The sequence below is a fragment of the Fictibacillus arsenicus genome, from assembly GCF_001642935.1.
Lineage (GTDB): Bacteria > Bacillota > Bacilli > Bacillales > Fictibacillaceae > Fictibacillus > Fictibacillus arsenicus_B.
Window position 1 is genome coordinate 1,841,761 of the sequence record NZ_CP016761.1, and the last position, 922,746, is coordinate 2,764,506.

Here is a 922,746-nt window from a genome sequence, read left to right on the forward strand (position 1 = left end):
CAGGTAGCTGATATCCTTCAGCTTGCAGCAAACATACCATTTAAAGAGAAGATAGAAGTCATTCATCGAATGCATGAACTTCAGCTCCCAGCTAAGCCTGCATCGGTTAATGCAGTCATAGCAAGTATTCAAAAAAAGCCTGATCAAGCTGAGATGCGTCAATTGTTCGAGTCTCTTACACCTTATGTACATAAAGATAAAAGCATAGCAAAAACTGTAGATCTGCTTCAAAGCTTATATGGTTTTAAAAACAATCATTCAACACCTAAAGAAAATTCACAAGTGTCTGCAAGCTCTGCAAACACAATACATGTATCAAAAGAACCTTCAGTTCATCCTGGAAGTTCTGGTATAGAAATAAAAAGGTTTAGTAGTGAAACAAAGGATGAAGCAAAAACAAGCCAAACAAACCAGCCTGCCGGACAAAGAGCGGAAGCTTCAGTTAATGATATAAAACGCCAGTCTTCAAATGATTTTTTACAAGCTGTCCAAAAATGGTTTCAAAAGTCAGGTCTGCTGCACGAAAAGAATTTATTAACAGATCCAGTTCAATTGAAGCAAACAGAAACATTGAAATCACATATTATTTCATTAAAAAAAAATGCGGAATTTCTCGGATTACCAGAAAGTATCTCATTAAAGGCTGAACAAGCGCTTAACAGGCTTACGAGTCAGCAGCTGCAAAACATCCCAGTTAACGAACATCTGCAGCAGTTTGTTTTGCAGATTCCACTTGGACAAAATGAAAACCCAAGAGAGATTTCGATCCGATGGGAAGGGAAAAAACAAAACAGTCAATCGTTAGACCCCGACCATTGCAGAATGCTGTTTTGGCTGGAGATGAAAAATTTAAAAGACATTGCAGTGGATGTTCAGATTCAAAACAGAATTTTATCCTTGAAAGTTTTTAGCGGTCACCCTTTGATCGAGAATCTTTCAAAAGCTTTTCTTCCATCTTTAAAGAAAAGCTTAAGTGAAATGAACTATACGCTATCTTCGATTACTTTTGCGCAAAAGCCAAAAAATGAAATAAAAAGCCCAGTGTCGAAAACAGGATATAAAGGGATGGATATGCGTATATGAAGAAAAACATTAAAGAAGCTGTAGCCCTTAAATATAATCCCGAAGAATCAAGTTCTCCCATAGTTACGGCCAAAGGAAAAGGTGAAACGGCTGACCGTATCGTTCAGACTGCATCAGAGCACAATATCCCTATTCAGGAAGACCCTTCACTTGTACACTTATTATCAAAATTAGAAATCGATGAAAGCATACCAGAGGAACTTTATGAAGTAGTTGCTGAACTTTTTGCTTTTATATATCAAATCGACCAAGAAGCAAAATGATAAACATAATTCTTGTTTAAACGGGCATTGCTAACATAAAGGAGTGTGCACAATGCCAAAAAACAAACTTGTAGTACAACAATCTGAGCAATTGGTTAATCAGTTTAGAGAAGAGATGGCTGAAGAATTTGGTCTGTACCGTTCTGCTGCGGAAAAAGAAGCGATTACACCTAAGCTAATTAAAAAACAGGAAAACGAGAAAAACAAATGAAATAAGCTTTGGAAGCTCCTATTTTTCAAAGGCAAAAAGCAGTGAAACCAAAACCGTATCATGAAGGTTTTGGTTTTTTATTTGGTCATAAATCCTGTATGCGCTTGCAATTTTCTGAAGAATAGTAGACATAAGACGCTTGGTCTTATACAATGATAACGGTACTTTAAGTTTTCACCATGATAGGAGGATGGAGAGTAAATGAATATCCACGAATACCAAGGTAAAGAGATACTTAGAAAATATGGTGTGGCTGTTCCAAACGGAAAAGTAGCATTTTCAGTTGAAGAAGCTGTAGAAGCTGCTAAAGAACTAGGGAGCGCTGTATCTGTTGTAAAAGCGCAGATTCATGCAGGCGGCCGCGGTAAAGCGGGTGGCGTAAAAGTTGCCAAGAATATCGATGAAGTGCGTACATACGCAAATGAAATTTTAGGTAAAGTTCTAGTAACTCACCAAACTGGCCCAGAAGGTAAGGAAGTTAAGCGCTTACTTATCGAAGAAGGCTGTGACATTAAAAAGGAATATTACATTGGTCTTGTGCTTGATCGTGCAACTTCAAGTGTAGTAATGATGGGATCTGAAGAAGGCGGTACTGAAATTGAAGAAGTGGCAGAAGAAACGCCTGAAAAAATCTTCAAAGAAGTAATCGACCCTGCAATCGGTCTTCAAGCATTCCAGGCAAGACGTTTAGCTTATAACATTAACATTCCAACTGAACTAGTAGGTAAAGCTGTAAAGTTCATGATGGGATTATATACTGCATTCGTAGAAAAAGATTGCTCTATCGCTGAAATCAACCCATTAGTTGTTACTGGAGACGGAAACGTAATGGCACTTGATGCGAAAATGAACTTTGATTCAAATGCTTTATACCGTCATAAAGACATCCTAGAATACAGAGATTTAGAAGAAGAAGATCCAAAAGAGATCGAAGCATCAAAATATGATCTAAGCTATATCTCACTTGATGGAAATATCGGCTGTATGGTTAATGGTGCTGGACTAGCGATGGCTACAATGGACATCATTAAGCATTATGGCGGAGATCCTGCTAACTTCCTTGACGTTGGGGGCGGCGCTACAACTGAGAAAGTAACTGAAGCTTTCAAAATTATTCTTTCTGACAAAAATGTTAAAGGAATTTTCGTTAACATCTTTGGCGGTATCATGAAATGTGACATCATTGCTAATGGTGTTGTAGAAGCAACTAAACAAGTTGGTCTTGAGTTGCCTCTAGTAGTTCGTCTGGAAGGCACTAACGTTGATCTTGGCAAAAAGATCTTAAAAGAATCCGGACTTAATATTACAGCTGCTGATTCAATGGCTGACGGTGCAGAGAAAATCGTCGCATTAGTTAAGTAATAAAGAAAACATTGCAGGAAGGATGGGAATTTAAAGCATGAGCATTTTTATTAATAAAGACACAAAAGTCATCGTTCAGGGTATTACAGGTTCCGTAGGTCTTTTCCATACGAAACAAATGCTTGAATATGGTACGAAAATTGTAGGCGGAGTTACTCCTGGTAAAGGCGGAACTGAAGTTGAAGGACTTCCAGTATTCAACACAGTTGCTGATGCAGTTAAAGAGACTGGAGCTAACGCTTCTGTTATTTATGTTCCTCCAGCATTTGCTGCGGAAGCGATCATCGAAGCTGTTGATGCAGAGCTTGATCTTGCTATTTGTATTACAGAAGGTATTCCTGTAATGGATATGGTGAAAGTTAAGCGCTATATGGAAGGCAAGAAGACTCGCTTAGTAGGACCAAACTGCCCAGGTGTAATCACTCCTGAAGAATGTAAGATTGGTATCATGCCTGGCTATATCCACACTAAAGGACACGTAGGTGTTGTTTCCCGTTCTGGAACTTTAACTTATGAAGCAGTACATCAGCTCTCAGAGCGCGGAATTGGACAATCTACAGCTGTTGGTATCGGTGGCGACCCAGTTAACGGGACAGACTTTATTGACGTTCTAAAGGCGTTTAATGAAGATGAAGATACGTATGCGGTAATCATGATTGGTGAAATTGGCGGAACTGCTGAAGAAGAAGCTGCAGAATGGGTAAAAGCTAATATGACTAAACCTGTTGTTGGATTCATCGGCGGACAAACTGCACCTCCAGGAAAACGTATGGGCCATGCTGGTGCGATTATCTCTGGCGGTAAAGGTACTGCTGACGAGAAGATCAAAACAATGAAGGCATGCGGAATTAAAGTTGCAGCAACACCTTCAGTAATGGGTGAAACTTTAGTTGAAGCGCTTAAAGAAAACGATCTTTACGACGTTTGTGTTACAAACAAAGAAAAAGCATCAAAAGCATAAATATTACAAGAGGTGTGTTCTGCATCTCTAACATCGTGAGAAGCTCCCAGAAATAGGGGGCTTTTTCACTTTAATTAATCAATGATTCATGAGGGGGAAAAGGATTTGGATTATGAACGCTTAATCTTTCTTCATCATTGCGAAGGACTAACATGGAATCATTTCAAAAATATTTTAACAGCCGATCCGGAATTAGCTGATATATTTAAAATGGATGTTAAGAGCCTGATGATGTCATTTGCATTAAGCGAGAAAATGGCAGTACGTTTATATACCTTTATGAATCAAAAGAATAGTACATACATAATGAATGTTTTAAAGAAAAATTCGATATCTGCAATACCTTATTTTCATAAAGATTATCCGCCTAGCTTGAAAACAATATTTGATCCGCCTTGGGTACTTTATGGAAGAGGAGATTGGAGTACGCTGAAACAGGATAAAATAATAAGTGTGGTAGGAACGAGAAACCCGAGTTCTGATGGATTGGGTGCATTAAGCAAGGTTCTCTCGCCACTGCTGAAGAATAGATGGGTGGTTGTCAGCGGGCTTGCAAGGGGAATAGATACATATGCACACAGGTTAAGTCTAGTAAATGGCACGCGAACTGCTGCAGTATTAGGTTCTGGAATAAAATGCGTATATCCCACCGAAAATAACAAATTAGCAGAAGAAATTAGCAGTCAAGGCATTCTTATTTCAGAGTTTCCGCCTTTTGTTCAGCCAAAACGCTGGCATTTCCCATTGCGTAACCGTATAATTAGCGGTCTCGGCAAAGCAACTCTAGTTGCTGAGGCAAGAACTAAAAGCGGATCGCTCATAACAGCCGATCAAGCGCTGGAACAAGGAAGAGACGTATTTGCAATTCCAGGATCTATTCTTGAAGATTGTGCAGCAGGTACAAATTTCTTGATACAAAATGGCGCAAAACTAGTAATGTGTGCAGAAGATATAGCGGATGAATGGACTTAACCGTTTTCATTTAAATTAGGAAACAGTTTGACAAAAGCAGATACATTATTTAATAATAGGGAAGATTTCACTAAACCCTTAAAGGGGGATAAACTGTAAATGGAAAAATACTTAGTCATTGTTGAGTCTCCCGCAAAAGCAAAGACGATAAAAAAATATTTAGGGAGCAAATATGACGTAAAAGCATCTATGGGACATGTTCGTGATCTGCCCAGAAGCCAGACCGGCGTAGATGTAGAATCAAATTATGAACCCAAATACATTACAATCCGAGGAAAAGGTCCAATATTGAAGGACTTGAAAACAGCAGCCAAAAAAGCGAAACAAATCTTTCTCGCAGCTGACCCGGATCGTGAAGGTGAAGCAATCGCATGGCATCTTGCTCACAGTTTAGAGATGGATTTAGATTCTGATTGCCGAGTTGTATTTAATGAGATTACTAAAACCGCGATAAAAGATTCATTTAAAAGACCGAGAAAAATCAATATGGACTTAGTAGATGCCCAGCAAGCCAGAAGAGTTCTTGACAGACTTGTAGGGTACAAAGTCAGCCCGTTATTATGGAAGAAAATTAAAAAGGGTTTAAGTGCAGGACGTGTACAGACTGTAGCAGTCCGGTTGATTGTTGAACGCGAAAAAGAAATTGAAGCTTTTCAGCCAGAAGAATATTGGAAGATCAAAGGAATATTCAGTGCTTCGGGCGAAGATTTTGAAGCTCAGTACTATGGACTTAATGGCAAGAAACAAGAGCTTTCTAATGAAAATGAAGTAAAAGATAACCTGAGTAAAATTAAAGGAAAATCCTTTACTATTGAATCTGTACAGAAGAAAGAACGAAAAAGAAATCCTTCACCGCCATTCATCACTTCTTCCCTGCAGCAGGAAGCTGCAAGAAAGCTTAATTTCAGAGCGAAGAAAACGATGATGCTCGCACAGCAATTATATGAAGGGATTGACCTTGGAAAAGAAGGTACAGTCGGTTTGATCACATATATGCGTACTGACTCTACCCGCATCTCTGATACTGCAAAAAATGAAGCTTCGGAGTTTATTGCTAATGAATTCGGAAAACAATACGTGAACAGCTCGAGAGCTGAAAAGAAGGCAGGAAAGAATGCTCAGGATGCACATGAAGCCATTCGTCCTACTTCTGTTATGTATCATCCAAAAGATTTGAAAACCTATTTATCCAGAGACCAGCTCCGTCTTTACAAGCTTATTTGGGAACGTTTTCTGGCAAGTCAGATGTCTTCAGCAGTACTGGACACTATGACTGTAGATCTTCAAAACAATGGTGTAACATTCCGTGCAACAGGGTCAAAAGTGAAGTTCCCTGGATTCATGAAGGTATATGTAGAGGGCAATGATGATGGCAAAAAAGAAGAAGACCGCATCCTTCCTGATGTACAAGAAGGAATGAAGGTTGATAAGAAAGACTTGGAGCCAACACAGCACTTTACACAGCCGCCGCCGCGCTATACTGAGGCAAGACTGGTACGGACGATGGAAGAGTTGGGGATAGGGAGACCTTCTACGTATGCTCCGACTCTCGATACGATCCAGAAAAGAGGGTATGTTGCTTTAGACGACAAGAAATTCGTTCCAACAGAACTTGGAGAACTTGTCTTAGAGATGACCCTTGAGTTTTTCCCTGAAGTATTCAATGTTGAATTTACTGCCAAGATGGAAAGTGATCTCGATGAAGTTGAAGAGGGGAATATAGACTGGATCAAGATCATTGATGAATTCTATAAAAACTTTGAAAAGAAACTTAAAATTGCAGAAGCAGAAATGCAAAAAGTAGAAATTAAAGATGAGCCAGCAGGGGAAAACTGTGAGAAATGCGGACATGAGATGGTCTATAAGATGGGCCGTTTCGGCAAATTCATGGCATGCTCAAATTTCCCGGATTGCAGAAACACCAAGCCGATCGTTAAAGATATAGGCGTTGAATGTCCTTCTTGTCATAAAGGATCAATTGTCGAAAGAAAAAGCAAAAAGAAACGAGTTTTCTATGGCTGCAACAGATATCCTGACTGTGAGTTCGTTTCATGGGACAAACCAATTGCAAGAACATGTCCAAAATGTAATAGCATGCTAGTAGAAAAGAAAACGAAAAAAGGAAAAGTCGTTCAATGTGTGTCTTGCGACTATTCCGAAGAGGAAGCAAAGTAAGGAGTTTTTCCATGAGCCACCAACATGTTAACGTAATCGGAGCGGGTCTTGCAGGCAGTGAAGCTGCTTGGCAGATCGCAAGCCGAGGAATAAAAGTTAAATTATATGAGATGAGACCGGTTAGACAGACACCGGCTCATCACACTGAAAAATTTGCAGAGCTTGTATGTTCAAACTCATTGCGGGCAAACACATTAACAAATGCTGTTGGTGTTTTAAAAGAAGAAATGAGAAAATTGAATTCCGTTATCATTTCATCTGCAGATGATTGTGCAGTTCCTGCAGGCGGAGCATTAGCTGTTGACCGTCACGAGTTTGCGGGCCTTGTAACAGAACGCGTTAAGAACCACCCTAATGTAGAAGTAATAACAGAAGAAGTAACAGAAATTCCTGATGGCCCTACGATTATCGCTACCGGTCCTTTAACTTCTGATAATTTATCAAAAGCTTTAAACTCTTTAACTGGCGAAGAATATTTATATTTTTACGATGCTGCAGCTCCTATCATTGAAGTAGATAGCATCAATATGGATAAGGTCTATTTGAAATCTCGCTATGATAAAGGTGAAGCAGCTTATTTAAACTGTCCGATGACAGAGGAGGAATTCGACCGTTTTTACGAAGCTTTAATCACTTCAGAAACTGTTCCTTTGAAAGAGTTTGAAAAAGAAATCTTTTTTGAGGGCTGTATGCCTGTTGAAGTAATGGCTAAGCGAGGAAAGAAGACTCTTCTTTTCGGACCGATGAAACCAGTTGGCCTTGAAGATCCGAAAACAGGAAAGATCCCATATGCTGTCGTTCAGTTAAGACAAGACAATAGTGCAGGAACGCTGTATAATATAGTAGGGTTTCAAACACACTTGAAATGGGGACCACAAAAAGAGCTTATTCAGCTTATTCCCGGTTTAGAAAATGCAGAGGTTGTACGATACGGTGTTATGCACCGCAACACATTCTTAAATTCACCTAAACTCTTAAAAGACACATATCAGCTAAAAGAAAGAGATAATCTTTTCTTTGCAGGGCAGATGACAGGTGTTGAAGGATATGTGGAAAGTGCTGCATCTGGACTGATCGCTGGTATAAATGCAGCAAAACTCGTAAAAGGCGAGGAGTTAGCAGTTTTTCCTAGAGAAACTGCAATCGGAAGTATGGCTTATTATATTACGACTGCAAATCCTGATAATTTCCAGCCGATGAATGCAAACTTCGGGTTGATGCCTCCGCTTGAAAAAAGGATTAAAAACAAGCAGGAAAGAAACACGGCAATAGCAGAACGGGCATTGGAAACTATTCAGAATTTTATAACAAATTTGTGAACATCTATTGCTTTAGCCCCTAAGTTGTGATACGATTTAGGGGCTTTGTGAGGTGTATGGAATGGAATCAGAACGCCAGCTCGTGGTGGATTTTCTTAATTACTTGATGATTGAGAAGAACAGTTCACCATTTACGATCGAACACTATGAAAAAGATATTAATGATTTTACTTCTTTTTTGAAACAGCAAGCAATCGAAGGATTCGCTGCTGTTTCTTATGTTTTAGTTAGACATTATCTCGTGACGCTTCATGAAAAGAAGTATGCGAGAAATACTGTTGCTAGAAAGATATCTTCCATGAGAAGTTTTTACCGTTTCTTGAATCGGGAAAAAATCGTGGAAGAAAACCCTTTTGCAATGGCCTCTCTGCCTAAAAAAGCAAAAATGCTTCCTCAATTTCTTTATGAAAAAGAGTTGGAGAAGCTTTTTAACGTGTCTGACATCAGCACGCCAATCGGACAAAGAAATCAGGCCATTCTCGAATTGCTTTATGGCACGGGTATTCGTGTAAGCGAATGCTGCAAACTGCAGCTGAAAGATCTTGACCTATTCGTAGAAGCTGCATTAGTTAAGGGAAAAGGGAAAAAGGAAAGATATGTTCCTATCGGTTCTTTTGCCAAGGAAGCATTAGAAAGATATATCAGCGATGGCCGTAAACTTTTACTTGAAAAAACAGAAAATAGGTCAGATTCCCTGTTTTTAAATTATAAAGGGGAACCTTTAAGTGCGAGAAGCGTAAGAAACATATTGAATAAAATCATTGAAGAATCGTCGCTCAATATACATATCAGTCCACACGTATTAAGGCATACTTTCGCGACACACATGCTCAATGAAGGTGCAGACTTAAGAGCAGTTCAGGAACTGCTGGGACACTCACAGCTATCATCTACACAAGTCTACACACACGTAACGAAAGACCATTTGAAAAAAATCTATAATAATGCGCATCCTCGAGCATAAAAAACAAAAAGGAGGGATTTTTCGATGTCAACTTTTCATGCAACCACAATCTTTGCTATTCAGCACAATGGGGAAGCTGCAATGACTGGAGATGGCCAGGTAACTTTCGGCAATGCAGTCGTAATGAAACATACTGCCAAAAAGGTGAGAAAGCTGTATGGCGGGAAAGTACTTGCTGGTTTTGCCGGTTCTGTAGCAGATGCTTTTACACTTTATGAAAAATTTGAAAGTAAACTTGAAGAATACAGCGGCAACTTACAGCGTGCATCTGTTGAAATGGCAAAAGAATGGCGTACTGATCAAGTTTTAAGAAAACTCGAAGCCTTGCTGATCGTTATGAACACTGAGCATATGCTGCTTATTTCAGGAACAGGTGAAGTAATTGAACCTGATGACGGCATTCTAGCTATTGGCTCAGGCGGAAATTATGCTCTTGCAGCAGGAAGAGCATTGAAAAATAATGCTCCTCAGCTTTCTGCTAAAGAAATAGCGCTCGCTTCATTGCAAACAGCCGGTGAGATTTGTGTCTACACAAATACGGAGATCGTATTAGAAGAACTGTAAAATCCTATATAAGGAGTGATTTTGTTTGAACAGTCAACTAACTCCAAGGCAGATCGTTGAAAAACTCGATCAATACATTATTGGACAAAAAGATGCTAAAAAAGCAGTGGCGGTGGCTCTCAGAAACCGTTACAGAAGAAGCCTGCTGGATGATAAACTTCGCGATGAGGTTTCTCCAAAAAATATTTTGATGATCGGTCCGACTGGTGTCGGTAAAACTGAAATTGCAAGAAGGCTTGCCAAACTTGCTCAAGCCCCTTTTATTAAAATAGAAGCTACGAAATTTACTGAGGTCGGCTATGTAGGACGTGATGTCGATTCCATGGTTCGTGACTTGGTCGAAACATCTGTGAGGCTTGTGAAAGAGCTGAAAATGAATGAAGTCAAAGACAAGGCAGAGCAGAATGCTAATAAGCGTTTAGTCGAACTTCTCGTACCTGGTAAAAAAACAGAAACAAACTATAAGAATCCTCTTGAAATGTTTTTTGGCGGAGGGAATCAGAACCAGGAACAGTCAGCACAGCAGGATGACGAAGGGAACCTAAAGCAAAAACGAAATCAGATGGCTCAAAAATTAGCTCTAGGAGAAATGGAAGATCATCTTGTAACAGTGGAAGTAGATGAGCAAACCCCCTCAATGCTTGATATGTTTCAGGGCTCTGGCCTTGAACAGGTTGGAATGAATATGCAAGACATGCTGGGCGGAATTATGCCTAAGAAAAAGAAAAAAAGAAAACTTACAGTTCGTGAAGCGAGAAAAGTTCTGACACAGGACGAAGCAGCAAAATTAATCGATATGGATGACGTAACGAGTGAAGCTGTTTATAAGACAGAACAAACAGGTATTATATTTATAGATGAGATTGATAAGATTGCCGGAAAGAATCAAAATTCTGCAGATGTCAGCAGAGAAGGTGTTCAAAGGGATATACTTCCGATCGTAGAAGGATCCACTGTAATGACGAAATATGGTTCAATTAAGACTGATCATATTCTTTTTATTGCAGCAGGAGCTTTTCACATGGCAAAACCTTCAGATCTCATTCCTGAGCTTCAAGGAAGATTCCCAATCCGGGTAGAATTAAATAGCTTGTCTGTTGAAGATTTTACACGTATATTAATAGAGCCTGATAATGCGATTGTAAAACAGTACAAAGCTCTATTAAGTACAGAAGGTATAAATGTTGAATTTTCTGACGATGCTATTGCTAAGATTGCAAGTATCGCATTTGAAGTCAATCAAGACACCGAAAATATAGGTGCAAGAAGGCTTCATACCATATTGGAGCGCTTACTCGAAGACTTGTCTTTTGAAGCGCCTGATATCAGTTTAGATCAAATTACCATTACACCCGAGTATGTAGAAGAAAAACTGGCTAATATCGCAAAGAATAAGGATTTAAGCCAATATATTTTATAGGATGCAGTAGGAGGAAGAAATAAAATGAATTTATTAAACAAAGCAAGAAGTATTAACTCAATGTTACAGCAAACAGGTGGAAAACAAGTAAACTTTAAAGAAATGGCTGAAACACTTAGCTCAGTAATCGGTGCTAATATTTTCGTAGTCAGCCGCAGAGGAAAATTATTAGGAACTGCTCTTAAACAAGATATTGAAAATGAGCGTATGAAAAAGATGATCCAAGATCGTCAATTTCCTACTGATTACACGAAGAACCTTTTCAACATTACAGAATCAATGGCAAATATCGATGTTGAGAGTGATTACACTGCTTTCCCTGTTGAGAACAAAGATTTATTCTCGACAGGTTTAACAACGGTCGTACCTATCGTCGGCGGCGGGGAAAGACTTGGAACTCTAATCCTCTCCAGACTGTCAACGTCGTTTGAAGAAGATGATCTAGTATTAGCAGAGTATGGTGCTACAGTAGTTGGAATGGAGATCCTTCGCGAGAAAGCGGAAGAGATTGAAGAAGAAGCTAGAAATAAAGCTGTAGTTCAAATGGCGATCAGTTCATTATCATATAGTGAGCTTGAAGCGATTGAACATATCTTTGAAGAATTAGAAGGTAATGAAGGCCTGCTTGTAGCGAGTAAAATTGCTGACCGTGTAGGTATTACAAGATCAGTAATCGTAAATGCTCTTCGCAAGCTGGAGAGTGCTGGAGTTATCGAATCTCGTTCACTTGGAATGAAGGGAACGTACATCAAAGTATTAAATGATAAGTTCTTGCTTGAACTTGAGAAATTAAAAACTTCTTAATCATAAAAGTTCAAAAACCAATCCGGAGAGGGTTGGTTTTTTTTTTTGGTCTCAAACATTGATGCTTTTGAAAGTGGTTGCTTTCCGTTCCAGGTACTCGCTTTCCGCGGGGCGTGCGGTGAGCCTCCTCGCGCTTTGCGCGTTCAGGAGTCTCACCTGTCCCGCTCGTCCCGCAGGACAAGGAAGGCTTCGACAGCGGTACATCGCACGAAGAAAATGTTGATTTTCATTTTCGAGGAGTCTCGCACCTTGCTCTCCAATCAACTTGTCAATGAAGAGAATGAAAAAAGACCGAAAGCAACTATTTTTTAGAGAGGAGCCCTTCGTAATCTTTGTTGCTCTTGAAAGTGGTAATTAATAAAAAATATGTCGATTGAAAAGATTAGTAAAGTTGTACAGTTCTGCAAATTACGACAGGGATTTTATTACTATATGTAGAATTAGGTATAAAGTCACGGTCGAAACGTAGTGCTTTCTATCGAAAAAAGTCATTTTGGGAAAAAATACATAGACACTTTTTGGATATATCACTTAAAATATGATATAGCGGTAAGATTTAACATTAATTGAAACATCTATAGTAAAAAAGAGGGAAGTGATCAACTTGTTCTCTAGCCCTGTCATGAAAAACTTGGAAATGGCATTAGATGGATCAGCGTTAAAACAGAAAACCATTTCAAATAATTTGGCTAATGTGGACACTCCTGGATATAAAGCGAAAGAAACCGTTTTTAAACAGGAATTTGAAAGAAGCTTAAATGCATACCGTACAAATCAGCAGCATTTTGCTTTCAGTACGGATAGACCATCTTCTTTTTATGTAAAAGAACAAGGCGGTACAACTATGAACCACAATGGAAATAATGTGGATGTTGACAAAGAGATGGCTGAACTGGCAAAGAATCAATTGTATTATCAGACACTTGTACAGCGAATAAACGGAAAATTCAATTCAATTAAGATGGTTGTTAAAGGCGGGAGATAAATATGGGAATGTTTGATGCACTAAATTTTTCTGCATCTGGTTTAACAGCGCAGCGATTGAGAATGGATGTTGCGTCTTCCAACATGGCAAATGTTGATTCGACACGAGGCAGGTTGTTAGAAAATGGCGAGTGGGAACCATATAGACGAAAAATGGTAGTGCTGGGTTCAGGAGAGTCCAGTTTTAAAAGCATGTTTAATAAAGCAGTAAATCAGAATGGGAATCTTAATGGTGTTAAAGTAAGTGAAATTAAAAATGATGAGACACCTTTTAAATCTGTCTATCAGCCAGATCATCCGGATGCAGGGGAAGATGGTTTTGTACAGCTTCCAAATGTGGATCCTTTAAAAGAGATGGTTGATTTAATGAGTGCGACACGTTCATACGAAGCAAATGTAACAGCATTGAATGCAGCAAAGGGAATGTATTTAAAAGCCCTTGAAATCGGCCGTTAGGAGAGGTAGCACATGGATAAAATTTCTTTAGGAACGATTCAAAGCATGAACAGCATATCTCCATCTGCAAAAACGACACCTTTTGAAGCTCAAGAAAGCTTTAAAAATTATCTGCAAGGTGCACTGGAGAATGTGAATGAGACACAAGCACAGTCTAACGCAGCTACACAAGCGTTGATGAATGGCAACATGGATAATCTTCATCAAGTCATGATTACGGCAGAAAAAGCGAGTGTAACATTGCAGACCACTCTTGAAATTCGCAATAAAGTGGTTGAAGCATACCAAGAAATCATGAGGATGCAAGTTTAATACCTAATACATAATTCGAAGTGTGCATTCTATTTTGGGGGTAGCTTCAAAAAAATTTTTATTGTGTTTATCGGGGGAAAAATGAAAGAAAAATGGAAACAAGTCACCAAGCAAATCACTGAACGTTTCAAATCGCGTTCTAATACACAAAAAGGACTAATTCTTGGCGGGATATTCATTTTTATAGCAGGCTTTATTTTTCTGACCGTGATGATGTCCAGTCCGAATCTTGTACCTTTATATACGAATCTTTCTCCGCAAGAAGCTGGGCAGATCCAAGAAAACTTAAACAGTAAAGGGATTGCCAATGAAGTTCAGGATGGCGGGAAAACAATACTGGTTCCACAAGAGCAGGTTAATAATCTTCAGGTACAGCTTGCTGCTGAAGGGCTCCCTAAAAGCGGAAATATAGATTTTTCATACTTTGGAGAAAAATCGGGTTTTGGAATTACAGATAAAGAATTCGGAGTGCTTGAAAGAGAAGCAACACAAACGGAAATTGCCAACTTAATTAAGAGTATTAATGGAGTAGATGACGCAAGTGTAATGATTACACTTCCAGAGAGCAGTGTCTGGGTCAATCAGGAAGAAGAGAAAGCATCTGCATCTGTAGTTCTTTCGTTAGGTGCTGGCGCACGGCTGGATGAAGAACAAGTGAAAGCGCTGTATCACCTTGTATCTAAAAGTGTCGCTGATCTTCCTATGGAAAATATCGTCATCACAGACCAATACTTTAATTATTATGATTTAAACTCAGTGAACTCTACTTCTTCAGCTTCAAAATATGAAGAGCAAAGAAAAATTAAACAGGATGTAGAAAGAGACCTTCAGCGCAGAGTGCAGCAAATGCTGGCTACGATCATGGGCCAGGGGAAAGTGGTAGCGACTGTTACGACTGATATTGATTTTACTGAAGAGAAACGAGAAGAAACCTTAATAGAGCCTTTTGATAAAGAAAACATGAAAGGCATTGAAATAAGTGTTGAACGCATTCGTGAAACATTCACCGGCGAGGGTGCGGCTGCCGGGGGTGTATCCGGAACAGGTGATCAGGAAGTGCCAACATACCCTGGGTCAGCTGGTGGATCTAACGGAGATTACGAAAAAGTAGAAGAACGTATCAATAATGAAGTAAATAAGATTCGTAAAGAAATTGTGGAGAGTCCATATCAGATTCGCGATTTAGGAATTCAAGTAATGGTCGAACCTCCTAATCCGGAACAACCCGATTCATTGCCGCAAGAAAGATTAGATGATATTGAACAGATTTTGAGTGCGATCGTTAGAACAAGTATTTCAAAAGATATTAACAGCGAGCTTACAGAAGAGCAGATTCAACAGAAAATCTTTGTTTCTGCACAGCCATTTAATGGCAAGCAAGACATGGAGACTGCAAAAGCTGGCATTCCACTATGGATCTATATTACAGGCGGTATCCTTCTGATTGTTATTATTCTATTAATCTTCTTACTGACGCGAAAAAGAAGAGCGGAACAAGATAAAGGAACGATAGAAGAGTACGAGATGGAAGAACAGCAGACATATTATGTGCCTGATGTGAATAAGGAGCAGGGCTCAGAAGGCACAGTGCGCAAAGAACAGCTGGAAAGAATGGCTAAAGAAAAACCAGAAGAGTTTGCAAAACTAGTACGAACGTGGTTGTCAGAGGAATAGGAGGTAACGAACGATGGCAAAAGGTGTAAAAGAGCTGTCAGGAAAAGAGAAAGCAGCGATCCTCGTTATCTCTTTAGGTCCTGATGTAGCAGCTCAAGTGTACAAGCATTTGAGCGAAGAAGAAATTGAAAGATTGACTCTCCAAATCTCTCAAGTTAGAAAAGTAGATTCAACCTTAAAAGAAGAGATTATCACTCAGTTTCACCAATTGGCGCTTGCTCAAGACTATATTACTCAAGGCGGTATTGGGTACGCCAAAACGGTTCTGGAAAAAGCAGTCGGCAAGGATGAAGCGATGCAGATTATCAACAGGCTTACCTCCACACTGCAAGTTAGACCGTTCGACTTTGCGCGTAAGGCTGACCCTGGGCAGATTCTTAATTTTATACAAAATGAGCATCCGCAGACGATTGCACTTATATTAGCTTACTTAGATTCATCCCAGGCAGGGCAGATCTTGTCTGAATTGCCGCAGGAAATGCAGGCTGATGTTGCAAAAAGAATTGCATTGATGGACAGGACTTCACCTGAAGTGATCAATGAAGTTGAACAGATTTTGGAGAGAAAGCTGTCAGCTACAGTAACTCAAGACTTTACTCAGGCAGGCGGTGTAGAAGCTGTCGTTGAAGTGCTCAATGGTGTTGACCGCAGTACAGAAAGAACGATACTTGATGCATTAGAGATTCAAGATCCTGAACTTGCAGAAGAAATTAAGAAGAGAATGTTTGTGTTTGAAGACATTGTCACCCTTGATAATCGTGCGATTCAGCGCGTAATACGAGAAGTACAGAATGAAGACTTGCTTCTCGCTCTGCGTGCATCTAGTGAAGAAGTGAAAGAAGTTATGTTTAAAAACATGTCACAGCGTATGGCTGAGAACTTTAAAGAAGAGATGGAATTCATGGGTCCTGTACGTCTGCGTGACGTCGAGGAAGCTCAATCGAGAATTGTTGGAACGATCCGCAGACTTGAAGAAGCAGGAGAACTGGTCATCGCTAGAGGCGGAGGAGATGATGTGATTGTCTAAGGTAATAAAATCTTTTAACAATCGCACGGCTGACAATAAAGAGAACGAAACTGATGTCGTAATCGGAATTCAGCCTGTTTCCATATTTACTGCTCCATCGAGCGGTCTTTTTGAAGAAGATGATGAAGCCAAGATTCAGCGATTAAAAAAAGAGGCAGCTGAGCTCCTTGAAGAAGCAGAGAGCGAAGCAGCCAGAATAAAAGCAGATGCTGAAATGTTTCTTCAGGAGACACAACAAAGACTTGCTGCAGAAGAACAAGAGTGGCGCTTAAAGATGGAACAGGAACTTGAGATGACGAAACAAGAAGGCTATGAAACTGGTTTTCAGAATGGTTTAAATCAAGGGCTTGAAAATTGGAGAAATCAACTGGACGAAGTAAAGCGTTTTATTGAAAAGACGAAGCAAGACTATTATCAAGTTTTAAGTGAAGCAGAACCGCAGATGATTTTATTAGCCATTAAAGCAGCAGAGAAAATTATCGGACAGAAGCTCGAGGAATCACCTGAAACGTGGGTATCGATCGTGAAGCAGCTTGTTAAAGAAGCGCGTGAGTTTGAAGAGGTAAAATTATATGTTCCAATCGATTGGTTCGATTTGACCGTCCAGCATCGTGAAGAATTGAAAAATATGCTTCAATCTACTGCATCTCTTTTCATCTATCCTGATGAATCTTTAAAAGAAAATGGAGCTGTTATAGAATTTCCGTTTGGAAAAATTGATGCCACTCTCGATGTTCAGCTAAAAGAAATAAGAGATAAGCTGCTGGAACAAATTGAGGTGACAGAAAATGAACGTTGATCACCTGCTGGATTCATTGCAATCGATAGATTCTTTTAAAAGATACGGAAAAGTGATTCGTGTCATCGGTCTGATGATTGAATCTAAAGGACCGAAAACTTCCATTGGTGATGTTTGTTATATTCATACGGCCAATGGCAGAAAACAAAAAATAAAAGCAGAAGTAGTCGGATTTCAAGAAGAGAATGTGCTCTTAATGCCTTTTACATACGTGAAGGATATAAGCGTCGGCTCTCTTGTTGAGGCAACAGACAGGCCGCTTGAAATTAAAGTGGGACAATCATTAATTGGCAAAGTTTTAGACGGGATGGGTGTTCCGCTCGATGGAGCAGCTCTGCCAAAAGGGTTATTCCGGTATCCTACAGAAAATGAGCCGCCTAATCCGATGGAACGTCCTAGAATTCATGAGAGCATTCAGTTAGGTATACGTTCCATTGACAGTCTTTTAACAGTAGGTAAAGGACAGCGTGTAGGAATCTTTGCTGGAAGCGGTGTAGGAAAAAGTACATTGCTTGGTATGGTGGCGAGAAATTCGACAGCTGATCTAAACGTTATAGCGCTTATAGGAGAACGTGGCCGTGAAGTCCTGGATTTTATTGAAAGAGATCTTGGCGAGGAAGGGTTGAAACGATCCGTCGTAATCGTAGCTACTTCTGATCAGCCAGCGTTAATGCGTATAAAAGGTGCTCAGACAGCTACTGCAATTGCTGAATACTTCAGAGACCAAGGGAAGAATGTCATGCTCATGATGGATTCGGTAACACGTGTAGCCATGGCGCAGCGGGAAATCGGGCTGGCAGTAGGTGAGCCTCCGACAACAAAAGGCTACACACCAAGCGTATTCGCTGTCCTTCCTAAGCTGTTAGAGCGTTCCGGCACAAATAGAAAAGGAACGATTACAGCTTTTTATACGGTGCTTGTAGATGGAGATGACTTTAACGAACCGATTTCTGATACGGTCCGCGGGATATTGGATGGACACTTTATCTTAGACCGGAACCTTGCAAATAAAGGCCAATTTCCGGCTGTGAATATTTTAAAAAGCATCAGCCGTGTTATGAATGACATCGTCTCAAATGAACATCGGCAGGCTGCAGACCGGTTTAGAGAATTGCTCTCATCTTATGTTGATGCAGAAGATCTAATCAGCATTGGAGCATACAAGAGAGGTTCTTCTAAATCGGTAGATGAAGCCATTCAGATCTACCCAAACATTTTAGCTTTTTTAAAACAGCAGGTCGATGAAGATATAAGTTTTGACGAAGCCGTTGGACGGCTGCTTATGGAATTTGGAAAGGATGATCTGTAATGTCGTTTCAATTTTCAATGGAGAAAGTTCTTACAGTTAAACAAAAAGAAAAAGAATCCATTGAACTTGAGCTTGGTGAAGCTGTTCAGGCATTCGAGAGTATTGCAGAAGAAATTTACAGTCTATTAAAACGGAAAGAAGATATTGAAAATCTTTCAAATCAGCAATTTCAGCAAAGAATCGTCGTCAATGATCTTCAAAATACACAGCGATTTCTTCTATCCATGTCCAATAAGATTAAAGAATTGCAGCCAGTTCTGCAAAGGGCCAGAGAAAGAATGCAGGTTATCCAGCAAAAACTGCTTCAGCAGACAATCGAAGTGAAAAAGTATGAAAAGTTAAAAGAAAAACAAATTCATGCCTATGAAATGGAACTGACTTTGTATGAAAACAAACAGAATGATGAATTCTCCGTATTGCGTTATGCGAAGTCGTGAAAACAGGTGAGCTTATGAAACAAAATGAAAAATCAAGCAAGATTGTATGGTTTCTTTTAGTAATTGCTGTTCCGGCAGTATTTGCTGTAACAGTATTTGGGATCGTTCTTTCCTTTTTGGGAGTAAACGTGATTGAAGAGGCAAATAACACAGGGAAGAAGATTCCGATTGTGAAAAATGTTCTTAATGATGAAGCACCAGCAGTTGCTGTAAGTCAAAGTACAGAAAAACAATGGAAAGCTAAATTCGATGAGCAAGAAGATTACATAAAAATTCTTTCGGCTGACCTTCAAAAGAAAGAAAAAGAAGTTACTGCCTTAAAGAGCGATATCGCATTGCTGGAAAAACAAGTGGAAGATGCTGAAACGTCTGTTAAAGCAGATGAGAATGAACAATTAAAAAAATTGTATGAAGCTATGTCAGCAAAAGATGCAGCGGCAGTAATGACTGAGATGAACAATAATGAAGTACTAGGGATTCTCACACTATTACAAGCTGAAACACAAGCTGCCATTCTTTCAAAGCTTGATGCGAAAAGAGCTGCAGAGTTAACGGTATTAATGGCAAGCAATACTCTTTAAAGGAGGTGAAAAGAATGCAAGTTATGATGGCACAAGTTTCAGCGCCGGTTCAAATGACACCGGGCAGTAAACAAACCAGCAAAACACAATCTCTTTTTTCACAGCTTCTGTTACCTGCAGAACAATTGCCATCTGAAAGCAGTGAAGGAGCGGGCGGAAACTTAGCTGAAATCATTGCGAACTTGTTATCAAGTACGGGAGAAATAGAGCAATTCTGGAATCCGGAAGCAACTGAGGATCAAGATGTGCAAGCATTGCTGAACGAATTGCCTGGTGAAATAAAAGAAATGATCGAGACATTGATTAATGAACAGATTAGCGGTACAGAGAATATTCATACCCCTGCACCTGAAATGAAGTTAGCTTTTCTTTTACAAGCAATGTTCAATGATCGGCAGCACATGTTATCACAGCCGCAGAAAAAAGAACTTACTCAGTTGATTGAAAAATGGTTCCCGGGATTAAAACTGGAAAGCAAAGATTCCCTTCCGAAGCAAATTGAGCAAATTTTTAGCCAAATAAAAAAGCTGATGAATGAGAGTGGTTCAACAGATAAAAATAATAGCTTCTACAATATCATGGAACAGCTTTCCGCTGTGAAAAAAGTGCAGACTTTTGCTGAACAGGCATTTCAGCGATACGTACCGGTAAAACAGACAGAACAAGCATCAAAAGAATTTCAAACCGTTCAAAGTCCTTTATCTCCATTGGAACAGTGGACGTTAAAAGTACCTGCTTCTCAGGAAGAAGGAAATAAACAGCAATTCGTTCGTGAAATACAGCAGATCATCACAAGAGGAAAGTTGATGGTCAATGAAGCCGGTTTTACGAAAATGCAGATAAAGCTTACACCAGAAAATCTTGGCACGTTAGAAATTCAGCTGATTCAAAAACATGGTGAGATTGCAGCAAAGATCATAGCGTCTTCTCAGGCAGCGAAGGATGCGCTGGATGGCCAGCTTACTCAGCTGAAGCAGGCTTTTGCGGGGCAAAATATTGAGTTTGAGAAGCTTGAAGTTATTTTTCAAAAAGAAGAACAATCATTTCAATTTCATGATCAGGAAAGACAAAACCATGAAGAACAGCATCAGTCAAATGATAAAGAAACGGATGACTCCGATAATAACAATCTTTCATTTGAAGAACAGCTCTCACAAATGGTTTTAAATGAAAAGGTGTGATGAATAGTGTCGAAAGTATCAGAAAATCTCATGTTATCCAACTACCAGGCTACGACAAAAAAAACCGGTTCAAATATTTTAGGGAAAGATGACTTTCTTAAGATTCTTATCACCCAGCTGCAAAACCAAGATCCGACAAGTCCCATGCAGGACCGTGAATTTATTGCACAGATGGCGAGCTTCTCATCGCTTGAGCAGATGACGAACATGAACCAGACAATGCAGCAGTTTCTGACATTCCAGACAGAAGCATCACTTCTCCAGCAAAGCCAGATGATTGGAAAGCAAGTTACGTATGAATCGGAAACCGTAGATGAAGAAGGCGAAAAAGTGCTAGAAGAAAAAGAAGGTACTGTTAAAGCCGTATTGTTTGAAAAAGGCTCTGTCATGCTCGAAATGAGCGATGGATCAAAGATAACCAGTTTCCAAGTTATTAAGATTACAGACCCAGCAAAATAAGAGGAGTTGATGCTATGAGCGAACGTATAACCGCTCATCAATTGTACCAGCCAACCCTTTACCCAGCACGAGCTCAACAAGTTTATCAGAATTCGTTCAAGTCACTATTTGATAAAGAGTTGGAATCATCACTCACGATCAGCAAACACGCAAAGAAGCGGCTTGAAGATAGAAATATTGAAATAACTGACGCTAGCTGGAACAAAATTAGCGAAAAGGTAAAAGAAGCTGGCAGAAAAGGAGTAAAAGACTCTCTTGTAATATTGAGAGATGTAACCCTTGTAGTAAATGCGCCAAACCAGACCGTGATCACAGCTTTAGGAAGAAACGAATCCGCATCCCAGATCTTCACAAATATTAATGGTGCTATCGTAATAGACGATTAAACGAGCTGGACCTTTACAGGAGGCTCACAAAAACTGCCGATTGATTGAAGCAGTTTATTAAACCAAGTAAGGGAGATAAAACAAATGTTACGTTCTATGTACTCAGGAATCAGCGGTATGAAAAATTTTCAGGTAAAGCTTGATGTAATCGGAAACAACATTGCAAACGTAAATACATACGGCTTCAAAAAAGGCCGTACAACTTTTAAAGATCTAGTGAGTCAGCAGATTGCTGGGGCGAGTGCACCTGACCAAACAAAAGGTGGGGTGAATGCAAAGCAGGTCGGCCTAGGATCACAATTGTCTACTATAGATACTATCCATACACAAGGTAGCTTACAGACCACAGGAAGACCACTTGATTTAGGGATTTCAGGTGATGGGTATTTTATTGTCGGTTCCGGTACATTTGCTAATGCAACAACACCAGTTATGACAAATCCAGTTATGAACTTCACTAGAGCTGGTAATTTTTATTTAGATCAAAAAGGAAATTTGGTTAACTCTGATGGAATGTTTGTAATTGGTCACCCATCTGATGCACCTACAACAACACCACCAATTACTAACAATATTACAACTACTAGTTTTGGTAAAATTGTCATTCCAGCTGATGCAAAGAGTTTTAGTGTTGGTTCTGATGGAGTTGTAAACTATGTTGATGGTACATCGGGCGCATTACTTAAAGCTGGTCAAATTATGATGGCAAAATTCCCGAATAATGAGGGACTTGAAAAAATAGGTGCGAATTTGTATAAGAATACTGCTAACTCAGGAGCTTTAGATGGTAACAAGAATGGAACTGGATTTGAAGTAGCAGATATGTTTAAGCCGGGATCTGGTGGAGCTGGTGAAGTAGTTGCAGGAACTCTCGAAATGTCCAACGTCGACTTATCGGAAGAATTTACTGAAATGATCGTGGCTCAGCGTGGTTTCCAAGCGAATACAAGAATTATTACAACATCTGATGAGATCCTTCAAGAACTGGTGAATTTAAAACGCTAATGAAGGGAGGAAGGGTTAAGCATTCAGCTGCTTAGCCCTGAATTCATATGATTTCCTTAACTCAGTTAAATGGTAATACGTTTACTTTAAATGCAATCTATATTGAACAGGTTCAATCGTTTCCTGATACGACGATTACCTTAACAACAGGGAAAAAATTTGTTGTGAAGGAGAGCGAAGAAATAGTTGCTCAAAAGGTTGCTTCATTTTACAGGGGTATCACGTTGCTGCCCCTGAATAGCAATAAAGGGGAGGGTCAGTAGATGGGTAAAAACAAAGCTGTAACGATCATGCTTTCCATGGTTGTAGCTATTGGCCTTGTAGGTGCAGCTGGGTACTTTGGTTTTCAATATTTCTCACCTAAAACCGAAGCTTCTGAACCAACAGCAGAAGAGCTTGATAAATTAATGGTAGAAACGGAAGAAATTATAACAAATCCGGCTGATAAATCTGTTTTTGTCAAAATTAAGTTTAAGATTCAAACAGATAATAAAGATGCAAAAAAGGAACTTGAAAAAAGATTGTTCCAGGTAAACAACCTGATCATCTATGAAATCTCAAACATGAAAACAGAACAACTTTCAGGACAAAAAGGATTGATCTCTTTAGAAAACACCTTAAAGACAGAGATTAATAAAGTTATGCAGGATGGAAAAGTAGTCAGAGTCTACACTACTCAAAAGATCATTCAATAATTCATTAAATACGAGCATGAAAAGAGGTGAGACTCTTGGTAGATGTTTTGTCACAAAACGAAATTGATGCTCTCCTATCCGCCCTTTCTACAGGTGAAATGGATGCGGAAGAGCTGAAAAAGGAAGAGTCAGAGAAAAAAGTAAAAGTTTACGATTTTAAAAGAGCCCTTCGATTTTCTAAAGAGCAGATCCGCAGCTTAACCCGATTGCATGAAAATTTCGCAAGATTGTTAACAACGTATTTTTCGGCACAGTTAAGAACATATGTACAAATCGGAGTGGCTTCAGTTGATCAGCTGCCATATGAAGAATTTATCCGCTCGGTTCCGAGGATGACTCTTTTAAATGTATTTGAAGCACACCCGTTTGAAGGCAGAATTTTGATGGAAGTGAATCCGAATATTGCATATGCAATGATGGACAGAGTAATGGGCGGCAGCGGTACTGGTATGAATAAGATCGAGAATCTGACGGAGATCGAAACGAGAATTATGAGCCAGCTCTTTGAAAATACGCTTGATAGTTTTAAAGAAGCGTGGACAAGCGTAATTGAATTAGATCCTTTCATGCTTGATCTGGAGGTTAACCCGCAATTTTTACAGATGGTTTCACCGAACGAAACAGTCGTAGTTATTTCGCTAAACACTACGATCGGTGAAACAAGCGGGATGATCAATATCTGTTTGCCGCATGTTGTGATTGAACCGATCATTCCAAAGCTCTCTGTAAGCCACTGGATGCAGACCAAGAAGAAATTGCGGACGCCGGGTGAATCGGAATTTATTGAACAAAAATTAAAAAATGCATTTCTTCCTTTTAAAGTTGAATTAGGTTCTTCTGAGATGTCAATTGAGGAATTTCTTCATCTTTCTCCAGGAGACTGCATTGAACTGGACCAGAGAATTGGACAGCCGCTTGTTATTAAAGTGGAAAACAATCCTAAGTTCTATGGTCAGCCTGGAAAGGTAAAGAAAAAGCTAGCTGTACAAATTTTAGAAACCATTAAGGAGGATGAGGATCAATGGTAAGTGGAGATATGCTTTCACAAGATGAAATTGATGCTTTGCTGAATGGTGGAAGTCCTTCCTCGTCCGGAACGACTCAAACCGAAGATTACTTATCTAATATAGAACAAGATGCATTAGGTGAAATTGGAAACATCTCATTTGGCAGTGCAGCTACCGCGCTATCAACACTTTTAAATCAAAAAGTAGAGATCACGACACCTACTGTCAGCGTTGTGAAAAGAACAGAGCTAAAAGATGAATTCCCGATTCCGCATGTTGCTGTACAGGTTACATATACAGAAGGTATTGAAGGCGCTAATTTATTAGTTATCCGTAAGTCGGATGCGCAGATCATCGCAGACCTTATGCTTGGCGGTGAAGGGACTAACCCTTCTCCAGATTTTGGGGAACTGCAGTTAAGTGCTGTTGGTGAAGCAATGAACCAGATGATGGGTTCTGCATCTACTTCTATGTCAACGATTTTTAATAAAAAGGTAGATATCTCTCCGCCTAAGATTGATTTTTTGGATGTGGAATCGAACATGAGCTTGATACCAGATGAAGAAATTCTAGTAAAAGTATCGTTCCGCTTAAAGGTAGGAGAATTAATAGATTCAAATATTATGCAATTGATTGATGCTGAGTTTTCTAAGGATCTTGTACAAAAATTAATGAATCCTGAACCCGCAGCTGAACAGACGCCTGTTGCAGATTATCAGCCTCAAGAAGAGAAGCAGCCTGTTGTGCAGCCTTCTTTACAGGATCATGAAGAGACTTATGTATCAAGAGAGAATAGACCAGAACCTTCACCATCTTATCAGCCGAGGATGAGAGATGTTTCTGTAAAGCCTGCAAGTTTTTCAGATTTCAGTGATTTTGGATCGAGCCAGACTGAATCGAAGAACTTAGATATGCTATTAGATATTCCGCTTCAAGTTACGGTGGAATTAGGACGTACAAAGAAAACGATTAAGGATATTTTGGAGATGTCAGCCGGATCGATTGTAGAGCTTGATAAGTTAGCAGGAGAACCAGTAGATATCTTTGTTAATCAAAAGATGATAGCAAAAGGTGAAGTAGTTGTAATAGATGAAAATTTTGGTGTTCGTGTAACTGAGATTTTAAGTCAGCGTGACCGATTAGAAAAACTGAAATAAACAACGGAGGTAATTGAAATGGGAGAGCGTATTTTAGTTGTTGATGATGCAGCATTTATGAGAATGATGATTAAAGATATCTTAGTAAAAAATGGTTTTGATGTAGTAGGGGAAGCTGCTGATGGAGCTCAGGCTATTGAAAAATTTGAAGATCTGAAACCTGATCTAGTAACGATGGATATTACAATGCCTGAAATGGACGGGATTACAGCACTAAAAGAAATAAAAAAATCACATCCTGATGCAAAAATCATTATGTGTTCTGCAATGGGACAGCAAGCAATGGTAATTGATGCGATCCAGGCTGGAGCGAAAGATTTTATCGTTAAGCCTTTTGCAGCGGACCGCGTAATCGAAGCTATAAAGAAAACCTTGGGATAAGCAGGAACCATTCCGATGTCGAAATGGATTATATGTTTGTTTGCAGCAGTTTGCCTTTCGTTTGTACCTCATAGCGTACAAGCGGAAGGCAGCAGTCAAGGGAAAAGCGTATGGGATACAGTAAATGATTCTGAGAAAAATGATAACAAAGGCCAAAGCAAAAGTTCCGAAAGTAAAGAGCCAGCTGAGAATGAAAGTACATTTTTCATGCTCGTTAAACTTATCTTCATGCTTGGGATCGTCCTTGCAATCTTGTTTTTCGTCTTGCGATTCATTCAAAAGAAATCAGTCAGCTTTCAAGATGGTAAGAATCTTCAATCACTCGGGGGTATAGGGGTCGGCCAAAACCGGTCAGTACAGCTGATAAAGACAGGAAATTCAGTGCTGGTAGTAGGTGTTGGAGATACCGTTACCTTATTAAAAGAAATAACGAATGAAGATGAAGTGAAGATGATGCTGGAACAGCGTCCTGCCCAACAAGTAAGTTCAGTGGCAAATCAGCTGAAATCAAGATGGTTATATCGCGAGGAATCATCACAAAAGGCAGATGAGGTTTCTAAAGATCAAACGGTGAATTTTAAGAATTTACTGGCTTCGCTAACGAACGAAAGAAAAGAACAGCGTAAAGAAATCCAGAAGGCGTTAGAGGAAGGTAAACATCATGAATGAATTTATTCCAGGTCTAGATTTGGATTTTATCAACAATAGCGATCCGGCAAACATGGAAACAACGATTCAGTTGCTGTTGCTTTTAACGGTTCTTTCACTCGCGCCAAGTATTCTTATCCTTATGACTTCTTTTACAAGAATCATTATTGTTCTTTCATTTGTAAGAACTTCACTCGCAACACAGCAGATGCCGCCGAATCAGGTGTTGATCGGCATCGCACTTTTTCTTACGTTTTTTATCATGGCACCCGTTATGCATGATGTGAATAAGGAAGCTATACAGCCGCTTGTAAAAGGTGAAATTACACAAAAAGAAGCTTTTAATAAAGGAAGTCTTCCAGTTAAAGAATTTATGGCAAAACATACAAGGCAGAAGGATTTGATGCTTTTTCTGGAATATTCAGGAGCGAAGAAGCCAGAGAGTATTCAGGATATCCCTTTAACAACACTCGTACCTGCGTTTGCGATCAGTGAATTGAAAACGGCTTTTCAGATGGGCTTTATGATCTTTGTACCGTTTCTGATCATTGATATGGTTGTAGCTTCTGTATTAATGGCGATGGGGATGATGATGCTGCCGCCAGTTATGATTTCACTGCCATTCAAAATATTATTGTTTGTTCTGGTGGATGGCTGGCATTTAATCGTTAAATCATTGTTATTAAGCTATTAAAACGGGCAGGTGGAAACATGGATTCTCAATTTGTTATATCTTTAGCGGAAAAAGGAGTATACATAACACTTCTCTTATGTGGACCTTTGCTTGCTTTAGCATTAGTCGTAGGTTTAATCGTCAGTATCTTTCAAGCAACTACACAAATACAAGAACAGACTCTTGCATTTATTCCAAAGATTGTCGCAGTTTTGGTAGGTCTCGTATTTTTTGGACCATGGATGTTATCACAGATTCTAGCGTTTACAGCGAATATTTTTCAAAACCTGCACACTTACATAGGTTTATAACATGATAGATTTACTTTCTTTTCCGGCATTTTTATTAATACTAACTAGAGTATCGGCATTTTTTTTAACGATTCCTGTGTTTTCGAATAAAAATTTACCGGTGATGCACAAAATCGGATTTTCTCTATTCTTATCATGGATCATGCTGTACGCCATCAGTCCAGATCCTGTACCAATAAACGGATTTTTTCTTCTTCTTGTCATTAAAGAAGCCATGGTAGGGCTAGCGATCGGATTTATTGCAGCTATCGTATTTTACGCACTTCAAGTAGCAGGAGGATTCATAGATCTGCAGATGGGATTTGCGATGGCAAACGTTTTTGATCCGCAGACAGGAATTCAAACGCCTTTGATGGGGAGATACCTTTATACATTTGCCATGCTCTTTCTGCTGGCGGTAGACGGGCATCATATGCTTTTAGACGGAATCTTTTACAGCTATAACTTTCTTCCGCTGGAATCACCGATCGCCAATTTCGGGAACGGAAGTATGACTAAATTTGTGGTCAGTGTCCTTTCCGGAATGTTTCTAGTAGCACTGCAGATGGCTATACCGATTGTCGGAACGCTGTTTTTAGCGGATTTGGCTCTGGGAATCGTGGCAAGGACGGTTCCGCAGATGAACATCTTTGTTATCGGTCTTCCGGTAAAAATTTTGATAGCTCTTGTTTTATTTTTAGTTGTTATGCCTGCCTTTTTTGTGTCGATCCAGATGCTGATCGAACAGATGCGAGATACCATGGTTAATTTAATGGAATTGTTAGGGGCTGCTTAGTCAGATGAAATACCAAATGAATTTACAGTATTTTTCACAAGAAAAAACAGAAAAAGCGACCCCGAAAAAGCGTCAGGAAAGCCGGAAAAAAGGACAAGTAGCAAAAAGTGCTGATATTAACGCTGCATTCGTATTGTTTGTGTCTGTGATGTTTCTTTCATTTATGGGAGGCTGGATGGGTGAGAGGCTAAAGCACCTCTTCATGTATAGTCTGGACAAAAAGCTTTTATATGATGTAACAGAAACAAGTATCCCAAAGCTGTTTTGGGAATTGTCGATCGAGGTTGCAATCATTCTTGCTCCGGTAATGATAGCGGCAATGGCGGCAGGTGTCATTGGAAACTATCTGCAGGTCGGATTCTTGCTTTCAACCGAAGCGATTCAAATGAAACTTGAACGTATCAATCCCTTGTCAGGTTTTAAACGTATTTATTCGGTGCGAGCGCTTGCTGAACTGTCCAAATCAATGTTGAAGATTTTGATGATCGGCGGTGTGACCTTTTTCATCTTATGGATGGAGCGGGATGTGTACTTAAGAATGTCACTTGTAAGTATTGAAGCCTCACTACCTGTATTTGGCGGACTGGCCATTAAGATGGGATTTGCCGCTTCGCTCGTTTTACTGTTTCTTGCGTTTCTCGATTATATGTATCAAAAATACGACTTTGAGAAAAACATCCGAATGTCTAAACAGGATATAAAGGATGAATACAAAAAGTCTGAAGGTGACCCGAAAATCAAAGGAAAGATAAAAGAAAAACAAAGGCAGATGGCCATGAGGCGGATGATGCAGGAAGTGCCTAAAGCAGATGTGATCATCACGAACCCTACTCATTACGCAATTTGCTTAAAATATGATGATTCTGGAATGGATGCACCTGTCGTAGTAGCAAAAGGTGTGGACTTGATCGCCCAAAGAATTAAAGAAATCGGCAAAGAACATAATGTCGTGACAGTTGAAAATAAGCCGTTAGCTAGAACGCTTTATGCCAGGGTCGACATTGGGCAAGTAATACCAGAGGATCTGTTTAAAGCCGTTGCAGAGATTTTAGCCTTTGTTTATCGCATCAAGAAAAAAGTGTAAGGAATGAATAGGAGAGTATACAGATGAAAGCTAGAGACATAAGTGTATTAGCGGGTGTAATTTTGATTATCGCCATGCTGGTCATACCAATGCCGACTTTTATGTTGGACTTCTTTATCATAGTAAATATTTCTCTGGCACTTTTAATTATATTGATTGCCATGAATACAACACAGCCTCTCCAGTTCTCTATATTCCCGTCATTACTTTTATTGGTGACACTTTTCAGGCTAGGGCTGAATGTTTCAACAACAAGAAGCATCTTATCTAAAGGAGATGCCGGAAATGTTGTTCATACCTTTGGAGAATTTGTAGTCGGAGGAAATATCCTCGTAGGTATAGTCGTGTTTTTCATACTTATAATCATTCAATTTATCGTTATTACTAAAGGATCAGAACGTGTATCCGAAGTGGCAGCAAGATTCACACTCGATGCCATGCCTGGTAAACAAATGAGTATTGATGCTGATTTAAATGCCGGTATGATATCCGATCGGGAAGCGAAAGAAAGACGCGAAACGATAGAGCGCGAAGCGGATTTTTATGGTGCAATGGACGGTGCCAGCAAGTTTGTAAAAGGAGATGCGATCGCTGGTATCATCATCGTTCTGATTAATATGCTCTTTGGAATTATTATTGGAATGGTTCAAATGGGTCTAGGCTTTGGTGAGAGTGCGGAGATGTTTACCCGTATGACTGTTGGTGACGGATTAGTATCACAAATACCTGCACTTATCATATCAACTGCTACAGGTATTATCGTTACACGGGCAGCATCAGAAGGAAATCTTGGTTTCGATATCAGTAAACAGCTTCTGGCTTATCCAATAATGCTTTTTGTAGCTGGAGGAACGATCATAATGCTTGGACTTTTCACACCAATCAATGATTTTTTCACCATTACTATCGGAGGATTGCTATCAGTTGGAGGATATTTACTATTAAAAGCAGAGCGGGAACAAAAAGAAAAAGAAGAAGTTGTAGAAGAAGATATTCAGACAGAACAGCTTAAGAGTCCAGAGTCAGTGGTTAATCTTCTGCAGATCGATCCGATTGAGTTTGAATTTGGGTACAGCTTAATACCGCTTGCTGATACTTCTCAAGGCGGTGACTTGTTAGACAGGATCGTGATGATCAGAAGACAGTTGGCACTGGAACTCGGAATGATCGTACCGGTTGTCAGAATTAGAGACAACATCCAGCTTCAGCCGAATGAATACAGAATTAAAATTAAAGGCAGCCAAGTCGCAAAAGGTGAGCTGCTGCTGGACCATTATCTTGCGATGAGCCCAGGTATTGATGATGAAGAAATCACAGGAATAGAAACTGTAGAACCTGCATTTGGCCTCCCTGCTATCTGGATTGGTGAGGAAATGAAAGAAAGGGCGGAATTCTCAGGCTATACAGTAGTTGATCCGCCATCTGTTGTGTCGACTCATTTAACAGAAATTATTAAGAAGCATGCACATGAACTAATTGGGCGACAGGAAACGAAACAGCTGGTAGAACATCTGAAAGAATCCTATCCGGCGATCGTGGAAGAAGTTACTCCAGATGCACTGACGATCGGAGAAATTCAAAAAGTTTTGTCCAAATTGCTTAAAGAGCGCATCTCAATTCGCAACCTAGCCATAATTTTTGAGACATTAGCGGATTTTGCCAAGATGACAAAGGATACAGATCTTCTAACCGAATATGTCAGACAAGGATTATCCAGACAAATTTCTAAAAGCTATGTAGCAGAAAACGAACCATTGCATGTTATTACGCTTGGGGGATCAGTTGAGAAAAAGATTGCAGATTCTGTTCAGCAAACCGAACACGGCAATTATCTGTCACTGGATCCGCATGATTCACAATCTATTTTTGACAGCATTACAAGGGAATTAGAATCAGGAAGAAGCTTTGATCAGTCGATCGTCTTATTGTGTTCTCCAGCTGTAAGGATGTATGTACGCCAGCTGATCGAACGCTACCTCCCGGATGTAGCAGTATTGTCATATAACGAGTTAGAGCCTGAACTTGAGGTTAAAAGTGTTGGGGTGGTGAATATTTAATGAAGGTTAAAAAGTATACAGCAAGCAGCTTGCCAGAAGCTATGAAGCTAGTAAGAGCAGATCTCGGCAGCGGTGCTGTAATTTTAAATACGAGGGAAGTCCAGGCTGGAGGATTCCTTGGATTTTTCACAAAGAAGAATATCGAGATTTTTGCAGGCTTAGATCAAGACATTGATTACCTTGCTCCAAAGAAGCAAGCTGTGCAAATAACTAATAAACCTGTTCAGAAGCCGGTCCAAGGTGAAGAGCTTACACAGGAAATACGCCAGCTGAAAAAGATGGTGCACAACCTGAGTGTACAGAATAAAGAGCGTGAACCTATGCCGGAATTCGCAGAAGAATGGCGAACATTTTTGCAGCTTCAAGAACTTGAACCGAGTATTTCAGAGGAGCTTATTGCTCAATTAAACAGCAAATATCTTTCGTTTGATAAAGATGAAGCACAAGGTTATGACTGGAATAAATGGATGACAGACTGGCTGAGTGCACGAATGAAAAAGAGTGATTTTGGCGGGTTTCATTATGAAACAAAATTCTTAAATTTAATTGGCCCTACAGGGGTTGGAAAAACAACTACAATCGCTAAAATTGGGGCAAAAGCAGTTTTGAAGGACGGGAAAAAAGTTGCCTTTATAACAACTGATACATTTAGAATTGCCGCGATTGAACAGCTGAAAACGTATGCTGAAATCTTAAACATTCCTTGTGAAGTGGCGTATACGGCTGAGGACTTCAAAAAAGCGAAAGAAAAATTTAAAGATTATGATTTAGTACTCGTTGATTCAGCAGGAAGAAATTTTTTAAACCGTTTTTATATAGAAGAGCTTCAGCGAATCGTTCATTTTGATAAAGATATGAAAAATTATCTTGTATTGTCGCTTACTTCAAAATATAAAGACATGGAAACGATATATAGTCAGTTTAAGAGTCTTCCTGTTCATAAAGTGATTTTTACAAAGAAAGATGAAACAACAACATTTGGTGCGATATTAAATCTTTCCATTAATCATGGAGTTCCTATCGGCTACATAACAAACGGACAAAATGTGCCAGATGATATGTTTGAAGCAGACGCGGAAGAGCTGATTCAGATGCTATTAAAGGAAAAGCTGAAACATGATTGATCAAGCAGAGAGTCTAAGAAAGCAATTAATGTTATCATCCGCCAAAAGCGCGAGGGTTATATCTGTTGTAAGCGGAAAAGGCGGAGTAGGAAAAACGAACATCACGGTGAACCTGGCTCTTTCCCTTATCAAAATGGGAAAAAGAGTACTCGTTATGGATCTGGACGTTGGAATGGGCAATGTGGATTTAATCTTAGGGAGAAGAGCTCCAAAGCATATTATGGATCTGCTTCAAAACCAATTGTCAGTTTGGGAGATCATTGAAGAAGGCAGAGAAGGTTTGCATACGATTGCCGGAGGCAGAAATTTTGGTTCTATTGCCCTCATAACAGATGATATGCTGGATTATTTTCTTAAGCAGCTAGAAGAACTTGAAACATTCTACGACTTTATCTTTCTCGATATGGGAGCCGGGGCTACTGAAACGGCATTGAAGTTTATTCTGTCAAGTCATGAAATTTTAGTGATTGCGACGCCTGAAATTACATCTATTACAGATGCTTACTCGATGATGAAGTTCATTCATGCGAAAGATAGCACACTTCCGTTCTATCTAGCAGTTAACCGCTGTGAAAATAAGCGTGAAGGGCGTGAAACTTCTCATAAACTAACGAATGTATGCAAGCAGTTCTTAAATAAAGATCTAATTCATCTAGGAATGATTCCGTTAGACCAAACCGTGTTGGAATCGGTAAAAAAGCAAGTTCCATTTACCTTAAATAAACCGGCTTCTGAAGCTTCACGTGCAGTTGCTGATCTAGCTAGAACTTATACAGGAGCTGCTCAGCAGCAAAAAGCATCCTATAAATCATTTGTCAGCAGGTTAAAGTCATTATTTAGTGAGAGGTAGATGCTAAAGTGAAACAAATTTCGGTTCTCGTTGTTGACGATTCTGCTTTTATGAGAAAGCTGATCAAAGAATTTTTATCCGAAGATCCTAGGATAAACGTTTTGGATACAGCGAGAAATGGTCAAGAGGCCATAGATAAGATTAAAAAATTAGAACCTGATGTTGTGACGATGGATGTGGAGATGCCTGTCTTAAATGGAATAGAAGCTGTGAAAATAATTATGAAACAGCATCCTGTACCGATAATCATGCTTTCAAGCACGACTAAAGCGGGGGCTGAAAATACGATTCTAGCAATGGAAGCTGGTGCGATCGATTTTATTGCAAAACCTTCTGGAGCAATCTCACTAGATCTGCACAAGGTAAAGACTGCATTAATTGAAAAGGTCATTACATCGTTTAAAGCAAAGCTGAAGCCGGTTATTACAGCTCGAATACCATATATAAATAGTACGGAACAGCGTATAGAAAAGAATGAGAAAACTAATCTTACTAAACTTGTTCTAATAGGGACTTCTACTGGCGGACCACGGGCTTTGCAGGAAGTAATTTCGAATCTTCCCGCAAATATTGATGCTCCAATAATTGTTGTACAGCACATGCCGCCTGGCTTTACACAGTCGTTAGCTAACAGGCTTGATTCACTTTCTGAAGTTAAGGTAAAAGAAGCTGAACAAAATGAATCTATTAAAAAAGGAACCGTTTATATCGCGCCTGGAGGGTTCCATGTACGCCTGCAGGAAAAGCTGGGACAAGCATTCCTCACCATTGATAAGGAACCCCCAGTGGGAGGCCACAGACCAGCTGTTAACGCACTGTTTGAAAGCGCTGCAAAACTAAAAAACTATCATAAAGTGGCAGTCATTATGACAGGCATGGGATCTGACGGCACGCTTGGTATCATAGAGTTAAAGAAAGCGGGCCAGACCACGGTCATAGCTGAAGCGGAGGAATCGTGCATCGTATACGGAATGCCTAAAGCGGCTGTGCTGACGAAAAAAGTAGATGAAGTCGTACACCTAGGTTCAATTGCTCGTGCTATTCAGAACAATTTGTAAAATGGGAGGGTTTTAACAATGGAAATGACTCAATATCTTGACATATTTATAGAGGAAAGCAAAGAACACCTTCAAGCTATTAACCAGCAGGTGCTTCTGCTTGAAAAATCACCTGAAGAATTAACAATCGTTAATGAAATTTTCCGTTCTGCTCATACGCTCAAAGGAATGTCTGCAACGATGGGTTATGAAGACTTGGCAAACTTAACACATTGCATGGAAAATGTACTTGATGCCATTCGAAATAAAAAGATTACTGTGACTACACAAGTACTCGATGTACTGTTCACATCACTTGATCACTTAGAAGCAATGGTAGTTGAGATTTCAGAAGGCGGCAGCGGAAAGCGTGATGTCTCGGAAACTGTACGGGATCTGGAAGCACTTGAAAAAGGTGAAATGACAAAGTCTGTATCTCACAAAGCCGATAAGCCTGCTGAATTGTCTCAGTCATTTGATCAATACGAAAAACAGATCATCTTGCAATCAAAAGAACAAGGTTTTCACGCTTACGAACTTTCTATCAGTCTTCGCAAAGACTGTATCTTGAAAGCAGCCAGAGTTTATATGGTATTTGAAGTGATAGAGCAGATCGGTGAGATTATAAAATCCATCCCATCTGTAGACATGCTTGAAGCAGAACAGTTTGAATCAGATTTCAAACTCTCGATTCTTACTAAAGAAACTGGTGAAGAAATAAAGCAGCGGATTTTGAAAGTTTCCGAGGTTGACGAAGTGGTTGTTTCAGAGATCAATACGGAAAGGCTTAACGACTCCGTACATAAGGAAAGTGAACATTCCGCAGAAAAAATAAATGCAGCAAATGAAACAAAAAAGGACGAGTCTTCATCTACCAGTGCTGGTGGTTCAGCAGCTGGGAAAACAATAAGGGTTAATATTGAAAGACTTGATCAATTGATGAATCTTTTCGAGGAATTGGTTATCGACCGCGGACGCCTTGAAGAGATTTCAAAGATGCTTAAAAGTGCAGAACTTAATGAAACCGTAGAACGGATGTCCCGTGTTTCAGGTGACTTGCAAAATATTATTCTTACAATGCGCATGGTTCCAGTTGAGCAAGTATTTAATCGTTTTCCTCGCATGGTTCGTGGTCTTGCAAAAGACTTGGGCAAAAACGTGAACCTTGAGATTGTTGGGGCAGAAACCGAATTAGACCGTACAGTTATTGATGAGATTGGTGATCCTCTCGTACATTTACTGCGAAATTCTATAGACCACGGTATTGAGAAACCATCGGTCCGAAGCACTTCAGGAAAAGATGAAACAGGAACGATCTACTTAAGAGCTTATCATAGCGGCAACCACGTCTTTATTGAGATTGAAGATGACGGAGCAGGTATTAACCGTCAAAAAGTATTAGAAAAGGCGTTAGAAAATGGGATCATCACGAAAGAAATGTCTGAAAATTTGACCGATAAACAGTGTTTTGAATTATTGTTCGCTTCTGGCTTCTCAACAGCAGAAGTTATCTCTGACATCTCAGGACGCGGAGTAGGACTGGATGTTGTAAAGAACAAGATCGAGTCATTAGGCGGTTCGATCTCAGTAGATTCTACAGCAGGATATGGAACAATCTTTTCCATTCAGCTTCCTTTAACACTATCAATCATGTCAGTCATGCTTGTTGAAGTTCAAAAAGAAAAATATGCGATTCCGCTTTCTTCTATCATTGAGACAGCAATTATTAAAAAGGAAGAGATATTGTCTGCACATAATCAAAAGGTGATGGATTTCCGTGGAAGAGTTGTACCTTTAGTATTCATGAAAGAAATATTCGAAGTACCATCTGCCATGGAAGCAAGTGAATATGTTCCGGTAGTTGTTGTGAGAAAAGGAGACAAAATGGCAGCCCTTGTTGTTGATTCGTTCATAGGACAGCAAGAGATCGTTCTTAAATCACTGGGTCAATACCTGTCATCTGTTTTCGCTATCTCTGGTGCAACCATATTAGGAGATGGACAAGTAGCATTAATTCTAGATTGCAATGCACTAATCAAATAAAAAGGTGGTTGTCCAAATGTTAAACGAACAAAAAGTAATCATATTTCAATTAAAAGATGAAGAATATGCTGTACCTGTTCAAGAGGTAAAGTCCATTGAAAGAATGCAGCATATTACAAGGATTCCAAGGACAGTTCCTTTTGTCAAAGGAGTCATTAATTTACGCGGTGTAGTAACTCCTATCATTGATCTTCGTTCACGCTTTGATATAGAAGAAACGGATTATACAGATAGCACACGTATCATCATCGTATCAGTAGGAACTATTGAAGCTGGACTTATCGTAGACTCTGCAAACGATGTTATTGATTTGGAAGCAGATTCAATTGAACCTCCTCCAGAAGTTGTAGGAGGGGTTGATGCTGAATATATACAAGGAGTTGCAAAGATAGAGAAACGTCTCCTCATCTTATTAAACCTTACAAAAGTGTTAAATCCCGAAAAGCTTGCTGTGCTTCAACCTTTAGAAAGCGGAAAGTAATATGGATTTTACAAAAATCAATCATATTCATCTAGATATTCTGAGGGAGATCGGCAACATCGGAGCAGGCCATGCAGCAACAGCTTTGTCCACCATGCTGAACAAAGCTGTTGATATGAAAGTGCCATCTGTAAAAGTTATTTCATTCGAGGAAATCACCGAGATGGTTGGCGGCTCGGAAAATATTGTAGCATCGGTTTTTTTAAGGATTGTTGGAGATGCACCAGGATGTATGTTCTTTATGCTGCCTATCGAACAAGCGGAAAAGCTTCTAGGGGACTTATTAGGGGGAGAAGTTGTACAGCTTACTGAAGGCCTACACTCAGAGATGACAATTTCTGCTCTGCAGGAAGTAGGGAATATCCTTTCAGGGTCGTACCTTACATCATTTTCGGATTTCACAGGACTCAGCCTGCAGCCATCTGTTCCGGCAACGAGTATAGATATGGCAGGAGCGATCCTTAGTTTTGGGCTTTTAGAGATATCTGCAGTCAGCGACTTTGCAATTGTAATAGATACTGCTTTTACAGATATAAAAAGATTGGATGAAGTAAAAGGACACTTTTTCTTATTGCCTGATCCTGAATCATTCGCAAAAATTTTTAATGCACTGGGAGTTCCGATGGATGAGTGAAATTATAAAAGTTGGGATAGCGGATATCAACCTCGTATCCCCTCCTGACACAATAAGAACAACAGGGCTTGGTTCTTGCGTAGGAGTTATTTTATATGATGATGGCAAAAGAATAGCCGGAATGGCACATGTGATGCTGCCTGAATCTGCTTTGATCAAGTCATCTTCCATTAATATAGGAAAATTCGCGGATACCGCTGTAAACGCTCTTTATGACATGCTTATAAAAAAAGGTGCTGCTGCAAAAGGCATTAAAGCGAAAATAGCGGGAGGAGCCCAAATGTTTCAATTTTCTTCTGGAAGCGAAATGATGAGAATCGGTCCAAGAAATGTCGAAAGTGTAAAGCTTCATCTTAACCATCTTGGTATTCCGCTTATTGCAAGTGATGTCGGGGGGAACAGCGGGAGAACAATTGAATTCAATCCGTTAAATTCTCAATTGATAATAAAAACAGTAAATAAAGGTACAAAAATTATCTAAGCCGAGAAATCGGTAATAAAACGAGGAGGATTACCATGACGGAGCCATCTTTAGTAGAAGAACAATCTTGCTGGGAAAAGTGGAATACTAGCCGTGATCGAGAAGCAGGTGATGAATTGCTTCGTGCCTATCTGCCTCTTGTTAACTATCATGTTCAAAGAATATCGGTTGGACTGCCAAAAAGCGTCAATAAAGATGAACTCCGGTCCCTCGGGATGCTCGGCTTGTATGATGCTTTAAAGAAATTCGAGCCAGAGCGTGATTTGAAATTTGATACTTACGCTTCTTTTCGAATCCGAGGAGCAATATTAGATGGTCTTCGAAGAGAAGATTGGCTGCCCCGCAGTCTTCGGGAAAAAACAAAAAAAGTAGAAGCTGCTATAGAAAAGCTTGAACAAGAGAATCTTCGTTCTGTAAGTGCGAAAGAAGTTGCTGAAGAACTGGGTCTTTCAGAGAATGATGTTACTACGGTAATGTCTGAAAGCTTCATGGCTAATGTGTTATCTATTGATGAAGAAAACAAAGAAACTGAAAGCCGGGAAAAAGTAAGCTATACGATAGAAGATAAAAAAGCAATAACTCCTGAAAACAGTTTGCTTCAGGAAGAACTTCACGTAGAACTTGCACTCGTTATAAAAGAACTATCCGAAAAAGAGCAGCTTGTTGTAAGTTTGTTTTACTTTGAGGAATTAACTCTGACTGAAATCGGACAAGTACTCGGTTTATCTACATCAAGAATTTCTCAAATTCATTCTAAAGCACTTTTTAGAATCAGGCAGGTTCTTCAACGATACATGTAAGGGGTTAGAGGGATGGATCATTGGTTCAGTATAAAATTATTAGAAAAAGAAACGATAGCTATTCTAGTAAAAAAGAGCGGCGTTGAAATTAATCCTGAAGAAGTAACCTATGATCTTCTATCTGCCTGGATTAATTCAAAAGGAATCAAGCAAGGAATACTGAGTGAAGTAATTCATGAGATTGCAGAAAATATCGTGACCTTTCACTCTCCGGTGGAAATCGCTAAAGGGGTACTGCCTGTTCATGGTGAACCTGCACGATTAATACCTGCTGCAGAGGCGCGTTCATTAATAAATAATCCGGAAAATGAGAAGATTGATTTTAAACGTCTTTTCACCATTCCGACTGTTACATTCGGACAGCTTATTGCACGGAAACGGGAAGCTTCTGATGGAACACCTGGTATTACTGTTTTTGGCGAACCTATTCCAGCCAAAAGAGGAAAAGACGTAAAAGTTAAAAATGGAGAGAATTCAGTTTTCAATGAAGAGAATTTAGGTGTTTATGCAGCGGCGAGCGGTGAAGTAAGTTACAGATCAAACTGTGTGAATGTTTATCCGGTTTATAAGGTAGACGGCGATCTATCTTTAAAAACGGGTCACATTGATTTTGTTGGAAATGTTCATGTTACAGGTGATGTCCCGTCCGGTTTTAAAATTAATGCACAAGGTGATGTGAGAATAGAAGGAGTAGTTGAAGCAGCAGAAATTGTAGCTGCCGGCAATATTGTAGTGGGCGGCGGGGTTCTCGGTCAAGGCAAAGGATCAATACGCTGCGGAGGAAACTTCACTAGTCTGTATATTAATCAAGGTAACATTATGGCTGGCGAAAATATTGAAGCAGCTCAATCTATTTTGCACAGTTACTGTGAAGCGGGCAAAAACATCATTTGTATAAGTGGAAAAGGAAATATAGCAGGAGGTACATGTATTGCTGAAAACATGATAACTGCTAATGAAATTGGAAATGAGACGTATTCAAAAACGTTGATATATATGAAACTGCAGGAACCGCAACCCAATAATACATTTAGTGGTGATGGAAAAATAAAAGAATTGCAGTTAAATCTTGAAAAATTGCAGCAGCTAAAAGATGCTTTAATCAGGCAAGCTGGAAATAGCAACCGATTAGATCAGGCAACGGTCAGCAAAATAGACAATACGATCGATCAAACTTCTGCTAAATTATCAGAACTGTATATAGAGAAAACTAATTTTGCTATAAAAGATCAAATTAACTCGTCTCATGTCATTATTAAAGGGACATTGCATCCAAATGTAGAAATCAGTATAGGAAAATATAAACGAAGAGTTCAGTCTCCATTCCAGTCAGCAAAAGTTTATATGGAAGAGAAAGAAATAATAATAAATTCCTTATAAAGAACGGGTGTAGAATATGAGCTTGAAATTAATAGAACTTCAAGTAGCAATCCCGCGAACAATGGATGCTGGAAAAAGCGCGATTGATTTAGCACAAAGAGGCATGATTCACCAAGCGCAACTTTCAGAACAAGATCGTAAAAAACAATTAACTGAATCCAACAAAGTCTCCGCAAAAGAACGAACGGAAAATAGTGTTTTGCATACGGCAGAAAAGCAAACAAGTAAATCACCCCATATGCATGCAAAGCATCCGTTTAAAGGGCAGGAAATTGATTATTCAGGATAGGTGAAAAGCTGTGAACGGTATTATCTTTATTAGTCTGTTATTAAATGTTGTCTGTATTTATTTTATATATTTACTTTGGAAAAAGATTGTTGAGAATCATAAAAGTACTGAATCAACAGATCATATTGAAGAGCTGCTGGAGCTTTTTTCACAGGAGATGAGATACGAGAATGAGCGGCTGCACAAACTTATCTCTGATTTCAGCAAAAATGAGCAGGATAGATATAAAATTCATGAAAAACCAGTTGAAACAGGAATTGAAGCGATAAACAGTTTTGAATTAAATGAAGAAAATAATGAAGAAGATGATGAAGTACATATTGAATCAGAAACAAAACCTGATACACATAAGGTGATTATTTTATCAAAGCAAGGTTATAATGCTGAACAAATAGCTAAAATGCTGAATAGAGGAAAAGGTGAAATTGAGCTGCTTTTAAAATTTTATGCTTAACATGCCAAAATGACTTGCAGAAATTACACGAAATATGTTATATTATTTCTCGGTGTTAATCACACACGTTTGCGGATTTGAACAATGTGGTGCTGCTAGAAATGCAGTTATTGTTCAAAGGTGAAACAAACGGAGGAAAAAACCTAGGAGGTGCCATTATGGCAGTAATTTCAATGAAACAATTGTTAGAAGCTGGTGTACACTTTGGTCATCAGACTCGCCGTTGGAATCCGAAAATGTCTCGTTACATTTTCACAGAAAGAAACGGTATCTACATTATCGATCTTCAAAAGACGGTAAAGAAAGTAGAAGAATGCTACAATGTTATGCGTAACATCGCAGCAGACGGCGGAAAGATTCTTTTCGTTGGTACTAAAAAGCAAGCTCAAGATTCAGTAAAAGAAGAAGCTGAACGTTCTGACATGTACTACATCAACCAGCGCTGGTTGGGTGGAACATTAACAAACTTCGGTACGATCCGCAAGCGTATCAACCGTTTAAAGGATCTTGAAAAAATGCAGGAAGACGGTACTTTCGATGTTCTTCCTAAGAAAGAAGTAATCCTTCTTAAAAAAGAAATGGAACGTCTTGAAAAGTTCCTAGGCGGAATTAAAGAAATGAACAAGCTTCCTGATGCATTATTCGTAGTTGACCCTCGTAAAGAGCGTATTGCGATTGCTGAAGCTCGTAAATTAAACATTCCGATCATCGCTATTGTTGATACTAACTGTGACCCGGATGAAGTAGATCACGTTATCCCTGGTAACGACGATGCTATCCGTGCAGTTAAACTTCTAACTGGAAAAATGGCTGATGCTATCATCGAAGCTAACCAAGGCGGAGAAGAAACAGCAGAAGCAGCTGAAGAAGAAACAACTGCTTAATTAACTAAATGGAATGCTCAAGGGTGGTAGAGGGGATGACCCTTTATCACCTTTTTTATGTAAAGTTATTACATATTACACAAGGAGGCAAAACACATGGCTATTACAGCTCAAATGGTTAAAGAATTGCGTGAAAAAACTGGCGCAGGTATGATGGATTGTAAAAAAGCACTAACTGAAACAGACGGAAACATGGAGGCAGCAATCGACTACCTTCGTGAAAAAGGGATCGCGAAAGCTGCTAAAAAAGCTGACCGTATCGCTGCTGAAGGTTTAACTTCAGTAATCGTTGACGGTAACAAAGCAGTTATCCTTGAAGTGAACTCTGAAACAGATTTCGTTGCGAAAAACGAAAACTTCAAAAACTTAATCGCTGAACTAGGTAACCACTTGTTGGCTACTGAGCCTGCTTCTGTTGAAGATGCATTGGCTTCTGAGTTTAACGGAACTACAGTTAATGATTATATCAACGCTGCAATTGCGAAAATTGGAGAAAAACTTACACTCCGTCGCTTCGAAATCTTGAAAAAAGACGAGAATGCTGCATTCGGTGCATACCTTCACATGGGTGGACGCATTGGAGTACTTTCAGTTGTTGAAGGCACTACGGAAGAGGAAGTTGCTAAAGATGTGTCTATGCACGTAGCAGCAGTAAACCCTAAGTATATCTCTCGTGACGAAGTTAGTGAAGAAGAAGTAGCACGCGAGCGTAAAGTGTTAACTGAACAAGCACTTAACGAAGGCAAGCCTGAAAACATCGTTGCTAAAATGGTTGAAGGACGTCTTGGAAAATACTTCGAAGATATTTGCTTAAACGACCAGTCTTTCATTAAAGATCCAGACCAAAAAGTAGGTAAATATGTAGCTTCCAAAGGTGCTACTGTTAAAGCCTTCGTACGTTTTGAAGTTGGAGAAGGTCTTGAAAAGCGTGAAGACAACTTCGCTGAAGAAGTAATGTCTCAAGTGAAAAAGTAAGCACAATGATTAAAAAGAGGGGAGCACGTTGTGTTCCTCTTTTTTTACAGAAATAACCTTGGATAATTAAGGTTTTATCTATTCTAAAGAGATTTGTTGCTTTTAATCATTACTTTAAAAGACTTCATTTATTGGTTGATTGAAGTGTAAGGTGCGAGACTCCTGCGGGACGAGCGGTCAGGTGAGACACTTTAAGGCGCAAAGCGGCAAGTGGCTCACCGTACGCCCCGCGGAAAGCGAGCGCCTGAAACGGAAATCAACCACTTTCAAAAGCAACAAAGAGTACGAAAATTACAGCCTTAATTAAATACATTTTTTTAGGTGATGGAGGGACAAATGACTACTTCAAAATATAAACGAGTTGTCTTGAAACTTAGCGGAGAAGCGCTAGCTGGTGAACAAACATCTGGAATCGATCCAAAAATTGTTCAATCCATAGCTGAGCAAGTGAAAGAAATTGTAGAATTAGATGTAGAAGTTGCTGTTGTTGTAGGCGGTGGAAACCTATGGCGCGGTAAAACAGGCAGCGAGATGGGTATGGATCGTGCGTCTGCAGATTACATGGGCATGCTTGCTACTGTGATGAATTCATTGGCTCTTCAAGACAGTCTTGAAAATATCGGGGTTCAAACAAGAGTACAAACATCTATTGAAATGCGACAGGTTGCAGAACCTTATATCAGAAGAAAAGCCATTCGTCACCTTGAAAAAAAGCGAGTAGTTATTTTTGCTGCAGGAACGGGTAATCCTTATTTCTCTACAGATACTACAGCAGCACTTAGAGCGGCTGAGATCGAAGCGGAAGTTATTTTGATGGCTAAGAATAATGTTGATGGTGTTTATTCAGCTGATCCAAAACTGGATGAAAATGCGGTTAAATATACAACGTTATCATATCTTGACCTGTTAAAAGACGGATTAGCCGTGATGGATACAACAGCTTCTTCTTTATGTATGGACAATGATATTCCTTTAGTTGTCTTCTCGATCATGGAAGAAGGAAATATTAAGCGTGCTGTCGCAGGTGAAAAAATTGGAACGGTTATAAGGGGGAAAAACTAAATGGCTAAAGAAGTTTTAACTCAAGCTGAAGAAAAGATGCAAAAAGCAATCGGAGCACTAAGACGTGAATACTCTACTCTTCGTGCAGGAAGAGCAAATCCTTCATTATTAGACAGAGTGCAGGTTGATTATTATGGAACACCAACTCCAATCAATCAATTAGCGGGTGTAACTACTCCAGAAGCAAGACTTTTAGTTATCCAGCCTTATGATAAAACGGCAATGGGTGATATCGAAAAGGCGATTTTGAAGTCTGATCTAGGTCTTACTCCTTCAAACGATGGTCAAGTGATTCGTATCGCTATTCCGGCGCTTACTGAAGAAAGAAGAAAAGAATTAGTTAAATTAGTTAAGAAATTTGCAGAAGAAGCAAAAGTGGCACTCCGCAATATTCGCCGTGATGCGAACGATGATTTGAAGAAGCTTGAAAAAGAAGCTGAAATCACTGAAGATGAACTTCGCCGCTACAACGATGACGTTCAAAAGCTTACTGACAAGTTTACGGCTGAGGTTGACTCTGTAAGTTCAAATAAAGAAAAAGAAATCATGGAAGTATAAAGCTTTTCCATGTACAATTAAATAAAAAAAGCCCTCTATAAAGGGGGCTTTTTTATTAGACAATATCAACGCTGCCGCAGGAACTACGGATTCCTGGCTAATTGTTGATTTCAGCAATAAAAGAGATCCTGACCGGCTGAATGCATTATTATAATAGCCGCTGGTTTCTTTATGAAGTCTGGAAAGATGGAGGCTTATACATGCTTGACAAGCTTTTCTTTAGAAAAAAAAGTCATGAACAGAAATGGGATCTTGACGATAATATTCCATCACATGTAGCAATAATTATGGATGGAAATGGCCGCTGGGCTAGAAAAAGAGCATTGCCGCGGATCGCAGGCCATCATGAAGGCATGAAAACCGTCAGGAAAATAGTAAAAGAAGCGAATAGAATCGGAATAAAAGTTCTTACTCTATATGCTTTTTCAACCGAGAACTGGAAAAGACCTCGTGAGGAAGTTGACTTCCTTATGAAGCTTCCCGGTGAATTTCTGAACACGTTTTTGCCAGATTTGATTAAAGAGAATGTCCAAGTGAGAATAATGGGTAAAAAAGAACTGCTGCCAATACATACTGTAAAGGCAGTCGATCAAGCAATCAGCCAAACCGAAAATAATACAGGGCTGATTTTGAACTTTGCTTTAAATTATGGAAGCAGAGATGAAATCACCGCTGCCGTCAAAGCGATAGGGACGGATATTAAAAATGGAACGCTTGATCCCTCTCAAATTAATGAATCTACTATTGAAAATCATCTAATGACACAAGGGCTTAGTGATCCGGATCTTCTAATCCGTACGAGCGGTGAAGTACGCTTAAGCAATTTTATGCTTTGGCAGCTGGCTTATTCAGAATTCTGGTTTACTGAGGTTTATTGGCCTGATTTTTCAGAAGATCATTTACGAGAAGCTGTGTCACAGTTTGCCCAGCGGGGCAGAAGATTTGGCGGGGTTTGATTAAGGAGGACTTATGAAACAACGGATTATTACAGGTGTAATCGCAGCCGTTTTATTTATTGGGATTACCCTTTACGGCAGCTGGCCATTTTCATTATTAATCCTTTTACTTGCAGGAATCGGTATGTACGAACTGCTTCGGATGAAGAGAATGGAACAGACATTTATCGGGTTGGTCGGCTATTTATTGACTATCTTAATTGCTTTGCCCGAACAATGGATGAAAGTGATTGACCCCTTTACTAAAACAGATGCAATTATACTTGCAGTACTATTACTATTAGTTGTAACGGTCGTCCATAAGAATAAAACGGAATATAATGATATTTCATTCGTTTTGTTCAGTTCACTTTATGTAGGATTTGGATTCTTCTATTTAGTTGAAACTAGAATATTAGAAAATGGTGTTCAGCTTTTATTCTTTGTTTTATTTATGATTTGGGCAACCGATTCTGGTGCTTATTTCGTTGGAAAATCTATGGGGAAAAGAAAGCTGTGGCCTATTATCTCACCAAACAAAACGATAGAAGGGGCAGTTGGCGGTATATTCTTCAGTATTTTAGTTGCAGTAATCTACTATGCTGCAAGTTTTGTTGATCTGTCACTTTTACCGATACTTATTATTTCTGTGTTAGTTGGAGTCTTTGGTCAGATTGGAGACTTGGCTGAATCTGCGTTTAAAAGAATTTATGATGTGAAAGATTCAGGCAGCCTTCTGCCAGGACATGGGGGAATCTTGGACAGACTGGACAGTGCGTTGTTTGTATTCCCTTTGCTGCACGTACTCCACTTGTTCGGATAAAACGAAGGGGGATCATATGAAGTTTGTAAGTTTATTAGGTGCAACAGGATCAATCGGTAAACAGACTCTTGATGTTATTGCATCCCATCCAGAACAATTTCGATTAAGTTCGATGTCAGTCGGTAAAAATATTGATGCAGCAGAAGAGATCATCCGGGAATTCAAACCTGAAATATGTGCCGTACAGAACGAATCTGATGCCCAGGTACTCAGGTCGCAAGTTGAAACGTCTACAAAGATTGTTTCTGGGATGGAAGGACTTATAGAAGCGGCGGTTTCTACTGAATCATCTGTAGTCGTTAACTCTGTTATAGGCAGTGTCGGATTACTTCCCACATTAAAAGCCATCGAGGCAAATAAGACGATAGCTTTAGCGAATAAGGAGACGCTCGTTACTGCTGGACATCTTGTAATGGAAAAAGCTAAAAAGCACAATGTTGACATTTTGCCTGTAGACTCAGAACATTCAGCTATTTACCAGTGTCTAAACGGTGAAGATAGAAATCGCGTGGAAAAACTGATCTTAACGGCATCTGGCGGGAGTTTTAGAGATAGGACGCGTGATGAGTTGAAAAACGTTACCGTCAAAGACGCTTTGAATCATCCTAACTGGTCGATGGGAGCAAAGATTACCATTGATTCAGCGACAATGATGAACAAAGGGCTGGAAGTAATTGAAGCTCATTGGCTATTTTCATTTGATTATTCGAAAATAGACGTCATTTTACATAAGGAAAGTATCATACACTCTATGGTAGAGTTTGTTGATACAAGCGTAATTGCACATCTTGGACAACCTGATATGCGTGTGCCGATCCAGTATGCTCTTACACACCCTGAAAGACTTGAATTAGTAAATGGGAAAAGGTTAAACTTATGGGAAGCCGGCAAGCTCCATTTTCAGAAGATGGATTATGACCGTTTCAGATGCTTGAAATTAGCATTTGAAGCAGGAAACATTGGCGGCTTAATGCCAACTGTATTAAATGCTGCAAATGAAAAAGCAGTGGAATTATTTTTAGATGGAAAAATATCATTCCTCGACATTGAGGAAATGATTGAACGTGCTATGCTGCAGGCTGAAAATATGAACCAGCCTGAATTGGATGCTATACAAGAAACGGATAAAAGGACTCGGTATTTTGTTGAGTCACTACTAAACAAAGGCAGGTAATGGAAATGAACACTGTGATAGCCATTATCATCATTTTAGGGGCTTTAATATTCTTTCATGAACTAGGACATCTTTTGCTGGCAAAAAGAGCTGGTATTTTGTGCCGGGAATTTGCAATAGGATTTGGCCCGAAAGTGTTTGCCTTTAAAAAAGGGGAAACAGTTTATACGATTCGTCTATTGCCTCTTGGAGGATTTGTACGAATGGCTGGTGAAGACCCTGAAGGCATCGAATTGAAGGCAGGTCACAGAGTTGGTTTAATTTTTAACAATGCAAATGTAGTAGAAAAGATCATTGTTAATCACCGTGAAAAATATCCGGTGCAAAAAACGATTACGATTGAAAAAGCAGATCTAGAGCGTGAATTATACTTAACAGGATTTGAGAACGAAGAGTCCGGAACGGCTACTTATAAGGTTAAAGAAGATGCCCTGTTTGTAGCAGATCATCAAGAAATGCAGATTGCTCCTTATAATCGTCAATTTGGTTCTAAAACAATTATGCAAAGAACGCTTGCGATCTTTGCAGGTCCTGCGATGAACTTCTTGCTTGCGTTCATTATTCTTGTTGCATTTTCCCTCATACAGGGTATTCCTACGAATGAATCAAGACTTGGAACACTTCAGGAGGGCGCTGCTGCAGATAAATCAGGGTTAGTTGAGGGAGACAAAATTGTAGCCATCCAAGGTGAAAAAATGGATGACTGGAAAGAACTTGTTTCTGTTATTCAGCAAAATCCTGGAGAAAAATTGATGTTCACGATTAATCGTGGAGGAGAAGAAAAAGTTGTTCCGGTAACTTTAGGTTCTAGAAAGGGACCTGATAACAAGAATGAAGGATTTATTGGAGCACACCCATTTACTGAATCTTCATTTGTGGGATCACTTGAATATGGTGCTAAACAAACATGGTTTATGACTACGGCGATCTTTACCGGGATCGGACAGCTTGTTACCGGTCAGCATGGTATTGATCAACTTTCTGGACCGCTTGGTATTTATGAGTATACGGATCAAGCAGCAAAAGCCGGTGTGTATATGCTGCTGCAATGGGCTGCCATATTAAGTATCAACTTGGGTATTTTTAACCTTCTGCCTTTGCCGGCATTGGACGGAGGAAGACTTCTGTTCTTAGGTGTTGAAGCACTTAGAGGGAAGCCGATCGATCCTCAAAAAGAAGGATTGGTCCACTTTATCGGATTTGCTTTCTTAATGCTGTTGATGCTTGTAGTAACATGGAATGATATACAAAAAATATTTCTTAGTTAATTTGGGATTTTTTGAGGAGTAGAGAATATGAGACAAAGCCAGTTGTTTATGCCGACACTAAGAGAAGTGCCAGCAGATGCAGATGTAAAGAGTCATCAGCTGCTTTTGAGAGCAGGGTTTATCAGACAAAATGCAGCAGGAATCTATTCATTCTTGCCTCTGGGGAAAAAAGTACTTCATAAAATAGAAAACATTGTACGTGAGGAAATGAACCGTGCCGGTTCTCAGGAAATGATGATGCCTGCGCTTCAGCTAGCAGAGCTATGGCACGAAAGCGGCAGATGGTACAGCTACGGACCAGAACTGATGAGATTGAAAGATCGCCACGATCGGGATTTTGCGCTTGGAGCTACTCATGAAGAAGTAATTACAAGCATTATTCGTGACGAGGTTAAATCATATAAAAAGCTTCCATTGAATCTATATCAGATTCAAACTAAATTCAGAGACGAAAAACGTCCTCGTTTTGGACTGCTGCGCGGCCGTGAGTTTATCATGAAAGATGCTTATTCTTTCCATGATAAACAAGAAAGCTTGGATGAAACTTATGAAACGATGAAAGACGCTTATTCTGCTATTTTCAGCCGCTGCGGCTTAAACTTCCGTGCCGTTTTGGCAGACTCAGGTGCCATCGGCGGCAAAGATAATCATGAATTCATGGTTTTATCTGAAATTGGTGAAGATTTAATTGCCTATTCTACTGAGTCAGATTTTGCTGCTAACATTGAAATGGCTCCTGTAGTATTAAAGGAAGAAGCTTCTTCGGAAAGTCCGTTAGAACTTGAAAAAGTAGAAACACAGACTGCCAAGAATATAGATGATGTTTCAGTATTCTTAAATGTCCCTGCTTCAAAGATCATTAAATCCCTGCTGTATATGGCAGATGGGGAACCTGTACTTGTCTTGGTACGCGGTGATCATGAAGTAAATGAGATTAAATTGAAAAATGAATTATCAGCTTCTGAAATAGTGATGGCAAGTGAAGAAGACGCGGTCAAGTGGCTTAATACTAAACCAGGTTCAATCGGCCCAGTTTCAGTTTCAGACGTGAAAGTAATTGCCGATCAAGCTGTTCCTCTGATGGCTAATGCTGTATGCGGTGCTAATGAAGAAGGCTATCATTTCGTGAATGTCAATGCAGACAGAGACTTTAAGATCGATCAAACAGCAGACCTTCGCTTTGTAGTTGAAGGAGACCTTTCTCCAGATGGAAAAGGTACGATTATTTTTGCAAAAGGTATTGAAGTAGGTCATGTATTCAAACTCGGAAAAGTTTATAGTGAACCTATGAAAGCACAATACTTAGACGAAAACGGAAAGAATCAGATTATGTCAATGGGCTGCTATGGTATCGGAGTATCCAGAACATTAGCTGCTGTGGCAGAAGAAAATAACGATGAAAATGGCTTAATTTGGCCGTTATCGTTAACACCATTCGAAGTTCACTTAATTGCAGTCAACAGCAAAAATGCTGAACAGTCTGCTCTTTCTGATGAATTGTATGAACAGCTGAAAAGTGAAGGGTACGATTGTTTATATGATGATCGTCCTGAACGTGCCGGTGTTAAATTTACCGACAGTGATTTAATTGGTTTACCTATTCGTGTTATGGTAGGCAAGAAGGCCGGCGAAGGTATCGTTGAAGTGAAAATCCGCAAGAGCGGTGAATCCTATGAAGTCCCTGTATCAGAACTTAAGAGTGTCTTAAAACGTGAATGGGATAAACTTGTTTGATAAAATCTAGGTGCCTCTTTTTATGAGGTGCCTTTACTATTTAAAAATGAAGGCTGTTTTTGCAAACTTTGTTGGTATTAGAAAGTGTTGATTTCCGCTCCAGGATGCTCGCTTTCCGCGGGGCGTGCGGTGAGCCTCCTCGGCGCTTTGCGCCATTAGGAGTCTCACCTGTCCCGCTGATCCCGCAGGAGTCTCGCACCTTGCGCTCCAATCAACTTGTCAATGAAGCACTTAAAAAACATCTTTTAAAAAGCAGCCTATTGAAATAAACCCCTTAAAAAGGAGGTTCTTATGAGCGGTAATGATCAGCAAATCAGGCAAGAACGTCTGTCGCTTCTTTTAGAACAACTTGGAATTCCTGATGAGATGAAAACTGGCTTTTCAGGTGGAACGATTGAAAAACTAACCATTGATAAAGTAAATAGAAGCTGGCATTTTTTAATAGGAATAAAACGTCCTTTATCGTCTGAAAGTTATGCATGGTTCAGTTCGAGTTTACGGCAAACATTTGAACATATTGCAAAAGTTTCTTTTTCCATAAAATGTGCAGAAAGCTTCCAGTCTGAAGAATTGCTTGCTTATTGGCCTTTGTGCAAAGAACAGCTCTTAAATACAGCAGGTCCGAGTCTTGGAAGTATGCTTTCAACACAAGAGCCTTCAGCGGAAGGTAATTTTTTATGTCTAACTGTAAGAAATGATGCAGAAGCGGCACTTGTACAACGAAAATTATCTCCAATCATAAAAGATATGTACCAGCAGTTTGGATTTCATTCTGTACTTTTAAAAACCGAAATTAATCACTCTGAAGAAGATTATCAGAGGTTTATTGAACAAAAGAAACAAGAAGACGAACATAAAATTATGGAAGCTCTTGTAGAAAAAGAAAAAGCGGCTAAAAGAGCCGATGCGCCAGCTGCCAGAACTGACATTATGATCGGCTATTCGATCAAGGATGAACCAGTTCCGATTCAGACAATACAAGATGAAGAACGAAGGATCACGATTCAGGGATACGTTTTTCATTCTGAAACAAGAGAACTTCGCAGCGGAAGAACATTATTAACTTTTAAAATCACAGATTACACAGATTCTCTGCTTATTAAGATTTTCTCACGTGATAAAGAAGATATTCCGATTCTGCAGGGCATTCAAAAGGGAATGTGGCTGAAGGTTCGCGGAGGCATTCAAAATGATACGTTTGTCCGAGATCTGGTAATGATCGCAAACGATATTAATGAGATAAAACCTGAAACAAGAAAAGATCTAGCTGAAGAAGATAAAAAGCGTGTAGAACTACATTTGCATACACCGATGAGTCAAATGGATGCAGTCTCCTCAGTGTCAGCGCTGGTTGGGCAAGCTAAGAAGTGGGGGCATCCGGCGATTGCCATTACTGACCATGCAGGTGTACAGTCTTTCCCTGAAGCATATAGTGCAGGGAAGAAAAACGGAATTAAAATATTGTACGGGCTCGAAGCGAATCTAGTAGATGATGGAGTACCGATTGCTTATAATGAAGCTCCTAGAAAGCTGTCTGAAGAAACATATGTCGTTTTTGACGTGGAAACAACGGGTCTTTCAGCCGTTTATAATAAAATCATAGAACTTGCAGCAGTTAAGATTAGAGGCGGAGAGATCGTTGACAGATTTGAGGCTTTCGCCAATCCGCATGAATCTCTGTCACAAACTACTATTGAATTAACAGGTATTACCGATGACATGGTGGAGAATGCTCCTGAGATCGAAGAAGTTCTTCGTGATTTTCATGCATTTATGGGTGACGACATTCTTGTTGCGCATAATGCGAGCTTCGATATGGGGTTCTTGAATGAAGGTTTGCGAAAGATCGGTTTAGGAGAAGCAAAGAACCCTGTTATTGATACACTGGAACTTGCGAGATTCTTGCTGCCTCAGTTAAAGAATCATAGATTGAACACACTCTGTAAAAGGTTCGATATTGAACTGACACAGCATCACCGTGCCATCTATGATGCGGAAGCAACTGGCTATCTATTATGGAAGCTTCTTAAAGAAACCTTTGAAAAAGAGATCTTTTATCATGACAGGCTGAACGATAATATGGGACAAGGTGGTTTTCAGCGTTCACGTCCTTTTCATTGCACGCTTCTTGCTGCTACTCAAGAGGGTTTGAAGAACTTATATAAACTAGTTTCAGAGTCTCATCTATCGTATTTCTACAGAACACCGCGTATACCCCGTTCCCGTTTAAGCAAGCTTCGGGAAGGGATCTTAGTAGGTTCCGCATGTGATAAAGGGGAAGTTTTTGAGGGCATGATGCAAAAACCGATAGAGGAAGTAGAAAAGATTGCTTCTTTTTATGATTACTTAGAAATTCAGCCGCCAAGCAATTATTATCATCTGATCGAAAGAGAGCTTGTATCTGATGAGATGAACCTGAGAGAGATCCTCTCAAATATCGTACAGCTCGGTGAGAAATTAGATAAGCCGGTGGTTGCTACAGGCAATGTGCATTATTTAAATCCAGAAGATGCGATATACAGGAAAATCTTAATATCATCTCAAGGCGGAGCCAACCCGCTGAACAGACAGACACTTCCTGAAGTTCACTTTAGAACGACAGATGAAATGCTGAATTTGTTTTCCTTTTTGGGTGTGGAGACTGCAGAAAAAGTAGTGTGTCACAACACAAGACAGATAGCAGATTCAGTAGATGAAATCAAACCGATTCCAGATGACCTATATACTCCGAAGATTGAAGGAGCAGATGAAGAAGTCCGGTCAATGAGTTATAACCGTGCGAGAAGCATCTACGGAGAAAACCTCCCTGAACTAGTAGAGAAGAGGCTCGAAAAAGAACTTACAAGCATCATCGGTCATGGCTTTGCGGTTATCTACTTAATCTCGCATAAACTTGTTAAAAAGTCTTTGATTGACGGATATCTTGTAGGATCACGTGGATCAGTAGGATCTTCATTTGTTGCCACTATGACTGAAATTACAGAAGTTAATCCTCTGCCGCCGCACTATGTTTGCCCAAGCTGCAAAGAGTCGCATTTCTTTAACGATGGATCAGTCGGTTCAGGGTTCGACCTGCCAGATAAAGAATGTCCGAAATGTAATGTTCTATATATTAAAGACGGACAAGACATTCCCTTTGAAACATTCCTTGGTTTTAAGGGGGATAAAGTACCTGATATCGACTTGAACTTCTCAGGAGAATATCAGCCGAGAGCACATAATTATACGAAAGAGCTTTTCGGTGTAGATTATGTATATCGTGCAGGTACGATTGGAACTGTTGCGGAAAAAACAGCATATGGCTATGTAAAAGGCTATGCAAGTGACAATAACCTCACAATCCGATCGGCAGAAGTAGATCGTTTAGTGTCAGGATGCACTGGTGTAAAAAGAACCACTGGACAGCATCCGGGCGGAATAATTGTAGTGCCTGACTATATGGATATATATGATTTTTGTCCAGTCCAGTTCCCGGCGGATGATAGTTCATCTGAATGGAAAACAACACATTTTGATTTTCATTCTATCCATGATAACTTGCTTAAGCTTGATATATTAGGACACGATGATCCGACGGTAATCCGCATGCTTCAAGATTTGAGCGGAATTGATCCTAAAACAATTCCTGCTTCCGACCCGGAAGTTATGAAGATCTTCTCTGGCCCAGAAGTGCTGGGGGTAACCGACGAACAGATCATGTGCAAAACAGGAACGCTGGGAATACCTGAATTTGGTACTAAGTTTGTAAGACAGATGTTAGAGGAAACAAAACCAAGCACTTTCTCAGAACTCGTACAGATCTCCGGATTGTCACATGGTACAGACGTTTGGCTGAATAATGCAAACGAACTTATCGCAAATGGCACATGTGTCTTAAAAGATGTGATCGGCTGCCGTGATGATATCATGGTCTACCTTATCTATAAAGGACTTGAGCCTTCACTTGCTTTTAAAATTATGGAGAGTGTCCGTAAAGGTAAAGGTCTTCCTGATGATTGGATTGAAGAAATGAAAAACAACGATGTACCTGACTGGTATATCGGTTCATGTCTGAAGATCAAATACATGTTCCCGAAAGCCCATGCTGCAGCATACGTATTAATGGCTGTCCGGATCGCATATTTTAAAGTGCATTATCCAATCTGGTTCTATGCAGCATACTTTACGGTAAGAGCTGACGACTTTGACGTTGAATCCATGATTCGCGGTTCAAAAGCTCTTCGTGCCAAAATTGAAGAGATCTCGGCTAAAGGTCTGGATGCTTCAACGAAAGAAAAGAACCTGCAAACTGTCCTTGAACTCGCACTTGAGATGTGCGAAAGAGGTCTTTCATTCCAAAAGATAGACTTATATCGTTCAAGTGCTACTGATTTTCTAGTAGAAGGGGATACACTAATTCCGCCTTTCAATTCCATCGCTGGACTTGGAACAAACGCTGCTCTAAATATTGTAAAGGCAAGAGAAGATGGGGAGTTTCTTTCAAAAGAGGATCTTCAGCAGCGTGCAAAATTATCGAAGACCATTATTGAGTATTTAGATGACCAGGGATGTCTGGAAGGACTGCCCGATGCAAACCAGCTTTCTCTCTTCTAACACAAGGGTTTAAGCAGGAAGAAAGTTGCAGTATTTTATTGGTTATGGTATAGTATTTTTGGAAATACTGTTGAATGAATAACTGTCGGCGAAAGAGTGGGGCTCCCCACTCTTTCGTTACGTTTTAAGGTCATTCAGCCAGAAGGAGGGCAGCAATGAGTCAGAAGATTACAGAGCTCACGACTGAGCTTGTAACCCCAATCGTTGAAAAACTAGGACTTGAACTTGTTGACGTTGAATTTGTTAAAGAGGGTAAAAACTGGTTCCTCCGTGTTTATATCGACTCAACCGGCGGTGTTGATATCGAAGAATGCGGAACTGTCAGTGAACAGTTAAGTGAAAAGTTAGATGAACTTGATCCGATTGAACAGCCCTACTTTTTAGAAGTATCTTCTCCAGGAGTGGAAAGACCGCTTAAAAAGCCAGAAGATGTTAAAAATGCAATTGGCAAAAATGTAAACATAAAACTTTATGAGCCTATTAATGGTGAAAAAGTATATGAAGGACTTTTAAAAGACTTTGACGGTGAAACGCTGTTTATGGAGATTAAAGTAAAAACCCAAGTCAAGAAGGTAGAGCTGCCATATAAAAAAGTGGCAAACGCCCGTCTTGCGGTTGTTTTTTAATGAAGAGGGGAGTAAAAAAATGAGTACCGAGCTTTTGGATGCACTTACATTATTGGAAAAAGAAAAAGGGATCAGCAAAGAAGTAATAATTGAAGCGATTGAAGCAGCCCTTATTTCAGCGTATAAACGCAATTTTCATCAAGCGCAAAATGTTCGTGTGGATTTTAACAGAGATACAGGCAGTATCCGTGTATTTTCTAGAAAAAACGTGGTTGCTGAGGTTGAAGACGATCGTCAAGAGATTTCAGTTGCTGAAGCACAAGCAATCAACCCTGGTTATGAGATAGATGATATTGTAGAAGAGGAAGTAACACCAAAGGATTTTGGACGTATTGCCGCTCAAACTGCTAAACAAGTTGTTACACAGCGTGTACGTGAAGCAGAACGCGGAATCATTTTCTCTGAGTTTATCGATCGTGAAGAAGATATTATTACAGGTATCGTACAGCGTCAGGACCATCGGTATATGTATGTAAGTCTTGGCCGTGTTGAAGCATTATTGCCTGCAGCTGAGCAGATGCCAGGTGAATCACACACTACGAATGACCGCATTAAAGTATATATCACTAAAGTTGAGAAAACGACAAAAGGACCTCAAATTTTAGTTTCACGTACTCACCCTGGACTTTTAAAACGATTGTTCGAACTTGAAGTGCCTGAGATTTATGATGGTACAGTTGAGATTAAATCAATTGCACGTGAAGCGGGAGACCGTTCTAAAATTGCTGTTCATGCAGCCGATCCTGAAGTTGACCCTGTAGGTTCTTGTGTAGGGCAAAAAGGTGCACGTGTGCAAACGATCGTTAAAGAACTTAACGGCGAGAAGATTGATATTGTTCGCTGGAGTGAAGATCCTGTCGTTTACGTTGCAAACTCTTTAAGTCCTGCAAAAGTTCTAGAAGTACAAGTGAACGAAGAAGATAAGATGACTACGGTTATCGTACCTGATTATCAGTTGTCACTGGCGATTGGCAAACGTGGTCAGAATGCACGTCTTGCTGCAAAATTAACAGGTTGGAAGATTGATATTAAAAGTGAATCAGAAGCTGTAGAATCAGGTGTCTATGACTCTAAGAATTCAACTAATGATTCTTCCTATAACGATTCTGTCGAGGATGAAGAGTAAGAGAAGACGAGGTGGAGACAATGAAAACCCGCAAAATTCCAATGAGAAAATGCGTAGCCTGCCAAGAAATGAAGGCGAAAAAAGAATTAACACGTATTGTCCGCTCACCTGAAGGGGAAGTCTCTGTCGACTCAACCGGAAAAAAATCCGGAAGAGGAGCTTATCTTTGCCATGAACTTGTTTGTGTTGAACAAGCAAAAAAGAAAAAGATCCTAGAGACACACTTGAAGTCGAAAATTCCGGCTGATTTATACGAACAGCTTGAAAAAGGAAGTCATACATCTTGAAAACAAGCCGGTGGGAAAACTTTCTTGGAATAGCGGCTCGGGCCGGAAAAGTAATATCTGGTGAAGAGCTTGTAGTAAAAAGCATACAAAAACAGAACGCAAAAATTGTTTTATTATCAAAAGATGCTTCTGAGAACACGAAGAAAAAGGTAACAGATAAGTGTCTTTTCTATAAAGTCGATTATTTTTGGATAGAAGATCGAAATGTTTTAGGCAAAGCAATTGGAAAAGAACAGCGAGTTGTAGTTGCTGTAAATGATCAAGGATTTTCAAAGCGTTTAAAGGAACTTCTTGATCACTAACACGGGGGTGAACATATGAGTAAAATACGCGTATACGAATATGCGAAACAGAAAAATGTTCAAAGTAAAGACATAATCGAAAAGCTTAAAACAATGGATGTCCATGTGGCGAATCATATGTCTATGATCGATCAGGCTGCTTTAACAAAGCTAGATGAAGCTTATAATTCAAAAGCACAAAAAGATCAGCCTGCAAAACCAAAAAATCAGAATCAACTCCCTAAAACAGATAAGAATAGAAACAACTCTGGTAACGACACCAAATCTAATAAAAAGGAAGTTCAAAAAGAGAGTAATATGAAAATTAAAAAAGAGACCGATAATCGTAACTCATCACAATCAAAAAGCCCGCAAACTCAAGGGGCGAAGCCAGGTAATTCAAATAGCCAGAATGCTGCAAAGAATAACAATTCTAAAAACAGCAACAACAGAAACCAGAATAACAACAATAGAAATAACAATAACCGAAACAATAACAACAAGAACCAGAACAGAAATAAACAAAACAGAGGCGGAGGCAGCCAGCAGCAAGCTCCTCAAAAGAAGGTTCTTGAGACTCCAAGCAAAATCACTTTTACTGATACTCTTCAAGTAGGTGAACTTGCGAAAAAATTAAATAAAGATACTTCTGAAATCATCAAAAAGCTAATGGGTCTTGGTATTATGGCAACGATCAATCAAGAGCTTGATAAAGAAGCGATTGAACTAATCGCCGCTGATTATGATGTTGAAGTGGAAGAAGAAATTATCGTTGATGAAACGGAATTCGAAAATTATGAAGTCGTTGACGATGAAAAAGATATGCAAGTACGTCCGCCGGTTGTAACAATCATGGGGCACGTTGACCATGGTAAAACAACGCTTCTTGATGCTATCCGAAACACGAAAGTAACTGCAGGAGAAGCTGGTGGTATTACTCAGCACATCGGTGCATACCAAATCACAAACAACGGAAAACAAATTACATTCCTTGATACACCAGGACATGCTGCGTTTACAACTATGCGTGCACGCGGTGCTCAAGTAACGGATATTACAATTCTTGTTGTAGCTGCTGATGATGGTGTAATGCCGCAGACTGTTGAAGCGATCAACCATGCAAAAGCCGCTGAAGTACCGATTATCGTTGCTGTAAACAAAATGGATAAAGAAGCTGCTAACCCAGACCGAGTTATGCAGGAACTTACTGAACATGGACTAGTTTCTGAAGCATGGGGCGGAGATACAATCTTCGTTAACGTTTCAGCTATTAAAGGTGACGGAATTGATGACCTTCTTGAAATGATCAACCTTGTTTCAGAAGTAGAAGAATTAAAAGCAAATCCTAACCGAACTGCTGCCGGAACTGTAATTGAAGCACAGCTTGATAAAGGCCGTGGTTCTGTTGCAACGCTTCTAGTGCAGTCAGGTACATTAAATGTTGGAGATCCAATCGTAGTTGGACATACGTACGGACGTGTTCGTGCGATGGTAAATGATCTTGGCCGCCGTGTTAAGTCTGTTGGACCTTCAACTCCTGTTGAAATTACAGGATTGAATGATGTTCCACAAGCTGGAGACCCATTCATGGTATTTGCTGATGAGAAAAAAGCTCGCCAAGTTGGAGAATCCCGTTTCAAGAAACAACAGGATGCTCAGCGTAAAGAATCTTCTAAACTTAACCTTGATGACCTCTTTAATCAGATTAAAGAAGGTGAGATTAAAGATATCAATGTCATCATTAAAGGTGATGTTCAAGGTTCTGTAGAAGCACTTGCTGGTTCTCTTCAAAAGATCGATGTTGAAGGTGTTAAGGTTAAAATCATTCACTCAGGTGTTGGAGCGATCAACGAGTATGATATCATGCTTGCATCTGCTTCAAATGCAATCGTAATCGGTTTTAACGTTCGTCCGGATGCAGGTGCTAAACGTACTGCTGACGCTGAGAAGGTTGATGTTCGTCTTCACCGTATCATCTACAACGTTATTGAAGAAATCGAATCGGCGATGAAAGGTATGCTCGACCCTGAATTCGAAGAAAAAGTTATCGGTCAGGTTGAAGTCAGAACAACTTTTAAAGTATCAAAAGTTGGTACGATCGCTGGCTGTTATGTTACAGAAGGTAAAATTACAAGAGATTCCACAGTACGTTTAATCCGTGATGGTGTTGTTTCTTACGAGGGCAAGATTGATGCACTTAAACGATTCAAAGATGATGCCAAAGAAGTTTCTGCTGGATACGAATGTGGTATTACTCTTGAAAAGTTCAATGATATTAAAGAAGGCGACATCATTGAAGCTTATATTATGGAAGAAATTAAAGTAAAATGATCGGATTATTAACGGTTGAGTTTTTCATATATGAAGCACAGTCGTTAAAAGATAAGCGTTCGGTTGTTCAAAAAGCGGTTAACAGACTTCGGCAGCGCTTAAACCTTGCTGTATCTGAAACTGGATTCCAGGATTTATGGCAGCGTGCAGAGATAAGTATGGTAACCGTTTCTTCGGACAAAATAATAGCAGAAAAAGAATTGCAAAGAGCACTTGCAATGATTACATCTATTACCGAATTGGAAGTAACCAATTCTAAAGTGGAGTGGCTATAAAGCAAGTGGCAAGAAACGGGGTGTATAAATTATGGGCACAATCCGTTCCAACCGTGTTGGGGAACAGATGAAAAAAGAGCTTACTGATATTATTGGCCGGAAACTGAAAGACCCCCGCGTTGGTTTTGTAACTGTTACGGCGGTTGATGTAACTGGTGACCTGCAGCAAGCGACTGTATACGTTTCTGTTTTTGGCGACAGTGAACAAAAAGAACAGACTTTGCGCAGTCTTGCTAAAGCTACTGGTTTTATCAGGACTGAAATTGGAAAACGTATACGCATGCGTAAAACACCGGACATCTTCTTTAAATTTGATGAATCCTTAAATTATGGAAGCAAGATCGAAAGTCTTTTATCTGAGATTAAACGAGATGACGAAGACAGCGAAGAAGAAAACGAAGATTATCCGAAACCATAATAGCAAATGGATAGGCAATTAAATAAATTGTCTATCCATTTTTTGCTTAAAATACATCCATGGCTCTTTTCTAAGATTTTTTTTGAAAAACTCTTCGTCGACAAAAGTTGATTGTAGTGGAAGGTGAGAGACTCCTGCGAGAGCAGCGTGCCAGCTACCTGAGTTTACTTCTCGCAAGGCATGCGACGAGGAAGCTTGCTGCGGCAGGATTTTCTAATTACGCAGGAGCAACACTAAATATCTTTCACCGTGGGCACCGCACGCCCCGCGGAAAGCGAGCATCCTGGAACGGAAATCAACCACTTCACATATCAACAGAGTTTGCGAACAGCCCAAATTATTTAACTTATGCAGGTATGTAAAAGGAGAAATTGATATGACTGTTAGGCAAGGAATTTTAGCACTGAAAAAACCTGCCGGAATGACATCACATGACTGTGTAGGAAAAATACGCAGAATCTTTTCAACTAAAAAAGTGGGACACACCGGAACTCTGGATCCGGAAGTTACAGGTGTGCTGCCTATCTGTATTGGAAGAGCAACAAAAATTGCTGAGTATATGTCTGATTACGGCAAAGAATATATCGGTGAAGTTACGCTCGGCTATTCGACAGAGACAGAAGATGCACATGGCGACAAAGTAATGGAAAGACAAGTAGAGGAAGATATAGACTTTGGAAAAATAAAAGAGATTTTACGGTCTCTTACAGGCGAGATTGAACAAGTTCCTCCCATGTACTCGGCTGTTAAGGTTAACGGTAAAAAACTTTATGAATACGCAAGGCAGGGAATTCAAATTGAAAGACCAAAACGGAAAGTGACCATATATGAGCTTGAACTGCTGAACAAAGAGGATACTTTAAGAAAAGAAAGTCCTGTATTTTCATATAGAGTAAAATGTTCTAAAGGGACTTATGTCCGTACCCTCGCTGTTGCTATCGGTGAAAAGCTAGGTTATCCCGCTCATATGTCATCTCTGATAAGAACAGCCTCAGGTCCATTTACTTTAAGCGATTGTGTCACATTTGAAGAGCTGGAAAACACAGAGTCACCTTTGGATAATTTCTTATTTCCACTAGAGAGAGGGATCTCGCATTTTCCAAAATGGACTGTTGATGAGGAGACTGAGGCACAAGTAAGAAATGGATCAGTGCTGCCTAAACCAAAAGAGTTGGAACAAAGTCCGTTTGGTGTTTATAATGAAGAAGGAAAATGTCTAGCCATATATCAGCTGCATCCTTCTAAACCTGGTTTGATTAAACCAGCGAAAGTGTTAGCCATTGAATAACGAAACAGGTTAGTAGGTGAGTTTTTGGAAACGATCGTCATTAATCATCCTCATCATTATGAAAAAGAAAGTCTCCCGCCATTAATCTTGGCATTAGGCTACTTCGACGGAATTCACATCGGACATCAGCGTGTGATAAATACTGCTATTGAACTTGCAGAAAGAAATGGAGCAATTCCAGCTGTTATGAGTTTTCATCCGCATCCTTCTGTTGTCTTGGGAAAAGCGGATGAAACTTGGACATATATCACACCGCTTGAAGAAAAGAAAAAGATGTTAGAAAGTATGGGAGTTAAACGTTTTTATCTTGTGAAATTCGATCTTGATTTTGCTTCACTCTCTACAAAAGATTTTGTTGACCAGTATATTGTCGGTTTAAATGTAAAACATGTTGTAACAGGTTTTGATTTTACATACGGCAAGTATGGAAAAGGAAATGTGGAAACACTGGTTCATGAAGCTGACGGCAAATTTGGTCAAACTGTAATTGAGAAGATTGAAGAAAAGGGCCAGAAAATAAGTTCTACCCTTATTCGCCAATGCCTCAGAGAAGGACTGGTCGAGAGCATTGTTCATTATCTCGGCAGAAGATATAAACTCAATGGTACTGTCATACATGGAGACAAACGCGGACGTACAATAGGTTTTCCTACAGCAAATCTTGACACAGATGTCTATACCCTTCCAAAAACAGGGGTTTACGCCGTAGAAGTTAGTGTTGACGGAGAAAAGTTCAATGCAATGGCAAATGTGGGCTATAAGCCAACTTTTAAAGATAATCAAAAAATGCCTTCTTTAGAAGTTCATATCTTTAATTTTCAAAAAGAGATCTATGGTAGAACGATTAGTGTTACTTGGCTGAAAAGAATCAGGGATGAAAAGAAATTCAATTCTATCGATGAATTGATCGAACAGCTAAAAACAGATAAGAACGAGACATTATCAATCATACAGTCAATGTGTTAAAAAAACTTGCATTTATTTCTTAAACAGGCTATGCTAATACATGTACATTTTTAATGTACAAAATAACCGTTGCTTGGCAAGTCGAGTCACCGACGCTTGCTCGGTAATAGGTGTTTCTAATATTAAGGAGGTGAAAAGGATGGCTATTACTCAAGAGCGTAAAAACGAACTAATCAGCGAGTATAAGGTACATGATACGGACACTGGATCTCCAGAAGTTCAAATCGCTATCCTTACTGAACAAATTAATGAGTTGAATGATCACTTGCGTACACACAAGAAAGATCACCACTCACGTCGTGGTCTATTAAAAATGGTTGGTAAGCGCCGTAACTTGTTAACGTACCTACGTAACAAGGACATCACGCGTTACCGCGAATTGATCGGAAGACTAGGATTACGTCGTTAATCCAACAAAAGCGGGATTTAATCCCGCTTTTTTTATTGCAAGCAATACGATATCGGACATATCAGAAATATTTTATTCAGGGTGCTAAATTCTTTACAGTTTTTCTTTTTAGGAAGGACTACGTTAGGATATAATAGAACCATAAAATACTAGGATTTTTTAAGTGTTGAGAGGAGTACCAAGTAAAATGGATCAACAAAAACGAACTTTTACCATGGACTGGGCGGGCAGAACGCTTACGTTCGAAATTGGAGAATTAGCAAAACAAGCAAACGGTGCTGTTATGGTCAGATATGGTGATACGGCAGTACTCTCTACTGCTGTAGCTTCAAAACAGCCCAAAAATTTAAGTTTTTTCCCACTGACAGTAAACTACGAAGAACGTTTATACGCAGTTGGTAAAATCCCTGGAGGATTTATTAAACGTGAGGGCCGTCCAAGTGAAAAAGCTGTATTGGCAAGCCGCTTGATTGACCGTCCGATCCGTCCTTTATTTGCTGATGGTTTCCGTAACGAAGTACAAGTTGTCAGCACTGTAATGAGTGTTGATCAAAACTGTTCTTCTGAAATGGCAGCAATGATCGGATCATCCCTTGCATTGTCTATTTCGGATATTCCTTTTGAAGGACCAATCGCAGGTGTTACTGTCGGGCGTATTGACGGCGAGTTTGTTATCAACCCGACTGTTGAACAAAACGAGAAAAGTGATATTCAATTAATCGTTGCAGGAACAAAACATGCGATTAACATGGTTGAAGCTGGCGCAGAAGAAGTTTCTGAGGAAACGATGCTTGAAGCAATCATGTTCGGTCATGAAGAGATTAAGAAGCTAATTGCATTCCAAGAAGAAATCGTTTCGGAAATCGGAAAAGAAAAGATGGAAGTAGTTCTTCATGAGCTTGATAAGGATCTTGAGCAAGAAGTTCGTGAAATTGTCGGAAGCGATGTAAAAGAAGCTGTAAAAGTAATTGAGAAACATGCACGTCAAGAAGCCCTTGATGCAGTTGGTGCAAATCTCGCTTCACGTTATGAAGAAGATGAAGAAAAAGCTAATGAAGCTAAAGAGATTCTACATAAACTTATCAAAGAAGAAGTTAGACGCTTAATCTTAAAAGAAAAAATTCGTCCAGATGGAAGAAAAACGGATGAGATCCGCAAACTCTCTTCTACTGTAGGGATTTTAGCTAGAACACATGGTTCTGGTCTGTTTACACGAGGGCAGACACAAGCATTAAGTATCTGTACTTTAGGTGCGTTAGGTGATGTTCAGGTTCTTGACGGACTTGGTGTTGAAGAGTCTAAGCGGTTTATGCATCAATATAATTTCCCTCCATTCAGTGTAGGTGAAACGGGCTTTATGCGCGGACCAGGCAGACGCGAAATCGGTCATGGTGCATTGGGAGAGCGCGCTTTAGAACAAGTAATTCCGAATGAAGAGGAATTCCCGTACACAATTCGCTTAGTTTCTGAAGTGCTTGAATCAAACGGATCTACATCTCAAGCAAGTATTTGTGCAAGTACATTGGCACTAATGGATGCTGGTGTGCCGATCAAGGCGCCAGTTGCAGGAATTGCGATGGGTCTGATCTCAGATGGTGAAGATGTTACAGTTCTTACAGATATTCAAGGTATGGAAGACCACCTTGGAGATATGGACTTTAAAGTAGCAGGTACACCAAATGGCATCACTGCTCTGCAAATGGATATTAAAATTTCAGGTATCAACCGTGAAATCCTTCAAGAGGCACTAACACAAGCAAAAGAAGGCCGTATGATTATCTTGAAGTCTATGCTTTCTACACTTTCTGAGTCTCGTACGGAATTATCTCAGTATGCTCCTAAGATTTTAACAATGAAGATTAACCCTGACAAAATCCGTGATGTTATTGGGCCAAGCGGGAAAATCATCAATAAAATCATTGAAGAAACTGGAGTTAAAATCGACATCGAACAAGACGGAACGATCTTTATCGCTTCAACTGATGAGCCGATGAACAATAAGGCGAAGAAGATTATTGAAGATATCGTAAGAGAAGTTCAAGTTGGCGAATATTACATGGGCAAAGTAAAGCGTATTGAAAAATTCGGTGCTTTCTTAGAACTATTCAGCGGCAAAGATGGATTAGTCCATATTTCAGAACTAGCTGAAGAGCGTGTAGGTAAAGTAGAAGATGTCGTTAAGCTTGGTGATGAAATCCTTGTGAAAGTTATGGAGATCGATAACCAGGGACGTGTAAACTTATCACGCAAAGTAGTCCTAAAAGAAGAAAAAGCGAAAAATGAACAGCAGCAGAATGTTTAATTCTATACAAATAAAGGCCAGCCTTGCATAAGGGCTGGCTTTTTCATTGCTGTCTTAATGTTCCATTAACGTTCTAACTTGTACAGGTTGTACATAACTTGATTACAGGGAGGGGAGTTATGTGAAAAAATCAATTCTTCACTGGTCCATCATCGTGTTAATCATAACTGCAACAGCTATTTCGGTGCATAACCCATTTACGAGCACTTATATCGAAAGCATTAAAGCGCAGAGTACGGCTGTTTCACAAATGAAATCAAATTCGATCTATGCACAGATTAAAGAAAAAGCTAAGGAATTAAATAAGCCGCCTCAGAATGCTGAAATCGATCCTGTTTGGAAGGCCACTCCCGGCTACAATGGATTAGTTGTAGATATGGAAGAATCATTTAAGGCTATGAAAAAAATAAATAAATTCGATGAAAAAAAATTAGTAGTAAAGCAAATAGAACCAACCATACATTTAGAGAACTTGCCTGCTTCTCCTATCTATCGAGGAAATCCGGAGAAACCTATGGTAACTCTTCTTGTAAATGTAGCTTGGGGCAATGAACATTTGCCGGGTATGCTGCAAACAATGAAGAAGAATAATGTACATTCAACTTTCTTCCTGGATGGTTCATGGGTTAAGAAAAATCCTTCCCTGGCAAAAATGATTGCTGAAGAAAACCATGAAATTGGCAACCATGCATATTCACATCCGGATTTGAAAAAAATGACTAATACTAGAATTACCGAAGAACTCAAACAAACGAATGAAGTTATAAATGCCACTTTGGATAAGTCACCTAATTGGTTTGCACCGCCAAGCGGAAGCTACCGGAACGATGTAGTTCAAATAGCTGCTGAACTTAATATGAAAACGATTCTTTGGTCTGTTGACACAGTAGACTGGAGGAATCCAAATCCTGATGAAATGGTTGAAAGAGTCTTGAATAAGGTTCACCCTGGAGCTATGATTTTAATGCATCCAACAGCCTCTTCAGCAGCAGGTCTAGAGAAGCTTATTAAAGGTATTAAAGATAAAGGACTCAGTATCGGAACTGTCTCAGATCTTATGGATGAAAAAAGACTGCTCCCAAAATCAATTAAGTAAAGTTGTATAGGAGTTATGATAATGGTATATTGTTCCTATGATTAATAGTGGCAGATTTGACAGCTAGGGGGAAACAAGTTTGATAAAAAGACATACATGTTCAAACGGCGTCCGCGTCGTTTTGGAGAATATTCCAACCGTACGATCGGTAGCGATAGGGGTATGGATTGGAACAGGATCCAGGTTTGAAAATACGAAGAACAATGGTATTTCACACTTTTTGGAGCACATGTTTTTCAAAGGGACTAAAACAAGAACAGCCAGAGAAATTGCGGAGTCGTTTGACAGCATCGGCGGTCAAGTGAATGCTTTTACTTCAAAGGAATATACATGTTATTATGCAAAAGTTCTTGATACACATGCTCCATATGCACTTGAAGTGTTAGCTGATATGTTCTTTAATTCAACATTTGACGAAGGTGAATTATTAAAAGAAAAGAATGTTGTTTTAGAAGAGATAAAAATGTATGAAGATACACCTGATGATATCGTTCATGACATGCTTAGCCGGGCAAGCTTTCAAAATCATGAACTAGGTTTTCCGATCTTAGGTACTGAAGAAACGCTGCATACATTTACAGGGAATACGTTGCGTGATTACATGAATACACATTATGTTCCCGAAGAAGTGGTTATTTCAATAGCTGGGAATATAGATGAATCTTTTATCAAAAAAGTTGAGGGATGGTTCGGCAGCTACAAGACGAGCTCTTTAGCTAAAGCTGAAATGGATTCTCCGATATTCCATCCTGAAAAATTGGCTCGCAAGAAAGAAACGGAACAGGCTCATTTATGTTTAGGTTTTCCTGGCCTTTCTTTAAAAGATAAACGAAGCTACAGCTTGATCATACTCAACAATATTTTTGGCTCAAGTATGTCTAGCCGCCTGTTTCAGGAAGTGCGAGAGCAGAAAGGTCTTGCATACTCTGTCTTTTCGTATCATTCTGCGTTTCAGGATAATGGAATTTTCACTATTTATGGCGGTACCGCACCTCATCAGCTCGATGAGTTGTATGAAACAATCACAAATATCGTTGATGACTTAAACGAAAATGGAATTACTGATAAAGAATTGAAAAATTCCAAAGAACAAATTAAAGGAAACTTGATGCTCAGCCTAGAGAGCACAAACAGCCGTATGAGCCGAAATGGCAAGCACGAACTTATCTTAGGCTATCATCGTACGTTGGATGATATGGTAGAATCTATCGATAAAGTTTCAAAGGAAGATGTTGACCAGCTGATTCAATCCATTTTCAATGAAGGATGCTCAACATCACTCGTCAGTCCTACAGGGGAGCTGCCGAAGGGATTACAATAAAAAACGATTACATTTTAGAATCCGGGAACCTTTCCCGGATTTTTTATTTGTCTCTATACGCCCCGCTGAAAGCGAGCATCCTGGAGCGGAGATCAACCACTTTCACAGGCAAGTTTTTTTACAGAACAAAAATGGGCGCTGCGTTTAACTAATGCCCCAAACAAGGCAGGTGCTCATGAATATAATGATGTTGATTGATACCAATAGTTCGTAAAAATAATAATATGTGACCGTAATGATAAAAAGTAATGCCGTTGTAAAATGGGGTTTTGAGTAACCAGATAGGCGAAGCGTTCATATTATGATGAACGTGGATAGCAATTCCCCTGCAGTAAAGGAACAACGGAGAAAGGGGAGAAAGAATGTTAACGGATTTGCATATCGCTGTTTTTGGCGGCGATGCGAGGCAGCTAGAAGTAATCAGAAAATTAACAGAATTAAACGCGATACTTACACTTATTGGCTATGACCAGCTCGATCATGGTTTTACTGGCGCATCAAAAATGGATATAGATGAAGTTGATTTTTCAAAGTTAGACAGCATTATTTTGCCTGTAAGTGGAACGGGGCTGCAGGGAGAGATTGATACTATTTTCTCAAACCGGAAAAACGTTTTAACAGAAGAAATGTTGAAAAATACAAGAAGTCACTGTCAGGTTTTTTCAGGCATCAGCAATTCTTATCTTGATACGATCACAGCAAACAGCAATCGGAAGCTTACAAAACTGTTCGAAAGAGACGATGTAGCTATATATAATAGCATACCTACTGTTGAAGGTACGATTATGATGGTAATCCAGCATACAGATATAACCATTCATCAATCAAACACAGTTGTCCTTGGATTCGGCCGTGTTGGTATGAGTGTAGCAAGAACTTTTCAGGCACTAGGAGCACATGTAAAAGTAGGAGCCCGAAAATCGGAACATATGGCAAGAATTTCAGAAATGGGAATGATTCCTTTTCATTTAGATGATTTGAAAAATGAAGTTTATGAGACGGATGTATGCATCAATACGATTCCTACACAGATTGTAAATGCTGATGTCATATCAAAATTTCCGTCACATACGTTAATTGTTGACTTGGCCTCAAAACCAGGGGGTACAGATTTCCGGTATGCAGAAAAGCGGGGGATTAAAGCTTTGCTAGCTCCGGGATTACCAGGAATAGTAGCTCCTAAAACAGCAGGGAAAATTGTCGCTAATGTACTTTCGCAGCTGTTAATCAATGAATTTTATAAGCGGAAGGGGTAGTTTTTATGGATTTTAATGGGAAGCATATCGGCTTTGGATTAACCGGTTCACATTGCACCTATGATGCGGTTTTTCCTCAAATCCAAAAGCTCGTGGACCTTGGTGCAAAGGTGACGCCTTTTTTCACGCATACTGTAATGCAAACGACAACACGATTTGGTGCTGAAGGTGAATGGGTTGAAAAAATTAAGGAAATTACGGGCAATGAACCTGTGGATTCTATTGTAAAAGCTGAACCGTTTGGACCAAAGACTCCTTTGGATTGTATGGTTATCGCTCCTCTGACTGGAAATTCAATCAGTAAATTTGCCAACGCAATGACAGATTCTCCGGTACTTATGGGAGCAAAGGCAACACTTAGAAATCAGAATCCAGTAGTTCTCGGCATCTCAACCAATGATGGATTAGGTTTAAACGGTGTTAACATAATGAGACTTATGGCAACAAAGAATATATATTTCATTCCATTCAGCCAGGATGATCCCGTTAAAAAGCAGAATTCGCTCGTTGCACATATGGATACATTAATAGAAACCATCGAACTCGCTTTACAAGGTAAGCAGCTTCAGCCTGTACTCAGGGTGATAGATTAATACAGCAGAAGAAAATCCGTTCATAACCGACCAGTTTATGATAAAATATGATAAATTATATGGATTAACAAGGAGAAACCATAAAATTGCGTTTCTCCTTCTGTTGTAGCTTGCTTACCTTAAACAATAAAGGAGTTAATAAAAGATGAGCCAAAAATCATTTCATGTTGCCGTAGTAGGTGCAACTGGCGCAGTCGGCCAGCAGATGTTGAATACTTTAAGTGAAAAGAATTTTCCGATCGGCAAGTTATCCCTTCTTGCTAGTAAAAGGTCTGCAGGACAGGTCATTACATTTAACGGGGAATCCCATACGATACAGGAAGCAACGCCAGAAGCATTCGAAGGGGTTGATCTTGCTTTATTTTCTGCCGGTGGCTCTGTTTCTAAGCAGCTTGCACATGAGGCAGTGAAGAGAGGTGCAATCGTTGTAGATAATACGAGCGCATTCCGTATGGATCCGAACGTGCCGCTGGTTGTACCTGAAGTTAACGAACAAGATCTATTGAAGCATAATGGAATCATCGCAAATCCAAACTGTTCTACTATTCAAATGGTAGTGGCGCTTCAGCCGCTTCATGAAAAATACAGCCTTAAAAAGGTGATCGTTTCCACTTATCAGGCTGTTTCAGGAGCGGGAGCAAAAGCAGTTGAGGAACTAAAAGAGCAATCTAAAGCGGTTTTAAACGATGAGCCTTTTGAAGCATCGATCATGCCATGTGCTTCGGATAAAAAACATTATCAAATAGCGTTTAATGCAGTTCCTCAAATTGATAAATTTGAAGAGAACGGCTATACATTTGAAGAATTAAAAATGATGAATGAAACAAAGAAAATCATGCACTTGCAGAATCTGGAGATCGCTGCCACTTGTGTAAGACTGCCAGTTGAAACTGGACACTCTGAATCTTTATATGCAGAGTTTGAAAATGGCAACCCATCCGTCCATGAAATAAGAGAAGTATTAAAGTCAGCGCCAGGTGTAACATTGCAAGACCAGCCAGAAGAACAGATCTATCCGATGCCGGCTTTAGCAGCAGGATTGCCAGATGTATTCGTTGGCAGAATCCGTAAAGATTTAGATCGTGATAACGCGTACCACATGTGGGTAGTGTCAGACAATCTTTTAAAAGGCGCTGCATATAACTCAGTACAGATCGCAGAAAGTTTGATCAAGTTAAACTTGCTTTAATTTCATAAAGAAGGTGCATTCATGAAGATTATCGTTCAAAAATTTGGAGGAACTTCTTTAAAAGAAGATACGGGCCGCTCAGAAGCAGTCCGTCATATTAAAAAAGCAGTTGATGAAGGCTATAAAGTAGTATGTGTGGTTTCTGCAATGGGAAGACTCGGTGATCCTTATGCAACAGATACTTTGTTAAGCCTGTTAGGTGAGAACAACAAAATATCCAACCGTGAACAGGATTTGCTTTTATCTTGCGGAGAAATTATTTCTTCGGTGGTATTTTCAGGTCTGCTGAATGCTTCAGGCTTATCTGCTGCTGCATTAACAGGACCACAGGCAGGTTTCCGTACGAACGACGATTTTTCTAACGCAAGAATCATTGATATGAAATGCGAACGGATTAGAGCAGAACTTGAAAATCATTCTGTAGTGGTTGTAGCTGGCTTTCAGGGTCAATCGAAGAGCGGAGATATCGCTACACTTGGAAGAGGGGGCAGCGATACGAGTGCTTCTGCACTTGGAGCGGCTCTTCAAGCAGAGTTCATTGATATCTTTACTGATGTAGAAGGAGTTATGACAGCCGATCCAAGACTTGTTAAAGATGCAAGACCTCTTTCTGTTGTGACATATGCTGAAATCTGCAACATGGCATATCAGGGAGCCAAGGTTATTCATCCAAGAGCAGTGGAAATTGCTATGCAGGCAAAAATTCCGCTTCGGATTCGTTCTACCTATTCTGACCTTCCTGGAACTCTTGTAACTTCTTCATTAAAAGGTCCAGCAGGAAAAGACGTGCAGGAATCAATCATTACTGGGATCGCCCATGTTTCTAATATTACACAGATAAAAGTCTATGCTAATGACGGCCAGTATGATCTCCAGACCAAGGTATTTAAAGCAATGGCGCAAGAACAGATATCAGTTGATTTTATTAACATCTCTCCAAAAGGTGTTGTCTACACGATCATGGAAGATAAAACTGAGCAGGCGCTGTGTAAACTAAAAGAGATCGGCTATGAACCTGATGTGACAAGAAACTGTGCAAAAGTATCAGCGGTAGGTGCTGGCATTGCAGGTACGCCAGGTGTAACAGCTGCAATCGTGGAATCTCTTTCGAGCAGAAATATCCAGATCCTCCAATCTGCTGACTCCCATACTACGATCTGGGTACTGGTTAAAAAAGAAGATTTAATTGAATCCGTAAATGCTCTTCATACAACTTTCCGCTTAAATGAAGAAGGGATTACCACAAACTTGCAAGAAATTGTACAGCAGCAGTTTAATGAGTATTGAGGAGTGAAAGTAATGAATTTTGGAAGTATTAGCACCGCAATGGTTACACCTTTTGACAGTAAAGGAAATGTAGACTTTGCAAGAACAACAAAGCTAGTTAATTACTTGATTGATAACGGAAGTGACAGTTTGGTAGTTGCAGGCACAACAGGAGAATCGCCAACACTTACAGCTGAAGAAAAAATTGCACTTTTTAAGCATGTTGTAAAAGCAGTAAACGGCAGAGTACCTGTAATTGCAGGAACAGGAAGCAACAATACAAAAGCTTCTATCGACCTTTCTAATAAGGCAGAAGATGTTGGTGTTGATGCCATCATGATCGTTGCTCCATATTACAACAAACCTAGCCAAGACGGTATTGTAGCACATTACCAGGCTATCGCAAGCTCTGTAAACCTGCCGATCATGGCATATAACATTCCGGGAAGATCCGTCATTTCGTTTACGGCAGAAACCGTTCTTAGATTGGCTGAGATCCCAAATATTACTGCATTAAAGGATGCAGGCGGCAACTTGGATTTCATGGCTGAAATCATTGAAAAAACGTCAGAAGACTTTTTATTGTACAGCGGAGATGATGGCTTGACACTTCCATCATTAGCAATCGGCAGTGCAGGTATCGTATCTGTCGCATCACATGTAATCGGTAATGAAATGCAGACAATGATTAGCAGCTTCAAAAATGGTGAAAACCTTGAAGCAGCACGCATTCATCGTAAACTGCTTCCGGTAATGAATGAGTTGTTTAAAGCTCCAAGCCCTGCTCCTGTAAAAACTGCATTGCAGTTAAAAGGACTGGATGTAGGAGGAGTAAGACTTCCATTATTGCCTTTAAATCAAGCTGAGAGAGCTTCACTCGCTGCACGTCTAAATGAACTGTAAAAAACAAACCGGTAACCCGGTTTGTTTTTTTATTTGGCTTTTTTCTAAAGGTTGTTTAAGTAATCTTTGTTGCTCTTGGAAGTGGTTGATTTCCGTTCCAGGATGCTCGCTTTCCGCGGGGAGTGCGGTGAGCCTCCTTGGTGCTTTGCACCATTAGGAGTCTCACCTTCAAGGAAGTATATGTGCTCCTGCGTCTGCAAGCCAAACGGCATCGAAGCTTGTTCCTCGTCGCATGCCTTGCAAGAAGCATATTCAGGTGGCTGGCACGCAGGAGTCTCGCACCTTGCACTCCAATCAACTTGCTTATGATGAGAAAGAAAAATGAACCAAAAGCATTAATCTTTAGAAAATACCGAAAGATTATTGCTTTGGCACTTTTAAAAAAAAGATCGATCGTTGATCAGTTATTATCGGACCGGATATCAACCCTTCCAATACCAACAATCCTTATGAACTCATCCTTTTATTTCATTTGATGTTGGCTCAGTCTTGTTTTGTAATCCTCTGATAAGTTATAATGTTTTTAAGTGACGTGATCGGGATTAATTTTTTACATACAACCTAGGAGGAATATACACATTGTCAAAACAAAATAGAGAGAAAATTAAAGTTTTTGCCCTGGGCGGAGTAGGTGAGATCGGCAAAAACATGTATGTAGTGGATACGGGTGAAGAAATTTTTGTTATGGACTCCGGTCTAATGTTTCCGAAGGAGGAAATGCTCGGAATTGATATTGTAATACCGGATGTGACCTACTTAAAGGAAAACATTGAACGTGTAACAGGAATCTTCTTGACTCATGCCCATGAAGACCATATTGGAGGACTTCCTTATGTTCTAAGACAAGTTCCTGTGCCTGTTTATGGAACTCGCCTTACATTAGGTCTTGTTGAAGCTAAATTAAAAGAAGCAGGATTGTTGCGTTCTACAGAACTGAACTTAATCGAAACAAATCAGAAATTATCGTTTAACAGTGCAAAAGTGAGCTTTTTCCATGTGAATCATAGTATTCCAGACGCAGTCGGTATTGCAATTCACACGTCACAGGGAGTTATTGCAAATACTGGTGATTTTAAGATTGATCACACACCTATTGATGGACAGCATACGGAATTCGGAAAAATATCAGCTCTTGCAGAAGAAGGTGTTCTTTGTCTTCTTTCAGACAGTACGAATGCGGAACGTCCTGGTTCTACTGGACCGGAAGCTCAAGTTGGGCATGAAATTCTAGATGTTTTTCAAGTTGCAAAAGGCCGTATCATTATTGCTTCCTTTGCATCGAATGTACACCGTGTTCAGCAAGTGATGAATGCAGCTGCCAAAACGAATCGCAAAGTGGCTGTTAATGGCCGAAGCATGGTGAAAGTAGTAGACATCGCTTCACAGCTTGGTTATTTAAATATCGAAAAAGACCTCCTTATCACAATTGATCAAGCAAACGATTACAGTGATGAGAAGGTTGTCATTCTAACAACCGGAAGCCAGGGAGAGTCTATGGCTGCATTGTCAAGAATGGCTCAGAAATCTCATAAGCAAATTGCACTGCGTCCTTCAGACACAGTTGTTATTGCCGCTACCCCGATACCTGGTAATGAAACATCTGTTGCTAAAATGGTAGATAAATTAATGCGGACTGGTGCAGATGTAATTTTCGGCCAGAAAAAGGTTCACGTTTCAGGACATGGAAGTGCAGAAGAGCTGAAATTTATGCTCAGTATGATGAAGCCAAAATATTTTATTCCCGTTCATGGTGAATATAAAATGCAAAAGGCCCATCAAAAACTTGCGATTGAAGTTGGAGTAGAAAAAGATAATATCTTTATCATTGATAAAGGTGAAGTTGTAGAATTTGCAAACGGACAGGCTCAAAAGACTGGAAAAGTTCCTTCAGGAAATGTTCTTGTTGATGGATTAGGTGTTGGTGATATTGGCAATATCGTACTGCGTGACCGTAAACTTTTATCACAGGACGGCATCCTTGTTGTTGTAGTAACGATCAGCAAAGATTCTCATCAGCTTATATCCGGACCAGAAATCATTTCCCGCGGCTTCGTATATGTGCGTGAAAGTGAAGCGCTGCTTCAAGAGGCAAATACAAAAGTCCGTGAAGTTCTTGAAAAGTGCATGAGCGAGAATATGAAGGAATGGTCGAGTCTAAAATCAAATGTAAGAGATACATTAAGTCAGTATTTGTTTGAAAAAACAAAAAGAAGACCAATGATCATGCCGATCATCATGGAAATTTAACCTGCTGTTTTTTAGCAGGTTTTTTTATTTTCTTATCATACGTTTGGAAATAACGCCCATACTAATAAGAACTAAATGAGAAGGGGTGGAGATTTATGGACCAAACACCTGAAACAGAAACACCGCAGCCGGACGTGCCTCATAAAAAAGACGAAAGCTCAGGACTGATCCAAAAAATTCAATCACTAGGACAAACAAATGTACCTCAGCTTGAAGGTTCGAGTATTCATTGTTTAACGATAGTAGGACAGATCGAAGGCCATATGCAGCTGCCGCCAAATAATAAAGCTACAAAATATGAACATTTGATTCCGCAGCTCGTTGCAATCGAGCAAAATCATAAGATTGAAGGGTTGCTTGTAATCTTAAATACTGTTGGCGGAGACGTTGAAGCAGGTCTTGCTATTTCAGAAATGATCGCTTCATTATCAAAGCCCAGTGTTTCACTAGTGCTGGGCGGGGGACATTCTATTGGAGTACCTATCGCTGTTAGCGCGAAGTATTCATTCATAGTTCCCACAGCTACAATGACGATCCATCCTGTAAGATTGACAGGATTAGTAATAGGTGTGCCGCAAACATTTGAATATCTGGATAAGATGCAAGAAAGAGTGATTTCATTTGTAACAAGTCATTCAAAGATCAGTGAAGAGCGTTTTAAAGAGCTGATGTTTTCGAAAGGAAATCTAACAAGAGATATCGGGACAAATGTGATCGGCACTGATGCTGTTAAAGATGGGCTTATTAATGAGGTTGGAGGGCTCGGTCAAGCGATAAAAAAATTGAACGAGCTGATTGATGAACATAAAAATACTGAGAACGACGAAGGTATAAAACAATGACTTGGTATACCATGCAGCCATATGAATTGATGTTTCCGGAAGAAGGAAACAATGCAGCTATGCAGAATGTAATACTTTATAATGATGTTCCTGTTCTTGTTGAACGGGTCGGTGATGAGACAAGAATCGTTCAGATCATGAGCACAGATCCTTCTCACTATTTATTAGAAGACTGTCAGCCCGGAATGACGCTGCGAAACTTTTAATTAGACACCTAAGAAATATGCTATACTAATGTGGGCAGCCTTTCTATATGCAGGGCTGCTTTTCTTTCCTTTTCTGGTATACATACATAAAGAAAACAGCATGGTTGTGAGGTGAAATTGGTGGCAAAAAATAAGAAAAAGAAAGCTAAAAATAAAGCAAGATGGAAAGAGCAGCTGACATATGAGATTGCAGGATTATCATTATTGGCTCTTGCATCATTAGGTTTAGCGAAAATGGGAAATGTCGGTATGGCATTCGTGCATCTTTTACGTTTTTTTAGCGGTGAATGGTACGGCATTTTGCTGTTAGCCTGTATTTTATTATCTCTTTATCTCATTTGGAAACGAAGCTGGCCAGCTATGATTTCAAAAAGATTAACAGGTATTTATATTCTGTTTTTCTCCTTTCTCGTTCTTAGTCATTTAACATTGTTTGAACATTTAACGAATGGCGGAGATTGGAAAGACGCTTCCGTAATACGAAACACATGGGAACTGTACTGGCTACAGCTTCAAGGAACGACAGCAACAGATGACCTTGGGGGAGGGATTATCGGATCTATAGGCTTTGCGTTATTTTATTTTTTATTTGGAGCGGGCGGTACAAAGCTAGTTATCTTCTTCTTAATTATTGGAAGTCTCCTCTTGATAACAGGCAAATCACTTTCTGTTATTATGCAGAAGATTGTCACGAGTTTTAATGAATCGAGTGCAAAACTAACAGAATTTATTTTAGAAAAGAAAAATTCAATTGCTAAAGAACGGTCTAAGAAGGTAAATGAAAAGAAGAAATTAAAGCCTGCTTCACCTGATGAAGATGATCAAGCTGAGACAGAGGAAATCATCATTTCAGAAGAACCTGTAATAGAGGATTTTACGAAAAGAGTCCATCATACTGAAAGCGGTGTTCAACTGAAATTCGGTTCTCAAAACTTCAATGACTCTGATGAAGCAATCAAGAAAAGCGAAACAGAAAAAGCTGGGAGTGAACCTTCAGCTTCACCGCTTCCAGCAAACTTTGGCGATGAAGTTATTCAGAACGAACATTATCAGCTTCCTTCGATGAAGCATCTACGTACCCCTCAAAACAGTGGACAGCATAAGGATAAGCAGTATGCAGCCAGTAAAAGCAATGCAAAAAAATTAGAAAAAACATTTGAAAGTTTTGGGGTAAAAGCAAAGGTACTCAAAGTTCATTTAGGTCCGGCTGTAACAAAATATGAAGTGTATCCAGATGTAGGTGTTAAAGTAAGCAAAATCGTTAACCTTACTGATGATCTTGCTTTGGCGCTTGCGGCAAAAGATATAAGAATTGAAGCACCGATTCCTGGAAAATCTGCTGTAGGAATCGAAGTGCCGAATGGCGAGATCTCAATGGTTACGTTGAGAGAAGTGTTAGAAGCTCCTCAGTTCTCTGGCCAAAAATCACCGCTTGCAATAGGTCTTGGCAGAGATATTTCAGGAGAACCGATAATCGCAGATCTTTCCAAGATGCCCCATCTGCTCGTAGCAGGCGCAACCGGAAGCGGAAAAAGTGTTTGCGTAAACGGAATAATAACAAGTATTCTCATGCGAGCTAAGCCGCATGAAGTTAAAATGATGATGATCGATCCAAAAATGGTCGAGCTTAATATGTATAATGGCATCCCGCATCTCTTAGCACCAGTTGTTACGGAGCCAAAAAAAGCAGCTCAAGCACTTAAAAGAGTCGTGTCAGAGATGGAAAGAAGATATGAATTGTTTTCTCACAGCGGTACGAGAAACATTGAAGGGTATAATGAATCCATTAGAAAACAGAATGGTAGAAGTGACGCGAAACAGCCGTTCTTACCATACATTGTTGTAATTGTCGATGAACTTGCTGATCTGATGATGGTTGCTTCTGGTGATGTGGAAGACGCAATCACTCGCCTTGCTCAAATGGCGCGTGCTGCCGGAATCCATTTGATAATTGCAACACAAAGACCATCGGTTGACGTAATCACAGGAGTAATTAAAGCAAATATACCTTCAAGGATTGCATTTAGTGTTTCTTCTCAAACAGATTCAAGAACAATCTTAGATATGGGAGGAGCCGAAAAACTCCTTGGAAGAGGAGATATGCTATTCTTCCCATCTGGTGCTTCAAAGCCTGTACGGGTTCAGGGAGCTTTTCTGTCGGATGAAGAAGTTGAAACAATTGTAGACCATTGTGTCAGCCAGCAGAAAGCACAATATCAAAAAGAAATGATTCCTACAGAGGAAGCAGAGCCTGCGATAATGGAATCAGAAGATGATCTCTTTTCAGATGCGGTAAAGCTTGTTGTGGATATGCAGACTGCCTCAGTTTCAATGCTTCAGAGAAGATTCCGAATCGGTTATTCCAGAGCGGCAAGATTAATCGATACGATGGAATCTAAAGGAATAGTTGGGCCATACGAAGGATCGAAACCTCGTGAAGTTCTGATATCAGCAATGCCTGAAGAAAAAGAAGCTTCTAGTTCATAAAAACGGGCTTAATCTGCCCGTTTTTTTCTTTTTAATGGCTCATTTTTCTAAAAGATTGCTGCTGTTGAAGAGGTGTTTTGTAAGTACGCTTCCTCGAATAGTTGATTGGAGTGTAAGGTGCGTGCCAACTACCTGAAAACTCTTCTTGCAAGGCATGCGACGAGGAAGCCGGCTTCGATAGAATTTCTAGTAGACGCAGGAGCACACATGCTTCCTTGAATATGATATATCATAGGCTTACATACGTAGGAGGCTCACCGCACACCCCCCGGAAAGCGAGCATCCCGGAGCGGAAATCAACCACTTCCAAAGGCATCAAAGTGTAAGAAAACAGCCTTTCCATTTACCTTTTTATTGAAAAAGTGGTAAATGAAAATAATACCTATTAAAAATTTGTAAAAATAGTATTTATTTATAGAATTAAAAATGGTATATTAATGTCGATTATTCAATTAATTTGTCATACGTCGAACAACTAGTTAAGGTGGTTTTGTAATGTCGATAAAAGCGGACCATCGCTTGTTATATATTAAAGTGATAGAAAAGTTAAAAAAAGATATTGAAGAAGGTATTTATAAAGAAGGAGAAAAGCTTCCTTCAGAATTTGAACTTTCCAAACAGCTAGGCATAAGCCGTGCGACATTGCGAGAAGCACTTCGTATTTTAGAAGATGAAAACGTCCTCATACGTAAACATGGAGTTGGAACTTTCGTTAGAACAAGAGCACTTTTTTCTTCAGGTATTGAAGAACTATACAGTGTTACCGATATGATTGAAAGAGGCGGAAAGAAAGCAGGTACGATTTTTCTTTCTTCGCAAACGACAGATGTTACTGATGAACTTCTTGCAAAGTTTAATAACTCACTTCCCGACGGTCTCATGATGATGGAGCGTGTCCGGACAGCAGACGGCGAACCAGTAGTATTTTGTAAAGACCATATGCCGTCACACTTGTTTCCAGCCAAGGGGCTTCATGATTATGAATCATTTTTAGAAATGCTTGAAAAAGAAACCGGAAGACGTGTAATGTATGCGGTAACAAACATTGAACCTATCGGCTATCACGACAGAATATCTGAAATTCTGGAAAGTGATGAAGGTGTCCCTTTATTAGTTTTAAAACAAATGCACTATGATCAGTATGATGAACCAGTGCTTTATTCTTGTAATTACTTTAGATCTGATAAATTTCTATTTTCTGTTTTAAGAAAGCGCTTTTAATAAAAGTCTTTTTTAGGGGGTGATGGGGGTACTTAATTGCACCTAGGGTTAGTCACAAAAAAATGAAAACATTTTTAGGGGGAAATTAACTTGAAAAAGAAATTAGGTTTAATGGTAACTGCAATGCTAACTGCTGGTACTATTCTTGCAGGTTGTGGAAATTCTGAAGAAGGAAAGTCAGGCGGAGACGCTAAAAAAGATTTTAAAGTAGCAATGGTAACGGATACTGGCGGTGTTGATGATAAGTCATTCAACCAATCTGCTTGGGAAGGTTTAACGAAGTTTGGAAAAGATAACAGCCTGGAAGAAAACAAAGGCTATAAGTATTTACAGTCAACAGCTCAAAGTGATTACAAGCCAAACTTAAACTCTTTAATCCGTCAAAAATATGATCTTGTTTTCGGAATCGGTTTCTTGATGGGTACTGATGTAGAAACAGTTGCTAAACAGCAGCCAGATGCAAAGCTTGCAATCGTTGATATGGTAGTTAAAGGTGACAACGTAGCTAACATCACTTTCTCTGAGCACGAAGGTTCTTTCTTAGTTGGTTTAATTGCTGGTATGCAAACTACATCTAACAAAGTAGGTTTTGTTGGAGGAGTTAACTCTGAGCTTATCAAAAAGTTCGAAAACGGATTTAAAGCTGGAGTGAAAACTGCAAATCCAGATGCTGAAATTTTAGTTCAATATGCAGAAGACTTTAACAAAGCAGAAAAAGGACAGCAGATTGCTAACACGTTCTATGAGCAAGGCGCAGACATCATCTATCATGCTGCTGGCGGAACTGGAATGGGTGTATTCACAGAAGCGAAGAACCGTAAAAAGAACGGTGAAAATGTTTGGGTAATCGGTGTTGACCGTGACCAGCACGAAGAAGGTATGCCTGAGGACGTAACACTTACTTCAATGGTAAAACGTGTTGACCAAGCAGTATATGAAGTTTCTGAGAAAACAGCTGCAGGCAAATTCCCAGGTGGGGAAATTGTTGAATTCGGTCTTAAAGAAGATGGAGTAGGTATTGCTCCAACTCAAGACAACGTTGAAAAAGACGCACTTAAGTCAGTTGAAGATTACAAGAAAAAAATCATCGATGGTGAAGTGAAAGTTCCTAAGACAGATGCTGAGTTCGAAGAGTTCGTAAAAAACTTAAAGTAAACTCTATGCAACTATTTGAATAACAGGCCAGGACTTGGCATATGCCAAGTCCTTCCTTATGTACTTAAAAGGGGGGACATCATTAGAATGGAATACGTAATTGACATGCGGAATATCCGTAAAGAATTTCCGGGAATCGTAGCAAATGACAATATTACCCTTCAGGTTAAAAAAGGTGAGATTCATGCACTTCTTGGAGAGAATGGTGCCGGGAAATCAACGTTGATGAATGTCTTGTTCGGACTTTATGAACCTGAACAAGGTGAAATATACGTTAAAGGCAATAAAGTGGTGAACAATGATCCGAATATTGCAAACTCACTTGGTATTGGGATGGTTCATCAGCACTTTATGCTCGTTGATAAATTTACCGTTACGGAAAATATCATTCTAGGAAAAGAGCCTACAAAAGGCGGAAAAGTAGATTTACAAACAGCCGCTAAGGAAGTTCAGGCACTTTCTGATCAATATGGACTCAGAGTGGATCCATACGCAAAGGTCGAGGACATCTCAGTCGGAATGCAGCAGAGAGTAGAGATCTTAAAGACTCTTTATCGAGGTGCAGATATTCTTATATTTGATGAACCTACTGCAGTTTTAACTCCTCAGGAGATTGTAGAACTGATTCAGATTATGAGAAAACTAGTAAGTGAAGGTAAATCCATCATTCTAATCACTCATAAGCTGAAAGAAATTATGGAAGTGTGTGACCGCTGTACAGTCATTAGAAGAGGAAGAGGCGTTGGTACAGTTGACGTTAAGGATTCCAATCCGGACTCACTTGCAGCGATGATGGTAGGGCGTGAAGTGAATTTTACAGTTATCAAAGGAATCTCAGAACCAAAAGAATCTGTTTTGACGATAAAAGATCTTGTTGTTTTAGACAGCCGTAAAGTTCCCGCTGTAAATGGATTGAACCTGACTGTTAAAGCTGGTGAGATTGTCGGGATTGCAGGTGTTGACGGAAATGGTCAATCAGAGCTCTTAGAGGCAATAACAGGACTTCGAAAAGCAAATGAAGGTTCCATTCATTTAAGAGATAAAGATATTACAAACAAATCACCTCGAAGTGTTACAGTAAGCGGACTTGCACATATTCCTCAAGACCGACATAAGCATGGACTTGTTTTAGATTTTTCAGTTGGTGAGAATATGGTGCTTCAAACTTATTATCAGAAGCCATTTTCTACAAACGGAATTCTGAAATTTTCGCCAATATTTGATAAGGCTAAAAAACTAATCTCAGAATATGACGTTCGAACACCTGATGCATATACACCTGCCCGCGCATTATCTGGAGGGAATCAGCAGAAAGCGATCATAGCAAGAGAAGTAGACCGTGATCCAGACTTTTTGATTGCTGCTCAGCCTACACGAGGACTGGATGTTGGTGCGATTGAATTTATTCACTCTAAACTTATTGAACAGCGTGATAAAGGCAAGGCTGTCCTGCTTGTATCTTTTGAACTCGATGAGATTATTAACGTGAGTGATCGTATAGCCGTTATGTATGAAGGTAAAATCGTAGCGATTGTTGATCCGAAAGAAACGACTGAGCAAGAACTAGGATTATTGATGGCTGGCGGAAAGAGAGGTACTGTAAATGCAGAATAAAAATAATAAGGTGAAGCTGCTTGTGCCTCTTTTCTCTGTTTTCCTTGGCTTATTAATTGGCGGAATTATAATGCTTTTAAGTGGATATAAACCAATTGAAGCATATGTAGCATTGTTCCAGGGAATGGTTGGGGATCCTTATTTCATCGGTGAAACTATCAGACAGATGTCACCTCTGATCCTATCAGGACTTGCAGTTGCGTTTGCATTCCGCACAGGATTATTCAATATCGGAGTTGAGGGTCAGCTATTAGTTGGCTGGCTTGCGGCAGTTTATGTTGGTGTGACAGTAGATGCACCCACGATTGTCCACGTTCCTCTTGCTATTCTTGCTGCAGCAGTAGCGGGCGCATTATGGGGAGCAGTACCTGGTATATTAAAAGCTAGATTTAAAGTTCATGAAGTAATTACAACAATCATGATGAACTATATTGCGCTTTACAGTACAAATGAAATCATCCGAAACTTTTTGCTTGCTCCTGGTGAACGAACAGAGAATGTGAAAGAATCGGCATCTCTCGCTTCACCATTCTTACAGAGCATCACGGAATATTCAACTTTGCATTACGGAATCATTGTTGCCCTGATCGCGGCTGTGATCATGTGGTTCTTGCTTTGGAGAACTACTATGGGATATGAACTCCGTGCAGTAGGTTTCAACCAGCACGCGTCTCAGTATGCGGGTATAAATGTATCAAAAAACATCGTGCTTTCAATGGCTATTTCCGGTGCTTTTGCAGGTATTGCGGGAAGTATGGAAGGTCTTGGAACGTATCAGTACATGACGATTAATGCAGCATTCACAGGTGTTGGTTTTGATGGTATCGCAGTAGCTCTTTTAGGAGCAAACAGCGCTATCGGTGTAGTACTTGGTGCAGCACTATTTGGCGGATTGAAGATCGGTGCACTTAACATGCAGTCTATTGCAGGTGTTCCAACTGAACTTGTTGGAGTCGTGATTGCACTCATCATATTCTTTGTTGCATGCAGCTATATCGTTCACTGGCTGATGAACCGTGTAAGCAAAGGGGGTAAAATCTAATGAGTTTCATGGATATTCTTGCGCTGATTGTCCCTGCTGCAATCGTTTCAGCAGCTCCATTGATTTTCACTGCTTTAGGCGGTGTTTTCAGTGAACGTTCCGGTGTTGTAAATATCGGTTTAGAAGGTTTGATGCTATTTGGTGCCTTTACTGGGGCTGTTACGATCTATTACGGTGAACAGTTAGGATTGAATGGAGCGGCACCTTGGGTAAGTTTTATCGTAGCAATGATCGTAGGAGCCATGCTTGCATCTATACATGCACTTGCGAGTATCACCTTAAAAGCGGATCAAGTCGTATCCGGTGTTGCATTGAACTTCCTGGCTGCAGGACTTGCGATCTTCTTAACGAAAAAAATCTTTAATGCAGGACAAACACCAGTAATTTCTGAAAGAATTTCAAAGAGCGATATACCGTTCTTATCGGATATTCCTTTAATCGGAAAACTTTTCTTCTCTAACGCGTATTTAACATCCTATGTGGCTGTTGGTGTGGCACTGATCGTTTGGTATGTACTTTATAAAACACCATTCGGGCTGCGTTTGCGTTCTGTAGGTGAGCATCCAATGGCTGCTGATACTATGGGTATTAACGTAACAAAAGTACGCTATATTGGAGTTTTATTAAGTGGAGCTCTTGCAGGTCTTGGCGGCGCGGTATATGTAGCTTCTATCTCTGGAAACTTCACTCACTCAACGATAACAGGGCAAGGCTTTATGGCACTTGCTGCAATGATTTTTGGTAAGTGGCATCCGCTAGGCGCATTGGGAGCAGCTTTATTCTTTGGGTTAGCTCAAGCGATCAGTATTTCTGGTTCCCATATTCCGTTTTTGCAGGATATTCCGAAAGTATTCTTATTAATCGCACCTTACGTTCTTACAATCTTAGCTTTAGCTGGGCTAGTAGGACGAGCAGATGCACCAAAAGCTCTTGGAACTCCATACGAAAAAGGAAAAAGATAGATCATAAGTATGTTTTCGTAATTCTAAATGATTGTTCCATTTGGACTTTTTTGTAGAATACGCATCATTGATTAGTTGATTGGAGCGCAAGGTGCGAGACTCCTGCGGGATCAGCGGGACAGGTGAGACCACGACAGGCTTGATAAGCCTAGGGGGCTCACCGCACGCCCCGCGGAAAGCGAGCATCCTGGAGCGGAAATCAACATCTTCTAAAAGCAACAATGAATTGAACCAACCACAAAAAGTTCGCCTTATGGCGGACTTTTTTTCTTTTGAAAGAAGGATTGTCATGCTGAGTATAGAAAATGGGTAAACTAGGATGTAGGCTATAATGAAAGGGGCATTTATCCGATGGGAATTGTAAACCATGAAAAAACAGATCTCCATGGTATAACTGTACATACGATAGAAACAAAAAAGTACAAGACCACATCATTTATTCTGCAGATTAAAGAAACTATTAATGAAAAGAACGTTACAAAGAGGGCATTGCTTTCCTATGTTCTCCAAAGTGGAACGAAAGATTTTCCATCCAGCAAAGAGTTAAGAAGTGCTTTAGATGATCTATATGGTGCTACATTAAATGCTGATCTTTCAAAAAAAGGTGAAAATCAAGTGATCAGCATTCGTATGGAAGTTGCGAATGAAAAGTTCTTGTCTAACTCAGAACCTGTTCTGGACAAAGCGTTTCACTTGTTGTCTCAAGTTCTGCTCGCACCAGCTCTTGAAAATGGTGTTTTCAAAGAAAATATCGTTAAAAAAGAGAAGCGCAGTTTAAAACAGCAGATTGAATCCATATTCGACGATAAGATGCGTTATGCAAATAAGAGACTGCTTGAAGAAATGTATGAATCAGAACCTTACCATTTAAACGTGTACGGCAATGAGAATGAAGTGGATACAATTACTTCAAAAGAGTTATTCGATTATTATCAGGAAGTCATAACGAACGACAGGCTGGATCTATATGTAATCGGAGATATCTCTACAAATGAAATGATCGAAAAAGTGAAAAAGCACTTCTGCTTTCCGGAAAATCGAAGTGAGGCTACTGTAACCGATGAACAAAATAGGGAAGAAAAGAAAATCACAGAGGTTAAAGAAATCTTTGAAGAGCAGGATGTGCAGCAGGGGAAATTACATATGGGGTATCGCACATATACCACATACAGTGACGATGATTATTTTGCACTTCAAGTATTCAATGGTGTATTTGGAGGTTTTTCTCATTCAAAGCTTTTTATCAATGTGAGAGAAAAAGAGAGCCTCGCTTATTATGCAGCTTCCAGGTTTGAGAGCCATAAAGGAGCAGTGTTTGTAATGAGCGGAATCGAAACGGCAAATTACGAAAAAGCGGTAAAAATTATTAAAGAGCAACATGAAGAAATGAAGAACGGAAACATCACAGATGCGGAATTTGAACAAACAAAAGCAATGATCAACAACCAGGTGCTTGAAACGATTGACCATCCGATCGGATTGTCAGAAGTGCTCTATCACAATGTAGTAGCTGGAACGAACAGAACGATTGAAGAGTGGATGGATGGCATTGAAAGTGTAACTAAAGAAGATGTTGTAAAAGTAGCTAAAAAGGTTACATTGGATACCATTTTCTTTTTGAAAGGAGCAGGCACAAATGGGAATGAAAACATTTGAACAACTTGATGAAACGCTGCATTTTGAGGAGCTTGAAAATGGCTTGAAAGTTTATGTGCTTGAAAAGAAAGGCTTTAACAAAACATATGCTACTTTCACCACTCACTATGGATCTGTTGACAACCATTTTAAGCCGCTCGGAAAAAACGAAGATGTAAAGGTTCCAGATGGGATCGCTCATTTTTTAGAGCATAAATTGTTTGAAAAAGAACATGGTGATGTCTTTCAGGATTTCAGCAAACAGGGAGCATCGGCGAATGCTTTTACTACATTCAACCGGACAGCATATCTTTTTTCAACAACGAGCGATGTAAAAAAGAATCTGACTACACTGATCGATTTTGTTCAAGAGCCTTATTTTACAGAGAAAACGGTGGAAAAAGAAAAAGGTATCATCGGACAGGAAATTAGAATGTATGATGATAACCCGGACTGGAGAGTCTACTTCGGGCTGATCGAAAACATGTATCATCATCATCCAGTAAAAATTGATATTGCTGGTACGGAAAAATCAATCGCTAAAATTACGAAAGATACTCTCTATGAATGCTACGAAACATTTTATCATCCAAGCAACATGATCCTGTTTATCGTAGGTCCAGTAAACGCTCAAGACATTCTTGAATTTGTAAAAGAGAATCAATCACAAAAATCTTTTAAAGAAAAAGCACCGATCGAACGGTTTTTTGAAGATGAGCCTTCTTCAGTAGCGAAAACTGAAAAAATAATTGAGATGACGGTGCAGACACCAAAATGCTATATAGGATTTAAAGAGGCAGCCCCGACCCGAAAAGGAAAAGAATTGATGCGTCATGAGCTTTGTGTAAACTTGGCACTTGAAATGATGTTTGGGAAGAGTTCTCCAAATTACGAAGCCCTTTACGAAGAAGGGTTGATTGATCAAACTTTTTCTTTCGATTATACAGAAGAGAACGGATTCGGCTTTAGCATGCTTGGCGGAGATACTCAGTCACCTGACGAATTAGTTAAGCGTGTATCAAATATGGTTGAGGACTTTAAACAAGAAAGTGTTTCAGCTGATTCATTTGAAAGAGCTCGAAAAAAGAAAATTGGTGCCTTTCTGAGATCATTGAATTCTCCTGAGTTCATTGCAAATCAATTCACGAGATATGCTTTTAATGAAATGGATCTTTTTGATGTAATCCCTGTGTTTGAATCATTGCAAGCAAATGATGTCGAAGAAGTTCTTCAAAATCACTTTAAGAAAGATGCAATGACTGTTTGCCAAGTCCGTAAAAAAAAGTCATAATATAATCAAAAAAACATCCTGAATTAAGGATGTTTTTTAGTTGCAAAGAGGGTTAAAAAATTGAAAACTGCGCTCATCACTGGGGCTACAGGAGCTATTGGCTCTAAAATATGCCAGATGCTTGCAAGCCGCGGCTACTTTTTGTATTTGCATTACAATACTAACGCTAATGCGGCGATAAAGCTTCAAGAAGAACTTGAAACACGATATAAAGTTAAAAGTGTAATTATTTCTGCAGATCTTTCACTTTCAGAAGGTCCTGAAATTTTAATGAAACAAATTCCTGACACCATAGACGCTCTAATTTATAACTGTGGAGCACAGCATTATGGACTTTTAACAGATTTTACGGATAAATCTATAAATGAAACCATGCAGCTTCATCTTCTTAGTGCTATTTCTGTTGCAAGATCAGTTATTCCGGCAATGGTTCAAAATAAAGCAGGAAAAATTATTATGGTTTCCTCGGTATGGGGAGAGGTAGGAGCAGCATGTGAAACAGTCTATTCTGCTGCTAAGGGAGGATTAAATGCTTTTGTAAAAGCATTATCAAAAGAACTTGCCCCGAGCTGCATTCAAGTAAACAGCGTATCGCCAGGAGTTATTGCAACACCTATGCTTGATCAATTTTCAGAATCCGAAAAGCTTGAACTTGTATCAGATATTCCTGCAGGAAGATTTGGAGAGCCTGATGAAGTAGCTCATGCGGTAGAATTTTTAATAAGCAATAAAGCAGATTATATTTCAGGGCACATCTTATCTATAAATGGCTCTTGGTTTACTTAAAATTGATGTATAAAAATGATTGAACTAAGGGATATTAATGCTGTATCAACCTTGAAGGAGGAGACAGCATGTCTGTATTAGACAACTTCGGCCAATGGAAAGATTTCCTGGCAGAGCGCTTGAATCATGCTGAGCATGAAGGCATGAACAACGAGACGATCTCAAATTTAGCTACAGAAATCGGCGGATATTTAGCTAACCACGTTGAACCTAAGAACGAGGAAGAAAAAGTTCTTGCCGATCTATGGAAAGTGGCAGATGAAAATGAAAAACACGCCATTGCTAACATGATGGTCAAGCTTGTACAAAACGACGGAAGCCGCTAAAGTTAGAAAGGATGTTAAGATTTTTTTCTTAACATCCTTTTATTTTTCTTTCATAATAAATTGAAATCATTTATTATTAATTACAAAGAATAAATGTAGAAATTTGTTTCATTTTGAAGAATAAGGAGCTGAAGCATGGGAGAGCAGGAATGGTATTTAGAGTATGAAATACATAAAAACCGGCCGGGCCTCCTAGGGGATATATCATCCTTGTTAGGTATGCTGGGCATTAACATCATAACGATCAATGGTGTTGATAACGAGCGGCGTGGTATGCTGCTGATTATTGATAATGATGAGAAAACAAACCGGTTAAAATCAATACTGGAATCTATGGATAACATTACAGTAACCAAATTTCGCAAACCAAAGCTGCGTGACAGACTGGCAGTCAGACACGGACGATATATTGAACGTGATGCGGATGACAAAAAAACGTTTCGGTTTATTCGGGATGAGCTTGGTATATTGGTTGACTTTTTAGCTGAATTATATAAGGTTGAAGGACATAAATTAATCGGCGTCAGGGGAATGCCCCGTGTTGGGAAAACGGAAAGCATCGTAGCTTCGAGTGTATGTGCGAATAAAAGATGGGTCTTTATTTCATCAACTTTGCTTCGTCAAACCGTCAGAAATATGCTTGCGGATGATGAATATGATTCTGATAATGTTTTTATTATCGATGGAGCCGTTTCCGCAAGAAATATGAACGATAAGCATTGGCAGCTGATTCGTGAAATAATGAGGCTTCCGGCTGCTAAAGTTGTAGAACACCCTGATCTTTTTGTACAGCAAACGGAATATACGTTAGACGATTTTGATTACATTATCGAGCTGAAAAGTCATCGCGATGAGGAAATTACATATGAAGCTCTTAAAGAAGATCCAACAGGATTTGGAAATCTAGAATGACGTAAGTGGGTGGGAAGGTTGACAGAACTCGGAAAACTATTGAAAGAAAAGCGCGAAGAAAAAGGCATGACACTTGAAGAACTTCAAACAGCGACGAAGATACAAAAGCGTTATTTAGCTGCGATTGAAGAAGGGAACTATGATGTGCTGCCAGGTACATTTTATGCAAGAGCCTTTATTAAAAATTATTGTGAAGCAGTGGGGTTAAACTACGAAACGATTTTTGATGAATATGCTCATGAAATCCCGCAGGCAGTTAAAGAAACATCAACGGAATTTGAACCCCGGTCCAAAAGAGAACGCTCATCTGTTAACGAAGAGAATTCTTTTTTAAAACGGTTAATCCCGATTTTGCTTATCGGAGTTTTAATTATTGCGATTCTTTTCTTTGTGTGGAAATTTTTGCTGCCGGATGGAAATGATCAGGCCAAAAGCGGTGAAGATGTAAAATCCGTGGAATTAGATGCGGATGCAAACAAACCGGAAAAGAAAGATGAACTAAAAAAAGAAGCTGAAAAAGAAGAACCAAAAAAGGAAGAACCGGTTGAAAAAGAAGAAACTGCAGCACCAAAATTGACAAAGCTTCAGACAACCGGCAAAGTAACAACATATGAGATGTCTGAAGGAAACGATCTCGTCGTTGATCTGACAGCTACTGGCCCTAGTTATGTAGGTATTAAAGATGAAACCGGCAAAAGTCATTTTGATAGTCAGATTAAAAAAGGCGAAACAAAAACTTTTGATTTAACTTCTGCAAAAGAGGTTACTTTAAATATTGGTGCATCCCATGTAACATCTATTAAAATAAATGGTGAACCATTCACTTATCCTGTACCGCCTTCTGATTTAGTTCACCAGAAGATTGTTATTAAAAAGGCACAATAATTAAATAAGACGTTGACCGTATTTTGGAGGAATTTGCTTTGAATTTACCTAACAAGATTACAATATCTCGAATCTTTTTAATCCCGCTATTTATGATCGTACTTTTAGGAGGATTCGATTGGGGCACATGGACAATTGCAGGAGAAAAGTTACCAGTGACCCATTTTGTCGCAGCCCTGATTTTTATATTCGCATCCAGTACTGACTGGATAGATGGTTATTATGCACGTAAATATAACTTAGTAACAAACTTAGGAAAGTTTTTAGATCCTCTTGCAGATAAACTTCTAGTGTCTGCTGCTCTGATTGGTTTAGTTGAACTAGGTGCAGCTCCTGCTTGGATGGTAATCGTAATCCTTAGCCGTGAATTCGCAGTAACGGGTATACGAGCTGTCGCTTCTGCTGAGGGAGAGGTAATTGCAGCAGGTCAGATGGGGAAATTAAAAATGTGGATACAAATCATTGCAATATCCGCTTTGTTGCTTCATAACCTTCCTTTTGCATGGATCGGTTTTCCGTTTGCAGCAATAAGCTTATGGCTTGCTACTTTAATTACTCTTTATTCCGGATGGGAATATTTTGTGAACAGCAAACACATTTTACTAAAATCAAAGTAAATCATGAAAAACAGGAGAGGAACACTCCTGTTTTTTTATTCTTCCTAAGAGAAAAAACTGAAAACCAAGCTATAATTATTATGTTATCTTTCTTTTACAAAGTTGAACTAAAATTAATTGAAGATATAATCAGGGAGAGTGGTTGAGATGAACGCAGAAATTATTGCAGTAGGCAGTGAACTGCTTTTAGGTCAAATCGTAAATTCCAATGCTCAATTTATTTCCAAAAATCTAGCTGACATAGGGGTGAATATTTTTTATCACACGGTTGCCGGAGATAATGAAAGAAGGCTGTCTTCTGCTGTACAAACGGCTATGTCACGTTCAAACCTTCTTATTTTCACTGGAGGTCTGGGACCCACAAAGGATGATCTTACAAAAGAGACGATTGCGAAACTCTTTCACAAAGAATTGGTTCATGATGAGGCTTCTTTGCGTTACATAACAAATTACTTTGCACAAACAAATAGGGAAATGACCGATAATAACAAGAAACAAGCACTTATTATTAAGGATGCCACGGTTTTACCTAATGAAAATGGAATGGCTCCTGGTATGGCATTTACACAAGATGAGATTACCTGTATATTGCTTCCTGGTCCTCCCAGTGAGATGAAGCCAATGTTCCTAAAATATGCTATTCCTTTTCTGCTTTCAAAGATGGATGTGCAAACTAGATTGTATTCGCGTGTTTTGAAGTTTTTTGGCATTGGTGAATCGATCCTAGAAACAAAGATTCAAGATTTGATTGAAGAACAAACGAATCCTACAATCGCACCTTTAGCCTCTGAACATGAAGTGACAATCCGTCTGACTGCTGCACATATCGATCAAGAAGAAGCAAAAAAGCTGCTGGATGAAACAGAATCAGAGATTGTGAGAAGAACATCTGCTTTTTTTTATGGGTATGAGAATGATACGCTGGAAAAACAGGCAATGGATTCATTGCTCAAAAGGAATGCTACTGTTGCCTCAGCTGAAAGTTTAACAGGCGGTCTGTTCGGACGGATTATGACAGATCAGCCAGGTTCGTCGGCAGTGTTTAAAGGCGGTATAGTCGCTTATTCAAATGAGTTAAAGAAAAACTTGCTGAGTGTACCCGATTCTTTAATTAAAGAACACGGTGCAGTTAGTGAAGATTGTGCTGAATGGATGGCTGAACATATAAAAAATATCGCGAAAACAGATTATGGGATCAGCTTTACAGGTGTAGCAGGACCAGAACAACAAGAAGAAAAGACTGTTGGAACAGTATTTGTCGGGATTGCAGGACCGCAGGAGACGAAGGTTTTTCATTTGAAACTTGCAGGCACAAGGAATAGTATTCGTGAAAAGACAGTAAAACATGGTTTATACTTATTAAATCAATTGGTCAAAAAAGATCAATAAAAAAATCGAATAAATGTTCGTAAAATGATTGGCAAAATGAGAAAAAAGATATATGATAGAAAAGTAGTTAACAAAGGAATTAATGAATTAAAAATAAATGAAGATACAAATTAGAGGAGTGAATTTTGATGAGCGATAGAAAAGCGGCTTTAGATATGGCTCTGCGTCAAATTGAAAAGCAATTTGGTAAAGGTTCAATTATGAAACTGGGTGAACAGACAGATCAGAGAGTTTCAACTGTTTCCAGTGGTTCCATTGCTTTGGATATTGCACTTGGAATCGGCGGTTATCCTCGCGGCAGAATAATCGAAGTTTATGGTCCGGAATCTTCAGGTAAAACAACTGTTGCACTTCACGCCATTGCTGAAGTACAAAGAAACGGCGGACAAGCTGCATTTATTGATGCTGAGCATGCGCTGGATCCTGTATATGCACAAAAACTTGGTGTCAACATCGATGAATTGTTATTGTCCCAGCCTGATACTGGGGAACAAGCGCTTGAAATCGCTGAAGCACTTGTTCGAAGCGGAGCGGTTGATATTTTAATCATTGACTCTGTTGCTGCTCTTGTACCAAAAGCTGAAATTGAAGGGGAAATGGGAGACTCTCACGTAGGTCTTCAAGCTCGATTGATGTCTCAAGCTTTGCGTAAACTATCAGGAGCAATTAACAAGTCCAAAACGATCGCAGTATTTATTAACCAGATCCGTGAAAAAGTCGGAGTTATGTTCGGGAATCCTGAAACAACTCCAGGCGGAAGAGCATTAAAGTTCTATTCTTCAGTACGCCTAGAGGTGAGAAGAGCAGAACAGCTTAAGCAGGGTCAAGATGTTGTCGGAAACAAGACAAAGATTAAAGTTGTGAAAAACAAGGTTGCCCCTCCGTTTAGAACGGCTGAAGTTGATATCATGTACGGAGAAGGAATCTCTTATCAAGGCGAGATTTTAGATATCGGTTCAGAGATTGATATCGTCCAAAAGAGCGGAGCATGGTATTCATATGAAGGTGAGCGTTTGGGCCAAGGCCGTGAAAATTCTAAGCAATTCTTAAAAGAAAATCCTGAAATTGCGGCAGCAATTGTTGCAGAAATCCGTAACTACTATCAGTTAGAAGGAAAAGCAGCTGAAGCAGAAGCTCCTGCTTTAAAAGAAGAATTCGAGCTGACAGAATAGTAATAAAAAAGGCCAGTCAAACCGACTGGCCTATTTTTATTTGGTTCTTTTCTAATAAATAGTTGCTTAAAAAACATCACTGAAAGTTGATTGGAGTGTAAGACGCGAGACTCCTGGGGGGATCAGTGTAACAGGTGAGACACCTAAGGGCCCAAAGTGCCAAGGATGCTCACCGCACGCCACGCGGAAAGGGAGCATCCTGTAACAGAAATCTACTACTTTCAAAAGCAACAAAGTTTACGAAAACAGCCTTATTTTTGGAGAGAAATTTCGTCAATTACAGGCAAATAATGCTCCTTGCTATTTTTAAGTCAACCTATTATTATAGAAGATTGACTCTCTTGACAAGCTATAGGCACACCTATAAAATGGAGATATATTTTGATTTCTTATGAAATTAAAAGATATGTATAGTATTTGTACGACATGAATGGTGCACAGCACATGTAACACGAATGACGCCAAGAAATGCAGTATGAAAAGAAGAAAGCAAGAGGAGGTGGAAATATGCCGAGTTTTTTAGTATTCATCTCCAGTTTGCTTGTCTCATTAGGTGTCGGTGCAATTGTCGGATATCTTGTTAGGAAATCAATTGCTGAAGCGAAGATTTCAAGCGCAGAGCGTGCAGCTGCGCAAATTGTTGAAGATGCAAAGCGCGATGCTGACGCCAGCAAGAAAGAAGCGCTGTTAGAAGCAAAAGATGAAATCCATAAGCTACGTACCGAAGCAGAACGCGAAATTCGCGAACGTCGAAACGAGCTTCAAAAACAAGAACATCGATTGGTTCAGAAAGAAGAGATCCTGGACAGAAAAGGTGAAACTCTTGACAAGAAAGAGGAATCTTTAGAAAGACGTGAGGAATCTCTCACCAAAAAACAGCGACAAATTGAAGAGATTGAAAGCAAAGTGGAGGAATTGCTGGAGGAACAGCAACGAGAGCTTGAGCGCATTTCCAGTATTACCAGGGATGAAGCCCGCCAAATCATTATGACTGAAACAGAGAACGAAATGACACATGAACTGGCGATGATGGTAAAAGAAATGGAAAACCGTGCAAAAGAAGAAGCGGACAAGAAAGCGAAAGAAATTCTTTCACTGGCTATCCAACGCTGCGCAGCCGATCATGTAGCAGAAACAACGGTTTCTGTCGTAAATCTTCCTAACGATGAAATGAAGGGAAGAATTATTGGACGTGAAGGGCGAAACATCAGAACACTTGAAACATTAACCGGCATCGATCTTATCATTGATGATACTCCGGAAGCTGTTATCTTGTCTGGTTTTGATCCAATTCGCCGCGAGATTGCGCGTATGGCATTGGATAAGCTTGTTCAGGATGGAAGAATCCACCCTGCGCGAATTGAAGAGATGGTTGAAAAATCACGCAGAGAAGTGGACGAGTACATTCGAGAAGTCGGGGAACAAACTACTTTTGAAGTCGGTGTTCACGGACTTCACCCAGATTTAATTAAAATCCTAGGCCGTTTGAAGTATCGTACAAGCTACGGTCAAAACGTTCTGAAACATTCAACAGAAGTGGCTTACTTAGCTGGTTTAATGGCAGCTGAAGTAGGTGAAGATGTACATCTTGCTCGACGCGCTGGATTACTTCACGATATCGGTAAAGCGATTGATCATGAAGTTGAAGGCAGCCACGTTGATATCGGGGTTGAACTTGCTACCAAGTATAAGGAACACCCTGTAGTTATCAATAGTATTGCGTCACATCATGGTGATACAGAACCAACATCAATTATTGCTACTCTAGTGGCAGCAGCAGATGCATTATCAGCTGCAAGACCAGGAGCACGCCGAGAAACTTTAGAAACGTATATTCGCAGACTTGAAAAGCTGGAAGAGATTTCAGAGTCATTTGATGGAGTTGAAAAATCTTTTGCTATTCAAGCAGGACGCGAAATACGCATCATGGTAAAACCGGACATGATTGATGACGTAGCATCTTATAGACTTGCCCGTGATATAACGAAAAAGATCGAGAGTGAGCTGGATTATCCAGGGCACATCAAAGTAACGGTTATCCGTGAGACACGAGCAGTAGAATACGCGAAATAATGAACAGGCTTAAAAGGATATTTAAAACCTTTTGAGCCTGTTTTTTGTATTCCGGTTTTATTTTTATATGAAATCTTCGGGAAATTTCAAAATGACAATAAGGTTTGAACTGCCAATGTTAAGGGAAACAGATAACCGGGGTTTATTCAGAAGGTCAACTCTGCAGAACAAATATAATATTATGATGACAGGAAATTCGTTACTGCAGGAATACAAGCCTTGATCAATGAATATAGTAGAACAGGTATCTATCCTGAAGGAGGTTCAAAACAATGGAAATATTAAAAGTTTCAGCAAAATCCAACCCCAATTCTGTAGCTGGTGCACTTGCAGGTGTTCTCCGTGAAAGAGGAGGCGCTGAAATACAGGCGATCGGTGCAGGTGCATTAAATCAAGCTGTAAAAGCCGTAGCGATTGCAAGAGGATTTGTAGCACCGAGCGGAGTTGACCTCATTTGTATACCAGCATTTACAGATATCTTAATTGATGGGGAAGAAAGAACGGCAATTAAATTAATAGTGGAACCGCGATAATGAAGAAATGAAAAAACCTGTTTACTTAAAATGAGTAAGCAGGTTTTTTTGTGATTTTTAATACTCTTACAGGGTCTGTTTATGGAGAAATATAGAGAAATATAATAGAATTGATTAGTACAAGAACTGTAATGGCCACAATAATACTGCATATCTTACATGTTTTACCTGTTTTTGAAATAGTTTGAATAATTTCAGCCGAATACTTGCATTTTTATTGAGTTAAGTCTAGAATTGTAGACGTTTAGTACATAATTTATTTAACGTATAAAAACGTTGAAATCACCATGAATGCAATAAACAAAACTAAGTAATTTCTCAAAATTAACGTTTGGGTTACTGAAAGGGTGGAGTACATGATTGATCAACTTTCTTGGAAAGTTGGCGGACAGCAGGGTGAAGGTATCGATAGTACAGGTGAGATTTTTGCGATGGCTCTTAATCGCCTTGGCTATTATCTCTATAGCTATCGACACTTTTCTTCAAGAATTAAAGGCGGTCATACCAACAATAAAATTCGTGTAAGCACAAGTGAAACCCGTTCTATTTCTGATGATCTTGATATTTTAATAGCATTTGATCAAGAGACGATTGATGTGAATGTACATGAGCTTCGTGATGGTGGAGTTGTAATAGGAGATTCTAAATTTAATCCTACAGTACCAGAAGATCTGAATGTCAGATTGTATGCGGTTCCATTTACTGAGATTGCAAGTGAACTTGGTACTTCTCTCATGAAGAATATGGTGGCGATTGGCGCAACAAGTGCTGTATTAGGTTTGCCTGTTGAGAGCTACTTGGAAGTAGTTGAGGAGATTTTCTCCCGTAAAGGTGCAAAAGTAGTAGAAAAGAACATGGAAGCTATTCAAAAAGGTGCAGATCATTTTAATGAATTATCTGGCGGCCAGATTGATGGTTTCCAATTAAATAAAGCAGATGGCAAAAAGAGAATGTTCATGATCGGAAACGATGCAATCGCACTAGGTTTTGTTGCGGGCGGCGTTCGTTTTATGGCAGCGTATCCTATCACGCCTGCTTCAGAGATCATGGAGTACTTAATCAAGAAACTGCCTGAATTTGGCGGAACAGTTATTCAGACGGAAGATGAGATCGCTGCATGTACGATGGCAATTGGTGCGAACTATGCTGGAGTCAGAACGATCACTTCATCTGCAGGTCCTGGTCTTTCATTAATGATGGAATCGCTTGGTCTGTCTGGAATGACTGAAGTACCGCTGGTAGTAGTTGATACACAGCGCGGAGGACCATCTACAGGACTTCCGACAAAACAAGAACAATCAGATTTAATGGCAATGATTTATGGTACACATGGCGAAATTCCAAAGGTAGTTATCGCGCCAAGTACTGTTGAAGAAGCATTTTATGATGCTGTAGAAGCGTTAAATATTGCAGAAGAATACCAATGCCCAGTTATTTTACTGACAGATCTTCAGCTTTCACTCGGAAAACAATCTGTTGAACCATTAGATTTCAGCCGTGTGGAAATTCGCCGCGGTAAACTTGACCTAAATCAGGAACTGCCTGAAACGGATGATAAAGACGGATACTTTAAACGATATGAAGTTACTGAAGACGGTATCTCGCCTCGAGTAATTCCTGGCATGAAAAACGGTATTCACCATGTAACAGGTGTAGAACATGATGAAACTGGAAAACCGTCAGAAGTAGCAGCTAACCGTCAAAAACAGATGGATAAGCGTCTGCGCAAACTAAAGAACCTTAATTTCAATGTTCCTGTTGTAAAGCAGGGACAGCATGAGGATGCAGATATTCTTCTTGTAGGATTTAATTCTACTAGAGGTGTTATTGAAGAAGCGATGCCGCGTCTGGAAGCTGAAGGGTTTAAAGTAAATCATGCGCACATTCGCTTGATTCATCCATTCCCGACCGATGAGATGAGACCGTTAATTGACGCTGCGAAAACAGTAATCGTTGTTGAAAATAACGCAACGGGACAGTTGGCTAACATTTTGAAAATGAATGTTGGGCAGCATGAAAAAATTAAGAGTTTATTAAAATATGATGGAAATCCTTTCTTGCCATCTGAAGTTGTCATGAAATGCAAGGAGCTGGTTTAATATGGCTACATTCAAAGATTTTCGTAACAGTATCAAACCTAACTGGTGTCCGGGTTGTGGAGATTTTTCAGTACAGGCAGCTATTCAAAGAGCAGCAGCAAATGTCGGTTTAGAACCAGATAATCTAGCGGTTGTATCTGGAATCGGTTGTTCTGGGCGAATCTCTGGATATATTAAGTCCTATGGCTTCCATGGAATACATGGACGTTCACTGCCGATTGCACAAGGTGTAAAGATGGCAAACCGCGATTTAACCGTAATTGCTTCTGGCGGTGACGGTGACGGATTTGCGATTGGTATGGGTCATACAGTACATGCGATCAGAAGAAATATCGATATCACATACATCGTAATGGATAACCAAATTTATGGGCTGACAAAAGGACAGACATCTCCCCGTTCAGATGTTGGTTTTAAGACAAAAAGTACGCCAGAAGGTTCTGTTGAATCAGCTATAGGCATTATGGAGCTTGCTTTAACTGCAGGTGCGACATTTGTTGCTCAAAGTTTCTCAACAGATCTGAAAGAACTTACTTCTATTATTGAAGCAGGTATTAATCACAAAGGGTTCTCTTTAATCAACGTATTTTCGCCTTGTGTTACATACAATAAGGTAAACACATATGACTGGTTCAAAGAGCACTTGGTTCCGTTGAGCTCAATTGAAAACTATGATTCATCAAATCGAATGATGGCTATGCAAACATTGATGGAGAATAAAGGCCTTGTTAAAGGGATTATCTATCAGGATAAGGTAAAGCCTTCTTATCAGGATCTTGCCCATGGTTACAGCAAAGAAGCTCTTGCTAAAATGGACTTGAACCTGTCTGAGGAAAAATTCAATCAGCTTATGACAGAATTTATGTAATTCATAGCCTCCTCCTATTTTTAGGCGGAGGTTTTTTGATTAAGTTAAAATTTTTTTAAGAATTTTTTTCGGTATCTGCGTATGTCCATCTGACATGAACACTGCTCTTTACCTCACTATTTTTAAAATGTACAATGATGTTGGATATGATATTTGATGTTTAGTGAGGAGTGTTCAGTGTGGAAGGAAAAATGAAAGCAATTGTTAAGCATCATGCGGGATACGGTGCTAGATTAGAAACAGTAGATATACCACAAATAAAAGAAGATGAAGTATTAATTAAGGTAAAAGCAACTTCGATCTGCGGAACGGATGTCCATATATACACTTGGGATGAATGGTCTCAAAGCCGTGTGAAAACTCCTTATGTTTTCGGACACGAGTTTTCAGGTATCGTTGAAAAAGTAGGAAGTTCAGTAAAAAATATTAACGCTGGTGATCATGTATCAGCAGAAACTCATATTGTTTGCCATTCTTGTCCACAATGTTTAAAAGGACAGTTCCATATCTGTAAAAACACAAAAATTATCGGAGTAGACACTCACGGCTGTTTTGCTGAATATGTTGCGATGCCTGCAGAAAATATCTGGAAGAACGATCCTGATATGCCATTTGAACATGGTTCTATTCAAGAGCCGATGGGAAATGCCGTTCATACTGTTCTAGCTGGGGATGTAGCAGGGAAATCCGTTGCAGTGATCGGCTGCGGTCCGATAGGCATCATGGCCGTAAACGTAGCTAAAGCTGCAGGGGCAAGCCAGGTAATTGCCCTAGACCTAAATGAATACCGTCTTGATTTAGCCAAAAAAATTGGAGCAACAGCTGTTATTAATCCAAAGACTGAAGATCCAGTGGCAAAAGTGATGGAGCTTACAGACGGGAATGGTGTAGATGTTGTCTGTGAGATGAGCGGGCATCCTGTAGCGATCGACCAAGGGTTTAAAATGATTACGAACGGCGGCAGGGTATCAATTTTAAGTTTGCCTGTAAAGCCTGTTGAAATTGACCTTACAAATGATGTTGTCTTCAAAGGCGTAACAGTGCAAGGAATTACTGGCAGAAAGATGTATGAAACGTGGCAGCAGGTTTCTGGACTTTTACAATCTGGAAACATGCATCCTGAAACAATCATCACCCACACTCTTCCAATGGAGCAGTTTGAGGAAGGTTTCGATTTAATGATAAAAGGCAATTGCGGAAAAGTAGTTTTAATTCCTTAGAAAGGGGCTTGATCGTGATGAAAGGTTTTGAATATTTGCAAGAAGAATTAGACCATATGAAAGAAGAGGGGACGTTTAGAAAGCTCGTACCTCTTGAATCAGAACAAGGTTCTAAAGTTGTTATCAACGGCAAAGAAGTGATTCAGCTTTCTTCAAACAACTATTTAGGATTAACAAGTCATCCAAAAATGAAGCAAGCAGCATTAGAATCGGTAGAAAAGTTTGGTGTAGGAACAGGTTCCGTTCGTACTATTGCAGGTACACTTTCTATGCACGAAGAATTTGAAAAAAAGCTTGCTGAATTTAAACATACAGAAGCATGCCTTGTATTCCAATCGGGTTTTTCTACAAACCAAGGAATCCTTTCAGCAATCCTGACCGATCAGGATGTCGTTATTTCAGATGAACTGAACCATGCATCAATAATAGATGGAATCCGTTTAACAAAAGCAAAAAGAAGAATCTATAAGCACGTAGATTTAGAAGATTTGGAAGCTGCGTTAAAAGAAACACAGGATTATAGAAAAAGAATCGTGGTAACAGATGGCGTATTCTCAATGGACGGCAATATCGCACCACTCCCTGGAATCGTAGAACTTGCCGAGAAGTACGATGCACTAGTGATGGTTGACGATGCACATGCAAGCGGAGTTTTAGGAACTAACGGACGCGGGACGATTGATCACTTTAATTTAAACGGCCGCGTACATATCCAAGTCGGTACATTAAGTAAAGCTATTGGTGTTCTTGGGGGTTATATTGCAAGTACCCAAACTTTAAGAGACTACCTGATCCATAAGGGACGTCCTTTCCTTTTCAGTACCTCTCATCCGCCTGCAGTTATTGCTGCAAGTTCTGCTGCTATTGATGTTTTAGAAGAAGAACCAGAACACATGGAACGTTTGTGGGAAAATACGAAATTCTTTAAAGCGGGTCTTAAAGAACTTGGATTCAATACTGGTGTAAGTGAAACTCCTATCACTCCTGTTCTTGTAGGTGATGATGCTTTAGCTCATAAGCTTTCAGATACATTGTTAAAGTATGGTGTATTCGCCCAAGGTATCGCATTCCCGACAGTTGCAAAAGGGAAAGCACGTGTAAGAACAATCGTAACTGCGCAGCATACTAAAGAAGAATTGCAAACGGCCCTAGATGCATTTGAAAAGGCTGGGAAAGAACTAGAGATTATTTAATGTAAAAGCTGTTTTCTTATACTTTGTTGCTCTTGAAAGTAGTTGATTTCCGTTCCAGGATGCTCGCTTTCCGCGGGGCGTGCGGTGAGCCTCCTTGGCGCCATGCACCATTAGGAGTCTCACCTGTCCCGCTGACCCCGCTGGAGTCTCACACCTTGCACTCCAATCAACTTTTCAATGAAGGCATGTGAAAAGGACTTTTAGCAACAATTTTTTAGAAAAGAGCCAATGCAAAAAGAAGGAGAAATCCTTCTTTTTTGTTTGCACCAACGATGATAGTTACCATAATAACATTATTTAAACAAGTGGGATTTCACGTTTAAATAAAACCATTTATTTGATATAATGTTACAGTTAGATGTATGTTTTATTGAAAGATAGTAGCAGCAATATGCAGCAAAGGCAGTTAGGAGTGAAAATGTCTTGGATACAAAAGACAATAAAACTATAAATAAAGATAAAAATAGAGACTACTCACAATATTTTCAAACTACTTATGCTCCGCCTTCTTTAAAAGATGCAAAAAAGCGCGGTAAAGAGCAGACTCAAATTTTAAAAGATTTCACGATTCCCGAGAATTTAAAAAATATAGGTGCTGGGAAGAAGTTCTATATTCGTACTTACGGATGCCAGATGAACGAACATGATACTGAGGTTATGGCTGGCATACTCAATGAGATGGGTTATGAAGTCACAGACTCTACAGAAGATGCAGATGTAATTTTATTAAATACATGTGCGATTCGTGAAAATGCTGAAAATAAAGTTTTCGGTGAGCTAGGACATTTAAAACATACAAAAGCGAACAATCCAAACTTGCTATTAGGTGTCTGCGGATGTATGTCTCAGGAAGAATCTGTTGTAAACCGAATACTATCAACTTATCCTCAAGTAGACATGATCTTTGGTACTCACAATATTCATCGTCTGCCTCAAATCATTGAAAATGCGCTTTTTTCAAAAGAAATGGTCGTTGAGGTTTGGTCAAAAGAGGGTGACATTGTTGAAAACCTTCCAAGAAAACGCAAAGGTAATGTAAAAGGCTGGGTTAACATTATGTACGGATGTGACAAGTTCTGTACGTATTGTATCGTTCCATATACACGCGGCAAGGAACGCAGCAGACATCCGCAGGATATTATCGAGGAAGTCAGACAGCTGGCGAGAGAAGGCTATAAGGAAGTTACATTGTTAGGTCAAAATGTAAATGCTTACGGCAAAGATTTCGAAGACTTAAATTACGGTCTTGGAGATCTAATGGATGAGATCCGTAAGATTGATATACCAAGACTGCGATTTACGACTAGTCATCCACGTGATTTTGATGACCGTTTGATCAAAGTACTTGCTAAAGGCGGAAATATCGTCGATCACATCCATCTTCCTGTTCAGCACGGAAATAGTGATATCTTAAAATTAATGGCTCGTAAATATACACGTGAGCACTATCTGGAGCTTGTCAACAAGATAAAGGCTGCCGTTCCAAATGCAGCTTTAACAACAGATATTATTGTCGGATTCCCAAATGAAACAGACGAACAGTTTGAAGAAACAATTACCCTTGTAAAAGAAGTAGAGTACGATGCTGCGTTTACGTTTATTTATTCACCTCGAGAAGGTACTCCGGCTGCAAAGATGAAAGACAATGTGCCAATGGAGGTTAAACGTGAGCGTCTCCAGCGTTTGAACAGCGTTTTAAATGATATTTCACTTCGCAAGAACCAAGCTTACATTGGAAAAGTTGTAGAAGTGCTCGTTGAAGGAGAAAGCAAAAAGAATCCTGATGTGCTGACCGGTCACACTGGCTCAAATAAAGTAGTAAACTTTAAAGCTCCTAAACACTTGATCGGTGAAATTGTAAAAGTTAAGATTACTGATGCTAAAACATGGAACCTTGGCGGAGAATTGGTCGTAGAAAAATCAGAGGTGGTAAGCTAATGACAACTTATACTAAAGAAGAAATTTTAGGTAAAGCGAAAGAACTTGCGAAAATGATCGCGACAACTGAAGAAGTAGAATTTTTTAAGAAAGCTGAGGCTCAAATCAACACGAATGCCAACGTTGCTAAATTAATGGGTCAAATAAAGAATATGCAAAAGCAAGCTGTTAATCTTCAGCATTATCAAAAACATGAAGCTTCTAGAGAAGTAGAAGAAAAGATTGACGCACTTATGGCGGAACTTGACAGCATCCCTGTCGTTCAGGAATTTAAGCAGTCACAAAATGATGTGAATGATATTCTGCAAATGGTTTCACATACAATCTCAAACAAAGTAACAGATGAGATCATTGAATCGACTGGCGGAGATCTTCTTAAAGGAACAACAGGTTCTCAAGAAGGGTGTTCACCTGGCGGCTGCGGCTGCCACTAATATATTTTTAAGACACGATGTTCTGTAGAGCATCGTGTTTTTTGTTGTTCTTCACATTCTTAAGCAAATAAATGTGGTCAAGAAATAGGTGAAAGCTGAAAATCAGGTTTTATGATCCTTCAAAATATTTTATGAGCCTTTAACAACATTTATGGTCCTTCAAATTTATTTATGATCCTTCAAAAAGTTTTATAGGCTTTTCGACAATCGCTTACTTCAGAGCATTTTCCATTCAAATATAATTTCACGTACCGTACATCAAAAAATTTTTTGAACATTGTTCTAAGAAAGCCCATATACATAGACTAATTGATGATTTTCATATTAATAAGCACAATAGGCATTTGCCCTGCATAAAATGTATGGAGAGCGGAAATAGGAGGGATTCATGTATGGCTAGACACGTTGAACAAGAGCTGACTTACAGAGAGATCATTACAAAAGCGGTGTGTGGTAAAGGCAGAAAGTTTTCTCAGGCGACCCATACGATTGCACCAGCTCATCGTCCCAGCAGTATTTTAGGATGCTGGATCATTAATCATGCTTATAAGCCGAAGAGAAACGGTGAATGTGTGGAAGTTGAAGGAAGCTATGATATTAACGTTTGGTACTCATACAATGATAATACTAGAACGGAAGTAGTAACTGAAACCATTCATTTTAAAGATAAAGTGGATTTGAGTGTAAGAGACAAAAACGCGCTCGGGAACCAGTATGAAGTAACTTGCCGTGCACTGCAGGAACCGAATACGCTTGAAGCAACTATTTCTCCAAACGGCAATAAAGTCATTGTTCAAGTAGAAAGAGAGTTTGTATGTGAGATCATTGGAGAGACAAAGGTTTGCGTTTACGTGAATCCGGATGGATTTGACGATGAGAATACAAGAGATTGGGAATATGATGTTGATGATGAAAACTTCGAAGATCTTGATCCTAATTTTCTGATTGGCGATTTAGAAGAATAACAAGAAGCGGGGAGAATTCTTCCCGTTTTTTTCATGCAGAGAAAACGAAATGAAGTGAGGAGTTATGATATAATAGCAACATCGAAATGTTATGAAAAAAGGTGAAATCATGTCGCAGTATACTCCAATGATACAACAATACTTATCTATTAAGGCAGCTCATCAAGATGCCTTTTTATTTTTTCGTTTAGGCGATTTTTATGAAATGTTTTTTGATGATGCTGTTCAGGCAGCTCAAATTTTAGAGATTACATTAACGAGCAGAGATGGGGGCAGCCAGGATCGCATACCAATGTGCGGTGTGCCTTATCATTCTTCTGCAGGTTATATAAAAACACTGGTAGAAAACGGCTATAAAGTAGCCATCTGTGAACAAGTAGAAGACCCTAAACAAGCAGTAGGGGTTGTGAAGCGGGAAGTTATTCAGATCATAACACCAGGAACGGTAATTGATGATCATTTATTGCAAGACAGGGAAAATAATTATCTCGTTTCAATTGAAAGAGAAAATGATTTATTTGCTTATGTCCTTTGTGACTTATCTACTGGAGAATTAAAAGGATATACATATATCGGCAATCAGCTATCATTCATCCAATTGCTCTTAAGCCAAGGTGTTAAAGAAATCGTTGGAGATGAGGAGTTACATACTGATTGGAATGAAAAGATGTCTCTCAATGGACAAGCTTCAATTTCAGTTCAACAAGAGACTACCGTCGAAGAAAAATTTCAGCATCTCACAATAGATATCACGCCTCTTCCTTTATTGAAAGCAGCTGGCAGACTGTTTCATTACTTAAACTATACGCAGAAGCGTTCCTTTCAGCATCTAAAGCCGGTTGAATACCAGCAGAATGACTTAAGAATGAAGCTGGACGCTTTTTCAAAAAGAAATCTAGAGCTCACTGAGTCAATTCGTGCAAAAGGCAAAAAAGGTTCGCTCCTTTGGCTGTTAGATTCTACTATGACTGCAATGGGAGCCAGAAAACTTAAACAATGGGTAGAAGAACCGCTTTTTGTGAAGAAGACTATCGAAAAACGTTTACAGCTTGTAGAAGAGCTCATTAATGAGTTTTTTATCCGTGAAGAAATGAAAGAACAGCTGAAGTCAGTTTATGACATGGAACGGCTGATCGCTAAAATCTCTTATGGAAATGCAAGTCCAAGAGATTTGGTCCAGTTAAAAAGATCACTGTTAAGCGTTCCTGTACTTAAAGAAAAAATAAGTCAAATTCCGGGTGAGTATGCATCAGAAATTTATGAAAAGATGAAGGATCATAAAGAGTTGGCTCAATTTTTGGATTCAGCTGTACATGATGAAGCTCCAGTTCAAATTAAAGAAGGCGGAATCATAAAAAAAGGCTATAATGCTAAGCTGGATGAATATAAAGATGCGAGCATGAACGGAAAAGCTTGGATCGCTGCACTAGAACAGAAAGAAAAAACAGAAACCGGAATTAAATCCTTAAAAATAGGATTTAATAAAATATTCGGCTATTATATCGAAGTTACGAAATCTAACTTATCGATGGTACCAGCTGAACGATATGAACGAAAACAGACTCTTGCAAACGCAGAAAGGTATGTAACACCCGAACTTAAAGAAAAAGAGCGTATTATTTTAGAAGCTGAAGAAAAAATATCAGGCCTTGAGCACACATTATTCTTAGAAGTTAGAGAATATGTGAAGCAATATATACCTGGACTTCAGCAGCTGGCTTCTGCGATTTCAGAACTGGACGTCATTCAATCATTTGCCGCAATCAGTGAACAGTACCGTTATGTAAGACCTACCGTTTCAGAGGATGGAAAAGTAAACATTGTCGGTGGCCGTCATCCAGTTGTAGAAAAAGTAATGGATGCACAAGAATATGTTCCAAATGATATTTTCTTAAATAATGAAAGAAATATGCTTTTGATCACCGGACCTAACATGGCAGGTAAGAGTACGTATATGCGCCAGCTTGCCTTAACTGCCATTATGATGCAGATTGGCTGTTTTGTACCTGCAGAACAAGCTGAATTGCCGATGTTTGATCAAATCTTTACAAGGATTGGTGCAGCTGATGATTTAGTAGGCGGACAAAGTACGTTTATGGTAGAAATGCTTGAAACAAACTTTGCTCTTACAAGTGCGACAGAAAATAGTTTGATTCTTCTCGATGAAATCGGGCGTGGAACTTCAACTTATGATGGGATGGCACTTGCACAGTCTATAATCGAATTTATCCATGAAAGAATTCAAGCGAAGACGCTCTTTTCTACCCATTATCATGAGCTGACTGTTCTTGAGAATTCACTTCCATCTTTAAAGAATGTTTTTGTAAGTGCTGTCGAGGAAAATGGAAGTCTCGTATTTTTGCATAAAGTAATTGATGGACAAGCTGATAAAAGTTTCGGGATTCAAGTAGCAGAACTGGCAGATCTTCCTCAGGATGTTATACAAAGAGCAAAGACAATCCTGCAGACTTATGAAAAACAAGAAAAGAATGAAGCGCTGCCTATCCAGGAAGTCTCTGCCGCAAAAGAAGAAGTGCAGGAAAGCCAGCTAAGTTTGTTTGCTGAAAAAAGCACAGTTTCCCGAAAAAGAGATTTAAAAGAAAATGACGTTTTAAAAGATTTAAAAGCATTGAATGTCCTTGAAATGACACCGCTTGAGGCGATGAATGCTTTATATAAACTGCATACCAAACTGAAATAAAAAGGAGGCTATAAAAGATGGGCAAGATCGTACAGCTTGATGAGCATTTATCGAACAAGATTGCAGCTGGAGAAGTAGTAGAACGCCCAGCCTCTGTTGTTAAAGAACTTGTAGAAAATTCAATTGATGCTAATGCTTCTAGAATCGAGATTGAAGTAGAAGAAGGGGGCTTGTCTCTCATTCGTGTGCTGGACAACGGCGACGGTATTGAGGCTGACGATTGTGTCCTTGCCTTTAATCGTCATGCTACAAGCAAGATTAAGAGTGAACAAGATCTTATTCAGATTCGTACGATGGGTTTTCGTGGAGAAGCGCTGCCCAGTATCTCTTCCGTCTCTCAAGTAGAGTTGAAATCTTCTACAGGTGATGGCCCTGGTACTTATTTGTTTATCGAAAACGGTAAAATTAAAAAACAGCAGCAAACAAATAGCAGAAAAGGTACCGACCTGACAGTGCGTAATCTGTTTTATAACACACCTGCTCGTCTTAAACATGTAAAAACGATTCAGACAGAACTAGGGACGATAACCGATTTAGTCAACAGGCTTGCATTGGCAAACCCAGATGTTTCATTTCGTTTAAAGCATAACGGAAAAGAATTGCTGCATACATCCGGCAATGGAAACTTGCTGCAGATTATTGCAGCCGTTTATGGTATTCAGACAGCAAAGAATATGATGCCGGTCTCCTGTACATCTCTTGATTATGAAGTAACAGGTTATATAGCCAAACCGGAGATGAACAGAGCATCCAGACAATATATCTCCCTGTTTATGAACGGCAGATATATTAAGAACTATGCTCTTTCAAAAGCTATTCAAAATGCATATCATACTTTCTTGCCGATTGGACGATTTCCGATAGCAGTTCTTTCCGTTAAGATGGACCCAACAATTATAGATGTAAACGTCCATCCTTCAAAACATGAAGCAAGACTTAGTAAAGAAACAGAACTAGTCCAATTAGTTGAAAATGAATTAAGAAAAGTAATAAAAGCTCAGCAGCTCATTCCCGAAGTTAATTTTCAGAAGAAAGAACAGAGGCAGAAAGAAACAGATATACAATCTTCTTTTTCGTTTGAATACTCTCAAAAGAAACAAGAGAAAGAGCCTTATCGAGTACCTGAACCTCCTGCTGAACTTGAAACTTCCAATCCTTCAAATTCACCTGTAAGCATTAAAGAAACAGTTCAAGTAAATGAAATGATGGATTTATTTTTAGATAGAAAGAAAAATTACACTGAAACAGTTTTCGAAAAGAAAGAAGATAGCACCGAAAAAACAGAGTCAAACCAAGAGAAGATACCTGTTCTTTATCCGATCGGCCAGATGCACGGGACATATATACTTGCACAAAATGAAAATGGATTATATTTAATTGATCAGCATGCTGCGCAAGAAAGAATTAAGTATGAATACTTCAGGAAAAAAGTAGGTATGGTTGAACGTGAATTACAGCTGTTAACGGTTCCTTACACATTTGAATACACAACACATGAAGCTGCATTTATTAGCGATCATTTAGATTTTCTAAGACTAGTTGGTCTGTTTCTTGAGTCCTTTGGACAAAATACTTTTATTGTTAGAGAACATCCGCAATGGTTTCCAAAAGGATATGAAAAAGAAACCATCATGGATATTATTCAGCAGGTACTAGATCATAAAAAGATTGATATAGAAAAATTAAGAGAAGAAGCTGCCATCATGATGTCATGTAAAGGATCTATTAAAGCAAACCATCATTTAAGTAACGATGAAATATTTGCTTTGCTGGAGACTTTGCGAAAATCTGAAGATCCATATACATGCCCTCATGGGAGACCGATAACCATTCATCTATCAACTTATGAACTCGAGAAAATGTTCAAACGGGTCATGTAGGAGCTAACCATGAAAGAAAAATTAGTAGTTATAGTAGGTCCAACTGCTGTTGGAAAAACGAAAACAAGCATCGAACTCGCTAAGGCAATTAATGGTGAAATTATTAGCGGTGATTCTATGCAGGTTTACCGTGGATTAGATATTGGAACGGCGAAAATTACAGATGATGAAAGAGAAGGCATCCCTCATTACATGATTGATATCAAAGATCCTTCTGAGCCATTTTCTGTTGCTGAATTTCAAGAAAAAGCAAAAGAATTAATCAGTGATATTAATAATAGGGACAAGATTCCCATCATTGTTGGAGGTACGGGCCTCTATATCCGTTCGGTTACACATCATTATGAGTTTTCAGAAGCGAACAAAAACAACGAGATCAGGGATAAACTTCAAAAAAAAGCAGATGTTGAAGGTCCAGAGGCACTTCATTTAGAACTAAAATCAATAGATCCTGTAAGGGCAGCTGAAATCCACCCTAATAATGTTCACCGTGTTATTAGGGCTCTAGAAATATATTATGAAACCGGCAGTATACCCTCAAAAGAACAAAAAAATATGCAAGGCAAAGATGAATCATCTTATAACCTAGCATTAGTAGGTTTAACAATGGAACGGGGAAAGTTATATCAGCGCATAAATGAACGTGTAGATTTGATGGTTAAGTCAGGTGTAATTGAAGAGGCGAAGTGGTTATTACAGCAGGATATTTCCAAAAGCCTTGCAGCAAAAGCGATCGGTTACAAAGAGCTTTTTCCTTATTTATTAGGTGAAAACACATTAGATGATGCTATAGCTCTTTTAAAACGAAATTCAAGGAGATATGCTAAAAGACAGTTCACATGGTTCAATAATCAGATGGACGTAAAGTGGTTTTCCATGGATGAATCCTCATTTGAGAAAAAATTTAAAGAAATTCGTCACTTTGTGGAAGGGAAATTAGATATTTCCGAGAATGTATAAAGGTAATGCCCAAAGAGGAGGATCTGTTCACATGAAGCAATCTATCAATTTACAGGATCATTACTTAAACCAATTACGGCGCGAAAACATTTATGTGACCGTATATTTGCTGAATGGCTTTCAGCTCAAAGGTTTAGTAAAGGGGTTTGACAACTTTACGGTTGTACTTGAGGCAGAAGGGAAACAGCACCTCATATATAAGCATGCCATTTCAACGTTCACCCCGCATCGAAATGTCGATTTATCTTCTGCAAATATGAATGAATAAAAAATACTCCCTAAGAACCTGCTGAGTTCTAGGGAGTTTTTATTTGTTTAATGAAGTTATCATATCTTTGTAAAGTGAGATGCGATTTTAAACCGAACCAAGACTGTACTTCTTCGACTGTTTTACCTGAAGCTATAAAATTTAATATTGCTGTCCTTCGTAAGTGTTGAGAGCTTATACCTTGTCTAATACCAGATCGTCTGATTTCCTGTCTTAACATTTTCTGAATAGCGATTACTGTTAAGGGTTTTGGTTCATAAACTGAATAATCAAATCGAAAAGTACCCCTTTGATAATCAAATGCGATAAAAAAACGGTCAGAAGAATAATTATTTGGTCTGATAGCGGCAGGTATGTCTTCTTTGTATGTATATAAAAGTTGTTGGGTGAAATCAGTAAGAGGCAAGTGTCTAATTTCCGAAGTATTTATAACCGTTAACTGCTGTCTTGTAAAATTAACATGTTTCATTTCAATATTCGTCAATTCTTGTAAAGTTAATCCGTAATGGTACAACAGCGATAGAATTGCTTCATTTCTTTTGATAAGCAAGTGTCTGTATTTTTGCTGCTTTTCGGTGAGACCATCAAAAGAAGAGAGAGTTTCAAACAGCTGCTGAAATTCTTCCTCTGTTATAAAATCTTTTTCTTGAAATTGATTATCTTCCTTTAAATCTTTTTCAATGACTGAAAACGGGTTTTCCTGGATAAGTCTTTGTGATTGAAGAAATTGAAAGAGACTCTTAATTACAGTAAAAACTCGTTTGCTGGTTGCCGTACTGTACTCTCTTTCTTCATTTAAAAATTGAAAATATTCTTTTAACAGATCAGCAGTCATATTTTGAATCACAGTTAGATTGTCATTATTTTTAATAACTCTAACCCAGGCAAGAAAGTCCATAAGATCATAGTAATACCTTTTAATCGTGCTTTTTTTCCTGCCTTTTTTTTGCAGATGTGAGATAAATGAATGGGCATATTCGGGTAAGTGTGGATACTCTTCCATAATTGCCTCCTATAACCTCTTTTTCCCATTATATCAAAGGCAATATTTTTTGCATATTTAACATGCGTCCTAACAAAACTATCTAAAAAAAGGATGTTGAATATGCGAAAATTATCAGTGGTATTTATGTGTCTATTTTTTGTTCTTGGTGCGTGTTCTGGAAAGAGCGGATCAGGGGATGAAACACTGGATACGAAGCAGGTAAAATACGACACTTCAGAGCGTAAGCCGAATTCTCAAATTGATTCACCGCGAGTGGCAGAACATAGTGAAGAAGTACATCAATCAAAAGATTTAGTACAGCTTGCTGAAAAGGTAAACGGCGTTGAAAAAGCATATGTAATCGTCAGTGGCAGTTATACACTGGTGGGAATTGTTTCTTCAGAACCAGTAGCGGCAGGTGAAGAAAATGATGATTTGCGCAGAGAAGTATATAGTGTACTAAAAGGAAACGCACATGGCAGGAATGCAGCGATTACGACTGATCCAGACAAAATTGAAAAAATAAAAGAGTTAGGTAAAAAAGCAGATCAAAGTAAAAAAGTAAGTCATAGTGGTGTATATAACGAGCTTGGCATAATAATCGGAAAGATAAAACCGCTTAAAGGACATATGAAATCGACTAGAAGACAGGAGATGCATGAAGAAATAGACCATAACCGGGATGATTTATATGAGTAAGAAATTCATTATTTCCTAAGGAAGCGCATAAACAGACATTTTTAGACAGAATTAATTAACATAAGTTTTATTATGTTAACTTAAAGGCGATAAAAAGCATTCTCCTCGTAAGGAGAATGCTTTAATTATTTCTTACAGGTTCAGTTTTCCCAGAGACATAAACAGAAGTTGATGTTTTTGTTGTACTCTTTAATTTTCCCGTTAGAAAAGAAGCGATTGTAATAGCAATGATTGAGATAAAAGCATTCTTAAAGCCAAACATGACCACAGCAGATGAAACAATAATAAAATCAGTTACAAAAAGTGATACGCCCCGGTTGATATCCGATTTTTGTTCAAGATATAAAGCTAGTATGTGGATTCCACCAAGAGAAGCACCTGAATTTAGTACAAAACTTACCCCGATACCAATCAGAATTCCAGCTATCATAGCAGCAATTATTGGAGAGATCGTTGGAAAATGAACAAAATCCATTAGATCTGATATAACAGATATGAGTAAAATACATAAAAAAGTTGATAGTGAAAAAGTCCATCCCAGCTTTTTGATAGAAAGAACAAAGAAAGGGAGATTTACAATTAAAAAAAGAATACCCCACGACCATTCCGTCATGAAAGTGCCAAGTGTTGCAACACCAGCTGTTCCTCCAAATGTCAGTGAATGTACAGTTAACAGCTTAATTCCTGCAGCAGTTAAAAATAACCCTAAAATAATCATTATACTTTTATAAAATTTAGTTTCCAACATGATTTCCTACTTCCGATTTAACAATTCACTTGATATTTCATTATTTAACATATCACGGAAATCTTGCATACTTGAGTATTTTTATTCGTCTGAAAATAGAAAACGTTTACAATTTATTAATATTTATTCATCAATAAAAAACAAGCTTGTCATTGTGGTAGATAATAATGCTTTGTCATAAATTGATAACAGTGGGTAAATAAACGATATAGGCATTTGTCACAGGTATTATCTAAAAAACATATATTGATTTGACTGGTAAAGAGAGGTGGTACCGCTTGAACGAACCTATCGCGATAAAAAAACAGCGGCAGATCAACATTGTATTGAACCAGGGAAATGAGAAGATCAAAGCAGATGATGCCTTAACTTTGGCAGGAAAAGATAAAGCGAAAGAGCAGCATATTCCATTAATAAAAATTGAACAAGATCTTAACAGGCTTGTTGGTATGGAAGATTTAAAACATCATGTCAAGGAAATTTATGCATGGCTTCATATTAATAAATGCCGGCAAGAAATGGGACTGAAGGCAGAAAAACAGGCCCTTCATATGTTATTTAAAGGGAATCCAGGTACTGGGAAAACTACAGTGGCAAGGAAACTGGGTACACTTTTTCATGAAATGAAAGTATTATCAAAAGGTCATCTGATTGAAGCAGAAAGAGCGGATCTCGTAGGTGAATACATCGGTCACACCGCTCAAAAAACAAGAGAGTTACTGAAAAAAGCAAATGGAGGAATTCTCTTTATTGATGAGGCCTATTCTTTGGGCAGAGGTGGAGAAAAGGACTTTGGAAAAGAAGCGATTGATACACTGGTAAAAGCGATGGAAGATCAGCAGCATGAATTTATATTAATTTTAGCTGGCTACCCAAAAGAAATGGATCGTTTTTTAAAGCTAAACCCAGGTCTTCCTTCAAGGTTTCCGGTTGTTATTTCTTTTCCTGATTATTCGGTGGATGAACTAATGGAAATATCCAAAAGAATGCTTACCGAAAGAGAATACGTATTAACAAGAGACTGTGAGTGGAAATTAAAAACACATATTGAACGAGTCAAAAACTCCGGAAATGGCTCTTTTTCAAACGGAAGATACATTAGAAATATGATTGAAAAAGCTGTAAGAAGACAATCAGTAAGGCTTTTAAATGATGCACGGCAAGATAAAAAAGCATTGATGACAATTCAAAGTGATGACCTTGTGCTAGAAGAACGTGATTTGATTTGATATGATGGAAGGAGACTATGGAAAGCAGGGATCGCGAATTTGAACAGACAAAATGATTCAGTTCAGGAAAAAGCGATTCTCGTCGGCTGTCAGCTTCCGCGGCAGAACGACGAGCGTTTTTTTTATTCAATGGAAGAATTAAAGTCGCTGACGAAAACAGCGAATGGAACAGTTTGCGCAGTGGTTTCTCAAAAAAGAGACAGGTATGATTCGGCTACTTTTATAGGTAAGGGAAAGGTAGAAGAATTGATAACCCTTGAAGAAGAACTTGAAGTGGAACTTATTATATTTAACAGTGAACTGTCACCGTCACAAGTACGTAACCTTTCAAAACATTTTCAAGCAAGAATTATAGACAGGACACAGCTGATTCTTGATATATTTGCTCAGCGTGCGAAAACAAGAGAAGGAAAGCTTCAAGTTGAACTTGCGCAGCTGGAATACCTCTTGCCGAGGCTTTCTGGCATAGGTACAAGCCTTTCAAGACTTGGCGGTGGAATTGGGACAAGAGGTCCTGGTGAAACAAAACTTGAAAAAGACCGGCGTCATATAAGACTTCGTATTCATGAATTAAAACAGCAGCTAAACCAAGTGGTAAGCCATAGAGAAAGATATAGAGAACGGCGCAAACACCAAGGAGCCTTTCAAGCAGCACTAGTCGGCTACACAAATGCGGGAAAATCAACGATATTCAATAAGCTGACTGAGGCTGACAGTTATGAAGAAGATCAGCTTTTTGCGACGTTAGATCCGTTAACAAGAAAAGTTAAACTGACAAGCGGTTTTCAAATGCTGCTAACAGATACAGTAGGCTTTATTCAGGATCTTCCTACTTCATTAATAGCCGCCTTTCGATCTACGTTAGAAGAAGCTGCTGAGGCAGATCTGCTTATTCACGTTATCGACGGATCAAGTGAAGACCGCAATCAGCATGAAAAAACAGTTAAACGGATATTGAGTGATTTGAAAGCTAGCCACATCCCAATGTTAACGATATACAATAAAAAAGATCAGTTTGCAGCAGACTTTTTACCAGAAAGTCCGTCTATTTCTATTTCAGCTTTAGCCGAACAAGATATTACAAAGTTAAAAGAAACAATTGAAAAAGAAGTAACTAAACAGCTTACCTATTATCAAATCAGCGTGCCTGCACACGATGGCAAACAGCTTGCGAGACTTCGGTCCGAAACGATCTTAATCAAACAGGAGTTTGATAAAGAAAAGCTGGTTTATAATTGCAGGGGATATGCCCTCTCATCAACTTCTATCGAATCAATCAGCAATAAAGGAGAATAGCATGTATTCGCAGTTCCAAAATGGAGATATCTTAGAGAAAACAGGAAAAATAGTATCCGAAAGAATAAAGGATATACATGAATCCATTGATTCTGTTGCACAGTTTAATCAGCTTAAAGTTTTAAAAGCATTTCAGAAAAATCATGTAGGAGATCATCATTTCAATCCAACTACAGGTTATGGATATGATGATTCTGGACGCGATACCCTCGAAAAAGTCTATGCTGATGTCTTTCAAGCAGAGGCAGCTATTGTCAGGCCGCAAATTATTTCCGGAACGCATGCTATCACATTATCTCTTTTTGGTGTGCTTCGTCCAGGTGATGAACTTGTATATATAACTGGAAAACCGTATGATACTTTAGAAGAAATTGTCGGTATCAGAGGAACAGGTGAAGGGTCATTAAAGGATTATAACATCTCATACAAGCATATTGACTTAACTGAACAAGGAGAAATTGATTACGAAGCAGTAAAAGAATCTATTACAGAAAAGACAAAGATGATCGGTATTCAGCGTTCCAAAGGGTATGCTGATCGGCCTTCATTTACAGTGAATGATATTAAAGAAATGATTGAATTTGTAAAAAGTATAAAAGAAGACGTAATCGTATTTGTAGATAACTGTTATGGTGAATTCGTTGAGCAAACGGAGCCGATTGAAGCAGGTGCAGATATCATTGCAGGATCCTTAATTAAAAATCCTGGCGGAGGTCTTGCGAAAACAGGAGGATACATCGCGGGAACAGAATCACTGATTAACAGGATTTCTTATCGTCTTACCTCTCCTGGAATAGGAAGGGAAGCAGGTGCATCACTTTACAGTTTGCAAGAAATGTATCAAGGCTTTTTCTTAGCTCCACACGTTACTGCACAGGCTTTAAAAGGAGCAGTTTTTACAGCTGCATTTTTGGAAGAGCTGGGCATGGAAACCCGGCCAGCATGGCATGAGAAAAGAACAGATCTCATCCAGTCTGTTATCTTTGGAGACAAAGAGAGAATGATTACATTTTGTCAGGCTATCCAAAAATCATCCCCAATTAATTCATTTGCAGTTCCATATCCTGATTACATGCCAGGTTATGAAGATGATGTAATTATGGCAGCAGGAACATTTATCCAAGGAGCGAGTATTGAGCTTACCGCTGATGGACCGATCCGCCCTCCGTATATTGCATTTGTACAGGGCGGACTTACATTCGAACATGTTAAGATTGCTGTTATAGCTGCTGTGGATGAACTTTTAACACATGGTTTAATTAAAAAATAAGCATCTTAAAAAGGCCGATAATGGCCTTTTTTTAATTTGATGTTACTTTTTCTAACATTATGTTTGACATGTTAGCTTTTCTGACATAAGATATAAAAAGAAGTTGAAAGGAGGTATTTAAAATGAACGATATGAACCGCAGGAACTTACCTTTGTTCCCAATTAGCATTGTTATGCAGTTGACAGAGTTATCTGCAAGACAGATTCGCTATTATGAAGAACATGAATTGATTCATCCTGCAAGGACAGAAGGTAATCGTCGTTTGTTTTCTTTCAATGATGTAGATAAGCTTCTTGAGATTAAAGCACTGCTCGAACAAGGCGTGAATTTAGCAGGTATCAAAAGGGTATTTGAACTTAACGAACAAGCTGCCGAATTAATTAAAAATCAGCAAAATGTTCAAGGAGTTAAAGAAATTTCGGAATCTGCGCTTCATCGCCGCCTAAAACGGGAATTGATTCATGCAGGAAGACACGGGAAGACATCTCTAATCCAAGGAGAACTTTCCAGGTTTTTTCATTAAACAAAAACTGAATAATACTTAATAGGTGAACAATCGCCTTAAATAGGCGTTTTTATATTTAAAGGAGGAGAAAGATTTGGCTAAGTATACTAAAGATGATATTTTGAGAATGGTAAAAGAAGAAAATGTAAGGTTTATTCGTTTACAATTCACAGATTTATTGGGTGTAATTAAGAATGTTGAGATTCCAATCGGTCAGCTTGAAAAAGCTTTAGAAAATAAAATGATGTTTGACGGATCTTCTATTGAAGGTTTTGTACGAATTGAAGAATCTGATATGAATCTATTCCCGGATCTAGATACATTTATGATCTTCCCTTGGACATCTGAAAAAGGTAAAGTTGCACGTTTGATTTGTGATATCTACATGCCCGATGGAAATCCATTCGATGGAGACCCGCGCGGTATTTTAAAGCGAGTATTAAAAGAGATGGAAGACCTAGGATTCTCAGACTTCAACATTGGACCTGAGCCAGAATTCTTCTTGTTCAAAAATGATGAAAAAGGTGAACCTACTCTTGAATTAAATGATAAAGGCGGATACTTTGACCTTGCTCCAACAGATCTTGGTGAAAACTGCCGAAGAGATATCGTACTAGAGCTTGAAGATATGGGCTTTGAGATCGAAGCATCTCACCATGAAGTAGCACCTGGTCAGCATGAAATTGACTTTAAATATGCGGATGCAGTGAGCACTTGTGATAACATTCAAACGTTTAAGCTTGCTGTTAAAACAATTGCACGTAAGCACGGGCTTCACGCTACATTCATGGCAAAACCATTATTCGGTGTAAACGGTTCTGGTATGCATGCTAACATGTCATTATTTAAAGACGGCGAAAATGTATTCTATGATGAAAAGTCTGAAACAGGCTTAAGTGAAACAGCAATGCATTTCTTAGCTGGTATCCTAAAGCACGCTCAAGGTTTTACAGCAATCACAAACCCTACTGTAAACTCATATAAGCGTCTAGTACCTGGCTATGAAGCTCCATGTTATGTAGCTTGGTCTATGCAAAACAGAAGTCCATTAATCCGTATTCCAGCTTCACGCGGTATCAGCACACGTATCGAAGTACGAAGTGTTGACCCAACTGCTAACCCGTATCTTGCAATGGCAGTATTGCTTGCATCAGGTCTTGATGGAATCAAGAACAAATTAGCTGCTCCGAAGCCTGTAGACCGCAACATCTATGTAATGGATAAAGATGAGCGCGAAGCAGAAGGAATTCAAGATCTTCCAGCAACATTAAAAGAAGCTCTAGTTCTTTTCAGTAAAAATGAAGTTCTGACAAAAGCTCTTGGTGAGCACGCTACAGAACACTTCATTGAAGCAAAAGAGATCGAATGGGATATGTTCCGCACACAAGTTCACCCTTGGGAACGCGAACAATATATGAGCATGTACTAAGAGTTAAATCCCTTGATACCATTGTATCGAGGGATTTTATTTTTGTGGGTGAAATTTAGTTTACACTGTGATAAAGATTGTCACCCACAAAACACCCACAAAAAAGTTGAAAAAATTATTCGAGAACACGTTTCATGTGATCCTCGAATTTAACCATAGTATCTTGTTCGATTTTTTTAGAAATATGTGCATATACATCTGAAGTAACCTGAATATTTAGACCAAGTGACGAACCGCTTTACCTATTTTTAATTAGTTTTCGTTCAAGAATTTCTACGAGTTGGTACATAATAGTCGCAAAGGCGGCAATAATAAGTAGGCCGAGCAGGACAAGAGTGAAATTAAATACTTGGAAACCATATATAATCATGTAGCCCAGACCTTGTTTGGAAACTAGGAACTCCCCCATGATCACACTAACCCATGCCAGACCCACATTTACTTTTAGCACCGAAATTATGGTTGGGAAACAAGCGGGCAAAATAACTTCTTTAAAACAATGAAACTTCGAACCTCCCAATGTTTGGATTACTTTTATATAGTTGGGTTCGACGTTTATGAACGAAGCGTATACGACCATGATTGTGATGATAACGGTAATCAAGATACCAATTGCGAGGATGGAAGTGAAATTTGGTCCCAGTGCAACAATTAATATAGGGGCAAGTGCAACCTTTGGCAACGCATTTAAAACGACCAGATACGGATCAAGCACTTTGGAGAGGAATGGCAGCCACCATAAAAGGGTGGCAAATAGGGTACCAAGTATGGTTCCCAACAAGAAACTCAAAATGGTTTCGGATAGTGTAATGCCCACATGAGAAAATAGGCTAGCGTTACTGAACTTGTCCATCAAAAGATACCCTATCCTTTTAGGAGAACTGAATAATAAAGGATTAATCCATCCCTTATTTGAGGAAACTTCCCATAATAAAATAAACACGATGAAGATGAAAGTCTGGACAAACACCACATTTCGTTTTTCTTTCTTTAAACGTTGAAGGTATTCTACATGCGTTTTATTTGTTGTCGTTTTGTTCAATTTGCTCCAACTCCTCCCATATTTGCTGAAACATCATTGTATAGTCTGGATGTTGCCGGGCTTCAAATGGGGTAAGCTTCTTTAGTGTTTCTGGCATTTTAAAGATTCGAAAAATGCGTCCGGGATTCTTAGAGAACAAAATGATCGTTTGACTCATCGCTATTGCCTCACCGATGTCATGATAGCTGTTTTACCATGCTCCATTAATGTAATGGAAACGAGGTCTTCAAGTTTAAGCCCGTTGCCGCATGCCACCTGAGAGGTGCATTGGATACATATCTAAGGTGCCCTCTAAACCGACTTCTTTCAATAACGAAAAAGTGTTGGATACATGTCTATCGTTCAGCTGACCTCTTAATTTTAAACCGAGAAGCACATTTTCTTTGACGGTTTTCCAGGGAAAAAGATAGTCTTGTTGTAGCATATATCCGATTTTTGGGTGCGGTCCTTTAATGAGTTGACCGCTTAATTTAACAGATCCCACTGTAGGAGTAAACAATCCTGCAATAATAGATAATAACGTTGTTTTCCCACAACCACTTGGACCAAGAAAGGAGATAAATTCTCCTTCTCGAACTGATAAAGATATATCTTCTAAGGCCGTTGTGGCCGATCGTTTTGTAAAATATGTTTGACTAATGGACTTTAACTGTAAAAAGGACAATTCGACCCCTCCCAAATTTGTATTTTACTATCAAAAATAGTTGGCTTTTTTAACAAAAAGAATTTGTATTATCATTTGATAGTTTTCCAGAAAAGGAGTAGGTGTTTAATACGGTAATATTAGTATGAAAAGCCCTTATTTAACTCTAAAAATAAAAAAGTTTTAGGTAGTTCCTAAAACTTTTTTGCTAATGACCTAGGAAACTCAAAATTCGTTTCAAAACTCCACTAGATATGCAATTTTTTTCATTAGGTTATTAAAACATTTTATTTGGGACTTATATGTATGCCTTCATTCTCTCGCCAATCAGCGTGAAATATGCCCTTTTCATTATCATATCCATTTGCAGTTAATTTGTTATCTAACCACTGTTGATCAAAGCCTAGTTCATGTAAGTTATCCCATAAAATCTCCCCATCTATAATTAACGTCGTTGGAAGGTCTACTGGCATCTGAGGAAGATTGAGATCCTGTTTCTCCGGTTTTTGATATTTCGATTTGAGTAATGTACTGATTTGACCATTTGCTTCCAATACACCGTATTGGACTTCACGTACTGAAAAAACATTGCTTTGTCGCAGCAAACTCAATATTTGATTCACATCTAATTTGTTCTTTTTGGCAATCTCTCGGTCAATGACCCCATTCCGAATGATAATCGAAGGATTGCCTACTAAAAGGGAACGTGTCGACTTCTTTTTAAGGGTTATAAACTCTACACCCAACATGAGAATCGTCCACAATCCGACAGTATAAAAAAATGGCAAAATCCCTATTCGATTTTCATAAATGGTATTACTTAAAAGATCCCCAAGCAGTAACACAAAAACGAAGTGAAAAGGCGTCAACTGATAAATAGATGTTTTCCCTGTTACGATTACGATAAAAAATAAGGTGACAAAACCTACCATGACTTTGATCGTCAGTAAACCAATATTTACTTCTTCCAAGAAGCTTCCCCTCCCGTTTAAAATTAAAAAGGTTGGATCTGTAGATCCAATGTCGCGCTTACCTAGTTATAAGATTTTGAGGTTTAGATAAAGTGGCTAGTTTTAGTACTAAACTCGCAAAAAGGTTTACCAATAAGGCGTATATCTATTGATATCACCACTATTTTTAAATTAAAAGTATTATTACAATCTTAGCTCCGCTTTAGTATTAACATTTTTTAGTAATGGTATTTTCTTGTAAATAAAAAAATCCGTGCTAAAAGTTCTTCTAACACGAGTTTATACTTTTTTTTTAAAAAAATTTTTAATATCTAGATTTTAGATATATTAACTTATAATAATGGAGAAAGCAGGCGAGCACCTTGCTCAATAATGCGCTCTGTCAGAGATCGTTGGAGCAAGTCTTCGATTCTTAAGGGTACAGAATCAGTAAGATCCTGCTCGAATTGTTGTGTGAGTTCTCTCGTCACGTCAGCACTATACAAAATTTCACATACCTCATAATTCAGACGAAAACTTCTCATATCATAGTTTGCTGCGCCTACTTCTGCAATCTCCTCATCTATGATCATTACCTTTGCATGCAGCATTCCTTTATCGTACTGGTAGATATGGACTCCAGCTTCTAAAAGTTCTCCGTAATAGGTACGACTTGCAAGGCCAACGATTTTTTGATCAATGTGGTGGGGAACCAGTAATCTTACGCGCACACCACGAGCCACAGCTGTCTTTAATGCCATGATTATATCTGTTTCTGGTACAAAGTAGGGTGTTGTTATATCAATCGTCTTGACAGCCTGTGTTATACATATAAAGTAAGCTTGCCGAATGACTGGAGTAGGTACTCCAGGATTTCCTTCCAACGTATGGATGTACGCTTTTTGCAATTTCCCTTTCTCTGGGAATTTGTCTTTGGCGGTCAACTCAGATCCCCATTCGGTTAACCATCCGGAATGACTTACGCTGCCGGTTCGATCGACTTCCTGTGATTTATATTTTGGGAATTTAGTGGTTTTTTTGCTTATCTTTGATTTGGTTTTCGACTTTATCTTTTCAGGCAAGGCGATATTCCAATGAACTTCGAAGATAGTCTGCAAATCGCCTGCTGCTTCCCCTATGATTTGCAAATGAGTGTCCCGCCAAAATCCTACGTCAGGCTTTAATCCTGTATATTCATATCCCACGTTCATACCGCCAGTAAAGGATTCCTTTCCGTCGATCGTGACAATCTTACAATGATCCCGGTAATTCCAGTTGGACATAATCCAGGGAAAACGTAAAGGAAATATTGTCCGGCATTCTATTCCTGCCTCCATCATCTGAAGGATTATGTGATGTGGAAATTTTTTGCTCCCCCATCCATCTCTTATAAAACGAATCCTTACTCCGTTTGCTGCTTTTTCGAACAGTAGTTCTGTGATGCGATTACCAATTTGGTCATTTCGATAGATGTAATATTCCAGGTCAATGGTTTTTTGGGCTTTTTGTAGGGATTCGATGAGTTGTTCATACTTTGCTATTCCATTGTTAAATACTTGGACTTCACCGACTCGAAGACCATGCACGGTGAAATTCCGTAAAGCATCAGCGATTACCAAGGCAGAATGACTATATGTATCAGGTAATTTGTCAGACTCATTATGAGAAGAGGTCAATCTTTTTCGATGAATACGCTTGGGATTTGATGTGCTAAGATATAGCCAGAAACCAATGGTTGGCAAAATAAGGGTGATTGTTATCCAATTTAAAGCCTTGGCAGGGCGGCGAACTTCCCAAATTGCTATGAACAGCATAAAAAACGTATTTAATAGAAATAGATAAAAAATCCACTCCAACAGAAATTCCTCCCTTGTTTTTCTTAACATGTACTGAGTATACAATTGGAAACTCCTATCCTCTTCTAAAGAGTCCTTCCGGCATTAGTGTCTCTACTTGTTCAATAAAGTATGTAACTTTGATTTCTTAAACATTTGTAACTTATTTAAACAAGTGCTTGTCTTATTAGTGGAAGAAGGACAAGTTCAACTCGACTCCTACTTTTTAGATGGTACAAAAATCGAAGCAAATTCCAACCGATATACGTTTGTTTAGAAGAAGAGTACAGAGAAATATAAAGAGAAACTCGAAGGCAAAGTAGAGGAGCTCATCACTCACATTGATGGCGTTTGGAAGGAAGAAGAAGCATCTTGTGAAGAGAATGAACATACGACGGTTATTACCCCCGAGAAAATCCAGAGTAAAGTAGAAGAATGGGAAGAAAAACTTGAAAAAGAACCGAAGAACAAAGAGTTTAAGAAAGCTGTTAAGCGATGAAGCAAGACTTCCTGCCAAGAAGCCTCAAGTATAAAAAAAAATTATCAGTTTGTGGCGATCGAAAAAGTTTTTCTAAAACAGATCACGATGCGACATTCATGCGGATGAAAGAAGACCACATGAAGAATGGACAATTAAAGCCTGGGTACAACGTTCAAATGGCCTCTAACAATCAGTTTATTTTATCGTATACTCTGCACCAACGCCCAGGAGACACACGGTGTCTTATTCCGCATCTTCAAGAAGTCGAGGAGAAGTTTGGGATAAAAGCAAAACGTATTATCGCCGATGCAGGGTATGGATCCGAAGAAAACTATGCGTACTTAGAAGAAAAAAAACAGGAAGCGTACATCAAATATGGACTGTTTGAGAAAGAACAAAAACGTTCCTTTAAGAATAACCCTCATCATCAATCAAACTGGAAATATGACGAAGATAATGATACCTTCACTTGTGCTGCAGGAAAATATCTATATTTATCAAGTGAGAAGAAACAGGTAACTGAATCAGGATATGAATCCACAATACGACTTTATCGGTGTAAAGATTGCGATGGATGTCCATTTCGGGTTAGCCCACAACCTATTAAAATCGGCGGCCAAGAAGGCCGCCTAAAACACAAAAAGTCTATTTTTTTTTATGAAAACAAAATAATACAGAAAAAAAGAGGCATGACCTCAAAAGTTTTTATACTTTTGGGTCATCCCCGTGAAATTGGACTTTTATGATTTAATATATATATTCCTAAAAAGGAAATTTGTGAATTCATTTTCATACGACGTTGGAACTTTTTCTTTAGAAGGGTTGTTTTTTTACGCCCATACCACAAAATACTTCATTCCGGATTTCGTATCCCTTCATGTATAAAATATGATTTTTTTCAAACACTAACAATTGTTCTAAAAAGATGATTCGGGACAAGAAACTGGGTTCGCTACTAAATGATCTGTCATCTCACGAACTAAAGAAAGAACAGAAGTATCCTAAAGAGACCCACATTAAAGGAGGAAATAAAATGACAGTTGCAAGCAATCTAAAAACAACCCTTGCAGGATTAAAAAGTGCTCAGGCAAGTCTTGAGACATTTGCTCTTGACACTGAAAACCAGCAAGCCAAACAATTATATCAAAATGCAGCCCAACAAGCACAAACCTTAGTGGATTCTTTAAGTCCGCGTTTGCAAGAAATCGAACAAGAAGAGCCACAATATAAACAACAGTAACATATGAGAGAAAAGGATGATGATGTCATCCTTTTCTAATATTACATATTTAGGCAATGAGGTGGTCGCATGATAAAAATTCAATCAAAGGTTCCTCTGATTTCGATTTTATTATTTTTGATCCTTTTAACCAGTTGTAATCAATCAAAGAATGAAAGTGAAAAAAACAAGAATGATTCTACCATTCAAATTGCATATAAACAAAACAACCAGACTCCTTCTCAAGAAGCAAAAAAAGCCATTCTTTCTATGCCTGAAATTACAGACGTTAAAGCGGTGAATACCGATAAAGAAATGTTTTTGGCAGTTAAACCAAAACATTTAGAACGTTTTCAGTTAAATAGTCTCAAAAAGAAAATAAAAAAGCGAGTGAACGAACAAAACCCAAGCATGAAAGTTTATGTAAGTACAGATCAGAAGATTTTTTTGAAGCTGGATGAATTGGAAAGCAAATTAGATGATCCAAAAATGGATAATAAAAAAATAAAAAAAGAACTTAAAAAGATTAAAGCTAAGGCGACGGACGAGGCATAAAAATACAAAATGCTATTTGTCTTATCACTTTTGGAAGGGGTGCTTAACATGGCAAATAACAATAAAGAAGTAACGCCAGTTCAACAGGAATATCAAAAATTTCAGGATGAACACGAAACAAAAAGACCGGTCATTTCCAATTGTATAAAAGCATTTTTAGTTGGTGGTTTTATTTGTTTTGTAGGACAGTTAATTTCCATCATGTATGTCACCTACTTTGATTTTACAGAACAAAACGTGGGGAATCCGACTGTTGCGACATTAATTTTTATTTCGATGTTATTAACAGGCTTTGGTGTTTATGACCGTATGGCGCAGTTTGGCGGAGCAGGTACTGCGGTTCCGGTAACTGGCTTTGGTAATTCTGTGATTGCAGCTGCAATCGAACATCGTACTGAAGGGTTTGTCCTAGGCGTCGGCAGTAATATGTTTAAGTTAGCAGGATCAGTTATATTATTTGGGGTATTCTCAGCCTTTGTGATCGCACTCATTAAAACCATTCTAATTCAATATGGAGGTCTGTAAATGTTAAACGGACATCGGACATGGGTGTTTGAAAATAAGCCTGTAATCATCTCAACGGGAACGATCGGAGGGCCCTTTGAAGCTAAAGGGCAAATTGCTGATGATTTTGATCTCCTTCATGAGGATTTATGGCTGGGCCAGGATTCATATGAGCAAGCTCAAACCGTGTTATTTGAAGAATCTTGTCAAAAAGCAATTGAAAAAGCCGGCCTTCAAAAAGAGGATATTCAATTTATTCTAGCGGGAGATCTTATTAATCAGATAACGAGTACAAGCTTCGCCTGCAGAACTATGGAAGCCCCTTATCTAGGATTATTCGGCGCTTGTTCCACTTCAATGGAGGGACTAGCTTTGGGTGCTTTTATCGTTAATGGAAAAGGAGCAAAATACTTATTGACTGGAACAGCAAGCCATAATGCAGCTGTGGAAAAGCAATTCCGCTACCCGACAGAATATGGCGGACAGAAACCGCCAACATCACAATGGACGGTAACAGGAGCTGGAAGTGCCCTTTTAAGTGACAAGGGTGAAGGTCCATATGTGACTTCTGCCACGATTGGAAAAGTAATCGATATGGGGTTGTCCGATCCCTTTAATATGGGAGGAGCAATGGCTCCGGCTGCTGTAGATACCATTGAGGCCCATTTTAGAGATCGAGAAATAGATTCTTCCTATTATGACCTTATTGTAACTGGTGATTTAGGTGAAATTGGCCACAAAATAGCGTTAGATTTACTTAATAAACACGGTATATCTTTAACCACGGAAAAATTCCAAGATTGCGGCATGATGATTTACCGGGAAGGACAGCCGGTTTTAGCCGGAGCGAGTGGATGCGGCTGTTCTGCAACGGTTGTTTATGGCCATTTATTAAATCGAATGAAAAAAGGGGAATTTAAAAAAATTCTTGTCGTTGCTACAGGAGCGCTTCTTTCCCCCTTGACCTACCAGCAAAATGAAACCATTCCTTGCATCGCTCATGCGGTGTCCATTGAATTAGGAGGTGCAAAATAATGGCAATCCTTTTTTGGGCCTTTGTGATTGGTGGAGCCATTTGTGTAATTGGCCAGATTATGTTTGATGTTTTTAAATTAACACCGGCGCATACGATGGCAACTTTAGTGGTTGCTGGTGCCATTCTTGATGGGTTCGGTTTATATGAGCCACTAATAGATTTTGCGGGAGCAGGAGCGACTGTTCCCATCACAAGCTTCGGAAATTCACTCGTGGATGGAGCCATGGCAGAAGGGGAAAAGCACGGGATTATAGGTGTCATAACAGGCATGTTTAAAGTCACAAGTGCAGGTATATCAGCAGCCATCATATTCGGATTTATAGGGGCTTTGCTGTTTAAACCAAAAGGATAGAGGTTGGGTGAAAAATGACAGTAGCATCAAATGTTAAACAATGTATGGTGAGCTTGAAAAGTGCTCACGCGACCTTAAGTAATTTAGCGCAAAAATCTTCTGACGAACAGGCAAAAAAAGTATTTCACGAGAGTATGTTAGAGGTGGAAAAGACGATTTCAGATTTAAAAGAAAGAATCGGTCAACTTGAATTCGAAGAACCACAATATAAAGGCAAATAGTTCGTTAACTAAAGGAGATTGTTATGGTTATGCTGGATTGGGTAGACATTGTTGTTCGATCGTTTACGTTTTTAATTGCACTCTTCTTATTAACAAAATGGCTAGGTAAAAAACAGTTAGCCCAATTATCCTTTTTTGAATATGTGACTGGGATTACTATCGGCAGTATTGCCGCAGAAGTAACGATGGGCTTAGAACGCCATATCATGCATGGACTTATAAGTATGACAATTTGGACGTTATTTCCTATTATTGTCGGATTCTTCTCCTTAAAAAGCAAAAATGTAAGGGATTTTGTAGAAGGAAAAGCGACTATCGTCATTAAAGATGGAAAGGTTATGGAAGATAATTTAAAAAAGGAAAAATACACCATTGATGAATTACTCGAGCAACTAAGAAATAAAAATATTTTTCAAGTTTCAGATGTAGAATTTGCAGTAATAGAGCCAAATGGTGATATAAGTGCTTTATTAAAAAAGGAAAATCAGCCTCTTACTGCAAAGGATCTTCAATTAACAGTAGCTTCTCTTAAGGAACCTCAAACAGTCATAATGGATGGAAATATTTTAGATGAGCCACTTTCAACTCGCGGATTTAACCGAGGTTGGTTAAATGAGGAATTAGAGAAAATGGGGGTTTCTATTGAAAATGTTTTTCTAGGACAAATCGATTCATATGGCCAGTTAACAATAGATCTTTATGATGATAAGATCAATGTCCCTTCTCCACAAGAAAAACCATTACTTCTTGCATCATTAAAAAAATGTCAAGCCGATTTGGAATTGTTTGCTCTTCAGACTGAATCTAAAAAGTCGCAGCAAATGTATTATAAAAATACTCAAAGATTAAACGACATTCTCAATAAGTTAAAACCAATGCTTAGCGACAACTAATTGAAAACGTAAAAATAAAAAGATTTAGTAGGAGAGAAACAGATGAAAAATAAAAACAAAATGCAAAAAATCGATGAAATAAACAGGAATCAACTTGAAAATTTAATGGGACTCTGGAAAAGAACCTACCAAAGGAAAAGTGGTGCTATTCGACAAAAGTAATCCTCAAAAAATTATATTGGCTTTCCCTATTGTAACCGGTTTATTGAAGGAGAAATCATAAATTTGTCACACCGGATTAAGTTAAAAATAGCATTTAGTAATTAAGAGTGTAGACAAAGTCCCGTGTCTATACTCTTAGGTATAGTAAAACCGGAAACTTTGGGAGTTAATATAGTAAATTAACACTATCATACGTAAAGGTAGGATCCTGCTCTTATATATGTTTTTAGTATAAAAATCTCTATAATTTGTAATTGGTATATTTATAATATTTAGACGACAATTGTTTGGCATTAAATAATAGTTTCTTATTCAACAAAAAGCCGATTATCGTATTTTTAATGAAAGAGAAGTTTTACTCCAACAGTGGTCAGATATTAATAAGTGGGATTCCCTGGAGGAGTTGTGGAGTTTGGAGAAAGCTTAGAAGAAAAAGCAGTAAGAGAGTTATATGAAGGATTAAAAGCTAACGATTGATATTTTATCTGAGAAAAAGGAATGTCATAAAATATACTAATGGTGAAGAAATCTGTTAGCAAAAAGATATTGATCTGTAAATTGGACAGCAAAAAAACTGCTTTACGGGAGTTAGAATTAAATCAGAAACTTTTTAAGAAGGAATCAATGTCTTAGAAAGTTCCTAACGTAAATACGGAAAGAGACCCAGTTGAATGGGTCTCTTTAGAACCAACGTTACTGACCTTGTTGGTTACTTAGCTGCTGTTCTGCCATTGCGACTAGACGCTTAGTCATTTGCCCTCCAACAGCACCGTTTGCACGTGCGGTAGTATCTGCACCAGGTTGAACTCCAATCTCATTGGCAACTTCTTGCTTCATCTGTTCTAATGCGTTCTCTGCACCAGGTACCAAAAGTTTGTTTCTTGCCATGATACATCACTCCACACAGTTATTTGAGCAATCGAGATTGCTCATCCTTAAGGTAACCGATTGAAGCTAAGTCGATACGTTTTATGAATAGGCATCATTTGGAAATATGTTCCATTTCTTTCTTTTCTTTTAGGTGTTTGTGTGTTTACAAATCAAGATTATTGATTGCCAGTGTCAACGAATAATGAATGATCTTTATCATTAACTGCCGCATAAAAGATGTTATTGAGTTGGTGAAACCCTTTGTTCCTTAACTCTTCCTGAAGCCATTTTTCATCCTTTTAGCACACTTCACTCAGCCATACTTGAATGATGGTAAGGCTCCATTAATTAGAAAAGAAGATCAGGAACGATTTAAAAGCTTAGAAGGTATCGATCGACCAGATGTAATAATTGGTGTGAACCCAGGAGGAACCAATCAAAACTTTGTTAATGCTAACATTAAAAAAGCGAAAGTAGTTGTAATTAATAATAATCTAGACATTCCACCGATGGTTGCCAACGGTGAGATAGATGTTATGATTACTGACAGTGTAGAAGCGATTTTTTATGCAGGGCAGGACTCTAGACTTTATGCAGCCCTAACAGATAATACTTTTACTAAAAGTCAAAAAGGCTACCTTATGCACCAAAACGATACTGTTTTTCAAAACTGGGTGGATCTATGGATGGAAGAAATGGAGCTCCAGGGTGAGTTTAACCGTTTAAAAGCAGATTGGATATATGGTAAACAAGAATAAATCAGATTAAAAACTCAAACCGGTTATAGTCTGAACCCCTAAAATGGGAATCAGAAAAAACACCTATGCCGCAACCTGTTCTAGGTATTTGACCGGGGGCAGGTTGTTCAGTTTTATTTAGATTCTTTCATTGTTATTATAATAAATATTTGGTACTGATTTTTGCGCTGAAGTCTGATGGGGAATCAGAGCTCCAAATCAAGGTGAAAGCGGTTCAAGATGAACATGTTTTAGCAAATGCTGAAGCAGCAACAATTGAGTTTACTGAAGAAGATCTCAGTAGAATTGATCAAGTATTTCCTAAACCTACTAGGAAAATGCCATTGGATATTATTTGAAAAATCGTTGATGCTAAGGTATAAATTAAACATTTGAAAAGCCCTCATATTCTATAAATTAAGGAGTAAAGATTTATTTACCATATTATGTGGGAAAACTATCCTATACTGACTTTGAGGAGTGAGAGGATGTTCGTAAAAGGGGACATTATTGCAGGTGAATTTGATCCGACTATCAATGAATTTTCCTTACAGAAAGTTAAGAATTTCGAAACAGAGTCGGTCCTTAATGAAGACCAGTTAAATAATATTTATCATTATTTAATAAAACATCAGCATGAAGAGGATGGGCAAATTATTACTTTATACGATCAAATGCTTGTACGCTTAGCACAGAATGAAGTTAACCAGTTAATTGTTGATTTAGAGAAAGTAATGTCCTTGTATCACTGATACATATAAGAGTATTTTGTACGAACTAAAGAAGCAGACCCCACTGGATCTGCTTCGTTTTATGATGGATTTGTTGACCATAATCCAGCTGTTTTAACGAATACTCTTGGATTAAATTTTAAACTAGCCACGACTAATTCTGCAAGGTCTTCTGGGTGCATCACGTTTTCTTCATTGCCTTTAACAAGATTTGTATCAATGGCTAAATCTGTAACGACCGTACTTGGTGTTAAAGCAGTAACACGGACATTATGTTTTCTTACTTCTAGCATAAGTGATTCTGTTAGCCCTAAAACAGCGAATTTAGAAGCACTGTATGCACTTGTAACAGGAGCACCTTTTTGACCAGCAGATGAAGAGATATTGATGATATCTCCTGATTTTCTTTCGATCATTCCTGGTAATACTGCTCTTGTTACATTATACACACCCATTAAATTGACTTGGATGATTTTTTCCCATTCTTCTGGTGTTAGATCAAGGAACCCACCAAATTTAGCAACACCAGCATTGTTGATTAGGATATCAATTGGGCCTAAGTCTGATTTGATATGTTCAACAGCATGGGTAACGGATTCAAGGTCGGTCACATCTGCTGTTACTGCAGAAACCTTTACATCAAATTGTGCTAGTTCAGCAGTTACCTTTTCTAGATTAGACATATTTAAGCCGATTAGGCCTAAATGAACGCCTTCTTTTGCTAAGGCGATAGCAGTAGCACGTCCAATGCCTCTTCCTGCGCCAGTAACTATTGCAGTTTTTCCATTTAAAGAAATCATTTTATCACTCCTAAAATTATTACAAATTGAAGTAGTTCATTCTAACAGAAAGACCACAATCTTGCATGGAAACAGCTTGCGGTCTTTCCTATTTAGAACTCGAGGAATAATATATTTATTCTAAGTTGGCGTGTCTACCGTACATTTTATTGGTATCCAAACCTTTTTTCTCCATGAACAGAAGAATCACAGCGTCGTAAAGTAGTAAAAGTGTTTGCTCAAATAATGAGCCCATTGGTTGAATCGTATTAAAATCACTCTCCGACTGATCTTTAGGTGAGCCAGGCAACTTAATTGTGATATCCGCTAATTGTCCAATAGTGGACTCAGGGAAAATGGTTACAGCTGCAATCGTCCCACCGATGCTTTTTGCCTTCTCAGCCATGGAAACTAAACCTTTCGTTTCTCCTGAACCTGATCCAATGATTAAGATGTCATCTTTTTCAAAGTTAGGGGTTACTGTTTCGCCAATCACATAGGCATCTATCCCCATATGCATCATTCGCATGGCGAATGATTTGGCCATAAATCCAGATCTACCTGCGCCTGCAACAAAGATTTTTTTTGATTCAAGAATCCCATTAACTAATTTTTCAGCTTCATCATTCGAAATTAAATCTACGGAGCGATTTAACTCTTTTATGATTTCAGCTAGGTATTGAGTTGTATTCATGATCTGAATTACCCTTGATTAATCATTTGTTGCATTTTGGCAGCAACAGCTTTTTTATCAGCTTGTCCAGTAATCCCGCCACCTACAATGACAAGGTCTGGTTGTACTTTGATGACTTCTGCAAGTGTGTCTAACTTAATACCACCTGCGATTGCAGTTTTAGCATTTTTTACAACACCATTGATGGTTTGTAAATCTTCAAAAGAGTTCTTTCCAACTGCTTGAAGATCGTAGCCAGTATGAACACAAATATAATCAACGCCAAGTTCATCTAGTTCTTTTGCACGGGCTGCAATATCCTTAACAGCGATCATATCAGCAAGGATTTGTTTCCCTTGTTTTTTAGCTTCTTCTACTGCACCTTTAATTGACTCGTCTTCTGCAGTTCCAAGAATCGTAATGATGTCAGCACCTGCCGCAGATGCTTGACTTACTTCATATCCAGCTGCATCCATAATTTTCAAGTCAGCTAATACGGTTAATTTAGGAAATGCAGCTTTTACTTCTTTCACTGCTTTAAGACCTTCATTGATCACCACAGGTGTACCAATTTCTACAACATCAATATGCTCTTCTACCTCTTTCACTAATTCAATTGCTCCCGGAATATCGACAAGATCTAATGCTAATTGTAATTTCATTTATATTCGCTCCTTATAAAATGTTTTATATTGTGCTAAGAGGCTGTCATTCGACATTTGTAAATGTTTCCTTTTGAAAAACTATTTACTCACTAGCACGTTACTAAGTATATTGAGTATATTCCAAAATTAAAAGTACGCACTTTTATCCCATATAGTGCTAAAAAGTATACTAATGGATAAAATAAGGGGGAGGTGAAGTGAATGCCAAATTTAGGAGATAAAACTTTCAACTGTGAAAAAGAATTAACACTTTCAGTAATTGGTGGTAAATGGAAATTGTTGATTTTATGGCATCTAGGCAAAGAAGGAACGAAACGATTTGGTGAATTAAAATCCCTTATGCCGGGTATTACCCAAAGAATGCTTGTTAATCAATTACGCGAACTTGAAGATCATTTAATAGTACATCGTGAAGTTTACCCTGTAGTTCCACCGAAAGTTGAATATTCATTGACTGAGCATGGAAAAAGACTTTTACCGATTATTGATGCTATGTATGAATGGGGAAAAGATTATATTGAGAATGTATTGGAAAAGGAAACTGAGGATCGATCAGCTGTTAAGTAGAAAAAAGTTTCTTTTCATCCTGTAAGACAATCTTAACTTACCACGGTTAGCCATTTTTAACCGTGTTTTTTATATTACTGTGTATTTAAAGAGTAGAAACAACACCATATCTAATAAAAATAGATTAAAAAGCCTTGAACAGCGATTTTTACATGATTGCTGCTCAAGGCTTTTTTACTTTTATATTTATAGTATTATCTTTTACACTATATAATCTAAATGTAACTATATACAAATAAAGTGCTTACTTTCAAGGATGGAATATACATAATATACTGTTTTGGTAAAGCAAAGACTCTATACAGCAGAAAAAGTTAAATGAAGTGATTCTATCTTTATTTATAATGTCTTTCAGGTTCATGTTTGTACGAAGGAGAGATTCTATAGAAAGTCTCCAAGGTAAACATCGTAAGATTTGTGAAAGGTGTTTAACAATCACCAAAAATAATAAACAATGTCCAAAAGATGGATATCCGGGTTTAAGAGCTATCAGTATTTGTATATATTCTGGAAGAAATAAACAAAACGTACATGTAAAAATAGGGTAATGATTACAGCAGATAAGCCTAATCAAAAATGGGTAACGGATATAACTTACCTGCAATATGGTTCATCTACTTTGTTACTTATCAACCGTCCTCCGATCAACTCCCATATCCCGAGCTAATTTACTCTTATTGATATTGAAACCGGTACTGTCATAGGGTCACAGGCTCCAGCTGCGTTGCTGGGGAATGGTGGAGTTAGAAAAACAACTATCTCAAACAAAATATAACCTTGGTAGGGAATATGCGAAAAATGGCAAAAAGGAAGAAGCCTTAAAAGAATTGAATAAGGCTCTTCTTCTTGATACAGATAATTTTCTAATTCGTAAGCAACGCTGTTATATCCGTTATCCTGAGAAGTTTTCCCAAATGATTGATATCGAATGGCAACAGAAGCAATTAGAAAAAGAAAAGGCTAAGGAAGCTCAATTAAAAGGTGATTTAGTTTGTGGTCCTGAAGGGTGTGTTATTCCTGGAACAAGAACATTGAACGATAAAAGTGAATAGATGAATAACAGAAAGCAGACGAAAAAATCCGTCTGCTTTTACAGCTCTATTGTAATGCAAACTCCCTTACAGCTTCCTCAGGAATCGCTCCTGTTACTCGGTCTACTTCGTTGCCATCTTTAAATAAAATCATCGTAGGAATGCTCATTACTCCAAATTGTTTCGGAAGATTAGGTGATTCATCAACATCCACGCTATAAAAATCAATTTGATTTAATTCCTCTGAAACACTGCTTACAACTGGACCCAGTTGTTTACAACCTGGTCACCAATCTGCTGTGAATTTTAAGACAAAAGGTTTTTCTGAATTTTTAACTGTTGTTTCAAAATCTTTTTCATTTAAGTTCTTTAATATATATAAAACCTCCTTGCTTCAAACTATTTTTTTATTATATCCTAAAGCTAAAAAGTTAATCATGAATTAGTCTTAGTCGTATTTTATTAAAAAATATTTCAAAGGAACCTAGAAGTAGAACCGACATTGATGATGAAATGAAAGATTATCTTATCATTGTAGGTTTGGCCAAAACCAGTGGTTGAAATGTCGGCCGGTATTTATCAAGCAGTTTCTGAAGGGGAGACCTCCAGAACTTCTGGAGATTTGCAAAAACTGATTGGTACACCAACTTCATTAGAAGAGGTGGTAAAACAAGCTCTACAAGCTTGATTTTTACAAAAAACAGATCACAGTTGGATTCAGGTCCATTCAATGTGATCTGTTTTTACTTATATTTTGCTTTAATATGGTTATGTATAATAAGATATGATAATTGTAATAATGACTGGTCTAGAAAGAGAGATCCCATATGAGATTAAGTATTTTAGATCAATCCCCTGTTTCTTATGACAAAACCGCTCATAATTATAGGGTGAGCCTTTTCGCAAATGAACACTCAATCTCCAGGAATGCGGAAATAGTCCCTATAGCCGGCAAAATTTTATTTAAGAGAATTGTCATGAAAGAAGGTCATTTTAATGAAACTGAGTGTACTCGATCAATCTGTCATAAGTAATGCACAAAATGCAGATATTGCCCTACAAAATACAGTACGATTGGCAAAAATTACAGAGGAATTGGGATACACTCGATTTTGGGTAGCTGAGCATCATAATTCAAATGGAATAGCGGGTACATCACCAGAGGTGCTGATCTCAAGTATTGCATCACATACAAATAAGATACGTGTAGGTTCAGGTGGGGTTTTGCTTCCACAATATAGTCCTTTTAAAGTAGCAGAAAATTTCAAGGTTCTAGACGCATTGTATCCAAATAGAATTGACTTGGGAATCGGGCGTTCACCCGGAGGTTCTTCATCGACTCGGTTAGCCCTCACTGACGGATTGCGAAAAAGTATGAATGAATTCCCAAGACAAGTCACTGACCTACAAGGCTTTATTTATGATCAATTACCCGATTCACACCCTTATTATGATGTGATTGCTTATCCTTCTGTTGAAACAAAACCGCAATTATGGCTTTTAGGTGTCACACATCGAGGGGCAAGATTAGCAGCTGAGAAGGGAACAGCCTTTACCTATGGTCATTTTATCAATCCAATTAATGGGAAAAGAACGATGGAAACCTATAGGAATAACTTCCAACCTTCTAAATCTTTAGCTAAACCAAAAACAATCGTGTGTATATTTGTGGTATGTGCTCCAACACAAGAACAAGCAGTAGAAATGGCACTGAGCCAGGACCTGTGGCTGTTAGCAGTTGAGAAGGGGAGGAATACCCATATTCCCTCTAAGCGTGAGTCAAAGAGTATATCATTATCAAAAGAAGACCAGGCAAAAGTAATCGAAAATCGGAATCGAATGGTAATCGGAACTCCTGAGAAGGTAAGAGAGGAACTCCTTCGATTAAGTGAATTTTATCAAACAGACGAATTCATGATCCTGACTAATGTCTATGATTTTCAAGACAAGATTCAATCTTACTCCTTACTGGCGGAAGCATTTCTTTAAGACTTAAAAAGATTATCTTCTTTCCTTGCAAAACGTTGAATCCATATTAAAAGACTTTATGCTATGCTTTATGAGGGTATCAAAAAATAAACGCCTAATTGTTTGGAGTGAGGACAGTGTTTATACAACAACCATTTGATGAATTCTTAGGTCTTCAATATGAAAGAATTGACGAAAAAAGCGTTAGAGTGGTTTTACCTATTAAACGACTATATTTAAATAGTTTAGGGGTGGTACATGGGGGTATCATATCATCACTCGCTGATGTAGCGATGTGCAATACAATTGAGGCTGATGAAAACAATATACAAAAAGTAGTAACAGTAGACCTTAATGTGACCTTTTTAAAAGGCGCAAAAGGGGATTGTTTACTCGCGCATGCACATCTAGTCAAGGAAGGGAGAAACCTTACGCATGCCGATTGTTTAATTTATGATGAGGAGGACCAATTGATTGCAAAAGCTAAGGGAGTGTTTTTCAATAATTCTTAAAACATCTTAATTACGAACGTACACAGAACGCTATGAAAAAATAAACCCCTTCAGGACTGACCAAGGTAGCATGCGGATACATCCGACCTAAAGATAAGGGTTTTGGTTAAAAAAGAATATGGGACGATAAACCGCTAAAATCACTTGGCGGTTTTTTTGGTTCTTATGTCATTTTCTGATGGTGTAAATTGTCTGAATCTGTACATAATAACAAAGGTGTATATACATTATCTTATTAGGAGATTGATGTTTATGTTTAGGAAGAGGAAGAGTATAGGGGTAGGAAATCGAATGGAAAATAGCACAGGGAAAGCCCCAAATACTCCTATCACACTAGAGGTTCTCCGTGAACGCGTAGACAATATGGAAGACGCTGAAATAATCGAACATCAAACCCATAATGATTCGACAATTATACTGGTATACATAAGAACATTGATTGATAAAGCAAGGTTGAATGAATCTGTAATTCAACCATTACGGAGCTGCGGCAATGAAAATCTTTCGGAATGTATTTCTGCCTCCAAAATTACAGAAATTTTAATGGTGGAAGAGGCCGAAAAGCAATTGATGCTGGGAGCCATCCTTATTTTTGACACCGATGAAAATCAATGGTGTTCAGTCAATCTTAAAGATCCATTAGGACGTGGGATAGAAACCTCTGAAACAGAAACAATTCTTTATGGAGCCAAAGACAGTTTCACTGAAAACCTAGAACAGAATATCGCATTGATCCGCAGAAGGCTGCCAATAACCACCTTGAAAACAGAAAAATTCACGGTAGGATCACTAACTGAAACAAATGTTGTCTTAATGTATATTGAAGGTTTGACGAATCCCCATTTTTATACTATTGCCAGGGAGAAAATCAAGAATATCAATTATGATCAGATCCTTGACTCCTCCCAATTAGCAGCTTTCATTGAAGATCATAAACATAGTGTATTTCCACAATTTCAACAGACTGACCGTCCTGATGTGTGTGCCTACTCACTAGGCGTCGGCAAAGTTACCATTCTAGTGGATAATACACCGTTTGCCCTGAATGCTCCAATCAACTTTTTCCATTTATTCCAATCACCTGAGGATTATATTAATCGCTGGATCGTTGCAAGCTTCTTGCGGATCATAAGATATTTAAGTTTCATGCTCTCCTTGCTGATGATTCCACTATATGTTGCTTTAACGACACATCATTATCAGATGATTCCCTTGCAAATTCTATTCGTCCTTGTGGAAACGAGAGGTCAATTGCCACTAACTCCGTTTTGGGAATCGCTCATTATGTTGGTGACACTTGAAGTCATTAAAGAAGCAAGTCTAAGAATGCCTACGAAATCTGGTCAAACGTTAGGCGTCATCGGTGGTATTGTCGTTGGACAAGCTGCGGTAGAAGCAGGATTCGCTAGTCAAGTTCTGATCGTTTTGGTTGGTATTTCTGCTATCGCTTCTTTTCTTGTGCCGAATTACTTGATGACCAAAGCGACCACATTGATACAGTTTATGCTATTGATCCTTGCTTCTTTTCTTGGAGTAATGGGCATTTTTATGGGCATCATTATACTTTTTGTCCATTTGAATGCACTTACTTCCTTGAAACAACCATATTTTACCCCTGTTACGCCTTTTTATGGGAAAGATTGGCTTGATCTATTTATCCGTGGACCATTGCATTGGATGAAAACAAGGCCAGAGGCTCTTCATCCTTTACAGAAATGGCGTTATAGCCGAAGGAGATGATCCCATGACTGAATTTTCATTGTTCGAGAAAACCTCTTCGTATGAGGGTATTTATATGACTTTAATGGTCAATAGGATACAAATGTTATATTTTGTGATCATCATGCCCGTTTTTCTTATATATCCCTATATGATTTGGTTGATTATCATTGTAGGATTATTATCACAAATCAGTATATTCATGTTATCGAAATGGTTTAATTCCATGTATGCATCTAAAGGCTACGAAGGTTTTGTAGAACTTTTCGGTGAACGTATGGTACGGTTACTAGCTTTCATCGGAATCGGTTTCATTTTATTAAAAGTAACAGTAATTATACTCGGATATATAGAACTAGCACAACAATTCATCTTCCCTTCAGTGAATACGAATTGGATGCTTCTGTTCATTTTGCTTATTTGCTGGTATGTTGCTTCACTAGGGATGGCCAATACGATCCGTTACATCGTCATCGCTTTTTTGTGTACAGCTTGGATGCTTTTGTTATTATTGAACTTCCCTTTTCAGCCTTTTGCTACTATACATGATCTATTTCCGTTAATACCATATGAATGGACGATGAAATCATGGAAAGGTGTGCTATTCATCTGGTCAGCCTTATCTGGGCCAGAATATTTGGTTTTACTTGCGCCTTGGTTCAATACGAGAGAAAAAATCCTCAAATACATGACAATCGGAAATGCATTTACCATTTTTGAATATCTGTTTATATTTATTGCATCATTGTTTTTTTTCGGGTCACATTATCTAGGAGAAAACAAATTGCCGGTGATGGAAATGATACGTTACCTGGAGTCTCCAGTGTTTGAGCGAATAGATATAATTTTAATCTCTGTATATTTATTTCACTTTGTATTCGCCATATCAATCTTCCTGTTACTTTTTTATGGTGCAACTCGTATCACTCTGAAGAAATCAAAAGATCAAACGACTCGATCAGGGTTTGCATTATGTTGTGCTATATTTTTCATTTGTTTAATGATGAGTAATGAATTGTTGTGGAAAAAGGCAACTAATCAAAACATTTTGTTAGAGCTAGAGATATGGGCAGGAGCACTCACTTACTTATTCGTACCATTACTTCTTTTCATCTCTTTAAAGCGAAAGGGCCGTATCTAGTATGAAACATAAACATACCAAAATACTTTTCGTCATTTTTGTTAATATGATCGTATTATCTGGATGTTCGCCTATTGCAGAAGAAAATCTGATTGAAGAAATTGCACCTGTAACTTTTTGGTCGATTCAGAAAGGGGAGGGGGAGAACTTCAGAATGAGCACTTTAGTACCTCCCCTTGTAAAAGAAAAGAAACGCCTTTTGACTGTTCAAGTCGACTTATTAAAAGAAGGTATGCAGGGTTTCAATTTAAAGTATTATAGAGAATTGAAAGTTGGACAACTCCGGATGCTGTTGATCAGTGAAGAAATTGCAAAAGAAGGGATCAGTCCATTGATTGATACGATTTTGACAGATCCTGATATTTCTAAACGTTTGTATCTAGCCATTGTCAGAGGGGATTTTGATGAGTACATCAACAGTCAACTGGAAGTGCAAGAAGACCTAGATTATTATCTCTATCGGATGTTCAAGCATTACGATAATCAGGGGAAGTTGACTGTTGTAAATTTGCATCAATTCATGAAAACGCTTCATTCACCAGCGCATTCTCCCGTAGTGCCTGTATTTGAAGCGAGTGATGAAAATTTCCAATACCAAGGTACTGGCATTTTTAAAAATGACAAATTGATCGAAACCACGAACAACATAGAAGAGCAAATATACCAGCTTATCGACAACGATCACTTTTTAAAGTATTTTCCGATCCGTGACTTATCTTTTGTTCTAGGCCATGTGAAAGCCAATGTCCAATTGTATATGGACAAGACATATTCTGAACTGAAGCTCAACGTTCAATTGAACGGACGGCTTGACGAGATTGCCCGGGCACATAAATTGCTTACCCGGGATGAACTTTCAAGATTCGAGTCGGAAATTGAATTGTATTTAGAAAAACAGACTACCAAGTTTTTAAAAAAGCTTCAGGAGAATAAGGTTGACCCTTTACAATTAAGAAAGTATACCTTGAGACCTTTCTCAAAACCTCTTAATGGGAAAGAATGGTCAAACAGATGGGAGCGGATGGAGGTCAAAGTCGATTATGACCTTAAAATCCAACCACTAACAGGTACCAAAAACTGATCATTCATCTCTAAGGAAATTTTTACTATTTCAGAGGTGGAAGGACGGCGAATATACATCATCCGTTCTCCAGAAAACGCTGCAAAGGTTTCTGCAGGTTTTATGGGAGGTTCAATCAATGCCAGCATTGTCCATCCTAGCGATGTATTCAAAAGTGCAATCCTAAATAACAGCGCAGCCATCATCCTTTTGGTCACCATCATCCTTCTCAAGACACAACTCCATCTAGAGAAGATATCGAAGTGACGATACGTCTTGCTGGAGTTGGTCGTATAATGGGGATAGAAGTTCTTGACCACCTGATTGTCAATACCGATGCTGGATAGGATATGTACCGCTTAAAAGAAAATGGATGTGTAAAAAAATTAACGCTTGGTTATCCCAAGCGCTTTTTGCAATGATCATGTAAGTTTATTACCTTATACAGTTTCTGTTTTAACGTTAGACTTGTATACTTTTTTATCAGGCATTAATAAACTAAAAATAACTCCGGCTAAAAGCGCAATAAAAAAAGTGCTGGCTCTTGAAGTGATTATTTCTTCCAATGGAGTGCTTGCCCAAACAATGGCGCTTATAAAACCAGTTACAATGGCAGCTACTATACCAGCCCCTGAAGTTCTTTTCCAAAAGAAGGTCAATAGAATAGCTACCGAGAACGTATTACCAATACCCGCCCAGGCAAAGCTTACAACGGTATAGATAAGAGATTTCGAAACCAATGCGAGAATGAGTCCCAGCACTCCTCCTACAATGACAGTAATCCGGCTGATTTTCACAAGAGATTTACTCGTTAATTTTATCCCTAATGATTTATGAATAACATCTTCACTAACAGACGTTGTAATGACCATTAATTGCGAAGAAGCTGTAGACATAATAGCAGCAAGGATGCTCGCTATAAAAATGCCCGTGGCCCAAGGCGGCAGCAAATCAGATAGCATATGAGGAAGTATCATTTCGGAATCAGCTACGGTGCCTTGTTTATATAAAGCACTACCAAATATTCCAACCAAAAAAGCACCCAGGTAAACAACCAGCGTCCACGCCAATGCTACAACTTTGGCAGTTTTTACTTCTTTTTCATCAGTTAAAGCCATAAACCTGGAACTTAATTGAGGCTGTCCCCCGAGCCATCCAAAAAACCAGGAAAAATTAGCAAATAACATCACACCTAAACCAACACCTGATAATCCCCCGATCCAGCTATTTCCCCCATTGTCCATATCTATAAGAGACTGAGAGATAGAAAGGTTTTGAGATTGTATTTCTATATAAGCAACAATAGGCACAACGATAAAAGTAGCGACCATTAGGAAGCTTTGAACTACATCTGTCCAAACAACAGACATAAATCCTCCCATACAGGAGTAGGCAATAATAATGACCGAAATAATGATCGTACCCCACGTAACGTCAACACCGGAAATCGAGTATAAGGTTTTCCCAGTACCCGCAAATTGTCCGGATATGTAAAAAATAAAGAAGACCCCAATAATGAGGCTGGAGATCCATCTAATGATATGGCTATGTTTAGGATATTTAACAGCTAAATAATCCGAAAGCGTGTATACATTGTATTTTTTTCTCTCGCTCATGAATCTTTCAGCCAGGAACAGCCACGAAACAACGACCCCAAAAAACATGCCAAACAGAATCCATATGCCGGATAAACCCGTAACATAAATAAAACCGACTGCCCCTAAAAACATATAGGCAGATTCTCCCGTCGCTCTTTCTGAAAAAGCTAATGCCCATCCGGGTAATTTGTTTCCGCCTAAGAAGTAGTCACTATGATCCAGATCTTTTTTGCCAAAATAAAATCCAATTCCCAGCATGGCTGAAAGGTAGATGGCTACCTCAAAAAATACAATATAATTTCCTGCATCAATCATGATTTTTTGCCCCTTTTCCCTTTTTATAAACCTTCAATCCCGATAAAACTTATGGGAATTGAATATATTAAATTTAAGGTATATAATGAAAAAAATCAACCAAGATGAGGAGTGTTCGTAATGGACACAAATAAGACCCCGCTACCGCCATTATCAATGTATACCATTACAGCAAAGTTATTTACACATATAGAAAAATCAGTGACTTCAGCCTTTGGAACTGAAGGTAAAAAGCTACTGCAAAACGGTGTTGAAAACTTCGGATATAAAGATGCCTATGACATTGCCCAGCAAGCTACACAAGAAGGTGAGGATCATGTTTTAAATAACTACATTCCTGGTAATTTTGATAGTGTGAACAAATATGGTGATACGACTATTTATGGCTTAATGGCAAAGCTTTTTGCTCAAGTCACCAAAGCCGTTGTTGATGTATATGGGGAAGAGGGCCGGAATTCCATAAAAGAAGGTGTAAGAACATTTGGAGAAGAGCGCGGAAAAGGCATTGCCCAAAGAGCCAAACATCTTGGCAAACCTAATACCATCGACAATTACCTATCAAACTATGATATGGGCCGCAGTGATCTATTTGAATATGAAAACATATTTAAACCTGAAGTAATTGAGCAAACCTTTACACAATGTCCTTTTGGCCAGCAATGGGCTGATGATAATTTGCACGAATACGGAATTTTATATTGTCAGATGATCGATCCTGCAGTAGCGAAAGGCTATAATCCGAGATTTGAAGTTGAACATGACCAATACGTCTTAAAAGAAGGCGTGTGCCACTTTAATTTCAAATTAAAGGAGATAGAAAATGATTAATATCGATCGTCTATGGGATCGAATTGAAGAACTGTCCAACATCGGGCGAACCCCGGATAATGGTGTTACACGTTTTTCTTACACACCTGCTGAACACGACGCAAACGAGCTTGTAAAAAGCTATATGCAGCTCGCTGGCTTAGACGTTTCCTACGATACTGTTGGCAATTTAATAGGAACTAAGTATGGAACAGAAGGATTATCTGCTATTTTACTAGGTTCCCATATCGATACAGTGCCTAACGGAGGAAAGTTTGATGGAAGTTTAGGTGTATTAACAGCGATTGAAGTGATGCATTCCCTTCAAGACCAAAACATCACATTGAAGCATCCTGTTAAGGTCATTGCGTTTAAAGACGAAGAAGGTTCCCGATTTGGATTTGGTATGATTGGAAGCCGAGCAGTAGCCGGGACTTTAACGGATCAAGACTTAGATATGAAAGATGTTGAAGGTATTTCAATACGTGAAGCATTGATAGAACAAGGATTTGAACCCAAAAACATTCATTCCTCTAAGATAGATAATGTGAAAGTGTACTTAGAGCTTCATATCGAACAGGGAAAAGTATTAGAAAACCATCATACACCTGTAGGCATTGTAACTGGAATTGCAGGTCCCTTATGGTTAAAATTCAAATTAGCTGGTGAAGCAGAGCATGCCGGAGCAACTCCGATGGGCCAACGAAAAGACCCTTTAGTAGCTGCAAGCCTGATCATTTCTGAAATAGAGAAAATAGCATCAAAATATTCCGATGCCGTAGCAACTGTAGGTTCTTTATCTGTGACCCCTGGAGGTGTTAATGTGATTCCGGGTGCTGTTGAATTTACAGTGGATATCCGGGACATCAATGAACAATTGAGAGATTGCCTGGAGAAGGAAATCAAAGACTATGCTGCAAAAATAGTAAATGAACGAAATATTAAAATGACGATTGAAGAGCTTCAAAGAGTTTCACCCGTTTTATGTTCGCAGGATATTCAAAATGCGATTAAACAAAGCGTTTATGAACTGGACTATCCCGTTATATGGTTGCCAAGCGGTGCAGGCCATGATGCGATGCAATTTAAGGATATCTTTCCATTAGGTATGATTTTTGTTCGTTCCAAAGACGGATTGAGCCACAATCCAAAAGAATTTACTGCAAAAGAAGATGTAAAAGCAGGGGCAGAAATTATGCTTAATACACTGGTCAAGCTGGATAAAGCTTAATTACCAGAACTAATGAAAAGGGTCAGTTCCAGATTGGATAAAATAAGGTGATAAAAGTATATTCATCTCTAGCAATCCTCTGCAATTTCTCGACATCTTCCTAGAAGTGGCTGCATATCCCATAAAGGCACCTGCGATAGCACTTGCAATCATCATCACATGGGAGGGTGGAAAAAAGTAAGGTCGGAGAACATCAATAAGAACTCCCCAAAAGGAATGGGTTTGAAAGAGAGGTGGGTTTTGTTTTATCAAAATTAATTAATGACGAAAAGATGATAAAAAGAGATGAAATAGTACCACGGAAATCATTGTTTAATATTCAACAAAAGGGGGCATATCCAGAGTAGGGTAAGCCTCTTTTTTATGAAATAATTCATTGAGTTACAATTATTGATTTGAAAAAATTGGTATTAAGTGAAGGGTTTTCTTTTATCTTTCACATTCTTCAATCCTTTAAATTTTGGATAAATAAGTTCAAAAATTAATTCGAAAACTTCTTCTATCTTCACTTTGCAGGTGATTAATCCAATTCATCGAATTAGTACATAACATTGATGTTAAAAACGATTGGAGGAATCAGCATGACAGAGAAGTATCCAGTTATGGAAGAAGCTCAACCTATTTACTTAGAAGGGAACAAGGTGGGAATATTGATTTCTCACGGTTTTACTGGTTCAACCCAAAGTATGCGCCCGCTCGGTAAGGCATTTGCAAAAGCAGGATACACCGTTTGCGGCCCAAGGCTTAAGGGGCATGGAACTCACTATGAGGACATGGAAATGACAACACATGAAGATTGGATCGCTTCCATTGAAGAAGGCTATCAGTGGCTGAAAGAGCGTTGCGACACTATTTTTGTCACCGGTCTTTCCATGGGTGGAACACTTACGTTATTTTTAGCAGAAAAATATCCCGAAATCATGGCAGTTATTCCGATAAACGCAGCGATCGAAATTCCCGACATGGAAGCAATGCAACTATCTAATGACCGATTTTTGGATGCAATCGGATCTGATATAAAAGATCCGGAAGTAACTGAACTGGCGTACGAAAAGACCCCAGTTCGATCCGTGATAGAAATTGTGGAGTTGATGAAAAACGTAAAAGACAATCTTCATTCTATCACATGCCCAGCATTGATTTTGGTATCAACCGAAGATCATGTTGTTCCGCCTGATAACTCTCAAGTCATTTATGATCAAATTTCATCCTCCGAAAAACAGATTGTACAATTGAAAAATAGCTATCATGTTGCAACACTTGATTACGATCAGCAGCTCATCATCGATGAAACACTAAGATTTATCGAAAAGGTTCTTAACAAGGCAAAAGTGTAATGCTATTTGACTAAATGAATCTATAAAGTTCCTTTTCTTCTTCAAGGGGAAAAGCTAACATCCAGCTGCCAACTAGGCAGCTTTATTATTAATTTAGGGCATCATTTTCAAAGATATTTTATTCCATAAAACCAGCTAATAGTTTGTCAACATTTTTCATTAAAAGCCTATGTTTATTCATGATATACTAATTTTGTCCATGACAAATAACCTTCCGATATTTCTATCTTGGAAGGTTTTTCTTTTAGTGGATAGATGTAGAGATCAAACTATATCTTGGTAAGTCGTTCTGCTTTTTAAAAGGGCATAGATCCAGTGTAAGAGCTTATTTACACATGCAATAACGGCTACTCTAAAGGGTTTGCCTTCGTCGCGTTTCTTATCATAGAATTCACGCAGTTTCTTGTTTCTAGGGATGATTTCATCGGTTGTTTTTTGCTTTCGTGCATCTCGGATGCCACATCTGACAGCCAAATACAAGGCTAGTCTTAATCTACTGGATCCACGCTTGGTGATGCGGTTAACGGATGCAGTAAATCTATCTGAAGAATAGACAATAGGGTCTACTCCTGCGAACGCAACCAACTTCTTAGGGTGATTAAACCTTTCTATCTCGCCAATCTCTGAAATGATTGTTGCTGCAATCTTTTCTCCAATACCAGGGATAGATTGGATAATTTTATATTCTTCAATTTCTTTCGCGAGAGCATCTATTTCTGCTGCTAACATGGATAGATGCTCTTCGTATTGAAGAACGATGTTAATGAGCATCTTGAGATTAAAAATAAGACTCTCATATAAGTTGTTCTGAAAAGGATTACGTAATGCGGCTTCTCTTAATTTCTGAGCTTTGTCTACTGCCCATTTCTCTGAACGGCTCCTACATAACGAAGCGATTGTATCTTTCAATTCGGCTTCACTTGCTTGTAAGACGGTTTCGGATGTTGGAAAAGCTTCTAACATTCGTAAAGAGAAATTATCAGTTCTCTACTCTACAAATTATTGAATAAGCAAGGGGTAGGTTTTATTAAGGTAGATATTTTTAAAGCGTAAAGTTCTGGCAGGTCAAACAGGCTTTCTTGTCGAAACTTAGACTTATGAAATTCATTAAATTGGAGGAAAAAACGATGGCAGAAGTTTTGTTGTTACACCATGTTTTAGGCCGAACGAAGGGGATTGAAGCAATCGCCGATCAACTGAGAGATGCGGGACATACTGTACACGTGCCAGATTTATTTGACGGCCGCATGTTTTCCACGCTGGAGGAAGGCTTGGTGTTTGTTAAGGAAATAGGATTTGAAGAAGTGACGGCGCGCGGCGTTCGGGCAGCCAGCGAGCTTTCACGCGATGTCGTCTATGCTGGTTTTTCACTCGGTGTCCCGGCAGCACAGCAGCTCGCTCAAACTCGTGAAGGCGCAAGAGGCGCACTGTTTTTTCATGCCTGCCTCCCGACCTCGGCGTTCGAATCTCAGTGGCCGGCCGACTTGCCTGTGCAAATTCACGCCATGAGTGCAGATCCTTTTTTCGTTGAAGACGGCGACATCAACGCGGCCCGTGAGCTTGTGGCGTCGGACAATCACGCTGAACTTTTTCTGTACGAAGGCAAGGAACATCTCTTCACCGACAGCAGTTTACCATCTTACGATGCTGACGCGACGAAACTTGTGATCAAGCGGGTTCTCGACTTTCTCGAGTAGTTGTTAAACTTTTAAGGTCTGTTTTTTTTTTAATACCCACAAAGTACCCACAATTATTTTATTTAATTTGAAATATTATAAAACAATATCAAGTATCCCATTATACCAATGATTTGAAAAGATACAAAAACACTTGAAAACCTAAAACTAATCAAGTTCGAGATAGAAGGTTCAATCGGTAAAATAACGAAAAGCCTTGGTGTAGGAATATGCCAAGGCTTTTTTATATAGAGATTTATATAGTACAAACATTGATTATTACTGTTAATCTTATTCCATAAAAAGGTCAACCAGAAATTCTGGCTAACCTTATATTACGATCGGGTGCATTCAAGAAGGAGAAGTGCACTTTTTTTAAATTAAAGGCGTAGTCAAATCGCTTATATTAGGAGGAATAATAACCTTAGATAAATTTAAGATATTCTCCTCTAAATAGAATGATTAATTAATTTTACTAAGTTTCTAATGTTTTTACTGATATTTGCAAAGTTAGCAGTACACTAATAAAGTAATAAGGTTTACTTCAGTAAAATAAGGTATATTATATTTGTTGAATAGATTCTCTTTAAAGATAAGAAAAGTAGGTGAACAAAGTGGGGAAATATCAATTGGATTACAAAGGTCAGGTAGCTGTGACAAAGTTTCATGAAAAACAGACGCCTGCCAAATTTGATAAAAAGAAGCAACTTGAAAAAATACGTGCGGAGTATTTGAAAAAGAAGCAAAAACAAACAGATAAATAATATGAATGAAAACATAGGAAGATTAAATTCTCTCTATGTTTTTCTTATTCGAAGTTTTTTTTTCAATATCTTCTACGATCGGGTGCGATTCTTGAATAAGAAGGATCACCTTTTCTTATTGAGCTAAAGGGCAGTTTACTTAAATAAGAGATATGAAGACAGGTGGAATTATGAACTTTTTAATGCAATAAAGCATTGATTTCATCAGGAGTGAGTTTTAACTTTTGTCCTGCTGCAATAATAGAAGATGTTATTATTGAAACATCGTTATCGACTGTTTTGTTATAACGTTGAAATTCAAATTGTAAAGACATATCCTTTGGGTTTTCTATGCTTTTTATCGTTGATTCCATTGCTAATCCTCTCACGAGATAAACATCTCTAGCACTAGCTAACGCATTTTCTAAATCCTTTTTCACATCTTTTGGTAAATTGGAAGGTATTTGTAGATCCCATATCAATGAATTTGCTTCACTTGCAGCAGCTCTAGCATAACTCTCTTGATCATATAGATCTTTATTGTTCCCAGTCCCATCTTTAACTAACTGAACTTGACGTTCAAATTCTTTTACTTCGTTCGTTACATCTTTCTCAAGCGAAGTAATACTTTTCACAAATGATTTAAATGATTCTTGACTCGCTAATTGTTCATCTTTAACCTTTTCTCAAAATAGCTGCTGTTATCATGTAGCTTTTAACTTTTTCATTTTTCATCAACATTTTCTATCACCTCGTTTTCAATATATTTTTTTAACTTTAATAATGTAGCAGATATATATACAATTATATTCGAAGTAAACCAATTAACATTTTATTCAATTAAAGGGTGAATTTCTTTAGGAAGGAGAAGTGCTCTTTTTATTGAATTATTGACTACTAAGCGCAACATTGTGTCGTCGATCCGAAATTCAGTATAAATCTTAGCAAAAAGTTTCACAATGAGGCCATCATGATCTTTATAAGCTATTCTGTCAAATAAAAGCTAATCTATTATGTATCAAATACTACTCTCTTGTCCTATTTTTATATAGATAATTTTGATAATTTTGAAAGGTTTTTTAAGATTTTTTATTTATTGTGTCGATTTTGATGTTTCCCGTTCGTTGTATTTATAAAGAGGTCAATTAGGGGATTTGCCTCTAAATAGAAGGAGGAATTTTTTATGCTATTTATGCTGATTGTCAAAGCCTCGAAGAATTCGGAAGGCGGAAATCGCCCGAGCTCAGAGCTCAATGAAGCCATGAGGAAGTACAATGAGGAATTAGTTAAGGCAGGCGTGCGGGTTGCGGCTAAAGGACTTCATCCAAGTTCAAATGGAATTCGCATTTCGTATCCTAAACCAGGGGAAAAGCCGGTGGTTACGGATGGCCCATTTACGGAAACGAAAGAATTGATTGCCGGGTTCATTCTGATTGATGTGAAATCGAGGGAAGAAGCCATCGAGTGGGCCATGCGGATGCCGGACCCGATGGGACATGGGGAAGGTCAGATTGAATTGCGTCAAGTATATGAGGCGCCGGAGCTGACCGAAATGTTGGCAAAAGAAGCTGAATTACACGAGAAATCAGAGTAAAGAAGACCATAGTGACAACCTATAGAACCCATCGTACCATTGAAGGAATCTGGACCGTCGAATCAGCCAGAATTATAGCCGGTGTTGCCCGAATTATTCAAGATGTCAGTATTGCAGAGGATTTAGCGCAAGATACGTTGGCCATTGCACTTGAAAAATGGCCGGAGTTAGGCATACCGGAAAAACCGGGAGCCTGGCTCATGACTGTTGCTAAACGTCGGGCGATTAATCTTCTGCGTCGAAACAAATTACGTGATCAAAAATATGAGGAAATCGGCCGCAACATGGAATTCAAAATAAAAACGGATTATGATTCAATTGATGAGGAGATCAATGACGATCTCCTGCGTCTTATCTTCACCACTTGTCATCCGGTACTTTCCAGGGAAGCTCGAGTCGCTCTAACGCTTAAATTGTTATGCGGCTTAAAGACAGATGAAATTGCGCAAGCTTTTCTTGTGTCTGAATCAACCATTGCACAACGAATCGTCAGAGCTAAGCGTACACTTTCTGCTTCAAAGGTACCTTTTGAAGTTCCCTGTGGACTTGAGCTTTCCCACCGGATGTCATCAGTTCTGGATGTGATCTATCTCATGTTTAATGAAGGATATGCCGCAACTGGTGGTGAGAACTGGATTCGTCCAACGCTGTGCAGTGAAGCCATTCGTCTTGGCCGGATTCTGGCGGAAATTCTCCCTGAGGAATCGGAAGTACACGGCCTGATTGCTCTCATGGAAATCCAGGCGTCACGTTTCAAAGCGCGCATTGGCCAATCGGGAGAGCCGATATTGCTTCAGGATCAGAATCGGGCTCTTTGGGATGATCTTTTGATTCACCGCGGCTGTTCGGCGCTTAAGCGGATTGAGCAAATCGGCGGTGCCTATGGTCCGTACTCACTGCAAGCATGTATAGCTGCTTGTCACGCCAAGGCACGAACGGCATCGGAAACGGATTGGCAAGAAATTTCCGCACTATACGATGCCCTTGCTCAGGTGGCACCATCTCCCATAGTGGAATTGAACCGCGCTGTTGCTATTTCCATGGCTTATGGACCGGTCGCTGGGCTGGAGATCGTGAATGCATTGGAAGACGAACCATCCTTGAAAAAGTATCACTTATTGCCAGCGGTTCGTGGCGACTTGCTTGCAAAGCTGGAGAGAAATGAGGAAGCATGCGCTGAGTTCAAGCTTGCAGCATCGCTTACACAGAATGAACAAGAGCGTGCCTTGCTTCTAAAGCGGGCAGCCGATTACGTTTAATTCTAAACGTTTCTTCGCTGAAAGATTTCTCGCAGAAATCTAACATCAATTTTTCGATTTACGAGTCGGGTCAATGTATCCATGCCAAGTTGGGTAAGAAAACGCAGCTGCCACGCATCTTAGGAAAGATTTTCAACTCACTTCAGATGCTTTTTTGTTTTGCAGGGAGGAAAATGACTGTGCAGATCTTTCTGAATCGGAAGAATTGTTCACGTGCAACCTCGAGTTTAAGTCATCAGTTATCGGACGCAATAGTTGAGTAATCCATCGAAAAATTTGCGTAAAAAGCGATACGGTGATGTATACCACAAATGAGTTACTGATAATTTTTATCAAGGATCTACGATATTCAACAATAGGGCGCAATTTTAAAGTTTTATTGTGCTCGTTATTCCATTATAGGGGGCGTTGATCTAAGAAGGATTAACGCTTTTTTTATGGAACTTATTGAACGTAGCAGGATTGCGGTGCGAAATGTTCCTAGTTTTAAATTGAGGATGGTAACATCACTCTGGTAATGGCTAGGCAGTTCCAATATATAGGTAAAGAAAAAAGGAGAACTATTCTTGTGCCTTCCAGATTTTGCTCATAGAATCAGAGGATGATTATTGGGTTTGCAAACGAAATGGTACAATAAGAAGTAAACTCACTGATATCAGATTGAAAACTTCTGCAGGAGTTCCTTACGTAAGACCAGAAATTCAGCTTCTATATAAGGGTGGAAGTTCGTTAATTAGGGAGAAAGATGTTGTTGATTTAAATAACGTACTACCAAAGTTAAGTGCTACAAACCGAGATTGGTTAAGAGAATCTTTAACCATACAGTACCCTAATGGACATTAATGGATCGAACGAATTAATGCTTATTCCAAATGAAGGTATATAACTAATCAAAAAGAAATGTGTAATAAGGGTAGTGCATAGCTTCCCTTATTTTTCTTTTTAGTAAAAAATTCAAGTACAAAGGTGAAGTCCTATGAGCAAAGTCGTCATTCTAGCAGAAAAACCATCACAAGCTAAGGCTTATTCAGACGCCTTTTCTATAAAAAAGAAAGATAAATCGTTTATTGAGTTAAATCCATGCAGCATATTTCCAAATGGCGCAGTGATAACATGGGGAATTGGTCATTTGGTAGAGCTGAAGCAACCTAAAGAATATAAGCCAGAGTGGGGAACTTGGCGATTATCTTCATTACCGATCTTGCCTGAACGTTATGAATTTAAAGTAGCTTCAGGAAAATATGAACAGTTTAACGCGGTAAAACGGTTATTTAAAGAAGCTGACATTATCATTAACGGTTGTGATGTTGATCGTGAGGGTTCGAACATCTTTTATTCGATTTACCATATGACAGGTGTGAGAGGCAAAATCATTAAACGGCTTTGGATTAACTCTCTAGAAGTGGAAGAGGTTCAAAAAGGGTTTTCTAACCTTCATGATAACGAGAAGGATTTATTGCTTTATTCTGAAGCAAAAACACGTCAAATCTCAGATTGGCTCGTTGGTATGAACGGAAGTCGTTTATATACTTTACTTTTACAGCAAAAGGGGCTTATGGATAGCTTGAGCATTGGCAGGGTGCAGTCGCCAACAACGTACTTGATCTACCAAAGACACCTCGAGATCGAGAATTTTGTTCCAAAACCTTTTTATGAAATTGAAGGGAACTTTACAGCAGCAAACGGAAAGTATAAAGGCAAAGCAAAAATTAAAAGTGAAAAACAAGAAGAAGTTCAACAGCTGTTAAATCAGCACAATATTACTGGAAAAGATACGGGCATCATTAAAGCCGTGTCAAAAAAGGAAATGCGAATCAAATCACCTAAGCTGCACGCTCTCTCCACTTTGCAAGCAACAGCAAATAAACGGTGGAAATACAGTCCGAAGAAGGTTCTTGATACGGTTCAGAAATTGTACGATAAGAAAATTCTATCCTACCCAAGAACAGACACGCAGTACATAACGGAAAATGAGTTTGCCTATCTATCTGCTAATCTTGAAAGCTATCAAGATCTCATTGAGAACCGTTTTACCACAGCTTCTAAATGGCCTAGTAAAAGGTATGTGGATGGATCAAAGGTACAAGAACACTATGCGATTGTTCCGACAAAAAAGGTTCCAACGCGTGCAAAAATTCAAGTGTTATCAACAGAAGAGAGAAACATTTACTTTGAAGTATTAAACACAACCTTAGCTATGTTTCATCATGATTATGTGTATGAAGAAACAAAAGTAACAACGGATGTGAACGGTTTAGACTTTGAGACGGTAGGAAAAACAGAAATCAGCAAAGGTTGGAAGGAACTGTTTAATCATGGTTCAAAAGACAGCTCAGCTAAGAAAGATGAAGCTTCTACACAAGCTCTGCCTAAACTTGAAAAAGGGGAAAAAGTGAAGAGTGTCGTCAAAATGAAAGAAGGAATGACAACCCCTCCGAAACCCTACACGGAAGGTCAACTGATTTTCATGATGAAAACGTGTGGAAAATCGGTTGAAAATGAAGAAGAAATGGAAATATTAAATGAAGTAGAAGGCTTAGGTACTGAAGCTACAAGAAGTGGAATCATCGAAACCATAAAAAAACACCAATACATCGAAGTTAGAAAGAACATAGTTCATATTACCGAAAAAGGGAAGATTTTATGTCAGTCGATAGAAGGTAACCTGCTTTCCAGCCCTTCTATGACGGCCAAATGGGAAACATATCTAAAGAAAATCGGAAACGGAAACGGTACACCTCAAGCCTTTTTAGGAAGTATAACAAAATTCCTATATAAGTTAATTGAAGAAGTACCTGGACAACTGAATGCAGAATCAATCCAGCAAAATATTGATGTGGTTAAGAAAGTGAATCAGAATCCGATCGCTCTATGTCCTCGTTGTAAAAAAGGAAGCATCAGCGTGAATCGTTCATACTATAGCTGCTCAGAATATGCGAATGGTTGCAAACAAACCTTTCCAGGAAAATTACTTAGTAAAAATATTACTGAGAAACAGGTGAAGGATTTGTGCACGAAAGGCAAAACAAATGTCATTAAAGGATTCAAGCCAAAAGCGAAAGAGAAGAGAAAGTTCGATGCTATGCTCATATTAAAGAATGATTTAACGATAGGTTTTGAGTTTCCTAAAAAGCAATTTGCTAAGAAATGAATAAAGATAATAATTTGGTCCTTTCGGCTAAGCATACAAATGCACTTAAGCCTTTGTTATTTCATTAAAGGATGCGTTAATCTCAAAAGGATTAACGCTTTTTTTATGGAACTTATTTAAACAAACGAGCAGATTTGTTGAATAAGGATATTTTTTATGTTTTAAGCAAATTTGAATTAACATAGGAGTATGAGATATGAAGATCAATAGAATAGATCATGTGAGTATTAACGTAAACGATCTTTCAAAGGCTAAAGAGTTTTTTCTTGATTTAGGACTTGAAGTGAAAGCCGAATGGGAAATAGAAGGAGAACAGTTGGACAGAATAGTTGGGCTTAAAAATGTTAAAACGACATGTGTAGGGTTGGGGATGCCAGATGGTTCAGCATGGATAGAACTAGTCAAATTTTATACGCCGTCTGATGAAATAGATATTCAGCAAACTTTTGCAAATACGCTGGGTATCCGACATATTTGCTTTGCTGTTGAAGATATTGAAGCTATTATTGCAAAGTTGAAAAAGAAGGGGACGGAAATCTTTAGTGAGATTTTGCAATATGAAGAAAGTTATAAGTTATGCTACGTTCGTGGTCCAGAGGGAATTATTTTAGAGTTGGCGGAGAAAATCAGATAAATATTGAATGGGACTTTAAACGATTTAGAACTCCAACTTTAAAGATTTCTCATAAACTATCGGGTGCATATCTTTAAGAAGGAGAAATACTCTTACTGCTTTTCATTATTAATCTAAAATAATCAAGGAGAGGGATAATCAGATGAACCCTTTGTTATTAGATATTCCTTTACAATTAGAAACTGAAAGGCTAATTCTTCGAGCACCACATCAAACTGGAGACGGAGAAATTGTGTATGAAGCAATTAGAGATTCCTTTTATGAATTAAAAGCGTGGTTGTCACTTTTCCAAGAAACTCCTACTGTTGAAGAAGCAGAGATCATGTTAAGGAATGCTCATATAAATTTTTTAAAAAGGGAAAGTTTTCGTTTTCTTATCTTTGATAAAGGTGGCGGCAAGGACTTAATTGGAACGGCGAGCCTTCATAGGATTGACTGGGACATTCCAAAATGTGAAATGGGATACTGGATTAATACAAAATATAGCGGTAATGGATATATGACGGAAGCAGTAAAGGAGTTAGCTAACTTCGGATTAAATCACCTCGCATTTAAGAGAATTGAAATAAGATGCGAATCAAGAAACTTTAAGAGTCGCTTTATACCGGAAAAACTTGGTTTTATATTGGAAGGTACTTTAAGGAATGAGGATCTATCCGCAGATGGCAGCAAGCTGACTGACACTTGTATTTATTCTAAAATAAATTAACATCGCTTAAATTAAAGGCAGCTAAAAAGAATTATTTCCATGCAAGTCTTCAAGAAAAGGGTGCATTTCTTCAAGAAGGAGAAATGCACTTTATATTGATATTTAGAACGGAGCGTAAAATAAAGGTAATCTAGTGAGGATGATAAATGGTTAAATTGAATGAGATAGACTTTGCTTATTTTATTGGACAAGTCGTAAAAGATTTTAATACCAAAGAAAACTCAACTTTCATTATCTTTTTTGAAAACGGAAGGTTAATGATTGAATGTCCCTGAAGAATTCGGCAAAAATAAAGAAATAGTGTTAGGTGAAACAGATACATTTACTATACCAAAAAGGGGGTTGAAATAGATATATTGGTAATTTGATTTGGTTATATTTTTGGTTATACATTTTAGTAGTTTTTGATTATTTTTAGAGGATCTCTTTTCATGCCGATTTTTTTATTTACCTTAATACTTGCTCATTCCATTATTTTATTTTTTGAAATTTCATGTAGTTTACTTTTAGTAAAATGAAAAAGTCGAATTAATAATATTGCAGATAATGGATAGGTGGGAATAGAATAATATAACTTCCATCCAGTATAAGTTAATGCATGATTTTTTACACAGATCCATTCAAAAAATATTGAAAAACCAGTCCAAAAAAGAATATACAATACCGTTTTTTTTCCATAAAATCTCCACTTGTCATAGCCAAATAAAAAAAGTAATGATGCACATGGATACATGAGCAAATGGAAGAGTGCACCAGAAAGTTCATAAGTTCGATTATCTGAAAAATAATAAAGTTTGAAGGGAGTTGCCAGTAGGAAGTAGTCTATTGTTGATACATAAACGATATTATATACCCAAATGATGATAACAATAACAGCCGGGAAATAATTTCGAACGAGTAAAAATAACGAAAAGATTACGGAAGTAGTGATAATGAAAAACCATTCATTCCAATCAAAGTTAACATTCATAATTTTATTCTTCCTTTATATAGTACCTTGCGAAAGGCATATTTTAATCCTAATAAAACACACAGTGATAGCACCCAAAAAGAAAATGACCACCATATCTGCCAATTAACATGGTTTAGTACACCAAAAAAATCTTCTAGCCATTCCAACCCTGTTAAAAGTAGAATATAGCTTAATAGCAATAAAATTTTTTTAATTTTTGTGCTCGAATTTAGATGGAAATGAAGAAAACTTACCATAAGCAAAGGATAAAGAATAATACGATTAATAAAATGAGATAATTCGTACGATAGTTTATCGGGAATTATTAAAGTTTTAAAATTCATATAGCAAAGAGCTGAATAGTTTTGAAAAAAATATGATGCAGCGAGCCAGTAAAGTAAAATTTCAAGGATATGCAAATTTTTCTTTTTCTTAATAAAAAAAACTAAAAAAAATATATTCAATACAATATAAAAGAGTAAAGTCATAAAAGAAGCCCCTCTACCAAGATACTAAATCCACTACATAACAATTATCTTGTACAAAAAAAGGGCAATTATTAAAAAGTAACATTTCTATGTATGATCCCTATGTAAATACTTGAAAAAGACGAGATATTAATTAATTGTCTCGTCTTTTTTGCATTAACAAATTTTTTGTTTAAAAACTAATGAATAATTTAGTTTGGTAAAGGTAACCTGTTTATCAAGGGAGATTTTTTATGTGGCTGCTAATCTCTACTATTACCATTCTTTTAATAATTATATATTTCATGCCAAAACACATTACGAAATCAGAAGCTTTTTTTTCTGTATTTTTTTCAATGGCTTTTCAGCAACTGGTAGATTGTTATTTGGATTTTAAATATGACCTTTATGGATATTTCAGTGTTGATGTTGATACAGAGTGTTAAAGCCGATGTTAAAATCACCAATATAGCCGGAATAAAAATCCCCATCTAAAATAGAACCATAGGTTTGAGAGGAGCTATGGTTCATGATTACCAGAGGGGATTTTTTTATGATTAAAGATATGTTTAAAAGAGGAATGTCTATTTCATCAATTGCTAGAGAACTAGAACTTGATCGTGGAACAGTGAGGAAGTATGTAAACGCCTCTGCAGCTCCTTCGAAGCAAAACCGCAAAAAGTTAAAAAGCAAACTGGATCCTTATAAAGAATATCTTCATCAAAGAATGTTGGAGGATGGTGTATATAATGGTGAACGTTTATTAGACGAAATCAGACAGTTGGGATATACCGGTGGAAAGACCATTTTGAAGGACTACATAAAACCCTTTCGAGATAAGGAGAGAAAAAAGTATTCGGTACGTTATGAAACGTTACCAGGTGAACAAATGCAAGTGGACTGGAAAGAGATCGGGGAAATCATTCTCGGTGGTGAAAGAATTAAGCTGTCTATGTTTGTCGCAACACTAGGCTATTCCAGAATGAAATATGCGGAGTTTACGATATCACAAGATCAAGAACATGTTCTACAGTGCTTGATTAATAGCTTTAAATATTTCGGCGGTGTTCCTCAGAAGGTGCTGTTTGATAATATGCGCACAGTAACTGATGGACGAGACCAAGGACTTGTGAAATGGAATGCTAGGTTTGCCGAGTTCGCAGCTTACTACGATTTTATTCCAAAAGCTTGTAGGCCCTACCGGGCTAAAACGAAAGGAAAAGTGGAACGAGCCATTCAGTATATAACGAACAATTTTTATGTCGGAACCACTTTTGATTCCATTGAAGATTTAAATTGTCAGGTAGAACGTTGGCTAGACCGGATTGGCAATCGTAAAAAGAATGATACCACAGGGATTTCACCACAGGAGCGATGGTCTGAAGAAAAGCTGGGTTCTCTACAAAAGCTTGATTATGATACAAGTTATCGTGTTTATCGGAAAACACATTTTGATAGTACTTTGTCTTATAAAGGTCATAAATGGCTGCTTCCAAAAGAATTTGCAATAAAAGAAATTCTAGTGAAAGAATCGCTATCTGGAGTGATGTGTTTCTATTATCAAGGTGAAGAAATTACGGCCATACAAACATCTGCATCTGTTATTTCTTTAGCAGACCAAATAAAAAAGAAACAGAGTGCCGTGGTTGCCGCCCCGCATTCTGTTCCCACAATACCGGTAAACACTCGTTCTCTCACCGTTTATGACGACCTCGTGAGAGGTGAATCATGAACGAAAACATGAATGAGTATTGCCGAAAGCTAAACTTGTCTGTTATCGCTGAACAATGGTCAGCGATTGCCGATCAAGCAGCTAAAAATAATGTACCATATTCTTCGTTTCTCTTCAGCCTTTTAGAAGCAGAAGTCATTGAAAGACATCAAAGAACGACCAAAACACTTATTAAGCTTTCGAAACTTCCGTTCCGAAAGACACTAGATGAATTTGATTTTACGGTTCAGCCCTCTATTGATGAACGGCGAGTAAAGGAATTAATGACCTTGTCCTTCTTAAAGAACCATGAGAATCCTATCTTCTTAGGCCCACCCGGAATTGGAAAAACACATCTAGCTGTTTCCATCGGACTGCAAGCCATCTCTCATGGATATAAAACATATTTTATTTCAGCTCATGATCTTGTATCGCAATTAAGGAAAGCAGACCTTGATCAAAAGCTAGAAAAGAAACTTCGATCTTTTGTAAAACCAAGCCTACTCATCATAGACGAGATGGGCTATATGAAACTTGATAACCACAGTGCTCATTACTTGTTCCAAGTGATTGCACGGCGTTACGAAAGAGGGTCAATTATTCTTACATCCAACAAATCATTTGGTGAATGGGGGGATATCATCGGGGATCCAGTTATTGCGACTGCCATGTTAGATCGACTTTTACATCACTCACGCATATACAACTTAAATGGAGAAAGTTATCGGATGAAAGAAAAGAAGTTACAGAACGAAAAACAGAAGGGTTCGTAAGAACTCCTTCTGGGGATTTTTAAACCGGACATTTTGGGGAAGTTATAGCCGGCCTTGACATACAGAGTACATCTTGGTTTTATTACTTTTATTTCCTGCTTTTAAACTTGTATTTATAAACTTTTTTCCTTTCGGTTTAAGCTTTCGCAGAAAAGTAAAATATATATTATTTTGGACAGTTTTTTCTACTCTCTATGATATGGATCCCTTTACACAAGTTTGTTCTATTACCATGGGTGGCGAATAGAATGGTCTATTGCTATGTATCCCGTAATATTTTCAATCAATGGTTATGTATTTTATCTTTTTCGTAAATGGAAAGCTGAAGAAAAAAATTAGTAATTACCTCGGTTAATATTAGTGTTGTTAATATCCGATGAATTTGAGGGTACAAAAAAACAAGCCATTTATAAAAAATAGCTTGCTTAAATACTTAGATGAATTAATGAATGCTTCTGTAAACACCTATTACTTTACCTAAGATTGTACAGCTCTGCAGAATAATAGGCTCCATAGAAGAGTTCTCTGGCTGAAGCCTGATATGATTCTTTTCTTTAAAGAATCGTTTTACAGTTGCTTCATCTTCGTCAGTCATTGCAACGATAATATCTCCATTATTTGCTGTTGGCTGCTGTTTTACAACAACTAAGTCTTTATTAAAAATTCCCGCTTCGATCATACTGTCTCCAACAACGGAAAGCATAAAGACATTTTCGTCTCCAACAACATGTTCGGGAAGAGGGAAATATTCTTCAACATTTTCAACAGCGCTTATAGGAAGCCCTGCAGTTACTTTACCGATTACCGGAATCGATACAGATCTGACAGAAGGAATATTATCTTCTAAACCTAATACCTCGATTGCTCTTGGCTTAGTTGGATCCCTGCGTATTAGCCCCTTTTTCTCAAGTCTTGCTAAATGTCCATGAACAGTAGAACTCGAAGCAAGTCCAACGGCTTCACCAATTTCTCTAACGGAAGGCGGATAGCCTTTTTGCGATACTTCTTCTTTTATAAAAGCCAGAATATCCAATTGCCGTCTGGATAACTTAGTCATTTTTAAGCACCTCACCAGATTTTTTATCTATAAAAAGTATAGCATGGCATTCTTGCAGATACAAACATAAGTTCGAAAAATGTGTTGACACCGAACAAACGTTCCAGTTATTATAAAGATAATAAATACGAACAAACGTTTGTTGAAAGGGGAATAAAAATGAAACAAGGGACGTTGCATGTTATTGTATTTTTAGGTTTAGTAGGGGGAATCTTTTTTACATTATCAAATCTTGCATCACAGGATAAACAATATATAGAAGTTACAATTGAAGAAGGGGAGTCATTATGGAGTCTTTCTGAAGAATATAATGCTAAACATCATTATTCCAACTGGGAATTCATCAAATGGGTAGAACAAAAGAACAGTGTAAACGCGGCGGCTGTATTTCCAGGCCAGAAAGTAATAATCCCGGTTAATAAATAAAAAGCAGGTCTTAATCTATGAAAGCTATCATTTATTGCAGAGTCAGTACAGAAAAAGATGAACAAACCACATCAATCGAAAGACAAAAAGCAGAGCTGTCGAAACTGGCAGATCAATTTAATCTAGAAGTAATTAATTGTATATCAGAAAAGGCTAGCGGCTACTCACTGGAACGTAACGAGCTATTGAGTGTATTGGATATGGCAAGGGATGGTGAGTTTCAGTATCTCCTTGTTCAGGATGATACTCGTTTAGGAAGAGGCAAGGCTAAGATGGCAATTCTCCATCAATTAATTAAATACAATATAAAAGTATTTACATTATCACATAACGGAGAATACACTTTAACTGAAGCAGATGAAATGGTTCTGGATATTGTCTCAACAGTTGAGGAATATCAGCGAAAGCTCCATAATATGAAAATCAAAAGAGGTATGAAAAAAGCGGTAAAAGATGGCTATAAACCTCAGAAAAATCTGAAGAACAAAACTTATGGAGGCCGTGAAAAGAAAGAAGTACCTATACACGAAATAGTCCGGCTAAAAGAAATGAAGCTTACTTTTCATGATATTGCTGCCACACTCAGGGGGCTAGGTTATAACATTTCAAAAGCCACTGTTCATCGAAGATACAGAGAATATATGCAAAATACGGATAACTAGAAATTCCTTTTCTACTCATGTAAGATTGAGAGAAAGAGATTGTAAAAGGAGTTTTATAGATGTTATCTAAAGATAAAATGCAAAGAATAAATGAACTATCCAGAAAATCCAAGCAAACAGAATTATCAAAAGAAGAAAAGGTTGAACAAAAGAAACTGAGAGAAGAATATCTCAAAGTGTTTAGAAAATCCTTTGTTCAAGACTTGCATGGCGTTACATTTGTAGATCCAAACGGAAATGATGTAACACCTGAAAAACTAAAAAGAAGCAAAGACAATAAAAATAACCTTAAACACTAATACTTAATGCCTATTTGCAAGAATGCAAATAGGCATTTTTTTCTGTTGCATTAAATATTTATTAGTATATACTGTTATATAACAACTTTGAAAGGGGAGAATATTTTGACTTTTTCAATCACGAGTGCAGCTGCTAATCTTTATAAAGATATCGAATTAGGAGCAAAAGAGGGTTTGCGTTTTTTTGTGAAGTATGCGGGAAGCGGGGATTCGGGCGGCTTTTCACTTGGTGTAACTCCTGCAGTCCCAGATGAAAATGACTACATTCAGGAAGTTGAAGGATTAAGATTTTTTGTTAAATCAGAAGAAAGCTGGTTTGCTGAAGATATGAAGCTTGATTATGACGAAAAAACGGATTATTTCTCTTGTCAGATTCCCGGTTTAGCTTAATATAAATTAAACCGCCTGTACTATAACAACGTATTCGTTGCAATAGTTTCAGGCGGTTTTTGTATGAACTGGAGAGGGTAATGGTAAAATAACAGTAGTTTATAAAGTGTTTACCTTGTCTAATTGGACATGAAGGTTTATTATGTAATTCAAAACTGTTTAGTACATATGAAGGGATGATTTTTTTGTCACATAATATTGATGAATTAGCAATTAATACGATCAGAACACTATCAATTGACAGCATAGAAAAGGCGAATTCCGGCCATCCGGGGATGCCGATGGGTGCAGCGCCAATGGCATATAGCCTTTGGGCGAAATATATGAACCATAATCCATCTAATCCAGAATGGTTTAACCGTGACCGCTTTGTTTTATCCGCGGGTCATGGATCAATGCTATTGTATAGCTTGCTGCATTTAAGCGGTTATGGATTAACGATCGAAGATTTACAGCAATTCAGACAGTGGGGTAGCAAAACTCCTGGACATCCTGAATACGGTCATACAGTCGGTGTAGAAGCAACTACTGGCCCGCTTGGACAAGGAATTGCTATGGCAGTTGGAATGGCTATGGCAGAACGTCACCTGGCTGCAAAATATAACCGTGATGGACACGAAGTGATAGATCATTATACGTATTCCATCTGTGGTGATGGGGACTTAATGGAAGGTGTATCTGGAGAAGCTGCTTCATTAGCTGGTCACCTTAAATTAGGAAGAATGATTGTGCTTTATGATTCCAATGACATTTCTTTAGATGGTGATCTGCATCATTCATTCTCAGAGAATGTACAGCAAAGATTTGAAGCATACGGCTGGCAAGTTCTTTTTGTAGAAGATGGAACTAACTTGGAAGAAATCGAAAAGGCTATAGCAGAAGCTCGTGAAGAGTTAAACAAGCCGACACTTATTGAAGTTAAAACAGTAATCGGACACGGTTCACCGAATAAGTCTGGTAAATCTGCTTCACATGGTGCACCACTAGGGAAAGACGAAATCCTGTTAACAAAAGAAGCGTACAAGTGGACATTTGAAAATGATTTCCACGTTCCTGAAGAAGTTAAATCACATTTTGAAAAGTTAAAGTCTGTAGGTCAGTCAAAAGAAGATGAATGGAATAAGCAATTCAAGTCATATGAAGAAGCTTATCCTGAATTAGCTCAAGAACTTCAAGAAGCTATTAAAGGAAAACTCCCAGAGAACTGGGATCAAAATATGCCTGAATTTGATAAGGCGATTGCTACTCGTTCTTCTGCAGGAAAAGCGTTAAATGTACTTGCTAAAAACGTTCCATCAATCTTTGGAGGCTCCGCGGATTTAGCTGGTTCAAACAAAACACTTCTAGAAGGCGAAGTAAACTTTAGCCGAAACGATTACAGCGGCCGCAACATCTGGTTTGGTGTTCGTGAGTTCGCAATGGGAGCGGCATTAAACGGAATGGCACTCCATGGCGGTCTTAAAGTATACGGTGGAACATTTTTTGTTTTCTCTGATTACGTTCGTCCAGCAATCCGCCTGTCTGCATTAATGGGGCTTCCTGTGACTTATGTATTAACACATGACAGTGTAATGGTTGGAGAGGACGGACCTACTCATGAACCTGTTGAACAGCTTGCTTCATTGCGTGCACTTCCTAACCTTAACTTAATTCGTCCTGCTGACGGTTACGAGTCAAATGCAGCATGGAAGATTGCAATTGAAAGTAAAGATCAGCCGACAGCACTTGTTTTAAGCCGTCAGGATTTACCTATATTGAAAAATACAAAAGAAAAGGCTTATGAAGGTGTAAAACGCGGCGCTTATGTAGTATCGGCATCTGAATCAGAGGCGGAAGTACTTCTTCTCTCTGCTGGTTCAGAGGTAAGTTTGGCGGTAGAAGCACAAGAACTTTTGAAAAATGAAGGTATCTCAGCTTCTGTTGTTTCCATGCCTTCATGGGAAAGTTTTGATAAGCAGGATTCAGATTATAAAGAATCAGTGCTTCCAAAGCATATTACGAAACGCTTAGCAATTGAAATGGGTGCTTCATTAGGATGGCATAAATATGTTGGACTTGAAGGAGAAACATTAGCTATTGATACTTTTGGAGCTTCTGCACCTGGAGAAGTTATTCAAAAGGAATATGGCTTTACACCAGAAAATGTAGTAAAACGTGTTAAAGAAATGCTAAATAAATAATAGTCATTTTAAGAAAGAAGGTTTTCTATCGAAAACCTTCTTTTCTTTGTTTTCCGACAAAAGAAGTTGTTATTCGCTCTGTTTTTTAGACAAGCTTTTCTCCATTTTTTGTATATACTTTCAGCAAAGACGTTGGAGAGGGGCTTTTTCATGAGAGAATTTTTTATATATTTAATAACAAAAGAAGTTGCTCATTCCTACTATGGAAAAGAAAATAAGCTTTTTCAATTATTTTATGAAGAACAGCGATCATCAGGAATTCCTAAGCAAATATTAAATAAACAGATCGGTTACATAACGTCATCCATTTCCGTTTCGCAGCTTGAGGAACATTTTTGGCTGCAATTAAGTGATAAATATGATTGGCGGTGTGAAGGTCAATCATATACACTTCCATGTAAGAGCAGCAAAGTTAGAATAGAATTGAACGATCGTTATCTTCATTTATACAGCATTGGAAATTTTGAAGCGGAAACGATTGTCTTTGAAGCATTAAGGCAATTTGAGTCATACTTCTTAGCGATGGATTATGGTGAAAGAAAATATGGATGGCTGTCACCATTTAAATTGAATATGGTGTATGCCACTTAATTAACTTTCAAATGTTGTATGTAACCTATAACTTGTAGTAAACTAGTTCTAGACAACATGAAGGAGGAAGTTTTAACAATGGGTACTGGTATGATAATCCTTGTGTGTGCACTTTCGCTGATTGCAGGAGTTGCGATCGGATTTTTTATTGCCCGCAAGTATATGATGAGTTATTTACAAAAAAATCCACCGATTAATGAAAATATGTTGCGTGTGATGATGATGCAGATGGGTCAAAAGCCTTCTCAAAAGAAAATCAATCAAATGATGCAGGCTATGAACAAGCAGATGAAGTAAGTGTACAAGCACCCTGAGTAATATCGGGTGCTTGTTTTCGTTCTAATTGCTTAAAGCGTCAAAAAAGGATGATGATTATGAACGATATACAAACGATCCAGATAAATGAAATAGATTCTGATTCACATCTGCTTTTTGATGTCAGATCTCCAAAAGAATATGAAGAATATCATATCCCTGGTGCAAAATGCTTAAGTATTTTTTCAAATGATGAAAGAGCAGAGATTGGAACGATTTATAAGCAAATTAGCAAAGAACAAGCGATTGAACGCGGACTGGAGATTGCAGCTCCGAAACTTCCGGAATTGTTAAAAAAGATTAAGAACGAAATGGTCAATAATCCAGATAAGCAGGTTGTGATCTATTGTGCGAGAGGCGGAATGCGTTCTAAAAGTATTGCTCAAACAATGTCTATCTTGGGTATAGATTGTTTACAGCTGGATGGCGGGATACGTTCTTATAGGAAGCAAATTGAAAAAATGCTTGAGGAGTATGCTCAAAATCCGAAAAAAATCATAGTTATTGAAGGCTATACTGGGACTATGAAAACTAAATTTTTGGAGAAGCTGCAGGATGAAGGCTATCCGGTTATAAATTTAGAGGGAATGGCTAGTCATAAAGGGTCAATTTTTGGAAGAATTGGAGAAGATCCAGCTTCACAGAAAAAATTTGAATCAAGATTGTTTGAGCGTTTAAAGGCACTAAAAGACTCTCCTGTTTTAATTATTGAATCTGAAAGTAAAAGAATTGGAAGGGTTGTAGTTCCCGAATTCTTGCTAGAAGGAAAGTATTCAGGCACCCGAATCCATATTGATATGCCTTTTGGAATGCGAGTAAAATATATTTGTGATGTATATGATCCGCTGTTTCATAGGGAAGAAATCGAAGAAGCAGTCCTGAAACTCTCTAAAAGAATTCCGTTTCCTATTATGACGGAGATCGAAGAAGCACTCACACAACAAGATTATGAAAAAGTCGTTTCTTTCTTACTTGAAAATTATTATGATCCAAAGTATGAGTTTGCCGAACAAAAATATGAAAGTCAATGTATCAAAGTGTGTGGGGATTCCTTTGATTACCTTTACAACGAAATTAAGAACGAAATTAACAAAATTCTTTAACTCATTTTAAAGACCGCTTTAAAGGTGGTCTTATTTTTATGAAATTTTTTCTTTTCGGAATTTTCATATATTGGTAAACTATACTTGTTTTAGTTGCATATATGGGGGGACAGATATGAAAGTTTTTATGCAATTAATGTGGTATTTCAAACAAGAGAAGCTTCGATATCTTGGTGGTATCATTATGCTTGCGTTTGTTTCACTTGGGCTGCTAGTGCCGCCTAAAATTGTCGGTCTAACCGTCGATCACATTAAGGAAGGTACTTTAACGGATGTATTGTTATGGCAATATGGAGGATTGCTTATTGCAATTGCTGTGGGGATATATGTTCTAAGGTATATTTGGAGAATATTAATTTTTGGGGCTGCTGTTAAACTTGCTATGCTGCTAAGAAACAGACTTTATGAGCACTTCACAAAAAAGTCTCAGGAATTTTATCAAAAGCGCCGTGTGGGAGATCTTATGGCTCACTCGACAAATGACCTTCAAGCGATTCAGCAAACGGCAGGAGATGGTGTTCTGACCTTAGTAGATTCATTGATGATGGGTGGATTTACACTGATTGCGATGGCCTCGACGATTAGCTGGAAGCTTACGCTTGTAAGTTTGCTTCCTTTGCCTGTAATGGCATGGGCGACGAATAAATATGGAACCATGCTTCACAAACGATTTCACAGCGCACAGGAAGCATTTTCATCACTTAACGATAAAGTGCAGGAAAGCATATCGGGAACACGTGTAATAAAAGCATTCGGACAGGAAAAAGATGATATTAACAGCTTTACAGAACTATCGAAGGATGCTGTTAGAAAGAATATGGCAGTTGCTCGAATAGATTCATTGTTTGATCCTACAATTTCACTTATTATCGGTTTTTCATTCTTTCTAGCAGTGAGCTATGGGTCATCCTTGGTCATTCAGGGTGAACTGTCAATAGGGGAACTTGTGTCGTTCACCAGTTACCTGGGACTATTAATCTGGCCAATGCTTGCATTTGGCTGGCTGTTTAATATCGTGGAAAGAGGAAGAGCATCATATGATCGGATAGAAACGTTACTGGCAGTTAATGAGGAGATTAATGATGAGGGGACAATATCTATTCTGCCGAAAGGTAATATTGAATATCACCTTAAGGAATTTAGTTATCTGAATAAAACTCCTGTCTTAAAAGACGTCAGTTTTACTTTAGAAAGCGGGCAGTCAATGGGCATCGTCGGCAAAACAGGTAGCGGGAAAACAACACTTTGCAGGTTGCTGCTCCGTGAATATCACATCATGAGAGGTGATATTTCACTTGATGGAGAGGATATCTGTGATTACCGGCTGCATACTTTACGATCTGCGATTGGTTATGTACCTCAAGACCATTTTCTATTCTCTGCTACCATCGCAGAAAACATTGCTTTTGGAAATATAGATGCTCCTTTTGCGGACATAAAAGATGCTGCAAATACATCTTCCATTCATAAAGATATTGCACAATTTACATATGGATATGAAACAGTAGTTGGTGAAAGGGGTGTAACGTTATCAGGAGGGCAAAAGCAACGGATATCTATAGCAAGGTCTCTAGTAACTGACCCTGAAATTTTAATTTTGGATGATTCTTTATCTGCTGTTGATGCAAAAACTGAGGAAGAAATCCTCCAGAACTTAAAAGGAAAAAGAAAAAACAAAACAACTATTATTACCGCTCACAGATTGTCTTCAATTGCTCATTGTGACTTGATTATCGTTATGGATAACGGCACCATTATTCAAAGGGGTACACATCAGTACTTATTATGTGAAGAGGGCTGGTATAAGGAAACTTACGAAAGGCAAGCTCTTGAAACGCTGATCGCACAAGGAGGTGGGAACAGATGAGTGGAGACGGCAATGTACACTCTAATGAAGAATTGAATCGTATGAATCAATGGACAGTTTTTAAACGTCTCATGTCTTATACAAAAATGCATAAAAAACGTCTATCGATTGCCTTTCTTCTCCTATTGGCTGCAACTGCATCTGAACTTACAGCACCGATATTAGTCAAAACGTTTATTGATGATTATTTAACACCTCGAATTTTCGATCAAAAAGCACTTATTATTCTTGGGTGCAGCTATATTGGTCTAATTGTGCTGTCTGCAATCGTAAATTACATTCAATTTGTCTTGTTCCAGTCAGTAGCTTTAGACATCATTCAAACTTTAAGGATTCAAGTATTCTCAAAAGTACATTCATTAGGTTTGAAATTCTTTGACCGCACACCGGTTGGAAGTCTTGTTTCCCGAATTACGAATGACACTGAGGCAGTTAAGGATCTATATGTAAGTGTTCTGTCCACATTTGTTCAGAATATCGTTTTTCTATTCGGTATTTTTGGGTTTATGTTTTATCTAAATGTGAAACTTGCGGTTTTTTGTTTAGGAATATTGCCGTTTATTATTTATATCATGTGGCTGTACAGAAAGTATAGTTCGAAATCTTTTTATGAAATGAGAGAAAAGCTCAGCCAGTTAAATGCTAAATTGAATGAGTCACTGCAAGGGATGTCTATCGTTCAAGTCTTTAATCAGCAAAAAAGGCTGAGAGAAGAGTTTGCCAAAGTTAACAATGAACATAATGATGCTCAGATGAAAAATATAAAATATAATGGCTTGCTTTTAAGACCTGCTGTAGACCTAATCTATATGCTGGCTCTACTAATGATCTTATCTTTTTTTGGAATTAAGTCGTTTAATTCAGCAGTTGAAATCGGTGTAATCTATGCTTTTATTAATTATTTGGATCGTTTTTTTGAACCTGTAAACATGATGATGATGCGTCTTTCGATCTTTCAGCAAGCAGTCGTTTCAGCGGGAAGAGTGTTTACAGTAATGGACGAAACTGAACTCGCACCAGTAAAAAGAGACAAAGTACAATTAGATCCTGTTATAGGCAATGGGAAAATTGAATTTAAAGATGTTACGTTTTCATATGATGGTGAACAAGAAGTGCTTAAAAATATATCTTTCACTGCTAACCCAGGAGAAACAGTTGCATTAGTAGGCCATACCGGCAGCGGCAAAAGCTCCATTATTAATTTGCTTATGCGTTTTTACGATGTGGAGAAAGGTGAAATATTGATCGATGATATTCCTTTATCACATTTCGAAAATGATGAACTCCGAAAAAAAGTAGGTCTTGTACTTCAGGATCCATTTTTGTTCGTGGGAGATATCGCTCAAAATATTCGATTATATAACAAAGAAATCACTGATGAAGATGTTAAAGAAGCGGCACAATTTGTTCAAGCTTCAAGCTTTATTGAAAAGTTGCCCCAAGAATATAACACGATCCTGGGTGAAAGAGGAGCTGCATTTTCGAGCGGGCAAAGACAGCTTATTTCATTTGCGAGAACCATGGCTTTTTCTCCTAGAATCCTGATTTTAGATGAAGCAACAGCTAACATAGATACTGAGACTGAAGAAGAGATACAGCTAGCCCTTCATAAAATGAGAAGCGGAAGAACGACGATCGCAATTGCGCACAGGTTATCAACGATTCAGGATGCTGAGTTAATCTTAGTTCTTCATAAAGGAGAAATTGTTGAAAGAGGAACACATCAAGAGCTTTTAATGCAGCGAGGATTATATCATAAGATGTTTTTGCTGCAGCATGGTACAGATTCAATAGAGGAAGTCAGTTAAGGGGCTGTACCAAAAGTAAAATATACTTTACTTTTGGCAGCCCAAATTTTTTATTTTACAAATAAAAAATAAATAGCGGATTTCCTGGAGCGGAAATCAACATCTTCTAATAGCAACAATGTTACTAAAACAGCCAAATAAAAAAGAGGGTGACTTAAAATTTTTATTTTTGAGTCAACCTCTTTTTTTGTCTGAAATTTTTCGAATATATGAATATATTTATTATGTCATTGACTTATTTGCAAATTATCCTATGATAAGATAGCATACATACAAACTGAACTAAAGGATGAGAGTGCTTTGAAGAAATATGTAATAACATCAGTGCTTATCGGAAGCGTGTTAGTCCTCTCTGCTTGTAAACCTGTAGATTGGGCAGAACAACAATGGAACTCGGCATTTAATGATTCAAAAGATGAAAAAGCTGAAAAACAAAACGATAATAAACAACAGCATGACGAGCCGAAAGATGAAACGCCATCTGAAACAGATGAAACTGGAGAACAGGATCAGCAAGCAGATCTTCCTTGGCTAAATGAAACGGTTACTGTTTCAGGTGATGGGAAAGCGATTGTTCAAAACTTAAATGATATGCTTATAGTTGCGAATAAAGAGAGAAATCTTCCAGAAGACTATGAACCAGCTGATCTGGTTATACCTGATGTTCCTTTTCCTTTTAAAGAGGATCTGCCTAAAAAGAAATTAAGAAAAGAAGCTGCATCGTCAGTTGAAGATTTATTTAAAGCCGCTGAGGAACAAGGGTTAGAACTCCTTGCTCAGTCAGGATACCGCTCTTACGATACACAGGTTTCGATCTTTGCTTACAATGCAGATCAGTTTGGCGAGGAGAAAGCCAATCAAACAAGTGCCCAGCCGGGACAAAGCGAACACCAGACTGGCCTTTCGCTGGATGTGACTTCACCACAAGTAAACTACCAACTCGTTGAAGAATTTGGTGAAACAAAAGAAGGAAAGTGGATTGCGGAAAATGCTTACAAATATGGATTCATCATTAGATACCTTAAAGGCAAAGAAGATATAACGGGATATCAGTATGAGCCTTGGCACCTAAGATATGTAGGAAAAGAACATGCTAAAGAAATTCATGAAAGCGGAATAACGTTAGAAGAATATTTGGAAAAGCCATAAGTATATTATAAGACAGCCTGTTTGAGGGCTGTCTTTCTTAATGATTGAACAAAACGGCTATTTTCTTTAAGATAGAGAGAGAATGTATAAAGGAGCTTCTGCTTATGACCGATCTAAATATTTGGCTCGCTTTCGCAGCCGGGCTGCTGTCTTTTATTTCACCATGCTGCTTGCCGTTATATCCAGCATTTTTATCTTATATCACTGGAATATCGGTTCAGGAACTGAAAGAAGAACAAGCCATGCTCAGAAAAAGAGCGCTATTACATACAGCATTTTTCTTATTGGGGTTTTCCATTATATTTATCGTGCTTGGTTTGTCTACAACGATAATCGGAGAAATATTTGTTGAGTATCAATCATTATTAAGACAGATCGGGGCCATCATAATTGTCTTTTTTGGTTTGGTAGTTATGGGGTTCATCTCACCTGAATTTTTGATGAAGGATAAAAAGATGAAGTTCCAGTCAAGACCAACGGGTTATTTAGGTTCGGTTTTAATAGGAATCGGTTTTGCTGCAGGCTGGACACCTTGTATGGGGCCGATCCTTGCAGGTGTTATAGCACTCGGAGTATCAAATCCTGCTGCTTCATTAACTTATATGATTGCTTATGTTTTAGGATTTGCTGTTCCATTTTTTGTTTTAAGTTTCTTTTTGGACAAACTAAAATCAATAAAAAAATTTAATCGTCAATTTATGAAAATAGGCGGAAGCCTGATGGTAATAATGGGGGTCCTGCTTTATTTTAACTGGATGACCCAATTGACTTCGTTTTTAATCAACCGTGTTTTTGGAGGATTTCAAGGTTTTTAAGAGTAACATAGGAAGGGGAATTGCAACATGTCATCACGCTCAAATGATCTTATCTTAAAAACAACAACAAATATTATTGTGTTTGTTATTTTAGCCTTCTCTGTAAATATGTTATTTTCAGGTCATAATGCGCCTGGAGGAGGTTTTATCGGAGGTCTGATGGGAGCGGGAGCGTTTTTGCTTCTTTACATCTCATATGGACTTCAGCCGGTACATAGAATCTTACCGATCAATTTTACCTATATGATTGCTGCAGGATTGCTGACGGCAATTTTAACAGGTGCGGGATCTTTTGTTTTAGGAGTACCGTTTTTGAGTCATTCCTTTGGTTATTTTTATTTGCCGCTGTTAGGGAAAACAGAACTTGCTACTGCAATGCTGTTTGATCTTGGTGTTTATCTAACAGTTATCGGAGTAACGATGACGATCATCCTTTCCATTGCAGAAGACAAAATTGAAAAAGTGGAAGAGGAAGGTAACTGACCGTGTTTTTTATAGCAAGTACTTGTTTTGCCATCATAATGGCAGTTATTATTTTTAATTTCAGAATGAGGGAAACGAGAGAACCTGTAACATCTAGAAAAATAATAATTCCTCCGTTAGCTATGAGCACAGGCTTTCTTCAATTTGTATTCCCTGCTTTTCGAATCACTTGGATCGAAGCAGGGGAGGCCTTTTTAGTAGGAATTATGTTTTCCATCTTCCTGATCATGACAAGCAAGTTTGAAATAAAAGGAGATCACGTATATCTCGTCAGGTCTAAAGCTTTTATTTTTATTATTATCGGACTGTTTGCCATAAGATTAGGACTAAAATGGTATATTGGTTCTTCCATATCAATCTTTGAAACCAGCTCATTATTTTTCATTGTAGCCTTTGGTATGATATTGCCTTGGCGGTTAGCCATGCTATTTTTATTCATGAAAAAGAAGAACGAGATCGCTTTATAGAAAAACCCCTGAATCTTATTTGGATTCAGGGGTTTTTATGCGAGCAGGGATTGATAAGGTTTAATATCAATATTTTTCTTCTTTAGTGTTTTAATCAGCCATTTATGATCCCGTTTTGGCGTAGCAATAATATAGCCTCGTATGATTAAATCCTCTGTCATCGAACTAGCTTTTTCAGCAATTGCGAGTTCACCGATCTTGCCTGCGATCTTTTCTTTTGCGACATCGCGAAAGAGTTCAGGGACTGGAGCTACTAATTCATTTAACAGTTTCTTTTGATCCTCGTTCCATAAGTGGATCGTTTCGTTAATATAATGTTCCTGCCAATCCAATATGGATTTACCATCTTCTTTCGGAAGGCGCTTTAAAAACTTCCGGAACATGAAATAACCGCCAATGGCAAACATCGAAAATAAAAAAACGGACCATAGAACGATAAAGGTGATGAACCATCCAGACAATGCGTCCACCTCATATGTATTTTATTTGGCGGGACCATGTGGGAATCGAACCCACCGGAGACGGCACGCGCCTCCCAAAAGGTTTTGAAGACCCAGGCAAGCACCAGCTACACATCTGGCCCCAAGATATGCGTTGATATAAACGAGAGATTTCATTTATTCACAAAGACTAGTATAGACTATTGAAATTTAAAATCCAAGTACATTGTTTTTACATTCAAAAAAATCGAAGGTGGGGGAGGCGAGTTTCGATTTTTTAAGAGGAGAAATTAGATAGAAGGTAAAGATGATCTTCTATTAATTTTTCTTAGTATTAGAATCTTTTCTAAAAGATTGTTGCTACAGAGAGTTTTTAAGAACTTCTTCATATGAATAGTTAATTGAAGCGGAAGGGCGAGACTCCAGCAGGATGAGTGGGACTTTTGAAAAGCGGAAGCGGCTCGTACAGCCCCGACAAGCAAAAGGTGAATGGGCTAAGAAGGCGCTCTTTGCCTTCATGACCATTTAACTTTTGACCTCGAGGGGCTAGCCGCTGCAGCTAGACTGGTGAGACCATTCAATGACGCAAAGCGGCGAATGGGCTCACCGCACACCCTGCGGAAAGGGAGTCCTGAAGCGGAAATTAACCTCTATCAAAAGCATCAATGTATACGAAAACAGCCTGCTATTATAACCACACTCACCACTGATACAGTTTGGTGATCTCGACTATAACAGTTCACCTTATATAACAGCCTGAAATTCACACTATAACAGTTCCTCCTGTGGACAACTGTGAATAACTTTAATTGTGGATAACCTGTGTGTATCCAGCGGTGAATATTTATACATCTATGCATAAAGAGCGCGGGAAATAATTTTGTTTGACCAATGCGAAATGATAATATGAATATAAACTAAGTTATAAATCTTGTGTTTTTACATCTGTTTTCATAAAGTGTAAAAGAGTATGTAAATATAGGTGGTTTAAACGATGACAATAAACTATTATACAATCGGCATGGCTGGACATATCGACCATGGAAAAACAACCCTTACTAAAGCATTGAGCGGTGTTGATACAGATACTTTGAAAGAAGAGAAAGCACGGAAAATCACTATAGAACCAGGTTTTGCACCCTTTCCTTTAACGGACAGCATTCATACATCAATTGTAGATGTGCCTGGTCATGAAAAATTAATTCGCCAGATGATTGCGGGAGTTGCTGGAATCGACTTGGTATTGTTGGTCATAGCTGCTGATGAGGGTGTCATGCCCCAAACGAGAGAACATTTTGAGATTCTTTCATTTCTTGATATACAAAAGGGAATGATTGTTGTTACAAAGTCCGATTTAATTGATGATGAAATGAAACTCCTAATAGAAGATGAGATCTCTGAGCTTACTAATGATTCTGTCTTTCAATCGTTTCCCGTTCATTTCGTTGATAGTCTTTCTATGAATGGTATTGATGATTTAAAAAAATCAATTGCTAGTTATTTGGAGGATACAGAAACGAGATCTGCGTCCGGACCTTTCCGCTTACCGATCGACCATATTTTTACGGTGAAAGGACAAGGGACTGTTGTAAGAGGTACAGTGTACGAAGGTGAGGTTCATGAAGGTGATGAGCTGGAGATTCAGCCAGGAGACGAAAAAGTTAAAGTAAGAAAACTGCAGGTTCACAAAGAGAATGTACAGAATGCAAGAGCAGGTCAAAGAGCCGCGATAAATCTTTCTGGAGGCTCGAAGCTGGATTGGAAAAGAGGTCATGTCTTACTGACACCAGGTGTTTTTTCAGTGACAGATACAGTTGATCTTGTTTTAACAACGGGTAAAGAATGGGCTGGGAAATTAAAGCAACGAACACAAATTAAGTTTTATACAGGAACAGCTGAAGTAATGGGGAAACTCATATTCTTTGATAGAAAGGAACTTGAAAACTCTGCAGATTATGTTTTTTGCCAAGTGCGTTTAGACGAACCAATCGTAACGAAGCGAGGCGACCGTTTTATTATTCGCCGGCCTTCTCCTGAAGAAACAATTGGAGGCGGAGAAGTAATTGATTCAAACGGAGCTGCTTATAAATTTGGGATTGGTACGATTCGAATGCTTCAGGATAAATTCGAGGGAACACCTAGTGAAAGAGTTATACAAACACTTCAGAAAAAAGGATCTTTGACAACAGGAGAATTAGTGAAACTTACTGGTATTGAAGAACCTGTATTAGATAAGGTTTTACAAGAACTTATAGAGTTAAAGGCAGTTTTTTATATGAGTGGCTATTATAATGATGAAGCAACAATGAAACTAGCAGAAACTGATCTTATTCAAAAATTAACTGTGTTTCACGAAGAATATCCTTTAAGGCAAGGTATTCCAAAGGCAGAGGTTGTACAATCGTTAAAAGGCAAGCTTCACCAGAAAGTAAGCAGTGGTTATATTGAGAAATTAATACAGTTATCTACTATTAGAATAACTGACCAATTTGTTCATTTGCCGGCATTTAAACCGCACTTCCCGAATAAATGGGAAAAACGCATGTCCCAAGTTGCAAATATCCTAGAAGAAAAGCAGTTTGAACCTGATGATTTGCTGTCAATCTATCAAGCACATCAATTGCCAGAAAATCTTTATTCGGATTTTAAGTATTTTTTAATTAATCATGGTAAAGCACTTGTTTTGTTTGACGATGTATTAATTGGGAAGGATACATTCGATTCTGCAGTCGATCTGTTAAAAAGCCAGACAGAGCAAAGTTTTACTGTTCAAGAGGCAAAAAATGTTCTCAATACTTCTAGAAAGTTTTTGATTCCGATTTTGGAATGTATGGATTCAAAAGGGTATACTGTGAGAGATGCTAACTTAAGGAAATGGGTGTAAGGATTGAAAGATAGTGCATTAAAAGTAATGTTTTTCACCCCGTATTTTCATCAAAATCGCGGGAATTCAACGACAGCGAGAAGAATTCAGCACGGTTTAAAAAAAGAGAATGTTTCTGTTTTCGTGTATGCGTATGAAGAAGAAGATCTCACACAAGAGGTTCGTGATCAAATGGAAAATGCAGATGTTTTTCATATATTGCAATTTGCCCGTTTTTTAAAATGGTCACAAAAACATCAAATTGAATTGAATAAACCTTACATGATCACTTCCGGCGGAACAGATATTAACCATTCGTTAAAAGAGGATGAAAAAATCTATGCGCCTCTTTTACATAAAGCAAAGGCAGTTACAGTATTTACTGAAAAGGCAAAAGAATCACTCGTAAATAATCATGGATTTTCAAATGAGGTCATACATGTGATACCGCAAAGTGTCTATTTACCTGAAAAAGCGGATGAGGAAAAGCTAATTCTGCCTGAAGGCAATCCAAGAATTTTACTGCCTGCCGGTTTGCGGAGTATCAAAGATGTGCTCTATGCAATTCCTGCTTTAGTAAAATTAAAAGCTGAATATCCGCAAATTGTGTTTTTGATATTAGGAGCAAACCTGGATGAAGCGGTATATGAAGAAGTTAGAAATGCCTGCGTAAAATATGAATGGCTTCATTATCTGCCTGAAATAGATTTGGCTAAGATGAAAGAAGTTTACCAGTGGGCTGACATTGTTATAAATACATCTATTTCAGAAGGACAGCCAACTTCTTTGCTGGAGGCAATGATCGAACATAAACCTGTTATAGCTAGAGATAACACAGGAAATACAAGTATTATTCAGCACAAAAAAAACGGCATGATATTTCGTGACGTAAAAGGACTGTATGATTCTTTGAAACAACTAGTATCAGATAAAGCTTTTGCACAAAAAGTGATCCAAAACGGGTATCAGACAGTAACAGAGAACCACACTATGGATAAGGAAATCAAATCATACGTCACTTTGTATGAAACAATAAAGGAGAGAAATAAATGAAAAAATTAGGTTTGTTGTTTGTAATTCTAGCACTGTTAGTATCTGCATGCGGTACAAAGGAAGAAAATAAAGATAAAGATGCAGGCAATAAAGATGGAGTGTTCACAATAGGAGTTATTCCTGCTCAAACAGAAGGTGAAATGAAGGGAGCGCTTGATAAGCTTCAGAATATTTTGAGCGAAAAAATGGATCGTGAAGTAAAGATCACTTCTTACCCTGACTACAATGGAGTAGTAGAAGCAATGAATTATGAGAAGATTGATATGGCATATTTCGGGCCTCTTACATATGTTGTTGCGCAGGAGGAAAGCGGAGCAAAAGCGATCGTAACACAGCTGATAAAAGGAGAACCATTTTATTATTCTTACTTAATTACTCATAAAGACAGTAAATATGAAAATATTGACGATATGATTAAAGATGTCAAAAATGTAAGATTTGCTTTTGGTGACCCTTCTTCAACATCTGGTTCATTAATTCCGGGTATCAAGCTTAAAGATGAAGGTGTTTATAAGAGTGAAGCTGAGAATGATTTTAAAAATGTAAGATTCACTGGATCACATGATGCTACTGCACTTGCCGTCCAAAACAAACAAGTTGATGTCGGGGCGATCGATAGTGCCATCTATGACAAGCTTGTGGAAGAAGGAACAGTTGATGGCAAACAGTTTAAGGTGATTTGGAAGTCTGAAAAACTGTTTCAATATCCTTGGGCCGTTGCAAAAAATACAGACAAGGAAACAATGAAACAGCTGCAAGATATTTTCTTAAGTATTAAAGACAAAGAGATCCTTGATGCATTCGGAGCCACCGGTTTTACGAAAGCGGAGAACAAAGATTATGAAAGTATCCGCAAGGCGGCTATAAAAGAAGGTATGATCCAAGAATAGAGGGGAACAATGGTTTGGTTTAAAAAGAGACAATTCTTTGTCTTTCTCATCATTGCAGTTCTCGCAGCTTATAGTATGAGATTGACAGAGTTCGACCTTTCTAAGTTTCGGGACTTTGAAAATATGGGAGACTTTCTTTCAAAATGGTTTCCAATGAACACAGAAAGTCTTCCTTACTTATTTACAGAAAGTGTTTTGACGATATCAATCGCATTTTTGGGGAGTTTATTCGGATTGATCATTGCACTTCCATTAAGCTTTTTTGCAGCACGAAATACGAGCGGGCATCGTATTATTTTTGCGGCAACCCGCTTTTATCTAAGTTTTTTACGTTCTGTTCCAGAGTTTGTATTTGGCTTGATATTATTAACCACATTAGGACTCGGTCCCTTTCCGGCCGTAATCGCGATTGTACTGCATAACATCGGAGTGCTAGGAAAGCTCATCTCAGAGCTGATTGAAGCGGCTGATAAAGGTCCGATGGAAGCGATGTCTGCTGTAGGGGCTAAACGCTGGATCGGTAATTTATTTGCCATCCTGCCTCAAATCTGGCCAAATGTTCTGTCTCAGTTTTTTTACCGATTCGAAGTTGCTATCCGGACATCCCTTATATTAGGTCTGATAGGCGGAGGCGGAATCGGGCAGCAGCTTTTTATTCATTTTAAAACATTTCAATATCAGCTAGTGTCTGTAGATGTTCTGTTAATAATGATCATGGTTATTTTAGTAGATTACATTGGCGGAAAAATACGGGAAAAGGTTATTTAGGTGGTAAGATGATTAAATTCGAAAATGTTTCAGTTTTATATCCTGGTGCAGCAGAACCAGCCTTGAAAAATTTGAGCATCCATTTTAACCAAGGGGAGTTCGTTTGTGTATTAGGCAAGAGCGGTGCAGGGAAATCTACGTTTATTCGCTGCATTAATGGACTTCAGCCGGTATCAGAAGGAACGGTAAAATGGAATGATAAATCGCTGTCAGAAATGACTCCTAAAGAGAATTTAGAGATTCGACGCAAGACGGGAATGATTTTTCAGCATTTTAACTTGATTCCAAGAATGAGTGTTGTTCAAAATATCTTAACAGGGTTGTTTGGCTATAAAAAATCCTATGAAAATCTACTGGGGTTATTTAATTCTAATGAAAGAATGTCTGCTTTAGAAGCAATTGATCAAGTTGAATTAACAGTGGAGCCAACCAGAAGAGTAGAGAATCTGAGCGGGGGACAAAAGCAAAGGGTAGCAATAGCGAGGGCTCTTATTCAAAATCCTAATGTATTCCTAGGAGACGAACCTGTTGCAAGTTTAGATCCCGGTACTGCTGAGAGAATTTTTCATCTTTTAAAAGAAACACATATAAAGCGAAACTTAGTATCCATTATCAATGTTCATGATGTTGGCCTTGCAAAAAAATTCGCGACAAGAATTATTGCATTGAAAAAAGGAAGGCTCATTTTCGATGGCGCCCCAGAAAAATTTGACGAAAAACTCTATGCTGAGACATATAACCAGTAAAAAAACTCCGGAAATCCGGAGTTTTTTTATTTAGCAATAATCGGCTTTTCAGTTAGTTCTGTAACTTTTCCAACAATACTTGCATTCTTTCTGCCTTTTGCATGAAGACGTTTGATATACTCATCTGCTTCATCTTTAGGCATGCTCACTAATAGTCCCCCGGAAGTTACGGCATCGCATAGTATATGCTGCTGCCATACCTCGAGATGATCATCATACTTCACGTCTTCTTGAATCCAGCGATGGTTTGCTTTTGATCCGCCAGGGACGACCCCTTCTTGAGCGAGTTCTATTGTGCCAGGAAGTAAAGGTACGTCTTCAAAATTGATGTGTATTGAAATGCCTCCGGTGCCTTTAGCCATTTCGGTGGCATGACCGAGCAGGCCGAATCCAGTAACATCTGTTACAGCATGAGGTGAAAGGCCTTCTAAACATTCGGCAGCTGTTTTATTTAATTCTGCCATCGTTTCAGTCACAAGCTGAAGCTGTTCAGATGTAAGTTTGTCTTTTTTAATAGCGGTTGTCTGGATTCCTACACCAATCGGCTTCGTTAAAACAAGTGCATCACCTGGCCTTGCACCAACATTTTTGAAAACCTTAGAAGGGTGTACGAGTCCGGTTACAGATAGACCAAATTTAGGCTCAGCATCGTCTATGGAATGTCCGCCTACAAGGACTGCACCAGACTCTTTTACTTTGTCTGCAGCACCTTTAAGAATTTCTGCTAATACATCGTGACCTAATACCGCTATCGGGAAACCTACGATATTCATCACGGTAGTGGGACGTCCGCCCATCGCGTAGACATCGCTTAAAGAATTTGCAGCAGCAATCTGACCAAACATATACGGGTCGTCAACGATCGGGGTGAAGAAATCAACAGTTTGTATCATAGCAAGTTCATCTGTTAATTTATAAACTCCGGCATCGTCGGATGTATCAAGACCTACTAAAAGGTTAGGGTCATATTCTCTTTCTGGTAAATGACGCAAAACTTGCGCCAGGTCTTCAGGACCAATCTTGCATCCTCAGCCACCTTTTGATGACAGATGGGTAAGCTTTACTTTGTCTTTGCTCGTCATTTGTATAACGCACCTCCTATAGGTAGTATAAACAATTTTTTTGTTTATTGGCTAAGGATATACTAAAATAGTCTTAAAAAAGGAGGATGAATGATGAAAGTAAGTATCGAATTCTGCATGATGTGAAACTTTGCACCAAAAGCCGCGAGTCTCGCGGAGGACCTTTTTAGCCATTTCCGTTCACAAATTCCATCACTTGAGCTTTTACCTAGTTCAGGCGGGGTATTTGAAGTATCTGTTAATGGCAGTAAAATCTATTCGAAAAAAGAAACAGGAGAATTTCCTGATCACGATTGGATCATTCAAGAACTTGAAAAATTGAATGCTTAAATGGAAAGATCCTCCTTTAAGGATATCTGTTTAAGCCTTTTAGGAGGAGTTTCATTTTGATAAAATCAAACCTTTTAAGGCAGTTGCCTGCGGTTCATGAAGTCACTAAAGAAATCAGTCTTGAAATGAATGGTAAAAATGAAAAGGAAATAACACGTGCTGTTCAGGACGCAATAGCATTCTGGCGCAATCGTATACAAACTGATTGGAATTCCATTGACTTGAACGCTGATATTCAGGGACTCATCAAAGAAACTATTAGAAAAAAATTAGCCAGTCCTAAAAATCAGATTCGAACGGTTATAAACGCAAGCGGTGTAGTGATCCACACTAATATGGGAAGATCAAGGCTAAGTGAAAGCGCCGTTAAAAGGATGACAGAAACAGCCTATATGTATTCGAATCTGGAGTATAACTTAGAACAAGGAAAAAGAGGTTCAAGACACGATCTGACAGAGGATTTAATAAAGAAATCGACTGGTGCAGAAGCAGTACTTGTAGTAAATAATAATGCTGCTGCGGTTTATCTTATTTTAAAAGCTCTTGCGAAAAATAAGGAAGTTATTGTTTCCAGAGGCGAGCTTGTTGAGATAGGCGGGTCCTTCCGTGTGTCATCAATCATGGAAGAAAGCGGTGCGCTTTTAAAAGAAGTGGGCACCACGAATAAAACTCATTACGCCGACTATGAAAAAGCCATAAATGAAAATACAGGCATGGTGATGAAAGTACATACGAGCAATTTTAAAGTTATTGGATTCACAAAAAATGTTTCTTCAGCTGAGTTGATGAAACTAAAAGCAGATTCACCGGAAGTTATCATCTATGAAGATTTGGGGAGCGGGGCACTTTATCCATTTCAAGCGCATGGAATCGGTGAGGAACCTTTAGTTTCTTCTATAATTAATCAGGGAATTGATTTAGTTTCTTTTAGTGGTGATAAGCTGTTAGGAGGTCCGCAGGCAGGGATCATTGCAGGTAAAAAGAAATATATAGATATTTTAAAGAAACATCAGCTCGCACGTGTGCTTCGTGTAGATAAATTTACAATCGCAGCATTGAATGAAACTTTAAATTCCTATCTTAATGAAGATTTTTTATCGATTCCGACCGTACGGGATATTTTAAAAACGCCAGATGAGATTAAAATAAGAACACTTGAATTAATGGGGCAGATTCATAATCGGGATAATTTAAAGACGGATATCATTGAAGAATTTTCAAAAGTTGGCGGAGGCACAATGCCTGAAGTGAAATTGCCAACATATTGCCTCGTTTTAAAACATGATAACGGTGCATCTTATTTGGCAAACCTGTTACGCGAAACCCGAGTGCCGGTAATTGTTAGAATTAAAGATGACGAAGTTCTGCTGGATCTAAGAACAGTTACAGAGGAAGAAGAATCAATTCTAATAGAAGCGATAAATTCAGTTACTGCTTAAGAAACTCATTTTTTATTTGAAAAAAAAGTAAAATTATATGATGAAGAGCAGTTTTTATGTGATTGTGGCTTCTGGCTTCTAAAAAAAACAAAACGGGCTATCCCAAAAGGGCTAGCCCGTCTTTTTATATATTCTTAACTGCCTTGACCATGATTTTGTCTTGTATGGTTTCGTTGTTTTACCTTTTTTGACCCGCTCATTGGTGCAGGCTGGCCAGGATTTTCGCCTTTAGGTGCATTTTTTCTAATATCTTTAAATGTATTATGTTCTCCCATAAAATTGCCCTCCTTTTGAATAATAATTATTTAAAATGGAAGCTTAAAGGTATATCAAACCAAAAAAGGAAGGTTATTATGCCATATCACAAAGATAAGCAGCAAGCATACCAGGCAGCAGAACAAGGTTATCATCATGCAATCGAAGTATCAAAACAGTTAAATGCTTCCAACAGTGAATACGGCGTTTATTATTCTCACTTTATGACAGAGAATGAGAAGGCACGCCAGCAGATTGAAAATGCCCTGGAAACAGCATCAGAACATCAGCATTCACAGCTGAAAAATTATTTGAATGAATTAGAACAGCTTCAAAATCAATTTCCGAAACCTTAATGACGTTTCTTCGTTTTTTTATTGTTTTGACGTTCAGCTTCACTTAGTTTTTCGTTAGGCAATGTTAGAGCTTCGTTTCCGAATTCTGTTTCGTACCCTGCACCTTTGCCTTGAGCTTTAGCAGCGTTCATGCTAGGACGTACATGATTTGCTTTATTTCTTCCCATGATTATTTCACCTCCGTTTTCTTAGTGTGTACAAAATAAAAAAAGAAGAAGCACTCCAAAAAAAGGAGTGCTTCAACTGCTTCATGATTTGTATTTTGATAAAAGCATCCATAATCCTGAGAGCCCGATTAGACTATAGATAACTTTTGTAACTGTGGCAGCGCTTCCAAAAATTTCTGTAACTGCATTAAAATCAAAAAGACCGACTAATCCCCAGTTTAATGCTCCGATTAAAACAAGCAATGCTGCTAATTTTTTTAACCATTCCATCCTATTCCCTCCGATCTTATTGCGGCATTTTGATGAAGGAATAAATAAAACAAATTGTATTGCATATTTCAATATATGTTCATTAAAATTAATCGGTGCTCAACCGCTCATAAGAAAAACTTATGTCGATTGATAACGATTAACTATTTTACTTATGAAAGGGTTTTACATATGATTATAAAGGGAAAAAAAGTTTTTATGTGATTTACTAGGGAATTGAGCACATTTTTTCGACAATTTTTCTCATAATCGTGTATGATTGTTACTGAAGGGAGAGAGTGGAGCATGAAAAAGAATGATGTATTTAATGCCCGTTCTACTTTTGATGTCAACGGTAAGCAATATAGCTACTACCGTTTAGGAGCGTTAGAAGAAGCGGGAATTGGTAACGTATCAAAGTTGCCTTACTCTGTAAAAGTTTTATTGGAATCTGTACTTAGACAGTATGATGGAAAAGTAATTAACAAAGAGCATGTTGAAAACCTTGCGAAATGGGGTACAAGTGAACTCAAAGATATCGATGTTCCTTTTAAGCCATCTCGTGTTATCCTTCAAGACTTTACAGGAGTGCCGGCTGTAGTTGATTTAGCTTCACTTCGTAAAGCAATGAAAGATATGGGTGGAGATCCTTCACAAATCAATCCTGATATTCCAGTTGACCTTGTTGTTGACCACTCTGTTCAGGTTGATAAAGCAGGAACTGAAGATTCGTTGGCATATAACATGAACCTAGAATTTGCTCGTAACGAAGAGCGTTATAAGCTATTAAGCTGGGCTCAATCAGCATTTGACAACTACCGTGCAGTTCCGCCGGCAACTGGTATCGTTCACCAAGTAAACTTAGAGTACTTGGCACCAGTTGTACTTACAAGTGAATCAGAAGGGGATACAATTGCGTTTCCTGATTCATTAGTTGGTACTGATTCACATACTACAATGATCAATGGTTTAGGTGTACTCGGTTGGGGTGTAGGCGGAATTGAAGCAGAAGCTGGAATGTTAGGACAGCCTTCGTATTTCCCTGTGCCTGAAGTTATCGGTGTTAAACTTACTGGCTCACTTCCAAACGGAACAACTGCAACTGACCTTGCATTAAAAGTAACGCAAGTTCTGCGTGAAAAGAAGGTTGTAGGGAAGTTTGTAGAATTCTTCGGACCTGGTCTTGCGGAAATGCCGCTTGCTGACCGTGCAACAGTATCGAACATGGCGCCTGAATATGGGGCTACTTGCGGATTCTTCCCAGTTGATGAAGAAGCGCTGAACTACATGAGACTGACTGGCAGAACGGAAGAACAAATTCAGCTAGTTGAAGCATACTGCAAAGAAAACGGATTATTCTACACTGCAGGCGATGCTGATCCTGAATTTACAGATATTGTTGAAATCGACCTTTCAGAGATCGAACCAAACCTTTCTGGACCAAAACGTCCTCAAGATCTAATTCCTTTATCTCAAATGAAAGACAGCTTTAATAAAGCTCTAGTAGCTCCGCAAGGAAATGCTGGCTTCGGTTTAACTGCTGATGAGATCAATAGGGAAGTTACAGTTAAGCATCCAGGAAATGAAACTTCTACAATGAAAACTGGTGCTGTAGCTATTGCTGCTATTACAAGCTGTACAAACACATCTAACCCGTATGTAATGCTTGGAGCAGGTCTAGTTGCTAAAAAAGCAGTTGAAAAAGGGTTGAAAGTACCTGGCTATGTAAAAACATCTTTAGCTCCAGGTTCTAAAGTTGTAACGCGGTATCTTGAAGAAGCTGGCTTGATGAACTACATGAATCAATTAGGTTTTAACCTTGTAGGCTACGGCTGTACGACATGTATCGGTAACTCCGGTCCATTAGCACTTGAAGTCGAAAATGCGATTTCTAAAAATGACTTAACAGTTGCATCAGTTCTTTCAGGAAACAGAAACTTTGAAGGACGTATCCACCCGCTTGTAAAAGCTAACTATTTGGCTTCACCACCATTAGTTGTTGCTTATGCACTTGCAGGTACAGTGAACTTCAACCTGCAATCTGATTCTTTCGGAACAGATAAGGACGGCAACGAAGTTTACTTCAAAGATATCTGGCCAACTTCTGAAGAAATTAATGAAGCAATGAAAATGGCTGTTACACCCGAATTGTTTAAGAAAGAATATGAGCGTGTATTTGACGAGAACGAACGCTGGAATGAGTTGAAAACTTCAGCAGATCAGTTATACGCATTTGATACTTCTTCAACATATATTCAAAACCCGCCGTTCTTTGAAGAACTTTCAGCAGAGTTAAAAGAGATTCAGCCTCTTAAAGATCTAAAACTGATTGCTAAGTTTGGTGATTCAGTAACAACTGATCACATTTCTCCAGCAGGGGCAATTGGTAAAGATACACCAGCAGGAAGATATTTAATTAAAAATGGGGTAGAGCCTCGCGACTTTAACTCATATGGTTCTCGACGCGGAAACCATGAAGTAATGATGCGCGGAACGTTTGCAAACATTCGTATCCGCAATGCTGTTGCTCCTGGAACTGAAGGAGGCTGGACAACTTACTGGCCTACAAATGAAGTTATGAGCATTTATGATGCAGCAATGAAATATAAAGAAAACGGTACTGGCCTTATGGTTATCGCAGGTAAAGATTATGGTATGGGATCATCCCGTGACTGGGCTGCAAAAGGTACAACGCTTCTAGGTATTCAAACTGTTCTGGCTGAAAGCTTTGAACGTATTCACCGCAGTAACTTAGTGCTTATGGGTGTTCTTCCTCTTCAATTTAAAGATGGAGAAAGCGCTGAAACATTCGGCTTAACAGGCAAAGAGACATTTACTGTACAAGTTGATGAGACAGTTAAGCCTCGTGACCTTGTAAAAGTTACAGCTGTTTTTGAAGACGGAACTGAAAAATCGTTTGAAGTTGTTGCACGTTTCGATAGTGAAGTTGAGATCGAATACTACCGTCATGGCGGTATCCTTCCGATGGTACTTCGTAATAAGCTTGCACATTCTTCACAAAAACAAAATTAATCATAAAAAAATCCTTTGCCATGATTGGCAAGGGATTTTTTTTCAGCCATTTCTTGTATGCTTTTCATCCAGCTTTTTTTCAAGCTGTTCAAGATAAGATTCATCTTTTAACAGCTGGCGTTTATTTTCATTAACAAGTTCACGAAAACTCATCTTTCTGTTCTTTCTCATAATGACACCTCTAAATATTCAGATATTACCAATATTGCCTAATTAATTTCAAAATAATCAAATTGTACAAAAATAATACTTATGATTTTTGTGATTTTTCTTTTAAAAATTAAGAAATGTGATAAATAAGAGAAAACTGTTTTTTACATATGTACAAATTCTTGTTTTGTCCATTTGAAATAACAGAGAGGTGACAGAAAAAATTAATCTCTCGGCTAAACGAAATAATCCCACGTTTATTCAATTAATCCCACCATATAGCTTACTAATCCCACGTTAATTTGAAATTAACCACGAGTCGACACCTGGCGACAAAATCTCAATCACTTTTTATCATCATCCACAAATTATGAATTGTTCCACCATGCATAGAGCCATTTGTTTAAAGGAAAAGTAATAAGAAGGCGAAAGGGGGTAAGACCTTTGAGTAATCCAAAACGCTTTCCAGAAGATTTTGTTCCAAACCATATTGGCACACAGCCAAGAGAAAGCAATAGTAACAATGGAAAAAAGATGGCGAATAAGTCACATGATCATGCTGACTATGTTCCTCCAAAAGGCAAATAAAATAAAAATGTAAATATTCCCTCCTCCTAATTTTCACATGGACTCCCATATATTAAAGATTTTGTCGAAAAAATGTATGTAGTGAAAGAATTAGGAGGGGTACGTTTGATTACGGCATCTGTCAAACCATTACCTGTATCACATAATAAAGATGATCAGGATTATTTATACCGTCAGCTTGAAATTGAAATGCAAAGGTTAGGACATCTTGTTCCATTTCGTGAAGAATTGAACTGGGATAAAGAAGTTACTACGATGGAACTTGGAAATGTTGAAACGTTAGAGAAGCTAAAAAAAGCTGCTGCGAAAAATGATGGGGTATTTTTATTTTACGCAAAGCTTACAAAAGGAACGGTCTATCAGCACATCATCCTACATCCAAATACGGAAGGATTTTATTTGCCTTTCCGATTTGAAGAACCTTTTCAAATTACTGTAAAAAACAAAAAATATTGGATTGGTTCTTCTATAAGACTTGCCGAAGAGCTTGCCTGGCTTGAAATTACGATGAAAAATTCCGAAGATGAAAGCGTTGTTGAGTATTGGAAGTATCTTACGGATCTTTGTAAAAGCAGTATTGAGAACATGAGTCCAATATTGCTGCAAAAAAATTAGAGAATAAGTTATTTGGTTTATTGCAAACACTATGGTGAATTCACTTCAAATACAAAGGAGAATACATCATGCAAAAACCAAACAAAGATGACCGCAGCAATAACGTTGAGCGCTTAGAGCAAATGGTCGAAAATACACAGCAAAACATTCAAGAAGCTAATGAAACAGCTGATAACACGAATTTAACTGCTAGCCAAAAAGAGCAGATTAAAGAAAAGAATCAGCATAGACAAGAGTCGATCGAACAGTTTCAGATTGAAATCCAGGAAGAAAAAGCCTACAGAGAAGGCAATGATCTTCAATAAATGGAAGACCGGCATAATGCTGGTCTTTTTTTGCTTTTTCTACTAAAGTGGAAAGAAAAAGAGCAAAAAGGGTGGATATAATACAAATGAAGTTTATTGAAACAATTGTTGATGTAAGATATGCAGAAACAGATCAGATGGGTGTCGTATACCATGCAAATTATTTAGTATGGTTTGAAATCGGAAGAACAAAACTCATCGAGTCTCTCGGATTTAAATATGCTGATATGGAAGCACAAGGTATCCTTTCTCCTGTAACTGACATTCAAGCATCATATAAAAAACCGTTAACGTATGGTCAGCAGGCGATTATCAAAACTGCGATAAAAGAATATTCAGGTATTAAAGTAGTATATGCTTATGAGATTTATAACGAAAATCATGAGTTGTGTGTAACGGGAATTTCTACGCATGTTTGTGTAAAAAAGGAAAACTTCCGTCCGATCTCTATAAAGAAATACTTTCCTGAATGGCATAACGCATATGTAAATGCGAGCAGTGGATCATAATGGCATTTGGAATAAACAGATCTCAGCTTAAGAAATGGAAATCGGAAGTGGAAGCAGGTCAAATTGCTTTTATTACACACTTTTGGCTTGATCCGCGTTTTCCGCATGAAAAGAGTGTAACAAAGGTTGGCTGCAAGGATTTGCAGAAATTAATAAAGTGGGGAAGTAAATATGGATTAGAAACAGAGTGGATTCATGAAAGAGATGCTTATCCCCATTTTGATCTGATCGGGGATAAGCAAAGAACTATAATGGAACAGGAAGGCCGTATGAATGAGCTTCAAAAGTTTTTATAACTGCCTATTTATTTTCGTTATGAAAATCAAATTTAATTTCATCGTTTTTAACTGAAACAGTTAAATCCTTTTGGTCAAAGAACCATTCATCTTCTTCTTCAATAAAAAATTCATGATTTTGTATGTCTAATACAGCTGCTGGATGCTTTGGTGTATCTTTATTAATTCCAAGAGAAAATCCATCTTGAACCGTGCTGCAGCCTCCCAAGCGGACAAAAAAACGAATTTTTTTACCTTCTACTGCTTGAAAGTCTTTAATGATATATCCTGCTGTTTCTTCGCTCATGTGAATTTTCAAATGAGAACACTCCTTATGTCTGCGCAAAATTTAATTGGTGCTATTGTGACATATGCACATTTAATAAACAATAAAAATGCCTTTTCATCTATGTTAAAATGGTTATAATAAGTTATAGCTTTTAATTGACAGGATCTAACATATAAAGGGGAAATTAAATGAAACAACGAGTTGCAAGGTTAGTTTTAACCTTATTGCCGCAAAATAAAATTTCATCAATCGTCGGTAAAGCCGGACGTTCGAAACTTAGCAAACGATATGTGAAACGTTATGCTAAACATTATAAAATTAACCTATCTGAAATAGAGAAGCCAATTCATGAATATGCCCATCTTACTGAGTTCTTCTCAAGAAAACTTAAACAGGACGCACGGCCGATTTGTGGTGAAGAATCAGAGGCGATTTCACCTGTAGATGGACTTATCACACAAATGGGACGTATTGAAAAGGGGACGATTATCCAAGCCAAAGGAATATCATACCCTGTACAAAAACTCCTTGCGGATGAAGACAATGCAGACTTCGAAAGCGGTCACTTTATAACCATATATTTAAGTCCGAAAGATTATCATCGAATCCACATGCCAGTTAAAGGAGAAGTTTATAGTTCTACGTACATTCCGGGACGTCTTTTCCCAGTTAATGATATTGGTGTTAATCATGTTAAGGGACTATTTACTAAAAATGAACGTGTCGTAACATTTGCTGATACAGACTATGGCAAGCTCGCAATCGTAAAAGTGGGAGCATTTATTGTTGGAAGTGTAAAGGTTAAATATGATGAAAAAGTTCGTAAATGGAAGAAAATCATGAAAACGAACGTTGCTCCTGTAACGTATGAAAAAGGAGATGAAGTAGGTCACTTTGAGTTTGGGTCTACAGTCATCTTATTGTTTGAAGATAAGGATTTTTCATTTGATAAATCCCTTGCAGTCGGAAAGTCTGTGCGCATGGGAGAAATTATTGGAAAGCATCCAGCATCATCAAAACAGAAAGAGTATACGGCATCTAATTGACGAGAAGCAATTGATTGCTGGTACAGTATGGTCATTTTATGTGAGACGTGCGAACTCTCGCATCCACCGCTCTAATCAACTAGCCAAAAATATATCCGGCAGACATTTGTTTGCCGGATTTTTACTTTGAGTAAGAAAGGAGTATTCCATGCTCAGAATAAAAGAATTTTTTGAAAAAGCAAAAGCCAGTTACAGTGTGCCTGATATTGCACGTGATTCCAAAATGATCTTTATCTTGGAATCTCCTCATAAAGAAGAACTTAAGGCAGGAGTACCTCTTGCCGGGCTTTCGGGAAGATCAATGGCAAGGGAACTTTTTTTGCAAGAAGATATACTTCCTATGGGAAAATACTTAAAACAGATTACTGAAAATAATAAACAGACTTTTTACGGAATTGTCAACGTTTGTCCTTTTCCTCTGCAGCAATCGGCTTATCCTGAAAAACAATTTATTCAAAAATTCAAAGGCGAATTGGAAATTGCAGAAGCTATCCGTAAAAGCACAGCAAATCAATTTAAAGATGAAAATAAGGCACTGTTCAATAAACTGCTAATACATGATTTTCAAGATCGATTGAAAAGAACAATGGAAGATGATTCGATTATCGTGCCATGCGGAAAATTCGCGGAAAAGTATGTAAATCAATTAGCAATGAGGGACAAGCTGAATATAATAAAAGGAGTGCCGCATCCTTCTTATAATTCATGGTCAAGAGAACGGTATAGAGATGTTATCCAAATTGTCAGAGATCAAGATAAAAAACGAACCTCCTAAATCAGGAGGTTCAAAAGAAAAAGACCGTAACTCCATATAGTACTGCTGTAATACCAGCAGCAATAAGTGCGGGTTTCAGTTTGTAACGTGCATATTTAATTACTGATAAATTTAAAATCCGCGCGATCGTGTTCGTATCGTCGCTTAGCGGGGAAGCAAAAGCTCCAAAAGTACCACTCGCAAAAACAGCTCCAATCACTAGTGGCAGTGATACGCCCGCAACTCCTGCCATTGAAACCCCAAGAGGCATTAAAATCCCCCAAGTACCCCAAGCAGAACCGATAAAATAGGATACTGCACAGCCGAATAAGAACAATAAAGGTACAATTACTGAAGCTGGTATCCATCCTGCGTATTTTGAAACGAAAGCAGAAAAACCGAGCTCTTCAGTTACAGAGGAAAGTCCCCAGACTACAGCCAGCAAAACAATGACGCTCATAAGCTCATTGCCTCCGAATATAAAACCATTCAATAGATCGCCTGTCTTCATGCGCTGGATTCTTAAAAAGAGGAACGTAAAGATCGAGGTGAACAGAAGAGCAATCAGCATAGCATCCATAACATCTGCTGAAATGAATGCTTTTAAGAATCCTCCAGATTTTTTATAGCCATCCCACCATGTCAGGAGAAGAGTGAGAGAAACGACTAAGATCAAAGGGATTATTAAATTCCAAGGTTTGTTAGGCAGCTCTTTTCCTACGGCAGGATCACAATTATGCCAATCATCATCTTCTTTTTCTCCTACATTATCCGGATCGCTTTCTTCCGTTGATTTTGAATGGTGAAAGAAACTTAAATAAACACCAACGATGATCATTACGAAAGAAAAGAAGTTATATGGAATGCTTTGGAGAAATAACGAATATGGATCTCCGCTTAGATTCTCATTTTTAAGTGAGATATCTACGATAGATGTCATATAGCCTACGAAAGCTGTAGCGATGGGTATTAAAACGATGATCGGCGTGGCTGTTGTTTCAATAACAAAGCCGAGTTCTTGAGTTGACATTTTCACCTTCTTTAACAACGCTCTCATTATCGGAGCGATCGTTACAAAACGGAAACTAGGTGCAGCAAAAGTCCCTATTGTTGAAGCATAAGTTAAAAAAAGAGCACCTTTTTTAGTTTGAATTCTGCTGGATGCTTCTTCAACAAAACCCCTGATGCCGCCGGAAAGCTTTATCATCGAGATCAATCCTGAAAAAGCATACAAAAAAACTAAAATTTTAATATTCTTAGGGTCAATCAGTCCTTTTACAAGAAACTGCACCATTTTCTCAAGTCCTCCTACAAAGGTAGGTTTAAGGAGATAAGAACCTGTTAAAAGTCCCGCAATTAAACCTGGCAGCACTTGTTTTGTTTTTATTGCGATCGGTATTACAACTAAAAACGGTATGACTGAAACCCAGCTACTGCTCATAAAAACCCTTCTTTCACACGAAGTCATAAGATTAGCGTGTGATGGTTTCAAAAAATTATTCTGCTTATACAATAAACAATTATTTTGAGGGGCTTTTTTCATGTTTCAACAAGTGCGTCATTGGTTAAAATAGTATCGTTATTACTTAAACACAAGCAATTTAAATACTTTTCACTAAAATAATTAAATGCTTCTTATGATGGAAAGAGTTGCATTTATTATAGTTACGTGATAAGTTTAACAACGGAATATATATGGACGGAACAAGTTTGAATTACGGATAGCCTTGTAACTATTAACTTTTAATTTCTACGCATATTCACATGGCTAAGCATTTCCAGTCAATTAAACCAGCGGAAATGCTATTTTATGTGCAAATCATGATGTATTTTGAAAACAATTTGGCTGACACCTTAAAAAGATTAATCACATGTCAGGTCCACGAGGTTATCGTATAAACCTTTTTCGTCAAGAAAAGGAGATAGAACATTGACAACATTTCAAGAACTGGGATTAAGTCCCGAGTTGCTTCAATCAATCAACAATATGGGGTTTGAGGAAGCAACACCAATTCAGCGTGATACTATTCCTACAGCATTTAAAGGTACTGACTTAATTGGTCAGGCTCAAACAGGTACTGGGAAAACAGCTGCCTTTGGAATTCCGCTAATTGAAAAAATGGATACAAAATCACGACTCGTGCAAGGTATCGTTTTAGCACCGACGAGAGAATTAGCTGTTCAAGTTGCTGAAGAACTTAATAAAATCGGACAATTTAAAGGTATTAAAACTCTTCCGATCTATGGTGGACAATCGATTGTTCGACAAATAAAAGCATTGAAAAACGGACCGCATATTATTGTAGGAACACCAGGTCGAGTTCAGGATCATATCAACAGAAAGACATTAAAGCTTGATAGAGTTCATACAGTGGTATTGGACGAAGCTGATGAAATGCTAAACATGGGGTTTGTTGAAGATATCGAAAAGATCTTGGAAAACGTTCCAACAGAACGCCACACGATGCTTTTCTCTGCAACAATGCCAAAACAAATACAAAACCTTGCAGCAAAATTCATGAAAGATGTCTTACTTATTAAAGTAAAAGCTTCTGAAATGACAGTTAAGAACATTGAACAAGAATATGTTGAAGTGAAAGAACGTCAAAAATTTGATGCGCTTTGCCGCTTCATGGACATTCACTCTCCAGAGCTTGCCATCGTTTTCGGACGTACGAAGCGCCGTGTAGATGAATTATCTGAAGCGTTGAGTAAACGTGGATATTCAGCTGAAGGTATACATGGTGATCTTCCGCAAGCAAAACGTGATAAAGTATTGCGTGCATTTAAAAACAATACAATCGAAGTGCTTGTTGCTACTGACGTAGCAGCACGCGGTCTTGATATCTCTGGTGTATCTCATGTATATAATTTTGATATCCCTCAAGATCCTGAAAGCTACGTTCACCGTATTGGACGTACTGGACGTGCAGGGAAAACAGGTTATGCATTAACGTTTATTACTCCACGTGAGATCGATCACTTATATACGATTGAAAAAATCACTAAGCGTAAAATGGTTAAACGAGTGATTCCTTCAGTTTCTGAAGCAATGGAAGGACAACAGCAGATCACGCTTGAAAAGTTGATGGAAGTTGTTGAAGAAGATAACTTTAGCGGTTATAAGCAAACAGCAGTTGAATTATTGGAAGAGAATGATTCTGTTACGCTTTTAGCAGCTGCTTTAAAACTTCTTACAAAAGAGCCTGATACAACTCCGATCAGCTTAACAGACGAGCCGCCTTTATCAGTTAAAAAGCGCCGTCCAAACAATCGTTTCTCTGACCGCAGACGTTCTGGTTCTGGAGGCAAAAGAGAAGGTGGAGGCGGAAGAGACCGTCGTTCTGGCTTCTCAAAAGGTGAAAGAAGCGGATCTCGTGAAGGCGGAAGCCGAAGCGGAGGACGTGACCAGTCATACCGTTCACAAAAACGCGTGCGTGAAGATTTTAAAAACAGAGGATAAATGAATCCACAAAAGCAAGGGGAGCTCTCAAGAGTCCCTTTGCTTTTTTTATATTTAGGAGGATATCTGCAATGAAAAAAATATTGATTTTAGCTGATACTCATATGCCTAAGAAAGGTAAAGAACTTCCTGAGCATTTCCTTAGTGTGCTTAAAGAAGGTGTTGATTTTATCATTCATGCAGGAGACTGGTCGGAAAAATCTGTGTATGAGGAGTTAAGTCTCTATGCACCCGTTTATGGTGTAAGAGGGAACGTAGAAAAAGATGAATGGGCTAAACAGCTTCCTGAGAAAAAGGTGCTACAGGCAGAACATATGAAGATTGCAATCGTGCATGGCCATCTGGGCAAAGGAAGAACTACACCAGATAGAGCTTTTCAATCATGTATTGATGATAAAACAGACCTAATCGTTTTTGGTCATTCACATATCCCTTTTATGGAGAAACGGGATAAGATCATCTTATTTAATCCGGGTTCACCCACCGATAAACGAAGGCAGAAAAAGTTCTCCTATGGCTTATTAACGATAAATTCTAATGATTATGAATTACAGCACCACTATTTCACATGATGAATGACAAGATATGAAAAAGACATAATAAGAAAATATTGACAAGGGAGGATATGGTGTATGAAGAGCGGGGAAACTTTTTCCTTTGAAGCTAAAAACGGAGAAACGATTATATTGCGCCCTGTTGATGAAAAGGATGCCCAAGATATCATTAAGCATGTTGAGACGATTGTTAAAGCAGGAAGATACCTTCATAAAGAAGAACCGCGCTCTTTAGAAGAAGAAATTAAATTTATACTTGAAACAAGGTTAAAAGGTAACATGTACACAGCAGTTGAACGCAAGGGAAAAGTCGTGGGGATAGCTAGAGTTTTAAAAGGCGAACTCGAGATGAAAAAACATACCGGTATATTCAGGACGTGGATTCACCAAGAATCCCAAGGCCTCGGGATTGGCAAACAAGTCATGAACTATACTTTAAGATGGGCACGTACAAACAACTTACATAAGTTATGGCTTACTGTTTTTTCAGGAAATGAGAAAGCAGTAATGGTATATGAAAAAGCTGAATTTATTATAGAAGGCAGACAAAAGAATCAGGCGATCATTGATGGTAAATTTGAAGATGAGATTTTTATGGCCTATTTTTTTGAATCGAAGAAAGAGAATTAATGGAAGAAATCTGTTTTCGCGTTTTGATAATGATAAACAATGGTGAAATCGTTATCATATATATGGTAAAGTGAATAGTGATACATGACCCGAAGACAGGTGGATACGATGAAATCAACTGAAAAAGAATTATTATATACAGAAAAACAGCGTTTGATTGCCTTATTTGAAAAGTTTGATGAAATAAAGGAATTTGAAAAAGCAGGACAGATTAGTGAACTGTTTCTTAAAGTGGCGGAAGAAGAGTATGCTATCGCATTCTGCGGTCACTTCTCGGCAGGAAAATCCAGTTTGATCAATGCTTTATCTAATACTGGAATTTTACCGGCAAGTCCTATTCCAACAAGCGCGAATATCGTAAAAATGAAACAAGGTGAACCTAAGGCTGTGGTTCATCTAAAAAATAAAGAAGTGGTAACGTTCAAACATCCTTATAACGTAGAAGAAATCAAGACTTTATGTAAAGACGCAGAACTTGTAGATGCTATCGAACTTTTTTACGAGACAAAAGAAAGTACTGGGGCAAACATTGCATTTTATGATACCCCTGGGATTGATTCTACAGATCCAGCTCATAAGAAAGCGACTGAGAACGTCATACATTTAGCGGATGTTATCTTTTATGTCATGGATTATAACCACATCCTTTCAGAAACAAATATTGAATTTATCAATTCGTTGAATAAAAAGGGCAAATCAATTCGATTAATCATAAATCAAATTGACAAACATCAGGAAAAAGAGCTTTCTTTTAATTCCTTTAAAGAAAACGTGTTTGAGGCGTTCAAAACTTTTGGAATCAGTAAGGAGCAAATCTTTTTTACAAGTGTAAGGTCCCCGGAAATTCCTTTTAACGATCTCTCGGCTTTAGTAGCTTATATTAAAAAAATCGAATTAAATAAAGACCAATTGCTTCTTCAGGAAACAAACCGCCAGCTTCGTTATTTTGTGACAGAGTTCGTTGAGCAAAATGAAAAAAACAAACTTAACTTACAGGCTATAGAAGAAAAATTGTCACTATTGAATAACGAAAAGAAAAACCAGCAATCTTTAATAAGCGATATTGAACAATATAATAAGGAAAAAGAAGAAACCATTCGTGATCAGTTCGTGAAAATAATTGAGTCTGCTCAATTAATGCCATATGAAACCAGAGAAAAAGCAGGGCTGTTCATTGAAGCTGCAAAAAAAGACTTTAAGGTAGGTTTGTTCTTCTCAAAACAAAAAACAGAACAAGAACGAACCCATAGAAAAAATGAATTTCAAGAAAAACTACAAGAATCTGTTGACGCTCATATAAACTGGCATGCACAAAATTATATAAACAGTTTGCAGAAAGAGTTTCAGATTGAATTTCCTCAATGGGAAACGATAAGCCTAAAGGATGAGACGTTATTTTCCTATGTCCAATCAGGTTTATCTTCACAGGGACAAGGTCTGATAAATTATTGTGATAGCATAGCTGGGGAAGTAAAAAAGAAAGCAAGGCAGCAGATGAGTGATTGTATCTCTTTTGCTATTTCACTAGTAAAAGGTGAGAATGATAAAGTTTCTGCGACGCATCAAGATAAAGAAGAAAAGATCAATAAAGAAATAGCAGCTCTTAAAAAGGAAAAAGAAGAAGCTGTTATTTGGGCTGAAAAAAAGAAGGAATTGTTAAGCGCTGCAACAGCTGAAGAACCCCTGTTTTTTGCTGTGAAAGAGTATGAACAAAAATTCAAATCACAATACAATGAGATATCTGTTGAAGAGTTTAAAAGCAAATTTGGTGGGATAACAGAAAATAAAACGTTATATGCTGAACAGATTGTTTCTGATGTGCAAAAGAAAGAATCTAAAAGGTATGGTACTCTGCAAGATGAGACTGAAAAGCTGTACAAAACAGCAGCCCTTTTAAAGCCATTATCCGGATTTTCAAATATAGCATATGAGATGAATCAGCTTGCTGACAGGCTAAAGAAGCGCTCTTTTTCAACTGTATTATTTGGAGCATTTTCGGCTGGGAAATCTTCCTTTGCCAATGCCTTGTTCGGAGAAGCGATCCTTCCTTCATCACCAAATCCGACAACAGCTGCCATTAATGAAATCCGAAAACCAGATGAAGAACATGAGCATGGTACTGTAATGATTGAAATGAAATCGGAGCAGGAAGTTCTTAATGAACTCAATATGATTCTTCAATCTAATCACAATGATTTAAGTATTTTACAAGATATTTCAAAAGAAGAATATGAGGGTAATAAGCATATAGGAGCATTTATCGAAGGGTATCAAGGTTCTAAGGGACAGCTGGGCACACACATTAAAGCTGATATGTCCGAAATCAGAAACTTTGCGGCTGTTGAATCTAAAGCTTGTTTTGTTAAAAAAATAACGATATATTACAGCTGTCCATTAACTGAAAAAGGTCTTGTTCTCGTTGATACACCTGGAGCGAACTCCATTCATTCACGTCATACAGAAGTTGCATTTGAATATATGAAACAAGCAGATATTATTATCTATCTGACTTACTTTAATCATGCCTTCTCTTATGCAGACAGGGAATTCTTAATACAGTTAGGAAGGATTAAAGACACATTTGCTTCCGATAAAATGTTCTTTGCCATAAATGCCTCTGATCTTGCTAACAGCGAAGAAGATAAATTGGATGTCGTAAACCATGTTAAAGGTAACCTCCAGACGTTTGGGATACGAAATCCAAGATTATTTTCGGTTTCCAGTAAAAATGAACTATCCCAACCAAGGCATCCTGAGAGCGGTTTTGAATTATTTACTAAAAGCTTGTTTCATTATGTAGAGAATGATCTTGAACAGGCGATGATTAAAAGTGCAGAAGCTTCTCAGAATCATGCCAAAAATGTCGTACACAATATGGTCTCTGAGACAGAGCAAAGACTGCAACAAGAAGATGAATATTTAAATACTGTTCAACAAAGAGAAAATTCGTTGCTGGAATATTGCACGAAGAATATTTTCTTAGCAAAGAAGCAATTTGAACAGGAGCAGAAAGAACTTTTATTCTACGTTAAACAAAGGGTTCTAATTCGCTATCATGATTTCTATAAAGAGACCATTCATCCTGCTGCTGTCAAATCTTCTAAAGCCGAGCTTAATGCATGTATCTCAGAATTATATGCTAAGTTAGCACATGATCTTCACCAGGAATTCAGAGCCTGTTCACTGCGCTTAGATAAATGGATACAAAGGAATCTCAATGATAAAGAAAAGAATACGATAGAAAAAGGCGAGGAATTCCAGGTTAGCTTAAAGCTTCCTGCAGAAGATTCGAGTTTGTATTATACACCTTCACTTTCTTCTAAATTCAATGATAGCGCGGGAAGAAATAATAAAGAATGGATATCTTATTTCAAAAATGCAAAACAATTCTTCGAACAAGGCGGTTCTAACGACCTTAAGAATGATTTGGCAAAACGTGTAGAGACAGAAGTGGAACAATGGATTGCATCAGCAGAGAAAGCACTTGAACAACATTACATGTCTGTTATCGCGAAAGCAGAATTTCATTCAAGAGAAGATTTCATTAATCAGATCACCGGTTATTTTAACGAATTAAAAAAACCTGGAGATCTAGAAGCTCGGATAAATGAGCTGAAAAATTGTCTAAATAAAATTCAACTTTAATAAAAAGGCTCAATGTTGTTGCTTTTGAACATTTTTATAGAGTACGCTTCTTTGACTAGTTGATTGGAGCGCAAGGTGCGAGACTCCTGCAGGATCAGCGTGCCAACCACCTGAGTATACTTCTCGCAAGGCATGCGACGAGGAAGCACGCTTCGACAGATTTAGCTTGCAGACGCAGGAGCACAGATACTTCTTTATGAGCCCCGCGGAAAGCGAGCATCCTGGAGCGGAAACAACATCTTCTAATCAACAAACAGCCATAAAAAACAGCACTGCTGCTTAAGCATGTGCTGTTTTTTTGTGTTATAAAGCTGCTTTATTCAAAGATTGAAAAAGTTTAACTGTAGATAAATCGGAATCCGAAGGGTATTGATACTTTTCTTTGTAGTTCTCAGGTCCTTTTCCAGTTATAATGACGACACTTTTTGGAGGGGCTTTCCTGAGAGCATAAAAGATTGCTTCTGTTCTATCAGAAATAACTGTGGGGGAGTGCGTGCCAACTGGTATCGCTTCTGTTGTTTCTTGAATAAGCTGCTCTGTTGTCACTCCATCTAAATCATCTACCGTTAACACGGTTTCATCGCTATATTCTAAAGAAATGCTGATCATTTCCGATCTTTTCGTCACGTCCCGATTTCCTCTAAATCCAAAAACATGATAGAACGGACGGCTGCCCGCTTTATTTCTGGCTGCTTCTAATACTTGTGATACCCCGTCAGGAGTATGTGCGTAATCAATGATAACTTCAGTCCCATTATAAAGAGTAAGTTCCTCGAACCTACCAGGTATGCCCTGGAAGGTATTAAGGTAGTTGATGGAATCCTTAATGGGAACTCCGTAATCAAGTGCAGCAGCAATAGCAGCAGTGGTATTTAAGGCATTATAATCACCAGGCAAAGGGAGGGGGACTGTTACATGCATTGTTTCATGAACAAGATTAAAATAATTTTTCCCTACATCTTCAATATAAAAATGATCAGTTTTTCTTTTCCCATAAGTCCAAACCTGCAATGTATTCTTTGAAGACAATTCCTGAATTAATCGTTTTCCATAGCTTCCTTCACTGCAAATAATAGCTGTACCTTTTGGTTTTATATATGAAAAAAGTTTTGCCTTGCACTGATAGTAGGACTCCATCGTACCGTGATAGTCCAGATGATCATGAGTTAAATTTAAGAAGATGGCCTGATTATATGTTATCCCTTCAATCCTATTTTGTTCAAGGCCATGGGAACTTACTTCCATCACAACTGCTTCATCATTACTTTCCCTCAACATTTTTTGTAATGTAACAGGGTCTGGAGTTGTATGCGAGCTTTTTACAACTTTAGTATTAATAAAGTGATGAACTGTGCCGAACAATGCAGTTGAAATTCCATGAGATACTAGGATGTGCTGCAATAGAAATGAAGTCGTGGTTTTTCCATTAGTACCAGTAATACCTGTCATCTTATGCTTTTTGTAAGGTTCATCATAAAAGTAAGAAGCAGCAAGACTTAATAGTCGCTTCGTATCTTTTGCATAAAAGTAAAGACCAGAGGCTGATGTTTCACGATATTCACCAACTACAGCTGCAGCACCATTCTCAAATGCTTCTTGTATGTATTGATGTCCGTCCGCCTGCACACCTGAAATAGCAAAGAACAAATAACCCGGCTCTACTTTTTTTGAATGAGAAGTAATACCGGTGATTATAGGATCTTTATCTGTATTGGCCGCAATGTGCAAGTGGCTTAATAATGCTTTTAAATTCACGGAAACGTCATCCTTTTAATAAAGTATTTGTAGTGTTTTTCTAATTTGAGTTCTTATACACAAACCTAAATTTAACCGTAATCTGGTTATGTAAACTATTCGAAAAAACTGCCCGATTTAGGGCAGTTTATGAAATAGTTTTTATAAAATTTTCTAGACCGTCCATACCTTTTTCCAGCTGCTCTATAGATGCAGCGTAAGATATCCTTATATAACCTTCTCCAAGGGAAGAAAAGGCATCACCCGGTACGACTGCTATACGTTCCTTTTGAAGGAGATTTAAAGCAAATTGATAAGAGCTTAAACCAAATTGCTTAATAGGAATGAAAAGGTAAAAGGCGCCATTAGGTTTTTCAAATGCTAATCCTATCTGCTCCAAACGGCTAGAACAGTAATCCAATCTTTTTTTATATTCATTCCTCATAGGAGCAGCGTCATCTTTGCCCTTAGTCAGCGCTTCTATAGCAGCAGCCTGTGAAATCGTTGATGCACAAGTAACATTGTACTGATGGACTTTTAAAACATGCTGAAGGATCTCAGCAGGTGCAAATAAAAGGCCGATTCTCCAGCCAGTCATGCTATGTGATTTTGAAAGACCATTAATAACCAAGGTCTTATCGCGCATCCCGTTATAAGATGCTATAGACCGGTGTTTTCCGTTATATCTAAGTTCACTGTAGATCTCATCTGAAATGACAAAGATATTTTGCTTACATAAGTAATCAGCCAGTTCTTCAAGTTCGTTATCTTCAAGAGTTACCCCAGTAGGATTGGATGGAAACGGAAGAATGATGGCTTTGGTTTTAGGTGTAATAACTTCCTTAATAAGATCTGGTGTTACTTTAAATCCTGTTCGTGTGGTATTGATATATATAGCTTTCGCTCCGCATAGTGTAATTACGGGTTCATATCCTGGATAAACTGGTGCAGGCAATAAAACTTCATCACCTTCAGACAAAATGGCTCTCAAAGAGATATCAATTGCTTCACTTGCTCCCGTTGTAACAATAACTTCATTTTGATGGTTATAGTTAAGATCATACTTTTCATAAAGAAATGAAGCAGCAGCTTTCCTTAATTCTTCGTATCCAGCGTTATGTGAATATACGGTTTGGTTATTATGTATAGCTTTTATAGCTGCTTCCTTTACATGCAGTGGAGTAGGAAAATCAGGCTGGCCAAGAGTGAGGGATATCGCGTCTGGATATTTCGCTACCTCATTAAAGAACTTGCGTATACCTGATATTTGAATGGATCTAGCGCGGCTGTTTAACAAATGTTCCATTGATAATAACTTCCTTTCGTCTTCCACTTGCGGTTTTGAGTATTTTGTTTAAAATTCATTTTGCAATAAGTGTAGCTTTAATTCGTTTCTGTAGTCAATGGGTGGATTTTCTTGTATGGTTTCAGCACTTTTTACAATACTAAAGAGGTAATAGTACGGTTGTGGAGGATATTATGGAAGCAAAGAAAAAATGGGATCTGCTTGCACTCGCATCAATTCCTCTAGTAATGACGCTGGGAAATTCGATGCTTATACCTGTTTTGCCTGAGATCGAAAAGGAATTAAAGATTTCATCATTTCAGGTCTCAATGATCATCACAGTTTATTCAATTGTTGCCATTCTTTTAATACCTATCGCGGGTTACCTTTCAGATCGATATGGACGTAAAAAAGTAATTATCCCGAGTCTTTTTATCGCAGGGATTGGGGGACTAATCTCAGGGTGGGCGGCCTGGCAAGCGGATAATGCATTCATGCTTATTCTTGTAGGAAGGTTACTGCAGGGAGTGGGTTCTTCCGGTGCTGCACCTGTTGTAATGCCTCTTGTTGGAGATATGTTCAAAGAGGAGGAAGAAGTAAGCTCAGGTTTAGGGCTGATTGAAACATCTAATACGATTGGGAAAGTTTTAAGCCCGATCCTTGGTGCTTTTTTAGCTACTATTATTTGGTTTTTGCCTTTCTGGCTCATACCCGTATTCTGTGTTCTTTCTATTTTATTGGTGCTGTTTTTAGTTAAAGTTCCAAAGAAAGACCAAGAAAAGCAGCCGTTTAAAGAATTTTTAAAGAATGTTAAAGAAATTTTTCATAATGAAGGTAAATGGCTTATGGCTATTTTTTTTATCGGCGGAGTTATTATGTTTGTCCTTTTTGGAATTTTATTTTACCTATCGACCATCTTAGAGGAAAAATACGGAATTAAAGGTGTTATGAAAGGTTTAGTACTGGCGGTTCCTTTATTGGCTTTATCAATTTGCTCATATATAGCAGGGAAAAAAATTAAACAAAATAAAATAGTTATGAAATGGTGCACATTTATATCCATGGTTCTTCTCGGAGGATCTGCCTTCCTGATTACATTTTTTGAGAATGTTTATTTTTTATTAGGGGCATTATTCATTGCCGGAATTGGTATTGGGGCAGCATTGCCTTGTTTGGACGCATTAATTACAGAGGGAATAGATAAGGAAGCAAGAGGAACGATAACCTCTATTTATAGTTCAATGCGATTCGTGGGAGTAGCTTTAGGTCCGCCAATCTATGCAGTACTGATGCAATCCTCACACGAAATGGTTTTCTATACATCTGCAGGTGTAAGTATTCTTGCTGCAATAGCCGCCTTCTTTGCAATAAAACCTGAAAAGGAAAAGGGCGGGGGAGATGAAGGCAGCAAAGAAGCAAAGCCTGCAAAGAATTTGGAGCCGGCATAGAGTAAGAAAGGAATAAAAGGCTTTTGTCCATTGTCTTTTCAAAAATTGTTGCTTTGTGATTCTTTTTTGTTTGGCTCTTTTCTAAAAGATTGTTGCTATTGGCTCTTTTCTTCATCTGCAAGTTGATTGACTCCTAATGGCGCAAAGCGGCAGGAGGCTCACCGCACGCCCCGTGAAAAGAGAGCAACCTGGAGCGGAAATCAATTACATTCAAGAGCAACAATGTATGCGAAAACAGCCTTTTGCTTCTTTCATAAGTTGTTTGGAGCAGCTACATGAGTATTCTTCTCGTAAGGCTTGCGACGAGGAAGCTAGCCTCGGCAGGATTTTCATTAAACGCAGAAAGCAGAAATCAACCATGTCCAATACGCGAAAAAGGCAAATAAAAAAACAGCGGACTCAACCGCTGTTTTTCTTATTTATTCTTCAATTAATACAATACGTGCCGGAGAGGCATCCAGACCCCTGATTTTTAACGGAGCAGCTACCATCAAGTATTCGCCTTCGGGCACATCCTTTAACTGCAGACCTTCTATAATTATTACATCATTTTGAAATAATTGTTTGTGGGTAGGATGATTTTCTTGAGCACGCTCGACTCCGAGAGCGTCGATGCCTACACCTGATACTCCGATTTCAGCGAGTGTTTTGGCAGCTTCATGATTTACATAAATGAACTCAAAGTTAAATTCCTTATCCCACGAGTTTTTCGTTTTGAAAAGTACAAAATCACCTTTTTGAATATCTTTGCCGGCAAGGTCATCCGCTTTAATTGAATCTTCAGCATTTGTAAGATCGATTACTTTTGCTTTCCGTACTAATTTTTCTAACGGCAGAGTTTCAATCGTATCACCGCCAGGGACCATGTGAAGAGGAGCATCAACATGTGTTCCTGTATGAACATCCATTGCGATTCTAGTTTCGGTAACATGGCCGTTTTGTGAAGTGTCAAAAGAAGGCTGTTTTTCAGGCTTGTTTTTATATACAGGCATACCTTCATAAATTGGTAATGAAACGTCGTAAATTTTCATTTGATTAACATTCCTCTCTTACTTTAGTCGGTTCCCACCAGGAATGGCCATCTGCGTACAATAATTGTTCTGCTTCCTGAGGACCCATGCTTCCTGAGTTGTAATACGTAATTGGAGCACCGGTGCCATTCCAAGTTTTAGTTATACGGTCAATAAACTCCCAGCTTAATGCAACTTCATCCCAGCGTGTAAAGTATGTGGAATTACCCAATAAACAATCATGCAAAAGTTTTTCATATGCCTCAGGAGAGTTCATGTCAGTTGCTGACTTATTGTTATATGTCATATCGATCGGCAATAGATCTGATGTGTCTCCTTTTGGTTTAGCATTTAATGTGAGACTGACACCTTCATCAGGCTGAATATGAATCCTTAACAGGTTTGGCTGATATTTTTCTGTATTAGCGTGATAGAGAGCCATTGGACCTTGTTTAAACTGAATAACAATCTCGGTTGATTTAACAGCCATGCGTTTTCCTGTACGGATATAAAATGGAACGCCTGTCCATCTGAAATTATCAATGAACAGTTTAGCAGCAACAAAAGTTTCAGTTTTTGATTCCGGATCTACATTTTCTTCTTTTAAGTAGGCGGGAACTGATTCACCTTTAATTTTCCCATCTGTATATTGGCCGCGGATAACGTTCTTTCTTACTTCTTCTTCGTTAAAGAAACGCAATGAACGTAGAACTTTTACTTTTTCATCACGGATATGTTCAGGTTTTAGTTCACCAGGCGGTTCCATAGCTACCATCATGACCATCTGAAGCATATGGTTCTGGACCATATCTAATAGAGCTCCTGATTTTTCATAATAGGCAGCTCTGTCCTCAACGCCCAAAGTCTCACTTGATGTAATCTGTACAGAATCAATATATTTATTGTTCCAAATCGATTCAAAAATCGCATTTCCAAATCGTATAACTTGTATGTTTTGTACCATTTCTTTTCCGAGGTAGTGGTCAATACGATAGATATCATCTTCATTAAAACTTTGCTGAATTTCTTCATTTAGTTTAGTAGCAGAAGGAAGATCGTGACCGAACGGTTTTTCAATTACGATTCTCTGCCAGCCCTCAGTGTTTGTGATGCCTTCTGACTTTAAGAATGTAGGTATGGTTCCAAAGAAACGAGGTGCCATCGCTAAATAATATAAACGGTTGCCATTTGTCTGATAATCTCTGTCCAGAACATTCAGCAGTTCTTCAAGCTCATGATAGCTAGGTTCACTCGTAACATCCATCTTTAAGTAATAAAAATGAGAAGCGAATTTCTTCACTTTATCACTTTCGGTGCCTGGTGTGTGTTCGTTAACTGCTTCATACACTTCTTGCTGGAATTGTTCATGTGAATATTCTTTTCTGGATACACCAACTACAGAAAAGTTCTCTTTCATATGTCCCTTTTGATACAATTGATAAAGAGCAGGAAAGAGTTTTCGGTGAGCGAGGTCACCTGTTGCTCCAAAGATTACAATAGAAGCATTTGGTATACTATGTATCATTTTGCAAGTCACTTCTTTCTATCTGTTCTAATAGTTACAGGTTTCCCTAGATGAAGATAAATTAACGTATTACTTCACAAAAAGGAGGTCGTCTTATGTCCAATTTAGTAAGTCCCGAATGGGTGGACAGTAAAATAAGGGATAAAAACACTGTTATTTTTGATTGCCGTTTTTCTTTGGCTGACCCGGAAATGGGTTTTGAGGTGTACAAAAAAGATCATATTGAAGGAGCTTTTTTTGCTGACTTAGATCAACATTTATCTGGGACTATTACAACTCATGGCGGACGTCATCCGTTACCTTCCGTAAACATACTATCACAATTTTTAAGCAGTTGTGGAGTAGACTCGGAAAAAATTGTGATAGCATATGATGACCAATCCGGTATAATGGCAGCCAGATTCTGGTGGCTGATGAAATATGCCGGTTTGAATCAAGTTTATGTTATGCAAGGCGGTTACAAACACTATAAAGAAAAAGGGTACGCTGTCTCAAGTAAACTGCCTACTCAAAAGACATCAGAAATTAAACTTGATTTTAATAAGAATATGATAATTACACGTGATGAACTGGTTAAAGCTGTTCAGCAAAAAGATAAGCTGCTCATAGATGCAAGAGAACCTAACCGCTTTAAAGGGATTGCCGAACCGATTGATCCTGTCGCAGGACATATACCAACAGCGATTAATGTGCCATGGGAGAGCCATTTTAATAAACCAGGATGGTGGAAAGATAAGGAGGATCTAACGAACTTATACAAAGATCAATTAGTGGATAACAAGACGCGGGTTGTTTATTGCGGATCTGGTGTAACTGCTTGTGTAAATGCATTTGCAATGAGTGAAGCAGGATTAGAACTACCCATTTTATATGCTGGAAGCTGGAGTGACTGGATCAGTTACAATGATCATGAAATAGAAACAGACTGAAAATAAAATTTCACGTACCGTAATTAAAATAGAAATGGAAGTGAAACTCATGAGACAAGGTGATTTGCATACCCATACAACTGCTTCTGATGGAACATTTTCTCCATCTCAGAACATCCAGCGGGCAGTTGAAAAAGGATTAAAAGCAATCGCTATCACTGATCACGATACAATAAACGGTGTCGAAGCTGCATTAGAGGAGGCAAGCAAACACAATGATTTTGAATGTATCCCTGGCATTGAGATCAGCACACTGTATAAAGGACAAGATATTCATGTTTTAGGCTATTACATTGATTATAAAGACAAAAATTTTCTGCTGACACTAGAAAAGCTGACCTCAGTAAGAGACCAGCGGAACAAGATGATTTTGCAAAAACTAAATGAGCTGGGTATACAAATAGACGAATCAGAATTAGAAGCAAAAAGGTGCGGCGAAGGGAACGTTGGCAGAGGACATATAGCTGAGATTTTAATGGAAAAGGGTATCGTTAACTCACTTCCTGAAGCATTTGAAAAATACCTAGGCAAAGGTAAAGCAGCATACGCTATACCGGATCGTATTTCACCAATTGAAGCCGTTAAAATTATTCAGGATGCAAATGGCGTCCCTGTGTTAGCTCATCCTGGAATCTATGATGCTGATGAACTGATTGCATTATTAATAGAAAATGGTCTGGCAGGTATCGAATGCTGTCATCCTGACCATACGATAGAACAGGTTCATCATTATGAGAAACTAGCAGAAAAATATTCCTTGATTAAGACTGCGGGCAGTGATTTTCATGGCTTTAGGAACGGTGAAGTTTTTCACGGAGATATTGGAAGCTGTACGGTTCCTTTAAGTACCCTGCGATCACTAAAGAATTTTTGTAAATAATCCTTGCCAGCAGGCTCGTAACCTTATAAGATTCAATACGGAGAGTTATTGAATACAGAGAGGAAGTACGAGTGTGACTTGGGATTTATTAAATATCATTGGAACGATCGCATTTGCAATTTCGGGTGCGCTCGTTGCAATGGAAGAAGATTATGACATACTGGGCGTATTTATTTTAGGATTGGTTACTGCGTTCGGTGGAGGAATCATACGTAATGTGTTAATAGGACTCCCTGTGGATACGATTTGGGAACAGGGTCTTTTACTTAAATCAGCCCTAGTTGCTATGGGTATTGTCTTTTTCATGCCGGAAAGTTTAATTCAGTTCTCAAAAAGGAGTTTACATTTCTTTGATGCAATCGGCCTTTCAGCTTTCGCTATTCAAGGAGCAATCGCTGCTTCAAGCATGGGGCATCCTATGAGCGCGATTATTGTTGCCGCGATTTTAACAGGAATAGGCGGGGGGATCATTCGTGATATTCTAGGTGGCAGAAAGCCAGTAGTGCTGAGAGAAGAAATTTATGCTGTTTGGGCTCTGCTAGGCGGACTGATTGTAGGTTTAAATATAGTGAACGGTACAATTGAATATATGATTCTATTTATCTGCCTCGTTGTCTTTAGGATGCTGTCCCTTAAATTTAATTGGAAGCTGCCTCATAGAGCATTATGATTGCATTCAGAACATTATCCACCCTATACGGGTGGTTTTTTTGTGCAGGAATTTATTCGATATTTATGGAATTTATGTAAAAGAGACAGGAGGGCTGACAAGTGTATACTACTTTTTATCAAAACGAAAAAATTCAGCAGCCGAATTTCACAGCCGAAGTTTGTTTTGATTATTATAACGAACGGATCCGAATTGATGACTATCGCGGAAGTGTAAGTTTACTATCCAAGTGGCTCGACGAGATGGCAGCTCAAAATAATTTCCATAAAATAATAATCAAATCCCGTCACGATGATCTTTCGAAATGGCTTGAGTCAGGTTTTATATATGAAGGGGAATTTACAGGTTACTTTAACGGTGCGTCTGCAGTTTCTATGTGCAAGTATTTTAGTAATGAAAGAAGAAACAGCAGTTATTGGATAGAGGAAGACAAAATTATAAAAGACGTATTAATGCTGTCCCCAACTTCAATATCAAATCCTATGCCGAAAGAATATACATTGCGGATGGCAGATGAACAAGACGCAAAAGAACTTGCAGATTTATATAGTCAAGTATTTGAGGTATATCCAACTCCAATGGATGACCCGGAATATGTCCTTAAAATAATCAAATCGGGAACTTTGTTCTGTGTGGTAACTTATCAAAAAAGAATTGTAAGTGCTGCGTCAGCTGATGTTAATGCTGTTTATCATAATGCTGAAATCACTGATTGTGCAACTCTCACGGAACATAGAAAATTCGGTCTTATGAAACATTTGATTGATCACTTGGAACAAGAACTTTTTAAAAGAAAAATCTATTGTTCCTATTCAATAGCGAGGGCTCTTTCATTTGGTATGAATGCCGTATTTCATCAAAAAGGGTATGTTTATAAAGGGAGACTGGCTAACAACTGTAAAATATTCGATAAATATGAAGATATGAATATCTGGGTTAAAGATTTATCCGAAAGCATATGAGTGCCTGAAATTCGGCACATGCTGACAAATAATCGGCATCAAAGGGCGGTGTTGTTTCATGATTTCTGGATCAATGGAAACAGCTGAAACATTAAATGCAATTTTAAAGACAATTGATGAAGGTATTCATGTTGTAGATGCAAATGGAATGACTATTTTCTACAATTCGGTAGCTGCCTCTTTGGACGGTTTAACTTTAGAAGAAGTGCATAACTATCATGTTTTGGATGCCTTTCCCTCACTTACAAAAGAAACGAGTACGTTATTAAAAGTTATACAAACAGGTACTCCTATATATAATCAGCATCAAGCTTATACGAATCGAAAAGGAAAACAAATTGATACAGTTAATTCAACTCTGCCGCTTTGGCTGGATGGTGAGTTAATTGGAGCAGTAGAGGTTGCAAAAGATATATCAAAAGTTAAACAGCTTTCAGATCAGTTGCTCGACTTGCAGGCAAAAATGAAAACATCAAAAAATAAAACCGATAAACAAACCTTTTCCACCTATCATTTTCATAATATTTTAAGCTTAGATCCTTTACTTAACGATATTAAAGAACAATGCCGAAAAGCATCTAAAACAAGTTCTCCCATAATGATTTATGGTGAAACTGGGACAGGTAAAGAAATGTTTGTACAAGCTATTCATAATGAGTCACCGAGGGGCAATAAACCATTTGTTGTTCAGAACTGTGCAGCCATTCCTGGACCTTTACTTGAAGGGATATTGTTTGGCACGAAAAAAGGAAGTTTTACAGGTGCAGTTGACAGGCCAGGAGTTTTTGAACTGGCTGACGGAGGCACATTATTTTTAGATGAAATAAACTCAATGCCTATTGAGCTGCAGGCTAAACTTCTTCGTGTTATCCAGGAAGGTGTAGTACAGCGTATTGGAAGTACAGATTTTCGAAAAGTAAATGTAAGAATAATATCAGCCCTTAATGAAGCTCCTGAAATATGTTTATCAAAAGGTGTATTAAGACAGGATTTGTTTTTCAGGTTAAATGTCGTTTATATTGAGCTTCCGCCATTGCGGGAACGGCACAAAGATATTTCCTATTTATCAATTCATTTCTTAAATGAATTAAATACTGCTTTTAAAAAGAATGTATTGGGATTAACACAGGAAGCAGAGCAATTATTTAATGAATATAGCTGGCCGGGGAACATTCGAGAGCTGAAACACGCCATCGAGCATTGTATGAATTTTGCTGATAACAACACATCAATTGGTATAGCTTTACTGCCTAAGCATATAAAAGGAACAAAAAGTTTCAGAACAGAAAATCACATACCTCACCCCTCATCAATACCGCCATTGAGGGAAGCCCTTGGAGAATATGAAAAGCAGATCATCCAAATGGCTTTGAAACAAACCTCTGGCAATATTCAGCAAGCCGCAAAAATATTGCAAGTTCCTAGACAAACACTTCAATATAAAATCAGACAAAAATAAACCGCCGATTTTTCGGCGGTTTTTCTATATCAGTAATTTTGGATTTAGACCCGAAAACAGCCTAACGTGCATAAACTATACCGTGATTTCATTATTTAGAAATTTCAGATTAATTGGCACGAATCTTGCATGATTTATTTGATGTAGAAATAAAGGAGGTCACTTATATGCCGGTAGTTGATGGATTGTTCAAACCTAAGAAACATTGGAAAGAGTATGAGCTTTGGAAGGATGTAACTGAGGATCAATGGAATGATTGGTTATGGCAGCTTACTAATACAATCAGAAATTTAAACGATTTAAGGAAAGTAGTTAACTTGACACCTGAAGAAGAAGAAGGCGTAAAGATTTCTACTATGACAATACCTTTGAACATCACACCTTATTATGCATGGCTGATGGATCAAGATGATGCTAGATGTCCTATTCGAATGCAGTCTGTACCTATTGGAAAAGAAATTTTAAAGACGAAATATGATTTAGAAGATCCGCTGCATGAGGATGAAGATTCTCCTGTACCTGGACTTACTCATCGTTATCCGGACAGAGTTCTTTTCTTGGTAACAAATCAATGTTCTATGTATTGCCGTTATTGTACGAGAAGAAGATTCTCAGGACAGATTGGCATGGGTGTTCCTAAAAAGCAGCTCGATGCGGCCATTAATTATATAAGAAATAATCCACAAGTGAGAGACTGCTTAATCTCCGGCGGTGACGGATTATTAATCAACGACAATATTCTTGAATATATTTTAAAGAACCTTAGAGAAATACCACATCTGGAAATTATCCGTATCGGGACGAGAGCGCCTGTAGTATTTCCGCAAAGAATTACAGAAAACCTGTGTAATATCCTGAAGAAATATCACCCAGTGTGGCTTAACACTCACTTCAATACTTCTTTAGAGATAACAGAGGAATCAAAGAGAGCTTGTGAAATGCTTGCGAATGCAGGTGTTCCTGTTGGGAATCAATCAGTCATTCTAGCTGGAATTAATGACAGTGTACCGATCATGAAGAAATTAATGCATGATCTTGTAAAAATACGAGTTAGACCATATTACATCTATCAGTGTGATCTATCAGAAGGAATCGGTCATTTCAGGGCTCCAGTATCAAAAGGTCTTGAAATTATTGAAGGATTAAGAGGCCATACTTCAGGCTATGCTGTTCCAACATTCGTTGTTGACGCTCCTGGAGGCGGAGGTAAAATCGCTGTTCAGCCAAATTATTTAATCTCGCAATCTCCTGAAAAAGTTGTACTCCGAAACTTTGAAGGTGTGATTACTTCCTATCCTGAACCGCAAAACTATCAAGCTGGGAGAGCGGATGCATATTTTAATGAAATCATGGGGACGAATCACATCAAACCGGCTATCGGTGTATCTGCATTAATGCGTGATGAAGCTTTCAACTTGGTTCCACAAGGCTTAAAACGTTTAGAGCGAAGAGAGGATTATGGCACAAACCCTGAACATAGTTCATTAAAAGATAAACGGGATAAACGTGATGAATTAAAAGAGAAAAAATTTAAATCTGAGCAAGAGAAAAACGCAGGAGTTTCTGGTACGCCTGAAGAACAAAAGAATGCATAAGAATGGAGGATAACATGAAGTGTTTATGGTGTGAAAATGAAAATGCAGAACAGACTGCCCGCACAGGTTATTGGGAACTTCCAGATGGCACAAGAGCAGTCGAAATAACTATAATACCTTCAGTTTCCTGCCCGTCTTGCGGCATGGAGTATCAAGAAGACCATATTGTAGATGAAATTGAAGATCAGCTAATGCTCATTGATACAAAAAAGATAGATTCTTCTATTTCCTTTACTGACCTGATGAGCATTCCAAGGTTTTTAAAGAAAAATTATTTTAAGCTATAACAACACATAGAGGAAGGAAATGTCTTCAATTTGGCATTTCCTTTTCAACCTCACGAGGAAGGAGCCTTTTTTATGAGAAAATCACATCTCATTAAACCGGTTCTAGGAAATGATTATCCTGTAATCAGTCATGGTAAAGGAATCTACCTATATGACAAAGAAGGAAAACAGTACATTGACGGATCATCAGGAGCTATTACTGCCAATATAGGGCATGGTGTACAAGAAATTGCTGAAGCGTTGTGGAATCAGGCTAAACACGTATCCTTTGTATATCGATCACAGTTTACAAGTGATGCTGCTGAAATGCTGGCTGAAAAACTAGCTGAATATGCACCTGATGAATTAAAATCCGTTTTCTTTGTTAATAGTGGTTCTGAGGCAACTGAAACTGCATTAAAGATCGCTATTCAATATTTTCAAGAGCAAGGGGTTTTTACGAAAACAAAAGTTCTATCGAGATGGACCAGCTACCATGGCATTACATTAGGAGCTTTATCTATGTCCGGACATCAGCTAAGAAGACAGCGTTTCAATTCGCTTTTAGAAGATTTCCCGGTAGCTCCAGCACCATATTGCTATCAATGTCCATTAAAGGATTCATATCCAGGATGCGGTGTCAGATGTGCTGATGAACTGGAAAACATCGTTCAAGCGATAGGTGCAGAACAGATAGCTGCTTTTATAGTTGAACCAGTAATCGGCGCTTCAGGTGGAGCTATTGTTCCCCCAGATGAATATTATTCAAAAATTAGAGCGATTTGCGATAAGTATGACATTTTAATGATTGCTGATGAAGTAATGACTGGAATGGGCAGGACTGGAAAAATGTTTGCGATGGAACACTGGGGAGTCATACCTGATATTATTGCACTCGGAAAAGGCATGAGTGCAGGTTATACACCTATGGCGGCAACAATTGTTTCAGACAAAATCATGAATACAATTGAGTCAGGAAGCAAAGTCGTGATGAGCGGCCATACCTTTAGTGCCAATCCTCAGTCAGCAGCAGCTTGTCTTGCCGTACTTCATTATATTGAAAGAAATAATCTCCAAGAAAATGCAGCTTTAATGGGTGATTATCTTCAAAACCATCTACAGCGTTTGCAATGGAAATATTCATTGATTGGTGATGTTCGAGGAAAAGGACTACTATGCGGACTTGAACTAATTAAAGATCCTATGACTAGAGAACCTTTTGAACTATCAAACAAGATTACAGACCGGCTATTATCGATTTGTTTTGAAAAAGGGCTGCTTGTTTATCCGGCTGTTGGCGGTGTAACAGGATTTTCAGGTGATTCTATCCTTATATCTCCGCCACTGACGGTAACAAAAGAACAAATTAATGACATTATAGATATTCTTGACCAATCAATAGGCGAACTTACCAATCAATTAATCTCTGAAGGTTTATATATTACGGAAGCCACGAGTTGAAAGAGGTGTGGGAGATGGCACAAGTAAATAAACAAATATCATTAGAAAGTGCATCTCAATATTTTTTTAACGGAATGTCACTGATGGTAGGTGGATTTGGAGGGGTAGGTGCTCCTCCTTCTTTAGTGAATCTCATTCTGGAAAAGAATATTCAAGATATTTTTCTTATAAGCAATGATACTGGGTTTCCATGGATCGGACCCGGCAAGCTTATTACTGAAAAACGAGTTAAAAAGCTGATCGTATCTCATATCGGTTCAAATCCAGAAGCCGGAAAACAGATGCAGGACGGGTCTTTGGAAGTGGAGTTTGTCCCTCAAGGAACGCTCGCAGAAAAAATCAGAGCAGGGGGTATGGGACTAGGCGGAATTTTAGTAGATGTAGGTTTAGGTACTGTTGTTGAAGCAAATAAACAAAAAGTTCATGTGAACAGCAAAGAGTATATGATAGAGACCGCTTTAACTGCAGACGTATCCATTATCTATGCGAAAAAAGCTGATTTGTATGGAAATCTTGTATATGACAAAAGTGCGCGAAATACAAATCCTCTAGTAGCGACAGCAGGACAAATCACGATCGCTGAGGTTGAAGAAATTGTGCCGACCGGTTCAATAAATCCCGAAGAAATCATTACTCCTGGAGTATTTGTTGATTACATTATTCAAAGTAAAGGGGTGGACTGGAAATGGGTTTGGGAATTGAAACAAGGCACAGGATCGCAAGAAGGGCAGCACTCGAAATAAAAGATGGCATGACAGTTAATCTGGGCATTGGCATTCCAACACTTGTTGCAGATTATATACCAAAAGAATTACATATTATGCTCCACACTGAGAATGGCATTTTAGGGATGGGTGGTTCCCCTGCAGAAGGTAAGGAAGATGGAAATTTATCAAATGCAGGAGGATATCCAGTTACGATTCAGCCAGGTGCTTCTTATTTTGACAGTGCAACTGCTTTCGGAATTATCCGCAAAGGTTTGCTTGATGTAACGATATTAGGTGCACTTGAAGTCAGCGAGAAAGGTGATATCGCAAATTGGATCGTTCCCGGGAAGCGTGTACCGGGCATGGGCGGTGCGATTGATCTTGCTCAAAAAGCGAAAAAAGTAATCATTCTTATGAACCATACAGACAAATTCGGAAATCCTAAAATTGTTAAGAATTGTTCTCTCCCGCTTACCGTAAGGGAAGGAGCGCATATGATTATTACTGAAAAAGCTGTTTTTCATTGTGAATACGGCCAATTATTCCTCAGAGAAGTTATGAATCCATATACCGTTGAAGATGTTATCAATACGACGGGTGCTGCCGTTATCGTTGATGAAAAAGTTTCTGTATTTCAATAAAAGTGCTGAGGGAGGACAGTTATGCTTCTAAAAGATAAACTTTCGAATTGGCTTTTAAAAGAACAAGATAATGCGATACGTTTTTTGCAGGAAACAGTTCAAGAGGCAAGTACAACAGGCAATGAAGCAAGCGTTCAAAATATGATTGCGAAAAAACTGAATGAAATGGGACTCGAGGTAGATATGTGGCACCCTGATGGGGAAGAGCTGGCAAAACATCCATACTTCTGTGCGAGCCGAACTAACTTTAGCAGCAGTCCTAATGTAGTAGGTATTTGGCGAGGAAAAGGAAATGGACACTCGCTTGTACTAAACGGCCATATTGATGTTGTTCCCGAAGGCGATTTGAATCAATGGGATGATCATCCATACAGCGGAAAGATTATAGATGGAAAACTATATGGACGTGGTTCCACTGACATGAAGGGGGGGAACTTGTCACTTCTTCTTGCGATTCAGGCGTTAAAAGAAACAGGAACAACTTTAGATGGAGACTTGTTTTTTCATAGTGTTATAGAAGAAGAGAGCGGCGGTGCAGGTACACTGGCAGCTGTTCTTAGAGGATATACAGCAGACGCTGCTATCATCCCAGAACCAACAAACATGAAAATATTCCCTGCTCAGCAAGGATCCATGTGGTTTAAGCTAACCATTAATGGAAAGGCAGCACACGGAGGAACCCGCTATGAAGGGGTCAGTGCAATTGAAAAAACTGCTGTAGTCTTAGAAGCAGTCAAGGCTCTTGAAACGAAACGCAACCAAAGGATAACGGATCCATTATATAGGGATATACCTATCCCAGTTCCTATCAATATAGGAAAAATCTCAGGAGGAAATTGGCCTTCTTCCGTTCCTGATACAGTTCATTTAGAAGGCAGGATTGGTGTAGCACCTCATGAAACATTAGAAGAAGTAAAACGTGAGTTAGGAGACTATCTTTCTAGCATTCAGGATGAATGGCTATTGGAGCATCCTGTTTCTGTAGAATGGTTTGGAGCACAATGGCTGCCTGGTTCTATTGATACAGATCATCCTCTCATGAATACTCTTATCAAAAACTATGAACATGTTAAAAAAGAAAGACCGATCATTGAAGCTTCTCCATGGGGAACAGACGGCGGTCTGCTTTCACAAGCAGGAAATACACCCTCAATTGTCTTCGGGCCAGGTGTTACTGCCGTTGCTCATTACCCAAATGAATACATTGAAATCTCAAAGATTATTGAAGCAGCAGAAATTATTGCTTTAACGATTTATGACTGGTGCGGGGGGAGTAACTAATGAAGAAATCAGAAGGATTATTAAAGCGAAAAGAGCTGAATGTACCAAGAGGACCCTTTAATACGGTATTGAGCTTTCTGGATCATGCAAAAGGCAGTACGATGACCGATGTCGACGGGAAGGAATACATTGATTTTGCCGGTGCTATCGGCACGCTTAATGTCGGCCATTGTCCGCCAAGAGTCGTTGAAGCATTAAAAAATCAAATTGATAAATACATTCATCCTTGTTTTCATGTCATGATGTATGAACCATATATTCAGCTGGCTGAAAAATTAAATGAGATCACCCCAGGAATTCATCATAAAAAAACATTCTTCCTGAACAGCGGAGCAGAGGCAGTAGAGAACGCAGTTAAAATAGCAAGGAAATATACGGGAAGAAAAGCGATCATTTCCTTTGAGCGCGGTTTTCATGGGAGGACACTTCTTGCCATGTCATTAACTAGCAAAGTAAAACCATATAAGTTTGAATTTGGACCTTTTGCTCCTGAGACTTACAAGATGCCATATCCTTATTATTATAGAGATGATCGCAATACGGAGGAAACGGATGCAGCCATTTTAAGCAAATTTGAGGATTTCTTTTTAGGCGAAGTTCCTCCAGAAGAAATCGCAGCTATCATTTTTGAACCGGTTCAAGGCGAAGGCGGTTTTGTTGTTCCATCCAAAACTTTCGTGAAAGGTCTGCGCCAGATCTGTGACAAGTATAATATTTTGTTAATCGCAGATGAAATACAAACCGGTTTCGGACGTACAGGTAAAATGTTTGCAATGGAGCACTTTGATGTGGTTCCAGACTTGATGACAATGTCTAAATCAATTGCTGCCGGCCTTCCTATCTCTGCAGTAACCGGAAGAGCGGAAATCATGGATGCGCCTGCCCCAGGAGAAATCGGCGGAACATATGGCGGCAGTCCCCTGGGCTGCGTCGCAGCATTAGAAGTAATTGCAATGATTGAAGAAGAACAGCTATTAACTAAAGCCAATAAAATAGGGGAAATCATATTAGATACTTTTAACAAATGGAAAGATCAATACGAGTTTATCGGAGACGTTCGAGGTATCGGAGCGATGTGCGCACTCGAGATCGTCAAAGATAAAAAAACGAAAGCACCTGATCCAGATAAAGCAAAGAAAATCATAGCTTTGTGCAACTTAAACGGTGTTGCGATCATGGGTGCAGGATTATATAGCAATGTGATTCGGATTCTCTCGCCGCTTGTTATTTCAGAAGAACAGCTTCTAAATGGACTTAATATTATTGAAGAGCAATTAAATCATATAAGTGAGACAGTATCTATGTAATTAGTAAAACCTTGCTGAATCATTGAATCAGCAAGGTTTTTTCAATTCCAAAAAATAGGATTATTTCATAAATATTCTAAATGTTGTGTTATTATTTTAAAAAGGGGAGATAGAGATGAGGGATTGCGGTTTTGAATAAATGGAAAAAAGTAATCATCGGAACTTTTCTTTTTGCAGGGTTTGTTATTTTTACGCAGTATGAGAAAAATGCAGAGCCTGCCTGGAAAGTTAATGGAAAAGAGTTTACAGTCGTAAAGACTTTTAATGAAGGGATAGAAAGAGAATACCTTAAGTTTGAAGAATTAGAAGTTGTAAATAAGTATGGATTTCTGCAAGAAGCTAACAAATCCATTCAATTGCGTGATGAGCTACGAACATTGAAATTCGAAAAGATCTGGAATATCGAAGGACGATTATACATGTTGTACAGTGTTGATCTGAAGGAACGCGATAAGGATGAAAGAGATATTCCGCGCCTTACAGTAAAGAAAATAAAGCTTTCTACAAAGGATGGAAAAGATGCCGTATTTTCTGCAAGTGAAAATACAGGTTTTCCTGGAAAAAGAGACGAAGGTTTTGTTTATAAACACAGGCTATACAGATCGATGATGGTGATACCCATGATTGTCAATCATGACCAAATAGATTGGAATTTATTAATTCAGGCTAACAGATTTGAATTACAAGATGTAGAAATTTCTACTTTAAAAGGCTCTAAATCAATAAAAAATATTCCATTTAAAGTTTCTTCAGAAAATTTATATACAAAAGTTCTTGAATCTTCCCCAATAAATAAAACTTTTACATACGGGAATAACAAAATCGCTGAAATTAAATCGTATGACGTTCTGCTTTATGACCGACGCTTATCATTAGATATATCGAATGAAGATGAAGATCTTGTTGCTTTTTCAGGGTATACCAATAATCAAAAAGACCGGTTTACATGGGACATTATTGGGACTGAAGAAAAAGGCTATTACCTTCCTTCCGTAGAAGATTATTTAGAAAATGACGATGGTGAGAAGACGATTACTTTTCATTCCTCCATGCATAAAAATGCTAAATCTTACTCTTGGACAATTCATAAAGAAGATATTAACCGTGTAAACAAAAATATGGAGCAAACGTTTATAAAGAATGAGGAGATCTTAAATCAAAACAAAATGAAAGTCATTTACGAAGGATTTTCAAAATTTAATGGTGAGCCAGCCATTCAGTTTAGTGTTCTTTCTAAAAGTATTAGTAACCGATTAAGATTAAATCCTGAGAGTATTTATGGCAGAAATGAGATTCCTGAAGAATATAAGCGCCTTTTCCACCAAAATCTCTTAACGATAACAAATGAATCGAATGAACAGTTCAGTAACTATGAAATGCACATGGATGAAACTGAAACAAAAACAACATATTATATCAATTTTTTCAAAGAAGATAGAAACGGAAGTACTAGAGATTACGTACCTATTCCAGAAGAGCGTTTAACAATTACTTTGTCAGATTTAGTGTACTCAAAACCTTTGCCCACAGAGGTTACGATAAAGTATAAAGTACCTAAATTGAAGAAATAAGCATATTTCATAACATATAAAGGGGAATCAGCTTTGAACAGCAAATTGGGAAAAATTATTATAGGAGCTGTTTTATTAATCGGCTTTGTGATCTATACACAATATGAAAAAAACGCTGAGCCAGCTTGGAAAGTAAACACGGAAAATTTTACTGTTCTAGATAGCTGGGAAGAGTTAATGAATTTTGAAAAAATGAAATATAATGATTTAAAATTTGTTGATCATTTTAACCTTTTTAAAGACAGTAGGGTTTCAGTTCCGATTACCAGTGAACATCGAACGTTAAGAATCGAGAAAACGTGGAATTATGGCTTTCAGCTATATGTACTTTACAGTGTGGATATTAAAGAAAGAGACAAAGATGAAGGGGACATTCCTAGGCTGAATGTTGAAAGGATAAAGCTAACTTCAGAACAAAATAAAGAATTCATAGGCACTGCAGAATTATATCCAGGAGAAACCTCATCGGAAGGATATGTTTTTAAACATCGCTTATACCGTTCAATGATGATTCATCCCGAATTTAATAATGCCGTAAATTCACAGGAAGATTGGGAAGAAGTGATGAAAAGTAACCGATTCGAGCTATATGACATCACTATGAGTTCGAAGAAAGGAGTAACAAATTTAAAGCCGATTGCTTTCCAGGTTGAACCAGCTCAGATAAGGGGTATTCCAAAAGCTATAGCATCAATCCCTGTTAACCAAACATTGCACGTTAACAATGGAGATGAAATAACATTGAAAAGTATAGAATTTTTTCAGATTGGCTCGAGAATTATGTTAGATAAGAAAGTTGACAAAGATCTAGTTTCCTTAATTGGCGAAATTAATGTTAATGACCGAAAATTACCTATCGAATATGAGATTTCAAGTGTTCATGAAGCAGAGAATTATATTCAGACCTACTCTTTAATGAGTGAATTGTTAAATTCAGCTCCATCTGAAGAAGGATTTTTTTCTATAACACATTCCGTTCATCGTACCAATAAAGAATATTCATTTTCTGTTGTTAAGGCTGATATTGAAAAGTATAACGCCAATCAATCGAATGGTTTAATAAAAAATAAAGTAATTGTAAATGAAAAAGATGTAAATATCGTATATGAAGGCTTAGAATGGGATGCAGCAAACAATCAAGGAGGAATAAAGTTCTCCATCAATTATCCTGACAACTCAGATAATGTAGAAGAAGCATTTATGTTTCCACGTCCCAGCTATCACTTTGGTGATGGAAATGATGAGGATCGTTATGTAAGAAATCTGATTTCGGTCAAAGATTCTTCAGGGAAGCAATTGGAGAATTATGATATAACGCAAATATACCAAGATGATAAACCTTCATTTATCATTTATTTTTATAACGGTTTACCCGTTGAAGATTTGACTATTACGCTTTCACGATTAACACATTATGAACCGCTAATAAATGCAGTTTCAATTCCATTAATACTTCCTGAACCAAATAAGAAATAAAACAAAGGAAGACTGCTCTATTTTAACGCAGTCTCCTTACTTGTATTTATCTTGGATTGCTTTGAGCACGTTTAATGTACATTTCTTCTTCGCCTACAATACCGCAAGCTCCGCATTGAATTAATCTTTCAGAACCCTTGTAAGGCAGGTGAAACATATCGAGCTGACCTTCTTCATACTGCTGCACAACATCACCTGTAGAAGGATCAAGTTTTACAGAAACAGGATTTTGTTCGATAACATTAAAACGTGTTCGATTTGTTTTGCAATTAGGGCACAAATAAGGATTTGCCAAAATAAAGACCTCCTTTTAGTATTAGGCTAATCATTTAAGGAAAAATTATGTAAGTTTTAATTTAATAATATTTAGCCATAGTAAGATTAAGGAGGGATAACTGATGGGCAGACAGAAAAAAGGCAATGCGAATGCGCAAAGAAACAACAATGTAAAAGAAAATGGAGCAGAAAACCAAACTGAATTTGCTTCTTATGCTGAGATGGAAGTTCAAAAGATGCATCACGGTAAGAAAACAAAATAATTTTACTTCTGATCCAAGACAGAGTATAATAAAAATCTGCGATGTTAGTGGCTTTCCAATGTCTTTAACCTATGTGCTAAAGACGGGAATCCAACATGATCTGTCAGACAGTCATGCCTTGCATTCGACTTGGAAGGCTGTAACGGCAGCTGCGGATACCCACCTGAGAGATCAGGTTCCAAAGGCATATAAAGTCACGGCAGAGCGGATTTTACTTAACAATTAACAAGCGTATTTTACTTCACTGTAAAATGCGCTTTTTTCATAACATAACCGGGGGATATTTGAATGGAGAAGAAAGAAGTATTACTATTGATCGATGGATTCAACCTGCTAAGCAGATGTTATTTTGCTACAGCTTATGGCAAAGAGATGCATGACCTTCCTCGAAATTCGAAAGGACAGTTCACGAATGCAATCCGTGTGACCATACAGAAATTACTCATGCTTGTAAGGGAACACGAGCCTACTCATATTGCAGTTGCTTGGGATGTGAAACGGGAAGAAACACTTAGACGAGAGAAATTTGCAGATTATAAAGGAACTAGAAACGAACTGCCAGAGCCACTCATCCAACAATATGAAACTCTTGTTGAATTGTTTGATACAATCGGAATTACACAGCTTACAATTCCTAGATATGAAGCAGACGATATCATAGGAACCATGGTTAACCGCTGGCGCAATGAAAGAGACGGGGAGTGCATCATCTACAGCAATGATCGTGATCTATTACAGCTGCTATGCGATAGAACATCTCAGCTTATTGCAATAAAACGTGAAGAGTTGAAGTATACACTAAACCATTTTCAGGAGGAGTATGGGATCACTCCTGCACAATGGATTGATGTAAAAGCATTATTGGGCGATAAAAGTGATAACATTCCTGGAGTAGCTGGTGTAGGAGATAAAGCTGCATTACCTCTCATTCAGCAATATGGAGCAGTTGAACTCATTTATGAAAATTTTGAAAATCTAGATCCTAAATTCAAGCGTTATCTGAAAAAGCTTGAAGCAGGAAGGGATATGGCTGTTTTAAGTAAAGATTTATGTACCATCTTCACTGATGTTCCAGATATAATTAACAGAGATCTTGAAGAATGCAGATATCTATTAAATAAAGAAGCGGTTCGAGAAGCTTTGCAGGCTTTGGAAATACAAATAAGAGTGGGTTAATATCCCACTCTTTTTGTTTTCTTTTTAAACATTAAATCACTCCATTTCAGCTCTGAAAGAATCATTCCGAACAAAATGAGAATACATCCAATCAATGCTTTTGAACCTAAACGTTCATTAAGTACAATAAAAGCTGTGATAGCTGCAAAAACAGGTTCCATCGCGAATATCAATGCCACTCTTGCAGGAGTAGTAAAGGATTGAAAATACGTTTGGGCTAAAAAGGCGAGAGCAGTCGCAAACAATGAAGTGATTAGAAGAGCGGTAATGACTTCAGATTTAAAAAGCATATTCGCAGCAAATATCTCCTGCCATTGTTCAGTAAATAATGCTGTGATAAAGCTTAATATGGACACAATAAAAAGCTGAACAACAGTCAGGCATAAAGCATCAAAGGATTTGGCAAACTTACCTGTAAAAACAATGTGCAGCGCAAACGATACTGCACATAGAAGAACATAACCATCACCTATGTTTAAGGAAAAACTATTATGGATTGTAAGTAAATACAGTCCAGCTACTGCAAGCAATGAACTAAAGCCAATCTGCCAGTTCAGTTTATGTTTTAGTAACATATAGCTTAAAAGAGGGACAAGTACTACACTTAATCCTGTTATAAATCCAGCTTTTGAGGAAGTCGTATACAGCAGTCCGACAGTTTGAAATCCGTACCCTAAGAAAAGCCAAAAACCCAATAACGTACCACTTTTTAATAGATTTTTATTTTTAAAATCCTTAAATGATGTACGCTTAAAAAAGTATATAATGAATAATAATAGTATGGCAGCTATAAAAAAACGGACCGTATTAAATGAATATGGTTCTAGAAAAGCAATCGCTTTCTGGACAATAACAAACGTCGTTCCCCAGACAAACGCAACTAACAGCAAGTTAAAATCAGCAAACCATGGTTTCTTTATCATTCGGAACTCCTGTTTAACTGGATAGCTTTCCTAGCCAGTTCATCTGCTGCTTTATTTTGTTTTGATGGTATCCATTTGATAAAGAATAAATCGAGCTGGTCCGCTAAAGATAATGCTTTTTCAAGAAGTACAGTGTATCTTTTGTCTTTGGCATATCTCTTATCTATTGCATTTTCTACAGCTTGAGAATCTGTACGGAAGGAAACAATTCGCCACTTGTTTTCAACACATAACTCCAAGCCTCGTATTAGAGCTTGAAACTCTGCTTCATGGTTAGACATATTGCCTAATGGGAAACGATAAGATTGGGTTGTGCCGTCTCCGATTTTCACATAAACTCCTGCACCTGACAATCCAGGATCACCAGCACTTGCACCATCTATATATACTTCGATCAATTGATGACTCTCCTCTATATAAATTTATATACGTATTATAATGCACTTTAAAAAAAACAAAAAGGAGATTGCTATGAACTTCTCCATAGAATATATGTACAAACATCCAAAATCACAATTGAAAATTCGTTTTGTTTCTGATCCAGTTTCTTTGCAAGAAGCAATTTTTACGGCGAATGACCTGGAAAAAACGGGCCGAATTTCTGAAATGTTGTTCATTGACACTAAAGGTGTTACATGGACAAAAAAAGAACTGTTAAAACTTACTGAAGTTAAAAAAGAAGAGCCTAAAGAAATCCATGTATTTTTTGATGGAGGTTTTTTGGCGGAATCCAGGATGAGCGGCCAAGGAATCATAATTTACTTCTCGCAGAACGGGATAAAATACCGACTAAAGAAAAACACCAGTTTTACAAATATTGAATCTAACAACGAAGCTGAATATGCAGCGTTATGGGCTGCTGCCAGGGAACTCGAAGAACTTGGTGTTCAATATGAGCAGGTGTTAATTCAGGGAGACTCCAAGGTTGTAATCGAACAGTTGAAAGGTGAATGGCCATGTTATGAAGTGAACCTCCAAAACTGGGCAGATAAAATCGAAACACTGTTTAAGAAGCTTCAGATTGAACCTGTTTACGAATGGATTCCAAGAAATGAAAATAAAGATGCTGACCAATTAGTAAATCAGGCTTTAAATGGCAAGATAATCAAAGCCAAAAAAGAAGTCATTGATAATTTCTGATTATAACTGGTACAATTTACTAGAGTCTTTTGATTTTGGGGTTGATTAAAACATGGAAGCAAACATTTTAGAAGATTATGTAGCATTGCTAGCTTCAAAAGGATTTCGTCTTTCAGATGGGGATCTTCACTTTATTGACTTTGGCAGGCATTATACAGAAGCAACTGAATCGCAAGTGAAAATAGCTTTAGAAGTTACACTCATCAAACAATTATCTTTTGATGGGAGTTACTTTATTGCACTGCTTGAATCATTTGTTAAAGAAGGTGTCCGTTCTAAGAAACGTGCATATAAATTACTTGACCAATTACAATCGAACAAAGAAATTAACCGTTATTGTACTGTGGGGTAAAGATGAGCCAATTAATGATAGAAAAAACTGAGGTATTTGTTAAAGAAAAATTAAAAGATGAAAGCAGCGGGCATGACTGGTACCATATTTACCGTGTGAAAAAGCTGGCAGAAAACATTGCCGAGCAAGAAGGTGCTGATCATTTTATATGTGTAATGGCAGCATTGCTTCATGATATAGCTGATGAAAAAATAGCAGGCACTGAAGAAAAAGGACTGCAAGAAGTTAGGTTATGGCTAGAGTCTATCGCTGTAGAAAATCAATACTTAGAACAAATCATATCTATTATAAGCACGATGTCGTTTAAAGGCGGAAATCAGTCTGCTATGCAAACTCTTGAAGGACAGGTCGTCCAAGATGCTGACAGGCTGGATGCTATTGGAGCAATAGGTATCGGAAGGACTTTTGCTTATTCTGGAGCAAAAGGACAATTGATGTATGACCCCGAGATTCCAGTCCGGGAAAAGATGACGAAAGATCAATACAGGAATGAAAAGAGTACTGCAGTTAACCACTTTTATGAAAAATTATTAAAATTAAAAAATACAATGAATACAACTTACGCAAAAAAGCTTGCGAATGAACGGCATGCATTCTTGGAGAGCTTTTTAGAGCAGTTTTTTGGAGAATGGGAAGGGAAGAAGTAGGTAAGCGTAAGTTTTGCGCTCCAAAACTTACCTTTTCAGATACGCTATGGGGTATAAAGAGGAAGGATACCTCAAAATAAATGTTTCAATCCACGAAAATTGCATCTGAATCCACGAGAATGACCCCTCAATCCACGAGTTTTAACCCTGAATCCAAAAATTTTCTGTGTTTATCCACGAGTTGTCATATGTTGACAAATTTCGAATGCCTCGAATTACGGAATATCGATTAAATAGAAAAAAAGGGCCCGCATGGCCCTTTTTTTATTCGCATTCTTCAGCTGGACGGGGCCCAGCATCTAAACCTTCAGAACTTACAGTAAGTACTGGTTTGATTGACGCATCTGAACTCACGCAGATTTGACATGAAAGTCTAACGTTGCCTGATAAGCCTTTTGTTTCAATAATGTTCGCTTCTTTTTCTCCAATAGGGCCTAAATCTCCGGATAATACTTCTACACGGCAAGAAGTACATTTTGCTTTTCCTCCACAGCGGTGAAGAATATCAATACCATTGTCTTCTAAAGCCAAAACAAGTTTTTTTCCATCTTCAATGTTATAAATTCCATAGCCTTGCACGTCAATTTTTGCCATTAAGCTGCCTCCTCAAGAATATCTTTCCATTTCTATTATACGATAACCTAGAATCAAGTAAAGTAAACTAAACCAATCAAAGTTATCATATAAAAACTAATCGCATCACATACTTATTTCATATACAATAGAGAGTGGAGACAATTTTTACATATGGAGGGTTAAATCAACATGCTAGAAAAGGTTACGTATAAAAGTGATATCGAGATTGCCCAATCTGCTAAAATGCTGCGCATTGAAGAAATTGTAGGACAACTGGGAATTGATGAGGATGATTGGGAACCTTACGGAAGATACAAAGGAAAACTTTCACTAGATCTATTTCAGAAGCTTCAAAATGTTGAAGATGGAAAAGTAGTCTTAGTTACAGCAATAAGTCCTACACCTGCAGGAGAAGGTAAATCTACTGTCACTGTCGGACTTGGACAAGCACTTAATCGCGTTGGAAAGAAAACGATTATCGCTTTACGCGAACCTTCACTAGGTCCTAGCATGGGTATTAAAGGTGGTGCAGCAGGAGGCGGTTACTCTCAAGTAATGCCTATGGAAGATATCAACCTTCATTTCACTGGAGACCTTCATGCCATAACTACTGCTAATAATGCACTTGCGGCACTTATTGATAATCATATCCATCAAGGTAATGAATTAAATATAGACCCTCGCCGTATTGTATGGAAACGCGCTTTGGATATGAACGATCGCGCTTTAAGAAAGATTGTTATCGGTTTAGGCGGACCTGTTCAAGGTGTTCCCCGTGAAGACGGCTTTGACATTACAGTAGCTTCAGAAATCATGGCCATTTTTTGTTTGGCTAATAACCTTGAAGATTTAAAGCTCAGACTATCAAGAATGGTAGTAGCTTTCGATTATGGAAATGAGCCTGTAACAGCTGGGGACTTGAATGCACATGGTGCGCTTACGCTTCTGTTAAAAGATGCGATCCGTCCTAATATTGTCCAAACACTCGAAAATACACCTGCACTTGTTCATGGCGGTCCTTTTGCAAATATCGCGCATGGATGCAACAGTGTAATTGCAACTAAACTGGCATCCAAACTAGGTGATATGGTTGTTACCGAAGCAGGATTCGGAGCAGATTTAGGTGCTGAAAAGTTTTTAGATATAAAAGCAAGATATGCTGGCATTAATCCTAGTGCTGTAGTTATCGTTGCAACGGTTAGAGCACTAAAGATGCATGGCGGACTAGCAAAGGAATATTTGAAAACTCCAGATGTTGCTGCGCTAGAAAAGGGAATGCCGAATCTTGAAAAACATCTTGAAACATTAAAACAATTTGGGGTTCCGGTTGTTGTAGCCATCAATAAGTTTGTTACAGATACAGAAGAAGAGATTGCTTTTATTAAAGATTGGTGCAGCAAAAAAGGTGTCGCTTCAGAAGAAGCTGATGTATGGGCTAAAGGCGGAGAAGGCGGAGAAGAATTAGCAAAAAGAGTTCTAGAGACAATCGAAAATGAAAAAAATGAATACAGACCATTATATGACCTGGATTTATCTATTTCGGAAAAAATCGAAACGATATGTAAAAATGTTTATGGTGCAGGTGAGGTTCAATTTTCACCTAAGGCTTTTAAACAAATGAAACAATATAGTGATTTCGGCTGGGACAAACTTCCTATCTGCATGGCAAAAACACAATATTCCTTCTCTGATGACCCTAAAAAACTTGGCCGCCCCGAAAACTTTACAATAACGATCAGAGAACTAAAACCATCTATTGGGGCTGGATTCATTGTGGCGTTAACAGGTGATGTAATGACAATGCCTGGACTGCCAAAAGTTCCTGCTGCTAATAATATGGATGTTACAGAAGACGGTAAAGCTGTAGGTCTATTCTAAAAAATATTGTGTATACGGATTATTTTAAACTGCTATACTTTTTGCTGGAGGGAAACATATGAAACCATTACAATTATCTGCTGAAACTGCGGTTAAATTAGCAAAAGAGTTAAATGTACCGTTAGAGCAATTAATGCATATGCCTCAGCACATACTAGTAAAAAAACTTATGGAGCTTGAGGCAGCAAAAGATAATAAAGATGAATAAATAAGATCAAGAAGGCGAAAACCTACTATGTAGGTTTTTCTTTTTTTCTTTAGCGCTCTTTTCTAAAAAATTGTTGCAACTGACAGATTTTCGAAATTCTTCATTGAATAGTTAATTGGAGCGAAAGGACGAGACTCCAGCAGGATGAGTGGGACAGGTGAGACCACTCAATGTCGCTGGGCGACGAGGGACTCACCGCACACCCTGCGGAAAGCGAGTCCTGTAGTGGAAATTAACCTCTTACAAAAGCAACAAAGTTTACGAAAACAGCCTTCTTAATTGATCAACAGAAAAGGAATGAAACGATGGAAACAAAAAAACCTGGATTAGTATATACACTGAAAGTACTCAGAGATTCAGATTTGGGATATGTTTTAGATCTAGAAGACGGAAAAGAAGTGCTTTTACATAAAGCAGAAGCAAAAGGAAAATATGAAGAAGGTGGAAGTGTAGAAGTTTTTCTCTATCAGGACCATGAAGGAAGACTAGCAGCTACTGAAACCATTCCTAAAGTAAGACTTGATTCTTTGGCTTGGCTGGAAGTAGCTGGGGTAAATCATAAGCTTGGTGTATTTTTGCATATTGGCATCAAAAAAGATCTTCTTCTGTCAAAAGATGATCTTCCAGAATCGTGGGATGAGTGGCCGCATATTGGAGATAAAGTGTATTCTGGTATGAAGCTTGATAAAAAGGGACGTTTGTTTGCTGACTTAGCTACAGAAGAAGAGATGGTTGAACAAGCAGAATCAGCAACTGAAGCAGCTTTTAATCAGCAAACATCAGGACATGTTTATAAAATCAACGAATCTGGTGTATTGGTGTTTACTGAAGAACAGCATATTGGTTTTATTCATAATGATGAATTAAAAGTAAAACCGCGTCTAGGGCAAAAATTGGGTGCAAGGGTTGCATTTGTCCGAGAAGATGGAAGAATTAATTTGTCCATGAAAGCTAGAAAAGAAGTAGCTTACAGTGAAGATGCAGAGCGTATTTATCAATACTTGCGGGAGAATAAAGGGCAGATGCCTCTAACTGATAAATCATCACCAGATGAAATAAAAGCAACGTTCCAGATGAGCAAAGCAGCTTTCAAACGTGCACTTGGCAAGCTTATGAAAGAAGAGAAAATCATTCAGGAAAACGGAAAAACATATCTTCAAATTTAGTAATAAAGGAACCTGCTCATAGGTTCCTTTTTTTGTTGCTACTAGACACTTAATGGAAGGGCTATATAAAAGTGTGGATTTGAACACAGGCTCAATGGGTAAAATAAATGATGATTGAAAGGTGGTATATCATTGAAAAGAAATCTAGGTTTTTGGGTATTAACAGCCCTTGTAGTCGGAAATATGGTAGGGTCAGGAATCTTCATGCTGCCAAGATCGCTAGCAGAAGTGGCTAGTCCTGCTGGTGTGATTTCAGCATGGGTAATTACAGGTTTTGGTGTATTAATGACGGCTCTGGTTTTTGGGAATTTATCTCTTAGAAAACCTGAATTAAATGGCGGTCCGCAAAACTATGCAAAGGCATTGTTCGAAGAAAACAAAAGATCTTCCTTATTGAGCGGATACCTTGTCAGTTGGGGTTACTGGGTTGCTAACTGGTCAGGGAACGTTGCTATCATAACAACATTTGCTAGTTATTTATCTACATTCTTTCCTGTAATGACAAGTTCAAATGCCTTATTTAAGATTATGGGAACAACGATAACCACAGGGGGAGTTATAACATTTATCGTATGTACAATTCTTCTGTGGGGCGTGCACTTCTTAATTTTAAATGGGATAGAAGGCGCTGGCAAAGTTAACTTTATAGCTACTGCTGCAAAAGTATTAGGATTCTTATTATTCATTTTTGCTTGTATGTATGCATTTCAGAGCAGTAACATTGTTCCTTTCTACGAACCAGTTGAAGGAGAGGGCGGAGTAGCTAATGGATTTCTAAGCCAGATTAATAATGCAGCAATTGCAACTCTATGGGCTTTTGTTGGTGTAGAATCAGCTGTTGTATTCTCGACACGTGCTAAGAAAAAGAGTGATGTTAAAAAAGCAACTATTTTGGGGCTTTTAATAGCTCTAGCACTTTATTTAAGCATCACTCTCTTAGTTATGGGGACTCTTCCTCAAAATGAGTTGGTCTCTTCCCAAAAGCCGCTAGTCGATGCTCTAATGGTTGCAATTGGTCCATCAGGAAGTATGATTATGGCATTGCTCGGAGTCATTTCATTATTAGGTGCTACGATTGGCTGGGTTCTGCTTTCAGCTGAAGTCCCTTTTCAGGCAGCACAGCAAAGGATGTTTATACCTGTATTTCTAAAGGAAAATAAAAAAGGGGCTCCCGTTTTTTCTTTATGGGTCACTAACTTATGTACACAGCTCTTTTTATTTTCAGTCGTTTCACAATCCATGGCGCAGGCATTTGACTTTATGATATTTATAGCTACACTTGCGTTTTTAGTTCCTTATATAGTCGCATCCCTTTATCAACTAAAACTTGTAATAAAAGGGGAGACTTATGTAGATGCCGGAAATAAAAGAACGACGGATGGTATTATCGCAGCATTAGCAGCGATTTATTCAATTTGGGTTATTTACGCAGGAACAGCAGATATCAAAACATTCCTCTTTGGTATTGCATTGCTTGCATCTGGAATATTATTTTATCCGCTCGTTCCCAAAAATGCGGATACAAGTGAAAAACCGGCTGATTGACAGCCGGTTTTTTCCTTATGCACCTTTACGCAGACCTGAACCTGTGTTTGCTTTTACAAGAATTTCATTAAACTTGTCAGCATCAGATGGCTTAGATAACATTGTTCCTATGAAAGCACCTAAGAAGCCTAGAGGAATAGAAACAATACCAGGGTTAGCAAGAGGGAAAATAGCTTCTCCCGTTAGAATGGCTGCTCCCTCTACTGGAGACCAGACACTTGGTGACAGGGCTACAAGGATAAGAGAACTTAATAATCCCACGAGCATACCAGTAACAGCACCACCTGTGTTAAAGCGTTTCCAAAAAATCGTTAATAAAATAATCGGAAGGTTTGCACTAGCTGCAACTGCAAATGCAAGTGCTACTAAAAATGCTACATTCAATTTTTGTGCGAATAAAGCCAAAATAATGGATAAAATCGCAACACCGACAGATGCCCATTTTGCTGCTTTCATCTGTTCCTTTTCAGTAGCTTTTCCTTTTCGAACAATGTGTGTATAAAAGTCATGAGCAAATGCTGAAGCTGCTGATAAAACTAGACCGGCAACTACAGCTAAAATAGTAGCGAAAGCAACAGCTGAAACAAATGCAAATAAGAATTCTCCGCCTAATACTTGTGCTAAAAGGGGGGCAGCCATGTTTCCTGCCGCATTTGCTGCTACTATGTTGTCCTGACCAACAAATGCTGCAGCACCGAATCCTAAGAAGATCGTCATGATATAAAAAGCACCTATAAGCCAAGTTGCATAAACTACAGATTTTCTTGCAGTCGGTGCATCTTTAACAGTGAAGAACCTAATTAATATGTGCGGAAGTCCAGCTGTTCCTAACACAAGAGCTAAATTCAACGAAATCGTATCAAGCGGGTCTTTAAACTTATTGCCGGGATTTAAGAAAGATTCTCCTAATGGAGTAGATTCCTTAACTTGTGCAAACATTTCTGTAAAACTAAATCCAAACTTCGCAAAAACCATAACTGAAATAATAAATGTCCCAATCATTAAAAGAACTGCTTTTACAATCTGTACCCAAGATGTGGCTGTCATACCTCCAAATACAACATAGACTGTCATCAAGACCCCTACGATCAGTACAGAATATACATAATCAATTCCGAGGAGAAGTTTTATAAGGGCGCCCGCCCCAACAAGCTGAGCGACCATATAGAACGTTGAGATTGCCATAGTATTTAATGCTGCGACACCGCGCACTTTTTTGTCATTGAATCGTGCAGCAATCATATCTGCCATCGTATATTTCCCTAAATTTCGAAGAGGTTCCGCGACTAGATATAAAACAACTAGATAAGCAACTAAAAACCCGATGCTATAGAAGAAACCATCAAATCCTGCTAGGGCGATTGAACCCGCTATTCCTAAAAACGATGCAGCGGACATGTAATCTCCAGCAATGGCAAGTCCATTCTGCATTCCAGTAAGCCCGCCATCAGCTGTATAGAAATCACTCGTTGTTTTCGTCCTTTTGGAAGCAAAATATGTAATGACTAAAGTTAGGGCTACAATCGCTAGGAATAAAGTGAATGCTGTACCATTCATGAAGAGACCTCCTTGTCCATTTCAGATACAACTTTTTCTGCAAGTTCATCAAATCGTTTTGCTTTTTTTGTATAGATCATGCAAAGTGCCCATGTCATAATAAATTGTGCAAAAGCAAATATCCATGCCCAAGAAATATCGCCGATTACCTTGTTATTTAATACATCTGAATAAGCTGTTAAGACCGGAAGACTAAAATAAAACAGTAAAAAAAATAAAGTCATCGGTAAAATAAAACGCTTTTTTTCTTCCATCAGCTGCTTAAAGTAAGTGGAACGAACAATTTCGCTATACCTTGGTTCTTCATAGTTTTTCTGTTTTTTAGGTAACACTGAACTTCCTCCTTTAATTGTGTTGTATAATTCTTTCAGTAAACCTCCTTTACGGAATTATTTTTATTTTCAGATAATAAAGCTTTTCTTATTATAAACGGAAAACCTGTACCAATTCAAATTAATCAGCTTAATGTTTAGAAGGAATATATGCGGTAGTTTGCGTATTATTAAGTAAGGGCAAAAACAGAGAAGAGGTGCAAACATCATGAGTGTTGTCTTAGTTAAACTAGGGATATCCGCTTTTTTTGGATTAATAATTGGTATTGAACGCGAATTAAAAAACAAACCAGTGGGGCTTAAAACAAGTCTTGTCATCTCGATCAGCAGTTGTTTGCTCACAATTGTAAGCATTGAATCAGCTGAACAATACTCTACCGTATCAGGACAAACCGTTATGGACCCCATGCGTCTAGCCGCTCAAATCGTAAGTGGGATAGGTTTTCTTGGAGCAGGAGTAATATTAAGAAGAAGCAATGATGTCATTTCAGGGCTTACAACAGCTGCAATGATTTGGGGAGCTTCTGGTTTAGGAATTGCAGCTGGGGCAGGTTTTTACAAAGAAGCTGCAGCTGGAGCTTTGTTAATTTTAATCAGCGTAGAATTGATACCTTTGATTATGAAATGGATAGGACCAAAGGCATTAAGGCAGATTGATGTAAAGTTAAAATTAATCGTAGAACCCGAAACAAACATGAGTGATGTAATGAAACAAATTAATGAGCTTAACGTTCGTATTGTAAACGTTAGAATTAAAGATCTCGAGAATGATAATCGGAAAATGGAGATGGCTGCTTCCATTTATGAAAAAAGGTATACCACTGATCTGTATGATGATGTAAAAAAAATTAAAGGAATACGAAGCGTTGAAATTGAGACACTTGATTAAATAGGAGGAAAAGATGAAAGCTTTAGTAGTTATTGATTACACAAATGATTTTGTCGCTGATGAAGGGAAGCTGACTTGCGGGAAACCAGGTCAGGCAATAGAAGAGAGAATTGCAGCTATTACTGACGAATTTATTAAAAATGAGGATTATGTTGTTTTTGCTGTGGATGTTCATGACGAAAATGATCCCTATCATCCAGAGAGCAAACTGTTTCCTCCACACAATATCAGGAATACAGAAGGCAGAGAATTGTTCGGGAAACTTAAAGAAGTATACGTTGAGAACATGGCTAGGCCAGAAAAGAATATTTTATGGATCGATAAAACACGTTATAGTGCTTTTGCGGGTACAGACCTGGAGATTAAATTAAAGGAGAGAAATATTCAAGAAGTACATCTGACAGGAGTATGTACTGACATTTGTGTATTACATACTGCTGTAGATGCTTACAATAAAGGCTTTAATATTGTCATACACGAGGATGCTGTGCAAAGTTTTAGCCAGCCAGGTCACGAATGGGCGCTTTCCCATTTTAAAAATACACTTGGTGCAGAAGTTGTCACCAAGAACAGCAGTCTCGTTTAAAAATAGGGGGGATGACTCAAAAAGTATAAAATTTTTTGAGGTCATGCCTCTTTTTATTAGGCTAAATAAAATCCTCTTTCGCAATCATTGTTGCTCTTGGAAGTAGTTGATTTCCGTTCCAGGATGCTCGCTTCCCGCGGGGCGTGCGGTGAGCCACCTTGGCGCTTTGCACCTACAGTGTCTCACCTGTCCCGCTGGTCCCGCAGGACAAGGAAGGCTTCGGCAGAGTTACATCGCACGAAGAAAATGCGATTTTCATTTTCGAGGAGTCTCGCACCTTGCACTCCAATCAACTTGTCAATGAAGAAATGAGTCAAAAGCAACAATCTTTTAGAATCGGGGCTGCCAAAAGTAAGTTTACTTTACTTTTGGGACAGCCCCCTTACTTTTTACTAATAACGCTTTAATGAAGCATCAGCAGCATTTTCTTTGTAATACCGGACAAGTACCGGCACATATTCTTCAAAAGGCGGACATGCTATTCCAGTACCTTCTAGATCCTGGACTAGTTGAGAAGTATCATACTCTGCTTCATGTGAAAAGTAAGAAAGTGTTTCTCGGGGTACACCAAGCCATTTTGAAATAAAAGAAATGGATAACATTCGATCCGCAATTGATCGAGGCAAATGCCAGCTTGGTTTCTTATCAATAAGCTCTCTGCATATTAAAGTATAAGCATCATGGATATTGGGCGATGATGGACTTAATAAATGATAAGTTTTTGATTCACCCCGTTTATCGTGCATCAGGAATATAGAAGCATTAACAATAAAGTCAACCGGTACAAGGTGAATTTTAGAAGTAGTACGGCCGATATAAGGGATTGGCAGAGCAGATAGTCTTCTTAAAAATCGCATCATAAAATAAGGACCATCAAATTTTATTGTTACGCCAGTTTTGGAATCACCTACTATGATTCCAGGTCTTATTATGGTAATTGGCAGTTCATCAATATACATCCTTACCATTCGTTCTGCCTCATATTTGGTTTGTTCATAATAGTTCCGAAAGCCAGCAGGTTCTGACAAACAGGACTCTACAATTTTTCCTTTTTCATTTCCTGATACATATGCAGTGCTGAAATAACAAAAACGTTTAATATTCTTACAGCCTTTTACAAATTTTATTACATGTTCAGTACCAAGGACATTACAAGAATAAGAAGGAGAAAAAGCTGCTGTTAAATCGTAAAGAGCAGCAAGATGTATACAATGTGTTATTTTTTCAGCTATTTCTCTTCTCAAATAATCAGGCAGACCAAGTCCTTCTTTTGTTATATCACCCTCTAAAAGAACGGTGTTTTTATCGCAGTCTTTAAGTTTTTGTTCAGCAATTTTTCTTTCTTGTTTTAAAGTAAGTAAATAAAATTGTGACGAAGGATATTTGTGACGAAGTGCTTCTAATAGTTTTGTAGCTATAAAACCTGGAAATCCAGTGATAAAATAAGTATGTTCCAAAATTAGCACCAGCCTGTCTTAATAGTTTTCGGAAAACTTGTTGAAAAGAGAAAGGATCATTAGTATGAATGGAAAAAAAGTTATAGTAGCAGGATCAAGCGGTCTTGTTGGCAAAGAAGTTGTAAAACAGCTAATCTCTGATCCGTCTTGTAGTGAAATTATCCTGCTTGTTAGAAATAACTCAGAGATTAAACATCCAAAAATTAAAGAGATTTTTTTTGACTTTACAAGTTATGAATATGAGATTGAAAACTTAGAAGCAGATAGTTTGATTATTTGTATTGGTACCACCATGAAAAATGCACAAACAAAAGAAGGATTTAAAGAGGTTGACCTCATCATCCCTGTCAAACTTGCAAAGCTAGCGATTAAGTTAAACGTTCAAAATGTCGCAATCATTTCTGCAATGGGTGCAGATTCCAAATCTTCGTTCTTTTACAATCGAGTAAAAGGGGAGATGGAAACACAATTGATCTCCTTAAATATTAAAAACCTTACTATAGTCCGACCTTCCTTATTAATAGGTGAACGTAACGAATTCCGTTTCGGAGAAAGAATGGCAGAAAAGGTTTATACAGCACTTCCTTTTATTTTTCCGAAAAAATATAAACCAATCGATGCTGGCAGTGTTGCCAGAGCAATGATTAAAGCTAGCTTTGCTTTTTCAGATAAACAAGTGAACATAATAGAAAACTCGGCCATCCATCAGTTAAGCCGAAACAGTTAAAAAAATAGCTTATTTAAGCTATAATAACATTGTATGTAAATGATTCATTTTCAGGAGGAATACTTATGAATGCCTATGAAGAATATATGAAACAAATGGCTCAGCCCATGAGAGATGAATTGACTCGTGCTGGTTTTGAAGAATTAAAGACACCAGAAGAAGTAAATTATTTTATGCAAGAAACTGAAGGTACTGCACTTGTAGTAATAAACTCCGTATGTGGATGCGCAGCTGGCCTTGCTCGTCCAGTAGCAGTAGCATCATTGAACCACTCAGTAAAACCTGAACAGTTTGTTACGGTATTTGCAGGTCAGGATAAAGAAGCAACTGCACAGATCAGAGAATTCTTTGGTGATATCCCGCCTTCTTCTCCTTCTATGGCTCTTTTAAAAGATGGAAAAGTGGTACATTTTATCCACAGACATAACATTGAAAATCATTCACCAGAAGAAATCCTTGAAAATTTACTGGGGGCTTATGACAGTCACTGTTAAACATTGGTAATTTTTATTTTTATAATAACACAGGGCCTTTACAAGATAAATGTAAAAAAGAGAGAAGCGAATTCGCTTCTCTCTTTTCTGTAGTAAAAATAATTACATATTAATGGGATGATGAAGATTCATCACAATGATCGTCTTTACAGTCTTTACCATGGAATGCTGTAGCACCGATAATGATTAATAGAATGAACAGAACAACAATAATTAAGAACCCGCATCCATAACCATGACCATAGCCACCGCCGTATCCACCGTGAATAGGCATGTTAGCTACTGGCTTCATGCCAATATTCATATTGTCACCATAAGGCATATTCATTTTCTTATTTTCCATTTCAGTCCCTCCAAAATTTAAGTCTAGGTCAACGTCACATTACACAATATGACCGGACTACCTAAGCCGACACGGACAAATGCGGAGTTTTTAGTGAAATCGCCTGTACTTTTTTAGGAGAAGAGCCTATTTTTTAAAAAGAATAAGAAAAAACCGTTCTTATTTTTAAGAACGGTCGTTAAATCCATTTTACTTTTGGTTCAGTTTTCTTTACTATCCGTACAATGTTCTGCCTATGTCTGTACAATAAAAAGAGGGTAAACCCGATCAGGATATAAGTAGTAATGTTATCAGCAAGTAAAAGACTTAAGATTACTGAACCCACACCAGCCATGATCGATGAGAGAGATACATATTTACTTATGTATAAAGATAAAAAGAAAGTAAGCAAGACCAATAGAAATAATAATGGCTCTGCAAACAATAGAACTCCGCCAGATGTTGCTACAGCTTTTCCACCCTTGAATTTTGCGAATACTGGATAACAATGTCCAATGACGGCGGGAATTCCTGCAACCAATGGATGAAGGTCTGCATTTAGTATTACGGGCAAGCTGGCAGCGAGTGTTCCTTTTAATACATCTGCTGCAGAAACGATGAATCCTGCTTTTTTGCCTAAAATTCGAAATGTATTAGTACCGCCTAAATTACCGCTCCCATGCTGGCGAATATCAATTCCATAACCAAATTTTCCTACTAAAAGCGCAAAGGGGATAGAGCCTAGCAAATAGGAAAGAAGTATAATAATAACTGTCTCGATCATATAAACACCCCTAATATAAAACTAGCTAATTCTTATTATAGGACATAATGTTTTAATTTCCCACTATTGTTTAATGAAAAAAGCACCCTTATTAAAGAGTGCTTCGCTGTTTATTTCGTTTTGAGAAAGGCATCCACCAGTTCCAGTGTCCAAGAAGTTTCATAAGGGAAGGAACAAAAATCATTCTTACAATGGTTGCATCGATAAAGATAGCTAATGCAATGGCAATTCCTATCTGTTTAACTGGCATTACATCTGTAAATGCGAAGGATCCAGTAATAACGATCATTATCGCTGCTGCAGATGTAATAATCTTTGAAGTTGAAGTTAGACCAAGCAGCGTTGCTTGATCATTGTCACCCGTTTCTTCATACATCTCTTGAATTCTAGAGATCAAGAACACTTCGTAGTCCATACTTAATCCAAAAACGATGCCAAAAGTAAAGACCGGAATCATCAATCCAATTTCCACCGGCTCCATAATTGTTCCGCTTTGAAAAATCCAAACGAGTATACCGAAAGTAGCAGCTAAACTCAGCATGTTCATGAGGATTGCTTTAAGCGGAATAAAGATTGACCTAAAGGCAACCATCAGGATAAAAAGAGTTGCTGCAAGTACAACAGCTAGTCCATATGGTGCTTTTTCAATAATCTCGTCGAAGATTTCTTGATTAAACTTAGTTGCCCCGCCAATCGTTAAGGAAAGACCTTCATGTTTCTTTTCCCATTCTTTCACAAACTGTTTCGCATCGCTTCCATTAACATCTACAGATAGATATGCGCGAATAACCGCTGTATGGTCATTTACGAAAGGTTCCAGAGCAGGGGATTGCTGTTGTTTACCTTGTTCTGTCTGAAGTAATTGGAATAGTTCAGTGCTGCTTAACTGATTTGTATAATCGAAAATTGATTCTGTTTTTGCGATTTCTTTTTCTTCTTGCAGGTCTTTTACTAACTGTTCTAAAGACTGCAAGGCAGTTATATCCTGTAAGTATGATTTTTCTGACTCTGCAACAATGAGAACAGGGTACAACTCATCTTCTCCAAAAGTTTTTTCAAACTTTTCAAATGCGATTCTTGATTCATAATCAGGAGGTAAAGCTTCTGCTTCTGGGATTGAAAGCTTCATATCCTTAACAGGTGTTACTGAGAAGATGAGCAAAACAGCTGCAAACAATGCCATTATTACTGGCCGTTTCATCACAAATGATGCAAATGAATGCCAGATAGATCGTTCTTTTTCTTTTGTTTTGAGTATTTTTAGCGCATTAACTCGTTTACCAAGTACCGCAAGCATCGCTGGCAGGAATGTTATAGCATTCAATACAGATAACACGACAACGACCATTCCGCCAATAGCTACTGTTTTAAAAATATCGATATCAATAAGGAGCATTCCTGATAGTCCTAAAAAGACACATAAACCAGAAAAAGCAATTGATCTCCCCGCAGTTTGCACAGATATGATTGTAGCTTTTTCAATACCTTGATGAAGTTCTTCCCGAAACCGGTTAACGAGAAGAAGCGCAAAATCAATTCCTAATGCCAGTCCGATCATAGGAACAACATTTAATAGAAATATACTTACGTTCGCTTCTAGTCCGTAAAAGTATAATAATCCAAGGGAACTCGCTACACTAATCAATCCAACAATTATAGGCAGACCTGCAGCTACAAGACCTCCAAACGCAAGCAACAGAATAATTAGAGCTGCGGGAATACCAATTGCTTCTGCTCGCGCTAAATCCTGCTGGCTGGCTGTATTCATATCCTCAGCAATAACTGGGCCGCCAGTTAAAGAGACAGAAATATCACCGTCTTTCGGTAATCTGTCTCTAATTTGATCGATAGATTTCTTTAAATCATTAAAGCTTTTATCAAATCGAATAGAGGCAAATGAAACATTTTCTTTTATCATTTTGTCAGGAGCATCATAAGGACTTTGAACACCCACCGCATCTTCAACATCCTTTACTGATGCAAGTGTCTTATTTACAAATTGTTTATAAGCATCATCTTGTGTTTCGTATTTTTTTGAATCAAAGACTAGCATTACAGAAGACTTAGGCTGGTTAAACTTATCTTGGAGAATATTTTCAACCTTTGAAAATGAGCCAACCATCTCAAACCCGCTGCCGCTCAATATGGAAGGCAATTTTATCGCAAAGAAGCCTAATAGAATGGTAGTCAAGATCCAAAATGCTATAATAGCAATACGGAATCGGTATGTAATTCTTCCTAATCTCAGGAAGGGGGAGCTTTTTTTCATTATGGGGCCTCCTTGCATATATCTTCCCATATTTTAGGTTTGTTCCAAGAGATATGCAAATAAATTGAAATATGTTAATACAATTATTTTTTTAGACAGGATGATTTTTATGATTGTAACAACAGCAGGGAAAAATGCAGAAAGAATTTATGAAAAAGCTAAAGAAACTGCACGTTTATTAAATAGCTCTTTTGTAGATAGAGGCCGCCATTCTATTTCTTCAATTATTGAAAAATATAATGATAATGTTCTAATGATCGGAATAGATAAAATTTCTTATCATCCAAAAGATGGAAGCTCTCCTTTCTTCTTTCATCCTAACTCCTCTATGTTTAGAGTAAAGCAATTATTTAGAGGAGATAAAGATCCTTTTATTGCAGCAGCAAAACTAAAAGCTGGTATGTCATTACTGGACTGTACCCTTGGACTCGGTTCTGATTCTATTGTTGCAAGTTTAGTAGCCGGTGAAAATGGAAAAGTGACTGGGATTGAGAGCAGCAAGGCTATTTCATTTGTTGTACAGAGCGGCTTGAAAATATGGGATAGCAGTATAAAAGATATGAATGATGCCATGCGCCGTATTGAAGTCATTCATAGTGATCATTATGAATTCTTAAAAAAAGCAGCAGATAACTGTTTTGATGTAGTATATTTTGATCCCATGTTTGAATCGAGTATCCAATCACCAGGAATTCAAGGTTTAAAAGGAAGTGCTGATTATCGTGTGATCACACCTGAAGTTATAGAAGAAGCTTTACGAGTGGCGTCACAGCGAGTAGTGATGAAAGACAGCAGAAACAGCAGTAAATTTGAAGAGCTTGGATTCAATGTAATTCAGCGCAACGCCAGCTTTTTATATGGAGTAATTGAGAAGAAAAAATAAATCAGAGGTGATAGAATGATTGATTTAAGAAGCGATACACTGACACAGCCAACAAAAAGAATGAGACAAGCTATTTTTGAAGCAACGGTAGGGGATGATGTTTACGGTGAGGACCCTACAATAAACAGGTTAGAAGAACTGGCAGCTGAAATGCTTGGTAAGGAAGACGCACTATTTGTTACAAGCGGAACGCAAGGAAATCAATTAGCTGTTCTTGGCTTTTGTTCACCAGGCGATGAAATTATCGTAGAATCCGAGTCTCATATTTTCTTTTATGAAGGAGGGGCTATTTCAGCTTTAGCTGGAGTGCAACCCCGTGTAATACAGGGGATAAAAGGGGCAATGGATCCAAACGAAGTTAAGAGCGCAATCCGGTCAGAAGATATTCATTTTCCTGATACTTCATTAATCTGTCTTGAAAACACACATAACCGGTCGGGAGGCTCAATTGTTTCTACAGAGAATATGAAAGATATCTTTCAGGTTGCCCAAAAGGCATCTATACCTGTACATATAGATGGTGCAAGGTTATTTAATGCTGCAGTGGCATCTAATAAAAAGGTGACCGACTATACACAATATTGTGATTCAGTTCAGATTTGTTTATCAAAAGGTTTAGGTTCTCCGGTTGGATCCCTCTTGGCAGGAAAAAAAGAGGTGATTCAAAAAGCTAGAAAATGGAGAAAACGATTAGGCGGCGGTTTGAGACAGGCAGGCTTTTTAGCAGCCAGCGGTATAATTTCTTTAACCGAAATGGTAGACCGATTAGCTGAAGATCATGAAAAAGCAATGAGACTAGCTGATGCTATTGAAGATATTAGCGGACTTTCATTAAAAAATAGACCAGACACCAACATCGTTATTGTAAATATTGAAGAGACTCAGAAATCTAATGAAGAATTTTTAGATGATCTAAAAAGAGAAGGCGTTCTTGCTGTATCTTTTGGAGAAGGTCAAATACGATTAACAACTCATTACGATGTGAGTTTAGAAGATATTGACCAAGCAATCTCTGCATTAAAGAAAATCGTTTAAACATAAAGTTTCTTTTCTAAAAGCTCTTCTCTAAAAGATTGTTGCCCATTGGGTCATTTTTCCATTCTCTTCATTGGCAAATTGATTGGAGAGGAAGGTGCGAGACTCCTCGAAAATGAAAATCAACATTTTCTTCGTGCGAAGTAACGCTGTCGAAGCCTTCCTTGTCCTGCGGGAGCAGCGGGACAGGTGAGACTCCTAAGGGCGCAAAGCGCCGAGGAGGCTCACCGCACGCCCCGCGGAAAGCGAGCATTCTGGAGCGTAAATCAACTCCTTTCAAGAGCAATTAAGGTTTGCGAAAACAGTCTTTCTAAAAGGTCGTTTCACTATTTTGTTCGGTTAGCTTTGATTTTTGTACGGTTATCCTGCATATTTGTTTAGTTCCAAATTCATTTGTTCTATTCACGAAGATTTAGCAGCTAAAATCCAACGTGCGAGCTTCAAATAGGAGCATCCAAAATAAAAACCGGGGATTTTCCCCGGGTTTTTTTATTTGAATTCAATTGGTTTACGCTTTTGGGTGACTTTTTCATATGCATATGCAATCTCTATCAGTTTTTTCTCTGAGAATGCTTCGGCAGTCAAAATGATGCTTAGCGGCAATCCATCAACATCGAATCCAGAAGGTACTGAGATCGAAGGGTAGCCAGCTTTTGCAGGAATTCCATACCAAACATCGTTAGGACTGATAAGTGCATCAAGCTGATTTTCACTTATTACTAAATCAATTCCCATATTTTGTGAATTCTCTAAATCATTCAATCTAGATTTTAAGTAATCAGGGCTTGTTAATGTTCCTACTGTCTGGTCACTCTCAATCAATAATTCTTGATTATGTTTCAGACAATCTTCTTTATGTTTTTCGTTATAGGTAATGATATCTGATAACGTCTTTAAGCCAAGGGCAGGAGACACAGTCTTCAAGTAATTATTGATGCCTGATTTAAATTCGTGCAATAAAACATTATAATCAAACCTGCTTTTTTCTAATGGAGAAATTAGATCCAAATAAATAATCTCTGCTCCTTCTTTTTTTAGGTCAAAAAGAGCTTGGTCAAAAGCCGATTTTTGATTTTCATTTAAGTTTTTAATGCAAAAATCATACGTTACACCGAATCGTTTCCCTTTAAGTGATACCTTTGCAAGTCCATCTGTATAGGAGATGGCCGAGGGTGCACAATGTGTGGCAGAATCATCAGAGTCATAACCTGCTAAAATTTCCAGCAAAACAGCAGCATCTTTAACGTTTCTTGCCATTGGACCAGCTGTATCCTGACTAATAGAAATAGGGATAATTCCTGATCTTGAAACTAGACCTACTGTAGGTTTTATCCCAACAATATTGTTATTTCCTGCAGGGCAAAGAATGGAGCCTGAAGTTTCAGTTCCAACTGCAAGCATTGTAAAATTGCAAGCTACTGCTGCTCCTGATCCCGAACTCGAACCACTTACATCAAGGACACCGGGACCATAAGGGTTTAACACTTGTCCGCCTCTTGAACTGAAGCCATTCGGCATATTATAAGCCATGAAGTTTGCCCATTCTGTCATATTTGCTTTACCTAGAATTATTGCACCAGCATTTCTAAGTTTTTGAACAATAAATGCATCCTTCTTTGCGTAGTGATTTTGAAGGGCTAATGACCCAGCACTTGTATGCATTTGATCGGCAGTATCGATATTATCTTTAATAATCACAGGGACACCATGTAAAGGACCGCGAACTTTACCGTTTTTTCGCTCTGCATCCATATTGCGGGCAATGAAAAGAGCCTCTGGATTTACCTCAAGAACAGAATTAATAGAAGGACCAGCTTTGTCGTACATGGCTATTCGTTTCAAATAGTGTTTAATCAGTTCGAATGATGTCAATTCCTCATTTTCATAATAAGTATGTAACTGGTCAAGCGTCATTTCTTCAATTTGCAACAGGTTTATTTGGGACATTTTGCCGCTTCCTCTCTTATTTACTCATTACTTATTATATAAAACTGTCGCAAAAAAAGGAAATTTCATATTATTGCTAGAATACATAAAAGAAGGCCCGCATCATGCAGACCTTTAAGAGAATAAGCCGAATTGGTGTATCAGTCTTCTATTGAGATTTTCATTGGTGTCCATTCCCCAATGATACCTTGTCCATGAAGGGAAGTGCTTCCTTCAGGAGATAAGTCTTTTTCTGTCATTAAACCAAGTGCAACTGTAAATTCATTAAACTTAATCGGAACATTTTTCTCAATTCGCACTTCATCACCATTTACCGAAAAAATAATTTCATCGGCTGCACGGTTATAAGCAATCTCATACTCATTCCATTCTCTTTGTTTAAATGCAGATTCTTCTTTAAAGATACAAAAATATCTTGTTTTATTCGTATCAGGAACTTGTACACCCGGAAAAGGGAGGACAGCATAAACACTGGCATACTGGTCATTGCCAGCAAAGAAATCAAGCGCTGCACCCGTTGTGAAATCTAATAAGTTTACAGAAACAAATCCATCATATAAATCACCAGGATTCGCACCGATAGGGCGAGAACGCATTTTCCACTTAAATGTGATGCTTCCTTCTTCAGGAACTTTCACTGGTTCTTTAGAGTAATACATGTGCTTTGCATTATCTAAAAATTGGACAGAAGGGTGGGTTTTAGTAAATGGATTAACTCTGACATATAGTTCATCATTTCTTACAATTACAACTGCTTCCGGCTCTCTAAACTCATGGAAAGATCCATCAGGAAGAGGGAAACCTCCCATTTTCCATGTATCAGATTCCGATAGTATGGAATGAAAATTACCCAGTACAATTTCACTTTGAAGTTTTTTCATTAAACACAGCTCCTAGTTATTTGCTTTATAAAGTTATTTAATCAAATAAAAAGTTTTGAGGCAAATGCTGGCTGTTCTATTAATACCCGTCCATAAAAAAGCTAGATTTATTACATGGACAAGTATATTTCAGAAAAAACTGAATAATAATGGTATTAAGAGCTCGCAAATTAAAGGAGGGTGTTTCTCTATGAAAACTGTATCTCATATTAATTTACGAAAAGAAAAGGAAAAAACGTTCACTTGTGATGATAGAATCATGTTGTTTATTACGAAATTTCATTTAAAAGCCAAAAGGGACAAATGGTTAACATTGAGGCTGCTTCTTAGAAAAGGTTCAGCAGATCTCGTAGAACAAATTTTAATCAGTTCAGAATACAGAAGAGATTTCCCTGAACTGCTTGAAGATGAAACTGTCAGAGATTTTTACTTGGACTTAAAGAATCCAAAAAAAGAAATGTGTCTTACCATTTAGCCTTTTGGGAAACCAAAAGGTTTTCTTCTTGCCATTTTTAGTGTGCATGGATACCTTCATTTGTTATAATACTGACAAGAATATGAAGGAGCATGATTTATGAAACGTTATACATTAGAAGAAGCGAATCAACTGCTGCCAATACTGTCAAAGGAATTTGATTCTCTGCATAACCTGCAAAGAGAATTCGATCTTTGGTATGAATCCTTTCAGCAGGTCGAGCCGCATTTAAATGCTGATGAAAAAGCAGAATGGGAAAAAAGAATTCAATATATGGAATTGGAAGCTGAAATTTTCATCTCAAATATTCTTTCTCATGGTGTATGGTTTGAAGATGCATTTTCATCTACACTTCATTTTCCCGCAATCTTAAATGGAGAAAAAGGTATTTTCAAATGGCATCCAGAGGAACCGTTAATAACCGTATATCAAAGTGCTGAAGAAAAAATTACTCCATTGAACTTAGTAAATTAAGGTAACCCTATTTAATAGTTGTAAAAAAAGCTTGTTTTATTTCTGTTTATTGTTTATGATATTAATCGTGACGGTAATTAGCGCCTATAGTGAAATGGATATCACACGAGATTTCGGCTCTCGTATTCTGGGTTCGAATCCTGGTGGGCGCGCCACTTTCCAATTGAATATCTGATTATCGGTAAATCCGGTACTCACCACGGGGAATGGTAATTTGGACCGGTGGTTTTTTATTTGGCGTCATAAATAAACTAACGTTGCAGGTTGGTGATTATTAATGTCAGAAAAAATGAGAGTACTTTTGTATTATAAGTATGTACCGATTGATGATCCGGAAAGCTTTAAAGACGAACATTTAAAGTTTTGCAAGGATTTAGGACTTCTCGGACGAATTATTGTTGCGCCAGAAGGGATCAACGGAACAGTTTCAGGTACATTTGAACAAACACAAATCTATATGGATTATCTAAAAGCAGATCCTCGCTTTGAAGATATTGTCTTTAAGATAGATGAAGTTGAAGGACATACATTTAAAAAAATGTTTGTGCGTCATAAAAAGGAACTTGTAACTTGGCGTTTCGAAGAAGATGTGAATCCGAATCAGCTTTCGGGTAAACGATTGTCGCCAAAAGAGTTTTATGAAGCTCTTCAAGATGAAGATGTTATCGTAATTGATGGTCGTAATGACTATGAATATGAAATCGGCCATTTCAAAGGTGCGATTAAACCTGATGTAAAAGCTTCACGCGATTTCCCAAAATGGGTCCGTGAAAACTTAAGTGAATTTAAAGATAAGAAAGTATTAACATATTGCACAGGAGGAATCCGGTGCGAAAAGTTCTCAGGATTCTTATTGCAAGAAGGCTTTAAGGATGTTTCACAGCTTGAAGGCGGTATCGTAACTTATGGAAAAGATCCTGAAGTACAAGGACGATACTGGAACGGTAAATGTTATGTTTTTGACGAGCGGATCTCAGTGCCAATTAATCGTACTGAAGAAGATGTAGTGATCTCTAGTTGTTATTATTGCGGCAAAACAGAAGATCGATACGTAAACTGCGCAAATCCAGAGTGCAATAAACAGCATGTGTGCTGTACGGATTGTGAAGTTAAACATAAACGTTCATGTACAAAGGAATGTTTGGAGCATCCTCGAAATCGATACGAAACAGAAAGTAAAGAACAACAGAGCGTTTAAACAAGAGCCAGTAAATATACTGGCTTTTTCTTTTTGCCTGTTTTAAAGTTAACTTTAACAACTAGTACTAGGGGGAACAAATGTGAACCGTGCAAATGAAATTTCTGAAAAAGTAATCAGTAATTATCAAAAAGATGAGGGAATGATGATAATTATTTATGCCCAGTGGTGCGTAAATAACGGACTTGATCCAAAAGCTGTGTATTTAAAAGCCTATCCTGAACAGGGGAATAATGAATATGTAATGCATATGCTTGAGCAGACTGTAACTAAAGAAGAGGCAGAGGATATTGCTAATGAAACGCTTCTGCAGGTTTTATCTTTATTTGGGAACGAGGACCTAGCTTTCACTGTATCAAAAGAGATAGATGCATTGGAGGCGAAAAAGAATGACAGGACATAAAAAGCTAGTGCTTGCCAGTTATAAAACAGGACAATATATAGGTGAGGCAGAAGATGAAAGAAACCAAATGGTACTCTTAAAAGTTCTGGCAGTTGTATCTCATCCTTGGCAAGGCGACCTTCATAATCCAAAGAAAGCTGACGTTCCATTTTTTCAGGAAAGAAGAGCTTTAAGCTTTGGAGAAAGAGCATGGGTGCCAATTCATACTATTAAAGAATTTGATGGGAATCCTCCTGAATACAAAGAATCTTTAAGAACAGCTTTAAGCAATTACATAAATAAACTTAAAGAAGATAATAGTGACTGGGCTAAACGTTCACTGGAATGTCTTTATCAATTAGAAAAAGATTATAAAATTTGATTAAGAAACTTTAAATTGTGGAAATGAAATGATAATACACACATAATAAGGTGGCGATATAATTGGATTTGCAGCAGAAAATAATCGAAGAATTACTAGTAAAACCTGAAATAGATATTGAAGATGAAATAAATCAAAGAATACAGTTTTTGAAAGATTATTTAAAAAGAACAGGTGCAAAGGGTTATGTCCTGGGAATTAGCGGAGGACAGGATTCGACATTAGCAGGTAAACTAGCTCAGATCGCAATGGAACAACTGAGAGAGGAAACAGGTGAAGAATATTCATTTATTGCTGTAAGACTTCCATATGGTGTACAAAAAGATGAAAATGATGCACAATTGGCTTTAAAATTTATTAATCCTGATATTTCTCTTACGGTCAATATTAAATCAGCAGTAGATGCCTCGGTGAAAAATTTCAAAGCTGCAACTGATAAAGAATTGAATAACTTTCTTAAAGGAAATACGAAAGCCCGAGAAAGAATGAAAGTGCAATACGATATAGCTGGTGCCTATCAATGTCTTGTGATTGGAACAGACCACGCAGCAGAAGCGATTACTGGTTTCTTCACAAAACACGGTGACGGTGCATGTGACCTCGTTCCTTTATTTGGACTTAACAAGAGACAAGGCAGAGCTTTGCTGAAACAATTAGGAGCTGACGAACGCCTTTATTTAAAAGTGCCGACAGCTGATTTAGAAGATGACAAACCGCTTATTCCAGATGAAACAGCATTAGGGGTAACATATGAAGAGATCGATGATTATTTAGAAGGAAAAGAAATCTCAGCATCTTCAAAACAAAAAATTGAAAAACGATTTGTACAAACCATGCATAAACGTAATCCTCCTGCCTCAGTTCATGATACATGGTGGAAATAACATTGGACACCTGGTCTTATACCAGGTGTTTTTGTTTTAAGGATTTTAGGTTATACTTGTTTTTGGAGAAAAGGGGAAGGGGATTCTTGATTTGAGTAAAACAGCAAAAATCATTATTGTTGCAGGTGTTATATTTCTTGCTTATTTTGTATTTGATTCGATTAATCGTGAAAATACCAGAAAAGAACGTCTTAATGTGATCGATGATCATTTTAAAAAACCTTTTAAAATTGAAGAAGAACTTAAAGAGCAATATGATGAAGATTTTTTAATCGAAATGGACAATGAATTTTATATGGTAACTGTAAAAGACAATAAAGTTGTTAAGACAATTAAACAGTAATTAAAAGACCGCTGAAAAGAGCGGTTTTTTTATTTTAAAGGCTCATTTTTAAAAACGATTGTTGCTTCTGAACATTTTTTGTTGAGTATGCTTCTTTGACTAGTTGATTGGAGCGTAAGGTGCGAGACTCCTGCGAGAGCAGCGTGCCAGCTACCTGACTATTCTTCTCGCAAGGCATGCGACGAGGAAGCTCGCTTCGGCGTGATTTTCTTGTAGACGCAGGAGCAGCGCTTCAAATATCTTTCCGCGGGGCTCACCGCACGCCCCGCGGAAAGCGAGCATCCTGGAGCGGAAATCAATTTCTTCTAATAGCAACAATGTTTCCGAAATCAGCCATTTGAAAATATGTTCCATTACTAAGTTAGTAGGACATTATACTTAAATCCTTTACAAAACTTTTATATAAAAAGTTCTTTAGGAGCAATTTTCTTTACAATTGAAAATGCATGCTAACTCCTTGGCTTTCCTATGCTATGATTTTTTTGGTTTTACAAAATCATTGCAAAAAAGGGGTTTGTTTTATGAAATGGAAAAAATGTTTATCTGCTTTTGTCATAATAACATCCGTAATTTCTGTACAGTCACCGTATAATTCAACGGTTGGTGCTGCAGGAACAAGTGAAGGGCCAGTCATATCTGAAGTAGCATGGATGGGGACAACCATAGATGCAAACGATGAATGGGTTGAACTCTTTAATCCGACAAACGAGATCATACAGCTAGATGGCTGGACACTTAAAGCTTCCGACGGAACTCCATCTGTGCAGCTCACAGGCTCAATCAGCCCCGGAGAAACTTATTTGCTCGAAAGAACAGACGATTCAACAGTTCCTGGAATAACAGCCGATCAGATCTATACAGGAGCTCTCTCAAATACCGGAGAAGTTCTAGAACTAGCTGATGGAGCTAATCAAACAATTGATACTATTTCGAGCTGGTATGCGGGCGATTCTGCGTCAAGAGCGACGATGGAAAGAAAAAGCCCGTCTGTATCCGGTGATGACCCTCAGAATTGGCAAACAGCAACTGTAAACTATGACGCAGGATTTGGTACACCAGGAACAGTAAGGGGTACGTCGAACGGTCAGCCAGAACAGTTAAATAACATAAGCAATGAAGTTGGAGCCATAAATGTTTATTTTAATAAAAGTGCATTAACTCAGTTTGCGACACCTGGTAATTCCGCAAACTATAATGTGAACCTAGAAAACCGTTTAATTAACCGTATTAACGAAGCAACAGAATCTATTGATATCGCTACATATGAGATTAATCTCCCAAACGTAGTTAATGCATTAATTGAAAAAGCTGCAGCAGGTGTTACAGTTCGTATGATCGCTGATGCAAAGCCATTAAGTGATGCTGAGCATGATGCAAGATACGAACTTATGAAACTTTATTTAGAGAAATTAACTAGAGGAAAAGACGGAGCAGTTAACACTGCTGATGATATTCATATTTTTTCAGATTCAATAATCTTTGCCGTAGAGGATTCCGCGAAACGATCTCAGTATAACCTGTCTCAAACCGGTTATCAGGATTTCACACAGCGTACAGTAAATGTGGGAAGCGGCAGTCAAACAGGACACATGCTTGTCGATGGGGAGTCCAAAGATTCAAATGCTTATTATTCACCCGATGATCAAATGCATAATAAATATCTGATTATTGATGGGAAATGGGTATTTACAGGAAGCTGGAACTTTACCACTACAGGTCTTTACGGTACAGATGAGAACAGAGAGTCAGGCATCTTAGATGGAAACTCCAATCATTCAATTGAATTGCATTCAACTGAACTCTCAGCCATATATAAGACTGAATTTGATGAAATGTGGGGAAGTGCAGATGTAAACCCAAATCCTGCAGTTTCTAACTTTGGATCTCGCAAAACTGATAATACCCCGCACCAAGTTACAGTAGGGGGCAAAGTGATAGAAGTATATTTCTCTCCTGGTGATAATGCAGTTCCTAAAATGAATGAGACTATAGAATCATCAGCTGATCAAAATACGTATTTTAGTATATTTGCATGGTCCGATCAATCACTTGTTGATACGCTGAAAGTGAAATGGGAAGGATCTCCTCATGATATGGAAGGTACACTGACTGGCTTTGATATCAAAGGGGTTTTTGATGATTCATTCTGGAATATGTGGTGGTCAGCATCTGTGGATATGACAGGAAGAACTGCTTCACAAACGAGTACAAACAATCCAAATACACGCTGGAAAAATCCTGCTCCGGTTTATATGGATAAGGAATCAAGAAAACTTCATCATAAATACTTTATCATTGATGCTGATACTTCCAGTGACCCGTTAGTTATTACAGGTTCTACAAACTGGAGTACAAACGGAAACGATGTAAATGACGAAAATGCATTATGGATTCATGACTTATCTATTACGAATCAATTCAAACAAGAATTTATGGCTAGATATGAACAAGCCGGCGGTGCTATTCAATAAAATATAAATTTGTAATAAAGTGACTCTTGAAGGGAGTCACTTTTTCATTTACAGTAGATGAAAGCTCAATTGCATACATACTATATAGATGAGGTGGTTAATATATGGAAAATTCATACGTTTTATATCACGATCAGATAATTAAAAGTGGTTCAATACCTGTAGATCCTGAAGATAGAGGCTACTTATTCGGTGATGGTATTTATGAGGTTGTTTTTGTATATGACAGAAAACCCTTTGCATTTAATGAGCATTTTGACCGGTTTGAGCAAAGCGCAAAAAAATTAGAACTTGCAATGCCATATGATATTGCAACTTTCAAACATCTAACAGAAGAATTAATTACTAAAAATAATATTGTGAACGGAATGGTTTATATTCAAATGACAAGAGGGGTTGCACCTCGCAATCACTTGTATGAACGTAATATGCAGAGTGTAGTTACAGGATTTGCTAAGTCCGTTTCTTTAGATTCCATTGAAAAGTCTCAGTCCAATGGAATTCAAACATATCTGACAGAAGATATTCGATGGCTGCGCTGTGATATTAAAAGTTTAAATTTACTTGGTAATGTAATGGCAAAAAGAAAAGCTGCAGATTTTGACTGTCAGGAAGCTATACAGCACAGGGATGGGACAGTTACTGAAGGTTCATCATCCAATGTTTTTATAGTGAAAAATGGTACGCTTAAAACTCATCCTGCTACAAATCTTATTTTGAATGGCATCACTCGGCAAATCGTTATTAACCTTGCTGAAAAGCTTCAAATTCCAGTATTGGAAGAATCCTTTACAGTTGATGAGCTTACTGGTGCAGATGAAGTATTTATTACAAGTACAACAATGGAAGTAACGCCTGTTGTCCAACTAAGAGGAAACAAAGAACAAGCTTATAAAATTGGACCTGTTACTGCAGAATTACAAAAGCAATTTAAAACTCAAATCCAACAAAATACTTCTGCAATGAAATCTTAAAAAACGTTAGAGGAAAACATGAAGACTTTACTCAAATATTTTATTAATGGTTTATTAACAATCCTTCCGATCGTGTTAGCCGTATATATAATCTATAAGATTTTCGGTTTCTTAGACAGCATTCTTGGCAATTTACTAAAGGATGTATTAAAAGAAGACTATATTCCGGGAATTGGTCTTGTTACAACCATTGTCTTAATTACAGTTTTAGGATGGATGTCTACACAGTATATTTCAGGTAAGATATTTAGACTTATTGATCGAGTACTTGAAAAAACACCATTTGTAAAAACGGTATATACAGTTATTAAGGATACTGTTCATTCACTCTTTGGTGAAAAGCGGTCTTTCTCAACAGTTGTGCTTATCGAGTATCCAGAGCTTAATATGAAAAGTGTAGGTTTTGTCACTACAGAGGACGTAAGCAGTCTAGGGGACGAACTGGCGGATCACGTAGCAGTATATATTCCACAAACCTTTCAGATTGCAGGGTTTACATTTTTAGTACCAAAGGAAAGAATAATAATTCTGGATATAAAACCTGAAGAAGCTATGAAATTTTTGCTATCTGGCGGAGTTGCAACAAAATAAACGAAGAAGCACCCTTAACATTTTAAGGGTGCATTTTTGTGTTATAAACCTTTTCATTTCATACATTGTGAATAAAGGAAGGTGTTAACATTGCGACGCTCAAAGAGAATCTATACAAAATTAACACTTATTCCGCTGCATATAATTATTCGTCCTTTTTTTACGGTAAAAAAGAAAAAGGTAATTTGGGAGCTCAATGCAAATCAAAAACAGCAATTACAACGGAAATGGAATAAAATATTTGAGTTTTCTGAAGGGCTTTCAATAACTTTTCAAAAAGACAAGGAATTAATAGAACGAATTAAAAGGGAAACTTCACTTAATAACAAAAATAATATAACAAGAACAGCTGCCTACCTTTCTTTTTATAAAAGTCACCCTGAGGTTCACTGGTCATTTTTAGCACATATGGTCTCCAGGAATGCAGGTTATTTTATGACAGATCTTAAAGGTGAATTTTTGCCTGATTTAATAGATCGTTCTGTAATTGAAGAATTATATTTCATGCTCGAAAAAGGGAACAGTATGATTTTTCAAGATGCCTATCCTCAATTACTCCTATATGAAGAAAGTAAAAGGAGAAATATCTCACTTTTTAACTTATGTAAATTCTTTAATGTTTCGTCATTTATGGAAGGTATATGGGAAATGTTTTTTGATGGCGACCGCACTCCTTTATTGCCAACGGCTCAAATAATTAATGAACAAAGCCATATCGAGAAGCATTTGATTAGAACAGAACAATTTCACAAGTTGCAAAATCAAATATCTTTTAAGCTGCAGGAGTGGCTTCACCTTTCACAAATTCTCTTTCCGGTAATGCCCATAAATAATACAATAGGGGATACCATGCAAGGGTTTGAAACAATAGAAAAACGAATAATGTTAGGACAAAACTTATACGTAATGCTCTTTCAGCATAACAACTTTGATCCTGTTTATAATTTCGCAGAAAATAATCAACATACTGGCTCTCGTTCTGATTATGATTCTGTTGTTTTTGCAGCATCTAAAAAGCAGAACACTGGATCGCCAAAAGAAAAGTTATCTCTTTTTAAAACAAAAAAAAATCAAAGACTATACAGTCCTAAACTTGAGGCAGTGTGGAACAAAAACTTTCATGGACCTTTTCATTCTTCTGATTGGTTCTCTAATCCACAAAAAATAATTTCTCAGATCAGATTAGTCTCAAAACCTTCTTCTCAAATCTGGATGGCTTATTGGGCAGGGCTTCATCAAATAGAAACTGTATATCTTTTGATACAATATTACCGATTAATCAAAAAAAAATAGAGGCCTTTAAAAAGGGCTCTATTTAAATAAAGAAAGTATGTTTCCCATTTGCTGAGCTAAACCCATAACTTGGTTCGCTCCACCCATCATTTTGCCAAAATTAAATCCTGAGCCTTGTGTGTTTGGATACATAGATGCATTCTGCTGACTGCCCTGTTGAGGATTAAATGGCATACCCTGCATCATTGGATGGGGGGCTAATCCAGGCGGCATCATTGGCGGCATATATTGCATGTGCGGCTGTACGAATCCTTGTGTATATTGCTGCGGCATTGTTGGAGCAGGAGCTGCTGGAGCATAAGGAGGTCTGTCAGGGATGTTATGGCTTTGGGAGAATACTTTTGAAGAAGGAGTGGAAAAAGGATCATATCCGCCATATGGGAACATTCTCACAGAATTCTCTTTCAAAAAAAATCACCTCAAAATAGTTTCTATATATATATATTCAACTATACAAAAAGCGACATAACCCTTAGGAGGAACTGATTAAAACGCCCTGTCCAAATTTCACCATTGATAGCCTTTCTAAATGATTTGTAAAATTCAAGCATCCTAAAGCGTAATCGAGACTCAAAAAAGGCTGTTTAAGCAATCTTTGATGCCTTTGAAAGTAGTCGATTTCCGCTCCAGGATGCTCGCTTTCCACGGGGCGGGCGGTGAGCCTCCTCGCACTTTGCGCCTTTAGGAGTCTCACCTGTCCCACTCGTCCCGTAGGAGTCTCGCACCTTGCACTCCAATCAACTTGCACAAGGATGCTCATTAAAAAAATGATCCAAAAGCAACAATCTTTAAGAAAAGAGCGAAAAAAACACAAAGCCATAAGTGACTTTGTGTTTTACCCGCCGAAAGCGAGCATCGAAATCAACATCTACAAAAGCGACATTGTTTAGGCTTATAGCACAGGCACTTTTTCAAATTCTTTACGCAATGTTTTCGAGCGCTCAGCAGCATTTTCTACAGCTGCTTCAATTGCTTTCCCGCCGCCGTTTTCGTCCAGAGCATCAAGGCCGGCTGCAGTAGTTCCGTTCGGTGAAGTAACCTTTTTGCGCAGCTCAGCAGGTGAATCATCTGATTCCATAACCATTTTACTTGCTCCGTATAAAGTCTGTGCTGCAATATCTCGAGCCATCTCGCGATCAAGTCCGTTCTCAACTGCTACATCTTCCATATGTTCTAGCAAATAGTAGAAATATGCCGGACCGCTTCCTGCGATTCCTGTGAAAACATCCATTTGTTTCTCAGAGATAATTTTTACTTTGCCAATTGCTTTCGATAATTCTTGAGCTAAATCCAAATCTTCATTTTTTACAAACTTACCAGCACTGATTCCCGTTATGGATTCTCCAATCATACTGGATGTATTAGGCATAACACGGATTACTGGGAGGTGTTTGCCGATTATCTCTTCAATGAATGGTGTTGATATTCCAGCAAGAACTGATAAAATCACATGGTGGTGGTCTTGCAGATTCGGCTTTAGTTGCTGCAGAACCTCTTCTGCTTGTTTTGGTTTTACCGCAAGAATAATCACATCTGTATTCTTTAATGAAAGCTCATTAAAAGAAACAGCTTGGATGTCGTACTTGTTAATTAGTTCAGATCTTCTTTCAACATTAGAATGATTTGCTGCTGTAATCCTTTCAGGTGAGATACCAGCTTTGTTAATAAGACCTGATATCATTGCTTCTGCCATAGATCCTGCACCAATAAAAGAAATGTTTCTGTATTTTAACATGCAACCCCTCTTTCAAAATTTTAACTGTTATTTATAAAGTACTATGTTAACATGTTCACAATTAGATGCAAGTTTATCTGTTCATTATTACAGGATTGTAATATGATTTTTACATTAAAACGTTTTCAGGTAGGGGAGAGACAATGAAATTTTATATCGCATCCAGCTTTAAAAATAAAGGGCTTGTTCAAAAGATGGCAAAAGATATTCAGACACAACTAGGATGGCAACATACATATGATTGGACTTTGAATGAAAGAGCGGAAACGATTGAAACACTGACAGACATAGGAGTAAAAGAATTTGAAGGAGTATTAGAATCAGATGTGGTTATCGTGATTCTGCCCGGTGGAAAAGGATGTCATACAGAAATGGGAATTGCGCTTGGCAGTAAAAAGCTCCTATTTCTATATGATCCGGACAGGATTCTAAATAACCTAAGTGATGCAGCTGCCTTCTATTTTTTACCGGAGATTAAACATTGGAACGGAGATATTAAAGTATTGAATGATACTTGTCTATGAATGAATTATTGAGCTTTTTTATAAGAATGATTTTGAAATGTTGTAATGGTTTTTTCGGCAATTCTATCATATCCTTCATCATTAGGATGGATGGAGTCATAAAGCCATTTATCAATATCTTCAGTTTGAAGTGCGTCACTTACAGGAACCACTACAGACGGCTGATGGGAAAGTGCTGTTTCATATGCAATTAAATTCCAGTCATTCAATAATTTTTCTGTTGCCGGATAATAGTTTTTCTCAGACTTCACAACATTATATAATTCATTAAGCACCAATACAGCATCCGGGTTATGTTTACGGATAAGCTCAAATATATCTTCTAAATTCTGTTCGTAGCCGGTTTTAACTTCATCATAGCTTTGAATTGCTTTAAGAGGACCTTCTTCTTTTGCGATTTGAACCAGATCATTGCCGCCAATATTAATCGAAATAATATCTGCTTTTTTTACCGATTCCTGCACGGCAGCTATTTGCAGCTGATTCAACAAACCTTGGCTGGTTGCACCAGAAATTCCTTGGTTTTCAAGAACAAAGGTTTTGTCAGTTAAGTTTTGGAGATTTGTATTTACCTTTTGAGCAAATCCGCCTTCTTCAGAACCTCTCCCTTGTGCAACGGAATCACCAAGTACTAAGTGGCTGAATGTTGATTTTGGACTGTTTATAAAGTAATCAAGATAAGTAATTTGGTGCTTATCCTTATTTTCACTTTTAATAATAACCGACGCTTCTTTAATTTGGTTTATTTTATACTGTGGATAGTAATACCACCCAGCTGTACCGATTAAGATGAATAAAAGAAGCAAGGATACGATATATCTTTTTTTCACTTTTATCCCTCCTCCTTAAATATTTTATATTAAAAGATATTAACATAAATATGCCTAGAAAGTGCAAGGTGACAATTTGACAAACGATACGCTTAAAATACCCGTTTTCATTCCTTTGATTATCGGAATAATCGCTATATCATTTTCATCTATTTTTGTGAAATGGTCAGACGCTCCTGTATCTGTCCAAGGGATGTACCGGCTTGTATTTACATTATTTTTAATGCTTCCATTTACATTGAAGCATATAAAAGCTCTTAAAAGCATTTCTTTAAGGAAATGGCTGCTGCTGCTTTTATCAGGAACATTTTTAGCTCTTCACTTCTTGTTTTGGATGGGCTCTTTAAAGTTAACAACTGTAGCAAGCTCCACTATATTGCTTTCACTGCAGCCTGTTTTTGTTATGGCAGGTGCATATTTTGCTTTTCGTGAAAAAACATCAAAACCAGCCATTATCGGAATGCTTGTTGCCATTACCGGTGCTGTCATGATTGGCTGGGGAGACATTGGTATCTCAAAACAGCACATACAAGGAGATATTTTATCCATATTAGGAACAATCGTAGTTGCTGTTCATATGCTGATTGGCCAAAAGCTCCTTAAAACGATACCCGCTGCAATTTATAGTTTTTCGGTATTTTTATCTGCAGTTATCGTTTTTGCTGGTTACAATACACTTTTACATATCCCAATGACAGGATATTCTGATAAAGATTGGGGTATATTTTTATTGCTAGCCATTGTCCCAACAGTTTTTGGACATGTTCTTTTTAATTGGCTTCTAAAATACGTAACTGCTGCAACTATCTCTATGGCAATATTAGGCGAGCCTGTAGGAGCTACATTGCTTGCGTATTTATTATTAAATGAAACATTAACTTTCTCACAATGGGCAGGTGGAGCAATCGTGCTATTAGGACTTTATTACTTTTTAAAAAATACCCGAATACTGAAGAAAGATAAACCGCCAGCTCCTATAAAAAGTCCTGTAACTGCAGGACCCATCGTAAAAAAAGGGTAATGACACTTAATCGATAAAGCCTTTTTCTATGTTTTTGTGCGACATTCTTATATGATGGAACAAATATATAAAAAGGAGTTTGATTTCATGAAGGAGTATGAGATTGCTGCTTTTGCAGGAGGCTGCTTTTGGTGCATGGTAACACCTTTTGAAGAGTGGCCAGGAATTATTAAAGTTGAATCAGGCTACACAGGAGGACATACAGAGAACCCTACGTATAAAGAAGTGTGCAGTGAAACGACAGGGCATTTTGAAGCTGTCCAAATCACTTTTGATCCATCAATCATTTCTTATGAAAAAATAGTATCTGTTTTCTGGAAGCAAATTGACCCTACAGATGCCGGAGGACAATTCTATGATCGGGGGGACTCTTATCGCACAGCTATTTTCTATCACAATGAAGATCAAAAAAATATAGCTGAACAATCCAAAGCTGAATTACAGGAGAGCGGACGATTCGATAAGCCAATTGCAACCTTAATACTGCCTGCTCAGACTTTTTATAAAGCTGAAGAATATCATCAGGATTATCATAAGAAAAATCCGTTTCATTATAAAAGATACAGACAGGGTTCTGGTCGTGACCTCTTTATAAAATCACATTGGGAGGATAAAGAGAAAAAAGAAGAAATACTGAAAACACTAAATCCGATGCAATATAACGTTACACAGAACGATGGAACAGAACCACCATTCCAAAATGAATTTTGGAATCACACTGAAGAAGGTCTATATGTCGATATTGTTTCTGGAGAACCGCTTTTCAGTTCTTTTGATAAATTTGACAGCAGCTGCGGATGGCCAAGCTTTACTAAACCAGTTCGTTCTTCGACGGTTGATGAAAAAGAGGATCTTTCTCATGGAATGATCCGCACAGAAGTCAGAAGCAAAGAAGCTGATTCACATCTCGGCCATGTTTTCACAGATGGTCCTAGAAATAAAGGCGGCCTTCGTTATTGCATAAATTCTGCTGCTCTCCGCTTTATTCCGAAAGACCAATTAAGGGAAAAGGGTTATGGAGAATACTTGACACTTTTTGAAAACAAATAAAACCAGCCGTTGGCTGGTTTTATTTGTTTTTAAGAGTTGAATAGGAGTTAGATTGTATAGATTTAAGACGGATAAATAACATGATAGCCCCAGCAGATAAACCTGAAATCAACCCGATCCAGTAGCCATACGCTTCAAATGAAGTGAAATTGGCTAAATAATACCCAACTGGCAATCCAAGTACCCAATAGGAGATGAATGACAATATAAATGTAACATTTACATCTTTATATCCTCTTAACGCACCCTGTATGGGAGCTCCTATCGCATCAGCAAGCTGGAAAAACACAGCGTACCATAAAAAAGAGGTAGTAAGCTGTATTACATCTGGTTCATTCGAATAAATGCGTGCAACTTGTTCATCAAAGGCAATAAGAAAACCTGATAAAATCAGTGCAAAACCAAGAGCTGTAAAAATTCCAATATAACCGTACTGTGCAGCATCTTTATATCGTGATGCTCCGACTTCAAATCCGACTGCTATCGTTAGAGCAAAGGAAATACTCAATGGGAGCATATAAAGAAAAGAAGCAAAATTTAAAGCAGCCTGATGAGCAGCAATTGTTACCGTATTAAAGTCACTCATCAATAAAGTAACTGCAGCAAAAATACTAACTTCAAAAAAGATTGCCAGCCCAATTGGTATTCCGATTTTCAATTGTTCCTTCCATGCAGAAAGGGAAGGCTTATAGAAATTCTTGAATAGATGATAACTTCTAAATTCGTTCAATCTCATCACAATGACAATAGTTATAATAGCTGTAATCCAATATGTTATAGAAGAAGCAACTCCGGCGCCGATTCCTCCTAGTTCAGGAAATCCAGCTTTACCAAAGACAAACAAATAATTGAAAAAGGCATTTACAGGCAATGCCAGCAGTGTAACAAACATTGAAATTCTAGTTTGGCCCAATGCATCTATAAAGGACCTTAATGCACCGTATAAAAATAAAGGCAGTATTCCAAAAGACAATGCGATTAAATATCCTCTAGCTACACGTTCGACCTCAACTTCTAATGACATTGCATTCAAAATCGGATCCAATATAAAGGACCCAAGAACAATAACAATCATTGAAATCACAACGGAAAGGTAAACTGCCTGCATGACAGCTTTAGGAACATTCTTAGTGTCTTTTGCACCTGTCAGCTGAGATACAATGGGAGTCAAAGCCATTAAGATCCCGTTTAAACCTGTAAAAACCGGTACCCAAAGACTTGTACCTATGGCAACACCTGCAAGCTGTTTCGCTCCCGCATGTCCGCTCATAACTGTGTCAAAAAAGTTCATCGCATATAGCCCAAGCTGCGTAATCAGTACAGGGACTACCAAGATGAAAAATTGCTTATATTTTTCTTTTAATGTGTGTGTTTGGAACATTTGCATACTTCCTTTGTTGTTTTAACTGACAAACAGAGCTAATGCATTATATCATATAATTATAAACACATACGTAAAGGAGCAGCTATGAGCGTTCAATTTTTATTTGAAGTTGAATCGGTTCAGCCAGGTGAGCAATCGGATGAAAAACTAGTTTTAGTATCTACAGATCTTTTATATAAAAGCAGCGGAGAAACGATCTTTAACGGAATCATACCTGTTAGAGTTAATGAACATGGGGTTTTCGTTTCTATACAAGCCATTTCTTCTGCATTTACATCCAAGTACTTACGAACTGAAACATTGTTCAGGCTGAAACGATACATTAAGAGGATGAGAGATTACTTAGATTTAGATTAAATGGAATATGTTGACTTTTTAGATTTACCCTCATATAATATGAAAAACTAAAGAACAGAACATTTATGAAAAAGAGAGTACTCTGTTTAGTTTGTTATAGAGAGCCGGGAGCGGTGGAAGCCTGGCACAACTGTCAGAAGAAGCGCACTTTGGAAATGTTTGCTTGAAAATTCCGTAGGGCAAACCGGGACATCCCGTTAACAGATCAAGCGGCCTTTTAAAGGCAACAAGAGTGGTACCGCGGTATAATCCGTCTCTTCTATTATTAGAAGAGGCGGTTTTTTATTTTGGGAGGGAAAAATATGAATGAAAAAAGAGAGTTTGCAGCTTATCTTCAACGCCATATTGGTGAAGGTCTCACTTTTGAACAAATCGTATCTTTAATCGAAAAACCGAAACAGCTGCATCAAGGCGATTTAGCATTTCCTTGTTTTCAGTTAGCAAAAATCTATAAATCTTCACCTGCTGAGATCGCTAGTAGATTATCTGCAGGCAGCCTCCCCAGTCTCTTTAGTAAGATTGAAACTGTTGGTGGTTATGTGAATGTGTTCTTGGATAAAAAATCGGCGGCAGCTAACCTGATAACTAACATATTAAAAGAACAAGAGAATTATGGCCGTCATTTGATCGGAAAAGACAAAACAATTGTGTTTGACTTGTCATCTCCAAATATTGCGAAACCTTTTTCAATGGGACACCTACGTTCAACAGTAATCGGATCCTCTTTAGCCTCTATCAGTGAAAAATGCGGTTATAAAACGGTGAAAATCAATTATATCGGAGACTGGGGTACTCAGTTTGGAAAATTAATCTCAGCTTATTTACGATGGGGAACAGAAGAAAAAGTGAAAGCCAATCCAATTCAAGAACTGACAAAACTTTATGTTCGCTTTCATGAAGAAGCAGATAATGATCCTGCATTAAACGATGAGGGAAGAAAATGGTTCAAACAGCTCGAAGATGGAGATCCACAGGCAACACAATTGTGGGTGTGGTTTAAAGATGTATCATTAAATGCATTTCAGAAGATTTATGAACTCCTTGGTGTCGAATTCGATTCGTATAACGGAGAGGCATTTTTCAACGATAAAATGGATGCTACCGTAAAAGAGCTGATGGAGAAAAAACTTCTCGAACTTTCCGACGGCGCTCAAATCGTAAATGTTGGTGAAGACATACCCCCGTGTCTGATAAAAAAAACAGATGGAGCGACACTTTATGCTACACGTGACCTGACTGCAGCAATCTATAGAAAGAACACTTACGATTTTGATCAAGCTTTTTATGTTGTAGGGCATGAACAATCTCTGCATTTTGAACAAATTAAACGAGTACTTAGTAAAATGGGATATGAATGGGCAAAAAATATGCATCATGTTCCATTCGGGCTTATTTTGCAGGACGGGAAGAAGATGAGTACACGAAAAGGAAGAACTGTTTTGCTTGAGAACGTTCTTTTAGATGCCATTCAGCTTGCTGAAAATAATATCCGAGAAAAAAATCCAGCATTACTTGAGGTGGATGAAGTCGCTCGTCAAGTTGGAGTAGGAGCAGTGATCTTTCACGACTTAAAAAATGAAAAAGGCAATGATGTTGAATTTTCTCTTGAACAGATGCTTAAGTTTGAAGGAGATACAGGACCTTACGTACAATATACAGCAGCCAGAATTCAAACGTTATTAAATAAAGGAAATTTTAATCGTCAGATGCCAGATGAATTTTCAATTGCCGAAGAGAGCTGGGAGCTTATTTCTGTTTTAAATGAGTTTCCGTTAATCGTACAAAATGCATTTTTCCGAAAAGAACCTTCTATAATATCAAAATATGTTTTAAAGTTATCGCACAAGTTCAACCATTATTATGGAAGTGTCAAAATTCTTAATAGCGATGAAACGGCAGAAAGACTTGCATTATGCGCCAGCATACAAATCGTTTTAAAAGAGGGCTTAAGATTATTAGGAATTCAGACACCTAAACAAATGTAACGGTTGAGTAACATTGAATTTTTTTTACAATATTATATAGAAGAAATAAATCTTTAAAGTCTTGAGTTTACTTGCTGGCAAATTCTTTCGATTCCGTTATATAATCTTATAACCTTAAATCTTCCGGAATCGAGGAAAAGATCTATGAAAACATACAACGAACAAACTAAAGGAGTCTGGTACGCGGCTTTAGCTTACTTAATCTGGGGGTTCCTTCCTTTATACTGGAAACCCCTAGACCAATCCGGTTCAGGAGAAATATTAGCGCATCGCATCTTTTGGTCATTTGTACTAATGCTGGCAGTAATGTTTCTTTTAAAGAGAAAAAAGGACCTTAACAGAGATGTTAAGATTCTTTTCTCGAGCAAAAAACAATTCTTTTCTGTTTTTATAGCTTCTATATTAATCAGCGGGAACTGGCTAATGTATATATGGGCTGTTAATAACGATCATGTAGTTGAAGCAAGCCTAGGATATTACATCAATCCGCTTGTAAATGTCATTTTAGGTATGGCAGTCTTAAAAGAAAGATTAAATAGCTGGCAGATTGTATCCTTTGTAATTGCAGCATGCGGTGTGTTTCTTCTAACGTGGCAGTACGGGAAATTTCCCTGGGTAGCAATATTCCTGGCTCTCTCTTTTGGGCTTTATGGACTTGCAAAAAAACTTGGGAGCTTTGATTCATTAACTGGATTAACATTAGAAACGATGTTTGTGGTTCCTGCTGCTTTTGCTTATTTAGCATATCTTCAATGGAACGGATCAGGTTCTTTTATTATTGGCGGCATTTCAATAACTGTCCTTCTATGGGGAGCAGGAATCGTAACAGCATTGCCGCTCGTATTGTTTGCTCAAGGAGTAAAGCGGATTACAATGACGATGACAGGGTTTCTGCAATATATCGCGCCAACCATTATGCTTTTGCTGGGAGTATTCTTATATCACGAAACGTTTACTGAAATTCACCTCGTATCTTTTACCTTAATCTGGCTTGCACTCCTGATTTTTACTATAAGCAAAACGAAATGGGCAAATTATCTTATAAATCGTAAAAACAAAAATTCACTTTCTGCGAAAATATAGTATAATGGCAATGACCATTGTTACAGTTGAAACCTTATCAATGATAAGGTTCTTTTCATTCATTGTTTGAGAGCGCTTTATATAGGGAAAAATTAATGGCGAGAAATGATGAATCACCTGTTAACAGCAACAGCACAATACTTACAAAGGGAAGCAGGAGGGAACAAAAGATGAGTCATCAACGTTCCAAATCAGAAAATCCTTGGCAGGGACTAAGCGGTCCAAATATGGCTTATGTCCTTGAACTATATGATCAATATAGTGTGGATCCGGAATCTGTTGACAGTTCTTTCAAAGAAAAATTTGAAACTTGGGGGCCTCCAAGCGAGGATTCTGCACCAAGTGAACGTACTGGACAGAGTTTTGATGGAATGAATTTAGAGAAATTAGCAGCTGCACTTAAACTCGCGGAAAACATTCGCACATACGGTCACTTAGCAGCTAATTTATATCCAGTTGGCGAATTTCCTAAAGACAACCACCATATTGATCCAAAAGAATTTAATTTATCAATTGAAGATTTGAAAGCGATACCACCTTCCTTTATTTGGAAAGAAGCTCCGGCATCTGTTAAAGACGGCTGGCAAGCAATCCAAATGCTGCAGGAAGTGTATACGAAGAACATCGCCTATGAATTCAGTCATGTTCATGAAACAGAAGAACGTCAATGGCTGAACACTATGGTAGAAACAAGCCAGCATTACCCTGATTTTTCAGCCGAAGATAAGAAAAATCTTTTACACCGTCTATCAGAGGTAGAAGGTTTTGAAAAATTCCTTCACAAAACTTTTGTAGGTCAGAAGCGTTTTTCTATCGAAGGTGTAGATATGCTTGTACCAATGCTGGATGAAGCTGCAAAAGAAGGCTGCCGTGATGGAGCAGAGCACGCATTAATCGGAATGGCGCATAGAGGACGTCTAAATGTTCTTGCACACGTTCTTGGCAAACCGTACGAATTAATTTTCTCTGAATTTCATCATTCGCCAAACAAAGAGCTAATTCCTTCTGAAGGTTCTAGAGGCATTAACTTCGGCTGGACAGGTGACGTAAAGTACCATTTAGGCGCTAGCCGGACAGTTGAAACGGATCAAGCACACAAGATCAAGATTTCTTTGGCTAATAACCCAAGTCACTTGGAATATGTTGATCCAGTTGTTGAAGGTTACACAAGAGCTGCACAGGAAACACGTGACAGCAAAGGGTATCCTGTTCAAGATACATCAAAAGCATTTGCTATTTTAATCCATGGTGACGCTGCATTCCCAGGTGAGGGAATCGTTGCAGAAACATTGAACTTAAGCCGTTTAAGAGGTTATCAAACAGGCGGAACACTCCATATTATTGCGAATAACCTTGTTGGATTTACAACAGATAGCGGAGATTCCCGTTCAACTAAATATGCAAGTGACCTTGCTAAAGGTTTTGAGATTCCGATCATTCATGTGAACGCAGATGATCCAGAAGCTTGTATCGCAGCTGTTCACTTAGCTTATGAATATCGTAAAAAGTTCCAGAAAGATGTTCTGATCGATTTGATCGGATACCGCCGTTTCGGACACAACGAGATGGATGATCCTTCTGCAACACAGCCTAAATTGTACAAAAAAGTCAACAGCCATCCAACTGTTCGTGATGTTTATGCGAAGCAGCTAGTGAAAGAAGGCGTTCTTTCAGAGGAGGATGTTAAAGCGATTGAAGATGAAGTTTTAACAAAACATCAAACAGAGTACGAAAAAGTACAAGGCCGTAAAGAAAAATTCAAACTGGAAGACACTAGACTTCCGGATCCGTTATCGAAAGCACTTCCTGATATCGATACCACAATTTCAGTAACAGAACTGCAAGAGCTAACGGAGAACATGCTGAAGTGGCCAGGAGATTTTAATGTATATCCTAAAATCAAGCGTATCTTAGAGCGCAGACGCAAAGCGTTCCAAGGAGAGAAGATTGACTGGGGTATGGCTGAATCTCTTGCATTTGCTTCTATCTTAAAAGACGGAACACCAATCCGTATTACAGGGCAGGACTCTGAGCGCGGAACATTCGCTCAAAGACATCTTGTTCTTAATGACAGCGAAAGCGGAAAGAAATTTTCACCGCTGCACGGAATGGATGATATTGATGTTTCATTCGCCATTCATAACAGTCCGCTGTCTGAATCTTCAGTAGTAGGATTTGAATATGGTTATAACGTATTTGCTCCGGAAACACTTGTTATCTGGGAAGCTCAATACGGAGATTTCGCAAACGTAGCACAAGTTCTGTTTGATCAGTTCCTTTCTGCAGGCCGTGCGAAGTGGGGACAAAAATCAGGAATGGTTATGCTTCTTCCTCATGGCTATGAAGGTCAAGGACCAGAGCACTCCAGTGCACGTTTAGAGCGTTTCTTGCAGCTAGGTGCCGAAAACAACTGGACAGTAGCGAACGTGACTACTGCTTCTCAATACTTCCATTTGTTAAGACGCCAAGCGAAGCTTCTTTCTATGGATGAAGTTCGTCCATTAGTTGTAATGACACCTAAGAGCTTGCTTCGTGATACAAAAGTTGCTTCTTTACCGGAAGCTTTCGAAAGTGATCACTTTATGCCATTGCTTGAACAGCCAGGTCTTGGCAAAGAAAAAGACAAAGTTAAGAAAATCTTGCTTTGCTCTGGTAAAATTGCGATTGACCTTGAAAAAGCTCTTGAGCAAGATCAAGTGGCTAGAACGGAAATGCATATCGTTCGTGTAGAACAGATCTATCCGTTCCCAGAAGAAGAGATGACCGCTCTCTTAAATGAGTATCCGAATGTAGAAGACTTGATCTGGGTTCAAGAAGAACCTAAGAACATGGGTTCATGGCTATACATCGAACCAAAACTCCGTGGTGTAGCACCTAAGGGAGCACATGTTTCTTACATTGGAAGACAAGAGCGCTCAAGTACAGCTGGCGGGGAACCAGACATCTATAAAAAAGAACAAGAACAAATTATCCAAACATCATTAGCACTAGACATTCAATCGCGAGAGGGAGGCCGTGAACATGTTTGACGTTAAAGTTCCGGAATTAGCCGAATCAATTTCAGAAGGTACAGTTGCACAATGGCTTAAAAAAGAAGGCGACAAAGTTGTAAAAGGTGAAGACATCGTTGAGTTAGAAACTGATAAAGTTAACATTGAAATCAGTGCTGAGCGTGACGGTATTTTAAAAAATATTAAAGTTGAACCTGGTGATACAGTTGCTGTAGGAGATGTAATTGCTTCAATCGTTGAAGGTGATGCATCAGCAGCAGAAACTGAGTCTAAACCTGAAGAGAAGCCAGCTGCAGAAGAGAAAGCAGAGCCCGCTCAAAAACAGGAACAGTCTTCTGGAAAAGCTGTAGCCGAAGAAGAAGATTCAAAGGCTGCTGAACGCCCGATCGCATCACCAGCTGCACGCAAACTGGCACGCGAAAAAGGAATCGACCTTTCTGAAGTAAGTTCACGCGATCCACTTGGTCGTGTACGTACAGAAGACGTTAAGCGTCATGCTGAAGGTGGCAGTGATGAAAAGGCAGCGAGCTCGTCTAAGCCAGCTGCAAGCACATCGAAAGAGCCAAAAGCAGCTGAAACTGTAAATCCTGAAAAGCCAGTAGAACGTGTTAAGATGTCACGCCGACGTCAAACTATCGCAAAACGTCTAGTTGAAGCACAGCAAACAGCTGCAATGCTTACTACTTTTAACGAAGTAGACATGACTGCGATCAACGAAGTACGCGCTCGCCGCAAGGACAAGTTCTATGAGCAAAACGGCGTGAAATTAGGCTACATGTCATTCTTTACTAAAGCTGTAGTTGGGGCGTTGAAAAAGTTCCCTGCGATCAACGCAGAAATCCAAGGCGACGAAATGGTGCTTAAGAAGTTCTACGATATCGGTATCGCAGTAGGCGCTGAAGAAGGACTAGTTGTACCGGTTGTACGTAACGCTGATCGTTTAAGCTTTGCAGGCATCGAGAAAGAAATCGGTAACTTGGCAGAGAAGGCACGCAACAAGAAGTTGTCATTAGAAGATCTCCAAGGCGGTTCATTCACAATTACGAACGGCGGTATCTTCGGATCGATGCTTTCAACACCGATTTTAAATGCTCCTCAAGTAGGTATCCTTGGAATGCACACGATCCAGTGGAGACCAGTTGCAATCGATAAAGAGCGTATGGAAAACCGTCCGATGATGTACATCGCGCTTTCTTACGACCACCGTATCGTAGATGGAAAAGAAGCAGTAAGCTTCTTAACAACAATCAAATCACTTCTAGAAGATCCAGAATCATTGCTTTTAGAAGGTTAATATGATGATTGGAGCCACCTCCGGCTGTTGCTGGGGGTGGTTTTTTGTATGGAAGCTTGGCTGACACCAAGGTAATGTTAAATTAGAGTAGAGACTACGAAAGGGTGAAGTTTTTGATAATTAATAGAGCATGCCTTTGTCGAAATAATAGGCATTGTGTCGATAGACCTAATAATTTCAATTTAGACTCAATATACTTGCAAGAAGACTTAATTAATTTAATTTAGACCTAATTAAGGGACATTTAGACCTAATTATAAAAATTTTATTAGAAATACGCTATTTAATTTTCTCCATGTCATAAAAAATAAAGGATACATGACAACTAAATCGAACTATTTTAGGAGCAAAAAAGAAGAGGTGAAAATTTGATTAAAAAACAACGAACAAAACCTTTAAAACTCCTTAAAATCGAGTTGATTTTATCACGCTTGCTCCCAAATCATAAAAAAAGAAATGATCTTGATAACGAATATGCCAAATTAAATGCAGGCTTTAAAGGAGAAGAATCCTTAGATTATTATTTAGCAGATTTGAAAGGCGAATCCTTTTCTATCTTCCACGATTTACGTCTGCCAAGAGATAAGGATAGATATTATTTCTTTCAAATTGATTGTTTAGTTATCCACCATCGATTTTGCGTTTTGATTGAAGTGAAAAATTTAATTGGAGACCTATATTTTGATCATCAATATGATCAAATAAAGCGGTCACGAAATGGGATAGAAGAAACGTTCTCAGATCCTGTAAACCAGGTAGAGATACAAAAAAATTACTTAGCAAAATGGTTAGAAGCTAATAACTTTCCTGCACTTCCACTCAAAACCCTCGTAGTTATTACCAATCCCAAGTCTTATATAACGATTTCACCTAAATACGGGATAAATGCACAAAAAATTATCCGCGGAAAATACTTGGTATCAAAAATAATGGAATATCTGCAAAAGAATAATGGAATAGAGGTATCCAATAAGGAAATTAAAAAGTTATCATCTATCTTAATAAAACAACATACCGAACATAACAGTGATATTTTAAAAAGGTACAAGATTCAGCCAGAAGATATACAGACTGGTGTAACCTGCCCAAAGTGCGGAGAAATACCGATGATTCGTAGATATGGATACTGGTTCTGTTCTAACTGCTCACTTAAAAGCAAAGATGCACATATACAAGCTATTAAAGAATACGCTCTGTTATTTAAACAGGTAGTAAAGAATAACGAGATTAGAGAATTTTTACATGTTAAATCGAGTACTAGTATGAAAAAACTTCTTATTTCGATGAAAATCCTTCCAAAAGGGAATACCAAATCCGCCACTTACAAACTTCCGCTACCAAAGTAATAATACTCCTAAGAATGAAATTAAATTAAATCGTCTAATTTTTTTATCTAGAAATCCACTTAATCTCTTATAAAACATTATTTGCATATTACAAATATAACAAGTTGCAACATGCAACTACCCATAATATAACCATTTGCAATATGCAACTACACCACAAAAAAAGACGGCCTAGCCAGCCGTCATCAATGTATTTATCAAAATTAAGGAGTCAACAAAATCTTCCCGGTACTTTTTCTGCTTTCAATAAACTCATGTGCTTTTCCACCTTCTTTTAAAGGAAAGACGGTTTTTGAGATTGTCACTTTACCTTCAGCAATCCATTTAAACAATTCACGAGAACGGGTAACTCGTTCTTCGCGGGAAGTAAGCACGTTCCACAAGTCTCCGCCAGTTAATGTTTTGGATGTATCCATCAGCATACGAGGATCAACTTTCACAGGATCGCCGCCTGCCATTCCAAAAAACACTACCGTTCCGCCAACACGTGTCACGTCAAAACTCTCCATTAATGTGGAACCTACAGATTCATAGACTACATCTACACCTTTACCTGATGTCATTTGCATAATTGAATCTTTCCAGTTGTCACTATATAAAAATACCGACCCCGCACCAGCAGATAAAACAACTTGCCGCTTTTCTTCAGAAGAGGTTAAGCCTATTGCCGTTCCGCCGAGCAGATTAATAATTTGGATCAGCAACTGTCCAACACCGCCTGCAGCAGCATGTACCAGTACGACATCACCTTTTTTTATAGAATAGCTGTCTTTCGTTAAATAATGAGCTGTAAGACCTTGCAATAGAAGGGATGCAGCTGCTTCAAACGAAACACCCTCTGGAATGGGTATCGCCTTATCTTTAGGAACAGCGACTAATTCTGCGTTTGCAGCAGGGACGTCAGCAAATGCAATCCGGTCGCCAACCCTAACATCACGCACATTTTCCCCGATACTTTTTACAGTTCCTGCGCCTTCATAACCTAGTATGTATGGAGGCTGACCTTCTAGATGATAATTTCCTTTTCTTCTATATACATCTGCAAAATTCAAGCCGATTGCTTTCATTTCGAGTAAGATTTCATCTTGACCGATAACGGGTTCATTTATTTCACGATAATCTAAGACGTCTGGACCGCCAAACTTTTCGAATACTAGTGCTTTCATGATTTTCTCCACCATTCATATATGTTAATGTTCATAATTATTTTAACGAAAAAAATAACGAAAGACTAGGGAAGGACCTTGAGAAATGATGAATTTGACATTATTCATACTGCACCATTATCATTTAAAGAAGAAAAGATATATTTGCTGCATTCATAATTAAAGGAGAGAAACTCTATGATTCACTTAGACTGGGCTACAAGGCCGACAATTCGAGAAATTAAATGTGTTCACACTAACGCCGAAAAATATATGGTAGACAGAGCTTTAACAGGCGGAAAGATGTATGAACTGAAAAATGAAACAGAAGAATTTTATTTTGTTATTGATAACACAGGTAAAATCGGAGGGTACTATAAAGAGTACTTTGAAGGTTAAGTCGTATAAAACAGCATAAAGAAAGCCTGACTCATTGAGCCAGGCTTTTACTATTATATTATGAATGAATTTTAACTTTTTCCTTATTTAAAAGGGCATCCATAAATTCATGGAATTCAGGAATGTTCATTTGCTGGGCTGAGTCGGATAATGCGACTGCTGGATCTGGATGTACTTCAGCCATAACGGCATCTGCACCGATTGCCATAGCTGCTTTAGCAGCAGGCAAGAGGAGATCCTTGCGCCCTGTAGAATGTGTCACATCCACAACAACCGGTAAATGTGTTTCTTTTTTCAAGATCGGTACAGCAGAGATATCCAGCGTGTTGCGTGTTGCACGTTCGTACGTTCGAATGCCTCGTTCACATAGGATAACCTGGCTGTTCCCTTGAGCTAGAATGTATTCCGCAGCGTACATGAATTCTTCAATCGTTGCTGCTAATCCGCGTTTTAGAAGTACAGGTTTATTGACGGAACCTGCAGTTTTTAATAAATCGAAGTTTTGCATGTTACGTGCACCGATTTGGATAACATCAACGTAATCCAGGGCCATCTCAATGTCATTTGGATTTAAGATTTCACTTACGACTGCAAGCTGGTGTTCATCAGCAGCTTTACGCAGAATCTTTAGACCTTCAAGACCTAGCCCTTGGAAATCGTAAGGGGAAGTACGCGGCTTAAATGCACCGCCTCGAATTAATGTTAATCCTTTTTCAGCGATTACCTCGGCAACTTGTTTCACTTGTTCATAGCTTTCAACCGCACAAGGACCCATAATGAAATGAGGATTTCCATCACCAATTTTTTCACCTTTTACATTTACAATTGTATCTTCCGGCTTCTTTTTACGGGATACTAGCAATGCTTTTCTATTATCATCTTTTTGCAGCTCTAAACTTGCCTTGAAAATTTGTTTAAAGATATGCTGCACAGTAGAGGTTTCGAACGGTCCATCGTTATGAGAAGCAATCAAATCTAAAAGGTTTCTCTCTCTGACTGGATCAAAACGCTTCACACCTTGCGTTTCTTTTAACTTGCCAATCTTTTGCGCGACATTGCCGCGTTCATTTAACAGTTCTAAAATTTTTAATGAAATCTCATCAACTTGTTTGCGTAAAACTTCTAATTCGTTTGACATCGGCGGTTCCTCCCCATTTGTTTTACTTCTCCACATTTCCTATATCGCGGCCGCTAATAGGCTATTTGTCATTTATCATTACACCGGACACTTTCGCGCTTTAAAGCGTGTGTCTCATAAAGTATTGTTTGTAACTTTAAAGGGATTTGACAAGAAAGTCAAGTGCTTTTCCAAAAAAAAGTTTTATTAAATTTCTGAATGTTCATTTTACCCAAGTTGACTATTAGATGAAGGTAATGTAAATTTTAAGAAAAATGAAAGAATTCCCTTTACAACAGCGCTTCAACGTGTTAAAACTGTCTATAACTTTATAAAACAAATCGCTATGAAAGAACACGAGTAGTGAAAAGGTTCCCTGTTAAAGAGAGCTGATGGTGGTGTGAATCAGTACAAAGCCTTTCGCGAATTACAATTCTTGAGCATGCTTTTTTAATAAAAGCCGGACTTTCCGTTATGACAATGAAGGTGGCAGAGATTGATCTTTGCTGTCAGGGTGGTATCGCGATTAATTCGTCCCTGCTTTTTAGCAGGGATTTTTTTGTACAAAAAATTGGCAAACAGCACATTGGAGGAATGAAAATGAGATATTTAACAGCCGGTGAATCACACGGACCGCAGCTTACAACGATAATAGAGGGTGTACCAGCTGGTCTTCCTCTTTTAGCTGAAGACATAAACGAAGAGCTTGCAAGAAGACAAAAAGGACATGGCAGAGGACGCCGCATGCAGATCGAAAAAGATCAGGTACAGATTCTTAGCGGTGTAAGACACGGTATAACACTTGGTTCACCAATTACTTTAGTTGTTGAGAACAAGGATTTTACCCATTGGACAAAAATAATGGGGGCTGATCCGCTTGAAGAAGAAAATGCTGAAGTTAAGCGTGTCATTTCAAGACCACGCCCTGGACACGCTGATCTAAACGGAGCAATTAAGTACAACCATCGAGATATGAGAAACGTGCTTGAACGATCTTCAGCCCGGGAAACAACTGTACGTGTAGCAGCAGGAGCTGTGGCGAAAAAACTTTTAAAAGAGCTAGGCGTAGAAGTCGGCGGCCATGTGCTTGAAATCGGCGGGGTTAAGGCAGAACAAACAACGTATGAAACTCTTAACGAACTTCGTGAAAAAACAGAGGCATCTCCAGTTAGATGTTTAGACGAAACGGCAGAAAAAATGATGATGAAAGCCATTGATCACGCAAAAGAAAATGGTGATTCAATCGGCGGCATTGTAGAAGTTATTGCTGAAGGTATGCCTGTTGCTGTAGGGAGCTACACGCACTACGACAACAAACTCGATGCTAAACTTGCTGCAGCAATCATGAGTATTAATGCATTTAAAGGTGCTGAGATCGGCATCGGTTTTGAAGCAGCAAGAAAACCAGGCAGTGAAGTACATGACGAAATTCAATGGGACATCGAAAATGGATACACACGCAAAACGAATAATGCCGGTGGTTTTGAAGGAGGAATGACAACAGGAATGCCAGTTGTTGTCCGCGGAGTAATGAAGCCGATTCCGACGTTATACAAGCCGCTTCAAAGTGTTGATATTGAAACAAAAGAAGCATTTGCAGCTAGTATTGAACGCTCAGACAGCTGCGCGGTCCCAGCAGCAAGTGTTGTTGCAGAATCTGTAGTAGCATGGGAACTTGCAAGCGCACTTGTTCAACAATTCGGTCAGGATAACATGGAAGTAATCAAGAAGAATATCGTTCATCATCAAGAACGTGCAAGGGTGTTTTAAATGAAACAAATTAATATCACAACGCCTTCAAAAAACTATCCAGTTTATGTAGGTGAACAAGCGATTACTAAACTAGGTGAGGTTTTGCAATCATTAACGCCTGCTCCAAAAAATGTGCTGATCATTACAGATCATAATGTAGGAGAGTTATATCTTAAAGATGTTCAAGCAGAACTTGATCAAAAATTTTCGTATGAGTCCTTTCAAATCAAACCAGGAGATAGTCAGAAATCCTTTGAAAACTATTACGCCTGCCAAAGTTTTGCATTAGAGAAGGGACTTGACAGAACATCCGTAATACTTGCACTTGGCGGCGGAATGATTGGTGATATCGCTGGATTTGTTGCCGGGACTTATATGAGAGGAATTCGTTTCATTCAAATTCCAACTACTATTCTTGCTCACGATAGTGCAGTAGGAGGGAAAACAGGAATCAACCATCCTGAAGGCAAAAACATGATAGGTGTTTTTCACCAGCCAGAAGCCGTTATCTATTCCACGGATTTTCTATCAACATTACCTGAAAATGAAATAAGGTCTGGATTTGCGGAAGTGATCAAGCATGCGTTAATTGCAGATCCTAGCTTCTATGAATATCTACGCAAAAATATAACAACATTGAATGATCTAAAAGACGAACACCTTTTAAACTGCCTAACAAGAGGAATCGAGATTAAGAACGAAGTAGTATCACAGGATGAAAGAGAAAAGGGTATTAGAGCTTTTTTAAATTTTGGGCACACACTCGGACACGCCATTGAAGGGGAGCTTCGATACAAAGATATTACACATGGTGAGGCAGTAGCACATGGTATGCTGTTTGCTTTATCACTTAAAGAAGAAACCATACAGCTGGGGAAAAATCTCAAAAGATGGCTTCATGACCTTGGTTATCCAACTACACCAAAGAATCTTTCCGTATCTTCTCTTATCAATCGAATGAAAAAAGATAAGAAAGCTGCAGGAAGGACTATTAACATGGTGCTTTTAGAACAAACAGGACATCCATATATAGCTCCTTACCAAGCAATCGATTTAGAAGAAAAATTAACTGAATTCTTAAAAGAGAATTAACCCCAAAGGAGCCTGCACATGAAGAACGTCTTGCTGATAGGAGTCGGATTGATTGGCGGATCAATCGCTTTAACAATAAAAAATGAACATGAAGCGGTTATCGCAGGATATGACGTCCAGGCTGCTAATTGCGAGACTGCAGTAAAATTAGGAGTCATTGATAGAGTCTCATATGATTTGCAACGCGATGCAGCCAACGCTGACCTTATCATAATCGCTACGCCTGTTGAAGCAACATTAAATATTATGGACCAGTTGTCTTCCATAAAGCCAGCTATTAAAGCACTTGTCATGGATGTCGGAAGCACGAAGAACACTATAATGAAAAAAGCTGAAACCCTGGCTGAAAACGGTATTGTTTTTATCGGCGGTCATCCTATGGCAGGGTCGCATAAAACTGGAGTAGAAAGTGCCAGACCACATTTATTAGAAAATGCTTTTTATATATTAACGCCAAGTTCTATTACATCTGCAGCGAAAATTGAAGAAGCGAAGGACTGGCTGAAAGGAACTCATGCAAAATTTATAGTGGCTGAGCCGGATGAACATGATTTTCTAACAGGTATCGTAAGCCATTTTCCTCATCTCATTGCATCGAGCCTAGTAAGACTTGCTCAAAAACATGCCAGTGATAATCCGCTTGTTCAGCAGCTGGCAGCGGGTGGCTTTCGTGATATCACACGGATTGCATCAAGCTCTCCAAAAATGTGGAGTGATATTGTAAGCCAAAACAAAGAACACCTATTATCACTTTTAAATGAGTGGAAAGAAGAGATGGATCAAGTTATAAGCTTTGTAGAAAATGGCGATCAAAATCAATTATTTGATTACTTTAATGGAGCAAAATTGTTTCGAGATGGACTCCCTATTCGTTCCAAAGGAGCTATACAGCCGTTTTCTGATTTATATGTGGACATTTTAGATACTGCAGGTGCTTTGTCTAAAGTTACTACACTTTTAGCAGAATCCCAAATTAGCATCATCAATATTACCATTCTTGAGGTAAGAGAAGGTCTCAATGGGGTACTGAGATTAAGTTTTCAAAATGATACTGATCGTGATAATGCTCAACAGTTATTACATCAAGAAAACTATTTAACACATATCACGGAATAAAGGAGGCACTTTTTATGGAAAAACAATTAATGCCTATTCAAAGCTTATATGGAACAATTAAAGTGCCAGGTGACAAATCCATTTCTCATAGAGCAGTTATGTTTGGTTCCATTGCAGAAGGAAAGACAACTATAAATGGTTTTTTAACTGGTGAAGATTGTCTAAGTACTATCTCTTGTTTTAAAAAGCTAGGTGTAAACATTGTCCAGGAAAATGAACATGTAACTGTTAAAGGCAATGGTATATCAGGATTGCGGCCGCCATCTGAAGATCTGTATGTCGGAAACTCTGGGACTACCATCCGTTTAATGCTCGGAATCCTTGCCAATACTCCTTTTACTTCTGTACTTACAGGTGATGATTCTATTGCAAAAAGACCGATGAATCGTGTTACTAAGCCATTGAAACAGATGGGTGCAGAAATCAATGGCAATGATTCAGGAAATAAGATTCCTCTTCAAATAAAAGGAGGGAACGTTAAAGGAATCCACTACGATTCTCCAATAGCTAGTGCTCAAGTGAAATCAGCTATTATCCTTGCGGGACTTGAAGGTGAAGGAACAACTTCTGTTACTGAGCCTCTAAAATCCAGAGATCATACAGAACGGATGCTGGAAGCCTTTGGAGCAGAGGTAAAGTCAGATGCATTAACTGTTTCCATAGAAGGAGGACAGCAGCTAAAAGGTACACATATTGAAGTTCCTGGCGACATTTCTTCTGCAGCCTTTTTCTTAGTTGCTGGAGCTATTGTTCCAGACAGCACGATTACCCTGCAAAAAGTAGGACTGAATCCAACCCGAACTGGCATTTTAGATGTTCTAAATGATATGGGCGCAGAGATTTCGTATCAAAATGTAAATGAGGAAGCTTCTGAACCGTATGGGGATCTGATCATTAAAACTTCGTCACTAAAGGGGACCGTTATTAAAGGAGATGTTATTCCGCGATTAATCGATGAGATCCCGATTATTGCACTGGCAGCAACACAGGCTGAAGGGCAAACAGTCATTCAAGATGCACATGAATTGCGAGTCAAAGAAACTGACCGTATAGAAACTGTCGTAAATGAGCTTAAAAAAATGGGAGCGGAAATCGAAGCTACAGAAGACGGAATGATTATTAATGGGAAAACACATTTAAAAGGAGCATCTGTTCAAAGTCATGGGGATCACCGAATCGGAATGATGTTAAGCATAGCCTCTTGTATTGCAGAAGGTGATACAACTCTGGATCAAAGCGAAGCGGTAGCTGTTTCATATCCATCATTTTTTGATCAGCTGAAACGTCTATCAAATCAATAAATTAAAAACACTCTTTCTAAAAGATTATTGCTTTTAAGCTTATTTTTCCATAGACATCACTGAAAAGTTGATTGGAGTGAAAGGTGCGAGACTCCTGGGGGAACAGCGTGACAGGTGAGACACTGCAGGTGCAAGCACGAGGTGGCTCACCGCACGCCCCCCCGGAAAGCGAGCATCCTGAAACGGAAATCAACCACTTTCAAGAGCAACAAAGTATGCGAAAACAGCAATATAAAAAATAACATTTAAACCAGCATCTTTCGAGAATGCTGGTTTTTTGTTTGCGTTGTTCTATCATTCGACAGATTATAACATTTTTCATATTAGAATTATTATAAAAAAGTATTGATTATCCATTGAGAAGTGATATCATTAGATATGTACAATAAATCTATTAAAATGATGAGGTGATTTAGTTTGAGTAATGGAAACAAACATCTTACTACCAGCTGGGGTGCACCTGTAGGGGACAACCAGAGTTCAATGACAGCAGGATCAAGAGGTCCGACATTAATTCAGGACGTCCATCTATTAGAAAAGTTAGCGCATTTTAACCGGGAGCGTGTACCAGAGCGTGTTGTACATGCTAAAGGTGCGGGAGCTCACGGATATTTTGAAGTAACGAATGACGTGAGAAAATATACAAAAGCAAACTTCTTATCTGAAGCAGGGAAAAGAACACCTTTATTTGTACGGTTTTCTACTGTTGCGGGCGAGAATGGTTCTGCTGATACAGTTAGAGATCCCCGCGGATTTGCTGTTAAGTTTTATACAGAAGAAGGAAACTATGATCTTGTTGGAAACAATACACCGGTCTTCTTTATCCGTGATGCTATTAAGTTTCCAGATTTTATTCATACTCAAAAGCGTCATCCTCAAACACACTTGAAAAATCCGAATGCAATCTGGGATTTTTGGTCATTATCGCCTGAATCTCTTCATCAGGTAACGATACTTATGTCTGATCGGGGTATACCTGCAACGTTCCGCCATATGCACGGATTTGGAAGCCACACCTTTAAATGGGTAAATGCAGAAGGAGATGGAGTATGGGTAAAATACCACTTTAAGACAGAGCAGGGTGTAAAGAATTTATCAAATGAAGTAGCTGCGAAGATTGCTGGAGAAAATGCTGATTATCATACAGAAGATCTTTTTAATGCGATAGAAAATGGTGATTTTCCTGCCTGGAAACTCTATGTGCAAATTATGCCTCTTGAGGATGCGAATACTTACCGGTTTGATCCGTTTGATGTTACAAAAGTCTGGTCACAAAAAGACTATCCTTTAATTGAAGTAGGCCGAATGGTTTTGAATAAGAATCCAGAAAATTATTTTGCAGAAGTTGAACAAGCTACATTTTCACCCGGAACATTAGTACCAGGAATTGATGTATCACCTGATAAGATGCTTCAGGGACGTCTTTTTGCATACCATGACGCACATCGTTACCGTGTTGGAGCAAACCATCAAGCACTTCCGATTAATCGTCCGCGCTATGAAGTAAATAATTATCAGCGTGATGGCCAAATGCGTTTTGATAATAATGGCGGAGGGTCTGTTTATTACGAGCCTAATAGTTTCGGAGGACCTAAAGAATCTACCGAAAATAAACAGGCTGCATTTCCTGTCACGGGGATAGCGGACAGTGTTGGCTATGATCACGATGATCACTATACACAGCCTGGAGATTTATACCGCCTGTTAAGCGAGGAAGAACGTTCACGTTTAGTAGAAACCATTATTGGCGCAATGAAACCTGTCGAACATGATGAAATAAAACTGCGTCAAATTCATCATTTTTATAAAGCAGATCCAGATTACGGTATGCGTATAGCCAAAGGACTTGGGTTATCTGTGCCGCAAGAAGTTAAATAATTTAGCATAAAAAATACGTTCCCCAATATTGCGGGAACGTATTTTAATTTTACGAATTAAACTTTCGCAAAAGTTCTTAGATCTTCTATATCGGCTACTTTAAATCCATTAGCCTCCACACGGTGAATCAATTCATCAATTTCTTTGCGCGTAACACTTTTATTAAATGTGATTACAATTCTGCGCAAAAATTGTTTTCCAGCATCTTGTGTAAAGACACCTTCGATATTGTATTCTTCATGGATGGCTGTGAATAGTTTTCTAAGCGACCCTTTACCTTCAGTAGTAGAGACAGTTAATGAATAGCCGCCATTTTTAATTCCATATGAGTCCTGCAGAATGTCCATTACTTTAGAGTGAGTAATTATCCCTAAAAAATTATAGTCATCATCTACTACTGCCATGAAAGGAAGACGGCGGATCGAAAACAGCACTTTAAAGTAAGCTGTATTTTCATGAATAAAGGCATCTTTTTCTTCTACAACCCTGCTGACATTTTCTTTTACAGAACCAACATTATCAATTATATAATCGGATGTTGTCTCCTTAAAAAGCAAGCCCACAAACTTTTCTTCTTTTTCATCTAATACTGGAATACAGCGATACCCAGATTGAATGATGGTGTAACGGGCTTCACTAATTGACATATTTTCTGTTACATACGTTACTTTGGATTTGGAAAGATAATTAGATTTTACTTTCATAAGACACACCCTTTTCAGAATTATATAAATATTTAAAACTAATTCTCTATAAATTGCAATATACCTGCTTTTTCATAGATATACTGCAACTTTTTTCCTGTTTGCACATTTGAAAATTCTGTCATATAATAAAATGGAAATTATTTATTAATTGGAATCGTAAGGAGGTGTAAGGAATGCTTAGAGATGTACAACTGTTTAGCTGGCTGGTCGTTTTTCGTTCAATTACTTATGTGTTTTTTCGTAATTGGTGGAGTCTGTCCAAATTCAGCTATTCAAATATTGTACACCGATAAGTAACCTTACCCTTTCCTTTTTCTATGTAAAAGATAAAACCATGGGCAGGTACTATTTGCTCATGGTTTTTTTATTGAAGGCTGTTTTCGCAAACTTTGTTGTTTTGAAAGTAGTTGATTTCCGTTCCAGGTCGCTCGCTTTCCGCGGGGCGGGCGGTCACCCTCCTCGCGCTTTGCGCGTTTAGGAGTCTCACCTGTCCCACTCGTCCCGCAGGAGTCTCGCACCTTGCACTCCAATCAACTTATCAATGAAATGAAAGAAAAAATGATAATAAGCAACAATCTTTTAGAAGAGTGCCTTTTTGAAAAAGGACAGTGGCATAACATTATAAAAGGAGAAAAATAAAATGATTATATGCACTGTTCAAAATCTAAAAAAAATGTACGGCGGAAATGAGATTCTTAAAAATATTTCATTTGAGATACACGAACAAGATCGAATTGGCATTGTCGGTCAAAATGGTTCAGGAAAAACGACTTTATTTAAGCTGTTGAGCAATTTGGAGCATAGTGACTCAGGTTCAATTTTTATAAAAAAAGATGCAGCTATCGGATACCTTGCCCAGCTGCCTGATCATGATGTTCATTCCACCGTTTACGAGGTCATCTCGGCAACATTTCAAGAGATTAAGGAAATTGAAAAGAAGATAGAAGAGGTAAATCTACAATTAAGTGATCCTTCACAAGGAGATCGGCTTGATAAAAATTTAAACAAACTATATAAACTTCAAGAACAATACGAGAATTTAGGCGGTTATGCAATAGAATCAAAAATTAACGGTGTTTTAACGGGCCTTGGTATTTCTCATCTTACAAATCATCTATTTAGGCAAATTAGCGGAGGAGAACAAACGAAAGTAGGTTTAGCTTGTCTGCTTCTTCAAGAACCCGAACTTCTTTTGCTGGATGAACCTACTAACCATTTAGACATTGATACTATTAACTGGCTGGAAAATTATTTACTAAAATATAAAGGGGCAATAGTAATTATCAGTCATGACAGATATTTTTTGGATAAAGTTACTATGAAGACGATTGATTTCGAAGAAGGGGAATGTACTGTATATCACCATTCATACTCTGGGTTTGTTAAGGAAAAAGAAAATAATCTCTTGCTAGAATTTGAAAAATACCAAGAACAGCAAAAGAAAGTAAGAAAAATAAAAGAATCTATTAAACAACTGCGGGATTGGGGAGCACGTTCTGGTAATGAAAAGTTCTTCAAACGAGCCAGAAGTATGGAAAAAGCACTTGCTCGTATTCAAAATATGAAAAGACCGCAGCTCGAACGCAAAAAGGCAGCTTTTGAATTTAATGTGAATAAGAGAAGCGGACAGGATGTTGTTGTTTTGGAACAAGTAACCAAGTTAATTGAAGACCGTTTGATTCTTGAAAATATTGACCTGCAGGTAAGATACGGAGAAAAGATTGCTCTCATCGGCAAAAACGGTTCGGGAAAAACCACTTTAATAAACTGTCTGCAAAATAACGATTTTGATTATGGTGCTGTTAAGCTTGGTTCCTCCGTATCAATTGGATATCTTTCACAAAAAGGACTGGAAGCAGAAGCTAATCTGACCGTTCTCGACATTTTTAGGGATAATGTACCCATGGAAGAGGGAGAAGCGAGACATCACTTGGTAAAGTTCTTATTCTATGGTCCTTCAGTATATAAAAAAGCAAGTGATCTAAGTGGAGGAGAGAGAACGCGGTTAAGGCTCGCACAGCTTGTTTATGAAGGGTTCAATTTTCTAATACTTGATGAACCTACCAACCATTTAGATATAGATTCACGTGAAGCTTTAGAAATAGCTTTAGAAGAATTTGAAGGTACAATAATGGCTGTAACACATGACCGTTATTTTATGAATAAGCTATTCGAAAGAACGATATGGCTGGAAAATGGCAAGGTTGATAGCTATACAGGGAATTACGATTATGCTCTTGAAAAACGAATTAGCAAGTAAATCTTGAACAGGCTAAATTTTAGCCTGTTTTTTGTTTTTTGGATTGTGACCCTCACATATGGGGAATAATGGGTAAAAATATTTTTTTAATATAGGAGGTACTCCGTGAATAGTTTCGAACAAAATTTGCCGCAATACCCTGAACCATTATGGAGGCAAAATGTCGATTTGCCCAAATATCCTTCATTAAAAGGAGATGAACATACAGATGTTGTTATCGTAGGTGGGGGGATTACAGGTATAACGACAGCTTATTTACTTGCTAAAGAAGGACTTCAAGTAACCTTGCTTGAAGCTGGAAAAGTCCTGAATGGAACAACTGGCCATACAACGGCAAAAATCACTTCCCAGCATGGTGTCATTTATGATCGTCTGATCTCCCACCTTGGATTAGAACGGGCAAAAATGTATTATCAATCGAACGAAGCTGCTGGTCAATTCATTCATAATTTTATTAAAGAAAATGGTATCCATTGTAACTACGAAACTCACGATGCTTTTCTTTATGCAAATACAGAACAAGGAATTAAAAAACTCGAAAAAGAAGCTCATGCATATGAACAGCTCGAGATCGATGGCGATTTAACTGAAAAGATGCCTTTTGATATACCTCATAAAAAAGCGCTTGTTATGAAAAACCAAGCACATTTTCATCCTGTTAAATACTTGATTGCTCTATTAAAAGAAATGGAGTCACTTAGTGTTAAGATATACGAAAATACAACAGCTTCTGATATTCAGGAAGATAAGGAAGATAAAAAGGCAATAGTAAAAACAGAAAATGGACATGAAGTAAAAGGAAATTTTGTAGCTTGCTGCACACATTTTCCATTTTTCGATGGAATGGGTTTTTATTTTACAAGGATGATGGCAGAACGTTCTTATGTCTTAGCGGTTAAAACCAAAGATAAATTCCCTCATGGTATGTATTTGAGTGTAGATGAAACTGTAAGATCATACAGATCCATTCTGCAAGATGGAGAGCATGTAGTTCTCGTTGGCGGTGAAAGCCATCAGACTGGGCAGGGAATTCCTACACATCAGCATTATGAAGCGTTATTAAAAGAAGCAAAAAAATCGCTTAACCTTGAAAGAGTATTGTATCGCTGGTCAGCTCAAGATCTTATCACACTTGATAAAGTTCCTTTCATTGGTAAGTTAACACATAAGCATGACAATATTTTTGTAGCAACTGGATTCAGAAAATGGGGGATGACAACTGGTACACTAGCTGCCCATATTATTCGTGATCATATAATGGATAGAGAAAACGAGTTTGCCGATCTGTATAAACCTCAGCGTTTTCAAGCTGACCCTTCAGATTTAAAGCAGTTTGTTAAAGAAAATTCCGATGTAGCAAAGCATTTTGTGTCTGGAAAGTTAGACAAGCCTTCTAAAAATCCTCGGAGCCTTAATAAAGATGAAGGCGGAGCAGTAACTGTAGATGGAAAGCGATGCGGAGCTTATCGAGATTCTAATGGAGAATTGCATGTAGTTGATACCACTTGTACACATTTAGGCTGTGAAGTGGAATGGAACAGCGGTGATAGAACATGGGACTGTCCTTGTCATGGATCCCGTTTTACTTACGAAGGAGCAGTTGTAGAAGGACCAGCCACTAAACCTCTAAAACGTGTAAATCCTTAATCCATAAATTACTCAAAGAGACTGATACCAAATAGTTGCGTAACCCGACTTTTGGTGTTGGTCCTTTTTTTGTTTGTTTTTGTTCGTTACCAGCTTATTAAGGACATGTTCTTTTATTTGTTAGCTCATTTCTAAAGGCTCTTCTCTAAAGATTGTTGCTTGGAGGTACTTTGTTTGATTCTCTTCTTAGATAGTTGAATGGAGCGCAAGGTGCGAGACTCCTGTGGGATGAGTGGGACAGGTGAGACTCCGAACAGCGCAGAGCGCTAGGAGGCTCACCGCACACCCCACGGAAAGCGAGCAACCTGGAGAGGAAATCAACCACTTTCAAAGAGCAACAAAGTTTACACCTTCAATTTTTCTTATAATTGATTAATTATAGACTTCATATATTTTTCTTATATTGAAAAAAATAACAAGTAAAAATAATGAAAATTTTTAGAAATTGGTTTAAAATAAAGTGCTTAGGAGCGAGAGGGGGAACTAAATATGAAGCTTTTAAGAGAGACACTTAAGCATTTTAAGCCTTATTGGAGGGGGCTTCTGCTTGCTTTTGCATGTTCATTAATCGGAGGTGCCTTTACAGTAATACCTCCTATTTTAGCTGGAAAGCTAGTGGATGAAGTGCTTCCAAATCAAATGACAGATATGATCGGCTGGCTCGTTGCAGGAGTACTGTTTGCATTTTTATTTAAAGTGATTTTCGAATCGCTTCAGGAATATATTCAGGTTCAGATCGGACTGGATGTAATTACTGATATGCAGATGAGAGCTTTTGGACGTTTGCACCGGACACCTATGTCATTCTTTACGAATACGCCTCGCGGGGATATGCTTTATCGCCTTACGCATGATGTAGAAGCTGTACAAAACTTGAATAATACTGTTGTACCACGATTTGTCCAGCAGGTGGTTAGTGCTGTAGCTGCATTTATCGCAGTATTTGCTCTATATTGGCCCGTGGCCATCATTATGTTCTGTGTATTTGCTATCTATTTATATCCATCATTCAAACTTGGAAATACAATGCGAAAAATGAGTGCAGTGCAGCGTGATATGCGTGCTGACATCTATCATCATCTTCAAGAGAGCATCGAATCAACAAGACTTGTTCGTACATTCCAAACACAAGAACGAGAAATACATACACAAGACAAAAAACTTACGGACTGGAAAAATTATTCGATTCGTGCTGCTTTGATCGGTAAAGTAAACTGGCGGCTAGGAAACTTATTCAATATCGCAACACCTGGAGTTGTAATGTTAGTAGGAGGTATGGCTGTCTGGAACAATACCATATCCCTGGGGACGCTTGTAGCATGTCTCGGATTTATTCCTACGATGTTTTTTCCTATTCGGTCACTTGCAGAGAATGCATTAATCATCCAGCAGGCAATACCTGCTCTTCAACGAATCTATGAATATTTTGACCTTCCAGTTGAACATGAAGAGAACTTGCCAAAAATGAACGCAATACGCGGGGATATAGACGTTAATAATCTATGGTTCCGCTATCCTGGAAATGATGAATATGTTCTTAAAGGTGTATCTCTTAGCATGAAGTCAGGGCAGCACATTGGAATAGTAGGAACGAGCGGCGGAGGAAAATCTACTCTTATACAATTACTGCTCGGTCTATACGAACCTGAAGCAGGAACCATTGAAGTAGATCAGCAGAATTTATTTGATTACAACCGTAATTCTTTCCGTCAGCAAGTCGGAGTTGTATCGCAAGAAACTTTCCTATTAAACAATACACTTCGTATGAATCTATTATATGGAAGAAAAAATGCATCTCAGGAAGATCTAGATGCAGCATGTGCAGCATCAGGACTTACAGAATTTATAGCAGCACTGCCCGACGGATATGAAACCATTGTAGGAGAACGCGGCCTTAAATTGTCAGGCGGTCAAAGACAGCGAGTCGCTTTAGCGAGGGCAATTTTAAGACATCCAGCTCTTTTAATCTTTGATGAAGCAACTTCTTCCCTTGATGGTGAAACGGAAGAGCGCGTGCAAGCAGCATTAGAAAACCTTATTCCTGGACGAACAACCATCACAATCGCTCACCGTCTCATCACAGTTAGAGATGCGGATAAAATTCTGCTCTTGGATAAGGGGATCGTTGCAGAAGAGGGAACTCATGAAGAACTTCTTGCACAAAGAGGTCAATACTATGAACTTTATATGGCCCAATACAGTGAATTAGAAAAGGAGAGAGCGATATGAGCCAATTAGCTGCCAAGCCAAAAAACCGTGACGGCAGACGCGTTCTTGCCTTTTTAAAACCACATAAAAACTGGGTATTCGCAGATGCTTTTGTTATTGCGATCAGCCAGGTTTTTTCTGCGCTTATCCCGACACTTGCTCTCGGATGGCTTGTCGATACTATACTTCCAGGAGAGTCTAATAAGCTTTTATGGGGATTAATGTGGCTTCTAATATTTGCAGCTGTTGCTGACTTAATCCTGATGGTAATTGATGAATACTTTTGTCACCAGGTCGCTAAAACAGTAACGAACTGGCAAAAACTTCGTTTGTTTAAACATCTGCAGGTTCTGCCGTTCTCTTTTTACCAGAACAATCAATCGGGTGAGATGATGGCGAGGGTTTCTGATGACCCCGATACTCTGCACAATTTCCTTGCATGGGAAGGCTCTACTTTCATGGCTTCCGTTCAGGGAGTAATTTTGTATAGCATCGTTTTGCTTTGGATCCATCCATACCTTATGATTACAAGCGTTGTGTTAGGGGTTATCTTCTATTTAACATCAAATGCAGTTGGGCAAAGAACACGCCAAGCATCGGCAAACGCCAGAAAAGAAGCTTCGCGTTATCTTGAAAGACTTCGTGAATCTGTTACAGGCATCCACCTTTCCAGGGTTCTCGGGGTATCTGAAGGAGAAGTGCAAAGTGTTGCTGAAATTCGCAAATCGTTCATTAAAGAATCCCGTTATGAATTAAAAGCCCGTATGCAATCCATTGTCGTTATTGGGAGTTATAACGGTCTTGGTTTAGCAGTTGTTTATGGGCTTAGTGCCTATTTAATCTGGAACAATAGTTTAACTACCGGTGAAATGCTGACAGCCGCAGGGCTTGTTGCAATCGCTGCTAATGAAATGCAGAAGATGCTCAGAAACTGGCTTTCTGTAAGAAGAACTGGTCCAGCTCTAGACCGTTCTGAAATTTTATTAAGCGAAAAGACTTCAAGTGCTGAAACCGAAAAAGGTATTAAATTGCCAGAAGTACAGGGATCCATTGAATTAAGGGACGTAGCATTTGGCTACCCCGAAAAAGATGAATTGGTTCTTAAAGGATTATCATTTACTGTTCAGCCAGGTGAAGCTATAGCTCTTGTCGGTCCAAGCGGTTCCGGGAAATCTACAATCGTCGATTTATTACTCCGTCTATATGAACCAGACAGCGGTTCTATTCTTTTAGACGGCAAAGATATTTCATCTATTGATGCTGGATGGCTCCGTTCACAGATAGCTATTGTTTCACAGGATGTTCAGCTGCGGAACGGTTCACTTGCTGATAATCTGCGCATAGCAAATCCTGATGCTACAGATGAAGAATTGTTAAGTGCGATAAATGACAGCGGTTTGGAAGAATTCATCCAAACACTGCCTGAAGGCTTGAACACAATGGTAGGAGAGCGGGGAAGTTTATTATCTGGCGGTCAAAAACAAAGATTGTCTCTTGCCAGAGCTCTTGTTAAAGATGCAGCTATTCTTATTTTAGACGAAGCAAGTTCTGCACTTGATCCGATTACAGAGGTTCAAGTTAATGAGGCGATCAACAAAAGAAAATCTAAGCAAACCGTTTTTATCATCTCTCATCGATTATCAACTGTGCTTGCTGCAAATCGTATTATCGTTATAGAAAACGGCAGAATGATTGAAACAGGGAAACACGAATCACTCCTGAAATCAGAACACGGTGTATACAGCCGCTTATTCAAACGTGAAGCAGAAATTGGCACTCAGGCATTTAGCAATTAACCATTTACAAAGGCAGTCCAAAAAAGGATTGCCTTTTCTCATAAATCATCTCTGAATGGGGTATATATGAAACAAGATATCCTAATAGGAGGTACAACATATGTCCGAAAAGTTTAGAGCGTATTTTAATATAATGGCCGTCGCAGCAGTTATTTTAGTTAATTATCTGGCAAACGCTTTACCTTTAAACAGGAATACAACAGGGGCACTATCAGCTAAGTATAATGTCCTTATTACTCCTGCAGGATATGTATTCTCGATTTGGGGACTGATCTATACATTGCTGACTATATGGGTAATTTATCAAGTCATGCCTAAACACATTAATCTTACAGTTTTCAAAAAAATAGGTTATTGGTTTGTAATTAGCTGTATATTCAACTGTCTTTGGATTTTTGTCTGGCATTATGAAAAACTGATCCTCTCACTTATTGTAATGATAGGATTACTGCTGTCTTTAATCATCATTTATTCAAAGATTCAAAGCGATGAGAACCGTCCAAGATATGTTCTGTCTCCTTTTTCAATCTATTTAGGATGGGTGAGTGTAGCTACAATTGTTAATACCTCAGTTGTACTAAAATATTCGGGATGGAATGGTTTCGGGTTTTCTTCTGAAACTTGGACTATTACAATGCTTATCGTTGGAACGATATTAGCCTTTGTTTTTACTTTTAAAAATGAAGATTTTATTTATCCGCTCGTTTTCGTTTGGGCATTTATCGGAATTGGTATAAGACACATGGGTGAGATAGACGTTATCGCTAACACAAGTTTCTCCCTAGCTGTATTGCTTTTGTTATTCATTATTTGGAGAGCATCAAAACGAACAAATATTTTAAGACCAATGCGTACTTAATTTTTCTAATAATTGGGGGATTATAATGGTGAAATTATCAATGCCAGCTGGCTTATTAATTGAAGCCGCAATCGCTGGAGGGGTTGGCGGAGATCATTTGATTGATGTTATTAGGAATAAAAATATGAGTGCTTTACAACATATAGGAAAAGAAGAGAATAGCTGGTTAAACTTCTTCCGTTACGCAGAAGAGAATTGGGAGGATATCGTTCTCGCAGTTAATAACGGATATATGTTTAAGTTTATTACGATTAGAGGATTACAAAATTTGCTGCAGACAAGATTTTCTTTCAAAGAAGAGGAACATTTTAAAATCGGAGACACATGGCTTGAGATTAGCCTAAATGAATCACAACTTAAATTTTTGCAATCCCGTATTCCTAATCACTGGACGTTTGTAAAACAAGAAAATAGCAGGTATAACTTTCGTGCTGTCGTCGCGCATACTCAGAAAATCTTCTGATAAAAAGGCATCCCTTAAGGAATTATCCTTATAGAGATGCCCTTTTTTATTCTTGATAATTGTTACTTGCACTCAGCCAAAAGGTAATGCCGATAGCTTTGCAGACTGAAAAATAATGAAGAAGCATAAGAAGAACGGATCCTGTATTCATACCAATGATGACACCGTGCATTCCAAATGATGGCTGTGAGCCGAGGATATACATAAGAAAAAAAGAAATGATTGTTGACCATACACTCTGGATAAAAGCAGTAGTTATCAATCCTAAACCAATTAAATACGCCTGAAGCGGAATTAAGAAGAATGTAAATAAAAAGCTCGGCCATAAAAGCTCTAGATAAATTGCAGCCGAAGTAGAGTGAAAGAACAACACTGTTAATTTCTCAGAAAACAAAAGAAAAATCATTACTGCCGGAAAACCGTATGCTGCTGTTATTTTCATAACCCTAATAAGTAGACTTTTTAATGTATCCACATCTTTTTTTGCAGTCGCTTCAGAAACTGTCGGTATTAGTACAACTAGCAAAGAATGCGCAATAAATGCAGGGAAGAATCCAATAGTTATAGCAACACCTGCAAGCAGACCAAACTGTTCAGTTGCCGCCACATCAGATAATCCAGTCAAAGTAAGTGAGTATTTAATCAAAAATGGCTGAACTGCATTTGTAAATGCATGAAAAAGCCGCAGCCCTGTTGTTGGTATGGTCACGGCCATTAAGCTTTTTGTAACTTCTCCAGCACTTAAATCTTGATTCGATTGGGATTTCATTTTCCTGAATTGCAGCAAATAAGCTGTAAACAAATAAACGAAGACAACAAGTTCACTGCCAACGAAAGTAGCTAATGCAATTAAGATAGCAGTTTCTCTATCAAAGGAGAATAATTGATAAATACCTGCCAGCAATATGAGCTGTGCAAATTTACGGAATAGATTAGAAAAAGCGAGTTTACCCATCTGCTGCTTCCCCATGAAAAAACCTCTGGCGATCGAGGTCAGCGAGATAAGAGGAATTAATAGCACCATTAACCATCTAACAAGAGGATGATAGCTGTTAAAGACCGGGATAAAAGGAAGTACAAATACAGCAATAATAATCATAGCTGCCGTTAGAATCAATGTTAGTTTAGTCGCATGTTTCAGCATGCTGTAGTGCTGTTTTTCTTCTTTTTCTGCTACAAATTTTGATATTGAAATTGGCAGCTCTAGACTTGCAATGATAATAATTAAAATAACAGTTGGGAAAATAGACATATAATGGCCTAATCCCAATTCTCCCAATTGACGTGCAAGTATCATATTCACAATAAATTCTAAGCTTTCTCCCACTAATGCTGCAGCTGCAAGCAACAGAACTCCCCTAAAAAATATATTCATATCATGGTGCATCTCCTTGTACACTTTGTCCTCCTATTCATATGCATCAAATTATGAAACAAGACCACGAAGGACTTTGCATATACAAAGGAGAAAAGTTTAATTAGATATTGATAGAGAGGGCTGAGAAATCGTGGCAATTCAAATAGATCAACAACCGTATAAAAAAAAATCACTTATTGAAAGAGACAAAATAACAGATGAATGGCTGCTCACGAGACTAGAGGTTTTACTGCCTATTCTGATGAATAAACATAATTTCGATATGTGGATTACACTTGGAAGGGAATATCATGAAGATCCTGTAGCCATTACTCTTTTTCCTTCCTCAATAGACAGCTCGCGGCGTTTAACGATATTTGTTTTTGTTAGAGAAAAGGATACAGGAAAAGTAAAAAGGCTAGTCATTTCTTCGAATAAACAATTTGAACCCTATTATACATGCTGCATAGGGAAGAAAGGTGAAGGACCATTTGATTTACTTAGAAAACTAATGGATACATATCAGCCAGATCAAATCGCGGTTAACCATTCTGCCCATTTTTCTTTTTGTGATGGGTTAAGCCTTTCTTATTATCAGACGATGACAGATACGATCGGAAAAGATTACTCATCTAAATTAGTATCTTCAGCACCTTTGGCTGTTGATTGGCTTCAATTTCGAATAGATTCGGAACTTGCAGCATATAAAGAACTGGCCACTATTACCCGTTTGATAGCTAAACAGGCTTTATCTGATCAAGTGATTTCTCCAAATCAAACTACCTCCCGTGAAGTAGTTGAATGGATCAGGCAAAAAACCTTTGATCTTGGATTAAAAACTTCTTTCTATCCTACAGTTGACATTCAAAGAAAAGGATCATCAGCTGACAGAATTGAAGACACTATTCAGCCTGGTGACATTGTACATCTTGATTTTGGCATTGAATATTTAGGACTTTGTTCAGATACACAGCAATTAGCTTATGTCCTCCATCCAGATGAAAATGAAATTCCAGAAGGACTCCGGAATGCTTTAATTACAGCTAACAAATTTGAAGATATCGTATTTGATTCGTTCAAATCAGGAATGACAGGTAATGAAGTCTTTGAAGAAGTAATGGAGAAAGCGTTTGCATGCGGCATTTCACCCATGCTATATTCCCACCCTATTGGATACCATTGTCACGCAGCAGGTCCTTTAATAGGACTATTTGATAAGCAGGAACCCATCCCTGTCCGGGGGGAATTGCAGATTCTGAATAATACGTGCTATGCATTAGAGTTTAACATTAGACAATTTATCCCAGAATGGAATAAGGATATTCCTATCTACCTTGAAGAATCAGTCTGCTTCAAAGACAATAAATTGTATTACTTAACAAATAGGCAAACTGAATTCTATGTAATTTCTTCTAAACGTTAATAGCAGGCAACAATTTACATTTGATATATCTCCTTGCCTTTAGTAAAATGAGAAACTGTGTGTTTCTGTTAAAAATCTAAAAGGAGGGATTTATATGTTGCTGCTTGGGCTTGAAAAAGAAACAGAAAACAAACTTGACCGGGATGATCTGGAATTTCAACTTCTCCGATTACAGAACGATATGAAACAAATTGCGAAAGACTATGATGTAATTGGTGTTGACCAAACAAAAGACGATAATCTTGTTATCGTATATAAAACAGAAGAAATGGATCAGTGCAAAATCATGCTTAACGATTGTGAATCTAGATATGATGGCTGGGATTTTGCTATTGATGCGGTATATGAAGATGAAAACACCCTTCATATAGGTGATATAAAGGGACCTGCAAATAAAGGATATGGATCAATCTGTATGGAATATTTAAAAGAAACTGCATTAGACAATAATATTCCATTAATCAAAGGTGACATTGCTAAAAGAGACTGGGATCACGTTGATCGTTTAATTCATTTTTATGAAAAGCATGATTTTAAAGTTGAACTAGACGTAGAAAATAAATGCGGAAAAATTAAATGGAAAGATTTTTAGACTAAAGATGTGTATCAAATGATGCGCTTCTTTTTTTTGTTTATTAAATGTCTGTTTGAGGGTAGAAAGAGGGTAGTGGAAATATATAAGGAGAGATAGAACATGACCGTGACTCATTTAAAAACAAATAAAGAAAATGCATTATCAGAACGTTTTGAGATAGCATTTAATCAAATTCATAAGTGTCTAATGGACAAAGTTAAGGATACAACAGACGATCGATTTAAGAACTTAGTTGAAGTTGGAATGAAAAAGCATTCTCTAATCAGATCATTTTATAATGAGCTTTGCCAGTTCGCAAAGCTTCGAAATGCGATCGTTCACGAAAAAGTTGACCATGATTATTATATTGCAGAGCCGCATCTTGATATTGTGGAGCGCATAGAAAAAATAGCAGGTTATTTTCAAAAGCCTGAAACCGCATTAAGTATAGCTACAAAAGAAGTTCATCATTTTAAAGAAAGTGATCGTCTTGCCGATGTTCTAAGCTGTATCAGAGAAACATCATATTCACGCTTTCCGGTTTATAATGAAAAAGGGGAGTATCTTTGGCTTCTGACAGCAACATATATATTAAATTGGCTTACTGACCGCCTAGCAGATCAAGTTATTGATTTAAACAATGCAAAAATATCAGATATAACGAATAATAAGGAAAATCAGCTTGTAGCTTTCATTTCAAAAACCTCAAGTATATTTAAGGCGGAAGAGATTTTCGAGACCTTCCATAAAAACGGGAAGAAACTCGAAGCAATCATAATTACACTTAATGGAAGTGAAAACGAAAGGCCACTAGGCATTGTAACTTCATATGACTTAATTGAGATTGATTTAGATGGTTGATCGATTATTGACACTCATAATTGGGTGTCTTTTTTAGAGCTTATCTTTAAGTACAATTGGAATATTTATATTTGTTTAAGGAGATAAAGAATAGGGAAACGGCATTTTTAGATGACTGAATTTTTTGTAAGTTAATTTTTAAAAGAAAGGGTGAAATTGTTTTGTCAGATTTTTTTTCTATTAATATTAATGGATCAGAATTAAAAGCGAATAAGGACCAAACCATCTTAAACCTGCTTTCAGAGAGCCCGGACCAGGTACCTCATGTTTGCTACCACCCCAGTCTAGGACCACTTGAAACGTGTGATACGTGTATCGTAAAGGTTAATGGAGAGTTTGTAAGGGCCTGTTCTACAAAAGTAAATGAAGGAGACGAAGTTGATACCAAATCAGATGAGGTAAGAGAAGCCCAGGTTATAGGAATGGACAGGATTCTTTTTAACCACGAACTCTATTGTACGGTTTGTGATTATAACAATGGCGGATGTGAAGTACATAACACTGTTAAAGAGGTGAAAATAAACCATCAAAGCATCCCTTTTGACCATAAACCCTATAAGGAGGATAACTCAAACCCTTTTTACAGATATGATCCCGATCAATGCATTTTGTGCGGACGCTGTGTTGAAGCGTGTCAGGATGTTCAAGTAACCGAAACTCTTTCAATCGACTGGGATCGTGAACGGCCTCGTGTAATTTGGGATAAAGATGTTCCGATTAACGAATCTTCTTGTGTTTCTTGCGGACATTGCTCAACCGTCTGTCCATGCAATGCGTTGATGGAGAAAGGGATGTTAGGCGAAGCTGGCTACATGACCGGAATTAACCGGGAAACTTTACGTCCGATGATCGAAATCACGAAGAGCGTAGAAACAGGGTACGGCTCTATTTTAGCCATTTCAGATATGGAGGCCGCAATGCGTGAACAACGGATTAAAAAGACGAAAACGGTTTGTACGTATTGCGGAGTGGGCTGCAGTTTTGATGTGTGGACAAAAGGCCGAGAGATTTTAAAAGTGGATCCACAAATCCAAGCTCCTGCAAACGGGATTTCCACTTGTATTAAAGGAAAATTCGGCTGGGATTTTGTGAACAGCGAAGAACGGTTAACAAAACCATTGATTCGTGAAGGAGATGCATTCAGAGAAGCCACTTGGGATGAAGCGTTAAACCTGATAGCCTCTAAGTTTACAGATATTAAAGAAAAACATGGTTCACAAGCTTTAAGCTTTATCAGTTCGTCTAAATGTACGAACGAAGAGTCATATTTAATGCAAAAACTGGCACGAGGAGTTATCGGAACCAATAACATCGATAATTGCTCACGGTACTGTCAGACTCCTGCAACGATGGGATTATTTCGAACAGTTGGCCACGGTGGAGACTCCGGAACTATAAAAGATATAGAAAAGTCCGAGCTTGTTATCGTGATTGGTTCCAACACGTCTGAATCTCATCCCGTTTTAGCAACACGTGTTAAACGGTCTCAAAAATTAAATGGACAGAAACTGATTGTTGCAGACCTTCGAAAACATGAAATGGCAGATCGTGCAGATCTGTTTGTTCACCCGCGTGCTGGTACTGATTTAGTCTGGCTTTCTGCAGTAACGAAATATATTCTGGACCAGGGCTGGGAGGACAAGGAATTTTTAGACAAGCAAGTGAATGGATTAGATGAATTTAAACAGAATCTTGAAAAGTTCACATTGGAATATGCTGAGAAGGCAACAGGACTTTCACAAGAGGAGCTAATCAAAATTGCAGAAACGATCCACCTATCAAAGAGTGTTTGTATTCTTTGGGCAATGGGAGTTACACAGCATACGGGTGGCAGCGATACAAGTACTGCTATTTCAAATTTGCTGCTTGTCACAGGGAATTACGGAAGACCAGGTGTAGGATCTTATCCTCTTAGAGGCCATAACAATGTACAAGGTGCAAGTGATTTTGGAAGTATGCCGGATCGCCTGCCTTCTTATGAAAAAGTTTCAGATGAAAAGGTAAGAGCAAAATATGAAAAAGTTTGGGGAGTGAAAATACCGGAAGAACCAGGACTCAACAATCACGAGATGGTGGCTGGCATACATGAGGGTTATGTTAAGGCTATGTACCTAAAAGGGGAAGACATGGGTATCGTGGATTCTAACATTAACCATGTCCATGCAGCTTATGAAAAACTGGATTTCTTTGTTGTTCAGGATATTTTCTTCACCAGAACTGCTGAGTTTGCAGATGTTGTATTGCCAGCAAGCCCAAGTCTTGAAAAAGAAGGAACCTTCACAAATACAGAGCGAAGAATACAACGGTTATATCAAGTTCTCGAACCATTAGGAGAATCAAAACCTGATTGGCAGATTATACAGGAAATCGCAAACCGTCTTGGAGCTGGATGGAATTACACGCATCCCAGTGACATTATGGATGAAGCTGCACAATTAGCACCGCTGTTCGCTGGTGTTTCTTATGAAAGATTAGAAGGATACAAAAGTCTTCAATGGCCTGTTGCACCTGATGGAACAGATACACCCATTCTATTTTTAGATGGTTTTCCTTTTGATGATCGGAAAGCAAGATTATTTTCTGTTGACTGGACAGAACCGAAAGAATTCGGCGAAGAATACGATATACACGTAAACAACGGCAGAATCTTAGAACACTTCCATGAAGGAAACATGACGTATAAGTCGGAAGGAATAACCTCTAAAACGCCAAACGTATTTCTGGAAATCTCACATGAACTTGCAAAAGAAAGAGGTATTAAAGATGGAACTCTTGTACGCTTATCCTCTCCATATGGAAGTGTTAAAGTAAAGTGTTTGATCACAGATCGAGTGAAGGGCAAAGAAGTTTATTTACCGATGAACGATAATGGCGAAGCCGCGATTAATTTACTAACAAGCAGCTACTCAGACAAAGATACGGATACGCCAGCTTATAAAGAAACAAGTGCAAAGCTAGAGATCTTACAAGCAGAAGGTGTAAACCCGCTTCCAAGAACGAATTTCAGATACGGTAACCCGCAGCCGCAAATAGGAGTAGCTGTCGAAAAGAAATGGGCCAGAAAAGACTATATTTTCCCTGGAGATGTCGTGAAAAAGGAGCGAAAACAACATGGCTAAGGCGATTAAGAAGGTTTATAGATTGACCGTGCCGGAGGAAGAACAGCGTAAGAATGATTTGAGTGAAGTTGAGGATGCTTTGATTAAAAATAAGAAAGCGATCTTGCAAACGCTCGAGATTATGAATCATATGCAGGAAAAAGGGATTCTCTCGCTGTTAAACGGGTTATTTGGCCAAGGTGACAAAGTATTAGATGTTGCCGTTAGAGCAATGGACAAACCTGAGAACACGAACACCCTGAAGAATCTACTGTTGCTGCTGGGAACGCTCGGAATGATCAACGTGAGACAGCTTGAACCTTTCTTATTAAAGATTGACGCAGGAATAGCCAGAGTTGCCGAATATAAAGACACTGATGAAAAAACAGGATATTTAGATCTTGTAAAATCTATAAAGGACCCAGAGATTAACAGAGCCATCACCATCCTGATGCAATTTTTAAAAGGAATGGGACAAGAAACCGAACCTTATGAAAAGACAACTCAAGATACTCCAGAAAAACGTGCTAACCAAACTAAAGATAAAACAATGGAGTAAAAATTGGTAAAGGAGAAAAGCAATGGCTAAAAAAGTAAAGAACCGCTGGTTAATTGCAGCTGCTGCTGTTGGTATACACATATCAATTGGTTCAGTCTATTCCTGGAGTGTGTTTACAAATCCACTCCGGGAAAAACATGATTGGGGACTAAGTGAAATCTCATTAACTTTTAGTATTGCAATCTTGTTTTTAGGGTTATCAGCTGCGTTCATGGGACATTTTGTAGAACGGTATGGTCCGCGTATATCAGGATTAATAGCTTCAGCGTGTTTCGGAGCGGGACTCATAGGTGCAGGATTCGCGGACAGTATCGGTTCATTGTATATGCTTTACTTCTTTTACGGAGCTCTCGGCGGGATCGGACTTGGAATCGGCTATATTACACCCGTATCATCTCTCGTAAAATGGTTTCCAGACAGGAGGGGACTTGCGACAGGTCTGGCAATTATGGGGTTTGGATTTGCATCGCTAATCGCGAGTCCGGTTATCGCTAAACTTATCAACGGGATTGGAATCTCAAACACTTTTTATCTGTTAGGTGCTATTTATTTTGGAATAATGTTTCTATCTTCTCTTTATCTTGCTCCTCCTCCAAAAGATTGGCGGCCAGAGGGGATGGATGAAAGGGATAAAAAAGAAGAAAAACAAACGAAAGATCTTGCCCAGCTGACAGCAAATGAAGCCGTAAAAACGATTCGCTTTTGGGCGCTTTGGGCAATGCTCTTCATCAATGTAACCTGCGGAATCGCGGTTATATCCGTAGCTTCTCCAATGGCACAGGATATCGCAGGACTAAGCGCTGGTGCAGCGGCAACAATGGTTGGTATCATGGGATTATTCAATGGATTTGGACGAATAGGATGGGCTTCAGTTTCAGACTATATCGGACGGCCTAATGTATATACCACTTTCTTTGCATTGCAAACCGTTGCGTTTTTACTGCTGCCAAACGTAACTAATGCGTTTTTATTTCAGCTCTTAGTATATGTGATCCTTACGTGCTATGGAGGCGGGTTCGCTTCCATACCTGCGTACATTGGAGATCTATTTGGAACAAAGCAGCTTGGCGCAATACACGGTTATATATTAACAGCTTGGGCGGCGGCTGGTCTTGTGGGTCCACTAGTAGTCTCCTGGATCCGTGAGACAACCAACAGCTACTCTCTGACACTCTACATCTTTACAGGTGCTTTTGTAGCAGCACTGGCTATATCGTTATTAATCCGTATTAATATCCGCAACATTAGAAAAGCGAACAATAACACACAAGCTGCAGGTTGAATAATAAGAAAGAGTGACCCAAAACATTCATTTTTGGGTCACTCTTTTTTTAAATAGAGCATAATTAGGTTGATCGGGCTTGCGCCATTCCGATTTCTTTTGTTTAGTGGTGCCTTGAAGAGAGGACAAACTATGGTAAGAAGATTAGTTAACCGTAATTCCACAAAAAACAGCCATTAATCCACGAGTTTTGGTTCTGAATCCAAAAATTTTAGCCGTGAATCCAAAAGTTTCGGCTCTTTATCGACGAGTCTGCAATCCTCGACAAATTTCGATTCCTACCTGCTCGCTGTTACCCTCATCCCAATCTAAATTAAACAACAATAGGGCTTTCCTTAAACTTTGGCTCATTTCTAAAGATTGTAGCTTTTGAACATTTTTTAGTACGCTTCATCGACTAGTTGATTGGAGCGCAAGGTGCGAGACTCCGGCGGGATCAGCGGGACAGGTGAGACCCCGGCAGGCTTGATTAGCTTAGGGGACTCACCGCACGCCCCGCGGAAAGCGAGCATCCTGGAGCGGATATCAACCACTTCCAATAGCAATGTTATTGATACTGCTCCAGGACAGAGAAGAACTTTATAACAAATTCATAAAACACCTGTTCAGCCGGTGCAAGTTCACGGCCACGTGGAGTGATGATTCCAACCGTTCGTTTCACATCTGGAATTTCTATTGGGATTTTCACTGTAAAACGCGGTTTAGTTTCATAGAAAGAACTATCGGGTAAAAGTGTTACACCCATACCAGCTGTGACTAAGCCTTTTATCGCATCGAGATCTTCACCTTCACAAGCAATTTTGGGTATGAAGCCCGATTCTTTACAAGCATTCACAACGACTTCTCGTAAAATGTACCCATCAGGAAATAGAACAAAATTATCATTTCTTAAATCACTTAATAAAAGAGTTCTTTTTTCAGCTAAAGGATGCTGTTCGGGCAATAATGCAGAGATTTTTTCAGTGAACAATATAAAGCCTTCCAAATCAGGATCATTCGTTGGTACAGGCCCAAGAAAAGCTAAATCAATGTCACCGTTCTTTACACTCTCAGTTAAAAAACGATAAGATCCTTGGCGTAAATGAAAGGCAATATTCGGATGTTCTCTTTTGAATGCAGAAACCACTGTAGGGAGCAGGTGACCGGCAAGACTAGTCGGAAACCCAATCTTAATCGTACCTCTCTCAGGGTCTAAGTATTCATCTATCTGCTTTTTTGCATGTTCAATTGCTTTCATCGCAGTTTTTGCATGAGTTAAAAACAACCGGCCAACAGGTGACAGTTTGATATTTCTGCCTTCTCGCTCGAACAGCTCTACACCTAATTCCGATTCTAAATTTGCTATTTGGCGGCTTACAGCAGACTGAGCTACATGCAAAGCAAGTGCAGCTTCTGATACGTGTTCTCGTTCTGCAACTTCAATAAAATACGCTAATTGACGGATCTCCATAACTTTCCCACAACCAATCATTCTCAATTTGAGATTGTTTTAATCTAAATTATATATTGTTTCGATTAATTATAAACCTTAAACTAATTGAAAGAAAGTTTTGAACATTAAGTTGAAATCGTGAAGGGGGAGTAACCGATGACCTACAGTCAATTTCCAGAACCACAAGGGTTATATAGTCCGAACTTTGAACATGATGCTTGTGGAATTGGTCTATACGCTCATCTAAAAGGGCATGCTACCCATCAAATAGTGAAACAAGGACTTCATATGTTATGCCAGCTTGATCATCGCGGAGGGCAAGGAAGTGACCCGTTAACAGGTGATGGAGCAGGCTTGATGACTAAACTGCCTCATCGTTTCTTTAAAAAGGTAACAAATTTTGAGTTGCCGGAACCGGGCAGATACGGTGCAGGGATGATTTTTTTCCCGAACGATAAAGAAGCTCAAATGAAACTTGAAAATCAAATTAATTGTTTTATTGAACAAGAAGGGCAGACACTTTTAGGCTGGAGAACTGTACCGATTGATAGTTCTTCTATCGGAAAGAAAGCCCAAGAAACATGTCCGGTTGTCAAGCAGGTGTTTATTGCTTGTGATGACTCCATTATTGACGAGCTTGTTTTTGAACGGAAACTTTTTGTAATCCGAAAGCAAGCAGAACACTGGGCAAGACAAAACGGTCTGCAAACATATTTTGCGAGTCTGTCTACACAAACCATCGTCTATAAAGGACTTTTAACACCAGAACAAGTTGATACTTTTTATATTGACTTGCAGGATGAGGATTTTGTGTCCCCATTCGCTTTAGTGCATTCCCGTTTTAGCACAAATACATTTCCAACTTGGGAACGCGCTCATCCAAACCGTTATTTAATTCATAACGGAGAGATCAATACTCTTCAGGGCAACATGAATTGGATGAAAGCACGAGAAAAACAGTTTGTATCTGAAGCGTTTGGTGACGATATTCACAAGCTCCTTCCAATTTTAGATGCTGATGGAAGTGATTCTTCAATCTTAGACCAGGCGTTTGAATTTTTTGTACTTGCAGGAAGAAAGCCTTCGCATACAGCTATGATGCTGATTCCAGAACCATGGAGTGAGAATCCGCATCTGGAACAAGAAAGACGTGCATTTTATGAATACCACAGCTGTTTAATGGAACCGTGGGATGGACCTACAGCAATTTCATTTACAAACGGTAAACAAATAGGAGCGATCCTCGACAGAAACGGATTGCGTCCAGCAAGGTATTACGTTACAAAAGATGATTATATTATCTTCTCTTCAGAAGTAGGTGTTATTGACGTTGAAGAAGAGAACATTCTTTACAAAGAGCGTTTAAGTCCTGGAAGAATGCTTCTTATCGACATTGAAGAGGGGCGCATTATTACTGATAATGAAATAAAAGCAGAAATGGCAAATGAACAGCCATATGAAGAATGGCTGACAAATGGATTGCTTCAATTAGATGATAATGGGGAAGAGCCTGTTGTTAAATTAGAAGATATAAGAAGAAAACAAAAAGCTTTTGGGTATACGTATGAAGATATTCATAAATATCTAATCCCTGTAATTACCGAAGGAAAAGACCCAATAGGATCAATGGGAAATGATACACCCCTTGCTGTGTTATCAGACAGACCGCAATCATTATTTAACTATTTCAAACAATTATTTGCCCAAGTTACAAATCCGCCAATCGACGCAATTCGAGAAAAAGTCGTGACTTCTACGATGACATTGCTGGGCGGTGAGGGTAATCTGCTGCATCCAGGTCCGCAGAACGCTCGCAGAATTCAATTAGATTCTCCTGTTCTTACAACAAATGAATTTAATCAAATAAAAGAAAATAACATCAATGACTTTAAACCTGCGATTTTGCACACTCTTTTTTCAGAAGATTTGGAAAGTGAATTGATTTCTTTCCATAATAAAGCAGAAAAAGCTATTTCCGATGGTGCAAGCATCCTTATATTATCGGACCGTGAAATGAATTTATCTCAAACACCAATGCCTGTTCTGCTAGCGGTGAGTTCTTTGCACCACTATCTGGTTCAGAAGGGCTTACGCACAAGAGTAAGTTTGATTGTTGAAGCTGGTGAAGTTAGAGAGGTGCATCACTTTGCTGCTTTAATCGGATATGGTGCAGATGCAGTCTATCCGTATCTAACTTACAAAACGTTTGAAGAAGCAATAGACGAAGGTCATATCAAGCTCTCACTTCAAGAGACAGTAAAGAAGTATAAAAAAGGTGTAACAGATGGAATTGTTAAAGTGATGTCGAAAATGGGCATTTCCACGGTTCAAAGTTATCGAGGTGCTCAAATTTTTGAAGCAGTAGGTATTGGAAAAGAAGTTATTGATCGTTACTTTCCTGCAACCGCCTCACAAATTGATGGGATCACACTGGCTGAGATTCAAAAAGAGGCGCAGTTACGACATCAAGAAGGGTTTATGGAGACAATTGAGGACACTTTAGATTCAGGAAGTGATTTCCAATGGAGAAACTCAGGTGAACATCATGCCTTTAATCCAAAAACGATTCATACCTTACAATGGGCTTGCCGTAAGAATGACTATTCGTTATTTAAAACATTCTCAAAACTAGCGGACGATGAGCGCACAACGTTCTTAAGAAACTTATTTTCGTTCAAACCTGAAGCAAAAAGCATACCTCTTGAAGAAGTTGAACCAGTTGAATCTATCGTTAAACGGTTTAAGACCGGAGCGATGTCATTCGGATCATTGAGTGCAGAAGCACATGAATCACTTGCGATTGCAATGAACCGTCTAGGCGGGAAAAGCAACAGCGGTGAAGGCGGAGAAAATCCTGCTCGATTCATTCCCGATGCGAATGGAAACAACAGAAGAAGCAGCATCAAACAAGTTGCGTCAGGAAGATTCGGTGTTAAAAGTCATTATTTAGTTAATGCTGATGAGCTGCAAATCAAGATGGCTCAAGGAGCAAAACCTGGTGAAGGAGGTCAGCTACCTGGAAATAAAGTTTATCCTTGGGTTGCTGATGTTCGCGGATCAACTCCTGGTGTCGGTCTGATCTCACCACCGCCGCATCATGATATCTATTCGATTGAAGATATGGCTCAGCTAATACATGATTTAAAAAATGCAAACCGTGCTGCAAGAATCAGTGTAAAACTTGTAGCAAAATCAGGTGTAGGTACGATTGCTGCAGGTGTAGCGAAAGGGGCTGCTGATGTTATCGTAATCAGCGGTTATGACGGAGGAACAGGGGCATCTCCAAAAACGAGTATCAAGCATACTGGACTTCCATGGGAACTCGGTCTTGCTGAGACTCATCAAACACTGATGCTGAATGGACTTCGTGACCGTGTGACGCTAGAAACAGACGGTAAACTAATGACTGGTAAAGATGTAGTACTTGCAGCTCTATTAGGTGCTGAGGAATATGGATTCGCAACTGCTCCTTTAGTAGTTTTAGGATGCGTGATGATGCGTGCATGTCATCTGGATACTTGTCCTGTAGGAGTCGCAACACAAAATCCGGAGCTTAGAAAGAAATTCATGGGCGATCCTGAACATGTTGTGAACTACATGATGTTTGTTGCAGAAGAGATCCGAGAAATCATGGCACAGCTTGGGTTTAGAACAATGGATGAAATGGTTGGCCGTACTGACGTATTAACTATTGGTGAACGTGCAACGACTCACTGGAAGGCAAAACACTTGGATCTTACAAGACTTTTATATCAGCCTGAAGGTGTACGAACTTGCAAGACTGCTCAAAATCACAAAATTGATCAATCATTAGATATACAAGAAATACTTCCTAAGCTAAGCCCTGCACTTGAACAGCAAAAAGCGGTATCTATAAACCTTCCAATAAAAAATACAAACCGTGTTACTGGTACGATTGCAGGCAGTGAAATTACTAAACGTTTTGGAGAAGAAGGATTACCTGAAGATACAGTCACCCTTAACTTTACTGGTTCAGCGGGACAAAGCTTTGGTGCATTTATTCCGCGCGGCATGACTCTATACCTGAATGGGGATAGCAATGACTATTTCGGAAAAGGTCTTTCAGGCGGAAAGATGATTGTTGCTCCTCCAAAAACAGCAGAATACCTGGCAGATGATAATGTGATTGTAGGTAACGTTGCGTTCTATGGCGCAACGAGCGGCGAAGCTTATATTAATGGTCTGGCTGGTGAAAGATTTGCTGTCAGAAACAGCGGCGCGAACATTGTTGTTGAAGGTATTGGCGACCATGGGTGTGAGTATATGACAGGCGGAAATGTTGTTGTTTTAGGAGATGTCGGCAAAAACTTTGCAGCTGGAATGAGCGGAGGTATCGCTTATATCTACACACATCAGCCACTTCTGTTTAAGAGACTTTGCAATAAAGAAGGTATTGAGTTTGAAAGACTGGTTGACCATGATGAGACTGAATCAGTTAAAAAATTAATATTAAATCACTTTGCATATACACAAAGTGGTAAGGCTGCAGCAATTCTAGAGAACTGGAAATCAGCTCAATCACACTTTGTAAAAGTTATACCGAAAGATTATAAAGAAATGATTAAGAGAATTGATGATGAAAAACAAGCTGGTCTATCAGATCAAGAAGCTGTCATGAACGCATTTGAAGCAAGATCTGCTGCTAAAAAACCAGCAGGAAGTCTTGGACCAACTAAATTGATTCTTAAGTAGTCATAAGATGAAAGGAGAGATGATCATGGGTAAACCAACTGGATTTTTGGAGTTCCCGCGAGAAGATACAATAGAGAGAAAACCTCTCCACCGTCTGAAGGATTGGAAAGAATATACGGAAAAACAGCCGGAAGATATGCTTAAAAGGCAAAGTGCGAGATGTATGGATTGCGGTACACCATTTTGCCATATCGGTATAGAGATCAATGGGGCAGCATCAGGCTGTCCCATCAATAATCTGATTCCTGAATGGAACGATCTTGTATACCGCGGAAAATGGAAAGAAGCGCTTGACCGTCTATTAAAAACAAATAACTTCCCTGAATTTACTGGTCGAGTTTGTCCTGCTCCTTGTGAAGGATCTTGTACGGTCGAATTGGCGGGGCCAGCTGTTACCATCAAGAATATTGAACGAGCAATTATCGATAAAGGCTTTGAAAATGGATGGATTAAACCTAGAATTCCGAAAAAGCGTACAGGAAAAAGAATTGCTATTGTCGGTTCTGGACCAGCTGGTCTTGCAGCTGCGGATCAATTGAATCAGGCAGGACACTCTGTAACTGTTTTTGAAAGAGATAACCGTGCTGGAGGACTTCTCACATACGGTATTCCAAACATGAAGCTGGATAAAGATATTGTAAAGCGAAGAATAACGCTTTTAAGACAAGAAGGAATTGATTTTGTTCTTAATACTGAAATCGGAAAAGATGTTATGCCTGAAGATCTTAAAGCTGATTTTGATTCAGTTATCCTTTGCACAGGTGCCCAAAAACAAAGAGATTTGATTCTTGAGGGAAGAGAAGCAAAAGGCGTACACTTTGCAATGAAATATTTAACTCAATCCACTAAGCGGTTATTAAATGATAAAATCAGCGAACCGCTAATAGACGCTAAAGATAAAAATGTTATTGTAATAGGCGGCGGTGATACTGGTGCAGACTGTGTCGCAACTGCTTTACGCCAAAAATGTAAAAGTGTTGTTCAATTCGGGAAGCATCCTAAATTACCAGATGTTAGAAGCAAAGCAAACATGTGGCCTGAACAGCCTTATATCTTCACGATGGATTACGCATATGAAGAAGCAACTGCACAATTCGGGTCAGATCCAAGAGAATATTCAGTTCAAACAAAGAAATTGGTTGCTGATGAAAACGGAAATTTAAAAGAACTTCATACGATTCAAATGAAGAGAACCTCAGATGAAAAAGGTAATCTTTCATTTGAAGAAATTCCAGGTACTGAAAAAGTGTGGCCTGCAGATCTTGTTTTTATTGCAATCGGTTTTGAAGGAACAGAACAGCCAGTTTTGAAACAATTCGGTGTAGAAACAAAGAACAATAAAGTAGATGCGGAACATGGGGATTATAAAACAAACGTAGATGGTGTTTTTGCCGCTGGCGATTCCAGACGCGGGCAAAGTTTAATCGTTTGGGCAATCCAAGAAGGACGAGACTGTGCTAAAGAAGTTGATAAACAACTAATGGGCAGTACAGTTTTGCCTTAAGTGTTTTTTCCATGCTACAATAAACTCTAAAAGCCAAAAGCGTTTATTCTATGATAAAATAAGGGCTGGCTATGAAAATTCTATTTATAAATAAGGAGTAGAAGCATGGAAAAAGTACTTATTTTTGGTCATAAAAATCCCGATACTGACACAATAACATCTGCAATTGTGTATGCAGATTTAAAAACAAAACTTGGACAAAATGTTGAGCCTGTTCGCTTAGGCGAAATTAATGGTGAAACAAAATATGCGCTTGATTATTTTAAAGCAGATCTTCCTCGCTTAGTGGAAACTGTTTCCGATGAAACAAACGCTGTCATTTTAGTAGACCATAACGAACGTCAGCAAAGTGCCAATGACATTGATAAAGTACGTGTTTTAGAAGTTATCGATCATCACCGCATCGCAAACTTTGAAACAAGTGATCCATTGTATTACCGAGCTGAGCCTGTTGGGTGTACAGCTACGATCTTAAATAAGATTTATAAAGAAAAAGGAATAAAAGTTGAAAAGAACATTGCTGGATTAATGCTATCTGCGATCATTTCTGATTCTCTTTTATTTAAATCACCAACATGTACAGAAGAAGATGTTGAAGCAGGTCGAGAGCTGGCTGAAATCGCTGGTGTGGATGCAGAAGCTTATGGTCTTGAAATGCTGAAAGCTGGAGCAGACTTAAGCGATAAGTCAGTAGAAGAGCTTATCTCACTAGATGCAAAAGAATTTAACATTGGCGCAAGCAAAGTAGAAGTTGCTCAAGTGAATACAGTAGATGCAAGTGATGTATTAAAACATCAAGACGAACTTGAAACCGCAATCTCGAAAGTAATTGATGAAAAAGAATTAGACTTATTCATGTTCGTAGTAACAGACATTCTAACAAATGATTCAACAGCACTTGCCCTTGGAAAAAGAGCTCAATCTGTTGAAGACGCATATAATGTGAAGCTTGAGAACAATACAGCTGTATTAAAAGGTGTAGTATCACGTAAAAAACAGATTGTACCTGTACTAACAGAAGCAATGAGCAAATAATATCGATTCTATAAGATAGAGAAATCCATCTTTTTTTGATTGTTATTTTAGTTGACAATTATAACAAGCCTGTTATAATTTAAAACATAACACCAACTTAATAATTTCACGAAACCACTAGGGGTGCCTTTTAAAGGCTGAGATCGAAGTTTGACTTCGAGACTCTTAGAACCTGATCTGGATTATACCAGCGTAGGGAAGTGGCTGTTACGGAAACTTCATTATTTATTATGTTTTCTATACAACCACTTTCTATTGCTGAAAGTGGTTTTTTTGTTGGTTTAAAACTATCTTGAGGAGGACTTATATGCCTGCATTTACTGAAGAACTGCGTAAACAAGCTGACCAAATCTGGGAAGCCAATCTTAATCACCCATTCGTAAGAGGAATTGCCGAGGGGAATCTGCCTTTAGAAAAATTTAAATATTATGTGTTGCAAGATTCTTATTACTTATCACATTTTGCAAGAATTCAAGCATTAGGAGCTGCAAGAGCTGATGATTTATACACAACCTCCAGAATGGCTGCACATGCTCAAGGGACGAATGAAGCAGAGTTAGCATTACACGAAAAGTTTATTAAACAACTTCATATCACAGAAGAAGAACTAGCAGAATTTGAACCTGCACCAACCGCATATAATTACACTTCACACTTGTATCGAGTTGCTGATTCTGGAAGTTTAGGTGAAATAATTGCCGCCATTCTTCCATGTTATTGGATTTATCATGAAATCGGAGAAAGGTTTGAAGGTGCCGAGCCAAAAGAACCTATATACCAGGAATGGATCGCTGCATATGGAGGAGTGTGGTTTGGTCAGCTTGTCCAAGAACAAATAAGCCGATTAGATAACTTAGCAGAGAATGCAAGTCACGCTGAAAGAAAAAAAATGACACAGCACTTTTTACTCAGCTGCCAGTATGAATATTTGTTTTGGGAGATGGCTTTTATATTAGAAAAATGGCCGGTTCCAAATACGCGCATCTTAAGCAGTGAGAGGAGAACTGAAAATGTCTAAGAGATTAAAGTTGACTGATATATTAGTCACGATTGTAATTTCGACCGGTTTTGGAATTCTTTATAAAATATGGGGACCTCTCTATTATGCCGTTAAACCATTAGGTCTTCACATTGATCAATTAATCTATGGGATGTGGTTTATGGCTGCAACAGCGGCATTTTTGATCATTCGCAAACCAGGAGTGGCTCTCCTTGCAGAAGTTGCTGCTTCTTCAGGAGAATTTTTAATGGGATCAGAATTCGGGCTAGAGGTATTGTTATATGGTATAGTTCAAGGTTTATTTGCCGAACTCTTACTCATGGCATTTAGGTATAAACGTTATGATTTATTGGCTGTTTCATTGGCAGGGATAAGTTCTTGCCTAGGCTCTTTAATTTTGGACTTTTATAAAGGATATATTGGTGATTTATCAACTTGGAATCTTATCCTCTATATTGGATTTAGACTTATCGGAACCATCCTTTTTACAGGAGTATTTGCTATTGCCATCGTGAAGGCACTTGAAGCTACTGGTGTTACCAATCTCGTCAGATCTTCATCACGAAAAGATTTCGAATCATTGGATCAATAAAAGAGGTGTTTGTTTATGGAATGTATTACATCCGTTAACAAGTTGAGATTAATGTTTCCTGAAGAGGAAGAACTATTATTTAAAGATTTGTCTGTTTCCTTTCAAAAAGGTGAAAAAGTATTATTACTTGGGCCGTCGGGATGCGGAAAATCTACACTTCTGCAAGTCTTATCGGGGCTCATTCCACGATCGATTGATATTCCAATCAAAAGTGAGAGCATACAAATCCCCGATTCATGGGGATTTGTATTTCAGGATCCTGATTCACAGTTCTGTATGCCATTTGTTGATGAAGAAATTGCGTTTGTTTTAGAAAATCTTCGAGTACCGAGAAAAGAAATGCCTAGCAGAATTAAAGAGCTTCTATATACTGTCGGTCTCCACCTTGATGACATTCATACGGAGATTCGAACACTTTCTGGGGGAATGAAACAGCGTTTAGCACTAGCATCAGTTTTAGCTTTAGATCCTGAGGTGATATTTTTAGATGAACCAACTGCATTAATTGATGAAGAGGGTACTGCACAAGTATGGGATACTGTTAAAGTTATTTCAAAAGATAAGACGGTAATCATTGTTGAACATAAAATTGATCAGATCATAGATTTTATCGATCGAGTTATTGTTTTTACACATGACGGAAAAATCATTGCGGATGGAAATTCAACATATGTTTTTTCCAATTTCAAAGATGAGCTTAAAAAATTTGGAATTTGGTATCCCGGTGCATGGGAGGAATATAAAGAAGAGAATGTCCAAAACACTTTCACGAAACACAGTGATAATATGCTGCGTTTAGAAAACTTTCAAGGATACAGAAAAAAAGAAATTGCGATTACTTTAGAAAAAGCTGCCGTTCACTCTGGTGAATGGATTACTATTACAGGAGATAATGGGGCTGGGAAAAGCACGCTGTTATTATCGATGATGCAATTACTAAAAACATCCGGTGATTACACAATCGATGGACGACCAATAAAGAATTTTGCTGACTTGCAGAACAAAGCTTATTTTGTTTTTCAAAATCCTGAATATCAATTTTTAACGAATAGTGTAATAGATGAGATTACTTATGAATTAAGGCAAAGAAACGAAGAAAATAATGTAGATGTTATTAAAAAGGCAAATGAACTCTTAACAATATTCGGGTTGAATGATCAACAGAAACAACATCCTTATAATCTGTCACTTGGTCAAAAGCGGCGATTGAGTGTGGCCACTGCTTTTATACAAAATCCTCAGTTATTATTATTGGATGAGCCTACTTTTGGACAGGATTCTAAAAATACATTTAAGCTGCTTGAATTGTTGCAAGAAGAGAGCCAAAAAGGAACAATCATCATTATGGTCACACATGATTTAAATATAATACATCATTTTGCCACTAGAATATGGGAAGTAAAGAATGGAAAAGTAATCAACGACTGGAAGAAGGATAAGAAAAAAAGAGGATCAGGGGATAACGTGTATGCATACAGCATTTAAAAAAAGATGGCTGCATAAGATTAACCCTGCTCTTAAACTATTTACACTCACTTTTTTATTTATATTTGCTGTAACGATCCATCATTTGAATTTTATGATTACTTTTACATTGACAGTTTCTATTTTGTTCTTCTTTTGTACTGGCCAACCCTATAAACATATTTTGCTTTTTCTGCTGCCTTTTTTATTTGTATTTTTCTCAACGGCAGTTTCTATGATTTTATTTGGAAAAGGCGAAACAACTTTATTTAAATGGGGGCTTGTACACGTTACAGAGGAGAGTTTATATCGGGGTTTGCACTTAGGTTGTAGAGCACTTGTATTTGCGATGATGGGTATAACATTCGTTTTGACAACAAAGCCGGTCCAGCTCTTTTATTCACTGATGCAGCAGCTTAAACTTCAGCCAAAATATGCTTATAGTTTTATGGCGGCAATTCGGCTGATTCCAATTATGTTTGAAGAATTACAGACCATTCGGGATGCACAAAAAGTAAGAGGAGTTCAGACTCGAAAAGGAATAAGCAGTTTAATAAAGAGTATAAAATCACTGCCAATTCCTTTACTTTCACAAAGCATACGAAGAGCTTTTCGAATTGCAGTTGCAATGGAAGCAAAGAGATTTAACTCATCAAAAGAACGAACTTTTTATTACAAAATTCGTTTTTCACGATATGACCTGTTATTTATAGGGTATTTTGTTTTATCGATAAGTGGAGCTTATATAATTGCAATGGAATTTCCGCTCTTTCCTATAAAAGATGTTAGAAATTAAAAAGGATAAGCACACTCAAGAAATATGAGTGTGCTTTCATTTTGGAATAATAATACGATCTTTTTGTTCTAACAAAATGGTATAGTCGCCAATATTTAATTTTTGATATATGGGATATGGGACTGTTAGTACCTTACCAGTTGAAAAAGCAATCTTGTAAAGTGGCTTTGTCATCAGTGCTGTTCCCATATCTAAAACTTGTTCATATCGAACTTTATGAACAACTTGACCTCGATATTCTGTAATCTTAAATTCATCCTCAACAAACCCTGCCCAGCCAGAATACAGCAAAAAGCTTGCTAAGAATGTACTTATAAATATAATATAACGTTTCATAATCCCACCTCATTTTATTATTGAACAAAAGCCTAAAAATTATAGAAAGAGGGAAGGGTTTTTTAAAGGGATTTGCACTCTTTTACCAAATATAAAAAGAATGAGTATTATTTAAGACCAGTCTTTCACTTTTAAGGATTTTATATATCGGTTATGCAATCCAGTTAATAGAACAAGAGCAATAATTGTACCTAATAAAGTAAGAGCCATATCCCATTGTGCATCCCAAATGTCACCTTGAGCGCCAACAAAGTCCTTTGTTTTCTTTTTTGAAATTATACTTGCAATCCATTCAATAATTTCGTAAAACGCTGACAGTGATAAAGTCATATTTATAGCAAGGAATTGAACCCATTTACCAATTGGCAAAGCCGATTTTAGGATTAAAATCTCACGAAATACAATTACTATTAAACCTTTTATAAAATGACCAAATCGATCGTAATGATTCCTTTTGAAGTCATAAGTTTCTTGTATCCAGTCAAAAAGAGGCACATCATTATAAGTAAAATGCCCCCCAATAAAAGTCAATATGGTCAATAGAGCTATAATGCAGTAAGAAAGCGTAGTAAGTCTTACTTTATTGTAATAATAAAGCACAACTAAAATGGCAATTACAGAAGGTCCAACCTCTACAATCCAAATCGGATAACGAGCAGGTTTAATGAATGACCAAATAAAAAATGCTATTACAATTATTAAAAGAATAAGGTGAATGTTTTTTCGTTTCATTATGGATATCCCTCACAATCTAACTATAGTATTGATGTTCTTACGCATACGTATACTTTCTGCAGCATATTTACTACAAATCAAAAAAGGGATGTGGAGCATCATGACAAAAAAGATCGCTGTAGCTGTCCTGCATGGTATCGGGGACCAAAAAGAAGATTTTTCAGATATATTTTCAGAAGAACTGACTAAAAGATTTTCACAAAATCTAAAACCTTATTTACCAGCTCCAGAAGCAGAGTTAGTTATTCAGCCTGTCTATTGGGGCAGTGTGTTCAATGGACGAGAAAATGAGATGTGGGAAAAGCTCTCAAAAGCTGCAGAATTAGATTTTGCAAAGCTGAGACATTTTGTTATTCACTTTTTTGGTGATGCCATCGCTTATCAGCCCTCTGCAAATCACAATCCGAACTACATAAAGGTTCATGAAGTCTACGCGAAGGGACTTCAAAAGCTGAGCAAAAAAGCAGGTCTAGACGCACCTTTATTTGTTATAGGTCACAGTTTAGGAACGGTAATTACAAGCAATTATTTTTATGATTTACAATACATACCTGATAGAGTTCCTGAAAAAGTTCAAGAAAATATGGGTGATACACCTCTTGAACGAGGAAACACACTTACAGGTTTCTTTTCTTTAGGAAGCCCGCTGGCTTTATGGAGTTTAAGATATGCTGACTTTGATGTTCCAATAAATGTACCCTCACCTAATCTGAAAAAATATTATCCCAGCCTGAGCGGAAGATGGATAAATATGTACGACAAAGATGATGTCTTTGGGTACCCGCTTAAACCGCTAAATGATGCATATGATAAAGCTGTTGCAAGTGATGTTGAAATAAATAGCGGGAATCTAATCAGCAGCTGGTCACCGTTATCTCATATGCACTATTTCACAACGAATGATTTAATCAATCAAATAGGTGATGACCTCGCTAATACATGGAAACAAATTAATTTAAAAAGTAGCTAATACAATAACAACCATTCAAGTCCTTTATTAAATAAAGCAATCAATGTGATTTCAAATTTATTGCAGGCAGCTGGAAACGCCCTACAGGCTCTTGGAGGGAAATTTGAGCTGGATGATCCTAATGGTGACCACGAATACAGTCAGTCTTTAATAGTAGCAAGATGCTGGATTCAAGCAGTTGGAGCCAGTATTATCAGCATTATGATAACTGATGAAAAAAGAAAGGAAATTAAAATTGGAAAAGTATGAAAATATAATGAAAAAATACATAGAAGAACACAATCTATCAGCAGAGCATTATACTTTATCAGAGTCTTGTCATTCAGTAGAAGACGCCGCACAAGCAATGGATGCTTCTTCAGATGAGTTTGTAAAAAACATTTGTTTAATTGACGAAAATAAAAATTTAATTGTCGCAATTGTAAAAGGTGAAGATCGAGCCAGCACAACCCGTGTTGGTAAAGAATTAAATATCCCTAAACCAAAGTTAGCTAATGAAATAGAGATTTTAGAGCAAACTGGATTTCCTGTTGGAGGGGTGCCATCATTCGGATATAAAGCTTTCTTTTTAGTAGATCCTAAAGTAACAGAACAGTCTTATGTATATACGGGAGGAGGGTCTCCACATTCTCTTATAAAAATAAGTGTGGAAGAGATGCTAAAAGTTAACGAGGGAAGAGTAGTAAGAATTAGAAAGTAATTTATGAAGACCCCAATGTTTTTAAGACATTGGGGTTTATCAAATGATTAATAAGGTGAAATATTACTAACCATCGTATTCCTTTTTCTTTAAGCTGAACCCTAAGATTAATTTTAAAAGGGGAGGTACTGCAAAGAATATGAACAGAATTCTAAATAATTGATACCCGGTAATCATTGATACATCAGCATTTAATTCATGTCCTATAATTCCCATTTGATCCGCGCCGCCAGGGGCAAGGCTTAAGAAACTTGTAATGGCTGAAAATTGATACTGCCATACAAGCAAAAAGCTCATTCCTAATGAAATACACACTAAAATTAAACTGCTGAATAGGGCTACAGGAATAATTTTTGCTCTATGTTTTAATTTATCAGGTTTTAGTAATAAACCTATATAACCCCCAATCATAAATTGAGAGATATCCAGAACTGCAGAGGGAAGAGGCGGTCCTTGAACACCTGATACATTCAAGAAAGCGATTCCTAGAATTGGTCCTAATAAAAAAGCTGTGGGCAGATTAATCCTTTTTCCTAAAAGAGCAATTATTACAGAAAATATCGCAAATAAAATGATTTGAGGAAAAAACTCCTGTTGCACACTAGTGCTGATAACTTGGGGAGCAGTTTCCAATTCTTCTTTTGAAAGCAGGGGGCTGAAAATAAGAAAGGGAACTAAAAAAATAATCATAATAACTCTGATCACTTGAAAGAAAGTAACAGTGGTAATATCAATTCCTTTTGTTTCTTCCGCAAATGTTATGATTTGCGATAAACCTCCAGGAATACTGCTAGTCAGAGCAGTAGGGAAATTAATATCGGTAATACGTGATATAAAAAACGCCATTCCGGTACATATCAAAATAAGGAGGATCGTCATAAATGCCATCGATGGAAGCTTTGATATCATCGTAAAGAGTGTATCCCGTGTAAATGTAAGACCGATTGAATAACCGACTATAATTAACCCTGTATTTCGGATATATATTGGCCAGTGCAGCTTGATTATTCCTAGATTAGAAACTAATAATACTACTGTCATCGGTCCCAAAAGCCAAGGGATAGGCAATTTAAAAATGCAAAAAATGAATCCGCCGATTAATGCGGAAAATAGAGTTACAGATATTTGGAGAAGTTGATTAGTTTTATAATTTTGCATACTCTTCATCACAAAACCTTCTTTTGTTACTTTTGTTTTTATACTTGCTTACTATAGTGTAGCACAGTAACTCCATGAACTGTAAGGGATATACTCAACTGGCTGCTTTCTTTTTATCCTCAAAATTTCCTATCAAATTATCAATCCATCTCGAACAAAAATGAAAGGAACGCTGAAAGATAGGGCTCTGAATAAAGGTATAGATGAAAGTGAAAATGAAGACAGGTCCACCGATTAATAATCCAATTAATAAAACGAGACATTCCATCATAATTCTGACTCTGCTGATAGAAATGCCCGTTTTCTCAGATATTGAAAGCATGAAACCATCCCTGGGTCCTGCTCCTATTCCAGCCGCAGAATACATCCCTCCGCCTATTCCCATCAAAACAATACCCATAAATAAAATTAGTACATCAAACGGAAGGCTGGATGAGCTAGGAAGCAGTTCAAAATATAAAAAAGTATCTACCAATACACCAACTAAAACAGCATTTAAAAAAGTACCCACGTTTATGTATTTTCTATTCACCTTTAAGGTTATTGAGATCAGAACAAGTCCCACAATTATGTTCCATGTACCAATCGTTAAACCGAACTTATCAAATAAAGCGATATTTAAAACATCCCATGGGCTAACCCCTAAATATTTCACTTGAATGGCTAATGCGATTCCATAGCTGAAGATGCATAACCCAATTACAAAAAAGAAAATCTTAATTCCATATCTCATCTGCTTTCCCTCTTTTCCATAATTAAGCCTATAAATTAATTAGACTATAAAGGAAAGAAAAATAAAAAGAAACTTAAAAGATTTATAAATTATGAAGAAGGATTCAACCGAATTTGTCGAATGGTAAAAGATAATAAAAAATAAGAGGGGTACACATGGAATCTATCGTTGAAGCAAGTGAACAATATCTAGATCGTGTAACAGAAATGGGAGTAGATCTTTGGCCTAATAATAATTTTGCCGAGTTAAAAAAGGAGTTTTCAGATCTTATCAATTCATCGAAAGATAAGTTGTTCCTGTACATAATAAATGAAAAACCTTCAGCATTTATTCATGTCTCAATCAGAAGTGATTATGTAGAAGGAGCAGTTTCAAGTCCAACAGGTTTTGTTGAAGGTATTTACGTATCGCCTAATTTAAGAAGAAGGGGAATATCAAAAAAACTATTAGATGAAGGGGAAACATGGCTTAAAAGCAGAGGGTGTACTCAAATCGGTTCAGATATTGAACTTAATAATGAAACAAGCTATTTGTTTCATACACAAGTTGGATTTAAGGAAACTAACCGGCTGATTGCATTTATTAAGGATATTAATTAAAGGCGGTTTTTTCGCAAACTTTGTTGCTCTTGAAAGTGGTTAATTTCCGTTCTAGGTTGCTCGTTTTCCGCGGGGCGTGCGGTGAGCCCTCGTGAAAGATAAAGTGCTGCTCCTGCGTCTACAAGAAAATCCTGCCGAAGTGAGCTTCCTCGTCGCATGCCTTACGAGTAGAATAGCCAGGTAGTCGGCACGCTGATCCCGCAGGACAAGGAAGGCTTTGACAGCGTTAAACATCGCACGAAGAAAATGTGATTTTCATTTTCGAGGAGTCTCGCACCTTGCTCTCCAATCAACTAGTCGAAGAAGCGTACTCCACAAAAAATGTTCAAAAAGCAACAAGCTTTTAGAAATGAGCCTAATTAAAAATAAATAAAATAGAGGGCAGCCACATGGAAAGAAACACAATAAAGAGCCCCGCAAGAATTAAAAGTAAACCGTTAAGCCAAAACTTATTTGTTTTATGTGAATAAAGCAGTTTCCAGGTTCCCAAAAAGATAAGCACGATTCCGGTTATAAAGATAAATAAAGAAATAATCCCGCTTGCTTTTAATATTTTGTTACCGACTACTATCGCAGCCGCAGAAAAAAACAGAATGATTATCTTGGGATTAACTTTACTTTTTACCTTCATATTAGTTCCTCCAAAAAGACATGAGAAAATAGCTCTCATGCTTTTTTTTATCTAAATAATTTTTTCACTACCATTCTACTTCCGTAATATTCGGAAAAGAAGTGTACATGTACCTATTGAATCTGGATAGAGGCTAAACTCTTCAAATATTTAAATCATTCATGTTCTTTCAGCACCTTTAATAAAATCAATTAAAGACTAATATTAAAAAACCCATTACTTTGATAATGGATATCATTCGTGTATTACATCATAAGTATTACTTCTGGGGGTGAGTTGAATGGCTGAACTTCGTTACAATCCGCTTTTGGACAGCTGGGTTATGGTGTCCGCAAAAAGACAATTCAGACCTTATTTACCAAAAGATCATTGCCCTTTTTGCCCGGGGTCAGGTAAAGTACCTGCCGTTTATGATGTTCATGTATTTCACAATGATTTCCCTGTACTTACTGCTGAACCTCCAGAACCCGAAGATGTAGGAGGAGGCTTGTATCAAACTAGAGAAGCTGCGGGCAGATGCGAGGTTATTCTTTATTCTTCTGATCATCATGCTACGCTACCCGATCTTACAAAATCACAAATGAAGCGGGTAATCGATCTTTGGACAAAAACTTTTGACGAATTAGATAAAGATGAAAAGCACCAATATGTAATGATTTTTGAGAACAGAGGAGAAGAAGTAGGAGTAACGATTACTCATCCTCACGGTCAAGTTTATGCCTATCCGTTTATTCCTCAAAAAGTAAAGGTTGAATTAGATAATTGTAAAAAGCACTTACAAAAAACTGGACGAAATATGTTTGATGACATGATTAAAGAGGAGAAACGGTTTGGTCAAAGAGTAGTTTTAGAGAATGATTATTTTATTGCATTTATTCCTTTTTTTACTGACACTCCTTTTGGCCTTTTTATTGTAAGTAAAGAAAATAAAACGGCACTGACGGATTTTTCTGAAGAGGAAAAGAACGCTTTGGGCGATATTCTTCAAGAAGTGATTGGCGGCATGGACCACTTATTTAACCGTACGTTTCCATTTATGATGGGTATCCATGGAAGACCCAGCAACTCAGAAAATGTTGAAAGCTATTATCGTTTTCACATAGAGTTTTATTCACCAATGCAAACAAAGGAAAAATTAAAACTAAATGCAGCATCTGAGACTGCGGGCTGGGCAGTAGCTATCCCAACTAGAGCAGAAGATAATGCTGTTTTACTAAGGAAAGCCATTCAGGAATTTTGGGAGAATGGCGGAATAAAAAATAAATAAATGTACTGCAATCATTCAATTCCAGGCACTTATTTAAGTGTCTTTTTTTAATGGCCACATATAGGGTATACAATATTTTTTTTATGTTAAACCTGAATACGACTCTATTTTAGTGATGGGGTGTTCTTATGTCATTTAAAAAGATTGCTTCCAATGAACAAAAATTGCTTTACATTGCACTTTCAATTATTCTTCTCTATTTATCACCTTTATTCATTTTAGGTGAAAATGCACATATTCGTGTTCATGATAACCTTGATTCAAATCTCGCCTGGTATAAAGTTTTAAAAGAAAGCGGACAGATATTTGGCGGGGTACATTCAACGATTCCTCAGATTATTAACGGACTTCCCCGGAACGCACTTGGAACAGAATTTAGCGGTATTGTCTGGCTTCACGCGATTTTCCCGACAATGATTGCTTATGCAATAAGTCAAAGCATAACAAGGTTTTTTGCTTTTGTAGGCATGTATTTATTATTAAAAAAACATTTCTTACACGAGAAAAAGTATGCAGTGATCACGATTGGTACTGCCCTGGCTTTTGCTCTCACTCCATTTTGGCCATCCGGGATGCTAAGCACACTTGGTATGCCATTAGCATTATGGGCATTCTTAAATATTCGTAATGGTGAAAAAGGGTGGAAGAACTATTTGGTTCTTGCTCTTTTGCCCTTTTATTCGAGTTTTGTTTTAGGCTTTTTCTTCTTTTTATTTGCAATGGGTATTTTTTGGCTTACAGATGTACTGCGTAAAAAGGGCTGGAATTGGTCTTTCTTTTTTTCAATCTTGTTTATGACTTCCGTATTTATGTTAGTTGAATATCGATTAGTTTACTCGTTTATTTATGACGATGAACCGAATACAAGGGACGAGTATTTTCATGCAAGATTGCCATTTTGGTGGGTGACCAGGCTTACGTTTAAGAACTTTGTACTTGGTCATACTCATGTCATGACTGTTCATGGTTTGTTTATTTTGCTGGTTACCATACTCGCTTTGATAGTAGTCATTTGGAAAAGGCTGTGGCAGCAGGAAAAAGTTTTTGTATTCCTGTTAGCACTAAATTTTATTCTATCAGCATGGTATGCGTTTTGGTTTTATAAAGGGTGGCTTCCATTAACCGAAAGATTTCATTTTATGGATACTTTTAATTTTGCGAGGTTTCACTTTTTACGTCCTTTAGTGATTTATATGGGGTTTGCTTTGGGTCTTAAAATTATTTGGGACTATAATACACTTAAAAATACTATTCCTTATTTTATCTTAGGACAGATTGTATTGTTATGTTTGTTTAACGACGAGTTTATTTATCGTAAAAAACCTACAGTAAAAGAATTTTATGCTGAAGAACTCTTCCAAGACATAGAAAAATATATTGACCGTCCTTTGGATAGCTACAGGGTCGCAAGTATAGGAATACATCCAGCCATCGCACAATACAACGGATTTTACACACTGGATACCTATAACAATTTCTATCCATTAACATACAAATACGCCTTTCGGGAAATAATGGATAAAGAATTAGCAAAAAATAAGCGGCTGCGCACCTACTATGATGAGTGGGGAGGACGCTGTTACATATTTACAGACCAGTTAGGCAAGCATTATATGTTCAAAAAGAACTCCAGTGAAACGTTAAAGAACCTGCAGCTTAATATAGAACCTTTCAAACAGCTTGGGGGAGAATATATTTTTTCAGCGCTTCCTATAGAAAATGCTGCTGAAATAAAGCTGGAGTTAGAAAACGTTTTTGAATCCGATACGGCCGCATGGAAAATCTATTTATATAAAGCAATGTAAACAGCCAGGAGGTACTTTCATGAAACAGCCAGCTTTAACAATTGTTGTTCCTTGCTACAACGAGGAAGAAGTATTGCCAATTACGATAGATGCCCTTGATGTTCTGCTTAAAAGAATGATATCGGAGGAACTGATTTCCGATGATAGCAAGCTGTTATTTGTAGATGATGGCAGCAAGGATCAAACATGGGCCATTATTCATAAAGAAGGTTTAAGAAATGATAATGTCAGGGGTTTAAAGCTAGCAGGAAATGTAGGACATCAAAACGCCTTGCTTGCTGGACTTTTTACAGCAAAGGAAACTTCAGACTGTGTTTTATCAATTGATGCTGATCTACAAGACGATATTTCAGTAATACCTCAATTTATTGAGCACTTCAATAAAGGCTGTGATATTGTCTATGGCGTTAGAAAAAAGCGAGACTGCGATACATTTTTTAAACGTAATACAGCTGAATTCTTTTATAAGTTCATGAACAAAATGGGTGTAAATCTCGTTTATAATCATGCGGATTTTCGATTGATGAGTAAAAGAGCTTTAATTGAATTGGAAAAGTTCGAGGAAGTAAATATGTTCTTAAGAGGTATTGTACCACTTATCGGATATGAGTCTTCTTCCGTTTATTATGACCGTAAGGAAAGACTGGCTGGAGAAACAAAGTACCCGCTTAAAAAGATGCTTTATTTTGCCTTTGACGGCATTACTTCATTTTCTGTAACTCCTATTCGTTTTGTCCTCCTGACAGGATTGATTTCTTTTTTTGTAAGCTTGTTGTTTGGTGTTTATTTCTTAGCCTTAAAGTTTATCGGAAATACAGAAACCGGATGGACATCCCTTATTACATCCATCTGGCTGATCGGAGGGCTTCAGCTTATTGGCATCGGATTAATTGGCGAATATATCGGTAAAATCTACAAAGAATCAAAGAAGCGCCCTAAGTATATCGTTGAAACTGACTCAAATCATCTTCCAAAGCCGCTTCAACTAAAAAATACACAGAGAGCTAAAGATGAATCATATAATCTCAACCTTCGAAAACTTCCTGAAACCAACTAATTCATTTTTAAAGTTCGTCATAGTTGGAGTAATAAATACGTGTATTGGGCTTTCCGTTATCTTTATATTAATAAATATATTTCATATTGGGTATTGGCCAGCAACTTTTATAGGCAATGCGGCAGGTGCTGCTATTAGTTATATTTTGAATCGGAAATTCACATTTCAAAGTAAAACATCGATAGGACGCAGCAGTATCAGGTTTTTGACAGTCATTCTGATTTCTTATTTTGGGGCATATAGCCTGAGTGATCAAATTATAAACACTGCATTTCAGCATGCAGATCTTCAAATTATTACTAATAAAGAAGCATCTGTTTTATTGGGTTCTTGTTTATATACTTTTGCTAATTATTTGGGGCAAAAATATTTTGTTTTTACCCGTTGAGGTGACCATACTATGAAACGAAAATTCCTACTAATTTTAAGTGTTGCATATACCGTTTTTATGGCTTACCTTTGTTTTTACTATTTCACAAAAGGTGAAACCCATAGCTATCAGGTAGCTTTTGGCGGTATCTTCTGTGGACTGGTGCCATTAAGTTTAATTCTTTTTACAAAGATAAAATTTAATATGCCTATCATGCTTTCTTATTTTGCTTTTCTGTTCGCCTCACAATATCTAGGATCCATCTTAGGCTTTTATCATCTTGGTTGGTGGGATACCTTTTTACATCTTTTAAGCGGAGCACTATTGGCATTTGTCGGAATAGCACTTTATGAACGTATGACACACCAGCATGCAAGAAGTAATATTTCATACTGGCTAGTATTTCTTTTTGTACTGTCCTTTTCAGTATTTGGCGGAGTAGTATGGGAAATCTATGAGTTCAGTATGGATCAGTTCTTTTCTATGACATTACAAGGCGGAGGAAATTTTGATACGATGATTGATCTTCTTGCCGATACCGCAGGAGGATTGCTAATCGCAATAATTGCATCTGTAAGAACAAAAAGAAGGTTTAAAATGTCTTAAAAACCAAATCAATTATCCAAACCACTGTTTCCCAACAGTGGTTTTTTTATGTTTAAATTTAAATGCTGGCAATGTCATTGTTTTTTAACAAACAAAAAACGCTCCATTTACTTAATCTTAATAACGATTTAGTAATGTGAAGAAGACACTTTACTAAGGAGGATTAGATGAAGAAGTTAATAAAAGCTTCAAATATAACACTCGCGGCACTAATGCTGCTTACTTTCCCATCTTTTGCAGAAAATGCCTCAATAGTAAAAACTGCAGAAGCTGATACACAATCACCTTTTGAAGACATTGAATATCAAAACTCTCAAAAATTACAAAAAGGGATCAAATATTCGCGAATTGTTTATGGAAAAGCAAGTCAGGAAGCGGACTACATGGTAAACATAGATTTTTTTACTGAAAAAGAAGAAGCCGACAAATTGAGAGAGGAACTAGCCTCTCTAGGCTATTCCTCCTTCATTAAAACCATTAACGAAAGAGCCCAAGATGATCCAGAACAAACGCCACTCGGATATTTAGTAAGAATTGGTCCTTACCAAGAAGAGTCAGAAGCTAAGTTCACAAAGGAAGAACTCGTATCTAAAGGCTATAACGATTCTAAGGTTATTTTTACTGATGAAGACGGAGAAGCTACCACTGGACCTTGGACTGTTAATGTGCTCGAAATTAACCCTAATACTTTTAAAGGAAAAATCACTCCTGTTATTGCAAATGGTAAAATCCCTGACAAAGAAACACTAACTAGTATGTCTAAGAGAATAAATGCAATTGGCGGTATTAATGGCGGATATTTTGTAATGGGGTCTAAAGATGGAACAGAAGGTGATCTTGCAGGCGTTTCAATGGTAGAAGGCAAGCTTACTAGTGAAGCTGTGAATGGACGTTCAAGTTTTATTATTAATGAGAAAAACAACGCATCTATATCCACTGTTAATACTAAGATTCATTTAGCATCATCTGATGGCGCCAAAAAAGAAATTGACGGACTAAACCGCACTCCTGGATTGATAAGAGGATGCGGTGGAATCGGAGATAATGAAACAATTCAGCCAAAACATGATTTCACTTGTTCAGATCCAAGTGAACTGATTGAGTATTCCTCAGCTTTCGGTATAAAAACTCCTTCAGGCGACGGTGCTGAAGCCGTAATTAATAACAAAGGGATAGTCACTGATATAAGAGAGTCCAGAGGAGGAACAATTCCTTTTGGCAGTACAGTTGTAGCTGGTACGGGGGAAGGCGCTGACTGGATAAAAGAACATATAAAAACTGATGAAAAAGTCGAAGTTAAGAAAAAAACAATTGCAAAGGATTCCAATATTTCTATTGGTGAAGGATCAGGAATTATTAATGGCGGACCACGGCTATTACAAAACGGTCAAATTGATATTCCTTCGACTGCAGAAGGATTTCACCAGCCTGATAATCCAGAATTCTTTTATCAGTTCGGTCAAAGACGTCATCCTCGTACTGTTGCAGGAATAAAAAGTGATGGCACAATTCTATTTGTTACGATTGATGGCAGAAAACCAGGTTTTAGTGTAGGGGCAAATTTTAAAGAAAGTGCCCAGCTTCTTAAATCTTTAGGTGCAGTTGATGCAGTCAATCTTGACGGGGGCGGTTCTACAACAATGACAGTGCATCAAAAAATGGTAAGCTCTCCGTCTGATCCAACCGGTGAACGTCCTATAGGCGACGGTATTTTGTTATTACCACAATAAAAGTTTTATGAATGAAGGAGAGGAAAGAAAATGAAAAAAATAATGCTTACACTAGCAGTTGCTGCCACGATTGGCTCAGTTACCACGGCATATGCAAATCCTGATGTTCTTCAATTAAGTTCGGACGGAAACCAATTTGAAGAAAGATTTAAGCAGCTTTCCCGTGATACGGCTTGGGAACAGAAAAATAAGGTTGATTTGCAGTTTAACACTTATCATCCGCAAGGAATGACCAAGATTGGGAACTTATTCTATATGTCTTCCGTTGAAATCATTGAAAAACCTGTGAAATACGAGCAGCCTCTTAATGGTTATGACCGTTCTGCAGGGAAAGGAATCGGCCACCTTTTCGTTTTCAATAATGAAGGGAAGCTTTTAAAAGATATTGAGCTTGGTGAAGGGAATATGTACCATCCTGGAGGCATTGCTTTCGATGGAGAGTCTATTTGGGTATCTGTTGCCGAATATCGACCTGACAGTGAATCCATCATTTATAAAGTGGATCCTAAAACGATGAAATCAAAGGAAATGTTTAGAACGAATGATCACATCGGTGGAATATTACGCGACGGCAAGAAAGGAAACCTCAAGGCTGTAAGCTGGGGTTCAAGAACTTTTTACGAGTTTAATCAAAAAGGGAAAATAGTAAGCAAATCCAAAAATCCAAGTCACTTTATTGACTACCAGGATTGTGAGGGTGCAGGGGAAAATATGATTTGCAGCGGAATCACAGAACTTCCGCAGAATGAAACTATTTCTGCAAAATATGAATTAGGCGGATTAGCTTTATTAAATAAGAAAACAATGAAAATTGAACATGAACTTCCAATTTCGCTATTTTCAGCTCAAGGGCACACTGCTACACGTAATCCTGTTTATGTAGAAAATAGAGATCAAGAATTTAAATTATATGCTGTACCGGATGATGACAAGTCTTCAATGCTTGTTTATGAAGCAAAATAAATACACGTTAAAGTATTATAAAAAAACACTTTGAGACCTTCAAAGTGTTTTTTATAATAAATAAACCAAAACCCATTGACCTTTACGCAGCGTAAAGGTTTAAAGTAAAATTGTCAGGAAGTGAGCACATGGAATATACCGTACAAAAGCTGGGCTTGCTGGCTGGAGTCAGTACCCGTACATTGCGTTATTATGATGAGATTGGAATTCTTAAGCCGGCAAGAATCAACTCATCTGGATATCGCATCTATGGGCAGTCAGAGGTCGATAAGCTTCAGCAAATTCTATTTTACAAGGAACTAGGACTCCATTTAGACAAAATAAAAGATATAGTAAACTCTCCTTCTTTTAATGCTGCCAAAGCTCTAAGCGAACACCGGGAACAGCTCCTCGACAAAAGAGTACAGTTAGACAGATTAATCGCCAATGTAGAAAAAACGATTAATTTTAACGAAGGGAGAATTATGATGACAGATAAAGAAAAATTTGAAGGTTTCAAACAAAAAATGGTGGAAGATAATGAAAACAAATACGGTAAAGAAATCCGTGAGAAATATGGAGACGATGCGGTAAACAAATCTAACAAAAAAGTTTTGAATATGACTCAAAGTGAGCATGATGAAGTAACTAAACTTAGTGAAGATCTGCATACTACATTAGCGGAAGCATTTAAAACCGGAGACCCTGCTGGTGAGCTGGCTCAAAAAGCAGCTGATCTGCATAAGCAATGGCTGATCTATTATTGGAGTGAATACAGCAAGGAGGCACATGCAGGGCTTGCACAAATGTACGTGGATGACGAAAGATTTACTGCCTATTATGATAAAGAACAGCCAGGAACAGCAGAATTTTTAAGAGATGCTATCTACATTTACACGGGCATGAAGCAGTAATTATAATTGGGATGTTATTAGTCAAAAGGGATAACCAAGGTTATCTCTTTTTTATTTTATTATCGAGATAGTTTACACTGATAAAAGAGACTTAAAAGGGGATGGCCAATCATGACGAAAAAAATATACTACTCTTCACCATATACAAAAGAATGGGAAACAATCATAAGGAAATCATTCACAAAAGAGAATCAATGTTTTGTGGTCTTAGAAGAAACAGCTTTTTATCCAACGGGTGGCGGGCAGCCTCACGACACGGGAACGATAAACGGTGTTGAGGTATTAGATGTTTTCACTGATGAAACAGGTGAAGTCGTTCATATGACAGAGAGGATGCCAGAGACCACACATGCTTTCTGTTCATTAAACTGGAGAAGAAGGTTCGAACACATGCAGCATCATAGCGGACAACATCTATTGTCAGCAGTATGCTACACACTTTATAACGCAAAAACTGTGAGTTTTCACCTTGGCCTAGATTATGCAACGATTGATCTTAATCTAACTGAACTTAACCCTTCACAAATGGAGAAAATAGAACAAACCGCGAATGAGGAAATATATCGTAATAGAAAAATACATACTTATTATGTAACGAGTGAGGAATTAGCTGAACTGCCTCTCCTAAAAATGCCAAAAGTGACAGAGAATATTCAAATCGTAGAGATTGAAGGCATAGAGTACAATGCATGTGGCGGAACTCACGTTTTAAGAACCGGCGAGATTGGAATTATCAAGTTAATTAAAGCAGAAAAACAAAAAGGAATGATAAAACTCTATTTCAAATGTGGGTTACGGGCACTTCAAGATTTCAATGAAAGCCACCAAATTTTAGGGAAGATAGCGGCAAAATTTAATACAGGACGTTATGAAGTAATAGGCAGGATTGAAAAGTGGGAAGAAGAAAGGAAGAGGTTGGAATCAGAACTTGCAAAAGTCAAAGAAGAAAATAATGCTTACGTTGCAAAAGAACTCCTTTTAAAGAAAGAAGAAGATTTTCTTTTTCATGTTTTTGATAACAAGTCGTTTAATGAAATAAAAGAACTTGCCATTAAAATTGCACAAGAACATAATTTGTTTATTTTATTTGCTGCAACAGAGGAAAACAAAGTGATTCTTGTCCATAATGGAACTGAAAATTTTTCCTGCGGGAAGTTCTTGAAAGAACATTTAGGATCTTTTAATGGAAAAGGCGGAGGTAATGATAAAACCGCACAAGCAGGGTTTCCATCAAAGGAAGATACAGTGAATTTTTTTGAATTTGCTAAACAAGAAATATTCCAATAAATGAATAAAATAAAGAGGAGTGCAATCGATCTTATTGCACTCCTTTTCTAATCAGATTAAAAAGATAGCTACAATGGTTGTAACAACTAACCCGATTGTAACAGGCTTCAGATTTCTTCTTGCAAGCTCAAATGGATCTACACCGCAAATTGCAGCCGCCGGAATTAATGCCCATGGCACCAAAGTTCCTCCGCCTACCCATATTGCTGCAATCTGCCCTAAGGCAGTTAAAGTTGCAGCACCAGCTCCGATTGCTGTGCCAAAGATATTGGCAACAGAACCAGCTAAGGAAATACCCGAAAAGCCTGAACCATCAAGTCCAGTAATTGCACCGACTGCTGTTAACGTAACAGCACCAATCTCTTTACTTAATGGAACGACAGAGGCTAATGCCAATCCGAGATCGTTAACAATACCTTGTGAAGTTTTCGGTAAGAATTCACCTATAATTTTTATGAAACCAGAGTCACCTAAATAAAAGAAAGCAGCGATGGGTATTACAGGGCCGAAGACTTTGAAACCAAATTGAAAACCGTCAATCATGTAGGAAGTCGTTTTCTCAAGTCCCTTATTTTTATGGCTGACCATTGTAATCAATAAAAGAATAAAAACAGATGTACCGCCAATTAACGCTGTTGCATCACCGCCCTGAAGCTTTAGGATGGACATTGCTGCAACATCAAGTGCGAACATAATGGGGATAAATAGAGCAAAGAATTTTTTTTGACCTTCAGATAAAAGATTCTTTTTTTGTTCAGACGGCAGTTCTTTTACTGATTCATCTGTCACGCCAGTTGAAGCGGTTAGTTTTCCTGTTTTCATATCCCGTCTTAAAAAATAAAAGGCAGCTACAGTTGTTACTAACCCCATAACAAAAACAAGCGGAACGCTGGCACTGATTACCTCGCTTACTGGAAGCCCCGCTGCATCAGCTGTTAGTTTAGGAGCAGCTTGAATGATGAAATCACCCGATAAAGCTATTCCGTGCCCAAAAAGGTTCATAGCCATTGCTACTCCAAGTGCAGGCAAACCTACACGGATTGCTACTGGAAGAAGAACTGCACCCATGAGCGCAACCGCAGGCGAAGGCCAGAAAAACCACGAGATTATCATCATTAAAATTCCAATGGTCCAATAGGCAAGTGCAGGTGTGCGGATCAGCTTGGAAAATGGTGAGATCATCACATCGTTAATACCGGTCGTAGTTAAGGTTCTGCTCATTGCAACAATAATAGATATAACAAGTATTGTTGGAAGAAGCTCTGTAATAGCATAAATGAAACTATTAAATATACTGCTGATCGAACCGCTTAATGAACCAGTTGCTGCGATCGCAATTAAGAAAATACCGACGATACAAATTAGAGTCGTATCACGTCTTTTTACCATAAAACCAATGATTAAGCCTATAAACACAACATAAATCCAATGCAGCGCTGTTAGTTCAACGCCCATTTAAATACCTCCCCTGTGAACGGGTAATTAGCCCTTTCGTAATGTAATACAGAATATGTAAGGAAGGGGAAGTGGTGAGAGCGTTAGAAAGCTTATTAACGATCGAGAGTGTAGAACGCTGTCAGCAGATTGTCGACTCGTGGATAAATGGTAAAAATTTTTGGATTCAGGGCTGGAATTTTTGGATTCAGACCCAAAATTTTTGGATTGGAGCATAAAACTTTTGGATTCAGGCTCTCAACTTCTTGTTTCATTATTCTTTTAATTCCGATTTAACGATCTGAAGAGATTGATAGGCGTAATACGAGATAATAAAAATAAAAAGGGTATAAAATACGTTCCAGATTAAATTCTCTGATAGCAACTGTTTAATGTCTAAATATTTTAATACGTTATTAATCAGGTCCAAGAAAAACACATGGATAATATAGATACCAAGCGCGTTACCGCCAACTTTTGTAATCCACATTCTTTTGCCAACCTTTCCATTGTTCAGAGCAAAGAAGAATAGAAAAGCAGTAACAAGAATCGTTGAGAAAAAGTATTCACCATGGCTGCCATCCAATACTTTGTCTAACAAATATCCTTCCATTACTTGAATAAAGGTACAGATTATTGCTAAACCGAGATAGGTTATTCCGCTTATTTTCCTTAGTTTTTTTAAGTGTATGTTAACTGCAAAAACCACCCCTAATGTCGTATAAAACAAACCAAAGAAGAGAGCATCTCGTGTTGTACTTACAGGAAGGTCTAAGAACATTGTATATGCCTGTCCTAAAAGACCGATCAGGTTTAAAATCAAACTTAGAACAAACAAAACATTTATTTTTTTATATCTAATGAAAATATAAACAATGATAGTGCTCCAAATTAACGCCGTTAGGAACCACAGCTGATAACCGCTTGTTCCTTTACCATAATAAAATAAGTTTAATAGCGTAAATTTATCAAAGTATTTATTAAGATTTTCCTTTATATCATTGCCCTTAAGAAGTATCAGCAGAACATCATATATGGCATAAAAGATAAACCAGACAAAATAAATCTTCATCAGCTTATCTATATAGCTTTTCAAATGGAAAAATGATGTATCCTTTTGAATCATTTTCTGTGCAAAGAAATAACCTGAAGCAGCAAAGAAAAAAGGTACAGCGAACCTGGCGATATTATCAATAATAAAATATCCTGTAAAACCATCTAATGGGAAAATATGTATTATAACTACTGCAAATATGGCAAAAAACTTAATAAAGTCTATTGAATAAATCCGCTCCATTTTGTACCTCCTTTACTCTGGACTTTAACATTATTCACCAAACCTCATATATTCAAAATCCTTACAGTAAAATAAAATAGTAAGTAGTGACACAATTTAGCAGTTACTGTAAAATTATGACTATCATAAATTTATAATTCAGAAGAGATAACCACTGTTATCTCTTTTCTTTTTCATTCATACATTCAACAAAGGAGTTATCAAGGGGGATATATAATGGATAAGCCCAGATTTATCAGGGATTTAAACGAGCTGAAAAAAGGAGGGTATATTAAAGAAAAAGACTACCTGACAGTAGTGGACGGGTATCACAGATATTCAGATGATCTTAAAATAAAGGAAACTTTGATAAAGGCTGAACCAATAAAGCAAGAACCGGTTCAGTCAAAACCAGTAAAACCAATCGTTCAGCCAAAGCCTAAAATTGAATTAACACCTGAACAGAAAAGGGAAAAAAATATCACTTCATTGATGGCAGCTGGTGTTATTCTCCTTTTATTAGGTGGATTAACACTTGCAACAAGCAATTGGGAAGTATTCAGTTCACTTACAAAAACGATGCTTGTCGGCGGAATCGCTGTTTTGTTTGGAGGTTTGGGAGCACTGTCTGAAAAAGTGCTGAAGATCAGAAAAACAGCTTTTACATTTTTTGTTTTGTTTGCTTTATTTATTCCGATTACAATTTTGTCTGGTGGATATTTCGAGTTGTTCGGCAACTGGCTTAGTTTCTACGGAGAAGGAAGATATGTTCTAGGTGTACTCACAACCGTTCTATGTGTTCCGGTCTATTTTGGGTTTGGCCGCTATTTTCAGTCAAAACTGTTTAGCTGGATTACTTTTATTGCTAGTTCGATAGGGTATGCTTATTTGTTATTAACTCTAGGATTCACAAAGCATGTCTTTTATTTTGCTTACGCACTAGGGAATATCGGATATATAGCTTTATATCATGTGAATCGATCAAAAAGACAAGATGTATTCATTAAAACTTTACCAGTCTTTATACAGGCAAACTTGATTCTATCAACTGTTTTGATTCTTATTTTATTCGATAATCAGCTTTATCAAAGCTTTAATATTATCTTGACTGCCGTTTTATATTTATCAATGAGAATGGTTAATCAGAGAAAAGAGTACGAACTTTTATTTATTGGATTCATTACGTATGGACTGTTCCAGCTCATACAAAATTCATTTTTAATTGATTACAGTTTATTGCTGGTCGTTCTGATCCCTTTAGTTTTACTAATGATTGGCAAGGTTTCAGATAAACAGCTAGCAACTTATTATCAACTAGCAAATGGTGCAATTTCGGTACTGGCATTCTTATTTATTACAGTTAACAGTGTCTTGTTATCAGCAGGAGAGGGAAGCATCTGGCTTTTGTTAGGGTATTTAGTTCTTTCTGGGAATTTTATTTATTTAAGCTATCAAACTTCATTTTTATTCTTTAAATACTTGGCACCGTTTTATGTAATATGTACTTTTATGGAATTGTATCATTTGATGGGAAGCCCTTATAGAGAATACTGGGCACTAGCGATCGGTATCTCTGCTGCTTTAGCATATGGAGTCGGGCAATTCCTCAAACCGCTGCACAGATCCAGTCTGATCGTTGGAGGCGGATGTTTACTTTTAAGTTTTTTATTAACTTCTTTAACAGAACTTTATTTACAGGCAGCTATTATATCCTTGCTTTTGACAAGTTTGGCACTGCGCCATTATTTAATGGAAAATGAGAAGAAAAGATACTTAGCTTGGCTAACTTCCGTGTTTCTTTTTAGTTCAGTATTCTATACAGGGATGAAATTCTTGCAGGAGCCTAAGCTTTCTTTATCGATAGGATTAGGGAGCATTGTATTACTTGGTTTATATATTTGGAATAAAAACCATGTAATGTTTTCTGCGGTTTTTATTTCAATGGCAGCTGTTTCAGCAATTGTTAATTTCATTGTGGCAACGTTTGATGGAAGCTTTACTTGGATTAAATTTTCCTCTTCGCTGCTATTAATAGCAGCATTATGGTTTGCTACACAGCATTTTAAAGTAAAAGCTGGTTATGCAGGTATTCAGTTTGGTTTATTCTTAGCATTGTTTTATATAGCAGAGTTAGCCGGATTCTCGTTAACAGATAGCAACTCTGCTTATTTGTATATAGGAATAGCTTATCTGCTATTTGTAAGCGGAGAGTACTTTAAACGCTTTGATGCAAGCAGTGAATATCCCATTAAAACTGTTTCTCACATTTTCTTAGTGTTAACGATTGGGTTTGCCATTTTGGTATCACAAGATGCATTGCCGTTTACTCTTTTAGCCATTCTATATGGGATGTATATGATCCGCACGTTAAAAGAATATGAACTTAGATTTTACTTTTACTCAGGATTAACAATGCTTGCTGTAGCTTTTCATTATTTTATATCCGAATGGCTTCCGCAGGAAGGACCAGTTATCTTTAGTGTCCTGCTTGCAGGATTATATTTCATTTTGAAACCGCATTGGAAAGACAGAATTGTTATTTATATTGTTCCGTTTTCACTGCTTTTTCTTGGTGAATATATTATAAGCCGGGGATTAAACCCAACATACTTATTTATACATGCAGGATTGCTTATCGGGTTTATTCATTTCTATCAATCTTTGAAAGGCTATTGGAAGTATGCCGCTTCTATCATTCTCGTTTATTTAATAATCGATATAGAAGAACTGTTGATGGTGTACGCGGTTCAACCAGAAAGCAAAGCATTAATTTGGTTTTCAGCGGGATTACTTACTTCCTTGGCTGGAATGTTCTACAATAAGAAGGTTTTTTCAAAAACGCCTAAGTTTTCTATTGATGTGTTCGCAGTATTTGGAGTCATTTATGTATCTGCTGGATTTAATTATTCACAAGGATTCCTGTCAACGGCAGGACTTGCATTGCTCGCGATTCTATTTTATCTTCACGCAAGACGATTAGGAGAATTCGAAACAGGTAAGAAAATACTGCAAACCATTTCAAGTTTGTTCGTAATATTTTCTTACTATTCTTTCATCAACCAATTCAAAGTACCTGCAATTGTAAACACTGAACTAAATGTATTGCCTTGGATTCTCTTAAGTTATGTGATAACGAGAAAGACTTGGAAACTATCTGATAAGATGGCAACTTCAGTTCAATACTCTTTGCTTGGCATCATTGCTGCATTACTAATGATTGATGCCATGCAAAGCTATAAAGTAATGGATGCAATCATTCTTGGTACACTGTCATTTGTGAGTATTATTTATGGTTTTATATCCAGACAAAAAAGCTATTTCTTTACAGGGATGATTGTTCTGCTATTGAATGTCTTAATTCAGACGCGTCCTTATTGGGGCAGTATGCCATGGTGGGTGTATTTGCTGTTAACCGGAATATTACTTATTGGTTTTGCTAGTTTCAATGAGTTCAAGAAGCAGAAAGGGATCGAATCACCTCCGTTAAAAGAAGTTCTCTTAAAGAAATGGAATCAATGGTTTGGAGAATGGAAATAATGGATAGTTCAGCTGATATTAGGGGGAATTATTTTGAGCGGGGATCAGTCAATGCCCAAAATTACAATGGGTATGCTTTTTAGGAACAAAGTTATACGTACAATATTATTTTCAGTGTTTTTTCTTCAAATCGGCATTTGGGTTCGTAACTACTCCATTCTTTTGTATGTCATTGAAAAAACAAATGAGAATCCAATCGCGGTGTCATTAATATCTGTTGCAGAATTCGCACCAATCTTTTTATTCTCTTTTATAGGCGGAACATTTGCAGATCGATGGAAACCGAAAAAGACAATGATATGGTGTGACCTGCTAAGTGCAGTTTCCATTTTCGCCGTGTTGCTTACTCTGTTATTTGGAAGCTGGAAGATCATCTTTTTTGCGACTCTTGTTTCATCTATATTGTCACAGTTCTCACAGCCATCGGGAATGAAATTGTTTAAGATACATGTACCAGAAGCGATGGTTCAAATAGGTATGTCCATGTATCAGACTCTATTTGCGGTATTTATGATTCTTGGACCAATTCTTGGAACGTACATTTATCAGCAGTTTGGTATTAATGCAGCAATAGGTATTATGGGAATAGCTTTTGTTTTATCTGCTGTCATCCTAACTTTATTGCCTCCTGATCAAGAGGTAGAAGAGCAAGAGGAGAAATCGTCCATCTGGCATGAAATGAAGGAGGGCTTCAGTTATGTATTAAGCAAACGTACCTTAACCCTCCTTGGAGCCTGTTTTGCTTTAGCAGGTCTGGCATTAGGATTAACACAGCCGTTAACCGTATTTTTAGTTACCGAGCAGTTAGGACTCCCTAAAGAACAGCTTCAATGGCTGATGGCAGCATTCGGAACCGGAATGATTCTCGGCGGAGGCTTAACGATTGGAATAGCAAGTAAAATAAAGCCACAAGTTTTGTTGTCATTTGGATTAGGGGCAAGTGCTTTAGGATTCTTCATTATGGGAATTTCTACAGAATTCTGGCTGACTCTAACTGCCGAGTTTTTAAGCGGTCTGTTTATGCCTTGTATCCACATAGGAATAAATACACTTATTTTACAGGGTACTGAACAAAAGTTTATTGGAAGAGTAAATGGCATCTTAAATCCATTATTCATGGGTGCAATGGTACTGACAATGTCAATCACGGGATGGCTGAAAGAAACCTTCTCATTAATTGTGATGTTTGAAGGAGCAGCTATTTTGTTTGCATTCGGAATCTTGACAATGGTTCCTCTTATGAAAAGAAGTCCAATTGTTCAAAATGAGGTGCAAAATTCGTAAAAAAAGAAAGCTGGAATTCGTTCCAGCTTTCTTTTTTTGAAGGAAATTCCTTTCAAATCAAGAAATACACTTAGATCAGCAGAATAAAGGAGTTGTTTTTTATGTGTGGGATTTACTGCTAAATTTGATGAAAGAGACTTAAAGCTTCCATTGGTATTAGAGAAAATTAATCAAGCAATCTCAACTGACCTGACGGAAGATCCAAATGTACTAGCCTTCTTTTATGGAGGGTCTGTTGCAAAAGGGAATGTGGATCTATATTCCGATTTAGATCTCCGAATTGTGGTGAAAAATGAACACTTCGAAGAATATAGACGAAACAAAAAGGAAAGAGCAAAAAGGTGGGGAGAGATTCTTTTTTACGAAGATTTCCCTTGGGCTGCCCATTCAGTTGCTCATTACACTGATTTTGTTAAAGTAGATTCCTTTTATTATAAGAAAGATGACTTGAAACCGTCTCTATATTTAAAAGAGGAAACCAAAATTATTTATGATCCTCATAAAATTGTGGAGAAAGTCTTACATGAGTCCAAAACTTTATCATATCAATTAACAGAAGAGGAGTTTGAGATATGGCGGGGTAAGTTCTTTGCCCATATGCATGAAGTGTATAGAAGGGTAAAGAGAGGAGAATTATATTACGCCTTGAGCTCTCTTGATATGCTGCGGTGGTCGATTGCTGCAGGATGGGATATGGAAGCGGACAGAAATCCTAACCAAATGGGAGTCTGGTCTAAATATGAAGGGAAAAGAAGCGATTTCGATCGCCAACAATTATCCCTTTTGGAAAGCTGGCATAGCGACCGGAATCCCGCTCGGATATTGGCTGTAATGGCATTAATCATTCCAGAATTTAAGAGGCTGCATTCAAGTCTTTGTAACAAATTATCGATAGAAGAAAATGCCGCATGGATTGATGAAATTATCAAAAAGGTCATCTGACATACGTATTAAACGGGGATAACGAACAGCGTTATCCTCTTTTTTTATTTTGCTCTTTTCTAAAAGATTGTTGTTTTTATTATTTTGCTCATCTCCTTCACTGACAAGTTGATTGGAGTGGAAGGTTCGAGACTCCTCGAAAATGAAAATCACATTTTCTTCGTGCGATGTAACGCTGTCGAAGCCTTCCTTGTCCTGCGGGACGAGCGGTCAGGTGAGACCACTCAAAGGCGCAAAGCGGCGAGGGGGCTCACCGCACGCCCCGCGGAAAGCGAAGCAACCTGGAACGGAAATCACCTACTTACAAGAGGAACAAAGTTTGCGAAAACTGCCTTTTTATTTTGAGTATTACCATCAACCGTTTTTCAAGTACAGGTTATGGGTATTATAAAAATATTTACTTCTCAAATTCTTAATACATAAGGGGAATCGATCATATGACAATTTCACCAGATCAACGTATCACTTTACACGGATTTAATAACCTGACAAAGTCATTAAGTTTCAATATGTACGATGTTTGTTTTACAAAAACTCGGGAAGAGCGGGAAGCTTATATAGAATATATTGATGAACAATATAACGCGGAAAGACTAACAAATATACTTCAGACTGTTTCTGACACCATAGGTGCTCACGTACTGAACGTGGCAAAGCAAGATTATGTTCCTCAAGGGGCCAGTGTTACTCTCCTTGTCTCTGAAGGCCCAGTCGTTGAGGTACCTACAGATTCATTTGATGATTCTGCAACTGCGATGCCCGAATCAGTAGTTATGCAGCTGGACAAAAGCCACCTTACAGTCCATACGTATCCAGAGTTCCATCCAGAAGAAGGGATTAGTACATTCAGAGCAGATATTGATGTATCAACTTGTGGTGAAATATCACCTTTGAAAGCATTAAATCATCTTATCAATTCTTTTGATACCGATATTGTTACGATGGATTACCGGGTACGGGGGTTTACGAGAGACATAAAGGGTCATAAATTATTTATTGACCATGACATTAACTCTATACAAAATTATCTTTCTGATGATATTAAAAACATGTACGACATGATAGACACTAATATCTATCAAGAGAACATCTTTCATACAAAATGCCGGTTAAAGGAATTTGATTTAAACAATTATCTGTTTGGCTACACCAAAGATACATTGGATTCAAGAAGTGTCGAAGAAATAACAGATCGCATTAAATCAGAAATGGATGAAATTTTTTACGGAAGAAATATAAAAAAATAATTTGTATGTATAGTTAAGGCTCCTGATTTTTTAACAGGGGTTCTTTTTTTGTCTATGAACTTTATGAACAAAAAGCTCATTATGCAGTTAAACTTCTTTTTTAAATATAGCGTGTTAAGATTATAAAAGATTGAATGAAAGCGCTACCAAAAAGGAGGATACATATGAAAAAAGTAAATTGGAAAAATTGGCTCTTAGCAGGATTCCTTATTCCTTCACTAGCAGCATGCAGTACGTCTGGATCCAGCGGCAATAGTGCAGGAGATTCAGATTATCCTAAAAAATCTATTACAGTTGTTGCTCCATCTGGTGCTGGAGGCGGCTGGGATTTAACTGCACGCTCTCTTACAAAGGTACTTGGGGAAACTAAATTGGTTGACCAAACCATGACAGTTGAAAACAAGCCAGGCGGTGGTGGAGCGGTTTATTTAGCTGAATACGCCACTCAGCACAAAAAAGATGATTATAAACTTTACGTAAATTCTCCTCCTATCTTGATTAATAATCTTAAGAAAGAAGGAAACAGCCCATATGGCTATAAAAACACTACGCCACTAGCTCAACTAACAAAAGATTTTGGAGCGATTGTAGTAAAAGAAGACTCAAAATATAACAGTATAAAAGATCTTATGGATGCAGTAAAAAAAGATCCAAAATCAGTTACTGCAGCAGGCGGATCTGCACCTGGGTCAATGGACCACTTAGTAGCTGTGCTGCCGGCTTATAAATCTGGAGTTGATCCTAAAACAGTAAAGTACGTTTCCTATGATGGAGGCGGAGAAGCTATTGCGGCTTTATTAGGCGGAAATGCAGACTACATCGCTACAGATGCTTCAGCAGTAGGTGAATTTTTAAAAGCAGGAAAAGTTAAAGTTCTTGGTATATCTTCTACCGAGAGATTAAAAGGAGAATTGGCAGAAGTTCCAACTTTTAAAGAAGAAGGCATTGACGCAGATTTTACGATATGGAGAGGTATCTTCGGTCCGAAAGAAATGTCAGACAGCGCAAAAGATTACTGGGCTAAAACTCTTAAAGACTTGAATGATAGCAAAGAGTGGCAAGCAGAGCTTGAACGCAACGGCTGGCAAGCTGAATTTAAAGATGCTGAAGAGTTTGCTTCATTTTTAGAAGAACAGGAAAAACAAGTTGAAGATCTATTAAAGTCATTAGGGATGAACAAATAGACTACAAATGGAGGAGTAAAAATACTTCTCCATTTGTATTAATACTAGTGTGCTAAAGGAGTCGGGTACATGATGTCAGGAAGTTTCGACCGATATGCAAGTGTGATTTTTGCTATAATTGGCGCTGCTTTTCTATTTGAAAGCAGGAATATAGCAAAGAGTGCCTATGGAAGTGAAGTAGGACCAAATGTCTTTCCATTTTTGCTTGGACTCATCCTTATTTTATTAAGTGTAAAGCTATTTCTAGAGTCATTTAAATCCGTTCAAAATAAAAACAATGATCGTGAAAAATTAATGATAAAAAGATTTTTAATCATACTGATAGCAAGTATTCTATATGCATCTTTACTTGAAACAATCGGTTATTTAATCAGTACATTCGTATTTCTTTTTGTTTCTTTTCAGACGATGGAAAAAGTGGAAAAAGGCGGATGGATTAAAAATGTGCTAATTGCAGGTGCTTTTTCATTTTGTGTCTATTATTTGTTTGTAGTTGTTTTAAAAGGCTCTTTGCCTGGACTGCCGATATGGTTTAGTTAGGAGGAAAAAGTATGGGCGTGATTGATTTTCTAATGCAAGGGTTTCATACAGCAATACAACCCGGAAACTTATTCTTTGCCTTTATAGGTGTATTGATCGGAACAGCAGTAGGAGTACTTCCGGGTATCGGTCCAATGAGCGGAGTTGCTCTGCTCATACCTGTAACTGCAACTCTAACTGGCGGGATGGAACCATCAGCTGCCGCTACAAGTTCTATTATTCTATTGGCAGGTGTTTATTATGGAGCGATGTATGGAGGTTCTACTACATCCATCTTACTTAATACCCCTGGTGAGTCATCTTCTGTTGTAACTACGCTCGACGGGTATCAAATGGCAAAACAAGGACGTGCAGGATCAGCGTTGTCGATTGCAGCCATCGGTTCCTTCGCAGCAGGTATTGTCTCAATTATTGGGCTAGCATTACTTGCAAATCCACTTTCTGAAATGGCATTAAAATTCGGACCTGCAGAGTATTTTTCACTTATGTTGTTAGGACTGGCTGCTGTAAGCGGTCTAGCAGGCGGTTCAATCACAAAAGCCTGGATGATGACTGTAACTGGACTGCTTCTCGCTACAATTGGTATTGATGCTGTATCTGGTGTTGCGCGTTTCACCTATGAAATTCCGGTACTTTTTGGCGGACTTGAATTTTTAACAGTAGCTGTGGGATTGTTTGCTTTAGGCGAAGTCTTCAAAACCATTCTTCATAAAGAAGATGACCAAGAAAAAGTTGCGAAAGTCGGGAGAGTAATTCCCTCCAAAACAGATCTTAAAGAGAGTGCAGGACCTATTGCACGCGGATCTATTCTCGGTTTTTTCATTGGTGTCCTTCCTGGTGCAGGTGCAACATTAGCATCCTTCTTTTCTTACATTGCTGAAAAAAAATTAAGCAAAACTCCCGAAAAGTTTGGGAAAGGTGCAATTGCTGGAGTTGCAGCGCCAGAGTCTGCGAACAACGCAGCTTCTGGAGGAGCTATGATACCGCTGTTGACACTTGGTATTCCAGGTTCCGGAACCACCGCTATCTTAATGGGTGCCCTAATCATGTACAATGTGCAGCCAGGTCCGTTATTATTCAGTGACCATCCTGATGTAGCCTGGGGACTCATCGCAAGTATGTTTATAGGAAATTTGATGCTTTTAATTTTAAACATGCCCCTCGTAAAGGTATTTGCAAAGATTATTGAAACACCTCCAAAATATCTGCTGCCCATAATTATTGCTATATCTGTTTTCGGAGTTTATGCGGTCCAAGTAACAACCTTTGATCTTTATTTACTGATTGGATTTGGATTAGCGGGTTATTTATTAGCGAAGAACGATTATCCGCTCGCACCTCTTGTACTTGGTCTTGTTTTAGGACCGATGATTGAGAATAATATGAGACGTGCATTAACTACATCAAATGGAGATTTTATAGTTTTTATCGAGAATCCTATCTCAGCTATTTTTCTTGTCTGTGCTGTATTATGGATTTTAGTACCTTTCTTGCTAAAGTTAAAAGGGAAAAATGTAGTTGTTAATGTAGAAGGATAAAACAAGAGTGAAAGAGAAGACTTTCTAAATCAGGAAAGTTTTTTCTATTTTCAGGGGGAAACAAATGAAACTGCAAACAAAGTTAATGATCATCAGCGGCTCCCTCATCTTTATAGTGGTCGTTATCTTAGCTCTTCTTTTTCAGGTGATGTTTGTAAATACGATAAAAGATCAGATCGGTCAAAGAGCGCTAAGTGTTGCAAATACGGTAAGCAGCAATCCATTAGTTATAGAAGCATTTGAAGAAGTTGATCCTTCTCAAAGAATACAGCCTTATGCTGAAGAAATAAGGAAGAAAACAGGCGCACAGTATGTTGTTGTTGGAAATAAGGAAGGAATCCGGTATTCTCATCCTCTTCCTGAACGCATCGGAAAAAAGATGGTAGGAGGCGATAATGAATTCGCCTTGTCAGGAGAACCAAGTATTACAGAAGCAACTGGCTCTCTTGGGCCAGCAGTAAGAGGTAAATCTCCCATTATAAACGATGAGGATAAAATCATTGGACTCGTTTCAGTTGGTTTTTTGACTACTAGTATCAATGAAATTATCTGGCCCTATAAATTAAAAATTTTACTTATTGGGATATTCACTCTTTCTTTAGGAATTATAGGATCCATATTGATAGCAAAAGGAGTTAAAAAAGCGACACACGGTTTGGAACCAAAAGAAATAGGTTTATTGTATAAAGAAAAAAGTGCTATTCTCGAAGCCATCAGAGAAGGAGTAATCGCAATCAACCGTGATGGTGATATAACGATGGTTAATCATACAGCATTACAGATGCTTGAAAGAGATACAGACGATTTAATAGGGAGCAATATATTAAAAGTTATACCAAACTCTAGACTCTTGGATGTTATATCAAATGGGAGCAGTGAGTTTGATGAACAAATGAAGCTTGGAAACAGCAATGTTGTAGCAAATCGTGTTCCTATTACGGATGATAGAGGTGATGTAATAGGTGCAGTAGCTACTTTTCGAAACAAAAACGAACTTTATAGACTTAATGAAGAACTGGCACAAGTTAAAGGATATAGCGAAGGCTTGCGGGCACAAACTCACGAATTTTCAAATAAATTGTATTTAATCTCAGGATTAATACAATTGGAGTCCTACCAGGAAGCTCTCGATGTTATATCAAAGGAATCAGATGTACATCAGAGCTTTGCTAAGTTCATCATGAAACGAATTTCTGATCCTTACATAGGAGGTTTGCTGATTGGGAAGTTTAATCGCTCAATCGAACTCAAAGTACCTTTTTCAATTGATCCATCAAGTACGTTTAAAGATATTCCTGAAACAATAGATAGACAATTACTTGTTACGATTATTGGGAATTTGGTGGATAATGCAATGGATGCTGCTGTTAAAAGCAAAGAAAATGAAAGTGGCGTTAAGATATGCCTTTCGGATATGGGAAATCAATTATTAATCGAGATTGAGGATGACGGAGAAGGAATTCCGCCTTCAATCGCTAATAAGTTATACCAAAAGGGATTTTCCACAAAAGGGTCTGACCGAGGTTATGGTTTATATTTGGTTCATCAATCTGTGGATCAATTAATTGGGGAGATTTTTTATGAAAGAACAAAAGGGAACTCGACCCTTTTTACAGTTATTATCCCGAAAGAATAGAGGTTAACAAATATCATGCGTTCATGGGAAATATTTATTGTAGAAGACGACATCCGTATCGCTGAGATTAACCGTAGATTTGTAGAAAAGATGGATGGTTTTTCCGTATGCGGCATTGCACTTAATGAAGAAGAAGCGAAAGAACAAATATCAATCCTTAAACCTGATCTAGTAATTTTAGACATCTATTTTCCAGATATGAATGGATTAGACTTATTACACTGGATTCGGAGCGAATTTCGTGGAATAGAAGTAATAATGGTAACAGCAGCTACAGAAGCTGAAACATTAAAAAATGCAATAGAAGATGGTATCTTTGACTATATTATAAAGCCTGTTATTTTTCAAAGATTTAAAGAAACCTTATTAAAATTTCATGAATATAAATTGTCCATTCAGCAAATAGCGGCTTCAAATGAACTAAACCAAAGTATAATAGATTCTATCTTAAAAAGGGAAAAGACAGAGAGTGAAACTTCTTACTTACCCAAAGGAATCGATCGAATTACATTAGATAAGGTCATATCAATTCTAACGTGTAATAAAATCGGCTACACAGCAGAAGACCTCGGTCAGCTGATTGGAGCAAGCCGTACAACCGCTAGAAGGTATTTAGAATACTTAGTCTCAGAACAAAAAGTATCTGCAGACATTTCATATGGTGGCGTAGGCAGGCCAGAAAGAATCTATAAATATACTAAATAAATCAAGTGATTACTTACATAAGCAATTTCTCATTAGAGGGGTTGCTTTCATTATGTTATAAAACTCGTAACAACTCTTGTGTTTAATGTATAATAACTGTTATAGATTCAAAGTTGAAAGAGAGTGAATAGAATGGGTCGTAAGTGGAATAACATTAAAGAGAAAAAAGCATCAAAAGACGCGAATACGAGTAGAATTTATGCTAAATTCGGCCGTGAAATTTACGTTGCAGCAAAACAAGGTGAGCCTGATCCTGAATCAAATCAGTCATTAAAAGTCGTTCTTGAACGAGCAAAAACATACAGTGTTCCTAAAACAATTATTGACCGTGCTATTGAAAAAGCAAAAGGCGGCTCAGATGAAAACTATGATGAGCTCCGTTATGAAGGCTTCGGTCCAAATGGTTCAATGGTGATTGTGGATACACTCACTAATAATGTTAATCGCACGGTAGCAGAAGTTCGGTCAGCATTTAATAAAAACGGCGGAAACATGGGAGTTTCCGGTGCTGTGGCTTATATGTTTGATGCAACAGCTGTAATTGGACTTGAAGGTAAGACATCTGATGAAGTATTGGAATTATTGTTAGAAGCTGATTTAGATGTACGTGATGTCATTGAAGAAGATGAAGCTGTGATCGTTTATGCAGAACCTGATCAATTTCATGCTGTCCAAGAGGTTTTTAAGAATGCCGGCATAACAGAATTTTCAGTTGCAGAGCTTACAATGCTTGCACAGAACGATTTGACCCTTCCTGAAGACGCACAAGTCCAGTTTGAGAAGCTGATCGACGCTTTAGAAGATCTTGAAGATGTTCAGCAAGTCTATCATAACGTTGATTTAGGAGAATAATAAGATGGAAACTGACTTGAAAGGAAAGAAATATGTCCTTGCAGAGTCAGTTTTTCTTTTTTGTGGTTAATTAAAAAGGGTGATCCTGTAAAAGTACTCTGTTTTGAGCGAAGAAATTGATTATTGAGCGTATCACATGAATGTTGAGCGGTAAGGGATGTATTCTGAGCGTAGAGGTGTGTGTTCTGAGCGTAGATAAATTTTTTTGAGCGAACGTGTAACAAATAAAAGAACACATACCGTAAATAGCTGATTCATCTACTACTTTTATTAAAAAGGCTGTTTCCCAATCTATGAGAAAAAAGCCATAAAAAACAGCAACCCTTATTTTGGTTGCTGTCTTATAATTAACATACAAATTGTAATGATAACAAAACCCATTAATGCTAGCAGCGGGATTGTAATAAAGCCAAGCCAGTTAATATATTGTCCCGAACACGGCACCCCTGAAGAACACGTTTCAAAAGCTTTAAGTGCGGGTATTTTTTGCAGTGCATAATGATAACCAGAAACAAACACCCCAAGGATTGATAACGGCAAAATATAGCGGGTTATTCTAAAATCTTGATGATAAAAAGCAATTCCTAACAAAATAACCATTGGGTACATAAGAATCCGCTGATACCAGCAAAACGTGCACGGTACAAATTGGAGTACTTCACTAAAATATAAACTTCCCAGAGATGCAATTACAGATGCCATCCAGGCGATCAACAAGGGTTTACTCGTCACCTTTATTTACTCTCCTTCGCCGCATCTTCAACCATTTTCTGAAGATCCCCAAATGAATTTCCTTCGAATTTTTTACCATTTACGAAAAGGGTAGGTGTTCCTGTTACTCCAAGGTCATTTACAAGCGCCTCATCGGTTTCCACTGCCTTTTCACTCGCATCATTTTCGAAATTTCCACTGACCTTTTTTACATTCTCATCTGTCGTAACTTCACTCAAAGTTTCATTTAAGAACTTCTCTGTGAAAACGTCTTTCCGCTCAAGACTTTGATCATCAGGCTGCTTTTCATAAAGCAGTTTATGAAATTTCCAAAAAGTCTCGTTTCCTAACTCTTTATAAACCGTTTCACCAAAAAGTGCTGATCTTTCTGAATCAACATTAATAAAGGGATAGTTTAAGAAAAAGAATTTAACTTTCCCTGTCTGTATAAGTTCTTTATCAATTAAAGGGAAGAAGGATTCATTGAAGTTTTTGCAGACAGGACATTTGTAATCTCCAAACTCTATGATATTAACTGGTGCATTTTCATCTCCTAGGTAAGGCTGGTTTTCATAGGTGATGGCGGATTCCTCAGTATTTTTATTAAAGCTGCCCGTCAACATAAAAACAGCTAGTCCGACTGTAACAATTCCTATAATTATAAAAAGCCAGACATGAGAATTACTCTTCTTTGATACTTTAACATTTGTATTTTTCTTTTTTTGTTTACCCATTGTTCACCTCAAAGTTTGTAGTTTCACTAAATTAAAAGAAGTTACTTTTATCGTAAACAATATAGCACATTTATACAATTGAAACGAAAATATATATAGTTTTTACCCCAGAAATATCGGAAAGGAACTTTATTCTATCACATAATAATATTGGTAAATAAAACCTGTATCCAAAGAGAAAATTCGGCAGTATAATTTTCTAGAAATTATACTATTATACCTTTGGGGGAACAGGGATGAAACACTTAGTAACACTGCTTTTAGCACTTAGTTTGAGCTTTGGAATTTTACCGATATCAGCTTTTGCTATTGAGCAAAATGATCAAGAGTTTGAAGCGTACTTAAAAGAGATCGGATGGGAAAAACAAGACTTTATCGATTTCATTGAAAACAAAGAATGGTACTTAGAAGATTTTGAATCCGTTGATGAGCTAGGAATGCCTCTAACTGAAGACGGAGTACAATCCGTTTTAAAGGATTTTGATTTAAGCCGGGAAGAGCTAAATGATTTACTCGTTGAATGGGGTGACATTGAAGAAGGACAAGATGTTCTAGACAGTCCTTACTTTTTATTCAATGAAGATCTTGAAACATCTGTAGATTTTTATTTAAACGGATGGGAAGGAACACCAATTGATGATGAAAATCTTCAGCAGCTTCTTGAAGAGTACAATCTTGAATCAGTAGAAGCACTTGAAGAACTATTAAAAGAAAATGATGACTCACTTGAAAGCTATGAATACATTGAAGATCTTCAGTGGGCTGTTGATTTTTACATCAATGGCGATGAATATATGGAAGATGAATTTGCAGATTTGTTTACCGAAATTGGTCTGACTGATGAAGAGATGGAAAAGCTTTTTGTACATCTTGAAACATTAAACTGGGAAGACCCAGCTTTCCTTGACAGCATGATGCTTCTTGGGGAAAGAATGATGGCTTTTGAAGAGTTTGAAACAGCGGATGAACTCACAGCTGAACAAATTGCGGAGATGCTCGCCATTTTTACAGAAATGAAGCAGCTTTTGCAGATTGAGACAAAATATTATCTTGTTGTAGAAGGTGAAAAGCAGCCGATATCTTTAGATACTTTAATGACAATGGATTCAACAAACGGTAATGACCTAGTTATGGATATATATAACACGAACGGCGAACTACTTCTTGATCTAGTATTAACAGCTGATATGTTTGGCTCTGAACTTATTCAGGAGACAGGAAAAGACATCCAGGAAGCTGAGAAAATAGTTACTGAAGCTCCACTGGCGGCTAAACCACCAGTTAAAACGATAAAGGGCGGAGAACTGCCGAAAACTGCTACCAATCATGTTGGGAACACCCTTGCTGGATTAGCAATTGCTGCCACTGGTATTCTTTTCTTCAGACGTTTTCGTGTTAAAGGAATCTAATCAATGAAAGATACAGAACTGAAAAGAAGCAAACTTCGGTTCATTCTTCTTACATTCTCTGTTTCATTTATCTTGTTTGGACTATGGTTCAGCACCACGAATGCTTTTAAGTTCGTGAAAGGCTATATGATTTTTAAAACAGATCAGGAAACAGCAGATGATTATCAATCTAATCCTGCTAATAATGTAAAGAAACAGAAAACAAATGATGCGTTGTATTCTGTACGTCCAAAAAAGGGTGAAAATATAGGAGAACTGATCATACCTAAGTTAGGAGCGTCACTTCCTATTGTTCACGGAACCGACGAAGAACAACTAGAAAAAGGGGTAGGACACTTTTCAAAAAGCGTTTTGCCAGGTGAAAACGACAATTCTGTATTATCCGGACACCGGGATACAGTATTTCGAAAACTTGGTGAAGTTGGAAAAGGTGACATGTTAGTAGTCGAAACGGAAGCGGGAAGATTTACGTACAAAGTGAAGAACGTAAGAATCGTCGACAAAGATGACCGTACCGTAATCGTTCCTAAACCACGAGCAACATTAACAGTCTCAACATGTTACCCGTTTGACTATATTGGAGATTCACCTGAGCGGTATATATTGGTCGCTAATTTAATCTCAGAGCAATTGAATAAGTAATAATTTTAAGCAGCTGAAGATTACATTCAGCTGTTTTTTTGTGCAATTCTTTAAACTGCTGTTTAACATCCCAATAAAAAAGGTATGTTTACAAAATAATGTATGAATGGTCTAAAAATATGCCCGTCTGTTACATACTTAGAATATCAACATGAAAGCCGGTGGTTGTGCAATGAAAAAAAGTTCCGTAATTATTGTAATATGTTTAGTAGTTTTATTAGCAGGTGCATTGTTAGTCAAATCTTTTAGTAAAGAAGAAATGGAAGTGACTGCCCTCGGTGACTCGTTAGCATATGGGTTAGGTGATACTGAGGATAACGGCTATATTGGGGATGTACAAGAGAGGTATGAGGAAGAAACTGATAAGAGGCTAGTTATGAATGATTACGGCGTGCCAAACGATACAAGCACCGACTTGCTCAAAAGGTTAAAGAATAAAGAAATTGCTGAGACCGCAAAGAACTCAGACTTTATTTTTATTAACATAGGGACAAATGATTTTATAAAAAGTACTGATCGATTAACTAAGTTTGATAAGAAAGAACTTCAAACGAATCAAGAAATTTATAAAGATAATTTAAACCAAATTATTAAGAAGGTTAAAGAAAAGGACTCAGCCAAAACCATTTATATTTTAGGCATATATAATCCAAAAGTAAAATATGCAGATATGTCAACAGTAAATGAAGCTATATTAAATTGGAACCGTTCAACCATCCAAGTTACGAAAGATCATCAAAATGTTGCTTTTATCAGGACTGATGATCTCTTTATTAATAAAAATAAGAAAGATTATTTCTCAGATAATCTGCATCCAAATGAAAAAGGTTATGCGCTGATTGGAAAGAGAGTATTCGACACAATCAAAAAGAATTCAAACTATAAATAGACAAATTTAGGGTTTCTTTTTATAAATGTTTGCCGTATAATTTTTGTTAACTTCATAAGCTCGTATAATCGCAGGGATATGGCCTGCAAGTTTCTACCAAACCCCCGTAAATGGGTTTGACTACGAGTGACGCAAACATTTCCTACCATCCTTATCTTGAGGGTGTATTGGGTTATTTCAGTTCCGTTTATTATACCGGAGGATTGCTTCACTCATTTAGAGAGAAGCGGTTCTCCGGTTTTTTGTATTTCAAAAATATTCATGACTGTTTCTCTAACTTTGATGTTCTTGAAAGTAGTTGATTTCCGCTTCAGGATGCTTGCTTTCCGCGGGGCGTGAGGTGAGCCTCCTCAGTGCTTTGCGCCCTTAGGAGTCTCATTTAGAGAAAAACTATAATTAAAGAGGTGGAAACATGAATTTTTTAGAAAAGAAAATCTGTGAAGAAGGAATAGTTTTAGCTCCTACTGTTTTGAAGGTAGATTCTTTCATAAACCATCAGATAGATCCATTGTTCATGCAACAAATCGGCTGTGAAATTGCTAAAAGATATAAAGCAGAAAGAATAACAAAAATTTTAACGATTGAATCCTCAGGTATAGCTCCAGCTGTTTTTGCCGGGTTAGAATTGGATGTTCCAGTAGTATTCGCACGCAAAAAGAAATCATTAACATTAACAGATGGCCTGATTACTTCAAAAGTCTATTCTTTTACGAAGCAAGAAGAAAATGAAATCTCAATAGCTAACAAGTTCCTTAGTGCAGGTGAGCGTGTATTAATCATTGATGATTTCCTAGCTCATGGAGAAGCGGCTCTTGGACTAGCTGAACTTGTTAACAAAGCGGGAGCACTTATCAGCGGTTTCGGAATTGTGATTGAAAAGTCATTCCAGGATGGACGGCAAAAACTTGTTGATAAAGGCTACCGGGTTGAATCAATTGCAAGAATCAGTGAGATGAATGCAAATGGTATCACATTCTTAAAAAGCGAGGTAACGTCATTATGAAAAAAGGAAAAGTGTTTTCACTTGGAATACAGCATGTTCTCGCTATGTATGCTGGGGCAATTATCGTTCCCCTCATTGTAGGCGGAGCTCTTAAACTATCAGCAGAACAACTCGCTTATTTAGTAGCCATTGATCTATTAACTTGTGGTTTAGCAACACTTCTGCAAGTTTGGAATAACCGCTTCTTTGGTGTAGGACTCCCTGTAGTATTAGGGTGTACATTTACCGCAGTTGGACCGATGATCGCTATAGGCGGGCAATATGGAATGAGTGCGATTTATGGGGCGATTATTACAGCAGGACTATTCGTTGTGATATTTGCTAGTGCATTCGGCAAGATTCTTAAGTTGTTTCCGCCAATCGTAACAGGCTCAGTCGTTACCATTATCGGAATCACATTAATTCCAGTCGCAATTAAAGATATGGCAGGCGGTGCAGGCAGCCAAAACTTCGGTTCTCCTCAAAACCTGTTTCTTTCTTTTGGTGTGCTTGGGTTCATTCTGCTGCTTTATCGTTTCTCAAAAGGATTTGTTCGTTCTGTATCCATTCTAGTCGGCTTGGTTGCGGGAACGATTGCAGCGGCTGCTATGGGTTTGGTGAATTTTGGTCCAGTAATGGAAGCTTCATGGGTTCATATGCCAAAACCTTTCTTTTTCGGAGTGCCAACCTTTGAAATCAGTGCAATTATTACGATGATCCTTGTCGCCATTGTAAGTCTAATAGAATCTACAGGTGTATTTATGGCACTCGGTAAAATTTGCGATCGAAATCTGACTCCAAAGGATTTAACAAAAGGATATCGCGGTGAGGGACTTGCTATTATCCTTGGCGGAATATTCAACGCTTTTCCTTATACAACATATTCTCAAAATGTAGGTCTTGTTCAGTTGTCTGGCGTTAAAACAAAGCAAGTGATTTATGTAGCCGGCGGCATGTTAGTGTTCTTAGGATTCATACCAAAAGTTGCTGCCTTAACAACCCTTATTCCAACTCCTGTAATGGGCGGGGCAATGGTAGCTATGTTTGGAATGGTTTTTGCTTCAGGAATCAAAATGCTAAGTGAAGTGAACCTGGCAAAACAAGAAAATCTTCTAATTATCGCATGTTCAGTAGGAATGGGGTTAGGAGTAACAGTTGAACCAGAACTATTCAGCAAGCTTCCAGAAAGCATTCAAATCTTAACAGCGAACGGCATTGTATCAGGGAGCTTAATGGCGATTGTATTAAATTTGTTGTTTAACTCAAGAACGAAAAAAATTTCAGTGCCAAAGTTTCAAAAAAGCAAAAGAGACACAGTGAATTCACAACAAACTATATAATGAATAATTTTGCAGACTATTAAACGTTCCTATTACCGGAAACGTTTTTTATTGTATTTTAGAAGAAAAACGAAAGGCAGTCATTTAGACAAATAAAAAAGAGCGGTTATTATCATAGCTGTATCCAGCTGCCGATATCCGCTCTTTATGTTTAATTTGATTTAATTTATCTTTCTTTGTTTTAGTTTTCTTTGTTGCCATCATTTTGTACATTTCCGAATCAGCGAAAGAGCTTCGATCCGCATTTGGATTACGTTTACCTTCACGGATCATTTTTTCTCTCATTTTTTTAGCTTTTGTCTTTGCCATCGAAATCCTCCTAATAATAAAATAATTCGACTAAAAAAATCATGACGCTTTAAAGAATAATATACCACATTATAATACGTGATTATCGAAGGGATGCAACATATTAATCTAAAAGAATTTAAATGGGTGATAGAGGAGATTATGACAATGATAAAGGTTATGAACCTCCAAATACTGATGTTTTTTAGGATACAAAGGCGTACTTCACTGATATCAGAATACGCCTTTTATGTTTTTTGTTATTGTTTCTTGTTTCGCAGAACGGTAATAAATCCATCTAAAATATCATGACTGACAGAAAATCCTTTGCGTTTATAAAATTCCAGTGCATCATTGTTTCCATTGGATACATAGATAAAGTAATCTTCAATATCGTCAAATCGCTTGATCCATTCCATAGACTTATTAAAGAGTTTAGAACCAATTCCATATTGTCTGTAATCTTCTTTAATATAAAATTGTGAGAGACAGGCTACATTGTCTTTGCTGACAGTAGACATATCAAAGAAAGTGGCGAACTCATTGTCATACGTTTCTTTGGGAGAGATATTGGAATACACATAGGCTACTATCTGATCATCATCTTTAACTACTACAGTATAGTTATGAATAGCTTTATTTACTGAAGGAACAAGCCGTGTTTCATAGTTCATGTTATCGAATAATTCCGGTTTTAAGTATGCTTTCGATTTTTGAAAAACCATGAGTTCATTGCAAAGATCTTTGCAGATTTTGATCTTGTCATCAGGTAGTACTTCATATTTCAGATTCAAAGCTTTCACTCCTTTATTTTTTATAATTCTCTTACTCATCAACTGGTTACGATATAATTTTATTACAATATAAAATGAAAACAAGTATGCAGTAATTTGTGAGTAAGTCATTAAAAACTGAGTAAAGGGGGAAAATCCATGAGCAGTGAAGCATCAAAATACGGAAGAAAAGAAGATTGCCCATTAACCTTTGCTCTGACCTTAATAGGCAGCAAGTGGCGGCTTCCGATTATTTGGGCATTATATCAAGGCAAAACTCTTCGTTACAACGAACTAAAGCGAAGAGTAGATGGAATCACGAATATGGTACTATCTCAGTCTTTAAAAGAAATGGAAAATCAGGGGCTTGTTGTTCGCAAGCAATACATGGAGATTCCGCCACGAGTAGAGTATTCATTAACAAAAGCGGGAGAGGACTTGATTCCATCCTTAGAATCCCTGGCAAAATGGGGTAAGGCTATGCAAAATAAAAGAATAGAAGGTTAGATTTTAATAAAGTCCCTGAAACGGGGACTTTTTTGTTTTTATTATGCTTAAAATTCGTGTTACGAACATATGTTTGGTATAATGTAATTATAAGAACAGAGGAGTTGATTGGGATGCGAAAAAAGAAATGCACCATGAGTATTCCTGAAATCATTAAAATGTACGAAATTGGAAGCAGAACAGAAGAAATAGCCCAGCTAGCAAATGTGTCAGCAAGATATATTAATTCTGTTTTACAAAGTAACAATGTTAAAAGAAGACCTAGAGGAAGTTGGTTAAGACAATACACGATAAATGAAAATTACTTCAAAACCTGGTCTAATAATATGGCATATTTATTAGGCTTTTTTGTTGCAGATGGGAACATGCCACAAGACCTACAACTAATTAGTTTTTCACAGAAGGATCCATTTATTCTGGATGTCATTAAGAAGGAGCTTAACTCCAATCATCCTATCGTAAAAAATAATACAGGAGTAAGCATCTTAAATATTAATAGCAAAATAATGAAAGAGGATCTTATGAATATACATGGACTAACACCCAATAAATCTAAGGATGTTAAAATGCCAGATGTACCTAATGAGTACATGAATCATTTTATAAGGGGATATTTTGATGGCGACGGGCATATTAATTATGAAAAAAGATTAGTATCTTTTGTGGGCGGATCCCTACCATTCATGGAAACACTCCAACTGATATTAGAGAAACAAATGTTTAAACCCCTTAATGAAATACATACATATAATAGATGGCTATTACAAGATAGGATTTTTAAACAAAGAGTAATACTTATACAAAATAAATAATCTTGAATTGTACGTGAACAATTTAGTTCACGTACTTTTTTTGTGTAACTTAAGACAAGGAGGAGAGGAATGAATATTACTATTAGTTAGTTAATTATTTAAAAGAAGTAGACATAATATTTATTATAGGTAGCTATGTAAAATGTATAAAAGTAGGTCTCAAAACTTAAGATTACTTAAGATAGTGAGACGAAATTTGAAAATTGTATTTATATTTAATGTTGTTTCAGTAATCATAAATTCATTTAAATTAAGTTCATTTTATCATCCAGCTAACATACTCTTGAATTATTTTTTATCAGTTATTAATTATATGTTATTTGTTTTGATAATCTTAATTTGTATTTAAATGATCTTCTCTAATTCCTCTCAATTATCGCGTAACTTCGCAGATAAATTAAAACAAATTTCTCTCCATTGATTTATCCCTTTTCAACACGTTCATTAGACCTAATATCATAAAAACATGCACCAAAGACCTTTATTCTGAATAGGATTCGTTGTATAATACTTTAATTCCGATAAATTTTATAGGATTAGGAGGGTTATTTTGGCACATTCATCAGTTAACACACAGATATCTCAATCAAGTAAACGGCATTATACTACGGTTGTAACAGAATTAAGTCCTTTGCAAAAACCATGGGCTGCACTAGGAATTCTCTCAGCGCTAATATTGTTATACTTTATTGTTAATACAGCTAATTGGACTCAGGGAATTCTGTTCATTATAGGTATTTTGCTAGGAAATGCATTGCTATATGCTCGTTTTGGCTTTACTTCTGCATTTAGACGGCTAGTATCCGTTGGTAATGTTCAAGGACTGCAAGCACATATGGTGATGCTGGCAGTTGCATCTATACTTTTTGCTGTAATTTTAAGTACAGGATTTAGCTTTACGGGATCAGCACCTGAAGGAAATGTATCACCAGTGGGAATTAGCATACTATTTGGTGCTTTCCTGTTTGGAATCGGCATGCAGCTAGGAAATGGCTGTGCTTCTGGAACATTGTATTCTTTAGGTGGCGGATCTTCTTCAATGATTCTAACCCTGATTTCTTTTATTGCAGGTTCTGTTATAGGCGCATATCATTTCACATTCTGGATGGGATTGCCTTCCCTTCCTCCAATCGCATTTAACCAGATACCTGGATTTGGCTATTTGGGTGCATTGGTATTCCAGTTAGCATTGTTTGGTTTAATCTATTGGATCACGGTTCAAATTGCTAAAAGGAAAAATCCGCCGATGATGAAACCACTGCCGACAACTGTGGGCTGGAAAAAGGTATTGCGCGGATCATGGCCGCTGTTTACGGCAGCAATTGTTTTAGCAGTATTGAATGCAGTAACTTTAGCGGTTAAAGGAAGTCCTTGGGGTATCACTTCAGCATTTGCACTATGGGGTTCAAAAGCGTTGATGGCAACTGGAGTTGATGTATCAAGCTGGGGTTATTTCGCTGGAAGCAAAGGTGATGCTTTAACAAAAAGTGTTCTTACAGATGCAACGAGTGTAATGAACTTTGGAATTATATTAGGAGCTTTTATATCTGCTGCTTTTCAAGGAACATTTAAGCCTGGCAAAATTAAACCAGGAATTGCGGGAGCTTCTATTATTGGTGGTTTATTGATGGGCTACGGTGCGCGTTTAGCATTTGGCTGCAACATCGGTGCTTACTTCAGCGGAATTGCGTCCTTTAGCCTTCACGGCTGGGTTTGGGGAATAATGGCGATGGCAGGAACATTCTTAGCCCTATTTATTCGTCCGTTATTTGGATTAAAAAACCCAAAATCAAATGATTCTGTTTGTTAAAAGAAAAAGCTAGTGGCTGGATATTTACATCTCCTCACCACTAGCTTTTATTTATATACCTTACTTAATACAATTGATCTTTCATACAGCAATAATCCTAATTCACCCATTATTCGTTTTGGTTCATCTCGATTCGGTACGTTTTTACCAAGTGCGGTAATAGCAAAGGTTTGCCCTGGCAAATAAAACAATCCTGCATTATGTTCAACACCTGGTACATAACCTGTTTTATGCGCCATTTCCCAAATCGGAATCGTTCCGATAACACCGTCATTTTCAGGAAGAAGACTTGGCAGTAAACCATTCATCTTTTGCTGCTTCATAATATCTACCATTTTGCTGCAAACACTCATGGATACGATATTGCCCATAGCTATATTTCTTAGAAAATTATTGATTTCCTTTGCTGTTATTAAATTTGATTCATTATGTTTCCTCGATGGTTTAATTTGAAGTTTATGACGAAATTGGGTTGTCTTAAAGCCCCAAATTGTCATGTACAGCTGAATGTTCTCAACTCCTATCAAATCGATTAAAAGGTTTGTAGCTGTATTATCACTTTCAATGATCATCAGTACCACAAGATCATGAATCGTCCATTCCATACCTGGTGATAAATTCTTCAAAATACCGTCACCTGAAACAATATCTTCTGATCGTATTTGAATTTTATCAGATAATGAACGTTTCCCTTCAGCCACTTGAGCAAACACCGCTGACATGATGGGTAATTTAATGATGCTAGCCGCATAGAATTCCTCATTCTGATTATGTGAAAACTCTTCTTCTGTTTCGAAGTGATAAATCGAAACCCCATATACTCCTTTTCCAGAAGAAATCAAATGCAAAAGATCATTCTCTATCAATTTCAGCATATCCGCTTACCTTCTTTCTTTAATAATGAAATGTGTTTATTTACCTATGATTAAATTACTTAATTCGTCGCATTTACAATGAAAGTTTTTAAAAATAGACTGATAGCGTTAAGTAACTTAAGTGGTAAAGGAGCGAAAAAAATGAAAAAGCAAATATGTATAGTCGGAAGCGGTACATCGGGTTTGCAGCTTGCTTACGCACTTAAAGAAGATTTCGTTGTTACAGTCATTCACGCTAGCTCTGCGGAAAAAATCCGTTCAGGACGTGTCATGTCTACTCAAGTACATTTTGGTACAACACGAGCACGGGAAAGCAGATTTCATATGCCAAAATGGGATGATAGTAATCCACTGAAGAGTATTCATATCACAATCGGAACTCAAAAATTATTTACAGGGATGTTAAAAGAAGATGCATTGTCTGTAGATCAGCGACTTTATTATTCCGCGTGTATGAACGACCTTGAATCAAATGGGGTTACATTTCGTCAGTTTAAATTAACTACTGAGTACTTAGAGCAGTTAGTAGATGATTATGACCTAGTGATTGACTGTACAGGAAAATCAGGCCCTCTCTTCCCTTTCCCTATTATTAGTGAACTTTCCCCATTTGATATGCCCCAGCGAAAATGCATCACTGGCTACTTTTTAGGGATTAAACCTAATGTACCTTTAGGTGTAAATGTAACTGTACTTCCTGAAACCGGTGAAATGTTTGAAATTCCCGCCGTTACAGAACAAGGCCCTGTCACGATACTATTCATTATGGCTGTGCCAGACAAAGAACTAGATACTTTTAAAGGTGTCAAGGACCATATTGAATTCACTATGCAAATGAAACAATCTGTTCAAAAATTCTTCCCTGAGATATACAGACGAATGAATATAGAGGAATTCGCTTTAACGGATGAGAATGCCTTCCTTCAAGTTGCAATTAATCCGGAAATTCGAAAGCCTTATCTAACCTTTAATGATAAACTCATTGTTGGATGCGGTGACAGTGTTTTTCTTAATGATCCTATCACTGGTCAGGGCTGTAATCTCTCATCTTATTGTGCAGAGCAGTTATATGAAACCCTGATTGATTATAAACATGACAAATGGGATGAAAACCTAGGTGAAACATATTGGGATCGAACAAAAGAATATGTAAAAGAAGTCACTGAATGGACAAACGCAATGACACAGCCCCTTCCACAGCATGTCGTTCAATTATTAATGAATGGTGCAAAGAATCAGGAACAAGCTGATCGTATAGCGGAGTGGTTTGCTGATCCAAAATCAGCTCATGAAGCCTTTTTCCAAAAACAAGGATCTAATTAAACACAAAAAAGCACCCTGTGAAGGTGCTTTCAGAACGTAGACAAACCCCATCTCAAATTGATTTGAGATGGGGTTTGTTCATTTTTTCTAGGTTTTCCAAAGGAATTCTAGCTTAACTTACACTGGACATGGACCTCGCCATGTCCAGTTTGCCAGTTTTTTAAGATTCATGGCAGCGAAAGTAAGCATCGCGTGCGCGGAAACTTTTTTAAGCCCTCTCAGCTTCGTCCAACGCATACCATGCTTTTCTTTTGCATCAGCGAAGACACGTTCAATCGTTTCTTTTCGCTGTGCATATATTTTTTTATTCTCCTCCGTATGACGAAGGTGATCGGCTTCCTCCAAGTACTCCTCCCAGATGTGCCGGTGGATCATCTTGATGTGCTGTTTACTCTGCGTACATTGAGAAAGCAAAGGACACTGTTTGCACTTCAAAGGATTGGAAGCGTATTGACGATAGCCCTCGCGGGTCGTCGTTCTATAGGGTAACGTTTCGCCTTGCGGACATATGTATTGATCGTAATGTTCATCGTAAACATATTCGTACTTCTTCATGTATCCATCTTTGGTTTTCGGTCGTGTGTAAGGCATTACTGGGCGAATTTCCTGGTCCATCAAAAACTTGGCAATCGGCGGTGTTTTATATCCTGCATCTACAGCTAAGGCGTTCGGTTTTCCTACGTTTTCTAACAACTGATTTACAAGTGGCTCGAGCATTCTACTGTCATGAACATTGGCTCCGGTGACGAGACTTCCAAGAATAAAACCTCTTGAATCACTGGCGGTGTGAAAAGAGTACGCAAACAGCTTTTCCCGTTCGTCCTTTACATAGTAGCCACTCTCCGGATCCGTAGTGCTCACTTTAACTTCTTTCGTATCTTCTTTTGTTTGAGGGGTTAGTGCTTTTTTCCGTGTGCCTCACGGTCGATATTGATTTCTTCTTCAAGTTTGTTTTGATAGCTGCGCGTTTCCACACGTACTATCTTCTTATCAAACTTCTTCTTATTGGCATTGGCTTTCACATGCGTGGAATCGATAAAAGCAATAGTGGGATCAACCAGACCATAATTCGTAGCTTCACGTAGAATCCGATAGAAGATCTGTTCGAAAAGATCACTATCATGGAAACGACGTGCGTAATTCTTCCCGAACGTTGAAAAATGAGGTATCTTCTCGCTGAAGTCATAGCCTAAAAACCAACGATAAGCGACATTCGTTTCAATCTCTTTTATCGTTTGGCGCATTGATCGAATACCAAATAAATATTGAAGGAGCACCATTTTGACTAAAACAACAGGGTCCACGCTCGGTCTGCCATTATCCAAAGAATATGTATGTTTTACGGCATCATAAATAAAGTCAAAATCCATGACTTGATCAATTTTTCGTACCAAATGATCCTGAGGTACAAGCTCGTCAAGAGCTGCTAGAGTAACTTGGTGACGTCCTTCAGTAGAATGCTTAGATAACATGTAAATTTCTCCCCTCAAACATTATCTAATTTAATTCTACAATAAAAAAAGCTTGTAGACATCTGACTTTGTCTACAAGCTGAGAGGTCTCTTCTTATAAGAGACCTCTCAGAACGTAGACAAACCCCATCTCAAATTGATTTGAGATGGGGTTTGTTCATTTTTTCTAGGTTTTCCAAAGGAATTCTAGCTTAACTTACACTGGACATGGACCTCGCCATGTCCAGTTTGCCAGTTTTTTAAGATTCATGGCAGCGAAAGTAAGCATCGCGTGCGCGGAAACTTTTTTAAGCCCTCTCAGCTTCGTCCAACGCATACCATGCTTTTCTTTTGCATCAGCGAAGACACGTTCAATCGTTTCTTTTCGCTGTGCATATATTTTTTTATTCTCCTCCGTATGACGAAGGTGATCGGCTTCCTCCAAGTACTCCTCCCAGATGTGCCGGTGGATCATCTTGATGTGCTGTTTACTCTGCGTACATTGAGAAAGCAAAGGACACTGTTTGCACTTCAAAGGATTGGAAGCGTATTGACGATAGCCCTCGCGGGTCGTCGTTCTATAGGGTAACGTTTCGCCTTGCGGACATATGTATTGATCGTAATGTTCATCGTAAACATATTCGTACTTCTTCATGTATCCATCTTTGGTTTTCGGTCGTGTGTAAGGCATTACTGGGCGAATTTCCTGGTCCATCAAAAACTTGGCAATCGGCGGTGTTTTATATCCTGCATCTACAGCTAAGGCGTTCGGTTTTCCTACGTTTTCTAACAACTGATTTACAAGTGGCTCGAGCATTCTACTGTCATGAACATTGGCTCCGGTGACGAGACTTCCAAGAATAAAACCTCTTGAATCACTGGCGGTGTGAAAAGAGTACGCAAACAGCTTTTCCCGTTCGTCCTTTACATAGTAGCCACTCTCCGGATCCGTAGTGCTCACTTTAACTTCTTTCGTATCTTCTTTTGTTTGAGGGGTTAGTGCTTTTTTCCGTGTGCCTCACGGTCGATATTGATTTCTTCTTCAAGTTTGTTTTGATAGCTGCGCGTTTCCACACGTACTATCTTCTTATCAAACTTCTTCTTATTGGCATTGGCTTTCACATGCGTGGAATCGATAAAAGCAATAGTGGGATCAACCAGACCATAATTCGTAGCTTCACGTAGAATCCGATAGAAGATCTGTTCGAAAAGATCACTATCATGGAAACGACGTGCGTAATTCTTCCCGAACGTTGAAAAATGAGGTATCTTCTCGCTGAAGTCATAGCCTAAAAACCAACGATAAGCGACATTCGTTTCAATCTCTTTTATCGTTTGGCGCATTGATCGAATACCAAATAAATATTGAAGGAGCACCATTTTGACTAAAACAACAGGGTCCACGCTCGGTCTGCCATTATCCAAAGAATATGTATGTTTTACGGCATCATAAATAAAGTCAAAATCCATGACTTGATCAATTTTTCGTACCAAATGATCCTGAGGTACAAGCTCGTCAAGAGCTGCTAGAGTAACTTGGTGACGTCCTTCAGTAGAATGCTTAGATAACATGTAAATTTCTCCCCTCAAACATTATCTAATTTAATTCTACAATAAAAAAAGCTTGTAGACATCTGACTTTGTCTACAAGCTGAAAGCACCCTGTGAAGGTGCTTTTTCTTTTTATACCTTTTAACTTAACACGTTGAAATATCTGGCTTCTGGGTGCGCAAATACTATAGCAGATACGGAGGCTTCGGGTTCCATCATACAGCCATCTGTTAACTGTATGCCGATATCTTCCGGTTGAATCAGTTTGAATAACTTTTCCTGATCTTCAAGTTCTGGGCATGCAGGATAGCCAAATGAAAACCGCTGCCCCTGATAGCGTGCTGAAAACCGCTCTCTCATTGTAAAATCAACGGAATCAGGAAATCCCCAGCGGTCACGCATTTGCTGATGAACGAGCTCTGCGAAACCTTCAGCAGTTTCAAGTGCCAATGCTTGAAGAGCGTGACTCTCTAAAAAACGTCCCTGCTCTTTCATGTCAGCAGCAAGCTCTCTTATGCCTGTACCCGCAGTTACAGAAAACAAGCCAACATAATCCATTTCCCCGCTATCTATTGACTTAAGGTAATCTGCTATACAGAGATGTGGCTCTTTGGACTGTCTTGGAAAATCAAATTTCTCAATAATTGTTTGATGATCTACAGGATCGTAAATCAAAACACTGTCTCCATCAGATTGTGCTGGAAAGAACTGATACATCGCAGAAGGATTTATTAAGTCTTTTTCTTTTGCCTCAGTTAACAACGTATCAACGATTGACTTGATATGAAGTGTCTTCTCGTCTTTTTCCTCAAGCAATCGTGATATCTTTCCTTTAACGCCAAGGTGATGACCTAAAAGCATCTGTAAATTAATATATGGCTGAATGTGAGACAAGGAATAGTTTCTTAAAATATGCCTTTTTGTGTCACTTGGTATAAAAACCGGTGCTTTTTGTGATACGCTTGATCTTAATTTAACAGCCGTTGCAGTTGCAGTACCTCCATCGGATCGTCCAGAATCTAATACTATCGTTCTCTTTCTTTCACTAAAATCAGCCGCGAGCTTTTCATGATCCTCAGGAGTTTGAAGTTGATTTGCAAGTGATAAGCCTTCCATTGCATCTTTTGCGTACAGAACCATCCCATCATATTCCTTAGAGATTTTCGTATCGGTAAATTTTCTGGATAAAGCGGCGCCTCCAACTAAAATCGGTGTGGAAATACTCGCTTCACGCATGTCATTAGCAGTTAAAACCATTTGTTGAGCTGATTTTACCAACAAACCTGACAACCCGATAATATCAGGTTTGTTCTTCTTTACAGCCTCAATCAATTCAAGCGGGGCGATTTTAATGCCTAAATCTATAACTTGGAATCCGTTGTTGCTTAATATAATGTCTACCAGGTTTTTCCCAATATCATGAACATCACCTTTGACGGTTGCGAGCAATACCTTTCCTTTAGATGATGAATTATCGTTACTCTCCATGTATGGTTCTAAAAATGCTACGGACGCTTTCATTACTTCTGCACTTTGAAGAACTTCAGCAACGATAAGCTGATTTTCGTTAAATAATCTTCCTACTTCTTTCATGCCATCCATGAGCGGTCCGTTTATAATTTTTAGAGGTGCAGAGTATTGCTTTAATGCCAATTCTAAATCGGGAATTAACCCTTCCTTAGTTCCTTCTAAAATGTAGTATTGCAGCCGCTCTTCTAACGTCATGTCAGGTAGCTTCGATTTCGTTTCTTTCTTTTTCCCTCGATAAAATTCAGTAAAGATTGCCAATGCCTCATCAGTTGTTTTAAATAACAGGTTTTCCGCCATATCGATCTCGTCTTTAGAAATAAAAGCAAATCGTTCTAGTTTCTCTGTGTTTACAATCGCATAATCTAGTCCCGCTTGTGTGCAGTGGTAGAGATATACGGCATTTAATACTTCCCGACCCACAGGTGGAAGTCCAAATGACACGTTGCTCACACCGAGAATCGTGAGACATTGAGGAAAACTCTCTTTAATCAGCCGGATTCCATCAACCGTTGCATTTGCTGAACCGATATACTGTTCGTCACCAGTTCCTACAGGAAAAACGAGGGGGTCAAATATGATATCCGAAGGTGAGACTTTATATTTTTCCACCAAAAGCTGATACGACTTTGTTGCAATTTCAAGCTTTCGTTCTGCTGAAACACCCATTCCTTTTTCATCGATGGTTCCTACTACAACTGCGGCTCCATACTTATGCAGAAGCGGAATCACTTTTTCAAATCGTTCTTCTCCGTCTTCAAGGTTAATAGAATTAATGATAGCTTTACCTTGTGAATATTTTAAAGCTAGCTCAATAACATCTTCATCAGTTGAGTCGATTACGAAAGGAATCTTTACCTTCTTAACTGCTTCTTTCATGAACTCTTCCATGTCATTTCGTTCATCTCTGTCTGGATCTGCTAAGCATACATCCAGTACATGTGCACCGCCTTTTACTTGAGCCCTTGCGATTTCAGCGGCTTCCTCAAACTTCTTCTCTGCAATAAGCCTCTTAAACTTTCTTGAGCCAATGACATTCGTACGCTCACCGACCATGATCGGCCTTAAAGTTGGGTCATCATAAATGAAAGGTTCAATTCCTGAGACCATATGCGTTTCATTCGTTTGAATCGATCGTGGTGAATAATTCTTCATTACTTTTGCTAATGCTTCTATATGTTTAGGCGTTGTTCCGCAGCAGCCTCCAACAATATTAAGCCAACCTTTTTCTGCAAATCCCGACAATTTAGCTGCTAAACTTTCGGGAGTCTCATGATAATTTCCTTCTTCATCCGGCAGCCCTGCATTCGGGTAACAGCTGACTGCAGATGTTGATAGATCTGAAAGTGAGCGGATATGGTCTTGCATAAATTCAGGTCCAGTTGCACAGTTTAAGCCAACTGCTAACGGATTCATGTGTTTTAATGAAATATAAAACGCTTCAATCGATTGACCAGCTAATGTTGTTCCCATCGGTTCGATGGTTCCTGATACCATGAGGGGAATTCTTTTTCCAGTTTGCTCAATCGCTTGTTTGATTCCTAAAAAACCTGCTTTTACATTAAGCATATCTTGACTTGTTTCTAATAGGAGCAGATCTGCACCGCCGTCGATCAGTCCTCTTGCTTGTTCTGCATAAGCTTCCTTTAACGCATCAAATGTCGTACCGCCAGTAACGCTTAATGTTTTCGTTGTTGGCCCCATAGATCCCGCAACAAAACGCGGCCATTTTTCGGAAGAAACTGCATCAGCTGCTTTTCTCGCAATTTCCGCTCCTAACTTATTAATCTCATAAGCTCGTACGCCAAGATCATACTCGTCTAAAACAAGATTAGTTCCCCCAAAGGTATTCGTTTCAATGATATCTGCGCCAGCTTGCAGATACGTTAAGTGAATGGATTCAATAACATCTGGTGCTGTTACATTTAAATATTCATTACACCCGTCATATTCCTCGCCGCCAAAATCTTCTGCTGTGAGCTTTGCTTCTTGAAGCATCGTCCCCATTGCGCCATCCATAATTAATATTCTCTTTTTCAGCTGACCTTCTATTGATGTCTTAGGCATTTTGCGACCTCCTTGCTAACAGGGATGGATGATTCATTCGTGCATATTTGGCTAACTCAACAGTTAGTTCATAACGCATAAATGGAGTGATGAGATAAATACCATTAAAAAGATCCATAGCTGTATCCAAAAGTGACTTTGCTATATTTAAGCCTTCAACGCTTGCTTGTTTAGGACTTTCTTTAAATTTCCCCATTTGTTCACGTACAGAGTCAGATAATTTTATCCCTGGCACTTCATGATGAAGAAATTCAGCATTTTGCGAACTCGTTAATGGCATTATTCCTATATAGATCGGTTTATCAATGTGTTTGGTGGCTTCATAGGTTTCAATTAGCTTTTCCTCTGAAAAAATAGGCTGACTTATAAAATAGTCTGCACCGTATTCAATCTTCTTTTCTAAACGTTCAACAGCTTTATCAATTAACCTGATATTTGGATTAAAAGCTGCTCCTACACTAAAAGAAGTTTTTTCTCCTAGTTCTTTTCCTGATAATGATAATCCTTGATTAAACTGCTTAATGAGTTTGATCAGTTCGAATGAAGTGACATCATAAACAGATGATGCACCAGGAAAATCACCGACACTTGCTGGATCTCCAGTTACAGCTAATATTTCACGTATTCCTTGTGTATGAAGACCCATTAAGTGTGATTGAAGTCCGATTAAATTCCGGTCGCGGCACGTAATATGAACGAGCGGCCGAAGATTTAATTCTGACTGAACAATCGATCCTAATGCTGAGTTGCATATTCGTGGAGATGCAAGAGAATTATCAGCCAGTGTCAGAGCATCGATTCCCGCTTCTTTTAAAGCCTTCGCACCCTCCATAAATCCAGACGTATCAAGCTTGCGAGGCGGGTCCAATTCAACAATGATGGATTGTTTCTTCTTTACTTCTTCACAAAGCGGAACATACATAGACTTTGAAGCAGACTGAATTACAATATCTCTTTGTCTTTGTTTTACTTCTTTTTCTTTTACAGGCTGCAGGTTCTTAAGTTCATTCGAAAAAGCACGTATGTGTTCAGGTGTTGTACCGCAGCAGCCTCCTAGAACACTGACACCTTGCTCTCTGAACAGATGAGCACATTCTTTAAAATACTCAGCATCACTCTCATATTGGAACTTTCCATCTGAATATGAAGGCAGTGAGGCATTCGGAAACGCAGATATAAATGCTTTTTTAGGAATCGGTACTTCCTCAAGTGTCTTCAGCATGTGATAAGGACCTAACCGGCAATTTAATCCCACTACATCCGCACCGATTTCCTCAAGACGCAACAGAGCTTCTGAAATTGGGGTTCGGTCTTGCAGAAAACCTATTTCCTGAAGGGAAACTTGAGCAATCATTGGAAGAGACGTTTCTTTTCTAGCAATTTCTAATACGGTTTCGAGTTCTTGCAGATCGTAATACGTTTCCAGCTGTATACCGTCTACGTTTTCCATGAGTAAACAATAGAGCTGTTCACGAAAACTGCGTTTAATTTCATCAAGCGAAATACTGTTTGGTTTAATGCCGCGGATTCCGCCAATGGTTCCTACAACATATTCGTTTTTGGCAGCTCTTCTCGCAATTTGAACAGCTGCTTTGTTGATTTCTTTTACCTGATCTTGGAGGCCATAACGTTCTAGCTTTGAATAGTTGGCTGCATACGTATTTGTTTGAATGATGTCAGCGCCAGCATTTAGATAAGCCCGGTGAATATTATAGATTTGTTCCGGTTGCGAAAGATTTAATTCTTCGTAACAAAAATCCGAGCCGTATGAATACAGAAGCGTACCCATAGCACCGTCGCCGATTAAAATTTTGTTATGTTTTAAATCAGTTACTAAGCTCATGTCAGCCTCCTTATATAAAATAAAAAGCCTTCTAGAAAGAAGACTTTTTTCAGCGTTTGGTCTTCTTATCTTTACAAGTCATTATGTGGACTCGCAGGAATTAGCACCTTTTCAGCTTTACGCTGCTGGTTGCTGAGGTTTCATAGGGCCGCTCCCTCAACCTCTCTTGATAAGGGTTTTATTCAATTATGGTTACTTAACTAGGTTACGAACTTTTTGTTCAACAATGTCTTTTTATATCCGTAACGTTTGTTCACATCGTGTAAAAAGACAGGATCTGTGAGTTCCGTCAATAAAGCTTTCCTTTTTATTTTCGGAATTTCATTCTTAATGATTGTTCTGCATTCAAACAAAAACTCCAAATAAGATTCATAGTCTTTACTGTACATTTGCTGAAGTTCTTTTTTTATTAAGATAGACAAGCTGGGACTAGCCCCAGAGGTTGAAACTGAGAGTACTAGTTTACCTCTTCTGACAACGCTTGGAATGATAAAATTGCCTAATTGTGTCTGGTCTGCTACATTAATAAGCTGGTTCTCATTCACTTTATTAGCAATCTCAGCATTCACTTCGTTTAAATTAGTCGCTGCGACAATAAGAAAGGCTTTCTCGAAATCGTTACTCTTAACCTCTCTAGAAATCCAAGTGAGTTTACTTTGTTCATGTAATTCCTGAATCTCTTTAACTGCATCAATACTAATGACAGTTATTATTGCTTTTTCTTTCAGCAGATCTCTTATTTTTCGGTAAGCAACAGGACCGCCTCCTGCTACAACAACTTCTTTACCGGATAGGTCTACGTGTATAGGGTACATAATATACCTCACTTTTTAAAATATTGCAAATTCTTTTGTTTGAAGTGTCTCATTTATCCGAGTCAGTAATACCTCTTTTAATATAGGATGAAAGCCAAGCGTCTCGCATAGGATTATTTCTTGTTGTGAATGTTCCACATATCGTTTTATTGTAAGCTTCATTCCATTTATTAATAGACCTGAAAACAAGAGATAAGGAACAACAATTACTTGATCGTATGTTTGTTTACTGTTCCATAATACTTCTTCAAAACTTGGAGATGAACCGGTTAGAAAACAGGCTTGAATACTAGGTATGCCATAATGTTGCTGAAGATTAAATGCAATTTTCTCTAAATCCCGCTTTACATCTCGATCTCTGCTTCCTCTTCCAACCAATAAAAGGTGTGAGTTCTTACTTACACTAGAAACTCGTTTTGTGATTTTTTCCCACAATAAATGAGAAGTGGCTTCGTGTACGCCGAATGCGCGGCCATACTTAACTTCAATTTGAGGATATTGGATTTGCAATTGTCGCAGTTCTTTTGGAATGTCTATCTTTACATGATTAGCCGTCAATAAAAACACAGGAACAACATAGATGCTCGTAGCACCTTTTTGTATGCATGTTATAAAACCTTGCGGGATGGACGGTGCAGCAAGTTCTAAAAAACAGACCTCTTTGATTGGAACATCAACTGAAGCCATGCATTGCTTTACGAATTCTTCTGCTTCGATCCGGCCTTTTTGCAGCCGAGTACCATGACAGACAAAAAGCAAAGCATTCATCTAAAACGCCTCACTGATGGCTGCAAGTTTTATAGGTTCTTCATGCAGCTGTTCAAACCACTTAAGTTCGTCACGGAGTCGCACCACTTCTCCAACAACGATCATGCTCGGATTTTCAATTCTTTCACGCAATACAATATCTTCAATGGTTTCTAATGTTCCTGTTACGGTTCTCTGATTTTCTAACGATCCCCATTGGACTAGTGCCACCGGAGTGTCTTTGTTTTTCCCGTGTTTTGTCAGCTGTTCACAGATATAGGGAAGGTTACCTACACCCATGTAGATCGCTAATGTATCAATTCCTTTTGCTAAACTGTCCCATTTCAACTCTTCTTCTTCACCCTTTTTCCTGTGACCAGTAACAATCGCGTAACTTGAAGAGATGTTTCGATGTGTGACTGGAATACCAGCATATGCAGGTGCTGCAATTCCTGATGTGATGCCAGGTACTACTTCAAATTCTATACGGCTTTTTGAAAGTGTTTCTGCTTCCTCTCCGCCTCTTCCGAAGACGAATGGATCGCCGCCTTTAAGACGGGTTACTGTTTTGCCTTTTTGAGCGTGCTTTACTAAAAAGCTGTTGATTGTTTCTTGTTTCATGGAATGGTAGTTTGGCAGTTTGCCGCAATAGATAAGATCACACTCTGGTTTTGCATGAGCTAAAAGTTCCTTATTCACTAATCGGTCATATAAAATCACGTCTGCTTCCTGTATGCAGCGCAAGCCTTTTACAGTAATTAACCCTGGATCACCTGGGCCGGCTCCGACAAGATAAACTTTTCCCATCATCATCACTCCTTAAGGATTTAGTATGGTTTCCCTTTCATATAGTACAAATCCATTGCCACTGCGGATTTTTTTCTTTTCGTAGAGTGAAATCTCCTCAACATCTGGCTGTTTTAAAAAATACTTTTCAAGTTCAACATCTACTAGCTGAAATGCCTGTTCATCTGTTGAAGCGGCTATTACAACAGGAATAACTTCTGATTTTAAGCTCACTTCAAACCGATATAAATACATAGGAAGACCTCCTTTTACGAAACTTTTTCTTCTAATTGCTCTGAGATTTGATCTAGCTCTATTTGAAGAGGTTCAAGACCCACCCTGTTGATATAATCGAAAAAAGTTTCTAGCGGAAGCTTCGTTTCTTTAAAGTGGTCCAGAAAACGAACTAGTACTTCATCAAGAAGATCAGCATGAAACTTTCCCTTCAGCTTTTCATTAAACTTTCCTCCATCATCAAGTGTTCCGCCAACGTAAATCTCAAAGGCTTGCACCATCTTTTTCTCTTTCGTTTTTAACAGTACGCCTTGCAGACCGATATCTGCGATTTGACGCTGTCCGCAAGAGTTAGGACAGCCGACCATATGAATCCTTATCGGTACGTCAAGTGTAATTCTCTGATCCAGGCTTTCAGCGATTCGGCTCATTCTTTCTTTCGTTTCAACCAGTGCTAAATTGCAATATTCAATACCCGTGCAGGAAACAGAATGCCCTATAAAAGAAAGAGGCTGTGTCGTGATTCGTTTAAAGATATCTTCTTGCAGCAGCGATTCAACGTTTTGATGTTTCACGTTAGGAATAATTAAGTTTTGAGAATTTACCGTTCGGATCTCACCGTTTCCGTATAACTTTGCTATTTCTGCAAGCTTCAGTACTTCATCCGCATCTAATCGTCCGACTGGCACATTAAAGCCAATATAGCTTAATCCTTCTTGCTTTTGAGGATGAACACCATAGAAATATCCGCCGTTCCAGCCTTGAAGTGCATCTCTGCCTTTAGAAGGAAGCTGTCCTGTATATTCTAAGAGTTTCTCTTTGAATTTTTCTGGTCCCCAGTCTGCCATTAAAAATTTAAGTCGCGCGAGGTGGCGTTTATCCCTATAGCCGTAATCACGGAAAATGGTAGTAATCGCAATAGCCACTTCTTTTACCTGATGCGGTTCTATAAAGACATCAAGCGGCTGCGCTAAGAACGGCCTCGATGATAAACCACCGCCAATCTTAATATGAAAACCAGGAATCTCTTTATCATCAACTTCTTTATAAGCCGGAGTAAAAGCTACACAATTTATCTCCGCATGCGCACTGTTGTTCACATTAGAACTGATGGACATTTTATATTTTCTCGGCAGATTAGAAAAATCTTCATTGTGCTGAAAGAATTCATACACTTCTTTTACAATCTCTGATGTATCAAATAGTTCATGAGGATCTATCCCGGCAATCGGATTCCCCATAATATTTCTCGTAATATCACCGCATGCCCCTGCACTTGACAGCCCAACCTCTTCTAAACGTTTAAATATATCCGGGATTTGTTCAATGGTCAGCCAATGAAACTGAATAGCTTGTCGTGTCGTGATATCAAACACGCCTCTTCCATAATCTTTGCATATGTGAGCAAGAGCTTTTACTTGTTCGTAGCTTAAAATGCCAGATGGTACATTGACCCTCATCATGAAGTATCCATCTTCTTTCGGTCGCTGTAAGTACAGACCTGCCCACTTAAAATTGTCCCACTCTTCTTTCGGTATAGAGGCGAATCCTTTTTTTGAGTAATGAGGGATATCCTCAAATATTTTTAATCCGTCTTTTACGAGCTTCTTTTGTTCTGTTTTATTGAGCTTAGGATTATCAGCCCACGCTTTTTCATATGCCATATTATCAGTCCCTTTTATATGAGTTTTTTCTCTTGCAAATAAGTCAAAATTGCATCTACACTCTCAGATACATTCTTTTCATTTGTTTTAACAGTAAGAGCAGAAGACACCGGTTCCTCGTAGGGAGAATCGATTCCAGTGAAATCAGGAATCTCTCCTTTGCGAGCTTTGCTGTACAGTCCTTTCGGGTCCCGTTTTTCACATTCTTCGATCGGGCATGAAACAAAGATCTCGATAAATTCTTCTTCCGAAACGATCTCTTTTGCTTTTTCACGGTCTTGTAAAAATGGTGAGATGAATGCTGTCAGCACCACTGTGCCGTTATCAACAAAAAGCTTTGATACTTCAGAAATTCTGCGGATGTTCTCCGTTCTGTCTTCGTCAGAAAAAGATAAGTCCTTGTTCAATCCATTTCGGATGTTGTCACCATCCAGCACATAGTTACGGATGTTTCGCTTATATAACTCTTTAGCGAGTGCATTTGCAATGGTGGACTTTCCTGATCCGGACAATCCTGTAAACCAAAGGACAAAGCTTGAATGGTGGTTTTGCTTTCGCCGGTCTTCTTTTGTAATGGAACTATCGTGCCAGACGGTATTGTGCTGTGTGCTCATTTGTATCTCCTTTAAGTTGGTTTTCTTCATGTCGTCTTAATCCATTGATCAACACTTCAACGACTTCCTTCCGGCTGAATGTACTTGGAGGCAATTCCCCATTTCTTAGAAGTTCTCTTACTTTCGTTCCAGATAAAATCACATGATGTTCACTGGAATGCGGACACGTTTTAGAAGAAGCCATGGTCTCACATTTTGTGCAATAGAAGCTGTGTTCAAAGAAGAGTGTGGTGATACCGATCTCATCGGCGGTAAACTGTGAAAAGATCTCCTGAGCTTCATACGTCCCGTAATAACTGCCTACACCAGCATGATCACGGCCAACAATAAAATGTGTGCAGCCATAGTTCTTTCTCACAAGTGCGTGAAAAATGGCTTCGCGCGGTCCGGCATAGCGCATCGCTGCAGGAAATACAGCAAGGAATACACGGTCACTCGGATAATAGTTTTTAAGAAGTACGTGATAGCTTTCCATACGTACATCTGCAGGTATATCATCAGACTTCGTTTCGCCGACTAGCGGGTTTAGAAAGAGCCCATCAACCGTCTCGAGCGCTGTTTTTTGAATATATTCGTGCGCACGGTGCACTGGATTTCTCGTTTGAAAACCAACTACTGTTTTCCACCCTAAACTGCTAAACTTTTTTCTAGTTTCATTTGGATCTAGGTGGTAGTTCTTAAAAGATTTTTTTTCAGGCCGTTTAACGAGCGTGATGTCCCCGCCCACATAAACTGTCGGCCGCTCAAGCAGCTTATTTACGCCTGGATGTTCTATGTCAGAAGTTTTATAGACTTTCTCTGCTTCAATATGCTTATCTGGGAAATAGATATCACCAACCTGCAAGATCCCGTATGTCTCGCCATCACACACGAGCCGAACATCTTCTCCTGTACTAAGAGATTGTGCGGTTTCATGAGTCACTGGCAATGTAATCGGGAGACTCCAAACAGTTCCATCACTCAGCCTGATACGATCTACGACAGATTGATAGTCTGCTTGATTTAAAAACCCGGTTAATGGGCTGTATGCTCCGATGGCTATTAATTCAAGGTCACTAAGTGCTGTTGCATCAAGCTCAATTTCTTTTTGTATGTGCTTATACGGTGTATCCGGTCTAAAACGATTAATTAATGTTCCTCCGTGTGCATGTAAAGTTGCCATATTGTTTCTCTCCTCCTATTTTTCTTAGCCTTCATGAAGACCACATTCTAATTTCCCAGTTCCTGACCAACGGCCGGAACGGAGATCCTCTGGGTCAATAGCGGCTTTAGTGCAAGGTTTACAGCCGATACTTGGATACCCATTATCGTGAAGTGTGTTATAAGGCAGATTATGTTTATGGACGTATCGCCATATGTCTATCAACGTCCAGTGAATGAGCGGACAAATCTTAATACTGCGGAAACGCTCATCTTTGTTAATAAACTGCGTTTTTTTCCTCGTAGGTGACTGTTCACGGCGCAATCCTGAAAGCCAGGCTTTTACACCGTTGAGCTCTTCTTCTAAAGGAATTATTTTTCTAATGCTGCAGCACTGATTTGAATTTACCTTCCAAAGCTCTTTACCATGTTTAATTGCTTGTTCCTCAAGTGTTACAGCTGGTTTTTTAAGCTTAATTCTCAGCCACGGATACCTTTTCTTTGCAGCATTAATCACCTCATATGTTTCCTGAAAATGCAGCTGTGTATCTAAAAAAACTACTTGAGCATCTGGTTTGACTTGAGAAACAAGATCCACTAAAACACTTCCTTCGATTCCAAAGCTGCACGCATATACGAGATCGTCGTCATACATTTCATACGCCCATTTCAGGACATCTAATGCACCTTTCTCAAGGTTGTCACTATTAAACTCTTGAATGTTGTTATCCCATGTTTCATAGGTGAGCAATTTTTTACCTCCTTCATGAAAAACAAATAGACCAACAAAAAGCGGCTTTAACGTTTTAAGGGACATGCCCTTTACGTTAAAACCGCCTCTAGTTTTCTAGTCAGCGCTATTTAATTCGTACCTTCTCGTTTTTTTCGAGTTGAATCACTTTTCCATCTTGCACGATTAAAGTTACGGATCCAAATTTGATGTTGCTCAGCATTTTCTGAAGCTGAGGAAGAAAATCGTTTTCACTCTTTTCGTTCGCCACTCCACTGGCCTCCCTTTTTTACAAAATATCTCTAATAAAACAAAAAACCTTCCCATTTCGGAAAGATAGTGGAGGTAAACGTATTACCTTATCTTCCAAAATGTAAAAACATTCTGCTGGAGTTAGCACCTTACGAATCGCAGGTTGCCGGGTTTCATCGGGCCAGTTCCCTTCACCACTCTGGATAAGAGTTTAATTTTTAAAAATCATATCACATCTGAAACGGATATCAAGCCCTAATTTTTTTATTTCTTGTTTTTTCTGAAAAAATTAAACCTGCAGTTGACAATTTGTCTTCCTGGAACATATAGTAATAACTAAAATTTCATCCGAATTTGCTGATCGGAAAAACCGAAGGCTCTTAACATGACTTGTTAAGGGCCTTTTTATTTTGAGGAGGAATTTGATGAAAAAGTTAATAGTTCTAGCGCTTATTGGACTTATGGCACAGCTGATCGACGGCTCACTCGGAATGGCATATGGGGTTACTTCGACTTCCCTGCTCTTGGTAGCGGGGATTGCGCCCGCAGCAGCATCTGCCTCTGTCCACCTTGCTGAAGTTGTGACAACAGCAGCATCCGGAGTTTCCCATATTAAGTTTGGAAACGTTGATAAGCAGGTGGTTCTCCGCTTAATTCTGCCGGGTTCGATCGGTGCATTTTTAGGCGCTTGTTTTTTAAGCAGCCTTCCAGGAGATATTGTGAAACCATATGTTTCTCTATTTCTTATTATTCTTGGAATCTATATTTTGTTTCGTTTTCTCTATAAACTTGGAGAAAGAAAGACGGCACCCTCTGAAAACTCTTTTTCAAAAAAACAGCTAATGCCCCTTGGCTTACTTGCTGGATTTCTAGATGCGACAGGTGGTGGTGGATGGGGTCCTGTAACAACTCCTGTCCTTATGGCAAAAGATATGAAAACTAGAAAAGTTATAGGTTCCGTTGATACGAGTGAATTTGCTGTAGCCGTTTCAGCTTCTGCTGGATTCTTTATTGCTCTTGGATGGGAGCAAGTTGAATGGCTCTGGGTTGGTGCCCTCATGGCAGGCGGTATCGTTGCAGCTCCGATTGCTGCATGGCTCGTCCGAATAATTCCCTCACACATTTTAGGGGTCTTAGTTGGTGGGCTGATTATCGTAACTAATGTTAGGACTCTGTTTTTGACCATTGGTTTGTCATCTCATGTTATGTTTGCCATTTATTTTGTTCTTGCGGCATTTTGGGCTGTAGGTATCATCTATACAGTAAAAAGCTTTCCGAAAAAAAGTAATGACGAAAATAAAAATCCGAAATTTTTGAAAAATTCAGTTGACTATTGATTATTAGCTATGTATTATAGTCTTTAATTCAATATTCAATCTTCTTATCCAGAGAGGCGGAGGGACTGACCCTATGAAGCCCGGCAACCAGCAGAAATGCATGGTGCTAATTTCAGCAGAACAGCTAACGTTCTGAAAGATGAGACTTCGATCGTGTGATATCATCGGGACCTCTTCTTTTGGAAGAGGTCTTTTTTGCACTATCAGAAAGTATAACTTGTTTGCACGATGATTTTCGACTTCGCAACAAGTTAAGGTCGATCGTATAAGTGCAACTAAAGCTGACTCGAAAGGATTGGCGTCAGCCAAGTTTTCTTTACTGGATAAGTTGAATCTGAAATTCATATTGGATAACAAAAAAATTTAAACATTGAGGAGAGATTTGAAAATGAGCGAACAAAAAAGAGAGTACGGTTTTGAAACAATTTCATTGCATGAAGGACAGAAAGTAGATCCTGCTACAGGTGCGCGAGCGGTACCGATTTATCAGACAACATCGTATCAGTTTAACAGCACTGAACATGCAGCAAATCTATTTGCTTTAAAAGAATTCGGAAATATCTATAGTCGTTTAATGAATCCCACACAAGATGCGTTTGAACAGACGATTGCTAAATTAGAAGGCGGTGTGGGGGCACTTGCTGTTGCTTCCGGCCAGGCTGCCATTACAAATGCTATTTTCAATATCGCTGGATCAGGCGATGAAATCGTTGCCTCTACTTCTCTTTACGGTGGAACGTACAATCTCTTCTCTGTGACTTTGCCAAAACTAGGTATCGAGACACGTTTTGCTGACATCGATAACCTTCAATCGTTTAAAGATGCGATCACAGAAAAAACAAAAGCAGTATATGTTGAAACAATCGGGAATCCAAAAATTGATGTAGCGGATATTGAAGGTCTTGCTAATATTGCTCATGAAGCGGGTGTTCCACTTATTGTTGATAACACGCTTGCTACACCTTATCTTTGTCGTCCGATCGAGCATGGTGCTGATATCGTCGTACACTCCGCAACAAAATTCATTGGCGGCCACGGTACATCTGTTGGTGGTGTAATAGTTGATTCCGGTAAATTTGATTGGAACAACGGAAAGTTCCCTGGCTTAACGGAGCCAGATCCAAGCTACAAAGGTATCGTTTATACCGAAGCATTCGGTCCGCTTGCTTATATATTAAAAGCTCGTGTCCAGTTACTTCGTGATTTAGGATCATCCATTTCTCCGTTCAATTCATTTTTGTTTATTCAAGGATTAGAAACATTGTCACTGCGTTTAGAAAGACACGTTGAAAACACTCTTAAGGTAGCACAGTTCTTGGAAAGCCACCCTTCTGTAGACTGGGTAAATTATGCAGGTCTTCCTAGCAGCCCATATTATGACCTTGCACAAAAATATCTCCCAAAAGGAGCTGGAGCCATTCTTACTTTCGGTGTTAAAGGCGGCGTAGAAGAAGGAAAAAAATTAATTGAGAATGTAAGCATCTTCTCTCACTTGGCTAACGTAGGAGATTCAAAGTCCTTGATCATCCACCCTGCGAGCACAACCCATCAGCAGTTATCTGAGGAAGAACAAAGAAAATCAGGAGTTTCACCTGAATTAATCCGTCTATCCATCGGAATTGAGACGGTAGATGATCTTATTTATGATCTTGATCATGCATTAAAAGCAATCGTACTTTCTCCAAGCGGGTTGTAAAAACAACGAAACTCAGAGCATAATTGCTCTGAGTTTTATTTATGTAAAAAATTGTTAAATAATGTGATGAAGTCCATTTTTTTATGTAATGAGATGGGATTTTTATATGATTAGTCAAAAAAATTATGTGATGAAATGGAGAAATTATGTGATAATTCGTTTTTGGCTAAATAATCGCATGATTCTTAGTTAAAGAATCATGTAATATTTTCGTTTAACCATAAGGTGGATGCTGCTATAAACTTTTCGGCAGCTGGCGAAAGATTTTTAAAGGATATCGAACCTATACCAATGGAAGAAATAGCTCGTTCACCTGAAAGAGGGATTTTTTTCACACAGTCAGGCAGATTATGTAAAGCGATTTCTGGCAGGATGGCTACGCCCAGCGAGTTTTTAACCATTGAGATAATTGCCTGCTCATCATCTAAACGAAAAGCAATTTCAGGAGAATGTTTATTTGGTTTAAAAATGTTATGTATGATTTTAAGGGTAGATTTTTGAAGTATCAGCTTCTCATTCTTCAGTGCATTTGGCTTTATAGATTTTTCTGCACCAAGATGGTGGTTTTCCGGCACAACACAGCAAAATGTTTCGCGCTTTAAATGGAGAACCTCTAAATCTGCAGCAGGCAGCATTAAAAACCCGAAATCTATAATCCCCTGAGCTATCCATAGAGAGATCTCTTCCTGTTTCCCTTCCACAACTTCTACTTTTATATGCGGATATTGATCCATGAATTTTTTCAATATTCCTGGAAGCCATTTAACTGAAATAGATGAAAAGGTCCCTATTCTGACAGTCCCAATTTCTAGTCCTCTTATTTCCCCAGCCTCCTGAAGCATTTTTTTGCTTAGTGTCAGGATATCCCTAATATACAACAACATTCTTTCACCATTCACTGTTAGCCTGATGCCTGCTTTATTACGTGTTAATAACGAAAAACCCAGCTCTTTTTCCAAGCTGGCAATGGCATGACTTACCCCAGATTGGGATATATTTAATGCTTCACTTGCTTTTGTTAAGCTGCCAAGTTCTACTACTGTATGAAATATTTCATATTTGCCAATCGACAAATTCATCCCTCTTTATATTAGTTTTACTCATAATATAACATATATAATGAATGGTTTTCATCATTTTACGACATTAAAAGATGAATTTCGCCTTTTTGTACATTCGCATCTAAGTTATTGCACCCTTTTTCTCCACAAAAAAACACCTCTTATGCTAGTTTAACTATACGGCATAAAAGGTGTTTTTTCTTAAGGTGAGTCTATTGTATGAAGCGGTTTTTTCTTTTTCGAATAACCTCTATTCTTCCCCATCCGTTTGCTGAAGTACTTTTAAACCTGTACCCATATCTGATGCGTATACATAGTCACCAGCTACATCCACACCCCAGATATTTGATCTTTCAGGAATATACTTCCCGATTTCTACAGGATTGCTAGGGTCTGAGATATCTACAGAGCGGACGCCTCCACCATAGTGGGAAAGGTAAAGTGTATTCCCCTGCACCTTAGGATCATGAACCGTATTAGCAAAAGTCAAACCATACTGAACATCATCCACGAGTTCTGTTCTGAATTCACTTAAAAGGTTAGGTTTTGTTTTGTCTTTAATATCGAAAATACGTGTATATCCATAGGCTTGCTCATAGCCTTCTTTCGTTGGATTATAAACTTCACGTGTTTCAATCAGTACGTTGCCCCCTTTAGCAAGAGCTGCTGAGTGAGCAGAACCTTGCTGGTTTGATGAAAACTCTGTTCTGCCTAGGAAAGTTGGATTTTCCGGATCGTTGATATCTAGAATAATCGTTCCTAAATCCCAGAATGATAGATAGGCAGTTGTTCCGTTTACGTCAGCCATCGTGCTGTGGTTAAAAACGGCTCTGTTCTTGCCATGCTTATCCGTCCAATTATATCCGTCAAAGTCCTCTGGCACTTCAGGCAATGAACGAGGGTCAAACTGATAGAGAGTTTGAGGTTCTGCTGGGTTGCTTACATCAACGAGCTGGAAGTCTTTTTCTTCACCATGCGTGTAATAATCTGCGTATGGATTAGCTGTCAGTACAAGCGGCCTTCCATTTTGAACCGTTAAATATAGCTCATGTGTCCCTCTTACTTTTTTATCGAGCGCCCAAAACCCTAACTTTTTGGGCTGATAAGGATTAGTTACATCATATAGAAGGAACCCCCCTATAGAATCAGGATTATGGGTATCCAGCTGCTGAACGCTGACTACTGCTAGGTCGCCTTTAAATTGTTTAGTATTAACACGTTTTACGATTACTTTTTCCTGCCATGTACCTGGGATATCATCTGCAAAAGCTGCGACTTCTTTTGGGTTAGCTGGGTCTTTTAAATCCCATACACGTACCCCGCCTTCACCGCCGCCTTTTGTATGGGTTCCTGTATAAGCAAAGCTTTTATGTACATATACATCAGCAGTGCTATTCAGTTTTCCGTCTTTTTCCTGAATTTGAACAGCCGCTACTTCTTTCCAATTAAAACTCTCAGATCCTTCAATGGTAGATTCAATAGCTTCATATCCTGGGCCGGTTCCCTTTTCGATGATGTCTGACCCTAATTCATCATGTGCTAGAACAAGAGATCCTAGACTTCCTAAAGTTAGAGCTGTTGCTAGACCAACGCTTAATACAAATTTTCTGTTCATATGTACCTCCAATTGTTTAGTGCGTTTCTATGTAAATTATTTCAAAATTACAAAAATAAACATAGAGTCAAAGGAAGCAATTACCAATTCACATTTTCTATTGAAAATAAGCAGAAAGATTTAGTTCTATCTTTTTTGTGGATGCTATTCGGACTAAAAATTTCCATCAAGCATAATTAAAAGAAGATACACAGCTATTAACCAAATAATGATGGCCGATCCTTTATTGATAAGGTTTTGAACGTAACCAGATGAGTCTGTTTTCCCTACTATTCTCCCAGTCAATGCAAGACCTATAAACCAAATCCAAGACACCGAAATACAAGACAAGGTGAAAACTAGTTTATCCCATCCAGAATAAGCTATAGAACTTGTTCCGATCACACCAATCGTATCTAAAATAGCATGAGGGTTTAACAATGAAACAGTAGCAGCAAACATGATCTGCTTTTTGGGTGTCATACATGGTGTCGAAGCTTGTGTATGGGTTTTGCTAGACCAAATGGACCACCCCATATACAATAAAAATAGAATACCAGCTGCCATAACTCCTAGTTTAAGAGCATGTATTGTGGATACTAGCGCAGAAATACCTGAAACAGCTAGAATGATCAATAAAGTATCACACATTCCTGCGGTTACAACCGCTGGTAAACTTCGCAATATGTTTGGCTGCTGTGCCCCCTGATTAAAAATAAAAACATTCTGTACGCCTAACGGCAATATCAGCCCAAATGCTAAAATAATTCCGTGCAGCAAGGCATTATCCAAATCAAATCAACTCCTTACACTCAAATGGAGGTTAAAAAATGTATTCAAGTCAAATACGATCAAAAAATCATGACCGGAAAAATGTGAACACTACACTTAGTCAGTCCCTTTATAAAGAGATTAAGCTACTAGCCAAAAAGCTGGATCGCCCAGCAAATGAACTGATCGAAGAAGGTATGGTCCATGTACTGAATCAGTATACAAAAAACAAATAAACCCTCGTCAGCGCTCAGATTATATTCTGAGCGTTTTATTTTCACTTTTCAATAAGTCTTAATTTTAAACAAATTGGACAAAAAGATTAATAGAGATTTACCCAGTCTGTAATGGATGTGATATTTTTTGAACCCGTATGTTGAAGTAATTATGAGATCAATCATCGCCTTCACTTCTCTTTTTGTGGCTGCAAGAATTCTTGGAAAGCAAACAGTTTCCAGGATGACTATTTTTGATTTCATTGCGGTTGTTACGCTTGGTTCGGTTACGGCAAACCTTGCATTCGCCATGGAAATTGAAACCCGTTTTATTTTTATCGTCTTTACGATTTTTGTGTTCCTTATCTATCTGTCTGCTTTTATTTCATTAAAAAGCGAAAAAGCCCGAAAACTAGTCGCGGGGGACCCTACTGTTGTAATCGAAAACGGAAAAATACTTGAACACAATATGAAAAAAATGCGTTATACGCTGGATTATTTAAATCAACAGCTCCGCCAAAAAGACATATTCTCGATTGATGAAGTGCAGTATGCTCTTGTTGAGAATAATGGCTTACTCTCTGTTAAGAAAAAAGAACAGCACTTAAACGTTACTCGAAAAGACTTGAATATCTATAAATCTGAAATAAAACTGCCCGTGGAACTCATTATGGATGGTGAAATTTTAAAGGATAATCTGACAGAAAATAATATCTCTTTGGTCTGGCTTCATGAGGAATTAAAATTACGTAAACTCACTGTTGGAGAAGTTGTATATGCTCTGCTCACCAGCAGCAATAAGCTTTACATAGATACTCATGACGACGATTTACAGTTCCCTTTAGATGTAGAGTAAGTAGAGAAACAAAAAGGAAAATACACAAAAAGAGACTTTATTACAAGTCTCTTTATAAAAGTTAACATAATATAATTATAGTAAATAAGTTTACTTCCTTTCCCAATTTTCATTAATAAACGTATCTCTTCCAGAAGTCTCACGTTCTTCCTTATATGCGTATGGATTCTTTTTATAGAAATCCTGATGATACTCTTCTGCCCTATAAAAATCACTTGCAGCCAAGATCTCTGTTACGATTGGTTTTTTAAACCTTCCACTCTCTTCAAGGTTCTTACGTGATTCCTCAGCTAGCTCTTTTTGTTCCTCGGTGTGATAGAAGATTGCGGTACGATACTGGCTGCCGCGGTCAATAAACTGCCCCTCATCATCTGTCGGATCAATTTGCGGCCAATATAAATCTAATAATTTTTGATAAGGGAAAACCGCTGGATCAAACGTGATCTGTACAGCTTCACGGTGCCCTGTTTCACCTGTTTTTATTTGTTCATAAGTCGGATTCTCCACTTGTCCACCTGTATAACCAGATACGATGCCATGGATGCCAGGCAGTTCATCAAATGGTTTAACCATACACCAAAAACAACCGCCAGCAAATGTTGCGAGTTCTTTATTGCTCAAAGTACATTCCTCCTAGAAAAACTTTAACTGTTAAAGAGATTTTAACGTTATTTTATTAAAAATAACAGTGTTTCACCTTTAATGGTTCATAGGATAACCATTTCCACTCATACACTGTAACCACTACAGATAAAGCGCGGTGGTCGATATGGACATGCGGAGATTAGAAAAAGAAATTTTCAGACGATGCAATGAATTGCTTTCCTTGCAGAAACCTGACGGAACATGGCGTTTTTGTTTTGAAAATTCATTAATTACAGATGCTTACATGCTAATTTTATTCAGAAGCATTGAACATAGAAATGAGAAATTAATCAAGCAGATTACCGACCGTATTCTTTCACAGCAATCAGAAGATGGATTATGGCGAGTCTACCCTGATGAGGAACCAGCTAACCTTTCCGCTACGATACAAGCCTATACCGCACTTCTCTATTCCCAGTATTTTAAATCAAATGATAACAAGCTTCAAACCGCAAAACAATTTATTATTCAAAATGGCGGATTAAAGGAAGCGGATCTCCTGACCAAAGTTTTTCTTGCGATGAATGGATTATACGAGTGGCCAGACGTTCCCATCGATCCCGCTATCCTTTTTTCCCTGCCAATGACTGCTCCTATAAATCAGTATGACATCAGCAGCTATGGAAGAGCTCATTTTGCGCCAGTTTTATTGATGGTTGATGAAAAAAAGAAACTTACATCTAAATACACACCAGATCTCTCAGATCTTTATATTGGCGAAAATGAAGGTTCTCACTTAGAGGAATGGGTAAACTTGTTTTCTCTCTTAAACATTAGAGAATCCTATCTCCATTTTAAAAAAGAGAAAATTCTTTCTTATATTCAAAATCACATTGAACCCGATGGGACTCTGTTAAGTTATAGCATGACGACGATCTTTATGATTTATGGTCTCTTGACTTCCGGATATCAACGTAATTCAACTGTCATCCAAAATGCGTTGAGCGGCTTAATGAAAATGTTTTGTGAAGCAGATGGAACTTTGCATCTCCAAAACTCGCCTTCAACTACTTGGGACACATCTCTAATTTTATATACTTTATTGGAAGCGGGAGTTCCAATTAATAATCCTTCCATTATTAAAGGAGCACAGTTTCTTCTGACACAGCAACACACGAAATACGGGGATTGGTCTGTTCATAATCCTAATGCTGTTCCAGGAGGCTGGGGATTCTCAATTGGAAACACCATTCATCCAGACATTGATGATACGCAAGCAGCACTGCGAACGATAGCCCATTTTTATCAAACCAATTCATTTTACCAAACTAGTTATGATCGAGGTCTAAACTGGTTATTATCTATGCAAAATGAGGATGGCGGCTGGGCAGCTTTTGAGAAAAACACGAACCGCTATTTGATTGGAAATCTTCCTATTAAACATGCGAAAGATGCTCTTATAGATCCTTCAACACCTGATTTAACAGGAAGAACACTAGAGTTTTTAGGGAAGTTCCATGGATTAAAGCATAATCAGCCTTCTGTTAAAAAAGGGGTGAATTGGTTATGGGAAAACCAGGAACAAGACGGCTCCTGGTATGGCCGCTGGGGAGTTTGTTACCTATATGGAACATGGGCTGCAATTACAGGTTTGATAGCATGCGGCATTAGTCCGCAAAATAAGAGAATTCAAAAGGCAAAACAATGGCTGTTAAGTATTCAAAATGCAAATGGCGGCTGGGGAGAATCGTGTGAAAGTGACAAAAAGAGAAGTTTTGTGGACTTAAAGGAAAGTAATCCTTCTCAAACAGCATGGGCTTTAAATGCGCTGACTGTAATATCTGATCATCCAACAACTGAAATGGAACGAGCAGCTGAATGGCTGATGAATCATAAAAAGACCGACTACCCAACGGGAGCCGGTCTTCCTGAAGCTTTTTATATTCGGTATCATAGTTATGATAAAATATGGCCATTATTAGGGTTGGTCAATTATTATAAAAAATTTGTAAGATAAGCCATTGTTTCCAATGCATTAACTATAAACTAGTTTGTCTTTTTCACTAAGACCTAGCGTCTCAGCAATTGAGGTGTGAATCTTTTGGAAAAGCTCTGGGTTTTCCACCAAAGACACGCCATAAGAAGGTATCATCTCTTTTATTTTCGGTTCCCACTCGTTTATATGCTGCGGGAAGCATTTTTCTAATACCTCAAGCATAACGTGAACGGCGGTAGAAGCACCTGGCGACGCACCGAGCAATGCAGCTATAGAGCCATCAGCGGCACTTACAACTTCTGTTCCAAATTGAAGTGTTCCTTTACCAGCCTCAGTATCTTTAATAACTTGCACACGCTGTCCTGCTACTACGATATCCCAATCCTCGCTTTTGGCATTGGGAATAAACTCGCGCAGCTCTTCCATTCGTTTTTCATTCGACAATAGTACTTGTTGAATCAAGTATTTTGTCAATGCCATCTCTTTCGCACCTGCTGCGAGCATTGTAAGAAGATTATTTGGTTTTACGGAACCAATCAGATCAAAATTCGAACCTGTTTTTAAGAACTTTGGTGAAAAGCCGGCAAACGGTCCGAAAAGCAAAGATTTTTTGTTATCAATATATCTTGTATCAAGATGCGGAACAGACATAGGAGGTGCACCAACCTTAGCCTTGCCGTATACCTTTGCATGATGCTGATCTACAACTTCTGGATTGTTACATACTAAAAACAGACCGCTTACTGGGAATCCTCCAATATGTTTTGATTCAGGAATACCCGTTTTTTGAAGTATTGGCAGGCTTGCACCGCCAGCCCCGATAAAGACGAATTTTGCACTGTGGTATTCGATTTCACCACTATCCATATTGTGTACTTTTACTTCCCACGAGCCGTCGCTGGTACGATTAATATTTTTAACACTATGCTTGTAGTTGACTTCAACGCTCTCACTCTTTAAGTGGTCAAACAACATGCGAGTTAATGCACCAAAGTTGACATCTGTACCAGAGTCAATTTTTGTTGCAGCTATCGGTTCATTTAAATTACGGCCTTCCATGATAAGCGGGAACCATTCGATTAATTTTTCAGTGTCCTCGGAAAATTGCATTCCTTGAAACAAGGGATTATTTGAAAGCGCTTTAAAACGCTTTTTCAAAAATTCTATATTTTGTTCCCCTTGTACCAAACTTATATGCGGTAATGGCATAATAAAGTCTTGTGGATTCCGAATAAGGTTGCTGTTTACAAGGTAAGACCAAAACTGCATTGAAAGCTGAAACTGTTCGTTAATTTTTATAGCCTTGCTAACATCTATAGTTCCGTCCGGTTTTTCGCTTGTATAGTTAAGCTCGCAAAGTGCAGCATGGCCAGTACCTGCATTGTTCCATTCGTTCGAGCTTTCTTCTCCTGCTTTTGCAAGTTTTTCAAATACTTTGATTTCCCATTCAGGTGCTAATTCTTTCAATAAGGATCCTAAAGTCGCGCTCATGACTCCGGCACCAATTAAGATAACGTCTGTTTTTTTCTGTACGCTGCTCATGATAACCTTCCTTATAACCTATATTTGCTAAAACGATTTAACGCTCTGCTTATTGTTACAAAATTCGAGGCGCCACTTTGGAAGGACACCTTTGCTAAATTCATTTATCTAATACTCTTATAATAATTATTGAATAAAATTTCTACCCTTTCTGATAATTATAAACTATTTGAAACTAGTATAAAAGAGTGAAATCGTTCACAATGCTCTTGAGATAGACACAAACCAATCCCTAAACTTAGAATTATCAATGATTAAAGGCTTTAACTGACGGTTAACTTCAATCTCATTACCAAGAAAATCACACGGTTCCCTAAATTATTCTTATAGTTTCATTCATTTTTTAACAGAGATGATTCATTTATTTAGAGATAATAACAACACAAAAAAGCACCTGCCCAATATCATTGAAATAAAAAAATCGTCTAGGAATCCCTAGACGATTTTCTATATTGTTTAATGTTAACACTTTATTTTTCTAATACTTTCAATGACTCTCTAATAAATGCTGGAATGTCATCCGGTTGACGGCTTGTAACTAAATTCCCCCCACAAACCACAACCTCTTCATCCTTCACAGTTGCTCCTGCATTCTTCAAGTCAACGTGGATTGATTTGTAGCCAGTAATGTTTCTGCCTTGTAATACTTCTGCAGAGATCAGCAATTGTGGACCATGACAGATTGCTAAGACAGGTTTGCCTTCATCTGCAAAGTGCTTCGTGAACGTTACGAACTTGTCATCGCCTCTTAAAATGTCAGGTGAGAATCCTCCAGGGATGAAAAGTGCGTCAAAGTCTTCAGGGGAAACTTCACCGATAGAAGCGTTAGTCGTTACCTGTGCTTCTTTTTGCTTCCCTTCTAAGGTTGCTCCCGTTTCTGAACCGATTACAATTACCTCGTGTCCAGCTTCTCTAAACGCCTTCGCTGGCTCGGTATATTCCACATCTTCAAACATATTTGCTAATACCGTTGCAATTCTAGCCATTTCTCAACCACTCCTCTTTTTGTGTATACAATTGTTGTATTACCATCGAGGAAGGAAATTAAACCCTTTTTTATGTTAGGGCTTTAAAATATTGCAACAATATAGATATGTATCATCAAAACTGCAGCTATTAAACTTATAATCGTTGCGATGTTATTCTCCGTCTTCGTTCCTGTTTTTGTATACAGAGGAAAACGGAATCGAAAAGGCAGCGGGTAAAATAGCTGAACCCCTCTGGAAGTTGCTGCGTCCAAAATGATATGGCTGATCACCCCTGCAGCTAATCCCATACTTAAACTCCCTTCATACGTCCAGTCGATCCAGTTTGGGAGCATCATCACTAATAGAATCATAACCCAGCTATGTGTGATTGTTCGATGCCCGAATGTTTTAGAAATGGTTTTTGATAGAAAACTTGTCTTTTTTCCAAGATAAGATCCTGGATGGCATAAGTCAGGGAGCAGGCTTCCCAAAACGGCAGCACCAAAAAAGGTAAGTTCATGATGTAGTGTATCTGGCGGGAGGTCTGTAGCAGTCTTATAAAGTGCAGCTGCCGCAACTCCGCCTAGCAAATGTGTATTGCTTTTCATTATGTATCTCTCTTTTCTCTAAGTTGCTATAAGATATCTGATAGAAAGAAGAAAAAGAGCAGCAAGAATGCTACTCTTTTGAACTATCTGTTGAAACCAAAGACTTTAGTCTTGTAATTTCACCTGTTTCACCTGTATCAACTACAAAGGAGCCGTTATTGTATCTGTCGGCAGATTTAAAGTTTTCAGATGAAATTGTTTCTTGCTTACCGCTCGCTGTTTCAAGAACAAATTGTTTCTCTTCATCAGTAACAAGTTTCATGCCTACAATTCGATGAGGATTAGATTTTAATTCTCTTACCATCACAAGTCCTCGTTTTGCACGGGACGTTTTATCAAACTCTGTGATCTTCATTTTTTTCATTGCCCCGCGCTGAGTTGCAACGAGAACCTGAGCGGTTTCAGGATTTTCCGGGAGTGCAAACCCGCTTACTAAGTGGTCTCCAGCTTTTAAGTTGATACCTTTAACCCCTGCAGCACGCTGGCCTACAAGACTGATTTCTTCTTCATGGAACCATAACCCATATCCGAAATGTGTTGCGATAAACACATCTTGATTTCCGTTAGTTAAAGACACATCAACAACTTCATCTTCGCCTTTTAGTTTAACTGCCATCAATGTACGGTTATATCGTGTTGCTTTGTATTGGCTAAGCTCTGTTTTCTTAGCCATTCCTTGTTTCGTAAAGAAGATGAGGAATTGGTCTTCCTTAAATTCTTTTACAGGGAATGCTTTGATCAGCTTCTCATCCTTATCTAAACCAACGATACTTGCAAGATGCTGCCCCATGTCTTTCCAGCGGATTTCTGGCATCTCATAGACTGGAAGGTAAATATAGTTTCCTTTATTCGTAAACATGAGCATCGTATCTGTCGTGTTCAGCTGAGATACAAGCAAGAGTGAATCCGTATCCTTCATTCCTGGCGGCTCACCGTTAGAAGCACTGTAAGAACGAACGCTTGAACGTTTGATATAGCCGTCTTCTGTTACCATTACCATAACATCTTCAGAAGGGATCATTACTTCCATATCGATCTTGATTTCCTGAATCTCAGCCTCAATCTGTGTACGGCGAGGATCAGCGAATTTCTTTTTCACATCGGAAAGTTCTTTTTTAATAACACTGTATAACTTCTTGTCGCTATCTAAAATTGAACGAAGATATGCAATCTTCTTTTCGAGTTCTTCTGCTTCATTCTTAAGTGTTGTAATATCTGTATTCGTTAAACGGTATAACTGCAACGTAACGATTGCCTCAGCTTGTGCTTCGGTAAACTGAAACTTCTCGATAATGTTGTCTTTTGCATTTCGCTTATCTTTTGATGCACGGATTGTCTCGATTACTTCATCTAAAATCGAAATTGCTTTAATTAAACCTTCCACGATATGTGAACGTTCTTCAGCTTTTCGAAGATCATACTTCGTTCGTCGTGTTACCACTTCGATCTGATGCTGAATGTATGCGTTCAATATAGCTTTTAGGCCCATTAATTTTGGTGTCTTGTTATGAATTGCTACCATGTTGTAGTTATACGAAACTTGCAGATCAGTATTTTTAAAGAAGTAATTCAATACCCCTTCTGCATTACCATCTTTGCGAAGTTCAATAACGATTCTTAAGCCAGTACGGTCTGTCTCATCACGGATTTCAGCGATACCGTCTACCTTTTTATCTAACCGAAGTTCGTCCATACGCTTTACAAGGTTCGCTTTGTTCACTTCAAAAGGAACTTCAGTGATGACAATCTGCTGACGTCCGCCCTTTAAGCTCTCAATTTCGGTTTTGGCACGAATAATGAAGCGGCCCTTACCTGTTTCAAAAGCCTTCTTGATGCCATCTATACCTTGAACGATTCCGCCAGTCGGGAAATCAGGTCCTTTAATAACGGTCATAAGTTCATCGAGTGAAACATCGGGCTTATCGATTTGCATTGTAACTGCGTCTATAACTTCCTCAAGGTGGTGCGGCGGGATTTCAGTCGCATAACCCGCTGAAATACCCGTTGACCCGTTTACAAGCAAATTTGGATACATAGAAGGCAGCACGATCGGCTCTTCTGTCGTATCATCAAAGTTAGGCGCGAATTCAACGGTTTCTTTATCGATATCTCTTAATAGTTCAGAGGCAATTGCAGAAAGCCTTGCTTCTGTATAACGCATTGCAGCTGCCGGGTCTCCATCGATACTACCGTTGTTTCCGTGCATCTGGATCAGAACGTTTCTAACTTTCCAGTCCTGACTCATACGTACCATCGCTTCATAAACGGAAGAATCACCATGCGGGTGATAGTTACCGATTACGTTTCCGACTGTCTTAGCCGATTTTCTGTATGGTTTTTCGTTTGTGTTTCCTTCCGCGTACATCGCATATAAAATACGGCGCTGTACGGGCTTTAATCCATCTCTTGCATCAGGTAATGCACGCTCCTGAATAATGTATTTACTATACCTTCCGAAGCGGTCGCCGATTACGTCTTCTAACGGCAGCTCTCTAAATTTCTCAAGCAGTGACAATCTTTAAACCTCCTCAGAATGCAGACAAGTTCTCGTTATCTAGTATGTTCGTTTCTTCGTTTAAGCCAAACGCCACATGTTCTTCAATCCATTTACGGCGTGGTTCAACTTTGTCTCCCATAAGGACGGAGACGCGTTTTTCGGCTCTTGCTGCGTCATCAATACGAACTCGGATCAGCGTTCGTGTGTCAGGATCCATCGTTGTTTCCCATAGCTGATCAGCATTCATCTCTCCAAGTCCCTTATAACGCTGGATGATGTAGCCTTTACCAACTTTTTTTTGTGCTTCTTTCAATTCATCTTCATCCCATGCATATTCGATAACTTCTTTTTTACCCGTTCCCTTGCTCACTTTATAAAGAGGAGGTAATGCAATGAATACTTTCCCTTCTTCGAGAAGCGGCTTCATGTAACGGTAGAAAAACGTTAGAAGCAATACTTGAATATGTGCACCATCTGTATCGGCATCGGTCATGATAATGATTTTGTCGTAGTTTACATCTTTCAACGTAAAATCAGAACCAACTCCAGCTCCGATCGCATGTATGATTGTGTTGATTTCTTCGTTCTTAAATATATCTGCAAGCTTTGCTTTTTCCGTGTTGATTACTTTACCACGAAGCGGCAAAATGGCTTGGAATTTTCGGTCTCGTCCTTGTTTTGCAGAACCGCCTGCAGAGTCACCCTCTACTAAGTACAGTTCGTTGCGTTCAGGATTTTTAGAAGTTGCAGGAGTTAACTTCCCGCTCAGCATAGAATCCTTACGTTTGTTCTTTTTCCCGTTACGAGCATCCTCACGTGCTTTGCGTGCTGCTTCACGAGCTTGAGCCGCTTTAATACTTTTACGGATAAGCATTTCACTAATTGCAGGATTCTCCTCAAGGAAATAAGCGAGCTTTCCGGCAACCACTGCATCTACTGCAGATCGTGCTTCACTCGTACCTAATTTGCTCTTTGTTTGGCCTTCGAACTGAAGAAATTCTTCTGGGATACGGACAGAAACAACAGCTGTTAACCCTTCTCGGATATCAGAGCCGTCTAAGTTCTTATCTTTTTCTTTTAACAGGTTCGTTTTACGTGCGTACTCGTTGATGCTTCGAGTTATCGCTGTCTTTGCGCCTGACTCATGTGTTCCGCCGTCTTTTGTGCGAACGTTGTTAACGAATGACAGAACGTTTTCTGCATAACCGTCATTGTATTGAAATGCAAAATCTACCTCGATCTCATTTTGCATTCCTTCAAAGCTAACGACATTATGAAGTGTATCTTTATCTTCGTTCAAATATTGCACGAATGCTTCCAGTCCTGTTTCGAACTGAAATTCTTCTTTTTCTCCATTTCGCGCATCTTCAAGAACGATTTTGATTCCTTTTAAAAGAAAAGCCGCTTCTCTAAGACGTTCGCTTAGTGTTTCGTAATTATAGTTAATCGTCGAAAACATCGTACGGTCTGGTTTGAAATGAACGGTCGTCCCTGTTTTGCGGGTATTACCTACTACTTCAAGTGTCGTAACAGGCTTTCCGCCATCTTCAAAACGCTGACGATATGTTTTACCGTCACGGTAGATCGTTACTTCAAGCCATTCTGAAAGTGCGTTTACTACAGATGCACCTACACCATGAAGTCCTCCAGATGTTTTGTACCCGCCTTGTCCGAACTTACCGCCGGCATGCAAAACAGTAAAGATGATCTCAGGCGTCGGTTTTCCAAGCTTATGCATTCCTGTAGGCATTCCACGGCCATCATCTGACACAGAAATACTGTTATCTTTATGAATCTTCACATGTATGTAATCACCGAATCCGCCTAATGCTTCGTCAACGGCGTTATCTACAATTTCATATACGAGGTGATGCAAACCTCTGGCATCCGTGCTGCCGATATACATACCAGGGCGCTTTCGAACGGCTTCTAACCCTTCGAGCACCTGTATGGCATCATCGTTGTAGTCAAATAATGATTTACTTGCCAAAATGTGTTGCTCCTTTCACGAACTGCAGTACTTCTATCATAGCAGAACGTTTGTTTCTATACTACCTCTGTCCTTATATTCTCCTCTTATTTCTCGGTTAAAGAACAAAAACCTTTAGTTCAAAAGAGTTTCTTTTTTAGTTCTTTAAATAGAGGATAAAAACAAGCATGGGAAAACCACCCGTATATGGCGGGTGGTTCATTACTACCGTATCATAGCATGTTCCACTTTAATGCACTTATCCATAATATAAGGAATCGTCGCACTTTGCAAAATCTCTTCTGCTTCGGCACTGTATAAACCGAGCTGAGCCCAGAAGAAACCAGCATTAATATTTGCTGCCGATCGAGCAACTTCAGGCAGGTGCTCACTTCTTCTGAACACATTGACGATATCTACATGTCCTTCAATATCTTCAAGCTTCGCATAAGCTTTCTGTCCCAAAACTTCTGTGACATTAGGATTTACGGGAATAATTTCATAGCCTGCATCCTGCATATATTCTGAGACCATATAAGATGTACGAAACGGCTGATCGGACAATCCGACTACCGCAATACGTTTTCTTAATTTTAGAAGGTTTTTAATATCCTCTTTCGTTGCAGCTCCCATTTTACTTCCTCCCAATTTCATTTTATATAGATTTTAGACAAAATCAGTAAAAATGAAACATTTTTAAAGAAAACTCAGCTGACGCCGAGCCTATCTGTCAGCTCAAGTTGCGCTTATGTTGAACGTCGGAAACCATCGTGCAAACAAGTTATACTTTCTAATAGTGCAGCAAAAAGCCGGCATTCTCGAATTGTTCACGAGAGCCGGCTCCCCAAGTCATTTATCCGTTTAATCGGTAGATGTCACTATACTTCTTCTCAAAGTATGCGATGAGATGATCTGGGTTCAACCCTTCACCTGTAACGTCTTTCAGGATTTCGATCGGCTTTTTCATCTTACCGTATTGGTGCACATTTTTTGTTAACCATTCTTTGATCGGAATAAGATTTCCTGATTCAACAAGAGAATCAAAGTCGGGAATATCTTTTACCATTGCATCTTTAAGCTGTGCCGCATAAATGTATCCTAATGCATAGGACGGGAAGTATCCAAAGCTTCCGCCTGACCAGTGAACGTCTTGAAGAACACCTTCAGCATCATTTTTCGGAGTTACTCCGATATATTCCTGCATTTTCTCGTTCCAGATACGAGGAAGGTCCTTTACTTCAATCTCGTCGTTAAATAATCCTTTTTCGATCTCATAACGAACAATAACATGTAGCGGATATGTCATTTCATCAGCTTCAATACGAATAAGAGAAGGTTCTACAACGTTGATCGAACGGTAGAAATCTTCAAGCTCTACTCCGTGGAACTGTGAACCGGAAACACTCTTTAGTGTAGAATAATGGTTTTTCCAGAATCCGAAGTGACGGCCAACAAAGTTCTCCCAGAACAATGATTGTGATTCATGTATCCCCATGGAAGTTCCTGAGCATAAAGGTGTTCCGACTAGCTCTTCAGAGATATTTTGTTCATAAAGAGCATGCCCGCCTTCATGGATTGTACCGAATACTGCTGTACGGAAATCATTTTCCATGTACTTCGTCGTTACACGCACATCTCCAGGGTTTAGACCGATCGCAAACGGATGAACCGTTTCATCCAAGCGGCCAGAATCAAAATCATAGCCCATGTCTTTTAGTACATGAAGACTGAATTCTTTTTGCTTATCTTTCGGAAAATGTTCGAACAAGAATTTCGTTTCAGGCTGACCAGCTTCTGTTACTTTTTGTAGAAGCGGCACGATACGGTCACGAAGTTTTGAGAAAGTCTCATCCAAAATTTCAACCGTTACCCCTGGCTCATACATATCTAAAAGCGTGTTGTATTTATTTTCTTCATAGCCCCAGTATTCAATAAACTTCTTATTGAATTCTACAAGTTTTTCTAAGTAAGGCTGGAATAATGAGAAGTCAGAATTTTTTTTCGCTTCTTCCCATACATTCTCTGCTTTTGATTGCAGAATTACATATTCTTTGAATTCAGCTGGAGGAATCTTGGCGTTGCGCTCAAAATCCTTCTTCACTTCTTCAAGCGTCTTTTTCGTTACGTCTGATAGCGTATCATGAACTTCGGGCTTCGAAAGTTCTGCTATGAAGTTTTTCATTTCATCTGAAGTAGACATCGCAAATACATCGGAAGATAATGTCCCAATTACTTCAGAGCGCTGTTCTACTCCTTTTTTAGGTGCCCCTGTACGAAGGTCCCAATACATAAGACCGATCGCTTCATTCACGTGCACCATTTTCTTCACATACTCTAAAAATTCTTTTTCAACATTCACTTTCGTTTGCGTCATTATAAAATCCATCCCTTCACGTGTTCATAAAAAACATACCGCTATAGGAATTCGTGAAACAATAAAAAAGTCCTGCTGGTCAGTTTATTTTTTTATTAAAAATCTTCTTTGAACATTTCTGCATACGGAGCAAATGATGGATCGATATTGTTCACATGACCGATTGATTGATGAAGGAGCTGGTGGATTTCTTCTTTATGATGATTCCCTAGATGAGGATATATGCTATGGAATGCCTTTTTGATACTATTTAAATGACTAAAATGAGTGTACATACTAAAAACCTGCCTTAAATGAATTTACGCATAGTATGTACAGGATCGAATTGAATTTAAACCCCTTTAAACTGTATATAGCATTCATATCTCAAATGTGTCAGCACATTTCGTAAAGGAATCAGCAACTCGCTTTTTAACAATGAAGAGGACCTTTACGAAATCTCACACCGACCCGAGTATTGCTTAGAATAATGTGATTTTTTTTGTGAAATTTAATAAAAAGCTCAGCATGAGCTAGCCTTACGTGATTTATATTTTTATAAAGGAATCCGAAAGTTTGCAGGATGAATCCAAAAAGTTTGCGCTTCAATCCACGAGTTTTACCCCTCAATCCACGAATTCCAGTCGATTATCCACGAGTTTACACTCCGCGACAAAAGTCGACAAGTTGGGCTAACAGAAAAGGCATTATGTTTGCTGCTGTCTAGGCGGTCTCTTCCCGAAGAACTGATAATAATCCGTTTTCAGATCTCCGTTATATAGTTTACGTTTCTTAGTCGCACTTCTGCCATAATACTCTTCAAACTTTTCATTAGAAGTGATAACATACACACTCCACGTATCATATGGTCTCATTGCATCACCAAGATCGCGGTACATCTGAGCCACTTCTTCTCTTTCACCTAAACGTTCACCGTACGGAGGGTTAGTTACGAGGCACCCGTAATCTTTTCTTGTAGTAAAGTCACGTACCTGCATTTGTTTAAACGTGATAAAACCTTCAAACCCAGCCTCAATCGCATTGTTCTTCGATAGCTCGATCATCTTATGATCAATGTCTGAGCCTTGAATATCGAGGGGCAGATCATATTTTGCTACATCCTGTGCTTCTCCGACTGCTTCATACCATACTTTTTTATCAATCCAATCCCATTTTTCTGAAGCAAATTCGCGATTAAGACCAGGAGCAATGTTTTGTCCAATCATAGCCGCTTCAATTGGGAGAGTACCTGAACCGCAGAAAGGATCTGCAAATGGTTTATCAGGTGTCCAGTTTGTTAGCATGATAAGAGCAGCAGCCATTGTTTCTTTAATCGGAGCACCTGAATGCAATTCGCGATAGCCGCGCTTATGAAGACCTGTTCCGCTCGTATCAATTGTCAGTGTTGCAATATCTTTATGAATAGCTACTTCAATACGATACAAAGCTCCGTCCTCTGGGAACCAGGTTTTACGGTTATACTCGGTTTTTAAGTTATCTACTACTGCTTTTTTTACGATCGCCTGACAGTCAGAAACTGAAAAAAGCTTTGATTTTACAGAACGGCCGATAACAGGAAATTCTCCGTCTTCCGGAATATAATCTGACCATGGAAGAGCTTTTGTTTTTTCGAATAGTTCATCAAACGTTTCCGCTTTGAATTCTCCGACCACAAGCTTTACGCGGTCAGCCGTTCTTAACCATAAATTAGCTTTCACAAGTGCTTTTTCATCGCCATCAAAATAGACTTTTCCGTTTTCTACTTGTACATTTTCAAAACCTAACGCCCGTACTTCATTCGCTACTAGGGCTTCAAGTCCCATTGCAGCCGTTGCAATCAGTCTTAATTTAGTCATATTCGCAACTCCCTTATTCTTGCGTTTAATCGTCTATCATAAGTATACCCTGTTCTTTTTTATGTAAATAGAAAAAGCCCCGTAAGCGGGGCCCTCATTCAGCTTTAATTAGGTACCAATAACGTTCTGTAAGCCATGTTCTGTTCCTTAGTACTGCAAGCGGCTATTCGCCTCGTACACCGGTGGTAATCATCTATCTACAAAAAGCCTTAGCTTCTTGTTCTCCCATTCGTTCAATTCCGAAATGGGAAACTCCCCTACCATAATTTGGGTTTCTCGCTCGTGGGGTTTACCTCGTTCCACTCCCGCAGTTTCCATTGGGACTACGTCACTGTGGCACTTTCAAGGTATTAACACCATATCCAAAGGACTTAGGTGCGTTCCCTGCCGTTAGCCCAGTAAGCTCATAGAGCAAACCAAGCTACCCTGGCTTATTTTTTGGCCAGGCACGATCATTACGGTCATCTCAGATCCGTGCGAGCATGGACTTTCCTCTAAACCAGAAATCTGGTCCAGCGATTACCCGAACGTTATTGATTTAGTTTTTTAAAAGCAAGATTCATTATAGCATGCTGAATTGATAAAAACAAATGGATAAAAACTGGAATCAATCGTATAATTTGCTGCCAAAAACATGTTTTTCCAAGTTAGACAAACGCTGAAGAATATCTGAGTTTGTCGTGCTTGAAGTTACTGCAGGCATTCGTCGAGTCGGCTGATCAGATGAATTTTGAGCTTCGCGACGCAAGCGGTTATTTTCTTGCACGATTGCATCGTACTCTTTTTGAAAGTTCTCATAGTCTTTAATGATTAAATCTAAGAACTTATCCACTTCATCCTGATCGTAGCCACGAAAGCCTTGTTTAAAGTCTTTTTCTAATATTTCTTTTGCCGTTAAATGAAAACGCTGTTCACTCATGTGAATCACCTCACACAAAGATTCTAAAATTATTTTTTCACTACATGACGTAAATGTCAATTTCTTTCTCTTTAAACCTTTTACTCGTTACGATTCCATTGTTCTTCCTGGACAAGCATATCCAAATCATAAGGGGTAATATAAAATATTTCGTATGAATTGTCCATTTCCTGCTTTTGCTTGGCGGCATCCAAATAATACTTCGGTGAGCCATCCTTTTCTTCGTCGTAAAGTAGTAAAATCGCATCGCTTTTTTGGACGAGAAACTGATTTTTCACCCTCAATTGCTGTGGACTCTCATAGGGTTTACGGCTGACTGAATCCACAAAATCTGCATTCAAGAGAATTTCTTGATATTTTTCCTGCACATTTTCTTTCCAGCGAGTTTCCTGCTCTAAAAAAGGAGTAAGGACAGCTAATTTTAGATCAGGATATTCTGGCTGCAAATCAAAGACAACATCGGCGGTCCACATCTCCACCCCAGGCTGACCGCTGATTATTACCCATTCTAGCCCCTCATCGATTAGGGAAGTAATCCTTTGCTGCAGTGCTTTCTTTATGTAGTATACCCCTTCGTGATTGTCACTAAAAATACCAAGTTCATGGGCTTTATAACCACTGACCAGCAGCGTTTGAAGCATTTGAAAAACCCCCTGTTAATGAAAAACACCCGGCTCTTTCTATAGCCGGGCTTTCCCATTAAAAGTTTTGTGTTGTATGACTGATTTGATTGCCAATCATGACTGTTAACCCGACGATTACAAAAAATAGAACAACAATCCACTGCTTCACTTACCATCTCTCCATGCCTAAAATATATCATTTCCCTCTTCTATTTACGGTTATTTTGCGAAAACAATCGAAATGTACAGATTATTGACGAAAAACATGATGAAATTTCAGGTATTGTGGCGTTTTTTGCGCTTACCCGGGGAATAAAAAAAGAGGGGAAATTTATTTTTCCAAAAACATTTTCATGTCCTCTCTTATTCTACAAAAAACACGAGCGGTTGAGAAGAGATATTTTGAATAAATTCATAAATTTGACGAATTTTTACGAATATTGGATGATCCGCTGCTCCAATCGTTCGATTCTTTTTGCAAACGCCTGTTTTTCCTGTTCTTCTTTCCTCTTAACCAGCCTTTTTTTACCCTTCCAGATCGTAAAAGCCTGAATAGCAAAATCTAATGCTTTTTCATAATCTTTTTGTGCATGTTCATAGTACTTAGAAAGTTCAATTGCCGGTTCTTCATCCAGGTTATTTTCTCGGATCAATTCCTGCCAAAAACGAACAGAAATATCTATTTGATTTTGTTTTTTGTATAGAGAAGCGAGTGATTTCTTTGATTGATATTGAAGTGTTGTTCCAGTTTCTAGCACTTCACTATAAAAAGCAATAGCTCGATCATGTTCATTTAACGCTTCAAACCAACGTGCAGCTTCAAATGTTTCTCTTTCCGTTCGAATACCCTTTCCGTGAACGAGGCTGGACATATGAGTATAAAGCGTGATTAAAGAAAGCACATCCCACTCATTATGCCGGAAGACTCCCTCCAGTAAAGAAGGATCTCCCTCATTGCAATATTGGAAATAAAGCATAGGAGCCAAGTAGCCAGGGGTATCATGTATTCTGTTGACTCCCAGGATTTCTTTTTCCACTACTGATAATTTCACAGCTGGCAATGATTCTTTCCAAAGCCTTCTCGCTCCGTGCAAAAGGTCAAAATGGCCAAACTCCGGCAAAGAAGGAACATAATCACGAATTAATGTATGCCTTGTTCTTACCTGGGGCCAATCAAACGATTTTCCGTTATAGGTCACTAAGTTCCGAAGCTCTTTTACATGATTTAAAAAGTAATGATACAGTGCCACTTCAGAACCTGGACCAGGGAGGAAAAATTGATTGACAAGTACATGATCCTCTTTTATCTGGCTCATACCGAGCATAAAGATTGTATTACCTGCCCCGCCGCTCAAACCTGTCGTTTCCGTATCGAAGAAAAGAAGCTGAGACGCATCCAAGTCTTTAGCGTTTAGCGGATGAGCCGTCTTAATATCCTGCCACCTTATTACAGCGTCCTTAACATCCGAGAACCGGTACCTTCCCCACATATGATCAAGCGGGTATTCTACTTTCCGAATGATGCAATAATCATCCTCAAAAAAGTAAGGAGTTGCACCGAACTTCTCCCAATATCCCGCATGATCAATGATTTTGCCTTTTTCCTTTTCAGTTGTCGATTGAGGAGGAAAGACCTCTGTCGAAACAGAATTGACCATATGCTTTTTTAGTCGTTTCAATTTATTTTGAATCGACATGATGCGGCACTCCTTTAATTTGAGCAATTAATTTTACAGCTAATGCTTTACTGTTGCTGCCTTCTTCTAGTGTTCCGGTACAAGATGGACATCCCATTTCGCAAGGACATTTTTCAATCATGGACAGAGCTTGATCTAAAACGGTGTTCCAAGATCCATATACCTTTTCACTTAAACCGATCCCGCCTGGATAACGGTCATAAATAAAAATAGTAGGCTGCTGGTTATGAACGGCTTTTACCTGAGGAACAACATGTAAGTCATTTGCATCACACATTACAAAAAGAGGAGCAACGTGACGCAATACATGTGCAATACCCAATAAACCAGCTTCTAATTTTTCCTCAGAAAGATTTTCATTTTGAAAAGTAAGCCATGTTGCTGATGTATGAAGTTCTTCTTCAGGTAAATGAATTGGACCTGAACCGATGTTATCATGTGTTTCAAATTTGATTTTTTTAAAAATCGTCGCTTTTGCGACAACCATGACATCGCCATACGCTTTTGCGTTTTGGTCATTCTTCGTTTCTTTATCGACCTCTAAAACATTCAGCGAAACGGCAAGGTTAGCATCAGTAAAATAATCGACATCTACTTCACGTACATAAGCCTTCTTTTCCTCATAATCGAGCTTTTCAACTTGATATTGAGTTCCTTGATGAAGATAAATGGCTTCTTCATGTAAAAGAGTCATAGAACTAAAACGATCCATTTCACCAATAACTTTCACATCTGCCACATTTGTTTGATCAATAATAATAACGTTTTCCTGGGACGCTGAACGCAAGCTAATGTTGTGCGCCGGAAACGAATCATTCATCCAGTAAAAATGCTTTCCTCTCTTATGAAGCACTTGTTCTTCAACTAAAAATTCAAGCACATCTTCTATTTCCTGATTCCCGAACTTTTCGTTTTCCTGAAAAGGCAGTTCATAAGCTGCGCATTTTAAGTGATCAACTAATATGATCAAATTGTCGGGATTCATGCGGGCAGATTCAGGTGAACGCTCGAAAAAGTAATCAGGATTCTGTATGACATATTGATCAAGCGGCGATGAGGATGCAACCATGATGACAACACTCTCATCCTGCCGTCTGCCAGCTCGTCCTGCCTGCTGCCACGCGCTTGCGATCGAGCCAGGATAACCTGTTAAAATACAAGCATGAAGCTGGCCGATATCTACACCAAGTTCAAGGGCATTTGTTGAAACAACACCCATAATATCTCCGTTTCGGAGACCTTTTTCAATAGCACGGCGCTGTTTAGGGAGATAGCCACCTCGATATCCTTGTATTGATTTGGTGCCAAATTCTTTTTTTACCAATTCCTGCAGGTAAGTAAGCAGTATTTCTACTCTTACCCGGCTTCTCGCGAAAACGATTGTCTGAATGTGATTCTCTAAAAAGAGCTTAGCCAAATTACGGGCTTCAAGTGTAGCATTTCTCCTCACATTGAGCGGCTTATTAACAACTGGTGGATTATAGAATAAAAAATGTTTTCTCCCCGCTGGCGCACCATTATTGTTAATTAACGTCATAGGATTTCCGGTAAGCTGTTCAGCAAGCTCCTTTGGATTAGCGATTGTTGCTGACGTACAGATAAAAACAGGGTCACTTCCGTAAAACTTACAGATTCGTTTTAAACGTCGAATGACATTAGCTACATGACTTCCAAAAACCCCCCGGTATGTATGAAGCTCATCGATAACCACATACTTTAAGTTCTCGAATAAGGCTACCCATTTTGTATGATGAGGCAAAACAGCTGCATGAAGCATATCTGGATTCGTCATGACGATGTTCCCAGCTTTCCTCACGACTTGACGAATATTAGCAGGAGTATCTCCGTCATACGTATAGCTTTTAATATCTAATTCCATCTCATCAATCAGTTCATTGATTTCTGCCTTCTGATCTTGAGCAAGTGCTTTTGTCGGAAAAAGATATAGAGCTCTTGCTTCTGGATTGTTTGCGACCTCTTGTAATACAGGTAGATTATAACAAAGCGTTTTACCAGAGGCCGTTGGTGTAACTGCGACAAAGCTTTCTTGCCGGAGTGCTGTCTCATACCCTGACAGCTGATGTATATACAATGAAGAAATCCCTCTTTTTTTAAGAGCTGATTGAATATTTGGATGTAAAGTTTCCGGAATTGGGACATATACCGCTTCCCGTGGTTCTATCGTCTTCCAATGCACAATTTGTTTGGATATGTCAGGCTCACGCAAAACATCCATAACTTGTTGAATGGATTTTTTTCGAAACATGGTTCTCACCTCACTTTCTATTTTAACGAATATTTGTTCGTAATGAAACAAGGACTTAACCAGATTGTCTGAGTCCTGTCTTGTTTTTTCCTTTTTAAAATTGCATTAAAATTGACTTATGGAAATATTGTACTTTTCAATGATAGAATATAATTGACTAGACGAATAAAAATGTAAATGGGAGTGAAAAAAATGTCAGTAGATGTTTACCTTAATTTCAATGGAAATTGCCGTGAAGCTGTAGAATTTTACGCAGAAGTATTTAAGACAGAAAAACCTCAGATTATGACGTTTGGTGAAGCACCGCCAAACCCAAATTACGAACTTCCGGAAGAGGCTAAAGATTTAGTTATGCACACCCGTTTAAATATTGATGGCAGCAATGTAATGTTTTCTGATACATTTCCAGGCATGCCGTTTGTAGAAGGAAACAACGTAACTCTTGCCATTGTTAATAAAGACATCGAGCAAATAAAATCGATATACGAAGGCTTAAAAGAAGATGGAAATGTTGTGATGGAACTACAAGAGACGTTCTGGAGCAAACTTTATGGACAAGTTACAGATAAGTTCGGCATTCATTGGCAATTAAATTATGATAATGGGGAAAGTTTCTAAGAGCATTTGTAACTCTTATTATTAAGGGGGGACGACTCAAAAGTATAAAAACTTTTGGGGGTCATGACTCTTTTTATTAGGCTGTTTTCGCATTGTTGCTCTTGAAAGTGGTTGATTTCCATTTCAGATGCTCGCTTTCCGCGGGGCGTGCGGTGAGCCACCTTGTCGCTTTGCGCCTGTTGTGTCTCACCTTCAAGGAAGTTTGTGTGCTCCTGCGTCTACAAGTTAAGCCTGACGAAGCGTGTTCCTCGTCGCATGCCTTGCAAGAAGTATATTCAGGTAGTTGGCACGCAGGAGTCTCTCATCTTACCCTCTAATCAACTGTCAATGAAGAGGATTTACAAAATGACCTGAAAGCAACTCGATGAGATAGCTGTAAAAATAAAAAATTGGGGCTGCCAAAAGATAGTTTATCTTACTTTTGTGACAGCTCCTTTTTAATCATAATCTTGAATCAATTGGCTTCTATCGTTGAAAAACTGTTTATATCCTAAATGCAAAAATAGAATTACTGAGAGTGAAACGCTTCCTACGATACCTAATATGACAGCTATTTGGTATTCTATCGCAACGATAGGTGAGGTCCCTGATAAAATCTGACCTGTCATCAAGCCCGGCAAAAAAACAATCCCCATACCAACCATAGAATTTATAGTGGGAATCATAGCTGCATCAAAAGCTTGATTTGTAACCTTTTTTGAAGCCACTTTTGGTGTTGCTCCCAGCATTAAAGCTCCTTCAACTTCCTCCCGATGTGATTTCATACCCGTAATCAGGTTATTCACACCTAATGTGATGCCTGTCATTGAATTCCCAATAATCATTCCAGCGATCGGTATAAAATAACGTGGTTCATACCATGGAGATACGTTTATTACGATAAAAATAAAATAAAATAGACTAAAAAATATACCTAGCGTCATAGACAGCGCAATTATTTTTTTCATCTTAAGATTAATCCTTGTGTTCGATCGCTTATATACATTGTATATAGCAAATACTTGCATAATGCAAATGGATAATAGGGTTAATAGAGGGTGCGTATTCTCAAAAAGGTATACTAATATATAGCCCGCTAAAATAAGCTGAATTGTCATCCGGACAGTCGCTAACAATATTTCTTTTTCTCTTGGAATTCTTTTAATCTTAACAATCAATATCAAAATCAAAACAAAAACGTATGCTGCAAGGAGCTGCCAAAACGAAAAATCAATGATTTCCTTCATTAGTTGTCTTCTCCCTTTTCAAACTGAATTCCATAAGATCTATCGTATAATCTGCAACTTGTGCTGCCAATTCTTTATTATGAGTAACAAAAATGAGTGAAAGATTTTTGTCTTTTACATACTCCAATATTTTTTGTACCACAACCTCTGCCGTTTCCTCATCCAATGCAGAAGTAGGTTCATCGAGCAATAACACCTCTGGATTCATAAGGATTGCCCTCGCTATAGCTAATCGCTGTTTTTCTCCTCCAGAAAGATTTATTGCATTTTCATTTAGATCCTTAATTAATTTAAACTCTTCCAGGATGCTATTCATTTCATCTATACTTGGATGCTCTTTTTCTGAGAATGTTGAACCTATCGCTAAATTGTCTTTAATAGTCCCTTCAAATATTACGGGGGTTTGTGGTACCATAACTGATTTCCTCCTTAATTGAATAGGATCTAAATCAGAAATTGATTGTTTTTTGTAAGCTATCTGTCCTTCATCTGGGGTAATCATGTTATTTAATACTTTCAGCAAGGTGGATTTCCCGCTGCCGCTGTGACCTAGAATACAAGTTATAGACTGTTCGGGAATAGTAAGATTGTCAATTTTTATCAGTTCGTTTATTTTAATATTTGTTAATTTGTACAAACGAAACTCTCCTAATCGTGTATAAAGAATCAATCTTTTACTTTCCCTCATAAAAGCAATACATAACATTATCTTTGGCATTTAGGACAATAGAATGACTTAATTGCCGAACTTTCTACCCTTTCAATTTCAGTTCCGCATCGGAAGCAATTTTGCCCTTCCCTTTCGTAAACAAGGCGATTATCATTATACCCTCCTGTTTTCTTATCACCTTCGTACATCGGGTTGTCCATATAGCCCCCCAGCTCAATTGCCTTTGTTAATACTGGTTTGATTGCACCATACAATGATTTTGTTTGTTCCTCTGATAGGTCATTTGCTTTTTCAAAGGGATTAAGGTTTGCTTCATAACAAATCTCATCTGAATAGCAGTTACCGATACCTGCAATAAATTTTTGATTTACTAGTAATGGCTTTAGTGCTCCTTTTTTCTTGCTGATCATCTTTTCAAAATCTTCTGCACTTAAATCAAATGGTTCAGGTCCAAGATCAGCAAGTGTCTCTCCTAATTCCTCGTTCGATAAAAGATGAAGATACCCCAGCCTCAATCCAATGAAATAAAGCTTAAGATCACCAAAGGATAAAATCACTTGTTTTGTCCGGTCAGGCGCATTGCTTACATTCCCTAAAAACATCCATCCTCCAAGCATTAAGTGCAACAAAAGGTTCTGTCCTGAGCTCAACTCAAAAATAAGATGCTTTGCTCTTCTATTGATTCGGGTTATCGTCTTCCCTTGAACGTGGGAAGTGAAATCTTTTACATGCTTATTAATTGATTTATCTCTATTAATCTCCACGTCAGTAATGGTTTTATTAATAATGTTGTGACTTAACAGTATTCGATATGTTTCCATCTCTGGCAGTTCTGGCATAATTAGTAGCTCCTTAAGGTTCCTTTCCTTATTATTTAGCCTGGTTATATTTTTATGTACAAAAAAAGGACAGCCGCGTTAGCCATCCTTTTATACCTTATATGCTTGTTCTTAAATCCCAAAGCTCAGGGAAGAAACGCTGATCTAATACTTTTTTCAAGTAGTTTACACCAGATGATCCGCCTGTTCCTACTTTAAATCCGATAATTCGCTCAACTGTTTTCATATGACGGAATCGCCACTGCTGAAGCCAGTCTTCAATGTCTACTAGCTTCTCTGCAAGCTCATATAGATCCCAATACTTTTCAACATTTTTATAGACTTCAAGCCAAGCTGCTTCAACGGAATTATTGTACTCATAACGTTTCGTTACATCACGGTTTAACATTTCTTTATCAATATAGAGTCCTGCTTTAGCAAGCGCATGAATTGATACATCATAAAGACTAGGTGTATGAAGAGCAGCTGTCAGCTGTTCATGCAGATCTGCATCTTTTTTATAGATTTCTAAAATATGAGGCGTTTTATAACCAAGAGCAAATTCAATCATGCGATATTGATAAGATTGGAAACCAGATGCTTGTCCAAGTTTGTCGCGGAACTCCATATATTCTGCTGGAGTAAGTGTTGAAAGAACATCCCACGATTCAATGATCTGAGACTGAATCTTTGATACGCGAGCAAGCATCTTAAATGCTGAATGCAGATTACCGTTTTCTATTGATGAAATAGCTGATCTTGTTTCATGTAAGATTAATTTCATCCAAAGTTCACTTACCTGGTGAATGATAATAAACAGCATCTCGTCATGGTGCCCAGAAAGCCTTTTTTGACTTGATAAGATTTGATCAAGCTGAAGATATTCTCCATAAGTCATCTGATTAATAAAGTCAGTATAAATCCCTTTTTCAGTTTCTTTACTGTCCAATTTTTTCTGTTCTGTCATTTGATCCACTCCCCATAGGACATAAAAACTTTGTTAACGCTTTCATTATACATGAAATTTTGAATTTCTTTTAGCATTTCTTAAAAATGACAAACCTCAAAAATTTTTAAATCGAACTTTGAAGGTAATTGTAAAATTTTACCGAAATAGACAAACATTCAAATAATCGTATAGGAGGTTTCATATGACACAGATTCAAACGAAGTACATTGATATCTTTGATAAATGTAAAACAAATGAAGGCTATTTCGGGGATTTCCGGGTTTCAGAAGATCAGTATTTTGTATCGCCAGTTTTAGATTCTGTTCCTGGAACAGTGATGTCATTTAATGGACAGGACAAAATCATGTGGGCTACTAACAATTATCTAGGGTTGGCAGAAAACGAAGATATAAAGAAAATAGCAGTGGAAACAGCCAAAGAATGGGGTGTGAGTGGTCCGATGGGCTGCCGCATGGTTAGCGGCAACACGCGGGAGCATGTACTTCTTGAAGAGGAACTCGCTTCTTTTGCTGAAAAAGAGTCTTCTATCCTTTTTAACTTTGGTTATTTAGGCATTATCGGCACGATTGCGTCACTTGTTGGCAAAGATGATATCGTAATTATGGATAAGCTTTGTCATGCTTCTATTATAGACGCAGCAAAACTCGCGGTCAGCGACCCGCGGAACCTTCGTGTTTTCCGGCATAACGACATGAACAGTCTTGAAAAATTATTAAAGTCAGTAAATAAGAACCGTAAAGGCGGTGTACTGATACTAACAGAAGGTGTGTATGGGATGACTGGCGACATCGTAAAACTTGATGCGATCTGTGACCTGAAAGAAAAGTATGATGCCCGTCTTTTTGTCGATGATGCACATGGATTCGGAGTAATGGGGCCGAGTGGAAAAGGTGTTGGTGAGCATTTTGGAGTTCAGGACAGAGTGGATATATACTTATCTACTTTTGCAAAAGCCTTTACTGCTATTGGCGGTGTTTCAGCTGCAAGCAAGGAAGTTGTGGATTGGATTCACTACAATGCAAGAACACAAATTTTCGCAAAAAGTTTGCCGATGGTTTATGTAAAAAGTCTTCGGAAAACATTAGAGCTTGTTTCGTCAGGTCATGACCGCCGTCATAGACTTTTTCAAGTATCACAAAAGCTTTCAAACGGTTTAAGAGAATTAGGTTATTTTGTTGCAGATACTCCTTCCCCTATTATTTCTGTTTATGTTCCTGGGGGAGATCTTCAAATAGGACTTCATTGGGTTAGATACTTAAGGGATAACGGCTTGTTTCTACAAGCTGTTATGTATCCGGTAATCCCAAGAGGATTGTTCATGTTCCGCATTATACCGACTGCAAGCCATACAGACGAACAAATTGACACAACTCTTCAGATTTTTAAGAGGTTACGCGATGAACAAGGATTGAAACTGAATGTTAATCTAAGTGCAGTCGACAGAATATATGCAAATAATTAAAGGAAAAAAGCTTGAGTTCAGTTCTCAAGCTTTTGTTTTTCCAGAATTTCTTTTATTTTTATTAAGTCTTTTTTATTAGCTTTTTTCATCATTAAAGACATAAATGGAACAAATATTTTAGAAAAACCTGATGGAACTCCTTTATTCCGTAAAGTCATTCGTGTTTGATTTTCATTGATAGATTCCCAAGTATAGATCGTTTCCATTGGAAACGGCCCATCAGCCGTTTTCATAACGAGTTTTTGCCCTGGAATATAAACTGCAATCTCGTATACATACTCCAATCTTCTTCCTAAAAACTCTGCTATGAATGCTATTTTTGAACCTGCTTGTAGTGTTTTATCGGTTTGCCATTCTGCAGTTTTGATGTTCACATACCAATCTGGAGCATGATCAGGATTCGCTGCATACTGAGCTACCTTTTCATGAGGGCTATTAATAATTATTTCTGTAAAGACATTTACCATTTCTGCACCTTATTTCTTTTCTATAAAATTCTTTAAATGAACAAAAAGAAGTTCATTCCAGCCATGCCGATGAGCTTCTTCCCAATGTGGTTCAAGAATTCCTGCGGCATGGTGTGTCAGTTGAAGAACAGTCTTGTTATCATCCTCCGATAACTTATAAGAATAAAAGCTGTTAACAGCACCACTCATACCCAACAGTCCATTTAAACGAATTTCCTCATTCTCTTTAAAATAAGTTACTGTTCCCCATAAGGCACCCTCACCATTACCCCAGTCTTCGTAAAAGCGGCCATTCAATTGGGGTTCAAAGATTAAAGTTGAGCTTTCTTCTCCAAGTCTAAACTTCCACCAGCTGTTTATGTCTTGCGTCAAGGCTTTAAATACCGTTTCTTTTGCTGCCTGTATAACAATCTCCTGCTCGATCTCGAATGAGTCTACTTTTCTTTCAGTTGTTTGTTCCATTTTCTCCTCTTCCCTTTCTTCCACTAAGTTTTTTAGCTGCATCAATCCTTGGGCAAGTGGTGCCTCATATTTACTGACCCACCTGTTATAAAGCTTCTGCAGCGGGATTACATTTAAATAGTTGAGGCGCACCCTTCCTTTTCGTCTAATAAGTACGAGGTTAGCATCTACAAGAACATTAAGATGTTTCATGATTGCATATCTCGAAACATCATACTTTTCAGTTATCTCACCTGTGGAAAGTGGCTGCTTCTTTAAATCGTCCAAAATATCAATACGAATTGGATGAGATAATGCTTTAAAGACATCTACGAGATCTTGGTTAACCATTTCGCTAATTACCACCCTCTTTGCTTTTAACTTATATGTGCCAAATTGGTAACATTTAATGTGTGACTAAATGGTAACATTATAAATATAAGTTGTCTACAAAAAATAAAAACCCGGGACGAATAGACTGACCTAGTCATTTGAGACAATAATAAAACACCCTTTAGGCTGCCATACTACCAAATTCAATTGGGGTGTGGTAGCCTAATTTTTCTTGGATACGTTCTTCATTATAATACTTCATGTATTGATCTACTTGTTCCCTGATTTTATCCATCGACATAGAATTAAACTTCACATACTGAAATCCTTCAGATTTTAGATTTGAATGGAAGGACTCGATAACCGCATTATCCCAACAATTTCCCCTTCTGGACATACTGCTAATCAATTTTCTTTCGTTTACTAAATGTTGATACGTATAGGATGTATACACACTTCCTTGATCAGAGTGAATAATGACCCCTTTGGGGTTCCCTCGTGATTCCAAAGCTGCTTTTAACGTATCTGCCACAAGAGGGGTTTGTTGATGGGTATAGAGCTTGTAAGCCACAATTTGATTATTAAATAAATCCATTATGGTTGATAAGTACAATGTGGTTGAACCATACTGAATATACGTTATATCTGTTACCCATTTTTGATTAGGCAAAGTTGCTGAAAAATCTCGCTGTAAAATGTTTGGTGCGACAATGATTGATTCCCCTTGAGATTTCCACTTGCGCTTTGGTTTTACACGGCACTGTAGATGATGCTTTTGCATAATACGTTGAACAGAATTTCGATTCAAACTAATTTGATGTCGACGCTTTAGTAAATTCTTAATTTTACGATGACCATAACGATAGTTAGTCTGTTCACAAAGGGAGATAATGGCCTGCTCTGATTTAGACAGTTCATCAGATGGAGCAGACAACCAACGATAGTATGTGGATCTTGGAACGTTTAAAGCGCATAGAACAGCCGTAACTGTGTACTTTTTTCGTAATCTTTTTACTAAACGGAGAACTACTTCTTTTTCAGCTCCTTTTCGATCTCCAAATACTTTTTTAAAATCTCATTCTCCTGTTTATAGTGATTGAATTGACGTTCTTTCTTTTCCTCTTCACTAGCTGAATCAGGCCCTTGACCATAAGAGTATTGCTTGCCTATTGGCTGATTAAACCGATGTACTTGATTTTCCCGATACCATTTCATCCATGTTTTTATTTGAGAAACATTTTTAATGTCATACTTATTCATGATTTCTTCATTCGTAAATTGGCCACTCATTTTATCCTTAACTACAGCCCACTTTGTTTCTTTTGAATAAACGTTTTTGCCCACGCAAAAACACCTCCGATTATCACTTTTAATAAGTGTATCATTTCGAAGGTGTTTTATTGTGTCCCATTTATCTAGGTTAGTCTAGAATCCCGGGTTTTTTCTTACAAGGAGGTTGCTGGATTAACGAAGTCCGCCTAACGCTTGTGCTACAAGACGCTTAGTGATTTCGCCACCAACAGATCCGTTTGCACGAGAAGTTGTGTCTGGTCCAAGATGTACTCCGAACTCAGCAGCGATCTCTTGCTTCATTGCATCAAGAGCTCCTTGTGCTCCAGGAACTACGATTTGGTTGCTTTGGTTACGTGCCATGCGATTTCCCTCCTTTGGGAGATAATATGTACGGAAAAGCAGAGATGTTTTTCCGTTAAAGGTAGTATGGGTCAATTTTGAAAACCTATTCATAGAAATATAAATTTTTTCAAAAAAAAACAAGAACTCATTATAAGTCCTTGTTTTGCGTCTCTTTGCTAAGTAAATCTTCTTCTACTAATTGAGCTCTTTTTAATTCTTTTGCAGAATGTTTTTTAAAAAATACAACTGTTCGCCACGCGAATATTGTAAAGATAGCAAGCGTTATAAAAGCTGGGATATACTCAAGTTTGTTTTCAGGAAACACAATTGGCAGCATCTCTTTGCACCCTCTCGTAAACATTACGACTTATTATATCAAAAAAGCAGAACAAATGAAAATCTATAAATAAGTATTCTTATTGTTTTGTATCTCTGTAGATTTACCATTTAATGATTTGTATAAAACTGTTAAACAAACACAAAAAGCTATTCCAATGCTGAATCCTGCAAGTATATCGGATGGATAGTGTACTCCAGCATAGACGCGGCTTACGCTCAAGAAAAATGGAAGAATTGCACCGATCCAAAGAATCCATGGTTTTTGGTATTTTTGATAGAGCAAGAAAGCTGAAAATAAATAGAAGGATGTTCCTACCATAGCGTTCCCGCTTGGGAAACTAAACCCATCCTCTTCTAATAAACGATTCCCTAATGGACGTTCCCTTTCAAATACGTTCTTTAATACCAGATTCAAACCATAGGATAATCCTATACTTGCAAGCAGAAGAATGCCGCTCAGCCATTTTCTAAAAAGAAATAAACCAATAACACCAAAGATGCATAGTGCCGCTAATACTTTGGCATCTCCAACATATGTAAATGCGGTAACCAGTTCAGTTAAAGTATCGTTTCTCATACTTAGAATAAATTCTCTTGCTGCATCATCGAATGCACTTACTATCCGAGTGTCATAAAATACAAATAATAAAAAACACATCAAACAGACACTTAGTAAAAGATTATACTTTTTCATATTCTTCATTCCCCCTAATACTTATTTTACGTTATATAACAAAAAATAGGAGAAAAAAAGCCCTCCTAGTTCGGAGAGCTTTCTCGTTCTTGTTCTTTTATATAGCGATTCCAGGGATGTTCAAGACATTCCTTGCTGCATGATCGTTTATGTTCCTTTTCACAGTCCTCACACATTAATAGGTGTGCATTACATTCAGGGTTTCCGCATTTCACATAACGTTCTTCAGGATTTCCGCAATGATAGCATCTGCCCACAACCGTTTCTTCTCCGCTTCGATTTACTGGAACTGAGATTCGTTCATCAAAGACATAGCATTTCCCATCCCAGAGCTTACCTTTTGCCTCTTCGTCATGGCCATAGCTGATTATTCCGCCTTCTAGCTGAGAAACATCCTTAAATCCCTCTTTTAAAAGAAAACCAGAGAACTTTTCACAGCGGATTCCACCTGTACAATACGTTAGTACTTTCTTATCTTTAAACTGACTAAAGTTTTCCCTCACCCATTGTGGAAGTTCTCTAAATGTTTCCACATCAGGCCTGATCGCATTTTTGAAATGTCCAAGATCATATTCATACGTATTACGTGCATCCAGGATTACTACGTCTTCTTGCTCCATAGCTACAAGCCATTCTTTTGGTGAAAGGTGCTTACCTGTAGTTTCATTTGGATTCACATCATCCTCAAGACTTAAATGTACTAGTTCAGGTCTCACTCTTACTTTCATTTTTTTAAAAGCATGAGTTTCTGAAGTTTCTATTTTGAAAACCGTATCTGCAAATCTAGAATCATTTTTCATATCATCCATATATTTTTGGGTCTGTTCAATCGTTCCGGAAACCGTTCCATTTATTCCTTCACGGGCAACTAGGATGCGCCCTATTAAACCAAGTTCCTTACAATAGGCAAGATGCTCTTCTTTAAAAGATTCCGGATCATCTATGGTTACATATTTGTAATACAGCAAAACTCGATATTGCATAATTCCACCTACTTCTGTTTCTTAAAAACTCCTTTCTTATAATAACAAATTATTAAAAAAAGAAAAATACAGGCTGCCCTGTATTTTAGATTTTATTAAGTGTATAGTTTCGCAATACTGAAGCGGCTTCATGGAGTTGTTCATCTTCGGCCAATTCTAAGGCTGTTCTTCCATCTTCTTTTGCTGAATAAGGATCTGCTCCTTGTTCTAAGTAGAAAAGAATCATTTCAGGATCATTATTGTGAGCAGCTTGATGCAGCACGGTCCATCCCCCGCTTTGTTTTCCATTAATATCAGCTCCATGAGAAAGCAGCATACTCATCATTTCTTTACGGTTATTCTTATTTGCAGCTGCCGCGTGAAGCGGTGTGTTAGCCATCTCATTTCCTGATTTAATATGTATATTTGCTCCATTTTGAAGCAAGAGTGCTGCTGCTTCAGTATTTCCGAAATGGGCGGCTAGATGAAGCGGTGACCATCCATCTTGAATCTGATTCACATCGGTATTCTTATCGTTTAATTGCGCTTGTAATTCGTAAACATTTCCTTCCATAGCTGCTTTATGCAAACTCATAACATCATCCCTTTACATTTTTTTAACTTACTTCAACAATTCGACATGGAATTCCTTTAAAAAGAACGAAACTGCCAGCATAGATACATTTATTTACAAAAATTCTCTGCCATTCCCAGTTGTTTGAGCGCTTTCATTGTGTGAATATTTAATTAGTGGGATTCGTTGGAGGAACTGGGATATCGGGGGATATTATGCGTTTAAAAATTGCTTCTTTAAGTATTTCAGCTTTTCTTTTAATGGGGTCTGCAACATATGCAGCAACACCATATACGGTTCAGCAGAACGATACTCTTTGGAGTATCTCTCAAGATAAAAATGTAAGTTTGAACAACGTAATTGGAATGAACCTATTAAAAAGTTCATCGATTTATGCTGGACAAACTCTTTATGTTCCATCGTCTTCAAAACAATATACAGTAAAAACTGGAGACACATTATATAAAATCGCTTCGGCGTCAAATGTTAGTCTATGGGCAATCCAACAGGCAAACCCGCAAGTACGACAAATCAACTGGGTTTACCCTGGACAAGTTTTAGATTTGCCAGCTTCTGCTGCACAAAAACCTGCCGCTCCTGCTCCAGCTCAATCTTCTGTTGGTGCATACGCAACTCAAGTTTCACAATTGGTGAATCAAGAGCGGCAAAAAGCAGGCCTTGCCCCATTAACACTTGATGCTGAATTAAGCAATGTTGCTTTGGCAAAAGCAAAAGACATGATTGCTAAGAATTATTTCGACCACAATTCACCAACTTACGGGTCACCTTTTGACATGATGCGCAGCTTTGGTATCAATTACACTGCAGCAGGTGAAAACATCGCAAAAGGACAGACTTCACCACAAGCTGTTATGAACGATTGGATGAATAGCCCGGGTCATAGACAAAACATTTTAAGCACAAATTATGATTCTATTGGAGTTGCTTATTATCAAGGAGCTTGGGTACAGCTTTTCAAAAAATAAAGATCTTCCAGACGATTTCCACGAAAAAAGCATGCAGCTTCTGGCTGTATGCTTTTTAAATAAACCTTTTTCGCAAACTTTGTTGCTATTAGAAGCGGTTGATTTCCACTCCAGGATGTTCGTTTTCCGCGGGGCGGGCGGTGAGCCTCCTCGGCGCATGGCGCCTGCGGGGTCTCACACTTAATTGATTCAAAGCAAAGCAACAATCTTTTAGAAAAGAACCTTATTTTTTCAGAAGCGAAATACGAAACGGAAATAATTCTCCTGTCATTATCTCGTTTACAATAGCTGGATCGTTAACCATGATTCTGTTCGCTTCTTCATTATCTACATTTTGCAAAATCACAACGCCGAAAGATGCATCTAGACATGGACCTGCCAGTACGAGCTTATCTTCTTGCAAAAGATTTTGAAGGTAGAAAAAATGAGCTTCTAATGCATTTTTTTCTTCTTGCGACTGATTTTCCATAAAATCTGATCGAATCGGTTTTATCTGATATAAAAACTCTCTGGTTTCCAAAATAATCTCCCCTTTATAAGGGAAATTCTCTTATTAAACCCTTAATTCCTTTTTAAAATATCCATATAAAAGATCCCAAAAATAAAAACTTTTAGATTTATCTGCTGTCTTTTGAATCTCTTTTCTTCTTATCTGAAAAAGGCTTTTTATTCGCTGGCACCCCGTTTTTCTGAGGTGACTGTTTCTTAAACGTATTTTTTTGAATATCTTCTATAACGACATTGCCTCTTTCTAGGAGCTGCTTTTGCAGGGGCACATCTATATTCGCAGTCCATTTCTTTACAGATGACAATTCAGCTTTTGTTACGAGTGAGACAACCATTCCTTCCTTCCCCATTCTGCCGGTTCTTCCTGAACGGTGAACATATTGCTTAACGTCTTCAGGAAGCTCAAGATGTACAACATGTGTTACATCAGGTATATCCAGACCGCGTGTCGCAACATCCGTTGTTAAAAGTACTGGAATTTTCCCTCGTTTAAAATCATTTAATACTTTTTGTCTCTCTTGTTTTGTAGAGTTACCTGCCAGAACACCAAGTTTAATCTTTTTGTATTCAAGTTTTGAAGCGAATTCATCCATTTTCATGGAACTGTTGATAAAAACAATCGCTTTGATGCCAGGTGTATGGCGAATCAGCTTTCGAAGATTATCCACCTTATCACGGTACTCGGATACCATGAACGAATGGGTCACCTGGTTTGCTGTTTCTTGTTTTTCCACTTTAATTATTGAAGGTTCTACTGCTAATTTATTAGACCAATCTTCTGTCTTTTTATTAATTGTTGCAGATACAAATACGAGCTGTCGATCTTTTAATGTGGCACCTATTACTTGTTCGACATCCCCGTTAAAACCAGCTTCAATAATATGATCCGCTTCATCAATGACAATCGTTTTAACTTCATGCACCTTCAGTTTTTTGTTTTGTATCAATTCTTTTACTCGCCCTGGTGTCCCAACGATATATTGAGGCTTTTTCTTCAATTTATCAAGCTGCCTCTGCATATTTGCTCCTCCAATTAGAGAAGCTCCGCTGAGCCCGCTGTTTTCGGTAAACTTTTGGCAAACTTCATAAATCTGCATGGCAAGTTCTCTAGTTGGTGCAAGAAATACTACTTGTACATTTTTTGTTTCTGGATCTAGCTTTGCAAGTGCAGGCAAAGCATATGCAAGAGTTTTGCCCGTTCCAGTCGGGGACTCAATAACGATGTCTTTATTCTCTAATAAATTTGGAATAGCGCGTTCCTGAATGTCAGTTAGTGAAGTGAATCCGCTTTTATTCCACGCGTTTTGGATAAATTCCGGAAAACTATGTATCAGTTGTGTCATTTTTTATACCCCTTAAAATATTCATTCATTTCTTTCATTGATGCGATAACCTGTTCAAGTACTAGTGAAAAACGTTCAGGTTCTTCTTCAGAAAAAGGCTTCTGTAAATGGATGGAGATCGTGTTGCTGAATACGTTTCTTGATTCTCCATATATATAGGTAAGTTTTTGCTGAATATCTCCTTTTAAATCACCTTCTGACCATTTTTTTAAAATGGATTGAAGCTGTTTGCAATCTGTTTCAATTTCATAAACAGGCGTTTCTATAAATATGGAAACCTTGCTGCCAGCCCCTTCAGGATTATCTTTTAGTTTTTCAGTTGCGTAATTTTCAAGGTTTGTATTTAAAGTAAGATTTCCTTTAAAAGACTGACTGATTCCTGAAACAATAAAATCAATTGAATAGCTTCTGCCGATAACGGCAAGATCCACTAAATCTCTTCGATCTACAATTTCTATCGCGCCAGCAAAATCTAAATCATATACGGCACCTTCAAGCACAACCTTTAGATTATCATAAACCGATGGATGATACATCTTGCTCGCTCCTTTATTTAAAAATAATTTATTTGTACGGTACGTGAAATTTTATTCTTCATCTGAACTCATTTGTTCTTTCATCTGGTTCAAAACATACAATACCGATTTTACCATTTCAGTGATCCGCTTATCTTTCATATTTTTTTGAAAAACATAAACACCCAGGTAACCAATGTTCTCGGCTGCAGTCTTGATCTGAATCGGATATAAGTATTTAGGTTTATTTGTGATCACCCATTCACGTGCCAGCGGCTCCCACTCTTGTACCCTAAAATGGATGCGGTCTGCAAACGGCTTAACTTCAGTATAGAAATCCGCTTCCGTTTCCCTTGCCTTTGTTTCTGTTTTATAAATATGAAACGCTTCATTAATATCAGCGATTAATTCTGTCGTTTTTTTGTACAAATTGCTCATAAAAAAGTCCCTCCATTCTTTATATCGTACCAAAGAATGAAGAGACTTACACTTTTCATTTCATTTATAGTGTAAACAGACTCACAAACCAGTTCTTTTTTGGCTTTTCCTTAACATAAAGCTTTTCTTCTGGATAATTGTTTTTTAGTAATGCTACCTCAAGATCCTGAAGACGTGCCTCCATGTTTTCCATTTTCTTTATAAGTTCTTCGAGTTCAGATGCATGCTGGAGCATTTGATAGGAAACAACTGCATCAGCTTTCTCTTCAACCTTCTTTTCTAATGCTTTAATAGCTGCATTAAGCCGGTCAAACTTCTCTTCAAACTGGGTTGGCAGTTCTACTGATTTCTCTGATGTTTGAAATGACTGGATTTGAATATCACTCATCAATAATCCATTGTCGAGCTGAGCTTTGATCTCTCTTAACTGCTCGATGTCTTCTTGCTTGAACAAATAATGACCATGTTCGTTCTTATCACATTGAATGTTAAAATGTCTGACCCAGCGCTGAACCGTTGTCGGATTCACCCCGAGTTCCTCAGAGACAGTTTTGGTCTTCAACACCATTTCCATTATGAATCCCTCCCCGTTTTCTTGTAGGAACTAATTTCGTGCTGTATCCTCTTATCCCCTTCACACGTGACAAAACTAGTTTTTATTCGGCAAAGAAAGTGCAAATTTACTTTTTCAACATAAATTCGACAGCTATTTGTTGATTGTTTGTATATTCAGTCGCATCAACCGTAAAACTAATATGAGTTCACGTTTTTTAAAAGGAGGTGCAAAAAATGAACGAAGACAGCAAACAGCAAAGGAAGCAGGATCAATATTCACAACAGCAAGGAACTGAAAAAACAGAACAAAAGCAAAACACAGGTTATGGTGATAAAAAACTGAATGGTCCAGATATTCCAAGCACGTAACAATGAAAAAGACGGTATCTCCTCTGCCGTCTTTTTGTATTTAACGATTTTGTATCCATTCTTTTAATAGAATGCCTATTTTAATTTGTCTTTGTTTTTGTTTATACCAATCTGTAAGACATGGTTTTTGAATTTTCTTTACGGGATGATAAAAAACCTCCGTATTCATTCCCTTTCTATACCAGTCTTTCGTAGACTTTCTATGATGGTGGACAATCGGATAGACCATCCTGAGAAGCGGTGTCTCCCTCATTTTTTTCGGATAGACATACTTTTCAAAATCATGCCTTGAACCGGTATGGGTAACAGCATCAGAAAAACGAATTATCTCCTCACTCCACCTCGACTCAAACAAAATGGTGTAAAGCATCTTTCCCGTTTCTATTCTATTTTTTACAGTTTTAAATCCATGAACTGAAATTCCGTATACATCGCCTGAAAGAACAGGAAAGAGTACTGTGCTGAAATGCATATAGTCTTGGAGCAGAAATGGCACTCCTGAAAATATCCTTTTGTTATAAAAAGAATTTTTAATCACTGGATTTTCTATCACATGCTGTTCATTGATGATCAATGATGTACATATTCTTTTTATATCCCTTTCGATCCAAAAGCGGTGCCATTCTTTTTTCATGAATGTTGAAACATAAAAGTTATCCAGCAGATCAAATAATGGAGCCCCTTTCTCTTTGGAGTATTCATAAAGCAGCAGCTGAGGATAAGCATCCTGGAAAATCAGCCAGTTTGCACGTTCATATGTATGAAATAAATGTTTTCTTGTATCTTTAGATAAAAATCTTGGAAGCCAATCTCCTTTTAGATCACACATGCTGTATCCAGCGTTTCGGGACACTAAACTTGCGAGCATTGCCCATCTTATCTCAGGATTTCTTTTAAAAAAAGCGGCATAGCTTACGGTACGTGAAATATTATCACGATTTTGTGAAATCGTATTATTCAAGATTGTCATTGTTATATCCTGATACCGCTCTTTCACACTGTGCCTCCTATGATTCGTTCTCTCTTTTATCGTTTGCTTCAGCACTATAAAATATTTGTATCGCGTAAGAAAAAGGAGTAAACTAGTCTTTATGAAAGATGCAAAATGGAAAAAGGAGGCATAAAAATTGGAGAAAAAAGTAATCATCTACACACAGGAAACGTGCCCTCCATGCTTCGCAGAAAAAGAGTGGCTGAAAGCAAATAATATTGAATTCGAAGAACGCGACATACGAAAAAATCAAAGCTATATGAAGGAAGTTATGGATCTGGGTGCTTCGGCAACTCCTGTTACTGTAATCAAGACAGAAGAAGGCAATCAGGTTGTAATGGGCTTTAAAGAAGATGAACTTTCTGTACTATTAAAAAAGTAAACTAAAGCGGGCTATGTGTATCTATTTTCGTAATATGCGCATAGCCATCTTTAATTGAAAAGGAGATGAATCATGGGAACCTTTCATTATCCAAATGGTAAGAAAGTGACTTCTGTAACTAAAACAAGATCGTCTTCCTCATCTTCTGTTAAAAAAGAAGTTTCATACAGCAACAGAGGGATGTCGCTCGAAGACGATATCAATCAAAGCAATCAATTTTATCTCTTAACGAATAAAGCGATCATTCACAAAAAACCGACTCCCGTACAAATCGTGAATGTTGAGTACCCGAAAAGATCTGCAGCTGTCATTCGTGAAGCATACTTTAAACTCGCTTCTACAACCGATTATAACGGTGTATATAAAGGAAGATATATTGACTTTGAAGCAAAAGAAACAAAGAACAAGACGAGTTTTCCGCTTAAGAATTTTCATGAGCATCAGATCACACATATGCAGCAGATTCTAGATCATGGCGGAATATCTTTTATCATTCTTCGATTCTCTTCTACGGATGAAAGCTATCTGCTGGACAGCTCTTACCTTGTTCACTATTGGAAGGAACAAAGCATGGGGAGAAAATCAATTCCAAAGGGTGAAATAGAAGAAAAAGGATATTCTATTACTAACGGGTATCAACCTAGGCTGAATTATTTAGAAACAGTAGATCGTGTCTATTTCTATCCTTCTCTTTGATTGTTCATAAACTCAGAATTGGCCACGAATATTGATAATGTTAGTTTTTTTATGAAGTTGAAAGGTTGGTAAAACTATGTCAAAAGATTACCGAAGCCGGGTAGAAAGAAGACAATCTTCTAATGGTTCTACACCGGCAAAGAAAACGAAAAAGCCAAGACGCAATTGGAAAAAGACTCTCCTATTGCTTGCAGTTATTTTAGGATTATTAGGACTTTTAACAGTAGGTGTAATCGCAGCTACTTCTCCAAAGCTTGATCCGAAGAAACTAGAAACACCTGTATCTTCTAAAATCATGGATATGAATGATAAAGAAGTTTCTCTTGTTTCAGGGCAAGAAAAAAGAATCAGGGTTAAGATAAATGAAATCCCTGAACCTGTTCAAAATGCGTTTATCGCAACGGAAGACGTCCGTTTCCGCAAACATAGCGGTGTTGATGTCAGACGTTTATTCGGTGCTGCATTCGCTAACGTAACAGAAGGATTTGGTGCTGAAGGTGCAAGTACGATTTCACAGCAGGTCATTAAGAACACGATCCTGACTAATGAAAAATCACTCACTAGAAAGATCCGAGAAGCTTATCTTTCTGTTCAGCTAGAACAAAAATATTCTAAGGATCAGATCTTGGAAATGTATTTAAATAAGATTTATTTTGGTAAAGGTGCATACGGAATTGCAACAGCCGCAAAAGTGTACTTTAACAAAGATGTAAGCGAACTTGAATTGCATGAAGCAGCTCTTTTAGCAGGGTTGCCAAAAGCACCAAGCTATTACGATCCAACTGTTAATCCAAAGGAAGCTGAACATAGACGGAATGTAGTCCTTAATTTAATGGCTCAGCATAAATTTATTTCTAAAGAAGATGCAGAAAAAGCGAAGAGTATTTCTGTAAAAGATAGTCTTGTAAAAGGTGAAGTTAAGACCGAAACACGTCCTTATGATGCTTATATTAAGCAAGTAATGGATGATGTAAAAGATATCGACGGTCTTGAAAAAGTAGACATCTTCTCTTCTGGACTGAAGATCTATACAAACCTTGATACAAAAGCACAGCAGGTTACAGAAGATGTATTGAAAGCTAAATTAGAGCCCGAGCATGAGCTGTTACAGTCTGGTGTCGCGATCGTTGATACGAAAACAGGTGCAATACGTGCTGTCGGCAGCGGCCGCGGAAACGAATTGAGCAACCAGTTCTCAACACGAATCACTCGCCAGCCAGGGTCAACTATCAAACCAATCCTGGACTACGGTCCGGCCATCGAAAATAAAAAATGGAGCACAGCTCATATGTTAAATGATGAGCCCGTAAAGATTGGTGACGTAACCATCAATAACTTCAACAAGAAAAACGTTGGAGATATTACGATGCGCCAAGCCCTTGTTGAATCTAAAAATACAACGGCTGTGAAGACATTCCAAGAAGTTGGTGCTGAAGAAGCTACTGACTTTGCAAATAAGCTTGGATTTGACTTAGATCCAGACACCACTTACCCGTCTTATGCGATCGGCGGATTTGAACAAGGAGTATCACCGCTTACAATGGCAGGTGCTTATCAAGCATTCGGAAACGGCGGTGTTTACACGAAACCGACTACCATCCGTAAGATTGAATTCCCTGACGGAAGAGTCATCGAAGTCGACCCAGAACCAAAAGCAGCTATGAAAGATTACACGGCTTACATGATCACAGATATGTTAAAAGATGTTATGGACCGTGGTACAGGGACACAAGCCAATGTGAGCGGATTAAAATTAGCTGGAAAAACAGGTACGACAAACTTCCCTAAAGACCTTCGGGATCAATACGGCATGCCAAGTAATGCTACAAAAGATGCGTGGATGGCTGGTTATACAACTACCTATACTGCAGCTGTATGGACGGGTTATGATAAATACCAAGATGATGAAGGAAATGCTCTATACCTGGATAAAACGAAAGACGATTATTCAAAGCAGGTCTTTAAAGACATCATGAGTCAGCTTAAGCACAAGAACACAGACTTCAAGAAACCGAAATCTGTGACTGAAGTTCCGATGGAAAAAGGAACTGGGAAACGTGCAAGTGAGTTTACGCCAGATTCTGAAAAGATCATCGAACTGTTCGTAAAAGGATCTAAATTGCCAGATGTAAGTGACAAGTTCGAGAAACCAACCGGCATTGAAGGACTTGAAGCGAAGTTCGATGAAAAGAAAAATGAGATCGAAGTAAAATGGAAATACGAGAAAAAAGAAGGTGTTACCTTTAAGGTCCTTGCAAGCTATAACGATGGACCGATGCAGGAAAGAGCAACTATCAACGATACGAAATTTGTTGTTCCATCCCCTGCTCCTGGTAAATACACGTTCCAAGTGATAGCAGTCGACAGTGAAAACAACACTGAAAGCGAACCTGCAGAAACATCAATTACGATTGAAGCGCCTGAAGGAGAACAACCGCCGCAGCCACCTGGTGAAGGTGAACCGGGCACTCCTCCTGGCGAAGGTGAACCAGGTACCCCTCCAGGTCAAGGTGAACCGGGAACACCGCCTCCTTCTGGCGGAGAACCTGGTACTGAACCTCCTCCGGGTCAAGAACCCGGTACTCCACCTCCGGGTCAAGGAGGCGGAGATGAGGAAGAGGAAGACGGCGGAGGCTTGCAGTTCCCTCCATTTAACCAGTAATAAACATTAAAAATCCGCCAGCTATTTAAGCTGGCGGATTTTTTATTTAATATTATATCGGTCTACTAAGTAGTTCCAAAACACAGGATAACCAAATGATAAATTCCAGAAGCTTACTCCAGCAAAACCGTATTGATCGACAACATCAAATTTCGCTTTCATACTTCGTAAATCTTCAAACCATACAATATGTTCTTTTTTATCTTTATCCCAATATCTGAAATATGGAGATTCATCCTTTCTGCTGTACTTAATGGCTGCCTGTCTTTTTCCGGCTAGCTGAGTTGCCTGAACAGGGTTCAGAGCTTTCGCAAATTCGCCGCCTGGTTTAAACGGTAGTGTCCAGTCATATCCGTATAGATTAATGCCCATTAATATTTTCTTTGGGTCAATCTCGCTAACAGCATAATCCAACACTTTTTTAACGGAAGCGATTGGACTAACGGCCATTGGAGGTCCACCGCTGTAACCCCATTCATATGTCATCAAAATGACGTAATCCACGATCTCACCATGTGCTTTATAATCATGTGATTCATACCATTCACCGATCTGTGTCGCACTGATCTTTGGTGCGACTGCAGTCATTACGATATACCTTTGCTGATGCATCTTTTCTGTTAAGATTCTTAAAAATTGATTATAAGCTTCTTTATTTTTCTTTCCTAAAAACTCAAAATCAACAGATATTCCTTGGTATCCTTTTTGTTTCATCATAGCTAATGAATTTTCTATCACTTTGTTCGTTATCTCTTTGTTTGTCAGTATCGCCGTACCTACCTCTTCACTGAACTCTCCACCTTTAATATTTGTAATAGACATGAGGGGTTTTACATTTTTATTTTTGGCTTCTCTTAAAAATTCGGTATCATCAAGCGGCTTTAGTTCACCTTTTTCATTTACTTCATAACTGAACATCGTAATATAAGTTAATCCCTTTGCGGCGGCTGCGAAATTTTCTTTTGCTTTTGGAACGGGTTCGGCAAATGCATTTGTCGTTATATCTTTTTTTGTTCGTTCAGGAACATTTAACTGCTTTCCGGCAGCTAAATTCATATCCGTAACACCTGGATTCGCCTGCTGCAGCTGTGCGACAGAAACCCCAATCATATCCCCGATCTCTTTCAGAGTATCTCCAGGCTGGACCGTATAGGTAAAAGGTGTAGGGATAAATAGTGTCTGGCCGACAGTTAGCTTGTCTTTTGATGTCAGCCTGTTTACCACAGCGAGCTCTTGCCATGGAAGTCTATAGTACTGCGAAAGCTTCCATAAGGAATCGCCTTTTTTCACCACATGAATCTGCATGTTACCCCTCCTTGAAACATCTCATGCTTTCATCATATGTCCAAGTGCCTTGTCCTTATGTTTTCCGCTTTAAAAGTATGACACTTTTCTTTTCCCATTCTGAAAATAATTCACTTAATTGAATAAAAGATTGATAATGATCCGGTTGTTCTTCAATAAATGAAAGGCGTTCTATTACATTTACAGGAAGTTGATCCAGTTCCTTTACGGTCTCTTTCCACTTTATCAGGTCCTTTTCATTGACAGTTTTACTGTTACCGTAGAATAAAGCCGTCAAAAACCGCTGAAAAAAGTAGATCATCGGTTCTTTTGCTTTATTTCGATTGCGTTCTTTAAAATAAGCCGCTATAGAAGGACTTTTTTCCTTCCATTCTTTAATAATCTCTATCAATTGTTCTGTATTTTGCTCCAATTGAGCTCCCTCCTTTTATCAAAAAGACTTAATCATATAAAAATCAGTCATGATCATATAAAAACATGAGCCCATTACATAAAAAATGAAGATAATCACATAAAAAATGCCTTTTCCAATTATTACCATTCAATTAAGAAAAATCTTAAAAAAACTGACTCAAGAGGTGGAATTTCCTCATTTGAGTCAGCGTATGATAATTCGTAATGTCATTTCTTCTTCTCTTTTTGATTCATCCGCTTTTTACCTTCGCGGCAGATGGAAAGTAGCGGACATTCAGGACAATTAGGTTTTTGCGCCTTACAATGATACCTTCCAAAGAAAATAAGACGGTGGTGTGTTGCTCCCCATAGGTCTTTAGGAATCTTTTTCATCAGCGTTTCTTCGACTTGCAAGACAGAATCCTTCCACCTGCAGATTCCAAGTCTTTTAGAGACGCGTTCAACATGTGTATCTACCGCAATCGCAGGTACATCATAAGCAACAGAAACAACTACGTTCGCTGTTTTTCTTCCTACACCTGGAAGCTTTGTCAGCTCATCACGGTCTTTTGGAATTTCTCCTCCGTATTCATTTAGCACGAGCTCACTTAATTTTTGAATGTTCTTCGCCTTGTTGCGATAGAGTCCGATTGATCTAATGTCATCTTGAAGTTCTTCGAGAGAAACATCCAAGTAATCTTGAGGCTTCTTATATTTTTCAAAAAGCTTTGGAGTTACTTTATTCACAAGTGCATCAGTACATTGTGCAGATAACAGGACTGCTATCGTCAGCTCGAAAGGATTTGAGTGATGCAGCTCACAATGAGCATCTGGAAACATGTCCTCGATCTGTTCCAGGCAAAATTGAATCTGAGCTTTGTTTAACACGTTTACATTCCTCCTGTAATGAAAAAGAAGACCCAGTTTTATCAGGGTCTGTTTGTTTTGCAGTTATGATTCAAGCCAATTATAAACGGGCCGTTTTAATTCACTGTCTTTTCTTGGTTTATCAGATTGGCCAGATTTTTGCAGCTGTCTAACACGGAATTTCTCTCCATACTGCTTTGCAGCTTCAGGAGTCTTTATTCCGTTTTTCTTCCACTCAAAAAGAATACGATCGATATATCTGAAGTTGAGCTTGCCAGACAAAACGGATTCCTTTAATGCAGTTAGTATGAGTTCTGGAGATTGCTGGTCTTCATCCATCCAAATTTTTAATGTTTCAAGCTCCATTGGTGATAGCGGGCGGCCGAATTCTTTTTCGAATAAAACAAATACATTCTGCTCAAGCTGTTCTTTATTCGTCTCTTTCTGTATTTGTTCCTCTTCTTTTAAACTATCCATTAGCCTGTTCCATAACGGCTGTAAGGTATACGCTTCAAAATAAACGCCTTTTTCTTTATCTTCGTACTGTTCCATCCCTAGAAGACCTCTCCCTACTAATGAACGAAGCATTGAAGACATCTCATGAGATGAAGTTGTCATCCTTTCAGCTAGTTCTATTGGAGTGGGAAAATAGTTTCCGGACTCAATAAAGACATGAAGCTGTATGAACAACATACATTCATTGTCCGAAAGTCCAATTTTTTTATAAGATTTTAAAAGCATATTTGGTATGCTGACTGATCCTTCTGACATCCATTTTTCAAATAACATTCCGTTCACTTGCAACACCTCTTGTACCATTATAGCATAAGAACTTGCTCTATCTTTTTATAAAGCCAAGAAAAAAACCTCCCTGCAGCAGGGAGATTTTTCATATTTATTAAGGATATAAACGGTTTAACAAACGAGGGAACGGGATCGTTTCACGCACGTGTTCCGCACCTGAAATCCATGCAACTGTTCGTTCTAAGCCAAGACCAAATCCAGAATGAGGTACGCTTCCGTATTTTCTAAGCTCCAGATACCACTTATAAGCATCATCTGTCAGTCCGTGTTCTTCATAACGCTGCTCCATTAGAGCAAGGTCGTCAATACGCTGGCTTCCTCCGATAATCTCTCCATAACCTTCAGGAGCGATCAAGTCTGCACATAAAACAACATCTTCGCGGTTAGGATCAGGCTTCATATAGAACGCCTTAATGTCTTTAGGATAATTTGTAATGAATACCGGTTTATCAAAGCTCTCAGCAATCGCTGTTTCGTGCGGCGCACCAAAATCGTCACCCCACTCGATATCATCAAACCCTTTTTCTTTTAACATTTTAATCGCATCATCATAAGAAACACGCGGGAAAGGTGCTATAACGTTCTCTAGTTTCGAAACATCACGTCCGAGTGTTTTCAGCTCGTTTTCACAGCGCTTGATCACAGATTGGACAATATGTGAGATGAACTGCTCCTGAATTTCAAGAGATTCTTCGTGTTCAACGAATGCCATCTCAGGTTCGATCATCCAGAACTCGATCAAGTGACGGCGTGTCTTAGACTTCTCAGCTCGGAAAGTTGGTCCGAAAGAATATACTTTCCCTAATGCCATCGCTGCAGCTTCCATATAAAGCTGTCCGCTTTGAGAAAGATATGCATCTTCTTCAAAGTATTTTGTATGGAACAATGAAGTAGTTCCTTCAGCAGAGCTTCCTGTAAGAATAGGAGGGTCTACTTTTACAAAATCATTGTTATAGAAAAACTCGTTTACAGCATGTATGATCTCGTTTCTGATCTTTAAAATGCTGTGCTGGCGCTTTGAACGAATCCACAGATGACGGTGATCCATCAAAAATTCTGTGCCATGCTCTTTCGGTGTGATCGGGTAATCTACCGCTTGATGCAGTACTTCAACATCTGTGACTTCAAGTTCCACACCAAGTGATGAACGCTCGTCCTCTTTTACAGTACCTGTTACGTAAAGACTGGATTCTTGAGTCAACCCTTTAGCTTTTGTAAAAATTTCTTCACCAACTTCGCTTTTTACAACGACACCTTGAACAAATCCTGTTCCGTCACGCAGCTGCAAGAAAGCAATTTTTCCAGAAGAACGTTTATTAGAGAGCCATGCACCAATCGTTACAGACTCACCAACATGTTCACGTAGTTTTTGAATAGTAGTTTTCACAAAATGTACCTCCACTGTTTCTAAAATCTGCCTCTATCAAAAAATTATGAATGACCGCTCATCAAAAATCAATCTTTCTTTGAATGGCGGACGATAAAACGTTCAATTCGGTCAAGTGCTTCCATGATCGTATCCAATGAAGTAGCGTATGAAAGCCGAACATTATCAGGAGCACCAAAGCCTGATCCTGGAACAAGCGCAACTTTCTCTTCCTCCAAGATTGCTTCAACCCATTCGTCTACTGTTGAGAAGCCTGTATTCTTTACAGCTTCTTTTGCATTCGGGAACAGATAGAACGCACCATTTGGTTTAACACAGCTAATGCCAGGCAATGTAATCAGACGCTCATAAACTTTGTTCATACGTTCTTCAAAAGCTTGACGCATCTCTTCAACCGGCTCTTGTGTACCATTGTAAGCAGCTAAAGCTCCATGCTGAGAAATAGTTGTTGGATTGGATGTACTGTGGCTATCCAAGTTTGTCATAGCCTTAATAATCTTAGCGTTTCCGGCTGCAAATCCGATTCTCCATCCTGTCATCGCATGTGACTTTGAAAGACCATTAATGATGATCGTCTGCTCTTTCAGTTCTGGTGAAAGTTCAGCAATGGATGTATGTTTCGCCTCGCCATAGATTAATTTTTCATAGATTTCATCGGAAACGATCAATACGTCTTCTTGAAGGCAGACTTCACCGATCGCTTTCAGCTCGTCAGCTGTGTAAAGCGAACCAGTCGGATTGCTGGGTGAATTTAAAATAAGCGCTTTTGTCTGTTTTGTGATTGATGTTTTCAAATCTTCTGCTGTAATCTTGAATTGATTCTCTTCTTTTCCTTCTACGTAAACTGGAACTCCGCCTGCAAGTTTAACTTGTTCAGGGTAGCTTACCCAGTAAGGAATAGGGATGATCACTTCGTCTCCTTCATCGATTATTGCTTGGAACAAGGAATAAAGTGAATGTTTAGCTCCTGTACTCACGATGATTTCAGAAGTTTCATATGTTAGCCCTTGATCTTCCTTTAATTTGTTTGTGATCGCTTTTTTAAGCGAAAGAAGACCGCCAGAAGCTGTATACTTTGTATGTCCTTCTTTCATAGACTGATAAGCAGCTTCAATAATATGTATTGGAGTATTAAAATCCGGCTCTCCTGCACCAAGACCGATTACATTGTGCCCTTCTGCTTTAAGTGCGTTTGCCTTTGCTGTAATTGCCAATGTTGTTGAAGGTGTCAATGCCTCCACACGTTTTGCAAGCTTCATTAAAATATCCCTCCACTATTTATTGTTCTGATTCTTTAAGCCGATAGATCTCATACCGTTTACCTGTTTCAAAGTATCCATAATAATACGTATAGCGATTTTGATCATCGATGTATACAACTTCCCATAATGGAATCTCATCTTCCATGCCTAATCGGCTGTCAATGATTTTTTCAGCATTATGGTTTTTTTTCACATAATCAATCATCTGTTTTTCTGAAAGCCCTTTTTTAGCAATCTCGGAAAAAATCTCTTTATCTTTTCCTACCCAGACAATCATGTCAGTACCATGCTCGTTCTTGCCTTCAACTACATAATAGGTTTCATTCTTGAAAAAGTGCTCCACATTTGTCACGGATGTGAGATTTTTTTCTATTTTTGCGATTTCAACAGCTTCAGCTTCTTTTTTCTGCGGTTTTGCGTGCACTCCGCTATAAAGATAGTATGTTTGCCAACTTGCTAAAATCAAAATGCCAACAATGATAAGTATCCACTTTTTTCCCATATTTCAGCCTCTCTATGTGCGATAGATTGTAAAAATCATCTTATCTTTATTCTCGTCATCTAACGCAAGCCCAAACATTAAATCCTGATGCTTTAATGTTTTGTTCAATTCTGAAACAACTTTGTACAAATCACTAGACTTGTCTACCTTAACTGTAGAAAGAACCTCGATTTTACTTTCCATTGTTCTTCCTCCTATACTTTGAAACTTATCCCTGTTTACTATAGCAGAAATTCTTTTAAAGTGGTACTTTAGAATGCCTAAAAACAGGGGATTATTCAACGTTAATAAAACATTTCACGGTACGTGTTCTTTTATTTAAGCTCTTTTCTAAAGGCTGTTTGGCATACATTGTTGCTTTTGAAAGTAGTTGATTTCCGCTCCAGGCTGCTCGCTTTCCACGGGGCAGTTCCACTCCAAATCCTTTTAGCTCTAGGCAGTAATTCATTACAACCTTTTCAATTAAACGAAAAGCCGACATCACAAGGTATATTCCCTCTTGTGTGTCAGCTTCTTCTTTCTAATCCATCCAGTCCCTGAGTTCTTCAACGAGTTCGTCGACCGGTTTTATAGAAACCGGCAGTTTAGGCAGTGACTGAATGAATGATTTTCCGTAGCGTGTCTCAATCATCCGGCGGTCAAAAACAAAGACTGCACCTTTATCTCTGCTGCTTCTTACAAGTCGGCCAAAGCCCTGTTTAAAGCGGATGATGGCTTGAGGAAGCGAAAGATCATAGAAGGGATTTCCTCCCTCCGCTTTCAATTTTTCGCTTTTCGCTGCCATTACAGGCTGATCTGGAGGCGTAAAAGGAAGTCTAATAATCACCAGGCAGGAAAGATCATCTCCTGGAATATCAATTCCTTCCCAAAAACTGTTTGTTCCAAAAAGTATAGCGTTATCGAACCGCTGAAAGTTCTTAGTCAGTCTTGCTCTGCTCCCGCTGTCAACACCTTGTGCGATCAGCACGAACTCTTCTTGGTCCATTAACGATTTAAAAGCAGAATGTGTTTCTTTTAACATCTCATACGATGTAAACAGGACGAGCATCCTGCCCTTTGTAACTTTTGCTATCTCATATAAAGAGGTTGAGATTTTGGCAACAAACGTTTTTTGGTCTACTTCATTAATGAGTGGTATATCTGTTGGCACCATAAGCTTTGACTGTTCCTCATACTTAAAAGGTGATGGCAGCTGTGCGTTTAAAGGACCGAAGTCGAGCAGCCCAAGCCGTTCAGATATATAACTGAACTTGTTTTTCACACTCATCGTTGCTGATGTCAATACAACACTGCTTTTTTTGCCAAAGAATTGATCTGCTAGAATCTGATCGATCTCAACCGGTTTTGCGTAAAGAGTAACAGCATGTCTCGGACCTTTTGATTCAGCTTCCATCCAATAAACTTCCTGAGATAATGGACATGACAGAAGGTGATGAAGAACTGCTGCTTCATCCTGCAGATCGTTTAAAAGGCCTTCAACATCAACTAAAAATCCTTTTTGTTTAACAGTAAGATGTTCTTCAAACTGATCAAAGCTCTTTAAAAGACGTTTAACCGGCTTTACCAAATCTGATATATACTGCTTAGCTCTCTCTTCCATCTCAAGTACAGGTTCCCAGAGAGCAGATTCTATGTCTTCTTTCGTATAACGAAGTGTCTGCTTTGTTAACTCTGAAGAACGTGAGGATTTAGCTTTTGTAACACAAATCGTTTTAATTTGCTTAAAAAGATCATCTAGCTCATTTTTAACATCTAGAAAAAGATTGTCCCATTTTGCTAGATATGTTTCATACTTCGGAACTTCCAAAAGATCAGAAAGTTCTCTTAATGTATTAAGCATGCCATCACTTTCAGTCGAGGAAAGTCTGTCCAGCAATTTTAGAAATGTGAAATAATCGGTTTCCTTGCCGAAATGATCGCTCACTACCTCTTCAATATGATGTGCTTCATCCAAGACTGCTTCTTTATAAGACGGAAGCAGCTGTGAGTCGGATTTTAAATCTGTAAACAATAAAGCATGATTCGTAATAACTAGATCTGATTCATGAGCAGCTCTTCTTTGCTTATGATAGTAACATCTCGAGAACCATGGACATCGATGGTTCAAGCATGAATTCGCATCACTTTTCACTGTATTCCAAAACAGTTTTCCGCCGGAAGCCAACGATAGTTCTTCTACATCACCCTGCTCTGTTTCAGTCAGCCATATAATCAATTGAGCCTTTGTAAAGTTCGTATCATAATTGTCTTCATGATGATCCTGAAGAGTATGTTCAAACTTTCTCAAACATAAGTAATGGTTTCTGCCTTTTAAAAGTGTTGCAGTAAAGTCAAAAGGCATAATTTTCTTCAATAAAGGCACATCTCGTTCTAACAGCTGCTGCTGCAATTGAACGGTATGTGTTGAAACCACAAGCGGACGATCCTTTTCCTTTGCAAAACGAACACCAGGTATGAGATAGCCAAGTGATTTACCGACACCTGTACCTGCCTCGATAACAAGATGCTGATTCGTATGAAGGGCTTCATCTACAAGCTCGACCATCTTTTGCTGGCTTTCACGGATCTCATAATGTGCCATGTGTGTTTTTAATTTTTGCTCTAAATCAGATACCCCATAACTTTCGAGATCATCATTAAAATCTTGCTGTTCTAATTTCAATGTCTTCTTAAGAGCTAGTTTACGGAAAAAATCATATGTTTCTTCATCTGCTAAAAAGACAGATTTCTCATTGATGATATCACTTACGATATTTTCTAATGAGCTCTGCAGTTTTTTCACAAATGGAGATAATCGCTCTAACGTCAATAACGGCAAGGTCTCAAGCTTATTTAAAAGATGCATGAGAAGCATAGCCGTTACCTCTGCGTCACTATCTGCCTGGTGGGGATTTTCATGTTCAAGCCCAAGGTATTCCGCAAGCATTCCTAGCTGATATCCATCGGCTCCAAGAAGGAGCAGCCTGGATAACTCTACGGTATCAATTAGAGGCATAGAGAGCGGTGAGTAACCGCAGCGATCCAGCTCTCCCTGTAGGAATGAATAGTCGAACATTACGTTGTGCGCAACAAAATAAGCTCCTTCTAGCATCTGAAGGAGCTTCGGCGCTGCTTCTTCAAATAACGGAGCATCTTTGACCATGTCATCATTGATGCCCGTTAATTGTTCAATAAAAGGGGGGATGGGAACGCCTGGCTGGATGAACGTTGAATATCTGTCCGTTATCTGTCCTGCCTCAACGGCGACCGCTCCAATCTGGATAATCCGGTCTCCTCTTGCTGCTGAATTTCCTGTTGTTTCAAAATCGATAACGACATATCGCCGTGTCATAGCCTTTTCACCTCATTCCCCTGTGGCTATCTTAATAGGTTATTAAAAATTAGTAGATGGTAGCCTCAGGTTCAACACCAAGCATTTCTTGTATCATATTATTCTTGTCCATGATTGCCACTTTTGGCTGATGATTTTTGGCTTCTGCCTCATCATACATAGCATAGGAAATAACAATAATCGTATCTCCTTCTTGAACGAGTCTCGCAGCTGCACCATTTAAACACATCACACCGCTTCCTCTTTTTCCAGGAATAATATAAGTCTCAAAACGCGCACCATTATTATTATTTACAATTTGAACTTTTTCGTTCGGCATCATATCAACCGCATCTAAAATATCTTCATCGATCGTGATGCTTCCAACATAGTTTAAATTAGATTCAGTTACGGTTGCACGGTGTATTTTAGCTTTCATTAAATTACGGAACATTTTTCTTCCTCACTTCCTTGTTTCTCTAGTATGTTGTCGATAATGACATTATCTATAAGTCGTGCTTTGCTGAATCTAACGCTTAATGCGATGATCAGCTTTTTGTCATCTTTAACTGGAGGAAGAAGTTCAGGATATGAGAGAACTTTGCAATACTCAACAGTTCCAGCCGTATGTTCCTCCAAGTATTTTATCATCTTTTCTTCTGTCTCACCACTATCGCAGTTCGATAGCCAGCTCTGCGCTTTCTGTAAAGATTGATACAAGTGGTGAGCTTCTTTTCTTTCTTCTTCCGAAAGATATACATTTCTTGAGCTCATCGCCAGTCCATCAGATTCACGTTTCGTTTCACAGCCAATGATTTCTACTGGAAAATTAAAATCATCAACAAGACCTCGAACTACTGCCACCTGCTGGGCATCTTTCAGACCAAAAAACGCTTTATCCGGTGATACAATGTGAAACAGCTTCGTAAGTACTGTTGCCACCCCGTCAAAATGACCTGTTCTGCTTTTTCCGCAAAGAGCATCGGTTCTTCTGTTTACAGAAACCGTGACAACAGGTTTATCTGGATACATTTCTTTTGTGTCAGGATAAAAAAGAACGTCTGCACCAGCTTCTTCTGCAAGTTTTTTATCACGTTCAAAATCTCGCGGATAACGGTCAAAATCTTCGTTCGGTCCAAATTGCAGCGGATTGACAAAAATACTTACCACAACGATGTCAGCCTCATTCTTCGCACGTTCCATCAGTGAAAGATGCCCTTCATGCAGATAGCCCATAGTTGGTACGAATCCTACCGAATTACCTTCTGTTTTTTCTTGCAGAATATATTTTTGCATGTCTTGGATGCTGTTCAATATAATCATGACTTAACTCCTCCATACAAACGGTCGATCGTTTCTGTTTTCATGTTAAAGCTGTGTTCTTCCTCAGGGAACTTCATCTGCTGTACATCTTCTTTATACTTCTGGAGTCCTGCGACCAGCATATCTTTAACATTTCCGTAGGATTTCACAAATTTTGGTATATGATGAAAACCATATCCGATCATATCGTGATAGACTAAAACCTGGCCATCTGTATGTTTACCTGCACCAATACCTATAACTGGGATAGTCAGTTTCTTTGACGCTATTTCAGCAAGCTGCTGTGGTACGCATTCTAAAACAATCGCAAAAGCTCCAGATTTTTCTAATAAGAGACATTCTTCTAAAAGTCTGTTTGCCTCTTCCTCTTCTTTCGCTTGCACGCTGTAACCGCCCATAACTCCGACCATCTGCGGAGTCAGCCCAAGATGCCCCATCACAGGAACACCTGCGTTCGTCAATGTTTCTATTGTAGAGATTACTTGTTTTCCGCCTTCAAGTTTTACAGCGGATGCGCCGCTTTCCTGCATCATTCTTCTCGCATTGTTCAGCGTCACATCAATTGAGCCATGATAGGTCATAAATGGCATGTCTGTCACGATAAACGTGTCGGCCGCCCCTCGCTTTACCGCTTTTGTATGATGAATCATATCTTCTAGCGTTACTGGAATGGTAGATTCGTATCCCAAAACGACCATTCCGAGAGAATCTCCGACTAATATAAGATCCATTCCAGCCTTTTCACAGATCACAGCAGATGGATAGTCATATGCCGTAACCATTGAAATTTTTTCGCCGTCTCTTTTCATCTTGAGAAAGCTTTTTGTTGTTTTCATACTTTTAGCCTCCCTGTTTTTTAACAGGGCCAGAGTGCAAAAAACCTTCTTCCAAAGAGGAAGAAGGCATAGGAAACATCCCTAGACGTTTTGATTGTTTGCTCCCTCTGTCCCGGTCCTGATTTTGGATCTAGGCAGATATATGGTTTATGTTCAAAAACTCGCAGTACTAGTGCAGTTCCACTGTAAGGATACTGCCTATAAGATTATTTTATCACGTACATAACTTAGTGAGAAGGAAATTCGATATCCGCTGAATAGATTGAATGGATCTCGCCATTGTCATCCTCGAGCAGCAGAACACCTTCATCTGTTATTCCTTTTGCATAGCCTGTAATAGAACCTGTGACAGACCTTGCTGTTATTCTTTTTCCAAGGCTGTAAGCACGCGCTTCCCAAAGAAGCTTTATAACCGCAAAGCCTTTAACCAGGTAGCTTCTATACAGGTTTTCAATCTCTTGCAAAACTGCACCTGCTATTTCAGCTCGCTTATAAGTTTTTCCGCCTTCGATCGCAAGGCTAGTCGCAATTTCTGAGATTTCTTCTGTAAAGTGCTTTTTCTCCTGATTGACATTCATTCCGATTCCAACAATAACAGAATGGATAGAATCGGCTTCTGCCTGAAGCTCAGTTAGAATACCAGCTACTTTTTTCCCTTTGATTAACAGGTCGTTTGGCCACTTGATTGCAGCTTCAAGACCTGTTACTTTTTCAATTGCTCTTGATGCAGCAACAGCAATAAGCAATGTGAGCTGCGGAGCTTTTTGAAGGGGGATTTCTGGACGAAGGATGAGACTCATCCAGATACCGGTTCCAGATGGAGACTGCCACGCTCTCCCAAGCCTTCCTCTTCCGCCTGTCTGTTCATCGGCAAGTACTATGCTTCCTTCAAGAGCACCTTCTCTTGCTAAGCTGTGGGCTATTTCCTGTGTGCTTTTAACAGAAGTTTTGTAAGTAACCTTTTTGCCGAACGTTCCATTACCTGTGTATAAAGAGACTTCCTCTGCAGTTACAAGATCAGGTGATGTGAGAAGACGGTAGCCTCTTTTCTGAACGGCTTCAATCGAATAGCCTGACTTTCTAAGCTCTGATATATGTTTCCATATGGCTGTCCTTGAACAGTTCAAGTTTTCACTTATCTGCTGACCTGAAACAAATTCACCCTCATTTTCAGCCAGCATGTGTAATAATGCTTCTTTCATTCTTTTCCCCACCTTCGCACCCAATCGCTGATCTCCCTTTCAGAAAGAGGGAGTTTACCTTCAACGATTTCTTTTTCTAACTCCTGAAAAAGTTGTCCTACCCACACGCCTGGAGCTTTTTGTTTAATTTTTAAAATGTCCTCACCGTTTAAAGGGATTTCATCTCTGGATTTAATAACAATTTCATTTGCTAGTTGTTTCAGCTTGCTCGCTTGTTCTTCAAAGGATTCATCCTCAAGAAGACATTTTAGCCTTAGACCTGATAGTGCCTCAGTTAAGCCTGTGGTGTACAAATCCATTTTAGTCCATTTAGTTTTTTTATATGAAGAAAGGATGTTTAAAACTGACTGGATAACCTTATTAGGAAGCTTCCATAACTTTAAGAAATCTCTCTCATCATCCACTTTAGTTAACACGATTACAGCCGCCCATCTTTGTTCTTCGCTCTTTAAAGAGCTCCAATCAAATGAGAGCAGGCTGCCTTCGCATATTTCCTCTATAGGGTATGGCATAAACGGGAAGACGCCGCAATTTCGCATTAGTTGCAGTGCTTTTCCTGTTTGTTCGCCTTCAAGCAGTTTCTTGAATTCCACCGTTATTCTTTCTGTAGATATTCTTTTTAGCAATGGTGCATTCTTTTTCAGGGCAAACTTTGTTTCTTCTTCAATGTTCATACCGTACACACTCATAAAACGGAATGCCCGCATGATACGAAGCGGATCTTCAGAGAATCGGTGATCAGGTTTTCCTACAGTCCTGATCTGCAGCTTTTTAAGATCATCTCTTCCATTGAATGGGTCGATAAGCTGAAAATTCTTATCCATGGCCATCGCATTAAAGGTAAAATCTCTCCTCGACAGATCTTCTTCTAATTTCGTGACAAACCACACTTTAGAAGGTCTTCGGAAATCTTCATATTTGTCTTCTTTTCTGAAGGTTGTTACTTCATAAGAGACTTGATTATATCTAACGATGACTGTACCATGTTCAATTCCGACAGGAATCGTTTTTGGGAAGATGCTCTGTATTTCTTCTGGTTTTGCACTAGAAGCTATGTCTATATCCTTTATCGGACGATTTAAACAATAATCCCGAACACATCCTCCTACAAAATAAGCCTTGAAGCCTTTTGATTCGATTTGCTCTATTACATAGGAAGCATCCTCAAATAACTTGTTCATATGAACCTCAACCCTTTACTAAAGAGTTATAGATTTCTTCGTATACACTCACTATTTTTTCAGATAAAAAGTTTTCCCTTACATGTCTAACGGAATTCTCTCTGAAACGTCTATGTCTTTCATCATTTTTTAATAAAGAGATAGCTTTATCTGCCACAGCAGCCGTGTCGCCCACTTCCACCATGTACCCTGTCTCACCATCCACAATCACTTCAGGAATACCGCCGATGCGCGTTCCAATTACAGGCACACCGCAAGCCATCGCTTCTAATAGAACGAGTCCGAAACTTTCTTTTTCTGATAACAGAAGTTTCAGATCACAGATAGAGAATAGTTCGCCTACATTCTCCTGCTTCCCTAAAAATAACACATCATCTTCTATATTAAGTTCACGGACCTGTTCACATGCTACCGTTAATTCAGGGCCGTTTCCGATCAGCAATAACTTTGATGGCATCTCTTTTCTGATCAATGAAAAAGCTTTGATCACATCCTGTATCCGCTTAACGGGTCTGAAGTTAGATATATGTACGATGACTTTTTCATCATCTTGTATTCCATAAGTTTTCTTAAGTTCTGAATTATTATCACGTCTGTAATACACCCGCTCATCAACAAAGTTATGTACAGGAATAATTTCTTTTTGAGTTTTAAGCAGCTGTTCGGTATCCTCTTTTAATTGGTGAGAAACGGCTGTTACTGCATCAGATTTTTCGATGCCGAATTTTATCATCTCACTTAATGAAGGGTCGTATCCTAATACGGTAATATCTGTTCCGTGAAGAGTTGTAAGAATTTTAATATTATCATCTAACATCTGCTTTGCGAGAACAGCGCATACTGCGTGCGGTACAGCATAATGCACGTGCAGAAGATCTAATTTTTCCCGCTTAGCTACCTCTGCCATTTTGCTTGCTAAGGCAAGGTCATAAGGAGGATACTGAAAAACCGAATATTGATTTACTTCCACTTCATGAAAAAAAATGTTCGGATAAAATTTCCCGAGACGAAAAGGTATGCTGGACGCGATGAAGTGTATCTCATGCCCTCTTTCCGCAAGTAATTTTCCTAGTTCAGTAGCAACCACCCCTGACCCGCCGACTGTGGGATAACAGGTGATTCCGATTTTTAGCTTCATAACAATCTCCTTATAAATTGTTGGTCACATAAGTTTGTTCAGGAATAAAACCTTCTGCATAAGCAGTCCCTGCTTCAAGTCCAAACAGCCTGTCTCTTGCTTCAACGCGCTCAATATAGCCGTTTGTGAGCGGTGTATCAACACTGTCCGCAGTTTTTATAAACTGAGAAGGGTATGCTTGCAAAGCTTTTATTTTATATGAATATGCTTCACTGACATTTAGAAACAATGAAGGTCTATCTGTACTGTTAATGAAATAATAAAAAATATTTTTTACTTTATGTGCATCGAGATCATCTGGATCCTTTATATTTTTGATACCAGCTGAAAAAACAGCTTCTTTAACTAGTTTAGCGCAATTCCCATGATCAGGATGGCGGTCGACCCAATAAGGAGCAAAAACATACTCGGGCTTGAACTTTCGGATACAAGAAACCATTCTCAAAATGAATTCTTCTTGTAAGTACAAACCTCTGTCCGGAAGCTGAAGATTCACTCTATTTTTGACACCTAGAATAACTGCTGCTTCTTTGGCTTCTCTTCTCCTGATCTCAACGCTTCCGTTTGATGAGAGCTCAGCTTCTGTTAAGTCACAGATGATAACTTCACGGCCGCTTTCTGTTTCCTTTTTAATTGCTGCTCCCATTCCGATCTCTACATCATCTGCATGTGCACCGAAAGCTAGCCAGTTTTTTAAATTCATTTGTTTTCTGACTCTCTTTCGTCGATTATTCTGCGCCAGTCTAAGTCTCCCCGTTCAAGTGACTTGATAAATAGTTCTGCCGAAGCTAAATTTGTTGCAAGCGGAATTTGGTAAACGTCACACAGGCGCATTAATGCAGACACATCTGGTTCATGCGGCTGCGCTGTTAAAGGGTCTCTGAAAAACAATACGAGATCCAGCTCATTTTCAGCAATTAGTGCACCGATCTGCTGATCACCGCCTAAAGGACCAGACTGTAACAAGTTAATAGAAAGATTTGTGGCTTCGTTTATTTTAGATCCTGTTGTTCCGGTAGCGTATAAAGTATGTTCGATTAAGATGTCCTTATAAGCAATAGTAAAATTAATCATATCGTTTTTCTTTTTATCGTGCGCAATAAGAGCTATTTTCATAATTACACCTCTTATTCCATAATATTTTCAAGACCATACACAAGGCCTTCGACGTTCATAACACTTTCAACAGCCATTTTCACTCCTGGCATGAAAGACGCTCTGTTCATAGAATCATGGCGGATGGTCAACAGCTGTCCTTCTCCGCCAAACATAACTTCTTGGTGAGCTACTAGCCCTGGCAATCTCACACTATGAATCCGGATACCTTGAAGCTCTGCCCCCCTTGCACCTTGCAGATCTTCATTTTCATCTGGATGCCCCTGCCTTTTTTCTTCGCGGACTTCAGTAATGAGCTGAGCAGTCTTGAGTGCAGTACCCGATGGTGCATCAAGCTTTTGATCATGATGCTTCTCAATTATTTCAATATCAGGAAGATATTTTGCAGCCATCTGAGAAAATTTCATCATCAAGATAGCTCCAATCGCAAAGTTTGGTGCGATTATAGCACCAGTATTCTTTTCTTGTGCGAGCTCTGTCAGCCTCTCAAGATCCTCATTAGAAAATCCAGTAGTGCCGATAACCGTTCTTAATCCGTGGTTAAGGGCGATTTCAAGGTGTTTTTTTCCGATATCAGGTCGAGTAAGGTCGACTAATACATCTGCTTCCACCGACTGGATACATCGTTCTAAATCATCGTAAACAGGTGCTTCCATAGAAACAGGAGCCCCTTGCAGATCTTTCACTTGCACTCCGTCATTTTTAGAGTCCACGGCAGCTGCCAGTTCGAAATGAGATGCAGCTTCAATCATCTTTAACGCTTCTGTACCCATCTTTCCGCGGGGACCTGCTAAAATAATTTTTATTTTATCCATTGTTTCTCTCTCCTTCATCAATACGTGTCCATCTGTCTTTATCCCGTGTTTGAAATTTATTCATTACTGTACTAAGTGCTTCATCCAAATCTATATTAAGGGAATTCGCAAGGCATATTAAAACAAAGAACATATCTCCAAGTTCTTCTTCTACTGTTTTTGCATCCTCCGATGACTTTTTTGGTTTTTCACCATAATGGTGATTCACCTCACGAGCTAGTTCACCAAGTTCCTCGGTTAATCTGGCAAGCATTGCAAGAGGGCTGAAATAGCCTTCTTTAAACTGTGATATGTATTGATCTACAACGTCCTGACTTTCTTTTAAAGTACGGTTGGCCATGATGGTGACCCTCCTTATCTTTTTAGTACCACCTTTATGTTATCGGTATTTTTTATGTTTGACAAATTTCATGAAATTTTGATTATAATAGGAAGGCGTGTTTTAAAGAAAGGCTCTATTCTAAAAGATTGTTGCTTATGATCATTTATCTCTTTCACTTTATTGATAAGTTGATTGTAGTGCAAGGTGCTTGCAGACGCAGGAGCACCATCTTTCTTTGACCCGCGGAAAGCGAGCGACATGTAACGGAAATCAACTACTTTCAATAACAACAAAGATTACGAAAACAGCTAAAATAAACAACTCGATTTAGACAGAAAAGAGGCATTATATGATTTATCCTATCAAACTAAAAAATATTCTTTTCATCCTATTTGGTTCTGCTATTTTCTCTTTTGGAATTGTTCATATTAATATGACGAACAATTTAGCAGAAGGCGGTTTTACTGGTATCACACTTATTCTTTATTTTTTGTTTTCCATTGATCCTTCCTATTCTAACCTTGCCTTGAACATCCCATTATTCTTTGTAGGATGGAAACTGCTTGGCAAAAACTCATTCATTTATACAGTTATTGGGACTGTTGCAGTATCTGTCTTCTTATTTATTTTTCAGAGATATTCATCCATTATGATAGACCTGAAAGAAGATATGACACTCGCTGCTCTGTTCGCTGGTGTATTTATCGGCGTCGGCCTCGGTATCATATTCCGCTATGGAGGAACAACGGGGGGAGTTGATATCATTGCACGGCTTGGCCATAAATTCTTAGGCTGGAGTATGGGTAAAACCATGTTTATATTCGATTTTATGGTTATCGCAATTTCACTTGTTTATTTAAATTATCGTGAAGCTATGTATACTCTTGTTGCAGTATTTATTGGAGCACGTGTAATTGATTTTATGCAAGAAGGGGCATACGCCGGAAAAGCAGTGATGGTTGTCTCAGAGAAAAACGCAGAAATTGCTGCGAATATTATGAAGGAACTGGACCGGGGTGCAACTTTATTAAATGGTAAAGGAACATTTACCGGGCAGCTTCGTGAAGTTCTGTATTGTGTAATCGCGAAGAACGAGATCGTTCGTATAAAGCAAGTTATCGAAAGAATAGATCCACATGCCTTTGTGACGGTAAATGATGTTCATGAGGTAATCGGAGAAGGTTTCACTCTCGATGCGGATAAGAACCCTATAGGAAGATAAAAAAACTCCCGAGATATCGGGAGTTTTTCATTAGTCGTCTTGGTTCATTCCTAAGAACATGAATATAAATCGTGCTAATTCCAGCAAAGCAACTAATGCGCCAGCAACATATGTCAATGCTGCAGCGTTTAATACTCTGCGAGCTCCGCGTTCTTCATTGTTGCGAATCATACCAGTTGATACGATTTGGTCCATCGCACGAGAGCTTGCATTAAACTCAACAGGCAATGTTACGAACTGGAACAATACAGCGGCTGACATGAAGATAATTCCCAGCAAGAACAGGTTTGTTGCTTGAAAGAAAATTCCGCCTAATATCAATAAGAATGAAAAGTTCGATCCGATGTTGGCAACAGGTACAAGTGCGTGTCTGAAACGCAGGAAGGCATATCCTTCAGCATCTTGAATAGCATGGCCTACTTCGTGGGCTGCAACAGCAGCACCTGCAATCGAATTTCCATAATAGTTATCTTCAGATAAACGAACTACTTTGCTGCGAGGATCATAGTGATCAGAAAGCATCCCTCTAACAGGTTCTACTTGAACATTATACAGCCCATTTTCATCTAAAATCTGTCTTGCTACTTCTGCACCCGTTTTACCAGTGCTGTTAGCTACTTTTGAATATTTCTTGTACGTACTTTTTACTCTCATTTGCGCCCAAATGGGAACAATGAGCAAAATTGCGAAGTAGATTAAAAATCCACCCATTTTTTGCATTCCTCCATATAAAAAGCTATTGTTACAAACATTTTACGTTTTAACCCTATTGCTTGTCAAAGAATTCGCATTGCCTTATCTCTTTCCAGGCACTCGAAGCTCCTCTTCTTTATCACCTTTATATTTTCTCCAGCCAACATAAAATAATGTCGATGAAATAATTCCGCCAATTGAAAAGATCAGCCAAAACAGAGAAGGCTCTGAATTATCCTTTTTAGCGAAAAAAAGAGCTTCAAAGTCTGCTGCAGCTGCTTCAAGATGTTTCTGATGTTCGGCATCTGTCAAAATTTTAATTCTGTTGGTATCTACATAGGAAACATGTTCATCCAATTTTTCAATCTTGTCGGGACTTAAATCAACCATCAATGCAGGTCTAACTGTTTCATATCGTTCTAAAAGAAGATTTGCTGCTTGATGAAACGCTGTTGAATTTTGATCACCGATTTCTTTTTCCATAGTAATAAACGGTTCGAGCATCATCAGACCAGTCTTTTTCCATAACGGTTCATAATTGGTTTGCAAGGCATCAACAAGGAGACGGACTTCTGTGAGTTTGTTAAGCTTCTTCTCTTTCGTCCATTCTGGATTCTGCAGAGATGTTATTGCATCCGAGAATGTGTATTCTACAAGACGCTGCTGATCAGGTCGTAACGATAGCACATCTTCAATATGGGTGATATTTTCCGAGGTGAATTCAAGAACATCTGCCGCCTCATTATACCTTTCAATTTTACCTAGTTCCCATATTTCACTCGTAAGCTCATTAATCTCTGACCAATCTTTTATCGTTGTATGGTTCGATGCATATACAGGCATCGCAGCTAAAGAAACGATACAAAAAATCAAAACTGTCCATCCTACCCTTTTCATCCGTTGTCCCTCCTGTACCCTTATACTAAAAAGTATGAGAGCTGGGACAAGGTTAGACCTAATTTAAGGCAATAAAGAAATGGCTAGGACTTTCTCATTCGCCAGACAAGAACCACAGATAGTACAGAAAGCCAGAATGTAAGATAACCGATTATTTCTTGATAAGGAGCTAAAACAGGATATCTTGGCATCATCCCAAATACATAATCTACGATTTCGTTATGAAACAGCCATAACGCAGCTGCACAGGCATGCCACATTTTAATTCTATAAAAAGGGGCATACAGTAGACCTTGTACAGCCATTCCGAGGTGAGAGAATATAAGCATATAATTAACGATATTCAAGGGAGTTCCGATAAAAGCTCCGCCTATGTTCATCCCTACTGCCCAGATTCCATATTTAAATAATGATGCCGCTGCAAGTGCTTCAAAAAGGCCATTTTGCTGTTTTAGCAAAAACCCTATAAGAACAAATACAAAGAAAAGTGATGCTGTTGGGCTGTCCGGAACGAACGGGAGAAAATACCACGGAGTTTCAATAAGCTGATAGTAGTACCAAATATAGCCGTAAATCGTGCCTAAGATATTTACGAGCAGAAGAGTCATTAGGAACCATCGTTCTTTGATGATTGCAGAAATCCACGACATTTTTATGCTCCTTTACATTTAGAAAAAAAGCCGGCCCATACCGAGCCGGCTTTCTACATTATTTCTGTTCAAGTTTTGAGATGAACTCTGCTAATTGCTTTAGCTCTTCGTCTGAACCTTTAAACGCGTTTGGCGGCATGCCTGGCGGCTTACCTTCTTTAGCGATTTTCATGATTTCTTCAGGCTTCAAACCTGTTCCAATCAATGATGGACCAGAAGCTCCGCCAGTCAGAGTGTTGCCGTGACAGCCAACACAGCTCTGCTGCTGGTAGATTTGATATCCTGGATCATTTTGGTCAAAGCTTACATCAACAATCTTACCTTGAGTCTTCGCTTTTTCCCAATCATGAGTCACAACGGATTCCCATGTTAAATATGTAACGGAAATCAAACCTAATAGCATTAATCCAGTTGCAATCGGACGTTTAGAAGGACGTCTCTCCAATCCTGTATCTAGGAACGGCGCTAACATTAAAGCACCAAATGCTAGACCAGGAATAATTACTGTACCAATTAGAACATAATCCCCTGCCGCATACTTGTACTTCAAGAGCTGGTATAAAAATAAGAAGTACCAGTCTGGTAGAGGAATATATCCGGCATCGGTAGGATCAGCTTTTTTCTCCAAAGGAGATTCATGAACGATAGTCAATACTAGGTAACCGATTAAGAAAACGGCACCAACCATCCACTCTTTTAAAAGAAAGTTTGGCCAAAATGCTTCTGTTTTTCCCGGGAACTCCGAATAGTCTTTCGGTATATTCGGTTTGCGTTCAGCAGGAACACGAGAGTCTCCGACAAACTTCATTCCTTTACCGCGATGCATATATTTCCCTCCTTTGCTCTCATGAAACTTATAAATCATTGCTGGTTTTTACAACGGTCCGGAAATACCTTGTTTACGGATCATTAAGAAGTGGGCACCCATTAAGCCTAACAATGCTGCAGGAAGGAAGAATACGTGAATCGCAAAGAATCGCGTAAGCGTCTGTGCTCCGATAATCTCTCCGCCGGCAAGGAATGTTTTAGCGATTGGACCAACAACAGGAATTGTCATAGCAATCTCAATCCCTACTTTTGTCGCAAATAGCGCTTTCATATCCCAAGGCAATAGATATCCTGTAAAACCTAAACCTAACATAACAAAGAAAATAAGTACTCCGACAACCCAGTTTAATTCTCTTGGCTTTTTATAAGCTCCCTGGAAGAATACGCGCAATGTATGTAAGAACATCATTACGATAACAAGGCTTGCGCCCCAGTGGTGCATTCCGCGTACGATAACTCCAAATGCCACTTCATTTTGCAGGTAATAAACGGATTCCCATGCATTCACGATATCAGGCACATAGTACATTGTTAAAAACATACCTGAAAGAATTTGAATAACCGTGATAAAGAAAGTTAATCCGCCGAAACAGTAAACAAACGCAGAGAAATGATGTGCGGGGTTTACGTGTTCAGGTACCTCATGGTCTGCAACGTCTCTCCAAAGCGGCGTAATATCCAGGCGCTCATCTACCCAGTCATAAATCTTTTGTAGCATTCATTACGCCCCCTTTCTTGGTTTTGCCTTTCCTAAGTAAAGCTTCCCATCTTTCACCTGGCTGTCATATACATCAAGCGGTGCAAGAGGTGCAGTACCCTTTACGTTTGTTCCATCCTTCGTATAGCGCCCTAAGTGGCAAGGACAGAAAAACTGATTAGGGTGTGATGGATCTGTGTTCCAGTCTACTGTACAGCCTAAGTGTTTACAGATTGGAGAAAGTGCGATGATATCACCGTTCTTCGCTTTATAAACCCAGGCAGATTGAGTAACATCAGACTCGTACCAGCCATCTTTTTGTTTGATTTTAAAGTCGAAACGCTTCGGTTCGTTCGATAGCTCTTCTATACTCGTAACCGCTACCAATTTTTGATCAGAACCCTCTTTTAAAATCGGATCAAGGGCGAAACGGACCATTGGCATAAGCATGCCGGCAGCCATAAATCCGCCAACGCCAGTTAATGTGTAGTTTAAGAACTGACGTCTTGAAATATCTTCCTTTGACATTGTTTTCCCCCCCTTATGCTGTAAATAACGGTCCCTCCGGACTTTTACACACATATTACTAGGACATAAACATGATAGCTTAAGTTGTCTTTTACTGTCAATATGAACATGACGTAATTATCATGAATTTATCCCGCGCTGCCAATCATTAAAGATGAGCTGAAAAAGCGGTTTTACTTGTTCTTTAATAACTTCCAGCCTATATTTTTCATCCATACTTTCAAGAGGCAGCGCAGGAACCCAAAAAAGCTGCCCTGTAATAGTATGTTCAAATTCTTTCCAATACACATCACTAGTCATCAAAAAGATGTGTTTAAAGTGTCCGGAGTCTTTAACATGTTCTAGCAAACTTTTTAATTGCTCGATTGGTGAATGTTCTTTAACATATGTAAAATTAGGAGCTAAAAACATCCTTCCGTGCAGCTGCCGTTCAATTTCGCCGCAAAGCATCTCAGTATATTCCCCCATCGTGACACTGCTCTTAAAATCTTGTTTAAAATCGATGGGGGTTAACGGGATTAACAGACTATCAACATATTCCCCAGATTTTAAAAATACATCTGCATCACTTGTCTTCCATCTCATAATTAGTCTCCTTATGCTATTCCTTATTCTGTTCTATATCGTACCACAATTCTGCTGGTTTTAACTTATTCTATGTAAATATGCATAAGGGTTGTCGGAATTTGGCGACGATGCTGACTCGTGGATATTCGACAAAAACTTGTGGATTAAGGCGGCAAACTTTTGGATTCGGACAGAAAGAAGGCATAATGAACATCACTTGTTCCAAATCTGCTCCTTATATTTGGACATCGATAAACACAAAAAAGGATGACTCAATGAGTCATCCTTTACATTTAAGATGGCTGTTTTTCAAGGTTCTTAAGCTCGGTCGTCCACTTGGTAAAACTATCATAATCTTTTTGATCTAATGCTTCATCGATCTTAGCCATAATATCGTTTTTACGATAAGTTTCAATAGACTTTTCTAGAATCATCTCAGCCCATATGCCGTACTTTTTGTCCATGGACATATTTTGAGGCAGGTGCGGGTTCTCTTCCAGCACTGAGGCATACTCAGGTGTAAGTCTCGAAGCATTAAAGTTGAGCTCCAAATAAATTTCTTCTTCCTGATTTAAACGAATATCATGGAAAGACTTTTCTGCATCCGTTGTTAAAACATTTTGTTTGTAAAACCGGAATGGAACACCATCTGTACATTGAGTAGACATGATAATAGCTTTAGGACAATACTCTGCTTTTTCAACAAAATGAACTTTTTCCATCAGCTGGTCATCACTGACTAAATAATTTAAAAGCCATACACATTCGCGCTTCTTTAACTGATAATGATTAAGGAACCATTTGATAAAATCCTTCTTTTCAAGGACCGAAACGGTGCTGCTCATTGCAATCCCCCCATCATTCAAAAACACGTCTTATTTATAATATTTATATTCTCTCATTGCTCTTAAAATCCTTCTTTGCTTCAGAAAGTTTTAAAATTCTTCCAATCTGTTTAAAACATCCTCGATATCCGCTCTTTCAGGATTCATTGTTAGCAAGAACTTCATTATTTTTTTAGCTTCTTCCTGTTTTCCTTCTTCTAATAAAAAATAAGCATATTCTTCTAAAAACACGGGATCATCCTGAAAAAGCTGTGCAGCTTTTTCATACCATATTAAAGCTTCATTAAAATCCTCTGTTTCCTTATTAGCGGTTGCTAGATGCCAATACATAAGAGGAATTTCTTCTTTTGTTTCCGTAAGCGGCTTGTAGAGGCTTATAATATCTTCAAATCTCTCCTCGCGTAAATATTGATCACCTAAGCGCAGCAAGGGCTCAATAAGGGCTGGATTTAACGCGAGTGCTTTCTTTACCCATTCTTCACCTTGATCTGGATTATGCATCTTATAAGCGAGTCTCGCAGCCTGCAAGTATATGTTTTCGTTATGTTCATCTCTTTTCAAGCCATCTTGGATAACTTGGTACGCTTCATCCAATGCTCCTTCTTCCTCATAAGATTCAGAAAGAACGCTGTATAGCGTCGTATAATCTGGATCCATATCCTTCAATTCTTCTAGAGCTGAAATGGCTTCTTTAAATTCACCTGCTTTAAAAGCAGTAACTCCATGACCAAACAAGCTATATAGATCTTTATGATGGTCAAGACCTTTTCTGTAAAACGGAAGTGCCTCCTCAAATTTTCCTGCACGGCTCAATGCCTCTGCATATCTTAATGGAAGATCTTCGATTTCAGCATTATTATCAATGGCTTTTTGAAAAAGCGGCAGACTTGAATCGAACTTTCCTTGTCTTAAATAAAAATCTCCCAATGCATATGAAAGTATAGGGTGTTCGGTATCTTTTTGATGTGCGTCCATTAATTTTCGTTCTGCAACTTCAGTTAAACCCATTCCTTCATAAAGGTCTGCTTGAAGAATTAATGCCCTTAAATACTCATCGTCATTCTTATCAACCTGCTCTAAATAACTGATTGCTTCTTCATCCATACCTTCATCCAGACAGCATTCAGCAATAGATACAAGAAGCTCTCCGTCTCCAGGGTATTTCTTCAGCAAGTTTTTCAGCATGTTCATAGCTTTTGAAGTGTGTCCCCAATCCAGATATACTTCAGCAATCTCAAATTGTTCTGCATCGTTTGCATTTTGTGCTAATTGTTCTAATAGAGACATGCCTTTTTCTACATCTCCATGTTCTACGAGTCTAATCGCATCTTGGATTGTGTTCAATACATAAAACCCCTTTATCCCATGTTTTCTTGTGCCTATTATACACGAGAACTAAGAGATTCTCCAAAACGACGGGGCTGGGTTATAATAATTTCTTTTCCATAGCCTTGCTTCTTTTCTGAATTTTTATCAGAATAGACGATTGTACCTCTTACAATGACGGACATAATCTTTTCTTCAAAGCCTTCTGTTGATAGTAAACAATAATCTGCATCACTGCCAGAGAAAAGTCCGCCTTTTTGAGGATATATTCCGAGCATCTTTAAAAAGGGAAGCGGAAGCGGCTCATCTTCGTTCAAATCCTTATAAAGAGTAGGTATCTGCATATTTGCTGAAAGATCGTTCCATTTTTTGTGCCATATTTTTTTCTTCTTATCTTCTATATCTAAAGGAAATTTCGGAAAGATGACAGTACCATACGGAAAATTAGCTTCTCTGATCCTTTCCCATACTACGCGTGTCAGCTGACTGAAATCATCACAGATCAACTCAATAAAAGGGATCTTTTTCTGCTTGCAATAACGGATAATATTTGGAGTGATTTTTTCTGGTGATAAAGAGAGACCGATGCAATAATCAATTGAACTTGATATAAGCAGGTGCCGTGTTCTTTTTAATTCGTGTTCAGCTTCGTGGAGATAGTCGATCCTTGCTGAAGTTATTAATGTGGTTGTGCCGCGCTGTGTTTTCTCAACCGCCTGTCTCCTAACATCCTCTACGGTCATTTTATTGATAGACATTAGTGGCGTAATATGACCGGGTATCATCTTAAAACCATGCATCGACATTCTCATAACATTCATTCTAAGAGGCCCTTGTGATACATATGATATTTTTTGAGAATCTACTAGATAAGAAAGTACTGTATTTGTACCAAGCGATTCTAATGGGCGCTCAATAATATACCGCATAGCTCGCCTCCTTTTATCTCTTTAAGACAAGCTATGATTCTATTATAAAATATATGATAAAAGAAAAATAAACAAAAAAAGTCCTGACATGTAAGCGTTGTCAGGAAAGTATAATATGGATAGGAGTGGAGAGAAACCATATTAACTACATTATAAATAGAGTATTCTGAAAATGCAACACTTTTTTGAAAATTATGAAAATAGCCCGAGTATCTGATCGATACCGGGCTAAAATATCAGTTCACACTTTCAACAAGGGATTCTATATATGCTTCTAAATGTCCAATTATTTCTTTGTTATGTTCTTCTTCACCTATCGTGATTCGAATCATCGTTGGAAAACCGAGTGCACTTCCTGAACGGACAATGTAGCCTTTCTTTAATAGATAATTAAATGCTGAATCTGCGTCAGAATTTACATCAAGTAATATAAAGTTAGCCTCTGAAGGGTAGTAAAGAAGGTCTTTTCTTTCACAGAAAGAATAGAAGAGTTCGAGCCCCTCCCTGTTCTTCTGTTTACACTCATTAATAAAGCCCTCATCCTCCAATGCGCCTATTGCTGCTGCTTGAGCAAGTCTTGATGTATTGAATGGTTCTCGAGCTGGCTCCATACCTTTAATAATAGATCTATCCGCTATACCGTATCCTATACGGAGCGCAGCTAGTCCATGTGCTTTAGAAAATGTACGCAGAATTACTAGATTAGGATAATTCTTTAAATAATGAATGGTATTAGGATAATCATTTGCCGAAACATATTCGAAGTATGCTTCATCACTAACCACAATGACATTAGAAGGAACCTTTTTCATAAATTGAACAAAATCATTTTCGGGTATGTAGTTCCCCGTAGGATTGTTCGGATTACATAGCCAGACGATCTTTGTCTGATGATCAATTTCTTCAATCATTGAATCTAAATCATGGTTACCGTTAATTAACGGCACCTCTCTAATTTCTGCTCCTTCAATAACTGCATTGTGGCGGTATTGAGGAAAAGTGGGAGCAGCCATTACGGTGTTCGTTTCAGGAGATAAATAAGCTCGGCAAAGAATTTGAACAACTTCATCGGAACCATTTCCAAAAATAAGCTGTTCTTGTTCTACCCCTAAATAACCAGATAATTTTTCTCTAATCTCAGCTGCATATCCATCCGGATAAACTTGAAGATTTGAAAGTTCTTCTGTTATCTTATCTTTGGCTAATTTAGAACATCCATAAGGATTCTCATTGGAAGCGAGTTTGATTATTTTTTCTAATCCTAACTCACGCTTTACTTCCTCAACGGGTTTACCTGGTTTGTATGGCTGTAATGATAACAACTGTTCTTTCGGCTGCATTTTCCCACTCCTTTTTTAACGGCTATAAACAGGCAGCAACGATTCTACATACTGTTTAAACTCTCTAATCGCTTCTTCTCTGTTATTAATAAGTTCATTCTCCAGCGATTCAATCTTCTTAACGATGGCGCTTCCTACGATAAATCCATCACTTGTTCCTTCGAATTGTTCGATTTGATTTCTTTTAGACAATCCAAATCCTACTAAAACAGGAACAGCAGAATTTTCTTTAGCAGCTCTTAGGAAATCGTTCAATCCATCACGGAATTCACTTCTTATTCCAGTCACTCCAAGTGAAGAAATGCAATATAGAAAACCTTCCGCTTCACTAGAAAGCATATTAAGCTTTTCTTTATTTGTAGTTGGAGCTACTAATGAGATCAAAGCAAGGTGATGAGCTGAGCACATTTCTTTTAGATAAGAGCTTTCTTCATAAGGTAGATCTGGCACCAAGACGCCGTCAACGCCACCTTCTTCTGCTAGCGTCATGAAGCGATTTTCTCCTAATTGTAACAAAAGATTATAATAAGTAAAGATGATTACGGGAATCTTCAAGCCTCTCTCCCGCAGCTTTGAGACCAGTTTGATCGTTTTCTCCAGGTTCATTTTCTGCTTTAATCCCCTCATGCCTGCCCGCTGGATAACTGGACCGTCCGCAAGAGGATCTGAATAGGGCACGCCAAGTTCCAGGGCTGCCGCACCGCAATCTTCCAATGCTAAAGAAAGTTCTATTGTAGCCTCTTCACACGGGTCACCTGCCATAATATAAGGAACGAATCGATAATCAGCTGAATTTTGAAAAGCTGTCCATCTCTTATTCATGCTGATTCCCTCCTTCGGCTTTTTCCATAAGTGTATGAACATCCTTGTCTCCTCTGCCGGATAGGCATACGACTACTGATTCATCTTTGTTCATATTCTTTGCAAGTTTTAGGCTGTACGCTACCGCATGGGCACTCTCTAGCGCACAGAGGATGCCTTCGTTCAAGCATAAAGACTTTAACGCTTCTAAAGATTCTTGGTCGGTTACAGCTTCATACTTTACCCTTCCGGTTTCATGAAGATAAGCATGTTCAGGTCCGATTCCTGGATAGTCCAATCCTGCAGATATTGAATAAGGCTCCGTAATTTGACCTTCTTCCGTTTGCAGCAGTTTTGTAAGAGATCCATGTATCACGCCGTTTGTCCCCTTTGATAAGGTAGCAGCATGCTGATTCGTTTCTATTCCTTTGCCTGCAGCTTCTATACCAAAAAGAGGAACATCTTTATTGATAAATGGTGCAAACATTCCGATAGCATTGCTTCCTCCGCCGACACATGCAACAACTGCGCCTGGTAAGCTCCCGTCATTTTCCCGGGTAAATTGATCCATCGTTTCAAAACCGATTACCTGCTGGAAATTCTTCACCATTTTAGGATAAGGATGCGGACCGACAGCTGAGCCGATAAGATAAAACGTATCTTCAACAGCTGCCACCCATTCCCTGATCGCTTCATTCGTAGCGTCTTTTAGCGTTTGACTTCCGCTCGTTACCTCGATCACTTCTGCACCTAGAAGTTTCATACGAAAAACATTCAACGCCTGTCTTCTTATATCCTCTTTTCCCATATATACTTTGCAGGAAAGGCCGTATTTAGCGGCTACGGTCGCTGCAGCAACTCCATGCTGTCCCGCTCCTGTTTCAGCAATAATTTTTTTTTTGCCCATCCTAACCGCTAAGAGTGCTTGTCCGATGGCATTATTTATTTTATGAGCCCCAGTGTGATTAAGATCTTCACGTTTCAAATAAATCTTTGCACCTCCATTAACCTCACTCAATCGTTCAGCTAAAGTTAGAGGAGTTGGTCTTCCTGAATAAATAGCAAGTTCGTTTTGAAACCGCTCCTGAAACTCCTTGTCTTTCATGGCTTCTTCAAATGCTTTTTCAAGTTCTTCAAGTGCAAACATTATTGTTTCAGGTACATATTTTCCGCCAAAGTCACCATATCTTCCTCGGTGATCAGGTACGATTGCTGCTGACATGTGAAATCATCCTTTCCAGTTTTTTTATCCGTTCACTGCTTTTTTTCCCCTCGTATTCTATGCCTCCGCTCAGATCAACCCCATATGGATCATATTCAAGCAAGGAATTGATGTTTTCCGGGTTGATTCCGCCTGCTATAAAACACGGAACATTTTCTTTTTTTGCCTCTTTTAAAATTGCCGGCACCTGAGTCCAGGAAAACGAAATACCGGTACCTCCGAATTGCCCTTTCGATACAGAGTCAACTACAATTGCATCTGCATATTTTGCAAATACAGAAATCTGTTCGGAGATCGTGCCGCTATAAGGAATAGCTTTATAGACTAGCTTTTTTGTACGTTTCTTCAGATTAATAATCGTACTAACCGATTCATTTCCGTGGCATTGAATAATATCAAGCGGAACTTCTTTTGCCGCCGAAACCATCTCTTCTATTGAACTATTCTGAAATACACCTGCTAAAAGTTTTCGTTTTTCATGGAAACGAACCCATGACGAGACTTCTTCAGGGGTTACCTTTCTTTTGCTTTCAGCAAAAACAAAACCAATAATATCAGCTCTAGATGAAGAAAGAAGCTTGTAGTCATCCTCTGACTGGCAGCCGCAATATTTAACGTACATTACCATAGATCTCCGTTATTTTCTTTTCAATAGAATCAGCACGCATAAGTGATTCCCCTATCAGCATTCCGTTCACACCATGATCTGAGAGTCTTTTCACATCAGTACCCGATTTAATTCCGCTTTCACTGATCACTATTGTTTCTTTTTTTATATAGGGAAGCAACGAAAAGGTGTGATTGATGCTAGTAGTAAAGTTTTTTAAGTCACGGTTGTTTATTCCGATCATAGAAGGGTTACAAACTTCATAGACTTGATCGATCTCCTCTTTTGTGTGGACTTCTATTAAGCACTCAAGACCGCATTCTTCTGCAAATTTATGAAGTGCTTTTAACTTTTCTTTCGTTAAGCAAGCTGCAATCAGCAATATTGCATCTGCTCCATGTTCAACACTCTCAATAATTTGCCTTTCATCAATTATAAAATCTTTTCTCAGCAACGGAATGGAAACATGCTTTCGAATTTCTTTTAAATATTTAAGGCTTCCCTGAAAGAACTCATTATCTGTTAGAACCGATAAGCAAGCTGCTCCAGCCTCTTCATACTCTTTAGCAATGCTTACAGGATTAAAATTTTCTTTAATAATTCCTTTGGATGGTGAAGCTTTCTTCACTTCTGCAATCAATGCTGGCTTATTTTCAGATCTCAGCAGATTCAAGGCAAATGGACGATGGTCTTTTTCAATAAAATCTAAATTCGCTGATCTCGTGATCGGAGGAAGAACATCGATCTCTTTTTCTTTTTGCTGTAAGATTTTAGTTAACAAGAACTTTCTCCTCCTCTTTATTGATTGATAATAGATGTTTATATGCTTTGCCTGATCTCAGGCAGTTCTCGATCACTTCAACGCCTTCCCTGATCCCGTGAACACGGTTTGATGCAAACAATGCTGCAGCCGCATTTAGGATAACGATATTTTTTGCTGATTCATTTCCTTGACCTTTTAATATAGCAGTGATTAATTCCGCACTTTCTTGCTTATCATTTACAGTAATATCTTTTAATGAACCTCTTTTCAGCCCTGCTTCTTCTGGTGTATATGAAAATTCAGTAATTTCTCCTTTTTCAACTAAAAACATTTTTGTCTCCCCAGTAATCGAGCATTCATCCAGCCCATCTTTTCCTGTAACTAAAAGTGCTTTCTTAATACCGAGTATTTTAATAGCTTCTGCCATCGCTGCTGCAGCATTTTCATCACTTACACCAATCAGCTGATAAGATGGCGACATCGGGTTTACTAGAGGACCAATAATATTAAAAATAGTCCTAAAAGATAGCTGCCGTCTTAAGTGAGCGACTTTTTTCAATGATGGATGAAAATAAGGTGCATGTAAAAATGCTATGTCATATTTATTTAACTGTAAATTTGCTTCATAACTGTTTGTAGCCACTTTAATTCCGAGAGCTTCTAACACATCAGAACTTCCGCTTTTGGATGTGACCGCTTTGTTCCCATGCTTAGCTACTTTGATGCCAAGAGAAGATAAGATGATGCTGACCGCAGTAGATATATTAAAGGTGGATGCTCCATCACCGCCCGTTCCGCAAGTATCCATAATTTCATCCGGGCATCTTCTGCTGACTTGTTTTGAAAGTTTTCGAATCGCCTTTACAAAACCTGTGATTTCTTGAGCGGTCTCACCGCGATAGCTCATAATACTAAGAATAGAAATGGCTTCTGCATCAGTTACACGTCCATTAACGAGGCTTTCCATAAAATAAAAAGCTTCATTCTCTGTCATCGTTTCATTTTTTACTAATTTTTTATTAAGTGATTGAATCATAAGAACACCCCTTTAAACGTTTTGTTTTGTTCTGCACTGAGATAAAACAATCGTTCAAGGCGGGTTATGAAAGGATAAGATCATAAAGCACACCTCCGCAGATTACGGAGAGTGAGGGGGTAATAAGAGGACGATTCATTTATGGACCATGTACTCCTTACTATAAAAGGATACAAAAAAGCCATGCAGAAATAACCCGCATGGCATATGTACATTTCCATTCTCGGCTCTGCTCCACTCAAACTCTCTCAACTTGTCTCAACTAAGCTCTAAATACTCTAACCTATTGCTCTAAACTTATCAGTTACATTAAACCATTCATTTTAATCTGTCAACTATTAGAAAGTGAAATCCATATAATAATTGATTATTTTTTTCTGTAAAAGAATGGTTCTTCTGATTCTAATCCGTACAAACCAGGATTAAAGATCTGTTCTGTGCTCCCAACAAATAATACTCCTCCTGGACGCAATGCTTTACTGAATTTTTCATATAAAACCGCTTTTGCTTCTTCTGTAAAATAAATCATCACATTTCGGCAGACGATTAAATCAAAGTCTTTCCCGAATGGATCGGAAAGAAGGTTTTGCTTTCTGAATGTTACATGCTTTTTTATATCGTCATTTACTTTTAAACCGAGTTCCTGCTTTGAAAAATAACGCTTTTTTTTCACATTCGGGACATCTTGAGCAGCTTTTTCAAAGTAAAAACCGTTTTTTGCCTGTTCTAAAACTTGTTCATCTAAATCTGTCGCCAATATAGAAAAGTTGGAGATCCCTTTAATTTCTGAAAGCATCATCGAAAGTGTATATGGCTCTTCCCCTGTCGAACATGCTGCACTCCATGCTTTCAAAGATGAACGTTCATCTAAGAGCCTCGGCAAGATCTTTTGTTCAAGCACTTCCCAGCGAGATGGATTTCTATAGAACTCAGAAACATTAATAGTCATTCTGTCTAAAAATTCATCCAGCATAGTCCTGTCATTTGATAACGATTGATAATAGTCAGAAAAGGAACCGAAAGATCTCTTTTCTCTTAATGCGATCAGTCGCCGTTTCATTTGTGCTTCTTTATATTTTGAAAGATCAATTCCCGTCTTCAGCAAAATGTTCTTTTTAAATACCTCATAGTCCAAGTCCATTTATTTCTCTCCCGTTTGTCATATGCTGCTGCTTTGTTCACCATTCATATCCCTTATATCGGTGGACTTTAAACTTTTTTCATGTCCTCATTGAAACGCAAGGTACAGTTATTCATTTGTTTCCATAAAATGTTAAATTATATGATAACCGCTCATTTTTATGTGATTGTCACCATTTTTTATGGATTATTGCGACTTTTTATATGATAATGTCTTTTTTTATATGATTATTAAATATGAACTTAAAATTTGTTTTCTCAGAAGGAATTTCGCGGAAATCGAGCAAACTTGAGCGGAAATTAACTATTTTTCCAAAAAAAATTTTACTAAAACAGTCTAAAAAAAAATAACCGGCCCAAGGGCCGGCTAAAACGCTTTCATTTTCACATAAAAAAAATTAGATCCAAACAGAAACAGCTTTATCGTAAGAAACTAGTTCTTCTTCTTTAAAGAATAATCCGATTTCGCGCTCTGCACTTTCAGCAGAATCTGAACCGTGGATGATATTGTTGCTTACTTGTACAGCATAGTCACCGCGGATTGAACCAGGAGCTGCTTCAGCAGGGTTCGTTTTGCCCATCATGTTACGAGCAGTTAAGATAACGTCTTTACCTTCCCAAACCATTGCAAATACAGGTCCAGAAGTAATAAAGTCTACAAGCTCTCCGAAAAACGGACGCTCTTTATGCTCACCATAATGTTCTTTTGCAAGATCCTCAGAAATGTTCATTAGTTTCGCACCAACTAACTGAAAACCTTTCTTTTCAAAACGGGATACGATTTCTCCGATTAACGCACGTTGAACGCCATCTGGTTTAACCATTAAAAACGTTTTTTCCATGTATTCCCTCTCCTATCATCTATGTATAGTATATGTGGGACAAGTTCCCCAGAGAAATCGTACCAAAAATTTTTAAAATTAGCAATGGCTCAAAATTTCCGGCAAGCAATATAATCTGCTACTTTCAGCAAGCTGTCTCTTGCATCCGTGTCAGGTAAAGATCGTGCAGCCTTTTTAGCACGGTTCAGGTACTTTTCGGAGATTCGGGATGCATACTCAATCCCGCCAAGGCTTTTAATATCTTTTAATAGCTCTGCAAGAAGTTCTGAATCCTTATTTTGATAATAGAGATTCAGCTTTTCTTTAAATTCAGGATACTTGCAGATCGTGAATAAAGCCGGAAGTGTTATATTTCCTTGCTTCAAATCACTTCCTGCCGGTTTTCCAAGCTGTTTTTCTGATGCTGTAAAGTCTAAAATATCATCGGTAATTTGAAAGGCCATTCCAACACAATAACCGAACTCATAAAGCATTTTCTGAAGGGAAACATCCGCTTTTGATGTGATGGCTCCTAATTGACAGCTTAAAGCAATCAGCAAGGCCGTCTTACGTTTGATACGCTTAAAATATTTTCTTATGTTCTGATCGGTATCAAATTGTTCGTTAATCTGTTCTATCTCGCCTAGGCACATCTCTTTCATTCCTTGCGCCAGAATTTGATGTGCACGCGGAATTTCGATATCCGTCATTAACTTTAGAGCTGCAGCAAAAATATAATCACCCGTGTACATGGCGATTTTACTGTCATACTTTGCCTTAACCGTCTCTCTTCCTCTTCTCATGTCAGCATCATCTACGACATCATCGTGGACAAGAGATGCCATGTGGATTAACTCTAATGCTGCTGCAGGTTTTTTTACCTGGTGAATGTTATATGTACCAAACTGCGCAGAAAGCAGAACAAATACAGGGCGGATTCTTTTTCCCCCTGCTTTTAATAACTCCATGCCGGCAGTATGAATCATAGGCTGGTCAGAACTAACCGACACCGCGAGCTGGTGTTCTATTTGCTGTAAATCTTTTTTTAAGAATGAGTATAAGTCTTTTAACTTCACTTTTATTTCACCCTATCGCCTGTTACTTATACGAAAACTTTAAGATAGAGGGTATTGTCTGCAACAATCCGCACTCTTTAGCAAGCTGAAAATAAACACTTAGTCCTTTTTCATGTTCGCCATTAAACCCATAATTTAACCCATTAAAATATGATTCCCAAAAGGCAGCAGATCCGCCATGCTCCATGACTGCACGTTCAACAACAGGTGCAAAATTTTCTCGGAGACAGCGCTCTTTGCTCTCTGTCATACTTTGGCCAACATAAGAGAGCAACTCTCTCTTTTCTGTTTCCATCTCTTTACGATAGGCCATCACAGCAAAAACCATCGGAAGTCCTGTTTCTTGATACCAGATCTCTCCAAGGTCATACACATAATAGCTTCCGTTCTTTCTTTTGGCTGAAATTGCATCATCACCTATCAGGAGACATGCATCATACAGCTCAATCATTCTTTCGAAGTGCGGTGTTTCCACTTCGAAAGAAGGCTCAATTTTGTAAAATTGCTGCGTGATGATCTTTAATAAGGCAACAGATGTTTCAGAGCTGGACGTTAAAGCTATCCTTTTTCCGCCTAACTCTTCTAACCGATATTTCGAAAACAAAAAGATAGAATTGACTTTTCCGAAAGCAGAAACAGATAAATCTGGGATAAGGCTATAGCGTTCTGCGTTTTTCCCAAAAGAAAAAGAGGAAATCCCTCCTATGTCTACCCTTTTTTCTTCCATCAAACGGTTAATTTTAGAAGGAACGGCATCTGTTATCGATACACCGTTCTCCTTTAATCTTTCTCTGTCCAAATAAAAATATAGGGGTATGATGTTTGTATAGCTTATTTCCCCAATGTTCATAATCTATCAGTCTCCCCAGCGTGTAAACAATTCATGGTGAACACCTAAGTTATCCAAGACTTTCCCTACAAGGAAATTTACTAAATCGTCCATCGACTTAGGCAGATGATAAAAGCCTGGCATGGCTGGAACGATCTTGCCCCCAGCGTCAGTAACCTTTATCATATTTTCCAGGTGAATCTTATGGAGCGGTGTTTCTCTTGGAACTAAGATGAGTTTTCTGCTTTCTTTCAGCATAACATCTGCCGTACGCTCCAACAGATTGCCAGAAGCTCCATGCGCTATTCCTGACAAAGTACCCATCGAACAAGGTATGATAACCATTCCGTCATTCTGATAAGATCCGCTCGCGATAGGCGCATTAAAATCGCGAAGCGTATGATAATGGAAGCGTTCACTGCCAAATGAAGCAAAGCGTTCTTCCAAACAAGCTTCCCGGTCCTCAGTATTCCAAAGAAGCTCTTCTCTAAATACTTGCCATCCTGCTTCAGTCACAACAAGATGCACTTTGTGTCCGCTCTTCAAAATTTCCTGTACAAGTCTAATACCATATACAGCACCGCTGGCACCGGTAATTCCTATTGTAAAAGTTTTCATAATAAAAGGTCCCCTATTGAAAAAATAAACATAACAACACTTAAAACACCGTTCATCGTAAAGAAAGCAACATCTAGCTTTGATAGATCATGGGGCTTTACCAATGAATGTTCATATACCATGATAGCACCTGAAATAAAGACGCCAAGGTAATAAATCCATCCCATCCCTGACACTGCACCTAGTGTAATGAAAGCTATGAAACTAGCAGTATGAAGCCATCTGGCAGTAATCAGCCCTTTTGCAATGCCAAATGAAGACGGAATAGAATATAGACCATGTGACTTGTCATATTCCGCATCCTGCGTTGCATAAATCACGTCAAAACCTGCCGTCCAAAAAAGCACACCGAAAAACAATAGAAACGCTTCCTGACTTAATGTACCTGTTGCACCAACCCATCCGCCGAGGGGGGCAAGTGCAATTGTAATCCCAAGGACAATGTGGCACAGATAAGTAAAACGTTTCGTATAAGAGTAAATAACAAGAAAAAAGACAGCAAGCGGAAGCAGTTTTACAGAAAGTGCATTAAGCTGGTAAGCACTAACAAGCAATAACGCTAGAGACACTGCGATAAATAAATATACTTCACCTATCTTTAAAAGCTTTGCAGGAATAGCCCGAGTCTTTGTTCTAGGATTTGCTCCATCAATCTCTGAATCTATCGCCCGGTTAAGGGCCATCGCAGAACTTCTTGCACCAACCATAGCTAAAGTGATCCATACCCATTCCGATAGAGATGGCATGGTACCTTCTTCAACAAGGCTCCCCATTATTGTACCTAAATAGGCAAAAGGGAGAGCAAAAATGGTATGTTCAAACTTAATCATTTCTAAAATAATCTTAAATTTTTTCCACACACTTCAACGCTCTCTTCTATTGCGGTTTTTTACCTGTATGCATAGCAGCAGCACCTAATGCATACGATTTTACTTCAACTTCGGTCAAACCTGATTTTTGAAATAGATCTTTCAGTTCTTCTTTTGTCAAAAAAGCTTCAGTTGACTCTTGCAGCCAAGAGTATTCTTGATAGCTTTTGGCGAAAAGCTTACCAAAGACAGGCATTATATACGTAAAATAAAATTTGAAAACCTGTTTAAAAATTGGCACTGTCGGATGTGATGTTTCCAGGCAAACCACTCTTCCTCCTGGCTTCACTACCCTTGCCATTTCTTTAAGCGCCTGAAAATAGTCAGGTACGTTTCTGAGTCCGAAACCGATTGTTACAACATCAAAAGTGTTATCTCCAAAAGGGAGCTCCATTGCATTCCCATGTACAAATGCTACTTGGGGAAGTGAGCGTTTCTTTAATTTTTCCCGTCCAACCTTCAACATGTTTTCACTAAAGTCCAGACCTGTTACATGACCGCTTTTACCTGCAGCTTCAGCAAGCGCAAATGTCCATTCACCAGTTCCGCAGCATACATCCAGACAATTGTCACCCGGTTTGACACTGATTCGTTTCATTGTGTCATTTCGCCATCTGTTATGCTGTTTGAAGCTGATCAAATCGTTCATATAATCATATTGATCTGATATCTTTTCAAATACAGAGTGAACCCGTTCTTCTTTACTCAACATCGGATTAACCCTCTCCTAACATTAAGTCATTTTCAATACATTTATAAATGCTGCAGTCTTCGCGCTGAAAGATATGAGGCAACTCAACTCTTTTTTCTCGCAAATCTCTTTCAAACGAATTTAAAAATACTAATTGATCCTCGTTCAGCGACATTCTCTTTTCCTTGCCCTGATAGAGGGATATGAGAAGATATCGCTCTATGAACGGAATATATTTTTGCAGACCAAACGATTCAGCAGCTTTTATATACAATAAGCTTTCAATTTGACCTGCAATCTTTAAGTATTCCACGCTGCTTTTTTTGATTTTAATTTGATGCATAGAAGATTTATGTTCATTAATTTTTTGGACAGCATTTGACAGCTTTGATATCAAATCTAAATTTTCGCACCGGGACAATAACAGATAGTAGAGGCTGCTAAAATAATCTCCTGATAAAACAACGAGCTGCCTTCTCTTTTTATGTGAAGCAATGTCTTCATCGAGAATATCTTCATGCCGATCCAGAGCAGACTGTATCAAAAGTATTGAACTGAAATATTCAGCTTCAACGGCTTCATCCAATTCAAGTTCATTGAGCAGACAGTACACTATAAACACTTTCGCTTCATCAAAAACTGGAGGCTGCAGAAACTTATCGACATAACTATGCTGCATCAATAAAAGTGTATGCTGTTTTAAACGTTGAATTTTTTCCCTGTTGTTCATCATATACCTCCAAAGATACAGCGAAATGTGCCTCATTATTATAACATAGTCGCCAATTGTTTATGGATTCAATCGTTATTTCGGACATAAAGAAAACTAGGCTGACCGCCTAGCCTGTCCATCCGGCATGTATGTATCGAACATTCCTGCCAATGGTAAGTTGATTTTACTTTTAAGCTATTCTTATGATTCTGTATCTACTTCACCATGCTTAGTGTATATAACTGCTTTTCCTCTTACTTTTACAGCAGAAGTATGCTCGGTAAATTGCGCGATCATCACTTCACCTTTATCTAATTTTTCTGAGTGGTGAAATCTCGTTTCTGTTCCTCGGGTTAATCCAATTACATTTACACCATTTTCTTTAGCTTTTATAACAAAAAAGTCAAATTCTGATTTCATTATTGGAAACCCTCCTTAGTTTTTAATAAGGCTTAATACTTCTGCCCTTGCTGCTGCGTCTTTTTCAAAAACACCTCTAACTGCGGAAGTAACAGTCATGGAACCAGGCTTTTTCACGCCGCGCATCGTCATACACATATGCTCTGCCTCGATTACTACAATTACACCATGCGGTTCAAGTGTTTCAAGCAGGCTGTTTGCAATCGTTGAGGTTATTCTTTCCTGCAGCTGCGGTCTTTTTGTTACAGCTTCCACTGCTCTGGCTAGTTTGCTCAGTCCAGTAACTTTACCGCCTTTTGGTATGTAACCTATGTGAGCCTTGCCAAAAAATGGTACAAGGTGATGTTCACACATTGAATAAAAAGGTATATCTTTCACAAGTACTAATTCTTCGTGATCTTCTCCAAAAATAGTTGCAAAATGTTCTTTTGGATCTTGATTCAATCCTTGAAAGACTTCTTCATACATTTTTGCTACACGTTTCGGTGTATCTATTAAACCCTCTCGTTCAGGGTCTTCCCCAATAGCTTCAAGTATCATTTTTACTGCGGTTTCAATTTTCTCACGTTGAACTTCTGCCACGCTCTTTGTCCTCCAATTCCAATAACACAATAGCAAAATTTTAGCATACTGGTGAAAGAATAGCAAAAAGAGAAAACCCTTTCAGCATGAGTGGAAGATAGAAAGTTAAACTGTTTGATGTTTTAAGATCTGAATTGCACAAAGTGAGTTTTCGCTGCTTAAATGAAATTTTACTGATGATAGTGATGCAGGAGAACAAAGCTGCCTCATAATGAACAATAAAAAAAGACCGTGAACGAATCACGGTCTTTTTGCCCTATGTATTAATTATTTTACAGCGTCCTTAAGGGCTTTCCCTGGTTTGAAAGCAGGAACTTTGCTTGCAGAGATTTCGATTTCTTGTCCAGTTTGCGGGTTGCGGCCTTTACGAGCTGCACGCTCACGAACTTCAAAGTTACCAAAACCGATAAGTTGCACCTTGCTTCCGCTTTGAAGAGTGCCAGTGATCGCTTCGAAAACAGCGTCAACTGCTTTAGATGCATCTTTCTTAGAAAGCTGAGCTTGCTCAGATACTGCGTTGATAAGATCAGTCTTGTTCATTCCATTCACCTCCTCTCAAGGAATTCTCTACAGGTATATCGGTAGTGAAATATTTTTTTAAAGTATTATTTTCATATGTAATATACAGGATTTTACTTATTATATCTGTAACAAGCCTTATATTATACGATTCGTTTAAAGAATTCAATCTTTTTTCGACGTTTTTAGCGATTTAACCCTTAAATTTCCTTATTTTTTGACCTTTTTTTACAAGAAAACAAGTTTAAAAGGTATAAAAGTCTACCTTTTTCCGAATCCTTTTTACTATTTTTATCATGGAATAAAAGTCCGTAATGTTTTAAGTGCAAGGTGTGTGACTCCTTCAGGAGCAACGTGTCAGGCTAAACCTCTAAATGCACGTTTTCAAGAAAGCCCATGCAGCATGCCCCGCGGAAAGCGAGCACCTGGAGCGGAGAACAACTACTTTCAACTACCCACAAAGTCATACACAAACAAGCTACATACATCTTTTGTTTATTGCATTAAATATATTGCTCCTTGAATAGTTGATTGGAGCAGAAGGTGCGAGACTCCGGCGGGCTCAGCGTGACAGGTGAGACACCTAATGGCGCAAAGTGCCTAGGTGGCTCACCGCATGCCCCGCGGAAAGCGAGCACCTGGAGCGGAGAACAACTACTTTCAAAACAGCTTAAAGAACCCACAAAAAAACACCAAAAAAAAGACTCCTGGTTATAGGAGTCTCAAAGTTATAAAATAATGGCAATTAAACCGCCTGATCCCTCATTAATAATACGTTCAAGCGTCTCTTTTAATTTATATCTTGCATTTTCCGGCATTAATGAAATCTTTCCTTGTATTCCTTCTCTTACAATAGAATTTAAGGAGCGTCCAAAGATATCAGAATTCCATATTGACAGTGGATCTTCTTCAAAATCCTGCATTAAATATCTTAGCATTTCTTCACTTTGTTTCTCTGTTCCAATAATCGGTGCGAATTCGGATTCCACATCAACTTTAATCATATGGATCGAAGGTGCGATAGCCTTAAGTCTAACCCCGAATCTGGAGCCCTGACGGATAATTTCCGGCTCATCCAAGCTCATATCGGTGATAGCAGGAGCAGCAATTCCATATCCAGTTTGCTTCACCATTCTTAGCGCATCTGCCACTTGATCATACTCTGTCTTTGCATACGCAAATTCCTGCATAAGTTGAAGAAGATGATCTTTTCCTCGAATTTCGACCCCAACAACCTCTTTTAAGATCTGATCGTACAAGTAATCCGGTGCAAAAAGATCGATTTCTGCAATCCCTTGCCCCATTTCAATCCCTGCTAGTCTTGCATCATCAATAAAGTCATAGTTTGCGAAGAAGCCTACCACTTTATCAACATCGCGCAGACGTTTAATATCTTGAACTGTTTCTCTTACTGCTTCTTCATAGCTTTCACGCAGCCAATGATTCTCTCTTAGCACCATTACCCAGCTTGGAAGATTCACATTTACTTCTAATACCGGGAACTCGTATAAAGCTTCACGAAGTACATTGTTAATATCGTGTTCCGTCATCCCCTCAACACTCATTGCAAGTACTGGAATGTCATACTTCTCACATAGTTCATTACGAAGCTGCTGTGTATCCGGATGGTGCGGATGAGTTGAATTGATCAGCATTATGAACGGTTTTCCTACCTCTTTTAACTCATTAACAACACGTTCTTCTGACTCTACATAATCATATCTTGGAATTTCTCCGATTGAGCCATCCGTAGTTACGACAACCCCAAGTGTTGAATGTTCTTGAATAACTTTCCTTGTTCCGATTTCAGCCGCTTCATGAAACGGAATCGGCTCGTCATACCAAGGTGTATGAATCATTCTAGGACCGTTTTCATCTTCGTACCCTTTTGCACTTGGAACAGCGTATCCAACACTGTCTACGAGACGGATATTTACATCAAGGCCTTCCCCAACATTAATCTTTACCGCATTGTTTGGAACAAATTTGGGTTCAGTGGTCATAATGGTGCGTCCAGCTGCACTTTGCGGCAATTCATCCTGAGCTCGCTGACGTTCTGCTTCATTTTCAATGTTAGGCAGGACTACTAGCTCCATAAATTTCTTAATGAATGTAGATTTACCCGTTCTTACTGCTCCTACTACTCCTAAGTAGATATCTCCGCCCGTCCTTTCGGCGATATCTTTAAAAATATCGATTTTTTCCATTCGTTTCCCTCCCGATCCAAATAAAGTTCCGGATGCTAGTCTTGGACAATACATCGTATGATTTTGTCCTATTGATTATGACAAAGGAACGGAAATTTTTATTGGAACCTCTTTTCTCTGTTGTATAGTTCCATTAAAACGGGAGGGCGCACTACTGTGCCTACCGATGAAACTATAAAGCTTGTTTCGTTATAAGGATTTCCAAAAAAAATCTCTCCGCCTTTTCTATGAATGTATTAGAAAAAGGGAGAGTTCATGCCTATTTTATAAAAAAAACAGGCTCATTGTTTTCGACTTTATAGGGAACTGAATAGACCGGTACAAAATAGGAATGTTCTGCTAGCAGATGGCGGATATCTTCGTGCTTGTCCAATTCATCTTTATAGCTCTCGATCGCAGGTTTTAAGTCTTTTCTATAATCTATAAAAATTTTTGCATCGCCGTTTACCATCATAGGCAATTTCTTGCCCGTAAAAGGGCTGGTAACGAAAGGATCTTTTTTAAATCCTAATTTTTTATAATCAAGCGTGTATCTTCCTTGTTCCTCAATCTTCTTAAACGGAGGATAACGGTGTTTATCCATATAGATGTTTAACGCAACCTGTACATCCTGAATTTTATCTGTTAAAACTAGATCTGCCAGTTTAACAGTTGGGTTTGTTTCGACATCTATCAGTACATATTGGAATGTTCCGCCTTTTTCATAAGAATTACCAGGCGGTTCCTGCATATATTTTGGAACGAGTTTATTAAAATCAATTAAATATTTTTGATAGATATCTGTGTCCGCTTCTTTTGTTTTAATAGGCAATACACCAGTATCTTTTTGAAAGTTGTCAACAGCCGTCTGTACAGCTGTGATCTGATCCTGATAAGGTATGCGGTTTTGCAGCTTTCGTTCTTCAGGATATAGACATCCTGAGAGAGTTAAAAGGATAAGCAGTAAAGGAATCAGCCATTTTTTTTGCAAATTGATCTCCTCCTCTACCCTTGTACAGGTCCGCTAAAAACGACGATTATAATTAGTATTCCAGCCACTATCATACAGATCCATGCGAAAAAAGAAACGGCTCCCTGTATAACGCCAGATAGTTTAGAACGGCTGAACATGATTGAAAAAACTGCAATAAACATTAGTCCGATGGCTGATAGTGCCACCCACATTTTCAATAAACCTTCACTCATATGTATCCTCCTTGTCCACAGCGTACATTATAGCATAATTTGATCTATTTCTTTAAACTTCATTTCGTATAGAAATAAAACTGGGCTTATCTCATACGCACTTCCTGGTCAGTTGACGTATTCCTTGCTTATAAAACAGTTTCAGCTAACGAAAGTGTGTTTTGGTGAAATACCCCTACGGGTAGTGAAACAAGAATTCCCACGGTAACATGCTATAATCCCACGTTAGTTTATTTTTTTCTCACATTAATTTAAATAATCACACGTTAATTGAAAAATAGCCACGAGTCGACACACCCTGACAAATTCCGCGCGTTAGATACCCCTCACCTCACGCTCATAAGACAAAAAAACACCCGGCAGCAACCGGGTGTTGGACTAAATACTCCTTTTTTTCGTTCATTAACTTATTAATCAGACGAAGAATAAACTGTTAACAGCTTTAATACAGCCGCCTATTTTCCTTCGAACATTTTAGATAGAGTTGCCAAATCTAGAGGGATGTTATTATTCAAAACAGCCTGAACGATCTGGTCTTCTTTCTGTTTCGTGACAGCTACCCCAGCCATAGAAGATACTTGGGAAATCAGCATTCGAATCGTGCGCTCATCACGTAAATTAGAACCGCTTACTGATTGTGCAAGTTTGAAAATATCGTCCTTTTTAACGCTCGTTTTTTTCTCGATCTTGTCAAAAAATTGTTGATCACGTTCCACCTGAAGTCCTCCTCCCACTTCCTTTTCATCCCTATCGTATGCAGCATTACAAGAAGGGTGAAAAGAAAAAAGGCGATTGCCTAAATATTTTTAGACACCCGCCTATTCGGACTAGCTTTTTAAGGATGAAACATCTTCAACTTCATGTGTTCGAGTTCGCTGCATCAGCTCATCTACGGCCTGCTTTGCGCCTTTGTTGTTAAAAAGGACATCGTAAAGCACTTGTGTGATCGGCATTTCAACTTGCTCTCTCTTGCTTAATTCGAAAGCGGCTTGGGTTGTTCTGACTCCTTCAACGACCATTCCCATATTATCAAGAACATCGTCGAGTGCCATCCCTTTTCCAAGCATATTGCCTGCACGCCAGTTTCTGCTATGTACACTCGTACAAGTTACAATTAAATCGCCAATACCCGTTAAACCTGAAAAAGTTAGAGGATTAGCTCCCATATGGGTTCCAAGACGTGCAATTTCCGCAAGTCCTCTGGTGATCAATGCTGCCTTAGCGTTATCTCCGTAGCCTAATCCATCAGATAGACCTGCCCCTAGAGCGATGATATTTTTTAGCGCACCGCCAAGCTCAACACCAATTACATCAGGGTTCGTGTAGACACGGAAATTTTGGTTAATAAACAAATCTTGAACTTTTTCTGCAGTTTCAATTTTTTCAGATGATACAGTAACAGTCGTTGGCTGTCTTAAAGAAACTTCCTCCGCGTGGCTTGGGCCCGAAAGCACAACCACTGCTTCTAGAAGCGACGCAGGCAGCTCTTCTTCAATGATCTCTGAAATTCTTTTATATGTACCAGGTTCAATACCTTTGCTCGCGTGAACGATCGTGACTTTACGAGTTAATGAATTCTTCAGCTGGCCGAGGACATCCCTCATCGCTTTTGTAGGAGTAACGAGAACGATGATATCTGCACCTTCTATACATTCTTCAAGCTTTACAGAAGCTTTTATACTTTTAGGAAGCTCAATACCAGGCAAGTATTTCTCGTTGCGATGTTCTTCATTAATCTCAGATACTTGTTCTTCTCTGCGTCCCCATAAGCGGACATTGTGACCATTATCAGCTAATACGATAGCAAGAGCTGTCCCCCAGCTTCCAGCCCCTAATACAGCAACATTATCCATTCATGTCACACTCCAAATTATTAAATTTTGCGTTCGGTCCCTTTTAGCAGCCTTTGTATATTTCCCCTATGACGCCAGACTGAAACTGCTGAGATACAACCGCCCGTTACAATCGCAAAAAATGGCAGGCTATAATGATACAGCATAAAGAAAGGTGTCAGGATTAAAAAGACGATCGAACCTAGAGAAACAAACCGGCTAATCCAAATCGTAAGAATAGCAATTATACCTGCTATTAGAGATGGAAAGAAAGATATAGCTGCAAAAACACCGATTGTTGTTGCAACTCCTTTCCCGCCCTTGAATCCAAAGAATACTGGGTAATTATGACCAATTACAGCTGCAAAGCCGCACAGTATTGCGATATTTGGACTAAATCCTAGCCATAATGGTACCAAAACAGATATTATCCCTTTCATACTGTCTAATAGCAAGACAGCGATGGCAGGTCCCTTTCCAAGCACTCGTAATGTGTTGGTGGCACCTGCATTGCCGCTTCCATGGTTTCTGATATCTTCATTTTTTATCAGCTTTGTAAGCAAATAACTAAAGCTGATGGAACCTAAACAATAAGATAATAAGATGAGGAGAATCCACATCATACTATTACCTTAATCATTTTTCTTTCTTGCAAAAATTTTGATTGGTGTACCGACAAACCCGAATGTTTCACGAATTCTGTTCTCTAAAAACCTCTTATAAGAGAAGTGGAAAAGCTCAGGATCATTAACGAAAATAACAAATGTAGGCGGTTTAGAAGCTACTTGAGTTGCATAGTTTATCTTTAACCGTTTTCCATTATCCATCGGTGCAGGATTCATCGCAACTGCATCCATGATAACCTCATTTAATATGTTCGTCTGAACTCTTAATGAATGGTTTTCGGCAACCTGATTAATCACCGGGAATAGATGATGAAGTCTCTGTTTCGTTAATGCAGATACGAAAACGATCGGTGCATAAGATAAGTAAAGGAAATGATCACGGATCTTCTGCTCGAATTTCTGCATCGTTTTATCATCTTTTTCGATGGCATCCCATTTATTCACTACAATAACGACCGCTTTTCCTGCTTCATGAGCAAAGCCAGCGACTTTTTTATCCTGCTCGATGATGCCTTCTTCTGCATCAATGACCATCAAGACGACATCTGAACGTTCAATCGCTTTCATAGCTCGCATAACGCTGTATTTTTCAGTAGTCTCGTATACTTTTCCGCGCTTGCGCATTCCAGCTGTATCGATAATTACATATTTTTGATCTTCCTTCTCAAAACTGGAATCAATTGCATCACGAGTTGTACCTGCAATGTTGCTTACAATAACGCGTTCTTTTCCTAAAATTGCGTTTACTAAAGAGGATTTACCTACATTCGGTCTGCCGATTAATGAGAAATAAATCGTGTCATCGTCTTTTTCTTCTTCAACAGTTTCAGGAAAATGACTGACAACTTGATCCAGAAGATCTCCAAGTCCGATTCCATGAGTACCAGACACACCAATCGGTTCACCCATTCCTAGACTGTAAAATTCATATAACAATTCTTTTCTTTCCGGGTTATCAATTTTGTTCACACCTAAAACAACAGGCTTTTTTGAACGGAAAAGCATTTTGGCTACTTCTTCATCGGCTGCTGTAATTCCATTCATGCCATCTACTAAGAACAAGATAACATCGGCTTCTTCAATAGCTAGTTCTGCTTGTTCCTTCATCTGGCTCATAAACGGTGCATCACTAATTTCTATTCCACCTGTATCGATCAAGTTAAATTCGGTATTCAGCCATTCGGCGGAACTATAGATACGGTCACGGGTAACACCTGGCATATCTTCTACAATGGATATGCGGTCACCGGCAATTCTGTTAAATATAGTAGATTTCCCTACATTTGGTCTTCCTACTATAGCTAAAACTGGTTTAGTCATGTTTGACACTTCCCTTTTTTTCCTGATCAAATCAATCATTTCTTTATGAATTCATCATTACTTTGTTAAATTACAATAAAATTAGACAAGTCCACTTATTTTAGCAAATTCTTGAGATCTTAGACAACTTAATAATAATAGGTTTCCATCAAATCGGCTTTGCTGGATTAACCTTTTTATAAGAGACGCGCCTTAATTTTTTGAACATATCTACCAATATTACCATACAAAATAGAATCATTGTAGTGGAAGCAAGCAAATCCAATACAAACATCGAACCTATTTCTAAATATCCTGTAAGTCTTAAGATCAATAACTGATATAATGAATCTCCAATAAAAATACCGATTAAGGGGACATAAAATAAATCAATATTTCTTTTTAAAATAAGAAACAGCATAGCTGCTAGAAAAATAATCAACAAATACTTTTTATCGATGAACAGTTTAGCGGGATCATACAGCGCAAAAATCTGAAGCATTACATAGCTTACTGCTATAATAAAACTTACTGCTAAATAATAGAGGAGCTCACCTGTACTGCGGATAACATGAACAAGCCCTATGATTAAAAAGTAAGCAAAAGCTGCGTTAATTGTACCCAATGAAAATGAAATATCATAACCAGACAATATTATGCCTGGAAGCAAAATGAAAATCACTGTATTTCTGAATTGATTTTTTTCAAATAAGAAGGTTGTTACGACCCAGCCGATCCACATGAACCAATAAAAAAGTATGCCATCATTCATGAATTTCACCTCGATAGCATTATGCCACTTTCCTCACCCGCTTAACCTCTATAAAGAAAACTTGACTGACGTCAAGCCTTTCTTGTCAGCCATAGTAGCGCTTATACTATCCACATAAACTTGTTGCCACATCGAAAATCATCGTGCTAACAAGTTATACTTTCTGAAAGTGTAAAAAAAGCCCCCGATTAAAATCGGGAGCTTTCAAATAAAATTACTTGTACCCTTTTAGCTGGTCACCAATCATCTCAGCTAACGAAAAACCTTTTTCTTCTTTTGGAAGGTTTTGTTTAAGGTTTTCTTTTTCTTTTTCATCTTGAACAGCTTTCATACTTAAGCTCATTCTTTTTTCTTTGCTGTTGACATCAAGCACTTTAACAGATACTTGCTGTCCTTCTTTAACAACTTCACTCGGGTTTCCGATATGGCGGTTTGCCATCTCTGAAATGTGCACGAGCCCTTCAATCCCAGGTGCCACTTCAACAAATGCACCAAAAGCAACGATTCGTTTCACTGTACCTTCAATGACACTTCCAGGTGTAATAGAAGAACTAGCTTCTTCCCACGGTCCAGGCTGTGTTTCTTTAATTGAAAGCGAAATTCTGTCATTATCGCGGTCTACAGAAAGTACTTTTACTTTAACTGTTTGACCTTCGCTTAATACTTCTGAAGGGTTATCTACACGATTATGAGAAAGCTGTGATACATGGACTAATCCGTCGACTCCGCCAATATCCACAAAGGCGCCAAAGTCCGTTAGACGCTGAACTTTACCTTCAATGATTTCTCCTGGAGCTAGGCTGTCTAAGATCTCTTGCTTTCTTCCCGCTTCTTCCTCTTCAGTTACAGCACGGTGTGATAATATTACACGCCCTTTTTCAGTATCAAGCTCCACAATTTTAACCGAAAGCTTCTTACTTTTGTAATCTGAAAAGTCTTCTACAAAATGAGATTCAACCATTGAAGCAGGAATAAATGCACGTACCCCTAAATCTACAACGAGTCCGCCTTTTACTACATCGTGAACTGTAACTTCAAACGATTCTTTCGCGTCGTATTTTTCTTGTAGCTCTGACCAGGATTTTTCACTGTCTACCGCTTTTTTAGATACAAGTAGCTTGTCCTCTGTATGAGAAAGCACTTTAACAGTGATTTGATCTCCTTCATTTAACACATCACTTACCTTTTCAATAAAAAGACTCGAAACCTCATTAATTGGTAAAAATGCGTCTTGTTTAGCGCTGATATCAACTAACGCGTGTTTGTCTTCTACTTTCAAAACCGTACCTTTAACGATTTCGCCTGATTCAGCTTGGGTAGCATTTGTTAAACTCGTGCTCATTTCCTCTGTCATGTTCGTGGCCTCCTCAAAAAATTAAAAAATAATTTATTGAACTTTCGCTTTGAAAGAACATTAACATTGTAAAGAACAAACCTATTCGTTATCTTTTTTCAATTGTGCTATATGTTTCATTATAAGCTCTGTAGCTTCTTTAGCGGAAGCTTTTTGCTCGCGTAAATGTGTGAAGTCTATCGGCTTGCCAAAGATAATTTTTAAGCTTTTGCCCTTTTTATACTGGCCTACTATTGCACAAGGGACGATATGTGCTTCGGATTTAAGTGCAAAGAACCCTGCACCTGCCAAACCCTCACCGATCTCACCTGTTTTGCTTCTTGTCCCTTCAGGAAAGAGGCCTACTACCTTTCCTTCTTTTAAAAGGTTCATGCCTGTTTTTAAAGCCGTCTTATCGCTCATTCCTCTTTTTACAGGAAACGCATTAATTTTTGGCATTATATGTTTTAATACTGGGACCGAAAAGAGTTCTGCTTTTGCCATGAAGTGAACTTCCCTTGGTGAAGCAACTCCAACAAGTGGAGGGTCATAGTTGTGAATATGATTTGTACACAGCAAAACCCCGCCAGCATCCGGCATATTTTCTGCCCCGATTATTTCAGGTTTAAAAGAACTATTAAAATAAGTACCGCAAAGCCATTTTCCGAAAGAATAAAGCTTCATATTAACGTGCCCTTTCCTCTGCAAAATTAAGAATGCTTGAGACTACTTCTTCGATGGTCATGCTCGTTGTATCTAGTTCAATAGCATCTTCTGCTTTTCTTAATGGAGCAGCTTCTCTTTCGCTGTCTCTTTTGTCTCGAAGTGAAATTTCACTTTTTAACAATTCAAAATCTGCCGGGAATCCTTTTGCAAGATTTTCTTCATATCTTCTGCGAGCGCGTTCATCTACTGACGCGATCAAGAAGATTTTCAGTTCAGCATTAGGCATCACATGTGTACCGATATCCCGGCCATCCATTACTACTCCGCCTGATTCAGCAAGCTGCTGCTGTCTTTTCACCATTTCAATCCGTACTTCTTTTTGCCGGGCAACAAAAGAAACATTATTTGTTACTTCTGCTGACCTGATTGCTTCTGATACGTCTTTTCCATCAAGATATACAGCTTGACCTGTTTCTGTCTTCACCAATTCGATCTGTGTTGTTTGAAGAACTGATTCAAGAGCGATTCCATCATTTAAATCTGCCCCTAAGGAAAGAGCTTTATAAGTTAATGCCCTGTACATGGCACCAGTGTCAATATAAATAAAAGAAAGGCGCTCAGCTACTTGCTTTGCTACCGTACTTTTTCCTGCACCCGCAGGGCCATCAATGGCAATCGATAATAATTTTTTCATGTTTCCTCCTACCCCATACCTATGACAATGCATACATAGCAATAAAAGCAGGTAAACTTCCCCCTGCTTTTTTCTGTACATAATCTGAAAATGACAGATTAATTCTATATCTATCTTATCACAATTCTTGCTTAACGGTCTATCGTTTCCAAAGCAGGTTCTCTTTCACCTTTTATGACACCTTCATAATAAATGCTTTTATTCGTATACATTTTAAACGAAGGGATTTCTAAAAAAACTTGTGCGATCAATAATAATATAAAATGAACGATAGCAAGCTGAATTAATAACCTGTCTAACCTTTTAATCTTAGTCACCTTCTTTTCGGGAGTAGTATTCCCCGAAAAAAGATAGCTATTCTAAATAGTTGTTTCCTTTTTTTTCATTAAAAGCTGCTGTTCAAAACAAAATCTTATAATATGCTGTCTTGATTTTTGATCAATTGATTCGAACTGGAGCGGTGCCCTTTGTCTATCCTTCGCATGTCCATCTAAGATCCTCAATACTTTACATTGAAGATCCAGGTAAATTTTCTCACCTGATTGCATTGGAAGAACAGTTAAACATTCCAGCATATCTCCTTTTGACACATTATGTTTTACCGGAAGAGATAAAAGCATTCCCCCAGCACTAAGGTCAAGCACCACAGAATTAAATGGAGGGTATGAATCATCCACATTGCTCACCGCTGTATCCAATAAGGTTTCTACCCGGACAAACTCTCTTCGCTGTATCTTATGTATCTCTTCCTCTTTGGGAGAGGCAATTATTAATACTGGTATCTTCTCAATCTTCCTGCCCAGCAGTTCTGTGCGAAATGTAAAAACATTCTTTTCCTTATCCACAAATGATGCTTTAAACTGCGTGCCATCAAAAAAATATTCTGTACGATTTGTTATTTCATTACTTGGATAATCGATATAAATCCGATCATCTTTCACTTCACAAATCTTGCACCTGTATTTATCCTTTTTATCTGAAAATAACGGTTGCAAATATAACGGTTCCCCAACAGCAATCATAAAATCTTCCCCCAAAATTGCGTTTCATTAGCCTTTCCCTTATTATGACAGTTATTAAAAAAAAGAAAAAGCAAAATTTCAAAAAGCGAAATTTTGCTTCTTTTATTTGGATCATTTCTAAAAGATTGTTGCTTTATCATTTATTTGTAGTTTCTTCTTGCCAAGTTGATTGGAGCGGAAGGTGCGAGAATCCTGCGGGATCAGCGGACAGGTGAGACTCCTAAGGGCGCAAAGCGCGAAGAGGCTCACCGCACGCCCCGCGGAAAGCGAGCACCTGTAGCGGAAATCAACCACTTCAAATTGAAACAAAGTTTACGAAAACAGCCTTTTATTTAGATCTCATTATAAGAAGGTTCTGCTTCTTTCAGCTTTTTAACTTCTTCTTCGTTTCCATTCTCTGCATTGATGAAAACTTGATAGGTTTCATTTCCAAGTACCCCTAGGAATTCATAGCAGAAAACCTCTTCATTAATATCATTTCTTATCAATGCTTTGCTTACTTCTTTTACTTCAAACTTCGGATTCAGATTTGTTCTTGCTTCTTTCTCCGTAATTTTGAATTCTGGAATTCGTCTATCCTGATGAGCCAACAGGAAGTCAGTCCCTTCATAACCCATAATATCACCGTTATCGAGGGCGACTTTTACAGTAACCACTTCTGGATAGATTCGCACATCGTCTTCAAGCCTTGCATAGGTGAATACAGCAATATTGTCATATTGATCACTCGATACCATTTCCATCTTGCTCTCCATGTGCTTTTTTAAGAAGTCTTCAGCCTGGAACATGGCATCATTCAGTGATATTTTCGGCTTGCCTACACTGCGGTCATAGAGCACGTAAAGCGGGTAACCGCCTTTCTGTGTAATGTCCATATAAGTTGTACCTTTAGTATCTGGGTTGTAAAGTGTCAGTGAATAAGCATCGTATTTCGCATCTTTACCTGATTTTTCAACTGTTATCTTTACGTTTTTCTTAAGATCGAAAAACTCGATAGCAATCTTTTTAGCATCTTCTTTCGTAATCTTTTTCCCTTTTAACTGACTTAGATCACGGTTTTTCATCTTCATCATGTTAGATACTTCAGAACCGAAATTCACTTCTGAATATCCTTCAACATTCTTATCTACTGTTTTAAAACCATCGATTATCGTATTATCTTCCTGCGTTTTATTTGTTGCTAACGCCATCTCTACATCCATCCAGCGGAGATTGTTCTTTTGAGCCAATGATTCTGTTCTGCGCAGTTCATTCTGAATTTCTGTTGCGTTAGCGTACAAGTCCTTCAAAGTCTTATATTCTTTATCAGATAATGGATTTTTATCTAAATCTCGAACTGCTGTTCTGTAACTGAATTCTCCCATTTTAGCTAAGAATTCTTCTGTTTTATTAAAAGGAAGCAGCGCTAATGGGAGCTGTCCTACATCATTATTAGCTTCAGATGTTAATCTCCAAACTTGAGCTAATGCAGGTGAAAGCTGGTTTCTGGAGTTCATAGCCAGCGTTTCTCCAATCTTGTCGTGAAGTGCATCAACATGGAAGTTCAGATCATGGAAAGCCCGCTGATAGTTATTTTCCGCCTGCAGAAGAACAGCATTCTTTTCTTGGTGCTCTGTATAGCCCCAATATCCTGTCCCTGCTACAGCAACGAACAACAGTGCAATAAGGATTGTGCGTATCATTATATGTTCACCCCTTTATTAGTTACAAAAAATGTGCTTTCCGATTTTCTTGATTTGAGGACGTCCCCAGATCCAGCCTGAAGTTGCTGTATCAGGGTTAAAGTAATATATGGCTTCACCCGTTGGATCCCAACCATTTAATGCATCCATAACAGCTTTTTTCGCCTGCTTATTCGGGGTTAAGTAAATCTGTCCGTCCGCAACTGCCGTAAAAGCACCTGGTTCAAATATTACACCTGAGACTGTTTTAGGAAATTGAGAATCCTCCACACGGTTAATAATTACGGCAGCAACTGCTACCTGTCCGATATAAGGCTCGCCCCTTGCTTCACCGTATACAGCATTGGCCATCAAACTAATATCATTCTGTGAGTATCCATCTGGAATATTTTTCGCAGGTTTTACTTGTGCCGGCTTAGCTGTAGCTTTTCCTCCGCCCGCTCCGCCTTGTGCAGTGCCTTTTTTAGCTGCTCCGCCTTTAGCACCTCCGCTTTTCGTCTGTTTGCTCTTTGGAACTCCTCCATAGTATGAAAATTTATTTCCTGAATTAATTTGCTTTGTCACCCAGGCTTTGTCATACTTTGAAGCTTTCACAAGTTTTTGCTTTGCTTTAGCTCCCGCTAAGCCGTCTATATCCATACCAAATTCATATTGAAAGTTTCGTAATGCCCAATAGGTTCTCCATCCAAAAACACCGTCAATGTTTCCTGTGTAAAAGCCTAGATATTGAAGACGGGATTGAAGTTCTACTACATCGTCTCCAGTTGCTCCTTTTTGTATGACTTGGTTCGAAAACGCATGTGCATTGTTTTGACCAAATCCAGCAAATAACCCAAAACAAAGGGCGATTGCAAAAAATGCTCCCTTTATGTAAGCTGAATTTCTTTTCATGAGAAAGTTAGCCTCCTGTAATTTTAATCTCCATTTCTTGTTATACATGTATCATTTGTAATCCGGTTTTTTTTATTCAATTTCAAAGTCTCATTGTAGAAGAAAACAAAAAAAAGACCGGTTAAATACCAGTCTTAGCATCTGCGTTTCGATATGGATTTAATGATGAATTAGCAATCCTTACTTTTCTTAAGGCGAACCACCATAAGAAAATCATGAACGGGAACATATAGAAGAAGATATACTTGGTGCTTGATAGAAGCAAGAAATTAAATGTTCCATGAAGAAGAACAGGGATTATTAGTGAAAGACTTAAATAAATGACTTGTTTCTTTCCGGATGAAAATTTCCCTTTCCCTAGATAAAAGCCCATGATAACACCAAACAATGCGTGCCCACTTACTGGAAGAAGGGCACGGATCAATGCTTCTTCGATCCCGAACGTATACAGATAAAAAATGTTTTCCAATGATGCAAAGCCGAGTGATAATGCAGTTGCATATACAATTCCATCATATGGTTCATTAAATTCTTCATGAAGGTACGCACCATAAAAAACTAAGAACCACTTTAAAAATTCCTCAAGAGCTCCGCTGACTAAAAAGGCATCAGCAAATAAAGGAACGTTCATCTCTTCCTTAAATCCAAATTGCAGGACCGTTACAGGAAATACGAGAAGAACTCCAAATATATAGACCTTTACTACTAACGATAAAGGTTCAGTTTCATATTTATCCTTAAGGTAAAAAAATGATAATAGAGCAATAGCCGGAGCCACCGCTGCAGAAATTACAGCTAGCATGTCCTGCCTCTTTTCTACTGTTTTTTTCTATCGTAACATGATATTTTAAGAAGTGGAATAGAGAACAATAAGAACAAGGAGGGCGGCAATATTGAAAAAAATATTATTGATTCATACAGGCGGAACAATAGCAATGGAAGAGAATAAGAACACAGGCGGTGTCAATACGAAAGAGACACATCCACTTGAAGCCACAATCTCAGAACTGTCTGATATAGCCGAAATCGTGGTAAAGAACTACGTTAACCTGCCTTCTCCTCATATTACCCCTTTTCACATGCTTGAACTTGCTTCGTTTATTAAGGAGCAGACAGAAGCAGATCGATATGATGGGCTAGTAATCACACATGGTACAGATACTTTGGAAGAGACAGCTTACGTTCTTGACCTGATTTTAGAAACTCCGATTCCTGTCATCGTTACTGGGGCAATGAGATCCAGCAACGAACACGGCTCTGATGGACCTTATAATCTCATTTCGTCTGTAAGAGTTGCCTGCGAGCATCAATCATTAGGCAAAGGTGTTCTGGTCGTATTTAATGATGAAATCCACGCTGCTAAAAACGTGACAAAGACGCATACAAGCAACATCGCTACTTTTCAAAGCCCGCAGTATGGACCAATTGGAATCGTTACAAAAAGAGGAGTACTCTTTCATCATACCCCTCTCCGTTCAAGCCAGTTTCAAGTAAAACATTTTTCTAAAAACGTCATATTATTAAAAGCTTATGCAGGAATGGATGGAGAATTGATAAATGCTGCATCAAAATCTGCTGACGGTGTTGTGATCGAAGCACTCGGGCAGGGTAATTTGCCTCCTGCTACTGTTCCCGCAATTAAAGAGCTTATCTCACGGCAGATACCTGTTGTACTCGTTTCCAGATGCTTCAATGGAATTGCACAGGACATTTATTCCTATGAAGGCGGCGGCAAACATTTGAAAGAGCTCGGTGTCATCTTTTCTAATGGTTTGAACGGACAAAAAGCTCGTCTTAAACTTATGATCGCACTGGAAATTACTAATTCTGCTGAAAAGCTGCAGCAGCTGTTTCTTGAGTAATTAATGATAAAAAAGCCGAAATCCAAATGGATTATCGGCTTTTTTCTCTATCTAGAATCGTATTAGCTACCATTTCTCCATGAAATCTTCCATTTTCTATAAAGATCTCATTAGCATTGTTTCCTGCTGCGATTACACCTGCTATGAATAATCCTTCCACATTTGTTTCCATGGTTTCCTCAGAATAATAAGGACGTCCTGTTTTAGAATCAATGTTTACACCCATCTTTGAAATAAAATCGTGATCTGGATGATAACCGGTCATAGCAAACACAGCATGAAAAGGGAAATATTTTTCTTCATCCTTTATATCAACAAAGATTCCTTCTTCAGTAATCGCTTTGACACAAGCGTTAAAAGTCATTTTTATGGTTCCTGCTTTTTCGCACGCTTCAAATTCTGGAAGCACCCAGGGTTTTATACTTTGAGAATACCCACTGCCTCTATAAAAAACGTGAGGGCGTGCTCCTGCTTTCTCCAGCTCCAAAGCGGCATCGATCGCAGAATTTTTACCCCCAATTACTGCAACATCCAAATCATAGTATGGGTGACCTTCTTTAAAATAATGATGAACATGAGGCAAGTCTTCTCCCTTAATGTTCATCATATTAGGATTATCATAGTAGCCAGTTGCAATAATTACATATTTTGCTTCATATTGAATTTCCTCATTTTTCCGATTAACGGCAGCTATCGTAAACGCACCATTGTTATTCTTAACTACAGATTCTGCCCTCATAAAAGTATGAATATTAAGCTTATTCCGTTTAACCACTTCTCTATAATAAGTTAACGCATGAATTCTGTTAGGTTTTCGCTGTTCATGAACAAAGGGGAAATCCCCTATTTCCAGCTTTTCGCTCGAACTAAAAAAGGTTTGATGTGTAGGATACTTATAAATCGTATTAACCACATTTCCCTTTTCTATCACACAATAGGTTATGCCTTTCTTCTGCAATGCCACTGCAGCTGCTAAGCCGCATGGACCGCCTCCAATTATGCAAACATCTATCTTCACTTCTTCACCACTCCAAAAAAACGTCATGTCTTTATTTTTGCCTAAGAAAAAATCTCCTATCATCATATGATAGGAGATTTGCTCTTGGTTTGTAAAGAAAACCAGACCTTATGGCTAGAGGTGAATTATTAAATCCAGCCTCTGAAACGGGAAGCCTCAGCCATCTTACGAACACCGACCATATAAGCCGCAAGTCTCATGTTAACTTTTCTGTTCATAGCTGTTGTATAAACCGTATCAAACGATTTAACCATCACTTTTTCAAGCTTCTCTTCAACTTCTTCTTCAGTCCAATAGTATCCTTGGTTGTTTTGAACCCATTCAAAGTAAGAAACTGTTACTCCGCCAGCACTTGCTAATACGTCAGGTACAAGCAGGACTCCTCTTTCTGATAAGATTCGAGTTGCTTCAAGAGTTGTCGGCCCATTTGCTGCCTCTACAACAATTGTTGCTTTAATCTGGTTAGCATTTTTCTCTGTAATCTGATTTTCGATCGCAGCAGGCACTAAAATATCGCAATCAAGTTCTAACAGTTCTTGATTTGTTATTGTGTCTTTAAATAATTTAGTAACCGTACCAAAGCTGTCTCTTCTCTCAAGCAGATAATCGATATCAAGTCCTTCAGGGTCATGAAGACCTCCATAAGCATCTGAAATCGCGATAACTTTCGCTCCAGCATCGTGCATGAATTTAGCAAGGAAGCTTCCTGCATTACCAAATCCCTGTACAACGACGCGAGCGCCTTCAAGCTGAATACCTTTTTTTGCAGCAGCTTCTCGAATACAGATCGTAACACCTTTTGCCGTAGCTGTTTCACGTCCGTGAGATCCACCAAGTACAAGAGGTTTGCCAGTGATAAAACCAGGTGAGTCAAACTCTCTGATTCTGCTGTATTCATCCATCATCCAAGCCATAATCTGCGAATTTGTAAATACATCAGGAGCAGGGATATCTTTTGTAGGTCCTACAAGCTGACTGATAGCTCGTACATATCCGCGGCTCAATCTTTCAAGCTCTCTGAAAGACATCGTACGCGGATCACAGATGATTCCGCCTTTACCGCCGCCGTATGGCAGATCTACAATTCCTGCTTTTAAACTCATCCAAATTGATAGCGCTTTAACTTCTGTTTCTGATACATTCGGATGAAAACGAACGCCGCCCTTTGTTGGACCAACAGCATCATTATGCTGGGCACGATATCCTGTAAAAATTGTAGTGCTTCCATCATCCATTTTAACCGGTATGCGGACAGTAAGCATACGGATCGGTTCTTTAAGCAACTCAAAAACTTCGGAAGAATATCCTAATTTATCGAGCGCATCCGCGATCACGGATTGCGTGGATTTGAGCACATTGTCATTTTCATGATGATTGTCGGATTTTTGGTCTGTAGTATTTTGGGCTGTCATTTGTTTACCTCCCATATTTGTCACCTCTAAAGTTTAGTCAAGCTTCAGTGACAGTATACACCTTTGCAAGACTGTTGAGAAGAAAAATTTAGTGAATTTCACCTAAAAAGAAAACGCTTTCTTAATCACATACTGTTACGAAAATACCTAATATTCTGCCAATATACCTATAACCATTGTCTGTCGAATTTTAAAGAGATATACCCCACCATTCTTAATACAGATGGGGTATTGATTTAATCACTATTTCTTTAATGATAGCTCGATTAATTTTTCAATCATAGCAGGATAATCCATGCCTATTTCCTTAGCTGCATCTGGGAAAAGACTTGTCGGTGTCATACCAGGCAGTGTGTTCACTTCTAAAATAACAGGCTCTGTGCCATCGTAAGGAACGATAAAATCTACACGGGAATATACTTCGCACCCTAGAACTTCGTGAGCAATAACAGCCTGCTTCTGTAAAAGTGCCGTTGTTTCTTCATCTAATCTCGCAGGAACATAGTGTATGCTTCCACCCTCAGCATATTTCGATTCATAATCATAATAGGCATTTTTAGGCTCAATCTCTACGACCGGCAATGCTTGCATATGGCCGTGTTCACCCATAACAGCAACTGTTACCTCTTTCCCGCTTACAAATTGTTCTACAAGGACAGTATCATCATGCATGAATGCCTCAGCGATCCCTTTAAGAAGTTCTTCCCTGTTTTGAGCAATTGTTAACCCTATTGTTGATCCTTCTCTATTTGGCTTAACTACAGCAGGAAAATCGAAAGATAATTCTGTCTGATCTTCTTTATAAGATTTTTTGTATAATACCTTTTCTTTTGCTATATTAATGCCTGCTTCTTTAAAGAACTGTTTTGATTTTGCTTTATCCATTGCAATCCCTGAAGCTAAAGCCCCAGATCCTACATACGGGATATTCAACATATCTAAAAGTCCTTGAAGACGTCCGTCCTCACCATACTTACCGTGAAGTCCCAAAAAGACAACATCTGCTTCTATATCGAGCAACTCATGTAATCGTGATGGATGAAAATCGATACCAATAACGTCATGTCCCTTGCTTTCAAGAGCAGCAATAATTTGTTTTCCTGTAGATAGTGATACTTCCCGTTCAGCAGATACCCCGCCATATAAGACTGCAATTTTCATTAATGGTCACTCCTAGCCCAAAAGTTTATGTATTTATTATATTCCCTGACCTTTTTACTGTTCAGCGGTTAAAAAATTATTACTAATCATAACACGATTTTTCGGAAATCAGGAAGGTGAAATATAAATGAGGACGCAGAAATTTTGCGCCCTCCTTCCTGTTTTTGTTATTTAAAATAACGATGAAGCTCTTTTACAGCTTCAGCCTTCATTAGTTCTTTTCCATATTCGATTACTCTATAGCTTGTAATTGTTGAGGAACTTCCGAATTCAGCAAGAATTGCAATAAATAGATCCAGATTAAGTGGTTTAACTTCTTCCTCTTCAAACTTTAAGTAAAAATGATTATTAAAAGAGAACAATCTGCCACCCTTTATTTCTAGGGAATGAAGACGATTCGCCAATAGAATTACATCTTCAAAGGATGAAAATTCATAAAAAATTTCATCATTCTCATCCAAGGTAACTTGCATCTCTATATAATCTTCATCATATTCCTCTTCCAGATCATACTCATTGATACCTTTTGTAACAATAACAACCATACCTTGAGCAGGAAGTGAAAATACTTCAACCGCAATAGGACCGTCAGCTTTAAACCCTACCTCATCATCAGCTTCAGTCATCATATCACGGAAAAGCTGATGCACTTTCGGAATGTCCTGCCATATTTCTTCTTTTGAAATACCACGTTCATTCAAATCATCAAAAGTTAGGAAGATCTTTATTTTATTATAGGTTAACCGTTCTACCCGCATCTCTGGTCCCCCTTACGATCGGCGCTATTATGTCTTAATTACAATATATGAGTTTGTGATAAGTTGGTGATAAACAAACAAGCCAATTATAGCGTACATCATTATTTATTTTTAAGTCTCTTAGAAATCCAGTCTTCCCATTCTGCTTTTGTGCTGCCGATTAACAGATCACTATATGTCCCCCTAACTTCTGAAGACAGGTGGCTTACAGCAGATCCACCCACTCCAAAAGAAGTTTCAGGGAACTTCCCAAGAAGATTTTCAGCCCATCTTAATGTTTTTGTTGCTGGCTCCACTATGGTACACGATAAAAATACCATCCTAGGTTCTACTTCTTTTATTACAACCTCAAAATCTTTCTCTGGAATTCCGTGACCCAAATAGATCACTTCGAACCCTTTCCTTCTTAAAAACAGCGTAAACATCTGGAGACCTAATTCATGTTCCTCGTCTATACCGCAGCCTGCAATAACCTTAGGCAAATACGGGTCTGAAGGAAGCCATTGCATAAGTTGTCCTATTTTAGTCCGTAAAAAGGATGAAGTAAAGTGTTCGTGAGCAACTGTTATTTTTTGATCTTCCCAAAGATGGCCTACCTGTACTAATAATGTACCCAAAATATCAATTATGACTTTTTCCAAATTATACATGCTGAATGCCTGACTTAATAGATCGTTAGCTTTCTTTTCCTGAAATGAAAGCAAAGCATCTAAAATCATATTAGACATTTCAGCAGCACGATCAGTATTTTCAATTGAAAAAGGTGCAGGTTCTTTATAGAGTTCCCCATTCTGGGCAACGTCGACCGCTTGGCTAATTGTGAATCCTTGATTAACTTTATTCACTAGCCATTTTAATATGTATACTTGTTCATCGGTATATAATCGGTGTCCAGCTTCATTCCGATGAGGCTGAACAATAGAATAGCGTCTTTCCCAGGCTCTAAGTGTACCAGCTTGTATGCCGAGCATTTTGGAGACCGCTTTAATGTTGTACTTCCCTTCACAAGACATCTGCACTTCCTCCAAAAAATAAGTTAAGAAGAGTATATCTGAAAAAACATTGTACTGTAAACTTTTTGCCTTAATTCAGAGTAATCAGATGTGCTTCACAAGGCGCTCCAAATCGAAGAGGCAAATGCGTTGCACCAAATCCGTTGCTGACTAAAAGCTTATAATATCCTTCATCGTACCATCCGCCTCTTTTGGCGATTCCTAGTGGCCCCAGCCTGATCTGGCCACCGTGTGTATGTCCTGACAGCACTAAACGAATCTGATACTCTTTCTTAATTTTCCTGGATATATCTGGATTGTGACTAATAAGGATACGGCATGAAGAACTGCAATTCATTACGGCATCTTCCAATCTGTCTTTTCCGAAAGAAAGATCGTTTATCCCAGCAATATCAAGAACTTCATTATTTCTTTTCAAAGAAATACATGTATTATCTAAAATGATTGCACCATTATCTGATATAGTGTTCTTTAAATAATTTATATCTACATCATAATCATTGTTTCCCCATACAAAATGAACAGGTCCAATTTTAGACAGCATCTTTATATTATCTTCCACTCTGTCCATCGGAACTCCTTTTTCCACCAAGTCCCCTCCGATAATTACAATGTCTGCTTTTTTTGCTTTTTCAACAAGTTTAATTGTAATCGTTCTTCGATGGACGTCTGAAATGAAAAAGATTTTAAAATTCTTAAAAGAAACAGGGAGTTTGTCTATGTTTACCGTATCTATACTGACACGATTTCTGTGTGCTTCAATATACATATATAGTAAAAGTGTAAATGCAGCTAATAAAAAAATGTAAATCATTATTGCCTCCTGCAAATGTTTAAATGATCATACACAGAACTGTTTCAGCTCATAAATTGAATAAATGCGGCGATAATTTTTTGAATATTTAAAAAGTATTAGTTGAAAAATTTGTAAATTTAACGTATGATTATTTACAAGAATAACAAAAATTTAGAGAGGAATAACATCATGACATTAACTAAATTAAAGAACAAATCTCTCGTTACTGACCTTGATTTATCATATAGCATGCGACTTGGTTTACCTATTGAAGTGTACTGCCCGGAAACACACCAGACCATTGCCTTTGGCAGAATAGATCACTTCTGTGAAATGACAGTAATGATACAAGGTCAGCGCCACGATAGAGATTCAGTTTTATTTTTCGGCTGTCCATGCCAGTAACCTTCTATTTGTGAAAGATATTAATGTTGTATTCTTTTTTCATAAATTCAAATACGATATGCCTCTGATTCCATTGTTCCTCATCGCTCCACCATTCTTCATTTCGGTCAATAAAATCTGAACGGATCGCTTCGAAATCATCATCTGCTTTTTTGTACTTTTTTTTCATCCAAATCATTTGAAAACTAGAGAAAATAATAAATATTGTACAGATCCAAACCATCTCATCTCCAAAAATCAGGGTTAACGGATTTTCAAAGGATGATGCATCAGGAAGTTTAAAAAAATAGAGATAAACAAAGGTAGCAATTACAACAAAGATCATTGACGATCCCCATTGATTAATTGCTTTTTTCCATCTGTCTTTTTCTGCTTTCTTTTCTACAAGCTGGGCTAAAACGATGCTTGTCAGCTCATTAACAAAAGGCTTTATCCTCCAGTGACTCAATGCGTTCATACACAAAACCTCCTGTAGAATAACTATGCCTATACAAGCAGATTCATTCTTTTTAAAATGCTGTTTTGGTATACTTTGTTGCTCTTAAAAGTGGTTAATTTCCGCTCCAGGATTGTCACTTTCCGCGAGGCGTGCGGTGAGCTCCCTCGGCGCGTTGCGCCATTAGAAGTCTCACCTACAAGGAAGTTTGTATGGTCGCATGCCTTGCAAGAAGTATAATCAGTTGGCTGGCACGCAGGAGTCTCGCACCTTGCTCTCCAATCAACTTGCAATTGAAGAAATTGAAAATGACCAAAAGCACAATCATTTAGAGAAGTGCCTTCTAACAAATAAAGACCGTCAAGAATCCATTATGTTCCTGACGGTTTTTATCGTTCGATCTCAACTTGCTCAACACCCTTTTTATCTTCACTATGGACCGGTGTGGATATTTTTTGTGACCAATATTGATAAGTCACAGTCAGACCGATCAATAAAATAAAAGTAAACAGCAGAAGCCTCGTTAGCCAAAACATAGAAATTTTTCGCTGTTTCTGGTTATTCTCTTTCTTTTTTTTGACCTCTTTTTTCTTTCCATGCACTTCACTCCTGGAAGGAAGTGTACTCGTTTGAATTTCGCTTAAGTCAGCGGCTTTTATTCTAAGATTCTCTGCCTGATCTTTCTCCATTAAAGTCACACTCCATTCTCGGTGTCTTTTTTGCCTTTTTTATGTTCTCTGGCAATCCAGCAGCCTGAAATAAAATCAATTAAGTAATGAGCAAAAAAAGGAACCCAGATTGTTCCAGATATCTCATATAATAGCCCTAACCAAAAACTTAAAAGGGTCACAATACTGAATAATAATGGCTTTTTAATGTACCTGACATGAAGAAGTGAAAAGATAAGGCTTGTAATAACTAAACCTAATAAAGGTTGTAAGACCCCGCGAAAAAGCCATTCCTCTGCAAATGCAATAATACCTGTCAAAATAAAGATATGAGGATATGACAGAGAACTGAAGATTTTATCATTAATCCCGCCATCATCCAAATAATGATCAGGAAGCCTTTTTTTTAATTCTATAGATAAAAATGGTAAAAACAATCCGGTTGCTCCGGCTAAAAGCAGATATTTATTCGTTAGGGGAATATCCATATTCCACGGAAAAGAAACATCAAAGAAAAAAGCAATTCCAATAGCGATAACTAAAAATAAACCTTGTGAGATATAAACATTCACTAATAATTCTTTTGGAGTAAAATCATCAATCAACTTTCCTTCTTGGGAATTATTCATAATTGCTGTTACACTTCCTGTCTAAATAACCGTTTAAGTTCATCTTCCCATTCGTGATAAGTATTTATTTCTTTTTCTTGTTTTCCGTAAAAACGGACCAGTTCACCTTGACAGCCGCTGCAGCATTCATCCATGGCTGCTATTTCTTCTTCACCGAAATATTTCAGCAGCATATTTCGTTTACAGCCTTCATCCATAATCCACTTTTCAATCATTCTTAAGGATTTTAACTTTTCTCTTTTTCTTTCCTCTATTTTTTTCTTAAGTATTTTTTTCAATAATTCCCTTTTCTCTTCTGGAACACACTTTTCAAAAAGTACTCCTGCATTGTTTAGGTGGTATTCCATAAATCTTTGGCCAGTTTCAGATATACCAGCTAACTGCAAACGCTCAAATAAGGTATGTTCGGCAAGTGCTTCATAATCCGATAAAATGTAATCTATTTGATTATCATCAGGCAGCTCATGTTCAATAAAGTGAAATGGAACCTCTAAATCAGATGGATGATAAAGAAGAATCGCTGCTGACGGCTGCATATCCCGTCCGGCACGTCCAATTTCCTGAACATATCCTTCTACATTTGCTGGTGCATGATAATGAATTACATACCTGATATCAGGCTTATTTATGCCCATTCCAAATGCATTTGTGCATACGATCAGCTGCAGCTGCGAATTAAGGAATTGCTTTTGAACTAGCAGTCTCTCATCCTGTTCCATACCTCCATGATAATAGGATACATCTTGCATCCCCCTTTCATGAAGAACAGAGACAAGCTGTTCAGCACCTTTTCTCGTATTTGTATAAAGAATTCCCGGACCTTGTAAATCATTTATTAAATCAATTGCTCTGTCTTGTTTTTTCTCTATTTGAGAAAAGGACTCAACAAAAATAGAGATATTTGGCCGATTCATACTATGTATATGAACTTTCGCATCTCTCATTTCTAAATAATTCCGAATGTCTTCTTGCACTTTTACTGTAGCTGTTGCTGTTAATGCAAGACATACAGGGTTTCCGAGCTCTTTCTTAATAATTGCTAAATCCAAATAATGCGGGCGAAATTCATGTCCCCATTGTGAAATACAATGTGCTTCATCTACTACAAAGAGCGACCAGTCGATCGATAGTAAAGCAGATCGTACATATTTATTCTGCAAGATCTCAGGGCTTACAAAGACAAACTGGTAATCTTTTAAGTGATGCAAAACCGATCGTTTATCTGAATGATCTAAGAAACTGTTTAACGCCACCGTTCTCTTAAAGCCAGCCTGTTTGAATTGATCAACTTGGTCCTGCATAAGAGATACTAACGGAGAAACGATTAAAGCTCTTCCTTTCAATAAAACGGCTCCCAATTGATAGATCAGTGTTTTCCCCGTCCCAGTAGGAAGCATGCCTAGTACATCATGACCTGAAAGAATATCTTCTACTATTTCTTTTTGTCCCGGTCTGAAATTATTAAATCCGTAATACTGTTTAAGTGCCGTTTCCAACTGCATGTTTCCCACCCTCTTTTGCCAGAACAAGCCGTATTTGCAAATATGTTAAATGCGGAAATGCTTCTTTAATCGGCCTGAGTTTATTTTCTCTTGTTTTATTATAAAAAAGGATAACTCTTTCTTTATCTTCCTCGCTTATGTAAGGATAAATCGAAAATTCGGGGATCTCCCGAGCGATTTCTACGAGGTGATCTTCCATTGTACTCAATTTCAAGTTTCTGATTTTCATAATTTCTTGTATGTCTTTTTCTTTTTGCAGCAGATGATAAGTCTGCAGTGCAGATTTGGTTAAGGCGGGTACAGCAATAAAATCCCTTATAAGTGAACTTAATACAGGATACATCTCTGGCTGCTCTCTCATGGATTTGAAAATTTGATGGAGTACTGAACGAAACCGAAGTACCGTTTCAATTCTTGTTAATCCCCACTCTCTGGCAGACTGTTCAAATGTATTTCCAACACGTTTGTAGCCTGACAATTTTTTAACAAAAATTTCAGCACCCTCGGTATCGCATGTTTGCAACACGATATTTAGTTCTTTGTATAAATGGGATGCAATTTGCATTCTTTGCTGTTCAGATCTAGGAAAAAGGATTTTTACTTTTTCAACAGCTTCCCGGTCTCTTATAACCGGAGAAAAATCAAAGTTATTATAAAGCGAGTTTGACAGGGACTGCACAAATAATGTAATGACCTGCCAGCATTTATGTTCGATCGAAGCGTATTTTAGACCATTTAGCTTTTCTATGAATAAATAGCGGTCCTTGATCTCCCCGAGGAACTCTACTCCTTTTTTAGTTACAAAAAAGACATTGTCTTCTTTAAGCTTAATCAGTTCATCCTTATATAGCTCATCTATGATTGAGTTAAAATCATCTAACGTTAACCCTTTTAACGATGCATAATATTGTTCTATCTCAAACCATTGACTATCTGACAATGACTGTGATGTTTTCTTTCCAGTTAATATGTAGTAAATACCTGAGCATTTTCTGCTGCCATCTACTTTTTGCAGCATGTCCAATATTATGGCATTGCAAATATCCATACGTTATCACCACTCTATTTTCTTACATCTATTTTATCAGATTATAGGGAATTGAGAGTAAAAGTGTTATATTTTGAAGGAAGCTGGGTATAAAAGATAAGATGAGGATACTAATTTTCTATTGAAATGTAGAGGGATACTTATTACAATATGATTAGAAGACCCTTTAATAAAAAATGGTTAAATATGTATGACCGGATTAGTTTTCCAATTCCTTAGGAGGTATTCATTATGCCAAAGTATACGATTGTTGACAAAGAAACTTGTATCGCATGTGGAGCATGCGGAGCTGCAGCACCTGACATTTACGATTATGACGATGAAGGAATTGCATTTGTAACTCTAGACGAGAACCAAGGAATCGTTGAAATTCCAGACGTATTGTTAGAAGATATGCAAGACGCTTTTGAAGGCTGCCCGACTGATTCAATTAAGGTTGCAGATGAGCCTTTTGATGGCGATGCATTAAAATACGAATAGACAATAGTTACGCGCCCTCTTTTAAGAGGGTTTTTTTATTTATTTTATTAAGGATGATTCTCATTGTCAATTAGTTTCTTTATATTATGAAACCGCTATCTTAAAAAACATGGTTGTACCCTTATTCAGAATGTGTTAAATTATCAAAATATTGATGCAACTTATAAAGAATTCGAGGGGTGGAAACGTGACAGCAACCGTATTAGTTTGTGATGGCATTACAAGTGATGGGATCGAACCTTTAGTAAGACTCGAAGGTATAGAACTCATCTTCGGAAAGATTGATGATATCGAAGATCCCGAAATGATTGAGGGAATAATGGTAAGAAGTGCTACTAAAATTACCGAATCTGTTCTAGAAAGATTTTCAGGATTAAAAATTATTGCCCGTGCTGGTGTTGGTGTAGATAACATCGACCTTACCGCAGCGACCAAAAAAGGGGTTCTGGTTGTTAATGCTCCTGAAGGCAATACGATTTCAACTGCTGAACATACATGGGCAATGATGATGTCCCTTGTACGTAATATCCCTCAAGCTAACCAATCTGTTAAGATAGGTGAATGGGATAGAAAAAAATATACCGGCCAGGAACTTTATCAAAAAACTCTTGGAATTATCGGTATGGGCCGCATCGGTTCTGAACTTGCAAAACGTGCTAAAAGTTTTTCCATGAACGTTCTTGTTTTCGATCCTTATTTTTCATTGGAAAAACAAAAAGAATTATCAGTTACTTCTGTTGATCTTGATACACTCATTCAACAAAGTGATATTATTACTGTTCATACCCCGCTTACAAAAGATACTCGCAAACTGTTAAATCACGACAACCTGAAAAACACTAAAAAAGGCGCATATCTCCTCAACTGTGCCCGTGGAGGCATCATTGATGAAGAAGCTCTCTTGCATTATTTGAACACTGGCCACCTATCGGGCTGTGCTCTAGATGTATTTGAACAAGAGCCTCCAATTAACCGTTCATTGATTGAACATCCTAATGTTATCGTCACTCCCCATATAGCCGCTTCAACCATACAGGCTCAAAAAAATGTAGCTTATATGGCAAGCGATGAGATTAAGTCGTTTATATTAAACAAGCCTTTAAAACATGCTGTTAACTTCCCGTCATTATCTAAAGACACTTATGAAAAACTTATCGCATATTATGACTTCTCACATGTACTCGGGTCGTTTACCACACAATTTTTCAAAGAGCCAGTCACCGAAATTTCCATCGGATATGGCGGGTCACTCTCTGAAACAGATACGACATCATTGACCAGAAGCTTTCTTTGCGGGTTCTTAAAAACGAGACTCGGCAGACCTGTCAACGATGTTAACAGTATGGTGGCTGCCAACGAACGCGGAATTGTAGTAGGAGAAAAACGAGGTACAGATGACTACGGATACCCAAACATTATTCATGTTAAAGTAACCGGACAAAATCACACATTCACTTTATCTGCAACTTTGGTTAAAGGGTTTGGCGGACGCATTATACAATTGAATGGGTACACAGTAGATTTTGTTCCACAAGGATCTCTTTTATATATTGAACATCGTGATACACCTGGAATTATAGGAAAAGTAGGTGCCTTTTTAGGGGAACGGAAAATAAATATCGCGACGATGCACGTAGGAAGAAAATCAGCTGGCGGTGAAGCTATGATGGTATTAACATTCGATTCACAGCTGCCTGAAGAGATTCAAAAAGAACTAGTCAACATTGAGGATCTGCTCGTTTGCAAACCTCTCGACCTTTAAACTGCACACTAAAAAACTTGGCTCTGATAAGCCAAGTTTTTTAGTTATCCTAATTCAACTTCTTTTCGTTCACCGTCTTTAAAAGTCATCAGTGTTGTATATCCTGTCTTTTTTGCAAGCTCGATAGAAGCTTCATAGTTTTCCCCTACTTGATGAGGTTCATGGGCATCAGAAGATAAAACGATAGGAATACCCTTTTTATAGCATAGTGAAAGCAGCTCGGGTTCAGGGTATAATCTCCCGACGGGCTTACGTAAACCCGCTGAAGAAATTTCCACACATGTTTTTGAATTTTTCAAAGCGTCTGTTACCCTCTCATACTGCTCCATTAAAAATTCCTCGTCTTTTGGAACATGATTAAAAATTTTCACCAAGTCAATATGTCCTACAATATCAAAAAGATTTGATTGTGCCAGTGTTATGATTTGATCGTAATAGGCTCTATATGTTTCGTACAGATCCCTTCGATCCCATTCTTTTCTGAATTCAGCAAGATCGATTCCAAAATCGTCAACCCAGTGAACAGAGCCAATCACGTAATCAAAGGGATAAGATGAAATGAAGGATTCCATCTCTTCGTGGCGGCATGGGGTATAATCCATTTCAATAGACATTCTTACGTCTAGATCTAACTTTTCTGCTTTCTTAAACAGATTTACATAGTCGTCCATCGCATAATAGCGTCTTTCTTCCATCCAAGGTTTAGAAACAATGTTTTTCGTTTCATAAAAATGATAAGCGTGTTCAGATATCCCAAATTCTTCGATTCCTTTTTGTTTTGCTGTCTCCACAAATTTCGTTAAGTAATCAATCGTTAATGTTCCTTTTTCGAGATGAGCATGGTAATCTGTCAGCATATTGGTCTCCTTTAAAAAAACGTTTAACCATATGTACCACGAATATCTCTTTCAATCAAGCATTTATGCTCCTAGTTTTACTCCGATAAAAAGCACACTGATACAGAGTGTTAAAAATAACACCGCAAAAAAACGATTAAGATAGTCTCTCATTTTGTCCTCCTAAAATTCAAGAATCAACTTTACTATCCTATTCAATTAATCAAATTTTTGAACTCGATTTTTAAAATTAGAGTGTGTTATCTTGGCAGACCGTTTTTTCGCTAGGCTGTTTTAGCAAACTTTGTTGCTCTTGAAAGTGGTTGATTTCCGCTCCAGGATGCTCGCTTTCCGCGGGGCGTGCGGTGAGCCCTGGTGAATGAAAGATCTATGAAGTGCTGCTCCTGCGTCTACAAGAATATCCTGCCGGAGCTAGCTTCCTCGTCGCATGCCTTGCGAGAAGAATACTCAGGTAGCTGGCACGCTGATCCCGCTGGAGTCTCGCACCTTGCACTCCAATCAACTTGCAAATGAAGAGAATGAAAAAATGACCCCAAAAGCAACAATCTTTTAGAGAAGAGCCTTTTCGCTAAGGGTGCCGCAGATTTTCTTAACTAAATAATGAAGTTTAACAGGGGCCAAATAAAAAACCGCCTTAATAGGCGGCTGTTTTGTTAATATTGTTGTTAAGCTGCTTCTCCATAATATATAGGAGAGGTTTGTATAGCACTACAAAGAATACCGCATTTCCAATCGCATGGTTCACATCAAATGGAAGACCTGCCAGATAATAAGGCCAGAATTTTTGTGTAATGACCCCGCCCATTATTACCGACATTATGAAACCGAACAAAAAGCCGCAGAAGCTTGCATATAAGCTCATGACCCACCATGGCATTCTATGACGGTATTTTTCGAGGAGACCGCTTAAAACTGCGATAATCCCCCAAGCGATCATCTGTCCGAATGACCATAGGCCGTGACCTAAAAATAAGTTTGTTGTTAAAGTGCTTAATATAGCTAAAATAAGCCCTTGAACAGGTCCAAGTACAAATGATGCTAATATTAGAATCGTTGTGTTTGGCTGAACGTTTGGAATCATTGCAAAGGCGATGCGTCCTACAGTTAAGATCGCTGCAAGCAAAGCAATGATCGTAATCCTTCTGATCGTCAGTTTATTCATACTTGTGGAAGTCAAATTCAACGGTATCACCAGGTTTCAATGTGATTTCTTTTGCACCTTTCATTGCTTCTTCACCATTAACAGAAAAGAACCATGATGTTTTATCCTGTTCGCTTCCGGCAATCCCTTCAATACTGCTGATAAAAGAATCATCAAACTGAGTTTCGATCTTAAAGTTATCCTTCATAACATCCATGATTGTAGTTTCTTCCGTAATTGCTACTTTCTTTTCTGCAACTTTCTCTTTGCCGTTATCTTTTGTAATCTGGACGGTTACTTGTTCTTTTTTGTTTTCTTCAGTTTTTGGCTGATCAGAAGCCTTCTTTGTCTCAGATGTTCCACACCCAGCCATTAACATCATCAATGCTGCAAATACTAAAATAAGTTTTTTCATCATAAAACCTCTTTCTTGTTGTAATCTTTTTTCTTTTAAGCTGTTTTCTAAAAGATTGTTGTTTTTGAGTCTCGTTTCTCGCTTCATTTGCAAGTTGATTGAAGCGCAAGGTGCGTGCCTACCTCTGAGAAGCTTCTCGCTAGGCATGCGACGAGGAAGCTCACATCGGTAGCATTTACTTGTAGACGCAGGAGCAAGGATACTTCCATGAAGCGGTCAGGTGAGACTCCTAATGACGCATAGCGGCAGGAGGCTCACCGCACGCCCCGTGGAAAGCGAGCATCCTATAGCGGAAATCAACTATTTTAAAAAGCAACAATGGTTGCGAAAACAGCTTTCTTTTAAATCACCAAACAAAAAAATCCCCTTCGACTACGAAGGAGATTGATAATTTGGTATCCAGGCAGAAAACAGCGGCCGTTTAATGGCACTGCTTTAACACCCCCCTATCCTCGTAGGCCATGTCATGTACAAAACAGGCAGGTCTCCTGGCTCTTGATCATCGTCCCCTAACGCCTTCCCGTTTTCACAGTGGCAGATCAATTAGGTTTCTCACAATTACAGTGGCGGGACCGCAACGGAATTTAACCGTTTTCCCTATTATGCTTGTCCGATTAGGACAGCACCTGTTTAAACACTTATGAAATTTTCTTTTTACAATCCAATTATAACCGACTGGAGAAAATTGTGAAATCATTTTTTCGATCTGTTCGCTGTTCCTTATGAAACAAGATTAATCGGGAAAGTATGATAATTTATTTCACAGTTCGAGGTATTACGAATGAGAATGTCGTACCTTCATTATTTTTACTATGAACATTAATTTGGCCGCCATGTGCTTCCACAATGTTTCTGGCGATTGCAAGACCTAGACCAGTACCTCCTGATTTTCCTCTTGTTCTTGCTTTATCGCCTTTATAAAACCGTTCAAAAACAAATGGAAGATCTTCCTCTTTAATTCCTGATCCGTTATCTTTAATGAAAAACTTAACTGCCATTTCACTTGATTCTATAGTCAGACGAACGAATCCCCCATGTGAAGTGTGGCGAATGGCATTATCTATTAAGTTTGTTAAAACTTGCTCAATTCGGTCAGGATCGATCTCCATCTCATTACGGATACCAGAAATTTCGAGCGTTAGCTGAATGTCTCTGTCTTTAGCAGGACCTTGAAACTTCCGTACTATTCGTTCTGCAAATGGCGGAATTGCTAATAGTGTATAGTGGAGCTTCATATGTCCTGCTTCTAATCTGGCAAGATCAAGCAATTCATTAACAAGCCTTCCCATCCTTTTTGATTCATCCAAGATGATACCTGCTAACTCCTTCTTTTCCTCTTCTGATTCTGCAACATCATCTACAATAGCTTCACTGTATCCCTGAAGCATCGCTATTGGTGTTTTAAGCTCATGTGAAACGTTTGCAACGAAATCCTCTCGCAATTTATCCATTCGCCGCTCTTCTGTCATGTCGCGAAGAACCGCCACAGCACCTCGAATTACCGAGTGATCATATAAAGGTGTCATAACGATAACCCATGAACGTCCCTGAATGTCAATTTCAGTCATCTGCTCGCTTTCAAGGGAAACAACTTGCTGAAAAAGCTGAGTAACAGCTATTGGAACAGTTCCTTTCACTTCACTCTTCATGCCTGATTCATAATAAAAAGCTTGTAAAAAGCGGTCAGCCGGAGGATTAGTTACAAGGATTTTCATCTTTCTGTCAAACGTAATAACACCATCTGCCATTGAACTCAAGATACTCGTAAGTTGTTCTTTTTCCTGGTTCAACGCTGTAATATTATTTTTTAGCTGACGTCCCATCCGGTTAAAGGTCATTCCTAGTTCACCGATCTCATCATGTGTTAAGATCGGCACCTTCATATCGAATTCACCTTTTGCAACAGATGTAGCTGCTTCTCTCATTTTTCTTAGAGGAGCTGTAATTCGTGTAGATAAAAAGAAAGCAAATATGATCGTAAGTATAATTGCTATACCTGCCGCTAAAAAGATAAGGTATTTCGTATGGTTTGTAGTTTTTGTTATATTCTCGATCGATTGGTAAACATATACGCCGCCTTTACCGTTTCCTGTTTTATATGGTTCACCGTAAATAATCATTGTATGGGCAGACTCATTGCCTTTCGAGAGAACCGGAAAATCATCGTTGATATAAATCTTTTTTCCTTCATCCACCACTGAAGATAATTGTTCATTATCACTAAAGACAGAAACTGGAATATAAGGCGCGTCACTAAAAGAATTTGGTGTGATAAATGATTCTTGATTTTCGTCAATAATCATAATGGACATTGAATAAGCTTCTGCCATTTCACTTGTGATCCTAATGGCTTCTTCTTTATTTTCATCATTCTCCATAATCAGAACAAGCCTGTCTGCCATTTTTGTTAGTTGTTCTCTTGCCTGATTATCATAAAAATTTTCGAAAAACTGGGTAAGCAATATTGTCAGCACTGTCAGTACAACTAAGACCAGCAACAAAATGGTTACCGAAAGTTTGCCTACAACACTTCTCCAAATCATTCATTTCCCGCCTCAAATTTATATCCTACTCCCCAAACTGTTGCAATCATCGAGGCTGCATCTGGAGAGACTTTGTTTAATTTTTCACGAAGTCTTTTAACATGTGTATCTACTGTTCTTAAATCACCAAAAAATTCATAATTCCATACATCCTTCAATAGCTGCTCACGAGCATAAACTTTATCTGGAGTTTTGGCTAAATAGTACAGCAGTTCATATTCTTTAGGTGTTAAGTTTACTTCTTTACCACCTGCTGTAACACGATGAGCGTCATGATCGATTGTTAGATGCTTGAATACAACCACATTTTTTGCAACGGTTTCCGTTTGAAGGAATTTTGTCGGTGAAGATCTTCTCAAAAGTGCCTTAACACGCAGAATGACTTCTCTTGGACTGAATGGCTTAGCGATATAATCATCTGTACCAGCTTCAAATCCTTGGATCCTGTTTAGCTCTTCACCTTTTGCTGTCAGCATAATTACTGGAGTGGCTTTCTTTTCTCTTAGTTTTTCACACACCTCAATACCGTCCATACCCGGAAGCATCAAATCAAGCAGAATAAGATCAAAATTAATTGATACTGCCATTTGAAGTGCTTCTTCTCCATTTTCTGCTTCATGAACTTCATAGTTTTCTCTTTCAAGATACATCGTTAATAATTTGCGAATTCGTTCTTCATCGTCAACCACTAAAATTTTTGCTTCTGTATTCATTATTTTTCAAGCCTCCACATAAAATCATAGTGAAAAATTTATTCTTATCATATCCTGTTTCTATCATACATGAATTCTTCCTGTTGGAACAAACAGGATACTCTTCATTTTACTCTATAAAAAAGCCCCTCTTGTTAAAGAGAGACTTTTATGAAACTTCTATTATGCATATGAGTGCAATCCTACTAATACTAGATTTACTGCGATAAGGTTGAATGTAATGATCCAGAATCCTAACACGCAAAGCCATGCAGACTTTTCGCCATGCCAGCCTCTTGATAGTCTTAGGTGAAGATAAGCAGCGTAGAACAAGAAAGTAATTAATGCCCAAACTTCTTTAGGATCCCAGCCCCAGAATCTCGACCATGCCTGTTGAGCCCAAATCATTGCAAAAATCAAAGCACCAAGGGTAAAAATCGGAAAGCCGATTGCTACCGCACGATAGCTTATTTCATCAAGAAGTTCAGGATTCATATTCACTTTCGGCTGAAGTGCCGCAGCAATTCTTTTTCTTAAGATTATTCGAAGCAGCCCATACAAGATAGCCCCTGATAAAAGAGACCAAATAAACGTATTTAATTTAATAGATGCATTTGCACCATTCATCCATGATGGAGTGGAAAAAAGAGGACCGAATGATTCATCCAGCTGTTCTCCGTTTGCTGGTCCTGCAATAGCAGGCATCTCGTAAACAATTTTTTCCGGCTGGTTCTGATCGTTCATGATTTCAAAGTTTGCTTCATAACCTGCACCTTTGAAAGCCATGGATATAATTATGAAACCTACTACACTTATTAAGCTGTACAAGATTATCTCAATCCACTTCGTCTTTTTAGAAGAAACAGATTGATCGACAGTACGAATTAAATAAATAAGACCCGAAACAAACGAAATAGCGAGTATTCCTTCACCTAAAGCTGCAGTAGTTACGTGAATTTTAAGCCAGTCGCTTTGCAGTGCTGGAATAAGGGGTGAGATATCTTTCGGAAACATACTTGCATAAGCAATAACAAGCAAGGCAACCGGCATCGCGAAAACACCTAAACCATTCGTACGGTAAATCAAGTATAAAATGATAAAGGCAAGTACCATCATCATCCCAAAGAAAGTTGTGAATTCAAATAAGTTACTTACTGGAGCATGTCCGCTGGCAATCCATCTTGTAATGAAATAGCCAAGCTGCGCTGAAAATCCAACGCAAGCACTAATGAAACCCATTTTACCCCACTTTTTTGTATGTGCTGCTTTTTCATTTTTCTTATCTGAAATAGACATCGCAAAAAACAGGGTAGAAATTAAATATATCATGAATGCGCTATATAATAGCGTACTGCTAATTTCAGCCATCCTAAACCCTCCTGCATGAACTGTACTGCTATTTAGTATTAGATTCCTTATCAACTAAAGCAGTTAAGCTTGTCTTTTCACTAAGGAAATCTAAATCTTTTTTCAAGCCATACCAGTTCTTATTCGTGTGAGCTGCTGCCCACACTCCATCTTGATTTTGTTTGATCCAAATTCTTCTATAGTTCCAATATAATCCTTGCGTAACACCTATCATAAAAATTACTCCGCCAAGAGCAATAATCCAGAGCGTATGGTCTTTTCTAATCGTCAGAGCCGTTAAGTCCTTTGTCTCTATACCTGCAAAGGACATTTTAAATTGATTCTCACCAGCTTCTATGTTCTTTTGAATCCCTACAAAAGCTTTTTCACCATTTGGAGTTTCAGGAGAATACATTGAAAATACAAAAGCAGGGTTATCAGGCAAATTATTTACTGTTGAAGGCTGATTTTGCTCATTAAGAATAAAGTTTGGAAAATACTCCTCAATCTCTACTCTATACCCATTTCCCAAATCATACTTTTTCTCCGGTTCATGAAGATCAACAGTCAGCTTTCCAAATTTTTTGCCAGTTGCCTTCTCCTCTAATTCGAAACTCATTTTACTGAATTCATTCAGCTTAAAATCAGTTTGATAGAGAGCAAATGAATCAAATTTAAAAGGTTCATTTACACGGATTTCACCGTCTTTTACTTTGACTAACTCAGGCTCCTCTCCTATTGTATGATTAGGCTTTGTTTTGTATAGTGTCACATTGCTTTGATAGTTTTTAGCTACTTCACCATCTACTGTACTCAGTGCACTATTAAACTTCTTTTCTTCCTTATCATACATTTCGAGAATAAATTCTTTGTTTTCTAAGTAATATTGTCCTTCTTCACTCTTTGTCCCAGGGATAGACGCTTTCTCGCCTTCTCTGACCCACAAAATATCATCTACATACATGCCGGGAAAGAATCTGAGCATTGCACCTGTTAAGAAGATAATTAGTCCGACATGGTTCACATATGCGCCCCACCTTGAAAAACGTCCTTTTTCAGCAAAGAGATTGCCTTTTTCTTCTCGCACCTTATACCGTAATGATTCGAGCGTATATTTAACGTCTTCTAACTCAACTTCCTTGCTTACAGAGAACAAGCGCTGGTTCTTCATGAATTCATCATGCCTTGTTACTCTTTGTGTTTTTAAGGCTTTATAAAGCGGGATTCCGCGATCAAGGCTCGCAATTATAATAGAAAGTCCTAACATTCCCAGAAGTATGATAAACCACCATGATCCGTAAAGATTATGGAAGCCCAATAAATAATAGATTAATCCAAGGGTTCCGTATTCGCTTTCATAATGAGTCGCGGGATCTACATTTGGCGGGATAAACGTTTCTTGAGGAAAAATTGTCCCGATTGCAGCAGCGACCAGTATGATGATAATCAGCCACACTCCAACTCTTACAGAAGAAAAGAAGTTCCAGGTATGGTCTACAAACGTTTTTTTATACGTTTGCGATCTTCTGGCGCTTCCTTCATAACGCATGCTTGTTAGTACTTCAACGTCGTTATCCAGTGGTTTCCCACAGGCTTGGCAAAGGCTTGTACCGTAAGGATTGGAGTGGCCGCATTCACATGTTATTGATTGCATCTTTTCACCCCGTTACGGCTTGATTTTTTCCATAAAGGAAATAATTTTCTCTTCAGACAGTGATTCACTAGTTCGTCCCACCACTTTCCCATTTTTATCAATAAGAATCGTAGTTGGAATAGGGCCTATACCGTATGCTTTCGTTACTTCTCTTTGTTTATCCATCGGTATTGGAAAGGTCAGACGGTAACGATCTGCAAAGTTTTTTACTGATACATTTGTTTCACTGACATTTACAGCAAGAATTTCTACACCTTGTTTTTTGTAGGTTTCATATTGTCTTTGCATATAGGGCATTTCCCGTTCGCATGGCTTGCACCACGTTCCCCAAAAATTTAAGAAGACACCTTTTCCCCGGTAATCTTCAAGTTCAACCCGGTTGCCATTAAGATCAGTAAGTACAAAATTAGGAGCAGTGTCTCCCTTTTTTATGTAAGTACCATTTTCTTCATAGATACTGTTATAGATTGTATAACCGATCGCTAATACTAAGATGGCAAGCAAAGCAGAGCGAAACCATAATCTTTTTCTCTTCAAAAGTTATCCGCTCCTTTTAGCCGCTTCCATTTTACTATAACTTGAAAAAAAAGCCTATCTACGGCTTTTTTTTGACGTTTGTGTGACAGCCATATTTCTTAGCTGCTTTATTTCATGTGGAGTTAATTCTCTAAACTCACCTGGATTAAGTCCTCTAAGATCAAGAAATCCATATCTTTCGCGCTTCAGCTTCATAACAGGACATCCGATCGCTTCTAGCATTCGCTTGACCTGACGGTTCTTTCCTTCATGTATCGTTAATTCTACGATTGCTGTTCCTTTCTTCTTATCGATAGAAGTAACTTTCACTTTAGCAGGTGCAGTCATACCATCTTCCAGGCGAATCCCTCGTTCAAGCTGTTTAATCTTTTCTCGCGGTGGAATTCCTTTCACTTTAGCAATATACACTTTATCTAACTGGTACCGTGGATGCATCAGCACATTCGCGAATTCTCCGTCATTTGTCATGATAAGTACACCTGTAGTGTCATAATCTAATCTGCCAACCGGAAATACTCGCTGTTCGATGATATCTTTGAAATAATCAGCAACTGTTTTGCGTCCTTTATCATCAGATACTGCTGTTATTACTCCAGAAGGTTTATACATCAAAAAATAAACGGGCTGTTCCCGTTGAATTTGAATTTCGTTCACTTCAATTTTATCTTTTGTACCGACTTTTGTGCCGAGTTCGGTCACAACATTTCCGTTCACTTTCACTTTGCCTTCACGGATTAATTCCTCTGCTTTTCTTCGGGAAGTTATACCGCTCTGAGCAATCACTTTTTGCAATCGTTCCATGATTTCACCTCATGTCTCATCATACCTTCATTATTCGTAATTCTCAACCACGATAAACGTAAAAAGAGCCTTAAAGGCTCTTTTTATTCGTTTTATGAGTAAAAAAGAAGTGATATCGCAGCGATGGATGCTAAAAATCCGATTAAGTCTGCTAATAGACCAACCTTTAAAGCATATTTCATTTTTTTAATTCCCACCGCCCCAAAATACACTGTCAGTACGTAAAATGTCGTATCCGTACTTCCTTGTATGGTTGAAGCCAACCTTCCAATAAAAGAGTCGGGTCCATGAGTTGCGATGAGATCAGAAGTCATACCAAGTGCACCTGTGCCTGAAATCGTTCTCATCAATCCAAGCGGAACAACTTCTGCTGGTATATGAAACAATGAAAATATGGGTCGCATAGCGAGCATAACATAATCTAATGCTCCCGAAGCTCTGAAAACAGATATGGCTACTAACATACCAACTAAGAATGGAATAATATTTATCGCAATGGAAAACCCTTCTTTTCCACCTTCAACAAAAGTTTCATAGGTTGGAACTTTTTTGTAGGTTCCATAGAGCAATATAAAACCAATCAAAAGAGGAATAAACCAAATCGAAAATGATTGGACGAAATTCATCTATTTTCCTCCCTTTTGCAAGGAGCGGTAATAGTAATACCTGTCGATCAGAATAGCTCCAACCGTTGCAACAGCTGTCGCTAAAAGAGTCGGGGCTACGATATCAGTTGGAGATTGAGAGTTATAGCTCATTCTTATAGCTATGATTGTGGTAGGAATCAATGTAATGCTGGACGTATTAATAGCAAGCAATGTGATCATCGAACGGCTAGCCTCGTTCTTTCCGCCATTAAGTATCTTAAGCTGTTCCATTGCTTTTATACCCATTGGTGTGGCTGCGTTTCCCAGTCCTAGCAGATTTGCTGCCATGTTTGATAAAATGTATCCCTGTGCCGGATGATCTTTTGGAATATCAGGAAATAGCCATTTAACAATTGGACGGAAAAGGTATGCAAGGACTTCTAACAATCCGCCTTTTTCTGCTATTTTCATAATCCCAAGCCAAAACACGAGAATACTTATCATAGCAAAACTCAAAGTTACTGCTTCCTTTGCACTTGTGAAAATTGCTGCATTTACTTTATCCATGTTGCCATTAAAAGCTGCAACAGCAAATCCAATCACCATCATACCGACCCAAATGTAATTCACCATGAGCCATTATGCTCCCTTGCTGCAAAGAATAGCTGATTCAGCATGTCTTTAAATGTTGTCCAAATGCCATCTTTATGAGGTTTTATTAATGCTTTTCCATCATAATAAAGGGGTAAATCTGCTATTCTTAAACCATTTAAATCTATAAAATACCTTCCTACGGGCTTAGGAATATCTTCTTCTTCCCATTCACCAGACTTGGGCAATTTATATAAATGAATGGAAGAAGAGATCTGCTTAATCTCTTCTTTCATTAACGGATAAGAAAAAGTACGGTTTGCTTCAACTTTTCCTTTATATCCTCTATCTTTAATACTTGATACTTTACCTTCTTTAATAAGCTCGGTCATTTGAAAAGAGTGAAATCCCCACTCGAACATATTTCTATGATCTTCCCAGTCATCAGGATCATTTAGTGTAACTGCGATAAGCTCCATTCCGTCTTTTTCGGCTGTTGAAACCAGTGTCCTTTTTGCGCGTTTTGTATAGCCTGTTTTCCCGCCAGTGGAATTTTCATATAGCTTCAGCATTTTATTTTTGTTTCTCCACACTCTGTCCCACTTTTCACCGGTTTGCTCAGAACGGTATACCTTCGTTGATGATATATCTTTAAACATATCGTTGTTCATAGCATATTTAGTCAAAAGTGCCATATCATAGGCAGTTGAATAATGGTCTTCATGTGTATCGAGTCCATGAGGATTTCTAAAGCGTGTATGTTTCATCCCTATTTCTTCTGCCTTTTGATTCATAAGATATGCAAATCCATCTAAGCTTCCGCCTACATGTTCTGCAATTGCAACAGCAGAATCATTTCCTGATCTCAGCATCAATCCATAAACCAGGTCTGTTAATGGGATTTTCTCACCAGGTTTTAAATAAAGAGAAGATCCTTCTGTTCTCGCAGCATGATCGGTTATGGTTACAGTATCCTGCATCTTTCCTGATTCAATGGCAAGGATAGCAGTCATGATTTTTGTTATACTTGCAATTCTCATGGGACGATGTTCATTCCGGCCATATAAAACTCTCCCTGAGGATTGTTCCATCAATACAGCTGCTTTTGCTGATACACCAGGTTCAGCTTTTGCTTCTTGCGGGAAAACTGCAAGTATAAGCGAGCATATTACAATGTAAATATGAGGTGAAATGATTTGTTTCATTCAAAATCCCGCCCTTTAGGTGTTTTGTAAAAGTTTATGCAAACAAGGACAGGTTATGAATGGGATTTACTTCCGCTCTTTTATTGACTAGGAAAGAAACGATGTTTTTCACCATGACTATTTTCATAATCAGTAAGTTCCATTAATGCTTTTTCTTCTGCTGTAATTCTTACACGGAGCATCAAGATATTTAATATTGTAAAAATCAAAGCGGTAACATTAGCGCCGAAAATCAATGGGATCACTAAAAGCTCCATTGATACGACTAAGTAATTAGGATGTCTTATAAAACGATATGGTCCTTTAGCCACAACTTCAGCACCTGGAAGAAGAATGATTTTTGTATTCCAGAATACTCCTAAAGAGGTGATCGCCCAAACCCGAATTACTTGTGCAATTAAAAACAATACAAACGGAATCATCCACCATGTAGGAGAAATTGCATTAAAGAACATTACTTCAGTAAATAAAAAGAGAAAAAATGAGGCATGCATAGCTACCATCCATTTATAATGGCTGCTCCCGACCTCAACTGCCCCCTTTGATCGGAGAGTTTTTTCATTCTTTTTGGCGATTTTCACTTCTGCAAGTCTCTGGATTATTAACAAAGTCCAGAAAATGAGAAACCAAGTCACGTTACTTCCTCCATTCAACTAACAAAAGCTCTGAAGAGAAACCAGGGCCAAGTGCTGCCATAATTCCTAAATCACCTTCGTTTTGTTTTATCTCCATAAATTGCTTCAAAACATAAAATACAGTAGCAGAAGACATGTTGCCGTTTGACATAAGTACATCTCGTGAAATATCAGTTTTGGAAAGAGGCAGGCCAAGAGCATCAACATATGCCTGAAGTACTTTTTTTCCGCCGGGATGAGCAATGAAGTTTTTAATCTGTTCTCCCGTTAAATGATTTTGGTTTAGAAACTCATCAACGTTGGGTTTTAGCCAAGTTCGTATTACATTAGGAATATCGCGTGAAAAAACAACATATAGACCTGTATCTTTTACCTCCCATCCCATTACATCTTCAGAATGAGGCTTTAAAGTAGACATGGTATCTACTATATAAGGCTTTAATTCTGCGGATGTATGTGCATCTGATTCGTCTCCGCATATAAGTGCACATGCAACACCATCTGCAAATAAGGAGGTACCTACAAGATTGCTTTTAGAAAAATCCTCATGCTGAAAAGTCAAGCTGCATAGTTCTACACTCAATACGATCACGTTTGACTTCGGATATGCTTTACAATAATCAAAAGCTCTCGAAAAGCCGGATGCACCACCTGCACATCCTAAGCCCCAGATAGGTATTCGTTTCGTATGAGAGGAAAAAGGAAGCATATTCATAATTCTTGCTTCAATACTCGGTGTAGATATCCCAGAACTGGAAATAAAAAATATTGCGTCAATATTTTCATACGGGATTATTGGACTGTCTGCGGGCCCTATGCATTTTTGTATGCATTCTGCTCCGAGATTCGTAGCAAAGTCTATGTATAAATCATTTTTTTCCTGAAAACTTCTCTTTTCTTTAAACCATTCAATCGGCATTACAAAATATCTTGATGAAATCTCACCATTTTGAAAAACTTTTAATAAACGTTCGATATCTGAAAATGCATCCTGAAATAAGTTCCTTGCAAATTCCATCGTTTCTTTTTGCGATAGTTTGTGCGGAGGATTAACGGTTTCGACTGCTGCTATTCTGGGCAAAAGATCTCTCTCCTTCGACTCGTTATACTTATTTTTAATTTACCCTTAACCCCCTATTTAAAACAGAACGGACTTCATAAAGGCTGTTTTCGTATACATTGTTGCCATTTAAAGTAGTTGATTTCCGCTCCAGGATGCTCGCTTTCCGCGGGGCGTGCGGTGAGCCCCAGTGGAAGATATATAAAGTGCGGCTCCTGCGTCTACAATAAAACCCTGCGGAACTAGTTTCCTCGTCGATGCCTTGCGAGAAGAATACTCATGTTAGCTGGCACGCTGATCCCGCAGGAGTCTCGCACCTCCACTCCAATCAACTAGTCGTAGATGCATACTTTAAAAAAAGGTTCAAAAGCAACAATCTTTTAGAAATTAGCCTACAAAAAAAGCAGCCTATGACTATTTGGCTGCTTTTAAAAATATTTATTCAAATGGCTTTAAAAAATTCGTAAATCTTCTTTCATCCGGATCCATAAAAAGACTCTTAAAATCTTCATATTCGTTAATGTAAACTCGTTTTCTTTTCAAATATGAATCATTTTTGCTGAGTGCTGCTAATGCTGCTAATTCACGTAGTTTATATTTTTGAAGATGCTGCTTCCAGAAATCATGCTGAGTTAATTCATCTTCAAGTTTTTCTTCAAAGTAACGTACATAGAGAAGATGAAAAGTATGTTTTTCACCATTTAATTCGTAGGATGCTTCTGAACGGTTAAAGAAATCCTCTGATGTATTCGGTTTTTCTTTTTCTAATTCTCTACCATCAATATGATGAATCAGCAAATCAGCTTCCCCCTTAGTTATCTTCAAAAGATATAGATTCCTGAAACTTCGAAAAGAATAGGTCTGCTTCCTGTTCCACGCTCTCCTCCTGGATGTTCTCCGGGAGCGGAGGCAGTTCTTTAATCGACTGAAGGCCGAAATGATCTAAAAATGCTTTGGTCGTGCCGTACAAGATAGCTCTCCCAGTTCCTTCTGCTCTTCCGACCTCTTTTACAAGGCCTTTTGCAGATAAAGTCTGAAGTGGTTTTTCTGTCTTCACGCCTCTGACCTCTTCGATTTCAGACCTTGTAATCGGCTGTTTATAAGCAATAATCGCCAAAGTTTCAAGAGCCGCTTGTGAAAGAGTGGAGTGACCAGGAGTTTCAACAAGCCGCTCGTAATAAACTGCATGATCTGGTTTCGTTACGAACTGAAGTGATCCCGCATATTCAACAATCGTCATCCCTCTGTCAGGTGAAAGGTAGCTTTTTTTCAGCTCATCAATAATCTCATTTATTTCCCCGCTGTCTTTTTCAAGCACTTGTGCAATTTGTTTTCTGTCTATGCCTTCATCCCCGCTGACAAAGAGCAAACCTTCAATAACCGCTTTTATTTCATCTCGTTCCAAATCCTTTTACTCCTCTATCATGGTAATATAAATTTCACTAAAATGGTCTTGCTGCTCACAGTTAATACTTTTTACTTTCATTAATTCCAAAATGGCCAAAAAAGTAACTACTACAAATTCTTTTGAGCTTTTATCAAAAAGATCGGTAAAACGTCTTTTTCCTCCAACAGAAAGAAGTGATTGTTTAATCTGGTCCATTCTGGTTTCTATCGGTATTTCTTGCCGTTCTATCGTCGTTTGTCTTGGTGACCGAGTCACTTTTTCCTGAAAGACTTTCTGCATTGCCTGCAGCATGTCATAAAGCGTTACATTTGTTACCTGCTGAGCTGTTTCATCTTTTTCGAACTGGCTTAAATCAAGCGGTTCTCTAGTATAAACTAAGCTTCTTGCAGCTTCTCTCTCTTTTAATTCATCTGCTGCAAACTTATATTTCCTGTATTCGATTAACCTTCTCACCAATTCGTCTCTCGGATCTTCTTCCACGTCTAATTCCATCTGCTGATCAAGAAAATCATCTTCATGCTTCGGCAGTAGCATCTTGCTTTTTATCGCAAGCAAAGTTGCAGCCATCACTAAATATTCACTGGCAACATCCAGTTTAAGCTCTTTCATGGTATGTATATATTGCAAGTATTGCTCCGTAATTATCGCTACAGGTATATCATAAATATCTACTTCGTATGTTTGAATTAAATGAAGCAACAAATCAAGCGGACCTTCAAATCCATCAAGCTTCACACTATATTGCATAACATTTCCCCAGTTTTTATCAACGTTTTTTGTATTATAAAATTATATCATAATTTCAACATTCAGAAGCTGTATTTTTATTCGTAAGAAGCCTATGTTAAACTAAATGCGTAAAAGCAAAGGGGTGGGGACAAAGTTGAATTATCCGAAAGCTTGGATTGATTATTTAATTTATTTCCATACTGATCAAGATTTTTTTGAGTGCCATGAAGTACTCGAGGAGCATTGGAAGAACGAAGGTATGAAAGGAAACCTATGGCCGGGGCTCATCCAGATCGCTGTAGCTCTTTACCACCAAAGACGCAGTAATATGAACGGTGCAAAAAGAATGATAACAAGCGGAATTCAAAAACTCTATGAAGAAAGAAATGCTTTGATTGAATTAGGATTGGATGTTGATACCTTATTTGAAGTACTAGAGAACAGAAAAAAAGAAATTGATCAGCAGAAAGAATTTACTTCTATTGCACTCCCTATGAGCCATCCTCTTCTTCACGCTTGCTTAAAAAAATCAGCAAAAACAGAAGAAGATTGGAAAACAAAGAGAATTCCTGATGATCAAATCATTCATAAGCATAGATTAAGAGACAGAACTCCAGTTATCGAAGAAAGAGAAAAACAAAAATTGCAGAAAAAACGAACTTTATAAAAAATGTGCTAGAATCCTTGCCATTCGCGGTACCCGGCAAGGATTTTTTTGCATAACGTATAAATTTATGTTTTTTATCAGGGTAATTTTCAATTTATCCATGGTAATGGCCGCTTTTTCCACATCTAAAATATTTATCGAAATTTCCGACAGACCCTCCTCTTCTATTTCCATAAAAAAAGCTCCGGAGACCCGGAGCTTTAGTGAACTAATGATTATTCTTCCCAAACCTTAACTTCTTTCATTACATCGCCTTGCTTAATGCGCAAAACAGTATCCATTCCTTCAGTAACTTGTCCGAAAACTGTGTGAACACCATTCAAATGCGGCTGAGGCTCGTGTACGATAAAGAACTGGCTTCCACCAGTGTCACGGCCAGCGTGAGCCATTGATAGAGATCCTGCTACGTGTTTGTGAGGATTTCCTTCAGTTTCACATGGAATTGAGTAACCTGGGCCCCCTGCGCCAGTTCCAGTTGGATCTCCGCCTTGTGCTACGAAACCAGGAATTACACGGTGGAATGTTACTCCATTATAAAATCCTTCGTTTGCTAGCTTTTCAAAGTTTTCTACAGTTCCAGGTGCTTCTTCTTGGTATAGATCAAATAATATCTTTTCACCATTTTCAAATTCGATTGAACCTTTTTTCATTAAAATAGGCCTCCTTATGTTTCATTCACCTACCATTGTACGGTGAAATGACATCCTCGTAAACTAATTTACACAAAAACCTTTGATTTAAGGGGTACATCCTGTCTAACTAAGTCTTCGTAAGTTTCTCGCTTAACGACAAGCTGTTCTTCACCATTTTCTACAAAGACAACTGCTGGACGCTGTATTCGGTTATAATTGTTTGCCATACTGTATCCATACGCTCCTGTACAAGATACAGAAAGATAATCTTGATCCGTCACTTCAGGCAGCTCCAAATCCCAAATGAGCATATCCCCGCTCTCACAGCACTTTCCTGCAATTGATACTGTCTGGGCAGGCTTATCGTTCATCTTGTTTGCTGTATATGCGTCATATTTTGCTTGATAAAGGGCTGGACGGATATTATCTGTCATACCGCCATCAACTGAAACATAATGTCTAACGCCTTCAATCTCTTTTTGTGAACCGATCGAATAGATCGTTGTCCCAGCATCTCCAACGAGCGATCTTCCCGGTTCAATCCATAATTCAGGCATTGATTTTCCTTCGAATTGAGCCATTTTACGATTAACTTCATCAATCATTGCCATTACATACTGTTCTGGCTCAAGAGGTGTGTCATCAGAAGTATATTGAATACCGAAACCTCCCCCTAGATTCACTACTCGAGGAAAATATTGATAGCTGTCTTCCCAAATCGCAAAGTGGCTAAACAGCTTATCAATTGCTAACGTAAAACCTTCCGTTTCAAAGATTTGAGAACCTATGTGACAATGTATGCCAAGTACCTCGAAAAACTCAGACTCAAGGACTTCTTGCAACGCCTTATCTGCTTGACCGCTTCCTAAGTCAAAACCAAATTTAGAATCCTCCTGCCCGGTTATGATGTAATCATGTGTATGGGCTTCAATACCAGGTGTAAGTCGCAATAAGATCTTGACTTTCTTATTCACTTGTCTGCAAAGTGTCTTTAAAAGATTTATTTCATAAAAATTGTCTACTACAATACAACCTACTCCTGCTTTAAGTGCGAACTCTAATTCCTCAACACTTTTGTTGTTGCCATGAAAATGGATCCGTTCTGCAGGAAATTCTGCTTGGAGTGCTGTATAAAGTTCCCCGCCGGATACAACATCCAAACTTAACCCTTCTTGATCCATGAGCTGAATGATCGCGATGGAAGAAAATGCTTTGCTGGCGTATGCTACCTGATATCCAACACCCTTTTCTTCAAATGCTTTCTTGAATCCTCTCGCTCTAGTTCTTATTAAAGAAACATCATATAGATAAAGCGGTGTGCCATACTTTTTTGCAAGTTCGACCGTATCTGCTCCGCCTATCCAAAGATGATTATTTTCTCCGATTTTAGCTGTGCCATGTAAATTCACAATTAATCCCCTCTCCATGATGATGGAGAATTCAATCCCGACAATACAAAAAGACAGCCGTAATTAAGGCAGGCTGTCTTGACCGTGCCCTCATGTCGGAATAGCTCTCCACTACTGTTGTAGTGACAGTCCGCTGCTTGTTCAGCAGCGGCCCAGCATAAAAAGAAATGGATCTCCTTCTACACTTCGGCAAATTGACCTTTCGTCATATTTCATCGTCTTCCATGAACTCCATATGCTACTTATTCGTTTTGCGCCTCTACCTCAAATGAGGCATATATTGAATTAATTATGAATTTTAGCATAATTTTTCTTAATCCACAAGGGACAGATACATTAGTTTGGCTGCTTTTTTCTATTCTGCGGATGTACGATGCTAGGACGCACTTTTGACAGCGGCACGGCAACCCGTACAAGAATCTGCAAAAACGCTTTTGGATTAAATGGTATGAACGGCCATAGATATGGCGTGTTTAAATTTTTTATGGTGCTTAAGTAAAGAATAAACAACGTTACTCCAATCATGTAGCCTGGGACCTTAAACAGTACCACTAATACTATAAGAACAAGTCTGGCTACTTTATTCGCTACACTAAGTTCATAACTTGGGGTCGAGAACCCACCAATTGCTGCTATGGCCACGTACAACATAACCTCTGGAACAAACAAACCAACATCTATTGCAATTTGACCGATCAGAATTGCAGCAATCAGCCCCATTGCCGTTGAAAGTGAGCTTGGAGTATGAATGGCGGCCAGCCTTAAAATATCAATCCCAATTTCAGCAAACAAAATTTGCAGGAACAATGGAATATTCGTTGTTTTATTAGGTCCAATAAAGTCTATAAAGTCAGGCAGCAGCTGTTGTTGCATTGAAAATAAAAGCCACATCGGCACCAAAAAAACGGACATGATTATCCCGCTAAAACGAATCCATCTTAAGAAGGCACCGATAAATGGTGTTTGCCGATATTCTTCTGCGTGCTGGACGTGATGAAAAAGTGTAGTCGGTGTGATCATTACACTTGGTGTAGTATCCGTGATGATTAGTACATGCCCTTCCATTAAATGCTGCGCGGCAACATCTGGTCTTTCTGTATACCGTACGAGTGGAAACGGGTTCCAGCCTTGCTTTACGATAAACTCTTCAATGGTCTTATCCGCCATGGGAATCCCATCTATTTCAATTTTGCTTAGTTCTTTTCTGATAAGATCTACCAGACCAGGGTCAGCAACATCCTGGATATATGAAATGCAGATATCCGTCTTTGATCGTTCGCCTACTTGCAGAATTTCATGTCTAAGTCTTTCATCCCGTATTCTTCTTCTCGTAAGAGCTGTATTAATAATGATGTTTTCTGTATAGCCGTCACGAGCTCCCCTTACAACTTTTTCAATATCCGGTTCTTCTGGTGACCTTCCCGGATAGCTTCTCACGTCTACAATAAACGCTTCTTCCTCACCATCAAGAAAAATGACGATCAATCCTGAAAGCATACGGTCTACCGCTTCATCAAGTGATTTTGTAAGTTCAACCTGCTGATGGGCCAGGTGATTATGTACAAGTTCCTTTACTTTCCCAGGAGATCTGTGGCCATGATCCATATCCATAAGCTCGCGATAAAGCATTATAATAAATTCACTGTCGCAGAGGCCCGTGCAATAGTAAAGCTGAAGCTCTTTTTTAAGCACGAAAATCTTGCGTACCCCAACATCAAAACTGACTCCGATACCAAGACGGTCCTTTAAGAACTTTTCGTTCTCTTCAATGTTTTTACTGATCGGTGTTTTGTTTTTTGTATTTGCCATGAGATTCGCTCCTTTCTAAAATGAGATTGATTGCCTTCAAAGTAATGGGAGCTCCTTTTTCTACGGAATCAAATCCGGCCATTTTGCCGATGTCCCCTACCCCGATAATGAAAGGAAGATTCAATTCATCTAAAATATAGACCGTATCCCCATTGATTCTTCCAGTTTCCAAATCAGGCACTCCGCTTTTATCAATCCCAAACTCAGTGAGTTCACCATATCTGTCCATCGAACAATGAACCTTTGTCCATTCTGCAAAATGCGTTTTAGATGCGACTGCAACCGCACCGATAACTTCAATGTCCTCTTGTTGATGAATAATTCTCATAGCCTGCTCACCAGGACCTTCACCTTTAAAGCCACAGTCATCAAACATTACAAGCACAGGATCATGAGGGGTTTTACGGATCATTTCAACAAGTTCTTCACCGCTTTTTTTAGTCGGATTTCCCCAAGACTGTGAAATACAGCGTCCGCCAATTATTGTGGCAGCATGTTCAACAACCCGAAGCGCATAAAGATCTCCATCAGTTATAAAAATAACCCGTTTTTTCACCCTCAATCACCCCTTTGGTTCGAAGATAACTGCAACTAAAAATCCAAAAAGAATAGCAGATGATATACCTGCAGAAGTTAATTCGAAAATCCCCATTGCTATACCGATAAATCCATGTTCATCAGCTGCTGCCATTGCTCCGTGCAGCAATGAGTGTCCGAAGCTGGTGATAGGAACAGTAGCACCGGCTCCTGCAAATTTAATGAGGTTATCATAAATACCGAAAGCATCCAGAAAAGCTCCAATTACAACAAATGATGATGTAACATGGGCAGGTGTCAATTTTAAAATGTCCATCATTAATTGACCAACTACACAAATTAGTCCCCCTACAATAAAGGCCCATAGAAATTCCATCTTACATACCTCCTTCCGCCCGCTCTAAAACTACTGCATGAGCGACAGTTGGAATTGTTTCTTTTTGCTGGACCATCACAGGATTTAACAGTGCACCTGTAGCGACCATCATCACCTTCTTTAAGTTTCCTTTTCGTATTTCATCCAGGATATAGCCATAAGTTACGACTGCCGAACATGCACAACCGCTTCCCCCAGCAAACACTTGCTGATCTGAACGATAGACCATTAAACCGCAGTCACAGTGATTATCAGAAATGTCATATCCTTGTTCTTTAAGAAGCATTTTTACTATTGGGGCTCCGACACCTGACAGATCTCCCGTAGCGATAAGATCGTATTCGTCAGGTGAGACATTCATCTCTTTAAAATGGGCAGCAATCGTATCTGCCGCGGCAGGAGCCATAGCTGAACCCATATCAAAAGGATCTTTAATACCCAGATCTACAACCTTTCCTACTGTAGCTGAAGTAATCTTTATATCTGATACCTCTTTACTTACTAGTGCCGCACCTGCTCCAGTCACGGTAAATGTTGCTGTATCTGGTTTTTGCCCGCCATATTCAGTTGGATATCTGAACTGCCTCTCAGCAGTTGCATTATGTGAACTGACCGCCGCAATAACTCTGTTTGCATAACCGCCGTCTACCAGGGCGGCTCCAAGCGCAAGAGATTCCATAGAAGTAGAACAAGCTCCAAAAACCCCTAAAAAAGGGATACCGTTTCCTCTGGCTGTATAATTTGAGGATACAATCTGATTTAAAAGATCTCCTGCAAGCAAAAAGTTAATGTCTTCAGGGTTTAGTTTTGATTTCTTTAAACAGAAATCAATTGCATCTTCCATCAGCTGCCGTTCAGCCAGCTCCCAATTTTTTTGACCGCAATGTAGATTGTTATAAGTCTTATCAAAATAGCTTCCGAGCGGTCCTTCACTTTCCATTGGACCAACAGCAGTACCAGCAGCATTCAAATAGATGCTGTTTGCAAATTTCCATGTTTGTCTGCCTAATAAATTCATGAGCTCACTCCTCACATCACATGCTGAAATATATATCTGATCATTCCAAAAATGTAAGCTGCAACCGCTCCAAAAACAATAACGGCACCGGCTAGTTTGAACAGGTTTGTTGCGACACCTAGTACTAGTCCTTCGCTTTTATGTTCTAGGGCAGCACTCGTTACAGCGTTAGCAAAACCCGTTACTGGTACAACTGATCCCGCTCCACCAAATTGCCCGATCTTATCATAGACACCAAGACCTGTCAGAAGGGCAGCGATCAAAATCAGGGTTGCAACAGTTGGGTTACCTGCTGTTTCTTGTGAAAAATTAAAGAACGTCATATAAAAATTTTGTATCGCTTGGCCGATTAAACAGATTAAACCGCCTACGAAAAATGCTTTTAAGCAATTGATCACATATGGAGGTTTAGGCTGTATTGGTTTAATTTTTTCAGCATAAGCTTGTTGTTCTTCTTTTGTTGCCATGTTGTTTCACTCCACTTCTTAATGATTGATATAATAGATCCAATGAAACAAGGACCCCGAAATTTTTCCAAACACAATGGCCATTAATATAATGATAATTTTTTCACCAAAGCCCACACGCTTCGCTAAAATCGGCAAAACATTTAATACCTCCGTTAATGCAGCGGCAAGCATTCCGACAAAAATACCAGCCAGTAAGCCGACCGGTGCAAGAATTATCGGAGAAAATGAAAATGAAGCATTTCTCAAGTTCATCCATCCCCCTAAAACCGCACCAAGTATAATGCTTAGCTCGTAACTTCTTATAAAGCTGTAGGTTTTTGAAAGCTGCATAAGCCTTGGTACAATCCCCAGAACCGTTATCAATGCAACGAGACCTGAACCTACAGTTATACCTCCGCCAAATCCAATAAAGGCAATAAGCAAAACTTTAATCGTCATTGATTTTCTTCTCTGTTTCTTTATTTTCATGGACGATTACATACTGATCGAGGTCTTGCTGGTAATTGAACATTTCTACTTCGAGCGGACTTGGTTCTTCATTAAGCCTTTTTCGAAACAAATGATTAAAAAATAGAATCATTCCGAGCCCCAGGCCAAATGAATAAGGAATCTGCAACAGCAGTGGCTGCTCCTTATAATGCCCAGTAATCATGTAATAAATTTTCTGATGAACAAGCTGCATGCTGACATCTTCATGAAAATTCATAATGGCAAGAGCCGAACCCGTGAAGAGCAGAAGCCACACGAGTACAAAATATACTGGAGCTAATGTTTTTTGTTTCATCTGGATTTCCAAGATGGACTGGGCGGGTCCGATCGTCTGAACATCGATCTCTTGGTTATTCTTTTGAATCGTACCTATTACCCTCATTACATCGATAACAATTAAATGTTTATCTTCGGGGGTTACTTCATGAATGATATATTTTTTAATCTCCCTTTCTTTTTCATCTGATGCGACGATTTGCGCTACATCTTCAATCGTTACTTTCTGATGCTGAAGGACTTGAACGCGTTGCCGCATACGAAGGTATATTACTTTATCCAATTTACTTCGCCTCTTTTCTTCAGCGCATTTGTGTTTAGTATGCGATTTGGCATTTCTAATCATGCTTTACAACAGAAAACAACCAAAAACTACCACTAAAAAAATAAAAAACCAGATAAGACTTATTAAGTCTCCATCTGGTTTTTCATAAATAACAATATTTTCTTTTCGAGTCTCGATACTTGAACTTGTGAGATGGCAAGCCGTTCAGCTACTTCGGATTGGGTCTGGTCTTTAAAATATCGTAAATACACGATTAGACGCTCCCGCTCATCCAGCTTGTCCATAATATCTTTTAAAGCAATTTTATCAAACCATTTACTTTCTGCATGATCTGAGATTTGGTCTAAAAGAGTTATTGGATCACCATCATTTTCATAAACAGTCTCATGTATAGACTGAGGTGCTCTTACAGCGTCCTGTGCCATAATAACATCTTCCACCGCTACTTCTAGATATTGAGCGACTTCATTAATCGTCGGTGTCCGTCCAAGAGATTTAGATAACTCGTCTTTAGCCTTCCGAACCTTGTTGCCAGTCTCTTTCAGAGAGCGGCTTACTTTTACTGTTCCGTCGTCACGTATAAAACGCTGAATCTCGCCGATAATCATCGGAACAGCGTAGGTCGAGAATCTTACATCGTAAGACAGATCAAATTTATCCACTGATTTTAACAGACCAATACTGCCGATTTGGAAAAGGTCATCTGCTTCATAACCTCTGTTTAAAAAGCGCTGAACCACAGACCAGACAAGCCGCATATTTTTTTCAACAATCGTATCGCGGGCGTGCTGGTCTCCTTCCTGACTTTGTTTAATTAATAATTTTATCTCTTCATCCTTAAGAAACGGTTCGCTTTTGCTGCCTTTCACCTCGACATCCATAGGCATACTCCCTTAATTACACATAGCTTTATTTTTGGTTAAGTATTTTGTCAAGTGAATCGTAGTTCCGTACGACGGTTCTGAGATGACTTCAACTTCGTCCATAAAATTCTCCATGATCGTAAAGCCCATTCCTGAGCGTTCCAGCTCTGGCTTAGAAGTATATAGAGGCTGTCTCGCCTGATCTAGATCAGGTATCCCCAAACCTTCGTCACGTATCGTAAGGTGGATAGTGTCCTCTTCTATTGCTGCCTCAATGTAAACCATGCCGGTTGCTTTATTTTCATAACCATGGATAATTGCATTTGTAACGGCTTCAGAAACAACTGTTTTGATTTCAGTTAATTCGTCCACAGTAGGATCGACTTGGGCAATAAATGCTGCAACAGTCACACGGGCAAAGGATTCGTTTTGACTTAAAGCTGAAAACTGAATCTTCATTTCATTTCTCATATTAAGCCACCCCCAATGCCTGCAGTGCAAGCTCTTCATCTTCCTCAAGCCTGATAATTTTAAATAAGCCTGACATTTCAAAAAGTCTTTTTACAGCAGGTGAAATAGCGCATACCACCATTTCTCCATCCTGATTCTTAATTTGTTTATAACGGCCTAAAATGACACCAAGACCAGAGCTATCCATAAAACTTAAACCTTCTAAATTAAGAATGATGTGGTTTACGGTATGCTTTTTCAAGTAATCTTCCACTTGTGATCTGAGCAAGTCTGCTGTATGGTGATCAAGTTCTCCGTCTAAGCGGATACACAAAACAGTGTGTTTAAGTTCCAGATTGACAGCTAATCCCACGCTATCCTCTCCTTCTTTTTTGGATAACGTGATTTTCTATAAAAATAGACGAATTCCTTCACTGATGACAAAACTAGTGGGAATTCGCCTATAAATGTCAAGAATAACAATGATTTATAAAGATTTTGACATTTGCCCTGCTGTACGTTTAAATAATTTCCACCAGGAAGCTTTCTTTATCGTTTCTGAAGCTAATACCGGGCTTTCTGTAATGAGGTCTTTGCCGTTCCATATCTTCAAAGAACCTATCTGCTGCCCTTTTTTAACTGGCATTTTTAAATCTTTATCAACCGTGACCTCTGTTTTAATCTTTTTAACAGCTTCTCCTTTTTTCAATAAGAGAGAGATATTCTCAGAAGTTACGACTGGAAGTTTTGGTTTGTCCGCTTTCTGTACTTTTACTTCTTTTACGATTTCATGACGATCAAATAATTTTTTTGTTGAGAATTGAGTAAATGCATAATCGAGCATAGAAGTTACCTGGGCGTTTCGTTCTTTCGGCGTTGGTGCTCCCATTACAACAGCTATTACTCTCATTCCATTTTTATTCGCTGTAGCTGTCAAACAATATTTCGCTTCATTTGTAAATCCTGTTTTTAATCCATCCACACCAGGATAAAACTTAACAAGACGGTTTGTGTTTACAAGCCAGAACTTCTTGTCTGTATCTTCACGCAAATAATCTTCATATAGTCCAGTAAATTTAGTTACTTCTTCATGTTTAAGAAGCTCTTTCCCCATGATCGCCATATCATGTGCAGATGTATAATGACCGGCTGCCGGAAGACCTGTAGCATTCTTAAAGAAGGTATCTTTCAAACCTAATTTCTTAGCTTTATCGTTCATCAAACCTACGAATGAATCTGCAGATCCTGCAATATGTTCTGCCATTGCAACGGATGCATCGTTTGCACTTCCAATCGCGATGCCTTTAACCATATCTTCTACTCGCATTTCTTCTCCAGGTTCCAGGAATATTTGCGATCCGCCCATGCTTGCTGCATAATCACTTACACGAATTTTATCGTTCCAGCTGATCTTCCCTTTGTCAATCGCTTCCATTACTAAAATTAACGTCATAATTTTAGTCATACTTGCTGGCGGAAGCTTTTCGTGGCTGTTCTTTTCATATAATATACTTCCACTGTCTTGTTCCATTAATATAGCAGAATGACTTTTTTCAGCTAGTTGTACTTTTTCTTTTTCCGCAGCTTCCGCTTTCGGAACGGAAAATGACGCTAACAGACACAAACTCAATAAACCTGAAATCAAGGCTTTCATACTTTTCCCTCCATTCATATAGCTTTATTTTTTCCATAATTTTTCACTTTATACCGTATTTGCCATGTGTGATAGATAAGAAAAGTTTTGTTTTTGAAAGTATAACTATCGCGGAGTAACCGTAATCGTTACATAGCGTATCAATCTTGTCGAAAGTTCTATATATTAAAATTAACGTGCGATTTTTAGATTTAACGTGCGATTAATCAAAATAACGTGGGATTTTTGTATTTAATGTGCGATTCTTCCGGATAGCGGTAATGAGGATGTTTAAAGTGTTCGTGGTGAGGACAAAACTCTTTAATATGTACTCCTCAAGAACACACTTAAGATTTGTATAAAGTATTTAATATTCATAAAAAAGCTATTTCTTAAAGAATGTTGCTTTTGATTCGTTTTTGCGAAGGACCTTCATTGACAAGTTGATTGGAGTGCAAGGTGCGAGACTCCCGCGGAAAGCGAGCATCCTGGAGCGGAAATCAACCACTTCCAAAGAAAAAAAGAGGCATGAACTCAAAGGTTTAATCCTATTGAGCCAGCCTCTTTTTCTATAATTATTGTTTAATTTCTTTATAAATTAAAGGTGGTGCATCAACAGCGTTTTTCGAAATTGTATAAGCGCTGCGGATTCTATTTTTAACATCTTCAACATTTTCAGTGTTGCTGTAGATGGTTACAAGAGAATCTCCTTTAGAAACTTGATCTCCAACTTTTTTGTTGAGCATCAATCCAACTGCCAAGTCGATTTCTGATTCCTTTGTTGCTCTTCCAGCACCTAAGATCATCGCTGCAGTTCCAATTTCATCCGCAATTATCTCAGACACATATCCGTCCTCATCTGCTGTTAACTCAAATGTATGTGCAGCTTGTGGGAGGTTTTCAGGATGATCAACGACTGAATCGTCGCCTCCTTGAGCTTTCAAGAATACTTTTAATGTTTCAAGTGCTTTTCCAGACGAAATCGCATCTTTTAACATTTCTCTTGCCTCTTCAAGTGAGCTTGCTTTTTTAGCCAAGTAAACCATATGAGAACCTAATGTTAAGCAAAGCTCTTCAAGATCTTTTGGACCCTTCCCGTTAAGCGTATCAATTGCTTCCTTGATTTCAAGCGCATTACCGATTGCAAGTCCGAGAGGCTGGCTCATGTCTGAAATAACAGCCATTGTGTTTCTGCCTACAGCATTTCCGATCTTAACCATTGCATTCGCAAGCTCTTCCGCTTCTTCAGGTGTTTTCATGAACGCACCCGCACCTGTTTTAACATCAAGTACAATGGCATCTGCACCAGCTGCGATCTTCTTACTCATGATCGAACTCGCAATCAGCGGGATTGAATTTACAGTTGCAGTTACATCCCGCAGACCGTACAGCTTTTTATCAGCTGGTGTAAGATTTCCGCTCTGACCGATAACAGCCAGTTTGTTTTTATTAACTAATTCAATAAATTGTTCATTGTCGATCTCTACGTGAAACCCTGGAACAGCTTCCAGCTTATCGATCGTACCTCCAGTATGACCTAACCCGCGTCCTGACATCTTCGCAACCGGTACACCGAGAGCTGCGACTAATGGAGCAAGTACAAGTGTTGTAGTATCACCAACACCGCCAGTTGAGTGCTTATCTACTTTAATGCCTTCAATTGCAGAAAGGTCAATCTGGTCCCCAGACTCCACCATAGCCATTGTGAAGTTAGCACGTTCTTCAGTTGTCATATCCTTAAAATATACAGCCATCGCGAAAGCTGACATTTGATAATCAGGAATTTCGCCCTTCGTATAATTTTGAATAATATGATCGATCTCAGCTTTCGTCAGTTCTTTTCCATCACGTTTTTTTTGTATTAAATCAACCATTCTCATGTAAAAAACACCACTTTCTTATTACGATACATCTGATACGAATTTTTTTACCAGCTGTATAATTTAGTTTTGCTTGATTACTTAAATTTCTTTTACAATGCCTTTCACTAAAGAAAGGAAATTAGCTTTTACCATCTCTGTTGTTTCCATTACTTCATCGTGAGTAAGCGGCTGATCTAAGATTCCAGCTGCCATATTTGAGATACAAGAGATTCCGATTACCTTCATTCCCGCATGGCGAGCGATGATCACTTCAGGAACTGTAGACATTCCAACAGCATCTGCACCTAGAACACGCAGCATTCTAACTTCTGCCGGTGTTTCATATGAAGGACCGGTATTACCTGCGTAAACTCCTTCTTTCAGTTTGATGCCAAGTTCATTTGATACTTTTCTAGCTACTTCCTGCAATGAATTCGTATATGCTTCACTCATATCAGGAAAACGAACACCAAACGAATTATCGTTTGCTCCTATTAAAGGGTTATCTCCCATATTGTTGATATGATCAGTAATAAGCATAAGATCACCAGCTTCGAAGTCTTTGTTTACCCCGCCTGCTGCATTCGTGACTACGATTGTTTCTACACCAATCAGCTTCATTACACGAACGGGAAACGTTACTTTTTCCATAGAATAGCCTTCATAATAATGAAACCGTCCCTGCATGGCTACTACTTGTTTTCCTGCAAGCTCACCAATCACAAGCTGGCCTGCATGTCCTTCAACTGTTGAAACAGGGAACTCAGGAATTTCTGAGTAAGGAATTACAACAGGATTTTTGATTTCTTCGGCTAAAATTCCTAATCCCGATCCTAGAATAAGTCCGATTTTAGGTGAAGAATCTAATTTTGATTGAATAAATTCCGCTGATGTTTGTAATTTAGTTGACATGTCTTTTCCCCCTTAAAGCTGGCTTAAAAAGCTTTTTCCGATCTCTGGTTTTTTTACATTATAATTTTCTGCGATTGTTGCACCTATATCTGCAAATGTATTTCCTATATTTAATTCTTTTCCTTTTTTAATTCCGTTGTGATAGACCAATAAAGGCACATATTCACGCGTATGATCAGTCCCATGATGAACTGGATCGTTTCCATGATCGGCTGTAATAATGAGAAGATCATCATCTTCTAACTTATTTAGGACTTCAGGCAGGCGAAGGTCGAACTCCTGAAGTGCTTCACCATATCCCTTCGGATCTCTTCTGTGGCCGTACAGTGCGTCAAAATCTACCAGATTCAAGAAATTAAGACCAGTGAAATCTTCTTCCATGGATTGAACCAGCTTGTCCATCCCATCCATATTTGATTTCGTACGGATTGCTTTTGTTACTCCCTCACCATCAAAGATGTCTGAGATCTTACCTAAAGCGATGCTGTCAAAGCCGCCGTCTTGAAGTTCGTTCATTACAGTTCTGCCAAATGGTTTTAATGCATAATCATGGCGGTTTGCCGTTCTTTCAAACGCACCTGGTTTCCCTGTAAATGGACGAGCGATGATTCGTCCAAGCATATACTTGCCTTCTCGTGTCATTTCCCTTGCTGTTTCGCAGATTTCATATAACTCTTCAATCGGTACGATATCTTCGTGAGCTGCAATCTGTAAAACTGAATCAGCAGATGTATAAACGATTAGTTTTCCAGTGTTCATATGTTCTTCTCCAAGCTCAGAAATAATCTCTGTTCCTGAAGCAGCTTTGTTTCCTAGAATGTCTCTTCCCCACTTTTCAGTCAATTGGTCTATTAACTCATCAGGGAATCCTTCAGGAAACGTTTGAAATGGTTCCTGAATGTGAAGACCCATGATCTCCCAGTGCCCTGTCATAGTATCTTTCCCATTTGATAGTTCAGGAAGCTTTGCAAAATGTGCAAGCGGGTTTTCTGTTTTTTCAATACCTTTCATTGTTGGATCAATATTTCCAAGACCCAATTTTTCTAAATTTGGCACCTGCAGTCCATTCATATGTTCTGCAATATGACCGAGCGTATGAGCCCCTTTATCACCAAACTTGTCAGCATCAGGTGCTTCTCCGATACCCACAGAATCCATTACGATTAAAAATGTGCGTTTAAAACGAGATTGTTCCATTTTTTCCTCCTGAAATTCTTAACTACACTCTATTTACTATTTCCTTTTAAAGCGTACAACAAACAAATTCTCCATGATGTCGGAAGTCTGACAACCAAAAACAAAAAAGATGCTCACGCCCTCGGGTGAAAGGCGGAGTAAACATCTTTTAATCTGGTTTTAGTGACATGGGTATAAATCTGTGTGGTTGAAATGTCAGCGTGGCCAAGCATTTCTTGTACTGCACGCAAATCTGCACCATTCTCTAAGAGATGTGTTGCGAAAGAATGACGAAGAGTGTGCGGCGTCAAATCTTTTTCTATTCTAGCCTTTTTCGCTAACTGTTTCAATATTTTCCAAAAGCCTTGCCTGGATAATCGATTACCATGGTGGTTCAGAAACAGTGCTTCCGTTTTCTTGCCTTTTAACATTTCCGATCGGCCGCTATTAATATATCGTTCTATCGCTGATTGAGCCATTTTTCCGAGCGGAATGATTCTCTCCTTGCTGCCTTTACCCATACAGCGTATGAACCCCATATTAAGGTGGATATCACTTATGTTTAACTGAACTAATTCAGATACCCGAATACCTGTAGCATATAGAAGTTCGAGCATGGCTTTATCTCTTTGCGAGAAAGGATCGTTCGAAGCTGGTGTCTCGAGCAATGCCTCAACTTCTTGGGGAGACAGCACTTTTGGCAGTTTTCTTTCTGTTTTTGGTGTTTCAATATGTACAGAAGGATCTTGAAGCGAAACCTTCTCTCTAAACAAAAACTGATGAAATGAACGTATGGATGCAATGTTGCGTGCTAACGTTGTGGAAGCCTTACCATTTTCTTTTAAAAATAAAAGATATCCCATAATATTATTGCGTTCAATCTGATCAATTGTTTCTATTGATTCCACTTTTTCTAAAAAAAGAACATACTGAGTCAAGTCTCTTCTGTAAGAGTCTATCGTATTTTTTGAAAGGGCTCGTTCAACAATAATATATTGAAGAAAATCCTGAACATGATCGTTCACTATACCCCTCCTTATTCACCCGTCTGATAGAAATAAAAAAGCCGTTTTATAATATTCGAATCTTTATCCGTACTTAAATTGAAAACTTTAACTGCTTTCCCTTTAGGTTCGTCATATTTATGATAATTTTCATATTCCTGGTTAATCCAAAGCAAACCAAAATAGAAAACCAGCGTGCATAAAGAAAAGGCTAAAAAAACTTTCGCCGTATTCCAAACGATTTTCATCCAGGAAACCATCGTGTCCACCCCTGTCCCTCTAATAGTACAGGTTATGCCCACATGCTCCCATATTATACGTAAAAGTTAAAACTACACCTCATACGTTACCTGATTCATAAACTTTTGTAAATATTTCTTTCCATTAGAAAAGTAATGAATAATGATAAAAAAGGAAGCGCTACTCTCCGCTTCCTTCACCTTCATTATTATCGGCTGGGTGACATCTGTGACAAATACCATGAAATGTCAGCCTATGATCTTTAATTTTAAAATTCCAGCCCTCTTCAACAACTTTTTCCACATCGCCAAGAAGGTCTTCTTGTATTTCATCAACAGCTCCACACTCAATACAAACCAAATGGTGATGAAAGTGATCGGCACCTTCCGTTCTAAGATCATAACGGGAAACACCGTCACCAAAGTTTATTTTATCTACTACTTTAAGTTCTGTTAAAAGTTCCAGTGTACGGTAGACTGTTGCAAGACCAATCTCTGGCGCTTTTTCTTTGACGAGTAAATAGACGTCTTCCGCACTTAAATGATCTTCTTCATTTTCGAGGAGGACTCTCACGGTCGCCTCACGCTGTGGAGTCAGCTTATAACTTTGTGAATGCAGCTGTTTTTTGATACGGTCGATTCTGCTTTCCATACCCGTTTCCTCCTTATGTATACACAAGACAATTATAAGCATGGAAAAAAAAGTTGTCAATTTAAAGTCATTTTAAATAACGATTTAAACTTATTATTAAAAAACAATTATTATCGCTTATTGTATCGACCACTTAATGACTTGTTCCATTAAGGACGGCGTAAAAAATGCTTCGAGAGTAGAAGCTAAAAATACCATGATGCCAACCCCTGCTACCAGCAAGGAATAACGCAGCAACTGCGGCAAAAACGGAACATGATGTCTCTTGAAAGCAAGCTGACGGATCATTTTAATAGAAAAAGAAATCGCAGCTACTGAAACGATAATAAAAGCAGGTATTAAAAGCACGTTTTGCGGAAGCACCGACACAAAAGATAATAAAAAACCATACCAGCCCATCTGATTAACTAAAAATCCTACAGTGAACCCGATAACTACACCTTTTAAAAATAACATGATCAAAATGACAGGCAGCCCGATCACTGATAAACCTAACAGCCACATAAGCCCCATATATTTTAAATAATGTCCAAAACTTTGAAAGAACATATCCGATCTACTAGTAAACCCGCCTTCTGAAGCTTGAATAAAAAAACGGGATAAATACGTATAGAGATCTTGTTTTTGATTAAGGCTTAAGGAATTAACGATGATTGCTCCAAATATTACTCCCATTAAAAATAAAACACCAACAAAAGCATACAGCGTTTTATTTTCCTGCAAGTGCTGATGCATATAGTAACGAAGATTATCCATGTGGCCCTGCCTCCTCTACCAAAACTCTTATTTCTATTCTATGAATCAGCAGAAGAGGTATGTCTCTTTTTTATGAATTGATAGGTTTACCTGTTACTATCTTGCCGTATGTTCCCCCTCCGCCCCTCTGGATGGAAAGTTCTCCAGAACGCGCAGAAAGGATGTGATCAGCAAGTGATGGTTTTATGATTTTTTTTAACTGCTCTGCAGGTGCAGCATGAATAATATCCATATCTGTACCGAATGCTTCACGCAATTTAAGCAGTGTTTTAGGACCAAGACCTGGTATGAACTCCAATGGTATTTGGTGTACATATGGAGGACGGTTTATTGAATTTTGTTCTGAATTGCTTTTTAGCTCTTGTATTCTGTCATGAACTCCTTTTATAAACTTGCTGCTGCCGCATTTCCGGCAATTATTCATGTTTTTATAATCGAAAGTATCCAAACATTTTTCACATACTGAGTTATAATACTTGCCCAGGTAAGGATTTAACCCGTAGTTAGCAATTATTCCCCTTCCTTCTTTTCCTTCTAAAGCCATTTTGAATTCCTTGAAAGTAGGTACAGCTAGAGTAATCATCTGATACTCGCGGGCAATCTTTTCTAAAGAATGAGCATCTGAGTTTGATAAAAACGGATAAGATGACAATTCATTTAACCGAGATGCCATCTCTGTGTTTGAGCTTAGTCCCAGCTCAACAGCGTCTATTAAATCTGGATCTAGAACTTCATAGATAGAAGATTTAACCCCTTTTCCATACAAACTTTTAAATGGAGTAAAAATATGAGCGGGGATAAATAATCCTCCTAATTGCTGAACTGTTTTTTGCAGCTCTTTTGCACTCCCGTACATTCGCTGTGAGCTCAAATTAATATTCTTCATCCGAGCACCCAGCCAGCTGCTCAATGTTTCCATTTTATCCATCTGGCATATATACTAGGACATGGAGAGGACCTTGGCAGTTTTCATCATTAATTTCAATTTCTGTTCCTGGAATCAGAGTGAGTCCATTTACTTCTAATCCACCGTCTTTATGTTCATTTAACTGCCCGTTTTCCTTCATTTCTTTCAATTCATCTAAAACTTCAGGTGCATGACAATCTATAATTCCGATGATATCCATACCTTTTTTGTATTTCGCTTCATATAAAATATTCGAAAGTGTTAAAGTACGAGAACCTGTTATCTTAACTGGTCTTCCTGTTCGTGATGCACCAATATGAATATGCATATCGGCAAAAAAAGGACGAAGATTATCTGCCTGCTGCACGAGCAAGCTCCATATACATTACACCGTAGGCGGTTTTCGCATCATGAATTCTTTCGTCTTTCACCATTTGTCTTGCTTCGTCAACACTTATTTCCATAGCATTTAAGAATTCATCTTCGTCTGTCATCTGAGCACCTTTTTTTATTAGTGAATCCGTAAAAAATAAATGAATCAGCTCATCAGCAAAACCTGGGGAAGTGTAAAAAGAACCGATCGGCTCCATTTTTTCGCAGCTGTACCCTGTCTCTTCAAGCAGCTCCCGTTTTGCACATTCCAGCGGGTCTTCTCCCTTTTCGAGCTTGCCTGCAGGAATCTCAATGATGGTTTTCTCTAGAGGTTTGCGAAATTGTTCCACCATGAGGATTTTCCCTTCATCTGTAACAGCTAGTATTGCTACAGCCCCTGGATGCTTAACAATCTCACGTTTTCCGATCTTTTTGTTAGGCAGTTCCACTTCTTCTACATATAAATCTATAATCTTTCCATTATATATCTGTTCCTTGGTTATCGTTTTTTCTGTCAAATTTTCCATTTTACACACTCCAATGGTCTATTTATTTCTTTCACTACATAAAGTCTATCATACTTTGGAATACTTCCATTACTTGCAAGTAAAAGGGGGGGTTATTAATGAAGATCTATTTGCAGCCAAAAGGGATTACATTAGTAGGCAAAGCATGGCAGATTAAATATATGTTAAGAAACTATATGCGCCAGCACGAGCTCGTTCAAGACTGGATTGATGCAACAGCACCTAAAAAGTAGCTTCCCAGAAATCGGGGAGTTTTTATTTTTGTCTATTTATGTGATACGTTTAATAAAAATAAATTCCGGTAAAATACCATTTGGAGGTGAAAAAAATGATTAACAAAAGAAGGATTGGTACTTCTGAACTTTATGCAGGTGAACTTGGACTTGGCTGCATGTCCCTTTCTCCTGACCTTGGAAAGGAAAACGAGAGCATTGTGAAGACAGCTCTCGATCATGGTATTAACTATTTTGACACAGCTGATCTATACAATTTTGGCTGGAATGAAGAATTAATAGGAAAGCTTTTAAAAGATGTAAGGCATGATATTATCCTAGCAACTAAAGGCGGAAATGACTGGAATGAAGCTAAAGATAGCTGGAATTGGAATCCGTCTAAAAAGTACATAAAATCTGCTCTTAAAGAAAGCCTGCGTCGCTTGCAAACGGATTATATCGATCTTTATCAGCTGCATGGCGGAACTATCGAAGACCCGATGGACGAAACGATTGAAGCTTTTGAAGAACTGGTATCTGAAGGATTGATCCGTTATTACGGCATATCGTCAATTCGTCCGAACACAATCCAATATTATGCTGAGCATTCTAACATCCAAAGCGTAATGATGCAGTACAGCCTTCTTGACAGAAGGCCTGAAGAACTTTTCCCTTATTTAAAATCCAAAGAAATCAGTGTTGTAGCACGGGGACCTGTCGCAAAAGGATGGCTTAGCGAGAAGGCATTTGTGAAGAATCACGACGAAATGTTTCTATCTTTTAATGGAAAAGATATTCAACAGAAGTTAGAAAAGGTTAAAACGATCATCCCGCAAGACGAAAAACTTACTCAAACGGCATTAAAATTCATTCTCAGTCACTCAGTTGTAGCAACCGCTGCAGCTGGAGCAAGTTCGATTGAACAGCTGTTAGAAAATATCAATACCTTTAAATCTCCTGGGCTGACTGAAAGTGAAAGAAAAGAACTTGAGGCTTTGTTTCCAGCAGAAACTTATGAAGCTCACCGGAAATAAGAAATTCGGGGCTGCCTAAAGTAAGTTCCCCTTACTTTTTTGGACAGCCCCGAATTTTTATTTTGCCAATTTCAAAATCATTGCAATCCCCTGGCCACCGCCGATACATAGACTCGCGGCGCCGTATGTTTCATTCCGCTTCTTCATTTCGTATGCAAGTGTTAATAGGAGCCTCGCACCGCTTGCTCCAACAGGATGTCCTAATGCAATAGCTCCTCCATTTACATTTGTTCGGCCGCGGTCAAGCTTTAGCTCTTTTTCCACAGCTAAGTACTGGGAGCTGAATGCTTCATTTATTTCAAATAAGCCAATATCATCAATAGACAATTCCGCTCTATCCAAAGCCATCCTGATCGCAGGAACTGGACCGATACCCATGACATTAGGATCAACTCCTGTAACAGCCCATGAAACAATTTCTGCTAGAGGATTTAGTTTCTTTTCTTTTATATCTTTCTCATGAGCAAGAATTAAAGAAACAGCTCCGTCATTTATAGATGAAGAGTTTCCTGCAGTTACTGTTCCATCTTTTTGGAAAGAAGGACGCAGCTGGCCAAGTTTTGAAGAGGTTGTCTGCGGTTTAATTCCTTCATCTTCTGTAAAAAACTCATCATTTTTTAAAGGTACCGACACGATCTCATCTTTAAATCTTCCGCTTTCACTTGCTGCTGCAGCTTTTTGATGACTATGGCTTGCATATTCATCTTGTTCTTCTCTCGAGATGTTATACTGTTTTGCTAAATTTTCTGCAGTAATTCCCATCCCGCATCCTATATACTCATCACTAAGTGTTTGAAGCAGCATATCCTCAAAAGAGATTGCACCGAATTTTTGATTGTGAAACCGGTGAGTAAATGAAGCATGAGGAGACTGTGACATGTTTTCAATTCCACCGCATAATGCTATGCCGCCTTCATGATCTCGTAGATTCTGCATGGCAGAGACAACAGCTTGCAGTCCCGATCCGCATAGCCTGTTGACCAGCATTGCAGGAACACTTGAAGGAACACCTGCCTTTAGCGCTGTATGACGCGCAACATAAGCAGCATTTTTACTAGAGTGAATAACATTTCCGTATACCACATCTGTTACATCCGAGGGAGTTATGTTGGCACGCTTCATCGCTTCGATTGCTGTTGTTTCTCCAAGCTGTGTCGGGGATATATCTGTTAATGATTTTCCAAAAGAACCAAATGCCGTTCTGGCACCATCAATTAAGTAGATACTCATATACTGCACCTCTTTTAAAAGATTAAGAACCCTGCACAAATGATGATTCCGCTGACAAAAAGGGCTATTAAGCAGAATCCCATAATATCCTTTGCTTTTAAGCCTGCAATCGCAAGCGCAGGAAGTGCCCAGAATGGCTGGATCAAGTTCGTCCAAGCATCACCCCATGCCACAGCCATAGCAGTCTTAGCATGAGATACTCCAAGTGCATCTGCTGCATCAAGGACTACATGCGCCTGAACAGCCCACTGTCCTCCGCCTGACGGGACAAAAATATTAACGATTCCAGCACTTAAAAACGTAAATAAAGGCAGTGTGTATTCGTTTGAAATAGCTACGAACCATTGAGACATCTCTGTAACAAGACCTGAGCCAACCATCATCCCCATGATACCTGCATAAAAAGGAAACTGAATGATTATTCCGCTAGCCCCTTTAACCGCTTCTGCCACACTATTAATATAGTTTCTTGGTGTTTTATGAAGAAGAATACCTAAAAATAAAAAGAGAAAATTAACAAAATTGATATTTAAATTGAAGCCGCTTGTTGCGAAGAAATAAACCATATAAGCAATACCTAAAATACCGACTATCATCGAAAGCCACATGCTGTTTTCAAGCTTTTCAGCAGGTGTATCGGCTTCAGCTAAGGTTGCAGCTTCAACACTGTCATCCAGCAATGAAGGGTCAATTTGATAGGCTTGTTCTTTACTCATCATGAGCCTGTTCGTTATCGGTAAAATGATAAACAATGCACCAACAATAAATAGATTAAAAGGGGCAAATAACGTTTCACTTGTCGAAATGATACCCATCGATTCTTCCATAAAGTGTCCTGGAGTGGCAATCGTAAGCGGGATCGATCCTGACAATCCAGCATGCCATACAACGAACCCGCTGTATGCACTCGCAATCAGCAGGCGATAATCCGTGTTCTTTACCTGCCGCGCAAGCTCTTTAGAAAAAATAGCTCCAATTACTAAGCCAAATCCCCAATTGATCCAGCTCGCTAATAGTGCTACAAGTGTAACGCTGATAATGGCCTGTCCTGGTGTGCGTGCGAATGAAGCAAGTTTTCTTAACATCTTTTTGAAGAATGGAGAACTCGCCAAGACATATCCTGTCACTAAAATAAGCACCATCTGCATCGAAAATTCTAGAAGTTTCCAAAACCCGTCTCCCCAGAAAGAAACCATTTTTACCGGGGACTGGCCGGTTATGGCCAGTCCAAGTAAAAATACAACTCCTGTCAGTATTATCACGAATATAAAAGGGTCGGGTAAATACCGCTGCATCATTTTATTTGAAGCACGGGTTAATGCTTGGAACATTGGACACCCTCCTTTTAATATGCGTTTAGTTTAATATCATCTGAGACTGTGAGTTTAGCTTCTGTTGAATTTAGAACATCATCAACGGAGTATCCTTCTGCAACTTCTTTTAAAACAAGACCATTTTCGGATACATCCATTACAGCCCGGTCAGTAATGATTCGCTCAACTACTCCTTTTCCTGTCAAAGGAAGCTGGCAGCTCTTTAAGATTTTGCTTTCTCCTGCTTTATTTACATGTTCCATGATTACGATGATTTTTTTCGCGCCATGAACAAGGTCCATCGCCCCGCCCATTCCTTTGATCATCTTGCCTGGAATCATCCAGTTAGCAAGGTCGCCATCCTCTGAAACTTCCATTCCGCCTAAGATAGCAATGTCAATATGACCGCCGCGGATCATAGCAAAAGATTCAGAGCTGTCAAAATAAGATGCGCCTTTAATTGCCGTTACTGTCTCTTTCCCAGCATTGATCAGATCAGGATCTACTTCGCTTTCAAGAGGATACGGTCCTATGCCGAGGAGCCCGTTCTCCGATTGCAGTACAACCTCCTTATTATCCGAAATGAAGTTGGCTACCATCGTTGGCATTCCGATTCCCAAGTTTACATAAAAGCCTGATTCAATCTCTTTTTCTGCACGCTTCGCGATTCTTTCTCTGATATTCATAACGGTTCCCCCTCCTCTTAGCCTTGTTTTACTGTTAAGCGTTCAATGCGCTTTTCTTGAGTTCCTACGATTAACTTTTGTACGTACACACCAGGTGTATGTATGTGATCCGGATAAAGATCTCCGATTTCAACAAGCTCTTCTACCTCTGCAATTGTTACTTTACCTGCAGCAGCAATCATCGGGTTGAAGTTACGAGCTGTTTTGTTATAGATCAGATTTCCTGCTTTGTCTCCTTTTGCAGCACGAATTAAGCTGAAATCTGCAACAATTCCTTCTTCAAGCAGATATTCTTTTCCGTTGAACGTACGTGTTTCTTTTCCTTCTGCGATCGGTGTTCCAACTCCAGCGGGTGTATAGAAAGCTGGAATTCCAGCACCACCTGCACGAATTCTTTCAGCAAGCGTTCCCTGCGGGATAAGTTCTACTTCAATTTCACCTGATAAAACTTGTCTTTCAAACTCTTTATTCTCACCAACGTAAGACCCTACCATTTTCTTAATCTGTTTGTTTTTAAGAAGCAGACCTAATCCCCAGTCATCTACTCCGCAGTTGTTGGAAATCACGGTAAGATCTTTTGTTCCTTTTTCGACTAAAGCAAGAATTAAATTTTCGGGAATGCCTACTAATCCAAAACCGCCTACTAAAAGAGTTGATCCATCTTTAATGTCTGCTACAGCTTCTAGAGCTGAATTCAATATTGGTTTCATGCCCTGTCTCTCCTTTTTTAATGTTTTATAAGTGCCGAATCTCTTTTTCCCCTTCTAAAACATTAATTTTCTTCGTTTTCAAAGATAGAGGCTACTCCCTGGCCTCCGCCGATACAAAGCGTTGCTAAACCGCTTTTGGATTTTCTTCTTTTCATCTCGTGAAGCAATGTAACAACAATTCTTGCACCGCTTGCTCCAATCGGATGTCCAAGTGCAATTGCTCCGCCATTTACGTTTAATTTCTCTTTATCAAAACCAAGATCTTTTCCTACAGCAAGTGACTGACTCGCAAAAGCTTCGTTTGCCTCGACAAGATCAATATCATCCATTTTCATGTTAGTTTTCTTCAGGACTTTTTGCACCGCTTCAACAGGTCCTATGCCCATTACTTCTGGAGCTACACCTGCACTAGCGTTCGCCTTTACGACTGCGAGTGGTTTTAATCCAAGTTCTTCTGCCTTTTTTCTGCTCATTACAACAAGCGCAGCTGCACCATCATTGATCCCTGAAGCATTTCCTGCTGTAACCATTCCGTCTTTCTTAAAGGCTGGTCTTAATTTGGCAAGCTTTTCACTTGTAGAGCCTGCTTTCGGATATTCATCCTTATCTATGATCAATGGATCTCCTTTTCTTTGAGGAATCTCCACTGCTGTAATTTCATCGTTAAACTTTCCTTGTTCTTGAGCTTCAGCACACTTTCTTTGACTTTCAGCTGCGAATTCATCCAGTTCCTCACGGGAAAGCGAATGCGTTTCACATAGATTTTCAGCTGTAATTCCCATATGATAATCGCCAAATGCGCACCATAAGCCGTCATTAATCATAGAGTCGACCATAGGGGCATTGCCCATGCGCAATCCATCTCTAGCTCCGTTCAGCAAATAAGGAGCCTGGCTCATATTTTCCATACCGCCGCAGACGATTACATCAGCCTCATCCAGCCAAATTGCCTGGCAAGCAAGATGAAGTGCTTTTAACCCAGAACCGCAAACTTTATTGATTGTCATACTTGATACACCAATTGGCAGTCCTGCTTTTATCGCTGCTTGACGAGCCGGATTCTGTCCCAATCCTGCTTGGAGAACATTCCCCATGATGACTTCATCTACTGCATCATGCGGGATCCCTACTTTTTTTAAAGAGTCTTTGATTGCAATTGCTCCTAATTCTGTCGCTGCTACCGTTTTTAAACTTCCCATGAAGCTTCCAATCGGCGTTCTGACAGCGCTTACAATGACAGCTTCTCTCTCTCTTGAAACCATTTGTAGTCTCCTCCTCTTTAAAACGTAAAAATTTCTGAAAATTCCTTTATATCATACCATAACAATTCAAAAGTATTGCAACCAACGATTTTTTACAGTTAAAATAAAAACAAGAAAACGGTTTCAAGGAGGGGTTTTTACAAAGATGGAATTACCCGAGAGAGTCACTCTGATCGAAGTCGGCCCGCGGGACGGACTTCAAAACGAGAAAAATTTTATTAATGCAAAAGATAAGATTCATTTTATATCCCTATTAAAAAATGCTGGCTTTCAAGAGATGGAGCTTACCTCTTTCGTTTCACCGAAGTGGGTCCCTCAGATGCAGGACGCTGGTACAGTTATTGAACATTGCATGGATGACCTGCGTAACTTTGTTCTGGCACCGAATAAAAAAGGAATTGATATGGCAATTGAAGCTGGCGTGAAGCACATTGCTGTTTTTGTAGGTGTAAGTGATTCATTTAACAAAAAAAATATCAATAAGACAACAGAAGAAAGTATGAACGAGTTAAGACCGCTGATCGAGGATCTGAAACGCAGAGGTTATTTTGTAAGAGCTTGTATCTCTACCAGCTTTTATTGTCCATTTGAGGGAAAGATAGATGAGCATGCTGTTCTAAAGGTTTGCCAGGACTTTGAGGAAATGGGTGTTGATGAACTCAGCGTGGCTGATACGATTGGAATGGCAAATCCTATTGAATGCTTTGATTTGTTTACTTTATTAAAGCATCACCTGCGCTCTACTACACTTATAACAGGACATTTTCATGACACGCGCGGTATGGCACTTGCGAATATTTTCGCGAGTATGCAAGCTGGCATAGACCGCTTTGACACATCTGCAGGAGGACTTGGAGGATGCCCATTCGCACCTGGCGCCTCAGGAAACGTCGCCTCAGAAGATGTAGTCTACATGCTGTCCCAGATGGGAATCTCTACAGGCATACAGCTTGATAAACTCTTAGAGGCATCTGCGTTTATCTCACCGCTTCTTTCAAAACCAGTTTCAAGCAAACAGTTCGGTCTTCTGAAAAATGTTCTTCAAGGGTAAAACAATAAAGGTTTATCTCTAATAATTTGTTGCTTTAGAGTTTTTTATTTCATTCTCTTCATTGACAAGTTGATTGGAGAGCACGGTGCGAGACTCCTACGGGATCAGTGGGACAGGTGAGACTCCTAATGGTGCAACGCACCAAGGAGGCTCACCGCCCACCCCGTGGAAAGCGAGTACCTGGAGCGGAAATCAACCACTTACAAGAACTACAATGTTTGACTAAGAAGACAAATAAAACACGGGCTTATTAGCTGCCCGTGTTTTGCTCTGTTTTATCGTAATATTTCATCGCAGGGTTTAAGATCTCGCTTGGACTTTTTAAGGAAAAATGATTGCCTGCCCGTGCATCGATCGTCATCTTTTCATCGAAGAAAACCTCCGTGTTGTAATCCAAATAAAGATCAGGTCCGTTGGTCAAGATTCTCGTATCATTATCCTCTGGTTTATCAACCAGCCATAATGCTGCAACACCGCTCACAACACACCCGCATCCTTCTGTATCATGCTTCAGTTTTAGGAATCCCTTTTTACCTTGCATTCTATTTTGCAGTCTTTCCAGCGCTGCATCAGTAAACACGATTTCCATAAAATTAAAACTCACCTTTCTTTTTTAAAACGTCTATCGCCCAGTCGCACCAGGACAACCAGCTCTCCATATACCGAATGCCAAATTCGCTCGTCAAATATTCTCCAAGTTCCTTTTCTTTATAAATACCCTTTGGAAAATTTTCATCTTGCCATTTTTTCGTCATCATGAGTCCCATCTGATGATGTTCTTTGCTTTTTTCCAGAAAAGCTATTGCCTGTTCAACCGGAATAAAATGAAACATCGAAACTCTTAAGAGCAGATCATCCTTCAGCTTAGGAACATTTACAGGCTTATTCAGCATCCATTCGAGCAGCTGTTCAAATCCCTTGTCAGTAATTTTATATATTTTCTTATCTGGATAATCAGTTTGTTGAATGATTTTAGATTCTGCCAGTCCCTCATCTTCCATTTTAAGAAGTTCACGGTAAATCTGAGTATGATGGGCTGTCCAAAAATGGATAACTGTTTCTTTAAATTGCTGTGTAAGCTCATAACCTGTTGCTTCATTTTTTGCTAATAAACCTAACAGCGCATACCTTAACGCCATTTGTTACCCTTCTTTCTCAATGTACTGAATTGAATTGTAACATACTTTTCACAAATTCTTTATTCAATTTACTTGATATAAAACTGATACTTTTATTATATTATAGTTATACATATGTGAAAATACACATATCAATCTAAACGTAGGAGAGGAATCTATGAACTGGCTGACAAAATTTAGTTTGAAAAACCCGGTAGCAATATTTATCTTTTCTTTTTTATTGATTGTGAGCGGTGTTTTTTCGTTTACAAATTTAAAAGTGGATTTGCTTCCTAATGTTGAGTTTCCCCAGTTAACGATCCAGACGGTATACCCTGGAGCTTCACCTGAGGATGTAAATAAGCAAGTTACCGACAAGCTTGAGACTCAATTAAAACAAGTAAAAGATGTAAAGTCTGTGAAGAGTTCTTCACTAGAAAGTGTTTCGATCATCAGTATGGATTTTCCTTTTTCTGCAAACATGGATGATGTTGAAGATCAAGTGAAATCCATTATTTCAGAAACTGATCTGCCAGACTCTGTTGAGCCAGATGTCAGCCGCTTTTCTTTCGGTACAATTCCGATCTATAACATCTCCTTGTTCCCTGAAAAAGAAGGCGAAGATATTCAAGCCTTTGTTGACAGCGAACTCGTACCTGAACTAAAGAAGATTCAAGGTGTAAATAACGTATCTGTCGGCGGTGTAAAAGAAACATTCGTATCCATTACACTCGATCGTGAAAAAGCAAAGCAAGCTGGTGTTACACTTAACGCTGTCAAAGACTCCATTAAAGGCCGAGATCTCTCATTCCCGGCAGGAACCGTTACAGATGATTCTATTACTGTTCCTGTTCGTGTAGAAGAAACCGTTGATACAATTGCAGAATTAAAACAAATTACGATCTCGGGTGCTGCTGCAGCTCCATCAGGAAGCCAAGGCGGAGCAGACGCCCCTGGAGAAAGCGGCGGACCTCCTTCTGCCGGCGGCCAAGAATCTCCTGCGCAAGCACAGGCACCTGGATCATCTCCTGGCTTTAAGCTTGGAGATATTGCTGAGATTAAAGAAACTGAAGATGTAAATGAAATTACACGCTTCAATCAAAAATCTTCTCTATCTATGGCTGTTACGAAAAAACAAGATGCAAATACGGTTGAGATAGCAGAAAAAGTTATAGAAGTTCTTAACAAAGAAAAATATGATGATAAATTAAATTATGCAATTGGATTCGGACAGGCAGAAGGCATTAAAGATTCTGTAAATACACTCGTTAAAGAAGGTCTTTTCGGTGCCATATTCGCTTCACTTGCTGTACTCATCTTCTTAAGAAACTTCCGTGCAACAATTATTGCGATTATATCTATCCCGCTCTCATTGTTAGTATCGGCAATTTTCTTAGACCGCCTTGATATTACGCTTAACATTATGACTCTTGGCGGAATGGCCGTAGCTGTCGGCCGTGTAGTAGATGATAGTATCGTAGTTATCGAAAATATTTTCAGACGGATCAGGAAAGCTGATGGTGCGTTTGACCGTGATGAATTGATCATTGATTCTACTCGGGAAATTTTAAAAGCGATCGTGTCTTCAACCATTACAACAGTAGTAGTTTTCTTACCGCTTGGACTTGTTGGCGGTGTCACGGGAGAATTCTTCCTTCCATTTGCATTAACCGTTGTTTTTGCTTTATTAGCGTCACTGATTGTAGCCGTTACAATCGTACCTATCCTTGCAAAATATGCATTTAAAAAGGTAAAGCCTGAAAAAAATGACGGTCCTATGCAGCGCGGATACGAAAAACTGATTAAAGCATCACTGAATCATAAGATTATCGTTCTGTTAACGTCCTTTATTCTCCTTGGAGGATCATTCTTCCTTGCTACAAAACTAGGAATGGTATTCCTTCCAAACGAAGAGCAAAAAACATTGACAGTCAATGTTGAACTTCCTGCGAGTACGAATGTTTCTAAAACGAATGAAATTTCCCTGGAAGTAGAAAAATATTTAGCTGGACGCGATACGATTAAAGATGTTACTGCAGGTATCGGTTCACGTGATTTCCAAACCGGTCTTAAACGGCAGAACGTAGCAAACTATTTTATTAATCTTAAAAAAGAAACAAACGTTGAAAAAGAACTTAAAGAATTAGAATCCGGAATAAAAGAAATTACAGACGAAAAAGCAAAAGGAACAGTTCTTAGCTTACAAGAGGTTTCAAGCGGAGGACCTCCTTCTAACAATGAAGTAAACATCGATCTTTATTCCAATGATTTGGATGATCTTCAAAAAGCAGCAGCTCAAGTTGAAGAGTATATGAAGACACTTGATTCTATCAAATATGTGTCAAATAACTTCAAAGATACACAAAAGCAATGGGCTGTTGATATCGATACTGAAAAAGCAGCTGAAAAAGGTGTCTCAGGATTAGCTGTCCTTGGTGCAGTCTCTGATGTTACGAAGCCAGTTGAAGTTGGGGAATTGACACTTGATGGCGACGAAAAGAATGTAAGAGTTGAATATGATGAAGCTGTAAAAACTCTTGATGAGATTAAAGATCTCACTGTCTTTGGAACCTCAGGCCCAGTAAAGATTTCTGAGGTTGCAGAGGTATCTGAAAAAGAAACGGTAACTGCCATCCAAAAGCTTGATGGCAAAGTCTATGCGCAAGTTTCTGCACAAGTAAAAGGTGATAATGTTCAAAAAGTAACGCAAGAAGTAATAAAAGGTGTAGAAGATAATGTTGATCTGCCATCATCTGTATCAACAGAAGGCGGCGGCGGAAGCGAAGAGACAATGGATACGTTTAAAGATCTCGGTCTGGCAATGCTTGTTGCAATCGGTCTCGTATACTTAACGATGCTGATTACGTTTGGCCGTGCACGTATACCGTTTATTATTCTTTCTTCTCTATTATTTGTTCCCGTCGGGGCAATCGGAGGATTATTCTTAATCAATGAACCGCTATCTGTGAGTGCTATGATTGGAATATTGATGCTTATCGGTATTGTAACAACGAACGCGATCGTACTAGTTGACCGTATTGGACAGAACAGAGAGGTCAAGGGCATGCCAGTTCGTGAAGCACTTCTTGAAGCAGGAAAAACTCGTCTAAGACCGATCTTAATGACGGCCTTTGCTACAATTGCGGCACTTATACCGCTCGCATTGACTACTTCATCTGGAACATTAATCTCTAAAGGATTGGCAATTGTAGTCATTGGAGGACTCACTACTTCCACTCTGCTAACTTTAATTATTGTCCCAGTGCTGTACGAACTATTCTTTCGAAGGCAGGCAAAACGCGAAAAAGCAAAGACTTCAATTAATTGAAAAGGCTGCTTTTTTTGCTTTACTGCCATTAGAAGTGGTTGATTTCCACTCCAGGATGCTCGCTTTCCGCGGGGCGTGCGGTGAGCCTCCCTATCGCTTCGCGCTGGCGGGGTCTCACCTGTCCCACTGCTCCCGCAGGACAAGGAAGGCTTAGACAGCGTTACATCGCACGAAGAAAATGTGATTTTTCATTTTCGAGGAGTCTCGTACCTTACACTCCTATCAACAAGCAACGAAGGAGCTCCACAAAAACGATCCAAGACAACAACCTTTTAAAAAAAAGAGCCATTTGAAAAGAGTACCGCCTCTCTCTGAAGAGGCGGTACTCTTTTTATATGAGCCAAATTGCTGTAATTTTTATTATAAGAAAAAAATTCGGGACTATAGGCCATGTTTCACTTTTAAAATTAATGGGAAATATATCAGCAATTCAAAATCTCAGGAGGCTATAAAAATGAAACAGATTTGTTCAAAAAAAGTTAAAGTTACAGCTAAATATACCGTAAATAAAGCACTTGAAATTATGCAAGCTGCTAAATCTATTAACAGCCAGCTTTTTTTGTCCAAAAACGGCCATACCGTTCAAGCATCAGGACTTTCCCAGCTCGTATCATTTTTCCTTACTTTAAAAGAAGGCGATTCTTTTCTGTATATCGTTGAAGGAGCAGATGCTGAATCAGCTTTAAATGTCATTACAAAAGATACAGCTTTTTAAGCATTTAGACTTATTTATAATCCAATCCTTGCTTTCATTTTCTTTTTAAATATCAGGGGTAATCCAACAATAACAAAAAGCAAGGTTGTTCCGATCCAGATGACTTCCTTGCTTTGAGATGTCATAGAAGTACCAAGATAGGTATAAGCTATCGTTCCGGGAATTATCCCGATTGCTGTTGCAATTGCGTAATCTTTAAATTTCACTTTAGTAATTGAAGTTAAATAGCTTACAAGATCATAATTTAATACAGGAAGCAGCCTCAGCAGCAGTACATAACGAAATCCTTCTCTCTCAATATTGCTGCGTATTTTATTATACCTTTCATTTTTCCATTGCTTACTTTTCTTAAATCGGCCTAACCGGTTAACAGCATAATAAGTGACTAGCCCTCCTCCAAGCGAGCCGAGATATGTATATAAACAACCCCAGTAGAAACCAAAAGAAAGACCGCTTGTTATTGCAAATATAGACGATGGAAATAAAACAAACGGCCTCACCGTATAGAGCAATATAAAGAGAAACGGTGCCAGCAGCCCCCATTGCATGATCCAATTTCTAAATTCTTCAGGACTAAACCCTTTATAATTTTTTTGCAGCCACAAAACTAATAAGACTAAAATAGCCGCACTTAACATGATGATCAGCCATTTTTTTGTGATTTTCATAATTCCTCCATGAGAAATCTAATTTAGTAAGCATTTTTCCTTCTTCTGCACATATCCATACATATGTGTGATTGGCAAAGGAGGTTATATTGTGATTGTAAAAGCTACTGCGCCCATTTTTGCAGACCGTGCTGCGAAACTTGTGGAGCTTACAGGCAGTTTTCAAGAATCTATTTATATTAAAAAAGGAGACCGCACAGCTGATGGAAAGAGTTTCTTAGGTATTATTGCTCTATCCATCTATCCAGATGATCCGATTGAAATTATTTGTGATCCACCCAGTACTCACCTGAAAGATAAGATTCTCTCATCAGGGCTTTTTGCTTCTTGTAACGCTTAACATCAATATCGGATTCAGCAATTTCTATTATATAATCTTCCCAATTTCTTGGCTAATTTTTCCTATAAGTAAAAAAGCCGGGAAATAACCCGGCTTTATATTCCTTTTAGTTGCTTGTCTATCTGATTTACTCTTTCTTGCAAAGTTACTTTTGTTTCATTGAGCATTAATTTATAGATTTCGAGAATCATATTGCTGTAATTTGTACCCGGAACCGCCCATTTTCCGTTTAATTGGTTCCATGCCGTTGCACTTCCCCTTTGGACGAGACCGAACCTTGGGTCAACCAAAGGATATTGCGGAGGTAAAGGCTCTGTGGAACTATATGCATACAGATGCTGTATATGAGCCAATACACCTTCTTCTGGTGTTTTAAATGTTGCTCCTTCTGTCTTCCCGGTTGCGCCAATTCCAGCAAAATTATTTTGAGATGCTTTTACACTGCCCTGAAAGCGGAAATATCCAGTTTCATGAACAGCTTGTGCATATGCCGTGTCTCCTCTGATCCCGTATACTTGTCCGATCTGAACATATAATGCAGCTAATTCTGGCGCATTCGGATTTACTTTACGAACAAATCTTTCTATTTCATAGGCAGAAAGCAATGTTGTTCCTTGTATTGTTAGGCCAGCTGGAGGTGTTGGCTTTGGAGGTTCCGGTTTTGGAGGCTCTGGAGCAGGTGCTTGCCCATTATCTTCTCCTTTTACTATTACATAGGCATCCTTTATTCCTAAAGCGCGTATCTTCATGACGTGAGCTTCAGCATTGTCTCTTTTTTGAAAAGCTCCAGCTTGTACTCTGTAATATTTTTTATTGCTTATTGTCTCTTCGTCAATAAATGCTGAAATCTTCTTATCTGCTAAAAACCGAACTCTTACTTCAGCATTTTCTTTTTGTTCAAAGGCACCAGCTATCGCGATAAAAAGATCTTTCGTTTCCTGCTGTTTTTGTTTTAATGAAAGCCCCACAGCAGCCCCTGATGCAATGGCAGCAGACACTTCATTTTGGAAATCCTGTCTGTTTAATAGAGCAAGGTTCGCAGCGTTATCGATAAACAAAACTTCCAGTAGCACAGCTGGCATCTTCGTTTCACGCAGAACATGAAAATCCGCCTGCTTCTGCCCTCTATTTCGAGCTCCGTATTTATTCATTACTGCTGCAGTGCGAGCATGTATTGCATTTTGTATTTTTTTTGTTTCAGCCCCGACGTATACATATACATAACTTTCGAAACCTTCCCCGCCACCACTGTTTTGGTGAATGGATAAATAAAAATCTGCCTTTTGCTTGTTAGCAAAATCAGTTCTGTCATCTAATGAAATAGTTGTATCTGAGCTGCGAGTCAGTAATACTTTCACTTCATAATTATTCTGCAGATACGACTGTATTTTCTTGGCGATCGCCAGGTTAAATGTTTTTTCAAATCTGCTCTTATTTACCGCGCCTGAATCATTTCCTCCATGGCCCGGATCAATAATAATGACTTTCAAAGTGTCACCTTCTTTTAATCCATTTCAAAAGCTTGAGTGCGCTTACTTCTATTAAAAATGAAAAGAAGGTATACTAAAAGAGCCATATGACTATTTTCATCAAAAATGGATAATTGACTAAGGTGGGTAACTGAATGGAAGCTGCTTTATTTGGAAGTGTTTTATCTGCATTAGCAACCGGCTTTGGTGCATTACCTGTTCTTTTCTGGTCTCAGGTGACACACCGGTTCCGCGATATACTGCTTGCTCTTACCGCAGGTATCATGGTCGCTGCATCAACTTTTAGTTTAATACCTCAAGCGCTCGAACTATCAAACTTAACTGTGCTTACAATCGGTATTACTCTTGGCACATTGACACTGATGATCTTAGAAAGATTCGTCCCGCATGTAGACTTAGATCATACTAGAATCCTTAAAGGCATTGATGCGAAAGCAGCTTTAGTTATTGCTGCTATTACACTTCATAACCTTCCTGAAGGGCTATCAGTAGGTGTAAGCTATGCGAGTGATGATGCTGGCCTTGGAGGATTGATCGCGTTTGCGATCGGTTTGCAGAATGCTCCTGAAGGATTGCTGGTTGCACTCTTTTTAATACATCAAAAGATGAATAGACTAAAAGCCTTTTTTATTGCCACTTTAACTGGAGCTGTTGAAATCGTTACGGCTATGCTTGGTTATGCTCTAACTTCATACGTTGAAAACCTTGTTCCTTATGGGCTCTCTTTTGCTGCGGGGGCAATGCTGTTTATTGTTTATAAAGAACTTATTCCGGAAAGCCACGGGGACGGACATGCCCGTTCAGCAACGTTATCCTTTATTGCAGGACTTTTAATCATGATTTATTTAACACAGATTTTCGGCTGATGCACAAGAAAGAAGCTGGCTCAGAATTTTGAGCCAGCTTCTTTCAATATGTGTATTCTATATCCACGATGTCCATCACTTTTAGAAGATGCATCGTGTTTATTTTATCCATTACGCGCAGTTCTTTTTTTATTTCATCCACATAATGAACATGGCCGATGAGCTCGGCTATCTTTCTTTTTTGATAATACTTGAATTTCAGTTCCCGGTTCTCCTCCATTGCCACACAGATGATTTCATTAAATTCTTCATATTTTTGTTCATCAAGCTCTGGTTTTCTTCCATAATCCAGACCATCCTGATGTTCTCTTAACATTTTCACATGCTCTGGAAGCATCATAGCAGTCCATTTTATCGTTCCTCTGTCACGAATCACCGTTTCTCCCTCCCTATGCCTTATGTCCGCCTAAGAGACGGCTTCTGTATAGAGCAGTCCCTCCTTTTGTATAAGAAACAGCCCGCAAGAGAGAATTTGAACCATATTTTTGTCTGATCTCGTCCATGACATAGCCGATTTGTCTTTTTTTCGGATGATCTAAAGAAAAGAGAGTGAGCTGTGTTTCCGTATCCTCACACACGTTTGACAAAGCAATCGATATTTTGCGTACAGTCTGCCCCTGATAAAAGGTGCGAAACAATTCCAGACAAACTTGATAAAGCTCCATCGTAATATTAGACGGCTGCTCGATCGTCTTAGAGCGATAAAAGCCTCCGCCTCCTTCATCTTTGCTGTACCCTACTCCAAAACTTATCGTCCTCCCTGCTTTTCCTGCTCTTCTTGCACGTCTTGCCACCTCTTCACACATCTCTAAAATGACATGTTTGATCTCGGTAATATCTGTATAGTCTCTAAGCAAAATCTGGCTTTTCCCATAACTGATCTGTCCCTGCATGATGGGAGCACCGATTTCGGATAAATCGATCCCCCATGCATGATAGTAAAGCTGATTGCCCATGATGCCGAATTTTTTCTCTAAAAGTTCGAGCGGATAATGCGCCAGGTCACCCACTGTCACAATCCCCATCCTGTTTAAGGTCCGCTCCACTCTTGACCCGATTCCCCACATTTTGCTTAAAGGAGATAGAGGCCAGAGTTTCGTTTCAACATCTTCATACCCCCACTCGGCAACACCTTTTTTCTTCGCTTCAAGATCTAAGCAAAGCTTTGACATCAGCATGTTCGGTCCAATTCCGATCGCACACGGCAATCCAAATTCCCTCCAGATATCCCGGCGGATTTTTTCAGCTAATTCCTGAGGACTTCCCCATAACTTTTCCGTTCCGTCTGCTTGAAGAAAACTTTCATCCACACTGTATGTGTGAATGGATTCAGGCGGGACATAACGGTGCAGCAGCTTTGTAATTTCCATTGACCTCTCGAGAAAAAAGGACATTTGGGCGTTCACTACAATGATGTCTTTATTTTTAGGAATTTCAAACAAGCGGTTTCCAGTGCGGATGCCGAAATCTGCTTTCAATTGCGGAGAGGCAGCAAGAACGACACTCCCCTGCCGTTCTGTATCTCCCACCACTGCTAAATAACATGTGAGCGGGTTTAACCCTAAGCGAACAGCAGCACAGCTGGCGTAAAAGCTTTTCATATCCATACACAAAATGGTACGCTCAGGCATATCTTCATAGTTCATTTGTCACAAGCCCCCTTATCACAATACGAACATCTGTTCTTTATATGTATACCCATTTTAACCGAATGTATGTTCTTATAACAATGGTAATTTTTTCAGCATTTTTTGCAGATTGACGTTTTGGGCTCATAAGTCTAGGATTTATAAAGGAAAGGCAGGTGAAAAAAATGAATCGCTTATTGCTTCGCAAAATGATTTTACGGGCATTAAAGGATTATTTATGGGAGGAAGAGGATTGCATGCTGACCGAACAAGAATGGAGTCAGCTGGAAATGAAAATAATGAAGCAAATCAAAGAGGAAGATCAGGAAGAAGCGATGTACGCTATAATTCAAGACGTTGTTTATGACTATTTTACAAATAAATAACAGGCCTGCTTCAGCAAACAGAACCTGCCAGTATGTGAGGAATTCTGGACCGTTTCCCAGAGGATTTGAACCTTAATCAACGAGTTTTGGATGCCAATCCAAAAATTTCGGGCTTCAATCCACAAGTTTTAGACCTCAATCCAAAAATTTCGGGTCTCAATCCACGAGTTTTGGTTTTGAATCCACAAATCTTAGTTTTAGGCCAGAATCGACATACAATTCACTCTTCCTGTTTACATAACAAAATTACGGTAGCCTACTTTTGCCGGAATGATTTTCCCCCGAGTTTTTCCACTAATCTCGGCATGACTTGATAGGCTGTACTGCCAATATTCATCCACCATGGCAGATTAATCTCACGTACAGGACGCTGCATAGCCTCTAAGATCTTTTGTGAAACGTGAGAAGGCTGAAGCATAAACTTTTGAATATTTTTTACATAGTTGCCCGATTTGTCAGCAAGCGTGAAAAAATCTGTAGCGATCGGGCCTGGATTAACTGTTGTTACATGGACACCTTTATGCGCTACTTCAAGCCGCAGTCCGTTGGAGAAACCCAGAACGGCATGTTTTGTTGCTGCATACACACTTGATTTTGGTGTAGAAATTTTCCCAGCTTGTGATGCGATATTGATGATGTGCCCGCTGCCTCTCTCGAGCATATGCGGCAGAACCGCACGAGTACATGCCATCAAGCCTAAGACATTTGTAGAGAACATCCCCTCAATATTCTCCCAGGGAGCATCTGCAAATTCCTCAAAGACTCCAAAGCCAGCATTATTTACTAAAATATGTACGTTCTTTTGATCAATTAAAACTTGGGTAAAAACTTGCTCAACGCTATCAGGGTCTGAAACATCCAATGTATAGAAAGGGGCTTTAATTCCAGTTTCATTAAGGATTGTATCCTGAACGATTTTCAACTGGTCTTCCCTTCTTGCGAACAAGACTGGCAAAGCCCCTTTTTTCGCAGCATCCAGCGCAAGATGTGCTCCGAGTCCTCCAGAAGCTCCTGTAATCGCAACCACTTTATTTTTTAGTGTACTCATCGAACTGCTCCTGTCTGCCTAAAATAAAATAGCCCTTCTTCTTCTGCTTTTATAATTCTGCCCTCTTCTTGAAGAAGGTCTAGATGGCCTGATACTTCAGATACGACTAAACCAAGCTGCTTTTCATACAGCTTTGGAAAAAGACGGACACACAATTCAAATACAGTTAATGGCTCATCATTTAACAGCTTTTCAATGGCTTTTGCGCGCTCGTTCTGATCATGCAGCCTTTTACGTATTAACTCATGTGCATTTTCAAAAGGCTCACCATGCCCAGGATAAACCGTTTGAAGATTTAACGTTAATAGATTTTGAAGTGTCTCACGATACTGAAGCAAAGTTTTTGGCCGGTCTTTTTCATGAAGTACCGGCGGCTCTAAGAGTGCATTTGATGAAATATGCGGCAAAAGAACATCTCCTCCAATAAAAACACCTTGCACCTCATTGTAAAGAGATAAATGATCAGGAGCATGTCCCGGCGTTTTTAAGAAAACAAAACCTTCATGTCCAGGAACACTTTCCCCAGGCAATGGTGTCAGATCAGGCATGAAAGGAGTAATAAACTCACGGTATTTTTTCAGTTTCAATAGTTCCAGCCTTCCTAATGAATCTGGCACACCAAAAGAACGATAAAGATCTATATAGAATGAATCAGCCCATTTCAAAAAATCGCTGTCGCCGCTGACATAAGGAACAGCTTCTTTGAGCATCAGTGTATCCACACCTGCCTGCTGAATTTCTTTAGAGAGACCAGCATGATCAGGATGATAATGTGTGCATATGTATTGATCCAGATCTTTAAATGAGAGTCTGTTTTCTGTTAAAGAAGATAGAAGGACCTCTCTTGCTTCATCGGTTCTTGGACCAGAATCGATAAGAGTAACCGCATCACCAATAAGGAGGCAGCAATTGACAGGACCTACATCAAATGGTGTAGGCAGGGTAATCGGAATAATAGTTGCAGCTTTTGTCATGATTTCCTCCAAATAATTACTTGTTGACATACATATAGAAATCATAGCATAATGTTTTTTAAAATATAAAAGATTTGGATAATATAATTTGCGTTGAAAGGGATCACTAAGTATTCTCCCCCGATCAGAGAGTGGAATCCGAAGGCTGCAAGATTTCATCGGAAAAGGAAATGCTGAACCTGCCCTTAGAGCATCTGGAGAAATCCAGCGCAGTTCTGCGATACAGGCGTTTCGAGCGGGCAAGAACTTTTGCCAATAAAGGTGGTACCACGGATTACTCCCATCCGTCCTTTAAACAGGACATGGGAGTTTTTTTATACTCAAAAATTGAGGGAGGGATCTGTCGTGAAAAAAGAAAAAATCACATTTATTGGTGCAGGAGCTATGGCGGAAGCGATCATGGAAGGGGTTATTAAAACAAATAAATGGCAAGCAAATCTTATCACGATTAAAAACCGCAGCAATTCTGGAAGGCTTAAAGAGCTTCAGACAAAGTACGGTGTAATCCCTGCTCCAACTATAAAGAAAGCAGTATCAGATGCTGAAATTATCATTTTAGCTGTTAAGCCAAAGGATGCTTCGCAAGCTGTCAAAAGTCTTGAACCTTTTATACAGAAAGAGCAGCTCATTATTTCTGTTATGGCAGGAATATCAACAGGAACAATTACAGAATGGACGAATAATGAAAATCCTGTACTTCGGGCAATGCCTAATACATCAGCATCAATCGGATATTCTGCAACCGCTCTTTCCAAAGGTATATCTGCTTCAGATGTTCATGTACAAAAAGCAGTTGAGCTTTTTGAAACGATCGGAACCGTAACACTTGTGCCAGAGGATAAGCTTCATATCGTTACAGGGCTCTCTGGCAGCGGTCCTGCTTATATTTATTATATTGCAGAAGCGATGCAAAAAGCAGCTGAAGAATTAAGTCTGTCCCATGAAGAGGCTAAAACATTAATTTCTCAAACTCTCCTCGGCGCCTCTCTTATGTTAAAGAACACATCAGAATCTCCAATAGAACTCCGAAAAAAAGTAACAAGTCCTGGCGGAACAACTGAAGCGGGTATAGGAAAGCTGGATCAATACCAAGTACATGATGCTTTCATAGCTTGTATTAAGAAAGCAGTAAGACGATCTGAAGAATTAGGTAATATTAAATAAATTTAACGGTCAGTTTCTTGAAAGGCTATTGTTTTAAATACACCATTAGGGGTCAGTGTAATGGTTATAATAACTCCTTTTTCAGTTGAACCTTTTTTGAGCCACAGCTTAAACTTTTCGACAATATCTTCGTTTTGAGCTAAATTTCGACCCATATATAAATAATCAACGATATCGTAATCCGGATACCGTTTTCCGGTTTCGAAAACAGCCAGTCTTCCCCATTTTGCATAGGCTGGCTCCTGCATGCCAGGATATGCCGCGTGTACAGCGGGTTGAACATACGAAGATACTAGAACCCCGGCTAGCAGCAGTGGAAATATTTTAAGAAAAATTTTCATTTCATCATCTCCTTTCGTTTATTTTGTTCAAAATTCCTTATTTTTTCTGCGAAAATTGCCGATTAGAAAAAATTGACAAGCCCAGTCCCTGACTCTTATCATTTAAAGAAGAGCTAGATTTAGGGAGGGATTTAAGTGATAGAAACAGAAATTTCCCAAAGATACCTTGAATTGCGCATTCAGTTTGAAAAGTTCACGAAACGATCTCTTACTGAAAAAGAGCTGGTTTTTATTCGCTGGCTTACTGAAAAAGGTGCCAACGTTGAAGAACATAAAAGAGAAGAAACAAAAAAACGGTCAAAACGCCGAAAATAACCATCTCCCCTCCTTGCAGCAGGAGGGGTTTATTTTATTTCCCTTGCCAATTATTTTCGCCTATACTATCTATAACTAAAATGAACTGTCGAGGAAGGTGCTCATTTAAATGACTTATATTTTTGCCCATAGAGGCTCAAGCAAAGATTGTCCTGAGAACACGATGGCAGCATTTAAAAAAGCTTTTGAAGACGGCGCAGATGGCATCGAACTCGATGTACAGCTCTCAAAAGACGGTGTTCCTGTTATTATTCATGATGAAAAACTCGATCGGACTACCAATACAAAAGGCAATGTTGCAGATTTTACATATGAAGAACTTACAAAGATTGATGCGGGAAGCTGGTTTTCAAAGAAGTTTGGCAGTGAACATGTTCCATCACTGCAAATGTTTTTAGAGTGGATCGCTCCCCTGCCTATCCTTCTTAATATAGAGTTGAAAAATAATGTGATAGAATACAGCGGTCTTGAAGATAAGACATTGCAGCTCCTGCACCAATATGGAATGGAGAAACGGACGGTCATTTCCTCGTTTAATCATTACAGCCTGGTGAAAATCAGGAAGATGAATCCGTACATAGAAACAGCACCGCTTTATTCTTCGGGTATTTTTGAACCTTGGGAGTATGTTAGAGCGGTGTGTTCTCAATCCGCTCATCCCAATTACAAGTCACTTCATCCATACATTTTGGAAGGATTTAAACGACATAATATACCGATACGTCCTTATACAGTGAACAGCCAAAAGTGGATGGCATACCTGTTTGAATGGGGGATCGAAGCAATTATTACAGATTATCCAATAATCGCAAGAAATGTACGGAATGGCGATGGACCGGCTCCAAAAGGCAGATTTCTTCAAAAATGGTGGTAATTCGTTTTACAATGAATGAAACTAAAGTTTCTCTTTAGCAGATAAAGGAGATGTTTATTATTCAACCGTTATTATTTGAACCATATTCGATCCGGGGTGTTACTTTAAAAAATCGTATCGTTATGTCACCTATGTGTATGTATTCATGCTACGAACAAGATGGAATGGTAACACCCTGGCATATGACTCATTACACGTCTAGAGCAGTTGGACAGACCGGTCTAATCATGACTGAAGCAGCAGCGGTAAGTCCTAAAGGGAGAATCAGTCCGGAAGACCTCGGTATCTGGGATGACAGTCATATTGAAGGGCTGTCTGGTCTTGTTAAGTCCATTCACGAAAATGGCTCTAAAGCTGCCATTCAAATTGCGCATGCTGGCCGTAAAGCAATGATTGACGGACCGATTATCGCCCCTTCAGCTATTTCGTTTTCGGATAAGATGAAAACTCCGGAAGAAATGACTTTGGAGCAAATCGAAGAAACTGTAAATCAATTTAGAGCTGCAGCAAAAAGAGCTAAGACTGCAGGATTTGATGTCATAGAGATCCACGGAGCTCACGGATATTTGATTAACGAATTCCTGTCTCCGCTATCTAATAGAAGAACAGATTCTTATGGCGGGAATCAGCAAAAAAGATACCGTTTCCTGCAGGAAATCATTGCTGCGATAAGACTTGAATGGAACGGACCGCTATTTGTAAGGATTTCAGCGAATGATTATCATCCTGAAGGAAACTCCCCAGAAGATTATGTAACCTATGCTTCATGGATGAAAGAGGATGGAATCGATTTGATCGACTGCAGCTCCGGCGCAGTTGTTCCAGCAAAGATTAATGTATACCCAGGCTATCAAGTACCTTTTGCAGAAAAGATCAGGAACTCTGCAGATATCGCTACAGCTGCTGTTGGATTAATTACAACAGGACGCCAAGCAGAAGAGATTCTGCAGAACCAGAGAGCAGACTTAATCTTTATCGGCCGTGAGTTTTTAAGAGATCCTTATTGGCCTCGATCTGCAGCCGAAGATCTAGGAATCAACATCCAGAGCCCTAAACAGTATGAGCGCGGCTGGTAAAAGAGTGTATGAAGATAAAAAAACTGGCATCCACACCGAGTTAGCAGGTAGAGATGCCAGTTTTTTGTGAGGTTATTTTCTAAAAGATTGTTGCTTTTGGTGGGGTTTTTGTAATTTGCCTCCATTGGCAGGTTGATTGGAGTGTAAGGTGCGAGACTCCTGCGGGATTAGCGTGCCATCTACTTGACTAATCTTCTCGAAAGGCATGCGACGAGGAAGCTAGCTACGGTGAGATTTTCATGTAGACGCAGGAGCAGCGTTTCATATATCTTTCGCTGTGGCTCACCGCACGTCCCGCGGAAAGCGAGCATCCTGAAACGGAGATCAACTACCTTCAAAAACAACGAAGTTTATGAAAACAGATTTTGTGTAAGATGCCCTAAATTTCATTAATCCCACGGTTATTGCAAATAATCCCACGTTAATTTTAATAATCCCACGGGAAATAAACATAATCCCTCTGGAAAATCCTAAAAAACCACGAGTCGACAAAGTTCGGTATGTAGCAGCATCGAGCTCTTCAATTTCAGCTGCTCCATCTCATCTTTAACCATTTATAGAGCAAAACACATACAAGCAGCCACGTCCCGCCTGCAAGAAAACCTCCAAACACATCGGTTGGATAGTGGACACCTAAATATACACGGCTGAATCCCACCATAAAAATAAATAAGCTCGTAATGATATAAATTATTTTTTTATAGGGTTGCAGAAATGAATAATTTTGAACGAGTAAGTATGATAGCAATCCAAAAAAAGCGAGGGAGATCATCGCATGGCCGCTTGGGAAGCTGTAGCCTGTTATTTCGATCACACGGTCAAATTCGGGTCTGATCCTCTCAAACGATATCTTTAACCAATGGTTTCCGTATCTTACCCCAATTAAACATATCCCCAACACTAGTGGCTCTCTCCATTTTCTTTCAGCCAATAGCCAAATCACTGAAAAGAAAATCAAGACTCCATATTGGTACGGCCGGGAAGCTGCATCAGTAATAAATATAAAGAATGAATTTAATCGAGATTGATGCAAGTCTGATACATTCTTCATCGACCACACATCCACAGCTTCTATAAAGGGCTTGTGATACAGATAGGCGAACATCATAAATAAAACCATAAAAACTGTAATTAAAATGAATGTTCTTTTCACGCTGTTATTTAGGGTCATTAAAATTTCCAGCTCCTATTTATTTTTTCCCCTCTTGATTATTCCTTCACCATGTTTTCTTTCGATAGATGAAAGCACGTCATGCAATAAAGCTTCTTTTTCATTTTTTTCAACAGAGAATAGATCGAGCTGATAAGTAGCATTCTCTCTTTCCACAACCTCTGTTGCGGTTATTCCTAATAGTCTTACCGGTTCTCTGTTCCAGTGCTGCTTAAACAAATGCAAGGCTGTTTTTGAAATTTCATGTTGATCTTGAGTTGCATTTAGAAGCATCTTGCTGCGTGTAATTGTTTTCCTGTCGCTGTATCTAATAGTGATGGCAATAGTTAATGCCACATATCCTTTTGTCTTTAGACGTGTCATTACTTTTTCAGCGAGTCTTTTAAAAACCGGTTCTGCTTCACCTGTGCTTATAATATCCTCACTTAATGTTGTAGAACTTCCGATTGAACGATAATCACTTGCAGAGCTTGGATCGACGGGCCGCGAATCAATGCCGTTGGCTCTTTCCTTCATTTTTAAACCATTGATGCCAAAACGCTGTTTAAGTTCATAATCTGCCGCTTCCGCTAAGTCTTTAACAGTAATAATTCCGTACTTATTTAGTTTTTCTTCTGTTTTTTTTCCGATGCCATGCAGATCTCCTACTTTTAAAGGCCATAGATTTTGAGCAAGATCTCTTTTTCTTAGAACGGTGATGCCTAGCGGCTTTTTCATATCGGAAGCCATCTTAGCAAGAAATTTATTAGGTCCGATACCAATCGAGCAAGGAAGATTCAACTCATTCAAAAGCCTGTTCTGAATTTCTTCAGCTGTCTCCAAAGGCTGTTTGCATTCAGTCACATCCATATAGCCTTCATCAATTGAAACAGGTTCAACCCATTCTGTATATTCTTGCAGAAGCTGGAACATTCTCGAGGAATAACTTTTATAAGTTTCAAAGTCAGGCGGAACAACAATCAAGTTTGGACATAGCTTTCTAGCCTGCCAAAGCGGCATCGTCGTCTTGACTCCTTTTTCTCTTGCTTCATAGCTGCAGGTTACGATAATCCCTTTACGTTCCTCCACATTACCTGCCACAGCAAGCGGTTTTCCACGCAGATCTGGATTTTCTGCTATTTCAACGGATGCATAGAAGCTGTTCATGTCAACATGAAAAATGATTCTTCTTTTTGGCGTGGGGGATTGATACAAAATGAAAACTCCTTTTTTTAAAAGGCTGTTTTGGCAAACTTTGCAGCTCTTGAAAGTGGTTGATTTCCGTTACAGCATGCTCGCTTTCCGCGGGGCGTGCTGTGAGCCTCCTAGGCGCTTTGCACCCTTAGGAGTCTCACATTTAAGGAGGTTCGTGTGCTTCTGCGTCTACAAGCAAAACAGCATCGAAGCGTGTTCCTCGTCGCTGCCTTGCAAGAAGCATATTCAGGTGGCTGGCACGCAGGAGTCTCGCACCTTACACTCCATCAACAAGTCAATGAAGAGAATGATTTAAATGAGCCAAAACCAACAATCTTTAGAGAAGAGCCTTTTAAAACTTATTTATTAGTATATGTTAGCGAATGAGCTTTAAAAACAAAAGAAAAAGACAAGGTATCTACCTTGCCTCATGCAGTCTTTTTCCAGTATCCTCAACCCAATCAACAAATTCTTCGCCATGAAAATGCTTATTTAAATCCTTATGTAATTGAATAAGATCCCGATAAAATTCTCGTTTATCTCCATCTTCGAGCCACTTTTGCAGGAATCCATATATTTGGCAGTTGAAGCTTGTTGATTCCTTATGTTTTTCAATACCTTTTTCAGTTAAATAAACATAAGAGATACGGCGGTCATCATTCTTTTTCTCTAGTGTGACGAGACCTTTGTCTTTTAACCGTTTAAGCACCTGCATTACAGTGGAGACATCCCATAAACCGAAATAGGCGATCTTAGAGATTGTAATATCCTCTTCAAGAGAAACAATCCATAAAATATGCTGTTCTGCTTGTGTTAATCCGATTGCTTTTGCGGATTTCTGCCAGTCCTCTTCCAGGACTTTATACACACCACGCATATAATTAACCATCATATGCATGTCCGATAACTGACTCATCCCATTTCCTCCCCCGAAATAAGATTTTTAAAAATTACCAATATTTTCTTTTACATGATAAAAACATCTTACATAATGCTTAAATAGACTGTCAACTTTAAAAGATAAATTTGTTAATTTTTATGACAAAAACAGGCATCCTGACCTATATAAAAACAAAAACTTGGCGAAAATTCGCCAAGTTTCGTCAATGTCATTTAATTTCCAGAAGCAACTTCAATTACTGCCAGCACCATTTCTGCAGTTTTTGTCAGTTCTTCAAGAGGCATTCTTTCATTTGTTGTATGAATTTCCTCGTAGCCAACAGCAAGGTTTACAGTTGGGATCCCGTGACCTGCGATTATGTTAGCATCACTTCCGCCTCCGCTATGAAGAAGCCTGTGTGGACGACCAATCTTTTCAGCTGCTTTTTTAGCAATTTCAACAACATGGTCTCCATCACTAAACTTAAATCCAGGGTACATCACTTCAACCTTTACGTCCGCACGTCCGCCCAGTTCAGCCGCAGCAGATTCATAGGCTTCTTTCATCTTTTGAGTTTGGGCTTCCATCTTTTCATGAATTAAAGAGCGAGCTTCTGCTAACACAAATACAGTGTCGCAAACGATATTTGTTTGTTCACCGTGACCTCCGCCATGGAAGTGTCCGATGTTTGCTGTTGTTTCCTCATCAATTCTGCCAAGGGGCATGCGTGAAATCGCTTTGGCCGCAATTGTTATAGCTGAGACACCTTTTTCAGGCGCTACACCAGCATGTGCAGATTTACCGTAGATCGTTGCTCGTACTTTTGCCTGTGTAGGAGCTGCTACAATAATATCTCCAACAGGTCCGTCACTGTCTAATGCAAACCCGTATTTTGCTGTGATTTTTGAAGCGTCCATTGCTTTTGCTCCGACTAGGCCGGATTCCTCACCAACTGTGATGATGAACTGAATATCGCCATGAGAAATATTTTTTTCTTTTAGTACTTTAATCGCTTCAAACATAGCAGCAAGACCCGCTTTATCATCTGCGCCAAGGATCGTTGTACCGTCTGTTACAACATAGCCGTCTTTAATAGAAGGCTTGATTCCTTTACCTGGAGTTACCGTGTCCATATGAGAAGTGAAATAAATTGTATCTACTTCCTTTTTGTTGCCTTTTAAAGTACAGATTAAATTTCCTGCTGCATGATCTGTTTTAGATTCAGCATTATCTTCATATACTTCGACTCCAAGCTCTTCAAACTTCTTCTTAAGTACGATTGAAATTTCTTTTTCATATCTTGTCTCAGAATCAATTTGAACAAGCTCTAAAAACTCGTTTAATAAACGATCAGCGTTTACCATATGTATTCCCTCGTTTCTTATAGTGGTATATTTCCATGCTTTTTGTATGGTCTGTCTTCTTTCTTGTTGCGCAGCATGTCCAACGCCTGAATACACTTGATTCTTGTTTCTCTTGGATCAATTACATCATCAACCATCCCATTTGCAGCTGCAATATAAGGGTTAGCAAACTTCGTGCGATACTCTTCAATTTTTGCTGCTCTCGTTTTCTCAGGGTCTTCACTGTTTTCTATTTCTTTAGCGAAGATAATATTAGCAGCTCCCTGAGGTCCCATTACTGCAATCTCAGCGTTAGGCCAAGCGAAGACTATATCTGCACCGATAGATTTACTATTGAGCGCAACATATGCTCCGCCATATGCTTTACGAAGAATAATTGTGATCTTAGGTACAGTAGCTTCCGAATACGCGTATAAAATTTTTGCACCGTGCCGTATTATTCCACCATGTTCTTGTTTAACTCCAGGGAAAAATCCGGTCACATCTTCAAATGTGATGATCGGAATGTTAAATGAATCACATAACCGTATAAAACGGGATGCTTTATCAGATGAATCAATATCAAGTCCTCCAGCCATGACTTTTGGCTGATTACATACTAATCCTATCACTTCACCCTTGATTCTTGCAAAACCTACAACTATATTTCTTGCGAATTGAGCGTGGACTTCCATAAACGAATCTTTATCTACAACTTCATTTATGACCGTTCTGACATCATAAGGTCTTGTTGAATCAAATGGAATGATTTCAGTAAGTTCCGGACGGTAATCTTTTTCATCGCCCCAAGGCAATACAGGCGTCTTCTCATTATTATTCTGCGGAAGATATGAAATTAATCTTCTAACATCTTCTAGTACTTCAGCTTCAGATGGTGCTGTAAAGTGCGCGTTACCGCTTTTAGATCCATGGACTTCAGCACCGCCCAAATCCTCAGAAGAGATTTTCTCTCCTGTTACCGTTTCAATTACCTTTGGGCCGGTGATAAACATCTGACTTGTCTTTTCAACCATGAAAACAAAATCGGTAATCGCAGGTGAATATACTGCGCCCCCTGCACAAGGTCCCATAATAACGGAAATCTGCGGAATTACTCCTGAGTAGATGCTGTTTCTATAAAAGATATGCCCATAGCCATCAAGTGACATAACACCTTCCTGTATTCGTGCACCGCCAGAATCATTTAGACCGATAAAAGGAGTACCGTTCTTAGCTGCAAGGTCCATTACGGCGGCTATTTTTTTGGCATGCATCTCACCTAGCGCACCGCCAAACACGGTAAAATCCTGTGCGAATAAGTAAACAGGACGGCCATGTATTTTTCCATAACCTGTTACAACCCCTTCGCCTGGTGCTTTCATACCGGAAAGCCCGAAGTCATGAGTGCGGTGTTCCATAAAAGGGTTGAGTTCAACAAAGGTATCTTCATCCAATAAAAGATCGATCCGTTCACGTGCTGTCAGTTTTCCCCGCTCATGCTGCTTATCAATGCGGTCATCTCCCCCGCCTAGTTCAATCTCAGTCTTCTTTTCGTAAAGTTCATTTATCTTTTCATAGATGTCCATTTTTAAGCTTCCTCCTTTTTACTCTTTTCACAAAGTTCGAACAACACTTTATGGGAAGAAGAAGGATGCATAAATGCAACTTGAGCCCCTCCTGCACCAATAACAGGAGCTTCATTAATCATTTTGATGCCATTAGATTTCAATTCCTCTATACGGCTTTGAATATTTGAAACTCCTAAAGCGACATGGTGTACTCCCTGACCACGCTTCTCAATAAATTGAGCGATCGGGCTGTCATCAGACATTGCTTCTAATAATTCAAGCCGTGTTTCCCCAATTTTAATAAAAGCCACCTTTACTCTTTGTGAAGGAACCTCTTCGATCGCTTCAAGAGTAAGTCCTAATTGGTTCACATAAAAAGGCAGTGTTTCGTCTAGTGAAGATACAGCAATGCCTATATGATCGATTCTTTCAGGCGGTGTTGCGGAAACTTTAGAAGAAGATATCCCATCGCGTTCAAAAACCGTTTTCTCAATAAATTCAGCCGTTTCTATAGTCGGTGTTCCAGGGGTAAATACTTTTTTAATTCCCTTTGACTCTAAGAAAGGAATGTCTTCCCATGGAATGACACCTCCGCCCACGACAATGATATCATCTGCTCCTCTCTCTTGAAGAAGACGCATCACTTCTGGAAAGAGTTCGTTATGTGCACCAGAAAGACAAGACAACCCAATCGCATCCACATCTTCTTGTATAGCAGCAGATGCAATCTGTTCTGGTGTTTGTCTTAAGCCTGTATAGATAACTTCCATTCCGTAATCTCTAAGTGCCTGAGATATTACGAGGGCACCTCGGTCATGACCATCCAGTCCTGGTTTCGCAATTAATACACGGATTGTTTTTTTCATCTCTCTCCACTCCTCCTATTTCTTAGACTCCGGTATATTCTCCAAATTCCTCACGAAGCACACCGCATATTTCTCCCACTGTACAATAGGATTTTACACACTCTAAAATGACAGGCATTAAATTCTCTTGACCTTTTGCGGCCGATCGCAGCTTTTCCAACTGAGCGCTCACTCGGTCCTTGTCTCTATCAGACTTTAATGTTTTAAGTTTTTCTTTCTGTTTTTCACCTAATTCAGGATCAACCCTTAAAAGCTCTGGCTGAGGCTCATTATCAATCGTGAATTTGTTCATGCCAACAATAATTTCCTGGCCATTTTCAATTTTCTTCTGGGTTTCATAGGAAGTGTGGTGAATCTCACGCTGCATATATCCTTGTTCAACAGCTGAAACTGCTCCGCCCATCTGCTCAATCTTATTCAGATACTCGTTTGCTTTGCTTTCCAGTTCATCTGTAAGGCTTTCCACATAATACGAACCAGCAAGAGGATCTACCGTATCTGCCACACCTGTTTCATGTGCTAGAATCTGCTGTGTCCGAAGAGCTATTCTTGCTGATTCTTCTGTTGGAAGGGCAAGCGCCTCATCTCTTGAATTGGTATGCAGACTTTGCGTTCCACCAAGTACGGCAGACAATGCCTGTGTCGTAACTCTGACAATATTATTATCGGGCTGCTGAGCTGTTAGAGTGGAGCCGCCTGTTTGTGTATGAAACCGAAGCTGCCATGATTTCGGATTTTTTGCTCCATAACGTTCTTTCATTAATTTTGCCCACATTCTTCGTGCTGCTCTGAATTTTGCAGCCTCTTCAAAAAATTGATTATGAGCGTTAAAGAAGAATGCTAAACGCGGTGCAAAGTCATCGATCTTTAGACCAGCTTCCAGTGCTGCATCGACATATGCAAGACCATTAGCGATCGTAAACGCCAGCTCCTGAGCCGCATTGGCTCCTGCTTCTCGTATATGATAGCCAGATATGCTGATCGTGTTCCATTTTGGTACATGTGATTGACAATAGGCAAAAATATCAGTAATTAAGCGCATTGACGGCTTTGGCGGAAATATGTAAGTCCCGCGGGCAATATACTCTTTTAAAATGTCATTTTGAATGGTTCCAGATAGCTTATCTGCTTCTACTCCTTGCTTTTGGGCGACTGCTATATACATGGCGAGCAGTACTGAGGCAGGCGCGTTGATCGTCATGGAAGTACTGACTTTATCAAGCGGTATATCTTTTAATAGAGCTTCCATATCCTCTAATGAGTCGATAGCCACACCTACTTTACCAACTTCACCGCGTGCCATCGGATGATCTGAGTCATAGCCGATCTGGGTAGGCAGATCAAAAGCAACAGAAAGACCTGTCTGACCTTGCTCTAACAAATAGCGAAATCGTTTATTCGTCTCTTCTGCAGAACCGAATCCTGCATATTGTCTCATTGTCCAAAAACGAGCTCGATACATTGTAGATTGTGAGCCGCGTGTATATGGATATTCTCCAGGGAGCCCTAAAGTATCAAAAGGATAGTTTTCTTCCTCAGCACCATAAAGGCGTTTAATTTCAATATCAGATGATGTATGAAATCGTTCTTTTCGTTCGGGAAATCTATTCATTGACTGCTCCGTTTTTTCTTGCCAGTTCTTTAAACGCTGTTGTTTATCCATTAGAAGCCTCCTGTTAACAAAGAAAAATATTCTCAACATAACATCTTTCGTTTTGAAAGCGCTTTTTCCTGCTTGAATCCGCAAATTTTCGACGAAAATTGCAAGTATCTGCTTATAGAATTCTTGTTTCTCATTTGCAAAAACGATACAATTGAATAGGAAAAGCTATAGGAGGGAATCTGCTGTGTCTCAAAAAATGATGAAAACGATAGTATATGTTATGATTATTTCTCTTGTATTAAGCAGTCTGCTTACTGGAGTAGCATTGTTCTTATAATTAAAACATAAAATAAAATTTAAACCCCAGTCTCAGCTGACTGGGGTTTGTTCGTTTTTTATTCCGAGCGTTCTTTCATATATTCTTGAAAGCTCTTTTCGATTGAAATGACTTTAATCTTTGTTCCTATTTTAATTTTGCTGTAAATTTTTTGTACGTCTTTTTCATACATCCTGATACAGCCGGCCGTTACAAACCTTCCGATGGATGAAGGGTTATTGTTTCCGTGAATCCCAAATGTACGTCCGTCTGTGTTATTTGCATCAAATCCAATCCAACGAGTTCCGAGCGGATTGGATTTGTCTCCTCCAGGAATATCTTTTTTGCGATAATAAGGATCTACAGCCTTTACTGTGATCGTAAATTGCCCCTCTGGTGTCAATTCACTCGACTTACCCGTCGCCACTTTATAGACTTCTGTAACTTTTCCTTCTTCTATAAAAGCCAATCTGTTACTGGCTTTGTTAACAATAACATATGGGTCACCAAGGTCTTCGGCATTTCCTAATGGCCACATAGGTGATAAAAACAAAAGAAAAGCAATTTTGAAGTTTATCATGGCATCCACCCTGTCTTTTTTACTTAGTATTTGTTATTACAGGGTTTCTCATGAATTTGTACCGCCATTTATTTTGAACCTTTTTTTGATGAGCAAATAATCTTCAATATCTTGAAGCAATTGATACAATTTAGAACGTGTTTCAAATTCCTGTCTGTCTTTTGGCAGATGCATCTCCCGAAATTCCTGCCGCATTTTTTCAAGTTCATCTAAAAATAATGCTGCCGTATTGCCTGGATGGACCGCTGCGCCAAGACGCTCGAAGAACTCTCCTAATTTTTCTCCTTGGATATACGATTTATCAATTGAAGAAAGGATAGGAAGCATTCGCTGAATGATCTCAAATTGTTTCTCTCTCATTTTAAAATAGTGGTAATACTGATTTTCATAACGTAAAAAATGGTTCTCAACATCACGAAACGCAAGACTTTTCGCATTGGAGATTAAATCTGCACATTCTGTAATTTCTTTCCCGTCCCATTCATGGTTGTTATGAGCGAGATAAAGATGAAATTCATGAAAAATTTTCTTATATCTGTTCTCCAACTCTTTCTGCATGTTTAAAAGTGTCTTCTCCATTGAAGGCATGTATAAATTCATAATGAGACCCATTCCAATTCCAATGACTATAATACTTACTTCGTTTAGAACAATAGACCAGGAGATTTTCTGCAGAGTATACAGATGCAAAATGATGACTGAAGAAGTGATTATACCTTCTTTCAGGTTTAAAGCTACGATTGTTGGTATAAATAAGATCAGCAGTAAAGTTAAAGCATAAAAATGATAGCCTATCAGAGTAAAAAAGCCAGCAGCAAACAAGATACCTAAAAGACATGCCGCAAACCGTTCCCATGAACTGATCACGGAGCGTTTTTTTGTAATTTTAATACAAAGAATCGTTAATATACCGGCTGAAGTGTAAAAGTCGAGCTTTAGCCATTCTGCAATAGCAATTGCAAGACCTGCACCAATTGCAGTTTTTAAAGTCCGGTATCCAATCGTAAATTTCATGAATAGACGCCCTTTCATGCTACTTTCTTCATCTTTTCCCACATTTAAAAAATCTAATAAAATAACAGGCTGTTTTCGAAAACCTTGTTGCTTTTGAAAGAGGTTAATTTCCGTTGAAGGACTCGCTTACCGCAGGTGTGCGGTGAGCCCATTCGTCGCCTTGCGACATTGAATGGTCTCACCTGTCCCACTCATCCTGCAGGAGTCTCGCCCTTCCACTCCAATTAACTTTTCATAGAAGCACGTTGTCAAAATCTCTCAGTAGCAACCATCTTTTAGAAAAGAGCGTTTTGGAATCAGCCAAATTAAAAAAAGGACCTCGAGTTGAAGTCCTTTCGTTATTATAGCACTTTTTCTAAGAAAACTTGAGCTCTCTTTGTTTTCGGATTTTCAAAAAATATCGCCGGCTGTTCATCTTCTACCAATCTTCCGTCATCCATGAATAGAACACGGTCTGCTACTTCTTTGGCAAATCCCATTTCATGCGTAACGATAACCATCGTCATGCCGGTTTTCACAAGGTTCTTCATTACCTGCAGCACTTCTTTTACCATCTCAGGATCCAAAGCGGAAGTCGGTTCATCGAAGAGCATAATATCCGGATTCATGGCTAAGGCTCGCGCAATAGCAACACGCTGTTTCTGCCCGCCTGACAGCCTTGATGGGTAAGCATTCGCTTTATCAGAAAGTCCGACAGCTTGGAGCAGTTCAAGTGCATTTTTCTCAGCTTCTTTTTTGCTGGTTTTCAAAACTTGCTGAGGTGCAAAAGTGATATTTTCTAAAACCGTTAGATGAGGAAAGAGGTTAAAATGCTGAAATACCATTCCTATCTTTTTACGGAGATTATTTTCCAGCTGTCCAATCTCTTTTCCGTCAATTTTGATTGAACCGGCATTATGTGTTTCAAGCAGATTCAAACAGCGAAGGAAGGTTGATTTCCCAGAACCAGAAGGACCGATTACAGCAATTACTTCACCCTTGCTGATCTTAGTAGTAATGCCTTTTAAAACTTCATTGTTCCCAAAGCTTTTTCTTAATCCATTAACATCAATCACTTTTTGCGAGCCTCCTCTCCATCACACGTCCTGCTAAGGTTAACAGCATAACTAGCAGATAGTAAATCAATCCTGCAAGTAGCAATGGTTCAAAAAAGCGATAGTTGCTTGCTCCAACGATTTGAGCACGTCTCATAATATCGAGCGCTCCAATGACGGATACAATCGCAGATTCTTTAGTCAATGTAATAAATTCATTCATAAGTGCAGGTAAAATATTTTTCATCGCCTGAGGCAGAATAATTTTCAGCATCATAGAACGGTATGGAACACCTAAAGCGATCGCCGCTTCTTTTTGTCCCTTATCAACAGCATTGATCCCTGCTCGAATGATTTCTGAAATATAAGCCGCAGAATTTAATGCAAATGTGAGTACCCCTGCTGTAAAAGCGCCTATATCCATTCCTGTCAGCTGCGGGACTGCATAATAGATGATCAGCATTTGTAAAATTAAAGGCGTTCCTCTGAATACTGATGTGTAAGCATCTGCAAACCACCGCAGTATAGTTACTTTTCCAATCTTAAATAAGGAAAGAACTGTTCCCCATAAGAAACCGAGTACTAATGAAACCGCCACAAACTGCAACGTAACCCATATTCCATACAATATATAAGGAATAGAAGGCACGAGCTGGGCAAAATCCAAGTTCATGCCTATCACTCTCTCTCTCTTCTATTTTTTCACTCCGAACCATTTTTCAACGAGTTTGTCCAAAGTACCGTCTTCTTTCATCTTCTTTAACTCTTTGTTAAATTTGCTAGTCAGTTCACTATCTTTCGGGAATGCGATAGCGGAACCTGCTGCATCGGTATTCGGCAAAGCAAATGATGAAAGTTCTTTGTTTTTCTTTAAAAACTCATACGCTACTGCATCTTCAATAATAGCTGCATCAACACGATTAGATTTCATTTCTTGTACCAATTCAGTTACTTTGTTTCGTTGTACTACTTCGAAATTATGTTCTTTCAATAGCTTGTCCGCTTCTTTTTCTTGAATGGAAGCTAGTTGGACTCCAAGTGTTTTACCTTCAAGATCTTCAATAGACTTGATTGATTTGTCTTTTGTTACGATTAATTGCTGTGCTGCATAATATTCATCTGAGAAATCAACTGTTTTTTTCCGCTCTTCATTAGGTGTCATTCCTGCAATGACAAAGTCTGCTTTTCCGCTGTCCAAAGCTGGAATAAGCCCGTTAAAGTCCATATCCTTAATCTCTATTTCATAACCTAATTCTTTCGCAATATGATTAGCTACATCAATATCAAACCCTACAACATCCCCGCCTTTAGCTGTATCAACAAATTCATACGGCGGATAATCTGCAGAAGTAGCCATGATCAATTTTTTTCCAGAAGAATCACTTCCTGTGTCCGATGAACTTTTTTCTTCTACTGCACCACATCCCGCTAGAAAAGCGATGATTATGATAAAATAAATGCTTAAGAAATTGCGTTTCATTTTGCATGTCCCCTTATACAATGTAGTTATATTTATTCGTTAAAATGAATATTAACACATAAATAATCAAAAATAAGTATTTTAATAATTCTGAATGTATTTTTATTCAATGGAGGTGGATTCACTATGAACTTTGGAGAAGTTATTCCCGGTGTCGACTATCGAAAAAGAGATGCCGTTTATGCTGTTATTCTGGATTCTGAGGGAGAAAAAGTCGCTATAATGGTACAGAACGGAAAAGGTTTTCTGCCTGGCGGCGGAATAGAAAAATCTGAAGAACAACAGTTGTGTCTTATGAGAGAATGTGTAGAAGAAACAGGATTTAATATAAATATTGAACGCTACATCGGAAATGAAAAACAATATTTTCAATCAAGGCAAAATGAGTACATAATGAATAATGGGTATTTTTATGCAGGTGATTTCGGAGAATATGTAAAACCACCAATAGAGGATGATCATGAACTTGTGTGGATGGAGCTTGATGAAGCGAAACGAATGCTTTTTCATGAGTCACACCTCTGGGCTGTAAAGAAAACATTAATTAAGGAATAGTTTTAATTTCTCATAAATCTCTGCGAACGCTCATAAATCCTCGGCTGCGCCTTGATTTATGAGCTCTAAATAAAAAAAATAAGCTGCCTCTTTTATAAGAGACAGCTTATCACCGTTTTTACGCTTCCTTTTTGCAATACTCTTCAAAAGCGCTTCTTAATTTATTTACTACTTCCATTGGTTCGTGTCCTTCGATCTCATGGCGTTCAACCATCATTTGAATCTCTCCGTCTTTTAATAGAGCAAATGAAGGCGAAGAAGGAGGATACCCAGTAAAGTAAGAGCGTGCTTTTTCAGTTGCTTCTTTATCCTGACCAGCAAAAACGGTAACGAGTTGGTCTGGACGTACATCTTGTTTTACTGAATATGAAGCCGCTGGACGTGCGATTCCTCCTGCACATCCGCAAACGGAATTAATCATCACAAGTGTTGTACCTTTTCTACTAAATGCTTCTTCTACATCCTCCGGCTTAAAAAGCTGAGTATAGCCAGCTTCGGCCATTTCTTTACGAGCCGTTTCTACTACATCATTAAATAAATTGAATTGAAAGTTCATTTCGTCAGCTCCTTTCCTTCTTATTGTACTCAATAAAAGGAATATAAAAAAGAAAAATGCCGTAACATTTACGGCACTTTTCTTAGGGGGTTATGGGGTTTGGAGGTGTTGATGTTAAACTCTACCCCGTTTCAAACCGGCATAAACCACTTTCTAAAATTTTTTTAATAAATCGATGTGTTTTCTTTCGTCATGTTTTCAAGACGTTCTTTTACTCGTGCTAAGAAACGGCCGCAAACAAGTCCGTCAAGTACACGGTGATCAAGTGATAAGCAAAGGTTTACCATATCACGTACTGCAATCATCCCATTATTCATTACTACTGGACGCTTCACAATGGATTCAACAGAAAGAATGGCAGCTTGCGGGTAGTTAATGATAGGCGTTGACATAACAGATCCAAAAGAGCCTGTGTTGTTTACTGTAAATGTGCCGCCTTTCATATCATCGCCTGAAAGTTTATTCGTTCTTACTTTATCAGCAAGCTCTTTAACATCACGAGCGATTCCCTTGATCGACTTCTCATCTGCATTCTTGATTACCGGCACATACAATGCATCATCAGTAGCTACAGCGATAGAGATATTAATATCTTTCTTCTGAATGATCTTATCTCCAGCCCACATAGAATTTAATTGCGGGAATTCTTTTAACGATTCAACAACTGCTTTAATAAAGAATGGCAAGAAAGTAATGTTATAGCCTTCTTTTGATTTAAAATCACCTTTAACAGAATTACGGTATTCCACAAGATTTGTAACATCTACTTCAACCATCGTCCAAGCATGCGGAGCTTCGTGTTTTGAACGTACCATGTTTTGAGCGATCGCTTTACGGATACCTGTAACAGGGATTTCCACATCGCCAGGCATAGATTCAAAAGTGATTGGCTTTAAGCCTGATGCAGTTTCTTTTGACTGTGAAACAGTTTCTTGTTTAATTTCAGAAACTGCTGGAGCAGATGCAGCTGCTGGTTTGTTGTCTGCAGTTGGAATCTGACCAGAATCAATAATCTGCTGCAGATCTTTTCTTGTAATTCTTCCGCTTTGGCCTGTTCCTTCAACTTGGCTCAAGTCAATTCCGTGCTCAGACGCCATTCGGACAACAGCTGGTGAGTAACGGCCTCTTGCAGCTGTATCTTTTTTAGGAGCAGCAGATGCATTGCTCACTGGAGAGGGCGCTGTTTCAGCCTTTTTTTCTTCTTTTTTAGCAGGAGCGGATTCAGCGGAACTGCTTCCTTCTTCTGTATCAATATAACAGATCAGTTCACCTACAGAAAGTGTATCGCCTTCTCCAGCAACAAGTTCTTTAATTGTTCCGCTAAATGATGAAGGGACTTCTGCGTTTACTTTATCAGTCATCACTTCAGCTAGAGGATCATATTTCTTTACTGTATCACCAGGTTGTACGAGCCATTTACTGATCGTTCCTTCTGTTACACTTTCCCCGAGTTGAGGCATTGTAATTTGTTCTGTAGCCATTTAAGTTCCCTCCTTTTTGTTAAAATGCCGCAAGATCTCTCATGGCTTTTTCTACCTTATCAGGATTCACCATAAAGTGTTTTTCCATAGTCGGTGCATATGGCATTGCTGGAACATCTGGACCTGCAAGGCGCTGAATTGGAGCATCTAGTTCAAACAAGCAGTTTTCAGCAATAATCGCTGCAACCTCACTCATGATGCTTCCTTCTTTGTTATCTTCTGTAACAAGAAGTACTTTACCCGTCTTAGATGCAGCTTCAATGATTGCTTCTTTATCCAATGGATACACAGTACGAAGATCTAGAATATGAGCAGAGATTCCGTCTTTTTCTAACTTTTCAGCAGCTTGTAGTGCAAAATGAACACAAAGTCCATATGTAATTACGGTAATGTCATCACCTTCACGTTTAACATCTGCTTTTCCGATCTCCAATGTATATTCTTCTTCTGGAACTTCCCCTTTAATTAAGCGATATGCACGCTTATGTTCAAAGAATAATACAGGGTCTTCATCACGAATTGCTGCCTTTAAAAGACCTTTTACGTCATATGGTGTTGAAGGCATAACAATCTTTAAACCTGGAACATTAGCAAACAGCGCTTCAACTGACTGCGAATGGTAGAGTGCACCATGTACACCGCCGCCATAAGGAGCGCGGATCGTAATAGGACAAGACCAGTCATTATTTGAACGATAACGGATTTTAGCAGCTTCCGAAACAATTTGGTTTACAGCTGGCATGATGAAATCAGCAAATTGCATTTCTGCGATAGGACGCATGCCATACATAGCTGCACCAATTCCTACACCAGCGATTGCAGATTCTGCAAGCGGCGCATCGATAACTCTTTCCTCACCAAATTCTTCGATCAAACCAGTAGTTGCACGGAAAACTCCTCCGCGTACTCCAACATCTTCTCCTACAACGAAAACTTTTTTATCACGCTGCATCTCTTCGCGGATCGCTTGTGTTACAGCATCAATATATGAAATTACCGGCATCTTGTTTTCCCCCTTTACTCTGCGTAAACATGCAGAAGCGCAGTTTCAGCATCAGCGTATTTTGCGTTCTCTGCGTATTCTGTAGCTTCATCCACTTCTTTTTGAATATCTTCAGTGATTTGTTTCTCTAACTCTTCAGTTAAGATTCCATTCTCTCTCAAGTATGCAGCAAAAGTATGAATCGGATCTTTTGCTTTTGCTTCCTCTACTTCTTCACGTGTTCTGTATGCACGATCATCGTCATCAGAAGAGTGAGGTGTTAAACGATAAGCAACCGTTTCAATAAGTGTAGGACCTTCCCCTCGTCTGCCGCGATCAGCTGCTTCTTTTACAGCTTCATAAACAGCCAATGGATCGTTTCCGTCAACTGTTACACCTGGCATACCATAGCCGATCGCACGGTCAGAAACGTTTACACACGCCAATTGTTTTGAAATCGGAACTGAAATCGCATACTTATTGTTTTCGCACATAAAGATTACAGGCAATTTATGAACTGAAGCAAAGTTCGCTCCTTCATGAAAATCTCCTTGATTAGAAGAACCTTCTCCAAATGTTGTGAACGTTACAATATCTTTACCTTCCATTCTTCCGCCTAATGCAATACCTACTGCGTGAGGAACTTGTGTAGTTACAGGAGACGAACCTGTCGCAATACGAAGCTTTTTTGATCCAAAGTGACCTGGCATCTGACGCCCGCCGCTGTTTGGGTCTTCCGCTTTTGCAAATCCGGAAAGCATTAGATCTTTTGCAGTCATTCCAAACTGCAATACTACACCCATATCACGATAGTAAGGCAACACATAGTCTTTTTCGTTATCCAGTGCCATTGCAGCACCCACTTGTGCAGCTTCCTGGCCTTGGCATGAGATTACAAAAGGAATTTTACCAGCGCGGTTCAATAACCACATGCGCTCATCAATCTTTCTTGCTAAAAGCATTGTTTTAAACATATGGATAACATCTTCGTTCGTTAAACCTAATTGTTCATGACGTGTTTCTGCCATTGTTTTTTACCTCCTTAAAAATGAATTGCTTTTCCTTCAACTGCTAATCCCGCTTCACCAAAAACTTCTGAAAGAGAAGGATGCGGATGGATAGTATGTGCAATCTCCCATGGTGTTGCATCAAGTACTTTCGCCAGTCCTGCTTCAGAGATCATATCTGTAACATGAGGACCAATCATATGTACCCCGAGAAGATCTTCTGTATCTTTGTCTGCTACGATTTTTACAAATCCGTCGCTTTCTCCGTATACAAGCGCTTTGCCTATTGCTTTAAATGGAAACTTTCCAACTTTAACATTGAAGCCCTGATCTTTAGCTTGTTTTTCTGTCAGACCTACGCTAGCCATTTCAGGACTCGAGTAAATACACTTTGAGATATTGTCGTAATTAATCGGCTCCGGCTTTAAATTACAAAGGTGTTCTACAGCTGTTATTCCTTCATGTGAAGCTACATGTGCCAGCTGAAGGCCACCAATAACATCTCCAATGGCATAAATATGACTTTCAGCAGTTTGGAAATACTCATTCGTCTGAATGTATCCGTTTTCAATTTTTATGGTGGTGTTTTCTAAGCCAATTCCTTCTGTATTCGCTTGTCGGCCAACAGAAACGAGCATTTTTTCAGCTGAAAACTGTTTAGTTTCCCCTTTATGTTCCGCAGAGATCAAAACGCCATTTCCTGTTTCTAACGTATCAGGAAGTACTTTTGCAGATGTAACAAGTTTAATGCCTTTTTTCTTTAACACACGAGCCGCTTCTTTAGAGATTTCTTCGTCTTCGGTAGGTACAATTCTGTCTGCATATTCTAATACAGTTACTTCAACCCCAAGGTCATTAAGCATGGAAGCCCATTCGATCCCAATGACTCCGCCTCCAACAATAATGATAGAAGCAGGAAGCGTTTCCATCTCAAGAGCCTCATCACTTGACATAACATAATTACCGTCAATCTCTAGCCCGGGTAAAGAACGTGGTCTAGAACCTGTGGCAACGATTACATTTTGCGGGATTAAAATTTCATTCTCTGTGCCGTCATTAAATTCTACTGACACCGTTCCTGGCATTGGAGAAAAGATAGAAGGACCGAGAATGCGTCCTGTTCCCTCGTAAATTTCTATTTTACCTTTTTTCATAAGGCTCTGGACGCCCATATGAAGCTGATTGACAATCGACTGCTTTCGTTCTTGCATTTTTGAAAAATTAAGACCTAATCCTTCTATATCTACACCAAAGTCAGCAGCTTTTTTAGCTGTTTTGTACACTTCAGCACTTCTCAACAATGCTTTACTAGGTATACAGCCTCTATGAAGGCATGTTCCGCCAAGCTTTCCTTTTTCAACAACTGCAACCGTTTTACCTAATTGAGCAGCACGGATGGCGGCTACATAGCCGCCTGTTCCTCCGCCCATTATGACCAAATCGAAATCTTTTGACATCGCTCATATCTCCTTTTGCTGTTAATCCAGCGGCAATTCTGCAGGAGTCTTCCCTCCTGGATATTCCTTCGCCTGTTCTTCATTTCTTAAAACGCGAAGTCCACCTTCTGCTAACGCTTGAAGTTCATTCTCTCCAGGCTGAATGATACAATCTGAAATCCACTCAACACGATCTGTTATTTTTTTGACAAATTCTTTGCCAAAAGCTAGTCCGCCTGTTAGAACGATCGCATCAACTTGACCGTGAAGGACCGTACTTGCTGATCCGATTTCTTTAGCGACTTGATAAGCCATTGCATCATATACAAGTGCTGCTCTTTCATCGCCGTTCTCAATTTTCTCTTCCACTGTTCTTGCATCATTTGTTCCAAGGTAAGCAACAAGTCCCCCTTGTCCCACGAGCTTTTTCATCACTTCATCTGCGTAATATTCTCCAGAGAAGCAAAGAGAGACTAAGTCACCGATTGGAACTGTACCTGCACGTTCAGGGGAAAATGGCCCTTCACCATGCAGCCCATTATTTACATCGATTACACGTCCGTCCTTATGAACCCCTACCGTAATTCCTCCGCCCATATGAACAACAATGAGACGAAGTGATTCGTAGGATTTATCGAGCATTTTTGACACTCTTCTTGCTACTGCTTTTTGATTTAAAGCATGAAATATACTTTTTCGTTCGATATCAGGTACACCTGATATACGTGCAATCTCATCCATTTCATCAACTACAACAGGGTCTACAATAAAGGAGGGAATATTTAATCCTTCTGCTATTTCATAAGCAAGGATACCGCCTAAATTTGATGCATGTTCACCTGCAAACCCCGTTTTTAAATCTTGCAGCATTGGTTCGTTTACGCTGTAAGTTCCGCCTTCGATCGGTCTTAATAATCCCCCGCGGCCAACCACACAGCTTAATTTTGAAATGTTTATTCCCTCATAATCCAATGCCTCTAGAATGGTTTCTTTTCTGAATGAATATTGATCAATGACAGAATCAAATTGATTAATGGTATCTATATCATGCCTGATTGTTTTTTCAAAAACAGGCCTTTCGTTATCAAAAATACCTATCTTGGTAGAGGTTGAGCCCGGATTGATCACTAGTATGCGAAGTTCTTTTTGATGCACGTTTCAAACCTCCATTAATACAAACTCTTAGCGAGTTCGGCTTGACAGAATGTGTCGTTCATTTAATAAAAATTGACTTCTTGATTTTCTCATTCGCTCGATACGCTCTTCAGCAAGACGGTCAGCTGCAAGGTAAGTAGGAATGTTATCACGCTTAGAAATTTCAATAACACTAGCAATATTGTCATAAATTGTTTCCACTTTTTTAATTGCTCTCTCACGGTTGTAGCCATTAAGTTCGTCAGCAACATTTATTACTCCGCCTGCATTGATTACATAATCTGGAGCATAGACAATACCCATTTCATGGAGAGCATCACCATGTCTAGTTTCTTTTAGCTGGTTGTTTGCAGCACCTGCAATAACCTTCGCTTTAATCTTTGAAATTGTATCATCATTAATAATCGCACCAAGTGCACATGGAGCAAAGATATCGCAGTCAACACTATAAATATCGTCTATGTCTACAGCTTTAGCACCGAAATCTTCAACAGCACGCTGTACAGCTTCTTTGTTGATATCTGTTACGATTAGTGAAGCTCCTTCTTCATGAAGGTGTTTACAAAGTGTATAAGCAACATGCCCTACACCTTGAACGGCAATCACTTTTCCTTCTAAAGAATCTGTTCCAAACGCTTCCATAGCTGCTGCCTTCATACCGCGGTAAACACCATAAGCTGTAACTGGAGAAGGATTTCCGCTTGAACCAAACGCTGGTGAAACGCCAGTTACAAATGGTGTTTCCTGATAGATTAAATCCATATCTTCAACTGTTGTACCAACATCTTCTGCTGTAATATAACGGCCGTTTAGACCTTGGATGTAGCGTCCGAATGCACGGAACATTTCTTCGTTTTTATCTTTCTTAGGGTCTCCAATGATAACTGTTTTACCGCCTCCAAGGTTCAATCCAGCTGCAGCATTTTTGTAAGTCATCCCTCTTGCAAGTCTCAATGCATCTTCAATTGCTGCATCTTCAGAATCATATGTCCACATTCTTGTTCCGCCTAGAGCAGGACCTAATGTCGTATCATGAATACAGATGATAGCTTTTAAACCAGATTGTTTATCTTGGCAGATCACCATTTGTTCGTAATCGTAAGTCTCCATATATTTGAAAATTTCCATTTTGTATTCCTCCTAAAGTTTCTTATCAGTGATGACAGATTTTACAGCCAAAGCAATTGAGAGGTATTTACTCTCAGAAGAATCAGCTCTTGAAGTTAACACAATTGGCGCTTTAGCACCGCAAATGACTGCACCAACTTTTGCACGGGCAAAATATATGAGTGACTTGTATAGAATGTTCCCCGTTTCAATTGTCGGAACTAGCAAGATATCTGCTTTTCCTGCTACTTTTCCTGCAATTCCTTTATGTGCTGCCGCTTCCATCGAGATGGCATTATCGAGAGCTAAAGGACCTTCCACAATTCCGCCAGTTATTTGATTTCTTAAATTCATTACAGTGAGACTGGCAGCATCAAGAGTTGCCTGCATGGCAGGGTTTACATTTTCTACTGCAGCTAAAACGGCAGTTTTAGGCTGATCAACACCAGTTTGCTGAACAAAATCTATTGCATTTTGCAATATTTGACTTTTCTGGTTAAGGTCAGGATTTATATTCATCGCTGCATCTGTAACAAATATCAGTCTGTTATACCCCTTGACCTCAAACGCAGCTACGTGTGACAAAACTTTCCCTGTTCTTAAACCAAATTCTTTATTTAATACAGCTTTTAAGAGTACGGAGGTTGAAACGAGTCCCTTCATCAAGATATCCGCTTTCCCCTCATGGACTGCTTTTACAGCTTCTATTGCGGCTGTTGCTGTATTAGTTGGAACAATCTCAATCCCAGGTGTAGGATCGTTTGTATTCTTTTCTAGCCAGTCAGAAATCACTTGTTCATTTCCAAATAATATAAAATGGGCAATGCCCTCTTTATAAGCCCGCAAAACGCTTTCCATAACTTCTTGATCGCCTGCTTCTGCCACTGCGATTACTGGTTTCACTTGCTGATTTTTGGCTTGGCTGACCAAGTCTTCCAAAAGCATGTTATCCCCCCTTGTTAATCACAACTATAGATATGCAAGTTTCATGCCAAACAAATTTATAAAGATTTTTAATGTATCGCTATCGCTTTTGCAATACTTTGCAATAAACACGCAATTTTTTGCATGAAATTATTTGCGCACCTTATCATCTAAGCCATATTTTTCAAGCTTATAATAAAAATTACGCAAGGAAATACCTAAAGCTTTGGCTGTTTTCGTTTTATTTCCTTTATATCTGTTTATAGCATCTGTTAAAATGTTTTTTTCAAACTCGTCCATTTGTTCTGCTAAAGTGATTTCTTCCCTTAATTCGTTAAAAGAACGGTCCGTGTCTGAATCCGGCTTTTTATGATCAATTTGCTGAAGCAAAGAAATATGTTCCCGGTTAATTTTAGAATCCGTATGACTCATATGGATGATAGCCCGGCCCAATACATTTTCAAGTTCTCTAACATTTCCCGGCCAATGATATTTAAGCAGGAAATCTTCCGCGTCACTGCTTATGATATCAATATTTCGTCCGTAGTCCTGATTCAATTTTTGCAGAAGGTGATTTGCCAGCATTAAAATATCACTGTTCCTTGCTCTAAGTGGAGGAATATAAATCGGCATACGGTTTAAACGGTAATACAAATCCTGCCTGAAAGTGCCATCAGCTATCATCTTTTCAAGGTTAACGTTTGTGGCGGCGATAACTCTCACATTTATGGGAATCGCTTTTGTGCCTCCCACTCGTCTGATTTCATTTTCTTGTAATACACGCAGCAGTTTAGCCTGTGTATTCTGCGAAAGCTCTCCCACTTCATCTAAAAAGATACTTCCACCGTTCGCTTCCTCAAAAAGGCCTCTTTTACCGCCTCTTAAAGCACCTGAAAATGCGCCTTCAACATAGCCGAAGAGTTCACTTTCTAAAAGTGATTCTGAGAGTGCCGCACAATTAACCCTTATAAATTTATTGAACTTCCGGTCGCTTGCGTTGTGGATCGCATGAGCAAAAAGTTCTTTTCCCGTACCGGATTCACCGCGCAGAAGAACAGTTGCCGGCGTTGAAGCTGCAAGCTTAGCTTGATCAACCGCAAACCTCATCTCATCTGATTCACCAATAATGTCTTCAAAAGAATATTTAGCTTCAAGTGTACGTATAATCTGTCTGGCGCGATTCAATTCTTCAGTTAAGCCTTTAATCTCAGAAACGTCATGAATGACACCAACGCTTCCTTTTAATAAACCATCAACGATAATCGGCGCGACATTAACGATCACATCTTTTCTTTTCGGACCAACTCGCAGCCTTGCTCCCCTGACTGGTTTCCTCGTTTTCAAAACTTGCATATGAATACTTTCACCCTCAGAAATATCTGTTGTTGCGGGCTTGCCTATTACCTGCTCTGCTGAATAGCCAGTAAGTTTTGTGTACGCAGGATTTATCATAATCCCTTTTCCTTCTTCATCTACAACAGATATAGCTTCTTCCGATGAATTAATGATAGAACTAAGCATGATTTGTATACTTTTTAAGTTTGTGACTTCTTCTGCAAGATCTACGATTTCAGTTATATCCTTAAAAACAGCAAATGCACCAAGTTTCCGTCCAGATTGATCTAAAATAGGCGTTCTTGTTGTATAAATTTTTGTCCCGTTCGCAAGTATCTGTTCTTGGTTTACTTCCTCAATCCCTGAATCCAGGACCCTTGGAAGCTGACTGTTTGGCATTACTTCCAGAATAGATCTGCCTAATGCTTCAACAGCTGAAAGACCTGTCATTCTTTCGGCGCTTTTATTAAAAATGGTGATGTTCAGCCTTTGATCAATAACAATCATACCGTCATGAGTATTATCTAGAATCGTTTTGAACTGCTGAAGATTAGCTTCGGCAGCCTTAGATTGTTTAAGGTGATCTGCTAACTTATAAAATTGAGAATCTGAAATAATGTCTGATTCATGATAAACATCTTCCTGCAGCTGATTGGCTAATTTTTTATTTGTAGGTGAATACACCAAATAGTCTGGCTCAAGCTGAGGTGGAGATGAATATGAAAAAACCGGCACATCATCATGCGTTTTTTCCGCACCCATTTCAAGCACAAAAACTCCGATTGGTTCAAAAAAAGATGAAGACCTGATTAAACGAAGAATCTTTTTTGTTTCTTCAGGGGCGGTCATTAACAATACAGTTTGCAACATTACCCCTCCAAATTCTATGTAAAGTGAATGTGCAATATTTTTCACACATTTATCATACCGTAGCATGAAAGGGTTTGCAAACTGTAATATCATCGACAATAAAATAAACTTTAGGTACAATACATGTAGAGGAGTGAATGCAATCATGAGCAGGTATGCAGCATTAGTAATTGTTTTAATTCCTGGAATTATGGCCGTAATGGGCATAAAATGGATGAGGGACACATTATTTGGAGTATTGCAATTTCCTTTCCCTTTCTTGTGGCTCCAGTTTATCGCAGGATTTGTTAGTTTTTCAGCTGGACTTGCCTTTGTGGGAGGATTTATATTTTACCGTGATCGAAAAAGAAATAAAGTACAGTTAAAGTATAAGAAAAAATAACCAGACCAATAAAAAAATTGGCTGGTTATTTTTAACCTGAGCGAAGCGGCACGCAGAATGAGCGTAACTCAAGGGTTTTGAGTGTACGTGTAACAATTAAAAGAACACGTACCGTAAAAATAAAAAGGAACTAACTCAAATGAGTCAGCCCTTTTTATTTTTTATCCAGCTTTATGTTCGATGCGAAGTTTATCAGCGACCATCGCAATGAATTCACTGTTGGTTGGTTTTGCTTTGGACATAGAAACTGTGTAGCCGAATAGAGAAGAGATGCTGTCGATATTTCCACGGCTCCAAGCAACTTCGATCGCATGGCGGATCGCGCGTTCAACACGGCTTGAAGTGGTATTAAACTTTTTAGCGATATCAGGATACAATACTTTTGTAATTGATCCTAATAGTTCAATATCGTTATATACCATAGAAATCGCTTCTCGTAAGTACATATAGCCTTTTATATGAGCAGGGACTCCAATTTCGTGGATGATGCTCGTAATACTTGCGTCTAGATTACGCGGTTTATTTATAGATTGGAAACTGCTTCGATTATTTCCGGATGCACGCTGAACTGTTGTTTTTTCTGATCCGCAAATTTGGCGGATCTGACTAGCTAAATTATCCATATCAAATGGCTTTAAGATAAAATAAGAAGCTCCAAGATCAACAGCTTTTTTCGTTACATCTTCTTGTCCAAAAGCAGTTAGCATAATTACATTAGGCTGAGGCAGATCATCACTTGATCTGATTTTTTCTAAAACAGCTAATCCGTCTAAATGCGGCATGATAATATCGAGTACGAGTACATCAGGATTTTTATTTTCTAAAACGGAAAGACATTCTTGACCGTTATAAGCTACCCCAATTACTTCCATGTCTTCTTGACTTGAAAGATATTCCCTCAAAAGACTAATTAGTTCACGATTATCATCAGCTAGACACACTTTAACTTTTTGCACCATTAATTCCTCCCCATCCAACAATTTCTTGTTTTTCCCATTGTAAGATTTTCAACAATAAATCTTAAATCCCTTTATTTTGTTTTAAATTTTTTAAAATTATTTTATTTTTGTTGTAGAAAAAGCTGTTTTCTTCAATTTACTTCGAATTTCGACAGTTATTAGTATGTAAACATATATATTTGTCGAATTTTCTTTACTACCATTATACAAAATTTTCTTAAAGATGTCTAAACAATAAAGAAAACCTTTTCATTAGATATTATTAACAGGCTTTAAAAGCTTCTTTTCTGAAGGTTGTTGGCTACTAAGAGATTCTCAAGAGTTCTTCTTTGAATAGTTAATTGGAGCAGAAGGGCATGACTCCTGCAGGACGAGCGGGACAGGTGAGACCACTCAATGTTCGCAGTACGGAAGGGCTTAAAAGCGAGCCACTGCAGAGAAATTTAACCACTTTCAAAAGATTGTTGTTTTTGTTAATTATCTTCGTAGAAAAAGTTGATTGGAGTGCAAGGTGCGAGACTCCTGTGGGACGAGTGTGACAGGTGAGACTCCTGAAGGCGCAAAGCGCCAGGAGGCTCACCGCACGCCCCACGGAAAGCGAGCGACCTGGAACGGAAATCAACTACTTTCAAAAATCAACCACTTCTAATAGCAACAAATAAAAAAACAGGCAACTGTGTCAGCTCGCCTGTCTTCTTTCTTCGTATATATTTATACCAGCTTCATCCAGCATCCACTCAATATGAACACCATATCCTGAAGTCGGGTCATTTACAAACACATGTGTTACTGCACCAATAATTCTTCCGTTTTGAATGATTGGACTTCCGCTCATACCTTGTACGATCCCACCAGTAATTTTTAAAAGTTCGGGATCAGTGATTTTGATTACCATACCTTTTGTTGCCGGAAACTTTTGCGGAACTGAACTAATCACATCCACATCAAATTCCCTTACCTTTGAACCGTTGACTACGGTAAGGATTTTGGCAGGACCTTCTTTTACTTGATCAGATAATGCAATTGGCAGAGGCTGGTTCCAGCTGCCGTTAGAAATTTTATCGTTCAATCTCCCAAATATACCAAAAGGACTATTTTTTGAAATATCCCCTAAAACTCTCTGGTCATTTGAGAAGCGTGCTAATTTTTCTCCAGGATGTCCGTTCGAACCTTTTTCAATTGAAGTTACTGTTGAACCTAAGATTTCGCCATCATTTACTTTGATCGGCTTTTTGGTATCCATGTCTGAAATAACATGTCCTAAAGCTCCGTACTTAAATGAAGCTGGGTCATAAAAAGTAAGTGTACCGACTCCAGCAGCAGAGTCTCTGATATACAATCCAATTCGATATGACTGATCATTTTTATCCTGAAGGGGTTTAAGTGTTTTGTGCAGGGATTTGCCATCTCTGATGATTGTTACATCAAGCGGTTTTTGAGATTCCCCAGACTCTCTCACAAAAGGGCTGACATCGCCCATCTTTTTTATATCTTTTCCATTGATTTTGGTAATAATATCTCCTACCTGAATATCGGCAATTTCCCCTGGAGACTGCTTACCTGAATTCGTATTTACAAGATGATGACCAACAATAAGGACTCCGAGTGTATTTAATTTTACACCTATAGATTGTCCGCCTGGTACAACTTTTAAATCGGAAAGTACTTTTACATCCATCTTTTTAATGGGAAAACTTGCTGCTTCGAGAGTTGCCATACGATCACCACTTGTTTTGGCTTGTATCGAAACGATCTTTTCACTTTCCTTAGCTGTGGTATAAATTTCATTCTCTTCCTGCTGTATAGATGTACCTGCAGGAAGTGACTGAATCGAATTTTGTCCTTCAAAAATTGTAACAGATTCAGGCAGTTTCACATAATCACGCACAGGAGACAAAAAACCGATTCCCACTAAACTTCCAAGGAGAATAACGCCGATCATTCGCCGAAGTAAATCCTTAAACATCTTTCACTCTCCTCGCTCCAAGCTCACACCCTCACCATGGCTGTACCTTTAATTTAGCCTACGGACCATAAGATTATAACCGGCAAAAAAGAAAAAGCTATTCCTTAAATGGATAGCTTTTTCATGCATAATTGTTTTAAGATGATTTTTTTATGGTCTCTGCAAGCTGGAGCAATTCCTGTGCATGCTGTTTGGTCAAATCAGTAATTTCCACGCCAGAAATCATCCGGCCGATTTCATGAACTTTTTCATCCGTTTTTAAAGAAAGTACTTTCGTAACAGTTCTGCCCTGGAGAGTTGATTTTGAAATATGGAGATGTGTATCAGCCATAGCCGCAACTTGAGGAAGATGGCTGATGCATAGCACTTGGGAATCGACCGATACACGGTAGATCTTCTCTGCAATAGCCTGAGCGACTCGTCCTGATACTCCTGTGTCCACTTCATCAAAGATAATAGCAGTAATTCCTTGATTTTCAGAAAAAATGGTTTTTAAAGCCAGAATAACTCTGGATAATTCTCCTCCAGAAGCAACTTTTGATATAGGCTTCAAAGGCTCACCCTGGTTGGGAGAAATAAAAAATTCAACAGAATCCATACCTGTCTTCAAAAACTGATTTTCTTCCGTTCTTTCCATTACAACCTCAAATTCCGTTTTTTCCATATAAAGCTCTTTAAGCTGCTGCTGAATGGCTTTCTTTAGTGTTTTCGCTATTTCTGAACGCTTTTTTGTAAGCTTTTTGCCAGAGGTTTCTAATTTTGTTACAACCTTTGACTGCTTAGCTTTTAGCTCTTCTATATGGTTATCTTTGTTTTGAATGAGTTCAAGTTCCTTTTTAACCTTCTCCCCATAACGTAAGATTTCCTTTACAGAAGAACCGTATTTACGTTTGAGTTTACTAATTTCATCAAGACGCAATTCGATGCCGTTTAATCTTTCCGGGTTATACTCTAGTGAATCAAACATATCACGAATTTTGTACGTCAGTTCTTCGAGCACGTAGAAACTGCTGCCAAACTGCTCCTCGTCTGCCTTAAGTGATTCATCCAGCGCTGCTACCTGTGAGAAATCAGCCATGGCACTAGAAATAAGTTCAAGACCTTTACCTTCTCCATAAAGACTGTGATATGCGTCCTGGAGGTGTCCATGAATTTTTTCGAAGTTGCCGAGCATTCTCTTTTCTTCTTCGAGCTTGATATCCTCATCCTCGAGCAAATTTGCCCCAGTAATCTCTTCGTATTGATACTCTAATAAATCAATTCGCTGAGCGATCTCTTGCTCATTCCTTGAGAGTTCTGAAAGCTGTTTGCTTATATCTTTATATTCTTTAAACGCTTCTTCATAAGTAAAGAGCTCTTTCTTAAAACCTTTGTCACCAAAGCTGTCTAATAAGAATAGGTGTTTATCCGGCTGCATCAAATATTGAGTTTCATGCTGCCCGTGAATATCAACTAGAGCTTGTCCTATTTCTTTTAATACAGAAAGTGTGACGAGCTTCCCGTTTACTCGGCAGATGCTTTTTCCGCTATCAGTGATATCACGTTTAAGTACAACCATTTCATCAGTTATGGTTATCCCGACTTCTTCACATTTCTCGTAAACACGATGATACTCATGAATGTGGAATAATCCTTCAATTTCTGCTTTTTGTGTTCCATAACGAACAAACTCAGTTGAGCCGCGCCCACCTATTAAGAGGCCTATAGCATCAATAATGATCGATTTTCCTGCACCTGTTTCCCCTGTTAAAACAGTTAGCCCTTTTTTGAAAGAAACGCTTAAAGAATCGATAATAGCAAAATTACGAATACTTAATTCTGCTAACAAGTACACCACACCTTATTAAAAGATTTACAGCATATCTAAAAAACGCTGCGAAATATCCGAACTTACATCCTTTGAACGGCAAATGATTAAGATTGTATCATCACCGCAAATCGTTCCCATCAGATCTTCCCAATCCAGCTTATCAATCAATGCACCTATTGCATTTGCATTACCTGGAAGGGTCTTCATAATAATTAAATGATCCGCATGATCTATGCTTATAAAGCTGTCTGTCAGTGTTCTTCTAAGCTTTTGAAGAGGATTAAACCTCTGGTCCGCCGGAAGACTGTATTTATAACGTCCGTCATTCATTGGAACCTTTACAAGGTGAAGCTCTTTAATATCACGTGAAACCGTTGCTTGTGTAACATTAAAGTTTGCTTTCTTCAAAAGTTCAACAAGATCATCTTGGGTTTCAATATCATGATTGCTGATCATCTCTCGAATTTTAATATGTCGCTGTCCTTTATTCACTAGTAGATCCACCTCAATTTTTACACTGTCACATTCTGCCTTTATCTTATACTATTGTGCATAGGATGTAAATTTTTCATTAATGGAATAAAAAGAAAAGGCTGTTCTCGCAAATTTTGTTGCTTTTGAAAGTAGTTGATTTCCGTTTCAGGTCGCTCGCTTAAACTTTGTTGCTCTTGAAAGTGGTTGATTTCCGCTCCAGGATACTCGCTTTCCGCGGGGCGTGCGGTGAGCCTCCTGGCGCTTTGCACCATTAGGAGTCTCACCTGTCACACTCGTCCCGCAGGAGTCTCGCACCTTGCACTCCAATCAACTTATCAATGAAGTGAAAGAAAAAATAATCTTAAGCAACAATCTTTTAGAAAAAAGCCAAAGAAAAAGAGCAGGACTATGGCTATTCCCGCTCTTTTCTAAAAGTATTATGCGCTTCAGTAACAACTTCCTTAATTCTCTCGTCAGAGATAGGTGATCTATCCTGTTTATTTACTTCCCCATGAAGAAGAAACTCAATATTTCCGTCTCCACCGGTTATTGGAGAATAAGACAAATCCACAGGGTTTATGCCTGTTTTTTTTGCAAATTCAATTATTTCAAAAATAACTCTTTCGTGGACTTTCGGATCTCTGACAATCCCCTTTTTGCCTACTTCTTCTCTGCCGGCTTCAAACTGAGGCTTAATAAGAGCAATCACTTCACCATTATCCATAAGCTGAGCGAGAACTGGAAGAATAATTCTAAGTGAGATAAATGATACATCAATTGTTGCAAAATCCGGAATTCCATTTTCAAGCTGGTCAGGAGTTACATAACGGAAATTCGTTCTTTCCATTACAGCAACACGGGGATCATTCCGCAGCTTCCAGGCTAACTGGTTATATCCAACATCGATGGCATAAATAAATTTAGCACCATTCTGCAGGGCACAGTCAGTAAAGCCCCCTGTGGAAGCCCCAATATCCATACCAGTTTTATCTTTAACATCAAAAGAAAAGACTTTTAATGCTTTCTCTAGCTTTAAACCGCCTCTTCCCACATAAGGAATTAAATCTCCTTTAACATGTAAAGGGGCATCTGTTTCAATTTTTTCTCCAGGCTTGTCCATGCGTGTTGTTCCAGAATAAACAAGGCCTGCCATAACCGACCTTTTTGCTTTTTCTCTTGTTTCACACAATCCGCGGTTGACAAGCAGTACATCTACACGTTCTTTTTTCATGTAAAAAGACCCTTTTCTGCTTTTCTTTTAACCAGTTTTTTGACACGTTCAACCAGATCAGGAGTCGTAATACCGATCTCTTCAAGAAGCTTAGTTACACTTCCGTGTTCGATAAAGCAGTCAGGTATACCCATACGGTCTATTAAAACGCTTGCTTGATTATCGGCAGCATGTTCAAGTACAGCACTACCGAATCCGCCCTGTAAAATAGCTTCTTCCAAAGTAAGAATCGGCATGTTTTGAGCATATAATTCGTTCAGCATTTTAAAATCAAGCGGCTTAATGAACCTTGCGTTAATTACCCGAGCAGATACTCCAGATTTCGCGAGTATTTCCCATGCCTCAAGCGCCATCGGTATCGTTGTTCCAAAAGTAAGAATGGCAACATCATCGCCTTCTTTCAGTACTTCCCAAGATCCAATTGGAATATTTTCAAACTCATCGTCCATTTGAACACCAGTTCCATTACCTCTTGGAAAACGGATTGCGATCGGCCCATCTTCATATTTCAGCGCTGAATATACCATATGCTGAAGTTCATTTTCATCTTTACCCATCATTAGCACCATATTTGGTATATGGCGCAAAAATGCAATATCAAATACACCTTGATGCGTTTCTCCGTCTGCACCAACTAAACCTGAACGGTCGATAGTAAACAGAACATTCAAGTTCTGTCTTGCAACGTCATGAACTACCTGATCGTATCCTCGCTGCAAGAACGTAGAATAAATGGAAAGTACAGGCTTCATTTTTTGTGTAGCTAGACCTGCAGCCATAGTAGTGGCATGCTGTTCAGCAATCCCTACATCAAAAAGGCGGTCTGGAAAGGCTTTTCCGTAGTCCACTAGCTTTGAACCAATTGTCATTGCCGGTGTGATAACCGCAATCCGCTCATCTTTATGGGAGAGTGTTTCTAATGTTTTACTTACAACACCACTGTAAGAAGGACCGGTTTGCTGAGGCTTGATTTGTTCACCTGACTCGATCTTGTATGGTCCAACACCGTGCCAGCTGTCCTTTTTATCACTCTCAGCCGGTTCATATCCTTTTCCTTTTTTAGTAAGAACATGAATGATCACAGGACCTTTTGTTTTCTTTGCATATGAAAGGTTTTCAATTAAATCGTCCAAGTCGTGCCCATCTACAGGACCTAAGTACGTATATCCAAGTTCTTCAAAGAACATGCCTGACACCAATAAGTATTTTAGACTGTCTTTTACACGTTCAGCAGTAGCGGCAAGCTTGCCTCCAAACGCAGGTATCTTCCGGATCAAAGCTTCTAGTTCATCTTTCGCTTTATTATACTTTCTGGCTGTCCTCATACGTCCAAGAACGTTGTGCAGAGCACCAACATTTGGTGCAATGGACATTTCGTTATCGTTTAAGATGACAATCAGGTCTTTCTTTTCATGACCGATATGATTTAAAGCTTCTAGCGCCATCCCGCCTGTTAGTGCACCGTCTCCGATAACTGCGATGACTTTATCATCAGTCTTTTTAAGATCACGTGCAATTGCCATTCCCATAGCGGCAGAAAGAGATGTTGAACTATGGCCCGTTTCCCATACATCATGTTCACTTTCAATTCTCTTAGGAAATCCGCACAATCCTTTATATTGGCGCAGTGTATCGAATTGAGACGCTCTGCCTGTTAGGATTTTATGAACATACGCCTGGTGCCCGACATCCCAAATAAATTTATCTTTCGGGCTGTCAAATACCTTATGCATAGCGAGTGTCAATTCAACAACTCCCAGATTAGGACCTAAGTGGCCTCCTCTTACTGATAGTTTCTCGATTAAAAAAGAACGGATATCACCGGCTAATTTATTTAATTGTTCAGTCTCATATGATTTTAAAAAATGAGGATTCTGAATGTCTTCCAGGTTCATGGAATATGCCTCTCTTTCCATTAACGCCTTTTTTTCTCTTTCTTAGCAGGCGATAGCAGTTTAATTCTTAATTTTTCCTCTAAAAAATATAATAAACGCCCAACCTGAAAAATAATAAAGGTTGAGTGATTGATCGCATAAGATTTTCCTAATGCTTTTCCGCCGACTGTCAGTGCAGCAACAACACTTGTAAAGATGATTGTAATCAAGTACTCGAGATTTGAGCCATTATTCTGATCCATTGAAAGTGTTAACTCTACCACAACTGCAGCAGATGCTGTACCACTAACTATACCAGATATATCCCCAATTACGTCATTGCAAAAGTTCGCTACACGATCAGCGTTTCTTGTTATTAGAATAGCATGTCTTGCACCTGGTACTCGTTCTGAAGCCATCGCATGAAACGGAACTTCTTGAGCCGCTGTAGATGCTACTCCGATAATATCAAAGATAACACCGGTTAACACGATTAAAAAGACGATTCCCATCCCGATGCCCCACGAAACACCGTTAAGGAGGGCAGAAGAGACAACTGTAAAAATAGCCGCTAACACAAGAGTGATAACGGCAATGCTTGTACTCCATTTGAGTGTTTTAGAAAAGGAATGCTTCATGCATAACTCCTTCTTTTTTGGTAACTTTATGTAATAAGGAGTGGTCACCTTATTAAGTAAAGACTGCGGCTTAGGTCCAGTAGGTTTTCCCAGAAGAGTACGAAATGTCGCCATATTCGCGGTTTCCCTTTACTCTCTTCTTAACGCTGTCGCCAAACGTTAGACTAGATTACCACTTAGTCCGCACTATAATCCCTAACAGGTGTCTAGATAGCAGAACAGTCTAGGAGTTTTCCTCAACAGCCCTTCGCACATTCCCTAGCCTCTTTTGCAGAGTAGATTTCATATGGCATAAAGCTCAAAATCAGCGGCCAACCGATACAGGCTTTTCACACCATAATCCCCTCTAACACCACTCAAGGCAGGCTACGCTGCTCGCCTTTTCTTTTCCTGAAGATCAAGAAAAGCGGCAAGGCAGGTTCAAACCCCATTTCGCAGTAAGGTCTTTTGAACACAAACCGCAAATATGGGGGCCTCCGCGGAAGAAGGGTCATCGCCCACATGCCATTGTGGATCGCCCTTCAACCTTAACTCCCAGCATTAACCCAAGGCTGGGCGCCTCAAGCCAACACAAGGAACTTCATCGATGTGCCCTTTGGCGGATTTTTAGGCCCGCCTTCAGGAACGGGGGGCTGACTAGAATACTGCACCACTCCAAAGCAAATAATATCATATCATACTTCCAATTGCTCAACAATCTCTTAGTGATTTCTTTTTATAATGTAGTCAGCAATGGATGCTAATATGCCTGTATTTCTATTGATTTTACCTAAATGTTCCAACGAATTCCGAATATGATTTTCCATTTCTTTTTGTGCACCCTCAAGACCCAGCAATTTCGGATATGTCGTCTTTAAGTTTGCTTCATCACTGCCAATCGGCTTGCCTAGTTCATCCTGATTACCTGTGATATCCAGGATATCATCCTGAATTTGAAATGCGATTCCTATATGCCGAGCATAGAGCTGTAAAGCCAAAAGCTCCCCTTCAGTCGCATCAGCCGCAATTCCACCAGTTAATACCGAGCACTCCAGCATTTTACCTGTTTTCTTTTCGTGAATGCTCTCAAGTTCTTTAAGAGAAAGCTCTCTGTTTTCACCTTCAAGATCTTCTACCTGGCCGCCTACCATGCCTTCTGCACCTGCTGCACGAGAAAGAACGGAAAGCAATCTGACTTTTTGTTCCGCATTTAGAAAGACATTGTCCGAAATCAAAGAAAAGCTTTCTGTTAAAAGGGCGTCTCCTGCCAAAATAGCTTGGGCTTCTCCATACACTTTATGAGAAGTAAGTTTTCCCCTTCTATAATCATCATTATCCATAGATGGAAGATCATCATGTATAAGAGAATACGTATGTACAAATTCAATGGCACATGCTGCATCTAATACAAATTCAGGGTCTTTTTGAAAAGATTCCATTACTGCAAGTGCTAATATGGGGCGCAGTCTTTTTCCTCCTGCAGAAATGGAATACAGCATTGAATCCTTTAAAGTAGGCGGAGCATTAAGTTTATTGAGATAACCAATCATCCTATCTTCAACTAATTGTTTCTTATCCCGAAGATATTTTTCAAAATCAATCAATGATCTTCCTCCTGGATGACGAAAGGTTCTTCCTTTCCATCTTCATGCATGATCGTATCCATTTTCTTTTCAACGTTTTTAAGCTTTGTATGACAAAGCTTTGAAAGCTTCATACCCTGCTGATAAAGATCAATACTTTCTTCCAGCGGCACATCACCTTGTTCAAGTTTCTCAACAATCTCTTCAAGCTGTACCATCGCATCTTCAAATGTTAATTTTTTTTCCGTTTTTTCAGCCATTGGTTAAAGACCCTCCGTTCCAGTGATGTGACAATCGATCTGTCCGTCTTTAAGTTTTATCGTTAACGACTCACCAGAATTAACTTGTTTCACAGACTTGACGAGTTCGTTTTTTCCTTTTTTATAAGTAAGACTGTATCCTCTATCCATTATAGCTAACGGATTTAATGAGGACAGCCTTGAAATTTTATTGGAAAAATTCGTTTGGTGTTGTCTTACATGCCTGTTTGTTTCTTTGATTAAGTTCTTATGAAGCAAATTCACTTTTTCATTTGCTTTTTGCAGCTGGCCAGCCGGAGAGAATAGAGCTAACTGACGCTGCATCTGTGTTAACTGTTTCTGATGCTCTCCAAGAAATGTTTCTGCAGTTCTTTTTAGCTTATCTATGTGCCTGTCGAGTTCCTGTTCCTTCTGCTTCACAAGCTGAGTCGGATATTTAAAAGCATATGATTTCTGCAGACGGCTTAAGTGCTGCTGATGACCAGCTAAAAAATCACCCATAACTCTTTTCAGTCTTACACTTCTTTGGTGCAGCCGGTCACCGAGTTCATCCAAATGGGGGACAGCTAACTCAGCTGCTGCGGTTGGAGTAGGCGCTCTTAAGTCAGCTACAAAATCTGAAATCGTAAAATCTGTTTCATGACCTACTGCAGAAATAACCGGTAAGCGTGATAAAGAAATAGCGCGTGCAACGATTTCCTCATTAAACGCCCATAACTCCTCGATCGAACCTCCGCCACGGCCGACAATCAATACATTAGCTTTATTTAATTCATTCGCCTGTTCAATTGCACGGACAATTGATGGAGCTGCACCTGGCCCCTGAACTAGAACAGGAAACAAAGTAACGGTTGCTAAAGGAAAGCGGCGTTTTATCGTAGTTATGATATCCCTGACTGCAGCTCCTGTTGGAGAAGTAATAACTCCTATTTTTATAGGAAACTTTGGCAGCAGCTTTTTGCGTGATGAATCAAAAAGTCCTTCGCGTTCAAGCTTGTTTTTCAATACTTCATACGCTAAAAAGAGATTACCCACTCCATCCTGCTGCATCGTTCTTGCATAAAGCTGATATTGTCCTTGTGGTTCATATACGGAAAAGGAACCTTGAATCAAAACATTCATACCTTCTTCAGGCTTAAAGTTTAAATACTTATTATTTCCCGCAAACATAACTGCGCTTACTCTGCTATTTGCATCTTTTAAAGTGAAATACAGATGACCTCTGCTATGCAGTTTAACATTTGACAACTCACCTTTAACCCATACATCCTGCAGGTTGCCGTCATTTTCAAATAATCGCTTGATATATCTGGTAACAGCAGATATTGGAACATACCGATCGTTTTGCATTAGTGAACTTCCTTTGTCTTCTTTCTCCATTTTGATGCAAGCACTGTATTATTCATCAGCATCGTGATCGTCATTGGACCTACTCCGCCAGGAACAGGAGTGATATGTTTCGCTTTTGGCTTAACAGCTTCAAAATCAACATCTCCACACAATTTACCGTTCTCAAGACGGTTTACACCTACATCAATCACAACGGCACCAGGGCTAACCATAGCTTCGGTAATAATGTTTGGTTTTCCTACTGCGGCAATTAAAATATCGGCCTGCAGTGTTTGTTCTGCCAGATTTTTTGTTCTTGAATGGCAAAACGTAACCGTTGCGTTCTCTTGCAAGAATAGCTGTCCAGCAGGTTTTCCTACTAAGTTGCTTCTGCCTACCACAACAACATGCTTTCCAGAAATCTCTTCACCTGTCTGTTTTACCATCTCTAATATACCAAGCGGTGTACATGGAATAAACGCATGCTCGTCACCAGCATGCATTCTTCCGATATTTATAGGATGGAAACCATCAACATCTTTTTCAGGCAGGATTGTTTCAATAACTTTTGATTCACTTATATGTGAGGGTAAGGGGAGCTGAACAAGAATTCCGTCGATTTGTTCATCATTGTTAAAGGATTGAATGCAGTCTAACAAATCATTTTCAGAAATGGACTCAGGCAATTCAGTTAATACTGAGTGCATTCCCAGTTCTTTGCATGTTCTTTCTTTTGCAAGAACATATGAACGTGATGCAGGGTGATCGCCTACTAGAATAACAGCCAGTCCAGGTACATTTCCTTCTAGCTTTAGTTCCTGTATCTCTCTAGCCAGCTGCTCTCTTATCTCTTTTGCAATTTGCTTTCCATCTAATACAGTCATTCTAGGTCCCCCTCAAAAATTATTATTTTTTCCGGATATCTGAGATTATCTTACCTAATACACCATTTACGAAGCGTCCTGCTTCCTCACCGCCAAATATTTTAGCAGTTTCTATCGCCTCATTCAGCGTTACGTTCTTCGGAACTTCATCCATGTAAAGCCATTCATAAGCTGCCATTTGCAAAACAACACGTTCTACATTAGCAAGTCTTGAAAAGCTCCATTTTTCTAAATAAGGAGTTAGAAATTTCTCTATCTCTGCTTTATTTTCAACGGTTCCACTCACGATTTCATTAAGAAAATCATCAGATGGTTCTCCTTCTAATACGTGCTCCATAGCTTCTTCAATACTAATGTTACTCACTTCAATTTGAAAAAGCGATTGAAAGGCTTTTTCTCTAGCAAGTCTACGTTTCATAATTCGACTTCCTTTCTATATGCGAACAATTTCTATCTAGCATAATACCATATTCAGACGAGAGGTTACAATCCGAACATTTAATACTAAAACCCTTCAAAACATTCAGTTTTTTATCTAGAAAATGCTGTTTCCAAATACAATGTTGCTTTTGAAAGTAGTTGATTTCCGCTCCAGGCTGCTCGCTTTCCACGGGGCGTGCGGTGAGCCTCCTGCCGCTTCGCGCCATTAGGAGTCTCCACCTGACCGCTTCAGGGAAGTATTCTTGCTCCTGCGTCTACAAGTAATTGCTACCGACGTAAGCTTCCTCGTCGCATGCCTAGCGAGAAGCTTCTCATGTGGTAGGCACGCAACTTGCGCTACAATCAACTTGCAAATGATGAGAATTTAAAAAGCAAAAAGCAACATTCCTTTAGAAAACAGCCTTTAGTAACAAAGCATAAGAAAAAGGCTAAGAAAGAAAAAAATCAAAGGAGGAATCCCCCCTTTGATTTCTGTATCAATCTACTTCAGGTGCTTCATATTGTTTTTCTTTGGAGTCGAATTGAACGCCTACCACAAAAACATTAATGTCAGTTGCTTCTAGAGCAGTCATATCTAACAATGCCTGTCTGACATAATCTTGGATTTTTTGAGCAACATCTGGAATCGCAACGCCATATTTCATAGATACATAAATATCGATTGAAATACCTGACTCTGACAGCTCAACTTTTACGCCTTTACCATGCGTTTTCTTTCCAAGTCGCTCTACAACTCCACTTGCAAAGCTCCCTCTCATTGACGCTACACCTTCAACATCTGAAGCTGCAATACTTGCAATAACTTCAATTACTTCAGGTGAGATTTCAACTTTACCTAACTCTGATGAATAGCTCTCCATCTCAAATGACAGTTCATTCATTTTATGCACCTCCACTGTTATTCACTTTTTGAAGTTAAATCATGATTTTCTAAAAACTTAGTATTAAAATCCCCATTCACAAATGTTTCATGGTTTAAAAGACGCAGATGGAAAGGAATGGTCGTGTGAACTCCTTCAACAATAAATTCACTTAATGCGCGCTTCATACGATCAATTGCTTCTTGTCTAGTGTTCCCATAAGTGATTACTTTAGCAATCATAGAATCATAGAATGGCGGTATTGTATATCCAGGATACACGGCTGAATCAACGCGGACACCTAGTCCTCCTGGAGGCAGATACATGTCGATCTTTCCGGCAGAAGGCATAAAGTTCTTTTCAGGATTCTCTGCATTAATTCTGCATTCGATTGACCATCCATTAAACACAATGTCTTCCTGCTTATATTTTAACTTTTCGCCTGATGCTACTTTGATCTGTTCTTTTATAAGATCAATCCCAGTAACCATTTCTGTTACAGGATGCTCAACTTGAATACGTGTGTTCATTTCCATGAAATAAAAGTCACCGGTATTAGGGTCAAAAATAAACTCAACAGTACCCGCACCGGAGTATTGAACTGCTTCAGCGGCTTTAACAGCAGCTTCACCCATTTCTTGGCGTTTTTCCGGACTAATTGCAGGAGATGGTGTTTCTTCTAAAAGCTTCTGCAAGCGTCTTTGGATACTGCAGTCTCTTTCTCCCAAATGAATAACATGTCCGTAATTATCTGCAAGAACTTGTATTTCTACATGACGGAAATCTTCAATGTATTTTTCGATATAAACGCCTGGATTACCAAAAGCAGTTGCAGCTTCCTGCTGAGTGATAGCAATACCCTTTAATAGTTCAGCTTCGTTTTTGGCTACACGAATACCTTTTCCCCCGCCGCCGGCAGTCGCTTTAATAATAACGGGATAGCCAATCTTATTGCTGAGTTCAATGGCTTCTTCCTTATCCTTGATAATTCCGTCAGAACCGGGAACGATTGGTACTCCTGCATCTGCCATTGTTGCTCTGGCAACATCTTTAATTCCCATTTTGTTGATAGCTTCAGCACTAGGTCCTACGAATGTTACATTGCACTCTCTGCAAAGCTCAGCAAAATCGGCATTTTCAGCTAAAAATCCGTATCCTGGATGAATCGCATCTGAACCTGTCAACGTGGCTACACTCATAATATTGGTGAAATTTAAGTAACTGTCTTTTGAAGCAGTAGGTCCGATACAATAAGCCTCATCTGCCAAACGGACATGCAATGCATCCTTGTCAGCTTCAGAATAAACGGCTACCGTTTCAACACCTAGTTCTTTGCATGCTCGAATAATCCGGACTGCAATTTCACCACGGTTCGCTACTAATAGCTTATTAATCATCGACATACCCTCCTATTCTGCTTTCACGAGGAACAGAGGTTGTCCATATTCTACTAGTTGTCCGTTCTCCACCAAAACTTTTACAATTTCACCGTTAACTTCGGATTCAATTTCGTTAAATAATTTCATAGCTTCAATGATACATACGATGCTGTCTTTTGATACTTGGTCTCCGGGCTTAACGAAAGGACCATCGTCTGGAGATGAAGCTGCATAGAATGTACCAACCATTGGTGACACAACTTTATGTAAAGAAGAATCTTCTTCTGCAGCTTTAGATTCTTGCTGTACTTCCGGACTAGCCTTTACCGGTTCTGCAGCAGGAGCTGACTCTATTGCAGGTGGTGCTTGATTTACTACAGGCTGAACGGGTACTTCTTCTGTCTGATATGAAACAGCAGTTCCAGCATTCTTTTTAAGAACGATTTTCGAACCGTCATTTTCATATTTGAATTCATTGATACTTGATTTGTCGATAAGTTTAATTAGTTCTCGGATTTCTTGTATTTTTAGCATGAGATCTCGACTCCTTTAAAAAATCCTATCCAGGTTTATTTTTATTTAGCACCTTCTATTGTGACTAGGTCTTAACAAAAGTAATATACCATATTTCTTTTTTCATGGATACATTAGTTTCATGTACAAATTTAATAGTACACGATTCCTAAAGAGATTGTAAGCGATTACCGTTATGAATACTTTATTATTCTATTTTTGCCTATATAAAATAAATACAAACCGGGTTCCTATCTTTTCTGTCAAATCGTTTTGCTTGTTGCTCTTCTTTGACTAGTTGATTGTAGCGGAGAACTCCTTAGGCAACTATGCTTACAAAATGCTCTTTTCTAAAAGATTGTTGCTTTAGGCTTTTTCTATTCTCATCATTTGCAAGTTGATAGGATCGCAAGTTGCGTGCCTACCACATGAGAAGCTTCTCGCTAGGCATGCGACGAGGAAGCTTACGTCGGTAGCAATTACTTGTAGACGCAGGAGCAAGAATACTTCCCTGAAGCGATCAGGTGGAGACTCCTAATGGCGCAAAGCGGCAGGAGGCTCACCGCACGCCCCGTGGAAAGCGAGCAGCCTGGAGCGGAAATCAACTACTTTCAAAAGCAACAATGTATGCGAAAACAGCCTTACAAAAACGACTTATTCAAAATATAACACGAAATGCCACAAAATAAAAAAAGCCGGAATCACTCCGGCTTCATTTTACTTTGCGGCATGGTATTCAACAGCTACTGTTTTGCTGCTGCCCAGATGTTCGTTTGCTAAATTCATAATCTCAACAACTTCTTTTTTGGATAATTTATCTGCTTTTACGATCACTTTAATCTCATTATTCATCGTGCTGACAAGTGCATCTTTAAAGCCCATTGATTTAATTAGTGTTTCGAGAGTAGCTTCTTTCATTGTAAGTGACTGCAGTTCTGTCATTTTAGCCCAAGCCTCCGCTTGCACTTCTGCGGACGCATCTTCTGATCCTGCTACAGCTACATAATCAGCACTCATCTCGTCACGAACTTCATCACGCTCTAAACGAAGGGCTGTGAACATATCATCGTTTGCAACACCTGAAACTGTAGCATCTTTACCAGATTTTTTACCTGCCTCTAAGTATGCAAGATCATCAGTTCCACCTGGTGCAGTAATGTAATACACAGATAATACAATAATCAAACTAAGCATTGTTAAAAGCCAAACTGTTTGCTTTTTAAGTAACATTCTTTTAATCCCCCTCGTATTTTTTTGGGACCACAGATACATTGTGGCTGCCGATATCAAATACTTTTGTTATCACATCGATGATCATTGCTTTTGTTTGCAGATTTTCCGCTCCTTGAGCTACAACCGCTATACCCCTTATTTTTGGCTTTTCGGTTGTTATTACAATAGGTTCTTCTTTTCCATCGTTTTGAACGATTACAATCTTTTCTTCTGTCTTTTGATCTTCAATCGTTCGTTTTCCTCCACTTTTATCTGTTTCGGATGTTGTTTGCCTTTGAATGTTCTCGTCAGTTGCAACTTCTTTTCTCTCAGTTGTTTCAAGCTCTACATAAACTGAGACACTCTCCACTCCTTGGATCTGTTCTAACAGATCTTTCAGCTGATTCGAATATCTGTCTTCATAAGATCGAATGTTCTTGTTTGTGACTTCTTTTGTATCCTTGAATACGGCTTCTGATTCATTCGATTGTGTGTTGTTAGAAAGTGTTTGCATGGAAACATTTTTAGCAGGGGAGTCAATCATTTTACTTATAAACATAAGAGCAATTCCCAATAGAAGCAGTACAAGTAAGTATTTTTGTTTATTCCCTGCTTTATCACTTAGCTGCAGCCATTTTTTTATCTGTTCCCAAAATGAATGTTTCATTGGGATGACTCCTCTCCCCCTTCCATTTCCACCTCAAGCTGCTGTGCATCTAGCTGCCATTGGCTGGCCAAGAATTCTACTATCTCTTCAGGAACTCCATCTTTTTCAGCTTGGTCTCTCTTTTCAGAAATACTCACATCCACTTCTGATACTTCTGAGATACCAGCTGGTTCATGATGTTTAGCTAGTACAACTTTCACACCTGTTATATCTTCAGGCTTTAAAGACTCCGTACCGCTATTCGTATGGATTTGAAGATCGACAATTTCTAATTCATACGTCTTATTCAAATCCTCCTGAACTTGTTTTTTCATTGGGACAGCCATTTGCTCTAATATATATGCACGTTGTGCGCCTTGTATTTCACTTTTATTTTTTTCTATCGAATTTTTTATTTCATTTTCCTTTGCAGCTGCTGGCAGATCCATAGCTTGAAACACTTGATCCATATCAGAATTTAATAATTTAAATAGTGGAGACAGCATAGCAAGCAAAATAAGAAGGCCGATTACCATCTTGATATAACTCTGAAATTGGTTGCCTGGCAATAATAGCTCGATTACCCCTGCGAGCAGAACAAGCACAAGGATGTTCGTGATCCATTCAGTTAAGAATCCCACATTTAACGCCTCCCTATCGGACCATCAGCGTGACATTGCCAGCAGCTATTATGATGGTTATAGCAAGAAAAAACATGATAGAAACCGTCATTAGTGCTGCAAAGATAAACATGACACTTTTACCTATAATTCCTAAACACTCTACGATTGGTCCTCCGCCTAGCGGCTGCAGCAAGGCAGATGCCATACTGTAAATGAAAGCTAAGATTAATACTTTGATAGCTGGGAATATGGCAATCAGCAATAAGAGTGCCGCACCTATTATTCCAACCGAATTCTTCAGGAGTATGGAGGCACTCATGACTGTATCCGTTGCATCCGTAAACATTCTACCTACTACCGGAATAAAATTGCCCGTAATAAATTTTGCAGTCTTTATAGTAATTCCATCAGCTACTGCTGCTGTTGCTCCCTGAACACTCATAACTCCAAGAAAGACGGTAAAGAAGAATGCTAATGAGCCAATGCTTATATTTCTCAGCAGCTTTGCTAACTGAGTAACTTTGTGATGTTCTGACATTGTAGAGACGATACTTAATAAAGCAGATAAAAAAAGCAGAGGAAGTACAAAATTTTTAATAAGCAGACCGCTCGTGTTAACTAAAAATAAGATGACTGGATGGAAAAAGGCGACAGAAGCTATACTTCCTACAGTCGCCATCAAAGCCAGAAGAAGAGGAATGAGTGCAATCATAAAACTGAGCATCGTATCTATCGCTTCAACAGCATATGAAATGGCCACATGAAAACTATTAAGTGCCAATATAATCAAAACCATATAGATAATCGAATAAGCAACCTTAGATATTGCTGATTTATCAAATGCATTTTGTATAGATTGCAAAAGCATGCTGAATACTGTCAGTAATATTAAGGTACCGAGAAGTTTTCCATGAACAGCCATTTCATGGAACATAAATTTTAATAGACCTATCATGTAGGCTTTTATAGAGAATTCTTTATCACCTTTTACAAATTCAAAAAATGTACCTTTTTGGCTCTCCGGCAAGAAACCTCCGTATTCATTAGAGACGCTGTCCCAAAAATCTTTAATTTCATCAAGTTCCATGGATGAGATCTGATGCTCTACTATTTCAGAAGTGAAAGATTCCGCAGAAACAGATGCATGGCTGCCGAAAGTCATCGTAATCACGTATATTAGCAAAAAAAAGCTTGTCCGCATCATACTTCTCCTCATCCTTACGACCCGCTTTCTTATTTGGGAATAAGCGTCAGCACTGTTTCAATAATTACCGTTAAAATTGGAATTGCCATGACTAAAATTAGTATCTTTCCTCCAAGCTCTATCTTTGATGCAATTGCCCCTTGCCCGGCATCTCTCGTAATCTGAGCCCCAAATTCTGCAATATAAGCAATTCCAATAATTTTTAATAATGTTTCAACATAAACCATATTTACATTGGCATTAACTGCCAGCCTTTGAAGCATCGTTATAACCTGTCCGATCTTATCAATCAGGAATAAAAAAATTCCCGCGCCTACCATAAGGGTGATCAAAAAAGCAAAATTCGCTTTCTGCTCTTTCAGGACTAAGGCTAAGAAAGCTGCGACCAGTCCAAAACCAACTATTTGGATAATTTCCAATTGGTCTCCCTCCTTAGTTCTGAAACAAAAAGACTCCTTTTACTTTCTGAAAAAGATCATCAAGCAAAGTGATCACCATGAATAAAGCGACTACAAACCCCAATAAAGTTACCCAATGTGCATAATCTTCTTTTCCAATCATTTTTAAGACGGTATGCAGCATAGCCACAATTATTCCTAAACCAGCGATTTGAAACACTGCGTTTACATCAAGTCCCATGTAAAGTTCCCCCTGTTACATTAAAAGGATTACGATTAAAAGTCCCATCAGTACTCCGAGACTTTTGCACATTTTTTCATAACGCTCCTGTATATCTCTTGCTTCTTTTTCTTCACGATTCAAATGAGCAAGGGTCAGTTGAATTTGCTTTTGCTGATGTTCTTTATCGTGTCTGCCAAGGGTAGATCCAAACTGGCGAAGCACTTCGATCTCCCCGCTTTTAAACGATGTTTCCTTTGCCAAAACATCCAGCTGGCATTCCCAAGCTTCTTGAACAGTATAGTGTCCATCATTTAACAATTCAGAAATTGTTAGAAAAAAGGAAGATAACGGCACTTTTAAAGGTTTTCCTATATGTTGAAACGCTTCACCGAGCGGAGTTGAACCATACATGATCTCAGCTTCTAATGCTTGCAGTGTAACCTTTAGTTCTCGAAGCCGCTTCGGTCTCTCTCTGATACGCTTTGCCCATTCGAAACCAAATATCGTTGTAGCTGACAAAATAGCAAGGGCACCGATCCAGCTCATCATGCCGCACCGCCTGACGACCGGTAGATCTCATTAAATGAACCATCATAAATACGCTGAATCGTACCTGGTCCATTTTCGCGGCTTAAAATAACATATCTTTGAAACAATGAAAGACCAGATAAAGGTTTCATCACCGGTCTTTTAAGAGCATCTTCCAAACTGCTGCCATGCGCCGTGAAAATCATCTGCACACCTGCATGCATAGCCTCCTGAATTGCTTCACCATCTTCTTTTCTTCCTATTTCATCCACAATTAAGACTTGAGGACTCATTGATCGAATGAGCATCATCATTCCTTCAGCTTTTGGACAGGCATCAAGCACATCGACTCGTTTACCAAGTGAATGCTGAGGGATTCCTTTAATAGATCCTGCAATCTCAGAACGCTCGTCCACGATCCCGACTTTAAAAGATGGAATGTTTTTTTGTTTTATTCCGCAGCTGACCAGTCTTGCAATATCTCTTAAAAGAGTCGTTTTCCCTGTCTGCGGAGGTCCGATAAGCAAGGTATTGTGCCAATTTTTTTGAAAAAGATAGGGAACAAGCGGCTCGGCAATACCTATTTTTTCTCTGGCAATCCTGATATTAAAAGAGCTTATTTCTTTAATGGCTTTTACAAATCCCTGCTCTGTTATTACTTTTCCAGCAAGACCTACACGATGACCGCCAGAAATCGTAATATATCCGCGTTTTAGTTCTTCTTCTAATGCATATAACGAGTGCTGGCTCAGCCGATTAAGAAGAACTTGTGCTTCTTCTGCAGATACTGGCTTATGAGATGGATAGATCGGATTACTTGAACATACAATTTCTAATGGCTGTTCGATTCTAATTCTTATTTCTTCTACAGATTGAATAATGGCTGCAGGAAGATTGCGTAACATCTGCTGAATTTCTTCTGGAAACAATCTAAATATTTTTTCCATAGCCGGGTCTCCTTTTAAAGGCTCGTACTATAAACGTATGGCTTATCCTTACGCTTTATGCCAATAAAGAGAGGCTTAGTTAAGTATGAGGGGAAGATGTGCAGAAGTTTTTTAATTAGGTCTGATTTAAAATAATTAAGTCTAAGTGAGATAGAATTAGGTCTAACTGCAGGAACATTGAGTCTAAATTTATAAAATTACGTCTTTCGTCAAACCTCGACTTCTTCTTCAAAGAAAGTCCCTTTTTGTAAGCATTATTGCTATGTAAAGAGCCATAAAAAAAGCCTTATTCCGAAACGGAATAAGACTTTCAAATCTTTATTCAATATTTTATGCGCGTGAAACATATGCTCCATTTCTAGTATCAATCACAAGCTTGTCGCCTTGGTTAACAAAGAAAGGCACTTGGACAATCAAACCAGTTTCAAGGGTAGCCGGCTTTGTACCGCCTGAAGCAGTATCACCTTTAATTCCGGGCTCTGTTTCAGCAACAACTAATTCAACTGTGTTCGGAAGCTCAACTCCGATTGTTTCACCTTGGTATGTCATGATTTGAACTGTCATGTTCTCTAACAAGTATTTTAGTTCGTACTCAATTTGAGATGCAGGAAGTTCAATCTGTTCGTAAGATTCATTGTCCATGAATGTGTGTGTATCACCTGAAGCATAAAGATATTGCATTTTACGATTTTCAATGTGTGCTTTAGATACTTTCTCTCCGCCACGGAACGTTTTTTCTTGAATTCCGCCAGTTCGCAAGTTGCGTAGTTTTGAACGTACGAAAGCTGCACCTTTTCCTGGTTTTACGTGCTGGAATTCTAGAACTTGCCAGATTCCTCCGTCAACTTCAATTGTTAAGCCTGTTTTAAAATCGTTTACTGAAATCATGTTTTTTCCTCCTGATTGGTTAACTTATCGTTATAAGAGACTTTGTAGAGTGGGTAAGTGATTCATTACCATCTTTAGTTATAAGGGCATCGTCTTCAATTCTTACTCCGCCAAGACCTGAAATATAGATTCCAGGCTCGACTGTAACAAGCATGCCTGGTTCTAGGACTGTATCAGATTTAACTGACAAAGCAGGTCCTTCGTGAACATCTAACCCGATTCCATGACCTGTCGAATGTCCAAAATAATCTCCATAACCTTTAGAAGCTATATAATCTCTTGTTAACGCATCTGCTTCTTTACCTGTCATTCCTGGTTTAATACCTTTCATGCCAAGCATTTGTGCATCATAAACAACTTGATAAATTTCCTTTAGTTCATCTGATACATTGCCAATGGCCACGGTACGTGTAATATCTGAACAATAACCTTTGTAGTATGCACCAAAATCCAATGTTACTAATTCACCAGTCTCAATCGTTTTATCTGATGCTACACCATGCGGCAGAGCTGAACGATAACCCGAAGCCACTATGATATCAAATGATGAAGAGATTGCTCCGTTTTTCCTCATAAAAAATTCAAGTTCATTTGAAACTTCCCGTTCAGTCAAACCAGGACGTATAAACTCGATAATATGTGAAAAAGCGGCATCAGCAATAGACGCGGCATCCTTTACTATCTTAATCTCTGATTCATCCTTTATCAAGCGCAACTTTTCCACTAATCCTGTAACAGGAACGAGCTTTGTTTCCGCTTTATTTAACTGGTTGTCATATGTACGATATGTAGAGAAAGTAACATCATCTTGTTCAAATCCTAGTTTTTTAATAGATAGCTCGTTTGCTAATTTAGCAACTTCTTCTGGAATAGGAGCCGTGTGCATAACTACACGGTACCCTTTTGCTTGTTCCGCGGCTTGTGTCTTATACCTAAAGTCCGTTACCAAAATAGCGTCATTTTTTGTAATAAGAAGCACCCCTGAACTGCCTTTAAAACCGCTTAAATAGAACCGGTTTGAAGAAGAAGTCACTAGTAATGCATCAATATCGAAGCTCTCAAATAATTGTCTTGCTCTTTCTACACGATCCATATTCATTCCCCCAATTTAACATTGTTGCTGAAAGCCTGCAGTGCAAGTTTATAGCTTTCAAATCCAAAACCTGATATTTGTCCGATTGTAACAGGAGCTATTACAGATTCCCGGCGAAATTCCTCTCTAGCATGTACGTTTGATAAATGAACTTCAATTACAGGGACATCCACACTGGCAATAGCGTCTCTAATCGCATAACTATAATGAGTATAAGCCCCTGCGTTTAAAACGATTCCCTCATGATTACCGGAAGATTCATGTATGTAGTCGATAATTTCTCCCTCTGAATTGCTCTGATAAAATGAGACATGAAAGGAAAGCTCAGAAGCTGTTTTTTCCAGTTCTAACTGAAGATCGTCTAATGTTTTCGCACCGTAAATTCCTGGTTCCCGTTTTCCTAAACGATTTAAGTTAGGACCGTTAATAATAAGAATAGACTTTTTGCAGTCCATAAACGCCACCTCGCCTTTACACAAAAAAAATAGAATGTTCTTACAACATTCTATCATAGCGTTTAATCTTTTGGATAGTTACGAACTTTGTGCAGACTGCTTCTTATCCTGAGCCTCACCGAATCGTTCTCTATATTCAAATGAAATAGAATACCCTATAAAAACACCATATAATATATATATACAGAGTGTTGTTGTAATTGTATTTTTTCCAATTGTGTTTATCGGCTCCAAACCTGGAAAGATGGGATGAAGCAAATAAAACACAATGCCCCATAATGCAGCTCCAAAGACAATTCCGCCCCACATGGATTTAATTTTTGCAAAAGCGTAACGATACCCGATCGCCACTAAGATAGAGAGCAACGCAATAATCAGAATACTGATAAGCTGTCCGATCCATTGAGATTTCCATTTCCCTAATGCCCATGGTGCCAATACGAGTGCTGGACCTACCTTAGAAAAATTCAAGTAGTATGCAATGAAACCAAATGAAGCCCAAATCAGTCCTCCAAAAAAACCTACTCCCACAACTCTGCTCATAAACGAAGATTGTGATTCTTGTTTGTTTTGCTCTAATTGTTTATCGTCCATAAACGAACACCTCCAACACACTATAGTATGTCCATAAAATACCACGTCAAACTATATAGGGCTTATTCAATCATAATCCGTGTAAAAGATGTATAAAATGGGAAAAATACAAATAAATCATACCTTCTGGAGGAATATCCAGCTTTACTGTAGAATAGAAAGTACCTACAAAATTTTAGGCTGGGGGTCCAACATGACAAAAGAGAAAAAACCCGTTTACGGCGGTCAAGCTGTACTAGAAGGGGTTATGTTTGCCGGAAGACACACATATGTCACGGCAATTAGAAGAAACGATGATTCAATCGAGTATTTTGAACTTAAAAAGAAACCAGCTCCTGTGTTAGCAAAGCTTAAAAAGATCCCTTTTGTAAGGGGCTTTATCGCTATTATAGAAGCAAGTATGAACGGTACGCAGCACTTGAATTTTTCCGCTGAACGATTTGGTGTCAATCCTGGTGAAGAACAGGCAGAAGCAGAAGAGGAAAAACCTTCGAAATTTACTTTTTTCTTTAGCTTGGCGATAATCGGTGTCCTATCATTTCTGTTCGGAAAATTCGTGTTTACACTGGTTCCAGTATTCTTAGCAGAAGCTTTTCGTTTTATTGTTCCAGGTCATCTTGGGCAAAATCTTTTAGAAGGTTTGTTTAAGTTTATCTTCTTACTAAGCTATATTTATTTTGTTTCATTAACCCCCGCAATTAAGAGGGTTTTTATGTATCACGGTGCCGAGCACAAAGTGATTAATACTTATGAAGCTGGGGATGAACTTACTGTCGAAAATGTTAAACGGCACTCACGGCTTCATTACCGCTGTGGCAGCAGTTTTATCCTGTTTACAGTACTTGTTGGAATGGTGATCTATTATTTTGTACCATCTGACGTACTTTGGCAAAGAATTTTATCCAGACTTGCGCTTATTCCTGTCGTTTTAGGGGTATCTTTTGAAGTATTACAGCTGACAAACAAATTAAGAGACGTTCCAGTACTCCGATATTTAGGATATCCGGGACTTTGGCTGCAATTACTGACAACAAAAGAACCTGACGAAAAACAAATAGAAGTTTCTATACTATCTTTTAATGAAATGCTTAAACGTGACGCATCCTATGAAAGTGAGAAACAGCAAAATCAAATTGTTTAATTTTAAGGAGGTGAACCTGTTGCAACAGAATAGCAGAAGATTGCATCCTATCATTTGGTTTGTCATTTCACTGGCTGTTGTCGGAATCCTATATCAACTGATCACTTCACCTCGCCAACTATTTACAACCCTTCTGATCGGAGCAGCAGTGGTCGCCGTTTTTTACTTTATATTTCGCAGAACTTCATCAGGAGTAAACGGCAAATATAGAAAAGCAGTAAAACAATCAAAAAAACGGTATGGTTCCAATCAGAAGCCTTCAAAAACTTCGCCGTTATTTACAAACAAGAAAGTTAAAAATACAGCTCAGAAAAAACGCGCAAGAGAACATCACTTAACTGTTATTGAAGGGAAAAAGAACAAGAAAAAAAATCGAGCCTCCTTTTAAGGATCAGGCTCGATTTTTGTATGCAGGATGCGGATATGATTTTCCTGCGATCCAGCTCTGCAGAAAGTGTTCTGCCCTGTCATACCCAAACTGATAGAGTTCATTTTTCGCTTCAGCAGACAACTGAAAGTCGATAACTGATACATGTTTAACAGGCATAAATATAATATCTCTCGCATCGTGTGAATCAATGTAGCGATTATCATGTGCTTGCATCATGGTTTCAAACAAAGCTTTAAAAAGCTGTACTGCATTCTTAACCTGATGTGTCGGAATATGATCATTGATATAGGAACTGAGCTGAAAACCTAGCACAGGGCGTATTGGCACCCGGTCTTTTCTTTGAAAAAGCCACATCGGAAAATTACTCAAGACACCGCCATCGACAATATAGCTTTTTTGTCCAACCCGATTGAACAGCTTAATAGGATAAAAGAAGTAAGGAAGGCTGCAGCTCATCCGAACAGCCCTGGCTATTGGAAACCGTTCTGGAAGCAAACCGTATTCTTCAAGATCATCCGGAAGAACAATAAGTCTCCCACGGGTTATATCTGATGCGATAATCTTTAAACTTCCATAAGGAATATCAGCAAACGTTACGATTCCCCGGTTAGCCAAAAGGGTTGCCACCCAATTTTCTAAATAATCTCCTTTAAACAGACCTAGTTTCCAATAAAGCTTTAACCAGTTCATAAACGGAATGGGAACCTTACTTGTGTCCAAGAACTTTTTAAAATCAAGTGTATCAATAATCCTTTTCATTTCATCAGCTTTATACCCGGCTTTTACTAAAGCTGCCATTAACGCACCGGCACTTGTCCCCGCTACCCTTTCAAAAGAAAGTCCTCTGTGTTCTGCAGCCTCAACCGCACCGATCAACGAGAGAGCTTTAATTCCTCCACCTGAAAATACGCCGTCTATTCGCATTGACCATCTCCTCCACTACTATCCTAATCGCATGAAGATGTCCTTTATAACCAATTTTTTCAAAATAAAAAACAACCATAAAAAATTATGATTGTCCTTGTTCTTCGTTTTTAGCTTGCACTTCTCTTAATTCATTCAGGCGATCTTTGTCTTCTTCAAAGAATTGCACGAGATCTCCTATCCGATCAATAGCGTTCCAGCTTAAGTGGTGCTCGATTCCTTCAACATCTTGAAAGATGTTTTCCTCATCTACCCCGATTACCTTCAAAAATTCTTCTAATAATTCATGTCTGTATACTAAACGCTTACCTAGTTTTTTTCCATTCGGCGTTAAAACAAAGCCTCTGTATTTTTCATAAACGACATACTTGCCTTTGTCGAGTTTCTGAATCATTTTGGTTACAGAAGAGGGATGTACCTCAAGGTTTTCTGCAAGATCTGATACTCTTGCATATCCTTTCTCTTCTATTAGGGCATAGATGCGTTCAATATAATCTTCCATACTTGGGGTTGGCGGCAAAATGTTCCCTCCCTATAATAAAACCAATTGGTCTCTATAAAAAGGATACTATAGAAATGTTTGAGTGACAAGGGAATACCCTTTACCTGAATATTACGTAAAATACTCAATCTCGGCTTGCGGAAACATGGTATTAATATAATTTTCTACCGTCTCTCGCAGATTTGTGGCTTGATCGTCTTGATACACATACTTGCCTATTCCATATTTGCCCCACTTGTATTTACGTTCTTCCTCGTTCATTTCGAGCTTGCTTTTCGGATAATTTTTTTCGATTACCCTTTTGGCGGGCTTTGTAAAACGGTGCTGAATCAGTTCAAAAGTTAAATCGTTTGTTAAATGTTTTGGGAGCTTAGCCTCTAATATATCAAAAAGCTCTTTATACCCCTCTTCCCAATCCTTATGAAGATAAAGCGGTGCCACAATAAAACCTAATGGGTATCCGGCTTCAGCTACTTTTATGGCAGCATTGATTCTTTCCTCTAATGGGCTTGTGCCTAATTCAAAGTTTTTGATTACATAATGTGAATTAATACTAAATCGAAACCTTGTCCGTCCTTGATGATTGGCGTCCAGCAAATGATCAACATGATGATATTTCGTTGTGAAACGAAGTCTTCCTAAGTCCGTTTGACCAAAAAATTCAATCGCTTTTTTCAGAGAGTGGGTAAGGTGATCAATTCCAACGATATCTGATGTACATGACGCCTCAAACCGCGTAACCTCTGGTGCTCTTTCCTGCATATACTTTTCAGCCTGAGCAAAGATTTCGTCTGTGTTTACATAAGTTCTTAAATAAGGCTTGCTGCCAAGGGTGGTTTGCAGATAACAATAATGACAATGTCCCATACATCCAGTTGCAAGAGGTATTGCATATTCAGCTGACGGTTTTGACGTATCAAATTTTAAAGTTTTTCGAATACCGACAACAAGCGTTGACTTTGCGGTTCTGTACTTTTGAAAATCGTTATCTCCAGGCAAGTCACGTATTTGATTATGTGAAGTTGTCTCTCTTATTTCAACTTCGAGCTTACTGAACTTATCGAAAAGCTCTTTGCCTAATGGATATTCAAGTGCACGCGGTTCAAAATAAATGAGCTGTGGCATAAACGGTTTATTAGCACCGGCCATTTTACATACCCCCAAAATTCACAAATGATGAGGTTAGTATGTCCTAATATTGGCAAATGAAAAGAAGGAACCATTTCCAGTTCCTTCTTGCAATTCGTTTATAGTCCGCACTTTAATTGTGCATTACAGTTCGTACAAGTATTGCAGCCGCCGATTTCTTTTACTTTTCCCTTTCGGCAGACAGGACATGTGTTGCCTACTTCGTTACCGATTGTAACATCTGTTGAACGAAGGTCAGTAATCGTATCAAGAATGACGACTTTTTTCTTTTCTTCTTCCATTCCAAGGTCGATCTCAGTTTGTTCAAATGTTTCTTCAGCTTTAAGAGTCAGAACTTGCGCATCACGGCTTCCATCAACATAAACAGTTCCGCCTTTTGCGCCGCCTTTATACAAACGCTCATAAACTTTCTGAACTTGATCAACTGTATATCCTTTTGGTGCATTTACCGTTTTGGAGATTGAACTGTCCACCCAGCGCTGAATGACACATTGTGTATCCGCATGTGCTTCTGGGGCAAGCTCCATCGCTGCAACAAACCATTCAGGAAGTTCATTTTCATTAGCTTCCGGATTATTATCGAGATATTCTTTTACAATATCAGCTTTCACTTCAATAAACTTCCCAAGGCGTCCACTGCGGAAGTATGAGAATGAGAAGTAAGGCTCTAGCCCTGTTGAGACTCCGACCATGGTCCCGGTGCTTCCAGTAGGAGCCACCGTTAACAAATGGGAGTTGCGAATTCCGTATTGTAAAATATCTTTTCGCACATCTTCAGGCAGCTTTTTCATGTATCCTGTTTCAACAAAACGATTTCGAAGGTCATTAGTAGCTGTTTCTGTCTCACCTTCTAAGAATGGGAAGCTTCCCTTTTCTTTAGCAAGCTCGATCGAAGTTTTATAAGCGGTAACTGCGATCGTCTCAAAAATTTGATCCACAAGTTTATTTCCTTCTTCAGATCCATAAACCGTTTCACAGTAGATAAGCAGATCATGAAGTCCCATTACACCTAGTCCGACACGGCGCTCGCCTAATGCCTGAACGCGGTTTGGTTCTAAGAAATATGGTGTTGCGTCAATTACGTTGTCTTGCATTCGTACGCCGACTTCAACAGTTTGTTTCAACTTCTCAAAGTCGACCTTCTTGTTTTCTTTATCAGCCATATTCCCGAGGTTTACAGCAGCTAAATTACAAACAGAATATGGTGCAAGTGGTTGTTCCAGTTTTTTGTTATCACAGGGGCTTTTTATCCCCTGCTTCTGGAGGTTGATTTCCCTCATCCCTTTTTAAGGTACGACCAGTCAATTCTGGTCCAGCTCAGCATATCTTTTCACTATTAGAAATGGTATCTTTCATGAATTCAAGAAACTTTTTTCTGCCTTTATCTTCACCAAATATTGATGCAGAAATAACTCTAAAGTCTTTAACTCCAAAATTTAATTGTATGTGATGCATTAAAGGGGCAAGATTTGTTTTAATCTTATTATATGGTGTATTAATTACTAATTCTTTATTTTCTTTTGCCCATTCTATAACAAAGGATTTAATCTCATTTTTTACTTGTTGACGATTGTATACGTACTGTTTTGTTGCCCTTTGTATATTCATTTTTGCAGCACATTTTTGTTTACAATGTTTACTTTTAGAAGTTTTCAGACATTTGAATTTATCGCCACATACAACACATAATCTTTCTACTCTAGGCACCTTTATTTTCCCTTTTTGTGTTAGTCCACTTTTTCTTAATCCCTCAATCATTCTTTGTTTTGAAAGACTATTTGACTCCCACAGCTTTTTAGTGTGTCTACCAATTAGTTTTTTCGTATCAGTATTATGTTTGAGAGATAAATGAGGATTTAGTTTGCCTTTGAGTGTTTTATTAATAGTTGTTTCTGGTGAATTGATCCACTCTTGGATAGTAAAGTGGAATGAACATGGCATTTGTTTCTTATAAATATTTAAAAGGTCTCTATATGATAACAATTGGCATTCTACATCAATTAGGTGTGAGACTTTATCCAATATGATTTTCGCAGAAGACAATGCTGTCTTTTGTCTTGATTTAATCTCAACATCTTTGTAAGTTCATTATCCTCGTTATAAATAAAGAAATCCGGTTTATAAATACTCGAACCCAGATCGTACACCTCTGTCTCATAAGTCCATTTCACACTCATGTGATTTAGGTATTTGGCATAAGCGTATTCGTATGAACTTCTTAAATAATAACCAGAATAATAGCCACCATATCCTCTATTCATATAGAAACCCCAATTACCATTTATTTAAATAGTGCTGCGGCCTCTTGGGGGAATTATATTCTGATTCCTCAGTTTCATCCCCTATGCGTTGCCCCTGACTAAACTTTTACATTTAATCTTCGGTTCGGATTAGGATTCTCACCCTTCCCGCTTAGTTCCGCAGTTTTTAACGTGAGGCAATTTAAGCCACCTTACCACACGGATTAGTAGCTACAACTTTTTGTCCATATGCTGTAGCGTTCGTCATGTCATTCGCATTATCGATAAAGAAGATACCAGGTTCTGCAGAGTATGTTGCACAAATGTTGATCAGGCTCCAAAGTTCACGTGCTTTAATACGTTTATAAACACGAATTCCGTAACCTTTTTCTTCCCAAACACGAACATCTCCAATTTCGTGCCACTCATTATTGTAAGCTTCCATTTCCTCAGGAGAGTATGCTTCAACACTTGGGAAACGCAGACTATAATCACCATCATTATCTACCGCTTCCATAAATTCTTTCGTGATTGTTACGGAAATATTAGCTCCTGTCAGGAACTCTGAATTATGAACACTGTAAGTACCGCCGTCGCGAAGCATCGTTTCTGCATCGCGTAAAACATCAGAGTCAAAACCGCCTGTTCCTGGAATATCTTTATAACGTAGAATTCCTTCGTACATTGCTTTTTGAGCTGGTGTTAACGGTGTGAACTTCAGCTTATCTTGTGCGACTTGTTTTATCTTCTCGTCGTTCGTATTTTCAATCAAATAACGCAAAATACGGGGATTTTGCATTTTAGAAATAATGAAGTCAATAATGTCAGGATGCCAGTCTGCAAGCATGATCATTTGCGCCCCTCTGCGCGATCCACCTTGCTCAACCAGATGCGTCAGTTTCGCAATATCATCCAGCCAGGATACTGACCCTGATGATTTACCGTTTACGCCTCGTGCCAGTGCATTTTTTGGTCTAAGTGTTGATCCGTTCGTTCCAACGCCGCCGCCCCGGCTCATGATCTCCATTACTTGCTTGCGATGATCTGAGATTCCTTCACGCGAGTCTTTTACATATGGCATAACGTAGCAGTTAAAATACGTTACGTCTGTTTCTGCTCCTGCACCGTAAAGAACTCGTCCAGCCGGTACGAAGTTCATTTCAGAAAGTTCTTTATAGAACTTCTCGAACGATTCCTGGCGCTTTTCCTCTGTCGTTTCAACAGATGCTAATCCTGTGGCATTCCTTAGCGCAATCTGCTCGTAGAATACTTCCAGCGGCTTGTCCATCACATCGAGTGAACGTGTAATAAGTCCTGTTTCTGCTTCTTCCGGTTTTTCAAGTACTGCTTTGAATTCATCCTCAACTAAAACTACTGCATTTTTATCGTCCCAGTTGACTGATTGAATATAGCCAAGTCCTCTCGCCGGAAATTTCGGATCTTCTTTGACCGTTAAAACAACAAAATCACCCGGTTTGAGTGTTTTCTTTTCTGTGTCTTTAAAACTGTATCGATCAAGCATCACCAGTCGTGAAACACCTTTATGAGTCGTTTTCATTGTGGATGATACGGGATGTACTTGTGGAAATTGTGCTATATCTTGATTAAGAGCTTCGTAGTCGATACCCTTTTTAACAGTGGCAACTGTGTCCATATTTCTCCTCCTTTTTCATATTCTCACACATGGTGAATGTCTATATCTTGTATGTATTTCTTCTACCCCTATACTATATATACGTAAACACCATGTCAAAGAAAAAATCTTGTCAAACTTGAAATCAAGAGTAATTACTAGAATATCAAAGAGAAAAGAATAATTTATATGATTTTATTTAATATTTGGCTAAATACTAGATTTGTATTATATGGAAGTTTTATAATCCTATATAAAACAAAGGTTTTCTCAATATCCTTCTTTTTTATAAAAAAAATTAATTTCTTGACTTCTTTTTGTTTAATTCTTTTCCAAAAAGAAAAAATCGAGACCTCTTTTGAGGTTTCGATTTTCTATTTTTATCTTCTAAAAGTCCATTCGTCATTTCTATATCTTGTGTCTGCAATACGTTCTACTTCAGCCCATTGTTCTTCCGTTAACGTATAGGGAATAAGATTAATATTCAATCCATCTTCAAATCCTTTTTTGAAGGCTGTTTTTGCACCATTAATCGTAACAGGTGAATCTAGCAGATCATTAATAGCTACTGCCTTTTTCTTAAAAGCATCTTGCATTCTTTCTCGCAGACGGTCACTGGAATACTTAAATAAATCAAAGAGTTTATCTTCCTCTAGATCTAATAAAATAGAACCATGCTGAAGGATGACGCCTTTTTGTCTTGTTTGAGCGCTTCCAGCAACTTTTCTTCCTTCAACAACTAATTCATACCAGGAAGGTGCATCGAAACAAACAGCTGAACGAGGATTTTTTAAACCTTCGCGCTCTTCATCGGTTTTTGGAACCGCAAAATATGCATCCAGTCCTAATCCTTGAAAACCTTCTTTAATGCCTTCAGAGATAACTCTATAAGCCTCTGTAACAGATTGCGGCATGGCATCATGATCTTCAGAAACGATTACACTGTATGTCAGCTCCTGATCATGAAGGACCCCGCGTCCGCCAGTTGGACGTCTAACAAAGCCTAAATTATATTTTTTTACGGCATCAAGATTTATCTCTTTTTCTACTTTTTGAAAATAACCAATGGACAAGGTTGCTGGATTCCAGCCGTAAAAACGGATAACAGGAGGGATTTTCCCTTCGCTATGCCATGTTAATAAAGCTTCATCCATCGCCATATTAATCGCTGGTTCACAGTTACCTGAATCAATGTAATACCAATTTTCTTTTTCCATGTTTTCGTCTCCCTGCAATTCTATCGTAACTAGTGTACCAAATTCGGTGATTGTGTCAAAAACAATCGCTTAAATCCTATTATTTTCTTTGCCTATCGGGTCCAGCACCGCTATAATTGGGGTAGATTGTTTAAAGGAGTGCAAGCATTATGGAATGGATAATTTTAATAGTTATTATTGTTGTAGCAATACTTGCTTATGTTGTTACTATGGGACTCTATCAAAAGAAATTTTTAAAAACTCTAAATGAAGAAGAGTTTAAAGCAGGATACCGTAAAGCTCAGCTAATTGATGTACGTGAGCCTGAAGAATTTAAAAAAGGGCACATTCTAGGTGCCAGAAATATTCCGTTATCTCAAATGAGACAGCGATTAAAGGAAGTTAGAAACGACCAGCCCGTGTACCTATACTGCGAGAGCGGATTTAGAAGTGCACGTGCGGCAAACTTCTTAAAGAAGAAAAAATACAGCAACCTGCATCATCTGCAAGGCGGATTCCGCAAATGGACAGGCCGTGTAAAATCAAACTAAAAAAACAAAGCAGCCCATTTCAGGCTGCTTTTTTGTTTGGTTATTAAGCTTGTTTACTGTATTTTAGAATCGGTTTTCTCGCTGCAGTTGCTTCATCCAGTCGTTTTACCACAGTTGTATGAGGCGCTTCTTGCACCAATTCTGGAGTTTCTTCAGCTTCTTTTGCGATTTGAATCATCTTTTCGATGAATTCATCAAGTGTTTCTTTGGATTCTGTTTCAGTCGGCTCAATCATAATCGCCTCTTCTACGCTAAGCGGGAAGTAGATCGTTGGCGGGTGATAGCCAAAGTCGAGCAAACGTTTTGCAATATCAAGAGTTCTTACCCCAAGTTTCTTCTGGCGTCGTCCAGACAATACAAACTCATGCTTACAGTGCTGTGTAAAAGGAAGGTCGAAGTGCGGCTCTAATCGGCGCATCATATAGTTTGCGTTCAGAACAGCATTCTCTGAAACTTGATGCAGACCATCTGGACCCATTGTCATGATGTACGTGAATGCACGAACATTGATTCCAAAGTTTCCGTAAAATGGCTTCACTCGTCCGATAGATTGCGGTCTGTTGTATTCAAACTTATATACATCGTCCTCTTTTACAAGTACTGGTTTCGGCAAGAACGGGATAAGATCCGCTTTTACACCTACAGGGCCAGATCCAGGACCTCCGCCGCCATGGGGACCAGTAAATGTTTTATGCAAGTTAAGGTGAACAACATCAAAGCCCATATCTCCAGGTCTTGCAAAGCCTAGGATAGCATTTGCGTTTGCTCCGTCATAATAGAGCTTTCCGCCAGCTTCGTGAATGATTTTCGCCATTTCTAAAATATGCTCTTCAAAAAGACCAAGAGTGTTTGGATTCGTTAGCATCAATGCTGCTACATCTTGGTCCACAACACGTTTCAAATCTTCTAAGTCAACTAGACCGCGTTCATCTGATTTAACTGTTATCGATTCAAATCCAGCAACTGTTGCAGAAGCAGGATTAGTTCCGTGAGCTGAGTCAGGTACGATTACCTTTGTTCGGTTAAAGTCACCATTTGCTTCGTGATAAGCACGAATCATCATAAGCCCTGTCCACTCACCGTGAGCGCCAGCTGCCGGCTGCAATGTTACTTCATCCATACCCGTAATTTCGGCTAATGAAGTTTGGAGACGGTACATCATTTCCATTGCACCTTGAACAGTTTCTTCGTCTTGAAGCGGGTGAATATGAGCAAATCCAGGGAAACGTGCAACGTCTTCGTTAATTTTAGGGTTGTATTTCATCGTACAAGATCCGAGTGGATAAAAACCAGAATCTACACCATGGTTACGGTTTGATAACGCCGTGTAGTGACGGACGATCTGCAGTTCAGAAACCTCAGGCAGTTCAGGTTCTTCTGTACGCAAATAATCGGAAGGAATAATGGATTCTACATTTACTTCTGGTACATCAAGTTCCGGAATACTATAGCCAACTCGGCCCGGCTTTGATAATTCAAAAATTAGTGACTGATGTTCTGTACGCATGACAACCCCTCCAATACATTTGCAAGCTGATCGATTTCTTCTTTTGTTCTCATCTCAGTTACCGCGATAAGCATATGATTTTTCATTTCAGAATAAGAAAGACCTAGATCGTATCCACCGATAATTCCAGATTCTAATAACTTTTGGTTTACTTCTTTAGCAGAGCATTTAAGTTCGATAACAAATTCATTGAAAAACGATCCTGTAAATGCAGTTTTCAAACCTTTGTCTTCAAGCACTTTCTTTGCGTAGTGTGCTTTTTGAATATTTTGGTGCGCCACTTCTTTAACACCTTTTTTACCAAGCGCTGTCATTGCAATAGATGCAGCAAGAGCATTTAGAGCCTGGTTTGAACAGATGTTACTTGTTGCTTTATCACGTCTGATATGCTGTTCTCTCGCTTGAAGAGTCAATACAAATCCGCGTTTGCCGTCTTCATCAACAGTCTGTCCCACTAATCTGCCTGGGACTTTACGCATAAGCTTATTCGTTACAGCAAAGTATCCGCAGTGAGGTCCGCCGAAACCTTGAGCAATACCAAAAGGCTGCGCGTCACCAACAACGATGTCCGCTCCAAATTTGCCAGGAGGAGTTAATGCTCCTAATGCAAGTGGATTAGAGGAAACAACGAACATTCCTTTATTTTCATGAATGATTTCTTCAATCTCTTTTAATGGCTCGATCTGACCAAAGAAGTTAGGATATTGAACGATAACACAAGCTGTTTCTTCATCAACCGCTGAACGCAATCCGTTTAATGAAGTTAGACCGTTTTCAGCATCTACTTCCACTACTTCAAGGTGCTGCCCTTTTGCATAGGTTTTCAGAACATCTCTGGATTCCGGATGCACGGATTTTGAAACGACGATTTTCTTTCTTCGTGTTTGTGCCGCTGATAACAATCCAGCTTCAGCTAGTGAAGTTCCCCCATCATACATAGAAGAGTTTGCTACATCCATTCCTGTTAATTCACAAATCATTGTCTGGAATTCAAAGATAGCCTGCAGCTCACCTTGGGAGATTTCTGGCTGATAAGGAGTGTATGCTGTATAGAATTCTGAACGTAAAAGCATATGGTTCACGATGGATGGTGTGTAATGGTCATAAACACCTGCACCTAAAAAGGAAGCATAATCCTTCGTGTTTTTATTCATGGCCGCAAGCCTGCCCATTTCTTTTACAAGCTGTGGCTCTGATAATGCTTCTTCGATATCCAGGCGTCCTTTAAAACGAACCTCTTCAGGAATATCTTTAAAAAGCTCTTCTGTTGTTTCAATTCCAATCGTCTCAAGCATTTCCTTTTTATCTTGATCTGTCATCGGCAAGTAACGGAACGTCATTGTTTGTCCTCCTTATTAAAACGATTTATTTTCCACGTTTATAAAATGGTGATGCTGCCACTTTTGCTTTTAAGCGTTTTTGGCGAATTTGCACTTCAACTTCTGTGCCAAGTTCGCTGTATTCCTTGTCAATAAGTACAAGTCCCAGGTTCTTCTTTAGTGAAGGAGATTGGGTGCCAGTAGTTACTTCACCGATCTTCTTATCCCCTTTAAACACTTCATAATGAGAACGAGGAATACCTTTATCGATCATCTCAATACCAACAAGCTTACGAGGTGCTCCATTTTTCTTTTGATCAGCAAGCACTTCTTTCCCGATAAAGTCTGCATCTTTATCCGTCTTCACTGCAAATCCAATACCAGCTTCAATCGGCGTGATATCTTTTGTCAGCTCCTGCCCGTAAAGTGCAAGTTTCGCTTCAAAACGAAGCGTGTCACGTGCACCTAGACCTGCTGGCAGCAACCCATCTTCGCTTCCCGCTTCTAATACGGATTTCCATAGTTTTTCAGCATTAGCTGTTTTTAAATAAATCTCAAATCCATCTTCACCTGTGTAACCTGTTCTAGATACTAACGAAGGGATACCAGCTAGCGATACATCTTCTTTGAAACGGAAGAAGCCGATTTCAGAGAGGTCAGTATCTGTCAGCTTTTGAAGAATCATTTCAGCTTTTGGTCCTTGAATAGCAAGCTGCGCATATTCAGATGACACATTAACAAGCTCTACACCTTCAGTTTTGTGACTGTTTAGCCATTCGAAATCTTTTTCAATATTTGAGGCATTCACAACTAGCAAATAGTCATTTTCATCTCTTTTATAAATCAAGAGATCATCTACAGTTCCGCCGTTTTCATAGCACATCGCCGTATATTGCGCCTGTCCATTTTGAAGTTTAGAAACATCATTCGTCATTGTATATTGCAAGAATGATAGTGCATTTGGTCCTTTTACTTCGAACTCACCCATGTGGGAAACATCAAATAAACCTGCTTGAGTACGTACAGCCTCATGTTCCTCTTTAATACTTGAAAACTGAACTGGCAATTCCCAGCCACCGAAATCAATAACTTTTCCACCGTGTTCTTTATAAGTGTTAAATAACGGCGTGCGCAACAATGTAGCCATGTGAATTCCTCCTTTTTCATACTTTAAAATTTTCAATCAATTTTGGACAAAAAAAGGACAGAGAGACCCCTTAAAAAGGGATCCTCTGTCCTGCAACCGGTAAGTTTCTCAATCCTGAGTTTCTTCGTTGGTGGCTTTCATCTATTTAAAAAGCTCTCTCCAGAGATGCGTCTAGCAAGAGTCTTTTTGCCTGAGAGTTTCACAATTGTTTGCTCCTTCGGCGCCGCTAAAGCAGTCTCTCCTCTTACTTTCATTCGCGAGTATGTTATTGTCCAAGGTCGCACATACTATTACTATGTTTACTACATTATTATCCTATCATTTTTATAAATGGAATGGCAATGAACTTTTTTATGGAAAGGAAATCCAGTATGAAAATCGACGTTCAGTTTCAGCGAGATTGGCATGATGACTTTTTAAAGCGTGTGGAAGAAGACGGACCATGGGCCAACTGGGAGTTGTATAACTTGGCACTTGAAGCCGAAAATCACCTTGCAATACCTGAATTTTTGGGCCTGCAAGCACCAGCCCATCTACCACAAATGACTTTTCTGCCTCATCAGCTGGACGTTGCAACAACCGTTATTGAACAAATGAACGGAAAAGCGATACTAGCAGATGAAGTCGGTTTAGGTAAAACGATCGAAGCTGGATTAATTTTAAAAGAATACATGATTCGCCGCCTTGCGAAGAAAATCTTAATTCTAGTTCCTGCTTCTTTAGTTATACAGTGGACGAATGAGCTAAATCAAAAATTCTTTATACCTGCGATTGCTCAAAAAAAAGCTTATGTTTGGGAGCAATGTGATGTAGTCGTTTCATCGATTGATACAGCAAAACGCGCCCCGCACCGCGATATTGTTTTGAATCAGGAATATGATCTTATTATTATTGACGAAGCACATAAATTAAAAAATAAGAAAACAAAAAACTACGAATTTGTTCAGCTTCTGAAAAAGAAGTTTTGTTTGTTGTTAACCGCCACTCCAGTACAGAATAGAGTCGAGGAAATCTTTAATCTTGTTTCACTCCTAAAACCAGGACATCTTGGCAACAGAGAAAATTTTGATAAAGATTTTAAAGAAGATAAGTCTTCTTTGAAAAACGAAGAGAAACTGAAGCAGTTGGTCAATAAAGTAATGGTTCGAAACAGAAGAGAAGAAACCGGCTTAAAGTGGCCAAAACGGCTAGTAAAAACCATCCCTATAACATTATCAAAAACAGAGCGGGACCTTTACGATGAAATATCGAAGCTTAAAAGAGAGTCTTACTTTGATAGAAGCAAGTTCTCTGTTGTTACCTTGCAGCGTGAAGCTTGCAGTTCAAGAGAAGCTGTATTTTTAACGCTTAAAAATATGCTTCAAAAGGATGTTCCATCTGTAGTAATGGAAAACCGTATCGTTGAACTGATGAAGAAAATCGAACTGGTTGATCAAAACTCTAAAGCATTGAAGGCGCTTGAGCTTATTCAGTCAATTAACTCAAAAGTTATCATTTTCACTGAATATCGGGCTACCCAATTATATTTACAATGGTTTCTTCAGCAGCACGGCATCTCTTCTGTTCCCTTCCGAGGAGGCTTTAAACGAAGCAAGAAAGACTGGATGACACATCTATTTAAAACCCGTGCTCAAGTTTTGATCGCTACTGAAGCTGGAGGCGAAGGAATAAATCTTCAATTTTGTCAGCACATCATAAACTATGATCTACCATGGAATCCGATGAGAATTGAACAGCGTATCGGCCGTATCCATCGAATTGGGCAGCAGGGAGATGTTCACATCTATAATTTTGCTACTCAGAACACCATTGAAGAACATATCTTAAACCTTCTTTACAACAAGATTAACTTGTTTGAGAGTGTCATTGGCGAACTTGATGAGATCTTAACGAAATTTGAAATTAAAAATATTGAACGCCATATTTCTGATATCCTGAACACTTCTGACAGTGAAGGAGAAATCAGGGTAAAGATGGATAACCTAGCTTCCCTTATCAATTTAGATGGAGGAATAAAGCAGAAAGGATGGGAAGAGCATGCAGCAGCACGAGATACATCGATTTCTTGAAAGATATTTTGATGCTAACGAATGCCGTATTCTGGAGAAGAACTTCAGTTACATGAAGGTTCAATTAACGACTGAGCTGGACAAAGTACTTATGAATCGCCCATTCTATTGGCACTATCTTGAAAAAACCGGTGGTACTCCTAATCCCATGACCTTAACACTGGTTACCGGACAGCAGCAGTCACCAGATGGTAAAGGAGAGTTTATTCATTTTGGCTCTCCCCGCCTCCATCAAATATTTGCATCTACAAAAAAACTCGCTTCTTTTATCCGGTTATACGAATCGGTGCCGCAGCAAGGTGCTCAAGTTCCTCTTCAGCCCTGGCTTTGTTTAAATGTGAAAGTTACCTATCAATGTGATCAGAAAAAGGATCAAGTGCTCTCGTATGGCATTCAGCTTATTAATGGGACGATAGAAGACCAGTTTCATAACAGGCTTCAGAAGCTTTTATTAACTAAAAGAATTCCGGATTTTTGTTACACGCTTTCTCCATTTATAAAGCCGGAAAGTGCGATTAAAAGGCTTGAGGCTAAAATACAGGAAGTGATCGACGAGGATGATCATACTTGGGCAGATGACGCAAGGAATCGCTGGAAGGAAGATCAGGACCTTTTAGAAAGTTTTTATGAGGATCTTTTTACTAAACCTGAAGCTTACCATGTTGAAAAAGAAGCACTTCGTACTCAGTATGAGCCTAAGATCATAGTAGAAATCATAAACGGAGGGCTCTTTTATCTTTCATAAAGACTTTTTCGTATACTATGTTGCTATTAGAAGATGTTGATTTCCGTTCCAGGATGCTCGCTTTCCGCGGGGCGTGCGGTGAGCCTCCTCGCCGCTTTGCGCCTTTGAGTGGTCTCACCTGTCCGCTTCATAGAAGTATTCTTGCTCCTGCGTCTACAAGTAAATACTACCGATGTGAGCTTCCTCGTCGCATGCCTAGCGAGAAGCTTCGCAAGTTGTAGGCACGCACCTTGCTCTCCAATCAACTAGTCAAGAAGTCTACTCAATAATAAATGTTAGTAAGCAACAATCTTTTAGATATGAGCCATGTAATCAAAATAAAAAGCCGGGTTAGGCACCCGGCTTCATCCTTTTTCCAGCCATTGCTTATCTTTTTCTTCTCTTCCTGAACATAAGACCTAAACTCATTGGCAAAACGCCAAAAAGGTATGTTAACAACGGTTCTTTTTCGTTTTTTCGTGTGCGCTTTCTTTCTTTTCGAACCGATTTTGGCTCGTCTAAATATTTTACTACTTTCTGAGTTAAATACTTTACGACATCGTTTCCCGCAGCCATTAACAAAACTCCTTTTAAATAACCTTTCACAATCTAGTCTTGTCTATTTGCTCAGGAATTAAACCGCTGTAACTCAATAAGTATTTGCTCACATACTTCTTGTGCTGTCAGGTCGTCCGTTAAAATCGTGATATCACTTTTTTCATAATGCTTGCTCCGCTCATTATAAAGCTGAAAAATATCTTCTTTTGTATTTGTCAGCAATAATGGTCTTTTCTTTCGTTCTTCTTCTTTCATTAACCTATTCCACAATACAGGAAAGCTTGTTTTTAGATAAATTACAGTTCCTTTACTTTTCATATAAGTAAGATTTTCCTCACGAACAACAGCTCCGCCCCCTGTCATGACTACTGCATGCTCGAGTGGAAGCTGACGAATGGCCAGAGATTCATAGTTTCTAAAAGCTTCTTCACCTTCATAATGAAAAATTTCTTTTATCGTTTGTCCTCTCTGCTTTTCGATTGCCGAATCTACATCATATGGCGGAACTTCAAGCTGTTTGGAAAGATATTTTCCTACAGATGTTTTTCCGCACCCCATGAAGCCTACTAAATATATGGTGTTCAACTTTAACCCTCCACCCATTTTGTAACGCTATTCTGGGTTACATTATAATATACTTTCACCTTTTTTGTATGTTGCTTATCTGTAGATGCTTCGATCATGAATAGCCTTTCTTCTTCTGTCGTTTGATTGATCACCAAATTAACGCTTCCTTCATTCAATATTAATGTCTTCTCCATCGGGAAAAACACAGAAGCATCCTTCGCATAAATGATTGCCCGCTCTACCCCTTGCTGAACAAGCCGTGTTTGCTTTAATTGTTCTTCCTGCATATATACAAACTGCCTTTCAGAGGAAACCTTACCTGTCAGGTAACCAAAAAAGATAAGGATAACGAAACATAATGTGATTAAGAGAGGATAGATAATCCCCTTTTCATTATTCATCACTCAATCCTCCGAAAAAAACGATGGTATTCATTTCCTTGTGTATCGATAAGCTTTACGGCTAACAGTACATCTGAATGTTTTTCCAGCACCATTTCACTAATATTCTGCACCCAAACTTCATGTCCCAGCCCATTTACTTGCTTACGAATAAGAGAATGATATTTTGAGAAACTTAATACATTGCCGTTTGAAAGTGTGACGTACAACGAGTTATTAATCACTTCCACAGACTGTCCTTCCCTTATTTCTTTTCCTAACATAGAGAAAAATATGGAGGTTTCTTCCAATTGAGGGGTTGGAGGCTGTTTTTGAATAGGAATAAAGAATAATGGTATAAGCGAGGAGAGCATAAGGAGTACTGTCAAGGCGATGAAAGCTTCCATTAAGCTATGGCCCATTTGAGAATCAGCATATTTAATAATAGCTTGAACATGCTGTATACTCTTTTTGATTTGATGCCTCAAAATTAATACAGATTTCATACTCATCTGTAACTCCCTTTTTAGTAATTAACGAATATGATGTTCCGTTTCGCGTCCACTCCATATCTTGCAATTGTATTTTCTTTAAAGAAAGCTGATCAACCTCTTCGATAGCAAACATTAGCTGCTCGGTAGTCTTTTGCTCTTGATGCAATATATAAACAAAGGGGAGACAAATGGAAGCTATAGCTGAAAACAGCAATAAACCCAACATGGATTCAAGCAGCAAATATCCATTATTGTTTTGCAACATAAAATTTCCCTTTACCAAGCTGGAACACCATTTTATACACAGCATTTCCTGAATATATATAAAGTGTCCCTGCACGGCTTATGTTTCCGTTTTGATTAAATTGGATAGTCAATTCCATGGCTTGTCCCTCAATGTTAATATGTTTTGGAATTGGCCGGTTTAATACCTGATTTGAATTATAGGTTCCTATCTGGTACATACCTTTTTCATTATTGAAGGTTAGACGGTATACACTGCTTTCATTAATTGCTTTTTGCTGAGTATAGATAATGTCCTTTTCAAGTGAATTTATAAAGTACTCTGTCTTCCTGTTTTTTATAAACGAATTGAACTTGGGATAAGTTGCAGAGCCGATTAATCCTATTATCAGGAGAACAATTATCATTTCAATCAATAAATAACCAGACTGCTTATATTTGCTCAGGGTGTTTCATCCTCTTCATCCTCATTGTTCACATACACTTTCCCTTCACTATCGATGAGCAATGGTTCTTTATCGGGGCATACTTTTGTATCGATATAATTGTCATCAAAAAGCTGGTCTATTGTAGGCAATTCATTTTTTTCTGCTTCATAAGCCCCTACTTGCCCTTGCACGAGATCTATCGTCGCTTCACAACCAAGAGATTTGACGATAGCGTTATTTTTAGTCATACTCGGCAAGGCAATCAGCATCAAAACTGAAATAATAAGAAGGACAATCATCATTTCAATAAGGGTAAAACCATTTTCATTCCTCATAAAAGTCTTTTCCCTCCTTATAAGGCATCCATTAGTTTAAACATCGGCAAGAGCATAGAAGTAAACATAAGCAAGACAAAACCACCAATTAAAGCAAAAAGGACAGGCTGTATTTTTTGCAGATTAGAAAGGATCTTCTCCTCCAATTCTATAAATATCCACTCTCCATATTGAATTAATTCAGAACCTAGTGCCCCATGGGCTTGTCCGAAACGAATGATCTCAGTCATTTCTTTTGCATAAAAAGGTTTATGAAGTAAAAGCTCAGGCAATGTTTTTCCATCTATCAAACCTTTTTGCAGCCTTATGCTCTCTTCTTGAAAAAATCCTTTTTTCATATGTTTTTCCATCACCATTAAAGCATCTGTTACCGGCAAACCGCTTTTTAGCATTGAACCAAAGTTAACGCTGAAATAGTGTGAGTTCATCAGCAAAAGAAATTTCTTTAAAATAGGTATTGATATTAACAAAATCATCTGATCTGAATAACTTGTATTTCTTTTTACAAAGTAAAAAGCGATCCATCCAATCAGAACAATTAGTAATGCTGCAATTAGGAAGTATGGAAACAAAGTTAGAAAAGACAGCATGATTGAGGTGAAAGCGGGTGTCTTAACTTCCAGAGAAGAAAACAGAAGAGAAAATTGAGGAAATAAGAAATAGTAAAAAAGAATACCAATCCATATTGTAAGAAATAACAAAAATAAAGGATATCTAATCGCTTTATTTAATCGATCTCTCCATTCGGCCCTTTTTTTCAAAAATGTACCGTTTTCCATCAAACTATCTGTTAAATTTCCGTTAACGCTGTTTATGGATAATGAACTGGTAACTTCATCCGGCAATTTTAGTTTGGAAAAAACATCTAGCACTGAATTGCCAGCCGACATTCTCTCTAACAATTCATCTAATAAATGCTGTTCTTTATCGGGAAACTGCGGCCTTAGAAGCTCTATGCTTTTATTGATTGAATAGCCTTGACTTAATAAAAGGCCAAGTTTATAAAGAAAAATTCCTTGAGACGCTCCCTTCCACATTTTCTTCTTGAACATTCCCCTGCCCTCCCATCCATCTTTCATAACTTTCTTTCGTTACAAATCCTGCTGCATATGCGTGATTAAAATAATAAGGGAGACTTTTATAAAAAGGCGGATCGGAAATGTCTTGATTAAAAGCGGTTTCCAATTCGTGATTGCTTAGGATTTCATAAATTCCTGCTCTTCTGAACGTCCTTGATTTAAAGCAAAAGTCGCTGCAGTGATCACCGCAAAAACGACAAGGTATTGAAATCAGTCTCTGAGAAACCACTCCCATTAAAGTCTGTTTCAATTCTGCCTCTCGGATCCCAAATTCTCTTAGACGCTCTAAACAGCCTATGCAATCTGAGGCATGCATCGTCGAGAGCACTAAATGTCCAGTTAATGACGCACGGATAACTAGCCGGGCAGCAGCTTCATCACGTATCTCCCCAATCATGATGACATCTGGATCGTGGCGCAATAAAGATTTAAAACCTTCACCATATGTCACACCAGCTTTTTCATTAATTTCCATTTGGAGAAATGTATCAACTTTTCTCTCAACAGGATCTTCTAATGTAACTACCTGGCGCTTGTAGTGTTGCTGGAGGTATTGCAGCAAAGAATAGAGCATTGTCGTTTTTCCTGAACCAGTAGGACCAGTAAATAATAACAAACCGCTTGAACGCTTAATGAGAAAAATGAGTTTTTGAAGTGCGTGCGGAAAAAGTGATAATTCATTAATTGAAAAGGACTCTTGCTGAGGAAGGATGCGGATTACGAGAGATTCATTAAATGCAGAAGGAATGGAAGAAAGTCGAAGATGTACGCTAATATTATCTATAAGCACATCCATAGCACCGCTTTGAGGTTTACGATGTTCACCAATATCCATTCTGGCTGAATACTTGAAATGAGAAATGACTCGGACGTACTCTTCAAAATTAAGAGATCTGTACTCGAGTAATCTGTCATCAATACGAAATTGTACTAGTCCTCCTTTTTTAAATGGAATGAAATGAATGTCAGATGCATTTTGAATTACGGCATCATGCAAAATCGAACTGCCTAATATTTTTATTGGCAAGCATTATCGACCTCCTTTTTGTTTCGTGTTATAAAAATACTTCACACAAAATAAAATTCCTGCCGTTTTTTTAGAAATCGCGCATATAATTTTCGACACGGCCCATACTAATATTGTTGCATTGGGCTATAGCCAAGCGGTAAGGCAACGGACTTTGACTCCGTCATGCGTTGGTTCGAATCCAGCTAGCCCAGCCAAAAAAAATAAACACTCTTAAGATTTTAAGAGTGCATTAATCAGGACACATGACTTGAAATGTGTTCTTTTTCTTTTTTATGGCATAATTTTTTCATATCGCCAGGGCTGTATCCGGCAATCAGCTGTTCTCCATCAGTTACGAGCGGACGTTTAAGCAGCTTTGGGTTCTTTGTTAACAGTTCTAGCAATTCGTTTGTAGATAGATCATAAATATCAACATCAAGCGATTTAAAGGACTGGCTTCTTTTAGCCAGAATATCTTCAGTCCCCGCTTTAGTCAGTTTTAATAATTCTCTGAGCTCTTCTACTGAAGGGGTTTCTTTAAATAAATGTCTTTCTTCAAATGATACTTTATTTTGTTTAAGCCACATTTTCGCTTTCCGGCATGAAGTGCAGCTTGGATATGTGTAAAACGTAATTGAATTCATATGACTTCACTCCTTTTGGTTTACATTACCTTTAAAAGAGGCATAATAAACCAAAATTAACCTACTTTGAGTAATTATATTTGAATTGTCTTTTTATCCGCTTACAATTGTCATTTACAAGAGAGTGGAAACTCATATATAATACTAAAGGATACAAGTATTGGCGAAAAAAGGAGGGATACATATGTCAAGAATGTATAAGGTTTTGGGCTTTTGGACAGGGATCATTGGTGTCATGGCTTATCTTGGCGATATGCAGGACATGGCGTTATTGTTCTTAGGACAAACGATTATGTTCGTTTCATTAGGTTATTTGAACTTATCTGAACGTATGTATATTTATATCTTTGGTGCTTATTTAACAGTTTTCTTTGTCGGATTTACATACTGGTCAACATTTATGATGACTCCTGGAGCTGGTGGAGGCCATTAATAGTAAAAAAGTTCATATCAGCTTATGAAAAATGGACCGTTATAAAACGGTCCGTTTTTTTTGTTGCTTTATAACTTGAAAGCCATTAGCAAGCGTACTATCCAAAAGGAATGACCTGATCGCCCTGTTCCTTTTATGACCAGCAGAGAAAGGATCTGTACTCCCTGCATTGTTTAAATGTGATAACAAACCCTCTTTCAATAGGAATTCACCTTGCATGCAAAAATGTATGGTTTCAATACCTTTTCCTTTAGCAGCATTTTCAACTTGATCCCAATCTACATGATAAGTTATATCCATTTTTCCAGGATAAGTTAGAGGGTTATTTTCTATTTTATGCTTATGATATCCGCGAATACTGCCTTCTTTTAAAGCTTCTCTATTCCATTCTTCTCCTCGATAGCCGTAATCAACAAAGAAATAGACACTTTTCTCGCCAGTCCATTCATATAGATCATTCAGCCAGTTCATCATCTGAAATGACACTTCAAGCTCAAAATCACTTCTCCTTGATGCAAAACGTTTATCTAAAGATAAAGATTGATCAGATGCTTTTATATATTTAAAACAAAACTCATCTGTATCTTCATCAAAAACAATCACTTTCTCAAACCAGTTATTTTTTTGTTTTTGAAAAATTCGTAATGGAAAAGCATCTAATACTTCATTTGCAAAAATAATTCCTTTAAAATCCGGATAAGATTCTTTTAGTTCCTCAAATGAACAAAAAATGGTCACAGAAGAACCTGTTAATTCATTTTGTAGAAGCTGACGGTGATAAGGACTTTTTTCAACAATGGTATAAGATATTTGTTTCCCAATACCGTTATCTTTCCAGCGGGATAAAACTTGTTTCGCGAATCGGCCTGTTCCTGCTCCAAATTCCACAATGATAGGATCTAATTTGTGTTCATGAATGGTTTTTGCAAAAACATCAGCCCAAATTTTTCCGAATACATCTGATACTGAACTGGACGTATAAAAATCACCGTTTTTTCCAATCTTCTTCTGTTCGCTCATGTAATATCCGAAGTCTGGATGATAGAGAGCCAATTCCATAAATTGTTCCATCGTTATCCAGTGTTTCTGCTCCAAATATCTTCTTATATCATCTTTCAGACCCAACTTTAAAAACCGCCCAAGAAAGGATTTGAATCCATTTCCATTCCTATTGTCGTCTCAGGACCATGACCAGATAGTACAACAGTTTCTTCAGGCAACTGCAATAATTTCTCATGAATACTCTTTAGCAATGTATCCTGGCTGCCTCCGTAAAGATCGGTTCTCCCAATACTTCCAGCAAACAGTGCATCCCCGGAAAATACAGCTGCTGCACCCTTCAAATAATATGAAACACTTCCCGGTGAATGTCCAGGAGTAGACAGTACCTCAAAAGAAAATGAGCCAATCTTTAAGCTTTTGTCATTATCCGTTAATACGTGACTCGCAGGCTTAGCTGTGATATTTTGTCCAAAATGCATTGACCCGTTCTTTTTTGTATTTGTCAGCCAATCTTGTTCTTTTTTATGAATATATAGTGGCAGCTGATATTTTTCCCGAACTGAATCTACTGCACCTATGTGATCGAAGTGAGCATGTGTCAGTAAAACAGCCAGCGGTTTTAACTTTAGAGATTCTATATTTTGAATAATTTTTGTACCTTCACTGCCCGGGTCTATAATGATCGCTTCATTATTTGAATCATAAAGAATATATGTATTTTCTTGAACAGGTCCTACAGTAATTTTCTTCCATCTCATGTTTTATGCCTCCAGTTCCAATTGCAAGTTCTTTCTTTCTATCTTACACTAAAACAGTCATATATACGGAGGAAATGCATGAAAGTCTACTATGGTTTTGAAAACAATTTAGAAGGTTTTGCTTTTTTGGACCGGGATGATGACTTTATCATTACAGATCATTGTATAGCTGATTCACATGAAGCGATTCCTTTACTTTTAATACGACCCTATAAAACTTCTCTTCTTTTTGAGGATTATGGATTCTTTTCTGAAAGTGGGAAATGTTATTTATATCTTGATATGATTTGTGCATTTTCTGTTAAGGAAGGAGATCAGAATCAAATAGATATGTTCCTCATACAAGCAGAAGAAGAATTAATTGCCGTTGAAAAAGAAGATGAGGCCATTTATTTTTTCAGTGAACATAATAAACCCCTTATTTTGAAATGGGCAGCATCCTATCAGGTTATGACTGAATTCATTTTGTTATAAATGTTCACTCGACAAACAGGGATAAAACAAGTAAAATAATACAAGGTTGTACCTGTGTGAAAGCGTTATACATAGGATTGGTATTACTCCAAAGCAAGGGGGCACAGAATAATGGGATTAGCCATTATATTCGGCTTAGTAGCTATTCTAGCTGCATTGGGACTATTACGTTCGTTAAAAATTAAAAACTTAATGGCAGCAGGCTTCGCGTTCTTAACGTTTGCTGTATTTGGCTGGTTTACAGTCATGACTGTACTTGACGTATTAGTTGGCAGCGGCGGTTCAACAGGCCATTAAAATCCGAAAAACCATCAGAATTATTATTCTGATGGTTTTTCTATATAAACTTACATATACAAACTGGCAACCAATATACCCCGTGTGTCTTCATAAATTTTATCGAACTGTCCTAATGGCAATGGGTTAACCCCTAAACCAAGTTCAATTGTAAAGCCTGGTCTTCTAAACTCCTGTATAAACCAGTCTTTATATCCTGCATAGCTGTCAACATACCTGATGGCTTTATATCCGCTGACCCGTTCAAATTCCTCTGCAATCTGCTGGGAGATCGGCATAGGTTCCTCTCCTTCAAATCCCCAATAAAGCTCCTTTCCTTGGGTATGAAGAGCAACTACCCTGTCAAAATCATACTTTTGTGCAGCCTGAGCCATGGCGATTGCTTCAGGTTCAGATAATGGTGCTATTCCAGGATAATCTCTAGGTGCAGGCTGTTTAGGTTTCCTCGGCTGTTCCAGTTCCCACCTTGCAGGGAACTGGTTATTTAAATCAACACCTCTAATATTGGCTTTCCATGATGAAAAGTCTTTTTTTCCTTTGTTTAAGTTTAATACAAAATCTTTTAATTCAGCATCCTCCGGAGGACCTTGTAAAACGAGGTCCACACCATCTGGATCAACCATTGGTACGGCAAGTAAAGTGGTATTCTTGTATAGATAGAGTGAAGAGATATCATTCATGGAAGCTTCACTTGTTAAGGCTCGAGCATACTCATTAATAAATTTCATAAGTATAGCTGTTGTAATCCATTCATTTCCGTGAAATGAACCGTTTATGTGTACTTTCTTCTTTCCTTTACCAACTATAAGCATATCGATGGGCTTTCCCTGTACGGAATGTCCAATGGTTTGTTTTTTAATAAAAGGATAAGTTTGCATTAATTGATCAATGTCCTTCTTTAACGCTTGGCTGTCATATTTTCGTTTTCCCTGAATACAAGGAAATGGAAGGACATAAGGAATGTTGATTTCATCTTTCACAAATATTTTCTTTGGATCGACTTCCTGGTTTAATAAGTAAAGCGCATCAATCGGTATATCTTTTTCCTCAGCAATTTTAAAGAATGTGTCACCATTTTTTATCTTATAGCGCTGAACAGCGACTCCAGGTATATGAACTTTTGTTCCTGCTTCAATATTTCCAGAATGCTTATTGGGATTTGAATCCTTAATTAAAGTGTAAGGGATAGACAAGAGTCTGGAATAGTACCAAAGCGAGTCCCCGTTTCGAACAAGAATTTCCAATCAAAGCCCTCCCTAAAAACGTTCTCTTAAAGATGTATGATTGCTGTACCCATATATGCAAAAAAAAGCACTTAGCCGAGGCTAAGTGCTTTGTCATATTATTAGTTTTGCTTTGCTTTGTCTTTATCATAAAAGCGCAGCAAGTCGCCGTAGATGATTCGGTCTGACATATCCAGCTCCGTTTTTGCACGTTCAGCATAAGGTTCGCATGCATTTTCTTCGCCTTCAACTGGTTTCCCAGTTGCCTTGTCGTAACACTTGCCATCTGTAAAAACATTATCTTTCGTAATATAAGAATTATCGCGAAGTACTGCGAAATCTTCACGGTCTTTGGAGAAAAGGTCTGACCCTAATTGAATATCACCTTTTGTATCAATTCCAAGCAAGTGCAAGATGGTTGGTTTTAAGTCTATTTGTCCGCCGACTGTATCCATCTGCTTACCTTTTTCACCTGGCATATGAATGATCAATGGTACTTTCTGCAATTGAGTTGATTCAAATGGTGTAATTTCTTTTCCTAAGAATTGACCCATTGCATCATTGTGATTTTCCGAAATACCATAATGGTCACCATACATGATAAAGATAGAGTCTTCATATAATCCAGCTGCTTTTACATCAGCAAAGAACTCTTTAAGTGCTTCATCCGTGTAACGGACAGTTGTAAAATATCGGTTAACTGTCCCGTCATTTGAAGTCCATTCTGGGATCATTTCATCTTCTTCTTCCAATGTGAAAGGGAAGTGATTCGTTAAAGTAATATACTTTGTATAGAATGGCTTATTCATTGCCTGCATTTCTTTCAAGTGAGGAATCGATTGTTTAAAGAAATCTTTATCCTTTAATCCCCAGCCAATTGAATTTTCAGGTGTAACTTCAAAATCTTTTAACGAGTAATAACGGTCATAACCGAAATTATCATACATAATATCACGATTCCAGAAACTCTTGTTGTTAGCATGCTGTACTGATGAATAGTAGCCTTGCTCTTTCAAGATCTCTGGCGTTGCATTGTATTGATTTTGTGAATGTGTAAAGAATACTGCTCCACTTGGAAGCGGATATAGTGAGTTATCTAACAAGAACTCTGAATCAGATGTTTTCCCTTGCCCAGTTTGGTGATAGAAGTTCGGGAAGTAATAGCTGTCTTTAATCAAGTCATTCATAAACGGTGTAATTTCTTTTCCGTTAACTGATTCATTAATAACAAAGTTTTGTGTTGATTCTACAGAAATTACGAAAACATTTTTGCCTTTTGCTTTACCAAACATCTCAGGGTTCGGTTCTTTATAATTGGCACGTGTATAGTTTTCAATATCCGTAATTTCGCTTCCATCTGCGAATGCACGCTGAGCTTTCGCTTTAGACTGAATAATTGAATCATAAATATGGTAGTTGTATGAACCAATATTCTTAATCAGCATCTCACGGTCAAAAGTACGTGTTAATAACTGTGGACGCTCTGTTTCAGCAATTCCAACGTTTACGATAAAGAATACGATCGCTGCTGCATAAGTCAGTGTAATCTGTTTGCGTGACGCACGAGCAGGACGGTAATCAGCACGTCTCATAAAGTAAGCTAAGATTAAAATGTCAACAAACACTAAAACGTCTGTTGGCTGAATTAATTCAAAAACACTGTTTCCTAGATCACCCATGTTGCTTGTTTGAAACAACACTGGAATGGTAATAAAGTCGTTAAAGAATCTGTAAAAAACCATGTTTGCATACATTACAAAACTCATGATCGCACTTACGGCAATGATCATTCTTCTATGCGCTTTACCTTTAAAATAAAGGGTAATACCTAAGAATAAGATGACCGAACTGATTGGATTAATAAATAGGATCAGTTCCTGAATTTTGTTGTCCATTGGCAATTCAAATGCTGTTTTATATACGATATACGTTTTAACCCATAATAAAGCAATTGCGATAAAGAAAAACTTATAATCAGCAAAAGCTTGTTTCATTTTTTCTTTCATAATGTTCTCTGACCTCCTCAATCAAAAAGAACTTGTGCAGTTAAATTCAAATGTTATTTTTTATACTCTTCTTTATCCGCTGTATCCATCGGGAATGTAAATCACCATTTACAAAACCTTAACTAAAGGATTACATAAAGAGTATAATATATGGTTTTGCACAAGAATTCAATACCCTAACGTACTATTTCAAGATTCTGACAAATAGGACAACAAAACTATATTAGTTTTACCCTAATTTTTAATCCATAAACAATTAGACGAACCTATGATGAAAAAGTTTCAAAAAAATAAAGAACCACTGTATGCGGCTCTCTATTTTTATATAGTATTTATATGTTATGTTTTGCAAGCCATGCACCGCCGATAACGCCAGCGTCATTGCCTAAAGTTGCTACTGTAAGTGTTGCTCCTTCTGCTACCCGTGGAAGTGCAAAACGTTTAAATTCTTTTTCAAGTCTCGACATCAGTATGTGGCCAGCTTTCGAAACGCCTCCACCAATTACAATTTTTCCTGGATTAATACTGTTGGAAAGATTTGCGATTACAAGTCCTAAATGGAAAGTAACTGAGTCTAATGTATCAATTGCGGCCTGATCGCCATTCTCAGCTGCCTCAATCACATCTTTTGCTTTTAGTTCACCATTATTTTTTAATACTTCATTAAGAGTTGAAGATGGATCCTCTCCTGCTTTTTCTGTCGCAATTCTAGCTATTCCTGTAGCCGATGCAATAGTCTCAATACATCCTGACTTTCCACAATTACAAGATGCTCCGCCTTCCGGAATCGATGTAATATGCCCAATCTCCCCTGCCATTCCATTAGTGCCATGCATGATATGGCCATTCACAATAATTCCGCCACCAACACCTGTTCCTAGCGTTACCATCAGCAGATTCCCTTCTCCATCTCCTGCACCGCGCCACATTTCACCTATCGCTGCAATATTTGCATCATTGTCTATGGTAACTGAAAGACCTGTAGCTTTTTCAAGCTCTTCTTTTAGAGCATAATCTCTCCACCCAATATTTACAGCATGATAAATGAATCCTGTCTTCATATCTATAAATCCTGGAGCACCCATACCAATCGCAGCGAGCTTTTCACGTTTTTCAGAGAGCTGATCTAATTTGGCATCTATGGATTGAGCAATGTCACTGACAATATGCTTGCCATATTCAGATATGTTTGTAGGAATCTCCCATTTTTCAACGATATGACCATCAAGTGTTATAAAAGCTACTTTTATTGTTGTCCCGCCTAAGTCTATCCCAACTAGCCATTTTTCCATTTTGCTTCATCCTCTATTGTAATTTATTGTTTACTGAACGAATAATAAGAATTGCTGTTTTGTATTCGTTTACATCAATAAGTTTCTGGTTGTACAGCTCTCGAACTTCTTCTTGAATTAATTCTAAATCTGCAGCTGGATTTCCTGTGTATATAATGGTTCCAAACCTTTTTAATAACTGCAGTACATCATACATTGTTTTCATTTTCTATCACCTACGTCATTATAACAAAAATTACGGGTCCGAATGCAAGCCTTTGCATAAGATCTTCACAAAAAAACAGCCAGTTTTTTTCTGAGGGCACTGAAAAACCGTTTGAACAGAAAAAAGAATCAAACCACCTCGATAAGAGCTGGTTTGATCCTTTTTTTGCATACAAACATGTAAGGATTGTAGCGGAAGGGTACTGACTCCTCGAAAATGAAATTCACATTTTCTTCGTGCGAGGCAAAGCTGCCGTAGCCTTCCTTGTCCTGCGGGACGAGTGGGACAGGTGAGACCCCTAAAGGCGCGTAGCGGCAGGGGGCTCACCGCCCGCCCCGCGGAAAGCATGTACCCTGGAGCGGAGATCCCAACATTCAACATTTTATTTAGGGACTTTTTCAGTGCCCTCTTTTTTTCTCTAGCTGTTTTTTCGCATTAACGATCTGGGTCCTTGGGGTGCAGGACAACAGGTCTTCTGTTTTTCAATGGCATTGGAATTCTAAATATCACATCTCTGATCGCTTTATAGTTAAAAGGGATAAACGGCCATAAGTATGGGATATGAAAAGATTTAAAAGAAACAAAAAACAAAATGGCTAACGTAAACCCTGCCATGTAGCCAGGCACTCCAAATAGGGCCGTAAGTGCCAATAATGAAAGTCTTAATAATCTGTTGGCAAGACTAAGTTCATAAGTGGGTGTTGCAAAAGTCCCTATTGCGGCTACTGCAATATATAACACGACCTCATTCACGAACAGACCTACCTCGATAGCAACTTGCCCAATTACGATGGCTGATACAAGTCCTAATCCTGTGGATACAGATGTAGGGGTATGAATGGTAGCCATCCTAAGCATGTCCATACCAAGTTCAATAATTATAAACTGTAAAAAAAGCGGAACAACACCAATCTCCTCAGGACCAATAAAACTGAGACTGATCGGCAGCAATTCTTTTTGAACAGAAAATAAATACCAAAGCGGAAGCAGAAAGATTGAAATCCATACCGCAAGAAAACGGACAAACCTTAAATACGCACCTACGATTGGTTTTTGCCTATATTCTTCTGCATGCTGAAGATGATGCCAAAATGTAGTTGGAGTTATAAGAACTGATGGTGAGCCGTCTACAAAAACGAGAACATGCCCTTCAAATAGATGAACAGCTGCAGTATCAGGACGTTCTGTATACCTCACTAATGGATAAGGATTAAAATGCCTTCCGCAAATAAATTCCTCAACCGTTTTTTCTCCCATTGGAAGCCCGTCTGTATCAATCTTTTTTAGAGAGTCTTTAATTCGTCCCACTATATGCGGATCAGCTATGTCCTCAATATAGGAAATACAGATATCTGTTTTAGAGCGTCTTCCTATACTCATATATTCCATTCGTAAAGACCGGTCACGTACCCTTCTTCTTGTTAATGCTGTATTAAATATAATCGTCTCTACAAAGCCATCTCTTGCTCCTCTTACTACCCGCTCAACATCAGGCTCTTCTGGACCCCGGACAGGGTATGTTCTGGCATCGATCTGAATGATCTCAGGAACGCCTTCAACAATAAGAACAGTCGGCCCGCTCAAAACCCAATCTATCCCCTGGTTAAGATCATCTGATTTAGAAATCTCAACATATGGAATATACGTTTTCATTAGTCTCAATAGCGGATCGGGATCTAATTGGTCTGGTTTAAGATCTGCTAAGAGCTTCATTAAATAGTGAAGAATGTCATCCTTTACAAATCCATCTACCATGAATAGGGCCATTCTTCTGCCTGCATATTCTAAGTCTAAATGGATGCAGTCAAAACTAATATCAACACCCAGTTGTTTCTTCATATATTGAACATTTTCGTCAAAATCGTGTGAAAGAGGCTGTTTTTTTGGCAGATATGACATTTTCATCACTCCTCTGCCTATCATCCTTCACTTTCTCTAATCATTTCATACCTTCATATCAATAAAATCCCAGCCGATAGCTGGGATTTTATTACTCTTATACAAGTTGTGATTGCAAATAAGACTTAATAAGATTTGCAGTGTGTTCCAATGATTTTACATGTGTCCGCTCATAAGCATGTGAAGCATCAATCCCAGGTCCGATTAAACCGTGCACAACATCAGCTCCCGCTCTAATAGCCGCAGTAGCATCTGAACCATAGAAAGGGTAAATGTCTACTTTATAGTCAATTCCGTTCTTCTCGGCTAATTCAACTAAATGTTTTCGGAATCCAAAGTGATAAGGTCCGCCAGAATCCTTCGCACAAATACTTACGGTATACTCATCAGTGGTTTGTCCATCACCGATTGCACCCATGTCTACTGCTAAATATTCGACAGTCTGTTCTGGTATATTAGAATTGCCTCCAAAGCCAATCTCTTCATTATTACTTATCAAGAAATGTGTCGTAAAAGGTAACTTTATTGATGATTTCTGAATTTGTTTAACAAGATGCATCAATATAGCTACGCTTGCCTTGTCATCTAGATGCCTGGACTTTACAAAACCGCTTTCAGTTTCATCAAAACGCGGATTAAAAGAAACGAAATCACCAACAGAAACCCCCGCTTCCTCAGCATCCTTTTTGGAATGAAACTCTTGATCAACTCTAACTTCTATGTTCTTTTCGTCCCTCTTCAGGTCATCCATCCCTTTATATACATGTGCTGATGTCTGATGCATCAAAACTGTCCCCGAGAAACGTTCCCCCCTTGAAGTGTGAATCGTACAATATTCACCTTCAACCGTGTTCCAATAATAACCGCCGATTTTATCTAATTTTAAGCGGCCGTCACTTTTAATCTCTTTTACCATTCCACCAAGTGTATCAACATGAGCTGTTAATAATCGGTGTTTAGTATCATCTTCTCCTTTAATTGTAGCAAGTAATGCTCCTTTGTTCGTAATTTTAAAAGGTACTTCATTTTCTTCAAAGAATTCTTTCATGTACTGAATGGCAGCTTCTGTATTACCAGAAGGACTTGGGATATGTACTAATTCTTTAATAAATCTTACAATTTCATTCGTTTGTATTTCCATCATCTTTCTCCTCCTTATATTCAAACATTACAATGTGATATTTTAATTTTCCATCTTCTAATTTACGTGATAGCGCATACAATTTAGGAATTAGTTTGTCCTAGAGGAGGCACAGGTAATGAAGTGGAAAATTTCAATATTTATGCTCATAATTATACTTGTAATAGGTATCATCTACCAGCCGTTTGTCAAAAAAGAGGCTCGTGAAAGTATTACTTTTTTTCCGATAGATAATTCTTTCTCTTTTACTGATGCTATAACATCCATAAAATTTGAAGAGGGAACTGCTTCAAACTATGAATTGGAATGGGACGTCGAGTCGGAATCCTCGGAAAGTGTTTATTTAAGACAAGACATTGCCATGATCTATGAAAACGGAAAACTTGCTAACAAAATGACCGAGTGGAAAACAAATGCAAAATCGATTGATCTGGAGAAAAATATACACGGAAAAACCCCTGGGTTATGGGAGGGCATCTCATATCATCAGGGTGAAATTCATATTAATGAAGAAAAATATCGTTCCGTTCAAAGAATGAGCAGTGATTATCTTTATACTGTTAGACCAAATAACACATTTACCGGTTTTAAAGAACCTAATTCTGCATCAGAACGGCGTTTAAAAAACTTCTTAGATCAAGAGACAAATAAATATCTTCAAAATACTTTAACTAAGCTTTTGGAGAATTATCAAATAAACCGCAACAATTATCACGTTATATCACTGCAGTCATTAACAGGCTATAACGAAAAAGCGCTGCCAGGATTTAACTCACTTAAAAGCCAGGAGATTATCGGGAAATTATGGGAAGGACTTTATAAAAATTATTTTATTAACATCACAACAAAAACAGGTCAAAAGATCAGCCCCATTGGAAGCAGCATGCCATATATTTTATTAAGCAAAGATAAAACTCACTTATTTGTTTTATTTCAAACCGCAACGGGAGAGAACATACAGCTCATTCAATACATTTCTTAACTACACTTCTTAATTCATTTTCAGAGCAGCAGTTATATATGAATGGATTTGTCTGTGCTAACAATTTTTTTGAAGGATTCCACCATATCCCTGTCCACCCGGCTGTAACCGCTGGGTGGATATCAAAACTGAATGAGTCCCCAATATAATAAAAACTCGCCGCGTGTATTCTGCTTTTCACATATTCAAATATCTCAAGACTCGGTTTGGCGAAAGAAAGTTCTGAGGAAATAAAAATGTTGTTCTGTGAGAAGCTTAGCCCGAGCATACTGAGCTTCTTTCTCTGCAATGCGGAACCTCCATTTGAAATGATACCTGCCACAAACCCTCGATTGTATAATAAATCAATAATTTCTTTAATCCACGGATAAGGTATAACAAATGAAGGGATTTTCTCTTCACAAAGTTTTCGGAAATAATCAATTTGATTCATATTAATCGGCTGGATATTAAAAGATATTAATGAAGAAACAAGCCTGTTTCTTTGATATTGTTCACGTGTTACAGTTTTATCCTCATAAGCTGGCCAATATAGATCACAATAGATCTTATAAGTATCAAACCATTTTTCAGCATTTACCGGCTTCTTCAATACAGGATAAAAAATTGACTTAAAGGCAAATAAAGAAGCCTGCTTAAAGGAGGCTTCGTAGTCAAATAACGTATTATCCAGATCAAAAAAGAAAGCTTTGCTTTTGGATACGTTCATATTAGATCAGTTCATCCATCATTTTTGAACGCAATCCCGGGAAAGACATAGCACTTCCTACTACAAAACGTCTTATTAAAGGTTGTCCCAGCGCCATGTTGATAAGACGATAACGCATTCTATAACCGAGCATTACAGCAAGGAATAATAGAAACCCTTTAATCATAAATCCTTTCATAAAAAAACCTCCTTGCTTATACTTTCTGTGTTTGAAGGCTTTTTTATTCGTAGATTCGGCCATCTTTACATACAGCAGCATCTATCCAGTCTGTTGACAGTAACTTTTAGTCAAAGGAGAGTTCAATAATCCTGTTTAGCTCATTTGTTGTATTCACATTTTTAAAGAAATGTTCTTCCTCTTTATTCACTTCTATATATTGGGTGTTTTTTCTTTGGAGGAGTTTTAATACTTTATAGATATTTTCTTGTAAACAGGAAGTAATATCTGGTAAACATGTTCTTTTATATACTCCGTTTAACGGATATATTTTTCCGTTTAATACAGGAATGACACAATCATACTCTCCCTCTCGTGCAGCGGCAAGCCATTTGCCATACATACTGCTGCTCATCAATGGCATGTCGCACGGAGTGACAAGATAGTAATCTGCTTTCTGGCTAATCATCCCGGTATAAATACCTGCTAACGGTCCCTTTCCTTTATAGCGGGGTGCATCTTTAAGAATACGTATGTGCATAGAGCTGTTTTTAGTTAAAGGTGTCAACAATTCCTCACGCGTAATTACTAAAATCTTATCCGCAAAAGGCGATAGTGATTCAATCGAATACTCTATAAATGTTCTGTTATTCCACTCAGCTAATGCTTTTGGACTTCCAAACCGCCTGGATTCACCGCCAGCCAAAACTATACCTGCACACATCAATTGACTGTCCATATGTATAATCCTCCTGCCATTAACGCGCCAATGATTGTAGAACTAAAGTTAACAAGATTATTTGTTACCCATGGCAATCCAAATATTCTCACTGTTTTCATTTTGCAATGCCATTTACTCTCAGTCTCTGTTTTACAAATTTGACAAAAAAACTTCTGTTCAAACCATGCTCCAAAAAGGGTATCTGCAATATTCCCAAAAAAACCTGCAAAAATAATAATACCACTTCCCATTAAATTTGACGTATCATAAAGGAAATAGTAACTTATCCCAATTGCTGCAGCTCCTAAAACCGCAGCGATCGTCCCTAATCGTGTAACAGCTCCTGAAAGTCCTGCTTCAACTTTTCTCCATTCCTTTAAATGAAAAGGTTTCGTTTTTGACAGTATCCCTATCTCAGAGGCCCATGTATCTGCTGTAGCAGTCGCTAATGCACCAGTAAACATTATTAACCAAACTGGATCTGGCATGAATACAGCACCTATTGCAGCAAGTATGGATGCACCTCCATTTGCAAACACTTGACCGACTGTCCTCCCCTTTTTGTCTTCTAAAGTTTCTGAGTAATAATCTTGTTTTACTTCTCTTTTCCACTTGGTTAAAAGGGATGATGTAAGAAAAAACATCGCTAATATGACTAGACCCTGCCATTGAAAAGAATAAAAAGTTAGAGCACCTGTTAAAAATGCTGCTGAACTTCCCCAAAGTGTAAGCAGCCTAAAAATAAAAGAGCCCATACAGAGCAAAGCGATCCCCGCAAAAAAGGCAGCTTCCATTTTAAATATAGCATCCTTCTTCAGTAATGACTTGTTCTACTGGAACATCAAATTCTTCAAAAGGAAGTTGTTCTGCTGTCTGAAATGAGTATGCAATTGATATTGCTGACCCTTGATAGTTCTGTAAGAAACGATCATAATAGCCGCCTCCGTAACCAATCCTGTATCCTTTTTTATCAAAGACTAGCCCGGGGACGATAAGTAAGTCGATATTTTCTTTAGAAATATCCTTCGTTTTTTCGATTATTGGTTCATAGAGGTCCATATATACATTCTCTAAATCATCAAAGGAACCCAGTTCTCTAAATTCCATTTTTTTATTAGCCGAATAGCATTTTGGTACACAAACAGTTTTTCCTTCCTCCCAAGCTTTTTTTATAATAAATGTCGTGTCTAATTCAAATTTTCTTGAAACAGTGATTCCGATAAAGTTCGAATTCCGCCATTCTTTTGTTTCAAATAATTGTACAGCTATTTTTTCGCTCATAACTTTCCGATCATTTGCTTCCATAGAGATTAATAAGTTTTTAATTTTTTTTCGCCATTCTGACTTCGTCATATGCAGCACCTCTTATGAATTGAATTATGCCTTAATCATAGCATGTGTCTCGCACCTTACACTACAATTAACCTGTCAATGAAATGAAGAAAGAAAATGACCCAAAAGCAACAATCCTTAGATATGAGCCTTTTTCAAAAAACGAATTAAGCTGTCTACGTGAATTGCTGCAGTATTAAATAATGTAATATCATCCCAATCATCTTGTTCAAGAAAGATTGGAAGTTCAGTACACCCTAGAATCAATCCATTGATATTATATTTACTTTTCAATTGATGAATCATGTTCCCTACAGCCGTTATATCATCTTCAATAAAAATGCCTCTGGAAAATTGTTTAAAAATCTTCTCCTGCAGGAAATCTTGCTGTGTTATTTCAGGAACAAAAATTTGGATTTCAGTGTTTATAAAAGGTTTTTTGTATAGATCGCTCTGCATAGTTGGAATCGTACCTAACAGGCCTATCCGGTTCTTTTTGCTTTTCATTACTTCATTATAGGTCACATCTACAATGCTGATCACTGGAACACCAACATTCCTTGTAATATCTTCATAAAAGAGATGAGGAGTATTTGAAGCTATAAGGATGACATCTGAGCCAGCTTTCATAAGATTATTCATGGATTCAGATAAATATTGTATAAGCTGCTGAAATTTCTTTCCCATTGTTAAATGATGCACTTTACTGACATCTACACTTTCAATAACCATTTCTGGAAATACAGCGGAGTCAATTTTATTATGATATTGGCTGATTATCAGCTTGTAATACTCTATTGTAGCCTGTGGGGTCAAACCGCCTAAAATTCCAATTTTCATTCTATCCGCTCCCCAATCATTAGCACTGATTTATTTTTATGTACGAAAAAACGCCTGATTCCTCATTCTCATGGGAGTCAGGCGTTCTTAAGTGAAATTACTTAGTTTCACGGTGAACTGTGTATTTCTTTAAACGCGGGCTGTATTTTTTAAGCTCTAAACGGTCTGGATTTGTACGCTTGTTTTTAGTAGTGATGTAGTTACGATCACCAGTCTCAGTACAAGCTAAAGTAATGTTTACACGCATTGTTGTTTCCCTCCACATCTTTACCAAAGTACATATTAATGGTTACTAACAGTCATTATTCTCTATTAAACCATACTTTAACATGATAACAAATTCTTATCTAACGGGCAAGAGAGTTTTGTGAAAGTTTCTGATATACGGTCGTATATTCTTTTAGAACATCGACAAAAGTAGCATGTGACCATGTTAAAGGAGCAACTGATAATGCTTCACCTGTGAAGGGATGGAGCTGTTCTGGCAATACACCTGTTGAAAAACTATGCTCTTGAATCCATCGAAGAATTTCATGCGGCCGTTCTAAATCATGTACTATTTTTGCCTTTTGAATGTACCATTTTGCAACCCAAAGTGTACAAATCAGCCATGGATTGCCTGGAACCCTTGCAACTTCATGTGTTTGCTGAAAATAGTAATCATTTGTGTACCTTGCTATTCCACCGACACTCGTTTTTATACTTAAATCTTCTTCCATCTGATGCATCGTACGGATAACTCTTTCATCATCTGCTGAAAATACACCAAAGGCAAATAGGGCATACATGCTTGATTCCATCGTAAAATCTTTTTTATAAGCGTTATCATCTAATAAATAGATGCCTCTGATGAATCTGCCCGCGCCTTCATCATAGAGGTGTTTTTCCATTCCTGCTTTAATGCGTTCAGCACCTTTTTTATATCGTTCTGCCCGATCGTCTTCACCAAACAGCGTAGCAAATGAATATGCTGCCATCAGTCCCCCATACACACTGCTTGCTGTAAATGTAAATATTCCTCTTCTTTCCTCCCAAAGATCATAAGATTGCAGAGGAAGGTCAAGTTCACTATGCATGTATTGGAGCAAAAATCTAGCACTTGGTCTGACAAGGGAGCGATAAAGAGATTGAGCAAATTCAATATCACCGGTTTCTTTGTAGTGCTCCCAGAAGGCCCACAAAACGAGTGCAGTTTCATCTTCTTGGATAGGCAGCTGGCTTGCTCCACCTTTATCGATCATAGGGTGCCAGGAAGATCCAATCGAACCATCTGGATTATATTTATGATGCAAGTACCCTTCTTTCGTTAGAACATCAGCACATCGTCGATAAAAATTTTTAACCATGCCATGAAACCCTGCTTTCGATACAGCAGCAGCTATTAAAGCTCCGTCTCTTGGCCACATATAACTGTAATGATCGCGGTTATATTGCTGTATATCAGAGTCATTTGCTGCGATTATATAGCCATTCTCATTCGTTTGCGTACGTATTATAAGCAGACTTCGATTATATAGGTCTAGAAGTTCGTCTGAAAGATTGCATGGGTCAATCTTCGTTTTATTAACCCACCTCCGCCAATAAACATCGATTTTGTCCAGGGTTAAGGATGGACCGATCTCCATCAGATAATCAAATAGAGAAAAAACCTCTTCTCTGCTTTTACCAACTGTTGATGAATAAAATGCTTCTCTCGTTTCATTCGGCGGTATGACTCCAGTGACGGAGAATGTACTGTCTACCGATCCTTGAGCAATTGGATTCACATGCAGATGGCCATCTTCAGCATCTTTCCATGTTCCTTCTGCGCTTAAAAATCGTTTTATACCTGTCGTGTATTGATCCATTCCTTTTCCTTCAAAAGAAGCATGGAACAAAAAATATCGATTCTTTTTATAATGGATAATGACTGACTTATGAGGATCGTAATAGGCAGTATCACCAACCTCGGTCTCGTATATAGAAAGATCTTGATGAAAGAAAAGCTTAATCCTCTTTTCCTCATCTGTTTCATTGATAATACTTATTCTCCTCATAAACATGTTTTCTCTTTGATGTACAGCATCTTCAATCTTTAGACATACACCTTCTTTTTTGTTCCTGGCAAATGACTGAGTGACTAATGAATCGCTGCGGTAACCTGGTTCGATCATCCATTCTTTAGAGGAAAGCCAAGAAAAGGAGCCATTGATACTGGCTCCCAAACGGTTTACATGTCCCTGTACATGATTTTGCTGACCAACATAGGGAAAATATATATCTCTAATCTGTAAAAACTCGTCTAAGTTGATAAGTAAATTTCCGTTGCCTAAAGCTAAATGTCTTGGCATACTTTACACCTGCTGATAAAGCTGGATTTTTTCGATGTACTGTGATGCAGCCTGTTTTGCTTGTTCAGGGTTCGTGTTTTGAGAGTAAACCGTAAATACAGGTTGTTCCACATCAGGCAAAATTAATGTCCAGCCGCCTTCTGGATGAAATACCTTGATTCCATCAAGCAACTCTACATTGTTATCCCTTATATCTTCCATTAACCTTCGCATCACACGGCCTTTTTTATCCTTTGGACATGGTACATATTCTCTCAGCATATGAACATCAGGCAGCATTTTTACGAGTTCTGAAAGTGTGATTTGCTGCATCGCCATCACTTCCAGGATATGAACAAATGCATATTGTGCATCGTATTGATAGTTTAGTACACCTTCGCCAACTTCCATTATGGACCTTGGGTTAGCTTTTGTGCGGATCAGCTTCCCTTTCAGCCGTTCTGCGATTGAATCTAAAGCAGAAGAGCCATACACAGGAATAGCCATTTCCTTTTGCTTGCCTTGAGAGAAAGCTGTGAAAACGTAAAGAGCGAGCATGGTTTCATCGTCTAAAACCTCACCAGTTTCTGTAATCAATCGCAATGTTTCTCCTGCCTCTCCTATCAGAACACCTATATTGGCATTTGTTACTCTAACAAAAGAAGCCATCTCTTCAGGCTTTGTCTGATACGGGGCAGTAAGAATTTCACAGTTAAGTCGGTTATAGAGATTCGGAATAAAATTTAAATAAGGCTGATGATTATAATTTACGACTACCCTGAATTTTGCCTCTTGTATTCTTTTTTCCTGTATTTCTTCAAGCAATGCAGAAATATAATCCTCATGCTTATTCGCCTGTACCGTACCTTTTCCAATTCTATCAAACGATGCCCGTCTATAATCTTCCTGCCAGTATGCATTTTCAATCTTTCTTTCAAGATCTGAGTGAATCGGCAAGCCTTTGTTATCATAAAACTCGATTATTAATTGTTTTTCGCCAGTAGGGTTTGAGAAACGGACGTAGACCCCGCCTTCCAAACGTTCTTCCTCAATAGAAAATCTGACAACCGGTGCCACTGTCGGACTGATATCAAGTGTATGTACACCTGAAGAATGAAGTCCTTGTATAAAGGATTGCTTGATCATTACAGAAAAATCATGTGAATCACTTGCGATCAGAATCTGTGAACCATATGGAAGAACCGCTCCGTATGCAGAGGCTATTCTCGCGATGTAATCTGGAGTGATTTCAACATTAGCTATGCCGGAAACTCCCCGTGATCCAAATAAGGACTTGGTCGCTTTTTTTCCCCAAACGATGGACGTATGAACAAGTGCATCTTCAAAGATTTCTTTTTCCGGCCATATTTTCACATCAGGTTTTAAAGTAGCATTTTTACCGATCGTACAATGATTTCCAACTACTGCATGCTCAAAAATCGATGCATCTTTCTCAACTTTTGTTCCATTCGCAATAGTAGCACCTCTTAGCTCACATTGATCGCCAACAAAAACGTCATTCCATAGCACTGTTTTTTTCAATGAGCTACCAGAACTCACAACGCTGTTTTTCCCAACAACAGACAGTTTGCCAACGTGAGCTCCCTTTCGAATTACAGCGCCATCTGCAATACTTACAGGACCCTCAATCTTAGCTCCTTCTTCGATAAATACGTTCTCACCAATCCAAATTCCAGGTTCATGCTCTTTTCCGGCAAAAGGAAGATTGACAAGGCCATTTAGCATATCATAGTGAGACTGGCGATACTGCTGCAGACTTCCGATATCCGACCAGTAACCATCTGCTTGATATCCGAACAAATTTTTGTCTTCTTTCATTATTAAAGGAAAGAGGTCTTTACTGAAATCTACAGGTACATCTTTTTCGATATATTGGAAAACTTCGGGCTCAAGAACATATATACCTGTATTCACTGTATCGCTGAAAACTTCATTCCAACTTGGTTTTTCTAAGAATCGGATGATCTTTCCTTCCTGATTCGTCATGATCACACCATATTCCAGTGGTGATTCAACTTGTTTCATAAAAATGGTTACTAGTGAATCCTTTTCTTCATGAAAATTAATCCCTTTTTCAAGGTCAAAATCAGTTAAAGCATCTCCGCTAATAACAATAAACCGTTCATCTAAAAACTCTTCAGCATTTTTAATTGAACCTGCTGTTCCAAGTGGAGAATCTTCAACGAAATAATGAAGATTAACACCAAAATTCCGACCATCGCCAAAATAATTCTTGATGACATCAGGGAGATAATGTACTGTAACAGCAATATCAGTTATTCCATACCTTTTTAACAGCTCAATGCCGTATTCCATAACTGGCTTGTGAAGCATGGGCACCATAGGTTTTGGCATGTTGCATGTAAGAGGTCTTAAACGTGTTCCTTTTCCGCCAGCCATGATTACACCTTTCATTACACCATTCCTCCTACTTTTGCGGTATTATTTTGAATTTTGTTATATAAGTCAACTGTTCTTTCTGCAATTGAATCCCAGCTAAAAATAGTTCTAGCTGTTTCTTCACCTTTACGAGCCATTTCTTTGCAATGTTCACGATTAGCAAACATATATTCTACTGCCCAAACTATGCTGTGAGGATCGTTTGGAAAGACCTTCAGGCCGGTTTTCTCATGCTCTATAATCTCTTTTAATCCTCCGGTGTCTGAGACAATCGTTAATTTCCCTGCAGCCATCCCTTCAAGTGCAACAATTCCAAAAGGCTCATAATGACTTGGAAAGAGAGCCGCATCCGCTTTTGCAAACCACACATTTCTCTCCTCATCACTGACAAAACCAGCTAAGTGAACATAACGTTCTAATTGTTTTTTTCTCACCATTTCATTTAATTCATCAAATAAAGGTCCTTTTCCGGCAATCACAAATCTCACTTGAAGCCCTTTATTTCTTAAAATATCTGCAGCTTCAACAATAGTTTGAAAGCCTTTTTCTTTTACGAGTCTTCCTACCGAAAAAAGCAATAGTTCATTCTCAGAGCGATTTTCATCATTACGTTCTTCATTCAATTCAGCTATTATCTGTTGTGGATCTATGCCATTAGGCAAGATCGAAATTTTATCTTCAGGAATTTGAAAAACATCGGTAAGTTCTTTTTTCATGTAAGTACTGCAGACAATGAGGCTATCAGAACCGTTCATAAGCTCCCATTCTTTTTGATTAATCTCATATTGAAGAGGTGAAGTGATTCCGTTGTTTCTTCCATGTTCAGTGGCATGTATAGTCGTAATTAACGGTAGTTCTAATTCTTTTTTTACGGCTAGCGCTGCAACGGATACGAGCCAATCATGGGCATGGATACAATCAAACTTAATTTTCTTGGATAGCTCAACAGCATAATCGGCCATTGCTAAATTCAGGCTGCCGGTCCAATGAAAGAAAGATTCAAAAGATGGCTGTTTTCCTTTGAGCCTATATACGTGAACGCCATTATTTATTTCGTAGTCTGGATAGCCCTCTACTGCAGAAGTTAGCACATACACTTCATGCCCCTGGTCGGTTAATTTACGCGATAAATCAAATACATGCCTTGATAGCCCGCCAACAACCATCGGCGGAAATTCCCAAGAGAGCATCAGTATTTTTTTGCTTTTATTGTTTTGGTTTGTATATTGCATATTCACATATAAATCATGCTGATTTTTAAAGTAATGCCATAAATTTACCATGATAAATGGATAATCATTTTCATATTCTGAGATTTCATTAATGTTATAACTTCCATTTTGAATAGCCTCATATAATGTATGAAACCTTTCGATATGTTCTTGAAATCTATCTTTTGCATATTGTGAAGCACTATTGCCTTCAATAATAAAAGCCCAATCAGAACTTGCTGCAAGCATCCATTCTCTTACCATTTGGTTAGCATAACGTTCTGTCACAATATTCACTTTTTCTTTTGAAAGCTTGGCGGCTAATTCCACTAATTTCTCTTCACAGTAATGAAGATGACGATACATCCATGCATTTGCATGGTTTAGCCAAACTTCGCCCGTCCCATTCCTTCCCCATGTAGAAAAGCAAGGTCTTACGGTTTCAAGATCTTGATAATGTCTGTGTAAAAATTCTTGTGGTGTGATCCAGCTGATGTTTTGTTCAATCGAAACTTCCATGGATTGAAGTAAGAATTCTGGTCCTTCAAACCACCAGTGTCCAAAAAGTTCTGCGTCAAAAGGTGCTGTAATAAGTTGAGGAGGAAAAGATTGTTTGTTGTTATGTAAGTAGTCTTCGATGCGAATAGTAAAATCTCTAGAGTGCTGTTTTATTTTTTCTTCAGCATACGTTCTGTTATACCAGTCTTTATTTTCGGTTTCACCTGTAATTCGCCAATATTTTAGCGAGGTATCTACTTTGATCCCGTCAGGATGAATAAATCCTTTAATATAATCAAAGTCACGTTCATAAGCAACGTCGCGATAAAACTCTCTGTAATCGAAATCACCCGGATATCCAACAGAAGAATTCCATATGGTCTCAGAAATAACCTGATTTCTCGGGAATAAAGCTACCCCATGCGGCGAATAAACGGGTGCTCCTATTCCTTTCTTTGGAACAGGTTTGCTCTTAAGAAGTGTTTGTTCATCAACAAACGTGTAGCGGATTCCTGCATCAGCTAATATTTTGTCTATCCCAGGAGAATACGCACATTCCGGAAGCCAAAATCCTGTTGGTTTATTCCCGAAATATTTCTCATACGTATTTATACCTGCAAGAATTTGCGCTTTTACTCCTTGCTCAGTCTGAACATATGGCAAGAACGCGTGAGTTGCCGCAGATGTAATGCATGTAATTTTCCCTTCATTCATAAAGGTTTTAAATGCTTTGATAATCTGACAGTCATGATTCTGATACGTATCCATAATCTTTTTATAGCGTGTTTCGTAAAAACTGATAATTTCTTTTTCTTGTTTGTTTTTTGAAAAGTTTTTTTCTTTTTTGATGAGTTTTAAGGTGGAATCGAGATGCTCTAAATAGCGTTTTTGAATAACTGGATCATTCAATAGTTCAAGTAATGGAGGGGAAAATGATAAAGTCCAAGATAAGGATTCAGGCTGTTCTTCGAGAACCCATAATAACGGGATATATGACTCAGTAAGTGCCTCAAAAACCCATCTTTCCTCTAATCGATTTGCTTCATTATGTCTCACATAAGGAAGGTGAGCGTGCAAAACCAATGCGAAATACCCGTTAGACATTGTGTACTCTCCTATCTGATTTTTTGATAGTATGAATAAGTTGAAAAATTCTCAAGCCATTCAGGCTGTGTTATATTCTGCTGTTTCCATCGTTCTATCTTTTCATCGTAAGAACTGCTCATTTCGGCTGCTCCAGTCTCAGCTGGATTTGTCCGCAACAATGTAAAAAAGCTGCCGTCAAATGTGCGGGTTCCAATATCAGCAATGTACGTCCGGTCAGGTTCTAACGAATGCAGGAACCAGTTGTTTGTCATAGGAGGAAGATCTATTTCAAATGTTCTGTGTGCATTGTGCCCGAAAAATAAGATATCCGTGACATCGTATATTTTTAATACACCTGGAAGCTCTTCCCACTTTGTACGGAAGTGGTGTTCAGCCATATTCTTGATAGCTTCCGAGAAACTCCAATATACATACAAACTCTCTGGAGTCCTCGGCATAAGACAAGCATTTGCTTTCTTATATTCAAACGGCATTGACCATTTTTCTTTTTTTATTTCTTCCGATGGAGCAGAAATTTCTGCGGGCGGCGATTGCTGCTGCCGGTATTTATTCCAGCGGTACTGAACCTTGCCTAAAGACATATTCATTCTTTCAGCTATTTCTTGCAGCGTAAGTCCTCTTTCCTTTAACTTCACAATATCTTCGATCAAGTTCATCACCTCATCTTAATCAATTATTCTAGTAAACTTATACTTATTCTTAGATTTTAAATAATCGTATCACTAGATATTTTTATGTACAATGTGTCAAAAAAGTCGAAAATTGGCGGTTCCAACTCCTGCTTGAGGTTACAGTTTATGTAAAGATTTTGAAACCGGTTGCTTCATCAGATTATTCTGAAATTAAGACATAATCACACAAAAAACGCATTTTTTTCTAATTTATGGAATTTATAATTTTATTAATACATGAATATAGTCGAATTGTCGTATTTTGTGTAAACTTTTGTGAAAAAACCTATACCACAAATAGATACTATGTTATAAAAGTAAAGGGTATAGCTTTATTTATAGGGAGGATATTATGGAGTTTGCAATTTTTGGATTATTGCTAGTTGGTATTATTCTTTTGATTCTTTCCTTTCGAAAAAATCGTGAAAACTCAGTTGAAACACAGCTTGAAAACTTTACGATTCAATTAATGAAAGAAATCTATCAAATTAAAAAGAAGTTAAAAGTTCTTGAAGATGAAATGATGATTAACGATAAGAACTAAATTTGTAAGGGGAAATTAGTATGACAAGCAAAAACCTTCGCGGATTTTCAGCTGGTATTATAATTTCTACTGGAATATTGGCTGGTGTATACTACACAGCGGACACAGAAAACCGTTCTGAATTAACGGATACTGCAGTGGAACAATATCTTTCTGAAAAAGGCGAGTTGGCAATTTCAAAAGAGGAATATACTTCTTTAACAGAAGCGGAAAGTGCAGCGGCTGCTCCTGCAAAAGAAGAAGTCGAAGCTGAACCTGAAAAAGAAGAAGAGAAAGTCTTTCAAATGACGTTAACGATCACACAAGGTATGAGTACCGGCGAAGTGTGTGACCTTCTTCAAAAAGGAAACATTATCAAGGACAGCAAAGAATTCTTAAAGTTTTTAAGGTCCAATAATCTTGAAGGTGCTGTCAGAGCTGAATCTCATCAGGTGAACAGCAACATGAACTTTGATGAATTAGCTAAAGAAATTACAAGTTCATAAATTTTTATTACATAAAAAGAGCAGGCGTATCTCACGCCTGCTCTCTTTGTTTAACTTTCTTTTCCAAAAGATTGTTGCTACTGAGAGATTTTGACAAAGTGCTTCAATGAAAAGTTACTTGGAGTGGAAGGGCGAGACTCCTGCAGGATGAGTGTGACAGGAGAGACCATTCAATGTCGCAAGGCGACGAATGGGCTCGCCGCACACCCTGAGGAAAGCGAGTCCTGCAACGGAAATTAACCACTTCCAAGAGCAACAATGCTTGTGTAAAAACAGCCTTGTTTAATCATTCAAGCCGTATCGTTTGCCTTTTACTAAGAAAATAATACTTTCAGCAATGTTCGTTGCATGGTCCGCTGTACGTTCGATGTATCTGCATACAAACAACAATTGGCTAATCTGTGAGAGGTGATCTGGATTTTTGGTCATTAACTCTAAAAGCTCTTTAATAATTTTTCCATACGTTTCATCAACATAGTCATCCATATCAGCAAGTTCTTTTGCAAGAGCAACGTCTTCTTCCACGTAAGCTTTCGTAGCTGCAGTCAGCATCTTAATAGCATGATGCGCCATTTTCGGAAGTTCTTCAAGGGGTTTTATCAATTCCTGCTTGCCGATTCGAATCGTTGATTTTGCAATATTTACTGCAAAATCAGCCATTCTTTCAATATCAGATGAAATTTTAATAGCTGCAATAATACGTCTTAAATCTGACGCTACAGGAGCTTGTTTTGCGATTAAGAGAATGGCCATATCATTGATCTCATCTTCTAAGACATTGATTCTGTTATCATTTTCAATTACTTCTAATGCTTTATCAAGATCTTGATTTTTTAGTGCTTCAACAGATTCGATCAAAGCTTCCTCAGTTAGCTTCGATATCTGAATAATAGCATTTTTCATTTCTTCTAATTGAAGCTGAAAATTTTCACGAACAACCATTTATCCCACTCCTATTCCCTTTTTATTAGCCAAAACGTCCTGTAATATAATCTTCTGTTCGTTTATCAGATGGATTAGAGAACAATGTGCTAGTATCTGTGTACTCTACAACTTCCCCACTAAGGAAGAATGCTGTGCGATCTGAAATACGCGCTGCTTGCTGCATGTTATGTGTAACGATAACAATGCTATAATCCTTTTTCAATTCTTGAACAAGTTCTTCAACTTTTAAAGTTGAGATTGGATCAAGTGCAGATGTTGGTTCATCCATCAATATTACGTCTGGTTCAATCGCAAGACAACGTGCAATGCATAGACGCTGCTGTTGACCGCCTGACAACCCATATGCATTTTCGTTTAAACGGTCTTTAACTTCATCCCAGATAGCCGCACCTCTTAAACTTTTTTCAACAACTTCATCTAAAACTTTTTTATTTTTGATGCCATGGATACGAGGTCCATATGCTACATTATCATAGATCGATTTTGGGAACGGATTTGGTTTTTGAAACACCATGCCCACTTGTGTACGAAGTTCTTCTACTCCGTACTTCGGATCAAAAATATTTTTTTCTCTGTAAACAATTTCTCCTGACATGCGAACGATTGGAACCATTTCAACCATTCTGTTCAATGTCTTAATGAATGTTGATTTACCGCAGCCAGACGGCCCAATGATTGCTGTAACTTGCTTTTCAGGAATATCAAACTTGATGTCTTTTAAGGCATGATCTTGTCCGTACCATAAGTTCAAATTATTTATTTTGAAAACAGGTGTGAACTGCTCTTGCTTTTCATTATCCTTTTGTACCAATTGTTTATTAATTGTAATATCCATTTTTTTGTCCTCCTTCTCTCTGTTAGAAGCGTTTGTGAAATTTATTTCGAATGTATACAGCGATTGAATTCATGATGAGCAAGATAATCATCAAGATGATAATTCCGCTTGCTGCAAGCATATGGAAGTCTTCTTGAGGTCTGCTCGTCCAGTTATATAGCTGTATCGGAAGCACAGTAAACTGCGAAAATAGATTTTCTGGTACAAACGCTACATACGCTAATGCCCCTAATACCAATAAAGGAGCAGTTTCCCCTACTGCACGTGATAAAGCTAAGATTGTACCTGTGAGAATTCCAGGAAGTGCGGCAGGGAATACAATTCTTCTGATGGTTTGCCATTTTGTTGCTCCCATTCCGAAAGAAGCTTCCCTAATTTCTCTTGGTACGGTTCTGATTGCCTCTTGAGATGCAACTACGATGACAGGGAGAATTAATAAACTCATTGTCAAACCACCTGCAAGTACACTTGAACCTAATCCCGCTAATCTAACAAAAATCGTTAGTCCCAAAAGACCAAAAACAATAGATGGTACGCCAGCTAAGTTAGCAATATTTACTTGAATAAATTTTGTAAATGCATTTTTCTTTGCATATTCTTCTAGATAAATTGCTGTTCCGACTCCAAGAATAAACGAAACAGGAGCCGTAACGGCCATAATCCATATGGTACCTACAAGTGCTGCCCATATACCAGCACGTTCAGGCATTCTTGAAGCAAAATTTGTAATAAAATCCAGACTTAAATATGGCAATCCTTCTGCTAAAATTCTATAGATCAATACGCCTAAAACAAGTAAAGAAAAACTAGTTGCAAGAATAAAAAGAAACTTGGCAAACCCGTTGGCAGCAACTCTGCTCCCCATTCTTTTCTTAACCGATTCTTTATTAATTAAACTCATTAATATTCCTCCCTAAACTTGCGGGAAATAAACTGAGCAAGTAAATTCATGATTAACGTGAACACAAACAATGTCATCCCTACCGCATATATACTGTAATAAATTGTCGTCCCATAGCCAGTATCTCCTTGGCTTACTTGGACGATATACGCAGTCATTGTCTGAATAGATTCTGTAACATCAATATCTGCTGTAGGTCTAGAACCACCAGCAATCGTAACGATCATCGTTTCACCGATTGCACGGGAAATTCCTAATACGAATGATGCGATTACCCCTGAAAGAGCAGCTGGGAGTACGACTTTCATTGCAACTTCAAAACGTGTTGCTCCAAGTGCCAAAGCACCTTCTCGCATCGAATTCGGAACAGCATTCATTGCATCCTCTGATAGAGAAGCGATCATCGGAATAATCATAATTCCAACCACAATACCGGGACTTAACGCATTAAAAATCGAGATTCCCCCAGGAATAATGCTATCCAATAATGGAGTAACAAAAGTAAGAGCAAAAAATCCGTATACAATTGTAGGTATACCTGCTAAAACTTCTAATATAGGTTTAATAAATTTCCGTGTTTTTGCTGAAGCATATTCACTTAAATAAATCGCAGCGGCAAGACCAACTGGAATTGCAACTACCATTGCGATAGCCGTTACTGTAAGAGTACCCATTACAAGTGCGAGAATACCGTAATCAGCATTTTTATCCGCCGTGAAAGGAAACCAGTGTGTATTCGTGAAAAATTCGACTATTGAGATTCGGTTAAAAAATGTAAAAGTTTCTGTTAACAGTGTAAAAACGATACCTAATGTTGTGAAAATAGATATAACTGCACATATCAAAAATATTTTTGGTACTACCTTTTCCATTACCGCAGATTGACTTCTAGTGGATTTATTCTCCTGAATCATAGAGCGGATGGATTTTTGGTTTGATTTCTCTCTTGACACCAACAAAACCTCCTATAAATCGCCAATACTAAACAGGTCAAAGGTGAGGAGATTTCACTCCTCACCCTGTATTATTATTTTAAGTTATTCTTTATCAGGTAATTACTTACCTGCTAGTTCATCCAGTTTTTTAAGCTGCTCTTCATATTTTTCTTTTGGCAGAGATACATATCCGATCGTGTCAGATGATGCCAGCTCACCAGCATTTTCTAGAGCAAACTTCATATACTCATATACCGCTTCGTTTTCTTTAATTGACTTGTTAGCAGCGTAAGTGAACAACGGACGTGATAGTGGAGCATACTCACCAGATTCGATTGTTTCAGGAGTTGGCTCAACAGGGCCGTTGCCTCCATCAATTGGAACAGCTTTTAACTTATCCTTATTTGCTTGATAGTATGCATAACCGAAGAATCCGATCGCATCTTCAGAACCAGATACACCTTGAACGAGTACATTGTCGTCCTCTGATAGCTGAGCATCACGACGCATAGGCTCTTCTTCAAGAATCACTTCGTTCCAGTAGTCGTAAGTACCAGAGTCAGTTCCTGGTGAAAATACTTCAATTTTCTTTTTAGGCCATCCTTCACGAACGTCAGCCCAAGTTTTTGCTGCATCTTTTTCAAGGTAAATCTTTTTTAGTTCATCGACTGTCAGGTGATCGATAAAGTCGTTATCTTTACTTACAACTACAGATAATCCGTCTTTTGCAAGTTCAAATTCAGTAAATTCAATACCTTTTTCTTTTGCTGCTGTTTTTTCTTCTTCTTTAATTGGGCGAGAAGCATTAGAAAGGTCCAGCTCACCACGAACAAACTTTTCGAATCCGCCGCCAGAACCAGAAACTCCAACTGGTGCTTGCACATCAGGATTCGCAGCTTGGAATTCTTCAGAAACAGCTTCCATGATTGGGAATACTGTGGATGATCCATCAATTTTAATTTTTCCGCTTAGATCTCCGCCGCCAGCTGCACCTTCTTCACTTTTATTTCCGCATGCTGCTGCGAAAACTAAAAGTAGTGACATTACAGCTAATAGGTAAACAGACTTCATTTTCTTCATCTTGATAGGTCCCCCTAAATGTAATTTTCAACTTTTCATGTTAGAGATTGTTATCTCGGGTCATGAATCCCTTAAAGCTTCTTTCTTTCTTACACTTACTACAATAAACCTGGAATATTAATTAGGTTTTAATGAATTGTAAAGAGATTGTTAAGACTGAATGTAATTGAATATAATCCTATTCTTTTACTGAATGCTTAAAACTATACAAAAAAAGAACCGCGCTGATTAGCGCGGTTCGTTGTTCTCGTTTGTTTGTTTAGATTCGGGTTCTGTTGGTATACCTTCTTTTTTCAATGAAAAATATGCGTCCAGAACACCTTCTGCAATTTCATTGTTAGTGTACCCTTCTCGTATATCAGGTACAACTACCGCAAACGCCACTTCAGGGTTCTCATATGGTGCATAGCCGACTAGTGTTTTGTTGACTAAACCAGTTTCTTTGTCCACTTCTGCCGTACCGGTCTTCCCTGCAGGATTGTATTCTTTGTCTTTAAAAATCCAAGCTGCTGTTCCGTTAGATCCATGCATGACTTCGTAAAAACCTTTTTGAACGACTTCGATGTGATTCGGTTTCATTTCAATCTTGTTCATAACGTTTGGTTCAAAACGATATAATAGTTTACCTAATTTATTTGGATTTACAGAGGGCTCTCTAATCTCTTTTAATAGATGAGGCTGCATCCTTAAACCGCCATTCGCAATTGTTGAAACGTATTGAGCCAGCTGCATAGGTGTATAAGTGTCAAATTGCCCAATGGAGAAGAACATTGCTTGGAACAGTTCATTGCTCATTCCTGTATTATAGCCTGTTGCTTCAGATGGCAAGTCAATACCAGTAGGAACACCAAGCCCAAATTGACTATAAGAATTTCTTAGAATATCAAAAGCTTCTTTAACTTTATGATCATTAAATCGTTTGTTTGTATAATCATAGCCTGAAAGACGCATCGCAATGTGCCACATAAAAATGTTCGAAGATCCTTCCAATGCTTCAACTGCATCAACAGGCCCCATGTTCGCATGTGATTTTAATTGTCTTCCATCACCAAATTTGAGAGGTGCATCATTGATTACGGTATTTCGTTCAATTACACCTTCATGTAAACCAGTTAAAACTGTAGCTCCTTTTACAGTTGACCCCATCGCATACGAATGATAGATGTTGCCGAATGGAATATCATTAAATTTACCTGACTTCCGATTGTACTCTTTACCAGCCATGGATAAGATTTCGCCTGTATTCGGATCCATCATAACAACATAAGCATTTTTTAGTTCCTTGTTATCATAAGCATACTTTCCTCGGATGGCTTCTTTTAATTCTTCTTCAATTACTTTTTCGACTTCTTGCTGAAGTTCCATATCTACAGTTAATACAAGATCGCTTCCTCTTGCACCATCTTCTTCGACGGGATCCCCTACTGGATTTCCGACTTTATCCGTAACATATTTGATTTTTGTTTTCGTTCCGCGAAGAACCGATTCGTATTGTTCTTCCAGAAAACTCGTACCAACCATATCATTTCGGTCATTACCTCTCGATGTGTAATAATCCATTTTTGACTTTGGTATTTGTTTTACTTGGCCGAATATATCCCTGAATGAATCCTTAAATGGATAAGAACGTTCTGCATCAGGTTTAATATCAACACCCTCTAGTTCCGGAAGATGTTCACTGATCAAAGCGATTTCTTCTTTGGTTGCACCAATTTTTATTCTTTGAGGAGAAAGTGTATAGCCTCTATCCATTTCACTTTTAATCGACAGCACTTCTAGCTGCTGTTTCGTTAATGATTCAATGTCTTCCTGAGTTACTTTTTCCAGCATCAAATCATAAAGCTCTTCTGGAGGAGTGCTCTCTTTTTCAGCAGCTGATATTCTCTTTTCCACTTCTTCTTCATTTAAAAAGATAAAATAATCCTTTTTATCACGTTCTGTTAATTCCTCCGAGTCTTTATCGATCAACTCAGCCATTTTTTTTGCAATTTCATGTCTTTTTACAGTATCAGCTTCACGTGTTCTTGTATACGTTATCGAAAATACTGGCTCATTATCTACTACTACTCGATAATTAGCATCAAACATTTTTCCGCGCGGGGCATCAAGCTTTGTTGTCACATTTTCCGTCAAATAGGCAGTCCGTTTGTACTCTTCACCTTTTACAATTTGTATGTAGCCTAATCTTAGAACAAGCACTGAAAAGAGAAAAAATACCGATAAAAACAAGGCATTCATCCGAATCGGTACATGATTTTTCTTTTTATTTGATTTTGTTTTCATAATATTGTAAATCTCCCTTTAAAACAGCAGAGACACCTTATGAAAGGTGTCTTGAAGCCAACCGGTTATTATCTTTACATAACAATAGTATCCTTACACCTGTTAGTATGTCAAAAGTTAATTATTGTTTATTTGGATTATTGCCATCTTGCTGTGTTTCAGCAAGTTCTATTGTTTGATCAGTTGTACTGGTTGGTACAGATACGTTTCTTAAACAGAAGTATATCAGGAAATGCCCTGCCCCCAATATTGGCAATATTATCGGAATACCGTTTTCTTCTGAAAGAAAATTTATGACAAACAAGAATATAAGAATTGAAAATATTCTTCCCGCGTTAAGGAAAAATTCACGAACTACAATATACTCAATCCTTTTTTCATAAATCCCCCGGCATTTACCGATAATGTCATAAGTTAATGAAACATAAGGAACAAGGAGTAACGGATACGCTATAGATACTGATATGCCATATATAATAAGCAGAGTAAAAGAAACAGGTACAAGAAGCATAAATGGAGAGATGAACAATAATAAACCGCCCGCGAAGATCCCTTTTTTCCTATGCCATGGCTTTAAATAATGAGAAACGATATAGTACCCAATAAAAGATACAACTGATTGAACAAATCCGAATGTTCCAAGAGCAAATTCGCTCTTTGAGGTGGTATAAACCCAGATTACGATTAAAAAAATAAACGTCCCTTCCCGCAAACCTTGAAAGAAATGAGCATTCAACAATTGGAACCAAGCTTTATTTTCTTTTCTTTCTTGAAAAACTTCTTTTAAGCCAAAATATCCATCGGCTTTTCTTCTTTTTAAAAAGAAACTGATCACGACAGCAACTAAGAATAAAATCATTGAAATTGTAAAAATGGTTTCATATCCTAAATGTTTGTCCATCCTTGTGATAATAAAGCCTGCACTTAGAGGACCAATCATACCGGACAATGAATTCAATACACCCAGGTAACCATTGAAAAAATCTCTAGTCTCGGGTTCAGTCACTTCTAATGTCAGAACATTAAAGGCAAGCCAATAAAATCCCAAACCAAAACCTAACATTGCCCCTAACGCAAACAAGTAATGACTTGCAAGTGAACCCATAAAAAGAACACCTATATAAAACAACGCAAGAATGACAACACCAATCCTTAACACAATAACCCGGTCAATTTTCTTAGCAAACCAACCTGCCAAATAAAATGCAACAGGCTGCATGACTACAATAGATAGATTATATAAAGCGATATCTGTCAGTTCGCCGGACTGCTTCCACAAAAAAATGTTAACAAATGTATTTGATAAAGCAGTACTTAATGTAAATAAGCCACCGACAAATAGAAGTAAAAAAAGATCTCTAGGGTATTGGTCGTCTTCCATGAATTTTTTCCATATCATGTTATTCGCCCCTTTACATATCGTCGTTAGTGTCTTTCAAGAGTAATAGGGCTATTCATTATTTAACTAATTGGCTTTAATTGTATAAGGAGACATAAATATGTTTGAATATTGGATTTATCATGATCAGGGCTTTGGTATACCCTTGGTTTTAGAAGATGATTATTCACGGAAAAATGCAGATTCCTTAGAGACTTATGGGGATCATATCTGGTTTTTCAAAGCAAGAAACCTTTTTGTTATTCAGTCTAATGTTCCTTTTGGAGATGGCAATTTATTACTTGATGACTTACTAATAAAATTAGCAAAAAATTATGAGATTCATGACAAAGGCATAATAAAAAGCTGCTGGGATGCCAGCAGCTTTCATTAAACTATTTTGCTTCGTTATAACGCTTTTCAACTTCATCCCAGTTTACTACATTCCAGAACGCAGCAATGTAATCAGGACGCTTGTTTTGATACTTCAAATAATAAGCATGTTCCCAAACATCCAAACCAAGGATAGGTGTCTTACCTTCCATAACTGGGTTGTCTTGGTTTGGAGTGCTTGTAACCTCAAGCTCACCATTGTTTACAACTAACCAAGCCCAGCCAGATCCAAATCTTGTTTTACCTGCGTTTGCAAATTCCTCTTTAAACGCTTCAAGGCTTCCAAACTTGCTGTTGATTTTATCAGCAAGCTCGCCAGATGGAGAGTTCGCTCCGCCTGGTGCGATTACTTCCCAGAAAAGACTATGGTTCGCATGTCCGCCGCCATTATTTCTTACAGCTGTTTGAATGTTTTGCGGAAGAGAATCAAGGTTTGAAAGAATGTCTTCTAATGACTTATTTTCAAATTCTGATTGACCCTCAAGTGCAGCATTCAGGTTATCAACATATGTTTTGTGGTGACGACCGTGGTGGATCTCCATTGTTTCTTTGTCAATATGCGGTTCAAGTGCGTTTGATTCATAAGGTAATGCAGGCAGTTCAAATTTAGCCATGTTCATTTCCTCCTTATAATATGTAGTGTTTTTATTTTCATTTTCAAGGGTTATCTTGAAAAGTGAAACCATTTAATCAACTTACTTGTTTAAAAAGTGATTTAACAATTTTACCTTATCAAATTTAGTCTAAACTTTCAATTCTTAAACACTGTATCCTTTTATAAAACAAAAAAACCTTACGATTAACATAAGGTTTTAGTATGTATACATATGGTGGCTCGAGACGGAATCGAACCGCCGACACGAGGATTTTCAGTCCTCTGCTCTACCGACTGAGCTATCGAGCCAAGATATTTAACTGTCCTTCGGCACCCTGTCTCTTCCTCTAAAAGAAATGACTATATGATAATCCGTCGAGACAACCCGCAGCTAATTAGTGCTGTTATGCTCTTAGCTATCGAGCAAAAAAATATGGAGGAGGTAGAGGGATTCGAACCCCCGCGGGCTGTTACACCCCTGTCGGTTTTCAAGACCGATCCCTTCAGCCGGACTTGGGTATACCTCCTCGACTTTGGTGGACCCTGTAGGACTCGAACCTACGACCAATCGGTTATGAGCCGACCGCTCTGACCAACTGAGCTAAGGGTCCATGTGAAATATAGGTTATGTAAGTAAGAAATGGGGCGGACGAGGGGAATCGAACCCCCGAATGTCGGAACCACAATCCGATGCGTTAACCACTTCGCCACGACCGCCATCGTGAACAAAAAACATTTTGGTAGCGGCGGAGGGAGTCGAACCCACGACCTCACGGGTATGAACCGTACGCTCTAGCCAGCTGAGCTACACCGCCAAAATGGCTCCACAGGTAGGACTCGAACCTACGACCGATCGGTTAACAGCCGATAGCTCTACCACTGAGCTACTGTGGAATAATGAATTAACATTATTTAAGGACAAGAACTACTATAGCATGTTGTCTTTATTAATGTCAATAACATTTTAAAAGTTATTCAAACGAACACATGTACTTTTTTAGAACAAAAATAATATAGCATGCATAAGCGGATTAAGCAAGGTCGATTTATAGGACTTGGTAATAAAAATAACCTATCATTAAAGCCTGAGTAAATACTTTTATAATAGTCGTTCCTACAAAAGCAAGAACAGTCCCTATACCAATCGACACTGAAGACTTAAAACCTGTTTTATGAAAGATCAATTCAGCAAGAACAGCACCTAAAAAAGGACCTATTAGCATCCCTGCTACTGGTATAACGAATGGACCTGCGATCAGTCCTATCGTACTTCCCCATAACGCTGCTTTAGAGCCGCCTTTCTTTTTTACTGCATATGCATTACCAGCATAATCTACAACAAACAAGCTGATAAACAATAAAACCTGGATGATGATGAATAATGGCGAAAATGGTTCAAAAGAAAAAGCAAATCCATAAATTAAAAATCCAGCTGCTAAAAATAATACACCCGGCAGGATCGGATAAATCAGTGCTAAAAAACTGATAACAAATACTACAGCAATTAAGACCCAATAAACAGTTTCCAAATCACCATCACCTTTCAAAATAATGCCAACTAAAAACCCAGAAGAAAAAAATCTCCTGGGTTTCATTTTACTTCTCTAATACCGCTTCTGCAATATTTACTGCGTGGTCCCCTATTCGCTCTAGATTACTAATAATATCGACGAATACGATACCTGCATTTCCATCACATGCGCCTTCATTCATTCTAATTATATGCTGTTTGCGAAGGGTGCGCTCCATTTTATCAATTTTATCTTCCTGACTAAGAACTTCTTTGGCAAGATCGATGTTGTTTCCTTCTAAAGCCTTTACCGCTTTATCCACTGTAGATACAGTTAAAGTAAACATCTCATCTAAATCCTGTTTAGCAGTGTCAGTAAGACGCACGTTATTTCGCAGCTGATAATCAACTAGTTCAATAATGTTTTCCATATGATCACCAATACGTTCAATATCACGTGACGTATCAAGAAGCATAGAATGTTCACTTGATTCTTGCGGTGTTAATGGATGTGCAGATAGTTTAACGAGATAAGATGTAATTTGACGATCTAAATTATTGATTGCTTCTTCATATTGAAGAGCTAAATCAGAATTCTTTTTGTCTTTTTTATTTAAATAATCTATTGCTTCTTTTAAACCGGCCTGTGAGTAGTTAGCCATTCGTATAATTTCTTGTTTAGCTTGGCTGATCGCCATTGCTGGAGATGTCTCTAGAACGATTTCATCAAGATGTTTAGCTTTATATTCAATTAAAGTATCTTCACCTTTAATAATTTTTGTAACAATTAATGCAAGCAATCCAATAAACCAGAACTGAATCAATACGTTTGCAAGGTTGAATGTACCATGCGCGAAAGCAATCTGCATAGCTGGTTCTAAGTCGAGTTTTCCGGATAAAAATTCAATATAGTGTCTGAAAGGAACAAGTAAGATTAAAAAGATGACTGTTCCAAGTAAGTTAAAGATTACATGTGTTAAAGCAGCACGTCTTGCTGCAACAGTAGTTCCTATTGCTGCTAAAATTGCAGTGATTGTCGTTCCGATGTTATCACCAAATAAAACAGGCAATGCAGCTTTAAGATCAATCATGTTTTGTGAATATAGTTCTTGTAAAATACCAATCGTTGCACTTGAAGATTGAACTACTACCGTAAATAAAGTACCAATAACAACACCAAGAATTGGGTTATCACTCATTGAAACTGTTAATTCCTGGAATGCTCCAAGGCTTCTCAATGGCTTCATTCCGTCACCCATGAGTTCAAGACCTAAGAAAAGCGCACCAAATCCAAATGTGATCTGACCGAAGTAATTATACTTAGGATTCTTGAAAAAGAAAATCAATATAGAACCGACAGCAATTATAGGTAAAGCATATTCACCTACATCAAAACCAATAATGAACGAGGTTACTGTAGTTCCGATGTTCGCTCCCATAATTACTCCAATAGCTTGGCGCAATGTTAAAAATCCAGCATTAACAAGTCCAACAGTCAGTACAGTTGTACCAGAACTACTCTGAATTAAAACTGTAACAAATATTCCCGCTAAAACTCCCATAAAAGGATTTGTCGTTAATTTATCAAGTATTTCCCGTAATCGGTCTCCAGCAGAGTTTTGAAGACCATCTCCCATATACTTAATACCGAATAAGAAGATCCCCAGTCCTCCGATAAATTGAAATAACATTTCTTGATAATTCAATATTTACAGCTCCTTATAACTATCTTTTATCGACCTTTGCCATTATCTCGATTTGTGTAGTTTATGTAAATGAAAAATTGGGATTTGTAACATTTCCTTTACAATTAATTAAATATTGTCGGATTTTCATGCTTCATGTACACTAAAAAAGCCATACTGCAAAGGAGCTTTCAAATGAAATTACATATCCGATTTTTAAAAAGTTTATTTTCCGCAAAAGCAATTTCAAACTTCCGATTATTTGGTGTAGGAAGCACCATTATATACGTATTATCCATAACTTTTGTCTGCATGTTGCCTGTACTTTTAATATTTATTTTCAATATGTTTAATAAAGAAGATCACCCGATGGACAATTTTCAAAACTACGGTCTCAATCCTGAACAGATGCAGGACTTTGCTTCCTCTGTAAACGGTGTTTTACCTATCATATTAATTGTCGTTTACGCAGCTATGTATATTCTATTTTCAGGTCTATTGTTTTCAGGGGTTTCCGTTTTATCCGGGATCGGCCTTCCTGTATCTAAGATTCTAAATAAGAAACTTTCATACCGTCATTTATGGGTAATGTCTTGTTATTCAATTACCCTGCCTGTGATATTATTAACAATCATCTTTTTAATGAATGTGCATATCCCTTATTCTTATTTCTTATTCTGGGTTCTCACTTTTATTATTTTGACTGCAGCCATTTATAAGTCTCCAGATAAAAAATAAAAAGCGGCTACTCAGCCGCTTTTTATAATGTCATTATTTGAATAGTGATTTAATCGCCTCAATTATTGCGCTAAGAAATTCGAGAATTTTTTGAATAAAAGATTGTGTTTCTTCTTTATTTAAAAAATCACCTAAATTTTCACTAATGTTCTTCAAATCACTTTGAAGCTGATCCCAATCAATATTTAAGTCTTTCATTTTATTAAACAGAGCAATCAACCCGTTTAATTCTTCTTGTGTAAGTTCAATTCCCATGTCTTTCGCAACTTTTTCAATCAATGCTCGAAGATCGTCTTCAGACTGTACCGGATTTTTTGCGATTTCTTCTTTTACTCGAGTCATGAGTTCAGTTGCTTCTTTTGCACCAATTCTTTCTCCAAGTTCTGCAGTTTTGACCATCTCTTCATTGGCTACTTGCTTTTGAGCTTCTGGTATTTCGATTTGTGCGGTGGTTTCGTATGCTTTAAGAATCCCAGTTAATGCAGCTGTTCCAGACACTTCAAATGGGGCTGTTACATAGATTTCAGCATCTGTAACACCTGCTGTAGTCAATGCATTCATGTACATTTCTTCAGTTACCCAGTTGATATTGTTCGTTTTTACAGATAGCCCCTGATCTTTTTCACCTACTGTAATTTTAGAAGATGATATAGCCTTCGAACCAATTTGGGCCTTTGATATATAATCACCTAAGTACTTGTGTTCTTCTTCGTTTGTTACCGTTACGGTTTGGACATCAGCTGATACTTCCATCTCTTTTAAAAGAGAATTTTTCTGTTCATCTGTAAGATTTTGTCCAAGCGTGACAATTACGTCTCCTGGAGCTGCATCTGCAAACATCTTTAATGGAGCTATAAGTAGAGCAGCAGCCATGATTGACAGCAATGCAAATATTTTTGCCTTTTTCATACAGTTAACCTCTCCCCTCGGTACAACTACATAGATACGTATGAAAATTTATTTTGTGTCCATCACACCTTTCCATTTTACACCAATGCTCGTATCAAAGTCACTTTTAACTTGTCATAAAACAATAGGACAAGCATATAGTTCAATATGAGAAAGGAGAGGGAAAAATGAAACGTTTTTTGACAGGCTGTTCAATTCTTCTAATCCTATATGTGGTTGCTTACGATCTTAAAATTGGTACACTCCCTCAAACTCAGCCGGTGAACGCAGAAATTCAAACAACGGAAAAAAATAATAATTATAAACCTTATGAAGCTGGCCCTGGAGATACATTAATTTCAGTAGTAGAGGAATTAAATTCTCATGGCGGGTATACCATCACAACTATGATAAAAGACTTTAAATCCCTGAACCCAGGAGTCAATCCTGAAAACATTCAATTAGGAAAAACGTATAAATTTCCTATATATAAAAAGGCAGAAAGGTAACAATACTTGTCAAAACAAAATAATCCCTGCTAAAATGAACTGATGATAGGACAGAATAATACTGTCAATTTGATAAAAGGAGCGATTCACCAAATGAGTGAAATCACCCACCGTTCTAAAACAAGACCTGTAAAAGTCGGACCTTTAACAATTGGAGGGACTGACCAGGTTATCGTACAAAGTATGACGACTACAAAAACACACGATGTTGAAGCTACAGTCGCTGAAATAAAACGTTTAGAAGAAGCCGGCTGCCAGATTGTCCGGGTTGCATGTCCGGATATGCGTGCTGCCGAAGCAATTGCAGATATTAAAAAGCAGATCAGCATACCTTTAGTTGTTGATATTCATTTTGATTATAAGCTTGCTCTAAAAGCAATTGAAGGCGGAGCTGATAAAATCAGAATTAATCCGGGGAACATTGGAAGAAGAGAAAAAGTTGAAGCCGTTGTTAAAGCTGCAAAAGCAAAAGGAATTCCAATCCGGATTGGCGTAAATGCTGGGTCATTAGAAAAGAAATATCTTGAAAAATACGGGTATCCTACTGCAGATGGTATGGTAGAAAGTGCTCTCGAACACATCCGGATCTTAGAAGAACTGGACTTTCACGATATTATCGTTTCGATGAAAGCATCTGATGTTAATTTAGCTATTGAAGCATATGAAAAGGCATCTAAAGCATTTAATTATCCATTGCACCTTGGAATAACTGAATCAGGCACACTTTTCGCAGGAACTGTAAAAAGTGCAGCAGGCCTGGGAGTAATCCTCCATAAAGGTATCGGTAATACGGTCCGCATTTCACTAAGTGCAGATCCTGTTGAAGAAGTAAAAGTTGCCCGGGAATTATTAAAATCCTTTGGTCTTCTTTCAGACGCTGCAACATTAATTTCATGTCCAACATGCGGGCGTATAGAAATAGATCTTATTTCTATCGCAAATGAAGTCGAAGAGTACATCTCAAAGGTACGCGCACCGATCAAAGTAGCCGTATTAGGATGTGCAGTTAACGGTCCTGGTGAAGCAAGAGAAGCGGATATCGGCATTGCCGGTGCTCGCGGAGAAGGATTGCTTTTCCGACATGGCGAGATCATACGAAAGATTCCAGAGGATCAGTTGCTGGATGAACTGAAAAAAGAAGTAGATATTTTAGCCAAAGCACATGCAGAAAAATTAAAAGCACAGCAAGCATAAAGAAAAAGCTCCCATCATGGGGGCTTTTTTATGCTTAAAATAAGAAAGGATACAGTGTACAATATTTAATTTAGTTTGTATGTAAAGAACAGTTTTATCAAGGAAAAAATTAATCCCGCGGTAATGCGAAAAAATCGCACGTTAATTTACATTTATCGAATTTTCGACAAAACGCGGCAATCAATGAGCAAAAAAAAGAAGAAGCAGCAGCTTCTTCTTTGCTCCTTTTTACGTTAAAAGAATGGTGCGAAAAATAAGGAAATAATTATGGAAACGATACCGAGTCCAATTGCCCAATTCCCGAGTGTATGGGCACCTTGTCTTCTGGCTACAAATCCAACGATAATACCTGCTACCCCAAACAAAACTGGAGCAATAAACAAAGAAAGAACAGAAAGGATTAAAGCGATAACACCTGTCGCTTTTCCGCCTTCTCTTTCGCGTTCCTCTTCATGCCCGCGTCTATGGTCCCTGTCTGCAAAACGCGGGCGTTCGCTTTCAGGATAAACCATATCACTTTTTACTGGTACAGCTTCAGCTGCCATCTCTTCCCGATAGTCAGCTTCATTTATATTACGTTCATATCTGTCATCTGCCATCATGTTTCCCCCTCTTTTAGTCTTAAGGAGCGTTCTTATTATGGCATTAATTGAGTCATTTCATAGATGTTAAGTTATGGACATTTCGTTCAATGGAAAAAGAGGCCTATTTAGCAGGCCCCCATCCTTAATGCTTTGATTTAAAAGTATGACAGCACGTTTCTGCTGGATCATGTGCATGATCTTTGTGAGCAGCATCTCCAACTAGTTCACCATTGGCACTCATGTCATAAGAATTATTTGCATGTCTGTCAATTTCAACAAGGATCGCATCAGCGATACAATTGTTTCCTTCACCCCAATATGTGCAATTTGATACATTACATTTAACATCAGGCATAAAATAACCTCCTTTACTTATAGCTTGGCTAAAATAAAGGAGGAGCATACTTAAAAAAATATCTTAATTTCATTCTTTGCAATCTCTGCAATAACCATAGATCTCGAATTTATGACCAGTCACATCAAACCCATTCAATTCACTGTTTAACACTTCCATCGGACACGTATGAATGGACTTTGTGCTTCCGCAAGTTAAACAAATTAAATGATGATGATGTTCATTATGGGAACAAGTGAACCGGAATTTTCGTTCGCCTTCCCATTCTGTTTCTTCAAGCAATCCAAGTTCCACGAATGTTGTTAAGTTTCTGTAGATCGTATCAAAACTTAATCCAGGATATTGATTCTTTAGGGATTCCTGAACATCTTTTGCAGAAAGATATCTTTTTTCACGAGCAAAGAGGGTTAGAAGATCTTTTCGTTTTTCTGTGTATTTGTATCCTTTTTCTTTTAACAAATCCATTGCATCTTCAATTGTTAATGTGAATCTCACAGTTACCCCGCCTTTCGTGAACCCATAAGCTTCTTATAGAATATAGACAAGCTCAAAATAATGATCAGGCATACTACAATTGTACCACCAGAAGCAAGATCCAGATAATATGATAAAAACATACCAGCAATAACCGCAGTTTCGCCAAATAGAACTGAAAGCCATATCGTTTGTTTAAATCCAGTAGCTATTCTAATGCTTGCCGCTACCGGCAAAGTCATGAGAGAAGAAACTAAGAGGATTCCTACAATTTTCATGGATGCAGCAATGACTAACGCTGTGATAGCCATAAATGCAATCAATATCCAGTTGCTTCTGATTCCTGAAAGCTTACCCTGTTCTTCATCAAATGAAAGTACAAACAATTCTTTGTACATAAAGAAAACAAATGCGAGTACAACCACTAATATTGCAAATACTGTCCAAACGTCCGATTGCTTAACCGCAATAATACTGCCGAATAAATAATTAAACAGATCTGTATTGAATCCATCCGCCATTGAAATAAAAATAACACTTAAACCTATTCCAGCTGACATGATAATCGGGATTGCTAATTCTTCATAATGCTTATAAACCTTTCGCAGCTGTTCAATAAAAACAGCACCGCCAACAGAGAAAGCCATGCCCATATATACCGGATTAGCTCCCGCGAATACTGCAAACCACTTTCCGAGTAACAGGTTCGCTGCAATTCCAGCCAGGGTTATATGTGAAAGAGCATCTGCTATTAGAGCTTGACGTCTGACAACAATAAATACCCCTAACACAGGAGCTAACAGACCGACCATAATGCCTGTTAAAAAGGCATTTTGTAAAAATTCATATTTTAAAAAAGGTAACATCCATTCATCCCCTTACTCGTGATCATGGTCATGATGAATGACATGAACATGATGCCCATAAAAAGCAGACATTTTTTCTGAAGAACTTTCTTCAAATTCTTTTGTATTCCCATGAAAATGTATTTGCTTATTTAAACAAGCTACATCTGTAACATAATTCGTCATAACGCCAACATCATGTGTAACTAAAACGAGTGTCATTTTATTTTCACGATGTAAATTCTTCAGCATTTTATAAAATGACTCTGAAGATTCGATATCAACACCAACTGTAGGCTCATCTAGAATAAGAAGTTCGGGATCACTGACTAAAGCACGAGCAATAAAGATGCGCTGCTGCTGGCCACCGGAGAGTTCCCCTATATTTCTATTCGCAAAATCTTCCATATTGACAGCTTTTAAAGCATCCCACACCTTTTGCTTATCAGAAGATTTTAAAAAGCGGAATAACCCAACCTTACCAAACAATCCCATTGAAACCACTTCAAATGCAGTGGCTGGAAATGCGGTATTAAAGCTATTTGCTTTTTGGGAAACATAGCCGACTTTTTCCCACTTATGAAATTTTTGAACTTTTTCACCAAAAAGAGAGACGCTGCCTTGCTGTGGTTTCAATAGACCTAGAATACATTTTATGAGTGTTGATTTCCCTGATCCATTTGGACCTACAAGTCCCAAGAAAGAACCTTGTTTAACTTCCATCGTTACATGTTCAAGAACGTTTTTCTCTCCATAATGGAAGGATAAATCATTCACAAGAATCGCTGGATTATTTATTTTTTTCTCCACAATAATCCTCCCTGTAAAAATTATAAGTAGTAATGAGTACGATTTAAAACTGTCTCATAGTATACACGAAAAAAATAGAAAGTAAAACAACATGCCTGTTCATTCAGCATGCTGCATCACTTTCATATTCATTACTTTCCTCAGTCTGCACTTAATAATCCTTTCACGGTCAGTTCTAATCGTGAGGGTGAAACAATCACATCAGCCTTCGTTAAATATTTTTCTTCAAGTGTCGTTTCAACTGCTAGACAAAAAGCTCCGGCTTGTTTTGCCGAATCTATTCCAAGCGGAGCGTTTTCAATTACGAGCCATTCTGAAGGATCAAAAGAAAGTTTAGTCATTGCTTTCAAATATGGTTCTGGTGACGGTTTCCCCTCTTTTACATCGTCACCTGTTATAACAGAATTAAATTCTACAGGAAGCTTTTCAAGTACTTCATCGACGAATTCTCTTCTGCTTCCTGTTACTAATGAGATTGGAATTTCTTTTTTATATAGGTATTCTAAAAGAGATAAAGTCTCTTTAATAAATGTATACTTTGCGTTTTCTTTAAAATAATTTCTTTTTATTACATAAATATCTTCAATATCTTCTTCGGTTACCGGCAGTTGAGAGGATTTGAAAATATCCATTATTGTTTTTCGGCCAGGCATCCCTTCTCTTAAATAAAACTCCAGCTCATTATGATCGTATCCTTTTTCCTTGAATGCAAAGCGCCATGCTTCTACATGTTGCGGCATAGTATGGACGACAACTCCATCCATATCAAAACAAACTGCTTTAATACTCATATTTCCAACCTTCCTTTTATGTATAAATCCAATTTTCAATGAGCCATATTTCATTATTATAGAACAAAATGCCCTAGAATAAATAAACAGAAGCTGAAATTTAGATTCAGCTTCTGTTTATTAACTATTTATTGTATTCCCTCAATAACAGTCTTCGTGTTCCATTCCATCATTTCTTTGTATGAATCTCCATCTTCACCTGGCTTGCCTAAAGAATCAGTAAAGACTTTTCCTTTAATAGGTACCCCGGTTTCTTTAGATACAGTTTCCATACTTCTTGGATCAACACTTGTTTCTACAAATAGAGCGGAAACATTTCCTTGTTTAATAAAGTCAACGAGGCTTTTAATTTGCTGTGGCGTACCTTGGTTTTCAGAGTTTATCTCCCAAACGTATGCTGTGTTCATATTGTATGCTTCCCCAAAATACTTGAAAGCACCTTCACTAGTGATAAGAACACGTTTTTCTTCTGGAATCTTTGCAATTTCACTTAAAGTTTCATCGTGCAGTTCCTTTAATTCCGATATATATTTTTCTGCGTTTTGTTCATAATACTTTTTGTTATCTGGATCTTCTTTTATGAGTGCATCTCTAATGTTTTCAACGTAGATGATTCCATTATTGATATTCATCCATGCATGAGGGTCAGGTTCTTTCTCCAACCCTTTTGATTCAAGATGAATGGCTTTTACGCCTTCGCTTACCCGATAAACAGGTGCATCTTTTCCATCTTTATCTGCAGTCTTTAAAAGCTTTTTAAACCACGAATTACCTTCTTCAAGATTCAGTCCGTTATAAAATACAACATCCGCATCAGTGGTTTTTAAAACGTCTTCAGGAAGCGGATCATATTCGTGAGGGTTAGAGCCAATAGGTACCATACTGTGTACATCTACTTTATCTCCGCCTACATTTTTTACTAAATCATAGATAATGGAATAGGTCGTAACTACTTCTACCTTTTCAGATTCATCTTTCCCTGAACTGCATCCTGCAGATGCCGCTAATAATACTCCTGCTAAAAAAATACTTGCTGCTTTTTTAAACATATATTTATTCCTCCCTTTTATCGCATCAGCTCGGCTCTGTTCTTTCTCGCTTTTAGCGTTTTCCACACTAATCCTTGAGAAGGGGAAAAGAAGAATGCCATTGCAAACATTGATGCAGAAACCAAAACGATCGTAGCACCTGATGCAAGATTATAAATAAAACTAAAGTACAATCCGAGCACAGAAGCGATTATCCCAAAGAATGCCGCAAGATAAATCATGACTGACAATCTATTTGTAAGCAGATAAGCAGTTGCTGCCGGAGTAATTAACATTGCCACTACTAAAACGATCCCTACTGTTTGAAGAGAAGCTACTGTGACCATTGTTAGGACCACCATAAGTGCATAATGAATCCATTTATTCGGAAGACCATAGCTTTGAGCCATTGTCGGATCAAATGTTGAAACAAGCAGTTCCTTATAAAATAAAGTAACGAGTCCTATTACTAAAACTCCAATTCCAACTGTTATCCACATATCACTCATTCGTACTGCCAGAACATTTCCAAACAAGATGTGATACAAATCTGCACTGCTCTTCATGAGAGTGATGATTACGATCCCTACTGCAAACATACTCGTGAACATAATACCGATCGCCATATCATGCTTAATCCGACTGTTTTGACTGACATAACCAATTCCAATTGCAGTTAATACTCCAGTAATAACTGCTCCAAAGAAAAAGCTGATTCCAAGCATATAGCTGATTGCAACTCCAGGTAAAACAGCGTGGGAGATTGCATCCCCCATTAATGACATGCCTCTTAAAATGATAAAACATCCTACGATTCCGCATATGACACCGACCATTACAGAAGTAAATAACGCTTTTTGAAGAAATTCATATTGAAATAGCGCTTCAAAAAAATCGATCATATTCATGATGTAACATTCACCCCTTTTGGCTGAAGAAATGAAAATTGATTGGCGTACGCTTTCGTAATCACTTCCGGCTGAAGCACTTCTTCAGATGCACCATAGTGGATCATGTACTGATTTAATAAAAGCAGATGGTCAAAATAAGATTCCGCTTTGCTTAAATCATGGTGTACGACAAGAATTGTCTTTCCTTCTTTTTTTAAATCTCGAAGAATATTAATGATGGTTTCTTCACTAGCTACATCAATACCAACAAAAGGTTCATCGAGAAAAAATAATTCTGCTTTTTGAGCAAGAGCTCTCGCCAGAAAAACCCTTTGCTGCTGTCCTCCTGAAAGTTCACCGATCTGACGGCCGCTGAAATTCTCCATCCCGACCGTTTTCAGACATTCTTGCGCCCACTCTCTATCATTTTTGGAAGGTCTTCTAAATAAACCTAGTTTAGGATAGGTACCCAGAAGCACAACATCAATTACTGTTATTGGAAAATCCCAGTCAATATCTGAACGCTGAGGCACATAAGCAATATTCTTTTTCCACTTCTTTAACGGTTCACCAAATATTTTTATATCGCCTTTATCTTTTGAAATTAAGTTTAAAGCTGCCTTCATTAAGGTAGATTTACCTGCCCCGTTTGGCCCGATAATACCGACAAGACTTCCTTTTTTCACAGAAAACGTAATATCTTTCACAACTTGATTTCCTAAATATGAGACGAACAATTGCTCGATCTCTAATGCATGTTCCATAGAAAAAAGACCTCCTTTTTCGCTTGGCAACCTCTTTTGCCTTCGTGCAACTTTTAATTAAAAAAATAATCCCTTCACAATGTATGTGTCGAAATGGATGAAAGTGACTAAATTTGAATGAAAGGAAATGTTTCCTTTAGGCAACTTTTTTACTTAAGTCAAATTATATAGTGTGGACACAAGATTGTAAATGATTTTTTCTAGCCATATTTCTACATTTGCTATATAATCATCTCTGGCAGGCAACTGCTGGGTGGGAGAGGGTTTGTTTTTTAGTTTTAAGAGAGGAATACATGAAACAAAATCGAGTTTCCATTAAAAAAGAAATGCTCGCAGGTATAACGTCATTTTTCACGATCGCCTATATTATTATTGTAAACCCATTAATATTAGCCGATGCTGGAATGCCTTATGAGGGTGTTGTACTAGCGACAATTCTTACTTCTGTAGTTGGGTGTTTAATTATGGGACTGTATGCAAATGCTCCTATTATTCTTACACCAGGTATGGGTGTGAACGCTTTTTTCACTTATACGATTGTTCAAGGAATGAATTTAAGCTGGCAAGAAGCACTCGCCGCTGTTGTTTTATCAGGTATTTTATTTTTAATTGTTGCTTCTACCCCTTTAAAGGACATACTTTCTAAAAGTATCCCACAATCTTTAAAGCATAGCATTACTGTAGGTATTGGTTTATTTTTGACATTTATCGGACTTCAAAAAGGCGGTATTATTGAAGCCAGCTCTGATACTTTTGTTAAATTAGGACATTTAGACCGTCCTGATGCTATTCTCACTATGGCTGGCCTGGCAATAACGCTTGCTTTGTTCTTAAAAAACGTTAAAGGTAGTTTCCTGATTGGTATTGCTTTAACAACAATGATTGGTTTCATGATGGGGCATACTCAAGAAGTTAAAAGAATGTCTGAAGGATTTTCATTCAAGCCTTTTGGTGAATTGCTGTTCTCTTTTGATTTTTCTGGAATTACGGAATTATCTTTCTGGATTGCAACTTTTTCACTCACCATGATCATTACTTTTGAAAACATGGGATTGTTATACGGATTGCTGCCAGATCAGAAAAAGTTTCCTAAAGCGTTTCAAGCTAACGCTGCCTCGTCTATCGTATCTGGATTATTTGGAACAAGTCCGACTATTTCGACGGTAGAAAGTGCATCTGGAATAACAGAAGGCGGAAGAACTGGAATAACAAGTATTACAGTTGCAGTTCTATTTATTGGATCTATTTTTGCAGCTCCATTCATTGCTTATATTCCCGATGGAGCCATCGCGCCTGTTCTGATCATAATTGGCGGCCTGATGGTTCAGCAGATTCAGCATATTCCATTAGCGGACTTCACTGAAATGTTTCCATCATTTTTAATTATTGCTTTGATTCCATTAACATACAGTATTGTTGATGGTCTTGCTTTTGGATTTATTGCCTATCCTTTGATTAAATGGATGTCTGGTCAGAAAAAGCAAGTTCCCGTTACAATGTATGTAATTGCGTTCTTATTTTTTATGAACTTTGTACTTCACACCATCATCTAAAAGTAAATTTAAAGACTCTGGATATTTTCCAGAGTCTTTTTTAGCACTTTCTCAGCTCCTGCCTCATACAATGAAAAAGTCAGGAGGGAGTTCTTTATGAATCCAATTATTGTGCACTTTGTTAACCAAAAACTGAATACCATCAGCCCAAACGAATTAATATCTCTTGCAGCACAATATCAGCTTCCCATTTCTCAAAGCGAAGCCGTTCAAATCGTAAACATATTACGCCGGCAGACTATTGATATAAAAAGCCTTAGTCAGCGTAAACAAATTATTGCAACGATCGCAAAAGAAGTGAGTCCTGAAAAAGCGAACTATATTCAGTACTTAATCCAGACATACATTGACAGATAAAAAGACCGCACAGCTGCAGCTGTGCGGTCTTTTTTATAGCTTATTTCAAAAGATTGTGCTTTGAACATTTTTTGTCCATTCTCTTCCCTCGACTAGTTGATTGGAGTGCAAGGTCCGAGACTCCTGTGGGATCAGCGGGACAGGTGAGACCATTCATGTCGCAAAGCGACGAGTGGGATCACCGCACGCCCCACGGAAAGCGAGCACCTGGAACGGAAATCAACTACTTCCAAACAACAGAGTTTGCTCTATAAATGCCCTTTTATTGAGCTAGAAGTTTGTTCTGAAGATCGGGATCAAACTCTTTTGCTTTAATCATCTCAATTTCTAATTGATAAGGCGGTTTCTTATTATTCTTATCTGTACCAACATATGGTGTTTCAAGAATTTTTGGAATATCCTTAAACGATTCATGATGGACAATATAGCTTAAAGCATCAAATCCGATATGACCAAAACCAATGTTTTCATGTCTGTCTTTTGATGCACCGCAAATATTTTTGCTGTCGTTAATATGAAAGACTTTAATCCGGTCCTTGCCGATAATTTTATCGAATTGATTCATTACCCCATCAAAATCATTTACAATATCATAACCTGCATCATGTGTATGACACGTATCAAAACATACAGAAAGTTTCTCGTTAAGGGTAACCCCATCAATGATCTGTGCTAATTCTTCAAAAGTTCTTCCACATTCGGATCCTTTACCTGCCATCGTTTCCAAAGCGATTTGAACGTTTTGTTCTTTAGTTAACACTTCATTGAGACCTTCAATAATTTTTTTAATTCCAGTTTCTGAGCCTTCACCAACATGTGCACCCGGATGCAAAACAATCTGTCTTGCACCTAACGCTTCTGTTCGTTCAATCTCTCTTCTTAAGAAGTCAACACCCAGTTCAAAAGTTTCAGGCTTTACTGCATTACCTATATTAATAATATAAGGTGCATGGACGACAATATCAGCGATGCCGTTTTCAATCATGTGTTTCGTTCCAGCTTCAATATTAAGGTCTTCAATCTTTTTTCGTCTCGTGTTTTGAGGTGCTCCTGTATAGATCATAAAAGTGTTTGCACCATAAGAAACAGCCTCTTCACTGGCAGCTAAGAGCATTTTCTTGCCGCTCATTGAGACGTGTGAACCGATTTTAATCATACTTTCCCCTCTTCTCCACGCATTAATCTCTATCTTTGATTTCTTCTTTTCTTTTTCATTAACTTTTTCTTTTGCTCATCCATCTTCTTTTTATAGCCCGGTTTAACTTTACGAGGTTTAGGTACATAAATACCATCCTGCTCCTTGGAAGCTGTACTCTTTTCTCTTTGCTTTACAGGCACCCACTCACCGTTCTTATATTGTTCATACGTGAAACTGATTTTTTTCTCTTTCAGTTTTTGTACAGAATGCTGATCCGTTTGTTCAAACAGAGAGGCACAGATACCTGACATGCCTGCGCGGCCTGTCCGGCCGGCTCTATGGATATAAAAATCAAGATCCTTTGGAAACTCATAGTTAATAATGTGGCTGACACCTTTAATATCAATACCTCGAGCAGCTAGGTCAGTTGCAACTAAGAATTGAAATTCCGCCTTTTGTACACGCTTCATGATGTTCTTTCTCGTTCGAGGAGGTATATCACCATGTAAACGCTCTACACTCAATCCTTCAGCAGCCATCGCATCTGCAATTTCATCTACTGTTTTTTTGGTGTTGGCAAAAATAATAGCAAAATACGGATTATAGTTCGTTGCAGTTTTAATCAGCATAGGAAGCTTATCATTATGTTTTGTCTGGATGAGAACATGCTTTATATCTTTAGCTGTAATATGCTGAGGTTCCACATGAACATGTTTTGGATTCTTCATGTATTTTTTCAAGAAAGGCTGCAGCTTCTCTGGCACTGTTGCTGAGAAAACCATCATCTGAAGTTCATTAGCCATGCGGGATGCGATCATATCAACATCTTCAATAAAGCCCATGTCCAGCATCTGGTCAGCCTCGTCGACTACGAGCATGTTTGCAGTATAAACCACTAGTTCTTGTGCGTTCACTAAGTCTTTAATCCGACCAGGCGTACCTATAACAAGCTGAGGAACTGTCTTAAGTTTTTCTGACATCCTTTTTCTGTCGGTTCCCCCGACAATTGCTTTTGCTTTAATTTGTTTATCTTCAGGCATATGCTCTGAGATTTTCAAAAATTCATTATAGATCTGCTGTGCTAACTCGCGTGTAGGTGCTGTAATTACAGCTTGAACCTCTTCTTTTTGGATATCGATCCTGTGCATTAACGGAAGCAAAAATGCAAATGTTTTCCCAGATCCAGTTTGGGATTGGCCGATCATGTCTTGTCCATTAATGATTCCTGGAATTACACGTTCTTGAATATCAGTTGGTTTTTCAAATCCAATACCGCTTAATGCGGCTTGGAGCGATTCATTTATTTTTAACCGTTCAAACGGAGACTTCATACGCTCACCTTTTCTTTTTTCAAATATAAATCTATTCACTTTTAGTATTATAGAGTAAGTTTTGTATTTCCGCCAATCATCCTTGAATTTCGTTAAGAAAACAGGGATAAATATCACACATGTTTTCTTGAATTCATATTCTGTTTATGAGCGTATTATTTTGGAAAGGAGGGGGAATTATGCAGCCTTTTTACAGATACCCCACTCAGCCTCAGCATCCAATGCAGCCATTTCAGGTAAATCCTCATATGCAAAATATGAACGGCATGCATGGAATGCCGCGTCATGCAGGGTCTGTTGACCGTTTCTTAGGGACCATTGGGAGCGGAGGAAGTGTAACTGGCGGAACAAGTATTTTCACTATGTTGAACAATGTGCAAAAGGTTTTAAAAGTTGCTGAAACTATGGGACCCATGATCAAACAGTATGGACCGGCAATGAGAAACCTGCCATCCATAATGACAGCATTAAAAGACTTTCAAAGCGGTGGTTCAGAAACTAAAGCCGAGAACAGTGCTGAGGCAGATACCTCCAAGAAAGCGGATAAACAAGAAAAAAGTGCTGAAGTGAAAGAAAATACAGAACCAAAAAAGAAGGAAAAGAGAAAGAAAGATACAGAAGAAAAAGCAACTGCATCAGGTCCAAAATCCTCAAAAACAAATAAGCAGCCGCAAGCTCAAAAAATAAAAAAGGCACCAGCTAATACCAAGCTGGTACCTGCCGCGCCAAAAACAAATATGCCCAAAGGTTATCACCTCTCAGGACCAAAGCTATACGTATAAGTATAGTGTTTGAGTTCTTTTGTTCTCTCCTTTATAATAAAGGAATACAGAAGTAAATCTCCCAAGACAGCATAGACATCTGTGCTGTCTTTTATATGAATAAAGGAGAGGTCCAATATGGAAATTATTAAAATATCTCCCCGTGGATATTGTTATGGAGTCGTAGATGCTATGGTAATGGCTCGTCAGGCAGCAAACGATCCAACCCTGCCAAGACCTATTTATATTCTTGGAATGATTGTCCATAACAAACACGTAACAGATGCCTTTGAAGACGAAGGAATCATTACACTTGATGGAAACAATCGATTAGATATCATTCGAAACATTGAATCAGGAACGGTAATTTATACAGCGCACGGCGTCTCTCCAGAAGTCAGACGCATCGCTCACGAAAAAGGACTCTATGAAATAGATGCAACATGTCCGGATGTTACAAAAACACATGACTTGATCAGAGAAAAAGAAAAAGAAGGCTATGAAATAATTTATATTGGGAAAAAAGGTCATCCAGAGCCTGAAGGGGCAATAGGAATTGCACCTCATATCGTTCATCTTGTTGAAAATCAAGAAGACTTGGAATCATTAAATGTACAAAGTGAAAAGATTCTTATTACTAATCAAACAACAATGAGCCAATGGGATGTTGCAGAACTTATCAAACAGCTGTTAATTCGTTATCCAAATGCTGAAGTCCATAAAGAAATCTGCTTAGCCACACAAGTCCGTCAAGAGGCAGTTGCAAATCAAGCTGGTGACTGTGACTTAGTACTTGTAGTGGGTGACCCTCGAAGCAACAACTCTAATCGTCTCGCCCAGGTCTCAGAAGAGATTGCTGGGACAAAAGCTTATCGAATTTCTGATGTATCTGAGATCGATTTAGAGTGGTTAGAGGGAGTTAAAAAAGTTGGGGTTACGTCTGGTGCGTCTACGCCAACACCGATTACTAAAGAAGTTATCGATTTTCTTAAAAATTATGATGACAAGAATCAAGAAACTTGGAAAAAAGAACGCAAGGTTCAGTTAAACCGTATCCTTCCAAAAGTAAAAGAGAAAAAATAACAAAAAAGCAAAGCTGGTTTCGTCCAGCTTTGCTTCAGAACGTAGACAAACCCCATCTCAAATTGATTTGAGATGGGGTTTGTTCATTTTTTCTAGGTTTTCCAAAGGAATTCTAGCTTAACTTACACTGGACATGGACCTCGCCATGTCCAGTTTGCCAGTTTTTTAAGATTCATGGCAGCGAAAGTAAGCATCGCGTGCGCGGAAACTTTTTTAAGCCCTCTCAGCTTCGTCCAACGCATACCATGCTTTTCTTTTGCATCAGCGAAGACACGTTCAATCGTTTCTTTTCGCTGTGCATATATTTTTTTATTCTCCTCCGTATGACGAAGGTGATCGGCTTCCTCCAAGTACTCCTCCCAGATGTGCCGGTGGATCATCTTGATGTGCTGTTTACTCTGCGTACATTGAGAAAGCAAAGGACACTGTTTGCACTTCAAAGGATTGGAAGCGTATTGACGATAGCCCTCGCGGGTCGTCGTTCTATAGGGTAACGTTTCGCCTTGCGGACATATGTATTGATCGTAATGTTCATCGTAAACATATTCGTACTTCTTCATGTATCCATCTTTGGTTTTCGGTCGTGTGTAAGGCATTACTGGGCGAATTTCCTGGTCCATCAAAAACTTGGCAATCGGCGGTGTTTTATATCCTGCATCTACAGCTAAGGCGTTCGGTTTTCCTACGTTTTCTAACAACTGATTTACAAGTGGCTCGAGCATTCTACTGTCATGAACATTGGCTCCGGTGACGAGACTTCCAAGAATAAAACCTCTTGAATCACTGGCGGTGTGAAAAGAGTACGCAAACAGCTTTTCCCGTTCGTCCTTTACATAGTAGCCACTCTCCGGATCCGTAGTGCTCACTTTAACTTCTTTCGTATCTTCTTTTGTTTGAGGGGTTAGTGCTTTTTTCCGTGTGCCTCACGGTCGATATTGATTTCTTCTTCAAGTTTGTTTTGATAGCTGCGCGTTTCCACACGTACTATCTTCTTATCAAACTTCTTCTTATTGGCATTGGCTTTCACATGCGTGGAATCGATAAAAGCAATAGTGGGATCAACCAGACCATAATTCGTAGCTTCACGTAGAATCCGATAGAAGATCTGTTCGAAAAGATCACTATCATGGAAACGACGTGCGTAATTCTTCCCGAACGTTGAAAAATGAGGTATCTTCTCGCTGAAGTCATAGCCTAAAAACCAACGATAAGCGACATTCGTTTCAATCTCTTTTATCGTTTGGCGCATTGATCGAATACCAAATAAATATTGAAGGAGCACCATTTTGACTAAAACAACAGGGTCCACGCTCGGTCTGCCATTATCCAAAGAATATGTATGTTTTACGGCATCATAAATAAAGTCAAAATCCATGACTTGATCAATTTTTCGTACCAAATGATCCTGAGGTACAAGCTCGTCAAGAGCTGCTAGAGTAACTTGGTGACGTCCTTCAGTAGAATGCTTAGATAACATGTAAATTTCTCCCCTCAAACATTATCTAATTTAATTCTACAATAAAAAAAGCTTGTAGACATCTGACTTTGTCTACAAGCTGAAGCAAAGCTGGTTTCGTCCAGCTTTGCTTTTTTTACATGGCTTCTTTTCGGAAATTGCAGCTATGAGAAGTGGCTGATTTCCGCTCCAGTTGGAAAAACGGAAGCGTCGTTCTATCCCCGTTCTCCGGTCCTTGTAGATGTAATATACGGTACGTGTTCTTTTAATTATTACACGTTCGCTCAAAGTGACTAGAAACGAGGGAGGAACTCAAGGGACTCACTACCAGATCCGCGAAAAGGTTTCTGTCCTGCTGTTCACAAGCCGTAGTCTCGCGCCTTATGCTCCGATTAACTAGTCCATAAAGGGTCTTACATAAACGTAAAAGGCTCTGTTTGAATAGTGGATTCTATAACGGCTGTATCGTACTTTCTCTCTGAAAGTTCCTTTTCAAGCATGTTTTTGAGTTTCCTTTTCATTATTTCTTCAATATGATGACCTGCATCAATTATGGTCAGACCCTCTGCTTGAGCATCATGAGCGTTATGGTAGTATATATCCCCAGTCACTAAAACATCTGCTCCTTTTCTGACAGCAGGATAAATGTATTTATTGCCATCTCCGCCAACAACCGCGACTTTTTTTATAAGGTGATTGTGCCCTTTAATCACCCGAACGCACGAGATTCCAAAAACATGTTTAACATGCTGAACAAATTCTTCAATACTCATCTCTTTATTCAGCTTTCCGATCTTTCCAATTCCAAGTTCGTTTCCTTTGTTAAGCAGAGGATAAAGATCAAAAGCTACTTCTTCGTATGGGTGAGCTTTTTTCATTGCTGATAAAACTGCATTCTGGATAGAAACCGGAAAAACAGATTCGATTTTCACTTCTTCTGTTCGCTCTAGTTTTCCTTGCTCTCCAACGTATGGATTCGTCCCTTCTAGCGGTGTAAATGTCCCCCATCCGCTTGATGAAAAGCTACAATGACTATAGTTTCCGATATGGCCGGCACCCGCATCGCCCAGAGCTTGTCTCACAGCTTCTTCATGCGAAGATGGGACAAAAACGGAAAGCTTAACAAGCTGTTCCTCATATGTAGGTGCTAACACCTCAGTTTGACTAAGTTCTAATCGCTCTGAGAGCCATTCGTTGACTCCTGAAGCCGTTACATCGAGGTTCGTATGAGCAGCATAAACTGTAATATCGTTCTTGATCAGCTTTTCAATAACTCTTCCTTTTGAAGTACTGGTATCAATTTTCTTTAATGCCCGATACAGCAGGGGGTGATGAGCTATAATCAGATCTACTTCATTTTCAATTGCTTCATCTACAACATTCTCAAGAACATCCAGGGCTATCATTACTTTTTTGACCGGACGGTTTAATGACCCAATTTGCAATCCGATTGGGTCACCTTCGACTGCCAGCTTTTTAGGTGCGAAGCTTTCTAAAAGTGAAATAACAAACTGTCCGTTTGCTGCTTTGCTCAATCGATCCACTCCTCTGCAAGATTAATATTGTCTAAAAGTTCTTTTCTTTTTGTTTCAGCAGCTGTCCCTTGGCTTTTTTCCATTTGAGACAAAATTGCCTTCCATTGCTTGACTTCCCCAGCCCATTTTTCCTTAAACGCTTCATTTTGAACTTTTAATAAGAATGGGCCAAATAGCAGTTCCGCTTCGATATTATTATTTGAATAAGGGTATTCACCAGACCGATCTGCAACGAGAATTTCATAAATTTTACCATCTTCTTTTATTATTTCTTCAGCAGAAAGTATCCAATTTTCTTTTAAAAGCCACTTTCTTACTGTTTTAGCTCCTACGTTTGGCTGCAGAACTAATCGTTTTGTATTCCCTAGTTTACCCTTGCCTTTCTCGAGGATTGAAGTAATAAGAGATCCGCCCATGCCGCAAATTGTTACAACTTCTGCTTCATTTTCTTTAAGAACGGAAAGTCCATCCCCTTTTCTTACTTCAATAATATCGGATAATCCATCTAGTACTACTTGCTCTTTTGCTGATAAATATGGACCTTCTGTAATCTCGCCCGCAATTCCTTTTTTGATTTTTTTGTTCAGACCTAAATAACAAGGCAGGTAGGCGTGATCTGATCCGATATCAGCAAGTACTGACCCCTGCAATACATAATTTGAGACTTTCTCAAGCCTTTGAGATAGTTTTTCAGAATTCATATTTTATCACCGCTTTAATTTTCGATAGTATAGTATTTGTCTTCCTCAGTATTTATTGCAAAGCTGAATGAAAAAAAGCTTCTTGTCCAAAAAACAAGAAGCTCTTTTTTATTTTATTTTTTTTCTGCGAGCCATTTCACTACTATTTTAGCTTCTTCACCCTTAACAACACCAGCAGGCATTCCACCAGGCTTACCATTTTTTACGATATCGGCAATCTCTTCTTCTGAGTATTTTCCGCCAATTTTATCAAGTGCCGGACCCGATGCGCCTTCAAGATTTTGCCCGTGGCATGAAGCACAGTTCTGTTTGAAAATAGCTTCAGGATCCATAGCAGCCTTTTCTTTATCCTGGCTTGCTTGATGGATCTTGTTGATACCATATCCGCCCATTGTTAGCATAAGAACAATTCCAATAACTCCTATAATGGCAAAAGGAATGAGTGGATTACGTTTCATTCAAATTCCTCCTTCTTCTGTACAGCACATTTGTTGTTTGTCTTCAAAACTTACTATGTATTGGTTAACAATCCATAACCTATTGTACTTTAAAAGCGTTTACTTGGGAAGGGCAAACTATATTTTTCCCAGTTTTGTCACAAGATATTACAGAATTTATAAAGATAATAAAGTAAAAAATAGCCACACTACTGGTGGCTATTCATGGGTTACAGATAGAGCCTCTAATGCTTGTTCTCTAAGTTTGTATTTTTGTATTTTCCCTGAAGCTGTCATCGGATACTCATTAACAAATAAAAAGTATTCAGGTATCTTAAAATTAGCTATTTGGCCTTTGCAATAATTTTTCAGTTCATCAGATGATAGTGATTGCCCTTCTTTTAACTGTATACAAGCAGCTACTTTTTCACCAAACTTTTTATCGGGCACTCCAATTACTTGCACATCTAAGATTGCAGGGTGAGAATAAAGAAACTCTTCAACTTCCCTTGGATAGACATTTTCTCCACCACGGATAATCATGTCTTTTAAGCGCCCGGTTATTCTGTAATAGCCATCTTCATCTACAGTGGCTAAATCCCCCGTATGCAGCCATCCATCACTGTCTATAGCTTCTTTCGTCGCTTCAGGCATTTTGTAATACCCTTTCATAACGTGATAGCCTCTTGTGCAAAGCTCTCCTTGTTCACCTGCTTTTACTTCATCGTTAGTTACCGGATTAACGATTTTTGCTTCTACCTGTGTATGCTTCTTACCTACAGTTTCTACTCTTCGTTCGATTGGATCATCAGTTCTTGTTTGTGTGATAACAGGAGAAGATTCAGTTTGACCATAAGCAATTGTTATCTCACTCATACCCATTTTATCGATCACTTTCTTCATCACTTCAATCGGACAAGGCGATCCTGCCATTATTCCAGTTCTAAGTGTACTAAGATTAAAAGTGTCGAAGTCAGGGAGATTAAGCTCTGCTATGAACATCGTAGGAACACCGTGCAAACCTGTACATTTTTCTATTTCTACAGTCTCTAAAACTTCTTTAGGATCAAATTGGACGATTGGAACCATCGTCGCACCAACGGAAACAGCTGCCATCGTTCCAAGAACACATCCAAAACAATGGAAGAACGGAACAGGTATACATAATCTGTCAGCATTTGTTAAATTCATGCTCTCTGCAATCTGGCGCGCGTTGTTCACAATGTTATAATGCGTAAGCATCACACCTTTAGGAAACCCTGTTGTTCCAGAGGTATATTGCATATTTATAACATCATTAAAGTGAAGAGAGTCCTCTCTTTCCTGAAGCTCTTCATCAGAGATAACGTCACCTGCTGCTAACATTTCCTGAAACGTATCGTAAGTTGAAGAATGAATATTATCGATTTGGACAAAATGTTTCAATTCCGGAAACTCTTTCATTCTTTCCTTAACAGAGTCAACCATTTTTCTGTAAGAAGTTGATCGAAATTCTTCTATGAAAAATAAAGCTTTTGTGTCAGATTGTTTAAGCAGATAGTCCAGTTCTGCACTTTGATAATTTGTGTTCACCGTTACCAAAACAGCTCCAGCCCTTGCAGAACCAAATTGCAGAAGCAGCCATTCAGGAACATTTGTAGCCCACACAGCAATATGATCGCCTTTTTTGATTCCCATAGCCATTAAGCCTTTTGCAACTTTAGATGTAAGTTCATAAAATTCCTGATAGGTATAGCGAATTCCAAGTTTACTGTAAACAATGGCTTCTTGGGCCTTGTTCTTCTGCGCCTGTTTCTTTAAACACTCTCCAACAGTTACTTTCATTAATTCAGCCATAATTCACCCCATCATATATTATTATGAAAATCAGCAGCCAATCTCTCTAGCGATTACGATACGCTGAACCTCAGATGTTCCTTCTCCGATCTCAAGAAGCTTAGCATCTCTGAAGTACCGTTCAACATGATAATCTCTCATATATCCATTTCCGCCATGAATTTGTACGGATTCGGAACAAATTTGCATACAGGCTTCAGAAGCATATAATTTTGCCATAGACGCTTCTTTTGAAAACTTCTTTCCTTGGTCTTTCAGCCATGCAGCTTTATACACCATCATTCTTGCCAGTTCAATTTTCATAGCCATATCTGCAAGCTTGAATTGAATCGCCTGAAACTTTGAGATCGATCTTCCAAACTGCTTGCGTTCCTTTGCATATGCCAGCGCCTTCTCATAGGCAGCTTGAGCGATTCCTACCGCCATAGCACCAATCCCTATTCTTCCCCCATCAAGAGTTACCAGGAACTGTTTAAACCCATCTCCGCGCTTCCCTAACATATTTCCTTCAGGAACTCTTACATCTTCCATAAAAAGTTCGGTTGTGTTTGAAGAATGAAGTCCCATTTTTTCGTAGTTGTCTATTACTTTAAAGCCTTTTGCATCCGTAGGAACGATAATCGCAGAGATTTCTTTATCACTGCCATTTCTATTAGTGATTGCTGTTAAAGCCAAATGTTTTGCATAACTTGCATTCGTTATATAGCACTTGCTTCCGTTAATTACCCAGTCCCCATTTTCCAAGACAGCTGTAGTTTCAGTACCTCCTGCATCAGATCCTGCGTTTGGCTCTGTCAGTCCGAATGCGCCGAACGATTCACCAGTACAAATTGGGGTTAAATATTTTTCCTTTTGTTCATGTGTACCAAATAAATTTAATGGTGCTCCCCCTAAAGAAACATGTGCAGAATATGTAATACCAGTAGAACCGCAAGCACGGCTTAATTCTTCAACGGCGATCGCAAAACTAATTGTATCAGCTCCGCCTCCCCCATACTCCTCCGGAAAAGGAAGTCCCATCATACCAAGCTTAGAAAGTTTTTGAAAAATCTCTACTGGGAACTCTTTATTTTTGTCCCTTGCTTCTGCACCCGGTGCTACCACTTCGTCAGCAAATTCCCTCATCATTTTCTGAATCATCAATTGCTCTTCTGTTAAAGTAAAATTCATGGTTGTATCCCACCCTTTTAAGATTAATTTACCCTCTATTGTATACGCTTTCATATTTATTATAGATATAAAGGCTGAATTTTTACAAGATTTAAACGATTTTAAATTTAATAATGAGCAGAATACATAAGGAAATGTTAGTAATAGCGAGCAAACTAAAGCAATAATTGAGATTTTGGGATGTTTGCATTGAGGTGGAATAATCAGTAAAATAAAATCAAATAAAAAAGCCTGCCAAAAATGGCAAGCTTTCTATTCTAGAAAATCTTTTAAACGTTTGCTTCTGCTTGGATGACGCAGCTTACGAAGTGCTTTTGCTTCGATCTGACGGATACGCTCACGCGTAACTCCGAACACTTTACCTACTTCTTCCAGAGTGCGTGTGCGTCCATCATCTAAGCCAAAACGTAGTCTTAGAACGTTTTCTTCACGGTCTGTAAGAGTGTCTAGAACATCCTCTAGCTGTTCTTTCAGTAACTCATACGCCGCTGCTTCTGATGGGGCAAGTGCATCCTGATCTTCAATAAAATCACCTAAGTGGGAGTCATCTTCTTCACCAATTGGTGTTTCTAATGAAACTGGCTCTTGTGCGATCTTTAAGATTTCACGGACTTTTTCTGGCGTAAGCTCCATTTCTGCCCCAATTTCTTCAGGAGAAGGTTCCCGGCCTAAGTCTTGGAGAAGCTGGCGCTGAACACGAATCAATTTGTTGATTGTCTCAACCATATGAACCGGAATACGAATAGTACGAGCTTGGTCAGCTATTGCACGTGTGATAGCCTGTCTTATCCACCATGTTGCATACGTACTGAATTTAAATCCTTTATCATAATCGAATTTTTCAACGGCTTTGATTAATCCCATGTTTCCTTCTTGGATCAGGTCCAGGAACAGCATTCCGCGTCCGACATAACGTTTTGCGATACTTACAACAAGTCGCAAATTTGCTTCTGCCAAACGGCGTTTTGCTTCTTCATCGCCATTTTCAATTCTTTTCGCGAGTTCAATCTCTTCATCTGCAGAAAGCAGGTCAACCCGGCCGATTTCTTTTAGATACATACGTACTGGGTCATTGATTTTGACACCTGGAGGAACACTTAGATCATTTAAATCAAATTCTTCCTCATCTTTTTCCATTTCGAACTTTGGATCATCTTCATCATCTGAATCTTCTGATGCTTCTGCTACCTCAACACCTTGTTCTTCAAGATAATGATAGAATTCATCCATTTGATCTGAATCTTGTTCAAATGGAGCAAGTTTGCCTGTGATTTCTGTATATGTCAGCCGACCTCGCTTCTTACCGGCTTCTACTAATTGTTCTTTAACTTGATCGATGGTTAATTCGCCTTCCGTCCCTTGACGGTTTGGTTTCTCAGCCATTCGATCCCCTCCTTCCAAAACTTCAACCATCCTGATTCCCGATTATTTTAGAGATCTTTTCATTCTCATAATTTCTTGGGCAATTTGGGCTGCCAGTTTTATTTCATTCCTTCTTATTGCGTCTTCCTGCTGTTTCTCTTTTTCTTGTATTTCCCGCAATAATGGATAGCTAGAAATAATTCGAATATAATCTGCAAGCTCGACTTCGTTCATTTCTTCACTGATCGTGAGCATTGCTAATTCTGATGCTAGTTTTCTTAATTTGTCATCGTCAATTCGCTGCATGAACAACCCTACATTGGGTTTATTTCCTTCTTCATAAAAGGCATACAGGTACGCAGCGATTGCATTATGTTCTTCTACATTAAAGCCAGTTTCAAGCTTTTCCTGAATTAAAAAAGCTGTCTCTTCGCTTTTAAGCATGTGAGCTAGAACAATTCTTTCAGCATTTAAATTTTTGGGCAATAAAGACTTCTGCAAAAGTGTTTGTATTCTAAAATTATTATCCCGCTTTTTTGGGCCGTTATCCTTTGACTTTTGCTGCTGCTTGAAAGTCTGTATTTGCTGCTGTTTTAATGCGTCTAATGACAAATTAAACTCTGAAGCGATCTGACGGAGATAATGATCTCTTTCAACCGCTTTTGGAAGACGGGCTATTTCGTTGATAATCTCTTCGATATAGATCATCCGTTCTCCTTCATCACGAAGGTTTTTACCGCGTCTATAGTATTGTATTTTAAATGCCATTACTGTAAGACTAGCCCCTATTATATCCTTTTGGAATGATTCGCCTCCAAATTTGGAGATATAGTCATCGGGGTCCATTCCGTCTGGCATCTGCGAAATTTTAACTGTACACCCTTGTTTCGTCAGTATTTCTGATGCACGAAAAGCGGCTTCAACACCTGCTCTATCTGAATCGTAACAGATTGTGACAGATTGAACATTTCTTCTCAATATTGCAGCATGATCCTCTGTTAATGAAGTACCTAGCGTTGCAACGCCATTTGTAACACCAGCTCTGAAAGCGGCAATGGTATCTACATAGCCTTCAAAAACAACAGCATGCTGTTTTTGTCTGATATCTGCTCTGGAGAGATTCAAACCGTAGAGGGTTTTACCTTTTTGAAAGATTTTTGATTCTGGGCTGTTTAAGTACTTCGGTTCATCGTTCCCATCTAAAACTCTTCCTCCAAAGGCAACAACAGTTCCAGTACGATCCCATATCGGGAACATGATCCTGTTTCGAAAACGGTCATAAGGTTTTCCATCTGATTGCCGCTTTCCGATCAAACCCGCTTTTTCGGCAAGGTTAATATCCAATTCCCGCTTTTGAATAAATTGTGAAGCTGTTTCCCATGAATCAGGAGCAAAGCCTATTTGAAAGCGTTCGATGGACTCTCTTGTAAACCCTCTGTTTTCCAGATAGTCCAACGCTGGTCTACCCTGCTTTGTATGGAGAAGGCAATGATGGTACAGCTTAGCCAGCAACTCATGAATATCAGCCATTTTTCTTTTTTCGTCAGTACTTTTTAAGGAGTAATTTTGCTGTTGCATTTGAGGCAGTTCGATCGAACTCTTTTTCCCAAGCTGAGTTACGGCTTCAATGAATGAATATCCTTCGATATTCATTAAAAATGAAAATACATTTCCACCTGCTCCGCATCCGAAACAGTGGTAGATCTGTTTTTCCGGCGATACAGAAAATGAAGGTGATTTCTCGCCATGAAATGGGCATAAACCAAAATAATTTCGTCCTTGCTTTTTTAAGGGAACATAATCACTTATTACATCTACAATATCATTTGATGACCTGACTTTTTCTATTAATTCTTCTGGTATGCGTTCCATATTACCACCACAAAATCTCTGTTTCTATTGACACTTGATATATATTCGTGCCGCAAGTCTATTTTCCTTCAACATTCGACAGGATTTCACAAAAAACTGAACCGAATCTTTCTGCATCCTCCTTTGTGAATTTAGCAGGTCCTTTAGAATGTTTTCCTGAACGCCTTGCTTTTGCAGACAGATAGCGTTCATGAAGCACTCTTTCCATTTCATTCTCTTGAAAATGTTTCCCTCTAGGGGTGATAACATAAACCCCTTTTGGAATGAGCAGACTCGCAAGAGCGTGATCCTGGGTTACCACAATGTCATTACTCTTAGAATGATTATGTATGTACATGTCAACTTCCTCTGGTCTGGCATCTACAAGAATCCAGCGTCCAGGTTGGTCTGTGTTGCTTGCATGCGCAAATGAAGTCACAAAGATTGGTTCGAATCGATACATTTTTGAATATTTATTAATCTCTTCTTTTATCACTACAGGACAAGCATCTGCATCCACGTATATATCCGCTTTGAATTTTTCCATATTTTTATGTTCTACTTTTACAGTGATTCTCCTTCATTTGCTGGCATTTACATAAAAATTGCATTCTGAACGTATCACTATTTTAGTCAAACTTTTTATTTTTAATCACAATGTAATATTATAATAAAAACGGAATGATTTTACCAGTAAAAAGATTGAAATTAAAAAAGCGCAGAAATTTGCGCTTTTATTTATAAGATTTACCTTGGAAAAGATTGTAAATAACGTTAGCTGATTCCTCAACAGCCTTATTTGAAACCTCTACTACTCTGCATCCTATGCGGTCTACAATTTCATTAAAATAAACGAGTTCTTGTTTTATTCTTTCCATGTTTGCATAGTTTGCTTCTGAATTCAGTCCTAATGCTTTTAAGCGTTCTCTGCGAATATCATTTAACTTTTCCGGAGTGATCTTCAGCCCAAAACACTTATTTGGTGAAACTTTAAATAATTCTTCAGGCGGTTCCACTTCGGGAACGATAGGTACGTTAGCTACTTTCAAGCGCTTATGTGCAAGGTATTGAGAGAGCGGTGTTTTTGATGTTCTTGAAACACCAATTAGTACAACATCCGCTTTTAATATTCCCCGCGGATCTCTCCCGTCATCATACTTGACTGCAAATTCTATAGCTTCAACTTTTCTGAAGTATTCATCATCCAGTTTATGTACAACTCCAGGTTCATATCTCGGTACCTGGTTAAGCCTGGATTGAAGCTGATTCATTATAGGTCCCATAATATCCACTGTTGGTATTCCGTTAGCTGCAGCCTGCTTAGCTACATATTCACTGATTTCGGGAACAACCAAAGTATATGCAATAATTCCATTGTGATCCTTTGCTAATGAAATAACTTCATCGATTGTTTCTTTGTCTTCTACGTAGGGAACCCTCTTTATCTCTATTCCATTTGAATTAAATTGGCTCGCAGCCGCTTTTACAACCAGTTCTGCCGTTTCTCCAACTGAGTCTGAAACGACATATACGATTGGACGTCCTGTCATAATGACCTCCCCATTTTTTAAAGTATTTCGTCGTGAGCAAGCTCCACAAAAGCCTTAGTAATATTGGTCTTTGTAATTCTTCCAACTACCTCTAGTCCGCTTTCATTCTGAGAACGTTTAACTACCGGAAGCCCGTCAATTTGCTTTTCAATTAGAATGTGGGCAATATCCAGCAGGAAGTCTTCTTTATAACAATACGTGATATTAGGCATTCTTGTCATGATAATATTTATAGGAATACTATTTATCTCTTGTTTTCCCATACTTGCCCTCAATAAATCTTTTCGTGAAGCAACTCCTGCAAGATGTCCGTTTTTATTAATAATGAACAGTGTTCCTACATCTTCTAAGAACATGGTACAGATTGCTTCGTATACTGTTGCAGAGTCCTGTACGACTACTGGCATAGAAGTAAATTCAGCTACTTTAATTTTCTTCACTTTTTCTGTCAGTAACTGTGAACCTGTTTTGCCCGTATAAAAATAGCCCACTCTCGGTCTGGCATCCAAATAACCTGCCATCGTTAAAATTGCAAGATCTGGTCGAAGTGTCGCCCGGGTTAAATCAAGCTGGTCAGCAATTTGTTCTCCCGTTATAGGTCCGTGATCCTTGACGATCTCAATAATCTTCTGCTGCCTTTTGTTTAGTTCGATTTTGTACACCACCTTTTGCTGCATCCAATGTGTTATACTTATTTTTCATTATTATAACTCATTAAGTGGAAAATGCGAACAAAAAAACTGTAAAGATAGTCTTCACAGTTGAATTCACGTTATATCATCAAGTTGCTTTAAAAACTTCTTTGATTTTATAAATACCCCCGAATACTCTTCCATGTAAGCATCAAACAGCATTCTCAATTCTCTTTTTGTTTCTTTTTTTAATGATACGTTTCCAAGTCTGGCAAGATCGAGATGATAAAACATATTTAACAGCCTTGCAGCTCCTTTAGAGATATTCAATCTATAAGGATCTTTATAGGCACATCTCTCACAGAGAAAACCACCTTCTCGGATAGAAAAAGAAAAATTCCCTTCAGCTGCATGACATGATACACATCTGCTTAGCTCTGGAACTATGCCAGCTGTTTTCATCATTTTCATTTCGAATAAAAAGGTAATAACCTCTGGATCAGTTCCATGGTTTATATATTCTAAAGCCTGCTTCAGCCAGCCATACAAGTCGGGTTTCATTTCTTCCTCAGATGTAAAACGATCAAGAAGCTCCGCCAGATAAGCGGCATAGGCAGTCTTAACCAAGTCTTCGCGTATATGCCTGAAGGAAGACAATGCCTCTCCTTGCTGCAAAGTCCCCAGTCCTCTTCCTCTTTGAAACACAAATATTCCATATGTAAAAAGCTGCGTAATGGAAGTGAAGCGGCTTTTAGGCTTTTTCGCTCCTCTTGCCATCACGCCAATTTTTCCAAGTTCCTTCGTGTACAGAGTAATAATCGTATTCGATTCTCCATACGGAACGGTTTTAATGACTATTCCTTCCACTTTATAAAGCAAGGTATATCACCACCCTCTCGTCAAGAAGGCACCTTAGTTAATTAATGAAATGGAGGTTCCTCTAGAGACTCTTCATAAGGAATAACTGCTGATAATGCTGTTATTTCATGGTCAAGCTCTTTGTATAACAAATAGGTATCAATATTGCCCGTTTCACAGAATACTTTCCAAGTAAATTCTTTCATGGTTTGGACACACCTTTCTATTTGTTTTTCTCCTGATATAACTAGGTTCACCTTAAACAATGTTTTCATGTGAAAGAAATATTAACAGTTTTTTACTATTAATAATCGTCCTCATTGAAGCCAAATTCAGCAAGCTGTTTCTGACGGTTTCTCCAGTCAGTTTGAACTTTTACATAGAGTTCCAAAAATACTTTTGATCCTAAAAGAGTTTCGATATCAGCTCTCGCTCTTTTTCCGATCTCTTTTAGCATTTTCCCTTGTTTCCCTATGATAATGCCTTTTTGTGATGATCGTTCAACAATAATGGTAGCATTGACGAAGACAACGTTTTTCTCTTCCCGCACTTTCATTTCTTCAATTACCACAGCAACAGAATGAGGTATTTCCTCCCGTGTTAGATGAAGAACTTTCTCACGGATTAATTCTGCTGTTATAAATCGTTCGGGATGGTCCGTTACTTGATCTTCCGGATAGAACTGAGGTCCTTCTTCCATATAAGAAACAATCTGATTCAATAATGTATCTACATTGTTTCCCTTTAATGCGGAAATTGGAACAACTTCTGCAACATCCACCTTATTGCGATACAAATCAATCAGCGGCAGCAAATCATCTGGATGGACTTTATCAATTTTATTTACTACTAAGAAAACAGGGTTCTTCACATGCTGCAGCCGGTCTATGATAAATTGATCACCCCGGCCGTAGCCTTCTTCGGCATTGATTACGAACAGAATAAGATCTACCTCGTTCAATGTCTGCTGTGCCGTTCTTGTCATAAAATCCCCAAGCTTATGCTTAGGCTTATGGATACCTGGAGTATCAATAAAAATTACTTGTGATTCTTCTGTTGTATAAACAGCCTGAATTTTATTTCTTGTGGTCTGCGGCTTATCACTCATAATAGCGATTTTTTGTCCGATAACCTGATTTAACAAAGTGGATTTGCCTACATTTGGACGGCCAATTATGGTTACAAATCCTGACTTATACCCAGCTTTAGTCATTTAAATCCTCCGGTGAAAAAGCACCTGGCAACAGGTCCTTAACCGCAATTTCCTGAACGTCTCCATTAAGGTTTGTTAAGTAAACCGGCATGTCAGGAGGACATAATTCTGAAATAACCTGACGGCATGCACCACAAGGAGGTACAGGGCGTTTTGTATCGGCAACTACAGCTATTGCACTGAATTTAGTATCGCCTTCTGTATACGCTTTAAATAAAGCGGTTCTTTCAGCACAGCAAGTTAAGCTGTAAGCTGCATTCTCAATATTTGCACCATGATAAACTTTTCCTCCAGAAGAAAGCAAAGCCGCACCTACTTGAAATTTTGAATAAGGTACATATGCTCTTTCTCTTGCTTTCTTTGCTTGTTCCATTAATTGATCTTTGTTCATAATACATTCACCTTCTTAACTTTCTATGCTTCTTAATAGAGGTTCTATAAAGAGCAGTATACCGATTATAACAGCAAATATCGAAAAAACCAAAACTGCACCTGCAGCAGCATCTTTTGCTTCTTTTGCCAACGGATGACGTTCCAAAGTCATTAAATCAACTGTTTTTTCAACAGCAGTATTCATAAGTTCTAATGCAAGCACAATTCCGATAACAATCAGCAAAACTGCCATTCGCAACGACGAAAAATCAAGTGTAACCGCTGTTAAGATAACGATTACACTTATCATGATGTGTATTTTGAAATTTTGCTCGCTCTTAAATGTCTTTATTATCCCTGTAAAAGCAAATATAAAGCTATTGAATAACTTTTTCCATGCGATCATCTTTTCAATCCGTACTGCTCCAAAATTTCTTCTTGTCTGCCAAACATTGCTTTTTCATCTTTTTCATTCAAATGATCATAACCTAAAAGATGAAGGAATCCGTGAACAGCAAGGAATCCCATTTCCCGCTCAATAGAGTGTCCATATTCTTCTGCTTGTTCTTTTGCAACGTCTAAACAGATGATTATGTCCCCTAGGAACCTGGTTTCTTCACCGCCGATAATCTCTGTTTCATCTTCGCCCATTTCTTCCATGGCAAAAGAAATTACATCTGTCACGGCATCTTTTTGTCTGTATTCACTATTAATTTCTTGAATTCTTTCTTTCGTAACGATTGTCACAGATACTTCTGCAGATCCCGTTTTTTCCATCTCTGCGGCCTTCTGCAGCACATTGGCTAATAACTCTTGGAACTCTTCACTGTTTTCGTCGATTTCATTTAAATACTCAACATGTAATGTCATTGTTTTTCCACCTTTTTCGTTTCTTCTGGATACTCGATTCTGGAATGAAATATTCCTTGAAGTGTTTCTGTTAAAGTTTTTGCTACGGTATCCAACTCTTTTAGTGTAAGATCGCATTCATCAAACTGGCCATCTTCAAGTCTGTCATTAATTATTTTTCGTATGATCTGGTCTATTTTTATTGGTGTGGGCTTTGATAAAGATCTAACTGCAGCTTCTACTGCATCTGAAATACCTATGATTGCTACTTCTTTTGTTTGTGCTTTTGGTCCAGGGTAACGGAAATCTGATTCAGCAACTTCTTTTTCCGTTAACTGAGTAGCCTTATGATAGAAAAATTTCAGCAGTGTCGTCCCGTGATGCTGCTCCGCAATATCGATGATTTCCTTAGGTATTTTGTCTGCACGAAGCATGTCCGCTCCATCATAAGGATGAGCCGTAATGATCGTTTTGCTTAACTGAGGTGCAATCTTATCATGCGGATTCTCCATATTCATCTGATTTTCAATGAAAAAGTGAGGCCGTTTTGTCTTTCCAACATCATGATAGTAAGAACCCACCCTTGCCAGGAGCCCATTAGCACCGATCGATTCACATGCAGCTTCAGATAAGTTTGCTACCATAATGCTATGATGGTAAGTACCGGGAGCTTCCATAAGGACTTTTCGCAAAATCGGGTGATTCGGATTTGAAAGCTCGATCAGTTTTGTAACAGATAAAATATTAAAAGATGATTCGATCACCGGCAGCAATCCTAGTGTGAGAACTGCTGATATAAAGCCAGATAATGCAGCACAGCCAAGATCTAACCCAATCTGCCAAGATGTGAATTTCCCGTTTTGAAGCAAAAGTACACTTGCTACTGTTAGGATGGCTATAAACGAAACGAAAAATCCTGCTTGAAGAATTTTAGAACGCTGCTGTGTTTTACCTAAAAAAACGATACCGGAAATTGCATTAAACAAAACGTACAAACTCATTATGAAATTAAAGTTCCCTGTTGTTTGTTCATTAAATATCAGTGCAGCACTCAGTGCAAAAATAACAGACGAAACAACAGCAAGTTCTTCATTAAACAGCATCTTGATCATCATCGCACCAGCTGCCACTGGAACTAAATACATTAAACTGTTCAATCCAATCTCAGTGCTGATACTAATCAGCTTCATTACCACAAGTGTCAGTGTAAACAGCAGTGCATAAATGGTCACATATTTTCTAAAATGCTCTTTCTTCCGTTCTTCTTTCATAAAATAATAAAGCCCTGCCATGACTAATAAAACAAATAAGAACAACCCATAGTAAGGATATGTTTTCATTTCTTGATCAAGCAGTCCGACCATCTTCAATCTTTCATAGATTTCAGGCGTGATAACTGAACCGCTTTTAACTAAAACTTCCCCTTCTCTTATAAACACTTCTTCAACTTTTTCACTAGCTTCTTTACGTTTTTGTCTTGTTTTTTCTGTATCGAGTGTCCGGTTTGCAATGATAAAAGTTCTTGTTATTTCCTCTGTCGCATTCCTGAGAGAGTAAGACAAATTTCCGTTTTCGCGGATTAATCGAACCGCCTCATCTTTTTTTCCATCAACCTCTTCAACCATGATAGGTTCTTCAAGAACACTGTTCACAACATCAGGTCCAAGATTCCTTACATTTGTAAGTTCAGTCTCACTCGCCCGAAACAATGTATCAAATGTCTCATCAGAAATCTCTGATGTATCTATGTAATCTTCTAGTTGGTCAATCTTTTGTTCACGTGTTAATAGTGGTTCATCATCTTTTTTCTTTTCTTCTGTTTTATTTATTGAAATGATTGTATTAATCAGTATTTTCATCGCATCAGCCTGCTCAAATGCGATGTCGTTATTAAAAGTGTATTCATTTTTCACATTTTCTTCTGCAAGCCTTTTTCTTGCTTCAGTCTGTTCTTCCAGTGGGATCGTAATAGGAGATTGTATATCGCGAGGAGCACGTTCATAGACGTTTACGTCGACGACATTCGGAGTTACATTGCTGACTAATATAGCAAATAAAATGATTCCCATTACGATAAATGATACGGTTGCTACACTTAAACGAAAATAATTTGAAAGGATGTACCTCAAGTTGGACAAACGCTACCACTCCCTAAACTGTGAATCCTATACTAATCTTAGCAAAAGTTGGACAAATATGGTACTTATATAAAGTAAAAAAGGGCTCCTGAAATAGGAGTCCTTATTTATCATATGTTTCATATGCTTCAATAATCCGCTGAACCAGCGGATGTCTTACAACATCTAATTGTTTTAAGTATATAAAATCAATTCCATTAACGCCTTCTAGTCTTTTTTCGGTAACTTTTAATCCGGACTCTTTTCCTCTAGGCAGATCAATCTGTGTAAGGTCACCGGTTATCACCATTTTCGACCCAAATCCGAGACGTGTCAGGAACATTTTCATTTGTTCAGGAGATGTATTTTGCGCTTCATCAAGAATAACGAAGCTTTCATCCAAGGTACGGCCTCTCATGTATGCTAATGGGGCAATTTCAATCGTTCCCCGTTCGATAAGTCTCTCAGTATGTTCTGCACCAAGAAGATCATGCAGCGCATCGTAAAGCGGGCGCAAGTAAGGATCAACTTTTTCTTTTAAATCTCCTGGCAAGAAGCCTAAGCTTTCACCAGCTTCCACTGCAGGACGTGTCAGGACAATTTTTTTAATCCGGCCGTCTTTTAAGGCATTTACAGCCATGACAACTGCAAGATACGTTTTACCCGTTCCCGCTGGTCCAATGCCAAACACAAGGTCACGCTTTCTCATAGATTGAACGTAATGTCTTTGCCCAAGTGTTTTAACACGTATCGGCTTACCTTTTGCTGTAACCGCTATATCTTCTTCATATAATTCACTTAATTCATCCAGCATGTTCTTTTCTGCGAGCTGAACTGCATAAACAATATCCCTCTCAGATATTTTTATGCCTTTGCGCACTAATTTCAATAACACCGAAAGCGTTTCCTCAACCATTTCAGCTTTCGCTAGTTCCCCTGTTACTAAAATTTCTTCTCCGCGGGTGACTATACCTACGTTGAGCTTGTGTTCAATGACCTTTAAAAAGGCATCGTTCGGCCCAAAGAGTGATGCGGCTTCTGTTGTATTTTCGAGTTGTAATGAATTAAGTCTTTTCGTTTCTGACAAACTACTCATTCTCCTTGTTGGATAGGTATAGGTTGTTCAGATGCAATATTTTCAATTACTTGGTAGAGCATCGTTAATTTTACTTTACCATTCGAGACCTTTTGTTGCCAAACTTTTTCACCTTTAATTTTTGCATCTTCTGGCAGTTTTTTTAGCAATTCTTTTTTTGCCATCTTTTTCCCAACCTCTATAGCTTCAGCTTTCGTGTAAGACCGTTTTACTCCGTCTGTTTCCCGGATCTCTTTTTTGATATAAGAAACGGGCATCTTCCACTTAGCCAGATAAAGAGGACTTTCGTTTAGTGTTTCCGTTTTATCCTGAAATTCTCCATCGGAAAATCCGTAAATCGGAATATCTAATCCAAACAAAGAAACGTAATGTCTATTTTCATACTTTCCTGTGTACGTTTGAAAAGAAGTATTTAAAGGGATTTCCACTTTGGTTTCATACCAGACTTCACCTAAGATTTCTCCTTTTGCACTTACAAGTTCCGGTTTTTTTTCTTTGCCTATATATCCGGACACCAATAAAGATCCTTTCTGCACATAATCATTTACAGTTACTACTGGTTGTCCTTTTTCAACGAATAGAGAATGGATAACTGCTTGTTTTGTAGCGACGAGATGTCTCGGACCTGTAATTGGTTTTTCCTTTGGTATCTCTTTTTCTACGACTTCAAATCGATACGATGTTCCATGCTGTGTCACGCCTATCCAAGTGACATTTCCCATTTTTTCTGTAAGCTGCCTTTGTACCTCTCTTACATTCGGCAATAAAAAAATAAACTTTCCTTTTTTTACTCCTATTTCTAATGCAGCTTTTCTAAGTTCATATTCAGTTTTAGGATTTGCGCCGATGACATTAATATTCCAAATCATATTAGATAATAAAAACAGAATGAAAATAAATGAGACCATACCCAATATAAAACCATTTCTTTTCCACATTTTTTTTAGCAGAAACGGCGTTCCTTTTTTTTCCTTAATTCTAATTTTCAGCTTGTTTTGTTTTAAAATAGCTTTTGCTCTCTGGACATCTGGAACTGAAATTGACACATGGACACGATCACCATCGAGGGGTTTGATGTCCCAAATTTGTATCCCTGACTGGATACAAGTGTTGATGAAGGAGCTGGACTCTTGTCCAATAATTTCAATTCTCACATATCCTTTAAAATTATTGTTCCATTTGCTTTTCATTTTGTCCCTCCATATCCTAGAAACTTTTAATCGTTTTCAAAATCCACTGAAGAGATGGTTCCTTCTAATAGAATCTCTTCTGGAAGAATGGTTTTAATGACAAATTCCCTGCCCGAAATGACGAGAGTGCCTTGCTTCAATTTAAGCTTGAGCTGTTCATTGGAAAAAGCTTTTACGCCCCTGTGATTTTCTATATAAATGTGTAGTTGTCCAATCATCGTTATCCGGGGTAAATCCATTACTGCGTCTGCTGGTAATTCAAGGTTCTGCATCATCCATTTGCTTACTTGCTGCCGCAATTTTCCCATAAAAAAACCCCCTCTCTCTATTTTTATGAGAGAAGGGGGCAAACTATCACTTTATTTCTTTGTTTTGCTTTCAGTTACATTCGTTTTTGCAATGCTTTAGGCTTTGAAAGAATTTCTGACCATATAACTGCTTTTTGAAGTTCTTTTTGATCTGCTTTGAATGTTCCTAGGATAGCTTCTTCTTTATCCTGATAACGATTCGTGTTGCTTTTATGCTTTAAATCCTCATACCGTTTAGTGATTGCTTCTTTTCTATCGGGTCTCTTTTCCGACGAAATCGTAATCTCTCTTTCAGGCTGACTAACAGCTTCGCGCGGAAGGCCAAATGGAGAAGCTTGTTGTTTAGGCTGCTCATTCGTCCGCTTTGCAGGTGCAGGTATATTCGCATTCTTTGTATCGTTCATTCTTTTAAAGAAGCTGTATAACCCGCCAGCAATAATAACAACAAAAGCGATATTTGCAATCAGGATATCAATAATCGCTTCAATGATATTCATGATTACATTTTCCGTCCTTTATCATCGTTCTCTTTATCTGGATTAGAAGACTTACTGATCGATTCTCTCATGGTCGTATCTGCCATAATGTTCTTCATGTTCATGTAATCCATAAAGCCCATATTGCCTGAACGCAGAGCTTCGGCTAATGCCATCGGTACTTCTGCTTCTGCTTCCACAACTTTTGCTCTCATCTCCTGGACTCTTGCTTTCATTTCTTGTTCGTTCGCTACTGCCATCGCACGTCTTTCTTCTGCTTTTGCCTGTGCAATATTCTTATCTGCCATCGCTTGATCTGTTTGCAGTTCTGCACCGATATTCTTTCCGATATCAATATCCGCAATATCAATCGAAAGAATTTCGAAAGCTGTTCCTGCATCTAGACCTTTTGAAAGGACTGTTTGAGAAATCATATCGGGATTCTCAAGTACTTTTTTATGTGTTTCAGAAGAACCGATTGTACTGACTATTCCTTCACCAACACGAGCGATGATTGTTTCTTCACCAGCACCACCTACAAGACGGTCAATATTTGCTCTTACTGTAATTCTTGCTTTAGCTTTCACTTCAATACCATCCAAAGCTACACCAGCGATAAAAGGAGTTTCGATCACTTTTGGATTAACACTCATCTGTACAGCTTCAAGTACATCACGGCCTGCAAGATCGATTGCTGCCGCTCTTTCAAAGCTAAGTTCGATGTTAGCTCGGTGTGCAGCAATCAATGCATTTACTACACGGTCAACGTTTCCTCCTGCGAGATAGTGGCTCTCAAGCTGATTTGTACTTAATTCTAATCCCGCTTTTACTGCTTTAATCAATGGATTTACGACACGGTTTGGAATAACCCTTCTTAATCTCATTCCTACTAAGGTAAAGATGCCTACTCTTACTCCTGCAGCCAGTGCAGAAATCCAAAGCATTACAGGGACAAAAGTAAACAATACTGCCAAAGCAATTACTATAAGACCAATGATTACAATACTTGCAATTGAGCTAAGTTCTAACATTAACAACACACTCCATTCATTCTTTATTTTCGGCCAGCCTCACTACGACACGGCCTCCGCTAACTTTTACAATTTTAACTTTTTCATCTTTTCCAATAAAAGAACCTTCTGATACAACATCAATATACTCGTCATCAATTTTGACACTGCCAGCAGGTCGTAACGGTGTAGCAGTAATCCCCATCTTTCCGGTTAGATCAATACGTTCGCTGTGCGAAAGGTACCCTTTTTCAGAACTTGTTGAATCGAAGAGCACTAAACGTTTTAGCGGACCATTGTAACCAAACGAGCGGATGAAAAAGTATGAGCCAATAATTGTTACAATAATGGCTATCGCAATCGCGATCAGGATTCCTGATAAAGAACCACCTGCAAGTATCAAACCAGTTAGCATGGCTACCACCCCAATTATGCCCATAATACCTCCGGGCAAAAATATCTCCATTATGATTAAAATAAATCCTATCACGAACAAAATGATTGCTTCCCAGCCTGCTAAACCAGCTATCATATGACCATAGAAAAACAAGAATAATGACAGTGCGCCTATAGATCCTGCTATACCAAACCCTGGTGTATATAATTCAAGTACGAGTCCTAAGCTTCCTAAAGAAAGCAGTATCGGCACGATAACTGGATTTGTTACAAAACGGGCTATTTTATCGGCAAAAGTAGGTTCCGATTCTAAAATCTTAGCATCTTCCAGGTCTAAATAGGCTAATAGTTCCTGTCGATCCTCTGCAATCTTTTCAGCATAACCCACTTTTAAAGCTTCACTTGCAGTTAATGTCAGAAGATCACCTTTCTTTAACTCAAGCTCAGGAATTTTAACATCAGGGTCGACCATTGCCTCTGCATATAATGGATCACGATCGTTAAGTTCTGCTGCGGCCAGCATCTCTGCCTTCCATGCTGATTCTGCCTTTTGTCCTGCTGTATTTCCCTGGCTGTCTATAACAGCGGCTGAACCAATCGTAGTAGAAGGTTTCATAACGATGTCATCAGCATTTAAAGCTATATAAGCACCTGCAGAAAAAGCATTTTTCACAACGTACGCAGTAATTGGTATGTCTGTTTCCCTCATCAGTTTTGCTATATGTATTGCTGCGTCTACCCGTCCGCCTGGAGTATAGATCTCGAGTACGATATGGTCAGTACCATCCTCTTCAGCTTTTTTAATATTTCTTTCTAAAAAAGCCTCAAGACCTCTTTCAACTTCATGCTCAACAGGAATAAATGTTACGGTTTTCCCTTGACCAGCTGAAAAAACTTGCTGGGTTGATAATAAACCGTAAATTCCCCATATAAAACATATGCTATAGATCAGCAATCGGGTCCTTTTCACTAAAATCCCCCCTTCTTCTTCTATTTTACGTTAATTTGTGGGAAAAGTTTCAATTAAATGTTGATTAAATAGTCTTTGTAGTTATTTAACAAAGGCTATTTCCGTAACCTTTGTTGCTTTTGGAAGTGGTTGATTTCCGCTCCAGGATGCTCGCTTTCCGCGGGGCGAGCGGTGAGCCTCTTCGGCAAAATACTGCCTGCGGGATCTCACCTGACCGCTAGTCCCGCAGGAGTCTGGCACCTTACGCTCCAATCAACTAGTCGAAGAAGCGTACTCCACAAAAATGGTCAAAATCAAACATTTTTTTAGAAATAAGCCTTAACAAAAATGGTCATGAATAAAAAAAATCTTTAAAAAAAGTCCCAGAAAATAAGAAAACGCCCTGTATAAATACAGAGCGTTTGTCAATTTCAATTATGATAATTGTTGCTGCACTATACGGTTAACGAGACCGCCATCGGCTTTCCCTTTAACTTTAGGCATAAGTGCACCCATAACTTTACCCATGTCAGCTTTAGAAGCAGCCCCAGTTTCTGAAATTGTTTGAGCAACAATTTCATGTAGTTCTTCTTCAGTCAACTGTTTAGGAAGATATGGCGTAAGAACAGCAATTTCATCTTGAAGACCAGCGACTAAATCTTCGCGGCCAGCTTTTTCGAATTCTTGGAGGGAGTCTTTTCTTTGTTTCATCTCGCGTGCAAGCACAGTGAGCTCTTCTTCCTCATTTAATTCGCGTCCATGTTTGATGGCCTCATTTTGAAGAGATGCCTTCAACATACGAATTACAGAAAGCTTTTGCTTATCTTTGTTCTTCATCGCTTGCTTCATGTCTTGATTTAATGTATCAAGAAGACTCATATCTTACACCTCTCTTAGAACTTACGCTTTCTTGCTGCCTCAGCCTTCTTCTTTCGCTTTACGCTTGGCTTTTCATAATGCTTGCGCTTTTTAACTTCAGCCAATGTTCCATCTTTGGAAACGGATCTTTTAAAACGACGAAGAGCATCATCAATGGATTCGTTCTTGCGAACACGTGTTTCTGCCATTTGTATTTCCCTCCCTCCAGACCACCCTTACAAAAAACGTAAGAATGCGTCACATATCTTTTGCCATTATAATATATCCTTGTTATGCGGTCAACTTAATTTGTACAGGCTGGTTTAGGAGAGTAAAATTAATTATTTTTAGTCTCGGCTTAGTAATCAGAAGTAGACGTTCCGCCTTCAACAATAGCAATCCCTGCACTAGCTCCAATACGCGTTGCACCAGCTTCGATCATTGCTAAGGCTGTCTCGCGGTCTCTGACTGCTCCAGAAGCTTTTACACCAATGTTTGGTCCGACAGTTTCACGCATAAGTTTAATATCTTCTGCTGTAGCTCCGCCAGTTGAGAAGCCAGTTGATGTTTTAACAAAGTCAATTCCAGCTTTTACAGCGATCTCACACGCTTTCACTTTTTCTTCGTCAGTTAAAAGAGCAGTTTCAATAATTGCCTTTGTTAATGCCTTGCCTTTTGCAGCTTCAACAACAGCACGAACGTCTTGTTCAACAAGCTCGTAGTTGCCATCTTTTAAAGCGCCGATGTTAATTACCATATCAACTTCAGTCGCACCATTTTCAATAGCATTTTTAGTTTCGAATGCTTTTACTTCAGGAGTGTTTGCACCAAGAGGAAAACCGATAACAGTACATACTGCTACATCAGAATCTTTTAGTTGTTCGAAAGCTGTATATACCCAAGTTGGGTTAACACATACAGAAAAGAAATTATATTTTTTAGCTTCTTCACAAAGAGTCAAAATTTCTTTCTTTGTAGTTTCTGCTTTTAAAGCTGTGTGATCAATCATTCTTGCAACGTTTAAATTGCTCATAAAAACAATCCTTTCTGAACTTAAAAATTAAATACCGTAGTATCATACCAAATTATTTGACATAAATCGAGCAGCATTTATATGGCCCGATAAAAAACATCCTGAAATGAATTTCAGGATGTTAGCTTGATACAGCTTGCTTTAACACTTCTTCCATTTCTTGTTTAACAAATATACCTTTATTATAAGGATACCCAGCTTCTGTGATTTTCACTTTCACTAATTTCCCAATCATGTCTTCATTACCTTCGAAGACAACCTTTAAGTAGTTTGGCGTATATCCTACAAATAAATTCTTGCCTTGTTCATCCTTAAACTCTTCTTCCGGAATTACTTCAACTACTTTATCTTCATAATTTGATGCGTATTCTTTTGCTAATTGATCAGATAGAGAGATTAATTTATGAACACGTTCGTTCTTTATGTCTTCAGGAACCTGATCTTCCATTTTTGCCGCAGGTGTACCAGTCCGTTTTGAATAAGGGAACACATGAAGTTCCATAAATTTATGGTTTTCAATAAAACGATAAGTTTCCATAAATTCTTCTTCTGTTTCTCCGGGAAAACCTACAATGACATCAGATGTAATTGCAAGTCCTGGCAAAGCTTCTTTTAACCTGTCAAGACGTTCACCGAACATTTCCATAGAATACTTTCTTCTCATGCGCTGAAGAACCGTATTTGAACCTGATTGTAAAGGGATATGCAGGTGAGGAACGATTTTTTCAGAATTACCCATAACTTCAATTACTTCGTCTGTGATCTGGCTCGCCTCAATAGATGAAATACGTATACGTTTAAGTCCTGTAACATTTTTATCTAAATCACGGAGCAATTTGGCAAAAGAATAATCTTTCATATCTTCACCATAACCAGCAGTGTGGATTCCCGTCAGAACGATTTCTTTATAGCCTGAATCCACTAATTGCTGTGCTTGAGACAGAACATCTTCTGGTTTTCTTGAACGCAATAACCCTCTTGCCCAAGGAATGATACAGAATGTACAGAAGTTATTGCAGCCTTCCTGAATCTTTAAAGATGCTCTAGTTCTGTCAGTAAAAGCTGGTACGTCTAATTCTTCATATACTCTAGCCTTCATAATGTTGGATACACCATTAATAGGCATTCTTTCTTCCTGATATTGCTGAATGTACATAAGCATCTTGGACCGATCTTGTGTACCGACAACAACATCTACTCCAGGAATAGCCATGATCTCAGCAGGTGATGTTTGTGCATAGCATCCCGTAACACAAATGACTGCATCAGGGTTTTTTCGTATTGCACGTCTAATTACCTGCCGGCTTTTTTTATCCCCTGTATTTGTAACCGTACATGTATTAATAACATAAACATCCGCCGAATTGTCAAAGTCAGTTCTTTCATAGCCTTCTGACTGGAACAGCTGCCAGATTGCTTCTGTTTCGTAATGATTGACTTTACAGCCTAAAGTATGAAATGCAACAGATGGCATTTTCATCACCCCTTTAATTCAAAATGATAAGAAATAGCAGATAAAATATATAATGGAGCTGTTTCGGTCCTTAAGATTCTTGGACCCAGTCCGCATAATTCAAATCCATGTTCTTTAAGGACCATCGCTTCTTTTTCGCTTATCCCGCCTTCTGGACCGATAACGCAAAGAAGTTTATCTCCTCTTGCAATCTTTTTTAAAGCAGAAGAAAAACGGCTGTATTCTTGCTGTTTAGCTTCTTCTTCATATGCAACGATTTTTATATTAAACTGTTCTGCTAATTTTAGCAAATCGGAAAAAGACCCAGGATTCATAATCTCTGGAATCTTGCTTCTATGCGATTGTTCAGCTGCTTCTTTAGCTATTTTTTCTAAACGATCCTTCTTTTTTGCTGCTTTTTTATCGTCCCATTTCGCAACTGAACGGTCCGCTGAGAAAGGAAAAAAAGTTGAAGCTCCAAGCTCAGTCCCTTTTTGAACAATGTATTCAAGCTTATCTGCTTTTGGAAGGCCCTGTGCAATGGTGATCAAAACAGGCATCTCAGAATCTGATTCCAGCTCATTTACAGCCTGCACTTCTACAATGTTCCCGCCTAGGTCTAATATTTCACAAACCGCAGACCTGCCATTATTGTCACAGCATATAATGTTGTCTCCCGGCTGCATTCTCATAACCTTAGAAATATGTTTCGCATCTTCATCTTTTATGAAAACACGGTCATTTTCCCAGCTTTCAGCGGGAACAAAATACCTTTGCATTTCGAGCACTTCCTGTTCTTATTTCTGATTTTGAGCGACGATTGCCACCCAATCTTCCATCTCCAAGATTTCAACAATCCGGAACCCTTGCTGTTCTAACTTCGCTTTAACATCACGTTTCTTTCCTTGAATGATGCCTGAAGTAATGAAATAGCCGCCTGGTTTTAATACTTTGGCTGCATCTTCGACGAATAGGAGAATGATTTCTGCAAGAAGATTGCCGACAATAAGGTCTGCAGGACCTGTTATCCCTTTCAGTAAATCATTTTGATCAACATGAACTTTATTATGCACTTTATTCAGCTTTACATTTAAACGGGCACTGTTAACTGCAACTTCATCCAGATCATAGGCATCCACCTTGCCTGCACCGAGCATTGCAGATGCAATACTTAAAACTCCGGATCCTGTTCCTACGTCAATTACAGTATCGCCTTCTTGAATATATTTTTCGATAGCCTGCAAGCTCATAACGGTAGTGGGATGAGTTCCGGTTCCAAATGCCATGCCAGGATCTAATTCAATAATTAACTCGTCAGAATGGACAGGTACGTACTCCTCCCAGGTCGGGGTAATCGTAATCCGCTTTGATATTTTGACTGGCTTATAGTATTTTTTCCAGGCAGTCGCCCATTCTTCTTCGTTAACTTCAGATATTGAAATGGTATTTGCACCAATATCGATATCGTATTTCACAAGGTTTGTAATGGCCTGCTTAATCTCTTCAACGGTCTCTCCTAAAAAACTATTTACAGGAAGGTATGCTTTTAAAATGACACCTTCAGAAGGATAGTCAGAAGGATTAAGCTGATAAATTTCACCAAATACGGATTGGCGCTCTTTTGAGAGGTCATCCACATCCTCAATCACAACTCCGCTTGCTCCTGCTTCATGTAAAATATTTGATACTGGTTCAACAGCTTCCTGAGTAGTGTGGATGCTAATTTCTGACCATTTCATCATATCAACTCCGTTTTTAAGATTAAGAAGGCTTTTTTACTCACCTTTAAAAGCACGTTTTACTTTATCAAAAAATCCATCTTGCTGTTCATCGGGCAGACTTCCGCTTATTTCAGAGAAATCTCGAAGCAGCTGCTTTTGTTTTTCTGTTAAATTTTTCGGTGTAACAACTTTTACTTGTATGTGCTGATCTCCCTGACCGCGTCCATGAACATTCTTCACGCCTTTTCCTCTCAGCCTGAAGTGTGTTCCAGTTTGGGTACCAGCAGGAATCTTCAGCTTTACTTTTCCGTACAGAGTAGGCACTTCTATTTCATCACCTAACGCTGCCTGAACAAATGTTAAAGGCATTTCACAATAGATATCGTCCCCGTCACGCTCGAAAAATTCGTGCTCAGCCACTTGGAAAACAACATAAAGGTCACCAGCAGGACCGCCATTCACTCCTGGTTCACCATGTCCTGACATACGGATCTGCTGACCATTATCTACACCAGCAGGAACTTTTACGGAAAGTTTTTTATTCTTGCGTACCTTTCCTGCTCCGTGACATGTATTACATTTTTCTTTAATAATTTTCCCTTTACCGCTGCAATGATTACATACTCTTCTGTTAACGATGCGTCCAAATGGAGTGTTTTGCTCAACATTCAGCTGGCCGCTGCCATTACAGTGTGAACATGTTTCTGGTTTTGTGCCTGGCTTAGCCCCAGAACCATGACATGTACCGCATGTTTCTTCAGTTGGAATCTGAATCTCAGTTTCCTTACCAAATACCGCTTCTTCAAATGAAAGCCGAAGCCCATATTGAAGGTCGTTTCCTTGTCGCGGTGCGTTTGGATTACGTCTTCCGCCGCCACCGCCAAAGAACATATCAAATATATCACCGAATCCTTCAAAGCCAGCTCCTGCTCCACCGAATCCCTGATTAGGGTCAGTATGTCCAAACTGGTCGTAGTGTGCTTTTTTCTGTGGATCGCTTAACGTTTCATATGCTTCTTTAACTTCTTTAAACTTTGTTTCCGCATCTGCCTCTTTGTTCACATCAGGGTGATACTGTCTGGCAAGCTTACGGTATGCTTTTTTCACCTCATCATTGGAGGCGTTCTTATCTAATCCAAGTACTTCGTAATAATCTCTTTTACTCATAATAGGACACTCCCGAATTCTCACATAAAAGTTATCTTACCATTGAATATCACCTGACTCAAGACGAAACTGCAAACACCAGCGAGTCAAGAGTCTGTATAAAAATCATTGCTTTTCAGGCTCTTCTCTAAAAAATTATTGCTTTCGGCTCATTTTTTTCTCTTCATTGACAAGTTGATTGGAGTGCAAGGTGCGAGACTCCTGCGGGATTAGCGGGACAGGTGAGACTTCTAATGGCGCAAAGCGCCGAGAAGGCTCACCGCACGCCCCGCGGAAAGCGAGCATCCTGTAACGGAAATCAACCACTTCCAAGAGCATCAGAGTTTGCGAAAACAGCCTTTCAGAAAAAAAGTCAAAGTCAAGATATCCTGACTTTGACTTTTTATTGCTTGATCTTATTTTTTATCGTCGTTCACTTCTTCATAATCAGCATCTACGATATTATCATCATTTTTGCCTTCTGCATCACCTTGTTGAGCTTGTGCTTGTTGTGCCGCTTGCTCATATAGTTTAACAGATAGCTGCTGTACGATTTCACTTAATGCTTCTTTTTCTTTCTTAATTGCTTCGATGTCGCTGCCTTCAAGTGCTTTCTTCAAGCTCTCTTTAGCTTCTTCTGCCTTTTTAACTTCAGCTTCATCTACTTTGCCTTCAAGGTCTTTCAATGTTTTATCAACTGTAAATACAAGCTGATCTGCTTCGTTTCTTGTGTCAATCTCTTCACGTTTCTTCTTGTCAGCTTCAGCATTTTCCTCAGCGTCTTTTACCATGCGTTCGATCTCATCATCAGAAAGTCCAGTAGAAGACTTAATCGTGATTGATTGCTCTTTATTCGTACCAAGATCTTTCGCACGTACGTTAACGATACCATTTGCATCGATATCAAAGCTTACTTCGATTTGAGGTACGCCGCGTGGTGCCGGAGGAATCTCAGATAATTGGAATCTTCCAAGAGTCTTGTTGTGTGCAGCCATCTCACGCTCACCTTGTAGGACATGGATGTCTACAGATGTCTGGTTGTCAGCAGCTGTTGAAAACACTTGTGATTTTGATGTAGGGATCGTTGTGTTTCTGTCGATCAATCTTGTGAATACGCCACCCATCGTTTCAATACCAAGTGAAAGCGGTGTAACGTCAAGAAGAACTACATCTTTAACATCTCCAGCTAGAACTCCGCCTTGAATAGCAGCTCCAAGTGCTACTACCTCATCCGGATTAACCCCTTTATGAGGCTCTTTTCCAGTAAACTTTTTGATTGCTTCTTGAACTGCAGGGATACGAGTTGATCCACCTACAAGAATAACTTTATCAATGTCAGATGGTGACATTCCAGCATCGTTTAATGCCTGGCGTGTAGGTGCCATCGTACGCTCAACTAGATCAGAAGATAAGTCTTCAAATTTAGCACGTGATAAGTTTAACTCTAAGTGCTTCGGTCCAGATGCATCAGCTGTGATAAACGGTAAAGAAATCTGTGTAGAATTTACACCAGAAAGATCTTTTTTCGCTTTTTCAGCTGCATCTTTTAAACGTTGAAGAGCCATTTTATCTTGAGAAAGATCAATACCGTTCTCTTTCTTGAATTCACTTACTAAATAATCAATGATTACTTGGTCAAAATCATCTCCACCAAGTTTGTTGTCGCCAGAAGTTGACTTAACTTCGAAGAAACCATCACCTAGTTCAAGGATTGATACGTCGAACGTACCTCCCCCAAGGTCAAATACAAGAATTGTTTGGTCTTCATCTTTTTCAAGTCCATAAGCTAACGCTGCAGCAGTAGGCTCGTTAACAATACGCTCAACTTGAAGACCAGCAATCTGTCCAGCATCTTTAGTTGCTTGACGCTGAGCATCATTGAAATAAGCTGGAACTGTAATAACAGCTTTCTCAACTTTTTCGCCAAGATAATCTTCTGCATGTGATTTAAGTTTTTGAAGGATGATAGCTGAAATCTCTTGAGGAGTATAATCTTTTCCTTCAATCGTTTCTTTGTGGTCTGTACCCATATAACGCTTGATAGACATGATTGTGTTTGGATTTGTAACAGCTTGACGCTTCGCTACTTCCCCAACAGAACGATCTCCATCTTTAAAAGCTACAACAGACGGTGTTGTACGGTTTCCTTCCGGGTTAGGAATAACTACCGCTTCTCCGCCTTCCATAACAGCAATACAAGAGTTTGTTGTACCTAAGTCAATACCGATGATTTTACTCATGTTTTTTCCCTCCATAAAAAATATGTAGTTTTATGCGTTTACTTTTACCATAGCAGGACGTATAACACGGTCCTTTAACATATAGCCTTTTTGCAATTCTTCGATAACAGTGTTGGATTCGTATTCTGAATCTTCTACTTGCATCACAGCTTGGTGCATATTCGGATCAAACTTTTCACCAACTGTTGGTACTTCTGTTAGACCTTCTTGCTTTAACGCATCAGCTAACTGGCGATAAACCATTTCCATTCCTTGAATCAATGTTTGGGTTTGTTCGTTCGTAGCTTCAGTCTTCAAAGCACGCTCAAAGTTATCTAGAGCAGGTAATAATTGTTCAAGCAGACTCTGAGATTTATATTTAAGGCTTGCTGCCTGTTCTTCTCTTGTACGGCGGCGGAAATTATCGTAATCCGCTTGCAGACGAAGGTTCTTTTGGCTAGCTTCTTCAAGCTTTAACTCCAACTCCTGAATTCTCTGCTGTTCTTCTGTTAGTATTTCTTCAACAGATTCTTCAGTAATGTTATCTTCTTGAACTTCTTCTTCCACTGCAGTATCTACTGTTTCTTCATTTAATTCAGCCTCTGTTTGGTTCTGAGTTGTTTCCTCTTTGTTCATGCTTTCACCTCCCTAAAATGCATTACTTAGAAAAATCATTTAAGCGGTTCGTCATTTCCCTGGATAAGGAATCCAGTAAAGATATCACTCTTTTGTATTCCATTCTTGTCGGACCGATTAAAGAAATCGTACCGAGATGTTTCCCATGCATCGTGTATGAAGCATTAATGACACTGCAATTCTTCATCGCTTCATGCTCGTTCTCAGTCCCGATTTTAACCGTTACACCTTTTTCTGTCGATGAAACAAGCTTCTCCATCAAGTCGCGTGTTTCCAAAAAGTCTAGAAGCGGCCGTACCTTATCCAGATCTCTAAACTCTGGCTGGGAAAGCATATTTGTTTTCCCGCCGTAAAACAGCTTTTCCTTTTTGCTCCACAAAAGAAGCTGATCCAGGAAAACGCTCATATTTTGATAATCCTTCAGATGCTTTTTAAATACAGCTGACAGTTCCATCTGAATTCTGCTGTTCAGCTCTATTAATCTGACACCTGCAAGTCTTTCATTCAGAATATTAACAAGCTTCTCCAAATCAGACGGCTCAATTGAATTTGGCAGCACGATCTGTCTGTTTTCAACATGGCCAGTATTCGTTACAAATATTGCCACCGCCATCTGTGAAGACAATGGAATGATTTGCATGTGCCGAAGTTTCATATCAAGAGCGTTCGGACCTAGAACAACAGACGTATAGTTCGTTAAATCTGATAAGATTCTTGCTGATTGGTCAAATAACGCTTCAGCTTCTTGAACCTTTTCAGTAGACAAAAGTTCAGTTCTGTCCGTTTCGTTCGATGAAACAGACAATGAAGGCAGCAGGTGATCCACATAGAATCGATAGCCTTTTTCAGACGGAATTCTTCCAGAAGAAGTATGGGTTTTCTCTAAGAATCCAAGATCCTCAAGATCTGCCAGTTCATTGCGAATCGTGGCAGGACTGTAGGTAATGTCTTCTCTTTTAGAGATTGTACGGGAACCTACAGGCTCAACATGCTTAATGTAATCATCTATTAAAACACGTAAGATATAGAGTTGCCGTTCCGTTAACATCCCATCACCCCATTTGTTAGCACTCATCAGAAGCGAGTGCTAAATCTATAATATAAGTTACCAAAAGGTAGTCTTCGTTGTCAATCTAAAACTACACCAATAAATTCTTGGAATACTTCATTCCCGAGAGGTCTTCCATCTTTTGTGAGGAAGAGCCTTCCTTCATGTTTATCAAGCCAGCCTTTTTGAATCATTCTTTGAATGGGTTCTTTATATATTTCGAACATCGAACGGCCATACCGATCAATAAAATCTTGATCTGAGACTCCTTCTTGTTTACGAAGGCCCATAAACATTTCTTCTTCCATCTTTTCTGTAATCGGAACAGGATGTTCTTCTATATAAGGAAAACCATGTTCTTCTATCAAGCTCATATACTGCTTTAAAGGACCAGCATTCCTTCTTCTAGTACCCTCAACATAACTGTGTGCTCCTGCTCCAATCCCAAAATATTCGTTATTGTTCCAGTATTGGAGATTATGCTTGCTCTCAAACCCGGGAATCGCAAAATTGCTGATCTCATATTGCTTGTACCCCTTTTTATCAAGAGTTTCAATTAAATATTCGTACATAGCGGCTTCAAGCTCTTGCTCTGGCAAGATGAGCTTACCTTTTTGGGCTAAATTATAAAAAACGGTTTTCTTTTCAATCTGCAATGAGTAAGACGATATGTGCGGAACATCTAAGGATAGCGCTTCTTCCACTGACTCCTTGAACATATCCATCGTTTGTCCTGGCAAACCAAACATCAAATCAATCGACATATTGTGTATTCCTGCTGCTTTAGCTTCAGCAACAGTTGAATACACATCTTCCCTGTTATGTGTTCGGCCTAATTTTTTTAACAAAGATGATTGAAATGCTTGTACGCCTATACTCAGCCTGTTAACCCCGTTATCTTTTAGAACTGCGATTTTTTCTTTTGTTGTTTGTTCAGGATTCGCCTCAACTGTGAATTCTTTTACGGATTTGTTTCCTAACACTTCGTTTACATCATTTAAAAAGGTATTCAGTTGATTTTCACTTAAAGAAGTGGGGGTGCCCCCTCCTACAAAAATCGTCTCCATTTCATAGCTCTTAAACCTGGACGTCGTATTCAACATCTCTTTTTTCATGGACGCTAAATACTCATCTACTGGCTGCTGATGAATGAAAATCTTGTTAAAATCACAATAGTGACAAATTTGAACACAGAATGGTATATGAAGATATGCCGCTTTAAGCACGATGTTCACCGCCTTTTATTCTCATAAATTAGGAAAGACCGCTAAAATTGCCTTCGCGGTCTTATAATGGTTTTTATTTATTGTTATTAGTATCATCCATACGAAGAACGGCCATAAACGCTTCTTGTGGTACATCTACCCGACCAATTGTCTTCATTCGCTTCTTACCTTCTTTTTGCTTATCTAATAGCTTACGTTTACGTGAGATATCCCCGCCATAACATTTTGCTAAAACGTTCTTTCTTAATGCCTTGATGTTAGAACGAGCGACAATCTTCTGACCAATTGCAGCTTGGATTGGCACTTCAAACTGTTGACGCGGAATCAGTTCTTTTAGCTTTTCAACGACAACTTTACCACGCTCATATGCGAAGTCTTTATGAACAATAACAGACAATGCATCAATCTTTTCATTGTTCAGCAATATTTCCATTTTAACCAGCTTTGAAGGTTTATAACCAATCAACTCATAGTCAAGAGATGCGTACCCTTTTGTACTTGATTTTAACTGATCAAAGAAATCATACACGATCTCAGAAAGCGGAATCTCGTAAAGAACGTTTACGCGATTGTTTTCTAAATAATCCATCGTCATGAAGATACCGCGTTTCTTTTGGCAGATTTCCATAATCGTCCCGACATAATCGTTCGGTGTCATGATTGAAGCTTTTACATATGGTTCTTCAACGACAGAAATCTTCTGTGCTTCAGGCATATTAGCAGGGTTATCGACGACGATTTTTTCCCCATCCGTCATCGTAACGTTATAAATAACGCTTGGTGCTGTTGCGATTAGATCGATGTTAAATTCACGTTCGATACGTTCTTGAATGATCTCCATATGAAGAAGTCCTAAGAATCCGCATCGGAATCCAAATCCAAGGGCTTGAGATGTCTCTGGCTCATATTGAAGAGCAGAATCATTCAATACAAGTCGTTCTAATGCTTCACGAAGATCGTTATACTTTGCCGTGTCTACTGGATATAGTCCGCAATATACCATTGGGTTCATTTTTCTATAACCTGGAAGTGGCTCTGTTGCCCCTTTTACGGCGCTAGTAATCGTATCACCGACTTGTGTATCGCCAACGTTTTTGATGGATGCCGTTAAGAAACCAACATCACCAACCGTTAAAAAGTCTTTCTGAACCGCTTTTGGAGTAAACACTCCTAGTTCAAGTACTTCAAACTCTTTACCAGTTGCCATCATTTTGATCTTATCGCCGACCTTAACAGTTCCTTCTGCCACTCGAATATACGTAACTACGCCTCTATATGGATCATATAAAGAGTCGAAGATAAGCGCTTTAAGCGGACCTTCAGGATCACCTTGAGGAGCTGGCACTTTTGCTACAATCTGCTCTAGGATGTCTTGAATACCAATGCCTGCTTTCGCTGAAGCAAGTACTGCTTCTGATGCATCCAGTCCGATAACATCTTCAATCTCCTGGCGCACTCGTTCTGGCTCAGCACTCGGCAGGTCGATCTTGTTAATAACTGGCAATATCTCTAGATCATTCTCAAGAGCTAAATACACGTTCGCTAACGTTTGTGCTTCAATTCCTTGAGCAGCATCTACGATAAGCAACGCTCCCTCACAAGCTGCTAAGCTTCTGGACACCTCGTATGTAAAGTCTACGTGTCCTGGGGTATCAATCAAGTGGAACGTATAAATCTCACCATCTTTTGCTTTATATTGAAGCTGAACGGCATTTAATTTAATCGTTATTCCACGTTCACGTTCTAAGTCCATTGAGTCTAACAGCTGTTCTTTCATCTCACGCTGTGTTAGAGCACTTGTTTCTTCCAAAATTCTGTCAGCTAAAGTAGATTTCCCATGGTCAATATGTGCAATGATGGAAAAGTTTCTGATCTTAGCTTGTCTTTTTAATTTTTCTTCTCTGTTCATTTTACGTTCACTCCTACAATTTTAGGAAAAGTCACTAGCTTTGATTATAGCAATACAAGATACCTCTTTCAATCACAACCTGTAAAAATAGGGATTTGAACAAAAAAGAACCTTTAAAGATCTGCCCTTTAAAGGTTCTTATGGAGAGAATACATCAAGCATCTCTTGAATAATGATGCCTAGCACTGAAATCATGACACTGAAAGCTGATGAGATCCATGAAGTGAGCTTTTGTCCTAAAGCAGAAAAAACATTAAACGAATCAATCTTATTTAAAGTTTCCTGTTTCGCTTGTATATCATGGCTAGATGTTTTATCAACATCTTCATTTTCTGGAGAAAAACTATCATTCATTGATTCTATGCTCTCTTTATTAGAAGCACCTTTCAGTTCATTCATCTCAAAATGTGCTTTTTGAATACCAAATAAAACACCGAACAAAAGCAAGGCTGTAATTCCAAAACACTTTAACATAAATTTCGTCATTGGTTTTCCCCCTTGTTTACGAGGATGTACGATTCAAATTTATGCAGCAGCTTGTCCAAACATGACTGTTTATTTAAACTCTGTTGCTATTAGGAGCGGTTGATTTCCGCTCCAGGATGCTCCAATCAACTTGTCAACGGAGAGGCTTCACAAAACAAAAAAAACAATCTTTTAGAAACTAGCCTTTTTTAATGTGTATACGAAGAAGTGTTTCCTTGATCAATCTGCCCGTGAAGTGCAGTATTCAGACCGTTTGCTAAAACGTTCGCCATATCTTCAATAAACACATCTACTTCTTTAGGAGTAACCATTAGATTATGCCCGATCGGCGCCAATACCTCACGTATTAACCGCAGCTTTTCATCATCCTCCAACACCCCCACAATTCCTAAAAACGACTTTCTGTGTTCGTCTTTTGGCATATCCTCATCTGTTAATATTTTCTTTTCTCCAAATGTCAAACCAGCAGGAAGGAGCGACTTAGAGGGCTTGTCTTTTTCGTTCATCTCCCGGCCGAAGTGCTTTAAAATAAAATCGATTGTATCACTTGTAATGGTAGCCGCATCAACAACAGTAGGGATTCCGATTGAAATCACAGGAATACCGAGCGTCTCTTTACTCAATTCTTTACGCTTATTTCCGACTCCGGAACCTGGGTGAATACCAGTATTCGATACTTGAATCGTTGCATTCACTCTTTCGATTGACCTGGAAGCTAATGCGTCAATCGCTATTACAAAGTCTGGATTAACTCTTTTTACAATCCCGTCGATGATATCACTAGTTTCGATTCCCGTGATTCCCATTACCCCCGGAGAGATTGCACAGACTGGCCTGAAACCTTCTTCTACATTCTCAGGTGCCAGCTCGAAAAGATGCTTCGTTATCGTTAAGTTTTCTACCACGAGCGGTCCAAGTGAATCAGGCGTTACATTCCAGTTTCCTAATCCAACTACTAGACATGTATCATCTTGCTTCACGCCTTCTTCTTTTAAAAATTGATGAAAATCTCTCGCGAAAACTTCCTGTACTTGCTGCTGAAGTTTTGAGTCTTTTTCACGGATTCCCTGAACTTCAAAAGTTAAATATAATCCTGGTTTTTTACCAGTAGTTTCTGCGCCTTTTTCATCGATTTCTACTCTCACACACTTAATTCCATCTTTGTTTGTTTCATTTATAATGACACCTTCAAGAGTGCTTTTATTTACAACTTCATCTTCTTTTAATAACATATCGTGTGCTTCAATAGCTAAATCCGTACGAACTGAATATGCCTGAAGGTTTAAATCTTTACCCATAATCTGCCACCGTCCTTTTGTATTATTTTTGCCGCAACTGTTCCTTTTCATTCTTGTATTGCATTTAAATCACGATTTTGATAGAATACTTTGTGTCCTATTTTTTGCAACGGATAGCAATTTTGTTGCATCATGGTTCATTTAGGGAGGTGAATGAATTGGCTAATATTAAATCAGCGATTAAACGTGTAAAAACAAACGAAAAGCGTCGTGCTCACAACGCTTCACTAAAGTCTGGCATGCGTACTGCGATCAAAAACTTTGAAGCACTTGCAGCTTCAAACAATGCAGAAGGTGCTCAAGCGGCATTTGTTACTGCTTCTAAGAAGATTGACAAAGCAGCAAACAAAGGACTTATCCACAAAAATGCAGCTTCTCGCCAAAAGTCTCGTCTAGCGAAGGCTTTAAACGGTGTTAACGCATAAATTTAAGGATGAAACCTGAAAAACGGCCTTACACCAATAGGTCGTTTTTTTATTTGGCTGTTTTCGCAATCTTTGTTGCTCATGGAAGTGGTTGATTTCCGTTACAGCATGCTCGCTTTCCGCGGGGCGTGCGGTGAGCCTTCTCGTCGCATGCCTAACGAGAAGCTTCTCAAGTGATAGGCACGCACCTTGCACTCCAATCACCTTGTCAATGAAGAGAATGAAAAAATGAACCAAAAGCAACAATCTTTTAGAAAACAGCCTTTTATTTTGTATTTAATCGGGAAATTAAATAAACCAGCCCCCTTATACGAGGGAGCTGGTTTTTTGTGCTTGTGAAAGTTTGATAATTTCCATTTCTAAAAGCAGTGACTTATCCATTTGACCTGTTTTCATCTTATAATCTGTTTCCGCAAAATCATCGAGGCAATTTCTTAAAAACCTCTCATCAAATTGACTGGCATGCTTACCAGCTAATTTTACAGCATATGGATGCAATTTTAGCGCAGAAGCAATCTGCTTCTCTCCATAACCCTTTTTTTGAAGTTCTTTCACTCCATTTATTATTCGGAACTGACGCGTAATTAAAGCATGTATTTGAATTGGTTCCTGATTTTGTTTCATCAAATCATAAAAGCTTCTTAACGCTTGCTCTGTACGTTTATGTACAACGTGATCCACGAGCCCGAAAACATCATCTTCTAAAGTTCTGGCAACTAACTCATCCACAGTTTCTTTTGTAATGTTACCGTTCTCACCGACATACAAGGCCATTTTCTCAATTTCTTTTGCTAAAACAGACATTTTCGTGCCTAATCTAGAAAGGAGAAGTTCAATTGCATCCGTTTCAATTGAAACATTCAAGGATTGTGCTTCCTTAAAGAGCCACTTTTCTGCAGTTTCATTGCTTAATTGAGATACTTGAATGATTTCAGCCTGTGATTTTAATTGTTTAACTATTTTTTTTCGTTCATCAAGTTTCTCATACGGGACGACGATAACAAGCGTTGTATAATCTGCTGGATTTTGTATGTATTGTTCGAACACTTTAAAATCATGTTCTAATTTAGCCTTATCTTTAGCCGCTGTAAGAAAAGCAGCATTTTTCATGACAACAATCCGGCGGTCACCTAAAAAAGGCATCGTTTCGGCATCTTCCATAACTTCCTGCACCGAAATTTCATCCAGGTTATGTATGCTTAGATTGAAGTCTCTTTCATCTGGAGCCAACAAGGAAGAAATCGCTTGTATGGCTTCCTCAGCTAAGTAAAGTTCGGTTCCCCATATTAAGTAAATAGGAGAAGTGTTTTTATTTTTTATGTTTTTTTTCAATGCATCGACTGTAAGCACCTTTTTCACCTCCCTTTAATCCTATGGTGTATAGAAGTGTTTTGCAAGCAAAAGAAGGAACAGAGCTATAGCCCGTTCCTTCATTTATGATAAACACCAACACCTGAACTTTTACAGCTCACGAGCCGGCTTTAATTAGGATATCCTATGCGCAAAATTTTTATTGGTTACAACGAATAGGCAATCTTTGTTGCTCTTGTAAGTGGTTGATTTCCGTTCCAGGTGCTCGCTTTCCGCGGGGCGTGCGGTAAGCCTCCTCGGCGCATAGCGCACGCGTGGTCTCACCTGTCATGCTAAATCCCACAGGACAAGGAAAGCTTCGATAGCTTTACATCGCACGAAGAAAATGTGGTTTTCATTTTCGAGGAGTCTCGCACCTTGCACTCCAATCAACTTGTCAATGAAGAGATGTAACAAAATACTCAAAAGCAACAATCTTTTAGAAAAGAACCTTTTAATAAAAGAGTGAAAGAAAGCATTTTCAGTATGGATTTTTTGAAAATGATAACGTATACTAAGGATGGATTAGGAGGGTTGTCACATGAACCATTTCGAAAAAGATGTACAGAGCAAGCGTAACGACCTTATTGATTCCGGAGTTGGCTTTGTTGTAACATTTGGATTCTTTACAGTTATTTTTGCCATCGGAGTCATTCTTAAAGCTATTGCATAATACATAAAAAAGAGCCGAATACTTTTATTCGGTTCTTTTTTATTGAACTGTAGTTATCTTCAACCCTCTTTCTGCAGCTTCGAAAATAATATCTCCGTTTTCATCTGTCCTATAAATAGTCACTTTTTTCTTTTTTAATCTGGTAATAACATCTATAGCAGGATGTCCATAAATGTTATTTCTCCCTGAGCTTATTACTGCAAATTCAGGCGCTGCAAGCTCTAAAAATTGGTCCGTTGTAGAAGTGCGGCTTCCATGATGTGCAACTTTCAATACATCAACATTTAGCCGAGAAAAATTATTAATGATTTCATGTTCTGCTTCCTTTTCTATGTCACCTGTTAATAAAAACGACGTATTGTAAAGCTTTATCCAAAGAACAACCGATCTATTGTTTGATGATGTATCTTTTTCGCTCGGATGCAGAACTAAAAATTGAGAATTACCAATGCTCCACTGCATACCCTTTCTCAAATTTTTCACATGAATTCCCTTTTGTTTCCCTGATTCAATAATTTCCGTTTCGAGTTCGCTAAGATTATTATTTTTAGGCATATAAATGGTTTCGATCGGAAAGTTGTTTATTAAAAAAACAGTTCCGCCAGCATGATCCATATCAGGATGACTTAATATCAAACCATCAATCTTTCTAATCCCTCTTCCTTTTAAATATGGAAGAACAGCTTTTTTTGTAACATCATATTCTTCATTACGCTCTTCCCATTTTTCTTTTTTAAAAGGAATTGCCCCTCCCGTATCGATTAGATAGACCGCTCTCCGGAAAGGCAGTTCAATCAGAACGCTATCCCCTTGACCAACATTAATAAAGGAAACTTTAGCAGAGGGATTCAGATATGGGATACAAGCTTGCACCATAATGATAAACATAAAGGGTAAGCAAAAACGAAGATGGATACGGTCATTTCTCTCCCATTCATAAAATAAATAAAGTATGGCTAAGAAATAGAATAAAAAAAGCCATGAGGAAGGACGTCCAAGCAGAAGCATTCCGTTGAATTTCTGAGCTATTTCTAAAAAAGAAGCAGAACACTCAAAAAGAATTTGAACCGGAAGTTTCAGCAAATATACAGCACTGGGAGTTAATTGAATGACAGTGAACACAAATAAAGAAACAGGAAATAAAACAAGGGATACAACAGGAATATATAATATGTTAATCGGAAGTGACCAAAGAGAGAATTCAAAAAAATGATACAGAATGATAGGGAATGAAAATAGAGAGCACATAAAAGAGGTGATAATGAGCAGTTGAATGTTCGATCTGGATTTAAACAGAGAAAATGATGTTATCAGAACAAATGTCATTAAGAAGGAAAGCTGAAAACCAAGATCAAAAGCGTACAGCGGATTCCAGGACAGCATTATGATACAAACAATTGATAACAGCATTGCTGGGTTTATCTTTTTCCGAAAAACTATAAAGCATAATGCCAGCATCCCCATAATTCCTGCCCGCACTATTGAACTTTCACCGCCTGTTAATACTATGTAAATGGGGAGAAAAATCACGATTAATACATAAGCCAGTTCTTTCACAATTCCCATTCTTACGAATAATAAATATAAGAAATATGAAACGATGCCTACATTAAAGCCTGAGACAGCTAAAAGATGTGTCAGTCCTAATTTCTGGTAGGATTCCAGTGTCTCGATTTCAATCTTTTCACGGTATCCAAAAATAAGAGCATTCATTAATCCTGCAGTATTTTGTGAAAACTGAGTTTCTAATTGTTTAATACTTTTGCTTCTCCATATTTTTATTCTGGAAATTAGATTTTCCTTTTTATCCTTGACACAACTCTCTCCATCAACCTGAGAAGGTTCAAGAATCCAATGAATGTTTTTGTTATGCAGAAATTCGCGATAGTTCATACCAAAGTAATGAGATTGTGGTTGAGGATCTTCAAGTGTTCCATTAAAAAAACAATGCATGCCAATTTCAAGTTTTTCCAAGCTACGTTTTTCATCAGCTGAGTTCATTTTGTATCGGACAACAAGAATTTCTCCTGAGCTTTTATATTGAAATGAGATCATATTGCCGTCAATCTTTGGGATCGTTTCAATTGTGCCTTGAAAATCAGTAGTATGCGGAGGAAATAAGGAGATATTTTTTAGTTCATACCATTGGGAATAAAAAAAGAAAAGAGGAAGAAACATGAGAACAACAAAAGTTTTCCTTTTTAACTGAAAGAAGATTACGATAACCAGGAAAGTGATTAGAACGATCCCAGTTACCGTTATCATTTTTGAAAGCCATACACCTGTCAATGCAAAGAGCGCACTTAGAACAGCAAGCCTAGGATTCATAAATCAGCTTGGTATAAATGCTGATGGAGGTATAGTCATTTCAACTTTCTCAACAGTCACTCCAGCTTCTTTAAATTGTTCTATACTATATGGATGGTTTTTGTAATCTTCACCGTAGTAAATTTTCTTTATACCACTTTGGATTATGGATCTGCAGCAGTGCAGACAGGGAAAATGCGTAACATACATTTCAGCTCCATCAGTCGGCACGCCGAACTTCGCACATTGAAGGAGAGCATTCATCTCAGCGTGAATGGTTCTTACACAATGCCCATCAATTACATAACAACCTTCATCTATACAATGAACGCCGCCAGATATTGAACCGTTATACCCTCCGGCGATTATCCGTTTATCTCTTACAATCGTAGCACCTACTGCTAAGCGGGTGCACGTACTGCGCAAAGCAAGCAGCTGGCTTTGTGCCATAAAATATTCATTCCAGGAAATTCGTTTCAAATCTTATCCCCTCCTTATTCTATAATGTATAGTGTAGACTCAGCAAAAAAGCGGGTCAATAAAAACCATTACCTGAACTTAATTTTATCTTTCCATTCTTCAATCGTTTTTTCACCAATTCCCCGAACTTCTAACAGCTGGTCAACTGATTTGAACGGACCAAATTCCTCACGGTAGGAAATAATACTTTGAGTTTTAGAGGGACCAACACCGCTAAGTGTCTGCAGTTCAGATAAATCAGCAGAATTAATATTTAATAATTCTTCTTTTTCCATATTAGAAGATAAGGAATGAATCTCTTCCCCCTTAGCAGCAACATAAATAATCATTTCATCAGCAATTTTTTCCGCCTGGTTTACCGATCTCGCTTCTGCCTCCTCTAAAAAACCACCCGCTTTTTTAATCACGTCTATCACGCGATCACCATTATTCATTTCATACACACCTGGCTTTTTAACACTTCCTTGAACATCAACCATTATAGGGTCTGAGGAATCTGCTTTGCCCTCATTTTTTTCGGTTCCAGAGTTAATCGATTCATCTTTTATCATAGGCATTTGTTCGGGTGAAATCACCGTCTCAGGATGGCTGTTTATATTTTTGAAAATGAACAGACCCAACAAAATTAAAAGTAACAAACCTGCTCCGAGCACCAAGTTAATACGTTTTTTTAGCTGAATCATAAAAGTCTACTCCTTTTTCTGTGAAGGTGGAACCTTACAAAATCATAAACAAAACATTGAGCGCATAGATTTTAAGGTAGAGGAAGGAGGTTAAAGTATGAAGATCGGAATTATCGGAACCGGGAATATGGGAAGCGTTCTCGTTGCTTCTTTCATAGAATCTTCAGCCATTTCCCCATCACGGTTGATGGTTACTAACCGCACCCTGTCCAAAGCGGAAAGGCTGCAGCACGCCTACCCAAAAATTAAGATAGGGAATACACCAGAAGAAGTATTTCGGTTCGCTGATATCGTATTTATTTGTGTTAAACCCCATGAATTTTATTCTTTGCTTTCGACTAATAAAAACTATATCTCTAAACATCAGCTGCTTGTATCTATTACAAGTCCTATTTCATGTGAACAGCTTGAAGACCTTCTTGACTGCAATATAGCAAGAGCCATTCCAAGCATTAATAATCGAGCCTTGTCTGGATCATCTCTTATATCGTTTGGAAGCCGCTGCCACTCTGATTACAGAGAAAAACTGCTTACTCTGATGTCTTTCATTTCAACCCCTTTAATTATCGACGAAAACATTACTCGAGTGTCTTCTGATATTGCAAGCTGCGGACCTGCCTTTATCGGCTACGTACTGCAATGTTTTATAAATAGTGCTGTTAATCAAACCGATATAACGAAAGCGCAAGCAACTCAGCTAGCCAGCGACATGATCATTGGAATGGGTAAACTACTTGAAAAAGAAGTCTATACGCTGCCTACACTTATACAAAAAGTATGCGTTAAAGGTGGTATTACTGGTGAAGGAATTAAGATCTTAAGCAGTGAAATGGATGAAGTATTCGATCATGTCATACAGCGGACACATGAAAAATATCACGAAGAATGCGAAAAAGTTAGTCAGCAATTCGAGGTAAAGGAAGAACTAAAGTAATTTTTCTTATGCAGTTCAGTATAAAAGACTTTAAAGAAAAAAGCCGGAATGAATATCCGGCTTTTTATAATTCATCAAATCCATTTTCGTCAGAAACCTTAGTGTACTGTCTCGATTTCTGTTCAAAAAAATCACTTTTTCCTGAATTAACATCAGAATATGCTTTTATCCAAGGAAGAGGATTTTTCTTATATTCGGGATATAACTTTTCAAATCCTAGTTCGTTTAATCTTTTATTCGCCATAAACTTGATATAGTCTTCCAAGTCGGTCTTATTAATTCCTTCGAATGAATCTCCAATAATATATTTACTCCATTTGATTTCCAGCTCAACGGCAGTTTTAAACGTTTCCCTTGCAAATTGATGCAGTTCTTCTTTATCAATTTCCGGAAAATCTTTAAGTACAGCCTTGAATATATTGCAAAACAAGTACACGTGAAGCTGTTCATCTCTGTTTATATAATTGATCATCGTTGATGTGGATACCATCTTTTGATTTCTTGCTAAGTTATAAAAGAAACTGAAACCAGAATAAAAATTTAATCCTTCTAAGATCACATCATAAATAATTGATTTTATGAAAGTTTCCGGGTTAGGGTTCTTTATAAATTCCTCATAGCCTTTTGCGATAAAATCATTTCTCTCAAGCAGTACTTGATCTGTTTTCCAATATTCAAAAATTTCATCTTGTTTCCACTTTGGAACGAGTGATGATAATACGTAAGAATACGATTGATTATGAACAACCTCTTGAAAGGAGAGGGTTGCCATAAGCGCTGAAAGACTCGAGTCTGTTAAATAAGCCGAAACTCTGCTTGAATAATCAGTTTGTACACTATCTAAAAACGCGAGAAGCCCGATTATTTTATTAAATGTATCCTTCTCTTTCTCAGATAGATTAACATATTGTTTACTGTCACTGGACATATTGATCTCAAATGGCGTCCAAAAGTTTGACAGCATGTTTTTATATAATGGGTAAGCCCACGGAAAACGGACGTCGTCCCAATTCAGGATGTTGGAGCTATGTCCATTAATAACACTTGTAGAAGCATTTGGTGCACTGGTATCATATATTTTTCTTTCTTGTAATTTTGTGTTCACTTTAACTTTCACAGCTTTCACACCCTTCAAGTTCGATTGAAGTTGATCTTGTGTAATAAGTTGTTTTAAGTCCTTTTTCAAAACTAAGCAGATGAAGGTCCAGCAGCTCTTTTGCTTTTATGTTGTGAGTTACATAAAGGTTAAATGATATAGACTGATCAACATGTCTCTGCCTAGCTGCATTCTGTACTATGCTCCACCTTTGATCAATATGAAAAGCTGATTTATAGAACCATGTGGTCTCTGCGTTCAAATCAGGAGCAGTTACAGGTATTTTATAATTTTTCTTTTCTTCCGAATAAAACTTTTTAAAGATTGGATCTACACTAGGCGTTGAATTAGCAATGATTGAGGTTGATGAATTTGGTGCAACTGCAATCAGATAACCGTTCCGTATTCCTTGGCTTCTTACTTTTTCTCTTAAATAGCGCCATTCTTCAGCTTCATAATTTCTTTTTGCAAAATAGTCTCCAGAATGCCAATCTGAACCTGAAAAAGCAGGGTATTTACCTTTTGCTTTCGCCAAATCACTGCTCGCACTTATGACGTAATAATTAATCTTTTCATAAAGTTTGTCTGCAAAAGTGACGGCTTCTTCACTTTCCCATTTGATCCCCTCTTTTGCAAGAAGATGATGCCAGCCAAACGTTCCGACACCTATTGCTCTATATTTTTTATTCGTAAGAACTGCCTGCGGAACATCTATGGAGTTAAGATCAATTACGTTATCGAGCATTCTGACTTGAATATCAATCACTCTTTTCAACACATTATCTCCAACTACTTTTGCCAACGAGAGAGATGATAGGTTACAGACAACAAAGTCTCCTGGAGTTTTTCGAATGATGATCTCTCCATCTTCAGTTTCTTCTGATTGAACTGTGGTTGCAGACATGTTCTGCATAATTTCGGTACATAGATTAGATGCATAAACCATACCTTGATGCGGATTAGGATTAAGTCTATTAACAGTATCTCGATAAAACATAAATGGTGTGCCTGTTTCAAGCTGAGACTTCATTATTCTTTTCATTACTTCTATCGCAGGAATACATTTTTTTGATATTCTTTCATCGATTAAGCACTCTGTATATTTTTCCCTGAAACTGCCGTTTCCTTTTTGCTCATCATATGAATCCTCCAGCGAATAGCCTTTGAAGCGTCTCACTTCATGCGGATCAAATAAATACCAGTCATCACGCTTTTCTACTTTTTCCATAAATAAATCCGGAATACAGACCCCTGTAAAAAGATCATGGGTCCTCATTCTTTCATCGCCATTGTTTAATTTTGCATCTAAAAATTCCAATATATCTTTATGCCACACATCCAGATAAACTGCAATTGCCCCTTGCCTCTGTCCAAGCTGATCTACGGAAACGGCTGTATTGTTCAATTGTTTCATCCATGGTATAACTCCGGAAGAATTGCCTTTAAATCCTCTTATATCAGAACCTCTTGAACGGATTTTGCCGAGGTAAATTCCAAGTCCTCCTCCTCCTTTTGATACAGTCGCCGCATCAGTATTTGAATCAAAAATACCGCGAAGACTATCGTCGATTGTATCAATGAAACAAGAACTAAGCTGTCCATAGCTCTTACCTGCATTCGCTAAAGTTGGAGTAGCGACAGTCATGTACTGATTTGAAAGTGCCCAATATGCTTCTTTTACAAGCTCCATCCGATGTTTACGATCCTCATCTTTCATTAAGAAAAGAGCAATCACCATCCAGCGTTCTTGCGGCAGTTCATATAACTCATGGTTAAATCCTTTAGCGAGATATCTGTCAGCTAGAGTCTTTAACCCGATATATGTAAAAAGTTCATCTTTTTCAGGTTCAATCCACTTCTCTGCTTCTTTAATTTCTTGAGCACTATAAGAAGAGAGAATCGTAGCATCATAGATTTCCAGGTCTACTAAATGCTCAATAAGCCCGTATAAATTAGAATATGGTGGTTTCTCACCAGCTCCTTTATTTAATTGCACTTCTTCATACAGCTGCTTTAAATAGAGGCGTGCTGCTACAAATGTCCATTGTGGTTCTTCCATACTTAAACAATTTAAAGCCTCCATGATTAACTGCCTGAATACCGCAGAACGATTGTTATTTTTTAATTCTAAGTCTTCAGCTCTTTTCAAAAACAGTTCTCCCTGAAGTTCAGGAAATGATGCAACACAATCCCGCAGCCATTCCCCGAGAGACGATTTCGCTACTGTATTTTCCATTTACGGTCCACTCCTTAGTAAAATATAAAAAACCCCTCTTCATCAGGAAGAGGGGTAAGGAACGTATAGAAAACTTACAAGACTATAGCTTGAGTTAAATACCGTTCTTTCTCCCAATCCCCGAGGAAAAGAAAACAAGAGATTCAGGCAGGTCTACTGGCTTATGCTTCATCCTACTTTGGGCCTTCCCATACAGCAGCCATTTTCATAGCTAATCTGTACAGTGGCAGTTCCATTTCGTCCACAATTACAGTTGCGGGGACAGCTTCGGCATTTCACCGAATTCCCTTTTAAGCCGGACAATCACCGGCACCTGAAATCTCCATATATAGGTTTGTATCATTTACTTTGACACCAAATATAGTAATTGTCAATGAAAAAGTATTTTCAAAGACTCCTATTATTGTGCCACATAACCTCCATCAATTACAATCGCTTGGCCAGTAACACCTTTTGCTTTTTCACTTGAGAGAAAAATCGTATAATCAGCAATTTCCTGCACATCTAATAAGCGTTTCTGAGGAACTAAAGGATAGATGACTTCTTCTAAAACTTTTTCAAGTTCCACTTTACGTGTTTTTGCAAGGTCTTGAAGCTGACCTCTAACAAGTGGAGTATCTACATAACCAGGACAAACAGCATTTACCGTTATGCCATATTCTGCTCCTTCTAAAGCGGCTACTTTCGTTAAACCGATAACGCCGTGTTTAGCACTGTTGTAAGCTGCTTTTCCGGCGAATCCTACTAGTCCATTAATAGACGCCATATTGATAATACGTCCGAACCCTTGTTTTTTCATGATTGGGAACACGTGCTTCGTTGCCATAAATGGAGCAGTAAGCATTACACTTATCAACTGCTGAAATTTTTCAGTTGGAAACTCTTCTAGCGGTGATACAAATTGCAGTCCAGCATTATTGATCAATACATCAATCCGATTATAGTGCTGAAGTGTTTCATCGAGTGCACCCCTCAAATCGTCTTCATCTGTTACATTGCAGCCTAATCCTAAACAATTATATCCTTTATTGTTAAGTTCATCCGCAGCATTCTTTGCTTTATCACCATTCAGATCACTTATTACAACTATTGCCCCGTTCTGAGCAAATGATTTAGCTAACTCAAGACCGATTCCGCTTGCTGCCCCTGTAATAAAAACAACTTTTTCTTTTACGAACGACTCCACAGATATCCGCTCCTTAACTTAAATGACTTATACGATCCCGAACATGTAATATAATCCTATAATAACAAAAACAGCTGCTGTTTTAATAAGGGTCATTGCAAAGATATCGATATACGCCTGCTTATGAGTGAGACCTGTTACCGCTAAAAGGGTAATTACAGCACCGTTGTGAGGCAAAGTATCCATGCCGCCACTCGCCATAGATGCAACACGGTGAAGAACTTCTGTATCGATTCCAAGCTTGTTTGCTTGTTCGACATAGGTTTCACTCATCGTTGCCAGTGCAATACTCATACCGCCTGAAGCTGAACCTGTAATACCCGCTAGCGTAGTGGTTGTAACAGCTTCGTTTACTAATGGGTCTTTAATCGTATTTGACATAGCATTATTTACAGCTGTAAAACCTGGGAGTGCTGCGATAACACCGCCAAATCCATATTCTGACGCAGTGTTTAGAGTAGCAAGCAGTGCACCGCCGATGGATAAATTGATTCCTTTGTTAAAGTTGTTCTTGATTCTTTTAAAAGAAAACAGCAGTACTGTGATAATCCCAATAACTAGAGCTCCTTCAACAGCCCATACAGCTGCAAGTGTTGGAATTTGGATCTCCGGTACATTTTTCATACCAATTGCTGAGAAATCAAATGTCTTTCCATAATATTTTGGTATAAGAACCGTAAACCATTTATTAAAAACACCTACTAAAATAAGGGGCAAGATCGCGATAAAAGCATTTGGAAGCTCCTCAGATTCGAGTTTCTCAGGTTCGTTGCTATGGCCTGTACCATACCCTTCACCTTTAGCTGCTGCCTGTCTTCTTCTCCATTCTAAGTAAACCATCCCAAGAACAAAAACGAACAAACCTCCGATAAATCCTAACCAAGGTGCAGCCCACGTGGTTGTTCCGAAGAATGATGTCGGAATAATATTTTGTATCTGCGGACTTCCTGGAAAAGCATCCATCGTAAATGTAAAGGCACCAAGTGCAATTGTTCCGGGAATAAGCCTCTTTGGAATATCTGCAAGCTTAAATAATTCGGCAGCAAATGGATAAAGTGCAAATGCCACAACGAAAAGTGAAACCCCGCCATAAGTAAGAATAGCTCCTACTAGTACAATTGCAAGCATTGCACGAGACGGTCCGATTAGTTTGATCACAAACTGAGTGATAGATTTTGCAAATCCAGACATCTCGACGACTTTACCAAAAATTGCTCCCAGCAAGAAGACCGGAAAGTATAACTTAATAAAGCCAACCATTTTCTCCATAAATACACCTGAGAAAAACGGAAGTACATGGCCAGGTTCTGTTAGCAAAACAGCAAACAAGGCAGCGATCGGTGCGAATAAGATGACACTAAAACCACGATAAGCTACAAACATCAGGAAAAATAATGATAATAAAATAATAATAATGTCCAATTTTCTCTCCCCCATTTCTAAAATGAAAATTTCAATTTCTTAAAAGCGCTTACATTTTTAAAAAAGTAATCTCCTTTCCACTTATATACTTCCCCCTATACTATTGCAAGTTTTGTGCCAATTACAAACCAACAAATTAAAGGGATCCATCTGTTATTTTTCCGAAAAATCGGAAAAATAAAATAGATAAATACTTACATTCTATGTTTTTTCATTTTTTTCTCTATACAAGCAAGCAAAAGTTAATAAAATGAATAATTCCGAAAAAACGGAATGAATTTCCGTTTTTTCGGAATATGGAATTAATTCATATGTTATACTTTTTTATTTTATCGTACAAATTTGTTTTTCCGATACCAAGGGCATTAGCTACAGCCTTAATGTCCCCATCCATCTTTTTTAAATAAGATGAAATTACTTTTTTCTCCGTTTCATGAACATAATCTTTTAATGATTTTTGAGCTTCATGAACTTTCAGCTTCTCTCGAAGAAAATCCGGGAAAGCGTCAAGTGAAATTTGGTCACTTTGTGTCAGCTGAATAGCGGCCTCTACAAAATTTTTCAGCTCTCTCGTATTTCCTGGCCAAGTGTATTGAAGAAAAGCTTCTTTAACATCATCATCAATTTTCACAATCCTTTTCCCCGTCTCCCTGCAATTAGAACGAATGAAGCTCTCAGCTAAAGGCCATATATCTTCTTTCCTCTCTCGAAGCGGCGGTATTTGAATCTGTAAAACATTGATTCTGTAAAACAAGTCTTCTCGAAACTTATTATTTTCTATAAGCTGCTCTAAAGGCCGGTTAGTTGCTGCAATTACCCTAACATTCACTTTTTGGGAATTTAGTGAACCCACAGGCTCCACTTCTTTTTCCTGAAGTACACGCAGCAGTTTAATTTGCATATTTTGAGGAAGATCTCCAATTTCATCTAAAAATAATGTACCGCCGTCAGCCAGCTGAAACTTTCCTGGTTTTCCGCCTCTTTTCGCCCCAGTAAAGGCGCCTTCAGAATAGCCGAAAAGCTCAGATTCAAATAGATGTTCCGGTACTGCACCGCAATTTATTTTAATAAATGGCTTGGCGCTTCTTTCACTCAGCTGATGTATGCTATGTGCCAGCAATTCTTTTCCTGTGCCGCTTTCACCGCGAATTAATACTGACAAATCACCACTTGCTATGTTTTTTACACGATCTTTGATTTTTTCAGCCTCACGGGATATTCCTATAAAATCATTGAGAGTATAGGTTGCTCCATTTATTTCATGCCACTCTTTTTTATAAAAATCGAGTTCATGCAAAAGCGCTTTAATATGGGAATTCATTTTCTTCCATTGTTCTGTATCTCTGAAGATTACTGTTCCTACTGCACCGATAACTTTTCCTTCATGAAGAATAGGAATTCGGTTTGCAATCATATAATTACCCCTGATAAACTGCAAATCAGCGATCTCAACTTTTCCTTGAAGAACAGCTTTATGCATCCTTGTATTCTCGATCACATTTGTTACATGCTTACCTATTACTTCTCTTGGATTTTCACCTAAAAACTCACAATAAGTTTTGTTCATGTATTGTACGATACCTTCGTGATCAACTACAACAATCCATTCGTAAGCACTGTCAATAATCGTCTCTAAAATATTGTGTTTTAACAAAGGGTCATTATTCAACATAGCATCCTATACCTCGTTCCTAAAAAACGTACTGCTTTTATTTGTAACCTATTGTACCGTACAAAGAATATTTCTTCATATGGAAAAAGGGGCTGTCCCAAAAGTAAGGTAAACTTACCTTTGGCAGCCCCAATTTTTTATTTTTACAAAACAAAAAATAAATAACATCTCAGATTCCTGTTATCCAATCAAAGATTTCACGGGGAACTATCCTCTTGACAGTTGATTGGAGTGTAAGATGCGAGACTCCTGCGGGAGTAGCGTGACAGGTGAGACACTGTAGCCGCAAAGCGACAAAGTGGCTCACCCCACGCCCCGCGGAAAGCGAGTATCTGAAACGGAAATCAAACACTTTCAAGAGCAACAATGCCAAAACAATCATTACCCCAAAATATACTTTTGAGTCATCCTTTAAGATTTCTTAGCAATAAACAATATTCTTTCACTTTGTTCATTTGGGTTCTGATCTTCAAAATCTGCCGTAATACTTAATACTTCAAATTGACATTCTTTAAGCCATCTAGAATAGTCTTCTACTGAAAACGTTCTTTGAATGTGTAATTCATCGTATCGTTCATAGTTATCTTTGTTTAGAATGAAAAAAGATAAATCGTGCTCTACACTGTTATCGTGTTCACCTTGATAACATTGCCAGATGTATGAAAGCTCTTCATTATTACTGCCAAAAGTGCTGCCAATAAAAATATTATTGATCTTATGTAAGGAATGAACATCAAAAAGAAGCAAACCATTTGGTTCTAAATGATTCCATACTGAAAGAAAGGTTTGTTTTATGTCTTCTTCCGTTAAAATATAATTTAGAGAATCGCATAAAATTGTTACGCAATCATATGCTCCCAAGCCTTCTAGTTCTCTCATGTCCTGCTGAAAAAGTGAAAGTTCAACATTTTCATTTTCTGCTTTTTCTTTTGCAACCATAAGCATATCTGAAGAAAGATCAACGCCAGTAACTTCAAATCCTTCTTTTGCCAGCAAGATTGGCATCGAACCGGTTCCACAGCCAACGTCTAATAATCTGATGATATTCGGGTGATAAGCAGATACAGCATTTTTAATAAATGACAGCCACTTCGAATATGGTGCATCTGCCATTAATTCATCATAAAGATAAGCGAACTGCTGATAACTCATTACATATTTTCTTGGGGTGCAAGAATTGCGTCAACATCTACAGAATTTGCATCTCCCCATAACTTCTCTAGATTATAATAGCTGCGGTCATCACGGTGAAAGACATGTACGACTACATTTCCTAAATCAATCAATACCCAGCGAGCATGGTCATAACCTTCCATCCTGCGCAATTGAATATCGTTTTCTAGAGCTACATCTTTTAGTTCTTTTGAAATTGCCTGAACTTGTTTTTCTGAATTACCATGGCAGATTACGAAATAATCTGCAACTAAAGAAATTCCTTCCATGTCTAAAACAGCAATGTTTTCCGCCCTTTTATCATCTACTGTTTTAACAACTAATTCCATAAGGTCTTTAACATTCATCCAATGCACTCCTCCTATTTTTTATTCTGAGTCTCATCCATTAGACCATTATAAGTTTCAAGAGTTAACGGATAGATCTTTTGGTTTTGCTTCATCAAAAAATTAATAGTGTTTTTCACAGCCATTAAACAGGCTTTGTTTAAATCTTTTTCAGCTTCTTCTCTTACTTCTTCTACTCCTGGGAAATGACGGTTTGGCTCAATATAATCGGCCAAAAAAATGACTTTTTCTAATGTGTTCATATTACCATTACCCGTTGTATGATAATAAATGGCACTTAACACTTCTTCATCTTGTATTCCAATTTCCTTTTCTACTAAAAAAGCACCTACTGGAGCATGCAGCACTTCACTTCCAAAAAGCAAAAGATCTTGCGGAAGATTTTCATTTTTAACGATCTCTCTCATTTCATCTTTGGGACGAAATTTAGCGTAATCATGAAAGATGGCTGCAGTTTCAGTTTTATCCAAATCACCGCCATACAGTTCCGCTAATTTCAAACTCGTTTCTAACACACCTAATGTGTGTACATATCTGTGTTCAGTTAAATGTTTTTTAACTATTTCAAGTGCTTTATTTCTATCCATAAAGCAAGTGCTCCTTAATATACTTCCAGACGTCATCTGCAACAAAATAACGAATATTACCGTTCTCTTTTGCCCTTAAACGAATAAATGTAGACGATATCCCGATATTAGGTATTTCTACAAGTTTTACGTTATACCTTTCCCAATGTTCATCAACCGGAAAGCCTTCACGGCCGACTCCTGCAAATTGGACAAGGTCTTTCAGCTGGTCGATTTGATGCCAGCTGCCAAGAGAGTGAACCATATCTCCGCCCATAATAAAAGTAAATTCCTTATTTGGAAACTTCTCTTTCAACAGCCGGATTGTATCAATAGTATATGAAGGACCGCTTCTCTCAAATTCAAGTAAAGAAAGGGAGAATTGATTATTGTTTCCAATCGTTTTCTTAACCATCTCTATGCGATGTCTGTCTGAAACATCTTCCACTTTCTTCTTATGAGGAGGATTTGAAGCAGGCATCCACCACACTTCATCTAATTTCAGCTGCTTCAATGCTTCCTGTGCAATAATTAAATGCCCAATGTGCGGCGGATTAAACGTTCCTCCAAAAAGACCGATATGTTTTTCCAAGGCACTCACTCCTTATGGGAGTTCAATACGTTTTTGATTCTTAGATTCTTTATAAAGCACGATCGTACTTCCGATCACCTGTACCAACTCAGCTTTTGATCCAGTGGACAGTTCTTCTGCAACTGTATCTTTATCATCTTCACAATTTTGAAGCACACTCACTTTAATCAATTCTCGTGCTTCGAGCGCTTCCTCTACTTGCTTAACTAAGTTAGAGTTCACTCCGCCTTTTCCTACCTGAAAGATGGGCTGAATATGATGTGCTTTTGAACGTAAAAATCGTTTTTGTTTTCCTGTTAGCATAATTACCTCCTGAGCTGTTCAATGACTGCTTTTTTCATTTTATTTGTATCCGGAAAAGTGCCTGTCCATTTTTCAAATGCCATCGCACCTTGCATGACAAGCATTGAAACGCCGTTATCTATAATGGCCCCTTTACATTTTGCTGTTTGCAGCCACTTTGTCTGAAGCGGATTATAGACAATATCACAAACAACAGTATCATGTTTTATTTGAGCTAATTGTATAGGCATTGTTTCAATACTAGGATGCATACCTGCATTCGTAGTATTAATCAATACATCAAAGCGGGACAGCTCACTCTCCGCTTTCTTTAACGATAAGGGCTCTACACATGTATTATTTAAATCATTTACTAAATGGGTTAATCTTTCTGCTGAACGGTTTGCAATAAACAGCTTTTCTGGATTTTCTTTTAATAGGGCATAAGCAATCGATCTCGCAGCTCCTCCTGCCCCAATTAAAAGAAGATTCATTTCACTAATTGGCCTGCTGATTTTTTCTTTCAGCCCCAATAAAAAGCCTTTTCCATCGGTGTTGTACCCGATCAGTTTTCCATTTTTATTAACAACGGTGTTAACCGCTCCTATTTTTTCAGCTTCTGGATCAATCTCGTCTAAAAAAGGAATAACTTCAACCTTATGCGGAATGGTAACATTGCAGCCCGCGTAATCACTCTCTTTTAAATATTGTATAAAAGAAGGCAAGTCGTCTGAAGTCACCCTCATTTTTTCATACGATCCTTGTATTCCTGCTTGTTTAAAGGCTTCGTTATGCATCACAGGCGATAACGAATGTTCTATTGGATCTCCGATAACCATTGCTTTTATCATCTAAAAAAATCCTCCTTAAATTAAGGATTTTCGAATTGTTACTGATACACCTTCTGGAGCGTAGAAAGCCACTTTAGCACCTGCTTCAGGGAAGGTAACCCATCCTAATCCTGAAATAACCACATCGGTTTTGCTTTCCTTTATCATCCATTCATAGCGTTTCAATTCTGGAAAATTAGCTGTATCTTCTGGCGGCGCCAGCATTTCACCAAGATGCTTTTCATATAGTTCATCTGCTTTTTCAGTCTTCGTTCGATGGATGTTTAAATGATTAGAAAAATGACAAACAAAGGATTGTTTACCACCTTTCAAATAATCCATTCTTGCAAGTCCGCCAAAGAATAAAGTCTGCATTTCATTTAACTGGAACACCATTGGTTTGATTTCTTTTTTGGGCATTATGATACTTAGTTCCTTTTTAGAAACATAATGGGCCATTTGGTGATGATTAATGATTCCAGGTGTATCGTACATATGACTTCTTGCATCAAGGGGAATATCAATTAAGTCCAGCGTTGTTCCAGGAAAATGAGACGTCGTAATAAAGTCGGAAGTTTCCTCTCCAAACTGCTTTATCAATCTGTTTATAAACGTAGATTTACCTGTGTTTGTACAGCCTACTACATAAACATCTCTGCCTTGCCTGTAATGGTCAATGCTATCTGCTAATTCTTCAATCCCGTATCCCTTTTCAGCAGAAATAAGCTGAACATCGATCGGCTTCAGCCCGAGCTCTTTCGCTTCTTTTTTCATCCAATGAATAACTTTGTTAGGATTTACTGATTTCGGCAGGAGATCCAGCTTATTACCTACAAGTAAGATAGGGTTTTTACCAGCATAGCGGTGAAGACCAGGCAGCCAGCTTCCATTGAAATCAAAAATATCTATAATCTTTACAACGAGTGCATCTTCGTCTCCAATACTGGAGACAATTTTGCGATAATCGTCATCAGACAAATTCACATCGTGTATTTCATTATAGTGCTTTAAACGAAAACAGCGCTGGCAAATAGGCAGCTCTTTCGTTAATGCCGAAAGAGGTGCGTATCCAAGCGCTTCTTTGTCCTCGGTTTGTATGGAAATGCCGCAGCCCACACACTTGATTTGTTCCAAACTTATTCCTCCCAATGAATCATGCCTTTTCTTTTCATCCAAGACAATATAATACGTTCAATTTTACGGTTAAACCTTGTCCAAAACCCGTCACTGCTCGCTACAGGAACAACAAGGATCGTATGTAATCCTATTCTGTTTCCTCCAAGTACATCTGTCAGCAACTGATCGCCGATTACAACGACTTCTTGATTTTTTAACTTCATATCTTTCAGCGCTCTCTTGAAAGCCTTTGTCATCGGTTTTCTTGCACTATAGATAAATGGAATCCCTACAGGATCAGAAAAACTTTTCACTCTATGTTGAGTATTATTTGAAACTATCGTTATTAAAATGCCCTTTTCCTTAATAGAAGTGAACCATTTAATTAATTCAGGAGTTGCTTCGGGCCTGTCCCATTCTACAAGCGTATTATCCAAATCTGTGATAATCCCCTTCACTCCACGTTCCACTAACATTTCCGGTGTAATGTCCAATATATTTTGAACATGCTGATCCGGCAAAAAATGTTTTAACATTCTAGCACCTCTTCACATTTCCTAATGAACGTTTCTATTTTACCAGTAATGTAAGGAAGAACAAACGGTTTTTCAACTTAATTAGACAAAAGGACTTCTTTTTCACTATTGTTAAAAAAGTTTTCGACAAATTGTTCCCCTGCTCTACAATGTGGATAATCTTATTCACATTATCCACCTAGTATTTAGTTACCTTTTGTAAAGATGTTAACACTTTACCCACAACTTATCCACCAAACACTGTGGATAAACGAACGATTGTTCTATTTTACAATACATGGTAAGCTTCATTTACATAAAACATTAACTTATCATTTTATGAACCCCATAGCATTTTAGAATGCTCAAATTGAAGATTTACAATGAAAAAACAGGAGGTGACCAAGCCGCTTAAAAAACGGCTCGATTATGGAAAAACTCTCGGACGACCTGTTAATTGAATCTTACCTGAAAGCTAGAGAACTTAAACTTAGCAAAGACTTTATTTTACTTATAAAAAAAGAAATTGATAGAAGATCACTGCATGTCAGATTGCAGCAGGTTCTAATGTAGTACTAATTAAGAGCGTAAATTACGCTCTTTTTTTTGTTCGCAGCAATTGTTCCGCTTTACGATAATCATTAGGGGTAAATGTTACCTCAACGGGAATCTTCCATTTTTCCTCCCAGTACTCTTTGTATTGTTTGCTTAATTCTTCTGCCTTCTTCTGATGATAAGCCTTTATTTTTATTGCCACTACATATTTTTTGTCCTGCTTTATTACTATTGCATGTTTTACTAAAGCGTCTTTTGTAATCTCATTTTTCATTTCTTCAGCAAGGGAGGACCCAGTAAATACACCTGTTTCAGAGAAGCTTATATGTTTTCTGTAATACTCTCTCGGCTGAAAAACAGGACTGTCTTTGTCTTTTTTATAGACAGAATCATTAAAACAGCCTGTTAATTGAAACATAATGATAAGTAATCCGTATGTAATTAGAAGTCTCATTTACAATCACCTCTCAAATAGGTTAGGTATTTTTTGGGAAGGATATTCAAGAGTTCAATGAAAACCTTATTTTGAGAGTGTTTTTTACAGTAAATGATTTGCTAAATCGGAAAGGTTTTGCTTACAATGTAATGGACAAATGACGAATATTTTTAGGTTTTAAGGAGGTTTACCGGTTTTTATGCTGCATTTTTACATACTGCTTCCTTTTTTAGCAGCTCTTCTGATAGGTTTGTCTGCAAAAAAAGTGAACCGGATACATACTGGATGGCTAGTATTGCCTGTTCCAGCTGTTCTATTTATTATTTTTTGTTCTAAATTACCTGTTTTAGCGAAAGGAAAAATCGTACAAAGCACTGCCGATTGGATTCCATCTTTGGATATCCAGTTAAGCTTTTATTTGGACGGACTAAGCATGCTGTTCTCGCTATTAATCACTGGAATTGGTTCACTCGTTGTACTCTATTCCATTTTTTATTTATCGCGGAAAGAGCAGCTAGTACATTTTTATGTTTACTTGCTTTTATTCATGGGTTCCATGCTCGGAGTTGTATTGTCGGATAATGTATTTGTTCTCTATACGTTTTGGGAATTTACGAGTATTTCATCGTTTTTGTTAATCGGTTTTTGGTTTTACCGTGAACGTTCAACTTACGGTGCACAGAAATCAATGCTTGTAACAGTGTTTGGCGGATTATCGATGCTTGGTGCTCTTATTCTACTTTCTATTACAGCAGAGACTAACAGCATTCGCATGATGATCGCTAACCGGTCAGATATATTAGAAAGTGACCTGTTTATCCCTATTCTAATTTTGTTATTGCTTGGTGCATTTACTAAATCAGCACAATTCCCATTCCACAGCTGGCTTCCTGATGCAATGGAAGCTCCTACACCTGTCAGCGCTTATTTGCATTCTGCGACAATGGTTAAAGCTGGGCTATATTTAGTAGCCCGTTTCTCGTTAATCTTCAGTGGAACAGATGAGTTTTTTGTTATCGTTTCAGGTATTGGTCTGATTACACTTTGTTTGGGTTCATTTTTAGCTTCCAGACAAACCGATTTAAAGGGTATTTTGGCTTACTCCACAATCAGTCAGCTGGGAATGATTATGGCGATGCTTGGTTTTGGAACTGGTGTGGCTATTCTTGCTGCTATCTTTCATATTTTTAATCATGCTACATTTAAAGGCAGTCTGTTTATGATTGCAGGTATTGTAGATCATGAAACAGGAACGAGAGATATAAGAAGACTAGGCGGACTATATACCATTATGCCGATTTCTGCTACGCTTGCGTTTATTGGAGCATTTTCAATGGCTGGTGTTCCCCTGCCGATCTTTAATGGGTTTTTAAGTAAAGAAATGTTCTTTGATTCTTCACTTAAATTAGAGCAATCAACCGGACTTGCTGGGACTTTTGCAGAATGGATACCTATTTTCGCTGTTTTAGGCAGCATTTTCACGTTTGTCTATTCCATGTATTTGGTATTTGGAACATTCCTCGGTAAACAAAAAACAGATCAATTAGAGAAAAAACCCCATGAGGCTCCAATGGGTATGCTTTTATCACCAATCATTCTAATTATTTTTGTTGTTGCTGTTGGTCTGATTCCAAATCTTATTAATGAGCCATTACTTGCTCCGGCTGCTGCTGCAGTAACAGGAGATCTGCCTCATACACACCTGGCTTTCTGGCATGGTCTGAACACACCGTTCTATATGTCTTTAATAGTAGTAGGTGTTGGTGCGTTACTGGCATATACGTTAAAGAGATGGCAGCCTGTCTATAATAAGATTCCAGGGAAATTTTCATCTGATCTTTGGTATCAGACAATCGTTAATGGATTGTTAAGATCTTCTAAATCTATTACTGAGTTTTATATGACAGGATCATTACGTCTGTATTTCTCTATCATTTTAGTATTTCTGGTTGTATCGACTTCCATTTTTATGTACTTTACGGACGGATTTACAATTTCTCTTGATGATTTGGCACCTATTACTTGGCCAGAAGTACTCGTAGGCTTCGTGATGGCTGCAGCCGCAATTGCTACCATTTGGATGAATCAGCGAATTGCTGCAATTATTGTAATCGGAGTGGTAGGTTACGGACTTTCCTTGTTATTTGTATTCTTCAGAGCGCCTGATCTCGCATTAACACAGCTTATCGTTGAGACAATAACCGTAGCCTTATTCTTATTATGTTTTGCTCATCTGCCGAAACTTAAGAAATCAGATAAAAGTATCTCTGAAAAACTTATCGATTTAATTATTGCCGTTTCAACAGGCGCATTGCTTACAATAGTAGCTATTGCTTCACATAGCTCAAAATCGTTCGATAGCATCGCAAAATATTTTGTTGATAATTCTTATAAGCTTGGCGGCGGAGATAATATCGTAAACGTAATACTAGTTGACTTCCGCGGCTTGGATACACTTTTTGAAATTGCAGTTCTTGGACTAGCTGCGCTTGGCATTTTTGCCATGATAAAATACCGGGATAAAGGAGACATGAATCAATAATGGAAATTGTAATGTCTATACTTGCCGGAACTTTATTTGCGGCCGGCGTCTATCTTTTGCTTCAAAAACAGCTTTTAAAAATTGTTCTGGGAACGGCGCTGCTTTCTCACGGTGCACATCTCTTTATATTGACTATGGGGAAATTAAACCGCGGTGCTCCGCCTATTTTGGAAAAAGGAATCACCGAGTATACGGATCCTCTTCCTCAAGCGCTAATATTGACTTCAATCGTAATCAGTTTCGGTGTGACCAGCTTCTTGCTGGTGCTTGCGTACCGGACATACCAGAGCAATAAGACCGACATGATGGATCAGCTAAGGGGAACGGATGATGAGTAATTTAGTATTTTTGCCAATCTTTATTCCATTGTTCGTTGGTGCTCTTCTCGTTTTCTTTAATAAAAAGCATCAGCTGACAATGAAAATTTCATATTTGACCGTATTTCTAAATTTAGGGGTATCTATTTACTTAAGCTATTATGTGTTTAATAATAATCCGCTGATTCTTGAAACAGGAGGATGGAAAGCACCTTATGGAATCATCCTTGTAGCAGATAAGCTTTCAGTTATTATGATACTTTCTGTAAATGTTATTGCTTTATCTGCAGTAATCTTTGCATACTCATCTGTTACAAGCAAGATGGTGCAGCATTATTTTTATCCCCTTTTCTTTCTATTGATCGCTGGGGTGAGCGGTGCTTTCTTGACAGGTGACCTATTCAACCTGTTTGTATTTTTCGAAGTTCTATTGATGGCTTCATATGGGCTAATCATTATTGGGGGATCAAAACAGCAATTTCGCGAATCAGTAAAATATATATTGTTAAACTTATTTTCTTCCATTCTATTTGTAACTACAGTTGCTTTTCTTTACTCAGTAACCGGTACTGTTAACATGGCGCAGCTCGGTGAGCGTGTAGCAGAGGTTGAGCAGCAAGGAATATTAACCGGAATAGCCATATTGTTATTTGTTGTATTTGCAACCAAAGGGGCTTTGTTTCCGCTGTACTTTTGGCTGCCGAAGTCATATATCGTTCCATCCCCTGTTGTATCTGCTTTGTTTGGAGCTCTGCTGACTAAGGTTGGCGTATATTCTATGCTTAGAGTTTATACACTTATTTTTTCTCACAAACTCGAGCTGACGCATACCTTCTTCATCTGGGTTGCGACGATTACGATGCTGATCGGGGTAATAGGAGCTTTATCTACTTCAAATGTAAAGCTGATTATCGCCTACAACATTATGCCGTCGATTGGTTTCATGCTGCTTGGGATTGGAACATTCTCAGCTGAATCACTTGCTGGGACGATTTATTATCTTGTGCATGATATGGCAATAAAAGCTGCATTGTTCTTCCTTGCAGGTTTACTTGTGTGGCATGCAGGCACTTCCAATTTGAATAAGATGGGCGGATATATTAAAACATCCCCCCTTTTAGGCTGGATGTTTTTCATCGCTGCCCTCGTACTTGCAGGAATTCCTCCTTTTAGCGGCTTTATCGGCAAGTACCTTCTCTTAAGAGGTGCTTTTGACGAAGAACATTATATGGCTGCTGGGATCGGACTTTTATCCAGTCTGTTAATCTTGTTTTCAGTAATCCGAATCTTTATTGGAGCATTCTGGGGTGAGATTAAAGGAGAGCCTAAGGAAAAAGTTAGACGCTCCGGGCTAGCCGCTTCTGGATTATTAATCGCGATCTCAATTCTGCTTGGGGTTGGAGCTGAATGGTTCTATCCATATATCCAATCTGCAGCTGATAGTCTTATCGACCCTCAAATCTATATTGATTTTGTTTTAAAGGAGTAGTTCGATGACATTTCAACTTATCTTAAATTTGCTGATCGGCGTCATTTGGATGTTCTTATCTGAGAGCTACTCATTCGCAAGTTTTTTGGTAGGATTTGTGATTGGGGCGGCGCTGCTGTTTCTGCTTAATCGTTTCATACCTGATTCCTATTACTTTAAACATGTTAAAGCGATCGGATATTTAATCTTTCTTTTTTTAAAAGAATTAATCTTAGCCAACATTGAAGTATTAAAGTGGGTATACAAGCCCAGACTTGATTTCAAGCCAGGCATTATCGCATTGCCGATTGATGTTAAAAAGAACTGGGAAATCACTTTGCTCGCTAACTTAATTACCCTAACTCCAGGAACACTTTCTGTAGATGTTTCAAGGGACCAGCGTTATATTTATATTCACGCTATAGACCTGCCTGACGTAAATCAAACGATCGTTGGAATTAAAGATACTTTTGAAAAAGCAATAAGGGAGGTAACACGATGACAGATTGGTTCTCTATGGTTGTCTATATTTGTTTATTCGTGATAACCATCTCTATTCTACTTCTTTTATATAGAGCAGTTGTCGGCCCTTCGAACCCTGACCGTGTTGTAGCACTTGATACGATTGGTATTAATCTGATTGCGATTACCGGGTTAATGGCGATCCTATTAGATACGGTTCAATTGAACGATATTATACTGCTTATCGGAATATTGACTTTTATTGCAACTGTAGCTGTTGCAAAATTCTTGGAAAAGGGTGTTATCATTGATCAAGATCGTGATTAGTTTTTTCCTTATCATTGGCACCTTTTTTATATTATCAGGAACGTTAGGCGTACTTCGTTTTCCAGATGTTTATTCTAGGCTTCATGCAGCAACTAAAAGTTCAACATTAGGTGTTTCCGGAGTCCTTATCGGCTCTGCTATTTATGTCTATTCAGATATGAATGTATTCAGCGGAAAACTGATCTTAGGAATTCTGTTTGTCCTCCTGACAGCACCAGTTGCAGGTCATATGATTTCTAGAGCTGCCTACCGGACAGGTGTGCCATTATCCGAAAAGACCGTTTATAATCACCTGGAAGAAAATAACAACATCAGGGAATCATAAACTTTTTGCTCTTTCAAACAGTGTCTAATTGGCATATAATGAATAAAATGGTTATATACTTTTAAGCAACTAACCGTAGCAGGATATATTTATATCCTGCTTCTGTTCCATTTGAGGAGTGATCGAATGTTTATGATCGAAAGAGAGCGCATTGATTCAACTGTTAAGAAAGTGAAGGGACAAACTGCAAACTTCTTAACATTGATCAACTTATCACTTGGCGCCTTAGCTTTGTTATTTATGATGAATGGTGATTTGAAAATCGGATTTATTTTAATCTTTTTAGCTGGTTTGTTTGATCGTTTTGACGGAATGGTTGCGAGAAAGCTTAATATTGAATCTGAGTTTGGTAAACAACTGGATTCACTTTGTGATTTAATTTCCTTTGGTATCGCACCGGCATTTTTGATTTATCAAGCTGTTCTTCATCAGTTTGGTGTTCCTGGCATTATATTCACGATAATATTTATCGTATGCGGAGCAATTCGTCTAGCACGATTTAACATTACAGAATTCACAGGATCATTTGTAGGGGTGCCAATTACGGTTGCTGGGTGTTTAATGGCTGCCGCTTATCTGGCAATTAACTTCCTGCCAGGATTCTTCTATATGTTCTTGACAATCGGTTTAGCAATATTAATGATCAGTACCATATCAATTGAAAAAAGATAAAAAATAAACCGCAGAATCTGCGGTTTATTTTTTTTGCAATTTTAGTGGATTTTGTTGCTATTTGAAAGGGTTGATTTCCGCTCCAGGATGCTCGCTTTCCGCGGGGCGTGCGGTGATCCCGCAGGAGTCTCGCACCTTGCGCTCCAATCAACTTCACAACGAGGTCTTTAAAAAACGATTTAAAACAACAATCTTTTATAAAACAGCCGATTTAATATTAGTGTTGAGTCAATTCAAGGAATTCTTCTACATCAGCGGCTGCTAATTCGATTCCTTTTAACCAGAAATCTTGCTTCGTAATATCGATTCCTAAATGCTTTTGTGCTAATTCCTCTACTTCCATCTTTCCTGTGTCTTGTAAAAGCGCAATGTATTTCTCTTCGAATGAAGGTCCTTCTTCTTTCGCTTTTGCGTAAATTCCAGCAGAGAACAAATATCCGAATGTATACGGGAAATTATAGAACGGTACATCTGTAATATAGAAGTGAAGCTTAGATGCCCAGAAATAAGGATGATACTCAACTAGAGCCCCGTTAAATGCTTCCTTTTGAGCTTCTTCCATCAATTCACACAGACGCTCCACTGACAATTGACCGTTCTTTCTTTCTTCGTACATTCTTGTTTCAAACAAGAAACGTGCATGAATGTTCATAAAGAAGGCTACAGAACGCTGAGCTTTATCTTCTAAAAGAGCAATCTTTTCTTCTTTTGTTTTCGCGTTTGTAACAGCAGCATCTGCTACGATCATTTCAGCAAAAGTCGATGCTGTTTCAGCAACGTTCATCGCATAATTCGTTGCATAATAAGGTAATTCTTTCAATACATCTGAATGGAATGCGTGGCCTAGTTCATGTGCTAATGTAGAAACATTGCTCGGTGTTCCAGAGAACGTCATAAAAATACGCGTTTCTTTCTTAGTCGGGAAACCTGTACAGAAACCTCCAGGTCTTTTTCCAGCACGGTCTTCTGCTTCAATCCATCCTTTAAGAAAAGCTTTCTCTGAGAAATCAGCCATTTTAGGAGCCAGCGAACGGAAATGTTCAACGATAAACTGAGCCGATTCATCATAGCTCATTTTGCTGTTTGCTGAAGAAAGCGGTGCATCAACATCGTACCAGCTTAGTTTTTCTAACCCGAGTAATTCTGCTTTACGATTTAGATATTTAACAAAAATATCTTTTTGAGATGAAATAGCGTCCCACATAGCCGTAAGTGTTTCTTCTTTCATGCGGTTGATTGCAAGAGGCTCTTTTAACGTTTCTTTCCACCCTCTATGTTTATAAATCTCATTTCTAAACCCAGCGATGTGATTTAGTGATGCTGCGCAAAATTCTCCCTCGTTATCCCATGCCTCAACGAACTTTTCGAATGTATCTTTTCTTATTTTACGATCAGGATTAGAATATTTATTTTCTGCTTGGCCAACAGACAATTCTTCTTCTTTTCCGTCGATTTCAACTTTAATATTAATTCTTCCTACAACTAAATCATACAGTGTGGACCATGCATGGTATCCATCAACAGCAAGATCATTGATTAAAGATTCTTCAGAAATGCCCAGTTTTTCTTTAGCTTGCATTCTTCTCTCGTTAAGTGTGAATGCGATATCTTTAAACTCCTGCATGCTGACTACGTCTTTCCATGTATCTTCGGAGATTTCCATCAACTGCTTATCAAGTGCTGATCCCACATTAGAAAAAGAAGCATATACAGATTCTAATCGTCCCCGAAGTGCCATCGCTTTTTTATCTTTAACATCTTGAGCAATCAAACAACCAACAAATGATCCTGTTGTGGAAAGCCTTTCAGAAAAAGCTTGCATTTCTGAAATTAAGTTTACAAAGCTTTCATTTGAAAAAGTAAATTTATCTATTTTTTGTGCGAGAACCTTAACTTCCTCTTCCGCCCATTTTATTTCTGCTAATAGCTCTTTTGACTCACTGCCGCCAGGAAAAACAGAATCAAGTTCCCATGTTTGCCTTAAATCTTGTAATAGCATATTCTTCCCCCTATTATGTACGTATTTTACACTCTTTTCTTATTATAAAAAATATTCAAACAAAAATCGACTATGAAGTTTATTTTTATTCATTTTTTATTTTTTTCCATAAAAAAACTCCCCGAATTTGGAGAGAATCTTTATTATTCTGCGATTGCCGCATAAATAAAATAGGCTAACATCACTACGAATGATCCGTATAAAACAGCTTCCTGCATCTTAACGCCTCCTGTTTTTACCTATTCTATTCCCTGTTTTTACGATTTAAACACCATTATTTCATTTTTTGTTTAACGGGCTTGTTTACCAAGGTTTGCTTTTGCTTGCTGAATAAGTTCTTTAACCATTCTGCCGCCAATTTGCCCCCCTACACGCCCTGCATCTTTTGAAGTGATCGTACCATTATAGCCCTTGCCAAGCTGTACACCCATATCTTTAGCGACTTCATACTTCACATCATCAGGAGATTGTTCAGAAACGTTATATCCTGCTTCTCTCATTACTTTTGCTTTTAACTTATCTAGTCCTTCGCGTGCCTCTGGAACGATCGGTTGTCTTTTTCTTCTTGCCATTTCAAAAACTCCTTTTTTTTTTTAGTTTGCCCGAAGCAAAAAATAAAAAGGCTGTAAATGTTACCAGCCTTTTGTTTTCTTATATTATCGTTCAGATTGCTGACGGCTTCTGTAGAATTCATGAAACAGCTTCATGAGCGCTCGCTTTTCAATTCGTGAAACATAGCTTCTTGATATACCGAGTTGCTTGGCGATTTCTCTTTGTGTTTTTTCTTTTTGCAGATCGAGACCAAAACGGCCAACGATAACTTCTTTTTCCCGGTCATCCAATACATGAATATAATCGTAAATTTTCTTTTTTTGCATTTTTAATTGAATCGCATCAACTACATCTTCAGTTTCAGCTTTTAAAACATCGATGAGCGTAATCTCATTTCCTTCTTTGTCAGTTCCAATTGGGTCGTGAAGTGAGACATCTTTTTTCGTTTTCTTTAATGCACGAAGATGCATGAGGATTTCATTTTCTATACACCGCGCTGCATACGTCGCAAGCTTAGTACCCTTCCCTCGCGAATAACTCTCTATGGCTTTGATCAAACCAATTGTACCGATAGAAATCAAATCTTCCGTATCTTCCCCGGTATTTTCGAATTTTTTGACGATATGAGCAACAAGACGCAAGTTATGTTCAATCAACAGACCTCTAGCATGTTCATCACCGTTTGCCATATCTTTTAAGTACTGCTTCTCTTCATTCTCAGACAGTGGCTGGGGAAATGCATTGTTTTTTACGTATGATACAAAAAGCATGACTTCTTTAAAAAAATAGGCCAACACACCTACTAATGACATAACAGCACCTCCAAGACAATTCTTACTCCTTTATCTTTATGCGAAACTGGGCTTGGGTGTGTCTGTACATTAAAAATGGAACCTTTTTATTTCATTGGCGTAATAGTAATAAATGGTTTTCAAGAATTGGGATTACATCTATAATTAGGCTTGAATGGGGTGAAAACATGAATAAAACAAAGAAACTTATTGCAGGTGTTTCATCTGCTTCTGTAGCGGTTATGCTTTCTGGCTGTAATGATCAAGCTCAGGAGCTTCCACCAGAACCTACTGATACTGAATGCCAGGATTGGGAATGGGATGAAGATGACGGCGTCTATGAATGTGACGATACCAATTCCCGTTATTTCGGCTATTACTTCTTTGGCGGCAGATATTTCAGCGGAGCGAGCAGTTTGTTGAAAAACTCGAAATATAAAGCTTACAAAAAAAGTTCAAGCTTCAAAGGCGGAAGTACTGGATTCGGGAGCAGTAAAGGCTTTGGAGGATAAAAATTAAGGAGTTGTAATGATGAATTTATTTATTAATTTTGCGTTATATGCGGCTACCGGCCTCGGACTTTTATTTGCAGGATTTATTATCTTTGAATTATCAACAAAAACAAAGGAACTTCAGTTGATCAGCAAAGGTAATACTGCAGCTGCTCTATCGCTTGGCGGAAGACTTTTTGGTCTTGCTTTTGTAATCGGCTCTTCAATAGCTAACTCTTTAAGCATTATTGATCTGCTTATCTGGGGAGCAGTAGGGATCATTGCTCAGATTGCAGCGCTTTTCGTTGCAGAACATCTGGCCATTCGTTCAAGTATTTCAAAAGCCATAGATGCTGATAACAAAGCGATCGGGTTGCTCGTAATGTTTCTAAGCCTCTCTGTTGGATGGGTTATCGCACAATGTCTTACATATTAAAATAGGGCTCTTTTCTAAAAGATTGTTGTATTTCGTTACCTATCTTCATTGATAAATTGATTGGAGTGCAAGATACGAGACTCCTCGAAAATGAAAATCAACATTTTCTTCGTGCGATGTAATGCTGTTGAAGCCTTCCTTGTCCTGCGGGAGAAGCGGGACAGGTGAGACTCTGTAAGCGCAAAGCGCTGAGGAGGCTCACCGCACGCCTCGCGGAAAGCGAGCATTCTGGAACGGAAATCAACCACTTCCAAGAGCAACAATGATAGCAAAAACAGCCTAAATATAAGCATGCAGCTATTGCCGCATGCTTATATTTTTTCTCCTACATACATGACATAAACAGCACGGTCTTCATCCAGTTCTGCTGAATCTCTTAAAAATTGACCTTGCCTTGGAATCTCTACTACATCCTTTAAAAGATACCTCATCACATCCCAATGGCTGTTTAATGCCTGGACATGTAATAAGGGCATATCACCTGTATTTTGATATTGCCTGAACTCTAAAAAGATTCCTCTTCCTTTGTAGCTTGTCTCATCTGAGAAACGTCTGGCAGGACCTTTTTCCTTTACGATTAAAATCTCTTCGCTTCCTTTCATTTCATTCGATTGAAGTTCATATTCTTTTTGGCCCGTAACGAAAAATTCACATAACTGTCTCGCATATTTTTCATCATTTTGCATATTTTCAGGTATTTTATATGTTAAGAAAGGTTCATATCCATCTGATTTTTCTATGTAATAAGTTAATTCCATTATTCTCATCCCTTTTATTATTTGTTATCTTTATGATATCAGTTTTTATGAATGTATGTGTTGCCGGAGGTTTTTATTATTATGGGCTATATTGATGAAAGAAAAAATTTTTATGAGAAGATTCCTGAGTTTTGGGCAGATATGTATGGGCAAGAGTATGCGTTATTTAAGCCGCTCTTTATTGAAAAAGAAGAAGCTGATTCAGTTGAGGAGTTTGGGTACAAAGTGAGTCAAATTCTTTTTAAAACAGCAGCACTTCTTCAATCACAAAGCCTGGACGATGATATTTTAAGCCTTTTAGGTTTTCCGGATTCACTGTTTCCGTTCCTCCGGTTTCTTACACCGCTCCCAAAAACAGTGATCGGCAGAATTGACTCCATTGAAACTCTTGATGGACATAAAGTTATGGAGTTTAACAGTGATACACCTACGTTTATCTATGAGTGCTTTAAAGTAAACGGGCTGATTTCGGGACATTTTGGCGGTGATGACCCTAATGCAGGTTCTGAAAAGGAACTGAAACGTGCGGTTCGATCAGCGATTCTTACTTCCTATCGAGAATTAATAACTTCACATTCTCCAAACATTGTATTTACATCACATGATGACAATATAGAAGATAAAGAAACCGTCCTTTATTTGAAAAAGCTATGCGGTTTTCCTTCTCAATACATACCGTTAGACCAGCTTATTATCAGAAAAAATGAAGGTCTTTATGATACAGAAGGGAAAAAGATTGATGTCTTGTACCGGCAGACATTTCCGATAGAATTACTTATACAGGATAAAGATATAGCGACAGATGAGGAAATCGGACTGCAGCTGACTGATCTTGTTATCAAAAAAAAGCTTGCTATTGTAAATCCTCCATCTGCATTTTTATTGCAGAGCAAAGCTGTACTTGCCGTCATTTGGGGCATGCATGAAGAGCGTGCATCCTATTTTACAGAGGAAGAACACGAATGGATCGGCCAATATTTTTTACCAACCTATTTAGAACCTGATCTTTTCCTGAAAAATAAGGAGATGTTTGTGCAAAAGCCAGTATTTGGCCGTGAAGGTGATACGGTCCGAATATATGATGAAAAAGGAATGCTGCTCGATCAGGACAAACATACAACATATGAACATTACGTTAGTGTTTATCAGAAGTACGTTCCCCTTCCAAAAATGAAGTTCGAATCACAAAAAGGAACGATTGAAGGACATCGTATGACAGGTACATTTGTCATTAACGGTAAACCAAGTGCTTTCGGTTACCGTGTAGGAAACCGTATTACAGATAACCTTTCTTACTTTCTTCCCTCTTGTATAAAATAAAAAGCGCCTTTCCACTTTATTGTGGAGGGCGCTGATTTTTTATTAAAGCATTGAAGATATATTATATGATGCCTTTTCTTTAGCCCGATCATATAGAGATTTTACTCTCTTATCATAAATGTATTGTTCTTCTGATCTATGGACTCTTTTAATTGAAAAGGTAATCGTTACAAAAAACAAATGTAATGTAAACATATTGTTATTCACTCCAAATTCATTATTTTATTTTTTCGGTTAGGTTGAGTCTTTCTCCGTTAACAGCCAAGTAAGCAGTGTAATTCCTACCATAATCATTGCAATCTCCTCCTTTAAATTATTATATAAAAAACACCGCAGGAATCCCTGCGGTGCAAAAATGGTCATAAAAAAACCGCAGGCATTCGACCCGCGGTGTCCTTTAAACATAATTAAATAGACATACTGCTCCATTTGGCGGTCGAACGTAAGTTTTTATTCAATTTCATTGTTGTACGTAACTTTAAAATCATGTTGTTCAACCTCCTTTTTGTAATTTTACTTTCCTTAGCAAATCATACACAATTTACCATGTGTTGTAAAGGATTTTATTGGCCATTAAAAGGATATTCATTTTGCTCAGAAAGTTTCCTGCTTTTTTTAAAATTGGGTATTATTTAAGAAAGTTATTTATGTGTACACTTTCACAAACTTTTATTATAATAATAATCGTAAAGGGGGAAACACAAATGATACATCCTAAGGTCATTTTCGCTTCTACAAGACCTTTTTCATTAACGGCGTCAGTTATACCTGTTATATTTGGAACGATTTTAGCTTTGCAATGGACAAGCATCAATTGGACTGCATTCTTACTTACACTTTTTGGAGCTGTATTTTTGCAATGCGGCACAAACCTTGTAAATGATTATTTTGATCATGTTAAAGGAGCAGATATTCCTGGTTCGTTAAGCCCGTCTGGTGTTATAGACCGAAAAGAAATGACACCTCGACAAGTATACATTACAGGACTTATTTTCTTTAGCCTGAGTATTATTATTGGATTAATTTTAACAGCATTAACTGGACCGATAGTTCTTTATATTGGTATTCCTTCACTATTGGTAGGATACTTTTACACAGCTACACGTTATGCATTAGCTTATAACGGATTAGGTGAAGTAGCTTCAGGAAGTACTCTTGGAATTTTAGCGGTCGTTGGATCTTTTTATACCCAAACACTTAATTTGAATTTGGAAGTCTTTTTGGCAGCAATACCAAATGCTCTTCTTGTAATGGCTATTCTGCATGCAAATAATTTAAGAGACTTTGATACAGATAAACAAATCGGAAAAACAACAATTGCGGGACTGATCGGCAGGAAAGCCTCCCGTATAGAGTACTATATTCTAATGCTTGGAACGTACGTTAGTTTAATTGCTTTAGTCTTTTTAAATATTTTACCTGTTTGGAGTTTGATTGCTGCTATTACCCTTCCTATTGCATTAAAAGGGCTGCAGATTGCAGTATCCACTTGGGAAGCCAAGCAGCTTAACAAAGCTCTAGGATTAACAGCCATGCTTCATATGGCTTTTGGGATTCTATTATGTATTGGAACACTGACAGGTATTCTGTTATAACAAGGCTGTTTCCGTAAACTTTGTAAGAGGTTAATTTCCGCTTCAGGTTGCTGCTTTCCATGGGGCGTGCGGTGAGCCTCCTGCCGCTTTGCGCCTTAGGAGTCTCCACCTGACCGCTCGTCCCATAGGAGTCTCGCACCTTCCGCTTCAATCAACTTGCATAGGAAGAAAAAAAGAAAACATCCAAAAAGCAACAATCTTTTAGAAAAGAGCCTAAAAAAACACGTCCTCCTGAATTGGAGGACGTGTTTTTTAGCCTTTTCCTGCTTGAAATCCCGGGTACAGCGTCATTCCGCCATCAGCAATCAATGTTAACCCTGTTACATAACTTGCTTGGTTTGATGCAAGCCAAACAGCAGTTGCAGCAATTTCTTCCGGTTCCCCTATGTAACCCATCGGAATTAGTTTCAAAACTCCTTCTTTAAGCTTTGGATCCGAAAATTTTTCTGCGTTGATAGGTGTATTGATTGCACCTGGTGCTATGCTGTTAATTCTAATCTTTTTAGGCGCATATTCTAATGCAAGAGTTTGCGTCATTAATTTAATACCGCCCTTACTTGCTGCGTAGTGCACAAAGTGAGGCCATGGTATAATTTCGTGAACACTCGACATATTTACGATTGATCCCTGAATATCATTCTCAAGAAAATAATCAAGAGCTTCCCGGCATCCAAGAAATTGACCAGTCAAATTAGTAGAGATGACTTTGTTCCAATCTTCTAAAGTAAGTTCGTGAGATGGTACTTCATTTTCAATTCCGGCATTGTTAATCATAACATCAAGCGATCCGAATTCTTCTACCGCTTTATTTATCAAGTTTTTGATATCCTCTTCTTTTGTTACATCCCCTTGAACAGCGATTGCCTTCCCGCCGTGTTGTTCAATTTCTTCAATGATTTTTTCAGTTTCCTTTACTTGCTTATCAGAATGAAAATTAATTATCACATTTGCTTTTTCTTGTCCAAATCGTATGGCACAAGCTTTCCCAATTCCAGTAGCTGCTCCTGTGATGATTACCGTTTTACCTTCAAGATCTGGATACATCCAATCCGCTCCTCTTTCTATGATTTCGTAAATCCTAGCATCACACCGCCAAGGATGATCAATACACATCCTGAAATGACCCATATAATTTCTTTTTTACTTCGTTTTTCACCTAAAATAAATATCCCGCCAAGTGTTGAAATAATTATCCCTGTTTGTGATAAAGAAAAACTTGTCGCGATACCGATAAGCGGCAATGCAAGAAGTAAAGTTAAGTTTCCCGTACTCCAGATCAAACCTGTCAAAATATTTCTCACTGAATATTTATTAAATGGTTTGTGTTTAAGTGACATCACTAGTGCTCCCAAAAACATTCCTATGGCCTGAGGGAGAATAGCCTGCCATCCGTTTACTTCAAACCATCTTATTATAACGACATATGTAACATATCCAACTGTTGAAATTAAAAGGATTGTAATTCCTTTTTTGAAATTTTGATTATCTTTCTCGTTCCCCTTCTTGCTGCGCCGGGAAGTCAGCAATGCCCCTGCTACTATCGCGCAGATCGCAGCAAGTCCGATCATAATCTCTGTTGTTGTTTTCCATTCATGAAAAACCAGTACTCCAAACAGCGTTGTACCAAACAATTGCATTCCTGTTGATAATGGAACAATTTTAGATACGCCTAAATAATCAACACTTGCAAATTGATTACGCTGTCCAATTACCCAGAAAATCCCTGAAACCACACCAATGGCAAACACCGCCATGTTAAGGTCAGGCTGAACAATAAAGAACGCAACAAGTGAAAATAGCAATGCCCCAAGTGTCATTCCAAAGGTTTGGCTATGAAAGTCACCACCAAGCTTTTCACTGACTAATACGATACTTCCCCAGCAAACTGCTGTAATAAGTGCCCATATGATACCCAAAAAACCACTTCTCTCTTTTCTTGAAATTGTTAAAACTTATTATGACCTTTTATGGTTATTCAGTATTCATACCCCTATTTCCGATTCATAAAAACAAAAATACCGCCCCTTTTTAAGGGACGGTACGTGAAATTAATTTTTAAATTTTATTTTGTAATTTCCTGTAATTGCACTTTGCACTTTCTAACAACATTGTACATAAGTGCGGTAAAGCCTAAACATGTTAGTGAAGCTATACCTAAAGTAATCGATTGGATAAAGTTTTTGTCTTCCACTGGAAGAACTAATCCTAAATAGAAGAATGTGCTTACTGCCAACAAAATAAAGCCAAAGCGCTGGTAGTCAGCCATCTTTTTTTGTAATTCTTTCTCAATTTTGTTTTTCATGAGCTTCTACCTCCTAACTTCTATTAACAGGATAACATAGGTAAGTAAGCTACCTGCCAAGCACTTTTTGACAATCTAGTGAAAAAACTATGGCTAAATATTGATCAAAAAAATGAGCAAACGCATCAGCGCCTGCTCATTAAAACTAGTTGTTTAATGCATTTTTCAAATCTTCAATAAGGTCCTCTGCATCTTCAATCCCTACAGAAATTCGAATTAAGCCATCTGTGATTCCAAGTTCTGCTCTGCGATCTGCTGGAATAGAAGCATGTGTCATTCTTGCTGGTACTGAGATCAGGCTTTCAACTGCTCCTAAACTTTCAGCCAGTGTGAAATACTTCACTTTTTTCAGGACTGCATCTGCGTTTTTTTCGCTGCCTACATCAAACGATACCATGCCGCCAAACCCGCCAGATTGTTTTTTGGCGATATCATGCTGAGGGTGATCTTCTAGACCTGGATAGTATATTTTTTCAACAGACGGATGCTCTTTTAAGAACTCAACAATTTTTTTCGTGTTGCTTTCATGAGCTTCCATTCTTAAACCTAGTGTTTTGATACCACGGATTAAAAGCCAAGAATCCTGTGGCCCGAGAACGCCCCCTGTTGAGTTTTGTACGAAATGTAAGTCTTCGCCCAAGTTATCGTCATTTACTACGACAAGGCCTGCTACAACGTCACTGTGGCCGCCAATATATTTTGTAGCTGAATGTAGTACGATGTCAGCACCAAGTTCGATTGGATTTTGCCAGTAAGGTGTATTAAACGTATTATCTACCATAAAGAGAAGATTTTTAGATTTAGCCCATTTAGCTGCTGCTTCAATGTCTGTAACTTTTAATAAGGGGTTTGTTGGTGTTTCAACATAAAGAGCTTTTGTATTTGGCTTTAAAGCTGCTTCAATCTGATTGATATCAGTTGTATCTACAAAAGTTGACTCGATGCCGAGGCGGTTTAGTACTTTTGACATCACACGGTAAGTTCCCCCGTATACATCATCCGTTAAAATTACGTGATCTCCTGAATCAAACAGCATCATAACAGCAGTAATAGCTGCCATGCCTGAACCAAAAGCAAATCCGCGTTTTCCGCCTTCAAGATCTTTAATTAATTCCTCAAGTGCATGACGTGTAGGGTTTCCCGTTCTGGAATACTCGAATCCTTTATGAACCCCAACATCATCTTGCTTGTATGTGCTTACCTGATAGATCGGATAGACAACCGCTCCTGTATTTTTATCAGAAGGAATGCCTCCGTGGATTAATTGTGTTTTTCTTTTCATATCAGATGCCTCCCTCATATATTTTTTTGCTTAGATAACGCTCTGAGCTGTCAGCAAAAACGGTTACGATTATTCCTCCGTCTTTTGCGGATTGTGCTTCAATTAATGAAGCATGAAGTGCTGCTCCGGAAGAGCTGCCAACCAGCAGACCTTCTTTTTTTGCAAGTTCTGCTACACGATTAAAGGCGTCGACATCTGTTACCGTGTGAATGCTGTTGAAATAGGAAGGATCCATATAGTCTGGAAGAAACTCCATTCCGATGCCTTCGGTTTTATGCGGACCAGATTCTCCGCCATTTAAGATGGATCCTTCTGGCTCGACAATAACTGTTTTCACATCAGGATTCTTTTCTTTCAAGTACCGTGCTGTTCCCATGAATGTCCCGCCAGTGCCAGCACCCGCTACAAAAATGTCTACTTTTCCATCTAGATCATTCCAGATTTCCGGTCCTAACGTTTTGTAATATGTGTTAGGATTGTCTGGATTTGAGAATTGGGAAGGTGAGAACGAGTTCGGCATCTCAATTAAGAGTTCTTTCGTTTTCTTTATGGCACCTTTTATTCCTTCTGAAGTTGGAGTATGAATAATTTTAGCACCAAGAGCTTTCATGAGCTCCTGTTTTTCAATACTGAACTTTTCAGGGATAACAAAACAAACATTGATTCCTTTATTGATTGCAGCAAGTGCAAGGCCAATTCCTGTATTGCCTGCAGTTGGTTCAATAACTGTCCCGCCAGGTTTAAGCAGTCCAGAAGAAAGGGCGCATTCTAAAAGTTCCATTCCTAATCTGTCTTTAACACTGCCGCCTGGATTCATCAACTCTAATTTTGCAAAAAGGCGTACTCCTTTTGGAAGAGAAAACTGCGTAATCTCCATCATAGGAGTATTGCCGATCAATTCATGCACATTTTTATAATAGTTCATCCTACCGCCCTCTATTCAGCGAAAACAACGTGCCACTCGGCTTTTTTAGAAAGCATCTTGCGTGCGATCTCTTTAGCACCTTCAAGGCTATGATTTGCTGCCCAGCCGCATTGTACTTCATTACAAGCAGGTACTTCAGTCGCTTCTAAAACATCGTTAAGAGTTTTTTCTAAAACTTCTAGAATTTCATCATAGTTATCATGGTTAATAACAGATAAATAAAAGCCTGTTTGGCAACCCATCGGGCTGATATCTACAACAGTAGAATGGTGGTTGCGGATATTTTCTGCCATCAAGTGCTCAATTGAGTGAAGACCTTCCATTGGCATGTGATCTTTGTTCGGCTGGCAGAAACGAATGTCGTATTTATGAATTACATCTCCGTTAGCTCCAGTAGTCGTACCTGCTAAACGGATGTATGGCGCAACTACTTTTGTATGATCAAGATTAAAACTTTCAACGTTCATTTTTTTCGTCATTATGATTTCAGCTCCTCTACGATTTTTTGTACAAGTTCTGCGGAATTCTTTGATGCAGTTTTCAAAAACTGGTCATACGATACACGGGCATCTTTACCGGCAATGTCTGATAATGACCGGATAATAACAAAAGGTACTTTAAACTGATAGCATGTTTGTGCAATTGCTGCAGCTTCCATCTCAGCTGCATACAATCCTGGAAATTTCTTGCGTATTTCTTCTACCCTCTCATGATCACTCATAAACGAATCTCCGGATGCAATTAATCCTTTTGCAACCTGAATGTTTTCAACACGAGCACCTGCTTTAACAGCTGCTTCCACAAGTTTTTGGTCAGGCATATAATTGGCAGGCATTTGAGGAACTTGCCCATATTCGTATCCGAAAATTGTTGCATCTACATCATGGTGTCGAACTTCAGTGGATATTACAACATCGCCTACGTTTAGATCAGTATGAAATCCGCCTGCAGATCCCGTATTTAAAATTACATCAGGTTCATACAGCTGAATCATGAGTGTAGTTCCAATCGCGGCATTTACTTTTCCGATTCCGGATTTCAACAGAACGACTTCCTGATCATTTAAAAATCCTTGATAGAATTCACATCCTGCAAGTTTATTTTCCTGAAGGTCTGACAGCTGCTCTCTTAATAGCACAACCTCTTCTTCCATTGCACCAATAATTCCAATTCTCTTCATGTTGATTCTCCAATATCTATTTTTTTACCGCTTCCATAAGCCAGACATATTCATTTAGTTTTTCAAATGAGATATCAAAATCATGTTTTTTGAAAATATCTTCGAGAACACCAAGAGTTGTATAATATTCCGTCTGCAAGTCTCTTAAAAGATTTAGGTATCCTTGTTTTTTGACTTTTTCATGGCGTTCTTTTTTATCTGATTCATGAAGGAATGCGGTATCTGCAAAAACAATTTTACCATCTTTTTTAAGCAGCTGGCTATAGTGTCCGACTGCGGCGTCTTTTTCATCATCTGTTAGGTGATGAAAAGCATACGTACTGACAATCGTATCAATCTCTTTGTCTAATTTGGGAAAAGATAAAAAGTCTCCATCATGCAGCACTAGTTTTGGATTTCGTTTTAATGCTTTTTCTCGCATTCCTTTTGAAGGTTCGATTCCAATAACCGTTTTACCTTTTAAAAGCAGCTTTTCACTTAAGTTTCCTGTCCCTACGCCAAATTCTAAAACCACATTACCTGATTTATTCACCACAGTTTCTAGGATATGATCATATTTATGAAAAACTTCCTTGTATTCTAGGCTCTCACCAGCCACTGTTTCATCATATGAAGAAGACCATTCATCAAAAAGTTCAATAAACTCTCGTCCCATTTTTTTCACTCCAAATTTTATTAAAATATATTATTCCTATCAATATACTATGAATTAAATGTTTACAGGTTCCAAATTAACATAATTGCGTGAGTTTTTCAAATGTATGAACCTGTTAAACATTCATTTATTTTATTATAAATCATGCTTTTTTCTAAAAGATTGTTACTTTTAGTTTCGCAATCTTTGTTGCTCTTGGAAGTGGTTGATTTCCGCTCCAGGTGCTCGCTTTCCGCGGGGCGTGCGGTGAGCCTCCTCGGCGCTTTGCACCATTAGGAGTCTCACCTGTCCCGCTGATCCCGCAGGAGTCTCGCACCTTGCACTCCAACCAACTTGTCAATGAAGAGAATAAAAACAGCCATAAATAATTAAAAAACACAAAAAACTCTGAAAATACATTCAGAGTCATGTTCAAATTGATTTTTTTGCAAAAATTGAACTAATCGCTAACATAACAAATGAAAACAGAGTAAGGAAAAAAGATAAAACCAGCGCTGTTTGTTCATCTCCTAAAAGAACATGATCATATATTGCAAGCGGAGCGGTTTGGGTGATACCCGGAATATTCCCCGCAATCATAAGAGTTGCACCGAATTCCCCAATCGCCCTTAAAAAAGAAAGCATTACAGCTGCAATCACTCCATGCCTCGCTAAAGGAATGGCTACATTCCAAAAGATGTTCCAACTGGATCCATCCAGCCGGGCAGCATCAAGTATGTTATCATCTAAATTTCCAAAGGAAGCTTTGGCTGTGCGAAAAAACAAAGGAAAAGCAACGATTGTTGCCGCTAGAACAGCAGCTTTCCAAGTGAACACCCATTGAATACCAAATCTGCCTAAACCATCTTTTCCTAACAGCAGCAATAATATATACCCCACTACGGAAGGAGGCAGAATTAATGGAAGGCTAAAGATTGTTTCAAAGATTGTTTTTCCTCTAAAAGACAAACGAGCAAACAGATAGGATAGAGGCAATCCTGCTGCCAATACAAAAATCGTTGCAATAACAGCAGTTTCTAAAGATAGTACCAGTGAATGAATCAATTGTTAACACTCTCTCTAAAATTATATTTCTTTAAGACTTTCTGTCCTTCTTTTGATCTAACATATGTCATAAATTGTTTAGCAGCTTTCTTTTCGGTGATTGAATATAAAGGATATTGAATAGCTGGATACCAATTAGAAGGTATATTTTTTATGATGTTAATCCGTTGATTTTCAAGCGCATCTGTCCGATACATGATGGCATATTCTACAGCTCCTGTTTCAATTAATCCCTTTAAGTGTACTGCATTTTGGCTGTATATGATTTTAACCTTGCTATGATTAACTTTTTGAAGCGCTTTTTTTGCATAATAACCTGCAGGAACCATATCAGGATTCCCGATACCGAGTTTTGCCGTTGAAGGTATATCTTCAATAGAGTCAACCGGTGAGTCCACCTTCATTCCAGAAACAAAGACAAGCTCGTTAGATGCAATAATTTCTTCTTTTTTAATATCAATTTTATCATCGTCAGAAATAAACCTCCGAATTGACTGCGCTGAAAACATTAAATCAGCTGGTGCGCCGTTTTTTATTTGATTGATTAAGATTCCTGACGCACCAAAGTTCGTCTTAATCTCGATATCTTTATGTGTTTTTTCAAACCGTTCCTTCCACTCGGTAACAGGTTTTTTCAGACTGGAGGCAGCAGATATATAAACAACCGTTTTTTGCTGGCTGTTTGCGCCGCAAGATGACAATAAGACTGCAAGAAATAAGATTCCAATAATATAGTTTGTTTTCTTCATATTTACTCCTAATCATTTCTTATCCCTATTGAAGCATTAACAATAAAGAATGAAAAGAAAAAAGACAACCAGCTAATGAGCAGATTGTCTAATTAATCATTATTGTACTTGTGTTACACTTATCGGCTGCCATCCTTTTTCAGGAATCCACTGCAGAACTACATCATACTTTATCTTTTCAGTCTTGGATTGTACGGTGCCTTTGGATAAATCAGGACCACCGCCATTTCCAAGCCAGAAAATTGTCATTTGGTCTTCTGGAATATTTGTCGCGTACGAAAGTGCTCGGATCATCTCTTTCCAGTCTTGAGACTGGTCGTCGTACGACTTCTGATGAGGCTCTGCTTGAGAAGTTCCAATTGGTTCCCATGGGCCTTCAGGACCTCCGCCTTCAGGGTTATCAGACTGTGTTTCCTCATCCGGGTTAGTCTCTGTATCATCTGATTGATTTTCGGATTCGTCAGATGAACGATCCTCATTCTGATTATCTTTATCGGATTCCATTTCAATCGAAGAATCGTCTTTCGTTACGTTCTTGCTTTCAGTTTGTTCATTTTCTGATGTCGACGCCGTCTCGTTTTCATCACCAGAGAAAAGATTGAACGCAACCACAACAATCAGCAAAAACACCAAGCCAATTGCTATGTTTAAAAAACGATTTTGTTTTCGCTTTTCTAATCTCGTTTCATAACGTTGATTTCGTTTCATGTTATCCTCCCCAGTAAATAAGCTCAATTCATTTTACCATGAGCATAGTGTTCGAGGACACATTTTCCTTCTTACTATTTCATTATTACTCTTCTCTGTCTGAAATCTCCATTACTACTTTTGCAATATCGGCATAAACAGAGGTTGTCCTGTTTACTGTATCGTGTTTCATATCAACTACTACTAAAGCGAATTTGGGGTTGTCTGCGGGAAAATAACCTGCAAACCATTTAATATAAACATTCGCTTCTTCTCCCTTTTGAGCTGTACCTGTCTTGCCGGCTACCTGAAAAGGAAGTGATTGCAAAGCATGCCCTGTCCCATTTTCATCTTTTACTACGTTCACCAGCAAGGATTGAAGTCTCATCATCGTATAGGGAGATAACGATTCTTTCTTGCCGTTATGATCTTTAAATTCTACTAATTCTGTTCCATTTGCAAAATTCACTGATTTAGCAGCTTTTACTTCTGACCAGGTACCGCCCCTCGCAATTGTTGCCATCATATTGGCTGCGGCCAGAGGAGTGATCCTTACATCAAGCTGACCGATTGCAGTCTGCGAAATGGCGAGCGGTGATTGATAATCCTGCATCTTTTTGTTAGGATTTCTTATTTGTCCTTGTTCTTCTTGATAGAAATGTGAAAAGTTATCAAAATGATAAACTTGTCCTCTCCAGCCGTTAAACTCTAGAAGACCTAGCTTTTCAGCATATTCCTCTATAATGTTATTATTTTCAGCCACTAGTTCGTTTGCGAGGTCTCCAAACGTTTTATTGCAGCTTCGAGAGAAACTTTCCTCGAAATTAAGCATGCCTAATTGTCTTTCATCTTGCTTGCCATAAATATTTACATTACAGTCGTATCGTTTATCATTCTGAACTTTGTTTTCTTCTATTGCAGCAGCAGCAGTAACGATTTTGAAAATCGAACCCGGAATTTGATGGGTGGTCATCTTGTTTTCATGTTTATAGATCGTCTTACTATTAAATACAGGCCTGCTTGCCATAGCCAGCAGTTCATTTGTTTCTACGTCAATCAAGACAGCTCCGCCCGCTTCCACCTGATGAATACTTAAGTATCTCTCAACAGCTTCCTGCATTTTTTTATCAATAGTAGTCTTAACATGCAAAGGATATAGCGGATTCGTCTGAGTACGATATTTTACATCGAGCCCAAATAAGGGATTCCCTTGCCGGTCCACATGATAGATAAACTGAGTTTCTCCTTCAGATATTAAAAAAGGATCAAACGTGTATTGCATTCCGTTTTTCCCCGTTTTAGTAGCGATGCTTACTGTTCCCTTATCGAGTTTATCTTTATATTTTTGCTTTATTAGATCTGGGTCTTCTCCAACTGCTCCGATAATATGATTTGCAAATGGAAGGGGCTTTCTTCTTGTTACAAGCTGTGCATACAGACCCGGGATTTCCAGTTCATTGATTCGATTCATCTGCTGCAGAGTTAGCTCTGCTGGCAATAAAAGTGCTGAAGGTTTTTTCAGCTGATAGATCATTTCTTCTATTTTTTGTGGTGGCAGCTGAAGAATTTCTGAAATGGTGACTATCGGCCAATCCTTTTTATAGAGGTTAGGGAACACAACTATTTGAGGTTTTACATCTGTAGACAGAAGTTCACCATTGCGGTCCAGAAAATAACCTCTTCCATCATTAATTGTAAAACGGTGAGTTCGCTGGTTTACACTCTCTTGTATTAAATTAACGTTATTTTTCGAGAAAGATTTTGTCGAAATCAGCTGTATATCTGCTAAGCGGTACATCAGACAGAGAATAAGCAATAAAATGCTAACACCTGCAGCTATTGTTCTTTTTCGAGATAACAATGCGGTCACCACCCTAACCACATTTTCGCCTCATCTCAGTCTTCTTAAACAAAAAAGAAGACTTGCCGCAGCAAGCCTTCTTTCTGTTGTACTTATTTAACTTCTAAAATTACTACGCTGATTTCTCCGCCTGGTGTTTGAACAGAAACCTTGTCTCCTGGTTTCTTGCCTAATAAACTTTTAGCCATTGGAGAATCATTGGAGATTTTCCCTTCGAATGGATCTGCTTCAGCACTTCCAACGATTACATATGTTTCTTCATCACCATCAGGGAGCTCTTGAAATTTAACTGTTTTCCCGATGGAAACGTTATCAGATTGATCTTTATTGTCTTCAATAATTACTGAATCACGAATCATCTTTTCTAATTGAACGATACGCGCCTCAACAAACGCCTGCTCGTCCTTTGCAGCATCATACTCAGAGTTCTCAGATAGATCTCCAAAGCTTCGTGCTACTTTAATTCTTTCAACTACTTCTTTTCTGCGTTCTGTTTTTAAAAATTCTAACTCGTTTTCTAACTTTTGCTTACCCTCTAGGGTCATATAGTGTTTTTTCTCGTCTGCCATGTTTATTCACTCCTTCAATAATCAGTACCCTTGTTACGTTATATGATAATTCCGGCAGGGTATGTATAAAAAATAGGACAATAGTTGAATGCCATGCTGTTTTAAAGCAAAGATTGTCCAAGTATACCGAAAAAATGAGGAAAGTTCCTCATTTTTTCAATAATGCTTTGTCTTCTAAAATGGTCTTAATTTTTGTAACCATTAAATCAATTGCAACGCGGTTTTGACCGCCTTCTGGAATAATAATATCCGCGTACCTTTTTGTAGGTTCTATAAACTGATTATGCATAGGACGCACTACTGAAGTATATTGATCGATTACTGATTCTAAAGTTCTGCCGCGGTCACGTATATCACGAACCATTCTTCTTATGATTCGTACATCAGCATCTGTGTCGACAAATAACTTAATATCCATTAAATCACGTAAACGTTCATCTTCAAGTATAAGAATACCTTCCAATATAATGACATCTTTAGCATCAACTGGGATAATTTTATCACTTCTTGTATGCGCTGTATAGTCGTACACTGGTTTTTCAACGGATTCATAAGCTTGAAGTGACTTGATATGCTGGATTAACAGATCATTATCAAAAGCAAGAGGGTGATCATAATTTGTTTTTAATCGCTCTTCCATGGATTTTTCAGATTGATCTTTATAATAAGCGTCTTGCTCAATAATAAGAATCGACTGATTTGCAAACTGCCTGTAAATTTCTTTAGCTACCGTTGTTTTACCTGAACCGGAACCACCTGCAACCCCAATTACGATAGGTTTTTGTGCCATTTTTATTACTCCTCCAAACTGCTTACCTTTAGGTTTTTCGAATGCTCACCATCATACCATCTCCCACCGGCAGGATTGAAGAATAATAATCTGGATGCTGTATGATATATTCATTAAAATTTCTAATTTTTTTAACAAGAGAACGCAGCCTTCTGCTCTCTAAGCCGCTTTCATCCGCGACATACCCTCTAAAGAGAACGTTATCAGTAATGATCATGCCGTCTTGTGACAGCATTGCGGAATAATGATCAAAAAAGTTTTGATATTGTCCTTTAGCTGCATCAATAAAAATAAAGTCGTATGGGGCATATTGTTCTACTTGACTCTGTAATTCATTCGCATCCCCGAGCAATAATGTAATTCTATCGTTGAGGTTTAGTACTTTAACATTTTCTTTTGCTATATTGTACCGTTCTTCATCTCTTTCAATACTTACAATTTCGGTTGTCTCATTCGCGAGAGCCATTCTTATCGCAGAGTACCCGATGGCTGTACCAACTTCTAAAATACGTTTAGGACTTTTTAATCTGACATAAGTCAAAAGGGTCTCCATACCCGATAATTCCATGATTGGTACATCATGCTGCCTAGCATACTGCTCCATTTTCAAAATATGTTCAGAGCGTGCAGGGATTAAATTTTCGATGTATTCGTTTACTTCATTTGAGACCAAAGTAACACGCCTCCTTCACACTAACCGGTATATTGTAACATAATCTTTTTATGAAGGCGAGAGTCTGTATATTTCAATCTATTATGAATGTTTCTTAATCGTTTATAACAGTAATAAAAAAAGGATACTGTAATTTAGTATCCTCAGAAAATATCATTGCTGCTCTTGCCATACCTTCCATTCATCTCTGTATTTTCTGTATACGGCATTGTGTTCTTGCAATGTTTTTGTATATATAACTTCTCCGTTCGGTCTTGCATAAAAGAATAATTCGTCCATTTTTACCGGTTTTAGTGCTGCTTCAATCGATTTTTCCCCTGGAGATGTGATGGGACCGATTGGAATTCCTTTGTAGCGATACGTATTATAAGGAGAATCAACTTCTAAATGCTCATATAATACTTGTACATCAAAATCTTTTCTAGCATATTTGACCGTTGGATCTGAATCCAATTTCATGTCCTTTTCAAGTCTATTATAAAAAACGCCAGAGATTTTTTTCCGATCCTCTTCACGCTGAGACTCTTCTTCAATTAGTGAGGCTAAGGTGATCATCTCGAACATTGAATATCCGCTCTTTTTTATGTCATTCTCATATTTGGCAATAACAGTCGAGGACTGCTCTACCATTTTATCCACAATCTCTTTCAGCTCAGGCTTCTTTTTATCAAATTCATATGTTGCCGGGAAAAGAAATCCTTCCAGCGGATAATAAAGACCTTCTTTGTAAATATCATCCGGTATATTCTTATATTTGTTCTGAAGTTCTTTTAGAAATGCCTTATCGGTCATTACTTTTAATATTTCTTCTTTTTCATAGCCAGTACTCGCACTGATCTCTCCGGCAATTTGAGGAACATTGAACCCTTCTGGAATTGTTAAAGTCAGTTCTGGTTTTTTAAATAGTTTCCCCTCTTTAAGAGCAGCGATTATTTCAGTAAGATTCATGGATGGAGACAATTGATAAACTCCTGCTTGAAAATCCCCTTCTCCCTTTACACGCGTATAAAGTTTAAAGAATTGACCGCTGTTAATGATTCCTTTATCTTCAAGCTCTTTTCCGATATTCGCTGTTGAAGAGCCGATCGGGATCTCAACAGTAAAATTTTCTTGATTTGCTGAATCAAAAGCTCCGATATTTTTATTGAAATAAAAATATAGTGTGCCAGCAGCAAGAACAATTACCGCTAAAAATAAAGCAATTATCGTTAATATGATGGATTTTGTGCGTTTCTTTTTCTTATTTTGTATGTAATTCCCAGACGACTGGAGTTGTATCATCCCTTTTCCCCCTTCCATCTGTTTAATTATACTTTTGCTAGCAGAAATTGTCGAGATTAGCAGTAATAACAAAAATAGGATGACTCCCTCAAGAGTCATCCTTACATTTTTAACAGTTTTAACCATATTGAAACAGTTTTTGGCAGTGCTGCGAGAAACCAATCCAAAAGTTTTAGTCGTGAATCCACAAAATACAGGGTTGATTCCACAAGATTTGTACCGTAATCAAAAAGTTTTGCCCTTTTATCCACAAGTTTGCATTTACAGACATGGTTCGACATTAGAGGATATTCTTGAAAGTAGTTGATTTCCATTCCAGGTTGCTTCGCTTTCCGCGGGGCGTGCGGTGAGCCCCCTCGCCGCTTTGCGCCTTTGAGTGGTCTCACCTGACCGCTCGTCCCGCAGGAGTCTCGCACCTTCCACTCCAATCAACTTGTCAGTGAAAGAAATGAACAAAATTACTTAAAAACAACAATCTTTTAGAAAAGCGCGTTTTTAAAAAAAGAGGCTGCCAAAAGTAAGGCAGCCCCATTAAGATTATTCTGTTTCGTACTCGTCATCTTGGAATGTATTTAACATTTCCTCGATCATATCCCACTCTTCATCTGTTTCAAGAGGGAACAAAGCAAGATCATCATCTGCTTCTCCCTTTTCTTCATAGCGGAAAGGGAATACTTCTACTTCATCCGTATCGTCATCTTCTGAATCCGCTACAGGTATTGTTACCATGTATGATTTCCCAGTTTGATCAACATCGAATTTGAATAAAACTTCAAATAGATTTTCGTCACCGTTCTCATCTGGAATAATAATGCGCTCGCGTTCTTCTTTTGCCATAATAGGCTCACCTCAATTTTTATTTTTTTGGCTGTCCATATATCCTTGCAGAATGATGACAGCAGCAAGTTTATCAATAACCTGCTTGCGTTTTTTTCTGCTTACATCTGCGGATATAAGTGTACGTTCAGCTGCCGTTGTCGTCAGCCTCTCATCCCATAGGATAACCGAAAGGCCAGTAAGACTTTCAAGTTCTTTTGCAAAGTTTTGACAAGCCTCACCGCTCGGACCGATCGACCCGTTCATATTTTTAGGCAAGCCGACAACAACCTCGCCGATTTCATATTGAGAAATCAGCTCTTTAATTCTGTTAAAATCTTCTTCAGGATGGTTAGGACGCCGTCTAATTGTTTCAACGCCTTGTGCTGTCCAGCCAAGTAAATCAGATACGGCAACACCAATCGTTTTTGTCCCGACGTCCAATCCAAGTATTCTTGTCATTAACGGCTTCCTTCTTTTTGATTTAAAAGGTACGATTTTACGAGCTCTTCGATAAGCTCGTCCCGCTCAAGTTTACGAATCATACTTCTCGCATCATTATGGCGCGGAATATATGCCGGGTCACCTGAGAGCAAATAACCAACAATCTGGTTGATCGGATTGTAGCCTTTATCCTGCAGGGCGTCATAAACAGAAAACAGGACAGTTTCAACATTCGTCTTATAAGCATCATCCTCGTTGAAATTAAACTTCATCGTTTTGTCCATAGAACTCACTTGCGAACACCTCTTTCTGAAGATCTCCCTTAAGGGACAAATTAGTTATTTTCTCTATTGTACATGATAGAGGAACTCTTAGGAAACCGTTTTAATCAATTCAACTGCAGAATCTATGCCTTCTTCTAACTTTTCAGGGTCTTTTCCGCCTGCCTGAGCCATGTCTGGACGGCCTCCGCCGCCTCCGCCGCAGCGAACCGCAACTTCTTTAACAAGGTTGCCCGCATGGTATCCTTTTGACACTAAATCCTTTGTAACACCTGCTACAATATTTACTTTCCCTTGGCTTTCAGCACCTAAAATAACAATCCCGCTCTGAAGCTTGTTCTTTAAGTCGTCTACGATTGAACGCAGCCCGTTCATATCAGAAGCATTTACTTTTTTAGCGATAACAGATACTCCATTAATCGTTTGTACTTCGTCAACAAGACTTCCTGCTTCCAGGTTCCCAAGTTTTGAAGCTAATGATTCCTTTTCTTTTTGCAGTTCACGAATTTGATCGTTCAGTGCATCAATACGCTGAGGAACATCCTTAAGATTAGTTTTTAATTTTGCTGCAGTATCTTTTAACAGCTGAACTTGACCATTCATTAACCGGTAAGCTGCTTCACCAGTAACAGCTTCAATACGTCTTGTACCAGCACCAATTCCTGATTCTGATACAATTTTAAACAATCCGATCTCAGCCGTATTGTTCACATGACATCCTCCGCATAATTCCAGGCTGTAATCTCCAACTTTTACTACACGGACTGTTTCACCATATTTTTCACCGAAAAGAGCCATAGCTCCCATAGCTTTTGCCTCAGCAATATTTTTCACCATTTTTTCAACCGGAATATTTTCCCATACTTTTTCGTTTACGATCTCTTCAATCTTCTCAAGTTCTTCTGAAGAGATGCTTCCAAAATGCGTAAAGTCAAATCGCAGTCGGTCTTCCTGAACAAGTGAGCCCGCCTGATTAACGTGTGTGCCTAGAACATCTTTTAAAGCCTGATGAAGCAAATGTGTTGCTGTATGATTTTTTACTACTTTTGCGCGTGTTTCTCTGTCAACTTGTACAGAGACTTGCATGTTATTTTCCAAAACACCTTTTTCGACAATTACTGTATGCAAATTTTGTCCATTTGGAGCTTTTTGCACATCTTTTACTTGTAACTGAAGGTTGTTTCCTGTAATTGTTCCCTGGTCAGCAATCTGACCTCCGCTTTCAGCATAAAATGGCGTTTCATCAAGAATAACCTGAGCCTCATCCCCTACTGATACCATGGAAACACGCTCTCCGTTTTGCAGAACTTCAAGAATTCTTGCTTCCCCGCTCAAGCTGTCATAACCTGAAAACTCACTTTTTACAGTAATGTCTGAAAGAACGCCGCCTTGTACCTGCATGCTGTCAACTTCTTGTCTAGCAGCACGTGCACGTTCACGCTGAGCTTTCATTTCGGATTCAAAGCCTTCCAGGTCAACTTCCATTCCATTTTCTGCTGCATACTCTTGTGTTAATTCAAATGGGAAACCGAATGTATCATACAGTTTAAATGCGTCTTTACCGGAAATAATTTTATTGTTTACTGATTTTTCTTTAGTGATCACATCTTCCAGGATAGCTAATCCTTCGTTAATCGTTTCATGGAATCTTTCTTCTTCTGTCTTTACAACTTTTTGGATAAAAGGTACTTTTTCTTTCACTTCTGGATAGAAATCAACCATGATATCAGCAACAGTAGGCACTAATTCATACATGAAAGGCTTATTGATATTGATCTTTTTAGCAAAACGGATCGCTCTTCTAATCAACCGTCTTAAGATGTAGCCTCTTCCCTCATTAGAAGGCAGTGCGTTATCACCAATCGCAAAGCTTACAGTACGAATATGGTCTGCGATAACTTTGAAAGCTGTATCACTTTCTGCACTGTGCCCATAAGACGTATTTGAAAGCTTCTCCGTTTCCTTAATGATTGGCAGGAAAAGGTCAGTCTCAAAGTTTGTCTTCGTATCTTGAATAACAGATACCATTCTTTCAAGCCCCATGCCTGTATCGATATTTTTCTTAGGCAGTGGTGTATATGTGCCGTCTGGATTATGGTTGAACTGAGAAAACACTAGATTCCATACTTCAAGATATCTTTCATTCTCACCGCCAGGATATAATTCAGGGTCTGAAGTGTCATTTCCATAAGACTCACCGCGATCATAAAAGATCTCAGTGTTAGGTCCGCTTGGGCCTTCTCCGATATCCCAGAAGTTCCCCTCTAAACGAATGATTCGTTCTTCAGGCAATCCTACTTGTTTTGTCCAAATATCAAAAGCTTCATCATCTTCAGGGTGGATCGTAACAGAAAGTTTTTCTGGATCAAATCCGATCCATTCTTCACTCGTTAAAAACTCCCAAGCCCAGAGAATTGCTTCCACTTTAAAATAGTCACCGATCGAGAAATTGCCTAGCATTTCAAAGAAAGTATGGTGTCTTGCTGTAATCCCAACGTTCTCAATATCATTTGTACGGATAGATTTTTGTGCATTCGTAATACGCGGATTCTCTGGAATCACACGGCCGTCAAAATACTTTTTGAGCGTAGCTACCCCACTGTTGATCCAAAGCAAAGTTGGGTCTTCGTGCGGAACAAGAGAAGCACTTGGCTCTACACGATGGCCTTTCTCTTGGAAAAAATCGAGGAACATTTGTCTAACTTGAGCTGAAGTCAAAGTTTTCATTGTTTCATTCTCCTTTTTACTTAATTAGATAATCGTTAAAGATTAATACTTTAAACATTTTTGTGGAGTACGCTTCATTGACTAGTTGATTGGAGCGCAAGGTGCGAGACTCCAGCGGGATTAGCGGGACAGGTGAGACCACGACAGGCTTGATAAGCCTAGGGGGCTCACCGCACGCCCCGCGGAAAGCGAGCATCCTGGAGCGGAAATCAACTGCTCCTATTAACTACAAATGTTTTAATAAATAATCTTTAGATAAAATAAAAAACTCCCATCCCAAAAAACAGGGACGAGAGTTTGAATTCACGCGGTACCACCCTGGTTACATGTAAAAACATGTCACCTTGATTACAGCCTTAACGCGGCTTAACGGCAGATTTTCCTTCTGCACTCCAGAGTAGCTTTCCGTTTCCTTCTTTCTGAAACACCTTTCAGCCGGTGGATGTTTCTCTCTTTAGAAAGGACTAAACGTACTTATCTCTTTCAACGATTTTTGTTCTTCTAGCGTTAGTATACGTTTATTTATTCTGACTTGTCAATCGGATGTTGTCTTAATCGGTGTTCCCGAATATGAATAACAATAACTTTGATTACGCTAAATACCGGAACAGCTAAGATCATTCCCGGCACTCCCGCGAGTTCACTGCCTAAAAGGAGCGAAAAGATGATAAAAACAGGATGGATATGGACGTTTCTACCCACAATAAATGGTCCAAGAATATTCCCTTCAATAAACTGCAATACAAGCATTATTCCTACTGTTATCCATACCATCTTCCAAGAGATCGTCAAAGCAATAAGAATGACAGGAATAGCCCCTAAAATCGGACCAAAATAAGGAATGATATCAGTAACCGCAATCACAATTCCTAATAGAATCGGATAAGGCATACCGACAATCCAAAGGGCAATCATCGCTGCAGCACCTAGAATAGCTCCTACAAACAGCTGTCCTCTAATATAGCCTCCCAGTGATTTATCTACATCTTCTATAAGATGCTTACCTTCATGGCGGAATCTGCGTGGTGTAATATACCACACAGCTTTTTTTATTTTTTCAAAATCGTTCAGAAAATAAAAAACTAAAAAAGGAACTACGATAATTACAAAGAAATAATCAACAATTTTTCTTAAAGAAAAAATTGCATTCGTTAGAATGTTCTGTGCGCTTATTTCCATTTTGACAATATATTGTTCAATTTTTGAATGAACCGAATAAGGGAGGGCTGAAGTTCCTTTATCGACTCTGGATAAAAGCTCTTTGTAATCTTTTGCAAGAGCTGGCACATTTTCTAACAGCTGTTTTAATTGAACTACAAAATAAGGAAAACCTTTAACGATGGTATAGCCTAACCCTCCAAAGAACAATAGGTATATCGTTAAAATTGCAACAAATCGCGGAACACCTTTCTCATGCACATACTCTACTAACGGATGAAGCAGATATGTAATTAGAGCGGCGAGAAAGAAAGGCAAAAATACACCTTGCAGCGCCTTTAAAAATGGGTGGTACAAAGGATTTAACTTCATAAGAAGGAATAAGCATAAAAACAGCAATAAAAGAAGGGCCAGCCGATAAATCCACTTCATTCGATTTTCCTTTGTCATACTTCCTCACCCTTTTTTTAAAAAACCCCGTCTTAAATAGACGGGGAATACATTTAATAAATGGCTTTTGCGATTCTTTTTCGGATTTTCTTTGCACGTCTCGAAGTCCAAAGGTCACCGATATCCGAAAAATTCATGTTCATCCTGGACATTCTTGACATCCTTCTGTTTCTCATCGCATATGTTGCCGCTCCAATACCAAGTGCGAAAAGAGAACTCATCGTCCTATTCATGCTTTATCACCTCGACATCAGAGTAATAAAAACTTACGAAGTACTTTCCCTATAAGTCAGGTCATGATCTTCAAACAAGTCGTCAAGTGATGTTAATGAGCCGTCTTCTTCCACTTGATGAAGGGACAGTCTTCCTTTTTCAATGGAAAGCTCAATAAAACAGTTCCAGCAATAATACTGGTTCACCCCGATTTTCCCAATATCTTTACGGCTGCAGTTCGGACATTCCACTTGCTCTCTCTCCTTTAAATTTACTTTTACAAGGGTGTCCTGAAACTTAATAAATTATACGCCAGAATTGGATTTGAAGTATCGTGCTGCCTATAGATATGAAAAAAGAAATGTCCGATAAGATGCTTTTTCGTCATCCTCCGAACATTTCTAGTTTGTTTCGTTAAAGAGCGTATCATTCATAAAATCTTTTTCCAGTAAGGTTTCTTGCAGCCGAAGCTTAAGGCCCGAATACCTTTCTGATTCGTCAGAGCGCTGTACTGCCCAAGAAAATGCCTCTTGTTCTCCGCATAAAATAAGATATTCTTTACTTCTCGTAATAGCTGTATAAATCAGGTTGCGTTTAAGCATTCTATAATAGCTTTTCACAATGGGAAGAATGACAATCGGATATTCACTGCCTTGAGATTTATGTATGGAACAGCAAAAAGCGTGTGTGAAATTGTGAAATTCACTTCTTTCATACGTTACTTCAATTTCATCAAAGCAAATCACAATCTGATCTTCTTTGTCTGTATTCTCCCTCGCATAAATAACTGCAACGATTTCCCCTATATCCCCGTTAAAAACGTTATCTTCAGGCTGATTTACAAGCTGCAGCACCTTATCCCCTTTTCGGTAAAATACATTAGCAACTTGCAGCTGCCGCTGTTTTTGCTTTTCTGGATTAAATAAACGCTGCAGTTCCATATTTAACCGGTCGATTCCTACTGGACCTTTATACATAGGGGCAAGCACTTGAATATCTCTCGAAGTATACCCTTTTTTTATCGCATTTTCACAAACTTGAATGATGGCTTGAAAAACCTGCTCTCCTGAACAAGAAAAAAAGCGCCTGTCTTTTTGAGGAATCAGCAAGTCTTGCGGAAGATTCCCCTTTTTCATCTCATGTGCTAAACGAATAATTGAAGAACCTTCAGACTGTCTGTAAATATCAATCAATCGTGTTTGCGGAATGTGTTCTGATTCGAGGAGATCCTTTAACACTTGACCTGGTCCTACAGAAGGAAGCTGATCTTCATCTCCCACAAAAATAATTTGGATATGCTCAGGAAGTGCTTTTGAAAGTGAGTAGGCAAGCCAAATATCAACCATCGACATTTCATCTACAATTAACAGCTTTCCTTCTATTGGCACATCTTCATTTTTTTCAAAGTGTCCTGCGCCTCTCCATCCCAAAAGACGGTGAATAGTATGAGCCGGAATACCTGTGGATTCAGTCATGCGTTTTGCAGCACGACCTGTTGGCGCAACAAGCAATACAGGAAATGGTTCCTTTTTTCCGCGATAATCTTCTATGTTTAGACTTACTCCATGTATTTCACTATAAAGTTCTACGATTCCCTTGATTACGGTGGTTTTACCTGTACCGGGACCGCCAGTGAGCACCATAACTGAGGAAGTTAACGCTTTTTTAATGGCTTGCTTTTGACTGTTAGCATATTTGATATTCAGCCTTTTTTCTAATTTTTCAAGTTCGTTTTCAATTTGCTCAACTGGGATATCATAATCTGTTTTTTGGCTTTGCAATAAATGATTGATTTTTTGAGCAAATCCTCGTTCAGCAAAATAAAGAGAAGGCAAATAGACAACATTTTCTTTTAATATCAGCCGCTTATCAGCTTCCATGTCTTGAATTTCCCTGAAAATACTCATCTCATCAACAGTATTTTTCCCATCAGCCAAAAGCTTTCTGACCCCTGCTAGAAGTTCCTCAACTGGTAGATAAGAATGTCCCAGATCAGTACCTTGATCTCTTAAAAGAAATTGACAGGCTGCCTGAATCCGTTCAGGATGATTTACTTGCATGCCATTGCCTTTTGCGATTTCATCTGCCCTGTAAAAGCCAATACCCGGTATATCTTCAATAAGCCGGTAAGGTTCGCCTTTAACAACAGAGACTGCTTCATCCTGGTATGTTTGAAAGATCTTTAAAGCAAGCTGAGGACCGATTCCATATGGCTGGACAGCCATCATAACCTGATCCAATCCTCTGTTTTGAAGCAGTGCTTCATGCAAATTTTTAGCTTGTTCTTCTGTTAACTTTGGTATCTGGCTGATGTATTCTGGAGATTCTAAGAGCTTCGTGATCGCATCGTCACCCATAACCTCTACGATATGCTCAGCAGTTTTCTTGCCGATTCCTTTAAACAAGTCGCTTGATAAATATTGAATCGTCGCTTCCTTGGATTGCGGCATTTCTTTATTAAAATATTCAACCTCATACTGCTTCCCATATTTGGGGTGGTCTTTAAATCTGCCATAAAACAGGTAGAGTTCATCCTCCCTTAACGGAGGAAGTATGCCTGTTATCATGACTTCTTTTTCATCATAATTTTCATTTGTCTCTTTAATTCTCACCCTTGCTACTGTATAAAGGCTTTCAGATTGATGATATACGGTGGAAATCAATGTCCCTTTTATATAACGGGATGATTGAGACGTTTCATCCTCTAAGTTAAAGGAAGGCTGCTGTGCCATAAAGCATCCCCTTTTAATGTTTTATATTCTTATTTTCGACATTCCTTTTGCCATTCCCTGCCAAATAATGATCAGGCTGAATATCTAAAGCTTTTTCAAATGCATCAAGAGCTTCTTCGTTACGGTCAAAAAAGCTCAAAGAAACACCTAGGTTATACCATGCATCTGCATGCATTTCATCTCGCTCTGTTACTTTTTCGAATGTACTCAAAGCAGACTTAACATCGCCAATTCTTCCCTGGCATAGCCCAAACTGGAAAAGTGCCTCATTGTCATTAACGTTCAATTCAGTTGCTCTCATTAAGTAAGGAAATGCTAGTTTGTTTTCCCCAAGCGATACGAACGACATACCCGCCATAAAATACGTATCAACATCTTGAAGACCACCTTTAATTGCTTCTTGGAAGAGCTTAGCTGCTTTCGTAAACTGTTCGAGATGATAGCAGGCAATGCCTGTACCATAAAGAGCAGCTGCAGCATTCTCATCAAGTGATAATGCCTTGTCAAAAAAATGTATCGCTTTCTCATGTTCATGAACGGCAGAAAGCAGATTTCCAAAATTAATATAATGAACCGGATTTTGAGGATCGGCTTCAATCATTGCTTCAAGGCTTTTTGCCGCTTCTTCAAATTTTCCTTTTTTTAAGTATTCAAGTCCTTTTGAAGGCTCCATTTCTATACCCCCATCTTTATTCCTACCAAAGTATATCAAATCAGGCTGAAAATCGCACAGAGTTTCTGGCTTAATTATAGTAAATCATAAATCTCGGATGGCGATCATAAATGCCGCTGGATGATCTTCTTATAGCAAAAAAAGCTGACGTTCGGAGTTATTCCAACCGATTCGCCAGCTTTTTCGCTTATTTTATTATAGATAAGTGATAGCTTCGCCGTTTTTATAAACAGTATCAATCGTTGCTCCGCCTAAACAAACATCGCCATCGTAAAATACTACAGCTTGTCCTGGCGTGATCGCTCTTTGCGGTTCATCAAAGACAACGTTAAGCGTTTCGTCCTCCATCACATGCACGGTAACACCCATGTCAGGCTGGCGGTATCTGAACTTTGCTGTACATTTGAATTCAGCAGGTGCAGGTTTATCAGAAACAAAACTCGGCTTTACTGCCTTCAAGCTGTCTGAATAAAGCTTGTCGTTATGGAATCCTTGTTCAACGTACAGCACGTTGTCTTTTAAATTCTTCCCGATAACAAACCAAGGATCTCCGCTTCCGCCGATTCCTAAACCATGACGCTGACCGATCGTATGATACATTAAACCGTCATGCTTTCCTTTGACTTCCCCGTCCAGTGTTTGCATCTCGCCAGGTTTTGCGGGCAAGTACTGGCTTAAGAACTCTTTAAAGTCTTTTTCACCAATAAAACAAATGCCAGTGGAATCTTTTTTCTTGGCAGTAGCAAGACCTGCTTCTTCAGCAATCTTACGAATTTCAGGCTTCTTTAATTCACCGATCGGGAATAAGACTCTTTTAAGCTGCTCTTGTGAAAGTTGGTTTAGAAAATAGGTTTGGTCCTTATTTTCATCCACCCCGCGAAGCATCTTCACTTCTCCATCTATTTCAGCCACACGTGCATAGTGGCCTGTAGCTACGTAATCTGCACCTAAGTTCATGGCGTGGTCTAAGAAGGCCTTGAATTTGATCTCCTTGTTGCACATCACATCAGGATTAGGTGTTCTTCCTGCTTTATATTCTTCCAAAAAGTACGTGAATACTTTATCCCAGTATTCTTTTTCAAAATTCACAGCGTAATATGGAATGCCAATCTGATTGCAGACCGCTATCACATCGTTGTAATCTTCTGTTGCTGTGCAGACGCCATTTTCATCGGTATCATCCCAGTTTTTCATAAAGATTCCGATAACGTCATAGCCTTGCTCTTTTAGTAAAAGTGCGGCAACTGAAGAATCCACACCGCCACTCATTCCAATAACTACTCGTGTATCTTGAGGTGCCTTTTTGTTTGATTCAGTTTGCATGCTGTCCACCTCATTTCTTCATATGACAAACATTGTAACTTATTTTGCTAAACGTTTCACTATTTTTGCTGTCTCGCGGGCAGCATATTCAATATCTTCCAATTCATTGCCTAACCCAAAGCTGAAACGAACAGATGATTTCGTACGTTCATCTTCTCCAAACATGGCAGCCAATACGTGCGAAGGCTCATGAGATCCAGCTGTACAAGCGGATCCGCTCGAAGCTGCGATACCAGCTATATCTAGATTAACTAAGAGCACTTCAGTCTTTACTCCAGGAAAACTGACATTTAAGATATGCGGCAAAAAGTATTCGTTACTGCCATTCTCTAAATATTGAATACTCTCTTCATCCCATATTTTTTTCATCGTATCCCGATAATTCATGTATTGTGCGAAGCGTTCATCCCGCTCTTTCATTGCTAACGCGGCTGCTTTATTCAATGCGGCGATTCCCGCGACATTCTCTGTACCTGCACGGCGTTTGCGCTCTTGCTCACCGCCGAAGCCTTGGGGAAGAAAAGGTACCGATTCTTTTACATATAGAAAGCCTGTCCCTTTTGGACTGTTGATCTTATGTCCAGACGCACTCAATAAATCGACGTTCAGTTCTGCAACATCTATAGGTATCAGACCATATGCCTGAACAGCGTCCGTATGAAATATAATATTCTTCTCTTTTAATAAGCTTCCGATCTCTTTAATGTCTTGTGTTGTCCCCGTTTCATTGTTGCAATACATTATAGAAACAAGAATCGTTTCTTCTCTCAGCGACGCTTTTAATTCATCAAGGGAGATCCTGCCATTCTTATCGACTGATAAATAAGTAACTTTAAAGCCTCTCTTTTCTAGCTCATGAAAGGTATGGAGAACGGCATGATGCTCAACTCTTGTCGTTATAACATGTTTTCCTTTTTCCATTAAAGCTGAAGCTGTGCCCAGTATTGCCAGATTATCACTTTCTGTTCCCCCGCTAGTAAATATAATTTCATTGCGGGCAGCATTAATAGAAGAGGCTATAGTAGTACGAGCATCATCAAGAACTTTGCGTGCACGTCTTCCGAATTGATGTATGCTAGAAGGATTTCCAAAATGTTCCGTTAAATATGGGATCATCTCTTCGATCACTTCAGGATGAACAGGTGATGTTGCAGCGTGATCCAAATAAACGTTTTTCATGATCAGATTCCTTCCTATATATAAAACATGTAGGCGTCCTGTGTGCCTTCGTCTTCATAGTTCGCTAGATCTTCTAATGTTGTAGAATCAAGCACATCCTTTACAGCATCACGAATCTTTATCCATAGATTGCGCTTTGCTGGTTCCTCATCATCCATCACTTCTACGGGTGAAATTGGTCCTTCAAGTACACGGATTATGTCACCTGCAGTTATAGTGGAAGCTTCTTTAGCTAAAATATAACCACCGTATGCACCTCTTATACTTTTTACCAAACCTGCGTTTCTTAATGGTGCGATAAGCTGCTCAAGATAATGTTCTGATAAACTGTGCTCTTTAGCAATCAGTTTTAAAGCGATAGGACCTTCACCTGATCTCTTCGCTAATGCCATCATGATGGTTAATCCGTATCTGCCCTTTGTTGATATTTTCATAATGTTCACTCCGTTCTAAAACAAACTTTACTGCTTTTTGACATAAAGGCAATGTTTTGCCTACGATTGCGCCAATAGTGACACAAAATAGAATAGTCCCATAAGAGATAGGCCCATGCAGAACCCAGCCGAAAAAAAGAACAAACAACTCCATGAATAAACGAATTCTGGAAACTTTCATTCCTGACTTTTCTGTTAAAGCCAGCATCAGACTATCCCGTGGTCCTGCTCCTCGATTAGAGGAGATATACAGACCGATTCCAAATCCTAAGATTAGTATTCCGATTATAAGGTAAAACCATTTCCCTGCTAAAGTTATTGGGTTATGGAAAAAAGGAAGCCATAAATAAAAATCGATAAACAGTCCGACAAATATCATATTTAAAAAAGCTCCTGTTTGAGGAAACTTCTTTGTCAGCATCGCAGTTGCTAAAATAACGAAAAAGCCCATAATAATCGACCAGGTTCCTATCGTTAATCCAAACTGTGAAAACAGACCAATGTGAAGAACATCCCATGGGGCACTGCCCAGTTCAGCTTTGATCATGAGAGCAATTCCGAAGGCCATTATAAATAAGCCCACAAAAAAAACAGACCACTCAAACAAAAATTTGCCCGGTCTTGATTGCTTTTGGTGTTTCATTTTCCAAAATCCTTCCTGCCTGCAGCTCTTAACGCAACCTAAAATAATAAATCTAAAGCTTATTATAGCACGAAATAGTTTCGCCTTGCATGAAGGACTGATGTATAGTATTGTCATATGACAATTAAGAACAAGTGTACGGAAGGATGAACATATATGGACTTGTTTTCCTATAAAGATGAAAGTTCTCATTCATTAAAACGCCCCCTTGCCAATCGTATGCGTCCGCGAAAGATTCAAGAGTTTATCGGTCAGGAACATATTGCTGGAAAAGGCAAGCTTTTAAGAAGAGCTATTGAAGCTGACCAGCTGACTCCTATGATATTCTTTGGTCCGCCTGGAACGGGAAAGACTACTTTGGCCAGAATCATAGCAAATTCCACATCAGCATGGTTCGAACAATTAAATGCCGTAACTTCTGGAGTTGCTGACTTAAAAGCTGTAATGAATGCAGCAAAAGAACGGCTTTTATTAGAGGATAAAAAAACAGTGTTATTTATTGATGAGATCCATCGATTTAACAAGAATCAACAAGATGCCCTTCTTCCTTTTGTAGAAGATGGAACAGTAATATTAATCGGCGCCACAACCGAAAGCCCGATGTTTGAAATCAATCCAGCACTTTTGTCGAGATCCAGGCTGTTCCGTTTTGAACCATTGACAGACGACCATATCGCGAAAATCATTGAGCAAGCAATGCATGATAAAGAAAGAGGATATGGAAAGCACCCCGTTAAGATGGAAAAAGAAGCATTGAATCACATCGTTTCTATTGCAAACGGAGATGCCCGGACTGCACTTAATGCTGTGGAACTCGCTGTGCTTACGACAAATCCGGATAAGAATGGTGATATCAACATCACACTGGAAATTGCAGAAGAATCTATCCAGCAAAGAGTTCTTCAATATGATAAAAAAGGAGACAACCATTATGATACAGTCTCTGCATTTATTAAGAGCATTCGCGGTTCAGATCCTGATGCTGCCCTATACTGGCTTGCCAAAATGATTTATGCAGGCGAAGATCCACGTTTTATTGCACGCCGTCTAATGGTTCATGCAGCAGAGGATATTGGCCTGGCTGACCCTAATGCATTACTGGTTGCACAGGCTGCCAGCTATGCAGCTGACTTTATAGGAATGCCAGAAGCAAGAATACCGCTTGCAGAAGCAACGCTTTATTTAGCAACCGCTCCAAAAAGCAACAAAGTTATTTTAGGAATTGATAAAGCATTGGAAGCCGTAAAAAAAGAAAAAACTGGTCTTGTACCAATTCATCTTCGTGATGCTCATTATAAAGGTGCCAAAGAATTGAACCATGGTGCTGACTATAAATATCCTCATAATTTTGAGGATGGCTATGTACCGCAAGAATTTTTACCGCAGCACATGCTTGGAAAATCATTTTATGAACCGACGGAACGGGGCTATGAAAAAAATATTAAAAGAAGATTGGATTATTTTAATGACCGTAAGAAAAAAGGTGAGTAAATCTATCATTCTTTTAACTGTCTTATCAAACTAGCAAAATTTTTGTTCCTAAGTGTATAGGATTTTCTCTCTTTGGTAAACATGAAAATATTAAACGATATTTTAAAGGCTCTTTTTGCAAAACTTTGTTGCTCTTGAAAGTGGTTGATTTCCGTTCCAGGATGCTCGCTTTCCGCGGGGCGTGCGGTGATCCCGCAGGAATCTCGCACCTTGCACTCCAATCAACTTATCAACGATGAGAATGAAAAAAAGCAACAATCTTTCAGAGAAAGGCCTTATAAAAGCTAAGGAGAGGATTTACGTGTCAAAAATCAGACAGGACGCTTGGTCAGAAGAAGACGATTTGCTCTTGGCCGAAACGGTTTTACGCCATGTCCGTGAAGGAAGTACACAGCTTCATGCCTTTGAAGAGGTTGGAGATAAATTAGAACGGACGGGTGCTGCAGTTGGTTTTAGGTGGAATGCAATCGTCAGGAAGAAATATGAACAAGCTTTAAAGATTGCTAAAAAGCAAAGAAAAGAACGGCAGCGTGCTCTAGCTAAGTCACAGCAGCAGTCGCCGCAGTCCAAAACTGTAACGAAGCCTGCCATTCAGCCCGTACAAACACCGCAGATGCATGATGATGAAACCTATCATCCTGAGGAATTCTTTAAAACTCCTTATACGTATGATAGAGGAGCAGCTACATCTTCAAATGTATATGACGCACAGCCTGCTTCACCTACTGTAAACAATATACCAGCTGCATCTGCCAATTCTACTTATCAGGCGCCGCAACCTAGTAAACAAGAAGAATTAACGTTGGATGAAGTAATAGACTTCCTTAGCGGCTTAAAAAGAAACGGAATGTCGAGTGGAAAACTTGTACAGGAAAACATGGAGCTTCGTTTGCAGATGAACGAATTGCTTCAGCAGAACAAAGTAATGAAAGAACAGCTTTCTGTCCTTGAGAAAGAACATCAGACTGTTCAAGAAGATTATCAAGCTCTTATTCAAATTATGGACCGAGCACGAAAGATGGTTCTGTTTCAGGATGAAGAATCAAATCAAAGCTTCCGTATGGATAAAAACGGAAACTTAGAGAAGATGGCTAAATAAAATAGGGCTAAACTCAGATGATGGATTGTTTGAGTTTAGCCTTTACTTATTTAAGTGTATATCTCCACTTCCTTGAAATTTGACCTAGAAAGGAAATCACTACTTTCAAAAAAGCTCTTTCCAAAAAAATTCTACATTGAATAGTTAATTGGAGCGGAAGGGCGAGACTCCTGCAGGATGAGTGGGACAGGTGAGACCATTCAATGACGCGAAGCGGCGAATAGGCTCACCGCACACCCTGCGGAAAGCGAGTCCTGCAGCGGAAATTAGCATCTTTCAAAAACAACAAAGTTTACGAAAATAGCCTTTTTTTTCAACAAAAAAGCTGCCGTTAAAGTACATTCAGACATGTACTCTACAGTCAGCTTTCTAATTTTATCGGATTCGTTCCACTTTAATGTTATTCTTCTCGATAATTTTATTAATTACATACCCAGCCATGTACAATCCTGATACGGATGGAACAAATGCGTTGGATGATGGGGGCATTTTCGCTTTACGGATTCCTGGTGCATTCTCAGGAACGATTTCCTTCCTGATCTCCTCACGAATCTGAATCGGTTTTTCGTCTGAGAATACAACTGGAATACCTCTCGTAATTCCTTCTTTCCTTAAACGCTGGCGAATAACCTTAGCGATTGGGTCATAGCTGGTTTTAGAGATATCAGCAATTTGGAGTTTTGTAGGATCCATCTTATTTGCTACACCCATGCTTGAGATGATCGGAATCTTTCGGTTAAGACATTCCTTCATTAAATGAATTTTATAAGAAATAGTGTCTGATGCATCAACTACAAAATCCAAGCCGTATTCAAAGATTTGTTCATAAGTTTCTTCTGTATAGAACATCTTTAGGGCGATAACTTCACACTCTGGATTAATTAAAGCAATCCTTTCCTTCATTAAATCCACTTTTGGCTGTCCTACTGTAGTAACTAGAGCATGTATTTGACGATTGACATTGGTGATGTCTACATCGTCTTTATCTATAAGAATTAAACGTCCGACACCTGATCGGGCAAGTGCTTCTGCTGAAAAGGAACCCACTCCTCCGATTCCCAATACAGCAACCGTGGTATTTTTCAGAACGTTTATCCCATCTTTTCCAATAGCAAGTTCATTTCTTGAAAATTGATAAAGCATAACTATTTGAAATCTCCTTTCAAAGTGCATATGAATAAAGAAAATGCATCTTTATCAGCATATCCACTTTTCAAAACAAAATCAATATGCTTACTCGGTTTAACTTAGACGCACAAAAAATGAGCCCCAAAAATGCCGTCTTCCCTTAGTTTTGAACCTGCTCTCGCAGGTGGGTGTCCTGCTCCCCATTTTGTCCGTCCCCTATCTTTCAGGGCGTGGACGCTGTGAGAAAACACAAACTCCCTAATACTTAATGTTGGCTCAAAACTTTCGGGTTGTTAACGGTCATCATAGGACCCATCGTTTAAATAAATACTATCATAGGAAATCATCATTTACAAGACAAAATGTGTCTTTGTAAAAAACAATTCTTATTTTTCTAAATTTTCATTAATTTGACTCTTGCTTTACTTTTAAACCTAAATGAAGCTCATCCAATTGCTTCTCATTAACAGGTGATGGAGCATTTGTCAGTAGACATGATGCGGATGCAGTTTTAGGGAAAGCAATGGTGTCTCTTAAGTTAGTTCTTCCAGCAAGCAGCATCACCATACGGTCTAATCCAAGTGCTATACCGCCATGTGGAGGTGTACCATATTCAAAAGCATCAAGAAGGAAACCAAATTCCTCGCGAGCACCTTCCTCACTAAATCCTAATGTTTTAAACATTTTTTCCTGTACATCACGTTCGTAAATACGCTGTGACCCTCCGCCTAGCTCATATCCGTTAAGAACTAGATCATATGCTTGTGCTCTAACTTCTGATGGATTTGAATCCATTAAATGAAGATCTTCAGTCTTTGGCATTGTAAAAGGATGGTGCAAGGCAACATAGCGCTCTGCATCTTCATCATACTCAACAAGCGGGAAGTCAACGACCCATAAGAAGTTGAATTTTAACTGATCAATTAATCCCAGGTCTTTTCCTAATTTTTGACGAAGAGCTCCAAGACTATCTGCTACAACAGAAGACTTATCCGCTACAAACAGAAGCAGATCTCCTTCTTCAGCATTCAATACATTAATAAGATTAGCTGCATCTTCTTCGTTAAAGAATTTGGAGATTGGACCTTTCAACCCGGAAGCTTCCACTTTCATCCATGCAAGACCTTTAGCTCCGTATCGAGCCGTAAACTCAGTAAGACCATCTATGTCCTTTCTGGAATAATCAGCAGCTTTTCCTTTTACATTGATCGCTTTAACTTCTCCGCCGTTTTCAACAGCAGCAGCAAATACTTTAAAACCAGATTGCTTTACAACATCAGAAACATTGATGAGTTCAAGTCCAAAACGAGTATCAGGCTTATCTGAACCATAACGGTCCATCGCTTCTTTGTAAGTCATTCTTGGGAAAGGTTTTGGAATATCCGCACCTTTCACTTTTTTAACTAATCCTGTCATCATTTCTTCCATCATAGACAAAAGTGCTTCTTGGCCCATGAAAGATGTTTCGATATCGACTTGAGTAAATTCAGGCTGACGGTCTGCACGCAGATCCTCATCTCTAAAACAGCGTACGATTTGATAATATTTTTCAAACCCTGAAACCATTAAAAGCTGTTTAAATAGTTGAGGTGATTGCGGCAAAGCATAAAATTCTCCAGGATGTACACGGCTTGGCACAAGATAGTCACGTGCTCCTTCAGGCGTGCTTTTCGTAAGCATCGGTGTTTCCATTTCCATGAATTCTTCTGTTTCAAGGAAGTTTCGGATAAAACGAGTAACTTCGTGTCTCATTTTCAAAGTTTCCTGCATCACTGGACGGCGAAGGTCTAAATAACGGTATTTCAAACGGATATCTTCGTTTATTTCAATATCTTCACTAATAGAAAAAGGAGGCGTCTTCGCACTATTTAAGATTTTAATTTCTTCTCCTGAAATTTCAATCTTACCTGTATTCATCGCAGGGTTTACCGTACTTTGATCTCTTTCAAGAACTGTCCCTGTAACTGTAAGTACATATTCACTTCTTACCTTTTCAGCTGTTTCCAAAGCTTCAGCAGAAACTTCAGGCGAAAATACGATTTGCACGATCCCTGATCGGTCACGGAGGTCGATAAAGATCAGTCCGCCAAGATCACGTCTTTTCTGAACCCAGCCAGTTATTGTTACTTTTTCACCAATATATTGTTCAGTAATTTTTCCGCATTGATGTGTGCGATATTCCATAAGATGTATCCTCCTTATTTTCCTTGCTTAACAAAAGTGCTCAATTCTTCTATACGAACCTCTTTTTGTTCCCCGGATTCCATATTCTTCACGTTGATAATTCCTTTAGATAGTTCCTCTTCCCCTAAAATGGCAACAAATCTAGCTTTTAAACGATCCGCTGCTTTAAACTGTGCTTTCATTTTTTTATCTAAGTAATCTTTATCACTTTTTATTCCAGCATTTCGAAGGTCATTTAAGATAGAAATTGACTTTTTCTTTGCCTCGTCTCCCAGTGCAACAACATAACAATCAAGGTCTTCCTCAGTTTCTAATGTGATACCTTCAGCCTCAAGCGCTAAGAGAAGACGTTCAAGACTCATCGCGAAACCGATACTTGGCGTTGCAGGGCCGCCTAAGTCTTCAACAAGACCATTGTATCTTCCGCCGCCGCTCAAAGTTGTAATTGCACCAAAGCCCTCGGCTTCACTCATAATTTCAAATGCTGTGTGATTGTAGTAATCTAGACCCCTTACTAGTGTTGGATCGATAACATATTGAATGTTCATATCATCTAATGATGTTTTTACTTGATCAAAATAGTTTTTAGATTCTTCATTTAAATACTCTAAAATAGAAGGTGCCGTCTTCATAAGGTCGTGATCACGGTCCTTTTTGCAGTCAAGAATACGAAGCGGATTTTTTGTTAAACGGTTTTGACAATCAGAACAAAACTCTTCAATTCTTGGTTCAAAGTGTGCAATTAATGCATCTTTATGAGCCTTTCTGCTCTCTGCATCACCAAGTGTATTGATCACTAATCGAAGTTTCTTCAATCCGAGTTCTTGATAAACCGTCATAGCGAGGGAAATAACCTCTGCGTCTATCGCTGGATCAGCTGAACCCATTGCCTCAATCCCAAATTGGACGAACTGGCGGTAGCGTCCTGCCTGTGGTCTTTCATAGCGGAACATCGGCTGGATGTAATAAAGCTTTACAGGCTGGCCTGGAAGTCCGAACATCTTATTTTCAACGTAAGATCGTGTAACTGGTGCCGTTCCTTCTGGACGAAGAGTTAAGCTTCTTTCTCCTCTGTCCGTGAACGTATACATTTCTTTTTGTACGATATCTGTTGAATCCCCAACTCCTCTTTGAAACAAATCAGTATGCTCAAAAACAGGTGTGCGGATTTCTTTATAATTAAATCTTGCAGATACTTCTTTCGCTTTTCCTTCAATGATCTGCCACTTTTCTACTTCTCCTGGGAGAATATCCTTCGTTCCCCTTGGAATATTAATACTCATTTCGTTTCATCCTCCCGAATGTTAATTAAAATTAATTAAAAATAAAAGGCTGTTTTCGCAAACTTTGTTGCTCTTGGAAGTGGTTGACTTCCGTTCCAGGATGCTCGCTTTCCGCGGGGCGGGCGGTGAGCATCCTTGCGCTTTGCGCCATTAGGAGTCTCACCTGTCCGCTTCAGGGAAGTATTCTTGCTCCTGCGTCTACAAGTAAATGCTACCGATGTGAGCTTCCTCGTCGCATGCCTAGCGAAAAGCTTCTCATGTGGTAGGCACGCAGCTTGCACTCCAGTCAACTTGTCAAGGAAGATATAAAAAATATCCAAAAAAACAATCTTTTAGATAAGAGCCAAATAAAAAAACTCCCATCCCTCATGAAATCAACGATTTCATAAGGGACGGGAGTTCCCGCGGTGCCACCCTGCTTCGAAGCCAAAAAAAGCTTCCTCATTATGCAAGTAACGATTGCCCACGTGTAACTCTACTGAGGTTTAAACTAACCGTTCGAATTAAAACCTATGAAGTGTCTTTCACTTTATCATCAGGGAGAAATGCTTTCAGCCGAGGCATTCCCTCTCTAACCCTATGGGGTAAAGATACTTTTCTTCGTCATCAGTTTTATCATTTTGGAATTGTAGATTATCATACTTTTCAAAAGGGCTATATGTCAATAGTTTTCTCGTTTTATTTTTTTCTTTAGCTGATTGACCTGATAAAGGTCCAACCCGAATTCTTCAGCAAGCTCCATATTGTTTGCCGATTTTTCTAAAGAAATAAAATCATGAAAACTTACCTGTTTCCATTGTGATACTCCTTCAATGCCCTTGCGATTCTGTCTCATAAAAAAATTCCTCCGCCTTTTTTGGTTAGTCTGTCCATCAAGGCGAAGGTTTCATTCATTTCTTTTTCCTAAACTCTAGAATCCATGATTAGGGTCACTGGACCGTCATTGGTGAATTCGACATCCATCATCGCACCAAAAACACCCGTTTGGACATGAACTCCTAATGTCTTTATCTTTTCGTTGAAATAATCATAAATCTGTTTAGCATGGTCCGGCTTAGCAGCTTCCATGAAATTCGGTCTTCTGCCTTTTTTCGTATCCCCATATAACGTAAATTGTGAGATCGAGAGGATACTGCCTTCTGTATCTTTTAATGACAAATTCATCTTGCCGTTTTCATCTTCAAAGATCCGCAAATTAATAATTTTTTCAGCTAAATAATCAGCGTCTTTTTCTGTATCTTCATGTGTGACGCCTACTAAAAGCATCAAACCTCTGTCTATTTGCCCTTTTATTTCAGCATCTACAGAAACAGCTGCATTTTTGGCTCGCTGAAGTACTATTTTCATTTTGAAGTCACTTCCCTATACCTACCTATTGCATAATACGCCTTACTGCATAAATGTCAGGGATCCGCTTAATACGTTCAACTACTTTTTGCAGATGACTAACATTGTGAATTGAAATTGACATACTGATTGTTGCCATCTTATTTCGGTCAGATTTTCCGCTTACAGCTGTAATGTTTGTCTTTGTTTCAGCAACAGCATGAAGGACCTCATTAAGCAGGCCGCGTCTGTCGAATCCATTAATCTCAATGTCAACATTATAATTCTTCGGCTGTTCGAGATTGCCTTCCCATTCAACAGGAAGCAATCGGACTTGGGCATCTTCATTGTGGACGTTGACACAATCTTCTCGATGGACAGAAACGCCGCGTCCTTTTGTTATATATCCGACAATATCATCACCCGGTACCGGATTACAGCATTTAGATAGACGAATCAGCATGTTATCGATGCCTTTAACAACGATACCTGAGTCAGTTCTTCGTTTTACTTCGGGCTTATCTGCGGAATCCCTGATTGCGTCCATGAGTTCGGAATTATCAGGATCCTGCTCTTTTTTACGTCTGACTTTATCGGTTAAACGCGTAGCGATTTGTGCTGCAGTAATGCCATTATAGCCGACAGCAGCGTACATATCTTCCTCGCCTGCAAAGTTATATTTTTGAGCTACATATTGCAGGTTTTCAGTTGTGAAAATTTCTTTTAAATCATAGCCGCGGTTCTTGATTTCTTTTTCAACAAGCTCTTTCCCTTTAGCTACGTTTTCTTCTCTTTTCTCACGTTTAAACCATTGGCGGATCTTATTCTTCGCATGAGAACTTTGCGTAATCTTAAGCCAATCCTGGCTGGGACCGTAGGAATGTTTGCTCGTTAAAATCTCAATAATATCTCCGGTTTTCAAGCGGTAATCAAGTGTAACCATCTTTCCGTTTACTTTTGCACCAATACACCTGTTTCCGATCTCGGTATGAATGCGGTAAGCAAAGTCAATCGGTACAGACCCAGACGGCAGTTCATAAACATCCCCTTTAGGGGTGAAAACAAAGACCATGTCTGAGAATAGGTCCACTTTTAACGATTCCATAAACTCTTCTGCATCAACAACATCGTTCTGCCATTCTAAAATTTCACGGAACCAAGTCAGTTTATTTTCAAAAGAGCTAACAGGAGCCTTTGTAGCTCCCTCTTTATAAGCCCAGTGTGCAGCAATCCCGTATTCTGCTACACGATGCATATCTGAAGTACGGATCTGAACTTCCAGAGGATCGCCTTTAGGTCCGATTACAGTTGTATGCAATGACTGATACATATTTGCTTTAGGCATTGCTATATAATCTTTAAATCGTCCAGGCATCGGCTTGTAGCATGTATGAATAATACCCAGTGCCGCATAGCAGTCTTTAATATTCTGCACGATAATCCGAACAGCGAGAAGATCATAGATCTCATTAAACTGTTTACCTTGCTTCGCCATCTTTCTATAAATGCTGTATATGTGCTTCGGTCTTCCAGAAATATCAACGGTAATCTGGACTTCCTTCAGCTTGGATTTCATCTCGTCCATAACTTGCTGAACATACTCTTCACGCTCAGCCCGTTTTTGCTGCATCAAGTTTACAATCCTATAATATTGCTGAGGATTTAGGTATCTCAAAGAAACATCTTCTAACTCCCACTTAATCGTCGAAATACCTAGACGATGAGCGAGCGGAGCGAAGATTTCCAAAGTTTCGTTCGCTTTTTGTATCTGTTTTTCTTTTGGCATATGTTTTAGCGTACGCATGTTATGAAGCCGGTCAGCGAGCTTAATTAAAATACAGCGTATATCCTGTGCCATCGCAACAAACATTTTTCTATGATTCTCTGCTTGCTGCTCTTCTTTGGACTTAAACTTAATCTTTTTAAGTTTTGTAACACCATCAACCAGCATTGCCACTTCTTCGTTAAATTGATTAGAAATGTCCTTTAATGTGATGGACGTGTCCTCAACAACATCATGAAGAAACCCTGCTGCTACAGTTACAGGATCCATTTGCAGGTTCACCAGAATACCCGCTACTTCAACAGGATGGTGGATATACGGCTCTCCGGATTTACGGAATTGTCCTTCGTGCGCACTTTTTGCGTATTCATAAGCCTTTGTTATAAAAGCGATATCGTCTTTAGACAGATAGCTTTCCGCTTTATGCAACACTTGCTCAATCGTCATGGAATCACCTTACGTTGTCATTGTATATTGCTTCTATTATCGTTAAATTGAACCCTCATGTAAAGCGAAAAACGAAATTTGTCGAATGAATGGGCAATTTTTGTGACAGGAATGTAAAAAAGAGCACAAAACTAGTGCTCTTTCTCTTTAACCTTAGTATTGGGTTAATGTGAAAATATCATAACCATTAAGCTTGCTGCGGCCATCTAAATATGTTAATTCAATCATGAATGCAATCCCTGCAACAATTCCGCCAAGCTCTTCAACAAGCTTGATCGTTGCTTCGATCGTTCCGCCAGTTGCCAGCAAGTCGTCAGTGATTAAAACTTTTTGTCCTGGCTTGATAGCATCCTTATGCATGGTAAGCACATCCTTGCCATACTCCAGGCCATAATCAACTTTGATCACTTCACGCGGAAGCTTGCCTTCTTTACGAACTGGAACAAATCCTAATCCAAGCGTGTATGCCACTGGACAGCCTACAATAAATCCTCGTGCTTCAGGTCCGACAATAACATCAACATTTTTTTCTTTTGCATATTCTGCAATATCGTCCATCGCTTTTTTATATACAGCTCCATCTGACATAAGAGATGTAATATCTTTGAAGCGAATACCTTCGATCGGAAAATCATTTACTACTGAAATATACGGCTTATAATCCATGAATCTTTGCCTCCTGAAAATTACAAACTCGCCTTTGGCCGAGCTTGTTCTGCAAACCAGCTTTTTAATGAATGATAGGAAGAATAAACGAGCCGATTTTCTATATCTGCCTGTTCAAACTTTTTCTGATAAGTTTCAGAGCTATCAAGTTCTCTTTTACCTGGTTCACTATTTATTGTAATTACACCATCGTCTATTGTAACAAAATCCAGCTCAAAAAACACCTGTGACATAAAATCTATTGTTTTTTTAGACCAGCCTTTCCATCTTGCCAGTTCTGTACCATCTTTCTGAACATCGAATTTTTTTCTTTTAGCCAAGAAACCGTAGTACCATTTAAAATGCTCTCTTGTCGGCAATGTTGTAAAAAAGTGATCTGTGCTTTGGTGAAAAACGGCATAGATCCTAGCAGGTTCACCTTTTTTTTCAAGTATTTCAGCAAACTCCGCAAGTGAGTAAGGAACATCTAAAAAGACAATATACTTATTTTGAAAACTGTCATTTGGGAGTTCTGCTAATTCTTTTCCATTTATTGTTTGCGAAGACAAGCTCTCCAATCCCAGTTCTGTCAGAGTATTATCGTTAAATGTTATATATTGTGTTTTTGCTTTTGGAAGATCCTTCAGCCTTTTTCCTGCATCTTTTAAACCGCGATAATCAAACAGCTGAAAATGTGAAACCGAAAGATCTTCCAGCAGCATTTGAGGTTTTCTATATCCGTTCCATTCATTAAGCTGTATTTGACCAACAAGTGAAAGTATGGAGTAAGGCGTCATCTCATCAAGTAAATTGCCTTTTTGAAATCCGATACAATCCAGGACAGACATCTCGCCATTTCCAACTTGTAATTTCAGATGGTTAGACTGACTTCCTATTTTTTTCATCTCCCGGATCGGCACTTGATCAATAAGCACCCGCGGTGAAGGATTTCCAATACCAAAAGGAGCCAGCGTACTAAGCATTTCCACCGTATCTAAAGAAATCTCATTTAAAGAAGCTGTTAGGTCGATCATCGTCACTGGCAAGAAATCTTCTGGTTTTAGAATTTCTTTCGCCTGCTTTACTAACCGCTCTCTGAGAATGCCAACATCATCAAGTGCCAATGTCATACCTGCTGCCATCGGATGTCCTCCAAAGTGAGGAAGGATGTCGCGGGACTCAGAAAGATTTTCAAACATATCAAAGCCTTGTATGCTTCGTGCTGACCCTTTTGCCGTTCCTTTTTCCTGGTCTAAACACAACACGATGGTCGGCCGGTAAAATTTTTCTACTAGACGCGAAGCAACAATACCGATTACCCCTGGATTCCAGCCTTCTTTCGCAAGAACAAGCACTTCATTCTCTTCAGGAGGAAAACGCTCTTCTACCATGGCAATTGCTTCTTTCGTTATTTCATTTACGATCGCCTGGCGTTCTTTATTAACAGAATCGATCTCTTCAGCGAGCATGGCTGATTGCTCACGGTCATTTGAAGTAAACAATTCAACTACCGGCATCGCTGATCCGAGTCTGCCTGCAGCATTCACTCGAGGACCAACAGCAAAACCAACATCTTCTGCTGTTAATTCTTTTTCATAAAGCCCTGCAACTTTTAAAAGTTCCTGCAAGCCTATTTTGTCTGTTTTTGATAAAGCTTCTATTCCAAGCTTAGCTATGATTCTATTTTCATCTACCAAAGGAACAAGATCTGCAATTGTTCCTATACAAGCATAATCTAGCAAGTGCATTGGCGGGTTTCCATGTAATGCATGAGCTACTTTAAACGCAACGCCAACACCTGCAAGACCAGAAAATGGATATGTACATCCAGGTTTTTTAGGGTTGATGATGCTATAGGCGTCTGGCAGTACAGGCGGGGCCTCGTGATGGTCAGTAATAATGAAATCAAGCCCAATCTCTTTTGCAACTGCTGCTTCATGAACAGCTGAAATTCCAGTATCCACTGTAACCACAAGTGTATATCCGTCTTCCTTCGCTTTTCTTAACGCTGGCTCATTTGGACCATAGCCTTCAGTGAACCGGTTTGGAATATAATAATCGAAATCTGCATCTAATTCTTTAAGTGCATAATACATAACCGTTGTACTGCTTACTCCGTCTGCATCATAGTCACCAAAAATAAGAATCTTTTCATTCGATTCAACCGCTTTATGTATCCGATCAACACTCTCTTTCATGCCATCTAATAAAAATGGATCATGAAATTGATTTGTATCTATTTTTAAAAAAGCTTGAGCTTTCTCTAAAGAATCTATTCCTCGTATCGCTAATAGATTTGCAATCAATAGAGGAATATCCAATTCTTGCGACAACCATTTTGCCTTTTCTTCCGAAGTTTCTTGAATCTTCCACCTCGTTCTTGGCTCCAGCATAAAAATCACCTCTTAACCTATTCATTATACAAAACAGGATAAGAGGTGACAATTTATGAATCGATATTTAATTTAGATTTCTGGTTCCGCTTCAACAGGACGCGTCTTTTTATTTTTCAATTGACGTGCCTTTAAAACATACCAAAGTTGTGAAGCAATAAAAATTGAGGAGTAAGCACCAAATGTTAATCCAATCAATAGTGCAATTGAGAAATTCCGTATTGAATCCGCACCGAATATCAATAATGCTACGGCTGCAATAACAACTGTTAGAACAGTATTTATTGAACGGCCTAGCGTTTCGCGAATACTTCTGTTTACTATCTCAGCAAGCTTTTCTTGTGTTTTAACTTTTTCAAGTCGCATGTTCTCACGTATACGGTCAAACGTTACGATCGTATCGTTAATGGAATAACCTACGATTGTCAATACAGCGGCAATAAACGGCAAATCCACCTCAAGTCGAAGGATGCTGAACACTGCTATTATCATGAATGCATCATGAAGCAATGCAGTTACTGCTGATATTGCCATCGACCACTCAAATCGGAAAGCAACGTAAATGATAATACCTACTGATGCAATCAACACAGCGATTAGCGCATTTTGAGCAAGTTCACGCCCGACTGTCGGCGTAACGGTGCTGACACTTGGTGTCTCTCCGTATTTTTCTTCAAAATGTGTATTCAGTTTTGCAATTTCTTCTTTTGATAAAACGCCTTTAAAAGCAACATTGGCTTGATCATTCTTTCCTGCAAGCACAACGGATTCAGGTTCAATACCCAATGACTTAAACTCTTCTTCTACACTTTCGTTTGTAAGTGTCTCATTTGCTTGAATGTTTACACGCGATCCGCTTTCAAAATCAATTCCAAGTTTCAGACCAATTGTTAACAAAAAGATAATTCCCGCAACAGTCAGGAGAGCAGAGATAATAAAGTAAAGGTTTCTGTTTTTTACAAAGTCGTAATTAAAGCTCACGGATGTCACTCTCCTTTACACCGAACAAACCTGGCTTTTTATCCATTAAACGTGACTGTACCCATAAACCAAGGAACAGTCTTGTTCCGAATACAGCAGTGATAAAACTTGCCAGTACAGAAATGATTAATACTAAAGCAAATCCTTTTACTGAACTTGTCCCATATGCAAATAACACAGCTGCTGCAAGTATTGTTGTAATATTCGCATCAAAAATGGTTGTAAACGAACGGCGGTTACCAGCTTTAAAGGCACTTAAAACTGATTTTCCGCTTCTTAACTCTTCCTTAATTCGTTCATATGTGATGATATTTGCATCAACAGCCATACCTACACCCAAGATAAGAGCGGCGATACCTGGCAGAGTTAATACCCCATTCATCAAATAGAAGATAGCTAAAATCAAGTAGATATAAATGGTTAATGTTAATACTGCAATAATTCCTGGTACGCGATAGAAAATCAGCATGAACAAGAAGATAGCAGCTATACCGATAAAGCCTGCAAAGATTGTTTCATCCAATGCCTTTTCTCCAAATTTAGCACCAACAGACGTGGAATAGATCTCATCAAGTTTAACAGGAAGTGCACCAGCGTTTAAAATCTTAGCAAGACTCTGTGCTTCTTCAACTGAAAATTCACCTGTTATCGTAACATCTTCCTGAGTTAGAACTTCATTAACATAAGGAGCAGAAATATATTTTGGCTCTTTTCCTGCCATCTCTTTTTGAACTTCATCTTTAAATGAATCGCCTTTTTCATAATCCAGCCAGATGACTAAGCGGTTCTCTCCTTGCGGCTGACGGTTTAGGATTTCTTCTGTTACTTGAGCAAATTTATCAGCATCTTTAAGCTTTAAGGAAACGATTGGCTTATTGCTATTAGGCTCAAATGTTTGTTTTGCTCCGTTCCCTTTGAGATCGGAACCATCTAGGAGCACTTTATCATCTACATCACGAAATGTTAATTCAGCTTGTGTAGACAACAGTTCACGGGCTTTGTTCTGATCAGAAACACCAGCCAGCTGGACCCGAATCCGATTATCACCCTCAATTTGAATTTCAGGTTCTGAAACTCCAAGGACATTGATACGGCTGTTTAATGCTTCGACAGTACTCTTTAACGTATCTTCTGTAACCTTTTGACCTTTTTTGACTGGTTTTACTTCATAAAGCACTTCAAACCCGCCTTGAAGGTCCAGTCCGAGCTTTGTTCCCTTTACAATCTTTTCTGTTGTTAGTCCTATAAGTGCTGCAAACATAAGAAGCACCACAAAAAAGATAACAATCTTACTCCGTTTTACCACTTCAAGAAACCTCCTTCATGCTGCATCAAAAAACAACACTATGTATAAGTACAAATACTAATCCTTCCCATTATAGCGATTGTTGTTTTTTTCTGTCAATTTGTCCTGGGAATATTCATAAATAAAACAAAAAATGGATGGCTAGAAGCATAACTTTTTAGGTCATGCCTCTGTTGCTCTTGTAAGTAGTTGATTTCCGCTCCAGGATGCTCGCTTTCCGCGGGGCGTGCGGTGAGCCTCCTCTGCGCTATGCGCCCTTAGGAGTCTCACCTGTCCCGCTGATCCCGCCAGAGTCTCGCACCTTGCGCTCCAATCAACTTGTCAAAGAAGAGAATGAAAAATACCTCAAAAGCACCAATCTTTAGAGAGATGAGGTATTTATTCAATGAGGATAATTTGACCTAAAAATCTTTATAAGATAGCTGGAATCCGAGAATTTATATATTTTTATTTTGTAAAAATAAAAAATTGGGCTGCCAAAAGGAAGTTTACCTTACTTTTAGAAAGCCCCTTTTATTACTTTACGTCCTCTTTATAGGACTGGATTGTCAGCCAAGTCATAAAATCATTTAGTGAAAGAGACAAAATATAGTCCACTAGTGTATGCAGCCGAGGTTCTTCTTTCTTTTTCTTCAATCTGGCCAAAACACAATTCCAAATTTCTTCCTCTGTAACACTTTCATAACCCATATAATGAAATTCCTCTTTTTTACTTTTAACTGCAGGCCGGACTTCGTCTTTCCATTCCGTAAAATGTATATTTTCCATATTCGCTTCCCCCTTCAATATGAAACAAGCTGTCATGACGGTTCACTTATCGTGCATATAGTTAAATATGAGATTGTCCCAGAAAGGACAGGTTACAATGACCAAACAAACACTCGTTCAAGGAACATTATTGCTTATTTTAGCTGGACTTATTACGCGAATTCTCGGATTCGTGAACCGGATTGTAATGGCCAGGGTAATGGGACACGAAGGTGTCGGACTCTACATGATGGCGGTCCCGACTTTTTTGCTTGCTGTCACGCTGACACGGCTAGGGCTTCCGATCGCTATCTCTAAGCTAGTCGCTGAAGCCGACGCAACAGGAGATCGATCAAAAGTAAGAAAAATTTTAATCGTTTCTTTAGCGATAACAGGAGTGTTAAGCTTTGTTATTACAATAGGGTTATTTATTGCTGCTCCATTATTAGCCGAGCACTTTTTTACAGACGATCGAACGATATGGCCATTACTTGCTATTGCACCCGTTGTTCCAGTTGTTGCGGTTTCATCCGTTTTGCGTGGGTATTTTCAGGGTCTTCAGAATATGCGGCCATCCGCTTATTCACAAGTAATTGAACAAGTTGTAAGAATCGCACTGGTAGCGCTGCTTACAGGATTGTTCCTGCCATACGGTGTACATTTCGCTGCAGCTGGAGCTATGATATCCGTCATCATTGGCGAACTTGCTTCTCTTCTATACATGTTTTCCATGTTTAAGATTAAGAAGAAGATGCGTATCCGAAAAGGTTTTTTCAAACAATTAAAACAAGGTCATCAGACACTAAAGGATTTATTGAATATCGCACTTCCTACAACAGGAAGTCAACTGATCGGATCGGTCTCATACTTTTTTGAACCTATCGTTGTTGCTAATAGTTTAGCGATCGCAGGTGTTACTACTGCTGTCGCAACTGCACAATATGGCGAGCTGGCAGGTTACGTTATCCCTTTATTATTTTTGCCAACGTTTATAACCTATTCGCTTTCTGTTTCTTTAGTCCCTGCAATAAGTGAAGCGAACGCACAAAAAAAATACCATCTTATCGAGCATAGACTGAATCAGGCATTAAAATTGTCAATGCTCTCTGGTGGTATTGCAGTTGTTATCTTATATGTTTTTGCGGTGCCGATCATGGATTTAATGTACAATTCTCCGGCATCTGCTTCATATGTAAAAATCATGACACCTTTTTTCTTTTTTCTTTATTTTCAAGGACCTCTTCAAGCCGTTCTTCAAGCACTAGATCTTGCAAGATCCGCTATGATTAACAGCCTAATTGGTGCTTTAGTAAAGCTCTCAGCTATTTTTGCACTTGCCACCCGTCCTGAATTCGGCATAATGGGTGCTGCGTTGGCTATTGTCATTAGCATTGTTGTAGTAACATTGCTTCATTTTGCTACCGTTATTAAAGCGATAAGTTATACGGTTGTAGTTAAGGACTTTGCGTATTCTCTGTTTTCAATATTTATTACAGGAGCAGGTGCAGTCTATCTATACCGCTTCATGATGCCGAAGTTCCCTCCTGTCCAAGGGCTCGCAATATGCGTTATAGCTACTTGCGGAATTTATTTATTCACACTCATCTTCTTTAGGCTTTTAGGTAAAGATGATCTTAAGCATATTCCTGTTATTAAAAGGTGGGTTTAAAACAGCCAATTTTGCTGTTTCTCACAGATTTTTGCACTCAGGTCATTTAGTGAATCCTCTTCATTGACAAGTTGATAGGAGTGTAAGATGCGAGACTCCTGCGTGTCAGTCACCTGAGTATACTTCTCGCAAGGAATGCGGCGAGGAACAAACTTCGTCGAGATTTCCTTGCAGACGCAGGAGCACATATACTTCCTTGAAGGTGATACTCCTAATGGTGCATAGCGACAAGGTGGCTCACCGCACGCCCCGCGGAAAGGGAGCATCTGAAACGGAAATCAACCACTTTCAAGCGCAACAATGATTGCGAAAACAGTCTATTTTTTTTCATTCTTTTCATCGACGTATAAAGAACCATCTTCATTTAAGGTACAAAATGAAATACCTTTTATATCTTTAAATCCAGCTTTCTTAAGTTCCTGCCTTAGCCAAAACGCCGTTTTATCAACTTTTTCCAAGTTGTCTTCTAATACTTTTCCGTCCAGGACAAGTGGAAGTATCATCTGTAAAGGACTTCTTTCCGTATCCTCATTCTTTTTAATGACGGATAATTTACCTGTCGTTTCTAACACGCCAAATTCTACTTCATTCAGGCTTCTAATATTATTTTCCCGTAATTGCGTTAACAGATCATCGAAATTATATCGCTGTTTTCGCATTTCTTGTTCGTCTACTTTTCCTTCTTTAATAATGACAGATGGTTTTCCGTCCACAAGTTCTCTCATTTTTCGGCTCTTCATTGAAATGATTGCCAGAATAAGCTGAATCCCCAGCAAGACAAATATGGAAATAAGGGAATTTATCATTGGAATCTTTGGATCCTCAATAGAAATTACAGCAAGTTCCGCAATCATTATCGAGACTACAAAGTCAATAACTGATAATTTTCCTATTTCTCGTTTACCCATCATACGAAATACGACAACAATCATGAAATATATAAAAAGCGTCCTAAAGATAATCGTATATAACTCCATAAATTCCCCTCCTTCCATATTATTTTCTTTGTTAGTGTGGCACAGATATTAAAAATCATGATACGCAGGTTTTGCCAAGTATTGAAATTATGGAAAGTAGAGGTAAAATCAATTGCTTGTACTTCTATTTCTAATTAAAGATGAATAAGGTATATAGAAAGCTTGCAGGATAAGGAGGATCAAAATGGGGATGAAACATATGTTTTCTTCAATGGGACGCGGTTTGGCAGCAATTCTTCTTATGATTATGGTTTGCAGTTTAGTTCTTTCACTTTTATTGCGATTTACTGGCCTGACAGAGTCTTCATTAAAATGGGTAACAATTGGATTATCTTTTTTATCTTTATTTATCGGGGGATTTATTTCAGGGAAAAAGGGACAAAGCAAAGGCTGGCTGCTCGGAGGTGGAACAAGTCTTCTGTTTTCATTTCTAGTTTTTCTTATACAATATTTAGGATATCAAAGCACATTTAACTCATCGCAATATATGTATCATGCTCTATTCCTTTTATTAGCGATGATCGGGGGAATAATGGGTGTTAATTTAAGCAGCCATAAACAATCATATAAATAAATAAGACCCGTCGATCGACGGGTCTTATTTTTTCGTTATAGTGCAGCTTCTTCTTTTACTTCACGGATAGCGTTACGGTCAAATGTTAATTTTGCTCCATCATTTGAACGAATTACTGCGATCGTATCATCAATACTCTCTAGTGTTCCGTGTAAACCGCCAATTGTTACAACTTTGTCACCTTTTTTCAGGTTAGACTGCATATCTTTAACAGCTTTTTGTCTCTTTTGCTGTGGACGGATTAGCAGGAAATAAAAAATTGCAAACATAAAAATAATCGGCAATAAACTTTTAATTGCATCCATTCTTCTTCACCCCTTTCTATAGGTTAAAAGTTACGAGCATTCGGTTTGTTAAATCCATACTTTTCAAAAAATTCATTTCTAAAATCAAGAAGTCTGTCTTCCATGATCGCTTGTCTGACTTGCTTCATTAAGTTTACCAAAAAATAAAGATTATGGTAACTTGTTAATCTAAAACCAAAAGTTTCGTTTGCTTTCACAAGGTGACGGATATACGCTCTCGAGTATGTACGGCATACGTGACAGTCACAATTTTCATCGATCGGACGGAAATCACGTGCATATTTTGCATTTCGCACGACAAGCCTTCCTTCACTTGTCATACATGTTCCATTTCTCGCAATCCGTGTTGGCAACACACAATCAAACATGTCTATCCCCCGAATAGCTCCGTCGATTAATGAATCTGGAGACCCAACACCCATCAGGTAACGCGGTTTGTTTTCAGGCAAGTGCGGCGTTGTGAAATCCAAAACACGATTCATCACATCTTTCGGTTCCCCAACAGACAAACCTCCAACTGCATAACCAGGGAAATCTAAGGAAACAAGATCACGGGCGCTCTGTTTTCGAAGTTCTTCGTATTCTCCGCCCTGAACGATGCCGAATAACGCTTGATCCTGTGGTCGGGCATGTCCTTTTAAACAGCGTTCTGCCCATCGGCTAGTTCGTTCTACTGAGGCCTTCATATATTCAAATTCAGCCGGATAAGGAGGACATTCATCAAAAGCCATCATTATATCAGAACCTAAAGCATTTTGAATTTCCATCGCCCCTTCAGGACTCAGGAATAGCTTTTCACCGCTAAGGTGGTTTCTGAAATGAACGCCTTCTTCTTTTATTTCTCTTAGATCACTTAAAGAAAAGACTTGAAAGCCTCCTGAATCGGTAAGGATCGGACGGTCCCAGTTCATAAAAGTATGCAGTCCGCCGGCTTCCTTAACAATATCATGACCTGGTCTTAGCCATAGATGATACGTATTGCTTAAGATAATCTCAGCACCAAGTTCTTTTAACTCTTCGGGACTCATTGTTTTAACAGTGGCTAACGTGCCGACTGGCATAAAGATAGGTGTTTCAAACGAGCCATGAGGTGTGTGAACTTTTCCAAGTCTTGCACCTGACTGTTTGCATGTTTTTATTAATTCATAGGTTACAGCTGGTTTCATCTAAAGATTATCCCCCTTAAAGTATAAGCATCGCATCACCGAAACTGAAAAAACGATACTTTTCTTCAACGGCTTCATTGTATGCTTCCATAACAAACTCTTTACTTGCAAATGCACTTACCAGCATGATTAAAGTTGATTTTGGCAAGTGGAAATTCGTAATCAATCCATCAATGGCTTTAAATTCATACCCTGGATATATAAAAATATCTGTCCATCCAGCATCTTCTTCAAACTTTCCATCGAATTTATTTGCAACGGTCTCTAAAGTGCGCGTACTTGTAGTACCAACCGTTATAATTCTTCCGCCTGTTTCACGGACATGATTTAACAGTTCAGCTGTACCTTTAGTTATTTGATAAAACTCTGCATGCATATCATGCTCAAGAATATCATCTACACTTACAGGCCTGAATGTTCCAAGACCTACATGAAGCGTAATAAAAGTTACATGAACTCCAGACGCTTTGATTTCTTCAATCAGTTCTTCAGTAAAATGCAAACCTGCAGTAGGAGCTGCAGCAGAACCTTGATGAACAGCATACACGGTCTGATACCGATCTTTTTCTTCAAGCTGTTCTTTGATATAAGGAGGCAGAGGCATCTGACCGAGATCATCTAAAAGTTCATAAAAAATCCCTGAGTAAATAAATTTAAGATGCCTTCCTCCATGATCACTTTCGCCTACACAAACGGCTTTTAACCTTCCATCACCAAACGTGATCTCCGTTCCTGGTTTTACCCTTTTAGCTGGTTTAACTAGCGTTTCCCAAGTATCCTGACCTTCTTCTTTTAAAAGCAGAATTTCAACTTTAGCTCCAGTATCCGTCTTTTGGCCAAAAAGTCTGGCTGGAAGAACACGTGTATCATTTAATACAAGGCAGTCTCCCTTTTTTAAATGGTTCTTCAAATCGTAAAAATGCTCATGTTCTATACTTTTGTTTTCTTTATCTAAAACCATCAGCCTTGATGAAGTTCTGTTCTCTAGTGGTGTTTGAGCAATCAGTTCTTCTGGCAGATGAAAATCAAAATCATTTACTTTCATTGATATAACTCCTGCTTTCTATTTAAATCGTCCAATAATCATAAAGATAAGGGAAAGTACAACACTAATGATAATAGAGGTCATTATTGGAAAGTAAACAGTCGTGTTTCCTTTTTTCCACATCAAATCTCCAGGGAGTTTCCCGATAAACGTACCTATTAATCCTATAATAATCAGGACAATTCCTGCAATAATAAAAAGCCGGTTCATTCAGTGGACGCCTCCAGTCCAAAATATTGATAGGCCTGTCCAGTAACCATTCGCCCTCTAGGAGTCCGCTGCAAAAAACCAATCTGAAGAAGGTATGGTTCATATACGTCTTCAATCGTCATGGATTCTTCACCGATCGTTGCAGATATGGTTTCCAGACCTACAGGACCACCTTTGTATGTATGAATGATCCCTAGTAATAATTTATGGTCAATATGATCCAAACCTAAACGGTCAACTTGAAGCAGCTCCAATGCTTTTTGGCAAATTGGAAGAGAAATCATATCCTTGCCCTCGACTTGAACAAAATCCCGCACTCTTCTTAAAAGCCTATTTGCAATCCTTGGTGTCCCTCTCGATCTTCTAGCTATTTCTTCAGCTGATAGATCATCAACTTTTATTCCAAACACATCACCGGTACGTCTCACGATCTCAGAAAGTTCATCTGGTTTATAATACTCTAGTCTTGCCATCACTCCAAAACGATCTCTAAGTGGCGCAGATAAAGAACCAGCTCTTGTCGTTGCACCGATAAGCGTAAATGGCGGCAGATCCAAACGAACAGATCTGGCTACTTCACCTTTTCCAATAACAATGTCTAAACAAAAGTCTTCCATCGCAGAATACAAGATCTCTTCTATCGCACGTGAAAGCCTGTGGATTTCATCAATAAAGAGCACATCTCCTGGTTCAAGAGATGTCAGTATGGCAGCAAGGTCCCCTGGCCGCTCGATAGCGGGACCGCTTGTCGTACGAAGGTTAACTTCCATTTCATTCGCGATAATTGAAGCAAGGGTCGTCTTTCCAAGGCCAGGAGGACCATAAAGAAGCACATGGTCTAACGGCTCATTCCTCAGTCTTGCAGCTTTAATAAATACCTTAAGGTTATCCTTGACTGATGTTTGACCGATGTATTCATCCAGAGCCTCTGGACGCAGACTTAGTTCCATGACCGCTTCATCCCGGCGTTCTTCTGAAGAAACTATTCTTTCTTCCATCCATCCTCACGTCCTTATGCATTCATTAACTTTTTTAAAGCTGCTTTTACATACTCATTCGCAGACATTTTTTCTTTCTTTAGCTCTGGCAAAACTTTTTGGATTTCTTTTCTTCCGTATCCCAAAACTGTAAGAGCTTCTATTGCCTCATCGAGTTCATCACCGTTTGTCTCAACCTCTGCAAAAAGACCTTCTGTTATATCAGCATCAGCAAAAATAGACAATTTCCCTTTCAAATCTAATATCATTTGGCGAGCCGTCTTTTTGCCAACACCCGGAAACTTAGTCAGAAATTTTTCATCTTCATGTTCGATAGCATTTACAACTTGTTCCGGCTGTCCAAATGCTACAATAGCTAAAGCGCCTTTTGGACCGATCCCGGAAACATTTAAAAGTTTTAAAAACAGGTCCCGTTCTTTTCTATTAATAAATCCATATAAAGCAAGTACATCTTCTCTGACATAATGATAAGTGTAAACACTTTTTTGTTCGTTCATTTTATATATAAATGGGTTCGGACAAATTATTTTATATCCGATACCGTTATTGTTTATGACGATGTATTCCGCTGTTATGTAATCTACATTTCCTGTAATGCTTTCTATCAACTTTTTCTCCCCTTTAACTCTTTAACCCGAGCGTATGTTTCTATTTCTTATTGTAACATAGCTCACCCCTTAATTCCTTATCAATGAACAAAAAAAGAGAACAGCGAACTGTTCCCTTAATATAACTAACGATTATTCTCGAAAGGACGTTTTATCGCATTCCCAAGGTTGCTGCCTGCATCTACAATGTCTCCCATGATTCCGCGTACATCGGTTTCTACTTCCGTGTAGGCACGGCCATCACGCAGATCATTATCGACATTTTCAATACGGTCAACAATCTCTTGATCCGAAACAACTTTTACATCACGATCGGGTGCCATCTTAGCTGCGGTTTCCCTGACTTTTTTCGTCAGTTCTTCCTTTTTGTTTTCCTTCGTGTCTACTCCTACAATGACGTTGTTATCCTCAAGAATAACGTGAGCATCGTCTACACCACGAATGTCATTCACCTTATTGGCGATACGTTCAGCAAGGGCACCATCATAATCCTCGTGATATGTTGAGGTATGGTCTTTTGTATCTCGATCTGCCATATCGGAAATGAATCCACTTCCACGGTCAAGATCACCGCGATTATCACCCTCATTTGTATAATATCCAATTGGGCGAACATCATTGTCATTCCTGTCCTGAGATTCATTTACACCGTTACAGCCCACAAGACCTCCAGCGAGGATTGTAAAAGCGAGCGTTTTCGCTATTGTTTTCAATGGAAAAACCTCCTTTCACCTATTAGGGTGGCAAGAGGAGGCTTGAAATAATCTGTTAAATGTAGGATAGAGTCAATTTATCCGGTCTATAATTCTATCCACGAATTTTTTTCTGTGCGAAAAATCACGGAGCGTAAACTTTTCTACACCTTCAATCATATCTTGATCTCCAGATTTCAGAGCTCGGTTCCACTCTCTGTATAAATCAGTGGGAAAGACCAAACAAATTACGAACCACTTTTTGCTAAACCATTTCAGATAATCCTGATTTCCCATTTCTTCCATTTTTGAATAAGACCAATACCAAAAAGGAAGTATCCGATTTGCATACTGAAGCCAGTCATAGGCTTGCGGCACAGCTGCAAAAAGATCAAAATCGATTAGATATGCTTCTTTTGACTTTTCTTTATTCAGCACAAAATTATGTGGCGCAACATCACCATGTGTGATTTCCCTTCTTTTATATGCTTTTTGTTCCAGGGAATCCACCGCAGAGTGATCAAAATGTTCCAGGCACCATTTTCCCCACATAAGGATATCTGGTATCAAAGGCTGCATTTCTTTGCTCCATCGAGCTTTTTTGGCATAATATTTAAATGCTTCGTATCTTTCACTCCATTTTTTATAGAGTGAATAAGATGAAAGACTGTTGTATACATCAGACGGAAGATTTTTTGAAAAGGAATGAAACCTGCTTATAGCGTTCATTCCAGCTATAACGTCTTTCTGATTACCGAAATGAAGACCTTCACCTTTATAAAATGGCATAATTGCCCAAACGTATTCTCCAAATTCTATATACCGTTTATCGTTTGGGAACACGGTATACGTACCCATAATCCGCGGTTTCTGGCCTTTATATAATTTTGAGATCTTCAATTGTTTTCTGCACGTTTCTTCACGGCGAAATCCTTTTAAAACATACTTCCCTTCTAATGTTTTTATCCATATTACATTTTCACGAAAAAAGCCAAAATCAACAATGTCGAAACCTACCTCTTTCATTTTTTTTAAAAAAAGACGATCTCCATGGAAACCGTCTCTATTATCCCTATTCATTTTCTTCCGATTCCTCTGCATCACCTTGTTCAGAATCACGGTATTGTGCTTGAGAATAAGGGTTTGGCATATTAACCATACCTTGGCCTTGTGGCATCATTCCCATTTGACCCATCTGCGGCATTCCGCCGTTTTGAGGAATTCCCATCTGGCCCATTTGAGGCATACTTGGCATCATACCCATTGGCGACCCGCCATTCTGCTGCGGCATCATACCCATTTGACCCATTTGAGGCATTCCTGGCATCATACCCATCTGGCTCGCTTGAGGCATTCCTGGCATCATACCCATCTGGCCCATTTGAGGCATTCCTGGCATCATACCCATCTGGTCCATTTGAGGCATTCCCGGCATCATGCCCATCTGGCCCATTTGAGGCATTCCCGGCATCATGCCCATCTGGCCCATTTGAGGCATTCCCGGCATCATACCCATCTGACCCATCTGTGGCATTTCAGGCATCATACCCATTGGCTGCATTCCCATTTGACCCATTTGTGACATATCACCGCCTGGCATACCCATTTGCTGCATTCCCATCGGCATACCTTGCTGGGATTGCTGTCCCCATGGGGTATATTCACCAGCTGGCATTAGATCCATATCGGAGTCTGGAAATTCACCAAAAGGCATTCCGCCCTGCTGCATTCCTGTACCTTGCTGACCACCCTGAGGGTATCCGCCGCCATACAGTTGCGGCATTCCGCTGAATCCTTGCGGAGGCATCATTCCATAGCCTTGCGGAATAGGTGAATATGTTTGCGGTTTAGGAAACATCGGCGGCATTGAACCATACATATTTTGCATCATTCCTGAAGATTCTTCCATCAAAAATGGATGTTTATTCGGTTGATAGCTGTCTTTCCCGGAAGGATATAAACCATGCTTACCTGAAACATTCGGCTGATTTGCAATGTTTGGCTGATTTGCTATATTTGGCTGATTTGCTATGTTTGGCTGATTTGCTATGTTTGGCTGATTCGCAATGTTTGGCTGGTTAGCCATATTAGGCTGGTTAGCCATATTAGGCTGGTTTGCTGCATTAGGATAGCCCATTGGAACATAATGACCAAGGTTTGAAGATTCCATCATTCCTGCAAAATCTTTATCATGCAAAGGAGCCATTGGCGCTTTCATTGGAGCAGTATAGGTATCTTTTTTCATTGGAGCATCTTTATATTCCATCTTTGGTGATGGTTTCATAGGTGCAGGCTTCATTTCTTTTTTTGCCGGTGCTGGCTTCATTGGCGCCGGCTTCATTTCTTTCTTTGCTGGTGCTGGCTTCATTGGCGCCGGCTTCATTTCTTTCTTTGCTGGTGCTGGTTTCATTGGCGCTGGTTTTACCGGCGCAGGCTTTGGTTTTTCCTGAACAGGTGCAACAGGTGCCTCTTGAACAGGAGCCATAGGTTTAGGCTGTTCCTTAATAGGTGCTTCTTTCTTTACTCCCGGCATTTTTATAGGGATCTTAATCTTTTCCCCCCGCTCGATTACATCCGTTCTAGAAAAACCAGGATTTGCTTTTCTTAGTTCATTCACAGGAACATCATATTTTTCAGCTATTTTGTCAAGTGTGTCCCCTTTTTGCACAATGTGAATTCTCACGCTGCAAAACTCCCTCCTGCCAAATTTCCTTACAGTATATGAACATTTGGGCATATTGCTACATCTTATTGAAGTGTCAATATTTATTCCTTTATCACTTTATGCCTGTTAAAAGGAGGATATGACAGGAGGTGATTCCATTACATCATGCGGTTTAAAGCGATTTTTGCATACTTTTTCGTTTTCTCATCTACAGAAATAATATTTTGAGGATTTCCTTCAATGATATTTTCTAAGGACCATAGCAAATGTGCCAGATCAATACGATTCATCGTTAGACACGGACAAAGATTCGGATTAAGCGATACAATTTCCTTATCAGTGAATTGTGCTGCAAGCCGGTTAACGAGATTCATTTCTGTCCCCACAGCCCATTTCGTTCCAGGGCTTGCATTTTTAATGGTTTCAATAATGTAATGAGTGGAACCGTTGTAGTCACTGGCTCTTACAACTTCGTGAGTACATTCTGGATGTACAATGATTTGAAACTCTGAGTGATTTTGTCTAAATTCTGCAATTTGTTCAACTGTAAACTTTTCATGTACAGAACAGTGGCCTTTCCATAAAATCACTTTGATTTCTTCCAAATCAGATCCTTCAAAGATTAGTTTGTTTTGGATGGGATCCCATACAGCCATGTCTTGAAGATTAATACCAAGATCAAAAGCTGTATTTCTGCCCAAGTGCTGATCAGGTAAAAAGAGAAGTCTTTTCTTTTGTTGAAATGCCCATTTGACCATGGATTTAGCATTAGAGGAAGTAACTGTCGCCCCCCCATTTTTACCGCAAAACGCCTTTATCTCAGCCGTTGAATTGACATAGGTTAAAGGAAGAATGGTATTCCCAAATAGTTTAGTTAATTCAATCCATGCTCTTTCCGTTTGATGAATATCTGCCATATCAGCCATTGAACAACCTGCTTTCAAATCAGGAAGAATGACAGTCTGATTGGGATGACTTAACATATCTGCCGTTTCAGCCATAAAATGAACACCGCAAAACACAATATAATCTGCGTCTCTATTTTCTGCTGAAATTTTGGCTAATTGCAGAGAATCACCTGTAACATCAGCAAATTGAACGACTTCATCTTTTTGATAATGATGGGCAGGTAAAAATAATTTATCATTTAATTGAGCTTTTATTTCACGGATCCTCAACTCCATTTCTGAAGGAGTCATGCTGGAGTAATGATCAGGGATGGAAGCAGCAGTCTTAATAAATGATCCTAGAATAGTCATGCTTTTACGGCTCCTTTAACATTTAAGCTAATATCAAGCGCTTTGTTTGAGTGTGTGAGAAAACCTAGAGATATATATTGAACTCCAGTCCGGGAATATACATCTATCGATTCAAGAGTAATACCACCCGAAGCTTCTGTTACAATTCCTTGCGGCACATGTTTTAGTCTTTGAGTTATTTCTTCAGGTGTACAATTATCGAACATTATGATATCTGCACCTGCTGAAACAGCTTCTAACACTTGCTTTTCTGTCTCGGTTTCTACTTCAATTTTTATTGTGTGGCCTAATTTTTCACGAGCAGTATCTATCGCTTCTTGGATAGAGGTAAACCCTGCAAGGTGATTATCTTTTAACATAACAGTGTCATACAGCCCAAATCGATGATTATATCCGCCGCCGCAGCGCACAGCATATTTTTCAAGCATCCTTAAACCTGGAGTTGTCTTTCTGGTATCACAAATGCGTGTTCTTCCATTAGCAAGTGAAACTGCTTGGGAAGTGACAGTAGCAATTCCAGAAAGACGCTGCATTAAATTTAATAATACTCTCTCACCTGTCAAGATACTTTTTCTTCTGCCTCTGATTTCTGCCAATATCATTCCTCGTTCTATATATTCACCGTCTTTAATATAAAGCTTTGATTTAATATTTGAATCAATTAATTCATATCCGAAGGTCAGAACTTGAGACCCCGCGAATATTCCATTCTCTTTTGCTATTATGGAAGCTGAGATCTCTGTTTCATCTTCAAAAAGAGCTGCTGATAAGTCACCAGTCCCTATGTCTTCAATTAAAAATTCCTGCAGCTGTTTTTTTAGCAATAAGTGATTCATCACGCAGCACACTCCTTATTATCTTTTTTTGTTCCCACTCTTTTAGTGCGAAAGGAAAATCTCTTCGATAATGACTGCCTCTGCTCTCCTTACGATTAAGGCAGCTTGTTACCGTTAACCAAGCCATTGTCTGCATATTTAATCTTTTGATTAAAGCCATGGGCTGATCAAGCAGAGAGGGATTGAAATTCCTGAGCTGCAATTTATCTTTAGCCTTTTTCAAACCCTCTTCATCCCTGCAAATTCCGGCATGTTTATCCATTATTTCTTGGATATCATTTATTTCAAGCAGTGTATAGTTTAAACAGTTCCCAGCAGGTAAGGATTCTTGTAATAATGACAAGGAGAATGGGAATGTCCTTTCATGCTTTTCAGAAAGAATATATTGAGCGGTCTGTTTAGCAAAGACTGCACCTTCCAGCAAAGAATTGCTCGCAAGTCTGTTCGCTCCATGCACACCTGTGTTTGCACACTCTCCAATCGCATACAAACCTCGCAGAGATGTTCTTCCAAAAAGGTCAGTTTTAATTCCTCCCATCGTAAAATGTGCACCTGGAGCTACCGGGATTAAACCGGCATCTAGAGATATTCCAGCATTTTCACACAATTTTGTTACACCGGGAAATTTATTTTCGAAATCAGATATACCTTTTATATTCAAAAAAACAGATACTCTTTGATTATGAATCTCATCAAATATTCTTCTGGAAACAATATCTCTTGGTGCAAGGTCCTTCAACGGATGTACCCCATCCATAATAGGAGAGCCGTTTGAGTTTACAAGAACTCCGCCTTCACCTCTTACAGCTTCAGTAATCAAACCGCTTATTTTTTCGCTTTTTAACAATGTAGGATGGAATTGAACAAATTCTAAGTCTGCAAGTTCAGCACCAGCACTGTAAGCCATACAGATTGCGCTTCCGTCAGATCCATATGCATTTGATGTTGCAGAATAGATTCCTGCATATCCACCTCCCGCTAAAATGGTATGAGTTGATTTGTATAACGTGAGACTGCCATCATCATCTTTACAATAAACGCCATAACAAATGCCGTTTGCTGCCAGCAATTCAACGGCATATTTACCTGTTTCAATTCTAACTTTGTCACTAACACGGCGAATTAAGGCTTCCATGACTTTCTTTCCTGTCTGATCCCCGCCTGCGTGTACTATTCGATTACGATGATGGCCCCCTTCTTTTCCTAACATAAATTGCCCGCTTAGATTACGGTCAAACGGAACTCCCCAACAGGAAAGAGAATCTATAACATTACTTCCTTCTTTCACAAGAAACTCAGTCATTTCCGGTTCGTTATGAAAATGTCCCGCTTGAAGGGTATCCATATAATGTTCTTGCCATGTATCGTTCTTATCAATAACAGCTGAGATTCCGCCTTGAGCCAAATATGAATTTGAATGCTTGATATCAGACTTTGTGATAACTATCACATTCTTATGCAAACTTAAATATTCAGCAGTCATTAAACCAGCTATGCCGCCTCCGATTATTAAAACTTCAGCTTCAACTATATCCAATCATAAACACCTCAACTTTACATGTGTCTTGACACCTATATTTACATAGAATTAAACTTGTTACAAGAATTTTATTATTTTATGAGGTGAACGCCTTGATATATTTGGATTATGCAGCTACTACTCCTATGTCACAAAATGCGATTGAAGCTTATATCCATACTTCAAGAAATTACTTTGCAAATACAGAGAGTCTTCACGATAGAGGACTAGATGCGAAGGAACTATTAGAACATGCACGTACTGCTTTCGCAAAGGTGGTTGGCAAAAATTCTAACGGAATATATTTTACGGGTGGAGGATCAGATGGAAACTTTTTAGCTGTCACATCTTTAGCTTTTGGGTCAAAACAAAATGGAAGACATATCATCACATCTAATGTTGAGCATCCATCTGTCGATTACGCTCTCAAGTTTTTAGAGACCCAAGGGTTTGAAGTCACTCGGGTTCCTGTAGATTCATCAGGTAAAATTTGCATTGAACGAATAAAGGGAAATTTAAGACCTGATACTATATTAGCAACGATACAGCATGTAAACAGTGAAACGGGCATTACCCAAGATCTTAAATGCATGAGTGATTATTTTAAAAGAAACGATATTTTGTTTCACAGTGACTGTGTTCAATCTTTTTCAAAAATAGACAAAGACTATTTTAATTCCATAAACATAGATTCTTTTACTGTTTCAGCTCACAAAATCTATGGACCTAAAGGAACAGGAGCGGTATATATATCACCGGCAATCCACATATCCCCTCTTCTTTCTGGGGTCACTCATGAACGCGGATTTAGACCCGGAACAGTTGATCTCCCGTCTATCGTTTCTTTTGTGACAGCTGTTGAAGAATCTACTAATAATCAATCATCACATTATGTTCAAGTAGCAGAAATGCGAAAACTGTTTATTTCGCTTATACTTAATAATAAAGAGATAATTTTAGAAGGAAGTTTGGAAGGTTCGCCCTATATACTCCCATTCAGAGTTAGAGGAATGGAAGGACAAATCGTGATGCAGGAACTAAGCAGGAGAAAGATTGCTGTTTCAACAGGATCAGCCTGCAAGAATGGACTGCAATCCCCTTCTAGAACCTTGCTTGCTCTTGGCCGGACTGTAAGTGAGGCACATGGTCTTGTACGAGTTTCGTTAAGTCACCTTACAACTACAGACGATATTTACACGCTCTGTAAAGCGTTGGATGAGATAACAAATCAATTTTCATCAGTTAGAGAGGTTGCATTAAAATGAATAAGGCAGAAAAATTAAAAGGCGATGATAGAAGAACACAGCTTATGAGTTGGCTAAAAGAATCTTCTGAGCCCTTGAGCGGCTCAGCACTAGCCGGAAAGACGAATGTCAGCAGACAAGTAATTGTGCAGGATATGTCCCTCTTAAAGGCGAGCGGTGAACCGATAATGGCAACTGCTCAAGGATATATTTACATGAAACCTGATAAGGGGCATTCATTCACTTGTGTTGTTGCAGCTATTCATTCTCCTGAAGAAACCATCGAAGAATTGTACACAATCGTAGATCATGGAGTAACTGTTGAAGATGTAACCGTTGATCACCCTGTTTACGGTGATATTAAAGCATCACTTAAGCTGTCAAATCGTAACGATGTAGAGGATTTAATGAATCGTCTAAAGGAAACGAAAGCTCCTCTTTTAAGTGAACTTACAGACGGGATACACATGCACACCTTATCTGCAGATTCTACAGAAAAATTAGACAAAGCATGCTTTGCATTGCGCAAAAAAGGATATTTATTATAAAGCCAAACGAACAGAAACCAGCAGCTTTACATCTGCTGGTTTCTTAAAATTAAGCTCCTGTTCCTACCACTTCAACTCTTTCAACAGTTTCCATTCGATTTAATGTTGCTAGTAAGTCTTTAATATCTCCTTGCAGCATATTCGTTTCGATCGTCAATGTAATGTGCGCGCGTCCTTGCAGGGGAATCGTTTGATTAATGGTCAATACATTGCATCCTTGTGAGGCAACGACAGTTAGAAGACTTGAGAGAGCACCGGATCTGTCTTCAAGATGGAGGGACAGTGTAATAATTTTTTCTTTCACCATCGTATGAAACGGAAAAATTCCATCGCGATACTTATAAAAGGCACTGCGGCTTAATCCAACTTTTTCAGCAGCTTCAGCTACAGTTTTTACTTTACCGCGATCTAATAAAGATTTAGCCTCTAACGCTTTTTGCATGGATTCTGATAATACATCTTCTCTTACCATATAGTACTGTTTATCATTTTTCATAAGAATTTCCTCCGGTGTAAATCTTACACTTATTATAATAAATACAAAAGAAAATGTCTATTCCACATGGACATATAAACAAAAGGAGAATTGTTGTTCTTTGATAAACTTCTTGCAAGCGATTAGTTGATCGGAGTGGAAGATGCGACTCCTGCATGCCAGACACCTGAATAACTTCTTGCAAGGCATACGACGAGGAACAAGCTTCGTAAGAATTGTTTGTAGACGCAGGAGCACACAAACTTCCTTAAATGTGAGACCTCTCATGGTACAAAAAGCACCGAGGGGCTTACCACAAGCCAACGAAAAGCGAGTATCTTGTAGCGGAAATCTACCCTACTCTCACATGATTGGATTCTTTTTCAACCGCTCATTTACTAAATGATTTAGCTTTTGAACATTTTTTAAGTAAGCTTCTTCGCATGGTTGACCGGAGTGCAAGGTGCGAGACTCCTGCGGGATTAGCGGGACAGGTGAGACCCCTCATGGTGCAAAAAGCACCGAGGGGGCTCACCGCACGCCCCGCGGAAAGCGAGTACCTGGAACGGAGATCAACCCTTCTAGAGAACAACCTAAAAGAAAAACAGCCCTAGATGAGGGCTGTCTTTTTTAATCAATAAATTCAAATTCATATTTGAGAATTCGTACAACATCACCATGTTCTGCACCGCGATCTCTCAGTGCCTGGTCAACACCTAGCGTACGCATTTGACGCGCAAAACGCTTAGTTGCTTCTTCTCTCGAGAAATCTGTCATCTTAAACAATTTCTCAATCTTCGGCCCATTAATAACAAATATTCCAGCAGGATCACGAGTAATATAGAAACCTGCATCTTCTTTTTCGTGCTTATAAAGAACACGCTGCTGTTCAACCCCATCATCATGGATAAGAGGGAACTCAGGAGTAACTTCAAGAATATCTGCAGTTGTAAATAATACTTCACGAATTCCTTGGCGAGTAATGGCTGAAATAGGGAAAACTTTAACGTCGTCTCCTGCTTTTTCCTTAAATGCCTCTAGGTTTTCTTCCGCTCCAGGAATGTCCATCTTATTGGCAATCACAATCTGCGGACGTTCCATCAATCTCATGTTGTATTGATTAAGCTCTTCATTGATCTTCACAAAATCCTCATATGGGTCTCTGCCTTCCATACCGGACATATCGATAACGTGAAGAATTACGCGTGTTCTTTCAATATGACGCAGGAACTGATGTCCAAGTCCTACACCTTCATGAGCTCCTTCGATTAATCCCGGCAGATCAGCCATAACAAAGCTTCTGCCGTCCTCAACTGGTACAACTCCTAAATTAGGTGTGATTGTTGTAAAGTGATAAGCCGCAATTTTGGGTTTTGCTGCAGAAACGATAGATAAGAAAGTTGATTTTCCTACGCTAGGGAACCCAACAAGTCCAACGTCTGCTAAAACCTTTAATTCTAATGTTACTTCACGTTCTTCACCTGGTTCCCCATTTTCAGCAATTTCAGGTGCTGGGTTTGCAGGAGTCGCGAAACGAGTGTTGCCCCGGCCGCCTCGGCCGCCTTTTGCAATAATTGCTTGCTGCTTGTGATGTACTAAGTCAGCAATTGTTTCTCCCGTATTTGCATCCGTTACAACTGTTCCAGGAGGAACCTTTACGATCATATCGTTAGCCTTTTTTCCATGCATGCCTTTAGACATTCCATGTTCGCCTCGAGGTGCTTTAAAATGGCGGTTATAACGAAAATCCATCAGTGTACGAAGTCCTTCTTCCACTTCAAAGATAACGTTCGCGCCTTTTCCCCCATCACCACCGGCAGGACCGCCGTCTGGCACATATTTTTCGCGGCGGAATGCAACCATCCCATTACCGCCGTCACCAGCTTTTAAATAAATTTTGACCTGATCGACAAACATTTAATTCTCCTCCTTTCATTAGGAAGTTAACTGAAATTCAAAATAACACTTATTCTCCTGAATATAGCTTTCGATGAGTGCCATGCTTTTATGTGTTGAAAAAATATTCTTCATTTTTTCGAGTGTATTCTCCTGATCGGAGAGATTACCCACAAATGTATAACTAACACGATGATCTTCAGGTTCGAATGTAACAGTAAGTGAGTATTCCTCATATCCCGAAATCGAATTGTTCAGCACATCGCATAACTCATCCGTTGTATGTAACAATTCATCTTCAAATAAACTAAAATCTCCGCTTTCACCTTTAACTTTTCCATACAATTTTACCGGATGCTTCAGCCAATTATAGGTTAGTAAGTACTCTGATAAATTCGGGGTCTTCAGGTTAGAGATTCTGGATTCTTCCCGGGATAATTCAATAACTTCATTCATTATCTCTTTTGCCCGCTCAGTGCGATCAAGAGACAGATTTGCTTTAATAAGCTGAAGCTGGTTTAGCCAGTCATGCCTGGCATGGCGCAAAAGATCGACAGTCGTCCATTTTTTTGACATCATCGCACTTCCAGCCTTTCCTTTTAATATGGCTATACCTTACACCAACAAATTTAGCGCAGTACTCAAACTTTTGTAAATGCTAAAGAAAACTTGGCTTACTTTGCTATAATGCAAAGAAAAAACCCTAACCAATCTGGTTAGAGTTTTTATCTCCCTCTTACGCTTCTTGCGCGATTGGGTAAACACTTACCTTTTTGCGGTCACGGCCATAACGCTCGAAACGAACGATTCCGTCAACCTTAGCAAATAGAGTGTCATCTCCGCCTTTACCAACGTTTGTACCAGGATAGATCTTAGTACCGCGTTGACGGTAAAGAATTGAACCACCAGAAACGAATTGTCCATCAGCACGCTTAGCGCCTAAACGCTTAGACTGTGAATCACGACCATTCTTTGTGCTACCTACCCCTTTTTTAGAGGCAAAGTATTGAAGGTTTAATTTAAGCATTCGTTGCACCTCCTTCATGTTCAGTCAATTTTATATACTCACTGTATCCTTCTTCAATCGAAGCAAGAGATACAATCATGCCTTCCAAAAGCAATTGCGTTTTTTGATAGGTCGAATCATCTAGATTATTCGGTACTTTGCACTTTAAAAATCCACCATCTTCATGAGTGGTCACTTCAGGCTCATAGCCGCAAAGTTTTTCAATAGCATTAATTGTACCGAACGACACGGCTGTTGCGGCTGCACAAACCAAATCCTGGCCATGTGGAGCAAAATCAGCGTGTCCATCCATCGAAAACGAAAGTATGTTTTGATTACTGTTTCTGAAAATAGAAACTGAAATCATGAGAATTACCCGTTAATCTTGTCAATCACAACTTTTGTGTATGGTTGACGGTGTCCTTGCTTACGGCGATAGTTCTTCTTCGCCTTAAACTTGTAGACAACGACCTTCTCGCCACGGCCATGTTTTTCAACTTTTGCCGTAACTGTAGCACCTTCAACTAAAGGAGCTCCTACTTTCAAGCTGTCTCCACCGACCATCAATACATCTTCGAATGTTACTGTTTCACCAGCTTCAACATCTAGTTTCTCAACATAGATTGCTTGACCTTCTTCAACTCGAACTTGCTTACCACCAGTTTGAATAATTGCGTACATCAACGTGCACCTCCTCTTATACTCAGACTCGCCATCCTAGGTGTATATAAAATACTTAAAACCTAGTCTGTGCGGTTGGAGCGGGTGCTCCAAACACTAACGAAAAAAGTTTACCATGTTTGGGACTGCTGTGTCAATCTGAAAATCGCTTTTTTAAATCATTCGCAGCGCCTGTCTGCCTAACAATAATTTCACGATTTATCGAACCAGGAGTCACAAATATCATGCTTCCGTACCTTTTCTCGATATAGGAGAGCTTGTCCGGATGATTTTGGAGCCATTCAGCAAAATATGGCGGAACTTCTAGCCAAATTGCTTCATCATCGTGATACTCATATTCCATAGCTATTCTTTCAAGCTCATAATAAAAGGTTTCCGGCCGCAGCTGGTGACTGTCCATAATATCGCTTCTTGGTTTTTCGGTAAGCGTTTCTAATAACGATGGCCGCTCTTTTTTTCTGGTTAGTTCAAAAAGCCCCATTTTTGTGAAGCCATACAAATTAATTGTTGAAGAATCTTTTTTGATTTCTTCTTTTAACGCAGAGAAGATCATGTCTTTGTCTGAATTTGTCTGCATAGTGATAAAGTCAATCACAATCATTCCCGCTAAATTGCGCAGCCGCAGCTGCTTCATAATTTCTTTAGCAGCTAAAGCATTTGTCTCTGCCACGGTTTTTGACCGGTCTTTTTTTCCGGTAAATTTTCCAGTGTTCACATCAACAACTGTTAAAGCTTCTGTAACATTGAAATAAAGTGAAGCACCATTTTTTAGCCAAATATGAGGCAACAAGCTTTTTTGAATTTCTAAATCAATACCATACTTTTTAAAAATCGGTTCTTTTTCGTTATATAGCTTAACTTGAAAAGGTGTACGATACGTAGCTGCGTACTCTTTAATGTGTGAATAAGTGTCATGATCATCTACAATGATCTCTTCAACATTTGAATTAAGCCATCTTTCTAAAAAAGTATAATAAAATGACGGCCGGATAATTAAGCTTGGTGCTTTTACCCCCTCAGCCATTTTCAAGGCTTCTGAAAATTGTCTCTTTAAGCTTTTTAATTCCAGATTCATTTCGTTTTCAGGAAAAGTTTCGCAGTCAGTCCGGATAACCATTCCTTCTCTTTCACTGACTTGTTCGGAACCCCACTTTAATAAAGTCTCACGCTCAGATTCTTTTATTTTTTTTGAAACCCCAATATGCGGAGTGTACGGGAAATATACGAGGAGATGTCCTGTAAAAGATAGGAGGGCCGTAAGTTTCGCACCCTTATCGCCGCTTTCTTCTTTTGCTATTTGAACGAGGACAGATTCTCCTTCTTTAATCAAGCTAGAAATTGATATTTTCTTCTTATCTTCATTGGATAGCATCTGGAATGCAGGCAAATCATCTCTATGCAGAAATCCGTTCTTTTCCGTTCCTATATCTACAAAAACAGCCTGCATGCCTGGAAGCACTTTTTGGACTCTTCCTTTATATATACTCCCTGTTGAAGGCTTTTCATCTGGTCTCTGATAAGCGCATTCTACAAGTTTTCCGTTTTGAAGGAGCGCCGTTCTTTTTTCCAGGCCAGCCGCATTGATCACTACTTGTTGCATATTTATTACACATCTCCCTGTCCATGCTTCATTTCTTTATTTTAACGAAAAACCTGGCCAATTGCACATTCAGGAGAATGATTATAAAAATAAGCTTCTAATAGTTCTTTTTCTTCTAAAGTAACCGGGTTATGATCTTTAACAATTATGGAGTGTGAGATTCCTTTTATTAATCTGCTAGTGACATTGGATAATGGCATTGTTGGGGGTACGATCAGTGTACGAGTTCGTTTTGAGGGATTCTGCTGCATTTTGCTTAATAAAAAACGTATAAACACATAATGTCTTCTTTTCCATTCTAAAATATGCGCAACTAATAAAAAGGCACAAATAACCCAGAGGTTTAAATGATTCGGCTGCAGATAGAGCTGCCATGCTCCCCCAGCTATTAAAAGGAATGCTGAGCAGATCAGAAATTGACGCTGTGCAAATTTAAAGGGCATCCACTTCGTAAATAACGCAAATGCAATCTTGCCGCCATCCAATGGCCAAATAGGCAATAAGTTAAAAGTGAATAAGGTGAAATTCAAAAGAAGGAACCAAGTAAAATCCTCAGGAGATATAATCCCCGTACTGTTAAGCATTAAAGCCAATCCAGTCATCCATACATGCTGCAGCGGCCCAAGTACAGCTACCCAAATCTCCTCATGAAAGGGCCGTGTGCCGTGTTCTTCTACAACGGCAGCTCCACCAAAAGGAAGCAGATCAATTCTGGAAATTCTCCATTTAAAAAGATGGGCACCGGCAAAATGACCCATCTCATGTATAAGCACGACGGAAAACCATACGATAATTTCTCTAAAATGTCCTGTTAAAACAGCGCCGAAAATAACAATCCAAAATGCCGGATTAACCTTTATTTTTCGGATAAATTGTACAATCAGGTTAATCAATATCAATCACCTTGCTTGGATCAATGAAGCTCTTGTCTTTTTTTATTGCGAAATAAAACTTCCCTGTTTTACCACCGTCATTTTCTGAAACTTTCCCAAGCCGTGTTCCGCTTTCTACATAGTTATAAAGTTTAATGGAATTATCGATTTCTTTCAGATCACCGTACCAGGATTCTTGTTCATCAGAATGCTGAATAATAACGGTATACCCGAGATCTTCTTTTTTACCCGCAAAAACAATGTATCCGTCTTTTGCAGTTTCCACTGACTCTTCTTTGCTTCCTGTCTCTATCCATATTCCTTTACCATTAGAACTGAATGATTCATAAACTTTCCCATCAGCAGGAACAGCGTACACCTCACTTGTTTGTTCTGGTTCATTTTTAATCAATTTATCTTTTGGCAGCAAGGCTAGTGGTTTTCCAAATTGATTTTCATACCAGTCTTTTGCGGCTGCAAAATGAAACTCGTCTTCATACACATGCTTGATAAAATTTTGAGCTTTAGCCGTTTGTTCACCATTATTTTTAAAGATAATCCCAACGATTAAGAATAAAATAATAGAAAACATCACTTGCATCAGTAAGGCATGACGGTTAAATAGAGGATGATTTTTCTCCGAGTCATCTCTGTTAATAGACACACTTTTTTCTTTTGAAGATCCTTTTTTGGATAAGTTTCCATACTTTTTTCGGATTTCATCTGCTCTATTTTTCATACCCGTTCCTCCATTTTTTCTCATATATATGTACATCCTATGACTTGTCCGCTGAAGTTATGAGTAAAATGAAATCTTAATGAGCGATTATTAGAGGAAGGCTGTTCCGTAAACTTTCTTGTGGTTTGAATAACAGAAGGAGTTGATTTCCTCTCCAGGATGCTCGCTTTCCGCGGGGCGTGCGATGAGCCAGGCGAAAGATATATAAAGTGCTGCTCCTGCGTCTACAAGAAAATCCTGCGAAGCAAGCATTCTCGTCGCATGCCATGCGAGACGAATACTTGGTAGCTGGCACGCTAGTCCCGCAGGACAAGGAAGGCTTCGACAGTGTTACATCGCACGAAGAAAATGTGATATTCATTTTCGAGGAGTCTCGCACCTTACGATCAAATAAATTTGTCAATGAAGAATAAGTACTATCCCAAAACAGCCATTTGAGACTAAAAGAAAAAGCACTAGCCTAAGCCAATGCTTTATTTCATACCTAATAGTGTTTTAATCTTGCCAAAGAATCCTTTTTCTTCCTCTAAAGACAAAAGAGGAACTGATTCTCCTAAAATTCTTCTAGCGATATTACGGTAGGCAATTGAAGCCTTAGAATCCGGTTGCATTACTACCGGCTCGCCTTTATTTGCAGCCTTAATTACGTTTTCATCATCAATGACTACTCCTAAAAGCTCTATGGAAAGTACTGATACGATCTCGTCAACATCGAGCATATCACCGCTTTTTGCAAGGTGATTACGCAATCTGTTTACGATTAGTTTTGGTGCTTCAACTTCTTCTTGTTCTAGTAAACCGATAATACGGTCAGCATCACGAACAGATGAAATTTCTGGATTTGTTACGACAATCGATTTATCTGCTCCTGCTATAGCATTTTTAAAGCCTTGTTCAATGCCTGCTGGACAGTCAATAATAACATAATCATAATCTTGCTTTAATTCCTGTACAATTTTTTTAACTTGTTCAGGCTGAATAGAAGACTTATCTTTTGTTTGAGCTGCTGGCAGCAAATACAAACATTCAAAGCGTTTATCTTTAATTAAGGCTTGATTAAGTTTGCAGCGTTCTTCTGCTACATCTACCAGATCGTAAATGATCCTGTTCTCAAGTCCCATTAATACATCAAGGTTACGCAACCCAATATCGGTATCTACAAGACATACTTTTTTCCCAGAAAGAGCTAGAGCAGTCCCTATATTGGCTGAAGTCGTCGTTTTCCCGACTCCACCTTTCCCAGACGTGATGACAATCGCTTCTCCCATGCTTCATTCCCCTTTCTATACCAAGCTGTTCAACGTCGGTCTAAGTCGGTGAACAGTACTGATCCGATCGATCCGAATCTGTTGTTCCTCTTTGGATATGTAAGCAAACTCCATCTCATTCCCCAAATCAGGATAAGAGTCTGGTGCTCTATTAATATGATGTGCAATCCTTAGCTGAGAAGGTTTCATAACAGAAGCAGCAATGATCGCTTCTTCATTCCCTTTGCTTCCGCAATGAGCGATTCCTTTTAAGGCACCCAGAATATAAATGTTACCGGTAGCGATTACAGTTCCACCCGGGTTTACATCACCTACAAGAAGCAAATCACCCTGAATATCTAATACCTGTCCGGATCTAACAATCTTTGAAACGGTCACTACCTGTGCATCTTTTCTCAGTTCCTCAGCTTCTGCTTTGGTGATAACATCTGATTCAATATGTTCTAAGATCAGATTCTCCTTTTGTTTTAAAACTTCCCGCAATTTCTCTTCTTGTTCAGCAGTAACATATCTCGTTCCTGCTTTCACTTTAACAGAAATAACTGGACCATTGAGCAGCTGTCCACTGTTTGCAGTTAATTTATCATGGAGTTCCTCAATAATTTTTTCGAAGGAACATTTATCATCCAACAACAAAATGAGGCCGTCTTTTGTACCTTTTATTGTTACGTTGTGCTGCAGTTTCTGTACCATTGCCATTGTTCACCTCAACGTACTAACATTCGACAGCTAGGTCTAAATTCCTCTTTGCTGGAGTTAGTTTTCTTTTAGAGTATCCTTCAGCAGGTTTAGCTGCTTCACATATGGATAATAAATGAGTATCGCAAAGAAACCGTTTAAGATGAGGGTAGGCAACAATCTTTTATAGAGAAACATATCTATCATTTGATAGCTGATCCCAATAAGACTGTTTAAACCATAAACAAAAAACTCTAGGATAGCTACACCAACAATGGAAAGAAGCAGTGTAACGATAAGGTTTCCGAACAGATATCTTGAGAAAACAGATGTAATATAGGCGGTTGCAGCCATTGAAAATAAGTATACACCAATAATATCTGTATAAAGCAAATCAGTAAGGAGTCCAAATCCTAGTCCATAGACCAGTCCATACGTCGAATTTAAATATATAGCAATAAATAAAATCATTACCATAGAGAAACGAGGAATAAATTGCCATTCCATATTGTTCTCCTGCGGCAATAAAGCTTGCATCAAGGAACTCTCACTAATAAATGCTAAATAGATAAGAAAAGGAAGAAGGATTTTTTTCATCATTCTTCCTCCTTTTCTTTTAAACTTTCATCTACTGCAGGCATCTCTCTTTCGAGAACCATCACATGATCCAAATCATACAAATCAGCAGAAGGTTTTAAATAAGCAGTCTGAGTTAAACCGACTTCATCTGGTTCAATATCAATAACTTCCCCGATTAGAAGATTAGGAGGAAAAACATCTCCTAGGCCTGAAGTAATAACTTTTTGACCTTTTTTAATCTTCGCATCCACCGGAATCTTTTTAAACAGCAAAGCCTGTCGTTTCGTATCGTATCCTTCTATCGTTCCAAAAATATTTCTTTCTCCTTGAACAATTGCAGAAAAACGGTTTGTCCGGTCATTATCACTTATAAGCTGAACAGTGGATTGAAACAGAGAAACATTCGTCACTTTACCTATAAAACCCTGGGGCGAAATAACTGCCATCTTTGGCTTAATTCCGTCTTTTTCCCCTTTGTTGATATAAATAAATTGATTCCATTGATCAGGAGACCTGCCGATCACAGTTGCTTCGCGCACCTTGAAGTCAGTTAGATCTTCTTCTTTATCAAGCTGTGCTTTTAACGTTTCATTCGTTTTCTTAACTTCCTGGTACTGTACATATAATTTTGCGTACTCATCTAACCTTGCTTTTAACATTTGATTCTCTTTGTAAAGCTGTTTCATTTCAGCTAAATTCTCAAAGAAACCCGCTATTGTATTAGCGGGTTTATAGAAAATCGTTTGTGTTAGTCCTGCAGAATCTTTTAAAAACTGCTCAGGTAAGGTTAGGCTTTCCCTTTTTTTCATCGAAAAACCGATCAAAGCTACTAGAATAATAATACTGACTAGCAGAATGATAAGCCGTTTATTCGAAAAAAAATGTGGCATGAAAATACACCTACTTACTTGGATTTAGATCTAGAAGTAATACCAGCTTTGGATTTGAAAAGATGCAGATTTTCAAGCGCTCGGCCAGTTCCTACTGCTACACAATCCAATGCGTTTTCCGCCACGATAACAGGCATTTTTGTCTCTTCACTTATCACTTTATCCAAGTTTCTCAATAAAGCTCCTCCGCCAGTAAGAACGATACCGCGATCCATAATGTCAGCAGCAAGCTCTGGGGGCGTTTTTTCAAGAGTTACTTTTACAGCATCCATAATGCTATTAACCGTATCACGCAACGCGCTGGAAACTTCTTCCGCAGTAATCGTAATCGTTTTTGGGAGACCTGTCAATAAATCTCGTCCACGAATATCCATGTCTTCAATACCTTCAGGTGTTCCAGCAGATCCGATTTCAAGTTTAAGAGTTTCTGCAGTTCTTTCACCAATCATTAAGTTATAAGTCTTTTTAATGTAAGCGATGATTGCATCATCCATCTCATCACCTGCGATACGAATTGACTGACTCGTTACGATACCTCCAAGAGAGATAATAGCAACTTCTGTCGTACCTCCGCCAATGTCAACAACCATGCTTCCAGTTGGCTCCCATACAGGAAGATCAGCTCCGATTGCTGCCGCAAACGGCTCTTCAATCGTATAAGCTTCACGTGCACCAGCTTGCTTTGTAGCATCCTCAACAGCACGTTTTTCCACAGCTGTTATACCAGACGGTACGCAAACCATTACATATGGCTTGCGCGCGAAAACAGAACGGTTTTTTTGTGCTTGCTGAATAAAATACTTCATCATAGTAGCAGTTGTTTCAAAATCCGCAATAACCCCGTCCTTCATAGGTCTTACAGCTACAATATTCCCCGGTGTACGGCCGATCATATTTTTTGCAGCATTACCTACTGCCTCAATTGACCCTGTGTCAGTACGCAAAGCAACAACGGAAGGTTCACGCACAACAACACCCTTGCCCTTCACGTAAACAAGTGTGTTTGCAGTTCCTAAATCAATTCCTAAATCTCTTGAAAATCCACCAAACATTTATGTAAACTCCTTTCATCAAGCAAAACTCATACGTTTGATTATACGCTATAAAAGAATCAAAAGACAATGTTAAACATATCCTTTTTCTTTTAAACTTACGTATTTTTGATCACCTATAATAATGTGATCCAGCACTTCGATTCCCAGCATTTTTCCACACTCTACTAACCTTTTAGTAACTTCAATATCTTCCCTGCTTGGAGCGGGATCTCCACTGGGATGATTGTGAAAACAAATAATCGAAGCACTCGATCGCTTCAAACCCTCTTTGAACACCTCACGCGGATGAACGATAGAAGTATTCAGACTGCCAATAAAGACTGTCTTCTTATGAAGTACTTGATTTTTAGTATTCAAATACAAACATACAAAGTGTTCCTGGTGCAAAAAGCGCAGTTCATCCATTAAGTATCTTGCACCATCTTCTGGGGACCGGATTGTATATCTCTCTTCAAATTGAAGCCGGCTGATCCGTTTGCCGATTTCAATAGCAGCAATTAGTTCTACCGCTTTGGCAGGCCCAATGCCGTTGATTTCTTTCAGCTCGCCAATCGAAGCATCTTTCAAATGTCTTAATCCTTCAAAATGCTGAATAATATGGTGTGAAAGCTGTATGGCAGACATCTGTTTTGTTCCTGTACGTAAAAGGATGGCTAATAATTCATAGTTGGACAGGGTATCAGGACCGTCTTGCAACAGCCTTTCCCTTGGTCTTTCCTGTAATGGATAATCTTTAATCATAAGCGGTTTTGTTGCCACTTACGTTCCTCCCTCGTTCATTCAGTCTATCTGACTGACCCGGTGAAAGAAAATCCGAATTCACTTAGTGTTCTTACCACTCTGGATACCGGCAAACCTACAACACTAAAATAATCACCATGAATTTTTTCTACGAGTAAAGAACCTGAACCTTGAATGCCATAGCTTCCTGCTTTGTCAAAAGGCTCACCAGTGCTGATGTACCAGCAAATCGTTTCTTCGCTAAGCGGATAAAATGTCACACTTGTCTTTACTGAAAATAAACGTTTCTTTTCTTGATCCATAATACAAACACCAGTGTAAACATCATGTGTCTGACCAGACAGCATCCTGAGCGTTTCGACAGCTTCTTTTTCATTTTGAGGTTTCCCAAGCCGTTTGTTTCCATAAGCAACAATTGTATCAGCACCTAAAATAACATCATTTGGTTTATATGTAAGAACATCTGATGCTTTTTGTTCTGCAAGTGATTGTACCAATTGACTTGGAGTAAGATTGGGATCCATTTTTTCTTCAAGTGTACTAGGATATGTTTCAAATGGAAGAAGCGTTAATGACAGAAGTTCATATCTTCGAGGTGAAGAAGAGGCTAAAATGAGGTGTTTCATGTAATCACCTTTCAATTCGTTCATTGATGTTAAATTTACACAGTTTTACAATAACAAACTTGTAAAAAAAAGACAAACGACGCCAAAAACTTACTTCTATTAGTTTTTCGGCATTTTCGCCTTTTTTATGTGGGCAAATGGAAACATTCATAGACGATTTTTGACAAATTTCTCGAAAGTGCTTAAAAAGGCAGACTCGGCAGTTGCATTTATAGAATTCAAGACATCCATGATAGGAAAACAGACAGACTAAGCCGTTGATTTCCGCTCCAGAGTGCTCTCTTTCCGCGGGGCGTGCGGTGAGCCATGGTGAAAGATTTAAAATGCTGCTCCTGTGTCTACAAGAAAAACAACAGCGAAGCGAGCTTCCTCGTCGCATGCCTTGCGAGAAGAATACTCAGGTAGCTGGCACGCTAATCCCGCAGGAGTCTCGCACCTTACGCTTCAATCAACTAGTCAAAGAAGCCTTTCACAAAACCTTCAAAAACAAAAAAATTATATAGTAGTGCTTTGTTTACAAGAAAAGTACAGATAGAAAAGCAGAGAAAGGGGAGGCTTCTCTGCTTTTCTTAAAAGGTTTTTCTATTTTAATGTCTGAAGCAATTGTTTATAAGATTGAAGACTGTCCATAGCCTTTTGCTGAAATGCCCAGTTAAGTTCACCTTTCTTTGTATCTTTCAAAGCTAGAAAAGCACCTTCTAGCTGTTTTTCGAAGACTGATGCAGCATTAGCTGTTTCGTCCTTCCAGTTTTTCTTTTGTTTCTGTCCGTATTGTTTCCATTTATTAAAATCACTTAAAGTTTGATCAAGTCCAGATTCCTTTGTGCCAGGCATTTGTGAAAGGGTTAATACATTTTGCAGAAGAATCTGGCCATTAGTGAAATATGTTTCGTCTAAATTGCTCGGTGTTTTTAGGTCGTCGAATGAGAAAGACAGTGTTTTAACGAGTGGTTTTTCCATTTCCTTTTGATAGCTTTCACCATAGCTTTCTAGTTGGTGTTTTTCATTTGCTATCCCTACAATTACGGCAGATTTTTCATCACCAGCGGAGATGATTACTGCGGAAAATCCTTTATCTTCAATGGATTTTACAACGTCTTCAGCTCTTTCTTTTGTTGAAAATACGCCAGCCTGCAGGGCTGAAAATTCTAGGTTTATAGGAGGCAATGAAACAAGTTTTTTTCCAGATGGAGACTTTTCTTTTTGAACCGGAGCAGTTTCAGGTTTTAGATTTCCAGCTTCTGTGATATCTGTTGAAAATACCATCAAAACCATGATTCCTAAAACGGTTCCAGTTACTATTGCTGCCATAACTGCTGCTAAGATCTGCTTCGGCAATGATTTGCCTTTTTGAGGAAGATAAAAGCCTGTCCTTCTTTTAGAAAACAAATTCATTTTCTTTCTTTTAAATGATATTTCATTTTTCTTTAAAGGTTCTGCAAGCACCATGAAATTATCTCTATCTAATACTTCAATAGCTGCTGCTATTTCATTGCTTGATTTCTCTTGCTCTTTGTTGGATTCACTTTCACTATATCGTTTTTCCTTACCATTTATTAATATCGAAATCTCCTGTTTCAAGTCCATCCGCTCCTCTCTAGCATCTACTAAATCATATGCAAATTGTTATTTAATAGAACTGAAAAAGCAGATTCAAATTCAAAATTAAAGTCGGTTTTCGTAAAGTAGGTTGCTTTAGAATGAGGTTGATTTCCGTTGCAGGGCTTGCTTTCCGCAGGGTGTGCGGTAAGCCCATTCATCGCAATGCGACTTTGAATGGTCTCACCTGTCCCACTCATCCTGCAGGACAAGGAAGGCTCCGGCAGCTTAACACGCACGAAGAAAATGTGAAGTTCATTTTCGAGGAGTCTCGCCCTTCCACTTCAATTAACTTTTCAATGAAGGACTGATAAAAAATCTTACTATAGCAACAATCTTTAAAAAAATGCCAAATTAAAAGACCCCAGATGAATTCCTGAGGTCTTTCGGGACTATCCTATATAAGCTGCCACTTTATTGCGGCCTTGTTGTTTTGCACCTGTATACATTGCTCTGTCGGCATTTCTTACTAGTGTTAATGGGTCTTCTCCTTGATGAGGAGCAGTAGCTACCCCAATACTCGCAGTTATGTATATCTTATGTTTACACTTATCGGTTAAATCATTGTGTATTTCAAATCCGTTGTCCGAAATTACAGAACGAAGCTCTTCAGCTATTTCTAAACATTCTTTCCCGCCAGATTCAGGCAGAAGAATAATAAATTCTTCCCCGCCATATCGGGCTACTGTCCCGCGTTCTCCAATAAAATCCTCCAGCCTTCTAGCAAGCATTATGAGTACATCATTGCCGCTTTGATGACCGTAAGAATCATTTACTGCTTTGAAATGATCGATATCTAGCAATATAACAGAGAATTGTTTTCTGAAATATTCGTAGTTGTTATACATACTAGCCAGAAGATCCTCAAAGTACCTGTAATTATATAGACCAGTTAATGGACACTGCTCACTTTTGAGCTTTGTGGATTCATAGTTTCTAGCATTATCAATGGCAACCGCTAAATAGTTTGCTAAAATCTCTAAAATAATCAGATGGTGCTTTTGGTATGCATGTTTCTTCTTAGAAGCAAAAGTAATAATTCCGACGATTTTTTGATTTCGAATCATAGGAACGGCTACTACAGATTCTGCTTTACCCTGAAAGAAAGTTTCAGATATTTCCCGCCACGCTTTCAACTTGCAGTACCTGATACTTTTTCCGGTAGACCATACTTTTCCGCTGATCGCTTCATGCTTTTTAATAGGAACAGAAGCCAGAATGCCTTCTTCACTTTCATACTTTCTAATGATTTTTAAATGTTCACCAGCATCTGCGTCATATATAAAGGCAAAATCAACAAACATAAATGCAATGAGTTTTTCAATAAAAACATCTAAAATATGATTTACTTTTAAATGCTCCGAAAGCTGCTGACCAATCTCGCTCGCTTTTTGCAAGGAAACATTTATCTGTTCGCTAGAATGATAGAGTTTAATAATGATTGAAAGTGATATAAACGGAAGCCCTACATAAAAAATAGCAGGCTGCCCTAATTGGGAATATAGAACGTACAGCATTAGTCCAACTGGTATAGCAAGAACTTCTGAAACTAGATCCCATAACGCATCCCATTCAATAAAACGACTGGATTCCTCATAAAGAACAGTAATAATGAAGTACAATCCGACATGATTCAGTACTAACCCTGTTAAAACATACCCAAAAACAGGTATTAAATTAATCGGTTCATTTAAATCAAATGCACCTGTTACTCCACCGAGCTGATAAAAAACACTCGCCTCACAAATAATGAGCCAGGAAAACATAAGGGTATTAGCCATATATCTGTAATACTCTTTGAAAACATTAACTTTAAGCGAAAAAAACATGGCCATTACAGATAGCAGCGTCATAGATAAAGCAACTGTTAAACCATAGTATAAAAAGACAGCTAAATTTATACCCGACATAAAAGAAATATTCGTATTAAGAACCTTAATAGGAAACAAAGAAACGATAATCGCTAAAAGCGAAATAATACCCAAGTCGATTAAATTTAAATCCGGCTGGTTATTTGTCATTTGCACGGCAGTCCACAACGCCAGAGGGAATAAAATCAGCCATGCCACTACTAGATATTTGCGTTTTCTCATATTATTCATCTGTGAACTCACGGCTTCCCCCCCTATTAATGTTCTATATACACATCTATTTTACTAGTACATTTATCTTATCTTTTTATTTTATCAAAAGTTCAAAAAATTACAATAAATGTTATTCCATATTTTGAAAACTTTTTCTAACTTCTGAAATAAAGTAAAGAGATCCAGTGATGACAAGGACATCCTCTTCTTTTAATTTTTTCATTGCCTCTTTTAAAGCATCCTTCCAGGAAGAGATGGCACACGACTTTTGAAAAGGGCTTTCAGCTAATAACTGCTCTGCTGATGCTGCTCTTGGAAAGTCAAAGGTAGTGAAATATGCCTCATCTATAATATTCTCTAGCTCTTTCATCATGTTTTTATAAGCTTTATCATGCAATGCGGCAAACAGCAAATAAACCTTTCTGCCCTTATAATGATTTTCTATCGTTAGTCTCAGTGCTTGGATTCCTTGATGATTATGAGCGCCATCAATGATTATATCGGGTGATGATGAAACTTTTTCAAACCTGCCCGCCCAATTTGCACGAAATAATCCGGTTTTAATTTTTTCTGGATCAATTCTGTAAAAACCCTTTCTTGTCAAATATTCAACGGCAGCCAGAGCAAGTCCGGCATTTTTTACTTGATGGATGCCTTTCATCGATAATTCTGCTGAAATATTTGAATTTTCAAGCCCTGTGTATAAAAACTCTTCTCCATTGTCGGAACTCTTCTTATGCAAAACAGAAAAATCCCTGCCAAGAATATAAGTGTCGGAATGTACTGTATTAGCCTTCTTCTCTATCACATTTAAAGCTTCAATCTGTTCAACAGTTGTGATTACCGAAACCTCTTTTTTTATGATCCCAGCTTTTTGAAATGCAATTTCTTCAATGGTGTCCCCTAAAATTCCCATATGGTCATATCCAATATTTGAAATCAGACTTAATATTGGTGAAATTACATTTGTTGAATCATATAAACCGCCTAATCCTGTTTCATAAATAACGATATCCGGCTGCTTTTTTGCAAAATATAGCAATGAAATGACAGTGATCACTTCAAACTCTGTCGGACTGCCTAAAGAAGTTTCAGTCAGTTCATCAACCAACGGTTTTAGCAATTTTGCATATTCCAGCAATTCATCGTTTTTAATAGGTTCTTTATTAATTGAAACTCTTTCATTAAAAGTAATGAGATATGGAGAAGTAAAGGTTCCAACATTGTAGCCAGCTTCATTAAAAATACTCCGTAAATACTCAACAGTAGATCCTTTTCCGTTTGTTCCGGCAATATGTATACATTTAATTTTTTTCTCCGGGTTCCCTGTTCTTTGCAGCAGCCATTCCACTCTCTTCAATCCTGGCTTTATACCAAACTTCAATAAACCATGTATCCATGTTAATGTTTCATTATAGGAATTCAAACTTAAGCCCGCCTTTCATAACGTAAAAGAAGGCGAATCCTGCATAAAAGGATCCGCCTCATAATCGTAAACTGTTAGCTTTGAAGCTCTTTTATACGTGCTTGAACGTTATCATATTTTTCCTGATAATCACTTTCTTTTGCACGCTCTTCAGCAATAACCTTTTCAGGTGCTTTTTTCATAAAACCTTCGTTGCTTAATTTTTTCTGTACACGTTCTACTTCTTTCGCATATTTTTCCGCTTCTTTTTCAAGACGCTTGATCTCTTCTTCAATATTCAGCAATCCTTCAAGAGGAAGATACATTTCAAGCCCAGTTAAAACGGTGCTCATGCTCTTTTCTGGTGCTGAGATTTCATCAGAAATCAAAAGTTCGCTCGGGTTGCAAAAACGTACTAAATAGTTGCGGTTTGTTTCCAGAGCTTTTAAAATCTCTTTATTTTTCGGCTTGATTTGGAGTTCGATCGGCTTGCTCGGTGCAACGTTCATTTCTGAGCGGATGTTACGAACAGAGCGGATCACTTCAGTTACAAGAGCAAATTCATTTGCAGCTTCTGGGAAATGAAGGTCATCTCGTTTTACCGGCCAAGAGGCAACAGTGATAGATTCACCTTCGTGAGGCAGATGCTGCCAGATTTCTTCTGTAATAAACGGCATGAACGGGTGAAGCAATCGAAGTGTCTGGTCCAGTACATAAGCCAAAACAGAACGAGTTGTTTTCTTAGCTTCTTCATCTTCTCCATAAAGCGGCAGTTTTGCCATCTCGATATACCAGTCACAAAAATCATCCCAGATGAAGTTATAAAGAAGACGTCCAACTTCTCCAAATTCATAGGCATCAATCAGTCTTGTAATGTCTTCTGACGTTTCGTTAAGACGAGTCAGGATCCATTGGTCAGCAAGTGACTTTTTGCCGCTCAAATCAATCTCATCGTATTGCAAGCCATCCATATTCATAAGTGCAAAACGGGATGCGTTCCAAATTTTATTAGCAAAGTTCCAAGTAGACTCCACTTTTTCCCAATAGAATCGGAGGTCGTTTCCAGGAGAGCTTCCGGTAGTTAAGAAGAATCTTAGTGCATCCGCACCGTATTTCTCGATAACATCCATCGGATCTACACCGTTTCCAAGTGACTTACTCATCTTACGCCCTTCAGAATCTCGAACAAGTCCGTGAATCAATACATCATTAAATGGCTTTTGATCAGTGAACTCAAGCGATTGGAAAATCATTCTTGATACCCAGAATGAAATAATATCATATCCTGTTACAAGCACATTTCCAGGGAAGTAGCGTTTTAAATCAGCAGATTCTTCATCCGGCCATCCCATTGTTGAAAAAGGCCAAAGAGCTGACGAGAACCACGTATCAAGGACATCTGTATCCTGCTCCCAATTTTCAGGATCATTAGGTTCTGTTTTTCCAACGTAGATTTCACCTGTTTCTTTATGGAACCAAGCTGGAATACGGTGTCCCCACCATAGCTGGCGTGAAATACACCAGTCACGGATGTTTTCAATCCAGCGCAAATACGTGTTTTCAAAACGGTCTGGAACGAAATTGACTTTGTCTTCGCTGCTTTGAAGCTTGATTGCTTCTTCTGCAAGTGGCTTCATTTTTACGAACCATTGAGTAGATAGGTAAGGTTCTACTACAGCACCGCTTCTCTCAGAGTGCCCCACCGAATGCATGTGTTCTTCAATTTTAAATAGAACTCCTTGATCTTGGAGGTCTTTTACAATTTGTTTTCGGCACTCAAAACGATCAAGCCCTTGATATTTCCCGGCATTTTCGTTCATCTTTCCGCCTTCATCCATTACCAAGATACGTTCAAGGTTATGTCTGTTTCCGATCTCAAAGTCGTTAGGGTCATGAGCAGGTGTGATTTTTACAGCCCCTGAACCAAATTCCATATCTACGTAGTCATCACCTACGATCTCAATCTCACGTCCAACAATTGGCAAGATTGCCTTTTTACCGATTAGATGCTGATAGCGCTCATCTTTCGGATGTACTGCGATAGCCGTATCTCCAAGCATTGTTTCTGGACGAGTAGTAGCTACTTCAATATATCCTGAACCATCTGCCAGCGGATATTTCATATGATAGAAAGCACCCTGAACATCCTGGTGAATAACTTCTATATCAGAAAGTGCTGTTTTTGTTTGAGGATCCCAGTTGATGATATACTCGCCGCGATAGATCAAACCTTTTTCGTAGAGCGTTACGAATACCTCTTTTACCGCTTCTGAAAGCCCTTCGTCTAATGTAAAGCGTTCACGGGAGTAATCTAATCCAAGACCAAGTTTTGCCCATTGCTGGCGGATAAAATGAGCATATTCCTCTTTCCATTCCCATGATTTCTCGAGAAACTTTTCACGCCCAAGATCATAGCGGGAAATTCCCTCTTCACGAAGCTTCCCTTCAACCTTAGCTTGAGTTGCAATGCCTGCGTGATCCATTCCAGGCAGCCATAAAACATCAAAGCCTTGCATGCGTTTTGTACGTGTAAGAATATCCTGCAGTGCAGTATCCCAAGCATGACCAAGGTGAAGTTTTCCGGTTACGTTCGGCGGCGGAATAACAATTGTATATGGCTCTTTCTCTTTGTCGCCTTTTGCTTCAAAGAATTTTCCTTTCAGCCAGAATTCATAACGGTTTTCTTCTGTAGCCTTCGGATCATACTTTGTCGGCATCGTAAGTTCTTTCTGTTCGTTCGTCATCATTTCTCCTCCTTTTATTTCTAAAGGCTCTTCTCTAAAAGATTTTTGCTTTTAACTTTTTTGTTGATTCTCTTCATTGACAAGGTTGATTGGAGTGCAAGGTGCGAGACTCCTCGAAAATGAACTTCACATTTTCTTCGTGCGATTTAAAGCTGCCGAAGCCTTCCTTGTCCTGCGGGATCAGCGTGCCAGCCACCTGAGTATCCTTCTCGCAAGGCATGCGACGAGGAAACTCTCTTCGTTAGGAGTTGCTTGTAGACGCAGGAGCACACATGCTTCATTGAGACTCCTAATGGTGCGAAGCGCAAAGGAAGCTCACCGCACGCCCCGCGGAAAGCGAGCATCCTGGAACGGAAATCAACCACTTCAAGGAGCAACAAAGTTTGCGAAAACAACCTTTCTAAAAAACAAAAAAAGCCCAATCGTCTTAAAGGACGAAAGGACTTTTCCGCGGTACCACCTTAATTTACGGCAAGTTCAAATTAACTTGCTGTACTCTTCATCGATAACGGATTTACCGTCTTCTTCTACTTCATTGTTCAAAGAAGATGCTCAAGGGCGACTTCCAACCAACTAGCCTTAAGGATTCTTTCAGCAGATGAATCCTCTCTCTAAAAGGTGTTGCATTTGTACTATTCCCTGTCTACGCACAATATAGAATCTGATTATATTTTATACAAGAGTGCTAATTTTAGTCAATAGGATAACCTTAACTTGTAAAAGTTATTCTATGCACAAAAATAAATTTGGTGAAGCCCGTCTTTCACGTCTTTAAACACGATGCATAAGTTATATAAAATGGGCGAATGGGGGGCTTCTTCTTGGCTCGGAGATATTTTAGGAAAGCCCGCTTTCCTGGCTGGCTTCTAACCGTTAAAAATGCAATCGGGCAATTAACAGTGCCGCTTATTATCTTTCAGCTGATCCGCACTTTATTATTTCCCTCAGCTGTAGATTTTTTCATTATTTTGATTCTCCTTGCATTGCATTTTGGTATTGCTTATGAAATATTTTAGGATCAAACTAAACTAAACAAGAAGATCACATATATGGTGCTATATGTGATCTTCTTCATTATTTATATGAATTTTATTTGGTGCATTTTCCTCTAGAGCTGGCGGAGGAGCTATCATAATAGCATCACAAAAATCGCGTATCTTTTTCATGGCTCTTATTCTGCTCTCAAGCCTGTGCACCAATTCGATTTGAGAATATTGAGTTCTTTTGCTGCAGTATAGATCAACTGTATTAAATACCGGTTCCGGATATGATAAATAGCTGATTAATAATCCTCGTTCTTCATTTAAAAGCGGTACATGTTTCTCATATAAATCCAATAATAACTTACCTTCTTCAATCACCCAGTCTCTCTGATGTGCAGCTCTCCGGAAATATAAAGCCAAATCTCTTACAGGAGTGTCCAGCACAGCTTTTTCAAAGTTCAGAAGATGGGCTTCCCCTGTAGGATTAAATATCAAATGATTACGGGAAACTTTTCCATGGCACAGGACACTTCTATATCGCTTTTCACGCTGACAAGTATCGTACCATTCTTTTAATCTTCTTTTGGCTTCTTCAGTCATTCTCATTATTTGATGAAAATGGCTTAAATACGTTAATTCAAAAGGTGACATATACGTTTTTTGTTCAGCTTCTTCCGTAAACCTTTCCATTTCAAACTGCCGGTTTTCCCACCTGTTCATTAAATATTGATAAGAATGTTCGACGACTTCATTTGAAAAGTCTTGTTCTTTGAGTGTCAGAGCATGCACTTTGCCGAGATGATCAAGCAGCACCTCATCCTTTGCTCTTTCATTTCTCTCATCTGATGCAAACCATGGCATGAGGTAATAGGTTTTTGGTCCAAGCTGAACAGTATAGTCACCAAATTTGGTCGGATACAATGGTACTACCTGATGGAAACCAATTTCTGAAAGCCTTTGAATAACATGTGTGAACCAGCTTCGTTCTTCCTCGTTCATCTCTGCTTCTTTAAGTGCAAAAGTTCCTCTTTTCGTTATGACCTTCTTTACTTTTCCGTGACGTTCAAGCTTTTCAGGAAACAGATCATAATGAAAAAGGACGGGCCCGTAATTTAGTGTTTCCTTTTCCGTTGTCATAGGGCCACCTTCCTTCTGTTTTCATCAAACCATTCAGTAACCGTTTTAAGGAAAGTCCGGTTTACATCCCAAATGGCTTCGTACATGTTCATGCCTTCAACCATCTTTTCTAAATTGGTGTTGTCTAATCGATTCAGACAATCAGTTAGTTCCCATGGTGTTGTAATTTCGGCTAACAATAGCAACCCATGATCACCTTGTAATGGGAAGATACGATCAATTTCAGTCAGAAGCATTTTTAATGACAAAGGTGAATTGTGTTCCAGCCATTCGAATAAGAAATTTCGTATCGGCTTGTAACTTTGTACCGGTTTAGAATCACCACCTTGGTAAAATAAAAAGTGAAAGATTCTTTTTCCATTCGCAATTCTTATTTCTTTTTCCAAGATTGGAACTTCGGTGTTTTGAACTTTTTTATTAAGCGCCTCAGCGAATAGAAGTCTCTTGTTTGCTTCAGCTATACTTGTATTTAAAATTTGGAAACTTCCATCAGTGTATTTTTGAGCTAATTCCAAACAATGGCTAAAATCAAATACAGGGTGTTCAACAGATTGATCATTTTTATAGTTTCCTTGTACAGAAACCTTTAACAACTGACCAATAAATTGTCCCCACCGCTCTACTTCTTCGCAGCCAAACAGAGTATCAGCATAGTCATGAAGGGTAATCCAGTGCTTGCCGTCAAATACCGCTGCGTCTCCATCTCTTGTTCGAATCATTCTGTCAGGTACGGCGCCAGAGCCTTTTGAAGACTCATCGCGCCATCTGACATGCCATTTTAACATCTCTTCATCTTTCCAATACCTTAATCGTTTCTCTCCAAAATCGGTCATGATAATATGAGGCTCCTGCTTCCATCTCACCCCATATAAATCATATTCATTTTCTAAGAGGTTAATGAGCCCCATGGCAGCACCTCATTTTAGCGTGAACTTACAGGAATATAGATAATTTGCCCTTCAGATACTTCACCCTGCTGCAATTGATTCATGCGCATCAGCGTATTTAAGGAGATATCATATCTTTCACAGATGTGTTCTAAAGAATCTCCGCGCTGAAGAATATACATTCTCATTTTTGAGAAGCGGTCTTCTTTTCCTGAAAGCATCTTCGTTAAATACAAGGCATTTTCATCCTTGGGTTCCTCTTCCCGCTCTGCTTGCTGTTCTTCTTGTTCTTCATAGCTGCTGGCTTCTGCTTCATATTCATAAGATTGGTCTTGTTCTTCTGTATGCTGATAGCTTTGATCATCGTATTCTTGTTCATCATGATACGCTTGTTCTCCATACTCTCCTGCATCATATGGACGGTCTCCGTAATTTTGCGCCTGGTAATCCTGATAATTGTTTTCTTGCGCCGAGTAAGATTGCTGCTGATACGGATTATATTCATATGGTCTTTCTGGTTGTTGATAGGATTGCTGATTCTGATAAGCGTTCTGCTGATAGTTATAGGCATCTTGAGCCTGATAATTCTGCTCTGCATACGGCTGATCGTAACTCGCGTATTCCTGCTCTTCTGAATGGCTCTCATTAAATTTGAGCTCTTCTTGAGCGTCTTCATATTCCGGAAGGTAATGTTCCTCAGTTTCTGGTTCTTCTGTTTCTTCCTCATTATTCGAATTCCTCATATCCTCATCAGAGAAAGCAATTGACTTTAATGAATCAAAGGTCGCATCCATCGTTGTATCATCAATCTCTTCAAAATGAGGTTTGAACTCGTAAGCTGTTTTCTTCTCAGATTTAACTTCAGAAGCTTCCTCTCTAAAACTTGCTTGAAATTCATTTTGTTGCGGCTGAGAAGGTACGCCTCCGCTTTGGCGAGCTTCAAATTGGAAAGGAGTAAATATCTCTGACTTCTCATCATTCTGATCAGAACGTTCCTCGACAGCTGAGCGTACTATTTCTTTCGGCAGTTCAAAGGCCTGACTTTCCTGGCGCTGTTTTTCATCCTTTATTCCATAAATACAGATGGATGCTGAAAGTTCAAAGCAAGTCGAGTTAGGAAGTTCATATTCAAAAGACTCTACTTCAACCTTCACCTGGTTTGAATCTTCAACACGGTAGGACGGAATCGTAATGTCAACAGGAAAGCGATGGACCAGATCTGTAACTCCATCTTCTGCAACATTCAACTGGGTGAGTGAACGATATGAGACACCTTCAGATAAAGGGTTCCCTTCTAAATTTTGCCCATCTTGATCACCCTGTTTTTCTGCACGGTATTTACCGTTTAAAATAAGAGCTCCCTTGATATAAACCTGTCCGGCTTCCTCACTGATGTTTATTTCAGGAACAAGTGACATCGACAAAACTTCAGCTACTTCCTGTCCTTTCTTTAGCCAAACAGACTCCTCAATGGAGAAACGCAGCTTCGATTGACTCATGCCCTTCTCCTCCTTTCAATTGCATATAGTTATACAATATAGGTGTATGAGAGAACAGGACGAAATATGATTCCGAGTTCAATCGGCAAAAATAAAAATAGCGCCCGTTTTGATAAACGGACGCTATTTCGCATAAATTGTAGCTCTTGAAAGTAGTTGATTTCCGCTACGTTGCTCGCTTTCCACGGGGCGTGCGGTGAGCCTCCTGCCGCTTTGCGCCATTAGGATTCTCCACCTGACCGTTTTCATGGAAGTATCCTTGCTCCTGCGTCTACAGTTAAATACTACCGATGTGAGATTCCTCGTCGCATGCCTAGCGAGAAGCTTCTTATGTGGTAGGCACGCACCTTGCGCTCCTATCAACTTGCAATTGATGAGTACAGAAACAAACAAAAGCAACAATCTTTTAGAAAACAGCCTATTTCAATAATGAAAAAGCTTTTCTGAATGCATCAACTGTTTTGTTAATATCATCTTCAGTATGTGCAGTTGATAAGAATAATCCCTCAAATTGTGAAGGTGGAAGAGAAACCCCTTCATGCAGCATCGTGCGGAAACAAGAATTAAAATGATCTAAGTTTGATAACTTAGCTGTTTCATAATTAATTACATCTTGATTAGTAAAGAAGAAACCAATCATGCTTCCTGCACGGTTGATCGTATGGTCGATCCCGTAATGTTCTGCTGCTTCAGATATTCCGGAAGCAAGCTGATCACCAAGCTTTTTAAAATAATCGTAACTTTCTTTTGTTAGCTGAGATAGAGTAGCATAACCTGCAGCCATTGCTAATGGATTGCCAGACAATGTTCCTGCCTGATAAATAGGTCCGCTAGGTGCGATTTGCTGCATGATTTCACGCTTACCTCCATAAGCACCGACGGGAAGACCCCCGCCGATTACTTTCCCTAAACATGTAAGGTCAGGTGTGACACCGAAATACCCTTGAGCGCATTCATAATCCACACGGAATCCTGTCATAACTTCATCAAAGATTAATAGAGAGCCATGTTGTTCCGTCATTTTACGGATTCCCTCAAGGAACCCTTTTTGAGGTGGTACTACACCCATGTTCCCAGCCACTGGCTCAACGATTACACAGGCAATATCTTCTCCGAATTGATCGAATGCAACTTGGAGACTTTCAAGATCATTGTACGGAACCGTGATCGTATTTTGCGCTATCCCTTCAGGTACACCTGGAGAATCTGGCAGGCCAAGAGTCGCGACCCCTGACCCTGCTTTGATCAGCAATGAGTCGCCATGACCATGGTAACAGCCCTCGAATTTTACTATCTTGCTTCTCCCTGTATATCCGCGCGCAAGACGAAGCGCGCTCATCGTTGCCTCTGTTCCGGAGTTGACCATACGAACCACTTCTATAGAGGGAACACGGTCAATTACAAGTTTCGCCAGTTTCGTTTCCATCTCGTTAGGAGCTCCAAAACTAGTTCCACGTTCAGCAGTCTCTTTAAGAGCTTTTACCACTGCTTCATCTGCATGGCCTAAAATTAATGGACCCCATGATAAAACATAATCAATATATTCATTTCCATCGATATCATAAATTTTAGATCCTTTGCCGCGCTCCATAAATACAGGATCCATATTCACTGATTTAAAAGCACGTACAGGACTGTTTACGCCGCCAGGCATATATTCCTTCGCTTCTTTGAAAGCCGCGATTGATTTTTCAAAGTTTCTCATACTGAAACCCTCCCCCATTTATTGGTTCTCTTTCAGCCATCTTGCCGCATCTTTAGCAAAGTATGTGATGATGAGATCTGCTCCAGCTCTTTTCATAGAAATTAATTTTTCAAGGACGATACTTTTTTCATCTACCCAGCCATTTAAGGCTGCTGCTTTAATCATGGAATATTCTCCGCTCACATTATAAGCAACGAGCGGAAGAGGATATCTATCCTTTAATTCCCGAAGAATGTCCAGATAAGAAAGTGCTGGTTTAACCATTAAGAAGTCTGCTCCTTCAGCAATATCTGACTCTGCTTCGCGAAGAGCTTCCAGGCGGTTTGCCGGGTCCATCTGATAGGTTTTTCTATCACCAAACTGCGGTGTGCTGTGTGCAGCATCACGAAACGGACCGTAAAAGGATGAAGCATACTTAACAGCATAAGACATAATCGGAATTTCGGTATAACCCGCTTCATCCAATCCTTGTCTTATCGCAGCAACAAAACCGTCCATCATATTAGAAGGTGCTATAATATCAGCTCCTGCTTCTGCTTGAGAAACTGCTGTTTTTGCCAAAAGTTCAAGCGTTTCGTCGTTACGTACATAGCCGTTCTCAATAACACCGCAATGGCCATGATCTGTAAACTGACAAAGACAAGTATCTGCGATTACAGTTAGAGAGGGTGCGATCTCTTTAATTTGACGAATGGCTTTTTGTACGATTCCGTTATGGTCATAGGCAGAACTTCCGCATTCATCTTTCTCACCAGGTACACCGAAAACAATAATAGACTGAATACCTAAGCTTTCAACCTCTTTAATTTCTTCCTCCAATAAATCGAGTGAAATATGATAAACGCCTGGCATTGAAGGAACTTCTTTTTTAACATTCTCACCTTCCACAAAAAATAATGGATAAATGAAATCAGATACATGAAGATGTGTTTCTCGTACAAGTGAACGCATTGAGGCAGTTCTTCTTAAACGGCGGTGACGCTGGAAATTCATATTAGCTTCCTCCTTGAAAATAAATTGCAGCAAGTTTCACCATGTCCTCAGCTGTATATCTTTCTGGCATAAAAACATGTTGGAACCCTTTCTCGACCGCTGCTTTTTTTGTAGTCGGCCCAATACAAAAAGCAGGCGTTTTCAAAATCCTGCTGATTTGTTTCTTTTCATAATACGCAGTCATAAATGAGACAGCAGAAGGACTTAAGAAAAAGCAGCAATCTGCTTTTAAGGCTAAACCCCAGTCAAGGTCCTCGGCTGGTTTTGTCTCGTAGACTACTAGTTCTTCCACATCTGCTTTATCTTTTAGTTGATCTTTAATGTAAGAAGGAGCGAGATTTCCCTTTGGAAAAAGTACTTTCTCTCCATCTTTAACTTCTTTTTTTAATAGTTCAGCAAGTGCTTCAGCATCATAACGTTTCGGAACAAGGATTGAATGGATTCCCCGCTCCTGCATCGCTTGAGCAGTTTTCTCTCCAACTGCAGCAAATTTATGCTGGTCAAACGACAATTCCTTATCTTTGATTATCCGAAAAAAATGATCAACACCATTCTTGCTGGTGAAAATAATCCACTTATAGCTGGATAAGTGCTGTATCGAATACTCATCTAATGGTTTGTCCGTTCCTGTTATTGTCACAACCGGAAAAGGGAGCGGGATACCCCCTTCATCTTTGATTAGTGATAACAATGAATCAGCGTGTTCTATAGGTCGGGTAACAAGTACAGTTTTACCTGCTAATGGACCTTCTGGTGTCTTCATTAAATGTCCAGGTCCTTTTTCACATCATCAAGAATCTTTTTTGCACCGATTTCTTTTAATTCCTGAGCGAGTTCAACCCCTACCTGATGAGGGTCTTTTCCTGTTTTCATTTCTTTTAATACTTTTTTTCCAGACGGGTCTGCAACTAGTCCTGTTAATGTTACTTCATCATTCGTTAAAGTTGCATATGCAGCGATAGGTACTTGGCAGCCGCCTTCTAAAGTATCCAAGAAGGCACGCTCCGCCTGAACCGTCTGAAACGTATACGAGTCATTTAAAGTGGCTAATAACTCTTTTACTTCATCGTCCTCACTTCTGCATTCAATCGCCAGCGAACCTTGTCCTACTGCAGGTAAACAAAGATCTGTATCCAAAAATTCCGTTACAACATCCTTAGACCAGCCCATTCTCTCTAACCCAGCTGCAGCGAGAATAATAGCATCAAATTCACCGGATTTCAGCTTTTCCAATCGTGTATCAATATTTCCTCGAATGGACTTAATCGATAAATCAGGGCGGGTATGTAAAAGCTGTGCCGCTCTTCTTAAAGAACTTGTTCCAACAACAGCACCCTCTGGCAATTCACGTAAAGAAGAGTATTTTTCAGAAATAAGAGCATCTCGCGGATCCACACGTTTAGGCGTACATGCGATCTCAAGACCTTCTGGCAGAGCTGCAGGCATATCCTTCATACTATGAACAGCTATATCAATCTCTTTATCTAACATAGCCTGCTCAATTTCTTTAACAAAAAGACCTTTTCCGCCTACTTTAGATAAGGTAACGTTTAAGATGACATCACCTTTTGTTACAATCTCTTTCACTTCAAAATCAAAAGGAAGACCTTTTTTCTTTAACTGGTCGATTACCCAGTTCGTCTGAGTAAGAGCCAGTTTGCTTCTCCTTGAACCTACTATTATTTTTCTCATTTTATAAAACTCCTATCTCGTTACTTATACCAAAGATGAAACTCAGTAAATGTAGATGCTAAAAAGTAATTTATAAGGACTACAAGAAATGCTGCTGTGTTCCAGAGAGCAAGGGTTTTGCCTTGAACACCTCTGGCTACTTTTTGGTATAAGTAAGTGCTGTAAACCAAAAGTACGATAAACGATGAGATGACTTTCACATCGAGAAGTGTAAAGTTATTTATCTTCCAGAATGCCCATATCACACCTAATATTAAACTAAGCAGCAGGAGCGGGACACCCACTGTATTTAAACGGAACGAAAGCTTTTCAAGATAAGAAAGACTTCCGAAACGCTGCAGCCTTTTGCTCCACTTTTTCTTTTTAAGCATTCCGTGCTGAATTAAATACATAAAAGAAAAAATAAAAGATAATGAGAAAGCCCCATAAGATATAAAAGCCATCGTAATGTGAATGATTAATAGTTCTGAAATGAGCTGTTTTTCTATAACTGCACTTGCTTGCCCGGTTGGTGCAAATAAATGTATAGATACAAGCAAAAACCCAAGTACGTTTGTAAAGAATACGAGGAAATCCACTCTGAAAAATTTACTCATTACAACAGAAAAAGTAACGAGGATCCAAGCATAAAAAAACAGGCCTTCTGACGGTGTTAAGATTGGAAACCGCTGATCTTCCAGCATCCGTAACACAAAGAAGACCGTTTGCAGCACCCAGACAATAGAAAGCAACCAGAAAGCAAACTGATTCGCTTTCCGGTTGTTTTGAAGAAAATCTATAAAATAGCCCGTGATGCTTAGTGCATATAAGACAATTGTAAGATCATATATCCAATTCATTTTGCTCACACTCCATGAGCCCGAGGGAAACAATAAATTATGTTCTTGCCGTAAAAGGATTGACAGCCTCATCAGATAATGATGCTTTGTCTTCTCTGTTTCCAGCAAAACCTGTTTCCAACTGCTTTTGTTTATCCAAATAGTCTTCCAATGCAAAAATCTCTGTAAATAACTGCAGCTGCTCTTCTGCATCAGCTTGTCCTGCTATTTCTTTAGCTCTCGTAACAGGATCACGCAAAAGCTGATTTACAATGCTCTTTGTATGTTTGCTTAAGATCTTTTTCTCTCGATCCGTTAAATCAGGCAATTTGCGTTTTATACTCTGCATCGTTTCTGCTTGAATGTTCAATGCTTTTTCACGAAGTGCAGAAATTAAAGGTACTACACCAAGCATTGAGATCCAGGATTGGAAATCAACGATTTCTGATTCAATGAGAATCTCAATCTTTTCCGCTTCTTTTTTGCGCTCTGCCAAGTTTGATTCAACGATTCCTTCTAAATCATCAATATCATATAAGAAAACGCTGTCCAAATCATGCAATGCAGGATCTAAATCCCTCGGAACTGCAATATCCACCATAAAAAGCGGAAGCCCTTTCCGTTTCTTAATTGCAGGTGCAGCCATTTCTTTTGTGATGACAAAATCACTTGCTCCTGTGGACGAAATAACAATATCGGCTCTAACAAGTAATTTCTCTAAATCGTTAAAAGGGTGAGCGACGCCATGAAACTTTTCTGCTACTTCTTTTGCTTTTTCGAATGTACGGTTAATTACCAGCACTTCATTGCCGCCGCTGGCATGAAGGTGTTTAGCTGTTAACTCGCCCATTTTCCCTGCCCCAACGATTAGAATAGTCTTATTCTGCAGTCCGCCAAAGATTTTCTTTGCAAGTTCAACAGCCGCGTAGCTGACAGAAACTGCGTTTTCGCCAATATCAGTTTCGGAATGGCACTTTTTCGCAAATGTAATTGCCTGCTTCATTAATTTATTAAAGATGGTTCCTGTAGCTGATAGCTTTTGTGATTCAAGAAAGCTGTCTTTTACCTGGCCAAGAATTTGAGTCTCTCCAATTACCATTGAATCCAATCCAGCTGATACACGGAATAAATGCTCCACAGCTGCTTCTCCGTCTCTTATGCTTAAAAAAGGAGAAAGTTCTTCTTTGTCAATGTTAAACCAATCTGCTAAAAACGATTTGATGTAGTATCTTCCTGTATGAAGCTGATCGGCAACCGCATAAATTTCAGTACGGTTACATGTAGAAACGATTACACATTCAAGTATACTTTTTTGTTTGCGGAGTAAAGAGATCGCATCCTGTATTTCAGCGGGCTGAAACGCAACTTTTTCTCGGATTTCCACGGGAGCCGTTTTGTAATTAAGTCCTACCACTAAGATATGCATGCGCTCACCTCCTTTTTATGTATGTTTTCTGTGTTCATTATACCATGGACAAAAATACAAATTGCCGGTATATTGTGAACAGAATTTAAACGTTTATGCTATGATAGGGTTAATAATTTTATGGTATGTAACTGTCTTATGATTTCCTGAACTTCTAAAACTTAACACCATTATTTAAAATAACAAATTTCGACCAAATTAGCAAAGGTTATACGCAATATTGGAGGACTTATGAAACAACAAAGCAAATTCAGCGGATTTATTTTAATTGGAATTGGTTTATTCTTTTTCGCAATTCAAATGAACATTGAAGTGATTCAGCCTTATCTGACATGGCCAACATTGATTCTAATTATTGGACTGGCACTCCTTATGCAAGCAGGTTCAGGAAAAGATTCAGCAAGTCTGTTTTCAGGTGTTTTCCTTACTGGACTCGGCATACATTTTCATGCTGTTTCAAAGCTTCCTTCCTGGCCGGAGCCGCTGCAAATGATAACTCTGCTTACAGGGATAGCATTCTTAATACAGTATAAAAAGGCGAAAGACGGCCTTATACCCGGACTATTAATAACTAGTTTGTCACTTTGGCTTATCTTTTTTAACCATAATACCCCTTCTGTAGAAAATATATTTGCAAAAGCAGAAAGTTTCTGGCCGATCATCTTGATGGTATTAGGTGCCTATTTCATATTTTTCAAGAAAAAATAAAAGCAGTGTTCGATTTTGAACACTGCTTTTTTTCTTGGGCTCTTTTCTAAAGATTGTCTTCGCATACATTGTTGCTTTTGAAAGTAGTTGACCTGCGCTCCAGGCTGCTCGCTTTCCACGGGGCGTGCGGTGAGCCTCCTGCCGCTTTGCGCCATTAGGAGTCTCCACCTGACCGCTCGTCCCGTAGGAGTCTCGCCACCTTGCGCTCCAATCAACGTGCAAATGATGAGAATAGAAAAAGCCAAAAGCAACAATCCTTTAGAAAAGAGCCTTTCTAAAAGATTGTTGCTACTTAGAGATTCTCGCAAAATTCTTCGATGAAAAGTTAATTGGAGTGGAAGGGCTGCAGGACGAACGGGCTCACCGCACACCCTGCGGACAGCGAGTCCTGCAACGGAAATTAACCACTTCCAAGAGCAACAAAGCGTTCGAAATAAGCCTCTTATTTTGTTAAATAAGAGTTCAGCACTCCCCAAGCTTCGTCTTTCCCATGTCCTGTTTCAGAAGAAAAAAGAATGATCTTGTCTGTCGGATCCATGTTTAATGTTTCTTTAACTACCTTTTTGTGCTTATCCCATTTCCCTTTTGGAATCTTATCACTTTTTGTAGCCACAATGATAACCGGCAGTTCGTGATACTTAAGCCAATCATACATCAAACAATCATCCTTTGAAGGAGGATGTCTAAGATCGACAAGCTGAACAACGGCTTTCAGCTGATCCCTTTCAACAAGATATTGCTCGATCATCTTGCCCCAAGCTTCTCTTTCTGTTTTAGAAACTTTAGCAAATCCATAGCCTGGCACATCTACAAAATAAAAGCTTTCATTTAAAATATAAAAATTAAGAGTTTGCGTTTTTCCTGGCCTTGAAGAAGTACGCGCTAAATTTTTACGGTGGATCATCTTATTGATAAAGGAAGATTTCCCTACGTTTGAACGGCCTGCCAAAGCAATTTCCGGAAGATTGCCTTCCGGATATTGCTTTGGCCCTACGGCTGATATGACTATCTCTGCTGTATTTACTTTCACTTTTCATCACCTGCTAATGCTACTTTTAAGACTTCATCCAAGTGGGAGACTAGAATAAATGAAAGTCCTTCTTTTACAGTTTCCGGAATTTCTTCAATATCCTTTTCATTCTCTTTAGGAAGAATGATTGTCTTTATCCCCGCTCGGTGTGCGCTTAAAGATTTTTCTTTCAAACCGCCAATAGGCAGAACACGCCCTCTTAGCGTTATCTCACCTGTCATGCCAACATCACGCCTCACCGCTCTCTTTGTAAGGGCAGAAACAAGGGCTGTGGCAATTGTAATCCCCGCAGAAGGTCCATCTTTTGGAGTGGCACCTTCTGGGACATGAATATGAATATCTGTTTTCTCGTAAAAGTCTGGAGCAATCCCCAGTTCTTCTACTTTCGTTCGGACATAGCTTAATGCTGCTTGTGCAGACTCTTTCATCACATCGCCTAGTTTACCAGTTAAAATAAGCTTCCCTTTTCCAGGAGAAAGAGCTACTTCAATAGAAAGCGTATCTCCGCCTGCAGTCGTATAGGCAAGTCCTGTAGCGGCTCCAATCTGATCTTCAAGCTCCGCCTGACCATATCGAAAACGAGGCTTCCCAAGGTATTCTTCAATGTTCTTAGCAGACAAGATAACCTTTTTCTTTTCAGACGACACAATCTGTTTTGCAGCTTTTCTGCATAAACCAGCAATCTGACGCTCTAAATTACGCACACCAGCTTCACGTGTGTAATTACGGACGAGCTTTAAAATACAATCATCCTTGAACTGAATCTGGCTCTTCTTAAGACCATGCTCTTTTAATTGTTTAGGAATTAAGTGATTTTTGGAGATATGAAGTTTTTCAACTTCTGTATATCCAGCAATCGAAATTACTTCCATTCTGTCTAAGAGAGGTCCAGGAATTGTAGAAAGTGAGTTTGCGGTCGTAACGAACATAACTTTTGATAAATCATAAGGCTCTTCGATGTAGTGATCGCTGAATGTGCTGTTTTGCTCAGGATCTAACACTTCAAGCATAGCTGAAGATGGATCACCTCTAAAATCACTCGACATCTTATCGATCTCATCCAGCAAAAATACAGGATTTACTGTTCCTGCTTTCTTCATACCTTGAATCAATCTGCCTGGCATAGCACCTACATACGTTCTGCGGTGGCCTCTGATTTCTGCTTCATCCCTTACTCCGCCTAAGGAGATTCTCACAAAGTTGCGGCCGATGGCACGGGCAATCGAACGCGCTAAAGAAGTTTTACCAACTCCTGGCGGTCCTACAAGGCATAGAATAGGACCTTTTAATGAATTCGTCAGTTTTTGAACAGCTAAATATTCTAAAACGCGATCCTTCACTTTTTCAAGTCCATAATGGTCTTCATTAAGAACTGTTTCTGCATGTGGAATATCCAGATTATCTACAGTCTCTTGTTTCCATGGCAAGTTAACAAGCCATTCTATATAAGTCCGGATTACAGAACTTTCAGCAGAAGAATTAGGCATTTTTTCATATCGGTCCAATTCTTTTTTTGCTATCTCCATAACGTTTTCAGGCATATCAGACGCTTCAATACGTTCTTTTAATGAGCTGACTTCGCCAATCTTGCCTTCTTTATCGCCAAGTTCTTTCTGAATAGCCTTCATCTGTTCACGCAAATAATACTCTTTTTGCGTTTTTTCCATCGCCTTTTTAACCCGCTGGCCAATTTTCTTTTCAAGTCCCAGCACTTCTTTTTCGTTATTTAGAAGTGCCAGCAAGTGTTCAAGTCTTTCTTTAACATTAAAGATTTCTAGGATCTTTTGTTTTTCTTTAATCTTCAATGAAAGATGTGAAGAAATAACGTCAGCAAGTCTTCCAGGTTCTGTTATATCTTGAACAGAAGCTAAGGTTTCAGGAGTTACTTTTTTAGAAAGGTTTATGTATTGTTCGAACTGTGCCAAAACTGCTCGCATCAACGCTTCCGTTTCAGCCTCTTTCTCTTCCACATCATCTGTTAGCTCTATTTCTACTTCCACATGTGTTTTTTCATCCATAAAAGAAGTAATATTTCCACGCTGAATACCTTCTACCAATACTCTTATCGTGCCATTAGGCAGTTTAAGCATCTGATTGACTTTTGATAAAGTCCCAACATTGTAAATTTCCTCTTCAGCTGGATCTTCGATAGAAACTTCCTTTTGAGTTGAAAGAAAAATCATTTGATCATCGAGCATCACTTTTTCAAGTGCTTGAATCGACTTTTCTCTTCCAACATCCAAGTGAAGCACCATTGTCGGATAGACCAACAATCCGCGTAGAGGGAGGAGCGGAAGAACTCGTTTTTCCCCCATTAAAAACACCTCCGAAAACTACTGTGTAATCATTATTTATATGCATAGTCTTTGTACAATTCTACCGATAATGCTTAACTTTGTCTAATGTTAGCTATTCGGAAAACTTTTATTAAACAAAAAAGAAACCCCTTCTTCTCCTTAAACTGAAGAAGGAGGGGAATTTATAGCTGCAGCTGGAATCGATTCTTCAGAGCTGTCATCTAGAAAAACATATTGAAACACTTCTGAAAGTTTTTTCACCGGAATGATTTCTACATCTTCAATACTCTCAAAGATCTTTTGATTGTTCTCAAATGGAATAAGCACACGTTTCGCTCCAGCGTCCTTGGCAGCTAATATTTTTGCCATTACACCGCCAACTGGCTTTACTTTACCATGTATACTTATCTCACCTGTCATGGCTACCTCATGATCAACGCGAACTTTATGGATCGCAGAATAGATTGAAGAAGCAATCGCGATACCTGCTGATGGGCCATCCACTGGTCCGCCTCCAGGGAAATTCACATGAATGTCGTACATGGAAGCATCAACACCCATAAATCGAAGGACTGTTATAACATTCTCAACAGATCCTTTTGCCATACTTTTTCTTCGAATTGACTTAGACTGATTGCCGATGCTCTCTTCTTCAGCAATTCCTGTAATCGTAATCGATCCTTGCTTCTTAGCTGGAAGCACAGTTGTTTCTATTTCAAGAAGCGCACCGCTTGTAGGACCGTAAACAGCCAGTCCATTTACTAAACCAATTTTCGGTTTGCTGCCGATCTTTCTCTCGGGTCTTGGCGCCATTCTGCTTGAATGAGTAACCCATTCAACGTCTCCTTTTGTAATGTCCTTTCGCTGTTCAGTAATGGCTAATCCGGCAGCAATCTGAATCATATTAACTGCCTCACGTCCGTTTTTAGCGTACTGAGCCATATATTTTAGAGACTCATCGTCAATCCCAAGCTGAATTTTATCTGCAGCACGTTTGGCGATCTGCTCTATTTCCATAGGCTGAAGCTCTCTAAAAAAGACCTCCAGACATCTGGATCTGATTGCAGGCGGAATCTCGTCCGGCATACGAGTAGTGGCACCGATCATTCTAAAGTCAGCCGGAAGCCCATTTTGAAAAATATCATGAATATGGTGCGGTATGTTTGCATTTTCTTCTGAATAATAGGCACTTTCAAGATATACTTTGCGGTCTTCTAATACTTTTAATAGTTTGTTCATTTGAATAGGATGCAGTTCGCCAATTTCGTCAATAAAAAGAACACCGCCATGTGCATTCGTAACAGCACCTTGTTTAGGCTGTGGTATACCTGCTTGCCCCATGGCACCTGCACCTTGATAAATAGGGTCATGAACTGAACCAATCAGTGGATCAGCTATTCCGCGTTCATCAAAACGTGCTGTTGTTGCATCTAATTCAACAAATACTGCTGTTGAACGAAATGGTGACGTTTTATTCCTTTTTGCCTCTTCAAGAACCAACCTTGCTGCTGCAGTCTTACCAACCCCAGGCGGTCCATATACGATTACGTGCTGCGGGTTTGGACCGCACAAGGCTGCTTTTAATGCTTTGATGCCATCCTCCTGGCCAATAATATCTTCGAACTTTCCTGGGCGTACCCGCTCAGACAATGGTTCAGATAATGAGATAGATCGCAGTCTTTTTAATTGTTCCATCTCTTTTCTTGATTCTTTATCTACGCTTACTTTTTGAGACCTCTGGTTTCGCAGCAAGTTCCAAAAATACAGACCGATTATAATCCCAAAGAATAATTGAATGATTAACGCTATCCCTGTCCAGTTCATCGTTTTCCTCCCGATACATATGTAGTGATAACCATAGTATCTCCGAGGATATGAGGACCTAAACGGTAATAATGCCAAAACAAATATTGTTTATATGGAAGTTTGTGGGGGATGGAAATAGATTAGGCAGTTCAGAAGTAAAAAGGACAAGTTCATCCTATAAATTTCTATTTATAGGCCATCAAGGAAACTTATGTGCTTAAAAAAGTTTTATGGTCCTCCAAAAAATTTTATGAGCCTTCGTCCATTTTCATAAAGTTGTTTTGGCTTTGCAGATAAAAAAAGGAAAAAAGACTGACTCGTCAGCCGTTAATGATAACAGCTAATGAGCCAGCCTCTATTAAGCACTCTCTTTAGGAGTTTCTTTTGATTGTTCGATAACAGTACCATCTTCAAGTTCTAAAGTTGGTGGAACCTTATCAGAAATTGTTTCTTTTGTAACAATACATTTTACAACATCTTCACGAGAAGGAAGCTCAAACATTACATCAAGCATAACTCCTTCAATAATGGAACGGAGTCCTCGCGCACCTGTTTTGCGTTCAATGGCTTGGGCTGAGATTTCACGAAGCGCTTCATCTGTAAACTCAAGCTCTACTCCATCGATATCTAAAAGTTTTTGATATTGTTTTACCAATGCATTTTTAGGTTTTGTCAGGATTTCGATCAGCGCATCCTCATCCAATGGATTCAAGTTAGAGATTACTGGCAAACGGCCGATAAACTCTGGAATCAATCCAAAACGAAGTAAATCTTCAGGAAGTACTTTAGACAAGTATTCACCTGCTTTTAAATCCGCTTGTTTTGAATCTGAACTGAACCCAATAACTTTTTTACCTAAACGGCGTTTAATAATTTGTTCGATTCCATCGAATGCTCCGCCACAGATGAATAGAATATTCGTAGTATCGATTTGGATGAATTCTTGATGTGGGTGTTTTCTCCCGCCTTGCGGAGGAACACTCGCAACCGTGCCTTCTAAAATTTTAAGAAGGGCTTGCTGCACACCTTCACCAGAAACATCACGTGTAATTGATGGGTTTTCTGATTTACGTGCAATCTTATCGATCTCATCAATGTAAATAATCCCTTTTTCTGCTTTTTCAACATCATAATCAGCAGACTGAATTAATTTAAGAAGGATGTTTTCTACGTCCTCACCTACATAACCAGCTTCTGTTAAAGATGTAGCATCAGCAATAGCAAAAGGCACATTCAAAATTCGCGCTAAAGTCTGTGCAAGTAGCGTTTTACCGCTTCCTGTCGGTCCGATCATCGCGATATTACTTTTTGCCAGTTCAACTTCATCTGATTTTTGAGAAGAATTGATTCTCTTATAATGATTGTAAACGGCTACAGAAAGCGATTTCTTCGCCTGATCCTGACCGATTACATACTCATCAAGAATTTTACGGATTTCTACTGGTTTTGGGACTTCTTTTAGTTCTACATCCTCTTCTGTACCTAATTCTTCTTCTACAATTTCAGTACAGAGTTCGATACATTCATCACAAATATATACACCTGGTCCAGCAACCAGTTTTCTAACTTGATCTTGTGTTTTGCCACAGAAAGAACATTTTAATTGCCCTTTTTCATCATTAAATTTAAACAATGATATCACCCCTAAAACGATAATATGGATGAAACGCTTGACCTTTTTTTACAATTTCTATAGTAAAGGTCTGTATTTATTTCTACTGCTTAAGCATTCCGTTGATTATAATGGATTGTATCACACTTCCACAATAAAACGGAAATAAAAACCCTTATTAAATATGTATGGTATGGCTCTATATAAGTATGAACAATCCTGCGTGTTTTAAAACCTATTTTTCAAATAGCAGTAGAAAATACCTAAATAATGTTATGTATTGAAAAAAAAGGCACGATAGTAAGGATCGCGCCTTGTTTCATTTCATGCATTGATATAATTTTAATTAAACAGTTTTGCTGTTTTCAACAAGGAAGTCGATTGCTTTGCGAACTTTCAAGTCAGCAGCAACTGCATCGTTTCCACCTTGCATTGCAAGCATTTGCTTAATTTGTTCAACTTCCATCTTGTACATTTCAGCCATCTTATTAAGCTCTGCATCGATTTCCTCTTCAGAAACTTCAATGTTTTCTGCTTCAACAATCGCTTCTAATACAAGGTTTGTGCGAACACGCTTCTGAGCGTCTTCTTTCATTTGCTCACGAAGTGCTTCTTCACTTGTTCCAGAGAACTGGTAGTAAAGGTCAAGGTTCATGCCTTGCATTTGAAGGCGTTGACCAAACTCTTGAACCATACGGTCTAGCTCAGTATTAACCATAGCTTCTGGAATTTCTATTTCAGCATTTTCAGAAGCTTTTTCAATCACAGTTTCACGTGTTTGGTTTTCAGCTTCTTGTTTCTTGCTTTCTTCAAGCTTCGTACGAAGCTCTTTTTTCAAGTCTTCAAGTGTTTCAGCATCGCCTTCAGCTTCTTTTGCGAACTCATCGTTAAGTTCTGGAAGCTGTTTGGATTTGATGTCATGAATTTTCACTTTGAAAACTGCAGGCTTACCAGCTAATTCTTCAGCATGGTACTCTTCAGGGAAAGTAACGTTAACATCCTTTTCCGCTCCAGCTTTTTCACCAACAAGTTGGTCTTCAAAACCTGGAATGAATGAACCAGATCCAATTTCTAATGAATAGTTCTCTGCTTTTCCTCCTTCGAAAGCTTCTCCGTCAACAAATCCTTCGAAATCCAAGTTTACTGTGTCGCCATTTTCAATAGCGCCATCTTCTTTAACAACTAATTCAGCTTGTTGTTCTTGTAAACGAGTAAGTTCGCTTTGAACATCTTCATCAGTTACTTCAGTTTCAGTCTTTTCAACTTCAAGACCTTTGTACTCGCCAAGTTTAACTTCTGGCTTAACGATTACTTTAGCAGTGAATACAAGGCTGCTTCCTTGTTCCATTTTTTCGATATCAACTTCTGGACGATCTACAGGCTCGATTCCTGTTTCTTCAACTGCATCGCCATAAGCTTTTGGCAATAAAATGTCTAAAGCATCTTGATAAAGAGACTCTACACCAAAGCGTTGTTCAAAAAGTTTGCGCGGCATTTTCCCTTTACGGAAACCTGGCACATTTACCTTTTTAACCACTTTTTTAAACGCTTGGTCTAGCGCTGTATCTACTTCAGAAGCCTCAACTTCAACAGTTAAGACACCTTGATTGCCTTCTAACTTTTCCCATTTAGCACTCATTAATATATTCCCTCCAACATCGGTATTTCCATAAATATCATATAGATTACAACCATTCCATTATAGCATAGACATACTGTATTTCAACAAGTTACATCACTTTCTCATCAAGTCTGCAAATAAAATCTTTCCAGTTCGACCAGAAGCTTTACTGCTTTCTGTATTTCAGAGTCTTCATTTTCCATGTCTTCTTCAATTCCGCATAAGACAGAAGCAGCTATTATAGATGCTTCAAACCACAAAAGTTTATTTTCAGGCTGAGGAATGAATGGATAAAGCGCTAATGTGTAGTCCTTCCAGACAGCCAATGCTATATCAAGTAAAGACGGATTTTCTTGCTCCAATTCATCTTGAATTAAAGCTTTTACTTCCTTGTAAAAAGAATGTTCATTCCACTCGGCCAATTCTTGGATATTAACATCTTCAACCTGCCCATACTTTTCAAGCTTGACGATTTTATTAATTTGATTTTCTTTTAAATACTGGAGAATCAAACTCTTCACAGCTGGGTGTTTAGATTCATCAAGCAAAAAGGATTCAAATAAAGGCACCGTTAACTCGGGTCCTAGTTTTTTCAGCTGTTGAACCGCCATCCATTGGGAGTCCGCTCTTTCACTTTGGAGCATATCCTTTAAAGTACTTAAATTAGGATTTTCTTTTGAAACTGTTTCTTCAGGATTTATCTTTACTTCTGGAACTCCTTCTTGTTCGATGACCTTCCTGCTGAATTGAAGAAGCTGATAGAAAGTTTCTGCTTTATCAGCCGGAATTTTTTGTTCTTCTAAAACAGCTTCAATAACTGAAACGACCGTTATGTATTCTGATAATTGAACAAGTATGCTTAAATAGATTTGAAGGACGTCGTAATACTCCCCAATCCCCTCTTTAAGCATCCTGTCACAACGTGTTTTTGCTTCCTGCAATCTTCCTAACTCGACCAAACTTAAGACAAGTCCGAGATTCCCCTGTGAATGCAGCGGATCTGAATGCAGAAGCTGTTCAAAACAAGACAGCGATTCATCATATTGTTTGTTTTTTAAAGAATCCATACCTTTTTCTAAAAGCCGTCCTGTTAAATTTGGAAACCGAATGATATTGTTTTTGTTTTCCTTATCTTTTGTCATCACAATTCTCCGCTTCCGTTTAGATTTGACTAAAGAATATCAGTTTCGACTTAGGAACTCAAGAAAGGGATGGCTATTCCTAATTGCTCAGCCTCAAAAGAGCTATGATTTTTTTTGAGAAATACACGAAACTTACAGGTAATGAGCAATCACATAAAAGAGCCTATCATCACATAAAAAACTCAAGCTATCACATAAAAATTTATATTAATCATATTAAAATCACAATTCATCACATAAAATTTCTTTTACTGGAAAATTAAGGTCCACTTGAGAAGGACACCTACTATACCTCTTAACAGTAAAAAACTCTTAAAGGAGTAGGTACTCCTTTAAGAGTTCTTAATATCAGCTGATCCGTTTCATGTTAAGTTTGTCAGCCATACCTTTGTATTGTGACCATTTGTGAGGATCGACATTACCGCCGCTTATAATCACGCCTACTTTTTGATCTATAGCGAGTTGATTGTGGAAAAGTACAGCTGCAAGGCTCGCCGCTCCAGCTCCTTCAACTACAACTTTCTCACGCTCCAGCATGAACATCATCGCAAACGCAATCTGTTCTTCTGTTACAGTAACCATTTCATCTACATATTTAGAGATCAAAGGTACAGTAAGTTCTCCTGGTTTTTTCACCGCAATTCCATCAGCAATTGAAGAGCGAGACAATGTTTTTACATTCGCACCTGTGAATGCTTGATAAACCGCACTCGCATTTGCAGATTGAACACCAATGACTCTTACGTCCGGTCTCAGCCTTTTAACCGCTAGACTGATTCCAGCAAGAAGACCTCCTCCACCAACAGGAACGATGATCGTTTTCAATTCTGGCTTCTGCTGCAGCATTTCAAGCGCCACTGTACTTTGTCCTGCAATGACGTCATAATCGTCAAATGCATGAACAAACTTAGATCCGTTCGTTTGTTCTTCCCTTTTTGCAGCTTCAAAGGCAGCTTGATAGTTTTCACCTTGCAATACGATATCTGCTCCATAAGACTTTACTGCTTCTATTTTAGATAGGGGAGCGTTTTCCGGCATAAAGATTCTTGACTTAATGCCCCGCTTAGAACATGAAAGAGCCAAACCTTGCGCATGATTTCCTGCAGAAGCTGCTATTACACCTCGAGCAGCTTCAAAGTCGTTGAACGTAGAAACTTTGTAATAAGCGCCTCTTAATTTGAACGACCCTGTTTTTTGAAGGTTTTCTAATTTCATATAAACCTTGCCGCCCGTCCATTTGTTTAAAGTAGCAGATTGTTTTAAAGGTGTACGGTGTGCAATTTTTGAAACTTCCTCCATCGCATGAAATAACTTTTCATTCGTGACTGTTAAATCCCCATGTCAATTCACAATCCTTTCATATTCATATTTTTTAATTTTATCTTCATATTGAAGGGTTACTGAAATTTCGTCCCAGCCATTTAAGAGCATCTTTTTCCAATACGGATCAAATTCGAAATCAAACCGGTCACCGCGTTCATTCACAACTTGCTGGTTCTCCAAACTGACGGTTAAGTGATGGATAACAGCTGCGGAACGATTGGTATATAATTGTTGAATCTCATTTGCAGAAAGCCTAATAGGCAAGATGCCATTTTTTACACAGTTATTAAAGAAGATATCAGCAAAACTCTCAGCAATAATAATGTGAAAACCATAATCTTTTAGCGCCCAAGGGGCATGTTCTCTGGACGAACCGCATCCAAAGTTCTTACCTGTAATTAAAATAGAAGAATCTTTTGTTTCTTCTTTATTAAGGTCAAAATCCGGATTTTCTTGCCCTTGTGAATGATACCTCCAATCATAGAACAAAAATTCTCCATATCCCGCTTTATCAATTTTTTTCAAAAATTGCTTCGGAATAATTTGATCGGTATCCACGTGGTCCCTTTTTAGAGAAGCGGCTTTTCCCGTATGTGTTTTAAATCCCGACATATCGGTCCACCTCCGGATTTTTTGATTGCAGCATTGATCGGACATCCGTAAATTTACCGTTAATCGCAGCGGCTGCAGCCATAATGGGGCTAACGAGATGCGTTCTTGCTCCTTTTCCTTGTCTTCCGGCAAAATTCCGGTTTGAAGTAGATGCGCATCTTTCCCCTTCAGGAACAATGTCATCATTCATCCCTAAACACATGGAGCATCCAGAGTCCCGCCATTCAAAACCTGCATACTGGAAAACCTTATGAATCCCTAGACTTTCAGCTTCCCGTTTTACCGATTGTGACCCCGGTACAACGATAGCCCTCACATTAGGATGAACCTTTTGACCTTCAACGACAGCTGAAGCTTCTATTAAATCACTTAATCTGGAGTTCGTGCATGACCCGATAAAAACATGCTGTACCTCTACATCTTCTAACCTTTCATGGCCATGAAAACCCATATAAGAGAGCGCGCTCTCTATCGATTGCTTTTCTTCTATTGAAATAGAAGATTCTGCAGAGGGAATCTGCCCGCTTATCGGCAGGCACATAGATGGAGTAGTTCCCCATGTAATCATAGGTTCAATGTCAGAAGCATTAATTTCGATTACATGATCAAATACTGCATTACTATCTGAAACAAGCTTTTTCCAATCCTCGCATTTTTCGTTAAACTCACTTTCTTTTGGTGCATATGTTTTTCCCTGAATATAGTTGAACGTTTTTTCGTCCGGCGCAATAACAGAAGCCTTTGCACCTGCTTCAATTGACATATTACAAAGCGTCATTCTTTCTTCCATCGCAAAATCACGAACCGTACTCCCTGAAAATTCAATGATGTAGCCTGTTCCTGCATTTGTACCGTAATTGGCGATAAACCATAATATTACATCCTTTGCTGTAACCCCATAGCCCAGCTCTCCTTCAATCTTTACGTTCATCTGCTTTGGTTTGTTCTGCCAAAGCGTTTGCGTAGCCAGAACATGTTCTACTTCACTCGTGCCAATTCCAAAGGCAAGCGCTCCAAATGCTCCATGTGTAGAGGTATGGCTGTCACCGCAAACGATCGTTTTCCCTGGAAGAGTCAACCCCAGTTCAGGACCGATTACATGAACGATTCCTTGCTGAAGGGAATCAAGTCCTTCCAGTTTAATCTCAAATTCTTCACAGTTTTTTTCGAGCGTCTGAACTTGAAGGCGAGAGGTCTCATCTTTAATATTGAACCGGTCTACAGTCGGGATATTATGATCCATAGTGGCGAAACATAGATCTGGTCTTCTTACCTTCCTGTTCTTTTCTCTTAAACCGGCAAACGCCTGTGGAGAAGTGACTTCATGAAGCAGATGCAGATCAATATATAAGAGGTCGGGTTTATTCACTTCTTTTGCTACAACATGACTTTCCCATAATTTATCTATTATTGTTTTACCCAAGACTGAGGCCTCCCTTCTTACACATACACCTCAAGCAGTGTTGCGCTTGTTGAGTCTTCAATCATCCTGAAATGAATCTGATTAACCATCTCTTTCGTAGAAACAAGATTGCCCGTTCCATCATAAATATCTTGCGTCCGGTAACCTGCTTGCAATGTTTCAAAAACTGCCAGTTCCACAGCAGCAGCTTCTTTTTCGAGCTTGAACGAGTGGCGAAGCATCATGGCTGTACTTAAAATCATCCCAATAGGATTTGCTTTCCCGCTTCCTGCAATATCGGGTGCCGAACCGTGAATCGGTTCATACAGGCCAGGACCCTTTTGACTGATCGAAGCAGAAGGCATCATGCCAAGAGATCCTGGAATAACAGATGCTTCATCAGATAAAATGTCACCAAACATATTTTCAGTTACGACAACATCAAAACTTGAAGGACTGCTGATCATCCTCATTGCTGCGTAGTCAACTAGTAAATGCTCTGTTTCAACATCGCTGTATTTCTTTGCTGTTTCTTCAACGATTTCTCTCCACAGCTTACTAGTCTCCAGAACATTCGCTTTATCAACTGAAGTAACTTTTTTTCTTCTCACTCTCGCCAATTCATACGCTTTTTCAATAATTCTCGTGATCTCTTCTCTCGTATAAGAAAGCGTATCAACAGCATGTTTTTCGTCTCTTGTTTTCGGCTCTGAAAAGTAGATTCCGCCCGTTAATTCTCTTACAAATACAAAATCCGCACCTTTAACTCTGTTTGATTTAAGGGGAGATAGATTTTCAAGACCAGGAAAGACTGTAACAGGTCTTAAATTGGCAAACACATTCAATTCTTTTCTTAATGCCAAAAGTCCTTGTTCAGGTCTTACAGTTTGACTGTCCCATTTAGGTCCTCCAACTGCTCCTAACAGAACAGCATCACTATTTTTACAAGTTTCTAAAGTATCGTCAGGCAGAGGTTTGCCATCTTGGTCAATGGCTGTACCTCCAAACCGTTTTTCTGTTGTTTGAAATTCGTGGCCGAATCTTGCAGCAACACCTTCTAATACTTGCAGAGCACCCTTCATCACTTCAGGACCGATTCCGTCACCAGGCAAAACTGTTATCTTCTTTTTCATCTAACTTCCCTCCCTAAATTAAATGCTCATTCTTTCATAGTTTGTTTTATCTGAATGAAGTTGAAGTTTATTGAATGCATGAACATAAGCTTTAGCTGAAGCTTCCAGAACATCCTGCGCTGTTCCGCTTCCGTTGATTTCGTGGCCATCACAGACGATCTGCACAAACACTTGAGCAAGTGCATCCCTGCCGGCTCCAACAGATTGAATACGGTAATCATTCAGCTTCAGTGATGATGGAAGCATTTTTCCGAGAGTATTATAAATAGCTTCTACGCTTCCAGAACCTGTTGCAGCATCTTGAATCACCTTTCCATCCGGGGTCAAGAGTCTTAATGTCGCAGTAGGAATCTGGTTTGTTCCATAGTTCACCTGTAAATCTTTTAATTGATAAAGCGGAACTTCCGGCTGGATTCTATGATCAATTAAAAGTGCAAAAATATCTTCCTCAGTCATTTCTTTTTTCCTGTCAGCAAGTAATTTAAAATCTTCGAACAAAACCTTTATTTTGCTTTCTTCTGGCTGAAATCCTAGTTTGGCTAAATAATCTCTAAATGCATGACGGCCGGAATGCTTGCCAAGCACTAGCTGGTTAGAAGGCACTCCGACAAGCTCAGGTGTAATGATTTCATACGTCGATTTTTCTTTTAGCACACCATCTTGATGAATACCCGATTCATGAGCAAAAGCATTCTTGCCCACAACAGCTTTATTTGGCGGAACCGCTATACCTGTTAGACGGCTGACCAGCTGACTTGTACGGCTGATCTCCTTTAACTTCAGATTGGTTTTTGCCTGATAAAAGTCTTCCCGGATGGCTAATGCTACTGCAATCTCTTCTAAAGATGCATTTCCAGCTCTTTCTCCAATTCCATTGATCGTGCATTCAATCTGATTTGCTCCGTTCTCAACAGCTGAAAGGGAATTTGCCACTGCCATTCCGAGATCATCATGACAGTGAGCAGATAAAACAGCTTTTTGTATGTTCGGTACATTCTTTAATAGATAGCGAAATATTTTCCCGTATTCTTCTGGATTCGTGAATCCCACTGTATCAGGGATATTGATAATGCTCGCCCCTGCATCGATAACTTTTTCAACAATCCGTGCTAGGAAAACAAGATCTGACCTGCACGCATCTTCTGCAGACCATTGAACAACCGGGAATTTCTTCTTTGAATACTTAACCGCGTCAACTGCAGCTTCCACCACTTGATCAGGTGTTTTTTTCAATTTGTAAGTCATATGAATCGGGGACGTCGCGATAAATACATGCAGCCTCGGTTCTGCAGACTCTTTCAGTGCTTCCCATGCGTGATCGATATCCGATTGGTTTGATCTTGCCAATCCTGTCACAGAGGAATTCTTAATGATAGATGCTACCTTTTTTACTGCATCTAAATCTCCTTTAGAGGCTGCTGGAAAGCCAGCCTCCATAACATCTACACCTAATCGTTCAAGCCTTTTTGCGATCTCTATTTTTTCTTCTGTATTTAAATTAACACCTGCTGTTTGTTCTCCATCACGCAACGTCGTATCAAAGATTTCAATTGTTCGCACTGACGACAGCCTCCTTCTTTTGTTTTGCTTTAACAAACGGCATCATAGCACGTAATTCCCTCCCTACTTTTTCGATTGGGTGATTTTTTTCCTGATAATTCACTACATGGAAGACAGGACGATTCGCTTGGTTTTCCAAGATCCAATTCTTTGCAAACTCACCAGATTGAACATCTTTTAATACTTCCTTCATCGATTCTTTGACTCTGGCATCAATAACTCGGGGACCTGACTGGAAATCTCCCCATTGAGCGGTGTCAGAGATAGAATGTCTCATTCCTTCTAATCCACCTTCATACATAAGGTCAACGATGAGCTTTAACTCATGCAGACATTCGAAGTAAGCAACCTCTGGCTGATATCCTGCTTCTGTAAGTGTTTCAAACCCCGCTTTTACTAGTGAAGATAATCCGCCGCAAAGAACAGCCTGTTCTCCAAATAAATCTGTTTCGGTTTCTTCCTGAAAGCTTGTTTCCAAAACACCAGCACGAGCTGAACCAATGCCTTTTGCGTAAGAAAGAGCAGTTTCTCTAGCAGTTCCTGTAGCGTCTTGGTAAACCGCAAACAATGCAGGTACACCTTCACCCGCTTCAAAAGTCCTGCGTACTAGATGTCCCGGACCTTTAGGGGCAACCAAGAACACATCCACACCTTCAGGTGGTACAACTTGGTGATAATGAACATTGAATCCATGTGCAAATACGAGAGCATTTCCTGGAGAAAGCTCCGGCAATATTTCATTTTTATATACCTCAGGCTGTCTTTCATCCGGAAGCAATACCATAACAACGTCGGCTAGACGAGCAGCCTCGCGAACGGGATATACTTCAAATCCGTCTTTTACTGCTTCATCAAAAGATCTTCCTTCTCGGACACCAACTACAACATCATATCCGCTGTCTTTTAAGTTCAGTGCGTGTGCATGCCCTTGTGAACCATAACCAACTACTGCTACCTTCTTATTTTTTAATACATCATTTGATAGTTCGTTTTCGTAATATACTTTAGCCATTTTTAATAGTCTCCTTTACATAATAGAATAGGGGTGAAGCTCTAAAACTTTCTTTTGCGTTCCTCTTGGAATAGCTGTTATGCCAGTTCTTGAAATCTCTTTAATTCCATAAGGACGAAGCAGTTCTATCAGTGCATCTACTTTTTCACTGTCTCCGGTTACTTCGAGCGTAACGTTCTCTAATGAAACATCGAGAACTGTAGCCCTGAATGGTTCAATCAGCATTTTTATTTCACTTCGTGTATCCGGAGTGGTTAATACTTTAATAAGTGCCAGTTCTCTTGAAACAAGAGCCATATTTGTGAGATCACGGACTTTTAAAATATTGATCTGCTTATGAAGCTGTTTAACCAGCTGTTCGGCTTTTCTGTCATCCTCTACCCAAACTGTTAAAGTCACTTTTGAAACGGCAGGATCCTCCGTATGTCCGACTGTAATGTTTTCGATGTTAAATTGCCTTTTTGTAAGCAAACCGGTTAAGCGATTCAGAACACCGCTTTCGTTTAACACTGTTGCAGAAATAATACGCCTCATCCTCTCACTCCAATCATTTCGTGAAGTCCTTTTCCTGGAGCAATCATTGGATATACATTTTCATCAGCCGATACTGCGCAATCTAATACGAAAGGTTTGTTTGAAGAAAGTGCAGCCTCTAATGCCTCCCTTACCTCAGCTTCGTTTTCAGCACGCCTGCCTTCAATCCCATATGCTGATGCAAGTTTTACAAAATCAGGCTGAATATCAAGGAGAGAATGTGAGTATCTTTTTTCGTAAAAAATCTCCTGCCATTGCCGGACCATACCGAGTGATTTATTGTTAACAATTACTACAATTACAGGCAGTTCCCAATCCTGCAGAACACCCAATTCCTGCAGAGTCATCTGGAATCCTCCGTCTCCTACAACGGCGACTACTGGAAGATCTGGTCTTCCTACTTTTGCTCCTATTGCGGCTGGAAAGCCAAAGCCCATCGTTCCTAATCCTCCAGATGTAATCCATCTGTTTGAAGTTGAAAACGTATAATATTGTGCTGCCCACATCTGATGCTGTCCAACATCTGTCGAAACGATCGCAGCTCCTTTTGTAACTTCGTGTAAAATTTCCATTAATTTTTGGGGTTTTAATTCTTTATCATTAGTTTTATACATGAGTGGAAGCTCGCTTCGGTATTTTGAAAGCTGTATCACCCATTCGTTCGAATTGCCTTTTTCACCGCATGTCTGGTTTAAAGCAGTCAAGGTTTCTTTGGCACACCCTACAATAGGTAACTCTGTCGGTACATTTTTTCCGATCTCCGCGGGATCGATATCGATATGGGCAACCACCGCTTTTTTAGCAAAATGCTCTAGATTTCCAGTTAACCTGTCATCAAATCTAGCACCAACACCTATTAAAAGATCGCAATCATAGAGCGCCATATTTGCTGCATATGTGCCATGCATACCGGCCATTCCGTAGCATAAAGGATGATCTGCCGGGAAACCTCCAAGTCCAAGCAGTGTTTGAACAACAGGAATCTGATGATATTCCGCAAAGGCTAAAAGCTCTTCCTCGGCATTAGCAGCAAGTACACCTGCTCCTGTAAGGAGAACAGGTTTCTTAGACATCTGCAAAGCTTCGTTCAGCCTTTTTACTTGGAGGATGTTTGGCTTCAAAGTCGGCTGATAACCGGGCAGATGAATGTCTGAAACCTCTTTTAAAGGCGCTTTATTTACTGCGATGTCTTTTGGTATATCGATTAACACAGGTCCTTTTCTGCCAGTGTTCGCAATATGAAAGGCTTCTTTCATGATCCGAGGCAGATCTTCCGCCTTTTGCACTTGATAATTGTGCTTTGTGATCGGCATCGTAATCCCTACAATATCCGCTTCTTGAAAAGCATCAGTTCCAATTACTTTTGTAGCCACTTGCCCTGTAAAGATAACAAGAGGGATGGAATCAATCATGGCATCAGCAATGCCGGTTACAAGGTTGGTAGCACCTGGTCCTGAAGTCGCAAGCACTACACCTGGGTTTCCAGTCACTCTCGCATAGCCTTGAGCTGCGTGAATCGCACCTTGTTCGTGCCTTGTTAGTACATGCTTCATTTCTGCTTTGTAAAGAGCATCATATATCGGAAGCACCGCACCTCCTGGATACCCAAAAACAACTTCTACCTTTTCATTCTTCAGTCCTTGAATAAATAGTTCAGCGCCAGAGACTAATGAAGATTCAACCGTTTTTTGTTCAGCCACCCAACTGGCCTTCATTTTCATTCCTCCTTCATCTTTTGGACCCATTTATTTAATAAAAAAGCATTTCCCTAAATCTTAGCAGCTCTTAGGAGGGTTGATTTCCGCTCCAGGTGCTCGCTTTCCGCGGGGCGTGCGGTGAGCCTCCCTATCGCTTCGCGCTGGCGGGGTCTCACCTGTCCCGCTGATCCCGCAGGAGTCTCGCACCTTACGCTCCAATCAACTAGTCAATGAAGCGCTTTATAAAGAGCAAAATTTAGAAAACAGCCAATAAAAAAACTTCCCCACCCAAATGGACAGGAAAATCCTATCCAAAGGGGTGAAAAAGTTTCATTTTCACGGTACCACCCTTTTTCGCGGCATCTTCGTAATAAGACACCGCCTCGTGACGGACAAGCCGTCATTTGATAACAAGCGTTTAAAAATGGAAATAACCGCTTGGCCCTTCCTACTCATGTTACTTTCAAAAGGACACTCAGGAGGGATGTCCTGGTATTAGGAATAACCGGCTCACAGCAACCCGGCTCTCTGTGTATTCCACATCTACCATTGTTCTCCGTCATCGTTTTTAAGGTATTAAATTTTTAAAATTCCGCCAGTATTTGCTGAAGTAACTAAAGCAGCGTAACGGGCTAAATAGCCTTTTTTAATCTTTGGCTCGGGTTTGACCCAGTTACTTTTTCTTGCTTTCAACTCATCTTCTGTCAGCATTAAATGAATCGTTCTATTTACTAAATCAATTAATATCGGGTCTCCACTTTCGATAAATGCAATCGGACCACCTTGTGCAGCTTCCGGTGAGATGTGACCGATGGAAATTCCTCTGGATGCCCCTGAAAAGCGTCCATCTGTTATTAGCGCAACTTTTGTGCTTAATCCCATTCCTGCAATAGCAGATGTTGGAGTAAGCATCTCAGGCATTCCCGGTCCACCTTTAGGTCCTTCATAGCGAATGACTACAACATGGCCTTCTCGTACTTCACCATTGTTGATTCCCTGGATCGCTTCGTCCTGAGATTCATACACGATCGCTTCTCCTTGAAATGTCTTGATTGAAGGGTCAACCGCTCCAACTTTGATAACACAGCCATCTGGTGCAATGTTTCCATAAAGGATCGATAACCCGCCAACTGGTGAATACGCATTATCCTTTTTGCGAATGACATCATCATCTAAAATCTCAGCGTTACGAACCCTCTCTTGAAGAGTTTCACCGGAAATCGTAATACGGTCGTTATGAATTGCGCTTTCCATTTTGCAAAGTTCATTGATGATCGCACTTACGCCTCCAGCCCGGTGAACGTCTTGCATGGAATAATCCGAAGCAGGAGAAATCTTAGACAGGTAGGGAATCCTTTCTGCAATTTCATTGATCCGGGTCAGATCGTAATCAATTTCAGCTTCATTTGCTATCGCCAGCATATGGAGAACAGTATTTGTTGAGCCTCCCATTGCCATGTCGAGTGCAAAAGCATCGTCAATCGCTTCTTTCGTAATAATATCTCTAGGGCGAATATTCTCTTTTACTAGATTCATGAGAGAGTTTGCCGCATCACGGATCAGCTCTCTCCGCTCATCTGATGTTGCTACGATTGTGCCGTTACCCGGCAAAGTAATCCCCAGCATTTCCATAATTGAATTCATGCTGTTAGCTGTAAACATTCCTGAACAGGATCCGCATGTTGGACAAGCACTTGTTTCAAGCTCCAGCAGCTCTTCTCGGGTCATTTTTCCGGCTAAATGAGAACCAACACCTTCAAAAACAGAGGCAAGTGAAAGTGATTTCCCTGCCATTGATTTTCCGGCCTCCATCGGTCCGCCTGAAACAAATACGGCAGGGACGTTCGTCCTGACAGCCGCCATCAGCATACCTGGTGTGATCTTGTCACAGTTTGGAATATAAAAGACTCCATCAAACCAATGAGCGTTGATTACTGTTTCTGCTGCATCTGCAATTACTTCTCGGCTTGGGAGCGAGTAGCGCATTCCGATATGCCCCATCGCGATGCCATCATCGACACCAATCGTATTAAATTCAAATGGTATACCGCCTGCTTCCCTTATGGCTTCTTTAACCCATTGACCCACTTTATTTAAATGCATGTGCCCCGGAATAATATCAACATAGGAATTACAAACACCGATAAATGGTTTATCCATATCTTCTGGTGCAACACCCGCTGCGTGGAGAAGACTTCTATGCGGGGCTCTATCGATTCCTTGTTTGATCATATTACTGCGCATGTTTGAAACACTCCTATACAACTTTTATCCTGCTTGCACGGTCTGTCCTGTATAAACTTTTACACCTTCTTCAACAACTTTCTTCCTGAAGGCTTCTAACAACTTATTTGTATGTTCACCAGGTGCTCCGTTTCCGATCACCCTTCCGTCAACTTTTACAACCGCAATTACTTCTGCAGCAGTTCCGGTAAGGAAGACTTCATCAGCAACGTACACATCATGTCTCGTAAACGGTTCTTCTACCATTTTGTATCCAAGTTCATTAGCGATTTCAACAATTGCGTTTCTTGTAATTCCTTCTAATGCTCCTAGATAGCCAGGCGGAGTTTTGATCGTGTTTCCTTTAACGATGAATACATTATCTGCAGAACCCTCTGCTACATATCCTTGATCATTAAGCATCAGCGCTTCACTAACACCTGCCAGGCTCGCTTCAATTTTTACTAAAATATTATTTAAGTAATTCAATGATTTCACTTTTGGACTTAATACATCAGGTCTGTTTCTTCTGCTAGCCACAGTGATGATTTCAAGACCTGTTTCATAAAGTTTTTTAGGAAAGAGAGCAAGCTGCTCTGTAATTACAATGACTCCAGGTTTTCCGCATGTAAACGGATCTAATCCCAAATTGCCTTTACCTCGTGAAACAACTAATCGGATATAAGCATCACGATATTGGTTTTTCTGGAGCGTTTCTACAATGATGTTTGTTAACTCTTCTTTCGTGTGTGGAATGTTTAGCATAATGGATTGAGCTGATTCGTATAAGCGCTGAAGATGTTCATCTAACCGATAAACGTTGCCGTTATAGACCCGAATGCCTTCGAACACCCCATCTCCATATAAAAAACCATGATCATAAACTGAAACCTTAGCATCGTCTTTTAATACGTACTCACCATTTACATAAACCCATTGCTCCTGCATCGTGATCCTCCTTTTCTTCGGAAATTAAATTATTAGAATTTTTTAAAAACAATTAATAATTGTTGACAATATTACGCCCATATCACCGCAGGGTCAACCATGAATTTCATTAAAAATATTTAATTCTGACTTTTCTGATATTTTGTAGGCGCTTTCATTCCCATGGTTGAGGCAAATAAAGGTTTTAAAACGATATTTGTAAACATTTATAAAGCGCTTACAACAAAACAGGATAGAACACAAAAAAACACGCTCCACATCCTTTAATAGAGGACATGAAACGTGTTTGATTATGTAATAAAAAATAATTATATGGCGTCCCAGGAGAGATTCGAACTCCCGACCGTACGCTTAGAAGGCGTATGCTCTATCCGGCTGAGCTACTGGGACATATGTATTGGAGCCCCTTTCGCATAGCAATGCGCTTTCCGCAATTACCATGCGCTGCGGGCACACAGTGATTTGTTCCACCTGTCGACCGTGGATACAAATATGTTTTTTATAACATGCATTTTAAATGTAAGATCTGTAAACTTCAGATGTAACTCTTTTGTGCCATTTGAACGTGAGAAAAACAAATGGAGCGGGTGATGAGAATCGAACTCACGACCAGAGCTTGGAAGGCTCTTGTTTTACCACTAAACTACACCCGCAGACATATTAGATCTTGTCGCGACGACATAACTTAATATACATGATATCCACAAAAGAGTCAACCTATTTCTTTAATTTTTTCACGATTTCTCTTTAATTCCCTTTAAACTCTTTTGAAAGATGGTCAATTTGCTTTCCTTCCAGTGAATAAAAAACTACAGTGATATTTAAATCATTTATCTCTAATATAGCATACGTTTTTTCAAAAGTTCCTCTGGGCAGTCTTATGCTTCCCGGGTTAATAAAGATCATTCCTTCTCGTTCATAAGCCTCAGCAATATGTGAATGACCGAAACAAGCAATAACTGCACCTGTTTCTTCTGCTCTGTAAGCAAGAGACATATGAGACATCTTAACATCATACAAATGCCCATGAGTAATATACAAACACTTATTCCCAAGCATCTCAATCGCTTCATTGGGGAAATCCTTGCCAAGAAAATCCATATTCCCCCTTACAGTAACATATCCAGACAGTTCTTTTGCATTTGTTTCAAGTTCAGAATCTCCACAATGAATCATTAGATCAATTTCATCCTCATGACGCTTTTTTATCATAATTAATTCTTCTTTTAACCCATGACTGTCACTAACAATCAAGGCTTTTGCCATAGCATGTCCTCCTTGCTGATAAAATCTTTTAATTTTTGCAATGCGACAGCTCTGTGGCTGATCTTATTCTTTTCTTCTTTTGACAATTCTGCCATGGAACATTCTAATTGGGGAAGGTAGAAGATCGGGTCATATCCAAACCCTTCATTACCACGTCTTTCTGACAATATTTCACCTTCGCATGTACCTCTTACGACAAATGTTTTTTTGTCTGGTCTTGCAAAAGCTAATGCACAAACAAAACGTGCTGTCCGATTTGGTTCAGCTACACCCCTAAGTTCACTTAAAACTTTATCCATATTAGCCTCATCACTTTTCTCGCTTCCCGCATATCTTGCAGAATAAACTCCTGGTCTTCCTTCGAGTGCATCCACCTCAAGACCTGAATCATCAGCGATAACCGGAATTTTCATAATGGAACAAATGGCTTCTGCCTTTATAATTGAATTTTCTTCAAAAGTAACCCCAGTTTCTTCAACATCTGGACTATTTTTTATGTCAAGCAGCGATATGACTTCAATACCTAAATCTTTGAACATGGATTGAAACTCTTTGACTTTACCTATGTTTTTTGTAGCAATTAAAATTTTCATATTGTCCTCCGCTATCTTTGTAAATAAAGAAAATTTGCTGAAGCGCAAAAAAGAGACGATTTTCTCGTCTCTTTACTTTATCACATCGATTGCTGATTTAAAATTCACCTGTATTAACTTCTTTCGGACGGGAAACTGGGGCTGTTAGCTCTTTTCCTTTCTCGGTAAAGATCTTAGACTTTCCATCTACTTTTATAGCGACCTTCTTAACCTCTGAAAGCTCAGTTAAAGAAAGAACAATCGAATTTAATACTTCATCTGCAATCATACTTTCTTCTTTGTTATCTAATACAGCACCATTGAAATTAAGAGTAACCACTCCATCTTTTACAACAGGAGTACTCAATAGTTTTACATCCGTTCTAAAATCAGTCAGAAGGTTGCTTTCAGCTGAAGGACCGTCTATTAAATGTTCAATTGTAGCTGTGACCTTGTCGGTTCCTTCTTTCGCTACACGGCGCGTTACGGGTACATAGTAAGTTTGATCTTGCGTCTGGGCTAAAAAGTAAAGTGTTACAAGTTCACTGTTTGTTATATCTGCTACGCTGCCGTTCTCGAGGTTAATTCCATCTACTCTGCTTACACCTTCACCAACAGGTGTATTATTTACTGGCATTGAGTTTTGGTTCTTGCCTTCGATCTGTATCTTCACTTTTTTAATATTATCAAACTGTGTAAGCGTAAAGGTTATGGCCTGAAGAATCTTCATTTCATCTTTTGCATTATACTCCTTAAATTCTTTTGAAAAGTTTGCAGTCGCCGTACCTTTTTTTATATTTACCGATAGAACTTCCGTATCTGCAGGCAATACAGCTTGAAAGCCATTCGGAATCATATTGCTTACCGGACCATCTTTTACGAGATATTGCAGAACTTGCTTGGCCGTTTCATCATTTTTCGGCAAAGCAAGGACTTGAGGTACAACCATACCGTTGCTGTCGAATAAAAACAGCTGTCTTTTTTGAGTGCTCTCGGTCTTGGCTGTTTTTTCTTTTTTATCAAGCGACTTTCCTTCCTTCACGTAATTCACTTTTGGGGGATCAAGCTCAGTTCCTGCTTTCTCTCCCCCTATTCCGCAACCTGATACCAGTAATGACACTGATAAAAAAAGCAGCGGAGCCCCTGACTTCATTATTTTGCGCATACTTTCCCTCCTCAAGTGGTTTGTACTATTATGTATACGAGCTATCTTCTTCTGATAGACCACTTGTACAAAAATAAAAAGAACAGCTTCACAAAAAATGTGAGTCTGCTCTTTTTTAGGCTAGTTTCTAAATAAATGTTGCTTTCGAGTATTTTGTTACCTCTCTTCATTGCAAGTTGATTGGAGCGGAAGGTGCGAGACTCCTCGAAAATGAAAATCAACATTTTCTTCGTGCGATGTAATGCTGTCGAAGCCCTCCTTGTCCTGCGGGATCAGCGGGACAGGTGAGACCCCGCCAGCGCGAAGCGATAGGGGGCTCACCGCACGCCCCGCGGAAAGCGAGCATCCTGGAGCGGAGATCAACTACTTACAAGTACAACAAAGATAGCGAAAACGGTATTTTTTAAAGCTTGATACATTCTACCTTATCTATTTTTGTATTAAGCCAATGATTGGCTATTTTTAAAAACTGGCTGCTTTCTGCAGTCGCTAAAAATCTGTGCACCGGTTTCTTTTCTCCAGTGTTTAAAATTCCGCTATGATCGAGAATAACGGAAACCTCCCGGGCGGTTTCTGCACCTGAACATAAGATTTTGATATGTTCACCCATTACTCGCTGAATTACCGGCCGTAACAAAGGGTAATGTGTACAGCCTAAAATCAGCGTGTCTATTGAAACATCCTTAAGAGGATATAATGTTTCTGAAACAGCATTCAATGTTTCTTCTCCGGAAAGCTTCCCTTGTTCAACTAAAGGAACGAATAATGGACAAGCCAAGCTCTCCACGATTACATCACTGCGGATCTGCTGAAGGGCCTGCTTATACGCTCCGCTATTTATTGTTCCTATCGTACCAATCACGCCTACATGGTTATTCTTAGTTGCTTTTAAGGCAGAGCGCGCCCCAGGGTGTATAACCCCTATTACAGGTATATCGAGCTTCTTTTTCGCTTCATCTAATACAGCAGCTGTAGCGGTATTACATGCGATTACAAGTAATTTAATCTCCTGGTCTATAAGAAAGTTAATCATTTCCCACGTATATGTTCTTACCTCTTCAAAAGGTCTAGGACCATATGGACAACGCTTAGTATCACCTAAATATATGATTTCTTCTTTTGGGAGCTGTTTCATCAGCTCTCTGACAACGGTTAATCCGCCCACTCCTGAATCTATTACGCCTATAGGTCTATTCAAAACATACATCGCCTCATCTCTATACACAATACTGAAAACAAAAGGCGTTTATCATTGTTTTCTATTCTGCTAATATTTTTATGAAAATGCAATAAAAATCGTTCGAATGTAAACTATTCTTGAAAGAAACTCGAAAATTTCAGCAACATCCGTTCTAGCAATCCTTGTTGCACTTGAAAGAGGTTGATTTCCGTTACAGGTGCTCGCTTTCCGTGGGGCGGGCGGTGAGCCTCCTTCACCCTTTGGGTAATTAGGAGTCTCACCTGTCCCACTCGTCCCACAGGAGTCTCCCACCTTTCACTCCAATCAACTTTATCAATGAAGAAATTTACGAAATGAACAGTATGCAAAACGATCTAGTCCAGCCTTGACGTCCAAAAATAGATTTTGTTCCTTTTTTTACTGCAAAGACTAGAATGTACGTAAAAGGACTATGGAAACATCCCATAGTCCTTTTTAAATTTAAAATCAACTAGAATACATACTATTATTTAAAGTTCTGCTCTACAAATTCTACAACATCTTTCATTGTATCCATTTGGAGAATTTCATCGATGTGCGCACTGATTTTTTCTTTTGAAAGCCCTCTGATCTGGCTTCTAGCTGGCAGCACTGAAGTGGCACTCATAGAGAATTCATCCAAGCCTAATCCTAAAAGAATAGGAATAGCAATTGGATCTCCTGCCATTTCACCGCACATGCCAGTCCATTTACCTTCTTTATGAGAAGCATCGATAACCATTTTTACAAGTCTTAAAATCGCCGGACTGTATGGCTGGTATAAATATGATACTTGCTCATTCATTCGGTCCGCAGCCATCGTATACTGAATCAGGTCATTTGTTCCGATACTGAAGAAATCTACTTCCTTCGCAAACGTATCTGCCATTACAGCGGTTGATGGAATTTCAACCATGATACCTACTTCGATGTTCTCTGAAACTTCTGTTCCTTCTTTAACTAGCTTTTCTTTTTCTTCGATAAGAATGCTTTTTGCAGTACGGAATTCGTCAAGAGTCGCGATCATCGGGAACATAATCTTCAAGTTGCCAAATGTGCTGGCACGAAGCAGTGCTCTCAGCTGTGTACGGAAGATATCTTGTTCTTCCAGACAAAGACGGATCGCACGGAACCCTAAGAATGGATTCAATTCTTTAGGAAGATTTAAGTATGGAAGTTCTTTGTCGCCGCCAATGTCCAATGTACGGATGACAACAGGCTTTCCTTCCATTTTTTCGAGAACTTCTTTATATGCCTTATATTGCTCTTCTTCAGTCGGAAGCTGATCACGGCCCATGTACAAGAATTCTGTACGATATAATCCAACGCCTTCTGCTCCATTTTCCAGAACTCCTTTTACATCTGCAGGAGTACCAATATTGGCAGCAAGTTCAACTTGAACGTTATCAGATGAAAGGGTTTTTTCGTTTACAAGCTTCGCCCACTCTTCCTTTTGTTGCTGATATTGCTTCTGTTTCTCTTGATAGGCTACGATTTCATCTTGTGTTGGATCAACAATAACTTGTCCATCCAAACCGTCGATGATAATCATAACGCCATTCTCCACTTTTTCTGTAATGGTCTTGGTTCCTACAACTGCAGGAATTTCCATTGAACGGGACATGATAGCTGAGTGCGAAGTTCTTCCGCCGATATCAGTTGCAAAACCTTTTACAAATTTACGGTTCAACTGTGCTGTATCTGATGGCGTTAAGTCTTCTGCAAGAATAACAACTTCCTCAGAAATACTCGCAGGTGTTGCAAATTTAACATCTAATAGATGAGCTAATACACGCTTAGATACATCACGAATATCTGCAGCACGCTCTTTCATATATTCGTTGTCCATTTGTTCAAACATGTCGATAAACATGGAAGAAACATCATTCATAGCTGATTCAGCGTTTACTTTTTCGCTTTCAATCTTTTGTTTTACAGCATCAACCAGTTCAGGGTCACTAAGGACCAGAAGATGGGCAGCAAAAATCGCTGCCTTATCTTCGCCCAATTCTTCATTTGCTTTATCTTTAATAACAGTCAACTCTTCCTTAGATTTTTCAAGAGCTGACTGGAATCGCTCGATTTCCTGAGATGAATCTTCAATTGATTTTTTTTCAATCGTTAATTCCGGATTTTGAAGTACAAACGCTTTAGCAATTGCAATGCCGGCTGATGCTGCAATACCTGAAATTTTTTCAGACATTACTCACCAAGCCCTTCCTTTTTCATTACATCTTCTAGTGCAGCGATTGCTTCGTCTGCATCTGAACCTTCAGCTTTGATCGTAATCTCAGCTCCTGATTGAATACCTAAGCTCATAACACCCATGATGGACTTTAAGTTAACACTCTTTCCGTTATAATCAAGAGTAATATCAGAGCTGAATTGACCTGCTTGGTTTACTAATGTTGTTGCTGGTCGAGCGTGGATTCCTGATTCACTAGTTACTTTAAATGTTTTTTCTGCCATTTTAATTACCCCTTTATTTTTTGAATGTAATAATGTTTTCTTCTTCAATTGCCACTGTTCCTGTTTTTTCGACTGAAACAGTTTCACCCGATAAGTTTGTAAACACAATCGGTGTAATAATAGATGGTGCATTTTCTTTAACAAAGTTCAGATCAACTTGCAGGAGCTTTTGACCGGCTGTTACCTTGTCTCCCTCAGATACAAAGCATTCGAAACCTTCACCTTTTAATTTAACAGTGTCGATTCCAAAATGGATCAAAATTTCTTTTCCGTTATCTGATTCAATTCCGATCGCATGTTTAGTCGGGAAGACATTAATTATCTTACCATTTACCGGTGATACAACCAAACCTTCTGCTGGTTCGATCGCAAATCCGTCACCCATCATTTTACCTGAGAAAACTTGATCGGGAACTTCGGTAATCGGAATTATTTTCCCTTTAATCGGTGATACAAACCGTTCTTCAGTCGAAATCGAAGACGTTGGGGTTACAGTTCCTTGCCCAGAAGTATCAGCAAGTTCTCCTTGTTCAGGAGTTGCTTCACTGTTTTTAGGCTTTGCAACTGTCTTGCCGCTCATAATATCTCGTATTTCGCTCTTGATTGTATCTGAACGAGTTCCGAAAATAGCTTGAATGCTGTTCCCCATTTCAAGAACTCCTGATGCACCTAGCTTTTTCAAACGATCTTTATCAACTTCCTTAGGATCACGTACAGAAACACGAAGACGTGTAATACATGCGTCCAAATCAGCTATGTTAGATTCTCCGCCTAAGCCTTCTAAAATATTCGCAGCTAATGAATCTTTATTAGACGGTCCAACGTTCGTTTCTACTTCATCATCAACGATTTCACGTCCAGGTGTTTTTAAGTTCCATTTTTGAATCGCAAAACGGAAACCAAAGTAATAGATAACTGAGAAGACTAAACCTACTGGAATAACAAGCCACCAGTCTGTGCGGTTTGGAAGAACTCCGAATAGTAAATAGTCGATTACTCCACCAGAGAAAGTCATACCAATTTTAACATTTAAAATGTGCATAACCATGAATGAAAGTCCTGCAAAAATGGCATGAATTCCAAAAAGAACTGGCGCAACAAACAAGAATGTAAATTCAATTGGTTCTGTAATCCCTGTTAAGAATGAAGTCAAGGCAGCAGAACCCATGATACCTGCAACTACTTTCTTTTGCTCAGGACGAGCAGCATGGTACATAGCAAGTGCTGCGGCTGGAAGTCCAAACATCATGAATGGGAACTTACCAGTCATGAATGTACCAGCTGTCAGTTCTACATTATCTTTTAATTGAGCAAAGAAGATGGCCTGGTCACCACGTACAAGACCTTCTGCAGCTGACTTATAAGAACCAAACTCAAACCAGAATGGTGAATAAAAAATGTGATGAAGACCAAAAGGAATCAATGATCTTTCAATTACACCAAAGATAAAGGCTGCAACTGTAAGGTTAGAATTGATCATGCTCTCAGAGAAAGCGTTAAGACCATTCTGCACAGGAGGCCAAATAAATGTCATTAAAATACCAAGAACTAGTGCTGATACTGCTGTAATAATTGGAACAAAACGTTTACCTGCAAAGAAACCTAAGTATTGAGGAAGTTCTATGTTGTAAAAACGTTTGTAGAGATACGATGCAAGGATACCGACAATAATACCTCCGAATACCCCAGTCTGAAGAGTGGGGATTCCAAGAACGCTGGCAAATGACGGATCTTTTCCGATCATATCAGGTGTAACACCCTCAATGACACTCATCGTTACATTCATAATTAAGTAACCGATAATAGCAGCAAGACCTGCTACACCTTCACCGCCTGCAAGACCAACGGCAACACCTACTGCAAATAATAATGACAAGTTCGCAAATACGATGTCTCCAGATTTCTCCATTACATCTGCAACAAGCTGAAACCATGCTGCATCTAATGCTGGTATTCGTTCAATCAATGCAGGGTTTTTAAATGCATTACCAAAAGCAAGTAACAGACCAGCTGCTGGCAAGATCGCTACTGGCAGCATTAAAGCTTTACCTACACGCTGAAGTACACCAAAAAGCTTTTTCCACATAGGAAGTCCTCCTTTTTTATTATGATAACCCTTCCATTTACTTCCGCTAAAAACAAAAAAGACATAAATAAAGAACATGAGCAAATTTACCTAATCAGATATAATATATCCTAATTAAGCATTCGCTACACTTTGTTCTTTACTTATGCCTGATCGAATCAGTAACACGTAAAAACGCTGTATATATTTAATTACTCGTTACATTTTGTCTAATTGTCATATCGCGAAAGCCTTTGCAAATGCATGGTTAAGTAAACTGCCTCTGCATGTGGCACGGGCTTGTTCAAGGAATTTTGCATAACCTTGATCAACTTCCAAGCCAAATTGTAGCACACCGGATATTCTTCTTTCAACACTTTTGCTAACTTTTCTTGTTCTTCCATAATGTCACCCATTGAGATCCGCTCAATAGCATGTCTCAAGTGTCTTACTAAACGAAGATAATTTATGCTCTTCGTATCAATTTCAAGATCCATTGAATGCTGAATCATCTGCATAAGTTTATTAATAAGCTCAGAATGTTTTTTTATATCTTTAACACTTTTATTTGTAATCGCACTATGAATATGGAGGGCAACAAAGCCTATTTCTCCTTCAGGAAGATGGATTTTAAGGGATTTGTTAATCACCTCGATCACTTCTTCTGCGACCGTATATTCTTTAGGATACAACGTCTGCGTCTCAGTCAGAAATGGATTTTTAATATCCATCCCTTGCTGCAGGCGTTTAATAGCAAACGCGATATGATCTGTTAAAGCGACATGTATATGCTCGTTCAAATCATTCTCAAAACGTGTTCCGATATGAACGATAACATCATTTATCAACTCAACAGTTTCTTCATCTATATAAGTCAGGAGTGTCTTATATTGCTCTTGTTCATTTTCATTTCTTAAAACAAACAATTTGTCAACTTGGTTAGAGAGAACTGGATCACCTAGTTTTTTTCCAAAACCAATTCCTTTTCCAATGACAATCTGTTCTTTTTGGTTGGAGTCTGTCACGATCACAACATTGTTGTTTAGTACCTTTTTAACTTGCAGGCTATTATTCATGATTTTCACCTTTTTCATAATCTGGCCAGAGACCATAGACCATCTTAGTCATCATATCTGAAAAAGAGCTAAAAAATCAATTGCAACTTTTACCTGTATAGCAAACAATTAAGTCTTATCTAAACATAAATGCAAACCGAAAACGGCTTTCACGTGAAAGCCGCTTCCTGACTAAATCTCGAGTTCTCCAAGCCTCAATAACTCTACAACGGCTTGAGAGCGTCCTTTAACCCCAAGCTTTTGCATGGTATTCGAAATATGGTTTCGAACTGTTTTCTCACTAATAAATAATTGTTCCGCAATATCTTTTGTGGTTTTGTCTTGGACTAATAGTTCGAAAACTTCTCTCTCTCTTTTTGTAAGTAGAGGCTTCGGTCGGTAGTGTTTATCTTTCAATGAATTCACCCCTCCTTGCTAGGGTTTAGGAACCGCCAACGAATATTGGAAGTATTTAGTCAACATATACTATGTCATAACACATGTGTAAGTGACTTGGTTAAGTTAAAAAGTCCCCATAATATTCCATAATAAATTAAAAAAAAAGCCCATTTTTTATAAACAGGCTTTTTGTGAAAAGTTATCAAGTTGTCTTTTTAACGTTTCCGTCCACTTTGAAGGGCGCCCGCTCTTTCTGGAAATCTGAACAATCGCTCCTCTTCCAGTGAAAACCGGTTTATTTTCCTCATTCATGCCCAAGTAATGCAGATCAATGGAAGATGACCCTACCTCGTTAATTTTTACATATATCTTTAATTTCTCATCATACAAAATTTGAGCAAGATAATCACATTGCAGATCTGCGACAACAGGAATTTCTATTGAATCAGGAGCCCCCCACGTCCTCATCAATCCTAGTTCCTTAAACAGCGCAATTCTTGCTTCTTCCATATAAATGAAGACATTCGTGTTATTTACATGTCCAAACCCATCAATTTCACCAAAGCGAACATTCAATTCATGGGAAAAATAAAATCCATTCTTCCATTCTTCCATATTTGAAATATAATCTTGTCTCGCCATCACAATACCACCTTTTTAGACAACTTAGCACATGTTAATTATTCAGTTAAACGAGTTATCATTTCAAATCCTATTAAAAAGCTTCTCCCGATTGAGAGAAGCCTTCTTCGTTCATTTATCTGTCACTTCCAAAGAAGTTCTTAAACGCTTGGAAAGTAGTATCACGGTTAAGAGCTGCAATAGAAGTTGTTAGAGGAATTCCTTTCGGACAAGACTGTACACAGTTTTGAGAGTTACCGCACTCTGCAAGTCCTCCATCATCCATAATCGCATTCAGACGCTCTTCTTTATTCATTTCACCAGTTGGATGTGCGTTAAACAGACGAACTTGTGAAAGCGGAGCAGGTCCAATAAAGTCTGAATTGCTGTTAACATTCGGACAAGCCTCTAAACAAACACCGCAAGTCATACACTTTGAAAGTTCATATGCCCATTGGCGTTTTGTTTCTGGCATTCTCGGTCCTGGACCAAGATCGTACGTACCATCGATCGGAATCCATGCTTTAACACGCTTAAGCGCATCAAACATTCTGCTTCTATCGATCGCGAGGTCACGAACAACTGGAAAAGTCTTCATTGGTTCAAGTCTGATCGGCTGTTCTAACTGATCAACGAGAGCCGTACAAGATTGACGGGGCTTTCCGTTGATAACCATTGAACATGCACCACAAACTTCTTCAAGACATCCCATCTCCCATGTTACGGGAGTCGTAGCTTCACCTTTTGCATTTACAGGATTTCTACGAATTTCCATAAGAGCAGATATAACGTTCATATTTGGACGATGCGGAATCTCAAACTCTTCTAAATACGGGGCAGTCTCTGGGTTATCCTGTCTTGAGATGATGAATTTCACCATTTTTGTGCTCATGTTTACACCCCTGCCTTCTTCTTAGAATAGTCACGTTTACGTGGCTGGATAAGCGAAACATCTACATCTTCGTACTCAAACTCAGGTCCGTTTGTTGCAGGATTAAATTTCGCTTTTGTTGTTTTTAACCATTGTTCATCATTACGTTCAGGGAAATCAGGTTTGTAATGCGCACCACGGCTCTCATCACGGTTTAATGCTCCAAGAGTAATAACACGTGCAAGCTGAAGCATGTGCCACAGCTGGCGAGTAAACGATGCACCTTGATTGCTCCACTTAGAAGTATCATTTATATTGATGTTTTTATAGCGCTGCATTAATTCCTGTATCTTTTCGTCTGTTTGTTTCAATTTATCATTGTATCTAACAACTGTTACATTATCAGTCATCCATTCTCCTAATTCTTTATGAATCACATATGCATTTTCCGTTCCATCCATAGAAAGGATGTTGTTATATACTTCTTGATCTTTCTTCACTTGGTTTTCGAATACAGAAGAAGAAACATCTTCGACTGTCTTTTCTAAACCTCTAATGTATTTTACCGCAGACGGCCCAGCCATCATTCCGCCAAAAATTGCAGATAATAGAGAGTTAGCTCCTAATCTGTTAGCACCGTGGTATTGGTACTCACACTCACCTGCAGCGAAAAGACCTGGAATGTTCGTCATTTGATCATAATCTACCCACATGCCGCCCATAGAATAGTGTACCGCAGGGAAGATCTTCATTGGAACTTTACGAGGATCATCACCCATGAACTTTTCATAAATCTCAATGATTCCACCAAGTTTAATATCTAGTTCTTTCGGATCTTTGTGTGAAAGATCCAGGTATACCATGTTCTCTCCATTAATACCAAGCTTTAAATCAACACAAACGTGGAAGATCTCACGTGTTGCGATATCACGCGGAACAAGGTTTCCATAAGCAGGATATTTCTCTTCAAGGAAATACCATGGCTTTCCATCTTTATATGTCCAAACACGGCCGCCTTCACCACGCGCAGATTCACTCATTAATCGAAGCTTATCATCACCTGGAATAGCTGTTGGATGAATTTGAATAAATTCACCATTGGCATAATGTACGCCCTGCTGATAAAGAGCTGACGCTGCTCCACCCGTGTTGATTACGGAGTTCGTAGATTTACCGAAGATGATACCAGGTCCGCCTGTTGCCATGATAACAGCATCTGCTGCAAAACTGACAATTTCCATAGTCTTTAAGTTTTGAGCAGTAACACCGCGGCATTGTCCTTCATCATCAATGATGGCAGATAGGAATTCCCAGCCTTCATACTTTGTAACAAGTCCTGCAACTTCATGACGGCGAACCTGCTCGTCAAGCGCATATAATAATTGCTGTCCTGTTGTCGCACCAGCAAACGCTGTACGGTGATGCTGAGTTCCTCCGAAACGGCGGAAATCAAGCAATCCTTCAGGTGTTCTGTTAAACATAACACCCATACGGTCCATCAAGTGGATAATTCCAGGAGCAGCATCACACATAGCTTTTACAGGCGGCTGATTTGCTAAGAAGTCACCGCCATAAACTGAATCATCAAAGTGTTCCCATGGTGAATCCCCTTCACCCTTTGTATTTACAGCACCGTTTATACCGCCTTGAGCACAAACAGAATGCGAACGTTTTACTGGAACTACTGAAAAGAGGTCGACATTTACACCAGCTTCAGCTGCTTTAATTGTAGCCATTAACCCGGCGAGACCTCCGCCAACAACGATAATTTTTTGATTACTCAATTTGTCTCACCCCTTTTAAATGAATGCAAAAATAGTACGTACGCTAACGATAGCAAGTGCTACGAACACACCCATCGTTACGTAAGTTGAAATCTTCTGTGAACGAGGCGAAACAGTAAGGCCCCAGCTGACAAAGAACGACCATAGTCCGTTAGCAAAATGAAATACTGCAGATAATACTCCGATTAAGTAGAACGCGATCATAAATGGAGAACTTAAAATATCAGCCATCATAGAGAAGTTTACTTCCGCCCCCAGCGCAGCCTGAACGCGTGTTTCCCAAACATGCCATGCAATGAAAATTAATGTGATAACTCCTGTTACACGCTGAACAAGGAACATCATATTGCGGAAATATCCATAGCGGCTAACGTTATTCTTAGCCTGGAATGTAATATAAAGACCATAAACCGCATGAAATAAAATCGGTAAGTAAATTACAAATGTTTCTAGGAAAATACGAAACGGCAGATTTTCCATAAAATGTGCTGCGGCATTAAATGCATCAGCATCCCTAGTTGCAAAATGGTTTACAACCAAGTGCTGAACGAGAAAAAGCCCTATAGGAATAACTCCTAAAAGTGAATGAATCCTTCTGTTTACAAAATCCTTACTGCCAGCCATTTTCTTGCCCCCTTCAAATTTAGCCTCTCTCTGGCTGCTAATCTTTTGTTCCTCTCCACATGTAAGCGTTTTAAGTTCCCTCTTTTTTAGAGGAAAAAGTGTTAAACAATTAGTTTAATCAACTAGCAACATGTCCATTTTACTCCCATCGTTTGACACCGTCAAGAAAACGCTAACAACTTAATTGGGATATTTTATTGATACATAAGCGTTTGTTCTTTATTACTTTTTCGACAAATACCGAGTTGCTATAGAGTTTGCTCCCTTAACCCGTTATAATAAAAATTAGAAAGAAGGGATGCAGAATGTTTAAACAAAAAACAAAGGACGAGACTACCCCTGTCGAAAAGCCTTCTGTTTCAGCTTTTGGGTACGAGATCCTTCGCAGCGATTTATTACCTGAACTTCTTGGTAAACAAGAAAGAAATATTCTATATTGGGCTGGCAGACACCTTGCCAGAAAATACCCTTTACATACAATGGAAGAAGTAAGTGCTTTTTTCAATGAAGCAGGCTGGGGTAATCTCGAAATGATTGAAGCATCAAAAACAGAAATGGTGTTCTCACTTCATTCGTTACTTATCGAACAGCGGATCGAGAATTTCCAGCACAACACTTTCAGTTTAGAAGCTGGTTTTCTAGCAGAACAAATTCAGCTGCAAAAAAAATGTACAACAGAAGCACTTGAGTCAATGAAACGCAATAAAGTTTCCATTACGGTCCAATGGGACAAAAAAGATACAATTGAATGAACAAAAGCCGGCTGATGCCGGCTTTCTTTAATTGTAAGGCTCTTTTCTAAAAGCCTATTTCTAAAAGATTGTTACTTTTAATATTTAAATGAGTACGCTTCCTTGAAAGTTGATTGGAGCGCAAGGTGCGAGACTCCTGCGGGTCGAGCGGGACAGGTGAGACTCCTAAGGGCGCAAAGCGCGAGGAGGCTCACCGCACGCCCCGCGGAAAACGAGTATCCTGAAGCGGAAATCAACTGCTTCTACTTAAAGCCGTCCGATAAAAGTCGATGGCAAATAATGCTTATTTTTGAACAGGAACACGTGCATCCAGTTCAAATGTGTCATGAAGAGTTTCAATTGATTTAATCATATCTTCCTGTTTCACTACAGTTGAAACTTTAATTTCAGATGTACTTACCATTTTAATCATCACATCTTGGTCGGATAGAGCTTTAAACATCATTGCCGCTACACCAGGGTTAGAGATCATTCCTGAACCAACGATGGAAACTTTAGCAAGATTGCCTTCATAGCTGATAGATTCAAAGCCTAGTTTATCTTGGTTTTCAGCAAGTACTTCTTGAGTATCTGACAATATACTGGAGTCGATAGAAAAAGAGATATTGGTCTTTTCCTGGTTCATCACGTTTTGAATGATAATGTCTACATTTATTCCGTTGCTTGCCAAGATCGTGAACAAATCCGACAAAGCATTAATTTCGTTTGGCATGTTGGTTACCGTAATCTTTGTTATGTTACCTTCAAAAGCTAAACCTCTAACCATTAAGTTTTGTTCCATAGTTGCTTCCTCCTCTACTAGCGTTCCTCGTTCATCACTCATACTTGATCTGACTTCTAAAACAATCGAATAGTTTTTTGCAAACTCCACAGCTCTCGGGTGCAAGACACCTGCCCCAAGATTAGCCATTTCAAGCATCTCATCATAAGAAATAGATGGTATTTTTCTTGCTGTCTTAACTGCACGAGGGTCAGTCGTGTAAACACCGGTAACATCTGTATAAATGTCACAGCGATCAGCTTTCAGAACGGCCGCCAGCGCTACAGCGGTTGTGTCTGATCCGCCTCTTCCAAGTGTTGCAATATCATTCGTCTCAGGAATCAAGCCTTGAAATCCTGCAACCACCACAATATTCCCGTCTTTCAACAAACCGTTGATCCGTTCAGAATCAATGTCTAGTATTCTGGCATTTGAATGATTATTCTCTGTTTGAATGCCTGCTTGCCAGCCTGTCAGGGAAAGGGCTTTATAACCTTCCTGATGCAAAGCCATCGTTAATAAGGCTATAGTGACTTGTTCACCTGTTGTGAGGAGCATATCCATTTCACGTTTAGAAGGATTTTTGCTGATTTCTCCAGCCAATCTGACAAGTTCATCTGTTGTTTTGCCCATTGCAGATACGACAACAACGACTTCATTGCCATTGTTGACTTCGTTAATAATTCTTTTTGCAGCGTTTTGGATCCGTTCAACCGAACCGACACTTGTACCGCCAAATTTTTGTACGATTCTCCCCATCTTCTCCAAATCCTTTCCTGTTTTAATTTTCTATCTCTTTAAGAAACAAAAAAGCAACAATAAGGAAAAACCCTATTGTTGCTATATCCGCAGCAAGCCAAGTTTGTTTCCCCCTAGTGAGATAGTCCTCCACACAAGTCCTGGGGGGAATTGTGTGACAGCTCTGTATTTATTCAATACAGGTCCAGCATAAAAGGCTAGAAGTCCTTTTAAACTTCGGCAAGAATCCCCTTTCTTCCACCCTCACAAGAGCTTCTTCTCTTCAGATGGGATACTATTGGTTCCTGCTCCTCTACCATCACTTCATCAGAAGCATGGCATATTTATAAAGTTGGTCTCATTTTAACAAAGTTACTAAATGACTGCAACTAGTCTTTTGATAAAAAAGCTTTGTTTATTTCTTCCGCAACTGCTCTTGGAACTCCCGCTTCCTGAATCTCTTCCACCGTTGCCTCTTTCATTTTTTTCATTGACCCGAAATGACGGAGCAGCATCTTCTTTCTTTTTTCTCCTATCCCAGCAATCCCATCCAAAATAGACTCGAACATACTTTTTGACCGGACTTTGCGATGAAAAGAAATGGCAAAACGGTGCACTTCATCCTGCACTCTTTGAAGCAAGTAAAATTCTTGGCTGTTTCTCGGAAGTTGAATCATCTCAGGCGGATCACCGAGCCATAATTGAGATGTACGGTGCTTCTCGTCCTTTGACAGCCCTGCCACAGGGATGAAAAGATTAAGTTCGTTTTCAAGTACATCTTGAGCAGCTGAAATCTGACCTTTCCCGCCATCAATAAGGATTAAGCTTGGCAATTCACCTTCTTCTCTAAGCAATCTCGAATACCTTCTGCGAACAACTTCCTTCATAGAAGCATAGTCATCAGGACCCTCTACAGATTTTATTTTATACTTTCGATAATCCTTTTTATAAGGCTTCCCGTCAACAAAGACAACCATAGCTGAAACTGGGTCTGTACCGTGAATGTTTGAGTTATCAAATGCCTCAATCCTATAAGGCGGAGCAATACCCATTCTTTCGCCTAAGTTTTCAACTGCTTTTATTGTCCGTGCTTCATCTTGCTCGATTAGTGCAAACTTTTCGTGCAGTGCAAGAGTTGCATTTTTTGTGGCCAATTCAACTAGTTCCTTCTTTTGCCCTTTTTGCGGCTGAAGAACTTTAACTTTAAGAAGCTCTTGAATCATATTAGCATCCACCTGTTTGGGCAAAAGAATTTCTTTTGGAAGCAGATGATTTTTTTGAAGATAAAACTGGCCAATAAAAGTAAGCAGGTCTTCGTGCGCTTCCCCGTAAAAAGGAAATACAGATATATCTCTAGCAATAACTTTCCCTTGACGAATAAAAAACACCTGTACACACATCCAGCCTTTATCGAAATGATAACCGAATACATCTCTGTCGACTAAATCGGAAGTCATCATCTTTTGTTTTTCCATAACGGCTTCAATATGCTGGATCTGGTCACGCAGCTCTTTTGCCCGTTCAAAATTTAAGGCTTCAGATGCTTCAAGCATTTTTTCTGACAGCTGTGTCTTCACATCCTGGTAACCGCCGTTCAGGAACTTTATGATACCTTCTACCATTTGTTTGTTCTGTTCATCTGAAACTTCATAAACACATGGACCAAGACATTGACCAATATGGTAATAGAGGCATACTCTTTTCGGCATCGTATCACATTTTCTTAGCGGAAAAATACGATCCAGAAGCTTTTTTGTTTCTTGTGCAGCATATGCGTTAACAAATGGACCAAAATATTTTCCGCCGTCTTTCTTAATCTTCCTTGTATATAAAAGACGAGGTTGTTTTTCAGAAGTAACTTTTAAGTATGGATAGCTTTTATCATCTTTTAACATGACGTTATAACGAGGATCATGTTTTTTGATTAAGTTCATCTCGAGAACTAAGGCTTCCATTTCAGTAGAAGTAACAATATATTCAAAGTCTCTGATCTCACTGACTAACCGCTGGGTTTTTCCGTCATGCGATCCAGAAAAATATGATTTCACTCTATTTTTTAATACTTTTGCTTTCCCTACATAGATTACTTTTCCAAATTCATTCTTCATTAAATAGCAGCCAGGCTGATCTGGAAGCAGCATTAATTTTTGTTTAATTGAGGTCAATATCTTTCCACCCCTCTGGTGTACCTGTTATTTAATCATAATATCATAGAAAATGACTTTTTTAGTTCTTTACCGCTCATCACTTTTTTGTTTACTTTATAAAAAAGCTCTTCTCTAAAAGATTGTTGCTTTTGGCTCATTTTTTTTATTCTCTTCATTGACAAGTTGATTGGAGTGCAAGGTGCGAGTCTCCTGCGGGAGCAGCGTGCCAGCTACCTGAGTATTCTTCTCGCAAGGCATGCGACGAGGAAGCTCGCTTCGTTAGGAGTTGCTTGTAGACGCAGGAGCACACATGCTTAATTGAGACTTCTAATGGCGCAAAGCGCCGAGAAGGCTCACCTCACGCCCCGCGGAAAGCGAGCATCCTGTAACGGAAATCAACCACTTCCAAAAGTATCAAAGTTTGCGAAAACAGCCTAAAAAAAGACCTGCAAAAGAAAGCAGGTCTTGGATGGCCATCATTCATTTGTATCACAGGAAGGATACTCTCTAATCTTTCTTACGGGTCTTCTCATTTCATTCCATATTCCTGGGATCACATTCCCTAAGTATTTCTTGAATGTAATAAATGAAGTACCTGTCGTTCTGACTTTGTAGGTGATTGGAACTTCTTTTTACCGTGTTCTTCTGGGGAACACTTTATTACCATTTGAGCGTGAACATACTGGTAACAAGTGGGGCAGGCTTTATTGGGAGCCATTTGCTTCGTTCCCTAAACTTTAGGCGTCAACAGCTCCCATAGAAAAAAGCCCGGAATACCGGGCTTTGACGATGTTTACTTATGTTTGTTTAAAAGCTCAACCAATGCGTCTTTTGGCTGGAAGCCTACAACTTGATCAACGACTTGGCCGTCTTTGAATACTAGAAGTGTAGGAATACTCATTACACCATATTTCCCAGCTGTTTCTTGGTTTTCATCTACATCAAGTTTAACAACTTTAACTTCTTCAAGCTCTTGGTCTAGTTCTTCAAGAACTGGAGCGATCATTTTACAAGGTCCGCACCAAGGTGCCCAGAAATCAGCAAGTACTAAACCTTCATTTGTTTCTGTATTAAATGTTTGATCTGATGCATTTACAATAGCCATTTATTTGGCCCTCCTTTTAAATTAACAAAGTGTAAACAAAGTATATCACCACAAATTACACAGTTGCTAATAGTTTGCTCAACTTTATGGTACCCAAGTTTTAATTATGACAAACGTTATATGGTTTTTGCCTCTTCTAGATGCTTGTGACAATTAAACAATTCACAAGACCAATTTTGGTCCTGAAGTTTAAAGATCGAAAGAGACGTATTATTTAATCCATACCACTTATCCGTTTTATCCTGTAAAAAAGATTTGTAAATCCTCACAAGGAGTGCGCCGTGAGTCACGATGAGAACTTTTTGGTTCTCGTGGTTCTGAACAATTTCCTTTAAAGCTTCTTGCCACCGTGTGTCAGCCAGCTCATTTGATTCCCTGCCGAGCTCAAGCTTAATCCAATCTTCTCCCCAGCGTTCTATTCTTTCAGCTTCAGTAGTTCCTTCTGTTTCTCCAAATGAGATCTCGCGCAGCCTATCATCCGGCAAAATATCCAGTCCTGTTAATTCCTGAATCGCTTCTGCGGTTTTAAAAGCTCTTGATAATGGACTCGCATAGATCGCATCCCATTTTTCTGTACGAAGACGTTCCGCAAGGGCTTTAGCCTGCTTTATTCCCTGTTCATTCAATGGAATATCCATACATCCTTGAGCCCTTCTTTCAATGTTCCAATCCGTTTCTCCATGGCGAATAAAGGCTATAGTCGTCACCAAAAACTCCCCCTCTTCAATACACATCAAAGTACATTGTTATCTTTTTAAAGGCTCTTTTCAAATAGATTGTTGTTTTTGAATCGTTTTTTAAAGACACTTCGTTGAAAAGTTGATTGGAGCGCAAGGTGCGAGACTCCTGCGTGCCAACCACCTGAATATACTTCTTGCAAGGCATGCGACGAGGAACACGCTTCTATGCTGTTTTGCTTGTAGACGCAGGAGCACACAAACTTCCTTGAAGGTGAGACCACGGCAGGCTTATTAGCCTCACCGCACGACCCGCGGAAAGCGAGCATCCTGGAGCGGAAATCAACCCTTTCAAATAGCAACAAAGCCCCATAAAAAAACGTCCAGCGAACCGGACGTTTTTGGGTATTCATTTTATACTAACACTTTTTTAAATTCTTCTGTTAACAAAGGTACTACTTCAAAGAGATCCCCAACAATTCCGTAGTCTGCTACTGAGAAGATGCTTGCTTCTGGATCTTTGTTGATAGCAACAATTACTTTTGAATTCGACATACCAGCTAAATGCTGAATAGCACCAGAGATTCCACAAGCGATGTACAAATCAGGTGTTACAACTTTACCTGTCTGGCCGATTTGAAGTGAGTAATCGCAATAATCTGCATCACATGCTCCGCGGGATGCCCCAACAGCTGCTCCCAGCACGTCTGCAAGTTCTTGAAGAGGCTTAAATCCATCTTCAGATTTCACTCCGCGTCCGCCAGCAACGATAATCTTTGCTTCTGATAAGTCAACACCTGTAGAAGCTTTGCGAACGACTTCTTTAACAATCGTTCTTAGATTCTTAATTTCAATAGATACAGATTTTACTTCTCCAGAACGTGATTCGTCTTTCTCTAATGGTGCGATATTGTTTGGACGAATTGTAACAAAGATTAGTCCATCATTGATTAATTTCTTTTCGAATGCTTTTCCTGAATATACTGGACGTGTAAACACAGTATTTTCACCCGCTTGTTCCAATCCAGTTACATCTGAGATCAGACCGGATTCTAAACGTGCTGCAAGTCTTGGTGATAAATCTTTTCCTAGTGATGTATGTCCGAAAACAATTGCTTCCGGTTTTTCTTCATCGATAATTTGTTTCAAAGCTTGATAGTAGCCATCTGTCGTATAGTTTGCGAGCTTTTCATTTTCCGCTGTAAGTACACGATCAGCCCCGTAATGAATTAATTCATTTGCAAGAGATTGTACAGAGTCGCCGCACAATACAGCAAATACTTCTCCCCCGCCTGAAATTTCTTTTGCTGCTGCAATCGCTTCAAATGATACGTTACGCAATGCACCGTCACGAGATTCTGCAAGTACTAAAACTTTTTTTGCCATGATGACTCCTCCTTATATAACCTTTGCTTCGTTTCTTAACAGAGATACAAGTTCTTTCACTTGATCTGCTGTGTCACCAGATAAGATTTTTCCAGCTTCCTTTTTAGGAGGAAGATAAATTTCTACTGTTTTTGTTTTAGCTTCTACATCGTCTTCATCAATATCAAGATCATCAAGCTCTAATGTTTCAAGGGGCTTTTTCTTAGCTTTCATAATCCCTGGAAGCGATGGGTAGCGCGGCTCATTCAAGCCTTGCTGTGCTGTCACCAGTAACGGAAGAGAAGTTTCAATCTTTTCTAGATCTCCTTCTACGTCGCGCTCAATATTTACAGTTGTACCGTTAATTTCAATTTTAGTTATCGTAGTTACATGAGGAATATCAAGCAGTTCTGCTAAACGCGGACCCACTTGTCCAGTTCCGTTATCAATCGCTACATTTCCGCCTAAAATGATGTCATATTCTTTATCTTTAAAATATGCAGCTAAAACGGAAGAAGTTGTGAACTGGTCCTGGCTGTCTAAGTCTTCGTTTGAAATAAGCACAGCTTGATCGGCACCCATAGCCAAAGCTGTACGAAGCTCTTTCTCAGAGTCTTCATCGCCCACAGTTACAACTGTAACGGTTCCGCCATGTGCATCTTTTAATGTGATCGCTTCTTCAATCGCATACTCGTCATAAGGATTGATGATAAATTCAGCACTGTCTTCGGAAATTTTATTATTTGTAACCGAGATCTTTTCTTCTGTATCAAAAGTACGTTTTAAAATAACAAAAATATTCATTATTTACCCCTCCTAATTATCGGTCCTGAAATACAGGCTTTCTTTTTTCTATGAATGCTTGGATCCCCTCTTGGCCATCATGGCTTTTAAAAGCTTTTCCAAACAATTCCTGTTCTTTCTCTGCGCCCTTTTCATAGAGACCATGTTTAGCATAATTCAGTAATTCTAATGTGTATTTAATGGATACAGCACTTTTTTCTGAAAAGCTCTCTGCCATTTTGTAAGCCTTTTCAAAAAGTTCTTCAGCTGGACAGGAGTCATTCGCTAATCCAAAAGATACAGCTTCTTTTCCTGAGATAGGCTGGCTGGATAAGAGCATCTCACATGCTTTCGGAACACCTACTAACTGAGGCAGCCTTTGAGTTCCTGCAAATCCTGGAATTAGACCTAGAGTCAGTTCCGGAAGACCAAGCTTTGCATCTTCTGCAACTAGTCTGATATGACAGCTCATCGCCAGTTCCAGACCGCCGCCGAGAGCTGCTCCGTGAATTGCAGCAATAACCGGTTTTGAAAATTGTTCAATACGGTTAAAAACGTCCTGGCCTTTCTTACCAAGCATAGCAAAACCTTTTTCATCAGGAACTTCCGTGAATTCCTTTATATCTGCTCCCGCTGAGAAAAAACGCCCTTCTCCAAGAATAACTACTGATTTTATCGAGTTGTCATTTTCTATTTGATCCAATGCTCCGTCAATTTCTTCGATCACACCGGTTGAAAGGGCATTAGCAGGTGCTCGGTTAAGCTTTATTGAGGCTACTTTACCTTGCTTTTCAACTTGTAAATAATTCACTTTATCAAACCTCCTCAAGAACGTTTTATTCTGTCTGTGCACATCTGACTGCCAGACCATTAACGAGCATTTGATGAACGGGGCCGGAAAGAGCGGGGAGATCATATCGATGATCATTCATTACCCAGTTGGTAGCCGTTTCATCTATTGTTCCGAAAATCATCTGTCGAGCAAGCCTGTAATCCATATCTCTTACAAACACACCTTCATTCATGCCATCGGTCAGTATGGAATCTATTAAGTTTAAATACCTCTTTAATACTTCCCCTATTTTTGCCCGAAGCTGTCTGTTTGTCTGGCGCAGCTCTAATTGCGTTACGATAGATAATTCGTAATCTGCAGTTAATTGCTTAAAGTGCATCTCGACGAGTGTTCTCAGTTTTTCAATCGCCGAATCATTGCTTCTGAGCTCATTTTCTGTTTTTTCGATAAAGGTCCCCATTTTCTCATTAAAAACAGAAACAAGCAGATCTTCTTTGTTCTTAAAATAAAGATAAATGGTGCCATCTGCGACACCTGCTTCTTTCGCTATCTTTGAAACCTGGGATTGATGGTAGCCGTGTTCTGCAATGACATTAACAGCAGCATCAATTATTTTTTCGTATTTTGGACCTTTTCGTTTCATAACTATCGCCTCATTTGTGTATAGCACAACCATATAAAAAAATGAATGATTGTTCATTCATAATTGTAAAACAAATCTTTCTTTTCTGTCAATTTCATTATGTCATTTTTTTATCTATGTTGACAAGCAGGAAGTTTTTAAAAGGCTGATTTCACAAACTTTGTTGCTTTGGGTAGTGGTTGATTTCCGTTCCAGGTGCTCGCTTTCCGCGGGGCGTGCGGTGAGCCCCCTAGGCTATTCAAGCCTGCCGGGGTCTCACCTGTCCCGCTGATCCCTCAGGAGTCTCGCACCTTGCGCTCCAATCAACTTGTCAAACGAACTGTCTCAACAAAATTCATTAAGAAAGAATCCTTTTGCGGATGCTTGGATCCCGCAGGGAGTTCTACCCAAAACAAAAACCGCACAATGGCGGTTTTTAAAAGTGAATCAGTTGTTTTGTTTTGCTTTTTCCCGCTCTTCTTCAAGAAGGACTCTTCTCAGAATCTTTCCTACCATCGTTTTAGGCAGTTCATCTCTAAATTCATAAAGTCTCGGCACTTTAAATGATGCCAGATGTTCACGGCAATATTTATTCAGCTCTTCTTCTGTACACTCGGCTCCATCTTTAAGTACAACAAAAGCTTTTACGGTCTCACCTCGATATTCATCAGGTACACCAACGACTACAGCTTCTTTTACACTTTCATGCTCGTATAGAACCTCTTCGACTTCACGAGGATAAATATTAAAGCCGCCCGCAATGATAAGGTCTTTTTTGCGATCAACAATGTAAAAGTAGCCTCTTTCATCCATGTAGCCCATATCACCCGTAATAAGCCAGTCGTCTCTAAAAACAGAAGCTGTTTCTTCAGGCTGATTCCAGTACCCTTTCATAACTTGAGGACCTCTTACAGCCAGTTCGCCGATCTCACCTGGTTCTGCCCATTCACCAGTTTCGGCAGATATAATAGCTGCTTCAGTATTCGGCCAAGGCATACCGATGCTTCCTTTTACCTGCTCTCCATAAATTAAATTTGCATGGGTTACTGGAGAAGCTTCAGTTAGACCATAACCTTCAACTAATGAACCCGAAATAACAGCCTGAAACTTTTCCTGAACTTCTAAAGGCAAAGCTGCTGAACCGCTTATACAAGCCTGGATGGAAGAAAGGTCATATTTCTTTAAATCCGGATGGTTCAAAAGTGCAATATACATGGTCGGAGCACCAGGAAATAGTGTTGGGCGTTCTTTATGAATCGTTTTCAAAACTTGTGCCGGATCGAATCGAGGAAGGATAATCATCTGCGCCTTCGTAATGATTCCTAAATTCATCACACAAGTCATCCCATACACATGGAAAAACGGCAGAGCCCCAAGTATCTTTTCTTTTCCATCACGATTCTTAAACATCCACGCGTTGCATTGCAAAGCATTGACGACAAGGTTTTTATGCGTAAGCATTACGCCTTTTGCAGGCCCTGTTGTTCCGCCAGTATACTGTAATAAAGCCAAATCTTCATCAGGGGAGATGCTGACTTCAGGCTTAATTGGCTTTGAACGCTTAAGCATTTCTGTAAAAGAATGAACTTCATGATTATAAGAAATGTTGACGACAACCGTTGGATTTTGCCTTTTTTGCACAAACGGGTAAAGCAGGTTTTTAGGAAATGGCAAATAGTCTTTGATACCTGTTATTATTACGTGCTCAACACTGGTATCATTCCTTACAGCAGATATTCTTCCAAAGAGCAGATCCAAGCTGACGATCACCTTTGCTCCACTGTCTGAAAGCTGATGGCGCAGCTCTCTTTCCGTATAAAGAGGGTTCGTCTGGACAACTATCCCGCCTAAGAACAAAGTACCGTAATAAGCAATTACCGCCTGAGGGCAGTTTGGCAGCATGATCGCTACGCGGTCCCCTTTTTTCACTCCTAGGGCTGAAAGTGAATGTGCAAACCGCAAAGAGCTTTCATACAGTTCACCGAACGTTAGAGTCTTGCCTAAAAAATGAACAGCAGTATTGTCTTTTTTCTGTTCTGCTGCTTCTTCTAAATACGCGAATAAAGGTTTGCTGTCGTAATCAAGATGTCCCGGAATTTCACTTGGGTAACTGTTAAGCCACCTTCTTTCCACTTGCATCTCCTCCTTTAATTCACGCCTTCCTTCAAAAATTTCTATATCTTTATTCCTATTATATTGAAAACGTATACAATTTTATATACTTTTTTAAAAATTAAAAATAATCGGTAAAATTTCAGCCAAAAAAATCCAGACCCTATATAGAAAGGTCTGGATTTTAATCATGTGAAAAATAATAAATAAACAAAACCTGCAGCAATAAATATGCCGCTTAGAACAAAAAGCACTTTAAATAACGTTTCCATATTTTATCCCTTCAACTATTCAATGCCTTCACCAATAACAAACGAAAGACCGACTGATATAACCATCGAAATAAAACCTACAGCTCTGTTATCATTTTCAATTTCTTTATCGATCTGGAATTTTGGCGTTAAAAATTCATAAATAAAATAACCGATTAAAAGCAAAACGAATCCAAATATTCCCCACATGACCATCATCAGCAAAGAGTCGTTCTGGGAAATTGAATATCGAAAAATATTTGCGATTCCAAAAATCTTCCCGCCTGTTGCCATTGCAACTGAAAGATTTCCGTTTTTAATTTCAACCCAGTTCTTATAACGGGTCACAAGCTCGAATACAGCTAAAAACAGGACCATACAAAGTACAACAACACTATAGTTTGCTGCTGTTTTTAAAAAAGCGTTTTCCATAAAATCCATCGGCAGTTCCCCTTTTAGATGGCTTTTTTATATATTAGGCTTATTTCATAAATACCTCAGAGCAAGTGAATCAGCATTTCCTCTGGATTATTTTAACACAGCTACTGTTACTCCGCCTCCCCCTTCACCAGCGGCACCCATTCTTGTGGACTTTACATTGCGATGAGATTTTAATAGCTCTTGTACGCCTTTACGTAGCGCTCCAGTACCCTTGCCATGAATGATATACACTTGGTTAAAACCTGCCATCATGGCTTCATCTAAATATCTGTCGACCTCAAGCATCGCGTCTTCATACCTTTTACCTCTTAAGTCCAGTTCTGGGCGTGAAGAATCATTTGAACCTGTTACTTTTACAAATGAACGCGGTTCAGGTTTTGGTTTATATTCTTTTATCCATTCCAAATCACGTTCTGATACATTCATTTTTAAGATACCGATTTGCACTTGATACTCGCTGCTGCTGACTTTTTCAACGATGTGTCCTTTTTGGCCGACACTTAACACTCTTACTTCATCACCAGGAACATATTCTTTCTTAGTGGATGCAGCTTTCGGTTTCTTATTCTTCGTCCTTGATTTTGGAACAGCTTCTTCCAATCTCTTTTTTGCTTCAATCAGTTTATGCTCTTTGATCTGTCCGCCTGATTTTTGAAGTTCACGAATTTCAACAATAATCTCTTCAGCTGTTTCCCGTGCTTTTTCAACAGCTCGCTCTGCTTCTTCTTTCGCCTTCTGATACAGCCGTTCTTTCTCATTTTGATAATGCTCTAACTCGCGTTCAAGATCAGCTTTGATCGCTTCGGCTTCTTTTCTTTTAATTTCAGCTTCTTGCATCTCTTTTTCTGCTTGTTTGCGGTTATCTTCAAGAGATCGGATCATATTGTCAATTTTATTTTCGTCTTCACTTATCTGAGATCTAGCTGAATCGATAATATCTTGACGCAAACCGAGTCTTTTTGATATTTCGAAAGCATTGCTTCGTCCTGGAACGCCGACTAACAGCCTGTAAGTTGGACGCAATGTCTGTACATCAAACTCTACTGAGGCATTCATAACGCCTTCGCGGTTGTAAGCATAGGCTTTCAATTCACTGTAATGTGTTGTCGCTACAACGCGAGCTCCTCTTGCAAATACAAAATCCAGAATAGAAATCGCAAGCGCGGCACCTTCTTGCGGATCTGTTCCTGCACCGAGTTCATCAAACAGGACAAGAGATTCATAATCCAGCTTGTTTAAGATATCAACAATGTTAACCATGTGGGATGAGAATGTACTCAACGACTGTTCGATAGACTGCTCATCGCCGATATCTGCAAAAATAGTTTTAAAGACAGCCATCTCAGATTCTTCCTGTGCTGGAATCTGCAATCCGCATTGGGCCATTAATGTAAGTAGACCGATCGTTTTTAAAGTAACGGTCTTCCCTCCTGTATTTGGACCGGTAATAACAAGAGATTGATACTCTCCTCCCAGCTTTACACTCGTTGGAACCACTGTCTCCTGATCCAGCAGCGGATGTCTTCCGTTATAGAGAGAAATAAAGCCTTTGTCATTCATAATCGGTCTTGTACATTTTAGTTCATTTGCGAAGCGCGCTTTTGCTAATATAAAGTCAACCTCTGCTAACACATCCACGTTCAGGAGAATATCATCAGCTGTTTCAGCAACTTGTGCAGTGAGCTCTCTTAATATTTTCTCTATTTCACGTGTTTCTTTCGCTTTTGCTTCTTTCACCTGATTATTTATAGTTACGACTGATTGCGGTTCAATGAATAACGTAGCGCCGCTGGCAGACTGGTCATGAACCATACCGCCAAAGTTCCCTCTGTACTCTTGTTTAACAGGAATAACAAATCTATCATTACGGATCGTTATGATAGAATCTGACAGCATCTTTTGATAGCTTGAAGACCTGACGATTGATTCAAGCTTTTCTCTGACTCTAGCTTCGAAGGTACGGAGCTGCTGGCGTATTGTTCTTAGCTCTGTGCTCGCACTATCCATCATATTTCCGTGGTCATCTATGCAATTTTTAATAGACTGTTCAACTTCCTGCAATGGAATGATCTGTTCGGCAGCATTTTTCAAGATATGAAGCTCGATGCCATCTTCCACTAACCCCTCTATAAAACGTTTAAATCTCCTGCCGCCATAAAGAGTTGAGGCAATATCCATCAAGTCTTCCTCGTTTAAAAGACTCCCGATTTTCGAGCGTTTTACGTTTGAACGAATATCAAATATCCCGCCAAAAGGAACCTGTCCTCTTAGACGGAGTACTTTTACACCTTCATCTGTCGCTTCTTGTGCGGCGTTCACTTCTTTAAGTTCAGTTAAAGGAACAAGAGCTTCAATCTTATTTATTCCTAATGAACAGCTTGCATGTTTTTTTAATCTTTCAATTACTTTTTTCAATTCTAAAACTCGCAACATTTTTTCTTGCATGTTAAACTTCCTCCTGCTCCGAGGATATAGAGCTATTTTTTACGGTTTATATAGGTTTCAAATTCTTTTAAGGTCATAGTATTTATTACAGAACTTTTTTTAATAAAACCTTTTCGTGCTACCGCAGCCCCAATCTCCATATGTTTCATCGTTTCTTTGTAATGTGCATCCGTATTAATAGCAATCTTCACACCTAGCTCCTGTGCTTTCCTTAGCCAGTCTGGCGATAGATCAAGTCTGTTTGGATTAGCGTTTAACTCAATTGCGGTATCTGTTTCATATGCAAGCTGAAGCAACATATCCACATCAACATCATAGCCTGTTCTTCGGCCGATCAGGCGCCCAGTCGGATGAGCAATTAAATCTACATTTTTGTGATCGAGCGCCGTTTTTAAACGTTTCATGATCTTACTCTGATCTTGTGAAAAAGCAGAATGGATACTCGCAATAACAAAATCCATCTCATCGAGAAGATCATCATCATAGTCTAGTGTACCATCTGGTAATATATCCATTTCAATACCAGCAAATATTTTGAAGTCTTTATATTTTTCGTTCAGCTTATCAATCTCTTTCCGCTGCATGCGTATCCTCTCTGGAGTGAGTCCGTTTGCCACTCGCAGATACTGTGAATGATCTGTAATAGCCATGAACTCATATCCAAGGCTCCTTGCTTCATCAGCCATTTCCTCTATCGAGAATGCGCCGTCACTCCAAGTAGAATGCAGATGCAGATCTCCTTTAATATCCGATAATTGAACAAACTCATAATCTTCCATCAGAAGTTCGATTTCTTCACCAGTTTCTCTCGCTTCTGGCGGTATCCAATTCAACCCGAAATGCGCGTAAAATTCTTCTTCGGTTTTAAACGTTAGAACTTCACCTGTCTCTGTATTTTCAACACCGTATTCGCTTATCTTTTCTCCCCTGGTTTTAGCCAGCTGCCTCATTTTAACGTTATGTTCCATTGAACCTGTAAAATGATGCAGTGTCGTTGCGAATTGCTCCGGTTCAACGATTCTAAAATCTACTGAAACAGCCATTTTCTCTCCTAATACGAGTGAAACCTTCGTTTCTCCGCTTGCAATGACATCCATAACTCCATGCAAGTTTAGTAGCTGTTCTTTCACTTTTCCAGGATTTTTTGAAGAAATAATAAAATCAAGATCTTTAATCGTTTCCCGGTACCGTCTTAGACTTCCTGCTCTTGAGAATTTTTCAACATGCTTCATCTTTTCCAGCTGCGCCTCTATACTTTCAGCTATTGGAAGCATATAAGCGATGGGGAGTCTTTCAGGTCTTTTTCCAATATCGTCTAATGAAGCAAGAATCTTCTCTTCTGTCTTTGCTCCAAATCCTGCAAGCTCTCTTACTTTACCTGCAGTACAAGCTTCTTTTAATGTTTCGATATTAGTTACGCCCAGCTCCGAGTAAAGTTTCGCAATCTTTTTTCCGCCCAAATTAGGCACTTGTAATAATGTAATAAGTTCAGAGGGTACTTTTTCCTGAAGTTCAATAAGTAATTCAGATTCACCTTTATCCATCATTTCGATAATAACGGCAGCCGTTCCTTTGCCAATGCCTTTTATTTTCGAAACATCTTCTATTTGATCCATCGTTCGCTCATCACCTTCAAGAGCATTTGCTGCTTTTCGGTAAGCGGAAACTTTAAAAGAATTTTCTCCTAGAATTTCGAGATAAAGAGCAATTTGTTCTAACGCACGTACGATTTCTTTTTTATTAGCCATAATGTACTCCCTTTCTATCAATCTTGAACGACTTTGGAAGTAGTTGATTTCCGTTACAGGCGCTCCCTTTCCAGGGTGAGTGCTCCTGCGTCTGCAAGTCAATCCTCCTGAAGCTGGCTTCCGTCGCATGCCTTGCGAGACGTATTTTCAGGTAGTTGGCACGCACCTTGCACTCCAATCAACTTGCATTGAAGAAAATGAACAAAAAATAATAACCTTCTAGATAAGAGCTTTAATAAAAAAACTTCTCCAAGGAGGGAGAAGTTTTACGCCATATGTTTCATCCACATTTCCTTAACTGACTCAGAAAATACGGGGGTGTTTTTGACCATTCCCTGTGCAATCCATGAATTATCATAATGCGCCTGAAATGATTCGATAGGCACTAATGTTGCGATATACAGTAAAATAAATACGATCAGATAAACTTCTACAAAACCTAACAGTCCGCCAAGCCATCTGTTTGCAGTATGCAATATCGGCAAATGTGCAAGAAAATCCAGCATTGAGCCTAATATCTGAAGAATGATTTTTGTTGCAAAGAACAATATGGCAAAAGCGATCGCATTGTAATAGGCTTGCTCGAGTGAGATGCTATTAAGTAATAAAGAGGCAGAACCCTCATTTGAAGAAGGATACGGAATCCACAGCTCAAGCTTAGGAGCCAGATCATCATAATACAGATAAGCAACGATATATGCTGCGATAAATCCGATCAAATGTACGAGCTGCATAATAAACCCGCGTTTTAATCCGATCAAAAAGCCACCCAATAATACAATAAACAGAATTAAATCCAGCATGTTAACTTTCCTCTTTTCCAATTCTTTGTTGCAATTTTTTCAGCTCTTCTTTAATCTTTAAATATTCACTCATTGTATTTACCGCTGTTAGTACAGCGAGTTGTTTCGAATCAAGAAACCGGTTATGAGACTGAATTTCTCTCATTTTTAAATCTACTTTATCAGCTACTAAATGAATGTGGCTGGAAGGTTCGGTCCCTGCAATTACATAACGCTGTCCATAGATCTCGACCGTCGTACGGTTTTTATTTTTGTCTTCCGCCACGAAAAAACCTCCTCGTCATAAAAAGGATCGATCATTAGATGAATACTCTAATCTACATCTTATCAAATATCTTACATAGTTGAAAATATTTCTGTTCATTTCTAGAGAAATTTTGATATATTTGGAAATCTAATCACTTTAGGGGGCATTTATTATGGCTCATGTTGTAAAAAAAATGACGAATACCGAAATCTTAGCAATGAAAAAAGATCTAGCTCATGCCGTTCAGGATAAAACTCCGCCTGGTGCTGTCTTTACCGCCAAACTCCCGGATTGTACAGTGACAGCTTACAATTCCGGAAAGGTACTGTTTCAAGGAAAAGGAGCAGAAGAAGCTTCTCAAAAATTTTCAGGTCTAGTCTCACCATCTAAAGTAAAAAGCAAAACATCTAAACCCCCTCATCGTTATGCACCGCCCCAAAATGCTGCAGAATTATCGATGATCGGAAGCGATGAGGTTGGTACAGGCGATTATTTCGGACCAATGACAGTTGCCGCAGCTTATGTATCACGCGATCAGCTTGAATTGGTAAGGGAACTAGGCGTTAAAGATTCCAAGCATTTAAACGATAAGCAGATTGTTCAGATTGCGAAAGAACTTATTCACACAGTTCCCTATTCTCTTCTTGTACTTAATAACGAGAAATACAATGAGCTTCAGCAAAAAGGAATGACTCAAGGAAAAATAAAGGCGATCCTGCATAACCGCGCTCTTCAAAATGTGAAGGCTAAGATAGAAGGATCAGAGATCGAAGGGATATTAGTAGATCAGTTTTGCGAACCCGGTGTGTATTTTAACTACTTAACGAAAGAGAAAAACCTTCTAAAAGAAGGCATCTATTTTGCTACAAAAGGTGAATCTATTCATCTTGCAGTGGCTGCAGCATCTATTTTAGCAAGATACAGCTTTTTAAAGGAAATGGATAAACTCGGAGCACGATTTAACACTGTTATCCCAAAAGGTGCCGGACCTCATGTTGATGTGAAAGCGGCTGAACTAGCAGAAAAGTTTGGGGAATCCGTTTTTGATACAGCAACAAAAAAACATTTTGCAAACACTCAAAAGGCGTTGAATCTGTTGAAAAAAAAGCGATTATGATCTGCATTTTAGGCAGCAACAATGGTTTGAGGCGTAATCCGTTATGGCATGGGGCTGTGATGCTTGAAAATATGCGTCTGGGGCGGTCGTGTAGGGATAATGGGTGAAACTCGACGGCGTTCGGTTGAAACTAGGCCGCATTGGGGTGAAACGTGTACTTGTTCGGGTGTAAGTCCAAAATACTGGGCGAACGTGTAATAAATAAAAGAACACGTACCGTAAAAGCTTTAAATGAATACTAAATCAAATAAAAACTGGCTTGCATGGAAGCAAGCCAGTTTCTTTTTATTTTCGGCTCTTATCTAAAAGATTGTTGCTATTGGTCATTTTTTCATTATCTTCACTGATAAGTTGATTGGAGTGCAAGGTGCGAGACTCCGGCGGGATCAGGGTGACAGGTGAGACTCCTAATGGTGCATTCCGCCAAGGAGGCTCACCGCACGCCCCGCCGAAAGCGAGCATCCTGTAACGGAAATCAACTACTTTCAAAAACAACAAAGAAAACAGCCTACTTTTATTTTCTTAACTGCGCTCCAAAGTGTTCTTCTAAACTTTTTAGAACACGATTGTGTGCTGTTACAACTTCTTCGTCAGTCAATGTACGTTCTGGATCAAAGTATTTTAAAGAGAAAGCAAGTGATTTCTTTCCTTCTTCCATCTTCTCTCCTTGATACAGATCAAACAAATTCACTTCTTTTAGCAGTTCACCGCCGGCAGCTTGAATCACTGTGAATAGATCGCCTGCAGGCAAATCTTGGTCAACGACTAAAGCAATGTCACGAGTGATCGAAGGATAACGCGGCAATGTCTTATATACCATTTGCTCTGTATCTGCTTCAATCAGATTCGTTGCGTTCAGCTCGAACACGTAAGTGTCTTTTAGATCCAATTCGATTTGAAGTGCTGGGTGAAGCTGACCTACAAGCCCAACTGGAATACCATCCAGTTTTACAACCGCCGTTCTTCCAGGGTGCATGTTTTCAATCTCACCTGACTCATACGTAATGCGTTCAGAAAGATTCAATTCACTCATTAGACCTTCTAAGATCCCTTTTATAACATAGAAATCTGCTGTTTTTCTTTCGCCTTGCCACAAGTGTTCGTTGAATACTCCTGTTACTGCTCCTGAAACAAATACGTATTCTTCAGGAAGATCGTTTAGAACTTCCTGACGGTTAATGAAAACTGATCCCATTTCATAAACTGCCAAATCTTCCATAGAGCGATTCCGATTATATTGAAGCACTTCCAGAAGCTGAGGCAATAAACTCATACGTAAAGTACTGCGCTCTTCACTCATCGGATGAGCAACTGAGATTGGGTAGACTGCATCTTCAGTATATGAGAAATGCGTAGACTTTTCTGGCGTTGTCAATGCGTAAGTTACTGCCTGATAAAGGCCAGCTCCTTCTAAATACTTACGGATCTCACGGCGCTTAGCCTGACTTGCTGTTAAGCCTCCAGGACGAGCCTCTGATAAAAGGTATGTCGTAGGAATGCGATCGTATCCATAAATCCGCCCAACTTCTTCAATTAAATCAGCCTCGATCGTAATATCAGGTCTTCTAGTAGGAACAACAACTTCAAATACACCGTTTGACTCTTTGTAAGAAAAACCTAAACGATCAAAAATAGCAGCAGTCTGTTCAGATGTGATAGTCGTTCCAAGCAGATTATTCATTCTGGAAACATCCATTTTTACAGTATACGTATTCACTTCGCGTTTTCCAGCTTCTACGATTCCATCTGCTACTTTACCGCCAGCTAGTTCAGCCATTAAACCTGCTGCTCTTTTCGCTGCTGCATAAACACGGTTGCGGTCGATTCCTTTTTCATACCTTGAACTTGCTTCACTTCGCAAGCCTAGATCCTTTGAAGCTGCTCTCACACGGCTTGAAGCGAAATATGCTGCTTCTAGGAGCACGTTCGTTGTATCATTTTGCACTTCACTAGTTGCTCCACCCATAACACCAGCAACTGCAATCGGCTCTTTGCCATTAGTAATTACTAAGTGAGTATCCTTCAATGATCGATCCTGATCATCGAGTGTCTGAATTTGTTCACCTTCTGCAGCACGCCGAACAACAATCTCCTTTGAACCAAGGCGGTTGTAGTCAAATGCGTGAAGCGGCTGGCCATATTCAAGAAGTACATAGTTTGTAATATCAACAATATTATTGATCGGGCGAATTCCTGAAGCCATTAAACGATTCTGCATCCATAATGGAGATGGTCCGATTTTAACATCACGAATGATCATCGCCCCATAATAAGGATTGTCTTCTAAATTTTCAATGCTTACCGAAATAAAATCTTCAGCTGTCTCTTCGGAAGCCATGATCGATGTATCTGGAAGTTTAACGTCTTGCTCTAGAATAGCGGCTACTTCATAAGCAACACCTAAAACGTTAAGGCAATCTGCGCGGTTTGGCGTAAGACCAAGCTCCAGCACGTGGTCATTCAAGTTTAAATATTCCAAAGCATCGCTCCCTGGCTCTGCATCAGAAGGCATCACAAAAATTCCTGAAGAATACTCTTTTGGAACAAGCTTTGTGTCAACTCCAAGCTCCTGCAGGGAACAGATCATTCCAAGGGATTCTTCACCGCGAAGCTTTGCTTTTTTAATTTTGAAGTTCCCAGGCAGTACTGCTCCAGGAACTGCTACTGCTACCTTTTGTCCTTGAGCAACATTCGGTGCGCCGCAAACGATCTGAGAAACTTCCCCTTTTCCGATATCAACTTTACAGACTCTCAGCTTATCAGCATTTGGATGTTGTATACACTCTTGTACATACCCGACAACAACTCCGCTGATCCCTTTATTCAAGGATTCAACCATTTCAACTTCGATACCGCTCTTCGTTATTTTATCCGCTAGTTCAGACGGACTGATTTCTACATTTACATACTCTTTTAGCCAGTTATAAGAAATTAGCATCAAATTTTCCCTCCCTAATTATGCATTTTTGAATTGTTTTAAGAACCGGATATCATTCGCATAAAAATGGCGGATATCATCTATGCCGTATTTAAGCATTGCGATTCGCTCAGGTCCCATACCAAATGCAAAACCTGTATACTTCTTAGAATCAAAACCTGCCATCTCAAGAACGTTCGGATGAACCATACCTGCTCCTAAAATTTCAATCCATCCTGTCTGTTTACAGATAGAACATCCTTTTCCGCTGCATTTAAAACAAGAAATGTCCATTTCTACAGACGGTTCTGTAAACGGGAAAAAGCTAGGGCGCAAACGAATCTTTCGGTCTTCACCAAACATTTTTTTCGCGAACGTTTCAAGAACACCTTTTAAGTCGCTTAAACGCACGTTCTGATCAACCACAAGCCCTTCAATCTGCATGAATTGATGAGAATGTGTAGCATCATCGTTATCTCTTCGATAAACCTTCCCTGGAGAGATGATTTTCACAGGGCCTTGACCTTCATGTTTTTCCATCGTACGAGCTTGAACCGGTGAAGTCTGTGTTCTTAGTAAGATGTCTTCCGTAATAAAGAAAGAATCTTGCATGTCTCGAGCCGGATGGCCTTTAGGGAGATTAAGAGCCTCGAAATTATAATAATCTGTCTCAACCTCTGGACCTTCTGCAATTGTAAAACCCATACTCAGGAACAAGTCTTCTATTTCGGTTACAACTGCTGTCAGCGGATGCGCATTTCCTTGTTTTACAGGTCTGCCAGGTAAAGAAACATCAATTGTTTCCTTCGCAAGCTTCTCAGAAATCGCAGCATTTTCTAATTCTGTCTGCTTTTTATCTAGTTCCAGCTGAATGCTGTCACGCACTTCATTCGCATACGCACCGATCACCGGTCTTTCTTCTGCAGACAATTTCCCCATTCCCTTTAAAACTTCAGTAATGGGTCCTTTTTTTCCTAGGTAAGCTACCTTAACAGCTTGAATGTCTTTAAGATCATGACTTTGATTGATTTTTTCGATCGCTTCTACTTTTAGTGCTTCTAAACGGTCTTTCAAGTACAACCCCTCCTTAAAAATATAAAAACTCCTCATCCAATAAGGGACGAGGAGTTCGCGGTACCACCCAATTTAACAATGAAAATACACTGTTCACTTCATTTAAATAACGGCTCTTCACCGGCCAGCCCTACTCATAATGTTCAGGTGGCAACTCAGGAGTGAATTCAATAATACCTACCAAAGAAATGCTTTCAGTCCAGGACATTTCCTCCCTTTTTGGCGGATTGATTATTTACTCTTCTCCATCTGCGTTTTTTCAATCTATTCATTATTCATCTTTTTCATTATATATGAAAAAAATCAAGAATTGCAACGAATCTCATATAAAAACAAGAAAACATCATCTTTTGCGCTGAAGCTCATATAGAAGAATGCCCGTTGCAACAGAAACGTTAAGTGACTCTGCTTGACCAAAAATTGGAATCTTCACATTAATCGAGGATTCTTCTTGGAACATCTCTTGAACACCTTGTCCTTCATTTCCTACGATAAGTGCGAATCCATTCATCTCAGGCAGCTCTCTCATATCAACTGCCTCTTGCAGGGATGTTGAAATCACAGGAACATCTTCAGCTTTACATTCTGTTATTATTTCTTTAAGATCGGCTTTTATAATTGGCAAATGAAACAGTGACCCTTGAGTAGAACGAACTGTCTTACCATTATAAAGATCTGCTGTACCTTCACCTAAGAAAACCCCATCAAGACCTGCACTGTCTGCAGTACGAATGATCGTTCCTAGGTTCCCTGGATCTTGAACGCCATCAATCAGCAAATAGCGTCCATTTCTTTTAATTCGTTCTTCGGGCTGTTCCATCATTTCGCACACAGCAATAATACCTTGAGGTTTTTCTGTTTCAGAAAGCTGTTTCATTAACTTTGCCGGAACAGACCACAACGTGAATTTCTCTTTAAGCCATTCTTCTTTAATATTAAAATTTTCTTCAATAATGACATGCTGAAGTTTGGCACCAAAGGAAATTGCTTCTTCAATAAGATGAGGACCCTCCAGCAGGAAAGTACCTGTTTTTTCTCTTTCTTTTCTTGTATGCAGTTTTTTCCATTGCTTTAACGAAGCGTTGGAGTCGGATTCGATGTGCTTCATAGTAAGTACTCCTTTAAATCATAAATATTTATTAATTTTTTCATAAAACAAGTTCAGAACGTGCACACTAAAAAAAGAAAAATATTAACAGAGGTGCTTATCCATGAATCTTGACTTAAGAAAAGCTGTATTGCATAACGTTACAGGCAACAATAAAGAACAATTGCAAGATACGATCGTTGATGCCATCGAGAGCGGAGAAGAAAAAATGCTTCCTGGTCTAGGTGTCCTTTTCGAAGTAATCTGGAAAAATTCAGACGAACAAAAGAAGGAAGAAATCTTGACAACTTTATCAAACGGCTTAAAATAAAACCCGGTCTTTCCGGGTTTTTATTTTGATCTATTTACGCAAACTTTTTTAAATAGCGATTTTTTCCTAATTAATACCCCGAATCCTGACGCTCGTGATTTACAGCATTCTTCTCGAAGTAAGCTGCTTCAATCTCTTGAAACGAAAATCCAAGCTTTACACCTAATCCCAAAAATTCATTCAAAAATAAATAAAATTCTTGGTTCGGTAAACTTTTTGACCCCCACTGATAAAGAGAAAGAAACAGGTGGTTTAACTCTATCTTGTCCATCTTTTCTGTAAGTTCAACCTCATTAGGCAATTCTATTTCTGTAAAATCTAGTTCCAGTCCAATCGATAAAACAAAATGCAGTCCGTCTACATATTCTTCTAAGATTACTTCTTTTTCAGATGCTGGACGTTTACTCCAATATTTAAAGCATCTTGTTTCGTTGGCAAGCTCCCCTAGCTCAACAAGAAATGCTAATCTTCTCTGATCAGATAATGAAACATTTTCAAGGTTATGTTCTTTTACGATTCGTGTGTTTAATTCATTCTGCATGGAAAAAAGTTTTTCAATTTTCACGTTCATCCCCTGCCTTTCATTCCTAAGCTATTATAACGTTATCTTGTCATACATTCGAGGATGAATTTTCGAAACAGCTGATAGCCGATATTGTTTGTCGAAAAATGCAAACTCGCGGCTTTATTACTTAAACTCGCGGGATTCTTATCGATTCTCGCGGAAATTAACATGAAAATTTCAGGGATTACTTATAAAATTTTTTAGGATTATCATTTATCTACTACATATGTGAACCTTTTCATCATAAAAAGCGCATGCCTCATGCAGGCATGCGCTGTTTTTCTCTATTTTCCGCCTCTTCCTCAAAAAACTCACTCCATTTTATAACCCATTCTTTCCGTCTTAGCAAATAAAACAGGACTGAAAGCACAACAAGCAACAAGGCTGAAGTTATTAGAGATAGGGAGAGCATTATAGATCCGAAAGATGAGTAAAAAATGGCGATGGGAATATTTGAGATGATGCTTGCTTTTGTATATTCTTTAAAATTTGACGAAATTTCAATTAAACAAAGACTTAACAGATGAAAATGCATGAATGGAATCATCTTTAAGATGGCAATCTGACCGACTGAAAAAGGCATTCTTTTACCGATCCATTTTCTTTGAAGTCTTTTTATTTTTTTCATAAGCTTTGGCATACTTTTCATCCCGAAATAAAAGAGTACACTCGACAGGGTAATGCCGATGACAGAATACAAAGTGCCTGCTACTGCACCGAATAAAATCCCTCCTGTAAGACAGATCAAGCCGACTGGCAAGAAAAAAAATTGCCTGAACGCTTGTAAAAGGATAAAGAGCAAAGGGGCAAAAATCCCGCTGAACTTAAGGACTTCCATGTAAACACTAGTACCCTCTAACACGCCGCACCTCCCCTTTAAGTCAACATATGACAGCAGACGAGCACTGTATGACAATTTTATCGCGTGAATAAACCCTAGTTCTTTATGACACCTTAAACATAGATTGTTTGTTTACATAGTTTTATTTTTTAGGAGGATTCGGCATGGACACAGTTGTATTAGCGAGAGCGTTTTTTGGCACATCACTCGGATTTCATATCATTTTTGCTACCCTCGGTGTTGGTCTTCCATTAATGATTGTTATCGCAGAAATCATCCACCAAGTAAAAGGAGACAATGACTATGCCATAATGGCAAAACGCTGGACTAAGGCGTTTGCTGTTTTATTAGGAGTTGCTATCCCATCTGGAACTATAGTAGGTGTCCAGCTTTCTTTACTTTGGCCTGGGTTCATGGAAATCGTAGGTAAAGTAATCTCATTGCCATTTCAGATTGAAATATTTGCTTTTTTCTTAGAAGCTCTTTTCATGTCAATCTATGTGTATGCTGCTGACAGGCTTCCAAGGTACTTCCGCCTGATCTCTGTTTTCTTTGTTGCCTTTGGGGCTGTTGCTTCAGCTATTCTCATTACTGCGGTAAATACATGGATGAATACGCCTGACGGCTTTAAGATTAAGCCAGATGGCACGATCTATGATGTTCATCCATGGGACGCATTCTTTAACCCGAGTTTCGTATCTTCTGCGTTCCACGTAGCGATTACTGCTTATATGACAGGTGCTTTCGCTGTAGCATCAGTAGCCGCATTCAAACTATTGAAAAAGCGTTCTGACCGGGAACGAGCTTATCACCTTAAAGGATTGTTCATGTCTCTTGCGGTTGCTTTTACGATGAGTTTCGTATCTGCTTTATCAGGGCATCACTCGGCGCAGATTCTTCATCAGTATTCTCCTGAGAAACTAGCAGCTGCGGAAGGTTTATTTGAAACACAGCGATATGCACCTCTGGCGATTGGCGGTTTCACCGATCCGAAGACAGAAGAAGTAAAATACGGCATCGAAATTCCTTGGGCATTGAGCTGGCTTGCAGCAGGAAAGTTTGATACAGAAGTAAAAGGTTTGTATGAATTCCCCCGGGAAACATGGCCGCCATTTTACGTGCATACTTTATTTAACTTAATGGTGGGCATTGGAACACTTTTGTTAGGACTTGCAGGAATCACATTGTTGTATTGGTGGTTCTTTATTAAGAAAAGGGGCAAACCTTTCCCTAAATGGCTGCTATGGTCTCTCGTTTTATCTGGTCCGCTTTCCATGCTGTGCATTGAATTTGGCTGGGTATTCAGCTGCAGCGGCAGACAGCCATGGACCATTTACAGAGTTCAGACAACTGCAGAAGCTGCCACAAGGAATGAAAATCTCGGAATGCTTTTTCTCTTGTTTTTACTTTTGTATGCTCTATTAAGTGTTTTGACGATTTTAATATTGACTGCTTATTTCAAACGCAATCCAGTGTCTAAAGATATGGATAAACTATACGGATAGGAAGGAGGGTAATGGGTATGAGTGAAGAGGTACTTGCGATACTCATCATGTGGAGCTTCATCTTTGTCTACAGTATTTTTGGCTCGATTGATTTTGGCGCAGGATTTTGGGCGATGGTTTATAACAATCACAAAACAATGGCAGGAAAGATCGCAAACCGTTTTCTTTCGCCGACATGGGAGATAACGAATACTTTTCTTGTCCTTTTGGTTGTAGCGTTCGTAGGGTTCTTTCCAAAAGGTGCCTATACGCTTGGAACTGTAATGCTTGTCCCAGTATCGCTGATCTTATTTTTTCTGGCTATCCGGAGTGCATTTATGGTATTTTCCTATTCTGTACAAGGCTATCGGAAGACGATGTTTTTTATTTCAGGAATTTCAGGGCTATTAATCCCTTCCCTGCTAATCGCAGTACTTCCTATTTCACAGGGAGGATTTATCAGTGTTGATGGAGAGACACAAAGCCTTTTATTAGGAAAGCTTTTTTCCAGTCCTACTTTATATCTGTACGTGGTATTCGGACTGACTTCCGAGCTGTATCTATCTTCGCTTTTTTTAGCTGACTATTCGCGTGTTTCCAATAGAGAGGATGCCTATCGGCTATATCGCGGAAATGCGATATTTCTTGGACCGCTGACACTGTTATCCGCTCTATTCACTCTTTTATTTATGGCGCCAGAAGCTGGCTGGCTTGTTGACAACCTTATGGATCAAAAAATATGGTTCATTTTATCATTAATCGCATTCTGCATCGCCTATGGCTCTCTTTGGTGGCCAAAACAAAACCGCCCAGGGATTGGACGGCCAAGGTTTACACTGCTCGCAACAGTATTACAATATGGGCTGGCAAGCGTCGGATATGGACTAGCACATCTGCCATATATCGTCTATCCTGATCTAACCATCTATGAGGCTTTCACTGCAACAGAAACTTTCTACTCATTAATGATTATGTATATAGTAGGTCTCGCCATATTAACACCAGGTTTCTATGTTTTCTGGCGGCTATTCTTAAAAGACAAACGATATTTGCAGCAGGATTAATATTCTACAAAAACCAACCTGCGATAACAGTAATAAAAATACTTAGAACCGGCAAGCCGTTACGAAATGACGGATGCTTCGTTTTGTGGCGGAATTTCTTCATCGCAAGCCACATACCAGGAGCTCCTCCAGCAATAGCAAGCATCCATAGTCTTGATTCAGGCGTACGCCAATTTCCTTCTTGTGCATATAATTTGTCTTTTTTCATGACCAAGTAAGCAACTGTATTCATTATGATCAAATATAAGATTAACACCTTTTTCCCATTTCCTTTCAGAATGTAAAAAAGATCATCTCCATCAATTGAGGAAATGATCTTTTCTTTTAGTCAAATTTAAGCTTTTAGGCTGTCTTTTGCTTTTGAAGCCAATTCTGCGAAAGCTTTTTCGTCAGTAATTGCGATTTCAGAAAGCATCTTACGGTTGATGTCGATACCCGCAAGTTTAAGACCGTGCATTAAACGGCTGTAAGAAAGACCGTTTGTGCGTGCAGCAGCGTTGATACGAGTGATCCAAAGCTTACGGAAGTCACGCTTCTTTTGACGACGGTCACGGTAAGCGTACATTAAAGATTTGAATACTTGTTGTTGTGCTACTTTAAATAATTTATGTTTGGAACCGAAATAGCCTTTAGCTAGCTTAAGAACTTTTTTACGACGACGACGTGTTACATAGCCACCTTTTACTCTTGGCATATTAAAAACCTCCTATTTTTAAATCAACTTATCGTATGATTAACGTTTTTTGTAAGTTAACAATGTACGGATACGCTTGTAGTCACCACTGTTAACAAGTTTCGCTTTGCGAAGCTTACGCTTAGCTTTCGTAGACTTGTTAGCAAACAAGTGACTTGTATAAGCGCTCGCACGCTTTAATTTACCTGATCCAGTTTTTCTAAAGCGCTTTGCAGCACCTTTATGAGTTTTCATTTTAGGCATAATGGTTACCTCCCTGGTAAAAATTATTTTTCGGCTTTAGGTGCTAGGATAAGAAACATGCTTCGGCCTTCCATTTTTGGTGATGTTTCCACCGTAGAAAGATCTTCACATTCTTTCGCTAATTTCTCCAATACCGTTTTTCCGATTTGAGAATGAGTGATTGCACGTCCACGGAAACGAATACTTGCCTTTACTTTGTCGCCTTTTTCAAGGAACTTACGAGCATTTCTAAGCTTCGTATTGAAGTCGTTTTCCTCAATTGTTGGACTTAAACGAATTTCTTTAGTCGTAATGACTTTTTGATTTTTTCGTGCTTCTCGATCTTTACGCTGTTGCTCGTATTTAAACTTACCGTAGTCCATTATACGACATACTGGCGGTTTAGCAGTTGCAGCAACGAGTACAAGGTCAAGATTTGCGTTTGCCGCAAGGTCTAAAGCTTCCTGTCTTGTTTTAATGCCAAGCTGGCTTCCATCAGGACCGATTAAGCGTACCTCACGTGCACGAATGCCTTCATTGACAGACATGTCCTTACTAATAGTAAGTCACCTCCAAATTTTTTCAGTGAGTGTTAAAAACACCCGACTTGTTATTTCTGCAAATAAAAAAAGCGTCGGCGCATATATCACCCACACGTAAACCGGCTATGTACTAATAACATGCCTGAATTCCATCTACCCATCAACAGCCAATTATAGGCGTCGAATCAGGTGAGAAGCGGGTGCTTCTGCTTGTTTGATGCTTAAGCTTATTTTATTAACCTTACATACTATAACATATTGGTGTGAAATGTGTCAAACAGCAAATGTAATAAGCAACGAAATTAATTTTACTTCGTTTTGAAATGTAATGCAAGAGTTTTTTTAGAGAGTGAAGAAAAAAAGCATTTTTGTTAATGGATGTACGGTACGTGTTCTTTTATTTATTACACGTTCACCCCGTACAAGAACAGTTTAACCCATTCGAACTCACGTTTCACCCCAACGCGGCCGAGTTTCACCCAAAGATCACTCTGTTTCACCCGGCGGCTCCTCATTTTCGCCCGGTGATCTATATACCAATATGAATTCCACTAAAAAATACTCCTTTTTGTAACACTTAAACAAAAATAGAAAAGCCGACGCCAAAAAAATGGTATCTTTTGGGTCAGCTTCTTTTTAAAATTATCTTTTTTCGTTAATTTGAGCTAGAATCTTGTCTCTAAAATCTTCATAAGAAACTGTTTCTGATTTTTGCTCGCCATATTTACGAACGTTTACAGCATTGTCTTCAATTTCTTTATCGCCTAGAACGAGCATGTAAGGGATCTTCTTCATTTGAGCTTCACGGATCTTATAACCCATCTTCTCATTTCTTGTGTCGATTTCAACACGTACCGCATGTTCTTTCAAGTCTTCTTGCAGTTTATACGCGTATTCGTTATGAACATCAGATACAGGGATCAGCTTCACTTGTACGGGTGCCAGCCAAGTTGGGAATGCACCTGCAAAATGCTCGACTAAAATTCCTAAGAAACGGTCGATCGAACCATAGATCGCACGGTGAATAACGACCGGACGAACCTTTTGGTTATTTTCATCTACGTAAGTAAGGTCGAACTTTTCAGGCATCTGGAAATCCAGCTGAATTGTTGCGCACTGATGACTTCTCTTAAGTGCATCTTTAATGTGGAAGTCGATTTTCGGACCATAGAATGCGCCGTCACCTTCGTTAAGGTGATAGTTCATACCCAGATCTTCTAATACATTCTTCAATGCACCTTCAGCTTGTTCCCATAAACGGTCATCACCCATAGAATCTTCAGGACGAGTTGAAAGTTCTACTGAGTACTCAAAACCGAATGTGCTGTAAATTTTATCAACTAACTTAAATACGTTTTTAATTTCACTTTCAATCTGTTGTGGTGTTACAAAAATATGTGCGTCATCCTGGCAGAAAGTACGTACACGGATCATACCATTTAATGCACCGCTGTATTCGTGGCGGTGTACCTGGCCAAATTCAGCCATACGTACTGGCAGGTCTCTGTAAGAGTGAAGCTTATTTTTAAAGATAAGCATATGGCCTGGGCAGTTCATCGGCTTCATCGCGAACTTTGTATCATCTACTTCAGAGAAATACATGTTTTCGTGATAGTGATCCCAGTGCCCGGATTGCTCCCATAGGCGCTGATTCATCATAAATGGTGTACGCACTTCATCATAATCAACTTGACGCTGAAGTTCACGCGAGAAATTTTCAAGCTCTGTACGAATTGTTTGACCGTTCGGAAGATAGAAAGGCATTCCAGGCGCTTCTTCTGAGAACATGAAGAGTTCTAATTCTTTTCCAAGTTTACGGTGATCACGTTTTTGTGCTTCTTCAATAAAGTGCAGATACTCATCAAGATCTTTTTGGCTTAAGAATGCAGATCCATAGATACGCTGAAGCATTTGGTTGTCACTGTCTCCGCGCCAGTAAGCTCCAGAGATGCTCATTAGTTTATAGGCTTTGATTTTACCAGTTGAAGGTACATGCGGTCCGCGGCAAAGGTCAAAGAACTCACCTTGTTCATAGATCGTAATTTTTTCTCCTTCAGGAAGGTCACGGATCAATTCAAGTTTTAAATGATCATTTAATTTCTCATAAATTTCAAGAGCTTCTTCACGAGTTACTTCTTTACGGACGATCGGAAGATTCTCATTAACAATTTTTTTCATTTCTTTTTCAATCGCAGGAAGGTCTTCTGGTGTTAAATTATGAGACATGTCTACATCATAATAAAAACCGTTATCGATCACCGGGCCGATTCCAAGCTTTACATCTGGATACAAACGCTTTAGCGCTTGAGCGAGCAAGTGAGCGTTAGAGTGTCTAGTCATCTCAAGACCTTCTTGTGAATCCTGCATTACGATCTCAATCGATGCATCTTCTTCAATCGGGCGTGAAAAGTCATACAATTGCCCGTTTACTTTTCCTGCTACAGCTTTTTTCTTTAAGCTAGGGCTGATACTTTCAGCAACTTGTTCTGAAGTTACTCCTTTTGGAAATTCCTTGAGCGATCCGTCTGGGAATGTAATTGAAATTGACGACATAAAAAACATCTCCTTTTATTTATATAAAACAAAAAACACCCGTCCCTATAGAAGGGACGAGTGATTATCTCGTGGTTCCACCCTTGTTCCGCAAAATAATAATAAATTACGGCACTCGGACAGGATAACGGACTGCTGCCGTCAGCGATTACTTAAAGTTTCACCGCTGAAGTTCCAAGGTGGTAAAGCAATTTTTCGTGTTAGGAAGCTTTCAGCCGTAACTTCCCTCTCTAAAAACCGTAAAAGCTGCTTCATGTCCTTATCAATACTGATTAAATGATAAAATTATAAACTTATTATATGCAGTCATCTATCAAAAAGCAAGAGGCCAATGACAGTTTATGACTTTTTTTTATACGGATACGGGTTACCCTTTAAAGACATCTTCTCAATTGGTGATATTATAACCTTCTCTTGAAAAATATTCTTTACCGTTTGCAGAAGCGGGTGATCCATATCATATGCATAAATCCGGGCAGATGAAGGAGCTAATCCGATTAAAGGTCCGAGGAGTCGTTCATCTAAGTTAACGGCATTCGTTAATTTCATTGCCCTATCATGCAAGTTCTTTAGTTCAGTTTTTGATAGCTGATTTTGCTGTTCATCAAATATAACTACATTCTCATAATCAAATATAATTACAATATCATTTTTAAAAATAGATTTTTGTTTTGATAAGCACGTACGTAATTGTTCAATAAATAATTGATACTCAAGCTCTAATTTATATTCATCAATAGCACATTCAACAATCCTAAGCAAAGTTGCTAAATAATCTTTAAGACGAAACTTTAAAAACGCTTCAAACTCTAAGAAGTTTCTTTTTTCAGCTAAGATAGACTTCCACTGACCTCGTATGAGTCCACTCAGACATGGCAAGCTTTTGACCTCTGGGATCCCTTCGATTTCCCCTAAGATAATGCTCTTAGATATTGAAAATATTTCCTTCTGTTCAGCAGAGTCGCTATAAAAAAAGGCATGTTCAATCATTTCCTTTAAACAAATATCTTCTACCTTATTCCTTGTAAATTCCGTTAACACATCCAAAATGAATTCTTTATTATCATGTATGTGCAGTTCAAGAATTTTTGAAGAAGCATCAGATAATTTGGCAAAGGAAGGGTTAATTTTAAATTTGACTGCCGTCCGGATCATTTTTTTTAGGACAGCGATTCCGTCAGACGGGTGTGAAAAAGCGATCGTGATCAAGCAAGTCCCCCCCATATAAAATCTCAATAATACAATATATGGGACCAGGTCTTAAAAAATGTTACCTAAACAAGTAAAAAACAACCCGGAAACCGAGTTGTTTAATCATAAACAAATTTTCGTTCAATTTTGGAAAGGATATAAGCCATACCGAGAGTCAGAATTAAATACATGAGAGCTGCAGTCATGTATGGTTCCCAAGGCCGATAATACTGGCCCATCATTGCCCGGGCATAATACATTAATTCTGGTGTAGCAATGATGGATACGAGTGATGAATCTTTTATTAATACTATAAATTCGTTTCCAAGAGGCGGTATCATTCTTCTCGAAGCTTGAGGAAGTATAACATGTTTCATAGCTTGTACATGATTCATTCCTAATGACCTTGCTGCTTCCATCTGGCCTTTATCGATTGACTGAATTCCAGCCCGGAAAATCTCTGCAATGTAAGCCGCTGCATTTAACGACAATGCTAAAACACTGGAAACAAAAACATTAGGCGGTTTCATAATAAGCGGCATTAGAGCTGAATGAATCAGTAAAATCTGAACAAGCAATGGAGTTCCCCGAAAGAAGCTGATGTACCAGTTACAAGGCAAGTTAATGAGAGGCTGTTTCGTCATTTTCCCTAATCCGATAAACAGGCCCAATATCGTTCCAAACAGTATGGCCAGCAATGAAAGCTGTATCGTTACCCATGTCCCTTTTAAAAACAGGGGCATGTAGTTTCCTATGATTTGTAAAGAATAATCCATGCAGACCTCCAGAGAATATTATTGTTTCAATGCATCTACATTCGGTTCTTCACCAAACCATTTTTTATAGATATCAGCATACTTGCCATCTTCAATAACTTTTTTCATAGCTTTATTGATTTCTTCCTGATGCTTACCGTCTTTTGGAAAAATTATGCCGTAGAACTCACTTTCAAAGTTTTCCTTATCAGAAATCGTTACAAGCTTTTTGTCCGGATTATTTTTTGCATATTCCTGAACAACAGCATTGTCTGCGACTACCGCTTCCACTTCCCCATTTAAAAGGGCTTGTATCGCCAGTGTATTATTATCAAATTTTTTGATGTTCTCGTTAGCCCCGAACATTTTCTCCAAAGCTTCCTGCCCTGTTGTACCATTTTGAACGCTTACTTTTTTACCTTCCAGATCTTTTGCGCTTTTTATTGACGTTCCTTCTTTAGCAAGAATCATATTGATAGATTCAAAATATGGTGAAGAAAAATCGTACGTTTTCTTTCTGTCATCATTAATTGTAATAGCAGAAATACCTGCATCCACCTCATCATTCTGAAGCGCAATAAATAACGGCTCCCAGCCTGTGTTCTTCATTTCGTATTCGAGACCAGCCTCTTTCATTACCGCATCAAGCAAGTCCGCATCGAAACCAACAATCTTGTCCCCATCCAAAGATTCGAAAGGGGCGTATGCTGCATCTGTTCCGATTGTTAATTTATCCCCAGAACCAGCTCCGCAGGCTACTAGGAATACTGCAGATAACCCGATGACACCCATTTTTAATTTCTGTTTCATGTTCATTACTTCATTTCCCCCTTTATTCTAAATATTCTTATATTATACACAAAATTTTTAATATAAGGAAAATTCAAATAATAATTCACGTAGAAAAAGATTCCAATTTTTTTGAGATCTCCTTGGGGATGGTCTGAGTAAGTCGTATAGGCCGTTCTGCGAGGTGCTCCAAACAAACCTACTAAATGCATTGCACCGGACATAAATGCCATACCTACCGTCCACATGATTGTTTGAATGATTCCAAGTTTATTCATTTGCGGTGTTATAGTTCTGCCACTCAGATACGGATATTCCGAAAAAGGTAAGAGCAACTGTTGAAGCAACAGTTAGATGAAAATGTCCGGTTACCCATAAGGTATTATGAATAACCTGGTTTAATTGATGGCTCGCGTTAATGATTCCCCCCGCTCCTGCAGGAATAAAAATCAGCATTCCCATCATTGGTGCAAAAAAGCGTACATCTTTCCAAGGCAAAACTTTAAACCATCCAAAAAGTCCTTTAGCGCCTTTTTTTCTTCCTGCTGTTTCAAAAACGGCAAACATTGAAAATGCAGTCATTAACGAAGGAACAATTACCATAAATGTAAGGACTACTTGGAAAAACTTCTATGAATGCGAGATACCAGGCTCTAAAAGCTGATGGTGAAAGCCTACAGGAATACTGAATAAAAGAAAGAGTACAAAAGATAACCTTGCTAATGCATCACTGAATATTTTCCCTCCAATAATTTTAGGGATTACCACATACCAGCACATATACGCTGGAAGAAGCCAGAAATACACGAGCGGATGTCCAAAATACCAAAACAGCGTTCTGCTGATTAATATATCAATTTTATCTACCCAGCCTATCGACCAAGGAATGAACTGAAGAATTACTGTTGCTGCAACGCCTAAAGTTGCGATGAACCATAAAGCCATCGTCATTACAGCCATGTAACTAAAAAGAGGAGACAGCTTGCTGTTCGTTCTTCTCTTCCAAATATAATACTGATTCCACATAGAGAAAGCGCAAAGCCAGCTTCCCACCACTACATGAACAAGTGCTACATAAAACCATGGTGATGCCTGCAGCGGAGCGTAGAACGTATAAAGTACAGTTGCTTTGTTCAGGAGAATAAATATGGTTGCCAATATTGTTCCGAAAGTCATCATTGTAAATCCAAGCCATCCTGTTCTTCTCGGAACATCATAAAGTGCTCCCATCGTTTTGCTTATTCCGGCATATAAAAAACCAACAATAAAAAAAGTGGTAAAAATAAGTGCTAATAAAACACCATGAGCAGTTAATAGTTGATAATATCCGATAGAAAGCGGAAGCTCGATTGTACCGCTTCTAACCAATGTCTGTAAAAGACCTGCTATGGCACCAATAAATAGTGCAATAAAACTGACACTTAAAAAACCAAGACTTAACTGTGCATCTCTTTTATCAATCATGATGTCACCTCCAAAGTTACCGCCATTACTTGATGACCAACTCCACAATATTCATTACATAAAATAAGATATTTGCCTGGCTTATCAAATGTATATGAAATTTTACTCACATACCCCGGCGTTACCATCATGATGAATTTGTTGCAGGGATTTGAAAACCGTGAACAACATCTGTGCTCGTCACTTTAAAATGAACTGTAGAACCTTTCGGAACAGTCATTCTAGAAGGTGTAAATGTGAAAGCCTGAGCTAGCATGACTGCTTCATATATATTGTCTCCTATCTTCGTCAGAGCTGGTTTATCGAACGGTGCCGTTAAGGTTGCTTTTTTTGGATCTATTGTTTCCATGTGACTTGGAGGCTGATTGCCCATTGCATAGGCTGAAACACCTACAATTAATAAAAAGATTGTTAAACACACTGCTCCAGACCAAAGCCAGATTTTCTCGTATTTATGAATATGCATCATTAAAACCTCCTATCTAGATAGATACAGCAAGTAAACTGCTGCCCATGACAAAACGATAAACAATCCTACACCCATAACCGAAAGAAGAGTTCCTAACAATTCTTTTTCCTTTTTCACCTTTATTTTTTCTTTAGTCTTTCTTTGCAGCTGCGGCATCCTCATTCCTCCTTAAGTTTCACACTTAAAGAATAAGCGCAATAAAAAAATACCGCTGTGACAAATGTCATAACGGTATTTTATATGCTTCTTTTCTAAGGGATTGTTGCTTTGCGCTTTTCGATTCTAATCATTTGCAAGTTGATTGGAGCGTAAGGTGCGTGCCTGCTACCTGAGAAACTACTTGCAAGGCATGCGACGAGAAAGCCCACATCGGTAGCATTTACTTGTAGACGCAGGAGCAAGGGTACTTAATGAAGCGGTCAGGTCGAGACTCCTAATGGCGCAAAGCGGCAGGAGGCTCACCGCACGCCCCGTGGAAAGCGAGCAGCCTGGAGCGGAAATCAACTACTTTCAAAAGTAACAATGTATGCGAAAAAAACGCTGCAGCTGAAAGAAATGAATAAACTCCGATTAATTAACCACAAACTCTAGGAATGGGCAAAAAAAATAAAAACACCTGACTCTAGTTTATTGAAACAGTGTCAGGTGTTTATCATTAGTTTTGCATAACAAAATCTTTTTCTGCATTTTCTTCATCTTGGAAAACACGAAGAACTTCATATTTCGTATTTCTCTGAGCAGGAATTTTCCCTGCTTCACGAATAAGACGCAACGTTAAGTTTGTATTTACTTTATGTGTAGTTCCAGCAGCAGAAACAACATTCTCCTCCATCATCGTGCTTCCAAAGTCGTTGCAGCCGTAATGAAGAGATTTTTTACCGACTTCTGGTCCCATCGTTACCCATGAAGATTGGAAGTTTGGAATGTTATCCAAGAAAATTCGTGAAATGGCTACGTTCTTCAGATATTCTCTTGGCGTTGTTTTCTCTGCTTTCATATTTGTGTTATCCGGCTGGAAAGTCCACGAAATAAAAGCTAGGAAACAATTCGTTTCATCCTGAGCATCGCGTACTCTCTGTAAATGAAGCGCTCTTTCTTCAAAAGTTTCCCCAAATCCAATTACCATCGTAGCAGTTGAATGCAAACCAACTTTCTTAGCCGTTTTCATACATTCAATCCACTCTGTCCATGAACCTTTTAGTCTACTGATCTTTTTGCGCGTACGATCGTCAAGAATCTCTGCTCCTCCGCCTGGAAGTGAGTCAAGACCCGCTTCTTTTAGTTCACGAAGGACTTCTTCTAAAGATAATCCTGATACTTCAACCATCTTCCAAACTTCAGCTGGTGAGAATGAATGCATGGTAATATCAAAACGCTTTTTAATCTCTCGCAATAAATCTGTATAATAGCTAAACGGCAGGTTGGGATTCGTCCCGCCTTGCATTAGAATTTCTGTACCCCCTACATCAACTGTCTCTTGGATCTTTTGAAAAATCACTTCATCATCAAGCACATATCCTTCTTCACTTCCAGGAGGACGGTAAAAGGCACAAAATCTGCAATATGTATCACAAAAATTAGTGTAGTTTACGTTGCGTCCGATCACAAAAGTAGTGACAGGTTCTGGGTGCCACCTTTTCATAATGATGTCAGCAACTTCACCCATTCGCTCCACTTCATCACTTTCATATAGTTTAACTGCATCTTCTACAGATAAACGTTCTCCATCTAATGCTTTTTGTAATATTGATTCAATACTCATCGGCAACCTCCGAATCGATTTATTATGTACTTATCCTATCATATTTTGATAGAAGAGACAGCTTTGTACGATAAAGAAAAAGAAAAACAGCATAAAAAAGACATCTGCCCGCATAACGGACAGATGTCTATTAGAATTCATCTCTGAAATTTTTATTGCCGCCCATGAAAACAGGAGAACTTAAGTGCTTAATACGTTCCATGATTCTTAGAGCTTTAACTTCATCAAGGCCGCCCTTTTGCGAGTATGATAAATGCTGCTGCAGCATGTCATAATCACAATTTGACGTATAAAGAGTTGGAAGTTTTTCCATCATTCTATACTGAAGGATGACTCCAATAATCTCATCACGAACCCAGTTCGTCATGTTCTCAGCTCCGATATCATCAAGCATCAGTACTGGAACAGTTTTTAAGAGCTCCATTTTCGTATCAAAACTTCCATCAGAGAGAGATTGCTTCATCTCTCGTAAGAATTCCGGTGTATGAACCATCAGTGAATGAATTCCTTTTTCAGCCAGCCCATTCGCGATTGCCCCAAGAAGATATGTTTTTCCCACACCAAACTTTCCATAAAAATAAATGCCTTTTAGAGGCTGGTTGGTCCCTGCCATCTGTACGAATTCATAAGCTTTAGAAATCGCATTTCGTCTTGTATCATCAATGCTATGTTTATAAAGACGGTCAAATGTAGCACCAAGTATCTCTTTCGGTATAAAATAACTCTTTATGAGCGAGGCCATCGATTTTTTATGTTCATCATGTAACTTCAGTTCGCAAGGCTTATATCGTAATTCCACAGTCTGTCTCACTCTTGTAAGTTCAGATCTATAACCCTGCATCAAGTTTGGGCATCTATCTAAACCAGGACAATTGCTGCATGCCTGCTGTTCATTTTTGAATGTATAAAAACTAGATAATAATTTATCTGCATGGGCATCTGAAATATCAGGGTTTTCTCTTAAAAAACGCATCACTTTTGGATCTGTAAGGACTTGTTGTTTCATTAATTCGTATTTTTCCTGAAATTTTTCAAATCCCGGCATTTGCTTAACAGATTCCTTTATTGATTCCACGTTAATCCCCCCTTATTTCGAATTATTTAACAAGCTTTCAAGCCATTTTCGATTTTCGTCTTCGTTTGTAGAGCTGTTCTCATCCTCTTTTGCCGGATTTGTTTCTGGCTTCAGCCAATCTGGAACAGACACATTTGGCTTTTGATTTCCATTATAAAACTTAGGTTTTGATGTCTTCTTTTCTTGCCACTCTTTTGATTTTCTTTTTTCATCCCGCGCGAGCGCCATTGCTTCTGGCACCGTCTGTACTTTTTTCCGCGCCCAATGTGATGCAATTCGTTCTATTAGACCCTTTGCAAGTTTCATATCATTACCGGACAAAACATAATCCAATAGAACATTCGTTACACCCGGTGTTAAATTTTGATCAAGCATACAATAGGCAACAAGCTTCAAATCAACTTCAGAAGGAGTGGTTCCGCTATAATCTTCTAATAAACGAAACGGTGATACTTCTTCAAAGTATTTAATAAGCTCTTCTTCTTGTGATTTGGGTTCCATCCCTTGAAGTGCTTTAAGGTGAACGGGCTGTGTTCTTAATGCTAACACAGGCAGACCTTCTTCGTGTTCAAAGCGATACCATTTTTGAATCTCTCTGCGCAGATTTTCAACATTGATTTCTCCTGTTGAATAATAAACGTTTTGTATTTGTCTGCTCATATCCATTGGTTCAAGCTGATAGATATACGCTAGTTTATAGATCGATTCTTTTAGTTTAGGAGTTATAACTTCTTTAGGCACTACAAATGTCGAGATTTGGTTAACCATTGCTTCAAAATCAAAGTCTGTCTCACCAAAGGTAACTTTACCCTGCACTCCTTTTTCTAAAAAAGATACATTTTCGGAAACAACGTTCTCATTGATCTCAGAATAACTTTTTGATGTCATTTCAGAAGGATGCAAAGAAGTGAAAACATCGCTAAATGAAGCTGTTACTTCAGTAAAACCAGATGAATCTGCTTGCGGAATTAAAAATGATTCCCTTATCTCATTAAACTTTGTTTGTCCAAGACGGTTGAATAAATAGATGCTAAGAAAACCATCTGTGAAAAAAGCTTTTGGAGAAAGCGGCAGCTGCAGTTCATATATATATTCCCGGGAGCTCTCACCATCTTTTTTCAGCGTTTTTAATAATCCAATCGCTTCAAGCTTTTTTCTTCCTGATAAAATATCTTTTAAAGAAAATTGCGTTATATTCATGAGATGCTGATGCTTTTTGGATTGATGATTCATTTTAGCTTCGCACCATAAAGTTAAGTATAAGCTGTGAGCAAATGCTCCAATTAATGGCTGATAGAGCAAAGTCAGTACGTTTTGATCTACCTCATTCAATACGCCTTTGCTCTGGACGGAATAAGTATCAACGGGCACTACTTCCTGAAAATGTACCGTCATCGTTTTCACCCTTTATATACATAAAATTCTCTTACTATGAAAGAAACTTGGCTGACGTTTCGTTTATACGTCAGCCAAAGTTGCACTATTACGATAATAAAAGAGCGTTATAGCTGTTCAACTGAAGCTTTAACGCTCATCTTTGTTAATCAGTTCCTTTAGTTCTTGTATAAATACATTAATATCTTTAAATTGGCGATAAACAGAGGCGAATCTTACATATGCTACCTCATCAGTTTTTGAAAGATGTTCCATTACCTGTTCTCCAACTGCTGTACTGGAAATCTCGGACGCTCCGCTGTTTCTCAGTTCTTTTTCGATATTATCCACTATATTTTCAAGTGTTTCTAAGGGGACAGGTCTTTTTTCACAAGCTTTAATAAGCCCTCTAAGAATCTTTTCGCGGCTGAATTCTTCTCTCTCTCCGCCCTTTTTAACAATGATTAGCGGTGTTTGTTCTACCGTTTCAAATGTAGTAAATCTATAGCTGCAATCTTCACATTCCCGTCTTCGGCGAATAGACCGGCCGCTATGAACAGGTCTGGAATCAAGCACTTTTGTTCCATTATGCTGGCAAGAAGGACACCTCATTGTAATCATCCCCAAAAAATTTTCTATTCTATCTCTATCTTAAAGAAAAGGGAGGTTTGTGACAAGCTATTCCTATAAATTTTCAGCCATAGATGTCCCCAAAAACGGAAGTCTCTGTTTTAAAATTTCATATATGCTTGTAATCAGACGCTGATTGTTTCCAAAATTAAAAGGAAGAGCAGACTCTGTTGAAACATTTAGATCTACTGCCGTATGATTATGTCTTACTGTCACTACACTGACTACAACAAATGCATTTTTGGGCTGTCTTACTTCAAATGTCGCTTCTCCCCTTTCCTCAGAAAACCCAAGCTCTGTAAAGTTCGTGTCTTCATCCAAAATTTGTTTTATAACATTCATCACTTCAGCCTTGTTAGCTTTAAAGTAATGGGTCCGAAGCCTTTCGTCCACATGCAGTTCACTCGTTTCCGCGTGATTTTCCATTAGATTTTGAAACTTTCTAAACATAACAAACCTCCAAAACGACATAATTTGTAACGTATTATTCCCTATTTTATATAAAATAAAGGTTAATTCTAAAACATTGTTGCTTTTGATTCATTTCTTCTTTGACAAGTTGATTGGAGTGTAAGGTGCGAGACTCCTCGAAAATGAAAAATCACATTTTCTTCGTGCGAGGTAACGCTGTCGATGCCTTCCTTGTCCTGCGGGATCAGCGGGACAGGTGAGACACAGCAGGTGCAAAACGCAAAGGTGGCTCACCGCACTCCCCGCGGAAAGCGAGCACCTGAAACGGAAATCAACCACTTTCAAGAACAACACTGAATTCAAAAACAGCCAAAATAAAAAAGAGGTGTGAAATTTCACACCTCGTTTAAATTCTGTTTTAAATTATTGAGCTGTAACTTTTGATTTGGCAACGGCAATCGGACCCATTCCGCGTGGAACTTCCAGATTTTCACGTTTTTTAGCGCCTAATGCTTCTGAAATGTAATCAGCAGCTACGTTAGGATCAATTCGATCTCCACACGTATAAACATCAATACTTGCATAACCATGCTCAGGAAAACTGTGAATAGTTAGATGAGATTCAGAAATAATAACTACTCCACTTACACCGTGCGGAGCAAATTTATGAAAAGCAACCTCACGAATTTCTGCACCTGCTTTCAATGCAGCATCTACGAAAGTCTCTTCAATAAACTTCATGTCATTTAATTTTTCAGAATCACAACCCCATAACTCAGCAATTACGTGTCTTCCCATTGTATCCATTAGCATAGTCCCCCTTTTAAAAATAATCATGCCTTCAAGCATGCGGTATCGAACATCTACCACGGGGGCAAGTTAGTCCAGAGAGGTCCTAACCCTTTAAGTAGCATTCAATGCCTTAATTTGCTTTATTTGAAGTTCACGAAACATAGTATACTTCTTTTAAAATTGATTTGCAATAATTCTGGGTAAATTTTTTCAATAGTTTTTTTCAACAAAAAAGCATATCTATGCTAAACATAAAAAAGCCGGGAAATTTTCCCGGCTCCTTATATTAACCTTCATTCATCTTTATGAAACGGAAGCGTTTTTCTCTACTGGCACTTTGCTGTTAAGTGCAAAAGCTACATGTTTCGCTAAATCTAC

The 922,746-nt window shown here is 38.6% G+C and carries 904 protein-coding genes, 11 tRNA genes, 3 other RNA genes, 15 pseudogenes, 10 riboswitches and 10 other annotated features (2 of these 953 cut by a window edge); of the genes and pseudogenes, 371 read left to right on the forward strand and 562 right to left on the reverse strand.

What is annotated here, in order from left to right; genetic code table 11:
* The 106 genes from ABE41_RS09620 to hfq form a co-directional block, all read left to right on the forward strand.
* Positions 1 to 1,083: the 3' portion of a DUF6240 domain-containing protein gene (locus tag ABE41_RS09620; protein ID WP_066289368.1), read on the forward strand. Its footprint begins 375 nt before the window's first position; 1,083 of the gene's 1,458 nt are visible here — the last part of the coding sequence; its start codon lies off the left edge, out of view; it ends in the stop codon at positions 1,081 to 1,083.
* Positions 1,080 to 1,346 carry an EscU/YscU/HrcU family type III secretion system export apparatus switch protein gene (locus ABE41_RS09625; RefSeq protein ID WP_066289370.1) on the forward strand — a complete coding sequence of 89 codons (267 nt, stop codon included), beginning with the start codon at positions 1,080 to 1,082 and terminating at the stop codon, positions 1,344 to 1,346. The genes ABE41_RS09620 and ABE41_RS09625 overlap by 4 nt, the downstream gene beginning before the upstream one ends.
* 52 nt (positions 1,347 to 1,398) lie before the next feature.
* Positions 1,399 to 1,557, forward strand: coding sequence for a small, acid-soluble spore protein, alpha/beta type (locus ABE41_RS21040; RefSeq protein ID WP_156774261.1), 159 nt, complete (start codon positions 1,399 to 1,401; stop codon positions 1,555 to 1,557).
* Positions 1,558 to 1,758: 201 nt separating this feature from the next.
* Entirely contained in the window at positions 1,759 to 2,919 is a 1,161-nt protein-coding gene (sucC, locus tag ABE41_RS09630) for an ADP-forming succinate--CoA ligase subunit beta (protein WP_066289373.1), read from the forward strand.
* 37 nt (positions 2,920 to 2,956) lie between these two features.
* Positions 2,957 to 3,880, forward strand: a complete 924-nt coding sequence (gene sucD / locus ABE41_RS09635; protein WP_066289375.1) for a succinate--CoA ligase subunit alpha — start codon at positions 2,957 to 2,959, stop codon at positions 3,878 to 3,880.
* 105 nt (positions 3,881 to 3,985) lie between these two features.
* Positions 3,986 to 4,852, forward strand: a complete 867-nt coding sequence (gene dprA / locus ABE41_RS09640) for a DNA-processing protein DprA (protein WP_083207941.1) — start codon at positions 3,986 to 3,988, stop codon at positions 4,850 to 4,852.
* Between the two features lie 99 nt (positions 4,853 to 4,951).
* Positions 4,952 to 7,027: a type I DNA topoisomerase gene (gene topA, locus ABE41_RS09645; protein WP_066289381.1), complete on the forward strand. Its 2,076-nt coding sequence runs from the start codon at positions 4,952 to 4,954 to the stop codon at positions 7,025 to 7,027.
* 11 nt (positions 7,028 to 7,038) lie between these two features.
* Positions 7,039 to 8,346, forward strand: a complete 1,308-nt coding sequence (gene trmFO / locus ABE41_RS09650) for an FADH(2)-oxidizing methylenetetrahydrofolate--tRNA-(uracil(54)-C(5))-methyltransferase TrmFO (protein ID WP_066289384.1) — start codon at positions 7,039 to 7,041, stop codon at positions 8,344 to 8,346.
* A gap of 61 nt (positions 8,347 to 8,407) precedes the next feature.
* On the forward strand, positions 8,408 to 9,310 hold the full coding sequence (xerC, locus tag ABE41_RS09655) for a tyrosine recombinase XerC (protein WP_066294763.1): 903 nt from the start codon (positions 8,408 to 8,410) through the stop codon (positions 9,308 to 9,310).
* Between the two features lie 24 nt (positions 9,311 to 9,334).
* Positions 9,335 to 9,874 carry an ATP-dependent protease subunit HslV gene (gene hslV, locus ABE41_RS09660; RefSeq protein WP_066289386.1) on the forward strand — a complete coding sequence of 180 codons (540 nt, stop codon included), beginning with the start codon at positions 9,335 to 9,337 and terminating at the stop codon, positions 9,872 to 9,874.
* 25 nt (positions 9,875 to 9,899) lie between these two features.
* Positions 9,900 to 11,294: an ATP-dependent protease ATPase subunit HslU gene (hslU, locus tag ABE41_RS09665; protein WP_066289392.1), complete on the forward strand. Its 1,395-nt coding sequence runs from the start codon at positions 9,900 to 9,902 to the stop codon at positions 11,292 to 11,294.
* Positions 11,295 to 11,318: 24 nt separating this feature from the next.
* Entirely contained in the window at positions 11,319 to 12,098 is a 780-nt protein-coding gene (codY, locus tag ABE41_RS09670) for a GTP-sensing pleiotropic transcriptional regulator CodY (RefSeq protein WP_066289397.1), read from the forward strand.
* Between the two features lie 598 nt (positions 12,099 to 12,696).
* On the forward strand, positions 12,697 to 13,083 hold the full coding sequence (gene flgB / locus ABE41_RS09675; RefSeq protein WP_066294765.1) for a flagellar basal body rod protein FlgB: 387 nt from the start codon (positions 12,697 to 12,699) through the stop codon (positions 13,081 to 13,083).
* 2 nt (positions 13,084 to 13,085) lie between these two features.
* Entirely contained in the window at positions 13,086 to 13,538 is a 453-nt protein-coding gene (gene flgC / locus ABE41_RS09680) for a flagellar basal body rod protein FlgC (protein ID WP_066289399.1), read from the forward strand.
* A gap of 12 nt (positions 13,539 to 13,550) precedes the next feature.
* Complete coding sequence (fliE, locus tag ABE41_RS09685; protein WP_066289401.1) at positions 13,551 to 13,850, forward strand: flagellar hook-basal body complex protein FliE; 300 nt, start codon at positions 13,551 to 13,553, stop codon at positions 13,848 to 13,850.
* Between the two features lie 81 nt (positions 13,851 to 13,931).
* Positions 13,932 to 15,524: a flagellar basal-body MS-ring/collar protein FliF gene (gene fliF, locus ABE41_RS09690; protein ID WP_066289404.1), complete on the forward strand. Its 1,593-nt coding sequence runs from the start codon at positions 13,932 to 13,934 to the stop codon at positions 15,522 to 15,524.
* Between the two features lie 13 nt (positions 15,525 to 15,537).
* Positions 15,538 to 16,551, forward strand: coding sequence for a flagellar motor switch protein FliG (gene fliG, locus ABE41_RS09695; protein WP_066289406.1), 1,014 nt, complete (start codon positions 15,538 to 15,540; stop codon positions 16,549 to 16,551).
* A complete protein-coding gene (gene fliH / locus ABE41_RS09700; protein ID WP_066289410.1) occupies positions 16,544 to 17,350 on the forward strand; it encodes a flagellar assembly protein FliH in 807 nt (268 codons plus the stop codon). The genes fliG and fliH overlap by 8 nt, the downstream gene beginning before the upstream one ends.
* A complete protein-coding gene (gene fliI, locus ABE41_RS09705; RefSeq protein ID WP_066289412.1) occupies positions 17,340 to 18,659 on the forward strand; it encodes a flagellar protein export ATPase FliI in 1,320 nt (439 codons plus the stop codon). Before fliH ends, fliI begins: the two co-directional genes overlap by 11 nt.
* Positions 18,659 to 19,096 carry a flagellar export protein FliJ gene (gene fliJ / locus ABE41_RS09710; RefSeq protein WP_066289417.1) on the forward strand — a complete coding sequence of 146 codons (438 nt, stop codon included), beginning with the start codon at positions 18,659 to 18,661 and terminating at the stop codon, positions 19,094 to 19,096. Before fliI ends, fliJ begins: the two co-directional genes overlap by 1 nt.
* 14 nt (positions 19,097 to 19,110) lie before the next feature.
* Positions 19,111 to 19,677, forward strand: coding sequence for a MotE family protein (locus ABE41_RS09715; protein ID WP_066289420.1), 567 nt, complete (start codon positions 19,111 to 19,113; stop codon positions 19,675 to 19,677).
* 14 nt (positions 19,678 to 19,691) lie between these two features.
* The gene (locus ABE41_RS09720) at positions 19,692 to 20,858 is read left to right on the forward strand and encodes a flagellar hook-length control protein FliK (RefSeq protein WP_066289422.1); all 1,167 of its coding nucleotides are present in this window, start codon (positions 19,692 to 19,694) and stop codon (positions 20,856 to 20,858) included.
* A 6-nt stretch (positions 20,859 to 20,864) separates the two neighbouring features.
* Entirely contained in the window at positions 20,865 to 21,317 is a 453-nt protein-coding gene (gene flgD, locus ABE41_RS09725) for a flagellar hook assembly protein FlgD (RefSeq protein ID WP_253805467.1), read from the forward strand.
* 14 nt (positions 21,318 to 21,331) lie between these two features.
* Positions 21,332 to 21,703 carry a TIGR02530 family flagellar biosynthesis protein gene (locus tag ABE41_RS09730; protein ID WP_066289427.1) on the forward strand — a complete coding sequence of 124 codons (372 nt, stop codon included), beginning with the start codon at positions 21,332 to 21,334 and terminating at the stop codon, positions 21,701 to 21,703.
* An 84-nt stretch (positions 21,704 to 21,787) separates the two neighbouring features.
* Entirely contained in the window at positions 21,788 to 22,708 is a 921-nt protein-coding gene (flgG, locus tag ABE41_RS09735; RefSeq protein WP_066289429.1) for a flagellar basal body rod protein FlgG, read from the forward strand.
* Positions 22,709 to 22,755: 47 nt separating this feature from the next.
* The gene (locus tag ABE41_RS09740; protein WP_066289434.1) at positions 22,756 to 22,971 is read left to right on the forward strand and encodes a flagellar FlbD family protein; all 216 of its coding nucleotides are present in this window, start codon (positions 22,756 to 22,758) and stop codon (positions 22,969 to 22,971) included.
* Positions 22,972 to 23,403 (forward strand): flagellar basal body-associated protein FliL, encoded by a 432-nt coding sequence (fliL, locus tag ABE41_RS09745; protein ID WP_066289435.1) that lies wholly within the window; start codon positions 22,972 to 22,974, stop codon positions 23,401 to 23,403.
* Between the two features lie 35 nt (positions 23,404 to 23,438).
* A complete protein-coding gene (gene fliM, locus ABE41_RS09750; protein WP_066289436.1) occupies positions 23,439 to 24,431 on the forward strand; it encodes a flagellar motor switch protein FliM in 993 nt (330 codons plus the stop codon).
* Positions 24,425 to 25,567: a flagellar motor switch phosphatase FliY gene (gene fliY / locus ABE41_RS09755; RefSeq protein ID WP_066289437.1), complete on the forward strand. Its 1,143-nt coding sequence runs from the start codon at positions 24,425 to 24,427 to the stop codon at positions 25,565 to 25,567. Before fliM ends, fliY begins: the two co-directional genes overlap by 7 nt.
* Positions 25,568 to 25,585: 18 nt before the next feature.
* The gene (locus ABE41_RS09760) at positions 25,586 to 25,948 is read left to right on the forward strand and encodes a response regulator (protein ID WP_066289440.1); all 363 of its coding nucleotides are present in this window, start codon (positions 25,586 to 25,588) and stop codon (positions 25,946 to 25,948) included.
* 15 nt (positions 25,949 to 25,963) lie between these two features.
* Complete coding sequence (locus ABE41_RS09765; protein WP_066289442.1) at positions 25,964 to 26,617, forward strand: flagellar biosynthetic protein FliO; 654 nt, start codon at positions 25,964 to 25,966, stop codon at positions 26,615 to 26,617.
* Complete coding sequence (gene fliP / locus ABE41_RS09770; protein ID WP_066289445.1) at positions 26,610 to 27,290, forward strand: flagellar type III secretion system pore protein FliP; 681 nt, start codon at positions 26,610 to 26,612, stop codon at positions 27,288 to 27,290. The genes ABE41_RS09765 and fliP overlap by 8 nt, the downstream gene beginning before the upstream one ends.
* A 17-nt stretch (positions 27,291 to 27,307) precedes the next feature.
* Positions 27,308 to 27,580, forward strand: a complete 273-nt coding sequence (gene fliQ, locus ABE41_RS09775) for a flagellar biosynthesis protein FliQ (protein WP_066289449.1) — start codon at positions 27,308 to 27,310, stop codon at positions 27,578 to 27,580.
* Between the two features lies 1 nt (position 27,581).
* Positions 27,582 to 28,355: a flagellar biosynthetic protein FliR gene (gene fliR, locus ABE41_RS09780; RefSeq protein WP_066289453.1), complete on the forward strand. Its 774-nt coding sequence runs from the start codon at positions 27,582 to 27,584 to the stop codon at positions 28,353 to 28,355.
* Positions 28,356 to 28,359: 4 nt separating this feature from the next.
* Positions 28,360 to 29,439 carry a flagellar biosynthesis protein FlhB gene (gene flhB, locus ABE41_RS09785; RefSeq protein ID WP_066289456.1) on the forward strand — a complete coding sequence of 360 codons (1,080 nt, stop codon included), beginning with the start codon at positions 28,360 to 28,362 and terminating at the stop codon, positions 29,437 to 29,439.
* A 23-nt stretch (positions 29,440 to 29,462) separates the two neighbouring features.
* Entirely contained in the window at positions 29,463 to 31,496 is a 2,034-nt protein-coding gene (gene flhA, locus ABE41_RS09790; protein WP_066289458.1) for a flagellar biosynthesis protein FlhA, read from the forward strand.
* Positions 31,496 to 32,620 (forward strand): flagellar biosynthesis GTPase FlhF, encoded by a 1,125-nt coding sequence (gene flhF / locus ABE41_RS09795; RefSeq protein ID WP_066289461.1) that lies wholly within the window; start codon positions 31,496 to 31,498, stop codon positions 32,618 to 32,620. The genes flhA and flhF overlap by 1 nt, the downstream gene beginning before the upstream one ends.
* Positions 32,613 to 33,470: a MinD/ParA family protein gene (locus ABE41_RS09800; RefSeq protein ID WP_066289464.1), complete on the forward strand. Its 858-nt coding sequence runs from the start codon at positions 32,613 to 32,615 to the stop codon at positions 33,468 to 33,470. The genes flhF and ABE41_RS09800 overlap by 8 nt, the downstream gene beginning before the upstream one ends.
* A gap of 8 nt (positions 33,471 to 33,478) precedes the next feature.
* The gene (locus ABE41_RS09805) at positions 33,479 to 34,528 is read left to right on the forward strand and encodes a protein-glutamate methylesterase/protein-glutamine glutaminase (protein ID WP_066289465.1); all 1,050 of its coding nucleotides are present in this window, start codon (positions 33,479 to 33,481) and stop codon (positions 34,526 to 34,528) included.
* Positions 34,529 to 34,546: 18 nt separating this feature from the next.
* Positions 34,547 to 36,550: a chemotaxis protein CheA gene (locus ABE41_RS09810; RefSeq protein ID WP_066289470.1), complete on the forward strand. Its 2,004-nt coding sequence runs from the start codon at positions 34,547 to 34,549 to the stop codon at positions 36,548 to 36,550.
* A gap of 16 nt (positions 36,551 to 36,566) precedes the next feature.
* Positions 36,567 to 37,031: a chemotaxis protein CheW gene (locus ABE41_RS09815; RefSeq protein WP_066289473.1), complete on the forward strand. Its 465-nt coding sequence runs from the start codon at positions 36,567 to 36,569 to the stop codon at positions 37,029 to 37,031.
* A 1-nt stretch (position 37,032) separates the two neighbouring features.
* On the forward strand, positions 37,033 to 37,665 hold the full coding sequence (locus tag ABE41_RS09820; RefSeq protein ID WP_066289478.1) for a chemotaxis protein CheC: 633 nt from the start codon (positions 37,033 to 37,035) through the stop codon (positions 37,663 to 37,665).
* Positions 37,658 to 38,146 carry a chemotaxis protein CheD gene (locus ABE41_RS09825; protein WP_066289481.1) on the forward strand — a complete coding sequence of 163 codons (489 nt, stop codon included), beginning with the start codon at positions 37,658 to 37,660 and terminating at the stop codon, positions 38,144 to 38,146. Before ABE41_RS09820 ends, ABE41_RS09825 begins: the two co-directional genes overlap by 8 nt.
* Positions 38,147 to 38,181: 35 nt before the next feature.
* A complete protein-coding gene (locus tag ABE41_RS09830; protein ID WP_066289484.1) occupies positions 38,182 to 38,946 on the forward strand; it encodes a FliA/WhiG family RNA polymerase sigma factor in 765 nt (254 codons plus the stop codon).
* A gap of 12 nt (positions 38,947 to 38,958) precedes the next feature.
* Positions 38,959 to 40,326: a flagellar assembly protein A gene (locus ABE41_RS09835; RefSeq protein ID WP_066289486.1), complete on the forward strand. Its 1,368-nt coding sequence runs from the start codon at positions 38,959 to 38,961 to the stop codon at positions 40,324 to 40,326.
* A gap of 16 nt (positions 40,327 to 40,342) precedes the next feature.
* On the forward strand, positions 40,343 to 40,615 hold the full coding sequence (locus tag ABE41_RS09840) for a hypothetical protein (RefSeq protein ID WP_066289492.1): 273 nt from the start codon (positions 40,343 to 40,345) through the stop codon (positions 40,613 to 40,615).
* Positions 40,616 to 40,625: 10 nt separating this feature from the next.
* A complete protein-coding gene (locus ABE41_RS09845; protein ID WP_066289494.1) occupies positions 40,626 to 41,069 on the forward strand; it encodes a DUF6115 domain-containing protein in 444 nt (147 codons plus the stop codon).
* A 158-nt stretch (positions 41,070 to 41,227) separates the two neighbouring features.
* Positions 41,228 to 41,953 (forward strand): 30S ribosomal protein S2, encoded by a 726-nt coding sequence (gene rpsB, locus ABE41_RS09850; RefSeq protein WP_066294767.1) that lies wholly within the window; start codon positions 41,228 to 41,230, stop codon positions 41,951 to 41,953.
* Between the two features lie 96 nt (positions 41,954 to 42,049).
* Positions 42,050 to 42,928 (forward strand): translation elongation factor Ts, encoded by an 879-nt coding sequence (tsf, locus tag ABE41_RS09855; RefSeq protein ID WP_066289501.1) that lies wholly within the window; start codon positions 42,050 to 42,052, stop codon positions 42,926 to 42,928.
* 336 nt (positions 42,929 to 43,264) lie between these two features.
* Entirely contained in the window at positions 43,265 to 43,990 is a 726-nt protein-coding gene (pyrH, locus tag ABE41_RS09860; protein WP_066240860.1) for a UMP kinase, read from the forward strand.
* Positions 43,991 to 44,548 carry a ribosome recycling factor gene (gene frr, locus ABE41_RS09865; protein ID WP_066289503.1) on the forward strand — a complete coding sequence of 186 codons (558 nt, stop codon included), beginning with the start codon at positions 43,991 to 43,993 and terminating at the stop codon, positions 44,546 to 44,548.
* Between the two features lie 200 nt (positions 44,549 to 44,748).
* Positions 44,749 to 45,504 carry an undecaprenyl pyrophosphate synthase gene (locus ABE41_RS09870; protein WP_066289505.1) on the forward strand — a complete coding sequence of 252 codons (756 nt, stop codon included), beginning with the start codon at positions 44,749 to 44,751 and terminating at the stop codon, positions 45,502 to 45,504.
* A gap of 13 nt (positions 45,505 to 45,517) precedes the next feature.
* A complete protein-coding gene (locus tag ABE41_RS09875) occupies positions 45,518 to 46,306 on the forward strand; it encodes a phosphatidate cytidylyltransferase (RefSeq protein ID WP_066289508.1) in 789 nt (262 codons plus the stop codon).
* 16 nt (positions 46,307 to 46,322) lie between these two features.
* Positions 46,323 to 47,480 (forward strand): 1-deoxy-D-xylulose-5-phosphate reductoisomerase, encoded by a 1,158-nt coding sequence (gene dxr, locus ABE41_RS09880; RefSeq protein WP_066289515.1) that lies wholly within the window; start codon positions 46,323 to 46,325, stop codon positions 47,478 to 47,480.
* Between the two features lie 5 nt (positions 47,481 to 47,485).
* Entirely contained in the window at positions 47,486 to 48,748 is a 1,263-nt protein-coding gene (gene rseP, locus ABE41_RS09885) for an RIP metalloprotease RseP (protein WP_066289517.1), read from the forward strand.
* 27 nt (positions 48,749 to 48,775) lie between these two features.
* Positions 48,776 to 50,482, forward strand: a complete 1,707-nt coding sequence (locus ABE41_RS09890; protein ID WP_066289519.1) for a proline--tRNA ligase — start codon at positions 48,776 to 48,778, stop codon at positions 50,480 to 50,482.
* 291 nt (positions 50,483 to 50,773) lie between these two features.
* The gene (locus tag ABE41_RS09895) at positions 50,774 to 55,075 is read left to right on the forward strand and encodes a PolC-type DNA polymerase III (RefSeq protein ID WP_066289521.1); all 4,302 of its coding nucleotides are present in this window, start codon (positions 50,774 to 50,776) and stop codon (positions 55,073 to 55,075) included.
* Between the two features lie 155 nt (positions 55,076 to 55,230).
* Positions 55,231 to 55,701, forward strand: coding sequence for a ribosome maturation factor RimP (rimP, locus tag ABE41_RS09900; protein WP_066289524.1), 471 nt, complete (start codon positions 55,231 to 55,233; stop codon positions 55,699 to 55,701).
* A 19-nt stretch (positions 55,702 to 55,720) separates the two neighbouring features.
* Positions 55,721 to 56,827 (forward strand): transcription termination factor NusA, encoded by a 1,107-nt coding sequence (gene nusA / locus ABE41_RS09905; RefSeq protein ID WP_066289525.1) that lies wholly within the window; start codon positions 55,721 to 55,723, stop codon positions 56,825 to 56,827.
* A 20-nt stretch (positions 56,828 to 56,847) separates the two neighbouring features.
* Positions 56,848 to 57,114: an RNase P modulator RnpM gene (gene rnpM / locus ABE41_RS09910; RefSeq protein ID WP_066289528.1), complete on the forward strand. Its 267-nt coding sequence runs from the start codon at positions 56,848 to 56,850 to the stop codon at positions 57,112 to 57,114.
* Positions 57,111 to 57,416 (forward strand): YlxQ family RNA-binding protein, encoded by a 306-nt coding sequence (locus tag ABE41_RS09915; protein WP_066289530.1) that lies wholly within the window; start codon positions 57,111 to 57,113, stop codon positions 57,414 to 57,416. Before rnpM ends, ABE41_RS09915 begins: the two co-directional genes overlap by 4 nt.
* A 15-nt stretch (positions 57,417 to 57,431) precedes the next feature.
* A complete protein-coding gene (infB, locus tag ABE41_RS09920) occupies positions 57,432 to 59,726 on the forward strand; it encodes a translation initiation factor IF-2 (protein WP_066289533.1) in 2,295 nt (764 codons plus the stop codon).
* The gene (locus ABE41_RS09925) at positions 59,723 to 60,001 is read left to right on the forward strand and encodes a DUF503 domain-containing protein (RefSeq protein ID WP_066289535.1); all 279 of its coding nucleotides are present in this window, start codon (positions 59,723 to 59,725) and stop codon (positions 59,999 to 60,001) included. Before infB ends, ABE41_RS09925 begins: the two co-directional genes overlap by 4 nt.
* Before the next feature lie 31 nt (positions 60,002 to 60,032).
* Positions 60,033 to 60,419, forward strand: a complete 387-nt coding sequence (gene rbfA, locus ABE41_RS09930) for a 30S ribosome-binding factor RbfA (protein ID WP_066289536.1) — start codon at positions 60,033 to 60,035, stop codon at positions 60,417 to 60,419.
* 376 nt (positions 60,420 to 60,795) lie between these two features.
* On the forward strand, positions 60,796 to 61,707 hold the full coding sequence (gene truB / locus ABE41_RS09940; protein ID WP_066289540.1) for a tRNA pseudouridine(55) synthase TruB: 912 nt from the start codon (positions 60,796 to 60,798) through the stop codon (positions 61,705 to 61,707).
* 24 nt (positions 61,708 to 61,731) lie between these two features.
* Positions 61,732 to 62,673 (forward strand): riboflavin biosynthesis protein RibF, encoded by a 942-nt coding sequence (gene ribF, locus ABE41_RS09945; protein WP_066289542.1) that lies wholly within the window; start codon positions 61,732 to 61,734, stop codon positions 62,671 to 62,673.
* 139 nt (positions 62,674 to 62,812) lie between these two features.
* On the forward strand, positions 62,813 to 63,082 hold the full coding sequence (rpsO, locus tag ABE41_RS09950) for a 30S ribosomal protein S15 (RefSeq protein WP_066240919.1): 270 nt from the start codon (positions 62,813 to 62,815) through the stop codon (positions 63,080 to 63,082).
* A gap of 187 nt (positions 63,083 to 63,269) precedes the next feature.
* A complete protein-coding gene (gene pnp, locus ABE41_RS09955) occupies positions 63,270 to 65,384 on the forward strand; it encodes a polyribonucleotide nucleotidyltransferase (RefSeq protein WP_066289544.1) in 2,115 nt (704 codons plus the stop codon).
* Positions 65,385 to 65,505: 121 nt separating this feature from the next.
* The gene (locus ABE41_RS09960) at positions 65,506 to 66,480 is read left to right on the forward strand and encodes a polysaccharide deacetylase family protein (RefSeq protein ID WP_066289546.1); all 975 of its coding nucleotides are present in this window, start codon (positions 65,506 to 65,508) and stop codon (positions 66,478 to 66,480) included.
* 79 nt (positions 66,481 to 66,559) lie between these two features.
* Positions 66,560 to 67,801, forward strand: a complete 1,242-nt coding sequence (locus tag ABE41_RS09965) for a M16 family metallopeptidase (protein ID WP_066289548.1) — start codon at positions 66,560 to 66,562, stop codon at positions 67,799 to 67,801.
* 362 nt (positions 67,802 to 68,163) lie between these two features.
* The gene (gene dpaA / locus ABE41_RS09970) at positions 68,164 to 69,057 is read left to right on the forward strand and encodes a dipicolinic acid synthetase subunit A (RefSeq protein WP_066289551.1); all 894 of its coding nucleotides are present in this window, start codon (positions 68,164 to 68,166) and stop codon (positions 69,055 to 69,057) included.
* 5 nt (positions 69,058 to 69,062) lie between these two features.
* The gene (gene dpaB / locus ABE41_RS09975) at positions 69,063 to 69,650 is read left to right on the forward strand and encodes a dipicolinate synthase subunit B (RefSeq protein WP_066289552.1); all 588 of its coding nucleotides are present in this window, start codon (positions 69,063 to 69,065) and stop codon (positions 69,648 to 69,650) included.
* A 145-nt stretch (positions 69,651 to 69,795) separates the two neighbouring features.
* Complete coding sequence (gene asd / locus ABE41_RS09980; RefSeq protein WP_066289557.1) at positions 69,796 to 70,839, forward strand: aspartate-semialdehyde dehydrogenase; 1,044 nt, start codon at positions 69,796 to 69,798, stop codon at positions 70,837 to 70,839.
* 21 nt (positions 70,840 to 70,860) lie between these two features.
* Complete coding sequence (dapG, locus tag ABE41_RS09985) at positions 70,861 to 72,126, forward strand: aspartate kinase (RefSeq protein WP_066289559.1); 1,266 nt, start codon at positions 70,861 to 70,863, stop codon at positions 72,124 to 72,126.
* Between the two features lie 12 nt (positions 72,127 to 72,138).
* Positions 72,139 to 73,008, forward strand: a complete 870-nt coding sequence (dapA, locus tag ABE41_RS09990) for a 4-hydroxy-tetrahydrodipicolinate synthase (protein ID WP_066289561.1) — start codon at positions 72,139 to 72,141, stop codon at positions 73,006 to 73,008.
* 579 nt (positions 73,009 to 73,587) lie between these two features.
* Positions 73,588 to 75,255, forward strand: a complete 1,668-nt coding sequence (locus ABE41_RS09995) for a ribonuclease J (protein ID WP_066289563.1) — start codon at positions 73,588 to 73,590, stop codon at positions 75,253 to 75,255.
* Between the two features lie 95 nt (positions 75,256 to 75,350).
* Positions 75,351 to 76,097: a ClpP family protease gene (locus ABE41_RS10000; RefSeq protein WP_066289566.1), complete on the forward strand. Its 747-nt coding sequence runs from the start codon at positions 75,351 to 75,353 to the stop codon at positions 76,095 to 76,097.
* The gene (locus tag ABE41_RS10005; RefSeq protein WP_066289568.1) at positions 76,094 to 76,303 is read left to right on the forward strand and encodes a YlzJ-like family protein; all 210 of its coding nucleotides are present in this window, start codon (positions 76,094 to 76,096) and stop codon (positions 76,301 to 76,303) included. The genes ABE41_RS10000 and ABE41_RS10005 overlap by 4 nt, the downstream gene beginning before the upstream one ends.
* Before the next feature lie 120 nt (positions 76,304 to 76,423).
* Positions 76,424 to 78,790 (forward strand): DNA translocase FtsK, encoded by a 2,367-nt coding sequence (locus ABE41_RS10010; RefSeq protein ID WP_066289570.1) that lies wholly within the window; start codon positions 76,424 to 76,426, stop codon positions 78,788 to 78,790.
* A gap of 495 nt (positions 78,791 to 79,285) precedes the next feature.
* Positions 79,286 to 80,011, forward strand: coding sequence for a GntR family transcriptional regulator (locus tag ABE41_RS10015; RefSeq protein ID WP_066289573.1), 726 nt, complete (start codon positions 79,286 to 79,288; stop codon positions 80,009 to 80,011).
* Between the two features lie 90 nt (positions 80,012 to 80,101).
* On the forward strand, positions 80,102 to 81,166 hold the full coding sequence (locus ABE41_RS10020; RefSeq protein ID WP_066289577.1) for a BMP family lipoprotein: 1,065 nt from the start codon (positions 80,102 to 80,104) through the stop codon (positions 81,164 to 81,166).
* An 87-nt stretch (positions 81,167 to 81,253) separates the two neighbouring features.
* Positions 81,254 to 82,780 carry an ABC transporter ATP-binding protein gene (locus ABE41_RS10025; protein ID WP_066289580.1) on the forward strand — a complete coding sequence of 509 codons (1,527 nt, stop codon included), beginning with the start codon at positions 81,254 to 81,256 and terminating at the stop codon, positions 82,778 to 82,780.
* Complete coding sequence (locus ABE41_RS10030) at positions 82,770 to 83,822, forward strand: ABC transporter permease (protein ID WP_066289583.1); 1,053 nt, start codon at positions 82,770 to 82,772, stop codon at positions 83,820 to 83,822. The genes ABE41_RS10025 and ABE41_RS10030 overlap by 11 nt, the downstream gene beginning before the upstream one ends.
* Positions 83,822 to 84,784, forward strand: a complete 963-nt coding sequence (locus tag ABE41_RS10035) for an ABC transporter permease (protein WP_066289585.1) — start codon at positions 83,822 to 83,824, stop codon at positions 84,782 to 84,784. The genes ABE41_RS10030 and ABE41_RS10035 overlap by 1 nt, the downstream gene beginning before the upstream one ends.
* Before the next feature lie 357 nt (positions 84,785 to 85,141).
* Positions 85,142 to 86,440: an EF-P 5-aminopentanol modification-associated protein YfmF gene (gene yfmF, locus ABE41_RS10040; RefSeq protein WP_066294768.1), complete on the forward strand. Its 1,299-nt coding sequence runs from the start codon at positions 85,142 to 85,144 to the stop codon at positions 86,438 to 86,440.
* On the forward strand, positions 86,421 to 87,710 hold the full coding sequence (yfmH, locus tag ABE41_RS10045) for an EF-P 5-aminopentanol modification-associated protein YfmH (RefSeq protein ID WP_066289587.1): 1,290 nt from the start codon (positions 86,421 to 86,423) through the stop codon (positions 87,708 to 87,710). The genes yfmF and yfmH overlap by 20 nt, the downstream gene beginning before the upstream one ends.
* Before the next feature lie 60 nt (positions 87,711 to 87,770).
* On the forward strand, positions 87,771 to 88,496 hold the full coding sequence (gene ymfI, locus ABE41_RS10050) for an elongation factor P 5-aminopentanone reductase (RefSeq protein ID WP_066289589.1): 726 nt from the start codon (positions 87,771 to 87,773) through the stop codon (positions 88,494 to 88,496).
* 68 nt (positions 88,497 to 88,564) lie between these two features.
* The gene (locus ABE41_RS10055) at positions 88,565 to 88,822 is read left to right on the forward strand and encodes a DUF3243 domain-containing protein (RefSeq protein WP_066289591.1); all 258 of its coding nucleotides are present in this window, start codon (positions 88,565 to 88,567) and stop codon (positions 88,820 to 88,822) included.
* Positions 88,823 to 88,957: 135 nt separating this feature from the next.
* Positions 88,958 to 89,734 (forward strand): YmfK family protein, encoded by a 777-nt coding sequence (locus tag ABE41_RS10060; protein WP_066289593.1) that lies wholly within the window; start codon positions 88,958 to 88,960, stop codon positions 89,732 to 89,734.
* 18 nt (positions 89,735 to 89,752) lie between these two features.
* Complete coding sequence (locus ABE41_RS10065; RefSeq protein WP_066289596.1) at positions 89,753 to 90,619, forward strand: helix-turn-helix domain-containing protein; 867 nt, start codon at positions 89,753 to 89,755, stop codon at positions 90,617 to 90,619.
* 38 nt (positions 90,620 to 90,657) lie between these two features.
* Positions 90,658 to 91,236: a CDP-diacylglycerol--glycerol-3-phosphate 3-phosphatidyltransferase gene (gene pgsA / locus ABE41_RS10070; protein WP_066289599.1), complete on the forward strand. Its 579-nt coding sequence runs from the start codon at positions 90,658 to 90,660 to the stop codon at positions 91,234 to 91,236.
* Positions 91,237 to 91,383: 147 nt separating this feature from the next.
* Positions 91,384 to 92,625: a competence/damage-inducible protein A gene (locus ABE41_RS10075; RefSeq protein ID WP_066289601.1), complete on the forward strand. Its 1,242-nt coding sequence runs from the start codon at positions 91,384 to 91,386 to the stop codon at positions 92,623 to 92,625.
* A gap of 128 nt (positions 92,626 to 92,753) precedes the next feature.
* The gene (gene recA / locus ABE41_RS10080) at positions 92,754 to 93,797 is read left to right on the forward strand and encodes a recombinase RecA (RefSeq protein ID WP_066289604.1); all 1,044 of its coding nucleotides are present in this window, start codon (positions 92,754 to 92,756) and stop codon (positions 93,795 to 93,797) included.
* 507 nt (positions 93,798 to 94,304) lie between these two features.
* Positions 94,305 to 95,870, forward strand: coding sequence for a ribonuclease Y (gene rny, locus ABE41_RS10085; RefSeq protein WP_066289607.1), 1,566 nt, complete (start codon positions 94,305 to 94,307; stop codon positions 95,868 to 95,870).
* 272 nt (positions 95,871 to 96,142) lie between these two features.
* Positions 96,143 to 96,403 (forward strand): stage V sporulation protein SpoVS, encoded by a 261-nt coding sequence (spoVS, locus tag ABE41_RS10090; protein ID WP_010193268.1) that lies wholly within the window; start codon positions 96,143 to 96,145, stop codon positions 96,401 to 96,403.
* Positions 96,404 to 96,759: 356 nt separating this feature from the next.
* Positions 96,760 to 98,502, forward strand: a complete 1,743-nt coding sequence (locus ABE41_RS10095; RefSeq protein ID WP_066289609.1) for a 2-oxoacid:acceptor oxidoreductase subunit alpha — start codon at positions 96,760 to 96,762, stop codon at positions 98,500 to 98,502.
* Between the two features lies 1 nt (position 98,503).
* A complete protein-coding gene (locus ABE41_RS10100) occupies positions 98,504 to 99,370 on the forward strand; it encodes a 2-oxoacid:ferredoxin oxidoreductase subunit beta (protein ID WP_066289611.1) in 867 nt (288 codons plus the stop codon).
* Positions 99,371 to 99,549: 179 nt separating this feature from the next.
* Entirely contained in the window at positions 99,550 to 100,590 is a 1,041-nt protein-coding gene (tdh, locus tag ABE41_RS10105) for an L-threonine 3-dehydrogenase (RefSeq protein WP_253805468.1), read from the forward strand.
* A gap of 17 nt (positions 100,591 to 100,607) precedes the next feature.
* A complete protein-coding gene (locus ABE41_RS10110) occupies positions 100,608 to 101,783 on the forward strand; it encodes a glycine C-acetyltransferase (RefSeq protein WP_066289615.1) in 1,176 nt (391 codons plus the stop codon).
* 423 nt (positions 101,784 to 102,206) lie between these two features.
* Complete coding sequence (gene miaB, locus ABE41_RS10115) at positions 102,207 to 103,721, forward strand: tRNA (N6-isopentenyl adenosine(37)-C2)-methylthiotransferase MiaB (RefSeq protein ID WP_066289616.1); 1,515 nt, start codon at positions 102,207 to 102,209, stop codon at positions 103,719 to 103,721.
* The gene (locus ABE41_RS10120) at positions 103,721 to 104,155 is read left to right on the forward strand and encodes a YlbF/YmcA family competence regulator (RefSeq protein ID WP_066289618.1); all 435 of its coding nucleotides are present in this window, start codon (positions 103,721 to 103,723) and stop codon (positions 104,153 to 104,155) included. Before miaB ends, ABE41_RS10120 begins: the two co-directional genes overlap by 1 nt.
* A 392-nt stretch (positions 104,156 to 104,547) precedes the next feature.
* Complete coding sequence (gene cotE, locus ABE41_RS10125) at positions 104,548 to 105,120, forward strand: outer spore coat protein CotE (protein ID WP_066289623.1); 573 nt, start codon at positions 104,548 to 104,550, stop codon at positions 105,118 to 105,120.
* A 109-nt stretch (positions 105,121 to 105,229) separates the two neighbouring features.
* Positions 105,230 to 107,821 carry a DNA mismatch repair protein MutS gene (gene mutS, locus ABE41_RS10130; protein WP_172827349.1) on the forward strand — a complete coding sequence of 864 codons (2,592 nt, stop codon included), beginning with the start codon at positions 105,230 to 105,232 and terminating at the stop codon, positions 107,819 to 107,821.
* A 17-nt stretch (positions 107,822 to 107,838) separates the two neighbouring features.
* Positions 107,839 to 109,701, forward strand: coding sequence for a DNA mismatch repair endonuclease MutL (gene mutL, locus ABE41_RS10135; RefSeq protein WP_066289626.1), 1,863 nt, complete (start codon positions 107,839 to 107,841; stop codon positions 109,699 to 109,701).
* A 9-nt stretch (positions 109,702 to 109,710) separates the two neighbouring features.
* A complete protein-coding gene (miaA, locus tag ABE41_RS10140; RefSeq protein WP_066289630.1) occupies positions 109,711 to 110,661 on the forward strand; it encodes a tRNA (adenosine(37)-N6)-dimethylallyltransferase MiaA in 951 nt (316 codons plus the stop codon).
* Positions 110,662 to 110,692: 31 nt separating this feature from the next.
* Positions 110,693 to 110,929, forward strand: a complete 237-nt coding sequence (gene hfq, locus ABE41_RS10145; RefSeq protein WP_066289634.1) for an RNA chaperone Hfq — start codon at positions 110,693 to 110,695, stop codon at positions 110,927 to 110,929.
* Positions 110,930 to 110,957: 28 nt separating this feature from the next.
* On the opposite strand, the gene ABE41_RS10150 is transcribed toward hfq, so the two are convergent.
* Positions 110,958 to 111,932 (reverse strand): tyrosine-type recombinase/integrase, encoded by a 975-nt coding sequence (locus ABE41_RS10150; RefSeq protein ID WP_066289637.1) that lies wholly within the window; start codon positions 111,930 to 111,932, stop codon positions 110,958 to 110,960.
* A gap of 102 nt (positions 111,933 to 112,034) precedes the next feature.
* On the opposite strand from ABE41_RS10150, the gene ABE41_RS10155 reads away from it, so the two are divergent.
* Positions 112,035 to 112,613 carry a YhcN/YlaJ family sporulation lipoprotein gene (locus tag ABE41_RS10155; RefSeq protein WP_066289639.1) on the forward strand — a complete coding sequence of 193 codons (579 nt, stop codon included), beginning with the start codon at positions 112,035 to 112,037 and terminating at the stop codon, positions 112,611 to 112,613.
* A 121-nt stretch (positions 112,614 to 112,734) separates the two neighbouring features.
* Here the strand turns inward: ABE41_RS10155 and ABE41_RS10160 are convergent, their stop codons facing one another.
* The gene (locus ABE41_RS10160; RefSeq protein ID WP_066289642.1) at positions 112,735 to 113,361 is read right to left on the reverse strand and encodes a YitT family protein; all 627 of its coding nucleotides are present in this window, start codon (positions 113,359 to 113,361) and stop codon (positions 112,735 to 112,737) included.
* A gap of 278 nt (positions 113,362 to 113,639) precedes the next feature.
* Between ABE41_RS10160 and spoVK the strand changes: the two genes are divergently transcribed.
* The 5 genes from spoVK to glnA all read left to right on the forward strand — a co-directional run bounded on the left by spoVK (position 113,640) and on the right by glnA (position 119,091).
* Entirely contained in the window at positions 113,640 to 114,590 is a 951-nt protein-coding gene (spoVK, locus tag ABE41_RS10165; RefSeq protein ID WP_066289644.1) for a stage V sporulation protein K, read from the forward strand.
* Positions 114,591 to 114,629: 39 nt separating this feature from the next.
* The gene (gene hflX / locus ABE41_RS10170; protein WP_066289647.1) at positions 114,630 to 115,886 is read left to right on the forward strand and encodes a GTPase HflX; all 1,257 of its coding nucleotides are present in this window, start codon (positions 114,630 to 114,632) and stop codon (positions 115,884 to 115,886) included.
* Position 115,887: 1 nt separating this feature from the next.
* The gene (locus ABE41_RS10175) at positions 115,888 to 117,156 is read left to right on the forward strand and encodes a methionine gamma-lyase family protein (protein WP_066289650.1); all 1,269 of its coding nucleotides are present in this window, start codon (positions 115,888 to 115,890) and stop codon (positions 117,154 to 117,156) included.
* Positions 117,157 to 117,278: 122 nt separating this feature from the next.
* Positions 117,279 to 117,680, forward strand: coding sequence for a MerR family transcriptional regulator (locus tag ABE41_RS10180; protein ID WP_066289651.1), 402 nt, complete (start codon positions 117,279 to 117,281; stop codon positions 117,678 to 117,680).
* Between the two features lie 76 nt (positions 117,681 to 117,756).
* Positions 117,757 to 119,091 (forward strand): type I glutamate--ammonia ligase, encoded by a 1,335-nt coding sequence (gene glnA, locus ABE41_RS10185; protein WP_066289654.1) that lies wholly within the window; start codon positions 117,757 to 117,759, stop codon positions 119,089 to 119,091.
* Positions 119,092 to 119,329: 238 nt separating this feature from the next.
* Here the strand turns inward: glnA and ABE41_RS10190 are convergent, their stop codons facing one another.
* From ABE41_RS10190 to ABE41_RS10205, 4 genes and pseudogenes are all read right to left on the reverse strand, one after another.
* Positions 119,330 to 120,133, reverse strand: coding sequence for an ABC transporter permease (locus ABE41_RS10190; protein WP_066289657.1), 804 nt, complete (start codon positions 120,131 to 120,133; stop codon positions 119,330 to 119,332).
* Positions 120,111 to 120,797 (reverse strand): annotated as a pseudogene (locus tag ABE41_RS10195) (ABC transporter ATP-binding protein). The gene ABE41_RS10190 and the pseudogene ABE41_RS10195 overlap by 23 nt, the downstream one beginning before the upstream one ends.
* Positions 120,798 to 121,063: 266 nt before the next feature.
* Positions 121,064 to 121,747, reverse strand: coding sequence for a DUF421 domain-containing protein (locus ABE41_RS10200; protein WP_066289659.1), 684 nt, complete (start codon positions 121,745 to 121,747; stop codon positions 121,064 to 121,066).
* A 332-nt stretch (positions 121,748 to 122,079) separates the two neighbouring features.
* Positions 122,080 to 123,582, reverse strand: a complete 1,503-nt coding sequence (locus ABE41_RS10205) for a phospholipase D-like domain-containing protein (RefSeq protein WP_066294772.1) — start codon at positions 123,580 to 123,582, stop codon at positions 122,080 to 122,082.
* A gap of 528 nt (positions 123,583 to 124,110) precedes the next feature.
* On the opposite strand from ABE41_RS10205, the pseudogene ABE41_RS21600 reads away from it, so the two are divergent.
* The 9 genes and pseudogenes from ABE41_RS21600 to ABE41_RS10245 form a co-directional block, all read left to right on the forward strand.
* Positions 124,111 to 124,497: pseudogene (locus ABE41_RS21600) on the forward strand (transposase); the annotation flags it as partial.
* A 24-nt stretch (positions 124,498 to 124,521) separates the two neighbouring features.
* Positions 124,522 to 124,788: pseudogene (locus tag ABE41_RS21605) on the forward strand (hypothetical protein); the annotation flags it as partial.
* A gap of 287 nt (positions 124,789 to 125,075) precedes the next feature.
* Positions 125,076 to 125,282: a DUF1657 domain-containing protein gene (locus ABE41_RS10215; RefSeq protein ID WP_066289666.1), complete on the forward strand. Its 207-nt coding sequence runs from the start codon at positions 125,076 to 125,078 to the stop codon at positions 125,280 to 125,282.
* A 69-nt stretch (positions 125,283 to 125,351) separates the two neighbouring features.
* Positions 125,352 to 125,816, forward strand: a complete 465-nt coding sequence (locus ABE41_RS10220; RefSeq protein ID WP_066289672.1) for a YhcN/YlaJ family sporulation lipoprotein — start codon at positions 125,352 to 125,354, stop codon at positions 125,814 to 125,816.
* 48 nt (positions 125,817 to 125,864) lie between these two features.
* Positions 125,865 to 126,341 (forward strand): stage V sporulation protein AC, encoded by a 477-nt coding sequence (gene spoVAC, locus ABE41_RS10225; RefSeq protein ID WP_066289675.1) that lies wholly within the window; start codon positions 125,865 to 125,867, stop codon positions 126,339 to 126,341.
* A complete protein-coding gene (spoVAD, locus tag ABE41_RS10230; protein WP_066289678.1) occupies positions 126,342 to 127,355 on the forward strand; it encodes a stage V sporulation protein AD in 1,014 nt (337 codons plus the stop codon).
* A complete protein-coding gene (spoVAE, locus tag ABE41_RS10235; RefSeq protein ID WP_172827350.1) occupies positions 127,355 to 127,708 on the forward strand; it encodes a stage V sporulation protein AE in 354 nt (117 codons plus the stop codon). Before spoVAD (ABE41_RS10230) ends, spoVAE (ABE41_RS10235) begins: the two co-directional genes overlap by 1 nt.
* A 14-nt stretch (positions 127,709 to 127,722) precedes the next feature.
* Positions 127,723 to 127,929 (forward strand): DUF1657 domain-containing protein, encoded by a 207-nt coding sequence (locus tag ABE41_RS10240; RefSeq protein WP_066289682.1) that lies wholly within the window; start codon positions 127,723 to 127,725, stop codon positions 127,927 to 127,929.
* 29 nt (positions 127,930 to 127,958) lie between these two features.
* Complete coding sequence (locus ABE41_RS10245) at positions 127,959 to 128,822, forward strand: DUF421 domain-containing protein (protein ID WP_066294774.1); 864 nt, start codon at positions 127,959 to 127,961, stop codon at positions 128,820 to 128,822.
* Positions 128,823 to 129,677: 855 nt separating this feature from the next.
* Here ABE41_RS10245 and ABE41_RS10250 read toward each other — a convergent pair.
* The gene (locus ABE41_RS10250) at positions 129,678 to 129,872 is read right to left on the reverse strand and encodes an alpha/beta-type small acid-soluble spore protein (RefSeq protein ID WP_066289685.1); all 195 of its coding nucleotides are present in this window, start codon (positions 129,870 to 129,872) and stop codon (positions 129,678 to 129,680) included.
* A gap of 305 nt (positions 129,873 to 130,177) precedes the next feature.
* Between ABE41_RS10250 and ABE41_RS10255 the strand changes: the two genes are divergently transcribed.
* Both ABE41_RS10255 and ABE41_RS10260 read left to right on the forward strand, forming a co-directional pair.
* Positions 130,178 to 130,612, forward strand: coding sequence for a type 2 periplasmic-binding domain-containing protein (locus ABE41_RS10255; RefSeq protein WP_066289687.1), 435 nt, complete (start codon positions 130,178 to 130,180; stop codon positions 130,610 to 130,612).
* 467 nt (positions 130,613 to 131,079) lie between these two features.
* Entirely contained in the window at positions 131,080 to 131,343 is a 264-nt protein-coding gene (locus ABE41_RS10260) for a hypothetical protein (RefSeq protein WP_066289689.1), read from the forward strand.
* A gap of 59 nt (positions 131,344 to 131,402) precedes the next feature.
* On the opposite strand, the gene ABE41_RS10265 is transcribed toward ABE41_RS10260, so the two are convergent.
* The 3 genes from ABE41_RS10265 to hxlA form a co-directional block, all read right to left on the reverse strand.
* Entirely contained in the window at positions 131,403 to 132,122 is a 720-nt protein-coding gene (locus ABE41_RS10265; RefSeq protein ID WP_066289690.1) for a 3-ketoacyl-ACP reductase, read from the reverse strand.
* Positions 132,123 to 132,237: 115 nt separating this feature from the next.
* Complete coding sequence (hxlB, locus tag ABE41_RS10270; protein WP_066289693.1) at positions 132,238 to 132,795, reverse strand: 6-phospho-3-hexuloisomerase; 558 nt, start codon at positions 132,793 to 132,795, stop codon at positions 132,238 to 132,240.
* An 8-nt stretch (positions 132,796 to 132,803) separates the two neighbouring features.
* Entirely contained in the window at positions 132,804 to 133,436 is a 633-nt protein-coding gene (gene hxlA, locus ABE41_RS10275; RefSeq protein WP_066289696.1) for a 3-hexulose-6-phosphate synthase, read from the reverse strand.
* 204 nt (positions 133,437 to 133,640) lie between these two features.
* Between hxlA and ABE41_RS10280 the strand changes: the two genes are divergently transcribed.
* On the forward strand, positions 133,641 to 134,006 hold the full coding sequence (locus tag ABE41_RS10280; protein WP_066289698.1) for a winged helix-turn-helix transcriptional regulator: 366 nt from the start codon (positions 133,641 to 133,643) through the stop codon (positions 134,004 to 134,006).
* 734 nt (positions 134,007 to 134,740) lie between these two features.
* A complete protein-coding gene (locus ABE41_RS10285) occupies positions 134,741 to 135,058 on the forward strand; it encodes a tetratricopeptide repeat protein (RefSeq protein WP_066289701.1) in 318 nt (105 codons plus the stop codon).
* Positions 135,059 to 135,104: 46 nt separating this feature from the next.
* Here the strand turns inward: ABE41_RS10285 and ABE41_RS21390 are convergent.
* A pseudogene (locus ABE41_RS21390) lies at positions 135,105 to 135,311 on the reverse strand (thioredoxin family protein); the annotation flags it as partial.
* A 722-nt stretch (positions 135,312 to 136,033) separates the two neighbouring features.
* Here ABE41_RS21390 and ABE41_RS10295 point away from each other — a divergent pair.
* The 7 genes from ABE41_RS10295 (at position 136,034) to ABE41_RS21545 (ending at position 141,784) form a co-directional block, all read left to right on the forward strand.
* The gene (locus ABE41_RS10295; protein WP_066289704.1) at positions 136,034 to 137,026 is read left to right on the forward strand and encodes an LLM class flavin-dependent oxidoreductase; all 993 of its coding nucleotides are present in this window, start codon (positions 136,034 to 136,036) and stop codon (positions 137,024 to 137,026) included.
* Between the two features lie 116 nt (positions 137,027 to 137,142).
* A complete protein-coding gene (locus ABE41_RS10300; protein ID WP_066289706.1) occupies positions 137,143 to 137,517 on the forward strand; it encodes a PaaI family thioesterase in 375 nt (124 codons plus the stop codon).
* Between the two features lie 252 nt (positions 137,518 to 137,769).
* Positions 137,770 to 139,257, forward strand: coding sequence for a spore germination protein (locus ABE41_RS10305; RefSeq protein WP_066289708.1), 1,488 nt, complete (start codon positions 137,770 to 137,772; stop codon positions 139,255 to 139,257).
* Positions 139,258 to 139,261: 4 nt separating this feature from the next.
* Positions 139,262 to 140,377, forward strand: coding sequence for a GerAB/ArcD/ProY family transporter (locus tag ABE41_RS10310; protein WP_066289711.1), 1,116 nt, complete (start codon positions 139,262 to 139,264; stop codon positions 140,375 to 140,377).
* A 1-nt stretch (position 140,378) separates the two neighbouring features.
* Positions 140,379 to 141,458, forward strand: a complete 1,080-nt coding sequence (locus ABE41_RS10315) for a Ger(x)C family spore germination protein (RefSeq protein WP_066289715.1) — start codon at positions 140,379 to 140,381, stop codon at positions 141,456 to 141,458.
* Positions 141,459 to 141,560: 102 nt separating this feature from the next.
* On the forward strand, positions 141,561 to 141,704 hold the full coding sequence (locus tag ABE41_RS21540) for a JAB domain-containing protein (RefSeq protein WP_367642150.1): 144 nt from the start codon (positions 141,561 to 141,563) through the stop codon (positions 141,702 to 141,704).
* Positions 141,701 to 141,784, forward strand: coding sequence for a hypothetical protein (locus tag ABE41_RS21545; RefSeq protein ID WP_367642157.1), 84 nt, complete (start codon positions 141,701 to 141,703; stop codon positions 141,782 to 141,784). The genes ABE41_RS21540 and ABE41_RS21545 overlap by 4 nt, the downstream gene beginning before the upstream one ends.
* Before the next feature lie 93 nt (positions 141,785 to 141,877).
* Here ABE41_RS21545 and ABE41_RS10320 read toward each other — a convergent pair whose 3' ends face one another.
* A complete protein-coding gene (locus tag ABE41_RS10320) occupies positions 141,878 to 143,350 on the reverse strand; it encodes a sodium/proline symporter (protein ID WP_066289720.1) in 1,473 nt (490 codons plus the stop codon).
* Between the two features lie 120 nt (positions 143,351 to 143,470).
* On the opposite strand from ABE41_RS10320, the gene ABE41_RS10325 reads away from it, so the two are divergent.
* From ABE41_RS10325 to ABE41_RS10335, 3 genes are all read left to right on the forward strand, one after another.
* Positions 143,471 to 144,178 carry an L-2-amino-thiazoline-4-carboxylic acid hydrolase gene (locus ABE41_RS10325; RefSeq protein WP_066289725.1) on the forward strand — a complete coding sequence of 236 codons (708 nt, stop codon included), beginning with the start codon at positions 143,471 to 143,473 and terminating at the stop codon, positions 144,176 to 144,178.
* Positions 144,171 to 145,388, forward strand: a complete 1,218-nt coding sequence (locus ABE41_RS10330) for a Zn-dependent hydrolase (protein WP_066289727.1) — start codon at positions 144,171 to 144,173, stop codon at positions 145,386 to 145,388. Before ABE41_RS10325 ends, ABE41_RS10330 begins: the two co-directional genes overlap by 8 nt.
* Positions 145,389 to 145,969: 581 nt before the next feature.
* Positions 145,970 to 146,725 (forward strand): alpha/beta hydrolase, encoded by a 756-nt coding sequence (locus tag ABE41_RS10335; protein ID WP_066289730.1) that lies wholly within the window; start codon positions 145,970 to 145,972, stop codon positions 146,723 to 146,725.
* Positions 146,726 to 146,989: 264 nt separating this feature from the next.
* On the opposite strand, the pseudogene ABE41_RS10340 reads toward ABE41_RS10335, so the two are convergent.
* Positions 146,990 to 147,697, reverse strand: a pseudogene (locus ABE41_RS10340) (transposase); the annotation flags it as partial.
* A 155-nt stretch (positions 147,698 to 147,852) separates the two neighbouring features.
* On the opposite strand from ABE41_RS10340, the gene ABE41_RS10345 reads away from it, so the two are divergent.
* Complete coding sequence (locus ABE41_RS10345) at positions 147,853 to 148,422, forward strand: dienelactone hydrolase family protein (RefSeq protein ID WP_066289735.1); 570 nt, start codon at positions 147,853 to 147,855, stop codon at positions 148,420 to 148,422.
* 593 nt (positions 148,423 to 149,015) lie between these two features.
* A complete protein-coding gene (locus ABE41_RS21235; RefSeq protein WP_172827351.1) occupies positions 149,016 to 149,165 on the forward strand; it encodes a hypothetical protein in 150 nt (49 codons plus the stop codon).
* Positions 149,166 to 149,344: 179 nt separating this feature from the next.
* Here ABE41_RS21235 and ABE41_RS10350 read toward each other — a convergent pair whose 3' ends face one another.
* Complete coding sequence (locus tag ABE41_RS10350; RefSeq protein WP_066289738.1) at positions 149,345 to 149,779, reverse strand: hypothetical protein; 435 nt, start codon at positions 149,777 to 149,779, stop codon at positions 149,345 to 149,347.
* Between the two features lie 548 nt (positions 149,780 to 150,327).
* On the opposite strand from ABE41_RS10350, the gene ABE41_RS10355 reads away from it, so the two are divergent.
* The 5 genes from ABE41_RS10355 to ABE41_RS10380 all read left to right on the forward strand — a co-directional run bounded on the left by ABE41_RS10355 (position 150,328) and on the right by ABE41_RS10380 (position 156,491).
* Positions 150,328 to 150,738 carry a YciI family protein gene (locus ABE41_RS10355; protein ID WP_066289740.1) on the forward strand — a complete coding sequence of 137 codons (411 nt, stop codon included), beginning with the start codon at positions 150,328 to 150,330 and terminating at the stop codon, positions 150,736 to 150,738.
* A gap of 11 nt (positions 150,739 to 150,749) precedes the next feature.
* Entirely contained in the window at positions 150,750 to 151,997 is a 1,248-nt protein-coding gene (locus ABE41_RS10360) for an RNA polymerase sigma factor (RefSeq protein ID WP_066289744.1), read from the forward strand.
* A gap of 976 nt (positions 151,998 to 152,973) precedes the next feature.
* The gene (gene topB / locus ABE41_RS10370; protein WP_066289749.1) at positions 152,974 to 155,148 is read left to right on the forward strand and encodes a type IA DNA topoisomerase; all 2,175 of its coding nucleotides are present in this window, start codon (positions 152,974 to 152,976) and stop codon (positions 155,146 to 155,148) included.
* A 196-nt stretch (positions 155,149 to 155,344) separates the two neighbouring features.
* Positions 155,345 to 155,782 carry a VOC family protein gene (locus tag ABE41_RS10375; protein WP_066289754.1) on the forward strand — a complete coding sequence of 146 codons (438 nt, stop codon included), beginning with the start codon at positions 155,345 to 155,347 and terminating at the stop codon, positions 155,780 to 155,782.
* A gap of 142 nt (positions 155,783 to 155,924) precedes the next feature.
* Entirely contained in the window at positions 155,925 to 156,491 is a 567-nt protein-coding gene (locus ABE41_RS10380) for a GNAT family N-acetyltransferase (protein ID WP_066289757.1), read from the forward strand.
* A 463-nt stretch (positions 156,492 to 156,954) separates the two neighbouring features.
* Here ABE41_RS10380 and ABE41_RS10385 read toward each other — a convergent pair whose 3' ends face one another.
* Positions 156,955 to 157,461, reverse strand: coding sequence for a hypothetical protein (locus ABE41_RS10385; protein WP_066289759.1), 507 nt, complete (start codon positions 157,459 to 157,461; stop codon positions 156,955 to 156,957).
* A 703-nt stretch (positions 157,462 to 158,164) separates the two neighbouring features.
* Between ABE41_RS10385 and ABE41_RS10395 the strand changes: the two genes are divergently transcribed.
* From ABE41_RS10395 to istB, 3 genes are all read left to right on the forward strand, one after another.
* The gene (locus ABE41_RS10395; protein ID WP_066289763.1) at positions 158,165 to 158,356 is read left to right on the forward strand and encodes a hypothetical protein; all 192 of its coding nucleotides are present in this window, start codon (positions 158,165 to 158,167) and stop codon (positions 158,354 to 158,356) included.
* Positions 158,357 to 158,439: 83 nt separating this feature from the next.
* On the forward strand, positions 158,440 to 159,642 hold the full coding sequence (istA, locus tag ABE41_RS10400) for an IS21 family transposase (protein WP_066289766.1): 1,203 nt from the start codon (positions 158,440 to 158,442) through the stop codon (positions 159,640 to 159,642).
* On the forward strand, positions 159,639 to 160,394 hold the full coding sequence (gene istB / locus ABE41_RS10405) for an IS21-like element helper ATPase IstB (RefSeq protein WP_066289767.1): 756 nt from the start codon (positions 159,639 to 159,641) through the stop codon (positions 160,392 to 160,394). Before istA ends, istB begins: the two co-directional genes overlap by 4 nt.
* A gap of 442 nt (positions 160,395 to 160,836) precedes the next feature.
* Here istB and lexA read toward each other — a convergent pair whose 3' ends face one another.
* Positions 160,837 to 161,451, reverse strand: coding sequence for a transcriptional repressor LexA (gene lexA / locus ABE41_RS10410; RefSeq protein WP_066289770.1), 615 nt, complete (start codon positions 161,449 to 161,451; stop codon positions 160,837 to 160,839).
* Positions 161,452 to 161,610: 159 nt separating this feature from the next.
* Here lexA and yneA point away from each other — a divergent pair, with 159 nt between their 5' ends.
* From yneA to ABE41_RS10480, 14 genes are all read left to right on the forward strand, one after another.
* Positions 161,611 to 161,877, forward strand: a complete 267-nt coding sequence (yneA, locus tag ABE41_RS10415; protein WP_066289773.1) for a cell division suppressor protein YneA — start codon at positions 161,611 to 161,613, stop codon at positions 161,875 to 161,877.
* Positions 161,878 to 161,894: 17 nt separating this feature from the next.
* Positions 161,895 to 162,539, forward strand: coding sequence for a YneB family resolvase-like protein (locus tag ABE41_RS10420; RefSeq protein ID WP_066289776.1), 645 nt, complete (start codon positions 161,895 to 161,897; stop codon positions 162,537 to 162,539).
* A gap of 59 nt (positions 162,540 to 162,598) precedes the next feature.
* Positions 162,599 to 162,838: a DUF896 domain-containing protein gene (locus ABE41_RS10425; protein ID WP_066289779.1), complete on the forward strand. Its 240-nt coding sequence runs from the start codon at positions 162,599 to 162,601 to the stop codon at positions 162,836 to 162,838.
* A 105-nt stretch (positions 162,839 to 162,943) separates the two neighbouring features.
* Complete coding sequence (locus ABE41_RS10430) at positions 162,944 to 163,228, forward strand: HesB/YadR/YfhF family protein (RefSeq protein ID WP_066289782.1); 285 nt, start codon at positions 162,944 to 162,946, stop codon at positions 163,226 to 163,228.
* A 185-nt stretch (positions 163,229 to 163,413) separates the two neighbouring features.
* A complete protein-coding gene (gene tkt / locus ABE41_RS10435; RefSeq protein ID WP_066289784.1) occupies positions 163,414 to 165,408 on the forward strand; it encodes a transketolase in 1,995 nt (664 codons plus the stop codon).
* A gap of 150 nt (positions 165,409 to 165,558) precedes the next feature.
* Positions 165,559 to 165,999, forward strand: a complete 441-nt coding sequence (gene sirA, locus ABE41_RS10440; protein ID WP_066289785.1) for a sporulation inhibitor of replication protein SirA — start codon at positions 165,559 to 165,561, stop codon at positions 165,997 to 165,999.
* Between the two features lie 78 nt (positions 166,000 to 166,077).
* Entirely contained in the window at positions 166,078 to 166,296 is a 219-nt protein-coding gene (locus ABE41_RS10445) for a YneF family protein (RefSeq protein ID WP_066241071.1), read from the forward strand.
* A gap of 77 nt (positions 166,297 to 166,373) precedes the next feature.
* Positions 166,374 to 167,417 carry a tRNA 2-selenouridine(34) synthase MnmH gene (gene mnmH, locus ABE41_RS10450; protein ID WP_066289787.1) on the forward strand — a complete coding sequence of 348 codons (1,044 nt, stop codon included), beginning with the start codon at positions 166,374 to 166,376 and terminating at the stop codon, positions 167,415 to 167,417.
* Between the two features lie 115 nt (positions 167,418 to 167,532).
* Positions 167,533 to 169,284, forward strand: a complete 1,752-nt coding sequence (locus tag ABE41_RS10455) for an ABC transporter transmembrane domain-containing protein (RefSeq protein WP_066289789.1) — start codon at positions 167,533 to 167,535, stop codon at positions 169,282 to 169,284.
* Positions 169,281 to 171,092, forward strand: a complete 1,812-nt coding sequence (locus ABE41_RS10460) for an ABC transporter ATP-binding protein (protein ID WP_437435463.1) — start codon at positions 169,281 to 169,283, stop codon at positions 171,090 to 171,092. The genes ABE41_RS10455 and ABE41_RS10460 overlap by 4 nt, the downstream gene beginning before the upstream one ends.
* A 300-nt stretch (positions 171,093 to 171,392) precedes the next feature.
* Entirely contained in the window at positions 171,393 to 172,241 is an 849-nt protein-coding gene (locus tag ABE41_RS20665) for a M15 family metallopeptidase (protein ID WP_253805470.1), read from the forward strand.
* Positions 172,242 to 172,345: 104 nt separating this feature from the next.
* On the forward strand, positions 172,346 to 173,056 hold the full coding sequence (locus tag ABE41_RS10470; protein WP_066289794.1) for a cytochrome c biogenesis CcdA family protein: 711 nt from the start codon (positions 172,346 to 172,348) through the stop codon (positions 173,054 to 173,056).
* Positions 173,057 to 173,083: 27 nt separating this feature from the next.
* A complete protein-coding gene (locus tag ABE41_RS10475; RefSeq protein WP_066289795.1) occupies positions 173,084 to 173,539 on the forward strand; it encodes a Na(+)/H(+) antiporter subunit B in 456 nt (151 codons plus the stop codon).
* Between the two features lie 2 nt (positions 173,540 to 173,541).
* Positions 173,542 to 174,006: a CcdC family protein gene (locus ABE41_RS10480; RefSeq protein ID WP_083207760.1), complete on the forward strand. Its 465-nt coding sequence runs from the start codon at positions 173,542 to 173,544 to the stop codon at positions 174,004 to 174,006.
* 35 nt (positions 174,007 to 174,041) lie between these two features.
* Here the strand turns inward: ABE41_RS10480 and ABE41_RS10485 are convergent, their stop codons facing one another.
* Together ABE41_RS10485 and ABE41_RS21045 are read right to left on the reverse strand one after the other, a co-directional pair.
* Entirely contained in the window at positions 174,042 to 174,467 is a 426-nt protein-coding gene (locus ABE41_RS10485) for a DUF2621 domain-containing protein (protein WP_083207761.1), read from the reverse strand.
* 26 nt (positions 174,468 to 174,493) lie between these two features.
* Positions 174,494 to 174,590: transfer RNA gene (locus ABE41_RS21045), tRNA-Sec, on the reverse strand.
* A gap of 850 nt (positions 174,591 to 175,440) precedes the next feature.
* On the opposite strand from ABE41_RS21045, the gene selB reads away from it, so the two are divergent.
* Genes selB through phnC form a run of 5 tightly spaced genes read left to right on the forward strand, consistent with a single transcriptional unit; the run spans position 175,441 to position 180,766 of the window.
* Positions 175,441 to 177,330 (forward strand): selenocysteine-specific translation elongation factor, encoded by a 1,890-nt coding sequence (gene selB, locus ABE41_RS10490; protein ID WP_066289797.1) that lies wholly within the window; start codon positions 175,441 to 175,443, stop codon positions 177,328 to 177,330.
* A gap of 3 nt (positions 177,331 to 177,333) precedes the next feature.
* The gene (locus tag ABE41_RS10495; protein WP_083207762.1) at positions 177,334 to 178,362 is read left to right on the forward strand and encodes a glycosyltransferase family 4 protein; all 1,029 of its coding nucleotides are present in this window, start codon (positions 177,334 to 177,336) and stop codon (positions 178,360 to 178,362) included.
* Positions 178,359 to 179,252 (forward strand): phosphate/phosphite/phosphonate ABC transporter substrate-binding protein, encoded by an 894-nt coding sequence (gene phnD, locus ABE41_RS10500; protein ID WP_066289799.1) that lies wholly within the window; start codon positions 178,359 to 178,361, stop codon positions 179,250 to 179,252. The genes ABE41_RS10495 and phnD overlap by 4 nt, the downstream gene beginning before the upstream one ends.
* A 9-nt stretch (positions 179,253 to 179,261) precedes the next feature.
* The gene (phnE, locus tag ABE41_RS10505; RefSeq protein ID WP_066289802.1) at positions 179,262 to 180,020 is read left to right on the forward strand and encodes a phosphonate ABC transporter, permease protein PhnE; all 759 of its coding nucleotides are present in this window, start codon (positions 179,262 to 179,264) and stop codon (positions 180,018 to 180,020) included.
* 8 nt (positions 180,021 to 180,028) lie between these two features.
* Positions 180,029 to 180,766, forward strand: a complete 738-nt coding sequence (gene phnC, locus ABE41_RS10510) for a phosphonate ABC transporter ATP-binding protein (protein WP_066289803.1) — start codon at positions 180,029 to 180,031, stop codon at positions 180,764 to 180,766.
* Between the two features lie 26 nt (positions 180,767 to 180,792).
* Here phnC and selD read toward each other — a convergent pair whose 3' ends face one another.
* Entirely contained in the window at positions 180,793 to 181,848 is a 1,056-nt protein-coding gene (selD, locus tag ABE41_RS10515) for a selenide, water dikinase SelD (protein ID WP_083207763.1), read from the reverse strand.
* 90 nt (positions 181,849 to 181,938) lie between these two features.
* Between selD and ABE41_RS20670 the strand changes: the two genes are divergently transcribed.
* Complete coding sequence (locus ABE41_RS20670; RefSeq protein ID WP_083207764.1) at positions 181,939 to 182,178, forward strand: Rdx family protein; 240 nt, start codon at positions 181,939 to 181,941, stop codon at positions 182,176 to 182,178.
* 56 nt (positions 182,179 to 182,234) lie between these two features.
* Positions 182,235 to 183,617, forward strand: coding sequence for an L-seryl-tRNA(Sec) selenium transferase (selA, locus tag ABE41_RS10520; protein ID WP_367642151.1), 1,383 nt, complete (start codon positions 182,235 to 182,237; stop codon positions 183,615 to 183,617).
* A 134-nt stretch (positions 183,618 to 183,751) separates the two neighbouring features.
* Here selA and ABE41_RS10525 read toward each other — a convergent pair whose 3' ends face one another.
* On the reverse strand, positions 183,752 to 183,892 hold the full coding sequence (locus ABE41_RS10525; protein WP_066289807.1) for a small acid-soluble spore protein P: 141 nt from the start codon (positions 183,890 to 183,892) through the stop codon (positions 183,752 to 183,754).
* Positions 183,893 to 183,970: 78 nt separating this feature from the next.
* Here ABE41_RS10525 and ABE41_RS10530 point away from each other — a divergent pair, with 78 nt between their 5' ends.
* On the forward strand, positions 183,971 to 184,228 hold the full coding sequence (locus ABE41_RS10530; RefSeq protein ID WP_066289810.1) for a hypothetical protein: 258 nt from the start codon (positions 183,971 to 183,973) through the stop codon (positions 184,226 to 184,228).
* Here the strand turns inward: ABE41_RS10530 and sspO are convergent.
* A complete protein-coding gene (sspO, locus tag ABE41_RS10535) occupies positions 184,225 to 184,395 on the reverse strand; it encodes a small acid-soluble spore protein SspO (protein WP_066289812.1) in 171 nt (56 codons plus the stop codon). The genes ABE41_RS10530 and sspO overlap by 4 nt on opposite strands.
* A gap of 81 nt (positions 184,396 to 184,476) precedes the next feature.
* Positions 184,477 to 184,665: a DUF378 domain-containing protein gene (locus tag ABE41_RS10540; RefSeq protein WP_066289815.1), complete on the reverse strand. Its 189-nt coding sequence runs from the start codon at positions 184,663 to 184,665 to the stop codon at positions 184,477 to 184,479.
* 285 nt (positions 184,666 to 184,950) lie between these two features.
* Between ABE41_RS10540 and acnA the strand changes: the two genes are divergently transcribed.
* Positions 184,951 to 187,677 carry an aconitate hydratase AcnA gene (acnA, locus tag ABE41_RS10545; RefSeq protein ID WP_066289819.1) on the forward strand — a complete coding sequence of 909 codons (2,727 nt, stop codon included), beginning with the start codon at positions 184,951 to 184,953 and terminating at the stop codon, positions 187,675 to 187,677.
* A 42-nt stretch (positions 187,678 to 187,719) separates the two neighbouring features.
* Here acnA and ABE41_RS20675 read toward each other — a convergent pair whose 3' ends face one another.
* A complete protein-coding gene (locus ABE41_RS20675) occupies positions 187,720 to 187,848 on the reverse strand; it encodes an FbpB family small basic protein (protein ID WP_077364491.1) in 129 nt (42 codons plus the stop codon).
* Between the two features lie 423 nt (positions 187,849 to 188,271).
* Here ABE41_RS20675 and ABE41_RS10550 point away from each other — a divergent pair, with 423 nt between their 5' ends.
* From ABE41_RS10550 to ABE41_RS10570, 5 genes are all read left to right on the forward strand, one after another.
* Positions 188,272 to 188,415 carry an acid-soluble spore protein N gene (locus ABE41_RS10550; protein WP_066241162.1) on the forward strand — a complete coding sequence of 48 codons (144 nt, stop codon included), beginning with the start codon at positions 188,272 to 188,274 and terminating at the stop codon, positions 188,413 to 188,415.
* A gap of 105 nt (positions 188,416 to 188,520) precedes the next feature.
* Complete coding sequence (locus ABE41_RS10555) at positions 188,521 to 189,030, forward strand: hypothetical protein (RefSeq protein ID WP_066289822.1); 510 nt, start codon at positions 188,521 to 188,523, stop codon at positions 189,028 to 189,030.
* 68 nt (positions 189,031 to 189,098) lie between these two features.
* Positions 189,099 to 189,335: a small acid-soluble spore protein Tlp gene (gene tlp / locus ABE41_RS10560; RefSeq protein WP_066289823.1), complete on the forward strand. Its 237-nt coding sequence runs from the start codon at positions 189,099 to 189,101 to the stop codon at positions 189,333 to 189,335.
* A gap of 86 nt (positions 189,336 to 189,421) precedes the next feature.
* On the forward strand, positions 189,422 to 189,844 hold the full coding sequence (locus ABE41_RS10565; RefSeq protein WP_066289826.1) for an acyl-CoA thioesterase: 423 nt from the start codon (positions 189,422 to 189,424) through the stop codon (positions 189,842 to 189,844).
* Entirely contained in the window at positions 189,844 to 190,140 is a 297-nt protein-coding gene (locus tag ABE41_RS10570; protein ID WP_066289829.1) for a hypothetical protein, read from the forward strand. The genes ABE41_RS10565 and ABE41_RS10570 overlap by 1 nt, the downstream gene beginning before the upstream one ends.
* Positions 190,141 to 190,144: 4 nt before the next feature.
* On the opposite strand, the gene ABE41_RS10575 is transcribed toward ABE41_RS10570, so the two are convergent.
* Positions 190,145 to 190,438 carry a HesB/YadR/YfhF family protein gene (locus ABE41_RS10575; RefSeq protein WP_066289832.1) on the reverse strand — a complete coding sequence of 98 codons (294 nt, stop codon included), beginning with the start codon at positions 190,436 to 190,438 and terminating at the stop codon, positions 190,145 to 190,147.
* Between the two features lie 158 nt (positions 190,439 to 190,596).
* On the opposite strand from ABE41_RS10575, the gene asd (ABE41_RS10580) reads away from it, so the two are divergent.
* Entirely contained in the window at positions 190,597 to 191,454 is an 858-nt protein-coding gene (gene asd, locus ABE41_RS10580) for an archaetidylserine decarboxylase (RefSeq protein WP_066289837.1), read from the forward strand.
* 148 nt (positions 191,455 to 191,602) lie between these two features.
* Entirely contained in the window at positions 191,603 to 192,229 is a 627-nt protein-coding gene (locus ABE41_RS10585; RefSeq protein ID WP_066289839.1) for a uracil-DNA glycosylase family protein, read from the forward strand.
* Positions 192,230 to 192,239: 10 nt separating this feature from the next.
* Here ABE41_RS10585 and ABE41_RS10590 read toward each other — a convergent pair whose 3' ends face one another.
* Positions 192,240 to 193,649, reverse strand: coding sequence for a Na+/H+ antiporter NhaC family protein (locus ABE41_RS10590; protein ID WP_066289842.1), 1,410 nt, complete (start codon positions 193,647 to 193,649; stop codon positions 192,240 to 192,242).
* Between the two features lie 489 nt (positions 193,650 to 194,138).
* Here ABE41_RS10590 and ABE41_RS10595 point away from each other — a divergent pair, with 489 nt between their 5' ends.
* From ABE41_RS10595 to ABE41_RS10610, 4 genes are all read left to right on the forward strand, one after another.
* Positions 194,139 to 195,671 carry a degradosome RNA helicase CshA gene (locus tag ABE41_RS10595; RefSeq protein ID WP_066289844.1) on the forward strand — a complete coding sequence of 511 codons (1,533 nt, stop codon included), beginning with the start codon at positions 194,139 to 194,141 and terminating at the stop codon, positions 195,669 to 195,671.
* A 71-nt stretch (positions 195,672 to 195,742) separates the two neighbouring features.
* Positions 195,743 to 196,243: a metallophosphoesterase family protein gene (locus ABE41_RS10600; protein ID WP_172827352.1), complete on the forward strand. Its 501-nt coding sequence runs from the start codon at positions 195,743 to 195,745 to the stop codon at positions 196,241 to 196,243.
* Between the two features lie 60 nt (positions 196,244 to 196,303).
* A complete protein-coding gene (locus ABE41_RS10605; protein WP_066289849.1) occupies positions 196,304 to 196,855 on the forward strand; it encodes a GNAT family N-acetyltransferase in 552 nt (183 codons plus the stop codon).
* Between the two features lie 108 nt (positions 196,856 to 196,963).
* Positions 196,964 to 200,500 (forward strand): dynamin family protein, encoded by a 3,537-nt coding sequence (locus ABE41_RS10610; protein WP_066289852.1) that lies wholly within the window; start codon positions 196,964 to 196,966, stop codon positions 200,498 to 200,500.
* A 303-nt stretch (positions 200,501 to 200,803) separates the two neighbouring features.
* Here ABE41_RS10610 and ABE41_RS10615 read toward each other — a convergent pair whose 3' ends face one another.
* Positions 200,804 to 202,255 carry a UDP-N-acetylmuramoyl-L-alanyl-D-glutamate--2,6-diaminopimelate ligase gene (locus ABE41_RS10615; RefSeq protein ID WP_066289857.1) on the reverse strand — a complete coding sequence of 484 codons (1,452 nt, stop codon included), beginning with the start codon at positions 202,253 to 202,255 and terminating at the stop codon, positions 200,804 to 200,806.
* A gap of 127 nt (positions 202,256 to 202,382) precedes the next feature.
* Positions 202,383 to 203,540, reverse strand: coding sequence for an aminotransferase A (locus ABE41_RS10620; protein WP_066289860.1), 1,158 nt, complete (start codon positions 203,538 to 203,540; stop codon positions 202,383 to 202,385).
* A 173-nt stretch (positions 203,541 to 203,713) separates the two neighbouring features.
* On the opposite strand from ABE41_RS10620, the gene ABE41_RS10625 reads away from it, so the two are divergent.
* Complete coding sequence (locus ABE41_RS10625; protein ID WP_066289863.1) at positions 203,714 to 204,967, forward strand: bacillibactin exporter BcbE; 1,254 nt, start codon at positions 203,714 to 203,716, stop codon at positions 204,965 to 204,967.
* Positions 204,968 to 205,386: 419 nt separating this feature from the next.
* Here the strand turns inward: ABE41_RS10625 and ABE41_RS10630 are convergent, their stop codons facing one another.
* Both ABE41_RS10630 and zwf read right to left on the reverse strand, forming a co-directional pair.
* On the reverse strand, positions 205,387 to 205,998 hold the full coding sequence (locus tag ABE41_RS10630) for a cyclase family protein (RefSeq protein WP_066289865.1): 612 nt from the start codon (positions 205,996 to 205,998) through the stop codon (positions 205,387 to 205,389).
* 4 nt (positions 205,999 to 206,002) lie between these two features.
* Positions 206,003 to 207,502 carry a glucose-6-phosphate dehydrogenase gene (gene zwf, locus ABE41_RS10635; protein ID WP_066289867.1) on the reverse strand — a complete coding sequence of 500 codons (1,500 nt, stop codon included), beginning with the start codon at positions 207,500 to 207,502 and terminating at the stop codon, positions 206,003 to 206,005.
* A 95-nt stretch (positions 207,503 to 207,597) separates the two neighbouring features.
* On the opposite strand from zwf, the gene ABE41_RS10640 reads away from it, so the two are divergent.
* The 14 genes from ABE41_RS10640 (at position 207,598) to ABE41_RS10705 (ending at position 222,707) form a co-directional block, all read left to right on the forward strand.
* A complete protein-coding gene (locus ABE41_RS10640; RefSeq protein WP_066289873.1) occupies positions 207,598 to 208,431 on the forward strand; it encodes a sulfurtransferase in 834 nt (277 codons plus the stop codon).
* Positions 208,432 to 208,480: 49 nt separating this feature from the next.
* Entirely contained in the window at positions 208,481 to 209,311 is an 831-nt protein-coding gene (locus ABE41_RS10645; RefSeq protein ID WP_083207766.1) for a PHP domain-containing protein, read from the forward strand.
* A 73-nt stretch (positions 209,312 to 209,384) separates the two neighbouring features.
* Positions 209,385 to 209,981, forward strand: coding sequence for a trimeric intracellular cation channel family protein (locus tag ABE41_RS10650; RefSeq protein WP_066289878.1), 597 nt, complete (start codon positions 209,385 to 209,387; stop codon positions 209,979 to 209,981).
* A gap of 101 nt (positions 209,982 to 210,082) precedes the next feature.
* Positions 210,083 to 210,943: a putative beta-lysine N-acetyltransferase gene (gene ablB, locus ABE41_RS10655; RefSeq protein WP_066289881.1), complete on the forward strand. Its 861-nt coding sequence runs from the start codon at positions 210,083 to 210,085 to the stop codon at positions 210,941 to 210,943.
* Positions 210,944 to 211,001: 58 nt separating this feature from the next.
* Positions 211,002 to 212,402, forward strand: a complete 1,401-nt coding sequence (locus ABE41_RS10660; protein ID WP_066289883.1) for a sigma-54 interaction domain-containing protein — start codon at positions 211,002 to 211,004, stop codon at positions 212,400 to 212,402.
* Positions 212,403 to 212,569: 167 nt separating this feature from the next.
* The gene (ablA, locus tag ABE41_RS10665) at positions 212,570 to 213,997 is read left to right on the forward strand and encodes a lysine 2,3-aminomutase (RefSeq protein ID WP_066289886.1); all 1,428 of its coding nucleotides are present in this window, start codon (positions 212,570 to 212,572) and stop codon (positions 213,995 to 213,997) included.
* A 14-nt stretch (positions 213,998 to 214,011) separates the two neighbouring features.
* The gene (locus ABE41_RS10670; RefSeq protein WP_066289888.1) at positions 214,012 to 214,284 is read left to right on the forward strand and encodes a YokU family protein; all 273 of its coding nucleotides are present in this window, start codon (positions 214,012 to 214,014) and stop codon (positions 214,282 to 214,284) included.
* Between the two features lie 72 nt (positions 214,285 to 214,356).
* Positions 214,357 to 215,724 carry an aspartate aminotransferase family protein gene (locus ABE41_RS10675; protein ID WP_066289890.1) on the forward strand — a complete coding sequence of 456 codons (1,368 nt, stop codon included), beginning with the start codon at positions 214,357 to 214,359 and terminating at the stop codon, positions 215,722 to 215,724.
* Between the two features lie 14 nt (positions 215,725 to 215,738).
* The gene (locus ABE41_RS10680; protein ID WP_066289892.1) at positions 215,739 to 216,467 is read left to right on the forward strand and encodes a CoA transferase subunit A; all 729 of its coding nucleotides are present in this window, start codon (positions 215,739 to 215,741) and stop codon (positions 216,465 to 216,467) included.
* Positions 216,410 to 217,072: a 3-oxoacid CoA-transferase subunit B gene (locus ABE41_RS10685; RefSeq protein WP_066289894.1), complete on the forward strand. Its 663-nt coding sequence runs from the start codon at positions 216,410 to 216,412 to the stop codon at positions 217,070 to 217,072. Before ABE41_RS10680 ends, ABE41_RS10685 begins: the two co-directional genes overlap by 58 nt.
* A 21-nt stretch (positions 217,073 to 217,093) precedes the next feature.
* Positions 217,094 to 218,353 (forward strand): peptidase, encoded by a 1,260-nt coding sequence (locus ABE41_RS10690; RefSeq protein ID WP_066289895.1) that lies wholly within the window; start codon positions 217,094 to 217,096, stop codon positions 218,351 to 218,353.
* Positions 218,353 to 219,660, forward strand: coding sequence for a 4-aminobutyrate--2-oxoglutarate transaminase (gene gabT, locus ABE41_RS10695; RefSeq protein ID WP_066289898.1), 1,308 nt, complete (start codon positions 218,353 to 218,355; stop codon positions 219,658 to 219,660). Before ABE41_RS10690 ends, gabT begins: the two co-directional genes overlap by 1 nt.
* Positions 219,661 to 219,791: 131 nt before the next feature.
* Positions 219,792 to 221,231 (forward strand): hypothetical protein, encoded by a 1,440-nt coding sequence (locus tag ABE41_RS10700; RefSeq protein ID WP_066289900.1) that lies wholly within the window; start codon positions 219,792 to 219,794, stop codon positions 221,229 to 221,231.
* A gap of 33 nt (positions 221,232 to 221,264) precedes the next feature.
* Positions 221,265 to 222,707 carry a hypothetical protein gene (locus ABE41_RS10705; RefSeq protein WP_066289904.1) on the forward strand — a complete coding sequence of 481 codons (1,443 nt, stop codon included), beginning with the start codon at positions 221,265 to 221,267 and terminating at the stop codon, positions 222,705 to 222,707.
* 46 nt (positions 222,708 to 222,753) lie between these two features.
* Here the strand turns inward: ABE41_RS10705 and ABE41_RS10710 are convergent, their stop codons facing one another.
* Complete coding sequence (locus tag ABE41_RS10710) at positions 222,754 to 223,002, reverse strand: DNA alkylation repair protein (protein ID WP_066289906.1); 249 nt, start codon at positions 223,000 to 223,002, stop codon at positions 222,754 to 222,756.
* Positions 223,003 to 223,105: 103 nt separating this feature from the next.
* Between ABE41_RS10710 and ABE41_RS21240 the strand changes: the two genes are divergently transcribed.
* The 3 genes from ABE41_RS21240 (at position 223,106) to ABE41_RS10720 (ending at position 224,422) form a co-directional block, all read left to right on the forward strand.
* On the forward strand, positions 223,106 to 223,246 hold the full coding sequence (locus tag ABE41_RS21240; RefSeq protein WP_165389407.1) for a hypothetical protein: 141 nt from the start codon (positions 223,106 to 223,108) through the stop codon (positions 223,244 to 223,246).
* Between the two features lie 30 nt (positions 223,247 to 223,276).
* Positions 223,277 to 223,461, forward strand: a non-coding RNA gene (gene ssrS, locus ABE41_RS10715) — 6S RNA.
* 73 nt (positions 223,462 to 223,534) lie between these two features.
* The gene (locus tag ABE41_RS10720; RefSeq protein ID WP_066289907.1) at positions 223,535 to 224,422 is read left to right on the forward strand and encodes a 5'-3' exonuclease; all 888 of its coding nucleotides are present in this window, start codon (positions 223,535 to 223,537) and stop codon (positions 224,420 to 224,422) included.
* Here the strand turns inward: ABE41_RS10720 and ABE41_RS10725 are convergent.
* Together ABE41_RS10725 and ABE41_RS10730 are read right to left on the reverse strand one after the other, a co-directional pair.
* Positions 224,419 to 225,345 (reverse strand): DMT family transporter, encoded by a 927-nt coding sequence (locus ABE41_RS10725; RefSeq protein ID WP_172827353.1) that lies wholly within the window; start codon positions 225,343 to 225,345, stop codon positions 224,419 to 224,421. The genes ABE41_RS10720 and ABE41_RS10725 overlap by 4 nt on opposite strands.
* On the reverse strand, positions 225,342 to 225,743 hold the full coding sequence (locus tag ABE41_RS10730) for a reverse transcriptase-like protein (RefSeq protein ID WP_066289909.1): 402 nt from the start codon (positions 225,741 to 225,743) through the stop codon (positions 225,342 to 225,344). Before ABE41_RS10730 ends, ABE41_RS10725 begins: the two co-directional genes overlap by 4 nt.
* Positions 225,744 to 225,816: 73 nt before the next feature.
* On the opposite strand from ABE41_RS10730, the gene ABE41_RS10735 reads away from it, so the two are divergent.
* Genes ABE41_RS10735 through ABE41_RS10745 form a run of 3 tightly spaced genes read left to right on the forward strand, consistent with a single transcriptional unit; the run spans position 225,817 to position 227,484 of the window.
* The gene (locus ABE41_RS10735; RefSeq protein WP_066289912.1) at positions 225,817 to 226,485 is read left to right on the forward strand and encodes a reverse transcriptase-like protein; all 669 of its coding nucleotides are present in this window, start codon (positions 225,817 to 225,819) and stop codon (positions 226,483 to 226,485) included.
* A 52-nt stretch (positions 226,486 to 226,537) separates the two neighbouring features.
* On the forward strand, positions 226,538 to 226,837 hold the full coding sequence (locus tag ABE41_RS10740) for a DUF6123 family protein (RefSeq protein ID WP_066289914.1): 300 nt from the start codon (positions 226,538 to 226,540) through the stop codon (positions 226,835 to 226,837).
* A 2-nt stretch (positions 226,838 to 226,839) separates the two neighbouring features.
* Positions 226,840 to 227,484: an HD domain-containing protein gene (locus ABE41_RS10745; RefSeq protein WP_066289916.1), complete on the forward strand. Its 645-nt coding sequence runs from the start codon at positions 226,840 to 226,842 to the stop codon at positions 227,482 to 227,484.
* 264 nt (positions 227,485 to 227,748) lie between these two features.
* On the opposite strand, the gene ABE41_RS10750 is transcribed toward ABE41_RS10745, so the two are convergent.
* On the reverse strand, positions 227,749 to 228,078 hold the full coding sequence (locus ABE41_RS10750; protein ID WP_066289920.1) for a 2Fe-2S iron-sulfur cluster-binding protein: 330 nt from the start codon (positions 228,076 to 228,078) through the stop codon (positions 227,749 to 227,751).
* Between the two features lie 171 nt (positions 228,079 to 228,249).
* Between ABE41_RS10750 and ABE41_RS10755 the strand changes: the two genes are divergently transcribed.
* From ABE41_RS10755 to ABE41_RS10770, 4 genes are all read left to right on the forward strand, one after another.
* On the forward strand, positions 228,250 to 229,938 hold the full coding sequence (locus ABE41_RS10755; protein WP_066289922.1) for a formate--tetrahydrofolate ligase: 1,689 nt from the start codon (positions 228,250 to 228,252) through the stop codon (positions 229,936 to 229,938).
* A gap of 58 nt (positions 229,939 to 229,996) precedes the next feature.
* Positions 229,997 to 230,146, forward strand: coding sequence for a YycC family protein (locus tag ABE41_RS10760; RefSeq protein ID WP_066289923.1), 150 nt, complete (start codon positions 229,997 to 229,999; stop codon positions 230,144 to 230,146).
* A gap of 305 nt (positions 230,147 to 230,451) precedes the next feature.
* Positions 230,452 to 231,312: a CvfB family protein gene (locus ABE41_RS10765; RefSeq protein ID WP_066289925.1), complete on the forward strand. Its 861-nt coding sequence runs from the start codon at positions 230,452 to 230,454 to the stop codon at positions 231,310 to 231,312.
* A gap of 126 nt (positions 231,313 to 231,438) precedes the next feature.
* Positions 231,439 to 232,857 carry an amino acid permease gene (locus ABE41_RS10770; protein WP_083207946.1) on the forward strand — a complete coding sequence of 473 codons (1,419 nt, stop codon included), beginning with the start codon at positions 231,439 to 231,441 and terminating at the stop codon, positions 232,855 to 232,857.
* 15 nt (positions 232,858 to 232,872) lie between these two features.
* Here the strand turns inward: ABE41_RS10770 and ABE41_RS10775 are convergent, their stop codons facing one another.
* Positions 232,873 to 234,414 (reverse strand): solute symporter family protein, encoded by a 1,542-nt coding sequence (locus ABE41_RS10775; RefSeq protein ID WP_066289930.1) that lies wholly within the window; start codon positions 234,412 to 234,414, stop codon positions 232,873 to 232,875.
* The gene (locus ABE41_RS10780) at positions 234,411 to 234,746 is read right to left on the reverse strand and encodes a DUF485 domain-containing protein (protein WP_066289933.1); all 336 of its coding nucleotides are present in this window, start codon (positions 234,744 to 234,746) and stop codon (positions 234,411 to 234,413) included. The genes ABE41_RS10775 and ABE41_RS10780 overlap by 4 nt, the downstream gene beginning before the upstream one ends.
* 208 nt (positions 234,747 to 234,954) lie before the next feature.
* On the opposite strand from ABE41_RS10780, the gene ABE41_RS10785 reads away from it, so the two are divergent.
* A complete protein-coding gene (locus ABE41_RS10785) occupies positions 234,955 to 235,635 on the forward strand; it encodes an MgtC/SapB family protein (RefSeq protein WP_066289936.1) in 681 nt (226 codons plus the stop codon).
* Between the two features lie 13 nt (positions 235,636 to 235,648).
* Positions 235,649 to 236,221: a cysteine hydrolase family protein gene (locus ABE41_RS10790; RefSeq protein ID WP_066289938.1), complete on the forward strand. Its 573-nt coding sequence runs from the start codon at positions 235,649 to 235,651 to the stop codon at positions 236,219 to 236,221.
* 392 nt (positions 236,222 to 236,613) lie between these two features.
* Here the strand turns inward: ABE41_RS10790 and ABE41_RS10795 are convergent, their stop codons facing one another.
* A complete protein-coding gene (locus ABE41_RS10795) occupies positions 236,614 to 237,678 on the reverse strand; it encodes an SDR family oxidoreductase (protein WP_066289940.1) in 1,065 nt (354 codons plus the stop codon).
* A 64-nt stretch (positions 237,679 to 237,742) separates the two neighbouring features.
* Here ABE41_RS10795 and ABE41_RS10800 point away from each other — a divergent pair, with 64 nt between their 5' ends.
* Both ABE41_RS10800 and ABE41_RS10805 read left to right on the forward strand, forming a co-directional pair.
* Positions 237,743 to 238,405: an oxidoreductase gene (locus tag ABE41_RS10800; protein ID WP_066289943.1), complete on the forward strand. Its 663-nt coding sequence runs from the start codon at positions 237,743 to 237,745 to the stop codon at positions 238,403 to 238,405.
* A gap of 65 nt (positions 238,406 to 238,470) precedes the next feature.
* Positions 238,471 to 238,899 (forward strand): BrxA/BrxB family bacilliredoxin, encoded by a 429-nt coding sequence (locus ABE41_RS10805; RefSeq protein ID WP_066289948.1) that lies wholly within the window; start codon positions 238,471 to 238,473, stop codon positions 238,897 to 238,899.
* A 163-nt stretch (positions 238,900 to 239,062) separates the two neighbouring features.
* Here ABE41_RS10805 and ABE41_RS21395 read toward each other — a convergent pair.
* The 3 genes and pseudogenes from ABE41_RS21395 to ABE41_RS10820 all read right to left on the reverse strand — a co-directional run.
* A pseudogene (locus ABE41_RS21395) lies at positions 239,063 to 239,191 on the reverse strand (YjcZ family sporulation protein); the annotation flags it as partial.
* A 229-nt stretch (positions 239,192 to 239,420) separates the two neighbouring features.
* Positions 239,421 to 240,005 (reverse strand): glycerol-3-phosphate 1-O-acyltransferase PlsY, encoded by a 585-nt coding sequence (gene plsY / locus ABE41_RS10815; RefSeq protein ID WP_066289951.1) that lies wholly within the window; start codon positions 240,003 to 240,005, stop codon positions 239,421 to 239,423.
* A gap of 91 nt (positions 240,006 to 240,096) precedes the next feature.
* Complete coding sequence (locus ABE41_RS10820) at positions 240,097 to 242,274, reverse strand: MMPL family transporter (RefSeq protein ID WP_066289954.1); 2,178 nt, start codon at positions 242,272 to 242,274, stop codon at positions 240,097 to 240,099.
* A 109-nt stretch (positions 242,275 to 242,383) separates the two neighbouring features.
* Between ABE41_RS10820 and ABE41_RS10825 the strand changes: the two genes are divergently transcribed.
* Both ABE41_RS10825 and ltaE read left to right on the forward strand, forming a co-directional pair.
* Positions 242,384 to 243,157 carry a class I SAM-dependent methyltransferase gene (locus ABE41_RS10825; protein ID WP_066289956.1) on the forward strand — a complete coding sequence of 258 codons (774 nt, stop codon included), beginning with the start codon at positions 242,384 to 242,386 and terminating at the stop codon, positions 243,155 to 243,157.
* 15 nt (positions 243,158 to 243,172) lie between these two features.
* The gene (gene ltaE / locus ABE41_RS10830; RefSeq protein ID WP_066289958.1) at positions 243,173 to 244,192 is read left to right on the forward strand and encodes a low-specificity L-threonine aldolase; all 1,020 of its coding nucleotides are present in this window, start codon (positions 243,173 to 243,175) and stop codon (positions 244,190 to 244,192) included.
* 489 nt (positions 244,193 to 244,681) lie between these two features.
* On the opposite strand, the gene ABE41_RS10835 is transcribed toward ltaE, so the two are convergent.
* Both ABE41_RS10835 and ABE41_RS10840 read right to left on the reverse strand, forming a co-directional pair.
* Entirely contained in the window at positions 244,682 to 246,139 is a 1,458-nt protein-coding gene (locus ABE41_RS10835) for an amidase family protein (RefSeq protein WP_066289960.1), read from the reverse strand.
* A gap of 140 nt (positions 246,140 to 246,279) precedes the next feature.
* Positions 246,280 to 247,020: a DUF6081 family protein gene (locus ABE41_RS10840; RefSeq protein WP_066289961.1), complete on the reverse strand. Its 741-nt coding sequence runs from the start codon at positions 247,018 to 247,020 to the stop codon at positions 246,280 to 246,282.
* Between the two features lie 190 nt (positions 247,021 to 247,210).
* On the opposite strand from ABE41_RS10840, the gene ABE41_RS10845 reads away from it, so the two are divergent.
* From ABE41_RS10845 to ABE41_RS10900, 12 genes are all read left to right on the forward strand, one after another.
* A complete protein-coding gene (locus ABE41_RS10845; RefSeq protein ID WP_066289963.1) occupies positions 247,211 to 247,495 on the forward strand; it encodes a hypothetical protein in 285 nt (94 codons plus the stop codon).
* Positions 247,496 to 247,594: 99 nt separating this feature from the next.
* Positions 247,595 to 247,969, forward strand: a complete 375-nt coding sequence (locus ABE41_RS10850; RefSeq protein ID WP_066289965.1) for a DUF2203 domain-containing protein — start codon at positions 247,595 to 247,597, stop codon at positions 247,967 to 247,969.
* A gap of 80 nt (positions 247,970 to 248,049) precedes the next feature.
* Positions 248,050 to 248,124, forward strand: a tRNA-Arg gene (locus ABE41_RS10855).
* 122 nt (positions 248,125 to 248,246) lie between these two features.
* The gene (gene trhO / locus ABE41_RS10860; protein WP_066289968.1) at positions 248,247 to 249,167 is read left to right on the forward strand and encodes an oxygen-dependent tRNA uridine(34) hydroxylase TrhO; all 921 of its coding nucleotides are present in this window, start codon (positions 248,247 to 248,249) and stop codon (positions 249,165 to 249,167) included.
* 82 nt (positions 249,168 to 249,249) lie between these two features.
* A complete protein-coding gene (locus ABE41_RS10865; protein WP_066289971.1) occupies positions 249,250 to 249,570 on the forward strand; it encodes a hypothetical protein in 321 nt (106 codons plus the stop codon).
* Positions 249,557 to 249,931: a kinase-associated lipoprotein KapB gene (locus tag ABE41_RS10870; protein WP_066289974.1), complete on the forward strand. Its 375-nt coding sequence runs from the start codon at positions 249,557 to 249,559 to the stop codon at positions 249,929 to 249,931. Before ABE41_RS10865 ends, ABE41_RS10870 begins: the two co-directional genes overlap by 14 nt.
* A 68-nt stretch (positions 249,932 to 249,999) precedes the next feature.
* Complete coding sequence (nadE, locus tag ABE41_RS10875; protein WP_066294789.1) at positions 250,000 to 250,815, forward strand: NAD(+) synthase; 816 nt, start codon at positions 250,000 to 250,002, stop codon at positions 250,813 to 250,815.
* A gap of 91 nt (positions 250,816 to 250,906) precedes the next feature.
* The gene (locus ABE41_RS10880) at positions 250,907 to 251,158 is read left to right on the forward strand and encodes a hypothetical protein (RefSeq protein WP_066289976.1); all 252 of its coding nucleotides are present in this window, start codon (positions 250,907 to 250,909) and stop codon (positions 251,156 to 251,158) included.
* Between the two features lie 521 nt (positions 251,159 to 251,679).
* The gene (locus ABE41_RS10885; protein ID WP_066289978.1) at positions 251,680 to 253,629 is read left to right on the forward strand and encodes a phospholipase D-like domain-containing protein; all 1,950 of its coding nucleotides are present in this window, start codon (positions 251,680 to 251,682) and stop codon (positions 253,627 to 253,629) included.
* A 104-nt stretch (positions 253,630 to 253,733) separates the two neighbouring features.
* Complete coding sequence (dat, locus tag ABE41_RS10890; protein WP_066289981.1) at positions 253,734 to 254,603, forward strand: D-amino-acid transaminase; 870 nt, start codon at positions 253,734 to 253,736, stop codon at positions 254,601 to 254,603.
* 18 nt (positions 254,604 to 254,621) lie between these two features.
* Positions 254,622 to 255,194 (forward strand): DUF502 domain-containing protein, encoded by a 573-nt coding sequence (locus ABE41_RS10895; protein ID WP_066289983.1) that lies wholly within the window; start codon positions 254,622 to 254,624, stop codon positions 255,192 to 255,194.
* Between the two features lie 90 nt (positions 255,195 to 255,284).
* Positions 255,285 to 256,487, forward strand: coding sequence for a DUF2515 family protein (locus ABE41_RS10900; RefSeq protein ID WP_066289986.1), 1,203 nt, complete (start codon positions 255,285 to 255,287; stop codon positions 256,485 to 256,487).
* Between the two features lie 18 nt (positions 256,488 to 256,505).
* On the opposite strand, the gene ABE41_RS10905 is transcribed toward ABE41_RS10900, so the two are convergent.
* Both ABE41_RS10905 and proC (ABE41_RS10910) read right to left on the reverse strand, forming a co-directional pair.
* Positions 256,506 to 256,895: a hypothetical protein gene (locus tag ABE41_RS10905; protein ID WP_066289988.1), complete on the reverse strand. Its 390-nt coding sequence runs from the start codon at positions 256,893 to 256,895 to the stop codon at positions 256,506 to 256,508.
* Between the two features lie 484 nt (positions 256,896 to 257,379).
* Positions 257,380 to 258,222: a pyrroline-5-carboxylate reductase gene (proC, locus tag ABE41_RS10910; RefSeq protein ID WP_066289990.1), complete on the reverse strand. Its 843-nt coding sequence runs from the start codon at positions 258,220 to 258,222 to the stop codon at positions 257,380 to 257,382.
* A 143-nt stretch (positions 258,223 to 258,365) separates the two neighbouring features.
* Here proC (ABE41_RS10910) and ABE41_RS10915 point away from each other — a divergent pair, with 143 nt between their 5' ends.
* Positions 258,366 to 258,746, forward strand: a complete 381-nt coding sequence (locus ABE41_RS10915) for a hypothetical protein (protein WP_066289992.1) — start codon at positions 258,366 to 258,368, stop codon at positions 258,744 to 258,746.
* Between the two features lie 5 nt (positions 258,747 to 258,751).
* Here the strand turns inward: ABE41_RS10915 and ABE41_RS10920 are convergent, their stop codons facing one another.
* The gene (locus ABE41_RS10920; protein ID WP_066289994.1) at positions 258,752 to 259,576 is read right to left on the reverse strand and encodes a GDSL-type esterase/lipase family protein; all 825 of its coding nucleotides are present in this window, start codon (positions 259,574 to 259,576) and stop codon (positions 258,752 to 258,754) included.
* Positions 259,577 to 259,652: 76 nt separating this feature from the next.
* On the opposite strand from ABE41_RS10920, the gene ABE41_RS10925 reads away from it, so the two are divergent.
* Positions 259,653 to 260,597: a DMT family transporter gene (locus ABE41_RS10925; protein WP_066289999.1), complete on the forward strand. Its 945-nt coding sequence runs from the start codon at positions 259,653 to 259,655 to the stop codon at positions 260,595 to 260,597.
* An 87-nt stretch (positions 260,598 to 260,684) separates the two neighbouring features.
* A complete protein-coding gene (gene msrA / locus ABE41_RS10930; protein ID WP_066290001.1) occupies positions 260,685 to 261,647 on the forward strand; it encodes a peptide-methionine (S)-S-oxide reductase MsrA in 963 nt (320 codons plus the stop codon).
* 19 nt (positions 261,648 to 261,666) lie between these two features.
* Here msrA (ABE41_RS10930) and ABE41_RS10935 read toward each other — a convergent pair whose 3' ends face one another.
* On the reverse strand, positions 261,667 to 263,028 hold the full coding sequence (locus tag ABE41_RS10935; protein WP_066290002.1) for an MATE family efflux transporter: 1,362 nt from the start codon (positions 263,026 to 263,028) through the stop codon (positions 261,667 to 261,669).
* Between the two features lie 87 nt (positions 263,029 to 263,115).
* On the opposite strand from ABE41_RS10935, the gene ABE41_RS10940 reads away from it, so the two are divergent.
* From ABE41_RS10940 to ABE41_RS10965, 6 genes are all read left to right on the forward strand, one after another.
* A complete protein-coding gene (locus ABE41_RS10940; RefSeq protein ID WP_066290003.1) occupies positions 263,116 to 263,388 on the forward strand; it encodes a hypothetical protein in 273 nt (90 codons plus the stop codon).
* A gap of 56 nt (positions 263,389 to 263,444) precedes the next feature.
* Positions 263,445 to 263,649, forward strand: a binding site (T-box leader).
* Positions 263,650 to 263,690: 41 nt separating this feature from the next.
* Positions 263,691 to 265,373, forward strand: a complete 1,683-nt coding sequence (argS, locus tag ABE41_RS10945) for an arginine--tRNA ligase (protein WP_066290004.1) — start codon at positions 263,691 to 263,693, stop codon at positions 265,371 to 265,373.
* A 144-nt stretch (positions 265,374 to 265,517) separates the two neighbouring features.
* Positions 265,518 to 266,456: an EamA family transporter RarD gene (rarD, locus tag ABE41_RS10950; protein ID WP_066290006.1), complete on the forward strand. Its 939-nt coding sequence runs from the start codon at positions 265,518 to 265,520 to the stop codon at positions 266,454 to 266,456.
* A gap of 170 nt (positions 266,457 to 266,626) precedes the next feature.
* Positions 266,627 to 269,485 (forward strand): 2-oxoglutarate dehydrogenase E1 component, encoded by a 2,859-nt coding sequence (locus tag ABE41_RS10955; RefSeq protein ID WP_066290008.1) that lies wholly within the window; start codon positions 266,627 to 266,629, stop codon positions 269,483 to 269,485.
* Complete coding sequence (gene odhB, locus ABE41_RS10960; RefSeq protein ID WP_066290010.1) at positions 269,478 to 270,761, forward strand: 2-oxoglutarate dehydrogenase complex dihydrolipoyllysine-residue succinyltransferase; 1,284 nt, start codon at positions 269,478 to 269,480, stop codon at positions 270,759 to 270,761. Before ABE41_RS10955 ends, odhB begins: the two co-directional genes overlap by 8 nt.
* Before the next feature lie 368 nt (positions 270,762 to 271,129).
* A complete protein-coding gene (locus tag ABE41_RS10965) occupies positions 271,130 to 272,107 on the forward strand; it encodes a nuclease-related domain-containing protein (RefSeq protein WP_066290012.1) in 978 nt (325 codons plus the stop codon).
* Between the two features lie 203 nt (positions 272,108 to 272,310).
* Here the strand turns inward: ABE41_RS10965 and ABE41_RS10970 are convergent, their stop codons facing one another.
* Positions 272,311 to 273,273: a quinone oxidoreductase family protein gene (locus tag ABE41_RS10970; RefSeq protein ID WP_066290014.1), complete on the reverse strand. Its 963-nt coding sequence runs from the start codon at positions 273,271 to 273,273 to the stop codon at positions 272,311 to 272,313.
* A gap of 177 nt (positions 273,274 to 273,450) precedes the next feature.
* Between ABE41_RS10970 and ABE41_RS10975 the strand changes: the two genes are divergently transcribed.
* Positions 273,451 to 273,651: a DUF6501 family protein gene (locus tag ABE41_RS10975; RefSeq protein WP_066290020.1), complete on the forward strand. Its 201-nt coding sequence runs from the start codon at positions 273,451 to 273,453 to the stop codon at positions 273,649 to 273,651.
* A 58-nt stretch (positions 273,652 to 273,709) separates the two neighbouring features.
* Here ABE41_RS10975 and ABE41_RS10980 read toward each other — a convergent pair whose 3' ends face one another.
* Positions 273,710 to 274,789: a bifunctional 3-deoxy-7-phosphoheptulonate synthase/chorismate mutase gene (locus ABE41_RS10980; protein WP_066290025.1), complete on the reverse strand. Its 1,080-nt coding sequence runs from the start codon at positions 274,787 to 274,789 to the stop codon at positions 273,710 to 273,712.
* 316 nt (positions 274,790 to 275,105) lie between these two features.
* Positions 275,106 to 275,310: a binding site (T-box leader), on the forward strand.
* Between the two features lie 58 nt (positions 275,311 to 275,368).
* On the opposite strand from ABE41_RS10980, the gene aroC reads away from it, so the two are divergent.
* From aroC to katA, 5 genes are all read left to right on the forward strand, one after another.
* Positions 275,369 to 276,538 carry a chorismate synthase gene (gene aroC, locus ABE41_RS10985; protein ID WP_066290026.1) on the forward strand — a complete coding sequence of 390 codons (1,170 nt, stop codon included), beginning with the start codon at positions 275,369 to 275,371 and terminating at the stop codon, positions 276,536 to 276,538.
* Complete coding sequence (aroB, locus tag ABE41_RS10990) at positions 276,539 to 277,612, forward strand: 3-dehydroquinate synthase (protein ID WP_066290028.1); 1,074 nt, start codon at positions 276,539 to 276,541, stop codon at positions 277,610 to 277,612.
* Positions 277,613 to 277,630: 18 nt separating this feature from the next.
* Positions 277,631 to 278,728, forward strand: coding sequence for a prephenate dehydrogenase (locus ABE41_RS10995; protein WP_066290031.1), 1,098 nt, complete (start codon positions 277,631 to 277,633; stop codon positions 278,726 to 278,728).
* Positions 278,729 to 278,742: 14 nt separating this feature from the next.
* Complete coding sequence (gene aroA / locus ABE41_RS11000; RefSeq protein ID WP_253805319.1) at positions 278,743 to 280,029, forward strand: 3-phosphoshikimate 1-carboxyvinyltransferase; 1,287 nt, start codon at positions 278,743 to 278,745, stop codon at positions 280,027 to 280,029.
* Positions 280,030 to 280,446: 417 nt separating this feature from the next.
* Entirely contained in the window at positions 280,447 to 281,907 is a 1,461-nt protein-coding gene (katA, locus tag ABE41_RS11005; RefSeq protein WP_066290043.1) for a catalase KatA, read from the forward strand.
* Between the two features lie 56 nt (positions 281,908 to 281,963).
* Here katA and cbpA read toward each other — a convergent pair whose 3' ends face one another.
* Positions 281,964 to 282,611 (reverse strand): cyclic di-AMP binding protein CbpA, encoded by a 648-nt coding sequence (cbpA, locus tag ABE41_RS11010; RefSeq protein WP_066290046.1) that lies wholly within the window; start codon positions 282,609 to 282,611, stop codon positions 281,964 to 281,966.
* A 643-nt stretch (positions 282,612 to 283,254) separates the two neighbouring features.
* Here cbpA and abc-f point away from each other — a divergent pair.
* From abc-f to ABE41_RS11040, 6 genes are all read left to right on the forward strand, one after another.
* Positions 283,255 to 284,874 (forward strand): ribosomal protection-like ABC-F family protein, encoded by a 1,620-nt coding sequence (gene abc-f, locus ABE41_RS11015; protein WP_066290052.1) that lies wholly within the window; start codon positions 283,255 to 283,257, stop codon positions 284,872 to 284,874.
* A gap of 105 nt (positions 284,875 to 284,979) precedes the next feature.
* Entirely contained in the window at positions 284,980 to 286,521 is a 1,542-nt protein-coding gene (locus tag ABE41_RS11020) for an FAD-dependent oxidoreductase (RefSeq protein WP_066290058.1), read from the forward strand.
* Positions 286,522 to 287,010: 489 nt separating this feature from the next.
* Positions 287,011 to 288,750, forward strand: coding sequence for an ABC transporter ATP-binding protein (locus tag ABE41_RS11025; protein WP_066290061.1), 1,740 nt, complete (start codon positions 287,011 to 287,013; stop codon positions 288,748 to 288,750).
* Positions 288,747 to 290,525: an ABC transporter ATP-binding protein gene (locus tag ABE41_RS11030; RefSeq protein ID WP_066290064.1), complete on the forward strand. Its 1,779-nt coding sequence runs from the start codon at positions 288,747 to 288,749 to the stop codon at positions 290,523 to 290,525. Before ABE41_RS11025 ends, ABE41_RS11030 begins: the two co-directional genes overlap by 4 nt.
* A gap of 100 nt (positions 290,526 to 290,625) precedes the next feature.
* Complete coding sequence (locus ABE41_RS11035; protein ID WP_066290065.1) at positions 290,626 to 291,384, forward strand: tryptophan-rich sensory protein; 759 nt, start codon at positions 290,626 to 290,628, stop codon at positions 291,382 to 291,384.
* A 25-nt stretch (positions 291,385 to 291,409) separates the two neighbouring features.
* Positions 291,410 to 291,847: a hypothetical protein gene (locus ABE41_RS11040; protein ID WP_066290067.1), complete on the forward strand. Its 438-nt coding sequence runs from the start codon at positions 291,410 to 291,412 to the stop codon at positions 291,845 to 291,847.
* Positions 291,848 to 291,893: 46 nt separating this feature from the next.
* On the opposite strand, the gene ABE41_RS11045 is transcribed toward ABE41_RS11040, so the two are convergent.
* Positions 291,894 to 293,222 carry an oligosaccharide flippase family protein gene (locus ABE41_RS11045; protein ID WP_066294793.1) on the reverse strand — a complete coding sequence of 443 codons (1,329 nt, stop codon included), beginning with the start codon at positions 293,220 to 293,222 and terminating at the stop codon, positions 291,894 to 291,896.
* A 133-nt stretch (positions 293,223 to 293,355) separates the two neighbouring features.
* Here ABE41_RS11045 and ABE41_RS11050 point away from each other — a divergent pair, with 133 nt between their 5' ends.
* From ABE41_RS11050 to ABE41_RS11075, 6 genes are all read left to right on the forward strand, one after another.
* A complete protein-coding gene (locus tag ABE41_RS11050) occupies positions 293,356 to 294,627 on the forward strand; it encodes a M24 family metallopeptidase (RefSeq protein WP_066290069.1) in 1,272 nt (423 codons plus the stop codon).
* A gap of 94 nt (positions 294,628 to 294,721) precedes the next feature.
* Positions 294,722 to 295,219, forward strand: coding sequence for a GNAT family N-acetyltransferase (locus ABE41_RS11055; protein ID WP_066290075.1), 498 nt, complete (start codon positions 294,722 to 294,724; stop codon positions 295,217 to 295,219).
* A gap of 102 nt (positions 295,220 to 295,321) precedes the next feature.
* On the forward strand, positions 295,322 to 296,062 hold the full coding sequence (locus ABE41_RS11060) for a CBS domain-containing protein (RefSeq protein WP_066290083.1): 741 nt from the start codon (positions 295,322 to 295,324) through the stop codon (positions 296,060 to 296,062).
* A 161-nt stretch (positions 296,063 to 296,223) separates the two neighbouring features.
* Complete coding sequence (gene fdhF, locus ABE41_RS11065; protein ID WP_066290084.1) at positions 296,224 to 299,181, forward strand: formate dehydrogenase subunit alpha; 2,958 nt, start codon at positions 296,224 to 296,226, stop codon at positions 299,179 to 299,181.
* Positions 299,174 to 299,719 carry a helical membrane plugin domain-containing protein gene (locus ABE41_RS11070; protein ID WP_066290087.1) on the forward strand — a complete coding sequence of 182 codons (546 nt, stop codon included), beginning with the start codon at positions 299,174 to 299,176 and terminating at the stop codon, positions 299,717 to 299,719. Before fdhF ends, ABE41_RS11070 begins: the two co-directional genes overlap by 8 nt.
* Positions 299,720 to 299,741: 22 nt before the next feature.
* Positions 299,742 to 301,001, forward strand: coding sequence for an L-lactate MFS transporter (locus tag ABE41_RS11075; RefSeq protein WP_066290088.1), 1,260 nt, complete (start codon positions 299,742 to 299,744; stop codon positions 300,999 to 301,001).
* 547 nt (positions 301,002 to 301,548) lie between these two features.
* Here ABE41_RS11075 and ABE41_RS11080 read toward each other — a convergent pair.
* Positions 301,549 to 302,451: a glutamate biosynthesis transcriptional regulator GltC gene (locus tag ABE41_RS11080; RefSeq protein ID WP_066290089.1), complete on the reverse strand. Its 903-nt coding sequence runs from the start codon at positions 302,449 to 302,451 to the stop codon at positions 301,549 to 301,551.
* A 138-nt stretch (positions 302,452 to 302,589) separates the two neighbouring features.
* On the opposite strand from ABE41_RS11080, the gene gltB reads away from it, so the two are divergent.
* The 7 genes from gltB to ABE41_RS11115 all read left to right on the forward strand — a co-directional run bounded on the left by gltB (position 302,590) and on the right by ABE41_RS11115 (position 313,537).
* A complete protein-coding gene (gene gltB / locus ABE41_RS11085) occupies positions 302,590 to 307,146 on the forward strand; it encodes a glutamate synthase large subunit (protein WP_066290092.1) in 4,557 nt (1,518 codons plus the stop codon).
* A gap of 25 nt (positions 307,147 to 307,171) precedes the next feature.
* A complete protein-coding gene (locus tag ABE41_RS11090) occupies positions 307,172 to 308,650 on the forward strand; it encodes a glutamate synthase subunit beta (protein WP_066290094.1) in 1,479 nt (492 codons plus the stop codon).
* Between the two features lie 105 nt (positions 308,651 to 308,755).
* Positions 308,756 to 309,685: a manganese-dependent inorganic pyrophosphatase gene (locus ABE41_RS11095; RefSeq protein ID WP_066290096.1), complete on the forward strand. Its 930-nt coding sequence runs from the start codon at positions 308,756 to 308,758 to the stop codon at positions 309,683 to 309,685.
* A 109-nt stretch (positions 309,686 to 309,794) separates the two neighbouring features.
* Positions 309,795 to 309,901: riboswitch (TPP riboswitch) on the forward strand.
* Positions 309,902 to 309,992: 91 nt separating this feature from the next.
* Positions 309,993 to 310,703 carry a thiaminase II gene (gene tenA / locus ABE41_RS11100; protein ID WP_066290099.1) on the forward strand — a complete coding sequence of 237 codons (711 nt, stop codon included), beginning with the start codon at positions 309,993 to 309,995 and terminating at the stop codon, positions 310,701 to 310,703.
* A complete protein-coding gene (locus ABE41_RS11105; protein ID WP_066290102.1) occupies positions 310,696 to 311,277 on the forward strand; it encodes an ECF transporter S component in 582 nt (193 codons plus the stop codon). Before tenA ends, ABE41_RS11105 begins: the two co-directional genes overlap by 8 nt.
* A 15-nt stretch (positions 311,278 to 311,292) precedes the next feature.
* On the forward strand, positions 311,293 to 312,762 hold the full coding sequence (locus ABE41_RS11110) for an ABC transporter ATP-binding protein (RefSeq protein ID WP_066290104.1): 1,470 nt from the start codon (positions 311,293 to 311,295) through the stop codon (positions 312,760 to 312,762).
* Complete coding sequence (locus ABE41_RS11115) at positions 312,746 to 313,537, forward strand: energy-coupling factor transporter transmembrane component T family protein (protein WP_066290106.1); 792 nt, start codon at positions 312,746 to 312,748, stop codon at positions 313,535 to 313,537. Before ABE41_RS11110 ends, ABE41_RS11115 begins: the two co-directional genes overlap by 17 nt.
* Before the next feature lie 36 nt (positions 313,538 to 313,573).
* On the opposite strand, the gene ABE41_RS11120 is transcribed toward ABE41_RS11115, so the two are convergent.
* Both ABE41_RS11120 and ABE41_RS11125 read right to left on the reverse strand, forming a co-directional pair.
* The gene (locus tag ABE41_RS11120) at positions 313,574 to 313,873 is read right to left on the reverse strand and encodes a hypothetical protein (RefSeq protein ID WP_066290113.1); all 300 of its coding nucleotides are present in this window, start codon (positions 313,871 to 313,873) and stop codon (positions 313,574 to 313,576) included.
* Positions 313,874 to 313,984: 111 nt separating this feature from the next.
* A complete protein-coding gene (locus ABE41_RS11125) occupies positions 313,985 to 314,605 on the reverse strand; it encodes a DUF2238 domain-containing protein (protein WP_066290115.1) in 621 nt (206 codons plus the stop codon).
* A 103-nt stretch (positions 314,606 to 314,708) separates the two neighbouring features.
* Here ABE41_RS11125 and ABE41_RS11130 point away from each other — a divergent pair, with 103 nt between their 5' ends.
* The 3 genes from ABE41_RS11130 to ABE41_RS11140 are packed head-to-tail and all read left to right on the forward strand — an operon-like array spanning position 314,709 to position 316,278.
* The gene (locus ABE41_RS11130; protein ID WP_066290125.1) at positions 314,709 to 315,578 is read left to right on the forward strand and encodes a chemotaxis protein; all 870 of its coding nucleotides are present in this window, start codon (positions 314,709 to 314,711) and stop codon (positions 315,576 to 315,578) included.
* Between the two features lie 39 nt (positions 315,579 to 315,617).
* Positions 315,618 to 315,827 carry a DUF6944 family repetitive protein gene (locus ABE41_RS11135; protein ID WP_437435474.1) on the forward strand — a complete coding sequence of 70 codons (210 nt, stop codon included), beginning with the start codon at positions 315,618 to 315,620 and terminating at the stop codon, positions 315,825 to 315,827.
* Positions 315,814 to 316,278 carry an aminoacyl-tRNA deacylase gene (locus ABE41_RS11140; RefSeq protein ID WP_253805321.1) on the forward strand — a complete coding sequence of 155 codons (465 nt, stop codon included), beginning with the start codon at positions 315,814 to 315,816 and terminating at the stop codon, positions 316,276 to 316,278. The genes ABE41_RS11135 and ABE41_RS11140 overlap by 14 nt, the downstream gene beginning before the upstream one ends.
* A 66-nt stretch (positions 316,279 to 316,344) precedes the next feature.
* Here the strand turns inward: ABE41_RS11140 and ABE41_RS11145 are convergent, their stop codons facing one another.
* Together ABE41_RS11145 and ABE41_RS11150 are read right to left on the reverse strand one after the other, a co-directional pair.
* Entirely contained in the window at positions 316,345 to 317,445 is a 1,101-nt protein-coding gene (locus ABE41_RS11145; protein WP_083207772.1) for an AbrB family transcriptional regulator, read from the reverse strand.
* Between the two features lie 85 nt (positions 317,446 to 317,530).
* Positions 317,531 to 318,169, reverse strand: coding sequence for a YczE/YyaS/YitT family protein (locus tag ABE41_RS11150; RefSeq protein WP_066290131.1), 639 nt, complete (start codon positions 318,167 to 318,169; stop codon positions 317,531 to 317,533).
* Positions 318,170 to 318,324: 155 nt separating this feature from the next.
* On the opposite strand from ABE41_RS11150, the gene aac(6') reads away from it, so the two are divergent.
* Positions 318,325 to 318,768, forward strand: coding sequence for an aminoglycoside 6'-N-acetyltransferase (aac(6'), locus tag ABE41_RS11155; RefSeq protein ID WP_066290133.1), 444 nt, complete (start codon positions 318,325 to 318,327; stop codon positions 318,766 to 318,768).
* A gap of 355 nt (positions 318,769 to 319,123) precedes the next feature.
* Here the strand turns inward: aac(6') and ABE41_RS11160 are convergent, their stop codons facing one another.
* Entirely contained in the window at positions 319,124 to 319,399 is a 276-nt protein-coding gene (locus tag ABE41_RS11160) for a hypothetical protein (RefSeq protein ID WP_066290138.1), read from the reverse strand.
* A gap of 280 nt (positions 319,400 to 319,679) precedes the next feature.
* Here ABE41_RS11160 and galT point away from each other — a divergent pair, with 280 nt between their 5' ends.
* The 9 genes from galT (at position 319,680) to ABE41_RS11205 (ending at position 329,377) form a co-directional block, all read left to right on the forward strand.
* Positions 319,680 to 320,666, forward strand: a complete 987-nt coding sequence (galT, locus tag ABE41_RS11165; protein ID WP_066290140.1) for a galactose-1-phosphate uridylyltransferase — start codon at positions 319,680 to 319,682, stop codon at positions 320,664 to 320,666.
* Between the two features lie 128 nt (positions 320,667 to 320,794).
* Positions 320,795 to 322,471, forward strand: a complete 1,677-nt coding sequence (locus ABE41_RS11170) for a DUF6044 family protein (RefSeq protein WP_066290143.1) — start codon at positions 320,795 to 320,797, stop codon at positions 322,469 to 322,471.
* A 19-nt stretch (positions 322,472 to 322,490) separates the two neighbouring features.
* Positions 322,491 to 323,528 (forward strand): glycosyltransferase, encoded by a 1,038-nt coding sequence (locus ABE41_RS11175; protein WP_066290149.1) that lies wholly within the window; start codon positions 322,491 to 322,493, stop codon positions 323,526 to 323,528.
* Complete coding sequence (locus tag ABE41_RS11180; RefSeq protein ID WP_066290151.1) at positions 323,482 to 323,916, forward strand: GtrA family protein; 435 nt, start codon at positions 323,482 to 323,484, stop codon at positions 323,914 to 323,916. The genes ABE41_RS11175 and ABE41_RS11180 overlap by 47 nt, the downstream gene beginning before the upstream one ends.
* 12 nt (positions 323,917 to 323,928) lie before the next feature.
* Positions 323,929 to 324,504: a DUF2238 domain-containing protein gene (locus ABE41_RS11185; protein WP_066290153.1), complete on the forward strand. Its 576-nt coding sequence runs from the start codon at positions 323,929 to 323,931 to the stop codon at positions 324,502 to 324,504.
* A 167-nt stretch (positions 324,505 to 324,671) separates the two neighbouring features.
* Positions 324,672 to 326,234 (forward strand): phosphodiester glycosidase family protein, encoded by a 1,563-nt coding sequence (locus tag ABE41_RS11190; RefSeq protein WP_066290158.1) that lies wholly within the window; start codon positions 324,672 to 324,674, stop codon positions 326,232 to 326,234.
* Positions 326,235 to 326,264: 30 nt separating this feature from the next.
* Entirely contained in the window at positions 326,265 to 327,197 is a 933-nt protein-coding gene (locus ABE41_RS11195; RefSeq protein ID WP_066290160.1) for a DUF6454 family protein, read from the forward strand.
* A 128-nt stretch (positions 327,198 to 327,325) separates the two neighbouring features.
* A complete protein-coding gene (locus ABE41_RS11200) occupies positions 327,326 to 328,090 on the forward strand; it encodes a MerR family transcriptional regulator (RefSeq protein ID WP_066290162.1) in 765 nt (254 codons plus the stop codon).
* A gap of 111 nt (positions 328,091 to 328,201) precedes the next feature.
* Entirely contained in the window at positions 328,202 to 329,377 is a 1,176-nt protein-coding gene (locus tag ABE41_RS11205; protein ID WP_066290163.1) for an alanyl-tRNA editing protein, read from the forward strand.
* 51 nt (positions 329,378 to 329,428) lie between these two features.
* Here ABE41_RS11205 and ABE41_RS11210 read toward each other — a convergent pair whose 3' ends face one another.
* A complete protein-coding gene (locus ABE41_RS11210; protein ID WP_066290164.1) occupies positions 329,429 to 330,832 on the reverse strand; it encodes a hypothetical protein in 1,404 nt (467 codons plus the stop codon).
* A gap of 74 nt (positions 330,833 to 330,906) precedes the next feature.
* Between ABE41_RS11210 and ABE41_RS21050 the strand changes: the two genes are divergently transcribed.
* The gene (locus ABE41_RS21050; protein ID WP_156774264.1) at positions 330,907 to 331,050 is read left to right on the forward strand and encodes a hypothetical protein; all 144 of its coding nucleotides are present in this window, start codon (positions 330,907 to 330,909) and stop codon (positions 331,048 to 331,050) included.
* Between the two features lie 35 nt (positions 331,051 to 331,085).
* Here the strand turns inward: ABE41_RS21050 and ABE41_RS11215 are convergent, their stop codons facing one another.
* A complete protein-coding gene (locus ABE41_RS11215; protein WP_066290167.1) occupies positions 331,086 to 332,108 on the reverse strand; it encodes an acyltransferase in 1,023 nt (340 codons plus the stop codon).
* Positions 332,109 to 332,324: 216 nt separating this feature from the next.
* On the opposite strand from ABE41_RS11215, the gene ABE41_RS11220 reads away from it, so the two are divergent.
* The 10 genes from ABE41_RS11220 (at position 332,325) to ABE41_RS11265 (ending at position 345,552) form a co-directional block, all read left to right on the forward strand.
* Positions 332,325 to 335,624, forward strand: a complete 3,300-nt coding sequence (locus tag ABE41_RS11220; protein ID WP_066290171.1) for a hypothetical protein — start codon at positions 332,325 to 332,327, stop codon at positions 335,622 to 335,624.
* A 51-nt stretch (positions 335,625 to 335,675) separates the two neighbouring features.
* Positions 335,676 to 336,908, forward strand: coding sequence for an MFS transporter (locus tag ABE41_RS11225; protein WP_066294799.1), 1,233 nt, complete (start codon positions 335,676 to 335,678; stop codon positions 336,906 to 336,908).
* A 105-nt stretch (positions 336,909 to 337,013) separates the two neighbouring features.
* Positions 337,014 to 337,850 (forward strand): aminoglycoside 6-adenylyltransferase, encoded by an 837-nt coding sequence (locus tag ABE41_RS11230; RefSeq protein ID WP_066290173.1) that lies wholly within the window; start codon positions 337,014 to 337,016, stop codon positions 337,848 to 337,850.
* 437 nt (positions 337,851 to 338,287) lie between these two features.
* Positions 338,288 to 339,097, forward strand: coding sequence for an adenosylmethionine decarboxylase (gene speD / locus ABE41_RS11235; RefSeq protein ID WP_066290175.1), 810 nt, complete (start codon positions 338,288 to 338,290; stop codon positions 339,095 to 339,097).
* A 164-nt stretch (positions 339,098 to 339,261) separates the two neighbouring features.
* Positions 339,262 to 340,281 (forward strand): Bug family tripartite tricarboxylate transporter substrate binding protein, encoded by a 1,020-nt coding sequence (locus tag ABE41_RS11240; RefSeq protein WP_066290178.1) that lies wholly within the window; start codon positions 339,262 to 339,264, stop codon positions 340,279 to 340,281.
* 72 nt (positions 340,282 to 340,353) lie between these two features.
* On the forward strand, positions 340,354 to 340,821 hold the full coding sequence (locus tag ABE41_RS11245) for a tripartite tricarboxylate transporter TctB family protein (protein ID WP_066294800.1): 468 nt from the start codon (positions 340,354 to 340,356) through the stop codon (positions 340,819 to 340,821).
* 11 nt (positions 340,822 to 340,832) lie between these two features.
* Positions 340,833 to 342,359: a tripartite tricarboxylate transporter permease gene (locus tag ABE41_RS11250; RefSeq protein ID WP_066290179.1), complete on the forward strand. Its 1,527-nt coding sequence runs from the start codon at positions 340,833 to 340,835 to the stop codon at positions 342,357 to 342,359.
* Between the two features lie 64 nt (positions 342,360 to 342,423).
* Entirely contained in the window at positions 342,424 to 343,995 is a 1,572-nt protein-coding gene (locus tag ABE41_RS11255) for an ATP-binding protein (RefSeq protein ID WP_066290181.1), read from the forward strand.
* A 15-nt stretch (positions 343,996 to 344,010) separates the two neighbouring features.
* The gene (locus tag ABE41_RS11260; protein ID WP_066290185.1) at positions 344,011 to 344,700 is read left to right on the forward strand and encodes a response regulator; all 690 of its coding nucleotides are present in this window, start codon (positions 344,011 to 344,013) and stop codon (positions 344,698 to 344,700) included.
* Between the two features lie 132 nt (positions 344,701 to 344,832).
* Entirely contained in the window at positions 344,833 to 345,552 is a 720-nt protein-coding gene (locus ABE41_RS11265) for a YebC/PmpR family DNA-binding transcriptional regulator (RefSeq protein WP_066290193.1), read from the forward strand.
* 324 nt (positions 345,553 to 345,876) lie between these two features.
* On the opposite strand, the gene ABE41_RS11270 is transcribed toward ABE41_RS11265, so the two are convergent.
* Complete coding sequence (locus tag ABE41_RS11270) at positions 345,877 to 346,284, reverse strand: disulfide oxidoreductase (protein WP_083207773.1); 408 nt, start codon at positions 346,282 to 346,284, stop codon at positions 345,877 to 345,879.
* Between the two features lie 2 nt (positions 346,285 to 346,286).
* Complete coding sequence (locus tag ABE41_RS11275; protein WP_066290196.1) at positions 346,287 to 346,997, reverse strand: DsbA family protein; 711 nt, start codon at positions 346,995 to 346,997, stop codon at positions 346,287 to 346,289.
* Between the two features lie 236 nt (positions 346,998 to 347,233).
* Between ABE41_RS11275 and ABE41_RS11280 the strand changes: the two genes are divergently transcribed.
* The 5 genes from ABE41_RS11280 (at position 347,234) to ABE41_RS11300 (ending at position 352,259) form a co-directional block, all read left to right on the forward strand.
* A complete protein-coding gene (locus ABE41_RS11280; protein ID WP_066290200.1) occupies positions 347,234 to 348,406 on the forward strand; it encodes a processed acidic surface protein in 1,173 nt (390 codons plus the stop codon).
* A gap of 3 nt (positions 348,407 to 348,409) precedes the next feature.
* Entirely contained in the window at positions 348,410 to 349,048 is a 639-nt protein-coding gene (locus ABE41_RS11285) for a class D sortase (RefSeq protein ID WP_066290202.1), read from the forward strand.
* 151 nt (positions 349,049 to 349,199) lie between these two features.
* Positions 349,200 to 349,937: a GDSL-type esterase/lipase family protein gene (locus tag ABE41_RS11290; RefSeq protein ID WP_083207774.1), complete on the forward strand. Its 738-nt coding sequence runs from the start codon at positions 349,200 to 349,202 to the stop codon at positions 349,935 to 349,937.
* Positions 349,938 to 349,977: 40 nt separating this feature from the next.
* A riboswitch (purine riboswitch) is annotated at positions 349,978 to 350,080 on the forward strand.
* 269 nt (positions 350,081 to 350,349) lie between these two features.
* Positions 350,350 to 350,940 carry a xanthine phosphoribosyltransferase gene (locus ABE41_RS11295; RefSeq protein WP_066290209.1) on the forward strand — a complete coding sequence of 197 codons (591 nt, stop codon included), beginning with the start codon at positions 350,350 to 350,352 and terminating at the stop codon, positions 350,938 to 350,940.
* On the forward strand, positions 350,937 to 352,259 hold the full coding sequence (locus ABE41_RS11300) for a nucleobase:cation symporter-2 family protein (protein ID WP_083207775.1): 1,323 nt from the start codon (positions 350,937 to 350,939) through the stop codon (positions 352,257 to 352,259). Before ABE41_RS11295 ends, ABE41_RS11300 begins: the two co-directional genes overlap by 4 nt.
* 84 nt (positions 352,260 to 352,343) lie before the next feature.
* On the opposite strand, the gene ABE41_RS11305 is transcribed toward ABE41_RS11300, so the two are convergent.
* Entirely contained in the window at positions 352,344 to 352,568 is a 225-nt protein-coding gene (locus ABE41_RS11305) for a hypothetical protein (protein ID WP_066290211.1), read from the reverse strand.
* Between the two features lie 239 nt (positions 352,569 to 352,807).
* Positions 352,808 to 353,350, reverse strand: a complete 543-nt coding sequence (locus ABE41_RS11310) for a GNAT family N-acetyltransferase (RefSeq protein WP_253805323.1) — start codon at positions 353,348 to 353,350, stop codon at positions 352,808 to 352,810.
* A 129-nt stretch (positions 353,351 to 353,479) separates the two neighbouring features.
* Between ABE41_RS11310 and ABE41_RS11315 the strand changes: the two genes are divergently transcribed.
* The 3 genes from ABE41_RS11315 to ABE41_RS11325 all read left to right on the forward strand — a co-directional run bounded on the left by ABE41_RS11315 (position 353,480) and on the right by ABE41_RS11325 (position 356,449).
* Positions 353,480 to 353,827 (forward strand): winged helix-turn-helix transcriptional regulator, encoded by a 348-nt coding sequence (locus ABE41_RS11315; protein ID WP_066290216.1) that lies wholly within the window; start codon positions 353,480 to 353,482, stop codon positions 353,825 to 353,827.
* Positions 353,828 to 353,940: 113 nt separating this feature from the next.
* The gene (locus tag ABE41_RS11320) at positions 353,941 to 354,639 is read left to right on the forward strand and encodes an LAGLIDADG family homing endonuclease (protein WP_066290217.1); all 699 of its coding nucleotides are present in this window, start codon (positions 353,941 to 353,943) and stop codon (positions 354,637 to 354,639) included.
* Between the two features lie 550 nt (positions 354,640 to 355,189).
* Positions 355,190 to 356,449 (forward strand): YeeE/YedE family protein, encoded by a 1,260-nt coding sequence (locus ABE41_RS11325; protein ID WP_253805325.1) that lies wholly within the window; start codon positions 355,190 to 355,192, stop codon positions 356,447 to 356,449.
* Between the two features lie 47 nt (positions 356,450 to 356,496).
* Here ABE41_RS11325 and ABE41_RS11330 read toward each other — a convergent pair whose 3' ends face one another.
* Positions 356,497 to 357,324: a serine hydrolase gene (locus ABE41_RS11330; RefSeq protein WP_066290225.1), complete on the reverse strand. Its 828-nt coding sequence runs from the start codon at positions 357,322 to 357,324 to the stop codon at positions 356,497 to 356,499.
* A gap of 141 nt (positions 357,325 to 357,465) precedes the next feature.
* Between ABE41_RS11330 and ABE41_RS11335 the strand changes: the two genes are divergently transcribed.
* Positions 357,466 to 358,647: a styrene monooxygenase/indole monooxygenase family protein gene (locus ABE41_RS11335; protein WP_066290229.1), complete on the forward strand. Its 1,182-nt coding sequence runs from the start codon at positions 357,466 to 357,468 to the stop codon at positions 358,645 to 358,647.
* Positions 358,648 to 358,764: 117 nt separating this feature from the next.
* Here the strand turns inward: ABE41_RS11335 and ABE41_RS11340 are convergent.
* From ABE41_RS11340 to ABE41_RS11400, 13 genes and pseudogenes are all read right to left on the reverse strand, one after another.
* A pseudogene (locus ABE41_RS11340) lies at positions 358,765 to 360,119 on the reverse strand (IS1182 family transposase).
* A gap of 196 nt (positions 360,120 to 360,315) precedes the next feature.
* A pseudogene (locus ABE41_RS11345) lies at positions 360,316 to 361,670 on the reverse strand (IS1182 family transposase).
* 120 nt (positions 361,671 to 361,790) lie between these two features.
* Positions 361,791 to 365,243 carry a methionine synthase gene (gene metH / locus ABE41_RS11350; protein WP_066290234.1) on the reverse strand — a complete coding sequence of 1,151 codons (3,453 nt, stop codon included), beginning with the start codon at positions 365,241 to 365,243 and terminating at the stop codon, positions 361,791 to 361,793.
* Positions 365,236 to 367,086: a bifunctional homocysteine S-methyltransferase/methylenetetrahydrofolate reductase gene (locus ABE41_RS11355; protein ID WP_066294804.1), complete on the reverse strand. Its 1,851-nt coding sequence runs from the start codon at positions 367,084 to 367,086 to the stop codon at positions 365,236 to 365,238. Before ABE41_RS11355 ends, metH begins: the two co-directional genes overlap by 8 nt.
* Positions 367,087 to 367,148: 62 nt before the next feature.
* Positions 367,149 to 367,262, reverse strand: a riboswitch (SAM riboswitch).
* Positions 367,263 to 367,286: 24 nt separating this feature from the next.
* On the reverse strand, positions 367,287 to 367,901 hold the full coding sequence (locus tag ABE41_RS11360; RefSeq protein WP_066290236.1) for a precorrin-2 dehydrogenase/sirohydrochlorin ferrochelatase family protein: 615 nt from the start codon (positions 367,899 to 367,901) through the stop codon (positions 367,287 to 367,289).
* 15 nt (positions 367,902 to 367,916) lie between these two features.
* Positions 367,917 to 368,669 carry a sirohydrochlorin chelatase gene (locus ABE41_RS11365; RefSeq protein WP_066290237.1) on the reverse strand — a complete coding sequence of 251 codons (753 nt, stop codon included), beginning with the start codon at positions 368,667 to 368,669 and terminating at the stop codon, positions 367,917 to 367,919.
* On the reverse strand, positions 368,670 to 369,455 hold the full coding sequence (gene cobA, locus ABE41_RS11370) for a uroporphyrinogen-III C-methyltransferase (RefSeq protein ID WP_066290243.1): 786 nt from the start codon (positions 369,453 to 369,455) through the stop codon (positions 368,670 to 368,672).
* Between the two features lie 12 nt (positions 369,456 to 369,467).
* The gene (locus ABE41_RS11375) at positions 369,468 to 369,689 is read right to left on the reverse strand and encodes a DUF3906 family protein (protein ID WP_066290246.1); all 222 of its coding nucleotides are present in this window, start codon (positions 369,687 to 369,689) and stop codon (positions 369,468 to 369,470) included.
* A gap of 14 nt (positions 369,690 to 369,703) precedes the next feature.
* Entirely contained in the window at positions 369,704 to 371,332 is a 1,629-nt protein-coding gene (locus ABE41_RS11380) for a nitrite/sulfite reductase (RefSeq protein WP_066290248.1), read from the reverse strand.
* A gap of 14 nt (positions 371,333 to 371,346) precedes the next feature.
* On the reverse strand, positions 371,347 to 371,946 hold the full coding sequence (cysC, locus tag ABE41_RS11385) for an adenylyl-sulfate kinase (RefSeq protein WP_066290250.1): 600 nt from the start codon (positions 371,944 to 371,946) through the stop codon (positions 371,347 to 371,349).
* Positions 371,912 to 373,108, reverse strand: coding sequence for a sulfate adenylyltransferase (sat, locus tag ABE41_RS11390; protein ID WP_066290253.1), 1,197 nt, complete (start codon positions 373,106 to 373,108; stop codon positions 371,912 to 371,914). Before sat ends, cysC begins: the two co-directional genes overlap by 35 nt.
* A gap of 24 nt (positions 373,109 to 373,132) precedes the next feature.
* On the reverse strand, positions 373,133 to 373,837 hold the full coding sequence (locus ABE41_RS11395) for a phosphoadenylyl-sulfate reductase (RefSeq protein WP_066294806.1): 705 nt from the start codon (positions 373,835 to 373,837) through the stop codon (positions 373,133 to 373,135).
* Positions 373,838 to 373,943: 106 nt separating this feature from the next.
* Positions 373,944 to 374,087, reverse strand: a complete 144-nt coding sequence (locus ABE41_RS11400) for a YezD family protein (protein WP_253805327.1) — start codon at positions 374,085 to 374,087, stop codon at positions 373,944 to 373,946.
* 85 nt (positions 374,088 to 374,172) lie between these two features.
* A riboswitch (SAM riboswitch) is annotated at positions 374,173 to 374,278 on the reverse strand.
* Positions 374,279 to 374,493: 215 nt separating this feature from the next.
* Here ABE41_RS11400 and ABE41_RS11405 point away from each other — a divergent pair.
* Both ABE41_RS11405 and ABE41_RS11410 read left to right on the forward strand, forming a co-directional pair.
* Positions 374,494 to 375,405, forward strand: coding sequence for a sulfite exporter TauE/SafE family protein (locus tag ABE41_RS11405; protein ID WP_066290254.1), 912 nt, complete (start codon positions 374,494 to 374,496; stop codon positions 375,403 to 375,405).
* Positions 375,406 to 375,446: 41 nt separating this feature from the next.
* Positions 375,447 to 375,551: riboswitch (SAM riboswitch) on the forward strand.
* 242 nt (positions 375,552 to 375,793) lie between these two features.
* Positions 375,794 to 377,101, forward strand: coding sequence for a homocysteine synthase (locus ABE41_RS11410; protein ID WP_066290256.1), 1,308 nt, complete (start codon positions 375,794 to 375,796; stop codon positions 377,099 to 377,101).
* A 197-nt stretch (positions 377,102 to 377,298) separates the two neighbouring features.
* Here ABE41_RS11410 and ABE41_RS11415 read toward each other — a convergent pair whose 3' ends face one another.
* The 3 genes from ABE41_RS11415 to ABE41_RS11425 form a co-directional block, all read right to left on the reverse strand.
* Entirely contained in the window at positions 377,299 to 378,174 is an 876-nt protein-coding gene (locus ABE41_RS11415) for a LysR family transcriptional regulator (protein WP_066290259.1), read from the reverse strand.
* A 238-nt stretch (positions 378,175 to 378,412) separates the two neighbouring features.
* Positions 378,413 to 379,777, reverse strand: coding sequence for an LVIVD repeat-containing protein (locus ABE41_RS11420; RefSeq protein WP_066290262.1), 1,365 nt, complete (start codon positions 379,775 to 379,777; stop codon positions 378,413 to 378,415).
* A 153-nt stretch (positions 379,778 to 379,930) separates the two neighbouring features.
* Positions 379,931 to 380,548, reverse strand: coding sequence for a LysE/ArgO family amino acid transporter (locus ABE41_RS11425; RefSeq protein ID WP_066290265.1), 618 nt, complete (start codon positions 380,546 to 380,548; stop codon positions 379,931 to 379,933).
* Between the two features lie 38 nt (positions 380,549 to 380,586).
* On the opposite strand from ABE41_RS11425, the gene ABE41_RS21245 reads away from it, so the two are divergent.
* Entirely contained in the window at positions 380,587 to 380,763 is a 177-nt protein-coding gene (locus tag ABE41_RS21245; RefSeq protein WP_172827354.1) for a hypothetical protein, read from the forward strand.
* A 127-nt stretch (positions 380,764 to 380,890) separates the two neighbouring features.
* Positions 380,891 to 381,598, forward strand: a complete 708-nt coding sequence (locus ABE41_RS11430) for a DUF421 domain-containing protein (RefSeq protein ID WP_066290266.1) — start codon at positions 380,891 to 380,893, stop codon at positions 381,596 to 381,598.
* Between the two features lie 90 nt (positions 381,599 to 381,688).
* Here the strand turns inward: ABE41_RS11430 and msrA (ABE41_RS11435) are convergent, their stop codons facing one another.
* Positions 381,689 to 382,219 (reverse strand): peptide-methionine (S)-S-oxide reductase MsrA, encoded by a 531-nt coding sequence (msrA, locus tag ABE41_RS11435; protein ID WP_066290269.1) that lies wholly within the window; start codon positions 382,217 to 382,219, stop codon positions 381,689 to 381,691.
* 148 nt (positions 382,220 to 382,367) lie between these two features.
* Between msrA (ABE41_RS11435) and ABE41_RS11440 the strand changes: the two genes are divergently transcribed.
* Complete coding sequence (locus tag ABE41_RS11440) at positions 382,368 to 384,200, forward strand: terpene cyclase/mutase family protein (RefSeq protein ID WP_066290272.1); 1,833 nt, start codon at positions 382,368 to 382,370, stop codon at positions 384,198 to 384,200.
* Positions 384,201 to 384,218: 18 nt separating this feature from the next.
* Here ABE41_RS11440 and ABE41_RS11445 read toward each other — a convergent pair whose 3' ends face one another.
* From ABE41_RS11445 to ABE41_RS11510, 14 genes are all read right to left on the reverse strand, one after another.
* Positions 384,219 to 385,721, reverse strand: coding sequence for a malate:quinone oxidoreductase (locus ABE41_RS11445; protein ID WP_066290275.1), 1,503 nt, complete (start codon positions 385,719 to 385,721; stop codon positions 384,219 to 384,221).
* A 470-nt stretch (positions 385,722 to 386,191) separates the two neighbouring features.
* A complete protein-coding gene (locus ABE41_RS11450; RefSeq protein ID WP_066290278.1) occupies positions 386,192 to 386,707 on the reverse strand; it encodes a type 1 glutamine amidotransferase domain-containing protein in 516 nt (171 codons plus the stop codon).
* Positions 386,708 to 386,790: 83 nt separating this feature from the next.
* Positions 386,791 to 387,297, reverse strand: a complete 507-nt coding sequence (locus tag ABE41_RS11455; protein WP_066290281.1) for a metal-dependent hydrolase — start codon at positions 387,295 to 387,297, stop codon at positions 386,791 to 386,793.
* Positions 387,298 to 387,367: 70 nt separating this feature from the next.
* Complete coding sequence (gene parC, locus ABE41_RS11460; protein ID WP_066290284.1) at positions 387,368 to 389,812, reverse strand: DNA topoisomerase IV subunit A; 2,445 nt, start codon at positions 389,810 to 389,812, stop codon at positions 387,368 to 387,370.
* Between the two features lie 13 nt (positions 389,813 to 389,825).
* Positions 389,826 to 391,784 (reverse strand): DNA topoisomerase IV subunit B, encoded by a 1,959-nt coding sequence (gene parE / locus ABE41_RS11465; RefSeq protein ID WP_066290285.1) that lies wholly within the window; start codon positions 391,782 to 391,784, stop codon positions 389,826 to 389,828.
* 204 nt (positions 391,785 to 391,988) lie between these two features.
* Entirely contained in the window at positions 391,989 to 392,396 is a 408-nt protein-coding gene (locus ABE41_RS11470) for a CoA-binding protein (RefSeq protein ID WP_066290289.1), read from the reverse strand.
* Between the two features lie 220 nt (positions 392,397 to 392,616).
* Entirely contained in the window at positions 392,617 to 394,137 is a 1,521-nt protein-coding gene (locus ABE41_RS11475; protein ID WP_066290292.1) for a carboxypeptidase M32, read from the reverse strand.
* A gap of 95 nt (positions 394,138 to 394,232) precedes the next feature.
* Complete coding sequence (locus ABE41_RS11480) at positions 394,233 to 394,412, reverse strand: hypothetical protein (RefSeq protein ID WP_066290293.1); 180 nt, start codon at positions 394,410 to 394,412, stop codon at positions 394,233 to 394,235.
* Between the two features lie 411 nt (positions 394,413 to 394,823).
* The gene (locus ABE41_RS11485) at positions 394,824 to 395,972 is read right to left on the reverse strand and encodes a THUMP domain-containing class I SAM-dependent RNA methyltransferase (RefSeq protein ID WP_066290295.1); all 1,149 of its coding nucleotides are present in this window, start codon (positions 395,970 to 395,972) and stop codon (positions 394,824 to 394,826) included.
* Between the two features lie 124 nt (positions 395,973 to 396,096).
* An RNA gene (gene rnpB / locus ABE41_RS11490) (RNase P RNA component class B) lies at positions 396,097 to 396,503 on the reverse strand.
* 76 nt (positions 396,504 to 396,579) lie between these two features.
* Complete coding sequence (gpsB, locus tag ABE41_RS11495; protein ID WP_066290298.1) at positions 396,580 to 396,891, reverse strand: cell division regulator GpsB; 312 nt, start codon at positions 396,889 to 396,891, stop codon at positions 396,580 to 396,582.
* An 80-nt stretch (positions 396,892 to 396,971) separates the two neighbouring features.
* The gene (locus tag ABE41_RS11500) at positions 396,972 to 397,532 is read right to left on the reverse strand and encodes an SLOG family protein (RefSeq protein WP_066290299.1); all 561 of its coding nucleotides are present in this window, start codon (positions 397,530 to 397,532) and stop codon (positions 396,972 to 396,974) included.
* Between the two features lie 413 nt (positions 397,533 to 397,945).
* Complete coding sequence (locus ABE41_RS11505; RefSeq protein WP_066290303.1) at positions 397,946 to 399,211, reverse strand: ribonuclease H-like domain-containing protein; 1,266 nt, start codon at positions 399,209 to 399,211, stop codon at positions 397,946 to 397,948.
* Positions 399,195 to 401,477, reverse strand: a complete 2,283-nt coding sequence (locus ABE41_RS11510) for a DEAD/DEAH box helicase (RefSeq protein WP_066290305.1) — start codon at positions 401,475 to 401,477, stop codon at positions 399,195 to 399,197. The genes ABE41_RS11505 and ABE41_RS11510 overlap by 17 nt, the downstream gene beginning before the upstream one ends.
* Positions 401,478 to 401,669: 192 nt before the next feature.
* Between ABE41_RS11510 and ABE41_RS11515 the strand changes: the two genes are divergently transcribed.
* Entirely contained in the window at positions 401,670 to 402,095 is a 426-nt protein-coding gene (locus tag ABE41_RS11515) for a VOC family protein (RefSeq protein WP_066290307.1), read from the forward strand.
* 437 nt (positions 402,096 to 402,532) lie between these two features.
* Here the strand turns inward: ABE41_RS11515 and ABE41_RS11520 are convergent, their stop codons facing one another.
* The 4 genes from ABE41_RS11520 to kynA form a co-directional block, all read right to left on the reverse strand.
* Entirely contained in the window at positions 402,533 to 403,321 is a 789-nt protein-coding gene (locus ABE41_RS11520) for an ABC transporter permease (RefSeq protein WP_066290308.1), read from the reverse strand.
* Positions 403,305 to 403,958: an ABC transporter ATP-binding protein gene (locus ABE41_RS11525; protein ID WP_066290311.1), complete on the reverse strand. Its 654-nt coding sequence runs from the start codon at positions 403,956 to 403,958 to the stop codon at positions 403,305 to 403,307. The genes ABE41_RS11520 and ABE41_RS11525 overlap by 17 nt, the downstream gene beginning before the upstream one ends.
* 68 nt (positions 403,959 to 404,026) lie before the next feature.
* Positions 404,027 to 404,830 (reverse strand): DNA-formamidopyrimidine glycosylase, encoded by an 804-nt coding sequence (gene mutM / locus ABE41_RS11530; protein WP_066290314.1) that lies wholly within the window; start codon positions 404,828 to 404,830, stop codon positions 404,027 to 404,029.
* A 97-nt stretch (positions 404,831 to 404,927) separates the two neighbouring features.
* Positions 404,928 to 405,776: a tryptophan 2,3-dioxygenase gene (kynA, locus tag ABE41_RS11535; protein WP_066290315.1), complete on the reverse strand. Its 849-nt coding sequence runs from the start codon at positions 405,774 to 405,776 to the stop codon at positions 404,928 to 404,930.
* A gap of 184 nt (positions 405,777 to 405,960) precedes the next feature.
* Between kynA and ABE41_RS11540 the strand changes: the two genes are divergently transcribed.
* Positions 405,961 to 407,241, forward strand: coding sequence for an aminotransferase class I/II-fold pyridoxal phosphate-dependent enzyme (locus tag ABE41_RS11540; RefSeq protein WP_066290317.1), 1,281 nt, complete (start codon positions 405,961 to 405,963; stop codon positions 407,239 to 407,241).
* A gap of 17 nt (positions 407,242 to 407,258) precedes the next feature.
* Here the strand turns inward: ABE41_RS11540 and ABE41_RS11545 are convergent, their stop codons facing one another.
* The 8 genes from ABE41_RS11545 to ABE41_RS11585 all read right to left on the reverse strand — a co-directional run bounded on the left by ABE41_RS11545 (position 407,259) and on the right by ABE41_RS11585 (position 412,707).
* Positions 407,259 to 407,708, reverse strand: coding sequence for an SRPBCC family protein (locus ABE41_RS11545; protein WP_066290320.1), 450 nt, complete (start codon positions 407,706 to 407,708; stop codon positions 407,259 to 407,261).
* Between the two features lie 9 nt (positions 407,709 to 407,717).
* On the reverse strand, positions 407,718 to 408,500 hold the full coding sequence (locus ABE41_RS11550; RefSeq protein ID WP_066290322.1) for a metalloregulator ArsR/SmtB family transcription factor: 783 nt from the start codon (positions 408,498 to 408,500) through the stop codon (positions 407,718 to 407,720).
* A 163-nt stretch (positions 408,501 to 408,663) separates the two neighbouring features.
* A protein-coding gene (locus ABE41_RS20685) for an IS3 family transposase (protein WP_156774220.1) occupies positions 408,664 to 409,826 on the reverse strand; the annotation gives its coding sequence in 2 pieces (ribosomal slippage) (positions 408,664 to 409,550 and positions 409,550 to 409,826; 1,164 coding nt in all).
* 120 nt (positions 409,827 to 409,946) lie between these two features.
* A complete protein-coding gene (locus ABE41_RS11565) occupies positions 409,947 to 410,135 on the reverse strand; it encodes an alpha/beta-type small acid-soluble spore protein (RefSeq protein ID WP_066290324.1) in 189 nt (62 codons plus the stop codon).
* A 130-nt stretch (positions 410,136 to 410,265) separates the two neighbouring features.
* Positions 410,266 to 410,454, reverse strand: coding sequence for a hypothetical protein (locus tag ABE41_RS11570; protein ID WP_066290330.1), 189 nt, complete (start codon positions 410,452 to 410,454; stop codon positions 410,266 to 410,268).
* A gap of 63 nt (positions 410,455 to 410,517) precedes the next feature.
* A complete protein-coding gene (locus tag ABE41_RS11575; RefSeq protein ID WP_066290333.1) occupies positions 410,518 to 411,150 on the reverse strand; it encodes a phosphatase PAP2 family protein in 633 nt (210 codons plus the stop codon).
* A gap of 65 nt (positions 411,151 to 411,215) precedes the next feature.
* The gene (gene trhO / locus ABE41_RS11580; RefSeq protein ID WP_066290339.1) at positions 411,216 to 412,133 is read right to left on the reverse strand and encodes an oxygen-dependent tRNA uridine(34) hydroxylase TrhO; all 918 of its coding nucleotides are present in this window, start codon (positions 412,131 to 412,133) and stop codon (positions 411,216 to 411,218) included.
* Between the two features lie 85 nt (positions 412,134 to 412,218).
* Positions 412,219 to 412,707, reverse strand: coding sequence for an ankyrin repeat domain-containing protein (locus ABE41_RS11585; RefSeq protein ID WP_066290341.1), 489 nt, complete (start codon positions 412,705 to 412,707; stop codon positions 412,219 to 412,221).
* A gap of 194 nt (positions 412,708 to 412,901) precedes the next feature.
* Between ABE41_RS11585 and ABE41_RS11590 the strand changes: the two genes are divergently transcribed.
* Positions 412,902 to 413,672 carry a LysM peptidoglycan-binding domain-containing protein gene (locus ABE41_RS11590; protein WP_066290343.1) on the forward strand — a complete coding sequence of 257 codons (771 nt, stop codon included), beginning with the start codon at positions 412,902 to 412,904 and terminating at the stop codon, positions 413,670 to 413,672.
* 223 nt (positions 413,673 to 413,895) lie between these two features.
* On the opposite strand, the gene ABE41_RS11595 is transcribed toward ABE41_RS11590, so the two are convergent.
* From ABE41_RS11595 to racA, 5 genes are all read right to left on the reverse strand, one after another.
* On the reverse strand, positions 413,896 to 414,192 hold the full coding sequence (locus ABE41_RS11595; RefSeq protein ID WP_066290345.1) for a YciI family protein: 297 nt from the start codon (positions 414,190 to 414,192) through the stop codon (positions 413,896 to 413,898).
* A gap of 97 nt (positions 414,193 to 414,289) precedes the next feature.
* A complete protein-coding gene (locus ABE41_RS11600; RefSeq protein ID WP_437435475.1) occupies positions 414,290 to 415,513 on the reverse strand; it encodes a DEAD/DEAH box helicase in 1,224 nt (407 codons plus the stop codon).
* Between the two features lie 5 nt (positions 415,514 to 415,518).
* Positions 415,519 to 416,058 (reverse strand): hypothetical protein, encoded by a 540-nt coding sequence (locus ABE41_RS11605; protein WP_066290349.1) that lies wholly within the window; start codon positions 416,056 to 416,058, stop codon positions 415,519 to 415,521.
* A gap of 51 nt (positions 416,059 to 416,109) precedes the next feature.
* Complete coding sequence (locus ABE41_RS11610) at positions 416,110 to 416,475, reverse strand: DUF1798 family protein (RefSeq protein ID WP_066290351.1); 366 nt, start codon at positions 416,473 to 416,475, stop codon at positions 416,110 to 416,112.
* Between the two features lie 64 nt (positions 416,476 to 416,539).
* Complete coding sequence (gene racA / locus ABE41_RS11615; protein ID WP_066290353.1) at positions 416,540 to 417,049, reverse strand: chromosome-anchoring protein RacA; 510 nt, start codon at positions 417,047 to 417,049, stop codon at positions 416,540 to 416,542.
* Between the two features lie 215 nt (positions 417,050 to 417,264).
* On the opposite strand from racA, the gene ABE41_RS21455 reads away from it, so the two are divergent.
* A complete protein-coding gene (locus tag ABE41_RS21455) occupies positions 417,265 to 417,399 on the forward strand; it encodes a hypothetical protein (protein WP_301336184.1) in 135 nt (44 codons plus the stop codon).
* Between the two features lie 40 nt (positions 417,400 to 417,439).
* Here ABE41_RS21455 and ABE41_RS11620 read toward each other — a convergent pair whose 3' ends face one another.
* The gene (locus ABE41_RS11620; protein ID WP_172827355.1) at positions 417,440 to 418,396 is read right to left on the reverse strand and encodes a DUF2515 family protein; all 957 of its coding nucleotides are present in this window, start codon (positions 418,394 to 418,396) and stop codon (positions 417,440 to 417,442) included.
* A gap of 130 nt (positions 418,397 to 418,526) precedes the next feature.
* Between ABE41_RS11620 and ABE41_RS11625 the strand changes: the two genes are divergently transcribed.
* The 3 genes from ABE41_RS11625 to ABE41_RS11635 all read left to right on the forward strand — a co-directional run bounded on the left by ABE41_RS11625 (position 418,527) and on the right by ABE41_RS11635 (position 422,130).
* A complete protein-coding gene (locus ABE41_RS11625; protein ID WP_066290357.1) occupies positions 418,527 to 418,772 on the forward strand; it encodes a glutaredoxin family protein in 246 nt (81 codons plus the stop codon).
* A gap of 72 nt (positions 418,773 to 418,844) precedes the next feature.
* Complete coding sequence (gene recU / locus ABE41_RS11630) at positions 418,845 to 419,468, forward strand: Holliday junction resolvase RecU (RefSeq protein WP_066290359.1); 624 nt, start codon at positions 418,845 to 418,847, stop codon at positions 419,466 to 419,468.
* Positions 419,469 to 419,544: 76 nt separating this feature from the next.
* Complete coding sequence (locus ABE41_RS11635) at positions 419,545 to 422,130, forward strand: PBP1A family penicillin-binding protein (protein WP_066290361.1); 2,586 nt, start codon at positions 419,545 to 419,547, stop codon at positions 422,128 to 422,130.
* A gap of 42 nt (positions 422,131 to 422,172) precedes the next feature.
* Here the strand turns inward: ABE41_RS11635 and ABE41_RS11640 are convergent, their stop codons facing one another.
* The 19 genes from ABE41_RS11640 to ABE41_RS11735 all read right to left on the reverse strand — a co-directional run bounded on the left by ABE41_RS11640 (position 422,173) and on the right by ABE41_RS11735 (position 439,911).
* On the reverse strand, positions 422,173 to 423,435 hold the full coding sequence (locus ABE41_RS11640; protein ID WP_066290366.1) for a glycosyl hydrolase family 18 protein: 1,263 nt from the start codon (positions 423,433 to 423,435) through the stop codon (positions 422,173 to 422,175).
* A 55-nt stretch (positions 423,436 to 423,490) separates the two neighbouring features.
* Positions 423,491 to 423,847 carry a YpoC family protein gene (locus ABE41_RS11645; RefSeq protein ID WP_066290369.1) on the reverse strand — a complete coding sequence of 119 codons (357 nt, stop codon included), beginning with the start codon at positions 423,845 to 423,847 and terminating at the stop codon, positions 423,491 to 423,493.
* Positions 423,848 to 424,056: 209 nt separating this feature from the next.
* Positions 424,057 to 424,716, reverse strand: a complete 660-nt coding sequence (gene nth / locus ABE41_RS11650; protein WP_066290371.1) for an endonuclease III — start codon at positions 424,714 to 424,716, stop codon at positions 424,057 to 424,059.
* Between the two features lie 63 nt (positions 424,717 to 424,779).
* Positions 424,780 to 425,484: a DnaD domain-containing protein gene (locus ABE41_RS11655; RefSeq protein WP_066294810.1), complete on the reverse strand. Its 705-nt coding sequence runs from the start codon at positions 425,482 to 425,484 to the stop codon at positions 424,780 to 424,782.
* 109 nt (positions 425,485 to 425,593) lie between these two features.
* On the reverse strand, positions 425,594 to 426,886 hold the full coding sequence (gene asnS / locus ABE41_RS11660) for an asparagine--tRNA ligase (protein ID WP_066290374.1): 1,293 nt from the start codon (positions 426,884 to 426,886) through the stop codon (positions 425,594 to 425,596).
* Between the two features lie 68 nt (positions 426,887 to 426,954).
* Positions 426,955 to 428,145: a pyridoxal phosphate-dependent aminotransferase gene (locus ABE41_RS11665; protein WP_066290376.1), complete on the reverse strand. Its 1,191-nt coding sequence runs from the start codon at positions 428,143 to 428,145 to the stop codon at positions 426,955 to 426,957.
* Between the two features lie 19 nt (positions 428,146 to 428,164).
* On the reverse strand, positions 428,165 to 428,650 hold the full coding sequence (locus tag ABE41_RS11670; protein ID WP_066290379.1) for a cell wall elongation regulator TseB-like domain-containing protein: 486 nt from the start codon (positions 428,648 to 428,650) through the stop codon (positions 428,165 to 428,167).
* A gap of 12 nt (positions 428,651 to 428,662) precedes the next feature.
* Entirely contained in the window at positions 428,663 to 428,833 is a 171-nt protein-coding gene (locus ABE41_RS11675) for a YpmA family protein (RefSeq protein ID WP_066290382.1), read from the reverse strand.
* Positions 428,834 to 429,170: 337 nt separating this feature from the next.
* Complete coding sequence (dinG, locus tag ABE41_RS11685; protein WP_066290386.1) at positions 429,171 to 431,981, reverse strand: ATP-dependent DNA helicase DinG; 2,811 nt, start codon at positions 431,979 to 431,981, stop codon at positions 429,171 to 429,173.
* A gap of 49 nt (positions 431,982 to 432,030) precedes the next feature.
* Positions 432,031 to 432,414, reverse strand: a complete 384-nt coding sequence (gene panD, locus ABE41_RS11690) for an aspartate 1-decarboxylase (protein WP_066290389.1) — start codon at positions 432,412 to 432,414, stop codon at positions 432,031 to 432,033.
* Entirely contained in the window at positions 432,399 to 433,283 is an 885-nt protein-coding gene (gene panC, locus ABE41_RS11695; protein WP_066290392.1) for a pantoate--beta-alanine ligase, read from the reverse strand. Before panC ends, panD begins: the two co-directional genes overlap by 16 nt.
* A complete protein-coding gene (panB, locus tag ABE41_RS11700) occupies positions 433,280 to 434,119 on the reverse strand; it encodes a 3-methyl-2-oxobutanoate hydroxymethyltransferase (protein ID WP_066290394.1) in 840 nt (279 codons plus the stop codon). The genes panC and panB overlap by 4 nt, the downstream gene beginning before the upstream one ends.
* A gap of 227 nt (positions 434,120 to 434,346) precedes the next feature.
* Complete coding sequence (locus ABE41_RS11705; protein WP_156774350.1) at positions 434,347 to 435,333, reverse strand: biotin--[acetyl-CoA-carboxylase] ligase; 987 nt, start codon at positions 435,331 to 435,333, stop codon at positions 434,347 to 434,349.
* Complete coding sequence (locus ABE41_RS11710) at positions 435,318 to 436,502, reverse strand: CCA tRNA nucleotidyltransferase (protein ID WP_066290398.1); 1,185 nt, start codon at positions 436,500 to 436,502, stop codon at positions 435,318 to 435,320. The genes ABE41_RS11705 and ABE41_RS11710 overlap by 16 nt, the downstream gene beginning before the upstream one ends.
* 7 nt (positions 436,503 to 436,509) lie before the next feature.
* Positions 436,510 to 437,640, reverse strand: coding sequence for an N-acetyl-alpha-D-glucosaminyl L-malate synthase BshA (bshA, locus tag ABE41_RS11715; RefSeq protein ID WP_066290404.1), 1,131 nt, complete (start codon positions 437,638 to 437,640; stop codon positions 436,510 to 436,512).
* 10 nt (positions 437,641 to 437,650) lie between these two features.
* Positions 437,651 to 438,343 (reverse strand): bacillithiol biosynthesis deacetylase BshB1, encoded by a 693-nt coding sequence (bshB1, locus tag ABE41_RS11720; RefSeq protein WP_066290406.1) that lies wholly within the window; start codon positions 438,341 to 438,343, stop codon positions 437,651 to 437,653.
* The gene (mgsA, locus tag ABE41_RS11725; RefSeq protein ID WP_066290408.1) at positions 438,340 to 438,756 is read right to left on the reverse strand and encodes a methylglyoxal synthase; all 417 of its coding nucleotides are present in this window, start codon (positions 438,754 to 438,756) and stop codon (positions 438,340 to 438,342) included. The genes bshB1 and mgsA overlap by 4 nt, the downstream gene beginning before the upstream one ends.
* 11 nt (positions 438,757 to 438,767) lie before the next feature.
* On the reverse strand, positions 438,768 to 439,571 hold the full coding sequence (gene dapB / locus ABE41_RS11730; RefSeq protein ID WP_066290411.1) for a 4-hydroxy-tetrahydrodipicolinate reductase: 804 nt from the start codon (positions 439,569 to 439,571) through the stop codon (positions 438,768 to 438,770).
* Positions 439,564 to 439,911 carry a nucleotide pyrophosphohydrolase gene (locus ABE41_RS11735; RefSeq protein ID WP_066290414.1) on the reverse strand — a complete coding sequence of 116 codons (348 nt, stop codon included), beginning with the start codon at positions 439,909 to 439,911 and terminating at the stop codon, positions 439,564 to 439,566. The genes dapB and ABE41_RS11735 overlap by 8 nt, the downstream gene beginning before the upstream one ends.
* A gap of 331 nt (positions 439,912 to 440,242) precedes the next feature.
* On the opposite strand from ABE41_RS11735, the gene ABE41_RS11740 reads away from it, so the two are divergent.
* Positions 440,243 to 441,115, forward strand: a complete 873-nt coding sequence (locus tag ABE41_RS11740; RefSeq protein ID WP_066290417.1) for a YitT family protein — start codon at positions 440,243 to 440,245, stop codon at positions 441,113 to 441,115.
* 30 nt (positions 441,116 to 441,145) lie between these two features.
* Here ABE41_RS11740 and ABE41_RS11745 read toward each other — a convergent pair whose 3' ends face one another.
* The 43 genes from ABE41_RS11745 to prsW all read right to left on the reverse strand — a co-directional run bounded on the left by ABE41_RS11745 (position 441,146) and on the right by prsW (position 478,132).
* Entirely contained in the window at positions 441,146 to 441,826 is a 681-nt protein-coding gene (locus tag ABE41_RS11745; RefSeq protein WP_066290419.1) for a zinc metallopeptidase, read from the reverse strand.
* An 84-nt stretch (positions 441,827 to 441,910) separates the two neighbouring features.
* Complete coding sequence (locus ABE41_RS11750; RefSeq protein ID WP_066290422.1) at positions 441,911 to 442,705, reverse strand: sporulation protein YpjB; 795 nt, start codon at positions 442,703 to 442,705, stop codon at positions 441,911 to 441,913.
* Between the two features lie 83 nt (positions 442,706 to 442,788).
* Positions 442,789 to 443,355: a lipoprotein heptaprenylglyceryl N-acetyltransferase LhaT gene (locus tag ABE41_RS11755; protein ID WP_066290424.1), complete on the reverse strand. Its 567-nt coding sequence runs from the start codon at positions 443,353 to 443,355 to the stop codon at positions 442,789 to 442,791.
* A gap of 58 nt (positions 443,356 to 443,413) precedes the next feature.
* Positions 443,414 to 444,181, reverse strand: coding sequence for a menaquinol-cytochrome c reductase cytochrome b/c subunit (locus tag ABE41_RS11760; RefSeq protein WP_066290426.1), 768 nt, complete (start codon positions 444,179 to 444,181; stop codon positions 443,414 to 443,416).
* Between the two features lie 48 nt (positions 444,182 to 444,229).
* Positions 444,230 to 444,901: a menaquinol-cytochrome c reductase cytochrome b subunit gene (qcrB, locus tag ABE41_RS11765; RefSeq protein WP_066241815.1), complete on the reverse strand. Its 672-nt coding sequence runs from the start codon at positions 444,899 to 444,901 to the stop codon at positions 444,230 to 444,232.
* A 3-nt stretch (positions 444,902 to 444,904) separates the two neighbouring features.
* Positions 444,905 to 445,408 carry a QcrA and Rieske domain-containing protein gene (locus ABE41_RS11770; RefSeq protein WP_066290429.1) on the reverse strand — a complete coding sequence of 168 codons (504 nt, stop codon included), beginning with the start codon at positions 445,406 to 445,408 and terminating at the stop codon, positions 444,905 to 444,907.
* 120 nt (positions 445,409 to 445,528) lie between these two features.
* The gene (locus tag ABE41_RS11775) at positions 445,529 to 445,993 is read right to left on the reverse strand and encodes a YpiF family protein (RefSeq protein WP_066290432.1); all 465 of its coding nucleotides are present in this window, start codon (positions 445,991 to 445,993) and stop codon (positions 445,529 to 445,531) included.
* Positions 445,994 to 446,268: 275 nt separating this feature from the next.
* Positions 446,269 to 446,820, reverse strand: coding sequence for a ReoY family proteolytic degradation factor (locus tag ABE41_RS11780; protein ID WP_066290437.1), 552 nt, complete (start codon positions 446,818 to 446,820; stop codon positions 446,269 to 446,271).
* Positions 446,821 to 446,910: 90 nt separating this feature from the next.
* A complete protein-coding gene (locus tag ABE41_RS11785) occupies positions 446,911 to 448,164 on the reverse strand; it encodes a tetratricopeptide repeat protein (protein ID WP_083207778.1) in 1,254 nt (417 codons plus the stop codon).
* A 38-nt stretch (positions 448,165 to 448,202) separates the two neighbouring features.
* Entirely contained in the window at positions 448,203 to 449,075 is an 873-nt protein-coding gene (locus ABE41_RS11790) for a hypothetical protein (protein ID WP_066290440.1), read from the reverse strand.
* A gap of 236 nt (positions 449,076 to 449,311) precedes the next feature.
* Entirely contained in the window at positions 449,312 to 450,415 is a 1,104-nt protein-coding gene (gene hisC, locus ABE41_RS11795; RefSeq protein WP_066290443.1) for a histidinol-phosphate transaminase, read from the reverse strand.
* Between the two features lie 15 nt (positions 450,416 to 450,430).
* A complete protein-coding gene (trpA, locus tag ABE41_RS11800) occupies positions 450,431 to 451,237 on the reverse strand; it encodes a tryptophan synthase subunit alpha (protein ID WP_066290446.1) in 807 nt (268 codons plus the stop codon).
* Entirely contained in the window at positions 451,230 to 452,438 is a 1,209-nt protein-coding gene (gene trpB / locus ABE41_RS11805; protein WP_066290448.1) for a tryptophan synthase subunit beta, read from the reverse strand. The genes trpA and trpB overlap by 8 nt, the downstream gene beginning before the upstream one ends.
* Positions 452,416 to 453,060, reverse strand: a complete 645-nt coding sequence (locus ABE41_RS11810) for a phosphoribosylanthranilate isomerase (RefSeq protein ID WP_172827356.1) — start codon at positions 453,058 to 453,060, stop codon at positions 452,416 to 452,418. Before ABE41_RS11810 ends, trpB begins: the two co-directional genes overlap by 23 nt.
* Positions 453,050 to 453,826 (reverse strand): indole-3-glycerol phosphate synthase TrpC, encoded by a 777-nt coding sequence (trpC, locus tag ABE41_RS11815; protein WP_066290455.1) that lies wholly within the window; start codon positions 453,824 to 453,826, stop codon positions 453,050 to 453,052. Before trpC ends, ABE41_RS11810 begins: the two co-directional genes overlap by 11 nt.
* The gene (trpD, locus tag ABE41_RS11820) at positions 453,816 to 454,844 is read right to left on the reverse strand and encodes an anthranilate phosphoribosyltransferase (protein ID WP_066290456.1); all 1,029 of its coding nucleotides are present in this window, start codon (positions 454,842 to 454,844) and stop codon (positions 453,816 to 453,818) included. The genes trpC and trpD overlap by 11 nt, the downstream gene beginning before the upstream one ends.
* A 367-nt stretch (positions 454,845 to 455,211) precedes the next feature.
* Positions 455,212 to 455,985 (reverse strand): CheR family methyltransferase, encoded by a 774-nt coding sequence (locus tag ABE41_RS11825; RefSeq protein WP_066290457.1) that lies wholly within the window; start codon positions 455,983 to 455,985, stop codon positions 455,212 to 455,214.
* Positions 455,986 to 456,382: 397 nt separating this feature from the next.
* Positions 456,383 to 456,826: a nucleoside-diphosphate kinase gene (gene ndk, locus ABE41_RS11830; RefSeq protein ID WP_066290459.1), complete on the reverse strand. Its 444-nt coding sequence runs from the start codon at positions 456,824 to 456,826 to the stop codon at positions 456,383 to 456,385.
* An 89-nt stretch (positions 456,827 to 456,915) separates the two neighbouring features.
* Entirely contained in the window at positions 456,916 to 457,881 is a 966-nt protein-coding gene (locus ABE41_RS11835; RefSeq protein ID WP_066290462.1) for a polyprenyl synthetase family protein, read from the reverse strand.
* Between the two features lie 22 nt (positions 457,882 to 457,903).
* Entirely contained in the window at positions 457,904 to 458,731 is an 828-nt protein-coding gene (locus ABE41_RS11840) for a menaquinone biosynthetic enzyme MqnA/MqnD family protein (protein ID WP_066290464.1), read from the reverse strand.
* A 6-nt stretch (positions 458,732 to 458,737) separates the two neighbouring features.
* Positions 458,738 to 459,328, reverse strand: a complete 591-nt coding sequence (locus ABE41_RS11845) for a UbiX family flavin prenyltransferase (protein ID WP_066290466.1) — start codon at positions 459,326 to 459,328, stop codon at positions 458,738 to 458,740.
* The gene (locus ABE41_RS11850; protein WP_083207779.1) at positions 459,325 to 460,188 is read right to left on the reverse strand and encodes a UbiA-like polyprenyltransferase; all 864 of its coding nucleotides are present in this window, start codon (positions 460,186 to 460,188) and stop codon (positions 459,325 to 459,327) included. The genes ABE41_RS11845 and ABE41_RS11850 overlap by 4 nt, the downstream gene beginning before the upstream one ends.
* A gap of 16 nt (positions 460,189 to 460,204) precedes the next feature.
* Positions 460,205 to 460,909 carry a demethylmenaquinone methyltransferase gene (locus tag ABE41_RS11855; protein WP_066290468.1) on the reverse strand — a complete coding sequence of 235 codons (705 nt, stop codon included), beginning with the start codon at positions 460,907 to 460,909 and terminating at the stop codon, positions 460,205 to 460,207.
* A gap of 4 nt (positions 460,910 to 460,913) precedes the next feature.
* The gene (locus ABE41_RS11860; RefSeq protein ID WP_066290470.1) at positions 460,914 to 461,618 is read right to left on the reverse strand and encodes a heptaprenyl diphosphate synthase component 1; all 705 of its coding nucleotides are present in this window, start codon (positions 461,616 to 461,618) and stop codon (positions 460,914 to 460,916) included.
* Positions 461,619 to 461,801: 183 nt separating this feature from the next.
* A complete protein-coding gene (gene mtrB / locus ABE41_RS11865) occupies positions 461,802 to 462,020 on the reverse strand; it encodes a trp RNA-binding attenuation protein MtrB (RefSeq protein ID WP_066241872.1) in 219 nt (72 codons plus the stop codon).
* A 15-nt stretch (positions 462,021 to 462,035) separates the two neighbouring features.
* On the reverse strand, positions 462,036 to 462,602 hold the full coding sequence (folE, locus tag ABE41_RS11870; protein WP_066290471.1) for a GTP cyclohydrolase I FolE: 567 nt from the start codon (positions 462,600 to 462,602) through the stop codon (positions 462,036 to 462,038).
* A 267-nt stretch (positions 462,603 to 462,869) separates the two neighbouring features.
* The gene (locus tag ABE41_RS11875) at positions 462,870 to 463,142 is read right to left on the reverse strand and encodes an HU family DNA-binding protein (RefSeq protein WP_066290474.1); all 273 of its coding nucleotides are present in this window, start codon (positions 463,140 to 463,142) and stop codon (positions 462,870 to 462,872) included.
* A 707-nt stretch (positions 463,143 to 463,849) separates the two neighbouring features.
* Positions 463,850 to 465,328, reverse strand: coding sequence for a stage IV sporulation protein A (spoIVA, locus tag ABE41_RS11880; protein ID WP_066290479.1), 1,479 nt, complete (start codon positions 465,326 to 465,328; stop codon positions 463,850 to 463,852).
* Between the two features lie 259 nt (positions 465,329 to 465,587).
* Positions 465,588 to 466,298, reverse strand: coding sequence for a hypothetical protein (locus ABE41_RS11885; RefSeq protein ID WP_066290481.1), 711 nt, complete (start codon positions 466,296 to 466,298; stop codon positions 465,588 to 465,590).
* 14 nt (positions 466,299 to 466,312) lie between these two features.
* Positions 466,313 to 466,513: a DUF2768 domain-containing protein gene (locus ABE41_RS11890; RefSeq protein ID WP_066290484.1), complete on the reverse strand. Its 201-nt coding sequence runs from the start codon at positions 466,511 to 466,513 to the stop codon at positions 466,313 to 466,315.
* A gap of 455 nt (positions 466,514 to 466,968) precedes the next feature.
* Complete coding sequence (locus tag ABE41_RS11895) at positions 466,969 to 467,229, reverse strand: stage VI sporulation protein F (protein WP_066290486.1); 261 nt, start codon at positions 467,227 to 467,229, stop codon at positions 466,969 to 466,971.
* A 111-nt stretch (positions 467,230 to 467,340) separates the two neighbouring features.
* A complete protein-coding gene (locus ABE41_RS11900) occupies positions 467,341 to 468,366 on the reverse strand; it encodes an NAD(P)H-dependent glycerol-3-phosphate dehydrogenase (protein WP_066290489.1) in 1,026 nt (341 codons plus the stop codon).
* Positions 468,367 to 468,386: 20 nt separating this feature from the next.
* Entirely contained in the window at positions 468,387 to 468,968 is a 582-nt protein-coding gene (plsY, locus tag ABE41_RS11905; protein ID WP_066290491.1) for a glycerol-3-phosphate 1-O-acyltransferase PlsY, read from the reverse strand.
* Between the two features lie 9 nt (positions 468,969 to 468,977).
* Positions 468,978 to 470,291, reverse strand: a complete 1,314-nt coding sequence (der, locus tag ABE41_RS11910) for a ribosome biogenesis GTPase Der (protein ID WP_066290493.1) — start codon at positions 470,289 to 470,291, stop codon at positions 468,978 to 468,980.
* Positions 470,292 to 470,439: 148 nt separating this feature from the next.
* Complete coding sequence (locus tag ABE41_RS11915; protein ID WP_066290509.1) at positions 470,440 to 471,042, reverse strand: YphA family membrane protein; 603 nt, start codon at positions 471,040 to 471,042, stop codon at positions 470,440 to 470,442.
* 214 nt (positions 471,043 to 471,256) lie between these two features.
* Positions 471,257 to 472,396 carry a 30S ribosomal protein S1 gene (gene rpsA / locus ABE41_RS11920; RefSeq protein WP_066290511.1) on the reverse strand — a complete coding sequence of 380 codons (1,140 nt, stop codon included), beginning with the start codon at positions 472,394 to 472,396 and terminating at the stop codon, positions 471,257 to 471,259.
* Positions 472,397 to 472,477: 81 nt separating this feature from the next.
* On the reverse strand, positions 472,478 to 473,059 hold the full coding sequence (locus tag ABE41_RS11925) for a lysophospholipid acyltransferase family protein (RefSeq protein WP_066290513.1): 582 nt from the start codon (positions 473,057 to 473,059) through the stop codon (positions 472,478 to 472,480).
* A 1-nt stretch (position 473,060) separates the two neighbouring features.
* Positions 473,061 to 473,735 (reverse strand): (d)CMP kinase, encoded by a 675-nt coding sequence (gene cmk / locus ABE41_RS11930; RefSeq protein ID WP_066290516.1) that lies wholly within the window; start codon positions 473,733 to 473,735, stop codon positions 473,061 to 473,063.
* Positions 473,736 to 473,866: 131 nt separating this feature from the next.
* Entirely contained in the window at positions 473,867 to 474,052 is a 186-nt protein-coding gene (locus ABE41_RS11935) for a DUF5359 family protein (protein WP_066290524.1), read from the reverse strand.
* Positions 474,053 to 474,094: 42 nt separating this feature from the next.
* Entirely contained in the window at positions 474,095 to 474,757 is a 663-nt protein-coding gene (locus ABE41_RS11940) for a flagellar brake protein (RefSeq protein ID WP_066290532.1), read from the reverse strand.
* Between the two features lie 332 nt (positions 474,758 to 475,089).
* Complete coding sequence (gene ypeB / locus ABE41_RS11945) at positions 475,090 to 476,439, reverse strand: germination protein YpeB (RefSeq protein WP_066290533.1); 1,350 nt, start codon at positions 476,437 to 476,439, stop codon at positions 475,090 to 475,092.
* Between the two features lie 18 nt (positions 476,440 to 476,457).
* A complete protein-coding gene (gene sleB, locus ABE41_RS11950) occupies positions 476,458 to 477,330 on the reverse strand; it encodes a spore cortex-lytic enzyme (RefSeq protein WP_066290534.1) in 873 nt (290 codons plus the stop codon).
* A 121-nt stretch (positions 477,331 to 477,451) separates the two neighbouring features.
* Complete coding sequence (gene prsW / locus ABE41_RS11955) at positions 477,452 to 478,132, reverse strand: glutamic-type intramembrane protease PrsW (protein ID WP_066290537.1); 681 nt, start codon at positions 478,130 to 478,132, stop codon at positions 477,452 to 477,454.
* Between the two features lie 91 nt (positions 478,133 to 478,223).
* Between prsW and ABE41_RS11960 the strand changes: the two genes are divergently transcribed.
* The gene (locus ABE41_RS11960; protein ID WP_066290538.1) at positions 478,224 to 479,192 is read left to right on the forward strand and encodes an asparaginase; all 969 of its coding nucleotides are present in this window, start codon (positions 478,224 to 478,226) and stop codon (positions 479,190 to 479,192) included.
* 31 nt (positions 479,193 to 479,223) lie between these two features.
* Here the strand turns inward: ABE41_RS11960 and ABE41_RS11965 are convergent, their stop codons facing one another.
* The 6 genes from ABE41_RS11965 to ABE41_RS11990 all read right to left on the reverse strand — a co-directional run bounded on the left by ABE41_RS11965 (position 479,224) and on the right by ABE41_RS11990 (position 485,368).
* Complete coding sequence (locus tag ABE41_RS11965; RefSeq protein ID WP_066294813.1) at positions 479,224 to 480,237, reverse strand: YpdA family putative bacillithiol disulfide reductase; 1,014 nt, start codon at positions 480,235 to 480,237, stop codon at positions 479,224 to 479,226.
* Between the two features lie 101 nt (positions 480,238 to 480,338).
* Positions 480,339 to 481,622: a Glu/Leu/Phe/Val family dehydrogenase gene (locus tag ABE41_RS11970; RefSeq protein WP_066290539.1), complete on the reverse strand. Its 1,284-nt coding sequence runs from the start codon at positions 481,620 to 481,622 to the stop codon at positions 480,339 to 480,341.
* Positions 481,623 to 481,865: 243 nt separating this feature from the next.
* A complete protein-coding gene (locus ABE41_RS11975; RefSeq protein WP_066290541.1) occupies positions 481,866 to 482,783 on the reverse strand; it encodes a D-alanine--D-alanine ligase family protein in 918 nt (305 codons plus the stop codon).
* A gap of 167 nt (positions 482,784 to 482,950) precedes the next feature.
* The gene (locus ABE41_RS11980) at positions 482,951 to 483,541 is read right to left on the reverse strand and encodes a genetic competence negative regulator (protein ID WP_066290545.1); all 591 of its coding nucleotides are present in this window, start codon (positions 483,539 to 483,541) and stop codon (positions 482,951 to 482,953) included.
* A gap of 101 nt (positions 483,542 to 483,642) precedes the next feature.
* Positions 483,643 to 484,554: a MerR family transcriptional regulator gene (locus ABE41_RS11985; RefSeq protein WP_066290548.1), complete on the reverse strand. Its 912-nt coding sequence runs from the start codon at positions 484,552 to 484,554 to the stop codon at positions 483,643 to 483,645.
* Between the two features lie 70 nt (positions 484,555 to 484,624).
* Complete coding sequence (locus ABE41_RS11990; RefSeq protein WP_083207781.1) at positions 484,625 to 485,368, reverse strand: metallophosphoesterase; 744 nt, start codon at positions 485,366 to 485,368, stop codon at positions 484,625 to 484,627.
* A 171-nt stretch (positions 485,369 to 485,539) separates the two neighbouring features.
* Between ABE41_RS11990 and ABE41_RS21250 the strand changes: the two genes are divergently transcribed.
* Positions 485,540 to 485,755, forward strand: coding sequence for a hypothetical protein (locus ABE41_RS21250; RefSeq protein WP_083207782.1), 216 nt, complete (start codon positions 485,540 to 485,542; stop codon positions 485,753 to 485,755).
* Positions 485,756 to 485,759: 4 nt separating this feature from the next.
* Here ABE41_RS21250 and ABE41_RS11995 read toward each other — a convergent pair whose 3' ends face one another.
* The 5 genes from ABE41_RS11995 to ABE41_RS12015 all read right to left on the reverse strand — a co-directional run bounded on the left by ABE41_RS11995 (position 485,760) and on the right by ABE41_RS12015 (position 490,038).
* Entirely contained in the window at positions 485,760 to 486,212 is a 453-nt protein-coding gene (locus tag ABE41_RS11995; protein WP_066290550.1) for a DUF2663 family protein, read from the reverse strand.
* A gap of 368 nt (positions 486,213 to 486,580) precedes the next feature.
* Complete coding sequence (locus ABE41_RS12000; RefSeq protein WP_066290551.1) at positions 486,581 to 486,880, reverse strand: hypothetical protein; 300 nt, start codon at positions 486,878 to 486,880, stop codon at positions 486,581 to 486,583.
* 5 nt (positions 486,881 to 486,885) lie between these two features.
* Positions 486,886 to 487,488: a CPBP family intramembrane glutamic endopeptidase gene (locus ABE41_RS12005; protein ID WP_066290554.1), complete on the reverse strand. Its 603-nt coding sequence runs from the start codon at positions 487,486 to 487,488 to the stop codon at positions 486,886 to 486,888.
* Positions 487,489 to 487,496: 8 nt separating this feature from the next.
* Positions 487,497 to 488,990, reverse strand: a complete 1,494-nt coding sequence (locus tag ABE41_RS12010; RefSeq protein ID WP_066290555.1) for a RecQ family ATP-dependent DNA helicase — start codon at positions 488,988 to 488,990, stop codon at positions 487,497 to 487,499.
* On the reverse strand, positions 488,968 to 490,038 hold the full coding sequence (locus ABE41_RS12015) for a YpbB family protein (protein ID WP_066290557.1): 1,071 nt from the start codon (positions 490,036 to 490,038) through the stop codon (positions 488,968 to 488,970). Before ABE41_RS12015 ends, ABE41_RS12010 begins: the two co-directional genes overlap by 23 nt.
* Before the next feature lie 231 nt (positions 490,039 to 490,269).
* Between ABE41_RS12015 and ABE41_RS12020 the strand changes: the two genes are divergently transcribed.
* Both ABE41_RS12020 and serA read left to right on the forward strand, forming a co-directional pair.
* Complete coding sequence (locus tag ABE41_RS12020; RefSeq protein ID WP_066290559.1) at positions 490,270 to 490,518, forward strand: ferredoxin; 249 nt, start codon at positions 490,270 to 490,272, stop codon at positions 490,516 to 490,518.
* A 187-nt stretch (positions 490,519 to 490,705) separates the two neighbouring features.
* Entirely contained in the window at positions 490,706 to 492,280 is a 1,575-nt protein-coding gene (gene serA, locus ABE41_RS12025; protein WP_253805329.1) for a phosphoglycerate dehydrogenase, read from the forward strand.
* A 44-nt stretch (positions 492,281 to 492,324) separates the two neighbouring features.
* Here serA and ABE41_RS12030 read toward each other — a convergent pair whose 3' ends face one another.
* From ABE41_RS12030 to ABE41_RS12110, 17 genes are all read right to left on the reverse strand, one after another.
* A complete protein-coding gene (locus ABE41_RS12030; RefSeq protein WP_066290564.1) occupies positions 492,325 to 493,137 on the reverse strand; it encodes a histidinol-phosphatase in 813 nt (270 codons plus the stop codon).
* Positions 493,138 to 493,771: 634 nt separating this feature from the next.
* Positions 493,772 to 494,320, reverse strand: a complete 549-nt coding sequence (locus ABE41_RS12035) for an ECF transporter S component (protein ID WP_253805331.1) — start codon at positions 494,318 to 494,320, stop codon at positions 493,772 to 493,774.
* On the reverse strand, positions 494,292 to 494,696 hold the full coding sequence (locus ABE41_RS12040; RefSeq protein WP_077363956.1) for a DUF4430 domain-containing protein: 405 nt from the start codon (positions 494,694 to 494,696) through the stop codon (positions 494,292 to 494,294). The genes ABE41_RS12035 and ABE41_RS12040 overlap by 29 nt, the downstream gene beginning before the upstream one ends.
* A 458-nt stretch (positions 494,697 to 495,154) precedes the next feature.
* Positions 495,155 to 495,338, reverse strand: a riboswitch (cobalamin riboswitch).
* Between the two features lie 110 nt (positions 495,339 to 495,448).
* Positions 495,449 to 497,236 (reverse strand): ATP-binding protein, encoded by a 1,788-nt coding sequence (locus ABE41_RS12045; protein ID WP_066290569.1) that lies wholly within the window; start codon positions 497,234 to 497,236, stop codon positions 495,449 to 495,451.
* Complete coding sequence (locus ABE41_RS12050) at positions 497,233 to 497,949, reverse strand: response regulator transcription factor (RefSeq protein WP_066290571.1); 717 nt, start codon at positions 497,947 to 497,949, stop codon at positions 497,233 to 497,235. Before ABE41_RS12050 ends, ABE41_RS12045 begins: the two co-directional genes overlap by 4 nt.
* Positions 497,950 to 498,111: 162 nt before the next feature.
* Positions 498,112 to 499,296, reverse strand: coding sequence for a c-type cytochrome biogenesis protein CcsB (gene ccsB / locus ABE41_RS12055; RefSeq protein WP_066290579.1), 1,185 nt, complete (start codon positions 499,294 to 499,296; stop codon positions 498,112 to 498,114).
* A 28-nt stretch (positions 499,297 to 499,324) separates the two neighbouring features.
* The gene (gene resB / locus ABE41_RS12060) at positions 499,325 to 500,929 is read right to left on the reverse strand and encodes a cytochrome c biogenesis protein ResB (protein WP_066290580.1); all 1,605 of its coding nucleotides are present in this window, start codon (positions 500,927 to 500,929) and stop codon (positions 499,325 to 499,327) included.
* A 12-nt stretch (positions 500,930 to 500,941) separates the two neighbouring features.
* Positions 500,942 to 501,466 carry a thiol-disulfide oxidoreductase ResA gene (gene resA / locus ABE41_RS12065; protein ID WP_066290581.1) on the reverse strand — a complete coding sequence of 175 codons (525 nt, stop codon included), beginning with the start codon at positions 501,464 to 501,466 and terminating at the stop codon, positions 500,942 to 500,944.
* Positions 501,467 to 501,520: 54 nt separating this feature from the next.
* On the reverse strand, positions 501,521 to 502,267 hold the full coding sequence (locus ABE41_RS12070) for a pseudouridine synthase (RefSeq protein ID WP_066290582.1): 747 nt from the start codon (positions 502,265 to 502,267) through the stop codon (positions 501,521 to 501,523).
* Between the two features lie 92 nt (positions 502,268 to 502,359).
* Entirely contained in the window at positions 502,360 to 502,893 is a 534-nt protein-coding gene (locus ABE41_RS12075) for a spore maturation protein (protein WP_066290584.1), read from the reverse strand.
* On the reverse strand, positions 502,894 to 503,487 hold the full coding sequence (locus ABE41_RS12080; protein WP_066290586.1) for a nucleoside recognition domain-containing protein: 594 nt from the start codon (positions 503,485 to 503,487) through the stop codon (positions 502,894 to 502,896).
* On the reverse strand, positions 503,481 to 504,650 hold the full coding sequence (locus tag ABE41_RS12085) for a D-alanyl-D-alanine carboxypeptidase family protein (RefSeq protein ID WP_066290588.1): 1,170 nt from the start codon (positions 504,648 to 504,650) through the stop codon (positions 503,481 to 503,483). The genes ABE41_RS12080 and ABE41_RS12085 overlap by 7 nt, the downstream gene beginning before the upstream one ends.
* A gap of 80 nt (positions 504,651 to 504,730) precedes the next feature.
* Entirely contained in the window at positions 504,731 to 505,285 is a 555-nt protein-coding gene (locus tag ABE41_RS12090; RefSeq protein ID WP_066290590.1) for an isoprenylcysteine carboxyl methyltransferase family protein, read from the reverse strand.
* Position 505,286: 1 nt separating this feature from the next.
* Positions 505,287 to 506,366 carry a type III polyketide synthase gene (locus ABE41_RS12095; RefSeq protein WP_066290593.1) on the reverse strand — a complete coding sequence of 360 codons (1,080 nt, stop codon included), beginning with the start codon at positions 506,364 to 506,366 and terminating at the stop codon, positions 505,287 to 505,289.
* 417 nt (positions 506,367 to 506,783) lie between these two features.
* Positions 506,784 to 507,143: a hypothetical protein gene (locus tag ABE41_RS12100; RefSeq protein ID WP_066290596.1), complete on the reverse strand. Its 360-nt coding sequence runs from the start codon at positions 507,141 to 507,143 to the stop codon at positions 506,784 to 506,786.
* A 13-nt stretch (positions 507,144 to 507,156) separates the two neighbouring features.
* Positions 507,157 to 507,750, reverse strand: coding sequence for an SMC-Scp complex subunit ScpB (gene scpB, locus ABE41_RS12105; RefSeq protein WP_066290602.1), 594 nt, complete (start codon positions 507,748 to 507,750; stop codon positions 507,157 to 507,159).
* A gap of 6 nt (positions 507,751 to 507,756) precedes the next feature.
* Positions 507,757 to 508,500, reverse strand: coding sequence for a segregation/condensation protein A (locus ABE41_RS12110; RefSeq protein ID WP_066290605.1), 744 nt, complete (start codon positions 508,498 to 508,500; stop codon positions 507,757 to 507,759).
* A gap of 136 nt (positions 508,501 to 508,636) precedes the next feature.
* Here ABE41_RS12110 and ABE41_RS12115 point away from each other — a divergent pair, with 136 nt between their 5' ends.
* On the forward strand, positions 508,637 to 509,149 hold the full coding sequence (locus ABE41_RS12115) for a DUF309 domain-containing protein (protein ID WP_172827357.1): 513 nt from the start codon (positions 508,637 to 508,639) through the stop codon (positions 509,147 to 509,149).
* A 215-nt stretch (positions 509,150 to 509,364) separates the two neighbouring features.
* Here the strand turns inward: ABE41_RS12115 and ABE41_RS12125 are convergent, their stop codons facing one another.
* From ABE41_RS12125 to ABE41_RS12230, 22 genes and pseudogenes are all read right to left on the reverse strand, one after another.
* On the reverse strand, positions 509,365 to 509,799 hold the full coding sequence (locus ABE41_RS12125) for a peptidylprolyl isomerase (RefSeq protein WP_066290613.1): 435 nt from the start codon (positions 509,797 to 509,799) through the stop codon (positions 509,365 to 509,367).
* A 68-nt stretch (positions 509,800 to 509,867) separates the two neighbouring features.
* Positions 509,868 to 511,190, reverse strand: a complete 1,323-nt coding sequence (gene lysA, locus ABE41_RS12130; protein ID WP_156774265.1) for a diaminopimelate decarboxylase — start codon at positions 511,188 to 511,190, stop codon at positions 509,868 to 509,870.
* A 93-nt stretch (positions 511,191 to 511,283) separates the two neighbouring features.
* Positions 511,284 to 511,460: riboswitch (Lysine riboswitch) on the reverse strand.
* A gap of 66 nt (positions 511,461 to 511,526) precedes the next feature.
* A complete protein-coding gene (locus ABE41_RS12135; RefSeq protein WP_066290619.1) occupies positions 511,527 to 512,999 on the reverse strand; it encodes a spore germination protein in 1,473 nt (490 codons plus the stop codon).
* Complete coding sequence (locus ABE41_RS12140) at positions 512,965 to 513,561, reverse strand: stage V sporulation protein SpoVABEA (protein WP_156774266.1); 597 nt, start codon at positions 513,559 to 513,561, stop codon at positions 512,965 to 512,967. Before ABE41_RS12140 ends, ABE41_RS12135 begins: the two co-directional genes overlap by 35 nt.
* Positions 513,562 to 513,912: a stage V sporulation protein AE gene (gene spoVAE, locus ABE41_RS12145; RefSeq protein ID WP_066290624.1), complete on the reverse strand. Its 351-nt coding sequence runs from the start codon at positions 513,910 to 513,912 to the stop codon at positions 513,562 to 513,564. It lies immediately after the preceding gene.
* A gap of 1 nt (position 513,913) precedes the next feature.
* Positions 513,914 to 514,930 carry a stage V sporulation protein AD gene (spoVAD, locus tag ABE41_RS12150; RefSeq protein ID WP_066290625.1) on the reverse strand — a complete coding sequence of 339 codons (1,017 nt, stop codon included), beginning with the start codon at positions 514,928 to 514,930 and terminating at the stop codon, positions 513,914 to 513,916.
* An 11-nt stretch (positions 514,931 to 514,941) separates the two neighbouring features.
* Entirely contained in the window at positions 514,942 to 515,397 is a 456-nt protein-coding gene (gene spoVAC / locus ABE41_RS12155; protein WP_066290626.1) for a stage V sporulation protein AC, read from the reverse strand.
* An 18-nt stretch (positions 515,398 to 515,415) separates the two neighbouring features.
* A complete protein-coding gene (locus tag ABE41_RS12160; protein ID WP_066290627.1) occupies positions 515,416 to 515,838 on the reverse strand; it encodes a stage V sporulation protein AB in 423 nt (140 codons plus the stop codon).
* The gene (locus ABE41_RS12165) at positions 515,828 to 516,448 is read right to left on the reverse strand and encodes a stage V sporulation protein AA (protein ID WP_066290629.1); all 621 of its coding nucleotides are present in this window, start codon (positions 516,446 to 516,448) and stop codon (positions 515,828 to 515,830) included. Before ABE41_RS12165 ends, ABE41_RS12160 begins: the two co-directional genes overlap by 11 nt.
* 125 nt (positions 516,449 to 516,573) lie before the next feature.
* Entirely contained in the window at positions 516,574 to 517,332 is a 759-nt protein-coding gene (gene sigF / locus ABE41_RS12170) for an RNA polymerase sporulation sigma factor SigF (RefSeq protein ID WP_066290631.1), read from the reverse strand.
* Between the two features lie 12 nt (positions 517,333 to 517,344).
* Positions 517,345 to 517,785: an anti-sigma F factor gene (gene spoIIAB / locus ABE41_RS12175; RefSeq protein WP_066290632.1), complete on the reverse strand. Its 441-nt coding sequence runs from the start codon at positions 517,783 to 517,785 to the stop codon at positions 517,345 to 517,347.
* A gap of 1 nt (position 517,786) precedes the next feature.
* On the reverse strand, positions 517,787 to 518,137 hold the full coding sequence (gene spoIIAA / locus ABE41_RS12180; protein ID WP_066290635.1) for an anti-sigma F factor antagonist: 351 nt from the start codon (positions 518,135 to 518,137) through the stop codon (positions 517,787 to 517,789).
* Between the two features lie 114 nt (positions 518,138 to 518,251).
* Entirely contained in the window at positions 518,252 to 519,418 is a 1,167-nt protein-coding gene (locus ABE41_RS12185; protein ID WP_066290637.1) for a D-alanyl-D-alanine carboxypeptidase family protein, read from the reverse strand.
* A 554-nt stretch (positions 519,419 to 519,972) separates the two neighbouring features.
* Positions 519,973 to 521,277, reverse strand: a complete 1,305-nt coding sequence (locus tag ABE41_RS12190) for a pyrimidine-nucleoside phosphorylase (RefSeq protein ID WP_066290639.1) — start codon at positions 521,275 to 521,277, stop codon at positions 519,973 to 519,975.
* Between the two features lie 81 nt (positions 521,278 to 521,358).
* The gene (locus tag ABE41_RS12195; protein ID WP_066290641.1) at positions 521,359 to 522,171 is read right to left on the reverse strand and encodes a purine-nucleoside phosphorylase; all 813 of its coding nucleotides are present in this window, start codon (positions 522,169 to 522,171) and stop codon (positions 521,359 to 521,361) included.
* A 12-nt stretch (positions 522,172 to 522,183) separates the two neighbouring features.
* A complete protein-coding gene (gene deoB, locus ABE41_RS12200; protein ID WP_066290644.1) occupies positions 522,184 to 523,368 on the reverse strand; it encodes a phosphopentomutase in 1,185 nt (394 codons plus the stop codon).
* A 113-nt stretch (positions 523,369 to 523,481) separates the two neighbouring features.
* A complete protein-coding gene (gene xerD / locus ABE41_RS12205; RefSeq protein ID WP_066290646.1) occupies positions 523,482 to 524,372 on the reverse strand; it encodes a site-specific tyrosine recombinase XerD in 891 nt (296 codons plus the stop codon).
* 11 nt (positions 524,373 to 524,383) lie between these two features.
* A complete protein-coding gene (locus ABE41_RS12210) occupies positions 524,384 to 524,611 on the reverse strand; it encodes a YqzK family protein (protein ID WP_066290648.1) in 228 nt (75 codons plus the stop codon).
* 160 nt (positions 524,612 to 524,771) lie between these two features.
* Entirely contained in the window at positions 524,772 to 525,242 is a 471-nt protein-coding gene (gene fur / locus ABE41_RS12215; RefSeq protein WP_066290651.1) for a ferric iron uptake transcriptional regulator, read from the reverse strand.
* A 117-nt stretch (positions 525,243 to 525,359) separates the two neighbouring features.
* Positions 525,360 to 525,998 carry a stage II sporulation protein M gene (spoIIM, locus tag ABE41_RS12220; protein ID WP_066290654.1) on the reverse strand — a complete coding sequence of 213 codons (639 nt, stop codon included), beginning with the start codon at positions 525,996 to 525,998 and terminating at the stop codon, positions 525,360 to 525,362.
* A gap of 70 nt (positions 525,999 to 526,068) precedes the next feature.
* Positions 526,069 to 527,233 (reverse strand): annotated as a pseudogene (locus ABE41_RS12225) (endonuclease Q family protein).
* Between the two features lie 22 nt (positions 527,234 to 527,255).
* Positions 527,256 to 527,804, reverse strand: a complete 549-nt coding sequence (locus tag ABE41_RS12230) for an NUDIX hydrolase (protein WP_066290660.1) — start codon at positions 527,802 to 527,804, stop codon at positions 527,256 to 527,258.
* 98 nt (positions 527,805 to 527,902) lie between these two features.
* Between ABE41_RS12230 and mciZ the strand changes: the two genes are divergently transcribed.
* Together mciZ and ABE41_RS12240 are read left to right on the forward strand one after the other, a co-directional pair.
* Positions 527,903 to 528,037 (forward strand): Z-ring formation inhibitor MciZ, encoded by a 135-nt coding sequence (gene mciZ / locus ABE41_RS12235; protein WP_066290662.1) that lies wholly within the window; start codon positions 527,903 to 527,905, stop codon positions 528,035 to 528,037.
* Positions 528,038 to 528,135: 98 nt separating this feature from the next.
* Entirely contained in the window at positions 528,136 to 529,050 is a 915-nt protein-coding gene (locus ABE41_RS12240) for an aldo/keto reductase (RefSeq protein ID WP_066294816.1), read from the forward strand.
* A 57-nt stretch (positions 529,051 to 529,107) separates the two neighbouring features.
* On the opposite strand, the gene ABE41_RS12245 is transcribed toward ABE41_RS12240, so the two are convergent.
* The 5 genes from ABE41_RS12245 to ABE41_RS12265 all read right to left on the reverse strand — a co-directional run bounded on the left by ABE41_RS12245 (position 529,108) and on the right by ABE41_RS12265 (position 534,251).
* Entirely contained in the window at positions 529,108 to 530,280 is a 1,173-nt protein-coding gene (locus ABE41_RS12245; RefSeq protein ID WP_066290665.1) for a thiolase family protein, read from the reverse strand.
* A 14-nt stretch (positions 530,281 to 530,294) separates the two neighbouring features.
* On the reverse strand, positions 530,295 to 531,611 hold the full coding sequence (locus ABE41_RS12250; RefSeq protein WP_066290669.1) for a short-chain fatty acid transporter: 1,317 nt from the start codon (positions 531,609 to 531,611) through the stop codon (positions 530,295 to 530,297).
* Positions 531,612 to 531,625: 14 nt separating this feature from the next.
* On the reverse strand, positions 531,626 to 532,279 hold the full coding sequence (locus tag ABE41_RS12255; RefSeq protein ID WP_066290672.1) for a CoA transferase subunit B: 654 nt from the start codon (positions 532,277 to 532,279) through the stop codon (positions 531,626 to 531,628).
* 17 nt (positions 532,280 to 532,296) lie between these two features.
* Positions 532,297 to 532,989, reverse strand: a complete 693-nt coding sequence (locus ABE41_RS12260; RefSeq protein WP_066290673.1) for a CoA transferase subunit A — start codon at positions 532,987 to 532,989, stop codon at positions 532,297 to 532,299.
* A 62-nt stretch (positions 532,990 to 533,051) separates the two neighbouring features.
* Positions 533,052 to 534,251 (reverse strand): acetyl-CoA C-acetyltransferase, encoded by a 1,200-nt coding sequence (locus ABE41_RS12265; protein WP_066290678.1) that lies wholly within the window; start codon positions 534,249 to 534,251, stop codon positions 533,052 to 533,054.
* 145 nt (positions 534,252 to 534,396) lie between these two features.
* Between ABE41_RS12265 and ABE41_RS12270 the strand changes: the two genes are divergently transcribed.
* Positions 534,397 to 535,302, forward strand: coding sequence for a hydroxymethylglutaryl-CoA lyase (locus ABE41_RS12270; protein WP_066290681.1), 906 nt, complete (start codon positions 534,397 to 534,399; stop codon positions 535,300 to 535,302).
* Between the two features lie 250 nt (positions 535,303 to 535,552).
* On the opposite strand, the gene ABE41_RS12275 is transcribed toward ABE41_RS12270, so the two are convergent.
* Both ABE41_RS12275 and ABE41_RS12280 read right to left on the reverse strand, forming a co-directional pair.
* Positions 535,553 to 535,891 carry an iron-sulfur cluster biosynthesis family protein gene (locus ABE41_RS12275; RefSeq protein ID WP_066290684.1) on the reverse strand — a complete coding sequence of 113 codons (339 nt, stop codon included), beginning with the start codon at positions 535,889 to 535,891 and terminating at the stop codon, positions 535,553 to 535,555.
* A 4-nt stretch (positions 535,892 to 535,895) separates the two neighbouring features.
* Positions 535,896 to 536,441, reverse strand: coding sequence for a PadR family transcriptional regulator (locus tag ABE41_RS12280; protein ID WP_066290685.1), 546 nt, complete (start codon positions 536,439 to 536,441; stop codon positions 535,896 to 535,898).
* Positions 536,442 to 536,598: 157 nt separating this feature from the next.
* Between ABE41_RS12280 and ABE41_RS12285 the strand changes: the two genes are divergently transcribed.
* Together ABE41_RS12285 and ABE41_RS12290 are read left to right on the forward strand one after the other, a co-directional pair.
* The gene (locus ABE41_RS12285) at positions 536,599 to 539,748 is read left to right on the forward strand and encodes an efflux RND transporter permease subunit (RefSeq protein WP_066290687.1); all 3,150 of its coding nucleotides are present in this window, start codon (positions 536,599 to 536,601) and stop codon (positions 539,746 to 539,748) included.
* Positions 539,749 to 540,202: 454 nt separating this feature from the next.
* Positions 540,203 to 540,463 carry an HPr family phosphocarrier protein gene (locus ABE41_RS12290; RefSeq protein WP_066290690.1) on the forward strand — a complete coding sequence of 87 codons (261 nt, stop codon included), beginning with the start codon at positions 540,203 to 540,205 and terminating at the stop codon, positions 540,461 to 540,463.
* Between the two features lie 14 nt (positions 540,464 to 540,477).
* On the opposite strand, the gene ABE41_RS12295 is transcribed toward ABE41_RS12290, so the two are convergent.
* A complete protein-coding gene (locus tag ABE41_RS12295; protein ID WP_066290693.1) occupies positions 540,478 to 541,131 on the reverse strand; it encodes a TVP38/TMEM64 family protein in 654 nt (217 codons plus the stop codon).
* Positions 541,132 to 541,222: 91 nt separating this feature from the next.
* On the opposite strand from ABE41_RS12295, the gene ABE41_RS12300 reads away from it, so the two are divergent.
* The gene (locus ABE41_RS12300; RefSeq protein ID WP_066290695.1) at positions 541,223 to 541,471 is read left to right on the forward strand and encodes an HPr family phosphocarrier protein; all 249 of its coding nucleotides are present in this window, start codon (positions 541,223 to 541,225) and stop codon (positions 541,469 to 541,471) included.
* Positions 541,472 to 541,566: 95 nt separating this feature from the next.
* Here the strand turns inward: ABE41_RS12300 and ABE41_RS12305 are convergent, their stop codons facing one another.
* The gene (locus tag ABE41_RS12305; protein ID WP_066290697.1) at positions 541,567 to 542,961 is read right to left on the reverse strand and encodes an N-acetylmuramoyl-L-alanine amidase; all 1,395 of its coding nucleotides are present in this window, start codon (positions 542,959 to 542,961) and stop codon (positions 541,567 to 541,569) included.
* Positions 542,962 to 543,095: 134 nt separating this feature from the next.
* Here ABE41_RS12305 and ABE41_RS12310 point away from each other — a divergent pair, with 134 nt between their 5' ends.
* On the forward strand, positions 543,096 to 543,827 hold the full coding sequence (locus tag ABE41_RS12310; RefSeq protein ID WP_066290700.1) for a ZIP family metal transporter: 732 nt from the start codon (positions 543,096 to 543,098) through the stop codon (positions 543,825 to 543,827).
* 43 nt (positions 543,828 to 543,870) lie between these two features.
* Here the strand turns inward: ABE41_RS12310 and ABE41_RS12315 are convergent, their stop codons facing one another.
* Positions 543,871 to 544,203, reverse strand: a complete 333-nt coding sequence (locus ABE41_RS12315; RefSeq protein ID WP_066290701.1) for a YolD-like family protein — start codon at positions 544,201 to 544,203, stop codon at positions 543,871 to 543,873.
* A gap of 13 nt (positions 544,204 to 544,216) precedes the next feature.
* Positions 544,217 to 545,473, reverse strand: coding sequence for a Y-family DNA polymerase (locus ABE41_RS12320; RefSeq protein ID WP_066290703.1), 1,257 nt, complete (start codon positions 545,471 to 545,473; stop codon positions 544,217 to 544,219).
* Positions 545,474 to 545,640: 167 nt separating this feature from the next.
* Here ABE41_RS12320 and ABE41_RS12325 point away from each other — a divergent pair, with 167 nt between their 5' ends.
* Entirely contained in the window at positions 545,641 to 545,841 is a 201-nt protein-coding gene (locus ABE41_RS12325; RefSeq protein ID WP_066290706.1) for a YqzH family protein, read from the forward strand.
* Positions 545,842 to 546,097: 256 nt separating this feature from the next.
* On the opposite strand, the gene ABE41_RS12330 is transcribed toward ABE41_RS12325, so the two are convergent.
* Both ABE41_RS12330 and ABE41_RS12335 read right to left on the reverse strand, forming a co-directional pair.
* A complete protein-coding gene (locus ABE41_RS12330; RefSeq protein ID WP_066290709.1) occupies positions 546,098 to 546,889 on the reverse strand; it encodes an SDR family NAD(P)-dependent oxidoreductase in 792 nt (263 codons plus the stop codon).
* Positions 546,886 to 547,863 (reverse strand): MBL fold metallo-hydrolase, encoded by a 978-nt coding sequence (locus ABE41_RS12335; RefSeq protein ID WP_066290712.1) that lies wholly within the window; start codon positions 547,861 to 547,863, stop codon positions 546,886 to 546,888. The genes ABE41_RS12330 and ABE41_RS12335 overlap by 4 nt, the downstream gene beginning before the upstream one ends.
* A gap of 84 nt (positions 547,864 to 547,947) precedes the next feature.
* Positions 547,948 to 548,158, forward strand: a binding site (T-box leader).
* A gap of 50 nt (positions 548,159 to 548,208) precedes the next feature.
* On the opposite strand from ABE41_RS12335, the gene proC (ABE41_RS12340) reads away from it, so the two are divergent.
* Positions 548,209 to 549,027, forward strand: a complete 819-nt coding sequence (gene proC / locus ABE41_RS12340; protein ID WP_083207786.1) for a pyrroline-5-carboxylate reductase — start codon at positions 548,209 to 548,211, stop codon at positions 549,025 to 549,027.
* A gap of 2 nt (positions 549,028 to 549,029) precedes the next feature.
* On the opposite strand, the gene ABE41_RS12345 is transcribed toward proC (ABE41_RS12340), so the two are convergent.
* Positions 549,030 to 549,368, reverse strand: a complete 339-nt coding sequence (locus tag ABE41_RS12345) for a DUF3889 domain-containing protein (protein WP_066290715.1) — start codon at positions 549,366 to 549,368, stop codon at positions 549,030 to 549,032.
* A 135-nt stretch (positions 549,369 to 549,503) separates the two neighbouring features.
* Between ABE41_RS12345 and ABE41_RS12350 the strand changes: the two genes are divergently transcribed.
* From ABE41_RS12350 to namA, 3 genes are all read left to right on the forward strand, one after another.
* On the forward strand, positions 549,504 to 549,683 hold the full coding sequence (locus ABE41_RS12350; protein WP_066290718.1) for a hypothetical protein: 180 nt from the start codon (positions 549,504 to 549,506) through the stop codon (positions 549,681 to 549,683).
* 109 nt (positions 549,684 to 549,792) lie between these two features.
* Positions 549,793 to 550,557 (forward strand): glycerophosphodiester phosphodiesterase, encoded by a 765-nt coding sequence (locus ABE41_RS12355; protein WP_066290720.1) that lies wholly within the window; start codon positions 549,793 to 549,795, stop codon positions 550,555 to 550,557.
* A gap of 50 nt (positions 550,558 to 550,607) precedes the next feature.
* On the forward strand, positions 550,608 to 551,633 hold the full coding sequence (gene namA, locus ABE41_RS12360) for an NADPH dehydrogenase NamA (RefSeq protein ID WP_437435450.1): 1,026 nt from the start codon (positions 550,608 to 550,610) through the stop codon (positions 551,631 to 551,633).
* Between the two features lie 526 nt (positions 551,634 to 552,159).
* Here namA and ABE41_RS12365 read toward each other — a convergent pair.
* Positions 552,160 to 552,804: a phosphatase PAP2 family protein gene (locus tag ABE41_RS12365; RefSeq protein ID WP_066290723.1), complete on the reverse strand. Its 645-nt coding sequence runs from the start codon at positions 552,802 to 552,804 to the stop codon at positions 552,160 to 552,162.
* Between the two features lie 15 nt (positions 552,805 to 552,819).
* Complete coding sequence (locus tag ABE41_RS12370) at positions 552,820 to 553,998, reverse strand: DNA polymerase IV (RefSeq protein ID WP_253805334.1); 1,179 nt, start codon at positions 553,996 to 553,998, stop codon at positions 552,820 to 552,822.
* Between the two features lie 156 nt (positions 553,999 to 554,154).
* Here ABE41_RS12370 and ABE41_RS12375 point away from each other — a divergent pair, with 156 nt between their 5' ends.
* Positions 554,155 to 554,364 carry a hypothetical protein gene (locus ABE41_RS12375; protein ID WP_066290726.1) on the forward strand — a complete coding sequence of 70 codons (210 nt, stop codon included), beginning with the start codon at positions 554,155 to 554,157 and terminating at the stop codon, positions 554,362 to 554,364.
* Positions 554,365 to 554,395: 31 nt separating this feature from the next.
* Here ABE41_RS12375 and ABE41_RS12380 read toward each other — a convergent pair whose 3' ends face one another.
* From ABE41_RS12380 to ABE41_RS12400, 5 genes are all read right to left on the reverse strand, one after another.
* Entirely contained in the window at positions 554,396 to 554,893 is a 498-nt protein-coding gene (locus ABE41_RS12380; RefSeq protein ID WP_066290729.1) for a MarR family transcriptional regulator, read from the reverse strand.
* Positions 554,894 to 555,090: 197 nt separating this feature from the next.
* Positions 555,091 to 556,221, reverse strand: a complete 1,131-nt coding sequence (locus ABE41_RS12385; protein ID WP_066290731.1) for a M20/M25/M40 family metallo-hydrolase — start codon at positions 556,219 to 556,221, stop codon at positions 555,091 to 555,093.
* A 17-nt stretch (positions 556,222 to 556,238) separates the two neighbouring features.
* Entirely contained in the window at positions 556,239 to 557,786 is a 1,548-nt protein-coding gene (locus tag ABE41_RS12390) for an acyl-CoA carboxylase subunit beta (protein WP_066290732.1), read from the reverse strand.
* A gap of 2 nt (positions 557,787 to 557,788) precedes the next feature.
* Entirely contained in the window at positions 557,789 to 558,634 is an 846-nt protein-coding gene (gene mce, locus ABE41_RS12395; RefSeq protein WP_066290734.1) for a methylmalonyl-CoA epimerase, read from the reverse strand.
* A 22-nt stretch (positions 558,635 to 558,656) separates the two neighbouring features.
* Entirely contained in the window at positions 558,657 to 560,297 is a 1,641-nt protein-coding gene (locus ABE41_RS12400) for an acyl-CoA mutase large subunit family protein (protein ID WP_066290737.1), read from the reverse strand.
* 184 nt (positions 560,298 to 560,481) lie between these two features.
* Here ABE41_RS12400 and prli42 point away from each other — a divergent pair, with 184 nt between their 5' ends.
* Positions 560,482 to 560,574, forward strand: a complete 93-nt coding sequence (gene prli42, locus ABE41_RS21055; protein ID WP_226535063.1) for a stressosome-associated protein Prli42 — start codon at positions 560,482 to 560,484, stop codon at positions 560,572 to 560,574.
* A 58-nt stretch (positions 560,575 to 560,632) separates the two neighbouring features.
* Here the strand turns inward: prli42 and ABE41_RS12405 are convergent, their stop codons facing one another.
* The 5 genes from ABE41_RS12405 to ABE41_RS12425 all read right to left on the reverse strand — a co-directional run bounded on the left by ABE41_RS12405 (position 560,633) and on the right by ABE41_RS12425 (position 564,661).
* Entirely contained in the window at positions 560,633 to 561,133 is a 501-nt protein-coding gene (locus ABE41_RS12405; RefSeq protein WP_066290738.1) for a L,D-transpeptidase, read from the reverse strand.
* 48 nt (positions 561,134 to 561,181) lie between these two features.
* A complete protein-coding gene (locus ABE41_RS12410) occupies positions 561,182 to 562,147 on the reverse strand; it encodes an aromatic acid exporter family protein (RefSeq protein ID WP_066290739.1) in 966 nt (321 codons plus the stop codon).
* Positions 562,148 to 562,488: 341 nt separating this feature from the next.
* Positions 562,489 to 563,202 carry an amino acid ABC transporter ATP-binding protein gene (locus ABE41_RS12415; protein WP_066290741.1) on the reverse strand — a complete coding sequence of 238 codons (714 nt, stop codon included), beginning with the start codon at positions 563,200 to 563,202 and terminating at the stop codon, positions 562,489 to 562,491.
* Complete coding sequence (locus ABE41_RS12420) at positions 563,195 to 563,854, reverse strand: amino acid ABC transporter permease (protein WP_066290743.1); 660 nt, start codon at positions 563,852 to 563,854, stop codon at positions 563,195 to 563,197. Before ABE41_RS12420 ends, ABE41_RS12415 begins: the two co-directional genes overlap by 8 nt.
* A 21-nt stretch (positions 563,855 to 563,875) precedes the next feature.
* A complete protein-coding gene (locus tag ABE41_RS12425) occupies positions 563,876 to 564,661 on the reverse strand; it encodes a transporter substrate-binding domain-containing protein (RefSeq protein WP_066290744.1) in 786 nt (261 codons plus the stop codon).
* Between the two features lie 126 nt (positions 564,662 to 564,787).
* Between ABE41_RS12425 and ABE41_RS12430 the strand changes: the two genes are divergently transcribed.
* Positions 564,788 to 565,216 (forward strand): NUDIX domain-containing protein, encoded by a 429-nt coding sequence (locus ABE41_RS12430; RefSeq protein ID WP_066290751.1) that lies wholly within the window; start codon positions 564,788 to 564,790, stop codon positions 565,214 to 565,216.
* A 118-nt stretch (positions 565,217 to 565,334) separates the two neighbouring features.
* On the opposite strand, the gene ABE41_RS12435 is transcribed toward ABE41_RS12430, so the two are convergent.
* From ABE41_RS12435 to ABE41_RS12475, 9 genes are all read right to left on the reverse strand, one after another.
* Positions 565,335 to 565,772 carry a BrxA/BrxB family bacilliredoxin gene (locus tag ABE41_RS12435; protein WP_066290753.1) on the reverse strand — a complete coding sequence of 146 codons (438 nt, stop codon included), beginning with the start codon at positions 565,770 to 565,772 and terminating at the stop codon, positions 565,335 to 565,337.
* Positions 565,773 to 565,936: 164 nt separating this feature from the next.
* The gene (locus ABE41_RS12440; RefSeq protein WP_066290755.1) at positions 565,937 to 567,253 is read right to left on the reverse strand and encodes a dihydrolipoamide acetyltransferase family protein; all 1,317 of its coding nucleotides are present in this window, start codon (positions 567,251 to 567,253) and stop codon (positions 565,937 to 565,939) included.
* A 19-nt stretch (positions 567,254 to 567,272) separates the two neighbouring features.
* Positions 567,273 to 568,256 carry an alpha-ketoacid dehydrogenase subunit beta gene (locus ABE41_RS12445; RefSeq protein WP_066290759.1) on the reverse strand — a complete coding sequence of 328 codons (984 nt, stop codon included), beginning with the start codon at positions 568,254 to 568,256 and terminating at the stop codon, positions 567,273 to 567,275.
* Positions 568,257 to 568,270: 14 nt separating this feature from the next.
* On the reverse strand, positions 568,271 to 569,263 hold the full coding sequence (locus tag ABE41_RS12450; protein ID WP_066290760.1) for a thiamine pyrophosphate-dependent dehydrogenase E1 component subunit alpha: 993 nt from the start codon (positions 569,261 to 569,263) through the stop codon (positions 568,271 to 568,273).
* Between the two features lie 14 nt (positions 569,264 to 569,277).
* A complete protein-coding gene (lpdA, locus tag ABE41_RS12455) occupies positions 569,278 to 570,699 on the reverse strand; it encodes a dihydrolipoyl dehydrogenase (RefSeq protein ID WP_066290762.1) in 1,422 nt (473 codons plus the stop codon).
* A gap of 21 nt (positions 570,700 to 570,720) precedes the next feature.
* Positions 570,721 to 571,833, reverse strand: coding sequence for a butyrate kinase (gene buk / locus ABE41_RS12460; RefSeq protein ID WP_066290765.1), 1,113 nt, complete (start codon positions 571,831 to 571,833; stop codon positions 570,721 to 570,723).
* 27 nt (positions 571,834 to 571,860) lie between these two features.
* Entirely contained in the window at positions 571,861 to 572,961 is a 1,101-nt protein-coding gene (gene bcd, locus ABE41_RS12465; RefSeq protein ID WP_066290766.1) for a branched-chain amino acid dehydrogenase, read from the reverse strand.
* 12 nt (positions 572,962 to 572,973) lie between these two features.
* Positions 572,974 to 573,885: a phosphate butyryltransferase gene (gene yqiS, locus ABE41_RS12470; RefSeq protein WP_066290768.1), complete on the reverse strand. Its 912-nt coding sequence runs from the start codon at positions 573,883 to 573,885 to the stop codon at positions 572,974 to 572,976.
* A 129-nt stretch (positions 573,886 to 574,014) separates the two neighbouring features.
* The gene (locus ABE41_RS12475; protein ID WP_066294820.1) at positions 574,015 to 576,066 is read right to left on the reverse strand and encodes a sigma-54 interaction domain-containing protein; all 2,052 of its coding nucleotides are present in this window, start codon (positions 576,064 to 576,066) and stop codon (positions 574,015 to 574,017) included.
* A 148-nt stretch (positions 576,067 to 576,214) separates the two neighbouring features.
* On the opposite strand from ABE41_RS12475, the gene ABE41_RS12480 reads away from it, so the two are divergent.
* Positions 576,215 to 576,451 carry a DUF2627 domain-containing protein gene (locus ABE41_RS12480; protein ID WP_066290771.1) on the forward strand — a complete coding sequence of 79 codons (237 nt, stop codon included), beginning with the start codon at positions 576,215 to 576,217 and terminating at the stop codon, positions 576,449 to 576,451.
* A gap of 161 nt (positions 576,452 to 576,612) precedes the next feature.
* Here the strand turns inward: ABE41_RS12480 and spo0A are convergent, their stop codons facing one another.
* The 27 genes from spo0A to ABE41_RS12630 all read right to left on the reverse strand — a co-directional run bounded on the left by spo0A (position 576,613) and on the right by ABE41_RS12630 (position 601,442).
* Positions 576,613 to 577,407, reverse strand: coding sequence for a sporulation transcription factor Spo0A (gene spo0A / locus ABE41_RS12485; protein ID WP_066294822.1), 795 nt, complete (start codon positions 577,405 to 577,407; stop codon positions 576,613 to 576,615).
* 682 nt (positions 577,408 to 578,089) lie between these two features.
* Complete coding sequence (gene spoIVB / locus ABE41_RS12495; RefSeq protein ID WP_066290775.1) at positions 578,090 to 579,376, reverse strand: SpoIVB peptidase; 1,287 nt, start codon at positions 579,374 to 579,376, stop codon at positions 578,090 to 578,092.
* Positions 579,377 to 579,512: 136 nt separating this feature from the next.
* Positions 579,513 to 581,204 carry a DNA repair protein RecN gene (recN, locus tag ABE41_RS12500; RefSeq protein WP_066290778.1) on the reverse strand — a complete coding sequence of 564 codons (1,692 nt, stop codon included), beginning with the start codon at positions 581,202 to 581,204 and terminating at the stop codon, positions 579,513 to 579,515.
* A 24-nt stretch (positions 581,205 to 581,228) separates the two neighbouring features.
* Positions 581,229 to 581,678 carry a transcriptional regulator AhrC/ArgR gene (gene ahrC / locus ABE41_RS12505; RefSeq protein WP_066290784.1) on the reverse strand — a complete coding sequence of 150 codons (450 nt, stop codon included), beginning with the start codon at positions 581,676 to 581,678 and terminating at the stop codon, positions 581,229 to 581,231.
* Positions 581,679 to 582,072: 394 nt separating this feature from the next.
* On the reverse strand, positions 582,073 to 582,891 hold the full coding sequence (locus ABE41_RS12515; protein WP_066290788.1) for a TlyA family RNA methyltransferase: 819 nt from the start codon (positions 582,889 to 582,891) through the stop codon (positions 582,073 to 582,075).
* Positions 582,888 to 584,786 carry a 1-deoxy-D-xylulose-5-phosphate synthase gene (dxs, locus tag ABE41_RS12520; RefSeq protein WP_066294825.1) on the reverse strand — a complete coding sequence of 633 codons (1,899 nt, stop codon included), beginning with the start codon at positions 584,784 to 584,786 and terminating at the stop codon, positions 582,888 to 582,890. The genes ABE41_RS12515 and dxs overlap by 4 nt, the downstream gene beginning before the upstream one ends.
* A 20-nt stretch (positions 584,787 to 584,806) precedes the next feature.
* Complete coding sequence (locus tag ABE41_RS12525) at positions 584,807 to 585,403, reverse strand: hypothetical protein (RefSeq protein WP_066290794.1); 597 nt, start codon at positions 585,401 to 585,403, stop codon at positions 584,807 to 584,809.
* 701 nt (positions 585,404 to 586,104) lie between these two features.
* Positions 586,105 to 586,986, reverse strand: coding sequence for a polyprenyl synthetase family protein (locus tag ABE41_RS12530; RefSeq protein WP_367642101.1), 882 nt, complete (start codon positions 586,984 to 586,986; stop codon positions 586,105 to 586,107).
* A complete protein-coding gene (locus tag ABE41_RS12535; RefSeq protein ID WP_066290797.1) occupies positions 586,983 to 587,225 on the reverse strand; it encodes an exodeoxyribonuclease VII small subunit in 243 nt (80 codons plus the stop codon). The genes ABE41_RS12530 and ABE41_RS12535 overlap by 4 nt, the downstream gene beginning before the upstream one ends.
* Positions 587,226 to 587,228: 3 nt before the next feature.
* Positions 587,229 to 588,575, reverse strand: coding sequence for an exodeoxyribonuclease VII large subunit (gene xseA / locus ABE41_RS12540; protein WP_066290803.1), 1,347 nt, complete (start codon positions 588,573 to 588,575; stop codon positions 587,229 to 587,231).
* Positions 588,575 to 589,438: a bifunctional methylenetetrahydrofolate dehydrogenase/methenyltetrahydrofolate cyclohydrolase FolD gene (gene folD, locus ABE41_RS12545; protein WP_066290805.1), complete on the reverse strand. Its 864-nt coding sequence runs from the start codon at positions 589,436 to 589,438 to the stop codon at positions 588,575 to 588,577. Before folD ends, xseA begins: the two co-directional genes overlap by 1 nt.
* Positions 589,439 to 589,460: 22 nt before the next feature.
* The gene (gene nusB / locus ABE41_RS12550; protein WP_066290807.1) at positions 589,461 to 589,856 is read right to left on the reverse strand and encodes a transcription antitermination factor NusB; all 396 of its coding nucleotides are present in this window, start codon (positions 589,854 to 589,856) and stop codon (positions 589,461 to 589,463) included.
* Between the two features lie 499 nt (positions 589,857 to 590,355).
* The gene (locus tag ABE41_RS12560; protein WP_066290809.1) at positions 590,356 to 590,760 is read right to left on the reverse strand and encodes an Asp23/Gls24 family envelope stress response protein; all 405 of its coding nucleotides are present in this window, start codon (positions 590,758 to 590,760) and stop codon (positions 590,356 to 590,358) included.
* Between the two features lie 17 nt (positions 590,761 to 590,777).
* Positions 590,778 to 592,136, reverse strand: coding sequence for an acetyl-CoA carboxylase biotin carboxylase subunit (accC, locus tag ABE41_RS12565; RefSeq protein WP_066290813.1), 1,359 nt, complete (start codon positions 592,134 to 592,136; stop codon positions 590,778 to 590,780).
* 12 nt (positions 592,137 to 592,148) lie between these two features.
* Positions 592,149 to 592,652, reverse strand: coding sequence for an acetyl-CoA carboxylase biotin carboxyl carrier protein (gene accB / locus ABE41_RS12570; RefSeq protein WP_066290816.1), 504 nt, complete (start codon positions 592,650 to 592,652; stop codon positions 592,149 to 592,151).
* A 696-nt stretch (positions 592,653 to 593,348) separates the two neighbouring features.
* Entirely contained in the window at positions 593,349 to 593,861 is a 513-nt protein-coding gene (locus ABE41_RS12575; RefSeq protein WP_066290819.1) for a SpoIIIAH-like family protein, read from the reverse strand.
* Between the two features lie 4 nt (positions 593,862 to 593,865).
* Entirely contained in the window at positions 593,866 to 594,510 is a 645-nt protein-coding gene (spoIIIAG, locus tag ABE41_RS12580; RefSeq protein WP_066290822.1) for a stage III sporulation protein AG, read from the reverse strand.
* On the reverse strand, positions 594,507 to 595,130 hold the full coding sequence (gene spoIIIAF, locus ABE41_RS12585; RefSeq protein ID WP_066290824.1) for a stage III sporulation protein AF: 624 nt from the start codon (positions 595,128 to 595,130) through the stop codon (positions 594,507 to 594,509). Before spoIIIAF ends, spoIIIAG begins: the two co-directional genes overlap by 4 nt.
* A 13-nt stretch (positions 595,131 to 595,143) precedes the next feature.
* Positions 595,144 to 596,328, reverse strand: a complete 1,185-nt coding sequence (gene spoIIIAE, locus ABE41_RS12590) for a stage III sporulation protein AE (RefSeq protein WP_066290826.1) — start codon at positions 596,326 to 596,328, stop codon at positions 595,144 to 595,146.
* A gap of 17 nt (positions 596,329 to 596,345) precedes the next feature.
* The gene (gene spoIIIAD / locus ABE41_RS12595) at positions 596,346 to 596,735 is read right to left on the reverse strand and encodes a stage III sporulation protein AD (RefSeq protein ID WP_066290828.1); all 390 of its coding nucleotides are present in this window, start codon (positions 596,733 to 596,735) and stop codon (positions 596,346 to 596,348) included.
* A 13-nt stretch (positions 596,736 to 596,748) separates the two neighbouring features.
* Positions 596,749 to 596,955 carry a stage III sporulation protein AC gene (gene spoIIIAC, locus ABE41_RS12600; protein ID WP_066290831.1) on the reverse strand — a complete coding sequence of 69 codons (207 nt, stop codon included), beginning with the start codon at positions 596,953 to 596,955 and terminating at the stop codon, positions 596,749 to 596,751.
* Positions 596,956 to 596,970: 15 nt separating this feature from the next.
* Complete coding sequence (gene spoIIIAB, locus ABE41_RS12605) at positions 596,971 to 597,486, reverse strand: stage III sporulation protein SpoIIIAB (RefSeq protein WP_066290832.1); 516 nt, start codon at positions 597,484 to 597,486, stop codon at positions 596,971 to 596,973.
* Entirely contained in the window at positions 597,483 to 598,412 is a 930-nt protein-coding gene (gene spoIIIAA / locus ABE41_RS12610) for a stage III sporulation protein AA (protein ID WP_066290833.1), read from the reverse strand. Before spoIIIAA ends, spoIIIAB begins: the two co-directional genes overlap by 4 nt.
* A 330-nt stretch (positions 598,413 to 598,742) precedes the next feature.
* A complete protein-coding gene (efp, locus tag ABE41_RS12615) occupies positions 598,743 to 599,300 on the reverse strand; it encodes an elongation factor P (protein ID WP_066290836.1) in 558 nt (185 codons plus the stop codon).
* A gap of 19 nt (positions 599,301 to 599,319) precedes the next feature.
* On the reverse strand, positions 599,320 to 600,393 hold the full coding sequence (locus ABE41_RS12620) for a M24 family metallopeptidase (RefSeq protein ID WP_066290839.1): 1,074 nt from the start codon (positions 600,391 to 600,393) through the stop codon (positions 599,320 to 599,322).
* 2 nt (positions 600,394 to 600,395) lie between these two features.
* Complete coding sequence (gene aroQ, locus ABE41_RS12625; RefSeq protein ID WP_066290842.1) at positions 600,396 to 600,848, reverse strand: type II 3-dehydroquinate dehydratase; 453 nt, start codon at positions 600,846 to 600,848, stop codon at positions 600,396 to 600,398.
* Positions 600,849 to 600,926: 78 nt separating this feature from the next.
* On the reverse strand, positions 600,927 to 601,442 hold the full coding sequence (locus ABE41_RS12630; protein WP_066290844.1) for a YqhR family membrane protein: 516 nt from the start codon (positions 601,440 to 601,442) through the stop codon (positions 600,927 to 600,929).
* Between the two features lie 193 nt (positions 601,443 to 601,635).
* Between ABE41_RS12630 and ABE41_RS12635 the strand changes: the two genes are divergently transcribed.
* Both ABE41_RS12635 and ABE41_RS12640 read left to right on the forward strand, forming a co-directional pair.
* Positions 601,636 to 602,583 (forward strand): DUF1385 domain-containing protein, encoded by a 948-nt coding sequence (locus ABE41_RS12635; RefSeq protein ID WP_066290846.1) that lies wholly within the window; start codon positions 601,636 to 601,638, stop codon positions 602,581 to 602,583.
* Positions 602,584 to 602,602: 19 nt separating this feature from the next.
* Entirely contained in the window at positions 602,603 to 602,971 is a 369-nt protein-coding gene (locus tag ABE41_RS12640) for an SA1362 family protein (protein ID WP_066290849.1), read from the forward strand.
* A 3-nt stretch (positions 602,972 to 602,974) separates the two neighbouring features.
* Here ABE41_RS12640 and ABE41_RS12645 read toward each other — a convergent pair whose 3' ends face one another.
* From ABE41_RS12645 to ABE41_RS12675, 7 genes and pseudogenes are all read right to left on the reverse strand, one after another.
* On the reverse strand, positions 602,975 to 603,898 hold the full coding sequence (locus tag ABE41_RS12645) for a patatin-like phospholipase family protein (RefSeq protein ID WP_066290854.1): 924 nt from the start codon (positions 603,896 to 603,898) through the stop codon (positions 602,975 to 602,977).
* Positions 603,899 to 603,983: 85 nt separating this feature from the next.
* On the reverse strand, positions 603,984 to 604,400 hold the full coding sequence (mntR, locus tag ABE41_RS12650) for a transcriptional regulator MntR (protein WP_066294827.1): 417 nt from the start codon (positions 604,398 to 604,400) through the stop codon (positions 603,984 to 603,986).
* Positions 604,401 to 604,511: 111 nt separating this feature from the next.
* On the reverse strand, positions 604,512 to 605,549 hold the full coding sequence (splB, locus tag ABE41_RS12655; protein WP_066290855.1) for a spore photoproduct lyase: 1,038 nt from the start codon (positions 605,547 to 605,549) through the stop codon (positions 604,512 to 604,514).
* A 98-nt stretch (positions 605,550 to 605,647) separates the two neighbouring features.
* Positions 605,648 to 606,775: pseudogene (locus ABE41_RS12660) on the reverse strand (vitamin B12-dependent ribonucleotide reductase); the annotation flags it as partial.
* Positions 606,776 to 606,866: 91 nt separating this feature from the next.
* Positions 606,867 to 607,532, reverse strand: a complete 666-nt coding sequence (locus ABE41_RS21255) for a restriction endonuclease (RefSeq protein WP_253805336.1) — start codon at positions 607,530 to 607,532, stop codon at positions 606,867 to 606,869.
* 468 nt (positions 607,533 to 608,000) lie between these two features.
* Positions 608,001 to 609,443: pseudogene (locus tag ABE41_RS12670) on the reverse strand (vitamin B12-dependent ribonucleotide reductase); the annotation flags it as partial.
* 359 nt (positions 609,444 to 609,802) lie between these two features.
* Positions 609,803 to 610,639 carry a lipoate--protein ligase family protein gene (locus ABE41_RS12675; protein WP_066290857.1) on the reverse strand — a complete coding sequence of 279 codons (837 nt, stop codon included), beginning with the start codon at positions 610,637 to 610,639 and terminating at the stop codon, positions 609,803 to 609,805.
* Between the two features lie 149 nt (positions 610,640 to 610,788).
* Here ABE41_RS12675 and ABE41_RS12680 point away from each other — a divergent pair, with 149 nt between their 5' ends.
* Positions 610,789 to 611,169: a rhodanese-like domain-containing protein gene (locus ABE41_RS12680; RefSeq protein WP_066290860.1), complete on the forward strand. Its 381-nt coding sequence runs from the start codon at positions 610,789 to 610,791 to the stop codon at positions 611,167 to 611,169.
* Positions 611,170 to 611,212: 43 nt separating this feature from the next.
* Here ABE41_RS12680 and gcvPB read toward each other — a convergent pair whose 3' ends face one another.
* Genes gcvPB through gcvT form a run of 3 tightly spaced genes read right to left on the reverse strand, consistent with a single transcriptional unit; the run spans position 611,213 to position 615,142 of the window.
* Positions 611,213 to 612,676 carry an aminomethyl-transferring glycine dehydrogenase subunit GcvPB gene (gene gcvPB, locus ABE41_RS12685; RefSeq protein WP_066290862.1) on the reverse strand — a complete coding sequence of 488 codons (1,464 nt, stop codon included), beginning with the start codon at positions 612,674 to 612,676 and terminating at the stop codon, positions 611,213 to 611,215.
* Positions 612,652 to 614,016 (reverse strand): aminomethyl-transferring glycine dehydrogenase subunit GcvPA, encoded by a 1,365-nt coding sequence (gene gcvPA / locus ABE41_RS12690; RefSeq protein WP_066290865.1) that lies wholly within the window; start codon positions 614,014 to 614,016, stop codon positions 612,652 to 612,654. The genes gcvPB and gcvPA overlap by 25 nt, the downstream gene beginning before the upstream one ends.
* Before the next feature lie 25 nt (positions 614,017 to 614,041).
* Positions 614,042 to 615,142, reverse strand: coding sequence for a glycine cleavage system aminomethyltransferase GcvT (gene gcvT, locus ABE41_RS12695; RefSeq protein WP_066290867.1), 1,101 nt, complete (start codon positions 615,140 to 615,142; stop codon positions 614,042 to 614,044).
* 168 nt (positions 615,143 to 615,310) lie between these two features.
* Positions 615,311 to 615,396: riboswitch (glycine riboswitch) on the reverse strand.
* Positions 615,397 to 615,513: 117 nt separating this feature from the next.
* Here gcvT and ABE41_RS12700 point away from each other — a divergent pair.
* Complete coding sequence (locus tag ABE41_RS12700) at positions 615,514 to 617,211, forward strand: DEAD/DEAH box helicase (RefSeq protein ID WP_066290872.1); 1,698 nt, start codon at positions 615,514 to 615,516, stop codon at positions 617,209 to 617,211.
* The gene (locus ABE41_RS12705; RefSeq protein WP_066290875.1) at positions 617,180 to 617,956 is read left to right on the forward strand and encodes a YqhG family protein; all 777 of its coding nucleotides are present in this window, start codon (positions 617,180 to 617,182) and stop codon (positions 617,954 to 617,956) included. The genes ABE41_RS12700 and ABE41_RS12705 overlap by 32 nt, the downstream gene beginning before the upstream one ends.
* 366 nt (positions 617,957 to 618,322) lie before the next feature.
* On the opposite strand, the gene ABE41_RS12710 is transcribed toward ABE41_RS12705, so the two are convergent.
* From ABE41_RS12710 to comGA, 9 genes are read right to left on the reverse strand one after another with little or no spacing between them, the layout of a single operon-like run.
* Entirely contained in the window at positions 618,323 to 618,511 is a 189-nt protein-coding gene (locus tag ABE41_RS12710; RefSeq protein ID WP_066290877.1) for a YqzE family protein, read from the reverse strand.
* 51 nt (positions 618,512 to 618,562) lie between these two features.
* Positions 618,563 to 619,078, reverse strand: coding sequence for a shikimate kinase (locus ABE41_RS12715; protein WP_172827358.1), 516 nt, complete (start codon positions 619,076 to 619,078; stop codon positions 618,563 to 618,565).
* Between the two features lie 2 nt (positions 619,079 to 619,080).
* On the reverse strand, positions 619,081 to 619,461 hold the full coding sequence (comGG, locus tag ABE41_RS12720) for a competence type IV pilus minor pilin ComGG (protein WP_066290881.1): 381 nt from the start codon (positions 619,459 to 619,461) through the stop codon (positions 619,081 to 619,083).
* Complete coding sequence (locus ABE41_RS12725) at positions 619,461 to 619,946, reverse strand: competence type IV pilus minor pilin ComGF (RefSeq protein ID WP_172827359.1); 486 nt, start codon at positions 619,944 to 619,946, stop codon at positions 619,461 to 619,463. Before ABE41_RS12725 ends, comGG begins: the two co-directional genes overlap by 1 nt.
* Positions 619,879 to 620,199 carry a hypothetical protein gene (locus ABE41_RS21260; RefSeq protein WP_066290885.1) on the reverse strand — a complete coding sequence of 107 codons (321 nt, stop codon included), beginning with the start codon at positions 620,197 to 620,199 and terminating at the stop codon, positions 619,879 to 619,881. Before ABE41_RS21260 ends, ABE41_RS12725 begins: the two co-directional genes overlap by 68 nt.
* Entirely contained in the window at positions 620,183 to 620,584 is a 402-nt protein-coding gene (comGD, locus tag ABE41_RS12735; protein WP_301336219.1) for a competence type IV pilus minor pilin ComGD, read from the reverse strand. Before comGD ends, ABE41_RS21260 begins: the two co-directional genes overlap by 17 nt.
* A gap of 35 nt (positions 620,585 to 620,619) precedes the next feature.
* Entirely contained in the window at positions 620,620 to 620,940 is a 321-nt protein-coding gene (gene comGC / locus ABE41_RS12740; protein WP_066290895.1) for a competence type IV pilus major pilin ComGC, read from the reverse strand.
* 17 nt (positions 620,941 to 620,957) lie between these two features.
* Entirely contained in the window at positions 620,958 to 621,992 is a 1,035-nt protein-coding gene (gene comGB / locus ABE41_RS12745; protein ID WP_066290903.1) for a competence type IV pilus assembly protein ComGB, read from the reverse strand.
* The gene (comGA, locus tag ABE41_RS12750; protein WP_066290905.1) at positions 621,940 to 623,046 is read right to left on the reverse strand and encodes a competence type IV pilus ATPase ComGA; all 1,107 of its coding nucleotides are present in this window, start codon (positions 623,044 to 623,046) and stop codon (positions 621,940 to 621,942) included. The genes comGB and comGA overlap by 53 nt, the downstream gene beginning before the upstream one ends.
* A gap of 122 nt (positions 623,047 to 623,168) precedes the next feature.
* On the opposite strand from comGA, the gene ABE41_RS12755 reads away from it, so the two are divergent.
* Positions 623,169 to 623,243, forward strand: a tRNA-Gln gene (locus tag ABE41_RS12755).
* Between the two features lie 39 nt (positions 623,244 to 623,282).
* On the opposite strand, the gene ABE41_RS12760 is transcribed toward ABE41_RS12755, so the two are convergent.
* The gene (locus ABE41_RS12760) at positions 623,283 to 623,672 is read right to left on the reverse strand and encodes a Spx/MgsR family RNA polymerase-binding regulatory protein (RefSeq protein ID WP_066290907.1); all 390 of its coding nucleotides are present in this window, start codon (positions 623,670 to 623,672) and stop codon (positions 623,283 to 623,285) included.
* Between the two features lie 184 nt (positions 623,673 to 623,856).
* Here ABE41_RS12760 and ABE41_RS12765 point away from each other — a divergent pair, with 184 nt between their 5' ends.
* Positions 623,857 to 624,105 carry a DUF2626 domain-containing protein gene (locus ABE41_RS12765; protein WP_066242314.1) on the forward strand — a complete coding sequence of 83 codons (249 nt, stop codon included), beginning with the start codon at positions 623,857 to 623,859 and terminating at the stop codon, positions 624,103 to 624,105.
* Between the two features lie 39 nt (positions 624,106 to 624,144).
* Here the strand turns inward: ABE41_RS12765 and ABE41_RS12770 are convergent, their stop codons facing one another.
* Both ABE41_RS12770 and ABE41_RS12775 read right to left on the reverse strand, forming a co-directional pair.
* Complete coding sequence (locus tag ABE41_RS12770) at positions 624,145 to 625,230, reverse strand: class I SAM-dependent methyltransferase (protein ID WP_083207791.1); 1,086 nt, start codon at positions 625,228 to 625,230, stop codon at positions 624,145 to 624,147.
* Between the two features lie 2 nt (positions 625,231 to 625,232).
* Entirely contained in the window at positions 625,233 to 625,865 is a 633-nt protein-coding gene (locus ABE41_RS12775; protein WP_066290909.1) for an MBL fold metallo-hydrolase, read from the reverse strand.
* A 78-nt stretch (positions 625,866 to 625,943) separates the two neighbouring features.
* Here ABE41_RS12775 and ABE41_RS12780 point away from each other — a divergent pair, with 78 nt between their 5' ends.
* Positions 625,944 to 626,339: a hypothetical protein gene (locus tag ABE41_RS12780; protein WP_066290911.1), complete on the forward strand. Its 396-nt coding sequence runs from the start codon at positions 625,944 to 625,946 to the stop codon at positions 626,337 to 626,339.
* A 111-nt stretch (positions 626,340 to 626,450) separates the two neighbouring features.
* Positions 626,451 to 626,636, forward strand: coding sequence for a DUF2759 domain-containing protein (locus ABE41_RS12785; RefSeq protein WP_066242324.1), 186 nt, complete (start codon positions 626,451 to 626,453; stop codon positions 626,634 to 626,636).
* Positions 626,637 to 626,686: 50 nt separating this feature from the next.
* Here the strand turns inward: ABE41_RS12785 and ABE41_RS12790 are convergent, their stop codons facing one another.
* From ABE41_RS12790 to ABE41_RS12815, 6 genes are all read right to left on the reverse strand, one after another.
* Positions 626,687 to 627,880 carry a M14 family metallopeptidase gene (locus ABE41_RS12790; RefSeq protein WP_066290912.1) on the reverse strand — a complete coding sequence of 398 codons (1,194 nt, stop codon included), beginning with the start codon at positions 627,878 to 627,880 and terminating at the stop codon, positions 626,687 to 626,689.
* Between the two features lie 101 nt (positions 627,881 to 627,981).
* Positions 627,982 to 629,865: an LTA synthase family protein gene (locus tag ABE41_RS12795; RefSeq protein WP_083207792.1), complete on the reverse strand. Its 1,884-nt coding sequence runs from the start codon at positions 629,863 to 629,865 to the stop codon at positions 627,982 to 627,984.
* A 332-nt stretch (positions 629,866 to 630,197) separates the two neighbouring features.
* A complete protein-coding gene (locus ABE41_RS12800) occupies positions 630,198 to 631,157 on the reverse strand; it encodes an ROK family glucokinase (RefSeq protein ID WP_066290914.1) in 960 nt (319 codons plus the stop codon).
* 13 nt (positions 631,158 to 631,170) lie between these two features.
* Positions 631,171 to 631,362: a YqgQ family protein gene (locus ABE41_RS12805; RefSeq protein ID WP_066290916.1), complete on the reverse strand. Its 192-nt coding sequence runs from the start codon at positions 631,360 to 631,362 to the stop codon at positions 631,171 to 631,173.
* Positions 631,363 to 631,797: 435 nt separating this feature from the next.
* Positions 631,798 to 633,261, reverse strand: coding sequence for a spore germination protein (locus ABE41_RS12810; protein WP_066290921.1), 1,464 nt, complete (start codon positions 633,259 to 633,261; stop codon positions 631,798 to 631,800).
* A 97-nt stretch (positions 633,262 to 633,358) separates the two neighbouring features.
* Positions 633,359 to 634,402, reverse strand: a complete 1,044-nt coding sequence (locus ABE41_RS12815) for a M42 family metallopeptidase (RefSeq protein WP_066294832.1) — start codon at positions 634,400 to 634,402, stop codon at positions 633,359 to 633,361.
* A 118-nt stretch (positions 634,403 to 634,520) separates the two neighbouring features.
* Between ABE41_RS12815 and ABE41_RS12820 the strand changes: the two genes are divergently transcribed.
* Positions 634,521 to 635,384, forward strand: coding sequence for a hypothetical protein (locus ABE41_RS12820; protein WP_066290923.1), 864 nt, complete (start codon positions 634,521 to 634,523; stop codon positions 635,382 to 635,384).
* On the opposite strand, the gene ABE41_RS12825 is transcribed toward ABE41_RS12820, so the two are convergent.
* The 11 genes from ABE41_RS12825 to ABE41_RS12870 form a co-directional block, all read right to left on the reverse strand.
* Positions 635,365 to 636,093 (reverse strand): HAD family hydrolase, encoded by a 729-nt coding sequence (locus ABE41_RS12825; protein WP_066290927.1) that lies wholly within the window; start codon positions 636,091 to 636,093, stop codon positions 635,365 to 635,367. The two genes, ABE41_RS12820 and ABE41_RS12825, sit on opposite strands and share 20 nt — an antisense overlap.
* Position 636,094: 1 nt before the next feature.
* Positions 636,095 to 636,271 carry a hypothetical protein gene (locus tag ABE41_RS21065; protein ID WP_156774269.1) on the reverse strand — a complete coding sequence of 59 codons (177 nt, stop codon included), beginning with the start codon at positions 636,269 to 636,271 and terminating at the stop codon, positions 636,095 to 636,097.
* Positions 636,272 to 636,377: 106 nt separating this feature from the next.
* Entirely contained in the window at positions 636,378 to 636,989 is a 612-nt protein-coding gene (locus ABE41_RS12830) for a molybdenum cofactor guanylyltransferase (protein ID WP_083207793.1), read from the reverse strand.
* Positions 636,974 to 637,765: a DUF92 domain-containing protein gene (locus tag ABE41_RS12835; RefSeq protein ID WP_066290928.1), complete on the reverse strand. Its 792-nt coding sequence runs from the start codon at positions 637,763 to 637,765 to the stop codon at positions 636,974 to 636,976. Before ABE41_RS12835 ends, ABE41_RS12830 begins: the two co-directional genes overlap by 16 nt.
* 1 nt (position 637,766) lies before the next feature.
* Positions 637,767 to 638,324: a 5-formyltetrahydrofolate cyclo-ligase gene (locus tag ABE41_RS12840; RefSeq protein WP_066290932.1), complete on the reverse strand. Its 558-nt coding sequence runs from the start codon at positions 638,322 to 638,324 to the stop codon at positions 637,767 to 637,769.
* Positions 638,325 to 638,441: 117 nt separating this feature from the next.
* A complete protein-coding gene (locus tag ABE41_RS12845) occupies positions 638,442 to 639,143 on the reverse strand; it encodes an aspartate/glutamate racemase family protein (RefSeq protein WP_066290934.1) in 702 nt (233 codons plus the stop codon).
* Between the two features lie 97 nt (positions 639,144 to 639,240).
* Entirely contained in the window at positions 639,241 to 639,390 is a 150-nt protein-coding gene (gene rpmG, locus ABE41_RS12850) for a 50S ribosomal protein L33 (RefSeq protein ID WP_066242361.1), read from the reverse strand.
* A gap of 100 nt (positions 639,391 to 639,490) precedes the next feature.
* Positions 639,491 to 641,473, reverse strand: coding sequence for a glycoside hydrolase family 15 protein (locus ABE41_RS12855; RefSeq protein ID WP_066290937.1), 1,983 nt, complete (start codon positions 641,471 to 641,473; stop codon positions 639,491 to 639,493).
* Positions 641,474 to 641,476: 3 nt separating this feature from the next.
* The gene (locus tag ABE41_RS12860) at positions 641,477 to 643,888 is read right to left on the reverse strand and encodes a sugar phosphate nucleotidyltransferase (RefSeq protein ID WP_066290940.1); all 2,412 of its coding nucleotides are present in this window, start codon (positions 643,886 to 643,888) and stop codon (positions 641,477 to 641,479) included.
* Positions 643,888 to 646,686, reverse strand: a complete 2,799-nt coding sequence (locus ABE41_RS12865; protein WP_066290942.1) for a 1,4-alpha-glucan branching protein domain-containing protein — start codon at positions 646,684 to 646,686, stop codon at positions 643,888 to 643,890. The genes ABE41_RS12860 and ABE41_RS12865 overlap by 1 nt, the downstream gene beginning before the upstream one ends.
* An 11-nt stretch (positions 646,687 to 646,697) precedes the next feature.
* Positions 646,698 to 647,339: a DUF4912 domain-containing protein gene (locus ABE41_RS12870; RefSeq protein WP_066290943.1), complete on the reverse strand. Its 642-nt coding sequence runs from the start codon at positions 647,337 to 647,339 to the stop codon at positions 646,698 to 646,700.
* Positions 647,340 to 647,712: 373 nt separating this feature from the next.
* On the opposite strand from ABE41_RS12870, the gene ABE41_RS12875 reads away from it, so the two are divergent.
* A complete protein-coding gene (locus ABE41_RS12875; RefSeq protein ID WP_066290945.1) occupies positions 647,713 to 647,904 on the forward strand; it encodes a hypothetical protein in 192 nt (63 codons plus the stop codon).
* A 20-nt stretch (positions 647,905 to 647,924) separates the two neighbouring features.
* Complete coding sequence (locus ABE41_RS12880) at positions 647,925 to 648,389, forward strand: hypothetical protein (protein WP_066290947.1); 465 nt, start codon at positions 647,925 to 647,927, stop codon at positions 648,387 to 648,389.
* Positions 648,390 to 648,671: 282 nt separating this feature from the next.
* Here the strand turns inward: ABE41_RS12880 and phoU are convergent, their stop codons facing one another.
* From phoU to ABE41_RS12915, 7 genes are all read right to left on the reverse strand, one after another.
* Positions 648,672 to 649,331: a phosphate signaling complex protein PhoU gene (phoU, locus tag ABE41_RS12885; protein ID WP_066290949.1), complete on the reverse strand. Its 660-nt coding sequence runs from the start codon at positions 649,329 to 649,331 to the stop codon at positions 648,672 to 648,674.
* Between the two features lie 25 nt (positions 649,332 to 649,356).
* Positions 649,357 to 650,145, reverse strand: a complete 789-nt coding sequence (gene pstB / locus ABE41_RS12890; protein ID WP_437435476.1) for a phosphate ABC transporter ATP-binding protein PstB — start codon at positions 650,143 to 650,145, stop codon at positions 649,357 to 649,359.
* A 46-nt stretch (positions 650,146 to 650,191) separates the two neighbouring features.
* Positions 650,192 to 651,070 (reverse strand): phosphate ABC transporter permease PstA, encoded by an 879-nt coding sequence (gene pstA / locus ABE41_RS12895; RefSeq protein ID WP_066290953.1) that lies wholly within the window; start codon positions 651,068 to 651,070, stop codon positions 650,192 to 650,194.
* A complete protein-coding gene (gene pstC / locus ABE41_RS12900; RefSeq protein ID WP_437435451.1) occupies positions 651,070 to 652,026 on the reverse strand; it encodes a phosphate ABC transporter permease subunit PstC in 957 nt (318 codons plus the stop codon). Before pstC ends, pstA begins: the two co-directional genes overlap by 1 nt.
* 99 nt (positions 652,027 to 652,125) lie before the next feature.
* On the reverse strand, positions 652,126 to 653,085 hold the full coding sequence (locus ABE41_RS12905; RefSeq protein ID WP_066290955.1) for a PstS family phosphate ABC transporter substrate-binding protein: 960 nt from the start codon (positions 653,083 to 653,085) through the stop codon (positions 652,126 to 652,128).
* A 228-nt stretch (positions 653,086 to 653,313) separates the two neighbouring features.
* Positions 653,314 to 655,368: a penicillin-binding transpeptidase domain-containing protein gene (locus tag ABE41_RS12910; RefSeq protein ID WP_066290957.1), complete on the reverse strand. Its 2,055-nt coding sequence runs from the start codon at positions 655,366 to 655,368 to the stop codon at positions 653,314 to 653,316.
* Between the two features lie 121 nt (positions 655,369 to 655,489).
* Entirely contained in the window at positions 655,490 to 656,767 is a 1,278-nt protein-coding gene (locus ABE41_RS12915; protein ID WP_066290959.1) for an MFS transporter, read from the reverse strand.
* A 100-nt stretch (positions 656,768 to 656,867) separates the two neighbouring features.
* On the opposite strand from ABE41_RS12915, the gene ABE41_RS12920 reads away from it, so the two are divergent.
* Entirely contained in the window at positions 656,868 to 657,140 is a 273-nt protein-coding gene (locus tag ABE41_RS12920; protein ID WP_066290960.1) for a hypothetical protein, read from the forward strand.
* Between the two features lies 1 nt (position 657,141).
* On the opposite strand, the gene ABE41_RS12925 is transcribed toward ABE41_RS12920, so the two are convergent.
* From ABE41_RS12925 to ABE41_RS12965, 9 genes are all read right to left on the reverse strand, one after another.
* Positions 657,142 to 657,753, reverse strand: coding sequence for a superoxide dismutase (locus ABE41_RS12925; RefSeq protein WP_066290962.1), 612 nt, complete (start codon positions 657,751 to 657,753; stop codon positions 657,142 to 657,144).
* A 214-nt stretch (positions 657,754 to 657,967) separates the two neighbouring features.
* Positions 657,968 to 658,043, reverse strand: a tRNA-Phe gene (locus ABE41_RS12930).
* A gap of 125 nt (positions 658,044 to 658,168) precedes the next feature.
* Positions 658,169 to 658,261: transfer RNA gene (locus tag ABE41_RS12935), tRNA-Ser, on the reverse strand.
* Between the two features lie 7 nt (positions 658,262 to 658,268).
* Positions 658,269 to 658,345, reverse strand: a tRNA-Ile gene (locus ABE41_RS12940).
* Positions 658,346 to 658,375: 30 nt separating this feature from the next.
* Positions 658,376 to 658,451 (reverse strand) — tRNA-His (locus tag ABE41_RS12945).
* 21 nt (positions 658,452 to 658,472) lie between these two features.
* Positions 658,473 to 658,549 (reverse strand) — tRNA-Met (locus tag ABE41_RS12950).
* A 4-nt stretch (positions 658,550 to 658,553) separates the two neighbouring features.
* Positions 658,554 to 658,628: transfer RNA gene (locus ABE41_RS12955), tRNA-Asn, on the reverse strand.
* A 152-nt stretch (positions 658,629 to 658,780) separates the two neighbouring features.
* Positions 658,781 to 659,263, reverse strand: a complete 483-nt coding sequence (locus ABE41_RS12960) for a DUF456 domain-containing protein (RefSeq protein WP_066294839.1) — start codon at positions 659,261 to 659,263, stop codon at positions 658,781 to 658,783.
* A gap of 67 nt (positions 659,264 to 659,330) precedes the next feature.
* The gene (locus ABE41_RS12965) at positions 659,331 to 660,935 is read right to left on the reverse strand and encodes a Na/Pi cotransporter family protein (protein ID WP_066294842.1); all 1,605 of its coding nucleotides are present in this window, start codon (positions 660,933 to 660,935) and stop codon (positions 659,331 to 659,333) included.
* Positions 660,936 to 661,124: 189 nt separating this feature from the next.
* Here ABE41_RS12965 and ABE41_RS12970 point away from each other — a divergent pair, with 189 nt between their 5' ends.
* Positions 661,125 to 661,667: a DUF1189 family protein gene (locus tag ABE41_RS12970; protein WP_066290965.1), complete on the forward strand. Its 543-nt coding sequence runs from the start codon at positions 661,125 to 661,127 to the stop codon at positions 661,665 to 661,667.
* A gap of 33 nt (positions 661,668 to 661,700) precedes the next feature.
* On the opposite strand, the gene ABE41_RS12975 is transcribed toward ABE41_RS12970, so the two are convergent.
* Positions 661,701 to 662,576: a DUF1002 domain-containing protein gene (locus tag ABE41_RS12975; RefSeq protein ID WP_066290972.1), complete on the reverse strand. Its 876-nt coding sequence runs from the start codon at positions 662,574 to 662,576 to the stop codon at positions 661,701 to 661,703.
* A gap of 167 nt (positions 662,577 to 662,743) precedes the next feature.
* On the opposite strand from ABE41_RS12975, the gene ABE41_RS12980 reads away from it, so the two are divergent.
* Both ABE41_RS12980 and ispG read left to right on the forward strand, forming a co-directional pair.
* Positions 662,744 to 663,064: a hypothetical protein gene (locus ABE41_RS12980; RefSeq protein WP_066290975.1), complete on the forward strand. Its 321-nt coding sequence runs from the start codon at positions 662,744 to 662,746 to the stop codon at positions 663,062 to 663,064.
* A 93-nt stretch (positions 663,065 to 663,157) separates the two neighbouring features.
* Positions 663,158 to 664,258, forward strand: coding sequence for a flavodoxin-dependent (E)-4-hydroxy-3-methylbut-2-enyl-diphosphate synthase (gene ispG, locus ABE41_RS12985; protein ID WP_066290977.1), 1,101 nt, complete (start codon positions 663,158 to 663,160; stop codon positions 664,256 to 664,258).
* Between the two features lie 233 nt (positions 664,259 to 664,491).
* Here the strand turns inward: ispG and ABE41_RS12990 are convergent, their stop codons facing one another.
* From ABE41_RS12990 to ABE41_RS13030, 9 genes are all read right to left on the reverse strand, one after another.
* Positions 664,492 to 664,860 carry a DUF4190 domain-containing protein gene (locus tag ABE41_RS12990; protein WP_066290984.1) on the reverse strand — a complete coding sequence of 123 codons (369 nt, stop codon included), beginning with the start codon at positions 664,858 to 664,860 and terminating at the stop codon, positions 664,492 to 664,494.
* A gap of 124 nt (positions 664,861 to 664,984) precedes the next feature.
* Positions 664,985 to 665,197, reverse strand: coding sequence for a DUF1540 domain-containing protein (locus ABE41_RS12995; protein ID WP_066290986.1), 213 nt, complete (start codon positions 665,195 to 665,197; stop codon positions 664,985 to 664,987).
* 69 nt (positions 665,198 to 665,266) lie between these two features.
* Positions 665,267 to 665,662 (reverse strand): Fur family transcriptional regulator, encoded by a 396-nt coding sequence (locus ABE41_RS13000; RefSeq protein WP_066294843.1) that lies wholly within the window; start codon positions 665,660 to 665,662, stop codon positions 665,267 to 665,269.
* A gap of 32 nt (positions 665,663 to 665,694) precedes the next feature.
* Entirely contained in the window at positions 665,695 to 666,537 is an 843-nt protein-coding gene (locus ABE41_RS13005; RefSeq protein ID WP_066290988.1) for a metal ABC transporter permease, read from the reverse strand.
* Between the two features lie 12 nt (positions 666,538 to 666,549).
* Entirely contained in the window at positions 666,550 to 667,326 is a 777-nt protein-coding gene (locus ABE41_RS13010) for a metal ABC transporter ATP-binding protein (RefSeq protein WP_066290990.1), read from the reverse strand.
* A gap of 140 nt (positions 667,327 to 667,466) precedes the next feature.
* Entirely contained in the window at positions 667,467 to 668,117 is a 651-nt protein-coding gene (locus ABE41_RS13015) for an HAD family hydrolase (RefSeq protein WP_066290992.1), read from the reverse strand.
* 128 nt (positions 668,118 to 668,245) lie between these two features.
* A complete protein-coding gene (locus tag ABE41_RS13020) occupies positions 668,246 to 669,166 on the reverse strand; it encodes a metal ABC transporter substrate-binding protein (RefSeq protein WP_066290997.1) in 921 nt (306 codons plus the stop codon).
* 17 nt (positions 669,167 to 669,183) lie between these two features.
* Positions 669,184 to 670,053 (reverse strand): metal ABC transporter permease, encoded by an 870-nt coding sequence (locus tag ABE41_RS13025; RefSeq protein WP_066291000.1) that lies wholly within the window; start codon positions 670,051 to 670,053, stop codon positions 669,184 to 669,186.
* The gene (locus tag ABE41_RS13030; RefSeq protein WP_066291003.1) at positions 670,050 to 670,799 is read right to left on the reverse strand and encodes a metal ABC transporter ATP-binding protein; all 750 of its coding nucleotides are present in this window, start codon (positions 670,797 to 670,799) and stop codon (positions 670,050 to 670,052) included. Before ABE41_RS13030 ends, ABE41_RS13025 begins: the two co-directional genes overlap by 4 nt.
* A 293-nt stretch (positions 670,800 to 671,092) precedes the next feature.
* Between ABE41_RS13030 and ABE41_RS13035 the strand changes: the two genes are divergently transcribed.
* Both ABE41_RS13035 and ABE41_RS13040 read left to right on the forward strand, forming a co-directional pair.
* Positions 671,093 to 672,352: an NCS2 family permease gene (locus tag ABE41_RS13035; protein WP_066291007.1), complete on the forward strand. Its 1,260-nt coding sequence runs from the start codon at positions 671,093 to 671,095 to the stop codon at positions 672,350 to 672,352.
* A 96-nt stretch (positions 672,353 to 672,448) separates the two neighbouring features.
* A complete protein-coding gene (locus ABE41_RS13040; RefSeq protein ID WP_066291009.1) occupies positions 672,449 to 672,709 on the forward strand; it encodes a DUF2624 family protein in 261 nt (86 codons plus the stop codon).
* A gap of 262 nt (positions 672,710 to 672,971) precedes the next feature.
* Here ABE41_RS13040 and ABE41_RS13045 read toward each other — a convergent pair whose 3' ends face one another.
* Both ABE41_RS13045 and ABE41_RS13050 read right to left on the reverse strand, forming a co-directional pair.
* On the reverse strand, positions 672,972 to 673,865 hold the full coding sequence (locus tag ABE41_RS13045; RefSeq protein ID WP_066291011.1) for a deoxyribonuclease IV: 894 nt from the start codon (positions 673,863 to 673,865) through the stop codon (positions 672,972 to 672,974).
* 29 nt (positions 673,866 to 673,894) lie between these two features.
* Positions 673,895 to 675,178, reverse strand: coding sequence for a DEAD/DEAH box helicase (locus ABE41_RS13050; protein WP_066291014.1), 1,284 nt, complete (start codon positions 675,176 to 675,178; stop codon positions 673,895 to 673,897).
* Between the two features lie 146 nt (positions 675,179 to 675,324).
* On the opposite strand from ABE41_RS13050, the gene vrrA reads away from it, so the two are divergent.
* Together vrrA and ABE41_RS13060 are read left to right on the forward strand one after the other, a co-directional pair.
* Positions 675,325 to 675,960: a VrrA/YqfQ family protein gene (gene vrrA / locus ABE41_RS13055; RefSeq protein WP_083207797.1), complete on the forward strand. Its 636-nt coding sequence runs from the start codon at positions 675,325 to 675,327 to the stop codon at positions 675,958 to 675,960.
* Between the two features lie 117 nt (positions 675,961 to 676,077).
* Entirely contained in the window at positions 676,078 to 677,022 is a 945-nt protein-coding gene (locus ABE41_RS13060; protein WP_066291024.1) for a 4-hydroxy-3-methylbut-2-enyl diphosphate reductase, read from the forward strand.
* Between the two features lie 122 nt (positions 677,023 to 677,144).
* On the opposite strand, the pseudogene ABE41_RS13065 reads toward ABE41_RS13060, so the two are convergent.
* The 38 genes and pseudogenes from ABE41_RS13065 to gpr all read right to left on the reverse strand — a co-directional run bounded on the left by ABE41_RS13065 (position 677,145) and on the right by gpr (position 715,419).
* A pseudogene (locus ABE41_RS13065) lies at positions 677,145 to 678,499 on the reverse strand (IS1182 family transposase).
* 392 nt (positions 678,500 to 678,891) lie between these two features.
* Positions 678,892 to 680,013 (reverse strand): Nif3-like dinuclear metal center hexameric protein, encoded by a 1,122-nt coding sequence (locus ABE41_RS13070; RefSeq protein WP_066291030.1) that lies wholly within the window; start codon positions 680,011 to 680,013, stop codon positions 678,892 to 678,894.
* Positions 680,010 to 680,714, reverse strand: a complete 705-nt coding sequence (locus tag ABE41_RS13075) for a tRNA (adenine(22)-N(1))-methyltransferase (protein WP_066291032.1) — start codon at positions 680,712 to 680,714, stop codon at positions 680,010 to 680,012. Before ABE41_RS13075 ends, ABE41_RS13070 begins: the two co-directional genes overlap by 4 nt.
* 113 nt (positions 680,715 to 680,827) lie before the next feature.
* A complete protein-coding gene (gene cccA, locus ABE41_RS13080; RefSeq protein WP_066291035.1) occupies positions 680,828 to 681,172 on the reverse strand; it encodes a cytochrome c550 in 345 nt (114 codons plus the stop codon).
* A gap of 198 nt (positions 681,173 to 681,370) precedes the next feature.
* On the reverse strand, positions 681,371 to 682,987 hold the full coding sequence (locus ABE41_RS13085) for an AMP-binding protein (RefSeq protein ID WP_066291038.1): 1,617 nt from the start codon (positions 682,985 to 682,987) through the stop codon (positions 681,371 to 681,373).
* 30 nt (positions 682,988 to 683,017) lie between these two features.
* On the reverse strand, positions 683,018 to 684,157 hold the full coding sequence (locus ABE41_RS13090) for an acyl-CoA dehydrogenase family protein (protein ID WP_066291041.1): 1,140 nt from the start codon (positions 684,155 to 684,157) through the stop codon (positions 683,018 to 683,020).
* A gap of 252 nt (positions 684,158 to 684,409) precedes the next feature.
* A complete protein-coding gene (gene rpoD, locus ABE41_RS13095; protein WP_066291044.1) occupies positions 684,410 to 685,540 on the reverse strand; it encodes an RNA polymerase sigma factor RpoD in 1,131 nt (376 codons plus the stop codon).
* 42 nt (positions 685,541 to 685,582) lie between these two features.
* Positions 685,583 to 687,391 (reverse strand): DNA primase, encoded by a 1,809-nt coding sequence (gene dnaG / locus ABE41_RS13100; RefSeq protein WP_066291046.1) that lies wholly within the window; start codon positions 687,389 to 687,391, stop codon positions 685,583 to 685,585.
* Between the two features lie 58 nt (positions 687,392 to 687,449).
* Positions 687,450 to 687,917, reverse strand: a complete 468-nt coding sequence (locus tag ABE41_RS13105) for a YaiI/YqxD family protein (protein ID WP_066291048.1) — start codon at positions 687,915 to 687,917, stop codon at positions 687,450 to 687,452.
* Positions 687,918 to 688,104: 187 nt separating this feature from the next.
* Positions 688,105 to 688,920 carry a pyruvate, water dikinase regulatory protein gene (locus ABE41_RS13110; protein ID WP_066291050.1) on the reverse strand — a complete coding sequence of 272 codons (816 nt, stop codon included), beginning with the start codon at positions 688,918 to 688,920 and terminating at the stop codon, positions 688,105 to 688,107.
* Positions 688,921 to 688,937: 17 nt separating this feature from the next.
* A complete protein-coding gene (locus ABE41_RS13115) occupies positions 688,938 to 689,585 on the reverse strand; it encodes a transcriptional regulator CcpN (protein WP_066291053.1) in 648 nt (215 codons plus the stop codon).
* A 102-nt stretch (positions 689,586 to 689,687) separates the two neighbouring features.
* Positions 689,688 to 690,431, reverse strand: a complete 744-nt coding sequence (gene recO, locus ABE41_RS13120) for a DNA repair protein RecO (protein WP_066291055.1) — start codon at positions 690,429 to 690,431, stop codon at positions 689,688 to 689,690.
* A gap of 41 nt (positions 690,432 to 690,472) precedes the next feature.
* Positions 690,473 to 690,616: a YqzL family protein gene (locus ABE41_RS20695; RefSeq protein WP_077359092.1), complete on the reverse strand. Its 144-nt coding sequence runs from the start codon at positions 690,614 to 690,616 to the stop codon at positions 690,473 to 690,475.
* A gap of 98 nt (positions 690,617 to 690,714) precedes the next feature.
* Complete coding sequence (gene era / locus ABE41_RS13125) at positions 690,715 to 691,623, reverse strand: GTPase Era (protein ID WP_066291061.1); 909 nt, start codon at positions 691,621 to 691,623, stop codon at positions 690,715 to 690,717.
* Complete coding sequence (locus ABE41_RS13130) at positions 691,616 to 692,014, reverse strand: cytidine deaminase (protein WP_066291063.1); 399 nt, start codon at positions 692,012 to 692,014, stop codon at positions 691,616 to 691,618. The genes era and ABE41_RS13130 overlap by 8 nt, the downstream gene beginning before the upstream one ends.
* A 15-nt stretch (positions 692,015 to 692,029) precedes the next feature.
* Positions 692,030 to 692,401, reverse strand: coding sequence for a diacylglycerol kinase family protein (locus ABE41_RS13135; protein WP_066291065.1), 372 nt, complete (start codon positions 692,399 to 692,401; stop codon positions 692,030 to 692,032).
* Positions 692,398 to 692,865, reverse strand: coding sequence for an rRNA maturation RNase YbeY (gene ybeY, locus ABE41_RS13140; RefSeq protein ID WP_066291067.1), 468 nt, complete (start codon positions 692,863 to 692,865; stop codon positions 692,398 to 692,400). Before ybeY ends, ABE41_RS13135 begins: the two co-directional genes overlap by 4 nt.
* Entirely contained in the window at positions 692,862 to 694,982 is a 2,121-nt protein-coding gene (locus ABE41_RS13145; protein ID WP_066291070.1) for an HD family phosphohydrolase, read from the reverse strand. Before ABE41_RS13145 ends, ybeY begins: the two co-directional genes overlap by 4 nt.
* A 103-nt stretch (positions 694,983 to 695,085) precedes the next feature.
* Positions 695,086 to 696,048: a PhoH family protein gene (locus ABE41_RS13150; RefSeq protein ID WP_066291073.1), complete on the reverse strand. Its 963-nt coding sequence runs from the start codon at positions 696,046 to 696,048 to the stop codon at positions 695,086 to 695,088.
* Between the two features lie 5 nt (positions 696,049 to 696,053).
* Positions 696,054 to 697,247, reverse strand: coding sequence for a sporulation protein YqfD (yqfD, locus tag ABE41_RS13155; RefSeq protein WP_066291075.1), 1,194 nt, complete (start codon positions 697,245 to 697,247; stop codon positions 696,054 to 696,056).
* 26 nt (positions 697,248 to 697,273) lie between these two features.
* Positions 697,274 to 697,555 carry a sporulation protein YqfC gene (gene yqfC, locus ABE41_RS13160; protein ID WP_066291078.1) on the reverse strand — a complete coding sequence of 94 codons (282 nt, stop codon included), beginning with the start codon at positions 697,553 to 697,555 and terminating at the stop codon, positions 697,274 to 697,276.
* A gap of 74 nt (positions 697,556 to 697,629) precedes the next feature.
* A complete protein-coding gene (locus ABE41_RS13165) occupies positions 697,630 to 698,052 on the reverse strand; it encodes a hypothetical protein (protein ID WP_066291079.1) in 423 nt (140 codons plus the stop codon).
* 2 nt (positions 698,053 to 698,054) lie between these two features.
* Positions 698,055 to 699,062, reverse strand: coding sequence for a flotillin-like protein FloA (gene floA, locus ABE41_RS13170; RefSeq protein WP_066291082.1), 1,008 nt, complete (start codon positions 699,060 to 699,062; stop codon positions 698,055 to 698,057).
* A gap of 16 nt (positions 699,063 to 699,078) precedes the next feature.
* On the reverse strand, positions 699,079 to 700,413 hold the full coding sequence (locus ABE41_RS13175) for an NfeD family protein (protein WP_083207798.1): 1,335 nt from the start codon (positions 700,411 to 700,413) through the stop codon (positions 699,079 to 699,081).
* Positions 700,414 to 700,821: 408 nt separating this feature from the next.
* Entirely contained in the window at positions 700,822 to 701,265 is a 444-nt protein-coding gene (locus ABE41_RS13180; protein ID WP_066291087.1) for a GatB/YqeY domain-containing protein, read from the reverse strand.
* A gap of 14 nt (positions 701,266 to 701,279) precedes the next feature.
* Complete coding sequence (rpsU, locus tag ABE41_RS13185; RefSeq protein WP_007202240.1) at positions 701,280 to 701,453, reverse strand: 30S ribosomal protein S21; 174 nt, start codon at positions 701,451 to 701,453, stop codon at positions 701,280 to 701,282.
* A gap of 149 nt (positions 701,454 to 701,602) precedes the next feature.
* A complete protein-coding gene (gene deoC / locus ABE41_RS13190) occupies positions 701,603 to 702,277 on the reverse strand; it encodes a deoxyribose-phosphate aldolase (protein ID WP_066291090.1) in 675 nt (224 codons plus the stop codon).
* A 121-nt stretch (positions 702,278 to 702,398) separates the two neighbouring features.
* A complete protein-coding gene (gene mtaB / locus ABE41_RS13195) occupies positions 702,399 to 703,751 on the reverse strand; it encodes a tRNA (N(6)-L-threonylcarbamoyladenosine(37)-C(2))-methylthiotransferase MtaB (protein WP_066291091.1) in 1,353 nt (450 codons plus the stop codon).
* Positions 703,752 to 703,756: 5 nt separating this feature from the next.
* A complete protein-coding gene (locus tag ABE41_RS13200) occupies positions 703,757 to 704,509 on the reverse strand; it encodes a 16S rRNA (uracil(1498)-N(3))-methyltransferase (RefSeq protein ID WP_066291094.1) in 753 nt (250 codons plus the stop codon).
* Positions 704,510 to 704,527: 18 nt separating this feature from the next.
* Positions 704,528 to 705,469, reverse strand: coding sequence for a 50S ribosomal protein L11 methyltransferase (gene prmA / locus ABE41_RS13205; protein WP_066291096.1), 942 nt, complete (start codon positions 705,467 to 705,469; stop codon positions 704,528 to 704,530).
* A 36-nt stretch (positions 705,470 to 705,505) separates the two neighbouring features.
* Positions 705,506 to 706,618 carry a molecular chaperone DnaJ gene (gene dnaJ / locus ABE41_RS13210; RefSeq protein ID WP_066291099.1) on the reverse strand — a complete coding sequence of 371 codons (1,113 nt, stop codon included), beginning with the start codon at positions 706,616 to 706,618 and terminating at the stop codon, positions 705,506 to 705,508.
* 395 nt (positions 706,619 to 707,013) lie between these two features.
* A complete protein-coding gene (gene dnaK, locus ABE41_RS13215; RefSeq protein WP_066291103.1) occupies positions 707,014 to 708,837 on the reverse strand; it encodes a molecular chaperone DnaK in 1,824 nt (607 codons plus the stop codon).
* Positions 708,838 to 708,867: 30 nt separating this feature from the next.
* Positions 708,868 to 709,452, reverse strand: a complete 585-nt coding sequence (gene grpE, locus ABE41_RS13220) for a nucleotide exchange factor GrpE (protein ID WP_066291105.1) — start codon at positions 709,450 to 709,452, stop codon at positions 708,868 to 708,870.
* Positions 709,453 to 709,474: 22 nt separating this feature from the next.
* On the reverse strand, positions 709,475 to 710,500 hold the full coding sequence (hrcA, locus tag ABE41_RS13225) for a heat-inducible transcriptional repressor HrcA (RefSeq protein WP_066291108.1): 1,026 nt from the start codon (positions 710,498 to 710,500) through the stop codon (positions 709,475 to 709,477).
* 80 nt (positions 710,501 to 710,580) lie between these two features.
* A complete protein-coding gene (hemW, locus tag ABE41_RS13230; protein ID WP_066291110.1) occupies positions 710,581 to 711,726 on the reverse strand; it encodes a radical SAM family heme chaperone HemW in 1,146 nt (381 codons plus the stop codon).
* A 73-nt stretch (positions 711,727 to 711,799) separates the two neighbouring features.
* The gene (gene lepA / locus ABE41_RS13235) at positions 711,800 to 713,635 is read right to left on the reverse strand and encodes a translation elongation factor 4 (protein ID WP_066291112.1); all 1,836 of its coding nucleotides are present in this window, start codon (positions 713,633 to 713,635) and stop codon (positions 711,800 to 711,802) included.
* A gap of 138 nt (positions 713,636 to 713,773) precedes the next feature.
* Positions 713,774 to 714,121, reverse strand: coding sequence for a DUF3679 domain-containing protein (locus ABE41_RS13240; RefSeq protein ID WP_066291113.1), 348 nt, complete (start codon positions 714,119 to 714,121; stop codon positions 713,774 to 713,776).
* Positions 714,122 to 714,309: 188 nt separating this feature from the next.
* Positions 714,310 to 715,419, reverse strand: a complete 1,110-nt coding sequence (gene gpr / locus ABE41_RS13245; RefSeq protein WP_066291115.1) for a GPR endopeptidase — start codon at positions 715,417 to 715,419, stop codon at positions 714,310 to 714,312.
* A 158-nt stretch (positions 715,420 to 715,577) separates the two neighbouring features.
* Between gpr and rpsT the strand changes: the two genes are divergently transcribed.
* Positions 715,578 to 715,844: a 30S ribosomal protein S20 gene (gene rpsT, locus ABE41_RS13250; RefSeq protein ID WP_066291124.1), complete on the forward strand. Its 267-nt coding sequence runs from the start codon at positions 715,578 to 715,580 to the stop codon at positions 715,842 to 715,844.
* A gap of 306 nt (positions 715,845 to 716,150) precedes the next feature.
* Here the strand turns inward: rpsT and holA are convergent, their stop codons facing one another.
* Entirely contained in the window at positions 716,151 to 717,194 is a 1,044-nt protein-coding gene (gene holA / locus ABE41_RS13255) for a DNA polymerase III subunit delta (RefSeq protein ID WP_066291127.1), read from the reverse strand.
* A gap of 541 nt (positions 717,195 to 717,735) precedes the next feature.
* On the opposite strand from holA, the gene ABE41_RS20700 reads away from it, so the two are divergent.
* Complete coding sequence (locus ABE41_RS20700) at positions 717,736 to 717,867, forward strand: YqzM family protein (RefSeq protein ID WP_083207800.1); 132 nt, start codon at positions 717,736 to 717,738, stop codon at positions 717,865 to 717,867.
* 39 nt (positions 717,868 to 717,906) lie between these two features.
* On the opposite strand, the gene ABE41_RS13260 is transcribed toward ABE41_RS20700, so the two are convergent.
* The 3 genes from ABE41_RS13260 to ABE41_RS13270 all read right to left on the reverse strand — a co-directional run bounded on the left by ABE41_RS13260 (position 717,907) and on the right by ABE41_RS13270 (position 721,337).
* Positions 717,907 to 720,132: a DNA internalization-related competence protein ComEC/Rec2 gene (locus ABE41_RS13260; RefSeq protein ID WP_172827360.1), complete on the reverse strand. Its 2,226-nt coding sequence runs from the start codon at positions 720,130 to 720,132 to the stop codon at positions 717,907 to 717,909.
* 66 nt (positions 720,133 to 720,198) lie between these two features.
* On the reverse strand, positions 720,199 to 720,654 hold the full coding sequence (locus ABE41_RS13265) for a ComE operon protein 2 (protein WP_066291133.1): 456 nt from the start codon (positions 720,652 to 720,654) through the stop codon (positions 720,199 to 720,201).
* Positions 720,655 to 720,722: 68 nt separating this feature from the next.
* On the reverse strand, positions 720,723 to 721,337 hold the full coding sequence (locus ABE41_RS13270) for a helix-hairpin-helix domain-containing protein (protein WP_066291135.1): 615 nt from the start codon (positions 721,335 to 721,337) through the stop codon (positions 720,723 to 720,725).
* A gap of 97 nt (positions 721,338 to 721,434) precedes the next feature.
* Between ABE41_RS13270 and comER the strand changes: the two genes are divergently transcribed.
* Complete coding sequence (gene comER / locus ABE41_RS13275; RefSeq protein ID WP_066291137.1) at positions 721,435 to 722,271, forward strand: late competence protein ComER; 837 nt, start codon at positions 721,435 to 721,437, stop codon at positions 722,269 to 722,271.
* 64 nt (positions 722,272 to 722,335) lie between these two features.
* Here the strand turns inward: comER and ABE41_RS13280 are convergent, their stop codons facing one another.
* The 13 genes from ABE41_RS13280 to ABE41_RS13340 form a co-directional block, all read right to left on the reverse strand.
* On the reverse strand, positions 722,336 to 723,388 hold the full coding sequence (locus ABE41_RS13280; RefSeq protein ID WP_253805338.1) for a ribonucleotide-diphosphate reductase subunit beta: 1,053 nt from the start codon (positions 723,386 to 723,388) through the stop codon (positions 722,336 to 722,338).
* Positions 723,378 to 725,603, reverse strand: a complete 2,226-nt coding sequence (locus ABE41_RS13285; protein WP_066291139.1) for a ribonucleoside-diphosphate reductase subunit alpha — start codon at positions 725,601 to 725,603, stop codon at positions 723,378 to 723,380. Before ABE41_RS13285 ends, ABE41_RS13280 begins: the two co-directional genes overlap by 11 nt.
* 129 nt (positions 725,604 to 725,732) lie before the next feature.
* Positions 725,733 to 725,934: riboswitch (cobalamin riboswitch) on the reverse strand.
* Positions 725,935 to 726,003: 69 nt separating this feature from the next.
* A complete protein-coding gene (locus ABE41_RS13290; RefSeq protein WP_066291141.1) occupies positions 726,004 to 726,789 on the reverse strand; it encodes a 3-hydroxybutyrate dehydrogenase in 786 nt (261 codons plus the stop codon).
* A 27-nt stretch (positions 726,790 to 726,816) separates the two neighbouring features.
* Positions 726,817 to 728,211, reverse strand: a complete 1,395-nt coding sequence (locus tag ABE41_RS13295; protein ID WP_156774270.1) for a GntP family permease — start codon at positions 728,209 to 728,211, stop codon at positions 726,817 to 726,819.
* 307 nt (positions 728,212 to 728,518) lie between these two features.
* The gene (locus tag ABE41_RS13300) at positions 728,519 to 729,883 is read right to left on the reverse strand and encodes a sigma-54 interaction domain-containing protein (protein ID WP_066291147.1); all 1,365 of its coding nucleotides are present in this window, start codon (positions 729,881 to 729,883) and stop codon (positions 728,519 to 728,521) included.
* Positions 729,884 to 730,294: 411 nt separating this feature from the next.
* Positions 730,295 to 731,035, reverse strand: coding sequence for a class I SAM-dependent DNA methyltransferase (locus ABE41_RS13305; RefSeq protein ID WP_066291150.1), 741 nt, complete (start codon positions 731,033 to 731,035; stop codon positions 730,295 to 730,297).
* A complete protein-coding gene (rsfS, locus tag ABE41_RS13310) occupies positions 731,035 to 731,403 on the reverse strand; it encodes a ribosome silencing factor (RefSeq protein WP_066291153.1) in 369 nt (122 codons plus the stop codon). The genes ABE41_RS13305 and rsfS overlap by 1 nt, the downstream gene beginning before the upstream one ends.
* A gap of 14 nt (positions 731,404 to 731,417) precedes the next feature.
* Positions 731,418 to 731,990, reverse strand: a complete 573-nt coding sequence (gene yqeK / locus ABE41_RS13315; RefSeq protein WP_066291157.1) for a bis(5'-nucleosyl)-tetraphosphatase (symmetrical) YqeK — start codon at positions 731,988 to 731,990, stop codon at positions 731,418 to 731,420.
* The gene (locus tag ABE41_RS13320; RefSeq protein ID WP_437435452.1) at positions 731,983 to 732,570 is read right to left on the reverse strand and encodes a nicotinate-nucleotide adenylyltransferase; all 588 of its coding nucleotides are present in this window, start codon (positions 732,568 to 732,570) and stop codon (positions 731,983 to 731,985) included. Before ABE41_RS13320 ends, yqeK begins: the two co-directional genes overlap by 8 nt.
* A gap of 3 nt (positions 732,571 to 732,573) precedes the next feature.
* The gene (yhbY, locus tag ABE41_RS13325) at positions 732,574 to 732,864 is read right to left on the reverse strand and encodes a ribosome assembly RNA-binding protein YhbY (RefSeq protein ID WP_066291164.1); all 291 of its coding nucleotides are present in this window, start codon (positions 732,862 to 732,864) and stop codon (positions 732,574 to 732,576) included.
* 2 nt (positions 732,865 to 732,866) lie between these two features.
* Positions 732,867 to 733,694, reverse strand: a complete 828-nt coding sequence (gene aroE, locus ABE41_RS13330; RefSeq protein ID WP_066291168.1) for a shikimate dehydrogenase — start codon at positions 733,692 to 733,694, stop codon at positions 732,867 to 732,869.
* 15 nt (positions 733,695 to 733,709) lie between these two features.
* Positions 733,710 to 734,813, reverse strand: coding sequence for a ribosome biogenesis GTPase YqeH (gene yqeH, locus ABE41_RS13335; protein WP_066294846.1), 1,104 nt, complete (start codon positions 734,811 to 734,813; stop codon positions 733,710 to 733,712).
* Positions 734,810 to 735,325: a YqeG family HAD IIIA-type phosphatase gene (locus tag ABE41_RS13340; protein ID WP_066291170.1), complete on the reverse strand. Its 516-nt coding sequence runs from the start codon at positions 735,323 to 735,325 to the stop codon at positions 734,810 to 734,812. The genes yqeH and ABE41_RS13340 overlap by 4 nt, the downstream gene beginning before the upstream one ends.
* Before the next feature lie 408 nt (positions 735,326 to 735,733).
* On the opposite strand from ABE41_RS13340, the gene ABE41_RS13345 reads away from it, so the two are divergent.
* Entirely contained in the window at positions 735,734 to 735,877 is a 144-nt protein-coding gene (locus tag ABE41_RS13345) for a sporulation histidine kinase inhibitor Sda (RefSeq protein WP_066291173.1), read from the forward strand.
* Between the two features lie 19 nt (positions 735,878 to 735,896).
* Here ABE41_RS13345 and ABE41_RS13350 read toward each other — a convergent pair whose 3' ends face one another.
* Positions 735,897 to 736,313 (reverse strand): hypothetical protein, encoded by a 417-nt coding sequence (locus ABE41_RS13350; protein ID WP_066291177.1) that lies wholly within the window; start codon positions 736,311 to 736,313, stop codon positions 735,897 to 735,899.
* A 181-nt stretch (positions 736,314 to 736,494) separates the two neighbouring features.
* On the opposite strand from ABE41_RS13350, the gene ABE41_RS13355 reads away from it, so the two are divergent.
* From ABE41_RS13355 to pssA, 7 genes are all read left to right on the forward strand, one after another.
* On the forward strand, positions 736,495 to 738,837 hold the full coding sequence (locus ABE41_RS13355) for a Na+/H+ antiporter subunit A (RefSeq protein ID WP_437435453.1): 2,343 nt from the start codon (positions 736,495 to 736,497) through the stop codon (positions 738,835 to 738,837).
* On the forward strand, positions 738,837 to 739,175 hold the full coding sequence (locus ABE41_RS13360) for a Na(+)/H(+) antiporter subunit C (RefSeq protein ID WP_066291178.1): 339 nt from the start codon (positions 738,837 to 738,839) through the stop codon (positions 739,173 to 739,175). Before ABE41_RS13355 ends, ABE41_RS13360 begins: the two co-directional genes overlap by 1 nt.
* Positions 739,168 to 740,643, forward strand: coding sequence for a Na+/H+ antiporter subunit D (locus ABE41_RS13365; protein ID WP_066291180.1), 1,476 nt, complete (start codon positions 739,168 to 739,170; stop codon positions 740,641 to 740,643). The genes ABE41_RS13360 and ABE41_RS13365 overlap by 8 nt, the downstream gene beginning before the upstream one ends.
* A gap of 4 nt (positions 740,644 to 740,647) precedes the next feature.
* The gene (locus ABE41_RS13370; protein ID WP_066291184.1) at positions 740,648 to 741,124 is read left to right on the forward strand and encodes a Na+/H+ antiporter subunit E; all 477 of its coding nucleotides are present in this window, start codon (positions 740,648 to 740,650) and stop codon (positions 741,122 to 741,124) included.
* Entirely contained in the window at positions 741,121 to 741,411 is a 291-nt protein-coding gene (locus tag ABE41_RS13375; RefSeq protein WP_066291186.1) for a Na(+)/H(+) antiporter subunit F1, read from the forward strand. The genes ABE41_RS13370 and ABE41_RS13375 overlap by 4 nt, the downstream gene beginning before the upstream one ends.
* Positions 741,383 to 741,736 (forward strand): monovalent cation/H(+) antiporter subunit G, encoded by a 354-nt coding sequence (gene mnhG, locus ABE41_RS13380; protein ID WP_367642102.1) that lies wholly within the window; start codon positions 741,383 to 741,385, stop codon positions 741,734 to 741,736. Before ABE41_RS13375 ends, mnhG begins: the two co-directional genes overlap by 29 nt.
* A 126-nt stretch (positions 741,737 to 741,862) precedes the next feature.
* On the forward strand, positions 741,863 to 742,408 hold the full coding sequence (gene pssA / locus ABE41_RS13385; RefSeq protein ID WP_066291191.1) for a CDP-diacylglycerol--serine O-phosphatidyltransferase: 546 nt from the start codon (positions 741,863 to 741,865) through the stop codon (positions 742,406 to 742,408).
* A 217-nt stretch (positions 742,409 to 742,625) separates the two neighbouring features.
* On the opposite strand, the gene ABE41_RS13390 is transcribed toward pssA, so the two are convergent.
* The 3 genes from ABE41_RS13390 to sigK form a co-directional block, all read right to left on the reverse strand.
* Positions 742,626 to 744,407, reverse strand: a complete 1,782-nt coding sequence (locus ABE41_RS13390; RefSeq protein WP_066291192.1) for a M3 family oligoendopeptidase — start codon at positions 744,405 to 744,407, stop codon at positions 742,626 to 742,628.
* 290 nt (positions 744,408 to 744,697) lie between these two features.
* Positions 744,698 to 744,979: an alpha/beta-type small acid-soluble spore protein gene (locus ABE41_RS13395; protein WP_066291194.1), complete on the reverse strand. Its 282-nt coding sequence runs from the start codon at positions 744,977 to 744,979 to the stop codon at positions 744,698 to 744,700.
* Between the two features lie 84 nt (positions 744,980 to 745,063).
* Complete coding sequence (sigK, locus tag ABE41_RS13400; protein WP_066291196.1) at positions 745,064 to 745,771, reverse strand: RNA polymerase sporulation sigma factor SigK; 708 nt, start codon at positions 745,769 to 745,771, stop codon at positions 745,064 to 745,066.
* A gap of 167 nt (positions 745,772 to 745,938) precedes the next feature.
* Between sigK and ABE41_RS13405 the strand changes: the two genes are divergently transcribed.
* Together ABE41_RS13405 and ABE41_RS13410 are read left to right on the forward strand one after the other, a co-directional pair.
* A complete protein-coding gene (locus tag ABE41_RS13405; RefSeq protein ID WP_066291198.1) occupies positions 745,939 to 746,262 on the forward strand; it encodes an aminotransferase yhxA in 324 nt (107 codons plus the stop codon).
* Between the two features lie 19 nt (positions 746,263 to 746,281).
* The gene (locus tag ABE41_RS13410) at positions 746,282 to 746,677 is read left to right on the forward strand and encodes a DUF350 domain-containing protein (RefSeq protein WP_066291200.1); all 396 of its coding nucleotides are present in this window, start codon (positions 746,282 to 746,284) and stop codon (positions 746,675 to 746,677) included.
* Between the two features lie 311 nt (positions 746,678 to 746,988).
* On the opposite strand, the gene ABE41_RS13415 is transcribed toward ABE41_RS13410, so the two are convergent.
* Positions 746,989 to 747,435: an RNA helicase gene (locus ABE41_RS13415; protein WP_253805340.1), complete on the reverse strand. Its 447-nt coding sequence runs from the start codon at positions 747,433 to 747,435 to the stop codon at positions 746,989 to 746,991.
* Between the two features lie 81 nt (positions 747,436 to 747,516).
* Between ABE41_RS13415 and ABE41_RS13420 the strand changes: the two genes are divergently transcribed.
* Both ABE41_RS13420 and menA read left to right on the forward strand, forming a co-directional pair.
* Positions 747,517 to 748,755: a glutathionylspermidine synthase family protein gene (locus tag ABE41_RS13420; protein WP_066291208.1), complete on the forward strand. Its 1,239-nt coding sequence runs from the start codon at positions 747,517 to 747,519 to the stop codon at positions 748,753 to 748,755.
* A 704-nt stretch (positions 748,756 to 749,459) separates the two neighbouring features.
* On the forward strand, positions 749,460 to 750,350 hold the full coding sequence (gene menA, locus ABE41_RS13425) for a 1,4-dihydroxy-2-naphthoate octaprenyltransferase (protein WP_172827361.1): 891 nt from the start codon (positions 749,460 to 749,462) through the stop codon (positions 750,348 to 750,350).
* A 252-nt stretch (positions 750,351 to 750,602) separates the two neighbouring features.
* On the opposite strand, the gene ABE41_RS13430 is transcribed toward menA, so the two are convergent.
* The 29 genes from ABE41_RS13430 to ABE41_RS13575 all read right to left on the reverse strand — a co-directional run bounded on the left by ABE41_RS13430 (position 750,603) and on the right by ABE41_RS13575 (position 777,421).
* Positions 750,603 to 751,394, reverse strand: a complete 792-nt coding sequence (locus ABE41_RS13430) for a glucose-1-dehydrogenase (protein WP_066291210.1) — start codon at positions 751,392 to 751,394, stop codon at positions 750,603 to 750,605.
* Between the two features lie 17 nt (positions 751,395 to 751,411).
* Positions 751,412 to 752,266, reverse strand: coding sequence for a GRP family sugar transporter (locus ABE41_RS13435; protein WP_066291215.1), 855 nt, complete (start codon positions 752,264 to 752,266; stop codon positions 751,412 to 751,414).
* Positions 752,267 to 752,412: 146 nt separating this feature from the next.
* Positions 752,413 to 752,652, reverse strand: a complete 240-nt coding sequence (locus tag ABE41_RS13440) for a YrhC family protein (protein ID WP_083207803.1) — start codon at positions 752,650 to 752,652, stop codon at positions 752,413 to 752,415.
* 145 nt (positions 752,653 to 752,797) lie between these two features.
* Complete coding sequence (locus ABE41_RS13445; RefSeq protein WP_066291219.1) at positions 752,798 to 753,934, reverse strand: bifunctional cystathionine gamma-lyase/homocysteine desulfhydrase; 1,137 nt, start codon at positions 753,932 to 753,934, stop codon at positions 752,798 to 752,800.
* Between the two features lies 1 nt (position 753,935).
* The gene (locus ABE41_RS13450) at positions 753,936 to 754,859 is read right to left on the reverse strand and encodes a PLP-dependent cysteine synthase family protein (protein ID WP_066291220.1); all 924 of its coding nucleotides are present in this window, start codon (positions 754,857 to 754,859) and stop codon (positions 753,936 to 753,938) included.
* A gap of 11 nt (positions 754,860 to 754,870) precedes the next feature.
* The gene (locus ABE41_RS13455; protein WP_066291221.1) at positions 754,871 to 755,338 is read right to left on the reverse strand and encodes an S-ribosylhomocysteine lyase; all 468 of its coding nucleotides are present in this window, start codon (positions 755,336 to 755,338) and stop codon (positions 754,871 to 754,873) included.
* The gene (gene mtnN, locus ABE41_RS13460; RefSeq protein ID WP_066291226.1) at positions 755,338 to 756,039 is read right to left on the reverse strand and encodes a 5'-methylthioadenosine/S-adenosylhomocysteine nucleosidase; all 702 of its coding nucleotides are present in this window, start codon (positions 756,037 to 756,039) and stop codon (positions 755,338 to 755,340) included. The genes ABE41_RS13455 and mtnN overlap by 1 nt, the downstream gene beginning before the upstream one ends.
* Positions 756,040 to 756,055: 16 nt before the next feature.
* Entirely contained in the window at positions 756,056 to 756,694 is a 639-nt protein-coding gene (locus ABE41_RS13465; protein ID WP_066291227.1) for a class I SAM-dependent DNA methyltransferase, read from the reverse strand.
* A gap of 411 nt (positions 756,695 to 757,105) precedes the next feature.
* A complete protein-coding gene (gene modB, locus ABE41_RS13470; protein ID WP_066291228.1) occupies positions 757,106 to 757,738 on the reverse strand; it encodes a molybdate ABC transporter permease subunit in 633 nt (210 codons plus the stop codon).
* Entirely contained in the window at positions 757,735 to 758,487 is a 753-nt protein-coding gene (gene modA / locus ABE41_RS13475) for a molybdate ABC transporter substrate-binding protein (protein ID WP_066291230.1), read from the reverse strand. Before modA ends, modB begins: the two co-directional genes overlap by 4 nt.
* Positions 758,488 to 758,586: 99 nt before the next feature.
* Positions 758,587 to 759,195 carry a YrrS family protein gene (locus ABE41_RS13480; RefSeq protein WP_066291233.1) on the reverse strand — a complete coding sequence of 203 codons (609 nt, stop codon included), beginning with the start codon at positions 759,193 to 759,195 and terminating at the stop codon, positions 758,587 to 758,589.
* 85 nt (positions 759,196 to 759,280) lie between these two features.
* Positions 759,281 to 761,035, reverse strand: coding sequence for a peptidoglycan D,D-transpeptidase FtsI family protein (locus tag ABE41_RS13485; protein WP_066291235.1), 1,755 nt, complete (start codon positions 761,033 to 761,035; stop codon positions 759,281 to 759,283).
* 92 nt (positions 761,036 to 761,127) lie between these two features.
* A complete protein-coding gene (greA, locus tag ABE41_RS13490) occupies positions 761,128 to 761,604 on the reverse strand; it encodes a transcription elongation factor GreA (protein ID WP_066291237.1) in 477 nt (158 codons plus the stop codon).
* 148 nt (positions 761,605 to 761,752) lie between these two features.
* Positions 761,753 to 762,394, reverse strand: coding sequence for a uridine kinase (gene udk, locus ABE41_RS13495; protein WP_066291240.1), 642 nt, complete (start codon positions 762,392 to 762,394; stop codon positions 761,753 to 761,755).
* 28 nt (positions 762,395 to 762,422) lie between these two features.
* Positions 762,423 to 763,067: an O-methyltransferase gene (locus tag ABE41_RS13500; protein ID WP_066291242.1), complete on the reverse strand. Its 645-nt coding sequence runs from the start codon at positions 763,065 to 763,067 to the stop codon at positions 762,423 to 762,425.
* Between the two features lie 153 nt (positions 763,068 to 763,220).
* Positions 763,221 to 764,348 (reverse strand): endolytic transglycosylase MltG, encoded by a 1,128-nt coding sequence (mltG, locus tag ABE41_RS13505; protein ID WP_066291243.1) that lies wholly within the window; start codon positions 764,346 to 764,348, stop codon positions 763,221 to 763,223.
* 537 nt (positions 764,349 to 764,885) lie between these two features.
* Positions 764,886 to 765,185, reverse strand: coding sequence for a DUF1292 domain-containing protein (locus ABE41_RS13515; RefSeq protein ID WP_066291247.1), 300 nt, complete (start codon positions 765,183 to 765,185; stop codon positions 764,886 to 764,888).
* 12 nt (positions 765,186 to 765,197) lie between these two features.
* Complete coding sequence (gene ruvX / locus ABE41_RS13520; RefSeq protein ID WP_066291255.1) at positions 765,198 to 765,626, reverse strand: Holliday junction resolvase RuvX; 429 nt, start codon at positions 765,624 to 765,626, stop codon at positions 765,198 to 765,200.
* A complete protein-coding gene (locus ABE41_RS13525; RefSeq protein ID WP_066291257.1) occupies positions 765,626 to 765,901 on the reverse strand; it encodes an IreB family regulatory phosphoprotein in 276 nt (91 codons plus the stop codon). The genes ruvX and ABE41_RS13525 overlap by 1 nt, the downstream gene beginning before the upstream one ends.
* A gap of 78 nt (positions 765,902 to 765,979) precedes the next feature.
* Positions 765,980 to 768,616: an alanine--tRNA ligase gene (alaS, locus tag ABE41_RS13530; RefSeq protein ID WP_066291258.1), complete on the reverse strand. Its 2,637-nt coding sequence runs from the start codon at positions 768,614 to 768,616 to the stop codon at positions 765,980 to 765,982.
* 282 nt (positions 768,617 to 768,898) lie between these two features.
* Positions 768,899 to 769,112 (reverse strand) — a binding site (T-box leader).
* A 26-nt stretch (positions 769,113 to 769,138) separates the two neighbouring features.
* On the reverse strand, positions 769,139 to 770,224 hold the full coding sequence (locus tag ABE41_RS13535) for an AI-2E family transporter (RefSeq protein WP_066291259.1): 1,086 nt from the start codon (positions 770,222 to 770,224) through the stop codon (positions 769,139 to 769,141).
* 53 nt (positions 770,225 to 770,277) lie between these two features.
* Entirely contained in the window at positions 770,278 to 770,457 is a 180-nt protein-coding gene (locus tag ABE41_RS13540) for a DUF3918 family protein (RefSeq protein WP_066291262.1), read from the reverse strand.
* A 33-nt stretch (positions 770,458 to 770,490) separates the two neighbouring features.
* Complete coding sequence (locus ABE41_RS13545) at positions 770,491 to 770,688, reverse strand: hypothetical protein (RefSeq protein WP_066291264.1); 198 nt, start codon at positions 770,686 to 770,688, stop codon at positions 770,491 to 770,493.
* Positions 770,689 to 770,838: 150 nt separating this feature from the next.
* On the reverse strand, positions 770,839 to 773,169 hold the full coding sequence (gene recD2, locus ABE41_RS13550; protein ID WP_066291265.1) for an SF1B family DNA helicase RecD2: 2,331 nt from the start codon (positions 773,167 to 773,169) through the stop codon (positions 770,839 to 770,841).
* 13 nt (positions 773,170 to 773,182) lie between these two features.
* Positions 773,183 to 773,842: a tetratricopeptide repeat protein gene (locus ABE41_RS13555; protein ID WP_066291267.1), complete on the reverse strand. Its 660-nt coding sequence runs from the start codon at positions 773,840 to 773,842 to the stop codon at positions 773,183 to 773,185.
* 195 nt (positions 773,843 to 774,037) lie between these two features.
* Complete coding sequence (gene mnmA / locus ABE41_RS13560) at positions 774,038 to 775,165, reverse strand: tRNA 2-thiouridine(34) synthase MnmA (protein ID WP_066291270.1); 1,128 nt, start codon at positions 775,163 to 775,165, stop codon at positions 774,038 to 774,040.
* A 39-nt stretch (positions 775,166 to 775,204) separates the two neighbouring features.
* Positions 775,205 to 776,344 carry a cysteine desulfurase family protein gene (locus tag ABE41_RS13565; RefSeq protein ID WP_066291272.1) on the reverse strand — a complete coding sequence of 380 codons (1,140 nt, stop codon included), beginning with the start codon at positions 776,342 to 776,344 and terminating at the stop codon, positions 775,205 to 775,207.
* 14 nt (positions 776,345 to 776,358) lie between these two features.
* Complete coding sequence (cymR, locus tag ABE41_RS13570) at positions 776,359 to 776,778, reverse strand: cysteine metabolism transcriptional regulator CymR (RefSeq protein WP_066291274.1); 420 nt, start codon at positions 776,776 to 776,778, stop codon at positions 776,359 to 776,361.
* A complete protein-coding gene (locus ABE41_RS13575; protein WP_066291276.1) occupies positions 776,711 to 777,421 on the reverse strand; it encodes a YczE/YyaS/YitT family protein in 711 nt (236 codons plus the stop codon). Before ABE41_RS13575 ends, cymR begins: the two co-directional genes overlap by 68 nt.
* 156 nt (positions 777,422 to 777,577) lie before the next feature.
* On the opposite strand from ABE41_RS13575, the gene ABE41_RS13580 reads away from it, so the two are divergent.
* Both ABE41_RS13580 and ABE41_RS13590 read left to right on the forward strand, forming a co-directional pair.
* A complete protein-coding gene (locus ABE41_RS13580; protein WP_066291279.1) occupies positions 777,578 to 778,912 on the forward strand; it encodes an AAA family ATPase in 1,335 nt (444 codons plus the stop codon).
* A 301-nt stretch (positions 778,913 to 779,213) separates the two neighbouring features.
* Entirely contained in the window at positions 779,214 to 780,011 is a 798-nt protein-coding gene (locus ABE41_RS13590; protein ID WP_066291284.1) for an RsfA family transcriptional regulator, read from the forward strand.
* Between the two features lie 375 nt (positions 780,012 to 780,386).
* Here ABE41_RS13590 and ABE41_RS13595 read toward each other — a convergent pair whose 3' ends face one another.
* The 11 genes and pseudogenes from ABE41_RS13595 to ABE41_RS13640 form a co-directional block, all read right to left on the reverse strand.
* Complete coding sequence (locus ABE41_RS13595; RefSeq protein ID WP_066291287.1) at positions 780,387 to 781,154, reverse strand: tRNA threonylcarbamoyladenosine dehydratase; 768 nt, start codon at positions 781,152 to 781,154, stop codon at positions 780,387 to 780,389.
* 119 nt (positions 781,155 to 781,273) lie between these two features.
* Positions 781,274 to 781,454: non-coding RNA, 6S RNA (gene ssrS / locus ABE41_RS13600), on the reverse strand.
* 90 nt (positions 781,455 to 781,544) lie between these two features.
* A complete protein-coding gene (aspS, locus tag ABE41_RS13605; protein WP_066291289.1) occupies positions 781,545 to 783,323 on the reverse strand; it encodes an aspartate--tRNA ligase in 1,779 nt (592 codons plus the stop codon).
* Positions 783,324 to 783,337: 14 nt separating this feature from the next.
* Positions 783,338 to 784,606 (reverse strand): histidine--tRNA ligase, encoded by a 1,269-nt coding sequence (gene hisS / locus ABE41_RS13610; protein WP_066291291.1) that lies wholly within the window; start codon positions 784,604 to 784,606, stop codon positions 783,338 to 783,340.
* A gap of 385 nt (positions 784,607 to 784,991) precedes the next feature.
* Positions 784,992 to 785,222: a binding site (T-box leader), on the reverse strand.
* Positions 785,223 to 785,267: 45 nt separating this feature from the next.
* The gene (locus ABE41_RS21265) at positions 785,268 to 785,441 is read right to left on the reverse strand and encodes a hypothetical protein (protein WP_171978763.1); all 174 of its coding nucleotides are present in this window, start codon (positions 785,439 to 785,441) and stop codon (positions 785,268 to 785,270) included.
* Between the two features lie 68 nt (positions 785,442 to 785,509).
* Positions 785,510 to 785,953 carry a D-aminoacyl-tRNA deacylase gene (gene dtd / locus ABE41_RS13615; protein WP_066291293.1) on the reverse strand — a complete coding sequence of 148 codons (444 nt, stop codon included), beginning with the start codon at positions 785,951 to 785,953 and terminating at the stop codon, positions 785,510 to 785,512.
* A 25-nt stretch (positions 785,954 to 785,978) separates the two neighbouring features.
* Positions 785,979 to 788,162, reverse strand: a complete 2,184-nt coding sequence (locus ABE41_RS13620; RefSeq protein ID WP_066291296.1) for a RelA/SpoT family protein — start codon at positions 788,160 to 788,162, stop codon at positions 785,979 to 785,981.
* 153 nt (positions 788,163 to 788,315) lie between these two features.
* The gene (locus ABE41_RS13625; RefSeq protein WP_066291297.1) at positions 788,316 to 788,828 is read right to left on the reverse strand and encodes an adenine phosphoribosyltransferase; all 513 of its coding nucleotides are present in this window, start codon (positions 788,826 to 788,828) and stop codon (positions 788,316 to 788,318) included.
* 20 nt (positions 788,829 to 788,848) lie between these two features.
* Positions 788,849 to 791,200 (reverse strand): single-stranded-DNA-specific exonuclease RecJ, encoded by a 2,352-nt coding sequence (gene recJ, locus ABE41_RS13630; RefSeq protein ID WP_066291299.1) that lies wholly within the window; start codon positions 791,198 to 791,200, stop codon positions 788,849 to 788,851.
* Between the two features lie 72 nt (positions 791,201 to 791,272).
* Positions 791,273 to 793,487, reverse strand: a pseudogene (gene secDF / locus ABE41_RS13635) (protein translocase subunit SecDF).
* Positions 793,488 to 794,003: 516 nt separating this feature from the next.
* Positions 794,004 to 794,255 (reverse strand): post-transcriptional regulator, encoded by a 252-nt coding sequence (locus ABE41_RS13640; RefSeq protein ID WP_066291301.1) that lies wholly within the window; start codon positions 794,253 to 794,255, stop codon positions 794,004 to 794,006.
* Between the two features lie 97 nt (positions 794,256 to 794,352).
* Here ABE41_RS13640 and spoVB point away from each other — a divergent pair, with 97 nt between their 5' ends.
* Positions 794,353 to 795,903 carry a stage V sporulation protein B gene (gene spoVB, locus ABE41_RS13645; RefSeq protein ID WP_083207805.1) on the forward strand — a complete coding sequence of 517 codons (1,551 nt, stop codon included), beginning with the start codon at positions 794,353 to 794,355 and terminating at the stop codon, positions 795,901 to 795,903.
* A gap of 317 nt (positions 795,904 to 796,220) precedes the next feature.
* Here spoVB and ABE41_RS13650 read toward each other — a convergent pair whose 3' ends face one another.
* Positions 796,221 to 796,880 (reverse strand): DUF421 domain-containing protein, encoded by a 660-nt coding sequence (locus ABE41_RS13650; RefSeq protein WP_066291306.1) that lies wholly within the window; start codon positions 796,878 to 796,880, stop codon positions 796,221 to 796,223.
* 184 nt (positions 796,881 to 797,064) lie between these two features.
* Between ABE41_RS13650 and ABE41_RS13655 the strand changes: the two genes are divergently transcribed.
* Entirely contained in the window at positions 797,065 to 797,454 is a 390-nt protein-coding gene (locus tag ABE41_RS13655) for a TIGR04086 family membrane protein (protein ID WP_367642103.1), read from the forward strand.
* 35 nt (positions 797,455 to 797,489) lie between these two features.
* Here ABE41_RS13655 and yajC read toward each other — a convergent pair whose 3' ends face one another.
* From yajC to nadB, 12 genes are all read right to left on the reverse strand, one after another.
* Positions 797,490 to 797,759, reverse strand: coding sequence for a preprotein translocase subunit YajC (gene yajC, locus ABE41_RS13660; protein WP_066291308.1), 270 nt, complete (start codon positions 797,757 to 797,759; stop codon positions 797,490 to 797,492).
* Between the two features lie 23 nt (positions 797,760 to 797,782).
* Positions 797,783 to 798,925: a tRNA guanosine(34) transglycosylase Tgt gene (gene tgt / locus ABE41_RS13665; RefSeq protein WP_066291309.1), complete on the reverse strand. Its 1,143-nt coding sequence runs from the start codon at positions 798,923 to 798,925 to the stop codon at positions 797,783 to 797,785.
* Positions 798,926 to 798,941: 16 nt separating this feature from the next.
* The gene (gene queA / locus ABE41_RS13670) at positions 798,942 to 799,970 is read right to left on the reverse strand and encodes a tRNA preQ1(34) S-adenosylmethionine ribosyltransferase-isomerase QueA (protein ID WP_066291312.1); all 1,029 of its coding nucleotides are present in this window, start codon (positions 799,968 to 799,970) and stop codon (positions 798,942 to 798,944) included.
* 18 nt (positions 799,971 to 799,988) lie between these two features.
* Complete coding sequence (locus ABE41_RS13675) at positions 799,989 to 800,180, reverse strand: DUF2905 domain-containing protein (RefSeq protein WP_066291314.1); 192 nt, start codon at positions 800,178 to 800,180, stop codon at positions 799,989 to 799,991.
* The gene (ruvB, locus tag ABE41_RS13680) at positions 800,177 to 801,178 is read right to left on the reverse strand and encodes a Holliday junction branch migration DNA helicase RuvB (protein WP_066291316.1); all 1,002 of its coding nucleotides are present in this window, start codon (positions 801,176 to 801,178) and stop codon (positions 800,177 to 800,179) included. The genes ABE41_RS13675 and ruvB overlap by 4 nt, the downstream gene beginning before the upstream one ends.
* Positions 801,179 to 801,192: 14 nt before the next feature.
* Entirely contained in the window at positions 801,193 to 801,786 is a 594-nt protein-coding gene (gene ruvA, locus ABE41_RS13685) for a Holliday junction branch migration protein RuvA (protein WP_066291318.1), read from the reverse strand.
* Between the two features lie 125 nt (positions 801,787 to 801,911).
* A complete protein-coding gene (locus tag ABE41_RS13690; protein WP_066291320.1) occupies positions 801,912 to 802,499 on the reverse strand; it encodes a YhcN/YlaJ family sporulation lipoprotein in 588 nt (195 codons plus the stop codon).
* A gap of 72 nt (positions 802,500 to 802,571) precedes the next feature.
* Positions 802,572 to 803,558, reverse strand: a complete 987-nt coding sequence (locus ABE41_RS13695) for a phosphotransferase (protein ID WP_066291322.1) — start codon at positions 803,556 to 803,558, stop codon at positions 802,572 to 802,574.
* The gene (locus tag ABE41_RS13700) at positions 803,551 to 805,161 is read right to left on the reverse strand and encodes a LysM peptidoglycan-binding domain-containing protein (protein ID WP_066291324.1); all 1,611 of its coding nucleotides are present in this window, start codon (positions 805,159 to 805,161) and stop codon (positions 803,551 to 803,553) included. The genes ABE41_RS13695 and ABE41_RS13700 overlap by 8 nt, the downstream gene beginning before the upstream one ends.
* 140 nt (positions 805,162 to 805,301) lie before the next feature.
* The gene (gene nadA / locus ABE41_RS13705; protein WP_066291327.1) at positions 805,302 to 806,402 is read right to left on the reverse strand and encodes a quinolinate synthase NadA; all 1,101 of its coding nucleotides are present in this window, start codon (positions 806,400 to 806,402) and stop codon (positions 805,302 to 805,304) included.
* Positions 806,399 to 807,238: a carboxylating nicotinate-nucleotide diphosphorylase gene (nadC, locus tag ABE41_RS13710; protein WP_066291330.1), complete on the reverse strand. Its 840-nt coding sequence runs from the start codon at positions 807,236 to 807,238 to the stop codon at positions 806,399 to 806,401. Before nadC ends, nadA begins: the two co-directional genes overlap by 4 nt.
* Complete coding sequence (nadB, locus tag ABE41_RS13715) at positions 807,192 to 808,775, reverse strand: L-aspartate oxidase (RefSeq protein ID WP_083207807.1); 1,584 nt, start codon at positions 808,773 to 808,775, stop codon at positions 807,192 to 807,194. The genes nadC and nadB overlap by 47 nt, the downstream gene beginning before the upstream one ends.
* Positions 808,776 to 808,870: 95 nt before the next feature.
* Between nadB and ABE41_RS13720 the strand changes: the two genes are divergently transcribed.
* Together ABE41_RS13720 and ABE41_RS13725 are read left to right on the forward strand one after the other, a co-directional pair.
* Positions 808,871 to 810,022, forward strand: coding sequence for an IscS subfamily cysteine desulfurase (locus ABE41_RS13720; RefSeq protein WP_066291332.1), 1,152 nt, complete (start codon positions 808,871 to 808,873; stop codon positions 810,020 to 810,022).
* The gene (locus ABE41_RS13725; RefSeq protein WP_172827404.1) at positions 810,013 to 810,549 is read left to right on the forward strand and encodes a transcription repressor NadR; all 537 of its coding nucleotides are present in this window, start codon (positions 810,013 to 810,015) and stop codon (positions 810,547 to 810,549) included. Before ABE41_RS13720 ends, ABE41_RS13725 begins: the two co-directional genes overlap by 10 nt.
* Positions 810,550 to 810,598: 49 nt before the next feature.
* Here the strand turns inward: ABE41_RS13725 and ABE41_RS13730 are convergent, their stop codons facing one another.
* The 20 genes from ABE41_RS13730 to ABE41_RS13830 form a co-directional block, all read right to left on the reverse strand.
* On the reverse strand, positions 810,599 to 811,045 hold the full coding sequence (locus ABE41_RS13730) for an ACT domain-containing protein (protein WP_066291335.1): 447 nt from the start codon (positions 811,043 to 811,045) through the stop codon (positions 810,599 to 810,601).
* A gap of 609 nt (positions 811,046 to 811,654) precedes the next feature.
* Complete coding sequence (gene obgE / locus ABE41_RS13735) at positions 811,655 to 812,941, reverse strand: GTPase ObgE (protein WP_066291338.1); 1,287 nt, start codon at positions 812,939 to 812,941, stop codon at positions 811,655 to 811,657.
* A gap of 18 nt (positions 812,942 to 812,959) precedes the next feature.
* The gene (locus ABE41_RS13740; RefSeq protein ID WP_066291340.1) at positions 812,960 to 813,496 is read right to left on the reverse strand and encodes a Spo0B domain-containing protein; all 537 of its coding nucleotides are present in this window, start codon (positions 813,494 to 813,496) and stop codon (positions 812,960 to 812,962) included.
* Between the two features lie 160 nt (positions 813,497 to 813,656).
* Positions 813,657 to 813,947, reverse strand: coding sequence for a 50S ribosomal protein L27 (gene rpmA, locus ABE41_RS13745; RefSeq protein ID WP_066291343.1), 291 nt, complete (start codon positions 813,945 to 813,947; stop codon positions 813,657 to 813,659).
* Positions 813,940 to 814,293, reverse strand: a complete 354-nt coding sequence (locus ABE41_RS13750) for a ribosomal-processing cysteine protease Prp (protein ID WP_066291345.1) — start codon at positions 814,291 to 814,293, stop codon at positions 813,940 to 813,942. Before ABE41_RS13750 ends, rpmA begins: the two co-directional genes overlap by 8 nt.
* Before the next feature lie 5 nt (positions 814,294 to 814,298).
* A complete protein-coding gene (gene rplU / locus ABE41_RS13755) occupies positions 814,299 to 814,607 on the reverse strand; it encodes a 50S ribosomal protein L21 (RefSeq protein ID WP_066291353.1) in 309 nt (102 codons plus the stop codon).
* A 14-nt stretch (positions 814,608 to 814,621) separates the two neighbouring features.
* Positions 814,622 to 814,694 (reverse strand) — a sequence feature (ribosomal protein L21 leader region).
* Positions 814,695 to 814,740: 46 nt separating this feature from the next.
* Positions 814,741 to 816,207 (reverse strand): Rne/Rng family ribonuclease, encoded by a 1,467-nt coding sequence (locus ABE41_RS13760; protein WP_066291354.1) that lies wholly within the window; start codon positions 816,205 to 816,207, stop codon positions 814,741 to 814,743.
* A gap of 41 nt (positions 816,208 to 816,248) precedes the next feature.
* Positions 816,249 to 817,100 (reverse strand): site-2 protease family protein, encoded by an 852-nt coding sequence (locus tag ABE41_RS13765; protein WP_083207809.1) that lies wholly within the window; start codon positions 817,098 to 817,100, stop codon positions 816,249 to 816,251.
* Positions 817,093 to 817,818, reverse strand: a complete 726-nt coding sequence (locus tag ABE41_RS13770) for a M23 family metallopeptidase (RefSeq protein WP_066294863.1) — start codon at positions 817,816 to 817,818, stop codon at positions 817,093 to 817,095. Before ABE41_RS13770 ends, ABE41_RS13765 begins: the two co-directional genes overlap by 8 nt.
* Positions 817,819 to 818,291: 473 nt before the next feature.
* Positions 818,292 to 819,086, reverse strand: a complete 795-nt coding sequence (minD, locus tag ABE41_RS13775) for a septum site-determining protein MinD (protein ID WP_066291356.1) — start codon at positions 819,084 to 819,086, stop codon at positions 818,292 to 818,294.
* 15 nt (positions 819,087 to 819,101) lie between these two features.
* Positions 819,102 to 819,779 carry a septum site-determining protein MinC gene (gene minC / locus ABE41_RS13780; protein WP_083207811.1) on the reverse strand — a complete coding sequence of 226 codons (678 nt, stop codon included), beginning with the start codon at positions 819,777 to 819,779 and terminating at the stop codon, positions 819,102 to 819,104.
* 63 nt (positions 819,780 to 819,842) lie between these two features.
* Positions 819,843 to 820,364, reverse strand: coding sequence for a rod shape-determining protein MreD (gene mreD, locus ABE41_RS13785; RefSeq protein ID WP_083207812.1), 522 nt, complete (start codon positions 820,362 to 820,364; stop codon positions 819,843 to 819,845).
* The gene (mreC, locus tag ABE41_RS13790; protein WP_066291362.1) at positions 820,361 to 821,233 is read right to left on the reverse strand and encodes a rod shape-determining protein MreC; all 873 of its coding nucleotides are present in this window, start codon (positions 821,231 to 821,233) and stop codon (positions 820,361 to 820,363) included. The genes mreD and mreC overlap by 4 nt, the downstream gene beginning before the upstream one ends.
* 14 nt (positions 821,234 to 821,247) lie before the next feature.
* The gene (locus ABE41_RS13795) at positions 821,248 to 822,285 is read right to left on the reverse strand and encodes a rod shape-determining protein (RefSeq protein ID WP_066291366.1); all 1,038 of its coding nucleotides are present in this window, start codon (positions 822,283 to 822,285) and stop codon (positions 821,248 to 821,250) included.
* Between the two features lie 72 nt (positions 822,286 to 822,357).
* Positions 822,358 to 823,029: a RadC family protein gene (gene radC, locus ABE41_RS13800; RefSeq protein WP_139343039.1), complete on the reverse strand. Its 672-nt coding sequence runs from the start codon at positions 823,027 to 823,029 to the stop codon at positions 822,358 to 822,360.
* 44 nt (positions 823,030 to 823,073) lie between these two features.
* Positions 823,074 to 823,655: a Maf family protein gene (locus tag ABE41_RS13805; RefSeq protein WP_066291369.1), complete on the reverse strand. Its 582-nt coding sequence runs from the start codon at positions 823,653 to 823,655 to the stop codon at positions 823,074 to 823,076.
* Between the two features lie 582 nt (positions 823,656 to 824,237).
* Positions 824,238 to 825,236, reverse strand: a complete 999-nt coding sequence (locus ABE41_RS13815; protein WP_066291373.1) for an SPOR domain-containing protein — start codon at positions 825,234 to 825,236, stop codon at positions 824,238 to 824,240.
* 410 nt (positions 825,237 to 825,646) lie between these two features.
* Entirely contained in the window at positions 825,647 to 827,368 is a 1,722-nt protein-coding gene (locus ABE41_RS13820) for a sensor domain-containing diguanylate cyclase (RefSeq protein WP_083207813.1), read from the reverse strand.
* Positions 827,369 to 827,468: 100 nt separating this feature from the next.
* On the reverse strand, positions 827,469 to 828,764 hold the full coding sequence (locus ABE41_RS13825; protein ID WP_066291376.1) for a bifunctional folylpolyglutamate synthase/dihydrofolate synthase: 1,296 nt from the start codon (positions 828,762 to 828,764) through the stop codon (positions 827,469 to 827,471).
* 74 nt (positions 828,765 to 828,838) lie between these two features.
* Positions 828,839 to 831,487: a valine--tRNA ligase gene (locus tag ABE41_RS13830; protein WP_066291383.1), complete on the reverse strand. Its 2,649-nt coding sequence runs from the start codon at positions 831,485 to 831,487 to the stop codon at positions 828,839 to 828,841.
* A gap of 427 nt (positions 831,488 to 831,914) precedes the next feature.
* Positions 831,915 to 832,142, reverse strand: a binding site (T-box leader).
* 166 nt (positions 832,143 to 832,308) lie between these two features.
* Here ABE41_RS13830 and ABE41_RS13840 point away from each other — a divergent pair.
* Positions 832,309 to 832,503, forward strand: coding sequence for a hypothetical protein (locus ABE41_RS13840; protein WP_066291391.1), 195 nt, complete (start codon positions 832,309 to 832,311; stop codon positions 832,501 to 832,503).
* A 39-nt stretch (positions 832,504 to 832,542) separates the two neighbouring features.
* Here ABE41_RS13840 and ysxE read toward each other — a convergent pair whose 3' ends face one another.
* The 9 genes from ysxE to hemA all read right to left on the reverse strand — a co-directional run bounded on the left by ysxE (position 832,543) and on the right by hemA (position 842,627).
* The gene (gene ysxE / locus ABE41_RS13845) at positions 832,543 to 833,607 is read right to left on the reverse strand and encodes a spore coat protein YsxE (protein ID WP_066291395.1); all 1,065 of its coding nucleotides are present in this window, start codon (positions 833,605 to 833,607) and stop codon (positions 832,543 to 832,545) included.
* On the reverse strand, positions 833,604 to 834,515 hold the full coding sequence (locus tag ABE41_RS13850) for a hypothetical protein (protein WP_066291399.1): 912 nt from the start codon (positions 834,513 to 834,515) through the stop codon (positions 833,604 to 833,606). The genes ysxE and ABE41_RS13850 overlap by 4 nt, the downstream gene beginning before the upstream one ends.
* Positions 834,516 to 834,529: 14 nt before the next feature.
* Positions 834,530 to 835,993 carry a LysM peptidoglycan-binding domain-containing protein gene (locus ABE41_RS13855; protein ID WP_066291401.1) on the reverse strand — a complete coding sequence of 488 codons (1,464 nt, stop codon included), beginning with the start codon at positions 835,991 to 835,993 and terminating at the stop codon, positions 834,530 to 834,532.
* Positions 835,994 to 836,411: 418 nt separating this feature from the next.
* Positions 836,412 to 837,698 (reverse strand): glutamate-1-semialdehyde 2,1-aminomutase, encoded by a 1,287-nt coding sequence (gene hemL, locus ABE41_RS13860; protein WP_066291402.1) that lies wholly within the window; start codon positions 837,696 to 837,698, stop codon positions 836,412 to 836,414.
* Positions 837,699 to 837,716: 18 nt separating this feature from the next.
* Entirely contained in the window at positions 837,717 to 838,691 is a 975-nt protein-coding gene (gene hemB / locus ABE41_RS13865; protein ID WP_066291405.1) for a porphobilinogen synthase, read from the reverse strand.
* Position 838,692: 1 nt separating this feature from the next.
* Positions 838,693 to 839,454: a uroporphyrinogen-III synthase gene (locus tag ABE41_RS13870; RefSeq protein WP_066291408.1), complete on the reverse strand. Its 762-nt coding sequence runs from the start codon at positions 839,452 to 839,454 to the stop codon at positions 838,693 to 838,695.
* Positions 839,454 to 840,383, reverse strand: coding sequence for a hydroxymethylbilane synthase (gene hemC / locus ABE41_RS13875; protein ID WP_066291410.1), 930 nt, complete (start codon positions 840,381 to 840,383; stop codon positions 839,454 to 839,456). Before hemC ends, ABE41_RS13870 begins: the two co-directional genes overlap by 1 nt.
* A gap of 20 nt (positions 840,384 to 840,403) precedes the next feature.
* Positions 840,404 to 841,222 (reverse strand): cytochrome C assembly family protein, encoded by an 819-nt coding sequence (locus ABE41_RS13880; RefSeq protein WP_066291412.1) that lies wholly within the window; start codon positions 841,220 to 841,222, stop codon positions 840,404 to 840,406.
* Between the two features lie 37 nt (positions 841,223 to 841,259).
* Complete coding sequence (hemA, locus tag ABE41_RS13885; protein WP_066291414.1) at positions 841,260 to 842,627, reverse strand: glutamyl-tRNA reductase; 1,368 nt, start codon at positions 842,625 to 842,627, stop codon at positions 841,260 to 841,262.
* A 231-nt stretch (positions 842,628 to 842,858) separates the two neighbouring features.
* Between hemA and ABE41_RS13890 the strand changes: the two genes are divergently transcribed.
* Complete coding sequence (locus ABE41_RS13890; protein WP_066291416.1) at positions 842,859 to 843,335, forward strand: hypothetical protein; 477 nt, start codon at positions 842,859 to 842,861, stop codon at positions 843,333 to 843,335.
* Between the two features lie 442 nt (positions 843,336 to 843,777).
* Here the strand turns inward: ABE41_RS13890 and yihA are convergent, their stop codons facing one another.
* The 31 genes from yihA to ABE41_RS14050 all read right to left on the reverse strand — a co-directional run bounded on the left by yihA (position 843,778) and on the right by ABE41_RS14050 (position 879,376).
* Positions 843,778 to 844,365 carry a ribosome biogenesis GTP-binding protein YihA/YsxC gene (gene yihA / locus ABE41_RS13900; protein WP_066291421.1) on the reverse strand — a complete coding sequence of 196 codons (588 nt, stop codon included), beginning with the start codon at positions 844,363 to 844,365 and terminating at the stop codon, positions 843,778 to 843,780.
* On the reverse strand, positions 844,362 to 846,680 hold the full coding sequence (gene lon, locus ABE41_RS13905) for an endopeptidase La (protein ID WP_066291423.1): 2,319 nt from the start codon (positions 846,678 to 846,680) through the stop codon (positions 844,362 to 844,364). The genes yihA and lon overlap by 4 nt, the downstream gene beginning before the upstream one ends.
* A gap of 141 nt (positions 846,681 to 846,821) precedes the next feature.
* Complete coding sequence (gene lonB, locus ABE41_RS13910; RefSeq protein WP_066291425.1) at positions 846,822 to 848,486, reverse strand: ATP-dependent protease LonB; 1,665 nt, start codon at positions 848,484 to 848,486, stop codon at positions 846,822 to 846,824.
* A 340-nt stretch (positions 848,487 to 848,826) separates the two neighbouring features.
* Positions 848,827 to 850,101: an ATP-dependent protease ATP-binding subunit ClpX gene (gene clpX, locus ABE41_RS13915; RefSeq protein WP_066291429.1), complete on the reverse strand. Its 1,275-nt coding sequence runs from the start codon at positions 850,099 to 850,101 to the stop codon at positions 848,827 to 848,829.
* A 325-nt stretch (positions 850,102 to 850,426) separates the two neighbouring features.
* Positions 850,427 to 851,719: a trigger factor gene (tig, locus tag ABE41_RS13920; RefSeq protein WP_066291437.1), complete on the reverse strand. Its 1,293-nt coding sequence runs from the start codon at positions 851,717 to 851,719 to the stop codon at positions 850,427 to 850,429.
* 107 nt (positions 851,720 to 851,826) lie between these two features.
* On the reverse strand, positions 851,827 to 852,843 hold the full coding sequence (locus ABE41_RS13925; RefSeq protein ID WP_066291440.1) for a tetratricopeptide repeat protein: 1,017 nt from the start codon (positions 852,841 to 852,843) through the stop codon (positions 851,827 to 851,829).
* A 348-nt stretch (positions 852,844 to 853,191) separates the two neighbouring features.
* Positions 853,192 to 854,142, reverse strand: a complete 951-nt coding sequence (ilvA, locus tag ABE41_RS13930) for a threonine ammonia-lyase (protein ID WP_066291443.1) — start codon at positions 854,140 to 854,142, stop codon at positions 853,192 to 853,194.
* Between the two features lie 42 nt (positions 854,143 to 854,184).
* Positions 854,185 to 854,778 carry a 3-isopropylmalate dehydratase small subunit gene (gene leuD, locus ABE41_RS13935; protein ID WP_066291445.1) on the reverse strand — a complete coding sequence of 198 codons (594 nt, stop codon included), beginning with the start codon at positions 854,776 to 854,778 and terminating at the stop codon, positions 854,185 to 854,187.
* Positions 854,765 to 856,201: a 3-isopropylmalate dehydratase large subunit gene (leuC, locus tag ABE41_RS13940; RefSeq protein ID WP_066291448.1), complete on the reverse strand. Its 1,437-nt coding sequence runs from the start codon at positions 856,199 to 856,201 to the stop codon at positions 854,765 to 854,767. The genes leuD and leuC overlap by 14 nt, the downstream gene beginning before the upstream one ends.
* 17 nt (positions 856,202 to 856,218) lie before the next feature.
* Positions 856,219 to 857,313 carry a 3-isopropylmalate dehydrogenase gene (gene leuB / locus ABE41_RS13945; protein WP_066291451.1) on the reverse strand — a complete coding sequence of 365 codons (1,095 nt, stop codon included), beginning with the start codon at positions 857,311 to 857,313 and terminating at the stop codon, positions 856,219 to 856,221.
* Positions 857,314 to 857,331: 18 nt separating this feature from the next.
* Complete coding sequence (locus ABE41_RS13950; protein WP_066291453.1) at positions 857,332 to 858,873, reverse strand: 2-isopropylmalate synthase; 1,542 nt, start codon at positions 858,871 to 858,873, stop codon at positions 857,332 to 857,334.
* Complete coding sequence (ilvC, locus tag ABE41_RS13955) at positions 858,860 to 859,885, reverse strand: ketol-acid reductoisomerase (protein WP_066291455.1); 1,026 nt, start codon at positions 859,883 to 859,885, stop codon at positions 858,860 to 858,862. The genes ABE41_RS13950 and ilvC overlap by 14 nt, the downstream gene beginning before the upstream one ends.
* 15 nt (positions 859,886 to 859,900) lie before the next feature.
* The gene (ilvN, locus tag ABE41_RS13960) at positions 859,901 to 860,419 is read right to left on the reverse strand and encodes an acetolactate synthase small subunit (protein WP_066291458.1); all 519 of its coding nucleotides are present in this window, start codon (positions 860,417 to 860,419) and stop codon (positions 859,901 to 859,903) included.
* The gene (gene ilvB, locus ABE41_RS13965; RefSeq protein WP_066291461.1) at positions 860,416 to 862,134 is read right to left on the reverse strand and encodes an acetolactate synthase large subunit; all 1,719 of its coding nucleotides are present in this window, start codon (positions 862,132 to 862,134) and stop codon (positions 860,416 to 860,418) included. The genes ilvN and ilvB overlap by 4 nt, the downstream gene beginning before the upstream one ends.
* A gap of 558 nt (positions 862,135 to 862,692) precedes the next feature.
* A complete protein-coding gene (ilvD, locus tag ABE41_RS13970) occupies positions 862,693 to 864,360 on the reverse strand; it encodes a dihydroxy-acid dehydratase (protein ID WP_066291463.1) in 1,668 nt (555 codons plus the stop codon).
* 24 nt (positions 864,361 to 864,384) lie between these two features.
* Positions 864,385 to 865,287: a branched-chain-amino-acid transaminase gene (gene ilvE / locus ABE41_RS13975; RefSeq protein WP_066291465.1), complete on the reverse strand. Its 903-nt coding sequence runs from the start codon at positions 865,285 to 865,287 to the stop codon at positions 864,385 to 864,387.
* A gap of 313 nt (positions 865,288 to 865,600) precedes the next feature.
* A tRNA-Arg gene (locus tag ABE41_RS13980) sits at positions 865,601 to 865,677 on the reverse strand.
* Positions 865,678 to 865,866: 189 nt separating this feature from the next.
* A tRNA-Gly gene (locus ABE41_RS13985) sits at positions 865,867 to 865,940 on the reverse strand.
* Positions 865,941 to 866,034: 94 nt separating this feature from the next.
* A complete protein-coding gene (locus tag ABE41_RS13990) occupies positions 866,035 to 866,553 on the reverse strand; it encodes a metallophosphoesterase family protein (RefSeq protein ID WP_066291468.1) in 519 nt (172 codons plus the stop codon).
* Complete coding sequence (locus ABE41_RS13995) at positions 866,538 to 867,146, reverse strand: XTP/dITP diphosphatase (RefSeq protein ID WP_066291470.1); 609 nt, start codon at positions 867,144 to 867,146, stop codon at positions 866,538 to 866,540. The genes ABE41_RS13990 and ABE41_RS13995 overlap by 16 nt, the downstream gene beginning before the upstream one ends.
* Before the next feature lie 97 nt (positions 867,147 to 867,243).
* The gene (locus ABE41_RS14000) at positions 867,244 to 868,290 is read right to left on the reverse strand and encodes a GerMN domain-containing protein (protein WP_253805343.1); all 1,047 of its coding nucleotides are present in this window, start codon (positions 868,288 to 868,290) and stop codon (positions 867,244 to 867,246) included.
* Between the two features lie 403 nt (positions 868,291 to 868,693).
* Positions 868,694 to 869,497, reverse strand: a complete 804-nt coding sequence (racE, locus tag ABE41_RS14005) for a glutamate racemase (RefSeq protein ID WP_172827362.1) — start codon at positions 869,495 to 869,497, stop codon at positions 868,694 to 868,696.
* A 478-nt stretch (positions 869,498 to 869,975) separates the two neighbouring features.
* Complete coding sequence (gene ptsP / locus ABE41_RS14010; protein ID WP_066291472.1) at positions 869,976 to 871,691, reverse strand: phosphoenolpyruvate--protein phosphotransferase; 1,716 nt, start codon at positions 871,689 to 871,691, stop codon at positions 869,976 to 869,978.
* Positions 871,691 to 871,957, reverse strand: a complete 267-nt coding sequence (locus ABE41_RS14015) for a phosphocarrier protein HPr (RefSeq protein WP_066294869.1) — start codon at positions 871,955 to 871,957, stop codon at positions 871,691 to 871,693. Before ABE41_RS14015 ends, ptsP begins: the two co-directional genes overlap by 1 nt.
* A gap of 13 nt (positions 871,958 to 871,970) precedes the next feature.
* Complete coding sequence (ptsG, locus tag ABE41_RS14020) at positions 871,971 to 874,043, reverse strand: glucose-specific PTS transporter subunit IIBC (RefSeq protein WP_066291477.1); 2,073 nt, start codon at positions 874,041 to 874,043, stop codon at positions 871,971 to 871,973.
* Between the two features lie 209 nt (positions 874,044 to 874,252).
* Positions 874,253 to 875,098, reverse strand: a complete 846-nt coding sequence (gene glcT / locus ABE41_RS14025) for a glucose PTS transporter transcription antiterminator GlcT (protein ID WP_066291485.1) — start codon at positions 875,096 to 875,098, stop codon at positions 874,253 to 874,255.
* A gap of 171 nt (positions 875,099 to 875,269) precedes the next feature.
* Complete coding sequence (locus ABE41_RS14030; RefSeq protein ID WP_066291488.1) at positions 875,270 to 875,494, reverse strand: helix-turn-helix domain-containing protein; 225 nt, start codon at positions 875,492 to 875,494, stop codon at positions 875,270 to 875,272.
* A gap of 156 nt (positions 875,495 to 875,650) precedes the next feature.
* Positions 875,651 to 876,118, reverse strand: a complete 468-nt coding sequence (locus ABE41_RS14035) for an acyl-CoA thioesterase (protein WP_066291493.1) — start codon at positions 876,116 to 876,118, stop codon at positions 875,651 to 875,653.
* Positions 876,119 to 876,233: 115 nt separating this feature from the next.
* Positions 876,234 to 876,989, reverse strand: a complete 756-nt coding sequence (sdhB, locus tag ABE41_RS14040) for a succinate dehydrogenase iron-sulfur subunit (protein WP_066291494.1) — start codon at positions 876,987 to 876,989, stop codon at positions 876,234 to 876,236.
* 2 nt (positions 876,990 to 876,991) lie between these two features.
* A complete protein-coding gene (gene sdhA, locus ABE41_RS14045) occupies positions 876,992 to 878,752 on the reverse strand; it encodes a succinate dehydrogenase flavoprotein subunit (RefSeq protein ID WP_066291498.1) in 1,761 nt (586 codons plus the stop codon).
* 15 nt (positions 878,753 to 878,767) lie between these two features.
* A complete protein-coding gene (locus ABE41_RS14050; RefSeq protein ID WP_066291501.1) occupies positions 878,768 to 879,376 on the reverse strand; it encodes a succinate dehydrogenase cytochrome b558 subunit in 609 nt (202 codons plus the stop codon).
* A gap of 305 nt (positions 879,377 to 879,681) precedes the next feature.
* Here ABE41_RS14050 and ABE41_RS14055 point away from each other — a divergent pair, with 305 nt between their 5' ends.
* Complete coding sequence (locus ABE41_RS14055; protein WP_066291502.1) at positions 879,682 to 880,128, forward strand: YslB family protein; 447 nt, start codon at positions 879,682 to 879,684, stop codon at positions 880,126 to 880,128.
* A gap of 283 nt (positions 880,129 to 880,411) precedes the next feature.
* Here ABE41_RS14055 and ABE41_RS14060 read toward each other — a convergent pair whose 3' ends face one another.
* The 14 genes from ABE41_RS14060 to zapA all read right to left on the reverse strand — a co-directional run bounded on the left by ABE41_RS14060 (position 880,412) and on the right by zapA (position 897,183).
* The gene (locus tag ABE41_RS14060; RefSeq protein WP_066291504.1) at positions 880,412 to 881,647 is read right to left on the reverse strand and encodes an aspartate kinase; all 1,236 of its coding nucleotides are present in this window, start codon (positions 881,645 to 881,647) and stop codon (positions 880,412 to 880,414) included.
* 114 nt (positions 881,648 to 881,761) lie between these two features.
* Positions 881,762 to 881,950, reverse strand: a riboswitch (Lysine riboswitch).
* A gap of 65 nt (positions 881,951 to 882,015) precedes the next feature.
* Positions 882,016 to 883,767 carry an excinuclease ABC subunit UvrC gene (uvrC, locus tag ABE41_RS14065; protein WP_066294870.1) on the reverse strand — a complete coding sequence of 584 codons (1,752 nt, stop codon included), beginning with the start codon at positions 883,765 to 883,767 and terminating at the stop codon, positions 882,016 to 882,018.
* A 799-nt stretch (positions 883,768 to 884,566) separates the two neighbouring features.
* A complete protein-coding gene (trxA, locus tag ABE41_RS14070; RefSeq protein ID WP_066291505.1) occupies positions 884,567 to 884,878 on the reverse strand; it encodes a thioredoxin in 312 nt (103 codons plus the stop codon).
* A gap of 116 nt (positions 884,879 to 884,994) precedes the next feature.
* The gene (locus ABE41_RS14075) at positions 884,995 to 885,585 is read right to left on the reverse strand and encodes a histidine phosphatase family protein (protein ID WP_066291506.1); all 591 of its coding nucleotides are present in this window, start codon (positions 885,583 to 885,585) and stop codon (positions 884,995 to 884,997) included.
* 384 nt (positions 885,586 to 885,969) lie between these two features.
* Positions 885,970 to 886,941: an electron transfer flavoprotein subunit alpha/FixB family protein gene (locus ABE41_RS14080; RefSeq protein ID WP_066291507.1), complete on the reverse strand. Its 972-nt coding sequence runs from the start codon at positions 886,939 to 886,941 to the stop codon at positions 885,970 to 885,972.
* A 12-nt stretch (positions 886,942 to 886,953) separates the two neighbouring features.
* Entirely contained in the window at positions 886,954 to 887,724 is a 771-nt protein-coding gene (locus tag ABE41_RS14085; protein ID WP_066291509.1) for an electron transfer flavoprotein subunit beta/FixA family protein, read from the reverse strand.
* A 16-nt stretch (positions 887,725 to 887,740) separates the two neighbouring features.
* The gene (locus ABE41_RS14090; RefSeq protein WP_066291511.1) at positions 887,741 to 888,514 is read right to left on the reverse strand and encodes an enoyl-CoA hydratase; all 774 of its coding nucleotides are present in this window, start codon (positions 888,512 to 888,514) and stop codon (positions 887,741 to 887,743) included.
* A 25-nt stretch (positions 888,515 to 888,539) separates the two neighbouring features.
* On the reverse strand, positions 888,540 to 889,139 hold the full coding sequence (locus tag ABE41_RS14095) for a fatty acid metabolism transcriptional regulator FadR (protein ID WP_066291512.1): 600 nt from the start codon (positions 889,137 to 889,139) through the stop codon (positions 888,540 to 888,542).
* Positions 889,140 to 889,565: 426 nt separating this feature from the next.
* Complete coding sequence (locus ABE41_RS14100) at positions 889,566 to 891,257, reverse strand: long-chain-fatty-acid--CoA ligase (RefSeq protein WP_156774275.1); 1,692 nt, start codon at positions 891,255 to 891,257, stop codon at positions 889,566 to 889,568.
* A 260-nt stretch (positions 891,258 to 891,517) separates the two neighbouring features.
* The gene (locus tag ABE41_RS14105) at positions 891,518 to 891,922 is read right to left on the reverse strand and encodes a DUF350 domain-containing protein (RefSeq protein ID WP_066291517.1); all 405 of its coding nucleotides are present in this window, start codon (positions 891,920 to 891,922) and stop codon (positions 891,518 to 891,520) included.
* 87 nt (positions 891,923 to 892,009) lie between these two features.
* Complete coding sequence (locus ABE41_RS14110; protein WP_066291519.1) at positions 892,010 to 894,367, reverse strand: endonuclease MutS2; 2,358 nt, start codon at positions 894,365 to 894,367, stop codon at positions 892,010 to 892,012.
* Positions 894,368 to 894,399: 32 nt separating this feature from the next.
* On the reverse strand, positions 894,400 to 896,115 hold the full coding sequence (gene polX, locus ABE41_RS14115; RefSeq protein ID WP_066291521.1) for a DNA polymerase/3'-5' exonuclease PolX: 1,716 nt from the start codon (positions 896,113 to 896,115) through the stop codon (positions 894,400 to 894,402).
* A gap of 266 nt (positions 896,116 to 896,381) precedes the next feature.
* Positions 896,382 to 896,918 carry a CvpA family protein gene (locus ABE41_RS14120; protein ID WP_066291522.1) on the reverse strand — a complete coding sequence of 179 codons (537 nt, stop codon included), beginning with the start codon at positions 896,916 to 896,918 and terminating at the stop codon, positions 896,382 to 896,384.
* Between the two features lies 1 nt (position 896,919).
* Positions 896,920 to 897,183 (reverse strand): cell division protein ZapA, encoded by a 264-nt coding sequence (zapA, locus tag ABE41_RS14125; protein ID WP_066291524.1) that lies wholly within the window; start codon positions 897,181 to 897,183, stop codon positions 896,920 to 896,922.
* Positions 897,184 to 897,337: 154 nt separating this feature from the next.
* Here zapA and rnhC point away from each other — a divergent pair, with 154 nt between their 5' ends.
* Positions 897,338 to 898,282 carry a ribonuclease HIII gene (gene rnhC, locus ABE41_RS14130; protein WP_066291525.1) on the forward strand — a complete coding sequence of 315 codons (945 nt, stop codon included), beginning with the start codon at positions 897,338 to 897,340 and terminating at the stop codon, positions 898,280 to 898,282.
* Positions 898,283 to 898,796: 514 nt separating this feature from the next.
* Here rnhC and pheT read toward each other — a convergent pair.
* The 3 genes from pheT to ABE41_RS14145 all read right to left on the reverse strand — a co-directional run bounded on the left by pheT (position 898,797) and on the right by ABE41_RS14145 (position 903,381).
* Positions 898,797 to 901,220 (reverse strand): phenylalanine--tRNA ligase subunit beta, encoded by a 2,424-nt coding sequence (pheT, locus tag ABE41_RS14135; protein WP_066291527.1) that lies wholly within the window; start codon positions 901,218 to 901,220, stop codon positions 898,797 to 898,799.
* 18 nt (positions 901,221 to 901,238) lie between these two features.
* A complete protein-coding gene (gene pheS, locus ABE41_RS14140) occupies positions 901,239 to 902,273 on the reverse strand; it encodes a phenylalanine--tRNA ligase subunit alpha (protein ID WP_066291528.1) in 1,035 nt (344 codons plus the stop codon).
* Positions 902,274 to 902,312: 39 nt separating this feature from the next.
* Positions 902,313 to 902,534, reverse strand: a binding site (T-box leader).
* A gap of 82 nt (positions 902,535 to 902,616) precedes the next feature.
* Positions 902,617 to 903,381: a TrmH family RNA methyltransferase gene (locus tag ABE41_RS14145; protein ID WP_066291534.1), complete on the reverse strand. Its 765-nt coding sequence runs from the start codon at positions 903,379 to 903,381 to the stop codon at positions 902,617 to 902,619.
* 103 nt (positions 903,382 to 903,484) lie between these two features.
* Here ABE41_RS14145 and sspI point away from each other — a divergent pair, with 103 nt between their 5' ends.
* Positions 903,485 to 903,691, forward strand: coding sequence for a small acid-soluble spore protein SspI (gene sspI, locus ABE41_RS14150; protein WP_066291537.1), 207 nt, complete (start codon positions 903,485 to 903,487; stop codon positions 903,689 to 903,691).
* A gap of 70 nt (positions 903,692 to 903,761) precedes the next feature.
* Here the strand turns inward: sspI and ABE41_RS14155 are convergent, their stop codons facing one another.
* Both ABE41_RS14155 and ABE41_RS14160 read right to left on the reverse strand, forming a co-directional pair.
* On the reverse strand, positions 903,762 to 904,262 hold the full coding sequence (locus ABE41_RS14155; protein WP_066291540.1) for a dUTP diphosphatase: 501 nt from the start codon (positions 904,260 to 904,262) through the stop codon (positions 903,762 to 903,764).
* Between the two features lie 253 nt (positions 904,263 to 904,515).
* Positions 904,516 to 905,118, reverse strand: coding sequence for a TVP38/TMEM64 family protein (locus tag ABE41_RS14160; RefSeq protein ID WP_253805345.1), 603 nt, complete (start codon positions 905,116 to 905,118; stop codon positions 904,516 to 904,518).
* A 143-nt stretch (positions 905,119 to 905,261) separates the two neighbouring features.
* Between ABE41_RS14160 and ABE41_RS14165 the strand changes: the two genes are divergently transcribed.
* Positions 905,262 to 906,602, forward strand: coding sequence for a cytochrome ubiquinol oxidase subunit I (locus ABE41_RS14165; protein WP_066291541.1), 1,341 nt, complete (start codon positions 905,262 to 905,264; stop codon positions 906,600 to 906,602).
* Positions 906,603 to 906,619: 17 nt separating this feature from the next.
* Positions 906,620 to 907,645, forward strand: coding sequence for a cytochrome d ubiquinol oxidase subunit II (locus tag ABE41_RS14170; protein ID WP_066291542.1), 1,026 nt, complete (start codon positions 906,620 to 906,622; stop codon positions 907,643 to 907,645).
* Between the two features lie 4 nt (positions 907,646 to 907,649).
* On the opposite strand, the gene ABE41_RS14175 is transcribed toward ABE41_RS14170, so the two are convergent.
* The 18 genes and pseudogenes from ABE41_RS14175 to ABE41_RS14255 all read right to left on the reverse strand — a co-directional run.
* Entirely contained in the window at positions 907,650 to 907,877 is a 228-nt protein-coding gene (locus ABE41_RS14175; protein ID WP_066294873.1) for a DUF1294 domain-containing protein, read from the reverse strand.
* 102 nt (positions 907,878 to 907,979) lie between these two features.
* Positions 907,980 to 908,339, reverse strand: coding sequence for a 50S ribosomal protein L20 (gene rplT / locus ABE41_RS14180; RefSeq protein ID WP_066291543.1), 360 nt, complete (start codon positions 908,337 to 908,339; stop codon positions 907,980 to 907,982).
* Between the two features lie 39 nt (positions 908,340 to 908,378).
* Complete coding sequence (gene rpmI / locus ABE41_RS14185) at positions 908,379 to 908,582, reverse strand: 50S ribosomal protein L35 (RefSeq protein ID WP_066291545.1); 204 nt, start codon at positions 908,580 to 908,582, stop codon at positions 908,379 to 908,381.
* A gap of 23 nt (positions 908,583 to 908,605) precedes the next feature.
* Positions 908,606 to 909,109 (reverse strand): translation initiation factor IF-3, encoded by a 504-nt coding sequence (gene infC / locus ABE41_RS14190; protein ID WP_066291547.1) that lies wholly within the window; start codon positions 909,107 to 909,109, stop codon positions 908,606 to 908,608.
* 71 nt (positions 909,110 to 909,180) lie between these two features.
* Positions 909,181 to 909,321: a sequence feature (ribosomal protein L20 leader region), on the reverse strand.
* Positions 909,322 to 909,745: 424 nt separating this feature from the next.
* Complete coding sequence (gene thrS, locus ABE41_RS14195; RefSeq protein ID WP_066291549.1) at positions 909,746 to 911,656, reverse strand: threonine--tRNA ligase; 1,911 nt, start codon at positions 911,654 to 911,656, stop codon at positions 909,746 to 909,748.
* A 49-nt stretch (positions 911,657 to 911,705) separates the two neighbouring features.
* Positions 911,706 to 911,931, reverse strand: a binding site (T-box leader).
* 64 nt (positions 911,932 to 911,995) lie between these two features.
* Positions 911,996 to 912,865 carry a sporulation protein YtxC gene (gene ytxC, locus ABE41_RS14200; protein WP_066291552.1) on the reverse strand — a complete coding sequence of 290 codons (870 nt, stop codon included), beginning with the start codon at positions 912,863 to 912,865 and terminating at the stop codon, positions 911,996 to 911,998.
* A gap of 101 nt (positions 912,866 to 912,966) precedes the next feature.
* Entirely contained in the window at positions 912,967 to 913,623 is a 657-nt protein-coding gene (locus tag ABE41_RS14205; RefSeq protein ID WP_066291553.1) for an amino acid ABC transporter permease, read from the reverse strand.
* A gap of 18 nt (positions 913,624 to 913,641) precedes the next feature.
* On the reverse strand, positions 913,642 to 914,412 hold the full coding sequence (locus tag ABE41_RS14210) for a basic amino acid ABC transporter substrate-binding protein (protein WP_437435477.1): 771 nt from the start codon (positions 914,410 to 914,412) through the stop codon (positions 913,642 to 913,644).
* Positions 914,413 to 914,534: 122 nt separating this feature from the next.
* Positions 914,535 to 915,855: pseudogene (locus ABE41_RS14215) on the reverse strand (cbb3-type cytochrome c oxidase subunit I); the annotation flags it as partial.
* Positions 915,852 to 916,321 (reverse strand): annotated as a pseudogene (locus ABE41_RS14220) (cytochrome c oxidase subunit II). The pseudogenes ABE41_RS14215 and ABE41_RS14220, both read right to left, overlap by 4 nt.
* 12 nt (positions 916,322 to 916,333) lie before the next feature.
* The gene (locus tag ABE41_RS21075) at positions 916,334 to 916,480 is read right to left on the reverse strand and encodes a cytochrome c oxidase subunit 2A (RefSeq protein WP_253805347.1); all 147 of its coding nucleotides are present in this window, start codon (positions 916,478 to 916,480) and stop codon (positions 916,334 to 916,336) included.
* 499 nt (positions 916,481 to 916,979) lie between these two features.
* Positions 916,980 to 918,086, reverse strand: a complete 1,107-nt coding sequence (gene mqnC / locus ABE41_RS14225) for a cyclic dehypoxanthinyl futalosine synthase (protein ID WP_066291557.1) — start codon at positions 918,084 to 918,086, stop codon at positions 916,980 to 916,982.
* A gap of 130 nt (positions 918,087 to 918,216) precedes the next feature.
* On the reverse strand, positions 918,217 to 919,161 hold the full coding sequence (dnaI, locus tag ABE41_RS14230; RefSeq protein ID WP_066291559.1) for a primosomal protein DnaI: 945 nt from the start codon (positions 919,159 to 919,161) through the stop codon (positions 918,217 to 918,219).
* A gap of 12 nt (positions 919,162 to 919,173) precedes the next feature.
* Positions 919,174 to 920,556: a replication initiation and membrane attachment family protein gene (locus tag ABE41_RS14235; RefSeq protein ID WP_066291562.1), complete on the reverse strand. Its 1,383-nt coding sequence runs from the start codon at positions 920,554 to 920,556 to the stop codon at positions 919,174 to 919,176.
* 129 nt (positions 920,557 to 920,685) lie between these two features.
* A complete protein-coding gene (nrdR, locus tag ABE41_RS14240; RefSeq protein WP_066291564.1) occupies positions 920,686 to 921,147 on the reverse strand; it encodes a transcriptional regulator NrdR in 462 nt (153 codons plus the stop codon).
* A gap of 72 nt (positions 921,148 to 921,219) precedes the next feature.
* Positions 921,220 to 921,615: a hypothetical protein gene (locus ABE41_RS14245; RefSeq protein ID WP_083207817.1), complete on the reverse strand. Its 396-nt coding sequence runs from the start codon at positions 921,613 to 921,615 to the stop codon at positions 921,220 to 921,222.
* Positions 921,616 to 921,999: 384 nt separating this feature from the next.
* On the reverse strand, positions 922,000 to 922,383 hold the full coding sequence (gene speD, locus ABE41_RS14250) for an adenosylmethionine decarboxylase (protein WP_066291566.1): 384 nt from the start codon (positions 922,381 to 922,383) through the stop codon (positions 922,000 to 922,002).
* A 288-nt stretch (positions 922,384 to 922,671) separates the two neighbouring features.
* Positions 922,672 to 922,746: the 3' portion of a glyceraldehyde-3-phosphate dehydrogenase gene (locus ABE41_RS14255; RefSeq protein WP_066291568.1), read on the reverse strand. Its footprint extends 969 nt past the window's final position; only the last 75 of its 1,044 coding nucleotides appear in the window; its start codon lies beyond the right edge, outside the window — the gene reads right to left on this strand; it ends in the stop codon at positions 922,672 to 922,674.

Bases quoted from the DNA above. Each gene is read 5' to 3' on its own strand.
- ABE41_RS09625 (WP_066289370.1), top strand. From the start codon at position 1,080: ATGAAGAAAAACATTAAAGAAGCTGTAGCCCTTAAATATAATCCCGAA.
- ABE41_RS21040 (WP_156774261.1), top strand. From the start codon at position 1,399: ATGCCAAAAAACAAACTTGTAGTACAACAATCTGAGCAATTGGTTAAT.
- sucC (WP_066289373.1), top strand. From the start codon at position 1,759: ATGAATATCCACGAATACCAAGGTAAAGAGATACTTAGAAAATATGGT.
- sucD (WP_066289375.1), top strand. From the start codon at position 2,957: ATGAGCATTTTTATTAATAAAGACACAAAAGTCATCGTTCAGGGTATT.
- topA (WP_066289381.1), top strand. From the start codon at position 4,952: ATGGAAAAATACTTAGTCATTGTTGAGTCTCCCGCAAAAGCAAAGACG.
- trmFO (WP_066289384.1), top strand. From the start codon at position 7,039: ATGAGCCACCAACATGTTAACGTAATCGGAGCGGGTCTTGCAGGCAGT.
- xerC (WP_066294763.1), top strand. From the start codon at position 8,408: ATGGAATCAGAACGCCAGCTCGTGGTGGATTTTCTTAATTACTTGATG.
- hslV (WP_066289386.1), top strand. From the start codon at position 9,335: ATGTCAACTTTTCATGCAACCACAATCTTTGCTATTCAGCACAATGGG.
- codY (WP_066289397.1), top strand. From the start codon at position 11,319: ATGAATTTATTAAACAAAGCAAGAAGTATTAACTCAATGTTACAGCAA.
- flgC (WP_066289399.1), top strand. From the start codon at position 13,086: ATGGGAATGTTTGATGCACTAAATTTTTCTGCATCTGGTTTAACAGCG.
- fliE (WP_066289401.1), top strand. From the start codon at position 13,551: ATGGATAAAATTTCTTTAGGAACGATTCAAAGCATGAACAGCATATCT.
- fliF (WP_066289404.1), top strand. From the start codon at position 13,932: ATGAAAGAAAAATGGAAACAAGTCACCAAGCAAATCACTGAACGTTTC.
- fliG (WP_066289406.1), top strand. From the start codon at position 15,538: ATGGCAAAAGGTGTAAAAGAGCTGTCAGGAAAAGAGAAAGCAGCGATC.
- fliI (WP_066289412.1), top strand. From the start codon at position 17,340: ATGAACGTTGATCACCTGCTGGATTCATTGCAATCGATAGATTCTTTT.
- fliJ (WP_066289417.1), top strand. From the start codon at position 18,659: ATGTCGTTTCAATTTTCAATGGAGAAAGTTCTTACAGTTAAACAAAAA.
- ABE41_RS09715 (WP_066289420.1), top strand. From the start codon at position 19,111: ATGAAACAAAATGAAAAATCAAGCAAGATTGTATGGTTTCTTTTAGTA.
- ABE41_RS09720 (WP_066289422.1), top strand. From the start codon at position 19,692: ATGCAAGTTATGATGGCACAAGTTTCAGCGCCGGTTCAAATGACACCG.
- ABE41_RS09730 (WP_066289427.1), top strand. From the start codon at position 21,332: ATGAGCGAACGTATAACCGCTCATCAATTGTACCAGCCAACCCTTTAC.
- flgG (WP_066289429.1), top strand. From the start codon at position 21,788: ATGTTACGTTCTATGTACTCAGGAATCAGCGGTATGAAAAATTTTCAG.
- ABE41_RS09740 (WP_066289434.1), top strand. From the start codon at position 22,756: ATGATTTCCTTAACTCAGTTAAATGGTAATACGTTTACTTTAAATGCA.
- fliL (WP_066289435.1), top strand. From the start codon at position 22,972: ATGGGTAAAAACAAAGCTGTAACGATCATGCTTTCCATGGTTGTAGCT.
- fliY (WP_066289437.1), top strand. From the start codon at position 24,425: ATGGTAAGTGGAGATATGCTTTCACAAGATGAAATTGATGCTTTGCTG.
- ABE41_RS09760 (WP_066289440.1), top strand. From the start codon at position 25,586: ATGGGAGAGCGTATTTTAGTTGTTGATGATGCAGCATTTATGAGAATG.
- ABE41_RS09765 (WP_066289442.1), top strand. From the start codon at position 25,964: ATGTCGAAATGGATTATATGTTTGTTTGCAGCAGTTTGCCTTTCGTTT.
- fliP (WP_066289445.1), top strand. From the start codon at position 26,610: ATGAATGAATTTATTCCAGGTCTAGATTTGGATTTTATCAACAATAGC.
- fliQ (WP_066289449.1), top strand. From the start codon at position 27,308: ATGGATTCTCAATTTGTTATATCTTTAGCGGAAAAAGGAGTATACATA.
- fliR (WP_066289453.1), top strand. From the start codon at position 27,582: ATGATAGATTTACTTTCTTTTCCGGCATTTTTATTAATACTAACTAGA.
- flhB (WP_066289456.1), top strand. From the start codon at position 28,360: ATGAAATACCAAATGAATTTACAGTATTTTTCACAAGAAAAAACAGAA.
- flhA (WP_066289458.1), top strand. From the start codon at position 29,463: ATGAAAGCTAGAGACATAAGTGTATTAGCGGGTGTAATTTTGATTATC.
- flhF (WP_066289461.1), top strand. From the start codon at position 31,496: ATGAAGGTTAAAAAGTATACAGCAAGCAGCTTGCCAGAAGCTATGAAG.
- ABE41_RS09800 (WP_066289464.1), top strand. From the start codon at position 32,613: ATGATTGATCAAGCAGAGAGTCTAAGAAAGCAATTAATGTTATCATCC.
- ABE41_RS09810 (WP_066289470.1), top strand. From the start codon at position 34,547: ATGGAAATGACTCAATATCTTGACATATTTATAGAGGAAAGCAAAGAA.
- ABE41_RS09815 (WP_066289473.1), top strand. From the start codon at position 36,567: ATGTTAAACGAACAAAAAGTAATCATATTTCAATTAAAAGATGAAGAA.
- ABE41_RS09820 (WP_066289478.1), top strand. From the start codon at position 37,033: ATGGATTTTACAAAAATCAATCATATTCATCTAGATATTCTGAGGGAG.
- ABE41_RS09825 (WP_066289481.1), top strand. From the start codon at position 37,658: ATGAGTGAAATTATAAAAGTTGGGATAGCGGATATCAACCTCGTATCC.
- ABE41_RS09830 (WP_066289484.1), top strand. From the start codon at position 38,182: ATGACGGAGCCATCTTTAGTAGAAGAACAATCTTGCTGGGAAAAGTGG.
- ABE41_RS09835 (WP_066289486.1), top strand. From the start codon at position 38,959: ATGGATCATTGGTTCAGTATAAAATTATTAGAAAAAGAAACGATAGCT.
- ABE41_RS09840 (WP_066289492.1), top strand. From the start codon at position 40,343: ATGAGCTTGAAATTAATAGAACTTCAAGTAGCAATCCCGCGAACAATG.
- rpsB (WP_066294767.1), top strand. From the start codon at position 41,228: ATGGCAGTAATTTCAATGAAACAATTGTTAGAAGCTGGTGTACACTTT.
- tsf (WP_066289501.1), top strand. From the start codon at position 42,050: ATGGCTATTACAGCTCAAATGGTTAAAGAATTGCGTGAAAAAACTGGC.
- pyrH (WP_066240860.1), top strand. From the start codon at position 43,265: ATGACTACTTCAAAATATAAACGAGTTGTCTTGAAACTTAGCGGAGAA.
- frr (WP_066289503.1), top strand. From the start codon at position 43,991: ATGGCTAAAGAAGTTTTAACTCAAGCTGAAGAAAAGATGCAAAAAGCA.
- ABE41_RS09870 (WP_066289505.1), top strand. From the start codon at position 44,749: ATGCTTGACAAGCTTTTCTTTAGAAAAAAAAGTCATGAACAGAAATGG.
- ABE41_RS09875 (WP_066289508.1), top strand. From the start codon at position 45,518: ATGAAACAACGGATTATTACAGGTGTAATCGCAGCCGTTTTATTTATT.
- dxr (WP_066289515.1), top strand. From the start codon at position 46,323: ATGAAGTTTGTAAGTTTATTAGGTGCAACAGGATCAATCGGTAAACAG.
- rseP (WP_066289517.1), top strand. From the start codon at position 47,486: ATGAACACTGTGATAGCCATTATCATCATTTTAGGGGCTTTAATATTC.
- ABE41_RS09890 (WP_066289519.1), top strand. From the start codon at position 48,776: ATGAGACAAAGCCAGTTGTTTATGCCGACACTAAGAGAAGTGCCAGCA.
- ABE41_RS09895 (WP_066289521.1), top strand. From the start codon at position 50,774: ATGAGCGGTAATGATCAGCAAATCAGGCAAGAACGTCTGTCGCTTCTT.
- rimP (WP_066289524.1), top strand. From the start codon at position 55,231: ATGAGTCAGAAGATTACAGAGCTCACGACTGAGCTTGTAACCCCAATC.
- nusA (WP_066289525.1), top strand. From the start codon at position 55,721: ATGAGTACCGAGCTTTTGGATGCACTTACATTATTGGAAAAAGAAAAA.
- rnpM (WP_066289528.1), top strand. From the start codon at position 56,848: ATGAAAACCCGCAAAATTCCAATGAGAAAATGCGTAGCCTGCCAAGAA.
- infB (WP_066289533.1), top strand. From the start codon at position 57,432: ATGAGTAAAATACGCGTATACGAATATGCGAAACAGAAAAATGTTCAA.
- ABE41_RS09925 (WP_066289535.1), top strand. From the start codon at position 59,723: ATGATCGGATTATTAACGGTTGAGTTTTTCATATATGAAGCACAGTCG.
- rbfA (WP_066289536.1), top strand. From the start codon at position 60,033: ATGGGCACAATCCGTTCCAACCGTGTTGGGGAACAGATGAAAAAAGAG.
- truB (WP_066289540.1), top strand. From the start codon at position 60,796: ATGACTGTTAGGCAAGGAATTTTAGCACTGAAAAAACCTGCCGGAATG.
- rpsO (WP_066240919.1), top strand. From the start codon at position 62,813: ATGGCTATTACTCAAGAGCGTAAAAACGAACTAATCAGCGAGTATAAG.
- pnp (WP_066289544.1), top strand. From the start codon at position 63,270: ATGGATCAACAAAAACGAACTTTTACCATGGACTGGGCGGGCAGAACG.
- dpaA (WP_066289551.1), top strand. From the start codon at position 68,164: ATGTTAACGGATTTGCATATCGCTGTTTTTGGCGGCGATGCGAGGCAG.
- dpaB (WP_066289552.1), top strand. From the start codon at position 69,063: ATGGATTTTAATGGGAAGCATATCGGCTTTGGATTAACCGGTTCACAT.
- asd (WP_066289557.1), top strand. From the start codon at position 69,796: ATGAGCCAAAAATCATTTCATGTTGCCGTAGTAGGTGCAACTGGCGCA.
- dapG (WP_066289559.1), top strand. From the start codon at position 70,861: ATGAAGATTATCGTTCAAAAATTTGGAGGAACTTCTTTAAAAGAAGAT.
- dapA (WP_066289561.1), top strand. From the start codon at position 72,139: ATGAATTTTGGAAGTATTAGCACCGCAATGGTTACACCTTTTGACAGT.
- ABE41_RS10000 (WP_066289566.1), top strand. From the start codon at position 75,351: ATGGACCAAACACCTGAAACAGAAACACCGCAGCCGGACGTGCCTCAT.
- ABE41_RS10005 (WP_066289568.1), top strand. From the start codon at position 76,094: ATGACTTGGTATACCATGCAGCCATATGAATTGATGTTTCCGGAAGAA.
- ABE41_RS10015 (WP_066289573.1), top strand. From the start codon at position 79,286: ATGTCGATAAAAGCGGACCATCGCTTGTTATATATTAAAGTGATAGAA.
- ABE41_RS10025 (WP_066289580.1), top strand. From the start codon at position 81,254: ATGGAATACGTAATTGACATGCGGAATATCCGTAAAGAATTTCCGGGA.
- ABE41_RS10030 (WP_066289583.1), top strand. From the start codon at position 82,770: ATGCAGAATAAAAATAATAAGGTGAAGCTGCTTGTGCCTCTTTTCTCT.
- ABE41_RS10035 (WP_066289585.1), top strand. From the start codon at position 83,822: ATGAGTTTCATGGATATTCTTGCGCTGATTGTCCCTGCTGCAATCGTT.
- yfmH (WP_066289587.1), top strand. From the start codon at position 86,421: ATGGGAATGAAAACATTTGAACAACTTGATGAAACGCTGCATTTTGAG.
- ABE41_RS10055 (WP_066289591.1), top strand. From the start codon at position 88,565: ATGTCTGTATTAGACAACTTCGGCCAATGGAAAGATTTCCTGGCAGAG.
- ABE41_RS10060 (WP_066289593.1), top strand. From the start codon at position 88,958: ATGGGAGAGCAGGAATGGTATTTAGAGTATGAAATACATAAAAACCGG.
- ABE41_RS10075 (WP_066289601.1), top strand. From the start codon at position 91,384: ATGAACGCAGAAATTATTGCAGTAGGCAGTGAACTGCTTTTAGGTCAA.
- recA (WP_066289604.1), top strand. From the start codon at position 92,754: ATGAGCGATAGAAAAGCGGCTTTAGATATGGCTCTGCGTCAAATTGAA.
- rny (WP_066289607.1), top strand. From the start codon at position 94,305: ATGCCGAGTTTTTTAGTATTCATCTCCAGTTTGCTTGTCTCATTAGGT.
- spoVS (WP_010193268.1), top strand. From the start codon at position 96,143: ATGGAAATATTAAAAGTTTCAGCAAAATCCAACCCCAATTCTGTAGCT.
- ABE41_RS10095 (WP_066289609.1), top strand. From the start codon at position 96,760: ATGATTGATCAACTTTCTTGGAAAGTTGGCGGACAGCAGGGTGAAGGT.
- ABE41_RS10100 (WP_066289611.1), top strand. From the start codon at position 98,504: ATGGCTACATTCAAAGATTTTCGTAACAGTATCAAACCTAACTGGTGT.
- ABE41_RS10110 (WP_066289615.1), top strand. From the start codon at position 100,608: ATGAAAGGTTTTGAATATTTGCAAGAAGAATTAGACCATATGAAAGAA.
- ABE41_RS10120 (WP_066289618.1), top strand. From the start codon at position 103,721: ATGACAACTTATACTAAAGAAGAAATTTTAGGTAAAGCGAAAGAACTT.
- cotE (WP_066289623.1), top strand. From the start codon at position 104,548: ATGGCTAGACACGTTGAACAAGAGCTGACTTACAGAGAGATCATTACA.
- mutS (WP_172827349.1), top strand. From the start codon at position 105,230: ATGTCGCAGTATACTCCAATGATACAACAATACTTATCTATTAAGGCA.
- mutL (WP_066289626.1), top strand. From the start codon at position 107,839: ATGGGCAAGATCGTACAGCTTGATGAGCATTTATCGAACAAGATTGCA.
- miaA (WP_066289630.1), top strand. From the start codon at position 109,711: ATGAAAGAAAAATTAGTAGTTATAGTAGGTCCAACTGCTGTTGGAAAA.
- hfq (WP_066289634.1), top strand. From the start codon at position 110,693: ATGAAGCAATCTATCAATTTACAGGATCATTACTTAAACCAATTACGG.
- ABE41_RS10150 (WP_066289637.1), bottom strand. From the start codon at position 111,932: ATGGAAGAGTATCCACACTTACCCGAATATGCCCATTCATTTATCTCA.
- ABE41_RS10155 (WP_066289639.1), top strand. From the start codon at position 112,035: ATGCGAAAATTATCAGTGGTATTTATGTGTCTATTTTTTGTTCTTGGT.
- ABE41_RS10160 (WP_066289642.1), bottom strand. From the start codon at position 113,361: ATGTTGGAAACTAAATTTTATAAAAGTATAATGATTATTTTAGGGTTA.
- ABE41_RS10175 (WP_066289650.1), top strand. From the start codon at position 115,888: ATGTATTCGCAGTTCCAAAATGGAGATATCTTAGAGAAAACAGGAAAA.
- ABE41_RS10180 (WP_066289651.1), top strand. From the start codon at position 117,279: ATGAACGATATGAACCGCAGGAACTTACCTTTGTTCCCAATTAGCATT.
- ABE41_RS10215 (WP_066289666.1), top strand. From the start codon at position 125,076: ATGACAGTTGCAAGCAATCTAAAAACAACCCTTGCAGGATTAAAAAGT.
- ABE41_RS10220 (WP_066289672.1), top strand. From the start codon at position 125,352: ATGATAAAAATTCAATCAAAGGTTCCTCTGATTTCGATTTTATTATTT.
- spoVAC (WP_066289675.1), top strand. From the start codon at position 125,865: ATGGCAAATAACAATAAAGAAGTAACGCCAGTTCAACAGGAATATCAA.
- spoVAD (WP_066289678.1), top strand. From the start codon at position 126,342: ATGTTAAACGGACATCGGACATGGGTGTTTGAAAATAAGCCTGTAATC.
- spoVAE (WP_172827350.1), top strand. From the start codon at position 127,355: ATGGCAATCCTTTTTTGGGCCTTTGTGATTGGTGGAGCCATTTGTGTA.
- ABE41_RS10240 (WP_066289682.1), top strand. From the start codon at position 127,723: ATGACAGTAGCATCAAATGTTAAACAATGTATGGTGAGCTTGAAAAGT.
- ABE41_RS10245 (WP_066294774.1), top strand. From the start codon at position 127,959: ATGCTGGATTGGGTAGACATTGTTGTTCGATCGTTTACGTTTTTAATT.
- ABE41_RS10250 (WP_066289685.1), bottom strand. From the start codon at position 129,872: ATGGCAAGAAACAAACTTTTGGTACCTGGTGCAGAGAACGCATTAGAA.
- ABE41_RS10260 (WP_066289689.1), top strand. From the start codon at position 131,080: ATGTTCGTAAAAGGGGACATTATTGCAGGTGAATTTGATCCGACTATC.
- ABE41_RS10265 (WP_066289690.1), bottom strand. From the start codon at position 132,122: ATGATTTCTTTAAATGGAAAAACTGCAATAGTTACTGGCGCAGGAAGA.
- hxlB (WP_066289693.1), bottom strand. From the start codon at position 132,795: ATGAATACAACTCAATACCTAGCTGAAATCATAAAAGAGTTAAATCGC.
- hxlA (WP_066289696.1), bottom strand. From the start codon at position 133,436: ATGAAATTACAATTAGCATTAGATCTTGTCGATATTCCGGGAGCAATT.
- ABE41_RS10280 (WP_066289698.1), top strand. From the start codon at position 133,641: ATGCCAAATTTAGGAGATAAAACTTTCAACTGTGAAAAAGAATTAACA.
- ABE41_RS10285 (WP_066289701.1), top strand. From the start codon at position 134,741: ATGGTGGAGTTAGAAAAACAACTATCTCAAACAAAATATAACCTTGGT.
- ABE41_RS10295 (WP_066289704.1), top strand. From the start codon at position 136,034: ATGAAACTGAGTGTACTCGATCAATCTGTCATAAGTAATGCACAAAAT.
- ABE41_RS10305 (WP_066289708.1), top strand. From the start codon at position 137,770: ATGTTTAGGAAGAGGAAGAGTATAGGGGTAGGAAATCGAATGGAAAAT.
- ABE41_RS10310 (WP_066289711.1), top strand. From the start codon at position 139,262: ATGACTGAATTTTCATTGTTCGAGAAAACCTCTTCGTATGAGGGTATT.
- ABE41_RS10315 (WP_066289715.1), top strand. From the start codon at position 140,379: ATGAAACATAAACATACCAAAATACTTTTCGTCATTTTTGTTAATATG.
- ABE41_RS21540 (WP_367642150.1), top strand. From the start codon at position 141,561: ATGGGAGGTTCAATCAATGCCAGCATTGTCCATCCTAGCGATGTATTC.
- ABE41_RS10320 (WP_066289720.1), bottom strand. From the start codon at position 143,350: ATGATTGATGCAGGAAATTATATTGTATTTTTTGAGGTAGCCATCTAC.
- ABE41_RS10325 (WP_066289725.1), top strand. From the start codon at position 143,471: ATGGACACAAATAAGACCCCGCTACCGCCATTATCAATGTATACCATT.
- ABE41_RS10330 (WP_066289727.1), top strand. From the start codon at position 144,171: ATGATTAATATCGATCGTCTATGGGATCGAATTGAAGAACTGTCCAAC.
- ABE41_RS10335 (WP_066289730.1), top strand. From the start codon at position 145,970: ATGACAGAGAAGTATCCAGTTATGGAAGAAGCTCAACCTATTTACTTA.
- ABE41_RS10345 (WP_066289735.1), top strand. From the start codon at position 147,853: ATGGCAGAAGTTTTGTTGTTACACCATGTTTTAGGCCGAACGAAGGGG.
- ABE41_RS10355 (WP_066289740.1), top strand. From the start codon at position 150,328: ATGCTATTTATGCTGATTGTCAAAGCCTCGAAGAATTCGGAAGGCGGA.
- topB (WP_066289749.1), top strand. From the start codon at position 152,974: ATGAGCAAAGTCGTCATTCTAGCAGAAAAACCATCACAAGCTAAGGCT.
- ABE41_RS10375 (WP_066289754.1), top strand. From the start codon at position 155,345: ATGAAGATCAATAGAATAGATCATGTGAGTATTAACGTAAACGATCTT.
- ABE41_RS10380 (WP_066289757.1), top strand. From the start codon at position 155,925: ATGAACCCTTTGTTATTAGATATTCCTTTACAATTAGAAACTGAAAGG.
- ABE41_RS10385 (WP_066289759.1), bottom strand. From the start codon at position 157,461: ATGAATGTTAACTTTGATTGGAATGAATGGTTTTTCATTATCACTACT.
- ABE41_RS10395 (WP_066289763.1), top strand. From the start codon at position 158,165: ATGTGGCTGCTAATCTCTACTATTACCATTCTTTTAATAATTATATAT.
- istA (WP_066289766.1), top strand. From the start codon at position 158,440: ATGATTACCAGAGGGGATTTTTTTATGATTAAAGATATGTTTAAAAGA.
- istB (WP_066289767.1), top strand. From the start codon at position 159,639: ATGAACGAAAACATGAATGAGTATTGCCGAAAGCTAAACTTGTCTGTT.
- lexA (WP_066289770.1), bottom strand. From the start codon at position 161,451: ATGACTAAGTTATCCAGACGGCAATTGGATATTCTGGCTTTTATAAAA.
- yneA (WP_066289773.1), top strand. From the start codon at position 161,611: ATGAAACAAGGGACGTTGCATGTTATTGTATTTTTAGGTTTAGTAGGG.
- ABE41_RS10420 (WP_066289776.1), top strand. From the start codon at position 161,895: ATGAAAGCTATCATTTATTGCAGAGTCAGTACAGAAAAAGATGAACAA.
- ABE41_RS10425 (WP_066289779.1), top strand. From the start codon at position 162,599: ATGTTATCTAAAGATAAAATGCAAAGAATAAATGAACTATCCAGAAAA.
- sirA (WP_066289785.1), top strand. From the start codon at position 165,559: ATGAGAGAATTTTTTATATATTTAATAACAAAAGAAGTTGCTCATTCC.
- ABE41_RS10445 (WP_066241071.1), top strand. From the start codon at position 166,078: ATGGGTACTGGTATGATAATCCTTGTGTGTGCACTTTCGCTGATTGCA.
- mnmH (WP_066289787.1), top strand. From the start codon at position 166,374: ATGAACGATATACAAACGATCCAGATAAATGAAATAGATTCTGATTCA.
- ABE41_RS10455 (WP_066289789.1), top strand. From the start codon at position 167,533: ATGAAAGTTTTTATGCAATTAATGTGGTATTTCAAACAAGAGAAGCTT.
- ABE41_RS10460 (WP_437435463.1), top strand. From the start codon at position 169,281: ATGAGTGGAGACGGCAATGTACACTCTAATGAAGAATTGAATCGTATG.
- ABE41_RS10470 (WP_066289794.1), top strand. From the start codon at position 172,346: ATGACCGATCTAAATATTTGGCTCGCTTTCGCAGCCGGGCTGCTGTCT.
- ABE41_RS10475 (WP_066289795.1), top strand. From the start codon at position 173,084: ATGTCATCACGCTCAAATGATCTTATCTTAAAAACAACAACAAATATT.
- selB (WP_066289797.1), top strand. From the start codon at position 175,441: ATGACAATAAACTATTATACAATCGGCATGGCTGGACATATCGACCAT.
- phnD (WP_066289799.1), top strand. From the start codon at position 178,359: ATGAAAAAATTAGGTTTGTTGTTTGTAATTCTAGCACTGTTAGTATCT.
- phnE (WP_066289802.1), top strand. From the start codon at position 179,262: ATGGTTTGGTTTAAAAAGAGACAATTCTTTGTCTTTCTCATCATTGCA.
- phnC (WP_066289803.1), top strand. From the start codon at position 180,029: ATGATTAAATTCGAAAATGTTTCAGTTTTATATCCTGGTGCAGCAGAA.
- ABE41_RS10525 (WP_066289807.1), bottom strand. From the start codon at position 183,892: ATGGGAGAACATAATACATTTAAAGATATTAGAAAAAATGCACCTAAA.
- ABE41_RS10530 (WP_066289810.1), top strand. From the start codon at position 183,971: ATGCCATATCACAAAGATAAGCAGCAAGCATACCAGGCAGCAGAACAA.
- sspO (WP_066289812.1), bottom strand. From the start codon at position 184,395: ATGGGAAGAAATAAAGCAAATCATGTACGTCCTAGCATGAACGCTGCT.
- ABE41_RS10540 (WP_066289815.1), bottom strand. From the start codon at position 184,665: ATGGAATGGTTAAAAAAATTAGCAGCATTGCTTGTTTTAATCGGAGCA.
- acnA (WP_066289819.1), top strand. From the start codon at position 184,951: ATGAAAAAGAATGATGTATTTAATGCCCGTTCTACTTTTGATGTCAAC.
- ABE41_RS20675 (WP_077364491.1), bottom strand. From the start codon at position 187,848: ATGAGAAAGAACAGAAAGATGAGTTTTCGTGAACTTGTTAATGAAAAT.
- tlp (WP_066289823.1), top strand. From the start codon at position 189,099: ATGCAAAAACCAAACAAAGATGACCGCAGCAATAACGTTGAGCGCTTA.
- ABE41_RS10565 (WP_066289826.1), top strand. From the start codon at position 189,422: ATGAAGTTTATTGAAACAATTGTTGATGTAAGATATGCAGAAACAGAT.
- ABE41_RS10570 (WP_066289829.1), top strand. From the start codon at position 189,844: ATGGCATTTGGAATAAACAGATCTCAGCTTAAGAAATGGAAATCGGAA.
- asd (WP_066289837.1), top strand. From the start codon at position 190,597: ATGAAACAACGAGTTGCAAGGTTAGTTTTAACCTTATTGCCGCAAAAT.
- ABE41_RS10585 (WP_066289839.1), top strand. From the start codon at position 191,603: ATGCTCAGAATAAAAGAATTTTTTGAAAAAGCAAAAGCCAGTTACAGT.
- ABE41_RS10590 (WP_066289842.1), bottom strand. From the start codon at position 193,649: ATGAGCAGTAGCTGGGTTTCAGTCATACCGTTTTTAGTTGTAATACCG.
- ABE41_RS10600 (WP_172827352.1), top strand. From the start codon at position 195,743: ATGAAAAAAATATTGATTTTAGCTGATACTCATATGCCTAAGAAAGGT.
- ABE41_RS10605 (WP_066289849.1), top strand. From the start codon at position 196,304: ATGAAGAGCGGGGAAACTTTTTCCTTTGAAGCTAAAAACGGAGAAACG.
- ABE41_RS10610 (WP_066289852.1), top strand. From the start codon at position 196,964: ATGAAATCAACTGAAAAAGAATTATTATATACAGAAAAACAGCGTTTG.
- ABE41_RS10620 (WP_066289860.1), bottom strand. From the start codon at position 203,540: ATGGAACATTTGTTAAACAGCCGCGCTAGATCCATTCAAATATCAGGT.
- ABE41_RS10625 (WP_066289863.1), top strand. From the start codon at position 203,714: ATGGAAGCAAAGAAAAAATGGGATCTGCTTGCACTCGCATCAATTCCT.
- ABE41_RS10630 (WP_066289865.1), bottom strand. From the start codon at position 205,998: ATGAAAATTTACGACGTTTCATTACCAATTTATGAAGGTATGCCTGTA.
- zwf (WP_066289867.1), bottom strand. From the start codon at position 207,502: ATGATACATAGTATACCAAATGCTTCTATTGTAATCTTTGGAGCAACA.
- ABE41_RS10640 (WP_066289873.1), top strand. From the start codon at position 207,598: ATGTCCAATTTAGTAAGTCCCGAATGGGTGGACAGTAAAATAAGGGAT.
- ABE41_RS10645 (WP_083207766.1), top strand. From the start codon at position 208,481: ATGAGACAAGGTGATTTGCATACCCATACAACTGCTTCTGATGGAACA.
- ABE41_RS10660 (WP_066289883.1), top strand. From the start codon at position 211,002: ATGATTTCTGGATCAATGGAAACAGCTGAAACATTAAATGCAATTTTA.
- ablA (WP_066289886.1), top strand. From the start codon at position 212,570: ATGCCGGTAGTTGATGGATTGTTCAAACCTAAGAAACATTGGAAAGAG.
- ABE41_RS10670 (WP_066289888.1), top strand. From the start codon at position 214,012: ATGAAGTGTTTATGGTGTGAAAATGAAAATGCAGAACAGACTGCCCGC.
- ABE41_RS10675 (WP_066289890.1), top strand. From the start codon at position 214,357: ATGAGAAAATCACATCTCATTAAACCGGTTCTAGGAAATGATTATCCT.
- ABE41_RS10680 (WP_066289892.1), top strand. From the start codon at position 215,739: ATGGCACAAGTAAATAAACAAATATCATTAGAAAGTGCATCTCAATAT.
- ABE41_RS10685 (WP_066289894.1), top strand. From the start codon at position 216,410: ATGGGTTTGGGAATTGAAACAAGGCACAGGATCGCAAGAAGGGCAGCA.
- ABE41_RS10690 (WP_066289895.1), top strand. From the start codon at position 217,094: ATGCTTCTAAAAGATAAACTTTCGAATTGGCTTTTAAAAGAACAAGAT.
- gabT (WP_066289898.1), top strand. From the start codon at position 218,353: ATGAAGAAATCAGAAGGATTATTAAAGCGAAAAGAGCTGAATGTACCA.
- ABE41_RS21240 (WP_165389407.1), top strand. From the start codon at position 223,106: ATGGGCAGACAGAAAAAAGGCAATGCGAATGCGCAAAGAAACAACAAT.
- ABE41_RS10720 (WP_066289907.1), top strand. From the start codon at position 223,535: ATGGAGAAGAAAGAAGTATTACTATTGATCGATGGATTCAACCTGCTA.
- ABE41_RS10725 (WP_172827353.1), bottom strand. From the start codon at position 225,345: ATGATAAAGAAACCATGGTTTGCTGATTTTAACTTGCTGTTAGTTGCG.
- ABE41_RS10735 (WP_066289912.1), top strand. From the start codon at position 225,817: ATGAACTTCTCCATAGAATATATGTACAAACATCCAAAATCACAATTG.
- ABE41_RS10740 (WP_066289914.1), top strand. From the start codon at position 226,538: ATGGAAGCAAACATTTTAGAAGATTATGTAGCATTGCTAGCTTCAAAA.
- ABE41_RS10745 (WP_066289916.1), top strand. From the start codon at position 226,840: ATGAGCCAATTAATGATAGAAAAAACTGAGGTATTTGTTAAAGAAAAA.
- ABE41_RS10750 (WP_066289920.1), bottom strand. From the start codon at position 228,078: ATGGCAAAAATTGACGTGCAAGGCTATGGAATTTATAACATTGAAGAT.
- ABE41_RS10755 (WP_066289922.1), top strand. From the start codon at position 228,250: ATGCTAGAAAAGGTTACGTATAAAAGTGATATCGAGATTGCCCAATCT.
- ABE41_RS10760 (WP_066289923.1), top strand. From the start codon at position 229,997: ATGAAACCATTACAATTATCTGCTGAAACTGCGGTTAAATTAGCAAAA.
- ABE41_RS10765 (WP_066289925.1), top strand. From the start codon at position 230,452: ATGGAAACAAAAAAACCTGGATTAGTATATACACTGAAAGTACTCAGA.
- ABE41_RS10775 (WP_066289930.1), bottom strand. From the start codon at position 234,414: ATGAATGGTACAGCATTCACTTTATTCCTAGCGATTGTAGCCCTAACT.
- ABE41_RS10785 (WP_066289936.1), top strand. From the start codon at position 234,955: ATGAGTGTTGTCTTAGTTAAACTAGGGATATCCGCTTTTTTTGGATTA.
- ABE41_RS10790 (WP_066289938.1), top strand. From the start codon at position 235,649: ATGAAAGCTTTAGTAGTTATTGATTACACAAATGATTTTGTCGCTGAT.
- ABE41_RS10800 (WP_066289943.1), top strand. From the start codon at position 237,743: ATGAATGGAAAAAAAGTTATAGTAGCAGGATCAAGCGGTCTTGTTGGC.
- ABE41_RS10805 (WP_066289948.1), top strand. From the start codon at position 238,471: ATGAATGCCTATGAAGAATATATGAAACAAATGGCTCAGCCCATGAGA.
- plsY (WP_066289951.1), bottom strand. From the start codon at position 240,005: ATGATCGAGACAGTTATTATTATACTTCTTTCCTATTTGCTAGGCTCT.
- ABE41_RS10820 (WP_066289954.1), bottom strand. From the start codon at position 242,274: ATGAAAAAAAGCTCCCCCTTCCTGAGATTAGGAAGAATTACATACCGA.
- ABE41_RS10825 (WP_066289956.1), top strand. From the start codon at position 242,384: ATGATTGTAACAACAGCAGGGAAAAATGCAGAAAGAATTTATGAAAAA.
- ltaE (WP_066289958.1), top strand. From the start codon at position 243,173: ATGATTGATTTAAGAAGCGATACACTGACACAGCCAACAAAAAGAATG.
- ABE41_RS10835 (WP_066289960.1), bottom strand. From the start codon at position 246,139: ATGTCCCAAATAAACCTGTTGCAAATTGAAGAAATGACGCTTGACCAG.
- ABE41_RS10840 (WP_066289961.1), bottom strand. From the start codon at position 247,020: ATGAAAAAACTTCAAAGTGAAATTGTACTGGGTAATTTTCATTCCATA.
- ABE41_RS10845 (WP_066289963.1), top strand. From the start codon at position 247,211: ATGAAAACTGTATCTCATATTAATTTACGAAAAGAAAAGGAAAAAACG.
- ABE41_RS10850 (WP_066289965.1), top strand. From the start codon at position 247,595: ATGAAACGTTATACATTAGAAGAAGCGAATCAACTGCTGCCAATACTG.
- trhO (WP_066289968.1), top strand. From the start codon at position 248,247: ATGTCAGAAAAAATGAGAGTACTTTTGTATTATAAGTATGTACCGATT.
- ABE41_RS10870 (WP_066289974.1), top strand. From the start codon at position 249,557: ATGACAGGACATAAAAAGCTAGTGCTTGCCAGTTATAAAACAGGACAA.
- ABE41_RS10885 (WP_066289978.1), top strand. From the start codon at position 251,680: ATGAAATGGAAAAAATGTTTATCTGCTTTTGTCATAATAACATCCGTA.
- dat (WP_066289981.1), top strand. From the start codon at position 253,734: ATGGAAAATTCATACGTTTTATATCACGATCAGATAATTAAAAGTGGT.
- ABE41_RS10895 (WP_066289983.1), top strand. From the start codon at position 254,622: ATGAAGACTTTACTCAAATATTTTATTAATGGTTTATTAACAATCCTT.
- proC (WP_066289990.1), bottom strand. From the start codon at position 258,222: ATGTTAAAATACAGAAACATTTCTTTTATTGGTGCAGGATCTATGGCA.
- ABE41_RS10915 (WP_066289992.1), top strand. From the start codon at position 258,366: ATGAAATTTTATATCGCATCCAGCTTTAAAAATAAAGGGCTTGTTCAA.
- msrA (WP_066290001.1), top strand. From the start codon at position 260,685: ATGAAGGAGTATGAGATTGCTGCTTTTGCAGGAGGCTGCTTTTGGTGC.
- ABE41_RS10935 (WP_066290002.1), bottom strand. From the start codon at position 263,028: ATGTTCCAAACACACACATTAAAAGAAAAATATAAGCAATTTTTCATC.
- ABE41_RS10940 (WP_066290003.1), top strand. From the start codon at position 263,116: ATGAGCGTTCAATTTTTATTTGAAGTTGAATCGGTTCAGCCAGGTGAG.
- argS (WP_066290004.1), top strand. From the start codon at position 263,691: ATGAATGAAAAAAGAGAGTTTGCAGCTTATCTTCAACGCCATATTGGT.
- rarD (WP_066290006.1), top strand. From the start codon at position 265,518: ATGAAAACATACAACGAACAAACTAAAGGAGTCTGGTACGCGGCTTTA.
- ABE41_RS10955 (WP_066290008.1), top strand. From the start codon at position 266,627: ATGAGTCATCAACGTTCCAAATCAGAAAATCCTTGGCAGGGACTAAGC.
- odhB (WP_066290010.1), top strand. From the start codon at position 269,478: ATGTTTGACGTTAAAGTTCCGGAATTAGCCGAATCAATTTCAGAAGGT.
- ABE41_RS10970 (WP_066290014.1), bottom strand. From the start codon at position 273,273: ATGAAAGCACTAGTATTCGAAAAGTTTGGCGGTCCAGACGTCTTAGAT.
- ABE41_RS10975 (WP_066290020.1), top strand. From the start codon at position 273,451: ATGATTCACTTAGACTGGGCTACAAGGCCGACAATTCGAGAAATTAAA.
- ABE41_RS10980 (WP_066290025.1), bottom strand. From the start codon at position 274,789: ATGTCAAACGAATTAGAAGTTTTACGCAAACAAGTTGATGAGATTTCA.
- aroC (WP_066290026.1), top strand. From the start codon at position 275,369: ATGAGATATTTAACAGCCGGTGAATCACACGGACCGCAGCTTACAACG.
- aroB (WP_066290028.1), top strand. From the start codon at position 276,539: ATGAAACAAATTAATATCACAACGCCTTCAAAAAACTATCCAGTTTAT.
- ABE41_RS10995 (WP_066290031.1), top strand. From the start codon at position 277,631: ATGAAGAACGTCTTGCTGATAGGAGTCGGATTGATTGGCGGATCAATC.
- aroA (WP_253805319.1), top strand. From the start codon at position 278,743: ATGGAAAAACAATTAATGCCTATTCAAAGCTTATATGGAACAATTAAA.
- cbpA (WP_066290046.1), bottom strand. From the start codon at position 282,611: ATGAAAGTAAAATCTAATTATCTTTCCAAATCCAAAGTAACGTATGTA.
- abc-f (WP_066290052.1), top strand. From the start codon at position 283,255: ATGATTATATGCACTGTTCAAAATCTAAAAAAAATGTACGGCGGAAAT.
- ABE41_RS11025 (WP_066290061.1), top strand. From the start codon at position 287,011: ATGAAGCTTTTAAGAGAGACACTTAAGCATTTTAAGCCTTATTGGAGG.
- ABE41_RS11030 (WP_066290064.1), top strand. From the start codon at position 288,747: ATGAGCCAATTAGCTGCCAAGCCAAAAAACCGTGACGGCAGACGCGTT.
- ABE41_RS11035 (WP_066290065.1), top strand. From the start codon at position 290,626: ATGTCCGAAAAGTTTAGAGCGTATTTTAATATAATGGCCGTCGCAGCA.
- ABE41_RS11040 (WP_066290067.1), top strand. From the start codon at position 291,410: ATGGTGAAATTATCAATGCCAGCTGGCTTATTAATTGAAGCCGCAATC.
- ABE41_RS11045 (WP_066294793.1), bottom strand. From the start codon at position 293,222: ATGAATATATTTTTTAGGGGAGTTCTGTTGCTTGCAGCTGCAGCATTA.
- ABE41_RS11055 (WP_066290075.1), top strand. From the start codon at position 294,722: ATGTTGCTGCTTGGGCTTGAAAAAGAAACAGAAAACAAACTTGACCGG.
- ABE41_RS11060 (WP_066290083.1), top strand. From the start codon at position 295,322: ATGACCGTGACTCATTTAAAAACAAATAAAGAAAATGCATTATCAGAA.
- ABE41_RS11070 (WP_066290087.1), top strand. From the start codon at position 299,174: ATGGCTAAGGCGATTAAGAAGGTTTATAGATTGACCGTGCCGGAGGAA.
- ABE41_RS11075 (WP_066290088.1), top strand. From the start codon at position 299,742: ATGGCTAAAAAAGTAAAGAACCGCTGGTTAATTGCAGCTGCTGCTGTT.
- ABE41_RS11080 (WP_066290089.1), bottom strand. From the start codon at position 302,451: ATGGAGATCCGTCAATTAGCGTATTTTATTGAAGTTGCAGAACGAGAA.
- gltB (WP_066290092.1), top strand. From the start codon at position 302,590: ATGACCTACAGTCAATTTCCAGAACCACAAGGGTTATATAGTCCGAAC.
- ABE41_RS11090 (WP_066290094.1), top strand. From the start codon at position 307,172: ATGGGTAAACCAACTGGATTTTTGGAGTTCCCGCGAGAAGATACAATA.
- ABE41_RS11095 (WP_066290096.1), top strand. From the start codon at position 308,756: ATGGAAAAAGTACTTATTTTTGGTCATAAAAATCCCGATACTGACACA.
- tenA (WP_066290099.1), top strand. From the start codon at position 309,993: ATGCCTGCATTTACTGAAGAACTGCGTAAACAAGCTGACCAAATCTGG.
- ABE41_RS11105 (WP_066290102.1), top strand. From the start codon at position 310,696: ATGTCTAAGAGATTAAAGTTGACTGATATATTAGTCACGATTGTAATT.
- ABE41_RS11110 (WP_066290104.1), top strand. From the start codon at position 311,293: ATGGAATGTATTACATCCGTTAACAAGTTGAGATTAATGTTTCCTGAA.
- ABE41_RS11115 (WP_066290106.1), top strand. From the start codon at position 312,746: ATGCATACAGCATTTAAAAAAAGATGGCTGCATAAGATTAACCCTGCT.
- ABE41_RS11120 (WP_066290113.1), bottom strand. From the start codon at position 313,873: ATGAAACGTTATATTATATTTATAAGTACATTCTTAGCAAGCTTTTTG.
- ABE41_RS11125 (WP_066290115.1), bottom strand. From the start codon at position 314,605: ATGAAACGAAAAAACATTCACCTTATTCTTTTAATAATTGTAATAGCA.
- ABE41_RS11130 (WP_066290125.1), top strand. From the start codon at position 314,709: ATGACAAAAAAGATCGCTGTAGCTGTCCTGCATGGTATCGGGGACCAA.
- ABE41_RS11145 (WP_083207772.1), bottom strand. From the start codon at position 317,445: ATGAAGAGTATGCAAAATTATAAAACTAATCAACTTCTCCAAATATCT.
- ABE41_RS11150 (WP_066290131.1), bottom strand. From the start codon at position 318,169: ATGAGATATGGAATTAAGATTTTCTTTTTTGTAATTGGGTTATGCATC.
- ABE41_RS11160 (WP_066290138.1), bottom strand. From the start codon at position 319,399: ATGAAGGTAAAAAGTAAAGTTAATCCCAAGATAATCATTCTGTTTTTT.
- galT (WP_066290140.1), top strand. From the start codon at position 319,680: ATGGCTGAACTTCGTTACAATCCGCTTTTGGACAGCTGGGTTATGGTG.
- ABE41_RS11170 (WP_066290143.1), top strand. From the start codon at position 320,795: ATGTCATTTAAAAAGATTGCTTCCAATGAACAAAAATTGCTTTACATT.
- ABE41_RS11175 (WP_066290149.1), top strand. From the start codon at position 322,491: ATGAAACAGCCAGCTTTAACAATTGTTGTTCCTTGCTACAACGAGGAA.
- ABE41_RS11180 (WP_066290151.1), top strand. From the start codon at position 323,482: ATGAATCATATAATCTCAACCTTCGAAAACTTCCTGAAACCAACTAAT.
- ABE41_RS11185 (WP_066290153.1), top strand. From the start codon at position 323,929: ATGAAACGAAAATTCCTACTAATTTTAAGTGTTGCATATACCGTTTTT.
- ABE41_RS11190 (WP_066290158.1), top strand. From the start codon at position 324,672: ATGAAGAAGTTAATAAAAGCTTCAAATATAACACTCGCGGCACTAATG.
- ABE41_RS11195 (WP_066290160.1), top strand. From the start codon at position 326,265: ATGAAAAAAATAATGCTTACACTAGCAGTTGCTGCCACGATTGGCTCA.
- ABE41_RS11200 (WP_066290162.1), top strand. From the start codon at position 327,326: ATGGAATATACCGTACAAAAGCTGGGCTTGCTGGCTGGAGTCAGTACC.
- ABE41_RS11205 (WP_066290163.1), top strand. From the start codon at position 328,202: ATGACGAAAAAAATATACTACTCTTCACCATATACAAAAGAATGGGAA.
- ABE41_RS11210 (WP_066290164.1), bottom strand. From the start codon at position 330,832: ATGGGCGTTGAACTAACAGCGCTGCATTGGATTTATGTTGTGTTTATA.
- ABE41_RS11215 (WP_066290167.1), bottom strand. From the start codon at position 332,108: ATGGAGCGGATTTATTCAATAGACTTTATTAAGTTTTTTGCCATATTT.
- ABE41_RS11220 (WP_066290171.1), top strand. From the start codon at position 332,325: ATGGATAAGCCCAGATTTATCAGGGATTTAAACGAGCTGAAAAAAGGA.
- ABE41_RS11225 (WP_066294799.1), top strand. From the start codon at position 335,676: ATGCCCAAAATTACAATGGGTATGCTTTTTAGGAACAAAGTTATACGT.
- speD (WP_066290175.1), top strand. From the start codon at position 338,288: ATGACAATTTCACCAGATCAACGTATCACTTTACACGGATTTAATAAC.
- ABE41_RS11240 (WP_066290178.1), top strand. From the start codon at position 339,262: ATGAAAAAAGTAAATTGGAAAAATTGGCTCTTAGCAGGATTCCTTATT.
- ABE41_RS11245 (WP_066294800.1), top strand. From the start codon at position 340,354: ATGTCAGGAAGTTTCGACCGATATGCAAGTGTGATTTTTGCTATAATT.
- ABE41_RS11250 (WP_066290179.1), top strand. From the start codon at position 340,833: ATGGGCGTGATTGATTTTCTAATGCAAGGGTTTCATACAGCAATACAA.
- ABE41_RS11255 (WP_066290181.1), top strand. From the start codon at position 342,424: ATGAAACTGCAAACAAAGTTAATGATCATCAGCGGCTCCCTCATCTTT.
- ABE41_RS11260 (WP_066290185.1), top strand. From the start codon at position 344,011: ATGCGTTCATGGGAAATATTTATTGTAGAAGACGACATCCGTATCGCT.
- ABE41_RS11265 (WP_066290193.1), top strand. From the start codon at position 344,833: ATGGGTCGTAAGTGGAATAACATTAAAGAGAAAAAAGCATCAAAAGAC.
- ABE41_RS11275 (WP_066290196.1), bottom strand. From the start codon at position 346,997: ATGGGTAAACAAAAAAAGAAAAATACAAATGTTAAAGTATCAAAGAAG.
- ABE41_RS11280 (WP_066290200.1), top strand. From the start codon at position 347,234: ATGAAACACTTAGTAACACTGCTTTTAGCACTTAGTTTGAGCTTTGGA.
- ABE41_RS11285 (WP_066290202.1), top strand. From the start codon at position 348,410: ATGAAAGATACAGAACTGAAAAGAAGCAAACTTCGGTTCATTCTTCTT.
- ABE41_RS11290 (WP_083207774.1), top strand. From the start codon at position 349,200: ATGAAAGCCGGTGGTTGTGCAATGAAAAAAAGTTCCGTAATTATTGTA.
- ABE41_RS11295 (WP_066290209.1), top strand. From the start codon at position 350,350: ATGAATTTTTTAGAAAAGAAAATCTGTGAAGAAGGAATAGTTTTAGCT.
- ABE41_RS11300 (WP_083207775.1), top strand. From the start codon at position 350,937: ATGAAAAAAGGAAAAGTGTTTTCACTTGGAATACAGCATGTTCTCGCT.
- ABE41_RS11305 (WP_066290211.1), bottom strand. From the start codon at position 352,568: ATGGCAAAGACAAAAGCTAAAAAAATGAGAGAAAAAATGATCCGTGAA.
- ABE41_RS11315 (WP_066290216.1), top strand. From the start codon at position 353,480: ATGAGCAGTGAAGCATCAAAATACGGAAGAAAAGAAGATTGCCCATTA.
- ABE41_RS11320 (WP_066290217.1), top strand. From the start codon at position 353,941: ATGCGAAAAAAGAAATGCACCATGAGTATTCCTGAAATCATTAAAATG.
- ABE41_RS11330 (WP_066290225.1), bottom strand. From the start codon at position 357,324: ATGCTGAAATTGATAGAGAATGATCTTTTGCATTTGATTTCTTCTGGA.
- ABE41_RS11335 (WP_066290229.1), top strand. From the start codon at position 357,466: ATGAAAAAGCAAATATGTATAGTCGGAAGCGGTACATCGGGTTTGCAG.
- metH (WP_066290234.1), bottom strand. From the start codon at position 365,243: ATGCCTAAGACATCAATAGAAGGTCAGCTGAAAAAGAGAATATTAATT.
- ABE41_RS11355 (WP_066294804.1), bottom strand. From the start codon at position 367,086: ATGAGCTTAGTAACTGATTTAAAACATAACAAAATTTTAATCGGCGAC.
- ABE41_RS11360 (WP_066290236.1), bottom strand. From the start codon at position 367,901: ATGTACCCTATACACGTAGACCTATCCGGTAAAGAAGTTGTTGTAGCA.
- ABE41_RS11365 (WP_066290237.1), bottom strand. From the start codon at position 368,669: ATGAATGCTTTGCTTTTTGTCTGTCATGGTACTCGGCTGCAAAAAGGC.
- cobA (WP_066290243.1), bottom strand. From the start codon at position 369,455: ATGGGAAAAGTTTATCTTGTCGGAGCCGGCCCAGGTGATCCAGGGTTA.
- ABE41_RS11375 (WP_066290246.1), bottom strand. From the start codon at position 369,689: ATGTATTTATATCGGTTTGAAGTGAGCTTAAAATCAGAAGTTATTCCT.
- ABE41_RS11380 (WP_066290248.1), bottom strand. From the start codon at position 371,332: ATGGCATATGAAAAAGCGTGGGCTGATAATCCTAAGCTCAATAAAACA.
- cysC (WP_066290250.1), bottom strand. From the start codon at position 371,946: ATGAGCACACAGCACAATACCGTCTGGCACGATAGTTCCATTACAAAA.
- sat (WP_066290253.1), bottom strand. From the start codon at position 373,108: ATGGCAACTTTACATGCACACGGAGGAACATTAATTAATCGTTTTAGA.
- ABE41_RS11405 (WP_066290254.1), top strand. From the start codon at position 374,494: ATGAAAAAGTTAATAGTTCTAGCGCTTATTGGACTTATGGCACAGCTG.
- ABE41_RS11410 (WP_066290256.1), top strand. From the start codon at position 375,794: ATGAGCGAACAAAAAAGAGAGTACGGTTTTGAAACAATTTCATTGCAT.
- ABE41_RS11420 (WP_066290262.1), bottom strand. From the start codon at position 379,777: ATGAACAGAAAATTTGTATTAAGCGTTGGTCTAGCAACAGCTCTAACT.
- ABE41_RS21245 (WP_172827354.1), top strand. From the start codon at position 380,587: ATGTATTCAAGTCAAATACGATCAAAAAATCATGACCGGAAAAATGTG.
- ABE41_RS11440 (WP_066290272.1), top strand. From the start codon at position 382,368: ATGGACATGCGGAGATTAGAAAAAGAAATTTTCAGACGATGCAATGAA.
- ABE41_RS11445 (WP_066290275.1), bottom strand. From the start codon at position 385,721: ATGAGCAGCGTACAGAAAAAAACAGACGTTATCTTAATTGGTGCCGGA.
- ABE41_RS11450 (WP_066290278.1), bottom strand. From the start codon at position 386,707: ATGGCTAGAATTGCAACGGTATTAGCAAATATGTTTGAAGATGTGGAA.
- ABE41_RS11455 (WP_066290281.1), bottom strand. From the start codon at position 387,297: ATGAAAAGCAATACACATTTGCTAGGCGGAGTTGCGGCAGCTGCACTT.
- ABE41_RS11470 (WP_066290289.1), bottom strand. From the start codon at position 392,396: ATGGGAGCTGCAACGAAAGAGGATATTAAAAACCTTCTAAAATTAAGA.
- ABE41_RS11475 (WP_066290292.1), bottom strand. From the start codon at position 394,137: ATGACGCAAACGAAAGTGAATGTTGAAAAAGAATTTTTAGAGTATGTG.
- ABE41_RS11480 (WP_066290293.1), bottom strand. From the start codon at position 394,412: ATGTACACTCATTTTAGTCATTTAAATAGTATCAAAAAGGCATTCCAT.
- ABE41_RS11485 (WP_066290295.1), bottom strand. From the start codon at position 395,972: ATGACTAAATTAAGACTGATTGCAACGGCTGCAATGGGACTTGAAGCC.
- gpsB (WP_066290298.1), bottom strand. From the start codon at position 396,891: ATGAGTGAACAGCGTTTTCATTTAACGGCAAAAGAAATATTAGAAAAA.
- ABE41_RS11500 (WP_066290299.1), bottom strand. From the start codon at position 397,532: ATGCTTCAAACGCTGCTGGTCAGTGGTTATAAAGCCCATGAACTTGGT.
- ABE41_RS11505 (WP_066290303.1), bottom strand. From the start codon at position 399,211: ATGTCGATTCAAAATAAATTGAAACGACTAAAAAAGCATATGGTCAAT.
- ABE41_RS11510 (WP_066290305.1), bottom strand. From the start codon at position 401,477: ATGTTTCGAAAAAAATCCATTCAACAAGTTATGGATGTTTTGCGTGAG.
- ABE41_RS11515 (WP_066290307.1), top strand. From the start codon at position 401,670: ATGTCAGTAGATGTTTACCTTAATTTCAATGGAAATTGCCGTGAAGCT.
- ABE41_RS11520 (WP_066290308.1), bottom strand. From the start codon at position 403,321: ATGAAGGAAATCATTGATTTTTCGTTTTGGCAGCTCCTTGCAGCATAC.
- mutM (WP_066290314.1), bottom strand. From the start codon at position 404,830: ATGCCAGAACTGCCAGAGATGGAAACATATCGAATACTGTTAAGTCAC.
- kynA (WP_066290315.1), bottom strand. From the start codon at position 405,776: ATGACAGAACAGAAAAAATTGGACAGTAAAGAAACTGAAAAAGGGATT.
- ABE41_RS11540 (WP_066290317.1), top strand. From the start codon at position 405,961: ATGACACAGATTCAAACGAAGTACATTGATATCTTTGATAAATGTAAA.
- ABE41_RS11545 (WP_066290320.1), bottom strand. From the start codon at position 407,708: ATGGTAAATGTCTTTACAGAAATAATTATTAATAGCCCTCATGAAAAG.
- ABE41_RS11550 (WP_066290322.1), bottom strand. From the start codon at position 408,500: ATGGTTAACCAAGATCTCGTAGATGTCTTTAAAGCATTATCTCATCCA.
- ABE41_RS11565 (WP_066290324.1), bottom strand. From the start codon at position 410,135: ATGGCACGTAACCAAAGCAACCAAATCGTAGTTCCTGGAGCACAAGGA.
- ABE41_RS11570 (WP_066290330.1), bottom strand. From the start codon at position 410,454: ATGCTGCCAATTGTGTTTCCTGAAAACAAACTTGAGTATATCCCAGCT.
- ABE41_RS11575 (WP_066290333.1), bottom strand. From the start codon at position 411,150: ATGAAAAAGTATAATCTTTTACTAAGTGTCTGTTTGATGTGTTTTTTA.
- trhO (WP_066290339.1), bottom strand. From the start codon at position 412,133: ATGCAATATCGAGTTTTGCTGTATTACAAATATGTAACCATAGATGAT.
- ABE41_RS11585 (WP_066290341.1), bottom strand. From the start codon at position 412,707: ATGAGTTTGCATAAAGCAGCTATGGAAGGAAATGTTTACGAATTACAA.
- ABE41_RS11590 (WP_066290343.1), top strand. From the start codon at position 412,902: ATGCGTTTAAAAATTGCTTCTTTAAGTATTTCAGCTTTTCTTTTAATG.
- ABE41_RS11605 (WP_066290349.1), bottom strand. From the start codon at position 416,058: ATGTATCATCCATCGGTTTATGATAATCTAAAGGTTGTGCTTGAAGGT.
- ABE41_RS11610 (WP_066290351.1), bottom strand. From the start codon at position 416,475: ATGAGCAATTTGTACAAAAAAACGACAGAATTAATCGCTGATATTAAT.
- racA (WP_066290353.1), bottom strand. From the start codon at position 417,049: ATGGAAATGGTGTTGAAGACCAAAACTGTCTCTGAGGAACTCGGGGTG.
- ABE41_RS21455 (WP_301336184.1), top strand. From the start codon at position 417,265: ATGAACGAAGACAGCAAACAGCAAAGGAAGCAGGATCAATATTCACAA.
- recU (WP_066290359.1), top strand. From the start codon at position 418,845: ATGGGAACCTTTCATTATCCAAATGGTAAGAAAGTGACTTCTGTAACT.
- ABE41_RS11635 (WP_066290361.1), top strand. From the start codon at position 419,545: ATGTCAAAAGATTACCGAAGCCGGGTAGAAAGAAGACAATCTTCTAAT.
- ABE41_RS11640 (WP_066290366.1), bottom strand. From the start codon at position 423,435: ATGCAGATTCATGTGGTGAAAAAAGGCGATTCCTTATGGAAGCTTTCG.
- ABE41_RS11655 (WP_066294810.1), bottom strand. From the start codon at position 425,484: ATGTTATTTGAAAAATGGATGTCAGAAGGATCAGTCAGCATACCAAAT.
- ABE41_RS11665 (WP_066290376.1), bottom strand. From the start codon at position 428,145: ATGAAGCTTGCAAAACGTGTGGAGGCATTGACACCTTCAACAACATTG.
- ABE41_RS11670 (WP_066290379.1), bottom strand. From the start codon at position 428,650: ATGGGAAAAAAGTGGATACTTATCATTGTTGGCATTTTGATTTTAGCA.
- ABE41_RS11675 (WP_066290382.1), bottom strand. From the start codon at position 428,833: ATGGAAAGTAAAATCGAGGTTCTTTCTACAGTTAAGGTAGACAAGTCT.
- dinG (WP_066290386.1), bottom strand. From the start codon at position 431,981: ATGACACGGCGATATGTCGTTATCGATTTTGAAACAACAGGAAATTCA.
- panD (WP_066290389.1), bottom strand. From the start codon at position 432,414: ATGTTCCGTAATTTAATGAAAGCTAAAATACACCGTGCAACCGTAACT.
- panC (WP_066290392.1), bottom strand. From the start codon at position 433,283: ATGATTATATTGAACAGCATCCAAGACATGCAAAAATATATTCTGCAA.
- panB (WP_066290394.1), bottom strand. From the start codon at position 434,119: ATGAAAACAACAAAAAGCTTTCTCAAGATGAAAAGAGACGGCGAAAAA.
- ABE41_RS11710 (WP_066290398.1), bottom strand. From the start codon at position 436,502: ATGAACAAGTTATTTGAGGATGCTTCCTATGTAATAGAGCAAATCGAA.
- bshA (WP_066290404.1), bottom strand. From the start codon at position 437,640: ATGAAGCTAAAAATCGGAATCACCTGTTATCCCACAGTCGGCGGGTCA.
- bshB1 (WP_066290406.1), bottom strand. From the start codon at position 438,343: ATGAATTTAAAAAACTGGCTAGCTTTCGGTGCACATGCAGATGATGTA.
- mgsA (WP_066290408.1), bottom strand. From the start codon at position 438,756: ATGAAAATAGCTCTTATTGCGCACGATAAAAAGAAAAACGATATGATT.
- dapB (WP_066290411.1), bottom strand. From the start codon at position 439,571: ATGGATAAAATAAAAATTATTTTAGCAGGTCCCCGCGGAAAGATGGGT.
- ABE41_RS11735 (WP_066290414.1), bottom strand. From the start codon at position 439,911: ATGGCCAACCGTACTTTAAAAGAAAGTCAGGACGTTGTAGATCAATAC.
- ABE41_RS11740 (WP_066290417.1), top strand. From the start codon at position 440,243: ATGATTTATCCTATCAAACTAAAAAATATTCTTTTCATCCTATTTGGT.
- ABE41_RS11745 (WP_066290419.1), bottom strand. From the start codon at position 441,826: ATGGGTGGATTTTTAATCTACTTCGCAATTTTGCTCATTGTTCCCATT.
- ABE41_RS11750 (WP_066290422.1), bottom strand. From the start codon at position 442,705: ATGAAAAGGGTAGGATGGACAGTTTTGATTTTTTGTATCGTTTCTTTA.
- ABE41_RS11755 (WP_066290424.1), bottom strand. From the start codon at position 443,355: ATGTCGTGGATTTCTGCAATCATCAAAGAACGATGGTTCCTAATGACT.
- ABE41_RS11760 (WP_066290426.1), bottom strand. From the start codon at position 444,181: ATGCATCGCGGTAAAGGAATGAAGTTTGTCGGAGACTCTCGTGTTCCT.
- qcrB (WP_066241815.1), bottom strand. From the start codon at position 444,901: ATGCTACAAAAGATTTATGACTGGGTAGATGAGCGCCTGGATATTACG.
- ABE41_RS11770 (WP_066290429.1), bottom strand. From the start codon at position 445,408: ATGTCAAAGGAAGATATTTCAAGACGTCAGTTCTTAAACTACACATTA.
- ABE41_RS11775 (WP_066290432.1), bottom strand. From the start codon at position 445,993: ATGAGATGGAAGACAAGTGATGCAGATGTATTTTTAAAATCTGGGGAA.
- ABE41_RS11780 (WP_066290437.1), bottom strand. From the start codon at position 446,820: ATGAGCAGCACCGTTTCGGTCCTTGAAAAGAAGGATTTTATCAAATGG.
- ABE41_RS11790 (WP_066290440.1), bottom strand. From the start codon at position 449,075: ATGCGGTATATTATTGAGCGCCCATTAGAATCGCTTGGTACAAATACA.
- hisC (WP_066290443.1), bottom strand. From the start codon at position 450,415: ATGCAGCCGAAAGAACAGTTGTTATCATTACAGCCATACAAACCAGGT.
- trpA (WP_066290446.1), bottom strand. From the start codon at position 451,237: ATGAATAAGAGATGGACAGCTTTTCAAAATTCAGCTGATTATCGATTC.
- trpB (WP_066290448.1), bottom strand. From the start codon at position 452,438: ATGTCAGCAGCAATCGTACCTGATCACCGAGGAAGATATGGTGACTTT.
- ABE41_RS11810 (WP_172827356.1), bottom strand. From the start codon at position 453,060: ATGTACGTTAAATATTGCGGCTGCCAGTCAGAGGATGACTACAAGCTT.
- trpD (WP_066290456.1), bottom strand. From the start codon at position 454,844: ATGATTCAATCACTTAATAAAAAATTAGTAAAAAATGAAACGATGACA.
- ABE41_RS11825 (WP_066290457.1), bottom strand. From the start codon at position 455,985: ATGGACTTGGACTATGAGGTATTTAAAAAGAACATTTTGCTGAAGACG.
- ndk (WP_066290459.1), bottom strand. From the start codon at position 456,826: ATGGAAAAAACGTTTTTAATGGTTAAACCAGATGGCGTTCAACGTGCG.
- ABE41_RS11840 (WP_066290464.1), bottom strand. From the start codon at position 458,731: ATGAACATTGGGGAAATAAGCTATACAAACATCATACCCCTATATTTT.
- ABE41_RS11845 (WP_066290466.1), bottom strand. From the start codon at position 459,328: ATGAAAACTTTTACAATAGGAATTACCGGTGCCAGCGGTGCTGTATAT.
- ABE41_RS11855 (WP_066290468.1), bottom strand. From the start codon at position 460,909: ATGTTGAGTAAAGAAGAACGGGTTCACTCTGTATTTGAAAAGATATCA.
- ABE41_RS11860 (WP_066290470.1), bottom strand. From the start codon at position 461,618: ATGAACAACAGGGAAAAAATTCAACGTTTAAAACAGCATACACTTTTA.
- mtrB (WP_066241872.1), bottom strand. From the start codon at position 462,020: ATGAAATCAGAATTTGACTTTTTTGTTATAAAAGCTAAAGAAAATGGT.
- ABE41_RS11875 (WP_066290474.1), bottom strand. From the start codon at position 463,142: ATGAACAAGACTGATCTTATCAACGCAGTATCTGAGCAAGCTCAGCTT.
- spoIVA (WP_066290479.1), bottom strand. From the start codon at position 465,328: ATGGAAAAAATCGATATTTTTAAAGATATCGCCGAAAGGACGGGCGGA.
- ABE41_RS11890 (WP_066290484.1), bottom strand. From the start codon at position 466,513: ATGAGTGAAGGTTTATTGAAAATGTGGGTGGCACTATCAGCCATCGGA.
- ABE41_RS11900 (WP_066290489.1), bottom strand. From the start codon at position 468,366: ATGGATAATGTTGCTGTATTAGGGGCTGGAAGCTGGGGGACAGCTCTT.
- plsY (WP_066290491.1), bottom strand. From the start codon at position 468,968: ATGATGTGGATTCTCCTCATCTTATTATCTTATTGTTTAGGTTCCATC.
- der (WP_066290493.1), bottom strand. From the start codon at position 470,291: ATGACTAAACCAGTTTTAGCTATAGTAGGAAGACCAAATGTAGGGAAA.
- ABE41_RS11915 (WP_066290509.1), bottom strand. From the start codon at position 471,042: ATGAATGATGGCATACTTTTTTATTGGTTCATGTGGATCGGCTGGGTC.
- rpsA (WP_066290511.1), bottom strand. From the start codon at position 472,396: ATGACAGAGGAAATGAGCACGAGTTTAACAAATGCTACCCAAGCTGAA.
- ABE41_RS11925 (WP_066290513.1), bottom strand. From the start codon at position 473,059: ATGAAGCTTTATTCTTTCGGAAAATGGCTTTGCGGTACTTATTTTAAT.
- cmk (WP_066290516.1), bottom strand. From the start codon at position 473,735: ATGAAAAAATTATTATCGATTGCCATTGATGGCCCTGCGGGTGCAGGA.
- ABE41_RS11940 (WP_066290532.1), bottom strand. From the start codon at position 474,757: ATGATTGCTGTTGGGGAACCGTTATATTTGCAACCGTTATTTTCAGAT.
- ypeB (WP_066290533.1), bottom strand. From the start codon at position 476,439: ATGATACGCACAATCCTTATTGCACTGTTGTTCGTTGCTGTAGCAGGG.
- sleB (WP_066290534.1), bottom strand. From the start codon at position 477,330: ATGAAAAGAAATTCAGCTTACATAAAGGGAGCATTTTTTGCAATCGCC.
- prsW (WP_066290537.1), bottom strand. From the start codon at position 478,132: ATGCTAGCTGTAATTTCTGCAGCGGTGGCTCCGGCTATTGCTCTATTA.
- ABE41_RS11965 (WP_066294813.1), bottom strand. From the start codon at position 480,237: ATGACGTTTTTTTGGAGTGGTGAAGAAGTGAAGATAGATGTTTGCATA.
- ABE41_RS11970 (WP_066290539.1), bottom strand. From the start codon at position 481,622: ATGACAGCCCAAAATACTACAGACCAAAAATCCGACAATCATCATGAA.
- ABE41_RS11975 (WP_066290541.1), bottom strand. From the start codon at position 482,783: ATGAAAATTGCAGTCTTATATGGCGGGGTATCTGCTGAACGGGAAGTA.
- ABE41_RS11980 (WP_066290545.1), bottom strand. From the start codon at position 483,541: ATGCGGGTAGAACGGTTAACCTATAATAAAATAAAGATCTTCCTAACT.
- ABE41_RS11985 (WP_066290548.1), bottom strand. From the start codon at position 484,554: ATGTCTTGTGAAGGGAAGTACAACATTAAAGCGGTCTCCAAAATGCTC.
- ABE41_RS11990 (WP_083207781.1), bottom strand. From the start codon at position 485,368: ATGATTTACATTTTTTTATTAGCTGCATTTACACTTTTACTATATATG.
- ABE41_RS21250 (WP_083207782.1), top strand. From the start codon at position 485,540: ATGACATTAACTAAATTAAAGAACAAATCTCTCGTTACTGACCTTGAT.
- ABE41_RS11995 (WP_066290550.1), bottom strand. From the start codon at position 486,212: ATGAACGCATTGAGTCACTGGAGGATAAAGCCTTTTGTTAATGAGCTG.
- ABE41_RS12000 (WP_066290551.1), bottom strand. From the start codon at position 486,880: ATGGAGAAAGATCAGGCAGAGAATCTTAGAATAAAAGCCGCTGACTTA.
- ABE41_RS12005 (WP_066290554.1), bottom strand. From the start codon at position 487,488: ATGAATAATTCCCAAGAAGGAAAGTTGATTGATGATTTTACTCCAAAA.
- ABE41_RS12010 (WP_066290555.1), bottom strand. From the start codon at position 488,990: ATGCAGTTGGAAACGGCACTTAAACAGTATTACGGATTTAATAATTTC.
- ABE41_RS12015 (WP_066290557.1), bottom strand. From the start codon at position 490,038: ATGGATATTTGCAATGCCATAATATTGGACATGCTGCAAAAAGTAGAT.
- ABE41_RS12020 (WP_066290559.1), top strand. From the start codon at position 490,270: ATGCCAAAGTATACGATTGTTGACAAAGAAACTTGTATCGCATGTGGA.
- ABE41_RS12030 (WP_066290564.1), bottom strand. From the start codon at position 493,137: ATGCTGACAGATTACCATGCTCATCTCGAAAAAGGAACATTAACGATT.
- ABE41_RS12040 (WP_077363956.1), bottom strand. From the start codon at position 494,696: ATGATGAAAAAACTTATTTTAGTATTTGCAGCATTGATGATGTTAATG.
- ABE41_RS12045 (WP_066290569.1), bottom strand. From the start codon at position 497,236: ATGATTTGGAGAAGTGTTGTAGGCAAACTTTCGGTAACCATTTTGTTG.
- ABE41_RS12050 (WP_066290571.1), bottom strand. From the start codon at position 497,949: ATGAATACAGAAGCAAAAATTTTAGTGGTTGACGATGAAGAACGAATT.
- ccsB (WP_066290579.1), bottom strand. From the start codon at position 499,296: ATGGCTGAAATTAGCAGTACGCTATTATATAGCGCATTCATGATATAT.
- resB (WP_066290580.1), bottom strand. From the start codon at position 500,929: ATGCAATCAATAACATGTGAATGCGGCCACTCCAATCCTTACGGTACA.
- ABE41_RS12070 (WP_066290582.1), bottom strand. From the start codon at position 502,267: ATGGAACGATTGCAAAAAGTGATTGCTCAGAGCGGTATAACTTCCCGA.
- ABE41_RS12075 (WP_066290584.1), bottom strand. From the start codon at position 502,893: ATGAATTTCGTCCAATCATTTTCGATTTGGTTTATTCCTCTTTTGATT.
- ABE41_RS12080 (WP_066290586.1), bottom strand. From the start codon at position 503,487: ATGGTGAATTACATTTGGGTCGGTATGATGGTGATTGGATTTGCTGTT.
- ABE41_RS12085 (WP_066290588.1), bottom strand. From the start codon at position 504,650: ATGAAACAAATCATTTCACCTCATATTTACATTGTAATATGCTCGCTT.
- ABE41_RS12110 (WP_066290605.1), bottom strand. From the start codon at position 508,500: ATGCAATATAGTGTGAAGCTTGATGGATTTGAAGGTCCGCTTGATTTG.
- ABE41_RS12125 (WP_066290613.1), bottom strand. From the start codon at position 509,799: ATGAAAAAAGGTTCAATCGAATTTGAAAATGGTGAAAAGATATTATTT.
- ABE41_RS12135 (WP_066290619.1), bottom strand. From the start codon at position 512,999: ATGGCAAATACAAAAAACAAAACACCGATCAGTAAAAACATTGAAGAG.
- spoVAE (WP_066290624.1), bottom strand. From the start codon at position 513,912: ATGGAATTTCTATGGGCCTTTATTGTAGGGGGACTAATTTGTGTAGTT.
- spoVAD (WP_066290625.1), bottom strand. From the start codon at position 514,930: ATGAATTTATTAGGCAGACAAACATGGAAATTTGCAAACAGCATCTAT.
- spoVAC (WP_066290626.1), bottom strand. From the start codon at position 515,397: ATGGCAACAAAAGAAGAACAACAAGCTTATGCTGAAAAAATTAAACCA.
- ABE41_RS12160 (WP_066290627.1), bottom strand. From the start codon at position 515,838: ATGACGATTAAAGTTTTGCTTATTGCCTTTATTGGATTTGGCGGAGGT.
- sigF (WP_066290631.1), bottom strand. From the start codon at position 517,332: ATGGATGTCGAGGTGAAAGGCAGCAAAAGCGAACCGTTTCTTAAGGAT.
- spoIIAB (WP_066290632.1), bottom strand. From the start codon at position 517,785: ATGAGAAATGAAATGAAGATTCAGTTTTCAGCTTTAAGTCAAAACGAA.
- ABE41_RS12185 (WP_066290637.1), bottom strand. From the start codon at position 519,418: ATGAAAGCCTTGATTTCAGGTTTATTGAGTTTGTGTCTGTTAGCGTCA.
- ABE41_RS12190 (WP_066290639.1), bottom strand. From the start codon at position 521,277: ATGAGAATGGTTGATTTAATACAAAAAAAACGTGATGGAAAAGAACTG.
- ABE41_RS12195 (WP_066290641.1), bottom strand. From the start codon at position 522,171: ATGTCAACTAAATTACAAACATCAGCGGAATTTATTCAATCAAAATTA.
- deoB (WP_066290644.1), bottom strand. From the start codon at position 523,368: ATGGAACAATCTCGTTTTAAACGCACATTTTTAATCGTAATGGATTCT.
- ABE41_RS12210 (WP_066290648.1), bottom strand. From the start codon at position 524,611: ATGGTTTCCTGGATGAAAATCGTTTGGAATACGGCGAAAGTTTTTTTA.
- fur (WP_066290651.1), bottom strand. From the start codon at position 525,242: ATGGAAAGCAGAATCGACCGTATCAAAAAACAGCTGCATTCACAAAGT.
- spoIIM (WP_066290654.1), bottom strand. From the start codon at position 525,998: ATGGATAATCTTCGTTACTATATGCATCAGCACTTGCAGGAAAATAAA.
- ABE41_RS12230 (WP_066290660.1), bottom strand. From the start codon at position 527,804: ATGGAAAATTTGACAGAAAAAACGATAACCAAGGAACAGATATATAAT.
- mciZ (WP_066290662.1), top strand. From the start codon at position 527,903: ATGAAGATCTATTTGCAGCCAAAAGGGATTACATTAGTAGGCAAAGCA.
- ABE41_RS12245 (WP_066290665.1), bottom strand. From the start codon at position 530,280: ATGAGTATCTACTTAATTGATGGTGCCAGAACGGCATTTGGTTCTTTT.
- ABE41_RS12250 (WP_066290669.1), bottom strand. From the start codon at position 531,611: ATGTTCCAAGCATTAACCCGTGCTTCAAATAAAATGATGCAGCGGTAT.
- ABE41_RS12255 (WP_066290672.1), bottom strand. From the start codon at position 532,279: ATGAATATCAGAGAAAGAATCGCGAAGCGTGCAGAAAAAGAGATTGAA.
- ABE41_RS12260 (WP_066290673.1), bottom strand. From the start codon at position 532,989: ATGAAACCAATATTGAATTCAGCTCTAGAAGCTGTAGCAGACATTAAA.
- ABE41_RS12265 (WP_066290678.1), bottom strand. From the start codon at position 534,251: ATGGTTTCAAGAGAGAGAGAAGCTGTCATTGTAAGCGCTGTCAGAACG.
- ABE41_RS12270 (WP_066290681.1), top strand. From the start codon at position 534,397: ATGGAATTACCCGAGAGAGTCACTCTGATCGAAGTCGGCCCGCGGGAC.
- ABE41_RS12275 (WP_066290684.1), bottom strand. From the start codon at position 535,891: ATGGAAATCGTGTTTACTGATGCAGCGCTGGAAAGACTGCAAAATAGA.
- ABE41_RS12280 (WP_066290685.1), bottom strand. From the start codon at position 536,441: ATGGCGTTAAGGTATGCGCTGTTAGGTTTATTAGCAAAAAATGAAGCA.
- ABE41_RS12285 (WP_066290687.1), top strand. From the start codon at position 536,599: ATGAACTGGCTGACAAAATTTAGTTTGAAAAACCCGGTAGCAATATTT.
- ABE41_RS12290 (WP_066290690.1), top strand. From the start codon at position 540,203: ATGAAACAGATTTGTTCAAAAAAAGTTAAAGTTACAGCTAAATATACC.
- ABE41_RS12295 (WP_066290693.1), bottom strand. From the start codon at position 541,131: ATGAAAATCACAAAAAAATGGCTGATCATCATGTTAAGTGCGGCTATT.
- ABE41_RS12310 (WP_066290700.1), top strand. From the start codon at position 543,096: ATGGAAGCTGCTTTATTTGGAAGTGTTTTATCTGCATTAGCAACCGGC.
- ABE41_RS12320 (WP_066290703.1), bottom strand. From the start codon at position 545,473: ATGAACTATGAAGATATGCCTGAGCGTACCATTTTGTGTATGGATATG.
- ABE41_RS12325 (WP_066290706.1), top strand. From the start codon at position 545,641: ATGAATCGCTTATTGCTTCGCAAAATGATTTTACGGGCATTAAAGGAT.
- ABE41_RS12330 (WP_066290709.1), bottom strand. From the start codon at position 546,889: ATGAGTACACTAAAAAATAAAGTGGTTGCGATTACAGGAGCTTCTGGA.
- ABE41_RS12335 (WP_066290712.1), bottom strand. From the start codon at position 547,863: ATGACAAAAGCTGCAACTATTATTCCGATTACCCTGCCTACACCATTT.
- ABE41_RS12345 (WP_066290715.1), bottom strand. From the start codon at position 549,368: ATGAAAATTTTTCTTAAAATATTTCCACTGCTGCTAGCCGGGGTTCTA.
- ABE41_RS12355 (WP_066290720.1), top strand. From the start codon at position 549,793: ATGACTTATATTTTTGCCCATAGAGGCTCAAGCAAAGATTGTCCTGAG.
- namA (WP_437435450.1), top strand. From the start codon at position 550,608: ATGTTTATTATTCAACCGTTATTATTTGAACCATATTCGATCCGGGGT.
- ABE41_RS12365 (WP_066290723.1), bottom strand. From the start codon at position 552,804: ATGACCCTAAATAACAGCGTGAAAAGAACATTCATTTTAATTACAGTT.
- ABE41_RS12380 (WP_066290729.1), bottom strand. From the start codon at position 554,893: ATGAGTCAGTTATCGGACATGCATATGATGGTTAATTATATGCGTGGT.
- ABE41_RS12385 (WP_066290731.1), bottom strand. From the start codon at position 556,221: ATGGTAAACGCTGATCGTTTATTAAACGAGTTTTTAGAGCTTGTTCAA.
- ABE41_RS12390 (WP_066290732.1), bottom strand. From the start codon at position 557,786: ATGGACATCTATGAAAAGATAAATGAACTTTACGAAAAGAAGACTGAG.
- mce (WP_066290734.1), bottom strand. From the start codon at position 558,634: ATGAAAAAAACAATCCGTGTATTAATTGCGAAACCAGGACTGGATGGT.
- ABE41_RS12400 (WP_066290737.1), bottom strand. From the start codon at position 560,297: ATGGATAAACAACAGCGTTTAAAGAACTGGCAAGAAAAAACGGAGCAG.
- ABE41_RS12405 (WP_066290738.1), bottom strand. From the start codon at position 561,133: ATGATAAACTTCAAAATTGCTTTTCTTTTGTTTTTATCACCTATGTGG.
- ABE41_RS12410 (WP_066290739.1), bottom strand. From the start codon at position 562,147: ATGAAATTTACGATTGGATACCGGACTTTAAAAACTGCAATTGGTGCA.
- ABE41_RS12420 (WP_066290743.1), bottom strand. From the start codon at position 563,854: ATGAACTTGGATTTTGCCCAGCTCGTGCCTTCTATTCCTTATATATTG.
- ABE41_RS12425 (WP_066290744.1), bottom strand. From the start codon at position 564,661: ATGAAACGCAATTTCTTAAGCATTTATTTTATCATAATCATCGCTTTT.
- ABE41_RS12430 (WP_066290751.1), top strand. From the start codon at position 564,788: ATGAACTTTGGAGAAGTTATTCCCGGTGTCGACTATCGAAAAAGAGAT.
- ABE41_RS12435 (WP_066290753.1), bottom strand. From the start codon at position 565,772: ATGAACTTTCAATTCAATTTATTTAATGATGTAGTAGAAACGGCTCGT.
- ABE41_RS12440 (WP_066290755.1), bottom strand. From the start codon at position 567,253: ATGGCTACAGAACAAATTACAATGCCTCAACTCGGGGAAAGTGTAACA.
- ABE41_RS12445 (WP_066290759.1), bottom strand. From the start codon at position 568,256: ATGCCGGTAATTTCATATATTGATGCTGTAACACAAGCGATCCGCGAA.
- ABE41_RS12450 (WP_066290760.1), bottom strand. From the start codon at position 569,263: ATGGCAGAAACACGTCATGAACAATTAGGTTTAACGAACGAAGATGTT.
- lpdA (WP_066290762.1), bottom strand. From the start codon at position 570,699: ATGTCAAAAGATTTCGATTTGGTCATAATGGGCGGAGGAACAGGCGGC.
- bcd (WP_066290766.1), bottom strand. From the start codon at position 572,961: ATGGAAATTTTCAAATATATGGAGACTTACGATTACGAACAAATGGTG.
- yqiS (WP_066290768.1), bottom strand. From the start codon at position 573,885: ATGCTTTTGGAAGACTTGGTCAGCCAAGCCAAAAATCAGCAAGTGAAA.
- ABE41_RS12480 (WP_066290771.1), top strand. From the start codon at position 576,215: ATGAGCAGGTATGCAGCATTAGTAATTGTTTTAATTCCTGGAATTATG.
- spoIVB (WP_066290775.1), bottom strand. From the start codon at position 579,376: ATGTTTAAGGATTTACTTCGGCGAATGATCGGCGTTATTCTCCTTGGA.
- ABE41_RS12515 (WP_066290788.1), bottom strand. From the start codon at position 582,891: ATGAAAAAAGAACGTGTAGATGTACTGCTTGTCAACCGCGGATTGTGT.
- dxs (WP_066294825.1), bottom strand. From the start codon at position 584,786: ATGAACCTGGAAGACATTCAGAATCCTCATTTTTTAAAATCATATGAG.
- ABE41_RS12525 (WP_066290794.1), bottom strand. From the start codon at position 585,403: ATGAAGCATTCCTTTTCTAAAACACTCAAATGGAGTACAAGCATTGCC.
- ABE41_RS12535 (WP_066290797.1), bottom strand. From the start codon at position 587,225: ATGGCTGAAAAAACGGAAAAAAAATTAACATTTGAAGATGCGATGGTA.
- xseA (WP_066290803.1), bottom strand. From the start codon at position 588,575: ATGCAAAACGATCGGTATGTTCCAATATCTGCTGTTACCAGATATATC.
- folD (WP_066290805.1), bottom strand. From the start codon at position 589,438: ATGACTGTATTAGATGGAAAGCAAATTGCAAAAGAGATAAGAGAGCAG.
- nusB (WP_066290807.1), bottom strand. From the start codon at position 589,856: ATGAAACGTAGACTTGCTAGAGAAAAAGCCTTTCAATCGCTTTTTCAA.
- ABE41_RS12560 (WP_066290809.1), bottom strand. From the start codon at position 590,760: ATGAATGAACTGTCATTTGAGATGGAGAGCTATTCATCAGAGTTAGGT.
- accC (WP_066290813.1), bottom strand. From the start codon at position 592,136: ATGATTAATAAGCTATTAGTAGCGAACCGTGGTGAAATTGCAGTCCGG.
- accB (WP_066290816.1), bottom strand. From the start codon at position 592,652: ATGCTAAAAATACAAGAAATCCGAGAACTAATTAAACTTATCGACAAA.
- ABE41_RS12575 (WP_066290819.1), bottom strand. From the start codon at position 593,861: ATGTTACTTAAAAAGCAAACAGTTTGGCTTTTAACAATGCTTAGTTTG.
- spoIIIAG (WP_066290822.1), bottom strand. From the start codon at position 594,510: ATGAAACATTCATTTTGGGAACAGATAAAAAAATGGCTGCAGCTAAGT.
- spoIIIAE (WP_066290826.1), bottom strand. From the start codon at position 596,328: ATGAGGAGAAGTATGATGCGGACAAGCTTTTTTTTGCTAATATACGTG.
- spoIIIAC (WP_066290831.1), bottom strand. From the start codon at position 596,955: ATGGGACTTGATGTAAACGCAGTGTTTCAAATCGCTGGTTTAGGAATA.
- spoIIIAB (WP_066290832.1), bottom strand. From the start codon at position 597,486: ATGATGAGCTGGATCGGTGCCCTTGCTATTTTGTCAGCTACAACGATA.
- spoIIIAA (WP_066290833.1), bottom strand. From the start codon at position 598,412: ATGGAAAAAATATTTAGATTGTTTCCAGAAGAAATTCAGCAGATGTTA.
- efp (WP_066290836.1), bottom strand. From the start codon at position 599,300: ATGATTTCAGTAAACGATTTTAAAACAGGCTTAACAATTGAAGTTGAC.
- ABE41_RS12620 (WP_066290839.1), bottom strand. From the start codon at position 600,393: ATGGATCGTGTAGAAAGAGCAAGACAATTATTTGAGAGCTTCGATATT.
- aroQ (WP_066290842.1), bottom strand. From the start codon at position 600,848: ATGGACTGCAAAAAGTCTATTCTTATTATTAACGGTCCTAACTTAAAT.
- ABE41_RS12630 (WP_066290844.1), bottom strand. From the start codon at position 601,442: ATGGACGATAAACAATTAGAGCAAAACAAACAAGAATCACAATCTTCG.
- ABE41_RS12635 (WP_066290846.1), top strand. From the start codon at position 601,636: ATGACAAAAGAGAAAAAACCCGTTTACGGCGGTCAAGCTGTACTAGAA.
- ABE41_RS12645 (WP_066290854.1), bottom strand. From the start codon at position 603,898: ATGCGAATAGACGGCGTATTTTCAGGTGGAGGAATTAAAGCTCTCTCG.
- mntR (WP_066294827.1), bottom strand. From the start codon at position 604,400: ATGGAAGATTATATTGAACGCATCTATGCCCTAATAGAAGAGAAAGGA.
- splB (WP_066290855.1), bottom strand. From the start codon at position 605,549: ATGGCCGGTGCTAATAAACCGTTTATGCCACAGCTCATTTATTTTGAA.
- ABE41_RS12675 (WP_066290857.1), bottom strand. From the start codon at position 610,639: ATGGAAAAAGAAAATTGGTATTACATTGATTCAGGTAACTGTGAACCA.
- ABE41_RS12680 (WP_066290860.1), top strand. From the start codon at position 610,789: ATGGAATGGATAATTTTAATAGTTATTATTGTTGTAGCAATACTTGCT.
- gcvPB (WP_066290862.1), bottom strand. From the start codon at position 612,676: ATGCGTACAGAACATCAGTCACTAATTTTTGAATTATCAAAGCCGGGC.
- gcvPA (WP_066290865.1), bottom strand. From the start codon at position 614,016: ATGACGTTCCGTTACTTGCCGATGACAGATCAAGATAAAAAGGAAATG.
- gcvT (WP_066290867.1), bottom strand. From the start codon at position 615,142: ATGGCTACATTGTTGCGCACGCCGTTATTTAACACTTATAAAGAACAC.
- ABE41_RS12700 (WP_066290872.1), top strand. From the start codon at position 615,514: ATGAAAATCGACGTTCAGTTTCAGCGAGATTGGCATGATGACTTTTTA.
- ABE41_RS12705 (WP_066290875.1), top strand. From the start codon at position 617,180: ATGCAGCAGCACGAGATACATCGATTTCTTGAAAGATATTTTGATGCT.
- ABE41_RS12710 (WP_066290877.1), bottom strand. From the start codon at position 618,511: ATGGCTGCGGGAAACGATGTCGTAAAGTATTTAACTCAGAAAGTAGTA.
- comGG (WP_066290881.1), bottom strand. From the start codon at position 619,461: ATGAATAATGAAAAGGGGATTATCTATCCTCTCTTAATCACATTATGT.
- ABE41_RS12725 (WP_172827359.1), bottom strand. From the start codon at position 619,946: ATGAAATCTGTATTAATTTTGAGGCATCAAATCAAAAAGAGTATACAG.
- ABE41_RS21260 (WP_066290885.1), bottom strand. From the start codon at position 620,199: ATGTTGCAAAACAATAATGGATATTTGCTGCTTGAATCCATGTTGGGT.
- comGD (WP_301336219.1), bottom strand. From the start codon at position 620,584: ATGATAATTGTTCTCCTGATAATAGGATTAATCGGCTCTGCAACTTAT.
- comGC (WP_066290895.1), bottom strand. From the start codon at position 620,940: ATGAGGAATGAAAATGGTTTTACCCTTATTGAAATGATGATTGTCCTT.
- comGB (WP_066290903.1), bottom strand. From the start codon at position 621,992: ATGTTCAAGAAGAAAATGTGGAAGGGAGCGTCTCAAGGAATTTTTCTT.
- ABE41_RS12760 (WP_066290907.1), bottom strand. From the start codon at position 623,672: ATGAATTCAATTACGTTTTACACATATCCAAGCTGCACTTCATGCCGG.
- ABE41_RS12765 (WP_066242314.1), top strand. From the start codon at position 623,857: ATGTCAAGAATGTATAAGGTTTTGGGCTTTTGGACAGGGATCATTGGT.
- ABE41_RS12775 (WP_066290909.1), bottom strand. From the start codon at position 625,865: ATGAGATGGAAGAAAATTACTGTAGGACCTGTTCAAGAAAATACATAT.
- ABE41_RS12780 (WP_066290911.1), top strand. From the start codon at position 625,944: ATGAAAGTCTACTATGGTTTTGAAAACAATTTAGAAGGTTTTGCTTTT.
- ABE41_RS12785 (WP_066242324.1), top strand. From the start codon at position 626,451: ATGGGATTAGCCATTATATTCGGCTTAGTAGCTATTCTAGCTGCATTG.
- ABE41_RS12795 (WP_083207792.1), bottom strand. From the start codon at position 629,865: ATGAAAGAAAAAATGAAACAAGCTTTTGCTGATTATAAGTTTTTCTTT.
- ABE41_RS12800 (WP_066290914.1), bottom strand. From the start codon at position 631,157: ATGGAAAAATGGCTAGTTGGGATAGACTTAGGCGGGACAACAATAAAA.
- ABE41_RS12805 (WP_066290916.1), bottom strand. From the start codon at position 631,362: ATGAAAACAATGTATGATGTACTGCAGTTATTAAAAAGGTTTGGAACC.
- ABE41_RS12810 (WP_066290921.1), bottom strand. From the start codon at position 633,261: ATGTCATATCTGCCAAAAAAACAGCCTCTTTCACACGATTTTGACGAA.
- ABE41_RS12815 (WP_066294832.1), bottom strand. From the start codon at position 634,402: ATGGAAATACAAACGAATGAAATTGTAAGATTTATTAAAGAATTAGTA.
- ABE41_RS12820 (WP_066290923.1), top strand. From the start codon at position 634,521: ATGAAGTGGAAAATTTCAATATTTATGCTCATAATTATACTTGTAATA.
- ABE41_RS12825 (WP_066290927.1), bottom strand. From the start codon at position 636,093: ATGAACGTATCCAAAAGCAAAGCTTTCTTTTTTGATCTGGATAATACG.
- ABE41_RS21065 (WP_156774269.1), bottom strand. From the start codon at position 636,271: ATGAAAGGATTTATGATTAAAGGGTTTCTATTATTCCTTGCTGTAATG.
- ABE41_RS12830 (WP_083207793.1), bottom strand. From the start codon at position 636,989: ATGGACAGTCAATTGATGTGTGCAGGTATAGTTTTGGCTGGCGGTGAA.
- ABE41_RS12835 (WP_066290928.1), bottom strand. From the start codon at position 637,765: ATGGAAGCTGCCTTTTTTGCGGGGATCGCTTTGCTCTGTATGGGCTCT.
- ABE41_RS12840 (WP_066290932.1), bottom strand. From the start codon at position 638,324: ATGACGAAGTCAGAATGGCGAAAAAAAATTAAAAACTTATTAATCTCT.
- ABE41_RS12845 (WP_066290934.1), bottom strand. From the start codon at position 639,143: ATGAAAATTGGAATTTTAGGCGGTTTGACCCCACAGGCTACAATAGAG.
- rpmG (WP_066242361.1), bottom strand. From the start codon at position 639,390: ATGCGTGTAAACATTACTTTAGCTTGTACTGAGACTGGTGATCGTAAC.
- ABE41_RS12855 (WP_066290937.1), bottom strand. From the start codon at position 641,473: ATGCCAAGACATTTAGCTTTAGGCAACGGAAATTTACTTATCAACTTA.
- ABE41_RS12860 (WP_066290940.1), bottom strand. From the start codon at position 643,888: ATGAAAGGTGTAATCATGGCTGGCGGAAAAGGAACACGTTTAAGACCT.
- ABE41_RS12865 (WP_066290942.1), bottom strand. From the start codon at position 646,686: ATGTCTAACGGGTATTTCGCATTGGTTTTGCACGCTCACCTTCCTTAT.
- ABE41_RS12875 (WP_066290945.1), top strand. From the start codon at position 647,713: ATGGAGTTTGCAATTTTTGGATTATTGCTAGTTGGTATTATTCTTTTG.
- ABE41_RS12880 (WP_066290947.1), top strand. From the start codon at position 647,925: ATGACAAGCAAAAACCTTCGCGGATTTTCAGCTGGTATTATAATTTCT.
- phoU (WP_066290949.1), bottom strand. From the start codon at position 649,331: ATGGTTGTTCGTGAAAATTTTCAGCTTCAATTAGAAGAAATGAAAAAT.
- pstA (WP_066290953.1), bottom strand. From the start codon at position 651,070: ATGAGTTTAATTAATAAAGAATCGGTTAAGAAAAGAATGGGGAGCAGA.
- ABE41_RS12905 (WP_066290955.1), bottom strand. From the start codon at position 653,085: ATGAAGAAAATGAAGTCTGTTTACCTATTAGCTGTAATGTCACTACTT.
- ABE41_RS12910 (WP_066290957.1), bottom strand. From the start codon at position 655,368: ATGAAAACAAAATCAAATAAAAAGAAAAATCATGTACCGATTCGGATG.
- ABE41_RS12915 (WP_066290959.1), bottom strand. From the start codon at position 656,767: ATGATATGGAAAAAATTCATGGAAGACGACCAATACCCTAGAGATCTT.
- ABE41_RS12920 (WP_066290960.1), top strand. From the start codon at position 656,868: ATGTTTGAATATTGGATTTATCATGATCAGGGCTTTGGTATACCCTTG.
- ABE41_RS12925 (WP_066290962.1), bottom strand. From the start codon at position 657,753: ATGGCTAAATTTGAACTGCCTGCATTACCTTATGAATCAAACGCACTT.
- ABE41_RS12965 (WP_066294842.1), bottom strand. From the start codon at position 660,935: ATGTTATTTCAATTTATCGGAGGACTGGGGATCTTCTTATTCGGTATT.
- ABE41_RS12970 (WP_066290965.1), top strand. From the start codon at position 661,125: ATGAAATTACATATCCGATTTTTAAAAAGTTTATTTTCCGCAAAAGCA.
- ABE41_RS12975 (WP_066290972.1), bottom strand. From the start codon at position 662,576: ATGAAAAAGGCAAAAATATTTGCATTGCTGTCAATCATGGCTGCTGCT.
- ABE41_RS12980 (WP_066290975.1), top strand. From the start codon at position 662,744: ATGAAACGTTTTTTGACAGGCTGTTCAATTCTTCTAATCCTATATGTG.
- ispG (WP_066290977.1), top strand. From the start codon at position 663,158: ATGAGTGAAATCACCCACCGTTCTAAAACAAGACCTGTAAAAGTCGGA.
- ABE41_RS12990 (WP_066290984.1), bottom strand. From the start codon at position 664,860: ATGATGGCAGATGACAGATATGAACGTAATATAAATGAAGCTGACTAT.
- ABE41_RS12995 (WP_066290986.1), bottom strand. From the start codon at position 665,197: ATGCCTGATGTTAAATGTAATGTATCAAATTGCACATATTGGGGTGAA.
- ABE41_RS13000 (WP_066294843.1), bottom strand. From the start codon at position 665,662: ATGGATTTGTTAAAAGAAAAAGGATACAAATACACAGAAAAACGAAAA.
- ABE41_RS13005 (WP_066290988.1), bottom strand. From the start codon at position 666,537: ATGTTACCTTTTTTAAAATATGAATTTTTACAAAATGCCTTTTTAACA.
- ABE41_RS13015 (WP_066290992.1), bottom strand. From the start codon at position 668,117: ATGAGTATTAAAGCAGTTTGTTTTGATATGGATGGAGTTGTCGTCCAT.
- ABE41_RS13020 (WP_066290997.1), bottom strand. From the start codon at position 669,166: ATGTTTAAAAAAGCAGCAAGTATTTTTTTAGCAGGAGTATTATTAGCG.
- ABE41_RS13025 (WP_066291000.1), bottom strand. From the start codon at position 670,053: ATGAATATGATCGATTTTTTTGAAGCGCTATTTCAATATGAATTTCTT.
- ABE41_RS13030 (WP_066291003.1), bottom strand. From the start codon at position 670,799: ATGGAACATGCATTAGAGATCGAGCAATTGTTCGTCTCATATTTAGGA.
- ABE41_RS13035 (WP_066291007.1), top strand. From the start codon at position 671,093: ATGAAACAAAATCGAGTTTCCATTAAAAAAGAAATGCTCGCAGGTATA.
- ABE41_RS13040 (WP_066291009.1), top strand. From the start codon at position 672,449: ATGAATCCAATTATTGTGCACTTTGTTAACCAAAAACTGAATACCATC.
- ABE41_RS13045 (WP_066291011.1), bottom strand. From the start codon at position 673,865: ATGATTAAAATCGGTTCACACGTCTCAATGAGCGGCAAGAAAATGCTC.
- ABE41_RS13050 (WP_066291014.1), bottom strand. From the start codon at position 675,178: ATGAAGTCTCCGTTTGAACGGTTAAAAATAAATGAATCGCTCCAAGCC.
- vrrA (WP_083207797.1), top strand. From the start codon at position 675,325: ATGAGCGTATTATTTTGGAAAGGAGGGGGAATTATGCAGCCTTTTTAC.
- ABE41_RS13060 (WP_066291024.1), top strand. From the start codon at position 676,078: ATGGAAATTATTAAAATATCTCCCCGTGGATATTGTTATGGAGTCGTA.
- ABE41_RS13075 (WP_066291032.1), bottom strand. From the start codon at position 680,714: ATGAATTCTGAAAAACTATCTCAAAGGCTTGAGAAAGTCTCAAATTAT.
- cccA (WP_066291035.1), bottom strand. From the start codon at position 681,172: ATGAAACGTAATCCACTCATTCCTTTTGCCATTATAGGAGTTATTGGA.
- ABE41_RS13085 (WP_066291038.1), bottom strand. From the start codon at position 682,987: ATGGCTGAATTAATGAAAGTAACTGTTGGAGAGTGTTTAAAGAAACAG.
- ABE41_RS13090 (WP_066291041.1), bottom strand. From the start codon at position 684,157: ATGAATTTTACTTTAACAGAAGAGCAATTGATGATTCAGAAAATGATG.
- rpoD (WP_066291044.1), bottom strand. From the start codon at position 685,540: ATGGCTGAGAAACCAAACCGTCAAGGGACGGAAGGCGAATTAACCATC.
- dnaG (WP_066291046.1), bottom strand. From the start codon at position 687,391: ATGGAACGCATACCAGAAGAATTAATAGAAAAAGTCAGGTCATCAAAT.
- ABE41_RS13105 (WP_066291048.1), bottom strand. From the start codon at position 687,917: ATGGAAAAATTCAAAGCGGATATATACGTGGATGCAGATGCTTGTCCT.
- ABE41_RS13110 (WP_066291050.1), bottom strand. From the start codon at position 688,920: ATGACAGGACGTCCAATCGTATATGTCGTTTCAGACTCAGTTGGAGAA.
- ABE41_RS20695 (WP_077359092.1), bottom strand. From the start codon at position 690,616: ATGAAAGAATTTACTTGGAAAGTATTCTGTGAAACGGGCAATATTGAT.
- era (WP_066291061.1), bottom strand. From the start codon at position 691,623: ATGACTAAAGCTGGGTATAAGTCAGGATTTGTAACCATAATTGGCCGT.
- ABE41_RS13130 (WP_066291063.1), bottom strand. From the start codon at position 692,014: ATGAACAAAGATCAATTAATGGAACAAGCAAAGAAAGCAAGAGAAAGA.
- ABE41_RS13135 (WP_066291065.1), bottom strand. From the start codon at position 692,401: ATGATCGCATGGAAAAAGTTATTCAATAGCTTTATATTTGCTTTTACA.
- ybeY (WP_066291067.1), bottom strand. From the start codon at position 692,865: ATGACATTACATGTTGAGTATTTAAATGAAATCGACGAAAACAGTGAA.
- yqfD (WP_066291075.1), bottom strand. From the start codon at position 697,247: ATGAAAAGCAAATGGAACAATAATTTTAAAGGATATGTGAGAATTGAA.
- yqfC (WP_066291078.1), bottom strand. From the start codon at position 697,555: ATGGGAAAATTGCGGCAGCAAGTAAGCAAATGGATGATGCAGAACCTT.
- ABE41_RS13165 (WP_066291079.1), bottom strand. From the start codon at position 698,052: ATGAATATCATTGAAGCGATTATTGATATCCTGATTGCAAATATCGCT.
- floA (WP_066291082.1), bottom strand. From the start codon at position 699,062: ATGTTAGAACTTAGCTCAATTGCAAGTATTGTAATCATTGGTCTTATA.
- ABE41_RS13180 (WP_066291087.1), bottom strand. From the start codon at position 701,265: ATGAGTCTTCTTGATACATTAAATCAAGACATGAAGCAAGCGATGAAG.
- rpsU (WP_007202240.1), bottom strand. From the start codon at position 701,453: ATGGCAGAAACACGTGTTCGCAAGAACGAATCCATTGATGATGCTCTT.
- deoC (WP_066291090.1), bottom strand. From the start codon at position 702,277: ATGAGCAATTTAAACGTTGCAAGAATGATTGATCACACAGCTTTAAAA.
- mtaB (WP_066291091.1), bottom strand. From the start codon at position 703,751: ATGCCATCTGTTGCATTTCATACTTTAGGCTGTAAAGTCAATCATTAC.
- ABE41_RS13200 (WP_066291094.1), bottom strand. From the start codon at position 704,509: ATGCAAAGGTATTTTGTTCCCGCTGAAAGCTGGGAAAATGACCGTGTT.
- prmA (WP_066291096.1), bottom strand. From the start codon at position 705,469: ATGAAATGGTCAGAAATTAGCATCCACACTACTCAGGAAGCTGTTGAA.
- dnaJ (WP_066291099.1), bottom strand. From the start codon at position 706,618: ATGAGTAAAAGAGATTATTACGAAGTACTTGGATTAGATAAGAACGCC.
- dnaK (WP_066291103.1), bottom strand. From the start codon at position 708,837: ATGAGTAAAATCATCGGTATTGACTTAGGTACAACAAACTCTTGTATT.
- grpE (WP_066291105.1), bottom strand. From the start codon at position 709,452: ATGAACAAAGAGGAAACAACTCAGAACCAAACAGAGGCTGAATTAAAT.
- hrcA (WP_066291108.1), bottom strand. From the start codon at position 710,500: ATGTTAACGGAACGGCAACTCTATATCTTACGTGTTTTAATAGATGAT.
- lepA (WP_066291112.1), bottom strand. From the start codon at position 713,635: ATGAACAGAGAAGAAAAATTAAAAAGACAAGCTAAGATCAGAAACTTT.
- ABE41_RS13240 (WP_066291113.1), bottom strand. From the start codon at position 714,121: ATGACGAAATTTATGTTAAAGTGTTTTGGAATTACAGCCTTGCTTTTG.
- gpr (WP_066291115.1), bottom strand. From the start codon at position 715,419: ATGGGTAAAGATTTAAACCTTCAGGCATATTCAGTTCGTACGGATTTA.
- ABE41_RS20700 (WP_083207800.1), top strand. From the start codon at position 717,736: ATGAACCATTTCGAAAAAGATGTACAGAGCAAGCGTAACGACCTTATT.
- ABE41_RS13260 (WP_172827360.1), bottom strand. From the start codon at position 720,132: ATGATAACGGTAACTGGGATCGTTCTAATCACTTTCCTGGTTATCGTA.
- ABE41_RS13270 (WP_066291135.1), bottom strand. From the start codon at position 721,337: ATGATTCAGCTAAAAAAACGTATTAACTTGGTGCTCGGAGCAGGTTTG.
- comER (WP_066291137.1), top strand. From the start codon at position 721,435: ATGAAGATCGGAATTATCGGAACCGGGAATATGGGAAGCGTTCTCGTT.
- ABE41_RS13285 (WP_066291139.1), bottom strand. From the start codon at position 725,603: ATGGAAAATACAGTAGCGAAATCGTCTCTCGGGGAATGGCTGCGGGAT.
- ABE41_RS13300 (WP_066291147.1), bottom strand. From the start codon at position 729,883: ATGTTGAATAATGACCCTTTGTTAAAACACAATATTTTAGAGACGATT.
- ABE41_RS13305 (WP_066291150.1), bottom strand. From the start codon at position 731,035: ATGAGTTATCAGCAGTTCGCTTATCTTTATGATGAATTAATGGCAGAT.
- rsfS (WP_066291153.1), bottom strand. From the start codon at position 731,403: ATGAATGTTAAAGACCTTATGGAATTAGTTGTTAAAACAGTAGATGAT.
- yqeK (WP_066291157.1), bottom strand. From the start codon at position 731,990: ATGGATAGAAATAAAGCACTTGAAATAGTTAAAAAACATTTAACTGAA.
- yhbY (WP_066291164.1), bottom strand. From the start codon at position 732,864: ATGCTAACAGGAAAACAAAAACGATTTTTACGTTCAAAAGCACATCAT.
- aroE (WP_066291168.1), bottom strand. From the start codon at position 733,694: ATGATAAAAGCAATGGTTATCGGAGATCCAATAGAACATTCGTTATCG.
- ABE41_RS13340 (WP_066291170.1), bottom strand. From the start codon at position 735,325: ATGTTAAAACATTTTTTGCCGGATCAGCATGTTCAAAATATATTGGAC.
- ABE41_RS13345 (WP_066291173.1), top strand. From the start codon at position 735,734: ATGGAAAAACTCTCGGACGACCTGTTAATTGAATCTTACCTGAAAGCT.
- ABE41_RS13350 (WP_066291177.1), bottom strand. From the start codon at position 736,313: ATGAGACTTCTAATTACATACGGATTACTTATCATTATGTTTCAATTA.
- ABE41_RS13355 (WP_437435453.1), top strand. From the start codon at position 736,495: ATGCTGCATTTTTACATACTGCTTCCTTTTTTAGCAGCTCTTCTGATA.
- ABE41_RS13360 (WP_066291178.1), top strand. From the start codon at position 738,837: ATGGAAATTGTAATGTCTATACTTGCCGGAACTTTATTTGCGGCCGGC.
- ABE41_RS13365 (WP_066291180.1), top strand. From the start codon at position 739,168: ATGAGTAATTTAGTATTTTTGCCAATCTTTATTCCATTGTTCGTTGGT.
- ABE41_RS13370 (WP_066291184.1), top strand. From the start codon at position 740,648: ATGACATTTCAACTTATCTTAAATTTGCTGATCGGCGTCATTTGGATG.
- ABE41_RS13375 (WP_066291186.1), top strand. From the start codon at position 741,121: ATGACAGATTGGTTCTCTATGGTTGTCTATATTTGTTTATTCGTGATA.
- pssA (WP_066291191.1), top strand. From the start codon at position 741,863: ATGTTTATGATCGAAAGAGAGCGCATTGATTCAACTGTTAAGAAAGTG.
- ABE41_RS13390 (WP_066291192.1), bottom strand. From the start codon at position 744,407: ATGCTATTACAAGATTTAAGGCAAACATGGGAACTTGATTCTGTTTTT.
- ABE41_RS13395 (WP_066291194.1), bottom strand. From the start codon at position 744,979: ATGGCAAGAAGAAAAAGACAACCGATCGTTCCAGAGGCACGCGAAGGA.
- sigK (WP_066291196.1), bottom strand. From the start codon at position 745,771: ATGTCATTAGTAGGTGTGTTGGCCTATTTTTTTAAAGAAGTCATGCTT.
- ABE41_RS13405 (WP_066291198.1), top strand. From the start codon at position 745,939: ATGAATAAAACAAAGAAACTTATTGCAGGTGTTTCATCTGCTTCTGTA.
- ABE41_RS13410 (WP_066291200.1), top strand. From the start codon at position 746,282: ATGAATTTATTTATTAATTTTGCGTTATATGCGGCTACCGGCCTCGGA.
- ABE41_RS13415 (WP_253805340.1), bottom strand. From the start codon at position 747,435: ATGGAATTAACTTATTACATAGAAAAATCAGATGGATATGAACCTTTC.
- ABE41_RS13420 (WP_066291208.1), top strand. From the start codon at position 747,517: ATGGGCTATATTGATGAAAGAAAAAATTTTTATGAGAAGATTCCTGAG.
- menA (WP_172827361.1), top strand. From the start codon at position 749,460: ATGATACATCCTAAGGTCATTTTCGCTTCTACAAGACCTTTTTCATTA.
- ABE41_RS13430 (WP_066291210.1), bottom strand. From the start codon at position 751,394: ATGTATCCAGATCTTGAAGGTAAAACGGTAATCATCACAGGAGCAGCT.
- ABE41_RS13440 (WP_083207803.1), bottom strand. From the start codon at position 752,652: ATGAAAAACAAAATTGAGAAAGAATTACAAAAAAAGATGGCTGACTAC.
- ABE41_RS13445 (WP_066291219.1), bottom strand. From the start codon at position 753,934: ATGAAAAGAAAAACACAATTAATCCACGGAGGCATTCCTTCTGATAAA.
- ABE41_RS13450 (WP_066291220.1), bottom strand. From the start codon at position 754,859: ATGAACTATTATAAAAATGTGCATGAATTGATCGGCAATACTCCTATG.
- ABE41_RS13455 (WP_066291221.1), bottom strand. From the start codon at position 755,338: ATGACGAAAAAAATGAACGTTGAAAGTTTTAATCTTGATCATACAAAA.
- mtnN (WP_066291226.1), bottom strand. From the start codon at position 756,039: ATGAAGAGAATTGGAATTATTGGTGCAATGGAAGAAGAGGTTGTGCTA.
- ABE41_RS13465 (WP_066291227.1), bottom strand. From the start codon at position 756,694: ATGGGACGAGAGTTTATTGAACTTTTTGATGAATGGTCTTCTTCATAT.
- modA (WP_066291230.1), bottom strand. From the start codon at position 758,487: ATGAAGAAAACAAACTATATTATTGGAATCTTATTTCTTGCAGTCTTA.
- ABE41_RS13480 (WP_066291233.1), bottom strand. From the start codon at position 759,195: ATGAAACGAAATCAACGTTATGAAACGAGATTAGAAAAGCGAAAACAA.
- greA (WP_066291237.1), bottom strand. From the start codon at position 761,604: ATGGCAGACGAGAAAAAACACTATATGACCCTAGAGGGTAAGCAAAAG.
- udk (WP_066291240.1), bottom strand. From the start codon at position 762,394: ATGGCACAAAAACCTATCGTAATTGGGGTTGCAGGTGGTTCCGGTTCA.
- mltG (WP_066291243.1), bottom strand. From the start codon at position 764,348: ATGATACAACTCCAGTCGTCTGGGAATTACATACAAAATAAGAAAAAG.
- ABE41_RS13515 (WP_066291247.1), bottom strand. From the start codon at position 765,185: ATGGCAAAAGAAGAACGCGAGCGCATTATTATTCCAGATGAGAACGGT.
- ruvX (WP_066291255.1), bottom strand. From the start codon at position 765,626: ATGACAAGAATACTTGGATTGGACGTCGGGACAAAAACGATTGGTGTT.
- alaS (WP_066291258.1), bottom strand. From the start codon at position 768,616: ATGAAAACTTTGACTTCAGCTCAAGTTAGACAAATGTTCCTCGATTTT.
- ABE41_RS13535 (WP_066291259.1), bottom strand. From the start codon at position 770,224: ATGACAAAGGAAAATCGAATGAAGTGGATTTATCGGCTGGCCCTTCTT.
- ABE41_RS13540 (WP_066291262.1), bottom strand. From the start codon at position 770,457: ATGAATAGGACGATGAGTTCTCTTTTCGCACTTGGTATTGGAGCGGCA.
- recD2 (WP_066291265.1), bottom strand. From the start codon at position 773,169: ATGGCACAGCAGCCTTCCTTTAACTTAGAGGATGAAACGTCTCAATCA.
- ABE41_RS13555 (WP_066291267.1), bottom strand. From the start codon at position 773,842: ATGGAGCCTTCAAAAGGACTTGAATACTTAAAAAAAGGAAAATTTGAA.
- mnmA (WP_066291270.1), bottom strand. From the start codon at position 775,165: ATGCAAACTGAATCAAACAAAAAGGCACCTCAAGATACACGAGTAGTT.
- ABE41_RS13565 (WP_066291272.1), bottom strand. From the start codon at position 776,344: ATGAAAAACGTTTATTTGGATCACGCTGCAACATCACCTGTTCATCCT.
- cymR (WP_066291274.1), bottom strand. From the start codon at position 776,778: ATGAAAATATCAACAAAGGGCAGATACGGATTAACCATCATGATGGCA.
- ABE41_RS13575 (WP_066291276.1), bottom strand. From the start codon at position 777,421: ATGAAACACCAAAAGCAATCAAGACCGGGCAAATTTTTGTTTGAGTGG.
- ABE41_RS13580 (WP_066291279.1), top strand. From the start codon at position 777,578: ATGGACTTGTTTTCCTATAAAGATGAAAGTTCTCATTCATTAAAACGC.
- ABE41_RS13595 (WP_066291287.1), bottom strand. From the start codon at position 781,154: ATGCTTTATCAATTTTCAAGAAATGAACTTGCTATTGGAAAAGATGGG.
- aspS (WP_066291289.1), bottom strand. From the start codon at position 783,323: ATGGAATATCGCACACATCAATGCGGAAAAATTACTGAACAATATATT.
- hisS (WP_066291291.1), bottom strand. From the start codon at position 784,606: ATGAGTATTAATATTCCAAGGGGAACGAAGGATATTCTCCCAGGAGAA.
- ABE41_RS21265 (WP_171978763.1), bottom strand. From the start codon at position 785,441: ATGAGACAGAATCGCAAGGGCATTGAAGGAGTATCACAATGGAAACAG.
- dtd (WP_066291293.1), bottom strand. From the start codon at position 785,953: ATGAAAATAGTACTTCAGCGAGCCAAAAATGCAGCTGTTTCTGTAGAT.
- ABE41_RS13620 (WP_066291296.1), bottom strand. From the start codon at position 788,162: ATGACGATTGAGCAAGTGTTGCATAAAGCGGAAAGCTATCTGTCTAAA.
- ABE41_RS13625 (WP_066291297.1), bottom strand. From the start codon at position 788,828: ATGGATTATAAGCCGTATATTTCAGTAGTAAATGATTTTCCGATCGAA.
- recJ (WP_066291299.1), bottom strand. From the start codon at position 791,200: ATGCTGGAGCCAAGAACGAGGTGGAAGATTCAAGAAACTTCGGAAGAA.
- ABE41_RS13640 (WP_066291301.1), bottom strand. From the start codon at position 794,255: ATGGAAAATATACATTTTACGGAATGGAAAGACGAAGTCCGGCCTGCA.
- spoVB (WP_083207805.1), top strand. From the start codon at position 794,353: ATGACCAAACAAACACTCGTTCAAGGAACATTATTGCTTATTTTAGCT.
- ABE41_RS13650 (WP_066291306.1), bottom strand. From the start codon at position 796,880: ATGGAGTTATATACGATTATCTTTAGGACGCTTTTTATATATTTCATG.
- ABE41_RS13655 (WP_367642103.1), top strand. From the start codon at position 797,065: ATGGGGATGAAACATATGTTTTCTTCAATGGGACGCGGTTTGGCAGCA.
- yajC (WP_066291308.1), bottom strand. From the start codon at position 797,759: ATGGATGCAATTAAAAGTTTATTGCCGATTATTTTTATGTTTGCAATT.
- tgt (WP_066291309.1), bottom strand. From the start codon at position 798,925: ATGAAACCAGCTGTAACCTATGAATTAATAAAAACATGCAAACAGTCA.
- queA (WP_066291312.1), bottom strand. From the start codon at position 799,970: ATGAAAGTAAATGATTTTGATTTTCATCTGCCAGAAGAACTGATTGCT.
- ABE41_RS13675 (WP_066291314.1), bottom strand. From the start codon at position 800,180: ATGAACCGGCTTTTTATTATTGCAGGAATTGTCCTGATTATTATAGGA.
- ruvB (WP_066291316.1), bottom strand. From the start codon at position 801,178: ATGGAAGAAAGAATAGTTTCTTCAGAAGAACGCCGGGATGAAGCGGTC.
- ABE41_RS13695 (WP_066291322.1), bottom strand. From the start codon at position 803,558: ATGAATAGGGATAATAGAGACGGTTTCCATGGAGATCGTCTTTTTTTA.
- nadA (WP_066291327.1), bottom strand. From the start codon at position 806,402: ATGACTATTCTAGGATCATTTATTAAGACTGCTGCTTCCATCCCTGAT.
- nadC (WP_066291330.1), bottom strand. From the start codon at position 807,238: ATGAATCACTTATTGCTAAAAAAACAGCTGCAGGAATTTTTAATTGAA.
- ABE41_RS13730 (WP_066291335.1), bottom strand. From the start codon at position 811,045: ATGAAAAATGATAAACAGTACTATATGGTAAGAGAAGATGTATTATCA.
- obgE (WP_066291338.1), bottom strand. From the start codon at position 812,941: ATGTTTGTCGATCAGGTCAAAATTTATTTAAAAGCTGGTGACGGCGGT.
- ABE41_RS13740 (WP_066291340.1), bottom strand. From the start codon at position 813,496: ATGTCAAAAAAATGGACGACTGTCGATCTTTTGCGCCATGCCAGGCAT.
- rpmA (WP_066291343.1), bottom strand. From the start codon at position 813,947: ATGCTTAAATTAAACCTTCAATACTTTGCCTCTAAAAAAGGGGTAGGT.
- ABE41_RS13750 (WP_066291345.1), bottom strand. From the start codon at position 814,293: ATGATTTCAGTTTCTATTTTCAGAAACAGTAATCAAAACATACTTTCG.
- rplU (WP_066291353.1), bottom strand. From the start codon at position 814,607: ATGTACGCAATTATTCAAACTGGTGGTAAGCAAGTTCGAGTTGAAGAA.
- ABE41_RS13760 (WP_066291354.1), bottom strand. From the start codon at position 816,207: ATGCAACAAGTAGTGATCAATGCGGCTGGCCTGGAAAAAAGAACGGCG.
- ABE41_RS13770 (WP_066294863.1), bottom strand. From the start codon at position 817,818: ATGAAAAATAGAGCAGATGAAATCCGAAAAAAGTATGGAAACTTATCC.
- minD (WP_066291356.1), bottom strand. From the start codon at position 819,086: ATGGGAGAAGCGATTGTCATCACGTCTGGGAAAGGTGGAGTCGGGAAA.
- minC (WP_083207811.1), bottom strand. From the start codon at position 819,779: ATGGTACAGAAACTGCAGCACAACGTAACAATAAAAGGTACAAAAGAC.
- mreD (WP_083207812.1), bottom strand. From the start codon at position 820,364: ATGATGAAAAAAATCCTTCTTCCTTTTCTTATCTATTTAGCATTTATT.
- mreC (WP_066291362.1), bottom strand. From the start codon at position 821,233: ATGCCACATTTTTTTTCGAATAAACGGCTTATCATTCTGCTAGTCAGT.
- ABE41_RS13795 (WP_066291366.1), bottom strand. From the start codon at position 822,285: ATGTTTGGTGGATTTTCAAGAGATTTAGGAATTGATTTAGGAACTGCA.
- radC (WP_139343039.1), bottom strand. From the start codon at position 823,029: ATGATTAAAGATTATCCATTACAGGAAAGACCAAGGGAAAGGCTGTTG.
- ABE41_RS13805 (WP_066291369.1), bottom strand. From the start codon at position 823,655: ATGAAACACCTCATTTTAGCCTCTTCTTCACCTCGAAGATATGAACTT.
- ABE41_RS13830 (WP_066291383.1), bottom strand. From the start codon at position 831,487: ATGACGAACGAACAGAAAGAACTTACGATGCCGACAAAGTATGATCCG.
- ysxE (WP_066291395.1), bottom strand. From the start codon at position 833,607: ATGACAACGGAAAAGGAAACACTAAATTACGGGCCCGTCCTTTTTCAT.
- ABE41_RS13850 (WP_066291399.1), bottom strand. From the start codon at position 834,515: ATGGGGCTCATTAACCTCTTAGAAAATGAATATGATTTATATGGGGTG.
- ABE41_RS13855 (WP_066291401.1), bottom strand. From the start codon at position 835,993: ATGAGTCAATCGAAGCTGCGTTTCTCCATTGAGGAGTCTGTTTGGCTA.
- hemL (WP_066291402.1), bottom strand. From the start codon at position 837,698: ATGAGAAACTTTGAAAAATCAATCGCGGCTTTCAAAGAAGCGAAGGAA.
- hemB (WP_066291405.1), bottom strand. From the start codon at position 838,691: ATGAATTTCCAGCGTCACCGCCGTTTAAGAAGAACTGCCTCAATGCGT.
- ABE41_RS13870 (WP_066291408.1), bottom strand. From the start codon at position 839,454: ATGAAGACACCAGAAGGTCCATTAGCAGGTAAAACTGTACTTGTTACC.
- hemC (WP_066291410.1), bottom strand. From the start codon at position 840,383: ATGAGAAAAATAATAGTAGGTTCAAGGAGAAGCAAACTGGCTCTTACT.
- ABE41_RS13880 (WP_066291412.1), bottom strand. From the start codon at position 841,222: ATGAATTGGATATATGATCTTACAATTGTCTTATATGCACTAAGCATC.
- hemA (WP_066291414.1), bottom strand. From the start codon at position 842,627: ATGCATATCTTAGTGGTAGGACTTAATTACAAAACGGCTCCCGTGGAA.
- ABE41_RS13890 (WP_066291416.1), top strand. From the start codon at position 842,859: ATGAAACAACAAAGCAAATTCAGCGGATTTATTTTAATTGGAATTGGT.
- lon (WP_066291423.1), bottom strand. From the start codon at position 846,680: ATGGGGGAAAAACGAGTTCTTCCGCTCCTCCCTCTACGCGGATTGTTG.
- lonB (WP_066291425.1), bottom strand. From the start codon at position 848,486: ATGAACTGGACAGGGATAGCGTTAATCATTCAATTATTCTTTGGGATT.
- tig (WP_066291437.1), bottom strand. From the start codon at position 851,719: ATGAGTGCTAAATGGGAAAAGTTAGAAGGCAATCAAGGTGTCTTAACT.
- ABE41_RS13925 (WP_066291440.1), bottom strand. From the start codon at position 852,843: ATGACAAAAGATAAGGAAAACAAAAACAATATCATTCGGTTTCCAAAT.
- ilvA (WP_066291443.1), bottom strand. From the start codon at position 854,142: ATGGAGGAAGTTTCAAAAATTGCACACCGTACACCTTTAAAACAATCT.
- leuD (WP_066291445.1), bottom strand. From the start codon at position 854,778: ATGTCGGGATTTAAAACACATACGGGAAAAGCCGCTTCTCTAAAAAGG.
- leuB (WP_066291451.1), bottom strand. From the start codon at position 857,313: ATGAAAAAGAAGATAACAGTTTTGCCTGGTGACGGAATCGGTCCTGAA.
- ilvC (WP_066291455.1), bottom strand. From the start codon at position 859,885: ATGGCTAAAGTATATTACGAAAACGAACTATCAAATGATGTATTAAAA.
- ilvN (WP_066291458.1), bottom strand. From the start codon at position 860,419: ATGAGGCGTATTATTTCTGCAACAGTGTTAAACGAAAGCGGTGTTCTG.
- ilvB (WP_066291461.1), bottom strand. From the start codon at position 862,134: ATGAAGGCCAGTTGGGTGGCTGAACAAAAAACGGTTGAATCTTCATTA.
- ilvD (WP_066291463.1), bottom strand. From the start codon at position 864,360: ATGCGCAGTAATATGATCAAACAAGGAATCGATAGAGCCCCGCATAGA.
- ilvE (WP_066291465.1), bottom strand. From the start codon at position 865,287: ATGCAGGAGCAATGGGTTTATGTAAATGGTGAGTACGTATTAAAAGAC.
- ABE41_RS13990 (WP_066291468.1), bottom strand. From the start codon at position 866,553: ATGGCAAAAGCCTTGATTGTTAGTGACAGTCATGGGTTAAAAGAAGAA.
- ABE41_RS13995 (WP_066291470.1), bottom strand. From the start codon at position 867,146: ATGAAAATTTTAATTGCTACAAAAAACATAGGTAAAGTCAAAGAGTTT.
- ABE41_RS14000 (WP_253805343.1), bottom strand. From the start codon at position 868,290: ATGCGCAAAATAATGAAGTCAGGGGCTCCGCTGCTTTTTTTATCAGTG.
- racE (WP_172827362.1), bottom strand. From the start codon at position 869,497: ATGTATGTTTTGAATAGACCTATAGGCGTAATAGATTCAGGAGTGGGC.
- ptsP (WP_066291472.1), bottom strand. From the start codon at position 871,691: ATGTCTGAAAAAATTTCAGGTATTGCAGCATCAGCCGGCATTGCAATT.
- ABE41_RS14015 (WP_066294869.1), bottom strand. From the start codon at position 871,957: ATGGCAGAAAAAACATTTAAAGTAACTAGTGAATCAGGAATCCACGCT.
- ptsG (WP_066291477.1), bottom strand. From the start codon at position 874,043: ATGTGGAAAAAGCTTTTTGGTGTACTTCAGCGTGTAGGTAAAGCTTTA.
- glcT (WP_066291485.1), bottom strand. From the start codon at position 875,098: ATGAATAATAGCCTGCAAGTTAAAAAGGTACTAAACAACAATGTTGTG.
- ABE41_RS14035 (WP_066291493.1), bottom strand. From the start codon at position 876,118: ATGGCGAGACAAGATTATATTTCAAATATGGAAGAATGGAAGAATGGA.
- sdhB (WP_066291494.1), bottom strand. From the start codon at position 876,989: ATGAGCACAAAAATGGTGAAATTCATCATCTCAAGACAGGATAACCCA.
- ABE41_RS14050 (WP_066291501.1), bottom strand. From the start codon at position 879,376: ATGGCTGGCAGTAAGGATTTTGTAAACAGAAGGATTCATTCACTTTTA.
- ABE41_RS14055 (WP_066291502.1), top strand. From the start codon at position 879,682: ATGTTTAAACAAAAAACAAAGGACGAGACTACCCCTGTCGAAAAGCCT.
- ABE41_RS14060 (WP_066291504.1), bottom strand. From the start codon at position 881,647: ATGGGGAGAATCGTACAAAAATTTGGCGGTACAAGTGTCGGTTCGGTT.
- uvrC (WP_066294870.1), bottom strand. From the start codon at position 883,767: ATGCTGCTTCCAGATCAGCCTGGCTGCTATTTAATGAAGAATGAATTT.
- trxA (WP_066291505.1), bottom strand. From the start codon at position 884,878: ATGGCTATTGTAAATGCATCAGATCAAACATTTAATACAGAAACAAAT.
- ABE41_RS14080 (WP_066291507.1), bottom strand. From the start codon at position 886,941: ATGGCAAAAAAAGTTTTAGTACTTGCAGAATCTCGTGACGGTGCATTG.
- ABE41_RS14085 (WP_066291509.1), bottom strand. From the start codon at position 887,724: ATGAATATTTTTGTTATTTTAAAACGTACTTTTGATACAGAAGAAAAG.
- ABE41_RS14095 (WP_066291512.1), bottom strand. From the start codon at position 889,139: ATGAAACGAAAAGGTCCAAAATACGAAAAAATAATTGATGCTGCTGTT.
- ABE41_RS14100 (WP_156774275.1), bottom strand. From the start codon at position 891,257: ATGCAAGTGGAAAGAAGGTGGCTTAACAGTTACCCAAGTGAAATTCCG.
- ABE41_RS14105 (WP_066291517.1), bottom strand. From the start codon at position 891,922: ATGGATTTTATGGAAAACGCTTTTTTAAAAACAGCAGCAAACTATAGT.
- ABE41_RS14110 (WP_066291519.1), bottom strand. From the start codon at position 894,367: ATGCAAGAAAAAATGTTGCGAGTTTTAGAATTGAAAAAAGTAATTGAA.
- polX (WP_066291521.1), bottom strand. From the start codon at position 896,115: ATGGCTAATAAAAAAGAAATCGTACGTGCGTTAGAACAAATTGCTCTT.
- ABE41_RS14120 (WP_066291522.1), bottom strand. From the start codon at position 896,918: ATGCTGGATTTAATTCTGTTTATTGTATTATTGGGTGGCTTTTTGATC.
- rnhC (WP_066291525.1), top strand. From the start codon at position 897,338: ATGGCTCATGTTGTAAAAAAAATGACGAATACCGAAATCTTAGCAATG.
- pheT (WP_066291527.1), bottom strand. From the start codon at position 901,220: ATGCTAATTTCTTATAACTGGCTAAAAGAGTATGTAAATGTAGAAATC.
- ABE41_RS14145 (WP_066291534.1), bottom strand. From the start codon at position 903,381: ATGAAGCACATCGAATCCGACTCCAACGCTTCGTTAAAGCAATGGAAA.
- sspI (WP_066291537.1), top strand. From the start codon at position 903,485: ATGAATCTTGACTTAAGAAAAGCTGTATTGCATAACGTTACAGGCAAC.
- ABE41_RS14155 (WP_066291540.1), bottom strand. From the start codon at position 904,262: ATGAACGTGAAAATTGAAAAACTTTTTTCCATGCAGAATGAATTAAAC.
- ABE41_RS14165 (WP_066291541.1), top strand. From the start codon at position 905,262: ATGGACACAGTTGTATTAGCGAGAGCGTTTTTTGGCACATCACTCGGA.
- ABE41_RS14170 (WP_066291542.1), top strand. From the start codon at position 906,620: ATGAGTGAAGAGGTACTTGCGATACTCATCATGTGGAGCTTCATCTTT.
- ABE41_RS14175 (WP_066294873.1), bottom strand. From the start codon at position 907,877: ATGAATACAGTTGCTTACTTGGTCATGAAAAAAGACAAATTATATGCA.
- rplT (WP_066291543.1), bottom strand. From the start codon at position 908,339: ATGCCAAGAGTAAAAGGTGGCTATGTAACACGTCGTCGTCGTAAAAAA.
- rpmI (WP_066291545.1), bottom strand. From the start codon at position 908,582: ATGCCTAAAATGAAAACTCATAAAGGTGCTGCAAAGCGCTTTAGAAAA.
- infC (WP_066291547.1), bottom strand. From the start codon at position 909,109: ATGTCTGTCAATGAAGGCATTCGTGCACGTGAGGTACGCTTAATCGGT.
- thrS (WP_066291549.1), bottom strand. From the start codon at position 911,656: ATGTCGTCAATTTCAATTACATTCCCAGACGGATCGCTCAAGGAATTT.
- ABE41_RS14205 (WP_066291553.1), bottom strand. From the start codon at position 913,623: ATGGATTATTCTTTACAAATCATAGGAAACTACATGCCCCTGTTTTTA.
- ABE41_RS14210 (WP_437435477.1), bottom strand. From the start codon at position 914,412: ATGAAACAGAAATTAAAAATGGGTGTCATCGGGTTATCTGCAGTATTC.
- ABE41_RS21075 (WP_253805347.1), bottom strand. From the start codon at position 916,480: ATGCCGCAGCTGCAAAGAAAGACTAAAGAAAAAATAAAGGTGAAAAAG.
- mqnC (WP_066291557.1), bottom strand. From the start codon at position 918,086: ATGAGTATTGAATCAATATTACAAAAAGCATTAGATGGAGAACGTTTA.
- ABE41_RS14235 (WP_066291562.1), bottom strand. From the start codon at position 920,556: ATGACGGTACATTTTCAGGAAGTAGTGCCCGTTGATACTTATTCCGTC.
- nrdR (WP_066291564.1), bottom strand. From the start codon at position 921,147: ATGAGGTGTCCTTCTTGCCAGCATAATGGAACAAAAGTGCTTGATTCC.
- ABE41_RS14245 (WP_083207817.1), bottom strand. From the start codon at position 921,615: ATGTTTAGAAAGTTTCAAAATCTAATGGAAAATCACGCGGAAACGAGT.
- speD (WP_066291566.1), bottom strand. From the start codon at position 922,383: ATGGATACAATGGGAAGACACGTAATTGCTGAGTTATGGGGTTGTGAT.